General features: G+C 48.9%; 596 protein-coding genes, 1 tRNA gene, 6 pseudogenes, 3 riboswitches and 1 other annotated feature (1 of these 607 running past the window's edge). Of the genes and pseudogenes, 181 read left to right on the plus strand and 422 right to left on the minus strand.

The window, feature by feature from the left end; all coding sequences use genetic code 11:
* On the plus strand, nt 1-823 hold the 3' portion of the coding sequence (locus MKY48_RS30560) for an MFS transporter (RefSeq protein ID WP_076326485.1). The gene continues 434 nt to the left of window position 1, outside the view; 823 of the gene's 1,257 nt are visible here — the last part of the coding sequence; its start codon lies off the left edge, out of view; its stop codon occupies nt 821-823.
* Between the two features lie 297 nt (nt 824-1,120).
* Nucleotides 1,121-2,884, plus strand: a complete 1,764-nt coding sequence (locus tag MKY48_RS30565) for a LuxR C-terminal-related transcriptional regulator (protein WP_339291820.1) — start codon at nt 1,121-1,123, stop codon at nt 2,882-2,884.
* 159 nt (nt 2,885-3,043) lie between these two features.
* On the opposite strand, the gene MKY48_RS30570 is transcribed toward MKY48_RS30565, so the two are convergent.
* The 23 genes from MKY48_RS30570 to MKY48_RS30680 form a co-directional block, all read right to left on the minus strand.
* On the minus strand, nt 3,044-6,769 hold the full coding sequence (locus MKY48_RS30570) for an S-layer homology domain-containing protein (RefSeq protein ID WP_339291821.1): 3,726 nt from the start codon (nt 6,767-6,769) through the stop codon (nt 3,044-3,046).
* Nucleotides 6,770-7,399: 630 nt separating this feature from the next.
* On the minus strand, nt 7,400-7,873 hold the full coding sequence (tnpA, locus tag MKY48_RS30575; RefSeq protein ID WP_339291822.1) for an IS200/IS605 family transposase: 474 nt from the start codon (nt 7,871-7,873) through the stop codon (nt 7,400-7,402).
* 211 nt (nt 7,874-8,084) lie between these two features.
* Entirely contained in the window at nt 8,085-12,638 is a 4,554-nt protein-coding gene (locus MKY48_RS30580) for a S8 family serine peptidase (RefSeq protein WP_339291823.1), read from the minus strand.
* Nucleotides 12,639-13,001: 363 nt separating this feature from the next.
* Nucleotides 13,002-15,017: an NAD-dependent DNA ligase LigA gene (ligA, locus tag MKY48_RS30585; protein ID WP_339291824.1), complete on the minus strand. Its 2,016-nt coding sequence runs from the start codon at nt 15,015-15,017 to the stop codon at nt 13,002-13,004.
* Nucleotides 15,018-15,056: 39 nt separating this feature from the next.
* A complete protein-coding gene (gene pcrA, locus MKY48_RS30590) occupies nt 15,057-17,387 on the minus strand; it encodes a DNA helicase PcrA (protein ID WP_339291825.1) in 2,331 nt (776 codons plus the stop codon).
* Nucleotides 17,388-17,704: 317 nt separating this feature from the next.
* Nucleotides 17,705-18,394, minus strand: coding sequence for a heptaprenylglyceryl phosphate synthase (locus MKY48_RS30595; protein ID WP_339291826.1), 690 nt, complete (start codon nt 18,392-18,394; stop codon nt 17,705-17,707).
* 434 nt (nt 18,395-18,828) lie between these two features.
* A complete protein-coding gene (locus tag MKY48_RS30600) occupies nt 18,829-19,701 on the minus strand; it encodes a phosphatidylinositol-specific phospholipase C/glycerophosphodiester phosphodiesterase family protein (protein WP_339291827.1) in 873 nt (290 codons plus the stop codon).
* A 129-nt stretch (nt 19,702-19,830) separates the two neighbouring features.
* On the minus strand, nt 19,831-20,436 hold the full coding sequence (locus tag MKY48_RS30605; protein WP_213646958.1) for a methyltransferase domain-containing protein: 606 nt from the start codon (nt 20,434-20,436) through the stop codon (nt 19,831-19,833).
* Between the two features lie 445 nt (nt 20,437-20,881).
* A complete protein-coding gene (locus tag MKY48_RS30610; protein WP_339291828.1) occupies nt 20,882-22,282 on the minus strand; it encodes an undecaprenyl-phosphate glucose phosphotransferase in 1,401 nt (466 codons plus the stop codon).
* Entirely contained in the window at nt 22,279-23,190 is a 912-nt protein-coding gene (locus MKY48_RS30615) for a glycosyltransferase family 2 protein (protein WP_339291829.1), read from the minus strand. The genes MKY48_RS30610 and MKY48_RS30615 overlap by 4 nt, the downstream gene beginning before the upstream one ends.
* Before the next feature lie 109 nt (nt 23,191-23,299).
* Nucleotides 23,300-24,229, minus strand: a complete 930-nt coding sequence (locus tag MKY48_RS30620) for a glycosyltransferase family 2 protein (RefSeq protein ID WP_339291830.1) — start codon at nt 24,227-24,229, stop codon at nt 23,300-23,302.
* A 122-nt stretch (nt 24,230-24,351) separates the two neighbouring features.
* Nucleotides 24,352-25,236, minus strand: coding sequence for a dTDP-4-dehydrorhamnose reductase (gene rfbD, locus MKY48_RS30625; RefSeq protein ID WP_339291831.1), 885 nt, complete (start codon nt 25,234-25,236; stop codon nt 24,352-24,354).
* On the minus strand, nt 25,233-26,255 hold the full coding sequence (rfbB, locus tag MKY48_RS30630) for a dTDP-glucose 4,6-dehydratase (protein ID WP_339291832.1): 1,023 nt from the start codon (nt 26,253-26,255) through the stop codon (nt 25,233-25,235). The genes rfbD (MKY48_RS30625) and rfbB (MKY48_RS30630) overlap by 4 nt, the downstream gene beginning before the upstream one ends.
* Before the next feature lie 124 nt (nt 26,256-26,379).
* On the minus strand, nt 26,380-27,348 hold the full coding sequence (gene rfbB / locus MKY48_RS30635) for a dTDP-glucose 4,6-dehydratase (RefSeq protein WP_339291833.1): 969 nt from the start codon (nt 27,346-27,348) through the stop codon (nt 26,380-26,382).
* 22 nt (nt 27,349-27,370) lie between these two features.
* Nucleotides 27,371-27,916, minus strand: a complete 546-nt coding sequence (rfbC, locus tag MKY48_RS30640) for a dTDP-4-dehydrorhamnose 3,5-epimerase (RefSeq protein WP_339291834.1) — start codon at nt 27,914-27,916, stop codon at nt 27,371-27,373.
* Nucleotides 27,917-27,923: 7 nt separating this feature from the next.
* On the minus strand, nt 27,924-28,526 hold the full coding sequence (locus MKY48_RS30645; RefSeq protein WP_339291835.1) for a hypothetical protein: 603 nt from the start codon (nt 28,524-28,526) through the stop codon (nt 27,924-27,926).
* A 33-nt stretch (nt 28,527-28,559) separates the two neighbouring features.
* Nucleotides 28,560-29,306 (minus strand): ABC transporter ATP-binding protein, encoded by a 747-nt coding sequence (locus tag MKY48_RS30650; RefSeq protein ID WP_339291836.1) that lies wholly within the window; start codon nt 29,304-29,306, stop codon nt 28,560-28,562.
* A 12-nt stretch (nt 29,307-29,318) separates the two neighbouring features.
* Nucleotides 29,319-30,098: an ABC transporter permease gene (locus MKY48_RS30655; RefSeq protein WP_339291837.1), complete on the minus strand. Its 780-nt coding sequence runs from the start codon at nt 30,096-30,098 to the stop codon at nt 29,319-29,321.
* Between the two features lie 13 nt (nt 30,099-30,111).
* A complete protein-coding gene (locus tag MKY48_RS30660) occupies nt 30,112-31,281 on the minus strand; it encodes a glycosyltransferase (RefSeq protein ID WP_339291838.1) in 1,170 nt (389 codons plus the stop codon).
* Entirely contained in the window at nt 31,274-31,789 is a 516-nt protein-coding gene (locus MKY48_RS30665; protein ID WP_339291839.1) for a GNAT family N-acetyltransferase, read from the minus strand. The genes MKY48_RS30660 and MKY48_RS30665 overlap by 8 nt, the downstream gene beginning before the upstream one ends.
* A gap of 18 nt (nt 31,790-31,807) precedes the next feature.
* Nucleotides 31,808-32,650 (minus strand): dTDP-4-dehydrorhamnose reductase, encoded by an 843-nt coding sequence (gene rfbD / locus MKY48_RS30670; protein WP_339291840.1) that lies wholly within the window; start codon nt 32,648-32,650, stop codon nt 31,808-31,810.
* Nucleotide 32,651: 1 nt separating this feature from the next.
* Nucleotides 32,652-33,533 carry a glucose-1-phosphate thymidylyltransferase RfbA gene (gene rfbA / locus MKY48_RS30675; protein ID WP_339291841.1) on the minus strand — a complete coding sequence of 294 codons (882 nt, stop codon included), beginning with the start codon at nt 33,531-33,533 and terminating at the stop codon, nt 32,652-32,654.
* Nucleotides 33,534-33,595: 62 nt separating this feature from the next.
* Nucleotides 33,596-34,723, minus strand: coding sequence for a DegT/DnrJ/EryC1/StrS family aminotransferase (locus MKY48_RS30680; protein ID WP_339291842.1), 1,128 nt, complete (start codon nt 34,721-34,723; stop codon nt 33,596-33,598).
* A 262-nt stretch (nt 34,724-34,985) separates the two neighbouring features.
* Here MKY48_RS30680 and MKY48_RS30685 point away from each other — a divergent pair, with 262 nt between their 5' ends.
* The 5 genes from MKY48_RS30685 to MKY48_RS30705 all read left to right on the plus strand — a co-directional run bounded on the left by MKY48_RS30685 (nt 34,986) and on the right by MKY48_RS30705 (nt 45,564).
* A complete protein-coding gene (locus tag MKY48_RS30685; protein WP_339291843.1) occupies nt 34,986-37,445 on the plus strand; it encodes an O-antigen ligase family protein in 2,460 nt (819 codons plus the stop codon).
* Between the two features lie 269 nt (nt 37,446-37,714).
* On the plus strand, nt 37,715-39,247 hold the full coding sequence (locus MKY48_RS30690) for an acyltransferase (protein ID WP_339291844.1): 1,533 nt from the start codon (nt 37,715-37,717) through the stop codon (nt 39,245-39,247).
* A 769-nt stretch (nt 39,248-40,016) separates the two neighbouring features.
* Complete coding sequence (locus tag MKY48_RS30695; RefSeq protein ID WP_339291845.1) at nt 40,017-40,955, plus strand: NAD-dependent epimerase/dehydratase family protein; 939 nt, start codon at nt 40,017-40,019, stop codon at nt 40,953-40,955.
* The gene (locus tag MKY48_RS30700) at nt 40,933-44,037 is read left to right on the plus strand and encodes a glycosyltransferase (RefSeq protein WP_339291846.1); all 3,105 of its coding nucleotides are present in this window, start codon (nt 40,933-40,935) and stop codon (nt 44,035-44,037) included. The genes MKY48_RS30695 and MKY48_RS30700 overlap by 23 nt, the downstream gene beginning before the upstream one ends.
* A 27-nt stretch (nt 44,038-44,064) precedes the next feature.
* On the plus strand, nt 44,065-45,564 hold the full coding sequence (locus MKY48_RS30705; RefSeq protein ID WP_339291847.1) for a methyltransferase domain-containing protein: 1,500 nt from the start codon (nt 44,065-44,067) through the stop codon (nt 45,562-45,564).
* Nucleotides 45,565-45,983: 419 nt separating this feature from the next.
* Here MKY48_RS30705 and galU read toward each other — a convergent pair whose 3' ends face one another.
* Both galU and MKY48_RS30715 read right to left on the minus strand, forming a co-directional pair.
* On the minus strand, nt 45,984-46,856 hold the full coding sequence (gene galU / locus MKY48_RS30710; protein WP_339291848.1) for a UTP--glucose-1-phosphate uridylyltransferase GalU: 873 nt from the start codon (nt 46,854-46,856) through the stop codon (nt 45,984-45,986).
* Between the two features lie 70 nt (nt 46,857-46,926).
* Entirely contained in the window at nt 46,927-47,058 is a 132-nt protein-coding gene (locus MKY48_RS30715) for a hypothetical protein (RefSeq protein ID WP_339291849.1), read from the minus strand.
* 207 nt (nt 47,059-47,265) lie between these two features.
* On the opposite strand from MKY48_RS30715, the gene MKY48_RS30720 reads away from it, so the two are divergent.
* Nucleotides 47,266-48,312, plus strand: a complete 1,047-nt coding sequence (locus tag MKY48_RS30720) for an acyltransferase family protein (protein ID WP_339291850.1) — start codon at nt 47,266-47,268, stop codon at nt 48,310-48,312.
* 61 nt (nt 48,313-48,373) lie between these two features.
* Here the strand turns inward: MKY48_RS30720 and MKY48_RS30725 are convergent, their stop codons facing one another.
* Both MKY48_RS30725 and MKY48_RS30730 read right to left on the minus strand, forming a co-directional pair.
* On the minus strand, nt 48,374-50,887 hold the full coding sequence (locus MKY48_RS30725) for a DUF3656 domain-containing protein (RefSeq protein WP_339291851.1): 2,514 nt from the start codon (nt 50,885-50,887) through the stop codon (nt 48,374-48,376).
* A 611-nt stretch (nt 50,888-51,498) separates the two neighbouring features.
* On the minus strand, nt 51,499-52,596 hold the full coding sequence (locus MKY48_RS30730; RefSeq protein WP_339291852.1) for a DNA alkylation repair protein: 1,098 nt from the start codon (nt 52,594-52,596) through the stop codon (nt 51,499-51,501).
* A 532-nt stretch (nt 52,597-53,128) separates the two neighbouring features.
* Between MKY48_RS30730 and MKY48_RS30735 the strand changes: the two genes are divergently transcribed.
* Nucleotides 53,129-54,337, plus strand: a complete 1,209-nt coding sequence (locus tag MKY48_RS30735; RefSeq protein ID WP_339268403.1) for an MFS transporter — start codon at nt 53,129-53,131, stop codon at nt 54,335-54,337.
* A gap of 338 nt (nt 54,338-54,675) precedes the next feature.
* Here the strand turns inward: MKY48_RS30735 and MKY48_RS30740 are convergent, their stop codons facing one another.
* The 7 genes from MKY48_RS30740 to uvrB all read right to left on the minus strand — a co-directional run bounded on the left by MKY48_RS30740 (nt 54,676) and on the right by uvrB (nt 67,271).
* Nucleotides 54,676-56,631, minus strand: a complete 1,956-nt coding sequence (locus MKY48_RS30740) for a translation factor GTPase family protein (RefSeq protein WP_339291853.1) — start codon at nt 56,629-56,631, stop codon at nt 54,676-54,678.
* 251 nt (nt 56,632-56,882) lie between these two features.
* Nucleotides 56,883-58,817 carry a copper amine oxidase N-terminal domain-containing protein gene (locus MKY48_RS30745; RefSeq protein WP_339291854.1) on the minus strand — a complete coding sequence of 645 codons (1,935 nt, stop codon included), beginning with the start codon at nt 58,815-58,817 and terminating at the stop codon, nt 56,883-56,885.
* Nucleotides 58,811-59,893 carry a trypsin-like peptidase domain-containing protein gene (locus MKY48_RS30750; protein WP_339291855.1) on the minus strand — a complete coding sequence of 361 codons (1,083 nt, stop codon included), beginning with the start codon at nt 59,891-59,893 and terminating at the stop codon, nt 58,811-58,813. The genes MKY48_RS30745 and MKY48_RS30750 overlap by 7 nt, the downstream gene beginning before the upstream one ends.
* A gap of 247 nt (nt 59,894-60,140) precedes the next feature.
* Nucleotides 60,141-60,350: a hypothetical protein gene (locus MKY48_RS30755; protein WP_071219760.1), complete on the minus strand. Its 210-nt coding sequence runs from the start codon at nt 60,348-60,350 to the stop codon at nt 60,141-60,143.
* Nucleotides 60,351-60,604: 254 nt separating this feature from the next.
* Entirely contained in the window at nt 60,605-62,098 is a 1,494-nt protein-coding gene (locus tag MKY48_RS30760; RefSeq protein WP_339268408.1) for an S-layer homology domain-containing protein, read from the minus strand.
* 210 nt (nt 62,099-62,308) lie between these two features.
* Complete coding sequence (gene uvrA / locus MKY48_RS30765; RefSeq protein WP_076324053.1) at nt 62,309-65,176, minus strand: excinuclease ABC subunit UvrA; 2,868 nt, start codon at nt 65,174-65,176, stop codon at nt 62,309-62,311.
* A 103-nt stretch (nt 65,177-65,279) separates the two neighbouring features.
* A complete protein-coding gene (gene uvrB, locus MKY48_RS30770) occupies nt 65,280-67,271 on the minus strand; it encodes an excinuclease ABC subunit UvrB (RefSeq protein ID WP_076324052.1) in 1,992 nt (663 codons plus the stop codon).
* A gap of 303 nt (nt 67,272-67,574) precedes the next feature.
* Between uvrB and MKY48_RS30775 the strand changes: the two genes are divergently transcribed.
* On the plus strand, nt 67,575-68,369 hold the full coding sequence (locus MKY48_RS30775) for a flagellar motor protein (RefSeq protein WP_339268410.1): 795 nt from the start codon (nt 67,575-67,577) through the stop codon (nt 68,367-68,369).
* Nucleotides 68,353-69,168 (plus strand): flagellar motor protein MotB, encoded by an 816-nt coding sequence (locus tag MKY48_RS30780; RefSeq protein ID WP_339268412.1) that lies wholly within the window; start codon nt 68,353-68,355, stop codon nt 69,166-69,168. Before MKY48_RS30775 ends, MKY48_RS30780 begins: the two co-directional genes overlap by 17 nt.
* A 201-nt stretch (nt 69,169-69,369) precedes the next feature.
* Here the strand turns inward: MKY48_RS30780 and MKY48_RS30785 are convergent, their stop codons facing one another.
* The 3 genes from MKY48_RS30785 to MKY48_RS30795 are packed head-to-tail and all read right to left on the minus strand — an operon-like array spanning nt 69,370 to nt 72,703.
* Entirely contained in the window at nt 69,370-70,533 is a 1,164-nt protein-coding gene (locus MKY48_RS30785) for an ABC transporter permease (RefSeq protein WP_339268414.1), read from the minus strand.
* Nucleotides 70,526-71,707 (minus strand): ABC transporter permease, encoded by a 1,182-nt coding sequence (locus tag MKY48_RS30790; protein WP_339268415.1) that lies wholly within the window; start codon nt 71,705-71,707, stop codon nt 70,526-70,528. The genes MKY48_RS30785 and MKY48_RS30790 overlap by 8 nt, the downstream gene beginning before the upstream one ends.
* Nucleotides 71,708-71,755: 48 nt before the next feature.
* Entirely contained in the window at nt 71,756-72,703 is a 948-nt protein-coding gene (locus MKY48_RS30795) for an ABC transporter ATP-binding protein (protein ID WP_339273709.1), read from the minus strand.
* Nucleotides 72,704-72,892: 189 nt separating this feature from the next.
* On the opposite strand from MKY48_RS30795, the gene MKY48_RS30800 reads away from it, so the two are divergent.
* Both MKY48_RS30800 and MKY48_RS30805 read left to right on the plus strand, forming a co-directional pair.
* Entirely contained in the window at nt 72,893-74,053 is a 1,161-nt protein-coding gene (locus MKY48_RS30800; protein ID WP_339268417.1) for a histidine kinase, read from the plus strand.
* A 53-nt stretch (nt 74,054-74,106) separates the two neighbouring features.
* Nucleotides 74,107-74,757 carry a response regulator transcription factor gene (locus tag MKY48_RS30805; RefSeq protein ID WP_339268418.1) on the plus strand — a complete coding sequence of 217 codons (651 nt, stop codon included), beginning with the start codon at nt 74,107-74,109 and terminating at the stop codon, nt 74,755-74,757.
* Nucleotides 74,758-75,250: 493 nt separating this feature from the next.
* Here the strand turns inward: MKY48_RS30805 and MKY48_RS30810 are convergent, their stop codons facing one another.
* Nucleotides 75,251-76,366, minus strand: coding sequence for an IS110 family transposase (locus MKY48_RS30810; RefSeq protein WP_339291533.1), 1,116 nt, complete (start codon nt 76,364-76,366; stop codon nt 75,251-75,253).
* Nucleotides 76,367-76,655: 289 nt separating this feature from the next.
* Here MKY48_RS30810 and MKY48_RS30815 point away from each other — a divergent pair, with 289 nt between their 5' ends.
* Entirely contained in the window at nt 76,656-77,918 is a 1,263-nt protein-coding gene (locus tag MKY48_RS30815; protein WP_098748207.1) for an IS110 family transposase, read from the plus strand.
* Between the two features lie 927 nt (nt 77,919-78,845).
* Here the strand turns inward: MKY48_RS30815 and MKY48_RS30820 are convergent.
* From MKY48_RS30820 to ftsE, 5 genes are all read right to left on the minus strand, one after another.
* Nucleotides 78,846-80,168 carry a PDZ domain-containing protein gene (locus tag MKY48_RS30820; RefSeq protein ID WP_339291856.1) on the minus strand — a complete coding sequence of 441 codons (1,323 nt, stop codon included), beginning with the start codon at nt 80,166-80,168 and terminating at the stop codon, nt 78,846-78,848.
* A gap of 93 nt (nt 80,169-80,261) precedes the next feature.
* Complete coding sequence (locus tag MKY48_RS30825; RefSeq protein ID WP_339268422.1) at nt 80,262-81,731, minus strand: S41 family peptidase; 1,470 nt, start codon at nt 81,729-81,731, stop codon at nt 80,262-80,264.
* 129 nt (nt 81,732-81,860) lie between these two features.
* A complete protein-coding gene (locus MKY48_RS30830) occupies nt 81,861-83,129 on the minus strand; it encodes a peptidoglycan DD-metalloendopeptidase family protein (protein WP_339268424.1) in 1,269 nt (422 codons plus the stop codon).
* A gap of 27 nt (nt 83,130-83,156) precedes the next feature.
* Nucleotides 83,157-84,065: a permease-like cell division protein FtsX gene (gene ftsX / locus MKY48_RS30835; protein WP_076324041.1), complete on the minus strand. Its 909-nt coding sequence runs from the start codon at nt 84,063-84,065 to the stop codon at nt 83,157-83,159.
* Entirely contained in the window at nt 84,055-84,741 is a 687-nt protein-coding gene (gene ftsE / locus MKY48_RS30840) for a cell division ATP-binding protein FtsE (protein ID WP_076324040.1), read from the minus strand. Before ftsE ends, ftsX begins: the two co-directional genes overlap by 11 nt.
* 206 nt (nt 84,742-84,947) lie before the next feature.
* Here ftsE and MKY48_RS30845 point away from each other — a divergent pair, with 206 nt between their 5' ends.
* On the plus strand, nt 84,948-86,384 hold the full coding sequence (locus MKY48_RS30845) for a VanW family protein (RefSeq protein ID WP_339291857.1): 1,437 nt from the start codon (nt 84,948-84,950) through the stop codon (nt 86,382-86,384).
* 185 nt (nt 86,385-86,569) lie between these two features.
* Here MKY48_RS30845 and MKY48_RS30850 read toward each other — a convergent pair whose 3' ends face one another.
* Nucleotides 86,570-87,298 carry a polymer-forming cytoskeletal protein gene (locus MKY48_RS30850; protein ID WP_339291858.1) on the minus strand — a complete coding sequence of 243 codons (729 nt, stop codon included), beginning with the start codon at nt 87,296-87,298 and terminating at the stop codon, nt 86,570-86,572.
* A 328-nt stretch (nt 87,299-87,626) separates the two neighbouring features.
* Here MKY48_RS30850 and MKY48_RS30855 point away from each other — a divergent pair, with 328 nt between their 5' ends.
* Entirely contained in the window at nt 87,627-88,400 is a 774-nt protein-coding gene (locus MKY48_RS30855; protein WP_339291859.1) for an alpha/beta hydrolase family protein, read from the plus strand.
* Nucleotides 88,401-88,536: 136 nt separating this feature from the next.
* Here the strand turns inward: MKY48_RS30855 and argH are convergent, their stop codons facing one another.
* The 8 genes from argH to MKY48_RS30895 all read right to left on the minus strand — a co-directional run bounded on the left by argH (nt 88,537) and on the right by MKY48_RS30895 (nt 98,056).
* Entirely contained in the window at nt 88,537-89,952 is a 1,416-nt protein-coding gene (gene argH / locus MKY48_RS30860) for an argininosuccinate lyase (protein WP_339291860.1), read from the minus strand.
* A 130-nt stretch (nt 89,953-90,082) separates the two neighbouring features.
* Nucleotides 90,083-91,315: an argininosuccinate synthase gene (locus tag MKY48_RS30865; protein WP_076324035.1), complete on the minus strand. Its 1,233-nt coding sequence runs from the start codon at nt 91,313-91,315 to the stop codon at nt 90,083-90,085.
* Between the two features lie 106 nt (nt 91,316-91,421).
* Nucleotides 91,422-92,378, minus strand: coding sequence for an ornithine carbamoyltransferase (gene argF, locus MKY48_RS30870; protein WP_339291861.1), 957 nt, complete (start codon nt 92,376-92,378; stop codon nt 91,422-91,424).
* Between the two features lie 59 nt (nt 92,379-92,437).
* Entirely contained in the window at nt 92,438-93,658 is a 1,221-nt protein-coding gene (locus MKY48_RS30875; RefSeq protein ID WP_339291862.1) for an acetylornithine transaminase, read from the minus strand.
* A 265-nt stretch (nt 93,659-93,923) separates the two neighbouring features.
* Entirely contained in the window at nt 93,924-94,760 is an 837-nt protein-coding gene (argB, locus tag MKY48_RS30880) for an acetylglutamate kinase (RefSeq protein WP_339291863.1), read from the minus strand.
* A gap of 31 nt (nt 94,761-94,791) precedes the next feature.
* Complete coding sequence (gene argJ, locus MKY48_RS30885) at nt 94,792-96,018, minus strand: bifunctional glutamate N-acetyltransferase/amino-acid acetyltransferase ArgJ (protein WP_339291864.1); 1,227 nt, start codon at nt 96,016-96,018, stop codon at nt 94,792-94,794.
* 18 nt (nt 96,019-96,036) lie between these two features.
* On the minus strand, nt 96,037-97,092 hold the full coding sequence (gene argC / locus MKY48_RS30890; RefSeq protein ID WP_339291865.1) for an N-acetyl-gamma-glutamyl-phosphate reductase: 1,056 nt from the start codon (nt 97,090-97,092) through the stop codon (nt 96,037-96,039).
* A gap of 394 nt (nt 97,093-97,486) precedes the next feature.
* On the minus strand, nt 97,487-98,056 hold the full coding sequence (locus tag MKY48_RS30895) for a GNAT family protein (protein WP_339268441.1): 570 nt from the start codon (nt 98,054-98,056) through the stop codon (nt 97,487-97,489).
* A 151-nt stretch (nt 98,057-98,207) separates the two neighbouring features.
* Here MKY48_RS30895 and MKY48_RS30900 point away from each other — a divergent pair, with 151 nt between their 5' ends.
* On the plus strand, nt 98,208-98,750 hold the full coding sequence (locus MKY48_RS30900; RefSeq protein ID WP_339291866.1) for a hypothetical protein: 543 nt from the start codon (nt 98,208-98,210) through the stop codon (nt 98,748-98,750).
* Between the two features lie 98 nt (nt 98,751-98,848).
* Here the strand turns inward: MKY48_RS30900 and MKY48_RS30905 are convergent, their stop codons facing one another.
* From MKY48_RS30905 to fni, 76 genes are all read right to left on the minus strand, one after another.
* On the minus strand, nt 98,849-99,754 hold the full coding sequence (locus MKY48_RS30905; RefSeq protein WP_076324026.1) for a YitT family protein: 906 nt from the start codon (nt 99,752-99,754) through the stop codon (nt 98,849-98,851).
* A gap of 26 nt (nt 99,755-99,780) precedes the next feature.
* A protein-coding gene (gene prfB / locus MKY48_RS30910; protein ID WP_098749186.1) for a peptide chain release factor 2 occupies nt 99,781-100,894 on the minus strand; the annotation gives its coding sequence in 2 pieces (ribosomal slippage) (nt 99,781-100,821 and nt 100,823-100,894; 1,113 coding nt in all).
* A gap of 385 nt (nt 100,895-101,279) precedes the next feature.
* Nucleotides 101,280-103,793, minus strand: a complete 2,514-nt coding sequence (gene secA / locus MKY48_RS30915; protein ID WP_076324024.1) for a preprotein translocase subunit SecA — start codon at nt 103,791-103,793, stop codon at nt 101,280-101,282.
* A gap of 713 nt (nt 103,794-104,506) precedes the next feature.
* The gene (raiA, locus tag MKY48_RS30920) at nt 104,507-105,073 is read right to left on the minus strand and encodes a ribosome-associated translation inhibitor RaiA (RefSeq protein WP_076324023.1); all 567 of its coding nucleotides are present in this window, start codon (nt 105,071-105,073) and stop codon (nt 104,507-104,509) included.
* Between the two features lie 197 nt (nt 105,074-105,270).
* A complete protein-coding gene (locus MKY48_RS30925; protein WP_009594275.1) occupies nt 105,271-105,468 on the minus strand; it encodes a cold shock domain-containing protein in 198 nt (65 codons plus the stop codon).
* Nucleotides 105,469-105,872: 404 nt separating this feature from the next.
* Nucleotides 105,873-106,655, minus strand: coding sequence for an FkbM family methyltransferase (locus tag MKY48_RS30930; RefSeq protein WP_339268446.1), 783 nt, complete (start codon nt 106,653-106,655; stop codon nt 105,873-105,875).
* 29 nt (nt 106,656-106,684) lie between these two features.
* Nucleotides 106,685-108,415 (minus strand): glycosyltransferase family 4 protein, encoded by a 1,731-nt coding sequence (locus tag MKY48_RS30935; protein WP_339268448.1) that lies wholly within the window; start codon nt 108,413-108,415, stop codon nt 106,685-106,687.
* A 10-nt stretch (nt 108,416-108,425) separates the two neighbouring features.
* The gene (locus MKY48_RS30940; protein ID WP_339268450.1) at nt 108,426-110,306 is read right to left on the minus strand and encodes a glycosyltransferase; all 1,881 of its coding nucleotides are present in this window, start codon (nt 110,304-110,306) and stop codon (nt 108,426-108,428) included.
* A gap of 11 nt (nt 110,307-110,317) precedes the next feature.
* The gene (locus tag MKY48_RS30945) at nt 110,318-111,427 is read right to left on the minus strand and encodes a glycosyltransferase family 2 protein (protein WP_339268452.1); all 1,110 of its coding nucleotides are present in this window, start codon (nt 111,425-111,427) and stop codon (nt 110,318-110,320) included.
* 14 nt (nt 111,428-111,441) lie between these two features.
* The gene (fliB, locus tag MKY48_RS30950; protein ID WP_339268454.1) at nt 111,442-112,668 is read right to left on the minus strand and encodes a flagellin lysine-N-methylase; all 1,227 of its coding nucleotides are present in this window, start codon (nt 112,666-112,668) and stop codon (nt 111,442-111,444) included.
* A 75-nt stretch (nt 112,669-112,743) separates the two neighbouring features.
* The gene (locus tag MKY48_RS30955; protein WP_339268455.1) at nt 112,744-115,914 is read right to left on the minus strand and encodes an IPT/TIG domain-containing protein; all 3,171 of its coding nucleotides are present in this window, start codon (nt 115,912-115,914) and stop codon (nt 112,744-112,746) included.
* Between the two features lie 13 nt (nt 115,915-115,927).
* On the minus strand, nt 115,928-116,248 hold the full coding sequence (locus tag MKY48_RS30960) for a hypothetical protein (RefSeq protein WP_339268456.1): 321 nt from the start codon (nt 116,246-116,248) through the stop codon (nt 115,928-115,930).
* 1 nt (nt 116,249) lies between these two features.
* Entirely contained in the window at nt 116,250-116,636 is a 387-nt protein-coding gene (gene fliS, locus MKY48_RS30965) for a flagellar export chaperone FliS (protein ID WP_339268458.1), read from the minus strand.
* A gap of 60 nt (nt 116,637-116,696) precedes the next feature.
* The gene (gene fliD, locus MKY48_RS30970; RefSeq protein ID WP_339268459.1) at nt 116,697-118,193 is read right to left on the minus strand and encodes a flagellar filament capping protein FliD; all 1,497 of its coding nucleotides are present in this window, start codon (nt 118,191-118,193) and stop codon (nt 116,697-116,699) included.
* A 21-nt stretch (nt 118,194-118,214) separates the two neighbouring features.
* The gene (locus MKY48_RS30975) at nt 118,215-118,556 is read right to left on the minus strand and encodes a flagellar protein FlaG (RefSeq protein WP_339268461.1); all 342 of its coding nucleotides are present in this window, start codon (nt 118,554-118,556) and stop codon (nt 118,215-118,217) included.
* A gap of 83 nt (nt 118,557-118,639) precedes the next feature.
* Nucleotides 118,640-119,461 (minus strand): flagellin, encoded by an 822-nt coding sequence (locus MKY48_RS30980; protein ID WP_339268462.1) that lies wholly within the window; start codon nt 119,459-119,461, stop codon nt 118,640-118,642.
* 169 nt (nt 119,462-119,630) lie between these two features.
* Nucleotides 119,631-119,867 carry a carbon storage regulator CsrA gene (csrA, locus tag MKY48_RS30985; RefSeq protein ID WP_339268464.1) on the minus strand — a complete coding sequence of 79 codons (237 nt, stop codon included), beginning with the start codon at nt 119,865-119,867 and terminating at the stop codon, nt 119,631-119,633.
* Nucleotides 119,845-120,309: a flagellar assembly protein FliW gene (fliW, locus tag MKY48_RS30990; RefSeq protein WP_339268466.1), complete on the minus strand. Its 465-nt coding sequence runs from the start codon at nt 120,307-120,309 to the stop codon at nt 119,845-119,847. Before fliW ends, csrA begins: the two co-directional genes overlap by 23 nt.
* A gap of 74 nt (nt 120,310-120,383) precedes the next feature.
* A complete protein-coding gene (locus MKY48_RS30995) occupies nt 120,384-120,959 on the minus strand; it encodes a DUF6470 family protein (protein ID WP_339268468.1) in 576 nt (191 codons plus the stop codon).
* 10 nt (nt 120,960-120,969) lie between these two features.
* On the minus strand, nt 120,970-121,863 hold the full coding sequence (gene flgL / locus MKY48_RS31000; RefSeq protein WP_339268469.1) for a flagellar hook-associated protein FlgL: 894 nt from the start codon (nt 121,861-121,863) through the stop codon (nt 120,970-120,972).
* A gap of 12 nt (nt 121,864-121,875) precedes the next feature.
* A complete protein-coding gene (gene flgK / locus MKY48_RS31005; protein ID WP_339268471.1) occupies nt 121,876-123,450 on the minus strand; it encodes a flagellar hook-associated protein FlgK in 1,575 nt (524 codons plus the stop codon).
* Nucleotides 123,451-123,468: 18 nt separating this feature from the next.
* Nucleotides 123,469-123,969: a flagellar protein FlgN gene (locus MKY48_RS31010; RefSeq protein ID WP_260069447.1), complete on the minus strand. Its 501-nt coding sequence runs from the start codon at nt 123,967-123,969 to the stop codon at nt 123,469-123,471.
* Nucleotides 123,966-124,262 carry a flagellar biosynthesis anti-sigma factor FlgM gene (gene flgM / locus MKY48_RS31015; RefSeq protein ID WP_098749202.1) on the minus strand — a complete coding sequence of 99 codons (297 nt, stop codon included), beginning with the start codon at nt 124,260-124,262 and terminating at the stop codon, nt 123,966-123,968. The genes MKY48_RS31010 and flgM overlap by 4 nt, the downstream gene beginning before the upstream one ends.
* Before the next feature lie 87 nt (nt 124,263-124,349).
* Nucleotides 124,350-124,760, minus strand: a complete 411-nt coding sequence (locus MKY48_RS31020) for a TIGR03826 family flagellar region protein (protein WP_339268476.1) — start codon at nt 124,758-124,760, stop codon at nt 124,350-124,352.
* A gap of 114 nt (nt 124,761-124,874) precedes the next feature.
* Entirely contained in the window at nt 124,875-125,582 is a 708-nt protein-coding gene (locus MKY48_RS31025) for a ComF family protein (RefSeq protein WP_339268478.1), read from the minus strand.
* A 623-nt stretch (nt 125,583-126,205) separates the two neighbouring features.
* On the minus strand, nt 126,206-128,104 hold the full coding sequence (locus tag MKY48_RS31030; protein WP_339268479.1) for a helicase-related protein: 1,899 nt from the start codon (nt 128,102-128,104) through the stop codon (nt 126,206-126,208).
* 435 nt (nt 128,105-128,539) lie between these two features.
* The gene (locus MKY48_RS31035; RefSeq protein ID WP_339268481.1) at nt 128,540-128,962 is read right to left on the minus strand and encodes a hypothetical protein; all 423 of its coding nucleotides are present in this window, start codon (nt 128,960-128,962) and stop codon (nt 128,540-128,542) included.
* Nucleotides 128,963-129,252: 290 nt separating this feature from the next.
* On the minus strand, nt 129,253-129,975 hold the full coding sequence (locus MKY48_RS31040) for a response regulator transcription factor (protein ID WP_076324006.1): 723 nt from the start codon (nt 129,973-129,975) through the stop codon (nt 129,253-129,255).
* Nucleotides 129,976-129,979: 4 nt separating this feature from the next.
* On the minus strand, nt 129,980-131,134 hold the full coding sequence (locus MKY48_RS31045; protein ID WP_076324005.1) for a sensor histidine kinase: 1,155 nt from the start codon (nt 131,132-131,134) through the stop codon (nt 129,980-129,982).
* A gap of 45 nt (nt 131,135-131,179) precedes the next feature.
* Complete coding sequence (locus MKY48_RS31050) at nt 131,180-133,882, minus strand: stalk domain-containing protein (protein WP_339268482.1); 2,703 nt, start codon at nt 133,880-133,882, stop codon at nt 131,180-131,182.
* Nucleotides 133,883-134,336: 454 nt separating this feature from the next.
* Nucleotides 134,337-135,542: a methionine adenosyltransferase gene (gene metK / locus MKY48_RS31055; protein WP_098749208.1), complete on the minus strand. Its 1,206-nt coding sequence runs from the start codon at nt 135,540-135,542 to the stop codon at nt 134,337-134,339.
* A 225-nt stretch (nt 135,543-135,767) separates the two neighbouring features.
* Nucleotides 135,768-136,055 (minus strand): alpha/beta-type small acid-soluble spore protein, encoded by a 288-nt coding sequence (locus MKY48_RS31060; RefSeq protein WP_339268484.1) that lies wholly within the window; start codon nt 136,053-136,055, stop codon nt 135,768-135,770.
* A 184-nt stretch (nt 136,056-136,239) separates the two neighbouring features.
* Nucleotides 136,240-136,749 carry a hypothetical protein gene (locus MKY48_RS31065; protein ID WP_339268485.1) on the minus strand — a complete coding sequence of 170 codons (510 nt, stop codon included), beginning with the start codon at nt 136,747-136,749 and terminating at the stop codon, nt 136,240-136,242.
* Nucleotides 136,750-136,932: 183 nt separating this feature from the next.
* A complete protein-coding gene (locus tag MKY48_RS31070; protein WP_339291867.1) occupies nt 136,933-140,169 on the minus strand; it encodes an S-layer protein in 3,237 nt (1,078 codons plus the stop codon).
* 368 nt (nt 140,170-140,537) lie between these two features.
* On the minus strand, nt 140,538-140,882 hold the full coding sequence (locus tag MKY48_RS31075; RefSeq protein WP_098749212.1) for a hypothetical protein: 345 nt from the start codon (nt 140,880-140,882) through the stop codon (nt 140,538-140,540).
* Nucleotides 140,883-141,132: 250 nt separating this feature from the next.
* Nucleotides 141,133-144,771 (minus strand): S-layer homology domain-containing protein, encoded by a 3,639-nt coding sequence (locus MKY48_RS31080; protein WP_339268489.1) that lies wholly within the window; start codon nt 144,769-144,771, stop codon nt 141,133-141,135.
* 217 nt (nt 144,772-144,988) lie between these two features.
* Complete coding sequence (locus MKY48_RS31085; RefSeq protein ID WP_213647029.1) at nt 144,989-146,113, minus strand: MraY family glycosyltransferase; 1,125 nt, start codon at nt 146,111-146,113, stop codon at nt 144,989-144,991.
* A gap of 113 nt (nt 146,114-146,226) precedes the next feature.
* Nucleotides 146,227-146,985 (minus strand): WecB/TagA/CpsF family glycosyltransferase, encoded by a 759-nt coding sequence (locus MKY48_RS31090; protein WP_339268491.1) that lies wholly within the window; start codon nt 146,983-146,985, stop codon nt 146,227-146,229.
* A 5-nt stretch (nt 146,986-146,990) separates the two neighbouring features.
* Nucleotides 146,991-148,241: a polysaccharide pyruvyl transferase CsaB gene (gene csaB, locus MKY48_RS31095; RefSeq protein ID WP_339268492.1), complete on the minus strand. Its 1,251-nt coding sequence runs from the start codon at nt 148,239-148,241 to the stop codon at nt 146,991-146,993.
* Nucleotides 148,217-150,235: a DUF5693 family protein gene (locus tag MKY48_RS31100; protein WP_339268494.1), complete on the minus strand. Its 2,019-nt coding sequence runs from the start codon at nt 150,233-150,235 to the stop codon at nt 148,217-148,219. The genes csaB and MKY48_RS31100 overlap by 25 nt, the downstream gene beginning before the upstream one ends.
* A gap of 119 nt (nt 150,236-150,354) precedes the next feature.
* Nucleotides 150,355-152,073 carry a phospho-sugar mutase gene (locus MKY48_RS31105; RefSeq protein ID WP_339268496.1) on the minus strand — a complete coding sequence of 573 codons (1,719 nt, stop codon included), beginning with the start codon at nt 152,071-152,073 and terminating at the stop codon, nt 150,355-150,357.
* Between the two features lie 45 nt (nt 152,074-152,118).
* Nucleotides 152,119-152,550 (minus strand): 3-hydroxyacyl-ACP dehydratase FabZ, encoded by a 432-nt coding sequence (gene fabZ, locus MKY48_RS31110; RefSeq protein ID WP_098749219.1) that lies wholly within the window; start codon nt 152,548-152,550, stop codon nt 152,119-152,121.
* Nucleotides 152,551-153,053: 503 nt separating this feature from the next.
* On the minus strand, nt 153,054-153,254 hold the full coding sequence (locus MKY48_RS31115) for a DNA-directed RNA polymerase subunit beta (RefSeq protein WP_076323992.1): 201 nt from the start codon (nt 153,252-153,254) through the stop codon (nt 153,054-153,056).
* Between the two features lie 9 nt (nt 153,255-153,263).
* Nucleotides 153,264-154,088, minus strand: coding sequence for a flagellar hook-basal body protein (locus MKY48_RS31120; protein ID WP_339268499.1), 825 nt, complete (start codon nt 154,086-154,088; stop codon nt 153,264-153,266).
* Between the two features lie 65 nt (nt 154,089-154,153).
* The gene (locus tag MKY48_RS31125) at nt 154,154-155,035 is read right to left on the minus strand and encodes a flagellar hook-basal body protein (RefSeq protein ID WP_076323990.1); all 882 of its coding nucleotides are present in this window, start codon (nt 155,033-155,035) and stop codon (nt 154,154-154,156) included.
* Between the two features lie 270 nt (nt 155,036-155,305).
* Nucleotides 155,306-156,304 (minus strand): rod shape-determining protein, encoded by a 999-nt coding sequence (locus MKY48_RS31130; RefSeq protein WP_076324088.1) that lies wholly within the window; start codon nt 156,302-156,304, stop codon nt 155,306-155,308.
* A 196-nt stretch (nt 156,305-156,500) separates the two neighbouring features.
* Complete coding sequence (spoIIID, locus tag MKY48_RS31135) at nt 156,501-156,785, minus strand: sporulation transcriptional regulator SpoIIID (protein ID WP_009594246.1); 285 nt, start codon at nt 156,783-156,785, stop codon at nt 156,501-156,503.
* A 263-nt stretch (nt 156,786-157,048) separates the two neighbouring features.
* Nucleotides 157,049-157,789 carry a M23 family metallopeptidase gene (locus tag MKY48_RS31140; RefSeq protein WP_076323987.1) on the minus strand — a complete coding sequence of 247 codons (741 nt, stop codon included), beginning with the start codon at nt 157,787-157,789 and terminating at the stop codon, nt 157,049-157,051.
* Between the two features lie 204 nt (nt 157,790-157,993).
* Nucleotides 157,994-159,604, minus strand: coding sequence for a stage II sporulation protein D (gene spoIID / locus MKY48_RS31145; RefSeq protein WP_339268502.1), 1,611 nt, complete (start codon nt 159,602-159,604; stop codon nt 157,994-157,996).
* A 328-nt stretch (nt 159,605-159,932) separates the two neighbouring features.
* Nucleotides 159,933-161,279 (minus strand): UDP-N-acetylglucosamine 1-carboxyvinyltransferase, encoded by a 1,347-nt coding sequence (gene murA / locus MKY48_RS31150; protein ID WP_213647187.1) that lies wholly within the window; start codon nt 161,277-161,279, stop codon nt 159,933-159,935.
* 495 nt (nt 161,280-161,774) lie between these two features.
* Nucleotides 161,775-162,029: a DUF1146 family protein gene (locus tag MKY48_RS31155; RefSeq protein WP_076323985.1), complete on the minus strand. Its 255-nt coding sequence runs from the start codon at nt 162,027-162,029 to the stop codon at nt 161,775-161,777.
* Nucleotides 162,030-162,694: 665 nt separating this feature from the next.
* Nucleotides 162,695-163,099 carry a F0F1 ATP synthase subunit epsilon gene (locus tag MKY48_RS31160; protein WP_076323984.1) on the minus strand — a complete coding sequence of 135 codons (405 nt, stop codon included), beginning with the start codon at nt 163,097-163,099 and terminating at the stop codon, nt 162,695-162,697.
* A 99-nt stretch (nt 163,100-163,198) separates the two neighbouring features.
* Complete coding sequence (gene atpD, locus MKY48_RS31165; protein ID WP_076323983.1) at nt 163,199-164,599, minus strand: F0F1 ATP synthase subunit beta; 1,401 nt, start codon at nt 164,597-164,599, stop codon at nt 163,199-163,201.
* 119 nt (nt 164,600-164,718) lie between these two features.
* The gene (atpG, locus tag MKY48_RS31170) at nt 164,719-165,579 is read right to left on the minus strand and encodes an ATP synthase F1 subunit gamma (protein WP_076323982.1); all 861 of its coding nucleotides are present in this window, start codon (nt 165,577-165,579) and stop codon (nt 164,719-164,721) included.
* Nucleotides 165,580-165,886: 307 nt separating this feature from the next.
* On the minus strand, nt 165,887-167,401 hold the full coding sequence (atpA, locus tag MKY48_RS31175) for a F0F1 ATP synthase subunit alpha (RefSeq protein WP_076323981.1): 1,515 nt from the start codon (nt 167,399-167,401) through the stop codon (nt 165,887-165,889).
* 18 nt (nt 167,402-167,419) lie between these two features.
* The gene (locus tag MKY48_RS31180) at nt 167,420-167,965 is read right to left on the minus strand and encodes a F0F1 ATP synthase subunit delta (protein WP_076323980.1); all 546 of its coding nucleotides are present in this window, start codon (nt 167,963-167,965) and stop codon (nt 167,420-167,422) included.
* Nucleotides 167,962-168,450 (minus strand): F0F1 ATP synthase subunit B, encoded by a 489-nt coding sequence (atpF, locus tag MKY48_RS31185; protein ID WP_076323979.1) that lies wholly within the window; start codon nt 168,448-168,450, stop codon nt 167,962-167,964. Before atpF ends, MKY48_RS31180 begins: the two co-directional genes overlap by 4 nt.
* Nucleotides 168,451-168,545: 95 nt before the next feature.
* The gene (atpE, locus tag MKY48_RS31190) at nt 168,546-168,758 is read right to left on the minus strand and encodes a F0F1 ATP synthase subunit C (protein ID WP_007128780.1); all 213 of its coding nucleotides are present in this window, start codon (nt 168,756-168,758) and stop codon (nt 168,546-168,548) included.
* Nucleotides 168,759-168,864: 106 nt separating this feature from the next.
* Complete coding sequence (atpB, locus tag MKY48_RS31195) at nt 168,865-169,626, minus strand: F0F1 ATP synthase subunit A (RefSeq protein WP_076323978.1); 762 nt, start codon at nt 169,624-169,626, stop codon at nt 168,865-168,867.
* 35 nt (nt 169,627-169,661) lie between these two features.
* Nucleotides 169,662-170,039: an ATP synthase subunit I gene (locus tag MKY48_RS31200; RefSeq protein WP_076323977.1), complete on the minus strand. Its 378-nt coding sequence runs from the start codon at nt 170,037-170,039 to the stop codon at nt 169,662-169,664.
* The gene (locus tag MKY48_RS31205; protein WP_076323976.1) at nt 170,036-170,266 is read right to left on the minus strand and encodes an AtpZ/AtpI family protein; all 231 of its coding nucleotides are present in this window, start codon (nt 170,264-170,266) and stop codon (nt 170,036-170,038) included. Before MKY48_RS31205 ends, MKY48_RS31200 begins: the two co-directional genes overlap by 4 nt.
* Before the next feature lie 175 nt (nt 170,267-170,441).
* Nucleotides 170,442-171,599, minus strand: a complete 1,158-nt coding sequence (gene wecB, locus MKY48_RS31210) for a UDP-N-acetylglucosamine 2-epimerase (non-hydrolyzing) (RefSeq protein WP_076323975.1) — start codon at nt 171,597-171,599, stop codon at nt 170,442-170,444.
* 59 nt (nt 171,600-171,658) lie between these two features.
* Nucleotides 171,659-172,288 carry a uracil phosphoribosyltransferase gene (gene upp / locus MKY48_RS31215; protein ID WP_076323974.1) on the minus strand — a complete coding sequence of 210 codons (630 nt, stop codon included), beginning with the start codon at nt 172,286-172,288 and terminating at the stop codon, nt 171,659-171,661.
* 344 nt (nt 172,289-172,632) lie between these two features.
* On the minus strand, nt 172,633-173,883 hold the full coding sequence (gene glyA, locus MKY48_RS31220) for a serine hydroxymethyltransferase (protein WP_076323973.1): 1,251 nt from the start codon (nt 173,881-173,883) through the stop codon (nt 172,633-172,635).
* A gap of 90 nt (nt 173,884-173,973) precedes the next feature.
* On the minus strand, nt 173,974-174,558 hold the full coding sequence (locus MKY48_RS31225) for a TIGR01440 family protein (protein WP_339268507.1): 585 nt from the start codon (nt 174,556-174,558) through the stop codon (nt 173,974-173,976).
* Nucleotides 174,559-174,642: 84 nt separating this feature from the next.
* Complete coding sequence (rpiB, locus tag MKY48_RS31230; RefSeq protein WP_339268509.1) at nt 174,643-175,107, minus strand: ribose 5-phosphate isomerase B; 465 nt, start codon at nt 175,105-175,107, stop codon at nt 174,643-174,645.
* 114 nt (nt 175,108-175,221) lie between these two features.
* A riboswitch (ZMP/ZTP riboswitch) is annotated at nt 175,222-175,303 on the minus strand.
* Nucleotides 175,304-175,393: 90 nt separating this feature from the next.
* Nucleotides 175,394-175,981 (minus strand): low molecular weight protein arginine phosphatase, encoded by a 588-nt coding sequence (locus tag MKY48_RS31235; RefSeq protein WP_213647039.1) that lies wholly within the window; start codon nt 175,979-175,981, stop codon nt 175,394-175,396.
* Between the two features lie 54 nt (nt 175,982-176,035).
* Complete coding sequence (locus MKY48_RS31240) at nt 176,036-176,599, minus strand: manganese efflux pump (RefSeq protein WP_339273713.1); 564 nt, start codon at nt 176,597-176,599, stop codon at nt 176,036-176,038.
* A gap of 81 nt (nt 176,600-176,680) precedes the next feature.
* Complete coding sequence (locus MKY48_RS31245) at nt 176,681-177,847, minus strand: L-threonylcarbamoyladenylate synthase (RefSeq protein WP_339268510.1); 1,167 nt, start codon at nt 177,845-177,847, stop codon at nt 176,681-176,683.
* A 381-nt stretch (nt 177,848-178,228) separates the two neighbouring features.
* Nucleotides 178,229-178,924, minus strand: coding sequence for a stage II sporulation protein R (spoIIR, locus tag MKY48_RS31250; RefSeq protein WP_076323968.1), 696 nt, complete (start codon nt 178,922-178,924; stop codon nt 178,229-178,231).
* Between the two features lie 240 nt (nt 178,925-179,164).
* Nucleotides 179,165-180,343 (minus strand): FtsW/RodA/SpoVE family cell cycle protein, encoded by a 1,179-nt coding sequence (locus MKY48_RS31255; protein ID WP_076323967.1) that lies wholly within the window; start codon nt 180,341-180,343, stop codon nt 179,165-179,167.
* 319 nt (nt 180,344-180,662) lie between these two features.
* Entirely contained in the window at nt 180,663-181,850 is a 1,188-nt protein-coding gene (locus MKY48_RS31260; RefSeq protein ID WP_339268512.1) for an FtsW/RodA/SpoVE family cell cycle protein, read from the minus strand.
* A gap of 133 nt (nt 181,851-181,983) precedes the next feature.
* Nucleotides 181,984-182,874 (minus strand): peptide chain release factor N(5)-glutamine methyltransferase, encoded by an 891-nt coding sequence (prmC, locus tag MKY48_RS31265; protein ID WP_339268514.1) that lies wholly within the window; start codon nt 182,872-182,874, stop codon nt 181,984-181,986.
* A gap of 4 nt (nt 182,875-182,878) precedes the next feature.
* The gene (prfA, locus tag MKY48_RS31270; protein WP_076323964.1) at nt 182,879-183,946 is read right to left on the minus strand and encodes a peptide chain release factor 1; all 1,068 of its coding nucleotides are present in this window, start codon (nt 183,944-183,946) and stop codon (nt 182,879-182,881) included.
* 295 nt (nt 183,947-184,241) lie between these two features.
* Complete coding sequence (ychF, locus tag MKY48_RS31275) at nt 184,242-185,342, minus strand: redox-regulated ATPase YchF (protein WP_076323963.1); 1,101 nt, start codon at nt 185,340-185,342, stop codon at nt 184,242-184,244.
* A gap of 184 nt (nt 185,343-185,526) precedes the next feature.
* Nucleotides 185,527-186,642: a type 2 isopentenyl-diphosphate Delta-isomerase gene (fni, locus tag MKY48_RS31280; protein WP_339268517.1), complete on the minus strand. Its 1,116-nt coding sequence runs from the start codon at nt 186,640-186,642 to the stop codon at nt 185,527-185,529.
* A 303-nt stretch (nt 186,643-186,945) separates the two neighbouring features.
* On the opposite strand from fni, the gene MKY48_RS31285 reads away from it, so the two are divergent.
* Nucleotides 186,946-188,487 (plus strand): phospholipase D family protein, encoded by a 1,542-nt coding sequence (locus tag MKY48_RS31285; RefSeq protein WP_339268518.1) that lies wholly within the window; start codon nt 186,946-186,948, stop codon nt 188,485-188,487.
* A 72-nt stretch (nt 188,488-188,559) separates the two neighbouring features.
* Here MKY48_RS31285 and cls read toward each other — a convergent pair whose 3' ends face one another.
* Nucleotides 188,560-190,062 (minus strand): cardiolipin synthase, encoded by a 1,503-nt coding sequence (cls, locus tag MKY48_RS31290; RefSeq protein WP_339268520.1) that lies wholly within the window; start codon nt 190,060-190,062, stop codon nt 188,560-188,562.
* A gap of 201 nt (nt 190,063-190,263) precedes the next feature.
* Here cls and MKY48_RS31295 point away from each other — a divergent pair, with 201 nt between their 5' ends.
* The 5 genes from MKY48_RS31295 to MKY48_RS31315 all read left to right on the plus strand — a co-directional run bounded on the left by MKY48_RS31295 (nt 190,264) and on the right by MKY48_RS31315 (nt 195,966).
* On the plus strand, nt 190,264-190,860 hold the full coding sequence (locus MKY48_RS31295) for a TetR/AcrR family transcriptional regulator (RefSeq protein WP_339268521.1): 597 nt from the start codon (nt 190,264-190,266) through the stop codon (nt 190,858-190,860).
* A 95-nt stretch (nt 190,861-190,955) separates the two neighbouring features.
* The gene (locus tag MKY48_RS31300) at nt 190,956-191,297 is read left to right on the plus strand and encodes a multidrug efflux SMR transporter (protein WP_076323959.1); all 342 of its coding nucleotides are present in this window, start codon (nt 190,956-190,958) and stop codon (nt 191,295-191,297) included.
* The gene (locus MKY48_RS31305; protein ID WP_076323958.1) at nt 191,297-191,611 is read left to right on the plus strand and encodes a multidrug efflux SMR transporter; all 315 of its coding nucleotides are present in this window, start codon (nt 191,297-191,299) and stop codon (nt 191,609-191,611) included. The genes MKY48_RS31300 and MKY48_RS31305 overlap by 1 nt, the downstream gene beginning before the upstream one ends.
* Nucleotides 191,612-191,762: 151 nt before the next feature.
* The gene (locus MKY48_RS31310; protein WP_339268523.1) at nt 191,763-192,704 is read left to right on the plus strand and encodes a TetR/AcrR family transcriptional regulator; all 942 of its coding nucleotides are present in this window, start codon (nt 191,763-191,765) and stop codon (nt 192,702-192,704) included.
* Between the two features lie 46 nt (nt 192,705-192,750).
* A complete protein-coding gene (locus tag MKY48_RS31315) occupies nt 192,751-195,966 on the plus strand; it encodes an efflux RND transporter permease subunit (RefSeq protein WP_339268525.1) in 3,216 nt (1,071 codons plus the stop codon).
* 90 nt (nt 195,967-196,056) lie between these two features.
* On the opposite strand, the gene MKY48_RS31320 is transcribed toward MKY48_RS31315, so the two are convergent.
* Nucleotides 196,057-196,734 carry a molecular chaperone TorD family protein gene (locus MKY48_RS31320; RefSeq protein WP_339268527.1) on the minus strand — a complete coding sequence of 226 codons (678 nt, stop codon included), beginning with the start codon at nt 196,732-196,734 and terminating at the stop codon, nt 196,057-196,059.
* 340 nt (nt 196,735-197,074) lie between these two features.
* On the opposite strand from MKY48_RS31320, the gene moaA reads away from it, so the two are divergent.
* Entirely contained in the window at nt 197,075-198,079 is a 1,005-nt protein-coding gene (gene moaA / locus MKY48_RS31325; RefSeq protein WP_339268529.1) for a GTP 3',8-cyclase MoaA, read from the plus strand.
* Nucleotides 198,080-198,239: 160 nt separating this feature from the next.
* Here the strand turns inward: moaA and MKY48_RS31330 are convergent, their stop codons facing one another.
* A complete protein-coding gene (locus MKY48_RS31330; protein WP_339268531.1) occupies nt 198,240-198,896 on the minus strand; it encodes a molybdenum cofactor guanylyltransferase in 657 nt (218 codons plus the stop codon).
* A 141-nt stretch (nt 198,897-199,037) separates the two neighbouring features.
* On the opposite strand from MKY48_RS31330, the gene MKY48_RS31335 reads away from it, so the two are divergent.
* Nucleotides 199,038-200,321 (plus strand): MFS transporter, encoded by a 1,284-nt coding sequence (locus MKY48_RS31335; protein ID WP_339268533.1) that lies wholly within the window; start codon nt 199,038-199,040, stop codon nt 200,319-200,321.
* Nucleotides 200,322-200,488: 167 nt separating this feature from the next.
* Here MKY48_RS31335 and MKY48_RS31340 read toward each other — a convergent pair whose 3' ends face one another.
* Both MKY48_RS31340 and MKY48_RS31345 read right to left on the minus strand, forming a co-directional pair.
* The gene (locus tag MKY48_RS31340; RefSeq protein ID WP_339268535.1) at nt 200,489-202,207 is read right to left on the minus strand and encodes a glutamine--tRNA ligase/YqeY domain fusion protein; all 1,719 of its coding nucleotides are present in this window, start codon (nt 202,205-202,207) and stop codon (nt 200,489-200,491) included.
* Nucleotides 202,204-202,371: a hypothetical protein gene (locus tag MKY48_RS31345; RefSeq protein WP_339268537.1), complete on the minus strand. Its 168-nt coding sequence runs from the start codon at nt 202,369-202,371 to the stop codon at nt 202,204-202,206. Before MKY48_RS31345 ends, MKY48_RS31340 begins: the two co-directional genes overlap by 4 nt.
* Nucleotides 202,372-202,483: 112 nt before the next feature.
* Here MKY48_RS31345 and MKY48_RS31350 point away from each other — a divergent pair, with 112 nt between their 5' ends.
* Both MKY48_RS31350 and MKY48_RS31355 read left to right on the plus strand, forming a co-directional pair.
* Entirely contained in the window at nt 202,484-202,738 is a 255-nt protein-coding gene (locus tag MKY48_RS31350; RefSeq protein WP_339268539.1) for a DUF2164 domain-containing protein, read from the plus strand.
* Between the two features lie 41 nt (nt 202,739-202,779).
* Entirely contained in the window at nt 202,780-203,328 is a 549-nt protein-coding gene (locus tag MKY48_RS31355) for a GNAT family protein (RefSeq protein ID WP_076323950.1), read from the plus strand.
* Nucleotides 203,329-203,436: 108 nt separating this feature from the next.
* Here MKY48_RS31355 and MKY48_RS31360 read toward each other — a convergent pair whose 3' ends face one another.
* The 16 genes from MKY48_RS31360 to MKY48_RS31435 all read right to left on the minus strand — a co-directional run bounded on the left by MKY48_RS31360 (nt 203,437) and on the right by MKY48_RS31435 (nt 227,312).
* Nucleotides 203,437-204,096: an MOSC domain-containing protein gene (locus tag MKY48_RS31360; RefSeq protein WP_339268542.1), complete on the minus strand. Its 660-nt coding sequence runs from the start codon at nt 204,094-204,096 to the stop codon at nt 203,437-203,439.
* Between the two features lie 223 nt (nt 204,097-204,319).
* Nucleotides 204,320-204,817, minus strand: a complete 498-nt coding sequence (locus MKY48_RS31365) for a GNAT family N-acetyltransferase (RefSeq protein WP_076323948.1) — start codon at nt 204,815-204,817, stop codon at nt 204,320-204,322.
* A gap of 83 nt (nt 204,818-204,900) precedes the next feature.
* Nucleotides 204,901-208,260: a cellobiose phosphorylase gene (locus MKY48_RS31370; RefSeq protein WP_339273715.1), complete on the minus strand. Its 3,360-nt coding sequence runs from the start codon at nt 208,258-208,260 to the stop codon at nt 204,901-204,903.
* Between the two features lie 58 nt (nt 208,261-208,318).
* Nucleotides 208,319-210,484 (minus strand): beta-glucosidase BglX, encoded by a 2,166-nt coding sequence (bglX, locus tag MKY48_RS31375; protein ID WP_339268545.1) that lies wholly within the window; start codon nt 210,482-210,484, stop codon nt 208,319-208,321.
* A gap of 202 nt (nt 210,485-210,686) precedes the next feature.
* The gene (locus tag MKY48_RS31380; protein ID WP_339268546.1) at nt 210,687-211,448 is read right to left on the minus strand and encodes an alpha/beta hydrolase family protein; all 762 of its coding nucleotides are present in this window, start codon (nt 211,446-211,448) and stop codon (nt 210,687-210,689) included.
* 24 nt (nt 211,449-211,472) lie between these two features.
* On the minus strand, nt 211,473-212,474 hold the full coding sequence (locus tag MKY48_RS31385) for a LacI family DNA-binding transcriptional regulator (RefSeq protein ID WP_076323945.1): 1,002 nt from the start codon (nt 212,472-212,474) through the stop codon (nt 211,473-211,475).
* 41 nt (nt 212,475-212,515) lie between these two features.
* A complete protein-coding gene (locus MKY48_RS31390) occupies nt 212,516-213,334 on the minus strand; it encodes a carbohydrate ABC transporter permease (protein ID WP_076323944.1) in 819 nt (272 codons plus the stop codon).
* Between the two features lie 50 nt (nt 213,335-213,384).
* The gene (locus MKY48_RS31395) at nt 213,385-214,290 is read right to left on the minus strand and encodes a sugar ABC transporter permease (protein ID WP_076323943.1); all 906 of its coding nucleotides are present in this window, start codon (nt 214,288-214,290) and stop codon (nt 213,385-213,387) included.
* 109 nt (nt 214,291-214,399) lie between these two features.
* Nucleotides 214,400-215,653 (minus strand): sugar ABC transporter substrate-binding protein, encoded by a 1,254-nt coding sequence (locus MKY48_RS31400; RefSeq protein WP_076323942.1) that lies wholly within the window; start codon nt 215,651-215,653, stop codon nt 214,400-214,402.
* A 448-nt stretch (nt 215,654-216,101) separates the two neighbouring features.
* Nucleotides 216,102-217,355 (minus strand): MFS transporter, encoded by a 1,254-nt coding sequence (locus tag MKY48_RS31405; RefSeq protein WP_339268549.1) that lies wholly within the window; start codon nt 217,353-217,355, stop codon nt 216,102-216,104.
* A gap of 310 nt (nt 217,356-217,665) precedes the next feature.
* On the minus strand, nt 217,666-219,486 hold the full coding sequence (locus MKY48_RS31410; RefSeq protein WP_339268551.1) for a sensor histidine kinase: 1,821 nt from the start codon (nt 219,484-219,486) through the stop codon (nt 217,666-217,668).
* Nucleotides 219,483-221,063, minus strand: coding sequence for a response regulator (locus MKY48_RS31415; RefSeq protein ID WP_339268553.1), 1,581 nt, complete (start codon nt 221,061-221,063; stop codon nt 219,483-219,485). Before MKY48_RS31415 ends, MKY48_RS31410 begins: the two co-directional genes overlap by 4 nt.
* 166 nt (nt 221,064-221,229) lie before the next feature.
* On the minus strand, nt 221,230-222,909 hold the full coding sequence (locus MKY48_RS31420) for an extracellular solute-binding protein (RefSeq protein ID WP_339268555.1): 1,680 nt from the start codon (nt 222,907-222,909) through the stop codon (nt 221,230-221,232).
* A 68-nt stretch (nt 222,910-222,977) separates the two neighbouring features.
* Nucleotides 222,978-223,877 carry a carbohydrate ABC transporter permease gene (locus MKY48_RS31425; RefSeq protein ID WP_339268557.1) on the minus strand — a complete coding sequence of 300 codons (900 nt, stop codon included), beginning with the start codon at nt 223,875-223,877 and terminating at the stop codon, nt 222,978-222,980.
* Nucleotides 223,878-223,904: 27 nt separating this feature from the next.
* Complete coding sequence (locus MKY48_RS31430; RefSeq protein WP_339268559.1) at nt 223,905-224,882, minus strand: ABC transporter permease subunit; 978 nt, start codon at nt 224,880-224,882, stop codon at nt 223,905-223,907.
* Nucleotides 224,883-225,224: 342 nt separating this feature from the next.
* Nucleotides 225,225-227,312 (minus strand): molybdopterin oxidoreductase family protein, encoded by a 2,088-nt coding sequence (locus MKY48_RS31435; protein ID WP_339291868.1) that lies wholly within the window; start codon nt 227,310-227,312, stop codon nt 225,225-225,227.
* A gap of 482 nt (nt 227,313-227,794) precedes the next feature.
* Nucleotides 227,795-227,990, plus strand: a riboswitch (cyclic di-AMP (ydaO/yuaA leader).
* Between the two features lie 163 nt (nt 227,991-228,153).
* On the opposite strand from MKY48_RS31435, the gene MKY48_RS31440 reads away from it, so the two are divergent.
* On the plus strand, nt 228,154-229,980 hold the full coding sequence (locus MKY48_RS31440; protein WP_339291869.1) for an APC family permease: 1,827 nt from the start codon (nt 228,154-228,156) through the stop codon (nt 229,978-229,980).
* A gap of 145 nt (nt 229,981-230,125) precedes the next feature.
* Here the strand turns inward: MKY48_RS31440 and MKY48_RS31445 are convergent, their stop codons facing one another.
* From MKY48_RS31445 to MKY48_RS31470, 6 genes are all read right to left on the minus strand, one after another.
* Complete coding sequence (locus tag MKY48_RS31445; RefSeq protein ID WP_339273717.1) at nt 230,126-230,998, minus strand: formate/nitrite transporter family protein; 873 nt, start codon at nt 230,996-230,998, stop codon at nt 230,126-230,128.
* 332 nt (nt 230,999-231,330) lie between these two features.
* Entirely contained in the window at nt 231,331-232,578 is a 1,248-nt protein-coding gene (locus MKY48_RS31450) for an MFS transporter (RefSeq protein ID WP_339291870.1), read from the minus strand.
* 105 nt (nt 232,579-232,683) lie between these two features.
* Complete coding sequence (locus tag MKY48_RS31455; RefSeq protein WP_339291871.1) at nt 232,684-233,277, minus strand: TetR family transcriptional regulator C-terminal domain-containing protein; 594 nt, start codon at nt 233,275-233,277, stop codon at nt 232,684-232,686.
* A gap of 247 nt (nt 233,278-233,524) precedes the next feature.
* Nucleotides 233,525-234,121, minus strand: a complete 597-nt coding sequence (locus MKY48_RS31460) for a DUF4352 domain-containing protein (RefSeq protein WP_339291872.1) — start codon at nt 234,119-234,121, stop codon at nt 233,525-233,527.
* Between the two features lie 127 nt (nt 234,122-234,248).
* Nucleotides 234,249-235,610, minus strand: coding sequence for an FAD-dependent oxidoreductase (locus tag MKY48_RS31465; RefSeq protein WP_339291873.1), 1,362 nt, complete (start codon nt 235,608-235,610; stop codon nt 234,249-234,251).
* A 499-nt stretch (nt 235,611-236,109) separates the two neighbouring features.
* Entirely contained in the window at nt 236,110-236,589 is a 480-nt protein-coding gene (locus MKY48_RS31470) for a glutathione peroxidase (protein WP_076323929.1), read from the minus strand.
* Between the two features lie 290 nt (nt 236,590-236,879).
* Here MKY48_RS31470 and MKY48_RS31475 point away from each other — a divergent pair, with 290 nt between their 5' ends.
* Nucleotides 236,880-237,416, plus strand: a complete 537-nt coding sequence (locus tag MKY48_RS31475; RefSeq protein WP_083659735.1) for a hypothetical protein — start codon at nt 236,880-236,882, stop codon at nt 237,414-237,416.
* 25 nt (nt 237,417-237,441) lie between these two features.
* Here the strand turns inward: MKY48_RS31475 and MKY48_RS31480 are convergent, their stop codons facing one another.
* The 3 genes from MKY48_RS31480 to MKY48_RS31490 all read right to left on the minus strand — a co-directional run bounded on the left by MKY48_RS31480 (nt 237,442) and on the right by MKY48_RS31490 (nt 241,547).
* Nucleotides 237,442-238,695 carry a hypothetical protein gene (locus MKY48_RS31480; protein ID WP_339291874.1) on the minus strand — a complete coding sequence of 418 codons (1,254 nt, stop codon included), beginning with the start codon at nt 238,693-238,695 and terminating at the stop codon, nt 237,442-237,444.
* 774 nt (nt 238,696-239,469) lie between these two features.
* Nucleotides 239,470-239,820 (minus strand): DUF3243 domain-containing protein, encoded by a 351-nt coding sequence (locus tag MKY48_RS31485; RefSeq protein WP_076323927.1) that lies wholly within the window; start codon nt 239,818-239,820, stop codon nt 239,470-239,472.
* Nucleotides 239,821-239,915: 95 nt separating this feature from the next.
* Nucleotides 239,916-241,547, minus strand: a complete 1,632-nt coding sequence (locus tag MKY48_RS31490) for a DEAD/DEAH box helicase (protein WP_339291875.1) — start codon at nt 241,545-241,547, stop codon at nt 239,916-239,918.
* Between the two features lie 195 nt (nt 241,548-241,742).
* On the opposite strand from MKY48_RS31490, the gene MKY48_RS31495 reads away from it, so the two are divergent.
* On the plus strand, nt 241,743-242,312 hold the full coding sequence (locus MKY48_RS31495) for a hypothetical protein (protein WP_339291876.1): 570 nt from the start codon (nt 241,743-241,745) through the stop codon (nt 242,310-242,312).
* On the opposite strand, the gene MKY48_RS31500 is transcribed toward MKY48_RS31495, so the two are convergent.
* The 12 genes from MKY48_RS31500 to MKY48_RS31555 all read right to left on the minus strand — a co-directional run bounded on the left by MKY48_RS31500 (nt 242,309) and on the right by MKY48_RS31555 (nt 255,031).
* Nucleotides 242,309-243,979, minus strand: a complete 1,671-nt coding sequence (locus tag MKY48_RS31500; protein ID WP_339268580.1) for an AarF/ABC1/UbiB kinase family protein — start codon at nt 243,977-243,979, stop codon at nt 242,309-242,311. The genes MKY48_RS31495 and MKY48_RS31500 overlap by 4 nt on opposite strands.
* A complete protein-coding gene (locus MKY48_RS31505; RefSeq protein ID WP_076323924.1) occupies nt 243,980-244,297 on the minus strand; it encodes a phasin family protein in 318 nt (105 codons plus the stop codon).
* A gap of 275 nt (nt 244,298-244,572) precedes the next feature.
* The gene (locus MKY48_RS31510; protein WP_339291877.1) at nt 244,573-245,211 is read right to left on the minus strand and encodes a PepSY domain-containing protein; all 639 of its coding nucleotides are present in this window, start codon (nt 245,209-245,211) and stop codon (nt 244,573-244,575) included.
* Nucleotides 245,212-245,342: 131 nt separating this feature from the next.
* Nucleotides 245,343-245,981 carry a PepSY domain-containing protein gene (locus MKY48_RS31515; protein WP_339291878.1) on the minus strand — a complete coding sequence of 213 codons (639 nt, stop codon included), beginning with the start codon at nt 245,979-245,981 and terminating at the stop codon, nt 245,343-245,345.
* Between the two features lie 89 nt (nt 245,982-246,070).
* The gene (locus tag MKY48_RS31520) at nt 246,071-247,423 is read right to left on the minus strand and encodes a HAMP domain-containing sensor histidine kinase (protein WP_339291879.1); all 1,353 of its coding nucleotides are present in this window, start codon (nt 247,421-247,423) and stop codon (nt 246,071-246,073) included.
* Nucleotides 247,420-248,118: a response regulator transcription factor gene (locus tag MKY48_RS31525; RefSeq protein ID WP_339291880.1), complete on the minus strand. Its 699-nt coding sequence runs from the start codon at nt 248,116-248,118 to the stop codon at nt 247,420-247,422. The genes MKY48_RS31520 and MKY48_RS31525 overlap by 4 nt, the downstream gene beginning before the upstream one ends.
* 36 nt (nt 248,119-248,154) lie before the next feature.
* Complete coding sequence (locus MKY48_RS31530) at nt 248,155-248,793, minus strand: ThuA domain-containing protein (RefSeq protein ID WP_076323920.1); 639 nt, start codon at nt 248,791-248,793, stop codon at nt 248,155-248,157.
* Nucleotides 248,794-248,903: 110 nt separating this feature from the next.
* On the minus strand, nt 248,904-249,719 hold the full coding sequence (locus tag MKY48_RS31535; protein WP_339291881.1) for a uroporphyrinogen-III synthase: 816 nt from the start codon (nt 249,717-249,719) through the stop codon (nt 248,904-248,906).
* Nucleotides 249,720-249,950: 231 nt separating this feature from the next.
* Entirely contained in the window at nt 249,951-251,933 is a 1,983-nt protein-coding gene (locus MKY48_RS31540; RefSeq protein WP_339291882.1) for a methyl-accepting chemotaxis protein, read from the minus strand.
* Between the two features lie 251 nt (nt 251,934-252,184).
* Nucleotides 252,185-253,645: a catalase gene (locus MKY48_RS31545; RefSeq protein ID WP_339291883.1), complete on the minus strand. Its 1,461-nt coding sequence runs from the start codon at nt 253,643-253,645 to the stop codon at nt 252,185-252,187.
* 190 nt (nt 253,646-253,835) lie between these two features.
* Nucleotides 253,836-254,660: a winged helix-turn-helix domain-containing protein gene (locus MKY48_RS31550; RefSeq protein WP_339291884.1), complete on the minus strand. Its 825-nt coding sequence runs from the start codon at nt 254,658-254,660 to the stop codon at nt 253,836-253,838.
* Entirely contained in the window at nt 254,636-255,031 is a 396-nt protein-coding gene (locus MKY48_RS31555; protein WP_339291885.1) for a transcriptional repressor, read from the minus strand. The genes MKY48_RS31550 and MKY48_RS31555 overlap by 25 nt, the downstream gene beginning before the upstream one ends.
* Before the next feature lie 204 nt (nt 255,032-255,235).
* On the opposite strand from MKY48_RS31555, the gene MKY48_RS31560 reads away from it, so the two are divergent.
* The 4 genes from MKY48_RS31560 (at nt 255,236) to MKY48_RS31575 (ending at nt 259,378) form a co-directional block, all read left to right on the plus strand.
* Nucleotides 255,236-256,243, plus strand: coding sequence for a D-alanyl-D-alanine carboxypeptidase family protein (locus MKY48_RS31560; RefSeq protein ID WP_339291886.1), 1,008 nt, complete (start codon nt 255,236-255,238; stop codon nt 256,241-256,243).
* 122 nt (nt 256,244-256,365) lie between these two features.
* Complete coding sequence (locus MKY48_RS31565) at nt 256,366-257,061, plus strand: response regulator transcription factor (protein ID WP_339291887.1); 696 nt, start codon at nt 256,366-256,368, stop codon at nt 257,059-257,061.
* A complete protein-coding gene (locus MKY48_RS31570) occupies nt 257,054-258,151 on the plus strand; it encodes a HAMP domain-containing sensor histidine kinase (protein WP_339291888.1) in 1,098 nt (365 codons plus the stop codon). Before MKY48_RS31565 ends, MKY48_RS31570 begins: the two co-directional genes overlap by 8 nt.
* Nucleotides 258,152-258,265: 114 nt before the next feature.
* Entirely contained in the window at nt 258,266-259,378 is a 1,113-nt protein-coding gene (locus MKY48_RS31575; protein WP_339291889.1) for a diguanylate cyclase, read from the plus strand.
* On the opposite strand, the gene MKY48_RS31580 is transcribed toward MKY48_RS31575, so the two are convergent.
* From MKY48_RS31580 to MKY48_RS31595, 4 genes are all read right to left on the minus strand, one after another.
* Nucleotides 259,375-260,325, minus strand: coding sequence for an aldo/keto reductase family protein (locus tag MKY48_RS31580; RefSeq protein WP_339291890.1), 951 nt, complete (start codon nt 260,323-260,325; stop codon nt 259,375-259,377). The genes MKY48_RS31575 and MKY48_RS31580 overlap by 4 nt on opposite strands.
* Before the next feature lie 80 nt (nt 260,326-260,405).
* Nucleotides 260,406-261,515, minus strand: a complete 1,110-nt coding sequence (locus MKY48_RS31585; RefSeq protein WP_339291891.1) for a Ger(x)C family spore germination protein — start codon at nt 261,513-261,515, stop codon at nt 260,406-260,408.
* Entirely contained in the window at nt 261,512-262,621 is a 1,110-nt protein-coding gene (locus tag MKY48_RS31590) for a GerAB/ArcD/ProY family transporter (RefSeq protein WP_339268603.1), read from the minus strand. Before MKY48_RS31590 ends, MKY48_RS31585 begins: the two co-directional genes overlap by 4 nt.
* Nucleotides 262,614-263,975: a spore germination protein gene (locus MKY48_RS31595; protein WP_339268605.1), complete on the minus strand. Its 1,362-nt coding sequence runs from the start codon at nt 263,973-263,975 to the stop codon at nt 262,614-262,616. The genes MKY48_RS31590 and MKY48_RS31595 overlap by 8 nt, the downstream gene beginning before the upstream one ends.
* A gap of 208 nt (nt 263,976-264,183) precedes the next feature.
* Here MKY48_RS31595 and MKY48_RS31600 point away from each other — a divergent pair, with 208 nt between their 5' ends.
* Together MKY48_RS31600 and MKY48_RS31605 are read left to right on the plus strand one after the other, a co-directional pair.
* A complete protein-coding gene (locus MKY48_RS31600; protein ID WP_339268607.1) occupies nt 264,184-265,737 on the plus strand; it encodes an FAD-dependent oxidoreductase in 1,554 nt (517 codons plus the stop codon).
* Between the two features lie 168 nt (nt 265,738-265,905).
* Nucleotides 265,906-266,094 carry a hypothetical protein gene (locus MKY48_RS31605; protein ID WP_215161454.1) on the plus strand — a complete coding sequence of 63 codons (189 nt, stop codon included), beginning with the start codon at nt 265,906-265,908 and terminating at the stop codon, nt 266,092-266,094.
* Nucleotides 266,095-266,222: 128 nt separating this feature from the next.
* Here the strand turns inward: MKY48_RS31605 and MKY48_RS31610 are convergent, their stop codons facing one another.
* The 10 genes and pseudogenes from MKY48_RS31610 to MKY48_RS31655 all read right to left on the minus strand — a co-directional run bounded on the left by MKY48_RS31610 (nt 266,223) and on the right by MKY48_RS31655 (nt 279,903).
* On the minus strand, nt 266,223-266,675 hold the full coding sequence (locus MKY48_RS31610) for a hypothetical protein (protein WP_098749298.1): 453 nt from the start codon (nt 266,673-266,675) through the stop codon (nt 266,223-266,225).
* Nucleotides 266,676-266,860: 185 nt separating this feature from the next.
* Nucleotides 266,861-268,735 (minus strand): ABC transporter ATP-binding protein, encoded by a 1,875-nt coding sequence (locus MKY48_RS31615; protein ID WP_339291892.1) that lies wholly within the window; start codon nt 268,733-268,735, stop codon nt 266,861-266,863.
* On the minus strand, nt 268,732-270,459 hold the full coding sequence (locus tag MKY48_RS31620) for an ABC transporter ATP-binding protein (RefSeq protein ID WP_339291893.1): 1,728 nt from the start codon (nt 270,457-270,459) through the stop codon (nt 268,732-268,734). Before MKY48_RS31620 ends, MKY48_RS31615 begins: the two co-directional genes overlap by 4 nt.
* A gap of 11 nt (nt 270,460-270,470) precedes the next feature.
* On the minus strand, nt 270,471-271,031 hold the full coding sequence (locus MKY48_RS31625; protein ID WP_339291894.1) for a MarR family transcriptional regulator: 561 nt from the start codon (nt 271,029-271,031) through the stop codon (nt 270,471-270,473).
* 121 nt (nt 271,032-271,152) lie between these two features.
* The gene (gene rsgA / locus MKY48_RS31630; RefSeq protein WP_339291895.1) at nt 271,153-272,265 is read right to left on the minus strand and encodes a ribosome small subunit-dependent GTPase A; all 1,113 of its coding nucleotides are present in this window, start codon (nt 272,263-272,265) and stop codon (nt 271,153-271,155) included.
* A gap of 405 nt (nt 272,266-272,670) precedes the next feature.
* Entirely contained in the window at nt 272,671-274,959 is a 2,289-nt protein-coding gene (locus MKY48_RS31635) for an ATP-dependent DNA helicase (RefSeq protein ID WP_339291896.1), read from the minus strand.
* Between the two features lie 147 nt (nt 274,960-275,106).
* Nucleotides 275,107-275,901, minus strand: coding sequence for a delta-lactam-biosynthetic de-N-acetylase (gene pdaA / locus MKY48_RS31640; protein ID WP_339291897.1), 795 nt, complete (start codon nt 275,899-275,901; stop codon nt 275,107-275,109).
* Nucleotides 275,902-276,043: 142 nt separating this feature from the next.
* A complete protein-coding gene (locus tag MKY48_RS31645; protein ID WP_339291898.1) occupies nt 276,044-277,087 on the minus strand; it encodes an oxidoreductase in 1,044 nt (347 codons plus the stop codon).
* 194 nt (nt 277,088-277,281) lie between these two features.
* Nucleotides 277,282-278,820 (minus strand): annotated as a pseudogene (locus MKY48_RS31650) (catalase); the annotation flags it as partial.
* Nucleotides 278,821-279,012: 192 nt separating this feature from the next.
* Nucleotides 279,013-279,903: a LysR family transcriptional regulator gene (locus MKY48_RS31655; RefSeq protein ID WP_339268625.1), complete on the minus strand. Its 891-nt coding sequence runs from the start codon at nt 279,901-279,903 to the stop codon at nt 279,013-279,015.
* A gap of 126 nt (nt 279,904-280,029) precedes the next feature.
* Between MKY48_RS31655 and MKY48_RS31660 the strand changes: the two genes are divergently transcribed.
* The 7 genes from MKY48_RS31660 to MKY48_RS31690 all read left to right on the plus strand — a co-directional run bounded on the left by MKY48_RS31660 (nt 280,030) and on the right by MKY48_RS31690 (nt 287,684).
* A complete protein-coding gene (locus MKY48_RS31660; protein ID WP_076323894.1) occupies nt 280,030-280,401 on the plus strand; it encodes a CidA/LrgA family holin-like protein in 372 nt (123 codons plus the stop codon).
* Nucleotides 280,398-281,087, plus strand: a complete 690-nt coding sequence (locus MKY48_RS31665) for a CidB/LrgB family autolysis modulator (RefSeq protein ID WP_339291899.1) — start codon at nt 280,398-280,400, stop codon at nt 281,085-281,087. The genes MKY48_RS31660 and MKY48_RS31665 overlap by 4 nt, the downstream gene beginning before the upstream one ends.
* 270 nt (nt 281,088-281,357) lie before the next feature.
* On the plus strand, nt 281,358-283,217 hold the full coding sequence (locus tag MKY48_RS31670; protein WP_339291900.1) for an LTA synthase family protein: 1,860 nt from the start codon (nt 281,358-281,360) through the stop codon (nt 283,215-283,217).
* 295 nt (nt 283,218-283,512) lie between these two features.
* The gene (locus MKY48_RS31675; RefSeq protein WP_076323891.1) at nt 283,513-283,848 is read left to right on the plus strand and encodes a hypothetical protein; all 336 of its coding nucleotides are present in this window, start codon (nt 283,513-283,515) and stop codon (nt 283,846-283,848) included.
* 56 nt (nt 283,849-283,904) lie between these two features.
* Nucleotides 283,905-285,257, plus strand: a complete 1,353-nt coding sequence (locus tag MKY48_RS31680) for a hemolysin family protein (RefSeq protein ID WP_339268629.1) — start codon at nt 283,905-283,907, stop codon at nt 285,255-285,257.
* Between the two features lie 150 nt (nt 285,258-285,407).
* A complete protein-coding gene (locus MKY48_RS31685; RefSeq protein ID WP_339291901.1) occupies nt 285,408-286,997 on the plus strand; it encodes a PTS sugar transporter in 1,590 nt (529 codons plus the stop codon).
* 138 nt (nt 286,998-287,135) lie between these two features.
* The gene (locus MKY48_RS31690) at nt 287,136-287,684 is read left to right on the plus strand and encodes a hypothetical protein (protein WP_256720655.1); all 549 of its coding nucleotides are present in this window, start codon (nt 287,136-287,138) and stop codon (nt 287,682-287,684) included.
* Between the two features lie 110 nt (nt 287,685-287,794).
* Here MKY48_RS31690 and MKY48_RS31695 read toward each other — a convergent pair whose 3' ends face one another.
* From MKY48_RS31695 to MKY48_RS31755, 13 genes are all read right to left on the minus strand, one after another.
* A complete protein-coding gene (locus tag MKY48_RS31695) occupies nt 287,795-288,829 on the minus strand; it encodes a hypothetical protein (RefSeq protein WP_339291902.1) in 1,035 nt (344 codons plus the stop codon).
* Between the two features lie 285 nt (nt 288,830-289,114).
* Nucleotides 289,115-290,503, minus strand: coding sequence for a class II fumarate hydratase (gene fumC, locus MKY48_RS31700; RefSeq protein WP_076323886.1), 1,389 nt, complete (start codon nt 290,501-290,503; stop codon nt 289,115-289,117).
* 241 nt (nt 290,504-290,744) lie between these two features.
* Complete coding sequence (locus MKY48_RS31705; RefSeq protein ID WP_339291903.1) at nt 290,745-291,770, minus strand: DUF2332 domain-containing protein; 1,026 nt, start codon at nt 291,768-291,770, stop codon at nt 290,745-290,747.
* Between the two features lie 231 nt (nt 291,771-292,001).
* The gene (cydC, locus tag MKY48_RS31710; RefSeq protein WP_339291904.1) at nt 292,002-293,798 is read right to left on the minus strand and encodes a thiol reductant ABC exporter subunit CydC; all 1,797 of its coding nucleotides are present in this window, start codon (nt 293,796-293,798) and stop codon (nt 292,002-292,004) included.
* A complete protein-coding gene (gene cydD, locus MKY48_RS31715; RefSeq protein WP_339291905.1) occupies nt 293,795-295,561 on the minus strand; it encodes a thiol reductant ABC exporter subunit CydD in 1,767 nt (588 codons plus the stop codon). Before cydD ends, cydC begins: the two co-directional genes overlap by 4 nt.
* Nucleotides 295,561-296,577, minus strand: a complete 1,017-nt coding sequence (cydB, locus tag MKY48_RS31720; RefSeq protein ID WP_215161420.1) for a cytochrome d ubiquinol oxidase subunit II — start codon at nt 296,575-296,577, stop codon at nt 295,561-295,563. Before cydB ends, cydD begins: the two co-directional genes overlap by 1 nt.
* A complete protein-coding gene (locus MKY48_RS31725; RefSeq protein ID WP_339291906.1) occupies nt 296,564-297,967 on the minus strand; it encodes a cytochrome ubiquinol oxidase subunit I in 1,404 nt (467 codons plus the stop codon). Before MKY48_RS31725 ends, cydB begins: the two co-directional genes overlap by 14 nt.
* Before the next feature lie 288 nt (nt 297,968-298,255).
* Nucleotides 298,256-300,058, minus strand: coding sequence for an adenine deaminase (gene ade / locus MKY48_RS31730; RefSeq protein WP_339291907.1), 1,803 nt, complete (start codon nt 300,056-300,058; stop codon nt 298,256-298,258).
* A 369-nt stretch (nt 300,059-300,427) separates the two neighbouring features.
* Nucleotides 300,428-300,529: riboswitch (purine riboswitch) on the minus strand.
* 107 nt (nt 300,530-300,636) lie between these two features.
* Nucleotides 300,637-301,215 carry an NAD(P)H-dependent oxidoreductase gene (locus tag MKY48_RS31735; RefSeq protein WP_339291908.1) on the minus strand — a complete coding sequence of 193 codons (579 nt, stop codon included), beginning with the start codon at nt 301,213-301,215 and terminating at the stop codon, nt 300,637-300,639.
* Nucleotides 301,216-301,275: 60 nt separating this feature from the next.
* The gene (locus tag MKY48_RS31740) at nt 301,276-301,866 is read right to left on the minus strand and encodes a TetR/AcrR family transcriptional regulator (RefSeq protein WP_339291909.1); all 591 of its coding nucleotides are present in this window, start codon (nt 301,864-301,866) and stop codon (nt 301,276-301,278) included.
* 148 nt (nt 301,867-302,014) lie between these two features.
* A complete protein-coding gene (locus tag MKY48_RS31745) occupies nt 302,015-303,265 on the minus strand; it encodes an MFS transporter (RefSeq protein ID WP_339291910.1) in 1,251 nt (416 codons plus the stop codon).
* A gap of 128 nt (nt 303,266-303,393) precedes the next feature.
* Complete coding sequence (locus MKY48_RS31750) at nt 303,394-305,160, minus strand: HAMP domain-containing sensor histidine kinase (protein WP_339291911.1); 1,767 nt, start codon at nt 305,158-305,160, stop codon at nt 303,394-303,396.
* Nucleotides 305,157-305,876, minus strand: a complete 720-nt coding sequence (locus MKY48_RS31755; RefSeq protein ID WP_339291912.1) for a response regulator transcription factor — start codon at nt 305,874-305,876, stop codon at nt 305,157-305,159. Before MKY48_RS31755 ends, MKY48_RS31750 begins: the two co-directional genes overlap by 4 nt.
* Nucleotides 305,877-306,016: 140 nt before the next feature.
* Here MKY48_RS31755 and MKY48_RS31760 point away from each other — a divergent pair, with 140 nt between their 5' ends.
* Both MKY48_RS31760 and MKY48_RS31765 read left to right on the plus strand, forming a co-directional pair.
* The gene (locus MKY48_RS31760; RefSeq protein WP_339291913.1) at nt 306,017-307,246 is read left to right on the plus strand and encodes a DUF418 domain-containing protein; all 1,230 of its coding nucleotides are present in this window, start codon (nt 306,017-306,019) and stop codon (nt 307,244-307,246) included.
* Nucleotides 307,247-307,386: 140 nt separating this feature from the next.
* On the plus strand, nt 307,387-307,692 hold the full coding sequence (locus MKY48_RS31765) for an antibiotic biosynthesis monooxygenase (RefSeq protein WP_076323874.1): 306 nt from the start codon (nt 307,387-307,389) through the stop codon (nt 307,690-307,692).
* A gap of 139 nt (nt 307,693-307,831) precedes the next feature.
* On the opposite strand, the gene MKY48_RS31770 is transcribed toward MKY48_RS31765, so the two are convergent.
* Entirely contained in the window at nt 307,832-307,960 is a 129-nt protein-coding gene (locus MKY48_RS31770; RefSeq protein WP_339291914.1) for a hypothetical protein, read from the minus strand.
* 124 nt (nt 307,961-308,084) lie between these two features.
* Here MKY48_RS31770 and MKY48_RS31775 point away from each other — a divergent pair, with 124 nt between their 5' ends.
* Nucleotides 308,085-308,216, plus strand: coding sequence for a DUF4023 domain-containing protein (locus MKY48_RS31775; protein ID WP_009590359.1), 132 nt, complete (start codon nt 308,085-308,087; stop codon nt 308,214-308,216).
* 92 nt (nt 308,217-308,308) lie between these two features.
* Here the strand turns inward: MKY48_RS31775 and MKY48_RS31780 are convergent, their stop codons facing one another.
* The 5 genes from MKY48_RS31780 to MKY48_RS31800 form a co-directional block, all read right to left on the minus strand.
* The gene (locus MKY48_RS31780; RefSeq protein ID WP_339291915.1) at nt 308,309-308,650 is read right to left on the minus strand and encodes a DUF1801 domain-containing protein; all 342 of its coding nucleotides are present in this window, start codon (nt 308,648-308,650) and stop codon (nt 308,309-308,311) included.
* Nucleotides 308,651-308,692: 42 nt separating this feature from the next.
* Entirely contained in the window at nt 308,693-309,091 is a 399-nt protein-coding gene (locus MKY48_RS31785) for a VOC family protein (RefSeq protein ID WP_339291916.1), read from the minus strand.
* A gap of 121 nt (nt 309,092-309,212) precedes the next feature.
* Nucleotides 309,213-310,475, minus strand: a complete 1,263-nt coding sequence (locus MKY48_RS31790; protein ID WP_339291917.1) for an RNA polymerase sigma factor — start codon at nt 310,473-310,475, stop codon at nt 309,213-309,215.
* Complete coding sequence (locus tag MKY48_RS31795) at nt 310,475-310,906, minus strand: YciI family protein (RefSeq protein WP_076323869.1); 432 nt, start codon at nt 310,904-310,906, stop codon at nt 310,475-310,477. The genes MKY48_RS31790 and MKY48_RS31795 overlap by 1 nt, the downstream gene beginning before the upstream one ends.
* Nucleotides 310,907-311,153: 247 nt before the next feature.
* Nucleotides 311,154-311,711 (minus strand): CGNR zinc finger domain-containing protein, encoded by a 558-nt coding sequence (locus MKY48_RS31800; protein ID WP_339291918.1) that lies wholly within the window; start codon nt 311,709-311,711, stop codon nt 311,154-311,156.
* A 194-nt stretch (nt 311,712-311,905) separates the two neighbouring features.
* Between MKY48_RS31800 and MKY48_RS31805 the strand changes: the two genes are divergently transcribed.
* Both MKY48_RS31805 and MKY48_RS31810 read left to right on the plus strand, forming a co-directional pair.
* Nucleotides 311,906-313,057: an epoxide hydrolase gene (locus MKY48_RS31805; protein WP_339291919.1), complete on the plus strand. Its 1,152-nt coding sequence runs from the start codon at nt 311,906-311,908 to the stop codon at nt 313,055-313,057.
* A gap of 100 nt (nt 313,058-313,157) precedes the next feature.
* Nucleotides 313,158-313,682, plus strand: coding sequence for a DNA topology modulation protein FlaR (locus tag MKY48_RS31810; RefSeq protein ID WP_339291920.1), 525 nt, complete (start codon nt 313,158-313,160; stop codon nt 313,680-313,682).
* Nucleotides 313,683-313,725: 43 nt separating this feature from the next.
* On the opposite strand, the gene cysK is transcribed toward MKY48_RS31810, so the two are convergent.
* Complete coding sequence (cysK, locus tag MKY48_RS31815) at nt 313,726-314,640, minus strand: cysteine synthase A (protein WP_339268663.1); 915 nt, start codon at nt 314,638-314,640, stop codon at nt 313,726-313,728.
* Nucleotides 314,641-315,001: 361 nt separating this feature from the next.
* Here cysK and MKY48_RS31820 point away from each other — a divergent pair, with 361 nt between their 5' ends.
* From MKY48_RS31820 to MKY48_RS31840, 5 genes are all read left to right on the plus strand, one after another.
* The gene (locus MKY48_RS31820) at nt 315,002-315,859 is read left to right on the plus strand and encodes a lipoate--protein ligase family protein (protein ID WP_339273723.1); all 858 of its coding nucleotides are present in this window, start codon (nt 315,002-315,004) and stop codon (nt 315,857-315,859) included.
* Nucleotides 315,860-316,035: 176 nt separating this feature from the next.
* Complete coding sequence (locus MKY48_RS31825; protein WP_339293566.1) at nt 316,036-317,661, plus strand: alkaline phosphatase PhoX; 1,626 nt, start codon at nt 316,036-316,038, stop codon at nt 317,659-317,661.
* Nucleotides 317,662-317,685: 24 nt separating this feature from the next.
* Nucleotides 317,686-317,907: a twin-arginine translocase TatA/TatE family subunit gene (tatA, locus tag MKY48_RS31830; protein WP_015737862.1), complete on the plus strand. Its 222-nt coding sequence runs from the start codon at nt 317,686-317,688 to the stop codon at nt 317,905-317,907.
* Between the two features lie 37 nt (nt 317,908-317,944).
* Nucleotides 317,945-318,637 carry a twin-arginine translocase subunit TatC gene (gene tatC / locus MKY48_RS31835; RefSeq protein ID WP_339273727.1) on the plus strand — a complete coding sequence of 231 codons (693 nt, stop codon included), beginning with the start codon at nt 317,945-317,947 and terminating at the stop codon, nt 318,635-318,637.
* Nucleotides 318,638-319,646: 1,009 nt separating this feature from the next.
* Nucleotides 319,647-321,947 carry a helix-turn-helix domain-containing protein gene (locus MKY48_RS31840; RefSeq protein WP_339268665.1) on the plus strand — a complete coding sequence of 767 codons (2,301 nt, stop codon included), beginning with the start codon at nt 319,647-319,649 and terminating at the stop codon, nt 321,945-321,947.
* Nucleotides 321,948-322,095: 148 nt separating this feature from the next.
* On the opposite strand, the gene MKY48_RS31845 is transcribed toward MKY48_RS31840, so the two are convergent.
* From MKY48_RS31845 to MKY48_RS31885, 9 genes are all read right to left on the minus strand, one after another.
* Entirely contained in the window at nt 322,096-323,142 is a 1,047-nt protein-coding gene (locus MKY48_RS31845; RefSeq protein WP_339268667.1) for a glycoside hydrolase family 18 protein, read from the minus strand.
* 21 nt (nt 323,143-323,163) lie between these two features.
* Complete coding sequence (locus tag MKY48_RS31850) at nt 323,164-325,782, minus strand: transglutaminase domain-containing protein (RefSeq protein ID WP_339291921.1); 2,619 nt, start codon at nt 325,780-325,782, stop codon at nt 323,164-323,166.
* Nucleotides 325,783-325,790: 8 nt separating this feature from the next.
* Nucleotides 325,791-326,813, minus strand: a complete 1,023-nt coding sequence (locus MKY48_RS31855; protein WP_339291922.1) for a carbohydrate-binding family 9-like protein — start codon at nt 326,811-326,813, stop codon at nt 325,791-325,793.
* A gap of 63 nt (nt 326,814-326,876) precedes the next feature.
* On the minus strand, nt 326,877-328,163 hold the full coding sequence (locus MKY48_RS31860) for an alpha-L-fucosidase (RefSeq protein ID WP_339291923.1): 1,287 nt from the start codon (nt 328,161-328,163) through the stop codon (nt 326,877-326,879).
* Between the two features lie 62 nt (nt 328,164-328,225).
* Entirely contained in the window at nt 328,226-329,611 is a 1,386-nt protein-coding gene (locus tag MKY48_RS31865; protein ID WP_339291924.1) for an alpha-L-fucosidase, read from the minus strand.
* 147 nt (nt 329,612-329,758) lie between these two features.
* Nucleotides 329,759-331,369 carry an extracellular solute-binding protein gene (locus MKY48_RS31870; RefSeq protein WP_339291925.1) on the minus strand — a complete coding sequence of 537 codons (1,611 nt, stop codon included), beginning with the start codon at nt 331,367-331,369 and terminating at the stop codon, nt 329,759-329,761.
* Nucleotides 331,370-331,412: 43 nt separating this feature from the next.
* Complete coding sequence (locus tag MKY48_RS31875) at nt 331,413-332,321, minus strand: carbohydrate ABC transporter permease (protein ID WP_098749345.1); 909 nt, start codon at nt 332,319-332,321, stop codon at nt 331,413-331,415.
* A 15-nt stretch (nt 332,322-332,336) separates the two neighbouring features.
* Nucleotides 332,337-333,308, minus strand: coding sequence for an ABC transporter permease subunit (locus tag MKY48_RS31880; protein ID WP_339291926.1), 972 nt, complete (start codon nt 333,306-333,308; stop codon nt 332,337-332,339).
* Between the two features lie 183 nt (nt 333,309-333,491).
* Nucleotides 333,492-333,731 (minus strand): hypothetical protein, encoded by a 240-nt coding sequence (locus MKY48_RS31885; RefSeq protein ID WP_339291927.1) that lies wholly within the window; start codon nt 333,729-333,731, stop codon nt 333,492-333,494.
* On the opposite strand from MKY48_RS31885, the gene MKY48_RS31890 reads away from it, so the two are divergent.
* A complete protein-coding gene (locus MKY48_RS31890; protein WP_339291928.1) occupies nt 333,730-334,764 on the plus strand; it encodes a glycoside hydrolase family 18 protein in 1,035 nt (344 codons plus the stop codon). The two genes, MKY48_RS31885 and MKY48_RS31890, sit on opposite strands and share 2 nt — an antisense overlap.
* A 459-nt stretch (nt 334,765-335,223) precedes the next feature.
* Here the strand turns inward: MKY48_RS31890 and MKY48_RS31895 are convergent, their stop codons facing one another.
* Together MKY48_RS31895 and MKY48_RS31900 are read right to left on the minus strand one after the other, a co-directional pair.
* Entirely contained in the window at nt 335,224-335,442 is a 219-nt protein-coding gene (locus MKY48_RS31895) for a DUF378 domain-containing protein (RefSeq protein ID WP_339291929.1), read from the minus strand.
* 167 nt (nt 335,443-335,609) lie between these two features.
* Entirely contained in the window at nt 335,610-336,506 is an 897-nt protein-coding gene (locus tag MKY48_RS31900; protein ID WP_339268679.1) for a LysR family transcriptional regulator, read from the minus strand.
* 158 nt (nt 336,507-336,664) lie between these two features.
* Between MKY48_RS31900 and MKY48_RS31905 the strand changes: the two genes are divergently transcribed.
* A complete protein-coding gene (locus MKY48_RS31905) occupies nt 336,665-337,708 on the plus strand; it encodes a putative sulfate exporter family transporter (protein WP_339291930.1) in 1,044 nt (347 codons plus the stop codon).
* Between the two features lie 506 nt (nt 337,709-338,214).
* Nucleotides 338,215-339,684, plus strand: coding sequence for an alpha-amylase (locus tag MKY48_RS31910; protein WP_339268683.1), 1,470 nt, complete (start codon nt 338,215-338,217; stop codon nt 339,682-339,684).
* A gap of 123 nt (nt 339,685-339,807) precedes the next feature.
* On the opposite strand, the gene MKY48_RS31915 is transcribed toward MKY48_RS31910, so the two are convergent.
* Both MKY48_RS31915 and MKY48_RS31920 read right to left on the minus strand, forming a co-directional pair.
* On the minus strand, nt 339,808-340,707 hold the full coding sequence (locus MKY48_RS31915; RefSeq protein ID WP_339268685.1) for an ABC transporter permease subunit: 900 nt from the start codon (nt 340,705-340,707) through the stop codon (nt 339,808-339,810).
* Between the two features lie 18 nt (nt 340,708-340,725).
* Complete coding sequence (locus MKY48_RS31920) at nt 340,726-341,634, minus strand: ABC transporter permease (RefSeq protein ID WP_339268687.1); 909 nt, start codon at nt 341,632-341,634, stop codon at nt 340,726-340,728.
* A 264-nt stretch (nt 341,635-341,898) separates the two neighbouring features.
* Here MKY48_RS31920 and MKY48_RS31925 point away from each other — a divergent pair, with 264 nt between their 5' ends.
* On the plus strand, nt 341,899-342,375 hold the full coding sequence (locus MKY48_RS31925) for a glutathione peroxidase (RefSeq protein WP_339268689.1): 477 nt from the start codon (nt 341,899-341,901) through the stop codon (nt 342,373-342,375).
* Between the two features lie 163 nt (nt 342,376-342,538).
* On the opposite strand, the gene MKY48_RS31930 is transcribed toward MKY48_RS31925, so the two are convergent.
* A complete protein-coding gene (locus tag MKY48_RS31930; RefSeq protein ID WP_339291931.1) occupies nt 342,539-344,512 on the minus strand; it encodes a beta-L-arabinofuranosidase domain-containing protein in 1,974 nt (657 codons plus the stop codon).
* A 136-nt stretch (nt 344,513-344,648) separates the two neighbouring features.
* On the opposite strand from MKY48_RS31930, the gene MKY48_RS31935 reads away from it, so the two are divergent.
* Nucleotides 344,649-345,473, plus strand: a complete 825-nt coding sequence (locus tag MKY48_RS31935; RefSeq protein ID WP_339291932.1) for an AraC family transcriptional regulator — start codon at nt 344,649-344,651, stop codon at nt 345,471-345,473.
* A gap of 173 nt (nt 345,474-345,646) precedes the next feature.
* On the opposite strand, the gene MKY48_RS31940 is transcribed toward MKY48_RS31935, so the two are convergent.
* The 4 genes from MKY48_RS31940 to MKY48_RS31955 all read right to left on the minus strand — a co-directional run bounded on the left by MKY48_RS31940 (nt 345,647) and on the right by MKY48_RS31955 (nt 347,902).
* Nucleotides 345,647-346,048, minus strand: a complete 402-nt coding sequence (locus tag MKY48_RS31940; protein ID WP_076323841.1) for a VOC family protein — start codon at nt 346,046-346,048, stop codon at nt 345,647-345,649.
* 28 nt (nt 346,049-346,076) lie between these two features.
* Complete coding sequence (locus MKY48_RS31945; RefSeq protein ID WP_076323840.1) at nt 346,077-346,574, minus strand: SRPBCC domain-containing protein; 498 nt, start codon at nt 346,572-346,574, stop codon at nt 346,077-346,079.
* Between the two features lie 87 nt (nt 346,575-346,661).
* Nucleotides 346,662-347,006, minus strand: coding sequence for a metalloregulator ArsR/SmtB family transcription factor (locus MKY48_RS31950; RefSeq protein ID WP_098749621.1), 345 nt, complete (start codon nt 347,004-347,006; stop codon nt 346,662-346,664).
* A gap of 155 nt (nt 347,007-347,161) precedes the next feature.
* Nucleotides 347,162-347,902, minus strand: coding sequence for an HAD family hydrolase (locus MKY48_RS31955; protein WP_339291933.1), 741 nt, complete (start codon nt 347,900-347,902; stop codon nt 347,162-347,164).
* Nucleotides 347,903-348,107: 205 nt separating this feature from the next.
* Between MKY48_RS31955 and MKY48_RS31960 the strand changes: the two genes are divergently transcribed.
* Nucleotides 348,108-348,992, plus strand: a complete 885-nt coding sequence (locus tag MKY48_RS31960; RefSeq protein WP_339293567.1) for a methyltransferase domain-containing protein — start codon at nt 348,108-348,110, stop codon at nt 348,990-348,992.
* 322 nt (nt 348,993-349,314) lie between these two features.
* Here the strand turns inward: MKY48_RS31960 and MKY48_RS31965 are convergent.
* From MKY48_RS31965 to MKY48_RS32005, 9 genes and pseudogenes are all read right to left on the minus strand, one after another.
* Nucleotides 349,315-349,467, minus strand: a pseudogene (locus MKY48_RS31965) (glycerate kinase); the annotation flags it as partial.
* A gap of 43 nt (nt 349,468-349,510) precedes the next feature.
* A complete protein-coding gene (locus tag MKY48_RS31970; protein ID WP_339291934.1) occupies nt 349,511-351,049 on the minus strand; it encodes a cation acetate symporter in 1,539 nt (512 codons plus the stop codon).
* 140 nt (nt 351,050-351,189) lie between these two features.
* Nucleotides 351,190-352,701 (minus strand): cation acetate symporter, encoded by a 1,512-nt coding sequence (locus tag MKY48_RS31975; RefSeq protein WP_339291935.1) that lies wholly within the window; start codon nt 352,699-352,701, stop codon nt 351,190-351,192.
* Between the two features lie 6 nt (nt 352,702-352,707).
* A complete protein-coding gene (locus MKY48_RS31980) occupies nt 352,708-353,007 on the minus strand; it encodes a DUF485 domain-containing protein (protein WP_339291936.1) in 300 nt (99 codons plus the stop codon).
* A gap of 187 nt (nt 353,008-353,194) precedes the next feature.
* Nucleotides 353,195-353,992 (minus strand): LytTR family DNA-binding domain-containing protein, encoded by a 798-nt coding sequence (locus MKY48_RS31985; protein WP_339291937.1) that lies wholly within the window; start codon nt 353,990-353,992, stop codon nt 353,195-353,197.
* Nucleotides 353,979-355,745: a LytS/YhcK type 5TM receptor domain-containing protein gene (locus MKY48_RS31990; protein WP_339291938.1), complete on the minus strand. Its 1,767-nt coding sequence runs from the start codon at nt 355,743-355,745 to the stop codon at nt 353,979-353,981. The genes MKY48_RS31985 and MKY48_RS31990 overlap by 14 nt, the downstream gene beginning before the upstream one ends.
* A gap of 318 nt (nt 355,746-356,063) precedes the next feature.
* Nucleotides 356,064-356,543 carry a threonine/serine exporter family protein gene (locus MKY48_RS31995; protein WP_076323830.1) on the minus strand — a complete coding sequence of 160 codons (480 nt, stop codon included), beginning with the start codon at nt 356,541-356,543 and terminating at the stop codon, nt 356,064-356,066.
* 23 nt (nt 356,544-356,566) lie between these two features.
* Nucleotides 356,567-357,322, minus strand: coding sequence for a threonine/serine exporter family protein (locus MKY48_RS32000; protein ID WP_339291939.1), 756 nt, complete (start codon nt 357,320-357,322; stop codon nt 356,567-356,569).
* A gap of 198 nt (nt 357,323-357,520) precedes the next feature.
* Nucleotides 357,521-357,874 (minus strand): annotated as a pseudogene (locus MKY48_RS32005) (aldo/keto reductase); the annotation flags it as partial.
* A gap of 167 nt (nt 357,875-358,041) precedes the next feature.
* Between MKY48_RS32005 and MKY48_RS32010 the strand changes: the two are divergent.
* The gene (locus tag MKY48_RS32010) at nt 358,042-358,566 is read left to right on the plus strand and encodes a PadR family transcriptional regulator (RefSeq protein WP_339291940.1); all 525 of its coding nucleotides are present in this window, start codon (nt 358,042-358,044) and stop codon (nt 358,564-358,566) included.
* 136 nt (nt 358,567-358,702) lie between these two features.
* On the opposite strand, the gene MKY48_RS32015 is transcribed toward MKY48_RS32010, so the two are convergent.
* The gene (locus tag MKY48_RS32015; protein ID WP_339291941.1) at nt 358,703-359,068 is read right to left on the minus strand and encodes a hypothetical protein; all 366 of its coding nucleotides are present in this window, start codon (nt 359,066-359,068) and stop codon (nt 358,703-358,705) included.
* A 215-nt stretch (nt 359,069-359,283) separates the two neighbouring features.
* Between MKY48_RS32015 and serS the strand changes: the two genes are divergently transcribed.
* The gene (gene serS, locus MKY48_RS32020; RefSeq protein WP_339291942.1) at nt 359,284-360,585 is read left to right on the plus strand and encodes a serine--tRNA ligase; all 1,302 of its coding nucleotides are present in this window, start codon (nt 359,284-359,286) and stop codon (nt 360,583-360,585) included.
* A gap of 383 nt (nt 360,586-360,968) precedes the next feature.
* On the plus strand, nt 360,969-362,006 hold the full coding sequence (locus MKY48_RS32025) for an LLM class flavin-dependent oxidoreductase (RefSeq protein WP_213647146.1): 1,038 nt from the start codon (nt 360,969-360,971) through the stop codon (nt 362,004-362,006).
* A 67-nt stretch (nt 362,007-362,073) separates the two neighbouring features.
* Here MKY48_RS32025 and MKY48_RS32030 read toward each other — a convergent pair whose 3' ends face one another.
* The 7 genes from MKY48_RS32030 to MKY48_RS32060 all read right to left on the minus strand — a co-directional run bounded on the left by MKY48_RS32030 (nt 362,074) and on the right by MKY48_RS32060 (nt 368,697).
* Nucleotides 362,074-362,832 carry an SDR family oxidoreductase gene (locus MKY48_RS32030; protein WP_339268717.1) on the minus strand — a complete coding sequence of 253 codons (759 nt, stop codon included), beginning with the start codon at nt 362,830-362,832 and terminating at the stop codon, nt 362,074-362,076.
* A gap of 104 nt (nt 362,833-362,936) precedes the next feature.
* Nucleotides 362,937-363,689 carry a glucose 1-dehydrogenase gene (locus MKY48_RS32035; RefSeq protein ID WP_339291943.1) on the minus strand — a complete coding sequence of 251 codons (753 nt, stop codon included), beginning with the start codon at nt 363,687-363,689 and terminating at the stop codon, nt 362,937-362,939.
* A 19-nt stretch (nt 363,690-363,708) separates the two neighbouring features.
* Nucleotides 363,709-364,125 carry a MarR family transcriptional regulator gene (locus tag MKY48_RS32040; protein ID WP_339291944.1) on the minus strand — a complete coding sequence of 139 codons (417 nt, stop codon included), beginning with the start codon at nt 364,123-364,125 and terminating at the stop codon, nt 363,709-363,711.
* A gap of 560 nt (nt 364,126-364,685) precedes the next feature.
* Nucleotides 364,686-365,327, minus strand: a complete 642-nt coding sequence (locus MKY48_RS32045; protein WP_076323820.1) for a nitrite reductase — start codon at nt 365,325-365,327, stop codon at nt 364,686-364,688.
* An 87-nt stretch (nt 365,328-365,414) separates the two neighbouring features.
* Complete coding sequence (locus MKY48_RS32050; RefSeq protein WP_339268726.1) at nt 365,415-367,847, minus strand: heavy metal translocating P-type ATPase; 2,433 nt, start codon at nt 367,845-367,847, stop codon at nt 365,415-365,417.
* A gap of 36 nt (nt 367,848-367,883) precedes the next feature.
* Nucleotides 367,884-368,084, minus strand: a complete 201-nt coding sequence (locus tag MKY48_RS32055) for a cation transporter (protein WP_339291945.1) — start codon at nt 368,082-368,084, stop codon at nt 367,884-367,886.
* A gap of 289 nt (nt 368,085-368,373) precedes the next feature.
* Nucleotides 368,374-368,697 carry a metal-sensitive transcriptional regulator gene (locus MKY48_RS32060; RefSeq protein WP_339291946.1) on the minus strand — a complete coding sequence of 108 codons (324 nt, stop codon included), beginning with the start codon at nt 368,695-368,697 and terminating at the stop codon, nt 368,374-368,376.
* Nucleotides 368,698-368,907: 210 nt separating this feature from the next.
* Here MKY48_RS32060 and MKY48_RS32065 point away from each other — a divergent pair, with 210 nt between their 5' ends.
* Together MKY48_RS32065 and MKY48_RS32070 are read left to right on the plus strand one after the other, a co-directional pair.
* The gene (locus MKY48_RS32065) at nt 368,908-369,606 is read left to right on the plus strand and encodes a response regulator transcription factor (RefSeq protein ID WP_339291947.1); all 699 of its coding nucleotides are present in this window, start codon (nt 368,908-368,910) and stop codon (nt 369,604-369,606) included.
* Nucleotides 369,599-370,705: a HAMP domain-containing sensor histidine kinase gene (locus tag MKY48_RS32070; protein ID WP_339291948.1), complete on the plus strand. Its 1,107-nt coding sequence runs from the start codon at nt 369,599-369,601 to the stop codon at nt 370,703-370,705. The genes MKY48_RS32065 and MKY48_RS32070 overlap by 8 nt, the downstream gene beginning before the upstream one ends.
* A gap of 212 nt (nt 370,706-370,917) precedes the next feature.
* Here MKY48_RS32070 and MKY48_RS32075 read toward each other — a convergent pair whose 3' ends face one another.
* The 9 genes from MKY48_RS32075 to uxaC form a co-directional block, all read right to left on the minus strand.
* Entirely contained in the window at nt 370,918-371,457 is a 540-nt protein-coding gene (locus tag MKY48_RS32075) for a hypothetical protein (RefSeq protein ID WP_339291949.1), read from the minus strand.
* A 205-nt stretch (nt 371,458-371,662) separates the two neighbouring features.
* Nucleotides 371,663-373,765: an alpha-glucuronidase family glycosyl hydrolase gene (locus MKY48_RS32080; RefSeq protein ID WP_339293568.1), complete on the minus strand. Its 2,103-nt coding sequence runs from the start codon at nt 373,763-373,765 to the stop codon at nt 371,663-371,665.
* A 190-nt stretch (nt 373,766-373,955) separates the two neighbouring features.
* Nucleotides 373,956-374,972 (minus strand): endo-1,4-beta-xylanase, encoded by a 1,017-nt coding sequence (locus tag MKY48_RS32085; RefSeq protein WP_339291950.1) that lies wholly within the window; start codon nt 374,970-374,972, stop codon nt 373,956-373,958.
* 160 nt (nt 374,973-375,132) lie between these two features.
* Nucleotides 375,133-376,068, minus strand: a complete 936-nt coding sequence (locus MKY48_RS32090; RefSeq protein WP_339291951.1) for a carbohydrate ABC transporter permease — start codon at nt 376,066-376,068, stop codon at nt 375,133-375,135.
* 52 nt (nt 376,069-376,120) lie between these two features.
* A complete protein-coding gene (locus MKY48_RS32095; RefSeq protein ID WP_256720668.1) occupies nt 376,121-376,984 on the minus strand; it encodes an ABC transporter permease subunit in 864 nt (287 codons plus the stop codon).
* 284 nt (nt 376,985-377,268) lie between these two features.
* The gene (locus tag MKY48_RS32100) at nt 377,269-378,954 is read right to left on the minus strand and encodes an ABC transporter substrate-binding protein (RefSeq protein WP_339291952.1); all 1,686 of its coding nucleotides are present in this window, start codon (nt 378,952-378,954) and stop codon (nt 377,269-377,271) included.
* A 235-nt stretch (nt 378,955-379,189) separates the two neighbouring features.
* Entirely contained in the window at nt 379,190-380,932 is a 1,743-nt protein-coding gene (locus MKY48_RS32105; RefSeq protein WP_339291953.1) for a sensor histidine kinase, read from the minus strand.
* On the minus strand, nt 380,929-382,539 hold the full coding sequence (locus MKY48_RS32110; protein WP_339291954.1) for a response regulator transcription factor: 1,611 nt from the start codon (nt 382,537-382,539) through the stop codon (nt 380,929-380,931). The genes MKY48_RS32105 and MKY48_RS32110 overlap by 4 nt, the downstream gene beginning before the upstream one ends.
* 111 nt (nt 382,540-382,650) lie before the next feature.
* Nucleotides 382,651-384,054, minus strand: coding sequence for a glucuronate isomerase (gene uxaC / locus MKY48_RS32115; RefSeq protein ID WP_339291955.1), 1,404 nt, complete (start codon nt 384,052-384,054; stop codon nt 382,651-382,653).
* 86 nt (nt 384,055-384,140) lie between these two features.
* Here uxaC and MKY48_RS32120 point away from each other — a divergent pair, with 86 nt between their 5' ends.
* From MKY48_RS32120 to MKY48_RS32130, 3 genes are all read left to right on the plus strand, one after another.
* On the plus strand, nt 384,141-384,818 hold the full coding sequence (locus MKY48_RS32120) for a GntR family transcriptional regulator (RefSeq protein ID WP_076323806.1): 678 nt from the start codon (nt 384,141-384,143) through the stop codon (nt 384,816-384,818).
* Nucleotides 384,819-384,941: 123 nt separating this feature from the next.
* Nucleotides 384,942-386,039: a mannonate dehydratase gene (gene uxuA / locus MKY48_RS32125; protein ID WP_339291956.1), complete on the plus strand. Its 1,098-nt coding sequence runs from the start codon at nt 384,942-384,944 to the stop codon at nt 386,037-386,039.
* A 116-nt stretch (nt 386,040-386,155) separates the two neighbouring features.
* Complete coding sequence (locus tag MKY48_RS32130) at nt 386,156-386,971, plus strand: SDR family oxidoreductase (protein WP_339293569.1); 816 nt, start codon at nt 386,156-386,158, stop codon at nt 386,969-386,971.
* Nucleotides 386,972-387,051: 80 nt separating this feature from the next.
* Here MKY48_RS32130 and MKY48_RS32135 read toward each other — a convergent pair whose 3' ends face one another.
* The 6 genes from MKY48_RS32135 to MKY48_RS32160 form a co-directional block, all read right to left on the minus strand.
* Nucleotides 387,052-387,924 (minus strand): RNA polymerase sigma-70 factor, encoded by an 873-nt coding sequence (locus tag MKY48_RS32135; RefSeq protein WP_339291957.1) that lies wholly within the window; start codon nt 387,922-387,924, stop codon nt 387,052-387,054.
* The gene (locus MKY48_RS32140; RefSeq protein WP_339291958.1) at nt 387,902-389,203 is read right to left on the minus strand and encodes an FAD-dependent oxidoreductase; all 1,302 of its coding nucleotides are present in this window, start codon (nt 389,201-389,203) and stop codon (nt 387,902-387,904) included. Before MKY48_RS32140 ends, MKY48_RS32135 begins: the two co-directional genes overlap by 23 nt.
* A 192-nt stretch (nt 389,204-389,395) precedes the next feature.
* On the minus strand, nt 389,396-390,712 hold the full coding sequence (locus tag MKY48_RS32145) for a 6-phospho-beta-glucosidase (RefSeq protein WP_213647163.1): 1,317 nt from the start codon (nt 390,710-390,712) through the stop codon (nt 389,396-389,398).
* A gap of 66 nt (nt 390,713-390,778) precedes the next feature.
* On the minus strand, nt 390,779-391,762 hold the full coding sequence (locus tag MKY48_RS32150) for a BadF/BadG/BcrA/BcrD ATPase family protein (RefSeq protein WP_339291959.1): 984 nt from the start codon (nt 391,760-391,762) through the stop codon (nt 390,779-390,781).
* Nucleotides 391,763-391,871: 109 nt separating this feature from the next.
* Nucleotides 391,872-392,768, minus strand: coding sequence for an AraC family transcriptional regulator (locus MKY48_RS32155; protein WP_339291960.1), 897 nt, complete (start codon nt 392,766-392,768; stop codon nt 391,872-391,874).
* A 228-nt stretch (nt 392,769-392,996) separates the two neighbouring features.
* The gene (locus MKY48_RS32160; protein ID WP_076323799.1) at nt 392,997-394,073 is read right to left on the minus strand and encodes a branched-chain amino acid aminotransferase; all 1,077 of its coding nucleotides are present in this window, start codon (nt 394,071-394,073) and stop codon (nt 392,997-392,999) included.
* 122 nt (nt 394,074-394,195) lie between these two features.
* On the opposite strand from MKY48_RS32160, the gene MKY48_RS32165 reads away from it, so the two are divergent.
* Nucleotides 394,196-395,086: a LysR family transcriptional regulator gene (locus tag MKY48_RS32165; protein WP_076323798.1), complete on the plus strand. Its 891-nt coding sequence runs from the start codon at nt 394,196-394,198 to the stop codon at nt 395,084-395,086.
* A gap of 61 nt (nt 395,087-395,147) precedes the next feature.
* Here the strand turns inward: MKY48_RS32165 and MKY48_RS32170 are convergent, their stop codons facing one another.
* The 7 genes from MKY48_RS32170 to MKY48_RS32200 all read right to left on the minus strand — a co-directional run bounded on the left by MKY48_RS32170 (nt 395,148) and on the right by MKY48_RS32200 (nt 401,967).
* Nucleotides 395,148-395,966 carry a GNAT family N-acetyltransferase gene (locus MKY48_RS32170; protein WP_339291961.1) on the minus strand — a complete coding sequence of 273 codons (819 nt, stop codon included), beginning with the start codon at nt 395,964-395,966 and terminating at the stop codon, nt 395,148-395,150.
* 379 nt (nt 395,967-396,345) lie between these two features.
* Nucleotides 396,346-396,882 carry a GNAT family N-acetyltransferase gene (locus MKY48_RS32175; protein WP_076323796.1) on the minus strand — a complete coding sequence of 179 codons (537 nt, stop codon included), beginning with the start codon at nt 396,880-396,882 and terminating at the stop codon, nt 396,346-396,348.
* 318 nt (nt 396,883-397,200) lie between these two features.
* Nucleotides 397,201-398,145 carry a macrolide 2'-phosphotransferase MphI gene (mphI, locus tag MKY48_RS32180; protein ID WP_339291962.1) on the minus strand — a complete coding sequence of 315 codons (945 nt, stop codon included), beginning with the start codon at nt 398,143-398,145 and terminating at the stop codon, nt 397,201-397,203.
* Between the two features lie 510 nt (nt 398,146-398,655).
* Nucleotides 398,656-398,946, minus strand: coding sequence for a DUF6509 family protein (locus MKY48_RS32185; protein WP_100541128.1), 291 nt, complete (start codon nt 398,944-398,946; stop codon nt 398,656-398,658).
* Nucleotides 398,947-399,048: 102 nt separating this feature from the next.
* Nucleotides 399,049-399,519 (minus strand): DUF3052 domain-containing protein, encoded by a 471-nt coding sequence (locus MKY48_RS32190; protein ID WP_339291963.1) that lies wholly within the window; start codon nt 399,517-399,519, stop codon nt 399,049-399,051.
* A 148-nt stretch (nt 399,520-399,667) separates the two neighbouring features.
* Complete coding sequence (gene rlmN / locus MKY48_RS32195) at nt 399,668-400,729, minus strand: 23S rRNA (adenine(2503)-C(2))-methyltransferase RlmN (RefSeq protein ID WP_339291964.1); 1,062 nt, start codon at nt 400,727-400,729, stop codon at nt 399,668-399,670.
* A gap of 278 nt (nt 400,730-401,007) precedes the next feature.
* Complete coding sequence (locus MKY48_RS32200) at nt 401,008-401,967, minus strand: metallophosphoesterase family protein (RefSeq protein ID WP_339273733.1); 960 nt, start codon at nt 401,965-401,967, stop codon at nt 401,008-401,010.
* A 191-nt stretch (nt 401,968-402,158) separates the two neighbouring features.
* On the opposite strand from MKY48_RS32200, the gene MKY48_RS32205 reads away from it, so the two are divergent.
* From MKY48_RS32205 to MKY48_RS32215, 3 genes are all read left to right on the plus strand, one after another.
* Nucleotides 402,159-402,932 carry a DeoR/GlpR family DNA-binding transcription regulator gene (locus tag MKY48_RS32205; RefSeq protein WP_339268776.1) on the plus strand — a complete coding sequence of 258 codons (774 nt, stop codon included), beginning with the start codon at nt 402,159-402,161 and terminating at the stop codon, nt 402,930-402,932.
* A complete protein-coding gene (locus tag MKY48_RS32210) occupies nt 402,932-403,783 on the plus strand; it encodes a DMT family transporter (protein WP_076323788.1) in 852 nt (283 codons plus the stop codon). Before MKY48_RS32205 ends, MKY48_RS32210 begins: the two co-directional genes overlap by 1 nt.
* A 104-nt stretch (nt 403,784-403,887) precedes the next feature.
* Nucleotides 403,888-404,691 (plus strand): alkaline phosphatase family protein, encoded by an 804-nt coding sequence (locus tag MKY48_RS32215; protein ID WP_339268778.1) that lies wholly within the window; start codon nt 403,888-403,890, stop codon nt 404,689-404,691.
* An 83-nt stretch (nt 404,692-404,774) separates the two neighbouring features.
* On the opposite strand, the gene MKY48_RS32220 is transcribed toward MKY48_RS32215, so the two are convergent.
* The 4 genes from MKY48_RS32220 to MKY48_RS32235 form a co-directional block, all read right to left on the minus strand.
* The gene (locus MKY48_RS32220; RefSeq protein WP_076323786.1) at nt 404,775-405,305 is read right to left on the minus strand and encodes a cysteine hydrolase family protein; all 531 of its coding nucleotides are present in this window, start codon (nt 405,303-405,305) and stop codon (nt 404,775-404,777) included.
* Nucleotides 405,306-405,505: 200 nt separating this feature from the next.
* Complete coding sequence (locus tag MKY48_RS32225; protein ID WP_339291965.1) at nt 405,506-406,459, minus strand: L-lactate dehydrogenase; 954 nt, start codon at nt 406,457-406,459, stop codon at nt 405,506-405,508.
* Nucleotides 406,460-406,467: 8 nt separating this feature from the next.
* Nucleotides 406,468-408,021, minus strand: a complete 1,554-nt coding sequence (locus tag MKY48_RS32230) for a lactate permease LctP family transporter (RefSeq protein WP_339291966.1) — start codon at nt 408,019-408,021, stop codon at nt 406,468-406,470.
* 221 nt (nt 408,022-408,242) lie between these two features.
* Nucleotides 408,243-408,722, minus strand: coding sequence for a MarR family transcriptional regulator (locus tag MKY48_RS32235; protein ID WP_339291967.1), 480 nt, complete (start codon nt 408,720-408,722; stop codon nt 408,243-408,245).
* A 356-nt stretch (nt 408,723-409,078) separates the two neighbouring features.
* Between MKY48_RS32235 and MKY48_RS32240 the strand changes: the two genes are divergently transcribed.
* The 5 genes from MKY48_RS32240 to MKY48_RS32260 all read left to right on the plus strand — a co-directional run bounded on the left by MKY48_RS32240 (nt 409,079) and on the right by MKY48_RS32260 (nt 416,633).
* Complete coding sequence (locus MKY48_RS32240; RefSeq protein WP_339291968.1) at nt 409,079-410,173, plus strand: GntR family transcriptional regulator; 1,095 nt, start codon at nt 409,079-409,081, stop codon at nt 410,171-410,173.
* 33 nt (nt 410,174-410,206) lie between these two features.
* Nucleotides 410,207-412,399: a GH92 family glycosyl hydrolase gene (locus MKY48_RS32245; RefSeq protein ID WP_339291969.1), complete on the plus strand. Its 2,193-nt coding sequence runs from the start codon at nt 410,207-410,209 to the stop codon at nt 412,397-412,399.
* A 224-nt stretch (nt 412,400-412,623) separates the two neighbouring features.
* Entirely contained in the window at nt 412,624-414,291 is a 1,668-nt protein-coding gene (locus MKY48_RS32250) for a spore germination protein (RefSeq protein WP_339268788.1), read from the plus strand.
* Between the two features lie 30 nt (nt 414,292-414,321).
* Entirely contained in the window at nt 414,322-415,431 is a 1,110-nt protein-coding gene (locus MKY48_RS32255) for a spore germination protein (protein WP_339291970.1), read from the plus strand.
* Nucleotides 415,428-416,633 carry a Ger(x)C family spore germination protein gene (locus tag MKY48_RS32260; protein WP_339291971.1) on the plus strand — a complete coding sequence of 402 codons (1,206 nt, stop codon included), beginning with the start codon at nt 415,428-415,430 and terminating at the stop codon, nt 416,631-416,633. Before MKY48_RS32255 ends, MKY48_RS32260 begins: the two co-directional genes overlap by 4 nt.
* A 46-nt stretch (nt 416,634-416,679) precedes the next feature.
* Here the strand turns inward: MKY48_RS32260 and MKY48_RS32265 are convergent, their stop codons facing one another.
* Nucleotides 416,680-418,095 (minus strand): hypothetical protein, encoded by a 1,416-nt coding sequence (locus MKY48_RS32265; protein WP_339291972.1) that lies wholly within the window; start codon nt 418,093-418,095, stop codon nt 416,680-416,682.
* 123 nt (nt 418,096-418,218) lie between these two features.
* Nucleotides 418,219-418,527: a hypothetical protein gene (locus tag MKY48_RS32270; protein WP_339291973.1), complete on the minus strand. Its 309-nt coding sequence runs from the start codon at nt 418,525-418,527 to the stop codon at nt 418,219-418,221.
* A 131-nt stretch (nt 418,528-418,658) separates the two neighbouring features.
* On the opposite strand from MKY48_RS32270, the gene MKY48_RS32275 reads away from it, so the two are divergent.
* The 5 genes from MKY48_RS32275 (at nt 418,659) to MKY48_RS32295 (ending at nt 424,506) form a co-directional block, all read left to right on the plus strand.
* Entirely contained in the window at nt 418,659-419,360 is a 702-nt protein-coding gene (locus MKY48_RS32275) for a response regulator transcription factor (protein WP_339291974.1), read from the plus strand.
* A complete protein-coding gene (locus MKY48_RS32280) occupies nt 419,357-420,367 on the plus strand; it encodes a sensor histidine kinase (RefSeq protein ID WP_339291975.1) in 1,011 nt (336 codons plus the stop codon). Before MKY48_RS32275 ends, MKY48_RS32280 begins: the two co-directional genes overlap by 4 nt.
* A gap of 373 nt (nt 420,368-420,740) precedes the next feature.
* Complete coding sequence (locus tag MKY48_RS32285; RefSeq protein ID WP_076323776.1) at nt 420,741-421,511, plus strand: ABC transporter ATP-binding protein; 771 nt, start codon at nt 420,741-420,743, stop codon at nt 421,509-421,511.
* Nucleotides 421,486-423,417: an ABC transporter permease gene (locus MKY48_RS32290; protein WP_339291976.1), complete on the plus strand. Its 1,932-nt coding sequence runs from the start codon at nt 421,486-421,488 to the stop codon at nt 423,415-423,417. The genes MKY48_RS32285 and MKY48_RS32290 overlap by 26 nt, the downstream gene beginning before the upstream one ends.
* Nucleotides 423,418-424,506, plus strand: a complete 1,089-nt coding sequence (locus tag MKY48_RS32295; RefSeq protein WP_339291977.1) for a DUF418 domain-containing protein — start codon at nt 423,418-423,420, stop codon at nt 424,504-424,506.
* Nucleotides 424,507-424,575: 69 nt separating this feature from the next.
* Here the strand turns inward: MKY48_RS32295 and MKY48_RS32300 are convergent, their stop codons facing one another.
* On the minus strand, nt 424,576-425,928 hold the full coding sequence (locus MKY48_RS32300) for a PLP-dependent aminotransferase family protein (protein ID WP_339291978.1): 1,353 nt from the start codon (nt 425,926-425,928) through the stop codon (nt 424,576-424,578).
* 130 nt (nt 425,929-426,058) lie between these two features.
* Here MKY48_RS32300 and MKY48_RS32305 point away from each other — a divergent pair, with 130 nt between their 5' ends.
* A complete protein-coding gene (locus MKY48_RS32305) occupies nt 426,059-427,300 on the plus strand; it encodes an MFS transporter (RefSeq protein ID WP_076323772.1) in 1,242 nt (413 codons plus the stop codon).
* A 25-nt stretch (nt 427,301-427,325) separates the two neighbouring features.
* A complete protein-coding gene (locus MKY48_RS32310; RefSeq protein ID WP_339291979.1) occupies nt 427,326-427,931 on the plus strand; it encodes a DJ-1/PfpI family protein in 606 nt (201 codons plus the stop codon).
* 80 nt (nt 427,932-428,011) lie between these two features.
* Here the strand turns inward: MKY48_RS32310 and MKY48_RS32315 are convergent, their stop codons facing one another.
* A complete protein-coding gene (locus MKY48_RS32315; protein WP_339291980.1) occupies nt 428,012-428,818 on the minus strand; it encodes an aminoglycoside phosphotransferase family protein in 807 nt (268 codons plus the stop codon).
* 22 nt (nt 428,819-428,840) lie between these two features.
* Nucleotides 428,841-429,296, minus strand: coding sequence for an SgcJ/EcaC family oxidoreductase (locus tag MKY48_RS32320; RefSeq protein ID WP_339291981.1), 456 nt, complete (start codon nt 429,294-429,296; stop codon nt 428,841-428,843).
* Between the two features lie 234 nt (nt 429,297-429,530).
* Here MKY48_RS32320 and MKY48_RS32325 point away from each other — a divergent pair, with 234 nt between their 5' ends.
* Both MKY48_RS32325 and MKY48_RS32330 read left to right on the plus strand, forming a co-directional pair.
* Nucleotides 429,531-430,361: a MerR family transcriptional regulator gene (locus tag MKY48_RS32325; RefSeq protein ID WP_339291982.1), complete on the plus strand. Its 831-nt coding sequence runs from the start codon at nt 429,531-429,533 to the stop codon at nt 430,359-430,361.
* Nucleotides 430,362-430,554: 193 nt separating this feature from the next.
* Nucleotides 430,555-431,319, plus strand: coding sequence for an SDR family oxidoreductase (locus tag MKY48_RS32330; protein WP_339291983.1), 765 nt, complete (start codon nt 430,555-430,557; stop codon nt 431,317-431,319).
* A 231-nt stretch (nt 431,320-431,550) separates the two neighbouring features.
* Here MKY48_RS32330 and MKY48_RS32335 read toward each other — a convergent pair whose 3' ends face one another.
* Complete coding sequence (locus MKY48_RS32335) at nt 431,551-433,128, minus strand: sigma-70 family RNA polymerase sigma factor (protein WP_339293570.1); 1,578 nt, start codon at nt 433,126-433,128, stop codon at nt 431,551-431,553.
* Between the two features lie 276 nt (nt 433,129-433,404).
* Nucleotides 433,405-433,682 (plus strand) — a binding site (T-box leader).
* A 48-nt stretch (nt 433,683-433,730) separates the two neighbouring features.
* Here MKY48_RS32335 and trpS point away from each other — a divergent pair.
* On the plus strand, nt 433,731-434,714 hold the full coding sequence (gene trpS / locus MKY48_RS32340) for a tryptophan--tRNA ligase (RefSeq protein ID WP_339291984.1): 984 nt from the start codon (nt 433,731-433,733) through the stop codon (nt 434,712-434,714).
* 210 nt (nt 434,715-434,924) lie between these two features.
* On the opposite strand, the gene MKY48_RS32345 is transcribed toward trpS, so the two are convergent.
* From MKY48_RS32345 to MKY48_RS32390, 10 genes are all read right to left on the minus strand, one after another.
* Nucleotides 434,925-436,406 carry a cellulase family glycosylhydrolase gene (locus MKY48_RS32345; RefSeq protein WP_339291985.1) on the minus strand — a complete coding sequence of 494 codons (1,482 nt, stop codon included), beginning with the start codon at nt 436,404-436,406 and terminating at the stop codon, nt 434,925-434,927.
* Nucleotides 436,407-436,418: 12 nt separating this feature from the next.
* A complete protein-coding gene (locus tag MKY48_RS32350; RefSeq protein WP_339291986.1) occupies nt 436,419-437,243 on the minus strand; it encodes a MerR family transcriptional regulator in 825 nt (274 codons plus the stop codon).
* Nucleotides 437,240-438,295 carry an MFS transporter gene (locus MKY48_RS32355; RefSeq protein WP_339291987.1) on the minus strand — a complete coding sequence of 352 codons (1,056 nt, stop codon included), beginning with the start codon at nt 438,293-438,295 and terminating at the stop codon, nt 437,240-437,242. The genes MKY48_RS32350 and MKY48_RS32355 overlap by 4 nt, the downstream gene beginning before the upstream one ends.
* Entirely contained in the window at nt 438,280-438,651 is a 372-nt protein-coding gene (locus tag MKY48_RS32360; protein ID WP_339291988.1) for an MFS transporter, read from the minus strand. The genes MKY48_RS32355 and MKY48_RS32360 overlap by 16 nt, the downstream gene beginning before the upstream one ends.
* A gap of 231 nt (nt 438,652-438,882) precedes the next feature.
* On the minus strand, nt 438,883-440,034 hold the full coding sequence (locus tag MKY48_RS32365; protein WP_339268824.1) for an ABC transporter permease: 1,152 nt from the start codon (nt 440,032-440,034) through the stop codon (nt 438,883-438,885).
* Nucleotides 440,034-441,152, minus strand: a complete 1,119-nt coding sequence (locus tag MKY48_RS32370; RefSeq protein WP_339291989.1) for an ABC transporter permease — start codon at nt 441,150-441,152, stop codon at nt 440,034-440,036. Before MKY48_RS32370 ends, MKY48_RS32365 begins: the two co-directional genes overlap by 1 nt.
* A gap of 28 nt (nt 441,153-441,180) precedes the next feature.
* A complete protein-coding gene (locus tag MKY48_RS32375) occupies nt 441,181-442,116 on the minus strand; it encodes an ABC transporter ATP-binding protein (RefSeq protein WP_339293571.1) in 936 nt (311 codons plus the stop codon).
* Nucleotides 442,117-442,329: 213 nt separating this feature from the next.
* Nucleotides 442,330-443,454 carry a histidine kinase gene (locus MKY48_RS32380; RefSeq protein ID WP_339291990.1) on the minus strand — a complete coding sequence of 375 codons (1,125 nt, stop codon included), beginning with the start codon at nt 443,452-443,454 and terminating at the stop codon, nt 442,330-442,332.
* On the minus strand, nt 443,451-444,095 hold the full coding sequence (locus tag MKY48_RS32385; RefSeq protein ID WP_339291991.1) for a response regulator transcription factor: 645 nt from the start codon (nt 444,093-444,095) through the stop codon (nt 443,451-443,453). Before MKY48_RS32385 ends, MKY48_RS32380 begins: the two co-directional genes overlap by 4 nt.
* Before the next feature lie 268 nt (nt 444,096-444,363).
* Nucleotides 444,364-445,413: an NAD(P)/FAD-dependent oxidoreductase gene (locus MKY48_RS32390; RefSeq protein ID WP_339291992.1), complete on the minus strand. Its 1,050-nt coding sequence runs from the start codon at nt 445,411-445,413 to the stop codon at nt 444,364-444,366.
* 324 nt (nt 445,414-445,737) lie between these two features.
* Between MKY48_RS32390 and MKY48_RS32395 the strand changes: the two genes are divergently transcribed.
* The 5 genes from MKY48_RS32395 to MKY48_RS32415 all read left to right on the plus strand — a co-directional run bounded on the left by MKY48_RS32395 (nt 445,738) and on the right by MKY48_RS32415 (nt 450,243).
* Nucleotides 445,738-446,610: an ABC transporter ATP-binding protein gene (locus MKY48_RS32395; protein WP_127592798.1), complete on the plus strand. Its 873-nt coding sequence runs from the start codon at nt 445,738-445,740 to the stop codon at nt 446,608-446,610.
* Nucleotides 446,534-447,511 carry an iron-hydroxamate ABC transporter substrate-binding protein gene (locus MKY48_RS32400; protein ID WP_339291993.1) on the plus strand — a complete coding sequence of 326 codons (978 nt, stop codon included), beginning with the start codon at nt 446,534-446,536 and terminating at the stop codon, nt 447,509-447,511. Before MKY48_RS32395 ends, MKY48_RS32400 begins: the two co-directional genes overlap by 77 nt.
* 69 nt (nt 447,512-447,580) lie before the next feature.
* Nucleotides 447,581-448,591, plus strand: a complete 1,011-nt coding sequence (locus MKY48_RS32405) for an iron ABC transporter permease (RefSeq protein ID WP_339291994.1) — start codon at nt 447,581-447,583, stop codon at nt 448,589-448,591.
* Nucleotides 448,588-449,598 carry an iron ABC transporter permease gene (locus tag MKY48_RS32410; RefSeq protein ID WP_339268837.1) on the plus strand — a complete coding sequence of 337 codons (1,011 nt, stop codon included), beginning with the start codon at nt 448,588-448,590 and terminating at the stop codon, nt 449,596-449,598. The genes MKY48_RS32405 and MKY48_RS32410 overlap by 4 nt, the downstream gene beginning before the upstream one ends.
* Nucleotides 449,599-449,760: 162 nt before the next feature.
* Complete coding sequence (locus MKY48_RS32415; RefSeq protein ID WP_339268838.1) at nt 449,761-450,243, plus strand: hypothetical protein; 483 nt, start codon at nt 449,761-449,763, stop codon at nt 450,241-450,243.
* Nucleotides 450,244-450,315: 72 nt separating this feature from the next.
* Here MKY48_RS32415 and MKY48_RS32420 read toward each other — a convergent pair whose 3' ends face one another.
* Complete coding sequence (locus MKY48_RS32420; protein WP_339291995.1) at nt 450,316-451,866, minus strand: BCCT family transporter; 1,551 nt, start codon at nt 451,864-451,866, stop codon at nt 450,316-450,318.
* Nucleotides 451,867-451,995: 129 nt separating this feature from the next.
* Complete coding sequence (locus MKY48_RS32425; RefSeq protein WP_215161194.1) at nt 451,996-452,334, minus strand: helix-turn-helix domain-containing protein; 339 nt, start codon at nt 452,332-452,334, stop codon at nt 451,996-451,998.
* Nucleotides 452,335-452,461: 127 nt separating this feature from the next.
* Here MKY48_RS32425 and MKY48_RS32430 point away from each other — a divergent pair, with 127 nt between their 5' ends.
* On the plus strand, nt 452,462-452,866 hold the full coding sequence (locus MKY48_RS32430) for a DUF4440 domain-containing protein (RefSeq protein ID WP_339291996.1): 405 nt from the start codon (nt 452,462-452,464) through the stop codon (nt 452,864-452,866).
* Nucleotides 452,867-452,952: 86 nt separating this feature from the next.
* Here MKY48_RS32430 and MKY48_RS32435 read toward each other — a convergent pair whose 3' ends face one another.
* From MKY48_RS32435 to MKY48_RS32455, 5 genes are all read right to left on the minus strand, one after another.
* Nucleotides 452,953-453,930: a ring-cleaving dioxygenase gene (locus MKY48_RS32435; RefSeq protein WP_339291997.1), complete on the minus strand. Its 978-nt coding sequence runs from the start codon at nt 453,928-453,930 to the stop codon at nt 452,953-452,955.
* Nucleotides 453,931-454,168: 238 nt separating this feature from the next.
* Complete coding sequence (gene def, locus MKY48_RS32440) at nt 454,169-454,687, minus strand: peptide deformylase (protein WP_339291998.1); 519 nt, start codon at nt 454,685-454,687, stop codon at nt 454,169-454,171.
* 4 nt (nt 454,688-454,691) lie between these two features.
* Nucleotides 454,692-454,934 (minus strand): helix-turn-helix transcriptional regulator, encoded by a 243-nt coding sequence (locus tag MKY48_RS32445; protein ID WP_071220536.1) that lies wholly within the window; start codon nt 454,932-454,934, stop codon nt 454,692-454,694.
* A 118-nt stretch (nt 454,935-455,052) separates the two neighbouring features.
* Entirely contained in the window at nt 455,053-456,006 is a 954-nt protein-coding gene (locus MKY48_RS32450; protein WP_339291999.1) for a DMT family transporter, read from the minus strand.
* 263 nt (nt 456,007-456,269) lie between these two features.
* Nucleotides 456,270-457,781 carry a copper amine oxidase N-terminal domain-containing protein gene (locus MKY48_RS32455; protein WP_339292000.1) on the minus strand — a complete coding sequence of 504 codons (1,512 nt, stop codon included), beginning with the start codon at nt 457,779-457,781 and terminating at the stop codon, nt 456,270-456,272.
* Between the two features lie 255 nt (nt 457,782-458,036).
* Between MKY48_RS32455 and MKY48_RS32460 the strand changes: the two genes are divergently transcribed.
* The 4 genes from MKY48_RS32460 (at nt 458,037) to MKY48_RS32475 (ending at nt 462,527) form a co-directional block, all read left to right on the plus strand.
* A complete protein-coding gene (locus tag MKY48_RS32460; RefSeq protein WP_098749630.1) occupies nt 458,037-458,726 on the plus strand; it encodes a response regulator transcription factor in 690 nt (229 codons plus the stop codon).
* Nucleotides 458,723-459,727, plus strand: a complete 1,005-nt coding sequence (locus tag MKY48_RS32465) for a sensor histidine kinase (protein WP_339292001.1) — start codon at nt 458,723-458,725, stop codon at nt 459,725-459,727. The genes MKY48_RS32460 and MKY48_RS32465 overlap by 4 nt, the downstream gene beginning before the upstream one ends.
* 99 nt (nt 459,728-459,826) lie before the next feature.
* A complete protein-coding gene (locus MKY48_RS32470) occupies nt 459,827-460,588 on the plus strand; it encodes an ABC transporter ATP-binding protein (RefSeq protein WP_213647480.1) in 762 nt (253 codons plus the stop codon).
* Nucleotides 460,578-462,527, plus strand: coding sequence for an ABC transporter permease (locus tag MKY48_RS32475; RefSeq protein ID WP_339292002.1), 1,950 nt, complete (start codon nt 460,578-460,580; stop codon nt 462,525-462,527). The genes MKY48_RS32470 and MKY48_RS32475 overlap by 11 nt, the downstream gene beginning before the upstream one ends.
* A gap of 145 nt (nt 462,528-462,672) precedes the next feature.
* Here the strand turns inward: MKY48_RS32475 and MKY48_RS32480 are convergent, their stop codons facing one another.
* The 7 genes from MKY48_RS32480 to MKY48_RS32510 form a co-directional block, all read right to left on the minus strand.
* Nucleotides 462,673-463,158, minus strand: coding sequence for a DinB family protein (locus tag MKY48_RS32480; RefSeq protein ID WP_339292003.1), 486 nt, complete (start codon nt 463,156-463,158; stop codon nt 462,673-462,675).
* Between the two features lie 137 nt (nt 463,159-463,295).
* Nucleotides 463,296-463,697 carry a hypothetical protein gene (locus tag MKY48_RS32485; RefSeq protein ID WP_339292004.1) on the minus strand — a complete coding sequence of 134 codons (402 nt, stop codon included), beginning with the start codon at nt 463,695-463,697 and terminating at the stop codon, nt 463,296-463,298.
* A gap of 119 nt (nt 463,698-463,816) precedes the next feature.
* On the minus strand, nt 463,817-465,049 hold the full coding sequence (locus MKY48_RS32490; RefSeq protein WP_339292005.1) for an MFS transporter: 1,233 nt from the start codon (nt 465,047-465,049) through the stop codon (nt 463,817-463,819).
* A complete protein-coding gene (locus MKY48_RS32495) occupies nt 465,042-465,470 on the minus strand; it encodes a MarR family transcriptional regulator (RefSeq protein WP_076323737.1) in 429 nt (142 codons plus the stop codon). Before MKY48_RS32495 ends, MKY48_RS32490 begins: the two co-directional genes overlap by 8 nt.
* Nucleotides 465,471-465,743: 273 nt before the next feature.
* Nucleotides 465,744-467,078, minus strand: a complete 1,335-nt coding sequence (locus MKY48_RS32500) for a D-arabinono-1,4-lactone oxidase (RefSeq protein WP_339292006.1) — start codon at nt 467,076-467,078, stop codon at nt 465,744-465,746.
* Nucleotides 467,075-468,262 carry an amino acid deaminase/aldolase gene (locus MKY48_RS32505; RefSeq protein ID WP_339292007.1) on the minus strand — a complete coding sequence of 396 codons (1,188 nt, stop codon included), beginning with the start codon at nt 468,260-468,262 and terminating at the stop codon, nt 467,075-467,077. The genes MKY48_RS32500 and MKY48_RS32505 overlap by 4 nt, the downstream gene beginning before the upstream one ends.
* 222 nt (nt 468,263-468,484) lie before the next feature.
* Entirely contained in the window at nt 468,485-469,258 is a 774-nt protein-coding gene (locus tag MKY48_RS32510; protein WP_339292008.1) for an HAD family hydrolase, read from the minus strand.
* 101 nt (nt 469,259-469,359) lie between these two features.
* Here MKY48_RS32510 and MKY48_RS32515 point away from each other — a divergent pair, with 101 nt between their 5' ends.
* The 3 genes from MKY48_RS32515 to MKY48_RS32525 all read left to right on the plus strand — a co-directional run bounded on the left by MKY48_RS32515 (nt 469,360) and on the right by MKY48_RS32525 (nt 471,352).
* A complete protein-coding gene (locus tag MKY48_RS32515; RefSeq protein WP_339292009.1) occupies nt 469,360-470,058 on the plus strand; it encodes a cyclic nucleotide-binding domain-containing protein in 699 nt (232 codons plus the stop codon).
* Between the two features lie 80 nt (nt 470,059-470,138).
* A complete protein-coding gene (locus MKY48_RS32520; RefSeq protein ID WP_339292010.1) occupies nt 470,139-470,711 on the plus strand; it encodes an RNA polymerase sigma factor in 573 nt (190 codons plus the stop codon).
* Nucleotides 470,681-471,352, plus strand: a complete 672-nt coding sequence (locus MKY48_RS32525) for a zf-HC2 domain-containing protein (protein WP_339293572.1) — start codon at nt 470,681-470,683, stop codon at nt 471,350-471,352. The genes MKY48_RS32520 and MKY48_RS32525 overlap by 31 nt, the downstream gene beginning before the upstream one ends.
* 33 nt (nt 471,353-471,385) lie before the next feature.
* Here MKY48_RS32525 and MKY48_RS32530 read toward each other — a convergent pair whose 3' ends face one another.
* The 5 genes from MKY48_RS32530 to MKY48_RS32550 all read right to left on the minus strand — a co-directional run bounded on the left by MKY48_RS32530 (nt 471,386) and on the right by MKY48_RS32550 (nt 474,737).
* Complete coding sequence (locus tag MKY48_RS32530) at nt 471,386-471,820, minus strand: hypothetical protein (RefSeq protein ID WP_339268873.1); 435 nt, start codon at nt 471,818-471,820, stop codon at nt 471,386-471,388.
* Nucleotides 471,821-471,916: 96 nt separating this feature from the next.
* The gene (locus tag MKY48_RS32535; protein ID WP_339273743.1) at nt 471,917-472,978 is read right to left on the minus strand and encodes an LLM class flavin-dependent oxidoreductase; all 1,062 of its coding nucleotides are present in this window, start codon (nt 472,976-472,978) and stop codon (nt 471,917-471,919) included.
* 262 nt (nt 472,979-473,240) lie between these two features.
* The gene (locus MKY48_RS32540; protein WP_339292011.1) at nt 473,241-473,750 is read right to left on the minus strand and encodes an SRPBCC domain-containing protein; all 510 of its coding nucleotides are present in this window, start codon (nt 473,748-473,750) and stop codon (nt 473,241-473,243) included.
* 25 nt (nt 473,751-473,775) lie between these two features.
* Nucleotides 473,776-474,111 (minus strand): metalloregulator ArsR/SmtB family transcription factor, encoded by a 336-nt coding sequence (locus tag MKY48_RS32545; protein ID WP_339268877.1) that lies wholly within the window; start codon nt 474,109-474,111, stop codon nt 473,776-473,778.
* Nucleotides 474,112-474,380: 269 nt separating this feature from the next.
* Complete coding sequence (locus MKY48_RS32550; protein WP_339268879.1) at nt 474,381-474,737, minus strand: nucleotide excision repair endonuclease; 357 nt, start codon at nt 474,735-474,737, stop codon at nt 474,381-474,383.
* 154 nt (nt 474,738-474,891) lie between these two features.
* Here MKY48_RS32550 and MKY48_RS32555 point away from each other — a divergent pair, with 154 nt between their 5' ends.
* Together MKY48_RS32555 and MKY48_RS32560 are read left to right on the plus strand one after the other, a co-directional pair.
* On the plus strand, nt 474,892-475,203 hold the full coding sequence (locus MKY48_RS32555; protein ID WP_339292012.1) for a hypothetical protein: 312 nt from the start codon (nt 474,892-474,894) through the stop codon (nt 475,201-475,203).
* 654 nt (nt 475,204-475,857) lie between these two features.
* Nucleotides 475,858-477,063 carry an MFS transporter gene (locus MKY48_RS32560; RefSeq protein ID WP_339292013.1) on the plus strand — a complete coding sequence of 402 codons (1,206 nt, stop codon included), beginning with the start codon at nt 475,858-475,860 and terminating at the stop codon, nt 477,061-477,063.
* A 122-nt stretch (nt 477,064-477,185) separates the two neighbouring features.
* On the opposite strand, the gene greA is transcribed toward MKY48_RS32560, so the two are convergent.
* Nucleotides 477,186-477,662 (minus strand): transcription elongation factor GreA, encoded by a 477-nt coding sequence (greA, locus tag MKY48_RS32565; RefSeq protein WP_076323724.1) that lies wholly within the window; start codon nt 477,660-477,662, stop codon nt 477,186-477,188.
* 93 nt (nt 477,663-477,755) lie between these two features.
* On the opposite strand from greA, the gene MKY48_RS32570 reads away from it, so the two are divergent.
* Nucleotides 477,756-477,950 (plus strand): hypothetical protein, encoded by a 195-nt coding sequence (locus MKY48_RS32570; protein WP_339292014.1) that lies wholly within the window; start codon nt 477,756-477,758, stop codon nt 477,948-477,950.
* A 134-nt stretch (nt 477,951-478,084) separates the two neighbouring features.
* Here the strand turns inward: MKY48_RS32570 and MKY48_RS32575 are convergent, their stop codons facing one another.
* From MKY48_RS32575 to MKY48_RS32595, 5 genes are all read right to left on the minus strand, one after another.
* Nucleotides 478,085-479,254 (minus strand): mannitol-1-phosphate 5-dehydrogenase, encoded by a 1,170-nt coding sequence (locus MKY48_RS32575; RefSeq protein ID WP_339292015.1) that lies wholly within the window; start codon nt 479,252-479,254, stop codon nt 478,085-478,087.
* Nucleotides 479,251-479,691, minus strand: coding sequence for a PTS sugar transporter subunit IIA (locus tag MKY48_RS32580; RefSeq protein WP_339292016.1), 441 nt, complete (start codon nt 479,689-479,691; stop codon nt 479,251-479,253). Before MKY48_RS32580 ends, MKY48_RS32575 begins: the two co-directional genes overlap by 4 nt.
* A 16-nt stretch (nt 479,692-479,707) precedes the next feature.
* A complete protein-coding gene (locus tag MKY48_RS32585; protein WP_339293573.1) occupies nt 479,708-481,777 on the minus strand; it encodes a BglG family transcription antiterminator in 2,070 nt (689 codons plus the stop codon).
* A gap of 74 nt (nt 481,778-481,851) precedes the next feature.
* The gene (locus MKY48_RS32590) at nt 481,852-483,285 is read right to left on the minus strand and encodes a PTS mannitol transporter subunit IICB (RefSeq protein ID WP_339292017.1); all 1,434 of its coding nucleotides are present in this window, start codon (nt 483,283-483,285) and stop codon (nt 481,852-481,854) included.
* 366 nt (nt 483,286-483,651) lie between these two features.
* A complete protein-coding gene (locus MKY48_RS32595) occupies nt 483,652-484,341 on the minus strand; it encodes an FHA domain-containing protein (RefSeq protein ID WP_076323719.1) in 690 nt (229 codons plus the stop codon).
* A 209-nt stretch (nt 484,342-484,550) separates the two neighbouring features.
* Here MKY48_RS32595 and MKY48_RS32600 point away from each other — a divergent pair, with 209 nt between their 5' ends.
* From MKY48_RS32600 to MKY48_RS32615, 4 genes are all read left to right on the plus strand, one after another.
* Nucleotides 484,551-485,537 carry a glycerophosphodiester phosphodiesterase family protein gene (locus MKY48_RS32600; RefSeq protein ID WP_339292018.1) on the plus strand — a complete coding sequence of 329 codons (987 nt, stop codon included), beginning with the start codon at nt 484,551-484,553 and terminating at the stop codon, nt 485,535-485,537.
* Between the two features lie 226 nt (nt 485,538-485,763).
* Nucleotides 485,764-486,504, plus strand: a complete 741-nt coding sequence (locus MKY48_RS32605; protein ID WP_339292019.1) for a hypothetical protein — start codon at nt 485,764-485,766, stop codon at nt 486,502-486,504.
* A gap of 38 nt (nt 486,505-486,542) precedes the next feature.
* A complete protein-coding gene (locus tag MKY48_RS32610) occupies nt 486,543-487,808 on the plus strand; it encodes a polysaccharide deacetylase family protein (protein WP_339292020.1) in 1,266 nt (421 codons plus the stop codon).
* 273 nt (nt 487,809-488,081) lie between these two features.
* The gene (locus MKY48_RS32615) at nt 488,082-489,194 is read left to right on the plus strand and encodes a glycosyl hydrolase family 8 (RefSeq protein WP_339292021.1); all 1,113 of its coding nucleotides are present in this window, start codon (nt 488,082-488,084) and stop codon (nt 489,192-489,194) included.
* A 27-nt stretch (nt 489,195-489,221) separates the two neighbouring features.
* On the opposite strand, the pseudogene MKY48_RS32620 reads toward MKY48_RS32615, so the two are convergent.
* The 3 genes and pseudogenes from MKY48_RS32620 to MKY48_RS32630 form a co-directional block, all read right to left on the minus strand.
* Nucleotides 489,222-489,347 (minus strand): annotated as a pseudogene (locus MKY48_RS32620) (sulfite exporter TauE/SafE family protein); the annotation flags it as partial.
* Nucleotides 489,348-489,461: 114 nt separating this feature from the next.
* The gene (locus MKY48_RS32625; protein ID WP_339292022.1) at nt 489,462-489,803 is read right to left on the minus strand and encodes a zinc ribbon domain-containing protein YjdM; all 342 of its coding nucleotides are present in this window, start codon (nt 489,801-489,803) and stop codon (nt 489,462-489,464) included.
* An 88-nt stretch (nt 489,804-489,891) separates the two neighbouring features.
* Nucleotides 489,892-490,485, minus strand: a complete 594-nt coding sequence (locus MKY48_RS32630) for a TetR/AcrR family transcriptional regulator (protein ID WP_339268903.1) — start codon at nt 490,483-490,485, stop codon at nt 489,892-489,894.
* 162 nt (nt 490,486-490,647) lie between these two features.
* On the opposite strand from MKY48_RS32630, the gene MKY48_RS32635 reads away from it, so the two are divergent.
* Together MKY48_RS32635 and MKY48_RS32640 are read left to right on the plus strand one after the other, a co-directional pair.
* Nucleotides 490,648-491,535, plus strand: a complete 888-nt coding sequence (locus MKY48_RS32635) for an ABC transporter ATP-binding protein (protein ID WP_339268905.1) — start codon at nt 490,648-490,650, stop codon at nt 491,533-491,535.
* Nucleotides 491,532-492,341: an ABC transporter permease subunit gene (locus MKY48_RS32640; RefSeq protein WP_339268907.1), complete on the plus strand. Its 810-nt coding sequence runs from the start codon at nt 491,532-491,534 to the stop codon at nt 492,339-492,341. The genes MKY48_RS32635 and MKY48_RS32640 overlap by 4 nt, the downstream gene beginning before the upstream one ends.
* 91 nt (nt 492,342-492,432) lie before the next feature.
* On the opposite strand, the gene MKY48_RS32645 is transcribed toward MKY48_RS32640, so the two are convergent.
* Nucleotides 492,433-493,449: an SDR family oxidoreductase gene (locus tag MKY48_RS32645; RefSeq protein WP_339292023.1), complete on the minus strand. Its 1,017-nt coding sequence runs from the start codon at nt 493,447-493,449 to the stop codon at nt 492,433-492,435.
* Between the two features lie 152 nt (nt 493,450-493,601).
* Here MKY48_RS32645 and MKY48_RS32650 point away from each other — a divergent pair, with 152 nt between their 5' ends.
* Together MKY48_RS32650 and MKY48_RS32655 are read left to right on the plus strand one after the other, a co-directional pair.
* Nucleotides 493,602-493,946: a MerR family transcriptional regulator gene (locus MKY48_RS32650; RefSeq protein ID WP_339292024.1), complete on the plus strand. Its 345-nt coding sequence runs from the start codon at nt 493,602-493,604 to the stop codon at nt 493,944-493,946.
* On the plus strand, nt 493,943-494,392 hold the full coding sequence (locus tag MKY48_RS32655; protein ID WP_339292025.1) for an SRPBCC family protein: 450 nt from the start codon (nt 493,943-493,945) through the stop codon (nt 494,390-494,392). The genes MKY48_RS32650 and MKY48_RS32655 overlap by 4 nt, the downstream gene beginning before the upstream one ends.
* A gap of 13 nt (nt 494,393-494,405) precedes the next feature.
* Here the strand turns inward: MKY48_RS32655 and MKY48_RS32660 are convergent, their stop codons facing one another.
* Entirely contained in the window at nt 494,406-495,104 is a 699-nt protein-coding gene (locus MKY48_RS32660) for a Crp/Fnr family transcriptional regulator (protein ID WP_339292026.1), read from the minus strand.
* Between the two features lie 114 nt (nt 495,105-495,218).
* Between MKY48_RS32660 and MKY48_RS32665 the strand changes: the two genes are divergently transcribed.
* Nucleotides 495,219-495,563: a DoxX family protein gene (locus tag MKY48_RS32665; RefSeq protein ID WP_339292027.1), complete on the plus strand. Its 345-nt coding sequence runs from the start codon at nt 495,219-495,221 to the stop codon at nt 495,561-495,563.
* 122 nt (nt 495,564-495,685) lie between these two features.
* On the opposite strand, the gene MKY48_RS32670 is transcribed toward MKY48_RS32665, so the two are convergent.
* The 6 genes from MKY48_RS32670 to MKY48_RS32695 form a co-directional block, all read right to left on the minus strand.
* Nucleotides 495,686-496,186 carry a cupin domain-containing protein gene (locus MKY48_RS32670; RefSeq protein WP_339292028.1) on the minus strand — a complete coding sequence of 167 codons (501 nt, stop codon included), beginning with the start codon at nt 496,184-496,186 and terminating at the stop codon, nt 495,686-495,688.
* A gap of 102 nt (nt 496,187-496,288) precedes the next feature.
* Complete coding sequence (locus tag MKY48_RS32675; protein ID WP_339293574.1) at nt 496,289-496,795, minus strand: EVE domain-containing protein; 507 nt, start codon at nt 496,793-496,795, stop codon at nt 496,289-496,291.
* On the minus strand, nt 496,795-497,337 hold the full coding sequence (locus MKY48_RS32680; protein ID WP_213647507.1) for a DinB family protein: 543 nt from the start codon (nt 497,335-497,337) through the stop codon (nt 496,795-496,797). Before MKY48_RS32680 ends, MKY48_RS32675 begins: the two co-directional genes overlap by 1 nt.
* Before the next feature lie 63 nt (nt 497,338-497,400).
* Nucleotides 497,401-498,348: a YafY family protein gene (locus MKY48_RS32685; RefSeq protein ID WP_339292029.1), complete on the minus strand. Its 948-nt coding sequence runs from the start codon at nt 498,346-498,348 to the stop codon at nt 497,401-497,403.
* 79 nt (nt 498,349-498,427) lie between these two features.
* Complete coding sequence (locus MKY48_RS32690) at nt 498,428-499,177, minus strand: class I SAM-dependent methyltransferase (protein WP_339292030.1); 750 nt, start codon at nt 499,175-499,177, stop codon at nt 498,428-498,430.
* Between the two features lie 335 nt (nt 499,178-499,512).
* Nucleotides 499,513-500,049 carry a hypothetical protein gene (locus tag MKY48_RS32695; RefSeq protein WP_339268913.1) on the minus strand — a complete coding sequence of 179 codons (537 nt, stop codon included), beginning with the start codon at nt 500,047-500,049 and terminating at the stop codon, nt 499,513-499,515.
* A 106-nt stretch (nt 500,050-500,155) separates the two neighbouring features.
* Here MKY48_RS32695 and MKY48_RS32700 point away from each other — a divergent pair, with 106 nt between their 5' ends.
* The 4 genes from MKY48_RS32700 to MKY48_RS32715 all read left to right on the plus strand — a co-directional run bounded on the left by MKY48_RS32700 (nt 500,156) and on the right by MKY48_RS32715 (nt 505,128).
* The gene (locus MKY48_RS32700; RefSeq protein WP_213647510.1) at nt 500,156-501,070 is read left to right on the plus strand and encodes a phosphatidate cytidylyltransferase; all 915 of its coding nucleotides are present in this window, start codon (nt 500,156-500,158) and stop codon (nt 501,068-501,070) included.
* Nucleotides 501,071-501,483: 413 nt separating this feature from the next.
* Nucleotides 501,484-502,836 (plus strand): glycosyltransferase, encoded by a 1,353-nt coding sequence (locus MKY48_RS32705; protein ID WP_339292031.1) that lies wholly within the window; start codon nt 501,484-501,486, stop codon nt 502,834-502,836.
* A 30-nt stretch (nt 502,837-502,866) separates the two neighbouring features.
* Complete coding sequence (locus MKY48_RS32710; RefSeq protein WP_339292032.1) at nt 502,867-503,958, plus strand: acyltransferase family protein; 1,092 nt, start codon at nt 502,867-502,869, stop codon at nt 503,956-503,958.
* Between the two features lie 6 nt (nt 503,959-503,964).
* Complete coding sequence (locus MKY48_RS32715; protein ID WP_339292033.1) at nt 503,965-505,128, plus strand: glycosyl hydrolase family 18 protein; 1,164 nt, start codon at nt 503,965-503,967, stop codon at nt 505,126-505,128.
* 138 nt (nt 505,129-505,266) lie between these two features.
* Here MKY48_RS32715 and MKY48_RS32720 read toward each other — a convergent pair whose 3' ends face one another.
* Both MKY48_RS32720 and MKY48_RS32725 read right to left on the minus strand, forming a co-directional pair.
* Entirely contained in the window at nt 505,267-506,403 is a 1,137-nt protein-coding gene (locus MKY48_RS32720; RefSeq protein ID WP_339292034.1) for a VanZ family protein, read from the minus strand.
* Between the two features lie 266 nt (nt 506,404-506,669).
* On the minus strand, nt 506,670-507,524 hold the full coding sequence (locus tag MKY48_RS32725) for a LysR family transcriptional regulator (RefSeq protein WP_339268920.1): 855 nt from the start codon (nt 507,522-507,524) through the stop codon (nt 506,670-506,672).
* A 152-nt stretch (nt 507,525-507,676) separates the two neighbouring features.
* Between MKY48_RS32725 and MKY48_RS32730 the strand changes: the two genes are divergently transcribed.
* The 3 genes from MKY48_RS32730 (at nt 507,677) to MKY48_RS32740 (ending at nt 510,144) form a co-directional block, all read left to right on the plus strand.
* Nucleotides 507,677-508,666, plus strand: coding sequence for a DMT family transporter (locus MKY48_RS32730; protein ID WP_339292035.1), 990 nt, complete (start codon nt 507,677-507,679; stop codon nt 508,664-508,666).
* Nucleotides 508,667-508,882: 216 nt separating this feature from the next.
* Nucleotides 508,883-509,278, plus strand: a complete 396-nt coding sequence (locus MKY48_RS32735; RefSeq protein WP_339268924.1) for a MerR family transcriptional regulator — start codon at nt 508,883-508,885, stop codon at nt 509,276-509,278.
* Between the two features lie 17 nt (nt 509,279-509,295).
* On the plus strand, nt 509,296-510,144 hold the full coding sequence (locus MKY48_RS32740; protein WP_339292036.1) for an SDR family NAD(P)-dependent oxidoreductase: 849 nt from the start codon (nt 509,296-509,298) through the stop codon (nt 510,142-510,144).
* 62 nt (nt 510,145-510,206) lie between these two features.
* Here the strand turns inward: MKY48_RS32740 and MKY48_RS32745 are convergent, their stop codons facing one another.
* The 4 genes from MKY48_RS32745 to MKY48_RS32760 form a co-directional block, all read right to left on the minus strand.
* The gene (locus MKY48_RS32745; RefSeq protein WP_339268928.1) at nt 510,207-511,184 is read right to left on the minus strand and encodes an aminoglycoside phosphotransferase family protein; all 978 of its coding nucleotides are present in this window, start codon (nt 511,182-511,184) and stop codon (nt 510,207-510,209) included.
* Between the two features lie 255 nt (nt 511,185-511,439).
* A complete protein-coding gene (locus MKY48_RS32750) occupies nt 511,440-512,918 on the minus strand; it encodes a YdiU family protein (RefSeq protein ID WP_339268930.1) in 1,479 nt (492 codons plus the stop codon).
* Nucleotides 512,919-513,214: 296 nt separating this feature from the next.
* The gene (locus MKY48_RS32755) at nt 513,215-513,955 is read right to left on the minus strand and encodes a Bax inhibitor-1/YccA family protein (RefSeq protein ID WP_339268931.1); all 741 of its coding nucleotides are present in this window, start codon (nt 513,953-513,955) and stop codon (nt 513,215-513,217) included.
* 119 nt (nt 513,956-514,074) lie between these two features.
* Nucleotides 514,075-514,437, minus strand: a complete 363-nt coding sequence (locus MKY48_RS32760; RefSeq protein ID WP_339292037.1) for a hypothetical protein — start codon at nt 514,435-514,437, stop codon at nt 514,075-514,077.
* Nucleotides 514,438-514,597: 160 nt separating this feature from the next.
* Between MKY48_RS32760 and MKY48_RS32765 the strand changes: the two genes are divergently transcribed.
* On the plus strand, nt 514,598-514,951 hold the full coding sequence (locus MKY48_RS32765; RefSeq protein WP_339292038.1) for a helix-turn-helix transcriptional regulator: 354 nt from the start codon (nt 514,598-514,600) through the stop codon (nt 514,949-514,951).
* A 110-nt stretch (nt 514,952-515,061) separates the two neighbouring features.
* Here the strand turns inward: MKY48_RS32765 and MKY48_RS32770 are convergent, their stop codons facing one another.
* Entirely contained in the window at nt 515,062-515,934 is an 873-nt protein-coding gene (locus MKY48_RS32770) for an SMI1/KNR4 family protein (protein WP_339292039.1), read from the minus strand.
* Between the two features lie 202 nt (nt 515,935-516,136).
* On the minus strand, nt 516,137-516,490 hold the full coding sequence (locus MKY48_RS32775) for a helix-turn-helix domain-containing protein (RefSeq protein ID WP_127592702.1): 354 nt from the start codon (nt 516,488-516,490) through the stop codon (nt 516,137-516,139).
* 141 nt (nt 516,491-516,631) lie between these two features.
* Between MKY48_RS32775 and MKY48_RS32780 the strand changes: the two genes are divergently transcribed.
* The 8 genes from MKY48_RS32780 to MKY48_RS32815 all read left to right on the plus strand — a co-directional run bounded on the left by MKY48_RS32780 (nt 516,632) and on the right by MKY48_RS32815 (nt 523,798).
* Nucleotides 516,632-517,012: a HEPN domain-containing protein gene (locus MKY48_RS32780; RefSeq protein WP_339292040.1), complete on the plus strand. Its 381-nt coding sequence runs from the start codon at nt 516,632-516,634 to the stop codon at nt 517,010-517,012.
* Between the two features lie 134 nt (nt 517,013-517,146).
* Nucleotides 517,147-517,581 (plus strand): VOC family protein, encoded by a 435-nt coding sequence (locus MKY48_RS32785; protein WP_339293575.1) that lies wholly within the window; start codon nt 517,147-517,149, stop codon nt 517,579-517,581.
* Between the two features lie 272 nt (nt 517,582-517,853).
* Nucleotides 517,854-519,299 carry a DEAD/DEAH box helicase gene (locus tag MKY48_RS32790; protein WP_339292041.1) on the plus strand — a complete coding sequence of 482 codons (1,446 nt, stop codon included), beginning with the start codon at nt 517,854-517,856 and terminating at the stop codon, nt 519,297-519,299.
* Between the two features lie 380 nt (nt 519,300-519,679).
* The gene (locus tag MKY48_RS32795; RefSeq protein WP_339268943.1) at nt 519,680-520,216 is read left to right on the plus strand and encodes a sigma-70 family RNA polymerase sigma factor; all 537 of its coding nucleotides are present in this window, start codon (nt 519,680-519,682) and stop codon (nt 520,214-520,216) included.
* 4 nt (nt 520,217-520,220) lie between these two features.
* Nucleotides 520,221-521,201, plus strand: coding sequence for a DUF4179 domain-containing protein (locus tag MKY48_RS32800; RefSeq protein WP_339268945.1), 981 nt, complete (start codon nt 520,221-520,223; stop codon nt 521,199-521,201).
* 250 nt (nt 521,202-521,451) lie between these two features.
* Complete coding sequence (locus tag MKY48_RS32805; RefSeq protein WP_339268947.1) at nt 521,452-522,351, plus strand: DUF4179 domain-containing protein; 900 nt, start codon at nt 521,452-521,454, stop codon at nt 522,349-522,351.
* A gap of 176 nt (nt 522,352-522,527) precedes the next feature.
* Complete coding sequence (locus MKY48_RS32810; RefSeq protein WP_339268949.1) at nt 522,528-523,394, plus strand: DUF4179 domain-containing protein; 867 nt, start codon at nt 522,528-522,530, stop codon at nt 523,392-523,394.
* Between the two features lie 74 nt (nt 523,395-523,468).
* Nucleotides 523,469-523,798 (plus strand): hypothetical protein, encoded by a 330-nt coding sequence (locus MKY48_RS32815; RefSeq protein ID WP_339292042.1) that lies wholly within the window; start codon nt 523,469-523,471, stop codon nt 523,796-523,798.
* On the opposite strand, the pseudogene MKY48_RS32820 reads toward MKY48_RS32815, so the two are convergent.
* A pseudogene (locus MKY48_RS32820) lies at nt 523,759-523,854 on the minus strand (ankyrin repeat domain-containing protein); the annotation flags it as partial. The gene MKY48_RS32815 and the pseudogene MKY48_RS32820 overlap by 40 nt on opposite strands.
* A gap of 163 nt (nt 523,855-524,017) precedes the next feature.
* Between MKY48_RS32820 and MKY48_RS32825 the strand changes: the two are divergent.
* Together MKY48_RS32825 and MKY48_RS32830 are read left to right on the plus strand one after the other, a co-directional pair.
* A complete protein-coding gene (locus MKY48_RS32825; RefSeq protein WP_339268951.1) occupies nt 524,018-524,530 on the plus strand; it encodes a hypothetical protein in 513 nt (170 codons plus the stop codon).
* A gap of 42 nt (nt 524,531-524,572) precedes the next feature.
* Nucleotides 524,573-525,028 (plus strand): hypothetical protein, encoded by a 456-nt coding sequence (locus MKY48_RS32830; RefSeq protein ID WP_339268953.1) that lies wholly within the window; start codon nt 524,573-524,575, stop codon nt 525,026-525,028.
* A 46-nt stretch (nt 525,029-525,074) separates the two neighbouring features.
* On the opposite strand, the gene MKY48_RS32835 is transcribed toward MKY48_RS32830, so the two are convergent.
* Nucleotides 525,075-525,413 carry a hypothetical protein gene (locus tag MKY48_RS32835; protein ID WP_339268955.1) on the minus strand — a complete coding sequence of 113 codons (339 nt, stop codon included), beginning with the start codon at nt 525,411-525,413 and terminating at the stop codon, nt 525,075-525,077.
* 90 nt (nt 525,414-525,503) lie between these two features.
* Nucleotides 525,504-526,241 carry a hypothetical protein gene (locus MKY48_RS32840; protein ID WP_339268957.1) on the minus strand — a complete coding sequence of 246 codons (738 nt, stop codon included), beginning with the start codon at nt 526,239-526,241 and terminating at the stop codon, nt 525,504-525,506.
* Between the two features lie 245 nt (nt 526,242-526,486).
* Here MKY48_RS32840 and MKY48_RS32845 point away from each other — a divergent pair, with 245 nt between their 5' ends.
* From MKY48_RS32845 to MKY48_RS32860, 4 genes are all read left to right on the plus strand, one after another.
* On the plus strand, nt 526,487-527,623 hold the full coding sequence (locus MKY48_RS32845) for a DUF418 domain-containing protein (RefSeq protein ID WP_339268959.1): 1,137 nt from the start codon (nt 526,487-526,489) through the stop codon (nt 527,621-527,623).
* A 19-nt stretch (nt 527,624-527,642) separates the two neighbouring features.
* Entirely contained in the window at nt 527,643-528,764 is a 1,122-nt protein-coding gene (locus tag MKY48_RS32850; protein ID WP_339268961.1) for a sensor histidine kinase, read from the plus strand.
* On the plus strand, nt 528,761-529,366 hold the full coding sequence (locus MKY48_RS32855; RefSeq protein ID WP_339268963.1) for a response regulator transcription factor: 606 nt from the start codon (nt 528,761-528,763) through the stop codon (nt 529,364-529,366). The genes MKY48_RS32850 and MKY48_RS32855 overlap by 4 nt, the downstream gene beginning before the upstream one ends.
* A 205-nt stretch (nt 529,367-529,571) precedes the next feature.
* Nucleotides 529,572-529,949, plus strand: coding sequence for a hypothetical protein (locus tag MKY48_RS32860; RefSeq protein ID WP_339268965.1), 378 nt, complete (start codon nt 529,572-529,574; stop codon nt 529,947-529,949).
* 103 nt (nt 529,950-530,052) lie between these two features.
* Here the strand turns inward: MKY48_RS32860 and MKY48_RS32865 are convergent, their stop codons facing one another.
* The gene (locus MKY48_RS32865; protein WP_339268966.1) at nt 530,053-530,676 is read right to left on the minus strand and encodes a class D sortase; all 624 of its coding nucleotides are present in this window, start codon (nt 530,674-530,676) and stop codon (nt 530,053-530,055) included.
* A 565-nt stretch (nt 530,677-531,241) separates the two neighbouring features.
* Here MKY48_RS32865 and MKY48_RS32870 point away from each other — a divergent pair.
* The 3 genes from MKY48_RS32870 (at nt 531,242) to MKY48_RS32880 (ending at nt 541,048) form a co-directional block, all read left to right on the plus strand.
* Nucleotides 531,242-535,654 (plus strand): isopeptide-forming domain-containing fimbrial protein, encoded by a 4,413-nt coding sequence (locus MKY48_RS32870; RefSeq protein WP_339292043.1) that lies wholly within the window; start codon nt 531,242-531,244, stop codon nt 535,652-535,654.
* 206 nt (nt 535,655-535,860) lie between these two features.
* Nucleotides 535,861-537,366, plus strand: a complete 1,506-nt coding sequence (locus MKY48_RS32875; RefSeq protein ID WP_339292044.1) for a dienelactone hydrolase family protein — start codon at nt 535,861-535,863, stop codon at nt 537,364-537,366.
* 271 nt (nt 537,367-537,637) lie between these two features.
* The gene (locus MKY48_RS32880) at nt 537,638-541,048 is read left to right on the plus strand and encodes an S-layer homology domain-containing protein (RefSeq protein ID WP_339292045.1); all 3,411 of its coding nucleotides are present in this window, start codon (nt 537,638-537,640) and stop codon (nt 541,046-541,048) included.
* 210 nt (nt 541,049-541,258) lie between these two features.
* Here the strand turns inward: MKY48_RS32880 and MKY48_RS32885 are convergent, their stop codons facing one another.
* Nucleotides 541,259-543,418: a serine hydrolase domain-containing protein gene (locus MKY48_RS32885; RefSeq protein WP_339292046.1), complete on the minus strand. Its 2,160-nt coding sequence runs from the start codon at nt 543,416-543,418 to the stop codon at nt 541,259-541,261.
* A gap of 291 nt (nt 543,419-543,709) precedes the next feature.
* On the opposite strand from MKY48_RS32885, the gene MKY48_RS32890 reads away from it, so the two are divergent.
* Entirely contained in the window at nt 543,710-545,503 is a 1,794-nt protein-coding gene (locus MKY48_RS32890; protein WP_339268978.1) for a hybrid sensor histidine kinase/response regulator transcription factor, read from the plus strand.
* A gap of 108 nt (nt 545,504-545,611) precedes the next feature.
* Here MKY48_RS32890 and MKY48_RS32895 read toward each other — a convergent pair whose 3' ends face one another.
* The 7 genes from MKY48_RS32895 to MKY48_RS32925 all read right to left on the minus strand — a co-directional run bounded on the left by MKY48_RS32895 (nt 545,612) and on the right by MKY48_RS32925 (nt 559,234).
* Nucleotides 545,612-548,749: an ATP-binding protein gene (locus MKY48_RS32895; protein ID WP_339268979.1), complete on the minus strand. Its 3,138-nt coding sequence runs from the start codon at nt 548,747-548,749 to the stop codon at nt 545,612-545,614.
* A gap of 362 nt (nt 548,750-549,111) precedes the next feature.
* On the minus strand, nt 549,112-551,892 hold the full coding sequence (locus tag MKY48_RS32900) for a discoidin domain-containing protein (protein WP_339292047.1): 2,781 nt from the start codon (nt 551,890-551,892) through the stop codon (nt 549,112-549,114).
* Nucleotides 551,893-551,986: 94 nt separating this feature from the next.
* Nucleotides 551,987-553,507, minus strand: coding sequence for an ABC transporter substrate-binding protein (locus tag MKY48_RS32905; protein ID WP_339292048.1), 1,521 nt, complete (start codon nt 553,505-553,507; stop codon nt 551,987-551,989).
* Nucleotides 553,508-553,636: 129 nt separating this feature from the next.
* Entirely contained in the window at nt 553,637-554,584 is a 948-nt protein-coding gene (locus MKY48_RS32910) for a carbohydrate ABC transporter permease (protein ID WP_076323682.1), read from the minus strand.
* A 21-nt stretch (nt 554,585-554,605) separates the two neighbouring features.
* Nucleotides 554,606-555,535 (minus strand): sugar ABC transporter permease, encoded by a 930-nt coding sequence (locus tag MKY48_RS32915; RefSeq protein WP_098749518.1) that lies wholly within the window; start codon nt 555,533-555,535, stop codon nt 554,606-554,608.
* A gap of 250 nt (nt 555,536-555,785) precedes the next feature.
* On the minus strand, nt 555,786-557,336 hold the full coding sequence (locus MKY48_RS32920; protein ID WP_339292049.1) for a response regulator transcription factor: 1,551 nt from the start codon (nt 557,334-557,336) through the stop codon (nt 555,786-555,788).
* Entirely contained in the window at nt 557,333-559,234 is a 1,902-nt protein-coding gene (locus MKY48_RS32925; protein ID WP_339268987.1) for a sensor histidine kinase, read from the minus strand. The genes MKY48_RS32920 and MKY48_RS32925 overlap by 4 nt, the downstream gene beginning before the upstream one ends.
* Nucleotides 559,235-559,561: 327 nt before the next feature.
* Here MKY48_RS32925 and MKY48_RS32930 point away from each other — a divergent pair, with 327 nt between their 5' ends.
* Together MKY48_RS32930 and MKY48_RS32935 are read left to right on the plus strand one after the other, a co-directional pair.
* Nucleotides 559,562-560,635, plus strand: coding sequence for a hypothetical protein (locus MKY48_RS32930; RefSeq protein WP_339292050.1), 1,074 nt, complete (start codon nt 559,562-559,564; stop codon nt 560,633-560,635).
* 232 nt (nt 560,636-560,867) lie between these two features.
* The gene (locus MKY48_RS32935) at nt 560,868-563,501 is read left to right on the plus strand and encodes a family 16 glycosylhydrolase (protein WP_339292051.1); all 2,634 of its coding nucleotides are present in this window, start codon (nt 560,868-560,870) and stop codon (nt 563,499-563,501) included.
* Nucleotides 563,502-563,698: 197 nt separating this feature from the next.
* Here MKY48_RS32935 and MKY48_RS32940 read toward each other — a convergent pair whose 3' ends face one another.
* On the minus strand, nt 563,699-564,214 hold the full coding sequence (locus MKY48_RS32940; protein WP_339268991.1) for a hypothetical protein: 516 nt from the start codon (nt 564,212-564,214) through the stop codon (nt 563,699-563,701).
* Between the two features lie 392 nt (nt 564,215-564,606).
* Here MKY48_RS32940 and MKY48_RS32945 point away from each other — a divergent pair, with 392 nt between their 5' ends.
* The 8 genes from MKY48_RS32945 (at nt 564,607) to MKY48_RS32980 (ending at nt 571,939) form a co-directional block, all read left to right on the plus strand.
* Complete coding sequence (locus MKY48_RS32945; RefSeq protein WP_339292052.1) at nt 564,607-566,058, plus strand: helix-turn-helix domain-containing protein; 1,452 nt, start codon at nt 564,607-564,609, stop codon at nt 566,056-566,058.
* Between the two features lie 135 nt (nt 566,059-566,193).
* Complete coding sequence (gene deoD / locus MKY48_RS32950; protein ID WP_339292053.1) at nt 566,194-566,904, plus strand: purine-nucleoside phosphorylase; 711 nt, start codon at nt 566,194-566,196, stop codon at nt 566,902-566,904.
* Between the two features lie 41 nt (nt 566,905-566,945).
* Nucleotides 566,946-567,545, plus strand: coding sequence for an ECF transporter S component (locus MKY48_RS32955; RefSeq protein ID WP_015738050.1), 600 nt, complete (start codon nt 566,946-566,948; stop codon nt 567,543-567,545).
* A gap of 44 nt (nt 567,546-567,589) precedes the next feature.
* A complete protein-coding gene (locus MKY48_RS32960; protein ID WP_339292054.1) occupies nt 567,590-568,339 on the plus strand; it encodes an energy-coupling factor transporter transmembrane component T in 750 nt (249 codons plus the stop codon).
* On the plus strand, nt 568,336-569,196 hold the full coding sequence (locus MKY48_RS32965) for an ABC transporter ATP-binding protein (RefSeq protein WP_339292055.1): 861 nt from the start codon (nt 568,336-568,338) through the stop codon (nt 569,194-569,196). Before MKY48_RS32960 ends, MKY48_RS32965 begins: the two co-directional genes overlap by 4 nt.
* Nucleotides 569,193-569,999 carry an ABC transporter ATP-binding protein gene (locus tag MKY48_RS32970; protein WP_339292056.1) on the plus strand — a complete coding sequence of 269 codons (807 nt, stop codon included), beginning with the start codon at nt 569,193-569,195 and terminating at the stop codon, nt 569,997-569,999. The genes MKY48_RS32965 and MKY48_RS32970 overlap by 4 nt, the downstream gene beginning before the upstream one ends.
* Before the next feature lie 23 nt (nt 570,000-570,022).
* Nucleotides 570,023-570,976: a nucleoside hydrolase gene (locus MKY48_RS32975; RefSeq protein ID WP_339292057.1), complete on the plus strand. Its 954-nt coding sequence runs from the start codon at nt 570,023-570,025 to the stop codon at nt 570,974-570,976.
* Between the two features lie 27 nt (nt 570,977-571,003).
* Nucleotides 571,004-571,939, plus strand: a complete 936-nt coding sequence (locus tag MKY48_RS32980; RefSeq protein ID WP_339292058.1) for a nucleoside hydrolase — start codon at nt 571,004-571,006, stop codon at nt 571,937-571,939.
* Here MKY48_RS32980 and MKY48_RS32985 read toward each other — a convergent pair.
* The 7 genes from MKY48_RS32985 to MKY48_RS33015 form a co-directional block, all read right to left on the minus strand.
* Nucleotides 571,906-572,580, minus strand: coding sequence for a uracil-DNA glycosylase (locus tag MKY48_RS32985; protein WP_339292059.1), 675 nt, complete (start codon nt 572,578-572,580; stop codon nt 571,906-571,908). The two genes, MKY48_RS32980 and MKY48_RS32985, sit on opposite strands and share 34 nt — an antisense overlap.
* 336 nt (nt 572,581-572,916) lie before the next feature.
* Entirely contained in the window at nt 572,917-574,662 is a 1,746-nt protein-coding gene (locus MKY48_RS32990; protein ID WP_339292060.1) for a S8 family serine peptidase, read from the minus strand.
* Between the two features lie 501 nt (nt 574,663-575,163).
* Entirely contained in the window at nt 575,164-575,940 is a 777-nt protein-coding gene (locus tag MKY48_RS32995; protein WP_339292061.1) for an AAC(3) family N-acetyltransferase, read from the minus strand.
* 799 nt (nt 575,941-576,739) lie between these two features.
* Entirely contained in the window at nt 576,740-577,081 is a 342-nt protein-coding gene (locus MKY48_RS33000) for a helix-turn-helix transcriptional regulator (protein ID WP_339292062.1), read from the minus strand.
* Nucleotides 577,082-577,109: 28 nt separating this feature from the next.
* Nucleotides 577,110-577,688 carry a TMEM175 family protein gene (locus MKY48_RS33005; RefSeq protein ID WP_339292063.1) on the minus strand — a complete coding sequence of 193 codons (579 nt, stop codon included), beginning with the start codon at nt 577,686-577,688 and terminating at the stop codon, nt 577,110-577,112.
* 80 nt (nt 577,689-577,768) lie between these two features.
* Nucleotides 577,769-578,128: a hypothetical protein gene (locus MKY48_RS33010; protein ID WP_339292064.1), complete on the minus strand. Its 360-nt coding sequence runs from the start codon at nt 578,126-578,128 to the stop codon at nt 577,769-577,771.
* A gap of 147 nt (nt 578,129-578,275) precedes the next feature.
* A complete protein-coding gene (locus MKY48_RS33015) occupies nt 578,276-578,638 on the minus strand; it encodes a winged helix-turn-helix transcriptional regulator (protein WP_339292065.1) in 363 nt (120 codons plus the stop codon).
* Between the two features lie 145 nt (nt 578,639-578,783).
* On the opposite strand from MKY48_RS33015, the gene MKY48_RS33020 reads away from it, so the two are divergent.
* Entirely contained in the window at nt 578,784-579,137 is a 354-nt protein-coding gene (locus MKY48_RS33020; RefSeq protein ID WP_339292066.1) for a DoxX family protein, read from the plus strand.
* A gap of 69 nt (nt 579,138-579,206) precedes the next feature.
* On the opposite strand, the gene MKY48_RS33025 is transcribed toward MKY48_RS33020, so the two are convergent.
* A complete protein-coding gene (locus MKY48_RS33025) occupies nt 579,207-579,668 on the minus strand; it encodes a GDSL-type esterase/lipase family protein (protein WP_339269015.1) in 462 nt (153 codons plus the stop codon).
* 25 nt (nt 579,669-579,693) lie between these two features.
* Between MKY48_RS33025 and MKY48_RS33030 the strand changes: the two genes are divergently transcribed.
* A complete protein-coding gene (locus MKY48_RS33030) occupies nt 579,694-579,969 on the plus strand; it encodes a helix-turn-helix domain-containing protein (protein WP_339273749.1) in 276 nt (91 codons plus the stop codon).
* Nucleotides 579,970-580,146: 177 nt separating this feature from the next.
* Here the strand turns inward: MKY48_RS33030 and MKY48_RS33035 are convergent, their stop codons facing one another.
* Nucleotides 580,147-580,692 carry a hypothetical protein gene (locus MKY48_RS33035; RefSeq protein ID WP_339269017.1) on the minus strand — a complete coding sequence of 182 codons (546 nt, stop codon included), beginning with the start codon at nt 580,690-580,692 and terminating at the stop codon, nt 580,147-580,149.
* Nucleotides 580,693-581,001: 309 nt separating this feature from the next.
* Here MKY48_RS33035 and MKY48_RS33040 point away from each other — a divergent pair, with 309 nt between their 5' ends.
* Nucleotides 581,002-581,523, plus strand: a complete 522-nt coding sequence (locus tag MKY48_RS33040) for a cupin domain-containing protein (protein ID WP_339269018.1) — start codon at nt 581,002-581,004, stop codon at nt 581,521-581,523.
* A 642-nt stretch (nt 581,524-582,165) separates the two neighbouring features.
* On the opposite strand, the gene MKY48_RS33045 is transcribed toward MKY48_RS33040, so the two are convergent.
* The gene (locus MKY48_RS33045) at nt 582,166-583,086 is read right to left on the minus strand and encodes an alpha/beta fold hydrolase (protein WP_339292067.1); all 921 of its coding nucleotides are present in this window, start codon (nt 583,084-583,086) and stop codon (nt 582,166-582,168) included.
* Nucleotides 583,087-583,505: 419 nt separating this feature from the next.
* Between MKY48_RS33045 and MKY48_RS33050 the strand changes: the two genes are divergently transcribed.
* The 4 genes from MKY48_RS33050 to nspC all read left to right on the plus strand — a co-directional run bounded on the left by MKY48_RS33050 (nt 583,506) and on the right by nspC (nt 587,489).
* A complete protein-coding gene (locus tag MKY48_RS33050) occupies nt 583,506-583,883 on the plus strand; it encodes a MarR family transcriptional regulator (protein WP_237566648.1) in 378 nt (125 codons plus the stop codon).
* Between the two features lie 323 nt (nt 583,884-584,206).
* Nucleotides 584,207-584,353, plus strand: a complete 147-nt coding sequence (locus MKY48_RS33055) for a hypothetical protein (protein WP_339292068.1) — start codon at nt 584,207-584,209, stop codon at nt 584,351-584,353.
* Between the two features lie 768 nt (nt 584,354-585,121).
* The gene (locus MKY48_RS33060; protein WP_076323649.1) at nt 585,122-586,360 is read left to right on the plus strand and encodes a saccharopine dehydrogenase family protein; all 1,239 of its coding nucleotides are present in this window, start codon (nt 585,122-585,124) and stop codon (nt 586,358-586,360) included.
* Nucleotide 586,361: 1 nt separating this feature from the next.
* The gene (gene nspC / locus MKY48_RS33065) at nt 586,362-587,489 is read left to right on the plus strand and encodes a carboxynorspermidine decarboxylase (RefSeq protein ID WP_339292069.1); all 1,128 of its coding nucleotides are present in this window, start codon (nt 586,362-586,364) and stop codon (nt 587,487-587,489) included.
* A 48-nt stretch (nt 587,490-587,537) separates the two neighbouring features.
* Here nspC and MKY48_RS33070 read toward each other — a convergent pair whose 3' ends face one another.
* The 13 genes from MKY48_RS33070 to MKY48_RS33130 all read right to left on the minus strand — a co-directional run bounded on the left by MKY48_RS33070 (nt 587,538) and on the right by MKY48_RS33130 (nt 604,764).
* Nucleotides 587,538-587,996 (minus strand): SRPBCC family protein, encoded by a 459-nt coding sequence (locus tag MKY48_RS33070; RefSeq protein WP_076323647.1) that lies wholly within the window; start codon nt 587,994-587,996, stop codon nt 587,538-587,540.
* Complete coding sequence (locus tag MKY48_RS33075; protein ID WP_339269030.1) at nt 587,993-588,442, minus strand: SRPBCC family protein; 450 nt, start codon at nt 588,440-588,442, stop codon at nt 587,993-587,995. Before MKY48_RS33075 ends, MKY48_RS33070 begins: the two co-directional genes overlap by 4 nt.
* Nucleotides 588,439-588,945 carry a MerR family transcriptional regulator gene (locus MKY48_RS33080; protein ID WP_339269032.1) on the minus strand — a complete coding sequence of 169 codons (507 nt, stop codon included), beginning with the start codon at nt 588,943-588,945 and terminating at the stop codon, nt 588,439-588,441. The genes MKY48_RS33075 and MKY48_RS33080 overlap by 4 nt, the downstream gene beginning before the upstream one ends.
* 429 nt (nt 588,946-589,374) lie before the next feature.
* Nucleotides 589,375-589,479, minus strand: a complete 105-nt coding sequence (locus MKY48_RS33085) for a hypothetical protein (protein WP_339273751.1) — start codon at nt 589,477-589,479, stop codon at nt 589,375-589,377.
* A 182-nt stretch (nt 589,480-589,661) separates the two neighbouring features.
* Nucleotides 589,662-590,150, minus strand: coding sequence for an imm68 putative immunity domain-containing protein (locus tag MKY48_RS33090; RefSeq protein ID WP_339269034.1), 489 nt, complete (start codon nt 590,148-590,150; stop codon nt 589,662-589,664).
* A gap of 134 nt (nt 590,151-590,284) precedes the next feature.
* Complete coding sequence (locus MKY48_RS33095) at nt 590,285-591,958, minus strand: DUF6138 family protein (protein WP_339292070.1); 1,674 nt, start codon at nt 591,956-591,958, stop codon at nt 590,285-590,287.
* A 325-nt stretch (nt 591,959-592,283) separates the two neighbouring features.
* Nucleotides 592,284-598,364 carry a CehA/McbA family metallohydrolase gene (locus MKY48_RS33100; RefSeq protein ID WP_339269038.1) on the minus strand — a complete coding sequence of 2,027 codons (6,081 nt, stop codon included), beginning with the start codon at nt 598,362-598,364 and terminating at the stop codon, nt 592,284-592,286.
* A 112-nt stretch (nt 598,365-598,476) separates the two neighbouring features.
* On the minus strand, nt 598,477-599,583 hold the full coding sequence (locus MKY48_RS33105) for an SGNH/GDSL hydrolase family protein (protein WP_339269039.1): 1,107 nt from the start codon (nt 599,581-599,583) through the stop codon (nt 598,477-598,479).
* Between the two features lie 230 nt (nt 599,584-599,813).
* A complete protein-coding gene (locus MKY48_RS33110; RefSeq protein WP_339269041.1) occupies nt 599,814-600,578 on the minus strand; it encodes a Cof-type HAD-IIB family hydrolase in 765 nt (254 codons plus the stop codon).
* Nucleotides 600,575-601,411, minus strand: coding sequence for a carbohydrate ABC transporter permease (locus MKY48_RS33115; protein WP_098749545.1), 837 nt, complete (start codon nt 601,409-601,411; stop codon nt 600,575-600,577). The genes MKY48_RS33110 and MKY48_RS33115 overlap by 4 nt, the downstream gene beginning before the upstream one ends.
* Before the next feature lie 30 nt (nt 601,412-601,441).
* Complete coding sequence (locus MKY48_RS33120; RefSeq protein WP_076323638.1) at nt 601,442-602,392, minus strand: sugar ABC transporter permease; 951 nt, start codon at nt 602,390-602,392, stop codon at nt 601,442-601,444.
* A 119-nt stretch (nt 602,393-602,511) separates the two neighbouring features.
* Nucleotides 602,512-603,984, minus strand: a complete 1,473-nt coding sequence (locus tag MKY48_RS33125) for an extracellular solute-binding protein (protein WP_339269044.1) — start codon at nt 603,982-603,984, stop codon at nt 602,512-602,514.
* A 195-nt stretch (nt 603,985-604,179) separates the two neighbouring features.
* Nucleotides 604,180-604,764, minus strand: coding sequence for a YdcF family protein (locus MKY48_RS33130; RefSeq protein ID WP_339269046.1), 585 nt, complete (start codon nt 604,762-604,764; stop codon nt 604,180-604,182).
* A 321-nt stretch (nt 604,765-605,085) separates the two neighbouring features.
* Between MKY48_RS33130 and MKY48_RS33135 the strand changes: the two genes are divergently transcribed.
* Nucleotides 605,086-606,270 (plus strand): ROK family transcriptional regulator, encoded by a 1,185-nt coding sequence (locus MKY48_RS33135; protein ID WP_339269048.1) that lies wholly within the window; start codon nt 605,086-605,088, stop codon nt 606,268-606,270.
* Between the two features lie 123 nt (nt 606,271-606,393).
* Here MKY48_RS33135 and MKY48_RS33140 read toward each other — a convergent pair whose 3' ends face one another.
* The 4 genes from MKY48_RS33140 to MKY48_RS33155 form a co-directional block, all read right to left on the minus strand.
* Nucleotides 606,394-607,596, minus strand: coding sequence for a pectin acetylesterase-family hydrolase (locus MKY48_RS33140; protein WP_339269050.1), 1,203 nt, complete (start codon nt 607,594-607,596; stop codon nt 606,394-606,396).
* Between the two features lie 334 nt (nt 607,597-607,930).
* Nucleotides 607,931-609,097, minus strand: a complete 1,167-nt coding sequence (locus MKY48_RS33145; RefSeq protein WP_339269053.1) for an MFS transporter — start codon at nt 609,095-609,097, stop codon at nt 607,931-607,933.
* A gap of 144 nt (nt 609,098-609,241) precedes the next feature.
* The gene (locus MKY48_RS33150; RefSeq protein WP_339269055.1) at nt 609,242-610,294 is read right to left on the minus strand and encodes an LLM class flavin-dependent oxidoreductase; all 1,053 of its coding nucleotides are present in this window, start codon (nt 610,292-610,294) and stop codon (nt 609,242-609,244) included.
* A 104-nt stretch (nt 610,295-610,398) separates the two neighbouring features.
* Nucleotides 610,399-610,680 carry a metalloregulator ArsR/SmtB family transcription factor gene (locus tag MKY48_RS33155; RefSeq protein ID WP_098749556.1) on the minus strand — a complete coding sequence of 94 codons (282 nt, stop codon included), beginning with the start codon at nt 610,678-610,680 and terminating at the stop codon, nt 610,399-610,401.
* An 88-nt stretch (nt 610,681-610,768) separates the two neighbouring features.
* On the opposite strand from MKY48_RS33155, the pseudogene MKY48_RS33160 reads away from it, so the two are divergent.
* The 4 genes and pseudogenes from MKY48_RS33160 to MKY48_RS33175 all read left to right on the plus strand — a co-directional run.
* A pseudogene (locus tag MKY48_RS33160) lies at nt 610,769-610,942 on the plus strand (helicase C-terminal domain-containing protein); the annotation flags it as partial.
* 300 nt (nt 610,943-611,242) lie between these two features.
* On the plus strand, nt 611,243-612,682 hold the full coding sequence (locus MKY48_RS33165; RefSeq protein ID WP_339269057.1) for a lytic polysaccharide monooxygenase: 1,440 nt from the start codon (nt 611,243-611,245) through the stop codon (nt 612,680-612,682).
* A gap of 426 nt (nt 612,683-613,108) precedes the next feature.
* On the plus strand, nt 613,109-613,555 hold the full coding sequence (locus MKY48_RS33170) for a sigma-70 family RNA polymerase sigma factor (RefSeq protein ID WP_339269059.1): 447 nt from the start codon (nt 613,109-613,111) through the stop codon (nt 613,553-613,555).
* Nucleotides 613,545-614,864, plus strand: coding sequence for a hypothetical protein (locus tag MKY48_RS33175; protein WP_339269061.1), 1,320 nt, complete (start codon nt 613,545-613,547; stop codon nt 614,862-614,864). The genes MKY48_RS33170 and MKY48_RS33175 overlap by 11 nt, the downstream gene beginning before the upstream one ends.
* A 239-nt stretch (nt 614,865-615,103) precedes the next feature.
* On the opposite strand, the gene MKY48_RS33180 is transcribed toward MKY48_RS33175, so the two are convergent.
* Entirely contained in the window at nt 615,104-615,979 is an 876-nt protein-coding gene (locus tag MKY48_RS33180; protein WP_339269063.1) for a DUF4261 domain-containing protein, read from the minus strand.
* 332 nt (nt 615,980-616,311) lie between these two features.
* On the opposite strand from MKY48_RS33180, the gene MKY48_RS33185 reads away from it, so the two are divergent.
* Nucleotides 616,312-617,421 (plus strand): PRK06851 family protein, encoded by a 1,110-nt coding sequence (locus MKY48_RS33185; protein ID WP_339269065.1) that lies wholly within the window; start codon nt 616,312-616,314, stop codon nt 617,419-617,421.
* A gap of 387 nt (nt 617,422-617,808) precedes the next feature.
* Here MKY48_RS33185 and MKY48_RS33190 read toward each other — a convergent pair whose 3' ends face one another.
* Nucleotides 617,809-618,495 carry a TetR/AcrR family transcriptional regulator C-terminal domain-containing protein gene (locus MKY48_RS33190; protein WP_339269067.1) on the minus strand — a complete coding sequence of 229 codons (687 nt, stop codon included), beginning with the start codon at nt 618,493-618,495 and terminating at the stop codon, nt 617,809-617,811.
* Between the two features lie 137 nt (nt 618,496-618,632).
* Between MKY48_RS33190 and MKY48_RS33195 the strand changes: the two genes are divergently transcribed.
* Nucleotides 618,633-619,985: an MATE family efflux transporter gene (locus MKY48_RS33195; RefSeq protein ID WP_339269069.1), complete on the plus strand. Its 1,353-nt coding sequence runs from the start codon at nt 618,633-618,635 to the stop codon at nt 619,983-619,985.
* Between the two features lie 467 nt (nt 619,986-620,452).
* On the opposite strand, the gene MKY48_RS33200 is transcribed toward MKY48_RS33195, so the two are convergent.
* Nucleotides 620,453-620,899, minus strand: a complete 447-nt coding sequence (locus MKY48_RS33200) for a S41 family peptidase (protein ID WP_339269070.1) — start codon at nt 620,897-620,899, stop codon at nt 620,453-620,455.
* Nucleotides 620,900-620,935: 36 nt separating this feature from the next.
* Here MKY48_RS33200 and MKY48_RS33205 point away from each other — a divergent pair, with 36 nt between their 5' ends.
* Complete coding sequence (locus tag MKY48_RS33205; protein WP_339269071.1) at nt 620,936-621,232, plus strand: class I SAM-dependent methyltransferase; 297 nt, start codon at nt 620,936-620,938, stop codon at nt 621,230-621,232.
* A gap of 664 nt (nt 621,233-621,896) precedes the next feature.
* Entirely contained in the window at nt 621,897-622,130 is a 234-nt protein-coding gene (locus MKY48_RS33210; protein WP_339269073.1) for a hypothetical protein, read from the plus strand.
* A gap of 335 nt (nt 622,131-622,465) precedes the next feature.
* Here the strand turns inward: MKY48_RS33210 and MKY48_RS33215 are convergent, their stop codons facing one another.
* A complete protein-coding gene (locus MKY48_RS33215) occupies nt 622,466-623,941 on the minus strand; it encodes a hypothetical protein (RefSeq protein WP_339269075.1) in 1,476 nt (491 codons plus the stop codon).
* Nucleotides 623,942-624,310: 369 nt separating this feature from the next.
* Entirely contained in the window at nt 624,311-625,108 is a 798-nt protein-coding gene (locus MKY48_RS33220; protein ID WP_339269077.1) for an SDR family oxidoreductase, read from the minus strand.
* A 237-nt stretch (nt 625,109-625,345) separates the two neighbouring features.
* Between MKY48_RS33220 and MKY48_RS33225 the strand changes: the two genes are divergently transcribed.
* Together MKY48_RS33225 and MKY48_RS33230 are read left to right on the plus strand one after the other, a co-directional pair.
* Nucleotides 625,346-626,209: a helix-turn-helix transcriptional regulator gene (locus MKY48_RS33225; RefSeq protein WP_339269079.1), complete on the plus strand. Its 864-nt coding sequence runs from the start codon at nt 625,346-625,348 to the stop codon at nt 626,207-626,209.
* A gap of 96 nt (nt 626,210-626,305) precedes the next feature.
* Nucleotides 626,306-627,178: an SDR family oxidoreductase gene (locus tag MKY48_RS33230; protein WP_339269081.1), complete on the plus strand. Its 873-nt coding sequence runs from the start codon at nt 626,306-626,308 to the stop codon at nt 627,176-627,178.
* A 108-nt stretch (nt 627,179-627,286) separates the two neighbouring features.
* On the opposite strand, the gene rlmH is transcribed toward MKY48_RS33230, so the two are convergent.
* The 3 genes from rlmH to MKY48_RS33245 all read right to left on the minus strand — a co-directional run bounded on the left by rlmH (nt 627,287) and on the right by MKY48_RS33245 (nt 629,808).
* A complete protein-coding gene (gene rlmH, locus MKY48_RS33235; RefSeq protein WP_213647598.1) occupies nt 627,287-627,766 on the minus strand; it encodes a 23S rRNA (pseudouridine(1915)-N(3))-methyltransferase RlmH in 480 nt (159 codons plus the stop codon).
* A 262-nt stretch (nt 627,767-628,028) separates the two neighbouring features.
* Nucleotides 628,029-629,153: a cytochrome P450 gene (locus MKY48_RS33240; protein ID WP_339292071.1), complete on the minus strand. Its 1,125-nt coding sequence runs from the start codon at nt 629,151-629,153 to the stop codon at nt 628,029-628,031.
* Nucleotides 629,154-629,229: 76 nt separating this feature from the next.
* Entirely contained in the window at nt 629,230-629,808 is a 579-nt protein-coding gene (locus tag MKY48_RS33245) for a TetR/AcrR family transcriptional regulator (protein ID WP_339269086.1), read from the minus strand.
* 266 nt (nt 629,809-630,074) lie between these two features.
* On the opposite strand from MKY48_RS33245, the gene MKY48_RS33250 reads away from it, so the two are divergent.
* The 3 genes from MKY48_RS33250 (at nt 630,075) to MKY48_RS33260 (ending at nt 631,147) form a co-directional block, all read left to right on the plus strand.
* Complete coding sequence (locus tag MKY48_RS33250) at nt 630,075-630,251, plus strand: DUF3934 family protein (protein WP_076326604.1); 177 nt, start codon at nt 630,075-630,077, stop codon at nt 630,249-630,251.
* A 41-nt stretch (nt 630,252-630,292) separates the two neighbouring features.
* On the plus strand, nt 630,293-630,745 hold the full coding sequence (locus MKY48_RS33255; protein ID WP_339269089.1) for a HEAT repeat domain-containing protein: 453 nt from the start codon (nt 630,293-630,295) through the stop codon (nt 630,743-630,745).
* Nucleotides 630,746-630,853: 108 nt separating this feature from the next.
* Nucleotides 630,854-631,147 carry a hypothetical protein gene (locus MKY48_RS33260; RefSeq protein ID WP_076326602.1) on the plus strand — a complete coding sequence of 98 codons (294 nt, stop codon included), beginning with the start codon at nt 630,854-630,856 and terminating at the stop codon, nt 631,145-631,147.
* Between the two features lie 103 nt (nt 631,148-631,250).
* Here the strand turns inward: MKY48_RS33260 and MKY48_RS33265 are convergent, their stop codons facing one another.
* From MKY48_RS33265 to MKY48_RS33295, 7 genes are all read right to left on the minus strand, one after another.
* Nucleotides 631,251-632,303: a GTPase gene (locus MKY48_RS33265; RefSeq protein ID WP_339292072.1), complete on the minus strand. Its 1,053-nt coding sequence runs from the start codon at nt 632,301-632,303 to the stop codon at nt 631,251-631,253.
* 188 nt (nt 632,304-632,491) lie between these two features.
* Nucleotides 632,492-632,659: a CxxH/CxxC protein gene (locus MKY48_RS33270; protein ID WP_006207301.1), complete on the minus strand. Its 168-nt coding sequence runs from the start codon at nt 632,657-632,659 to the stop codon at nt 632,492-632,494.
* A gap of 415 nt (nt 632,660-633,074) precedes the next feature.
* Nucleotides 633,075-634,442, minus strand: coding sequence for a trypsin-like peptidase domain-containing protein (locus MKY48_RS33275; RefSeq protein ID WP_215162906.1), 1,368 nt, complete (start codon nt 634,440-634,442; stop codon nt 633,075-633,077).
* Between the two features lie 1,088 nt (nt 634,443-635,530).
* Nucleotides 635,531-636,478, minus strand: coding sequence for a nucleoside hydrolase (locus MKY48_RS33280; protein ID WP_339269096.1), 948 nt, complete (start codon nt 636,476-636,478; stop codon nt 635,531-635,533).
* 30 nt (nt 636,479-636,508) lie between these two features.
* Nucleotides 636,509-637,342 carry a carbohydrate ABC transporter permease gene (locus MKY48_RS33285; protein ID WP_339292073.1) on the minus strand — a complete coding sequence of 278 codons (834 nt, stop codon included), beginning with the start codon at nt 637,340-637,342 and terminating at the stop codon, nt 636,509-636,511.
* Nucleotides 637,339-638,220 (minus strand): sugar ABC transporter permease, encoded by an 882-nt coding sequence (locus tag MKY48_RS33290; protein ID WP_339292074.1) that lies wholly within the window; start codon nt 638,218-638,220, stop codon nt 637,339-637,341. The genes MKY48_RS33285 and MKY48_RS33290 overlap by 4 nt, the downstream gene beginning before the upstream one ends.
* 95 nt (nt 638,221-638,315) lie before the next feature.
* Nucleotides 638,316-639,638: a sugar ABC transporter substrate-binding protein gene (locus tag MKY48_RS33295; RefSeq protein WP_339292075.1), complete on the minus strand. Its 1,323-nt coding sequence runs from the start codon at nt 639,636-639,638 to the stop codon at nt 638,316-638,318.
* A gap of 278 nt (nt 639,639-639,916) precedes the next feature.
* Between MKY48_RS33295 and MKY48_RS33300 the strand changes: the two genes are divergently transcribed.
* Together MKY48_RS33300 and MKY48_RS33305 are read left to right on the plus strand one after the other, a co-directional pair.
* Nucleotides 639,917-640,672 (plus strand): AraC family transcriptional regulator, encoded by a 756-nt coding sequence (locus tag MKY48_RS33300; RefSeq protein WP_339292076.1) that lies wholly within the window; start codon nt 639,917-639,919, stop codon nt 640,670-640,672.
* Nucleotides 640,673-640,908: 236 nt separating this feature from the next.
* A complete protein-coding gene (locus MKY48_RS33305) occupies nt 640,909-641,172 on the plus strand; it encodes an alpha/beta-type small acid-soluble spore protein (RefSeq protein ID WP_256720877.1) in 264 nt (87 codons plus the stop codon).
* A 167-nt stretch (nt 641,173-641,339) separates the two neighbouring features.
* Here the strand turns inward: MKY48_RS33305 and MKY48_RS33310 are convergent, their stop codons facing one another.
* The 5 genes from MKY48_RS33310 to yycF are packed head-to-tail and all read right to left on the minus strand — an operon-like array spanning nt 641,340 to nt 646,776.
* Entirely contained in the window at nt 641,340-642,143 is an 804-nt protein-coding gene (locus tag MKY48_RS33310; protein WP_339269106.1) for an MBL fold metallo-hydrolase, read from the minus strand.
* A 7-nt stretch (nt 642,144-642,150) separates the two neighbouring features.
* A complete protein-coding gene (gene yycI / locus MKY48_RS33315; RefSeq protein ID WP_339292077.1) occupies nt 642,151-642,900 on the minus strand; it encodes a two-component system regulatory protein YycI in 750 nt (249 codons plus the stop codon).
* 38 nt (nt 642,901-642,938) lie between these two features.
* Entirely contained in the window at nt 642,939-644,219 is a 1,281-nt protein-coding gene (yycH, locus tag MKY48_RS33320; RefSeq protein ID WP_339292078.1) for a two-component system activity regulator YycH, read from the minus strand.
* Nucleotides 644,216-646,045 (minus strand): cell wall metabolism sensor histidine kinase WalK, encoded by a 1,830-nt coding sequence (gene walK, locus MKY48_RS33325; protein ID WP_339292079.1) that lies wholly within the window; start codon nt 646,043-646,045, stop codon nt 644,216-644,218. The genes yycH and walK overlap by 4 nt, the downstream gene beginning before the upstream one ends.
* Nucleotides 646,045-646,776 (minus strand): response regulator YycF, encoded by a 732-nt coding sequence (gene yycF, locus MKY48_RS33330; RefSeq protein ID WP_339292080.1) that lies wholly within the window; start codon nt 646,774-646,776, stop codon nt 646,045-646,047. Before yycF ends, walK begins: the two co-directional genes overlap by 1 nt.
* 532 nt (nt 646,777-647,308) lie before the next feature.
* Here yycF and MKY48_RS33335 point away from each other — a divergent pair.
* On the plus strand, nt 647,309-647,605 hold the full coding sequence (locus tag MKY48_RS33335; RefSeq protein WP_339292081.1) for a hypothetical protein: 297 nt from the start codon (nt 647,309-647,311) through the stop codon (nt 647,603-647,605).
* Between the two features lie 1,195 nt (nt 647,606-648,800).
* Here MKY48_RS33335 and MKY48_RS33340 read toward each other — a convergent pair.
* Both MKY48_RS33340 and MKY48_RS33345 read right to left on the minus strand, forming a co-directional pair.
* Nucleotides 648,801-650,369, minus strand: coding sequence for a peptidoglycan DD-metalloendopeptidase family protein (locus MKY48_RS33340; protein WP_339269116.1), 1,569 nt, complete (start codon nt 650,367-650,369; stop codon nt 648,801-648,803).
* Between the two features lie 272 nt (nt 650,370-650,641).
* Entirely contained in the window at nt 650,642-651,328 is a 687-nt protein-coding gene (locus MKY48_RS33345; RefSeq protein ID WP_339269118.1) for a hypothetical protein, read from the minus strand.
* 255 nt (nt 651,329-651,583) lie between these two features.
* On the opposite strand from MKY48_RS33345, the gene MKY48_RS33350 reads away from it, so the two are divergent.
* From MKY48_RS33350 to MKY48_RS33365, 4 genes are all read left to right on the plus strand, one after another.
* Complete coding sequence (locus MKY48_RS33350; protein WP_339269120.1) at nt 651,584-652,261, plus strand: response regulator transcription factor; 678 nt, start codon at nt 651,584-651,586, stop codon at nt 652,259-652,261.
* Nucleotides 652,258-653,640: a HAMP domain-containing sensor histidine kinase gene (locus MKY48_RS33355; RefSeq protein ID WP_339269122.1), complete on the plus strand. Its 1,383-nt coding sequence runs from the start codon at nt 652,258-652,260 to the stop codon at nt 653,638-653,640. The genes MKY48_RS33350 and MKY48_RS33355 overlap by 4 nt, the downstream gene beginning before the upstream one ends.
* Before the next feature lie 121 nt (nt 653,641-653,761).
* The gene (locus MKY48_RS33360; protein WP_339269124.1) at nt 653,762-654,862 is read left to right on the plus strand and encodes an ABC transporter permease; all 1,101 of its coding nucleotides are present in this window, start codon (nt 653,762-653,764) and stop codon (nt 654,860-654,862) included.
* On the plus strand, nt 654,862-655,560 hold the full coding sequence (locus MKY48_RS33365; RefSeq protein ID WP_339269126.1) for an ABC transporter ATP-binding protein: 699 nt from the start codon (nt 654,862-654,864) through the stop codon (nt 655,558-655,560). The genes MKY48_RS33360 and MKY48_RS33365 overlap by 1 nt, the downstream gene beginning before the upstream one ends.
* Nucleotides 655,561-655,992: 432 nt before the next feature.
* On the opposite strand, the gene MKY48_RS33370 is transcribed toward MKY48_RS33365, so the two are convergent.
* From MKY48_RS33370 to rpsF, 18 genes are all read right to left on the minus strand, one after another.
* Nucleotides 655,993-657,282: an adenylosuccinate synthase gene (locus tag MKY48_RS33370; protein WP_098749584.1), complete on the minus strand. Its 1,290-nt coding sequence runs from the start codon at nt 657,280-657,282 to the stop codon at nt 655,993-655,995.
* A gap of 412 nt (nt 657,283-657,694) precedes the next feature.
* Entirely contained in the window at nt 657,695-659,059 is a 1,365-nt protein-coding gene (gene dnaB, locus MKY48_RS33375; protein WP_071219350.1) for a replicative DNA helicase, read from the minus strand.
* A gap of 1 nt (nt 659,060) precedes the next feature.
* The gene (rplI, locus tag MKY48_RS33380) at nt 659,061-659,504 is read right to left on the minus strand and encodes a 50S ribosomal protein L9 (protein ID WP_339269128.1); all 444 of its coding nucleotides are present in this window, start codon (nt 659,502-659,504) and stop codon (nt 659,061-659,063) included.
* Complete coding sequence (locus MKY48_RS33385; protein WP_339269130.1) at nt 659,501-661,501, minus strand: DHH family phosphoesterase; 2,001 nt, start codon at nt 661,499-661,501, stop codon at nt 659,501-659,503. Before MKY48_RS33385 ends, rplI begins: the two co-directional genes overlap by 4 nt.
* A gap of 11 nt (nt 661,502-661,512) precedes the next feature.
* Nucleotides 661,513-662,430: a DUF2232 domain-containing protein gene (locus tag MKY48_RS33390; protein ID WP_339292082.1), complete on the minus strand. Its 918-nt coding sequence runs from the start codon at nt 662,428-662,430 to the stop codon at nt 661,513-661,515.
* 5 nt (nt 662,431-662,435) lie between these two features.
* Nucleotides 662,436-662,738, minus strand: a complete 303-nt coding sequence (locus MKY48_RS33395) for a MazG-like family protein (protein ID WP_179090743.1) — start codon at nt 662,736-662,738, stop codon at nt 662,436-662,438.
* 261 nt (nt 662,739-662,999) lie between these two features.
* A complete protein-coding gene (locus tag MKY48_RS33400) occupies nt 663,000-663,434 on the minus strand; it encodes a CBS domain-containing protein (protein ID WP_076326274.1) in 435 nt (144 codons plus the stop codon).
* Between the two features lie 224 nt (nt 663,435-663,658).
* Entirely contained in the window at nt 663,659-664,645 is a 987-nt protein-coding gene (locus tag MKY48_RS33405; RefSeq protein ID WP_076326275.1) for an LCP family protein, read from the minus strand.
* Nucleotides 664,646-664,887: 242 nt separating this feature from the next.
* A complete protein-coding gene (locus MKY48_RS33410) occupies nt 664,888-665,859 on the minus strand; it encodes a D-alanyl-D-alanine carboxypeptidase family protein (RefSeq protein WP_339269135.1) in 972 nt (323 codons plus the stop codon).
* A gap of 222 nt (nt 665,860-666,081) precedes the next feature.
* On the minus strand, nt 666,082-667,047 hold the full coding sequence (locus tag MKY48_RS33415; protein ID WP_076326277.1) for a dipeptide ABC transporter ATP-binding protein: 966 nt from the start codon (nt 667,045-667,047) through the stop codon (nt 666,082-666,084).
* Nucleotides 667,047-668,021, minus strand: coding sequence for an ABC transporter ATP-binding protein (locus MKY48_RS33420; protein WP_098749590.1), 975 nt, complete (start codon nt 668,019-668,021; stop codon nt 667,047-667,049). Before MKY48_RS33420 ends, MKY48_RS33415 begins: the two co-directional genes overlap by 1 nt.
* Before the next feature lie 11 nt (nt 668,022-668,032).
* The gene (gene opp4C, locus MKY48_RS33425) at nt 668,033-668,956 is read right to left on the minus strand and encodes an oligopeptide ABC transporter permease (RefSeq protein WP_339269137.1); all 924 of its coding nucleotides are present in this window, start codon (nt 668,954-668,956) and stop codon (nt 668,033-668,035) included.
* Between the two features lie 12 nt (nt 668,957-668,968).
* A complete protein-coding gene (locus tag MKY48_RS33430) occupies nt 668,969-669,931 on the minus strand; it encodes an ABC transporter permease (RefSeq protein WP_339269139.1) in 963 nt (320 codons plus the stop codon).
* A gap of 66 nt (nt 669,932-669,997) precedes the next feature.
* Complete coding sequence (locus tag MKY48_RS33435) at nt 669,998-671,761, minus strand: ABC transporter substrate-binding protein (protein WP_339269141.1); 1,764 nt, start codon at nt 671,759-671,761, stop codon at nt 669,998-670,000.
* A gap of 721 nt (nt 671,762-672,482) precedes the next feature.
* Entirely contained in the window at nt 672,483-673,157 is a 675-nt protein-coding gene (locus tag MKY48_RS33440) for an SOS response-associated peptidase (protein WP_339269142.1), read from the minus strand.
* Nucleotides 673,158-673,971: 814 nt separating this feature from the next.
* Nucleotides 673,972-674,244, minus strand: coding sequence for a 30S ribosomal protein S18 (gene rpsR / locus MKY48_RS33445; RefSeq protein WP_006207333.1), 273 nt, complete (start codon nt 674,242-674,244; stop codon nt 673,972-673,974).
* Between the two features lie 21 nt (nt 674,245-674,265).
* A complete protein-coding gene (gene ssb / locus MKY48_RS33450) occupies nt 674,266-674,760 on the minus strand; it encodes a single-stranded DNA-binding protein (RefSeq protein ID WP_076326285.1) in 495 nt (164 codons plus the stop codon).
* A 48-nt stretch (nt 674,761-674,808) separates the two neighbouring features.
* On the minus strand, nt 674,809-675,093 hold the full coding sequence (rpsF, locus tag MKY48_RS33455; protein ID WP_036640509.1) for a 30S ribosomal protein S6: 285 nt from the start codon (nt 675,091-675,093) through the stop codon (nt 674,809-674,811).
* Nucleotides 675,094-675,331: 238 nt separating this feature from the next.
* Between rpsF and MKY48_RS33460 the strand changes: the two genes are divergently transcribed.
* On the plus strand, nt 675,332-675,526 hold the full coding sequence (locus tag MKY48_RS33460; RefSeq protein ID WP_053490757.1) for a YjzC family protein: 195 nt from the start codon (nt 675,332-675,334) through the stop codon (nt 675,524-675,526).
* A gap of 574 nt (nt 675,527-676,100) precedes the next feature.
* On the opposite strand, the gene MKY48_RS33465 is transcribed toward MKY48_RS33460, so the two are convergent.
* The 4 genes from MKY48_RS33465 to MKY48_RS33480 all read right to left on the minus strand — a co-directional run bounded on the left by MKY48_RS33465 (nt 676,101) and on the right by MKY48_RS33480 (nt 677,722).
* Nucleotides 676,101-676,191: transfer RNA gene (locus tag MKY48_RS33465), tRNA-Ser, on the minus strand.
* Nucleotides 676,192-676,263: 72 nt separating this feature from the next.
* A complete protein-coding gene (locus MKY48_RS33470; protein ID WP_076326286.1) occupies nt 676,264-676,485 on the minus strand; it encodes a DUF951 domain-containing protein in 222 nt (73 codons plus the stop codon).
* A gap of 67 nt (nt 676,486-676,552) precedes the next feature.
* Nucleotides 676,553-677,452, minus strand: a complete 900-nt coding sequence (locus MKY48_RS33475; protein WP_339269147.1) for a mechanosensitive ion channel family protein — start codon at nt 677,450-677,452, stop codon at nt 676,553-676,555.
* 15 nt (nt 677,453-677,467) lie between these two features.
* On the minus strand, nt 677,468-677,722 hold the full coding sequence (locus MKY48_RS33480) for a DUF3343 domain-containing protein (protein ID WP_098749598.1): 255 nt from the start codon (nt 677,720-677,722) through the stop codon (nt 677,468-677,470).
* Between the two features lie 261 nt (nt 677,723-677,983).
* On the opposite strand from MKY48_RS33480, the gene yyaC reads away from it, so the two are divergent.
* On the plus strand, nt 677,984-678,589 hold the full coding sequence (yyaC, locus tag MKY48_RS33485) for a spore protease YyaC (protein ID WP_076326288.1): 606 nt from the start codon (nt 677,984-677,986) through the stop codon (nt 678,587-678,589).
* On the opposite strand, the gene MKY48_RS33490 is transcribed toward yyaC, so the two are convergent.
* From MKY48_RS33490 to rpmH, 12 genes are all read right to left on the minus strand, one after another.
* Nucleotides 678,564-679,064 carry a DUF4446 family protein gene (locus MKY48_RS33490; protein WP_339269150.1) on the minus strand — a complete coding sequence of 167 codons (501 nt, stop codon included), beginning with the start codon at nt 679,062-679,064 and terminating at the stop codon, nt 678,564-678,566. The two genes, yyaC and MKY48_RS33490, sit on opposite strands and share 26 nt — an antisense overlap.
* Nucleotides 679,065-679,102: 38 nt before the next feature.
* Nucleotides 679,103-680,251 (minus strand): aminotransferase class V-fold PLP-dependent enzyme, encoded by a 1,149-nt coding sequence (locus MKY48_RS33495; protein ID WP_339269151.1) that lies wholly within the window; start codon nt 680,249-680,251, stop codon nt 679,103-679,105.
* A gap of 235 nt (nt 680,252-680,486) precedes the next feature.
* Nucleotides 680,487-681,326: a ParB/RepB/Spo0J family partition protein gene (locus MKY48_RS33500; RefSeq protein WP_076326291.1), complete on the minus strand. Its 840-nt coding sequence runs from the start codon at nt 681,324-681,326 to the stop codon at nt 680,487-680,489.
* Complete coding sequence (locus tag MKY48_RS33505) at nt 681,319-682,080, minus strand: AAA family ATPase (protein WP_076326292.1); 762 nt, start codon at nt 682,078-682,080, stop codon at nt 681,319-681,321. Before MKY48_RS33505 ends, MKY48_RS33500 begins: the two co-directional genes overlap by 8 nt.
* A gap of 267 nt (nt 682,081-682,347) precedes the next feature.
* On the minus strand, nt 682,348-683,166 hold the full coding sequence (gene noc / locus MKY48_RS33510; protein ID WP_076326293.1) for a nucleoid occlusion protein: 819 nt from the start codon (nt 683,164-683,166) through the stop codon (nt 682,348-682,350).
* 1,475 nt (nt 683,167-684,641) lie between these two features.
* The gene (rsmG, locus tag MKY48_RS33515) at nt 684,642-685,364 is read right to left on the minus strand and encodes a 16S rRNA (guanine(527)-N(7))-methyltransferase RsmG (protein ID WP_076326294.1); all 723 of its coding nucleotides are present in this window, start codon (nt 685,362-685,364) and stop codon (nt 684,642-684,644) included.
* Between the two features lie 3 nt (nt 685,365-685,367).
* Nucleotides 685,368-687,254 (minus strand): tRNA uridine-5-carboxymethylaminomethyl(34) synthesis enzyme MnmG, encoded by a 1,887-nt coding sequence (mnmG, locus tag MKY48_RS33520; protein WP_339269153.1) that lies wholly within the window; start codon nt 687,252-687,254, stop codon nt 685,368-685,370.
* 109 nt (nt 687,255-687,363) lie between these two features.
* The gene (gene mnmE, locus MKY48_RS33525) at nt 687,364-688,740 is read right to left on the minus strand and encodes a tRNA uridine-5-carboxymethylaminomethyl(34) synthesis GTPase MnmE (RefSeq protein ID WP_339269155.1); all 1,377 of its coding nucleotides are present in this window, start codon (nt 688,738-688,740) and stop codon (nt 687,364-687,366) included.
* 190 nt (nt 688,741-688,930) lie between these two features.
* Entirely contained in the window at nt 688,931-689,716 is a 786-nt protein-coding gene (jag, locus tag MKY48_RS33530) for an RNA-binding cell elongation regulator Jag/EloR (protein ID WP_339269157.1), read from the minus strand.
* Nucleotides 689,713-690,606, minus strand: coding sequence for a YidC/Oxa1 family membrane protein insertase (locus MKY48_RS33535; protein WP_076326298.1), 894 nt, complete (start codon nt 690,604-690,606; stop codon nt 689,713-689,715). The genes jag and MKY48_RS33535 overlap by 4 nt, the downstream gene beginning before the upstream one ends.
* 75 nt (nt 690,607-690,681) lie before the next feature.
* The gene (gene rnpA / locus MKY48_RS33540) at nt 690,682-691,032 is read right to left on the minus strand and encodes a ribonuclease P protein component (RefSeq protein WP_009591465.1); all 351 of its coding nucleotides are present in this window, start codon (nt 691,030-691,032) and stop codon (nt 690,682-690,684) included.
* A gap of 223 nt (nt 691,033-691,255) precedes the next feature.
* Nucleotides 691,256-691,390 carry a 50S ribosomal protein L34 gene (gene rpmH / locus MKY48_RS33545; protein ID WP_006207379.1) on the minus strand — a complete coding sequence of 45 codons (135 nt, stop codon included), beginning with the start codon at nt 691,388-691,390 and terminating at the stop codon, nt 691,256-691,258.
* 454 nt (nt 691,391-691,844) lie between these two features.
* On the opposite strand from rpmH, the gene gnd reads away from it, so the two are divergent.
* From gnd to gntK, 4 genes are all read left to right on the plus strand, one after another.
* Entirely contained in the window at nt 691,845-692,744 is a 900-nt protein-coding gene (gene gnd, locus MKY48_RS33550; RefSeq protein WP_339269160.1) for a phosphogluconate dehydrogenase (NAD(+)-dependent, decarboxylating), read from the plus strand.
* A gap of 135 nt (nt 692,745-692,879) precedes the next feature.
* Nucleotides 692,880-693,557 (plus strand): GntR family transcriptional regulator, encoded by a 678-nt coding sequence (locus tag MKY48_RS33555; protein WP_339269161.1) that lies wholly within the window; start codon nt 692,880-692,882, stop codon nt 693,555-693,557.
* A gap of 162 nt (nt 693,558-693,719) precedes the next feature.
* Entirely contained in the window at nt 693,720-695,081 is a 1,362-nt protein-coding gene (locus MKY48_RS33560; RefSeq protein ID WP_076326301.1) for a GntP family permease, read from the plus strand.
* Nucleotides 695,082-695,168: 87 nt separating this feature from the next.
* Complete coding sequence (gene gntK / locus MKY48_RS33565; protein ID WP_339269164.1) at nt 695,169-696,716, plus strand: gluconokinase; 1,548 nt, start codon at nt 695,169-695,171, stop codon at nt 696,714-696,716.
* A gap of 175 nt (nt 696,717-696,891) precedes the next feature.
* Here gntK and MKY48_RS33570 read toward each other — a convergent pair whose 3' ends face one another.
* Nucleotides 696,892-697,656 carry a hypothetical protein gene (locus MKY48_RS33570; protein ID WP_339269166.1) on the minus strand — a complete coding sequence of 255 codons (765 nt, stop codon included), beginning with the start codon at nt 697,654-697,656 and terminating at the stop codon, nt 696,892-696,894.
* Nucleotides 697,657-698,331: the final 675 nt, after the last annotated feature.

Here is a 698,331-nt window from a genome sequence, read left to right on the forward strand (position 1 = left end):
TGCAGGTATGCGAAAAGGGTTATCCCAATCGATCTTTCAAGTAGGGGGCAATGCCGGACAGTCACTTGCTCCGCTCCTGACAAGATACATTTTCGTACCGTTCGGACAGTTTGGCGCGATCGGTTTCACCTTCGTTGCTGCGGCTGGTATCATCGTGCAATCCTATGTTGCGCATTGGTATCACGGCATGCTGAAGGCTGGTTACACATTTAAAAAGAAAGCTGCCGGGCGCATGCTCGATCCCGCCCGCCGCAAGAGCGTACGCAATGCAACGCTGGTGCTCGTCATTCTCGTGTTTATCCGCTCCTGGTATGGCGCTGCCATTAGCAGCTATTATGCCTTCTACCTCATGGATGCATACAAGATCACGATTGATAATGCTCAGATCTATATTTTTCTGTTTCTCGCTTCCGGAGCTGTGGGCACCTTCTTCGGCGGTCCACTGGCCGACCGCTTTGGCCGCCGCAATATGATCATGCTCTCCATGATCGGTACGGCACCCATTGCGTTGATTCTGCCGTTCGCCTCGCCATTTTGGGCGGCTGTATTGCTGCTCATCGGCGGATTTGTCCTATTATCCAGTTTCTCGGTTACCGTTGTATATGCCCAACTGCTGCATCCTGGCAATATCGGTACGGTATCCGGGCTGATCACCGGGTTTGCTTTTGGCATGGGCGGGATCGGTTCGCTTGTGCTCGGTAATCTCGGGGATGCTTGGGGAATCGGCAATGTCATGATCGCCATCGGCTTCCTGCCGCTGCTTGGTCTGCTTGCCCTGCTTCTTCCCGGTGATGACAAACTGGACCAGTGGGCGAGGGATTAACTGTCTCCGCCAGGTCTCTGTAACCGATCAGGTTGTTTGTATGCTTTAAACATAGTTCTGGCCCTCATAAGACAGACGCCCAAATCATCCGCACCGTACGGATCGACTGGACGTCTGTCTTTTAGATTTACATAAAACGGATATCTGCGTCTGTATCGCTAACCTTTCATTCCTCTTAGTGCTTTTGTTTTTGATAATCCCAGTCTATAGACATGATATACTAAACAAAATACAAGCCATAGTACGACCATGCCAGATACGAGCATACGAACAGGCTAGACCAAAGGAATGTGCGATATGTTGAAAATCCCAGGATATACGATCACCGGCATCGTCTATGAGGATTCATATATAACGGTGGCGTATGCCCGTTCCGAGCGAACCCGGAGAACGATGCTCCTGAAAATTGTAAAAGAAGGTAGCCGTACAACGATCGAGAATGCGAAGCTCATCCACGAATATCATTTCCTCAATGATTTGAATGTGGACGGGCTGTTCAAGCCTGTATCCTACTTATCGTTCAAGACAATGATCGTGTTGGAGTTTGAACCCATTCACGCTATAACCTTAAGGGAATATGTACGAATCCACGGCTCCTCACCCTCGGTATTAATTCCAATGCTTGAGCGTGCTGCCCGCAGGCTGCAGGATCTGCATACCCGCGACGTTCTGCATTTAAACATCAGGCCAGATACCCTTCTTGTTCAGGAAAGCACCCAGGACGTTTATTTAACGGGCTTCGGATACGCCGTTCGCCGGGATCAATTGAATTTACAGGGGCATGGCAGTCTGGAAGCCAATCCAATCTATATGTCTCCGGAACAAACCGGGAGAATGAGCCATCGCCTGGATGGCAGAGCCGATATCTACTCACTCGGCGTGACATTCTACGAGCTATTCGCTCATAGACTTCCCTTCACCGCGAACGGTGCACTTCCTTGGGCTCACGCCCATCTTACCATAAGGCCTGATCCCTTCCATGATATTCATCTGCCTCAATGGATATCAGAGCTTATCCTGAACATGCTGGAAAAAGACCCCGATGACCGTTACCTCGACATGCGGAGCATTGCTGAGAAAATAGCCCGGCATCGATTAGCTGTTGAATCAGATACGGATGCCAAGCGCTGCAGGTATGAAACCAGGCAAAATCCTTCCGCTTCCAATTCATTTCAGCAGCATGAAGCACTCACTGATAAGGACGAGGGGGATAAGTCCTTCCAGGAAACCGTCCCCTCCATGTCGCTTTCGGGCCATATCGTCAACTATCCGCAAGTGTTGGATTTGGCCGCCATCATGCAGGCATCACATATTTTTAACTCGGAGATCGCAACGGAGCGAGTAGCTGAACGTTTCATGCAGCTCCTGGTCATGAACGCCGGCGCCCATCGCGGTCTGATGCTAATGTTGCAGGACGGCAAATGGTATGTAGAAGCTGCGGCAAAGATGGACGGCAGGCGATTGACGGCTTCTTCTCAGCGAACTCTCCTGGAGGATGCCCATGGAGTCAGCCGGCGTTTGCTTATTCAGACAGCGGAATCCCAAGCTGCCCTTCACGGGCCGACTGCCACACCAGGGATGGTTGAGTTGAACTCAACTTCTTCCGCTCATTCGACAGAAGGTTCCGTGCTTTATTTTCCTATCGTTATTCAGGATCAATTGCTAGGAGTATTGTTTCTGCAAAATGAGATGAGCACAAAAGCATTTGCCCCCGATCGTTTTCATGTGTTGAGCACCATTGCCTCCCAAGCTCTATTTGCCATTCATGCGAAAGTCCGCTCCCATACCGAGCTGCCGCTTTCCGATCATGGCCTCCAATCGGCAAAAAAGCGTGCGGGAGGAGTGCATGATTTAACAGGACGGGAGAAGGAAGTGCTTCGCCTGATCTCGAAGGGGCTCTCGAATAAAGAAATCGCCGCGGCACTTACCATCACCAATGAGACAGTAAAGACCCACATCAAGAAAATCTTCGAAAAACTGAAGGTTGACCGAAGAGGAAAAGCCGCAGCCATCGCTAATACGCTCGGTTTGCTTCACGAGGACCATCCCTTTCCTGAGTAGCCCCTATCTCCAGAAGGGACTAAACGCCAGCTATAAGCTGCAATTCCATCGCCTCTACCCTTCTGTTCCACGATCAGTATGCTTGGGAAGCATGTGAATGCTCTTATAATAGATCTAAAAAGCTTACTTAAGGAAGAGACCTTAAGTAAGCTTTTTCGTTTATATGCTCTGTTCAATTACATTTATAAAACGATGTATAACCGCTGCTATCTCTGCTCGTGTTGCCACTCCTCGAGGCAAGAAGCTTCCTCCGGGGTACCCGTTCATCAGCTCGTTCTCAACCACGTCGGATACCTGTTGCTTTGCCCAGGCGGATATGGAACCTTGGTCTTTGAAGGAAGTTAAGTTTGTACCGGAAACGCTGGAGGAAAGACTCACAAGCTGGCTCGAGTTGGCCAGCATGACAGCCATTTGCTCACGTGTGATCGGATCATCGGGGCCAAAAGCTCGGCTGCTGTACCCACCAATAATTCCATGGGCTAGAGCAGTACGAATTGCGTCGCCAGCCCAGTGATTTTTAATATCCTGGAATGCAGCGCTGTATTGACCCTTTAATCCCAGGCTCCGTATCAGCAGCGCGACAAATTCGGCCCGGGTCACCGGACGGTCTGGTTTGTAGCTTCCGTCAGGATAACCTTTTACCAGCTTCAGATCATATAGCGCCTGGATGTCAGACTCGGCCCAGTGTCCGGTAATGTCGGTAAGGGCAGGAGTCTGTTTGCTAGGGGGCGGCTGTGCAGCAGACGAACCGCCGTCATTTCCTGGAGCTGGTGTTGTTGGGGTTGGCGTTGGGGTTGAAATCGATCCTGGAAGTCCTTCGTTCTTATCCCCCTTATCTACTGAAGAAGGATTCGGCTCGCTCCCGCCACTTCCCGGTGTAGGATCAGTCGGTCCTGTATCTCCACCATCTGGCCGAGGCGTAACGTTAACCGTTCGAACAACCTCTTCCGCCTCATTGCCGGCACGATCGGCTACCGAATAACGGAGCGTGTATTGTCCCGGTCTGGAAGTATCGACTTTACCTTCAACCTCGATGCGATCCGTTAGATCTCCGTCTAGATTGTCATTGGCCATGGCGCCCGGATCCGTATAGTCAGAACCTTGCACCAATGAGATTCGAGAATCGCCAAGCAGGGTAATTACCGGCTTTTCACGATCGATATTCGTGATTTCCACCAGTTTCACCGACTCATTGCCTGCATGATCCCGGACATAATAAGTAATCCAGCCATTGTCATGGACCTCCAGCCTATCACTCCAAGGCTCGCCACCACCGTGTGCGAAATAGAAAGCATCCTGTTGCCCGAAGGCAAGCTTACTCTCAACCAACGGATTCGGAGCATAGACCGAGGCGGTCACCGTGACGTCGGTTTGCGTCGGAACAGACGGTGACACCGCAACCTGAATGACTGGCACCTCTTTAAAAATGTTCATGACTTCAATGGTCTCAATTGTTTTGTTGCCCGCAGCACTCTCGGCGTATACGCTATACCATCCATTCAACTCCGCTTCGAAGGTTCCGTTAAAGTCGTTCCCTTCCGCTTCAAAATAGGACAACGACTTGATCCCCGGCGCCCACTTCGTAGACATAATCGGACTTAACGTACCGTAAACATCAGCCGTCACGGCCACGTTCTGGTTTGTCGGATCCTTGATAGAAGGCTGCAGGTAGATGATCGGTTCTTCCCTATCGATGTTGCTTACATGGAAGGATCTAACATCCCCGTTACCGGCAGCGTCTTTCGCATATACCGTGTATTCTCCGTTCGCATCCACCGTAAATACATCTTGGAACACGATGCCCCTTCCTTGCTCGAAGTAAACTTCGTCCTGCACACCGGCGCTCCATTTCATAAGTGAGATCACGCCGGAGTTATCCATGCCGGATACCCACACTTTGACATCCTGACTCGTCCACGTACTAGGCGTTAGCTTGGGCTCCGATATTATCGGTCTTTCGTTATCCATTCGGGTAACCTCAATGACGGCCACGGCCTCGTAACCAGCATTGTCTTTGATATAAACGGTATACATTCCATTGCTGTCAACGGTAAAGCTGCTACCGGTAAACGGAGTGCCTTCATTCTTGAAATAATCGGAATCATGATGTCTGGTAGCCCATTTCTGCACCGCGATCCCGCTACCGTTGTCCGTTACATCGAGTTGTATTCGAACGGGGCTGTTCGCCCAATCGGGGTTGTCGAGTGACAGCCGGAGGTTTGGGCCGCTTTTATAAATATTGGTGATTTCTACAGTCTCGATCTGTTCGTTCCCGGCCTTGTCCTTGGCATAAACTGTGTATAGACCATTCTCTGAAACCGTAAAGCCTGTCCCTTGCAAGGTGTTCCCCTCTGCCGCAAAATAGGAGGCCGGCTGCTTGCCCACTGCCCATTTGACGATCTCGATGCCGCTTTCCTGATCGGAGGCGTCTACAGTAATAGCGATATCCGTCTGCGTCGGCTCTGTCGTGGATGGAGTCAACGAAATCGCAGGAGGGATGTCGTCCAGATTGTGAATCGTAATCTGCTCTGTTACCGGATTCCCCGCTTGATCCTCTGCATAGACGGTGTAAACCCCGTTATTTGTCACTGTAAAAGAATCGCTGAACATGGTTCCGGTGCCATTCTTGAAAAATGCCAGCGGCTGGTTGCCGGCAGCCCACTTCGTGAGCTTAACCCCGCTGAGATCATCTACGGTTGATGCGGTAATTTGGACAGACCCAGCTGTCCACCCCGTCGGCGATGACGTCAGGCTAAGCGAAGGTGATACTCGATCAATGTTCCCGATTTCAATGAACTGCACCATTTCATTTCCTGCACGATCCTTTGCATACCAGGTATACCATCCGTTATTGAACGCGGTGAACATGCTGCCGCCTTGCGGCAGATGGCCGTTATTATGGAAAAAGGACATCGGTTGGCGGCCTTCCGCCCATTTCTCAATCTGGACCCCGCTACCCGTATCATATGCTCGTCCGTTAACAATAACGTTGCCCTGTGTCCATTCTGACGTAGATTGCGACAGAGATACCGATGGCGGGCTATTGTCGAAAAATACGGAGCTTCCATCCGTGGTCGCCGATACGGTCATAGGAATCCCTTCGTCTTGGTATGCAATGCTGAAATTGATCTCCCCTTCCGGATGGCTAGCATCCAGCGTCATAGATGCCCTCCAATCGTTTCCGACCGTGTTCGGTATAGCGATTGCTTGCATTTGCTGTCCAGCCAGTGTGACCCTCGGGGATTGGAGCGCTCGAAGCGAAGAAAAGGACAACGTAACCGTATCGCCTGCCCTTGCATAACTCGAATCTGCCGCATGGGACTGAATAGAAACGCTGCGGATGAGGTCGGCATTCAGGTTGTAACTCGCCCGGGAACGGCTGTAGTTCAACGATTTGTTTTCGCCAGCCCAGGTCGTCGTATAATAGCTTATTGTGGCCCATAACGCGTTGGCCGGCACCTCTGGACCGCTTAAAATATTGACACCGTCCACACTGTACGTATACTGCTGATTATCGATGGGTTGATTCTCAAAGAACGCTCCATCAAAGTTACTTAACGTCAGCCACCTCACATCGGCAGGCAGGTCATTCAACCCTCTAAGGTTCATCAATTTCTTCTCGGTTGTAATCCCGTCTCGGCTGTAATAAAGCTCCACCCCGTCAAAATTGATCGGCATGAACGTGACCCAGCGCGCGTTAGAAGGGACTTTATTAAAGTCGTCCAGAACCCTGACGGTGGTACCATCGCTATAGATAGAGTGGACTCCGGCAAATCCTCTTGGATCATAAGCGATGGTACCAATCGTCTCGGCCTGCACCTTGAATGCAGAGGCCCGATCTTTCACAGGAATGACCAGGCTGCCTAATAGAAGCGGAACGATCATGGCCACCACAATGAATGCTTTTGCTACACTGCGTTTAATGGTTATTTTCCTCCTTTTTCTAGTTAGTTAGGCATACAATTCAGTTAAATAGGAACGTATACTCAGATAAAATAGTAGCTTTTGACTGGGTAGATATACATCCCCCGTATGAGGGATCTTTGGCGAAAACGAAAAAAACTCGGGTAAACACCCGAGTCTTTCTTGAGCTTTCATACGGCCTTGTTTACTTCATCTTGCGGACCAGCTTAATAAACCAATACAAGAAGATCCATGGCAAAATATAGGTCGTTAACCATTCGACGATTCGCTGGATCGCACCGCCTTCCGTTCCTTCGGCAATACTTCCTAACACGGTGAAGATGATGAATAAAGGTACGATTGCTATGGTAAAATAAATGACGGCTTTTTGGGTTTTTATCTTTGTTCGCCTCCCGGTTGCTCATCCATTTCCTTTATATTACAAACGTTCATGCAGAACGCTGTCAAGAAAATCATGACCACCCGTCCAACGGGTGGTTTGCACTTGGGGTATAACCCCCTGTTGCCAAACTGCGCCTAAAGACGCTAGCCTGACAATAAATTGTTCAGGCTCAGTGTAATTTGTCTCTTTCACTTACCAGTTAAACTGGTTTACTTTTTCTTGCTACTGTTTCTGCTAAATGGATCTTCATACTCTTTCACACTCAGTTTGTCCACTGCCTGGTCATGTGCTTCTTGTTCACGAATATATTTAGCGACGGTTGCCTCATTTAAGCCTACTGTACTGACGTAGTATCCTTCCGCCCAAAATTTTCGATTGCCATATTTATACTTCAAATTTGCATGTCGCTCGAATATCATCAGTGCACTTTTCCCCTTCAGGTATCCCATAAATGAAGATACTGAGATTTTTGGGGGAATTGCTACTAACATATGAACATGATCGGGCATCATGTGACCTTCGATTATCTCCACACCCTTGTATTTACATAAACGTTTGAAGATTTCGATCAAGTCTTTCCTCACTTGATTATAGATCTCTTTCCGTCTATACTTCGGGGTGAACACAATGTGGTATTTGCACATCCACTTCGTGTGAGCTAGACTATAGTTCTTGTTTGCCATCTAAGACCATTCCTTTCAATTTGAGCCTGAACATCTCAATTCTATCGGGATGGTCTTGTTGGTCAAACCCTTGATCCCTCCACCCGCATAGCGGGTGGTTTTTTGTTTCGCGCGTTTCACGCACTCAACTGGCTAAAGCCTAAATAAAAAGGACTCGGCTGCTAACAGCCGAGTCCTCCATCGTTAAAGCTCTGTCTCTGCCTATCCTTGATTAGATTTTATTCAGATAATCCAGTAAACGGTACACAATCACGGATACCTGAGCCCGAGTGGAAGTCTCGCCCGGTGCGAAGCGGTTGCCGCTCACTCCCTTCACCAGACCTTCGTTTACGGCAAAGGCCACAGCCGCACGCGCATCCTCCGAAATCAGATTCGTATCGTTGAATGACAAGGAGCCTGCGTCGGAATCAATCTTCAACGCTTCCGCGATCATAACTACCATATCCTCACGGGTCAGCGGATTCTTCGCTCCCGCTTCTTTGCTGCGTGTTTCCCAATCAATGCCTGTCTCGAAAATACGATCAAGCAATGTAGCAAATTCGGCACGGGTCACCGCATTGTTTGGAGAGAAGCGTCCTGCACCTGTACCGTTTGTAATATGCTGCGAGGCAGCAACCTCGATCTCATCCTTAGCCCAGTGGCTGACGATGTCGTCAAAGGTCACGTTATTCTCGGCTGCCACATAAGATCCTGGACCGTTAACACGGAACGTGATCGATCCGCGCACAGCCGATTGCAGCAATCCTGCGGATTGCAGGTCTCCTTTTTCCGACTGCAGGTAGGCACCTACTTTACGCGAATCCTTCACTTTTGTTGGGTCATAGTTCAATGTCAGCAAAAGCGGATGTTTAAACTTATCCCCGTGTTTGACCGAAACGATCGGGGATACAGCGTTAAAGCTGCCCGCCGCGGTTCCCCCTTTGCTTGCAGCTACAGAAACCGCTAAGCTGAATCCGCTGCTCGTTGTAAAATCATCCAAAGCATCAGCAGGAACTATCAGGGAAAAGCCGTTACCTGCAATAACAAGCGGTTTGCCGGATGCTTTCAGTTTATCCACGGCAGCCTTACCGAGGGTAAGGGCTACATCGCTATATTTGCTGAAATCCAGCTTTGATACATCCAGCTTCACTTCTTTGCCGTCTCCGGTAATTCCTGCTGCAACAGCAGCTTCAGACAGAGCAGCCGTTGCAGACTCAGTACCATCCGCATTTTTCTTCGTGGTTACTTTGGCATCACCTGATACTTCGGGTGCCGGAGTGGACGGAGTTCCTGTGGAACCGCCACCGGATGACGAGCCTCCTCCACCTCCGCCGCCGGATCCGCCGCCTGGGTTACCTGGATCCGGGTTGCCTGGTCCAGGCGCTCCCGTCAGCTGCAAAGATACGGAGGCTTTTCCTTGAAGTCCTTGATGGTCTTTGACGGAAAGCTCGACAGTGTAATTGCCAGAAGACAATCCATCTAATGCAATGTTAAAGGCACCATCCTGCTCGACATCAAAGTCGCCTTCCTTCGCTACCGTTTTATTAGCTCTTTTAATAACATAAGTGGCATCCAGCCATTCACTGACGTCAAAATCAATTGTCCATTCATCCCACATTGCTGGGGCAGCCGTTACATAGAGGTCATCGACCTTGCCGGTTAATGCGGGATTGTTCTTACCGGAGATTTTGACATCAAGCTCGGTTTTGATCTCTGGTGCCGTTCTCTTCACGAAGAATGGAATTGTGGCGTAATCAGAATAAGTATTCCCATTAGTGCCGAGAGAGAGAAGCTCAACCGAGTACAAGCCGTCTTTAATCTCTTCGATTTCCTCGGATGAATAGTTGTGGTACTCCCCATCCCAGTCGAGTGTATATTCCGTATTAGCATTAAAGAGATACTCATCCGCACCAAAAATTTGCCCAATCACTCCATCTTGACCTGGTCCTGATTCTGGGTGAAGGCTATCATACAAATCTACGATGACGATTCCCATAGGATTATAGAATTCAAAACCTACACTCAGTTCACCCAGTTCTCCTTGTTCGTTCAGAGGGAAGTGCGCCAGATAGTTCTCGGTCTCACTGTAAACCTTGGTATATTTGACACCGGTCATTTCCAGATTAAAGTAAGCTACATAGGGTACAGAGTAAGTACGAGTATCATTTTTGAAAATAATGTAGCCCTGCTGCTCTGAAACCCCGGATACACCTGCCGGAACTTGAAGCGTTACAACCAGTTCTTTCTCGCCACTTAAATCAAAAGAAGGTTGATCCACCGTGACAGCTACTCCAGGGGTAGATTGAGTTGTACTAACCTCAACCTCAAACTGACCACCAATGTCACCAATCTGCTCAACTTTTATTTTCTTCTGAACAGTTTGTGCGGCTGCTCCTGTAAAATTACCGAAGTTAATGCTTCCCGTAATATTATCCTGCTCTTTACTTGTTCCGTTCTCCTGATAAGAAGTTTTGTCCAGAACCTTCACCAGAGCCTCTGCCTGGATCGTATTGAGTGCTTGTACGCGCCCGGCCCCTTGATCCGTTACGTCGTAAGACTCGGTATTCAGTACTTTGGCGTTGTTCATCAGTGCGACTTTGACATCGAATGGAGTCCAATCGTTGTGTTTCTCCAAAATGAGAGCTGCAAGCCCTGCCACATGCGGGGATGCCATACTAGTACCTGTTAAACGATCATAGGATTGACTGTAATCTGCTTCTGGAATGTCCTTCCCGTATGCCGGAACGGATGACAAAATGCTTGTTCCTGGTGCTACCACGTCAGGCTTGATGTCCAGCGTCTTTTTAGCCGGGCCTCTGGAGCTGGAATCATTAATCTCATCGCCTGCGGTTCGGTTTTTAATAAAATCCGAAAACTTCACTTTCAGATCCGGGTTGGCATCGAGCAGCGATTTGATATAATCGCCGTCTTCTTTACTCATACTAAAGGTTGGAATGAAGGAGAAGCTGTCCCCAAGCAAGACGCCGACTGGGCCAGGATTCTGGTTGAATACGATGACACCCGTCGCGCCTGCTGCTTTCGCATTGGCAATTTTATCGACAAAGGCGAGTTCGCCGCGTTTAATCAAAGCGATTTTACCTGCTACGTCTTTATCTGCAAAATCCTCTGGCTTACCCAGATCCCCATAAACCAGTTCAAAATCTCCATCAAGGACGAATTCTGGGTCCTCAGCCAGGTTCCAAGCCATTAATTCAAGCTTATACGTTGCATCTACCACAGTAATCGGAGTGACATCATCTGCCGGAGGCACTTCTACATCCTTGACAGATTCAACAGACACTTCATCAGTGACAGGCTCCTCTTCTGCACCATCTCCCGATTGAACTGGATTGGAATCCTGCTCCGTATCGACGGAAGTTGCAGTTCCATCCATAGCGGCCGTGTCATCAGTCAATGCAGCCTGGGCAGATTTATCGATTGGTGCAACATCTTCAGTCGATGTTGATCTAACTGCTTCGTCTGCCTGTGCTCCTAAATCCTCCTTCACTTCAGGCGTCACGGGTTGTGTTGGCTCCGCCCCAGGTTCCAACGTGCCCTCATTGGTTTTAGTTGGGCCTTCTGGCATTTCCCCATCCGTGAAAAAGTGCGATGTTGCCGCAATTTCGTCACTTGGACCTGTAGAGTTTCCTACCGTTATCGGAAAAGCCGCCGCCCCCGGTGATCCAACCGTCCAGCGGTTTGGCCCTGTATTTCCGCTTGCAACGACTGGCGTGACACCAGCCAGCGCAGCATTGTTGAGTGCTACGGATGTTACATAATCCGGGTCATTGCGGGAATTACCAAGCGAGAGGTTAATTACATCCATCCCATCCTGCACGGAGCGGTCAATACCTCCAAGCACCCAGCTGGAATAGCCGCTTCCGTAGGGCCCAAGAACGCGGTAAGCATAGATATCCGCGCCCGGCGCAATGCCTACGACTCCATATTCGCCGACATCGCGGGCTCCGATGGTACCCGCTACGTGCGTTCCATGATCCGTCCAATACGTACTTCCCCTGTCATCGACCTCGGGGGGATTGGAAGGGTCATTTTCCCAGTCGACTGGAGTAGTTTCATATGGATCATTATCATTGTCAACGAAGTCATATCCGCCCTTATAAGCATCTTTCAGGACAGGGTGAACATAATCAATTCCTGTATCAATAACGCCGACTTTAATGCCTTTACCTGTATATCCGAGATCCCATACTTCCGGAGCACCGATGAATGGCCCCGTATCTTTCATATATGGATTCACTTCGCCCTTCGGTCCAACCGTTACCTCCAAATCGGGATAAACGCCTAAAACGCCTGGAATATCAAGCAGCGCTTCAACCTTGCTGCCATCGATCTCCATGGACACCCCATTGAATGCGTAACTGTATTGGTTCGAAATTTCGTGTGATATATTCTTCGTGTCCAGACTGCGAATAAAAGTCTGCTGCTCCAATTGTACCTGGGCTTCGACCTTCGCCTCTGCCGAAGAACTAAAAGATTGGCCCTGAATGGAGGATAGGCCTTTTGCCAAAGCCACTGGCTCAGTAGATAACTCTACGATGACTCTTGCTGGACCCCCAGCAGACTTCTGTAGACTTTGATCAAGCTTGGGAAACTCCGCTAGCTTTGCTCTCTGTTTTAGAATATCCTTTAACTGCCTTGCTTCATCGGCACTGAGCTGATTGTCCAGTTCGATCTGCCGTTCTGCCGGAGCGGCCCCAGCCGCTGGTGCAATCAATGATAGCATCAATATAAAACTTAGTAGTGCGGACCATAACTTTTTACTCAAGGCTTTGCCCCTCCCAAAAAATTAGATTTCTCAATCAATTCAGGGTCTGGGATGTCATCAGCATAACTGTGCTGCCTATCGATGGTATCCACTCCTTTCCGCATAAGACTGACCCGTGGTAAATTATTCGAGAATCTGAAATTAGATTCCTTCATCCTTTTCTGTATGTTTTTGTTAAATCCAGTCGATTGTATAGGAGGTTTTGACGAATGTCAGGAAACATCATAAATTCAAAGGGAATTAAGGCTTATATAGGAGGTAAGGGGGGAGAAATGAAATCGAGGAAAAAGAAAAACCGAGACTATGAAATAGCCTCGGTTTCTAAGCGGTGCAACTGATTCTGCAAGATATATCCAGTCAATCCTATGATTCGTTCAGCAACCGCACAAACTCTTCTTCATCCTCCAGGATGTCGATGCCGAGCTGCTGGGCTTTAGTCAGCTTGCTGCCGGCTTTTTCGCCTGCAATGAGGAGGTCGGTTTTCTTGGACACGCTGCCGGTGACTTTGGCACCGAGCGCTTCCAACCGTTCCGTTGCCTCTTCACGGGTCAGCAGATGGAGGGTCCCTGTCAGCACGACCGTCTTGCCGCTGAAATAGGAATCGGTGCTAACTGGCTTCGGTGCTTCCGGCGCTTTCGCCTGGACACCCAGCGCAAGCATCTTCTGAATGCTCGCTTGCGCAAACGGATCCGCGAAGTATCCAGCGATACTTTCTGCCACGATGCCGCCTACGTCCGGCAGTTCGACCAATTCTTCTGCGGTTGCCGCCATCACGCGGTGCAGATCACGGTAGTGATCGGCCAGCATTTTGGTTGTAGATTTGCCGGTATTCGGAATACCCAGTGCAAAGAGGAAGGATGCAAGATCCCGCTCCTTGCTTTTCTCGATGGCATCCAGCAGATTCTGGGCTTTTTTCTCACCGAAGCGCTCGAGCTTCAGCAAACTATCAAAAGATAACGTATAAAGATCTGCCGGTTCTCTCACACCCAGTTCGTCGTATAACTGGATCGCAGTCTTGTCGCTAAACGTTTCAATGTCCATGGCATCCCTGGAAGCAAAATGCGTGATGCGGGCCACGATTTGCGGCTTGCACCCGGTCTTGTTGTTGCAGAAGAGATGAGCGCCGCGCTGCTCCAACGGGAAACCGCAGGATGGGCATTGATCCGGGAACAATATCTCTTCCCCATCCTGCTCCTCCGTTACTTTGCCGAGGATCTCGGGAATGACGTCATTCGAACGGCGAATAAAGACTCGAGAGCCCAGCGCGAACTTAAGGTTCTTGCGCTCAATATCCCCGATATTGTTCAGCGTACAATTTTGTACGGTAACTCCGGCAAGCTCAACAGGCTCCACACGTGCTAATGGCGTAATTTTTCCGGTCCGTCCCACATTCCAGGTTACCGACTGCAGCACGGTCGTGGTTTCTTCCGCTTCGAATTTGTAAGCGACTGCCCAGCGCGGGAACTTGTCGGTATAACCAAGAGCTTCGCGAATACGGAAGTCGGTCACCTTCACAACCGCCCCATCAATGAGATAATCGAGCTCGGAACGACGTTTCTCGATATCGGCCAATTGCTCCATCACGTCATCAAACTGCTCAAAATAGAAAATGTACGGATTGACCTTGAGTCGGTTCTCGCGCAGGAAATCCATCATTTCCTTGTGATCGGCAAAGGTGATTCCATCCGAATAACCTACATTATAGAAGTAGGCGTTCAGCTTACGCTCGGCCGTCACCTTCGGATTAAGATTGCGGAGCGCCCCTGCGGCGGCATTACGCGCGTTCTTGAGCGGCTCGGCCGCGGTTTGATTGTATTTGTCCAGCACGGACAGGTTCATGATGCCTTCGCCCTGCACTTCAATCGTACCTTCCGTGTACGGGATCGTCATCGGCACCGATTTGATGGTTTTCACCTGAGCCAAAATGCCCTCGCCAACCGCACCGTTGCCCCTTGTCGACGCTTGAACCAGTTTACCGTTCTGATAAGTCAGATTCAGCGTCAACCCGTCAAACTTCAGCTCCAGTGCATAACAAGGCGCCTTGAGAGGATTGCCGGGATTCTTCGTATTGTAGTCATTGACCAGCCTGACGACGCGATCGTGCCAGGTACGGAGCTGCTCGATGTTCTGAGCCTTATCAAGGCTCCATAACGGAGCCAAATGGCGGTGCGGGGCAAAACCTTTCAGAATCTCCCCGCCCACCCGCTGGGTCGGAGAATCCGGAAGCGTCACTCCGGCCTCCGCCTCCAACGCTACCAGCTGGTCGTACAGGGCGTCATACTCCTTGTCGCTTACAAGCGGTTGATCCAGCGTGTAGTAATGGTAATTGTAATTGTTCAGCTCCGCAATGAGCTTCTCCATCTTTTCCTTGAAATCCATGCAGGGGCAATCCTCCTTCAATAATATAAGTTGTAACCCTTATTCCACCTTCGTAATCGGCGCGAAGCCGGCAAGCAGACGTTTCACACCCACAGGCGCCGGGAATGCAATCTGCAATTCCATGTCATTGCCGCTGCCTTTGACCGCTACAATCGTACCGGTTCCCCATTTGCCATGGGCTACTTTGTCACCAGCTTTAAAATCGCCGTTGTCCGAAGCAGCTGCCGAACGGGATGGCGCACCGGTTGTCATGGTCACCCGGCTCTTCGGTGCGGCTTGGGCGGAAGCGGTCGATCCGCTAAGGGAGAGGTCCACGTTGCGTCCAACGCCGAAGTTGCTTCCTCCACCGCCGCCGAAGCCGCGTCCAGCGTAAGATCCGCCCACATTACTACCGCCGCCGCGGCGGTATCGGTCATTCGCCATCTGGGTGTCTTCCTTCAGCTCTTCTGGGATTTCCTCCAAGAATCGCGATGGCGGGTTCGCCGTCGTACGGCCAAATAGCGTACGCATGCGCGCACACGATAGGAACAGCTGCTTCTCTGCACGTGTGATACCGACATAGGCAAGTCGGCGCTCCTCTTCCAGCTCTTCGTTATCCATAAAGGCACGGCTGTGCGGGAATACCCCTTCCTCCATGCCGATGATGAACACGACTGGGAACTCCAAGCCTTTGGCACTGTGCATGGTCATGAGCACGACAGCATCGTCGCGATCTTCTTCGTCATCGTTCATCGAGTCGATGTCCGCAATCAAAGCAAGATCTGTGAGGAAGGAGATGAGCGACTTATCCTCGTTGTTCTTCTCGAACTCCTGCGTCACCGACAGGAACTCGTCGATGTTCTCAAGGCGGGATCTGGATTCGATCGTATTCTCGTTTTGCAGCTCGAGGCGGTATTCGGACATTTCCAATATTTTTTCAGTAAGCTCGGTGACCGACAGAAACTCAACCATTCGGCTGAGCGCGGCAATCATGTCGTAGAAGCCCACTAGCGCATTGCGCGTCCGTCCGGCAAAGCCGAGATCGTCAACGATTTCCAGCACGCGGAAGATCGAGATGCCCCGCTCTGCGGCTGCAGCAGCCAGCTTCCCGACGGTTGTGTCGCCGATGCTTCTTTTTGGCACATTAATGATCCGCGTTAAACTGATATCGTCGTCCGGGTTGGAGATCAGGCGAAGGTAAGCAAGCATGTCCTTAATCTCTTTGCGATCGTAGAACTTGATGCCCCCGACGATCTGGTACGGGATGTCCGACTTGATCAGAATTTCCTCGATAACCCGGGACTGCGCATTGGTCCGATACAGAATCGCGTGGTCCTGATAACTCTTGCCGGCGTTAATGCTCTTGCTAATTTCCGAGGTAACAAAATACCCCTCATCATGCTCCGTATCCCCACGGAACACCTTAATCTTCGGTCCTTCACCTTGCTCGGTCCACAGATTCTTTGGCTTGCGGCCAGTGTTCAGGCCAATGACATTGTTGGCAGCGTTCAAAATGTTCGCTGTAGAACGGTAATTCTGCTCGAGCAGAATCGTCCGCGCCTCAGGGTAATCCTGCTCAAAATTCAGGATGTTCGTAATATCCGCACCACGCCAGCGGTAGATCGATTGATCGCTGTCCCCGACAACGCAGATGCGGTGATGGCTATCCGCCAGCATCCGGCAGAGCATGTACTGCGCCCGGTTGGTATCCTGATATTCATCCACGTGAATGTACTGGAATTTGCGCTGGTAGAAATCGAGAACCTCCGGCACTTCCTTAAACAGCTGAATCGTGGTCATGATCAGATCGTCAAAATCAAGCGAATTGTTACTCTTCAAGCGCTTCTGATATTCTGTGTAGACCTTGGCTACAAGGGATTCAAAATAGTCTCCGGCTTTCTGTTCATACTGCTGCGGGGAGATCAGCTCATTCTTGGCAGCGCTCATGGCCCCTTGAATCGCCTTCGGCTCGAATTTCTTCGTATCGATATTGTGATGCTTCATTACGTTCCGAATAACTGACAGTTGATCCGTCGAGTCCAAAATACTGAAATTCGAGGTGAAACCAATCCTTTCAATGTCTCTACGCAAAATCCGGACGCACATCGAGTGGAACGTCGATACCCAGATATCCTGGCCTTCGCGGCCAACCAGCTTGGATACCCGCTCCTGCATCTCGCGGGCTGCTTTATTCGTAAATGTAATCGCGAGGATGCTCCATGGTGCAGCTTTGCGAGTGGCGATCAAGTAACCGATCCGGTGCGTCAGCACCCGCGTCTTGCCGGAGCCGGCACCCGCCATAATGAGCAGCGGTCCGTCGGTTGCTTCAACGGCTTGACGCTGCTGTGGATTCAGACGGCTGACGGCGTCGTGTATATCAATGGAATGCATAGTGTTGCCTCCTAATGGTGTAGATTTGATAAGGGAGAAACTTGGTTAAAGATAAAAAGCGAAAAAAATGGGATAGGGTCTGGCAGATAGATAAAATTTAAAGAGAATGAATATGAATATAGATTACCGACGTATCTGTATCTAATACACTGTGAGTTCTGCGTTGCTTGACTTGATGAATTACAATATTTTAATGAAATAAATACAAAATACATGCTTAACCGCCCCAAGGCAGATGGAAAAGACACAATATTAGAACCTGAGGTTACCGTAACGCGTCTCAACATTTTTTTAGCGGATCATATAACCGAGACCAGTCAGTCCTTCACGGCCTTGACCGTCCCGAGCGCCTGCTCCAGATGATCATACACAACGTTGCCAACAACGATCGTATCCGAGATAGCTGCTGCCTCCGACGCCTGCTGGGCGTTCGTTATTCCGCCACCGTAGAACAAACGGGCGTTATCCAGCGATCTGCGCACTGTCCGGACAGTTTCCATATCCCCAAAGGCGCCGCTGTATTCCAAATACACAATCGGAAGATTCATCAGCTTGTCCGCAATCTGCGCATAAGCAGCGGCTCCGATCGCATCAATCGAAGTCTCTGCTCCGGTCAGCTTCGCCACCGCAGCGTTCTCATTCAACACGATATACCCCTCGGTTACAACCAGATCCCACGGTATCATATACCCGTAGCGTTCGATTCCTTCGCGATGCCGGCCCATGATCCAGGTTGGATCCTGTGTATTCATGACCATCGGAACCATATATAGATCAAATCCGGGTACAACGGCTTCCAGATCGGATACTTCCTGCACGCACGGCAGCTCGTAACGTCGAACTCGGGACAGCAGGTCCACGGTATTTTCATAAGTGACTCCGGTTGAGCCTCCGACCATAATGGCATCGGTTCCTGACAAACATACCACATCAAGGGTCTCGTCATCGATCTCCTTGTCGGGGTCCAGCTTAAACACATGCCTCCAGGATTGTATCATCTCTTTCAAGCGTCATTCCTCCACGTTCACGGGTTACTATTATACTAAAATAAGTCTATGCTAGCACGGTAAGCAAGTCAATTTATGTTCGCATAAAATACGAACATTTTTTTGGTAATTGTCGTTTATCAGTTCAGCCGATATCCGAACCGCGCCACTGAAAAGGGATTAGGGCTGATACTCGGCTAAGAAAAGCGTCTACCGACGTACAATCCCAAACCGCACGACGTACAATCCCAGACCACATTTAGATGGTGGTTTCCATGTAATATCAAGATAGGCCATGTTTCGAAGTTTGTACTTTCTCATATTATGAAAAAGCCCGCGTCTTCTTTTGGAGACAACGGACTTCGATGTTCAGCATTACTATATATGAAGAATAGCCTATTCCGTAGACGGGCGTTGCAACATGAGGCAAGTCATGCAAAACACCCCTATGCCAGTCACTTTTTAATCGTATATCTCAAACTGTTCTGCTCCAGTTCCGGCTCTGTCAGCAGGTCTGAATAAACGCCGTACACGCCCCATTTTTCATAATTGTTCACGGTCGTGGTGTCATTAATGGTGTGGACATAAGTCACGGCACCCGCTTGCCTCAGCTTGGCTACGAAATTCGGGCTGACCTTGTACTCCGGCATGGTAACGGCGTCAATGTTGTTCTCCTGCACGAAAGCCGTGATCTCGGCAGGTGAATCCTGCGTGGCATACAGCGTATAGATAATTGACTCAAATGGATAGATGTCCAGAACCATATCGAGCATGGGCTCATTATAAATTTGAATGACCACCCGATCCAGAAGTTCCGGGTCCCGCTCATTAGCAGCGTTTACAATCTCCGTGAACAGGTATTGAATATCCTGATCCTCCTGCTCCTTCGTGTCTGTTACGATGTAGATATCGGGATGATGCTCCATCATATCCATAATCCCCTCAATATCCATCGGTTGGTACTGCTCCAAAATCGGCGTATTAATGAATTCCTCATGGCTCAGACGGGCTGCCTGCTTATCGTCCGGGAGTTTTTCCTTCTGGCCCAGCTGCTGTGTCATGCTCTCCGTCCACTCATGCCTGGCCACAACTTTACGGTCCTCCGTCAGCATCAAATCAATCTCGAATACCCGAGTGCCTTTCTCGTAGTTAACGACCATGGCTTCATAAGCGTTCGTATAGGGCTGTTCAGCGATACTCCCCATGGCGTGCGCAATCAGGCGATAGGCCGCGAATCCTTGCGGTTCTTCCTCATCCATCTCAAGATGAGTCTGAAGCAGTATCATAATGGCGGAAAATAATAGAAGGACAGCTGCGATCCGTTTCATGGTATCCCCACCCTTCGCATCGTTCATCGCTGTTGCTAGGTAAATACCCGGTTGAAGGGTCGGCCAAACAAAAAACCGCCACTTGGCTGCTGCCAAATGACGGAATGATTTTATGGATACTGCTGATCACTAGCTTTTGGCCTTCAAAAGATGAATATACCATTTCAAACCCGCATTGTGGTTAAACACGCTGACTTTATCCACGATATCAAATAATCCGCAGCTTTCAATCTCGCCAATCTTATGTTCTACCATGAGATAATCAGGATCTTGGGTGTTCTTATGTGAATAAAGGGAAGAGATGATGACTCCATCTGGGGTCAGGTAACGCGCATATTCTAGCAGTTTGTTCGGGGTGTTTGGCACGTACTGCAATGACTCATTAAACACAATGACGTTGTAACGCTTATGAGGGACATAGTGGTTGATGTCCGCGCGCTGGAATAGGTTCCTTGATGTTTTGCTGGATGCGATTTTGATCGCTTCTTCGGACAGGTCGACACCCGTGTAATTCAACTGTTCAACATCAAGGAGCATGTCATACAATATCCCGGCCCCGCATCCCATATCCAAGATGCCCTCGTCCCCAATAAACTTTCTTATGTAACCGTACACTACCGAGTATCTGGCATATTCCGTGATGTCCGATAAATAATCCCACATGTTGGATCTGTACTCTTCGTCCCATTGCTGTTGACTGCTTTCAATGAAATCCTGAACCTTTGCGTGTTCCATTTCGATTCCTCCCCATATTGGATGTTAACTCCCATCTGGCAAATGAAGCGACTACATGAAGACAAGGTCATTTGAAAAACATTAGCTTAGCGCCCACAAAGAAAATCAAGAATTGGATCATGCGTGCAAACGATCATACTCATTGGACCACTCGGGTAGACATTTACGAGTTTAGCACTTCATTATAATAGTATTAAAGTTATATATTGTAAATCTATCCGATTGACTATTGTCCGATGTGATGCCCATGCATATCTCTGGCTTGATGAATGGATCAAATGTCCGAAGTTATTTCTCTGATACGCCACAGCCTTACAAGAAGCGACAGCATTCGATATCTTTCTCCGGGAGTCGGGACCTGGGAAGCATATAAGCGTCTGGGACAGGTACGCAAACAAAAAAACGCCATCTGACTCATGCCAAATGACGTTAACATCGATTATGATCAGTATGCGTTCTTGAATCCGTTGCGGATCGTGCGCAGAATGATTTTGATATCAAACAGAATGGACCAATTCTCAATGTAGAAAATATCGTGCTTGATCCGTTCCTCAATCGAAGTATCCCCACGCAGGCCGTTGCTCTGCGCCCATCCCGTGATGCCCGGGCGTACATGGTGTTTCACCATGTACTTTGGAATTTCCTCTTTGAACTGTTCAACATAATAAGGTCGCTCCGGCCTAGGGCCTACCACGCTCATATGACCGAACAGGACATTGAAGAACTGAGGCAGCTCATCCAGACTGGTCTTCCGAAGAAAAGAGCCGAACTTGGTGCGGCGCGGATCATTTTCCACGGTCCAGCCCGTATCCGATGCCCCTTCCGGCAGCGGCTTCATAGAGCGAAATTTATACATATAAAAGTTTCTGCGGTTCAGCCCGACCCGCTCCTGCTTGAAAATGACAGGGCCTCGGGAAGTCAAACGAATCCCTAGGTAAATCCCGATCATCACCGGCAAGGTAAGGATAATCGCCACTAACGAGAATACGATATCAAACGCTCGCTTAAACAGCCGGTTTGCCGCTAGATCCAGCGGGATATCGCGCACGTTGATCATCGGCATCCCCGCAAAGTTATCAAACACCGGCCGTGCCGGGAGGTAGTCGAAAAAGTCCGGGATAATCAGCGTCCGCACACCGGCTTTTTCACAAGCGGCAATGATCTCCGGGTACTTGTGGTGCGCATTTAGCGGAAGTGCTAGTACGACCTCATCGACGAGATTTTCGTTCAGCACCTTATGTAGATCGCTGACCGACCCGAGAATAGGTTTAAGCCGTCTAGCTTCGATCTCGTCCCACTGCTGGTAATCATCCAGGAAACCGATGACTTCATACCCGAGCTCCGGGTATTGCTTCAGATTTTTGAAGAAGCGCTTGCCCAGAGTACCTGCACCCACGATGAGCACGAATTGGCGATTGTAGCCTTTTTCCCGAAAATGCTTGAGGGATTTCTTTAGGAAATAACGGTATAGGATAATGAAAGCAACATTGAGAATCATGTAGATGGCGAGATACCAACGGGAGATATTCACCTCTTTAACAAAGAACATGATACTCAAGAGGACGAACATACCGATGAAATGAGCCTGAAAGATTTTCATGAATTCGTCGGCAAAGCGCTTTTTCCGCTTTGGTGAGTATAAGGAAATCATGATGCCAACAGCCAAGGCCACTGCGCCATAAACTAGACTCCACAAAGTATAGGTTTCAAGAGGGAGCGGCTCTTCGTACGGAAACCAGCTGCTCTCAAACTTGATCCACCATGCAAACAAGAATGCCAGCTGGATAAAAGCAAAATCGGTAATCATATATAATTTGGTCAAAAACCCCTGATTCTGGCGGATCATGATTTCACCTCCACTCCACCTGAAGATTGCGTTATGGTTGCTGGACGAATAGGCTTAAGCCGGTTCATAAGCAAGGATAGGAGCAATTTCAGACCAACGCCTGCATAGACGGCTCCATTAACGAATATGTTGTATTTCTGCCGGTAATGCTTCCGATGAAAAAGAATCATCGCCCGATGAAACTCATAAATGATTTTGAACGGCCTGCGCCGGGCGCTACCGCCTTTATAGTGGATAATTGTCGTCCGAGGGTAATAATGAATTCCCCATCCCGCCTGCTTGATTCGATAACACCAGTCGATATCTTCCCCGTACATAAAAAACGTTTCATCCAATCCCCCAACCTGCTCGATCGTCTCGCGACGTACTAGCATGAACGCACCAACCAAACAATCCACCGGATACTCTACGTCCGGATTCAAATACCCCAGCTGATACTGGTTAAACTCCGGCTTGTTCGGGAACAGCTTGCTGATCCCAAAAGCATAATAAAAAGAAGCTGAAGGTGTTGGGAACCCTCTTTTGCAGGCCTTATCCAGCGAACCGTCCGGAAGGACAATTTTACAGCCAGAAGCACCAATGATCGGATTATAGTCCATAAAAGCGACCATCGTCTCAATCGTATCCTGCTGGATAATCGTGTCGGAATTTAGCAGCAGCATATAGCGACCTTCCGCAACTTCCAACCCCTGATTGTTGGCTTTGGCAAAGCCGGTATTCTCCGTGTTCTCGATCAGCTTGACCTGCGGGAATAACTCTCGGATGGTCTGAACCGACTCGTCCTTCGAGTTGTTATCTATCAAAATGACTTCATATGTATACTCCGTCTCTGATGCAAACACGGATCGCAAACAGTCCACCGTCAGCTGACAGGTATTATAGTTCACGATTAAAATGCTTAAATCCATTGCATAACGTCCCCTGACAAATATAGTAATCTATCGACATTATAGCATAGTTCGTGGGGAAAGAAGGAATATCAAGGAATAAGTTTGCTTTGCCCTGTTTCATTCAATCTTATATAAACCCGATCAAAATAAAGAACTTGAATAACAAACTCTCTGCCTTGGATTGTCTGTACAATTTGCTCTTACGCGTATAATGTAGCCTGTCTACGAATCTTGTGCGAGATGCAAGAAATAAATCCAGCTGCTCTTTCTGAACGCCAGTCAATCGTGATCCATAGATTCGATTAAACTCGCTCGCTTGTTTATGCAACAAGTCTTTACCCGTATGTCTTTTAAAACTGGCCCATTTGCTCTTTAACTTACCCGCGAGGGAATTGCTGCCTCCTACCACATTGTTACTGTGCTGACGGTATAACATGGACGGCGTGTTATCGTAGATTACGGTTCCAAATGCGGATACGAGCAAGTAGAACCACCAATCATGCATAAGAACCTTTTGACTGTCCACCGATTTACTATGCATAAAAAGGTTTCTTGCTGATTGATTCATCGTGATCGTCGCGCCAATGGCGATATTCTCGTATAATGCATTGAAGAAAGAAGGCTCCTGAGCAGGAGACTTTGGCCATGTACCTTTCCGGTTTAACTCGTCATCGGTAAGGTAGGTCGATGTAAATACCATCGCCGGCACTTCTGTATGTATAGAGGAATTCAAGCGCGTTATAGCATGTTCTACCTTATGATCAAGCCACACGTCATCCTGGTCGCAAAAACAGTAGTAATCAGCTTCAGCATCTGCAACACGCAGCAGTTCAAAGAAACTGGACACAACGCCGACATTCGTTCCTTTGATAAGGTTTATCTGATCTGGGTGTGTTGTCACCCATTGGTCGAGAAGCTCCATCGTTTTATCAGTCGATCCATCATCTCTTATCAGGATTGAGACAGCGGCATGCGTCTGATTCAGAATACTCTGGATTTGCTCGGATATATATTGTTCGCCGTTATAGGCGGATAACAATACTTGCACTTTTTTCATACGGGAACCTCCGGAAAAACACATTGGCTTATACTAATTCATTAGAGATCTTTGGATGATTTAAGAGAATAGGCTAATAAAGAAACCTGATCATACAGATCAGGTCTCTTACATCGCTGTATTCATTTTAAGTATAGTTCAGGGTGCTGCTTCATATCCAGCATAAACTGCTTCAGCCCTTCACGCCAATGTGGCAAATCCTCAAATTGGTTTAGACGGATAGCCAGGTGATCCATCGTTGAATTGGCCGGACGTGGGGCGGGCCGTGGAAATTCTGCCGTTGTGCAAGGCTGCAATTCAGCGGTTATGGTAAATCCCAATTGTTCACGAGCCTCTTCAAAAATGGCGCTGGTAAACTCATACCAAGTACAGGAACCACTGTTGGAGGCATGATATATACCGTATTTTTCAGTGGAAATTAAGTTTATCAAGAACCGCGCCAGATCTACCGTATAGGTGGGCGAACCTTTTTGGTCGTTAACCACCTTTAACAGCGATTTTTCTTGTCCTAGACGAAGCATCGTTTTTACAAAGTTGTTGCCATGCAGGCCGAACAACCATGAAGTTCTTACGATAAACCACTTGGTGGAGAAATTCCGAATCATTTTCTCGCCTTCCAACTTGGATCGACCATATATCGTTTGCGGATCGGTGTCGTCATATTCAACATAAGGCGCCTCACTAGTACCACCAAAAACATAATCCGTGCTTATATAGACTACTGTGGCACCAATCTTTTCGGCGGCTAAAGCAATATTCCTTGTACCTATGGCATTCACAAGATAAGCACCATCCGGATCACTTTCGGCTGTATCCACGGCCGTATAAGCTGCACAATGGATAATAATATCCGGATCATGAGCAGAAATAACCTGACCGCATTGCTCCATGTTGGTAATTTCCAGCTCTGCTCTCCCACAGCCAATAACCTCATGTCCGGCTTCACCAAAAACATGCGTTACATCCCGCCCCAACTGACCGTTTGCTCCGGTTACGAGTACCTTCATTCAACTTCACCCAAACGCTTGCCGTACTGCTGAGTCATATATTCCCGATAGGCACCGGACTGGATGCGTGTCCACCAATCCTTATGGTTCAAATACCATTGAATCGTTTCCTTAATGCCTGTCTCGAAATTATGCTTTGACTTCCAGCCAAGCTCATTCATGATTTTTGTAGGATCAATGCCATAACGACGGTCATGGCCTGGACGATCTGTCACGTAAGTGATCAGTGACTCCGGTTTGCCAAGCTCCCTCAGGATTGTTTGCACAATATGCAGATTGGTCCGCTCGTTGTTGCCCCCAATGTTATAGACCTCGCCTAATTTCCCCTGATGGATAACAAGATCGATCGCATTACAATGATCCTCCACATAGAGCCAATCACGGATATTCAGTCCGTCGCCATATACAGGCAGGGATTCATCATTTAGAGCCCGAGAAATAATAAGGGGAATCAGCTTCTCAGGAAATTGGTATGGACCGTAATTGTTTGAGCAACGGGTAATGTTAACCGGTAGACCAAAGGTCTCATAATAAGCTCTTACAAGCAGATCCCCACCTGCCTTGCTGGCTGAATAAGGACTGTTCGGAGCAAGTGGTGTCGTTTCAGAAAACAGCCCCGTCTCACCTAAAGAACCGTACACTTCATCCGTGGAAACTTGAATAAATTTGGTCACGCCATATTTCTTGGCTGCATCCAGAAGAACCTGCGTACCCAGCACATTGGTGTTCACGAAGATTTCTGGTTCCAAAATGCTTCGGTCTACGTGTGATTCTGCTGCAAAGTTAACCACCACGTCGATGCCCTGTTGGAAAATAGCATCTACTGCTGTTTTGTCAGCAATATCTGCTTGGACGAACGAGTAGTTTGCCTGACCCTCCATCGATTTTAAGTTTTCTAGATTTCCTGCATACGTAAGTGCGTCCATATTCACGATCTGATAATTCGGATGCAGCTGCAGCATATATGAAACAAAGTTACTGCCTATAAAACCGGCACCGCCGGTGATAAGAAGTTTCACGAAAAAACCTCCATTAACATGCCAACTTATTTATTGAGTCTACATAAGATATGCGTCTCAATTATAATTGGTGCCACGTAACAGAGGTATTTAGCCTATTAAATTTCTTAAGATCACATTAATTCTATCTACTCTCCAACTGCTCCAACCAAGATTCATTAGACAAATACCATTGTACCGTTTGTTTTATACCTGTTTCAAAAACATATTTTGGCTGCCAACCAAGTTCTTTTCTTATTTTTGTTGCATCTATTGCGTACCGTCTATCATGACCAAGTCTATCAGTTACAAAGGATATTAACTCCTGGGATTTACCAAGTTCTTTTAGAATTGTGTTTACAATTTGCAGATTTGTCCTCTCATTATTTCCACCAATGTTGTAAACTTCCCCAGCCTTCCCTTCATGCAATACTAAATCTATTGCACTACAATGATCCTCGACATGCAACCAATCTCGTATATTTAAACCATCCCCATAAACAGGTATTTTTTCATCCTTTAATGCCTTAGTGAAAACAAGGGGGATTAACTTTTCAGGAAACTGATATGCACCATAATTATTCGAACAACGAGTTATACATACTGGAAATTGATAAGTTTCAAAATAGGCTCTGGCTAACATATCTCCCCCAGCCTTACTTGCGGAATATGGGCTGTTGGGGGAAAGTGGAGTAGACTCTGTAAACAATCCCTCAGCACCTAAGCTGCCATAAACCTCGTCTGTGGATACTTGAACATATTTACTTATACCGAATTTTTTTGAGGCTTCAAGCAATACCTGAGTACCTAGAACGTTAGTCTTTACAAATATCTCCGGGTTAGCAATGCTTCGATCGACGTGAGACTCCGCAGCGAAATTGACAACATAATCAATCCCCGTGGATAGGATTCGTTCGATAGCTTCTGTATCTGCAATATCTGCTTGAATAAAAGAGTACTTAGGATTATCCTGCACACTTTTTAAATTGTTAATATTACCAGCATATGTTAGGCTATCGACATTAACTATTTCATAGTTTGTATACTTATTAAGCATGTGAATGATAAAATTGCTACCAATAAATCCAGCGCCACCAGTCACTAATATTTTCAATTCATATCAACTCTTTCTTCTTTTAAAAGTTAATTTCCGAATTTCTAAATTCAGGATGGTTTTTATCCTTTTCTGATAAAATGGGGTTCGAGACGGGCCAATCGATATTGAGATCTTTGTCATTCCAGATTATTCCTCGATCATGTTCGGGAGAATAATAATTATCAACTTTATACATTACTTGTGTATTGGTTATCAACGTGCAGAATCCGTGTGCAAATCCTTTAGGAACAAGGAGTTGCCGCTTGTTTTCTTCACTTAAAATAACACCTATCCACTGCCCAAATGTTTCAGAATCTTTTCTAATATCAACTGCTACATCATATATTGCTCCCGCAGTCACCCTTACTAGTTTAGTCTGTGCTTTGGGATTCAGTTGATAATGTAAGCCTCTTGTTACCCCTGCCTCACAAGAAAGAGAATGGTTATCTTGAACAAATCGATAGTCTAATCCATGTTCCAAAAAAGCATCCTCGTTATAGCTTTCTAAAAAGAATCCTCGTGAATCCTGATGAACAACAGGTTCTACAAGATAAAGGCCATCAATCTTTAATGGAGTTATTTTCAACGTTGACTCATTCCTTCCTGCTATAATCAAATTTTCCTACTTCAATATATTCATCTTTATCTCTGAGTTTACTTAATGCGTACACTTTTGCTTCATTGGACTCAATTTTTAGATATCCAACCCAACCATTGTTATCAACGTTCTTTATGCCTAATGCCTCAGATAATCCCTCTCGATTAATACCGAATACACCTGCCCCTAAAACAACGTTATCCTTATCAACAAACACAATATAATCCGTTTCAAGCTTCTCTAAGAATAACCAGCCTGAGGCTACAAACAAGTTGCCATTCAAGTTAGTTATGTCATCAAAATTGCCCAGTACTTTTGAGTCTTTACTAACTTTTGAGGAAGCTAAGCTCCCTTCTTTAAAGCTTGCCTGAAGTGAGCTTTCAGCAAATAAATCACTATGTTCACTATTTAGAAGTGAGAGAATGTCAACCTCTTCTACTTCACTAGGAGCATTGCTAGGAGCTTTGCTTTGAGTCTCCTGTGAAGCTTCTTTTTTGCTTTCTACATTTTGGAACTCAGACTTCACAAGAAAAACCAAGCAGACAAAAAGTAGGGCATTAAATATTATAAAGGCTATCTTGAAAAATTTACTTTTCATTAACAATACCTCATTTAATTAACTCTTCTATTACTAATTCAATGGGCTGCTTGAGTGCTCTAAATATGCCTCAGCTACCTCTTTAGGAGTGCCTGTCATTTTAATTTGTCCATTTTCAAGCCATATACATTTATTACAAAACTCAAATGCCGATTGCATGCTATGTGTGACGTATACTAGTATTTTGACTCGATCAACTAACTCATTCAACCTATTCTGCGCTTTTTTCAAAAATCGTGCGTCCCCAGCGGCTATGACCTCATCTAAGAGGAGTATGTCGGGTTCTATTGATGTAGATATTGAAAAGGCTAGTCGAATAAACATCCCTGAGGAATAATACTTCACAGGGATATTCAAATGGTCACCTAGTTCACTAAATTCAGCTATTCCATTTATTTTTTTTTGAAGTTCTTTCGGACTTTCTCCTAGCATCAATCCTCTTAATTTAATATTTTCCCATCCAGTAGCCTCCATCTCAAAACCTGTAGCAAGTTCAAATAAACTGGCGATTCTCCCATCTACCTCAAGCTCTCCACTAACCGGGGGGAAAATTCCAGCTATAACTTTTAGGAACGAACTTTTCCCAGCACCATTGTGGCCAATAATAGCTAACCTATCTCCATCTTCTAGAGAGAGATTAATATTTTTTAAAGCCTGGATGGATCTTTTTTTTATTAAATGCGGGTTTCTATATTTTTTAGGAAGAATCATTTCTTTGAGACCCATATCATTAAATATATGATAATTCAAATTAATATCAGACATTTTAATATAACTCATTGATAGCCACCCTTATAATCGAAAAGTGATCTTCCTGCCGATTTTATTAATTAATAAAACAGCTATCTCACACAATATTATTGTTAAGATAATACTAATCCCCCAACTTTGCAAACTCGCTGGCTCTTCACCTAATAACGGCCTTCTAATGATCTCTAACAAATAGTAAAATGGATTTAGTAGATATAACCAATGGAAATTGCTGTGATTTATCATTTCCGGTTTGTAAATTATTGGACTTAGATAAAACAAACCTTGAATCACCAATGACTGCAATGGTTGAAAATCACGAACATAAAGATTGACTATTCCAGAAATAACTGCCCATGAAGAGCAAAAAAATAACCAGATTATCAAACCTGGAACAACTAGTAACATTTTCAGCCCAAAAGCGTTGGGATTAATAAAAGCATAAATCAGAAAAAAAGCGACTATAGAAATAAGTAAATTCACAAAGTTAACTAAGCCTGCTCTCAAAGGGAATATTTCGACAGGAACCTTCGTTTGCTTAATGTAGCCTTGGGAACTTAAAAAGGACAAGGCTCCTCCTTCTGCACTACCTGTAAAAAACAGCCATGGTAATAGTCCGGAGAATAAATAGGGAATAAGCTCCTCGATTGGTGTCCTAAAAACCACAGAATAGACCGCACCAATAATAACAACTATGCCTAATGGAGACAAAAAATTCCACAAAACTCCCATTAATGAATTTCTGTATTTATTTTTAAGATCCTGCCTCGTAAGACTTAATAATATATGCCTTGCTGAATATACATTTTTAAAAAAGCTCACATCAGATACCTCGCTACATTGAGTATATTTTCTTAAAGATTTTTTTTAGAATGATAAAAACTCCTTTGATACCGGAGGTTTTAAGAATTTGCATAGTTTTAAAGATATACAAATTTCGAGGCCTTTTTCTAAGCTTCACATCTTTTTCAATACAGTGAGGAGCATGATATGTTATTAACACTGGTAACCTAGAGACGATCTCATCCGCTATCTTATCCAAGGTAAAGTGACTCTCTAGCCGAGTACGGCTCTCTTCTATTATTTTTTGTCTTAGCATTTTATTTTCAATTAGATTTTTTATAGCATTTACCCATTCATTCGTGGAATTGTTCACCAACACGCCGTTTTTTCCATTTTCCACAATAAAAACATAAGGTTCAACATTAGAATATATACCAGGAACTCCTATAGCTCCATATTCCAAATATTTATTAAAGTACTTGCATTTATGAAAATCACTTGATGGTAAAGGTGCTAATCCAATGTCCCATTTTCTAGTTCGCATAATTTCTATATAATCATCATAATTGTCAGCATATGTTAAATGATGAATGCGTTCATGATCACAAAAATCAGGCTTTGCTCCGAAAAATTCAAAACTAACATTTGGAAAAAGGTCTAATATGTTAAATGCAACCTTTTGAAAAAAATCATTTAGAAAAAAACCGTGGTCCATACTTCCAGAAAAACCTATTACTATTTGATTGTTATTACTTTGCATCGGTAGAGACGATATACTCTCCAGGAGAACGGAAGGAGCATTTATAATGACTGATGATTCAGAATAATGTCCATATTTATTAGCTATATTTTTATTCGTTGTCCATAAATAATTCGATAATTTTAATATTTCAATAATATTACTTCTAATATGCGGCATAGAAAAGTAAAGAGTTGACGCTGTATTTTGAGGAACATTAAGAAGATCATCATCTAGAAAGTACAGTAGCTTTTTTTTCAGCCTCCCACCTTCTTTCATAATATCCAGTTCCAGGTTTTCGCATCCTCGTATACATACAATAACATCGGCCCATGCGATGTCCTGTTTATCTACATTTAAAGTCTCTTTAAATCTATACTCCACTGTCCCTTTACTCTGTAATAATATAAGCGGAGAACTAACTCCTACAATAGCGGATGGGATTTTTTGCAAGCAAAAAGCAAGGATCTTAGTTCTAGGCATGCTGTTCACCTAATCTAATCATTTTATATAACTCTCTATCTCGAATGATATATTTGTCGATTATTTTGAATCCAACTTTTTCATAGATATGAATAGCCTTAAGATTGGATGTAAAGACCTCTAATATCACCTCTTTCAAATTCAAATCATTCATTGCAAAATCAACTATGGCTTTTGTAACTTTTTCACCGATTTTTTTTCCCTTTGCAACATCTTCTGCAAGAAGTAATCGTCCAAATTCAGAGGTACCCAAGGCATAATCGACATGATATAGCGCTACAGTTCCAACATCAACATTATTGAATTGTATAATGAACATGTAGTCACCTGGCCTACTGAGATAGGATTCAAACCAAGCTTTTTGCTGCTCTTCAGAAATAACATCACTGTTTAAAAAAAAGGATCTCGCGCTATCGGAATTTCTCCATTTTCTCATTTTTTCAAGATCATTTGGTCCTACTGGGCGCAACGTTATCTTCTGTATTTTCAAAATAATATTATGATCCATTTAATCTCCTCAAAAATTTCAACAATTAATTTTATTTACATAATCGAATAACGAGTCTTCCCAGTAAGGCATTTTATGACTCACACATGATTCTAACAAAGAGTTGCTCAATGCTGAGAATTTTGGCCTTCTGGCCTTAATTGGATAATCATTAGTTCGCACTGGAATCGCTTCTGCTTTTAGCTTCATCAAGCTCAGAATTCGCTTTGCGAATTCATATTTAGAACTATAACCATTACCGGAACAATGGTATAGTCCATACACTTCTTGATCTATTATTCGCACCAACTGCATTACTAAATCCGGTAAGTAAGTCGGGTTTCCTACTTGATCCTCTACAACAGATATGGTCTTTTGTTTTCTTGCTTGCTCAATTATAGAATTGAAGAAGTTTTTTCTTGGACTTCCATACAACCACGCAGTCCTTATAATGATATGCTTCTCACAAAGATGTTTAACGTGCTGTTCACCGTCTAACTTTGTTTGTCCATATATATTTATTGGTCTCGTTGGGTCATTTTCCTTATAAGGCACTTTTGCCTCTCCATCAAATACAAAATCAGAAGAAAAGTGAACCATGACAGCATCTAGGTGCTGCGAAACTTCAGCTATGTTTTTAGGGCCGATTACGTTCACATTCTTAGCAACATGCGGGTTTAATTCAGCATCATCGACAGAATTGTATGCTGCGCAATTCACGATAATATCAGGTTTGATACTATTCATGCATTCATATACAGACACGATATCAGTTACATCTAAATCTTTGGAATTATACCCATATATCTTATGTTGGAGTTGGAATTGTCTAATAACCTCTTGCCCTAATTGCCCTTGTGCACCAGTTACCATTATTCTCATCTTATGACCCTACAATTACTTCATTAAGCAAATTTTTCAGATATATACCATAGTTGGTCTTCAGTAAGGGTTGAGCTAATTTTAACAATTGTTCAGCGGTGATCCATTTATTTCTGAAAGCAATTTCCTCAATACAAGCTACATAGTTTCCCTGGCGTTTTTGAACAGCTGCTACAAAATTCGAAGCATCAAGCATTGAATCATGTGTCCCCGTATCTAACCACGCCATACCTCTCCCTAGTAACTCTACATTTAACATCTCTTCTTCCAGGTATAGGAGATTTAAGTCCGTGATTTCAAGTTCCCCTCGTCGAGATGGCTTTAAAGATTTAGCCTTTTCCGTAACCGACTTATCATAAAAATACAGACCTGGAACAGCAAAATTTGACTTTGGAATCTCTGGCTTTTCTTCTATTGAAATCACTTTTCCAATGTGATCAAATTCCACTACTCCATAGTCCTTAGGGTTCTGCACGTAATATCCAAAGATCGTTGCTCCATTAACAAGATTTGTTGCCTGTTTTAGACTACCCGTGAGACCGTGTCCCCAAAAAATATTATCACCGAGAACCATCGCAACTTGTTGATCAGCTATGAACTCTTCCCCAATAATGAAAGCTTCCGCAAGACCATTGGGAGATGGCTGGACAGCATATTGAAAGCTCATTCCTAATGCATCACCATCTCCAAAAAGTTCAGTAAATGCAGATATATCTCTTTCAGTGGAGATTATTAGTATTTCACGTATGCCAGCCAGCATTAATGTTGAAAGAGGATAGTAGATCATAGGTTTATCGTAAACTGGCACCATTTGTTTTGACATTGCTTTCGTTATTGGATACAGTCTAGTCCCGGATCCACCTGCTAATATAATCCCTTTCATTTCTGCCTCCTGGATACTATTATAAATTTTATTTAAAACTTAATTTAGATTAACTCAAAAAACTAAGTGTACTTAATTACTGTCTCACATATAAAATCTACATCTTGCTTAGTTAATTGTAGATGCATAGGCAATGAAATTATTTGTTCTGACAATTTGTGACTATTCGGACAAGTACCGTAAGCGTGTTTGTACATAGAATATTCAGTGTTATCTCTGTAATGAACTCCTGGATAAATACCACTTTCATTTAGTGCCAGCAATAACTCATCTCTGTTATCAACCGCTATGACATACAAATGTCTTGATGATTCACAATCGATAGCAACAGGTACTGGTTTTATTTTTGATGAGAATCCTTTGAAGTTTTGATCGTACCATTCTGCTAATTGTCGTCTATAGGAATTATCTCGGTCTAAATACTTCAATTGGACAAGCCCTATTGCGGCCATTATAGAATTACCGTGATATTTATAACCTACATATTCAACATCATATTTCCATTTATATGCACCCTTATCGTTTGCTCTGGCATATGTATCTTTATTTATTCCTAACCAAGTCAACTTACGACACAATTCATCCAATTCTGAACTTTGGAAACATATCATTCCTGAATCCGCAGTCGGAAGATTCTTTACCGCCTGGAAGGAATAAACGACAACATCCGCTTCTTTTCCAGGTATCTCTCCATTCACCCTTGTTCCAGCCATATGAGCTGCATCTAAAACAAGTTTCAAATTATACTTTTTGCATAATTCTACGATTTCTTTATATTTTCCTGTATTGCCTCCCAAACCAACAAACATGATTGCCTTTGTCTTAGGAGTGATTTTCTTTTCGACATCAATCGGATCTAGACATAGGTACTCATCTACATCTGCAAAAACAGGTGTAAGATTCTCATATACAATTGCGTGGTTAGTTGAAATAAAAGTTAACGGTGTTGTAATTACTTCGTCGTTATCATTCCAGTTATTTTCCATTTTCAGTATTTTTAACGCCAAACTTAAACCTACTGTAGCTGAATTAAGAAAATGTGCATTCGGAAGACCTGTGTATTCCTTCCATTTATTCTCGAATTCTACTGTTTTAAATCCCAGTCCTGTCCATCCCTTTTCAAGACACTCTCTAATTTCTTGTAAGCATTCCTCAACCTGAAATGTAGGGGTGAATAATTGAATTGCCACTTTAATCCCTCTCATCATTGTAAATTTATTCAATTATTTATATGTGCATACACGTGATGCCCAACATATCAACAAACTATTAATGATTGAAGATAAAGGCAACACATAACGTATCCAGTATACGAAAAAAAAAGCATGCCGTCGAGAAAACAGGTATCTACATAATTCTACTTCTTACGCCACGGTATTTATTTTAAAGTTTTTATCCCACCCTATATATGCTAAAATATTGTCGTATCTACAAGAAAAGGAGCTAATTACGTTGTCGAATCCAGTATACGGTAAAAAAGCCGCTGAGTCGAGGATAGAAGGAAAGAAGCCGGCTTTGTTTTGGGTCTTAGTATTAGGTATCATCTTGTTTCTGACATGGACACCTTTTCAGACAGGTCTATTCAATGGTCAAGAGCTTCAATTCGAGAAACCAATCTTCTGGGCTGCTATACTAGCAACTCTACTATTATTTCTTTGGATTGCACAATTTTATAAAAGTATCCAACTCAAGGATGAAAGAGATTGGCTTGCTGTGGGCGTGCTTTTATTACCTCTAACTTACATACTCTCACTCATCAGCGCTGCTTCTCATAGTCTCGCCATGAATATGATCATCATAAATTGCATTTATGCCATTATGTTCATCATTGGCTTGTACGTACTCCGTGACAAGTTAGGGAACCGAATCATTCAAAATACAATTATGGCAGTTGCATATCTTATTGTTGGTTTCGGTCTCCTGCATTGGTTTGGCCAAGGCCAGACTGCTGGAGCCATTGCAAAATGGTTTTCTAACACGGTCTTAAACGGTACATATACTCATGCTGTAATGACTGACTCTAACGGTCTTCGTCTGACTTCGGTGTTTCAATACGCGAATACTTATGCTGCTTTTCTCATGGCTTTCTTGTTTGCTGCGGTCTTTTTCGTTACGACATCAAGAAAATGGTATGGCCAAGCGTTCCATAGCTTCATGCTGGTACCCATCATTGTATCGTTGCTGTTAACATTGTCTCGTGGCGGTTTAGTCATGCTACCTGTTGTATTTGTTCTGCTGCTCCTATTCCTGAAACCGGCTAAACAATTATTGTGGATCCTGTACTGCGGTATAGCAGGTGTGACCTCTTTGATTATCTCTAAACCGATAACAGAGCTGGGATTGAGTTTAAATGAAGCCTTCAGCAGCAGTGGTGCCCTTAAGGGCTGGGGAATTTTGCTTGGTGCCTCCGCTGTTGTAGGACTTCTCGGGTGGGTTATACAAAGTTTTATCGCTCCTAAACTTGAACAGGCTGTAGGCCATTGGTCGGTGAAAAAAACCTCCAACTTATGGATTCCACTAGGTTCCGTTATAATTGGTGGCCTGCTGATCTTCCTGTTTATCGGCACCAACCTGAAAAATGTATTGCCACAAAACATAAGCGTCCGACTCGAAAATATTAACTTTAATCAGCACAGTGTTCTGGAACGTTTTACATTCTATAAAGATGCCATGAAGGTGCTGGCTGACTACCCTATCATCGGAGCCGGCGGGGGAGCATGGGCATCACTCTATGAGCAATACCAGAACAACCCGTATACAAGCCGTCAAGCGCATAACTTCTTTTTACAGTACTTGATCGAGGTCGGAATTGTCGGATTCGTGATCTTCATGTCGTTTATTCTGTATACTTTCTATAAGTATATCCGAGGTTATATCAAAGGCAGCGAAGAAGAACGAAATAGCCACTTCCTTTATCTCATCATCGTCCTTTCCATTTTGATTCATAGTATTTTGGACTTTAACATGAGTTATGTGTTCATGGGGATCCTTGTGTTCCTTGGACTCGGTGGCATGGCATCCGTAATGGACAGCAAACCAATGAAAAAATGGAATGTGCAAGACTCGACAGCAAGAAACATTTACACTGCTGTTGTAGGCCTTGCTTCTATTATTGTACTGATCACTTCTATACGCTATGTACAGGCTACTGAAGCCGGTATGGAGGCTCGCAGAATTGTCCAGGTTAGCACATCGTTTGAAGAAATTAAAGCACCGCTGGACAAAGATCTTAGCATTCGACCTAGCCATTCGGAATCCGTCCTTCTATTAAGCTCATTGTATCAATCGGTTTACCAACAGACTCAGGATGAAGACTTCTTCCAACTATCTACCACTCTCTTGAATAAAGCACTTGAAGACGAGCCCTATAATAAATCCATGCTGAATCGATTAATACAGAGTTATGAAATGATCCAACAACCAGAACAAGCTTATGAGATACTTGTAAATAATTCCTATAAATTCAAATGGGATATCAACTGGTTTGAACAGATCATCTATAAAGGGTATGACCTGGGAATGAAAGCCTTAGGGGAAGGGGATACTGCCGGAAAAGAGAAGTACTTTAATTTTGCAACAGAGGCCTTTGTTAAAGTACAAGAAGGTATTAAGCACTTAGCTACGTTACCGGAAGGACAACTACAAGGTAACCCCTTCGAGAACACACCCGACATGATCCTCCATGCAGGCAAAATGTACTTCATGATGAATCAACCGGAACAAGCATCAGAAGCGCTTAAGCTTGGCATACAAGAAGATCTCTCGCAGACAACCCAACAGGAGATTGTACGTTGGTATCTGGCAGCATTGCAAAAACAAAACATGAGTGATGATGCCCTTATGGAGAAACTAACCCAAATTGATCCGAATGCGAAGCAAAATGTTCAACAGCTATCGGATCTTCAATTCTAAATAAGTAAGGGACAGCTTACAATATAAAAACTTATACTATCCCCTCACGATAGACAGTTAAGAGAGAAGCGTAATAAACTTAACATTGTCGGTCGGGGGGATTCTTGTTATGTCAATTAACAGAGCACATGTCATTACTGTTTCGCAAATGTTTTAAATCGAGAATTTGAATAACGAAGCCTCCCATCTATTCTCAATTAGAAACATTCCAATGCAAATTCAATGACCCTATGGTCGAACATTTATAGAAAAAAGAAAAGAGGCTATTTATGATTACTTCACCACTAGGACCAAAGGTGCAAAACTATAATTATTCATTACAGATACTTCGAGGTATCGCAGCACTGATGGTAGTGATCTATCATGTAAAAGGTTATACCAACATCGTTGGAAATAACCCGGATACCTTAGTCAATTATATCCCCCAGATTTTCGGGTTAGGTGCTCCCCTGTTTTTTTGCATATCAGGTTTTGTGATGGCGATGTTGATTGAAAGCAACTACCCGAATTTTTTATATAGACGATTTCTTAGGATTTACCCTCCGTTCATAGTTGCAGCGATTCTGGTCATATTCGCAAAAGCTGCATTGCTAGGTGATGGTTCTTATAACAAATTAATACACGCTTTAACTTTATTGCCATTAGGAACAACACCTACATACCCTCTAAATGTAGAGTGGACCATGATATATGAAGTGCTCTTTTATATCGTTTGTTCCCTCTTTACATTGAAACATTGCAAAAGATTCTTCCTACTGTTCTTGGTTGTTTGGGGAATTGTAATTACTATAGCGCATAATGTCTTTGGAACACCCTCAAGCGAGTTGACAACAATTAAACTAATACCGTTTTCGACATATAATTATTTCTTTATAATAGGAGCAATTGTTTACTATATATCTAAATTTAAAAAGATTAATTCTGTAAAGATAAACTATACGATGATTTTTTTGTCAACGTCCACACTTTTGACGCTCTATTATGTGGTGTTAAAAAACTCCGTCTTGTTGATGAGGTTTAATTTTCTAATCTTTGCCGTTCTGTTTGGTTTTATAGTATATTTTGTCGTTAATATACAAGCAAAGAAGTCAACGTTTTTTGTAAAGTGTGGAAATTACTCATATGGTATCTATCTAATTCACGCACAAACCTTATATATTGTTCTTACCTTATGGGGTAGACAATTTCCAGTAAACGAATTAGCGAGTAGTCTCGCATTGATTATTACTCTCTTTGTTAGCTGGTATTTTGGAAAATTCGAATATACGCTTCACAAAAAACTAAAAGAATTCAAGGCTCCAACTATTACGAGAAAACAGATTATAGCAGCTGCTTCAGTCTGTATACTGCTAATTTCTTCCGTTTCCATTCAACGTGTAAATAGCATGAAGCCTAAGGAGATCGCAGTAACTCTCGACTCTACTTTCGATGCCACACAAGTGCTTGATGATAAGGTAAATGCTGGCTGGGTTGATACTATATCGGATATAGATGTATGGAAAAATCAAACTATTTCAATAACTGGCTGGGCAATTGATCCTTTTCTTACAACAAGAGCTTTAAGTGTGATTATGGTTTCTGAAGATAAAATCGTCCCAACTGAGTTAGAATGGTATGAGAGAAAGGCTCTTGCAGATATTTTAAAATCGGATTCCGTTATGATGTCAGGGTTTATACTTACTGCCAAGTCAAAACATTTTCATGATGGAGAAAACAATATAGACGTTTATGCAGTAACTGAAGACAACAAATATATCCGGTTACAAACAGAATCACCAGTGATCATTAACAAATCAAAATAACGTAATCGGCGGAGAGATGCGGACATCTCTCCTTTTTTGTTAAAAACAACAAAACCGCATAAACACTCAATATATCGATAAAGATCCATTTACAGCAGGATGAAAGTTATTACAATTTTCAACGTCACCGGAATTTCATTTTGCACCTAGAAATGGGGAGTCGCATTCCCTACAGTCTTAGTTTCCAACCGGCCCTCATCGAGTTCCGCATCGCCTCTTACACTCTGATAATTCGATTTCCCCAAATATTTCGCTGCAACTCCCCCCGTAGATAGAGTAGATGGACACAGCACAATGAAGTTGGCGCTGAAAGAGTTGGATTTTTTAAATTTGAGATGAAACAAAGAGTCGCAAAAGATAGCTGGCGATTTAAGGTTAAGTTCTTCATCTATGATTCCTTCACCATTCTCCTTAATTTATACTAATTTTTATGCTTTATGTTTTCTAGTTATTTGTTACTATATAAAGATATGATCAATTCCGTTCGATGAGACCATAATGATCTAATTACCCATAGTTCTATCAGTACTATTACATAAAAATAATGTTCTGTCCGGTCTATTCACCCTAAAATCATATTGTCAACTAAATTTTCTTTTTTTGGCTTTCATTGGAGTTTGATTGAATGACAATTTTAGTTTTTTACGTTTACTTTTGGAGATTTAATCCAATATAATTTATTTGCAAGGTATTATTTTGTCGGAAAACATATTATATTATCGGAAAATGGGAAAATATGATGGTCATCCAAGAATAATGGAGGGATACAGTGGCTAACCGAGCTCTAGTGATTGGTGGACAAGGCTTTATAGGTTTTAATGTAGTTATGTCATTATTTAACGATGGTTGGAACGTAAAGGTACTAGATCGAAATATAAATAGTAAGTTCAATGAGTTAAGCGTGAAAACTATTGTTGGACACGTACAAGATAAAGATACACTCAGATTGGCACTTAGAGATGTTGATGTCGTGTTTTATTTTATTTCTCATTCGCTTCCGAGTTCCAGTCGCGGTAATTTAAACTATGAACTGCAGAATTCACTTATTGCATTAGATAACGTTCTGGAGACAATGGTGGATTTAAATGTTAAGAAAATTGTATTCCCATCATCTGGCGGTACAGTATACGGTAACGTTGAAGATCAAAATGCAACTGAGTCGACCGAACTAAATCCGTTCTCTTCTTATGGGCAAGGTAAACTACTAAGTGAAGAGATCATAAAATTTTATAGTCGAGTTCACAATATCGAATATCTAATCCTCCGAATTTCAAATATTTACGGATGTCAGTTCTATAGAAAAGTAGAACAAGGAGCTGTAGATATTTTTATACAAAATATTTTAGACAATAAACCCATTACCATATGGAGCGGTGCTGAAAATGCTATAAGGGATTACATATTTATTGATGACTTTTGTGATGCATTAATCGCGCTGTTAAATCGAAGGAAATATGGAATTTACAATATTGGTACTGGCGAAGGCAAAAAATTGACTGATATCATAGAAGTAATTGAAAAAATATTGAAAAAGGAAGCAATAATTGTTCGTAATAATAATTATAGCGGGATTAGTAAAAATGTTCTAGATATATCAAAAATTATAAAAGATTGTGCATGGCAGCCTAAATTTAGCCTTGAAGAAGGAATTACAAAAACTATTAAAAGAAAAAAGGAAAATTACAATGAAATTTCAAGAATTTATTAACGACCAAAAGATATTTGACAACGGTTATGAAAATAATAGTCCCTTGGTTAGTATTGTTATGCCGACTTATTGTAGAATGGCAGAAGGCTTTCTTAAACGATGTATAGAGTCAGTATTGATCCAAACGTATACAAATTTCGAATTTATCATCGTTGACGACGGTTCAACTGATGGTTCCCAAGAACTAATAATTCAGTATGCGCAGAAGGATAAAAGAATAATTTATATTCGTCATGATATAAATTGCGGTTTGCCGGCTGTTAGAACAAATGAAGGCATTATGAAAGCAAGGGGCCAATATGTCGCTTTCATTTTTGATGATAATATATGGGATCCCCTTTTTTTGGAAACCCTATTAAATGAAATGCATTCAAATCCGGCCGATGTTCAATATTCTATAACAAAAATGAAAGTTGACGAAGATCAACATTTCCTTCTCGGTGAATGGCCTTTAACATTTGAGATTTTGTATCATTTGAATACTATTCCTAACGGCTCAGTCCTATGTAAAAGATCCTTCTTTGAACAATACGGATTATATGATCCTCATATTGGAATGCGACGTTTATGTGATTGGGATCTATGGTTTAGGGCAAAATTATTAGGGGCTTCCTTTAATTATGTAAACAAGATCCTTAGCACTGAACTTGGTCCCTCCTCTCCAGTTTCACTCGGGCTTTCAGTTAAAATGGATTATAAGCTGACGTATGCATATATGACTGATGAAAAAGTTATTTACGAAAGAACTAAAAAACTGTTGCCTAATACAATCGATCATTTTGATGTTTTTAATTTTAACGTATTATTGCCTTATTTGAAAAACTACGATGAGTATCTAAATGTAGAGAATATAGTATATAAACCTTTTTTTGAGGGCCACACCTATTATAGCAATGAAAATATTTTTAATAACAGGTTGTTTAGTGTAAATGATAACAATCAACTTTCTCCGTTTAAAAATGAATTAGGTCTACACCGCAAACTTAGGATTCTTTTAGTTTGTAATGTATATAACGACAAAATTGCCAAGTATAAAGATCTGTTACAACTGCAACATTCGAACTCTATTGTAATCACTTGTGGCGAATGGCAGCTATCATCATATTCACCAACCGATATAGACTTTCTCATAATGGTTGATTGCACAGGCCTCTTTATGACAGACTTCATACGCCAATACCAGGAACAAAACGTTCCTATTTTATATTTTATCTCGTATGGACTTCAAAGGAATAGCTTGACGAATGTACTTGACTACAATCAACTTGAATGTGTTCAAAATGTCTTTAAAAAGGATTTGTACTTTCCTAAACTGGGCCTTCCATGGAATGACACCCAGCTTCAAGCTGCTATACAACTAATGGACTTATCAGATCTTGTAGTTAACTTCTCAGATTGTGACGATAACTTTATAAAAACTACCTCAAGAAAATTGCAATTACAAGAAGTCGATTTTAGCAAATACATCATACAAACTGGCCAATTACTAAAAAATATTAATAATAAAAGGTGTTTTATATTTTTAAACTCCTCTATGATTTCTGGTTCGGAAATTTATGGTGTGCAAATCGGAAAAATGTTGCATAGTGTCGGCATCGATGTTCAAATCTGCGTTCCGGATGAAAAAAACTACGGTGATGATGAAAACGATGATACCATAAACAAATACATTCAAGATCTGGGTTTAAAGCCTATAATAAAGGCGCCATACAATTCAAGAAACAGAGATAATGTTTATTTAGAATCCTTACTTAATTGGGTATCTACTCAAGAGATCGGATTAATAGTATGCAGCAGCTACATTGATGATATCGTTTCGGTAGCTTCAACGTTGGATATACATTCCGTTTTTGCATTATTTCAACCTACGGGATATCGTTCAGAGAAAATTAAGGAGTTGAAAAATGCAGCAAGCTGTATTATTTCTGATTCAGACTGGGCAGCAAAACTTTACAATAAAGCTTTCGACTTAACAGCTATAAAAATCCCAACTATAGTCAATAATCAATCATTAGTTAAAATTAAAAAAGATGCCCAAACGATATCCATCGCAATAGGTGGCACACTACAAAAGAGGAAACGTCAATTAGAAGCTGTGAAAGCATGTCATTTACTTATTAGACAAGGATATAACATAGAACTCAATATATACGGTTATAAACTTCAAATGCTTACTTCGTATGTAGAAGACATACAAACTTATATAGAAAATAATGAATTGAACGAGAAAATCAGATTACATGGGCTTGTACCCATGGATGAAATAGTCTCCAATAATGATATTATACTGTCAACTTCAGTTGATGAAAGTATTCCTCAAACCTTGTTAATATGTGCCGCTGGTGGATTGATTCCAGTTGCTTGTCCCGCAGGAGGGATTCCAGAGTTCATAATTGATGGAGTAACTGGTTACTTGACTAAAGATTTTGACACAACGAATATATATGAAACACTTCAGAAGGCTATAGAAAATAAAGAAAACTGGCTTGAAATATCAGATAATATAAAAGATTTGATTGACAAAGCATACAGCTTTGATGTAGTGAGAAGTAAACTACTGGGACATCTTATATTAAAAACTAGTACACCAAAACATATGTATAATTTCAATACTTCCTCTACAAACTATGATCTTATACAAGAGGTTAATCATTCACTTACTCCAAGAATTATAGATGTTAATTCCATTAGTTTCTCTAGGCCAATTACAAAATTGAAAAAGTACAAATTTAATTGTACTCTAAATCAACTAAGTGCAATTGGCATAATTTTCGGCACTTTAAACGAAAAAGCTTATGCTGGAACAATTCAAATGGCTTTATTTTCGAAAGGAAGAAAATTGAGAGATTCCGTAATAGATATTAGCACTATCAGATTCAACAACTGGAATTATTTCAAGTTTGAGCCTCTTTTAAATTGTTTAGGAAATGAATTTACGATCGAACTATCTTTCAAATGCGAGTACAAAGGTATTGGAACATTTGAAAACAAACATAGAAGAAATTATTTATACAAATTATTAAACCGACTAAATATTTACTTACCGATTGTGGATTTGCTTTATATTGACCTAAAAGAATGATTTAGCTAAACGCTGGAGGGTAAATGAATGGAAAATTTAGTCAAAGTCGACTTAGGATGTGGACACAGAAAAACGGAAGGATATCTCGGGATAGATCGTTTCGATCTTCCTGGAGTTGACATCGTAGCAGACTTGAATAAAGGGATCCCTCTTGAAGATAATTCGGTTGATATTATGCTATGTTCACATGCATTAGAACATTTTGATAATATTTACTTTATTACGGAGGAAATTCACCGTGTTTGTAAGCATAAGTCTCTAATTTATGTATTAGCACCCTATCATATGGAAACTGTTAATTTTGCCAATTTCTATCATAAACAGGTATTTAATGAGTCTACTTTTCGTTTTTTTGCAGCACCGGATTCTACCTCTTCGATAGATAAAAGGGATTATTATAATCCACATGCTTTTATTTGGGGATTAGGCACAAGTGATAATAGCCAACTAACTATAAACATACACACCGTTAGCATAGAATACTTTTATTTTCCTGATTATATTGACTTATCTGAAGAAGAAAAACGTAATGCACGTAGATCACTCCAAAATGTATGTGATCAAATATACTATATATTAGCAGTTAATAAAGAAGGTACACCCTTTACTTTGGATGAAATTGAAGAATTAAAAAAACTTGCAGACGAAAATGAACCCACTATTATTAAGGAAGTACGTAATAGAGAAATTAATCCCGATATGGGAACTTCAATTCTATCAGATATAAAAAGATGGAATACCAAGCTTGAAAAAAAAATTGACGACAACAGGAAAGATGCTCTTGATGATGTTAAAGAAACTAAAAATTTGATAATTCAAACAGCAGAAATGTTACGAGAGTTACAAGGGAAAGTTCATCAAATTGAAAAGCATGAAATAGAAAAAATTAGTACCTTGATAATTCAATCAGAAAAGCAACTACATCAGCTGGAAAACAAAGTCGATGAAGTTGATAATATTAAGCAAAAGTACGATGATACAATAATGTTACTCCACAAGATGTCATTGGAAAACAATAGTTTAGCCTCAATAGTTCTTGAATTAATGAAGGATAGGGAATCTCCTGCCTTCAAATTTGGTACCCAAAAGTTATTTAGAAAAGGGCATGATCTATATAATGCTTTATCTAAAAACCATCTTAAATTCTTGGATGGCCTTATACTTCAAAATAAATGTTATATGAAAACCTCAATACTAAGAGTGTCAAATACTATTCCCTACAATGAATATGTAGAGTACTCTATATACGGGGTTGGTAATAAGATTCATTATTTCCTATTCGCAAATCTCGGTGCTAATATATTTTCGGAAATTGTCTATGGAGGTAACATTATCCATCAAACAAGTTTTGCTGTAACCCACGAAGGTATGCATGTTTTGGAATTAAATAATCAAATAAATGGTGAAGTATTACTCAGATTTCGTGTTTGCGATAATTACAGCATAGTTAGACTATTGGAAATTAGTAATCGTAAACTTATGTTATTGTCTAAAATAAGTTTGGCTGCATATATTACCATTAGCTAATATGAGATTGTAGGAATACACCGAGCTTTGATTGGACGATCCGGATTACGAAAGGGTTCATCATCACTCATACGGCAGCGAATGATAACCGACTAGAACAAGCCTACTAAAAAGGCGAAAGAGAGCTTTGATATACAAACCAAGTTACATGAATCTTTTAACGTAGAAAAACCGATCAGAGTCATTCCGGATGAGAGAGGTATGGAATAAGACCTCATAACCCTGAATAGCCACATAACCAACTCTAAATATTTCTTTTCACAATGAGGACCACTCTCAATACAACTCGGCGACCGTTTCCTGTTAAAGTTATGGAAAGGTCGCCGTGTAATTTAATTTCCTCTTTTCTTTTACTTGATTGAATATAAATCAACCTCTACCCAACTGTCCCGTTTTTCTTATGTGTTATGAAATTGCCTCTACTGCACCTTTGCCAAAACCCCACTCAAATAAGCAATCAAATCATCTCTCAAATCTTCCCGCTGCAGTGCATAATGAATGCTGGTTTCAATAAAACCTAACTTCTCGCCGACATCATGGCGCATCCCGTCAAAATGATACGCATGGATCGGGCTCCGATGAGCTAAGGTGGAGAGCGCATCGGTCAGTTGGATCTCCCCGTTCTTTCCAACCTCCTGATTCTCCAGCAAATCGAAGATATCCGGCGGCAAAATATAGCGGCCCATGATGGCCAGGTTGGAAGGCGCCTCGGCACGGGAGGGCTTCTCTACCAATCTTGATGTTTCATAGATTCGTTCTGATTTCTGAAGTCCATCTACGATCCCGTAACGGTCCACTTCGTCCCAATCAACTGGCTGTACGCCAACTATGGCAGATCGGTAGATGTCGTAGACTTTCATCATCTGTTTTAGGCAAGGGACTTCCGACTCCACGATATCGTCGCCTAGCAGCACGGCAAACGGCTCGTCCCCGATGAATTTGCGTGCGCACCAAATGGCATGACCCAGCCCCTTAGGCTCCTTTTGACGGATATAATGGATATCTGCCATGTTGGAGGGCTTACGCACTTCTTCAAGGAGGTTCCATTTCCCTTTCTCAGCTAGGTTATGTTCCAGCTCAAATGATGAATCAAAATGATCCTCAATCGCCCGCTTTCCCTTACCCGTCACAATGATAATGTCCTCGATGCCGGAAGCGACCGCTTCCTCGATGATGTATTGTATGGTCGGCTTGTCCACAATAGGTAGCATCTCTTTCGGCATCGCTTTCGTGGCCGGCAGGAACCGCGTACCAAGTCCAGCGGCCGGTATGATCGCTTTTCGAATGTTCATCCTATCTTCTCCATTCCCGTAGGTCTCCCATATTGATGACATTGTATCATGAGTCCGGCTAACCCATCGATTAAAATCGGTTTTTGTCAAAGGCAGGCGGCTTCAGCGTAAAGGCCGAGAATGATTCGTTGTAGTCGGTAAAAACGCTCGGCAGGGAGCACAGCAGCAGGAAAGCTATGCCCCTTTGTATGGTCGTGGTCATGCTAAATATCTCCAATCTTATGTCGTATTTCGAGCAACTCAGAATGACTCCCTCGGTCTTTTATCGGTTGCCGGCACAGCTTTCACAAGCCGAATCCGATAACTCAAGATAACTAAATCCAGTTTTATCCATGGAAACGACAAGACCCCTCAGATATACTAGTACGAAACTTCGATGGACTACAAAGCCAAAGGAGCTGGTTACCTGATGAAAGAGAGAGATGCCTATTTCGATAACCTCAAATTCATACTGATCCTGTTGGTGGTTGTAGGGCATCTCATCGAGCCGTTTAACGGTGAAGCAGCGATGGGAGCGATCTATCAGTTCATTTACTCGTTTCATATGCCGCTGTTTATTTTTGCGGCCGGTTATTTCGCCAAGTGCATTCAATCCCCCAAACAATACGTCGGCCTGCTGTCGGGACTGGTCGTGCCGTATTTCATATTCGAGACGCTCTATACCCTGTTCGACTATTATATGCAAGACTTGGATCGGCTCGATTTCACGTACTTTTACCCCAACTGGATCCTGTGGTTCCTGTTCAGCATGATGCTGTGGAAAATGCTTCTGCCGTATCTGCTGATGCTCAAATACCCGCTAGTTGTCTGTTTCGCGATGTCCATCATGCTCGGGTACTCGATCGATGTCGACTATTACGCGAGCATTTCACGCACGCTGTACTTCCTGCCTTTTTTTCTCATCGGATATATTTTCAAAAGGGAATGGCTGGATGCCATCAAGGCCCGGCCATTTCAACTGCTATCGATCATCCTGCTCCTCGCCGGATTTGTCTTGCTGTACGTCATATCGCCGATCCTGCCAACTAACTGGTTCTACGGAGCGATGCCTTACCTGGAGTTCGGTTTGGACTCGTGGTATGCAGGCTTCTACCGTATGATCACCTACGCGTTCACCGTCATCATGGGACTATGCGTCCTCTCCCTCATTCCGAGGTGGGATACGCCCTTCACCGACCGTGGGGTTAATACCATGTACGTCTTTTTGCTTCACGGGTTCATCGTCAAAACGATGCAGCATCTGAGCTGGTTCGAAGCGTTCTGGTCCACGGGAAGCAAGCTGCTGCTGATCCTGTTCGGCGCCCTCTTGACCTGGCTCCTATCCTCATCCTGGATCAAACGCGGCTTCGGGTGGATCGTCGAGCCGAACGTCGGGTTTCTATTCCATTATCGATCCAAGCACCGCCAAGAACGCGTTGAATCGAAGCATTCCGATGCAAAAAGGAGTGATGCCTAATCTGGCATCACCCCTTCATATTAATTAAATCGCTCGGTATATACGCAATACACGTGCATCCTTACTTCACCAACTGCCCCCGCGTAACCCCAAGCTGGTTAGTAGCCTTCAGCTTCTTCCACACCTGGGTTCCGCTGATCTCGCCGCGCAAGGCGCGGTTGTAGAGATCGATGACCTCATGGACTTGTTCCGGTGTTTCCTCGAGGAACTCCACGCGGTAGCTGGATACGCCCAGCTCCATGAAGTTCGCCAGGTACTCGGCGCCGGATTGTTCGATGGCATTGTACACGGTGTTACGGCAGCCTTCGTCGACCCGAACCGGATGGGACATGCCAATCCGGTCCTGTAGGGACACACGGCTCTCTTCGCACGGACGACCGCAGTTCGTGAAGTCCGTTCCTTCGCTCAGGAACGTACAGTACACACAGTGCTCCGTATGGAACATCGGCAGATGCTGATGGATGACGATCTCCATCTTGGACGTGTCGGCCTTGCCGAGAAGATCCACCATCTGCTGGATGTTCAGGTCATAGGAAGGCGTGACGGTGTCGCATCCGGCTTCGACGAACAGGTCAACCGCCTTGTGGTTGGCAATGTTCAGGGAGAAGTCGCCGATCAACCGGGGATGCTTCGCCCCCGGGTTCTCCATCCGGTGGCGCAGGTAGAAATACAGCGCACCGGTGTTGCGCACCAGCACGGCGTCCGGCTGGAGGCGCAGGATGTTGTTGTGGTAGCCGTTCTCGCCCGGCATGTGAATGCGCGGCGTTGCCAGCGCAATCTGCTTGCCGGCTGCACGCACGGCTTCCACCGCTGCCGGGAACTGCTTGATGAACTCGAAGTCGGCGTAGATCATCTCGACGCCGGCCTCAAGCGCAGCCTCAACCTGCGGGAGGCTGCGGCACAGCGCGGTGAGCTTCGCCTCACCGCGAGCCACGGGCGCTGCGGGCACAGCCGCATCGCCATACACCGACACCGCCCGTTTCACGTACACGGGCGGCTTCGGCCGCTCGCCGGCGAGCAGCTCCACCGCACGGCGGCGGATGCTGTTGAGCTCGCGAATCGGCACGATGACGTCGCCGTACAGGTCGACGTCAAGTACCTCAAGCTGGAACACCGTTCCGCCCAGGCGGCCAAGCTGCTCCTCCAGGATCTCCTGGCTGAGCGGCCGCTTCTGGGCAATCTCTAGTTCCAGCTCCGAATCCACCTGGACCGTCGTGCCCTTCTGCACATCGGTCCACCAGGTCGACAGCGGCTGTCCGGGGCGGCCGCTGACACGCACATGTACCGGGAATACCCGGTACGGCTTCTCCGTCTCGTACGTCTGACGGAGGCGCTTATCCAGCGCTGGATCGTTTGTCTTCCAGATCCGGTCGCCAACGTGCAGCTTGCGCAGGTCCACGTCGCTCCGGCCGGGAACGATATCGACGATCCAGCCTTCTTGCGCTTCACCCTCCAGCTTGACGCCTTTGCGGCGGACGTCGTAGACGCGACCGCCTTCTTCTTTTTTCGTTGGGTCGCCTGCATCGAACACGATACCGTCCCCGCGCTTCAGCGGTGCATCCAGCTTGCAGACGACACCATCGCGCAGAATCTGTTCCACCCGGCCGAGATACACGCCACGGCTTTTCGGGAACGTACCCTCGACCAGCTTTTTATTGTTCGTTCCATCCAGGAAGCCATGGGTGAAGCCGCGGGAGAAGCTCTGCTGCAGCTCACGAACCTCTTCCTTGCTCGGTCTCGCATCTTCGCCGTCAAAATACCGGTCGATCGCCTTCCGGTACTTGCTCACGACGTTAGCCACGTATTCCGGACTCTTCAACCGGCCCTCAATTTTGAACGAGGTCACACCCGCTTCAATCAGCTCGGGCATCAAATCGATCGCGGCCAGATCTTTTGGCGAGAGCAAGTAGGCGACGTCGCCCATCGGCTTCTGCTCGCCATCCACGATCAGATCGTACGGCAGACGGCAGGCCTGCGCGCACTCTCCGCGGTTGGCGGAGCGGCCGCCCCACATTTCGGAAGTCAGGCATTGGCCCGAGTAGGATACGCACAATGCACCATGCACGAATACTTCCATTGGAAGCTTCGCCTGCTCCCCGATCTTCTGGATTTGCTTCAGATTGTTCTCGCGTCCCAGTACGACTCGTTCCATATTAAACGGCTTCGTGAATTCAACGGCCTCCGGCGACGTAATCGTCATCTGCGTAGAACCGTGGATCGGGAAGTCCGGGGAAATCTCGCGAATCATTTTCACCAGACCCAAATCCTGCACGATCACCGCATCCACGCCCGCATCCACGCATGCATCAATCAGCTCCTTGGCATCCTCCAGCTCGTTCTCGAACACCAGAATATTGAAGGTCAGAAATCCCTTAACCCCATAACTGTGCAAAAAGGCCATAATTTCGGACAGCTCATCCATCCGGAAATTGTTCGCTCGTGCGCGCGCATTAAATTTCTCGACCCCAAAAAAGATCGCATCCGCCCCGTTAGCCACCGCAGCCCGCATGCAATCCCAATCCCCTGCAGGGGCCAGCAACTCCACGTCTTCTCTTCGTAGTGCTTTCGTGTCCATCTATATCCTCCCAGGCCGGTTCAAGCCGGCGTGCTGTGTACTACTATTCTTTCATTGAAACCTGCAAGCCATACTCTATTTTCATAGAACAGGGCATCCGACATCTATATCAATTGATTTTGTAAATACTTTGAAAGCTTTTCAACTTATCTAGTTTACCAAAAGTCCGGCTTCTCTTCTACCTGCTAACTTGATTTCCACACTTTTGATAGTGTTGCCATAATCCGCATACCACCCTGTTTCGTAGAAACAAAAACAAGCCCTCCCAATCGGAAGGCTTGCCACACATCATCCGCAGCGGATACTACCGGTGGATGATCATCCATACGCAGCCAGTGTGCTTATCTCTTTTCTTAATATAAGAGATTACCTTCCCTTTCCTTTACCAGGGATTTGCATTTCGATCTCCGAATCCTTTAGTCAGAGCCTCCTTAACATCTTAGCGGATGGCAGCCATCCAAGCATGCCCCGAACCACACACCGTGCGCATTGGGAGCAAGTGCGCACGATGTACAAAACTTGGGAACGGAACCGCCCCAATCCGTCTACTGGTTCCAGGGTTCCTTTACCACAGGTTTGCCGGTGCACGTCCTGCACCACGCGTCCTACTCCTACTCCGCACCCTCCAGCACAAAATCCATGCTCGCTAAACGCTTGCCATTCACGACAATGTGAAGACGATGATCGCCAGAGTAGAAACGGCGGGTGGAGATTGGTTTAAACGATTGCTTCTTCTCCACCTTCCAGCTTCCCGGCGCATAGATCTTGTCCGAGCATTTATAACGTTTCGGCGCAAGCTTGCCGTTTGCCTTCATATAATCGATCTCGTAATCGATGCGGAGCGTCATCGGATTGCCGGTTTCGTTAACCACTTGAAAGGCAAACTCCAGATCGTCCCCCATCGCAATCACGGAACGTTTAATGCGCAGCTCACGCACCTCAAGTCCTTCCAGCTCTTCAAGCTCCTCATACCCGAAAATGGCCAGTGCCCGAATATCTCCCTTCCGCAGCAGCGAACGCAGCGCATGCCGCACGATCCAATCCGTTAACGGATATTTGCCATACCATTTGGCGGCAATCTCAAGCACAAGGTCCGGGTGATCCTTAGAGATATCATTCAGGTGATTGGCAACGCTTTTTCTAACGTATAAGGAAGGATCCTCTTTCAACTGCTCCAGGATCGGCAGAGCCGGACGCGGATCCTTAATCAGGGCCGGCAGCTGCGGCGCCCAAGGCAAGCGTGGTCTGCAGCCTTCACTCGCCAATCTGCGCAGATGCTCGTCATCGGACTGTGCCCATGTCATCATCTGTGTCAGCATCTGTTCCTGATCCTGGATGATAAACGGCCGAACGGCAAACTCCGCCGTAGAAGAATGCGTGAATACCGCCAAAGCCTCCATCGATGTCTCCAGATCCTCCATCCCATTAACCTCTACATAATCCGGAAAGAACACATATTCCACGCCTCTAAAATGCGGGGCTACCTGCTTCAGGATCCCAATGGCTTCCGGGTAAGAAGCAGGCAGCGTATCCGTTAAGGCTAGCGTAATATGCCGGATGCGCTGCTTGAACTCCTCCTGTGCCCAGTCTTCATCATGAATCAGCTCCATGAACCGGTTCGCATCGAATGCCGGATAAGTCTCCTTCAACCGGTCGGTCACTTGCTGGAACAACGTATTTGAATATAGATCCTTCAGCGTTTCTCTCATAACAGATCTCCCCAAAAAAATAATTTTTACGATATTTTATCCACGTCTAATGGAATCCTGAAAGCCCTTTATTCATGCGTTAACCTAGCGGTTCCAACCCATCTCCAAAAGAGCCGCCGACCGCTATAACCCCGCTTTCCGCCTCTTCCCAATCCAAAACATGTGGTGTAGGATGAAGTTGCACGCCTTTCGCTTTAGTGCGGTAGTCTGGTTGATTCCAGTTTGCCAAATGGGGGGCGTTTTGCTTTATCCAAATCCGACCTCCCAACGCTGGGATGCCTGAAGATGAATAGTTGGGTTAGTCCATGAACAACTTTCTTATCTCTAAAGAAAAACGTCTATCGACGTACTTTCACAGATGACAGACCCCATTTAGAGAAAGTTTTTCTTTCGAGATAAGGGCAGTAAGCCTCGAAGTTTATGCTTTTGTTATCTCTAAAAAATGTAATACATACATCATTACCCCATTTAAAAGACAGGAGGCGAAGCTCGAAGGATTACAACAAATCGCACATCAGGAGATGAAGAAGACATGGAAAGTTGGAAAAAGAACTTATGGATATTATGGTTCGGCTCATTTATCGTTTCATCAAGCTTCTCGATGGTCATACCATTTCTCCCGCTTTTTCTGATTGAGCTCGGCGTTACCAAGCATACGGAAATGTGGTCGGGACTGCTGTTCAGTTCCGCTTTTTTTGCGGGTGCCTTGTCCTCTCCCTTCTGGGGTGCCGTCGGCGATAAATATGGACGCAAACCGATGATTATCCGCGCGGGGCTGGTGCTCTTTGTCATCTATATTCTGATGGCATTCGTCACGAATGAGTATCAGGTGTTGGTTCTCCGCCTGCTGCAAGGCCTTCTCTCCGGCTTTATCCCGGGTGCAATCGCGATTGTAGGCACCAACACCCCTGAGAAAAAAGTCGGCTACGCACTCTCCATGATGTCCACGGCAACCGCAACCGGCGGCATCATGGGCCCGATGATCGGAGGCACCCTGGCCTCCCTGTTCAGCAACCGAATGGCATTCGGATTGGCAGGGATGCTGTGCTTCGCAGCCACGCTGCTCGTCATATTCTGGGTCAAAGAGGAAAAATTCGTACCCAGCAAAGAGCGTGTCTCCGTCATGAACACGTTTAAGGTCGCCGGACATAACAAAGCGCTGATGACAGTGCTTATGCTTACGGTGCTGACGCAGTTCTCCGTCATGACAATTGAGCCGGTACTACCGCTGTATATCGCTCAGATCGGCGGTTCTTCATCACATACCTCGATGATTGCCGGCTTTGTGTTCTCCATCGTCGGGATCGCCAGCATCCTGTTTGCGGCCCGCTGGGGACGCCTGGCTGATAAAATCGGGTTTCAAAAGGTGCTGCTGATCGGTCTGCTCGCCGGCGGAATCGGATCGCTCGCCCAGATCCTGTTCAGCAACATTTGGGCATTCTCGGCCATCCGCTTTGCTTACGGCGCGTTCTTCTGTGCCGTATTCCCTGCTCTCAACGGCCTTGTCGTCAAACATACGCCAAGTGAATTCCGCGGACGTGCGTTTAGCCTTAACCAGACAGCCAATCAAATCGGCGGGATGGCCGGGCCGCTCGCGGGCGGCATGATCAGCGGCATCTTTAACATCCATTCGGTATTCTTGATGACTGGCGTCTTAATGCTGATTACGACCGCCATTACTTATTGGACAATGCGGCCATCGCGCCTGCAGCCTGTAGAAAAGGGATCCCTCTCGTCATAATGGCTTTAAGCTGTGCGCACGCGTGATGATTTCATAACGCGCGTGCGTAACTCATTACGGAAATAAACTGGATCATCGGGGGGCTTGTTTAGTTCAACATCGTTAACTCATAATCGCTCGATTGTCTACGTACTTCATTACATAGTTAATGTCATTGATATTTAATCCTGCTGATAACCACTTCGTTACGCATGATTGACTTCACAGCATACTGCCTCGCTACACATCATTCAATTCATTGCTGCACCATTCACTTGTCAACGATGTTAAATCCAACGACTCCCTCACGACCACGAAACATCTTGCCTAACCACCTATCGCTTCCGCAACATCAAGCATTAGATATGCATATGACGGTCCGCTTCATCCCATGGCACCGCATAACCGCTTCCCTTCGCACAGAATATCGAAGAGGAGCTGTATTCCGGGTCCGCATTTTTATCGTATCCTTTACGTTCAATGACTTCAGCCTCGTTATGACACCGGCCATATCCCCCGTAAACCAGGGATATCGTACCTCTTCCCTTGGTGTAGGCGGCTAATTCCATGCTGTAATTCATCATGGTCGATACGGGAGCCGATCCCGTGACCGTCACCTTGTTTCCCGCTGTTTCCGGCGGCTCGAAGCTTGCCTTCGCCTGGGTCAGATCCGACATTAACCGTCCGATATACTCGGCATCCACCTTCACCTTGAAATGATAGTAAGGCTCCAGGAGCATATTGGTTGTCTTCTCCAGCCCTTGGCGTAATGCACGGTAGGTGGCTTCCCTAAAATCCCCGCCATGCGTATGCTTGTTGTGCGCCCGTCCTTTTAGCAGGGTAATCTGGATGTCCGTGATGGGAGAGCCAGTAAGCAGCCCGTGATGATCCCTCTCCCCAACATGCTGGGCGACCAGATGCTGATAATTGATCGGAAGCACATCAGGATGGCAAGCATTGGCGAATATGATGCCGCTGTTGCGCTCTCCAGGCTCCAGCCGGAGGTGCACCTCCGCGTAATGCTTCAACGGTTCGAAATGACCACAGCCCACAACGTCTTCCGTTATGGTTTCTTTATATAAAATCTCCGGTTCACCGAAGGTGATCCGGTAACCAAACCGCTCAAACACGATTCGTTCCAGCACTTCAAGCTGAATGATACCCATCACATGGATATGGATCGCCTGAGCGAACTCATCCCACTGCACAGACAGAGAAGGATCCTCCGCATCCAGCAGACGGAATTCGCGCAGCATATCCTTGGGATGAATCGAGGATTCGAATTGCACCTTCGACTTCAGAGTCGGTACAAGCTCATATACCGTCCGGCCACTCAGAGTCCCAAGTCCGTCGCCCGCCGCAGCTGAAGAAATACCCGTAACGACAAACAGATCACCCGCATGCACCTGATCGACATTCGTCACGCGTCCCCCATTGATCAAACGGATATGCGTCACCTTCTCCGTGATCGTCTCCGTTCCAGCAAAATAAGTCATCTCATCGCGCACCCGCAGCGTTCCACCCATGGCTTTGATATACGTCAGCCTGGCTCCCTGTTCATCATGACGAATCTTATATACCCTTCCGGCAAAATCAGCCCCGGCATCATAGTCCGTAACTGTCAGCAGATCCAGCTGATGCAAGAAATGGGACACGCCCACGTATTGCAGAGCTGATCCGCTGAAGCAGGGGAATAGCTGCCCTTTCCTTATCATCTCGGTCATCGTATCCAGCCACTGAGAAACCTCATATCCTTGTTCCATATAGAGCCCCAGCAGCTTCTCGTCCCGCTCCGCGATAGCCTCAATAAGCGAGGACTGCATCACGCCTTCGTGCAGCACATCCTCCTCCGTGATCATGCAGACCTCTTCAGTAAGCTCACTCCGAATCTCTGCAAACACACGCGTCACATCCGCGCCTTCCCGGTCGATTTTATTAATAAACAAAAACGTAGGGACGCCATGCTTACGCAATAACTGCCATACCGTCTCCGTATGCCCTTCGACACCTTCCACGGCACTTATGACGACGACGGCGGCATCCATGACCTGAATGGCCCGCTCCATCTCCGGCGAGAAATCGACGTGACCCGGCGTATCGATTAAATAATAAGTGCAGCCGTTAAAATGCATGGTGGCCTGATCGGCAAATACGGTGATACCCCGTTCTTTTTCAATGTCATGTCGATCAAGAAAAGCACTCTGATGATCTACGCGACCGCGTTCCTGAATCGTATCGGTCATATATAACAACTGCTCCGCCAACGTGGTTTTGCCTGCATCCACATGGGCGAACATGCCTATCGTTTTTTTCATCCGCTTATTCCCTCTTCTGCAAGCCGGTTTATTTACATATCCATTGCTCTCACAATTTAATTTTAACATATCAGATCCCACGAGCGTACATATGTTCTATAATTTTGGGTGAGGATCGACCATCCTCCTTATAAAACCAAAATAGCTGCCCGCCCGCATCCCTATGGATGCAGCAGGACAGCTATCAGCGTTATCAAAAATATGACTCCCACTAAGTGTGTGATATACGTTTATAATTCCATCCTTCGGATTTACTTCACCAGCTCAAACGAGGACAGCGCACGCCTAAGTGCGGCTTGCTGCATCTCCGTTGCATTGGCATCATTCAACGTCGTCGTAATCGTGTACACGATATCTCTGTTCTCAAAGACAATCTCCTGCGTCGTAAAGCCAACGCCGTTCTTCACCTGATGCACCTTGAACGACACGGCAGGCACACCGGCAAACGTAATGTTATCCACGCCAAGCAATTTCAACGTCGTCCCTGAGGCCGTGCTGGCTTCATTATAATAACGTTTCAGGTTGCTGACGATGAATTCTGCGGAGGTATCCTTCTGAGCATTAATTTCAAACCCGCCCCCGGCAAATCCATATTCCACCGTTCCCTGCTCGAATTGATCATTCAGCGGTTCCCAGTACTTTGGAATATCGATATGGTAGCGGTACGTTTCGGAGTTCTTGCTTCTCATCTTGGTTTTATCGGTCAGATAGCCTTCATCGCCAATGCGGCCGAAGTTCTCAGGTACCACATCATAATCAATCTCGATCGATTCCAGTACCTTCTTCCAGTTGGAAGCCGTCCGTTCCTGGCCATCCGGTACCGCATACTCCAGATAATAACGGTAGCCGTTCTTCTGGATCATCACTTCATATTCCGTCACCCATTTATCTCCGAAGTTGTACCGAACCTCTTGAATCTGCCCTTTGGCGCCGGATATCTCCACAGGCGTAAGTCCGACGTATTCGTAAGAATCTTGAACGAAGGATTCCGACAGCCAGTCTTTAAGCCGCTGCCCCCAAGCTGTGAGCGTGCCATCAACCCCTGAGGGAGCGGATGTCACCGAGACGGACAGATAACCTTGCCCTTCGCTGCCGTATAACATATCCTTGTTGTTGATTTCCCAACCTGCAGGAATGCCAAACCATATGCCGTATTCTTCATTTCCTGCTTCGCGGAGCCCACCTACGATGGAAGAGACGTCTTTTAATGTTTTGTCTCCAGCCTGATAGGTCGTTCTAAATGAACCCAGCAAACTCGCGTGCTTGTCCATATCCTTATAGTGAACCGCTTCTGCATCGGCAAAATACAGCTCATAGACGCGATCATTGGCATAGTACTGCCGACCTTCCCACAAGACGCCGTCGATATCGCGGGAGATTACTCTGGCATACGGCAGACCTCCGCTTGCAACCGTCTCTTGGTGAAGCACAACATCTCCAGAATCGCTCAGTTCTTTCAGGAGCCGTTCTAACAAATCGTCAGGACTCAGCTTTACTTTCTGGGAGGAGGCATGAACCTCAAGATAGTAGCGGCCCGTAGCATCGTTAAAAGCAGCACCGCTCTCGTCGTCCGTTCCTCTCCCAACGATCATCCAAGAAGGATAATTCATACTCCATTCATAATAACTATTTCCGATTCGGGTCTTCCCGGTCGTATTGTTGATCTCGCCCTCGTCATGCTTCTCTTCCTTATCCGTAACCATGAGGCTGATGGATAGCTTGCCTTGGGAGGAGCTTACCTTGGCGCCAATCCCCGCGGCAACCGGACGCAGCGGTACCATCAGTGTTCCAGACACCATCGCCGGTTCTACCGGCAGCTGTACCTTTTTCCCGTCAATCCATGCGGTCTTGTTGCCGATAACGAGCACAATCGTATGCGGTCCTTGCAGCAGTCGAACCCGATTCTCGCCCTCCAGCTTGATCTCGCTGCCAAACGCTTTTTTAAACACGCCCAGCGGCACCATCAATACGCCCTGCTTCTGCTGTGGCTTGGCAATCGTATACGAAGTGCCATTAACCGAAGCTGTGCTGCTTCCGCTTTGCACGGTCAGTATACGTTTATCCGGCACAACGTCATCACCCCATACGGGAAGTGACAACGACGTGAATAGCATCAAAGCCGATAAGGTTCCGGCTGTCATCTGCCGCAAACGTCGGCTTGACTCCGTTCTTTCTCTCTTCACCATGACTCAGCCTCCTCAACGCTTGACGAAGCAGCTCGATTACCATCCTGGCTGAGCGTCAGTTTTACATTTACAATATCTCCATCCCGCTGCATCAATAGCTGAACCTGCTGGCCTGGGATGAAAGGCTTTAACCGTTCGTTGATATCAACGACGGAATAGATGCGCTTTCCGTTAATGGCGTATAACACATCATCCTCTTGGATTCCGGCTTTCCGGGCTTGCTCGGACAGCACCTTCGTAACGGTCAATGGGTCGTCTGAAGGCAGACCCACGATGGCGGACCAGCTTTCTTCCAGTTCCAACCCGAGACCGGCTCTTCGAACCTCGCCGTATTCCAACAAATGATCCACAATATAATGGACCGTTTCCGCAGGAATGGAAAAGCCCATATTTTCAATGCCAACGGCGGCAAACTTCTTGCTGTTGATGCCAATGACCTCGCCTTTCAGATTGACGAGCGGCCCTCCGCTGTTGCCCGGGTTAATGGCGGTATCGGTTTGAATCAGGCGATAAGAGCCGTCTACGCTCCGGTTTAAGCCGCTTACCACACCCACGGATGCCGAGTTTCGTAACGAGAAGGAGATTGGCGTACCTATGGCAACCACCGTTTCTCCAACCAGCGCATTTTGCGCGGATGCGGAAAATTTGGCCGGCTTCAGAGACTTGGCGTTAATTTTGACCAACGCAATATCACTCATAGGATCGCTGTATACACCCTTGGCTTTATAGGATTTGCCGTCTGACGTCACGACCGTGATTCCGGTTAGCCCGTCCACCACATGAGCGTTAGTAACGATCCACCCGTCTGCCTTCCAGATCACTCCCGTACCGTGCGCCAGGTTGTATCTGTCATCCACTTCGCTGGTTCCTTGTGGTGCCTTTCCGATAATGCCAACAACCGATGGCGACATCCGGCTGATCACCTGAGGCACCGCACTTTGTTCATATGTATTCTTGGACTTAGCGCTTGCTGCAGCCGCTATGTCTGTATGCATAATCGCATCGCTGCTTCCTGCCAGCATGATGGCCCCTAACAGTGCAACCGCCGACCGTTTTTGCCATTGTAAATTCTTCAATTCGTTTGTTCCTCCCCCGGTTCCATCCTCTACCCAACCTGTACTCCTCAATTTATCATGTTTTTCCATTTGCAGCCATTGCTTCTAGACCTATTTCTTTTACGTTTTTCCTGCGGACCTTGTAACTTTTTCCCGAAGAAACAAAAAGACGCCTTCACACTGCCAACAGCAGACGGGCGTCTTGTTTGTATGTATTTCATTACATTCGTCAAATGAAGCCGCTTTAAAATAAGGTGCCTAGGCCAACCTAATTGTTAAACCATCCTGTAATCATGGCATAGTCAGAGTACAAGAACACAAATAAGCTGACGAGACCGAAAGCGATTGCGAATTTATTTTTTTGGCGGGCCATCAACAAGCGAACCACACCAACAAAGATCAGAATCGTAAACAGGATCATAAAAATATCAAATGTCTTAAATGTCGCGCTCGCATCCGATGCTGCTGCAAGGATCATGAAACGTACCTCCTCGTGGGTTTCTTCTCGGGCAAATTTACATATCTTCTTCTATGTTATCCATGTGCCCGTCCAGATGCAAGCCCTCCGCCCCTAAAAATGAAAAAAAGTCATAAAAATTTCTCATTTTTAACCAAATTTTCAGATATTAGCATGACTTTCATCATGGCAGAAGCTAGATCAAGTTGCGTTATGGAGTCAGGCATAGGCTGCTTCGTATATTCAAGTGACTCCGAACAGGATTCGAGAAACGTTCACTCCTGTTCCTCATACTCCTCAGGAATCGGTCTCTGCTCTTTTGCCGGTTCCTCCTCTAAGTCTTCACTTGGCAATGCCACAGAGGGATCTGTGATCGTAATCCGATCCTCAGGGTCCTTCTTGACATCCAGCGCAACCTCACTGGACGGTTCACTGCTTACATTCAATTTGTTCACAGCAACCACATGGATCGTATACCGGCCGGACGGACCTGCCAACATATTGCGGTTCGGAATAAGATAGGAACGGCTCACTACAGGTTCATCATTCAAACGATACAGTACTCCGTCAGGTCCTATGTAATATACATGATAGTTTATGCCTTCCTGCGTATCTGTCCAGATTAAACCAATGGATTCATCTTCCTCATTTAGGATGGCCTGAAGACCGGATATTTTATTCGGACGGCTCGAAACTTCGTTAGAATAGCTACTCTTGCCGAAGCTGTTCACAGCCTCGACCACATAGTAGACGGTCTCCTGAAAACGCGCATCAGATGTTACGTAGGCACCTGATTTCACATTCGCTCCGTCAGCAAACAATGTATAACCCGTTCCGGACTTCTCGCTGTAATAGATATTGTAGGTTTCACCTGGCTGCTTCGTCCAGGTTAATTGAACCTGACCCTTCACATATTGGAACTTCAGATCCATCGGAGCAGTTGGTATCGTTGTCGGCGAACCCGACTGAGATACAAGGGACTCTGTCCCCCCATGTGGCTGTACTGATCCGGTAACGGCAGGAGTTGTGGATGATGATCCCGATGATGAGGTCACTACACCATGGATTACCGAGTTCGGACTTTCTGGTGGTGTTTCTCCCCCGTCTTCGGCAGTTTCCAAGTTGATTTGCTCCACAGCTTTCAACCACTTCGCTGTAACCGAAGCCGCTTCTTCCTGAGTAACGATACCCTTGGGATTCAAAGCATCTGCTGTGGATTCCTGAAAGAGACCTAGCTCCATGGCCATTACGATAGCCTCCTTAGCATAATGGCTGAAGGAGCCTTCATGTAACTCCAGCTGCGTGGCTTCCCCGTCCGTGGTTTCCTTGTTGGTAACCCCTTGCAGAGCTCTTTGATACAGCACGGCCATATCCTGACGTGTCAGCGGTTGTCCAACTCCAAATCTTCCGTTCCCTACCCCCTTCACCAGTCCTGCATGAACCGCAGCTTCGATTGCGGAGAAAGCATAGTGATCGTTAGGTACATCCTTGAAGGTAGCCCCTCCTGGAAGTTCACCTGTGCCCAGATTCAAAGCATTGACGATTAATATGACAAAATCCTGCCTGCTGATGGCCGCTTTCGGCTGGATATCCCTACCACCGTCACCGGGATGGAGTCCTCCTTCGGTTAACCGGATGGCTTCCTGCGCATTAAAGCCCATCATATCTGAAACGGGTACACCAGCACTTGCTTGAACGTTATCGGATGAGTTTATGTATAAAGCACTTGCTGCCAGAGCTATTAGAACGGAACAGGCGATTTTCTTCATACAATCCCTCCATTTTGTCGCAATTATCAAGATCATACCATATCCTGGAATGCGAAGATATTGGAGGATGATATGAAAATAAAAAAAAGAGCCCCTATTCATACACGGGGACTCCATTATGACGCCAACCTGTTCAATCTGCTGAAATATGAAATGCAATAAGCTGTGGGCTGCACAGCTCCCTTCCAGCATGGAACAGATTCGAAGCTATTAACGTGCCGCTTCCACCTTGTTCAATTCCTTGGTTCGCTTCGTATCGCGTTCCAGGATGGGTTTTAGGTACTTCCCTGTATAAGACTCGGACACCTTGACTAAATCCTCTGGCGTTCCGGTAGCGATGATGGTACCACCGCCGCTGCCGCCCTCCGGACCTAGGTCAATCAGATAGTCCGCTGTCTTAATGACATCGAGATTGTGCTCGATGACAAGGACGGACTCCCCGGAATCCACCAGGCGGTGAAGCACAACGAGCAGACGGTCGATATCGTCCACATGCAGGCCGGTAGTCGGTTCATCCAGAATATACATCGTTTTGCCTGTGCTGCGGCGATACAGCTCGGAAGCCAGCTTCACGCGCTGGGCTTCACCACCGGACAACGTGGTGGCAGGCTGGCCCAAAGTAATATAACCCAGACCGACATCCATCAGCGTCTGCATCTTCCGGTGAATCTTCGGAATGTTCTGGAAGAAATCCGTTGCATTCTCAACGGTCATCTCCAGTACTTCAGCGATGTTCTTGCCTTTATATTTGACTTCGAGCGTTTCGCGGTTGTAGCGTTTGCCCTTACACACTTCGCAAGGCACGTAGATATCCGGCAGGAAGTGCATCTCAATCTTGATAATACCGTCCCCGCGGCAAGCCTCACAGCGGCCACCCTTCACGTTGAAGCTGAATCGGCCCTTCTTGTATCCGCGAATCTTCGCTTCATTCGTCTGGGAATAGATATCCCGGATATCGTCGAAGACGCCTGTGTAGGTCGCCGGGTTGGAGCGAGGCGTACGGCCAATCGGAGACTGGTCGATGTCAATGACCTTCTCGATATGCTCCAAACCTTTCATCTCGCGGTATTGCCCCGGACGTACTTTGGCTCTGTTCAAGTCACGAGCAAGTGTCTTGTAGAGGATCTCGTTGACCAGTGTCGACTTGCCTGACCCGGACACACCGGTTACCGCCGTAAAGACGCCAATCGGAATTTTCACGTTAATATTCTTCAGATTGTTCTCTTTCGCGCCTTTAATCTCAAGCCAGCGTCCATCGGTCTTGCGCCGCTTGCTGTTGACCGGAATGAACTTACGGCCGCTCAGGTACTGGCCCGTCAGAGAGTTAGGGTCGTTCATAATCTCCTTCGGGGTTCCCTCCGCGATGACTTGGCCGCCATGAATACCAGCGCCAGGACCAATATCGATGATATAGTCCGCAGCCATCATGGTGTCCTCGTCATGCTCGACCACAATCAGCGTATTGCCCAGATCCCGCATATGCTCCAGCGTCGAGATCAGGCGGTCATTATCCCGTTGATGCAGCCCGATGCTGGGCTCGTCCAGAATGTACAGCACGCCCATCAGGCTTGATCCGATCTGCGTGGCTAACCGGATCCGCTGCGCTTCCCCACCGGACAGGGTTCCCGCCGAACGACTGAGATTCAGGTAATCCAGACCCACATTGACAAGGAAGCCCAAACGACTGTGAATCTCCTTCAGAATGAGATTTGCGATCTGTTGTTCTTTCTCGCTAAGCTCCAGATGATCGAAAAATTTCAGGGACTCTCCGATCGACAGGCTAGTGACATAGGCCATGTTGCGGTCATTGACCGTAACGGCCAGGCTTTCCTTCCGGAGACGATGACCTTTACACACATCGCATGGCTTGCTGCTCATATAACCTTCGATGTATTCGCGAATACCCTCGGAATTCGTATCGCGGTAGCGACGTTCTAGGTTCGGAATGATGCCCTCGAAGGTTACATACGCTTCCTTGCGCTGACCGAAGTCATTCTCATAACGGAAGTGAACCTTCTCATTGCCTGTACCGTACAACAGTTTATTCATCTGTTCTTGGCTAAAAGTACTGACCGGCTTGTCCAGCGGAATGCCGAAATGCGCGCAGACCGATTTCAGAAACTGCGGATAATAAGTGGATGTGCCCCCGCTCCATGCGGCAAAGGCACCTTCCTCCACGCTTTTGCTCGTATCCGGTATAAGCAGCTCCGGATCCACAATCATCTCGACGCCCAAGCCGTCACAATCGGGACAAGCACCGAAAGGGGTATTGAAGGAGAACATTCTCGGCGTCAGCTCTTCCATACTAAAACCGCAGATCGGGCAAGCAAAGTTGGAGCTGAACCTGAGCTCCTCCTGACCCATGATATCAACCAGGAGCTGACCGCCTGATAGGTTCAGTGCCGTCTCGATCGAATCGGCCAGACGTGCCTCTATATCTTCCTTAACTACGATCCGGTCCACAACCACCTCGATCGTATGTTTTTTGTTCTTCTCGAGTTCGATGCTTTCCGACAGATCGCGCAGCTCTCCATCGACGCGCACCCGAACGAAGCCCTGCTTCGCTATATCGGCGAACAGGCTCTTATGCTCGCCCTTGCGTCCGGAAATGACCGGCGCGAGGATTTGCAGTCTCGTCTTCTCGGGATACTGCATGATGCGGTCTACCATTTGCTCGACCGTCTGGGAGGTAATCTCCACGCCATGCTCCGGACAGTGTGGGTGTCCGATCCGGGCGAACAAGAGACGCAAATAATCATAGATTTCCGTGACGGTACCTACCGTAGAGCGGGGGTTGCGACTCGTCGTTTTCTGGTCAATCGATATCGCCGGCGAGAGGCCTTCAATGGAATCGACATCCGGTTTCTCCATCTGTCCGAGGAACTGGCGTGCATAAGCGGACAAGGATTCCACGTAACGGCGCTGACCCTCGGCATAAATCGTATCGAATGCGAGAGAGGATTTGCCAGAGCCGCTAAGCCCCGTAAGAACGACGAACTTGTCACGCGGTATCGTGACGTCGATATTTTTCAGATTGTGTGCACGAGCGCCTTTGATCACAAGATTTTCAATGGCCAAACGATATCATCTCCTACTCCATATGGCATGCATGTGATGCTTATACTTTCACAAAGAGAACGACAGCGTAGGCCGTCCCCCCTGTCATTCGTTTCTCCAACATTTATTCGGCTTGCAGCTCCAGCAGCGCATCACGAAGCTCTGCCGCACGCTCGAATTGCAAATTCTTGGCCGCTTCCTTCATCTCGGATTCCAGACGCTGGATCAGATTCTGACGCTCTTTCTTCGACATCTTCTGTCCTTCTCCCACCAGATAATCTGCTTTTCCCTCTGCAACCTTTGTTGCTTCGATGACATCGCGGATCTTCTTACGGATCGTTTGCGGTGTAATACCGTGCTTCTCATTATATGCAATCTGGATGCTGCGGCGGCGCTCGGTTTCCTTAATGGCCCGATCCATAGAGTCTGTGATCTTATCACCATACATGATCACTTTACCTTCCGAGTTCCGGGCAGCCCGGCCAATCGTCTGGATAAGAGCGCGGTCCGAGCGGAGGAAACCTTCCTTGTCCGCATCCAGAATCGCAACCAAGGAAACCTCCGGCAGGTCAAGACCCTCCCGTAGAAGGTTAATACCCACCAGCACGTGGAATGTACCAAGCCGCAGATCGCGCAGAATCTGCATCCGTTCCAATGTCTTGATATCGGAGTGCATGTAACGAACCTTGATGCCAATTTCTTTCAGGTAATCAGTCAGGTCCTCTGACATCTTCTTCGTGAGGGTGGTCACGAGCACACGCTCGTCACGTTCCACCCGGTCATGGATCTCGCTAATCAGGTCATCGATCTGCCCTTCTGTTGGGCGCACATCAATGATCGGATCAAGCAGGCCTGTCGGCCGGATGATCTGTTCGACCATCGTATCGCAGTGCTCCATCTCATACGGACCCGGCGTGGCCGATACGTAGATGATCTGGTTGACTTTCTCCTCGAATTCCTCGAACTTCAGCGGCCGGTTATCCAGCGCGGACGGCAGGCGGAAGCCGTGATCAACCAGCACCGTTTTCCGTGCCCGGTCACCGTTGTACATCGCGCGGATTTGCGGGAGCGTAACGTGCGATTCATCAATGACAAACAACATATCATCCGGGAAATAGTCAAGGAGCGTATATGGCGTAGCACCAGGCTCCCTGAAGGTCAAAGGGCCGGAGTAGTTCTCGATGCCGGAGCAGAATCCGACTTCCTTCATCATCTCGATGTCGTAACGGGTACGTTGCTCGAGGCGCTGCGCTTCCAGCAGCTTGCCTTCCGAGCGCAGCAGTTCAAGGCGTTCTTCCAATTCGCGCTCGATGTTCACGATTGCTACCCGCATCGTCTCTTCACGGGTAACGAAGTGAGACGCCGGGAAGATGGCGATATGCTCGCGTTCCCCAACCAGTTCGCCCGTTAAGACGTCGATCTCCGTGATCCGCTCGATCTCGTCGCCGAACAGCTCGACGCGAACGGCATGCTCCCCCTTGGAGGCAGGGAATATCTCGATCACATCCCCACGGACGCGGAATGTACCGCGAACGAAGTTGATATCGTTCCGCTGGTACTGGATATCAACCAGCCGCGACAAAATCTCATTGCGCGGCTTCTCCATGCCCACCCTGAGCGAAAGCAGCAATTCTCCGTACTCATGCGGCGAACCCAAGCCATATATGCAAGATACGCTCGCCACAATGATGACATCGCGCCGTTCGAACAGCGAACTCGTTGCAGAGTGGCGGAGCTTATCAATCTCTTCATTAATGCTGGAATCCTTCTCGATATACGTATCGGAGGAAGGGATATAAGCTTCCGGCTGATAGTAATCGTAATAACTCACGAAATAATCCACCGAGTTATTCGGAAAGAATTCTTTAAACTCGCTGGCCAGCTGTGCAGCCAGCGTCTTGTTATGCGCAATGACGAGTGTGGGACGGTTTACCTTGGCGATTGTCTGCGCGATCGTAAACGTCTTACCCGTTCCTGTTGCACCTAGCAGCGTCTGATGTTTTTTCCCTTGGCGGAGTCCTTCGACCAACGCATCAATAGCCGTGGGCTGATCGCCCTGCGGCTGGAATTCAGACTGGATCTCAAAGGATTTGGTACTGACAACTAAATCGCTCATTGCCCTTCATCACCCTCATACTCTAAAATGAAATTCATGCTAAAAGATATGTCGAAACTTCCCGATGATATACTATGGGAAATTAGTGGTGTCTACGTAAAGAATAAGAATATTTGTTCCCGTCTCATTATACCCTTTACGTTTTTTTGATGCAAATAGTTTAATGAAAATTTCAATAAGTTCCAGCGCGAATGTTCCGTGCTTCAACTTGTATGACCCCACAGCCTTCATATTACATGTCGGACTAGCTTCAAGCGAACCCATGGTCTTCAATTAACTTCCTTAAGGAGATGATACAGCGTTATGGATATTACAATTATTTTTGGCATTCTCGCCGGTCTGGCCGCGTTGATCGGAGGGTTTTTATGGGAAGGCGGGCATCTGAGCGGCCTGCTGCAAGGAGCGGCTGCGCTTATCGTATTCGGCGGCACCATCGCGGCCGTCATCGTCAGTTTTCCGGCCACCCGGCTCCGCACCATCCCGGCTGCGCTCAAGCTGGCCTTCGGCCGCAGCAACCGTTCAACGGACGAGCTGATTGACGCCATTGTTGATATGTCGGTTACGGCCAGAAGAGACGGGGTCCTGGCGCTGGAGCGTATCTCCGCCGATCACGAGGATCCGTTCTTGCGGGAAGGCATGCAGATGGTCGTCGACGGCAACGATCCGGAGATGGTGCGCCAAATCCTGGAGCTCGATATCAATGCCGCCGAGCAGAAGCACGAAGGGTATGCCAAGATTTTCGAGTCCGCCGGGGGATATGCTCCTACCATGGGGATCATCGGTACCGTCATGGGATTGATCCACGTGCTGGGCAGTCTGCAAGACCCAACCGATCTCGGACCTTCGATCGCGGTCGCGTTCACCGCTACTTTATACGGCGTCGCAAGTGCCAATATTATCTTTTTGCCCATTGCGTCCAAGATTAAAGCACGTTCCGAAGAAGAAATTGCAAATATGGAGCTGCTGCTCGAAGGAATTATGGCTGTTCAGAACGGAGAGCACCCGCTGTTAGTTCGTAAAAAGCTAGCCTCCTTCGCTTCCGCTGGCACCACGGACATTCCGTCCTCAAGGGGGATTGTGCATGAAAAAGCCGAATAGACGGCGCCGTCATCGCAAGCAGACCGAAGGCGAACAGCGCGACCGCTGGATGATCACCTATGCCGACCTGATTACGCTGCTCCTGATCTTTTTTGTTGTAATGTATGCCATGAGCCGGCTCGATACGGAAAAATACAAACTTGTCACCCAATCCCTGCAAGCCACCTTCCAGAGCGGAGACAGCATCCTGGAGATGGGTTCGGGCATTACCGGCACAGCCGATACGGAGAACCATAAGAATCCTCCACCGCAGCCTGCCGCCAATGAGGAAGAAGAGGATAAAGATGCTGGTTCAGAACCGCTAACTGAACGGGAGCTGGCTTTCCGTGCCCAGGAGGAAGAACTGGCGAACTTTATGGGGCTTATTCAGCAATACGTGAAAGACAACCAGCTCGAAGAGGATATCTTTATCGCGGACGAGCCGCAAGGGATTGCCATTACGTTAAGCGACCGCTTTCTGTTCGATGTCGGCAAGGCCGAGCTTAAACCCGGGGCCGCTCCCGTTCTGGGCAAATTGGCGAGCCTGTTCGGTGATTTAAACACCACCGTGAGCATCGAGGGGCATACGGACAATGTGCCAATCGGACGCTATTCCAGCTACAAGGACAACTGGGAGCTTTCCGGTGCCCGGGCGATGTCGGTACTGCGGTTCTTCCTTGAGAGCAGCAAGCTGGATCCGGAAGGCTTCCAGTATGCAGGTTATGCCGATACGAGGCCAGCCGCGGATAATGCGACTGCTGAAGGCAAGCAGAAGAACCGGCGGGTCGAAATTACCGTGTTACGACAGCTTAAGGAGTAGGAAGATAGCCTCCACGCGGCTCAACCCACTCCACGCCTTGACTTAGAAGAAAATGCCACCCCATCGTCCCCAATATGAAATAAGCGCCCGGTAGACTGAATCCATGCATTCAGATCTGACCGGGCGCTTTCGTTTAAAAAAAATGATTCGATTACTAACAACGTTCCTGAGAGACATTAGGTTTCCAACATACTTGTTAAGCTAAGCGCCTTGCCCTGCCCCGCGCTCGCTTGGCCGCAGGACAGCGGAACCGACGGCCAGCAGAATGACCGCCATCAGACTGAGGATGGCTAGCGGCAGTGCGATATCGGAAAACGTGCCGCCTGTAGCCGCGATCTCCACCGCCTCAATGGCCCATTTTTGCGGTATGAAGTTGGCGATCTTCTGCATGAATTCCGGCATGATAGCAAGCGGCCAGAAACACCCGCCCAGCATGCAGGTCGGCGTGACGATCATGGAATTGATCATAGCCGCATTTTGCCCGTTTCGGATCAACCCAGCAACCGTACTTGCCAGCCCTAACGATACCATCATAAAGGCCATCAGAATAAGGAAATGCAGCAGTAACGGAATTCCGTAATCGTAACGGAGCACATACCGGCTGAGCGCGAGCACGATGATCACCTGCAACGAGCCGACCACCAAGCTGCCCAGAAAATTACCTAAAGCGATCTGATAGGCACGCACCGGTGCAGTGTACATGCGAGACAGCGTTCGCTGTCTGCGGTCATCGATCATCATCGACACAACGCTGGAGATGAGGGTCATCATGAACATCAGGGTAAAGCCTGTTACGTTCGAGAGTCCCGGCTTGGCGTACAGATTCAAATCCGTGACCTCAGTATCCACCCGATTCAGCGCGGATTGCTTGAGCACTTCTTGCAGCATCAACATGCGGTCAACAGCCGGCTCCGAGGTTTCCCGAATCAAAGCAGCCGTGCCGCTCAGACGCGTAACCGCAGAGTCCGCCGTCATTCGTATCATCACCGAAGCTTCCGAAGTTGAAGCCTCATATACCTGAACCGTCGGCCACTGTCCTTCAATCAATCCGTCGCTGAAGCCCCCCGGTATATAAACGCCTACCATGCTTTTATTCTCCACCAGGTCTTCTCTCAACATGTTCTCGGATTCGAACTCCTTGAGTACGTATTGGCCGCTGCGCTCCAGCTCGTTCATCAGATACTGGCCTGCCGGGCCCTCATCCTCATTCACATAAGAGACCAGAATGCTCGCAGCCGAGGTCTGCCCCAAGAAAAACACCGTCAAGGTAACAACCACGCAAGGAACCAGCAGGAAGACGATCCAGCCTCTTTTGCGCCCCAGTGTGCGTCTTACCATATGCCAGGCTATGGTTAAGCTATGCATGGTATCCCACCTTTCTGTACGTAATCATGGCTGCAGCCGACAGGGCCGCGGTAATAGCCGCTAGCATACCCAGACAAGTGAGAATCAATTGCACGTCGCTGTTCAGCATCATCCGCAGCATGCTCTGCATGGCCCAATGATTGACGGTGAAGGAAGCGATCTTTTGGAAAAATTCCACGGGAAGCGGCATGAATCCCCCGCTGACAAATGTCATGGCGATAATGATCGCCTGCATCAGCCCCCTGGCTCCTGCCGCCGTTGAGGAGACTAGGGTTATAAACGTGGCAATGGTCATGGACGATAGCGTGATTAAAACGCAGACCATGATGAGCAGCAAAGGGTGAGGCCCCCATTTCACGCCGTACAGCCACATGGAACCCAGCACAATGGCTGCTGCCTGTACAAGCGTAATCAGACTGCAGCCAATAATCTTACCGGCAAATACAGTTCCGGGTGTGACCGGTGCGCTTTGCAGGCGATACAGGGTCCGGCTTTCCCGCTCTCCCAGCAGACTGCTGCTTGCCATCTGACCGGAATACAAAAGAAACATGATCAGCATGGAGGCTGCGTAATATTGGGCTGCTGAATACGTGGCTCCTTTCTCGCTTAGTTTCCCGATCGTTACGTTCGATCCGGACGAGGTTTCAACAGGTGCTGCCGTTTGAGCGGCAAGAACTTTATCTCCGCCCATAACGATAACCTCCGCCTGTTTGTGATTGACATCCGCGATAAAGGTCTTGAAGATGGTGTCTGCTACCAGGTTAAGATTACGGTCTCTTCCGGGCAACAATTCAAGCTTCACGTCCGCTCCCTGGCCCATTCGTTCATCAAAGGAAGCGGGAATTATCACCGCATAATCCACCTCGCCCCTGCGCAGCTTTCCTTCAACCTCTTCACGGCTGGATGCCATCTCTTGAACCAGAATGTCCTGTATCTCCGGTGAGCCGGTTAGAGCCTGAACACTCCCCGGCAGCTGGCCTCCGTCCACAGCATTCACTACAAATCCCACTCTGACCGATGGCTGTTTAAACTCCTGATCGTTGCCAAACCAGCCCGAGAGTGCATTTCCCAATATAAAAATAAGGAGGAGTGGCAGCAAAAACTGGTTAATCAGCACCGATCGGCTGGTAGCCATCCGCTTTAGCTCAAACCAGGCAATAATCATCGTATTCATCTTCGGGTATTCCTCCTTCATGAATTCCTCTGCATATGTCCCTTATGATCAATCACGCAGCGTCCGCCCGGTCAGACTGAGAAATAGCGTTTCAAGCCCCGGTTCCTCGCACTCCAGAGAGCGAAGCGTCGTATGCTGCTTACTGCAGATGAACAGAATATCCTGTAGCTCCTCCTGAGCCGACGGTACATAGACCTCAATCTGGTTATCATTCTGCGTGACGCGTCGAACGCGCGGGTGAATGGTCAACTCCTCCACCAATTCCGGTGTGATCCCATCAGCCGTAAGTATGATTTTTTCCTCATGCGCCACGCGTGCCCGAAGCTCCTGCTGCGTCCCGCAGGCGATAACATGACCTTGATCCATAATCGCCACCCGATCACTGATCGCAGCAACTTCCTCCATATAATGACTCGTATAAATTACGGTAGAGCCCATGCGGTTCAACGTCTTCACGGATTCCAGGATGTGATTTCGGGACTGCGGATCAATCCCTACCGTAGGCTCATCCATAATGATCAGCTTCGGACGGTGCGTGATTGAGCATGCAATATTCAATCTTCGTTTCATCCCCCCGGAGAAGGTGGACGGCTTTTCCTTCGCCCGATCCTGCAAGCCGACAAACTCCAGCGCCTCTTGCACCCGTTCCTTCAACTGGTGGCCTCGCAGCCCGTACAATTTTGCAAAAAAAACGACATTATCCCAAGCCGACATCTCTTCGTACAGAGCCAGATCCTGCGGCACCAACCCGATTCTCCGCTTCACTTCCAGCGGCTGCTCATCAATCGAGATACCGTCCACCTTAATGCTGCCCTGATCCTTGGGAAGAAGGCCACAGATCATACTGATAGACGTGCTTTTGCCGGCCCCGTTCGGTCCTAAAAGTCCAAAGATTTCCCCTTCGTTCACTTCCAGGTTCATATGATCCACCGACAGCTTGTTTCCATATCTTTTCACGACATCCTTCATCTGCAGAAAGACCGCCATATTCACCATCTCCATTTCTCATATCTCTCGTAACCATTTGTTGATTTCATTCTACCTGGAATATCCGAATTATTAAGGTAGAAGAAGTCACCTTATAGGGTGACGAAAGTCATCTCCTTGCCCAAAACATCCTTGTGATATAATGAAGCCAATCGTTTGAACGTTTTGATTTCACTATGGAAAAGGGTCTGATCGCACGTGACATCCCCACTCACCTATCTAAGGTATGGATTAATTCTTCTTCCGGCCGCCGCAGACATCTTTTTGCAGCAGCTCGATGATTACGGGGAATATATGGTGTACATATTGCTGTTTCTGGCGATTACGGTGCTAAGCCGCTTTTTGCCATCGCCTGCTTATCTGAAGGCAGCCGCTCTGCTGGAAATTCCACTATCTCTGTGGCTATGCCATCAATACGGCTTCATGATGGTGTTCCTGTCCATCTCCACCCTATGCGTCTATTTGCCCTTATTGCAGCGGCCAGGTAGGCTATGTCTGGCGCTCGGTCACCTTCTGTTGCTCAACATGGCCATAACCGATTACGATGCCCTGCTGCTGACGACAGCCAATCTTCTGTTTCTGTTCATGGCAGTAACGTTCAACCACATCCATGAAATGCATCAGAAGCAAGTGGATCATATTCAGTTATACGACGAGCTGAAAAGGCTGCATTTCCAGCAGGATGAAGCAGGCAGACAATTGCTGCAATTTGCCCATCAGGTAGAGAGCGCAGCGCAGGCCGAGGAGCGTAACCGCATCTCCCGCCAGCTGCATGACGATATCGGCCACCGCCTGATTCGCATAAAAATGATGATGGAAGCAGCTCTCCATATCGTGCCTCAAGATTCCGGCCGCGGCATGGATATGCTCCATCAAATCCGTGACCAGCTAGGAGAGAGCATGGAGCAGATGCGATCGGCCGTAAAACAAATGAACCCGGTCCGGCGGATTACGGACGACTATTCCCTGGATCGGCTCCTGGAAGAGACCGGCCGGGAGACCGGGATCGAGACCGACCTTATATTGCAGGGCATCCCCTATCCGCTCTATCCCAGTCAACAGGTGGTGCTGTACAAAAATGCCCGTGAAGCTATCACAAACGCCATCCGCCATGGCGAGGCTAAACGAATCCAAATCATCCTGCATTACGGAGATCAGGACGTCCGGATGGAGGTTTCCAACGATGGCACAGTCCAGGAGCCAGCTGGCCACGAAGCTGCACCAGACCATCAAGGTATCGGAATGAGCAGCATGCTCGAACGAACCCAAGTGGTGGGTGGGACGCTGGAGGTACGGAGAACCGTACCTTTTACTGTCATCACCCGGCTGCCTGTCTACCAGAAGCGTGAGATTATGTAATTTAACAAGACAAGACGCAGTATCTTATTTTATAGAAAAGGTCGTGGCCATCCATGATATCCGTTTTAATTGTAGATGATGACCCGTTCATTCGGGAAAGCTTGAAATTACTGGTGGGGATGGACCCGGATATCGAAGTATCGGCTGTCGCGGAGCACGGCGAGGAAGCGCTGGCTTTGTTGGAGGAGGGACTTCCTGTCGATGTTGTGCTCATGGACATTCGGATGCCTGTATGTGACGGTGTGGAAGGAACGCGGCGGATTCGTGAACGACATTCGGATGTGCGAGTGCTTATGCTGACTACCTTCGATGATGATGATTATATCGTGGAGGCTCTGCGGAACGGGGCTAGCGGTTATCTGCTGAAGAACATTCCGCCGGACCGCATCATCCAGGGAATCAAAACGGTGCATGACGGTAATATGCTGATTCATCCCGATATCGCCCGCAAGCTGACTGGCATGCTTCGTCCAACATCGCAGCCCGTCCCTAAAGCTGCTGAGCTGGAACAATTCGGGCTGACCCCGGCCGAGAAGAAAGTCGTCGTCCTTATTGCGGACGGCTTGTCCAATAAGGAAATTGCCGGACAGCTTTTCTTAAGCGAAGGCACCGTCAAAAACTATGTCACCGAAATCCTGGGAAAACTGAATCTTCGGGACCGGACGCAAATCGCCATTTTTTATCTTAAAAAGTTGCAGGGTTAACATTCTTCGTTAAACTGGTCCGAGCATATGCATCCAAAAAAGCGGGCTGTCCCAAAAGATCTTAGATCTTGCGGGAGGCCCCTTCTTGCTGTTAGAAGACGCTCCATGTACGAATCGTTCCTCCCATCGCTGATATGAACGAGACCTGTCAAATAGCAGTTTGTAACTCCCTTGTTTTCCCAATCCCCTTTATACAAGAGAGGGTGTAAAAACTGAACTAGAAGGCAAAAGCTATCAACGGTGAGCAGTCTGATATCCGCGGGTTTTGTATACCGCATGTTTTCTCTCCGTCTGCAGAGAGTGCACCACGAACTGTTGTCGTGCGTCGTTTCCTTTGGAGGGATGGCACATAGCGATGGACGTGGATTCTCTCTTACGGCTTTTCCCTTTGCCTTCTAACTCAGTTTTTCATCTTCCACCTGTTTTTGGGGGAACGGGATCACCTTGAATCAACCATTCTCACAATACGACTAGATTCCAATAGGAATGGTGATCACCTATTTATCCCTTTCTCTTCAAGTTCTCGGGCAATCGACCAAATAAATCCACTTAGTTCACGCGCCACGGCCACAACTGCTTTGCCACTAGGCTTACCCTTTGACAGCATTTTCGTGTATTTTCGATGTAGTCGATGCTGTGCCTTCCAGGATATGGCCTGAATTTCAGGAGATTTTCCTTGTTGACGTTTCTTTAACTCTCCTTGTAGCGCAGGTTTATAGCGGTAACTCCAAGCGGATTCGACCAATAAACGACGAAGGTGGGTATTCCCCGATTTCGTAATGTTTCCCTGCCATCGGCTTTGGCCACTTGAGTATTCCCTCGGCACCAAACCTGTGTACCCCATGAAAGCCTTCGCATTACCAAACCGGGTAAATGAACACACTTCCGCTACGATTCCTGTTGCTGTCGTTTCAGCTACTCCACGTAAGGTTTGAAGGGCTTGTATTAAGGGGGCGTGGTGCCCTTCCGTGGCTTCTTCGTGAATGGCTGCTTCCATACGCTTCAGACGTTCTTCATTTTCATCCATCTGATGCAGCATTTCCTGCAGAACCAAACGTTGAGAAGCGGACTCGAATGGAATACGTCCTAACCATAACCGGTATTTAGCCGTCCAACGGCGAAGTGGCTCTTTAGGTGCAATCTGATGACGAAGGAGAAACTTCCCGATCCGCTGCCGGATTCGAGCTCGATCTTCCTTAACATCTTCACGCATTCGTACCAAATCACGAAGCGCTTCTTCCTCTGGAGTAGGTACATGCACACGTGTTAATTCACCTGCTCGAAGTAATTGTGCCAGACGCATCGAATCCCTACGATCCGTTTTTACCCGTTCTCCTGGACGACTAGGCATAAGTGATGGGGCGATAACAATGCAGTCATATCCATGTGCAGTTAGCAAACGAACTAAAGGATATCCTGTTGGACCTGCCTCGTAACAAACGCTTAATTCATTGGGTTGGCCTAACTTCCTCAATACTTTCAAGATGTGATACTCGGTATGAGGAATCGTGCCCAAATACCGAGCGCCTTCTCTTCCTGGATCAGCTACAGATACAGCAATATTTTCCTTCGACACGTCTAAGCCTACGTATTTTATGGTATCCTTCATAGTACAGACTCTCCTTTGCAATTTAGCTCTGATTTTGGTTTTGGTTTAGCTTCTACTACACCATTATTCCCAAAATTAACCTAAGATGTTGCAATTACGGGGAGTCTGTCTCGTTCATGATAACTGTTGCCCCCACATTTCTTGGATTGGTTCTGAGCAAGGACGAAATGTGGGGGCATAGCATTCCTGTATGCTCTTAAATTTCGGCTTTGAAATTGAACGAGCACCTCCTTATGATGAAAGGTGTCCACTACGACAACCACAACATCATAAGGAAGGTGCTCTTATTATGAAGTTTAAACAATCAGTTAAACAAAATCAACGAATTGAACGTATAACCAACCATCATCTCATCATTGGCATCGACATTGCAAAATTTAAACATGTCGCACGTGCGACAGACTATCGTGGCATTGAACGAGGTTCCTACCTTGTGTTCTCTAACGATCTCGAAGGATATGAAAAGTTATATCAGTGGATGCAAGCTCTAATGCTTCAGTTTAACAAGACCGATGTCATCTTCGGCGTTGAGCCAACCGGTCACTACTGGTTCAACCTAGCGTTCTGGCTTAAAGAGAGGCTGCTCGAGCTCGTTCTCGTTAACCCGTTTCAAGTGAAGCGTAACAAAGAAAACCGGGACAACTCTCCAACTAAAAACGATGTCAAAGATGCCTTGGTCATTGCCGACATGGTGAAGAATGGATACTATTCTGAAACTCATATTCACGCCGAGCCGTATCGGGCGCTTAGGCAGCTTGTGGGCACCAGAGACTTTGTGACCAAGCAAGTCTCCAGTGTCGTCAACCAGATGTATCGGTGGACTGACATGTACTTCCCTGAGTTTCAGCAGGTATTTAAGGACATCACCTCGAAGACGGCACTCGCAACGTTGGCCGAATTTGCGCATCCATCCGATCTTCGCCACTTAACGGTTGAAGACGTTATCGCCGGGTGGAGAAAACGACTGAAGCGCGCAGGCAGCCGTAAGGTATCCGCTGCCCTCATCCATGCGGCGCAACGGACAGCTGCCATTCCGAATTGTGTAGAGGAAGCAAAACTTAGTATATCGTTACTGCTGCAACAACTGCAGATGTATAACGACCAATTGAATCAACTGGAAGAAAAGATGAGTCAACTCCTTCGAAGCATTCCCACAGCAAAGCTCCTTCGTACCATTAAAGGCATGAATGATATTACGCTGGCTACGTTATACAGTGAAGCGGGTGATTTGGGCGGCTTTACTCATGGTAACCAAGTCCTTCGGTTAGCTGGCTTACATCTGTCCGAAAACAGCTCAGGTACCTACAAGGGCGAAGTGAAAATCACGAAGCGAGGGCGACCTGGACTGCGAAAACTTCTTTTCATGACGGTCTTTCATATGGTTTCCATTAATCCAGAATTTCGGGCGCTGCATCAGTACAACAAACAAGTGAAGAACATGAAAGGTATGAAGTCGATCATGAAGCTGTGCGGGAAGCTTGCTCGTATGCTTGTAGCTATGGCGAAGAAGCATTCCGTTTACGACATCAACAAAGTAACGGTCGCCGCTTAATAACCGACCACTTGCCTACTGGCTCATTCGCAGGATTCACAAGAAGCATGAAGAACCGATACGCTCGCCTAAAGGGCTCAGACCCGTGGACAAAGCAGTAACGGACTCCATCTCCTTGATAGGTGTAACGAAGGAATGAAAGGGCATAGACCCGTTGAGACATGGGAGGGCAAACCTCAAGGACGAAGATGGAGCATGCGAATAAAGGAAAACTATGGGAATTTCGCACTTCCCCTTATTTCGTTATGCCCACATTCGCCATACGGTCCCCCCTTTTGTCGCCTTCGTTGTCACATTTGTTTTCATAACGAATGAAATCCTGCGAATTAGCGAGCTAGCGCAAGAAAATTGAATCATAAGGAGGGAGGCGAGCGCTGACGCTTGTCCGGAATCGATTCGTCCTCTCCGCTAAGTTGTGCAGATCCCTCACTTTAATTAGACATACGAAAAGAAACTGGATTTGGAGGACGACATTCCACCTCATCATCTTGTTCGCATCATGCATGAAGCGGTTAACTGCTTGGATGACCGCATCTTTTCGGCCACCTATCCCGGTGGCGAACGAGACAGCTACCATCCCAAGATGCTCACCAAAGTCATCATTTACGCCTACACACAGCGAATCTATTTTTCTCGTCAGATCGCCAGCTCCCGGACTTCCGTACCATCAATCGTTTTCGTTCCTACGTCAAACGGGAACACTATTATTTGTATTTCTGCTTCGAGGACTGACGAAAGTGAGCCTAGGTCGGATGGCTTTCGCTTGCCCATAATCTACTCAAGCAAGCGACAAAGACCGAAAAGCAAGAAATGGCGGTGCAAGGATAACATCCTGAGCACCGCCATTTCTTCATTTGACACATTTTTTATCTGACGAACCGCCCGTCAAGTGAGCAAACCTACTTATGGGACAGCTCCTTTCAGTATTTATGATGAATGGAACCCGGCTTCTTCGGAGCCGCCGGTCGTCTTACTACCGGAAGAACCCCGCTTGCTGCGAATATGAAGTTTATTCGCCAGCAGGGTGATCAAGCTTACCGGCTTCAACCCGACCGCTATGCCATCCCTCGGGTCGGGGGCAACGATAGCTCCCAATTGATGATGATCCCCCGCGTAGATTGCACGCTGCAGGAATTTACTCTCCCCCTGATGGTTCTGAACCTCCAGCTTACAGAAGGCCGAATTCTGACGAAGCGCGCTATGCAGCTGTTCCTTACTGTGAATCAGTTTACCGTTCACCTTCAGGATCGTCTCTCCTGCCAGAATGCCAAGTTCGCTTGCCGGACTATTCGGAAGCACTGCGAGAACGCGTAGTCCACGAATCGGATGCACAAAGATCGGACTGCGCTGCTGTTCTTCATAACGGCTGTACCACACCAAGCCCTCATGCAGCAGTAATGCCGCTAATGCAGCCACGATCGTGAGTGGTGTCCACCACTCGGCCAACAGGCTCAATGCCAGCACAATGGCTCCGTAAAATATGAGCCGCTTCGATGTGATGCTTGCCTTCTCCAGCGGGAGCATGCTCTGCGTCATTTCCCCGAAACCAATCACGACCGGGAGTGCCATCATCGTAAAACCTGTACTCCAGGCATCACCACCGAAGAATGGCGTCCATGGCAGCACGCTGCCTCCGCTTACCGCCGGAACAAGCAAGAACAAGGGTAAAGGCCAGAAGCTCTGCATGTGATAGCCGCCAACAAGCTTGCCACGCTTGCCCTCAAGGAACAGCGGTGTAGCAAAACCCGAACCCTGTATCCTGACAAGCAAGGCTTCTGCAAAATGCAGAACGGCGGATAAAGCCAGCAGCGCAGGAATGTCCAATCCATGAATCGTTGTCGTTATGTGACTGACCCAGCCATCCGGCTGCCAATTCGGAAACCAGCCTAATCCAAACTGAATGATCCCGAGAAGACCGATGGAATAGGCGAAGCATAAGTACCGGATATGAAACAGCATCAGAATCAGGGAAGTCACCCATATGCATATGATGGCTTCCAGGCTTAAGGATATTCCCAGGAAGGCTACTACGATGGACACGCCGATTCCTGCCAGCAGCCCGCCCAGAAACGTTCGCCATGTCTGCAATCCCCAGGAATGCAGCTTCACATGGAACAGCTTACGCTCCACCAACACCTGCCTTCGGTAAAACAGCATGACAAACAAAATCGAAATATAATAAAAGGGCTGCGTCAGCAGTTGTATGCCTGCATCTATCCCATACATCAGCAGTTGTTTCAATGTCTCCAACAGCTTGCCACGCTCCTTTCAGCTTCAAGATGCTTCGAAGTCTACACTTTCAGATATCTTAAAAGAAAAAAAGAAGGCTAACGTTCAGCCTTCTTACTTGTTCGACGCCTTGGCGGCGATTTCCTTCCGGACCTCGGCAATTCCGCGATTCATTTGATTATCCTCTTTCGGATCCTGAATCTTCTCAATCAATGCGGCTTCCAATGCCTCGGCTGTAGCGCCGTTAAGGATACCGTCCGCTTTCAGCTTGTGCTTGCTCTGGAAACTCTTAACGGCCTTCTCTGTATTCCGGTCGAAATAGCCATCCGTACGCCCAATCTTATAACCAACCGCTTCAAGCATGATCTGTGCATTCTTCACATCCGTGCTATTCGTGTCGTACGTATAAGTTTTCTTCTTATCGATCGGTGCAACGGTAAAGTATTCTGGCTGTGACACCTGAATATCCGGCTCAATTCCCTTCTCATGGATCCAGGTACCGTTTGGCGTCAACCACTTGGCAATCGTTACTTTCAGCAGGCTTCCATCGCCAAACTGCTTATCAAAGCTCGTTTGCACGGTACCTTTTCCGAAGGAATGCTCTCCCATCAAGGTAGCTCCTGCCGACTGCTGCAGTGCGCCTGCCAAAATTTCGGAAGCGCTGGCGCTGCCCTTGTTCATCAGCACCGTTATCGGATAGGATTTGGCCTCACCGCCCGAAGGATGCTTCTCCCGCTTCTTATTCTTATCCTCTACCTGAACGATCAACTCGCCTTTAGGTACGAACTGCTCTGCAATGTCAATGACAACGGACAGCACGCCGCCTGGATTGTTCCGGACGTCGATCAGCAGTCCCTTCATGCCTTGGCTTTCCAGTTTCTTGAGTTCTTCCTTAAAGCGTTCGCCTGTATTCAGCGAGAATTGGGAGATCTCAATAACACCGATTCCGCCCTTCTCCATCCGTGCCGACACGGTTTCCAGATCGACGTCATCACGAACGATAACATACTCGACAGGCTGCTCAGAGCCTGCACGCTTAATCTGAAGGACGGCCTTGGAACCTTTCGGACCGCGAATCTTGTTGACTGCCGCGTTCAACTCCAGACCCTGCAAAGATTCCCCATTAACTGAGAGGATGGTATCCTTTGCCCGAATCCCGGCTTTATCCGCAGGAGATCCCTTGATCGGGGATACAACAACGACACTGCCATCTACAGAGGATACCTCCGCACCAATCCCTGAGAAGGAGCCCTCAATGCTCTCTTCAAACTGGGCTGCCGTTTCTTTTCCCATATAGTTGGAATATGGATCTTCCAGCGCTTCCATCATCCCGTTGATGGCGCCGTCGATCAGTTTCGACCGATCGATATCCTTGTAATAATTGCTTTCGATGAGGTCAATCGCTGTCCCCAGTTTTTTCGCTTCAGACTGCTCCAGTCCATTCCTGTTTGCTATACTGGCCAGCAGCCCCTCACCGTCTCCGGTCTGGCTAGGAGCGGGCAGCTGGGTCAAAGCCATCGTTAACAGCACGCCGCACAGCATGGCAGCTATGACCAGAAAGACAGCCGTTCGTTTTTTCAGCAAGTACTTCACCGCCTTTGTACGTTTCAACTGCTACACATGGGGAATCCCGTCCACCTAGTATATGATTGGCTTGCCGGGAATATTTATACAGCGGTCTGAAGGTTATATGGTATAAGTCCTAAAAGTTTGTTACAGATAAGGCGAAGGATTGACCGGCGATCCATTGATCCGAACCTCAAAATGAAGATGCGGTCCTGTGCTCTGACCCGTGGAACCCACTTCGGCAATCTTCTGCCCTCTGGACACCTTGTCGCCTTCGCTGACTTTAATGCCGCCATTGCGGATATGTCCATACAAGGTCCATACGCCGCCCCCATGATCAACAATAACACAGTTTCCGTAACCGCTCCACCACTCGGCCAATATGACCGTGCCGCTCTCAGCTGCCCGGATCTCAGTCCCCTGTGGTACCGCGAAATCCTGGCCTGTATGCATCTTGCCAGCCTGGCCCGTTACCGGATGAACTCGAGGCCCATAACCCGATGAAAGTCTGGCACCGGAAACTGGGATCGCGAATGGTCCGCCGTTACCTGTGTATCCGCCGCCACCTTTACTTCCACCGAGGGTGGTCGCCTTGGCTCTTTTCGCCGCAGCCGCTTTGGCAGCCGCTGCTTTACGGGCAGCTTCCTCAGCCGCAAGCTTATTCTTTTCCTTCTGCAGATCCGAACGTTTGCTTGCCAGGGCAACCAACATTTTATCCTGCTCTTCGGTCAAGATTTCCGCATCCTCGATATCCTGATCATACTGGGCCAGTAGTACGCGCTTCTCCTGTTCCTTCTCGTTCAGGATACTCTTGCGGTCCTCCATTTGGCCATACAGGTCCTTGGCGGTTGCATACTGTCCTTCAAGCTCCTTCTTCTTGTCGATGACCAGCAGCTTGTCCTGCTTATGCTCCACCAGCAAATCCTGGTCCTGGTTAACGATCGTCTTCAAAGAATCCGCACGCTCAATAAAATCGCTGAAGCTGGTCGAGGAGAGCAGCACATCCAGATAAGATACTTGCCCATCCATATAGATGAGGCGAATCCGGGATTCCAACAGCTTCTCACGGGAGGCGATACGCTCCTCCGCCGCTTCAAGTTCTTTGGTCGTTTTTCTCAGCAGATCCTCTGTCTCCTCGATCTTCATGGAGATTTTGGTCAATTCATTGCTGACGATGCTGATCTGCTCCATCACATATTTCAAATTCTTCGTTGTTTTTTTCTTGTAATGCTGAGCTTCTTGTTTATTTTCCGCTGCTTTGTTCTTCTGTGCCCGTGCTTTCTTGACCTGCTCCTGAAGCACGCTCAGCTCTCGATCTACATCGGCTGAAGTCTTCTTCTCGGCTTGTCCGACGGTCGGTTGGATCATAACAGTGGCCAGTAATAAGGCTGCTACTCCTGCGGCGATTTTCTTCAAGTTTCGCTCCCCATCCTTTACCTTGTTTTATACTTTCAAAAATTTACGTATCGACATGGTGCTGCCCCAGATGCCAATGACCATGCCCAGCCCAACGATAATGATGCCGAGCTGCAGCCACAAATCTCCCAGCGGGATTAAGCTCTTTGCCAGCGTCAGATCGGTTTGCGACGCAGCGTACAGACGATTGTAGCCTACAAACAACAGCGTGACCGTCACAATGGAGCCCATCAGGCCGATCATGGCACCTTCCACGAAAAACGGCCAGCGAATGAAGTTGTTGGTCGCGCCGACAAGCTTCATAATGCCGATCTCGCGGCGACGGGCCAAAATAGTAACTCGAATGGTGTTCGAGATCAGGAACATAGACATCAAACCGAGTCCCGCTACGAAAATAAAGCCGATATTCCGCACCGTCTTCGTAATCTTGAACAGAGTTTCGACCGTGCCTTCCCCATACTTGACTCGCAGGATCGGCTCCTCCGTATACTTCTGGTTCAGAGCGGTAATCTTGTCGGCAACAAAACCGACCGTGGTCGGTTCAATAACGGAAACCTCGAATGCATCAGGAAGCGGATTCTGGTCCGCCTCGCTGAAGCCTTCCACCCATTCGGAGCCCAGGCTTTCTTCAAGCTCCTTCATGCCCTCTTCCTTGGACACGAACTTGATGCCGCCGACCTCAGGCATTGCCTCGATTTCACTCTTGATGGTTTCGCGCAGCTTCTTATCCACATTAAGATTTAAGTACGTATTGATTTGCACATTGCTATCTGCTTTATCGGCTAAAGCGTTAACATTCATGACTAATAGCATGAAAACGCCCAGTATAAACAAAGACACTACGATGGAAGTAACCGATGCGACCGACATCCATCCATTCCGGAAAACGCTCTTCGCCCCTTCCCGCAAGTGCCGCAAGAAGGTTCTAAAATTCATACCCGTAATCTCCTCTCTGCTGGTCACGGACGATCTGTCCATGCTCAATCGCAAGAACGCGTTTACGCATGGTGTTCACGATATCCCTGTTGTGGGTAGCCATTACGATGGTGGTTCCCCTGAAATTGATTTCATCCAGCAGCTGCATGATGCCCCACGAGGTTTCCGGATCCAGGTTACCTGTAGGCTCGTCCGCAATAATGACGGAGGGGTTATTCACAATCGCTCTGGCGATTGCGATCCGCTGCTGCTCACCCCCGGAGAGTTGGGAAGGTTCGCGGTTCGCCTTGGCTCTCAGGCCCACAAGCTCCAGCACCTCCATGACCCGTCTCTTGATGAGACGCTGCGGCGCTTCAATAACCTCCATGGCAAAAGCTACATTTTCGTAAGCAGTCAGCTTGGGCAGCAGACGATAGTCCTGAAAAATAACCCCGATATTTCGGCGAACATAGGGAATTTTGCGCTGCTTCAGCTTCCCGATATTAAATCCATTAACAGAAATTTGCCCCTTCGTAGGCACTTCTTCTCTATAGATAAGTTTCATAAACGTCGATTTGCCTGCACCTGACGGTCCGACAACATAGACGAATTCATTTCGATTGATTTTGACGGAAACTCCTTGAAGCGCATGAGCGCCGTTCGGATAAGTCTTCCATACGTCCTGCATTTCGATCACTTCATCACTTCCCAATCCTTAATTAGCCATTATACTTTTCGACAGTTTCCATCGAATTCCTTTAAAATCCATGAAAAATCCTCACGACATCGTCTATTGTAACAAATTTGTTACCTTTTGAGTACCCGAAAGTTTAAGCCCACCGTGACATATACATGAAAAAGTGCATGAACTGCGGCCAATACGAAGTTAAGAAGGTGGTTCAATTGAAAAAAATTCATCTTGGTCTCATCATTGTCATCAGTTTCGGTCTTCTCCTCTCCGTCGGCTTCGGTCTATTGACGATGTACGTGAACCAGAAGGAACTCCCGAAGGGGGTCGTTCTCTCCGGTTGGCAGGTAGGCGGTACACCCGCAGACGAGGTGCTGTCAGAGCTGGATCAACGGCTGCAGGCGATGACAGCATTGAAGGTGGAGCTGCAATCGGGCACTCTGAAAGGGCACACGGAAAGCTTCACTCTCCGGGAAGCCGGAGTTCAATTCAGCGCTGCCGATTTTCGGGAAGCTATCGCCAGGTTGTCCGAAGGATCATTATGGGATCAGGTTCTTTACCGGCGTAACTTTCAGCTGGAGTGGCATATATCCACAGACTGGGATCGCAATGTGTTAAAAGAGCGATTGAGCGAAGACTGGCAAAAGGAACGCTTTGGCGAACCCATCAATGCGGTGCGGAGCATATCCGAAGATGACGTTGTCCGGTACACCCCGGAGAAAACGGCATACCGCATCGATTGGCCGACATTCTATGAAGGGTTCGGCGCTGCGCTTCCGAATGAGTCCCACTTCACCGAGCCGAAATTGGATGAGATCATTACGGTCCAACTGCCTGTCATCCGTCAAAAGCCCCCCGTTACCGTAAAATCGCTGCAGGATGAGGGGATTGAGCGCAAAATCGTCGAATTCTCTACCAGTCTCGGATCCAGCGGGCCTGGACGCATTCATAACGTGACGGCCGCTGCCAAAGCCGTAGACGGCATGATTCTGAAGCCCGGCGATGAATTCAATTATGCTCATATTATTGATGCCGCGAAGAAGGAGTACGGCTTTGAAGAAGCCCCCGTTATCGTGAACGGCAAGCTGGTGCCCGGGATCGGCGGCGGGATCTGCCAGGTATCCAGCACGGTCTATCATGCCGCTTTGCTCGTCGGGCTGGAAATCACCGAACGGCGCAATCATTCCCTTCCGGTCAGCTACCTGCCCAAGGGGCAGGATGCCACCTTTGCTGAAGGGGCGATCAATTTTCGCTTTCGGAACAATACAGGCAAGCATCTGCTTATTTTATCGGAGGTATTGCACGATAATTTAACACTAAAGATGTTTGGCACCTTCCCGGAAAATACGGAATATGAGCTTGTGTCCACCACCGTTGAAACCTTGCCGTCACCAGAGAAAATCTTTCACAATAACTCGCTTCCTCCAGGACTCAAGCAGGTGGTTCAGAACGGGAAGCCAGGCTATGTGGTTGAAACCTACCGAGCCAAGAAAGTAAACGGCAAAGTTGTGGAGAACGTCAAAATATCCAAGGATACCTACCGCCCCCAGAACAGCATCGTTGCCATTAATCCGACGAACGATGTCCAACTGCCTGAAGCGAATGATACCCCGAAAGAGGAAGTGGTTGAGGACGGTATCAGTGCCCCGTAAACCTGAAGACAACATGGAACAGCCCGGATTCGCGATAGAACCGCGAATCCGGGCTGTTTGCCTTGCCGTTATTTCAATGTAATGTATCGACTTTATAGCAGCTCTCGTATTCACCAGACGGATATCCTCGCCTTCAATCAGCTCGGCATTCAGATGTCCCATCCGGAAGGGCATCGTTGTTATCCTTAAAACCGCCGAGATGCTCTGACCTCGGCTTCCGGATGTTGTGACAGTTCATCTCTGTACTCCACTTGCCGAATCTCGCACCCTTTGCCTAAGATCACCCGGTTACCGCGGACGATATCGGCTTCAACATACTCGAGATCAAGGACATCGCCTTCAATAATACGAGCCTCCAGCCGTGTTCCCCGTAAAGGCAAGGACAGCATTTCCCAGAGCCGCTTCCCTTTTTTGCGGACCGTTATCCGGTCTCCAACGATTTCCTGTGCAAGGCAGCGGCCCAATACTCGGATATCCGCTGTTCCAACATGCAGGCGGCCATCGATCTTAAATCCCCCTTGCAACGTGGCGGATTCACTCCGCACGTCACCACGGCTTCTCAGGTTTCCGGTGACCTCAAGCTTTTTCGATTCGGAATCTCCGTGAATGCTGCAATGCCCCCCGATAAAGATGGAGCGACAGCGCAATCCATCCTTCAAACTCAAACTGCCGGCTACATGCAGCTCCTCAGACTCCACAGCCCCCTTAATGGTTCCCGATCCGTTCACGCGAATCGTACGGGCAGCTACGGCGCCACTAACACTCATATTTCCATTACCTATTAATTCTCGGCAATCCAGATCTCCATTCACCTGCCCGGCACCGTCAATGCGCACCTTATCGTATTGGCCGCCGCTTGAACTTCCGGTTCCCGTAATCTTCAGATCGGACAGCTTATCGTCATGTGGTATCATGAGTATCCTCCTCCAGATTTACAAAGTAATCACTATCTATATCTTTACTTCTTCATCACAACAGTTATTTCTACAATACATGTCCGTCCTCCACCAGGTGGAGTCATAATCTCCCTCTAAGATACCACACCTCCGCTATTCATAGAACAGCCCGTTGGCTGAACTTCACCTCGGTCCCAAGACCGAGGCGTTCTCAGGCACTTTATCTCGTCTTTTCCTGCAAATGATGGTTCGGATTTGCTTGGAGCAAGGGAGATTGATTGTGATATGATTCAAATAGGCTCGTCATTGATCTCTCATTTATTAAAGTGAAAGGGGATACATCATCATGGCTCTTATGCAATGTCGCTTTTACTCGGAGGTACTGGGTCTCAGTACGTCCATGACCGTCATTCTCCCTCAGCAAACCTCTTCGCAGATCGGTATGACCAATCATGCCAAAAGCGGTCTGCATCCGACGCTCTTCCTGCTGCACGGCCTGTCCGACGACGATTCCATCTGGCTGCGCAGAACCTCCATTGAACGCTATGTGGCCGAGATGGGCATTGCCGTCGTGATGCCGCAAGTTCACCGCAGCTTCTATACCGACATGGAATACGGTGGCAAATACTGGACCTTCATCAGTCAGGAGCTGCCGGCCATTGCCCGTTCCTTCTTCCCGTTATCCCACGCGAGGGAAGATAACTTCGTCGCCGGCTTGTCCATGGGCGGATACGGAGCATTCAAGCTGGCCCTTCGTTGCCCCGAAGCCTTTGCCGCGGCTGCCAGCTTGTCGGGCGCGCTCGATATGGCGGGTCATATTCGGAGGAATGAGGCCTTGTTTGAACATCAATTAGTCTACGGAGATCAAGATATTACCGGTACCGACAACGACTTGCTGTGGCTGCTTCAGGAAGTCGAACGATCCGAAGGGCCTAAGCCGCTGCTGTATCAATGCTGCGGAACCGAAGACTTCCTCTATGAAGACAATCAAGCGTTCCGCAAAGTCTGCGAAGAAACCTCCCTCGAACTCACCTATCAGGAAGGTCCAGGCGATCATGATTGGGGATATTGGGATACCCACATTCAGGATGTGCTGAAGTGGCTACCGTTGAAGGCCTGATGAACCTATAGGCACACATGACATGCCAGCGGTTCGTTTTCGGTTCTATGGGGTGCATTTCTGATATCATAAAAGAGGTGGATCAGCAAACTTACCGTTTGCCGATCCACCTCTATTTTTTTACCGTAATATGCTGTTACTCAACATTCCCTTGGCGGAGACCCAACCATTCCTCCGTGACCTGAAGGGTCTGCACGCTGCGATCAATGGCCGCCTTCACTTGCTCGGTTGCCGTGCCGCCGTATACGTTACGCGCATTGACCACCGTCTCCGGTTGAAGGACGCCATAAATGGAGTCGTCGAACAGCTCCGAGAACTGCTTGAACTCATCCAGCGTCAGGTCCAGCAAATACTTGTTGTTCTGGATACAGTACAATACAGTCTTGCCGATCACTTCGTGCGCCTGACGGAAAGGAAGTCCTTTGCCCACCAGGAAGTCCGCGATGTCGGTTGCGTTCGAGAAGTCGGTATTCACCGCTTCGCGCATGCGGCCTTTGTTGACCTTCATCGTGGCAATCATCGGCGCGAACAGTTGCAATGCGCCTTCCAGCGTAGCGACCGTATCGAACATGCCCTCTTTATCTTCCTGCATGTCCTTGTTATAAGCAAGCGGCAGGGACTTCAGCACGGTGAGAAGACCCATTAGATTGCCATATACCCGTCCGGTTTTGCCGCGAACAAGCTCAGGCACATCCGGGTTCTTCTTCTGCGGCATAATGCTGCTGCCCGTGCAGAACGCATCGTCCAGCTCGATAAAGTTGAACTCCGTGCTGCTCCAAAGCACCAGCTCCTCGCTTAAGCGGGACAAGTGCATCATGATGATGGAAGCATCCGAGAGGAATTCCAGGATGAAGTCGCGGTCGCTGACCGCATCCAGACTGTTCTCGTAAACACCATCAAACCCAAGCTGCTCTGCCACGAAATGGCGGTCGATCGGGAACGTTGTACCCGCAAGCGCGCCTGCCCCGAGCGGCAACACGTTAATACGCTTATAGCTGTCGATCAGACGGTCGATATCCCGCTGAAACATGGACACGTACGCCATCAGATGATGTGCGAACAGAATCGGCTGTGCACGCTGCAGATGCGTATACCCTGGAATAATCGTATCCAGGTTATCCCTGGCTTGTCCGATCAATGCGGTTTGCAGCTCATGCAGCATGCCAGTCAGCGCCACCACGCGGTTACGTAAATACAGATGCATGTCCGTAGCCACTTGATCGTTACGGCTGCGGCCTGTGTGGAGCTTGCCGCCGACAGGTCCGATTTCCTCAATCAGATTCTTCTCGATGTTCATATGAATATCCTCATCCGATACGGAGAACTCGATGCTGCCCTCACGGATGCGCTCCAACACCTTGTTCAAGCCAGCCTTGATCGTCTCCACGTCTTCGGCCGGCACGATGCCGCATTTGCCCAGCATAGACACATGCGCAAGGCTTCCCTGGATATCCTCTTCGGCCAGCTGCTTGTCAAAACCGATGGATGCCGTATATTCCTCTACCAATGCGTTGGTCTGCTTCGTAAAGCGTCCGCCCCATAACTTGCTCACAACACTTGCCCCTCTCTGTTTAAGGCAGAGGGCCGCTTCCCGCTTAAGAAGTCCCTTTCATCCCGGTTACGCGAGAATCAGCGGAGCTCCCTAGCATGAAACGGCCTTCAGCCTGTTCATTATTGTAAACTTATTGATTCTGGTTCACGCCGGTTGCCACTTTCAAACGCAGTGCATTCAAGCGGATAAAGCCGGTCGCATCGCCCTGATCATAAGCTTGCGTCGGATCGGCCTCCATCGTTGCGATATCCGGGTTGTACAGACTGACCGGACTCTTCACACCTGCGCCGATAATGTTGCCTTTGTACAGCTTCACGCGCACCGTACCGGATACGTTCTTCTGGCTCTCCGTTACCAGCGCTTGCAGTGCCAGACGCTCCGGCGCAAACCAGAAACCGTTATAAACCAAGGTACTATAGCGGGTAATCAGGCTGTCGCGCAGATTCATCACTTCACGGTCCATCGTGATGGATTCCATTTTGCGATGAGCGGTGAACAGGATGGTTCCGCCTGGTGTCTCGTAGACACCGCGGCTCTTCATGCCAACGAAGCGGTTCTCTACCATATCCACGCGACCGATGCCGTGTTTGCCACCCAGCTCGTTGAGCTTCTCCATTACTTGCAGCGGACTCATCGATTCGCCGTTCAGCGCAACGACATTCCCTTGCTCGAACGTAAGCTCGAGGTATTCTGCTTCATCCGGCGCATCCTCAGGCGATACGCTGAGCAGGTACATATCCTTGCTGTCCTCTGCGCTTGCATCGAACCAAGGATCCTCCAGCACGCCGCTCTCGTAACTGATATGGAGCAGGTTGCGGTCCATGGAGTAGGATTTGGCTGCCGATGCCGTTACCGGAATGCCGTGCGCTTCCGCGTATGCGATCATCTCCGCACGTCCCGGGAAGGAGTTACGGAACTCCTCGATGCGCCAAGGAGCGATTACTTCAATGTCCGGTGCCAAGCCGGCAACGCCCAGCTCAAAGCGAACCTGATCGTTCCCTTTACCCGTAGCGCCGTGCGCAATCGCCGTCGCGCCTTCCGCACGTGCGATATCCACCATGCGTTTAGCAATCAATGGACGCGCGATGCTAGTCCCGAGCAGGTACTGCCCTTCGTACATGGCACCCGCCTGGAACATCGGATAGATGAAATCTGTTGCAAATTCGTCGCGCAGATCGTCGATGTATACTTTGGAGGCGCCTGTCGCCAGCGCTTTTTCCTCAAGTCCGTCCAGCTCTTCCTTCTGGCCGATATCGGCCGTGAAAGCAATGATCTCCGCATCGTAGGTTTCTTTCAGCCACTTCAGAATAACGGACGTATCCAGGCCACCGGAATACGCCAGTACGATTTTTTGTTTTGCCATGGTTAAACTCCCTCTCTTTGTTACTAACAACCCTGTCGTTCATTATACTAAAGATAACGTCCATTAACGCATTTTCATAGAGAATGTTCGTTGTAATTGAATGGCTCTAAGCCATCAAAGCAACCATCAAAGCCTTTTGAGCATGGAGACGGTTCTCAGCCTGATCGAAAATAACGGAATTGGCACCGTCGATCACGCCTTCGCTAACCTCTTCGCCACGGTGGGCCGGAAGACAATGCAGGAACAGGTAATCCGGCTTCGCCACCTTCACCAGCTCCTCATTCACCTGGTAGTCCGCAAACGCGGCTTCCCGCTGTGCCTGCTCCTCTTCAAAGCCCATGCTTGCCCATACATCCGTATAGATCACGTCCGCATCCTTCGCGGCTTCGATCGGGTCTTGGGTGATCGTGATTTTGCCGCCCGTTTGCGCTGCGATCTCCTCGCTCAGCTTCACGATGCTGGCATCCGCCTCGTAGCCCTTGGGACTGGCCACAGCCACATGCATGCCCATCTTGGCTCCGCCAATCAGGAGTGAATGCGCCATATTGTTGCCATCGCCGATAAAGGCCATTTTGAGGCCTTTTAGCTTGCCTTTGTGCTCCAGCACGGTCTGCAAATCAGCCAGCACCTGACATGGATGCGCCATGTCGCTCAGGCCGTTGATAACCGGAATGGAGGCATATTTCGCCAGGTTGACCACGTTGTCGTGCCCGAAAGTACGGATCATCAAGCCGTCCAGATAACGGGACATCACCTGCGCCGTATCGCTGATCGGCTCGCCGCGTCCGAGCTGAATATCGTTTTTGCTTAAAAAGAGTGCATGTCCGCCCAGCTGGAACATGCCAGCCTCGAACGACACCCGCGTCCGCGTGGACGACTTCTCAAAAATCAAACCAATCGTCTTGCCCTTCAGCGGCTGATAGACTTCGCCGTTCTTCTGCTTGCGCTTGATCTCAATTGCCGAATCGAGCAAGAACTGAATCTCTTCCGTCGAGTATTCGTCCAGCTCGATCATATCCCGCCCTTTCAGGCTCAATTCTTTCACTTGTCCGCTTGCGGCCATACTCCTTCAGTCCTCCTTAACCATGCTGTTATTGTCCAAAATGCTGCTGCACGATTCTTCTATGCTTGGCTAACCGCCGTATGCTCATGTATAAGTTCCGTAACAATCGATACCGCCTGGTCGATCTCTTGTTTGGTGACGTACAGATTCGGAAGCAGCCGGATCACATTCGGTCCTGCCGTTACGAACAGCAGCCCGCGGCTCTGTCCTTTTAGTACCAGCTCGCCAACCGGTTCAGCGCATTCGATGCCGATCAGCAAGCCTTTACCCCGGATCGCCTTCACAAAAGGATGACTGCCCAGGCTCTCATTCAGCTTGGTCATCAAATATTCTCCAGCTTCGGCCGCGCGCTGCGGCACGTTGTCCTCGAGCATTGTCTCGATGGTGGCCTGGATGACGGCGCTCGCAATCGGCGTGCCGCCAAACGTCGTCGCATGGCTTCCTGCCGTAAAGGCTTCGCGCAAGTAAGCTTTGCCCAGCATCGCGCCAACCGGGAACCCGGAACCGAGCCCTTTGGCCACGGTGAAAATGTCCGGCTCGATGCCGTAATGTTCGTGCGCAAACAGCTTGCCGGTTCGGCCCATGCCCGTCTGCACCTCGTCGACAATCAGCAGCAGTCCGTGCTTCTTGCACAGCTCAGTAACGGCTTGAAGAAATTCCGGCTCCACCGGATGCACGCCGCCCTCCGCCTGCACCATTTCGATCATGATGGCGGCGGTGTTGTCGTTAATAGCCGCTTCCAGTGCCGGAAGGTCATGCAGCGGAACGCTTTTGAAGCCTGCCGGAAGCGGAAGGAAGCCTTCCTTTACCTTATCCTGGCCGGTTGCCGTCAGCGTAGCCAACGTCCGTCCATGGAAGGACTGCGTAAACGTAATGACCTCGTACCGTCCCGTTCCCTTCACCTTCTGATGGTAGCGGCGCGCCAGCTTAATGGCCGCTTCGTTCGCTTCCGCTCCGCTGTTGCAGAAAAAAACGGCGTCAGCGCAGGTGTTGGCTGTCAGCAGCTCAGCTGCTTTTTCCTGACCGGGAATGTGGAACAGGTTCGAGACATGCCACAATTCATCCAGCTGGGCTTTCAGCTTCTCTTTTACTTTCACCGGAGTATGGCCAAGATTCGTTACCGCCAAACCCGCCATAAAATCAAGATATTTGTTGCCTTGATCGTCCCATAACCAGCTGCCTTCGCCTTTGACCAAGGCGATTGGATATCTGGCATACGTTTGGAACAATGAGCTTTCATTCGCTGCTTTAACACCGCCTGCTGCTGTTTCTTTTCCCATGACCTTCACACACTCCTTTGCATATGGCATTGCTTCATGTTTCAGGTTTGAAACGTCTGCGATAAGAGACATCTACTATGCTTACCCAGCACTGCGAATTCGGATCATTCCTCCGATCCCTGTTGCCCACAGAATTTTATTGAATGATATAAGTTAGGATAAATTCCGTGGACAAAGGGGCCCGCTTCGCTTCTACGGAATGATTCCGCCTTCTCCGTTGAAGTTTTTCGGTTTGAATATCAAGCCGTAACCTGTTCATTCCTTATTACATCCGCACGATGCGCGTTCCCAGCACTTCTCCACCCAACACTCGGCTCAGTACATTCGGCTCGCTTCCGTCCACGATGACGACTTCGCTCACTTTGCCGTGAATGCAGCTGATGGCCGCTCTGACCTTCGGTATCATGCCGCCGTAGATTTCGCCTGTCCCGATCATGTCCTCGATCTCCTGCACCGTCACGGTCGGAAGCACCCGCTTCTCGCCGCCTGCTCCCTTCATGATCCCGGGTACGTCGGTGACAACGATCATCCGGTGTACCCCCAGATGGGAGGCAACGGCACCAGCCGCTGTATCGGCATTAATGTTGTAGCGCTGACCGGATGGATCCACCCCGATCGGTGCAACCACAGGCATATAGCCCATTTCCAGCACGCCGCTCAGAATTGACGACTTCACAAATGTCACATCGCCGACCCAGCCAACCTCCGCGTGGTTCATTACCGGTTTGGCCTCGATCAGCCCGCCGTCCGAGCCGGATAAGCCGATGGCAGAGCCGCCCACGCTTTGAATCCGCCTTACGATCTGTTTATTGATGGTGCCCGCAAGGACCATCTCCACGACGTCCAGCACATCCTCCGTCGTCTTGCGCAGCCCATTCACAAACTCGGTCTCAATGCCGAGTTTCTCCAGATTGCCGGAGATCGCGGGTCCGCCGCCATGCACGATAACGGGGTTGACTCCCTTTTGCTGCAGATCCTTCAAATCCTCGAAGAAGCTGTCAGGAAGCGCAGCGAGCGTGCTGCCGCCGCATTTCATGACAAACGCATCTGCCCCTGCTGTTTGGACCGGCAACGTATCCTTCTGATCGATCGTGCTCTTCATATCCGTCTCCTCCGTCCTACTGAATATTTATCTACGTACGATAAGCCGCATTAATGCGGACATAGTCATAAGTTAAATCACAGCCCCAGGCCGTAGCCGAGCCATTTCCGATATGCAGCTTCACGTCAATATCCACGGTATCACCCTGGAGGTAAACCAGAGCCGCATCTTCGTCAAAAGCAACGGGCCTTGACTGCTCCAGCACCGAAATCGGACCGATGGCAATATCCACCGTCTCCGGATTGACCGGACGGCCCGCACGGCCGACAGCCGCAATAATGCGTCCCCAGTTAGCATCTGCGCCGAACACCGCAGATTTGACCAGGCTGGAACCAATGATCGTCTTGGCGATGGCTTGCGCGTCATCGTCGCTTTCGGCGCCGTTCACGCGAACTTCGATCAGGCGGGAAGCTCCCTCTCCGTCACGTGCAATCGCCTTCGCCAGCTGCTGGCACACATAATGGAAGCCGGCTGCAAATGCATCCCAATCCGGATGCTCCGGCGATAGCACGTCATGCCCTACCAGGCCGCTGGCCATCGCAACCAGCATATCGTTGGTGCTTGTATCCCCATCCACCGTAATCATATTAAAGGTCAGGTTGGTCGTTTGGCGCAGCAGCAGCTGCAGCGCTTCCTGACCAATGACCGCATCCGTCGTCATGAATCCGAGCATGGTCGCCATGTTTGGATGAATCATCCCCGACCCCTTCGCCGTTCCGGCGATAGTCACCTTCGTACCGTTAACTTGTACGGTGACGCAGGCTTCCTTTTTCACGAGATCGGTTGTCAAAATCGCCTGGCTGAAGCTTTCAGCCCCCTCGCTTCCGCCGCTGAGTCGTGCAGGCAGGCCGGTGATACCCGAGGAAACGCGGTCCATCTTCAGCAGTTCCCCGATGACTCCCGTTGAGGCGACAGCCACATCGTTCTCTTCCAGACCGAATTGTGCTGCCGTGCTAGCTCGCATCGTATAAGCATCCTCTTCACCCTGCTTACCTGTACAGGCATTGGCATTCCCGCTATTGACAACGATCGCGCGAAGCTTGCCGTCCTGCAGGCTTTCACGTGTCACCTTCAGTGGTGCCGCTTGAATGAGGTTTGTCGTATATACAGCAGCCGCCACAGCAGGCACGTCACATACGATGACGCCCAGATCATTACGATCGGTTTTCTTAAGTCCACAGTGGAGTCCAGCAGCTTTAAACCCTTGTGGTGTTACGATGCTGCCCCCATCAATAATCGCAAACATATTCTCTCCCATGTCTGTATCCCCAGCCGCTTACGGATAAATCGGCGTAAACGTAAGTCCGAGGCTCTCCTCCCATCCCATCATCAAATTCAGGTTCTGGATCGCTTGCCCGGCCGCACCCTTCACCACGTTATCTATGACCGATATAATGGTCACTCTGTTCGTACGCGCATCCACCGCAAATCCGATATCGCAGTAGTTGGAGCCGCTGACTTCTTTTGTCGCAGGCCATACGCCCAAATCACGGATTCTCACAAACCGGCGGTCCTTGTAATACTGGCGATACAGCTCAATAAAATCCTCTTCCGTATAAGGACCCTTGAGCGTGGCATACATCGTGCTCATGATTCCCCGCGTCATCGGGACCAGATGGGTCGTAAAGGTAACGGTGATCGGTTCGCCCGCAACCTGAGTCAATACCTGCTCAACCTCGGGAATATGCTGATGCTTATTCACCTTATAAGCTTTAAAGTCCTCGTTGATCTCGGCATAATGCGTCATCAAACTCGTTCCCCGGCCTGCACCGGACACGCCGGATTTGGCATCGATAATAAGAGAAGAGGCATCAATCCACCCCGCAGTAATTGCCGGAATCAGCCCGAGCAGCGTCGCTGTCGGATAACAGCCCGGATTGGAGATGAAATCCACATCGCGGACCTCCTCGCCAAACACTTCGCATAGGCCATATACAGCCTTCTCCAAAAGTTCCGCACTCGGAGCCGTGTGCTTATACCACTGTTCATACACTGCTCCGTCCTTCAAGCGAAAATCTCCCGAGAGATCAATGACCTTCAGGCCCGCATCCAGCAGCTCTGGCACCAGCTTGGCACTGACGCCCGAAGGTGTGGCCGCGAACACCAAGTCCGCCACCTCCGCGATTTCCGCTGGATTAACACCATCCAGGTTCCGGGTCATGATATTCGTCAAATGTGGAAAACCGTCCGATATCGGTACGCCTGCAGTCGATGAAGAGATTACCGATGTAATCTCAACGCGCGGGTGTGCTTGCAGCAACCGGATCAGTTCCACGCCACCGTAACCGGTAGATCCAACAATAGCAACTTTTACTGTGTTTGTGTCCGTCATTTATCCTCATCCCTCTCCCCAAGGAACAGCTGAAGGACCTTATGCAAGGTCCCATTCATCCATTCCCTTCATCTCTACGTCATGCCCATCCGTTTCCATCCTCCGATCGATTCACATTGCCCCCTGAGCTCTGCCCTTGACGTGGTAAGCCATAGAAATCAAGTGACTGCTGATGCTCTTGATATGGTTTTCCATCGTAAAAACAGTCAGGCTAGTGATGATCTTGTTCGGAAGTATTCTGTCTCCTGCATTAAAACGACGCTTTCGTCATAGGTATTCTTTGACTTTATCCGTCTCATAAATATGTATTATTATACGACTGTATTCATATAAATACAATGGATTATTCAAATTTGGTCCCCATTTGCAAATGAATACCAATCGCCTTCAATGTCTAAAGAGTCGATTCATATTCCTCTTTTAGAATGGAATACAATTTGAGGTCCCAATGCTGACCCTTGATCTTGATCCCCTTCCTCAACGTCCCCTCATAGGACATGCCGATCTTCTCCATGACACGCTGAGAGCCGATGTTCCCTTCTATGCAACGAGCTTGGATGCGTACAAGATCCATTTCGCCAAATCCGAGTTTCAGTAACGCGGAGGCTGCTTCCGTCATAAGACCTTGTCCCCAACAATCCCGCGCGAGTACGTAACCGATCTCCGCACTCTGCTGTTCAGGCTTCCACCACACAAAATCCACCGTCCCCACCAAACGCCCGCTCTCCTTCAGCTCGATCCCCCAAGGGGCAATATCATGCTTGGCATACTGGACTAGTATAAACTGGATGAATTTCTTACTGTCATCGATCGAGCGATGGGTTTCCCATGTTACGTACTTGGCAACCTCATCATCAGAGGCATAGGCATACATCTGATCCGCATCCTGCATCGATATTCTGCGAAGCCGCAGGCGCTCGGTTTCCAGCACCGGCAAATTAGCAAAGATCTGTTCGATTTCCATTCGTAAGTCCCCCTTTACTGTGCTATAAACTAAGACTTCACGCCCCCTATTACTATTAACCTAATAAATATGACTATCGACCTAAACTGCACTTTGATATAATCCACTTTAGGAAATATGTTCCTACAACTTAGATTCCTGGAGGTAAACAATGATATTCAAAAGAACAACAGCCCTCTTATGTCTTCTCTTACTGATTAACCTAACGTGGCAGGCCCCTCTACCGGGTTTCGCTGCCGATACGTCCACCAAAGCAACAACCAATCCGGCGCACTCGTTAATCCTTAACAAAAACACGGCGACTTATTTAAAAAAGGGAGTCATTCCAGGCTTTGGTGGCATTAAATTCGATATGACCAAGAAACAGATTGCCTCCAAATTGGGAAAACCTGTGAGTTCATTCTACCACTACGGCGGTGAGTTTTGGATATTCAAAAACATTTCATATGCCGGATTTAATTTCGAGAACCCCTATACAGGCTCTAACGGCATGTGGTGTTTGTTAATAGGCAAAGAGGCATTCCCGAATAAAACCTTTGCGGACGTCAAAAAACATTTGGGCAGCGCCTACGAAATGTATTACAACGACATGGAAGAGGAATACGAGATGGTTTATACCTTCGACAAGGTTCGTATCTCCTTCATGGCGGAAACACGAAAGGCTGAAATTACGCTTGTGCAAATTAGCCGGTAACGATTACATCATATAAAAAAAGAAGTAACACATGTTCAGATAGCAAATCTGACCGACGTGTTACTTCTTTTTTTAGAGTATGCTGACGAGCCCTGATGTTACGCCTTAATATTGCGGAAGCCTTCACCCAATACCTCATGGGCATTGCTAATGATGACAAACGCATTCGGGTCCACCGATTGCACCACCGTTTTCAGACGGGGAATTTCACTTTGTCCGACTACGACCATCAGAACTGTCCGGTGTTCACCCGTATAGCCTCCCTCTGCGGTCAGCTTGGTTAGTCCACGGTCAAGATCCTCGAGAATGGCCTTCGTTATCGGCTCCGTATGATCGGATATAATGTAAGCCACCTTCGTGAAGCTAAAGCCCAGCTCAATGGCATCAATCACTTTGCCTGTCACGTACAGTCCAATGAGAGCATACAATGCCTGCTCCAGTGACAGCACGAGGGCTGCCGAGGAGATCACAATCGCATCCAAGAGCACGACGCAGACGGAAAAGCTGAGGCCGCTGTATTTTTGCAAAAGCTGAGCCACGATGGTCAATCCACCAGTTGAACCCCTGCCGCGATAGACCAGCCCCATGCCGATACCGACGCCGATCCCGCCATAGATGGAAGCCAAGAGCGGATTGGAGGTTGGAATCGGCCAGTCCTTGGTCAAAAAGACGAACAACGGCAAAATCACGCTTCCCAGCAAGGAACGGATGCCGTAATCGCGTCCAAGGAGCCAGAAGCCAAGCACAAACAAGGGGATATTCAGCGCCCACTGCGTAAATGCCGGTTCAATGCCGAGCCATGCTTGCGCAAGAACGGACAATCCGGACACACCGCCAGAGGCGATGTGGTTGGGCAGGAAAAACAGGTTAAATGACAGCGCCATAATAAAGGAGCCGATGATGATAAAAACGGTGTCCACCGTCTGTCGAAGGGGACCGTTGATCGGAATCAGGGGTTCTCTTTTTCTTTTGTTAATCGATGGATTACCAGCGGATTGCGCCATAGCTCTTCAAATCTCTCCTCAACGTCCTACTCGACTTCCAGCTTGATCTGACTGCGCAAATATCCATCGATAAAAGCATCCAGATCCCCGTCCATGACGGCTCCTATATTACCGGTCTCCACCTGTGTACGATGGTCTTTCACCATGCTGTACGGATGGAATACATACGAACGGATCTGGCTGCCCCATGCGATGTCGGACTGCTCGCCGCGAATTTCCGCCAATTCCCTCTGCTGCTCTTCGATCTTGCGCTCATAGAGCTTGGAACGAAGCATGGTCATCGCACGCTCACGGTTCTTGATCTGGGACCGCTCATTCTGACAGGTTACAACCACTCCTGTTGGCAAGTGAGTGATCCGTACGGCCGAGTCCGTCGTATTGATATGCTGACCACCGGCACCGCTCGCACGGTAAGTATCAATCTTCAGGTCCTCCGTGCGGATGTCCAGTTCAATCTCATCGTTAATCTCAGGAACGACGTCACAGGACACAAATGAGGTATGGCGACGGCCGGAAGAATCGAACGGGGAGATGCGAACCAGGCGATGCACCCCTTTTTCGGCCTTCAAATACCCATAAGCATTGTAGCCCTTAATGAGCAGTGTCACGCTCTTAATTCCCGCTTCATCCCCGGGCAGGTAATCCAGTGTCTCCACCTTGAAGCCGCGTTTCTCCGCCCAACGCGTATACATGCGATGCAGCATTTGGCCCCAGTCCTGAGACTCGGTTCCCCCCGCGCCCGGATGCAGCTCAAGGATGGCATTCATTTTATCGTAAGGCTGGTTCAACAGCAGTTGGAGTTCAAACTCTTCTACACGCCCAACCAGGTCCTTGATCGTTTCTCCAATTTCTCCTGCAAGGGAGTCATCGCCTTCTTCATCCGCCAGCTCGATCATCACGACGGCATCATCGTAATCCACCTGCAGCTTCTGATAGTGATCCACCGATGACTTCACGGCATTCATCTCGGTAATAAGCGCCTGAGCCTTCTCATTGTCATCCCAGAAATCCGGGGCTGCCATCTTCTCCTCAAAGTTCTCAATCATCTCCTGCTTTAAACTTAAGTCAAAGAGACCCCCTAAGATTGGTTAGTTTCTTGCTAATTTCACGCAGGTCCTGCTTCACACTTGGATCGATCATGAGTCCTCGTCCTTTCTTATCTACATGTAATAATTTCAGTATACCCTCTCCTGCATGGAAAACGTTCCATTTAAGAGAAAATCCACATCACATCGCTTCACAAAATATTTCGCTGTTTATTCAGATAAACTCCCTTAAACGCAGCAGTGATTTCGGATCACGGTGGAATAGTCCACAGTCACCCGGTTCATCTGCCGCTCTTAAGGGAGTTGAAAAGTTCGCGCCCATAACCTGGACGGGCTATATAAGGATGATCGAAGTTTACAATAATGCTGATCAATTTCAATCATCGCAAGAAAAATATCCTCTAAACGCGGTCTTGCTTCTGTGAAAGCACACATCGATGGACATTTTTCTTATATTCATCACCACTTGGCTAGATTGCTTAAGCGTTCTGTCCATGGCAGTGCTTATACTTCTTGCCGCTGCCGCAAGGACATGCATCATTCCGGCCGATCTGTTCAGCCACCTGGACCGGGCGCTTCTCCGCAGGTTCGCTGCTGCTGTTCGTGGAGACTTTATTTTCGTCCACAACGGCTTGACGCTCCTGGTTTGTCGCGATTTGGGCCTTCATGATGTACGTCGCCACTTCTTCTTGGATTGTTGCAATCATGGCATTAAACATCTCGAAGCCTTCGAATTGGTATTCGCGAAGCGGATCGGTACCGCCGTATGCACGGAGGTGGATACCTTGACGCAACTGGTCCATCGCATCGATATGATCCATCCACTTGCTGTCCACCGAACGCAGCACGATAACTTTTTCGAACTCGCGTACCATTTCTTCGCCGATGGCTTGCTCACGCTCTTCGTACTTCTTCATCACGCGCTCGAAGATATACTCGGTAATCTCTTCGGCTTCTTTGCCCCACAGATCTTCGCGAGTGACGGAACCTTCGTCCAGCAGCTTGCTGTTGACGTAGTCTGCCACTTCTTGCAGTTCCCAGTTCTCCGGAATATCATCGCTGCAGTGAGCCTGCACAACACGATCAATGACCGGCTTAATCATCTCTACAACGATTTGCTTAATGTCTTGGGACTCCAAGATCTCGCGGCGCTGTTTGTAGATGATCTCACGCTGTTGGTTCATGACGTCATCATATTGCAGAACGACTTTACGCATGTCGAAGTTGTTGCCTTCTACCCGCTTCTGCGCGGATTCAACCGCACGGGTAATCATTTTGCTCTCGATCGGCTGATCTTCTTCAAAACCAAGACGATCCATCATATTCAGCACGTTGTCTGTACCAAAACGTTTCATCAGCTCATCACCGAGGGACAGGTAGAACTGAGTTGACCCCGGGTCACCCTGACGACCGGCACGACCACGCAACTGGTTATCGATCCGGCGCGATTCGTGACGTTCTGTACCGATAATGTGAAGTCCGCCAATATCCTGTACGCCTTCACCAAGCAAAATATCCGTACCGCGTCCCGCCATATTCGTCGCGATCGTTACCGATCCCGGCTGACCGGCGCGTGAGATGATTTCCGCTTCCTCCGCATGGTACTTCGCATTCAGAACTTTATGCTGGACGCCTTTGCGCTTCAGCAGCTCCGATAAACGCTCGGAGTTCTCAATGGAAACTGTACCTACCAGAATTGGTTGGTTCTTTTTGTGACGTTCTACGATCTCCGCTACAACCGCCTTAAACTTGCCCTCTTCGCTCTTGTAAACCACATCCGGCATGTCGACACGCTGATTCGGTTTGTTCGTAGGAATTTGCAGCACTTCAAGACCATAAATCTTCTTGAATTCTTCTTCCTCGGTTTTCGCCGTACCAGTCATACCTGCCAGCTTGCGATACATCCGGAAGTAGTTCTGGAAGGTGATCGTTGCAAGGGTCATACTCTCGTTCTGCACCTCGATGCCTTCCTTCGCTTCAATCGCCTGGTGGAGACCGTCGCTATAACGGCGTCCAGCCATCAGACGTCCCGTGAATTCGTCAACGATAACCACTTCGTCGTCGGTAACAACGTAATCCACATCGCGGCGCATGATCACGTTCGCTTTCAGCGCTTGTACAATGTGGTGGTTCAATGTTACGTGGTTATGGTCATACAGGTTGTCGATACCGAAAGAACGCTCCGCTAGTGCCACGCCTTTTTCGGTTAGGGCCACGGATTTGACCTTAATGTCTACCGTATAATCCTCTTCCGCAGTCAGACGCTTCACAAAGCGGTCGGCTGCAAAATACAGCTCGGTCGATTTCTGAGCTTGTCCCGAGATGATGAGCGGCGTACGCGCTTCGTCAACCAGGATGGAGTCCACTTCATCAATGATACAGAAATAGAGCGGACGCTGAACCATCTGCTCTTTGTAGAGGACCATGTTGTCCCGCAGATAGTCAAAGCCGAACTCATTGTTCGTACCATACGTAATATCGCAAGCATACGCCTGCTGTTTATCCGGGTGTTCCATACCGCTCAGGTTAACCCCGACCGTCATTCCCAGGAAATTATATATTTGCGCCATCTCTTGGCTGTCACGCTGCGCCAGATAATCATTGACCGTTACAACGTGAACACCTTTGCCAAGCAGGGCATTTAAGTAAACCGGCAGCGTACCTACAAGGGTCTTACCTTCACCGGTCTTCATCTCTGCAATTCTGCCTTCGTGGAGGGCCATTCCTCCAATCAGCTGCACGTCATAGTGACGCTTGCCAAGTGTCCGTCTGGAAGCTTCACGAACTGTCGCAAACGCTTCAGGAAGCAATTCCTCCAGCGTCTCACCTTTCTCGATTCGTGCACGGAACTCTTCGGTTTTGGCTTGCAGCTGCTCATCGGAGAGCTTCTCAAAATCCGGTTCCAGTTTGTTGATCACATCGACCGTCTTCATGAGACGTTTGACATCACGCTCGTTGGTGTCGCCGAAAATCTTTTTGACAAGTCCTAGCATGGTTAACCCCTTTCGTGCAAAACAAGTGATAGAATCAACTTCATTAAATGCCAAAGGGTTAAATGATGAAATCGATTCATTGATTCCTTATGATGGTCCCATTTGATGCAGGCTAAAAAGCCCGTCCCATAAAATGAGGGTTTGCATAAATTGTAACAGTTTGTAAGGGATGCCGCAACAATATGTGCTATCACAAGAGATGTCTGTTACGTGAAGCCCTACTCTATGAGACGCGGGGAGGCTCAAAAAAGTTGCGTCGAGCATTTACCCAGCTTTAAACAATGGAATTATATTCATTTCACAAACAAAACACCACATCTAAATAAGTGTGAAATATTCATCTCCCATTGTCCAGAAATAACAAAGACTCCGCCCCGGTGATGCTGTTCAATCATGGCTAACCGAACGCGAATCCTCTTATAAAGGAAGTCCTTAAGACGTTATACTGGAGCTGTTTAAGAAACGGCCCTGAAGTCCCCTATAAGTCGTCTCATTAAAATAATGGTTGCACTATTCAGCATACTCTGATGGTTTACCATCAAATACCACCATCTTTACGATGCCTACCGCATCAAAAACGTATATATCCAAATAAAGAGCCCCACCCGCTTACACGGATGAAGGCTCATCTTACATTTCAATTTCATTTCACCATTTTAAAATTCGAATCAGGTCCAGCTACTTCTGCATTCCGCTTGGAATGCCGCTTAAGCTTAATCCCGCTCGATCAATCCGTACTTGCCGTCATCACGCTTGTAAACGACATTTACTTCCTGTGTGTCAATGTTGGAAAATACGAAGAAATTATGGCCTACCATGTTCATCTGCAGGATCGCTTCTTCCACGTCCATCGGCTTCATGGTAAAACGTTTCGTACGGACAACTTCGTAACTGTCATCGTCATACTCGACTTGCTCTGCCTCCATCTGACTGGTTGCCGCTGCTCCGTTCGTCGCAATGAGCGTTTTCAATCCGCCCTCTTGTCTGATCTTACGGTTCAGCTTGGTTTTGTGCTTGCGAATCTGACGTTCCAACTTGTCCACAACAGCGTCAATGGAAGCGTACATATCGTCGCTTCGGTCTTCCGCACGCAGTACCACGCCTGTGAGCGGAATGGTCACTTCCACTGTGTGCAATCCTCGAATGACATTCAGTGTGACATATCCTTCAGAGGTGGGGGGTGCATCAAAATACTTATCTAGCCTGCTGAGCTTCTTGTCAACATAGTCCTTCAAAGCATCGGTCACTTCAATTTGTTGACCTCGGATAGTGAATTGCATTGGGCACTCCTCCTTTGCACCTTCATTATAGCATTTTGTTAAGGCTATGTAAAAAGTCAGAATTGTGAATTTTAGCACAATATTTTTCAGGGAACGGCGCACAGAAAAAGACTCCGGACAAACCGGAGTCTTGGGCTAGCGAATCTCGAATTGTTAACCATCTATACCGTTTATGTAGGTCGGCTGTGCCGGGATGATTATAATTTGATTACGTTAGCTGCTTGCGGGCCACGAGCGCCTTCAACGATCTCGAATTCTACGGATTGTCCTTCTTCCAGAGTCTTGAAGCCCTCGGATTGGATCGCGGAAAAGTGTACAAATACGTCGCCGCCGTCCTCAGTCTCGATGAAGCCATAACCTTTCTCTGCGTTGAACCATTTCACTTTACCTTGCATGCACTAACATTCCCTTCATTGTCAAATAAAGTGTGACACTAATTGTCCACATTTCCGACTATAGCACCCACCTTATCCACTGTCAATTACCAAAGAAAAGGTTTTCTTTTGCAAAAAAACCGGAAAAATGTCGACTTGGCTTCAGGACTGAATTGGCGGGCGAAAATAGTTTGCGGACAAAATAGGTTTATGGTTATTTACCCTATAATAAATGTCATGAACCATGTTCCTTTAGAAAAAAATCTACTTAAATGATACAAATGAACAGATTCTCAAGTAGCCAAAATGAAGCCATACAAAAAACTCTTGGCAACGCCATCTGCATCGCCAAGAGCATAAATTAGTCGTCTTAATGGGCACCCGGATCATAGGGTGGGGTTTCCGGAATACTTGTCCCCGTATCATTAAAATTCTAGCAGTGCAAAAGGGTAAAATTCCGTACTTGAGATTTCCTTTAATGTGGTTGGAACCGGGTTGCCCTCAGCATCAAGAAAAAATAGACGCCCTCCTAACCGATTTAGTAGATCACTGATTAAGAGGAGGAAAGGCTGTACGTCTTCTCCTAACATCGGTCTATTCCATTCGAATGATATTCTTTTTATTTTTTTATTTTCAATCAGTCCCATCATGCCTAAAAAAGCATGGTATTCCCCGCCTTCGATGTCAATCTTTATAAGGTCAATGAATTCTATATCTTGCAACTCTGAATCTAACGATACAGCATTTATTTCAGTTGAGATATAAGTGTCTATCAGGTTTTCATCTTTTGGTTTCTCGTGAATAGAAGAATAACCATGAAATCTTTCGGAAGTAAGAAAGTTTAGTATAGTATTCTTTGAGTATATAGCTTTATTGATTATCTTTGTATTTTCAGTAGTCCAATTCATAGCAAGATTATCTTTTACGTTCAGGACTAATTCAGGATTCGCCTCATAGCCAATTACTTTCCCATTAGCACCTACTAGTTTAGAAGCCAATAATGTAAAATAACCTACATTCGTTCCTACGTCTATCACTGTTTGGCCAGGTTTGACATGATTTAAGAAATACTTAGTTAATGGAACTTCAAACATTCCTGTCAGAACCAAAGTAGGCATAAGACTTAAATCCTTGGAAGAAATAGTTAAGAAAGCATTGTAAGCAAGCTTGACTAGCATTTTATCATTACCTATATAGGTTCCGTTCATAAATATCTCCTTTGTTTTCAATAATTATCTTATAATCGGCCTGCTACATCAAAAAACCATTCTTTCTCATTCATACTATCCCCAACTAATTGAATTGTCTTGAGAACTTCTTGGGCCTGCGTTTCGGATCTATGGATACAGAGTAACAAGTAATACAAATAGTATGCATCAGTGAAACATTCAGACACGTGCAATAGGTCTTGAATTACTTGTAACGCATCATGGTCTCTTTCCAATTCAATCAAACACAGGATAATCCATTTACTACAAACTGGTTTCCATTCGTCGCTTGAATGATTATACTGTCCAATAAAATACTCTAACGCCTCTAAATATTTTTCATCCATTACATGCTGGATTCCAGCCCAAAACACAACTGATTCTGTTAGATATTTCGGGTTATCTATAGGGGTGAAGATTCGGGTTGAACTGTTGTTACTGCCACTTTTTCTTGTTGCAGCAATCTCCCACCTCGCGATCGGGTGATCCTGTATCCAATCATAAACTACTGGAATGTATACCGTATCATCCATCACATGATACAAATTCCTTCTAAATTTAATCTGATCCTCCTTATTTTTAAAGAGTGACTCATCTATTGTAATGTCCCAATCCTCGACCTGATTCAAGCTCTCAATTGAATGCGCTGATACATAGAATAAATATTCCATAAGTATTGATACACTATCTTCCCAGTTGTATTTCTTGGCAGTTATCAGTCCATTTTCCGAGGTTTTTCGGCGTAGTTCCCCATCTTCCAGCAAATTCATTATTCTACAATAAAGGTCGTCTTCGTTACCGATTTCAGCTATGAGAATGTTTTCTCCATCGATACCGTATTCCATTACCCCATCATTATTTGTTGATACAACAGGACAGCCGGTAGCCATCGCTTCAATCACAGGAAGTGAAAAGGATTCAAATTCGGAAGCAGAAACAAACATAATTGCATGCTGGAAAAGCTCTGCTATCTCATTCTGCGGAGGATTTACATACACTCGGTCAGCTGCATCTGCCCAGGAATCGCCAGGATTCTTGGGATTAATCCAATAGAGTTTAACTACTGGATATAACTCTTTTACTCTCTGAACAACATTAATAATTCGGGGTATTCCCTTAAACGTAATATTCTCATTTCCCATTATGAGAATGTATGGTTCATTATATTTGTTAATATTACTCTTGATAATGGTTGTAAAAACATCATGATCTATTGCATTTGGAATGATTACGGAATCTCTTTCAAAATTCTTCTTTAATGAATAAGATGCCTTGTGCGATACCGTCATGATAAATGCGGGAAGTTGCATTTGTGTCTTAACATAGGATTGTACATCTTCGGATAGACGTTCGATATGAAATAAATGCTCATCACCTTGCTCAAAATAAACAACTGGTGCTATCCCTGTCTCGATACATGCTTGTATATGATCCCAATAGGTTGCGACTATAACGTCACATAAGGGAATCCCTTGTGCCAGTTCAATCCCGAAGGGAACTTGCTTGTATTCGGCATAGATTGGATACCAGTCTGGCTTTGGGAAATGCGATACTATACAAACCTCCCATCCTTTTTTCATTAATCTATTAGAATGTTCAAAAATTACTTTTACCCCTCCGCACACACTCACATGGGTCATTACATAAACAATTTTCAAGTTTTCTTTTTCCTGTTGTTTAGGAGTGACCTTTTGAGATTGTGCTAGATACAAACGTTTGTTACGATCAGAATATTCTCTTTGCCTTAGTTTTGAGATCATAAAAGCCCTCCTATAATGATCCTGCCCATTCTGACCTTGGAACCATTTCTTTCATTCGCTTTAAAGCATCCTTCTGAACGTTTTCATCCCCTACTTTTAATGACAATTCGTGAATTTTGTATACAACAGCAAAATCATAAGAACTACTCAGTTTCAGATATTGGTTGTAGTATTGATAAGCATCACCGTACATTTCCATTTGATTGAGAATATCCCCTGCTAATTCGTACACTTTTGCTTTATCAGTCGATTCTTCAGAATCTGTCAGTGCCTGTAATGATAATTCAGTAAACTGAAATTTGTATAGCATCCTGGCTAATTCATAACGAATCATTGTAGCATTAACATGATTCATAAAATACTCTATAACTTCATATTGACGCAACATCAATAAATCGTAAAACAAATCTTCCATCAACGAAACTAATTGAGGACTAACTTCAGCCTCTTGTACACCTTCTCTATTGATAATTTTCAACAGGATCCCTTTATCCTTATTACATATACTGAATTCATGTTTAAATTTATTAAAAAAATAAGTATCTCGAGTTACAACTGCAAGATACAAAATATCTCGATGGGTACCATCAATTACTCTCTTATTTTTTAAAAGGACCTGCTTAGCCCTTTCATATTCTCCTTCAACTTGATAAGTCCATGCTGTCATTGCGTCATTCAAATCCTGTTTGAATGATGCTGAGATTATGGTGAAGGCAGGATTTCTAAGAAGATACAGCACTTGCAATAGAAGGCTCGCTTCTTCTACTGATTCCAAAGTATAAATTGAAGCCAGCTTCTCCAAAGTATCCTTTGGATTTAAGTTTATATATGATTCCAGAAGTATTCTCAGCGATGCTGCATGCATTTTATTCTGGGTGAGGCTTTGAAAAATATGTTCGCGAGCAGATTCATAATTGTTCCATTTCATATACATTTCAGCTAGCTGAGCGTGTGCTAAATATGACCCAACACCTTCCATAGATGAATACAGATGACTGGTAACGTCACCCAACTCCAGACATTTAAGAAATGCAGCCTCTGCATCTTTAAAATATTCAATTTCTGTATATAAAACACCCTGTTCATAATATAAATCCGTATATGTCGGGTGAAGTTGAATGAAATCTCCAAGAATTCGTAGTGATTCATCATATCGCTTCAAACTCATTAACGATTGCGTCAAATACACAATCAGTTTAGGTCCAAAAGACATATTCGGATCAAGTCCGTAGGATGTGCTGTATGCTATAACGGCTTTATCCATTTCACCAATAGATTTATATTGATTCCCCAGATTGAAGTATCCAAAAGCTGTTGGTTTCCGACGTAGCTCTTCTTCAATAATTCTCATGTTTCTGCCATGCTTATTTTTATTTTCAATAATGGATTTTTCGTATCCATCATGAATAATGTATACAGACAAGGCACCCGGAGAAGTCTTCGGAAAGTCTATGAAATTAATCTGTTCATGAATTGCTCCTTGGTAAATAAATCCTTGAAATCTAGAGTACATTCGAATAAATGAATGAGTGTCGACAATACCGTTTCTGATAATATTTCGAATTCTTAAAAAATAATAGTCGGCAGTTAAAGGTTCGAGTAGTAAATGTTTACTCGCAGAATCCAGGTATTCATCAGCATCCAGAGTCAGAATATAGTCACCTGTAGCGAATTGTGCAGCAAAATTTCGTGCATCAGAAAAATCGTCATTCCACTCAAAGCTGAATATTTTTGTAGTATATTGGGAAGCAATTTCAACTGTTCTATCCGTAGATCCAGTGTCTACTATAACGATCTCATCGACGATCCCTTTTACACTCTCGAGACATCTTTCCAATGTTCGCTCTTCATCTTTTACGATCATACATAATGAAATAGTTTGAAATTTCATAGTACAACTCCTTAAGCTTTCACTGTCTTTACCCGTTCCAAACCTTCGACTGCAGGTACAAAACCTGCTTCAGCGCTTTTGGAATAACATTTTTTCGCCTCGGCTTGCTGATTAGTCACCTCATAATAAACACCCAAATTATATAAAGCCCTGTAAGAACCAACGCCTTCTACCGATTCGTAAGATCCATCCGTAATTTCCCCCAGCTGCATACAATATTCAAATACTTCCTTGATTTGAACCAGATCACTAACTTCCTTTCTTTGTATTAAAGAAAGTCCATATAAAAAGTATAGATCCGTATAATTCGGGAAGAAATCGATGGCATCTTGAAGAAGTAAGTCCAAGGAATCAAATTCAGCATTATAAAACAAACAATAACCATATGATAAAAACAACGTAGAAATATATTTAGGGATAGAATGTTCCTTAGATAGCATTCTTAGCGCATCATCAAAATAGAGGACTGCTTCTTTATATTTTTGATCTACAAACAATGTTTGACCAATTTGAAACCTAAAGTACACAGAATCAGGTTCTATCTTCAATTGTTCTTGAAGCAGCATTATATTCCGTTCTATCTTTGATTTATTTTGTATTTTAGCTTTTTGGTATCCATCATGTAATAGTTTTACATTACTATACCTCGTAGTTTCTAGTGCTCTCCCTTGAAAACAGAGTTGTTCATGAATAGCTCCACGATAACGATAGCAGGCATTATTCGGGAAAATCCTTGTGATATTGGAGCTTACAGATTTCTGTTCATTGATAATACTGCTTATAGTCACTGTTGCAGGCACTGTAGGCTTCTTCTTAATAAACTCTCGTAGAGAGCAGATCGATTCTTCGCCCAAAACTTCGTCTGCATCAATCATAAAGACAAAAGGCTGTTTAGCATGCTGAATAGCGAAGTTTCTGGCATCAGAAAAGTTATTTGCCCACTGAAAAGAAAGCAATTTCACCGGATATTTCTGTACTAGATTGACTGTGTCATCAGTTGAGCCCGTGTCTACCACAATAATCTCACGAACAACATTTATTAGAGAAACAATACATCGATCTATGACCTTTTCTTCATCTCTAACAAGAATACAAGCTGATATCGGTAGCAGATCGTTCATAGTCCCCTCCTGATTTACTCCTTTAACAATGTAACAATGTGCGGAAGCGACTCCAGCTTATTTTGACGAAAAAGTTCTGAAATCATATTCATAAAAGAGGCGTTATGCTCAAACACTCGAGTGTAAGATTGGATTATCTTAATAACTATTTCAGAAGATAATCCTTTATAAAACCCTGATACACCTACCAAATGAATTCTTAAGAGAGAATATAAAATGGACATCCTTGCAAATTGGGTAAATATATTTCCCTTAACATTGGGGAACAGAGTTTCATAAACATAATTAACTAAATAATTTTCTAAAATATATCCTTGTTGCATCATGAACGGAGTGTAATAACTTTTGTGATTCAATTCATAAGATTTAACCAAATCATTTAATTCAATCATTTCTCCCTGAATATTCAAACCTTGTAGCATTTCATGATAGCATTCCATGTATCTTGGAATTTCTCCACCTACCGCATTACGTTTTTCAATAATCTCAATGATAAGCTTTAATTGTAATTCATGATTAACTTGAATCCGTGAAAGACTGGATGTAAATGATTCATCCTGCATTTTGTTTTTATACGCTTTAATTATTGAGGGGATATCATCGTAATCATTTCGATCTATTGCCTGCTGAACTTTATCGATAATTAGACCAAGTAGAATCATACGATCATTTAAATGCAGATTTCTATTTTGCAATATTTCAATAGCAAACATTCGTAAATCCCAAAACAAATATTCCCCATTGGCAGATTCAGATGTATTCATCCACCCCATCTGTCCCCAATTGTTTTTAAATGCTATATTTGTATACTCAAAATCAATACCCTCGGAATTCAAGAGAGCCAGCCTAGCAATCTCCGGGCAAGAGAGCTTTGCAGACATTTCCAATGAATCTCCTACCTTGTTAATGACTCTAGGATAAGTACTGCAAGTTCTAGAAAGCATCTCCTCGCCCACTGAGGCTTGAATTGCACACAATCCACTTTCCTCCAGCATTGGGCAACGACCTTTTTCGCCCATAACGAAACTAGCGTAATAATTATCTCCTGCCTCAACATCTTTATTTCGCTTCATAGAATTCTTTAATTTTGCAGTAAGTACAGGTTCCTTTATATTCTTATATTTCTTGTATGTGTCCTTATCTAAAGTAACCTTCCATCCAACGCAACAGCTATCTTCACAAGCAGACCCGATACAATTAAAAGTTTTCATATAGGTTGGGATAAGAACTTCATGCTGCAAGAATATCACCCCTGTGTAAAATAAAATAATTAGAAAAGGGGGCCACATATGGCCCCCCAAGAAGCATACTACCGTTTATTTATATTCAAAATTCAATGTCCCGCTACTCTGGCCATCTGAATTAATCAGATAGAAAGACACTATTCCTGCAGATGCTGCCGCCGGAACCTGAAATTTAACTCGCGTGGTGTTCACATATGATGCGTTATATTCAACGCCATTAAAGTTAATTTTCGCTCCAGAGGTCAAGTTTCTACCGTCAATATAAATTGTAGTTCCTCCATTAATCGGTCCTGACGCAGGAGACACTGCAGTAATCACTGGAGCTGGCAACGGTGGTGGCGCTTCGTAAGTAAATGTGGCCACAGCTGACAGGCCTGATGGATTCGTAATTTTGATCTCAACCGGGCCAGCAACTCCAGAAGCAGGGGTTGTTATTCTTATTCTGGAAGAGCTGACATAAGTGTAACTTATATTAGAGTTATTCATGCTAACAGTTAACCCAGAAGCGAAGTAACTTCCATCAATATATACGGTTGTTCCACCAGCTAATGGTCCTTTATTCGGTGTCAATGCAGAAATAGAAGGAATATCCTCTTGATAGGTAAATGCATTAACCAAATTCGAAGACTTTCCATCCGGATTTGTCAATGTAACATCAACAGATCCGGCAATCGCCGATACAGGCACTCTAACTCTGACATTAGTTGGGCTCATGTAGGCTGCCAAGGTCAATGGAGTATTTCCAAAAATCACAGTTGCGTCCTTTTGGAAATCAGTTCCAAAGATATCTACAATATAACCGCCTCTCATATTGCCTAAGTTTGGAGTAAGGCTTGTAATAACTGGAGCCGGATAAACTGGTGGTGCATCGTAAGTAAATCCACCAGCTAGATCAGCACTTTGCTCATCTGGATTAATAACTTTAAGATCAACAGGTCCTGGTGCCGCACCCGCTGGAGTGGTAACCTTCATACGAGTAGCGTTCACATATGTTGCTCGGAGGTCTATTTCTTGACCACCGGTTACAAAATATAATTTAGCCTTAGGATCAATATTTGCTCCATCTACATAGATCACTGTACCTCCTGCTAAAGGTCCGTTAGCCGGAGAAACAGCTCTTAACGTTGGTGCTGGCTTTGGTGGAGGCGCGTCATACGTAAATGCATCGGCAACCGTTGCTAATTGCTGATCAGGATTAACGACAGAAAGAGAGACCTTCTCTGGTTTAGGCCAGGTTGGAGTCACTATTTTCAATCTCGAAGTATTTACCAATGTCGCCTTAAGTTCAGTTCCACCCCAAATTACTTTAGATCCTGAAACGAAATCACTACCATCAATATAAACTGCTGTACCACCCTCTAAAGGACCATTCGTTGGACTTACAGAAGTGATTGTCGGTGGTTTAGGTCCTGGTGGGTTTATATATTTGTATGCCTGCTGAAGTAAAGAAATCGTTCCATCTGCATTGACTACTTTCACGTCGACCGTATCTTCCTGTGTCCACGCAGGTGTCCTTGCAGTTATTTTCTCCTGGCTGTAATAGACGACTCCTGAAGCCAAAGTATCACCAAAGTAAACCTGACTGGTTTTCTCAAACATCTTACCGTTTAATGTAACTACTTCATCGCCTGTAGTATAACCTTCAGAAGGCGCAATGCTGATAAGTTCCATTTTAGGTGGTACTTCGTATGTAAATGCACCCGGAACAGTTATTGTAGTACCGTCAGAATTCTCTATGGTTACATCTACAGTGCCTGCTTGGTCTGCAGGAGGAGTAATCGCAAACAAATATATGGAGGAATTAAAGGTTACTGAAGTTGCATAATTCTCACCGATCTTAACCTTTACACCATTCATAAAGTTTTTCCCAGAAATAGCCAATTTCGTCCCACCAGCCATTGGTCCGGACGGAGGTGTTATGCTACTAACTTCTGGTTGAGCATAATATGCAAAATCCGCTATAGCCGTTTGATTATCAGTATTGATTAATGTAACTGTTGTGTTACCCTGGTTACCTGGAGGAACAATCACTTCCAGTTGTTGATCACTAATGAAATTAACGGAGGTAGAAAATACCCCGCCAAATTTCACTCTAGGATTCGGAAGAAAATTCTGTCCTTCAATCACCACTTTTTGTCCGCCAGTAATTACATCTTTATTTGGGGTTACGTTCGTAATTACCGGGGCCGGATTTTTCACCTCCAAATTAACAGGAGGTATATAATAAGTACGATTTGCCCCCGTATAGTCCTTGTATTTCACATTGGAGCTTGAATTTGTAATCGGAAATATCCCATTCTTGCCGTCGGACTTTTGACGAATCTTATACGTGAACGAAAGCGTATCCTGTTTTAACTCAAGGAAATTCCAAGTTAATGTATTTCCCGAAACCGTCGGCTTTGGAATGTTATTCTCGTAGGATCCTTCGACGATTTCAAATCCGTCCGCAACAGTTTCAGTTACAACTACATCATAAGCACTCGCTAATCCGATTTCTCTAACGATAGCTGCATAAATTTCAGACAACCCTGTAGAACCGAGGACAAAATGATGATGATGTGATGTTGTGGCCATATCTTTCAACAACTTGTTCGGTCCACTAGTTGCAGGATCAGTATTTACATCCAGCAATGCAATTGTATAGAATACAACTCCTGCCTCTTTCGCTTCCCGGGCCTTTTTCAAGGTGTAATCATAAGCGTTAAGGCCATCGCCGCCTACCGTAGCATCACCATCTGTTAATAACACAATAACTGGTTGAGCCTCTGAACGGTGATTTGCCAACATTTCCTGAGCTTTTGTAATAGCCTCAGCAGTATTCGTCCCCCCGCTAGCCACTATTTTATCAATATAATTCTTGGCTGCGGAGCCATCTGTTGTAAGTGGAAGGCCTGCAAAGGCATTGGAAGAATAGTCAAGGATACCAACTTGGTGCTGTGACAGGTCCATCAAATCGATGAAACCTTTAGCTGCTTCCTTAGCGTTATTCATTTTCTCAGAACCCATACTCCCAGACCTGTCAATAATAAGAATAACATCATTAGGACGAACAACGTTCACTGGAGGTGTGCCCTTTAAGTTGAGAGTCACCTCAGTCTCCCCACCGACCAAAATACTTGATGGATTGACCGTTTGCGATGCCGTGACATAATTAACGGCAGCATTAGTTTGTAAATTGGGGAAGATACCGATGCTAATTAATATTACTAGGAGCATCGTTAATAACCGCTTACCCTTTACCATACTTAACCTCCTATTAGTATTTCTGATCAACAAAGTAAGAATCAGCATATGAGTTGTTATCATATTGTTTCTGTACTCTCGGGGACATATTATGAACCCTCTGCATCTGATTCATAGCATTTGTCATTAAAGTTTGTATCGCTTTGTTTAAATCAGACAATTCTTTCAACAATACAACCTCTTGTTGGCTGTATGCTTCACTCTCCATCAAATTCAAAGCATGATAGAGTTCGTCAATTTCTGTTTCTTTACTAAGCAATTGCTTTGCATCGCATGACCTTACTATTTCCTCATAAATATACTTTAATCTGCACATTATATCGTATCTTTCCATGCTAGTTCCCTTTTCCACTTTTGACGAGAAGTACTGCCTGCTTCCATGTATCTACCAATTCCCGCGCAAATTCTATAACATTGTCCAATAATTGAAGTTCTTTTTTAATTATGAATTCACTGAGCTGTGATAAGTAAAACTGGTACAAATCACGCAATTCATAAGAAATTTGATATTCGAAATTCAATGTACTTAACAATTCATATAATATAGAGCGTGCACCATGAATGGGTGTGAGCATATCTGCATGCTGATTTTTGTCTAAAAGCATCTTCGCCATGTTCAATTTTCGATACAATTCTTCATATAAAAGAAGAGTCAGATCACCCGGACTAGCCGTTTCCACTTTTGTTCTCAAATATTGTTGTTGGTAATTGGAAGTAATCATCAATGTACCTCTCCCTTTAATTAAAATTGACTTCGAATATAACGAAGTTGTTAGTGCCACCTACTGTCCTAATTGGGCGCCTAGCCAAGAACCTCGACTGTTTAACTTTTGGATCGCCAGTTCCATAGCAGTAAACTGCTTGTAATAACGACTTTCAACAGTCTGTAAACGATTATTAACTGTGTTGATCTTATCGTTAATATCACCGATTTGTTTACCTAATTGACTGTTATCCTCCACATCAGAAACAGTGCCACTTCCAATCTGTTTAATAATTTTATTGATTTGTGTCGACAAATTATTATACAGTCTCTCGGCGTAGCCTATTTCACTTTGATAGTTTTTATCCTTAGGGTCTAAACTGCTTGATTTAGAAAACAAGTCCATAACTCCGTCTGGATTGTTACTCACGGCTTCTTTGAGTTTGTTCTCGTCTATCGTAAGCTTTCCTAACTCACTCGTTAATCCTTGTGTATATCCCTTGAATGTGATCCCTATATCAGACAAGGAATCCATATTTTTATCAAGGCCTTTTACATTAGAAATCAACGAGGAGCGCAATAATGACAGTGTATCTTGTAAAATACTATCGCGATATAGCACTCCTGACTTGGCTTTCGTTTCCCAAAGGTCGATTTGTTTGTCAGTCATTGCTTCCTTTTCTTCATCAGACAAAGGGGCATAATTACGGTTCGGTACAGTTTTGACCAAGGAGTTGACTTTATCAACCAGCGAGTTATATTGCTCAACAAAACCCTTTATCTGGTCTACAATGCCGGTAGTGTCCCGAGAAACTGAGACTGAAGCAGTCGTTGTTGATACTCCCTTCAGGTCGAATCGAACCCCATTAAATTCAAATGAGTTGGTTTCCAAGATCATCTCTTTACCATTCAGCTCGACCGTTGCATTTGTACCGGTTACTGTAGCAGGTGTACTAAGTTTCAATAATGAAGCTGCGGTTCCGCTGGTGTCATTAATCATTACAGAAGCACTAGCACCCGTCGATGTTGAGCTAAGCATAAATCGCTTGTTTATGCTGTCATAGCTCATGGAAACACCTATATTAGCGCTATTAACCTGTTTTAGTACAGATTCATATGTAGAATCAGCCGTTACTGTAACCTCTATACTTTTCCCGTCTTTTCCAACAACTTCGAATTTACCGTCTCCAACTATTTCGGAACTGTTTACCTTGGCCTTTAGATCTACAGAAACATTGTTTCCGGTAACTAGTGCGCTGGTGGCCAGGCTATTTACTTTGATCGTATATCCTCCACTGGTTGCAGTTGATGAAGTTGTGGCTGTTACTACACTAGTGTCACTGCTTACTGCGGTTTGCTTATTATAAGCGCTAGAGAACCGCATTTTATCTGTTAAGTTTCTGATTGTGGTCAGATGTGTATTCATTTCTCGATATGCATCACGTTTCCAGGCAATCTTCTGCTTTTGTTGATTCAGTTTGTTTAAAGGAGCTCGTTCTACCTGCATTAATTGCTTAATCATACTATCCGTATCGAGTCCGGAAGCATAACCACTCAATCTAATAGGTGAGGACAAGTAAATGCACCTCCTGTTACTTTATTTGCGTTCATCAAGAAAAAGGCCAACCTGTTCACATAAGTTTTGCACCAAGTCCAGATACTTCTCCGGTGGAATCTCTCTTAAGGTCTCATTAGTTTTCGTGTCCACTACTTTTACGATCATTTGATGACTACTCTTGTGAACTGACCACTGTAAGTGTGTATCCATTCTGAGAAGGACCTTGTTTCCTCTATCAATCAAATCGTTTAATCTTTGCTCAGTTACGAGCGAATCAACTTTACTCGTTGCAGTTTCTTGCTGGCTGTTGATAGTAGAAGCATCTTCGCTGATGATATTAGCCTTTTGTATCGGCCTGTCAGAGAACGAATCAACTCGCACTTAAAACAGCTCCTTATATAGTTTTAAATTTATTTAAAAAAGCCGACCGGATAATCCGGCCGGCTCCTGCATTAAACCATTGATTAACGGAGCAATTGCAGAACAGCTTGAGGTTGTTGGTTCGCTTGAGCCAACATAGCAGTAGCTGCTTGTTGCAGAATATTCGTTTTCGTGGATTCGCTCATTTCTTTTGCCATATCTACATCACGGATACGAGATTCTGCAGCTTGGAGGTTTTCAGAAGTTGTACCCAAGTTGTTAATAGTGTGCTCCAAACGATTTTGAACGGCACCCAAGCTAGCACGATTCTCAGAAACGAGATCGATTGCACTTTGGATTTTTTCAAGGTTTTCAGTTGCTTTAGCATTAGTTCCGTCAAGGGCAGCCAAGCCATTAATTTTAAGCTCAGTTGTAGTGGCTTTAGTGAGGGAAAGAGTAATTGTTTCACCTTTGTTAGCACCCACTTGAAGCACGAGGCTCGCAGGAGCGGAATCACCCAACAAGTTTTTCGTGTTAAAGCTTGTTTGAGAAGCAATAGCATCAATTTGCTCAGTCAATTGGCCGATCTCGGCATCAATTTTAGCAGTGTCAGCAGAAGTCAACACTTCGTTAGCTGCTTGAGTAAACAATTCACCCATACGTTGCAGCATGGAATGAGTTTCATTCAATGCACCTTCTGCAGTTTGAATCAAAGAGATACCATCGAGAGCATTTTTGTTAGCTTGCTCCAATCCACGGATCTGGTTACGCATTTTTTCGGAAATAGCCAAACCAGCAGCATCGTCAGCTGCACGGTTAATTCTATAACCAGAAGACAATTTCTCTAAAGATTTGCTTTGAGCATTGTTATTAGCGGTCAATTGACGCTGAGTGTTGTAAGAGCTGATATTGTGATTAATACGCATGATATAATTCCTCCTTGGAATGTGTTGGTGATTAGCATCCTTGCTTCACCCTATTGTGATCGAGACATTAGCATACGGCCGTTACTGCCATGTCTTTCGACCCATATTATATTTATCGGCTGCATCCTAGGATTGTTTATAGCAGTTTATCAATTTTCCATAAAAATTTTTATGCCTTAGACGGATCCATCACTTGTTTCAAAATTTGTTGAATATCTTCATTAAACTGGATAGCATCTTGATTCTGTTGTTTAATTGCTTCATATATCTCTTCACGATAAATGGTTACATTGGGAGGAGCTTCGATACCAATTCTGACCTGATCGCCATTCACTTCAATTACAGAAAGCACAACATTATCGTTAATCATGATCTTCTGCCCTTTATTTCTTGACAGAATCAGCATCAAAATCCTCTCCTTTCTTCCTCTCTGACAGCGATATCTTTGTCGAGTAACCTCCATTGTCCAAAACAATTTGAGCAGCAACATTTCTAGCTCTATTGAGTACAATAGGAGCCCTTAAATTGCAAGAAATATCTTCAGCAGAACGAACAGTAACGACTACCATCACTTGTACATCCTTTTCACTTTCTACACCTAAAGCTTCTATCCAATGAGAATCTAATTGAAATTCATAATTCTTAAAAAAGGCAAAAGGGTCTGTTACGATAAAGGTTAAATCTTCATCTTCAATGGATTGTAAAAACTCAAAAGGACGACGGTCCTCTTCTGACTGAACAACAAAATATTTCGATAATTCTTCGAATCCAAATATTGGGCGCACAAAGGTAATAACTTGATCATTCATAATCTCTATTGGACCAAATCTCTTTGTATTGACAATCATGGTTTATATTCCTCCCTTTCTAACAACAATAGCTATAATGACATTTGTCCATTATAGCTATTGTAAACCTGTAGTTAGACAACTGTATCCAGTTGATTTCCTATTACAGATATATTTATATAATTTTTTTGTGTTAAATAAGTACTGACCTTACCAGGCTGGTAATCAATTACCGGTTTATGAGTTTCAGGATTAAAAGTGACCCCACCTGGAATATAAGTAGTATTGACCTGTCCGGGGATGAAGGTAATCTCCACATTATCATATCCCGGTTCACCCATCACCTCAACTCTTGGCCGGTCCTTAAACACATTTTCCCTAGCAATCTCGGCAAACACGTTCCCGCCTTCTTGAATTGCCATCATACGATCTCCGTTCTGAGCGATCTCTGCAATGTTTTGCATTGATATTTGTAACGAAGACTGGGCAATACGGTCCGTCAGTTCTTCAATTCGCGGCTTTCCTAGTGCAGACCAAGCCTTTCTCGAGTCGATCTCCAAGCTCGCCTTAGTTTGTTCCATCTCCACGACACCACGCTGCTGTCTCATGTCGAGAGTCGGCCTGGGTTGTTCAATACTCAGCTGACCCTTTGTAGTCTGTAGACCAATCTGTGAGTACCCTTGCTGAATCTGTATTCGGGGGATAATCATTGAAATCCCCCTACCTTAAGAAATCCAACAAACTTGGACGAATAATGCGAGCCATGGTGTCTAAAGAAGCCTGATAAACACTCTCAGAGGTTTTGAGATCAATTATTACTTTTGATATATCTGCATCTTCAACTTTTGATTGTAGATCCATGTAGTTTATATTTAAATCACCCAGCCTACTAAGAGTAAATTCAAGACGATTTTGCTTTCCACCCATCTCCGACTGAGCGGTTATTGTCGTCTCGAGATTCTTCTGTAGTGAAGGAATGGCACTTTGGATGCCTGCTGTATCGTCTGCCAACAGCGCCTTCTTAAGATTATCTACCACAGCAAATATTCCCGTGGCGTCTCCAAACGCTCCAAACACTTTCCCTCCCAAAGTGTTCACAGAAACAGTAATTCCCGCTCCAACTTGATATCTCACTTCGCCATTATCCAATTCATATGCGGTTTGGGTTGGATCATCAGGGAATGGCTTCTCGTCGGTTCTCTCACCATTAAAAATGTACTTCCCTTTGAATTGTGAGTTACCCAAAGAAATCAGCTGTTGATATAACTGATCTACCTCTGCCGCAATATTTACTCTAGCATCTTTCGGTACTGTATCAGTTCCACCCTGCACCGCCAGTTCTGAAAGTTTTTGAACAATCTGTGTAACTTCGGTCATTACTGTGTCTCCATACTTTAGCCACGCATCTGCATCCTCCGCATTTTGCTCAAACTGCGTTGTAGCAGTGATTTGACCACGGTATTGGAGCGCACTGGCTACACCCACCGGATCGTCGGAAGGACGGTTAATCCGGCGCTGGGTCATCATTTGCTCCTGATATTTGTCCAGTCTGCGATAGTTACCTTGCAAACCGCTCATCATGGAGCTAGTCATCATGGATTGGGTTATGCGCATAAATTATTCCTCCTATCTGCCGACGACGCCGGTACCGTTGATTAATTTGTCCAGCATCTCATCAATGGTAGTAACCACACGTGATGAGGCGCTGTAAGCATGCTGGAAGCGGATCAGATCCGACATCTCTTCATCAAGTGATACACTGCTAATCGATAGACGGAGTGTATCGGCATGCTCCACCAACAACGTGCCGTTCTCCACCATCTTTTTGGCATTGCTGCTGTCCGTACCCAATTTGGAGATAACTGACTGCAGATATCCTTCAAAATTCGTGATGTCCGTTACTGAACCACTGTTGTTATTCGGATTGAAATTAAACGTACGTTCTGACAGTTGCGCAATCAGAAGCGCCATGCCGCCGTTCCCTTTCAGAACCACCTCAGAGGTCGTACCGTTATCCGGATCAGTCTTCATTTCTGTCCGCAGGGAAGCGCCGATATTCTTCAGATCGGATTGGATCGTCTGGCTTAATCTCATATTCCCAGCGGTAATTGGCCCGCCGTTAGCAGATACAAAGAAGTCGCCCCCTGTTGTGGCCGGCTCATTAAGGGTATAACCCAATTTATGTAATCCGTTAAGGCCATCAACCGTATGCTTCACATCCTGAGCAAGCTTGCGAGGATTATTCGCATCCATAACCGCTTTCGGGATACTCACGCCCGGAGGAAGAATTGTTCCAGCCGGTATGGTCACTTCCACTTTGCCTGTAGCCAGTGTGTTGGCCATAATGTTCAGCTGGGTGATATATCCTTGAACATGCACATCACGAGAGGTCACATAACCAGCGATCTCCCCACCGGTCAATGCGCCGGCGATGGCGTTCGTAATCGGAGTAGAAGTCATATCATCCACCACAACTTGATTTCCGAACGTCACTTGATAGACGTCCCCTGTCTCGGTTACATTCACGTTCCCGAGCAAGGAGAGCTGATCGATGAGCAGATCCCGCTTATCACGCAGATCATTCGCGTTGTCACCAAGACCCTCAATCCGTTTAATACTCTGGGTTAACTCTGCAACTTGGTCGATATAGTTGTTAGCTTCAGCAACCTTAGTGTCAATACGAGAAGTCAGGTTATTGCTGAGGGTATCCAATTGTGAGTAAATATGGTTAAACGTTTCCGTCAAAGCGATCGCTTTCTGCTGAACCGCCATACGGGCGGACAAGTCGGTGTCGCTCGGATTCTTGCTCAGCGTCTGCCAAGCCGTCCAGAATTCAGAAATACTTGCACTCAAGCTGCTGTCCGAAGGCTCATTAAAAATCCCCTCAATATTCGAAAGCGTCTCTTGCTGAACGCTCCATGTCGACAAATTCGTATTCTGATTGCGATATTCGATATCCAATAAAAAGTCCCGTACCCGCTGAATACTTTCCGCTTCTACACCCATCCCGAGCTGACCGGCCGCTTGGGAACGCTGCAGTCCCGGGAAAGCAATGGGGTTGGCTGCAACAAGGCGAGTAGTCTGGCGAGAGTATCCTGGCGTATTGGCGTTCGTAACGTTATGACCAGCTGTGTTAATTGCAGCTTGCTGGGCAATCAAGCCCCTCTTTCCGATTTCGAGCAAATGAAATGTGGATCTCATCTACATTTTCCTTTCTGCTTATGCCCTGGTATCAAACATGCTTCGGCCCTTGCCGGCAGGATTCTGATGCTTCGGATGCTGATAAAGCAAATCATCCTCCGGACGACTGACTAACAAATTTAAACTGTAATCTATGAACGCTAGTGATTGCTCAATTAGCTCCCGGTTAATCGCATTCAGCTCTTTGAGTTCCATGAGCCTGTCCATTAATTGCTGCTGCACATCCTGCAGCTCTGTTTTTTCCTCCGGGTTAAATACAAGACGAGTCATTTCAGTAACCGTCAGCTGAAGCTGGGAGCGGATGCCCTTCTCACGTAAAAAATCATCTGCGGCACCTTGACGCAGCGCTTCCGTTTCCGCCACCTGCTTCAGCAGGCGGTTCTCCTTGGTCATGACCGCTGTAAGACGTTCCACATCATTATCCAGAATGGCTTGCCTTTTATCTTTCCCTGCCTCTATGAGCTGCTGATGCAGCTCATCCTGACGCTTCATATATTCGATTATGGACCTAGCACTCACTTGGACTCACCTGATTTATTGTAGGATTGAAAATACGGGAGCAATTTGTCTGCTAAACGGTCGACTGGCACTTCATAAGTACCATTAGCTACAGATTCCTTCAAACGCTGAATTTTCTCCGCGCGTTCCGGATCCTGTACTTTACTCTGTGCACTCAGTTCCATCGCCTCCGAGGAGATTGATACTTCATCCTTGCGGCGCTTCTTCTTATCGATATGCTGCATCTCCCGAGATTCAATATTCCGTTGATACGAATTGATGCCGTTCACACGTCCCGATTCGTTAATCTTCACGCCCTATTCACCTCACTTAAAATAAAAGACCGATAAGCTTTACTAAGTTTATCGGTCGGATATGAAACATTGTTAATAGTTCAAAAGTTAGTATTTGCGCAGTTTATCGACTGCACTGTAAGTCTCTCTGTCTTTTCTGGACCCAGGCTGATTTTCCTGGTCGCCAGCAGCAGCCTGCCTTAGCTCCCTCGTTAAGCGCGTCCGGCAGGACTCGCACATATTGCTCTCACGAATCAACGTTCCGCAAACTTCGCAAGGATACGCCAGGTTTGGCGCGTTCGCAATCGAGATCCGGCCTTCCTTGATAAACTTCGTAATTTGCCGCACAGATACTTCCGTAGCCTCAGATACCTCATGAATAGTTGCACCTTTTTGCTCACGAAGGAAGGTTGCGCATTTTTCATATTCCTTCTCAATAACCTTCATGCAATCAGGACATAATTCCCGAATATTAACCGTATATAACTTGCCGCACCGAGGGCAATTCCCCAGATTCATGCTCAACAACCTCCATGCCACATAGAACCTTTAATACCCCTAGATTACATTATCTTAGGCCTTACGTCTATCATTCGGTAACAGAATCCACACATTTTTCCTATATTTAATCATTTACGAACGAGCCCAGGTTAAACTATAGATCTCGATGGGCATTTCTACAATGGATTCATATCTCCGCAAAACCTGAGCACAAGCGTTAATCGTACTCCCGGTTGTGTATATATCATCTACCAATAATATACGGAAAGGTCCTTTGATCCGTGATGTCCGCACTTGAGATCGATTATGCTCTACTACCTGCCTGCTTATGGACCACAGTACATCAGGTGCATCCTGCAACGCACCAAAAACACCCTCCATATCCTTTAGCCGATCCATCCGGCTCTTGAAACTCTGTTTATTCGTGTGACGTCTACGTTCCAGCAGCCGAACACAAGGCGCCTTTATTCTAAGCGCAAGCCCTTGTGCGAGCACCTCCGCTTGATTGAACCCCCTTTCCTGAAGCCTTTCCTCACTGACCGGAACCGAAGTGACGGCATGTATACTCCATGGTATGTTGCCAGAATTCCGTGACCCCTTATTGCCCAAATGGATGTTCGCTTCCCGATGGAGCAGCGTGTATACCCGTAACATCATTTCTATCAAAAGAGGAGCGTAACGCTCATTCCCCCTATATTTATACTGGGCCAACCACTCTCTCATCTGCGTATCATAGGTTACCGCACTCCGATTCAAAATAAAGCTCCGCTCGTTCATGCCTGATCGAATACAATCGGGACAGCCGATTCCCCGCCCGCATCGCCAACATTTGGGTTTCATGATCCAGGGGATAATCCGATAACAGGCACGGCATATTCCCGGAAGTTCCCGGTTGAATGAACCTGTTTTTCCACAAGTGAGGCAGGTTTCGTCAATCGGTTTGAGCAAACGATGCATATGCCCGAGCAAATGGCTAAAGACATTTGATATCAAATATGCTCCTTCCTTTCTAAGAGAGATAGAATAAAGAACACCAATAAACCAGATAAAAAAAGTACACAGCTAACAGCGCGTGCATATCGCCACACCCATTGCCGCGATTGCCGATATATGCCTGATAGTATTTTCCTCAACTAAATTGAAAGTGTTAAAATGATTCCTGATTGAATAATACATACGTCTTAGATAGAAACTCATGTCCCGATGAAACCCAATCACCCAAAACTCTCAAAGCTGAGCATCCAGTTGATTTCCAATTCCATTACTACATTTTCCTGACTTACCACTGTTCCTTCTATCATATCTATCAATCGTTTGTTAAAGATGAGTTATATGAAGAATTATGAGGATCCATGAGGATCCATGAGGTTTCATGAACTATGAGCTATGAGAGCCATGGGAGTAAATGAGAGCTATGAGAGTCTATGAAAGCTAACACTAAATATCATGTTTAACTCAATCCCCTAGTCATTCGACAATTCCTGAACAGACCATAAATACCCGCCTTTACGTGCGATTCGGTTCATCGCCTTGATTTGCCGGACTGCCGAGCTTTGGCTCCGAGTCCATTGAGGCGCAGCAAATACCACCCGTCCTGCCGGATCATCCTTGGATCGGCCCGCGCGGCCGGCCATTTGAACCAATGCAGCTTCGTCAAAAAGCTCACTGTCCGCATCTAAAATAAACACGTCACTTTTCGGAACCGTTACCCCTCGTTCAAGAATGGTCGTTGTCACAAGCAAGCGAATCTCACGGTTACGAAAGGCCATCACTTTGCTTGCCCGTTCCGGATCGATGGATGAAGTTCCTTCAATCGGCATATTGGCAATGGCCTTGCGAAGCAGCTCCAGCATCGGATCAATATGCTTGATGCGGGAAACGAACAGGAACACTTGAGCACCACGGGAAAGAGATGCACTCAGACTACGGACCAAAGGTGGGGGAAGCTTTTTTTCCTGTAGACAGCGGTTCACCGTCGAGATTTTCAGCTTTTGCGGTACGGGTAATGGATGACCGTGGAAGCGTGCGGGGACTTTGGCATGCGGCAATCGGCCTGCAGCTGCCTCACGCTGTAAAGACGTTGGTGGAGTGGCTGACAGATAGATATACTTCCCCCCTGATTTGCAAGCACCTTTGGCCGCGTAATCCAGCATCGGATCATTATGATAAGGGAACGCATCAATCTCATCGATCACGACCAGGTCAAAAGCTCCCCTGAAACGCAGCAGCTGATGCGTCGTTGCCAGTGTGATGCTCCCTTGCTTCCATCTGTCCGGACTTCCCCCGTATAACGTGACCACTGTCTGTTCCGGAAAAGCCTTAGATAAGCGTGGTGCCAGCTCCAGCACCACGTCCCGTCTTGGCGCGGCAACCAGCACGCGCCCACCCGCATCCAGAATAGAATGCAGCAGCGGAAAGATCATTTCAGTCTTTCCGGCACCGGTCACCGCCCAGATGAGAAACCGGGCGGGCCCCGCGGAGCCCCCTGCGGGCGGCTCCGCCAAAAACCGCAGCGCAGCGCTAGCGGCGGCGCTTTGCGCTGCGCTAAGCCCCCACCGGCCCAAGGCCGCGGTGGGGGAACCCCCGGCCGGGCCCCGCACGGCCGACCCTGCTGCGCCATGCAGCAGCAGGGCACAGGCGCGGCTGCGCCCCATCGCGAGGCAGGCCTCGCAATAGGCGCAAGCCGCCGAGCCGCACGCGGCGCATGCCGTGCGGCCCCTGGCCTCGCTGCCGCATCGCCGGCAGCGGAGCGCCACGGCCCGGCGGCGCAGCCAGCCGGGCGCACCCTGCGGGGCGGGCTGTGCCAGCCCCGCTTCCAAACGCAGGCGGCCCAGCAGGACGCCGAGCTGGGCCGCGGAGCGCCAGTCGCTGGTGTCCCAGGCGACCTCCGCCAACAAAGCCTCGACCTCGCCGGCAAGCAAGGCTCGTCCTGCCATGCACTGAATCAGCAGCTCCGCCTGCTGTACCAACAAAGTCCAATCCTCAACCACATTCCTTTTTTCGATAACGGAATTTACATACGATCCGTCCAATAGCTGAATCTCCGTAAACAAAAGACTCCATTGTGATTTGTTTCCTTCAGGCTCTTGTAGTAAAAACGAACTTAAGCTCTGGTACAAATATTTCTGCCATTCCGATTTCCCCCATTGATCCATGTCTTGGTTGGATCGAAATCTCTCTTGAATGACAACGGCCCACCCTAATGGAACTTGTGTTGATAACAGCACCAATGAGCGTACGCTGGTTTTCTCATCCGTCCATCGTTTCACTCCATACCACCATTGAAGATCCACCCGCATATCCAGCGAGAGAAAACACTTCCATTTCTCTGATGTTCGAATGGCATATATGGCAATCTGCATGACATCAACTCCAATAATGAGACATATAAGCTGGTAAAATGCCGAGTGCTGGTACGTTATTAAGCAAGATTTCATATCTACGGCTTACCAGTTCCATGCTGAGACCATTACATTATGAAATAGATCCTTCTCACGATGCCCTATGTCGAAATCTGTCACACCCCTAATTTAACCGCTCTATTCCCACTTCTCCTAGTCGGGTACAAGTACCGCTATGAGAGACAGAGAATCACATGGAAACAAGAACGGAGTTGAATGCAGGAGGTTCAGCGAGGTTCAGCTGTAGACAAAATAAGAACAAGCACATTTTGATATTAGATAGCCACTCTCCCTCCAAGAAACACAAAAAACACACCCTTCGCTTACGCTTGGAGTGTGCTTCACGCCTTTAACAATATGAATACCAACCTGGTAACCAAAACAACTTGCTGATGTTTAACCCTGTACATATGGAATCCGAACAGCCTCCATCGGGTTTCTTAGATCGATCCGTATCACTTCTTCTTCATTCGGACCGGCACCCATTTCCCGTGATGCCGAGTCATCGGACTTCCAAGTCCCATATACCAGTTCAATTCCGGACAAATGAGTCAATCTCTGGACAATCTTCAGCGTATCATCGTACGACTGATCATCAAGGACGGTGACACGCACGCGCGTCCCGCTCAGCAGGGCATACCATGAAAGGGCTCTCAAATACCATTCCACCTGCCGCTCATGGTTGGACGTGATCAGCACATAATGCCTGCGCCGCCCCGTGCCTTCACCGGCTCTTCTAAGATGACGGGCATGCACGATATGAATCAGAGCAACAGCAATCCCGTACACCGCGAGTATCCACAGCAATTGGGCAACCATGAGACTCACCTCCTTCTCTTATCAACAATATATGCTGGTCAGGAGGGTACGGTGACAGCTATGTAATCAGAGCCCACACAGAACTTAATGGGAACGGCTCAAACACCATAAGAACAACATCTTTTGGGGCGAACCTTCACGGAAGACAGACCGCCTTTTGAAGTATGTCTTCTTGCGATTATCGAATTTGTTCAGCTTCGCTGAAAACCTATAAATCATCATAACAAAAAGGAACCGCCCTTGGCAGTTCCCTCCCTATGTAAGACGCGTCCGTGCATTCGGATCGGCGATTACAACGTCACCCAGCCATATTTGATCGAGTTGATAACCGCTTGTGTACGGTCGTCCACTTCCATCTTCTGCAAAATGCTGCTGACGTGGTTTTTTACAGTTTTTTCACTAATGAACAGGTATTCCCCTATCATCTTGTTGCTCTTGCCTTCGGCCATTAGTCTAAGCACTTCCGCTTCGCGCCTTGTCAATGGGTTATTCTCGCCTGCCACAAACTTGACTCCAGCCTCACGCGAACCGCCCTCAGCCATAGCGCCTGCTTCGTTTACATAAGTCATTCGGCGGAGCTGTTGAATGAGCTTACCCGTAACTTTCGGATGGATAAATGCATATCCCTCATGTACCGAACGAATCGCATTAATCAGTGACTCGGCTTCCATATCCTTCAGGAGGTAACCGTTTGCTCCCTTACGGAGCGTTTCAAACACATAACTTTCATCGTCATGAATCGACAGAATGATAACTTTGATCTCAGGAAACATTTCACGTAGTTTCTCAGTTGCTTGAACGCCATTTTCGGTGGGCATGTTGATATCCATCAGCACGATATCCGGCTTCACTTCGTTACAGAACTCAAGCACTTGAATTCCATCGCCGCATTCTCCGATAACGTCAATGTCGTCCTCCATATTCAGTATACGCTTCAGACCCTCCCTAAACAGCTGGTGGTCATCCGCTAATAATACTTTAATAATCGCGTTCTCTTTCTCCAAATGTTCCATCCGATTACTCCTTTCTCTTTTCTACGTTCGTCGGGATATGAATCACGATCTTCGTTCCTTGATTCTCAGCTGAATCGATCTCCATTCTCCCTTCGAGCAGCTCAACCCTCTCCCGCATGCCAATTAACCCAAAGTGGTCCTTGCTTTTCTGCTCCAGCAAATCGACATTGAATCCCAGGCCATTGTCCTGTACAACGATTTTGACCAATTGCGCCTGGTACGTGATTTCAACAAGCACATAAGTCGGGTAAGCATGTTTTGCAGCATTCGAAAGTGCTTCCTGCACCAACCGGTAGATGGCCGCCTCCATCGCAGAAGAGAGACGATGCTCTTTTCCCCGTGTCTCGAAGATCGTGCGGATTTTCGATTTCTCTTCATAATCATGCACGTATTTACGCAATGTGGGGATTAATCCTAGATCATCGAGTGCCATTGGACGCAGATTGAAAATGACTTTTCGCATTTCCTCCAAGCTCGATCGAACCTGGCCCTTCAAATCTACTATTTCGTCCTGCACCATCTTAAATTCCTGCTTTGCGAGCATTCTTTCTACAATTTCCGTCCTAAGAACCAGATTCGCCAGCAATTGTGCAGGTCCATCATGAATCTCCCTGGATATGCGCTTCCGTTCTTCTTCCTGCGCCAAAATAATTTTGAGACCAATGACCTGTCTGTTTTTGGCAGATTCGATGATTCGGGATACCTGACCCAGCTCTCCGGACAAGTATTCCAATACCACGCCCATCTGAGATCCGATCGATTCTGCACGCTCCACGGAGTTCTCGACATTACGAACCCGCTTCTGCAGCTCATCTCGTCTTGCCTTCAGATACATTTCCTTCTCCCGGTAGATCATGAGGTCAAGCTGTAGCTGGGTTGCTTTCTCATACGCCTGCTTGATGTCCTCTTCCTTGTACCGGACAAAATCCCGGCTGACCTCGGTCAGCCGGATCCGGGAACGGCGGTAGTTCAGCTCCAGCTGATCTACCTTCTCTAAGGTTTCCGTCGTTTCTTTTAATGTCCGCTGCAGTTCATGATTGAGAGACGTAAGCTCTTGCCGCGACGCCTCCAATATTTCGAACATTTGGTATTTGCTGTCCTCCATCACTTTGATGGCATTTTTTATGACACGGTCGATGGCATCGGCTTGATAATCCACGCACTCTACTCCATTTCTAACGTTTCATATACATATCATACCATATCACGATTCGATCGTAACGGTCTTCGTGTTCTTGTCCCATTTTACTTTAAGGCCTAATTGCTCGGAAACGAGACGAAGAGGGACCAAAGTCCTACCGCCTTGGACCATAGGTGATACAGCCGCCGAACTGCGCTTACCGTTTAGAATGAATTCCTTCTTGCCGACCGTTAATTCCATGAACATGCCGCCTCTCAGGACGCCTACCCGCTGAGCAGATTGGTTCCAGGTTGCATGCCCGCCGAACGCGTCGAGCACGTGTTTAATCGGAACGTAGGTCGTCCCATTTTTCAGAATTGGCGCCGAATCTATTGCCACTTTCGAACCATTCAGCATAAGAGATTTTTGCCCAATGGTCATGACCGCTTTGCCGGTTGGAAGTCCTTCATTCCCTGATAGAGACGGCATTGTGAAGCGGATATCGTCAAAAGATACAGCTCCTGTCAATGCACGCTCGTCCTGGCCTTCTTCCACGTTCACCACATACAGCCGCTTCATCTGTGCCGGGAATGCAATGTTGTATCCGCTGAGATCGAGGCTCAGCGTCTTCCAACCGCTCCAATCAATTGCTTTTGCCAAGTCGACGTATACGGTTTTTCCATTATTGTCTTGGAGTTCAGCGCGCAGCCAGTTCAGGCTGTTATCTCCCTCCACATCAATGGTCATGGCCGTAGCCTGTGCAGGAATCACTTTGCCAGTTGTACCATTCAACTCGGCGTAAGCGTACATTTTTTGCCCTAATCCGCTTGTCATATCATAGGTCAAGTTCAAGACTTTGGACGATGCCTTTGCTCCGCTGCCATTTTTGATCGCTGCAGTCCCGGTAACTGTCGGCACATTGGTCGTGAACTTCACCGGGTAATTCACATTCTCGAAGTTCTCCCACGTGCTTTCGCCCGCTGCCGACAAAATAACGACCGTGCTAAAGCCGTCATAGCGTGCGATGGCATAACCGACTTTTGTATTGCTGTTCACGGAGGATACGGTCAGGCGGCCGTCTTTGACGCTGCCTTTAAATCCGATAAACTCCCATTTCAGCGCGCTGCTCGGAACCTCCAAGCTCTGGCCGTTGCTTGTTACGGCCGTCACCGGCACGGAAACACTCGTTCCAGCCTGCAGCGGTGCGCTTGATACGCCTGTAGTCAACGCAACAAGATCATCAGCGCCCAGCACCTTGACTTGCATCGTAGCTTTCGTGCTGCCGCTTACTGCTGTCAGTGTCGATGTACCCGGCTTCGTCGCTTTAATGCTTTGTCCGTTGACCGCTAGATTGCCGTTGCTGGACTTCCAAGTCGGTTTAATCGAACCTGCTTCAATTGGGTTATAGTAGGTATCATAGCCTTTTAGTTCATAGGTGCCCATTTGACCGATCAGGAGCGTGTTGCTGCCACTTACTTTTAAGCCCTTCAAGCTGCCCTGAGGTGCTGTGGAGAACACGCCAAGTGAGTTAACAATGCTGCGCTGCGTGGTGCCGTATTCCGTGTTAAAGGTCAACTGGGTATTCATCTCAGCTAGTGGACGGTTTACCATCGTTGTCGATCCGCCGCCGTCGAGGTTCATCCCCTTCCATACGCCAACCTTTGTCATGAAATCCTGAAGCTGCTGCAGCGTCATGCCTTTACTGTTATCGTTGCTCTCCGTAGCAATCAGGTAGGCGTATCGTCCGTCTTTGGAGTAACCTACGGCTGTACGTGCCCTGCTCCCTCCAATCGAATTCACGTTTCGAGAGAATGATGTTGCCTTGCCGTTATCCACCAGAATCGTATGGCCGCCAATCATCATTTGGAGTGTAGACGGGTCCAGTTCTTTACCTGATTTTTTGGACACCAGAGCATAATTCGCTTCCAGCTTTTGACCGACAGCCAGATTTTTTTTCACGAACTCTGCCGCAGCCCCATGGGTTCGCAAAATGTAGCTTCCCTCCGGTATCGCTGTTGGCAATCCTGCCATTACTGAAATATCGGTTATGACCCCATCCGTTACCATAACCTCCGTTGGCGTTGTCGAGCTGTTCTTAGGACGCTCAACAGCCTTCCATGCGCTTGTGTAGATATAAGCTGTATTGGCATGGCTATACGTTGATCCGGTGCCTTCTGGCGCATAGGATGTTTTGTTCATACCCGCGAGCGGGAATGAGGCTCCATTCTCAGCTGTAATACTCCCCGAGAATGCAAACTCATCCAGAATTGGCGTTCCATTGTTCGTTACTCCAAAAGCATACATGCCTTTCAGATCCGAAGGCGTTGACATCAACAGACCATTCGATACTTGAGCACCCATCGGAGCCCCTTCGCTGCCGGTATTAAAAAAGTCACCGTTAATAGCAGCTACCGCGCCGTTCTCCTTAGCCATTCCTCCCGTGCTTTGTCTCGTTGTAAATTTATTCCCTTGGCCTGTCATGACATCCAGCTTCACATATTTGTTGTTCAGATCCACCCGAACGACATTCGCCAGCGATTTTGCGCCTGTACTGTTGATATACTGATACTTCATCAAAACCGCACCGGAAGTAATGATTTCCTCGCCAAGCTTCTTAGCCGATGTTGATGCCGCATAAGCTACCGAGGATGTTGATAGGTTCCCTATCACTGGTATTCCGCTGCTCAGCACAGGACCCACCCAGATGACTCCTGCCAATGTAATAATCAACCATTTCTTGCCTACACCTGATGTTGTAGACTTCAGTGTTTTCCCCTGACTAACCATGTAATCGTAACTCTCCCATCTATCGTTCAACACGGATGCCGAACATATAAAGTCTCTAATTAATAGACTTCATTTTTGCGGAAAAGTTACGAATTTGTTATAAAAAAACACTTTCGCGTATCGTACAACAAGTCTTGTAAAATTTATAGCGGAATTTTTTAGGAGTCTATGTAAATCAATCCTATGTTACTATATTTTCATGTAAAAGTAACTAGTTTGTCATAAAGTTTATTCCTCGTTTTCCATTTATTCATTAAAAAAGCTGATAACCATAGTGGGTAATCAACTTTTTAATTATTTCATTTTTGTCATATTTTCATATCCAACTGAGTTGAATCTCTACTCACTATGAGAATTAAGAAGCAGAAAAAAGGCATGTGCCGATTTTTTTCAGAAGAAAAATTAAATCAGCACATGCCTAAACTTTATATCTGGAACATATCTTAAGATTACCTTAGTTTACGCCAGCTTGTTCTTTCAGTGCTTCCGCTTTGTCTACGCGTTCCCAAGGCAAATCCAGATCTGTACGTCCAAAGTGTCCGTAAGCAGCGGTTTGCTTGTAGATCGGGCGACGAAGATCCAGCATGCGGATGATTCCAGCCGGACGCAGGTCGAAGTTGTTACGCACAAGCTCAACCAGCTTCTCTTCGCTCACTTTACCAGTTCCGTAAGTATCAACACTAATCGACACTGGGTTAGCGACACCGATAGCGTAAGCCAATTGAATTTCACACTTGTCCGCAAGTCCTGCGGCAACTAGGTTTTTAGCCACGTAGCGAGCCGCGTAAGCAGCGGAACGGTCAACCTTTGTAGGATCCTTACCGGAAAATGCACCGCCACCATGACGAGCGTAGCCGCCATAGGTGTCCACGATAATTTTGCGGCCTGTCAGGCCAGCATCCCCTTGAGGACCGCCGATAACAAAACGTCCGGTAGGGTTAATGAAATATTTAGTTTCTGCGTCCAGCAATTCAGCTGGCACGACAGGAAGAATGACTTGTTCTTTAATATCTTTCTGGATTTGCTCCAGCGTTGCTTCTTCGGCATGTTGAGTTGATACCACGATCGTATCCACACGGACCGGTGTATTGCCGTCATACTCAACCGTTACCTGGGTTTTACCGTCCGGACGCAGGTAGTCCAGCGTACCGTCTTTACGAACCTCGGACAAACGACGAGCGATACGGTGAGACAATGCAATCGGAAGAGGCATCAATTCTGGCGTCTCGTTGGTTGCAAAACCAAACATCAGACCTTGGTCACCAGCACCTATGTTCTCGGTTTCCTTGTCCATTTGGGAAGGATCACGATTCTCCAGTGCAGCGTTTACCCCCTGTGCAATATCGGCAGATTGCTCATTCAGCGATGTTAACACCGCGCATGTATTGTAATCAAAACCGTACTTTGCACGGGTATACCCGATTTCCTTCACAGTATTGCGTACAATGGATGGAATATCCACGTATTCAGATTTAGTGCTAATTTCACCAATGACCAAAACAAGACCAGTCGCAACGGAAACTTCACAAGCTACGCGTGCGTTCGGATCGTTAGCCAAAAAAGCATCGAGTACCGCATCAGAAATCTGGTCACAGATTTTATCCGGATGTCCTTCAGTTACGGACTCAGATGTAAATAAACGTCGCCCTGTTAAAGACATGAGATCAACCTCCCATATGAATAGTATGTGATATATCAAAAGGTCCTACACAAAAAATGAACCTTTTCCGACAGGAAAAGGTTTGAAATGTACAATCCTCAACATGCATATTAACTTATTTGTTACTAGGTGTCAATCCAGTAAGTAAGCTGCTTTCCAAGGATTTTCTTGGGTTTCTCAATCGGATTTAGTCAAGGATAAGTTCCGCTTTTAACTGAAAAACAACTACAATTTACCGAAGAGACTTTGTTCAGCGTTTCGAACCAAACGTTTAGTGATCTCTCCACCAACCGATCCATTCTCACGGGATGTTAGATGCCCCCACCCAGGACGACGGCTGGAAGATCCACCACCGATGATTCCTAACTCAGAGCCAAATTCCGTATCGGCTCCATTGGAACCGCTGCCATATCCCACGGGTAATCCAAACTCTGCTGCAATTTCGTATTTCATTTGCTTCAGCATTTCACGACTCTCCGGTACCACTTGACGGTTACGACTGCTGCGTGCCATGAAAATACACCTCCTGTATTTGTTTTTACAGAAGTATTATTTGTTGATTTCAAAGCACCCACACGTATAAAACGTTGTCACTACTGGCAATAATTATAAGAGGATTATACCGATAAAATGTTGCCATGCCTCTAAGCAGGTTAGAGCAAGTATTAGCAGGAGTTAAACGGATCCTAGTGGATTCCTACTTAATGGTGAACCCGCCACGGACCATGACAATCAGATTGCTTGTCTGCCCTTCTTTCACCTGGATGCCCCGACCTTCACGGGGGAAAGAAAGCAGATGGTTCTTAGGCGCAGTTTCACCATTTAAGAGGTCTTTACCGTCCGTAAGGTCTGCAACGCCGCTAGCGACTTCTGTGTAAATCACAGCATTACCTGAGCGAACAATGAACTCCGTTCCTGCATCGGCAATCAGAATCTTGCCTGGTTTCAGCGCAACGTTCTTAACCTCATCAGCACCTTGGGATGGCTGAGTTGGATTTGTAGGATTTGTTGGATTCGTAGACCCTCCACTACCGCCATTCAGCGCGTGCTGAATTTGTTGGTCAACGTAGCTTTTGGTGACGACCGGGTCGTCAGTAGTACCTGGGGTGGTGCCAGCGCCGGTGGCGGTGTTGTTGTAAGTTGCACCAATCCAGATGCCAGCTCCAATCGTCAGAGCCGCCAAGCCAACCTTTAAATAAGGTTTCATTTAATCTGTTCCTCCTAAGGTAATCTATACTATTTAACTATAAAGAAAAAACCAGAACTGAACAACCCTACTTAGGTAAGCTAAGGATTGTTTTCTTTGGAAAATTAAAAAACACACCGGAGAACATAATGTTCTCCGGTGTGTCAAAGCTTAGATGCTAAGCTTTATTTTGGTATGTCGATTTTAGTACTTGATAGTACCTTTCAAATCAACTGTTGTATTATCTTCCAGAACAACACTAGCTTTCAACTCTCCGCCATTAATGGTATCTTCTTTACCAACTACTACTTTGAAGGTTTTTCCAACAGCAGGCAATTCTGCATCATAAAGAGTTGTTCCTTTATTAGTAGCAATCGAAACTTTACCATTAACGATGCCTTTAATGTTCTTATCTACATTAACAGTCAGTGTAGAAGTCGCTGTGTCATAAGTTGTAGATTGTACGGTTACTGGTGCGACAGCTGGTGCAGTAGGAGCCTCGACAGTAAATACATCGGATTCAACGGCTTTAACATCTGTTCCTCTTGCAACCATATACTGAGCATCCTTACGAACTTGCACAGAGATCGGAGGATTTGCTTTAAGCAGCTCAGGGTTAGTAAGTGTCACTACAACATTACCCTTTCCATCAGTAGTGAAGGAAGTAGTATAGTCAGTTGCAGGGATAACTGGAGTATTATCCTTGGAAAGATCTTTAAGAATGAAGTCATTTCTCAGATCTTCAACTTTACCGTTTTTGGAATCTACATAAGTAGAGAAGGTAACAGTAAACGACGCGTCTTCTCTCTTAGTAACACCAGTAGCTTTAGGTGCTACAGTGTTTTGAATATTCATCACAGCATTACCATTAAGGTTAAGTCTGTTGTTGGAATAAGTTTCGATGGAGTTGTTAGCAAACAAAGTGATTGTTCCACCATTTAAATGCTCATTGCTTGTTTTCAATGTTACTTTAGCTCCATCAATTTTCACTTCTGATGGGTAAGTACCGTTAACAGTGAAATCACTAGCGCTAGCATAAGCAATTACTTGATTGAACTCAAGTTCAAAGGTTTTAGCATCCTTTTGAACAGCTTTTGTCCATTCGAGTTTACTTTGTTTTGCCTCTCCTAAGCCCGCGCTAGTCCAGGAAACCGATTGTCCTGTTTTAGATTTGAGACCAATTGCATGGACTCCTTTAACAGAACCGTTCGTTCCAAACGAAACTTTTGTTCCGTTAATGAACTCTGGGAACTGAAGCACTACGGATTTAGCACCATTTACTACATCCACTCTAACTTCAGCAGGGATAGCAATTCTTTGTGTGTTAGCACCGTTCTTTTGGAAATCGATATAGTAGCTGCCTTTGTTTTGAAGAGTCGAAACATCCATTTCTCTTCCAAAATGCAATGCTAATTTACGAGTTGAATCGTTGTAATCCACATTAGAAACGTCTGGGTTAGTAACATCAGCCGCTACAAATGTACCATCGTACTCAACCATAGTGTTTTGCAATGCTGTTCTGTCTTTTACATCTTTAACCTTCAGGTCGTAAGTACCTTCAAGAGTGCTGAAGAAACTAACGTAGAAGATTTTGTTCGATGCATCTGCAGCCACTACATTGTTCACAGGAATAACATCGCTACCTTTTTTAACAGTGAAGTACTTTTTGTCAGCAGCATCTACTGCTTTGTCAAAACGAACTGTCAACGTGTTTGCTCTGTCATTACCGAATGTAGTTTCAAGTACACGAGGTTGAACCAAGTCAATACTTGCTGTTACTTTATGTTCCTTCACAGGATTCACGTTACCGGAGTAGTCTTTAACCTCAACGAACAGGTTAGTTTCATATCCTGGCAAACGGTTAGCAGAGAAATCAACTTCATAAACGTTTGCTGCGATTTGAGTTGCTTTACCTTTTTTCTTGCTGTCGCCAGACTTCCAGTAGAAGCTATCTTCTGTTACGGAAGCAGGATCGATTTCTTCATCGAATGTTACTGTTACTTTTTCCAGAGTAGCAGAAATTTCAGTAACCTTCGGACCTTCAGTATCAACTGCAACTGTGAATTCTTTGGTATCAGCCAAAGATTTTAGACCTGCGTAGTCCTCAACCAGGGAAGTTGTCAATTTGTGAGCACCGACGGAAATTCCACCTGTGTAGTCTCTCAAGATAACTTCTCTTTGGTTTGCACCTTGCGTTACGGAACCAGTGAACGCTTTGTCATCCAGTTGGAAGTTGCTGCTGGATGGAGCGATAACAGGCTCGGAGAAAGTTACCTTAATAACTTTAGTTCCAAGAGCTTTTACTTCGGAAACTGTTGGCAGCGTGTTGTCGGACGATGAGAAGGACACTTCACCTTGTGGGATTGCAGCGCCTTGATCACCTTTAACATTCTTCACAACAATCTTGTATGTTGTTCCTTGTACGAATTTGCTGGATTCGTTCAACAGGATACGTACAGATTTACCATCTTCCAGTACGGAAATGGATTTGATTCCTTTAGAGTTGGAATCGATGACATAGTTGTTTTTGTCAGTAGCAGACGCTTTGTCAACTTTACCGTCAAATACAACTTCAACTTCTTTCAAGTTAGTGGAAGTTGCGGATTCAACTTTAGTAGCAGAAGTTACCTTCCAAGTTACACTTTCAGTGTACTCGTAGTTGTTATGTTTGAACTTCACTTCAGTAGCTGTGTTAGCTTTCAGTGGAGTTTCCAGTTCAACTTTCACTTCTTCGTTGTTAGCAAGTTTGAAAGTTACAACTTTACCGCTCTCAGTTACATCATAAGAAACCACTTTTGGTTTTTGTTGCGACAAGTAGATTGTGTAAGCAACTTCAACCAATTGGGAACGGGAAGCGTTAGCTTTAGGGTTTGTTTTAGCATCTACCAAACCAGCGTTGATTGCTGCTTGAACATAACCTTTAGCCCAGTCAGAAGCGTTGTTGTTCGTTTCTGTTGGAACTTCAAGCTTTTGAGCAGTAACGAGAACCTTCGCCATTTCTTGAACGGTGATTTTACCGTTGAAGTCGAAGATCATTTTCGTTGTGTTTTTACCTTCCATGATGCCTGCAGCGTATACTGCTTCTACATAAGGAGCTGGCCATTTGTCAGCTTTGTAGTTTTTGTCTTTGAAAGATGCTTTGCCTTGGATTGGCTCAAGACCCATGATGCCTACCAAAACTTTCGCGAACTCAGCGCGAGTCATTTCTTTATCAAGACCAGCAGTGTTATCTGGATAGCCAGTGAAGATACCTTTTTCTTTCAATACATCAAATTTCTGTTGTGTGTTAAGCGCATCGTCACCGAATGCAACAGAAGCAAACATCGAGAATGCCATTGCTGTAGACAGTGCTACGGATAAAATTTTCTTCATAACCTTTTTTTCTCCTCCTTGAATCGACACTTGATTGTTTTCTTTAATTTGGTAGCTCTTATCACTCATTGTCCTGCACCTCCTTTCCCGAGTTGAGCATAAATCATAAATGATGTCTGTGACGATATCACAGAATCTTGTTAACGAGAGAACACTACAAACTAGAATAGATTTCCTAATCCTACCTAGGTATTATACAACGAGTCCCATACTCCGTAAAGAACATTTTTCTAATTAATAGACAATCTTCTTGCATCGGATAATCTTGGGTTCCTCATTGCGTTCTACATTATAAACGTTTGATTTCTCAAAAAGTTGCGGTTGTTACAAAGTTTTTTTAAAAATATTTTCAAAACCATTTCCGATTCCCATAACATTGGGTCAATTACATAATATGACAACAAAAAAGACGCCCTGTGGGCGCCCTTTGTAGAATACTATCGAATCTTCATAGCAAGCTGGATAATTCGTGCACGCATCTCCGGATTGCTGTGCAGCGTGCTGTACATCTGATCAATCTCTGCTTTATTCGTACGATATGATTTGTCATGTTTTATTGTTGTATGAGACCATTGGATCAACGCATTCTCAGCCGCTGTCATTTCGTTAAATGAATCATGAAAGCCTGTCTCAACAACGAGTCCCTCCATGACTTCCTGAGTTATCTCATCATGAGCGGCACGAGCCAGCTCAATCTTCTTCTCCATCACTTTGGCTTTTTCCTCGAACTTGGTCTTCGCCTTCATGTAGTCGAGCTGCGCTTTTGATAATATCGGCTTCATAAATTCATCTTCACCCTCTAAAAATAGTATGTGCTTCCGCTATTGTAGCGTATTCTACATGAAATTACAAAACATTAGATATTGGTAAACGGTTTCTTGGTCCATAGTATCATCCTTAAGATCTTGTTAATTATGTTATATATAACCTTATCCATCATAATTTGCACATAAGAAAACGAGAGCACAGCCATCAGTAGTTAGGCGTCTGCTCTCGTTCCTTTTGTCCTACAGTTTCTTCTTATAATATAACCTACATCATTTTAAGTTTGTTCATCATGCGTTTCACGATCGTCGCCGTATCTGCACGATTCAGAACAGCATCCGGGTTGAAGTTATACGTCGGTTTCTTCTCGCCTTCCTTCAAGCTGTTGGCAACACCAGTGATGATGCCCGCCTTACTTACAGCAAGAATGGCTGGATAAGAGTAATTCGATTTGATTTTGCCGACATCTTCGAACTGCTTCTGAAGTGCTGCTTTATCTTTTTCGATTTCACCCATCTTCAGGTTGAGCGCACGTGCAATCATGTTGGCCGCTTCTTCACGAGTCAGTTCCATATTAGGAGCAAAGCTTCGTGGCGCAATGCCGCGAATGATTCCTTTTCTGGCAGCTGTCTCAATATAACGGTAATCCCACTGCATGCTATTGACAACACTTTCCTGATAAATGTCATCAAAAGTGAGCTTGTTCTTATCGGTATCATAATCCAACGGAATATCCAGCAGCTTCACTATAATAGTAGCTAATTCACCGCGTGTCATTGGATCATACACGCCGAATGCATCCGTCTTGGACGCCTTCATGTATCCTCTGGCCAGCATCAATTCAATATCGTTACGGGCCGTCTTATGCGAGATCGCATCGGAGTAGCTATAACGCAAGGATTTAACTGCGTAATAACCAAATCCCTTAAATGGAGCCGTAACAGTTTTCTTCTTAGCATCTACTTTCCCGCCGATGTTGATCCAAGTTCCTTGGGACGGGTTATACCACCAAATGCCCAAGTTGCTTGAAGCTGAGTTCACCAGTGCAGAATCATATTTCAAGGTAATCGTACCTTTTTGCGACAACTCCATCCAGTTCTGGGGAATCAAGCGTTGATGGAATTCGTTCCCTTTTGCGTACGGATGCGCTGCTGCTTTCACATTAAAGTCCTCTACGTTGCTGCTGTATGCATTAAGCGAACCCGCATCCAGCCAGTAAAGAGGGGATGAATAACCGTAATGGGCTGCCGGAGTGAAACGGAACGCATTGTTGTTATCCCCTGGAATGAGGGACAGGCGTCCATCCATTTCTACACCGTTCTCGATTTCACCAATTCGATTGTAAGCTTTAACGGTCCGCCCATCGATCTGGTTGGCAATACCAAACAGGATGTCATGCTCGCCAAGCAAATTGATCGTAGGCACTTCTGCATTCGGACTTGATTTTGCCTGTTGAAGCACCGTGCCTTTCGGCAAGGATAGAGACAAATCACCCTTAAATACTTTAACCTTACCTGACTTCGAAATATTTGTTTTAAACTGAGAGCCTTCTGTTGCATCATCGGTGTACGTTACAACGAATTGCCCGCTTGTCTTTTTGGTACCTTGTTCGATCGTGAACTTAATCGTATTTTTACCGTTTTTCAGGTTCTTGACCTCAAGACGGAAAATGTCGCTGATTTCGGATTTCACCATTGGCGTTTTGCCAATCAGAATGGAAGTAGCTCCTTCAGCCTTGATGCTTACCTCTACAAAGTTCTGTTTCAATACGCCTTCGTTAGGGAGCCTAGGAGAAAGAACTTCATAAGGCGCACGCTCACGAGTAATTTCAATGGTATCTGTGGTTGTAACCGACTGATAACGCGAACCGATGCTGATTGCCTGCAATCCAACCTCTGGAAGCGCGAGTTCTTTAAATACAACGCGGGCAGAGCTGGAGTTTGCTCCATTGACAATGGTAAAGTATCGGTCGTGCTCCTTCGGATCAATGGGATCTAATTGTGTCTTCAGGGTCCCCCCTGTAAGACGCCAGGTTCCTGCGTTGTCTTTTGTAAACACTGCAAAGATGGATGGCGTAGGATGGCTAAGATTCACCGTGATCTCATCGGTGTATTCCACCTCAAAGCGAAGACCCAAAGCCTTTTCATATGTGTTATAGGCATTCTCGGCGGTTTCTCTGAACAACCCATCCGGATCGGATTCCGTTGCGGAACCAACCGGGAATGGAATCATGTTTTTGATAACCGAACGAGTATCGCTAAAATACAGCAGAGTTAGTTTCGTCGAGATTTTCCCGCTCTTGTCAGCGACCACCAAAGTATTCGGACCTGGGATCAGCTGCAGGAACGTCGTATCTGTAAAGCTGAACTCGCCATTTCCGCTCACTGGCAGATCGCGAGTGTTACCATTCAAGGAAATCGTAAGTCCTGATGTTCCCGTGTAGTTCACAATCCGACCCGTTACTTGATTAAAATCTGTACTATTCTTAAAGACCTGATTGTTATACAAATGATAAATATCAATATAAGTGGAGGACAGGAACGTTACCGGGATCACCTTGGTATCGGAGACGCCCGATGCATTGCTGACCTTAATGATCAGATTTTGTTGTCCTGAAGGCAGATTCGTAATTTTGAAAACCGTGCTGCCATTATAGGTAAGTTTCTGGGCAATCGTGCCGCCGCCCTTGCTGGATTCAATCTCAACGTCGCCTGCGTTCACTTGTTCCACCATTAAGTAGATCGGCAATTCGTTAAGGACAGTATTGTTACTGCTTGGAAAAATGGACTGAGAGGTAAATGTTACCGTTCCGCCACTCTCTGTTACACCGTATAGTTGATGCACCTGTTTGATTGTAGGTGCATTGATATCACGATAAGTAAAAGGATTTTTCACATCGAAACCAGTGCTAGTGTCCTTAGTATAAACAAAGTATTCCCCGCTCTGTGTGATGTCAACCGAGCCAGTGGATGTAAAAGGATACATCAAGCTGTTTCCCAGGAGGCTTGCTGCACCTACGGTAGCATTTGAGGTCATGATTGGCACTGTGGATCCTGTCGGAAATACGGATACTTCAAGAGTTGGCGGTACCGCAGGCGTACCAGCCGGAGGAGCATCCATGATAACATAACCGGAGATGACGCCGTTAACCGTACCGGTTACAACGGCCTGCCCATCGATCTTGGTGTTACCAATCTGCAGTTGATTGACCGTCAAGGAGCCTGTCGGATGATATACGACCTGTCTATTAATGGTCTGTGTTTTCGATTCCGAGTTAACGACGATCACCAGATCGTTTACACCCTTTTGCAATTGGATCCCTGCGGAGTAATACGTATCACCGCCGCCAGGATACATGGCCATGCCGTTAACGGTCACACCTTTGGAGCCATTGGTTGCTTTTACCGAGATGCTAACGGTCTGCGTGGTAACGACAACCGGCTTGGAAGCATTCTCTTCCAGGACACGTCCATCACTGAGCGCTACTTCGTACACAGCCGGTACGTCGGAAAATTTCACATAAGCCGTCGCACTCATCTGCTGGCCTTGCGTACTCATACCGGATACGATGATTTTGTTCACGCCCTGATTCAACTGCACATTCAGGAACTCGAACGTATTCGCTGCTTCGTCCAGAATCGGCTTAACACCTGTTCCGCCTGTGGTTGTGTCATCAAAGCGTTTAATCTCATACGAGATGGTATTCGGGTTAATGCCGTTGTAGGTACCCGAAACCGAAATAGAATTCCGGTTCTCCGGTGTTGGGGAATTTGGATCCGTACTTAGATTTGAAAAGTGAAAATACAAGGCTCCATTTGCAGCTGAAGCCGGTAAAGCCGGAATTAGGGAAAAGAACATAGCAATGGCCAATAACAGGCTTGCTATTGTACGGAAATTTTTCTTCAACGGTTGTGCCTCCTTGATCATTCGGACGTTGGAGTCCGTTTTGGGTGTTACGTCGTTCACTGGGTCCCCTCGCTTTCACTAACAGATTGGTTCTATCGCATAGTTCATATATCGGAAACGAGTGTCCTATTATTTAGCAAAAATCACAAAAAAGCCTCACCCTTTTTGGGTGAGGCTGGCATGTCCGATCCGGACGCATCATGAAAAAGAATAAGTTCTACTTGGAGCGACTTTCGGGATTTGCCTTCATTCGCATACGGTTGATCAATCCAAGAATCGGCCGTTTGGTCTTGCCGACCAGTCCGATAATTTCAGCACCGATCTGCATGAAACACATCATAACGCAGATAACGACGAAGGTTACCCAGTTTGCTTCATACATGGCCGCCGAAGATTGAATGACAGCCAGTACGCCGAAAAATGCAGCAATCACATAAATGATCAACACCGTCTGACGGTGACTGAATCCTAGCTCGCGCAGACAGTGATGCAGATGTCCTTTGTCTGGAGCGAAGATCGGTTTCTTCTGGATTTTACGACGGATGATAGCGAAAAACGTATCAGACAACGGAACACCGATAATAATCAGCGGCGTAATGAAGGATACAATGGCAATCTGTTTGAATCCAAGCAGGGATAGCATGGCCAAACAAAATCCAAGGAATAATGAGCCCGTATCCCCCATGAAAATCTTGGCCGGGTGAAAGTTGAAGAATAGAAACCCGATAATGCTGCCGAGGAGAAGCAGACAGAGCAAAGCAACAGTGGTATTGCCCATCAGGACCGCCATGACCAGAATCGTACCGATCGCAATGCCCGATACACCGGCTGCAAGTCCATCCAGTCCGTCAATGAGATTAATCGCGTTGGTTACGCCGACAATCCAGAAGATTGTCAGTGGAATCGATACCCAGCTCTCCAGCATAGAGTACCGGTCCTGGAACGGTATATTTACAAAGTCCACGGTAATATTAAATCCGAATACAACTACGCAAGCAGCTGCAATTTGAGCCAAAAACTTCACTTTGGCCGAAAGTTCAAATCGATCATCCAAGGCTCCGATCAATACGATCATGGAACCGCCGATTAGAAATGCCTTCATAAAGTTGGCATCGCGAGGGGACAGGCTATCTGGAAGAAAAGGAAGAACTGCAATCAGTCCAATAATAAAAGCCAGATAGATGCCGAGTCCCCCGAGTCGGGGCATGATCCGGGTATGAACCTTGCGGGCATTTGGAACGTCAACGGCACCAATCTTAACGGCAAACTTCTTCACAAGCGGCGTTAAGAGCAGAGCGAGCGTCAGCGATATGATAAACCCGATGATGTATATCATTAACATGTAATCATTCGACCCCCAATATTGTCTACCGGTTGAATTATACTCCCTTCGGGTCCGAAAACCAATACCAATTTCCGGTGAAATCCCGGATTTTACCCACAGAAATGAGCCATTTAGCTCGTTTTCGTTACGTTTTCTTTCTCGCGCAGCACTTTCACTACGAATCTCGGCAGCGCAAGCATTCTTTTGTAACGTGTAGGCTCCTTCAGAAGACGGTAAAACCATTCGAGACGCAGCTTTTGGAATACCTTCGGTGCTCGCTTCAGTTTGCCGGAGATAATATCAAAAGATCCTCCGACCCCCATAACAACCGGAACTTGAAGCGCTTGTTTATGCTGGGCAATCCAAGGCTCTTGAGTGTCCGCACCACGGGCAACAAACAAAATATCCGGTGAAGCTGCCCGAATCTGTTCAATGACGGCAGCATCTTCATCTGGTCCAAAAAAACCGTCCCGATAGCCGCATATAATGGCAGCCGGATATTGCATTTGTAACCTTTCGGCCGCTTCCTGAATCACTTCGGCGGTGGTTCCCAGCAGAAAGAACTTCCATCTATAGGTTTCCCCGACCTTCAACAATTCATGTAACAGCTCGAAGCCGGTAACGCGCCCCTCCAGCGGTTCGCCCCCTACACTGGCAGCCCAAACAATCCCCGTGCCATCCGGAACGATGATTTCAGCACTTTGCATCATCTGTTTATATTCCGGATGGTTGACGGCGGTCATCACCATGATCGGATTCGCCGTGATCACATGGTGGGGCTGCCCCGACTGCACAGCCTCTGTCAGGTATTTCACCGTATCTTTCATACTGAGTTTAGAAAAAGGAATCTCGAACACCGATACGGTAGGAAATGGATAGGTCTGTTTCATGTTTATCATCCTCTATGGCGTAAATATTGGGCAATGTGGCGTGCAGGCAGAGCAGCCTGTTGTTTCAATGCGGTAATCTGCTCGCCGTGCTCCGCCTTCCATGCCGCTGCATCGTCCAGCAGCCTCAGCATCTGATCCTTTAACGTATCCGCGTCAAGGGACTCGCTGCTTCCCACAGGCTCGCTGCCCAGCCGCTTCAAAAAGTGATTGATTTTCGGGTCATAGGAAATTCCGAGCAGCGGCACGCTCTGATTCGCGGCATAGATCAGGCTATGCAGGCGCATGCCCAATATCATATCACAACGGCTAACCTCTCGCAGCATGTCCTGCGGCTGCTTCTCATCACAATAGAAACTGATTTTCGAACCATTCTTGGAAATATCGCCAATGCCGCTAGCAATAAACTGCGAAGCCTCAAGATCTTCCGGCTGATAAAAAGGGAGAAAACGAAAATGTACCGGACGCTGTGCGGCTAATGCCTTTAACCCTTCCGCAATAGCCTTCAGCTCTTTGCGTTCCGGATGCCAATATCGAACCGAAATACCGATAACTGGCAGAGAACCTTCTCCTTCCATCTCACGATTTGATAATGAGGACTGCACAAAAGGTTCTTCGAATGATTCACGATGTTCTTCTTCTATAGAAGAAACTGATGCAGCACCGTTCTCTTCCAGAGTCGATCCCGGGTTGGAATCACTCTGATGAACAACCTCGCCCTCTGGCAGCGGCAATCCCATCACCGGATCGGGTACGACGTGAATGGCTTCCCCTGATATTCCCATGGACTGAAGCAGTTCGCCGGACTGCATGTCACGCACCGAGATATACGTGCATTTACGGAAGATCGAGCGAATCATCGGATAAAACAGCTTACGGTTGACCGGACCTACGCCCTGGGCATAAATAAACGTCGGTTTACCAAGCCACTGTGCGATCTTGAGGACGCCCAGGTAATACGGGATCGTTTTCGGACTGGTAGCATCCTGCAGCAAACTTCCTCCGCCGCTGATCAAGCCGTCACTTTCCTTGATTGCCTGTCGAACTTCACCCAGCTTCATCCGGTGTACGGACTTCACCCCATATACCGCTGAGGTCCATTCCGGGTCAATGGAAAGTACAACGGGATTAATATTAACTCCCGCCGCCTTTCCTTCCTGCTCCAATGCGGTCAGGATGGATTTCAGGACCGCTTCGTCACCGCTATTTTTGAATCCGTAGTATCCGGAAATGACTATTGTTTTAGAAGTGGAGACCATCGTTTCCAGATCCTTTCTGCCACTTGCCATACCAATATCGCGATCAATCCGATAATTAAGCCGAGTCCAAGACCCAGTACAACGCGAATAGCCGAAATATAGAGTGGCGTGTGAATATGCGTAAATGTTCCGACCATCGACAACTGCCCCATCACACCAATAATGAGCAGGTAAACGGCATGACGGTATTTAAATGACAGGAAGACGCCAAGCACCATCATTGGATGGGCCAGCAAGAACTCCTTGTTACGCGGACGTACGCCAAACGTATTTTCCAGGAATGTACGGAATGTCATTTCGATCGAGGACACATTGCCTGCATTACCTGTACGTGTGAGATAGTACCAACCAACGATAGCTACAATACCGGCTGCGATGACCCATGTCAGTGAGATCGGTGTTTTAAGCAATTTCAGGATTGAGTTATAAGTCGATCCACCGCGGTACAGTACTACGTAGATTGCAATGAGCCCAATCGGTGCCGCAGCCAGCAAATTCACGCCGCGGAACTGGTCCAGAACGAGCATATAGGTCACATTATTCAATAACGCTACAACGATCGGTACAGCTGCGAGCGACAAGATCGTAGTCTTTACCAATAATACGATCGAATGGGTCACTCTTCTGCCAGAACTCATGTCCGGTATGCTCTGCTGCGTTTCATTGACTTTGCGAATGGCCAGAATGACGGCAACCGTTGGAGCACTGATTGCAGCTAATAGAGCTAAGGCCTGTTCAAGTAATGTCGGTTTCAGAACATATAATCCCGCACTGCCCAAAAGCCCGATCAGGAAAGCGGCAATCGTAAGGAACGGAATGTAATAGGAAATCATGAGCGCAATCAGAGCTACAGCTCCGACGACAGCCCCAAGCTTGAAGTAACGCTGCAAGGAAGAGTCGGTTACCTTAAACGGCTCTGCTGGACCCATGGTGAAACCATTGTCCTCTATCTGCTTAATGGCCTGACCCGAACCTGTCAAACTGTCAATCAGATTATCCAGCGGGTGGGTAACAGACGCTTTGGTCATATCCCGGCTTGGCTCTGCGTTTAAATAGAACATTCGAATGTTACGGTCTTTGGAAGCCAGAGCAAAACGGTCTCCAATAACCTCAGGCTCCAGATTAGCATCCCGCTCACTTAAGGAATAAATACGGGTTACATTGTAATCTGTTAAATAGGCTAGCTTCGTAAATCCTTTTTGCGGGCGCTTGATATTCTCAATCGCCACGAGGCCAATACCATGTTGGTTCAAAAGTTCACCAAAGGAATCCAAGCTTTTCATGTCGGCATTATCGTTGAAGCCTTTGGCGGAATCACCTTCAAACAAAATTCGTTTTACACCGTTTTCCGCGAAGTAGGACATCAGCTTCTCCATATAGGCCTGGTCATAGGGAAGACTGTCCGACAGACGCGGCACAATGTTAAAGCCCTTCTCTCGCAGCATGCCAATGGTAATCGGGTCTGGAGACAACGGTTTGATGACCGCATTGGATCGCGGAGTTTCCAACACCAATCCATCCACTCCACGCTCGAACTGCCAAGATCTTACCGGAATGCCCAACCTTGTGTAGGCTTCTTCGATAATGGGTTTAATTAAAGTCGCGCTTTCCTCGTTCAGGAACGAAACGTACGTAAAATTCTCGTTCGGCGAGACCGTCGTACCTGTCAGATCGGCGACCTGCTGCCCGTCATATACCGATATTCGCCGCGATTTCACCAGCTCGTCCAGCGTGCTTTCATATAGCGCCATACTGATTACGCCAGCGTCTTTCAGGCGATCCAGCTGCTCGGATACAAAATCCTGCGGCTTAGATTGATATACCGCGACATCCAACAAATCCCGATAATCAAACACCAACTCGACGTTCTTTGATGTTGATTCTGTTTGCAGTCGGTCATAACCTACCGGCAGGGCCGCTGCAACGCCAAGAACAACCAGAATCCACAGCCACTTGCGGGCTGCTGTGTTCCAGCGTTTCCAATTCTGAACCACGAAAGTACCTCCTCATCGAACCTATGGAAATTTACGATGGAGGGCAACAGTCCTCTTGGGCCTTGCAGCAACCATCGTAAATTCCCCTCGTTCTCTTCTCTCATTAAATGTATCTATGTTTAAGCGTCTACCCGGGCCATGACTTGATCCGAGAGCGATTGAATTTTGCGCTTCGCATCGGCGAGGGATTCGCCGCGCACGGCAAAATACACTTTGATCTTCGGCTCGGTACCGGAAGGTCTCAGGCAGAACCAAGATCCGTCTTCAAGCAAATACTTCAACACATTTTCCTTTGGCAATCCGCCCAGGCCTTCCGCATAATCAAGCACCTGCTTAACCGACACGTCTCCGACTTCCCCAGGTGGATTGTCGCGCCAATCAGACATCTTCGCTTGAATCTGGGCGACGCCATCCTTACCCTTGAGCGTCCGGGATTCCAGTGTCTCGAGGAAATAACCGAATTGCTCATACAGCTCCTGCAGCACATCGTACAAGGTCTTGCCTTGTGCTTTATAATAGGCGGCTGCTTCGCATATCAGCATCGAGGCCAATACCGCATCCTTGTCGCGGGCATACTTTCCAGCCAAATAGCCGTAACTCTCCTCATAACCAAACAGATACGTATGACTGCCAGACTCCTCGAACTGGGTCATTTTCTCACCAATGTATTTGAAGCCCGTCAATGTATTCAAGACGGTGGCACCATAATGCTCGGCAATCGCCGCTCCCATCTCACTCGTTACGATCGTCTTGATAACCGCACCATTATTAGGCAGCTTACCCGCTTCCTTCAATTGACCCAGCAAATAGTGGATCATAATTGCGCCGGATTGATTGCCTGTCAGCACGACGTATTCGCCCTGGCTATTCTTCACGACAGCCCCCATGCGATCCGCATCCGGATCCGTCCCGATCAAAATGTCAGCTCCGACTTCCTCACCAAGCTTCATCGCCAGTGTGAAAGCTTCCCGCTCCTCAGGATTTGGAGATTTAACGGTGGAGAAGTTTCCATCCGGCTCGGCTTGCTCCGGAACAACATGAATATGCTTAAAGCCGATGCTTTTAAGCACACGCTCTACGGGTGCTTGCCCTGTTCCATGGAGCGGCGTAAATACGATTTTGAAATCCTCGCCAAGCTTGGATGCGATAAGTTCCCGATTCACGCTGACATTCGTCACCGTATCCACAAAAGCCTGGTCCTCCGCTTCGCCCAGCCAAACCAGCAGACCTTGAGCCTCTGCATCAGCCTGAGACAGCCTCTTGACCGCGGAGAAGGAATCGACCTCCTGTATCCGGGCAATCACGTTCTCTGCTTCGTGCGGTACCAACTGGCCGCCTTCACGGTTGTACACCTTATAACCATTGTATTCCGGCGGATTATGGCTTGCCGTGATAACAATCCCTCCGGTAGCACCCAAGTGACGCACGCTGAATGACAATTGCGGCGTTGAACGCAAGGAAGGATACAGCTTCGCTACAATCCCGTTTCCGGCCAGAACCAAAGCAGCCTCTAACGCGAATTCCGGTGAGAAATGCCGGGAATCATGGGCAATGACAACAGAAGGCTTTCCCTCCGCTGTGCCATGAGCCTCCAAAATATATTGGGCAAAGCCTTGTGTTGCGCGACCTACCGTATATTTATTAATCCGGTTGCTGCCTGCACCAATGACGCCGCGCAGACCACCCGTTCCAAATTCCAGATCACGATAAAACCGTTCCTCCAGCTCTTTGGTATCGTGCTCGAGTGAACGCAGTTCCTGTTTCGTCTCCTCATCTACATAAGGATCATTCAGCCAACGTTGCAGCGTATCGATTGTTCTCTGACTCATCTCTGACATGAAAAAAAGTCTCCCTTCCTCATCCAAACAAGAATAGTCTGAAAATTACTCCTTATCCGCGAGAGCAAACATAATCTCTCCCTCGGCAACTACACGTCCATCCACCGTCGCGGTTGCTTTCCCTTTACCAATCATGCCCTTCAAGCGAGTGATCTCGACTTCCAGCCGCAGCGTATCTCCCGGTACTACTTGCCCACGGAAACGGAAACCGTCAATGCCCGCCAAGAAGCCAAGCTTTCCCCGGTTGCTCTCTACATTGAGAATCGCGACAGCGCCGACTTGCGCCAAAGCTTCTACAATCAGGACTCCCGGCATAACCGCATATTCAGGGAAATGCCCGACAAAAAAAGGTTCATTGATCGTCACATTCTTAATGCCAACCGCTCGTTTGCCGTCCTCAATCTCCACAATCTTATCGACCAGCAAAAATGGGGGGCGATGGGGAATAATTTCTTGAATCTGTTTGATGTTTAACATAGTATTAAAATCCTCCTTATGTACGTACCCGCCAAGCATAGCGTTTGAAAAGGGGTGTTCGTTCCATTTGCTGCCGCTGTGCCGCTTTCTCAAGCCGCGGGAGGTATTATTTGCGGTTGTATCATGCTTTCTCTTGAGGTTTTCTTAACGAATTTCAGATCATATGCATAAAAAGAAGGATCTGCGGAAAAAATGATGGATATCCTTCACCGCTGCAGAAGTGAAGGTTTTAGATAAGGGGCTTTCTCCAATCGGACACTTGTGTACGAGGAGAGGGCCCTTTTATAAGTTTTTTGGGGTCCCCGCAAAGTATTTGGAATAAGCATCGCAGCATAGGCTCTACTTTGTGGGGTTATTTTATATACATCCGTCCATTGTCATGAAATGACAAAGTTAATACGCAAGTCCCACCCCATTATACCGTTTAACCCCAAAAAAAGAAAACTCCCTTAAAGGGAGTTTGGCATCTAATCTCAAGACATGGTGTTCACCCTGACCTCTCGTCACGGTGCGAAAATCAAATCAAAAACATGCTTCCATGTGCCCCATTCAAACACTTCACTGAGCTCCTGATCGCCGAGGACAACATATCCGAAGACCATGCCTCCGAATAATGCCAATACGAGCAATACAGGAATCATGATACGGACAGCGATTTTCCATCCGGATGTCTTGGAACGTTTATTGGCTTTTGCTTCACTCATGATGCCCACCTACCCTCGCATTGTGTTGGCAAGGTTCATCATGGTATCGCTTGAACTAAGCGCACGTGCTGTCAGCTGGTAGGCCCGCTGAACTTCCATCATCTTGGTCATCTCGTCGGTCAAATTGACATTCGATTGTTCCATAAATCCGGACAGTACCTTCGATTTAAGAGGCTCGCCTGGAGCCGCCGGTGTCAAATCGAACACATCGCCTTCCGCCAAACCGTTTCCTACGACAAACAGGTTATCGCCGACAGCGACCAAACCTTCCGGACGCTCAAGCTCGACCAGCTTCAAGGTTGCATAAGGAGCCGTACGACCTGTGGGGGTCTCCACGATAATCTGCCCTTTCTCGTTAATGGCAACTTTCCCTTTGGCCGGAAGCGAGATTGGCTTATTGTTCACGTCAAGTACAGGATAGCCTTGTGAATTGACCAGCAGCAGGTTGTTAGGGTTACGGGCATCCGGAGATACATGGAATCCGCCTTCGCGGGTATATCCAATCTCGCCATCTCCCTGAACGGCAAACATGGCTTGTCCATCAATCATCAGATCAAACGGACTTCCGGTTTCCTTCATGGCTCCCTGCTCCATGTTCTGCACAACGGAAGATAGTCTCATGCCATACCCGAGTGTATAGCCAAGCGGTGTCGCACGGCCTGTCCGGTCGAAATCCTTGTGATGCCGCTGAACCTGTGTCAGCACATCTTCAAAGGAAGCCTCCTTTTTTTTATAACCAGCCGTATTGACGTTTGCTATATTGTCCGCAATGACATCCAACCGCTGCTGAAGGGCATTCATCGACACCATGGCGCTAATCATCGAGTTGTTCATCACTTACCTCCCGTGGGCTCACATTTTCATACAGCAGCGTGCTGCCTGCTTACTTACAGACAAGCTTAGACTCGGCCGATCTCATTGACCGCCTTCTCCAGCGTTCTGTCGTAATACTGAACAATTTTTTGGTTCGTTTCATACGCGCGCAGCGCAGCTGTCAATTCTACCATCGATTGCGTTGGGTCCACGTTGGACCCCTCAATAAATCCCTGACGGATGACTCCGTTATCACCGCGTGCCATAAAACGCACTTCCCCGTCCGGATCGGCCATACGGAACACGCCGTGACCTTCACGAATCAGTCCATGAGGCTCGCTCACGATGCTGACTCCGAGAATGATGCCTGTCCCATTGCCTTCTGCGTCCATGATTTCTCCTTGCTCATTCACTGTAAAGTTACTCGCCGAGCCTGTCAATACAATCGGTCTGTTATTGTTATCCAGAACCTGATAGCCACCATCGCTCAAGAGGCTGCCATTCGGGCTAACCCGGAAGCTGCCGTTACGGGTGTAACGGATATCTCCGCTCTCATTCTGAACAGTGAAAAAACCTTCCGGCCGGTAAATCACCTCGCCGTTCTCATCCACGTATCTGCCGGAAGCATCAAACGGATAAGCTTGGCCTGTTGCCGGATTCTGTACCGTAAAAGAGGACACCAGCGCAAAGTCTGTTGTCTTGCCCGTTTCCCGGAGCGCGCCTTCGGTATAAAGCGATATGCTCTCCTCAGCGTAAACACCAGTGTTGAACTTGCCCAGCTTCCGTCCCGCATTCGCCGAATCATTGCCGCCGATCATGGAGACAAGCACTTCGGGGAATGAACGCTGTACGCTGTTCGTTGCCTTGTAGCCTGTCGTGTTGACGTTGGCAATGTTCTGCGTCACCGTATTATGTCGCTGCTCCTGGGTCATCATCCCCGAAGCTGCTGTATATAGACCTCTTAACAATGAAGGCACTTCCCTTCCAAAATAGATCCGTGAATGGCCGCTTCGCTGACGGATTGTATTTCCAATCGCTGTTGTTTTCGGATTTCTCGTTAGAACTTCTCAAAATGTTGAAATCCGAAATCAAAGGCGACCACTCCGTTTTTCCAATACAATTCCGTCCTCTTCGCTGCTGCTGCGCATGACCATTGTATACTGCAGACTTATGTAGCTGCATCGTATGGATACAGATTTAAAATCAAATATCACGTTCCTATCATCTATATCGGAAGGTTAGAACTTTTTCTTTACGACCTTGTCCAAATTATCCAGCATAATTCCCGTTCCCTTAACCACACAGTGCATCGGATCCTCCGCAACAAGCACCGGCACCCGCAGTTCGTCGGTCAACAGCTCGTCCAAACCATGAAGCAGTGCGCCACCGCCGGTCAATATGACGCCGCGATCGATAATGTCCGCCGACAGCTCCGGCGGCGTCCGCTCCAATACGGATTTGGCTGCGAGTACGATCGATGACACCGGATCCCACAGGGCTTCCTGCACTTCGGCTGAGGACACCGTTACGGTAAACGGAAGTCCCGATACCATATCGCGTCCGCGAATATCCATCTCAGCTTGTCTACCGCCTGGACGAACTGTTCCGATCGCCATCTTCAAATCTTCTGCCGTCCGTTCCCCGATCAGTAATTTATATTTTTGCTTCACGTACTTTATAATCGCCTCGTCGAACTTGTCCCCTGCCATTTTAATCGAAGAAGCGGTGACGACATCGCCCATGGACAGGACGGCCACATCCGTGGTGCCGCCCCCGATGTCCACAACCATGTTACCGCTCGGTTGGAAAATATCCATCCCTGCGCCAATTGCCGCTGCCTTCGGTTCTTCTTCCAGGAACACATCCCTTGCGCCGCTGCGCTCAGCCGCTTCCCGGATCGCCTTCTGCTCTACCGAAGTAATGTTCGTCGGAGCACAGATGAGGATTCGGGGCCGGCTGTGCCAACTGCGCGCGCCCACGCGATCAATAAAGTACTTCAGCATTGCTTCCGTTATTTCGAAGTCGGCGATGACCCCGTCCCTCAGCGGGCGGATCGCAATAATGTTGCCGGGAGTGCGCCCGATCATGCGCCGTGCTTCCTCACCGACGGCAAGGACTCGTTTGGCGTCGGTCTCAATAGTGACAACGGAAGGTTCGTCTAACACTACCCCCTTCCCCTTTACGTGAATGAGCACGTTCGCCGTTCCGAGATCGATTCCAATATCCTTGCTCAACATCATGAAAAGCCCCCAAAGTGTTATTTTATGGTAAAAGAGTCTGTTCTCTGTACCGAACCATCCTTCGACATAATCTAGCAAGCGATGATGATCTTCGGCAAAACAGGTCCCATATTTCGATCCTATACCAGCTTTTAACATATCATACTTTAGGGGAGGGATTCAACGCCAATCTAGCGACCAAAGCCCTAAAAAATCAGGATTTCGCCGTGGCCACCGGTTCACGGTTGCTGCCGGTTTTTTTGTACTTGATCTTGGTAGCTTCTCCGCCTCTCAAATGGCGGATGGATTTGTGGTATTCGAGAATGTGCTTCACCTGATCCGCCAGGTCCGGGTTGATCTCCGGCAGACGTTCGGTTAAGTCCTTATGCACCGTGCTCTTCGACACGCCAAATTCTTTGGCTATAGTTCGAACCGTATGCCTCGTTTCCACGATACAGCGTCCGATCTTAATGGTCCGCTCTTTGATGTAATCGTGCACGCTCCCGCCTCCCTACTGTGTGGATAGTTTGGTACATTATATGAGGGGCATGACGGGATATTCGCGGTTTCAAGGGCTGACAAGCTTACTTGGACTCATTTATTTTCTGGACATGCCCGTGACGGACAAGTCTAAAATGTCCACAAAACAAGGCGCAGCAAGGGTTGGACTTGCCGTCCAAACCCGCAACAAAAAAAAGACAGGATCACAAGATCCTGCCCTCTTCAAGTGCGCGGTGGGCGCATGGCTACAAAGAAATGAAATTATTTTTGCGGAAGCACGCTCACAGGGTTGACCAGTTTCCCGCCCTCGTACACTTCGAAGTGCACATGGTTGCCGAGATCCTTCTCAAGCTCACTGCGTCCTGCAGTCGCGATGGAATCGCCCTGCTTCACTTCAGCGCCTTCCTTCACTTTCACTTCGTTCAAGCTTTGGTACACGGTTTTCGTATCACCCGACGTAATCTCCACGACGTTGCCGTTAACTGGATGATTCTCAACCCGGGTCACTTTACCTGTCAGTGCGGCACGAACTTCAAACATCGTGTCATCTGCAGCGGCCAAGTCGATTCCCAGATTCGGCGTGAAGGTGTCATTGTATTGCACCATCGCCTCTTGATGCGTTTCTGGGTTCGTCTCATCAAAGTAAGGCTTGACGATGCTGACTGCCACGTCATCGGCTACCGGCCAGATCATTGATTGCGCATTGGCCGTCACTTCTACAGCTTCTCCATCATTGCCTTCCGTTGCAGCAGGTTTCTCTGATCCTTGTACCGATCCCGATACACTTGTTTCTTCCCCTTGTGGCTTCAGCGTTTTTTGGCTGGCGTCCTGGTAGACCCACACGAGGGTTAGTATAATTGCCGCTGCTGCTAAGTATGCTGCCGGGAACACCCACCGTTTGGATAATGCTTTCTTCCACGAAGATGACGGTACCGCCGAATCTCCTTGCACAGTTTTAGGAGTTTCTTCGTGGGGTTTACTATTTTTGTTCTGTTCATTCATTTGCAATCACCTCAGTAACCATTGTTACCGGGGTCAACTCTTTTATACGTTATCTCACTATTATTTTTTTGAGAGGTTGTTCCAAAAGTCGTCTTTTGATCACGGAGTGAATCAAGGGGCAACTCGGCATCGAATCTTGAATTCAGCCGGTCCTTCCAATGCTCACGTACCTAAAACGTACGCTCCGCTTCTCAGTCCCTAGCTTTATTCAACCTTCTCGGTGCTGAAAGACCGATTTTTTGAACTTGTATTAAAAGAGAGAAGATTTGAAGTTTTGTCAAAAGAAATATTCGTATAATAGTGCTCCAGAATCTCTTTCGCTTCATATCCTTCGCGGGCCATGCCCTCTGCTCCGTATTGGCTCATGCCCACGCCGTGGCCATTGCCGTAGGTCGTTATCTCCATCTCGCCGTCTTTCATATGAAGGGTGAATTGGCTGGACCGAAGCCCCAGCTTCTCTCTCACCTCGCGACCGGTGAACTTCTTGCCGCCAACCCGTACGCTCTCAATTCGATGACCTTGCGTATACGAGAGTACTTTCAAAAAAGAAGCCCCCCCATCCCCGCCTGCCGATACCGGTACGGCTCCATCCGTCAGGCCGAGCTTTCCTATGAATTCCGAACGGGGCATCGTGATTGTTGTCTTGTACTTCGGTGAAATCTGTTTATCCCATGGACTCTCCACACTTCGCAGATAGGGAATCTCGTTCTTCCAATAATCCTCTGAATTTTCGGTATACCCGTTACTGGTGGAGAAAAAAGAAGCTGTAATCGGTTGACCCTCATACGTCATCACCACTCCTGCCGTTTCCTTCACCGCTTGCTGGAGCTTCGCCAGCTCTGTTTCTTTCCCTAGCCGCTGCCATTCCTTCGTAAGTTCGTCTTGGGCAATATAAGCCTGGTGACTGACCGTATCGGTCACCACGGCCTTGCCGTCCGGCACGCCGCTGCGGTCCCTGGACGCAAGCCGCTGCACGATATAGGTCCGTGCCGCAATGGCCTGGGCCTTAAGTGCCTCCAGCTGGAACTCGGCCGGCATCTCGGCGGCCAGGACGCCGACGAGATATTGTTCCAGCGGCAGCTCCTCCACGGTATCCGTCTTGGTTACATAGACGGATACCGTGGGCTCTTCCGCCGCCTGCGGCTCGGCGGAAGGCAGCGGGGCCGGCCCGGGCGGCAGCGGCTCTGGTGCGTTGTTGCCGGGGGCAACCACCAGCAGAGGCAGCGCCAGCGCCAAGGCCAGTAGCACCGCCACGGCCCAGACGGCGGGGTGCACCCGCACCCGCCGCCTTCCGGTGGCCGGGCGCCGCGCGGCAAAGCCGCGGCGCCCCCAGCGCGCAGGCCGCACACGGAACGTGCGGCCGCCGCGCGGCACGCGGCCCGTTGCCGCCTGCGCGAAGCGCTGCGGCTCGGCCGCGGGATGCGGGCCCTGCGGCATCGCCGCTGGCCCGCCGGGGTCTGGCGTGGCGCTGTGCGCAGGCACGCCAGCGGGGCGGCCGGGCGGCGGCGTATGGGCCGCCCGCGGGCCGTGGCCGGACTCGCCGAAGGCGTCCGGCGCTCTCCCCGGGCTGCCGTGCCCGTGAGGCCCTTCCTCTATATCCTTTTTATCCTGTTTCGATTCATAACTATGTTCTTCAGTTGATCCGGCTTTTTTCTCAAGTTCACCGGGAAAATCCCACTTCAATACGGGAGCAGCCGATCCTTCGGATGGCACCTGGTATGATTGAGGATTTTCTTCTCTCAGAACATCTTTTGGATCGATCGCTCGTTTTTTTCCTGCTGTGCTCAGATTTACCCGAACCTTCGAATCTTTCATTGCATTTCCCTCCTGTGCCTTTTCCCCTGGAATATACCTCTGGCTTATGCTCCATCAGGCTCTACTTATACTTATGAGATACGGGCATTTGATAGAACTATTCTAAGAGAAAGGAAAAAGTCACATGGATGAAGAAACGCTGACACTGACTGCAAGCAAGCTAGCAAAGAGAGAGTCTCCTACTCATCCGGTATCAACGTAAGAGAATCAATGATAGCCGGAATTATGTTTATATACAAAAGAGAAGGAGCTTCGCCCTTATCGGCAAAGCCCCTTCTTCTACACTCTATTGTGGTCTATCCTGGATCATCAAGGTCAATCTTGATTGTTACACCCAGGTAGGTTGAACTTTGAAAACTTTTGCGTCTTCTGTTTCACTTGCCACTTTTTTCGAAACTTTCTCCGAGCTCTGGTCCTCCGTCGAAATACGCCAGATATCCGCGCCAAGTCCAGACAGCTTCTCCGCTAAATGAACATAGCCGCGATCGATATGCTGTACGCCGCCAACTTCGGTAGTCCCCTCCGATACAAGCCCGGCTAATATCAAGGCAGCCCCTGCACGCAGATCCGTTGCCGTTACTTTGGCACCTTTAAGCTTAGCGCCGCCCGTAACGATGGCAGAACGTCCTTCAACTTTGATCTCTGCATTCATCAGCTGAAATTCGTCCACATGCATAAAGCGGTTTTCAAATACCGTTTCCGTAACAACACTTGTACCTTCGGAAACCAGCAAAAGAGCCATCATCTGGGACTGCATATCGGTTGGGAACCCAGGATAAGGCAAGGTTTTCACATCAACCGACTTTAATGGTTTGTCAGCGATAACGCGAATTCCATTCTCGTCCGGTTCAATGGTAATCCCCATCTCTTCCATCTTGGAAATAACCGGTCCAAGGTGGTCTGCAATGGCTCCTTCGACATACACATCACCGCCCGTGATTGCAGCCGCAGCCATAAAGGTGCCTGCTTCAATTCGGTCAGGAATTACGTTATGCTTAACGCCATGCATCTTCTCAACGCCCTCGATACGAATCACACCCGTGCCCGCACCGCGAACTTTGGCGCCCATTGCATTCAGGTAATTCGCTAAATCGACAATTTCCGGCTCTTTCGCCGCATTTTCGATTACCGTAATCCCTTCAGCCAATGTAGCAGCCATCATAATATTTTCAGTAGCACCCACGCTGGCTACGTCCAAATAGACCTTCGCCCCACGCAATCTGCCATTGCTTTTAGCTTCAATATATCCTTGTCCGAGGCTAATCTCAGCCCCGAGAGCTTCAAATCCTTTTAGGTGTTGATCAATGGGTCTTGTGCCGATAGCACACCCCCCGGGAAGCGAAATCCGGGTTCGTCCACAACGTGCCAATAAAGGTCCCATGACCAGAAAAGACGCCCGCATCTTCCGCACCCATTCATAAGGTGCTTCACATGTCGTTATGTGCTCTGCATTTACACGTATCACTTCATCCTGATATGTAATGCCCGCACCAAGCGACTCCAATACTTTACTGATTGTAATTACATCGTCAAGAGGAGGCGCGTCAATAATAACACTTTCCCCAACTTCCCCTAGTAGAGAGGCAGCGATGATCGGAAGAACTGAATTTTTTGCTCCGCTGACTTTGACGCTTCCGGTCAGTCTTTTGCCACCGCGGACGATAAATTTGCTCATCATGGTTTCCCTCCGCGTCCATAATTTTCCTGATTGCGTGTGTTAGTGATTAGTTGTTGCTAATTCCCTAACTTTCATCTTAACATTAGTGATTTCCGCTAAACAAGCGATTTTCGAACTATTTATGACATCTGATTCGGTGTCTACATCAGGTATCAGAAATCCATGATGCCACCTTATGAAGCATCTGTTATCCGCAGTATGGACCTTCGAAAGGTACCATGACCGACCAGCACTTGTCAATGCATAACAATTACCGGGTGAACTCTATAGTCCGGAAGTCATACCGTCCGCCCGATCAAATTCTTATTTTAAGTGTTAACATAATAAAATGCGTTTATTCGACATTCTCCCCTAGCAACCTAACAGAGATATAACCATTCATGCCGCAATTAAAACAGACAAGTAAAATATTGGCAAGACCATAACCTCGTGCAACAAATGTTTCATTACTAACTGCAGCACCTTGTGTTATGTATGACGCTCATTTCCGTTCTAAAACATATATCGGATCATTTGACTCCATGTAATATAGTCAATTAGGAATTCAGCCACGAATCGTCCAAGCACCACTGCCAGCAGCAAATGCAACAGCTTTCCCTGCGGCCCTTTTGGATGACGGACAACCAAATCCAGCTTTACTTGTTGTAATGCCCACCAAGCCAGTGCGATACAGATCAGCGAAACGACAATAGACAAGAATCCGTTAACACCAACAGCACTGATTGAATTAGATAAATCCTGGTTCATACTCCCTCCTCCTTCATAAATTATCCTGCCCTGTTCAGGACCGACTCTTCTATAATACTTGGCTGGCGGCTAAGAATCCAGCACTTTCTATTCGACATTTCCTCGGAAATAATAAAGTTTCTCGACAACCTCCCAAAACGATCATTTATACGCTATTAGGAGAAGTTAGAATTCCCATTAATTTCACTCCAAAAAACATCCAACAGCCAATCATATAGTGTAGTTTTATATCTCGAACTTCTATTTATACCGACGGTTTAACAAAAAAATACCCATCTATGAAATTAATGATATTCACAGACCGTGTATAGCTGAGATGACGTTATCACAAAAAGAAGAATATTTATGTATCAAAACAATCCATGCCTCAGGTCCTTTCTAAGAGTAATTGATGGCTATGGACCCATTTACGTCATCCACCAAATTGTATATGCCATTGGCTCCATGGGCCAACTAGATCCCCACCAAGATATGCGGTTCAGACAGTGAGATAACCATAAAAGTTTACCTCTTTCTCCCTTTCATGCTTGGTTATACCTGCAATCTATGAATGCTCTACACCTTAAACGAGTGCTTTTATAACCAGTATCATTGGCTACTAATAGAAATAGAACACAAAAAGACAGCTTGGCTGAAAATTACAGCAAGCTGTCTTCGTTACCTTATTAGTTCCGCGTCACTTTAATCCGGTTCATCGCTCTTTGCAGAGCCATTTCCGCGCGACGATGGTCAACTTCATCTTGTCTTCCCTTCGCATGCAGACGGGTCTCAGCTCTTTCCTTCGCGGCTTCCGCACGCTCCAGATCGATTTCTTCCGCTTTCTCTGCGCTTTCCGCCAGGATGACAATCTTATCTTTACGGACTTCGACGAAACCGCCTTGTACCGCAAACGGGGTTCTCTGGTTGCCAATCTTCACATAAACTGGCGCTATCTGAAGCGGCGTAACGAAGGAAATATGACCTGGCAAAATGCCCAGCTCTCCCTCGACCCCACGTACCGTAACACTGTTCACCTGCTCAGAGTAGACCAGGCGGTCCGGCGTTACGATTTCCAACAAAATGGTGCTCACTTCCATCCCTCCTCACCGTTTTCCGCAGAAAACTCGCGCAGCAGACCTCACAGTCTCACTAGAAGCACTGTTCCGGTCTGCTGATCACGGAGCGTCAGCTTACAATGTTTTTGCTTTTTCAACTGCCTCTTCAATCGTACCTACGAACAGGAAAGCCGCTTCCGGAAGGTGGTCGTGCTTGCCTTCCAAGATCTCTTTAAAGCTGCGTACAGTTTCTTTAACCGGTACATATTTACCCGGGATGCCGTTAAACTGCTCGGCAACGTGGAAAGCTTGGGAAAGGAAACGTTGAACACGACGAGCACGTCCAACAATCGCTTTATCTTCCTCGCTCAGCTCATCCATACCGAGAATCGCGATGATATCTTGAAGCTCGTTATAGCGAGCCAAAATTTTCTTAACGCCTTGAGCAACATTATAGTGCTCTTCGCCCACGATTTCCGGAGCCAAGATACGGGAACTGGATGCAAGCGGATCTACCGCAGGATAGATACCCATCTCGGAAATCTTACGCTCCAGGTTTGTCGTTGCATCCAAGTGAGCAAACGTTGTAGCCGGAGCCGGATCCGTATAGTCATCCGCCGGTACATAGATAGCCTGGATGGATGTAACGGAACCTTTCTTGGTAGAGGTAATCCGCTCCTGCAAGCGTCCCATTTCGGATGCCAGCGTTGGCTGGTAACCTACCGCGGAAGGCATACGACCCAGGAGGGCGGATACTTCGGAACCCGCTTGAGTAAAGCGGAAGATGTTATCGATAAAGAGAAGTACGTCTTTACCTTCTTGGTCACGGAAATATTCCGCCATCGTCAAACCAGTCAATGCTACGCGAAGACGGGCACCCGGAGGCTCGTTCATTTGACCGAATACCATCGCGGTTTTGTTGATAACACCGGAATCACTCATCTCGTGGTAAAGGTCATTACCTTCACGAGTACGCTCACCTACGCCGGCAAATACGGAAATACCGCCGTGTTCTTGGGCGATGTTGTTGATCAATTCCTGGATAGCAACGGTTTTACCTACGCCGGCACCACCAAAGAGACCGATCTTACCGCCTTTTTGGTATGGAGCAAGCAAGTCGATGACTTTAATTCCCGTTTCAAGCATTTCTGCTTGCGTGGAAAGCTCATCATAAGCAGGAGCCTCACGGTGGATCGGGTTATTAATTTCGGATACTACGGCACCTGCATTATCGATCGGCTCACCCAATACGTTAAATACACGGCCAAGTGTAGCGGAACCTACAGGAACCGTAATCGGTCTGCCCAAATCCACGGCTTCGATACCGCGAACAAGACCATCCGTGGATGACATCGCGATACAACGAACCAGATTATCACCCAAATGATTGGATACTTCCAAAGTCAAATCAACCGAGCGGCCGCCTTCCAGCGTTGCTTCAATCTTGACAGCATTAAAAATCTCGGGAAGATGACCGCGCTCAAATTCAATGTCAACTACAGCACCTGTAATGCTGACAACGCGTCCTTTTTTCATTGATTCGTTTTCCCTCCTACCCGCTCACCTCTAGCGGTGAACGATGATCGTAAAAGCGGCTTATTCATGACATGGCCGCATATCCGTTAAATACTAAGTTAAGAATTCGGAGCCGTGCATTATTGCTGAGCGTTTGCTCCGCCCACAATCTCGGAAATTTCCTGCGTAATGGCAGCCTGACGAGCACGGTTGTAAGTAAGGTTCAACTCGTTGATCATCTTGCTTGCATTCTTCGTTGCAGCTCCCATAGCAGTCATCTTCGCACCCAACTCACTTGCCTTCGCATTCAGCATCGCACTGAAAATCAATGTTTCCGCATATTTCGGAAGCAGAACCTCGAGTACGCCTTCAGGAGATGGTTCGTACTCATAACCCGTCAGGTTCTCGGCGCTACCAATGTTCTCCATCGGCAGAAGCTTAGAGATCTCCTGAAGCTGAGTCAAAGCATTCACGAATTGGTTATAGCACACGTATAACTCATCAATCTGACCCAGCTCATATTGATGAACCGCCGCGTTAGCGATGGCCTTAATATCTGCGTAGGTCGGACTATCGGATAAATCGGTGAGCTCCTCAACAACCGGAAGTCCACGACGGCGGAAATAATCCCGTCCTTTACGTCCGATCACAAACAGGCAATACTCGTCCTTGGACTGATGGCGTTCTGCGATAAAGTTCGATACTTTTCGCAAAATGTTGGAGTTCGATGCACCAGCAAGACCGCGGTCTGAAGTGATCACCAGATAACCGGTTTTCTTCACTTCACGCTTTTCCAGCATCGGATGGCTGATTCCCTTGGTTCCAGCAGCAATGCTGCCAACCACTTCTTTCAGCTTCTCAGAGTATGGAAGCGCGGAGGTTGCTTTCTCTTGGGCTCTTCTCAGCTTCGCGGCAGCAACCATTTCCATCGCCTTGGTGATCTGCCTTGTGTTCTGAACACTCTTGATCTGCCGCTTAATATCACGTAATCCTCTTGCCATGTTTTCACCACCTTAAAACTTTGGCGGAGCCAAAGTTACTTCGTAAGCATCAGCCTAGCTCTGGCGAAGCCAAAGCTAACTTCGAAAGCAATCACCTAACTTTGGCGGAGCCAAAGTTACTTCGTAAGCACAAGCCTAGCTTTGGCGAAGCCAAAGCCAACTTCGTACGCGTAGACTAAGCTTTGGCTAGGACCAAAGCCGTACCTTTTGTAAAAATCACTTTGGTCACAGCCAAAGCTACATTCCATATGATGAAAGAGGATGCCGGGCTTACCCCGGCTCCCCTCCTATTGCTTACCTGAGGAGCTTAAACCGAAGCGGCAAAGCCCTTCTTAAATTGATCGATTGCCGCTTTCAATGCGTTTTCGTTGTCGGACGTCAAGTCCTTCGTATCCGTAATGGATTGAAGAATTTCCGGTTTATTGCTTTCAATAAACGTAAGGAACTCGCTCTCGAAACGACGCACGTCAGCAACCTCGATATCATCGATATATCCTTTAACGGCTGCGTACAAGCTAACCACCTGTTGTTCAACGGACAACGGCTGGTTTACACCCTGCTTCAGGATTTCCATCAATCTTGCACCACGGTTCAAACGAGCCAAGGTTGATTTGTCCAGATCAGATCCGAACTGGGAGAACGCCTGGAGCTCACGATATTGCGCAAGATCCAGCTTCATGCCGCCCGCAACCTTTTTCATCGCTTTGATCTGCGCGGAACCACCGACACGGGATACCGAAATACCGACGTTAATCGCTGGACGTTGACCGGAGTAGAACAACTCAGACTCCAGGAAGATCTGTCCATCCGTAATCGAAATTACGTTGGTTGGAATGTAAGCAGATACGTCAGAAGCCTGTGTTTCAATAAATGGCAGTGCGGTTAATGAACCACCACCAAGCTCATCGTTGAGCTTCGCTGCACGTTCCAGCAAACGGGAGTGCAAGTAGAAAACGTCACCCGGATAAGCTTCCCGACCCGGAGGACGACGGAGGAGCAAGGACAACTCACGGTATGCTGCCGCTTGTTTCGACAAGTCATCATAAATGATGAGTGCATGCTCGCCCTTGTACATGAAGTACTCACCCATAGCGCAGCCTGCGTATGGAGCGATGTACTGCAATGGAGCCGGCTCAGAAGCCGAAGCCGTAACAACAATCGTGTACTCCAGTGCGCCATGACGGCGAAGTGTTTCAACAACCTGTGCTACAGTGGATTGTTTTTGGCCAATGGCTACATAGATACATTTAACGCCACTGCCTTTTTGGTTCAGGATGGTATCGATCGCAACGGTGGTTTTACCCGTTTGACGGTCACCGATAATCAACTCGCGCTGTCCGCGGCCGATAGGTACCATCGCGTCGATCGCTTTAATACCTGTCTGCATAGGCTCATGAACGGATTTACGTTCGATAACGCCTGGTGCGCTGCTCTCAACCGGACGATAAGCTGTCGCTTCGATCGGGCCTTTGCCGTCAAGCGGTTGACCCAGCGGATTGACAACGCGTCCAAGCAGAGCTTCACCTACAGGAACCTCCATGATACGTCCTGTACGCTTAACCTGATCGCCTTCCTTGATTTCGGAGTAAGGTCCCAGGATAACGACACCGACATTGCTCTCCTCAAGGTTCAGCGCCAGACCGAACACGCCGTTCTGGAACTCCAAAAGTTCCCCGGACATCGCGTTCTCCAGGCCGTACACGCGAGCAATACCGTCACTTACTTGAATTACCGTACCTACTTCAGAGACAGTGATATCGGATTTATATTCTTCAATTTGACTTTTGATTAAAGTACTGATTTCTTCAGGTCTGATACTCAACGTTTTCACCCCTATCTACTATGCTCGTCTATTAAAAGACTTTTCAAGACGTTCCAGCTTCCCGGCAAGGCTTCCGTCATAAAGCTTGTCGCCAATGGCAACTTTCAGGCCGCCGAGCAAACTCTCGTCCACAACATTGGTCACCCGGATATTCTGATGGGCTAACTGTCCGAATTCCGAAGCTACCTGTTCTTTTTCCTGATCGCTAAGCGGGTAGGTGGAGTACACAGTGGCGTCCGCCAATCCTAAGCTCGCACCTTGTATCTTCACATAACTGTTCAGCAGTTCAGCGAACATTTCTGTACGCCCTCTGTCGAGAAGCAATTCGATCGTGTTCAATACAGGCTGCGATACCTTCCCTGCCAACGCCTGGCTGATTACGTTCATCTTCACGGACTGGGGAACATTCGGCGTGGAGATGAATTTCTGGATGTCGGCATCGCCTTCGATGGCTTGCACAACAGCGCGTAATTCTTCTTCCACTTCCAGACCCTTCTGCTGCTGAGCCGCCACTTCGAACAGCGCCCGCGCATACCGCTTGGCTGCTACTGTATTTTGGCTCATGGTCTGCCTCCTACCTCTTTAAGGTATTGATCCACCAGTTCTTCTTGAGCTTTGTCATTCTTCACTTCCCGTTCAATCAGCTTGGTAGCGATTTTCACGGAAACACTGCCGATTTCATTGCGAAGCTCTTCGACAGCTTTCTTCTTCTCATTGTCGATATCACGAACAGCCTCGGATTTCAGGCGAACCGCCTCTTCCTTAGCTTGCTCCATAATTTGCTCTGCTTGTTTGTTGCTAGTTTGTCTGGAACGCTCGATGATTTCGTGAGCATCTTGACGCGCTTGCTCCAGTGCCTTCTTCTGCTCTTCTACATAAGCAGTTGCCTGCTGACGGGTCTGTGCCGCTTCGTTCATCTGGCTCATTACCAGTTCACGACGCTGCTCCATGATGCCGAACAATTTACTGAACGCAAACTTTTGAAGCAAAAGGTAAAGAATAATAAACGCGATAATAGTGATTACCATATTTTCCCATAGAATATTCATTGAGGTCACTCCTTTCCATCAACACGAAGTGCGGTGCCTAACAAAACGAAGGCGCGGATGGCATCGGCCCTCCCCGCCAAACCGTTGTATTGTTATTAAGAGAACATGATCAAGAACGCGATAACAGTAGCCGCCAAAGGAATAACCTCTACGATACCAACACCGATAAACATCGTTGTTTGCAATTGACCACGTGCTTCTGGTTGACGAGCGATAGACTCAACTGTTCTGCTTACGATCATACCGTTACCCAAACCTGCGCCAAGAGCGCCCAGACCTACTGCAATAGCTGCTGCCAAAAATTCCATTGTTAAATATCCTCCTTAAAATTGTTTCAAAATTGAAATTTGGTGAAACTATAGAAAATATCTCTTTCGAAAAACACCGCTGTTACGGCGGATTCGTCCGAGTTGATCAATGCTCTTCGTGAATCGTTGTTTGCGAGATGTATACCATGGTCAAAATCGTAAAGATAAACGCCTGCAATGCACCAATGAAGATACTGAAACCTTGCCATGCGGCCATAAATGGAATGCCCCAGAAGCCGGTTTTCAGAATCACCGTGATCAGTACCTCGCCGGCAAAAATGTTGGCATAAAGCCGGATTGCCAGAGCGATAGGTTTTGCCAGGTTCTCAATGATATTGAGTGGCAAGAAGATCGGGAACGGTTCGATGTAATGCTTCAGGTAATGCTTGCGATTCTGCTTCAAGCCCAGGTAGTTCATGAGCACGAACACAACGATCGCAAGACCGGCCGTAACGGAAATGTCCGCTGTTGGCGACTTCCACCACAATACGTGGGCGTAGTGGCCATGTTCAAGTCCGAGCGTAGCCAGAATTGGCTGACCAAAGACTTTGAAGTTCTCCGGCAAGTCGGTGATAATTGAGAACGGCAGGCCCAGCAAGTTCGCTACAAAGATGAACAGGATGAGAGTAAGCCCCAATGATATGTAAGCTTTCCCTTTCTTCAGATCCATCGCACTCGCTACGACGCCTTGCACAAATTCCACTACCCATTCCATGAAGTTTTGCAGTTTGGAAGGGTTTTCGACGGATAGATTACGTACAGCCAGTCGACATAATACGAACACCACCAAACAGGTGACGAACAGCATTAGTACCGCTGAAAGATCAATATTCAATCCGCCAAGTTTGATAATCGGTGAATCATGCATAAAATTGTTTTCACCCCTTTCCAAGTTAGCGCTGATCAATGATTGTTTCTCAAACTGAACACAATGCTGACAGGAATGGTCAACAATTGGGGTATGAACAGACCGGCAATTGCACCGCCGAGTGATACCTGCTCGAGTTTAGCGGCGAAGATAACAATCAGAAATCCGATGCACAATCTCGTAATAAAGCCGAAGTTGTACTTTTTCGGTTCCGGATCGACAGCCAATTGCGCCAGCTGCTGCACTTTCATGGAGAGGAAGCGTACATTAAACAATCCCGCCGCCATGCCCATGATCAACCCCATAAAAATCGGGCGAAATTCCGGATAGAGAGCCCATCCGAGAAACAAGGCAGACAATAAGAGTAATGATACTCTAAATACAGCGTTCACAATGGAAGTCAAATCATTCACGCCTGCGCCCCCAAAAACTTTTTAATGAGAAGAGCGATATTCAAAATCCCTACAAAGAGCCCCGAAAGCGTACCAATGGCAAGCCACACTCTGGGCCCGTCCAAATGATTCATGAGCCATCGCCCGGTAAAAAAACCGATGAGAATGTAAGCGGCAAGCAAACCGCCAGCCCCGCTAATGTATAGCGCTATCAACCAAGGGTTATCTTGACTTTTCGGATTTTTCATATGAACCTCTAATCCCAACTCATTTTACTGAATATTACAAGAGTTTGTCAATGAATCGATTTGATGGATTTACCGTGTAAAATCGGCGTTTTGAGCAGTCTAAATTGCACAAAACGCCGCGGTAACCGTACAGTTCAACTGTATGCTGTCTCCTTGCCCATCAGAATACGGTAAACTATACCTTTGTGAACATTCTGTGAAATTCTTCAGGACGCTCTTTTCGGATGCCGAAATGGTGCAAAATCGCATTGACAATTCGCTGTGAAGCTTGTCCATCACCATACGGATTAGCCGCTTTGCTCATCTTGTCGTAGAGCTCCTGATCAGTCAGAAGAACCTTAATCCGTTCATACACATTCTCCTCCTGGGTGCCTACCAGCTCCAGGGTACCGGCCTCAATGCCCTCCGGACGTTCGGTCGTATCCCGAAGCACCAGGGTCGGCACGCCGAATGACGGAGCTTCCTCTTGCATGCCGCCGGAATCCGTAATAATGAAATGCGTATGGGTGTAGATATTGTTCATATCCACAACATCCAGCGGATCAATCAGCTTGATGCGCGGGTGATCTCCCAGAATGCGATGAGCCGGCTCTTTAACGGCAGGGCTCGGATGTACAGGATATACGATGGCGATATCCTCAAATTCATCGGCAATGCGCTTTACCGCTTCAAATATTTGACGATGCGGCTCCCCTTGGGATTCGCGGCGATGTGCCGTCATCAGGATCAAGCGTTTGCCCTTCGCCCAGTCCAGAACCGGATGGGTATAACCTTCACGCACCGTGTACTGGAACACGTCCGTAGCCGTGTTACCCGTAACATAAATGCGGGATTCCGGCTTGTTCTCCTTGCGGAGATTCTCGGCGGACCAGTTCGTCGGCGCAAAGTGAAGATCAGCAAGCACACCGGTCAACTGACGGTTCATCTCCTCCGGATAAGGATTCAGCTTGTTCCATGTCCGCAGACCCGCCTCTACATGGCCAACCTGAATCTGCTGCAGAAAGGCTGCATAGCTGGCCAGGAACGTTGTCAGCGTATCGCCGTGCACCAGAACGATATCCGGTTTAGCCTCACGAAGAACAGGCTCAAGACCCTCCAGAACGCGCACGGTGATCTCGTTGAGCGTCTGACGGTCCTTCATGACATCCAAATCATAGTCGGGAACAATCTTGAACACATCCAGCACCTGATCCAGCATTTGCCGATGCTGCGCAGTAACACAAACGACCGATTCAATATGCTCGGGGTGACGTTGAAGCTCCAGAATAAGCGGCGCCATCTTGATTGCTTCGGGGCGGACCCCAAATATCGTCATCACTTTCACTTTTGACATGTTTGAAATACCCCTCTTTGCTTGTTTTCAAATATTCAAGACGTACGAATGACTGGCACTTATTTCGTGCCGTACAGCCGATCCCCTGCATCCCCAAGGCCCGGTACGATGTAGCCATGGTCGTTAAGGCCCTCATCGAGAGCAGCAACATAAATATCCACGTCCGGATGGGCATCATGGACAGCCTTCACACCTTCCGGTGCAGCCACGAGGTTCATCATCTTGATCTGGGTACAGCCGCGTTTCTTCAGCACGTCGATAGCAGCGATGGCGGATCCGCCCGTCGCGAGCATCGGATCAATGACGATCAATTCCCGTTCCGTAACGTCCGTTGGAAGCTTCGTATAATATTCAACAGGCTGAAGCGTTTCGGGGTCACGGAACAATCCGACATGCCCTACCTTTGCTGCAGGAAGCAGCTTGACAACTCCATCCAGCATGCCGAGACCGGCGCGCAGGATCGGAATCAAGCCGAGCATGCGGCCGGAAATGACTTTGCCTTGGGTTTCAGCTACCGGCGTCTGCACGGATATGGATTCAAGAGAAACCTCCCGCGTAATTTCATAAGCCATCAAAGTCGCGACTTCGTCTACCAATTCGCGAAAGTCTTTTGTGTTAGTCCGCATATCGCGGATAAATGTAAGTTTGTGTTGAATCAACGGGTGATCACAAATCACCAATTTTCCCATGTCTGGTCCCTCCGGTTTGAGTACAAATGTTATTTCAATATGGGCGTAAAATATTTGTGAGCTCCATAAATCCTGTCTATTATATCATTCCCTCTAGTCAATTGACACCTGCACGGGTCATGTTTTATTCCATGAGTTTTTGACCTTATAACTAAACCGGATCTCCTTCTGCCCTGAACCTAGGTTTTCCATTTTCGCCTATATTGATGCTAACCGCGAAGCTACCTGACTGGGAAAATGAGAGCATAGCAATCTGGCCAGAATGTTTATAGCTCCTAAAAGGACCCCACCTGCATCAGGCGGGGTCCTCTTATCATAGGCTTCTTCTTCGGAGGAGACTGTGATTAATATTTCATTTCAGCATAGAGAGGGTATTGATCTGTAAGCTCAGCCACCAAACGACCTGCGTTTTCAAGCGTTGCCTCGTCTTTCGGCTGCTTCAATGTCATGGCAATAATTTTCGCGATTTTCACCATCGCCTGCTCATCCATACCGCGGGAAGTAACCGCAGGGGTACCGATACGGATACCGCTCGTTACGAACGGGCTGGTTGGATCAAACGGGATGGCATTCTTGTTCACGGTAATCCCGATGGAGTCCAGAACTTTCTCCGCGTCTTTACCGGTGATGTCCAGATTGCGGGTATCCACCAGCATCAGGTGGTTATCGGTTCCGCCGGATACGATATTCAAGCCTTCCTCGATCAGAGTATCTGCCAGCACTTTCGCGTTCTTCACGACATTCTCTGCATACGTCTTGAAGGACGGATCCAATGCTTCGCCAAGCGCAACGGCCTTGGAAGCAATAACATGCATGAGCGGGCCGCCTTGGGAGCCGGGGAATACCGCTTTATCGATCGCTTGCGCCCAAGCCTTTTTGCACAGAATCATACCGCCGCGAGGTCCGCGAAGCGTCTTATGCGTCGTTGTCGTTACAAAATGGGCATGCGGAACCGGATTCGGATGAAGACCTGCCGCAACAAGACCGGCAATATGAGCCATATCAACCATGAACAACGCGCCAACGTCGTTCGCGATGGCAGCAAGCCGTTCAAAATCAATGATGCGAGGATAGGCACTTGCACCCGCTACGATCAGACGAGGGCGATGCTTGAATGCCGCTTTGCGAACTTCGTCGTAATCGATCAGGAACGTATCTTCTTGCACGCCGTAGGCAACAAAGTTGTACAGAAGGCCGGAAGCGTTAACCGGGCTTCCGTGAGTCAAATGACCGCCATGAGCCAGGTTCATGCCGAGCACGGTATCTCCAGGCTTCAGGGCTGCCAAATATACCGCCATGTTCGCTTGGGCACCGGAGTGCGGCTGAACGTTGGCATGCTCGGCTCCGAACAGTTCTTTGGCACGGTCACGGGCGATATCTTCCACGATATCCACACGCTCACAGCCACCGTAATAGCGTTTGCCAGGGTAGCCTTCCGCATATTTATTCGTCAGCACCGTCCCCATTGCTTCCATAACCGCTTCGCTAACAATATTCTCAGAGGCAATCAGCTCAATGTTGCTGCGCTGACGCTTCAGCTCCAAATCCATCGCTTCCAATACAGCCGGGTCACTCTTCCGCAAATGTTCCATCATGTTCATATCCTCCCATAATCAATCGTTATTTTTTCTTGCAAAGTCAATACTACAAGTTGTCATAATTAAAAAAGCGAGTTCTCATTTGAATCAATCGCATAGTGTGGAATCATCCCTCTGCTCGAACTGGTACACCGCGCGTTCTCCGCCAATCAGCTTCGGACGGGTATAAGCCGCGGTTACGCGCGCCTCGCCGATATAACGCTCGGTCGGTCTGAACGGAACCGCCACTCGCCGCAAATGCATGCCGATCAGCGTCTCGCCGATATCAACTCCGGCATGTGCTTCAATCGATTCCGCAAGACAAGGCTCCTTCATGCTGCGGTAAGCCGCGGAGGCCATCGACCCTCCCGCTCCCGGAATGGGAACAGCCGCCACTTCCGTCAAGCCCAGCCGCTCGAGCAGCTCGCGTTCCATGACAAGCGCACGGTTCAGATGCTCACAGCATTGATAAGCCACCGCGAAACCGAATTCCGCTTGAACCTCGGCAATGCCCTGAAGGAGCTGCTGCGCCGTTTCAAGAGCGCCGCCTGTGCCGATCCGGCGTCCGACCACTTCACTGGTGCTGGCTCCGATGACCAGCACTTTACCGGGTCCTAACACGGCCGCTTCGGCCAGTTCGCGGACCATACGCGCTGTCTGTTCGTTCAAGGAAACCTTGGAGATATCCGTCATGTCACAGTCCTCCCGATGATTTTTTTCACAGAAGATGCTTCAATCCCATATCACGATAGCCGCAGCCGTAAATTACGCGTTCACTTATCGCGACTCATTCTTCAGGTAACGCTCCTCGATGGCCTTGATCTTGTTCACACGGCCGATATGGCGCTCGCCATGACTGAAATCCGTTGTCAGCCATGCGCTGACGATTTCAGCAGCAAGTCCGGGACCGACGACACGCTCACCCAACGCAATCACGTTGCTGTCGTTATGCTCACGCGTCGCTTTGGCCGAGAACACATCATGTGTCAGCGCGCAGCGAATGCCCGGCACCTTATTGGCCGCAATGCTCATGCCGATCCCCGTACCGCAGATCAGAATGCCGCGATCCGCTTCACCCGAGACTACCTTCTCGCACACAGGAAGGGCATAATCGGGATAATCCACGGAATCGGAACAGCCGCAGCCCAGATCCTCCACCTCGTGTCCAAGACCCCGAATGACTTCCACGATCTCCTCTTTCAGACGAATGCCGGCATGATCCGTACCCAATGCAATTTTCATCTATGAAAAACCCCCTCGTATGTTCGCTTTTGCGTTTTAGCTTGTTTCATTATAACCCAAATCAGGCGCAAAAGACGAAAAAAGAGCAGTCGGCGCACGTATTGTGCTCCAAATGCTCTTTGCCCAGGCGACCGGCCGTATATTCCGATGCTCCATCGTGGTTTCATCCACTTCGTCGCCAGTTACACCGGATCATTGTTTTTCAACTCCATCTTAAAGCAATACCATGTGAAAGGCAAGTGGCTTTTTAGCCCAATGGTAGGCTTCATATCGTTCAAAGCAAGGCTTAGTTATGCCGATCCGCCTCCAGCTTGTCCAAGAGACGGAACAACGCCGTCCGAATCTCTGCAGCCGTCGCTTCATATTCCTCCCGCGAGCCTCCAAAAGGATCGGAGATATCGAAGCTCGGAATGCGCTGGCGCAGCTCGATCAGACGCTCCCGGTCACGGTCGCTGACGTCGCGGCCCAGCGATCTGGCCAGCTCAAGCGCCGCATACAGACTATCCTGCTCCCGCAGATCATCCAGCACCTGTCGGTCATCCTCAACAAACTCTTTCAGCGTATGCATCTTGTCTGCGGCGTGCGGGAACTGCCTTATAGCATACTGCTTATGCGACTGGGTCAACGTCAGGATCAAATCTGACCACTCCACCAGATTCGCAGTCAACGGTTTGGACACCAAGCGTTCTTGGATATCCTGGTCTCGTAGTATGGACTCCGCATGATGGGACACCGGCATTCCATCCACGGCCGAGACACCGGCGGACTTCGTTTCCAGCGGGATGCCCCGTTGTTTGGCAAGCTTGCGCAGCATGCCTTCAGCCATTGGACTGCGGCAGGTATTTCCCGTGCAGACAAACAGTATATTTTTCACGGTCCCGTTCCTCCCGTTAGTAGGTTCTTTGGGGTTATTGTAACAAATATAACGTCAAAAGATAAACATGACACCAAATATAACCAAAATGAGCCCGCCCAGCATTTCACCGTACTCCCCCAGTTTATTGCTTACCTGACGGCCAAGCAGCAAACCGAGAATGGACAGCAAACCGCCCACGATCCCGAAGGAGATCACGATCAACAGTACATCATCCACAAACATCCCGAGTGAAACGCCTACCGAGAAGGAATCGATGCTGACGCTAAGTGAAAACAGCAGCATGCCTAAAAATGCGGTAGGATGTATTCGCTGTCCTTCTCCGCCCCGCCAGGCGTTATACATCATATGCCCGCCGAGAAGAAGCAGCAGTCCGCCGGCCGCAAGTCCTGTGACGTGACCCAGTAACATGCCTACATAGCGGCCGGCAAATAAGCCCAGCAGCGGCATCAACATATGAAACAACGCGATCATGAAGCTGATGCCCAACATATGGCCTAAGCGCATACCGCTTCTCATTCCGACTCCGACTCCAAGCGAAAATGCGTCTAGCCCGAGTGCAACCGCCATCAGCAGAATCGCCGCAAGCTGTCCCGATTGGACAGACGCCTCCAGCATGCCCATTCCCCCAAGTCCCATGGTCTTGTACACCATATGCGGACAAGGGGTAAATGATGCCAAAAGTGTTCATTCAGCAGCTCAATTCACATCGATGATGTGGTGTCCCGCGGCCTTCAACAGCCGGTTCATGACGGCTGCCCCGAGACCTTGCTCCGGGCACGCTTCGGCCAGAATGAAGGTCGCGCCTTCGTCATCGAATCGGCGCAGGCCGGCGTACAGCCGGCGGGCCGCTTCCTCCGGCGCGGCCAGGCTGCCGAGCGAGACGACAACGTCCGCGTGGTAGTGACCGATGTGCTCGTCGAATGACAGCACGCCGGTCACCTCCCCGCGCCGGGCGGCCGCCTCAAGCTCGGCCGCGATGCGTGCCGACACGGCAATGGCACGCGGGCCCTGCACCACGCACATCGCACCCTTCGGTGCGTAGTGCGTGTACTTCATGCCCGGCGATCGCGGCGTCGGGCTCTCCGCCTCCCCGGCGGCGCGATGCAGCGCCGGGTCCATGCGCACGCTTGCCGCAACCGTGGCAAGCTGCTCCGCCGTGACGCCGCCCGGGCGGAGCACCGTGACGGCCCCGTCTTCGCCGACTTGCACCACCGTCGACTCGACGCCCACCCCGGCCGGGCCGCCGTCGAGGACGCCGTCGATCGCTCCCGCCAGATCCTCCAGGACATGGCTGGCCAGCGTCGGGCTTGGCCGACCGGAACGGTTCGCGCTCGGCGCAGCCAGTGGACGCCCGGCGGCGCTGATCAAAGCCAGCGCCACATTGTGATCCGGCATCCGTACGGCAACGGTATCGAGGCCTGCCGTCACGCGAGGGGAGACAGCACCTGGTTTAACGGGCAGTACCAGCGATAGCGGCCCAGGCCAGAACATTGCCATCAGCGCCCGTTCCGTCTCATTTACATGAAGGACCAAACCGTCAAGCTGAGCTAGCTCTGAAATATGCACAATCAATGGATTGTCCGACGGCCGGCCTTTCGCGGCAAAGACGCGCTCGACCGCTTCTGTATTGCCGGCGTCCGCGCCAAGCCCGTAGACCGTTTCCGTCGGAAAGGCCACCGTTCCGCCGAGCTCAAGCACCTGCCCCGCTTCCCCAAGCGCCTGCTTTGCCTCATTCTCCAAACTTAAGCTCTCCCTAGAGAGCGAGTTCGAGACGTGCCACACTTGGGTTGATTTTGCACCAACCTGGCGGAAGCCGTTATCCCGCTGCTGGTTAGGTTCCATGCCGTTCCCGTTCTGTTCCATTCCTATCCCAAACTTTCTGTATATGAAATATATAAACTCCCGTGCGAGTTTTGCCTATGCCCCAAAATAAAAAGCGCTTTTCGTTCTTCAGTCCCGGGCCGGTTCTCATTCAAACCAGTCGCGCCAAAGAGAAAGCACTCTTCTAGAGGTTGTTCAAAAAGTCCGCTTTTGATCACGAAGCGAATCAGGAAGCAGCTCGGCATCGAATCTTGAATTCAGCCGGGCCTTCCGGTGCTCACGTACCCAAAACGTACGCTCCGCTCCTCACTCCCTAGCTTCATCCAACCTTCTCGGTGCTGAAAATCCGACTTTTTGAACTCGCACTTCTACTTCAAAGTTTATCATACCGGGTCAGGATTGAAAATCAGCTTACTCATAATCCTAGAACAAGCTTACCACCCAGTTCCAAATGCCACGGAACATATCCCACAAGAAGAAGCGGACCTCCGGTTCGCTATCGCCTGCGTTCTTCGGAGCTTCCTCTTGGGAAGTTTCGCCAGCCTCAGCAGAAACCGTTTGGATACCTGTGTCAACAGGCTGCGCCGCCGCATCCCCGCTGCCACCATCGATGAAACAAAGCGGCGGGAACAGGACACACCACCAGTTCTGCCCTTGACCTTCTCCTAAAGAAATCCGCAGCGCATCGTAATCGCCGGCCGGATACACCGTGCCCCCGTATAACTTCGTCGGGAACGGCACGACGCCAAGCTCTACGGTGTAATTGTACGTAATTCCCCTTTTCTTCAACTCTTCACCCACCAATTGGCGGATTTCCGGAAGATGCTGCCGGGTTAATTCTTTGGCGTCTTCCAGGCTTTGCGGGTTCTCCAGCTGCAGGACCCAGAGCTGCATTTGCTCAACGACCGAATCACGGATCTCTCGTTTGACCAGCTGATCGGACGGGCTATCGGAATTCGCCAGAATGCGAAGTCGTATCGATTCCTCGGGGATCGGACCGCCAACAACAGAAGCATCAATCTGCTGTCCTTCCCAAGCCATAATGACCATAAACATACAGGATAAGAGCACAACCATTTTCTTCACGATAATACGGAGGGTTTCACTATAATTTTTCATCTTGCCAGCCGCCTCTCTATGAACATCTCTATGATGCTATCAGTATGTCCGCCGGACAAAGATATAAACGTAGAATCTAGCAATTTGATATAAAAATCATAGATTGATGCAGCACGAACCAAAAAAGATGCGACTCCCACGGGAATCGCATCTTCGCCAAGATCGGTTATTCAGTTCATCTAATTGCCGTGCCCCACACTTTTCCGCTGGAGATAGGGCAATTATTGAGCTTCCCGCAAGTTACGCCTGCTTCGAAGCGGCCGGGCGATAGGCATGCGGATCCGGCATATCTTCCTCCACTTCCTGTCCATGCAGCTTCACGCTCATGGCGACACCCAGACTGGCCATACTGATCACAAGGGAAGTTCCCCCGTAACTGATGAAGGGCAGCGTGATCCCGGTCAGCGGCATTAAGCCGATAAACATGCCGATGTTCTCGAAGATCTGATATAAGAACATCGCCACGACTCCTATAATAAGAAACGGCCCCGCACGCTCTCGGGATTCCAGGGAGATCAGGATTAGCCGATGGATCAGGATAAAATATAACAGAAGCAGAACGGAAGATCCGATAAAACCGAATTCCTCGGCAATCTGCACAAATATGGAATCAGAATACGCATATGGCACTCTGCCCGACTGGATCGACGATCCCTGCATGTAGCCCTCGCCGCTCATGCCACCCGAGGCGATGGCAAGCTTCGCATTCGTCGTATGGTAGCTTGCCTTGGCAGTTGCCTTCTCCGGATAGAGCCACGGATCAATCCGTTCCACCCAGTGCGGCTTCAAAATCTTCGATTCCAACAATTCATCATGATAATGAATATAGGCCTGAGCCCCACCGAAGGCTAAGCCTGCCACAAGCGCAAGCCCAATGAGCGCATGGGAGAACTTGACATTCCCGATCCAGAGCAACCCCAGCAAAATCACGACATAACTGAGCGCGTTACCCAAATCATTCTGGGCCATAACGAGCGCAAAAGGCACGAATGCCAAAAGTCCGATCGGGACAACGTCCTTCCAGAAAGACAGCAGCGGTTTGTTTTTGCGCACCAATACGAAAGAAAGGAAAATAATCAGGATCAGCTTGAACAATTCAGCAGGCTGTATACTGAGTCCGCCAATGTAAATCCAGCCTTGGGCCCCGTTGATATCCTTACCGATAAACATAACGAGGACCAAAACAGCTAATCCACCCAAGTAAATATATTTAGCATATTTAATCAACAACCGGTAATCCAGCAGACTGATTCCGAAAAAAGCAATGAAACCGACAATGTAAAAGGCAATCATGCGGAGATGAGAGCCTTCGAATTTGGTGTCAACAGTTGTGCTGTATATCGACGTAATGCTGATGCCCATCATCAAAACCAGTACAAAAACAATAACGTAATCCATCTTCTTAAATTTCTGAAGCATTCTTTACGGTCCCCCTGTGCCCGGAGCTGTTAACCCCAACCCCCCGGTTTGCCTATACAGGCATATAACGATTATTCGAAAAGAAAGTTTAACGCTGCTTATCGTTGATCCAAATAATATCCGTTAAAAAAAAGTCTAAAGGCGACATTACAATGGAGCGTTTCAAGGAGCAGGCCGTGCTTAGCCCCTAATGAAATATTCTAAAAGATTTCCTCCACTAATACAATTCACGGACCCTTCTGTGGATACCAACAAAAAATACAAAAGAGATGCTGCTTTCGATAGCATCTCTTTTGATTCTAAATCCGATAAGCGTAAATCAAGCCTGTTTTGGGGGTACAGAGCGGTACGTTTGAGGATTAGGCATATCCTCCTCCACTTCCTGTCCATGCAGCTTCACACTCATGACAACCCCGAGGCATGCCATGTTAATGATGAGTGATGTTCCACCATAACTGATGAAGGGTAGCGTAATCCCTGTCAAAGGCATCAACCCAATAAACATGCCAATATTCTCAAAGATTTGATACAGCAGCATGGCAACAATGCCGATGATTAGAAATGGACCCGCTTTGTCCCGGCTTTCCAATGAAATCAAAATCATTCTGTGAATGAGTATGAAATATAACAACAACAGAATGGAAGAACCGATGAAGCCGTATTCCTCTGCAATTTGCACAAAAATTGAATCCGAATACGTATAAGGTACACGCGAGGATTGTACGGAGCTTCCTTGTAAATACCCTTCTCCGCTCATACCGCCTGAAGCAATGGCCAGCTTCGCATTGTTCGTATGATAACTCGCTTTCGGCGTTGCTTTTTCTGGTATCAGCCATGGGTCAATCCGTTCCATCCAGTGGCCGCGGCTCTCCATGATTTTCGATTCTTTGATTTCATCATGATAGTGGATATAGGCCTGTGCTCCACCGAAAGCGATGCCTGCTACAAGCAGCAGCCCGATAAGAGCGTGCGAAAACTTCACATTCCCGATCCATAACAACCCAAGCAAGATGACAATATAGCTCAGTCCATTACCCAAGTCATTCTGAACCATGACAACGGCAAACGGGATAAACGTCAAGAGCCCAATCGGTACAATGTCCCGCCAAAAGGACAACTTCGTTTTATTCTTACGGATAAGAACATAGGTGATAAATATGATCAGCACCAGCTTGAACAATTCCGCAGGTTGAAAATCCACGATACCCAGATTAATCCAACCTGTGGCATTATTTTTGGTCTGGCCGATGAAGGAAGGCAGCAGAAGGGCTAATAACCCGCCGATGTATATATGCATTGCGTATTTATTCCATAACCGATAATCAATCAAACTGAGCCCAAAAAAGGCTGCAAATCCGAGGATATAAAATATCCCCATCTTGATATGGTGTCTTTCGAATCCGGTGTTGTCGAGCGTGGCACTATATATCGATGTAATACTGACAACCATCAGCATCAACAGTACAAAAACGATAACAAAATCAATTTTCTTGAATTTCTGAAGCATGCTTTGGTCCCCCTGTGCCCGGAGCTGTACACACTGATTTGCCAATTGAGGTAAGGTAACAATCTGTACGACAGCAAACATTTAATCGGCTCAGCCCATCATCTATTTTAAAAGAAATCCACCCAGAACACAATTAACGGAAAATTCCCAGAACATGCCTGTCAATCCCCGCCAAATCCGGCACCGTGACGATTTCCTTCCAGTGCCCTGCACTCCGCAGAAGCTCTGCCACATCCTCGGCTTGGCCCATACCCAGCTCAAAGGCGATCAGCCGCGGCGGAGCTGACAGCAAGGGCAGCTGCGCCATCATGATCCGGTACGGATTCAATCCGTCCGGCCCGCCATCCAGTGCCGTTCGCGGCTCATAATCACGGACTTCGGGCTGAAGTCCCTCAATATCCTCCGCCGGAATGTACGGCGGGTTGGAGACAAGGATGTCCGGGGCCATGCCGGCGAATGGCTCCAACAGGTTCCCCTGCCGAAACTCGACACAGGCGTTCAGCTGCTTCGCATTACGAGCAGCTACCTCCAGCGCATCCGGCGAAATATCGCTCGCCAGCAAATCCCATGCCGGCTCCTGCAATGCCAACGTAATGGCGATGGCCCCGCTACCCGTGCCGATATCAATGGCCTGTAGCCTTTCATACGATCGCGAAGTAAGCTCCCGTCCATACTTCAGCACCGCTTCCACGAGCAGCTCCGTTTCCGGACGCGGAATGAGAACCGCCGGCGTAACTTCAAACGGTCTGCCGTAAAATTCCTGTTCGCCGATAATATACTGCGCAGGAACGCCTTGGGCTTTGCGATTGATCGCTTCTTCCAGGGCGTAGCGGCGGTCCGCCGGAAACGGATCCGCGAGTGCCATATAATATGAGGTTCCCGACAATCTCAGCACATGCTCCAGCAGCAGCTGCGCATTCCGCTGCGGTTCCATTACCCGCAAGCCGTCTAAAAAAGAAGAAGCCTCCACAAAGGCTTCTCTTATGCTGCGCTGCGGCGTCAATTCAAATATCGTCCGCTTCAAAGCGTTATACTCCTTTTTCCATCAGTTCAGCCTGCTCCGCAAGGGTCAGCGCCGAAACGATCTCTTCAATCTCCCCGTTCATCACTTGATCCAGCTTGTGAACGGTAAGTCCGATCCGGTGATCGGTTACACGGCTTTGCGGGAAGTTGTACGTACGGATCCGCTCACTGCGGTCACCTGTACCCACTTTGCTCTTCCGCTCACCGGCATACTTCGCTTCTTCCTCTTGGCGCATCATATCAAAGATACGGGCACGAAGCACCTGCAGTGCCTTATCCTTATTGGAGTTCTGCGATTTGCCGTCTTGGCACGTAGCCACAATCCCCGTCGGGATATGCGTTACGCGTACCGCCGACTTGGTGGTGTTAACGGACTGACCGCCTGCACCACTGGAGCAGAAGGTATCCACGCGGATATCCTTGTCATGGATTTCGATATCCACTTCTTCCGCCTCTGGCATGACCGCCACCGTAGAGGTGGATGTATGGATACGACCTCCGGATTCCGTAGCCGGAATACGCTGCACACGGTGCGCGCCGCTCTCAAATTTCATTTTGCTGTAAGCGCCGCGACCATTAATCATGAAGATGACTTCCTTGAAGCCACCCAGATCGTTCGTGTTGACGTCCATCAGTTCAACCTTCCAGCCCTGGGTATCCGCATAACGGGTATACATCCGGTACAGGTCGGAAGCAAACAGTGCCGCCTCGTCGCCGCCGGCTGCGCCACGAATCTCGATGATGACGTTCTTATCATCATTCGGGTCCTTCGGCAGCAGCAAAATCCGAATCTTCTCCGCCAGCTCGCGCTCACGCTGGGTAAGCTCTTCGATCTCCATTTTCACCATTTCGCGCATGTCGTCATCCAACTTTTCGCCCTGCATGGTTTTGGCAGCTTCGAGCTCTTCAATTACATTTTTATATTCAACATAAGCCTCATAAGCAGGCTGTAAATCGGATTGTTCTTTGGAATAATCCCTGAGCTTCTTGGAGTCATTAGCGACATCGGGGTCGCACAACAGCTCACTTAACTTCTCGTAACGGTCCGCAAGGGATTGTAATCGGTCCAACAAAGGAATTCACCTCTCTAAGATATATTCCTGAAGATATGCCCTTTTGCACTCCATTTCGCATCAACAATGAAGTGTAAACGACTTTTTATTTTACCATGAAACGACGTATTTGACTAGCAGGCAGTTGACCGGACTGAAAGGATCTCTCCCTTCAAGTTTGGCTCCCATTCAGAGGGTGATCCACCTGTGCAGGGAGGGTCCAGCACTCCTCAGCTCATCACTATGATATCTTCAAAAAAACCACGGTCCCATGCACAAAGTGACATGGAGCCATGGCCTTTGAATACTTCAATTCCTACACATTGAAACGGAAGTGCATCACATCGCCGTCATTCACAACGTACTCTTTGCCTTCCAGGCGAAGCTGTCCGCGTTCCTTCGCGCCGTTCATCGATCCGGCCGCAACCAGATCATCGTAAGCTACGACCTCAGCACGGATAAAGCCGCGTTCGAAGTCGGTATGAATCACGCCAGCCGCTTGCGGAGCCTTCGTTCCTTTGCGGATCGTCCAGGCACGTACTTCCTGCACGCCTGCCGTAAAGTAGGTGTACAATCCCAGAAGACTGTAAGCCGCCTTGATCAGACGGTTCAAACCGGATTCCTCCAGCCCCAGCTCCTCAAGGAACATCGCTTTATCCTCGCCCTCAAGCTCGGCAATCTCGGCTTCAACCTTCGCGCTGATCGGAACCACGAGTGCGTTCTCCGCAGCCGCGAAATCACGAACCTGCTGTACAAAAGGATTGCTGTCGGCTTCCGTAACGCCGTCTTCGCTCAGGTTAGCCGCGTATAGCACCGGCTTCAATGTCAGCAGGTGCAAATCACGAACAATCAGCTTCTCATCGTCGCTCAGTTCCACGCTGCGTGCCGGTTGATCGTTGTAAAGGGCTTCCTTCAGGCGCTCCAGCAGTTCTACTTCCTGAGCATACTGCTTATTGCCGCCCTTCATGTTCTTCTTCGCGCGATCGATCCGCTTCTCCACGCTGTCGAGATCCGCTAGGATCAGCTCCAGATTAATCGTCTGGATATCGCTGACCGGGTTCACTTTACCGTCAACGTGGGTAATGTTCTCGTCCTCAAAGCAGCGAACAACATGAACGATGGCATCCACTTCACGAATATGGGCAAGAAACTTGTTCCCAAGGCCTTCCCCTTTGCTCGCCCCGCGAACCAAGCCCGCGATGTCCACGAATTCAAAAGCGGTCGGTACCGTTTTGTTCGGCTGAACCAGTTCGGTCAGTTTGTTGAGGCGCTCATCCGGCACTTCCACAACACCGACGTTAGGATCAATCGTACAGAACGGATAGTTGGCCGATTCGGCGCCTGCTTGCGTGATCGCATTAAACAATGTTGATTTGCCGACGTTTGGCAAACCGACGATTCCTGCTTTTAAAGCCATTTATGTGACAACTCCTTATTAGGTTTACTTCTTTATTTATAAGTATTACACAGCTTTGGTTCTTATCGCCGAAGCTACGAATCGCCAGCTAAACAATCTTATTAATTATAGCAGATACCCGATAGACTTCAACACGAATATACTGCCATCGTTGAATGTGATCCGGGCCCATCACTCCGGCCATTTATACACGAATCAGCCGGTTGGTAGACTTCAGCGCATCGATATTCCCTGCGCCGATTCCGAACATCGCCGTCCGCAGCTCCAACTCCACCTGGGCAAGCCGCTGATCCAGCGCTTCCACGGATTCGACCGCCGAGCCCAGGAGTCCACGCCCGAAGCCTGCCAGATCGGCGCCAAGCGAGAGCGCTTTAGCCGCATCGACGCCGCTCTGCAGCCCACCGCTGCCAATAATCGCACAGGTTGGCGCAGCTTCGCGCACCTCCACGATACATTCCGCGGTAGGATTGCCCCAACCGGCGAAAGCCTCAGCCGCTGCGCGGCGAACCGGATCCGGGCTGCGAAATTTTTCAACCTGACTCCATGAAGTACCGCCCGCACCTGCCACGTCGATGAAGGCCGCCCCGATATTCAGCAGGCTCCGCGCCGTTTCACCATCGATTCCCCAGCCAACTTCTTTAATGCCAACCGGTACCGAAAGTGTACGGCACAGATCCTCAATTCGCCCAAGCAAACAGCCAAACCGGGTATTCCCTTCCGGCTGAAACACCTCTTGAAGTCCGTTTAAATGGAGAACCAGCATGTCCGCACCCGCGATATCTACCGCCCGCTGACAATCGTTAAGGCCAAAGCCATAGTTCAGCTGCACCGCTCCAAGGTTAGCGATAACCGGCACGCTCGGCGCACTCTCCCGGACACGGAAAGTAGAAGCAAGCTCTTCCTTCTCCACCGCGGCCCGAACGGAGCCTACCCCAAGTGCCCAGCCGCGCCGCTGCGCTGCTTCAGCTAAACGTCTATTGATCTCTCCGGTAGCCTTGCTTCCGCCAGTCATGGAGCTGATTAGAAATGGTGTGCGTACAGAAAAATTAAGAAATGTTGTGTCCAGCTTAATATCGTCAAAGTCAATTTCCGGCAGTGCGGAGTGACGGAAGCGGTAACGTTCAAAACCGGTGGTTACTCCCACAGAGCCTACTTCCTCATTCAAGCATAAGCGTACATGCTCTATTTTCCGCTCGCCCGTGGGCACTTCCGGCATCAGCCTGCCCTCAAGTTTTTCCGATCCTCTGCCTGAAATGGTTTCAGCAGGTTTATCCGCAGTTTCTTTATGTTCTGAATTCATCCCGTGCCTCCTTATCCACTTCACTCATCCCTTAAATAACTATATATAAGCATATCATTGGCACCACAGATTGTCCCAGCTCTACATGATATGTACCTCTACAAGCTAAAATATAAACTCGGTGTTCACCCATTCTTACGCATGTATTGAACTAACAAACCTCTCGACCATCATTCTACCCTGAGATCTTAGGAACAACCCGAAATCGAATACGATCCGAACTGCAAAACATGGAGTGCGTCAGGACAGGTCATTCATGTTAATTAACGTTATACAACAGTAGCGATAGGAGGATGGGCTATCTTGGGTTTCCGCCAATTATTTCATACGCGCACTTCAGAAAATCAAAATACACCTCGTGAAGGTACAAAGCTTGTACCAGGGAAACCTTCCAGAGGCTTCCGCATACGAAACACGATTTTGATCGGCCTGGCCCTTCTCATTCTCTGGCTTATCGGCGTGATGATTTATCAGACGCATAAGCCGCTGCCGAAGGGGATCTCTTATGAAAGCCCGCTTTACCAGAGCGACGTTAAAATGTGGATGGACCTGACCTATCCCGGACCGGACGGTCAACCGATACATGATCGCGAAATCGGACCACGCATCAGTCAAATTATCGATGAATCCCGGAAGTTCCTGGTGATCGATATGTTTCTGTTCAATGGCTACACCCATAAAGGTCAGATATTCCCTGAAGTCAGCGAAGAACTCACTCATCTTCTGGTTGTCCATAAGAAGAAATATCCCGACATGGATATCTTCTTTATTTCCGATGAAGTCAATACCGGATATGGCTCCTATTCGCTGCCGGAATTCGAGGCCATGAAAGCAGCCGGGATTCATGTAATTATAACCGATGTCAACCGGCTTCGAGATTCCACGCCCATCTATTCCGCTGTATGGCGAACGTTCTTCCAGTGGTTTGGCCAGTCGGGCAGAGGGACACTCCCCAATCTGATGGCAAGCGAAGCACCCGATATTACGGTCCGCTCCTATCTGAAGCTGCTGAATGTGAAGGCCAATCACCGTAAAATCGTCATCAGCGAGAACACTGCGCTGGTCACTTCGGCCAACATCCATGACGCCAGCGCGTTCCATTCAAACATTGCCTTCGAAACGAGTGGGGACATCATCGGGGATATGCTTGCAGCTGAACAAGCTGCCGTTAACCTTACAAGCCGAATCAAACTGCCGGAATATGAGCCAGACTCCAAGCCACACATGCAACCTTCTGGTCAAGCAAACGATGTCGATGTTCGTTATCTGACGGAAGGAAAAATCTATAAATATGTTCTGAAAGCCATAGAGCAATCACAGCCTGGGGACACGCTCTGGATGGGGATGTTCTATCTAGCCGACAGCAAAGTCATGGACCAGCTTCTTAAGGCCTCGGACCGCGGCGTTGATATCCGCCTCATCCTGGATCCGAACCAGAATGCCTTCGGCCGGGACAAGATCGGCATCCCTAACCGTCCGGCTGCCGCTGAGCTCATCCAAAAATCCAAGGGCAACATCTCTGTTCGCTGGTACAACACCGGTACAGAGCAGTATCATACCAAGCTCATGTACATTGCCAAACCGACAGGCAAGTCTGTGATTACCGGTGGGTCAACCAACTTCACCCAGCGGAATCTGGCTGATCTCAATTTGGAAAACAACTTGTGGATAGCCGCACCTAAGGATCATCCGCTTACCCGGGATCTGGACCGTTACTTTCATCGAATATGGCTCAACGAAGGCGCAGCCTTTAGTCTCGAAGTTGAGGCTTACCAAGGAAAAACGACATGGATGAAGGACATCCTGTTTAAACTGCAAAAATGGCTCGGTTTCACTACCTTTTAAAGTTCTTTCAATATGATGTATGTACGCACATGAAGTGCCCGTATGTACCACGAGTTCCCCACCTCCACCGCATTACAGCAGAGGTGACATTAGCCGGGCGGCCGACTCCAGCAGCCGGGTCATGATTCTTTTTTTACGGGTATGATTGCGGTCGTACAGGATAGCGGATTCCTGGTCCTGCTCGAAGTCGGATACCAGCCTGCCTACGCTTTCCGTATGAACGAGTAAAGCATTAACCTCAAAATTAAGGTGGAAGCTCCGCATGTCCATGTTAGCCGTACCAATGGTTGCGACCTCGCCGTCAACGATTAGCAGCTTCGAGTGCATAAACCCTTTTTCATATTCATACACCCTTACCCCGGCATCCAGCAGAGCCGGAAAATAGGAATGAGAAGCCAGGAAGGGAAGCCATTTGTCCGGTTTCGACGGAAACAGAATCCGTACATCAAGACCGGACAAGGCAGCAACCCTGAGCGCGGTGAATATGTCTTCATCCGGTATAAAATAAGGCGTAGCCAGCCATACCGACTTACGAGCCGACACAATCATGGAGAAGAAGATGTTCTTCAGGGCTCTTCGCTCATTGTCCGGTCCGCTTGCGATAATCTGGACGGCACCGGCACGGTTCTCCAGCAAATCCGGTGAATAATAGATGGGTTCACTCGGCTGCTCACCTGTCATGTACTGCCAATCCTGGAGAAAGATAACTTGGAGCGTTCTGACAGCCTCTCCACGGACAAGCATGTGGGTATCGCGCCAGAAACCAAATGCCTTGCTGCGGCTTAAATACTCATCCCCTACATTCAATCCACCAACGAATCCGACACTCCCGTCAATAACAACGATTTTGCGATGATTGCGGTAATTCACGCGGCTCGTGAAAAATATCGTTTTGGGACTGCCGAATACGGCGACCTGTACACCCGCATCTCGCATCTCTTGCAAAAAGGAAGGCGGCAGCTGCAAGCTGCCAACGGCGTCCACCATAAACCGAACGGCCACCCCCTCTTTCGCCTTCCGTATCAAAATTTCCTGGATCTGCGTTCCGATCGCATCCGGACGGTAAATGTAATATTCCATATGAATGTGATGCGCCGCTTGTTCCAGCTCCGCAATCAAGGCCGCAAAAGTCTCTTCCCCGTCGGTCAGCACCTTGGTATCGCTCGAGAAGGAAATCGGCGTGCGTGCAAGGCGGGTAGACAGCTGAAGGAGCTGCTGCACTTCGGGCTTAAAGCAGGAGATGTCTGGGGTGTTCTTCCGGAGCACTTCGCTGGTATATACCAGCACGTCCTTCCGCGCTTTTTTATCGTATTTTCTCCGCTTGAAATAGTTCTGTCCGAACAAAAAATAAAAGACAAGCCCTACGATAGGGACAAGCGCCAAAAGCAGAATCCAGGCCAACGTGCTGGTGGGATGACGATTCTCCATAAAAATCATGAATCCGATGGATACTACGGTTAGCGTAGAGAATATCCCGATAATGGTCCCTGTCGTCTTCCCGAAATAATCCATGCCAAAATAATAAAACGCGAACAAAAGCGCGGTAATCAGTACAGCCTCTATTCCCTTTCTCATATCGTTTACCCCTTGTTCTACATCGTTTCTGTCTCTATGTATGTACGATGCTGGTCACACCATATTCTACATGATCTCCCCCAGGAACTAAAGACTGTTCTCCTTGAGCCGACAAGGCCTGATACCCAAAAATAAAATATTGACAATGCGAACGCCATTTGTTAAAAATATAACTAACGATCGTTAGTTAGGAGGAATCTTATGAGTGCCGTCGACATTAAACAATCCGCCCTTGCCCACTTTGCCAAAAACGGTTACGAAGGGGCATCGTTAAAACATATTGCTGACGACTGCGGAATCAAAAAACCGTCGATTTATGCCCATTTTTCCAGCAAAAAAGATTTGTTTCTGCAGGTGCTTCAGGACGTATTCCAGCGCCAAGAGGACTTAATGGTAGGCTATTTTCTCGACCATGCGGATTGGCCGCTGGAGCAGCAGCTACACGGATTTCTTGAAAGCCGTCTCCAAGCTTATCGTATGGATGATGAAGTCCGGTTCTTCTTGCGGATGGCCTTCTTCCCGCCAAGCTCGCTGTACGACGAAGTGATGGGGATGGTATATCCATTGCTGGACCAGCAGGAGGAGAACCTGTCCAAACTGCTTGCCGCAGGCTGCCCGGTTCACGGACGCATTATTCGTTATCCGCGTAAAGCCGCCATTGCCTACATGACCTTGCTGGACGGAATTCATCTGGAAACCGTATACGGCGGAGAAGAACGGGCCCTAAGACGGGTTGTGGCCGCTTGGCCCGTGTATTGGTTAGGGGTAAAGAAACAGGGATATAACCACGAGAGTTAATGTCTCCTATTCTACGCATGCTAAAGGGGCTTAAGGAGAATAGGAATCGGTAAGTGAGGGGTTACTGTTATTTTCATAAAGGAGTGACAATTATAATGAATCGCAACTGGCTTTATGTGCTGCTTGCTGGATTGGTTGAAATCATATGGGTGATGGGTTTGAAGCATTCCTCTAACACATGGGAATGGCTTGGAACCGTGGCCGCCATTACAGCGAGCTTTTATCTTATTATCGAGGCGGCCAAACGGCTGCCGGTCGGAACGGTGTATGCCGTCTTCACGGGAATCGGCACAGCCGGAACAGTGGCTTCCGAAATGCTGTTCTTCGGAGAACCGTTTAAAGTGCTCAAGGTGCTTCTGATCTGCGTGCTGCTGGCAGGTGTGGTCGGACTTAAACTGATTACCAGCGATCATGCAGAACCGGAGGTGAGCAAGTAATGGCCTGGGTTGCTCTTGTATTTGCCGGATTATTTGAAATCGGCGGCGTTATCGGTATCAAAGGCGTGTCGGAACGTAAGGGATGGCGCTATGTACTGATTTTGGCATTATCTTTTGCCGCCAGCTTCTCCCTCCTCTCCTACGCCATGACCGTACTGCCTATGGGTACCGCTTATGCCATCTGGACGGGAATCGGAACGGCGGGCGGCGCGATCACCGGGATGTTCCTGTTCGGGGAACCCAAGGAGTGGCGGCGGGTGCTGTTTATTGCCATGATTCTGTGCTCGGCTGTCGGTCTGAAATTGATCAGTTAAATAATTTCAACAAATTTCATATATTTTCAGAACCCATGAAAAGGGACGACCGTAGTAAAGTTGAAACGGTCGTTCTTTTTCATATATAATAATTCTTGACCTTATGGTCAATCTAAGAACCGCAAAGTTCTCAAGCGAGGTGAACTATTGATTGACTGATAAAACGGCAGAAAAACGACAGCAAATACTCATCACTGCGATGCAGCTGTTTTCCGCGAAGGGCTCTTCGGTTACCTCCATGCAGGAAATTGCCGAAGTATGCGGGATGTCGAAAGGCAGCCTCTATCTTCATTTCAAATCCAAAGAGGAACTGGAAAAGAGCATTTACGAGCTTATCGCAAGCCGCATTAAAGATGAGATTCTCCGGGTCGACCACGATCCACTGCTTGCACCAAAGGAGCAGCTGCGCAAGCAGACGGAAGTGCTTCTGGTCCATTTTCTGGAGATCCGGGAATTTCTCCTGAAGCAGTTCCATGATCAGATGCCTCCGGGGAAACCGCCTTTTGACAAGGAAAACATGCGGCAGGAAATGCTGGCTACATTGCAGTGGTTTAACAATAAGCTGAAAACCATTTATGGACCGGACGTAGAGCCGTATACGATGGAGATCGGCATGTTTATGGGCAGTATGCTCGGTTCTTATATCCGTTTCCTGTTCATGCCGGGATTTCATTTGAATGTAGGAATCATCGCTGATCATCAGATCCAGCTGCTGGATGATATTGTAGCCAGTATTCTGCGCAGACGGCCCGAACCCCTGATCCCGATGGAGGCGGTTGGGCAATTGGGTCAATTATGCCAAACCGACATGCGCACGCAGCGTCACCCTCTCATTGTTATTAAGACGATGAAGAATGAGCTTAAGAGGATCCAGGTGGAGCCGGATGTCCGGGAAGATGCGATGGAGTCGCTCAATATTATGGAGAAGGAGCTGCTTGCCCTTCAGCCCAGCCGGGCCGTTCTGAAAGGAATGCTTGCCAACTTGGAGGGGATCGAGGACCTTGAAGCATTGTTTACGGAGCTCAAGGGCACCATTGTGACTGTACTCGAAAGCTATCTTACACCCGGTGGAATGATGATGAAGGGGAATTAGTCCAAGTTACAGACATAGAGTTTTGGAGAGGAGAGAGAATCGCCTAATGAAAGGAATTATCAATTTCTCGCTGCGCAATAAGTTTGCGATCTGGCTGCTGACCATCATCGTCAGCTTCGGAGGGTTATACAGCGGACTGACGATGAAGCAAGAAACCATTCCGGATATTAACGTCCCGTTCTTAAGTGTCACCGCGATCTATCCGGGTGCAGCCCCTGAAGGTGTTGTGGAGGATGTTACCAAACCGCTTGAGACGAGACTCCGCAATATTGACGGCGTCAAAACCGTAACCTCCACTTCCATGGAAAATGCAGCCAATGTCATGGTTGAGTTTGATTATGGTAGTGATCTGGACAACGCTACGGCTGCTGTTCGTGAAGCCATTAACGAGGTAAAGCTGCCTGATGACGCCCAGAAACCTACCATATCCAAATTCAGCATGAGCTCCATGCCGGTTGTCTCCCTAAGTATTGCGAACAAAGACAATATGGCATTGGATGAATTGACACGCATCACAGAGAAAGACATCGTTCCGGAGCTGGAGGATTTGGACGGAGTTGCTTCCATCCAGGTAGCCGGACAATTCGTGAACGAGGTACAGCTAAAGTTTAATCAGGACAAATTGAACGAGCTTGGCCTGACGGAGGATACCGTCAAAGGAATCGTGCAGGGTTCAGCGCTGTACGTTCCGCTCGGCATGTTCGAAATGGAAAAATCGCAGAAGGCCGTTGCTATTGATGGCGGCATCATCGGCATTGACGATCTGAAGAATATCGCCATTCCGGTTATTCCGGGTGGCGGCGGTGCAGATGCATCTGCCGGAGCTGGTGCTCCGAATGCCGGGACAGGTCAACAACCATCGCAGCAGCCTTCCGGTAATGCAGCTGGGGCAGGCCAACAAGGCGCTCCTGGAGCCGGTGCGGCTGCTGGTGGACCAAGCGGTGCTCCTGCCGTTCCGACCGGCATTCCAACTGTGAAACTCAGTGAGATTGCCAAGATTGAAGTTATCGGAACCTCGGAATCCATCTCCCGCACCAACGGGAAGGAATCGATCGGTATCCAAATCGTGAAAGCCAACGACGCCAATACGGTTGATGTTGTCAATCAGGTGAAAGACAAGGCCGAAGAATTGAGAGGCCTCTATCCTGGCATGGATCTGACAATCATGCTGGACCAAGGCAAGCCGATTGAAGACTCTGTTCATACGATGCTCTCCAAGGCATTATTCGGCGCACTGTTCGCCGTTCTGATCATTATGATCTTCCTGCGCAACATCCGTTCGACGATTATATCGATCATTTCAATCCCATTGTCCTTGCTGATTGCGGTTCTGTGCCTGAGACAAATGGATATCACCTTGAATATGATGTCGCTCGGTGCCATGACCGTTGCTATCGGCCGGGTTGTCGATGATTCGATCGTCGTTATCGAGAATATCTACCGGCGCATGTCCCTCTCGACCGAGAAGCTGACAGGCCGAGAGCTTATTAGTGCCGCTACACGTGAAATGTTTGTACCGATCATGTCCTCCACCATCGTAACCATCGCGGTATTCCTGCCGCTTACCCTGGTTAGCGGTATGGTCGGAGAGCTGTTCATGCCATTTGCATTGACGATGGTCATTGCACTGCTCGCTTCCCTGGTCGTGGCGGTCACACTCGTACCCGCTATGGCGCACAGCCTGTTCCGCAAAGGCTTAAAGAACAAACATGATCATGCAGAGAAACCTGGCGCAATGGCCCGCGGGTATCGTTCCATTCTGAAATGGACGCTGAATCACAAAGCCATTACATTCCTGGCAGCCATCGTGTTATTGGCAGGAAGCTTGTTCCTGACGAAGTACCTTGGAGTTAGCTTTATTCCTGAACAGGAAGACAAATATGCCATGGTCACTTATTCTCCTGAACCTGGCGTCATGCTGGAGGATGTAGAGGAACGCGCATTAAAAGCGGAGAAATTGATCCTGGATCAGCCTGGAGTGCAAACGATGCAATACTCCATCGGCGGAAGCAATCCGCTTGGTATGGGATCAGCGAATTCCGGATTATTCTATATTATGTATGACCCGGACACGAAAAACTTTGAAGATGTCAAAAAAGCGCTTGTCGAGGATCTTGCCAAGGAAGTACCGGATGGCACTTGGTCCAATATGGACATGGCGGCCGGCGGCTTTGGCGGCAGCCAGTTAACGGTTAACGTCTTTGGCGACTCTCTGGAGCAGATCAAGCCGGTGGCTGATCAAATCGCAGAACTCGCAAACAAGGATACCGCTACCTTCGACAATGCAAAGACCAGCTTGTCCGAAGCGTTCGAGCAGTATACGCTGGTTGCCGACCAAGAGAAGCTGAGCTCCCTTGGCCTGACAGCCGGACAATTGGCAATGAAGCTGTCTCCGGTACGGGAACGTCCAGTCTTGACCGAAGTCAAAATTGAGGACAAGACCTACAATGTTTACATTGAGACGGACAGCAAAACCTATAAGAGTATAAAGGAAATCGAGAACGAAACCGTCACCTCCCCACTCGGTATCGAAGTACCGATCAAGGATGTGGCCAAGGTGGAAAAAGGAACGACTCCAGACTCCATTATGCGCATCGACGGGAAAATGGTTGTGACCGTCACAGCCGACATCCTGTCCAGCGATGTAGGATCGGCCTCCACCAACCTGGAGACTGAAGTGAATAAGCTTGAGCTTCCAGACGGCGTATCCGTCCAATTCGGAGGCGTCACCGAGCAAATCAACGAAACCTTCGGACAGCTTGGACTCGCCATGCTGGCAGCCATCGCGATTGTATACTTTGTGCTTGTGGTTACATTCGGTGGCGGTCTCGCACCGTTCGCCATCCTGTTCTCGCTGCCGTTCATTGTCATCGGAGCCATTATCGGCTTGCTCGTCACAGGCGAGACACTGAATGTGTCTGCACTCATGGGCGTACTTATGCTGATCGGTATCGTCGTGACCAATGCGATTGTATTGATCGACCGCGTAATCCATATGGAGCGCGAAGGAATGAGCACACGCGAAGCCCTGCTTGAAGCCGGCGCTACCCGTCTTCGTCCAATCCTGATGACGGCACTCGCAACGATCGGCGCTCTTCTGCCTCTCGTATTCGGTTGGGAGAGCAGTGCAGGCATCATCTCGAAAGGTCTCGGCATTACGGTTATCGGCGGTCTGATCAGTTCGACGCTGCTCACGCTCGTGGTGGTACCTATCGTGTATGAGTTCCTGATGAAGTTCAGCAAGAAAAGAATCGAAGATTAAGTAGAACAGCAAAGCCCCGGTTTCCTATAATAGGAGATCGGGGCTTTTTTGATGACTATGATGTTGACGACTATGATGTTGTCTTGCTTGCTAATGTACCAGCACAGCCTCCCTGGAATGCTTCCACGTCTTCAGCATGCTCAGATCCTGTGCGAGGAAATCCTCCAGCAGACTGAATAACGACTGATAAAGCGGACTTTCCGTGGATCCTTTCAGATCCTTGCAGAGGGACGGCACCCATGACAACAGATGCTCCTCCAGAAACTTCTCTTGAACCTCCATCAATTGCAGCATGCTATGTTCACAATACGTATTGTTCAGCATACGGTCATGAAGCAGTGTCATAAATTCCAGTTCAATGGCTATATGATCGTCCGCTTCCCCGTGCAGTTTATTAAAGGCAATACCGACGGATGCGTAACAATCGGCTAAATCCTGAGCGCATCCATCCTTCGTATAATGAGACTCTGCTGCCTGACGCTGTTTGGACTGCTGAAGCAATCGGCGGTATTCCGCCCCTTCATATTCGCAAATCCGAACCAATTCCTCAGGTGAGCGTCCACATAAATATGTCATCAGTTCCGTACCGGCCTTCGAACACTCCGCAGCCTTGCTAATTCCACTTCCGCGGCTCCATTCCGCAATCATAGACAAGCTGGGCCAATTGCCCAAAAAATCAATCAGCAGCTCGTAGACCGTCCCCCGGTTTTCAAGCCATCTGTGACAGACGTCAGGCACCTCCAAAGTTTGAACAGGTGATATCGCCATATCGAACCTCCTATTGGTAACCTTTCTTGTTGGATGTGATATCCTTGACAGTATATCTTAGATGAACGCCTAATGAAAGCAGATAGAAATGATTTCCGAAAATTTCGGAAAAATCAGGAAACTTTCGGAAATCTAGAATGTCACTACTCGCTTTCAAGGGGAGAAAGCTTTTGTTCACAGCTTCAATATAATGGATCCCGAAAGCGTTTACTGTGATTCTTCTCACAAAAGAATGGCCATTTTGCCGCTGCTTGTCCTCCGTCATGACCCAAACGGCGCATTGACTCCCGTTCGGGGAATGGCTACAATGTGACCATGCATGCTATAAAGGGGGATTTCCATGATCGAACCGCTTAAAGATTCTTTCGGTCGGGTCCATGATTATATTCGCATCTCGGTGACGGATCGATGCAATCTTCGTTGTGTCTATTGTATGCCGGAAGAAGGAATGGAATTCCAGCCTCATGATCAGATTATGAGCTATGAAGAGATCGCAGCGATCGTGCGCGTCCTTGCCCCTATGGGCGTCTCCAAAGTACGCCTTACCGGCGGGGAACCGCTGGTGCGCAAGGATCTGGAATCCTTGGTCCATATGATTGCTTCCATTGAAGGAATTCAAGATATATCACTTACCACCAACGGGATCATGCTCCCATCCAAAGCTCGTCTGCTTAAGGAAGCGGGACTCACTCGTATCAACATCAGCCTGGATTCGCTTCATGAGGAGCGTTACGCGCGCATTACGCGCGGCGGACGGGTGCATAAAGTGCTGGAAGGCATTGAAGCCGCTTATGAAGCTGGCCTGGATCCGATCAAACTGAACATGGTGTTAATGAAGGGCTTCAACGAAGACGAAATTCGCGACTTTATCGCTCTAACGCTCGATCGTCCCCTCCATGTCCGCTTTATTGAATATATGCCGATCGGCCAAGCATCCGATGCCTGGCGAGATTCGTATCTGCCGCTGAGCCGGGTATCCGAAGTGTGCCAGGAGGCGGGGTGGACCATTCAAGAAGAGCAGGGACCATCCGGCAATGGGCCTTCACGCAACATGAAAGTGGTTGGAGCTACAGGAACCTTCGGTCTGATCCATCCGGTCAGCGATCATTTCTGCGATTCCTGCAACCGCCTCAGGCTGACGGCGGACGGCCACATCAAGGCTTGTCTATACTGGTCCGATGAATTTAACGTGCGCCGTGTCGTCGATGATCCTTCCGCGGTGGCGAACCTGTTCCGCAAAGCGCTGGGCGATAAACCGCTGAATCATGAAATGGCGCTCGCGCTCGAGAAAAAGACACAAAACCATACTCCCACCGTCCGGCGCATGTCGCAGATCGGCGGATAAACCCGTCTGCTGCGCGTATACTGCCGATGGCAGATTTATTATCGCTAGCCCGCAGTTATATATTAAAATTCCCCGCCAAGCATTTAGTTGGCGGGGTTATTTTTTAGGATGAGTACCGGTTTCAACGGGCTTTGCACCTTGATGCCGCTATAAAACTCTACTATCTATCCTCAGACAAGTCGGAATTCAGCAGGCCGCCTGCTGCCTCATATTCCCCAGGTGTGTTCATATTAAATAAAATCCTGCGCGGATCAAGGCCCGTCATTGCCTCTAATTGCTCCTCATGCACAAAGACGGCATTCAGCTCCTGCACCCATTCCACCATGCGCAGTTGTCCCTTGATCAGCCTGTGCTCAAGGCCTTCTACGGTTTCTTTGCGATATGCCGCCAGCAGCGGATGCATCCTGCCCTCTACCACGGGGATTACAGCGTCGGCTGCGTACTGCTTGTTCGCCAGATCCAGCAGTCCCCGAAGGAAACGCTCATGGATATAAGGCATGTCACACGCAGCAACCATATTCCATGTGCTTTGGGATGACTTGAGCGCTGCATGAAGTCCCGCCATCGGTCCTTGCCCGACATAGAGATCGGGAATGCACTCCAATTCAAGAAATTGATAAGCGGCCGGGACATTCGTGGATAGGATTACCCGTCCGCTAACTTTGTCAAGCACCTGGACCGTTCGCTCGATCAAACTAATTCCCTCCATAGGCAACAGCGCCTTGTTTCTCCCCATTCTCCGGGAGGCTCCACCTGCAAGCACGATACCTGTCACCTGATCCGGCGAAAGGCCAACATCTAGGGAGTGATCGCTCATATGTTCTTCCCGCCTTTCTTACACGTTGTAAAAAAAGTTGATTCAGTTTACAGATTAATAACCAGAATAATGGAAAATCATTTAAAAGATGGTTTGTATCCCTTTTCAATGCATGATACATTGAAAGGAAAGCGGCTTCCTATGTCGCCGCGATTTTGGATTGTATTCGGTTTGAAAGGAATGACCTACTTGCGGAATATGGACAATGCTCAACCTTCGCTGACATCGCTCAAGCTGTTCAACTTCTTCATTTACGGAACCATGGTCATCTTCACCGGTTTTTTCCAGTTATATTTGCAAGACATCGGCATGAGCAAAATCGAAATCGGCAGCCTGATGGCAATCGCGCCATTTGTGTCCATCTTCGCAAATCCGTTCTGGGGATTCTGGGGTGACCGGGCGGCCAACATCAAACGCGTGCTGCTGATCATGATGACCGGTACGCTGCTGCTGGTCCAGCTTGTATTTCAGGCGAATACCTATGCAATGATATACATGACGATGATTTTCTTTTATTTCTTCCAGACTCCGATGTTCTCGCAGACAAATTCGCTGATTCTAACCTATATTGAGGGGACGCAGCAAAAATTCGGCTCGTTCCGGCTATGGGGATCGCTGGGATGGGCGCTGACGGCAATTGCTGCAGGACCTGTCATCGACCGGCTCGGATCGGGACGCATCTCTATCGTGTTCTCGGTCATGCTCCTGGTGGCGGCGTTGTTCATGTTCACATTGCCCTCCATCCAGAAAACAACGGCCTCGGCATCGGTTAACCTTAAAGGACTCAGCAGGCTGTTCCTGAATCCCTATTTTGTCTGGTTCATTCTGTTAGGCATCATGGTATCCATCCCGAACACAGCCAATAACACCTTTATGTCCCTATACATTCTGGAGCTTGGCGGTACCAAGCAGATGGTGGGCCTTGCCATCTTCTTCTCGTCGATATTTGAAGTGGTGATCTTCATTCTGTTTGACCGCTTCCTGAAACGGAAAATCAATGTCCTGGTCGGCTGCCTGACGATTGTCAGCCTGCTCTTCGCCCTCCGCTGGCTGCTGATGGCGGAAGCCAACAGCGCGCTGGAGGTGGCCTTCATCCAGCTGCTGCACTGCGTAACCTTCGGCGGCTATTTCTATGTTGGCGTTCAGTTGACGATGCTATTTGTGCCCACGCCGTATCGCGCTTCCGGACAAGCACTCTATACCTTGAGCTGGAGCGGCATATCCGGCGTCATCGGCGGTCTCGCCGGCGGCTGGATGTTCCAGAACTTCGGGGCGCAGATCATGTACCGGACCGGTACGATGCTTGCCATTGTGGGTGCTATCGGCTTTGGCTGGATGTGGTACAACCTTCGCAAGCACGGGTACCAGCCGCTGCATCCGGACGATCCCGAAGGCGACGAGATCGAGGAGTATGCTGCGAGTTAGAACGTGGTCCGTAGGAGAAGCCATTCAAATGACAAGATGGTATCACCGTAAATATAACAAGACTCGAATGAATCCTGTAACGGAATCTTCGAGTCTTGTTTACGTTATAGGGAGGCACGGGAGACTCTTCTCCCCTTCAATGCCTCCATTTCTATTTGCAATCTTGATTAGCTCTTCGGAAGCTGGAAGGAGCTCTTCAGGGAGACTACGCGGTTAAATACCGGACGCCCTGGCTGCGAATACTTCGAGTCGACGTTGAAATATCCGTGGCGGAAGAACTGGAACTTGTCCTGCGGTGCAGCATCCTTCATATTCGGTTCCACGAATCCTTGCACGATTTGCAGCGAGTTCGGATTGATGTCGTCCAGGAAGGACTTCTCGGCAGCTGCTTCTTCCGCTTCGCCTGCAACCTCTGGTACCAATTCGGCTTCTTCCTCTTCGTCCTTGAACAGTGGTTCGAACAGGCGGAATTCGGCTGGTACGGCCTGCGTGGCCTCCACCCAGTGAATCGTTCCCTTCACCTTGCGTCCGGTAAAGCCGCTACCGCTCTTCGTCTCCGGATCATACGTGCAGTGGATCTCAACGACCTTGCCGTTCTCGTCTTTGATCACATCATTGCACTTAATGAAATACGCATGCTTCAAACGCACCTCATTGCCAGGGAACAAGCGGAAATATTTGCTCGGCGGATCCTCCATGAAATCCTCTTGTTCGATATAGATCTCGCGCGAGAACGGAATCTGGCGGACGCCCATCTGCGGATTCTCCGTATTGTTCTCGGCATCCAGCCACTCCGTCTGGCCTTCAGGATAGTTCGTAATGACCACCTTCAGCGGGTCCAGCACAGCCATCGTGCGCGGCGCCTTCAGCTTCAGGTCCTCACGGATAAAGTGTTCCATCACTTGGCGGTCCACCGTGCCGTACGCCTTCGAAATTCCCGTCTCAAACACGAAGTTGCGAATGGCTTCAGGCGTGTATCCCAGACGGCGAAGTCCAGAGATCGTAGGCATGCGCGGATCATCCCAGCCGTCCACCACATTCTCGTCTACGAGCTGCTTCAGTTTCCGTTTGCTCGTAACCGTCTGCGCCACGTTCAGACGCCCGAATTCGTACTGATGCGGTGTGCTGTCCATCTCGCATTCCGCCACAACCCAATCATAGAAGGGGCGCTGATCTTCAAACTCAAGAGAACACAGGGAATGCGTAACCCCTTCAATGGCATCCTCCAGCGGATGGGCAAAAGCGTACATCGGATAGATGCACCACTTGTCGCCTGTATTATGATGATGCGCGTGGGAGATACGGTAGATGACCGGATCCCGCAAATTGATGTTCGGCGAAGCCATATCGATCTTGGCGCGCAGCACGCGCTCGCCGTTGGCAAATTCCCCTTTGCGCATCCGCTCGAACAGATCCAGATTTTCTTCCACGCTGCGATCCCGGTACGGGCTATTTTGCCCAGGCTCGGTCAGGGTTCCGCGCTTTTCGCGAATTTGGTCAGCGGATTGGTCATCCACGTAAGCTTTCCCTTTCTTAATCAGCAGCACTGCGCGATTGTACATCTCTTCAAAATAATCGGACGCGTACCGCAGCTCTTCCCAATCGAATCCGAGCCACTTCACGTCCTCCTTGATGGAGTTAACATACTCAATGTCTTCTTTCACCGGGTTCGTATCATCGAACCGCAAATGCGTCCGTCCGCCGAATTCATCGGCCAGCGTGAAATTGATCCATATGGCCTTGGCATGTCCAATATGCAAGTAGCCGTTCGGCTCCGGCGGAAAGCGGGTAACGATTTCCTTGACTTTACCGGACTTCAGGTCTTCGGTAATAACATTTTTTATGAAATTGGAGGGGGTGCCCCGATGGTTCTCCACGTTGATCAACCTTTCGTCCTGTAATTTCTGTCTATCTCCTGTATAAACGTGTTTCCCTTAAATATACCTGTAATGCCGTGATTGTTCAAGGAATTCGGCACTTCCGTGCCGCAAGTTGCCGACTTGGGATGAGGATTCCAGCGATCAGCCTGCTCCCAGCATCTAACCTGCATACAGAGATCCTCCCACAGCCGAAAATGCCGGTGAGAATCGTTTTGACGGGGGCTTTTCAATAGGGTAGCATGGAGAGAAAAACAACGATGGAAGGAGGCCTGCAATCATCTTATGAAACCTAGCAAATTCCCCAAAGAACAACGCGAACACCTGGTTGAACGGGTTCAGGAATACTTTGAAACAGAGCGCGGCGAAACCCTCGGCCATCTGGCTGCGGAAGGGATTCTTGATTTTTTCATGGAGACCTTAGGGCCGCATCTATACAATCAAGCGCTAAGCGACTGCAGAACGGTGGTCAATCAGCGTATGATTTCCCTTGAAGAAGATATTTACGCATTAGAGCAAAAAGTGAAGCGGACTCGTTAAAGCTACATACTCTTCACGATGGAGAACAAAGGAGATACCGTATGTTTGGATACACATTAGATGACCATGTTGAATTACGCCCCCTTGCCATAGAGCATGCACGGGCGATGTTCGAGATTACCGACCGGTCTCGGGACCGTCTCCGCAAGTGGCTCCCATGGGTGGATGCCGTCACCGAGGTCAACGATACCGTCAATTATATCAAAGGGGCCATGAAGCAAGCGGCTGAGAATGGCGGCTTCTCGGCCGGCATCTGGGTCCGCGAGGAACTGGCGGGCACCATCTCGTTCCATGAGATTGATTGGAGCAACCGCTCCGTCAGCATCGGATACTGGCTGGATCAGCATTTTACGGGGCAAGGCCTGATGACAAGCGCATGCCGGGCGTTCACGGATCACGCGCTGATGCGCATGGGCCTGAACCGAGTGGAGATCCGCTGTGCAACGGCGAACCATCGCAGCCGGGCCATTCCGGAACGGCTGGGATTTGTGCTGGAGGGAGTCATAAGGGAAGCCGAGAAGCTGCCTCAAGGATATGTCAACCACGCGGTCTACGGCATGATTCAGAGCGAATGGAAGCGGATGAGGTAACCCTTAATCCGAAATAAAATCGGCTTGTATCCTACGATAAGGACACAAGCCGGTTTTTGTTGTCTATATGTTCAAGGCAAGGGCCTGGCTTGGCTGGGAGCCCACGTCTCACTCCTGGTTGTCCCGCAGGGTCTTCAGCCATTTGCCGAATTGCTCCTTCAAGCTGGCTGACAGCACATCGATCTCCAGCATGCGGAACAACCCGCGTTCATCCTTCCGTCCATCCTTCATCATCTGGAGCACGTCCAGCACCGTTATGCCGGAAGCATGAGACTCAAGCTGAGCGACCGCTGAATCGGCGCGGACATTCCCTTCCTCCAGGACTCGAAAGTAAAACCCGCTGTAACCCGTATTCAATACTCTTGCCGGCATATCTTTAACGCCATGCTTTTGTGACAGCTTAAAGCATGGATACCGGGGCTGGCTGACCTGCACCACCGCGTCGCCTATCCGGTATACATCCCCAATGCAGACCCGATCCTCCAGCATCTCCCGCAGCGTCAGGTTTTCGCCAAATGCAGCATACTCCATCTGCTTGCCCAAAGAGCGTTCCCAATAAGGATAATGCTCAGAGGGGTACGCGCACACCGCCTTATCCACGCCGCCGTGATTGACGAGATCGGCCTGACCATCCCCTTCGAAATTCAATGAACTTAGGAACAAGGGGCCTTCCGCAGGCTGCTTATAAATCCCCGTAGACAGGTCCTTTCCCAGGTAATCAACCGTTACAGGCTTTCCCACATTCAGCGATACAATGCCCATGGTCATGGAAAATAACCTCCGCCTTCTTTTCTTTTCATCTACTATATGCAATAGCCTGTGCCCTTGTCCAGAAGCCATTTAAGCGGCGGGCCAAATAACATAAGGCCAACCAGAAATCCCTGATTGACCTTAACATACGAAACAGCCCGGCAAGCTGCCGGACTGTTCAAACCTATAACTCCATCTCTCTGCTGCCCGTTAACCGGCCTAGAGGGATATCATGATGTGATCATGATAAGAAGCAACACATTAAGATATCATCGACGTAACGTCCATCCACGTAGAACTCCTGAATCAGTCTGCCCTCTTCCTGAAACCCGCAGTTCCTGTAAAAAGAGAGTGCGCCCGGATTGCTGGACAGCACCCGCAGCCTCAGCTTCGAAATGCCTTCCACGCGCGCCATATCCTTCACGGCCTCGATCAGCCGCTGTCCGATGCCCTGTCGTTGATAAGCAGGGTGAACCGCTATGTTCAGCTCCAGTACATGACGATTGCTGTGAAGACTTGTGGGCGACCGGAATCCGATGTAACCGCACAGTTCTTCCTCATGCAGCGCCACGAGCTGTGTGCCTGGCGGACAATGCAGAAGATAATGTTCTCTTGAGGTCCACTCCAATGGGGCAGGGGCCGTGTTGCGATCCCATACCAGTTCGTCGAGTTCCATGAGTGCAGCAGCATCTTTCATCTCGGAGAACCGGATGGTCAATGTCTCTTGCCGGGTCTTCATCGCCATCCCTCGCTTTGATAACCATTCCCTCTATTATATCAGACCAGTTAGCCTTCTTGCAGACGAGTTTCACGGGTCAAGATTTATTGTTCATGAATAGAGGCGTAAATATCCACGACACAGCCGGTGTCGCCCTCTCCGGCCAATCGTTTGAAATCCGCACCTGCAATACGAACGCCGCCTGTACGGTATCGGTTCCGGATAGCATCCGCTGCCACATCCTGCCCGTTAATCGTGATACGGGTCCGCTCGGCGCGATCCACGTGATAAATGAACGTTACCGCCTTCCCCGCATAATTGAATTGGAACTCCAGGCCATCCAGCGTCTTCGGCAGGACCGGATCAATCACCAGGTCTCCTCCCGCTTCGCGAATGCCAAGCGCATTGGAAATCAACTGGTTCATGTAGATCCCCGGGCCGCTGGAATAAATCCGCCATCCGCCTTTGACAGGCACGCGTCCGCTCCGCAGTGCATCAAACGATTCCTGCGCTTCATAGCGCGTGTTGAACTTCCCGTCCGAGCTGCTGAAATACGCATTGCTCTGACGCAGCTCCGCATTTGGCACAACCTCGGTAATGCCGATCGGGTTAATACGCTCAAGCCCACTCCAAACCTCACTGCTCTTGCCGAGCTTTGCCATCGCCTCTACATAACGGATGTGCGCATGCACATATTGAAGACCAACCTCCCGGCCAAAATTCGCCGCCTGCTCCGCCCGCTTAAAGTGCGTGCTAACGCCCCCGGCATATACGGCTGGACGGTTCATCAATCTCACGCCGTCCGGACAGAACAGCTGCTCACGGATGATCTCATAATGGCTTGCTGCCTGCTCCGGCGTCAGCAGCTCGCTAATCATGCTGCGCGTCATCGGAAGAAGGCGGTACTGGATTCCCGTTTCCTGATCGGACGGATGCAGCAGGAATTTGCTCTGCTCTTTGCTCTCCATATAGACAAAGCCGGGAATCACTTCAGAATTCAGAATATACGTATTGAAATCCTGCTGGATTCCTTCCGCGAGGTCCCCTATCGCACCGGACATCGCTTGGTCCACACGCTCCATAACGCGGGAGAACTGGTTCAAGGTCTGATAGGTCAAAGCTACCGTCCAGCTGCTGACCATGAACTGCTTCAGCTGCGCGTTCGCCGGCTGTAGCGTATCATCCCAGTCCCCGTCTCCATAAGAAGACAGATAAGTGTCATGAAGGAAATGATTTTGAATATAGGCCATTTGCTTCTTCACATGCTCAAGCACGGTGTACGTCTGCTCCGTAAAATCGAAGCTGTGCTTTCTGGTGTAAGGAACAACCGAATCCAATATGTCGTAATCATGTGTGACAGCCAAGTAATCGCCCAGCACCTTAAGCGGCCATACGATAATATCGCCGTGGCTCTCTTCCTGCTGAATATGGGCATATTGATCAAACATGAACCACTGCGGCCAATTTCCGTCATCCTCATACTGGTGGGAATACACCTCTAGCAGGATATCGCGTACCTGCTCATATTTATGCGTAGCCATGAAATATTCAACAGGCCCTTGGCACACATCGCGCGTTCCCCACGCAGCGCCGCCGTATTGTTCCAGGCCGTGCGGTACCGAATAGTGAACGAGCATGTTATGCGTATACCACCAGGCGAGCGCATTCACCTTGAACAAGCCTCCTTCCTGTCCATTCTTCAGACTCAGATGGAACCCGTTCATGACGGACGCATAGAATGAGCGGTAGCTTGCAATCTCTTCATCGGCTTCCCGCGCCGCAAGCGGAGCGTTCGCTGCATCAAGGCTGCCTTGTACGGTCATGGTCCATTCCGCACTCTCGCCAAGCTCAAGTACTGTTAAGGAAGCACTGCCAGACGCGGTGTTGCTTGCCAGACAAGTTTCGTCCTTAACCTGCATATCGGCTCCCGTCACGCGAAGACGATAATGCAAATCTGTGTACACAGAAGCACTGAGTGAAGACGTATCGGCACGGAACGTCAGAATACCGTCTTCCTGAACCATATGATAAGGCACTTCGTATTCGTTGACATCCATCGTGATCTGCATAGTGACCAGATAACGATAAGCCCTTCCGCTCTCGGAACGGACTTGAAGCGTAACCTCCGATGCCGCAGCAGACGTGAAGTTGGTGATGATCAGCATGTCGCTTTCGGTCTTATAGTACCACCGCACATAGTTAAAGCCGATCTCGAACACGGATGGCATCGTCAGAAGACGATACTCGCCGTCCATTTCCACATAAATCCGCTGACCGGATGTCTTAGGCACGTTCAGTGCATTCCGCGCATGACTCATCATTTTGTTGAAGTTCGTGTTCCCCGTCACCAGCTGGGAATTAAACACACCATACATGTAAGAGGTTGTCGTAATGACAGGACTGCCCAGTTTCACATTGTTGCCGCTCATCAAGATATGGCCATGTGGACGCTCTACGCGAAGCTCCTTCTCCTTCATGACGATATGTTCATAAGTATCCGTGAAGAACGAGAGCAGTTCTTCCCCGTCACGCTCCTCTTGGCGGCGTACAGGGTACAAATTGTTCAGCTCGTCTTCCGTCAGCGGCAATGTGCGCAGAGGCTCCCCGAAACGCTCGGATCGCTCGATCCGAGGCAGCCGATTGCCCGTCTCCGTCAAGCGGGACGCTTCAACCTGCTGCCATGCAGCCTGAAGCTCATCCTGGAATTCCAGTGTTGTGACTGCATCCGGATGATTCTCTTTAAACAAGCCGTAAAATACGAACCGGGTTGTGCCACTAAGCGGTACACGAGGGGACTGCAGGGCCGTATAGGCAAACTCGTATTGATATACCTCATTCGGCAGGCTCTCCTTGGATAAAGCCTCCGCCTGATTTGTCTCTTTATAGGAAAGGCCAAAAAACTGAAAGCCATCCGTTGCATATCCGACCGCAGAAGTCAGCGCTCCCTGTTGAAGATAGGGGAATACGCCTCCCTGCGGCTGATTTTGACGGGAGCACACGACATACCCCAGACCTTCCTGCTCGAATACAGCATGGTCGATGTATTGGGACAAATATGCTTCATTGGTTCGAACGGCTCCCGGATGGGCGATGCCGATATCCTGTCCATACACGACGTCGGCTAGAATTCCTTCCCCCTGAAGCTGAATGTCCCAGAACCACGCGCCGGTATCCGTTGGGGTAAACAGAACCTTATAATCTACTCCCTTGACGCTGCCTTCCCACATCATCCGGTTATCCGCATGAGTGACCACGCTGTTGGAGTGTACTCCGAGCATAGGAACGGCCTCAATGCCGCTTTCCGTATGGATTCTCAGAAACAAATTATTGAGGGCGCCATCAATCGAATTGGAGAGCAGTTGATTAATCATCGTCGTGCCGTAAGTGGCTTGATAAAGATCACCGCTAGGCAAAAAGGAAAACGTCAATTCTCCTGCCTGGAGTACAACTTTTGCATCGTGCATTACTTGATTGGCTGTCACAAGTTTCACTTCCTATTCTGCATAAATGATGTTAGTCGTGTTATTTCCGAAGCCGAAAACGTCTTGTCTCCGTATCCCGGCTGTTCTTTCCGACCATGACGTCGAACTCACCCGCATCGCTGGTAAAGGACAGATCCGAATGATGATACCGCAGCTGTTCTTCAGTCAGCGTAAAGGTGATTTCCTGGCGTTCGCCCGGCTGCAGCAGCACCTTGCGGAAGGCTTTCAGCTCCTTGACGGGTCTAACGACCTCACCGGATCGGTCCCGGACGTACAGCTGGACGACTTCTTCACCGGCCATATCGCCGGCATTCGTTACCGAAACCGTAACTTCAAGAGGTTGATCCGGGGACATTTCTTCCGCCGACAAGTTCATGCTCCCATAGAGGAAATCCGTATAACTGAGGCCGAATCCAAACGGAAGCAGCGGCTCATTCGGAATGTCCAAATATTGCGATACATAGCGTACCTGCGCATCGGGCGCATCCTTCGGACGGCCGGTATTAAAATGGTTATAGTATACCGGCACCTGCCCAACGGAATAAGGGAACGACATGCTGAGCCGGCCAGAAGGATTCGCTTCGCCCATAAGCAGGGCAGCTACGGCCGCTCCGCCTTCACTTCCTGGGAACCAGGCTTCCAGTACGGCATCGGCCTCATCCAGCACGCCGTGCAGATCCAGCGGACGACCGTTGAACAATACGGCAACCATCGGCTTCTCCAGCGTTTTCAAATGCCGAATCAGCTCGAGCTGCGGCTCCGGCAGAGTTATGAACGCACGGCTGCCGGCTTCGCCACTCATCTCGGAATCCTCGCCCAGCGCAAGCACGATCACGTCGGCTTCCTTCGCCGCCTTCATCGCCTCATCCAACTGCTGCCCGGTCATGACGTTCACGTTACAGCCCTCGGCTACCGTGAGGGCACCGGAAGATAGCTTGGAGCGCAGTCCCTGTTCCAGGGTCACCGCATCTTCCTTCGAGCCCGTCCAGGACCATGGCCCAAGAATATCGCCGCTGGCACCGAACGGGCCGATCAAAGCCACACGCTGCTCACCGCGCAGCGGTAGCAAGGAATCGTTCTTCAGGAGCACGCAGGATTTAGCCGCAGCCTCCCGGGCCGCCTGACGGTGCTCTTCGCAGAACACAATCTCCCGTTCCGCCTGCGGATCGGCTCCCCGCACAGGGCGCTCGAACAGACCGAGACGCTTTTTCAATGACAGAATACGCAGCACCGCTTCATCGATCAGACTCTCGTCTACCAGGCCTTCGCGTACCATGTCCGGTAAATGATGTACATAGCTGGAAGTCATCATCTCGATGTCCACGCCCGCTTCGATGGCTCTTAACGCGGCCTCTGCCTCGTCCTCCGCTACCCCGTGAGGAATCAGCTCTTTGACCGCACCCCAGTCGGAGATCAGTACGCCGTCAAAACCCCATTCGCGGCGCAGCACATCACGCATCAACCGCTTATTGCCCGTAGCTGGTATGCCATCCACGGTATTAAAGGCGGTCATGACCATCTCGACACCCTCATCCAGCGCAGCCTTGTACGCAGGCAGGTAATATTCCCGCAGCTGACGCTCGGACATGTCCACCGTGTTGTAATCGCGGCCGCCTTCGCCTGCTCCGTATGCGGCAAAGTGCTTCACGCAAGCGGCCAGCCGGTTGAGATCGCCGCTCAGGTCATTCCCTTGGAAACCTCTGACAAAGGCTCTGGCAAATTCACTGTTTAAATAAGGGTCTTCACCAGTCGCCTCCATCACGCGTCCCCAGCGGGGATCGCGCACCAGGTCTACCATCGGCGCAAATGTCACATGCAGGCCGGATACCGACGCTTCACGGGCGGCGATTTCCGCACTCCGCTCCGCTAGGCTAGGGTCCCAAGAGCTCCCCATGGCAAGCGGCACCGGGAAGATTGTTTTAAAGCCGTGAACGATATCGGCCATGATGAGCAGCGGAATTTTCAATCGATTCTTGCGCAAATGCGCTTCTTGGACGGCTATCACTTCCTCCGCACCCGCCAAACCCAGCACAGAGCCGGCATTGCTTACGATCTCATCGGTGATGCCAAGCGACTCCATCGGTCCTGTAATCTGCCCCGATTCTTGAGCGCCTTCGAAAAAAGGGACGGCCAGTTGTATAAGCTGCGCAATTTTTTCCTCCAGCGTCATCTGCTCTACCAGAGAAAGTAGTTGTTGGTCTGCCATTTCCCATCCTCCTTTGTTGTTGCCGTTCACTTCATAGTCAATTCGAAACGTTTTGATTTCTCCCGAAGCGATCCATGTTTTCCCGAAAACCATATATTTTATAAGCATTTTTACTTGAAAATTAACTTTCTAAAAAACAAGGGAATCAGCGCTTATCTGCGCATATAATCGAAACGTTTCTATACATGCGAACGAAAAAAAATCAGGGCAGGGGCAGCCAATCCAGCACACGCTGAATTTTACGGTCCCAATATCCCCATTCATGACCACCAGGTTCTTCCTCATAGGTGATGTGAAGCCCCAGGCTGTCCGCATATTGTCTAAAGGTTTGGTTATCGTTGTACAAAAAGTCTTCGGTCCCACAACACTGATATAACATCGGTTTGTCGCCTGTATATGCCGCGAATTCCGTGGCCAAAAACAACAAATCGTCCCGGCTCCCCCGTAATCTATCGACACGGCCAAAGAGGGTTCGAATTTCTTGCTCTTGAAAGCCCAGCCCTGCAGCACGACTGACAAGATCCAGCCCACCCGACAGGCTTGCGCCCGCCGCATATCGATCCGGATAACTCATGGCCAGCTTGAACGCTCCGTAACCCCCCATCGAAATTCCGGCGACAAAGGTATCTTCCCTTCGTCCGGACACCGGAAAAAACGATGGAACGAGCTCTGGAAGCTCCTCGCTCAGGAAGGTAAAGTAAGGCAAGCCGTTTGCCATGTCCATATAATAGCTTCGTCCGACGCCCGGCATCACGAGCGCGATGCCTTTATTCTCGGCGTATCGTTCGATGGACGATCTGCGCATCCATTCGGTCTCATCCGCTCCTCGGCCGTGAAGCAAATAAAGCACCGGCAGTTTCGAAGAAGAACCGTACGGCATCAAAGCGGCTTGCGGTATAAAAACCTCGATGCCGGTAGACAGTTTCAGTGTTTCGGAATAAAAATCACACGTGATCCATGCCAAGTTCCTCATCTCCAATCCGGTCTATTAATTCTCTACTTTGCTCTTCCCTGCAGATGCCCGTTCCATCATTTCAGTCGTCAGCATATAAGACTGCTTCACGGATTCGCCGCCCAATATCTGAAACAGCAAATGGGCTGCAAGCGATCCCGCCTCGCTCTTGGGCTGCTTGATGGTGGTTAGCGGCGGATTCACGTATTCGGCTAATTGAATATCGTCATATCCGATGACGGATACATCATCAGGCACCGATATGCCACTCTCCTCAAAAGCCTTCAATCCTCCGATGGCCATCTCGTCGTTGCCGTAGAATATGGCCGACGGGAGCGACCCCTGCATGATCATCATCTTGGTCGCATTGTAACCACCCTCGCGCACGAAGTTGCCACTGAGACGCCATTTCGACTGTTCCTCCAGCCCCGCCTCGGCAAGTGCCCGTAAATACCCCTGATAACGCAAATGATTATCGTACGAATCCGATGAACCGCTGATGTACGCCACATGCCGATGACCGTTCTCAAGCAGATAACGGGTAGCCGTATACCCTCCTTGCTCTCCATCAACCAGCACATTCACCAGGTATTCACTGCACAATGGACGATCCATCACGACGATCGGAAATTGGGGACCGGAGGTCTCGATCAGAACTTCATCCCGAATATTAGGTGCAAGTATGATGGCACCATCCGCCCTTTTCTCTCTCAAAAATTTAACCGCCGTTGAATCTCTGCCCCCTATCGAGCTGCAGGCGATCAGATCATATCCATTGGTTAAAGCGACTTCCTGCACACTTCGGATCAGCTCGGAATAATAAGGGCCGGATAGATCCGTCAGAATAAGAGCGATTGTCTTGGTGCGGCTCCGCTTCAAATCCATGGCAAATCCGTTCTTCCGATAATTCAACTGCCTTGCTGCATCGAGCACCTTTGATCTTGTCTTGGAACTCACTCTGCTGTCGCCGCTTAACGCGTATGAAGCCGTTGACAAGGCGACTCCAGCGAGCTTTGCCACATCCTTTATCGTTGCCATTTCCTTACGCCCCTTCTACTACTTAAGAAACTCTATCTATTTTATTTCATGCCAGAGATCGTATATCCTTCAATAATATGTTTTTGGAAGAAAGAAAATACGATAATAATCGGAACAACCATAAATGCAGCGCCTGCCATCTGGAGGCCGAAATCAGATCCATGCTGTCCTTTCAGAAGCTGCAGACCCACCGAAAGCGTATAAAGCTTTTGATCGTTTGCCATAATGAGAGGCCACAAGAAGCTGTTCCAGGCGCCAATGAACGCTAAGATTCCCTGTACAGCAAATACGGGCTTCGTGATCGGAACGATCAACTGGAAGAAAATCCGCAGCTCTCCCGCTCCATCCAGCCTTGATGCTTCAATCAGATCCGACGGGATTGTGGACATAAACTGACGGAAGAGGAAAATACCGAATGCTCCGACCAGGCCAGGCAGCACAATACCCGCCATCGTGTTAGTCAATCCCATGGCATTAATCAGCAGGTAGACTGGAATCATAGTAACCTGTCCCGGAATCATCATCGTTGCCAGCACGAGATAGAAAAGCTTCTTATTGCCAGGGAACTCGTATTTAGCGAATGCATATCCTGCAAGCGCATTGAGGAATAGACCGACAAAAGACCAGAACACAATGATAAGCGTATTTTTCAGGTATACGATAAAGTCCAGCTTCGTAAATAAATCAACATAATTTTTAACCGTAAATTCTTTCGGTAATAACGTTGGCGGAACCGCCGTAAATTCATTTTCCGGCTTGAATGAGGACGTGATCATCCAGATAAATGGAATCATCATCAGCAGTCCCCCTGCAATGAGCAGCACCGTCATGACTGTTTTCTCAATTCTTTTAGCTGCCATACCCTGAGCCTCCTTCAGTTACGATAAGGAACATCGCTTGAACCTGAACCTTAATATTCGACATCTTTTCTCTTGACTGCGAATTGTACGACCGTTACAGCGATAATGATGATGAAGAGCACAAACGATCCTGCAGCCGCATAACCAAAATTGCTAAGCTGGAAGCCATTGTTATAAATAAAGAGAGCCATCGACATCGTTGAATTGAGCGGGCCGCCCTTGGTCATAACCAGCGGCTCTTCGAAGAACTGAATCCAGCCGATCAATGTCGTTATGGTGACAAAGAAGGTCGCAAAGCTAAGGAGCGGTACTGTAATATATAGAAGCTTCTTCCATTTGCTCGCTCCATCAATTTCCGCAGCTTCATAATAGGAGCGTGGAATGCCCTGCAGCGCAGCCAGGAAAATGATCATGTTGAGTCCGATGGATTTCCATACGGCCAGCAGAATCAGCGATAGCTTGGCTAGTGCCGGATCTGTCAGCCACTGCTGAGCCGGAACTCCGAACCAGGACAATATATGGTTAAAGAGGCCGTAATGGCTGTTATACAAGTAACCCCAAACAACCGCGACCGCCACAATATTCGTAATGGAAGGCATATAATACACGACGCGGAATGTTTTAAACAACAATCCCGTGCCGTAGTTAAGCAGCAATGCAGCGCCCATGGCAAGCATTACGACAAGCGGAACTCCGATAATAACATAGAACATGGTGTTAAACATGGATTTCAGAAAGACCGGATCTTTAAATACATTCATAAAATTATCGAAGCCAACGCCTTCAATGTTTGAATAATTAGCGAGACCAGCAAGGTCAATATCCGTGAAGCTGATGACAAGCGCAATGATGATCGGAATGATTGAGAACGTCAGAAGCAGCACCAGTGCGGGCGCAATAAACATATAAGGATACTTATATTGGTTAAAGCGCTTGATAAAGTTCTGCAATGTCATTCACCTCCTGCAAGTGTGGGTTTCTCAATGAAAGAATAACGCCCTTTGGAAGCAGTCAGGCTTGTTTCATCCTTCGAAGAAACAAGCCGGGCTGCGTGAAGACGCACTCTTATTTTTTGTTTAGAATTTCAGTAGCTTTCTGATTCAGAAGATCCATTTCTGCTTTGATGTCAGCTCCGCCAAGGGTAATTTTCTCAAAAGCGGCAATGGCTTCTTGGGAGACAGCATCCCACTCCTTAATGAACGGAACAGGTTTAGCGCTTTCGAGCTGTTTACCAAAGGTAGCAAAAATCGGATCTTCAAAGCGTTGGTCTTCCCATGCACTCTTAACAGCAGGCAGGTTTTTGGCCACATCATAATTGGTCAGCTGTGATTCTTTTTCACTCATGAAGGAGATGAATTTAACGGCTTCATCTGCATTTTCGGTTGTATTGAATACCGACATGTTCGCTCCGCCTAGGAACGATGCATTGTTTTCTTTAGCTGGAAGTGTTGTCGTAGCCCATTTACCTTCAATTTCAGGCGCCTTGTCTTTAACGCCTTGAATCATCCAAGGACCGCTGATAAACATCGGGAATTGTCCGTCTTTAAATGCGGCAAACAGATCCAAATCACTGGTAAGCGGCGTCATACCCGTGTCGTAGAAGCTCTTCAGGTATTCCATGGCTCCCATGAATTCCGGCTCGTTAAAATGAGGTGCCCGGTTCGCATCGATCATATCGCTTCCATTCTGCCAAGCAAACATGGACAGATAGTTCATATCTTTCGCATCAATGGTGATTGCGTAATTGCCGTCCCCTCTAGCTGCCAGTTTCTTACCGGCATCCTTCATTTCATCCCAAGTCTTAGGACCTTCCGGATAGCCTACCTCAGCCAGAATGTCCGTACGGTAGAACAGTACGCGCGTTTCCACATACCATGGGATGCTGACAACCTTGTCATCATAACTCATGGTTTGCACAGCACCGTCAAAATAGTTTTCTTGCTTCAAGTTTGGATACTGCTCCAGATAAGGCGTCAGATCGAGCAAAGCTCCAGCCTGAGCAAATTCCGGAATCCAGGTTGTTCCCATTTGCACAACGTCAGGGCCGCTTTTGGATGCAACGGCTGTTAGCAGCTTGTCATGCGCGCTGCCCCAAGGAATCAATTGAACGCTTACTTTAACGCCTGGGTTCTTCTCTTCATATGCCTTAATCAGAGTTTCGTCTGTTGTGTCACCCATCAACCAAACTTTCAGCTCTTTCTTGCCCTCGCCGCCTTTGCTACCTCCGTCTGCTTTCTCAGACCCGCCCGAGCATCCGGCTAATACGACGGAGAACATCAGCAATGCTGCCAACGTCCACAATATTGATTTTTTTCTCATTCTACATTCACCCCGTTTTTAATGTTTACCACCATGCGAAACGTAATACAAAACCTAATTGAAAGCACTTACTTCGAAACGTTTCGATTTTATTCGAAAAAATAAAGACGCCGGATAAAGGTTATTTCTATAATCCTACTGTCTCTTCATTCCCCCTATAAAGCACCTTTTCATGGTTATCATTGGGATAACCATGCTCTTGCGTATTCATAATAAATAGATTGCTTACTTGATAACTTCAAAAAACGCATTCCCTTTTGAAACGTTTCGACAAGTTCATTATAGCTCCCCCTGAGAGCGATTTCAATATCCTTTTTATTTTTTTTGTAAGGCGTTTCTTTGACAAGTGGTGTAAGCCTTGAACCGTAGACAAAAAAGCAGCAAGCTCCGAAGTAGGCCTGCTGCTTAATCCTATATCTTGCAATTATTTCAACTTTTAAAACCTGGGCTAGGCGTTAAGGTGACCTGCATTCTTGTCATGACCGTCATGATGCAGCGGGATGCCCTTACTAAGCCGGCCATGTACCGCAAATGACAGGATTGACAGCACGGCAACACCTGCTGCCAACCATGCCACCGGCGTCAGCCCGCCGCCGTCATACATCGTTCCCATCGCATAAGGCCCAATCACCCGGCCTGCGGCACCCATGCCGCCTGTCACGCCGATATAGAACGGTGCGGCTTGTCCTGCACGCTCCGAGATAAAAGCCGGGATTGCAGGCGAAATCAGCATTTCACCCAATGTAGCCAGCACCATCGCGAAGATCATGCCCGGATAACTGTGCACCGTCACGATAACGACATAAGCTGCCAGATAGAACAACGCACTTGCCGTCATCTGACTGCTCTCCGTACGGGCCGCCCAGCGCTTGATGGCATTCGTGAGCGGCTGCGCGGCAAAAATCAGAATCCCGTTCAGCGTCCATAAATAGCCATAAGCTGTCTTGGACATTCCCTCCGAGATGATGAATGGAGACACCCCTGTATTCCAGATGGAATTCCCGAACCACAAGAACAGGGAACCCAATCCCATAAAGAGATAGATTCGGGTGTTCCCGAGCAATGCCCAAGCCCCGGGGCCTGCCGGCAGCGGATTCTTAGGCTGCGGATGATGGGCCCCTTGCGATACGTCTGTTCCACCCAGCTTCGTCAGGTAGGACAGGAAGAAAATCGCAAATCCGAAGGACGTGACACCGTTTAAGACAAAGCTTAAATGATAGGAAATCTCCGCCAGGAAACCGCTCATGGCCGTTCCCAAGGCTACGCCTATATTATTCGCGACATAAATGACATTAAACAATTCTCCCCGCCGATCGGCAAACCGAAAGCCGATAAATGCCTGAATAGCCGGCATCGATACCGCGTTACAGAATCCGATGAAACCCATCATCGCGATGAACAAGCCCCATAATCCATTAATGAACGGAAGGGTGAACAACCCGAGGGCATTTAGCAGCAGCGAGCCTACAATGAGCTTTTTCACCCCGACCCGGTGGTACAGCGCGCCGCCAAGGAGTTGACCGACGATTCCCCCCATAGATTGAATCAGGATGACAAAGCCTGCATCCTTCATGCTGCGTCCCAGTTCATCAAATACATACATCGTTGTCAGCGGCCACATCAAGGACCCGCCTGCAGAGGCAACGAGACTTGCAACAAGAAAACCTTTTACTTCCTTAGGGTACTGCTCCAACCATTTCATGTTTATAATCTCCCAGCAGCCTCGCAGCAGTATAATTACGTATTTAACCTAAAAAAAGCCCATGCGGGCTTTTATAATTCTTCTTGAAGAAAGAGGCGAACGCCATCTTTATGATGCTCCTATAATCCTGTAAGAATGAACATTGCTTGTCATTTCTTATCGCCCAAATCCTAGTATCGCTTGAGAGATCCATTTTTAGCAAGCACACTCATTGACGCTTTACCATAACAGTGAACAGGACACTAAATAGCGGATCCCCAATTCTCAAATAACCCCTTGGTTCGGAGCCCCCCATCTATCCCGACGCCTTCTAATCGGGGTTTGAATCTCTTGATCTTGCAGGAATGCGTATTTGAACCGAAGTGCCGATTCCAACTTTGCTGAAGATGGACACGCCATATTCGCTCCCGTAATGCAGCTTCACCCGCTGGTCAATGTTTTGAATCCCGCAGCCCATGTGAGTATGATCCTTGGGATCAAATATCTCTTGGATTCGCTCCTGCTTCATACCCAGACCATCATCTATGATTCGGTACAAGATATCATCACCTTCCTTTTGGACCACGATCCGAATATGAATCCGGTCCCCGCTCCAAGCATGCTTCAGTACATTCTCAATGAAGGGCTGCAAAATCAGTTTAATAGTCTCGTAAGGCCATACGTCAGCATCAATGTCGTAAGTGACTTCCATGCGCTGACCGTATTTCACCTTTTGGATGTCCAGATACGCATTGGCCTGCTCAATCTCTAATGCTACGGGTATTAATACTCTGCCTGAGTTTAACGTAAGTCGATAAAATTGCGCCAGCTGCACAACCATATTCTGAAGTTTCTCCGTCTCCCCGAATTTCGCAAGTTGATTAATGGATGATAGCGTATTGTATAAAAAATGAGGATTGATCTGCGTTTGCAGCATTTCAAGCTCCGCTTCCTTCTTTTGGAGTTGGGTTAAATACACTTTTTTTATTAACGCTTCGATATCCTCGCCCATCGCATTCAAGGCATTCGCAATTTGAGGAAACTCTCCTTTGCCCCGATAAGCGATCCGTTTATGCAGATCCCCTTCCCGAAATGCATTGAGTACCCCTACAATCTTCAGGATTCGCTTAGAGAAGGATTGGGAAATAACATACCCCATAAATGTAAACAACACGACGCAGAGGATACAAATAACAATCAAAACGGCCCGTACTCTCTTCGCTTCCTGTTCAATAATGTTAAGTGGAACTTGCGCAACGATCTTCCAATTCTTCTGTGGTAAATTTTCTTCGATGACCAAATAATTCTTCTGATCATGTTCTGCCAACGCTGTAGACTCATTTACCTTGACAAGGGTGTCGTTATTGTCTTCAACAGATGGACCAGAGGTAAACACCACATTCCCGAAGGGATCCAGCACCGATAGCATACTTCCGTCCCCAAGCTTCGTGTAATCCACGCTATCGAACAGTTGCGACAAGCGAACACTGAAACGCATGATTCCCACTTCTTTGATTTGCAGCGGATTGTTCATATCCACCATCCGTCGAATCATCGAGATCCGTCCGTCCCGCTCATCCTCTTCTACCTGCCTCCAGATCATTGTTGCATTGTATTTCTCTTCCGGCAGTGTGAAATACCAAAACTCATCGGAAATTCGGGTCATATGGTAAATATCATAGGTTTGTTCGTTGAAATCTTGATTGTTTTCGTTATTCCAATTTTTATACTTCTCGTACACCGTTTGATTATGAAAATAGACGGATAGCCTTAAATTAAGGCCAACCGCCTTTGCAGCGCTCTCTAGCTTTGGGAGAATCACATTGTTCATGCGGACATGATTCTCTGCACCGGATAAATTCCGGCGGACGCTCTGAATGAATGTAGGATCATCATACAATGTCGCCGATGTCTGGACGATATCATCCACCTTATAGGCAACGTTATCTCGAATCTGCTGAAGCGTCCCCTGGATGTTCACGCGGGTCTGTTCGCGCATAGTCTCATCATACATCGAATGCGAAATATAAAAGTTTACAGAAACCAATAGCAAAATAAATAGCGTAAAGGTCAGCATGAGTTTATAACCGATGGGTATATACCCCAGCTTCTTGCCGTTTGTTCCGGATAATGGAACCCCGTGATTGTTCATCCCAATTCTCTCTTTCGATACTCCATGGGTGTCATCGCAAATTTTTCTTTGAATTGTCGGCTGAAATAAGGAAGGTAACGGTACCCTACCTGATCGGCGACCTCATAGACTTTGAGGCCAGGCTGTTTTAGCAATTCACATGCTTTTTCCATACGCAGTTGTACTAGCAGTTCATTAAACGTATTTCCTGACCTCTCTTTAATCAAAAATCCGATATGACTCGGCGAAAAAGAAAAATGCTGGGCAATATCCTTTATCGTTATATTCTCACTCATTCGTTCTTTCATCGTTTGGATAACACTGCGGATGAATTTACTATCCTTTGAATTGGATTTCTCATATAATCTTTCGGAAATTTCGAATATATGCTGAATGAACCAAGAACGAATATCACTGACGGTTTCGAACTGCATCAAAATATCCAGATGATGTATCTCCATGCCTAACAGATCAAACAAGTCTTCATTTCGGCTGCTTAAATATTGTTCGAGCTTCCAGATAATATAGTTCGACATATTATGCACGGTAAATCGGGAGCGCAGACTCCTTATAGAACCGAATAATTTCTCCAACTCATCACAGATTTGGACCAGCTCGTATTCCTCCATCGCCTTCAAGAGGACGTTCATGCGTTCATCAAGCATCCTTGCATCCAGCATTCCCGGCTCGGCACTGACGTCTTCGTACTTGATAATACTTCCCTTGCCCAGAAACATCTTGCCTTCCACAGCTTCAACAGCTTGCCTATAAGACAGGTGAAGTTGATCCAAGGCGCGCACGGGTTCACCAATGCCCGTTGTCATGGATGTCGTCAAATGCTGCTGAACGCTATCCATCAGTGTGATTATCGTTGGAGTAGCGTTACTGTCCTCCAGCAGTATCGCTATTCGTTGCGAGGACAGCTTACAGTAAGGAAGCATGCCCCTCCCACTATCCGTAATCGCCTCTTGAATACGTTGCAGAAATATTCTCGCCAATTCCCTCTGTGAAGAAAGGCTCCCCGCTTGGCGCCATGATACATTATCGAGCTCCATAACTGCGACGCGAACCGGCCACTTCAACTGGTCGAATTCATAAGAGATACTCACCTTTGTCAGTAATTCTTCTGATTCTTCCCGCTCAAGCAGACGTATAAGAAAATCGCTTTTGACAATGGGGATCATCTCCTGATAAGCCATCTCCACCTCGCGCTGCTTGGTTTCTTCATCTAGATCCCGCTTTACCTTGATTAAGGAAGCAACCAGTTCTCTATCGTTCATCGGCTTGAGAACATAACTATACGCCTTCAATAAGAGTGCTTGCTGGACATAGCTAAACTCCTGATATCCACTGACAAAAATGATTCGCATGTTAGGTTTATGTTCAAGCGCAATCCGTGCCAGCTCGAGCCCGGACATATAAGGCATATTGACGTCACTAACTAAAATATCAACATCTTCGCTCTTTATAATTTCACAGGCCGACAACGCATTATTGACGCTCCCCACTACTTTCATACCCAGATCAGGCCAAGGAATGAATCTTTTCATTCCTTCGAGATCCAGCTCTTCATCATCCACTAGCAGCACCTTGTACACGAGAATCCCTCCAGGCGATTGTAAAAAATTCCATATTTACATATTATAATCGATCTAAAACAGGCATTTAGCAAAAGCAAGAAATAAACATGCATAATAAAAAAGAGATCTCCCAAAGAACCTGGAGGGTTCTTTGGGAAATTCACCTGCGACATCTTTGTTTAAATTAGTTGCCGTTCAGCTTAGCTACGTTCTCCTGCCATTTGGCTGTACGCCATTCTAATAGCTGATCGTAGCCCAGATCCATCAAATCTTTATGGCCTTGATCAAGAATTTTGTCAACTTCTTCATCGCTCTTCGCCATAACCGATTTTGCATAGATTTCGAGGAACAATTCGTCTACCGATGTTTTGATAATCCCTTCATCTGAATCTGGAGCCGGATTCAGGTTAACAAATTCCGTGACGTTTAACTGCGTAGGCCATGTAATCGTCTGTTGGTAACGCGTTCTCCAATCCTGCTCTTCGAAAGGAAGCTTCTCCATGTACTTGTATTTGGCAGGGTCAATATAACTCGTATTACCAACGAACATAACAGGCTCATTCTTGGATTGGATTTCTGCTACTTCAGCCGGGTCATAGTTTTCTGTAAAGTTCGGCTTGCCTTCCTCATCGAATCCATCCCAGTTCTTGCCCTCTGGTCCGAAGTATTGGATATTCATTCCTTCAGGACCTGTATACCAGTCAAGGAATGCGAAGATCGCCTCAGGGTCTTCGGCAGCTGTTGTAATATAAGCAGCATTCCATCCGAAACTCGTGTAAGTACCTGGATAGATTTTATTTTTATCCAAACCTGGCTTATGAATCGGCCAGATCATAAAATATCCGCTATCCGGATCATTCTTGGTCAATTCAGGCTGCGCCTCGCCCGCCATCGTAGTTGGACTAGCTCCTGCAAATACAGCCACTCGTCCTGTCATGACTTTCTCCAAAATCTGGTCCTCGGTTTGGCTGAAGGCATCTTGAGAAATAAGCTTCTCTCTGTAAAGCTTAGCAATATATTTCTGTGCCTCACGGAATACCGGATCCGTTAGCAGAGGCGTCAGCTTCCCGTCCTTTGGAACTGCAAGCAAACTAGCGTTAAGGTTAGTGTAGCTCGCACCTTCTCCGAATGCGGTGTACAGCACGCCGAGCCCCTGTCTTTCCTGCGCACGGTGCGGTTCGAACGGAACAATTTCGCTACCATACTTCTCTTTAACCTTTACCAAGTAGTTATATAAATCATCTGTTGTTTCAAGCGGCGGCTCGCCTAGCTCTTTGTAGATCTTCTTGTTAACTACATAGCCCGCGTTACCGTACGGATTGGATGAATACCAGTTCGGGAACATATACAGCTTGCCGTCATCGGAACGAAGCATGTTCAGATCGCCCATCCATGTTTTCAGATTAGGATATTTATCGAGGTAATCATCGTAAGCTACCAATTTCCCCTCTTTACGAAGTCTCTCCATGTCCGGATGGTTACGATCTGTCCAGATCATATCCGGAAGATCATCCGAAGCCATCATCGCACTCAGCTTTTGGGTATGTGCTCCAGCAGCCGCAATCATATTGATTTTCACTTGCTTCTCTTCACTCAAATATTTACCGATAGGTGTACTTTCCCATTTAGGGAAGTCCGAGTTCTCATAGTGAGCATAAGCTGAAAATTCAAGCGGTTTCTCCCCGAGTACCCATTTGCCATCACGACCACCCTCCGCCGGCGGATCGGTTTTCTTCTCGCCATCATTGTTCGCTGCCGGTGGTGTTGGGGTTGGATCCGCCGATTTTCCGCAACCGGCTAGAGCTGTGATCAGTACCAAAAGCAAAGATATCATCAACAGCAACGACTTTCTTGTCTTTCTCATTCACTAAACCCCTCTCATTTACAAAAATATATATGTTCAAAGCTGTTCGCCTTAAACCGTTCCTGAGCCTACTCTTTCAGCGAGCCTACCAGCACGCCTTTGACAAAATATTTTTGCACAAAAGGATAGACCAGAATGATCGGTAGAGTCACAACGATCATCATCGCCATCGTGAGCGACTTGGAAGTAATCTGTCTCGCATTCTCCAGCAGCGCCGTCGAAGCACTATCGAGTACGGAGCTTGAACCGGATACAATATTGGCATTCAAGGTTTGTCGAAGAATTGTCTGAATCGGGAGCAAATTATCGTTGGTGATGTAAATGCTTGGCAGGAACCAGTCGTTCCAGTGTCCAACGGCAGTCAACAAAGCCAGCGTAGCGATAACCGGTCCGGACAAGGGGAGGATAATCCGAAAGAAAGTGCCCCAATTGCTGCAACCGTCGATATTGGCCGATTCTTCCAAGCCAACGGGAAGGCCTTTAAAGAAGGTTCGGAATATGATCATGTTCCACACGCTGATGAGGGATGGAATAATAAATACTAGAAAGCTATCCATCAATCCCAAGGAACGGATCAGGAGATACGTTGGAATCAATCCTCCGCCAAAATAGAGGGTAAATATAAAGAACAATGTGTAATATTTGCGTCCGATCAGATACGAACGGGTCATCCCGAATGCCAGGAGCGCTGTCATGAATATGGAGGTTGCAGTTCCGACTATGGTACGGCTTACGGATATAAAGAATCCGTTAAGCAGTCGATCATCTTGGAGTATGATATTGTAATTTTCGGTTGTGAACTCTCTTGGCCAGAAGGTGATTCCGCCTTTTGCGGTGTCCACACCTACGTTGAAGGAAACAGCAATTGCATTCCAGAACGGATAGAGCGCCGAGAAGGCTAGTAAACTGAGAAAGACGTAAATCACGATAAGCGTAACCTTGTCACTGAAGCTAATTCTTTTTAACATGCCGTACCTCCTGAGGGCTGCTGATTCTTACCATAAGCTATTACCAGATCTTCGAGCCAAATAGTTCGCGATCGTTAGCAGTCCTACACTGATAATCGCCTTAAACAATCCGATAGCAACCGCATAAGAATAACGGTGTGACCCAAGGCCCACTCGATAGACATACGTATCAATAACATCGGAAACCGGCCTCAGCACCGGATTGGATGCCAGGAGCAAGATGTCCTCAAAGCCTGCATTGAGCAAGTTGCCGATAGCAAGAATCATGAAGATGATGACAACCGGCATAATCGAAGGAAGCGTAATCAGATAGATCTGCTTGGTCTTGCTAGCCCCGTCAATGTCTGCAGCCTCGTACAGCGCCGGATCGATACTCGCAATTGCAGCAAGGAATACAATCGAGTTAAATCCGATCTCCTTCCATACGTTGGCCGAAATCAGGATCGTCCAAAAATATTCCTTCAATGAGAGGAAATTGATCGGTTCATCAATGGCCCCGATGCTCTCGAGCAGAATATTGATGCTTCCGTTTTCCGTTGACAGCAGGGCAGTGGTGAAGCCTGCCACAATAACCCATGATAAGAAATGAGGCAGATATGTAATCGTCTGGATGACTCTTTTGAATAACATATGGCGAACTTCATTCAATAAGAGGGCCAGTAGAATCGGTGCTGGAAATCCGATAAAGAATTTCAACAGACTGATCACAATCGTGTTGCGCAAAATTCTTTCAAACTCGGGGGCGGCAAAAAAGGCTTCAAAATGCTTAAAACCAACCCACGGGTTATCCCAAATCCTTGAGCCGGTGAACAGGTTATAATCCATAAAACCGGTGATCACGCCATACATAGGCAGATAGGCAAAAATGAATACCAGAATCACGCCGGGTAATACCATGAGTTGAACATCCCATTGCTTCATTAAGCGCCTAAGGAAACTTTTGTTATGGACTTTTGGCTGCCGGGAAATGGGTGATGGTTGCTGTTCTGTAGTAACTTGCGGCATATAGATCCTCCTGTTACGAAATGATGTAAAAGCATGCCAGGTCTCTGAATATCGACCATTCCGAAACCGCTTGCAATTGACTTAGTATCATTCTAACTTTGGGAATATTTTGAATCTATATAATAAAACCCCGATTTTTTACACTTCTACCGGAATGTTTTATCCTTTCCAGCCAATAAAAAACGTCGATCGACTTACTTTCTCAGCAGACAGACCGCATTTAGTGGAAGTTTTTCTTGCAATATATGGATGTTAAGCCCTCGGATGTTTATACTTTCTTATCTCTAAAAAAAGACTGCCTTCAGGTCATATAGACCTTCAAGACAGTCTTTGTATTCATCTTTAAGCACCGGTTATTGTAGTCCTGACCTCCACCACCGTTGAGAAGAAGGTAGCCCCTTCGCCCATATCCGACAACCTGTCGGGTGTAAGGGCATTGGCGCGCTGCTTCCTGCCTTCGCCTTCCCACCACAAGCCTTGGCTGACTACGGTGCCCGGCAGCATTTTATCCGTCACCTTGGCTCGGACTTCGTAGGTTCCACGGTCGTTGTACACCGTAACCATGTCTCCGTCCACTATACCGCGTTCCTCTGCATCCGCCGGATGAATCTGCAGGGCAGGCTCCTTCTCCAACTTCTGATGCTTCTCCACATTCGCAAAGGTCGAATTCAGGAAGTTGTGGTTCGGCGGCGAAATGAACATAAGCGGGTATCTGTTCCCGCGGCCGCGCCTTACACCGTCATATCCTTCCTTCAAGGGCACGTAAGTCGGAAGAGGCGGAAGACCTGCTTCCTCCAACTTCGCGGAGTAAAGCTCGATCCGGCCCGAAGGCGTCGGCAAACGATCCAGATATGTTTCAAGCGGCGTCATGTCAAGCTTCACATAGCGGTGTTCCTTTAGCTTGTCCATCGTGACGCCGTTCAGATAAGGGTTGTCCGGGAAGTCGAGCGCTCTTGCCATCATCTCCTCTTCGGTCTCATGGAAGGCCGGGTCGGTGAACCCCATGGCCCGGCCCAGCAAGGAGAACAGCTCCACGTTGCTCTTGCTCTCCCCGAGCGCCGGAATGACCGGCTCCTGCAGCTGGATATACTGATGCCAGTAGGATGCGAACAGGTCTGTATTCTCAAATGAGGAGGTTGCCGGAAGCACGATGTCCGCATACTTGGCTGTATCCGTCATGAACAAATCGTGTACGACGGTAAACAGATCCTCCCTTGCAAACCCTTCGCGCACCCGCCCGGTGTCAGGAGCGACAACCAGCGGGTTGCTGCAATAGACAAAGACCGACTTAATCGGCTGTTCGGTCATGGCAAGCGCCTCGCCGATCCGGTTCATGTTAATGGTCCTGGCATCCGGATTCGGCCGGAGATCCGGACGCTCCAGTGCATCGCTGTCCATGCTGTTGTAGCCACCATTCGACTTGGCAGCCCCTCCGCCCCGCTTCAGCCATTGTCCGGTCAAGGCCGGAAGCGCCGCGATGCTGCGCACCGTCAAGCCTCCATTGTCGTGATGCTGAAGACCGTTACCAATATGAATATAAGAAGTACCGGCCCGGCCATACAGCTCGGCCAGCTTCTCGATATCCTCTACCGGAATGCCGGTAATGGAGGATACATGCTCCGGCGTATAGTCTTTGACATGCTCACGCAAGGCTTCATGCCCGAGCGTATACTGCCGGAGGAATTCCTCATTCACCATGCCATCTCGGAACATGATGTGCATGAGGCCGACCGCCAGTGCCGCATCCGTGCCCGGAAACAGCGGAATGAACCAATCCGACCATTGCCCGGTCTGGTTCTTATGAACATCAATCACAATGACCTTGGCACCGGCCTTGCGTGCTTTCTCTGCCAGCACTACTTGGTGCATATTGGTGCTGACGATATTACCGCCCCAGACAATGATGACATCGGCATGAACGGTTTCCTCCGGGACGGTGCCTCCATTAAACCCCATCACGGATTTCCAGCCCGCAGTGCCTGCGGAATTACAGATCGACTGCTTCAGGCGGCTGGCGCCCAGCCTGTTGAAGAATCTCCGATCCATACCGTCCACGCTCAATATCCCCATATTGCCGTAAAAGCTGTATGGTAGAATGCTCTCGGAGCCATATTCCTTGATCAGCTTCTTGTAGCGCCCGGTAATCTCCTGAATCGCTTCATCCCAGCTGATCCGCTCGAAAGCCCCCTCACCCTTGGGCCCTACCCTCCGCAGCGGATAAAGCACGCGCTCGGGATGATACACCCGATGTGCCATATTGCGGACTTTATTACAGATGGCTCCCTGCGTCATCGGATGATCCGGATTGCCGGTAACCTTCACGATTTTTCCATTCTCTTTATGCAGCAGCAAACCGCAAGTATCGGGACAATCCAACGGACATACCGCCGGAAACACACCATTCTCCTGATGAATCATCGCTTGAGTCATTTCGTCCATTCCCCCTTGTACACGCTGAATCATATCCCCTTATCTTAAAAGAAAATCAGGGCTCCAGTAAAGTCTTACATTTTTTTCTGAGCGGGTGTTTCACTCTACTTCCTTCCGGGTATATTCCTATCAAGAGCAACGAAGAGGAACCCAGACCCTTTCTCTTCCTTGCCAAATCATGGACCACTCCCAAAAAATTCGCCATGCCCATGTCTCCTCCCCCGAGACCGGCATGGCGAATTTGTTTGTATCCGGCGTCTATCGCATCACATCTGAGCTACTTGCCCTTACGCATCATAGAAAATCATGCTTTCTATAGCAAACATGCAAAAAACAAAGCCTGTCAAAGCCACATATTTATGTAAGCGCTTATCTGTCATTTTTTATAAATAATTCTGCTTTATTCTTCGTTGGAGGGTGTTTTACAAAAGATTTGAGCAGGCGTAATATACTATTCAGCTTCGAAATCATTCTTCATATTCACATGACATTCGCTTAATTTCCAATTGGGAAAGCGGGGGAACCACACGTATGGATGGATACCAATAGGATCTGTCAACCATACTATGGGGTGAATCCTGATGCAGCGCGTACTTACGCCGCGACTATTATCAGGTAGGGCGACTCTCACCGCCCGAATCCGACAGCTAACCTCGTCAGCGTTGATGGAGAGGGTTGTGAACTTGTGATCAAACACAGGGTTCTAACCTGTGTTTTTTGTTTGGCAAAAAATCAATATTGGAATGGAGATAGCCCATATGTCCAGCACATGAGGCACACCGATTGAACTCACTTCAAGCAGTTCCCATCATGTACCTATTCTTAATCGGCGGTGAAAAACATGTTATCTTCTATCAAACGATTCCTCATCGGAAGACCCCTTAAATCAACGGAATTGGGCGAGCAAAAGCTGAACAAAACCAAAGCGCTGGCCATCCTTTCATCCGACGCCTTGTCGTCCGTGGCCTATGGACCTGAACAAATTCTGATCGTCTTGATGACCGTTGGCGCGGCTGCCTATTGGTATTCCATACCGATTGCCGTCGGGGTCCTGGTCTTATTGCTGGCACTTATCCTATCATATAGACAAATTATTTTCTCATATCCGCATGGCGGCGGAGCCTACATGGTTTCCAAACGGAATTTAGGCATGTATCCAGGATTGGTCGCTGGCGGCTCCCTGCTGGTCGACTACATCCTGACGGTTGCGGTCAGCGTATCGGCGGGGACGGACGCGATCACGTCTGCTTTTCCGGAACTGCATGCCTACAATCTGCCCATCTCCATCGTGTTCGTTCTATGTTTGACCGTACTCAATTTAAGAGGGGTTACGGAGTCGGCCACCATATTGGCTTATCCGGTTTACTTGTTTGTACTGGCGCTTTTTATCCTGATTGGCGTCGGAATATTCAACATAGCTACAGGCCATGCGTCACCAGAGCTTCACACGCCGATCGGCACGCCTGTCGCCGGTCTCAGCTTGTTCCTGCTCCTGCGGGCATTTGCCTCGGGCAGCTCTGCCCTGACCGGCGTTGAAGCCATTTCTAACGCCATCCCGAACTTCAAGGATCCCGCTCCGAATAATGCGGCCAAAACCTTGGTCGCGATGGGATCCTTGCTGGCAATGTTATTTTCGGGCATCGTATTCCTGGCCTATTACTATGGGGTTAGCCCCAGCGAGCAAGTCACTGTCGTTTCCCAGATTGCCGAGCATACCTTTGGACGAAACGTTTTTTATTACTTTATCCAAGGAACAACGGCTCTCATTCTGATCCTGGCCGCCAACACGGGATATTCCGCCTTCCCGCTGCTTGCCGTTAATCTGGCGAAGGATAAATTTATTCCCCGAATGTTCACCGTCCGGGGGGACCGTCTGGGATATTCAAACGGGATTATCATACTTGGGTTCTTCTCCATTCTGTTGCTGCTGACTTTCGAAGGCAAAACCGAGCATCTGATTCCTCTGTATGCCGTCGGCGTGTTTATCCCTTTTACCCTCTCCCAAACAGGGATGATGGTGAAGTGGATTCGCGAAAAGCCCGAAGGATGGATCGTCAAGCTGATCATTAATACCACCGGCGCATGCATTAGCTTTATCGTGACGATGATCTTCTTTTTCACGAAATTCGCCCAAGTGTGGACCGTCTTGATTTTCCTGCCGCTGATCATTTGGATCTTCACACGAATCCACAAACATTATGAGGCCGTAGCAGACCAGCTGCGAATTACGACCTGTGAGCCGGTTAAGCCGATTGAGGGAAATGTTATTATTCTTCCTGTGGCTGGAATCACGCATGTGGTGGAGAACTCGCTGAATTATGCCAAATCACTGGGAGCAGGACAAATTATCGCGGTGTACGTGCCGTTCGAGCGGGAGGACGAGGCGGCCTTCCAGGAAAAATGGAAGAAGTGGCAGCCGGACATCCGGCTGGTGACGCTGCACTCGCCTTATCGGAGCATCATTCAGCCGCTGACCAAATTCATCGATACCGTGCAGCGAAAGGCAAGCGAATCGCACTACCAGGTTACCGTTGTCATACCGCAGTTCATCCCCAAGAAGGGCTGGCATAACTTCCTGCACAATCAGTCCAGCTTGCTCATTCGCGCACATTTACTGTATCGGAGAGATGTGATTATCACCACAGTACCTTACCATTTAAAAAAATAGCGGGCTTGTTCCGCTGCGACTTATACAAGGAATCCACTCCGCCAACAACACTAAAAAAGCTGCGATCATCCGATCCCTATTCTTAAGGGAGGGGTCAATCGCAGCTTTTTTTCCTCCGCCTAGACGCTTACCAGGCTTCGGGATATTAAGAAACATTCTGCGCAGAATGAACCTGTTGAGCAGTGCCGGTAGTTGGCGCAGACGGCAGTGCGGCGTCTTGTTCGCCGCGAAGCATGACCTCAACCTTATCATCCTTCTTCAAATATACGGTCCCGTAGGCAGCTCCCACAAACAGCGCGCCTCCGACGAAATTGCCAAGCCATACCGGAATGAAGTTCACCAGATACTCGCCCCAGCTGTAATATCCTTCAAATATCGCTGCCGGAATGAGGAACATATTGGCCACCACGTGCTGAAAGCCAATGGCTACAAACGCCATCGTCGGAAACCAGATCCCGAGAATTTTGCCACTCATCTGATCCGATCCGTAGGACAGCCACACGGCGAGCGCCACGAGCCAGTTGCACCCGATGCCCGACAAGAAGGCCTGCAGGAAGCTGTCGTCGATCTTATGACCTGCCATGTCCACCAGCTTCTCCAGATAAACGCCGCTGCCTGTCAGACCCGTCACATGACCAAAGAAATAAGCGACGAACAACGCCCCTGCCATATTGCTTACCGTGACAAGAGCTAAATTTCGTACCATTTCTTTCGTGGAAATCCGCTTCTTGAATCTGGCCAGGGACACGGCCATCATGTTGCCTGTCAGCAGCTCTCCGCCCGCTAGCAATACAAGAATCAGTCCGACAGGGAATATCGCCGCGCCTATAAAACCGGCAATGCCTCCCCAAGCCTCCGATGCTCCGGCAATTACGCGAATATCCAGCAAAAAGCCGAGCGCAATAAAAGCACCCGCCAAAAATCCTAATATCATCACGTTCATGGCGGAGTTATGTGCTTTTTTCACCCCGTTCTCCAAGGTGATCTCCGCAATGCGATCAGGTTTGTAATAGGCCATGGCCGCTCCCCCATTTCTCCCGCATTCCGTCCTGAAATCTCTCGAATGCAGCGTCTGATATTTCTGTTTACAGTTACCCATATTGTACCGCAGCCTCCATAGCAAGAACGTGAATTATATCACGATCGCGTGCGTCAGAGGAGACAAGACAGCCTCTGTCCTGGCTGCTCTTGATTTGCCCTGACTCATTCGCTCGATCGGAGCGAGCGGTACATGTAAAATAGCGGTGTCGGAGAGGATCGCGACACCGCTTGGTTGATGCAATTACCAACCATCATGTTCTAACCCGGCAAGCCTATGCCTTTATACCACCATCATGTTAAACCAGCAGCCTATGCCTCGGCGGCAGTCTCTATCCTAACAGGCGTTTCCTTTTCCTGAACCGGAACGTTCGAGATCGGAAGTTTCATGCTAATGAAGGACGACAGCAGGAAGAGCGCACCTGCCGTGAAATACACGACCACAATGGAGGTCGCCGACATATACCATCCCGTAAACCCGGAGCCGATAAGCAGCATGCCGGTAAAAATCGGCGTCATCACGCCATTAAGCCGACCAATGAATTTCTCTTCCACCTGCTGCATCATCACGGCCATCAATACCGTCTGCGCCATCGCCATCAGCACCCCGGTTACGAAGCGCATCGCGCCGGTCAGGATCGGCCATTGGGACAGCACCTCGACAAAGGTCGAAAGGCCGAGGAAGGCAAGCCCGGCAAACAGCAGGTAGGAGCCTTTCACTCTCCCTGCAATCACGGCGGCCAGCACGCCGCCAATCAACATGCCAAGACCCTCTAGCGCGGTGAACCACTGAACGCTGGACATTGCCAGCTGTAGACGCTCCGTGATGACAAAAATATCGAGCGGCTGAACAAGTCCGCTGCCGAGCGCCAATAAAACGTAGACCACCAACAGCACCTTCAGCAGCCGACTGGAACCGATGTAAGTGAAGCCTGCCTTCAAGTCCTTCATAAAAGAACCGGTCGATTCTGAATTTTTAGATGGTTCATCCACACTGGAAGGGAGAAACGCCAGCACGATCCCCGAAGCGCCGAATAGAACCAACAAGCTGATTAAAGAAGCCTGCAATCCAAAAGCTTGATAGATCGTCGTGCCGACCATCGGTCCCAAAATGATGAACAGCGACATCGAGGTCTGGGACAAAGCCGTGGCCGCGGGCACATGCTCATCCGGTAAGCAGCGCTTGATGATCTTCATGGACGAAGGCTGCGAGAATTGGGATACAACGGCCGAGACCAGGGTCACCGCAAACACGGCCTGCCAATATCCCGCATACACAACAAACAGGATAAGCAGTATGGATAAAAAGCTTAAAATGTCTCCCCAGATCATCGTTCGCTTGGGACGCCAACGGTCAGCCAGCACGCCGCCAATCATGGAGATCACAAAGATGGGCGCGTATTCAATCACGGTAAGCAGCGATACGGCGACCGGGTCATGGTTGCTCTTCTCCATAATAAAGAACAACAGCGCCATGTTGCGGATCCAGATCCCGATATTTTGCATAAAATCCGAAACCATCAGCAGCACGAACGCGCGGTTGCCAAACAAATGCCTCATATTCCATCCCCCAGTAAAACCGACTATTCGGTTTAATAATATGTGCGAAAACGCCCACCCTGCGTTCAAACCGACAGAAGCGTTTCCGATAAATCCTTCAATACATTACGAACCTTGACTCGATAACACACCGTTTAAAAAGTAAGTTACTCCCTTACGGTACAGCAGTCTCGATTCCTTCTGAGAACGTTCATAGTACGAAATCGACATTCCATCCAGAAGCGCGCCAAAAATGACGGATATCTCCTCGACATCTTCTGCCGGTATCCGTCCCTCATCCGCTCCCTCCGCCAAAATCTCGCGGTATAGCGTACGCGGTCCTTGCAGAATCGCCAGCATCTCGCCCACAATCGTCTTATTCTCCGGCTGATTGATATAGAACTCCTCCGCGATCTTGGTTAGCGGATTCTGGAAGTCATCGACCATATGATCGGCAATGCCGTACAGCTTCTCCTCGAAGCTGGCGTAACGGACTTTTTTATCGTTCCAGGCTTCCATCCATTCCTGATTCTGCTTCGCCAGCAGCTTGACGAACAAATCTTCCTTGCTCTCAAAGTGATAGTAGATACTTCCCTTACTGGCACCCGTATACTTGACCAGTTCATCCATGGATGTTGCCGCATACCCGCGCTGGATGAACAGCTCCTTCGCTTTATCCAGAATCAAATCCCGCTTTCGCTGCGCTTTTTCTGAAGACATCGGTGTAAGCACTCCTTGCTTGGAAATAATAGTCCGCAATCAGTAAGCAGAAATCTGTTTCTTGTAATCAAAATGAATTTAAAATCAATAAACACCATTCCAAATAAAAAACCGACTGTACGGTTTAATCATACTGAAAACATTCCCCCATGTAAAGCGACGGCTTGACAATGACATAGAAAAAAGGACATTGCCTAAGCAAAATCCTCTCATCACTCGTACATCCCGAAACAAATATAATATTTTTTTATTCCACTGCCCAAATGGCTCTTCCTTCTTTCATCGGATCGCCATAACTCAGCTGCAGCCCCGTAACCCCCTGTTTCACTTCGTACGGAATTTCTCCTGTCAGTTCACCGCCTGGGGCAATGGTGCCGTCCAGCATCTTCACATCATCCGTAATGGGAACCGTATAGTTAAGATCGCTCGAATCCGTCAGGGAAAAAGATAACGCGGAAGAGATGACCAGCGGCGCCTGGCCATTGTTCTTCACGGTAATGTCAACCACTTTAAACGTATGACCCGGCTGGGGCTTTAAGTACTCGTCCCCTTCGGATTCGCGCACGCTGTTCAGCGTAATGACCGTGCCGTGATAATCCACCGTATCGCCCACCGCGGCAGATTCGCCGATCGGCTTCACCTCTGCGTTGTCGGACGGTTGGTCCTCCTCTTGGGTTGGTTCTGCAGGCGGCTGCTCTTCAGATGTGTCCGTCTGACCTGTCCCCTCGCTATCCACAACAGCCGGCGGAGTTTCTGCGGGAGGATCAGCCTGATCATTGGAACAAGCAGCCGTCAGCAGCATGGAGAACAACACAGCCGAAGCCAACATTACTTTTTTATTCATACTTTATCCTACCTCCTGAAAGTCGATATCTACATGTCCGGATATTTTCCAATTCGCTGTCAAAATCCATTTTCCTTCAAAAACACGAAAAAGACCCCCAAATCAGGGGTCTCGCAAGTAAATAGGATTACGAATGCACCGGTGTTTTCGTTTCGATCGCCGGCAATGCCTGCAGTCCAGCCGTGTTAAGGAAATTCCACGGTTTGTTGTAATGCGGCTGGAAGAAGAAGTCGATGAATGCCAATTGATCAATCGTCATCCGATTCTGTATGCATACCGACAGCGTGTTAATGGATTGCGTCATATCCACTTTGGAAATGACCTGTGCACCAAGCATCCGGCGGCTGTCTTGCTCATATACCACCTTCAGCGTAACCTCTTCGAAGGTAGGCATGAATTCCGGACGGTAATGATCCGTAATGGTGACCGTCTCCACTTTCAAGCCTTCGTCCTTGGCGGCTCCTTCGGTCAATCCCGTCGAGGCAATGTTGTGTTCGTATATTTTCAATCCCGACGTACCTTGCGTTCCCATATATGGGGTTGTCGGCTGCACAAGATTGCGTGCAACGAGCGTACCCATCCGGACGGCGTTAGTTGCCAGTGGAATGTACATCATTTTACCCGTCGGGTTATAGTGTACGGAGCAGCAATCGCCTGCTGCATATACATCCTGCTTGCTGCTTTGCATATATTGATCCACGACGATGGCACCGTTTTTCAGCATATCCACTTGCCCCTTCAGCAGCTCCGTATTTGGACGGAAGCCGATGCAAAGGATCACCAGATCCGTGTCGATCTCACCTTTATCGGTAATGACCTTGTTCACCTTGCCATTCTCGCCTTGGAAAGAAGTCACGGTCTGACCGAGAGCCATCTCAATCCCTTTTTCACGGAAGGATTCCTCGATCTTGCCGCTAAATTCAGGGTCCAGATATTTGTTTAGAATGCGGTCGGCACTATCAATCAGCGTAACCTGCTTGCCGTTCTGCTGGAAGGCTTCAACAAGCTCCACGCCGATATAACCGGCTCCGACAACCGTAATGTGTTTCGCTTCCTGCGCTTTTTCAATGATCGCATTGGAATGATTGTAGTTTTTGCAGAGCAAAATATTATTGAGATCGATGCCTTCAAGTTTCGGCACGATAGGCCATGATCCGGTTGTAATAATCAATTTGTCATAGGTATCATCAAAAATTTCTTCTGTAACCAGGTTCCGAACTTTCAAGCTTTTCTTATCCGTATCCACCGAGATAATCTCATGCTTCATCTTGGTTTCGACACCCAGCTCGTCGAGCTTCTGAGGTGAAGAGTAGAACAAACCGTCAGGGTCTTTTACAATGCCTCCAACGTAAAGTGCGATGCCGCAAGACAAGAATGAGATGTTATCATTGCGTTCATAAACGGTGATCTGGGCTTCTGGGTAAAGTTTAGCGGTATTCACGATGGCGGCCGTTCCTGCATGGGTACAACCGATAACTGCTACTTTCATGGTTTTTCCTCCTCCAAGTATGAAGCTTTATATTTGATTAAGATGAGCTCTTTTGCCTGGATTCATGCTTGGTAACGCTTGTTGAGCATGAATGTGGTGACTGGTAATATTATTTGTGAATGTTTTCACTTCATGCTCTTATTATAATGTGATTAATTTCACAGTTCAATAGGCAATCGCGTTATTCACATATTGTTCATAATTTCACATGGTTATAATGATAAAAGAAGTTGACCAAGAATACGGGTTCGGTATCAGGGTAAGCTATAAGTGCCCGCCTCATGAAGTTGATTCAAGAATCATCTATCCTAGTACGTGCTGCCTTGAAGGATCTTGCTTCTCCTGATCTAACGGAATGATACTTACGCTCAGTGTTTTCTAAGATACTGTCAATTAATCCGGTTAACCGAAGTGGTGTCCAAGAAAAACAGGACTGTTCTCCTCAGAGGGAAATCCCCCAAAGAAAACAGCCCTGTTATGTAATCGTTACTTCCTGCTACTAACCAAGCAGAGATTCAATGGCACTCTTCATCGATTCCGGCGTATCCCTCGGTTCGAACCGCTGAACCACCTTACCCTCGCGGTCTACCAGAAACTTGGTGAAATTCCAAGCGATCTCTCCGCCTTCATTCGGTCCTGGTTGCTCGGATTTCAAATATTGAAATAACGGATGCGTTTCTTCCCCATTGACGTCAATCTTCGCAAAGATTGGGAAATTCACACCATAATTCAATTGACAGAACGATTCGGCCTCTTCACTTGTACCCGGCTCCTGTCCGCCAAACTGATTGCACGGGAAGCCAAGAACCTGCAGCCCTTGCTGGCTGTATTGGTCATACAGCTGCTGAAGCTCTCCGTATTGCGGCGTAAGTCCGCACTGGCTTGCCGTATTTGCAATAATCAGAACCTTGCCTGAATACTGATCAAGCGAGACTTCCTGACCTTTGGTATTGGTTGCATGATATTCATAAACTGACATCTTCGAATCTCCTCCCGGCTTGTTTTGAATGGATGGCATGCTTTTCAAGCGCAACAGCCTAGCCAATCTCCCTCCATCATATCGAATAAATGGCCCTAAACCAAATTTCAGTTCCAAGACCTCTACCCCGTCGCCCGCAAATCCATTATGATGAATGTATAACCTCTTTAAACAAGATTTACATAGACTAATAACAGCTGTTTAATCAGCAAGTAAGCAGGGTAATGATTTAAGGTTTGGAAAAATATTGCACGATTCCGTATTTCAACAACGGTAAGCGAGGAAAAGAAATGAAACTGTATCCCGAAATGTTTATATCCCCATGGCATCTCATTGTCATTGTCCTGGCCCTGATTGCCTTCATCGGCTTAATCAAAGGGGGGTATGACCGGAAGACCGTGCTGCGCAGCACTGGGCTATCGACGCTGGCCTTTTATTTTATACTGACGATCCCCATTGGCCTGATCACCCAGGAATCCCTTTACAAAGAAGAAACGATGCTGACCGATTTGGATCAGAATTTTGAGGACAAGAAGATTAGTTCCGAGCTGCAAAGCTTTAAAGACTACATCTTGGTCCACGCTGGAGCCTATAAAAATGAGGATGATGCGGACATTGTGATCTATGCCGGCAACTACCACGAGAGCCAAACATTTCGTGGTCACATTACCTTGTTCGTATATGATCAGAACGATGAGGAAGTTTTCACCGAGATGTACAAGAACGTAACCCTTGCCCCCGGCGAGAAGAAGAAGCTCGACACCACCTTTACCAGCCAGCCTATGGAAACCTACAGGTACCGATACGAAACGCACCCTCAAATGTGAAGGGCGCGTTTTTCTCGCTTTTGTATTAAGTTGACAGATGGTCTCCGGACTGGATCCCCACCTTATCTTTATCAGGGAGAGGCTGATACGGCCCCGGCATCGGCGGCAGATTCTTCGCATCCCTTCCTTTGCGGATATACCGGATACCCAAATAGAAAAGACCAACCACAGGCAGTGACAGCATAGCTATAGCAAGGAGCATGCTGGACATTTGGTACGAGGGATCCGTTTCGATCTCGGAAAAGTCCAAGAACATAAACGATATAAAGGTAACCAATGAGAACATGATGATCTGGAGCCAGCGCATCCATTTCACCAGGAAGAAGAACAGGATCGCGGAGAGTGCAACAAGCAGAATAGGGTATAGCCGCTGTTCCGGGTCCGCGTTCCCCAGCTCTGCCTGACGCGTCAGCCAAAAACCGATGGCGAACTGAACCGGAAAAATCAGCCACGCAAGCAAACCGGTTCCACGGAAAGCCGATCTTCGCTTTTGCAGCGCCTCTTCGTATTCGAGGAGCTTCATCTCGTATTCCAGCTGATTAAGCTCCTCCTCTGTCAATTCCCGGTCTTCCTCCTCGTTCTCCTGCACCAGACGGTCCAGGTAAGGCCGGAATTGCCGCTCCATATTGCCATCAAATTCGGAACGCTCTAAATCCTCATCCTCGCGAAGCAAAGACGCAACCGATTCATCCCCCAGATCTTGAATGATGATGGACGTCAGATATAAGGGAATGTCCCTTCTGCCGATAACCTCTAGCCAACGATTCGCCTCCATTGGATCCGTGAATGGAATGGCAACCGCCCGTTCCGTCTGACCTTCTCCCGCGACGAGGTACATAATGGGCATTAACTCCGCACTAGGCACGGATTCGGTCATTTTGCTTTTCTTATAAGCATAGCTGAATTGAAAGATGTATCGCCCATAGTATATTTCCTTGATGTCACCGATCCTAAGGCTCCCCTTCAGGGAGTCTTTCGTTTCCGGGTCCCATCTCTCGTACTCAATATGATCTTCGAATAACAAGTACTCGTCCAGATGCGTATTGTTCCAGATATGCCCTTTCAGGCTTCTGGACAGACGAATCATCATGAAGATACCGGCGGGTATAGCCGCCAGACTCATCCAGGTCCAGACATTGGTCCAGAGGTACAGTAACATCAAAGGACCCAGTGTCAGGGCCAGGCCAAGCAGTATGCCCAGCACGTGCATTTCAAATGTAATCACCCAATAAAAAGGCTGCATTTTGGGCTTTCTCTGCTCATGAATCACCAGAGACATTCAAGCAACTCCCCCTCATATTCTTCGTTGTTTCTAAAACTCACATGAAATGAAGACATTGTAGATCATATAGGCAGCAGTTCGCACGATGTACCAAATAGTATGTTAGGCCAACGGTAGAGCGTGCGCCGGCAGTGCGACAGAAGAGCGGTAATTGTAAATCTTGCCGAGCGATGGAGCTGCGTCCTGCGTTCACTAAAGTCTAGCGGACTCAGGAGACCTTATTTCGTAGAAAATGGGGTTTTTAGCGAAACAAACGGACAGGAGATCCGTTATTCATCTAAAAAGATGATATTTTGGCTGTTTCCACGCTAAATAACGGCTGTGGTGTCCGTAATTACGATAAATTGACCTCATAACAGGAAAATAACGTATCTGATGTCCGTTAGCCTCGGCGTTCGGCGGGGTTCTGGCCATCGTTACTGCGATTTCGTTGCACTTAGATACCTCTTCGTTGCACCTGGTTTTTTTCGTTGCACCTAGATACCTTTTCGATGCACCTGGTTTTTTTCGTTGCACCTAGATACCTTTTCGATGCACCTGGTTTTTTTCGTTGCACCTAGATACCTCTTCGATGCACCTCACCCGGATACCGAAGCCAGGGGGCGGACAAGCAGCTCTAGCTTGCATGCATCATATTATGTATAGAAATTAATATACATCCCTACATCCCTACATCCCTACATCCCTATAAGTATGTTAATTACTACTCTTGAACCCAAAAATCCTTCCACGGCAAGTTGGCCGGGAAGGATCTCCATCTCATACTTTGCCTTATGGAGCCGTACGTTTCTGAGCCAGCTTCACAAGCAGATGAGCCAGTTGATGCTGCTCCGCTTGGGTTCCAACCTTCCATAACTCCTGAAGAAGCTTCTCTTCGGAATTCCGGGGCTCCTCATTGGCAGCCAGATAGCCAGCTACCTTCTCTGCTGCCTGCGCCAGCTGCTCTTCATTCAACCCAATACTCTCGGCAAGCTGAATTCGCTTGTTCAAATAGGATTGGAAGGCATCAAAATCGGCCAGGATCCTCTCCTTCTCCCCATCATCAATCCGGTCCATCGCGTCACTGACCTTACTCACATCCAGTTCACCGTTCTTGTTCACTACATGATTATGTTCAGACATGGTAACGCCTCCTTGTCATTGACTGGGTAACGCTCTCTACTTAAACGGGATTTTCCGGCTTGAAACAGATGCCTTCCAAAAATCTCCTGTACCTGCTAGCGGCTGCGGCCACCGCGCCGTCCACCACTCTGGCCTCTTGCACCGCGGCCTTCGGAAGATCGTGTACCGCCTTGTCCACCGCGACTGCCTTGATTTCCCCGACCCTCGGTTCTGGACTGTCCACGGCTGCTGTTGCCACGTGTTCCGGCCTGTGACTGTCCACGGCCTTCGCCTGCACGCCCGCCGTCACGACTGCCGCTGCTGCGACCTCCAGCCGACGATGGTCCGCGTCCCTCGCCTGGACGACCGTCGCGGCTTCCAGCCCGTCCGGAGCCACGCTCATCTCTGCGTGACGATCCGGCTCTTCCTCTACCCTGCTCGCTACCGCGGCTCCGCCCGGAACCCGTACCGCGATCTGCCCGGCTTCTGCCTTGACCACGTTCTTGATCAGATTCAAGCGAAGAGATATTTCTTGCTTTTCCCGGTCTGCCCGTATCCCTGCCTGAGCCGCCCGTGCTTTCCCGAAGGCCTCCAGCACTGGAATCATAGCGCACACGCTTCAAGCGAAGGGAGATTCCTTCCTCGATACGCTGTAGATCGTTAAGATCCTTACCGGCAGCGAACGTGATAGCCATTCCGTTCCCACCGGCCCGTCCGGTCCGTCCGATACGATGGATGTAACTATCAACATCATGAGGCATATCGTAGTTAAAGACATGGGTCACGCCTTCGACGTCAAGCCCCCTCGCGGCAACGTCCGTTGCTACCAGCAGCTGCAGCTTGGCATCCCGGAATCGCTTCATCACCGCTTCCCGTTTCGCCTGAGACAGGTCGCCATGAAGCTCGTCCGATTGATACCCATGGGCCAGCAGCGCCTCATTCAATATAGTTGCTCTGCGCTTCGTCCGGCAGAAGATAATCGCGAGAAAAGGGTTATGCTCCTCGAGCATGGCACGAAGCGCATCCTGCTTGGAGCGGTCCGTACACTCGACCACAACCTGCTGGATCTGCTCCAGCGGGATCGGGGAAGCCCCCTTAATGACGATATCGACAGGTTCCTTCATATAGCTGCCGGCAAGCTGCTTCACGCCGGCAGGCATCGTGGCCGAGAAGAGCATCGTCTGGCGCCGATACGGAAGTGCATGGATCAGTGTCTCGACCTCATCCAGAAAACCCATGTGCAGCATCTGGTCGGCTTCGTCCAGCACCAGCTGCTTCACACCGCCCAGCTCAAGCGTGCCCCGGCGTAAATGATCCAGCAATCGGCCCGGTGTTCCGATGATCAAATGTCGTCCGCCTTCGAGCTTTCGGAGTTGCTTCTCCACGTCCTGACCACCATAGACCGCCAGGATTTTGATCCCGTCCGGCTCGCCGGCTGTCAGCTTCTTGGCTTCTTCCGTAATCTGCAATGCCAATTCCCGTGTCGGCGCAATAATGAGCGCCTGCGGGTACGCCCGCTTGGGATCGATATGCTGCAATATCGGCAGCATGAAAGCCAGCGTTTTGCCAGTGCCCGTCTTCGCCCGGGCGATAACGTCCTTTCCTTGCAGCAGCGGCGGGATACTCTCTTGCTGTACCGGAGTCGGCACCGCAATTCCCTGCTCCTTCAGTTTCCGTACTCTTTGTTCGTCAATGCCCAGCTGTTGAAAGTTCGGCAAACGTTCCACCTCATTTAAATTATTTAGCATCTGCTTGCGTCAGGTCGATTGGATATAGCAAACAAACATACTTACATATAAGTCCCAACAAAATGTCGATCGAATTCGTTCTAAGTAGACCGGAACGTTTTCGTTGTATTTCTTTTCAACTGACAAAAGACCCTGACTTTGGTAATGTCAATGATATAGATATCCAGTTTGCACCAGCGAGGAGGTGTCCCCGATATGCATACCCTGCAGATCATCCTGTCAGCACTCATCCTGATGATCCTGTTCGGCCTTATCAATCTGATGATGAATTATATTTCACGACGCGACGGGGAGCCTGTCGTCCCCTTCCGGAAGAAGCTGTGGCTTATCCCGCTGATTTCGGCCTTTATCATTATACCGTTAGAATTCTTTGCGATGTTATATGCCCGGTGGTTCCCCATGTCGGATCCATCGGGGTCAGGTGAAGTCCTGGCATACGACGCTCAAGGCATATGGCTCGGTTTCTCGCTCACGATCCTGATTGGACTCCTGATCTTCGAAGGTATCATTCATCCTTTAGTTATCACCCTGCTAAGGCTGCTGCTTCGCATGGATACCTCCATCTATATCAAACAGGCGGTCACAGTTGTGACCGACACGGTTCTGCTGTACATTGTGTCTCTGATTGTGCCCGGCATGCCTGTCGGCGGCTGGCTGCAAGCACTTCTCATTGCCCTATTCTTTCACCTCATAGAGTGGATCCTCATCGGAGTCCAAACTTGGGTGCAGCAGCGCAAGCGGGCAAGATCTGAGTCTACTGGCTAGAACCTGCCGGATTTGAAAATGGCATACAGCAGCCATGCAACCATGAGCAAGGCTACAATGAACCCGACTTCAATCACGGGGAAACTCCACAGCATCATCGGCTCCCGGCTCAGCGACGAGCCGATAATCAGACCCACCATGATGATGCTGAAAGCCAGAAGCACTATGCTGAAGGACAGCCGGTTACTGATCTGATCCAGCTTGCGCATCAGGGTTTGCAGTTCCGGAACACTGATCTCCACCCGCAACTTCCCCTTGCTGATCAGAGCCGACAGCTGCCTGGCCTGTCCGGGCAGATCAAGCAAACTCTCTGCAAGTCCGCTCACCCCATCCAGCACCTTCCTGCTGATCCGGCGGGTGTTATACCGCTTCTTCAATAGCTTTCGGCCAAAAGGCTCCGCCATATCGATAATGCTCAGGTTCGGGTCCAGCATCTCGATGACCCCTTCCAACGTCAGCAATGATTTGCCGAGCAGCGTCATATCCGGCGGCAGCATAATCCGGTGGCGCTGGGCAACGGCAAAGAGATCTGTCAATGCTTTGCCGATGCGCACTTGAGCGAACGGCACATCATAATACTCTCCACGCAGCCGGTCCATATCCGACCGGAGCGAATCCATATCGCAATCGTCCGGGATCAATCCCATTTTGGAAATCGCCCGGATCATCCCTTCCGAATTCCGCCGCATCAAGGCAATAATGAGTCCGGACAGATGGTCCTTCATATCTTCGCTGAGGTGACCCACCAGCCCAAAATCCAGAAAGACCAGCTTGCCGTCCTCCCTGACAAGCAAATTCCCCGGATGAGGGTCGGCATGAAAAAATCCCTCAATAAAGATCTGCTGCAGCATGCCATCGATCAAATGTTCAGCGATCGCCTTCAGATCATGTCCCTTGTCCACGATCTCCTGCCTCCGGCTTAACGTTAGGCCATCGACATACTCCATCATCAGCACTTTGGAAGACGTGTACTCCCAATAAATCCGCGGAATGCGGATAAATTCATGCTCCGACATCTGGGAGGCTATCTTCTCTGCGTTTCGGGCTTCATGGCTGTAATCCAGCTCTGCCATCATCGCTCTGGCAAATTCGTCAACAATCCGGTCCACACGGTACTGCTTCACCCATTCCCAGTGGCGCTCGGCAATCGAGATTAAATCCCGCAATATCTCCAAGTCACGACCGATCATTCGGGCTACCCCGGGCCGCTGAACCTTGATCGCTACATGCTCTCCGGACTTCAGCTTCCCCGCATGGACCTGCCCAATCGAGGCCGCGGCCAGCGGTTTGTCTTCAAACTCACTCAACACTTCATCGATCGGCATACCCCACTCTTGCTCAATCAGCTCCCGTGCGCTCGCGGAAGAAAAAGGAGGCACCCGCTCCTGCAGCTTCACCAATTCCTGGATAATATGGTCCGGCAGCAGATCCGATCTTGTACTCGCCAACTGTCCGAGCTTTACGAAGGCGGGGCCAAGATCCTCAAGCACTCGCCGTATGCGTTCCCCGAGCGTAATCGTCTCCGGCTGTTCCCTGGAACTCCAGCGAACAGGCAGCGACAGAACATGAAACAGTCCCATCTCTTCCACCATATAGCCAAAGCCATGACGCATGAGCGCCATGGCGATTTCCCGGTAACGTCCGGCATGTCGGATTCGGACCGCCATCTATTCCTGCCGCGATCCTTCCAGTTCTACAACCTTCTTCTCCAGAGTAGCAATGCGCTGTTCCAGGCTGGCGACATCACTCTCTTTGGGAACATCCAGATCGGACAATACACGCTGCACCTGTTCATAAATATAGGTCTTGATCTGCGACTGCTCCTCTTCGCCGCGTTCGACGAGACGGTTTACAAGCGCTTTGGACTCCGCAGGAGCAAGCTCCCCGCGTTTGACCAGATCATCCACGATTTTCTCAACTTTTTCCTTGCTGACCACGGTAAGGCCCAATCCTAACGAGATTGCTTTCTTAAAAAGATCACTCACGGTATATCCCTCCCGGTCGTTGTCTGGTTCCATTATAACCTTTAACGCTGGTAAAAACATCTATCCTTGGACTTGCTTTCATAAGTATAGAGAAGCTGCCTTATCAATTTCCCCTGAATTCACATGAAATATGAGGGCAATCCACATTCGGATAACAAGAAATTGCATTCCAGCCATGCTTATTATGTAAAATACAATGTAAAAAGCGAACAGGCGGGAAGAAAATGATCCGCCTGTTCGCTTATTAATGCTATCCCATATAGATAGAGAATGACTTAGTCGTCATCCCCATCATGATCGTCGTGATCATCATGATCCCAATCGTGATGGTCATCATGGACATCATCGTCATCATGGTCGTCGTATTTCTCATACTCTGCCTTGATCACTTTACCGCTGACCGCATGGACTTCTACGTCGGATGATCCGTTTGCTGTCTTCACTTCGACATCATACACCCATCTGCCGTCATCTTGGTCCAGATCCACTTCCACAGCCGTCCCGCCCTTAACGTGTTTAACGGCGATAGCGGATGCCTTGCCGGCACCGATCAGATTGCCTGGAAGGTTGTCAAGATCATCATCGTCATCCCGGTCCACTCTTACGCCAAGGGATTTGCCGGTATAGGCATCAATCCATACATCCACATCCCGGTTATTCTGCTGGATCTCCACATCGTACACCAGTTTGCCCTTTTTCCGGTCTATATCCATGCTCTCCACTTTGCCATTGGCAGCAGCCAGTGCCAATTGTTCTGCTTTCTCCATTCCGATTAGCTGCTGCTTCGCTGCTGCCTGAGTTCCCACTGCAGTCGTCTGTCCGGATCCTGCCGCCTGTACAGCGTTATAGCCGTATACTCCACTTGCCGCGATGGCTATGGACAGTGCGCCTGCCCACCATATTTTCTTCTTCATCATCTTACGCCTCCTCATGATTCTCTCCTGTTGATCTCTACAAACCCAATATACTCTCTCAACATGAGAGCTTTCAGAGAGAAAGATTAGAAAACGATGAGAAAACACGGACAAGACCTCTCATCTATTCATCAATCGTCCTCATCATCCCAAGTCACCGTCATGATCTTGCCGGTAATCGCATGGACTTGAATGGTCGCTTCACGTCCGTCTTCCCGCTCGATCTCCACCAGGTAGTAACGACTGCTCTTGTTCTCGCGATATTCCACGTCTTCCACCGTTCCCGGTACCTTCTCTAAAGAAAGCTTGATCGCATATTCTTTGGTAATCATCGTTGCAGGCGGTCCCGAAGTGCCGCTTCCATTTCCACTTTCCCCGCCCGTCGTTCCCCCTGTTGCTTCCTTGTCACCGTGATCCGCTGGCTCGGAAGGAGGAGTATCTGGATCCGGCTCCGTGGGCTCAACCGGTTCGGTGGGCGGCTGCGAAGCCCTCTCATTCAGCTGCTGGATGGACACGATGTCGCCCTGGCGGGAATCCACCGTCATCTCATACGTTCCGGTAGCCGACTGTAGCTCCAATCGATACACCCCGCCATCCAGCGTGGTCTTCGTTATTTCGCCGCCAGGATATTGGGAGAGCACCTCCTCCACCACTTCATCCGTTGACATGGCGGAAGTTGAAGGGCTAAAAGGATTCCATACCGCATTCACAATAATCAAAACCGCTACCAGCATCACGACACCCAGCAGCAGACTGACTTTTTTACGCATCGAATCACCTCGGATACAATCTGTCTTTACCGTCAGTATAGCGCAGTATGGTTAGAATACGATGAGAAAAAGGGAAGTTGGCAGCCTTTTTATTTCGTTGCTTGAAGCCGAATCGTGGCGGTTGTACCCACACCTGGCAGGCTATCCAGCTCTATCGAAGCCGAGATGGCCTCTGCGATATCCTTTGCCAAGGACAGACCAAGGCCGGCGCCCCCACCCCGGCGGGTACGAGCCTCGTCCACCCGGTAGAAACGGTCGAAGACGTGCTCCAGCTCATCTTTGGCAATGCCGATTCCGCGGTCGATGACCCGGATATAAACTTCCGCTGGCTTCCTGCCGACCTGGATGACGATATGCTCATCGCTGTATTTGCGCGCATTATCCAGCAGAATGAACAAGAGCTGCTTCAGCCTGCGGCTGTCCGTCCAGCCGAGAACCCCGCCATCGGCTTCAACCTCCACCGTGCGGTTATAGGCATCGCGAAATGCGCGCGCGGAAGACTCCGATAATGTCACCAGATCCACCTGCTCCATTTCGACCTGCCATTGATCCTGATTGCGGGCAAGCAGCAGCAGCTGCTCCGTCAGCTCCTTCATCCGGATCGCTTCCGAATGGATCGCTTCAACGGATTCCATGAATAGCTCGGGCCGGTCCAGACCTCGCCGCTTCAACAAACTGGCGTAACTCTCGATGATGGTAAGCGGTGTCTTTAACTCATGGGAAGCATTGGACACGAATTGCTCCTGCCTTGCATGATTGCTCTCCAGCAGCGTAATCATATCGTTGAATGCAGCCCCCATCTCCACCAATTCATCCTTCGACTTCTCCTTCAGCTCGATTCGCCGAAACCGCCCGCTTTGCCGGATCTCCCGCATCGTTTGGATCAAAGCCGTAATCGGCTGCACGATTAAACGCCCCAATATCCGCGTCGAGATGATGACCGGAACTAAGGCAATTGCGGTTACGGCGACCAGCACGATTCGCAGCACTTGGAGCGTCTCCATCGTAGCGGCAAGACTGCGGGCGACCTGGATATTGACCACGACCCCGTCTCTCCAGATGAGGGGCAGGGAAACCATCGTGTAGCGGATATTTTCATACTCGACGACCTTCACCTGCCTCTTCGTATCGTAAGGCAGCTTGAGCTCATCCATATCCTCCCCGGAGGAAGTCACCCAAGTCGATGGATACCGTTCATTGGGTCCGAGCAATTGGATCTTCCCGTCCAGCGGCACATAGCTCCGAAGCAATTCGCCCACCGGAATCGTATCCGCAGCCTTGGCCATTTCCCTCGATATTCTGGAGTCCTCGGCTTCCGCTTGCTCCAACTGGCTGTCCACCGTCATTTTGCTGAACACATAGTATACGGATAAGTTCATGACAATCAGAATGGCCGCCATCAGCACCGATGAATAGAGGTGGATTTTACTGCTCAGCTTCATGGGGTCTCTTTCAACACATAGCCGACACCGCGGACGGTGTGAATGAGCTCGGATGTGCTGTCATGATCGATTTTCTTGCGGACATAACGTATATATACATCGACGACGTTGGTGTCGCCGTAATAATCGTATCCCCATACGGCAGCGAGAATCTGCTCGCGGTTCAGCACCTGCCGTTTGTTCTTCAGTAAGTATACGAGCAAGTCAAATTCACGCGGCGTCAGATCGATCCTTCTGCCATCGCGAATGACTTCCCGTGTACCTTCGTTCAATTTCAAATCCGCCGCTGTAAGCCACTCTCCTGCCACCTGCTCTTCCGGCTCCTGCTTGCCTTGGAGCCGCAGCGCAGCACGAATCCGCGCCAGCAGCTCTTCGATCTGAAACGGCTTCGTAATATAATCATTGGCTCCAAGATCAAGCCCCGATACTTTATCCTCCACGGAACTCTTGGCTGTCAGCAGCAGTACGGCTGTGTGGGAATCATGGGCACGAATCCGCCGCAGCAGCTCAATCCCGCTCAAACCGGGGAGCATAACGTCCAGCAGAATTAAATCGACGTCCTGACTGCGGTATGCCTCCAGCGCATCCAGCCCGTTATCCGCCTTGGTGACCTGATATCCTTCACTCTCCAGCTCGATTTCAAGCAAACGGGATATTTTCGCTTCATCCTCAACAATTAGTATCTTCCCGCTCAAGCGCGTCCCTCCTACCGATCGTATCGAAATGGCTTCTTAACCCGGAACGCGTGCAGCCCACTTGGCCGCTTGCGTAATCATTAAACGCAGCTGAGGCTGGAGAAAGGACGGCTCGTGATGACCCGGCATCAAGAAGACAACGCGTCCGATGCCATACGTATGGCACCAGGCAGCAGGCCACTGCTTGCCTTCGAATTCATAATGCAGCAGCACGGTTTTTTCCGTAAACGGACTGAATATGAACCGGTAAGGCTCCTCGTCCAGCACAAAAGGCTCTACGCCTTCCGTAATATCATGATCGGTCTCTCCCGGAACGAAGTACAGCTTCTCCATGGGCGGGTGTCCGTCAAAACGGGCGCCGATCAGCTGCGCCAGCTCATAACGATTGGCCAGCGTAACGCCGTTATGAATCACAAGCAAGCCGCCGCCTCCGCTTACATAGGACAGCAGACCTGCGGTCTGACGGGGCGAAACGCGCTCGTCCCATAGGTCGCTGTAGGCGATGCAGAGCTCGTAAGGGTAGAGATTGCTTTCATGCAGCATTTTATGATTTTCCGTGCACTGCACGGTGAACATGTCGTTCAGCAGGTGTGTCATTTGTTTATCGATGCCTTGCAGCGGATGAAACTTCGGGTGGGTATAGCTGCCAAGCAGCAATGCTTTTCTCTTATCCATCGGTCATCCTCCTATTTACTACTCAATATTTCACATGATCCTTAGGAACATGCATGAAGAAGCTGGCATGGACTGAAATCTCCCCAACTTCATTACGTTATATCATGACATTATTCTTGGTTTTGAGCAAAGTAGCGGCCAAGCGCCACCATCATGCTGCCCATTCGCTCTTCCTCGGGAACCACCATGCGTTCAATGCCTTCCTCACGAAGCCCCTGGGCCGTAACCTTGCCGACAGCCGCTGCCACGACCGGTCCGCGGAACGCCTCCAGCACAGCCTCCAGCTTGCCATGGGCACGTGCATAATCCGCAAGAAAACGAAACTGGGGGGCGCTTGTAAAAGCAACCGCGTGAACCTTGCCGCCCACGATTTCATCAACGAGTTGCGAAACATCCTCCTCCAGCGGCGGAATGTGCTTATAAGGCAGGATCTGCTCTACTACCGCCCCACGACTTTCCAGCCAATCCACCAGCTTCGGAGCAGACTCGCCATGCAGCTGAAGAATGACACGCTTGTCCGATAGGTCATGCGGCTCCAAAGACCGGATCAGCCCCGACGTACTGCCGTCATCATCTCTGACGACCGGTGCCAGCCCGCGCTTTTTCAGCGCATTGGCCGTTTTGTACCCTCTTGCCGCAATCGAGGTGCTCTGCAGCGTTTCATTCAATGTATCCAAAAGGCCCATCTGTTCTGCTGTATCATAAATGGCCTCCAGGCCGATTCCCGTCGTAAATATCGCCCACGGTGCAGGCGCCTTGAGCCAAGCTTCGATCGAACGGCGCAGTACTTCATCATCCAAAAATACGGTTCCCTGGGCCGGACGAAGCAGCGCGGTGCCACCCATCTTCTCCACCAGCTTGGCCATGTCTGCTGCCTTGCGCGGACCAGCTAAAGCGACGATCCGATCTTTCATATGCTGTGCCATGTTATATGCCCCACTCTCATCATTTTCTAGCTTGTGCATCCGTCAGTCTTACAGCTTCAAGCAGTTGACTCCAGTATAAAGGCCCCGCTCCTAGAGATAAAGCCACTTTGGTCTTATTCTTTCATAAAGCCCCCCTTTCCTGCCACAAACAAAAAAGCAGCAAAGGAATATAAGCTCCTTTACTGCTTCAACACGAAATATTCGGGGCATATTACAGCGCCCTTGAATCTCTTAAATCTTAAAGCGTTTCACCATCTCCTGCAGTTCTTCAGCTAAACGGCTTAAATCCGCAGCAGATGCGCTGACCTCTTCCATGGAAGCAAGCTGTTCCTGAGAGGCTGCCGATATGGTCTGGGTCTGGCTTGACGTTTGCTCTGACACCCCACGGATATCTTCAACGGACTTTTTCGTGGAAGCTGTATCTTGAGCCAATTCCTTAGCCGATTTCGAAGTGGTTCTTACCTGGCCGGACACCGTGTTCACTGCCTTTTTGATACGGGAGAAGGAGCGTCCGGTCAGATCCGCTGCGTCAACGCCGTCCGATACCTTCTGCCTGGCGGCTTCCGTCATTTCCATGGTTCGTTCCACCTCTGCCAGTATTCCTGTAATCAGCCCCGATATGTAATCCGCTGAGCTTTCCGACCTTTGAGCAAGCTTACGGATTTCCGCGGCTACAACCGCAAATCCTTTGCCCTGCTCCCCGGCTCTCGCAGCTTCGATAGAGGCATTCAGCGATAATAAACTCGTCTCCTTGGCAATGTCGGTAATGGCGGAAGCGATACCGCCGATCTCCTCGGTCCGCTCAGACAGCTGATGGATAACCCCATTCAGATCATTCATCGCATGATCAATATCCTGCATCGTCGCTGCTGCGGTAATCACCGTCTGGTTCCCTTCCTGGGCCAATTCCTCCGTCTGGTTCATGGCTGCAGTAACCTTCTCCAATACATCCGCAATGTCATCAGCATGCCGGGATACTTGAAGAATACCCTTCAGAATCTCCTCCGCGGCGTTCAACTGACGTTCACTGCCGGCGGCAACCTCCTGAATGGAAGACGTAACATGCTCGACGGCGCTTGTATTTTGCAGGGCGCTTGCGGACAATTGCTCTGAAGATGCGGAAACATTCTCCGTCATGGCTTTGACCCCGTGAACCATGTCCCTGAGACTATCCACCATCTGCTGAAAGTGATCGGCCAACTCGCCAATCTCGTCACGCTTGAAACCATTCATGCGAAGCGTCAGATCCCCCTCGCTAATGACTTCCGTCGCTTGGCGCATACGGCGGATCGGTTTGATCACAGAGCTTACATTCCAAGTCACCATGATTAAGGCGGCTAGCAGCGAAACGCTCATAACCACAATCATCGTTTGGCGGATGCCATTAACGGAGTCGTCAACCTCCTTAACAAACATGGTCCCGGCAATTTTCCATCCGGTTCGTTCATTCGTAATGTAGTTCAATTGTTGCTCGATGCCGTCATGATCATAGTGAAAATGACCGGTTGGCTGCTCATACATCTTGGAGACCCAAGCTTCCTTAGCCAACGCGTCCGTCCCTGCGTCATAATCGGGGTGAAACAGATATTTGTGATTTTGATCCAGCACCATCGTATAGCCTTCTTTACCTACCTGCACTTGGACCAGACTCCGGATGCTATGAAGGTTGAGGTCAATGCCCACGACACCTTTGCCGTCAGGCAGCATCTGAGCTAGCGTTACTACAATCAAGGAGCCCGTGTTCGAAGTATAGGGGGCTGTAATAATCGGTTGGCCCGATGCATTCATTGCCTGCTGGAACCATTCCGTTTGTCTAGGATCATAGTCGGACGGCAGCTTTTCCCCTGATGCCTTGATAATGCCAGCCTGTGCCGTACCGATAAATACGTCCACCGTCTCCGGATGAAGTCCCAGGTACTGCTTCAGTGCATTGATAGTTGAACCCGCTTTCGCTTCGAGTTCCTTGTCAATTCCAGTGGACTTCATCGCCACGCTTAAATAATTCAGGTCATCGAACTTGGATTGCAGCGTGTGATTAATGATCTCATTCGCCGTCTCGACGCTCAGCGATGCACTGCGCAGAATTTCTTCCTCGACAGTTCCCTTGGCGTCACGGTAAGTGATAATACCGATAGCGCAGCTTGGCACAAGAAGCACGAGCAGAAATGTGAGAATCAGGTTTCTTCTAATACGATTAGCTCTTTTTTTCTTCATTGGTTTCTTTCCTTTCTAAACTGCAGTGAATCTCACCTGTCTTCTATAAAAAAATACTCCTTTCAACTTATCGGCATCTCTAAGACCATTCATTATGTAGTATATATAGGTAATTATTTCCACTAAGAGAGGGGTACCCATGTTATACGGGTACCCCTCTTGGCGGCGGTCATAGACCACCTCTATATAAAGGCCATCCATCCTGCACAGCGAAAAACAAAGATGGCTGGCTCTTATAAGATCAAACTACGTTACTTCGGCTGATTGGAAGGTATGAATCCGCTCAGGTCTACGCCAAGTCCGGCAGCGAGTCTTGCACCATATTCGGCGTCCGCACGGTAGAAATTGCATACGGCACGGAGCTGGATATCAGATTTGACCTGACTGAGGTCATCAACCAGATTGCGGATCAAATGATCCTTCTCCTGTTCCGTAAACGAACGGTACAATTCTCCGGCTTGGGTGAAATCATCTGTTTTTTCAATACGCTGGCGAACGACATGCCCGATGAGCGGTGCTTCGCTTTCATTTACAGTAGGGTCTTCCACAGGACCTGTTGTATAGCTGTTCGGCTCATAGTTCACCGGGGACGGATCTTGATTCACGTTCATCAAGCCATCACGTTGATGATTACGCACAGGAGCATACGGGCAGTTAATCGGGATCTGCAAATAATTCGCACCGAGTCGATGACGCTGCGTATCCGGGTAAGAGAATAGCCGGCCTTGCAGCAGTTTATCCTCCGACGGCTCGATGCCAGGCACCAGAGCACTTGGGGAGAAAGCGACCTGCTCAACTTCGGCGAAGAAGTTCTGCGGATTGCGATTCAAGGTCATGGTGCCGACCGTTTCGAACGGGAAGCGATCCTCCGGCCAGGTCTTTGTAGCATCCAGCGGATCAAAGGACAATTCAACCATCTCTTCCGGGGACATCAGCTGTACCTGCAGGCGCCATTTCGGGAAATTCCCGTTTGCGATGTGCTCATGAAGATCACGGGTGGCGTGATTGAAGTCCTTGCCCTGCACTTCGACCACTTCATCGGCATTCAGCGTATTCACGCCTTGTACGGATTCCCATTTGTATTTAATGTAAGTCACTTTGCCTTCGCTATTCACCCACTTGAAGGCGTGGACACTGAAGCCATCCATCTCGCGATAGTTCGCTGGTGTGCCATGATCCGAGAACACCCAGGTCATCATTTGCGTGGATTCCGGGGACAGCGTCATGAAGTCCCAGTACCGGCCAGGCTCCTGGATGTTGGTCTCCGGCGAAGGTTTCAAAGAATGCACCATATCAGGGAATTTGATCGCGTCGCGAATAAAGAAGACCGGAATATGATTCCCTACAATGTCATAGTTGCCTTCCTCCGTATAGAACTTCACGGCAAATCCGCGTGGGTCGCGTGCCGTTTCGGGTGACCCTGTTCCATGAATAACCGTGGAGAAGCGAACGAACACAGGAGTTTCCTGACCAATTTCCTGCAGGAATGCAGCTCTCGTATAAGGCTTCATGTCGTGCTCCACAACAAATGTGCCGTGTGCTCCTGCCCCGCGGGCATGAACGACACGCTCCGGAATCCGTTCACGGTCGAAGTGGGCAATTTTTTCGATCAGATGATAATCCTCAAGCAGTGTCGGTCCGCGGCGTCCTGCCGTTTTGGAGTTTTGGTTATCTCCGACTGGAGCCCCTTGATTGGTTGTCATTCTATCCATATATGAACCCTCCATCAGTTCTATAATTGATTTTAGACTGAATCTAAATTTATGATTTGATTGTATCACTGGAGAATCCATTGGATCATGATTGTCGCATGAGTGTTATATGACCCTTCTATGATCGTTATATGAAGGTCGGATGAATTCATTTTGAGTACCGCAAAATGAACAAAAAAAGGGAGGGGGATTAGTCCGCCAGGCGGTATCCCACTCCTCTTACCGTTGCAATATAGCGCGGGGCTCCCGCGTTGTCGCTCAGCTTTTTACGCAAGCTTTTGATATGGACGTCGACCACATTGCTGCCGCCCATAAAATCCGTATCCCAAATTTTGCACATCAGGTCCTCACGCGTGCAGACGGCTCCTTCGCTGTCCAGCAGGAGCATCAGCAAATGATACTCTGTCTTGGTCAAATGGATCGGAGTGCTGCCCCGGTGGATGGTCATTTTATCCCGATCAATGGATAAGTCTTTATAGATGAGGCCGCGCATGACCTCTTCTCCTCCCGACAATCCGGCAGCCGGAGAGAACAATCGGATGGTCCGCTGCACCTGATACATCATCGTATCTTTGGAACGTGCAGGCCATACCATGAGTTCTTCGTTCAACAGGCTTGAGCCTGCATTGCTCATTAATTCTTCCCCTACAAGGTACAGAATCGGAATAGAGGAATGTTCGGGCAGCAGGAGTTCCTTCTCCTTGTTGAACGCCGCCATATTCCGGCAGCCCGTCATATCGGCAATAATCAGTCCTGTATTCAATGCCGACTGAAGACGCGGTTCCCATTTGCGGAACATCATCACCTCGAAGCAGTTCTCGGTCAAGGTAATGAACATTTCATTCACCCGTCCGGGGGAACGGCTTAATAACGCAGCCCGCAGGGTTGTGGGACAAGCATCCCCTATCGCCATCGCGATCGGCGTTGTCGGACGAACATACAGATTGCCGGACTGGAAATCAGGAAATGAATAGACCGTTCCCAGTTCCGTCATTTCTTCTGTTTGGTTTGACATTCTGGACACACCCCCCCGAATACGACGTGAGCATGATGGATGACGTAATTGGTTTCACCGGCTACCGTAGCAGCCCAATCCTCTGGCACCTCCGTCATGACCTCGTCCACTTTACCGCATACTTCACAAATAATATGTTGATGATCGTCCATACGGGCATCGTACCGGCTCGCGCTCTCGCCCAGCTTCAATTCACGGATCAGCTGCTTATCCGTCAAATAACGCAGGGAATTATAAACCGTTCCGTACGCTAAATTATATCCTTTCTCCACCAGCCGGTTCATGATATCCGCAGCAGTCGGATGATCATGCGATTCCCGAAGGACATCGTACACCGCTTGGCGTTGCGTCGTCAGATTTAAAGATTTCAAGGTATTCACCCTTTTAATTTATTTTTAGATCAAGTATAAATCCTATTCTCTTCAAGGTCAACATCCCGTGCCAGAATTTCCGCTGGTAATCTTTAAGATTTCTTTAGATTCAATTAAAAATTCCTTTAGCTTGTGTGGTTAGAATTAGAACATACATAAAACGATGAAACATATATAGCCCGCCAAAGGAGGCGATCGATCGCCATGGAATCCATAGCCAAGCATCCCCGTCATGTACCGTCATCCCCTGAACGATCCCGGCGGCAAGCCGGCACGATTCGGCATAAACCTGCGAAGCCCCGCAAGGGACGCACAAGATTAAGCTTGCTCCTGCTATTGTTTAGCGTCATTCTGATGGCCGTGTTCATAGCGCGCGTGTTTATTCCTCCTCCCATCAAAGCCAGTTCGGCCATCTTGATTCATGCAGATACCGGCCGCGTGCTCTATGCTATGCATGCCGATCTTCCCCTTCCTCCCGCGAGCATGTCCAAAATGATGACCGAACTGCTGGTGCTGGATGCTGTTCGTTCCGGGCAGCATGCTTGGGACGAGAATGTACCGGTCAGCCGATATGCCGCAGAGGTGCCCGGTTCAGGCATCGGCATGCATAAAGGCGAACGTTATACGTTGAAGCAGCTGTTCGAAGCGCTCATCATCCATTCGGCCAATGATGCGGCCGTAGCTATTGCGGAGCATCTCGGCGGGTCGGAGTCCCGATTCGTGGAGAGCATGAATGCCCGGGCGAAACAAATCGGCCTCTCTGATCGCACCGTCTTCGCCAATGCTTCCGGTTTGCCTGCTGCTGACCTCGCTCCCTTTGCCGAAGCGGCCACCGAACGCGATACCGTCATGACGGCCAGGGATTCGGCCATGCTGGCCCGATGGCTGCTTAACAAACATCCGGATTTGCTCGAGGTAACCAGCCAGCGCGATTTGCCTGTTCCGCAGAAGAAGCTTTCCCTGCATACCACCAATCTTATGCTGCCTGGCGAGCCGCATTCTTACGAAGGTAATGACGGATTTAAGACCGGATACACCCGCTCCGCCGGTTATTGCTTTACCGGAACTGCGTCGCGGGGTGGAAACCGGCTGATTTCCGTCGTGATGGGAACCGGGGATGCCGATCAGCGGTTTACGGAAACCCGGAAGCTGATGGATTACGGATTCGAACGGCAAGGCATTCTTTCGAATCTCCTATCCGCCCTTTTTTAATTGTTGTCATAGAAGAACTCACGATTTTGAAGGTCAAGCTGCACTCTATGGGGTCGATTTAGGGTACACTGTTCGTAAGGAATCATCGTTTCCAATGGGGCGATTTACTGGAGGATATCTTAATGAGAAGTATATTAATCGTAGATGATGATAAAGAAATTTCCGGGCTGATCTCTATCTATCTGGAGAATGAGGGTTACCGCGTAATCCAAGCCCATGACGGGGAGGAAGCGCTTCTGGCCATGACCAGCAATAACGGGGGGGTGGATCTCGTGATCCTGGATGTCATGATGCCTAAGCTGAACGGGATTGATACCTGCCGCAGAATCCGCGAAACCTCGTCCATTCCCATCCTGATGCTGAGCGCCAAGAGTGAGGATATGGATAAAATACTGGGGCTGATGACCGGCGCGGATGATTATATGATTAAACCGTTCAATCCGCTGGAGCTGACGACTCGCGTCAAAACACTGCTGCGGCGCTCCACTCTGTACAATGCGGAGCTGCATCGGGAGGACAGCGAGCGGATCGAGATTGATGGGCTCGACATTAACCGGAGTACGCATGAAGTAACGGCCAACGGCAAAGCGATCTCTCTGACGGCGAGAGAATTCGAGATTCTGTATTTGCTTGCCCGCCAACCGGGGAGAATCTTTAGCGCCGAGGATATCTTCCAGCAGGTCTGGAAGGAGAAATATTACGTATCCAATAATACCGTCATGGTTCACATCAGCAACTTGCGGGACAAGCTCGAGAAGGAGCTGGGTTACAAGCTCATTCAAACGGTATGGGGTGTCGGGTACAAAATCCATGCGTAAACTGCAATGGAAGATCATCACGCTGTTTTTTGTCGGTGGAGCCCTGACCCTGTCCATCCTGTTCATCGCGCAGCAGATCATCCGAATGATCGGTCGGGAATACTGGAAGGAGCCTTGGGTAAACACCCTTTTCAGAGTTGATCGTACTTTGGAGGATTTCTTCGGTTTCCCCATCATCCCGACGATCATCGGCATCATGCTATTTATCTGCATGGTATTGCTGCTGAGTCAGAGCACCATTCGTCAAATCAACCACTTAATGGAGGGTACACAGCGTTTGGCGAAGGGCGAATTGGATGAAGAGATTATCGTTAACTCGAATGACGAACTGGGCCAGATGGCAACGCACATCAATCAAATGGCCAAGCAGCTCAAGCTATCGCTGGAAGAGGAACGAATGGCGGTCCAGTCCAAGAACGAGCTGATCAGCAACGTATCGCATGATCTGCGCACCCCCCTCACCTCCATCATCGGGTACTTGCGGCTGGTCAATGAAGACCATTACAAGGATGAAGTCGAGCTCCGGTATTATACCGATATCGCGTATGATAAGTCGCTGCGCCTGGGCGGACTCGTGAACGATTTGTTTGAATATACACGAATGGGGTACTCCCCGATGAACCGTGTTGACATTAATTTGGTGGAGCTGCTCGCACAATTGGCCGTGGACTTTTCACTAACCGGGCAGCAGGAAGGCGTACAGGTCAACTTCACGCCTGAAACTGAGAAAATCATGATCTCCTCGGACGGGGATAAACTGATGCGCACCTTCGAGAATCTGCTGTCCAATGCGGTACGGCACGGACGGGAAGCCGGGGTGGTGGATTTGAAGGTATCAAGTGATTCGAAGTTTGCCATCGTACAGGTCATCAATTACGGCCCCCCGATCCCTCAATATGCGATCCCCTATCTGTTCGAGCGGTTCTACCGGGCGGATGAATCGCGCACCGATCAAACCGGCGGCTCCGGACTTGGCTTGGCTATCGTAAAGACCATCGTGGATGCCCATCATGGCACGATTCAGGTGACTAGTAATACGGAACGGACGATGTTTGAAGTTCTCCTACCTTTGGAGACTCCTGAAAATTAACAAAATAAAACATTTAATATTCGACATACAATTCCATTTTCCGATAAAATAGGGGGTGAATGTCTTCATCGCCTTGCCGCCCTTGTGCAAGGTACATGAAAGGAATGATCCCCCATGACTAATATACTATTTACCAACTTTTGTATATTTGTGACTTTCTTATACTTGTCCGGACTGCTGTCCAAAAAATATGTAGCAGGCGTTGTGATACCGTCCATCAGCGTTAAGATCAACGCTGGACTGCTCTTTGGCATTTACGGGATCATCTTGATGTACTATTCTTTCCCGATTGACCCCCGGTTTTTCGCGGATTTGCGGCATTTGGCCATTGTAGTGATCGCCAGCTACTTGGGTTGGCTTCCATCCCTGATTGCCGGCGTGCTCATTGCGCTCGGGCGATTGATTCTGTTCGGCATGTCCGCTTCCTCTGCCATTGCGGGCGCCGGCATGCTACTGATCGGCATCATATGCGGGACGGTATCTCGTATCCATTGGAATCGTTTAAACAAAATGCTGCTCATGAGCGTATCGAGCATGCTGGTGCTCCTAGGCATTATGTGGATGAATATCCAGGACCACCATAAGGTATATACTGTCTTCACGCAGCACCTTATCATATCCGTCCTCGCCACGGTTGTCATCTACATGTTGACGGAGTATATCAACACGTCCAATCAACTATTTCTGCAGATGAAGAAAAATGCGGAAACGGATCACCTGACCAGTCTTCACAATTTGCGCCAGTTCGAGCAGCTGTTGTCGGAACGTTTTCTCGAAGCCCAGCATTTCAGCGAACGGCTGGGTGTTCTTGTCGTGGACATTGATCATTTCAAAAAAATAAACGACACCTACGGCCATGCGGCCGGAGATGCCGTTTTGCAGCAGCTCAGCAAAGTGCTGAGGGAGCATTCCCGTTCTTTTGATGAAGTGTCCCGCAACGGCGGGGAAGAATTCTCGGTGCTGGTCCCGGAAGCGACCATTGACGAGACGGCCGCTATTGCAGAACGAATCCGGGCCGCCGTAGCGGATCATATCTTTGTCCTGGAAAACGGAACCAAGATCCAGATCACCGTGTCGATTGGGGCTGCCGTACATCCCGATACGATCCGGTCGAAAAATGCCAAGGAGCTGCTCCAGCAAGCAGACCGCGAGCTGTACCGCGCCAAGGACAGCGGACGCAACCGCGTATGTTCCCCTCCCGAAATCCATGATCTGATTCTTTCTTAATTCGAATCCGCCTTCAGTATTTCTTCAATGGCAGTCAGCGTATCTGAAGAGAGCTTAATACCGGAAGCCTTCACATTCTCTTCCACCTGCTCCGGACGGCTGGCCCCCACCAGTGCACTAGCTACGTTGTTCTGACGCAGAATCCAGGCCAAAGCCAACTGGCCGACGGTCATACCCAGCTCGCTTGCAATGACTCCCAGGGCCTGCACCTTCTGAATGCGGTCTTCACTCATTTTAAGCCGGTCGGCTCCAATCTTCGATGCGCGGCTGTTCTCCGGCACGGCTTGCTTGGAGGCGTACTTGCCCGTCAGCAGCCCTTGCGCAAGAGGAGAATAGACCACTTGACCAATGCCCTTCTTCTCGCCTAACGGGATGATCTCTTCCTCGATCTTGCGCTCGAACATGTTGTACAGCGGCTGATTCACCACGATGCGATCCAGCAAATAGCGGTCCGCCACGGCCAATGCCGCTTCCATCTGGGCAGCGGTCCACATACTGACTCCTACATAGAGCACCTTGCCTTGCCGGACAAGGTCATCCAGCGCCCGCAGCGTTTCCTCTATCGGTGTTTCTTCATGATAACGATGGCAGTAATAGATGTCGACATAATCGGTACCCAGCCGCTTCAGACTCGCATCGCACTGCTCTCTAATATGTTTGCGGGAAAGCCCCTGATCATTCGGTCCGTCCCCCATCTTGCCGAATACCTTCGTGGCCAGGACATAGGATTCCCTTGGGAATGCTCTCAAGGTTTCCCCGACAACCACTTCAGCCGCTCCCTGGGCATACACATTCGCTGTATCAAAAAAATTAACGCCAAGTCCATATGCAGTCTGAATCGACTTCACGGCATTCTCCCGTTCCACATATCCCCCGTACGTCAGCCAGCTCCCCAGACTGATATCGCTAACCTTCAATCCGCTTCCGCCCAATCTTCTAAATTCCATATGTGAAACCTCCTTCATACAAGATAGATGCTTATTCTTTATTGTAACATCTTCCTGTACGATAGACAGATGTGCCCTGTCTAACGTTTATAACCGGTCGACTTTATTTTCACCTTGACCGATACATTAAACTTGACATGGGGATACATGGCGTCCCATTCATCCATCTCCGTCTTGTTGTTCCAGTGCGTCCCTCCATACCGGAGGCCGAAACCCAGCGGGTCCAGACCCGTTTTCTGAATTTTCTCCAACAAGCTTTTCACCGCTTGGGATAGTTCCTTGCTAAACTGCTCTTCGATCTTATGCAGACCCTTCTGATTCAGTTGCGTTGGATCCTCTTTCTCTTCCAAAATCGCCGTTATCCGAATATTGAAATCAATCGTTTCTTCCCCTGGTTTATCCGTTACGATCTTGTATCTTGCTCGGGTTCTATCCGTGTTGACTTCAAGCAATTTGCCGTCCATTATCGTCCCGAAATTCGTGCTTAGATTACGACGATCCAACAGGTTAAACAGCCTGGTTTCATCCGGCGTCAGAATCACCTTCACCTTGTCCTTATCCATCAAGGCTACTCTCTCGATATTCAGGATCTTGTCAGTGGTAGTTTCCACAACGGGCATGACCGGATCTTCCCCTTCCTCTAACATTCGGCGGGACAAATCGAAGGAGTATGTCCTAGTAATGAAGGGAGATTCCGTCCCATCCTCGCTGAGCGCCAGAAATATTGCGTTCCCGGCAATCCGCTCCGTTGGAGGATCCGTCTTTAATACGGCTTCTGCCGAAGGAATGGCGACGGCTGGATACATTAAGAGCTGCATATCCCGCCTCCGAACGGTCCAGTCCTGGATTTTGCTGATATTTTTTCGAGCATAGGCTTCGCCGTACATGACCCCCTTGCAATGACCAAAGTCAAGTTCCTTATCTACTTTGGATTTGACCTCCCTGATCGCTTCCGCAATACTTGTTGATTCTTGTGTAATAAGGAAAGACTTCTTATCCCCAATCTTAGGGTCTCCTGAAGGAATCGCCATTTTGAAGGTAAATCGGTTCATATCGGGGTTTTTCTCAGAGACGTCAATACCAATGGACACGACAAAAAGTCTGAGATCGATATCCCTAAAATCACATCCCGACACAAATAAAAAAGAGCAGCACATGAGCCAGACCAGCCATCGTTTCAGGTCTTTCATGCCTTCTTCCTCCTTTTCCTCCATACCGCATAGAATAATAGGGCAATGAGCAGGAATTCCCCAGCGAACCGGACGTCCAAAAAGACAATCGCCATATCATTTAATATGTATTGATTAACGATAAACGACGTGCCGAAGATAATCAGGGAAAAGAGGAGAAGCACCCACCATTCGAATTTCCTCCTTTTAGACATCGCTTCCCCCTTATCGACCTTTAATCCGAAACCTCCCAGAATCAACTCCTTGCCCACATGCCAATGAACGATGGAATTCACGAGGGAGAGGCACATATACACCACGTAGAAGACATAAATCATCCGTTCTATGATGAAATAACGAATCCGAAGCGAGTCCACCGTCGAGAAGGCAGGATACACGTGTCCTCCGGCGCCCGCGGCTCCCAATATGCCGATGGATGCAAAGATCGATACCAGAAGGGTAAGAATACTAACCACCACAATCGCCCAAATATGCCGCACTCTGAATCGGTGAAAGATCCGATTAAATACCACCATGTTCACGTAGCCCGTAAATATATAGGTAGCCGCGGCCACCGTCTCGTAATTGGGCATGTTCCATGCATAAGTAATGATCTGCCTTACGGCATCCCAACTGAAATATGGATTGCTGAAGATACGCCATGACATATAAGCAATGATGGGCACGGTGATGTACAGAATCATCTCCAGGCCATAGAGAATCGACTCGGAATCCAGCCTGGCACTAAGTGCAACCACCACCAGAAATCCCATCAGAACGATATAGGGTGATACATCCGGACTGATGTATCGGGAGGTAATATCAACGAAACTGACCAAGGTTATCACGCTGGAGAAATACCACCCGAGTCCGTATAAAACAAGGAGGATACCAGATATCCACTTGGGCATAACCGAATGAAAAATCTCCGGCAACCCCTGTCCCGGGAATTGTTGGATCAGTTTTACGAAAGTAAACATCACAAAGACACCAATTGGAATGGACACCAGGATCGACATCAGCGCACCGTCAAAACGATCCGTAATTAAGATGCGGGGGACAAAAATAATTAGGTTGATGGTTGCATTGAGCAGGAAGAGGTAATAAAAATATTTATTTCTAACCACTTCGCTGGTCTCCTTTCTTGTTCCAATCCACAGCAAACATCTTCAAGTAGGGTTTGCCAAAGGACCTGAGACTCGTAAGGTACATGATCATGGCCACCATGCCCAAAACGATACCGACCAAGCCGAAGAAGGTGGCCAGGACAATGAACAAATACTTCGTGACACGGATGCCCGAACTCATCATCGTGATCGGGATCACGAAATTTGTTATTGCAACCGCGGAAACCAGAATGATCATGATGTTACTAACCAATCCCGCCTCCGTAGCAGCGGTTCCCAAAATGAGACCCCCTACCGTGGTAGCGGTCTGACCAATCGCTTTGGGCAGCCGAACACTCGCCTCCGTCAGAAACTCCATCGCCAGCAGCATGAAGATCACTTCAAAGAAAGACGGATACGGCACCGTAGCCCTGCTTCCCGCAATAAGCAGCGTAACCTGCATCCTCAATATTTCCGGATTATAGGAGGTGAAGGCCACATAAAGGCTTGGCATCAGCACGGTGACAAACAATGCGATATACCGGATTCCCTTGAGAAACCAGCCGATCGGAGGAAGCTGTATTTTGTCATCCATCGCCGTAAAGAAATCATTGAATATAGCCGGCAGTAGAAGAGCATACCCCGTTGAATCCATCAACACAGCGATCTTTCCTTGAGATATATTCAATACGGTCCGGTCAGGGCGTTCGGTCAGCATGAGCGTCGGATACAGACGGAATTTAGGATGCATTGTATGTCTCTCGATTTCGGAGGCCGATTGCACAATATCCGCCTTGATCTCGGACAATCGCTTCCTAAGCTCCTCTAATACCGTTTCTTCCACTTTGTATGCATCATACATAATAATGATTCGAGTCTGTGATATCTTGCCAAGGGTCATAAATTCCGTCTTCAAATTTTCAGTTTGGTAACGGTGGCGAATCAGATTCAAGTTCACCTCGATATTTTCCGTAAACGAATCATTGGGACCCTGAATGACGTTCTCCGTACTGGCGGGTTGGATGAAGCCTGCATTAACCAATACGGCGTCAAACAGGAGCACGCTGTCCCGAATGAATATGGCTACGCAGCCCCTTAGTATATTACGGAGCAACTCCTGTTTATCTTTCGGCTCCACACTTGAGGGAAAGGATCGGATGAATTGGTCGTATAACTCCAAGGAATTCAGCTCATAGAAACGGTTAATCAAATTATCGTTAATCATAGCGGGGTCGCACATGCTCTTAAGATAAATCAATAACGCATGCTCACCTTCATTCTTCAGCTCACGCTGCTCGATATCCCCGACATTACGAAGATGTTCTTGCAGGCATTGTCTGGCTTCCTCCGCATTTAGATATTGTTCGCTGGTCATGATACCACCCCTCATTCACTAAATTCCGGTTCTCCCGCTGTTCTTTAGGTTCTGCACAAATGTCCCAAATTATTTACAATCATCCAGAAAAACCTAGGAAGACTGTGAATCGAAATCACCTAGTTTCTAATCATTCCCATGTGGTAATAATGAAGACAAGAGTCGGAGTTTAAGGGCAATGCCCATAGAAACTGAGGAGGAATCGTGAATGAACCCATCCAATTCATCGCATCAAGAACTGCCGCAATATCCGGAGTCGCTGTGGAGAGCGACAACGAAACTGCCCACCTTCCCCCGCTTGGCCGAAGATATTGAGACGGATGTTGCCATTGTCGGAGCCGGCATAACCGGCATTACAACCGCTTATCTGCTTGCCAAGGCAGGCAAAGATGTCGTGCTGATCGAAGCAGGGCAAATCCTGAACGGGACCACCGGTCATACAACAGCTAAGGTTACGGCACAGCATGGGCTGATCTATCATGAATTTATGCATCATTTTGGGGAGGAGAAGACAAGACTCTATTACGAAGGCAATCGGGAAGCGATTGAATTCATTCGGGATATTATTGGCGGAGACGAAGGGAAATTCGGGCTGAAGCTGGAGGATGCCTATATCTACGCTCAACAGGAGGACAAGTATCTCTCGAAGCTGGAGGATGAAATCAAAGCCTATGAAAAGCTCGGCATTCCGGGAGAATGGCAGGATAGCCTTCCCCTGCCTATGCCGATTCGGGGAGCCATTAAGATGCCCGGACAATATCGATTCCACCCTTTGCAATATCTTAAGCATCTGACCGAACAATTCCTGAAGCTAGGAGGACGGATCTACGAGAACACGACCATGGATGAAAAGGCCGAAACCGATGGACCGATCACACTCCTGACCAAACGGGGCGGTCACCGGATTACTTGCAATTACGCAGTATCGGCCTCTCATTTTCCGTTCATTGACGGGAAAGGACTGTTCTTCACGCGCCTGCATGTGGGACGCTCCTATGCCATTGCAGTCAAACCTGAAACCGCTTATCCGGGCGGGATGTATTTAAGCGTGGATCAACCGACCCGTTCCCTGCGGTCCGCTTCTTATGGCGGTGAGGATTTGGTTATCGTTGGAGGCGAGAATCATCCGACTGGCCGCAGCATCTGCACCCATCAGCATTACGAAAACCTGGAGCTGTTTGCAGGAAAGCTGCTGGGCGCTTCCGCGATTCCTTATCGCTGGTCGGCCCAGGACCTGATTACCCTGGACAACATGCCTTACATCGGGCCGATCACATCCAATCAGGACCGGATCTTTGTCGCGACAGGCTTCCGGAAATGGGGCATGACAACAGGAACACTGGCCGCGAATATCATCTGTGATCAAATCTTGGAGAAGGATAACCGTTACGCCGACGTCTTCAACCCGTCCCGATTTATCGCAGATCCAAGCATCAAAACATTTGTTGCACAAAATGCTATGGTTGCGAAAGATTTCGTTTCCGGCAAGTTCGAAATGTCCCATGCTGATATTACCGAGCTGAAGGCAGGCGAAGGCGCCATCGTCCGCCATAACGGTCAGCGCGCCGGGGCTTACAAGGATGATAAGGGGAATCTCCATCTCGTGGATACGACATGTACCCATCTCGGCTGCGAAGTGGAATGGAATGAGGGCGAACGCTCATGGGATTGCCCTTGTCACGGATCACGCTACCGTTATAATGGCGAAGTGATTGAAGGGCCGGCCATTGAGCCGTTGAAGCAGTTGGACCCGGAGAGCTAAGCGGACGCTGCGCTCCCTCAAGGACTCTAACCTAAAAGAAGTGAAGCCCATGCGAGCTTCACTTCTTTTTTTATAACAGGGGACTTCACACCGGAGTGGCCTAAATTCAACCAAAAATAACATATTTCTGGTATAATAAGCTTACAAATCGTTACGGGAGGGACAGCTATGGTTCTAGGCCCTGAGTATTTGGATCGAATTAAAGAGGACGTCTCGGAGATTAAGGCAAAGGAGAAGCTGCGCGGTATCCGGCAACAAAGCCTGCTTAGTGATTTTTTAATGACCCTTGCTGCTGCAGGTGCCTTCATTGTGGTGGCTGCCATCTTTGGTTTTATCTTGTATAACATACGATATTAGAAGCCCTTCCCCATGCTTCCAAGGTGGTAAGTCTCTGAAGTTTATACTTTCTTGCAAGTCCAAAAAGGCACCCGTCAGGGTGCCTTTTTCATGTTACGACCTGGCCTGGATTAACCTAGTAAACCAGCCTAAGCGATTTCTGGTGCCGGCTCCTCGCGGTAGGCCTCAAGCGACCGGTCCACGATGACCTGTATAAAATCCGGATCCATATCCTGAATCCATGGCATGGCGTTATTCCAAGCATTTTCCTCGATTTGAAGCGCGATCTGATTCTGCTCCCATTCATCCACCGTTCGATCCATCCGGTCACAGAGTTCTGTCAGCATCAGGTCCATCGAATGGCCCAGCTCATGTGCGAATACTACCGCAAAATAGGCATGAAACAGCTCAAGTGTCCCAAACAGCTGCAGACACTGCTGGCGTATGACTTCGGTATACATCGTCACGCTGTGCGAATTCATAACATATTTCCCGCCGATTAACCGGCCCCCAGGGAAATACGCCTCCATCTCCACGGTGACACTGCTGCCCGACCGACGTAGAAGCTCTTGCGTAATTCGGTTCAGTTCGGACTTATTCAATAATGATCATGGCTCCCTTTAAAGATATAAACATAAACATCATTATAAAAGAACCATATGAAATTGCAATAACAAATATGCCTGCCAGCTTACTCTAAACCTACCAAAAACCTTTAATTAAGCCAAAAAAAGAAGACCCACTCGCACTCCAATGGGTCTTCTTATGATTGGTAATCCTCGCCTCGCTATCCAGCCTCATGCTGGTCGCTGAATTGACTGTTATACAGGTCCGCATAGAAGCCGCCTTGAGACAGCAGCTCTTCATGGGTTCCTTGCTCGATAATGCTGCCCTTATTCATGACCAGAATCAGGTCCGCATCCCGGATCGTGGACAGCCGATGCGCAATGACAAAGCTGGTTCGGTCCTTCATCAGCTCATTCATCGCTTTCTGGATATAGAGCTCTGTCCGCGTATCCACGCTGCTGGTGGCCTCGTCGAGGATCAGAATCGATGGATTGGCCAGAATGGCACGCGCAATGGTAAGAAGCTGCTTCTGCCCTTGCGATATGTTGGAGGCCTCCTCGTTCAGAACGGTATCGTAGCCGTCCGGCAGTGTCCGGATGAAGTGATCCGCGTGAGCCGCTTCCGCCGCTCGGATGATCTCTTGTTCCGTGGCGCCTTCGCGTCCATATCCGATATTGTCCCGGATTGTCCCGTTAAAGAGCCATGTATCCTGCAGCACCATTCCGAACAGGCTGCGGAGTTCACCGCGTCGAAGAGCCGTAATATCTGTGCCGTCTATCGTAATCTTGCCCTTATTCAGCTCATAGAACCGCATCAGCAGATTAATAAGCGTAGTCTTGCCTGCACCGGTCGGGCCGACGATGGCGACCGTTTGCCCGTGCCTTACGTCCACATTCATATCCTCGATCAGAAGCTGGTCTGCTTTATAGCCGAAACTCACGTTCTCGAAAGACACGTCGCCAAGTGGCTGCGTGAGTGCTGCCGGAGCTGTATGCTCTGACACTTCTTCTTCCTCATCCAGCACTTCAAATACGCGCTCTGCCGATGCTATGGTAGATTGAATGACGTTCGCGATATTCGCAAGTTGGGTGATCGGCTGCGTGAATTGGCGTGAATATTGGATGAATGCTTGAATATCCCCGATCTCAATCGCTCTGCGGGTAACGAGCACGCCGCCGACAACACTGACGATCACATAACCGATATTGCCGACAAAACCCATCAGCGGCATAATGGTACCCGATATAAACTGGGCTCTCCACCCGGCATCATAGAGCTTATCGTTGACCTCATTAAATTGCTCCATGGACTGTCGTTCCCGGCCAAAGGCCTTCACCACTTTATGGCCTGTGTACATTTCTTCCACATGCCCGTTCAGCTCACCCAAATGCTTCTGCTGAGCCACAAAATGCTTCTGCGAGCGTTTGGCAACCACAATTGTAACCACCACACTAAGCGGTAGGGTCAGAATAACTACTAATGTCAACAGCGGGCTGATCGTGAGCATCATCACGATGACGCCAACCAGCGTGACTATCGAGGTAATCATCTGCGTCAAGCTCTGCTGAAGCGTACTGCTGATATTGTCCATATCGTTGGTCACCCGGCTCAGCGTTTCCCCATGTGTCCGAGCGTCGAAATATTTAAGCGGCAAACGACCGAGTTTGTTGTAAACATCCTTACGCAAATCATACACGGTCCGCTGGGCCACACCAGCCATAACATATTGCTGAATGTAAGCAAACAGTGAGCTTAAGAGATACAAGCCTGCAAGCCAGAGCATGATCGTCCGAATCGCGTCAAAATCGATCCCGGCCCCCGGCACGCCTTGCATCTTAGCCATGAAGCCTTTGAACAGGATCGTGGTTGCATCCCCCAATATTTTCGGGCTCACGATGCTGAATATCGTACTGAGAATAGCTGCGATCAAGACGATCATCAGCTTGCCGGTATGCGGTTTGAGATATCGCGTTAACCGGCGAAAAGTGCCTTTGAAATCCTTGGCTTTCTCCCCCGCCATTCCAGGTCCGTGCGGGCCGCCGCCAAAGGGACCGCCCGGTCCCCGAGGATGTCCTCCCCGTTTCTTCTCACTCATGCGATCTCCTCCTCTGACAGCTGCGAGGTAACGATTTCGCGGTACACATCGCTGGAAGCCATAAGCTCCTCATGCGTGCCGATTCCGGCTATGCGTCCCTCATCCAGCACAATAATACGGTCAGCGTCCATGACGGTGCTTACCCGCTGAGCAACAATCAGAACGGTAGCTTCCGTCGTTTCCTCGCGGAGCGCTGCGCGAAGATTGGCATCCGTCTTGAAATCCAGCGCCGAGAAGCTGTCGTCAAACACATAAATCTCGGGTCTCCGAACCAGCGCCCTTGCAATCGAGAGCCGCTGCTTCTGACCTCCGGATACGTTGCTGCCGCCTTGCGAAATCTCGGCATCGTACCCGCCTTCCATGGATGAGATGAAATCGGCCGCCTGAGCAACCTTCGCAGCATGCCGGATTTCCTCGTCCGTCGCATCTTCTTTACCATAGCGGATATTCTCCGCGATAGTTCCGGTGAAGAGCAGCGCCTTCTGCGGCACGAATCCGATCCGGTTCCGCAGGTTCTCCTGCATCATTTCCCGGATATCCGTACCATTGACGAGGATCCGCCCCGAGGTCACGTCATAGAAACGAGGGATTAAGCTGATCAGCGTCGATTTACCCGAACCGGTTCCGCCGATAATGGCGGTGATTTCACCCGGCCCGGCATGGAAGGAAATATCGGATATGGCGGGCTCCTCTGCACCCGGATAATAGAAGGTCACATCCTGGAATTCAATCGATCCCTGCTGCACGCCGGTATTGCGCGGCTGCTTCGGATCATGGATCTCCGGCATCATGTTCAATACCTCATTGATCCGGACCGCCGATGCCTGTGCACGCGGAATCATGACAAACATGACGGATAGCATGATGAGAGAGAACATGATCATCATCGCATATTGGAGAAATGCCATAAGGTCACCGACCTTCATGTGGCCACTATCGATTCGCAGCCCCCCGAACCAAACAATCGCCAGTGTTGCAAAGTTCATGACCAGCATCATGACAGGCATCATCGCACCCATGATTTTATTCACTTTGATGGAGGTGGCTGTCAAATCCTCATTCGCATCATTAAAACGGACGGTTTCATGATTCATCCGGTTAAATGAACGAATGACCCGGATTCCGGTCAGATTCTCCCTTAGCACGCGGCTCAGTGTATCGATCTTCACCTGAATCGCTTTAAAGAGCGGAATCCCCTTTTTGGCGATGAGGAAAATAGCCAGGGCCAGAATCGGCAGGACGATGAGAAGTACCGTGGTCAATCCAGGGTCTCTCGATACGGCCATTATAATGCCCCCGATACACATCATCGGCGCAAGCGCCATCATGCGAAGGATCATGATCGTGACCTGCTGCACCTGCGTAATGTCGTTCGTTGTACGGGTAATCAGGGATGCCGTACCGATCTTGTCAAATTCCTGCAGCGTGAAATTCTCGACATGGGAGAAGACGCGTCCCCGAACAATTTTCCCGAATCCCGTAGCTGATTTGGATGCCAAATAACTCGCGGCAATGGAGCACAACATGCCCCCAGCTGCTACCAGGAGCATAAAGCCGCCCACACGCCAAATGTAAGGCACATCTCCCTTCACGATGCCGATATCCACGATGTCCGCCATCAAGGTTGGCAGGTAAAGATCAGACAGACACTGGAAAAATGTGAACAGCAGGACAAAAATGACCGCTGTCCGGTACGGTTTCAAATAGTGAAACAGTTTTAACAAATTCCCCACCCCTACTCATTGTCTGAAGTCGTTTCGTTCGTTTTGTGCTTTTGCTCGTGAAAATGATACACCTTCGTTAACAGCTCCGTCAGTTTGACGCTGTCCTCTTCTCCTAGAAATTCCACCAGCTCGTTAAAGTTGTTTCTGACGTTCTGATAGGTTTCTTGGACCACGCGATTCCCTTCCTCGGTAAGCTGCACACGCACCGCACGTCGATCCTGTACATCCATCACCCGCTCCACCAGACCTTTGCTCTCCAGAGCGTTAATAAATTGAGTGATCGTCGGTGACGTAACATTCATCATGCTGCTGATTTCGGACACTTTCATGCCAGGACCGTCAGGCACGATATGATGTTTAAGTCCCATCAGAACGCGAATCTCGCCGGGCGTATAGCCGGAAATCAAATGCCGATCCCATTCCTGCTTATGGAACATGCGAATGCTGTACAAGAGCCTGCCGGCTACGCTATCTTCTCGCCGGCCAGCCTTCATGCACAGCCCTTCCCGCGAATCTTTTTCCTCTTTCCCGTTGTTCTCTTTAGGTAAATCTGGATGTATATTCTCTTCCATGGTCCACCTCTTTTCTGCAACTACTTAAGCAAATAGATAGTCTGCCAATTTATTTGGTTTCCTAACTATATACCCGAAGAAGGCCGAAGTCAAATCGACTCCGGACCTCTCAATAACTCCATTATTCGTCATCGTACAAAAGCTGCTGGTAGTTCCCTTTGCGGTCTCTCTCGCTCTTCCGCGAGGACTTGCCTGAGCTCTTATTCTGGCGGCGGGTGCTGACCCTCTCTTTACTGGCAATATAGGCGAGCTCCCGCTCCGTCTTCTTGTAGTTCGCATATCGTTTCGCATCCAGCGTTCCGTCCTGCAGCGCTTCCTGAACCGCACAGCCGGCCTCCGTCTCATGGCGGCAATCCTGGAACCGGCACTGCTGCACCAGCGCCGAAACATCCGCAAAGGTTGCCTCGAACCCTTCTTCCGAATCCCACAGCTGCAGCTCCCGCATGCCTGGCGTATCCACCATAATCGCGCCTCCCGGCAGCACGAAAAGCTCCCGGTGCGTCGTGGTATGCCGTCCCCTTGCGTCCTCCTCGCGTATCCCCTGAACCCGCTGCAGCTCCTGGCCGGACAGCCAGTTCAGGAGGGTGGATTTACCGGCCCCCGAGGTACCCGTAATGGCAATCGTCTTCCCCTGTATCAGATAAGGCTGCAGCTGCTTCTTTCCTTGATCCTTCAAGGAGCTCACCGCATGAACCGGCACGCCCGGTGCAACAGCCTCTACCTGTGCGACATAATCTTCCGGCGATTCACATAGATCCGCCTTGGTAAGCAGCACAACCGGTGTGGCTCCGCTCTCCCAGACCGCAATCAGGTAGCGTTCAATCCGGCGAACACTAAAATCCTTGTTGAGTGCGTTAATGATAAACACGGTATCCATGTTCGCGGCAATGATCTGCTCATCCGGCACGCTTCCTGCTTCCTTGCGCGTCACAGCAGATTGGCGGGGGAGCAGCTTATGAATGACGGCACGAGATTCCCCTTGCAGCAGTTCCACCATGACCCAATCGCCAACAGCGGGAAAATCGCTTTTGCTGGCTGCCTCGTATTCGTATTTGCCCGTAACAATCGCGGACTGCTCTCCCTCTTGCGTGATAATGCGGTATTGCTTCGAGAATTGGGCTGTGATGCGTGCCGGTGCCAGCGCTTTATCCTGCTGCGGGATCTGCTCAGCCAGCAAAGCCCAATGTTCATTCCATCCATATACTTGTAGCGTAGTCATGTCTTGTTTAGTCAAATTCGTGATATCCCCTTATCGTTATTGGATTGGTTGTTATCAAACACAAAAAAAACCGCAGATTTGTATCCGCGGCTGATCTGAATCTATGCAAGAAGAAGGCATCAACCCCCATACAGCCTACAGTCAAGCCGTTAAAGGTCATACCAAGCCCTTAAATAGACACAAAAAACCCGCAGGATACCAAGCACGGTCTCCTGCGGGTTCTTGAGTATAGAGTAAAAGACAAGTATGTTTACATGCCTTATACCCCTATACCATTAGAATTTCCCGTCCAAAGAGACCAACGTCAATGCGACCCATCCACTATGCATCATAACCATTTAACATCAGCCTCCTTCAGCTAAATTAATATATCCGTATTATAGGGGTCATATTTCCAGGTGTCAACATCTCATGCAAAAATTAGATTCGCCTGTAGTGCCTCCACTCCTCAGGCAGCAGCATCCCGTACTGGCGATTCAAAAAGCGGTCATCCACCAGCGTCAGTGTCCCGCTGTCCTGCTCTGAGCGGATCAAGCGTCCTCCGGCCTGCAGCACTTTGTTCATGCCCGGGTACACGTAGGCATAGTCGTATCCCCGCTTGCCGGTACGATCGAAATAATCCTTGATGATATCATTCTCGAATGATAGCTGCGGCAATCCTACGCCGATGACCACGACACTCGACAGCCGTTCTCCCTTCAAATCAATGCCCTCGGAGAAAATACCGCCCATTACGGCAAAGCCGATCAGCGGATCCTCCGCATCCGCCTGGAAGGCATCCAGGAATGCCTCCCGCTCCTCCTCACTCATCCCATGCCCCTGAAGCAAGGTACGCGCTCCCGGGTTCATTCTGGCAAACGCCTCATGGATATCCTGCATGTAGGGATAGGACGGCAGGAAGATCAGGGTATTCACCGGCTTTTCCTGAACCAGCGCACTCAGCATCCGGACGATGGCTTCGCTATTTCGCTCCCGATCCTTGAAGCGCGTCGATAACGGCAAAATTCGAACATCCAATTGCTCGGAAGAGAAGGGAGAGGGAATCGAGAGGCTGTAGTCCTCTTCCTCTGCTCCCAGCATATCGCGGTAATACCCGAGCGGCATAAGGGTTGCCGAGAAAAATACGCTAGAGCGGTAGTTTTTTCCCGCTTGCTGGAGCAAATAAGAGGGGTCCAGACAAAACAGCTTGAGAAACACCTCGCTCTGACTCATCTCCGCATACGTGACAAAGCGGTCGTCATACAGCTTGGAGATGCGCAGATACCCCTGCACGGCAAAATAGCACTCCAGGAGCGCATCCGCCTCATCCCCGCTCTTGCCAGTCATCAGTTCGGCCTCTGCCTGGAGCGAAAAATCCTCCAGCAGCTCCACCATCATCTCCGGCTGCTGGGACCCAACAATCCGCTCTTCCTCCCTACTAACCTTGCGCAGCACTTTAAATCGGTTATTCACCCGCTTCGCGGCGTTGTAAAGCGCGGGATTGCTCTCTTTGTAAGCCCGTTGCAGTTCCAGAAAAGCCGATTTATTCAGCTCGGCCGAGAACATTCCCCGCGCCCGGTCTACCAGATTGTGTGCCTCATCAATGAGCAGCACACTGCGCTTCTTCACGTCCTCCGGCATCCGCTTGAAGGATACACGCGGGTCAAACACATAGTTGTAATCGCAGATGACGGCATCAGCTGCATACGCGGCATCCAGCGAGAACTCAAACGGACACACCGTATGCTTCCGGGCGTACTCTTCAATAACAGGCCTCGTGATCAACGTTTCATTCGAGAGCAAATCCAGTATGGCGCCATTAATCCGGTCATAGTAGCCCTCCGAGAACACACAGCCCATCTGCCCGCAGCCCTCAGCTTCACGGAAACAAATCTTGTCCTTCGCCGTCAGCGTGACCGTGTGCATGCAGAGTCCTTGACGCTCCATGCGCGCCATGGCTTCCTCCGCGGTCGTTCGGGTGATCGTCTTGGCTGTCAGATAAAAAATCCGCGACAACAGGCCTTCACCGATCGCTTTAACCGAAGGAAACAGCGTGGATATCGTTTTCCCTATGCCCGTTGGCGCTTTGGCAAACAATTTCCGTCCTTCCCCGATGCTCTTATAAACAGCCCCGGCCAACTTTCGCTGTCCCTCGCGGTAGGCGGGAAACGGAAACTTCAATTCGCGGATGCTTCGATCCCTCCGCTCGCCATGCTCCCGCAGCAGGTTGGCATAAGGCGCATAAGCCGCCACGACCTCCAATACGAAGGATTCCAACTGTGCACAGCTCCATTCCTGTACGAACTGCTTACGCTCTCCACTCGGGACTTGGAAGTAGGTTAATCGCACTGCCATCTTCGGAATCTCATGCTGCTTCGCGTACATATAGGCATACATTTGGGCCTGCGCCCAATGAACCGGGTACGTGTGCTCCGTAATCTCGCCTAAATCGCCGGAGGTCGACTTAATCTCGTCAATCATCATCCGCTCTTCCTCTTGAATCAGACCGTCGCAGCGGCCTTCCACCACAAACAGAAGATCCTCGTAAGGAATCTCCACTTCAAGCTGAACTTCCTTCTGATCGTTCTCACCATAGTCGCGCTGTACCTTTTGATGCGCACGGGTCCCCTCGGTAAGGGATGTCGCCGTGCGAAAACCCGAGGTAATGCTGCCGCTGCGAAAGACATATTCCACCAGCGGCCTGACAGATATTTGGATAGTATGAGGCATGATGGTCTCCTTCGTTCATGTTCTATGAAGGGTATTATACCAAACATTCGTTCCTGAAAGCGAAGCATCCATCTTCATTCGCAAACAAAAAGCGTGCAGACGGCATCCTGACAGGATTGCGTTCTGCACGCTGTATGCAACAAATATTTACGGGGCTTTCTTCTGCATCTGATCCAAACTCTTGAACTCGTACCCCCGGTTCCTGGCTTCGTCAATGATCCGCCCAAGCGCCTCGGTGTTGTCCTTGGAGATCGAGTGCAGCAGAATCACAGCGCCCGGGTGGAGCTGCGCGGTTACCTTATCATAAGCATACTGCGCACCGCGCTGGGACTTCACGTCCCAATCCATATACGCGAGCGACCAGAAGACATTGGTATAACCCAGCTGCTTGCTGGTCGCCAGCGACCGCTCATCGAAAATGCCGCGAGGTGTACGCAAATATTTCATATCCGGCTGGCCGGTTATGCGCATAACCTCCTTCTTCACCCGCTCCAGTTCCTCGGTCAGCTTCTCTGCCGAGATCGTGGTCACATCCGGATGGTTCCAGGAATGGTTGCCGATAATGTGTCCCTCAGCCGTCATCCGCTTCAGCAGATCTTCCTGTGTCTTTACGTAGTGTCCGGTCACGAAAAAGGTGGCAGGCACCTTCTTCTCTTTGAGCGTATCCAGGATACGGGAGGTATATCCGTTCTCGTATCCATTATCAAACGTAAGATAAAGCTCCTTCTGCTCGGCATCGCCCATGAAGATCGCGCCGTATTTTTGCAGAAGCTCCTTAAAACCCTCCTCATTGATGGAAGGCAGCTGCCCATTGACGCTTTTTTTGAATCCAAAATGAAACGGACCGCTTCCTACTGCCAAAGCCGCTCCCGATATGGACAGCATCACCGCCAAACTCATCAGAAGCGCAAAGGCCGGCCGAAGGATATCGCGTTTCTTCATATCCGTTCTCTCCTTCTTTGTTGTGATATGGATTGATTCCCCTCATGAAAGACGTACAAGGGTTGCATCACCTAATATCCCACAAATCGGAGCAAACTATGTGCTAGCCAAAGAGGACCCTGTCACCGGATATAGCAGAGTTTCACGTGATCTTGATCAATCGGCCTTTCTGATGACTTTGCAGTGCATACTCAATCATACGGATGACATTACGGGCTTCTTCAGGCTGAACGGGTAACGGGCCCTCCTTAAGAATCGCTTCAGCCAAACCCTGATAAAAGGCCTGATAACGTCCCGGCAGCGTCTCAATCTCACCCTGAACCGCCAGTCCGCTCAGCTCAGTAGCAAGCTCCCCGTACTGGTCCGGCTGGTCTTCACCCCAGCCCGCATCCCCCGGGTGCATTCCCTGCTTCAGCTGGCTTTCCTGAGGGTCTGTTCCATATTTCAGGAAGCTTCCTTTATCCCCGTGCAGCTCGAATTTCGGGCCGGCTTGCCGGACCAGCGAGCCGGAATGCAGAATAACGCGAAACGTTTTGTAACCCAGCACCAGATGAAAATAATCATGGGTTTTGGACCCGTTGCGCTCCGTTCTCAAATCCGCCCACAGCGTCTCCGGCAGACCGAACAGGAACAGCGCCTGATCAAGCAGATGCGAACCCAAATCGTACAGGATGCCGGACCCGGGAATCCCCTGTTCCCTCCACCGCTCCGATTGCACTTCCGGACGGTAACGGCTGAACTGCGACTGATAAATGGATAGCTTCCCGAGCGCTCCCGTCTCCAGCAGGTTGCGGACAGTCAGAAAGTCATTGTCCCAGCGGCGGTTGTGATATACCGTCAGCAGAACTCCCTTCTGTTTGGCCAGATCAATCAACTGGTCCGCTTCTGCGGATGTTACGGTAAACGGCTTCTCGACGACCACATGCTTACCGGCCTCGATGGCTAACCGGGTATATTCGTAATGCGTTGCATTCGGACTCGTAATGATAACAACATCAATATCCGGATTAGACAAAAGCTCATCCACACTATCGACAACCGCCGTATCAGGCAAATCCTTGTAAACCTTGTCCGGATCTGATGACACAACCGTGTGGACTATGTAATCCGGCACGCTTCTCAGGATAGGTGCATGAAACACCGACCCGGACAGGCCGTAGCCGATGATTCCCGCTTGTATTGCCATAAAGCACGCCTCCTCTTCCCATGGTTCTATGTTGATTCGATATGTATCGCTTTGATTCCTTGCAACATCTTAACATTCCGCAAATATTTTACAACCTCAAATAATACAGCCGCCTGCACATTTATCACTGTGCAGGCGGCTGCTCAATTGCCATTGCAAAGATAACCTGAAGACCTCTTCCGGCTTAGGAGATTTTAGTAAGGATCCGCCTCATGGCCCATGCGGTTAGCATCCTCAACCGCCTGCTCCCGGTCGGGCTCGTTCGGGCCCTTTCTGGCCTGCTCGAGTCCTTCTCGTACGCGGCGTCCATATTCCTCATCCGCATTCGTAAAATATTCCACCATCTTGTCTTGAATCCGGATATCACATTGGATGAGCGCACCCACCAGATTGCTAATCAAGTCGTTTCGCTCCCAATCTTCAAAGGCTCTGTACGTATCCCCGGCCTGCTTGAAGTCCAGCGTACGGTCCAGCTTCTGCCGGACGAGGTTGGCATCATAATGGGGCTGATGAGGCTTCGCCGTCTGCGAGGCTTCCACCAGACCATCGGTCATGGAAGGCTCGTAATCCACATGCGGGCTTTGCCCTGGTGCCTTATCCACGTAATAAGACATCTGCCCGCCGCGCTGGTTGGTAGCGACCCGCTTCTTCGGCGCGTTGATCGGCAGCTGCAGATAGTTGGTGCCCACCCGATGACGCTGGGTATCCGAGTAAGAAAATGTGCGACCTTGGAGCATCTTGTCGTCCGAGAAATCGAGTCCATCCACCAGCACGCCCGTGCCAAAGGCCGCTTGCTCCACTTCGTTATAGTAGTTCTCCGGATTGCGGTCCAGCACCATTTTGCCCACCTTCAGGAACGGAAATTGATCTGCCGGCCACAGCTTGGTTGCATCAAGTGGATCGAATTCCAGCTCCGGATGCTCATCATCGCTCATAATCTGAACGCATAGCTCCCATTCCGGATAATCCCCGCGTTCAATGGCCTCATATAAATCCTGTGTTGCGTGGCTGTCATTCATGGCCTGGATCTTGCTTGCTTCTTCCTGCGTGAGGTTCTTAATGCCTTGCTTGAGCGGCTCCCAATGGTATTTGATCAGCACACTATGGCCATCTGCATTGACCCATTTGTATGTATTCACACCTGAGCCCTGCATTTGGCGGTAGTTAGCCGGAATGCCCCATGGGGAGAAGACAAATGTGATCATATGCGTCGCTTCCGGGGAACGGGATACAAAGTCGAACATGCCGACTGGACCCGGAACGTTGGATACTGGATCCGGCTTGAACGCATGAACCATGTCCGGAAACTTGAGCGGATCGCGGATAAAAAATATTTTCAGGTTATTGCCAACCAAATCCCAGTTGCCCTCTTCGGTGTAGAATTTCACGGCAAACCCGCGCGGATCCCGAAGCGTTTCAGGTGAGCCGGAACCATGAATAACGGTTGAGAACCGGACAAACACCGGTGTACGCTTGCCTTCAACCTGAAACAGCTTGGCCCGAGTATACTTCGAAACAGGCTCATCGCCTACTTTCCCGTATGCTTCGAAGTAACCGTGAGCTCCAGCACCCCGTGCATGCACGACGCGCTCCGGAATGCGTTCCCGGTCAAAGTGCGTGATCTTCTCCAGATAATGATAATTTTCCAGGGTCATCGGACCCCGATTCCCAACCGTTCTCACATTCTGATTATCCGAAATAGGATGTCCCTGACGATTAGTTAGCGTATCCTCCCGCTCCGTCTCGCCGCGGTTCTGGGCAAAGCCTTCCCGACCTGGGTTCGTTCCATTATTACCATCATGTTCCTGGCCACTCACGAATGTCATTCCTCCTTGGATATAAGGCTTGTAAAATGGTTCTCTTATTATGGATATTATGTCCAAGGCGTGAAAATGTATGAAATGCCCCTTAATTTTGAAACAAACTTAATCCTGCTCACCCAATAGGGCGCGGGTAAAGCTGATCCATTCCCTGACGGCAAAGGACAGATACCGGTCCTTCCTCCAGATCATTCCGAGCTGCCAGGGAATGGACGGGTTGTCCAGCGGCAGTATCGTCACGCGCGAGGAATCGATTTCCTTACAGATTGTCTCTGGGAGCAGAGCGATGCCCAAATTGGCGGCCACCATGCCACTGATGAGGTCCCACTGCGAGCTTTCATAGACCACCCTTGGCTCGAAGCCCGCGCTGACGCATTCGCGGATGATCCGGTCATGCAGCGTAAAGTCCTCTCGAAACAATACAAATGCCTCGTCGGCTAGCTCGTTCAGGTGTACATGATCTCTGCCTGCCAGCCGATGGGACGGATGGACCAGCAGATTCAGCTTCTCTTTCACAAAGGAATAATAGTGAAATACATCTTCATTGACAGGCAGCACCGCGACTCCGATATCGGTCTGACCGCTTTCCACATCCGCTTCGACCTTCTTGGCGCCATCCTCAATCAACTGAATGGTAATCTTCGGATAGTCCCGGTGGAACTGCCCGATCACCTCAGGGAAAAAGCTTGAGCCTACCATAGGTGGAAGCCCGATCCGGAGATGGCCGCGCTTTAGGTTCATGAGATCCTCCAGCTCGGCCGATACCCGCTGAAAGGAATCCACCATCTGCTGCGCCTGCTGATACATGATATGACCCGCATCCGTCAGCTCAATCCGCTTGCCCTGCCGGTAGAACAAGGTTACGCCCCACTCGTCCTCCATGTTGCGAATCGTTTTGCTAATCGTTGGCTGCGTAATATACAGCTTCTCGGCGGCTTTGGTGAAGCTTTGGTTCCTCGCTACCTCAAGAAAATACTCCAGGTGCCGTATGTCCATCCGATATTCCCTCCGGTTTCTTCTATGTATAGATAAATGGAATGCATCTCATTCGATATATGCATTTTACCTATGAAAATTATCGTTGTAAAATTTCATTAACAATGAAAATAAAGGAGTCCGGTCATGATCAACATGTTGAAAGGAACACTCCAAGTGGCCGGTTTCATGCTTCTTTCCTTAGGGATGGATCAACTGGCCGCTTGGCTGAATATAGGGATTCCGGGCAGCATTCTCGGAATCGTTGTGTTGTTTATACTTCTCGAAACCAAAGTCCTCCGCCTGGAGTGGATTGAGCTTGGCGCCAATTGGCTGCTCGCCGAATTGCTGCTGTTCTTCATCCCTGCAGCGGTCGGCATTATGAAATATTTCCCGATGCTGGAGGCCGAAGGACTCCAGATTCTGGCCGTGGTTTTGTTCAGCACCGTCATTGTGATGGTCAGCTCTGGACTGACTGCCGGCTTCATCTCATCCAGAAAGGAGCGTAAAACACCATGAACATCCTGCTGACCGTCATTCTCGGCTTATTATTGACGATCGGAATTTATGGGGGGACCAAAAGACTGTATCTCCGCCTGCCAAAGGTCTATTTATCGCCGCTCCTGATCACCCCGGTACTGATTGTTGTGATATTGACACAAACAGGGGTATCCTATGAATCATACAATGAAGGAGCGCAGTGGATCAGCAAGCTGCTTGGACCGGCTACCATCGCTTTTGCCGTGCCTTTGTACAAAAACTTCCAGACTCTTAAAAAGCATGCGGCCGAAATTATGCTCAGCGTGCTGACCGGATCGGTACTGGCCATGTTATCCTCTGCAGTTCTTGCTAAATGGATGCACCTGAACAGCTCGCTGGCCACCAGTCTCGTCCCGCGCTCCATAACAACGCCCATTGCCATGAACGTCTCCGAGGTCATCGGGGGCGTGCCGAACATGACCGCCGTCTTCGTTATTATGACCGGGATTCTAGGCTCGATGATCGGACCGGCGGTCATGCGAATCTTCCGGATTCGGGGCGATATTGCACGAGGTGTGCTGTTTGGGACCAGCGCCCATGGAACCGGCACCTCCAAGGCATTCGAATTCAGCTCCCTTTCGGGAACGATCTCCAGCATTTCGATGATCGTCGCTGCTCTCTTCACCCTCGGAACCGCACCGCTGATCATGTCTTTTCTTTATTAATATTTGCTAAGCCCCTGACAAAACCGGTGATGGCCGGTTTTTTCGTTGTCTTTTTCGTGTTGTTATAAGAAGCTTATGGACTTACTTTAACTCTTTGACAACCTCCTCCGAAGAGGTCATAATTAGTTCTGTTCATTCATTTTGTAAAATAAATGGTATACAGAATGTATATCAACAGTAAGAATAACGTCTATCGATTCTTAAATAACGAGTGGCCGCTGGAGTTTTCGAAAATAGGGTTACGGCGGCATTGAAAGGAAGGCGATACAGGTGTTCTCCTCCTCGCGGTTTCGGTTAACGATTACGAAGCCTTTTATATTTTTCTCTGTCATTATGATGCTCAAAAGCTACCTGGCCTGGATGGTCATTTTTGATGATGTTATGCCATGGAAACCGCTCATTACGGAAATCCCTTTTATTTGGCTTGTGTTCAGCTTAATCGAATGGTTCGCTTCCAAGCGAAAGCTCGCTGCCTATATGAGTGTTAACTTATTGCTAACCGCCATATTCTTTGCGGCCATTATGTATTATAAATATTACGGTGTTATTGTTACTTATCACGCGCTGGAGCAGGTCAACCAGGTAACCGCGGTAAGCAATAGCGTATTCTCCTTGATGGACCCTTACTATCTGTTGATCTTTACGGATATCATCGGTATGTTTTTTCTATTATGGCGCAGTGATCGCGTTAAAAAATGGAAGATTCGGCATGCCAAGAAAGAAAAGCGCAAAATCATTCCTATTGTTTTTGTCGTCTCTTTAATGCTGTGCCTATTCCAGATTATGCCGAACCGCGCAAGCATGAACGAAATCGTGAAGGCGCAGGAGATGGGCATTCTTAATTATGAGGCTTATACGATTTTCCAACAGGAGAACAAAGAGCTCGTGGATGCCAAGGCCATCACGCAGGATAGAGTCAACGAATTGAAGGGTGTCAGGGCGTCTGATCAGGAAGCTGTGCTCTCGGGCGCAGCCAAAGGGAAGAACTTGATCATCATTCAGATGGAGTCCTTCCAGAATTTCCTGCTCGGTTTGAACATTGATGGCAAGGAAATTACGCCAAACTTGAACAAACTCGCTAAAGAGAGCTTATATTTCCCGAACTTCTACCAGAATGTCGGTCAAGGAAATACCTCGGATGCCGAGTTTGTGGTGAATACGTCCTTCTACATTCCGCCGCGGGGAGCGGCAACGCAGCATTATGCGGACAGGGTTCTACCCAGCCTGCCGAGGTTGCTGCAAGGGGAAGGTTATGATACAGCCACTTTCCACACCAATGTGGTGGAATTCTGGAACCGCGGAGAGCTGTACAAGGCCCTCGGGTTCAACCGTTATTACGATAAAGCGTTCTTCGGTGATGAAGATAAACTGTTCTTCGGTGCCTCGGATGATGCCCTGTACTCCAAAACATCGGCCGAGCTGAAGAAAATGGACGATGCCGATAAACCGTTCTATTCCCAAGTCATCTCCATGTCGGCTCACCATCCGTTCACGATTCCCGAAGATAAATATCGGATGACGCTGCCGGAGCGATATGAAGGCACCTTTGTCGGCGACTACATCCGCTCGCAGAATTACGCCGATGATGCGCTGGGTAAGTTCATTGAGCAGCTGAAGAAAGACGGCGTGTGGGAAAACAGCCTGGTTGTTCTCTACGGCGACCACCTTGGACTTCCTATATATTCCTTGGACAACAAGGATAAAGAACTGATGCATGAAATTTACGGCCGTGATTATAACTCCGCAGATATGATCAATATCCCGCTTATGATCCATGGAGAAGGCCTTAAGCCGGAAGTGAAGGAGCAAATCGGCGGGCAGATCGACCTCCTGCCGACGGTGGCCAACCTGCTCGGCGTATCGATGGACAATCAGCTTCATTTCGGTCAGGATCTGTTAAACAACACTGATAATAACTTGCTGCCGGAACGATACTACCTTCCTTCCGGTACATTTATCAACAATACGACCCTATACATTCCGGGAATCGGCTTCGAGGATGGAACCAAGCATCCGCTTTCGAACTCGGACGAGAAGAAGACCCAAGCTACCAAAGAAGAATTCGAACGCTCGCTGCAGTTGCTCCATCTGTCGGACAGCTATATCAGACAGCTGCCATACCATAAATAGTTCGTTGCTTAATAGGACAACTCTTTCGGATAATCGGAGGGTTGTCCTTTTTTTGCTTGGCAGAGAATGCCGGAAATCCTTGATATATAAGGGTTTATACAGCCGAAAGCAACGGTTATTTGACATAGTGGCTTACTTTTTCTTATTATTAATAGCAATATACCTTGTTTTGAACACTGCATTCGTGGTGAAATTACGTACAACAACTTAAATGACTCATACTCATACGCTGACCATTAAGCCATATATTTTTCATGAACAAATCGATTATGAATTGTAGGAGTGACGATCCGACTTGGACCCCATACGAAGGACAAACAGAATTATATGTTCAACACTTGGCCTTCTTCTGATTGCTTCCGTTACGCATGTTCCCCTGGTGGACATCACCGATTCCGCTGCCGCTACGCAGGGATTGGAAGCGTCTGAAGGAACTCTTCCATCGCCAACGCCGGTACTCAAGAGTCCGGAACCTGTTCGGTTGATGCTGGAGTCAAAACGCCATGTGTATCTGCTTTCCTTGCATAACGTTACATCCCGTACCACGGATACCGATATGTTTCTGCTCCTCAAGCACATGATGCTAGACCCTTTAAAATTCCGGTCGAATTATGTTGACAGCCATGCATAGTAAGTGATGGTTATTAAAAAACTAATTCGGATCAGATAAAAAAGGATGTGTTTTGTTTGGATGACAGTATAGGCTTAAATTTATTCTTAGTCGCTGTGCTTATCGCAGCTACCGCTTTTTTCGTTATGACGGAATTTGCTATCATAAGACTTCGTCCCAGCCGAGTAGACCAATTGGTAATGGAAGGGCGTAAAGGCGCGCTTGCCGTCAAAAAGGTAACTTCGAATCTGGATGGATACCTGTCTGCGTGTCAGCTGGGAATTACCATCACGGCACTCGGTCTTGGTTGGCTCGGGGAACCGACCATCGAGAAAATTCTTCACCCGGTGTTTGATAGCTTTTCCATTCCTGCTGCTATCGCATCGCTAATCTCATTTTTGCTTGCATTTATTATCATGACTTATATTCACGTCGTTATCGGTGAACTTGCGCCGAAGACGATTGCTATTAATAAAGCGGAAGCCGTGTCGTTCATCTGTGCGACACCTATTATCTGGTTTAACCGGATCATGTACCCGTTCATCTGGTTGCTGAACGGATCCGCCAACAAGATCGTTCGTCTGTTCGGCATGCATCCCGCCAGTGAGCACGAAGAAGCTCACTCGGAAGAAGAACTCCGCATGATTCTGAGCGACAGCTATGAGAGCGGAAAGATCAACCAAGCCGAATACGGTTATGTAAGCCGGATTTTTGCTTTTGATGATATGCTTGCCAAGGAGATTATGGTACCTCGTACCGATATGATCTGCCTGTATGTGGATAAGCCGCTTGCCGCCAATCTGCAAATCATCAAGCGCGAGCAGTACACCCGTTTTCCGGTTGTACGCGGTGACAAGGACCAGATCGTCGGTATGGTAAACACCAAGCAGTTCTTCCTGGAGTTCGATGACAATTCCAACATCGACTTGACCAAGCTGATTCATCCGGCCATGACAGTATCCGAAGCGATTCCGATCAAGAAGCTGCTGCGGAAAATGCAGCAGGAAGGCACGCATATGGCCATCCTGATCGATGAATATGGCGGCACTTCCGGGATGATCACCATTGAAGATATTCTGGAGGAGATCGTCGGCGAGATCCGCGACGAATTTGACGAGGATGAAGAACGCGAGCTGACCCAGCCTGAGCCGAACCGTATCATTGCGGATGGCAAGGTATCCATTAACCGGATCAACGACCTGCTTCACACCGATTTGAGCACCGATGACCTGGATACAATCGGCGGCTGGCTGTACGGACATAACTCCGAGCTTGCCAAAGGTGATACATGGAGTTACAGTGACTTGACGTTTACCGTCATCGAGAAGAAGACTCACCGCTACACGAAGCTGCAAATCGTTAAAGAAACGGCCGAATCAGCAGCGGAAGAAGCAGCTGCCGTCGCGGCTGCAAGCGAAAACAACGAATAGACAATAGATAGCCAAGCCGCCATGCAGCCATTACCGGGTTATGCATGGCGGTTTTTTATATGCGGGAATGATATTTTAGCACTTTAACAAGTTATAACTCTGCTGTAATATAGAATAATCTAATTCCATACATATAGGGGGCAGCAAGCCATGAATCGTCAAATCGCTATTATCGGAAGCAGCGGCGGCAATCTGTACAATCTCGGCGGCAAAGACCCGCTCAAGCTGCTGGATGAAATATTGATGCAGCTGGAGAGCGCAGGCCTATCCTGTGGGGCACTGCAGTTTATTGCTGCCCAGGTCTCCATGGATGCAGCCAAGGATACAACGCCTGCCATTCTTTACAGCTGGAGCATCTCTCAAGGGGAGCCGGTCGTTATCGCCGAGGGTACGCTACAGCAGGTCAATCAAGCGGCTGAACGTCTGGACCTAGAGATTGCAGAGCAGATTGAACTCGGCGAAATCGACGGCATCATCGTTATGAGTGCCGACCCTGAGGGCAGCAACCGGAACGCCATTGAGGCTGCTGCCAAGTTCCGTCTTCCAGTGACCGGTACCGGCGGAACTTCCATGGCCATCATACAAACCAAAGGCGCGCATGTCATCGCCGCCTCGGGTACAACCGGGACCACCAACCGAACCCGTGCGGTCACCTTCGTCACTTCCCTCAGCAAGCATTGGCGGCTTACGTACCGGCCGGTCATCGGAAATGCAACCGCGAATCTTCACGGGACTTCCGGGAGCTCGTCGCCATGGCGGCGCATCAATATTCGCGGCATTATGATGGCATCCCTCCCCGGTTTCATCGGCATGGCCCTGATCCTCGCGGTCAGCAAGATCCCGGGGTTATCCTCGCTGACCGAGGTGTTTGATCTATTGATCAAGGCGCTGCCTGTCATCGTCGCTGTCATTGCAGCCAAACAGGTATCCGAACTGGACGAGGTATCCATCGTGGCAGGCATCGTGGCAGGTGTCCTTTCCGTCGAAGGGGGCATTATCGGAGGCATCCTTGGCGGACTTGGCGCAGGTATCATCGTCCATTACATATTCCGTCAATGCGTGGAATGGCGTTTCCCTGCAACCACGGTCAACATTGTAGCAGGCGGTATATCGGGTCTGATTGCCGGGTTGCTGGTTTACTTCCTCATTGCGCCGATTGCGCTGAGTGCAGGGCAAGGCATTCGCTTCCTGATCGAAACCCTTGTCTCCTGGAGCCCGGCCATAGCCGGATTGATTGCAGGCCTGCTGATCTGGCCCGCGATCATTGGCGGCGTCTATCATGCGGCCATCCTGCCGATAGTACTGCTGGAGATGGAGACGACAAGCAACAGCTTCCTCGGCGCGGTCGATATGGTCGGTCTGGTGATGGTGTCCGCAGGAATCACGCTGGCCAACATTATCGCCCCACGGGATAAGGGAGAAGCGGCCGTAGCGGCTCCCGGGTTTGCCATCAATATGGGTTTTGGCACTTTCGTTGAAGCTGCCTATCCCTTCATGTTTTCGAACAAACTTGTGTTTGCTGGGGCAATTGCTTCCGCAGGTCTTGGCGGCATGCTCGTCGGTTTATTCGGCGTTCGGGGAACTGCCTACGTGCCTTCCTTCATCGGTCCCATCACATCAAATAACACCATTGGCTTCCTGATCTCCATGGCAGCAAGCATGCTCTGTTCTTTCCTTATTACGTTCTTCGTAAACAAACTATCCGGTTATCGGGATGCGAAGAACACTATGAGTATGTAGTGAGTTTGTAGTATATGGTCAATTACAATATGCAGGATTTTAGCTAACCATTTAGTCTCAAAAGGAGTTTATATAATAGATAGGTTCCTAGTTAGATGCCTATGCACAATCGAAAAGCGGAAGGAGGTTATCAAAATCGTGAAATTCAGAAGCCTATCGCTGTTTGCGCTGACAAGTGTCCTGCTAGCCGCTTCGCTAATCTGGAACAGCGAACAAGCAGCCGCTAACGATGCGGAAGACTACTCCGTGATGGCGGCAGGCACGCCCATAACGGACGTTCTTGTTCACAAAGGCAAAGCGTACGTTCCGCTCAAGTCCTTAGCCGATGCAATGGGGTATGAGATTTCCTATACGCTGAAGCAGGAGTTGGACAACTTTCATCAATATGACTTAAAGGCTGCGAACAGTCCCGCGGTATCGATATGGGGCAACGACAAGTGGGGATATACGATCGTTCGGCGGGCAACGCAAGAGATGAGCGTAAACGATATCGACATTTACAAGCCAGCCAAGCTATGCCCTGAAGAATCGGACCATTGCAAGCTCGATGAACGTAAGTACGAAGGACCCCTCTTCATAAAGAAAACCCTCTACGTACCTGTCCGAGACATGGCCACAGCCTTGAATCTGAAGCTGACCGTGACGCAAACCCAGAAAGGGCGCAGCATTCATCTGTCCAAGCGTTAAAGCTCCCATTCATCTGCTCCCCTAACGAATACTACTTAAAAAAAGCCAGGCAGAGTCACAAACTCTGCCTGGCTTTTAATCGAATAGAGGCAATCCAGCCTTCAAATTCTTCATTCCAGTTCTCTGATCTCTATGTCATCCGCGGACGTGATTTTCGAAATATCAAACTCTCTGAAACTATGGGTGCTCTCTTTCCCATTCATATCAAAATCCTGCTCGATCTTTTTCACACGGTCCGGCGTCTTCAAATCCGCCCCATAATATTCAATGTGAAGGTCCGTCTCCCCCTGTACCGTCACCGATGGCAGCCGCCGAATCAGCTCCAGCACCCGTTCCTTCTCTTGCGCCTGATTGTTTGCCGTCAAATCCGCGAACACGATTAAACTGATATTCTGACTGACATTTCCGTCGGCATTTGCGAGTTGGTTATAATCACGCTCAACCGTGTCTAAATCCGAGTTGACATAAGCATCCGCAAACGCCTGGTCCGGATAAAGCTCAGCCAGCAGAGGTTTCAACTGGTCTCTCAGCTGTTGTCCCCAAAGCAAATTCAAATATGTATCATCCGATATGACTGGAGGGCTGGCATCATTGCTGCTAATCGTGAATTCCAGTTCAGGGGACTGTACCGGATGGGCTCTCAGATTGTATGTGCCGATGGCCCAGGTATAGTTCACGTCCGTTACTTTAAAGGGTTCGTTGTACTTCTGTTCCAAATAGGCCTCTGTCGCTTCCTGGACCTCTCGTTTCTCGGCGGCCGTCTTCATAAACGGAGCAGATCCCCAAGTATACCCCGCGTGTATGGACCCGGCGAACAGGGCAAGTCCGATCACCGTCCGCACGACGATTTTCCACGGAGAGGAGAGTTGGCGCCTCCGCTTCTCATCGAACATCGGTTTCTTGGGTGATCGATAGTTGAAGTAAATAACCGGTATAATCAGACCTATAATATGAATCCCAATGGCGAGCGGACCCAGAATCAGGCCCAAAAATCCTAATGTCATGAAAAAAATAAACAAAGCCGCTCCCTGAAGCGCTATAAGCAGCGTTCCGCCTATAATCATGCCCGGCGTCCCGATATAAAACATCCCGAGTCCAGTGCAGATCAGAGAGAGCAGCGTGGCAATCCATTGATGTTTCTTCAAGTTATCATCCGTCCTTCATGCAAATGGTTTGTAAATCATGGTCAGATCCTGACACACCCTATTATAACCGCTGTGGAGCTTGGAAAAAGATAATTTTCGATCGATATGCTCTCACAGAAGGCTAGCCGCGTATAGAAAGGTGCCCTTGCGATGATCAAATATGGTTTAGGTTCGCTGAAACCTGATCATTCAATCATCTAAAAACCAAAACCCATTTCACGGTGGTGAAATGGGCTGGAGGTTCAACCGAGGTCTGTTTTCCGATCAAGCTCTAAACATCAGACCCTACTCCTTCGGATGGATCATTTCTTCCGGACGAACGATCCGGTCAAAATCCTCTCCGGTGAGCAAACCGCTTGCCAGAGCCGCTTCACGAAGTGTTGTCCCTTCTTTATGCGCTTTTTTCGCGATGGCCGCGGCATTCTCATATCCGATATGCGGGTTCAGCGCCGTCACCAGCATCAGCGACCGCTCCATGTTCGCACGGAGAACGTCAAGGTTGGCTTCGATGCCGACCGCGCAATTCTGGTCGAACGAATCCATGGCATCCGACAGCAGGCGTACGGACTGCAGGAAGTTATAGATGATGACCGGTTTGAAAACGTTTAGCTCAAAATTTCCCTGGCTTGCTGCAAAACCGATCGTTGCATCGTTGCCCATCACTTGGCAGACTACCATCGTCAGTGCCTCGCTCTGGGTTGGGTTCACTTTCCCCGGCATGATGGAGCTTCCCGGTTCGTTAGCAGGGATCGAGATCTCGCCAATCCCGGAACGGGGACCGCTTGCCAGCCAGCGAACGTCGTTGGCGATTTTCATCAGATCAGCAGCCAGCGCCTTTAGCGCCCCATGGGCAAATACAATCTCGTCATGGCTGGTCAGCGAATGGAACTTGTTGCTAGCGGACGTGTAGCTTTTTCCGATCTGCATGCTGATTTCGGCAGCCGTCATTTCTCCGAATTTCGGATGCGCGTTAATGCCGGTCCCGACGGCAGTACCGCCAATAGCCAGCTCACGCAGCGGTTCTACGGCGGAAGCCAGCATCAATTCACACTTCTCCAGCATCCGATGCCAGCCGCTGATTTCCTGTCCGAGGGTCAGCGGCGTTGCATCCTGAAGATGCGTGCGGCCGATTTTGATCAGGTCCTTATATTCATCGCTTTTCTTCTCCAGCGTTTTCTTTAAGCGGCGCAGTGCCGGCAGCACATGATCTTCAACAGCCACGACCGCGGCCATGTGCATCGCTGTCGGAAACGTATCGTTAGAGCTTTGGGATTTGTTAACGTCGTCGTTGGGATGAACGCGCAGGGCGCTGTCTTTTTGCTCAAGCAGTTGATTCGCACGGTTCGCAATGACTTCGTTCACGTTCATATTGGACTGTGTGCCGCTGCCGGTCTGCCAAACCACCAACGGAAAGTGCTCATCCCACTTGCCGGCCACAATCTCGTCGGCGGCGGTCGTAATCGCATCCACTTTGTCTGCATCCAGCTTACCGAGCTTGCCATTCACAATGGCCGCGCTCTTCTTCAATATCGCAAATGCCCGAATGATTTCCTTCGGCATCGTTTCGGTTCCAATCCGGAAATTCTCGGAACTGCGCTGTGTCTGCGCTGCCCATAGCTTATCCGCAGGCACTTTAACCTCACCCAGGGTATCCTTCTCAATACGATAATCCATCCCAACTTCCTCCTTTGGCTTCCTTGAATTTAAGCGCTTAATATTCCATCTCCCCTATTATGACATAGACTTGCCCAAGAAAAAAACAGACGGGATGAACGGCTTTGTCTTCCTGGCTTAAAGCGCTGGCTCGGCTGCCTTCTTGGCTCGCTTACTCACCGTCACCTCATATGAAACAACGCGGTTGCCGAACAATTCGCTACCGCTTCTTCAATCACACGCTAACGGTAATATTCCCGCCTTACAACAGCCACTCAAACCAGCGCGCATGCCCATCCGTCCGTGCCACCGTAAACTGGCTCGGCACACCTCCGAGAATATAATCGGCATGGAGATGCTCATCCTCCATATTGTTGTAGACATGCACGATATCGCGGACGCTTCCGATTTCATTTAAGTGATGCAGCAGTTTTTGCTTGGACGCCTCCGGAATCTGATTAGCCACATGCGTATGAAATACGCAAATGACGGCCTCCTCCGGGATGCCCCTCACGATTTCGGGAAGCAGCGCGGTCCCATCCCCTTCCCGGAACTGTATCCCGGTCTGTTGCTTCAATACCTCCGCCGCATGCTCCAGCATGGATACCCTGTCGTGATTACCCGGCCAGATTAAAGACCGGAGCCACAACAAATGCTCCGGGTTTCGCACGTCATTCACATGCAGATCGATCCCCATCCGATAGACGACCGGGGGACTGGAAGCCAGCAGGAACGGCGTGCGGCTCCCCCTGATCTCCGATGTGATATGAACCTTTGCCCCCGCAAAGCCGTAACTCTCCGCGTCCCCATAGGAATAGCTGTATTGATCCCACAGCAGCTGCAATCCGGCACTAGTTCCAAGCTCCACCAAGGCAAGCGGCTTACGGACCTTGTCATAGATCGAGCAGAACACCGGATACAAATACGCACAGCGGCGGACTTCGTTCGTTTGTACCCGTTTACTCTCCAGTATCCCGATAATGTCTGCCTGATGCTTCAGTACAAATGAACGAAAATGGGGATAACAAGAGCTCATTTCCTTCGGATGTTCCACAAGGCCGGGGTAATACACCCTCAGCTCTGGTCCCTCACCCTGGAGCAGCAAATATTGAACTGCCCCAAACAGCATATTGGGTACAGGCTGGCCTGCAGGAACAAACGTTGCGACTTGCAGCACCTCTTCATCATCGGCTATATGGCGCGACAAATACTCATAGAACACACTGGAGCCCGGACATTCCCGCTCAGCAAAATGACGAAACACGTTGACCATCCGTTTATGAGCCACCTTACATCACACCCCTAAAATTGTAATTAACCTTTATCTTGCTTAAGGCTAATGTTACATCTTTCCAAGATGCGCGTGGATTTGGATCTTTTATCAGGCTCATTAAGAAAAATAAGATGGAGACAAAAAAAGAACCGATCCTAAATGAACTGCACCCCAATCGTTAGGTCATGTCTAACAATTAGGGGCATTTCAAAAGGGCGGTTCTTCTACTAAGGATGCTGTTGTTGTCTAGACTGCCGGACGATCTAATAGATACAAGTTCCGATACCGCGGGTAGCGCTCCATCAGCTCATCGTGGGTACCCCGCATAACGATTTGGCCGTCTTCCATGAATAGGATTTCATCCATGCGCTCAACGCCCACCAGATGATGCGTTACCCAGATCAGCGTCCGGTCCTGTAGACTGGCGAACATGGTGGATAACAGTTCCCGCTCGGTTTTGGGATCCAGCCCGACCGTCGGTTCATCCAGAATGACAACAGGCGTCTTCTGCAGCAGGATTCGGGCCAAAGCCACGCGCTGGCGCTCTCCCCCGGAGAAACGCTGTCCGGCTTCCTGCATACGGGTGCGGAGACCCTCCGGAAGGGAGGCCACCAACGGTTCTAGCCGCGCCAAAGCAGCCGCGTCCCGTATTTCCGCTTCCGTAGCATCCGGCTGTCCGAGCCGGATGTTGTTTGCTAGCGTCGTATCGAACAAGTGCGGACTCTGATTCAATACCGAAATAACAGAAGATATCTCATCGCCAAACCGCGCAGCATCCACTCCGCCTAGGGTAAGACTTCCCCCCGAAGGTGCCAGCACACCCTGAATCAGCTGCAGCAGGGTGGATTTACCGGCACCGGAACGCCCTATAATGGCTACCTTGGCCCCAGGAGGAATATCCAGGGATACATCCGTTAATGTAGAGCCTTCCCTATTCGCACCGGATCGTTCCAGCCCGGATTCGCCGCCTGCTGCCTGATCATAACGGAAGCTGACGCCATCCGCCTTCACATGGACACCGCTGCTTATGACGGATTGGATCTCTCTCTTATTCAGCTGTTGCTCCCCGTTCTGCTCCCCTTCAGATGTTTCTGCGCTTTCTATCGCCTGAAGTCTCGCGACCGATTGGCCGTACTGCGGAATCCGCTCCACGGCTTCGGATACCGGCAGGAATGCGTCCATTAACGGGAATACAACCAGAACCAAAGCCGCGATCAGCGTAACATCGATCGAGCCGTCCGCATACTGTCGTCCTGACCAATACACCATTGATACCACCGTCACGGCAACCACGCATTGACCGATAAAAGCCCGAAGACGCGACCAGCGCTTAAGGGAGCGGTCGGTCCGGTCGACCTCGGCTTCATCCGCCTCATAACCGGTCAGGAACTCCGTCTGCCGGCCGCTGACATACCATTCATGAATACCCAGTACCGCGTCGGTTAGCTTCTGGTAGAGGTTGCTGCGGGCCTGCTTCATCTCCCGGTTCTTCCGTTTGGTGAGCAGCAGGGAAACCAGCGGCAGCACCAGAATCAGCACCGCTACATATAACGCGAGCAGAAGGGCAAATGCCGGGTCAAACAGGCCGACAGCCAGAATAACCCCGGCGTATAACACAAGCGCTACAATCGATGGAAATACCGTTCGAATATAGACGTCCTGCAAATACTCGATATCATCAGAGAGCACGCCTAGCAGATCCCCGGTGCGGTACCGGGAGGACAAACGAAGGGCTTGCGGTTCCAAAATGCGGTACAGCCGCAGACGCATCTGGGACAGGATACGAAGAATCGTGTCATGTCCCACAAGGCGCTCCACGTAATGGATGACCGCGCGTCCGATGCCGAAGGTCCGAACCCCTACGGTCGGCACGTATACCATCAGGATGTTTTCCGGTCGCAGGGCAGACTTGGAGATCAAATACCCGGATGTGAACATCAGCATCCCTGCGAGCAGGATCGTGAGCACGCCAAGCATCACAATCAGCAAAAAGCGCCAGAAGTTTGCCGTTACGTAAGGCCGAAACCACGATTCCTGCTTCATCGTACTCCCTCCATCTGCGATGTAATTAATCCATAATAGACACCTTGCCGAGCGATAAGCTCCTCATGGGTTCCCGTCTCCACCACCCGCCCCTGATGCAGAACGAGGATGTAATCCATATCCTGCATCCAGTGCAGTCTGTGCGTCGCGAGGAATACCCACTTATCTTGAAAAAGGGACAGCATTGTCTCCTTCAGCTCGTATTCCGTCTCGATATCCAAATGAGCCGTCGGCTCATCCAGCAGCAGAACCCGCCGGCCGCCGAGCAGCGCTCTGGCTAAGGCTACACGCTGGGCCTGGCCACCGCTTAAAGTGCGTCCACCGCCGCCGATCATCTCCGCAAGTCCGCCCGGCAAGCTCTTCACCAGATCCGATAGACCCGCCGCTTCCACTGCGGCTTCGACTTGCGCTATTGATGCCTCCGGTGCATAGAAGCGCACATTATCCGCCAAGGTAGCACCGAATAAATACGGCTGCTGCGGCATATAGGTGACCTCGGTCCGCCATGCCTGCCGGTTCCTGTCCTCCAGCTTCACGCCGTTCAGCTCCATCACGCCGGACGTTGGTGCCAAGAATCCCCCTAATAGCTCGATGAGCGTGGATTTGCCGGCCCCGCTCTCCCCGACGATGCCGATCTTGCGCTGACCCGGTATCCGGAAGCTGACATTCTCCAAGGAAGCCGGCCCCAACTCTTCGTGCCTGAGGCCGATACCGGACAGCTCCAGGACGCTGTGATTATCCCACTGGAATTGCGGCTGCGGCGAATTGGGCTCAGACAAATTATCTTTAATTTTAAATGTTATATCGCAAGAACGCCCTTTCCGGGCCTCCTGAATCATGGATTGCATCGCTTCCCCTGCCTGCTTACCGTCCAGCGTGGCATGAAAGTCCGCCCCGACCATGCGCACCGGCAGGAAATACTCCGGTGCCAGGATCAGGATAAGCAGCGCGGGCAGCAGCTCCAGGCTGCCGTTAATGAGGCGTAAGCCTAAGTTTACCGCAACAGATGCCACGGACAGCATCGTAAAGAAATCCAGCGCGAAGGACGACAGAAACGCCACGCGCAGCGTCCGCATAGTAGCTGCTCGATATCCCTCGCTGACTTGCTGTATGCTCTCGCTATGCTTGCGGCTCTGTCCCAGAAACTTCAGGGTAGTCAGACCTCTCAGCGAATCTACAAAATGATTAGACAGCATCCGGTAAGAATCCAGCTGCCGCTCGGTCTGCTTTCTCGCGGCAAGCCCCACGAGGATGAGAAATACGATCAGGATCGGCATGGTCACCAGCAGAATAATGCCCGAAATCCGGTCCGTCATGAACACGTACAGCCATACCAGAGCCGGGGTAATGCTCGCCCCCATCATGCGCGGTATGGTCAGCTCCGCATATTTACGGAACTTGCCGATGCCCTCCAGCACAAGCGTAACCACATTGCCTGTTCCTTCCGACCGGACAAAGGACGGCCCCTTCCGAAACAGCTCATCCAGCAGCTGCTTCCTCAGGCTCGTGCCCGTCTCCTCGGCAAAGCGCTGTGCGATTCCTTGCTGCACGGCTGAGATGCCGTGGCGTGCCAGAAATGCAAGCAGGAACAAGGCAATGGTCTCCCCCTGCTCCTGCAGCGTTGATCCGGCAAACAAGGCGGATATGGCTTCCGCCAGCCATTTGGCTTGCAGGAGGATGGCCATGCTCTGTGCCAGGGTACATACGGCGACAAGGAAGAATACCGTCTTGGCGCCTTTGTATCCCAGCAGATCTTTTCCCATCAGTACTCCAGATGCTCCTTCTCATGTACCCGTTTGTGGAAAACGAAGTAACTCCAAATTTGATAGCCCAATACGAATGGCAGCAGCGTTACCGCCACAATCGTCATAATCTTGAGAGAATACGGTCCGGAGGCCGCATTATAAATAGTCAGGTCAAATGCCGAATTGATGGAACTGACCATCACGCGCGGGAACAAGCCCACGAACACGGACGTTACCAGCAGAGCGATAACCGCCCCGGTCATCCCGAAAGCCCAGCCGTCCCGCTTGATGTTCATGAAATATCCGCCCAGTAAGAATGCGAGCAGAGCCAGCACCAGCAGCACGGTTAACACCACGCCACGCTTCTCGAAGACATCGGTCATGAAATACGTCATCACCCCGAATGCCACGAACAGGGCTGCTACGGGAAGCAGGAGTTTCCGGGCCATACGGCGTGCCCGTTCCTGAAGATCCCCCATCGTGCGCAGTGTTGTGAACATTAAACCATGCAGCAGGCAGAGCATCACCATCGTCAGCCCGCCAACCACAGTATAGCCATTCACAACATCAAACAATCCGGCATGCAGCTGCATCTCTTCGTTAATCGGGAGCCCCTGGATCAGGCAGGCAAAAACAACGCCAAGCAGGAATGGCGGAAGTACGCTGCCGGTGAAGATTGCACCGTCCCACACCCGTTTCCAGCGAACATCGCCCACTTTGCCGCGGAATTCAAAGGCCACCCCGCGTCCGATCAAGGCCAGCAGAAGAAAGACAAGCGGAATGTAGAAGCCGCTGAACAGCGTAGCATACCAGTTCGGGAAGGCGGCGAACATCGCGCCGCCCGCTGTCAGCAACCAGACCTCGTTAGCATCCCAGAACGGGCCGATCGAGTTGATCAGCACCCGGCGCTGGGTATCATTTTTGGCCAGCAGCTGCGTGGACATCCCGACCCCGAAGTCGAAGCCCTCCAAAAAGAAGAACCCGATAAACAATACGGCAACGAGCACAAACCACAGTTCGTTAAGAGACAGCATTGTAGCCCTCCTTATTAAATGGATCGCTTGCGTGGTGGTCATCTTCCTCCGCCGCATACGGTCCTTTCTTAATGACTTTAATAAATAGATACGCCATGACGGCTGCCAGCACTGCATAAATGGCGGTAAACATGATCAGCGAGAACAGAATCGAGCCTGCGCTGACGTTCGGTGAAACACTGTTCTCCGTGGTGATCAGTCCGAATACCGTCCACGGCTGCCGCCCGATCTCCGTCATAATCCACCCCGACGTGTTGGCAATGAACGGAAGTGAAATACCGAACAGCATCAGTTTGAGGAACCATTTACCGGCCTTCTCGACCTTTTTGCGCAGCATGAGCCATGCTCCGTACAACCCCAGCAGAATCATGATGCTGCCTGCGGCCACCATAATCCGGAAGCTCCAGAACGTGGTGCGCACAGGAGGGATATAATCTCCAGGTCCATACTGCTGTTCGTATTGCGCCTGCAGCTCCTTCATCCCGATGACTTCACCGGAAAACTTGCTATAGGACAAAAAGCTGAGCAAATACGGGATTTTAAACTCCATCGTGTTCTCCTGCTTATCCGGATCGATGGCTGCAATGACCGTCCAAGGCGCAGGATCGTCACTCGTTTCCCATAGGCTCTCCGCAGCAGCCATCTTCATCGGCTGCGTATCCACCAGATACTGTGCTTGCTGGTGACCGAACACCGCAACCAGAATGGAGGTGATGAGACCAATCACGATAGCGATATGGAATGATTTCTTAAAGAAATCCAAATCTTGCTTCTTCATTAGCTTGTAGGCACTCACACCCGCTACGAGGAACGCCCCGGTTGCCAGTGCCCCGAAGATTGTATGCGGGAACTCTACCAACAGCTGACCGTTCGTAATCAGTGCGAAGAAATCATTCATCTCCGCTCGCCCGTTGTTCATCTCGAACCCAACGGGACGCTGCATGAACGAATTCGCTGCCAGAATCCAAAAGGCGGACATCAGGGTGCCGAAGGACACCAGCCAGATACTGAGCAGATGGACCTTCTTCGATAACCGATCCCAACCGAATATCCATAGTCCGATAAACGTCGACTCGAGGAAAAACGCCAGCAGTGCTTCGATGGCAAGTGGTGCGCCAAACACGTCCCCGACAAACCGCGAGTAATCCGACCAGTTCATGCCGAACTGGAATTCCTGCAGAATCCCTGTCACAACCCCGACCGCAAAGTTAATCAGGAACAGCTTTCCCCAGAACTTGGCCATTTTCTTGTAGACTTCCTGGCCTTTGACAACATACATCGTCTCCATGATGGCAATCAGAAACGCCAATCCGATGGACAACGGTACGAAAATAAAGTGAAAAATGGTTGTCGATGCGAATTGAATTCGCGCCAGCATAACCGGATCCATATTAAGATACCCCTTTCTTTAGCTCACGTGATCACTTCAAATTTGATTCTTTTTGTATTGTCGCAGACCACGCCCTAAAGGATTGTGATAAACATCACAATATCAGGGCTGAAACGGGGGCAAAAAGTTATAAATTTGTGACGAAAATCACTAAGTAGGCGGTGGAATATGTGACGATTATCAATTGGAACATGGCTTGCGGCATCCACTCACAGGCCAAGCCCGGTATTTACGCACCAAAAAAGCAGGTTCGCCCTCAGGCCAACCTGCTTCGGTGTATCTGCAATCTTATTGAACCGCGCCAATCTCGGTCTCGATGAGCTTGAATTCCGTTACGTCTGCGATCCCGCGGTTGGTAATGCGGATTTCCGGAATCACCGGCAGCGCAATCAGCGAGAAGGTCATGAACGGCGCATGGATATAGCATCCAAGCTCCTTCCAAGCCTCCTCTAAGGCAGCGACTTCCTCCGCTACAATCTCGACCGGACGGTCCGCCAGCAAACCGGCAATCGGCATCGCCACCTTCGCCAGCACCTTGCCATCCCGTACCACGATCATGCCGCCTCCGCACGCTGCCAGCTCATTTGCCGCGAGTGCCATATCCTCGGCATTCGTGCCCATCACAAGCAGATTGTGACTGTCGTGTGCTACCGTGGACGCAACCGCGCCGGACTTGAGTCCGAAGCCGCTCGCAAAACCGAGCGAGATTTGTCCCGTCGTGCCGTGGCGCTCAATGCACGCCAGTTGAACCACGTCCTGATCCAGATCTGGCTGGATTACCCCTTGCTGCACGGAGAGCACCGCCGTCATTTTGGCGGTACGGGCGCTGTTCTCGATGACGCGGACCACGTTCACTTCCGTACGTGCGGCATCGAATTTGCTGCGGAGCAGGAAGTCATCCGCGGTAAGCGAACGCTGCAGCCGGATCGAGTTAAACGCTTTTTCCGGATATTGATATACCGGGAATGCCTTCACGAGTCGACCGTTCTCTGCAACCACTTCGCCATCCGTGATCACAACGGAAGGTACCATGCTTTTCAGATCATCAATCAGCAAAATATCTGCCGTTTTGCCTGGCGAAATGCTGCCAAGCTCATTGTCCATGCCGAAATAACGAGCCACGTTGATCGTTCCCAGCTGGATCGCCGTAACCGGGTCCACGCCCTCTTCCATAGCGCGGCGGACTACATGGTTCATGTGTCCGAGTCTCAGCAGCGTCTGCGGATATACATCATCCGTAACCAGAGAAATATTGTCTGTTCGCACCTTATCTTCCGTTATAACCTTAACAACTTCCTTCACATCCTGCCAAGCTGAACCCTCACGGATCATCAGGTGCATACCGAGGCGAACCTTCTCCAAGGCCTGCTCTCTGGTTACCGTTTCATGGTCGGAGCTTACGCCGGTTGCCATATATGCCTGCAGCATCCGGACATCCTCTGCCGGAAAATGTCCTGTCACCGTCTTGCCCGCACGCAGCGTGGCTTCGATCTCCCCGCTCATGGTCGGATCGCCATACACGACGCCCGGGAAATTCATCACTTCGCCAAGCCCGGCAACACCGGGCCATGTCAGCCCTTCCTCAATGTCGGCTACGCCCAGCTGCGCCCCAGCATCCTCCAGATCAAAGGTCGACGGTACACACGAAGGAACGGTGGTGAACACCTTCATCGGCAGCTGCTGCCCTTCCTCATGCATCCAGCGCACACCTTCCATGCCGAATACGTTGGCAATCTCATGGGGATCCATATAAACCCCCGTCGTTCCACTAACGATAGCCGCCTTGGCAAACTCGGTCACGGTGAGCATCGTGCTCTCCACATGCATATGACCGTCGAGCAGGCCTGGCGAGATATAGCGGCCATTCGCTTCGATGACCCGAGTCCCTTCCCCGATCGTATGATCCGCGTTGCCGATATAAGCGATGCGTCCGGATGCCATGGCCACGTCCACCTGCTCCTGAAGCTCGCCTGTAAACACATTCACCAGTGTGCCGTTCTTGATGACCAGATCGGCAGGCTCCTGTCCTAAGGCAACCCTTCCCAGCTTCCGGCTAACCTCGTATCGTTTCTGTCTCTTGCTTGAACTCATGATGATTGCACGCTCCCCTTTTTTCTTTAGATATCAGAAAGTATACACTTCGAAGCTTGTAACTTCCTGATATCGCAATAAAAACTTCATCTAATTGCGGTCTATCATCTGTTAAAGTGCGTCGATAGACGTTTTTCTTATCATGAACGGTAAAAACACAAAATCGATCCGCTGTATAACACGCCAAACACCCCGGGCAGCGTATCTGCCCGGGGTGCCTGTACTATATCCATAGAGGAAGAGAAATCCCGTGCATCAGCAATGTATGCTATCTAGTCTGCACATCACCTCATCCGTTAAAACCTGCCGGATTCCAATCAAGATGATCCTCCAGCCCGGCTTCAATCATTGCGAAGCTGGGCTTTGGGTGGGGATTTTCAACCTTCATGTAGTCAAGTCATTTACGGTAACCTGGTAGAAACGCCTGGGCCCTATTCCCCGGCATATACATCAAGATTTGATTTTGATTAAACTTACCCTTCCATTCTCTTTTCGTTTCATTTGTTGTATGAATTATAATCCTCCTGCCCGAGAAGTCAAGCCATTGGAAGGAACTGTTTATCTTACGCCCTGCCAGCTCAAGCCAATTTCCGACCCATTCTCTGCACACGCTCAAGCCATTGCTTTCTTGCCACTTCAGGCATTTTGCGAAGCTGCGTAATGTTCGTGGCACGAACCGTGCTCACGCCGCAGAACTTCAGAATGGAATGCTTCATCATTTGATGTCCCGGCTGGCCGAGGTAGAAACGATAGTAGACGTACGGCGAATCCATCGTGACGATCAAACGGGCCGTTTTCCCTTTGAGCAGCTGCTCCGGCAAAGGCGAGTTCCGGCGGTACTTAAACGCAAAGCCCGGCAGAAAAACCCGGTCGATGAACCCTTTGAGCAGCGCCGGCATGCCGCCCCACCAATTCGGGTACACAAACACCAGGTGATCCGCCCAAGAGATCAGTTCTTGCGCTTTTTGCAGATCCGGCTCCAGCGGTTGTTTACCCTTATAGCCACCGGACAGATTCAGGTCAAACTCCATCTCCGCAAGCACCAGCTCCCGCACCTCCGCCCCGGATTCGGCCGCCCCCCTTGCATAGACCTCTGCCAGCTGACTGCCATAACTGTTCTTAATGGGATTGCCTTGAATAATTAAAACCTTTTTCATATGTTTCTTCCCCCTCTTGATTTGGTTAACAATCACTAACCTAATGGTAAAAAGAAAAGGTCACTCCCGACCTTTTCCCAAACCTGTTAATGCCAATAGATGCGCCGTCACTTCAGGTGCCAGCGGCGACAACGGTTCCTTCAGCTCTCCTTGCATCGTTGAGATTGCAAGCTGGCTGAATGTACCAATGATCAACACAGCGGTTAATCGCGTGTTCTGCGGCGGAATATCCCCCTGCAACACCGCTTGCTCAAGCAGATCATGCAAGGCGTCCAGCGGCTGACGTCCCCTGCTCTTGAGCACCTCCGTAAACAGTTCGTGATGCTGGGACAAGAGCAGCAAGCCGTATTTATCCTCGTCATACGCCGCCAATACCCGGATGACGAGCGCCGACAGTCTCTCCGCAAACAGGCCGGGCCGGGAAGCATAATCATCCACCAGACGCGTATAACTGCTGCAGTATTCCTCGAATGCTTCCGCAGCCACGGCATCCTTATTCGTAAAATGCTTATAGATCGCTGCATCTGTTACACCCGCCGCTGCGCCGATCTCCTTCACCGATACGCCATCCACGCCCTTCTCGGCGAAGAGTTTCATGGCAGCCTGCAAAATATCCTTCTTCTTGCTATCGAAATGTGGTTTCTTTTTCATGCTCATATCATAAGTGAACGCTAACCAAATTGCAATAACCACCGCAAAAAAAGAGGCTACCCCTTACCCGGAGTGCCTCTCCATTCATATTCTTTCGCTTCCCGCAGCTTAAAAGCGCACGCTCAATCTCTTTTAGCCATGGACTCATTCATATGCCCAAGCTAAACTCCGGCTTCGACGCCTTTACTTTTTTGCCGTACAGCAGCATAAGCGGGATGCTGATCACAAATGCGCCGGCAACAAGCAAGAACGGAATTCTCGGGTCGATGCCATATGCCCAGCCGCCAATGATGCCGGAAGGCGAAATGACAATAAGGATGAGCACCTGGAGCAGCGCGAATATTTTGGCGCGGTTCTCATCGTCTATCGCATTGGCCACCGCCGTCTCCAGATACGGATATGTCATCATCGTACCGATGGCGGCAATGACAGTGCTCAAACTCAGCACCAGCAGATCCCCTCGCGGCGCAAACACCAGTATGACATTGGACAATACCGATATAACGAATCCCCATACCATCGTTCGGTGCACATGCTGTTCCCCGATCCGTGGCATGATCCACCGCATGAATATCAGCATAATGACGGAGGAGAATGCCGGAAAGACCGAGATCAGGCCGCTGCCCAAATGCAAATATTCCACCATGAAGATGGAGACGTAGGTCGTCTTCACCGTCATCTGAAAATTGAACAATATATAAACGCCGAAGATCATCAGCAGCAGCGGATTTCCGAGCATGCTCTTCATCACCAAGGCATAGTCGGACATCCCTTCCCGCAGGCTCATCGCCTTCGTTTCCTTCATCTTGCGGTATCCGATATCCGTCTCCCTTGTCGCATAATGGCGCCCAATGAACTGGATTGTCATCAGGATACAGGCCAGCACGAACATGATGCGCACCCCGGGCACAAGCGTGAAATGATACACCAGCAGTCCGCCGATCGGTGCAAACAAGCCGCCCACGACGCTAATCAGCTGCAGCAGCGTAAAGACATAGGTTCGCTCCTTCGGTGCGGTATCCTCCACCAGCAGACAGTAAAAGGCGGTATGCGGCACCTTCTGAAAGCCGTTGATCACGGCCGCGATCACAAAAAACCAGAAGTTCTGTGAAATGGCCCAGAGCAGCGTGGCCACGGTCCAGCTTAGTACGTCGAAGTATAGCAGCGCCTTTTTTCTGCCTAAACGGTCTGTTAAATACCCGCTGAGAAACGAAGAAAGCACCTGCACAAGCAAACCGATGGAGGTAATCCAGCCGATTCCTGTCTCGGTTACCCCAAGTTGGTACATGTAGATGGAGGTGTACGTCGTGAACATGCTGTAAGGGATGAGAAACAGCGGCTCATAGACGAGACAGCCCCGCGCATTGCCAGTCAATTGCCGAAACGAAGTTGAACCCATAATATCCTCCGGACCTCATGTAATCGTTGCTTAGCCATTATAGCGCAACCGGGCCGGCAGCAGGATAGGAATGTTGAAGGATTTTTAGAGCTCATTCCGGACATGACAATCCAGGAAAACGTCAGTCCTTAATCGCGTTCAACAGCCCCCTCGCCTTCTTGTACGGCAGCCTCAGGCAATAGAACGGTGATGGTGGTTCCCCGGCCTACTTCAGACCACACATTTACCCGGCCCCGATGTGCTTCGACAATCGCCTTCGCGATACTCATCCCGAGCCCCGAGCCATCCATACTCTCTTCGGTGTTCGTTCCCCGGTAATAACGCTCGAACAGATTACAGCGGGTCTCTTCATCCATCCCTACACCTTGATCCGCTACTACGATCGCCGCGCCAGCAGGGTGCCTCTCTACACGCACTTCAATGTTAACGCCCTCCGGATTATGCTTCACGGCATTCGTGATCAGATTATCCATCAACCGCTGCAGCCATTTGGCATTACCGTCAATGAGTAGTGCTTTTTCGCCACCGATATAATTAAAATTCGCATCCAGCGTGGCATCGTTGACGTATTTCAGCACGCAGCGACGCACCAGCTCGTTCAGATCAAGCCGGGTCAGCTCCTGCGGCCGGATTTCGCTCCTCAAACGGAAGACGAGCGAGAAATCATCGATAAGCTCCAACATGTAGTCGCCCTTCTCACGAATCACGGTTCCCATCTCCCGCAGCTCTTCCTGGTTCCAATCCTGGGGAGCGCTCTCCAGCATATAGCCGTAACCCTGGATGGAAGACAACGGAGTACGCAAATCATGCGATATCCCGGACATCCATTCTTCCCGATTACGGTCGAGTCGCTCCCGTTCTCTCTCGGCCTCGGCAAGCTGCTCCGCCATCTTGTAAAAAGAATGAATCACTTCCTTGTACAGCTTGAAGCGCGTACGCAGCTTTCCGTTCTTGCGGAATACCCGCTTCCGGTCCTTCGGTGTCAGCACTTCCTCGTAGGCTCCGCTCCCCATCCGCTCAAACCACCCGGTAAACAGCAGCAGCGGCCGGCTGTACCGGTATCCATGCCATATCGCCACCCCAAGCGACAACGCAAGCACGCAGACCATCGTCCATAGCGCCACGCGGATCAGCTCATTCATCATTGGCCTTTTCTCCAGCGCCTCGTCCTGCGGCGTATGATATACCCAGGTGTTGCCGCTGGCCGTATCGCGGTATACCGCAATATGCGTTGAATACGTGCCCGGCTGCTCCTGCATCGTAATGATCTCCAGCGGGTGGTAGCTTACCTTATTGTCTGCATTTGTTCCAATCGCTTGGACAACGCGGCCCTCCCGGTCAATGACATGCAAATAACCGCCTAGACCAGCTAATTCGCGTCCGAGCCCCGCTTCATCCTCCGGCCTCACCCTGCCGCCGTCCTGATAACGGGTATACCATACCCGAAGATGGTCCGAACCCTCATCGATACGTCCGATCAGATACAGCAGCGGTTCTTCATAGGTCAGATCCATCTGCCAATACATCGTATACTCGCCGAGACGACGCTCCTCCTTGATCTCGAGCAAGGTGCTTACCGAGTACTCCGACGGAACATCCGGAGCCGTATTGGTGGAATGAATCACGTTTCCCTCCATATCCACCACTTGCAGCCACATATCCTTCTCTTGAAGCAGGAGCTTCCACTGTTCCTGCAGCAGCACCTCGCCATTCTCCGTCACCGTCTCGGTCACGATGCTGTTCAGGACGCCTGTCGAAAAGTTGCGTTTGATCTCATCGTCGCTGATATGTTTGATCAGGAAGAATAAGAGCACAATCAGGAAGCAAAACATAAACGCCGAGAACGCAATCAATTGGTACGTAAAATGAAAGGCCAGCCGTCTGCGCAGTCTCATCGGACTTTCTCCTTAACCAGCTTGTAGCCGAGCCCCCGGACCGTCAGTAGATATTGCGGGTTGCTCGGATCCTCCTCGATGCGCTCGCGGATACGGCGGATATGCACCATGACGGTGTTGTCCTCGCCCATGCCGTCGATGCCCCATACGGCTTCGTACAGCTGCGACTTGGAGAATACCACCCCCGGGTGCTTGCAAAAATAAAGCAGCAGCTGAAAGACCTGCGCCGGACAAGGCACAGGCTCTCCCAGCACCGTAAGCTCCCCGGCGGATTCATCGACCTTAAACCGGCCGAAATCCCATGCACGCTGGATCACCGGCTGCTCAGACGACACGGTCGTCCCGATGCCACCACGGCGCAGACGCGCCTTGATTCTTGCGGCAATCTCCAGCGGATTAAAGGGCTTGGTGACATAATCGTCTCCGCCCATCGCAAAACCGGTCAACACATCCAGATCCGATGCTTTGGCCGTCAGAAACAGGATGTGCGGACTGCCATAGGAACGGATCTGCGGACAGAGATCAAATCCCGTGCCGTCCGGCAGCATGACATCCAGCAGCACGATATCCGCTCCGTGTGCAGCAATTTCGCTAAGCGCCTCCTTACAGCTGGAAGCTGTGAATATGTGGTTAAAGCCTTCCTTGCGCAGCACCATCTGCAGCATTTTCACAATGGAAGGTTCGTCATCTACAATTAAAATTCGTGTTTGATCCATTTTATCTCACCCGAGATTTATGCTAGCACAACAACCTTAACAGGAGTTAAACAAATGCTGGAAGAGTTAAGAAAAAGTTAGGATGCCGTTTCCGAGTTATTTCATTTCGAGCTTTATACTTGGTGTCAGAGGTGATTAACATGAATTCAAATAAACGTTCTACGGCCGTGGATGCGATTCGCGGCTTGAGCTTGCTCGGCATCCTGATGGCCAATATGCTTATTTTTCAATACGGCATGTTCGGCAAAGACGAGCTGCATTTCTTCCAGCCATCCACACTGGATCTGATTAGCCATGACATGCTGAAAGTATTCGTAGAGGGCAGCTTCATGCCGATCTTTACGTTCCTGTTCGGTTACAGCATGATCAAGATGCAGGAAAGCCTAATCGGCAAAGGGCTCAAATATGGCCGCAGCTTCTTCCGCAGGTCCGTGCTGCTGATCATTCTCGGCTGGCTGCATTCCACATTCATCTGGGAAGGCGATATTCTGTTGTTTTACGGAGCGATCGGGCTTTTCCTGTTACTATTTGTGAAACGGAAGGCCAAAACGATCTTGATCTGGGGCATCCTCTTCCTCACGCTGTTTGCCATCTTCGGATATGGCTCCATGGAGCCTGGGACAGGTGAAACAGAGCGCATGGAGAATTATGTGAAACAATCTATTGAGGTCTACGGCAACGGCACGTTCAGCGAGATCGTAAACTTTCGTTCAACTGAGGAAATGCCCATCGACCTTCCGGACTGGTTGATGCTGCTGGTCATTCTGATTGCCCCACTGATGAGCGCGCCGATGTTCCTGTTTGGTATGGTCGCAGCCAAGCGCGGGCGCTTCCTTCATCCTTCCAAGGAGATCAAGCTGTATCTAAGATGGTCTCTACTCGTTCCGGTCGGGCTTGGTCTAAAGACCGCCGGGGTTATGCTCGGGTCGACCGACAACTGGAGCGGCGTCTTCACGATGATTGGCGGACCTTTGCTCGCGCTGGGCTATATCCATCTATTCGCCTCCCTATACGCCTTCTCGTCTAAACAATCGGTTATCATCCGGGCGTTTGAAGCGGTTGGACGGATGTCGCTAACCAACTATCTGACGCAAAGCGTTGTATGCGTATTGATATTCTACGGATTCGGGCTGGGCATGTTCGGCAAGCTCGGTGTGCTGCAAGGAGCGCTGCTGGCGATCCTGATCTATGCTGTACTGGCAACGGGCAGCCTGCTCTGGTTGAAACGATTCCACGGCGGCCCAATTGAACGGCTGCTGCGCATCGGCACCTACTGGTCGTGGAGCGGCAGGGCGAAACCCAAAGCCATGACGCCAGCTGCCGCCACCCCTACCGCAGAGTTTCCGGCAGAAGGTCCTCCAGCGACCTGAGTATTCCATGCTTTTTTCGGCATAAAGCACAGTTCCTCCCAAGATGAAATCAGAATGCTCGTTCATGTATAATGGACATACATGCAAGGGGCTAGACATTATTGGAATGTATCCGGTCATCACCGAAGGAGGAATCAAGCATGCTGGTTGTTACAAACTCGATTAAGGTTAAACCGGGCTTCGGACAAGAAATTGCGCAGCGATTCGCTGAAGCAAAAGGTGTGCAGGACATTGAGGGATTCGTGAGGATGGAAGTATGGCACGAAGCCAAAGAAGGCGCAGAGGCTGAGGAACTGAAGGTCTCTACGGTATGGGAAGACGAGGAGGCATTCAAACGCTGGACTTCCAGCGAATCATTCCGGCAATCCCACGGTCAGGGCCGCAACGAGAATATTTTGGGCGCTTCCTTGAACAAATATGAGCTGTTGATCAGTCATAAGAAGTAATCATAACACCATAAATACCCCGCCCGGGCGTTTGCCTGTGGCAGGGTATTTTTTTTGCCGTGATATGACAGATACCTTCTCCATATCGTTCGCGATCCCTATGAAACCAAAAGAGACATACCTCAGGGCCCCTGATCGTTTATCCTGTACCCCGGCAGCAAATCAGGGTTGTGGGGCGCCCCAGCTCGACCATGTACGTGTTCAGGTCGTTCAACTCGGGACCCGCCAGTACATACGATTGTCCATCCACCTCAAACTCGTTCGCCACGCGAACCTCCTGCTCACCCATTCCATATCCATTCCAAAGTCACCAAATATGATCACGACGAAATGGTTATATTAAGCACGATCAGGCAAGGCCATACATTCTGAGCAAAAGGAGCTTACGTCATATGGAAAGCACGCACGATTTTGTGGAAAAAATGAACGAGAATGCGGAGAAGGCCCGTCGCAACAAAGAGAATCACGGCAAAGGAACGCCAAGCGACAAGCTGCCGACCAAGCAGCACGGCACCAAGAAGTAGAATGACACATACCGCGATCCTCATAGGATCGCGGCTATTATATCAGGAACGCTTCGAACACCGGTTATCCGCGCTTCCCTATTACATATGATTTACAGTCCATCGGATGCCTGCTTCAGCAGGGATCCAAGTGCATCATAATCGACCTGCTGCTCGGACGTGACTTTGATGGTCTTTCGTTCAGGCGGTCCTTCAAACAACGCTTCAGGCCAATCCAGGCCATCCGCATTGAAAATCGTAAAGCTCACGGCGCTCTTCGCGACGCTGATTACCGCCGCATATTTTCCATTCTTCAGAAAATGGGGCTTTTTATATTGAAGCCGTTCCGAAACGTCCGGGATCGTACTGTGCACGAGCTCTCGAAGCCGCTCGCTGACCTCCACTTTCCAATTATCACTGATGGCTGCAATGTAATCCGTCACTTCTTGATTCATTTTATTGGCTCCCTCTGTATCATAGTATGGTATTTTTTCAGCTCAGCCCTGATGAACCATCTGCCAGGTCATGCCGTACCGGTCCACCACTTCACCGTAATAGGCTCCCCAAGGCTGCAGGGCAAACGGATATTTCTCGGTACCCCCATGGCTAAGATGGCGATAGGCGGCCCTGGCGTCGTCCTCGTTATCAAACGTGATGGCCAGACCCATGCTCGTGCTCTTGCCGGTTTCCTGAAAAGCATCGGTGAGGATGAGCTTATTGCAGCCAGCCAGCGTTAACGACATGTGCATAATCTTATCCTGATGAGCTTCCGGTATGCCCGGCATGTCCTTGAAGGTAGTCAACAAACCGATCTCTCCACCCAACGCTTGCATGTAAAAATCCGCCTGAGCTCTTGCATCCTCCGAAATAATAAAAGGTACCATTTGTGCTTGCATGTTCATCTTCCTCTCGGTTCATTTTTTAGTTTTATATCTAAATGACGAACGAGATTTTATGTAATCGACACAGCTTCATATTTTTTTTGAAATTTTTTTAAAAATGTTTCTCCAGCTTGTTTTAGGACTCCGCTGGCAGGCATTCTGCCGCACGGTCAAGCAGCAGAGCCCGTTCCCTCAGGTTATCCGTCAGCGATGCGGCCAGCTTGAACTCGGCGCAGGCTTCGTCCAGGCGTCCCAGCTTAAAGAGCAGGTCTCCCCTTACGCTCGGGAGGAGATGGTATCCCTTCAAGGCAGGCTCGCAGCGTAAAATGTCCACGATCTCAAGCCCGATCTCCGGACCAAAAGCCATGGAGAGGGCCACGGCCCGGTTCAATTCCACGATGGGAGAAGGAGAAACCTGTGCCAATGCCTCATACAGCGCGGAGATTCGAATCCAGTCGGTCTCTGCGGCACTGGGCGCTCCGGCATGACATGCGGAGATGGCTGCCTGGATAGCATAAGGCCCGGTCATTCCACCCAACCGCTCGATCCGATCCAGAGCGGCAAAACCGCGCCGAATCAATAAATAATCCCACAAGGCCCGATTCTGATCCATGAGCAGGACAGGCTCCCCCTCCGCGTTGACCCGGGACTTGAACCTAGAGGATTGAAATTCCATTAACGCAACCAAACCATGCACCTCGGCCTCCGCCGGGGCGATCTCTGCCAGCACCCGCCCAATCCGAAGCGCTTCCTGACAAAGCAGCGGGCGAATCCACTGGCTGCCGGATGAAGCTGCATACCCCTCATTAAACATGAGATAGATGACCTCAAGAACCGATGACAATCGCGGTTTAAGCTCGGCTCCCTGAGGAATCTCGAATGCCACCCGGGTCGCCGACAGCGTCCGTTTGGCACGAACGATTCGCTGCGCGATCGTCGGTTCAGGCACAAGATAGGCGTGGGCAATCTCCGCCGTCGTTAATCCGCCAAGCAAGCGCAGCGTAAGAGCCACCCGCGCTTCAGGGGATAGAACCGGATGGCAGGTCATGAAGATCAGCCGCAGAAGATCGTCGTTCACTTCCCCAGGCTCCGGTACCTCAATATCCGAATCCATCCGGGAATCCATTTCACGTCCCAACAGCTCATACTTCTGATCGCGTACCTTATTCCGGCGCAGCAGGTCCAGCGCTTTGCGCTTCGCAGCGGTCATGAGCCATCCACCGGGATTATCCGGTATGCCGTCTATCGGCCAGCGTTCCAGCGCAGCGATAAGCGCATCCTGAGCAAGATCCTCGGCGATACCGACGTCACGAACCATGCGAGTCAGGTAGGCAATGATTTTGGAGGATTCGATTCTCCAGATGGCATCGATCGTACGATGGGTATCTGCTCCTGACATTACGGATTCTGCCTTTGGATGTGTTCACGCATTTCGTATTGTTTAGCCTGCGCCTCCGGGTCCTGCGTTAAGTCAGTCGGTTCAAACACCTGACGGAGCTCGATCTGGCCCGCACCGAAGCCGTGTGGATCCGGCATGCGTTTAGCCCACTCGATCGCCTCTTCCCTCGTCTTCACTTCGATCAAGGTATACCCCGCGATCAGTTCCTTCGCTTCCGTAAAGGGACCATCGGTAATTTTCGGCTTGCCCCCCGGCTCCGGATAAGATATCCGGATAGCGCCCGAACTTGGATGGAGCCCATCGGCGGCAAGCAGCACGCCCGCTCTGGCCAGCTCCATGTTGTACCTCATCATGGCATCCAACTGCTCTGCGCTTGGCAATACACCTGCCTCGGAATCCTCGGTTGCCCTTACAATCATCATAAATCTCATTCTTATTCCCTCCCGGTTCTCGAGACTATCTTGAATTTTCGTTCTATGCTTAATCAACGAATAGAAAATGTTCTAATCGACAAAGACATCAACATTTTTCAAAAAATTATAGGTTACAATCATTTCGTTACTGAATCGTTTATTCCTGTTGGAATGATTCGGCTCCATAAAAAAAGACCAACCAAGTCAAACGCTTGATGGGTCTTTGGAGTTGGACCTGATTCAAACCTGGTCCCATGGCTGCGATTCATGCCATGGACTTGCTTCGCTCCCGATATGTTTTATTCTTCGCCCGATTGCCGCAGGCTTTCATCGAGCACCATTTCCCCGTTCCCGGCCTCGACCGGTCAACAAATACCCACTGACAATCTTCGGCCGTACACACTCTCAATCTGCCCCACATATTCTTTTCACGAAGCCGAAATACCAGAATCAACAGCCGGGCCATGCCCCCCTTTCCCTGGGCATCCACTGGCTCGATTGCATCTGAAGTTTCACCGAAACGGTAGGAGAAGCGGTACTGGCCAGTTACACGGTTTAACGCTTGGAAGCCAGCTTCCTGATGATCATGTATATTATTCGGAATGGCTGCTCTTAAGCCACCCCGCAGCTCGCGGGCCAAAGCCAGATCCTCTTCAGATACGTTGTCCTGTTCCAGAATAAAGCCGTTTTTTAACAGCCACATGCGCAGATCCTCCGCGGCCCGAAGCAGCTCCACACCCGGATCCCCATCATATCTCATGCGTTTATCATGGGTGTTGATAAAATCCGCGATGATTTCGAGTTGATCAAATTCCTGTCCCACAACAAAACAAACCTCCTATTGATTTCTCCATAATAAACCAGTAAAGTGTATTTATCGGTTAGCTAACCAGTTATATATTTTTAACGGTCACTAGCAACAATATAAAGAGTGCCCTATGGCTTCATTTACCTATCTACCGCAAGCTTGTTGTTATCAGTATACCAGACTCCCATTCTTTCCAAGAGGTGAAGCGAATGAAGATCCAACCGTTTTCTTTTCAAATCGAGCCCGCTGCCATCGATGATTTATATCAGCGCCTGGACATGACCCGATGGCCTGACGAAATCCCCGGCGGACAATGGGATTATGGAATCCCCCTGGATTTCATGAAAGAAATGACCGCCTACTGGAGGCATGAGTTCGATTGGGAAGCCTTCCAGCGCTCCATTCAGGCCTATCCGAATTATATCGCTGAAATCAATGGAGTGGACATTCACTTCATACATATTAAAGGCAGGGGTGAACACCCCATCCCGCTCCTCATCGCCCACGGTTGGCCCAGCTCCTTCTATGAAATGCTGGAGCTTATCCCTTACCTCACGAATCCTGAGCAATTTGGCGGCCATACGGAAACTTCCTTCGACGTTGTCATTCCATCGATCCCGGGCCATGGATTCTCAGGTATCGAACTGCGCCCGGGCTTTGAAGATCGCCAGGCGGGGGAACTGCTCATGAAACTCATGACGGAGCTCGGTTATGAACGATTCGGTGCACACGGCTATGATATCGGAGCCAGCATTCTGGGGCTCATGTGTCTCGACCATCCCGACCGGTTCATCGGCTATCACACCACGTCGCCAGGCAATCCCAGTCCATATCTGGATTCGAACTCAACGCTTTCAGCCGAGGAGGCCGAGTTCCTCGACTATCAGAAGCAATGGGGGCGCGAGGAGGGCGCTTACGCCCATATTCTGGGCACGCGGCCGCAGACGGCAGCTTATGGATTGCATGATTCACCCGTAGCGCTGGCCGCGTTCATTCTGGAAAAATGGCACTACTGGACATCTCCCGAGGATGGCGATGTGTTGCAGCATTTCAACAAGGCGCAGCTCATGGCCAACGTCTCCATCTACTGGCTGACCCAGAGCATCAACGCCTCGAACCGCTATTATTATGAAGGCAAGCATACGAGGTGGCCGGGGCCCACAGAAAGTTCACCTGTACCGCATGGTGTCACCTTAAGTGCTCAGCGGAACGAGCGTCCGCCCCGATCATATGTAGAACGGATCTTCCCGAATGTGATCCACTGGAAGGATCTGAATGCGGGCGGGCACTTCATTGCAGCAGAACAACCGGCCTGGATTGCTGAGCAAATCATGGCTTTCTTCAAGTTGCTCCGCGATTAGCCGCAGGATGTTGTGTAATTTTACGAATAATAGGACAGGAGATCACCGCATCGGTACCGAAATAAGTAGCTACCATTTCTCATGAATGCGGTGATCTCCTATGGTAACTAACATTCCGAACCGGATCCATATTATCGGCTCCGTCGGAAGCGGAAAAACGACACTCGCCAGGACCCTGTCCGCCCAGTTCCACATTCCTTATTACGAGCTCGACAATGTGGTGTGGGAGCGAGCCGAGCCGGATGATATTCGGAGGAGCGATGCGGACCGGAATGCGATGTTAATAAGCATCATCAACACGAAATGCTGGATCATCGAAGGCGCTCACCTTAAATGGGTCAGCCCCAGCTTCCGCCTTGCAGATCTTATCATATTCCTGAACCCGTCCTACTCCACAATAACCTACCGGATCATTACAAGGTTCATCAAGCAGCGACTGCGACTTGAACAGGCGCATTATACACCCAGCTGGGGCATGTTCAAAAAGATGTTCGAATGGAGCGCCGCGTTTCAGCGGGAAGGCAGATATCAGATTCAGGATACGCTCGAAGATTATCCCGGCAAAGTGATCGTCGTGAAGAGTCATCGACAACTCATGCAGCAGCTTAAGCAGTGGATTCCATAGAACACCAAGAAGGGACCTCCGGTTAACCGGAGGTCCTTCTCACTTAGAAAATATCCATGCTCAAATACCGCTCTCCCGTATCCGGAGCAATACAGATAACCCGCTTTCCTTCCCCCAGCCGCTTCGCTACGTGAAGAGCAGCGAATACCGATGCGCCGGAGGACGGCCCCACCAGAATTCCTTCCCTGCGAGCCAAATCCCGCACCGTTTGCAACGCATCCTCGTCGGCGATCTGGATGATCTCGTCATATACGCTCGTATTCAGAATCTTCGGTACAAAACCCGGGCTCGTGCCCACTAGCTTGTGCGGTCCAGGCTGTCCGCCGGAGAGCACAGGCGAGCCCTTCGGCTCGACTACCGCGATATGCAGATTCGGCAGGGACTTCCTCAGCTCTTCCCCGGTACCGGTTACGGTGCCGCCCGTTCCCGCCGTTGCCACGAAGGCATCCAGCCGCCCTTCCATCTGCCCCAAAATTTCCGGCGCTGTCGTCAACCTGTGAATGTCTGGGTTGGCCGCATTCTCAAACTGCTGCGGAATGAAGCTGCCGGGAATCTGCTCCCTGAGCTCAAGCGCTTTGGCAATGGAACCCGGCATGCGCTCGCTGCTCGGTGTCAGCACGACCTCCGCGCCGTACGCCTTCAATATATTTATCCGTTCCTTGGACATGTTGTCCGGCATAATCAGGATAGCGCGGTAACCCTTGGCTGCTGCTATCATCGCCAGGCCAATGCCCGTGTTCCCGCTCGTTGGCTCAATAATGGTACCGCCTGGTTGGAGTAATCCTTGTTCCTCTGCGGTATGAATCAGATTGTACGCCGCACGATCCTTCACGCTGCCGGAAGGATTGAATCTCTCAAGCTTTACATAGACATCAGCAGACCCTTCAGGCACTAGCCGTTGAAGTTTCACCATTGGCGTCTGACCGATCATATCAACTACACTATTATAAATCTCCATGATGTTGATGCTCTCCTTTATATAGGAAGTGAAATCATTCTCCACTAAACCAAATTACTCACAAAGACAATAAACTTACTCGGATTATAACAAAAATGTCGATCAACGTACATCAGAAGACGGACCGCAGTTAGAAGAAGTTTTTCTTTGCGATATCAGGAGGTCACGAGCCTCGAAGTTTATACTTTCTGATATCTAAACAAAAACGTTGAAGGTTCCCGACTCATAAGGCGAGGCTCGCCGCTTCAGTATGAATTTATGGTATGCTGTTCAAAGAAAATAACGATCGGGCTCCCCCTTGGAAGACAAACCCTTCCATGGTCTATGCACGATCCACATATAAGAGGAGGCGCAAGAAAGCGTGAATATTCCGCTGTCACTACCTGAAGATCAACCTGTTCTGCTGCTCGACCGGACCCATGATTTGTCGCATCAGGACGTGCTGTACCATTTTGCGCTGGACGAGCTCCTATGCAGGCTGACCGGAGATGGCGGGCCGGCCGTCTGCCATCTGTGGCGGCATCCGCGCGCTTTTGTCATGGGTGTGCGCGACAGCCGCCTCCCCCATGCACCGCAAGGGGTAGCCATGCTTCGTTCCCTCGGCTATGACACCGCCGTCCGCCATTCGGGCGGTGCTGCGGTTCCCTTAGACGCTGGCGTGGTGAACCTGTCCCTCATCCTCCCCTTTTCCTCTACGGGACCGGCGCCTGACTTTCATCAGGACTTTGAGATCATGGTGGAACTGATCCGGGAGGCCCTCCGCGGCACCGGACAGAACGTAGATACCGGCGAAATTGCTGGCGCCTTCTGTCCCGGAACGTTCGATCTAAGCATAGGTGGCCTTAAATTTTGCGGCATTGCCCAGCGGCGGCAACGTAAAGCCTTCATTATCCAGGCTTTTATCATCGCCGAAGGTTCAGGCAGCGAGCGCGCCCGGCTGGTTCGTTCCTTCTATGATATTGCCGCTGCGGGTGCAGACCCCAAGCAATATCCTCTAGTAGAGGCTAACAGCACCGCCAGTCTTGAAGAGCTTACGAACATCGGCACCAGTCAAAACCCCGTCCACCCGTTTATTGTTGCTGTAAAAGAGGTCATCCGCAGCTGGCAGTCAGGCAAGGAGCTGACAGAAGCCGCTTCCAGGTTTACGATGCCGGGCACTGAGGAAATTCGTGTCATGGCCGAACAGATGCGTCAGCGCTACAAGGGCAACTCCATATGATTATGCATATCCTCCGCAAGTCCAGCCATGTACAGGGGCGCCGCTAGACGCCCCCTCCAATATCACTTTATTTTTACAATTCTACCATTCACCGATGATATTCCCTTAACATTTCCCCTATAAACTTGTCCTGATGGCAATTTATACATTAGGGGTGGATAAGCTTGAGTAAAACGATGGATCGCAAAACGTTTCTGTCTTATCTGGGTACTGGCGCAACCGCATTGGCAGCCGCTTCCGCAGGCTTAGGTGTATTGGAAGGGAAAGCTTCGGCCATGTCCGGAACCGCAAATCATCTGTTCGGATTCAAAACGAATCGGGTCAGCGGTTACTTCGAACCAATTGAACCAACCAAAGCAGACCAGCTCGTCCTGCCTAAAAACTTTAAATATGATGTCATTGCGGCTTTTGATGACGTGATCAATCCGGCTGGCGAAAAATTCGGTTCCGGCTGTGATTACAACGCATTTTTCCCGCTTAAGGGCTCCAATGTCCGCGGCCTTCTGGTCAACAATCATGAATACTCCACCATCTTCTCCATCGGTCCTGTAAAGGATGGGAAGATGACGGCGGATCAAATCCATAAAAACCTGTATTACCAAGGCATGTCTGTTATCGAAGTATACCGTGACGAGAAGGGTGTATGGAAAATGGACACCACCTCCACCCATGCCCGCCGCATCAACGGCTTCAGCAAATTCGATATCACCGGTCCGGCCAAAGGCATCCCTGCCCTGAAAGGCGCAACGACAGCTACCGGCACGTTTGCCAACTGCTCCGGCGGGGTGACGCTTTGGAACACAGTCTTATCTTGCGAGGAGAACTTCGAGGACACCGCGGCAGTCTCTAACCTGCCGGATACGCATTACGGCTGGGTCGTTGAGGTCGATCCGTTCGATAAATCCTTCCTGAAGAAGCACACCTCCCTCGGCAGATTTAATCATGAGAATACCGCGATGGGCCTTGCCGCAGACGGCCGGATCGTTGTCTATATGGGCGACGACAAGAAGGATGCCTGCGTCTATAAATTCATTAGCAAAAGCAAATATGATAAAAGCAAAGGCCGCGCTAACTCCGCGCTTCTGGAAGACGGAACCCTGTACGTGGCCAACCTGAAGTCGGGCAAATGGCAGCCGGTCACCCTGGAGGCCGTAACCAAGGCCGCCGCAGAGGATAAAGAGGCCCAAGCCAAATTCAAGTCCCAAGGCGATGTTGTCACTTACTGCCAGGAAGCTGCGCGTCTTGTCGGCGGAACACCAACGGACCGTCCGGAGGATATCGAAATCTCGCCGTTCGATAACACCGTGTTTATCTGCCATACGAACAACGATAATCACGGCAACATCCATGGTCATATAACGCGCATTTTTGAAGCGGGCAACGATCTGGCAGCCATGGAGTTTGACTTTGAAATTTTTGCTGCGGGAGGACGCCAATCCGGATTCAGCTCGCCGGACAACCTCGCGTTCGACTCGAACGGCGATCTGTGGGTCGTAACGGACATCTCCAGCAGCAGCCAGAACAAAGGCGTTCACAAATCCTTTATGAACAACGGACTGTTTGTGATTCCAACAAGCGGGCCGGATCAAGGGGTCGCGCTGCAATTCGCCTCCGGTCCGGTGGAATCCGAGCTTACGGGTCCTTTCTTCACACCCGATGAGCAGACGCTCTTCCTATCCGTTCAACACCCGGGCGAGAATACGGAGGACCTCAGCAAACCAACCAGCACATGGCCTCACCGCTCCGGTGAAAACATGGCGCGTTGCGCCGTCGTGGCCATTAGCGGCTTCAAACTGGAGTAATACCAATCGAAAGGAGCGAGGATCATGCCGTTTGGCAACATCGGAATCGGTGGTTTAATTCTTATTTTGATTATCGCACTCATCATATTCGGTCCATCCAAGCTTCCTGAGCTCGGTCGCGCTTTCGGGCGGACCTTAAGCGAATTCAAGGGCGCAACCCGTGGCTTGATGAACGGAGACGACGAGAATGGAAAAAAAGACGATGCTCCGCAAACTGCTGCAGCGGTCGATAAGCAGCACAGCTAACCCGAACGACCAGAGCGCGATCGAGCATCTGGAAGAAATGCGGAAGCGCCTGATCCGCACCCTGATTGCATTTCTCGTCGCAATGGTGGCTGCCTTCATCTACGTCGAGAAGATCTACCACTGGCTGGTACGAGGCATGGACAAACAGCTCGTTCTGCTCGGTCCCTCCGAAGTCATGTGGGTATATATGATCATTGCAGGCGTTGTGGCCGTAACCGTCACGCTTCCCATTGCCGCCTATCAAATATGGCGGTTCGTGCAGCCGGCGCTGCCGGATGGGACTCACCGCTCGGCCGTGCTGCTCATTCCCGTGATCAGCGTATTATTCATTGCCGGCATCTGCTTCGGATACTTCGTGCTGTTCCCGATGGTGCTGCAGTTCATGCAGCGTATGGCCGAAGGCGCATTCCAAACGATGTATACCGCGCAAAAATACTTCACGTTCATGATCCATATGACCGTTCCTTTCGGATTCCTGTTCGAAATGCCCGCCATCGTCGTTTTTCTGACGAAGCTCGGCATCGTGAATCCGCATCGGCTGGCCAAGATGCGCAAATCAGCCTACTTTCTGCTATGTATCGTGGCCGTCACCATCACGCCACCGGATATCATGTCCGATTTGATTGTGATCGTTCCGCTGTTCCTGCTGTACGAAATCAGCGTATCGATCTCCAGATTCATCTATCGCAAGCAGTTGCAGCTCTCTCAAGTGGAGGGCAGCGCAACCTAGTAAGGAACCAATTTCAATGTGTGCACTGCTCCCTGTGCGCACGTTGCGTGGTCCGGTGCATGCTTTTTACGAGATTTGTACGAATAACCATACAAACAAAATGGATAAAAGCTATCGACTCAGGATGTTGTACGAAAAATCGCACAACAGGAAGGCTAATGCCAGCTGTTTTACGAGATTTGTACGAGAAATCGCACAAACTGAATGGATAAGAGCTATCGACTCAGGGTGTTGTACGAAAAATCGCACAACATGAAGGCTAATGCCAGCTGTTTTACGAGATTTGTACGAGAAATCGCACAAACTGAATGGATAAAAGCTATCGACTCAGGATGTTGTACGAAAAATCGCACAACAGGAAGGCTAATGCCAGCTGTTTTACGAGATTTGTACGAGAAATCGCACAAACTGAATGGATAAGAGCTATCGACTCAGGGTGTTGTACGAAAAATCGCACAACATGAAGGCTAGTGCCAGCTGTTTTACGAGATTTGCATGAAAAATCGTGCAAATACGAGTACGAAGGGATCCTTATAGGAAATTAGAACGAAATTTCGTTCAACCTATGTACATGTCCGTTTCCCCCGAAATTGGACGGAACTTTATAGAACCCGTGAACTGGACAGCCTCAACATGCAGGTTGTCTGACCTACGGGTTCTTTTTTTTGCAATCCTCCCCTTTACCGATATCTTCGCTTCAACACGTATCCCCCGCTTATTTCGAACCGATTGTTTCGTTATACCCCCCCTCATCTGAGACTTTTTACGTGATTCCATTGTATATTCGAAATGATCCATTGATTTATTAGTCAAGTTCTCCTAGTATTTTTAATAGGGTATCTATTCGTCATGATGCTACTGCCTCGGCAGCATTTATGATAGCGCTATCAAATGGCGTAACGTGAAAACATAAATTGCTATTTAAAAACCGTCTCGGTGTGTAGAATGAATTAGTTCCGGCTAAAAACTTAATAATCTAAAATCGTAAAAAAAACGGGAGGTTGCAGATATGAAATGGAATCACTTCAAGTCCAAGCTTCTGCTTAAATACACACTGTCCTACATCTCCATTTTCCTGATACCTCTTGTTATATTAACCATCATTATTTATCACAATGCCGTGAATACGCTCCGTTCCGAGATCGAGCAGACCAATGTCAATCAATTGACCCAGGCCAAAACTGTCATCGATGAGCGCATGAAAGAATTGCAGGACATCGCCTTTCGCATCGCCTACGATGAGCAGCTGACCCGTTATTGGACTCACCATCCTTACTACAGCCGGGAATCCATCGGGGCCTTGGTCAAATACAAAGCCACCAGCTCCATTATTGATGAATTGTTCCTGTTCTTCCGCGGAGATAACAGCATTTATTCGTCACAGGGCTTTGAGAATCTGAATGTCTTCACCGACCGCTACAAATTCAACAGCTGGAACGAAACGGAGATGGTCCGTGATTTAAACTCTGTCCCGATTCCGACCATGCGTCCGGCGGAGCAAGTGGTTCAGGGGACCAAAATCCAAAATTCCATGCTGGCATACCTTGTGCCGATCGCACCTAACAATACGCCCGCCCACGGCACCGTCATGTACCTGATCCATGAGTCCAATCTGACCGGATTGATCGAATCCATCCTCAGCGACTATCATGGAATGACATATATATTCGATAATTACGGACAAGTGCTGGCCGCCAATCACCAAGGCGAAACCATTACCGAGCAGGAAGTCCACGCCCTGTTCGCACTTGAGCCTGGAACGCACAGCCTTTCCTTGAACCAAGAACCGCATTCGGTTGTATCCGTCAAATCCGATGCGGGCTGGACTTATGTCACCGCAATGCCAAGCAACCAATTTTTCAGCCGTATCGTTCATATTCGTACCTTTGTAATTCTGGTATTCTCCTTCGTCGTAGTGATGGGCACCATTCTTGCCATTATGCTGGCTCGCAGGCAATACCATCCGATTTCAGACTTGATGGAGTTCATCCGCTTGAAGAATGACCCGGAAACGTCCACATCCAGCAACGAGCTGGAATGGATCAAGAAAACGCTGCACGACTACAGCCAGCGCGTCGATCTTCAAGAGCCTTATGCACGGAATCATATTCTGCTCATGCTGCTAAAGCATGGCCATACTGGTGAATTCCCTTCCGAGTTCACCGAGAAGCTAGGCATCCGCTTCAGCCAATCCCATTATTTTGTCGTGACCATGGGCTGGGAGTCGCACGCCCTGCCCATTGGCGACAATTCGGAGCGGCGGCCCGTCATGCAGTTAATGAACGATGTGGAGCTGCCGGCGTTTTCCGCCTATGCCTATGGAGTGGAGCTGCCACAGCCCGATCAGTTGGCCCTCATTGTAGGATTTGATGCCGAAACCGGACATGATGCGAGCCTTAACGCCCGTATGGAGCCGATCGCCCTGGCCCTGCAATCGATGGCGGGAGAGCACACGGGTGTCTCTCCTGCGATCGGGGTAGGCAACCGCTACAGCTATCCGGAGCAGCTGAATCAATCCTTCATTGAAGCATCAACCGCTTTGGAGGCTTCCATGCTGCACGGACAGGGCAGCAGCACCTTCTTTAACGCTCTTTCCGGTTCCGGCGCACAGGATTCATCCTTCTGGGTCCCTAAGGATGTGCTGCTGAAGCTGGTTCAAAGCTTGAAACAGGGCAGTTATGATGTAGCGGTTCAGATGGTATCCACCGCATTGAATAACCTGAAGACGGAAATGCCGTCCGTACCGCTGCTGCGCTGTATCTGCTTCGATATTCTGAATACGATGCTGAAGACCGCGTCCGAGCTTGGCATCCATCATGTGGTCAATCAGCTTCCACGGGTCACCTCTTATGACTCGCTGGAGGATTTGGAGAAGAAGCTGGCAGGCCTGGCCGCGGAAATCTGCGCCCATGTCGAGGCGAAGAGCGAGACCGAAGAGAGCTCCCTGATGGACGAAATCGTTGCCTTTATCGATGCCAATTTTACGGACTATGACCTCAGCCTAGGCACGATCTCGTCTAAATTCTCCATCTCTTCATCATATTTCAGCCGCTCCTTCAAGGAGAAGATCGGGATGAACTTTACCCAATACATCTGGCAGAAACGAATGGATGAGGTGATCCGGCTGCTGCTGCACACAACCGATCCATTAAAGGATATCATCACCCGGGTCGGTTACCTGGACACGCCGAACTTCATCCGCAAATTCAAGAAAGAGACGGGGTACACGCCCGGTCAATACCGCAAAATGCACAGCAGCAACGGCGCTGCTGATTCGCCGGATGAGGATGACGAAGAGTACACCGGATAACGAATTCGGATGATGGCGAAGAATAGTGAGTCGGTACCAGTTTTGCCGCAAAAATAGAAACCTCCCCTGAACCGTACCGTTCAGGGGAGGTTTTCGTATGTTTTAAACTCATCCGAGTTATCAGATCCACCGCGACCGCCAGCTGTTCCTATTTCCCGGCCGAGATGCTTTGAAGTCCTTGATGCATAGCGCCCAGCAGGCGATGGGTCGGGTCGCATCCATATTCCCAGAACATGATCCCGGCCAAGCCTTGTTCTTTCACATAATTGCATTTGCACTGAATCGATTCCTCATCGTCATAAGAAATCAAGCTGGAGCCGTTAAAAAGGTACGGCGCACAGGCTTCCTCGTCCCAATAACGAATGTAGCCGTTCTTGTTGATGTACTCCGCAGCCAGCTCGGCAAAGGCCGGACCATAGCCGCCTGTGCTGCCAGCCATTTGGTGAAGGCCATGGTTTCGATCCGGCACCTCGTTCCATACACGGGAGTAAAATGCGGCACCGATGACTATCTTCTCCTTCGGGACGCCGGCGCGAACGAACAGGTTCACGGAAGCATCCGTGCTGATTCGGAACAGATCTCCAGTTGACGTGTACAGATTCGTATGATGTCCGGTCAGGACCTGAAACCCGCCTCGCATATCATAGGTCATCAACTGGACAAAATCCAGGTACTGCTGTACCTCGGCCATCTCCGTGCCGTCTACATAGTATTGGTCAGCCCCTGCCGCAATCGTGAGCAGGTAATGCCGGCCATCCCGGGAGCCCTTAGCATCCAGCGCCTCCCGGATCGTCTTCAGCAGCAGGGTGAAATTCCGTTTATCATCCGGACTCGACCCTATGTCGGCTTCACCGTAACATGGATACTCCCAGTCCAGATCGATACCGTCAAAAGGATATTCCTCCAGCACCCGTATGGCGGATGCGGCCATGCGGTCCCTTCCGCCCTCGGTTGAAGCGGCTTCGGAAAAACCACCAGCGCTCCAGCCGCCAACAGACAGAAGTACCGTAAGAGTCGGGTGATCCCGCTTGATGTTCCGGACCACCTCGCCATTCTTCAAATGCTCGGTGGTGATCTCATCGTTCTTGACATGACCGAAGGCTACGTTCAGATGCGTTAATTTCAGCAGATCCTCATGCGTCATGTCGGGAAGAACCGAATCGACGGCGTAACCCGCCACAATATACTTCGTCATTACTCTTCACTCCGATCCCTTCTAGGGTTGTAATATCGCGGTTGCAATCTGCAGGGCTTCCTTCCCGGTGCCGATCTTGTATCCAGAAGCCGCATAACGGATTTGATCCTGACGATCCAGGACGAACAGATGAGGATAACCGGCTTCATGGGCTGCAGGATTCGGGATGAAACCCGATAAGGAAGCATAACTGGAATCCCGTACAAAAATGGTGCGGGCCGGCAGCTTCGGATAGCTTGCCGGATCAAAGGAAGCCGTCCATTCCGCATCCCCGATCACCAGCACAATCGGCAAGTCCAGCTTATCCAGCGGCTCGGCCAGCTCGCTGAGCTCGCGGAGCAGATGCTTGGTCGGCTCCCGCTCCGGTTCGATCCAGGCAGCGATAGCGCCCTCGGTTCCCAGAAGATCCTTAAGATCCGCTCTCGTTCCGTCTAATCGGGTAAGCGTACTGCCCGGCGCCAGTTTGCCCAGCACCGGAATGTCGACCGCCGTCTCACGATAGGTCAGCGCCACGCGCGCGGTGTCTCCGGCACGAATGGTAAAGTACGTGAAGCGCACTCTTACCGTTCCGTCCTTCAGCCGGATGCCCGATGTCAGACGGTACGAACCCGGCTCAACCTCATACGGCTCGTCGTAAACATCGGTGCTGCCATAAGGATACACCAGCGTTTTGTACACGCCGTCTTCCAGGCGGGCGAAGGTAAAGTTCTCGGCATAGGATGCGGCCGGCGTATCCTGCGAGCCTTTCGGATCCCTGAGGAGCTGCAGCATCCCCCAGCTTGAGCTCTCCTGATTCCGGGGGGAGTCCAGACGGAAGGCTGCATCTTCCCAACTTCCATCACGTAAGTACTGCGGCTTCTGCTCGCTCGGATGCAGTCGGGCGGGAATCCCCAGACTACGGCATACAGCCACAAACAGAATGTCCAGCGACTGCTCGTCTCCCTTCATGAGACTGTACGTGCCTGCCGGATTTCCCTTACCCTTCAGGTTGGGAAGGTCCTCAGCATAGGCATAGCCCTGCTCCAAATGCCCGGCAAGCGTAGAAGGATCCTTCCTGAATGCCGCAGTCTCCGCCGCCGTAAAGGCATCAACGAATACACGGCGATACGGGACCAGCATTTCATAAGAAACCCGCGGACACAGGATGTACTTCACGAAGGTATCCTCATCCCACTGTCCACGCTGTGAGAGGGCACCCATCAGATGATCATCCAGCGTTTGCCGGAAGGTATCAATCAAATCCTTTTCGTTCAGCGATTCCAGCAGCCGCAGCGGCCACTCGCCGTAATCGCCGGAATGCTCCTCCAGGAACGCTGCGATTTCCTTGCTGTTGCCTCTGGCTTTTCGAAGGACGTCCCACACCCGCTCCGGAGGCAGTCCTAATGACTGGGCCAGTGCAGTTGCCTCTTCTTCGCTCAGGAATGTACCCTCATATTCGGTCCGGACCTTCGTCCCTTCCTCCAGACGGTGGTTATGAGCCTGGGTCTTCTCCTCGGATAACGCCGTCGCGGCGTCCCCTTCTCCTTCCGGTGGAGGAACCATATCGAAATCCACGATCCCTGACGGCTGTTCGGATGAATCAAGCACAAGTTCGATATGTCCGCCGTCCTGGGCCTTGAACAGGACTTCACTCCACTTGCCGCCGCTGACCGCACGAACCAAGAGGTCGCCATAACCGGTCTTAAAGGAAGCCTTCCCTTGCTCATCGGTCTTGATTTCGGCAATCGGATAAAATTCAGCCATATTATACAGCTCAAATCGAATGCTTGCGCCGGATACAGCCTCTCCCTGCTTATCCTTCACGCTCACGTAAAGGGTGCGAGCCGGTGCATAGTTCTCCAGCAAATTAATCTCCGTAAACCCCTTTTCGCATAGGGTAATATCCTCCGGACCGGGGTAATCGGCAAAAATTCGCGTATTGATCAGCATCGCCCTGCGTGCCGGCGGACTGAACCAGCCTTGATTCAAGCGGGCTTCTGGTTCGCATGCCCCGAGGTAATACCACTGGCCGTCCGCCCATGCTTCCACCCAGGCATGGTTGCTGTCGCAATGAGCCCAGCGCGGCGTATAGACCTGACGCGCGGGGATGCCGATGCTACGAAGCGCGGCCACCGCCAGCGTGGACTCCTCGCCACAGCGTCCGCGTGCGTTCCGGACCATCGTCAGCGGCGAAATGGTTCGCAGATCGCTGCCGATGTAGGTCGCCTTCTCATGGCACCAATAATTGGTTTCCAGAATGGCATCCGCCATCGATAACTTCGCCGTCCGTTCGGCCAATTCGTTGTAGAGAATACCGCGGTAATCCTCAATATTCTCCGTATTAACCCGGTAAGGAAGCACAAAATGCAGGAACAGATGATCTGGCACGCGCTCGCCCCAAGGCACGCGCTTACGGATGTCCAGGGCTTGGCGCACATGATTCAAGAACAATTCTCCATCATAGTCGGCCATGTCGTTCACCGGCATGTAAGCAAACAAATATTTCAGGGCCCAAATCTCTTCATCGGTCAGCTCCTGCTCCAAAACATGAAATAGCTTATCTTTGCGCGCTTCCGCAAAGATGATCTTCTCCTGAAACTTTTGCTCGATCCGCTCCCGTGTCTGCGAATCCAGCGAGAACACCGTGGTTTGGCTGGTCATCCTAGCGTTCACTCCCTCCATAGCTTTCCGTCTTCCCGAATGCAGATTAGAGCCGTGCCGTCCGATGAAGGCGCGCTAATCTGGAACAGGCTGCGAGTCGTTTCAATCACAGGCTGGATGCTCCATGCATCCTCGCCCATGAGCTGCTTCGTGTCCTGCGTAAATTCACCATGGGCTTCATAGTAATTACGCTGCCGGTAATAGAGTCTGCGCAGCTCCCATTTGATCCGTTCGTCTTCCGGAAGCGTAAACGGCTGTTGCTCCTCGCCACCCACGAACACAACGTAACCCCACAGCTCCGGGTAATGCATATTGATGATGCCCATAGGCGACCATACCCAATTGTCCTCCGGATAAGGCTTGCCTGTCTCCGGATTCAGCACCTTACGGTACTCGCCGTCTTGTACCTCGGTCTGCCATTCCACGCGCGAGAAGTTGACGCGCCAGAACTCACCTGGCGCAGGGCGGCGGCCACCTTCGGCACATTCCTTGAGACTGGTCCAAGGAATCGCCACCTCCACGCTCCATTTCCGGTTGTCGGCGCCAGGACGGTTCAGCTCCCCATCGATAAATACCGCCGTCTTAAGACCGCTGATATCCCAGCCGTTGACCGGAGGTCCGCCATCCCGGTACGGTTTCACGAGCAGCAAGTCCCACACCGTGTTCAAGGCATTAATTTCGAATTCATAATATTGATGGCTGTCTCCGTCCGGATCAATGAATATTTCAAAGTCATTATCATAGAAAATAACCGAATCGCGTTCAGTCAATGTCGCCCATATCTGATCCTCGATCAGCTCGGCGGCAAAATAAAAATAATCGTCGTCCCACAGCATTTTGACCCGGGTCCGTTTCCCCGGCTTCGGACGAAGATCCCCTTCGATATCAACGAAATCGTCGGTCCACTCCGCCGCATCCCAGAATGCCTTATCCACGCGGCCATCCAGCACGAGCGGCTGCCCCGCACGCTTGCATAAATAATGCTTAGGAGCATACTCAATCCTCGGCTCCGGCACTCCACTTCTGTTCATGTCATTCTCTCCGCTTCATGAGGGAGGCTAAGCACTTATCTAGCGCGTCCCTCCCCGTGATGGTTAGTTATGCGTGACAACAGCTCCCGAGCCGCCGTACATCTCCAGCTCCTCGTCAAACTCCAGCTTAAGAACCGTCACCTGCTCATGCGCGTCTTCAGGAGTCATCTTGATCCACGTCGTCCCCGGGATGTTGAACCAAGGCACGCCCCCATGAATCTCGTGGGTAAGCTCCTTGCCCGAATGCAGCACGGTAATCTTCTTGATCGGGTTGCACAGCCCCTTAATGCACACATTCTCTTTCGGAGCGTCATAGACAAACAGGTACAGCGTCTTTCTGTCCTCGGAAATCGTGCTTCCCCCCAGATAATAGCGGGTCATAATGCCTTCACCCGTTCCGAATACAGCCTCTTCATGGGTCCGGATCCATGCTCCCAGCCCAAGCAGGATGTCCTCCTGCCTTTGATCGATGGTGCCGTCTTCGCGCGGACCGATATCCAGCAGCATATTGCCGCCCATCGAGATGCAGTCGCAGAACATCCGAATGATCTGGTTCAAGGATTTGTATTTATGATCGGTCGGCACGTAGCCCCACGAGCTGTTGATCGTTGTGCAGAATTCCCACGGTCCCTCCGGTCTCGTGATCGGAATGCCCTGCTCTGGCGTTTTATAATCACCGTGGCCCTGCAGCCGTGAGTTGATGATGATATCCGGATTGAAGGATTGCAGGTAATGCTTGAACTCCGGCAGATTCCACTGCTCGGCACTTCGCTCCCAATCGCCATCGAACCACAGCAGATCCACTTTCCCGTAATTCGTCAGGATCTCCCGCAGTTGGTTGTTATTAAACTCCAAAAATTTCTGCCATTTCTCCTGATCCTGAACACCGTCCACGGGACTGCTGTGCGGGTTGATGCTGCTGAGATCCTCCGGCACCTTGCCTCCTTCGAACACGCTCGGATAATCCGGATGCGACCAATCAATCAGAGAGAAGTACATGCCCAGGTGAATCCCCTTCTCCCTGATCGCTTCGGCATACTCCCGCACGATGTCTCGATTGGCCGGAGTCCGCTTGACCACGTTGAGATCGCTGTACTGCGTATCCCACAGCGCAACACCATCATGATGCTTTGTTGTCAGCACGGCATACCGGGCACCGGATTTCTCGATCAAATCCGCCCATTTCTCCGCATTGAATTTCGATGCCGTAAAACCGTCCAGCTGCTTCATGTACTCGTCGTAAGTGATCCTCCCATTGTAGAAGGACCAGGATTCCGAGACTCCGTCCACGGCATAAATGCCATAGTGAATGAAGATGCCCAGCTTGGCTTCTTCGAACCATTTCTGCATATCTGTCCACACCTCTTCTTGAAGTCGTTGTAAGTGAAAAATACGTTTATACAACCCGTCTCTTAACGAAACCGCAATACATGCGCAATCGGTGCCGATCCCTGACGTTCCTGATCCGGAAGACGGACCGCAACGCCATCGTCCGTGCGGCGATAATCGAGCGCCTCCTGACCCCCGACGAGATCAATGCGGCTGAACGCCGTCTGAATCGGAATGTGCAGCTCTTCAGGAACAGCATCTTGTTCATTTCGATACAGATAGATGGCATAGGTCGTATCGTCTTTTTGGGTAAACTGGACGGCCCCGGAGGAATACGGCTCGCAGATACGCGTGCCATAGATCGCCTCTCCATAGACTTTCAGCCATGCCCCCATGCCCTTCATTCGTGAAATAGCTGTCTCAGGCAGCCTTCCGTCCGGCTGCGGGCCTACATTGAGCGCCAGATTCCCTCCTTTGGCCACGATCTCGACCAGCAGGTGAATGAGCTGACGTACCGTTTTATAACGATCCTCGTAGCGGAAAGAGAAGGAAGTTCCCATCGTGATACAGCTTTCCCAAGGCACATGCAGGGCACGCTCAGGGAGGGTCTGCTCCGGCGTAATCAGATTCTCATAAGGCCCGCCGACCGTGCGGTCCGCCGAGAGGAGCCAAGGCTGAATCTCACGCGCTTTCTCTACCACTTCACCCAGGCGGATATTCTGATCACGATAATCGTTCACCCAGCCTGCATCCAGCCACAGTACATCAATGCGGCCGTAACGGGTCATCAGCTCCATGATCTGCTCATGGGTAAACTGGACAAACTGTTCCCACAGCCACGGGTATTTCTTCGGGTCATAGCTAGGACCGCGTGACGTAAAGCTTCCAGCCTCCATTCCCGGCGCCCAGTAGTATGGCGTATGCCAATCGGCCTTCGAGAAATAGGCGGAGATGCCGAGCCCTTTGGCACGAAATGCCTCGAACAGCTCCTTCGTGATATCGGCGTGTTTATGCATATGGAACGGACAGTCTGGACCCGTGACACGGTAGTCGGTCGTATGCGTGTCCCACATGCAGAACCCGTCATGATGCTTGGTTGTAAAGTTTAAATATTTGAAGCCGTTATCGGCTGCCAGGTCAGCCCACAGATCAGGCTGAAAGCGAAGCGGGTTGAAGGTCTTGTTCAGATCAAAATACTGCCGCTTAAGCTCCTCCGCATCGATATCCCAGTCAATGCCGTCACGTGACCAATCCGCGTCTTTATCGCTCAGTGCCCATGATTCAACAAGACCCAACTGGGAATACGGTCCCCAATGCATCATCAGGCCCAGCTTCTGGTCCTTGAACCATTCCAGGCGCTCCAAGAGCAGCGGATCCTCCGGCTTGACCCATTTGTCCTCACTGCTGAAATTGTGCACGCCCTGCTCCACTACTGCTTGCTCTTCCTCTACCAGCTTGTTCTCCGACATGGTGTACCTCCAATAGTCATTTGTTGATAACGATAGGTTTGAAGACCGCTTGGAACAGGCTTGCCTGCCCCTTAAAAACAATAGCCAACCCCCGGTCATGGATCGACCGGGATACGTTGGCTCTTTGTTTTTCATCTATGCATCTGATTATTGCTCGGCGTTCCAGCGATCGTATGCCCCTTGATAAAGCTCCACGAGACGGTCGCTGCCCATTTTCTTAACTTGTGCAACGTATTTATCCCAATTTTCAAGCGGCTCTTGGCCTGTTACGAATTTCGCTTCCATCTGTTTCACATACGTTTCCAAATCGGACAACAGCGAAGTTGCCTCGCTCTGCTCTTCATTCGTCAAATAGACGTTAGGGAATGGCGATTTGCCGATTGGCACCAGCTTCTCTTGATTCTGCTGATCGATCCACTCATCGAATTCGGTACGAAGACCTTTTGCAACATCCGGATCATTGACGCCTGGTGTCAAAATACCGTAGTTCGGCGTGATTTTGCCGCGATACTCCTCACGATCTCCACCGCCTGGCACCGGGAGCCATTCTTTCACGCGGTTTGCCTCATCCTTGAATTTCCACAACGTGCCTTCAGGCCCTTGGTTAAACAGTGTAGCGCCTTCATAGCTGTACATATAATCGATCCAGCGCATGGTAGCTTCCGGAGCCGGGTTGCTGCTCGAAATGGCGAATGTGCCTCTTGCCGACATACCAGGGTGCATGCCGTATACAGGAGAATCGACGATTTCACTCTTCACCGGCGTCATGAGCGGATGCTCGCTGCTAGGTTCGCCACCGAGCGTGAAGTACGCATGGTAGTCGTTAAACAGAGCCAGCTGATTGTTTTCTCCCTTGGCTTTTTTCTGATCGCCTGTTTGCGAGAAGGTTTCATGATCCAGCAGTTCTTCCTTCCACAGACGGTTCATGAACGTCAGATAGCCTTTGTAGCCTTCTTCCTGGTAAGGATAGTGCACTTTTCCGTCCTTGTCGGAATAAATCCCTTCGTTGTACATGCCCCAGAAGCCGAAGAAGTACATACGCAGGTCATCCAGCTTGACCGAAGTCAGCGGAATCTCGTCTTTCTTTCCATTTCCGTTAGGATCTTCTTCTTTAACGCGTTTCAAGAATGTATATAGTTCCTCTGTTGTCTTAGGTTCGGACACGTTGAGCGCTTTTAAGAACTTGCCGTTATACCACATCGGGCCTCTGTACCATACGGCGGCCTTGTCGACGAATGGCAAGGCATAGATATGTCCGTCCGGTGTCGTAAAGGATTTGCGAACATCCGGGTTCTCATCAAATATCTTTTTGATGTTCGGTGCATAGCCCTCGTCAATGTACTTCTCCAGCGGAATGAGGATTCCTTGGGTACCATAGGTCACCTGCTCAGCCGGCTTCAGGTCGGCCGCGTAAAACATATCGGGCAAATCACCGCTGGCGAACACCAGATTCTTTTTTGTTTCAAAGCTGTCAATCGGAGAAAGCTGATATTCCAGCTTGATGCCTGACAATTTCTCCATCTCTTGTAGTACGGGCATCGTATTCCAATCGGCTACACCGGCATCCTGTGACATGACCGTCAGCGTGATCGGCTCATCCACAATCGGGAAACCTTCCTTTTTTACCCCTTCCGTACTGGTCGTCCCGGACGGTGCCGTAGCAGCGCCGTCTCCTTTGGGTGAACCACAGGCTGCAAGCATTGTTGCTGAGAGGGTGAGGCAGAGTAAAATAGATGATGCCTTGCGAAGCTTTTTCATGACAACAACTCCCCTTTTTTTGGTGTGGATTTATGGTATAAGATCAGCCCTTAACGGAACCAATCATAACACCCTGCACAAAGTAACGTTGAAGGAACGGGTAAACCGCAATAACCGGAAGTGTCGCAACGATAATGACCGCATATTTGACCAGTGCAGCAATTTCCGCTTTGGAATTCATCGCTGCTGCGGATGAGGCGTCAATCGCCCCGCCGCCCTGTGCCGCCATCTCCTGAAGGACCAGGATTTGACGAAGGAAGAGCTGCAGCGGGTACTTCGCGGCATCATTCAGATAAATCATGGCACTGAAATAGCTGTTCCAGTGACCGACTCCGTAGAAGAGTGCCATGACAGCAATAATCGGCATCGAGAGCGGCAGTACGATTTTGATGAATAACCGGAAGTTCGTACAGCCGTCGATATGGGCCGCTTCCTGAAGCTCCTTCGGTATGGTCGATTGGAAGAACGTCCGGGACACGATAATGTTCCAGATGGACGCAGCTCCAGGCAGAATAAGAGCCCACATGCTGTTGACCATGCCAAGATCTTTAACGAGCAGGTAACTCGGAATCAGTCCCCCGCCGAAAAACATCGTAACCAGGAACACCGCCATAAAAAATCCTCTGCCCACAAAATCAGAACGGCTGAGCGCATAGGCTGCAGGCAGCGTGACAATCAGATTCACGATCGTACCGATCACTGTATAAATAATTGTGTTCTTGTAGCCAATCCAAATGTTGGCGTTCTCAAACACTCGGGCATATCCATCAAAAGTTATCCCTTTCGGAATCAACCACATTTCACCTGAGCTTACGTACTTCGGATCACTGATGGAGGCGCTGACAATGTACAGCAGCGGGTACAGTACGATGACAAGCGCAATCGTCAGATAGATGTAGTTGCATAGCAGGAATAATTTATCCCCTTTGCTTTCCCTTACCGTGGATGACATATGTTATTCCCCCTTCTACCACAGGCTGTTTTCGCTGGTGCGACGAGCGATTTGGTTCACCGCAATCAGCAGAATCGCATTAATGACCGAATTGAACAATCCGACGGCGGTAGAGAAGCTGTACTGTGCGTCAACCAGACCGGAACGATAAACAAAAGTCGAGATGACATCGGAAGAGCTCATATTCAGCGGGTTCTGCAGCAGCAGGATTTTCTCGAATCCGACGCCCAAAATGCTGCCCATGTTCAAAATCAACAGGATGGTGATCGTAGGTACAATCGCCGGAATGTTGATGTGCAGAATCCGTTTGAACCGGCTTGCTCCGTCCACCACAGCTGCTTCATGCAGCTGAGGATCGACACCCGATAAGGCTGCGAGATATATAATGGTACCCCAGCCTGCACTCTGCCAGACGCCGGACAGCACATACACCGTCTTGAACCATGCAGGGTCCGTCAGGAATTGAGGCGCCTGAAAGCCAAGCATTTCGACAAAGTTAACAATCATGCCGGACGAAGGCGACAAGAAGGTGATGATCATACCGGACATGACAACGACCGAAATAAAATGCGGTGCATACGTGACGGTCTGTACGGTACGTTTAAAGAACGAATCCTTCACTTCATTGAAGGCCAGTGCCAGAATGATGGGCAGCGGAAACCCGATAGCCAGCTCATACAAGCTGATGCTCAAGGTATTCCAGAGCAAGTCCCAGAAGTAATAAGAGTTAAAGAAGCGTTCGAAGTGGTCGAATCCGACCCACGGGCTTCCCGTTATTCCCAACGTCGGGATGAAGTTTTTGAAGGCGATTTGGATCCCGTACATCGGGCCGTAATGGAAAATGACAAAATACAGAAATGCCGGAGCTATAAACAAATACAACTCCCAGTTTCGAATCATCCTCCTCCACAATGTATTTTTCTTACGATTCGGCATCGTGTTAACCGATAAGCTTTGCGACAGGGCGGATTGACCATCTTGCTGCATAGGTTGCCCCCTCCTTTTCTAATGAAAATCCAGCCATTTTTTTCGGAAAAGCACCCCTGTTTAATGTAAAAGAAAGAGCCTTCCTGACCACTCCTTAGCGTGCGGCTTTTCGCCCGCTTCAGAAATGTTAACGCTTACACACCAAGTGTATGGACCGCGGCACTATCCGTAAATATGTCATTTTCAATGGTCTAATGAAAACGGCTTCATGCCTTGGTATGACGGGCTTTTTACGTCCTTTCCACTCTTGTCATTGTCGTTTTCGGGTAGGAAAACATGTGGTTTTTGACCCTTCCCTTCTGGTAAATTGTCATCCAGGTCAATGGAATGATCCTTGACAGATGTCATATCTGACCGTAAGTTGGAAAAATAAACCGCAAAAGCAAAACTGACATATTCTAAAAGAAATGAGGTATTACGCATGTTGCCATCCTCCTGGATTTTAGCCGGCTACGCAGGGCGCAAGGTCTTATCCACGATCACGACCGAAGATGCCAAGCGGCTCACTCACTTGAATATCGCTTTCGCCCATATCCAAGAAGACAAGATTACGTATACCGATACGAACACCATTCACGAGATCCAACGCTTGAAAGCCGTCAATCCCGAATTAACCATACTGTTGTCCGTTGGCGGCTGGGGCTCCGACGGATTCTCGGAAGCTGCAGCCACGCCCGAAGGAAGACAAAGCGTGTGCGAATCGGCGATCAAGCTGCTGCAAGAGTTTCCATTCGACGGCATTGACCTGGACTGGGAGTATCCATGCTACTCGATAGCCGGAACGGTGGCATCGCCAAGTGACAAGGAGAACTTCACACTGCTCCTGAAGGAGCTCCGGGAAACACTGGATCAGTACGGGCGGGGCAAGAAGCACTATCTGCTCACGATCGCGGCCGGAGCCGATCAATATTATATCGATGGCACCGAGATCCATAACATCCACCCCTATCTCGACTTCATTCAGCTGATGACGTACGACATGCGCGGCGGATTCCAGACGATGACGGGCCATCACACCAACCTGTACACCTCCACCGGCGATCTGTTCCGAATCAGTGTCGATGCTTCCGTCCGCCTGTTCACCCTAGCCGGTGTGCCGCGCGAAAAAATCGTGATCGGCGCCGCATTCTACTCCAGGAAGTGGAAGGATGTGCCGGATGTCAACAACGGTTACCTCCAGGTAGCTCCATCTTCTGGCGGTTACGGTCCGACCTATACCCAGCTCGCAGCCGAGTATTTTAACAATTCTTCATATAAGCGGTACTGGGACGATGAAGCCAAAGCTCCCTATTTATTCGACGGCAGCAGCTTCATCACTTACGATGATGCCGAATCCCTGACTCATAAATGCAAATATATACAAGATCAAGGCTTGGCTGGTATTATGTTCTGGGAATACAGCTGTGATGCGACACACAGCCTGCTGGATGCAATGTACAAAGCATTCCACTCCTAAAGGAAGCAGAAACTTGCCTGAGCCTAACAGCCTCACTCCCCTTCAGTGTGTCTTTATTTCGCTATTCGTTCCGGACTCTTTCCTTATCGTGAATGAGTCCTTTTTCACTGCTTACGCAAAAAAAGAGGCTAACGACAGATAAAATGTAATGTTTTCTGCCATGTTGTTAACTTCCGATTATTGCGCTGCAATGGCTTGGCTTTATTCTAGGAGTTCCTTCCGAACTCCGTAAATATGTCGTTTTTATCTTTAACTATAGAGCATACAAAGCCTCATAAACACTGGAAATTTCATACTGCATATGTTGATCTTGCACCTTACATGAGGTTTACAATTCACTGACCATCTTGGAATTTGCACACAAAAAAAGCCATTCCTGAACACGGAACGGCTTTTTTCATCTAGGAGAGAATCGATATCTCTCTTTATTTATGTCATTTATATGTCATTAAATGTAACTCATCTAACTGTCTTTCGGTCGTCATTCGTAACATCACCAAAGAAGCGGATCGAGTACAATGCACACAGACCGACAATCGTATAGATAATACGGGACCCTGCGGAGCTCTGTCCTCCAAATAATGCAGCTACCAGGTCGTATTGAAACAGGCCGACCAAAAGCCAGTTAATGCCCCCAATAATCAATAACAGCAAAGCAATTGTATTAAATGTTCTCATCGCTTAACACCCCCTTGCGTCCGATTTTCACATCATTCGTTACATGGTTTGTTATTCTAAGGATTTTAGTATCTATTTTTAACCATTTACGGCGTTTGTAATCATGCCCGAACAAAAAAACATTCCCTAAGACCGGGATGTTCTTGCACCGAGATCGTTCTCTTCCTTTAGACTCCCTTGGGGAAACCGCGTTTATGATGCAGAAGCTCGAGAAATACCTCAACCGCCTTGGTATGATAAGGTGTCTTCTGTGTAATCCATGAGAACTGCCGGGCCACCGGCTTGCCGTTCGGTAGCAGCATATGCAGCGTTCCGAGCTGAACCTCCTTGCGCACCGCCCATCGCGACAGCAGCGTGACGCCAAGGCCTGCCTCCACGGATTCCTTGATCAGCTGGGTGCTTCCAAACTCCACGATATGCTGAGGGTGAATATGATACCGTGAGAACATCCGCTCCGTTGCCGCGCGGGTGCCTGATCCAGCTTCTCTGACAATCCAGGTCTCATCTGCAAGTTCGGAGAGCGATATCTCTTGCAGATGGTCATACCGCCCGCCCCGGGGAACCATCACCACCATCTCATCCTCGGCAAAGGCCTCGATATGCAGCTTATCATCCTGATAATCCCCCTCCACGATGCCGATATCCGCCTCATGGCGCAGTATCATCTCCCCCACCTCCGTGGTGTTCCCGATCATAATCGATGGGCGGATCAAGGGATAATGTTCCCTCATATAAGCGATCAAATGCGGCAGCATATATTCCCCAAAGGTGTAACTGGAGCCAATGGACAAATTGCCGCTTGCCCGATGCATCAAATCGTCCACAAGCGTGTTCATGCGGGTGTACAGACCCAGAATGTCCCTCGCATGGTGATACACGATCTCTCCGGCTTTCGTCAGCCGGACATATTTATTGGTTCGCTCCAGCAGCTTGGTGCCAACTGACCGCTCGAGCGATTGGATATATTGGCTTACCGCGGGCTGTGTCATCAGCAGTTCCTCGGCCGCACGGGTAAAATTCCCCTTCTCTACCACCGTAACGAATACCTCCAATGTTGGATCCACCTTTGGGCCTCCTTCGTTTGCAATATCCACAAATGGTTATGAGTTATATTACCATAACTTATCACTTATGATGATCATCATAATGATTTATTTTTCTTATCCAGTGGAATGAGATACGATGGGTTCAGACCAACCGAACGAATCGGAGGTTACATCTTATGACAGAGCCAGCTTATTCCAAATCACAAGAACACGTCCATCGCCTGGTTCGATGGACACAGCATACGCTGCCCGCAGCCGCAGGCGGCATTGCCTTTACCTTTGTCATCGCCCTCATCGGTTACGCATTAGCAAGCGTGCCAGGCCTTGGCTACCTTGGCCAGCTCGCATGGGCGATTCTCATCGCCGCGATATACCGGCAGTTGCGCGGTTACCCGGAGAGACTTCGCATTGGAATCCAATTCACGGCCAAGCGGCTGCTGCGTGTAGCGATCATACTATATGGCTTAAAGCTGAATATCGGCATCGTGTTCCAGCAAGGCCTTGGTTTAATGATGAGGGATGTCATCAGCGTTGTATTTGCCATTGCGCTTACCCTGCTGATTGCCAAATGGCTGAGGGCCGATATGTCCCTGTCCCTCCTGCTCGGCATTGGAACCGGGGTATGCGGTGCGGCGGCTATTGCTGCCGTATCCCCGATTCTCAAGGCGAAGGAGAAGGACACCGCGCTTGGAGCAGGGCTTATCGCCTTTCTTGGAACCATCGTTGCCATCGGATATACCCTTGTCCAGCCGCTGCTTCCTTTAACAGACACTCAATACGGCGTGTGGTCTGGCGTAAGTCTTCATGAAATCGCCCATGTGGCACTGGCAGCTGCTCCGGCAGGTGAGGACGCCCTTGCGATTAGTCTGCTTGCCAAGCTGGGACGCGTATTTTTGCTTGTACCACTCAGTATCGCACTCATGGTCTGGATGAAGCGCACCGGGCGTTTACAGAGTCAAACACGGATGGAGTTTCCCTGGTTCCTGCTGGGCTTCATGGCAGCGAGTGTACTGGGAAGCTGGGAATTTACCGGACAACCGATCATTCCCCTGCCAATCAAGGATTGGATCTCTCAGGCAGCCTCCTTCATTCTTGCCATGGCCATGGTGGGACTTGGCCTGAATGTCCACTTGAAGGATATACGCGGTGCCTGGCGGCCGCTGCTGGCCATGTCCATCACCACCGTGCTGCTGATCCTGCTTACTTATGCCATGGCATAAGTAAGCGGAAGGCAGCCAGTGTGTAAGGAACGAACACCATCCCTAGCGTTGAACTTTTGCGCAGGGGATGGTGTTTTTTTCGTACATGATCAGCCTGGGGGGCGTGTGTTGCCGCCGGTTTCGGGATCTTCCTCCCCTTGCTTCCTTATTACCGGAGCTTATCCAGGCGGCATGAAGGTATCCGCTTTGATTTGCCTCTTCACACATTAGATGGATCTTCTAAGGCTATCAATCACTCCTTGATGAACACCCTCATGCCAAAGACTCCCTATGAACAAGTCTCCCAATGTGTAGAGCTTACGATCCTCCCCCAAATCAAAAACCCGCGACGCAGATTCTCCAAGTCTCCCAAGGAACCCCCGTCTTTTTCTTTCCATTTTAGGGTAAAACTAAATGTAGGCGATCCGCCTATTCCAGGTGGAAGGTTTAGCTCCCCTGCTTTCTTGGGTATTTGAGCTTAGTATGCAGTATTCATGCAGAGCTATCATGATAGAGGAGATGGATGTATGCAACGAAATCATACGATTATGCAATTCTTCGAATGGCATGTTGCTGCCGATGGCTCGCACTGGAACCGACTCAAGAACGCAGCCCCGGAGCTGAGCAAGGCAGGGATCGATGCGGTATGGATTCCTCCGGTGACGAAGGCATCGTCCGCTGAGGACAATGGTTATGGCGTATACGACCTGTATGATCTGGGAGAGTTCGACCAGAAGGGAACGGTTCGCACGAAGTATGGAACCAAACAGGAATTGATCGATGCCATTGCGGCCTGCCACAAGAACGGGATTGCCGTCTATGTGGATCTGGTCATGAACCATAAGGCGGGCGCAGATGAAACCGAGCGGTTTCGGGTTGTGCAGGTCGACGAGATGGATCGGACCAAGGATATATCCAAGCCATTCGAGATTGAAGGCTGGACCAAATTCACCTTCCCTGGCCGAGGGGATCAATACTCCTCGTTTCAATGGAATTTCACGCATTTTAACGGTACCGATTACGACGATATCAGCAAGCGTTCAGGCATTTACCGGATCGTCGGCGAGAATAAGTCATGGAGCGATAACGTTGACAATGAATTCGGCAATTACGACTACCTGATGTTTGCCAACATTGATTACGGTCATCCGGATGTACGCCAGGAAATGGTGGCATGGGGCAAGTGGCTGGTGGATACGCTGCAATGCAGTGGTTTCCGGCTGGATGCGATCAAGCATATTAACCATGACTTCATTAAAGAATTTGCCACCGCCATGAAGAAAAAGCGTGGAGATGATTTTTACATCGTGGGCGAGTTCTGGAATCCCGAGCTTCAAGACTGCCGAAACTTTCTGGATACGGTGGATTACAGGATCGATCTGTTTGACGTGTCTCTTCACTATAAACTCCAAGCAGCTTCCAAAGCCGGCCGTTCCTTTGACCTGCGGACGATCTTTGACGATACGCTTGTTCAATCGCACCCGATGAATGCTGTCACGTTTGTGGACAACCACGACTCACAGCCGCAGGAATCACTGGAATCCTGGGTGGAGGATTGGTTCAAGCAGAGCGCTTATGCGTTGATCCTGCTGCGAAAGGACGGTTATCCTTCCGTCTTCTATGGCGATTATTACGGAATCGGCGGCGAGAAGCCCATTCCCGGCAAAAGGGAAGCGATTGACCCGCTGCTCTATGCCAGAGCGAATCGGGCGTATGGCGAGCAGGATGATTATTTTGACCATCCGAATACGATAGGCTGGGTTCGCCGCGGCATCCAGGAAATCGAGTTCTCCGGCTGCGCTGTGGTCATTGCCAATGGCGAAGCCGGGGATAAGCGGATGTTTGTCGGCGAGCATCGAGCCGGAGAGGTATGGGTGGATCTGACCCGCACCCGGAAGGATCGCATAACGATCGGCAAGGATGGTTTCGCTCTTTTTCCGGTGAATGGCGGCAGTGTATCTGTCTGGGCTCATCCGGATATTCCCGTAAAAGGGTAAGCAGCAGCATTTGAACAAAAAAAGACCGGAACGATGGGTTTCGCCAGCACTCCTAATGTGTAGGAAAACATCTGGCGCAAGTCCTCATCCTTCCGGTTTTTCGCGTTAACGGCTACGTACCGATCAGCCTTTAACCTGATAACGACGGCGCAGGCCCTCGCCTAACAGGTTGAACGTGATGATTAGCAGCATCATCGCAAATGCGGGATAGACAACGAATTGGAACTTTCCTAACCATATATCCGCTCGATTCTTGGACAGAATCGTCGCCCAGTTATACCCGGTCTCCACAAATTCCATGACATAATAATTAACTTCCTTCCACTCATGACCAAGAAAGATGTTCACGATCGCAAGTTGGCCAAGCAGCAGCATGACCTTTCCCATATCCAAACAGAAGTTGACGATCACCTCGGGGAACATGACCGGAATATAATAATTCTTGGTCAATGTCCTCGTGCGAAGTCCTAACGCGGTTCCGGCCTCCATGTAAGGCTCGCTTGCCATTTTGTGGGCCTGCTGCTGTATCGTTATCGCAACACGTCCGGCTTCAACGCTGGCCAGAATTAGAATGGCCCAGCCCATCCGCTGCTGGGAGAAGAGAAAGAACGGAAGCGCAAGCAGCAAGGCCGAGGCGAAGACCGGCGGCAAATAGGAGCACAGCTGGTTCCAGAAGGTAATGAACCGGTGGGTGAAACCTTTTTTCTTACGAGCGATCAATCCCAGGGGCACACCTATCGCATATCGAACAGCCGTAATCCCCAGCACAAGCAGGATCGTATCCTTGGCGGTCACTACGAGCTTGCTCAGGTTATCGACCCCCTTCTTATCCGATCCCAGCCAGTTCTTCGAAGAAGGTTTAAAGGGCGGAAGCGTCAGCTTCTGCTTCCCGTCCTTCATCACCCATCTGGAGGTTTCCTGTTTCAACTCTTTATCGATAAAGGGCATATACGGCCCCGCCAGCATAACAAAAACAAAGAAGGCCAGCAGCGTGCCGCCAATCCATAAAGGGACATTCTTCAAGTCGACTCACCTCATTTCTTATCGTGGATCAAAGTATTTGCGTGCTGATTGACTGATCCATTGAACGATCATGAACAGCACCATGAAAGAAAACGTGATATAAATAATGACCCCCGGCTCATAATTGGACCCGGTGCCGCTGAACGTGTTGAAGTCCAGCGCCTGAAACAGTCTCCATGCCGCTCCCGGATAGTTGCGGTAATATTCCACGACGAGCAGGTTGGACAATATGAAGACGAGCAGGCCCGGAAGATGGGTCAGGATGGTCGCGATGCCGTTGCGCAGCATATGTTTGTATACGACCTTCCGGTCACTAAGCCCCTTGGCTTTAGCCAGCAGTATGTATAACTTTCCCTCCTGTGCAAGCAGAGAAGCCGAAGTGATTCGAGCAATGAAGAAAATCGGGTAAATCGACACGAGCAGCGAAGGCAGCACGAAAGCCTCCCAGCCATCAACCGCAAAATAGCGGATAGCCGGAACATACTTAATGAGCACCCACTGGGCGATCAGCATCAGAAAAAAATCCGGAATGGATTGGAACAGCCATGTGGTCCAGTGTCCCAGCACATTGAATTTGGTCTTGGACAATTTGTAGTCAAGGACTCCCTTCAGAATGCCGAACACGAATCCAATGATTAAAGCGGATACAATAACGAGCAGGCTTTTACCGACGGCTCCAAAAGCGGCGGCTTCCGAAGACTGGCCGGTATACTGCGATTCCCCCAGCGTCCCGTTCTGAATGGCATTTGCAAAATAATCGCGAATATACGTAACATACTCACCCAGATCAAAGGAATAATTCGTCACCCACAAATTGCTGTCCAGCGACAGATTCAAATCCCTCGGAACCAGGACAATGAGGACGATGAACATAAAAGCGAGCAGGCTGGTTACCGTCGTTTTGAGCATTTGTGTTTTTAATCTCATAAAGTCCTCCCACACATAGTTTCAGCAGTACCCTCTTGTTTCATCTGCTTAAATACTTATTCTACTACTACCATATATCTCCTAAATTAGTCCAGATGAAAACACAAAATTTTACTCTCTATATTTCCGCATCATGTATTGCATTCCAGCTTTTGTCATGCATATAGCATATAATTGCCGCTGCCGTTTCTAGCAAATTGCAATCCATGGCGAAAGAATATACTCTGATTGTATATACATCTCATTGGAGGAGGTTCTACGGCGATGTCCATCTATGAATATGAAGTAAAAACGATACGCGGCGAGTCCCAAACGCTCAAATCTTATGAAGGCGACGTCATGCTCATTGTCAATACAGCGACCAAATGCGGCTTTGCCCCTCAATTCGACGGTCTGGAGAAGCTGCACCAAACTTACCGCGACCAAGGATTGGCCGTTCTCGGTTTCCCCAGCAGTCAGTTCATGAATCAAGAGCTGGAGGAGGACTCCGCGATCGAGGAGGCCTGCAAGCTCAATCATGGCGTCACCTTCCCGTTGTTCTCCAAAATTGATGTGAATGGCACGAACGCTCATCCGCTCTACCGGCATTTGACGAGCGAAGCTCCCGGCGCGTTGGGCATTAAAGCGATTAAATGGAACTTCACCAAGTTCCTTGTGGACCGCAGCGGCAGAGTTGTCAAGCGCTTTGCGCCAACCGATACTCCGGAGAAAATAGAAGAGGATATCAAGAAGCTGTTATAAAAGCAGGCAGCCGATTCGGATAAAAAAGGGCTTGCCCGAGGTCCATCGACCTTGGGCAAGCCCTTCATGTTATGCGACCGGCATCGTCAATACTTTGCCATTGCATCCTCTGTATGCTGGTGTTCTGTCAGCTCCCTATTCGGGAGATCCGTCTTTACGATCTTTATACGGTGTGCGGCAGTTCGCGCACCCAGACGGCCATTTCATTCTCGCCGCGGTTGCCCCATAAATAGTACGGAATGGCCTTTAATGCCGCAGGAAGCCTCTTTTTCGGAGAGGAACGATACAGTTCATCGCCCCAATCATCAGACTCTTCAAGCCATCCATCCCCTTCAATGATAACGGCACCGCCGAGAAAATCCGGGTCGAATCGGGAATGAAGCTTCGGATCGCCTGCGAGCGACAGCGAGGATACCGGCGCTCCATGATCGACGCTCTCCAGGCAGTATACTAGCGGTCCCCGCTGAATCGAGGCCCTGCCGGCATTCTCCCGTATATTGGGATTAGCTCTTACTTGATGAATCTCCATGGAGAATGCCAGTTCCACCGTGTCCCCCGGCGCCCACTCTCTCTTCACGTAGGCATAGCCGTCTTCGGTAATATCCTCCACGATCACCTTTTGCCCGTTCACCCGCATAACGGCTTTGCCCTGCGACCAATCCGGAATGCGGAGAGCGACGGTCCACTCGACTGCCTGCTCAGGCTGAATCGTAAGCATAACATTCCCGTCCCACGGCAGCGCGCTGGTCTGGGTTACCTTCACCGGCACGTCCCCAAACCGGACCTCCGCTTCGCCGCCGATGTACAGATGGGTATACAGCGTGTCGTCATTCATCGTATACACGTATTCACCCAGCGACGACAGCAATCTCGCCACGTTTGGCGGGCAGCAAGCGCAGGCGAACCATCCCGGCCGAACCGGCTTCACATGGAACTTGCCCGGATTATGACGGCAGGCTGTAGGCCATACCTCAAGCGGATTCACATAGAAGAAATGCCGTCCGTCCTGAGCCATGCTGCCAATGACCGTGTTGAACAGCGCACGCTCCATTACGTCCGCATACTCCGATTTTGGTGACAGCTGCAGCATGCGCTGGGCAAAAAAGATCAACCCGATGGATGCGCAGGTCTCGGAATATACGGTATCGTTCGGCAGATCGTAATCCGTCGTAAACGCCTCGCCGTGATGAGTGGAGCCGATCCCCCCGGTAATGTACATCTGTTTGCGGACTATGTTATGCCACAGATTAACGCAAGCCTCAAGCAGAGCAGGGTCTTTCGTTCTGGCGGCTAAATCCGCCATCGCCGTATACATATAAACAGCACGGACCGAATGCCCAACCGCCTCCTTCTGTTCCCTGACCGGCAGGTGGCTCTGATGATAAGCCAAATGCGGCGGGTGCAGTACTGAGGGGTAGAAGGACTTCTTCCCTCGCTGTTCCCACTCCTGAAGGAAGAAGTGGGGTTCTGTCCCGCGCTCATCTATAAAATATTGACTCAGACTCAAATATCTCGGTTCCTGAGTCACCTCGTACAATTTGACCAGTGCCAGCTCAATCTCCTGATGGCCATCGAACCCATGGATTTTGCCATCCTCGGGTCCAAAGACGGTATCGATATAATCCGCCAATCGGCACACCACATCCAGCAGCTTTCGCTTGCCCGTCGCCCGGTAATGCGCAACCCCGGCTTCAATCATATGGCCGGCGCAATACAGCTCATGGCAATCCGTCAGATTGGTCCAGCGCTTCTCCGGCTCCTTCACCGTAAAGTACATATTCAGATAGCCATCCGGCTGCTGGGCAGCGGCTACAAGATCGATCAGCTCATCCACCTGCTCCTCCAGCTTCGGATCCGGATGAATGGCAAGCGAATAAGCCGCAGCCTCAAGCCATTTGGCGACATCGCTGTCCTGAAACACCATGCCGCCGTATTCACCCTCCTCCCTGCCGGCAGCAATTTGAAAATTGGACACGCCATAACTCGGTTCCACACCCGGAATTCGATCATGGAGAGCTTCATATTGGTATGGGATCACCACTTCCCTTACCAGTTCTATGTAACGGGACCAGAAAGGATCCGTCAGTTTCACTTGCTTAAGGGGGACGGCGGCTGAACGCGAAGTAAGAGTAATCATCTTGGATATACACTCCTTTGGAATTCATAAGATAAAGCCTCGACACTTCCCATTCTACGTTCTATGATAGGATGAAAACGATAACATAATCGACCTAATTTCTTATACGATTTCACACTTCCCTGGAGGTGTTACCATGACGGAACGGAGTGTTCTTTCCTTTCCTTCGCCGCCGCTCCCCTACTTTCTTGAATCAGGAAAAACACATTATATGCCGGGCGAGTCGCATCCCAACCGGAGAAACCTTGGCGTTTTCGATCTCATCCTGGTTCAACGTGGCTGCTTGTTCCTGGGCGAGGAGGATATGCAGTGGGCGCTTGGCCCAGGGGACTCCGTTGTATTATTGCCGGATGCGTACCATTACGCCGTGCAGGGGTGCCAAGAGGAAACCTCCTTTTATTGGCTGCATTTTCAGTCCGCGGCATCAAGTGCAGCCGATGATGATTCGATCTCACACAACATAAAGCTGCCGAGGCATGGCCCTATCCCTTATCCGGAGCAAGCCTATCAACTGTTCGATTCCCTGCACCTGCTGGCAACGGAACCGAGGTCCACGGCATTTTGGCGGGAACAAACGCTGTTTATCCAGCTGCTGGAGCTGCTGGACCCGTCAAGATCGGATCAGGAGCAATCACGGGTACGCAAAATAGCGGAGCAGGTAGAGTCCTATATCAAAATGCATTACCGTGAGCCCATCAGCAACGCACGTTTATCGTCCGACCTGCATTTCCACTACAATTACTTGACGCGCTGCATGAAAGAATCGCACGGCGTGACGCCAACGGAATACCTGCTGCAATACCGCCTGGACCAGGCGAAGCGGCTGCTGTTAACCACCCAGTGGTCGATGGCGCGGATTGCGGAGCATGTGGGGTTTCAATACCCGCCTTATTTCTCCCGCCGCTTCTCCGCACGTTTCGGCCTATCGCCTCTGCAATTCCGAAAGCAGTATACGGAGTAAGAAGCGAAGATGGGGCCAGCTTCGAGACACCCTACACTCTGCCATTCGGTTGGCAATGGGGATCGGCGGGGCCTTGATCGCAGAGCAACGAGCTGGCGATGCAATTATCAGCAGCAAAAAGAGACGGACCCCTCTAGGGCCCGTCTCTAATGAATCGATTGCGTAACGTAACGTTACGCTTCATTCGGCAGATTAAGCTGCCATGATACGCCGAACTTGTCCGCGATCCAGCCGAATTTTTGGCTAAATCCATAGTTGTCCAGCGGCATCATCGCACCTCCGCCATCAATTAATGCCCCGTACACCTTCTCGATCTCCGCTTCCGACTCGCAAGTCAGATAGATGGAGAAGGAAGGCGTGAACGTAAAATCATGCTTCACATTGCTGTCGATGCACATGAACGTTTGCCCCTTCAACGAAAAGGCGGCATGCATAACGCTTCCCTCGGTTCCCGGCTGATTGGGGCCATAACGGGCAATACTGGTTATTTCGGAATCCTCAATAATGGAAACGTAATGGTTCATGGCTTCTTCGGCATTACCTTGGAACATTAAAAACGGGGTAACACTCTTCATGGACAATACACCCTCCTTGTTCATCTGATTAGGATGGGTAGTTAATATTTCCTGTCTCGAGCAGCTGCTTCAAGCCCTCAAACATATAACCCCATCCATGTTCGGTTTGGGTATGATACTCCGTGAGCGCCTTCTCGATATCCTCTGCGGTCCAATCTTCCTCGTGAGGAACAACAATCTCTTGCGTGAATGTCATGTCACATCCTGCGTCCACGGCTTTGAACTCAACCGTTATTTGGTCCACGGTTTCGCTGAACTGGGGCATCCTGAAGGTAAGCACCAGCTTGTGAGGCCGGTCGATTACAAGATACTCCCCAATGGCCCGGTACTCCTTGCCTTCCCGAACGTCAACAATCTCCCAGGTTCCGCCCACGCGAGGATCATTACGGGCGATCTTGTTCGTCGTTTCCATCGTAAACAACCATTTGCGCATCATGTCGGGGTTTAACCAAGCATCAAACACTCGTTCCGGCGCTACCTCAAACAAGCGTTTCATGACCAGTGTAGTTGTAGAGGCTTTCTCCAATGTAAATCATCCTTCTCTTATTAAAAGTGTATTCCGTCTGTTTCCCCTAGTTCTCATCGTTGTCCAGGATGTTCAGCCGTATTCCTGTTAATGCTCCTCCTTCTTCGCTTTGTTCAGCTCACGTTCCAATGCATCAAATTGCCGGGTCCAGAATCGTTCGTAGAATTGCAGCCATTCCATCGCCCTGGACATGACGCCCGGATTGAGACGACAGGTATGTGTCCGTCCCTGAATGGATCGATCCAGCAGGCCGGAGCGCTCCAGCACCTTAATATGCTTGGAGGCTGCCGCAAGCGACATGTCAAACGGCTCGGCCAGCTCGGATACGGTCCGCTCCTGCGCCGCGATCATACGCACCATCTCTCTTCGGGTCGGGTCAGCCAGTGCGTGGAAGATGTGATCCAGTTGTTCTTCGTTATTTTGTTCAACCATATGGTTAACTATAATAGATGAATCCCATAAAGTCAACCAATTGGTTGACTATTGGGCAACAAAAAAAGCCAAGCCCTCCATTTAAAGGGTCTGGCCACGATAAATCTTTTACTCGATCCTGCCACGGCAGCACTTTACGCTCGCCACAACATTTTTTATCCGATAACCTCATCAAGCAGCCGCTCCAGCTCGCCATAACTCGTCACGGTATGCTGCGGTTGATGCTCCGATTCCGGCCCAACCCTCCGGTGATTGAACCAAATCACATGCCAGCCCGCAGCCAGGGCGCCAACCACATCATTGCGCCACGAATCCCCGATGTAATAGGAGCCCTCCGGCACCGTTCCGGTCAGCCGATTCACATGGTGGAAGATCCGCGGATCGGGTTTGTCCCAGCCCACGGCTCCGGATACGAACAGACGCTCCTCCGGTATGAGGTCACCCAGCTGCATAGCTGCGATTTTATTCATCTGGTGTTCCGCCGGACCATTGGTAATCAAGCCAACGATATGCCCGGCATCCGCCAATTTCTTAAGAAGCTCCCAGGCGCCTTCAAACATCGTGATGGTATACTGTCGGTCCAGGTAGGTCTGCTGTACCGCCTCAGCCTCCTCGAGGGTCAGCTGTATGCCGAATTCGGCCAACGCGTATTGAAAACGACGCCTGCGCATATCCTCAACCGCTTCCCCATAAGCTGCCGTGCCAGCCCCTCCGAGCTCTACGGACAGCTTATCGCTGTAATAGCGCATCCGGTGATAGGCGGCTTCATAAGGAAACGCACCATCAGGCCGGGCAACCTCCTGAACGGCATCGCGAAAAGGCGCCAGATGGTCATACAATGTATCATCCACATCGAAGAAGATCCCCTTCGGTGATATTGGTGTCTTCATACGCATCCCTCTTCCTCATTCGATCTCTCTATTGTACCCTCATCGGCACTCCCCGGGTCAAGCCTATCTGTTAATAAGTTCCTTTCCTATGATATGATGGCAGTAAAGCGGCAGAAAACGGCAATGGGAGCCTTCATCCGTACTCTCGGAAGCCAGGAAAGCGCCAATTGCAATGCCCGATTCATGTATCCGGATAAGGAGATGACTAATGATGACCAAGAATATGACCGACGTGTGGAGTAAGGATTTCGTTCCCGAGGGCAACCGTGCCAGCAACGTGGACCGTTTCACCGGCTTTGAGGATACCTATGATCAGCATCGCCCCGAAGCACCCCAGGAGGTTGTCGCCTTGCTGACAGGATATTTGGAGCGCAAGCCCTCTCTTGTTGTCGACTTGGGATGCGGGACGGGCCTGTCCTCGTTTGCATGGAGAGACGCAGCGGACCAAGTCATCGGTGTCGAGCCGAATGACGATATGCGGAGCAAGGCCATGGCCAAACTGCAATCGCTGCAGCAAGAGGCTGACGCCAGCCACGATGTGCAGCTTGCCGACATCAAGTTCGTCTCCGGCTATTCGAACCAATTGGCGCTTCCGGATCAGTCCGCGGACATCATCACCTGTTCCCAATCCTTTCACTGGATGGACCCGGCCAGTACGTTGAAGGAGGTTTCCCGCGTACTGCGTGAGGAAGGGATATTCGCAGTATATGATTGCGATTGGCCGCCGAGCCTGACCTGGAAGGTCGAGCAATCCTACCATGAGCTGATCGAATGGGCAGAGGACATCATTGACCGCCATGTGGAGGCACAGGAGAAGGCCTATAAAGGGAATAAGAACGAGCATCTGAAGCATATCCGGGAGAGCGGGGTGTTCCGGTTCTCCAAAGAGATCGTATTCCATCATATGGAGCCGTTCACCGCCGAACGATATACCGGCCTTGCCGTCAGTCAAGGCGGTATTCAGACCGTGTTCAAGCTGAAACAGACTGAATTGAACGATAAAATCGCACAGTTCCATGCGCTGGTCGAGGAGCACTTCCAAGGGCGGACACTTCCCGTGATGCTCAGCTACCGCATGCGGCTTGGCATTAAATAAAGCAAGAAGATCGAAAGGGATAATCCCGAAGTCCTCGCGCATCAGCTGGGGAAGGGATATGAAGTATAACCGGCGTGGCTGAGAGGTTTGAGGTTCACCGAACCACCTCAGCACGCCTTTTTCATTAGCGAATAGGTCAACGCCTCCCTCGTCTATTTCCTTTATGAATGATTACTTGTATAAGGAAATCATGAGACGGACGATATTCTCCGACATTCTCTCCACGTTCTGCTGTCCGATGGCCAGTGCCTCCGGCTAGCGTAACAGTCCCTGGCACGATGCCAAAAATAGCGTCCGTCCCTTGATCGTACAGCACCTCGATTCCGTCACCGCCGTCCATCATGGGCACATGGATACAGGTTACCTTTGGATTCCCCTTCTTGATGCCGCATTCCATCGCCTCACAGACTTCTTTGGCGGTCATGCTCTCCTTAATTGAATCGGGCGCGAGTACAATTACACCATCCTGCTTCACTGTTATCCCCTGCCTCTCCTTCATCATTTGTATGTATGCTCTGTCATCCCGGCTCGCGGGTACGAATCTCATTAGGGGCCACATGGGCAATGGCCTGCATCGTCTCGAATTGGCCACTTGAGCCGACTTTACCGGATAGCAGAGTACCGAGGATGCCGCCCGCGAAACCAATCGGTATGGACACGATGCCCGGATGCTTGAGCGGGAAGATCGCTTCCGCCCGGATCCAGCCGGCCCCGGGATCCATCACGTTAGGCCCCACGGCCATGAGCAGCAAGGAGGATACCAATCCGGCCGCAATGCTCGACATGGCCCCATACGTATTAAATCTCCGCCAAAATAGCGTGAACAGCAGCACCGGCAGATTAGCCGAGGCCGCTACCGCGAACGCAAACGAAACGAGGAATGCCACGTTTAGCTTCTGCGCGCCGAGGGCGAGCACAATCGAAGCGGTGCCAACCACGATGGCCGAAAGCTTAGCCACTCTCATCTGCTGTGCCTCGGTCGCCCGTCCTCTACGGAAAATGCTGCTGTAGACGTCATGAGCAAATGCGGAAGATGCCGTCAGCACAAGCCCCGAGATCACGGCCAATATGGTTGCGAAGGCAACAGCCGATACAAAGGCCATTAAGAATTCGCCACCCAATGCGCTTGCGAGCAGCGGCGCCGCCAGCTCAACCCGCTCTGACAAAACGGACCAATCGACGAAGGCAGCCGCCCCAAAACCAAGAAATATGGTCATGGCATAAAAAATGCCGATCGTAAACGTTGCCATTTTTACCGAAGAACGGACCGTACGCGGGTCTCTTACCGTGTAGAAACGCGCAATAATATGCGGAAGTCCCGCTGTCCCTAACACCAGCGCCATATTAAACGACAGCATGTCCAGCGGATGGTCGAACATATTACCCGCCATCAGAAACCGCTCCTGCAATGGAGTCGCCAGCTTCATGGATTCGAATAAGCCGAGCAGATCCCAATCGAACCTTGCCAGTACGATAAGACTCACGATAAAAGTGCTGCTGACCAGCAAAATAGACTTGACGATCTGTACCCAGGAAGTCGCGAGCATGCCGCCGAACGTGACGTAGACGGTCATTAAGCCTCCGACCAGCACGATGGCTAGCGACGTTTCCAGCCCGAACAGCAAATGGACGAGCCACCCGGCACCAACGAGCTGGGCAATCATGTAGAAGACGGTGATCATCATGTTGTTGACGGCGATACATCCGCGCAGCCGTTTCTCGCTGAACCGAACCGCCACCGCATCCGCCATCGTGTACCTGCCCAGGTTATGAAGCGGTTCGGCTATGATGTACTGCACGATCACATAGGAGGCGAGGAAGCCGATCGAATAGAAAAAGCCGTCGAAGCCGTACACAGCAATAGAGCCCGCGATGCCAAGAAAGGACGCCGCGCTCATATAGTCACCGGAAATGGCCAAACCGTTTTGCAGCCCGCTCAGGCGATTGCCCGCTGCATAGAAATCATTCGTGCTTGTTGTCCGCTTGGCGGCATAATACGTGATCATTAACGTGCCGACCACAATCGCCAGAAAAAAAACGATGCCGGATATGTTCATTTGCATGCCTCCTTCCGCTTCAGCCTCAAAGTCCTGTCCTGTCACTCCTTTATTTTACGATAAAATGACAAAAAAAGGGCGATCCCCTGTGCTGCTAAGCAGCTGGATACACCCTTTTTGGTCAATGAATTAAATCCGGATTACGCGCCCGTATTGGCCTTGACCAGCACTTCGGCATACTTCGCTTCATCCTTGGAAGAGGATAACAGCGTCCCGATATAAGCTGCCACGAAGCCAAGCGGAATGGAGATAATGCCCGGGTTGCTCATCGGGAAGATCGGATCGCCAATCAAAATCGCTTTGCCGGCCGGATCCCATATATTCGGACTAAGCGCCACAAGAATCACCGTGCTGATCAATCCTGTCAGCATCCCGGTAACCGCGCCTGTCGTATTAAACCTCTTCCAGAACACCGTGAACAGGATGACCGGCAAATTCGCGCTGGCCGCAACGGCGAAGGCGAGCGAGACAAGGAATGCCACGTTCATCTTCTGGGCGAACAATGCGAGCAGAATGGAGACAATGGATACGCCAATCGATGCGTACCGTGCCATCTTCAGCTGCTCCTTCTCCGACGATTCGCCGCGGCGCACGATTTGGCCGTAGAAATCATGGGCGAAGGCCGATGCGGCGGATAGCACAAGCCCCGTCACCACCGCGAGGATCGTCGCGAACGCAACCGCCGAGATGAGCGCGAAGAGGAAGTCGCCACCAATCGCTTTGGCCAGGAGCGGCGCAGCCATGTTGCCGGCTTTATCGACCGCGGTAATATCCGCCGCGCCTACGAAAGCGGCAGCCCCGAAACCGAGAAAGATCGTCATGACATAGAAGATGCCGATAATCCAGGTAGCGTATACCACGGAGCTGCGTGCCGTCTTAGCATCCTTAACGGTAAAGAAACGGGTCAAAATATGCGGCAGACCTGCCGTGCCCAGTACTAGGGCAAGGTTGAGCGACAGCGTCTCCAGCGGGATTTTGTATTTATTCCCCGGGTTCAGGAATGCCTCCTGCAGCGGGGTGGCCGTCTTCATATGGTGGAACATGTGGGTCAGGCTGAAATCGAATTTGGCGAATACGATCAGCGAGATGATGAACGTGCCGGCCATGAGCAGTATAGCTTTCGAGATTTGAACCCAGCTCGTGGCGTGCATGCCGCCGAAGACAACATAGATGGTCATGAGCACGCCGACAATCAGCACGGACGTAACATAGTCCAGTCCCAGCAAAAGCTTAATCAGCGCGCCTGCTCCAACCAGTTGTGCGATCATGTAGAAGATGGAGATGGAAATCGTGTTCAGCGCTGCAACGCCGCGCACTTTCTTGTCGGAGAAACGAGCGGCAATCATATCCGCCACCGTATACTTCCCGAGATTCCGAAGCGGCTCGGCAACAAGGTACAGCACCACCAGGTAAGCCACGAGAAAACCGATGCTATAGAAGAAGCCGTCAAAGCCAACTAACGCGATCGAGCCTGCGATGCCAAGGAAGGAGGCAGCAGACATATAGTCGCCGGCAATGGCTGTTCCATTCTGCCAGCCCTTGAGCCCTCCGCCTGCCGTATAGAAGTCGCTGGTGTTGGTTGTTTTCTTGGCAGCGTAATACGTTATGATCAGCGTGAGAAATACAATTCCGCAAAACAACGCGATAGCCATAGTCGATTACGCCCCCATATCCTTTTTAATATCGTCTACCATACGGTCAAACTGGGCCGCCTTGCGGGAGTACAGGATGCCCAAGACCCATGTCATGATGAACTGCGCGAATGCAAATACCCATGCCCACGTGATCGGGCCAATCGCCGGGTGGTTCAACACGTCGGTGTACGAAGTAAGAATCGGCAGTGCAAAGTAAAACAGAAGAAAAAAGACGGTCATCGGAATAATGAACCGTTTCTTGCGGGAGAGCAGCGTTTTGAATTTTTCAGAATGCCATACTTCGGTATAGCTTTTTTCTTCCATTGCCTTTCCCTCCATTAACGATCAAGGATTCTATTGCGTCTCCCATATATGAAAGCGCTTTAGAATGATTATATACAGGAGGATTGTCTGCGACCACAGCTCCTGCGCGAAACGTCCGATAGGGTGCGCGAAAAGGCGGATATGCCGCCTGAACCGGGAGACAACCACCGTCCTCACGCGCTTCTCCCTACGCCTCTCTAAGCAACCGGAACAAATCCCGGGCGGCTTCCCGCGACAAGGGAATCATCGTCCGCTGCTCATCGTTTAGCACAATATTGTAAGCACCGTTCTGCCAAGGGGACAGCTCCGCAATCCGGTTCACGTTAACCAGGTAACTGCGATGAGGACGAAAGAACGAGTAACCCGCCAGCTTCTCCTCCAGCTCCTGCAGCGTGCTTTTGCTCGTAATCCGCTGGCCTTCCGCCGTCCATATGCGGATGACCCGCTCCTCGCGCACCGCGTACAGTATCGCCTCGGGATCGACGAGCACATGCTTGTCCCCATCATCGAATAGCAGCTTGCCACGCATACTGCGGGCAGCAGCCTCAGTGGATGGATACGGAGCTATCTGGGTGGCGACATCATAAGCTTCCTGCTTTGGGGAGACTTGCCCTTCATGAACCCTGCTGCGAATTCGCTGCAGGGTTTCCTTTAATCGCATATGGCTGTAAGGCTTCAGCAGATAATCAATCGCATTCAGACCAAACGCCTCGACAGCATACTCGTCATAGGCTGTCGTAAAGACAATCAAGGGCGAGATCGGGGAGGCCTTCAGCATCCGCGCAGCCTGCAATCCTTCCAGCTCCGGCATATGAACGTCGAGAAAGACGACATCCGGCTGCCGTAAGGGAACCAGCTCGAGCAGCTCCCGGCCGTTCGTGGCGTAAGGAAGCAGCTCGATATCAGGCTCCTGTTCCAACAGGTAAGCCAGCTCCTCCCTTGCCAATCGTTCGTCTTCCGCTATCATCGTTTTAATTCGCTTCACGGTACCGGCTCCCTTCCGATAGACTGCAGGGGATGCTGAAGGATATGCTGCATCCGCCCTCTGCAAGATTGTCTACGATGAGTCTGGCTTCCTTGCCAAACATGCTGATTAAACGCTGGTTGATATTGTAAATGCCGTTCCCCGTACCCTCGCTGCCGATGATCGGTTGTTCGCCGAGGCTGTCCAGCACCTCAGGGGAGATACCTGCCCCGTTGTCCCGCAGCTGTACAACCGCCATATCGCCCGCCCGCTTTAGGGTCAACTGGATGATGCCCCCGCTCGCTTTATCGCGCAAGCCGTGCTTAATGCTGTTCTCCACCAGCATTTGCAGCGTTGCAGGCGGAATCATAAGCTCGCCCAGCACCGGATCCAGCTGGCATTCAAACGTGAACTGATCCTCAAACCGGATTTGAATAATGTCCAAATAGGCATTCAACAGCTCCATTTCCTCACGAATGGTCGTTCTGCGGGAGGCCATGACCTTGACGTTCAAGCGCATGAACGCCCCCAGTTGCATCGTGGCATGTCTTGCCAACAGCGGATCACTCCGGATCAACGAATGGATCGCATTGAGCGTATTGAATAGAAAATGCGGATTGATCTGCGCCTGCAGAAGCTTAAGCTCCGCCTCTTTCATTAAATGGCTCATCTTCTCGTGGGCCGTGGCCCCGAGCTGGTAAGAAATCAGCTGTCCAAGCCCTTGAGCCATGACCAGCTCAACGCGCCGAATATCCTGCGGTCGCTTGAAGTAGAAATGAATGACGCCTACAATCTCGTGACCCTCGATCATCGGGACAAGAATGGCGGCGCCGAGCGCCGAATGACGGGGCTGAATATCTTCCGCATTCTCTATGATCCGAAGCTCGCCGGTCGCAATGACATTCTTGGTCAAGTCGGATGTGATCTCTTCTCCGGGATCAATGGTACGGCTGGCGGCACCGGCATGGGCCAGGAACCGCTCCGTATCCGTAATGGCGACTGCCGTTGTTTTCAGCTCGCGCAGTAGCAAGGTGGCCACGGCCTGTGCCGTACGGTACGTCAAGCCCTGCTTCAGATGCGGCAGCGCCGCTTCCGCGATATGGAATGCCTTCTCCGTCTCGTAAGCGGCTGCCCGCTCTTCCTCGGTGAGCGCAACCCGCAGCATCGTCGTGAAGATCGCAATGGAAATGCTGTTGGTCAGCACCATCGGCAGACCGATCAGGTTGACCAGCTCAACCGCGCGGTCCGGCTCATCTGAACAGATCAAAATAACCCCCATGTGCAAGATCGGGGCGAACATCCCCACGAATAACGCTTTTGCCGGCGAGATAACCCGCTCCTGCGAGAAGAATCGGGCCACGCCCCCGGCCAGGGCACCCGTAAGCGGTACGGCGATAGCTCCTGCCAGCCCCGTGTAGCCCCCGATATACAGCAGATGGGCTCCCGCCAAAAGCCCGCCCCCGATGCCAACGCGGGGCCCGCCGATCAGCCCGCCAATGACAACGCCGACCAGAGCGGAATGGGCCAGGGCCTGCTCCTCCGTCAGCTGCATCAGCCAGAAGGAGGAGCTCGACTCGCCATTCTCCACCACAACGCCTGCATACACCCCGAGGATACCGAAGAGGCCAAACAGACAGGAATAGATGAACATTCGCGTGCCAGACATCTCTTTGCGGTCCAGCAATTGGCGGAACAACGGAATTCTCGTCAGTATAAACGTCAGGATGAGCAGCATGCCCATCCGTTCGAACAGATGCAGCGTCAACTCCTGCATGGACATCCCTCTTCTTTGGTAGACTAGGAATCTTCAACTGTCGTCAGTAGACGGTAACAACAGATAGGATAGATGTGAATGCGGTTTCATTTCATGCAGTAAAGATTATATAGTACAGCGAGGATTTGGACAATAAAAAGGAATAATATGAAACTTATGTAAAAATATTCACGAAGGGGATATACCCTTCAGTGCACTCAAAAAAACCGTATCCCCCGCAGTTAAGCGAAAGATACGGCCAGTAAGCAGCTGCAAGGCCAAAATATCCGAACTTGTTCCTCGTCCTGATCTGTTAGGTCTCTTTGGAATCGCGAGAGCTTACGAGCCGGTCGAATTGGGTTTTCCAGCTCTTCTCCGGGATATCGACCACTTCCGAATGATCTGATTGGTCACCTCCGATAGCAGCAAACCCAGCGCGATGGCACCTGAAATCATGAAGGCCTGAGCTCCCAACTGAACAGCCTGATCAAATTGATTCTGGGCGACATGCCGAAGGGCATTGTAGGCGACTCCGCCCGGTACGAGCGGAATAATCCCCGACACGCTGAACACGATAATGGGCGTCTTGTATTTTTTGGCGAAAAAATGGCTGATGATTGTCACGCAAAAAGCCGCAAACACAGTGGCCGTCACCGGCTCAACCATCATGTTCTGCAGCATAATGTAGAGCAGCCAGCCCACCATGCCGGCAAACCCGCACTGCAGCAGTGCTTTTTTGGGTACGTTGAATATGATCCCGAAGGCCGCCGAAGCAACAAAACTCGTGATGAGCTGCTGTATATAAAAGGTTGCCACCATCTTCACCTCCACTCACACATCTCTTAGAATGACAACGTAAACGCAATTCCCGCTCCGATGGCAAAGGACGTAACAAAAGCCTCCGCGCCTTTGGACAAGCCGGATATCAGATGCCCCGCCATTAAATCGCGGATGGCATTCGTGATCAGCAAGCCCGGTACCAGCGGCATCACGGAACTGATAATGATCGTATCCAACTGATGGCCGAATCCGTATTTGACCATCCATACGGAGGTTATGCCGATGACCAGCGCTCCCGAGAATTCGGCGAAGAATCGCACCGGTATGACCCGATGCATGAATAGAAAGCAGGAGAAGCCAAGACCGCCCGCAATGGCCGCCGGTACGAAATCCGGCCAGACGCCGCGAAACATAATGAGGAAGCAGCCGCTTGCGATCGCTGACAGGAGAATCAGCAGCCATGTCGGATATATCGCCTGCTCATGCTCGATTTTCTCAAGCGCCCTATGAGCCTCTTCAATCGTCAGCTCACCGAGGCTTATGCTCCGAGACACGCTGTTGACCTGATCGATCTTATCGAGATTGGTTGTCCGATCCGAAATACGAATAAGCCGCGTAATATGCTGAGGCTCCTCCACCGAGAAGATAATCCCGGTCGGAGTCATATAGCTGTGGCTGTTCTCCACGCCGAAAGCCGCGGCGATCCGCATCATCGTATCCTCGACCCGATAGGTCTCGGCACCGCTTTGCAACATGATTTTTCCTGCTAACAAGCAGACCTTGATGATGTCATGCTCCCGCTTCAACAAGTCATTCAAAACGACAATCCTCCTGCTGAACACATTCCGATTCAGAATCTTTGCCTATATTATAGTATCATTACCATGATTAAGCATAGGATATGCTTTAAAGCAGCACTGCAGCAGCTGCAATCGTTCTGAACAAAGTCATCCTCCTACACAAAAAGCCCCCCGAATGATCGGGAGGCTTCTTACTATTTATCCTCGGAATGCAGCCTAATAGGCACCGCGGATGTGCTCCGCTACCCGCTCCTGATAGAAGCGGGCCAGGCGTACCTTTTCCTCCATGGTGAATGAGGGCACTTCCAGCGTGCCCAGATTATCTTCAATCTGACGGACGCTGCGGAAGCCGGGAATGACAGCGCTGACCTCGGGGCAGTCCAGGATCCAGCGCATGGATGCACGAGCCATGTCGCCTCGGCCCTCGGCAATCCAAGCGAGCTCTCTGGCGAGCTCAACTCCTTTTTCGAACCGGAGGCCGGCAAAGGTTTCACCCACGTTAAACTGCTCCCCGTTCGCATTGAAATTCCGGTGATCCCCTTCGCTGAAGGTGGTGTTCTCCGTAAATTTAACCTTAAATCGCTTTCATTCAATCCATATATGACATTTACCTATTTTCCGCAGGTTGTTGACAAATCATTCCATCGTACTTATAATTACAATCATTAGATATCCAACGTTGGATATCCAGTTATGAAATTATTCTTCACCTACACATCCTAAGGAAGTGACCCAACATGACCAACCTCATCCTGCTCTCATTCCTGCGCCAGCGCCCGATGCACGGCTATGAAATTCAGCAGCTTATTCAGGCCAGCCGCATGGACCTATGGACGAATATTCTGTCCGGCTCCATCTATTATGCACTTAACAAGATGGAAAGCGACGGTCTGATTGCAGCCACCGCTGAAGAGCGGACCGGTGCGAGACTTCGCAAAATTTACAGTATTACGGATGAAGGCGAGAAGTTATTCCAGAAGATGATCCGCGAAACCTTGACGCTTCCTCCCCATACCGTCAAATCCGACTTCTCTCTTGGATTGGTCTGGATCGAGAACATTCCCAAGCAGGAAGCGGTGGAATTGCTGCAGCAAAACCTCAAGCAAGTGGAAGAATCGCTGGCACAATGGCGTTCAGGTAAAGAAATTAAGGGACAGTACGGCTTATCGAAGATCGCTCTTGCTACCTTCGATAATGCGATCTCAAGCCTGGAACAAGACATCGCCTTTCTCAACAAGATCATAACACTCGTTCAAGAATAAGCCTCAGCATCAGCTGCGGCTTTCATTTCCGGTCAATATCCAATATTGGATATATAACATTGGTTAATAAGGAGCGTGAATACGAGATGATGTTACCTACTCTCATTCAAGCGAAAGGTTTAAGAAAAACCTATGGTCAGCGAACGGTCGTACATGATGTGGCTCTAGATATACGAGAAGGTGAAGTGCTTGCGATCATCGGGCCGAACGGCATGTCCATTGCCGTTTTCCGCAAGGCGATATCTCTGGCATCTGGATGCCCCTCATGATTCTTGCGTGCTTCACGGTCCTTATCCTCGGCGCAGCCGCATGGACCTTCCGCTGGGATGCCGGAGCAGCCTGCCGGATGGAAGCGGGCAGCTGCGAAGAAAGCGGCGTCGATGTAACAGCGTACAAAAATCCAATGAGCCCCTTGTATAAAAGACACCTCATGCGGTATACTGAACAACAATATTAACATCAGGCCGATGAAGAGCTTCCAACTCCGAGGCGTTCTCGTCAAGGGGATCTGATCCTATAATCGATCAGACATCTCCCTAAGTTAACCGGACCCGCCCGTTACCGCGGAATCAAAGTGGATTGAACACGGACCAACCTGTTTCGTGATTAGGTTACGGTTCAATCAATTTGGGTGGCACCGCGAGCGCATAAGCGTCCCTCGTCCCATATGGACTAGGACGCTTTTTTATTTTTTTCAGAAGAAGGAGCGCGGTGATTATGCTAGATATGAAATGGATCAGAGAGAGCACAGAAAATCAGGAAGAACTGCAGCAAGTGGCTGACCAGAAAGGCATCGCCCTGTCGGTTGCCGAACTTGTCCGGCTGGATGACCAGCGCCGGACACTGCTGCTGGCCGTGGAGAGATTGCGGCAGCAGCGCAATGCCATCTCGCAGGAGATCAGCACGCTCGTGCGACAAGGTAAACAGGAAGAAGCCGAGCGGACGAAACAACAGGTCAAGGACATCAACGATCAGTTGGGCAAGCAGGAAGCGTTATACCGGGAGGTTGACGACGCCTACAACAAGCTGCTCATCCTTGTACCGAATATCGTTTCGCCGGATACGCCAGTCGGAGCTTCGGATTTGGACAATGTAGAGATCAGACGGGTTGGCGAGCCCCCCGTGTTTGATTATGAATACAGGGATCATGTCACGCTCGGCGAGCTGCACCGGATGATCGACATTCCCCGCGGCGTCAAAACCGCCGGCACACGCAGCTACTACCTGACCAGCATCGGCGCCATGCTGCATCGGGCCGTCCAGCAGCTTGCAGTGGATATGCTGGTCGCCAAGGGTTTTACCCTTATGGACGTACCGTTAACCGTTAGGACGGAGGCCATGGAGAACACAGCCTTCTTCCCGCTTGGTCAAGATCAGGCTTTTCAAATTATGGAGCAAGATAAGTGGCTCGTCGGTACGTCGGAAGTGCCGTTGGTATCGTTCTATAGTGGTGAAGTCGTCGATGTGACGCAGCCGATTCGCCTGGCAGCAGCATCGCTGTGCTTCCGGAGCGAGGTCGGCTCGGGCGGCCGGGACGTCCAGGGCCTGTATCGGGTGCATCAGTTCGCGAAGGTGGAACAGGTCGTTCTCTGCGAAGCCAGCGCGGAAGCCTCGGAGCAGCTTCTGCAAGAGATCACAGCCAATGCCGAGGAGCTGCTACAGAAGCTCGAACTGCCTTACCGTGTCGTTGCCGTCTGTACCGGGGATATGTCGCAGAAAACGTACAAGCAATACGACATCGAGACATGGATGCCAAGCCGCGGGGCTTATGGGGAGACTCACTCGTCGTCGAATCTGCTCGACTTTCAGGCGCGTCGCTCGAACATCCGCTATCGGGACGCAGAAGGCAAGCTGCGCTACTGCCACACCCTGAACAACACAGCCGTCGCTTCGCCGCGAATTCTCATCCCGCTACTGGAGAACCATCAGCAGGCCGACGGTTCGATCCTCATTCCAAAGGCGCTCAGACCTTACATGAACGGGATGGAGCGGATTGAGCCTCCAAGTGAAACAAAATGAACAAAACCAACATAATCTGAACATCCCACAGCGCAGCCGTCAAGGCTGCGTTGTTGTGCTATTATTACCTTCTTAACAAAAAGCTTGCCAAAGCTCCGTCATAAATACACCGAATGGGATTCACCGATAATTAGATCAGAATAAAAGCATATATTATATGGAGCAGTTATATAACACAAGAAAAGGTTCCTCTAAATGCGGTCTGGCTTCTGTGAAGATACGTCGATGTACATTTTTCTTATGGATTAAGTAGGTATATAATGTTCGTTATATAGGGATATCAACTATCGATAGTAGATTTCATATTTTCCAGCATCCAGACGGATGTCTTCTCCCTATATAAAAACTTACCGTGCCGCGCACGAATAAGGAGGTCAACCCATATGACAGAACCCCATCTTGATCATACAGCGCCCAAAACGCTTCGCGATATCCCGATTTCCATCCTGGATCTCGCCCCGATTACAGCGGGCAGCACCGCTGCACAGTCGCTGCGGAATACACTCGATCTGGCCCAGCATGCCGAGAAGTGGGGGTATAACCGCTACTGGCTTGCCGAACACCACAATATGCCGGGGATCGCCAGCTCGGCCACTTCGGTCGTCATTGGCCATGTCGCCGGGGGCACGAGCAAGATCCGCGTCGGATCCGGCGGCATTATGCTGCCGAACCACGCTCCCCTGGTCATAGCCGAGCAGTTCGGGACCCTCGAATCGTTGTATCCCGGCCGGATTGATCTCGGTCTTGGCCGTGCGCCGGGATCGGATCAGCTCACATCCCGGGCACTCCGCCGCGGTCCGGGCAGCGACGGGCAGGATTTCCCGGATCGCCTCGGCGAGCTGCGGAATTACTTCCAGCCCACCTCAGGCTCGTCCATGCGTATCCGGGCGATTCCCGGTGAAGGCCTGCATGTACCCATCTGGCTGCTCGGCTCCAGCGGTTTCAGTGCGCAGCTGGCAGGCCAGCTGGGGCTTCCGTTCTCTTTTGCAAGCCACTTTGCTCCGGATTATCTTATGGCCGCGCTCGATCTGTACCGTACCAGCTTCCGCCCTTCATCCGAGCTGAGCAAGCCGTATGCCATGATCGGCGTGAACGTAATCTGTGCCGACACGGACGAGGAAGCGCAGCGTCTGGCTACCTCGCCGTATCAGCAGTTCCTGAACATCATCCGCGGCCGTACCGGCCAGCTGAGCCCGCCGGTGGACAGCATGGATGATCTGTGGAACCTGCAGGAGCAGGCCATCGTGAAGCGCCAGCTCAGCTTCTCCGCCATCGGCAGCCCTGCAACCGTACGTGCGCAGTTGGAGGAGTTCCAGCAGTCGACGAACGCAGACGAGATTATTGTCGCAGCCGCCATCTACGATCATGAGGCACGCCTGCGTTCATATGAGCTGCTGGCGGATGTCGTCGGTATCAAATAAATGCTATACCAAAAAGACCAGCCAAACCCGGTATTCCGGTGCTTGACTGGTCTTTTTTTCTTTATAATTACAGCGTCAATCCGCCATCAATCGTAACCAGCGAGCCTGTCATGTAGCTGGAGCCCGGGGAAGCCAGGAAGGCAACCACGTTCGCGATTTCATCCGCCTCAGCCGGACGTCCCATCCGCATGTTGCCCACTTCCTCAGGCACGTAGCCGCCTTCCATGAAGGACTTGGCCACCGCTGCCGTAAGCGGCGTCTGAACGCCGCCCGGACAAATCGCGTTCACGCGAATGCCCTGCTTCACGTATTCCAGCGCTGCTCCCTTCGTCAAGCCTACCACCGCATGTTTGCTTGCCGAATAAGCGGCTGCACTGTGCTCACTGCGGATACCTGCCGTGGAAGCGGTATTGACGATATGTCCGCTGCCTTGCTCTTTCATGACTTTCAACACATATTTCATGCCAAGGAAAGCGCCCTTGACGTTCACAGACATTTGACGGTCAAATTCATTCTCGTCGATGTCGTCCAGCATCGAGAACTTCTGCACGATGCCTGCATTGTTGAAGAAGAAATCGATTCTGCCGTAAGCTTCAACCGCCTTGTTCACATAGTTCTGAACATCCTCGGTTTTTGTTACATCCGCTTGCACGAAGATTCCCTCTCCGCCCTGTTCCTTGATCAAACGCAGCGTTTCTTCGCCGGCTTCCTTGTTGAAGTCAACGAGCACTACCTTTGCACCGTTCTCTGCCAATTTCAAGCTGCTGGCTCTGCCGATCCCGCTGGCTGCGCCGGTAATGACAGCGATCTGTTTGTTATCGGACATGAAATAACACTCCCCTTGATGATAAGATAAATTAGGTCTGACCGAGTAGTATCACGAACATTTCTGCCGTCTATAGCCTATAGACAAGCCAATGGAAGAATGACTTACTTCGCAAAATATCCGCCATCAATCGGCAGCTCAACGCCTGTAATATAAGAAGACTCATCCGAAGCAAGGAACAATACGCCGCGAGCGATATCTTCCGCTTTGCCCAAGCGTGGAAGCGGAGTCTGGGATTGGAACCACTGCATCATTTGCTCATCCTTGAAGAGGTCCACGGTCATTGGCGTTTCGATATAGCCAGGGTGAACTGAATTACAGCGGATGTTATGCTTCGCAAAGTCAACGGCCGTGGCTTTGGTCAGCATGCGTACCGCGCCTTTGCTTGCCGTGTAAGGACCGGCGCCGCTGCCGCCTGTCAGGCCGGCAATGGAGGAGATGTTGACGATGGAACCACCGCCGGCTTCGATCATGTGTGGAATGACATATTTCTGACCGAGGAATATGCTCGTAACGTTAATCGACATCGTCTTCTCCCAGCCTTCCACCGTCAAATCCATGAACGGCGTTGCATTGGAGACACCGGCATTGTTCACCAGAATATCGACTTTGCCGAATTTTTGAACCGTTTCGTCTACAACACGAACCCAATCTTCCTCAGAAGCTACGTTATGCTTGAATCCGATCGCTTTGCCGCCAAGCGCTTCAATCTCGGCTACGACGTCTTTGATCTTGTCTTCCTGAAGGTCCGTAATCGCAACCTTAGCTCCCTCTTGCGCAAACAAAAGAGCGTCAGCTTTACCCATACCACCTGCTGCACCCGTAATGATTGCTACTTTATTGTCTAATCTCCCCATGAGAATACCTCCTGATATATTAGTCGTTAGTTTGGCTATCTTCATTGGACTGTCCGATCTTAAGCTGCAGATGCTCAATCATCTTCTCGTATGAAGCGATCAACACATCCATCTCCTGATCCGAGAAATCCGACCATAAGCCTTCATTCAATTCACGGTACTTCGCAATCATCCGGGCTTCAACTTCACGGCCCTGCTCCGTAATCTTAAGATAGACCTGGCGTCTGTCCTCGATTGACGCCACCCGTTCAATATAACCCTTGCTGACCAGCTTGTTGCTCAAGTTGGTCACAGCCGACAGCGTAACATTCAAGGCATTGGCAAAATACGAGCTGGTCTGCTGCCCCTCATACACCAAAGTCTGAAGCACGTAGTACTGGGGGCCGGTCAAATCATTGTCCAGAATCTTGGCATAGTTCGCCACAAGCGTCATCATCTGACGAGCCACCATGTTAGATAATTGTTCCCTCTTATCCAGTTTCATCACCTCGATGCACAACGAAGTACTTACAAATATATTACAAATTTAAATAGTTAAAAGCTTTTAACAATCTAAATTGTATACCCTTTCATATCGCTCGTCAACCACGATAAAATGCCCAATCTGGTTGTTATTCCCATCGTCGCAAGTAGAGAAGACGAAATGCGCTCAAAGTGAATCTCGCTTGATCGAACCAAGCAAGGATTTTAGTGGATATCGCGTTCTAATCTATAGAAAAAAAGAGCACCCTCAGGTGCTCTTGAGAGTATATCCATCCTCGTTTCGGCGTATCCGTTACGAGAAATAGCCGGTATTCATAGTAGGCGCGAGCCGCGCTTTCTATGCCATTCCCAGTGGCGAAGAGTGAGATCACCGCTTCGGTAAATCCGCCATTCCGATCCGACGAGACGAGGGCAGCTAATTGATGAAGTCGCACGAAATAGGAGATCCCTAATACGCGGCGTCCGCTAACAAAAAAAGGCACCACCCTAAGGTGATGCCTTCCAAGCCTTTTGTTACCCTGCCGTATCCATCCGCGCATCCAGCGTGAGTTGACGCAGCTGATCGAGTGTCATGCGATCTACGAAGCGCGAGAACTTCTCTTTCTTCTTGCCGTTCTCCTGATAGACGACGATCAGCTTCAGGATGATCGGGGCCAGCTGCTCCGGCGCTAAATCCTTATGCAGCGGCTTTGCCAGAGCAGCCTTCAACCCTTTCGGCTCTCCACCTACATAGATATCATAGGTATTTCTCATCTTAATAACGGCAATATCCTTCAGCAGCGGTTCACTGGTGCCGAGCGCGCAGCCAGCGTAACCGATCTTTAGCGGATTAGGTACAGGATGATCGGCGATCGCTTCATCCAGCATCTTCGCAACATCCAGTCCCGAATCCTCCGCCCCCCGGCAGAAGTTGCAGGTGATCAGGCTCTTGGAGACAAAACCGGCAGGATGAACCTGAAGTCCGGCGGCTTCCAGCTTAGCCTTTGCTTCTTCCACCCGCTCTGCGTCCATCTCCACGTAGAGCTGTTTAAAGGTAGTCATCTCAATGCGGGCATCCTCACCCACGATGGAGCCCAATACGGACAGCTGATCCGGGCGGAACAGCGTTCCGCCCACTTCAAAACCGGGTGTCACTGCGAATTTTTGCGTTGCCAATGTCTACACCCCCATCAAGTCGCCCTAATAATCATATCCTTGCTAGGTTGCTTCATACACTATATATGAACGGTCAGTCTGCTTTCGTTATACCTTCATTCGCTGCAGGCGAAGGGCATTCAGCACGACCGATACAGAGCTCAGTGCCATGGCGGCCCCGGCCACCCAAGGTGCCAAAAGCCCGATGGCGGCAATCGGAATGCCAAGCGAGTTATAGCCCAGCGCCCAGAACAGGTTCTGACGGATGTTGCTCATCGTCTTGCGGCTCATGTAGATGGCATCCGGAATGCTGTTCAGGTCGCCCTTCATCAGCGTCACGTCAGCAGCTTCCATCGCCACATCCGTACCTGTTCCGATAGCCATTCCAATGTCGGCAACCGCAAGTGCCGGCGCATCGTTAATGCCGTCGCCAACCATGGCGACCTTCTTACCTTGCTGCTGGAGCTTCTTCACTTCATCTGCCTTGCCTTCGGGCAGCACCTCAGCACGCACATGGTCGATGCCAACCTGCTTCGCGATGGCCTGTGCCGTGCGTTCATTGTCACCGGTAATCATGATGACCTCGATGCCCATTTCTTTCAATCTCGCTACAGCAGCACGGGACGTCTCCTTGATCGTATCCGCCACAGCCACAAGACCCGCATATTGGCCGTCTACCGCTGTCAGCATGGCAGTCTTACCCTCGGTTTCAAGCTCTGACATTCTGCCGAGGATCGAATCAATCGGTACGTTATGCTGTGCCATCAGCTTGCGTGTGCCTACCAGCACCTCATGCCCTTCCACGCTGGCACGGATGCCGTAACCTGGAATGGCTTCAAAATGCTCGGCAGCCGGAAGCTGCGTACCTTTTTCCTCAATCCCGGCCACAATCGCTTCAGCAAGCGGATGCTCGGAGCTCTTCTCAGCAGATCCGACCAGACGAAGGAACAGCTCTTGATCTAAGTTATTCACTTCCACATCGGTCAACTCGGGTTTACCTTTCGTGACTGTTCCTGTTTTATCCAGAATAATCGTATTGATTTTATGGGTAGACTCCAAATGCTCCCCGCCCTTGAACAGGACGCCCAGTTCTGCAGCACGGCCCGAACCCGCCATGATCGAGGTCGGTGTAGCCAGACCCAGCGCACACGGACAAGCAATAACCAGAATCGCAATGGCAATTTCTAACGATTGCGCGAAATTACCAGGCGCTATCCAGAAGTACCATACGAGGAAGGCAACAATCGCTATGCCGACCACGATCGGAACGAAGATGCCGGAGATGACATCAGCGACCCGCTGAATCGGAGCTTTGGAGCCTTGTGCTTCCTCAACCACCTTGATAATTTGGGCTAGAGCGGTCTCTTTACCCACTTTCGTCGCTTCAAGCGTCAAGCGCCCGTTCTTGTTTATGGTGGCGCCGATGACGGCGTCGCCCGCTTTTTTCTCAACCGGAATGCTTTCACCTGTCAGCATCGACTCATCTACCGCCGACGTGCCCTCCACGACTTTACCGTCCACCGGGATTTTCTCACCCGGCTTCACTAATACAAGATCACCCACCAGGACCTGTTCCACCGGGATGGTCATCTCCTGACCGTCACGAACGACCAGCGCTGTTTTGGCTTGAAGCCCCATCAGGGTTTTGATAGCCTCCGATGTACGGCCTTTGGCCAGGGATTCGAACAGTTTCCCCATAATGACCAGCGTGATCAGCACCGCACTCGTTTCATAGTACATTTCGGGCCCATGGTGTACATTTGCTCCGGCAGCGGCCCAATCGATCGTTAAATACAGACTGTAGAAATAGGCTGCCGAGGTACCGAGTGCGACCAGAACGTCCATATTGGCGCTTTTGTTGCGAAGAGCCTTATAGGCTCCCACGTAGAACTGTTTTCCGATAAAAAACTGTACCGGCGTTGCCAGGATCAGCTGAAACCAAGGGTTCATGAACAGATCCGGCATCCAGATCCAGGAGGTGAAGGAGAAATGGCTCACCATGGCCCAGAGCAGCGGCAGCGACAGTATCGCCGACAGGAGTAGCTTCCGCTTTTGCTTGGTGATGGCCTCCTTGCGGTGACCTTCCTGATCAAGCGTCTCCTGTTTGGAAACCGCCTGATACCCGAGCTTCTCCACACGCTGTTGAATATCGCTAAGGCTTACCTCTGCGGGATTGAATTCCACCCGGGCCGTCTCCAGTGCAAAATTGACGTTGGCCTGATTAACACCTGGCATCTTGCTTACCACTTTCTCGATTTTCGAAGCACAAGCGGCGCAGTACATGCCAATCAGCTGCAGGTCCACTGTTTCCTTTGCTGTTCCGTAACCCAGCTTTTCAATTTTCTCTTCCATCTGCTGGACGGTAACCACATTCGGATCAAATGTAACCGACGCTTTTTCCAGCGCAAAATTCACATTCGCTTCCTGGACGCCTTCCATTTTATTTAGGCCCTTCTCAATCCGATTCGCACAGGCGGCACATGTCATACCCGTTAACTGCAGCGACGTTTTCTTCTGTTCCAATGCTGTTCCTGCTCCCATCTTCTCCTCACCCCTCTTCATCCTCGTGCCGTTTGGTTAAACTACGTTATATCCTTGTTCCTCGATAATTTCTTTGATTTTATCCAAATTGACTTTGCCTGCGTCATAATTGACGGAGACCGTGCCTGCCTTCAAATCCACATGACCCTCGATGTTCTCATTCTTTAAAGCTCCCTCAATGGAATTCACGCAATGCATGCAAGACATACCTTCTACTTTTATTGTTACCTGTTCCATGTTCAATCTCTCCTTTGGGTTATGAATTTATTTTGAGCAGCCCTTCTAAAAGCGTGCCCGGAATAAGTTTTGAACTGGTTGTTCTCGTTTCTTGATGTTAGTATACCCCCCTACCCTATATATAGTCAATGGGTTTTCTCATTTTTTTAAAAAAATATGTCCTCGCTATGAATTAACCGCATAACCATGCGCTATTCTTCACCCTGAATAAACAATTACTGCCACCTTTAGAAGGTGGCAGCTCCATGGAAACTCATCATAACCAGACCGTCTCCAGCCAGGAATTCCATTATTTCATTAACTTGTTCATGGTTGTTAACAGCTCGGTAATAACATCGTCGTCACCTTCCTGCAGGCGTTCCACCACACAGCTCTTCATATGATGCTCAAGCAGCAATTTGCTGACGCCGTTCAAGGCCGACTGGATCGAGGAGATCTGGTTTAATACATCATCACAGTACGTATCCTTCTCAATTAAGCCCTTTACACCGCGAATCTGTCCTTCAATCCGGTTCAACCGGCTGACGAGATTGCTTTTCGTTTTGTCGGAATGATGGCTCTTCCGTTCACTGGTTACTGCGCATGCATCATGTACATGTTTCTCGACTGTCATACCCATTCCCCCCTTGATCACATTACTTCATCTTATTCTAACCCTATTATCAGTATATCATATAGCCCCCCACCCTATAAAGCCCAGCTTATGGAATATATAACCCGACTATATCCGGATTTACATCAGGATCGATTCATTTATTGAGATTTTAGAACGATTCATATAACATGGTCAAAAGGTAATCATCATTTTACGGGAGTGAATAAAATGAGCCGTATCACCATACTGATCGCGGATGACGAATCCGAGATTGCGGATCTGATTGAGTTGCATTTAAAAAAAGAAGGTTACCACTGCATTAAAGCGCGCAATGGCCAGGATGCCATTCATGCGGTTCAAACGTATCCGATTGATCTGGCCATCTTGGATATTATGATGCCCAAGCTCGACGGCTATGAGGTAACCCGGCAAATTCGCGAAAAGTTTTTACTGCCTATTATTTTTCTCAGTGCCAAAATCTCGGACCTTGATAAGATCGAGGGGTTGGTGCGAGGGGCGGATGATTATATGACCAAGCCGTTCAACCCCATGGAATTAGTAGCTCGCGTGAACGCCCATCTCAGGCGTACCAAGCAGTTGAGTCAGTCGGCAGCGGAAGTGAATAAACCTATCGTGGAGATCGGGGGCGTCGTCATTTATCCGGATCAGCGAGTGGTCGAGCTCTACGGTAAGCCCATTGAATTGACGCCCAAAGAATTTGATATCTTGTATCTGCTCGCCAGGCATCCCAAAAAAGTCCATAGTGCCGAACATATATTTCAGCAGGTATGGGGCGAAGACTACTATGAAGGCAGAAACACGGTGATGGTACATATTCGTACGCTGCGGAAAAAGCTCGGGGAAGATACCAACAAGCATAAACTGATCAAGACGGTATGGGGAGTAGGTTATACCATCCATGTCTAACATGATATTTAGCTTTCGGACTAAAATGATTCTGCTGCTCATGGCCAGTATGCTTGCATCCGGCGGTATTACCTTTGGGATCTATAAAGCTCTCCAACTGTACTATCGTTCTGAAGTTTTGTTTGAGAATCCGTTAACTCGAATTCGATATTTCATGAGGTACGAAATTGGAGATGTGAACTCGTTTTTAATTATTTTTGTACCGCTTGCCATCATGTTTTTCTTCTTGTTCACCAAGCCTTATGCTAAATACTTCAAAGAAATCTCCAAGGGGATCCATCAGCTCGCAGCCGGCAATTTCATTGATCGGGTCCATATTACGTCCAAAGATGAGTTCGGTACGATTGGGCGAGATATTAATTTAGCCATGGATAACCTGCGGGAAGCCGTAGAACGGGGCGACTCTGCTGAGAGCAGCAAGGATCAGCTGGTTCTAAACCTGGCCCATGACTTGCGCACACCGCTGACCTCCGTTATCGGGTATCTGGATTTCATTCTTAAAGACAATCAGCTGACTCCGGAGCAGTCCAGGCACTATGCCCATATCGCTTACACCAAGTCTCAACACTTGGAGAAACTTATCGATGAGTTATTTGAAATCACCCGAATGAACTACGGCAAGGTCCAGCTTGAGAAGAACATGATCGATCTCGATGAGCTGCTTAACCAACTGAACGAGGAATTATATCCTATATTTGAAAAAAACGGCCTTACCTCCAGAATGAACATTGCAGAGCAGCTGATTATAGGCGGAGATGGAGATTTACTGGCTCGCGTATTTGAGAATCTCCTCACCAATGCGATCCGGTATGGGAATGATGGCCAATTCATAGACATTCACGCATATGTGGATGCCGATGAGGTTGTCGTTCAAATCATCAACTATGGCGATTGTATTGAACCTGAGGAGCTTCCGCATATTTTCGATATGTTTTACACCGGCGATCGGGCACGAAGCCATCAAACGGGAAGCACGGGACTCGGGCTCTTCATTACCAAAAACATCGTGGAGCAGCATGGTGGAACCATTTCCGCACAGAGCAGCATGATCCGCACACTCTTCGAGGTGCGTTTGCCCAAGGGCGATTCATTTATTTAAGAAAAATTTTAGAAATAGCCTACTTCTTTTTTAAATAGTTTCCCCTAACCTTAAGAACATACGACTGGGGACCAAAGAATAGGAAGCAGGCTATTTAACATAACGAATCGCTCTTTTTACTCAAACCATTTTATCCTATTCTACAAACCCGAACCTCCAGATCGGTGCGTACCTTTCTCTGGAATACCAGACTAGCTTCGCCATGTCCTGAATCATTTGCCGGAGGACGCATATTGAATATCTAGAAACAAAAGGGTGTCCGCGTGCCCATCGGAATTATACATGGATGAAAAGATAAAAATATCCGACGATTCTGTTTTAGGCGGACTCTTCTCGAGGAACTTCCCCTTCTTATTGTCATAGAAATACTCCAGGATGTCATCGGATGGTGATGGATCGTATTCTCCATATCGTTTCTTGATCTCGCCAATTTGCATTCCTATTTCAGCACCGCGCGTTGTTTGATAATGACCTTTCGATTCTTCCTCCATCCTGATCGCAACAACGGCATCATCTCTGTAGAACACCGCGATCCCGAAATCGTAGTCAAATACACCCCTGGCATGCTCTTGTCCCGTGCCAAGCACTTTTTCAGCATCCGCACGATTCATGCCGTAGTGTACCTTTTGGCCATTATCTATGCGCACGATCCCCATGTCTTCTTTGGTAAACTTCTCCGTTGGCTCACCGCTGCCGCTACAGCCTCCTAAGACCAGGATCAATACTATCAACAAGCAGAAGTATCTAACCATGTAATCCTCCTCCTCTAGAGTTTTTTCCAAGATTTTACCATATAATGCTTTACAAAGGGCACTATTCTACCTGGGCGTGCATCAAAAGTACATGCTCACAAAAAGGTTCGGCATTCGAAAAGTATCCAGCCAAAAAAAAAGATGTCCCACCAGATCCAACATCTGATGGGGGCACCCTAATTTCCACGTCCAGTTATAAATGATCTTAATAAATCGTCCGCCCCTGCTCATCCGGCACGCCGGATTTACGGAAGAAATATGTGTTGATTACATCCCGCCAATGCTTCGCATGCTCGGCTTGATCAGTCAGCCGGTCCGTCACCTGAGCGAAACGCTCCGGATCGACCATTCCTTCCAGCGAGGTCCATGCCTCAAGCAATCCAGCAGCTGCTTGCGCCCCGGCAAAATGTGAGTCATAGATATGCTGAATCACCGATTTACCGGATTTCAACACATGGGAATACGGCACATGATGGAAGAACAGCAGCAGCTCGTCAGGGCAATCCGTCAGCGAATCATATCGAGCCCTATTCGGTTCGAAGTACTGTGCGGTATAGCCTGTGCCCGACGCCACCGTGCGGTCGACGCCCATTCCGTCCCGATCCGCGAAATGGTACGTACCCCACCTTGAATATTCATAGCCGTCCACATCCGGTCCGTAATGCGTATGCGGCGTAATCATCCAGCCCACCCCGAGCGGAGAGGTGTAGCTTTCATAGATCGGCCACGATTGCATAAGCATGTCGCATACCGTGTTGACCACCATGTCGTCATTACCGAAGGTTAACCTCGTCCATTCTTCCGCGATTTCCTCGGAGGACAATTCCGGATCCCAGACCAGACGTCCAAAGCCATACAGATTCGCCTGTGCCAAGGTGTGACCCGTCCAGTTCTCATCATTTCCAATGTTGGAAACGGCAGCGATTCCGCTGTATTTCATGCCGTGCAGGGAACCATTCACGATCTTCCTCACCTCGGACCCCGCCCCATTCGCATAGGTATCGAAATCCAGCACCTCTTTCCATTGCGGCACCAGATAGCATACGTGACGCTGCTGTCCGGTATATTCCTGGGCGGCCTGGAACTCGAGCACTTGATTGGTCTCTTTCAAGCTGCCAAACAGCGGCGATACCGGTTCCCGCACTTGAAAGTCCATGGGCCCGTTCTTAATCTGCAGCAGCACATTGTCCTTAAACCTGCCGTCCAGCGGGGTAAAATGATCATAGGCCGCCCGTGCGCGGTCTGTGCTGCGGTCGCGCCAATCCTGCATGCAGTTGTAGACGAAGCAGCGCCAGATGACGAGCCCGCCATGCGGCTCCAAGGCTTCAGCCAGCATATTGGCGCCATCGGCATGGTCCCTGCCATAGGCAAACGGGCCGGGGCGATGCTCCGAATCCGCCTTCACCAGGAAGCCGCCAAAGTCCGGAATATAATCGTAAATCTCATTCGCCGTGTCCTTCCACCACTGCCGAACCTCTTCGTTCAGCGGATCGGAGGTCGATACGCCGCCGATATGCAGCGGAGCCGCAAAGTTAATGCTCAAGTACAATGTAATCCCATATTCCCGGAAGATATCCGCGATCTTCGCAATCGTCGGCAAATATTCCGCGGTAATGAATTTCGTCTCGATCTCGTGCACATTGACGTTATTAATGGAGATGGCATTCATACTCACGGAAACCAACAGACGAGCGTAATCTCTCACGCGATCCAGATTTTCGGCAAACCGTCCGTTTTCGTAAAAAATCGAGTTGCCCGAGTACCCGCGTTCCACCGAGCCGTCGGCATTATCCCATTGATTGATCATCCGCAGTCCGTTCGCTGGCTGCTCGGTCACGTTCAGTCCAGTTAACGGTTGGTCAGAGGCCAGCAATCTCAATAAATGAAACACCCCATATAATACGCCTTTACCGGATCCACCGATCAATACCAACTTCTCCTGCTGCCCTTGGATTGAATACTCCAGCTGAAAACCTTCTGCGCCTAGCTGGGCTGCCATCCGGCCCCTATCTCGACCTGATCTGTCCCCGCCTGAGCCGACCCCATCCATTTCTCCCTTGTCTGCTTCAGCTACCGCAAGAATGCGTACCTCGAGATAAGATGAAGCCGGGGCCTCGACCGTGATGACCGGTACAATCCCCAGCATGGATTGGCACGCACGCTTCAGTTCCTCAATGGCAGCGTTCGCAACCCGCGACTGCTGCAGGTCCGCTACAATCGTGCCGAGCAGCCTGCTGTATCCGGAGGCAAGCTCCCGGTCCTTGATGGGCGCATACTGCAGCCACGCTTTATATAAAGTGCTGTTCAATGTAAACTCCCCTTTTTGTCCAAGGTCAACGTTTCTCTCCAGCATCTCACTGTTTTCAACGCCTGCTTCCTTAAGCTCGAACATGCAGACGCCGGCCACAAGGACCGGTATCATGACCAACTGATGGCGTCTCCAGCCGCCTGTATTATCGCTATTGTTATATAAAATGATAGCTTAAGCCCCAGTATCCTTACACCTTAATCGTATGCTCCACCAACCGGTGAAACGCCGGTTTCGGCTGATGCCGCTCATCGAACAGGAAAGGCCAATTCTTCCGTCCCCGTACCGGGAAATCGTCCAGCCAAGTGTAATCGTCGGCTGCGCCCCAGAAGGTGACGGACGTAATATGTTCCCGGTACTCCTTCAGAATGCCGAACATCGCCTCATACCGCTTAGCCTGAGCCTCCAGAAGTTCTTCCGGCGCTTCGGTCAGATCCTTCCGCTTGTCGTCAAACCGGAACATCGACACATCGAGCTCCGTAAGCTGGAGCTGCAGGCCGAGCGACGCGTACTTCTCGATCGCCGCCCGGATATCGTCAAGACCCGGGTCGTACAGATTCCAGTGTGCCTGCAATCCTATGCCATGGATCGGCGTTCCTTGATCCAGCAGCGACTTGACCAGTGTATGGATTTTGTCCCGCTTGTTCGGATGGGACTCATTGTAATCGTTATAGAATAACAGCGCGGACGAGTCGGCTTCATGAGCATACTCAAATGCCTTGGAGATAAACTCCGGACCGGCAATGTCCAACCACTTGGATGGACGAAGCAGCTCGACGCCTTCATCGGCAATGACCTCGTTGACGACGTCCCAGGCGTAAATATCATCCTTGTACCGCTTTACGACCGTATCGGTATGCGATTTCAACCGTTCAAAAAGCGTGGCTTTATCCACCAAGTCCCCGTTTTTGTCTACGAACAGCCAGTCGGTTGTTTGGTTATGCCACACCAGCGTATGGCCGCGCATCTTCATCCCATGCTTGCGGGCGAAGGTGACGAGCTGGTCCGCATCCTTGAACGTATATCTATCCTCCGCCGGATGCACGCTGACAAACTTCATTTCATTTTCCGCTGTGATGCTGTTGAAATGATAGGATAGCAATTCCTCTTGCGTTTCGATCGTCCGCGGGCTCACGGCCGCTCCAATGAGAAAGTCATTCGCGAACCATTCCTTAAGCCTCGGTTCATTTCGCTGCGTGTTGGACACATCCAGTCCCTCCTTAAATTATAGATAATAGCAAGATTGGTTATGATCGTGATGCCACAGGCATCGGTTGGTCGACAGCCATCCATTCATGCCCCGAACCACGCACCGTGCGCATAGGGAGTAGTTCGCACGATGTACTTAAATTAGCGGCTCCCGGAGCTCAGCCTTTCACGCCGCCCAGAGTCATCCCTTGTACGAAGTATTTTTGCAGGAACGGATATACCAGAATGATCGGCACGCTGGCCACAATGGTCATCGTTGCCCGAATGGAGGTCGGCGTAACCTGATTCGCACCGCTCTCGGAGCTTGCAAACTGGCTTGCATAGTCGTTGCCCGAGTTCAGCGAGGAGTTCGAATTCTGGAGTATTTTCATCAGTTCATACTGCAGGGTGCTAAGCTCACTGTATGAAGAGTTGTACAAGAATACGTCAAACCAGGAATTCCACTGGGATACCGCCGTAAACAGCGATACCGTAGCAAGCACGGGCACGCATAGCGGAAGCACGATTTTCATGAAAGTCGTGAATTCGCCGGCGCCGTCGATCCGGGCCGATTCCAGAATTCCCTCAGGTAGTCCTTCAATAAAGGAACGGATGACGATCACGTTAAACACGCCGATCAGGCCTGGAATGATGTACACCGAGAAGGTGCCCAGCATGCCCAATTCGCGAATCAGCAGGAAGTTCGGAATCAAACCGCCGCTGAAATACATCGTTAAGATGAAAGCAATCGATACGAATTTACGCAGCACATATTCCGGACGGCTGATCGTATAGGCGACCATGGCACAGCAGAATACCGAGGTAATCGTTCCGATCACCGTACGCAGAACCGAGATGAAGGTAGCGTGAAATATCGTTGCTTCGTTAAATACATATTTATAATTCTCCCACGTGAAATCCCGCGACCATAAATAAATGCCGCCTTTCACCGAATCCGTCGCATTGTTGAAGGATACCGCGAGCGTATTGATGAACGGGTATAACGTGATAATCATGAGACAGATCATAAACACCATGTTAAAGGTATCGAATAACCGGTCCGCAGGAGACTTGAACCGGGCATGAACTCGTGGTGAATCTGACATCTTCGCCATATGAATCCTCCTGTACGTTTTCTGATAGAGAACGGTCCTCGCAAGCTTTCGCTTAGAACAATCGATCTTCGCCCAGTCTCTTCGCGATATGGTTGGCCGTGAACAAGAGTATGAAGCTGACGACCGTCTTGAACATACCGGCTGCAATCGAGAGCGAGAAGTTGCCCATCTGAATACCGTATTTCAGCACGAAAATATCCAGGTTCTCGGAATAATCCACGTTCATGCCATTGCCAAGCAAATATTGCGGTTCAAAACCGGATTCGAGCAGGTTGCCGATATTCATAATCAACAGGATGATGAATACTGGTTTCAGACCCGGCAAGGTGATGTTCCAGATCCGTTGAAAGCGTCCGGCGCCATCGATTTCCGCCGCCTCGTACTGCGAGGGATCGATCATCGTCATGGCAGCCAAATATATAATGGTGTTCCAGCCGACATTCTTCCATACTTCCGAAACACCGAGTATTCCCCAGAAATATTCCCCTTCCCCAAGCCATAGGATCGGTTCCTTAATCATCCCGAACCACATGAGGAGTTCATTGATAATCCCGCCGTCTGCGGACAGGGCCGTCGAAATAATGCTCGCAGCCACAACCCAAGAGATGAAATGGGGCAAATAACTGATCGTCTGCACGACTCGTTTGAACATCAAATTACGCAGCTCATTGAGCAGAATCGCTAACACAATTGCCGTCACAAAACCTAAGACGAGGTTGATAAAACTCATGGCAAGCGTGTTGCGCATGACCCGGAGGAAGTGTTCGTCCTGAAACAGGAAGGTAAAATGCTGCAAGCCTACCCATTGCTGATCGAAAATCTTCTTGGCCGGTTTAAAATCCTGAAACGCGATTGTCCAGCCCCATAAAGGCATGTACTTAAAGACAAACAACCATATCAAAAAAGGAATCGACATGAAGACCAGCGCCTTCTGTTGCAGCAGCTTCTGGAAAAAGCCTTTTTCGCCTGTTGGCGGTTTATTGTTTAATTCAGTATCGTTTTTCCGTTGTTTATTGAAGAAACCTTTCGATACCGCCGGCGTTTCGCGCAACGCCGTCGTCTCTGCAGGTCCAATCGGGTTCGCCTTATCCACGGTTTCTTCTCCTTCCTATCCAGCCAATCAATTATGCTGTTATAGAAGAGGAGGGACGGATACAACCATTTTGTGTGGTCCGCCCCTGATCACCTCTCCTTCATCTATTATTGTCCCTGGACATTTGCGATTTTCTTAGCTACTTCCTCGGTGATCAGATCCTCGTATCCCTTCACATCCAGCCTGCTGAACTCGCCCACGTATTCATTCCAGATGCCGTCAAACTGGGCAGGGTTTGCAAGAACCAGTTTCGGGAAGTATTTACGCTGTAAATCGCTTTTCTTCTGCGTGAAGATTTGGGCCGGTGAGCCCTGGTCAATCGGAATGCTCCAAGCCGGGTACCATGGACGGTCGTCCGGTGCGGCAAACAATTGCGAGAAGGAATCGATGTCGTATGCTTCCAGCAATTTCTTGTCCGGTTCGGAGTAGGACATTTTGGCAACCTCAGGCTGGCGTCCTGCACCCACGGAATTACCGTCAGGAAGCGTAGAACCGTTGCCGTAACGAGGCCAGTTGTATTCAAAGTACTTGAAGCCGAACGACTCGCGGAAGGCTTCCGTATTGGTCTGTGCAATCTGCTCTTCCGTACGGTAGAAGCGTCCATTCTCATCGACGGAATAAGTCTCGTCCTTAATGCCCCAGTTCGACAGAATCTGGTTCTCGTCCGTAAGCAGGTTGTTGAAATACTTCACAATGCGCTCGGGATCCTTCGCGCTGACGGAGATCCCTACACCGCGGTTGTTAACAAAGGATGGTGGATCCAGATATTGATCCTTGGTATTCTCATCGTATACAATCGGCAACGCCATATATTCGAGATCGTCGTCACCCGATTTATTGGCTGTTTCGCGCAGGTTGTTCATCGCTTGGCCTACCTGCCATCTATAGTCGAAGAAGCCGAGAACCTTACCGGAAGTCAGTTTGGCAAGGTATTGATCATAGTTGTCCACGAAAGAGGATTTATCGAACAGGCCTTCCGCATTCAGCTTGTTCAGCTCTTGCAGGTAACGCTTCGTAATGTCATCGTCCGCGTAATCGTTCGCTACATGGGTTTCCATGTCAATGATGATCCCGCCATCGTTCGGATAGCCGGCCAAGTGCATTGGGGCATTGGTCAAGGCAAAAAATTTATCCTGCGTCGTCAGTGCCAGATATCCGGTCAAGCCTTCCTCCGGATGTTTCTTCACGTAGTCGCGAATCAGGCCCAGGTACTCATCGAACGTCTTGATCTTCGGGTAACCTGCTTCCTTCAGGACGCGGCGTTGAATCCAGAATGCTCCTTGCTCGATATTGGGAGCCGACGTGTACTCGCCTACAACCGCGCTTAGCGGCAGGAAGTAAATGTTGCCGTCCTCAGCCTTCATGAGGTTGTAATACGGCTCGTACACGCGCTTGATGTTGGGGCCGTACTTATCGATCAGGTCATTGAGCGGAATGAAGGCGCCAGCCCCGACCAGCTTGTCGATCGAGCTCCCCGGTACAATCACATCGGGATAATCGTTACTGGCAATGAAGGTTCCCACCTTGGTGTTCTCGTCCCCTACCAGATGTTCCATTTTAAAATTCACGCCGGTTTGGTCCTCAAAAATTTTACCGATGGTGGTCTCGTTCGTATTTTTGTCTTTACCTGCTGCTGAGTTAAAGTAGGTGAAGGTGACCTTCTCTTCTTTCTTCTCGCCTTCGCCGCCGGCTGCCGGTGTGTCATCCGCTGCCTCTTTACCGCCGCCGCAAGCTGTCAGAAGCGATACCATCATAACCACGGTCAGACAGCTCAGCCAAAATTTCTTGTTCATGCTCTTGACCTACCCCTTTCGGTCTCGTTTATTTGTAAGCACTTTCATTATAAGAGAGCTCTGGAGCGATTTTCACCCGTCAATCTTTAGGTGATACTTAGAAAACTATAGAACCGTATCTTTTGTCGTGAAAAATGGCAGATCGGTAGCCTTCTCAACTGCACCCCTGCCGATTAACGAACAAATCCTGCTTATAGTCACTCCGAACCGGAGTGCCAAGCAGGATTTGCCGACGTTATGTTTCGATGGGGATAGACAGCCTTACCCGGGTACCTTGTCCAAGCGAGCTGTCGATTTCAAACTGGAACCGGCTTCCGTAGTACAGCTTCAGCCGGTAGATCACGTTCTGAATGCCGATCCGCTCGCCCATCTCGTCCTCCGTATCCAGGTAGCGATAGATGCGTTCTAATTGCTCTGCGGACATGCCCGCCCCGTTATCCTGAATGTTACAGATAAGAGTTTGTCCCTCGCGTGCAATATGAACCTCAATGCGCCCCCCGTGCTTGAGCGGCTCAATGCCATGAATGCTGGCATTCTCCACAAAAGTAACGATGGCCATCTTCGGTATTTGCAGGTGTCCCTCTTCGGCTGGCGCATGGACCGAATAATCGATTTTGTCGCCAAACCGGTATTTCTGGATCTCAAGGAAACAATGGATAAACTCAACTTCTTCCTTGAGCGTCACCATGTCTTTTTTCCAAACTAAAGAATTGCGGAAGATCTTGGCCATATTATGAATGATTTTTGCCGTCTCATCCTCATCCTTCATCAGGCTGCGCATGCGGATGGTCTCCAGGGCGTTAAAGAGAAAGTGCGGATTAATCTGGCTCTGAAGGGCGTTCAATTGCGCGTGCCGCCGCTGCAGCTCCAAATTCTTCTTCTGGATATCCGCCACATACACGTCGTTAATCAAGCTCTTGAGCTGCAGGGTCATCCGGTTGAATTCACCCGTCAGCTGACCGATCTCGTCACGTGCCTCAGCCTCTTGGATCGTGTCGTAATGTTGGTTCTTGACCTTCTTCATATGCTTGAGTATCCGTACCAGACGTACGTTCAGAGAACGGCTAATCCAGACAATCACGAGGGTCGGGAGCAGAAAATTCAGGCAGGTCAGCACAATGACGAACCGCAGGGACTGATGCACGTCGCGCAGCACCACATCCTCCGGCGTCACGGCCATGATCGTCCAAGAGTTCAGATTGTTGGTCGTGAACGTATCGGTATGAAACTCCAGAAAGTTGTCGCCATGCACGATGCCGCTGTACGGTACGGAACCCTGTATGACATCGACTTGCGGATCCGTGGTGTATTCAATCTTTCCGCCGCTGCTCAGCAGGTACACTTTGCCCTGTACATTCAGATTGCTCATGATCTGCCGGATCGAGGGCATCCGCATATCGATCTTGAGATACTTGGCATGGTCATCCTGGGAGCTAAAATAATTCATGCTCCGGATGATGCTGAAGCTGTCCAATTGACCGTTCTTGCCCGTACGCATCACGATCGGCTGGGTTACATTCTTGCCCGCGATCGCCTTGTACCAAGCTTCTTCCTTCACCTGGTCATCGATATAATTAATGCCTCCGGAATACAGCAAGGTTGGATTATCCACATAAACCGTAATCTCGCTCACCGAATTGTACACAGCACTGCCTGAATTCAAAATGCGGCGGAGATAGGTATCATAGGCCTCGATATAATCAGCCGGATGATCGTATACCGTCTCCACGATCTCGTTCAATTGAATGTCCGTGTAGAAGACGGAGGATATCTCCAGCGCGTCCTCGACTTCACGACGGAACTCATTCTTCATCTGCTCAAGCGCCACCGTTATATCCTGGATCCGCTGCTCCCTCACGCTGCCGGATGTCACGTTGTAGAAGATGAGATTGGTGACCAGGATGGGCAAAAATACGGCCAGGAAATACATTAGCAGCATCTTGTCCCGCAGACGGACGTTATTGAGGCTTGGTTTCATCGATCCGTCCCTTCGGACGCAGCCTCCTTCATCAAGCGGCTCCGGTACTCGCTTGGCGTCATTCGCTCCGACTTCTCGAATTGCGTAACGAAATAGTCCGGGTTGCCGAAGCCGACCCGTTCCGCCACCTCATAGATGCGCAGATCCGTCTGGCGCAGCAATCGCTTTGCTTCGTTCACGCGCAGCTGCAGCAGGAAATCATTAAAGTACATGCCATATGCTTTTTTGAAGAGTTGTCCCAGATAAACAGGGTTCATATAGAACTTCCCTGCGATGCCCTTCAGGCTGATATTCTCATGATAATGGGTTTCGATATACGCCTTAATCTTCTGAATTCCGCCCTTGTGCTGCTCCTTGCGAAGACGAGCAATATAGTTTGCGCTCTCAATCGCAAAATCCATAAACAGCCGCATCAGCCCCTGAAGCGACACGTTACGGTCGTGCCACTCTGTCATCGGTTCTAGGCTGGATATTTGATTCTGATCCCCATCCATACTGCTAAGCACCCGGACCACGCCTAGCACGCATTGGTTGATTGCCGTCTTCACCGCTTCGGGAGCGTACAGCTTCTCCCGGAAGGATTCGAACAGCAAACGAATCGTCACTTCCAGCTTCTCGAAGTGCAGCTCCTCGATCTGCTCCAGAAGCTGCTGGTAAAGCCCCTCTTCCAGCCCGATGTAGTGAAGGGCATGCTGGGAGGCCTCCTCATGGATCACAATGCCACTCTCATCATACATGTACTTGTACAGGAGTGATTCTTTGGCAGTTTCGTAAGCCTTCTGAATGTGGGACAGTTGCATAACCGGTTGACCAAAGTAAACAAAGACTCGTTCGTCGCCCGAGTCGGCAAGCGATTGCTGAATGCGTCTGGCAAATCCCCGCTGACACCCTTGGAACGAGTGCAGGATGCTGCCCGGGACGATGATGCCGATTCGACTGCGGTGCTCATGCAGGTAGAAGGGCTGTTCTCCACTCGAGATCGCAAGGAGAGCCGCTTCCACCCTGTCCTTGAATTCTGCTCTGCCACCGTCATTGTCGTTCGCCCTCGAAGCCAGCGGGTGGTCATTCCGCTCGACAAAGACGTAGAACAGATGACCCTCCGGCTGGAGCTCAAGGCGTTGCTCCCATTCCTGCAGCAGCGCCTCATCGGCTTCCCCTATAATGAGTGATTCCATCAAGGCTCCGGACATCAGCCTCTCTTCTCTCATGCGGGCCTCGCGGTCTAACTCCAGCCGTTCGCTGAGCCGAACCAGCGCATGGCTGAACTCCGTCTCGTCAATCGGTTTCAGAATGAAATCATGCACACCATAGCGGACAGCCTGCTGTGCATAGTTGAAATCATCGTATCCGCTTACAATAATGAAATACGGCTTCACGATGTCCTTCATGACGACATGCCTGATCAGCTCGAGTCCATCCAGCACCGGCATGCGGATATCGGTGATGACCACATCCGGCTGTAGCCGTTCAATCAGTTCCAGCGCATCTTCCCCGTTGTCTGCCTCATCCACAATTTGGAAGTCGCAGGCTTCCCAATCAATCAGCTTCAGAAACCCTTTGCGCGTAAACACCTCGTCATCCACCAATATCGCCCGGTTCCATTGCACGGTATGTCCCCCTCACCTGTTCATGCACATCTTCCTGTTACATATCTTCTATCCGCTAACAGCAAACGCTTTCATATAGTAAGTCCATTGTTCATGCTCCGTACGGAATTGTCAATGGATTTGAAAATAGCGCTCAGCATTGCGGTAGCAAATATCCTGGATAATGGCACCGATATATTCATAATCGGCGGGCAATTCCCCTTCCCTGATCCAGTCCCCGAACAGGCGGCACAGCACTCTGCGGAAATATTCATGCCTCGGGAACGACATAAAGCTCCTGGAATCGGTCAGCATGCCCACAAAGGTGCTGATCAGCCCCATGGAAGACAACGCGGTGAGCTGCTTCAGCATCCCTTCCTTCTGATCGTGAAACCACCAAGCGGAACCAAGCTGAAGCTTGCCCTCAACGCCAGCCGACTGGAAATTCCCGATCGTGGTGGCAATCATTTCGTAATGAGAAGAATATAGGCTGTACACAATGGTTTTCGGCAGCTGATCGTTCCTATCGAGCCTGCTCAGAAATCCGTTCAGGCTTTCCGCCAGATGGAAATCAAGAATCGAGTCATACCCGCTGTCCTTGCCGATCTTCGCGAACATGCGCGCATTATTGTTCCGAATCGCTCCAATGTGCAGCTGCATGGTCCAGCCCTTGGCGTGATACATTTCCCCAAGCTTGAGCAGGGTGTAGGTGCGATATTTCCGTTCCTCAAGCGGTGTGATGCTGCCCCCACTAATCGCTTTGCTGTAAATGTCCGCAACCTCTTGTTCATCGACTTGTTCACAAGGAAACGCGCCGAAGCCGTGATCCGACAGGCGGCAGCCATGATCGTGGAAATATTGAATCCGTTCTTGCAGTGCATCCAGCAACCCTTGATAAGTATCCACAGCTAAACTGGCCGTCGTTCCTATAGTCTCGACATAGGAAGTGAAGTCGGGGTGCGTGAGATCCAGGACCCGATCCGGACGGAATGCAGGGGCAACGACGGTGGACAGCTCCCCATGATTGCGAATGGCGCGATGAAACTCCAACGAATCGACGGGATCATCTGTCGTGCAGGCCACTTTGACCTTGAATTTCTCCAGAATTCCGCCTGCCCGCAAGGCAGGGGCCTTCAACTGCTCATTGCAAGCTCCCCAGATCTCCTTGGCATTATCCGCAGTCAACCGCTCTTGAATCCCGAAATAGCGGGTCAGTTCCAGATGGGTCCAGTGATAGAGCGGATTGCCCACCAATCGCGGAACACATTCCGCCCAAGCCATAAACTTCGCTTCGGCGCTTGCGCTGCCGGTAATCAGCTCTTCGTCGACGCCGAGCCAGCGCATCGCCCTCCACTTGTAATGATCCCCATCCAGCCATAGCTCCGTCAGGTTATCAAACTGCCGGTTAATGGCAATATCCTTCGGACTTAAATGGTTGTGGTAATCGAATATCGGCATCCCTTCCGCATAATCATAAAAGAGTTTCTTCGCGCTGTTGCTGTTTAGGAGCAGATTTTCCGTGTCCAAACGGCTCATGTGATCGCCTCCGATTCTTATTTCGATTTTCAGTTCCATACTACCATACAAGTATGGTAGTATGGAATACATTAGGAGGTGATGCAGTGGTAGAATCTTTGCGATTACAGCCAGGATCGGCCGGAAATATCGTGTACTCCCGGCTTAAACAGCAGATTGTCAGTCTAGAGCTGCCGCCGGGAACGGCTCTATCCGAGAAGGAGGTTTCCCTTTCCTTCGAGGTCAGCCGGACGCCAGTTCGGGAAAGCTTTGTCCGTTTGGCCCAGGAGGACCTTGTGGTTGTGCTTCCCCAGCGCGGCACACGCGTTTCGCTCATCGATTCGGAGCTGGTCGAGGAAGCGCGTTTCATGCGCGAACAGCTGGAGAAAGCCGTGGTCCGGCTTGCCTGCGAAAGCTTTCCCGAGGATAAACTCGCCGAGTTGGAGCAAAATCTGTCCGAGCAAAGCGAGAGCATCGAGAAGCATGACGGCAAGCACATGTTTGAGCTGGATGAGGCCTTTCACCGTATTTTGTTCGAAGGCTGCCGTAAGGTCGGCACATGGAACGTGCTGCAGCAGATGAACGCTCATCTAAACCGGAGCCGGATGTTATGGCTGTCCGCCGATCCGAATTGGACCAACCTGTACGAGCAGCATCGGGAGATCGCGGAGGCGATTGCACGCCATGACGCCGATCATGCCGAACGAGAAATGCAGGCGCATCTGAGCCTGATCATCTCCAATCTGGCCGTGCTGAAAGAGAAGCATCCCGATTATTTTAAATAAGCCTATGCCAGTGGATAGACTTTAACCGACTCGCAGGCTTCCATCTTGGCAGTGCACTCGTAACTTGCAAAATTCCCAGCAGCTTTGCGTTAACTCCTTAAACTTGTAAAGGCGGTGAAGAAAATGCGCATGGTATTCAGGTGGTTTGGTGAGGGCAACGATACGGTCTCACTGGATCAGATTAGACAAATCCCCGGCGTGGAGGGCATCGTATGGGCACTTCACGATATTCCTGTCGGCGAGGAATGGCCGATGGAGCGGATTGAAGAAGTCGTGGGCCAGGCGAAAGCGTACGGCCTTCATATTGACGTCGTGGAAAGCGTGAATGTGCATGAAGATATCAAGCTTGGGCTCCCCTCACGGGATCAGTACATAGCCAACTACATCCGGACGATTGAGAAATTGGGCCAGGTCGGCGTCAAAGTCATCTGCTATAATTTCATGCCGGTATTTGACTGGGCTAGAACCGATCTTCATAAGCAGTCTGCCGATGGATCGACGGCTCTCTTCTTTGAGAAAGCCAAAATCCACGGCACTGATCCGATGGAGCTGGTTCAGACGATCAACCGAAACAGCACGCTTACGATGCCTGGCTGGGAGCCGGAACGTTTGGCCCATCTAACCTCCCTGTTCGAAGCATACCGCGGCGTTACCGAGGACGATCTGTGGCGCAACCTCGAATATTTCTTAAGCTCCGTCATCCCGGCTGCCGAGAAGAACGGTATTCGAATGGCCATTCACCCGGATGATCCGCCTTGGCCGATCTTCGGTCTGCCGAGGGTCATTACCAGCCAGGACAATCTGCGGAGATTCCTCAAGCTATATGATAGCCCGGCGAACAGCTTGACCCTGTGCAGTGGATCGCTCGGCGCCAATCCGGACAATGACATCGTCTCCATGATCCATGAGTTCCACGACCGGATTCCTTTCGCACACATCCGGAATGTGCGCGTCTATGAGAATGGCGATTTCATCGAAACGTCCCACCGCACCGAAGACGGTACCGTCGATATTTCCGGCATCGTGCAGGCTTATCATGATAACGGTTTCACTGGATATGTAAGGCCCGATCACGGGCGGCATATTTGGGGTGAGCAGTGCCGTCCGGGTTACGGTCTATATGACCGCGCCTTGGGCATTATGTATCTCTGGGGGTTGTGGGACGCTTACAGCCGGGAGCGCGCTGGCAGCGCAGCTCAGCTGAAGGAGGCCGTTCAATGAGTGAGGTAAATAAGCATACAACAGATACCTCTGAATCCGGATCAAGCGGCGCTTCCTATGCATCCACGCCGCAAGTGACGCCAGCCCTTCCTATCCATCCATCATTAAACGGGAAGATGGTTGTCATTACGGGCGGCTCCGGGGTGCTGTGCCGAGCAATGGCTCTGGAGCTGGGCCGGCAAGGCGCCAAGGTCGCCGTCTTGAATCGTACGGCCGAGAAAGGGCAGCAGGTAGCGGACGAAATTACGGCTGCCGGCGGTACAGCGATTGCCGTTCCCTGCGATGTAACGGATGTGGAAAGCGTCCGGCAAGCCGAGAAGGCTGTGCGCGAGTCTTTCGGACCCTGCGATATCCTTATTAACGGAGCCGGCGGCAACCGGAAAGACGCGAATACAACCAACGAGATACTCCGTCCGGAGGATGTGGGGCAGCCGGATCTGACAACCTTCTTCGGGCTAAGTGTGCCTGGCTTCCGCAGCGTATTCGATTTGAACTTCATCGGCACGCTCATACCGACGCAAATTTTTGCGGAAGGGATGCTGGGGCGTCCCGGGGCCGTCGTGCTGAATATCTCGTCCATGAGCGCACCGAGCCCGATGACCAAGGTTCCGGCGTATAGCGCAGCCAAAGCGGCCATTAACAACTTTACGCAGTGGCTGTCCGTTCATCTCGCGGAATCCGGCATTCGCGTGAACGCGATTGCGCCAGGCTTCTTCCTGACCGAGCAGAACCGCAATCTGCTGACCCATAGTGACGGTTCATTAACCGAGCGCTCTCATAAAATCATCTCCCATACCCCCATGAGACGGTTTGGCGTGCCGGAGGATCTGCTCGGCACCCTGCTCTGGCTTGTGGATGATCAGACCTCCGGGTTCGTCACCGGAACGGTGATTCCCGTAGACGGCGGCTTCATGGCTTATTCCGGGGTATAACGGATTATTTCCTTAACCTGATACAGCAGCAGGGCCGGTTTTAAGATCCTATGATCTTAAAACCGGCCCTGTTTTTTATATCACGGCAACTGTATATGCCTGAGTTTATCTGGATTTGCCACGGTATATATCGCTTCGATCCGATTGTTTTTAAAAGCAAAAGAATAAATAAATTGGACTCCGTTATCCAACTGGATCCGCATTCCCGGCAGACCATTGACGGTAAGATAAGAGTATACATATTTCCCTTCATACATTTTAAGCAGGTTCAAATGCAATTGGATCACTTTATGGTCTCCAACCACAGGAATTTGCGCCGCTCTGACTTTACCGCCGCCATCCGAGTAGAACACAACATTCTCGTTTAACAGCAACAGCAGCTTATTCGTGTTCCCCTGTAAAAGGGAGTCTACAAATTCCTTGATTTGCTCCTCCGCCACCGAGATCGATGGACTCTGATCAGGAACAAAATGAATGCTGCCCTTAGCACGGCGGAAGATTTGACGACAATTGGTGCTGCTTTTTCCCAGAATTTCAGCTATTTCATCATAGGAATAATGGAAAATCTCACGAAGAAGGAACACGGCTCTTTCCACCGCGTTGAGCTGCTGAAGGAGCAGCAGGTACGCTGTAGAGATGGACTCTTGCTGCTCTACGATATGAGATGGGTCCGTCTCTGACGCCATATTCTCGATCAGGGGTTCTGGCAGCCAAGGGCCGACGTACAGTTCACGTTTTTTGGCAGAAGAGCGCAGCAGATCCAAACAACGATTCGTTACGATTTTGTACAGAAACGCTCTCTCATTGCGAATATCCTCCGGGTGGGGCAATTGGTTATAACTGATGAAAGCCTCCTGCACGATATCTTCCGCATCCATCACACTTCCCAGCATTCGGTAAGCCAACGAGAAAAGAGCGGATCGATAGGTTTTATACAATGACTCTGTGCTCATCATTCGGGATCCTTGCCTCACTTTCAAGCGAGAGTATATGCTGTACAGCCCGTTTGGCGCTTGCGGTTGCAGCATCAACCAAGAGTTCGCCATGCGCTGCCCATTCTCCCGCTACATATAACCCGATGATTTCCGGGACCGCTGGACCCGGGTTCTCTTGGCGGTTCACATGCATAAAATCGTGGCAGACCGTGATGTTGGGAAGGTATTGTTTCTCAACGAGCTCGTTGCGCCAACCCGGCTGCACCAAGTCTAAGGTTTCTTCTAATTCCTGCAAATCCCTTCTTGCATCCTTCTCCTTGCCCTGATACTTCAGCAAGGTTATGACTTGTGCGCCATCTTCACTGAGGTAAGCCGCTCGGGATTGATTCGAGAGAAAGACGGTTTGATCGAGGCCGTACACAAACTGCTGCTTCGGTTCCGGAAGACGACGCAGGGCTACATCCAAGCAAGCCGCTGTCACTTCGACCGCCTGCTCCTTCCAAGTATGAAGGGCAGTTTCTTCTGCATGAGGCACCAGTTCGTGAGCAACAGCTGGCGGTGTGGTAAGAATAATATGGTTTGCTTCTATTTTCATGCCATCCCCGCATAGGACATGCCGTACCCTTCCCTCGTGATGATCAACTGAAATTACTTTATTCTTCGTTACGATTTGAACTCCCTGCTCGAGAGCCTTTTGTTTTAATTCATCGACCATGGCTCCCCAGCCCCGATCCAGATACAGCACCCCCTTCAGCGCGTGCTTAAGCTGCTGCAGTACGGGACCGGCGGCCTGCAGGTCAGGGGCTACCACATAACTCGCTGTACGCAATAGCGAATAAAATAAATTTCGTACCATGGGATCCTGCACGTTACCTTCAATCCATTCGCGCAAACTCATGTTGTCGTACAGCTGCGTATCCAGTTTACCTAATTTCGCAAGCCAGGCACCGAGTTCCATCTTGCCCTTCCAGGTTAATAGTGGGGTAGTGAATAGGGATTTCACGCCCATGGGTAACGGACTTAGTTTCCCTTTCCATATCCCGTACCCGTCAATTGAAGGTTGGCCTCCCGCCAATTGGAGCCCTAATTCGCGAAAGGTTGAAAGGGCATCTCCATGGTATAAGGCATGCCCGCCCAGATTGAAGTAGGCTCCCTTCTTCTTATGGGTCATGGCCCGACCACCTAAACGTTCCTGCTTCTCAACGATTATCGTTTGCTTCCCGGCTCTTGCCGCATAGATTGCGGCTGTTAAACCGGCTACACCTCCACCTACAATGGCTACATCATATTTTAGCATCCGTCATCACCCTTTCGGTTTTATACGGGTATGACGGGCGAGGATACCCAGATGTGACAGGAATGAAGATCTAATCCGAAAATTTATATCAGTTCATGATTTCGGCAACTCCTACCATAAAGCCCCTCTTCAATACGAAGAGGGGCTTGCATGGCTCTATATCATAACCTCACGTTTGAGATTCATTTCGGTTTACTGCACGGTCTCCGGCTTAAAAAAAGCAGGCAAGTACTTTTTGTTCGCCTCCAGCATTTCACCCAGCAGCTGCTTCGCTACACTTACGGAAGGCACCAGCGGATGGTGAACCAGCGCTTGCAGCGCAATTCCGCGATCACCGGTAATGGCCGCTTCAATCGTCAATTGTTCATACACTTTCACCGCATGCATCAGTCCTTTAACATGGGAAGGAACGTTTTGCGGTGTAAGTGGAATCGGCCCTTGGCCTGTTACCACGCAGTTGATCTCGATGCTGGCATCCGCAGGCAGGAAGTCATAGATATTGCCGTTTGCGACATTCAATGTCTGGATATCATGGCGGTCATTGTAGATGGACGTCATCAGGTTGACTGCCGCTTCGGAGTAATAAGCGCCGCCCCGCTGCTCCAACTGCTTCGGTTTCACGGCCAAATTCTCATCCTTGTAGAGCTCAAACAGCTCCTGCTCTACCCGGCTGACAACATCCGCTCGGGTTCCGTCCTTCTCCAGCGATGCCTTCATATCCGCGAACATGGTATCGGTCATGTAGAAATATTTAAGATAATATGTCGGAATCGCTCCAAGCGAACGGATAAAGTCTGCATCCCATCCGAAGGTCGGCACGTTCTTCGCCGTATACGATTTGCCGCCGTCCAGCAGCTCCGGCATCTTCTCTTCCCCGTTGACGATCGCCGACGTCACCCAGTGAAGATGGTTGATCCCGACAAACTCGGCCAGAACGTCCTTCTCCGACACGCCGTACTCGGCCGCAAGGAACTTCTGAAAGTTAATTGGCGAGTTGCACAGACCAACGGATTTCACCTTACTATGCTTTGCAACCGCCTCGGTAACAATGCCCGCCGGATTCGTGAAGTTCAGCATCCATGCATTCGGTGCCAGTTCCTCGATATCACGGCAAATGTCCAGAATCACCGGAACCGTGCGCAGCGCCTTCAGCATGCCGCCCGGGCCCGTCGTCTCCTGCCCAATGACGCCGTGCATAATCGGAATATGCTCATCCTGTTTACGTGCCGCAAGCAAGCCGACACGCATCTGGGTCGTCACAAAATCGGCACCTGCAATCGCTTGTCTGCGATCCAGTGTCAGGTGAACCTCTATCGGCAGGCCCGATTCTTTCACCATGCGTTTCGCTAGATTGCCTACAATCTCCAGCTTATGCTTGCCCTCTTCAATATCAACGAACCATAATTCGCGAATCGGCATTTGCTCATAATTGCGAATGAAACCTTCAACAATTTCCGGGGTATAGGAGGAACCTCCCCCGATGACCGCTATCTTCAATCCTGCTGCCACATTAATCGCCTCCAAGGTATGATATCAATCCGTATTTATCAGGTTCTATTTAAAACGATAAACTGATCAGGCTGTGGTTACCTGCTCAAACGTAAATGCTTTTAGTTTGGCCTCCGCCTGTGCATCAATGGCATGGCCATCGGCATCCATCGCGCAGAGAAGCGCGCCGGAAACCGGATCGGAAGTCAGTCTTACACAGCTCGCATGTGGTGCCCGGACCGCAACAATCCGTTCGATCGCATCCGTCAGGATCGAGCTATTCGGCCTGTTCAGCACACTGCCGATATAAACAATGTCAAATGCTTCATCCGTCATGTCCAGCCGCCGGATCAGCGTACATACCGCATTAGCCAGCTCTTCGCCTTCATTCTCAAGAATTCGGGTTGCCACCTCGTCACCTGCTTCAGCTGCCTGGAACAGCGTCTTCACCAGGCTTGGCGGAACCTTTGTCTTACCGTAGAGGACATCCTCATACATCGGTTCTACGGACGTGTATCCCATCTGCTCCAGTACGAGCGATGTCAATAAGGTTGCCGGGCCCCGCTCATCCCAGGCCCGAATGACTGCCCGGAAAGCCAGCGTGGCAAATCCGAAACCGCCCGCGTATCCATCTCCATACAAGAAGCCGAATCCGCCATACTGCAGCTCTTCTCCCGCACGGTTGCGGGCTGCGCTGTTGAAGCCTGTACCGCAGATCAGTGCGGCGCCATACGAACGGCTGGTTCCAGCCCTCATCCCGATAATGGTATCGCATGCGATATCATGCTTGGAATAACCGAGAGCCCCGATCATCGGACGCAGGATCTCGTAATCGGCTTCCCGATCTGCTCCGGCCAAGCCAAAATAAGCATAACTGATATTTTCTTTGGCAACTCCAGCCTCTTGAAGAGCCGCATTACAGGCTTCCTCAATGTTACGGGCCGCATGTTCACGGTGAATCTGGTGATTGCCGTTCCCAGACGCTCCCTTGCCAAGAATGTTCCCTTGCTCATCGCAGATCACGGCGTGTGTCTTACTACCGCCGGCATCTACACCCAGATACAAACTCATGCACTTCACTCCTACCCGCCATACAGCGGCGTCATGTGGTGGTATATATTTAAGATACCGCTTCCACTGACATCCATCTACTGTTATACGATCAAGGAGTGATACTATCTTACTGTTTCTTGGTTTTTGTAGTGGAAGGGATCACGGGACTGCCTGCATAAGCACGCTCCCGAATTTCGCTTGGCGATGCACCGACATGCTGCTTGAACAGACGATTGAAATTAGACAGATTCCGAAACCCGCAGGATTCCGCAATCTCGATAATCTTCTGGTCCGTCGTCTCTAGCAAGTGCACGGCATGCGTCAAGCGCAGCTGAATCAGATAATGGTGCGGTGAAGTGCCGACCGCCTGCTGGAACAGAGCGCTGAACCGGGAAGGGCTCAGATGCGTTAAATCCGACAGCTCCTGCAGCGTCCAGCTGTAGTCCAGATCAAGCTCCATCGTACGCAGGACTTCTTTTAACGCATGCATTCCCCTACCCTTGATCGGCCTGTTCGCTTGAATCGGAGTCGACAGATGGCGGTTCGCCAAACTCAGGAAACGAATGAGATCCGAACGGATCAGGCTCATATAAGCGGTACCTCGGGATTGATACTCTTCCATCATGCGCCCCAGCAGGTGAGCCAATTCATCGTGTACGGGGGACTGCCTCTCCATGTTTCCAAGCGAACGGAAGGGAGCCATCAGATCCGGATCGAACTTGAGGTCAATGGATAATAGCGAAGGCTCGAACATAATGACATCCATCACCAGATTCTCGGTCTCATACGCCCGGTGAAGATCATTGCTGTTGATGAAAATGATATCCCCCTGCTGAAACTGGAGCTTCATCCCGTTGATCAGAATAAATCCGGTCCCGCTCTGAATATAGTTGAGCTCCAAAGCATGATGCCAATGCAGGCGCTGGGCTCCGGCAAATATGCCGTGCGTGGTCGACGCTGTAAAAGGAAAAGCAGCGTTCGTAAAATCAATAGCATCAGGAACGACACTCTGCGGACGATTCACTAAAAAAGCACCTCCATGCCTTCGTACGTCAACGTGTCAACAATTTACCCTCATCGTAACATGGCGCTTAACATAAGAAAAACGTTTATCGACGTATCTTCTCAGAAGACAAACCGCATATAACGAAGAGCCCGAAGGCCAATTAAGAGTTGGATCACAGAGAGAGCTGTGATGAACAAAAAAAGGACCCTGCCTCAGTATGCCTGCGGCAGGGTCCTTATAGGTTCATTAAGATAACGTAAGCTCAACCGTCCAGCCGAACGGATCCTCAACCGTTCCGAGCTGGATGCCTGTGATGGCATCATATACGCGTTTAGAGAGTTCGCCCGTTGCTCCCTCACCAATCTTCAATTGCTCATCCTGCCATTCCAGGGATCCAATCGGTGAAATTACCGCTGCCGTACCGGTACCAAAAGCTTCGGTCAACAAGCCGCTGCGGTGGGCCTCCACGATTTCATCAATGGAGATGGCCCGTTCTTCTACCGGGATATTCCAATGCTGAAGCAGTTGGATAACCGAGTTCCGGGTAACGCCATCCAGGATGCTGCCATTCAGCGCCGGGGTTACGACCGTATCGCCCAGCTTGAAGAACACGTTCATGCTGCCGACTTCCTCGATATATTTGCGATGTACGCCATCAAGCCACAGCACCTGCGAGTATCCCTTAAGCGTTGCTTCATCCTGCGCCTTCAAACCTGCCGCGTAGTTGCCAGCCGTCTTGGCATTGCCCACGCCGCCGGCTACGGCACGCACGTATTTCGGCTCCACATAAATGCTGACCGGATTGATGCCTTCTGCATAATACGAACCGACCACCGACAGGATAATCATGAACTTGTATTGCAGTGATGGCGCTACGCCAAGCACGGGCTCGGTTGCGATCACAAACGGACGGATATAGAGCGATGTGCCCGGCTCTGAAGGAATCCAGTCGCGGTCCACGAGCACCAGCTGCTTGAGCGCTTCCATAACAAGTTCCTCGTCCAATGCCGGAATGCTCAGGCGCTGATTGGACAGGTTCAGCCGCTGAATATTTTTGCTCGGGCGGAACATGAGAATCCGCTCATCTTCCGTCAAGTAAGCCTTCAGGCCTTCAAATACGGTCTGCCCGTAGTGAAATACCTTGGCGGCAGGGTCCAGTTCGATCGGCTGATACGGAACGACGCGCGGATCGTGCCAGCCTTGACTAGCATCATAATCGAGAATAAACATGTGGTCCGTAAATACCGTGCCGAAAGCCTGTTTGTAGTGGCTCGGCTTTGTCTTCGGGGTGGTCGTTAACTCCACGGGTATCGCGTAAGTCATGTGCACACATCTCCTTATTTTGTAAACGTTATTAGTTGAATCATATCAATCGATACCCTATATTAAAAATATCTGATTTATAGGGATACCATACCTTAAAGGTATGGAGAGGGGGTATGAAGATGGACATTCGACAGCTACGATATTTCCTGACGATTGCGCAGGAAGGACAGATCACGCGTGCAGCAAAACAGCTCAATATGGAGCAGCCTCCATTAAGCCGTCAGCTGAAACTGATGGAGGAAGAGCTCGGCGTTCTGCTGTTTGAACGCAGCGGCAAGCAGCTTCAGCTCACACACGCAGGCGAGCTGCTGCAGAACCGAGCCGCATCCCTGCTGAACCAGTTCAATGAAACGCTAACCGAGGTGAAGGAGATCCACGCTGGAATCCGCGGCATGCTCTCCATCGGCGCCGTCGTCTCCTGTATTTCGCTCTTGCCCCAGCGCATCCAGATCTTCCGGCAGCAATATCCCGAGGTCACCTTCAAGATTCGGGAAGGCGATCACTCCCTGCTGGCGGATCAACTCGACAAGCGTAATATTGAGCTGGCAGTGACCCGGCTCCCTTTCGAATCCAGCTTCGGGCCTGAGCGTTATGCCGTTCGGCCTCTGCCCTCCGACCCGTTCGTCGCGGTCCTTCCAAGCAGCTGGGAAAGTGTATCCTCCCATTCGGAAATCTCGATGCGCGAGCTGGCGGAATATCCGTTCTTATCCTTAAAAACCGATCAGACGATCGGGATGCATGAGCGGGTCATCCAAGAATTTAAGCGCGGCGAACTTGAACCGCATGTCATTTGCGAATGCTCCAGCGTTGCCATTATCGTTGCTCTGGTAGCTGAAGGCATCGGTGCCACCATTTTACCCGAGTCGGTGATGTCCTCATTTGCGATTCCCAACATCCGGACACTGTCCATTACGAGCGCTGATTTCCAGTCCGACGTGGGCATTGTCTGGCTGAGGGATCATGTACTATCCAATCGGGCCCGGCATTTCTTAGCTACCTTTATAGAATAACATTTGTTGATGCCCCTCGTCTTCCCCGGCTTTGTCCAAGCCGTGCCACTTTATGGATTCACTATTCATTGTTAACAAACTTGAAGTCGCGAATCGTTCCGCACCGGAGAAACCCGATATTTTGGTACAATCGATTGGAGTCCGGGTTGACCTGATCGGCATACAGCATGGGTACCAAACCGTCCTGCAGCAGACGAAGTCCAAGGTCTGCAACCAGGGCGCTGGCATACCCTTTTTTCCGTTCAGCCCTCGGCGTGTATACTGCGTTTATGCGACCGTGCCTTGGCGAACGGTGTGCAAGATTAGCCATCGAGACCGCTTTGTCGCCAGCTATCCATAAATACAACCCGCCCTGCTGAATGAGTCGCTGCGCTGTCTCGACTTGGCTTGCCGCATTCGCGCGGACCCCATAAGCATCCTCCGAAAATCCAACCAGAAACCGGGCCACCTGCTGCGTATCTTCTTCAGCGGCCTGCCTGATCGCGCCCTCGACAAAATGAGGAGGCTCCACAGCGGGGGCATGGTAAGACTCCATCGTCATATGATGACGGTAGGTCCCTTGACGCTCCTCTGCATAACAACGTGCAAACTGCTCTGCCACACCCGGCTCCCCGGTCACCCCAGGCAGGGTCACCGCTTCAAGCTCGCTTACTAGCTCTTGGAGCAGGTGCTGCCGCTTATCCCCGGAAACCTCCTGGGAAATCCATAACCACGCGTTTCCCCGGGGAGACTGCGCAAAGATCATCCGTCCATCCGGCGATTTCAGCCCCATGTTCTGCGGTGACCCAGCAAGGAGATGAATCAGATTGTATGACACCTCATCCTGAATAAAATCTTCCTGGTACAGCACCTCGTCCTGAGGCATCAATTTCGCAAGCATACGTACACTCCTCTCTTTTCCATGGTCTAAATGAACACAAAAAAGCCCCGTCCCTTGTAGGGACGGAGCCTTGTCTCCGCGTTACCACCCTGATTCGCACCGGTCAAGCCGGTACGCACTCTCGTCATCATCCATCAATGATGCCCCATGGTAACGGCAGGGAATACCGGACACGCCTCAAGTTATAAACGATCGGCGGATCTGCTCCGAGGTGATGGCCATACATCGCCGCTGACTGCTTCGCACCACCCAGCAGTTCTCTGATTCAGCTTCCACTTGCGACCCTGGCGTCCTCATCCTAGCATTTTCGAAAAATTTAACTCAGTTTACTCCCAGCAGCATCCAGCTGTCAAGCCCGATTCCACATATGAAGAAATGCTTATTTGTTATTAAAACGGAAGACCAGCATATCCCCTTTTTCCGGATGGACGCCTTCATGCTCCGTATATCTTCCGCCCGTGTACGTGTTCAACGTCTTGCGCCAAAAAATCTGGGTACTCATATTGCGCTCGGTCGGATTCGTTTGCAGCTCCCATGCACCTTGGAACTGATCGAACACAAGCTCAGCCGCTCGTTGGGCTACACCTTGTCTTCGAAAAGTCCGAAGCACAAAAAAATCATTCAAGTAGTACTGAATATTCGGCGATGGAATGTACGGGGTGGTCGCCACCAGGGCCAACCCTGCCGCGATACCATCTACAGAGATCAGATAAGGAAAAAGAACCGATGGCTGCTCCCACCACATATCGAGCTGCTTGCTCTGTTCGCTTAAGGTCGGCACATCCTCTTTTTCAAATACACCGAACCGGTTAGGACGGACCCCCCATATCTCAGCAATGTCATGCAAGTACAGTGGATAGATGTTATGCAGAATAAATGACTGTTCCTTCGGGCATAAACGTACCTCAATATTCACGGTCAATCCCCTCCCTAAATGAATGATGTATGTAAGTTTAGTATGTCTAGGATAACATATTTACTCTTCCAAGAGGTTTACAGGTATGTAAATTGCGTTACGAATGTAGTAAAAATCTGTTAACCTTACTTCTTATTTCACCATGATTTCATTATATGTCCTACAGCTCATCCAAAATAATGTTGAATTCTGTTAATTTATATCATGCAAAGAGCCAACCGAATGTATGCATCGGTTGGCTTGTAGTTTTCTAGAGAGCTGTATCCAGTGGGTTTGCAGTCTCACCAAACAGCATAAAATCCCTTTGCAGCCACTCTCCTAGTTCGTCGAGGAAGCCTCCTCCGTCAATCCTAGGGCATTCCGCGCCATCGTCATATACTCCTCCTGACCTGTCAGGAGAGCGAACTGGGCAATCAGCACGGGATAGGCGGCATGCTGCTCGACAATATGATCAAACATGCGCGGCCACACCCTCCCTCCAGCTTGTTCATACCGGTCCAACAGGACGCGGAGATTATGCTCGCCATAAATGGCGTAGTATAACACGAAGTCTTTGGCGGGACTTGCCACCTCCGACTCCGTCCAATCCAAGAGCCCGGTAACCTGCACGCGCTCATCAATCAGGATATGCGGGGGATGAAGATCGCCATGGATGAGGGCAGAATGCGTTGGCCAATAGGAATCCTCTTCCAGCCAGTTCTGCCATCTTTCCCACAGCGTATCGGAGACGCCCAGACTGCTCTTGATGTCTTCCATATTTCGCGCCGTCTCTTCACGAACCTCTTGGGGACTCTTCACCCGCAGACCTGCTGCTCGCGCCGCATCATGATCGATGCCATGCAAGGAAACCAGCGTCTCAGCCAATGAGCGGACAAATCCGTCACCCGGATTCTCATGATCCATATTCCATGCATAGCCTTCGGAGCTGACGGAAGCGGCAGGCTCCCCACTAAGCAGCGGGTAGGCGATGAGCTCCGGCGTATAAATCCGCCAATCTGGTACATCAACCGGAAGATAGGATGGGATCAGCTTCAGGACCCGGGCTTCGTTATCAGCCCTTTCCAGCACATCCGATCGTCTCGGTTTACGCAGAATCCACCGTGCTCCGGTCCCTGCTTCCTCTGCGAATCCAACAAGGAAATCCATGCCGGATTCATTCATTTCAATTCCCTCCGGATTCAAATTCACCCCGTGTTTTCCGGTAATCTCCAGCATCTCTTGTATAACTTGTGTATACTCATCATTGTGTTTTGCTATTGTCATAAGGAATCAATCCCCTTCCATATTTCATTGCATCATCGCCGTCATAACAACAAAAAAAGCACAGGCATCGAGCTGCCTGTGCTGGGTAACCGGAACGGGTTCTATAGCTGTCCACCGTTCCTGGAATGCCTAATCTAAATACACATCCAAATAAAACAGGAAGGTGAAAACACCGTTATCCCACAAATGAATAGACGTGTATTTCTATAGACATATCATAAAAATGGGTTACGTAAAAAAGACGGACCCATCCCGATTACCCTGCATCTGTGCAGGTCTCTTTAGCGCTATTTCATTAGCCGCGAAAAGATCTCAATCGGGAATAATCCAACATACGTAACCCTCCGTTCATCATAAGTTGTGTTTAACTTTACCAAAACCATCAATAGTCTGCAAGACCTGTTACGGCAATATTTCCACTTTCCATGGAAGAAGCTGCAATCCGTAATGATTCAGCACAGCATGACCAAGTCAACCCGCAAGTGCTTGTTTCTCATCTTCCGGCTCTATTTACGCTTCCTGCAAATGCTCTTTGCAAAAAGTCATGAGTTCTTCCTCTTCCTCGGGCTCCATATCGAAGTCCAGATACTGGTCCGTTGTCCGCTCATAGAAGTCGTACTTTACAATGCGCGAACGCTCCTCATCATCCAGGTAAATCACTCTCAAATAGACGCCATGCTCCGAATAAAGCTCATCGTCCTCCGGCACGTCCAAATCACATACAAACTCAAAGCGTTTGCCTGTCAGGATTCCAAAGGGATCCTTCACCAATTCAACGCTGTATTCTTTGATTGTCAGCATATTCCCATCCTTTCTATCACTCTATTCATTATACACAACAGCGCATTTTTGGGCCGGGCAGCCAATATCAATATACCCGAGCTACCGTATGCAAGCCGACCTTCATTTATCGTCCTCTTGACCCGTCCGTTCTTTCCCCTTCGCGGTTGCTGCAAACGATCTGGTCATGGACTTGATCAACTCCACTTTACGGTAGCGCATGGCCGACCAATCCTCATCGATAGCGATTTGCCGAACGGGCTCATAGCCTTCGTCAGCAAGAATGCCCGTAATGCTCTCCCGGCTGCAATCGGAGTTCTTGTAGGTCTTGGATGATTTCTTGGGATAACACAGCCACAGCAGGCCGTTGTCAGTCACGGAGCTGGCTGCGATCTTGGCAAACCGCTGCAATTCGTCATTGCTTGTCCCGAATGCTTGCACAAAATCGTAAGGCACTTGTCTAGGCTCGGTATGAACATCCCCTTGCAGGGAGTTGATGACCTCATGATAGGCCTGCGGCGCGTTTAGCATCAGAACCGGCTGGCCGAGGTCTTTGAATTGCAGCTTTTTGACGGTTGGATGTGTCTCCAGCATGTTTAAGTTCATTCCTCTCGATTCGATTGTAATATAAAGCACTTCGGACACCTTATTAAGAAGAGCATACCCATATGAGTGGGTACGCCCTTTCAACTGGCCAATCCATATGGCGGAAAAATCCACCTGAGATTGCACGTTATTCTTGTTACTGCGCTTTCTTAATCTGCTTGCTTCGCAGCTGCCCGCAGGCCGCATCGATGTCGGTTCCATGCTCCAGGCGAACGCTGCAGCTAATGCCTTGTTTTTTTAAGGTATCATAAAAAGAGGTGATCGATTCTTTCGTGCTGCGCTGATACTGGCTGTGCTCATCTACTGGGTTGTACGGAATGAGGTTCACATTCGCCAGATTGCGTCGCTTGCCAACAAGCTCTGCCAGCTCGAGCGCATGCTCAGGCTGATCGTTTACATCCTTCAACAGAATGTACTCCAGCGTGATGCGACGATTCGTTTTTTCCAGATAATAATCAATCGCTGCCATCAGCTTCTCGATCGGAATCGCCTTGTTAATCTTCATAATGAGGGTCCGGATCTCGTCATTCGGCGCATGCAGGGAGATGGCCAGATTTACGCCCAGATCGCTGTCCGCGAACTCGATGATTTTGTTAGCCAGTCCGCTGGTCGATACCGTAATATGACGGGGACCGATGGCAAGCCCCTTATGTTCCTTGATCACGCGAATGAAATCCGACATGTTCTCATAATTATCAAACGGCTCCCCGATCCCCATCACTACGAGGTGGCTGACCCGCTCGCTTTTGCCTTTTTGATCCAAGTGAAGCTGAACCTGCATGACCTGTTCCACAATTTCCGCTGCGGATAAATCTCGGCTTTTCTTCAGCAGACCGCTGGCGCAGAAGCTGCAGCCGATGTTGCAGCCGACCTGGGTGGTTACACAGACCGATAAACCGAATTTATGCCGCATCAATACAGTCTCAATCAGGTTGCCGTCCACCAGCTTGAACAGGAACTTAACCGTTCCGTCCAGAGATTCCTGCTTGGTATGCTCCTCCAAGGTCAGAATCGTATAATGCTCCGCAAGCAGTTGCAAGCACTCCGGATGCACATCCGTCATATCGGAAAAAGCGGTGACCCGCTTCCGATACAGCCACTCCCATACCTGTGTTGCCCGAAACTTTTTATGTCCACGCTCGCCAAGCCAAGCTGTCAACTGATCTAATGTTAATCCATAAATGGATGGTTTGTTCATTGATTGGTCCTCTTTCTATTCATAGTCCACTCCTTATTGTCCCAAAATTCCGAAGCGAACACAAGGGGAGTTATAGGCAATTCACGCTTCTTGTACGTAAATAGGATTGACATATCCAATAAATACCTTTAACACAAACCAAACACACCTCCCATGAAACCACCCGGATTATTTCCGTACATTTCATAAGAGGTGTGTTTTTACTATTGGTGTGTGTTCAAAAAGGTCGATTTTCAGCACCGAAGCTTATGCTTTTTTGAACAACCTCTATTGTCGTATTAGAGGGGCGCCCCGGGTTCATGCTTCTCCTGCTCCCGTATTTGCGAGCCGTCGCTCAGCGTAATCCAAGTGTCGAACTGCCGCTGTCCTTCATGCAGGCAAATAACCCTCGCACCACGGAGCATGCCTTCCCGGCCATATGTACCATAACCGGTAGCTCTGCCGTAACAGAGACGGATGCCGTGCAATTCCCCCCAGTAATCATTGATATGATCATGTCCGGCAAACGTGCCCATCACATCGCCCCGCTCCAGCATGGCCGCGAACAGACCGGTATTCACTTCGGGACAGCACACTCTCTCGAACTTGCTCCCGTAGCACGTTTTCCGCTCCCAGACTTCATGATACTCCGGTAGAGGGATATGGAAAAAAGCCAATGCGGGCAGCGGATTTCCTTGATGCTTGGCGCTGTAAGCCAAGGACGCCATCTCATACCAGCGGATCTGATCGCGCCGAATCCAATCGTACCCCGGAACAGCAGGATGTTCAGACTCTCTCCCTGAATCGAAGAAATACAGAACGGCCGCCGTGTCTTTCCCATGACTGTCGTACAACGGAATCGTATAATTACCAACGCCGTGAACTTCTGGCGAGCCATGCTCTGCACAGTTGTAGGTGTGCTGCAGAGCTGCATTCATAAGTTCTTCACGCGTGACATCCCCCTCCGTATCATGATTCCCGAATACGAAAGCCCAGCGGATTCCGCGTGACTCCACCGTCTTGACAACATCCTTGAAGGCCTGCACCGGATCCTGGCACTTTTTCCAGCCGGGATCGGCTTCTCCGGAATAAATGAGATCGCCCGTAAATACCACCAGATCCGGCTGCTCCAGGTCCAGTACCGTTTCCATACAGCGCCGGCTCATCTGATCCTCAGGTTCCCCATTCTTCCAATGAATATCTGTGAACTGCACAATCTTGAAGGTATGATCGTCTCCGAATCGAAGAGTTGGCTTCAACATAACCGTCTCCTTTACATGGACATGTGGTTTTTTAATGAATTCTTGTGGTTTTATGTGTATTTTAGTGGAGGTAACGACGAAAAGTCAATGATTTTTCGTTGACAATCTCGTTTTACCAGCCTAATATAAGATCGAATCCACATCTTCGGTCAACATCAGTCACATACAATATTGAGGTGAATGAATTTATGTCTGTAACCTATGAGGAACGCAGGGGGAAGATCTTAAATCAATTGGAGCTTGAGGGCAAGGTGAAAGTCCACGCCCTTGCGGAGCAGCTGGAGGTATCCGCAGAAACGATCCGAAGGGATTTGGATCGGTTAGAGAAGGAAGGCCAGCTGCGCAAAGTTTACGGCGGCGCCGTCAAATCCCGTTCCGGGCATATTGAGCCTTCCTTCACGAGTCGTTCCCAAACATGCGCAGAGGAAAAGGCCGCGATTGGTAGACTCGCAGCTTCCCTAATTAAGGAAGGGGAGACCGTTCTGCTCGATAACGGAACAACCACGATTGAAGTCATGCGTTATCTTAAGGACCGGTCTGATGTCACGGTCATCACCCACTCGCTGCCAGTCCTGAATCTGGCGATGGAGATTTTCCAGGGAAAGATTATTTATATCGGCGGGGATATGGACCGGACTAAACAGGCGGCAACAGGTCCTCTGACCGAAATGCTGCTGGAACAGTTCAAGGTCAATAAAGCGTTTATCTCGGCCGGCGGCATCTCATTAACCGATGGCATTACCGATTATGATCTGGATGAAGCCTACATATCACGAAAAATGCTGGAGCGTTCCGAGGAAGGCATCGTCCTTGCCGATCATACGAAACTCGGGGTAACCACGTTCTCGAAGCTCGCCAAACTGGAGGACATCTCCATGGTTATCACGGATCCAGGCTGTTCACAGGAATGGGTGGATAACCTGTCCGCTCGCAGCATTGAAGTCCTTATCGGACATTTCTGATGGAACTGCTATCACTGCTGCTGGTGCTGTCTTCCGGTTTAACCCATGCCCTTTGGAATCTGTTCACGAAGCGAAGCATTCATAAATCGGTGTTTCTGTGGTGCATCCATTCTGTCACCTTAATCCTCCTGATGCCTTCTTTTCTCATGGAGATGTCAGGGCTGAAGCTGGAACCGCACATTTACGGACTTATGCTTCTGTCCATGACCATTCAAGGCTTCTATATCACGCTGCTCTCCAAAGCCTATACTCATGGCGATATGTCCCAGGTATACCCGTTTATGCGAGGGCTTGGCGCTATGCTGACTTCGCTGTGCAGCCTCGTGTTGTTCCATGAGCATCTAAGCGCAGCGGGTTATATGGGCCTGAGTATCATCATCTTTTCGCTGTTTGCTTTATCGGGTTTGAGATTCAAAGGCCCTTCCAGCCTGAACCCCAAAGCCTTAAGCTATGCTTGCCTGGTCGGGCTTTGCATTTCAGGGTATACCCTGACCGACAAGGCCGTTCTGGATGCGGGGGTCTCCCCTATCGCGCTAATCCAGTTATCCAATATCAGTTATTTCATCGCTCTGATCGTTCCCGTGATGCTGTCAAGAGGGCTAAAACAGGAATGGTCGGTGAACTGGCGCACGATCCTGCTGGGCTCCATCCTGGCACCGGGATCTTACCTGCTGTTCCTGTTCGCCATGCGGCTCACCCCGCTTGCACACATCGCGCCGGTCCGTGAAATGAGCACGGTATTTGGCACCATACTCGGCATCATCGTTCTGCGTGAGCAGCAAGGCTGGCGGCGAATCATTACGTCCGTGCTCATCACGCTAGGTATCGTGACCATTGCCTTATGGGGGTAGCAATCGTCATCGCAAGTTAGCAATCCTTTACACATTTTGCATAATGTCTTATTCAACTTCAATGCTTAAAGATCAAATTGTTCTTACCGAGGAGGAGTTTATCGATGGCTAAACGTGTCGTTATTCTTGGAATTGATGGAGCAGGCAGGTTCGTTCAAGAAGCGGACGCACCGCATCTTCACGCCCTGCTGCAAGCAGGAGCATACTCGTACGATGCTCAGACCGTATTTCCCAGCATCAGTGCTGAGTGTTGGGGCTCGCTGTTATATGGCGTAGGACCGGACCAACATGGTCTTGATAATGACCGGGCAATTCACCAGCAAATTCCGGAGAGTTTCCCCTATGCTTCACTATTCAAGCTGGCCCGCCAGCAATGGCCGGATGCTCCTCTGTCTGCATTCAGCTGCTGGGAACCGATCAATACAGGAATCATTGAGAATACGATCAACGTTCATATGGAATCCAAACCGGACCCCGAGCTGACGGAAGCCATCGTCGATTATATTCATCAGAAGCCCAATTTCAAACTGATGTTCATTCAGTTGGATCACCCCGACGGTGCGGGCCACAAGTACGGATTCGGTACCGATAAGCAGCTGGAGCAGATTGCCGTTACGGATAAGTACGTAGACATGATTGTCAAGGCACTGGATGATCAGCAGCTGCTGGAAGACACCTGGATCATCACGGTCACGGATCACGGCGGCGGAGGCGCTCATCCTAATGACCACGGCAGTGATCACCCGATGGATATGACCATCACCTGGGGGATTACAGGTCCGGGCATTAAACCCGGCCTTCTCGATGCACCGATCAGCATCATGGACACGGCCGCCGTCATCGGTCATGTGCTGGGGCTGCACGCACCGGATTGCTGGGAAGGAAAGGTACCTGAAGGAATATTCTAATCCGGAAATTCGAGTTAGGGGGAAGCACGTTCCAATTGATGAATCACTTTCTCTTACCTATTCAATATGAAAAAAGCCGGCGATTACACGCCGGCTTCTGTCGTTAAGACGATCTCTTCTGTTGTTTTTAGGTCCGCAAACCATTTCAGGGTAGCGTTCACATGATCTATGATCTGCTGCGCGGTTAACACCGAATTGTTCCAGGTGCTGTGAGCATCTGATACCAGCGTGACATCATAGCCCAAACTGAATGCTCTCCTGCATGTGGTATCTACACATAACTCACTCTGCATACCCGCAAGAATGACATGTTGGACACCCTTTCGTTTCAGTTCTTCCTCAAGCGTTGTGTTATAGAATGAATCCGGTCTGGTCTTCTGAATGATCGTATCCGACATCGCAGGCGCAATCTCAGGGTTAACCTTCCACGCCTCCGACCCTGCCTTCAAACTTTCGTCATTATGTTGTATGTAAAAGACAGGAATGCCGCCGCTTCTAGCTATTGCGATCAGCTGCTTGAGATTGTGGAGCAATCGATCTCCTTCAAACACCGGATCATTCACTTGAAACATCTCATTCTGCACATCAATGACCAATAGCGCACTCTTCTTCAACTATAACACCCTCCTGTACGATCCATTTACTCCTCGACTTTATTATAGAACGAACGTTCCTGCTATGTATATGAGCATTTTGCAGTAACCTGAGTCCTTGATACACAAGGAGTTCCAAGCATAAAAAAGGACTTCACCCTAACTTAGAATAGAGGAAGTCACCGTGAAGCAGGACGGGGCCATCGTGGATAAAGAAATGCTCATTTATTAAGTCCATGGATAGTTTCTCTCATAACAGCTGCTGATTTTTCAAGCATCTGTCTTTCGGTTTCATTCAAATCAATTTCAATAACTTCCTTAATTCCAGTACGATTTACCACAGCAGGTGTACTTAAATACAAATCGCTTTGCCCATATTGTCCTTCCATCAAACATGACACCGGAAGAATACTATTTTCATCTGCGAATATTGCTTTAGTGATCCGTACCAAACACATACCAATGCCATAATAGGTAGCACCTTTTCGATCAATGATGTGGTACGCGGCATCTCGTGTATTTTCGAAAATACTCCGTAATGCAGCTTTATCTCCTGGGTTGTTACGTCTAGCCAATACTTTCTCTAAACCTTCAATCCCAATAGCTGCTTGAGACCAAACCGGAACTTCGCTATCTCCATGCTCCCCAATAATTGCAGCATGAACATTACGTGGATCGACTCCAAGATATTCACCCAACATGAAACGAAAGCGAGCACTATCTAAAGTCGTTCCTGATCCGATTACACGCTCTTTTGATAAACCACTCTCTTTCCAAGCAACATAAGTCATAATATCAACAGGGTTACTTGCAACTAAGATGATACCATTAAATCCGCTCGCCATAATATCTCTGGTAATACTTCGAATAATCTCCGCATTCTTACCAACCAACTCAAGACGTGTTTCATTTTTGTCCTTTTGGGGAGCACCTGCGGTAATAACCACGAGATCGGCTATCTCGCAGGCGGCATACGTACCAGAAGTTACACGAGTAGTGGTTGAAGCAAATGCCATACCGTGTTGTAAATCCATTGCTTCACCTTCTGCTCGCTTTTCATTAATGTCAATTAGTGTTAATTCTTCAACAACGCCTTGATTGATCAAGGCGTAGGCATAACTACAGCCTACCGCTCCTGTACCCACTAATACCACTCGGCTAATTTTGTTCTTCATAAATCCTCCTAGTATAGTAATAGGTTTATTATCCCAATGGCAACAAGGAATATTAGACTTATTTTGATTGTAAATTTAAACAATAGATTTTCCTGTCCACTTAAACCTACTGATGCTGCCGCTACGGCTATCGATTGTGGGCTGATCATTTTAGCCATGTCGCCACCAATCACGTTGGCTGCAACCATTGACCCGGGATCAATTCCGATTTGGCTAGACGTTACGGCTTGAAGTGGTGCAAATAATGACCCACTGTTGACCACTGATCCAGTTAGGAATACACCGATCCAACCCAACACTGGAGAGAATAATGGAAATAACCCTCCAGTCGAAGCGAATGCTAACCCTAACGTAGACGACATTCCGGAATAATTACAAATATAAGCAAAGGCTAAAACACTGCATATCGTTATGATTGGGAATAGCAGTTCTTTAAAAGTATCTTTTATTGAACTTTTTACCGTTGACCATTTAATACGGTAAATCAAAATAGTCAACAATCCTGCTAGTACGATCGCGGTAACGGTTGAAGATAACAGATCCACGTTGAAAATCGCCGCATACGGACTAGGTTCGGTTGTTATTGGTGGATGCTTGATAATTTCGTTATGAACACCTTGGATTGGTATCTTTAACATGAGATCGTCAAATGTGACTTGTGAAAACAAAATTACAAATACGGTGAGCATGATGAATGGTAGCCATGCGACTGTAACTTGTCTAAAATCACTTTTGTATTTGGTTTTTTCACGCCACAAAGTAAATATCGTGAGAGCGATCAAACTCAAACTTGCAGCCAAAATATCAACGAGAACTGCACCAATCGTATTTAGTACTGCAAATTGTACTAAGGCGAAGGATCCTCCACAAACAACGATCGATAACCAAGTCTCACGAATGCCTTTCATTCCATCAACCAGAAATACAACTAAGAATGCAACAATGAAGCTGACAATCGGAATAATATAAGATGTATAGCTTGCCACATCTAATGGAGATAAATCGGTCAATTGGGCCGGAGTAGTTACTGGTATGCCCATTGCACCGTATGACCCTCCTGCAATATTAGCAACTAAGCATATACCGGCGGCATTGATTGGTTTGAAACCCAATCCAACGAGGATTATCGCTGTTATTGCGACCGGGGCTCCAAACCCGGCAGCACCTTCTAAAAATGCCCCAAAGCAATAGGCAATCAGTAACACTTGGATGCGTTTGTCGGGAGTTATTGAGGTTATACTTTCTTTGATGATTTCAAATTTTCCGGTTTTAACCGTTAACTTATAAAGAAATATTGCAGCTAATACAATTGCTGCCACTGGCCAAACTCCTGTTAATGCCCCATATATTCCAGTTCCCAATACTTTAGAAAAAGGCATTCCGTAAGCAACCATTGCAGTCAACGCCGCAATAACAACACTCAAAACTCCTGCTATGTAGCCTTTAACTTTGAATACTGACAAAACGATAACAAAAAATAATATGGGTATTGTAGCAACAATTGCCGATAACCAGATATTATTTAATGGGTCATAATGTTGGTTCCATTCCACTAAACACACCTCACCATATAAAAGCCGTATCCAAAGATTGAGTACGGCATTAGTATGATGGAGTCATATAGTTTTTATTCATCGGATGTCTACGGTCGTAGGCCTCCTGTAAAACTCTAAAAATTTACGTCCACCCAGCAAAAAAAGGAATCCCTCTCTTAGGACTCCTTTTTCCTCTTCTTCAGCTCCCCATCGTAAAGCCGATAAAAAGCAGCCAAGGCAACTTTTAGCTACTCCTCCTCGACGATAACCCCCGGGGTTGCCGACTTTTTCTTTACATTATACTGATGAAGTTTCCTCATGGTCTTGTAAAGCTGCTGCAACTCCTGTTCATCCAGAATGTCGAACATAGAAGTTTGGAAATCTGACAGCAGCGGGATAATCTCTTCTAGTAGGGCCTGCCCCTTATCCGTCAGTGAGATATACTTTACCTTCCAATCCTGCTTGCGGACAATCAGGCCCAGCTTCTCCAGTCGTTTCACCATATGCGAAACACCGCCGCCACTAATGGAAAGATATTCGGCCAGCTCCTGCTGTGATAAAGGTTGGTGTGCAAAGACCTGAATCAAAACGTCGAATTGGGCAACCGTGATGCAAAACGGCTGTAAGAACTCATTCGAGAGGTGGTTGCCAATCTGTTGAAAACGGGTAATCCGAATCCAAGACAGAATGGCTAATCGGTTCTCTTGATGAAATCCCAATTGTTTCATTGACTCCCTACACCTCCCCTCCCTTAATCACAGTCAATTTATCACTCAAGTGAAAAACTGTCAAATCAACGCCCGCCGCTCTTTGAATATTTGATATATCAACTAGTAGTATTATTCGTTTATTATATATACCAATTAATTCTCTCCAATTTATCGGTGCTGAGAGCGCCTAATCTTGAAATATAAACGCGGAAACGATATTATGGACTTAGAATTTTTGAACTACATGCACAATGAGCAGTGTATTCATTTTGTACATTCCAACATAACAACTGTAACTTTTTATCAAAAGTATCAATTAGACTTTGACATAAACGCCATAAAATGATATATCAAATTCAGGGAGGAGATCCGCTTTGGAACAAATTCCACTATACCAATACATCGTAAATGCTCTAACAGCCCAGATTGAATCCGGGGAGCTCCAGGCTGGAGATCAGCTACCGACCGAAGCTGAGATTTCGAAAGAATACAACGTCAGCCGGATCACCTCGAAGAGGGCGCTGACCGAGCTGGAGAATGCCAAGCTGATCTACCGGATCCAAGGTAAGGGAAGTTTCGTGAGCACAGACAGGGCCCCACACAGGCCCCTGGGCAAAACGAACAAGGAGATTCTGCTGATTCTACCGTTCACTCATAACCCGGGGCTTGGAGATTATGAAAAAGGCATCAACGAATTTCTCGCAACGACCGACTATACCCTGAACATTCAGTCCAATACGATTGTCGGACAGCGGAAGCTGCTGGAGGCCGCGCTACAAAGCGCCAATTCGGGATTGATTCTCTACCCGATAAGCAGCATCTCGGATCTTGGCATTCTGTATCAGTATCACCTGGCAAAGTACCCGCTTGTGACGATGGATAAATGCATTGAAGGCATTCCATTCCAGTCCGTTGTCTCCGACAACTTCGGCGGCGGATACCTGGCCTCCAAACATCTGATCGAGAATAATCATAAGAAAATCGCCTTTATCTCCTCCTTGAAGGTAGAGAACTCTTCCTCGATCCGAGAGCGGTATTTCGGTTATTTGAAGGCTCTGTATGATTACAGCCTGATCGATTACAGCGTCAGTGACTTGACCGACCGGTACTTGACCCACGACAACGACAACGGCAGAGAATACTATATTCAGTTTATCCAATCCGTTGTGACACAGGGAATTACGGGGATTGTTGCCGAGAATGACCTGATTGCGATCGAGATCATTCAGATTGCCAAAGAGCTGGGTCTGTCGGTACCGGATGATTTCTCCATCGTGGGCTTTGACAACATTCATCTCGCAAGCTTCGTTGAACCCAAGCTGACCACCATATCCCAGGACTTTGGACAGATGGGATATCAAGCTGCACAAAGCCTTATCACCCTGATCGAGAATTCCCTGGATCAACCGAATGAGAATGTCGTAGTTCCCGTTCGTCTCATTGAACGTCAGACCGTAAAGAAGCTGTAACACGCTATTTCTAAAATCAAAGGAGACTTTTACATGCTAAACTATATCGATACAAGGCAAGGCACCAACAATCAGTACACTTATTCCAACGGGAATGCGCTCCCTTATACGGGTGTACCTTTCGGTATGAACCACTTTGTTGTCCAAACCAAAAATGAAGGAAGCTGGTTCTTCAACCCCAATGACCGCGTCTTCCAAGGCATACGCCTGACGCACCAGCCAAGTCCATGGATGGGCGACTTCGCCCACTTCCTGATGACGCCGATTGCGGACGACAAAATCAGAGGGTCCGTCTTCACCTGTCAAAGTTCCTACCGGCCCGAAGAAGCGATATTCAAGCCCCACTATCTCAAAGTGAAGCAGCAGCGTTATAACATCACCACGGAGCTGGTTCCCAGCACCTACGGTGCGGCAATGCGCATGAAATACAATTCCGGGCAGCAGGCAGGCTTTGTCCTAAACGTTAATAACATAAGCGAATTCCGACTGGATGCAGCCCAGCGCAGACTAACGGGCTATGTCAGCAACTTCGCAGGCTGTCACGATGACGGGTTCCGTATGTACGTAGCCATGAGCTTTAGCAAGGACATAGATCTCGCAACAACAGGTTATTACAAAGAGGAAGGCCAGTTCTTCCCTGAGATTGCTTTTGGCGGTGTCGACCAGCATGCCGTCATTCGTTTCAAAGACTGTGAAAGGGACGTGCTGGAGGTTAAACTGGCAACGTCGTTTATTAGCCTGGAGCAAGCAGAGCTTAACCTTGCGCGCGAGCTGAACACATCCCTGGATGAGCGGAAGGAATTGGCTGCGCAAGCTTGGAATCATTACCTGAACAAAATCCGGGTCACTCACCCGAACGAAGAATATATGCGGACTTTCTATACTTGTCTTTACCGCATGTTCCTGTTCCCGCAGAAGTTCTATGAGCTGGATGCCAACATGGAGCCGGTACATTACGATACAACGGCCCGATCCGTCAAGAAAGGGATTCTCTATACCAACAACGGCTTCTGGGATACTTACAGAACCGTATATCCGCTCTATTCCATCATCGCACCGAAAGAATATGAAGAAATGCTGGAAGGTTTCCTGAATTCCTACCGCGAAACCGGCTTCCTGCCGAAATGGCTGTCTCCGGATGAGCGCGGACTGATGCCAGGTACGCTTATTGATGCCGTCATTGCGGATGCCGCGGCTAAAGGATTGGCTCCGCACCTGATGCCGGAGCTGCTGGAAGCCATGCTGACTGCCGCTACCACGCAGAGCGGAAAGGACTGTTATGGACGTCAAGGAACGATGGACTACATACAGTACGGTTACGTACCAAACACCTATCACGAGAGCGTGAACCACACGCTGGATTACGCATACAGCGACTACTGCATCAGCCGCGTGGCCGATGTCTTGGGCCGATCAGATGTAGCGGATCAATATAGACAGAGCGCGCTCAACTATAAGAATATCTTCGATACGGAAACCGGGTTCATGCGGGCAAAGGATCCTAACGGCCAGTTCCGACCGGATTTCAGTGATACGAGCTGGGGGCTCGATTATGCCGAAGGAAGCGCCTGGCAGACCAGCTTTGCAGTGTTCCAGGATTTCCAGGGTTTGATTGAGGAATACGGTTCGAAGGAACGATTTTTCGACAAAATAACCGAATTGTGTAACAAAGCACCGGACTTCGACGTGCGGGGCTACGGCTTTGAAATTCATGAGATGAGTGAGATGGCTGCCATCGACTATGGCCAGCTGGCCATTTCCAACCAGCCAAGCTTCCATATTCCTTATCTGTTCAACTATGTAGGGCAGCCGGCTTCTTCCCAGGTTGTCATTAAGCAGCTGATGTCGAACCTGTTCAACAGCGGCTTTAACGGCTTCCCGGGTGATGAGGACAATGGAAGCATGTCCGGATGGTATGTATTCAGCTCCATGGGCTTCTACCCGGTATGTCCAGGCAGCAATGAATACGTCCTCGGTATCCCGTTATTCGACAGCGTGAGCATTGAGCTGCCAAACGGTAAGCAGATGTTGATTCATACCGACAACAATAATCCGCAGTCCAATTTCGTTGCGAACGTTCAATTAGAGGGACAAGATTATACCAAACTGTACATTACGCATGAGGATATACTGGCAGGCAAGTCCCTTGATTTCCGTCTCGGACTGGCTCCAAACTATCGTTCTTACAGCTCCGATGAGTTGCCGTTCTCGATATCGAAGAAGTAGCTGTTACAACTATGCTCATATAAGAAAGGGGCATCCCATCAGGACAGCGGCCTGGGGATGCCCCTTTTTGTTATCCCGTTTTTCAGCAATTGATTATATAAGTTCAACGGCGCAGGGTCTTCTTCCTGATATTGAAATAACAGGAATTTTCAAGATCACCTCGGGTAACAATACACTTGATTCACATTATGATCTATTGCTAAGAAATTGCGGGGTGATTTTCATTGTGGTCAGTCATTGTATCCTATATTCCGAAGTGGACGATTTGGGTTCAAGCTTTACTACTCGTACTGGTACCCATCCTCATGCTGGCATTAACCAATTGGTTTCGGAAATCTATTAATTCGAGTTACTCCCTCAAACCGAACAAGCCCTCTCCCCCCGAGAGGGAGGACAGTGTTTCGCCGCAGGCTCTCATGACAGGGCTTTACGATGCGGATTTAACATCCGTCCGTAAAGCAATCGGTAACAATGGGGACGTGGAATTCAGAGAATTTACGATCCGGGGAACGGGAACGCGGGCAGCCATCGTTTTTGTCGACGGATTGATGGACAACGATCTTATGGACACTCATCTCATAAGGCCCCTCATGTTGGTGGGAATTCCGGAAGCGGAGCAGGAACACTTCAATCGTTCAAGCGATACGATCAAAGCCTATATCAGCAGCCAGATGCTTCCTGTAAGCGAAATTAAACATACCGATAGATTATTGGAACTCGTACAATCTGTTCTTGCGGGCACAACCAGTTTATTGGTAGATGGAATGCAAGGCGCCTTCCTGGTTGGTTCTGCCAAGGGGAAGAGCCGAAATATAGAAGAACCTTTATCCGAAGCACTTCTTCGGGGCCCGCGTGTCGGGTTTACTGAGAGATTGGCAGACAATACAGGATTGCTGCGGCTTCACGGAAAAAACGAAAGCCTCCTGCTCACCAGATTTGAAGTTGGGAACCGTGTGAAAAAAGATCTGGTCATCGCCTATATGAAAGATATTGCCGACCCGAAGCTGGTCGATGAGGTCGTTACGCGAATTCAGAAAATCGAAATCGATGACCCTCTTGAATCGGGATACATCGAGCAGTTGATTGAGGAAAATGTCATGAGTCCTTTTCAGCAAGTGCAAAACACGGAAAGACCCGATAGGGTGATCGGGGCTTTACTCGAAGGGCGGGTAGCTATCCTGCTTGACGGCACACCGTATGCTCTAATCGTGCCTGTCACGTTCAGTATGCTGCTGCAGTCGCCGGAGGATTATTACGAGAGATGGATCTCGGGATCCTTTGTCCGCTTATTGCGTGTTCTCTCCGCCCTGCTGGCACTTCTGGCTCCGGCACTGTACATTTCGTTTATTTCGTTTCACCCCGGTCTAATTCCGACCAAGCTAGCGTTAACAATTATTGAATCCAGGCAAGGTGTGCCTTTTCCCTCGCTTATTGAAGCGCTCATCATGGAAGTTGCCATAGAAATATTACGGGAGGCCGGTATTAGATTACCTAAACCAATCGGACCTGCCATGGGTATCGTAGGCGGTCTGATTATTGGCGATGCTGCCGTAAATGCCGGAATTGTCAGTCCGTTTCTCGTTATTGTCGTGGCCGTGACCGCCATCTCTTCCTTCACGATCCCGGTCTACAGTGCCGGCATTACACTGCGCGTTCTCCGGTTTACCGCGATGTTCTTTGCCGCCGTACTTGGACTGTTTGGAGTCGTTATGTTTTTTCTGCTTCTCTGCAGTCATTTGGTCATACTGAAGAGCTTCGGCGTACCTTATGCAAGTCCAATGGTGCCTTACGGCATCAGTGACTTGAAGGACTTCCTCATTCGGTTCCCGCTGAAAGTGATGAAGAAAAGACCTCAAATGTTAAACCCGAAGGACCCTGACCGCAGAAATTAATCATCCTATGCACGAAATGAGGCTAAGACCATGAGCAGCACAAATAACAGCACCCATGACCAGATTACCACATCTCAAGCTGCCGTCATGATCATTAACTACATGCTGGGTGCCGGTATCCTGACGCTCCCCAGAACGACGGTGGAGGCCGCCAAAACGCCGGATGTGTGGATCTCGATTCTCATCTCCGGGTTGATCATCCTGTTGTCAGGAATGATCGTCGTGTCGTTATGCCGAAGATTTCAAGGGAAAACGTGGTTTCAATTTGTACCTGAGATCACCGGGAAATGGCTGGCTTTTGTTTTAAGTCTGCTGTTTATTGGTTATTTCATTACCATTTCCGCTTTTGAGATCCGGATAATGGCGGAGGTAACGGGGTTATATCTGCTGGAAGGCACGCCCGTTTGGGCCATCGTGATGACCTTTATGTGGATCGGTCTGTATTTGACCACCGGGGGGATCAACAGTATCGCCAGAATCTGCGAGATCATTCTGCCGATTACGCTGGTTTTTTTCCTCGTAGCGATCCTATTGAGCAGCAATATTTTTGATATCAAAAATTTAAGGCCGGTACTCGGCTCAGGGTTTATGCCTGTGATTCGGGGGTTAAAACCATCTTTGCTATCTTTAACGGGTTACGAGATCATGTTCGTTGCCATGGCGTTTATGAAGTCTCCCAAAAAAGGCACCAAAGCCATGCTCGTTGGCATTACGGTTCCCCTGGTCATCTATTTAATCACCGTCATTATGGTTATTGGCGGGCTCTCCATAAACGGAGTTGAGACAAGAACATGGCCAACACTGGACTTAATGCGGAGTTTTGAAATGCAGGGACTGATATTCGAGCGTTTTGAGTCCCTACTGCTTGTCATCTGGATCATGCAAATATTCTCGACCTTTACGATTACGCATTACGCAGCTTCTCTCGGCTGGTCCCAACTGCTTAAGAAGAACATACGCTCCTTTCTCTTTATTCTGCTTCCTGTCATCTTCCTCATCGCGATGATTCCGAAGGACGTATCGGAAACATTCAAGCTGGGAGATACGGTTGGCAACATGTCAATCTATTTATTCGGTGGGCTTCCGCTCATTCTATTACTGATCAGCATCGCCCGCAAGAAAGGTGTGAAGCCTAAATGAACAGATACATAAGATATGCGTCCGTATTGTCGGCAAGTTTGCTGCTTTTTCTGACTACCGGCTGCTGGAGCAGCAACGAGATCGAGGATGTCAGCGTCATTGTAGGTTTGGGACTGGATACAGCGAATGAGTCCAGGTTTGAACGGGACATTAATCAACAGGGAGCATCCTACCCCAAAAAGAAAGTGTTGACGGCAACGGTTCAGATTGTACCCCCGATTACAGGAAAAAATGAGAAAAAAAGCGGGGGCAGTTCGTCATCGCCAAGCAAGGCCTACCTGAATGAACAATTAACGGGAGATTCCGTCTTCCAAATCTTCCGTCAATTTTCTTTACGCAGAGACCGTCCGCTTGTTGCCCACCATCTGAAGGTCATCGTGGTTTCAAGCGAATTAGCCAGAAGGTATAGCTTGGAACAGATATTTGACTTTATTCTCCGCGATAACGATATCCGCCCCAGCTGCCTGGTGGTGGTAAGCCACCGCAGTGCACTTGAAGCGTTGAGCTCCAATGAACCCGGTGAGATCCCCGCTCTCTACTTAATGGGACTCGTGGATAACCGCTATCGTTCCAACAAAATCATCCCTCCCATGAGCCTTATTAAACTCGACAGCACCATGCAATCGGGGGAAAGCTTCCTGTTACAGAATGCCGTTACCGCCCAAGGCGAGCATAAATTTTCGGGAGCTGCCATTTTTAAAGGCAGCACCAAGAAATGGATCGGAGAGTTAAGCCAATATGACCTGGAAGGCTTGTTATGGGTCATGGAAGATGTGAAGGGAGGGTCACTGAAGACATATGCGCCAAAAACCGGGCATACCGTAACCTACGAACCCAAGAATTCCCATAGCACCATCATTCCTAAAGTTCAAGGAGACGAGATTTCATTTCATATCAAGATCGAATCAGAAGGCAGATTAATTGAAGACTGGAGTTTCCCGGAAATCCCCTCATCCGGGCAATACATCAACGAGTTGGAGCAACAGTTTGAAGAAGAAGCACGCAAACAGATCGAGCAGGTGCTGAACAAAATGCAGCATGTCTATCATGTGGACGTTGGGGGCTTTGGTGATCAGGTCCGCATCAAACATCCAAAATTGTGGAAGAAGGTGAAGGAGAATTGGGATGAAACCTTTAGCCATGCCCCTATTACGTATGAAGTCAAGATGAACATAACAGACTTCGGTTCCTCAACAGACTAAACGAGCGCTGACGAATACTGTCAGCGCTATTTATGTTTGCCATGGCTTACACCAGAAACATCGCCACGACGGTAGTCACGGTCAGACCTAGCAGCACCGGCTTCAAATTTCGTCTGGCAAGCTCGAACGGGCTGACTCCGCAGATGGCTGCAGCCGGGATCAACGCCCAGGGAATGAGCGTACCGCCACCTACCCAGATTGCGGCAACCTGCCCAAGCGCCGTCAGGGTAGCCGCGCCCGAGCCAATGGCCGTAGCGAACAGCTGCGCGATCGAGCCGGCAAGCGATATACCCGAGAAGCCCGAACCGTCAAGCCCTGTAATCGCGCCGGTGATCGTCAATGTTACCGAACCCACCGCACCGTTCAGCGGCACCGCATTCGCGAGGGCAACCCCCAGATCGTTCACGATCCCATGAGATGCTTCCGGGAGCACTTTACCGAACAATTCGGTAAATGCTGCATCCCCCAGATAGAAGAACGCCGCAATAGGAATGACGGGACCGAATACTTTGAATCCAAACATGAATCCCTCGATCAAATACGAGGTGACCTTCTCTAATCCCCGGTTGCGGTGAGCCAGCAAGGCAATGACACTGAGGATAAGGACGGCTGTGCCGCCGACCAAGGCCGTTGCATCTCCGCCCTGCAGCTTTAGGATGAACATGGTGACAACGTCTGCCGCGAACAACAGCAGAATGATGATAGCCAACCATTTTTTCATAACCGGCGATATCGCCGAAACAGCATTATCCTCTTCGGTACGCGTGGTAAGCGCGTCTCCCGTGCTTTTAATGGTTACCAGTCCATCTCTCCAGCTGCCGTTCCGCTGATCTCTGCGCATCATCCAGAATGCCGTTACGGTTGTCACAAGTCCCATGACGATCACGAGCGGCACACTGGCAGCCATAACGCTGGATACAGGCAAACCGGCTGCATCCGCGGTTAATTTAGGCGCACCCTGGATAATATAATCTCCCGATAGCGCAATGCCGTGACCGAACAGATTCATCGCCACCGCCGCACCGAGGGCCGGCAAACCCACACGGATGGCCACAGGCAGCAGGACCGCACCAATTAACGCAACTGCCGGTGACGGCCAGAAGAAGAAGGACGTGACCATCATAATGATTCCGATGCCCCAGTAAGCCATCGCGGGAGTACGTAGAAACCGGGTTAGCGGGGCCACCATCGTCTCGTTGATCCCCGTCTTGATCAAGACTCGGCTCATCGCCACGATGATGGATATAATCATGATGGTGCCCATCAGCTCTTTGGTCGCATAGATGAATGAATGAAAAACGCCGGAGACCGAGCCGCTTAGCGTTTCCGTAGCCAGAAGGCCAAGCGCAAATATTCCGGTAATACAAATAAGCGACGTATCGCGCCGCCGAATCAACAGCGTCATGATCAAGACGATAAACGCCAGGTACACCCAGTGAATCGCGGTTAAATAGATCCCCATATGAAGTCACGCCCTTTCTCAGGCAGCAGGTTTGATGTGACTACATCTTATGCATGGGCCTGGGCAAAGGTTAATTCGGGATCGCGCCATGATTCACAACTCGATTGGGCAGTCTCAAGGGGCCTACATTCTATTATCTCTCGTTATATTTCTCCTGTTCATTGCCGCTTCGTTAGGGGCATGGGCACAAAAGACATGGGGATGGTCGGCAACAGTGGGACTATATGTTACATTCATATTTTCCATCTTCATGTCAACAGGTGTTGCCATGCGAGTGTCCGACATTGATATCAACGCGCAATTCTTTTGGAAACCTATACTCTTGATTATCATCTCCATTGCTGCGTTATGGTTTTGGTTTCGAGCGGCCATCCGCAGCAGATTCCATCTACAGCTGAAATCAGCGATATTGCTTACTTTGGTTGCCAGCATCGGGTTCATTCTCCTCGCAGTTCTCATAGATTACCTCCAATTCAGAATCATAGACCACTGGATTTCCAACGTCTTCTCCAATTCGGTATAGTAGTACATGATGTAGTTTGGAGTTAAAAGGAGTTGGAACCGTGTATACCATCCTGATTGTAGAAGATGATGAACGCATCGCGGATAAATTAAAGTCGGCTATTTCCAAATATGATTTTAACGTACGGATCACTGAAGACTTCAGCCGTGTCATGGACATTTTTGCGGACACGAAGCCGGATCTGGTTCTGCTGGACGTCAATCTGCCGAAATTCGACGGTTTCTATTGGTGCAGGCAAATCCGTACCCAATCGCACTGCCCGATCATCTTCATCTCGGCGCGCGACAGCGGCATGGATCAGATTATGGCACTGGAAAACGGGGCGGATGATTATATAACGAAGCCGTTTGACATGGAGCTTGTTCTGGCGAAGATCCGCAGCCACCTGCGCCGTGCAGTCGGTGCCTATGCCTCCGGTCAGGAGGATGAGCATACCGTCGAAAGCGCCGGTCTCATCATCTATCCGGAGCGATTCGTCGTGACTTATGGAGACGAGTCAGCTGAGCTTACCCAGAAGGAAGCCGCCCTGCTTACGATGCTGATGGAAAAAGACGGCCGTGTGGTCAGCCGTGAGCGGCTGCTGGACCTGATGTGGGAAGATCAGCATTTCATTGATGACAACACGTTAAATGTTTATATTACAAGGGTTCGCCGCAAGCTTCGTGAGCTGGGCGCCGGAGATCTTATCGAAACAGTCCGGGGAGCAGGCTACCGGTTCATGACAGGCAGGGAGCCTCAATGAGACTCTTCCTGCGGGAGCATCTCCCGCTCATATTGTTTTTTACCGTTCAAATGCTGCTCATCCCCCTGCTGTACTGGCTTACCGGTGAAGGCAGACCTTTTACTGTCGTGCTATATGGGGTGCTGTTGAGCAGTGTCGTGCTGCTCCTCTATCTTGCATACCGGTATCTTTCCCATCGCACAATGTATCAAGAGCTTTCTTCCGAGGAGCTTTCGGAGAAGGAATTCTTAAGCCCTCCCCTGGGTGAAGCGCCTCTGCCGGAAGCGATACACGAGCGGATCAGCCATTATGAACGCTTATACCGCGAACAGCTGCATCGACATCAGAGTCAAACCGACCAGCATCTGGCTTTCGTCAACCGCTGGGTACATCAGATGAAGACCCCGCTGTCGGTGATTCAGCTAACGCTCGATGAAGTCGAAGAAGCACCCGCCGAACATATTCGGGAAGAGCTTGAGCGCATTCGCAAAGGCCTCGAAATGGTGCTGTATACCGCACGCCTGGACCGGTTCGAGCAGGATTTCGCGGTAGAAGCCATCGGCCTTCGTGCCGCGGTAAGCGAGTCCGTCGTCGAGAACCGGAAGCTCTTCATTCGTAAGGGGATTACGCCGGTGTTCCAAATCGATGATCAGATCTCCGTCTATACGGATGCCAAGTGGTTTCGATTTATGCTGGGTCAGATTCTGACGAACGCTGTGAACTACTCCGGCAGCCCCGGCAAGAAGATTCAATTAACCGCAGAAGAAGCGGGGAAACACATCAAACTTCATATACGCGATGAGGGTATCGGCATTGCGCCCGAGGACATCAATCGGGTGTTCCATCCCTACTTCACCGGAGAGCGCGGTCGGCAATATCATGAATCCACCGGTATGGGCCTGTATCTTGTCCGTGAAATTGCCCATAAGCAGAATCACACCGTCCAACTGGAATCCACGCTGGGTGAAGGAACCACCGTTACCTTGACGCTGCAGAAAGCAGTAAAAGAAGACACATCTCATTCTTAGGTGTGTCTTCTTTGCATTGGACAGAGGCTAATTTCATATCGATCATCTCAGAATACGAACAAAAAATACGAACATAACCTTATGGGAGATGTAAGCTCCGTTTCACCTAAATCCATAGCACGGTCAGGTCAGTATACGATAGAGTTAGGTTACACTAATGAGGTTGTTCAAAAAGTCGTCTTTTGATCACGAAGGGAGTCAAGAAGTAACTCGGCATCGAATCTTGAATTCAGCCGGGCCTTCCGGTGCTCACGTACCCAAAACGTACGCTCCGCTCCTCACTCCCTAGCTTCATCCAACCTTCTCGGTGTTGAAAATCCGACTTTTTGAACTCGCACACTAATGAGGTATACAGAAAGGAGCTTCTGGGTTTATGGATATTCTTGAAGTAAAAGCATTAAACAAAGTATATGCGGGCAAAGTGGCGACACAAGCTCTTACCGATATTCATCTCACCATCCAAGAAGGGGAATTCGTCGGCATCATGGGCCCTTCTGGCAGCGGCAAAACCACCCTGCTGAACATGGTGTCCACCATCGATCGTCCAAGCTCGGGCGAGGTCAAGATCGGGGGCAAAAATCCTTATACTATGAAAAAAAGCGAACTTGCCCACTTCCGTCGCAGACAGCTCGGCTTTGTGTTTCAAGATTTCAATCTGCTTGATACGTTAACGGTTGCCGAGAATATCGTGCTTCCGCTTACGCTGGACCGCCGTCCGCTCAAGGACATGGAGTCGCTGCTGCAGCAAACCGCTTCACGGCTTGGCATCCGCGAAATTCTGAATAAACGCGTGTACGAAATTTCGGGAGGGCAACGACAGCGCACCGCGATTGCCAGGGCTATCATCGGCGCACCTCTGTTATTGCTTGCGGATGAGCCTACAGGAGCGCTCGATTCCAACTCCTCACGCATCGTGATGGAGTCGTTAGCTGAGATTAACGAGCGGGATCGTACCACATTGATGCTAGTTACGCATGATCCTTTGGCCGCAAGCTATTGCAACCGCATCGTCTTTATTAAAGACGGCAAGCTTGCCGCCGAAATTCACCGCGGAGAGAACCGGCAGGCCTTTTTCCAAAAAATCATCGATACGCTATCGTTCTGGGGAGGGAATACAAGTGAGCTTTCCTCAATTCGCGTTTAACAACGTCCGGCGTAACGCGCGTCAGTATTTCGCTTACCTGCTTAGCAGCTCGTTCATGGTCATGATCTTCTTTACGTATGCGGTATTCATCTATCATCCGGCTATCGAGAATTCGCCTATGGGTACCATGACACGTACGGGAATGACGATTGCCACGGTCATCGTCTACGTGTTTGCGTTCTTATTCGTGCTATATTCGATCAGCGTCTTCCTGAAGTCGCGGAACCGGGAGTTCGGCATTCTTACGATCCTCGGAGCCGAAGCCAAACAGATCAATTGGCTGATCTTCCTGGAGAACATTCTGATTGGCGCCATTGCCATCGTAACGGGCATCACCAGCGGAATGCTGTTATCCAAGGTATTCCTGCTCATCAGCACCAAAGTAATTGATATGGACGAGTTGCCGTTCTATTGGCCGGTCAAAGCGATGCTGCTGACCGCCGGTGCGTTCGCCGCGCTGTTTCTCGTCATTTCGCTCTTTACCTTGTTATTTATCCGGAAGAATCAGGTCCTGGAGCTTCTCAAAGGCACCAGCAAACCGAAAACCGAACCAAAATCCAATCTGTTCTTGGCCCTCTTGGGCGTGGTGCTGCTTACCATCGGCTTTACCGTTCTTCGCGTCAAAGTGTTAGATCCTACGGGATTGATGATCGCCGCGGTAACCGGAATTATAGGCACGTATTTCTTCTACTCCCAGCTATCGGTGTGGGTTGTCCGCATGCTGCAGCGAAATCGCGCGACTACCTGGAAAGGCACAAACCTGCTGTGGATTTCCGAAATGAGTTACAAGATCAAGGACAATGCCCGCATGCTGTTTCTGGTCACGGTTGTGGTGGCCCTGGCTTCCATGAGCACGGGTTTCGTACTGGCCATGCAGCAATCGATCAAATCAGTGTATTTGGATAACCCGTACGCGCTTAGCTACACCTACTATAGCGATGCCGACGAGACTAAGGTGCAGGATGAGTTGGCCCTGATTGAAAAGCGACTCCAATCAGAAGGGCTTGAGTATAAACGGGCGGAGGTCGAGACCATCTACTATCGCTTGTCAGCGAATGGGGAGGACTCCTTGCACATCATGCCGCAATCCCAATACGACCGTTTGGCTGCCATGATGAATACCAAGCCGGCTGGGACACTCGGCGAGAATGAAGCCTTATTGACGGAAACCCCGAATGCAGCGAAGAAGAGTAAGGGGAAACTAACGGAAGCGGATATCGATTTATCCGGTCAGCCCTACTCTTTCAGCTTGGAGAACCGGACAGACCGGATTGCGGCTGTGGTATATAGCGGCAGATTGCTGGTCGTTACGGACACCATGTTTGAAGAGCTAAGGGGAGAGAACAAAGCAGATGGAATCAGTGTGAGTCATACGTATCCGTTTATTCTTCCCGATTCCCAAGGGCTCCCTCAAAAGGATGACCCTGAAACCAAGCTCGGCCTTGAGCTGTCGGAATGGAACCGGGATGCCATTCATGAAGGGTATGTTCAATCCAGGGCGGAGAACTATTACACCAATAAACAAGGATTTTCGTTATTCAGCTTTATCGGGGTGTTTGTTGCCTTGATATTCTCAATCTCATCGGCAAGTTTCTTGTATTTCAAACTGCATACGGAGCTTTCAGCTGATCAAGCGATGTATCGTTCTCTGTCCAAGATTGGACTCAGTGCGCGGGAGATGAACATCTCCGCAACGATTCAGATTGCCGTACTATTCTTTATCCCCATCCTGGTTGCAGCCCTGCAGTCCCTGGTTGTGCTCGGTCCGATTCTCGGATATCTGGATGTTCCGTATGTAAGCGGTCCTGTGTTGGTTGCCTCATCGGCATTCCTGGTCGCCCAAACGATCTATTTCTTGATCGCCAGAGCCCGTTATATTAAATCCGTGAATGGAATGATGGTGTGAATGCATATAGAACAAAAAGACACAGTGACTCAGCATCGGCCTGCTACCGGAAAGGGGCGATTACATTTTTTAGACCAGTTCAGGGGGTTTGCCCTCCTTGGTCTGCCGTTTGTTAACGTATTGGCAATCTGGCTCATCGCCACGCCGGAAACCTCAGCGGATTTTTGGCTGCAGCGAGGGCTTAACTTTTTCGTAGAAGCCCGATTCTACACCATCTTCACGTTCCTGTTCGGACTTGGGTTCTACATGTTTCTATCCCGAAGCGCTTCATCGGGAGGTAAGCCGAGACTTCGGCTGTATATTCGCCGGTTAGCGATTCTGGTGCTGATCGGGTTCATACATCAGCAGTATCAATCCGGGGAGGCCTTGTTTCATTATGCGATTGTCGGTCTGCTTGCGGTTCCACTCTATTGGGCACCGCGGAGGGTTAATCTTGGCATTGGATTGGCGGGGTTTACATTTGCGGCGATCATGGGTATCAAACTGCTGACCATCCCGTTCCTGATCCTGTTAGGGCTGGCCGCAGGCCAATATCGATTAATGGACATCATCAGCGAGGGATTACGGTTAAGCAAGCTGCGCATGGTTTGGCTGCTGTCGTTATTTGGAACCGTCATTGCCATCGGGGCTATGTGGTGGGCAGCACCTCCCGAATCGATGTCACCGTTTCTATTCAAGATAGAAGGCGAATCACCATCTCCAACCATGGAAGCGGCCTTCACTTTGGCACATATCGGGATAGCGACGGGCCCTCTCGTGTCCGTATTTTATCTAAGCTCACTCTTAATGCTTCAGCGTACCCGCATAGGTGCGAAAATGCTGTATCCGTTGCAAGCATATGGGCGAATGGCGCTTACCAACTACATTGGACAGACCGTCTTTCTGGTAGGGATTCAGCGTTTGATCCTAGACGCCTCGCCCACCACGTATGTTGTATCGACACTCGTTTCCCTAGGGATTGTGGCCTTCCAGATCATAGCCAGCAATCTGTGGATGCGTTGGTTCCAATTCGGACCTCTCGAATGGTTGTGGCGATGTGGTACCTATGGGTCCATCGTGCCGATTCGCAAAAAAACAGGAGCCCTATAGGTTCCTGTTTTTTTGGGGTTTGTTATTGCCGAGTGGCCAGATAAACTCCCCATATCAGTGTCCCTCCCGCTATCTCATCCTCCGCTCCAGGCGCCTGATCTCCTGCTCGATGACCGTCAATCCCGCCTCAATCCGGGGTTTCTCCACCCCGATTATACATAACCGAATCCGGTCATTTTGCTGATTCTCAGGCAGCAGGTGCAAATCCACGTTCGTAACCGAAACCCCTCTTTGCATCAGGCGCTCCTGCAGTACAGATGCCTTTACGTATTTCGGGAGGCGGAGGGTGATGAACACGCCGGAGGAAGGGCAAGTATAGGAAATGCCGCTGCCGAAGACACGGGCACACACCTCGGTGGCATATCGCATCTTCTCCCGGTAATGCGCCCGAATTCTGGCGGTATGGCGCCTGTACATTCCACTCTTGATATAAATTTCAAGGGCGCCTTGAGAGAGAATCGGAGATGAAACGTCCGCAGCGTTCTTATACGTTATGAACAAATCCAGCAAGAGCTCGGGAAGAATAACGGCACCCATTCGAATGCCCGGCAGAATCGTTTTCGAGAAGCTTTTGACATAGATGACATGGTTTGACTGATCCAGTGCGTACAAGGGGTCTGCCTTCGCATCCTCCTCCAGATCCGCCAGATAATCGTCTTCCACGATATAGACATCATACTGCCGGGCAAGCTCCGCGATACGCAGCTTCTGCTCCAGCGAATACGAGGTGCCTAGCGGGTTAAGGAATCTCGGTACCGTATAGAAGAATTTGATCTGTCCACTGCGAAAATGAGACTCCAACACCTCCATGTCGATACCCCGCTCATCGCGCTGGATTCCGATCACCGGACAGCCTGCAACGCGGGCTGCCGCCAAGAAACCGAAATACGTCGGCTGTTCTACCAGCACCGCCTCTCCCTTACCCGGAAAAGGCATGCGCGTCAGGATCGAGAAGGCTTGCTGCGCTCCAGTGACCACAGCGATGTGATCGGGTTTCGCAAAGATCTGCTGCCCATAGAAATACCTGCTCAGCTCGTTCCTTAAAGAGAAGATCCCCTGCGGATCGGTGTAACCGAACAGCTCCTCCTTATACACGGAAATCGCCTTCCGTAAGCAGTGCTCCATCTCCTGGAACGGCAAAAAATCGCCCCGGGGTGTCGTTGAGGCGAAATCAATCGGCTCGCTTTCCGTTCGCGCCGAGGTGCGGTTCTTCCCTTCTACAAGGTAGTATCCGCTCTTGGCTACCGGGTAGATGACATCATCGCGCTCCAAGGTCTGATATGCACGAACGACCGTGTTGGGACTACAGGAGAACATTTTGGCCACGGCCCGGACCGAAGGCAGCTTATGGCCTGACCGGATATGCCCCCCTTCCACTTCCCGGATCATATACGCAACAATTTGCTCGTGCTTCGTGTCCATCCCACTCATCCCCCTGTATTGATACAGTTGATCTAAATTGTCCTGTTCATTTTCTGCTCCATGATTAGAATTAGCTTATTCCATGACATAGCGGAAGTAAAGACATAGGAAAGGAGCTGACGGGTCAGCGATGAAAAAAGATCGGGGTTATGCGTGGATCATACTACTGTATCTATGGACACTTGGTTTTGCAGCGGCAATCAGCCGGTTTGTTATGTCTTATTACCAGCACGAAATGGCACGGGATTTGGACGTGGACCTGACCTTTATTAGCTTCACATGGTCCTTCAACATTGCCGTCGCCGCTATCTGTTCTCCCCTCGGCGGATGGTTAACCGATAAATACGGCCCCAAAAAAATGATGCTCCTGAACGCCCTGTTTGGTGTACTGTCCATGCTGACCGTGCTTACGCTTCATCATCCGGCGGGATTTTTCATAGGACTCGGACTGCTCTCCGGCCTCTCCGGCATGGCCGCGAGTACAGGATATGTCGTGGTTACAAGCTGGTTCAGCCGGCATAAGGCGAAAGCGCTCATGATCATGACCAGCGCAAGCTCCCTCGGCCTGGCCATACTGACGCCTCTATTTGTCAGCAATCGGGATTGGCTTGACTGGACAACGGCATTCACCATCACCTTGTGGATTACGCTCATTTCCATACCGCTCACTTTCCTTATCATGAAGGAACGCCAACCGGGTCAGCACAGAGAGAAACCCGCTGTTTCGGATTCACCCCCATCAACGGGACGACTGCCGTTCCTCTCGATCGCCAGGGAGATGGTAACCAACCGGACGGTACTCCTGGTGGTCTTTGCCTTGTTCACTTGCGGCTTCAGCATGGGAACGGTTGAAATGCACCTGATGGCCATCCACCGGCATGATCATGTCGGCTCGGTAATGTTCACATCCTCACTGAGCATTCTCGGTCTGCTTGAGTTGGCAGGCGGGCTGCTGTTTGCCTTGCTCCTGGATCGGATGTCCAGAAGTTTGGCACTGTCCTTCCTGTATGCATTCCGAATTCTGGCCTTTACGATGCTGTTTCTGCACTTCAGCATTTCTCCGATCGTCTTCTCGGTCATCTTCGGAGCCAGTTATTTAGGGGCCATCCCCGGTGGCATATTGGTGGCTAGCGAAGCTATGGGCAATCGCTCCGTTGGATTGCAGACAGGAACGCTGCTTATTTTCCATCAAGCGGGAGCTGTTCTCGGTTCTTTTTCCGGCGGATTCCTGTTTGACCTCACGAACAGCTACCAATGGTTGATCGGCCTCAACCTGATGTTCAGCGCCTTGTCGGCTATGGGCTACTATCATCTTCATCGTACGTCGAATCGAAGACGTTCCGTCCCGGGTCAGTCGTCAGCCGAGGCTTAATAAACCCTATAGGCAGGTGTTCTTAATGAAAATGGCTTTTATTCTGTTCCATGGGATGACATCCCTGGACCTTATCGGCTTCACCGACGTGATGACCAGGCTCTCCCGCATCCGTCCCGACTCGGAAATCTCCTGGGATTACTGCGCGATGAGCCCGCAAATTACGGATGATCGCGGACTGGAGTTTGTCATATCCAAGGTAAGACCGAATCTGTCGGAATATGACCTGGTCTTCGTGCCCGGCGGCTTTACTACGAGGGAGTTGAGATTCGACCCGGGCGTACTGGCTTGGCTGCGGACAGCCCGGGAAGCAAAATATCTCGCATCCGTGTGCACCGGATCGCTGCTGCTTGGCGCGGCCGGGTTGCTGGAGGGCAAGCGGGCTACCTCCAATGGTTCGGCTTACGAGCTTTTGGCACCCTACTGCAAGGAAGTCGTTCATGCACGCATTGTACAGGATGGCTACCTCTTTACGGGCAGCGGGGTCTCTTCATCCATCGATCTTGGCCTGTACGTGCTGGAGAGGTTAACCGATGCAGCCACCGCGGAACGGGTGAAATCGGATATGAGCTACCCGTATTACCAGACGGGAAACTCATCCTCGGTCTATCATGCCAAGACAGGCGTATAAATTCCGAAAAAGGCTCCCCGAAATGGGCCCACTTTCCCTATTCCGAGGAGCCTGGCGGGTTCATAAAAGCCTAATCTCCATTAAGCATAAACACGCAGCCGATCATCAATTAGACCCAGCAGCCATGCTCTTTCTCCAGGGACATCCTCTCTCAGCCTGGCTGCCGCTACCGGCAGCATCCAGCGGTCGATCTCCTCCATCTTTGCATGAGATAATCGACGATATTCATTCAGGTATATTTTATTCCACAGCATTCGGGCCATCCGAAGCGGAATCACCATAAGGCTCGACTGTTCGAGGGGATGAAAAGGAGATTGAAACATCAGGGATGTCCTGGCAATGTCGCATAGAGGGTCACCAATCGTGGCGTTATTCCAATCGATCGCCCGGTATCCGCTCTCCGCCACGATCACATTGTCCGGGTGGAAGTCGCCATGACAGATGGAGTCCCCCTCAGGAAAAGAGTCCAGTACCTTGCATATGGCCTGCGCCTTTCCCTGCAGGATGCCGCTTGCATCTAGAATTGCATGCTCCAGCCTTTCTTTTTGCGGCGGCAGCAAGGTTGTCGTGCAGCCATGCATCGCATGTTGGAGCCGTGCCATCTCACGGGCGCACTTCATGAGCTTGCGCGGTGACGATTGAACCTGATGCAGCATCGACGGTCCTGTCACCCGTTCATACACCAGCCCCGTTCGTCCCTCGATATCCACCATGTCAAAGACGGCAGGGGCAGGCACGCCCGCTTCCGCAACGATGCGGCCCATCTCCGCCTCATATGTCACCCATTCCGGGGGGTACCCTTCATAATACAGCTTTAAAGCCTGAGACTCTCCCCATTCATACACCTCTGCGCTCCTGCCTCTTCCAATCTGTGTACCCTTCTTCAAAGCATTTCCTCCGCTTCCTACGTCAGCTGGATTTTGATTTCGAACGCATCATCAACCGCTGAATCCAGCCTGGCTTCTGAATCCGGCAGTTGTGAAATGCGGATATCTTCCATTCCCCGTTCTGTTTGATGAGCACGTTGGTATTAATCGAGAATCGGCTGGTGGGCGGCTTCTTATGAAATCTTAGCTGTACCGCTCCTGTTGCGTGGGCTATCGCAAGCTCCGGGGTCAGGAAACGCAGTTCCGTTGGGGTGGCTCCCGCCACCAGCTTGGAATCTCGCAGAACCCCGTTCCACAGCTCCTGATGGACCTCATCGATCTCTTGGCGGCCCTTCAAGTGCTGTCCGCTAAACGTGACGTAATCCGCATCATCCGTAAAGCATTCCGCATAAGCCCGGCCATTCCCTTCTCCCCACGCCTTGGACAGCGAATCGAATAACGTTTGGATCGCCTGGCGATCCTCGTACGTTCCGTTCATCAGCCTCATCTCCATTCCTTTCTTGCTCTTAAGCGGGATCGCTGAATCTTCTTTGAACCCATTGTATGATAATCCGGCCGTTTTTGAATTCCCACTCCAGGATGAAAACCGACTCGGTCTTGGGACCGAGTTGTTCCTTCAGAACCGGCGAGCTAAGTTCTTTACGTACGCAGGAGCGCGAGATATGATATCGTTATCCACGCAGACCGAATCGTAAAGGAGGTTGCCATCGGCATGATGAAGATCAGCGCTTTTGCCAAGGTCAGCGGCATTTCCATCAAGACATTGCGATATTATGATGAGCTGGGCCTATTGAAGCCGGCCCATGTTGATGAACAAAGCGGATACCGTTACTATTCCGAGGAGCAGCTTCTGACCGTAAAGCGGATTGCCGCTTACAAGGAACAGGGGTTTACCTTGGAACAGCTCAAGCCTTTTTTTGAAGAGGATATAGGAACCGATGTCGTAAAGAACAAACTTGTGGATAAAATGACGGAGCTTCAGCATGCGATGCAGACCCTCCAGCTGCAGCTGGATGAGGTGAACAGCAGGATGTCGCGCCTGGAACCATCCGAAGCCGGTGATCCGGCAGGCCTCATCCGTATCCGGGAAGTCCCATCCCAGCTCGCCGCTTCCATTCGCGACCAAGTCCCCCGCAGCCAGCTATGTCTCTTGCTTGATGAGATTACGACATACGCGACCTCTTATGGAGAACCCGAGGTCAGTCAACTCATCATCCTTTGGCATGATGACGGCAGCGGGATTGCCGACGTTGCCGACATCGAAGTCGCAGTCCCCATAACTAGGGACATACCTGCTAATGGTCGGGTGCGTGTAGACTTCCTACCAGAGCTGCAATCTGCCGCATCTCTTGTCCATCGTTGTGATCCGTACGGCTATAGCTGTCCCGCCGTACCCGAGCTCAAGGCATGGATTTCGTCCCAAGGCCTCGTTCAATCGGACCGGGAGCCGATCCGCGAAATTTATCTCACCTCGGATAAAGATATCTACGGCAAGAAGCGCCCTGTGGAATTGCTTATCCCCTTACAAGGTAACGCGGAGTAACCCTTCCTTGCCGTGATAGGCTACCGAAAACGAACCTCGACCCAGCCTCCATCCGTACTTACAGCAGCAGTAATCTGGCATGACTTTTATGTTCATGAAAAAACTCTAGAAAAATTCTAAATCACCCTCTTGACTCTCCCCTTAACAGGAGAGTGTACAGTAACGTTAAATCGAACAAGAGGAGTGGGGGTTTATGAAACGATTGGAAGGCAAAATTGCATTAGTTACAGGCGGAAGCCGGGGAATCGGCAAAGGAATTGGGCTTCGGCTGGCAGAAGAAGGGGCTCTGGTCGTTGTGCATTACGGAACCCGCCGGGATGCTGCGGATCAGGTTGTCCAGACCATACAAGATCAGGGTGGGCGAGCTATCGCCCTAGGCGCCAAACTGGAATCGGTAGACGGAGCAAAAGGACTCATTCATTCGCTGGAGGAGGAACTTCTTCGCGTAACGGGGGACAACCGTTTCGATATTCTGGTGAATAACGCAGGCATCGGAACCTCCAACACCTTTGAAGAGACGACCGAGGAAAGCTTCGATGAGCTGCTTGCCGTCAATGTAAAAGCACCGTTCTTCCTGGTCCAACAGGCGTTGCCGCTCCTTCGTGACGGCGGACGCATCGTCAACATCTCCTCCGGTGTTACGCGTATCGCCTATCCGCATATTATGGCTTACAACATAACCAAGGGAGCCATCAATACGTTCACCTTGCATCTCGCGAAGCTGCTGGGTCCACGTGGGATCACGGTGAATGCGGTTCTACCAGGTATCGTGGATACGGATGTGAATGCTGCATGGCTGCATACACCGGAAGGGCAGTTGCATGCCGCGGAGATGTCCGCGCTTGGCCGAATCGGCCAGCCGTCCGATATTGCAGATGTCGTCGCGTTTCTCGCATCCAGCGACGGACGCTGGGTAACAGGACAAATGGTTGACGCAACCGGCGGTTCACATCTGTAACTATAATAACAACGTCTATCGACGCACTCTCAAAGAAGACAGACCGCGTTTAGCGGTAGTTTTTCTTGCGATATCAGGCAGCAGACCCCTCCGAAGTTTATACTTTCTGATATCTTAAAAAGAGCTATCCTTGCTTGGCATTAACGCCAAGCAAGGATAGCTCTTATGCTATATTCTGCTGGTAATCGGATCCGCCAATCTACTCAAGATCGCTTTTTCCTGTACCTGTTGTTAATCAGATTCGCCCATCCGCACAATCGACTTCCGCTCCGGGTTCCAGCGCCATGACGGAGCCTTACCCCGCACAAGCAGACCTCCTACCCATTTATCGGTCGTTCCTGTGTAGGGGGCATAGTCGGACTTCCCGGCTAATACCTCCCGCCCCAGACTCGTCACTTGCAACACCCGATCTTGGAAATGGGGTACAGCTAGTTTGAAGTCGGGAAAAGGTGCTGTACCATCGATTACGAGCAAGGAATCCGGTCCCTCTGTCAGCTTCGCCAGGTAATACCAGAACTCCAGATCTCCCATTCCCAGTGAATGGAGCTGGTCACCTACCTTTCGGAATAACTCATGAGGCTTATGGATTCCGCCCGCTACAGCCTCTAACGTGGTCTGCTCAATGATCCCAAGTCCATTGTTCACGGAGGGCAGCCGTGCCAGATGGGCTGCGAATGCAGCCCTAGCAAAAGGCAGTGCCGAGGAATCAACCTCCAACATGCGCTGATGTTTCTCCGGCAGATCCGAAGTATAGGCTTCCCACAACATACTGCCCAGCATGAGCTCTTGTTCTCCAATCGTGTGCCATGTGCCCGATAAAGTCTCGAGCTGCTCCGTGCTGAGCTGCCCCAACCCACGAAAAAGCTCGATGCCCGGGTATGCGCCAATGCACAGCAGACTCAGCTTCGTATTTCCCAGTGACTGCTCCTTAAACCAATGCAGCAAATAAGACAGCATCGTCTGGTCAAACAGATCATGCTCAAACCAGAGCACGATTTCATCATATTGCTGAAAATCCTGAAGCTTCCTCTCCTGCGCCTCGCAGGTCCCGATATATTCCTTCTGCGGAATCCCCAGCGTTTGCTCCAGATACTGAGCTCTTGTTCTCCGATGATCCGGCACGTCCATCTTCGTGAAGACCGGACCAAAAGAATAAAGCTCTCGCCACACCAGAATGTCCCCTTGAATGTTCCCTTGCTTCAGCTTATCTCCTACCGAATCCCCATTAACGATATGCAGCATACGTCTTCCTCCCTCATACAGATCGGTGAACACCGATACAAAGTCGGCTACGTGCAGCGTGTTCTTCAGCTTCCGCCGGGCATCAAAGAGTCGCTTCTTCAAAGCCGGCAGGGATATATCCAAATATTGCGAGATCTCCCGCAGGCTGTAGCCTTGAAAATAATAGAGCTGGACCGCAATCCGCATGCCGGGTGGCAAATCTGCGATCGTGGCATGCAGCTGACCGATCAGCTCTCTCTTTTCCACAACCGACTCCAAGCTTCGCTGATCTCCCACCGGCAATTCCATCTCATGCAGCGGTAACGTCTGAAATTGCTTGCGGCGCACGTCCCTGTAACACTGCCGCTCAACGATCACTTTGAACCATCCGGGAAAACGCCGGGGATCCTGCAGCTTATGCAGATTCGCAAAGGCCTCCGTAAATGCCTCCTGCACGGCATCTTCCGCTAAATGTTGATCCTGCAATTTATCGTAGGCCACGGCCAGCGCCATGCCGGTAAAATGCTGAACCAAGCTTTCCTGGGCCTCCGCACTGCCCCGCCGGGCTGCCTCAATCCACTGGAACACGTTCACTTAAACCTCCCTTCCCGGTGTCTCTAACACTTAAGTGCCGATTCGTATAAAAAAGGTTACCTCACATTAAAATATTTTCAGTTCTTGTATGAAGAAAAACTGATCGTGGAAGCTCTTCATTGCCTTCCCCAACGCCGCGTGGTGGCCGTTTATCCGACGATAATCCCTCTTGACATTCACTTAACACCTATGTAATGATACTCTTCAACTCATCTTGTTCTCTCTTCAGATTCGAAAAGAGCTGCGCAGATGAACTTAAGAACAACATACCACACGGCTATGAGAAGAAATAGTAGCTTATCTCTCGAGGTCCAAGCGAACCGGCGAATGGTGCGAGGCCCGGTACCCCGAAATAAGTGAATGGATCTTCTCGCTTCAACCCGAACCTCCGATCTGTGCCGGAGCAGTAGGCCTTGACGGCTCTCCACCGTTATTTTGGGAGATATGACAGGAATAATGGTGCATTTTCCCCATTTCCACGTCATGCTTAAGAGCGACCGTACAGTCGAATTTGGGTGGTACCGCGAAAGTTACACTTCGTCCCATGGAGGGATGAGGTGTTTTTGTGTTGTTCGCAAACAATCAGGAGGTGTGTTATGAAACGATTATTGTCAGGAATTAAGCCGAGTGGAGATTTGAATATTGGCGGATACGGGGGTGCTCTCCGTCAGTATCTGAAGCTGCAGCATGAGTATGAGTCCTATTTCTTCGTGCCGGATCTGCATGCGATCACGGTCTATCAGGATCCCATGGAGCTGCACCAGCGCACGCGGGACATTGCCGCGCTGTACATTGCGTCGGGCATTGACCCCGATAAAGCGACGATCTTTCTGCAATCCCAGGTCCCTGCGCATGTGGAGCTCGGGTGGTTGTTGGAGACGCAGGCGCATTTCGGGGAATTAAAGCGGATGACCCAATTCAAGGAGAAATCGGACGGAAAAGATACCGTAAGCTCCGCGTTGTTTACGTATCCGGTCCTGATGGCTGCCGATGTGCTGCTCTACCAGGCAACGCATGTGCCTGTCGGTGACGACCAGAAGCAGCATCTTGAATTGACACGCGATCTGGCCGAGCGCTTCAATAACCGGTACGGCCGCACGTTTACGGTGCCTGAGCCGATCATTCAGGATATTGGCTCCCGTGTCATGGGCCTTGACGATCCGTCCAAAAAGATGAGCAAGAGCAATCCGAATAAAAATAGCTGCGTCCACATGATGGATACGCCGGAGGATATCCGCAAGAAATTCTCCAAAGCCGTTACCGACTCCGATGGCCAGGTCCGGCATGACTGGGAGCAGAAACCGGCGGTCAGCAATCTGATCGAGATTTATTCCGTATTCTCCGAGGAGGCCATCTCCGTCATCGAGAAACGGTATGAGGGCCAAGGATACGGCACGTTCAAGAAAGAATTGGCCGAGGTGGTCATCGAAAAACTTCAGCCGATCCAGGAGAAGTTCCATCAAATCGTGAATTCCTCCGAGCTTGATCGCATTTTGATGGACGGAGCGAAGCGGGCTTCCGAAACCGCAGGCCCAACACTGCTTGCCGCCAAGAAAGCGATGGGATTGGTCACGTTCTGAAAGAACCGAGAGGGCGTCCCCTTGATGACTGTTTCCTTATCGGGAATCAGAACAAGGGACGCCCTGCTTATTTTGTTGGCATGCCTTTTTACATTGTACACAAGTATCTACGCCGCTTTAGTCTGTCCCGCCTCGCTTTAACCCCATGGTTCTTCTTATTCTCGCCTTATTTATTGAAATGCCTGCTATGTCGTTCCAGCCCCCTTGACATCATCTCCCTATCGTAACCGTAATCTTGTTCCCTTGATCAGGAACAGTGATCGCCAAGATGCCACTCTTCGAATCCAGGAAAGGGCGCAGCTCGAGTTGATAGGCGTCCGTACCGGCAACCGCCACGTCGCTCCTTGATATCGATTCCAGATGGGGATGGTAAATCAACGTCTCTCCAACGGATGAAACGAAATCTATACTTAAACTGCCGTTATCATGATCATAACGGTATGCTGAGAGCACGCCGGCTGTCGCTTGCGGATACGCGCGATTCAACGCTTTGACATATGGTGCTTCCTTGAAGCCGTCACACCAACACCAGTATGTATTGCTCCAAAGATACCGCTCAAATATCGCAATGATCTGCTTGGAAAGCTGAAAGGTTGCCGGATGTTGGGAGAAGGCCCCCCATTCCCCGACCAGGACCGGCACGTTCAATCGTTCCTGCACCTTGCGATGGGTAGCAAAAATCAGCTGGACGCGATCCTGATTGTAAATGTCATAATGCTCCGTATCGACCACCAGATCATAGCCGTGCGGTGCAAACACCTGATGGTGTAAGGTTTGACCAGCTGGATCCTGCACTAGCTGCAAGCCGGACTCGATCCCCAAGTTCGAGAAATAGCTCGTTTCCAGCATCAAAAATCCGTCCGGGGAAACGGAGCGAATGGCTGCCGCTGTCTTGTTGAAAAAGGGCGCGAGAACTTCCCGTTCGAAGATTTGCGAGACTTCTCTGGCGCTGTCGACGAGTATGCGGTACGTATCCATCTCCGCCATCCCGGCAAGAACCTCTAGCCTCTTTTCCTCGTCAAACCAGAGTCCGGCAAGCTGTTCCATGTTCGGGTCGGCTATTCCCATCACATGCCCCGCATATGCGGCAATGATGGTGCCAAGCACCTCCTGTCCGCTTGTTCCGGGGTACGGCTCGTTCATCATGTCATAACCGATGATATTCGGACAATCAGCCATAAACTGTGCCGCATGCTTCCACATCGCTGCATAGTGATCCTGCAGGCCGATCCCGTCGGAAGCGGACGTATTCCGCCAGAAGTGATCCAGAGCGCGGTTCACAGCCGGACTTTCCAGGTAGGCGTCACTCCAAATATGTCCGGTAACATGAGGAAGATCATCGGAGATGGTGGCCCATGCGGGAGCCCCGTCGCCGTAGAGCAAGCTGTACAAATCCTGATGCATATCCAAAAAAACATAGAGATCATTCTGCTCAGCCCATACAACTTGCTGCTTGATTCTGCTCAGATACGCATCGTCGTAGACCCCAGGCTCCGGCTCGACGCCATCCCATATTAAACCTAGACGGACAACGTTAAATCCTTGTTCGCGGAACCAGGCGAACAGAGCTGCATCACAGGGCTCAACATATCCTTTTGCCTTGTCCTTGCATACGAGATTGATGCCGTTCAGGATCACTTGAGCGCCGTCTTCATTCAAGAATCGTTGTCCGTCGATCACTAATTTTTTCATGTCCGCTTCCCCCTATCGTTCTTCTACCGGAATGTAAATTTCAATGTAATGATTGTCGTACTGGTTATAGAGATTGACTTCGAGAGAATGACCCGCGATCTTTAGTCCGCGATTGCGAATGAAAGCTTTCATCTGATCGTAGTGATCGTCCATCTTGGCATAGTTGTCCCTGCCGATCACCACGCATTTTCTGGCACAGTAGCGAGGCTCAAGTTTCTGAAAGACGGAAGAGTCACCCTCCATCGGGAAGGTGGACAGAATGCCATTGTACAGGTAATTGTGATAACGGCCTGCAATAAGGTTTTCTTGCGACACAATCGATATGGTATGGCAGAATGCAAGCCATTCCCTGGCATTGATTCTTCGTACCTGTTGCTGCACTTTGGTCCCGAGTCCATGATCACCGCTCTCCATGATGGAATCGGTAAGCAGCACCCAGCTCGGGTGGCTTAGTACAAGCTCAATGACCTCCGTGTTATCGAACCGTTGAAGCTGAACATCCAACACGTCCAGCTTGTGAGACAAATGTTTCAAATAAGTCCGCTGGCGGTCAATGTCTTGCCGCTTGTCAGAGAGCAGCATGCGAATAGCGTCTAGGCTGTTGTCCCGAAGCAGTGCTTGGATTCGCTCGATCGACACATCCATGGCCCGCAGCATTCGAATCGTGATGAGTGAATCGAACTGCTCAAGATCATAATAGCGGTACTTGTTCGCGTCCCGATTGCGGGAATGAAGCAGTCCGATCTTATCGTAATAACGCAAGGTATCGATCGGGATATCCAGAATTTTGGACACTTCGCCAATCGTAAAATTCAAATTTAACGCCGATTCCTTCACATCTTCACCCCCCCTCTTCTGGCGTTATTGCTGAACGCGGAGATGTCATCCTCTTTCTTCTTATCAAAAGGGTACAACGCCAGCGGAATTAATCCGAGGAGAAAAGCGGCCAGCGGAATCAAGCCGGTTGCTACCCGAATGCCGAGCATGGCGGACTCGGACTGTCTCGCCAAAAGACCGTCATATCCGTATGCCCCGATCACATTAATAAAGATAACCGTTTGCAGGCTGGAGAAGGCGACCGTGAATAAGGAGAACAATCCGTTGAACAGCCCGGTTTTCCGCACGCCGGTCGTCCGCTCATTCTCGTCGATGAGCAGTGCCCCGACTGGAGATATTGCCGTTCGAAGATAGTTCACAGCAAAGACGATCAGAACGTAGGATGCCGCCGTGGTCCATATGCTCTCGGCAAAAAAGATCCCGCCGTATCCGAGCACCACAAAGATGGTCCCCAGATATACACTCTTCTTCGTTCCGTTTTTCTTGACGATAGATCCCATGACCGGCAAGAACAGAAGTGCGATCACATGCGTACTCACATCGACGACGGTAGCTTCGATACCCGTTGACTGCACGACGCTGTCCATGTAGTAAAGAAACGGTGTAAAGTAGAAAAACACGGGGCCGGTGACGATGGTAAATATAATAAAGGTAAGGAAAGGCCTTGATTTGATGATCTGCCAGGCTTCTTTGTAAACCTCTTTTGTATCGATATGCTGCTTATCCAGTGATTCGTACATTTGCGCATCTTCTCTCAGTCCCCTCAGGGCCCAGGTGAAGAATATCGCTTCTGCCACGATTACGGCAGAGAAGATCGGGATGATAACCTCCTGCTTTCCGTCCCCAACGAGCAGCAGCGTCGGAATCAAGGTGATCAGAAATGACATCGCTTGGGATAAGTAGTTCTGGATCACACCAACATCGATGCGTTCCTCCTTGGTTGGAGCTGCGATCAGCATAAACGATTGATAGGCTATACTGTAAGCGGTTGCAGCTGTGTCGTAAATGAATAACAACCCGGTATACAGCAGAAAGATCAACACTGATTCCATGCCGGATTAGACAGCATCATGAGGAAGGAGGCAACGATCATGAACGGCACCGTCACCCTCATGATATAGACGTATTTCCCACGCTGCACGCGATGCCTCATTCTGTCGATCCATACGCCAAGCACCGGGTCGTTAATCGCGTTCCAGATGTTATAGATAATGTACACCCAAGCGACATACTTCGGACTGAGACCGATGATATCCGTGTAATACTTCAAGAACACATTGTGGATGAGCACTCCTCCGACTGACAGGATCGGACCAGGAAGAGCCAGACGCCATTTCTCCCCTAGAGTCAGTCCGGTAGCAGTGAAGCGAAAGGCTTGCCGCAAGGCACTACGCGCTTTACCTAACATTTACCATCCCCCGATCGTTCAACGTTTCAACCAGATCCTGTATCCTGAACTCATTGTAAACCATGGAGTAACTCCAGATGAAATAGCTTTGTTCATTTTTTCCCAATAGATTTTTCGCCGGAAGAACGGGTTTTAGACTAATGAAAAAAGGAGCTGTGCTGGTTAAGCAAGCGCCTGATCGCTTATAGTCGGCGATCCTATGTGCAGTACAAGGTGACCCCACCATTAAATTTAAATATAGCTCTGTGTATCTCTATTTCTCCCAAACTTGTAGGTAGCAATCAGCGATAAGGCCAAGGCAAAAGCCAGCAGAATCGCCACATTTAGCATGATGTCATTCAGCTTGCTTCCTTGCTGAAGCTTGCCAAACGTATCGAGCAGCCAATACTGCGGCAGGAAATCGGCGATTCGCTGAATCGCTTCCGGCATCACGGAGAGCGGGAATACGCACCCTGCCAGCAGCGAAGTCGGCATGATCACCATCGTCTGGATTCCGTTAGCCATCATGGTGCTGTCAGAGAACGCGACAATGACCTGCGATAAACTGACCGCGACCAGAGCGAACAGCGAGAGAATCAGGAACATCTGCCATAACGGAATGCCTGGCTCGATGTGAAAGAATCGGGTCATAACAAACAAGGTGGCGGCAATCTGGATCATCATCAGAACGATGTTCACGATAGCATTCGAGAAGACGTAACTGCGGGCAGTAATAGGCGACGATAAGAGTCTATAGTACGTACGGTTCTCACGATCCCGGATTGTCAATGCCGATAGATTCACGGCAGAGAATAACATGAACACAACCAAGTAACCGATCGTCCGGTTGGTCATATCATGATTAGCCGATTGATCCGCAACCGTAGTCGTGGACAATTGAAACGTTGAACTCCGATAACCGCTGTATAATTCGTTAAACGCAGCGGCATCGCCATCCGCTATAACCCCCATGGATGAAATATTCTGGACGTACGCGTTCAGATACGATTTGACATAACCGGTAACCTGAGCTCCCTTAATCGATTCGATCCGGACCGGCTCGGGTGTCCCCTGAATTACGCCTTTCGCAAACCCCTCGGGGAAGATCAGCACCGCATCCAGCTCACCCGACACAACCAAGTCATCCGCTTCCGATTCCCTAATGACCGATGCCTCGGTATGCTCCAATTGAGCAACAAAATCGATCGTATCTTGCGTGACTTTCTGTTCGATATCGTGATTCACGATGCCAATGGTAACAGAAGTCTCTCCGGCACCCTTGTAGATTAAGGTGGATAGCAGAATACCGACAATGGGAAGCGCAATAACGAGCAGCAGATTTTTATAATCCTTCAACGAGGTCAATACCGTCTTTCGAATGAGCCAGAGCATATCCTTCAACATTATAGTCCCTCCCTTCTTCGCATCGAAATCATGGCTACGGCCAGCAGCAGGATGGAAAATCCAATATTCAGCATCATCGCATGCATGGCTGCTGACCCGCTGCCTGAATAAATGAGCTGCAGCAGAGCTTCATTGGACCAATGCAGGGGAGAGTATGTTGCGGCCTCTCTCATGAATCCCGTTGTGCTTGCAACCGGCGTATATCCTCCCCCAAAGAACGCAGCCAGTTGAATAATGACCATGATGACAGCTCCGGCTGCATTACCCTTCAGCACGTAACTGATGCCGAGCCCGAGGCTGAGCGCAAACAGGATCTCGGTGAACAATACCAGGAACACCATGATGGGGTTCTCCCCCCAATAGGCATTGAACATATATTTGCTGATCAGCACAACGATGATGACAAATACGGCATTGATTGCGAGCGTGCCCGTTATTTTTCCGGCAAAAATCTCGGCTTTCGTCACCGGTGAGGCCAATAGGCGCTGCGCGGTATTTCGCTTTCGCTCACTATCGATTAATCCGCCTGCCGTCAAGGCGCTGTACAGGATGATCATCGTGGTGACCGCAATGGAAAAATAATCGAGTGAGCCCGGCTGCCTCGCTCCCTGAATGGAAGACTCCAGCACATAGCTCCCTCCATCATCAACAAGCGGTTTGCTCTCATATTCCGGATCGATCTTCGAGGCTTCGGCTGACAGCCGGTACCGGTCGGTAAATGCGGACAGCATCCCCTGCACAATCCCGTTCTCCATACTGTTGCGGCTGTTTCCATCATATCGGATCCCTTGGCCGTCCATTTCCACGTAACCGGTGTACCGGTTGTTTCTCACTTCCTGCCCTCCATCCATGCCTTCCCTGACTTGCTCAAAGACGATACCCGATGAGCGCTCCGCCTCCTGCATAAATGCCTGCCATTGCTCCGTAAGCGCGGGTTCCGTTCCGCTGTCATGGTATAACACCCGGATGTCTCCAATCGTGGTACTGCCGTTAAAAGCATTCGAAAGCGCCGTCCCTAGGATCAGAATGAGCAACACCGGCGTTGCCAGCATGAATACTAGCATCCGTACCTCCCGGACGATCTTCATCTCCTTCAGTGCGATTCTCAGTACGTTCATATTCTTCCACCCCCTCTACCCTTGTCTGTTAATCCCGGAGGCTCCTGCCGGTCAGCGTCAGGAACACCGTTTCCAAATTCGGCTCGGAGGCTTGAACAGAACGAATCTCGATGCCCTGCGCCGTGAATTGTTGAATGATTTTATTCAAGTTATTGACCTCTGCATCGGAGCTGATGTGCACGATATTTTCCTTCACTTCAACCGCTTTGACGCCTGCAATGTCCTCCAACTTGCTCACTTCGAGATGGGCGGCCGATTGTACTTCAATTCCGATATCCTTCTGATCCGTGATGATGGCCTTCAGCTGTGCCTTCGTGCCCTCCGCTATGATCTTGCCGTGGTCGATAATGGCAATCCGGGTGCAGAGCTCCTCCACTTCCTCCATATAATGGCTCGTGTACAGGATCGTGCTGCCCATCTCGTTCAGCTTCCTGACCGAATTCAGGATATAATTCCTCGATTGAGGATCGATGCCGACGGTCGGCTCATCCATGATGATCAGCTTTGGTCTGTGAGCAATGGCGCAGGCGATATTCAGTCGTCTCTTCATGCCCCCCGAGAAACTCTTCGGGTATATCTTATGTTTGTCGCTAAGTCCGACGAAGGCGAGGGCCTCCTCTGCCCTGCTCTTCAGCTCCGATCCTCTCAATCCATACAATCCGGCAAAAAAATGAACATTCTCATAGGCGGTCAGATCCTCATAAATCGCAACCTCTTGCGGAACCATGCCGATCTGCTGCTTCGCGAACTTTCGATGCCTCACCAGATTCTTGCCCAGGATATGAACCTCTCCCTTGGTCATGGGCATGAGCGACGATATGATGTTGATGGTTGTGCTCTTGCCAGCTCCATTCGCGCCAAGGAAGCCGAAGATCTCGCCTTCCCGTATGTTCAACGACAACTGATCTACCGCTATGAAATCCCCAAACTTTTTCGTGAGCCCTTTGATCTCCAGCACGTTCATACGCGTTTCGCCTCCATATTCCATCCACGCATCAACCGGTGGACTTGATCTGTATGTATCGTACGAAAAAAGGATGCCCTTGCGATAGTGCACAAGTTCATCCTTACCCATGAGAATCTTCATGTTGTTGAGGACCCAAATCTTCACCCTTCGGGGGAAAGGAAGTCCCCTATGACCGATCTCCCTAATTCACCAAATCAAACTTACCGGGTGTTAGCTATAAGGAATCAAAGTGGTCACCGAGAAGCCGGTGGAGCCATCCACGATCACGGTTCCATTCACGACCGCGGCACGCTCCTCCATGCCTACGATCCCAAGACCCTTGATGACCTTCTGCATGCCCTTGCCATTGTCGCTGACCTTGGCCTTGATCATGGTGCCCAGAACCTCAATATGTAACGAGACTGCCGTTGCGTTGGCATACTTCATCGTGTTGGTTAACGCTTCCTGGGTGTTATCCTGAATAATTTTCCATTGCAGCGGCGTGATCCGGTCCACATTGCCCTCATGCGTCAATACGGTCTTGATTGGATGCTGAGCCGAGAACTCCTCCAGAAATAAACGCATCCGGTTGATGCCGAGCTGTTCCGTAGGCGGCTTCACATTCTTCAGGACCAGCCTGATACTCTCAATGCCTTCTTTGGAGATCGATATGGCATTCTGGAGCAGCTCGGCGGACTTGTCCGGATTCGCTGTCATCAAGCGCTTGGCCGCTTCCATCTGAATCAATGCCCCTGTCATGGAATGCCCGATCTTATCATGAATCTCCTGCGACAGCCGATTTCGCTCTTCCAGCTTGAACATGTATTCAAACTGCCGGATGTACTCATTATTCTCACTCAACCGCTGGGTCAACCGATCCAGTTCAAGGTGCATATGCTCACTCTGCTCCTGGTAGGATGCGACTCGGCTTACAAAAGTTCTTAGCATCGTAAGATAGATATAGGATAGAACGGATATAAAAACATACGTAATGACAAGCTCGTGAGGCACCATAAGCGCTGGAAGCAATAGGAGGATCAGGATCACCCAGCTCCTGCGAAGGTATAAAAACAGCAGTTCATACAGATTCGCGGGAAGCAGCAGGAACAACAGCGGATGTATGTAGAATGAGGAGACCCCGACAATAAGAATAGCCAATACCATGAGGCACGGCTGTGCATTCCGGCTCTTGAAAATATAGACGGATACGTTCACGGACAGGTAGAGAAGAATGACAAGGATATACCACGGCGTTATCGCAAGATCAGAGACATAAGACTGGCCGATCACATACAGGAACAGAATCGTTTGAAAGCCGATGACCCACAATTCGGCATAATTTCGACGTTCGCTCACTTATTCACTTCCCCCGTCAAATAAAAAATCGCGATCTGGGTTCGATGCTCAAGACCTGTCTTGCTGAGAACCGAAGTGATGTGATTGGCAATCGTGCCTTCGGAAATAAACAGCTTCTTCGAGATTTCCTTGTTGGCCAGCCCTTTGGCGATGAGCGCCATAATATCCAGTTCCCGTTCGGTGAATAGACTCCGGTCGAACTTGGCACCGGTGTCTTCCTTGTCCGGCTTCAGCCCGGATTTGATTTTATCCAGTACGACGTCCTGCAGCACATGATGGCCGTGGTACACGGTTTTGATCGCATCGCGAATCCTTTCCGGGTCGTTATTCTTAAGCAGATAACCCTTGGCGCCGTTCAGGATCGCGTCGGTAATATATTCATCGTCGTCGAAGGTCGTCAAGATCAGCGTCCTGGTTTTGGTGCGCTCCGTAAGCTGTTTCGTGGCCTCAACCCCGTTCAGATTCGGCATCCGGACGTCCATCAGTGCCACATCCACTTCATGCGCTTCGCAATAGGCGACCGCTTCCTGGCCGTCTTCAACCGTCGCTACCACGTCGAACTCATCAAACGTAGCCAGAATGATTTTCATGCCTTCCCTAATAAAAGAGTTATCGTCCGCTATGATCACTTTAATCTTCAACTTACGCTCACACTCCCTTATTCAGGATTATACAGGCTGCCATCTTGAAGAACGATAGTATTTTATTCACCTGAATAAAGGTTGATCGTCACGATGCTAAACACTTTTGCCATGATCACCCGACCGATATAGACCAACCTGCTTAAGCAAAGTAAAAAAAGCAGTGCGGGTACACACCCCACACTGCCCATTCGCCAGCCTATTCTATTAAGAAGCGGTCATCGACTTTCTTTTGTCGGAAAGGCTCCCCTTCTCCAGCACCGAGGTTCTAATTGATCAATTGCTTCACTAATTCGCGATTGCGCTCCTTGAACACATCGTTGTGCGAAGAGACCATCGCGAATTTTTTGGCATCCGGCTCAATGAACTGCTTCGCGCTGTTCACCGCGTTCGCGGCATCCTGGAAGGCACCGGCAATGAGGTGCAGCTTCCCGTCAAAATGCAGGATATCGCCGGCAGCATACAGCCCCGGAATGGAAGAGTTACAGCTTGCGTTGCCCGCGATATAGTAATCATCCACCCGATGAATATCGAGCTTGCTGTTCTCCAGCAGCGACATATCCCGTTCATAGCCATGGTTAATAATAACTTCGTCTACCGCCAAATAGGAAACTTCCCCTGTCGCATTATTGGTCAATTCTACCCGTTCAATCACCTCATGATTATCTGAAGCAATGAGCTTCGTAATCGATGTATTGAGATGGCAAGTGGCCCTGCTGTTCATCAGCTGCTCGACCTGCGCTTCATGGCCTGACAATTCATCCTTGCGGTAGGCCAGGTAAACCTTCTTCGCTACAGGCTCCAGCTCGTTCGCCCAATCCACGGCCGAGTTTCCTCCGCCGGACACAATCACCGTTTTGCCCTTGAAGTGCTGCAGAGACTTCACCGTATAGTTCAGATTTGACACCTCAAACCGCTCGGCTCCTTCAATCTCCAGCTTCTGCGGATTCAGGATGCCTCCTCCGACCGCCACAATAACCGTTTTGGACAAATGCACGCCGGAATTCGCCGTATGTAATTCGAACAGTCCTTCCTCATTGCGGGCGATCGATTCAACCTTCTCGTTTAACAGCACTTCGGGATTAAACGTCAAGCCTTGCTGGACCATCTGTTCGATCAGCTTCGCGCCCGGAACAGGCGTCAGTCCGCCGACATCCCATATCATTTTCTCCGGATAGACGTGAACCTTCCCGCCAAGCATGGGTTGATATTCTATAATCTTGGTCTTCATGCCGCGCAGTCCACTATAAAAAGCAGAATATAATCCTGCTGGTCCTCCACCAATAACCGTTACATCAAATATCCCTTTCCCACTCATGCATTTCACTCCCGGTCTATAGATTAAAAGGCTGTTTGTGATCACCTTGTAACGTAAATGATTATCATTATCAATTAGTATACGTTGCCTTTCACCGTTTTACAATCAATCATTTAGAAAAAATTCATATTGTCACAATTTCGCCTATATATAGGCATGTAACACCCTGCCAATCTATATATGGATATTATTCGGATGAAACATGAATATTATTTAAAATTTCCATTAAGATATTTATTGACAACGACGCGGCCCCACATTATATTTATGGATGAAATTGAGAATCATTATCGTTTGATAGCTAACTACTCTGGAGGTGAAATGATGATTCGCCTAAGTACAGATCGAATAAGCGTCGGTTACGGCGAGAATCTGATATTGAATCGTCTTAATGTAGATATTCCCGATAAAAGAATCACAACCATTATTGGGCCTAACGGCTGCGGCAAATCCACTCTTTTGAAGGCTGTTACCCGCATTATTCCTTACCAGTCCGGTGCTGCCATTCTGGATGGAGAAGAAATCGCCAAGATGAACACCAAGCTGCTGGCGAAAAAGCTGGCCATTCTGCCCCAGACCCCAGAAGGACCGGGCGGATTGACAGTGGGCGAGCTTGTCTCCTATGGCCGATATCCTCACCAGCGAGGTTTTGGCCGCTTGACCAAGCAGGATATGGAAGTGATTGACTGGGCGCTGGAGGTTACCGGAACCCAGGATTACAAATATCGCTCAGTGGATGCTCTGTCCGGCGGACAAAGACAGCGGGTGTGGATTGCGATGGCACTTGCTCAGGAGACCGAAATGATCTTCCTCGACGAACCGACCACATATCTGGACATGGCGCATCAGCTTGAAATCCTGGAACTGCTGGAGAGGCTAAATATCGAGCAGGAGCGTACCATTGTTATGGTTCTGCATGATTTAAACCAAGCCGCCAGATTCGCGGATTACATTATCGCGATGAAGGATGGAGATATCATTCAGGCCGGAGATCCGGAAGCCGTCATCTCACATGACGTATTAAAGAAAGTATTCCATATCGATGCAGAGATCGGCCGCGATCCACGCACGGCAAAACCGATCTGTATCACATACAATCTTTTAAAAGGGGAAAAAGAGGATGTACTCAAAACACAGCAAAACGACACCTACGAAGAAACTACTCATCCCGTTTATAGCGCTGCTGCTCATTCTTAGTGCTTGCAGCAGCAAGCCTGCGGAGACAAGCAGCAACCATACAGGAACGGCCGAAACACCTAAAACGGAACAAAGCGAAGCCCCATCCGGGACCATTACATACGAGTCCGAGAACGGACCCGTTGAGGTGCCTGCCAATCCGCAGCGCGTCATTGTGTTGTCCTCCTACGTAGGCGACCTGCTTGCACTCGGCGTCAACATGGTGGGCGTGGATTCCTGGTCCAAGGCCAATCCCGCATTTGCGGACAAAATCAAGGATGCCGAAGAAGTGACGGATGAAAGCCTGGAAAAAATCATCGAACTGGATCCCGACCTCATCATCGGCCTGTCCAATATCAAAAACGTCGATAAGCTGAAAGAGATTGCCCCAACCGTTACCTTCACCTATGGGAAAGTCGATTATCTGACGCAGCATCTTGAAATCGGCAAGCTGGTGAACAAAGAAAAAGAAGCCCAGGCCTGGATCGACGATTTCAAACAACGGGCGCAAAAAGCAGGCGAGGACATCCGTGCCAAAATCGGAGAAGACGCAACCGTATCTGTTATCGAGAGCTTTGATAAACAGCTTTATGTATACGGCGATAATTGGGGCCGCGGTACCGAAATCCTGTATCAGGAAATGAAGCTGAAAATGCCTGAAAAAGTGAAAGAAATGGCATTGAAGGATGGGTATTATGCTCTTTCCGCGGAAGTGCTGCCGGAGTATGCCGGCGATTATGTCATTCTGAGCAAATTTGCCGATGCCGATACGTCCTTCCAGCAAACCGAGACGTATAAGCAAATCCCGGCGGTGAAGAATGGCCGCGTATTCGAAGCGGACGGAAACCGGATTTATTTTAATGATGCAACCACGCTGGAGTACCAGCTGGAGTTCATTACGGAACATTTTCTGGGCAAATAGGATATAGGCTGCCCTTGCTCAGACTTATTTAGATTGAATATTCCAACTTTAAGATGAAAAGATGATTCCATGACAAAGCCTACGAAACGGTCCATTCCTTTTTCAATCCAATTGATTGCGGGTTTCATCGTATTTATCGGCACGTTTGTCGTTGCGATGGTGTTCGGCGCAGCTGAAACCAGCATCAAGGATGTATGGTTTGCCCTCACCACCTCGATGGAGGGCGAGAAATTATCCCTCCTTCGCGAAATTCGGCTGCCCCGTGAGGTTGCCGCCATTCTGGTCGGAGCCGCGCTGGCGGTCTCCGGTGCCATCATGCAGGGCATTACCCGCAATCCGCTGGCGGATCCCGGCCTGCTCGGCCTTACCAGCGGGGCGAATGCGGCGCTGGCCTTCACACTGGCTTTCCTGCCGTCTGCCAATTATTTTGGTATTATGGTGGCCTGCTTCATCGGAGCAGCAGTCGGTGCCGTGGTGGTCTTCGGCATTGGAGCCATGCGAAAAGGCGGCTTCTCTCCCTTACAGATGGTGCTGGCTGGATCAGCCGTATCCGCATTCCTGTACGCCATCGCTGAAGGAATCGGGATTTATTTCAAAATATCCAAGGATGTGTCCATGTGGACGGCTGGCGGTGTGATCGGCACATCATGGGGGCAGCTGCAGACGATATTTCCGTTTATTCTCATTGGAATTATGATCGCCATCGTGCTATCAAGACAGCTGACCATCCTTAGCCTGAGTGAAGAAGTCGCCGTCGGTTTGGGACAAAACATTGCTGCTATCAAAGGCGTCCTGTTTGTCGTGATTGTCCTCCTTGCAGGAACCTCTGTGGCATTGGTGGGGAATTTGGCCTTCCTCGGCCTGATGATTCCCCATATCGTCCGCGGGATCGTCGGAACCGACTACCGCCATGTCATCCCGATGTCTGCCCTGGTGGGAGCTATCTTCATGCTGTTTGCCGACACGGTCGGACGAACGCTGCATGCTCCTTACGAAACACCCGTAGCGGCTCTGATCGCCATCATGGGATTGCCCTTCTTCCTGTTTATCGTACGCAAAGGAGGGCGGGGAATGTCATGATTCATCCATCGTTATTAAGAAAACAAAGAATTACGTTTCTAGTATTGTTGATCCTTACAGTGGTTACTGTCCTCGTTGGTTTGGGTCTCGGTTATTCGTCCGTTAGCTATGACCGGATTATTCCAACCCTGCTGGGCCAAGGCAGCTTCAAAGAGAAATTCATTATATTCGATGTACGCCTGCCGCGCATGCTCATTACTTTGCTGGCCGGAATGGCGCTCGCCTTATCGGGTGCCATTCTGCAGAGCATCACCCGAAATGATCTCGCGGATCCAGGCATTATCGGAATAAACTCGGGGGCCGGGGTCGGCGTGGCCGTATTTTTCCTGTTCTTCCCGATCGAAGCCGGCTCCTTTATCTACATGCTGCCCTTGGCGGCATTTATCGGGGCTGTGCTAACGGCCGTGGGCATCTACCTGTTCTCATTCCGGAAAGGCGAAGGTCTGCAGCCCGTTAAATTGGTGCTTACCGGTGTCGGGTTCTCCATGGCACTCTCGGGCGTCATGATTGTGCTCACGTCGTCTGCCGAGCGGACCAAGGTCGATTTTATCGCCAAGTGGCTGGCGGGCGGGATATGGGGCACCGATTGGCCCTTCATTGTGGCGCTGCTGCCCTGGCTGATCATCCTGATTCCGTTCACCCTGTACAAAGCGCAGCGCATGAATCTGCTGGGATTAAGCGATCCTGTAGGGATCGGTGTCGGCGTCTCGATTGAGAAGGAACGCATTGTGCTGCTTCTGGCCGCCGTCGCGCTTGCAGCATCCGCGGTGTCGGTTACGGGCGGCATTACGTTCATCGGACTCATGGGCCCTCATATTGCCAAAGCGCTGGTTGGCCCGCGGAATCAGATGTACATTCCGATTGCTATATTGATCGGGGGCTGGCTGCTGCTGCTCGCAGATACGATCGGACGCAACATTGTGGATCCCGACGGTATCGCTGCAGGCATTATGGTTGCTATCATCGGCGCGCCGTATTTTGTGTATTTGCTGCTTAAGAAAAAATAATGGTTATTCTCTTTTCAACTGAACACCTAATAGCCCCTATTGCACTCTTTCAGAGGTGTAATAAGGGCTATTTTGTATGCGGTGAATCGCTTCATTCATACATAGAGTTCATAAATAAGGTAATATAAGGATAATTATCTCGGTAAACAAAAAGGAGGTATTATGGCAAAATCAAAGGAAGCGGTCGATTCAGCTGCAAAGCGACGGATGTCAACATTTCCTCTATGGATCATCGTGACGATCAGTTCACTATGCATGTTCTGGATATTTGACCTCTTGATGAACCTCGGGCTGCCTCGACAGGATGCAAGCTGGATCAACATCGCTATCGTTGGAATGTACCTCACAGGTTATTTTGTCGGTGAGCTGTATGTCTATCTGGATCGAACGTATGTAGATAGAAAGCAATCCTATACCCCGGGTGACGACATGAAGTCCGGATCCTTCAAGAAACGAATCCTCCTTCAGTTCCCCGTATACCTCTTTGTGATCCTAAACATCCTATGTTTTAATTGGATTCATGGATTATTTCGATCCCTTGGGCTGTCTTCCTGGTATGCCTACTACTTACACATGTCATTACTATGCTTGTATTGGTTTGGCTATGGTAGCCGTCATTTCCGAGCTTATCTCCTCACAAAATAAAGAGGGGCCCCGCATGGATGCCCTCTTTATCGCGCAGGTAATATAAAACCTCGTTCCGCCAAACATTTGCCTTTACTTCTTCCCCCGGTTGGCCGCCTCCTCCAGACGGCGGAACCGTTTCAGATCAGCCTTCCGAATCGGAATCGGCTCGCGCCGCAGCAGCTTCACCACGGCAATGATCATCATCAACAGCAGTACTGTGAACGGCAAGGCCGCAATCAACGACGCTGTCTGTAAGGCTTCCAGTCCGCCCGCATACAGCAGGACGCCAGCAATGGCTGCCATGAGCGTGCCCCACACGATTTTTGCCATTTGAGGAGGGTTCAGGCTGCCGTAGGTGGTCATACTGGCCAATATATAGGTTGCTGAGTCGGCTGATGTCACCAGGAACGTCAGAATGAGTAAAATCGCCAGCACATTCATGACCATGGAGAGAGGCAATTGGTTAAAGAGCTGGAACAGGGCCGATGTCACATCCGCATTAACGGCTGCGGCAATCCCGGTGCTCTCGTGCAGATCAAACCAGATCGCCGTCCCGCCGAATACCGCGATCCACAGACAGGCAATGACCGGCGGCACGACCATCACACCCACAATGAATTCACGAATCGTTCTTCCCTTGGACACCCTAGCCACGAAAGCTCCGACATACGGGGACCAAGCAATCGCCCAAGCCCAGTAAAAGATCGTCCATTCCCGTACCCACGTGCCCTCTGCGTAGGGTTGAAGCCGCAGGCTGTACGATACGAAATTCGTAATATAATCTCCCAGCGCCAAGGTAAAGGTCTCCAAGATGAACACCGTGGGACCACTAACAAACACAAACAATAAAAAAATGAGCGCCAACGCGAGGTTCAGGTTGCTTAGGTATTTAATCCCTTTATCCAATCCCGTTGTGGACGAGATCATATAAGCGACAAAAATAAGCCCCAACATCATTAGCTGCAACCCGACACCATTGTTCACTCCCATAATCGTGTTCAAACCACCGCTCATCTGCAGAACGCCAAGTCCAATGGAAGTCGCGATGCCCATGACCGTTGCAATCACCGCGAGGATATCAATCGTATTCTTCACACCACGCTTTGAGCCGGTGACAGGCTCCAGCGCTGTAGATACCAGCCCATCCTTCTGCTTACGGTACTGAAGAAACGCGATCACAAGTCCGACAAGAGCAAACACGGACCATTGGCTAACCCCCCAATGAAAAAAAGAATAGCCCATAGCCACACGTGCCGCGTCTACACCTTGTGCTTCAACACCGCCGAAGGGTGTCTTAAAAAAATGGCTCATAGGTTCAGCCACACCCCAAAACACCAGCCCTACACCAAATCCCGCAGAGAACAGCATTCCGATCCAGGTGAAGAACGGATACTCGGGCTTCTCCTTATCTCCACCAAGACGAATCGTGCCGTATTTACTGGTTGCCACCCAGATCAGAAATATAATAATTACAAAGATCGAGAGCAGATAGAACCAGCCGAACGTATTCGTCGTAAATCTGTACAAATACCCTGCCACTTCCCCGAAAGCTCCAGGCATAGCAGCCCCGAGAATAGCAAGAATGGCAATGATGACGGCCGAAACCGTAAACACGATGTTCTTGAATAAACTCCCTTTCATATGCTCCACCTCAGGCTATTAAGTCATCCATTCCTATACAGTATTTGTATTTAAACCAGAATTGATGTACTTAATCGGTGAATGTGTGCAGCAAAGGATATTTCTTCTGATCGAGGCTATCTTGAAGTGCTATTCGTTAGGGACCTCTTGAGAATCGATATACAATTGACCCAAAATAACCATCTGCTCAAGCAACGCTTCAAATTTCCGGCCAAATTCCGTTACCGAGTACTCCACCTTGGGAGGTACCTCTTGATACACCGTCCGTTTCACGATTCCGCTCTCCTCTAACTCCCGCAATTGCACGGTAAGCACATGCCTTGATACTTCAGGTATTCTCCGATGCAGCTCACCAAAACGCAGGGTTTCCTGAAACAGCTCATACAGGACTCGGGGCTTCCACTTCCCACTAATCATGTGCAAGCCCACTTCAGCCGGGCACCCATATTTCTCATCCTGATATGGCATATGTATTACTGAACCCCCTTGGTCATTGGTCATAAATAGATGACTATGTCATAAAATTGTGCGTACTTATCACAGCTTTCATTTTCAGATAGGCTATTGCTATCATCATACAGAAAGAGGAGATTCAATGAAACCATCCACTCCCGCAAGCCGAGTCTGGAAGCCCGAGGATATGAATGCTGCATTTGCTAACGCGTATAACTCAGGGGATATCGATCAGGTGCTGGCATTGTATGAACCGAACAGTATTCATGTCCACCGCAATGGAAGCTTGGAGATCGGAATTCATTCTTTCCACCATACGCTCGAGGAACTGCTGCTGCTTCAAGGCAAGATGGTCTCCACCAATCTATACTGCATCCCATTTGAAAATATTGCTATGCTGCGTGCCCATTTTACCTTGCGTACCTCGGACAGGGATGGCCAACCTCTTCTGCTTCAAGGTTATACCTCCGAAATCGTGAGACAGCAACCTGACGGAAGCTGGCTGTACATCGTGGACCATCCGTTTGGTTCGGATGAAGTGGAATGAATAGTAAGATCCATTATTTCAGCGATACAAAAAAAGCAATCCGCCCTTGTCGTAAATAAGCGGATTGCTTCTTAAGATTCATTACATTATTCCTTGACGAATTCCTTCGTGCTGCGCACCGTATCGATTGGACGAACCATACGCTCGATCTGTTCGCGCTTTGGCTCCAGGAATGGAGGCAGGGACAACTTCTCGCCCAGCGTTTCATATGGCTCGTCACCCATGAAGCCTGGACCGTCGGTTGCGAACTCAAACAGAATTTGCGGTGCAACACGCGCATACAGGGACTGGAAGAAATAGCGGTCAACAAAGCCCGATGTATGGAACTGGAAGTCGTCCAGACGCTTGATCCAATGTTCCAGCACTGAGCGGTCCTCGACCCGGAAGGCCGCATGGTGTACGGTGCCGAAGCCTTGCTGAGCTCTTGGAAGCACGGCGTTGTACTCAACAACCACTTGAGCGCCATTGCCGCCTTCACCAACCTCAAACAGATGAAGCGAACCTTCCTTGCCGATTTCCTTGAATTCGAGCACTTTCTCCATCATTTCCTTGAAATAATTGAAGTTGGACACCCGTACAAACACCGGGCCGAGTCCTGTAATTGCATGCTCCAGCGGAATTGGTCCCTTCTGCCAAGGAGTTCCTGAAACCACACCTTCGTTGCTCTCATCGGAGATGAGCTGATACTGCTGATCGTCAAAATCAACAAAGGCGAGTGTCTTTTTGCCAAACAACTCTTGAATGCCTTGATGCTTCACATCCATTCGGTCAAATCGCTTGACCCAATATTCGAGCGCTGCATCGTTAGGGACACGGAACGAGGTTTTGTAAATCTCGTCTGTACCATGTCTGCCCTGCGGGATCCCTGGAAAATCGAAGAAGGTCATATCTGTGCCGGCACTGCCCTTGTCATCTGCAAAGAACAGGTGGTATGTCTGAATATCGTCCTGATTAACCGTCTTCTTCACAAGCCGCATGCCGAGCACATAGGTGAAGAACTCGTAGTTCTTCTCGGCACTGCTCGTAATGGCTGTTACATGGTGAATTCCTTTTAATCCGTTCATGATTAAATTCCTCCATCTCTTATATTTAGAAAGTGTTGGCGCAACCTTCATAAATTATTATTTTTATTTAAAACATCTTTAATTTAAGATAATAATATCACGAGAATTCTGTTCCGTCAACCTTCTACATTCAAAATCTTATTTTAGCCGTGCATGATATACAAAAAACGGCCGGACATAAGACATCCAGCCGTTCTTTCTATTTCTTTCCTCATAAGAGAAAGACTCTCCATGTCCGTTATGCGCCTGTATTGGATAACCCAATAACAGGAAACAGCTCGATGCGTTGATGGGTCTCCTCGTGATACAACCATCCATCCCGAACATGGTCCACAAACAATATGCCGTTCAGGTGATCAATCTCATGCTGCATACATCTGGCCAGATAATCTTCGCCATCCAGAATTACCATCTCGCCTTGGCGATTCAATGTCTTTACCTTAACTTTATTGGCTCTCTTCACATATCCGTAATACCCTGGATAAGAGAGACACGCTTCAGGGCCCAGCTGTTCCCCGTCCATCTCTACGATTTCTGGATTAATCAGCTCAATCAATCCTTCTCCGCAGTCCATGACAATAAGTCTTCGTAATATACCGATTTGTGGTGCGGCAAGACCAGCGCGCCCTTCGCTGTCATACAGCGTCTCTGCCATATCATCCAGAATCTTCAATGCTCTGGCATTTACGGTATCGACTGGCCGGGCGATCTTTCGCAAGATCGGATCACCGAATGGCACAATAGCTTTAACCGTCATTCACTTAAGCCCCCTTAGTTCTAGAAGGAGGTGTATGCACCCATAAGTCACCTGGAGTACACTCTAAGGTTGTGCAAAGGGCATCTAACGTCTCTGCCTTCATCTGCCTGGGCTGGTTCGTCAGCAAAGCACTAATGGAAGCAGCTGACAGGCTGTAATTCGCCTTCTCTTTCATCAGCCGCGCCAAAGCCGCTCCCGACCATATCCCTCTCTCCGCCATCACATTACGTAGCATCCATTCGAGCAAAGGGTCCCCCTCCCGTTCCATTCAAATATTAGCTCACACCTTATTTTATTAGGTGTTACCTAATATCTCAAGCCTTTTTTAGGGATCTAACCGAATGAGTTCACAACTACAAACTTAATTAAGCATGTTTGGATTCGTTCCGCCTACGCGGTTTCCTCTTAGAACTGGCAGACCTCCCTGCAATGCTGGTCCCGATCACGCCGATAATGACGAGCGCTGCCCCGATAACATGATAATAAGCCAGCTCTTCATTCAAGAAAGCGACACCTCCAAAGATCGTGACCACGGTGGCCAGATTGTTAAAGATGCCCATCCGGGATGCCTCCATCTGGGATAATGCATAATTTGACAGTAGCGATGTTCCAAGGGAGGACAAAACGCCAAGATACAGAACGGCCCATACGAAGGACGGATGCAGAAACGGGTCAAAATAATGTACGAGCGTCCCCTGCGCAGCATGTTGAGCGGCCGACATCAGGTTAAACAGCACGAATCCGATCATCGACATGATGAACGTTATATCCAGTACCGACTGCTTCTGCGTCAACTTGCGGGCCATCACGCTGTATATCGCGTTGGAAAGCGCCGACAGCAGAATGAGTACAATCCCGAGCGTACTTGATGTCTCGAAGGAAACGCCCTTCAGCACGAATATAGAGACGATCCCTGCCACTGACAACACGGTAAATAGCTTTTGTGCCCAGCTGGAGCGTTCCTTCAAAAACAGTGACGCCAAGAGCAACGTAAAGATCGGTACGGTAGCGTGGATGATCCCGGCCTCGGCTGAAGAGGTGTAGACCAAACCGAAGGTTTGCAGCGTAAAGAACAGGAATGGATAGAATATGGCCAGCGGCACGATGGTCAGCAGCCGTTTCAGATCCAGCTTGACCTTTCTACGGGCCATGAGGAGCGCAAGCGATGCGACAATGAACGAAATGGTGAACCGGTGTGCCAATGTATCCAGCGGGTTAGCAACGATCAGCGCCAGCTTCACAAACATAAAGGAAAAACCAATGATGCCTGTATATCCCAACGCGGCGGCATAAGCACGGCTTGTATTCGGTGTATTCATAATAAGTATTCTCCTTCATCTTCTCTATTTGAGTCCAACCAGAGGAGGTTGGTACATTTGCTACTTATCTTACGGTAGGAAGGACTTCCTGACGATTTGAAATAACGCCAACTGTACCGGTACAGTTGGCGCGATGGAGGAAGTAATGACAAAGAGGGCTGTTTCCCATCACCCCAAGATGATAGGAAACAGCCCCGCTATACTTTAAATCCTAACGTTTCATAACAGGTATAGGCCTGCCCCGTTATCAATAACAATACTCGTTAATCACGTTTAACCGAAATCCAGCCGTCGCCCTCCTGATGAAGCGTTGCGCCGAGCGCTTCGGCCATAAACCGAAGCGGAACATAGGTTGAACCATTGCTATGCACGAATGGAGCTTCCTGCAGCGTCACGTTTTCACCGCCGACGCTGGCTGTTTTGGAGCCTACGGTCAATACGATTTCTTCCCCTGTCAGATCATTGATGACTTTAATTTTCTTCGAGCCTTTGGTCCACTTCACTTCGGCATCCAACTGGTCTGTAAGGTAACGAAGCGGAACGAAGCTCTGATTGTTCTTCTTGATTACACCATATCCATAATCATCGATTACGGGACTAAGAAACATCGATTTATGCGTGATCTTCAGATCATCCTTCAACACGTTGTAGATGAGGGAATCCTTTTCAAAGTTCCGCAGCACTTGGCCTGGCGTCACTGTCCCGTTCAGGACGTCCAGCACGCCTTTGGACGTGTCTACCTTATTGACCTTGACTTCGCCGCCGATATTCCAGACTTCACCTTCGGAATACACCTTGAATGCCTTCAATGGCAGGTCCTCGGAAGCCGGAAGCGCGACGGTCAGCTCCAACGCATTCTTGCGCGTATTCAGCTGCTCATCGAAATAATAATCCAGCTTGAGGACCGTATCCTTGCCGAAGACGGTTTCGGATCCCGGAAGCTCCTCCAATAACTGTTTCTTCTGTTCATCATAGTTCTCCATGAATTCGATCAGTGCGCCATGCACGATCTCGTAGAGCGACGCGACGACCTCCTCCTTGGATTCCTGTGGCAGGAGTTCAACCTCTTCGCCATAGGCCTCGCCGATGCTGGTCATCATCGGATAAATGGCATCATAAGCATCGCCGATCACTTGCTTCAAGCCGGCTTCATCTTTAAGCAGACTTTCGGCGAAAGGCTTAACCATGTTCAGGATCTCTTCGCCTGTCAGCTCCATATGGAGATGCGTCAGGTTCAAGCTTTCCCCGTTCACCTTCTCCTGAGCGGACTTCACCGCGATTGTCGATGGATTCGGGAAATGCTTCAGCACAAGCCCTGCCGCCTTCTTCACGACATCTTGAATCGCCTGCTCATACTGACTGGTATCCGGTAATCCGGGAACGGTCGTATCCATCGATAGATAGAACGGCTGCTTGGCGCCTTCCAATTGAATCGCCATTCCTTTGGAATCCATGGATATATGAAGCGGAATCTTCTTGTCCGAATATTGGACACTGCCCTGAATGGACACGGTTTTGCTATCCTGCACGATGGCATGGTCCAAATTCAAGGATAACGAATTAATGAGATCAATCGCTTGTTTATCTTCAGTCGATAGGGCCTTGTCTGATGGCACCACCTCGAATCGAATACTTGCCTTGGATTCGCTGGATTTAACATCGAGACTGGTAAGCAACGCCTTGTTGATATCCAGTCCCCCGACAGCCTGACATCCTGTCATCACGACCAGCACAGCTGCAACGAGTACAGTCAACCATTTGAACTTCTTATACATAACGATAGTTTTCCCCTCCCAAGTCATAGGCTCATTTCTATTATGGGAAGTGAGGAAATGTTTGTAAATAGGTATTTTAGCCTCGTCACATGCGCACACGCAGATGGCTGCCTACAGATGGCACATATCGACATTTTGCTATACACTGGGAATGAAATATGGATGTTAAAGTGCAAGTTCAACAGTCAACTTTTTTAGCACCGGGAAGGTTTGCAAAGGGGCTTTTGAACAACCCTATAAAGCGTGGTGAATCTCTTGTTTAAAATTATGTTAATCGAAGACGACGTGACCCTATTCCATGAAGTGCAGGAGCGCCTTTCGCAATGGTCGTATGACGTTTATGGCGTCCACGATTTCAGCGCCGTACTTCAGGAATTTACAGCGGTTCAGCCCGACCTGGTCATTATCGACATTCAGCTGCCGAAGTTTGACGGGTTCCATTGGTGCCGAATGATTCGGTCCCACTCGAACGTGCCGATTATCTTCTTGTCTTCCCGCGATCATCCGACCGATATGGTGATGTCCATGCAGCTTGGAGCGGACGATTTCATTCAGAAGCCGTTCCACTTTGATGTCCTGATTGCCAAAATCCAGGCCACTCTGCGCCGGGTATACAATTACAACACCGAACGGGCCGAGCTGAGAACATGGCGCGGAGCCACCATCGAATTCGGCAAAAATACCATTAGCAGCCCCCAAGGCACCGCGGAACTGACAAAGAATGAAATGTTCATTCTGAAAATCCTCATGGAGCGGAAGAATCAGATCGTCAGCCGGGAGGATCTGATTAAGAGCTTATGGGATAACGAGCATTTTGTCAGCGATAATACCTTAACGGTCAACGTCAATCGGCTGCGCAAGAAGCTGGAGCCCCTCGGTCTTGACCCTTACATCGAAACCAAGGTGGGACAAGGTTATATCGCCACGGAAGAGGCCCATGCATGATGATGGTCTATATTCGGGAACGACTAAGCTGGATTCTGTTCTTCCTGTTTCTGCAGCTGCTGTTTCTGTTCATAGCCGCCGTGGACTCCCAGATCCCGTTCTTGCCCATCCTTTATATCGTGTTTCTATCGACGCTGTTCTTCATGGTGTTTCTGTTTGTGAGGTACAATCGGGAAACCAAGTTCTACAAAAGCCTCCAGGCGTGGGATGACACTTACGATTTAGCCGCCATCAGCGAGCCGGAGCACCCCTTTGAGGCGATTGCCATGGACATCCTCTCCCTCCAGACCGAGCGCTTCAAGAAGGAATCCTCCATGCGTCTAATGGAGATACAAGGGGAGAGGGACGAGCTGTTATCCTGGATTCACGAGGTAAAAACGCCGCTCACCACCATGCAGCTGATGATCGAGCGCATGGAAGACGAGACGTTAAAAGCTCAGCTCCAGTATGAGTGGCTCCGCATCCACCTGCTGCTTGACCAGCAGCTGCACCAGAAGCGCATCCCCTTTATCCAGAATGATCTGTTGATCGAGGTATCCGCGCTTGAGCCGATCATCTTCCAGGAAATACGTGCGCTCAAGTCCTGGTGCATGCAGAAAGGCATCGGATTTGACGTTTCCCTTGAGGTAACGGAAGTGCTTAGTGATGCGAAATGGCTAGGCTTTATCATCCGCCAACTGCTGACCAACGCGGTCAAATACAGCAGCGCTTCGGACATTATCGTCGAGAGCGAGCTCATGGATGATCATGTCAGACTCACCATCCGGGATTCCGGACGCGGCATTGATCCGAAGGACATGCCCCGGATTTTCGACAAAGGCTTCACCTCAACCACCTCGCATCAGGACAGTGCCGCAACCGGCATGGGGCTCTATCTGACGCAAAAAGTAGCCGATGCCCTGTTGATCCGCATTCAGGTGGAATCAAAGCCGGGCATCGGCACCACCTTTACCTTGATCTTTCCGAAACGGAATGATTTCGTTAGCGTTACCGGCATGTGACAACAATGTCACATGCTTTTGCGCTTTGTTCGGCGAATCGAAGGAAAAGGCGCTGCGACTCCTTTATGATAAGGACAGATAACGAAGGAGTGAGTGAAATTGGCAATTCTTGAAGCAAACCAAATTCATAAAAGCTACGGCAACAAATTCAATAAACAGGAAGTGCTGAAGGGCATCGATATCCGCGTAGATAAAGGCGAGTTCGTCAGCATTATGGGCGCATCGGGCTCAGGGAAAACCACGCTGCTGAACGTGCTCTCCTCGATCGATAAAGTAAGCCTAGGCAGCATCAAAATCGAGGGCAAAGAGTTTACGGGTCTCAAGGAGAAGGAGCTGGCGGAGTTCCGGAAGCACCATCTGGGATTTATTTTTCAGGAGTACAATCTGCTGGATACCTTGACCGTCAAAGAAAACGTGCTGCTGCCGCTCTCCATTAAGAAGGTATCCAAAAAGGAAGCCGATCAGAAGTTCCAAAGAATCGCGACCGAGCTTGGCATCTACGAACTCAAGGATAAATATCCGAACCAAATCTCTGGGGGACAGAAACAGCGGACCTCTGCCGCCCGGGCGTTCATCCACGATCCGAGCATTATTTTTGCCGATGAGCCGACAGGGGCGCTGGACTCGAAGTCCGCTTCCGATCTGTTGAACAAGCTAAGCGAATTAAATCAGAAGATCGACTCCACGATCATCATGGTTACCCATGATCCCGTGGCCGCCAGCTATTGCACCCGGGTGGTCTTCATTAAGGACGGACAGATCTACACCCAGCTGAACAAGGGCGAGCAATCCCAGCAGGCCTTCTTCAATGACATCATTAAGACTCAGGGCGTGCTAGGCGGTGTTCAGAATGAACATTAATTATCTGATCTACCGGAATTTGAAGAAGAATATCAAGAATTATTATCTGTATGTATTTGCGCTCATCTTCAGCGTGGGTCTGTACTTCGCGTTTGTCACACTGCAATATGATCCGGCGATGGATGAAGCGAAAGGCTCCGTTAAGGGAGCGGCTGCGCTTGGCGCCGCCTCCGTGCTGTTAGTAGCCATCGTGGCGATATTCCTACTGTATGCCAACACGATTTTCATTAAGCGGCGCAGTAAAGAGATCGGACTGTTTCAGCTTATCGGACTGACCAAAGGCAAGATATTCCGGATCCTAAGTGCAGAGAACTTGATTCTGTATTTCGGCTCGATGGTCATCGGCATCTTTGCCGGCTTCGCGGCTTCACGCTTAATCTTGATGATTCTGTTCAAGGTCACCGGCGTTGATACCAAGGCGGCTCTATCCTTCTCCAGCGAGGCGATGATCCAAACTGTCATTGTGTTTGCCGTCATCTACGTGCTGATTATGATCATGAATTATACGTTCATCAAAAGACAGAGCATTCTGTCCCTCTTCCGCGCGGTATCGACAACCGAGAACCAAATTAAGAAAATGTCCTTCGCCGAAATGTTGTTCGGATTCCTCGGCATCGGACTCATTCTTCTCGGTTATTATGTGTCGACCAAGCTGTTCAGTGGTGATTTCACCACCATGAACGAGCTGTTCATGGCTATGATCCTGATCTTGGGATCGGTTATCATCGGGACTTATCTATTCTATAAAGGGTCGGTCAGCTTTCTATTCAACGTAATTCGAAAGAGCAAGGGCGGTTACTTGTCCCTGAATGAAGTGCTGTCCCTCTCCTCCATCATGTTCCGCATGAAATCGAATGCGCTGCTGCTGACCATCATTACGACCGTATCCGCACTCGCGATCGGACTATTGTCTCTCAGTTATATCTCATACTATTCTGCAGAGAAATCAGCCGAGCAGAGCGTGCCCAATCACTTTGCGGTTGCGGACCAGAAGGATTTTTCCGCCTTTATCCAGGCACTTACGGATGAAGATATCGAATTTATGCAGACCGAACGGGACGTAATCCAGGTGAATGCGGATCTATCCAACATTATCGGGGCCAGCCTGGAGGTATCTGGGCAAGTGGATTCCAGTTCCATGATCATCCCGGTCATCAGTGATGCCAGTGTAGAGGGCATTGATGTTTCCCCCGAGGAGACGCTGTTCACGGGATACAGTGACGCGATCCAGCAATTTATGGCGATTCAGACTACAGGTGAAATTGAATTCATAAGCCCTAAACAAAGCATTAAGCAGGAGCTAATCGGCTTGGACAAAGAAGCCTACGTATCCTACTATTACGCAAGCGGCGGGCTGCCGACGGCGATTGTGGATCAGACCGTATTTGATAAGCTGGTTCAGGATCTGGATCCGAAGATCCAGAAGAAGACCAATGTCTATCACGGCATCGATATTGTGGATCCAATCGCCATTGATCAAGCCAATCAAATCTTTAATAGCCTCGGCATTAGCGAGGAAACAGGGAACCTCTCTCAGACGGAAATGGCCTTCAACCAGAAAAGCAATATGGGCTTGATGATGTTCATCGTGGGATTCCTGGGACTTACCTTCCTGATTACTTCAGGATGCATCCTGTACTTTAAGCAGATGGATGAAGGTGAAGAGGAGAAGCCGAATTATACCATTCTCCGGAAACTGGGCTTTACTCAAGGAAACCTGCTGAAGGGAATTCAGATCAAGCAGCTGTTTAATTTCGGCATTCCGCTGGTCGTCGGGTTGTCCCACAGTTACTTTGCCGTTAAATCCGGCTGGTTCTTCTTCGGAACCGAGTTGTGGCTGCCTATGGTCATGGTTATGCTGTTATATACGGCGCTGTATTCCATATTCGGGTTGTTATCCGTAATGTTCTATAAACGGGTAATTAAAGAAGCGTTGTAAACGAGGTGCATGGTTGGGCCCAGGAATGATTCGGGTTCCATCCATGCATTTTTTCTTTTTTTAGTAGGGAGATCTCTAGAGACCCGGGAGAAAGCAACTTCGAAACATTCCAATCGTGACACCTTAAGGTGTGAAAAACCGCGGATTACCATTCCAGCGCTCTGCAGCTCTTCTGCAGCTTCCGAATATACACAATCTGGCCGATATGATAGGCATTGTGCAGGGTGGCATTGCTTATGATCTCCCACCACTTAGCCGGCCCCGGAAATCCGTTCACTTCCTGCTCAAGCTTGGTCTCTGACAGCAGTTCCTGCCACTGCAATAAGACCGCTATCAATCGGTCTCTCAACTCTGCAAAGGTCGCGTGATCCGGAATGATGAAGCTTAAATGATTGCCCCCAATAGAGGGCACGGCATCTATCCGCGATTCACGGTACCTGGACTGCCACGTTTCATTCCAATACAGCAGGTGCTGTATGATCTCAACAATGCTGTGACTCTCGTTGGCAGGTGTCCAGAACGCTTCATCCTCGGTCAAATGTTCCACAGATTGCTGGAACGGGATATGCCAGCTGGGATCATTCGCATTCGCCAACAGTTGATTCATTAGAACATCATTTGCATGCGCCATGGGTCATTCACTCCTTCATGCGCCCGGTAATGAGCAGCATCACAAATCATGACTAATTTTACTATAGGATGAAGTCCTGTGATTCGCAGAAAATGATTAAAATTATTCTTTCTCGGCTAATCATGCCCGCATAGAATCTACCTTACATGGAACAAGTCCAAATCATACTGCGCCGTTGGCGTATCATTCTTGAAACGCAGCTCGATTTTCTCCCCGCTTCCCTTGCACAGGCCCACCGTAATCTCAAAATAGCTTGCCCCGTGCATCGCATCAACAGGACTTGCATGATGGTCTTCCTCCGTCATCGTTGACCGCTCGTTGATCGATAGAATCTGTTCGCAGCCAAAAGAAGGATAGGTCTCATGGTATATATCCTGAAGTGACGATCGGATAACCGGGTATAGCTGCTGCAGCATGGCCTTCTCGAGCTGCTGCTCTCTTGACTTCTCTTGTGGCCGTGCGTAGGCTGCGCTTCTTACCGGGCCGAAGATAAGGAGGCCGCTTAGAAGCAGCAGACAGAAGGTTAATTTGGGCTTCACGTGCATTCACCTTTTTCGTTTTTCTGCTAGGGTTTCCTATTGGAAGCCTATATAATCCTCCTTGCATTTTCGTTCATGCATGCCAAAAAAGACTGCCTCAGTGGCAGTCTTACATGACTTTAAATCTTTGATGAATGCACGACAGCATGCCCGTCGTTCCCGTCTCTTTCCTTTTTCCCAACTAAGAAGTGATAGAGGACGATTCCCGCAGCGAGCAGGACTGCCATTGCAATGTACATGCCCCGGAAGCCGACAAGCGGTGTCAGGAAACCAAGTATAAAGGGCCCGAACCCGATGCCCACGTCCACAAATATATAAAAGGTCGACGTCGCAAGTCCAATCCGGTGAGCCGGTGAACGCTTGATGGCAAGGGCCTGGGAGCTGGACTGCGTCGTACCGTAGCCCAGACCGACAAATACGGCCGAGAGCAGCAAGGTCAGACCGTGGTGGGCTTGACTGAGCAGCACCATGCCGATCGCAAATGAAAGTATTGCAGGATACATCACCACGTTGGCCCCTCTTTGGTCAAACCACCGACCCGTGAACGGTCTCGACAAAATGACCACAATAGCGTAGACAATAAAGAAATAACTGGCTATTTCGGTCAAACTGATCTGTCCGGCAAAGATCATGAGGTACGTTAAAACGCTGGAATATCCGAAACCCATGACGAAGCTAACCAGTGAAATCGGTAATGCTTTCGGTTCAATAAAATTGGATAGTTTCAATCCTTGCAGATCCTTCTCTTGCTCAGCGGTCAGCACCAGCTTCGGTATGTTCATAAAAAATGCGGACAACAAAGAGAGAACACCCAGTACCCCGCACAGCGTGAAGTTGGCCATCATCGAAGCATGTTCGTTAATCATCAGACCAATAAAAGGGCCAATGGCCGAAGCGATAATGATACTCACGCCATAATAACCCGTACCTTCACCCCTTCTGGAGTTCGGAATCAGGCTGGCTGCAATCGTGCCTGTTGCCGTTGAAGCGAGTGCGAAGGCTATGCCGTGGAAGAACCGGACAATGAGCAGCACGCTCAGGCTGTTCACAATGAAATATAACCCGATAAGAACGCTGAAGGCGATCAGACCGGTAAAAAGAAGTTTTTTGCGCCCGACCCTCTCAATGATGCTGCCTCCGATCAACCGTCCAATCAAAGCGCCCACGACAAAAATGCTGGAAGCCAAGCCAGCCATTCCTGTTGATGCATGAAATTCATTCTTCGCATATGAGGACATAATGACCACTAATAAATAAAAACATAAAAAGAGCAGGAAATTGACGCCAAACACAATCAAAAAATCCTTGCTCCACAATCGATCTCGCGAGTCTGCTTGCTCCAAGTTAATCACCTTTTCTAATAATGTTGTCTCTGACCGTCTCCATCACACGAATAACCGTGGCCTGTTCCTCAGCAGAGACACCTTCCATAATCTCCTGTTCATATTGGTCGAACACCTTACGGACTTGCTGGACAACGCCAACTCCCGTCTTGGATAGCTGAATGCGCTTCTCCCGTTTATCACGCACCGGAATTTGCTCCACGTAGTCGAGCTTAATCAGCGCGTTCACGGTTCGGGTTACCGTGGGCTTCTCCACGTACAGCATTTTGGATAGCTCCACCAAGGTCATCGACTCATAAACATCCAGATAGTACATAATGGACCACTGGGCATAATACAGGTTATAGTCTTCAAGCTTACGGTTCAGCTCATTGACGAAAGGGCGATGCAGTGTAAAGTATTTATGGAAAAAATGTCTGTGGGCGTCCATTTGATACCTCCATCCAAAATAGTTACCTTGGGTAACTATTTATTGATTATAAAGAAGATCCTTTGCATTGTCCATCCCAATTGATTTCCAATTACAAACGCTAGCGGCTTTCCAATCAGCATAACGACGCTTATTCTCCCTGTTTCTGAAATGATCTATTCGCTTCTTGCCCCTTCCGTGAGCGAACATCGGGCAACAAAAAAACCGCCCTTGGGCGATGGAAGATAAGACAGCCATCTAAGGGCGATTTTATTTGAGATGTTTGATCGTGGTCTAGCCAATATCACTGATCGAATCGGAGATGGGCCCAGATACATCGAACAGCCTGCCCATATAATCACTCAGCAGGATGCCATCCGGGTCCAGCTCTTCCCGAACCGCACGGAATGCTTCCCACATCGGATAGAGCTCCTTCAATTGAGCAGCCTCAAGATTATGCATTTTTCCCCAATGCGGCCGGCCGCCATACCGGAGGAAAATGCGCTCCATCGCATGGAAGTAATCTTCATACGGCATGCCTTTATACATATGAATCGCAATATAAGCGGAATCCCGGCCATAAGCGGGGCTTAACCATATATCATCGCCCTTGGCATAGCGGCATTCCACAGGGAAATGCACTTGAAACTTGCCTCGCGACAGCTCTGTACGCATGTCTTCAATAACCGCATTCATCGACTCTACCGGAATGTTATACTCCATCTCGTTGAAACGAACGAGCCGCTGGGTCGCAAACAAACGATGGCTGTAATTCACTTTACGACCCAGTGGAACCTGTGACGCCGAGAAACGGCTGACATACGGACTTGCCTTTGGCACCTTGCGGCACAGCTCCGAGATTAGACCAAAGAGGGTGTTCTCCACCAACACTTCACTGACATAATCCCTGATCCGATGTCCTGTCACTACTTGATCCGTCTTATTCATCAGCTTGATCTGGCACGGCTCCGCATAAGGGAACCAATAAAATTCGAAATGACGGTTCTCTTCCGCTAATTGAGCCTGCTGCTTCAAGCATTCGTCCAGCGGTACTCTCCGGCTTTCATATTCGATTTTGTACGCTGGCTCCAGCCTCAACGTCACTTGCACGATAATGCCGAGTGTACCCAAGGAAACCTGCAGCGCCTTGAACTCATCGGGATGCGACTCCCTACTGCACTCCAGCACCTCGCCTGTGCCGGTGACCACCGTCAATCCGACAACCTGCGTTGATATATTCCCGAATTCCCGGCCCGTACCGTGCGTCCCCGTACTAATGGCCCCCGCAATGGATTGCACATCAATATCGCCGAGGTTCTCCTGTGCCAGCCCATGCTGGAACAGCAGCTCGCCTAGCAGCTTCAGCTTCGTCCCCGCCCACACGGTAGCTGTCCTGGCTTCAACGTCGACATGGACCAGTCCCTGCATGGCGTCCAGGGAGACCAGGCAGTCCTCGGATGCAGCAATGGGAGTAAAAGAATGTCCTGAGCCGACCACTCGCAGCCGTCTGCCCTCCTGCCGGCACATCTGGACCATCTTCACCACTTCCGAAATGGATGCAGGATACAGCACCGTTCTTGGATTGGCTCGCACCGATCCCGACCAATTGGACCATTGGACCTGCTTCATAGAAAACACTCCCCCATTCCACGGTAGGTGGCATATTCGCCCACGATACGGCCTTGCGAGACCGCATACAGCACCTTGAATCGTTCGCACAGTTCTCCGGCCTTCGCATGACGGAAGAACACCGGATCTCCCAGGCCGAGCTTCACATGGGCAGGCAAGCGCAGCGGCGTTTGAACCTCACCGACGCCCTCCAGCGGGAACAGCTCCAAACCCTCAGGCAAATAGGGCTTCGCCAGCTTATCCTTATCCGCTGCCCCCGATGCTGTGTATCCCCCGCCCATACAGGTCACGATCCCTGCCTTCGGTATCCGCACCACCTCTATGGCATAAGCTGCTGCCGGCTTATAACGGAATGACGCAAAATGGTCGAACAGCCCCGGCGCATAGAAGCCCGATCCGGCGGTGATCTCGGTTACCCACGCTTCCTTCCGGGAGCTGTCCAAACTTCCGGTTCCCCCTGCATTGACGAAGCGGAGCCGGATATCCATGGCGTTAAGCCGCTCCACGGCTTCCTGCCTCCGCTTGGCGGCCTCAACGATGGAGCGGCTCTTCAGCCACCGGACCATCGTATTCTTTATATGCTTGCCCGATGCGTTATCCCCGACGCCTGCCACCTGCGCCTCGTAACCCATGATGCCGTCCAAGCGAAGCCAAGGGGAGCGAATGATCTGCTCCACTATCGGATACATGCCCTCCCACGAATGGACGGGCGATCGCCACACACCGAAGTGGAGGCCGGGATAATGTACCGACATATCCAGATCAATGCATAGCGGCATCACGGTACTCTGTTGTTTGGCGAACTGTTCGATGTGCTCGACATGCTCCACACTGTCCACCATGAAGGTAATCGAGCGGCCTTCGCTAACCAGATTCACGATGGACCGAACCGCTTCCGGCTGCCACTGCGGATAGCCAAGCAGCAAATCATCGAAGCCCTGTTCTGCCAGAAATACGGCTTCCGCTGCGGTATAACACATGATCCCTTGGAAAATGGAATCCGAATTCAGGATACGATGCATCACATCCACGGAGCGGATCGACTTGCTAGCCAGCCGTACCTTCTTGCCTCCTGCAGCCCGCGCAATCGCTCGTGCATTGTCATCCAGCATGTCCAGATCCACCAAGGCAAACGGCCTCGGGATTTCCGCGAATATCTCTTTATAGTACTCGTATGTCGACATCCCTCTATCAACACCTTCCCGTTTCCCCTTACGCCTATGCCACATGATATTCTCGAAGGCAGCGGATTATCCTTCCGCACACCACCATCCACGTAAATAAAAACAAAGCCCAGCCGGTGGTTGGCTGGACGAATTTATCGTATAGGAAATATAGTGCGTCTTACGTTTCTTGAACCGTGAAGTATGTTGAAACTCTATACATCCCGAAGGAGCCTACCGGCCCTACACACTTGTCGCAGCATATTGACGACCGAGCGCCTGCATCCGTTCAGCAATCGTATGCTCGATATCGCGATCCAGCGGCAGTTGTTCCGAGGCGTAGGGTGCCAGCAGCGGATGATCACCAATCATTACCGCGTGCAGCGCATGCTGAAACATCGTGATATCATTGGCATCGTTGCCAAAGGCAACATACTCGCCCTCTTTCACGCCCAACTGCTGAAGCCCGCTCCATTTATGTATCCCCTTAGGGCTGATATCCAGCACATTTTCCCCACCATGCACGTGAACAACGACATCCAGTTGTCCCAGCCTCTCCTCTACTTCCGCCATATGGTCCGAGGTCAGCATCAATATTTTCACAACCGAAGTCAGCTCCTGGAGCGCCACGTTCTTAGCCAGCTTGTGCGGATCCAAATTTAGCAGAATCGGATGATCCACAGGACCGGTATAGGCATAGTCCCATTCTCCATCAATCAAATAGCTCACGTTATACGTTGTTAACAGCTGAAGAAGGCTCGGAAGCACCTCGCTGTCAAAGCCCGCCGTGGAGATCCGCTTTCCCCCTGCCGCCACCATCGAACCGTTGCCTCCGATCATCGGGTAGTGATGAACACGCTCATGAAGGACGGGAAGCAAGTCGCGAATCGGCCGGGCGGAAGCAAAAATAACCTCATGCCCTTGCACCACCAGCTCCTCCAATGCCTTCAACAACTCGTTCGAAACCGGCTGCCCTTTAAAACAGATCGTTCCGTCCAGATCGAATACAAATTTCATGCCCTTGCCCTCCTGTATCTTCTCATTGCTCTTATCATAGCAGTTGATCGTATAATGAGAAGGACATTTGTCCAGAAGAGAAAGGAGCAACCCAAAGACCCATGAAACTACTTCATGATGCACCCTTGCTGAGAGCCAAGCTGGAGCAATTTCAATTCGAGAGCATGCTGGATCTGAGCAAGCCAGTGCCTTTTACATTGCAGCAATACGAGCCTGGCGAGATCATTCTGCATGAAGGCTTCACCATGAATTCCCTTTTGTTCCTCGTACAAGGAAAGATCAAGGTGACCTCCAGCATCGAAACCGGTAAATCGCTTCTTCTGCGCTTTGGCCATCCTTTTTCCATCATCGGGGATATTGAATTGATTCGAAGCGTCCCGGTCCAATCCCAGATTGAAGCCGTTAACGAATGCCTGTTCATCGGGCTGTCCTTTGACTATATTAAGCAACATGAAATAACGAACGCTCGCTTTACGTCCACCTTGCTGGATCACCTGAGCTACAAGCTTCAGACGTGCACGACCGCTTCCCGCGTCAATCTGTTGGCATCGGTGGAGAACCGGTTTGCCAGCTACCTCATGTCCACCCTGTCTCCGGGGTCCAATCCTTCCTTTGGGATGGAGCTGAAGACCGACCATATCGGGGAGATTGCCAGCTTGCTTGGTACCACGCACCGACATTTGAACCGGGTGATGTTTGCCTTCGCCCAAAAGGGGGTCCTGGAGCGGAACGGACAGACCATCCGTATTCTGGACTGGAACGCCATAGAGGTGGCATCGAATGGGATTCGCTATGAGTAGATCGCCCGGCCGAAACTTTTTTCTCAAGTTCTTGTAACGAATCGGCCATGGGCCGGTCATATAGGCAAGGAGGTGAACAGGTGACGGATTTGCACCAGATCTATCATCAGTACTTTCAAGATGTGTATCGGTTCCTGCTGTCGCTTAGCAGAGATGAGCATGTTGCGGAAGAACTTACACAGGAGACGTTTTTTAAAGCGCTGAAGCATATCGATTCGTTTCAAGGTACGTGCAAGCTTAGCGTTTGGCTCTGCCAAATCGCTAAACATACATACTTCTCCTACCTAGATAAGCAAAAGCGATATGAGCCGGCCCCACAAGTCGAGCACAGCAGCGGTCTGGATATCGCATGGCAAACCGTCGATAAAGCTGAGGCTTTCCGAATCCACCAGATTCTGCACTTGATGGACGAGCCATATAAAGAGGTGTTTACGCTGCGGGTGTTCGGGGAGTTGTCTTTTGGCGAAATCAGTCAGCTGTTCGAAAAAACTGAGAGCTGGGCAAGAGTCACATTCTTTCGAGCCAAGCAAAAAATTCAAAGCCTGTACGAGGAGGAGAACCGACCGTCAGCCGAGTTTCATGTGATATTATTCAGGATTTGCTGCCCTTGTACTATGATGATGTGTGCAGCACAGACACGAAGGCCCTGGTAGACGAGCATCTTGCAGATTGCCCGGATTGCCGGGAGGTGCTGAGCCATATGAGTTCCTCTATGTCCTTGCCTGCCCAAACAATCGAGCAAAACAAACAGGAGAGTGCCGGTTTACAGCAAGTTGCCGCCCAGTGGTCGCGGACCAAGTGGAATTCGTTTATTAAAGGTTTATGGATCACTTGCCTAGCAGTTGGACTCCTGTTCCTGGTGTATGTGGGCCTGTTCAAATGGAACATTACCAGCGTGCCTACCCGTGTTATACAAGTATCCGATATCAGCCAGCTGAAGGATGGGCGCATTGTCTATCATGTGAAGATGACTGACGGCTACAACGTCAATCAAGCTAAAGGTCACTTGGATGCCAACGGAAACCTGTATTTGACACCCCAGCGCCCCATCATCAAGTCCAAAAAGTTCGCGGATATGGGATTATCCAACATGTATTATTCCAATGATATTAAAGAGCGAAATGCCTATGAGAAGAGCTTTGGCGATGGTGTTCAAATCAAGGCCCTCTACCTGGGAACGCCCGATGACCGAATTCTGATCTGGGAACAAGGTATGGAGCTGCCTGCGGCAAGCAAGTCCGTCGAGTTGCAGTTTAAGAGTGATGAGAATGAAAACAAGAGACCGCCAGAGTAGCCCATTAGGCCCCGAGCGTTCTCTTGTTGAACCTCAAACTGTCGTAACGGGTCTAAACAATAATCTCCACTCGATCCAAGCGTAGACCAAGCCGACCACCCCGAACAGAATAATCGCGGTGCTGACATAGAGCTCATATTCCTGTATGAATCGAACCTCATAGGATTCATAGAACAGGAAAGCCCCAGCCCCGGCCCACATCACGGCATACAGCAGAGCATACAGGATGAGGGAAGCTCTAACCCATCGAATCATGCCGATTAGCCACGATAACGGGAGCACGATCACCGGATATAGGATCGAGGATAAGAAGATCGGGATGATCACCAACACCAGACCCATATTACGAAGGCCATAATATTCCGTCGTTGCAATCTTATATCCTTCGATATACTCCAAGCCTACGATCGCACCGGTAAACATCCATATAAATACGAACCACAGCAGAAAATATCTGGCAACCCGCAAGATGTACACCACCTTGTCCGTTTATGTCATAAACGGTATGGTCCGAAAAAAGGTTACGTTTAATTCCATTTCATCTCAATAAAAAATGCTGTCAGCTTACTCCGCAGGTTCACCAGCCGCTTCCCAGCGGTCGATTTCCTTGCGCACCCGAGGGGCGACTTCGGTTCCCAGCAGTTCAATGGCTCGCATGACTTCATCATGAGGCATCGTTCCCACCGGCACGTGCAGCATGAAGCGGGTAATGCCCACATGCTTGCGCAGGTGAATGATTTTTTGGGCGACCGTCTCCGGGTCCCCCACATAGAGCGCTCCTTCGAAGCTCCGAGCCGCATCGAATCTTGCGCGGTCGTAGTATCCCCAGCCCCGCTCCCGTCCCAATACATTCATGCTGGCTTGGGTGGATGGGAAGAACTTGTCCGCTGCCATCTCCGTATCCTCCGCAATAAATCCATGGGAATGCGAGCCGATCGGCAGCTTCGATACATCATGTCCCGCATGCGCAGCGGCTTCTTTATACAGCTTAACCAGCGGCGCGAACTGCAGGGGACTTCCGCCGATAATCGCCAGTACCAGCGGCAAACCGAGCAAGCCTGCCCGCACGACCGATTCCGAATTGCCTCCGCTGCCAATCCACACCGGCAGCGGATTCTGAACCGGGCGTGGGTAGACGCCTAAGTTATGAATCGCAGGGCGATGCACGCCCTGCCAGGTTACTTTTTCCGACTCGCGGATTTTGAGCAGCAGCTCCAGCTTCTCGTCGAACAGCTCATCATAATGGCTCAGATCATAGCCGAATAACGGGAACGATTCGATGAACGAACCTCTGCCTGCCATAATCTCGGCACGGCCGTTCGAGATGGCATCCAAGGTGGCGAAATCCTGAAACACCCGCACCGGATCAGCGGAGGACAGCACCGTCACCGCACTGGTCAGCCGAATCCACTTCGTCTGCGACGCAGCCGCAGCGAGCACAACCGCAGGCGAAGATGCCGCATAATCCTTACGGTGATGCTCGCCTACCCCATACACATCCAATCCCACCTGATCAGCCAGTACGATTTCCTCAACAACCTCACGCAGCCGCTGCGCATGGCTCATCACTTCGCCTGTCTTCACATCTGGCCAAGTCTCTACGAACGAGCTAACTCCAATCTCCATCATGATTTCCTCCTATTATGCTTTGCCGTGGGGCAGAACCGTAGGCAAAGATTATCGTTGCTTCCCGCCTAAGAGCATTCAACATCGTTATCTAGCATTCAATTATCTTTATATTGAACTTTTAGCTCGGATTTTTCAAGTTACAAGTTAACTGATAACGTGGATTCTGTGGATTCGATGCATAATGAATTCAAAAATGGCCGGCATCCATGCGGATTCCGGCCATTTCATTTTACCTTTTAACCCTGTATTTGAGCTTGGCTTATTGCTTTGCTGCCAAGTATTCCTCCAGGCGATCCCAGGTTTGGGTAATGCCTTCTTCCATTCCCATGTCCAGCACGGTTTTGAGAGCCTCCGGAGATTCGTACACTGCCCGGCTGATCAGCTTGGTCTTTCCATCCTGCTCTTCGAATGACATTGTGACCGTTGTTGCGGGCATTCCCTCCGCAATATTGCCTTCTGCATCCGAGAAATAGTCGATGTAGACAATTTTCTCAGGCTCCTCAATTTCTTGGTAGACCGATTTGCCCCAGGATTCCATGCCGAAGAAATCCCCCTGATTCTTATCCAAACACTTCATGCAGTAATGCCACGAGCCGCCCGGACGGAAATCCATCTTGGATACGGTTACCTCCCATCCGCGAGGTCCCCACCACTGCTTCAGATGCTCTCCATCCGTAAATACCTTGAATACCAGCTCCCTAGGTGCATTAAACACACGTTCCAATACAAGTACTTGCCCTTCAACCCGCGTAATCATTTGGTTTGTCATTATCAATTCCTCCTCATATTAGGTGTTAATCCTGTTTCTTACCTGTTCCTTCCGATTGCAGTTTCTCTAAGTAGTTATCCAAGTTGTCGAAGCGCTCGTTCCATATGCTTCGGTAATTATGGAGCCAATGGTCCAGTTCTACAAACGGTTCCGACCGCAGCATGTAGTTCCGACGGTTCGCCTCCGCCCTTACTTCCACCAGCCCGGCATCCAGCAGCACCTTCAGATGCTTAGACGCTTGTGGCTGCCGAATGTCAAGACGTTCAGCGATTTCCCCTACCGTTAAAGGCCCTTTCAGCAGGAGATCCACAATACGAAAACGGCTCGGTTCGGCTAAAGCGTTAAATGTGGTTAGTTCCATATTGTTGTGATGACTGGTACAGACCCGCTGCTGTAGCGTTTACGGTGATTGTCTGTTCTCTCTGTCCACGTCACCATCATCACCTCTTTTTGCTGATTTAATGGTGTGCCGTACTTCCTAATCACAATATACCACGATAGGAATATTCCTGTAAAGGAATATTAAAACGAAATTTTTGATTTCCTTTATCACAACACAAAAAAGCAATAAACGCGGGGCTTTACTCGGGCCACGTCTATTGCTTCTTGTCACTTTATCCTTCGTATTCCTTACTTAAAGAACACCTTGTCTACATTATATTTGGCCTTGAATTCATTAATGATATAGGTTTCATAGATCTCTCTATGAACGGCGTCTTCAATGATACAGACCTCGATTCGTGTAACCTCATCCCGATGCTCCTTGATTGGAGAAACGCTATCTTCAAAATGCTTCTTAATCCGCGGTCTTAACTTTCTTGCTTTGCCAACAAACAGGAGTTCCTCCTTGCTGTTGTAGAACATGAAAATCCCGCCCCGATCTCTTGGAATCAGGTGAAAATCTGTAAATCCGTAAATGTGGCTCAATTCCGGAGCTGCCTGCTTGGTAATGGTGACGTCTACCTTGGGAATGGTTATATTGATCACGACTAACGCTCACTTCCTCAACTCATATATTGATCTAAATCGTATCACTAATCTGCTTATTTGCCCATGCGGGAAATTCAAAAGCACCCCTCTCTAGGCATCCGCATAGGATGGAAACTAGGTATGACTAATAACGATGGGGGTCTTTTACAATATGAGCATTCAATATCCCGGACACCAGGAACAAACCTTGTATCAAGCTGAACCCAACATGAGGCACAACATCAAATCGGTTCGCGATCATATTCACCATCTATGTAAGCAGCATGCGAATCAGCTGGTTCGCGTCGAAACGCTCGACGGTGATGTTTTTGAAGGGACCATCATGCATTGCGAAAAAGGGATTCTGTACTTGAGCATGCCCGGATACGGAAACCAGCGCGGCTTCGGCCCCAGTTATTATAACAATGTAATTCTGCCACTTGTCCTCTTCGAATTGCTTGTCATCACCTTGCTTTACATCTAGAAGAAGGGCTTACATTGTTATTCGGCAGCCTGCCGCGTACTTCCCAACCTAATAACCCGATTAAGGAGTGAATCCATTATGGCATTTATGCCGCCGCAAGGACCCCAGGGACCGATGCAAGGGCCCACTTCCCCGCCTCCAACATCTGTCCCCCAACAGCCTATGGCCAGTACCTTCGCAGTTGATCCTGGAGCGATTAGGGGCTGTTTGTTCAGAAATACCTATATTTGGCCGACACGTGGACCCGGCTTCTGGTTTTACCCGACTTTTGTTGGCCGCACCTCGGTTGCTGGTTTCCGCTGGACGGGATGGATGTGGGTATATTCAGGGCTCGACTTAAGAAGTATCGAGTCGTTCACCTGTTTCTAAAACCCTTATATTCAAAGTATGGATCAGCAGGCTCGATAAATGGCCTCGATGATCCGCCCGCTCATCAAGAGAGTGCCCCTGCGGTACTCTCGAGTTCTTGCATACTGGACAAGCTTTCCTTAGTAGGGGCTTCCCTATTCAGGGTATCCATTTTCCCCAAAAAATAAAGTTCTTGATTATCCTCCGACAACATTAAATAATATGTAACAGTCCCTCTTTAAAACCGATAATGGTGATTGGGATTATATCTTTAACAAACACAGTAGAAAGGTTGACTTGAACACCATGGATATATCGCAACACGCCACTGGGAAAAAAGGCGCCAAAGAGCCATTTCCCATCTCTATACTGTCTCTCACCGTTGGTGCTTTTGCTATTGGCATGACGGAGTTCGTCATCATGGGAATACTCCCTAATGTCGCGGATGATCTGAATGTCAGCATTGCATCGGCCGGGCAGCTGATTACGATGTACGCCCTCGGGGTAGCCGTAGGGGCACCTATTCTAACCGTTCTAACCCACCATATTCCACAAAAAAAGCTGCTTCTGCTGCTCATGGGCCTGTTTATTCTGGGTAACGGCATTTCGGTCTTCGCTCCGAGCTATGCCGTTTTGATGGGTGCCCGCATGCTGACCGCGCTGACGCACGGTACTTTCTTCGGTGTGGGAGCCGTCATCGCTTCGAACCTGGTGCGACCGGACAAGCGTGCTGGGGCGGTATCCATCATGATGGCCGGATTAACGATAGCCAATATCATCGGGGTTCCGATTGGCACCTTCATCGGCCAGACGATGGGCTGGCGTGCTTCATTCGCCGCGATTGCCGTTATGGGGGTGTTGGCATTGATCGGCATCCTGATCTTCATTCCGAAGCTACGGCAGGAACAAGCTTCAAGCATCGTTCAGCAAATCACAGCACTCATTAGACCACAACTCCTTCTCTTCCTGCTGATCGGGGCGCTTGGCAACGCTGGCCTGTTCGCCGTCTTCACTTATATTGCGCCGCTGCTGATTGAGATCACCGGCTTTGCCGAACCAAGCGTCACCTGGATTCTGATCCTGTTCGGTATCGGCGTAACCGCCGGTAATATCGTGGGCGGAAGGCTGGCCGACTGGAAGCTGCTTCCCTCCATTCTGGGCGTTTACTTTGCGACGGCCGTCATTCTTACCATCCTCACCGTGACCATCCATAACCCGGTCACAGCCGTGCTGACCATCGTGCTGTGGGGAGCTGCCTCTTTCGCCGTTATGCCGGGTATGCAGGTACGCGTGATGAGTCTGGCCCAGTCCGCTCCAGCGCTAGCCTCCACGGCAACCCATTCTGCGGGCAATCTCGGAAATGCAGCGGGGGCCTTTATCGGAGGGTTGGTCATTACGCATCTAAGCTTAACAGCCCTGCCTTGGGTGGGCGCTGGACTGGTGGGACTTGCCTTCATTCTGGGCGCAGCCTGCTATATGTATGAGCGCAAGGCCGTAACGGCTAATGCTTAATCTGCTCCATTAGGTATGTAACTCTAGCCTGCCATACGGGGTTGAATCATTAGAAAAGGCGTAACCGGACATCGTGCTTCCGGTTACGCCTTCTATTTATATATTCGTTGATCCATCAGCGATTACAGAGCTTTGATCTCCAGCAGCTCATACTTGACGATACCCATCGGCGCTTCCACGTTGACTTGATCGCCAACCGCTTTGCCCATCAGTGCTTTGCCAAGCGGACTTTCGTAGGAGACTTTATTGTTCAATACGTCGGCTTCTGCCGGTCCTACGACCTGATATTCAAGCTTCTCTGCAAACTCGATGTCGTTCAGGACGACATTCGAACCAACATTCACCGTTTTCGAGCTTACATGCTTGGCGTCGACAATCCGGGCGTTGTTGAGTGTTTTTTCCAGGATGATGATGCGCGTTTCCATAAACGCTTGGTCGTTCTTGGCCGAGTGGTACTCGCTGTTCTCCTTCAAGTCACCATAGCTGATCGCGAGCTTGATCCGTTCCGCTAACTCTTTGCGTTTTACATACTTGAGGTCATCAAGTTCTTCCTGGAGTTTATCATAGCCCTCCTGGGTCAAGATCAGTTCTTCTGCCATGTTCATCACATCCACTTTTTAATTTCTTACTTCTAGTGTACTCTTTATTTCGAAAATAAGCGAAAACTTTCTGAAAATCGATGGATGGAATATTTGGTATTTAATGACAATGACGGCGTTGCCGCTACCCAGATTGAACCACTTGGACAGCTATACATGAACGATTATTTTGAACAAATCAGGATCGTTATATACCCCGAGATAAATCAAGCCGAAAAGAAAATCTACATCGCTGCTCCGGCAACCACCCTAGAGGAAGCGAACCATATTCTGAAGAACACGGAATAAAAGAGTCCTATCTCCTGCTTATGCATATAGCCCCTGATTTCTCCGCAAAGAGAACCAGGGGCTATATAAGATGATGGGATGCCATGGCCTATCGGGACGTACATCCGCCTGCTATTGGGTTCACTTCCAATACCTTACGAACTCGCTTCGACATCAGCCTTCAATGCTTCATACTGCTCCATCAGCTCACCCATGATCGGATGCTCACCGGCAATGCCGGTATATTGGGATGCCGTGTCGCTTGCACCGATATCCCGGACCGATGCTTGGAGCTCCACACTTTCCGGATCTTCCGGAACATCGAACAACAGTGCCGCTGCCATGGATTTCGCCAAGCTCTTATACGCAAGCCCGCTTTCGAATGCCAGCATGGCTGGCGACACCAGGCGGTCGCCCGGGGACAGCTTCCGAATCGGCGAGCGGCCTACGCGGGACACCTCATCGGTCAGCGCCGGATTGCGGAACCGCTCCAGGATGGTATCGATATAGGCTCCATGCTCGGTAGGATTGAAGCAATGTTTATGCACAAGCGCAGCTCCCGTCTCCTCTAGCACAGCGCGGACATGACTCGCTACCTCTTCATCCTTCATGGCGTCCTGGATGGTCTCGTAGCCTTTCAGAAAGCCTACATATGCTGCCGAGCAGTGTCCGGTGTTCACCGTGAACAACTTGCGTTCAATATACGGCTCCAGGCGATCCACATAGTGAATGCCTTCCACAGGGACATAGTCCTTAAACATCTGCGAGCGGTCCACCGCCCACTCATAGAACGGCTCCACCACAACCTTCAGACGGTCCTCATGCTGCTGCAGCGGCACAATCCGGTCTACGGCCGCATCCGGGAAAGCAACCCGCTGGTCGGCCTTCTGCTTCGTCTCGTCATCAAGCTTCCCGTAGACATGCTCTTTCAGCTGCGTGCTGCCACCGATGGCATTCTCGCATGCAATAATATGAAGCGGTGCAGCAGACTCCGCTTGCAGCCGAAGCTTCAGCCCCTCGGCAATGGTGCCGGCGATGAACTTCAGAATGTTCACGCCTACCGCTGTTGTCACGAGATCCGCTTCCGCTACTGCACGTGCGGCAGCTTCAGGCTCCGAGGCGCTGTTGAGTGCCGTGATGCCTTTAACGATCGTGGTCTCCTGTCCTTCGCTGGCCAAGGTTACGGGATACTCCCCGCGTGCTTTCAGCTCCGATACTAACTCTTCGTTCACGTCGATAAAGCAAACCTCATAACCGGCTTGTGACAGCAAGAGACCTATAAATCCGCGCCCGATGTTGCCTGCTCCGAAGTGGACTGCTTTCATGCCCCCATTCCTCCTTCGAAGATCGCCAGAATCTCCTGTTCGCTGGAAGCGTTCATTACCTTCTCAATGCTCTCGTCATCCGTAAAGATCATGGCCACATTCGTCAGAATCTCCATGTGGTCACCACCGGCAGCCGCGATACCAATGACTATAAACGCTGGCTCATCTCCTCCGAAATCTACGCCTTCCGGGAAGCGGACGATGGACAATCCCGTGGAAATCACCATGCCTTTAGCCTCTTTGGTGCCGTGGGGAATCGCGAGTCCTCCGCCCATATAAGTGGACGCAATCTCTTCGCGTTCCAGCATTTTATCCACGTAATCCTCGGATACATGGCCTGCCTGCACAAGCAGATTCCCCGCCATGCGGATGGCTTCGCTCTTGCTATCAGCCTTTGCGTTCAGTACGACTTTATCTTTGGACAGTATGTTACTCATGTTGGTCTCCCTCTTTCTATGGTCTGTGATTGAAAAAATGCTGAAGCTCTTCCGCCAAATAGGAGCGGATTTCTTCCTCGCTGCCCCGCTCCATCAGCTCAATCAGCTCGGAGTGAAGCAGCATGGCGCTGATTTCACTGAGCACCTCCAAGCTCTCCTTCGGAAGCTGCTTCGGCGCCAGCATCAGCAGTATGACACCCGCCTCCGCCCCGTCCTCCAGCGGCGCTGCATGCGCCAGCCGAAACAAGGTTAGAGACGGCCAGGTAATATAGCGGCTGCGCGTATGGAATAAGGCCAGCGTCGTATCCGGAATGAGCTGGGTGCCCATCCGTTCCCGCTCAAGCAAACGCTCCTTCACCTTCTCCGCATCACGAGCAGCCCCGCGCTCAACCACCTTAGCCAAGGCTTCGTTCAATGTGCCCTGCAAATCATCCTGCCGATTATCCAGGTAGTACACATGAAAGCCATCCAGAAGCGATACAATCTCATTCATCAGGGCAGCCTGCATGCGCAGACGCTCGAATGATGCGACCTTACGTTCTTCCTCGAATCGCTTATCGGCAGCCATGCCTGCGGCCGGTTTCAAGGATGTGCTCTGGATGAATTGCAGCAATGCCTCTTTATCATCCGCCGTGAGCAGCGGACTTAATCTCACATACCGATCCTTCGACAGCGGAAGATCAATGGTCGATATGATGAGATCATATTGCTCCTTCGGCATCCGGGCCGCTTCATACCACGAGACGTTGCCGAGCACCTCAATCTGCGGCATCTCCTTATTCAGTCGTGTCCCGAGAAGCCTCGAGGAGCTAAGGCCGCTGGAACATACCAGAATGGCTTTCAGATGATGTCCCAGCTGGTTCAACCGTTCGCTGGATGCACCGAAATGCATAACCAGAAACCCGATTTCTTCATCCGGGACGGTTATGTCCAGCTTCATTTCATCGACCGAACGACGGACGATTCCGAACAGCTCCTCATAATCCTTCCGAATCGGGCTCAGCAAGGGATTCCGGATCCGGGTCCCTTCCCGAATCCGTTTCATGGCAGCCCCGATGTGCTCCACCAGACCTGCCCGCAGCGTGCGGTCTTCCTGGAACGGAATGCCGGTGCGCCCCTGAACCCGTTCGATCAAACGCTGGGCGATCTCCACCATCTCCACATCCGTGTGAGCCAGTTGGCTGACCTCGGACATGTCCTTCGCTGATTCGAATAATTGAGCTATATATTTCATTTCAGGATCATTAAAATCAATCTTCAAGGTTTGGCCTAGGCGACTTGCGAAATCCTTTGCCTCCTCCACTGACGCTAAGGATTTACCATATCCCGTCATATCCGCTGTCTCTATGCTCCGCCCCTGCTTGATCCTGTTTACGGAAACCGATAACGCTATGACCATCGAAGTATATGCACCTTCGTTAAGACTCTCCGTCCAATCCCAGTTCATATCCCATAAACATTTCTCTACATCCAGCAGCACCGGTTTATCAATCATGGACAGCAAACGGGCGGTCACCGGCTCGCTTTGATCACGATATCCATCCCCGACAAGATCCGAATAATCCAAATATTCCTCGACAAGCCGACAAATCGCCGATCGCCTTACGACTTCCGAGCCTTCAATCTCGATACCATAGCCTCTGCGGCGAATTAGGTTAAGGTTAAACCGCTTCATTAATGGCTCCAGCTCATCCAGGTCATTACTGATGGTCGGTACGGTTACCTTTAAACTATGGGCCAAAGCAAACAGTTTGATGGGCTCATTCTCCTCAAGCAGGGCGCATAGCATGAGGATTTTGCGCTCTTCCACGGAGTAATCAGCCGGCTTTCCTGAAAGCAGGCGCTTCCGCAGCTGAGCCATCTCCCCAGGCGTCTCCTCTTCCAGCCGGATACCCGTTCCTGACTTTTTATGAAGCAGAACGCCCGTACCCTGCAATTCCTTCTCAATCTCCTCCATTTCCCGGTGAACCGTCCTGACGCTGACCCCGACCTCAGCGGCTATTTCTGCAGCCGTCATGCCCTCGTTCCTGCTCATCAGGAGCAGAAGGATTTGTCGCTGGCGGGCAGTGATGTGTCCCAGACGCATGGCCCCCTTCTTCATGAAATGAAAGACAACGCCGGCGTTACTACGCCAGCGTGTCATATGGTTTTAGGCTTATGTTAGTCTTTGAGTCGTTCCACCAGCTCATCATATCTCGGACTCTTCAAGAAGTTGTCAATGGAGATATGCTCCGCATTCGGATTCTTCGCGATGGCCCGCTCGGTGAGTGTCTTCTGGGTAATGACGATATCCGCGTCATCCGGTATTTCACTTACCGCCGAGTTCACAACCGTAATGTCGACGCCCGCTTGCTGCAGTTTCTTTCTTAATACCGAGGCGCCCATTGCGCTGGAGCCCATACCGGCATCGCAAGCAAACACGATTTTGTTCACATTCTCTTTGTCTAGATTAGCTACAGCCGCTGAAGCTGGGGCGACTTGGTCATTCATGCCGCCGGTTTTCATTTCCTTCATCTTGGCCGATGCTTCTTCAAGATTCGGCTCTTCTTCAGTCTGTTTGCCTGTTTTGAGCAGTAATGCCGCTACAGCAAAGGAGACCACCGTTGCAACAATAACACCGGCTAGGACCGCAATCAGACCGCCCTTAGGCGCCATGGCGATGAAAGCAAAGATGCTTCCCGGTGATGCTGGACCCACCAGTCCGGCTCCAAGAATCTGGAAGGTGAAGGTGCCGGCAACACCACCTGCAATAGCAGCCAGGATCAGAACCGGCTTCATCAGAATATATGGGAAATAGATCTCATGAATACCGCCCAGGAAATGAATCACGACCGCGCCCGGTGCGGAGGATTTGGCAGAACCGCGACCGAAGAACCAATAGGCGAGAAGTATACCCAGCCCGGGACCGGGATTCGATTCCAGCATATACAGGACGGATTGGCCGATCCGTGCCGATTCCTCTGTGGCGATCGGACTGAATATTCCGTGGTTGATCGCATTGTTGAGGAACAAGACCTTCGCCGGTTCAATGATAATGTTGACCAGCGGCAGCAGGTTGGCATTGACCAATACGTCAACACCTGCTGACAGCGCTTTGGTAATCCCCTGCACAAGCGGGCCGATTCCGGTGTAGGCCACCAATGTCAGGGCACCACCGATGATGCCGAGCGAGAAGTTGTTTACCAGCATTTCGAAGCCCGATTTGATTTTGCCGTCAATCAGCTTATCGAACTGCTTCAATACCCATGCTGCTAGAGGGCCGACAATCATGGCACCGAGGAACATCGGTATCTCTGCTCCGACGATAACACCGACCGTGGCAACCGCACCGATAACCGCACCCCGTTTGCCGTGGATCATCTGTCCGCCCGTATAACCGATCAAGAGCGGAAGCAGGTAAGTGATCATCGGGCCAACCAGCGCTCCCAGCTTCTCATTCGGGAACCAGCCGGTCGGGATGAACAGAGCCGTAATCAGGCCCCAAGCGATAAACGCGCCGATATTCGGCATCACCATGCCGCTAAGGAGCCGGCCGAGCTGCTGAACCCTTACGCGAATGCCTTTGGAAGCGTTTGTATTTGTCTCGTTGGACATCGTACTGACCTCCTAGTCATATTTGAAAATAAAGCTGTATGTTGTAGTGTCGCTTTCATCTGACACCTCTATGTTAAGTCAGCCCGGCAAAAGGCTCAATGAAAGGAAAAGCGGGTTTCGTCAAGAATATTGTTGACAACTTTTAAATGGATCATGTCATAATTTTGAAAATGCAGTCCTGACGTGGTTTCTTTCGTAGAGCAAGCCTGCCCGCAGCGAAGGAGTAAAGCGCTTTCAATAAAGCGCGGTGTGTATCCTCGTATACAGCATCCGCTATTCTATACTCATCCCTTTCTTTCTGATTGTCGATTCGCTATCTTAACAAAACAAGCCCTCCCGGGTCCGGAAGTGCTTGTTCATTCATTCTTATTCTTCTTGTGTCTGCAAAATATAACCTTTTCCCCGGATGCTTTCAATGTCCAGAATGCCTCGCGTCTTCTTGCGCACCCGGTAGATCAGCGCATTCAGCTCCTCGGAGCTCACATCGGGCACTTCATCCGTTCCATAGCTCCGCTCGGGCCAAATGTATACCTTGAGCTGATCTTTGGACACGAACTGGCCTTGGTGGTTGACTAGCAGCTCCATGCATTTGTACTCTTTTTCCGAAAAAGCACACACATCCTCGCCATATACCAGCTCCTGCTTGAAAGGATTCAGCCTAAGTCCGCCTGAAGCCTCGACCGCTGCCAGCTGTTTGATAAGCGGTGTAATGTCCATCGTCTCATCCATGCTGAGGATGGAGAAGGACAACACGATCAGATCTCCAGCGAGTACTATGGTATCTCCGTGCTGAAGGGAAATTTCATCATGGGGAGCCAGCCGTTCCTGATTGACGAAAGTTCCATGTTTGCTGTTCAAATCCTTAATGCTGAATTTCCCGTTTCTATACAGCAGCGCTGCATGCTGCCGGGACACAAAAATGTTATCAAACGCGATATCCGGATCAAAATGCTGGCCCTTGCGGCCAAGCACCGTTATGGGTTTGGTCAAAGCTATAACGTCTCCACGCTCATAGGGGTTCCCCCGCTCCACCATCAAAAAGGAGGATTTATCCATCATGCTCCCTCCTGTTCTTATTATGCTGCTCATTGTGTTTATCAGTTCGCTATTATGCAATTGTTATGGTCCAGCTATTGAGTATGCGCCCAAAATCACTAAGATGTATGAAAGAAGGATTAATAAATAGAGAACTTAGATAGAGATAGAAATAGAGATAAATATAAATCTACTACTGCATATTGTATACGATTTTGGGGGATTGGATCATGCGAAAACTAAAAAGATGGAAGAACATCATACTGTTTGTTCTCTTGTTGTTTGTGTTTCTGTTTGTAAATAATACAACCCTGTTCACCAAAGACCGTGACGTAGAGCCGCTGCTGCTGGCGCATCGGGGGCTTGGCCAGACCTTCTCGATGGAAGGCATTCAAGCCGATACTTGCACCGCCTCCCGCATCTATGTGCCGGAACATGCTTACCTTGAGAACACCATTCCGTCCATGAAAGCCGCATTCGAAGCAGGCGCCGATATCGTGGAACTGGATATCAAACCAACCAAGGATGGCCAGTTCGCCGTGTTCCATGATTGGACCCTGGAATGCCGCACTAACGTGGAGGGCTCGGTCAAGGATTATACCATGGAGCAGCTAAAAAACATAGACATCGGGTATGGCTATACGGCCGATCAGGGAGCGACTTATCCTTTTCGGGGAAAGGGCGTCGGGCTGATTCCGTCGTTAGCCGAGGTACTAGAGGCATTCCCTGACGGCTCATTCCTGATCCATATCAAAAGCACCGACACTGAAGAGGGGAAACTCCTGGCAGAGTACTTGTCCGGACTGCCGGTGAAGCGTCTCAGCCAGCTGACCGTTTACGGAGACGATGAGCCGATCCGGGCATTAAAATCGCAGCTTCCATCCCTGCGCGTCATGTCAAGGGGTACGCTGAAGAGCTGTCTCGTATCCTACGCCGGAGCCGGCTGGAGCGGCTACCTTCCATCGGTTTGCCGCAACACCCAGCTTCATATACCGGAAAAATACGCCCGTTACTTGTGGGGATGGCCGGATAAATTCCTGAACCGAATGGACAGCATAAATACGCGCGTCATCCTCGTCGCCGGGGACGGCGGATGGTCGGAGGGCTTTGACTCCGTAGCGGATTTGGAACGACTGCCAGAGGACTACAGCGGCGGGATTTGGACGAATCGGGTCGACGTGATCGCCCCGGAACTGACCTTGAAGAAGAATGAATGAGTTGAAGCATCATGTTCGTTCAATTCATGAATATGCGCGAGTTGCAAACCCGCATAAACCGGAAAATTAGCCCACTAAAAAGCCCCTGCCCGATCGCGGGGGCTTTTTTTTATTTTCACGGGGTGTAGGGCAAAGTTTTTGGGACGATTTTACCGATTACTATTAATAGGGGTCTTTTAGCCTAATTTCATAACTAGAATCATTGAAATATATAGGAGTTGATATTTTGGCCAGGGAAACAGAGAAAAAAGGAATGGCGTGGTTTAAGAGTGCCCGCTCAAGTCAAAACCAGCCCGAGAAGAACATTGCCGAACAAGAGGATCTTGACGTAACGGCAGAAGAAGTGGCAGCTTACTCCGCGGAGCCTGAACTGCCCGCTGCAGAAGGAAACAAACAGCTATTCTCCAAGGATAACCAGGACAAGATCGGCCTCGATGTCATTGTTTCGATCGAGAACATGCTGAAGGAACGGCAGCTGCTGACCTATAAGAATAGGGGCCTGGAGGATCAGCTCTTTACCGCCAACGAAACGATTAACCGGTATAAGCATGAGCAGATTAAGAGAGATCAGCTGGTTCAGGAGAAGAACAAGGAAATCCGCGAACTCGAGAACGTGCTGACCAATAAACAGATGACCTACGACCAGCTGCTCGAGGATTACAAGGAATACCAGCTAACATCGAACCTGGCGTACGAGAAGCTCTCCAACCAGTTGGAAACCGAAACCGCCAAGTACAACAAGCTCTATGAGGAGTCTAACAATACGCAATATCAGAGCATGCTCAAGATCAACTCGCTTGAAGAGAAGGTTCGTGAGCTGGAGATTGCCAATCAGAAGTACGCAGAGCAATACCAAAATATCCTGGATGATAAAGCCAAGCTGATGCAGACCATCAATGATTTTACCGAGAAGATGTCCTTCTCCTTCTCACCGAAAACCACGGCTTCCAATACACCACCGGAATAATCATACCCGCATAAACAGCTAGAGAAAGGGGGGCCATCATGTCACAATCCTATGGGAAAATCATAGAACTGCTGGCGATCGAGAGGGATACCGAAGCATTCGGTCTACGAATCAAGCTATCCCTTATAGAGTCTGCGGAGCTAATATGGTTAACCGATAACGAGACCATAGCAAATATAGCAACCGTGGCAGAGTTCGACGGGGTTCATAAATACCGACTATCCTTACATACCGCATGGGATGCTAACAAACAGCAATACATAGGTTCCATTACGCGTACATATCGTGATCATAGTGAGCGCTTTTCATTTGCCTGCTCCGTTCCTTTCAGGAATGAATTAGAGTCCATAAAGAAGATCCGACTTGTAGATGACTTGCATACGCTGCCCTTCTTGTCCACACATCGATCCGAAACGGATCAGTCCGAGGAGATGCAAGCCGAACAGAACATCAAGACCTATCATTTCGCGAGGAAACGACGCCATCTTCCGCTTAAGCTGGTAAGCGCAATCATGATGAGCTTGGTTTTTGTTGTATTATTAAGTTCATTTAATTACTCGTATCCCGGTTACATTCGGCCACACCCTGCAGCAACGGCCACGGCGGAAGCAGAGACCGTCATCCAATTGTTTGCCGAGAACCGGAGCGCACTCATTGGGAAAACCGTGGCAGTCTCAGCGGAGAGCAAACCGAAGGATATCAAACCCTCTGCCTCCGTTCCACAGCTGGAGCTGGAAGAGTTCATCTCGTTCGGCCTGCCCAAAGGCTATGTAGCCCTTACATTCGATGATGGGCCATCCAAGCACTCCATCGATATTATGAACGTGTTGAAAAAACACGAGGTTGGCGGAACGTTCTTCTTTGTTGGCACCAATGTGAAAAAACATCCCGACTATGTCAGAGCCATCCATGCGAACGGATACTCCGTCGGCAGTCATTCCATGACCCATAGCCAGCTGACAAGCCTTACCTATGAACAGCAACAGGCAGAGCTGACCCGCGTGGCCGACCTTATCGAGCCTATTACAGACGAGAAGCTGGTACTCTTCCGTCCGCCCTACGGTGCCTTTGACGATCGGACCGAGGCGTTAAGCCAACAGCAAGGTAGTAAAATGGTGCTCTGGAACCGGGATCCCGAGGATTGGCTGACCCGCGACGAGGATAAAATCCTCGATTATGTCCAGCATATCGAAGCTTCCGGCTCCATTATACTCCTGCATGAATCTCAAGCAGTAGTGGACGCCTTGCCGAAGATTATTAAGCACCTGCAGGATCAGGGGCTCACTATCGTCAGTTTGAACTAGCCAGACTATGGCTTTAAGAAAGACGACGTCTATCGACGTGCTTTCTCAGTAGACAGACCGCATTTAGCGGAAGTTTTTCTGTGAGATAAAGATGGTGAGTCTCTGAAGTTTAAGAAAAGGCCGTCCCCGTTGTTCTGTAACTTCAGACATCGGGGTGCGGCCTTTTTTATGGATAAATGAACGATGGATCCGAGAAGCTATCTTTATTCGTCTCCGGGACTTCTTAAAGGCTTTAGGAACGCAAGCGTAGAATAGTATGTTCGAGGTGAACCTATGACAACCTGGATTTCCACTCGCAAGAAAACCATTCTTGCTATCATCGTCGCTCTTGCTCTAACCGGCATTGTCTTCATAGCCTACGCTATCATCCAAAGCAAGGAGAACCCCGACGTGACAGCAGCTTTCATTGAAGAGCATATGATTAACGACAATGGTACCATCGCTACCTATCTCAAGCCCGCTTCCTCCGAGCACCCGGACAACGTTGCCGGAAGAGAGGCGTTATCCGAGTCACTTGGGCTTTGGATGCAGTACGCCGTTTTATCTGATGATCGATCACGGTTCGACGATAGCGTCCAGCTTCTCACCACCTATTTTCTCCATCAGGAGCAGGAGCCCTATATCCGGTGGAAGCTCAGGCCGGACGGTGAATCCGAGGTAACGACCAATGCGCTGGGCGATGATTTTCGAATTCTCGATGCCTTGCTGAAGGCGTTCAAGCGCTGGGGCGACGAAGAATACCTTCAATTGGCGAAGGAGATCGGCTCCACATTGCAAGCCTCGGCTCAAACCCAAGGATATTTCGTGGATTATCATGATTTTGAACGTAATGAATCGGCAGCCATGTTAAGCCTGGTCTACGCGGACATTTCGGCACTGCGCGAAATGCAGAATAACGGAATCCTGTCCCGCCAGGAGTATGAACAGTATCAGGATCTGCTCTCCCAAATGCCTTCAGACGGCGTCTTCTATCCCAAAACATATCAGATCAGTTCCGGTCAATATAAGTACGATGCATCGGTCAATCTGATTGACCAGCTGATCGTTGGCATTCATCTGGCGGAGATGGATCAGCGGCCGAAGGAGCTCATACAATTCCTCAAGGGAGAATTCCAGCAGAATCAGCAGCTGGTGGGCCGCTACAACCGGAAGACACGAAAGTCCGACGCGACATATGAGTCGCCTGGTGTCTACGGCCTGGCTATTATCCTGGCGCTAAAAACGAATGACCTCCCTTGGGCCCGGCAGCTGCATGATCGAATGATCCAATTCCGAGGCCAAGATCCTGCTTATCCGGGAGGGTATGTGTTTGATGGGAATACACATGCTTTTGATAATCTGTTTCCTCTGCTCGCGGAGACGATGTTAGAATCAACTGGGAAGTAATCCTCGTCGCTGGGACCTCTAGCGTCTTTACAGGCTCTCGATGAGCATATACACGCCCGTAAAGATCAAAATGATATAGGTGAATATCTGGAATACGCGCTGGTTAATGACGTTGAATAGACGCTGTCCGATCAACAGCCCGACAAATGCAATTTGTGCATGTTGCGCACCAGATGCTATACGGCGTGCCATGGTTAAATGAGAGAAACCCTCCACTAATGGAGGGTTTTGTTACCGTGTATCCACGATGAAATGGGATAACACATCTTATATCTTTTTAACAAATTCCGATTTCAATTTCATTGCGCCGAATCCGTCGATTTTGCAATCGATATCATGATCGCCATCGACCAAGCGTATATTTTTCACTTTCGTGCCTATTTTCAATACAGAGGAGCTGCCTTTTACTTTAAGATCTTTGATTACCGTTACGGAATCGCCGTCGGCCAAAACATTGCCGTTCGCGTCTTTAATGATCTTTGTATCTTCATCATGCTCCGCTTCGGACTCCAGGGTCCATTCATGAGCGCATTCCGGGCAAACCAGGAGGTTCCCATCCTCATATGTATATTCAGAATTACATTTCGGGCAATTTGGCAAAGAAGACATCGTTTCGTATTCTCCATTCGTTTTATACTAACTATACCCTATATTAGAAACCTATGCTGGCCAATACCAATACTTTTGTTACTGAGGATTAAGCCTTTCCGCAGACACCGTAGAAGAACATATGAACGATTCCCTCCAGGAAGCCGTCCATATCATCACTTTGCTGGGCCATAGCCAGAATCGATTCATATTGATTCATGAATAGCTGGATAAAAGCCAGGACGTGTTCCGTCGATACCTCCGGTGAAATTTCGCCGCTGTCCTTACCCTCCTCAATAATCTGAATCGTAAGCGGAATAGCTTTGTTCCTGTACTGTTCGTCCATATAACGGGCCAATTCTTCGTCATCGATTAACAACTCTTTGATCAAACCGGGCGGGAAATCATTGTAGGACTCCTTCTCCAGAAAAATAATGTGTTCGATCTTCTCCTTCAAGGAATGACCTTCGCTCATATATTCCTCGAAATCCCGGATCGCCTTATCAAAATAGTTGCGAAAAACCTCACGCAGCAGCTCCTCCTTGCTGCCAAAGTAATTATAAATCGTCACCTGCGATACCTTGGCTGCCTTGGATATATCGGCAATTCGAATCCGCTTCAGCTCCGAGGTTCGCACCAGTTCCAAGGTGGTTCTCATAATCTTCTCTTTGATCAGATTCGCTCTTTTCTCAAAACCGTTCATATCCCTTCATCCTTACTCCTAAGATTAGTTATGTAATTAGTGAAATTTAAACATAAATTAATTTCATAAAATCATTGACGATACCACAAGCCAGGTATATTATAACATATGAAATATCCGATCTATAATATTTCATTTCTTCAATTTTCCGGAGGTGGCGGTATGTTAACCGTTCAACATTTGACGAAGACATTTTCCAACGGGAGGGGCATCTTCGATGTATCTTTTTCGGTGGATCCGGGTGAGGTTTTTGGTTTTTTAGGGCCGAATGGCGCCGGAAAATCAACGACGATCCGGCACATCATGGGTTTTATGAAGCCGGATCAGGGACACGTAAAGGTAAATGGGCTGGATACCTGGAGGGAACAAGGGAAGTTTCAATCGGATGTAGGGTATCTGCCAGGAGAAATTTCCTTTATCGAAGGGATGACCGGAAAGGCCTTTCTGGATTTCATGGCCGACATGCAGGGAATTCATGACTTGTCCAAGCGGGATCGATTAATCGATCGTCTACAATTCGATGTTCAGACCCCGATTCGTAAAATGTCCAAAGGAATGAAACAAAAGGTTGGGATCGTCGCTGCCTTCATGCATGATCCCAAAGTCATTATTCTGGATGAGCCCACTTCGGGACTCGATCCACTGATGCAGAAGGTGTTTATTGAGATCGTTCTGGAGGAGAAAGCCCGCGGTACGACATTCTTGATGTCATCCCACAGCTTTCAGGAAATCGAGAGAACCTGTGACCGAGCCGCCATTATCAAGGACGGGATCATCATTGCCGTCAAGGACATCCACGAACTGCAATCCATGCAGCGGAAGCTGTTCGAGGTTAACTTCGTGCATCCAAGCGATGCCGAGGCCTTCCGGAGCTCGGGGCTGCTTATCGAATCTTATGAAGGCAATCGGGTGAGAGTAGCCGTCCAGGGCAATTACGATCAGTTTATCCAAGAGACGGGGAAATACCCCGTGCGGAGTATCGATGTCTTCACCCAGAACCTCGAGGATATCTTCATGAATTATTATGATCGGAAGGGGATATCGAAATGAATGTCACCTTATACAAACAGATGATGAAAGTAAATATGAAAAGCTTGATGAACTACGCGTTCGGTTCCGCTTTCTATATCCTCCTGATGTTCTGGTTATATCCCAGCATCGCCAAGAACACAAAAGCCATTGATGATTTAGTTGCATCGATGCCGGAGGGCGTCGGAAAAGCCTTCGGGCTTAATGGTTTCGGTACAGCAGAAGCTTTCATCTCCGGGGAATATTACGGATTAATTCTGGTTCTCATCCTGGCTATCGTCTGCGTGCAGCTGACGACCCAGCTTATGGCCAAATTGGTCGATCAGGGCTCGATGGCCTATCTGCTATCCGCCCCGACAACAAGAGGGAAAGTGGCGCTCACGCAAGTGATGGTTACGACAAGCGGGCTCTTCCTTATCTTAGCTGTTACGACGTTGGCCGGCTTCGCCGGAAGCGCTTGGCTGCTGGGGGATTCCTACGAATTCGATACCGCCCGATTCATCCAGATGAACGTAGCGGCTTTCCTGCTCTTTTTTGCCATCTCCAGCGTCTGTTTTCTCGTGTCCTCGCTGTGTAATGATGAGAAGAAGGCACGAAGCATTTCCGGGTTGATTACGTTTGGGTTCTTCAGTCTGGATTTGATCAGTAAATTCAGCGAGAAAATCGAATGGCTGCGCAACCTTACCCTCTTCTCTCTCTATCGGCCCGGTGAAATTGTTAAGGGGACTGGGGAATTCATGACAACCTCCCTAGTGCTGGCCGCCATCGGTCTGATTGCATTTGGTCTGGCCGTCGTGTTATTTCGAAAACGAGATTTGCCGCTGTAATTCATTCATGTTGTTAGCTAAGTAAACATAGAGGGCACCCGGATTGGGTGCCCTCTCTTATTTATTCCATTCGTTCTCTCCCAAAACCCACCTACCCCGTTATGATCGACTTCGCCTTCTCCAACGCTGAAACAACCTTGTCACACCACACATCAAACTCTTCATCTTCCCGTTGATGCTCCGGATGGGATAGGATATAGTTCACCGTTTGCCTGATTCCTTGATCAGCCCGGGTAAGTGCCACGAATTCAGGGACAAGCCGCTTGAGCTTGGCGTTATCGAACACAACCGTATTCGCTTTGTCCCCCAACAAAGAACCTCTAAAGTCCTGCGTGCTGGTTGCATCCAAGAATTCCGAAGACACGTGCACCGCATTCAGCTGTACGCCCAGTGCATCCGCAATGATTTGGTAGATCTGATTCCAGGTGAGCGACTCGTCAGAGGTAATATGCACCGACTCCCCGATGGCATGAATGTTGCCCATCAGACCGATGAATCCTTTTGCAAAATCGCTGTTGTGCGTCAACGTCCACAGAGACGTCCCGTCCCCATGAATAATGACCGGTTTATTCTCCAGCATCCGCTTCACGACCTGCCAGCTTCCCTGGCTGCCGTGCACGCCGAGTGGAATGGACCGCTCATCATACGTATGGCTAGGCCTTACGATGGTTACCGGGAAGCCATGTTCCCGATACTGCTTCATCAGATAGTCTTCGCAAGCTATTTTATTACGGGAATACTCCCAGTACGGATTGGATAAAGGCGTACCTTCCGTAATGCGATAATCGGATAATGGCGTCTGATAGGCGGAAGCGGAGCTGATAAAGATGAACTGCTTGGTTTTTCCGTTGAATAGACGATAATCTCTCTCCAAGTGGGCCGGTTCGAATGCTATAAAGTCGGCCACAATATCAAAATCGAGATGCTCAATAAGTTTCGCTACTCGGTCTTCGTCATGAATATCGGCCTGCAAAATATGTGCGCCCTCGGGCAATGTGTCGTTTCGGTTCCCTCGGTTGAGCAGGTATAACTCGTTTCCCTGTTCCAGCAGCTGCTTCGTAATCGCCGAGCTGATCGTTCCGGTTCCTCCAATAAACAACGCTTTCATAAACTGCACCTCCGCTAGCAATAATGAGAAGACCTGCAACTTTGACCTTCTATCCTTTACGATAGCATGGGCACGGTTGCCATTACAATTTCCAAAAAGAGTTGACCCTGTGGTGCACCCCACGGTTTATGATGACATCAGGGAGGAGAAGCATGTACAGAATCAGTGAGTTCTCTCAGATTACCGGATTAAGCAAAGAAACGTTACGTTATTATGCAGAAGTGAAGCTTCTGGAGCCCGCTTATATTGAACCATCAAACAACTATCGCTATTACGATGATGGGAGCTACTTTCTAGCCATGCTTTTGGTGAAATTAAGGCGGTTCGGGTTTACGATTCAGGAAATGATAGCTGTTATGGAGGATGAATCGTTCGAGCATTTGGAAGATTTGTTACAGCAGAAACGAAAAAAGATACAGATGCAAATCGACGATCTACTTCAACAGACTGAGGAGATCGACGAATTCCTTGCATCGGGTAAGGAGCAGAAGCGATGATTCAATGGAAAGAAGATATCACGATTGCAGCTCATATCGATAAGGTATGGGAATTATTTTCAGATCAGCATATCCGGCGAATTATGCCTAAAGTGGAAGAACACACGCTGATTGAAAAAAACGAAACGGAAGCCGGGGCTAAGCACCGGCAAACCTATCGCGAAGGCAAGCGAGCGGAAACTTATATCGTGGAAACGTTAGTTTACGAGGATCTTCAAGACAAGAAGCGAAAAAAGATCCGCTTTGTGCTGGGGAATGCTTTTGAAGTCACGCTTAGCTTCACCTTGCACAAGCTGGACCCTGCACACACCCAATTCATTTATGAAGGCCAGAATTTAGGGGTTAATTTTGTCGGCAGGGCCATGTTGAAGCTCGGCAGCCAGAAAAGCAACAATCAATCCGTACAGGATTTTCTGCAGAGGGTGGAGCAGGAAGCAATGAAGTAAACCGGGAAGCTGTTTATTTACAGTCCGCTAATGCAGCCTCCAAACGGCCCTTATGTATCGAGTAAGGTTTTCGTGCCCCTTCTTTACGCAATACGCCTTCAGACACCAGTTGATTAATGATCGGCGTTACGGTTTCCCGGATACTCCCTGCCATGCTTGCCAGCTCCTGATGGGTCAGTTCAATCTCTAGAGGTATCCAATCTTGCATACGCTGCGTACCCGACGGGAATTTGGCGACCAGCTTACGGAACAAGAAAAGCAGCCGCTGCCGCACGCTCCCGTAAGCCATATACCCCAGCAGTTCTTCAACTTCCTTCAACCTGGTCGTTACGAGCTCAATGTACTTTAAGGCAAGGTCCGGCTTTTCACTGATGATCTTTCGGAATTGCCAGCCCTCCATTTCACAAATGACGGAGTCTTCCATCGTGACAGCAAACATGGCCGCGCCCGCATGAAAGGATGTCATCTCCCCAAACAGATGCCCCGCGCCCAAAATATCAAGCGTCAGCTCCTTCCCTTCTTCCGTCAGCTTGTAGAGACGCACCTTTCCTGATTTTACGATGTACAGCACTTTTGGCTCCATATGAGGAGAGGCCACCACGGTACCCTTGTTTCGAGTTTCAAGCGGCGTTACATGATTCAACTGCACCAGCTCTTCCTCGCTAAGCCCGTTAAACAGATCCATTCTGGATAAGTACTTTACCATCTCCATACCGCTTCCCCCTTTCCCTTTGTATTCTGGACTACATACTCCAGCATTTCTTGGCGTGTAAACTAACCCTGAAGCGGAATCAGCCGCCAGAGAAAACAAAGGAGTGATGTTCAAATGGAGCCGCTATGGATCATTTTGCTTCAATGTATATTGATCGGAATGTTTACCCTTTCCGCATCGTTTAAGTTTCTACGTACCCGTTCGATGGTAGCACACTGGACCGAATACCGGTATCCCTCTTGGGGTATGTTCGCTATTGCCGGTCTGGAAACAGCAGGGATCGTCCTAATGATATCAGCATTCTGGGTGCCGGAGAACAAGATCTATGCTGCTTCTCTATTTACGGTTCTAATGGTAGGAGCTATTCATGCCCATCTGGTGCGAGCCAAGCATAAACCCATCATGGCCCTGAATGCAATGCTCATGCTGGTGTTGTCTGTTATCCTTATTTTTAAATAGCGGTACGGTTGAATATGAATACAGCCCCCTAGGCTTCTGTACATACGCCGACAAAAAGAGGCTCCCCATCTGTTGTTACAGACAATGAGCCTCTTGAGTTTCTTCTAATCGCTATCCTTATGTTATTTCACCCATTTATCCAGAAGCGGCCCTTCCTCTCCAAAGACAGGATCCGTATCCGGAACAGGCACGCTTCGGATTTCGTTGATCGCCTGCGCGCGATCCGTCGGGTTCCGCTCCCTCATATTTGGCGTATTCCCTTCGGGATAGGCACCAACCACTTCAAAATCAGGGGTGCTGGTGAGCTTCATATGTGCAGTGCCCGCCGGCAAAACAATCACATCACCGGTAGCAAGCTCTAGCCGTTCTCCTGCATCGCCGCCCACAAGAACGGTCGCGCTTCCAGACCGTACACCCAGGACCTCATGTGTGTTGCTGTGATAATGATGGTAATCGTATACGCCGCCTGCCCAGCTTCCGCTCCAGTGATGCCGGTTGAAGGCAGCCTCCAAGCCGCTCGGGTCATCCGCGAATACTCCATTGTATACAATGACCGGCAGATCGGGATTATTCGGAACCTCTCCATCATCCTTCACGAAAAATGATCGGACATGTACCTCCACGGTCATCCGCTCCTTTCAACTCATTGATGCACTCGTAGTACCAGTACCCGGGACGAGCCGTTTTCAAACCGAGTTGTCCAAAATAAATGTTATGGAGAACGGTCAAAGCGAGTTAACCGTTCTTTGTGGTATCATGTCCGAGCCGCCCATCATGGCCTCCGCAATCATCAGGAAATCCTCTCGTTTGATTTCCAAATGCCCATAACGAAAGGCATAGCCCCAATTTCGCTTCCCTCGCGTAAAGCTAAGCTGGTCCAATAGGCAGGCTATTTTGACTTCCTGACCGGGAATATACCGGATATCCCGGCGCAAGGGGACGAATGATGCCGTCATTTGATACTCGTAAACTCGATCATTCACAACCTGGCCCATGGCTGTAAAAGCTTGGAGTGCCTCCCCAGACCTCAATTCGGTGCGCGGGGAATAATAGATCAGCCAATCTCCTTCGCGCATACGCCGTAGTGAAGCCGATTTACCGTGACATAGTTGGGCGAATCCCCCTTCCATCCCCAATTTCACATGCGATTCGGATACCACTCCAATCCAATAACGGGTCCGCTCTTCTAATTGCTCCAACACATCCTGATAGTCCACGATCTGACGTTCCATCATACACGCTGCTGCTCCAAGGCTTGTTTCAACCGGTCTAGCTGCCGGACATGATGCCGATAATGCATCTCGATGAGCAAAAACCACTCTTGGGCATGCAATCCTCCGAAACTCGGATGGGGGACGGTATGCTGCAGGGATGCCTCTCCAAGCATTGGCTCGGTTTGTCTCATTCGTTGGACGACAGTATCCAAACCTTGAATCAACTGCTCTTTCGTTGCAGGCTGCTCCGGGGTATATTGGGGAGACGGCGGAACCTGAATACGGATGGGAGGGAAACTGCCCTGTCCGAATATTGCCATACCTACTTCCGTTTTTCCCGCTGAAGAGACTGCTGCATCCTCAATCGGGTTTAAACATAACTCAATATTTCGCAGATGCATGGATAACGCGGATTGAATCAAGTGCTGATACATTTGCCCGATCGACCACTCGTCCTCTGCTTGTCTGTACTTTAATTCCTCCATGCTGAAACCATCCAGCTCCTGTAGATACACCTGCACCGTCTCTTCAAACCGCTGCAATGCTTCCGTTGTATTCATATCTACCACTCCCATGAATCGTCTTTGTACCGAATATACAAAAACGCTACTGACAACGTCATGTCAGTAGCGTTTTAACATCTTTTCCGCCTCGTCGCGGATCCGGTCACGGAGGGATTCCGGCTCAAGGACAACGACGTTCGATCCCCAGCCGAGCACCCACTGCATAATCTCCTCCGGCCGGCGAACGCGGAAGCTCATAAGCAACCCGTCCTCGCATTCTTCCAATGTCTCCATGTAATAATTACCTGATTCCTTAACTCGATCCGCAATATCGGGACTTGCCAGAACCCGCACCCGCAGGTTACGGTCATCCGGAGGTCGATAGTCCTCCAAGTTAAAATCCGGCGGCATCTCAAAACGCTCGTCAAGGACCGTCAGATCCTTCATGCGGGACAGCCGAAAATGGCGGATGCCTTGCCGGAGGTCACACCGGGCAACTAATGTCCATGAACCTTGAAGAAATGCCAGTCCGTAAGGAGCTGCAGAGCGAAAGCTCTTTCTGTCGCCTTGGGAGTCGGGCATCTTCTTCATATAATGGAATTCTATCTTACGCCCTTCCAGTATGGCTCGGCGAACCACTTCAACATAGTCCTTCTCTTCTTCTGAAGTTGTCTTGTTACCGGGAGTAATCAGCCGCATGGTCTTCCGAACACGCGAAGCATCGGCGCGGACAGGCTCCGGCAGAATAGACTCTATCTTTTTGCGGGAAGCCTGAGCCTTCAAACCATATCCTTTGTCAAAGCGTTGTTCGATGAAATCCGTTCCAATGAGCAGCGCCACGGCTTCCTCCGCCGTGAACATGACCGGTGGCAGAAAATACCCCGCCATTAACGAATACCCTTGCCCGGGAGCTCCCATCACGGGTACGCCCGCTTCGCTAAGGGCCTGAATATCCCGGTAGATGGTCCGGACGCTCGTCTCGAATATGGATGCCAAATCTTCGGCCCGCACAACCTTTCGCTGCTGCAGCTCAAGCACGATAGCCAGCATCCGGTCTGTCTTGTTCATGCTGCTGTACCTCCCGTTCCATTATTAAAGCCGGTGCTCTATTATTCTGCAAACAGCGAAACCAGTCAAGAAGATTAGCTTAAACCTCTCCCCAGTACACCTTCGTCTCATAATCAAAAAACACGCAGCCAGCCTGCTCATTCCGTTCATATATCGTCCGCAGTTCGTTCATCATCGGCTCGTAGTTCGGATGCCCTGACAGCGGAGCGTAAGAGGACGAGTGCAAACGGCCGCATAATCCCTCATAATCAAACGTCTGCCGATTGAAGAATTTCGCCTCCTTCATGTCCCCCGCCTGGAAAAAAACAGCCAGCGTTTCGTGCGCAATATTCTTCTGATCCACTACTTTATAATCGGTGCCATAGGTAAGGAGCAGCTGCTCATACGCTTCCAGAAACGGCGTTCCCTGCGTGAGCCTGGAATTCCAGATCAGGGCAACCTTCCCGCCCGGTCTCAGGATCCGCCGGAATTCCGATTGGGCGGCATCACGGTCAAACCAATGAAAAGCCTGGGCGCTCACGATATGATCCACGGATTGATCAGGTAGTCCCGTCACTTCGGCTGAACCCGTAACCATCCGAAAGCCGGGCTCGCCTCCAAGGTCCGACTCGGCAGCTTCCCGCATCGCCTGATTGGGTTCCACGGCAGTCACTCGGCTCCCCCGCTTCAACAGCAGCTTCGTGAAGATCCCCGTCCCGGCCCCAATGTCGGCAATCTCGCCGTCCAATCCTACCGTATCATACAAATAATCCATGACCTCTTGCGGATAACTCGGGCGATACTTCGTGTACGAATCGACGCGATTCGAAAACCGTTCCTTGCTGTTCATCCTAACCACGCTCCCATCAAGATATAAGCGAAATCCAGACAACGACGATTGTAGTTTCATTAGATGAAACTTAATTTCATTTTTCAACTCCATTTTATAGCAACGCTCGCTAATTAGCCAGCATTTATTGCCTAACACCTAACCAGATCGGCGGGTGCCTCATTTTGAGCACTTACAATACAGAAAACCCCGCATTCGCCTGGACAGGTGAACCGGGGTTATTTGGGATTCAATTAGAACGGACTGCCTGTCGAGCTGAGTCGTGATTGTCGTCGCCGCCACCTGCAAAATATGTTACAGCAAACAGGCTGACGAAACCTGACGCGAAGTTGTATCTAGGGCTCATACTCGCTCAGCTTCCCCTCATAGATCAGCTGCAGGCGCTCGCTTTGGCGAAAATCGTCCGGCGTCACCAAGGCGGGCAGCTTATCCCATAGCCTGACTCCGGACCGCTGCAGAATCTCCGCCACGAATTGCGAACAAAAGTAGGAATTGCTGAATTCGATCGGTTCCTTTAGCGCGATGCCCAGGACGCCCAATATATTATAAAAATACTTTTTGTCCTTTCGGATAAAAGCCTGCAGGACCCGCTTCATTTTCGCGATGTCGCGTTCCGACACCTGAAGCTCATAGATGACGCACGTCGTGTTGGGATATTTGCTGAACGTTCCCGTCTTCAAATCCTCCTTCACGAATCCGCCGTTCAGAGGATTGTTCGGATTCTTCCTCCCGAAGCTATATAACTCCGACAACTCCCGGTTAAAGGATATCGAAGCGTGGTTGTAAGGTGCTCTCGTGTAGCCCTGAATGACTTTCGTAAAGAGCGTGCCGGTATTGGTAAGCAGTATAAAGACCGAGCGATCATCTACCATTTACGAAATTTCCCCTTATCCGTATTGAATTATTCCTTCATAATAACATATGATTCCTTTAGTAGAACAAGAATGATACCCGTGACAAGTTGGTGATGATAGGCATATGGACAGCTCGCTTTTAACCTTAATCCTGATATTCTCCGTCTTATCGGTCATCCAGCTCCTCTATTACGTGATGAGCAAGACGCAGCCGAATATCGACTATACCGAAGTCGGATTTCGCATCAAAACCTGGTGGGGCATGCTGGTCATCTTCTGCTTGGCGACACTTCTGAATCCCGTGGTTTCCCTGCTATCCCTCATGGTGCTAACCTTCTTTACACTCAAAGAATATTTCTCGATGATCAAAACACGAAAAGCCGATCGTCGTTTATTTCTGTGGGCGTATTTAACCATACCCGTTCAATTCTATTGGATCTATATCGAGTGGTACGGGATGTTTATCGTGTTTATTCCGATCTATGTATTCCTGGTGCTGCCGCTTCCGCGGCTGATCAACAAAGGCACCGTCGGATTCATGCGCAGCGTCAGCTCGACCCAATGGGGCCTGATGCTCATGGTGTTCGGTCTCAGCCACCTGGCCTATTTCCAGTTTGCCACGCCCCAGTATGGAGCAGGGCTCGTGCTGTTTCTCGTCGTTTTAACGCAGCTGAACGATGTGGTGCACACGCTCGCCTCCCTCTATTTTGGCAGACGAAGAATTGTGCCTACCTCCAACCCAAATCTGACTTGGGAAGGCTTTGCCTGCGCGTTTATCATTACCACCGTAAGCTCATATCTTATCTATCCGTATCTGACGCCGCTCAGCCCGACGTTTGGCCTTCTGTCCGGCATGCTCATCAGCCTCGGCGGCTTCTTCGGCAGCTTGACGGTTTCGGTGCTGAAGCGCGATTTGTTAATCGGAGATGACGGGCGGTTCGATGCCTTGAAGAAAAGCTATCTGAGCCGGGTCGACAGCCTGACCTATACCTCACCGATTTTTTTTCATTTCATCCGTTACTTCTATGACTTTATGTAGTACCTCAGATAACCACAGGTATACAAGCCATAACCATGCGAGCTTAGGCTCAACTTGGTTATGGCTTTTGTCAGATATAGATTTCCGTGCCAAATCGCTTTAACCTCCTAAAATATAGAAAGTTGAACCAAAACAGAGACTGCTCTTGAAAAGCATCTATGTATTCGTTTTCTTGCTCCATAGAGCGGTTTTACATTTAGGAGCCAATTACGATAGTTTATTACATAGGGTGTCATATGGGTTTATATGGAATGAAAGGTTTTAAATGGAGATGATATTATCCCTTTATACCTGGATTTTGTCCCTTGACATTGCTTGCTATAGAAAAAGCGCATACCTAATCCGAGTCCCATAGAGTAGGCGCACCATACTGGTCTTCACAAAGAGAGACAGAGAAGAGAGGAGTGAGGAGTTTGCAGTACTTTTTTTATGGATTAGCCAGCGTATTCCTTGTGTTTCAAACCTTGTATACGTTCATCCCGCTGCTATGCAGCAAGGTGAAGAAGCTGAATCCTGGTCTCGCCGAAAAATCAATCTCTGTGCTCGTCCCCGCTTACAATGAGGAGCTGACGATTCGGAATTGCATCGATGCCATGGCCGGCTTGCATTACAGCAACTATGAAATCATGATCATCAACGATGGCTCCAAGGATGGGACGTTATCCGCGCTTGACGAACTCCTGGATTTGGAGCCGGATGGCAGGATGGCAGACAGTAAACTGACTTATAAGCCGATAAAAGGATTCTATCGCTCGCATCGATACCGCCATATTTATGTTATCGACAAGGTGAATGGCGGAAAAGCGGACTCGCTGAATGCAGGCATCGATTATGCCGCTTCCGATATCGTGATCACCCTGGATGCGGACAGCATGCTGGAAGCCGACTCGCTCAAGTACGTGAATCAATACTTTCACGATGACGAGATCATTGCGCTGGGCGGTACCGTCAAAATTGTACAGGGTGCCGTGCGGGATAAGAACGGTGCCATCATTGAGAAGTTTCGCGGAAAAGGGCTCATCAAGAGCCAGATCATCAATTATACGCACGGCTTCTACGTCCGCAAACTCACGCAATCGTATTTTAATTCGATCGTAGTGATTTCAGGCGCTTTTGGTGCCTTCTATAAAGACGTTCTCGTTCATGTTAACGGCTTCCGCAGCACGGTGGGGGAGGATATCGACATTACGCTGAAAATCCACGAGTACATCAAAGCCAATCAATTGAAGAAAAAACTCGTCTACGCCCCTGAAGCGGTATGCTACACCGAATGCCCGGAGAATCTCCCCAACTTCTATAAGCAGCGCATTCGCTGGCAGAAGGCGTTTATTGACTGCATCCTCATCTATTGGTCCAGACTGTCCCGGAAATTCAGTGTCAGCGTGAGCCTGTTCTTTGCGATAGACGGGTTTATGCTGGGGACGCTCTCGGCGTTTACGACGATATTTTATCTGGGGCAGACGCTGATCGTTGGCGGGAACATCCTGCATGCGATCATCTTCCTGCTGATGAGCGTGCTGCTGAATGCCGCACAGATCATCATCGCCCTGTACTTATGCCGCAAATATGGCAGTACGTATACGTTCTCCGATTATGTGAAGATGTTCTTGTTCAGCCAAGCGGAGCTGTTAACCTATCGGAATTTGCTGCTGTACATTAACATTGCGGGGACATTCAAATATTTTGACAATGATGAGGGCTGGGGCTTCGTGGAGCGTAAAGGCGTGGCCGCCATCAGCCAGAACATTGCTGCAGGATCGAATTAACTTATGGTGAAGGAGGCTGCCTGAAACAGCATGGTTCCCAATAAAAGAATTATCTATGTCGATATTCTAAGAATTCTATCCATTGTTGCCGTCATTATTCTGCACTACACAGCGGAGGTGCTGACCAGCACCAACGATTTTAATTCCTCCTCCTGGTGGATCAGCAACGGGTTCAACTCCATATCCCGCTTCGCCGTACCGGTCTTCTTCATGATCAGCGGAGCGATGATCCTGCGCACGAAGATTACATCCTACCGGGAGTTCTATACCAAGCGCGTCGTACCGCTGCTCATTCCCCTCCTGACCTGGTCGCTTATCTATGGCTTGTACAATCAATACTATCTGATGCGAAGCAAGCTGAATGCCTATGAGTTCGTTGTTGACTTCGGGTATCGGCTGCTGACCGACCGGAATTATGTGCATCTGTGGTTCCTGTACGCCATTATAGCCATCTATATGACGGTGCCGCTGATGAGCAAATTCATCAAATCCTGCAGTGAGAAGGATCTGCGGTATTATCTGCTCCTCTGGTTCATCGTCAGTATTGCCTATCGCTTCATCTCGGATGCCGTATTCCGTGCAACGGATCAATACATCAACATTCCGATCATGAACATCCCATTCTTCATGGGCTTTCTCGGCTATTTTATCCTGGGGTACTATCTATTCCATTTTGAACTACCGCTCAAGGCAAAAAACATACTATACAATCTGGGCATCATCTCGTTTTTTATCACGCCGGTAGCCACCTATTTTGTCTCGCTGCGCAGCGGTGTCCTGGATGAGATGTTCTACGGCAACTATTCCGTCACCACCTTCTTCATGGCTGTCGGGTTGTTTATCTTCTTTAAGGAGAAGGAGGCCAAGATCAGCGATCAAGTGAACCATAAAATCCAGAAATTGATCAGCTCGGTCTCCCGGGCCAGCTTCAGCATCTATCTGATTCACCTGCTGGTCGAAATGATGTTATCCGGCCGAACCGAGGTCGAGGCCACGTTTCTGGAGGCCTCCCTCAGTCTGATCGTGAATATCTCCATCATCTTCGCCATCAGCTACATCACCGTCAAGGTACTGAACCTAAGCAAAACGGCAACCTACATTCTATTCGGCGGGCGGGGTTAAAGGACGATGAGAATCACGATATATACGAAAATATTCATTGTTGTGCTGCTTGCGGGCATGGGTCTCTATTTCTATCAGATCTCCGCGGCGCAAGAGCGGAAAATCACGGCGGTATACGTGGAGGCCTGGCAGGATTACCGAAACATCAAGCTATCGGAGAAAGGCGTGGACATCGCGTTCATCGCTTTTGCCAAGATCAAAGGAACGGATCTCTATTTCCATGAAGACAGCACGACCAACAACCAGATCAAAGAAAACATCAAGCAGTTGAAGGCAGCCAATCCGAAGACCCAAATGGTGCTGGCCGTAGGTGGTTACGGTGCAGATGGCTTCTCCGACGCTTCGCTGGACGGCAACCGGTACCTCTTCACCGAGAGCATCATCAACCTGGTCAAGGAACTGGATTTAGACGGCGTGGATATCGACTGGGAGTATCCGGCGTTCCATGCCTGGAACACGCAGAAGGCCCGCCCGGAAGATACGAAGAATTTCACCAGCCTGATGAAGGAACTACGGGAGAAGCTGTACAGGCTGCCTCACAAGAACAAGAACTATCTGCTGACGTTCGCCTCTGGAACCCAGGACTGGTATTTCCAAAATGTCGAGGTCAAAAAAGTGGAGAAATACGTGGATTACATCAACGTCATGTCCTATGACCTGACAGGCAAGTGGTCTGACACCACAGGCTTTAACTCCAATCTGTATGTGGACAGCCAAGGGAAATCCAAACACTCCATTGATGGAATTATCTCGATGTATCTGGACCATGATATCGACAGCAAGAAACTGCTGCTCGGCGTGCCCGCTTATTCGTACGGCTGGAAAAACGTGAAAGAGGCCAAGGGTGCCAAAGACGGCCTCTTCGCTCCCGGGACGCCCATCGATATCGACAAGGTGAACCTCAATTATAAGCAGATCGAGAAAGCCTACCTGAACAAAAATGGCTTCAAGCGTTATTACGACAACAAAGCCAAGGCCGCCTACCTCTATAACGGCAATACCTTCATCAGTTACGAGGATAAAGAAGCCTTGAAGGAGAAGGTGGCGTACATCCAGAGTAAGAATCTTGGAGGCGCGATGGTCTGGCAGTACTCCCAGGACGCAGAGGACGGCATCGTGAAGTATCTGACGGAGCATTTGAATGAGAGGCAGCAAGCCGCCAAACGATAATATAAGGCATACAGTACCTTTTCTCAAAAAAAGCCGATGATCCTCACAGTCGAGTGCGGGTCATCGGCTTTTTATATTCTGTCAGCCCCTGCATGTGCTTGTTGCGGCCGATTCATCAATATTCTATATTTTCGTTTATCACATTTCACCAGTGATTCTTACAGCCTCTATGTGACTATAACGATTAAAATAAAGATCTTTGTCCTTTTTGATCCATCTGATCACGATATGACAGAAGAGAAAGAACCATAACAGAGCTGTAAGAAAAACCACTCCAATTACAAATAGGTTGGCTAGAAGATCTTCACCCATTTGATTAGAAAATATCTTCGATAATGATGAGAGCAATAAAGGCATATAAACAATGATGTAGCGTCGGCTCAAGCTTCCTAACCAGTTCCCCTTTTCCGGAAGTAATCTCATGCGAACGATCTTAGAACCCACCGTATGTCCTTTCCAAATCACAGGGATAACTACCATAACCACAAAGAAAACAATGGCAAAGATGATCTCGTCAACAAGTACTCCTGGTCTCTTCAGCAACCCGAATATAAAGCTGGTTATCACTCTGGCAATAATAATATTTAGAAGAACCTCCATGAGTTGGGCACCAAAAGTTGCTTTTCTCTGATTGTTAAAGAAGTGGCTTTGCTCACTAAGGGTTTCCCTCGATGGAATTAACACCAAAAACATGGGAGCGAGTATAAAGCCTAGTACAGTCCCCACCGTATTTGTCATCAAGTCATCTACATCAAATATACGATAGGGGCATTCAAAAAAGCCAAACAAAGCGGTTCGTTGGGTTATTTCAAAGAAAAGCGAAACACTAAATCCAATAAGAGCAGCATGAAACCATTTAGCTTTCCCCTTAATAAAGTACCTCAGAAAGACACCTAAAGGAAACAAAAGCAAAACATTAAAAAACATTTGATAAAAGGCCCGCGTCGTTAACAAGTCGATATAACTTGAAGGCACCGCCCAATGAAATCCGCTTTCACGTTGAATATCCCGTATAAATTGAAAAGGACGATTTTGAATAAAAATCGCGCCGGGATCAATCGAAGCACAATTATTCCGAGCACTGGGTATTGGAAAAATCACTAAGAAGAATGCACTTAATCCATAAAAGATAAAGCTTAAGATAAGTAATGTTCTCCAAAAGCTAAAGTACCCATGTTTACGGTACTGATAAACGGCCCATGGAAGCGTCAAAATGAAAGCTAATAAAAAACAAATGGCTATCGCAACGAAAATAGGCAATACATATGCTTGCATTTCATTCTCCCTTTCTAATAAACAAGCCGAGGAATATAATAACAGGAAATTTGAATGAATTTCAATCACTATATTCTTCCCAAATAATGATCCGTCATCCCAGTAAAACAATAATAGACCGTCTCTTTCTGCTCTGTTATAGATGTTGGGTAAGGTCTCTAACCATACGATGAAAGCCCATGGGTTGAAATCCATGGGCTTCCTAAATTCTTTATTTCCATATGCACCCGGCCCTCCCTCCTAGTGTTGCAGAGTGGGAGCGGGTCCTATTTAGTTCGAGCAACAATTTCATCCATAAAGCATTGTAATGTGCTCGTTACGTATGAATCTTTTCGCCGAATAAAAATAGTTGTGATTTCATGGTAAGGTTCAGGTAAGCTATGGCAGAATACGGCACCATTGGCAACCAGATCGGTAATGGATGATTCCGGGATAATCGTGATTCCTATTCCTGCAGCTACGCTGCCTATAATCGTCCCGAACGTTCCAAACTCCATGATCTGTTTAGGGATGATTCCCTCCACCTTCATCCAGCTTTCCAGTCTTTCACGATATCCGCAACCTTTATTGTATAGCAATAGAGGCCTTTTTGTTATTTCCTCCATAGAAAAGGTTTTTCCTTTGGTTACAAGCACTAACTTTTCCTGAATAACTTCAACCTGTTCAATTAATGGATGCCTAATGGGCCCTGTGACAAAGGCTCCGTCCAGCTTCATATCAATCACCTGTTGTAACAAAAAATCGGTAACCCCCGCTTTTAACGATAATTCAACATGGGGGTACTTACTATGATAAGAGGATAGAATATCCGGAAGAGCCATCACTGTCTCCACAATACCAATTTCCAGGATACCGGAGGGGTTCGATGTATCTTGAAACGTACGTTTCAGTTCTTCCATTCCGGACAAGATCGCCCTCGATTGTTCTAACAACCGCTTTCCTTCCGGGTTTAAGATCATCCCTCGCTTATGCCGATAGAACAATGGCGTCCGAAGCTCTTTCTCAAGCAGCTTAATTCTGGCCGTCACATTGGATTGAACGTAGTTTAGCTCCAATGCGGCTTTACTGACACTTCCATACGTAGCAACAGCCTGAAAAATTTTCAAATCATTAAACTCCAATCTAACCCCCCTGCTCTCTGGTACGTATTCACACCTGCGAAGTATCATTATAAATGATCATAAACTTTATTTTCAATCATTTTACTAAAGCCTTTCGCCCTCCTATGATGAGTTATACACAAACAAAGAGTTGGCAGGGAGAGAGACATTACATGCTAAAGAAACAAATCGTCATCGGGTCCATGCTATGCCTGATCGCAAGTATGTCATGGGGGGCTATGTTTCCTGTTGCACACATCGCGCTGCAGCAAATTGATCCATTCTATTTTTCGTTTATCCGTTATTTCGTCGTTGCCGTCATCCTCAGCGTGTTGCTGTGGATGAAAGAGGGGAGAGCCTCCTTTCGTCTGGAGGGAAGAGGCAAGACATTGTTGTTCTTGGGAACGATGGCATTTACGGTCTACAATATGTGCATTTTCCTTGGACAGCAGCTCATGGGTGAGGCAGGTGCTGTCGCAGCCTCCATTATGGAGTCGCTCATGCCGATGATATCCATTATGATCTTGTGGATCACGTCCAGAAAAACGCCGAATAAATACATGCTTAGAAGTGTAGCTATCGCGTTTGTCGGTGCTGTACTCGTTATCACCAACGGGAAACTTACCTTTTTTAAAATGGCTGGACAACATCTTGTTCCTTTATTTCTGATTTTTGTTGGGGTATTGGGATGGGTGGTGTATTCGATGGGTGGAAGCCGATTCAAGAATTGGTCGATCCTGCGTTATTCTACACTAACCTGCTTGCTAGGAAGCGCTATGTCCTTCGTTATCGTTACGCTTGGGTCCGTCTTTGATTTGATTCCTGTTCCAACATGGAACACGATTCTCTCGATTAAATATGAAATGTCTTTCATGATTTTATTGCCCGGGCTAGCAGCCTTGCTCTGCTGGAATCAAGGGATCAAATGGTTATCGCCGGTTAACGGCATATTATTTATTAATTTTGTTCCCATTACCACATTCGTTATTATGGCTCTTCAAGGCTACCAAATCAGCAATTATGAATTTTATGGAACGCTGCTCATTATCTTTGCCCTTGTACGAAACAATGCGTACCATAGGAAAACCATACGCGTTAATGATAACAGAGCTTATTCTGTTGCCCATGAGCCTAAAGATGAGATCATGGAGACTGCCCAGTAGATATAGGACAGCTCAGGCACTATAGCATATTAAGCCTGTTCCGGGGAATGCGCAATCCGCACCAGAATCTCAACGGCTTCCTTGATATCAAAATTCATAATCCCTCAGCTCCCTTTCCATCCATTCCATATGAATAAAAATCGATATTGACTTGGTGTTAACACCAAGTTGTACGATATTATGGCAACGGATTCCCTGTTGAAAAGAGGTGAACTTATGGGAGACACATTCTCCATCAAACAAGTGTCTGAACGAACCGGATTGACCGAGGATGCCATTCGCTATTACGAAAAAATCGGGCTCCTCCCTCCTCCCGAAAGGAAAGATAACGGCCATCGTGTCTATCACCTGGAGGATGCCGAGACTATGGAATTGATCATATGCCTGAAGAAGACAGGAATGTCGCTGGAGGATATGAAAGCCTATGTGCATCTTCCCTTTAAGGAAAATATTCAGTCCGTTCCGGAGCTGAACGCCATGCTCCAGAATTACCGTCAGAAAATTACCGTTCAAATTTCGGACCTGCAGCGCATTCTGCGGTTCATCGATGACAAGTTGATCCATAATCAGTCCCTGCTTAATCCCGATAGGACGACCAGCGAAGAATCTTAAGTATAGGAGAATTACACATGACACATAAAAGAAATAATCGAGTCGCCTTGATCACGGGCGCAAGCTCTGGCATTGGCTTGGAGCTAACCAAGCGATTGTTATCCGAAGGCTGGCAGGTCCTCGCTTTGATCCGTTCTGCCTTTCCATCCGACGATTCCCTTGTACAAGAGGGCCTTAGATCACAGCAGCTGAGAGTATACACGGCCGATTTGTCGGATTTCACGGATCTCCAAACCTCGCTGGATCAGATCAAGAAACACGAGGATCATATCGACCTGCTGTTTAATAACGCAGGTGTCTCCTTTGGCGAATTATCCTACTCCAAACAAGGGCGCGAGATGCATTTTGAAGTAAACTCCGTGGTGCCTTATATCATCTTGATGGAAATGAAAGAGCTTCTAGAGAAGGGCAACCTTAAGACGGTAATTAATACATCCTCCAATGCGTTGTTGTATCTCAAACAGTTTGATTACAATGCATTGGCTTCCCCTACCGTGTTCAAAAAGCTGGTTGGACCTTATGCCGCGAGTAAATTAGCCCTATCGTTGTGGACTCAGGAGATCGCCACTGCCATACAGAAAGATGGCATTATGATCCGGAGTGTCTGTCCGGGAGCAAATAAAACAACCATTACTAAAAACGCGGGGATGCCAAGATTGATGATCCCGATCCGTAACCTCTTCTTCTCCCATCCCAGTGAAGGAGCTTCGCGTCTGTATGAAGCAGCGCTAGGCAGTTCCCCACAATCGACGGGAGTCTTTCTCAACAAGGGTAAAGCAACGCCTTTGAAATTTCCGAGCCAAAGTACGGAGGTGCTTAGTACGATAGAGCGGATCTATAAGCAGGAGTTTGCAGCCATATCTTAACCCCATGCAGCAGAGTTGATGATGTTTTCAGCCCAACCTATAAAGGCCTGTTATCTGGTCAGTTACCATTCCTCGATGAAACGGAGGGTGTTTCGAGCGTGGTAATCAGCCAAATTTGAAGCAAATGCTTGATCCGGGAATCCACGGTGAAGCAGCTTCAGGCCGCCCGAGGTTAATGAGATATAGTGATGCAGACGGTAAAACAACATCCGATTCAGATCAAGCCCGTTTTGTTGCAAATACCGGTAATGCTTCCCGAATCGTAGCTCAAGAAACGTATGCTCATGCTCGATATCAAAGAATTGCGCACCTTCAATATCAATCAGATAAGGCTCTAAACGGTCTGTAACCAGGATATGGTCAGGGCCCAACTCACCGTGGATAAATCCATACCGCTGACGGGAATCTATCCTGGACTCAAGCTCATGCAATATAGCGAGCAGCCTGTCGTGATTCTTCCGGATACTCTTGTTATGCAGGACGATGTAGGACAGTTGTTCCTTAGCATTTTCCAACTGCACAAGATGGCATCGCTCCCGTTGATTCCCGCTTTGATCAGGCTTGCCATAGTTCTGTCTGTGGTTTGCATGCATGCGTTCGATCATGTTACCCACCCGTTCAAAGACCTCATCCCGAACCCGTTGATCCGGGTGCTGAAAGTAGGCCTCCGCCTTCTGTCCCTCAATATATTCGACTAATGCATAGTCAAACGGGTATCGCTCCCGTTCCGTGTGAAGATCATATAGAGCAGGCGTAGAAATACCATGATCCCTTAACCATCTGTTATTGATGTTGAACGAATGGCCGCCAAAGGATCGTTCATGCACACTCTCGTTTGCTATTTCTTCCTGAAAATAATTCTTCGTCAAATCCCACACATACATCACGCATGAGAATCCATTTTGGCACTGGATCTTATAGACGACCTTTTGCGCCCCGCCATGCATCCTCGTGACATCCGCCACAACATAACCGGTACCCAAAACCTTCCCGACATACTCCTGTACATCTGTTTCATTGAGGTGACAAGTCCAACTCATGAAACCACGCTCCATTTCATTTGTTTTTGCCGGCTCCCCCACTCTATGGCATTTCCGTGCAAAAATATAGACTGTTTCTTTCCGTTCTGCTATGATGTTGAATAAGGTCTCGAAAAAAATAGCCATACGATTTATAGCCCTTGGACACCGGTCCAGGGGCTTTTTTGATGCTTCTCGACTCATGAATGATGAAAAAGGCCAAGCAAGGTAATTCTTGCTTGGCCCCGTTGAGGTTCTCGGAGCATTCCCGTACCCTTACGTCCCGCAAAAGGTTCGGTATGGACGGGACAGCTCGGGAACGATAGCATATTCCGCCTGTTCCGGAGTATGCGCGTATGGATTGGACAGCGCATGGAGCAGCTGCTCCATAACACTATAGTCCCCTTCCAGCTCCGCTGCTTCCAGCGCTTCCTCCACCCGATGGTTCCGCGGAATGACCGCCGGATTGCTGCTGCGCATTAAGTGATGGGATTGTTCCTTCGATTCCTGCTGGCTGCCAAGTCTCGCCTGCCAGCGCTCATACCAGGAAGCCAATTCCGGCGTGCCGTTTAGAGGTGTATCCTCCAGCTTGTCAAACGTTAACGCACGGAAGGTATTGGTATAGTCCGCCTGATGATCTTTCATCATCTTAAGGAGATCTTCGATCAGGGATTCGTCATCCTCCTCTTCATGGAAGATTCCCAGCTTGGCTCTCATGCCTGCAAGCCACTGCTCGTGATACAGATCGGTAAAGGTTCCGATCGCACCCTCGGCCAGATTGACGGCCTGCTCCTCTTCTTCATGCAGCAGAGGCAGCAGGGATTCGGCCAATCTTGCGAGATTCCAAGCCGCAATATACGGCTGGTTGCCATAAGCATAGCGGCCTTGAGAATCGATGGAGCTGAATACCGTATTCGGGTCAAAGGTATCCATGAAGGCACAAGGGCCATAATCAATTGTTTCGCCGCTGAGGGTCATATTATCGGTATTCATCACACCATGGATAAAACCGACGAGCTGCCACTTGGCGATTAGAGCGGCCTGACGCTTGATGACCTCCTGAAGCAAGACCAGATAACGGTTGGCGCCGCCACTAAAGTCAGCCTCCGGGTAATGCCGCTGCAGGGTGTAGTCTGCCAGAATCCGCAGATCCTCGGTTGTGCCCGCTCCCCTTACGTATTGAAACGTCCCCACTCTCATATGACTCGAGGCCACGCGGGTCAGAATCGCACCCGGCAGCTCCCTCTCCCGTGTGACCGGCTGACCGGTGGATATCACCGCCAGGCTGCGGGTGGTCGGAATCCCCAACGCATGCATGGCCTCGCTGATGATATATTCGCGCAGCATCGGACCCAGAGCCGCCCGACCATCGCCTCCACGGGAGTACGGCGTCCGGCCCGAGCCCTTAAGCTGAATATCCATACGCTCACCTTGCGGCGTGATTTGTTCACCCAACAGGATCGCACGGCCGTCGCCCAGCATCGTAAAATACCCGAATTGGTGCCCGGCATAAGCCTGTGCGAGTGGTGATGCCCCCTCAGGTATCTCGTTGCCCGCGAGCATCGCCACGCCCTCTGCGCTTTGCAGGGCCTTGGCATTTAAACCTAAAGATGCCGCCAACGGCTCATTGAGGATTACCAGCTCCGGTGAGCGTACAGGGGTGGGATCTTGTTTGGTAAAAAAGGACTCCGGCAGTTCGGCATAACTATTGTCAAAATTCCATCCTATATCAATCATGGCTTTCTTATTAGTCATGGGATCTCCTTCTTTAAGCAGGTTGATGATGACAGTATCTACTTATTATTTAAACACAAGTCGCTCTTTGTAGGGTTTACTGAAGGAAATTTATTATTCTGCTGGTTTAAAGCTACGTTTCATACCATAAGTAAAACGTCTATCGACGTACTCTCAAAGCAGAAGGACTGCGTTTTGCGGTAGTTTTTCTTGCGATATCAGGCAGCAGATCCTCCGAAGTTTATACTTTCTGATATCTTAAAAAAATCGCTGTCGATAATGCCTCGACAGCGATGTTGACCATACCAATCCAGATATTAATCCCGGTTCGCCAGCTTCGCCAGCAACCGGATAATTTCGATGTACAACCATACGAGCGTAACCAACAAACCGAAAGAGCCGTACCATTCCATATATTTGGGTGCACCTTGCTGTGCTCCCTCTTCGATAAAGTTGAAATCGAGTATGAAATTCAGGGCAGCAATGATGATGATGACAACCGAAATTCCGATGCCGATCGGGGTGCTGTCATGCAGGTAAGGCACCGCCACACCGAACATGCCCAGAACGAAGCTAAACAGGTATACAAGCGCAACGCCGATGGTTGCTGCAATGATCCCCTTTTTGAAGCCTGCGGTTGCCCGGATCAGACCTGTTTTATAAGCGAGCAGCATACCGAGGAATATGCACATCGTCAGTAAAGCCGCTTGCAAAGTGATTCCGTAATACAAATCTTCGTAATGAGCGGATAATGCACCGAGGACGAATCCTTCCACAATCGCGTAGATCGGCGCCAAATAAGGTGCTGCCTTCGGCACAAAGCTGATGATCAGCGCAAGAACGAGGCCGCCTATTGCTCCCCCGATCAACAACGGCAATACATCATACCCGTTAAAATACATCACCCATGAAATGACCGCCGCCCCGATCAGCAGCGCGAGCAGCATGAACGATTTGTTCACCGTTCCGCCAATCGTCATCGTTTCCTGGCCGTTATAATACCCACTTCTCTCAAATGTTTCTTCGTTTAGTGTCGGATTCCCACTGCGCCCTATCAATTAAATGCCTCCCTAACTTTCTTTTTTGTATCCATTTTAGCACAGGTTGGAATATTTTAGGATGCAAAAAATATTGCATCACGGATGAATTGGAAATGGGACTAATTCAATGGGAAGCTCTATTGATGAAGCCGATAATATCCATAAATCTGAAAGTCATGACGATCTTCTTCTGCAATCCACACCATTAGTCTTTTTTGTGCTACACATCGACCTTCCTTTTTGTTCCCACAAACATCCATGAATGCAAGGATGGCTTCATCCACCAGATAATTTACTTTAACAATAAACAAATTGACATGAAGGCTCCCAACGATGTTATTCATCAGACGATAAATCTCCTCACGAAGCCTTTTATTGACCTCCTCAACTTCACGCTGAATAGCTGTAAGCAATACATAATCGATTACTAAGCGCTCCCCGTAGAAGTATGCCTGATTCTCATCATCCAAAGATTCTAATAAAACATTCAGATATTGCATTCTTTGTGCACCTTATCCTTTAGCTAAAGTTAAAGTTGGAGACACTTGGATGTATAACTTCATTTTAGTGTATATAAGCACTATTTTCAATTAAATATCGAATATTATATTCTGTTTGTTCCCATACTACTTCTTTAATCTGGAATAGAGGTGGTTAAAGATGCTCCTGAAAATGATAGGTGAACGAATCAAGCAGCTTAGAAAAAAACAGGGAATGACACAGGAGGAACTAGCAGAAAAGGCTGGGATAAACGCCTCTTACATAGGAACGGTAGAACGCGGGGAACGAAATATATCCATTGAAACACTGGAAAAAATCATCGAGGGACTAGGAGTATCGTCAGCAGCTATGTTCCAGTTCCACGAGACAGAGAGTCTGGATACCGCAAGTGAGAAGGCAGAGGTCCTAGAATCCATCAGCTCGCTGCTTTATTCTCGTACATTATCTGAAAGTAAGCTGCTCTTTCGTGTACTTAAAGACATCGTGGATACTATGGATCATCGGGAGAACTAATATCACCCCCATCTTACATATACAAAGAAAAAGCATCTCCCACTCAGGAGATGCTTTATTCGTTTTACGAATCTTTTAGGACTGCGAAATATAGATAACTCTTGCTTATATTATTTTTCCAAGCCGCCAATGAAAGCCTCAAAGTTCGAAGCAAGTCGGGTTGTTTTGTAATCATTAGCCTTGTCCACATGGATAACCTCTGGCTCCCCGTCATTTCCGGATGAGCGGTAATCCAGCATCACGACCTCGGACTGGGAAGGACAATCGCAAATGACCACGCCAATCTCAGGGTATCCACCATTCTCGATCATATAGCGGCTGCCCAGGCTCCCGCACAATGATTTTTTCTTGTCTCGTCCAATGCCCAAAATACCGGTGATTTCAATATAATCCTGCGCTCCATCCCCGATAGGGAACTTCCGGTTCCGGGGAATCCCGCCATTATGTAATTTCATTGCTTGAATATACGATGCGGGAAGCTTGAAGACCAGTGCTTCCTCCACGGATTCAATCAATTCATCCGTAGGCGGAGCCGAGACGTATTGGTCTGCCTCAAGGGCACCATCATCCCAGAAATTCAGCACATCGGGGTCCGTATAAGTCACCGTAGTGGACTCCTTAGCAGGTTTCGGAGCTGTTTTGTTCCGAATCCACTCCAGAAACTCTAACGTATCCTCATCGCCGGGTTCCAGGTGATCTGCCACTTCAAATGCTTTCCGCGCATCTTCATACCGCTCCAAATAGTAATAAGCAAGGCCTATGCGGTAATGCCACAAGGGATCATCCTTGCCCTCTTCTTGAATGGATAGGAATTGCTCAACCGCCTCTTCATAACGTTCAAGATTATTCAACGCTCTGCCCAAATGGCTGATCAGCTCATAATCCCGCTCTTCCTCAGGGATTTCCATAATCGCATCTACGATTTCTTCGAACTCATCCTCTTCGTGCCACTCTTCCAGCTGCTCCAAAAGCTCCTCACTCATCATTCATGCCTCCCACTCTAATCATCCTTTCTGAAATTATACCATTCCAGCATGGCCCTCTCCAGCATGGAAGACTGGAGCACTTGTAATGCAGATAAACTTCATGATGCTTAGGAATTTGTTCAAGGGCAGTGTTACGGGAAGAGTACGCATTATAATAGTTCAGCCAACATTAACCGCTAGCATGGAGTCGACAAATAATCTATGTAGATGCGTTACCTCTTAAAATTTCCCTCAGCACATTTTTAGCCAAACGCAGCTTCTCATCATTGGCTTCATGAAGTAATCCAACAATATCTTGAATATCGCTCTCCGTAGAGGTAACCAAGAACTCTTCATCCACATATGCGAATAGCTGAATCAAACTGACATCAAGAGCCCCAGCAATCTTATACAAATTTAATAACGATACATTCTTTTCACCACGTTCAATCTGTCCTATATATGAAAAATGAAATCCACCCTTCTCACCAAGCGCTTCTTGCGACAAGCCCTTCTCCTTGCGTAGAGCACGTATCCGGGTTCCTACAAGCTTTAATATTTCCTTATCTATCACGGCATTCACCTCTTCATGTCAAAAGTGTAGACAAGTTTCATCGAGGCAAACACCAAACAATAAATATTATTGTTAAAATTAATATCCATAGGTATTAAAATGTATATAACACTCCCCTTTTTCCGTTAGGAGGCGGCCGTTATGGAGAATAGTTTGCATCATATAATAAAAGATTATTGTCAACTTGCTAAATATCATATGAAATTAGCTCATATCATGAGAAATCACAATCGGTTCATGACGTCCCTCATCCTTTGTCATTCTGCTCTCATGGCCATGATCCGAGCTCTATTTATTTATGAGAACAAAACACTACCCAGCTCAGAGCTGACACTGGTTGATCTCTTGCAACTATTACATACGAACTATAACCCCGGGCTTGAAATCGTGGTGTTTGTTGGCAAGTTAAATTTTATAATTTATGAGGATCAAGAGAGTTTAGAGGTCGTGAAGGAAGAAGATATGGATCGGCTGATAAAAAGAACAGAAGAGGTTTTAAGGGAATTATGTAGGAGAATGTGATACGGTTCCTTATCTGCATCCCGAATAATCCTTCTGCCCAGAAAAAACCAAAACACTGACATAATGCCGTCAGTCATCGCAGTTCATAATAGCTATAAAACCAACCATAACGGGTTATAGGAGGAAAATAAATGATGAGCACACACCCAACATTGCGAGGATTTGCGACCATCAGTTACTGGGCGGATGATATGGACGCGGCAAAGGCTTGGTATTCGGATCTGCTGGGTATAACACCTTATTTCGAACGTTCGGGGCCCGATGGTCAACTGGCCTATGCTGAATTTCGGATTGGAGACTACCAGCACGAGTTGGGTCTCATCGATCGCCGTTTTGCCCCTGCGCAACCAACGTCCGGCCCCGGCGGAGCGATCATGTACTGGCATGTCGATGATATAGAAGCCACCCTCAGCCAATTAAAATCCATGGGTGCTGTAGAGTACGAACCTCTCGTACACCGGGGAGAAGGATTCATCACGGCATCTGTCACGGATCCATTCGGCAACGTGCTGGGAATTATGTACAATGCTCATTATTTAGAGATAGTGAATTCAAGAAGCCGGGGGTGACCCAAAAACATAGTAATCGATAAAACGGTACATGTGCAGACTTGGCAGGATTGGCGGAAGTGGTTAAGCGATCACCCGATATGAAGACCGAATCTTTTATACGTTGTGTATTCATCAACCGATTTACGGTTATAGTTATCTAAGGGCTTTTTCGTTCATGAATGTACCGATCCATATCATTGGATTCAGATTATAATGGATGAGTATATGATAGATGTACGGTGGAAGTCTGTATATATAGATATTCGAATATAACGTAGAAGAGGTTAAAGATGAGTGAGAAGCATTTTACAGATTATCCTTTAAGTGAAGAGATTGTGAGAGCGCTCCATAGTTTGGGCTATGAGACACCAACAGAGGTTCAGACAAAAGTCATTCCTGTTGTGCTTAAGAAGAAGGATCTTGTTGTTAAATCGCAAACCGGCAGCGGCAAAACAGCTGCCTATGGAATTCCGCTCTGCGAGCTAGTGGATTGGAACGAGAATAAGCCGCAGGTATTAATCTTAGCGCCAACCCGCGAACTTGCGTTACAAGTCAACGAAGACATTACGAATATTGGGCGCTTTAAGCGGATCAAGGCGACCCCTCTTTTTGGGAAGCATCCTTTTCATATCCAAAAGGCCGAGTTAAAGCAAAGAACGCACATGGTTGTGGGTACGCCGGGACGTGTGCTGGACCATATTGAACGCGGATCGCTCTCGCTGGAGCGGATTGCCTATCTCGTCATCGACGAAGCAGATGAGATGCTGAATATGGGCTTTATTGAGCAGGTTCAGTCGATTATTCAAAAGCTGCCTCGTGACAGGGTCACCATGTTATTCTCTGCTACGTTTCCTGAGGATGTGGCCAATTTGGCCCACAAATATATGAACCAGCCTGCCCACATTGAGATTCAAGCCAGTGGTATAACAACTGCCACGATAGAACACGCGCTCATTCAGGTGATGGAGACGAACAAGCTGGCATTGCTTCAGGATCTACTCATTGTTGAGAGTCCTGACAGCTGCATTGTTTTCTGCCGTACACAGGAGCATGTGGACAACCTATTCAGAGAAATGGCTAATCTCGGTTACTCATGTGATCGTATTCATGGTGGGATGGAGCAGGAAGAGCGTTTCGAGGTCATGAATGCATTCAGAAGAGGACAATTCCGTTACTTGATAGCGACGGATGTAGCCGCCAGAGGTATCGATATCACGAATATCACCCATGTTATTAATTACGATATCCCGCTTGAGAAGGAAAGTTATGTTCACCGTACAGGGCGTACAGGACGCGCAGGCAAGACGGGAAAAGCGATTACCTTCGTCACACCGAGGGACGACAGGAGATTAGCCGACATTGAAGCGTATATTGGATTCGCGATTCGGAAAATAAAAGCTCCCTCCGAACAGGAAGTGGATCGCCATAGGGAAGATTTTGAACAGAAACTAAAGTTTAAGCCTGAACCGAAAAAAGATAAGCGCGAGCAATTAAACAAGCAAATTATGAAGCTTAACTTCAATGGCGGCAAGAAGAAAAAGCTAAGAGCCGTAGACTTTGTTGGGACGATTGCTAAGCTTGAAGGGGTAACTGCAGACGATATTGGGATTATTACGATCCTCGATTTTGTGACCGATGTTGAGATTCTGAACGGCAAAGGACCGCTTGTGCTTGAAATGATGCAAAACACGACGGTCAAAGGCAAACTGCTAAAGGTGCGCAAAGGGAATAAATAAAAAGTTGAATTTGACATAACAAGGGTGATCTTAGCAATGTGCTGAGGTCACCCTTCTGTATTGGACTCGTGTAATCATTTAAATTGATTGTTAATAACTTGTGAAGAATGCAATGAACAAGAGCATGAGCCATATAAAAAAGGTCGCTCCACAAATGATAATTTCAATAAAATGAATCAGCATCAGCTTATGCTCGCCCTGTTTTGCCTGGCGAATCCCGAAAAAATCATTATGGCTGAATGATATAGATAAACCCATGAGAACGCAAATCCAAGGTGTTCCATGTTTTTTATGGCCGTTTTTCACACTGATAGGTTTATGCCTTTTCATTCGTATTACATAGTAGATTTAAGACAGAAGCGTAAAGGAGGGCAGCGTTTGTGAGAATTACAGAAGCCAACGTTGTACAACAAATTAAAAAACGCAATGAGAAGGCCATTGCATTCATCATTCAAACATACGGGGGCTTGCTCTCAGCGATCATTAAACGCCACGTGCACTACAATCAGCAAGAATACGAGGAATGTCTAGATGATGTGCTGTTAGCCATTTGGCAGCATATCGATGCATTCGATGAAGAGAAGAATACATTTAAGCAGTGGATTGCCGCCATTGCAAAGTATCGTGCAATTGACTACCAGCGAAGAATAATCAAAACACAGCAGAAATATATAAACGCTGAAATAACGGATGATATGTACAGAAAGCAGCCTCAATCTCAACAACAAGACGTAACAGAAGTGTTAGCCCATCTTTCTACTACAGATCGGACTATTTTTGAAAAATACTATTTAGAAGGTGTCTCAACAAGCGAAATGGCGCAGCAAATGAACGTGAAGGAATCCTGGATTCATAACAAACTTTCGCGGGGGCGTAAAAAGCTGAGACAGATCGTAATTTCTAAAAACGAGGTGTAAATCCATGTCCATCTATAAAAAATTAAACGATATGCAGCTTGATGTGTCCAAGTATGAGGAAGAGCAGTTAACAGAGCTTGAACAAAAACGGTGGGAAAAACGTGTAAAAACAAAGCTTCACAAACGTAAAAAAAGCAAATCAAAAAAATGGATCGTGGGTACGGTCGCTGCCTCCGTCTTGGCAATAGGCTTGAGCGTTCCTTTTGGAGGAGTTTCCCTTGCTAAGGTACCTTTTGTGGGAGGACTCATCGAACATTTTATTGATAACAACAACTCTCTTGATTATTCAACCTACAAAACGGCTATTGGAGAAACGGCTGAGAATAAATACGGCAAGATGACTTTAAATGAAGTGCTGGTCGATACAGACAGTCTCCTCATCAGCTCGACATTTGAGCCGGCCAAGGATGTCTCTTTCAACTATCAGACCCATTTATTTCCGACTGTCCTGGTCAATGGGCAAAATCTTACCGTAACCAGGGGCACACAGTCGATTGAAGTGAATGACGATATGTATACCATTTACGGGGACATAAAATTTAGCGAACTACCAACCGAGGGGCCGCTTCAAATCAAAATAACGTATGATACGATCAATAAGAATAAAACTGAAAAAGCAATTGAAGATCCGTGGGTATTTGACATCAAGGCATCAACGGATCAAATCATGAAAGATACAAAAACCGTTCAATTAGACAAAACCATCACACTCTATAATGGAGAAAAAGTAAAGCTTAACAAAGTAATCACCTCGCCTGTTTCGACCGTACTTTATTATGATCTGACAAAGGAATCGGAAAATACACACTTCAAACTCGTTTCGGCTAGTGGTAAGGAGTTTGGAGCTAGAGTATCGTATGCTCACAATATCGGAGAAACGTCTTACGGCCGTTTTGATCCGATTGATTTAGAGAAAGAGAAGTATCTACTTGTCCCTATTAATAGTAATCACGAGGAAGTAGGACCTCACGTTCCAATTAACTGATCATGCAGAAAACCACTAAACCTTAATGTTTAGTGGTTTTTTGATAAATAGATCTTATTTTTTATAGACACTCTGATAGGTTTATGCCTTTTCATTCGTATTACTTAATAGGTTCGAACCAATAACGCTTGGGAGGGTAGAATGAGCAATACACACTAAAGACCGTGTTATACAACAAAGAGAGAGAGCAACCAGATATGAAAAAGATTCAGTTGATATAATTCAATTCTAAAAAATGAGGTGTACATCTATGTCCAGTAATAAACAAAACAAATCAAAAAAATGGTTAGTCGGTGCAGTCGCTGCATCCGTTCTGGCAGTAGGGATCACGGTTTCCTCCGGAGGAGTTTCGTATGCAAAAGAGCCATTTGCAGCGGGAACGGTCGAACAGTTTATTGATCAAAACAAACCGCTTGATTATTCGGCTTATAAAACTGTAATCGGGAAAACAGTCGAAAATAAATACGGCAAGATGACCTTAAATGAAGTGCTGGTCGATGCAGACAGACTCCTCATCAGCTCCACTTTTGAGCCTGCCAAAGGTGTTTCTTTTGATCATCGTACACATCTATATCCAAAAGTCCTGATCAATGGTCAAGATCTTACGGTAACCAGGGGAACACAATCCATTGAAGTGAATGATGATATGTATACCATTTACGGGGATATTAAGTTTAGTGAGCTGCCAACCGAAGGTCCGCTTCAAATCAAAATTTCCTATGATACGATCAGCAAGAGTTTCAAAGATAATGTGGCGATAGAAGATCCATGGGTATTTGACATCAAAGCATCAACAGACCAAATCATGAAAGATACGAAAACCGTTCAATTAGACAAAACGATCACACTCCATAATGGAGAGAAAGTTAAGCTTAACAAAATGGTTACCTCCCCTGTTTCAACCGTACTTTATTATGATCTGACACAGGGCTCGGAAAATACACACTTCAAACTTGTTTCAGCTAGCGGTGAGGAATTGGAAGCTAGAGTAACATATGCTCACGATCGTGGAGAAACGTCTTACAGCCGTTTTGACCCGATTGATTTAGAAAAAGGGAAGTATTCTCTTGTCCCTATTAGCCACGAGATTAATAGTAATCAAGATGTTAATAGTCACAAGGAAATTGGATCTCCTGTTCCAATTAACTAATCATGCAGAAAACCACTAAACCTAGCGTTTAGTGGTTTTTTGATATAAATCCCCTTGTGCTGATAGGTTTATACCTTTTCGTTCGTATTACATAGTAGGTTCGAACCAGTAACGATTCAGTTGTTATCAAGATTTCACATGGCCGCAAAAAATTCCAACAAATGAGGTATTAGACGATGTCCAATAATAAAAAAAGCAAAACGAAGAAATGGATCACAGGTATAATCGCTACCTCTGTTCTGGCAGCAGGCATCACAGTTCCTTTTGGTGAGGTCTCGCATGCAAAGGCACCAATTGGCACCGTTGAACAGTTTGTTGATCCAAATAAACTACTTGATTTATCAACCTATAAAACTCAGGTTGGAAAAACAGTCCAGAATAAATACGGCAAGCTGACTTTAAATGAAGTGCTGGTCGATGTGAACGGACTCATAATAAGTTCAACATACGAGCCGGCCAAGGGGATTAAATTTGATGAAAAATCCCAACTCACTCCACGTGTCCTGATCAACGGGAAAGACCTTCAAAAAACAAGAGGGTCTCAAACGATTAAAGTAAATAACAACAAATATACGATTTACGGAGATATAAAATTTAGTGAGCTGCCGGATAAAGGACCTCTTCAAATCAAAATAACGTACGACACGTTCTATAACCTTAACAAAAAGAAGGTTACAATTAAAAATCCATGGGTATTCAATGTAAAGGCATCAACAAACCATATCCAGAAGGATACAAAAGTCGTTCAATTAAACAAAACCGTAACACTTCATAACGGAAAAAAGGTAAACCTTAATAAAATGATCGTCTCTCCTGTTTCGACGTTACTTTATTATGATCTAACGAAAGGCACGGAAAAAACCTTCTTCAAACTACTATCGGCTAGTGGAGAGGAAGTTAGATCTAGAGCAAGTTATGCTTTCAATATTAAAGAAAAATCCTATAACCGTTTTGGCCCGATTGATCTAGGGAAAGAAAAGTACATGCTTGTCCCGGTCAATGAGGATGATGAGGAAATCGGATTCCCTGTTTCAATTAATTAATCATGCAGAAAACCACTAACCTAGCGTTTAGTGGTTTTTTTGATAAATAGATCGGACTGACGTGGTTAAACCGCATGAATGGATGGCCACTTCAGCTCAACGCCAGCATTCACAAGAATCCGCTGCAGCGCCTCCAAATGTTCCGGTGTATTTCGGACGTCTCTTGGCTTAATCTGATGCTCAGTGCAGTAAGCTGCAGCTCCGTGCGGATCCGGACGGGATACCAGGAAGGTGGCCAACCGGCGGAGGCCGATGTAACCGGTGGCGATTCCGGAGCTGCAGGCCGGTCGAGCAGCTGCGTGCGGATCCGGACGAGCTACCAGGGAGGTGGCCAGCCAGCGGAGGCCGATGTAACCGATCCAGCGGCGATTTCTTCCTGCAAAGCCGGAATGTTTCCTTTGTAGATGTGCATGGCTATTTCCGGCAGCTCTTCGAATTTACCGATATCTTTCAGAACGATCTTCTATTTTCCTCCCTGCGAAAATCCTGTGTACGTATGCTTCTTCCTTAATTCAATAATTGGAATGAATTTTCCTTTTTTCACATGAATTGTAAGGCAGGAATGCCTCCGGCAAGCGTTGAATATGGCATAAACGATCAAATCAAAGGAGTTGTTCAAAGCAATGAGTGCGTACGACATGCATATCGGCAAACTAATCAGTGGGCGACGGGATTTGGAAGGCAGCGGGCTTTACATACTCTGTACCCCCGATAAGACCATAGTCGAGCTGGATTCCATCCAGACGAATGACGTAAATCTAGTAAGCTCCAAAGACCTGGAGGATGCGCTGTACGAGTTTTGCCAATCAGCTATGGACAACTACGTCTCAGAAGGGAACAACCAGGATATCTATGCTTTTTCCATTTACACCGATACGTATCACGGCAGTTACGTCATATACATCAACAATCTCGAAGGTCTGGACCAAAGCGTGGAGCTTGCCCTCGAATATGAACGGAAGCGGCATCCGGAACGAGGGGATGACCGGATCCGAGAGCAGCTTTATTATGAATTGAAATACGCGGAAGCCGACTATCCGTTTAGGTACGAAACCTTGCCGGAGCGGCTCGGGACATGGCTTCGCATGTATGCCTGCATCATGTTGGAGGAGCCCGGCTATCTCGATATCGAGTAGCGTTATCTGTTTGAGAAAGAGCTCTTCGACTCGCAGCTATTCTTGATTGCCATCGATGTGATCCATCGCCTGCAGCACGACTTTCAGCGGCTCCGTCGGACTGATGATTTCATCGCCTATGTCTCGGCGGCGGACCGCGTCGGGGGAGATTCCCTGACGACCAGTCAGCTGCTCCGGCGATGTGTCAGCGAAGAGCTGCTGTACAAGGCCATGCCTGACGTCAAAGAGAAAGACGAAGCCTTTCGGGCGGCCATAAATGCGGTACAGCAAAAGTCCCTCCGGGAGCAGGTTATGCACTGGGTTACCGTCATCGAGCAGGGAGAGTTCGGCAAGGGCAGCCCGTACAGCTTCTGGAAAACCGACTATGAAGCGTATGAGCAGTTGATCGAACTCGGCGAAACGGCTGTCCCTTACATCCGAGAACATTTGAACAACAAGCTCAAGGAGGATACGCGGCTGATCCTGGAGACGGTACTTCGAGATTTGGGACAGCTCTAGCTTGCCGCTTGATCAGTTCCTACCGCATGAACAGCTCCTTAGGCGCTTACAAAGGATATGGCGGGGCTTTTCCTGCTGCTATGTTATCGGGATGAACGTCTGCAGGTTCATGGCCATTCATGCGGAGATACATATATTCCACTTCTTCTAGCGATATTTGCAGCGTTCGGCTGATCTCATAGAGGTCGATGTCTTGTGATAGAAGCTCCCGTGCCTGATAGATTTTTCCATTTAGCCAACCGTTTTCGAGCATCCATACCTTCATCCGGTCCAGCAGCAGATTCTGGTTTGCCGCATCTGCATGCTTTTTATATTTAGCAACGGATTCTGACAGATAGTCGTAGAGATAAATACCCAGTGCCTCGCGCTGCTCGTGTTTGGACATTCGTTGATACTGCTCAAAGCTTAGGCTGATATCCAAATCAAGCGTATAATACCTACTATCAAAACGTCTGGATGTTTTCCGGCCTATGTGTTATGAAATCCTTTCGCACCCTTTCGACAAGAGCCATGCCTCCATAACGGCAAACGCCTGCCCTCCATCCTGTTCATAGAAGATGGCTACCTCTTGCTGATAAGCATAATTGAATCGTACATATCCGCCCAGTTCTCGGTAGAACAAAAGGCAAACATAGGGCGTTTCAATAGACAGATCAGAAGGAAAGGCCGCTTGACACATTCCCGCCAACTCAGGTAATGACAGCCCATCCTGCACCGGAGGCAAGCGTAAGAAGAGATGACTCCGCGTACCCGTCCACGGTTCATAATAAACGGCTTCCTCTTGGCTGCGCCCATACACCTGACGAAATATTTCATCCAGCACCACCGCGTACGTCCTTTCATCGTCCTGCTCCCGTGCCTGCAGCGAAATCGCCTTTATACGCTCCTCATGCCGGGGCAACCATAACAACCCGGCCACCTTCGGATGCACCGCCAGAAAATCACCGTCCACCGTTGTGCCTATAGAGATGCACTCAGCAATCTCTTGCTCTGTAATCGGGCTGTCTTCATCGTGCTCCCATAACCCGTACTCGGCAAAAGGCTGAAGTACCTCCGTATCCGGTAACTGGACATTCATCCACCCTCTGTAAGTCCCTTCGCCGAATCGCTGCAAAAACCGCAGGTAGCCAGGCGGATAAACAGCGGCATCCTCCCTGACAAACTCCTGATTTTGACCATCTGATAGAAGTCTTGGTTCAGATACGATGTACATGATCACTCCTCCTATTTTTGAGTAGATTCACTTCCGTCTACGAACCTCAATTGGCAGTACTCCTAACCATTATTCCACAATTTTCAAGTGGTGACGATAGCCCCATCGTCGCTTGCCCAACTCCCTTCTTCCAAATGTTATGACACGTGTCATATGGATCTCTTTACAGGTGTGAATGTTGCATCAAACGGATCGCATCTACAATAAAAACACGAGAGAATCAACAAGGAGAGAGGGAATCGGAGATGGAACAACGAAAAGACAGAATCCGCCTGCTGGACATTTTGCGGGGCTTTGCGATTCTGGGAACGCTTGGGACGAATATTTGGATCTTCGCACATGCGGGGGACCTCAACTACATTACAACATTTGATCATTCCGGTTGGTGGGGAGCGAATGACTTACTTCGAATGATCGTCTTATTCCTGGTGAATGGGAAGCTGCTCGGACTGCTGACAATCATGTTTGGTGTCGGCTTGGAAATGAAGTATCGGCAGGCCAAGCGCAAGGGAAAGCCGTGGCCGGGTGTTTATTTATGGGCCGTCCTGTTTCTGGTCCTCGAAGGCCTGCTGCATTTTATATTGGTCATGGAGTATGACATCTTAATGAGCTATGGAGTTACCGCAATCATTGCAGCCTTCATCGTAAAGGGTGGCGACCGGCTCATCGCCCGCACGATGAACGTGATCGGCAGCGTCTTCGCCATTGCAATTCTGGCCCTCGCGGCACTGATGCTGGCAAGCGGCGCAAGCGTATCGCTGGGCAGTTTTGGCGATGTCGTTGCTCTCTATCAAGAAGGCACTTGGGTGGAGCAAGTTCAATATCGGCTGGCGAACTTCCTTCCGCTGCGAATGGAGGCCATCCTCGTGATTCCGACCAATGTGTTTCTGTTCCTGCTGGGGGTTCGCTTCATGCGGGCAGGGGTATTCTCCCCGGATGAGAACGGCAAAAAGCTGCGGAGTACACTATTTAAGCTTGGGATATATGTCGGTGTGCCGCTCAACTTGCTCATTTTTATCCCCGGCGGCGCTTTCGATCTACCGGTGCGCTATTTATTCGCCCCGCTGATGTCCATGGGGTATATAGCAATCATGGCGAGAATGATACAATATACGAAATGGGAATGGCTATGGCGCCGTCTGGAGAACGTCGGAAAAATGTCGCTAAGCTGCTATGTGCTCCAGAACATCCTCGCATCCGCTGTTTTTTACGGCTGGGGGTTGGGGCTTGCCGGCAAGCTGAATTCAGCGGCCATTATCGCCATCTGGCTGGTAATCTCCGCATTTCTGCTGGGCATGTCGTCCCTATGGCTCCGCGGCTTCAAGCTGGGACCCATGGAGACCATCCGCAAACAGGCGGTAGGTTTCTTCGAATCAAGATAGCCAAAGTTGGGGGCTTGATATGTTCTATAAGTTGTACCCGAGGGATCAGATCAAAAGTTATTTGCTCATCGATATCGTACTGACCGTATTCTTATGCTACCGGGTGTTTCGTTCGGATACGGCGCTGGGACTGTGGGGCAGCCTTTTGCTGCTCCTGCTGTTCCTTGTTTCGTTCTATGTCGCGCTGTGGCGCCGGGGCGGCTGGCTACTGGCTGCCGTGCTGACGGGCCTGTTCGCGGTAGGCGTACTCGGGGTGTATACGGGGCCGAGCACCATGCTGTTCGGGATCATTTTTGCCGACTTGCTGGGCCGGTCCAAGTCCAAGGTGCATATCGCCATCGGCTGTGCAGCCATTGCCCTATCATTCCTGCTCGTGTTCGTTTTCCGAAAGGAACCGCTGCTCGAAACGTCCAATGCCATTTACCTTCCGGTCATGATCATTCAGTCGGTATATCCGATCGTCATCTACATTAAGGAGAAAGCGAAAAGCCTGCAGGGGGAGCTGGATGAAGCCAACGAGCAGATCGCAAAGTATATCCAGCAGGAGGAGCGACAGCGAATCGCTAGGGATCTCCACGATACCTTGGGACAGACCCTCATGATGATCAAAATGAAGAGCGAGCTGGCGAAGAAATGGGTGGATAAGGATGCTGCCCAAGCCAAGCGAGAGCTAAGCGAGATTCTGGATACCACCCGAACCGCCCTGAAGCAAGTGAGGGAGCTGGTATCCGATATGAAGTTCATCTCTCTGGCAAGCGAGCTGGAGCATGCGGCCAAGCTGCTGCATACGGCGGGAATTTCGCTGAGTATCGAGAATCCGGAGAAGCCCCCGCTGTTATCCAGCGTAGAGGAAACGATGCTTGCGCTTTGTGTCCGGGAAGCCATGACCAATATCATCAAGCATAGCCCGGCCAAGCGGTGCACCATTAGGCTGGAAACGAAGGAACATGCCTTCGGAATCTACATCGCGGATGATGGCGTGGGGCCGGCAGGGAACAGCGACGGAAACGGCATCCCGTCGATCATGGAGCGGATGAAGACGCTGGGCGGCTCTTTCGCCATCGCCCCTTCGCCTGAGGGAGGCACCAGGGTATCCTTAAATCTCCCCCTTCGCCGACATGAAAAGGAGGACGCTTCATGATTCGAATCGTCATTGCGGAAGATCAAAAAATGCTTCGCGGCGCATTCGCCTCACTGCTTAATTTCGAAGATGACATCGAGGTCGTGGCCGAGGTGCCTGACGGGCAGCAAGCCTGGGACGCGATCCAGCAGCATCAGCCGGACGTGTGCCTGCTCGATATCGAGATGCCTCATATCAGCGGCCTGGAATTGGCCGAGTCCATACGTCAAGCAGCTCTGCCCTGCAAAATCATGATCGTTACGACCTTCGCGCGCCCGGGTTATTTGCAAAAAGCGATGGATGCGCAGGTGGAGGGCTATCTGTTAAAGGACGAGCCGATCGATTTCTTGATCGCAGCCATCCGGCGGGTCATGAAGGGCGAGCGGGTTGTGAGCACCGATCTAGCGGCCGCACTATTCATGAAGGAAGAGAATCCGCTCAGCGAACGGGAAATCGAAATGCTTCGCTTAACCAAGGAAGGCATGACCACCGGCGAGATCAGCAATGCCCTATTCCTGACGAGAGGAACTGTTCGCAACTACCTCTCCTCAGCCATACAGAAGCTTGCGGCCGAATCCCGGCAGCAGGCCGTGGCAATCGCCGAGGATAAAGGATGGCTGTAAACATCCTCGGACACAGCGCCCCTTGTTTATGACTTTAAGGAGGAGATCGAAATGAAAGCTTTGGCCCAAACGACAACCAGCATTCCATGGTAGCGGTTGACGACCGCCTATGGAAGAGGAACGGACATTCCGCGGCTCATGGAAACCGGGAAGTATGAGGAATTGGCCAACCTGATCGAGCACCAAGGGACCCTCGCCGTGGGCCTTGCTTATACTCCTGCGGAAGCTTGCCAAGCGGACACCAGCTCAGGTCTCCTCGGAGGAAGTTGAGCTGTACTTGGCCGTAGCCTCTGCTATAACCGTGGAGTATATGGAATCGCAGCATACGATGGAGACGATGGACAAGCTGCTGGACTTAAGGTACTTATGGCCGGAGAACGAGGAAGAAGATGAATCGCGATGGGAGGAAGAGACGCCGCCTGGCTATGAGTCGGAGGTCTTTATCAGCTATTATTACTTCAGTTATGTGCTGCTAAGGGAGGCGATGCCTCTTTTCACCGCGATGATGAACGGTAACGATAAGCTTGCTCCTGCCATTGCTGAGCTGCTGCTCCTGCTTGAACCCGAAGGTGCTGGTGAGTAGCGTTGTGCATGTTCAGCGAAAAGCTCGAAGGGTCGAAAAGTATACATTCTTTAGATGCTAAAACAACGCAGCCTCATAAGCTGCGTTGTTTTTGTATCCCAATCTATCCATGATCACCGACCGGGTAAGCATAGAAAATATAACGCTCCGGCGCATTTCCCACATAGCGAAACGGATAGCAAGTCGAAATGACCAGCACCTCGGTTCCCATAGAACGAATAACCGATGTATCGTCTTTATCTACGATATCCGTGCTTTGAATCTCATATTCAAATGTACCATAAGGCAGTTTTACGATAAAACGATCCCCTACCGACAACTTGTCGAAATTTCGAAATACTGTGTCCCGATGTCCAGACAGTAAGATCTGCTCATTATCCATCGGAAAAGCGGTACCGCTGTAATGTCCGACGCCTCTCTCGAGCATCTCTTCATCCGTACCTTCGATGATCGGAAGTTCTGCTTCCAGCTTGGGGATTTGAAGCATTCCGATCACATCATTCGGTTTCGGATCAAACTTGGATTTGTCTATTAAGTGATCCTGATAGGATACAGGATCCGCACGTTGTTCATTCGAATAATCTGTTGTGTCTGACTGACCAATCAGCTTATTGGCTTCCGCCATAGCTTCCTTTAAGTTTGCCTGATGTTCGACATATTGAATGACAGCGAAAGTCACGATCCCCATACCGGCAAGCAGCAAGAGTATACCTGCTATTCTTCGCATGTTCTCTCCTTCCAATCTGCTTTAATATGTCAGTCGGCGACTGCCGGTTAGACAATAGCCAACTAGAGTTCTTTGGATTAACTATATTTTTACAATGATATCTTACTGTTTCTTATTCTTAAAATCCAGCTGAAGGCTATACTTCTCCAACATAATAAGCCAAAAGTAATGTATCCCCCTAGTGGTAATCCACCCCTCTGTTCTATGGATTTGCTTCACCTGAGCCTATATTAGGTTTAGGCTGAGACCAACCACTGCCCCCCACTGGCAAAGTAATTCCAACGTTATCAATTGAAACCGTCCGGAGACCAACTACCTATAAAGACAGCCTGTTTTAGCATGACATCTTTGTAGTTTTTTGTCGAATAAAGTATGGGCCAAACGTCCATTTTTTGCTGGTTATATATGGTACTCCGGGAATATTGTCGATAAATGGTTGCTAGCTTATACTTGACGGGAAATTGTATAAATTTGGAGATAAAAGGAGTGGTGCCGGAAACAGGAGATGAGCATATCGCACTAAAGCTCCGGTGATTCGAAACATAACGATTGGAGGGAGACAAAATTGCATTCTATCCGCTCGGCAGCAAGAAAGAACATACTTAAACAGTTTTTCATTCAATTTTCCGTCTTTTTGGTTATCCTTGGCGGGTTACAGCCTGGTTTGACAATACCGGTTCAGGCTGCAGGAGGAATAACCATCAATGATACCGACTCCTATGCGACGGTCAGAGATAGTAACAACTCTCTGTTCATTTATCAGTTTGATGGACAATCGCCATCGGGTAACCCAACAGGATCCATCACCATCAATGGCATTTTTGACGGGATAGGTTTGGATAGAAAAAACGGTGTTTTTTATGGTCTTAAGCCCAGTACCGGAGAAATCCATAAAATTATGCCCGATGGAACGAGTATCCTGGCCGCAACGAACAACGGGTGGATAGTAGTCGGTGCTGGAGGAGTAAGCCCTGACGGTACGAAATTCACGTTCAATGTTCAGAGAACCGTCTCGGGAGTAACCGAACGTGAGATTCGGAATCTGGATTTGAATACATTGAATATATCTACGCTTACAAGTTTAGATACAGATATACGTGATCTCGTATATGATCAGGAAGGATCTATCTATTATATTCGAGCCGGCGACGAAGCCTTTGTCAGAATGAATCCTGAAACGTCGGAGAATCAGGTCCTTGGTAAATTCCAACTGGCGGACGGTTCCAACCCCATTACATGGGGAAGCGGTATCAGTATGCTGTCGGATGGAAAATTACTGATTTCGGATGCTTACGGAACTTTGTATGTAGGCAATCCGGAAAACAATTTACTGACTTTGGTGGGGCAGGTCCCGGGAATTAATATGCTTTGGGATCTTGCTTCAGGAGCATATCCTACATATGCACCGAAGCTGAATGTTGAAAAATCGATCGACGGTTCAGATAAAAGCAGTGAGATCAATCCGGGGCAATCCTTTTCGTACACGCTGAAAGTGACGAATAACGGAAATGTCTCCGCAAGCGGCACCGTATTGAAGGATGTGCTCCCAGAGGGTACGGAGTATATTCCGGACAGCACGACGTTGAATGCCGAAGAGGTCGCGGATCTAAACGGAACGAGCCCTTTGTTTGCCAATGAAGGGATGCTCGTTAAGTCTCCTGGCAGGTCGGCCATAGATGGTTCCTTATTTGTTGGAGAGGACGAGGCTGCCATTGTGACGTTTCAGGTGAAGGCAAAAGATGATGCGATTGCCGGCACCAAGATCACGAATACGGCCACCGTGTCTTCAAATGAGACGGGAACCGTTAAATCCAATGAGGTCGTATCGACGGTTACGTCGGGGTCAATTCCTCCAGCTGTGTGTCCTGCTCCAGTAGCCATGATTAACGGCAGCTTTGAAGAAGGCGCTGTCAAAGGAACTGCTGTTAATGGGTCGGGACTCTACTATTATGAATCCGAAGTGCCCGGCTGGAAGACGACGGATGATGCTAACGGTTATCCAGTCATTGAGATATGGGATTGGGCACGGAATGCTCCTTCAAATGTCAAGAGCTGGCCAGCCCCACCTGATGGGGGGAAGTGGGCAGAATTAAATGCTTTTGACAATGGTATGCTGTACCAGGATGTGAAGACAACGCCTGGACAAACCATCTATTGGCGTTTATCCCATATGGGGCGGTACGGGGTCGACACCATGCAGCTTCGCATCGGTGCGGCAACGGCTAACCCTTACGATACCAAAGTTCAACAACAAATCACGGATGGAAACACCGCTTGGGGAACCTATACGGGCACTTACACGGTCCCGGCAGGACAAACGGTAACCCGCTTCGGTTTTGAAGCCGTTAGTACAGCTGGCGGAAACATAGGAGCAGGCAACTTCATCGATGACATCTTCCTTGGAACGACGCCATGCGTGACGGCCAACAAGACTGCATCTCCGCAGGAAGTCAATGCCGGTGATGAAGTAACCTATGAGATTCAGATCAAGAACGAAGGCGGAGACATTGCCGCCGATGCAAGCGTGACGGATCTGATTCCGGAAAGCACGGAATACGTTCCGGGTTCCATGAAATTAATTCAAGGCTCGGCCACTAAGGACCTGACGGATGCAGACGATACCGATGAAGGTTACTTCGACGGTAGCAAGGTCAGCATTCAATTAGGAAACCTCGCGAATAAGAGCCAATTGGCAAATGGCGTGACCGTGCAATTTAAAGTTAAGGTTTTAGCGAGCTCCGCCAATCAGCAAATTAATAACAAGGCACAAATTAGCTATAACAACTTACTAACAGGCGATACGGAAAACAAGGAATCGAACGAAACCACAACACCGGTCCGTTTCAATCCGCCTGTTCTGGAGTCCAACAAAACGGCCGTCCTTCAAACCAAGGCTGCCGGAAACACGGACCCTGACCATCCTGAAGTCGGCGATACGCTTCGGTACACCATTCAGGCACGGAACACGGTCGATAACAGCTTCGTCAGCAGTCTTGTTATCTCAGACGATATACCGGCTGGGCTTCAATATGTGTCGGGCAGCTTGAAGGTAGACGGCTCTTCAGTAACGGATGCCGCAGGAGATGCTGACGGCGGTCTTTATACCGATGGCCAGGTAATCGGCCTATTGGGGGATATCACGGATACGGCTTGGCACACGCTTGAATTCGATGCGATTATCGAGTCTGGACAAGCCGGAAAAAATATCCGCAACATCGCTGTCGCTGGCGGCGAGAATGTCAACACGCCGAGCCAAGCCGAGGAAGTCGTTCAGGTCTACCCACGCCATCCGGTTCTGGAATCAGAGAAGTTCGCAACGAACCTCGAAGCTGGCAAGGCCACGTTCGAGGTCGGTGATACGGTTGCCTACACGATTCAGACGAGAACGGTGACAAGCGACACATATATATCGAATTTGAAGATTACGGATACCTTGCCGGAAGGGCTGGAATACGTACCGGGAACTTTAAAGGTAGACGGCACTTCCGTCACCGATAATGAAGGCGACGATAACGGCCATTACGTAACCGGCGCCGTTTACGGCGGATTTGGCGACATCCGGGATATGGATTGGCATAAGCTTGAATTTAATGCCGTTATCCAAACCGGACAAGCCGGCGAAGACATACGAAATATTGCATCGGTCAGCGGTGACAATATCCAAGTTCCGAGCACGCCGGAAGAAGAAATTAAGGTCTATCCGCGCAAACCGGTCATCGTTTCGGAGAAGTCCGCAACGAACCTCGAAGCGGGCAAGGATACGTTTGAAGTCGGCGATACCGCTATCTATTCGATACGGACAAGAACGGTAATAGGCGATACGTATATGGCCAACCTGGTCATCTCCGATACGCTGCCGGCAGGCTTGGAATATATTCCGGGCAGCTTGAAGGTAGACGGCGTTTCCGTCACCGATGACAAGGATAGCGACAAAGGCCAATATGCTTCCGGTCAGGTCGTTGGTCACGTTGGAGATGTATGGGATACGAAATGGCATACGCTAGAGTTCCGGGCGAAGATCGTAGCAAACGCCGGAGAGTCGATCCGAAATACGGGAGAGATTACCGGGGATAACATCGATCAGCCGAGCAGGCCAACGGATGAGATTGTGGTTGAGAACGGTGGAACTCCGCCGGTGGACCCACCTGTCGATCCGCCGGTCACGCCTCCAGTGAATCCACCGGTAGATCCAGATCCACCAGTCACACCACCTGTAACACCACCGACTCCGCCTTCCCCAGTCATCGAGTCACGGAAGACGTCGAAGGATACCAATGGCAGAAGCATCGCGGTCGGCGATACGATGGAGTATACGATTTCCGCACGGAATACCATTTCCGGCAGCCATGTATCAAACCTCGTAATTGCTGACATCCTTCCGGAAGGGCTGGCGTATGTAGCAGGCAGCCTGAAGGTGGACGGTGTCTCCGTCACCGATAACGCAGATGGAGACAAAGGCCAATATGTTGGCGGCAAAGTCAGCGGGAACTTCGGACGGATTACAGATACCGAATGGCATACGATCGAGTTCAAGGCAACCGTCAAGGCGGGACAAGCCGGTAAAATGATCGAAAACATCGGTGAAGTCACGGGAGATAACGTGGCAAGACCAGAGAAGCCGTCGGATGCCATCGTAGTTTCGGACGATGAGGGCGATAACAATACGAACCCGGGTGGAACGGGAGATTCCGACGGAGATTCGAATGAAGACCCGAACGGAAATTCGAACGAAGACTCGGATGAAGATTCCAACGGGGATTCGAACACCGGGGCACAAACACCAGACGATCATAACGATTCAACATTAGGCGAATCGGATGCGGCTCCACAAGACCCGGCTCAATCTGGAGATCAGGCAACGAATGAGCCTGAAGGAAATAAATTACCGAATACGGCTACAAATATGTATAGCTACATGTTAGCGGGATGCATCATCCTGCTTGCAGGATTACTTTTGTTGAGAAGAAGAAAAGTATAGCATAACAACAGCTGCCCCCCAAGTGAACCTCTTGGGGGGCAGCTGTTATATTGAGGGAATTCCCTTAAATTAGTATGAAACGTTCTCCCTCTACTCGAATGACTATCCCATATTTTATTTAAACGATTTTTAAACGGAACTGCCCATTTGTTTTAACCTTGATCCGTTACGATAGAAGGAATTGGGAGAATCAAGGGAGAGAACGTATGAGATTATTGGAAATATTGTTGGTGGCATCCTCCGTTTTAGTACTGATGGTCCTAGTGTTCCGTAACGCAATCAACCGTAAGACAGGGGCTATAGCCGGCATCGTTTGCGGTTTGCTGTTAGGCGCGCAACTGTTGTTTGAGGAGTATAGGTGGCAGATGATTCCGGCCTATAGCGTCGCCGCTTTGCTCCTCGCCTTCGTCTTATTCAGACGCAGAAAAGTGGGGAATCCGCTGCGTTACACGATATTGGCCCTATCCGTTGTTTTGCTGGGCGTATCGGTTGCCTTATCGGTGCTGCTGCCCGTCTTTCATTTACCTAAGCCCTCAGGTGAGTTCAGTGTAGGGACGGAAACGTTCCATTTTATCGATTCCGACCGGGAAGAATCATTTACCGAACAAAAAGGCGACAAGCGAGAGCTTATCGTTCAGGTATGGTATCCCGCTGCGGAATCTGGCCGGAGCGCCGAGAAAAATGCGGTGTTCCCTAAGGACAGAGGGCTCTTCCAAGCCTATATGCAAGCTTATTCCGGATATCTGGGCCTTCCCGCTCCTGCCCTAGACTACTGGAAATACAGCCGGGCCAATGCATCTATCCATGCCAATTTGCATCCTGCGGACAATCCGTATCCGGTAGTGCTGCTCTCACATGGCATGGGGGTCGGCAGAATTTTGCATACGTCGCAGGCTGAACATCTTGCCAGCCACGGCTATATCGTATTCGCCGTCGATCATACTTACAGTACCGTTATGACCGCATTTCCGGACGGGCGCATGACCGGATTCCTTACGGAGCAGTCTCAGGAGCGATTATTTGAGGACAGCCGCGCCATTTTAGATGTATGGAACAAGGATACAGCATTTATTGTGGATCAGTTGGAGAAGCTGCATTCCGGTGCCATCGCCAGCAAATTCAAGGGAATGCTGGATATGGACAACATCGGCATGATGGGTCATTCCTTCGGTGGGGCAGCAGCTTTTGAAGCCGTTTATTCCAACCCGCGAATCAAAGCCGGCGTGAATATGGACGGTACATTGTTCATAACGGAGAACCGGGATGCCATGCAGAAACCGTTTATGTTCATGAAAACGGAAGAGTTTACAAATATAAACGAGAAGCAGGCGAAGTACCGCAAAACCCCAGCCACGGATGCCGAGCTCAAGGAGCTCCGGTTAACACGTGAACAATTCGACAACATTCTGGCGAATCGGGAATTGGAGCTGAAGCTGATGGACCGCCTATCGCAACAAGGACAAGGACGGACCATTTATATCAAAGGAACGGGACATTATAACTTCACTGATCTTCAGCTGTACTCTCCGCTCATCGGACTAACCGGCATGACAGGAAGCATTAATGGAGCAAGGGGGGCAGAAATCGTCAATCGTTATCTTTTGGAGTTTTTTAACCAGCATTTACGCGGAACCGAGAGTAAGCTCCTGGCCGGTCCTAATGTGGACTTCCCGGAAGTGAAGTATCCGAACTCGGTTTATCAAGGAGAATAAACGGAAAGAGAAACGCTCTTCGTATAACGGAGGGCGTTTCTTTATGGGTTTAGCTTTTAAACAACCGCCTTCCCCTCCCATCATTCGTCCGAATTTTCATTTATGTGAGCAATTCATGCAAAATACAACAGCCAATGTAGAGTTCTTGTAGAGATTTGCGTGATACAATTCCATCAAATTGAACCCTACCATATTGAGGAGAAATAACAACCGAGTAAAGACTATTAATTCCTTTAATAGGTTAGAGATCAGAACAGAGAGGATGGGAAATTTGATCAAGCTTTTCAAGAAAAAACAGGCAGCGTTATTCCTGAGCAGTATCCTGGTCATTGGTGGTTTACCAGCAGGATTAGCTCCGAATGTAGTGAGTGCTGCTGAACCACAGGAGGCTTTAATCACCACATCTAACGGTAACACCAGTTATGATCTGATTGACGGGACAACCACTCCCCCGGTTATTGTAGATTCAGCAGTTACGGTTCAAGAATCCGTCTACACGAAAAACTTGAATGCCGCTACAGTGGTTATTGAAAATTTTGTAGCTGGGGATAAATTGGAGGTTTCTCCATCAAGCGGTATAACAGGTAACTACAATTCTACCAATGGTATCCTTACATTAAAGGGTGCAGCTTCGGTTGAAGACTATAAAAAGGTATTGTCTAGCGTTACCTTTTCGACAACCTCCAGCGTGACAACAGCAAGAACGATTCAGTTTACGCTCGGTGATGCTCTTCCTTATGAAGCTAACGGACATTTTTATAAATATGTTGATAAAAAAGCGTCAATTACTTGGGATGTGGCAAAGGCTGATGCCGAGAGCAGCGAATATTTTGGACGGGAAGGGTATTTGGTCACTATAACCAACGATCAAGAAAATACCTTTGTAAAGGAAAAAACATTAGGTATCGGTTGGCTTGGTGCAAAAGATATTGAGCGGGATGCAAGCACACCTAAAAAAAATGGTGACTGGCGCTGGGTAACGGGGCCGGAAGGCTTGGAGAATGGCGGACAAGGCATGAAATTCTATCAAGGTTATACAGGCAGCGGAAAAGACCTTTTGTATACCAACTGGGATGCTGGCGAGCCAAATGACCATAGTGGAACAGAATTCGTCGCCCATATTTTTGGACCCGGAAATAAAGCTGGTAAATGGAACGATTACTCTCCAACCAATCCTTCAGTAACTGGATACATTGTAGAGTACGGCGGCATGCCAGACGACAACAATGTTGTTATCAGTGCCGAGAAGACCCTTTCTTTTGTGAATGTTACCGAGCTGACAAAAGCAAAAGCGGTAGCCGATCAATTAAAAGAAGAGGACTATGCTGAGACCGAATGGCGTGAATTTGAAAAGGCTTTGGAAGCTGCCAATACGGTCCTTAAAAATCAAAGTAAAACCCAAGACGAGGTAGACGCAGCCCTGGAAGCGCTGAAAGATGCGCAAGAGCAGCTGAAGCCCCGGGTTACAATCACGGAGCCGAGCGGCGATACGGTATATGTAGCCAAGCCTGAGTTTGAGGGCAAAGCCACTATAGATGCAACCGTCACCGCAGCTGTTTATGATAAAGCCGGCAACCTTATCGGTACTCCTCAGGTCAAAGTGAATCCGGATGGTACATGGAGTTTTGCACTTGACCAAGAACTCCCTGATGGCGACTATGTGGTTGAAGTGACTGCTGAAAAGGACGGCAAGACAAGCACGGACAAGAAAAATGTGACGGTAGATACCACAAAACCGAATGTACAGATTACTGAACCAAGCGGTGAAAAAGTCAATGTGACCAAACCGGAGTTTAAAGGTGTCGCTGACAAGGATGCAACGGTCATCGTTGAATTGACAGATGAGAGCGGTAAGGTAGTTGAGACCCGCGAAGTGGACGTAGACAGCAATGGAAATTGGAGCTTCACTCCGTCCGCTGATTTAACGGACGGTAGATACACAGTCAATGTAACGGCAGAGAAAAACGGCAAAGTGTCCACGGACACCAAGAACGTTGTGGTAGACGCAACAGACGAATCACAGCTGTCGGGCCTTGAACTAAAGCGTGGAGATGGAACACCGATTGCGATCTCTCCAGCTTTTAACGGGGCAGTAACCAATTATCAGGCTTCCGTGACCCATGATGTATACAATACAACCGTAACGCTGGCGACATATGATCCGAACGCCACAATCGAAATCTCGCTTAATGGCGGAGCATGGCAAGGAATTCCTAACGGCTCTGCAAGTGATGAATTGCCGTTAGCATTTGGCACCAATACGATTGTTGTGAAGGTAACGGATTCCCAGGGAAATGTGACGGAATATACGCTGACCATCACCAGAGGGTCCAATGACAATAATAATAATGGAGGCAACGGCGGAGGCAGTACAACACCTTCTACACCTCCTTCTACGCCGCCTGCGACTACTCCACCCCCAGCGGACCCTGGTGTGAACACGTCCGTGAACGGTAACGACGGTGGGTTTGCCACAGGGAAGACAACCACATCTGAAGGTAACAAGCAAACTTCTGTACAGGTAAACAGAGATAAGCTCGGAGACATATTATCGAATGGAACAGGTCAGAAGCTGTCCATTCAATCTCCGAATGATGGAGATATGCAGGTTGATGGTTTAACGGCTGCGGACATTCGTTTGTTAGCTGATAAGGGAGCAAGCCTTGACATCGGGAATCCGTTAGCTATCTATCCGGTCCCTAGTAAGCAATTGGACTTGAATGCAGTGTCCGGACAGCTGGGAAATGCGGCGCTCAACGATATCGCCGTTCATATCGACATTAAACGCTCCTCGGAGACTTTGAGAAACAATGCCAAGAACAAAGCAACATCGGCAGGCTACCAGTTGCTGGTTGATCCGGTCGACCTGGAAATGACTTTTAGCCGAAATGGTCAGACTGTAAAATCCGGACAATTGAACGGATACGCTCCAAAATATATCGCTCTGCCGGAAGGCATCGATCCGAATCGAATTACGACAGGCGTTGTGGTCAATCCGGATGGATCGGTATATCATCTGCCTACTGTAGTTACGAAGATCGGGGATCGTTACTACGCGCAGATTCATGATCTGCGCAGCAGTGGTTCGTACTCGGTTATCTGGAATCCGCAGGATTTCGATGATGTGAGAACTCACTGGGCTCAAACGGAAGTGAACAACATCTCTGCCCGCCTTGACCTGCAAGGGAATGGTGGCAATACGTTCGCTCCGAATCGAAATGTAACTCGGGCTGAATTTGCCGAGATTGTTGTATTGGGTCTTGGACTGATGCGTCAGGAAGAGCCAAAAACAACATTTGACGACGTTACGGCAACCGCCTGGTACCGCAATGCAATCTCGATTGCCAGTGAATTCGGCATCGTACTCGGTTATAACGACGGCGCGTTCCGTGGTAACCAGACGATTACAAGAGAAGAAGGAATGGCGATGATCGCCCGAGGTTATCAATTGATCAAGCCAGGCCATGCAATTAGCGAAACAGAAATTAGCAGACTGCTTGCAGGGTATGAAGATGCGTCCCAAGTAGCAAGATGGGCCCGACCTTCCGTAGCAACCTTACTGTCAGCAGATATTGTTCAAGGAAGTGGAGATAAGGGATTAACTCCGAAATCCACGATGACGCGGGCTGAAACGGTAGCCTTGATGCAGCGTCTGCTGCAAGTTACCCATTTAATCGATTAAATCAATAAGTATGAGTCAATGACCCGCATGAGGCACTTTTGGAAAAAGTGATCGCTTGCGGGTCATTTTCCCTTCGATAATCTGATATGCGAAGCTCGTAACATCGTTGACTATAAGGGACACATTTCATGCATCCCCGAATCCATGAATAGACGGCAACACGGCAAAAGCCGACACCGGTCCATAATGGGCGCGATGTCGGCTTTTAACTTAACGGCCAAACTCCTTATCGAGTATTTTATTGTGAGCCTCCGCGACTTCCGGGGCTACCGAGTTGATGGCTGTTACTAAAATATGCTTTCCTCCTACAGGTCCGAAGGCTCTCGTCTCAAATCCGAAAGTTCCGCCAGCATGTCCCCAATAGGATTGCCCGTCCGATGTTTTTCCTTCATAAATCCCTAGGCCGAATTTACCGATAGGTGAATCTACTGCCGTGAACATCTGGTCCATCATCTCTTGATTCAGAAGCTCGCCGCCCAACAGCGCACTGAAGAAAGTGGTCAGATCCTTGACTGTTGAAACCATGTCACCGGCAGCATTTGCCCATGATTGATTCATTTCAGTCAAATCATACATATGACCCGATCTGTCCATATTATATCCTCTGGCATGCTTACCTGGAATATAGGAGCTGTTTTCCATGACGAATGTCTCCGTCAGCCCGAGCGGTTCGATGAACCGTTTCCTGATCTGCTCCGCATAGGTATCCCCGGTGACCTTCTGAATAATTTGACCGGCTAGCAATGTATTAGTGTTGGAATAGTTCCAGCCTTTCCCTGGCGCATATACAGGCGGCTTTGCAAGTGCCAAGTGGAGGAGTTCGTTAACGGAATAATAACGGAATGGATTTTGAGGCAAAGTCATGTCTCGCATATCATCATCTGTATAGCTCGCAATTCCGCTTGTATGGTTCAACAACTGACGAATCGTAATTTGGTTGCCGTCATACCCGTTACCCTTTACGACCCCCGGTAGCCATTGTTCTACCGAATCATCCAAATTTAATTGTTTCTCCTCAGCCAACTGCAATACAACGGCAGCGGTGAACGTCTTCGTGATGCTTCCAATACGGAAGGAAAAATCCGGTTCTACCCGGCTTGGTACTTCGTAACTGGCTGTACCTGTAGCGTAGGACCAGCGTTGCCCATCCTGCAGCCCACCAGCCACGACACTTGGGACGCGTTTACTTGTTACCACTTCGTCCATGACGCGTTTGACATCCTCCCTATGTTTACTTTTCTTTTCCTTTTCCGTGAGTTCTTTTTTGGCTTCTACTGCGAATTCCGACGCTAAAATATTGTTGATATGTTTCTCCACGTCTCCCAGTACATTAATATTAATCGAGATCACATGTTCACCGTCTTCCGTTCCGCCAGCAAAGTTGGTAAATCCAGGAATACCTCCGCCATGTCCCCATACGCCAGTGCCGTTAGGCAGCTTTGTTTGATGTATGCCAAGTCCATACGGCCCAAATGGAGAATCGGCTGTGCTGGTCAGCATCTCCTTCTTCATCTCCGGTGTCAACAGCTTGCCGCCAAGTAAGGCACGGAAAAACGTCGTCATATCTTCCCCTGTCGAGATCATCTCCCCGGCGGCATTAGTAAACGATGGGTTAAGTAGCGTAATATCTACTAATTTATCTCCCGTGTCCAGGTAGCCGCGAGCATTTTTTTTCGGAATATCCGCCGAACTGCCGGGGAGGAACGTTTCTTTAAGTTGAAGCGGTTCAATAATTCTTTTCTTAATCTGCTCCGTATACGTTTCCCCGGTGACCTTCTGGATAATGAGCCCCATAATAACCGTATTCGTATTTGAATATGACCAGCCTGTTACGGGCTTTTGCTTCAAGGCCAGATCAATTAACTGTTCGGCTGTATAATTCTCGCCTGGATTTGCGAGTAATTGAGTCCTGAGCTCGGGAGTCAAATAGTCTGGAAGTCCGCTTGTATGATTCAACAATTGGCGAATCTTAATCTTACTTCCGTCATACCCATTGCCGTGTAGAAGTCCCGGAAGCCATTTCTCCACCGTATCATCAAGGCTTAGCTTCTTTTCGCCAGCAAGCTGCAAGGCAACCGTAGCAACAAACGTCTTCGTTGTACTTCCAATCCGGAAAGCAGAGTCGGCGTCCACCTTATGGTTCCTTTCGATATTCGCTTCACCGGAGGCATAAGACCAGCTCGCCGTTCCTTTCTTTACGGTAACAATAACGCCCGGAATATGGTCGGCATTGGCAGCTTTATCGATTGCTTGTTGGGTTGGTGTCTTAACTGCCGCATGTACAGTTCCATAAGCGGGGAATACCAGTGTACCCGCCAACATGGCAGTTAAAGTTAGCGCAGCTCCTTTTTGCGTGGTGAATGATTTCATAATGCATCGCTCCTATGATTTTGGAATGTTGTGTTGCTTTACTCCTTCACCCTACCTCCGAAGTTGTTAAATCGGACAGTGATAAAACCGCCAAGCTTTGGATGACACCATACTTGGACCTGTCACATATCCCGTATGACAAAGTGTCAACGGTTCATGTGACGTGCTGGCTGCAGCCAAGTTCTATCAACCTCCTCCATTGCTTGACTGATCGAGATGTTATGGTGCATGATAGGTCTGAATTATTTGGAAATTGGTTTGCAAATATATACAAGCAGGTGTGCATAATCCGTGTTCTCCATAATGAAAAAATGGTTCTGGTATGATGGGTTACTTGTGGCCCTACGAACGCTGTGGCTGGTTATTATCGTAAGCACTGCTTTTGTCAATCCGTCATTGATCGATGCGCCGGTTGGGGCTGTACTTTCGCTTGCTTTAGCCGTTTACCTCATTCCGCTAACGGTACGCTACAAAAAAGAAGAACGGTATCTTGCAGTCGAAGTCGCAACAGCGGGCTTGTTCCATCTCTATTTAGCCTACGCAGCGCCGGAATTGTTATGGTCTTTCGTTCTATTCGTGATGATTATCAGCTTGACGAGCAGTCGAAAAAGCTCTGTGTGGACAGGAATCCTCTGTGGAATCATATTCCCGATCTTGAACGGTTGGATTGCTGATCGCCTCCCGTACGAGTTTATCGTTAACTGCAGCCTTGGATTTGCCATCGGCTTCGCGTTTAATATATTAATTCAGTCCCATAAGCAATCCCGAATTATTCAAGAACAGAAGCTGCTGCTGGAGCAGCATATTAAGCGGATCGAGGAGCTTACGCTGATGGAGGAGCGCAGCCGGCTGTCACATGAGCTGCATGACACAATCGGCCATTCGCTTACGTCGCTCATCGTCGGCGTTGAATCACTCCGATCATCCGTACCGGATTCGCAAATCGAGAGAATTGATTCGCTTGTCGGTATCGCACAGCACAGTCTGGAGGATATCCGAAAGCATCTACACAAGCTCTCTCATACCACGTTAAGCCATTCGTTAAGTGAATCGCTTTGGCAGTTAAGCGATTCGTTTATGAAATCGACAGGCATAACCGTCCATTTCCGTGTGATCGGAAGTGAGACTCTCGTTATACAAAAAATAAACTTTAGTCTATATCGCTGCCTTCAAGAGTCTCTAACCAACGCCGTTCGGCACGGCCAGGCGAGCGTGATAACCGTTCAGCTGCATTTCGATAGTCAGCAGCTTCGATTACAGATCGAAGATAACGGCATTGGAATGGATAACATCCAATTCGGATTTGGGCTCCATGGGATGAAGGAACGCCTTGAATTATTTAACGGCACGCTGTCCGTCCATTCCGGGTCTGGGCAAGGAACTATCGTCATATGTAATATTCCGCTGCAGACAGAGCCTGTACATGACACGATCCGCCTGCTGATCGTTGATGACCAGGCGATCATCACGGACAGCTTAAAGCATAATTTGGAACAGCATGCCGAGTTTATCGTCGTGGGTAAGGCTGGGGACGGACGGGAAGCATTGGAGCATTGTGAGCGAACCCAACCGGATATCGTGTTAATGGATATTCGAATGCAGGGAATGGGCGGACTTGAAGCTTTACTTGAGATGAAACAGCGATGGCCTAATATGAAGGTTGTGCTCATGACAACGTTTGAGGATTCCTTGCAGGCAGCAACTGCATTGGAGCACGGGGCGGAAGGCTACATCCTGAAGTCGATTCATCCGCGGGAAATGAAGGAGGCCTTGAAACTTATTTATAACGGAGGAACCTGGATCGACCAATCGGTCGCCGCACAAGTATTCGAAGAGATGAAGCGTCAACGTGAGCAGCTGGAACGAATCGGCTCAAGTCAGGAAAACTACCCGTACGGGCTTACGAAACGCGAGATGGAGATTCTGGAGAATCTATCGAGCGGACTGCGCTACAAGTCGATCGCCGCCAAGCTATTTTTATCGGAGGGTACGATCCGCAACTACTGCTCGATTCTCTACTCCAAGCTAGGTGTCAACAACCGGGAAGAAGCCATACAAATGGCGCGATCCGAGAATATCGTGTAGGCACTATTTGAGATAAAGTTCACCGGTGCAGAAACCCCGGTAACGAAAAAAAAGCCGCAGCTTCAATACCTTCAATGCTGCGGCTTTTTTTAGCATATAAAAATGCATTTACTTCGTTTCGCTGAGCACGTAAAAAGTTACCTTGGTCCCCTTACCTAATGTGCTTTTTATTTGGAGCCCTGTTCCGAAGTGCCGCTTTAAGCGCTGATGCGTATTGATCAGGCCGACTCCTGAGCTACGGTCTGCTTTCCTTTCCAATATCCGTTGCAATTGAACTTCGTCCATTCCGATCCCATTGTCTTGAACCGTTATCTCTGTAAGCGTGTCATGGACAGAAATTCGAATATGTATTTCCCCTCCGCGAGTGCGCTTCATAATGCCATGTCTTATGGCATTTTCAACCAAAGGCTGGATCGAGAGGAAAGGGACTTTTAACTCTTCGCAGTCATCCACCTCCCAAACGACCTGTAGCCGCTCATCAAACCGGACCTTTTCGATGTATAGATACGAGCGCACTAGACTTAACTCCTCTTTGATCGAAACAAGTCCATCCGTATCTTGGAATCTAAATTTATACCTCAAAAAATTGCTGAACTCATCAAGCAAATGACGCATCTTGTCCAAATTAATGTCACTTAGAGCGGTTACGGCGCTTAATGCATTGAATAAGAAATGAGGTTGGATTTGCGCTTGCAGCCATGCCGCCTCCAATCGCAATTGTTCTCGTACCGTTTGTTTAATCGTCGTCAGCGCTTCAATCCGCGATCTGATTTCTAATGCTTCCACCGGCTTTGTCACATAATCGTTTGCTCCTGCGACAAAACCGCTTTGGATATCCTTCGGCTGGCTTCTTGCGGTAAGGAGCAGCACTGGGAGCTCGGTAAGTGTATACCGCTCTCGAATTCTTCGTGTCAGCTCATATCCCGACATCTGCGGCATCATAATATCGGTGATGACCAGATCCCATTCCTTCGTGTCCAGCATAGCCAATGCTTCCTTACCGCTCGTTGCCATCGTTACATCATAATCGTCAGGCTGGAGTATGGCTTCGAGCACTTGCAGATTAACAGGATCATCATCCACAATTAATAAGAGCGGACGATCACGATTCATTGCAATAAAGGTTGTTTGTTTTTCCGCTGACGGAATGTCCTCTTTTTCCAGAACAATTGAGGCTGTTTCCTGAGTCGACACTGCCTGTAATGTTATGGGTTCGAATGAGTCGGCAACATCTTCTTCCTCCTCTGCATTCAAACCCGCTAGCTTTAACGAAAATGTAAATTTCGAGCCTTCTCCTAAAACAGAGGACACCTCTAACGTACCTTGATGAAGTTCAATGAGCTGCTTGCTTATACTTAAGCCTAACCCAAAGCCGCCTTCAATCATGGTCTCACTCGCCCTGGCTTGCTCGTACGGAAGGAATAAGCGTTTCAGCATGTCCTCATCCATGCCGATCCCGGTATCAGCAATAACAACATACGCTCTTCCGTCCTCTGCCAGAGCCTGAATTGAAATGATACCTTCATTCGTATACTTCACGGCATTATGAAGCAAATTGAAAACGATTTGAATCACCCGGTTCTCATCCGCAATGACCGGTGGAAAATCCTCAGGAATTTGATTTACAATGTTGACAGACTTCACCTCTGCATTAAATTGCAGCATATCAATGACTCCCGTTATGATCGGCTGAATCGATATGACTTTTTTCTGCAAACGTGGGTTGCCTTCCCGCAGACTCATCACATCAATCAAATCATTTAATATAAGTGTTAGCCGACGTCCTACGGATAGTACCGTTTCGAGCTCCTTGACACTTCGATCCTGTAACAAATGTCCTTCCCTGTTCAAAACGGACTGTGACATGTTAAGGATGCTATGAAGCGGATTTTTAAATTCATGAGACGTATTCGCCAAAAATTGATCTTTATGGTCATTCACTCTTTGCAAGGTTGCGGCAATCTCCTTGGTGTTAGCATGCATGTTGAAATACCCCTTAAACCATACGGCGGCCAAGCATCCCATCGAAAAAATCAGATCAAACGGATAATGGGCAACGCTCAAAGCGCTTTCCCTCAAGATTAGCGCCCAAAGGAAATGATGGACCAGCGCAAGCATGGAGAAAAGTAGTAACAGATGGTCTTTGATACCCCTGATTACCTTTTTTACGATGGCAATGATCGTGATGATTGCTGTGGTAAAGCCCAATAGAAAATAAACTGGGAAGAGCATGATCACCTGAGGTGGAGCCAAGAACAAGGTCAAGCCGGCAGTCCCAATAATCATCACATTATAAACAGGATAAACCCTGCTCCAATAAGGGAGTTCGCGATGAGTGGTACATTCCAGCAACGCATAGCATCCAATCATGAACGCCGCATTGGACAGCCGAAAATCCCAATCGCTGCCGATGTAGAATAATTGATGGAACAACTTCTCATCCGTACTCAATACACTCGAAAGGGTTACGCACAAGGTCAGCAAAGAAAAATAAAGCAGCCTCTTTTCCCTATTTCCCAGTAAAAATAAAATAAGCGCATAAACCGAATGCATCAAAAATAGGATAGCTCCCAGCGTCTGCATGGAAACGGAGAGTTTCATTTCTTTCCCAATGGCTGCTTCCGAACCGAATTTAATGGACCTGGCAATGCCGCCGCTCCGACTATCCACATAATTTGCCGCCTGAATCACCATTTCGATGACGCCGTTGTCGTCTGCCGTAAAGCTTGCAGAATAAGGCAGGTTCTTCGCCGTATATTCATCCTTCGTTTCCGCTACCCGACCGGATTTGGCAAGCAACCGGCCATTTACGTATACTTCGGATGAAGTACGCACGTTGGATACACGAATACTATAATTCATGTCGTTCTCCGGATTTACAAGAATACGCAGTCGATAGGTCCCAAATCCATAGGAAGTTGACTCTTCACCATGCAGAGCCTCATTCCATCCTCCCGGAACCGAAATCAGTCTGGGCTCCAGCTCCCCTGATACATCCTGCCCGCTATCATCCAGCAACCAGTGCGAGGGATAAAACTCCCACTGACCATCAAGCAAGAGAATGCCGCCATTTTCAGCATTCCAATCACGCAAATCCAATTGCCCATTCGTAATGGACACCTGCTCTTGATGAGGCAACAATTCCATCCACAACATGCGCAGGCTCGATAGAATGACTAACAATATCCCTATTAACAAGATCATATGACTCTTTTTCATTTGGTATTTTGGTGAGTCGTTTGCCAAGAAGTATTCCTCTCCTAATCCATTCTAATATAGGCACTGCTCCATCATTTACGGTTCCAAATAGATATGAAAGAACAACCATTGACGACTTCAATGCCATCAATGGTTGTTTGCGTTGCTTCATTATATATCGACCAAGATGGTCAATCTCAGCAGCCTTGCAATCAGTGCTCTTACGGCCCGCGTCAATTGCGCAACATCCAAATCGTGTCCTACATCAGGTTAACAACCCTATCTATACAAAATCTATACACGCTGGCCTAGAGCCTTAACGGCGATTCTATGAAAGAAGCCAAACTGTATAGACAACCAAAAAAGAGCGTTCCCCCACTCAAGGGAAACGCTCTTTCTCGTAATCCGAATTATTTCAAGCCCAGTACCTCAAAATCATAAATCCGCGCTGCCGTATCCCCGCCTTGTGTCGCCTTCTCTACTTGAATACGCACATACTGTGCGGAAGTCAGTTCGATGGCATGGCTGCTGACCGCTTTCGTATTGTCTTTGACCGATACCGCATCCTTCCATTCCTTGCCGTCCGAGCTTACCTGAATGGAGAATGCCCGCGTATTGAACGCGGCCGGCTCGCCTCCGGCTTCCGCATGCTTGATCACGAATTCGCTGATCTTAAACTCGGCTCCCAAGTCCACCGTCATCGAGTGAGGCCCGTCTCCGACAGCACACCATTTGGTAGCCGTATTACCGTCCACCGCAAATTGAGGTGCTTCCTTCTCATTCACGAAGCTGGATGCTGACGTTTTCTTGCCAAGGGCAAGGTTGCCAACGCCATTCTCCGCTTCCCGTGTAACCGTGATGAGCTTCTTCCGAACCAAGTCCTCGCCAACGCTATTCTTAGCAGTTAGCGTCACTTCGTACGTTCCTTCCTCCGGATATGTCACTTTAGGATTCTGCTCCGTGCTGGACGCTGGCTGTCCACCTGGGAAGCTCCAGCTCCAGGACTCCGTTACTTCCGAGGAAATATCCGTGAATTGCACCGTTTCTCCTGGTGCGATCAGCGTTTTATCCGCTTTGAAGGCTGCAACCGGCTTCGGATATTCCGGCCAGTCAAAGCTTATCGACGATGCTTTTCCTTGTTCATAATGACGGTTCACCGGAATCACGACCATCTTGGTTGCCTGCTCTTTCAGCAGCCGCTTCATTTCCGGCACGTAATACACGGTATTCCCCGTCATGCCCATCAACTCGTACTTGCCGTCCGGATGAACCCGGTACACCTGGTAGTACATCACGTCCTCAGCCTGTTTCGGTGCCTTCCAAGACAACCGCGCATCCCCATATATTCCGTCCCGGAAGTCGTTCTCGATCACCTGAAGATCGGTCACCTGGTGCGGTTTCTTCGCCTTATCATTCACCTGCGTAACGGCCAGTTTGCCGATATTGGCCCGATAATCCGCTATGTCCGCGGCAGATTCGAATTGAAGCGAGATTCCCACGATCGTGCGGTCTTTATACTTGTTCAGCTTGACGCTTCCCTGCTTCCAATCCTGATCCGCGCCCGTGGCGGTCCACTTGCTAGGCTCGAAAAATTCATACTTATCCGGCGCATCGGAGAATGCCAAACCGATCTTTACCTTGGCGTCCTTCGCATTGTCCGCATAGACAAGCGATACTTCTGTCGTCGCTTCTACCGGGATATTTGCCTTATACAGCTTGACATGGGTGGAGGAGCCTTTGCTTACGGCACCCGTCACCTGAAGCGAGCTGCCTCCATAGTAGGATTTGGTGAAATCAAATCCAGGCTTGAGGGCCTCGCCTTTGCCGCTTAGTTCCGTGATCCAGCGCCAGGTCGGCAAAATATCCTGCAGGCTCCGGTTGCTCCAGTCGCTGCTTCGCATCACTTTGCCGTCCACCGCAAACATATGCCCGTTGCCCGTATTGAAATGGGTGACAAATTCGGAATCGGTGAGCACGGTTTTGGCAATCACATCATTCGCAATCCCTCTCCAGCCAAGCGGATCGGTCCCTTCAGGCTGCGAGGTATTAGCTGGATTCATTCCAGGTCCCACCCAGAAAATCTGCTCCTTTTTCATATACTCCTCATGGGTTCCGGAGCTGTTAAACGCCCAATCCGGACGGTAAATGCCAAGGGAGGTTGTCGCTTTCTTGCCTTCCGGGAACACAACCGGCCAATTGAATTTGCCCTCGTAGCCGTTCGCCTCCACATCGATGCCAGCATATAGATCATACGGGCTGCGACCAAGCTCCGCCGCTTTAGCCGGGGAATTTAAGAACGGCGTGATGTAATCGTATTTGCCGTTCTTCTCATCCTTGTACTGCCAGCGGAAATCGATAAACGTATTGTCGGAAACCCGCTGATTTCCCGCCTGGAAGAACATCTCGTTCTTCTCCGTCAAGGCCCCCTGCCACTTCACCGGTCCCTCCTTGATCATGGAATCGTACCAGATCACTTCCATGCCCGGCGCTTTTTTCTGCTGAAGATACGTTAAAAATTCAGCCATCTTGGCGGCATCCTCTGGCGTTCCTCCCTGAGTTTCCTGATTGATAAACCAGCCGTCAAATCCGTAATACGTTGCAACCTCAATCAGTTTGTCTGCCACAGGGAAGGATCCGTCCTCCCGCTGCTTTAACAGATCATGCAGCCATTGTATCTTGCCTCCATGCTCGGTTTGCGGTAAGAAAACGGTTCCAAAAACAGGTACGCCATTCTTGTGAGCCGCATCGATCACATCGGCGCTTGGTGGAACGATCAATCCTTCGCCTGCCGAGCCGCCCCACATCACCAGCTTGTCGATATACTGCCAGTTACTGAACGTATAGGTATGGAACTTCTCCGAGCCTTGGGAAGGAGCTCCGCTTGTGCTTGGATACATGGAAGCAATCGATAAAACCTTCACTTCTTCCTTGGCATTGCGGTTTACCTTATTGCCCTGGATACGCTGATCTTCCAGCTTCACCGTTCCCCGGTTAAAAAGCGCATCCTTATCCTTAGACGGCGACCATTCCAGCAGCGTGTTCGGATACCAGTATGACGAGTGAGGCTGTGCTGCTTCGGCTTCTCCAGCAAAACCCGTCAGGGACGCGGCCAGCACTGCCGTGCTCATCCATACCGTCATTCTGCGTTTCCACTGGGCTTTCGTTAAATAATCCGGTTTGATTCGTTTCAATGGAACAACCTCCTATGTATATGATTTCTAGATATGACAGAGAGAAACGGCCGTGAAGATCAGCCGTTTCTACCCCTCATACCCTTTTTATGGATTACTTGTTTTGAGCTTTCCACTCATCAAACTGCTTTTGAGCTTCAGCGATAACTTTGTCAATTCCAGCATCCTGGAACTTTTGTTTTGCTTTTGGCAAGTATTCTTCAGGATCGATGGAGCCGGTATACAGTGCAGGAATAAATTCCTTCGCTACGTTCGTGATAGCCGCAACTTCCGTTTTTACAGGAGCCGTATCAAAGTTAAAGCCGAACGTAGGAGCTACTACAGCGGAGCTGTTAAATTTCTCGAATGCTTCCCACTTGTCCTTAGGCTCACCTTCATGAAGGTACGTCAGGAACATATTGCCGAGCGCAAATCCAGGCATAGCATAACTCTCTTGCATAGCAGGCATATCCTCGATGTACGGCCCTTCAAGCTTCTTGTAGTGCGTTCCTTCCAAACCGTATTGAATCATATTCCGGAGTTTCACATCTGTGTTAAGCAGGTTCAAGAACATCATCGCCCGCTCCGGATTTTTGGAGTAAGAAGAAATCGCCATCATTGAGCCTGCTGCGGAGCTGGTGTAAATGACAGGATCATGCATCGGTCTCGTCACAATGTCATATTTCGCGTTTCTGGACCAGCCGAGCTCTGCGTATGGCTGGGTAATCTCGCGGTCCACGAGCCATTTGCCGGTTTTGATGTTATCAATGCCATCCAGCGTCGCTACGTCCTCGCGCACATAACCCGCTTTATAGTATTTGCGCATCGTGGTCAGAGCCGATTTCAGTTCAGGTGAATCCAACAGGTTCACAAATTTAAAGTCTTTGGTGTCAAGGTACATACCGATCGGAATTTCATCACCTAGCGGGAAATCAACCGGCAAGTACGGCTTAAAGCCTTTCGGTACAGCAAGCGGTGTAATATCTGCAGGCTCGCTCTCTTTAATCGTTTTCAGAAGCGGCTCGAGATCCTCAAGCGTCGTTACATTGGAAATGTCCAGGTTGTACTTATCCAGATACTTCTTATTGAAGCGCCATACAAACTGTTGTGCCAATTCCTTGTTGGCCGGGATGCCATAGTTCACGCCATTGACCTTCGTTCCTTCCAAGAAACGAGGATCCAGCGTTTCCTTAATGCCTTTTCCATATTGATCAAGCAGATCATTCAGCGGCTTAAACGCGCCCTTGGCTGCATTTGGGAGATAATCGAACGCCCATGAGCTAGTGAAGGCGATGTCGTAATTCTCACCGGAGCTTGTAATAACCTGCATCCGCTGGCTGTAATCGCCCCAGTCGATCATACTGATCTCGATCGTTGCATTGATTTTTTCCGTCAAATATTTATTGATTTCCTCTTGAACCACGGGAAGATCCTTCTGGTTAGGCCCGATCATGTACATTTTCAGTTTGACCGGATCCAGCTTGGATACATCGACCGTACCGTCGCTTTGAACGGCTGCCCCTTCTTTCGAAGGTTCGCCAGACTTAGCGCCTTCCTTACTGCCGCAAGCCGACAATACGACCGTCAGCAGAAGCACGAGAGCAAGGGACAGTATAGAGACCTTTTTCTTAAACATGTGTTTTTTCCCCCTGTGTCACTTAATGGTTAATGCTATATTGACACCGCTTACACACATGAGACATCAAAGCCGGATTTCTCCGGCAGTGTGCGATGCGGGTACAACCTTATGAAATTATGCTTGAAATTATCCTTTAACCGAACCTACGGTCAGGCCCTGGACAAAATATCGTTGGAAGAACGGATACGCCATAACAATCGGCAGTGTCGCCAATACGACCATCGCCATCCTCACCGTCTCTGTCGGCAGGCCAGCTGCTGCATCGAATGAACCGATATTTTGCGCATTCTGCGTCAGAAAGTCCATGTTCTTCTCGATCTTCATGAGCATGAACTGCAGCGGAGGCGTTGCCTGCGGATTGTTATAATACAGCAAAGCGTTAAACCAGTCGTTCCAGTACCCTAAAGAGCTGAACAAACCAATTGTGGCAATCCCCGGCAGCGAGACCGGCATCACGATTCGGATAAAGGTCAGAAATTCGCCGGCGCCATCGATTTTGGCGGACTCAATAATTTCATCCGGAATCGTCGTTTGGAAAAAGGTCCTCATGACAATGATGGAGAACGCACTCAAGGATAAAGGAAATATCAACGCCCAGATTGTGTTTTGCAGATGCAGAAACTGGGTCATCACGATATAACCAGGTACCATACCACCTGAGAACAGCATGGTAAAGAATGCAAGGAAGCTGAAAAAGCCTCTAAATTCAAAGTTTCGACGGGACAATGCATAGGCATAAGTCGTAACCAAAGCCAGACTTACCAGCGTCCCCAGTACCGTGACCAGGAGCGTTAAGCTGAATGAGGATAGCAATTCGCCTCCCGTTTCGAAAATATATTCATACGCTGCCGTACTGAACTGACTCGGCAGCAGCCTAAAACCTTCCAAGACCAGCGTCTGTTCGTCCGTCAGGGAAATAATAATAACAAATAGAAACGGAAAGATACAGGAAAACGAGAAAATGCCGATCACGATATTGAAAATCGTATTCCACAATGGGGAGATGGCGTTGTAGTCTCTCTTCTTTGAACGCTTTGCCGGCGGATTCGCGGTTTGCGTGGATAGCTGCGGCATTATAGGTACACCTCCCTCGGATTAGAAGATCGCATGATCTTTTTCAATTTTACGAACGATATAGTTAGCGACCAGAATCAGAATCAATCCTACAAGTGATTGGTACAAGCCCGCCGCCGTACTCATTCCGATATCTCCCATATTGATGAGTCCACGGTAAACGAAGGTATCGATAACATTCGTGACCGGATACAAGGCGCCCGAATCCTTCGGAAGCTGATAGAACAATCCGAAATCGGAACGGAAGATGCCCCCGATTGCCAATATGGTCAGTATGATCATCAGCGGTTTCAACAGCGGAATCGTTATGTATCGCACCTGCTTCCACTTGGTGGCTCCGTCGATGACAGCCGCTTCATAATAAGACTTGTCGATCCCTGTAATAGCGGCCAGGTAAATCACGCTGTTGTAGCCCACGCCTTTCCAGATGCCGACAAAAACGAGAATGAAGGGCCAATACTTCGCTTCCGAATACCAACTGATCGGATCTCCTCCGAAATAGGTAATGATCTGATTCAGCGTCCCTTTGTCCACACTCAGGAAGGTGAACGCAAAATAACTGATAATAACCCACGACAAAAAATGCGGCAAAAACATGCCTGTTTGATATACCTTGGCCGTCCGCTTGTTGACAAGCTCGCTTAGCATGATCGCAAAGCCCACTGCAAAGACCAGACCCAGGATGATAAAAGCCAGGTTGTATAGGATTGTATTCCTCGTAATGATATAGGCATCATTGGTTGTAAACAGATACTCGAAGTTTTTGAACCCTACCCATTCGCTGTTGAACACGCTGGCGAAAAAGCCGTCCGGACTTATACGGAAGTCCTTAAAAGCGAGAACGGTGCCGAACATAGGCAAGTAAGCAAAGATAAGAAACCAGATGGTTCCGGGCAGTATCATCAGCAGCATAAACCGGTTGCGTATTACCTTTTTGATGAACCCCGACATGAGCACTCCTCCTCTTCCCTGTTAAATACAAGTGATGCGACTGTTGTAGAAGATCCCCCATGATCTTTGTCGATGCGGCTATTCTATCACTCGCCCTTTAACTACTATCATTGTGCCAAGTAAGCGCTATCGCGCTCAAGTTGAAAAATACTAGAACGGGATGGATAAATTAAAGAATCCCCCAAAAACAGCAAAGAACAGGCCAAAAGGTTATCCACCCTGAGCCTGTCGCTAATGGTTTACTGTTCATTTAGATCCGATACATGGACCTCATTTCGGTTGGAGATACGCCCGTATATTTTTTGAACTGCCTGTAAAAGTACGAGCTGTCCGTATAACCTACGCTGAACGCAATATCCGCCGTCTTCTGATCCGTATGTAAGAGAAGCTGCGTTGCTTTCTCGATGCGGTACTGGTTCAAATAATCCGAGAAGCTTGCGCCGACCTCCTGTTGAAAAAGCTGCCCCAAATAATTCGGATGCATCTGCAGCCGCTGACTGAGCGTCTTCAGAGAAAGCTCTTCCGGATAATGATGCTGCACCTGTTCCACAAGAAACGAGACATGCAGGCTATAGCCCTGATCCGCTTCCTGCAGGCGCGCGAGACTGCGCTCGACGATACGCCATACATGATTTCGGAGACCCTGGAGCGTATTAATCCGGTGCATTGGGGTAAATATCTCGCTGTAATCGGGGTTCTTCTCCATATCCTTCGCCGCGATCATCAGTTGGACTGCCGCATTCAAGCAGGTTCCCCGGGGTACCGTCTGCTCCCCACTGCCATCGCCGAGAACGGACTCGATATAAGCCTGCAAGGAGGGAACGTCTCCTTCGATCAGCAGCTTTGCGAACGTGTCGGGACGAGCGGACGGCGAAGAAGCCTGAACGGTCTCCGGTTCCGCAGGCGGACTGTAAAGGGTCATGTCATCTCCGGCAATCAGGCAGGCGTTGAAATGGCCCTTCGCTTTCCTGTAGCTCTCCTGAATATCTTTGAAATCATTGAGTCCCGCATTCCCTTCGGAGCACCACATGCGCAAGCCAGTCAGCTCTCGCAGCTTAGCCATGGCATTTCTCATGCCCTCCCGTGCTGCATCTCTCCGTTCATTCATCGCGACCGACATCACGACGATGTCGTCATCCGCATCGGGGAAGCAAATTACCTCATGATCTCCCCCAAGCTCTTCCGAAAAAGCCCGGCAATATTCATCGGCTAGGCTGGTTAAGCGATAAAGCTGGGATACCGGGCGTTCGTCGGATATGAGCCGCAAAACATAAACCTGGTAAGACACATAATTCAGCGGAATGCCGAGAAGTTCGGCTCTTTGTTTTAATTCCGAGCTTTTAATTTCGCCGTTGACCCATCGCTGCAAAATATTGCTTCGAAGGATCTTCCAATCCTCCTCGGAGCGAAACCGTTTCAACTCCTCGCGCTCCCAATCGCCGCGGATATGCTTAATGGTGGCTTCCAGCTCCTCGATGTTAATCGGCTTCAAAATGTAATTCTGAATGCCGAGCGTGATCCCCACCTTCACATATTCAAATTCTTCGTACCCGCTCAGCACAATAAATTTGGTGCGGGGATGCATTTCTTTAACCTTCTTGATAAGCTCGAGCCCGTTCATTCTTGGCATCATAATATCCGTGATCAGCAAATCCACCGGCTCTTCCCTCAACCGCTCAAGCGCTTGTAACCCATCGTTGGCCGAACCTGTTACGTGCAGGTCGTAATTCTGCCAATCCACAATGGTGGCCAAGCCCTGAGCAATCAAAGGCTCGTCATCAACAAAAAATACCTTCCTCATGTCGTCTCCCCCTTACGAAGCATCGGTATTTCCATGCGGACCTCGGTTCCCTGTCCTTCCGTGCTGTTTATGGTCACTCCGTAATCATGTCCGTAATTCAGCACGATTCGTTCATGCACGTTCATCAGCCCGATCGAACGGTAACCCTTGTCGGGAGGCTGGAGGACCTTGTCCAGCGTACCGCGGATTTGGGTCAGCTTTTCCTCCGGTATGCCCGTTCCATTGTCCGATACGATGATCACGACCCGGTCCCCTGCCCCATGAGCTCGGACTGAAATTTTATTGTTGTCTTCCAGCGGACGAAATCCGTGAACGATATAGTTCTCCACGATCGGCTGGACCAGCAGCTTGATAATGCTGACATTTTGGATCTCCGGATCCACCTCGATTTCCGTCTCCAGCCGTCCGTCATAGCGAATGCGGAACAAGTCGAGATAAACAGAACACATGTCCATTTCCTCTTCAACGGTAACCACCGTGCTTTTTTTAACCATGTTCTTGAACATGACCGACAAGCTGTATATCATTTGACCCACTTCCTTCGCCCCCACGAAATACGCCTTCATGCGAATGGATTCGAGCGTATTGTATAGAAAATGGGGGTTGATCTGGGATTGCAGGGCAACCAGCTCCGCGTTTTTTTGCTTGATTTCCGAGGTATACATTTTATCGATATATTGCTCCAAACGGTCGCCCATGTCGTTAAACCGGCGGGAAATCTGCTGAAGCTCATCTTCGCCGGACATCTGAATGCGCGTCGACAGATCCCCTTCGCCGATCCGGTTCATCGAGCGGATAATCCGCTGCACTTTTTTGGAGAACTTGCGAACGATCGTAAACGTAATCGCAAAACTGGCCGCCATAAACACAAGGGTGACCAGGATCAGTCCGGTTCTTAAACTCTCCGTGCTCTCTTCGATCAGGGATTGCGACACAATTCCCACCACCGACAGGCCCGCATTGCCGACATTTAATATGTTTACTTTGGAGGGTTCATCCAGCTCCACCCAGTCCCCGGCTTTTTCCTGCTCCAGGTGGTAGGGATAGGTTTGGCCGTAGTACTCATCCTCCGAATCGTAAATCACGGTTCCCTGTGCGTTCAATACCAAAATCCGGCCTTTTACCGAAGCACGGCTCTCCAGCCAGGATGAAATTTGCCGAGCGTCGAACTCCACATTCATCATCCCCACCCGATTCAGGGTCCACGGGTCCTTCAGCTCTCTCGAATAGGAATACGATCTTGGACTGGAACCTCCGGACGAACCCGAGGACTCGTTTTGAGGCATGGTATCCCAGCTGTGCTGCTCTCGGCGGGCGAACCAGGTCTCCCACTTGTTCTTGGAACCCGCTTCATTGTTCAACTGCTGGTTGGTCCGGCTGATATGCATGTAAAAATTGTTCGGATAACTGTAGATTGACACACTTCTGGCGCTTGATTCCTGCTCCAGATAATTTTTCAGCAAGGTATTGAAAGACCGTAAACGCTGCTCCCCTGTCCTTGTGTACAAATCCAGCCGGTATTTCAGGTAACTCTCATATTCATGGTTCAAAAAATAGATCAGCTCATCGCTCAGCGTGGCATCTCCGTAAATCTGCTGAAATATATTCTGTATCCCCTCATACTGCCGACTCAAATAAATATTCAGAACATGCGCGGATTTGAGATTCGCATCGGTCTGTTCACGGAGTATGCGCTGCGTCTGGTATTGATAAACCAGAGTTGCCGCAATCGCGAACAGCACGATCATGACGGTTGAATACAGCACAACGATTTTGTTGAACATTTTTCGCTTTAGATGATTTAAATAGAATTGGCGCAGTTTGAAAATATGAAACACACCCTGTTCTATAATGGTCACTTCGGCACCCAGTGTACACCCTTTCCGTAAACCCGGCAATTGAAATTTGCATCGTTATGAAGCTCAAAGAAATAAATCGCGCCCTTTCCGAAGCCCTCCAATCCTGAACTCCGTCCATACAACCGGACAGTGAATCAATGTTTTCCTAGCGAGGCATGGCGGGCGGTGCAGGGAACGGGAAATGACATCCGTTCGACCTGACCGAACGCGTGAATGGAAATGCCAAACTATGATTTGGAATGGAATGGAACGGAATGGGACAAGTCAGCACAATACATTTATGATATCGACGAGCAGAGGAATGCCCTTCTATATGTTGAATATGTATATGGACCTAAATTATAAATGAAACCGAGGATATGAAGGATGAAACTTCAATTACTATATCATGAATATCTGAATCTAAAATTCAATAGAGGATTGCCGTCCGTTCCGTTTGACGGCTTTGAATATGGACTTCTTGAGGAAGATGGCGCTGAATTATTCTTTGTCGAACGTAAAGATGAGGCCTTTGTTGAATGGACGTACGAATTACAGCCCCGAGATCCCCATTATGTTGTGAGCCCGGACTGGAAACCTGTGCTCTCGGCTTTTTTTAACCATCTGGACATCTACGATGAACTCGTGCTCTATTACCTGTTATTTACGATCAACACGACGACGTCCATCGTAAGGACCCATCCGTTCCTTTCCATGAATGATTTTATGAAGAACTACTGCTTTTTTCAGTTGGCTCAGTTGACGGATGCCTCCGGGTTGAACGAGGAGCAGAGGCAGCAATTAAGGGACTTCTTTTTCTTTTTCTACCTGTATGCTCACCCGGTTAATGAGGAGACGCTCAACGCCTTTTCATTCAACGGGCAAGATTTGATTCATACGAAAACCAATATCCTTATGGAGCATTATTTTACTGTATATCACGATTACTATAGCGAGAATCTCGACAAGCATAGAGACGAACTGTTCATCGCTCCTCATGAAATTCATGTCTGCAAGGATCTCACACTGGAGCTGTTAAGGTCCATCGAGGGTAAATCACCCAAGCTAATCATGCCTTCCGAAGAGGGTTTAGACGTACTATTACAGCTGATCAATAACGTTGATGATTTGATTCATATGAACGCCGAGAATAAAACAACGTTATTCGGTATTATGAAAGACTTTCTCTCGGACAATCGCCTAAACCCCTATAGACAGCATTGTTTCCGTATGCTGCTCCAGAATTACGTTTGTTATATCCTTTATTTTAAGTTTGATGAAATTGATGATCTGGTCGATTACTTTAAAGGCACTCCGGTATGGTGCGAAGCGATCATCAATTACATTTTTACTGATGCCATCTTTATTCAGAAGATGATGAGGCAGAACCAGATCGATATAACCAAGTATCCGAACGTGATCGAATTCTTCAATGAGGAAGCCCGGAGGATTTATCTGTAAGCCGATGCACGGCCATCCCGCAAGGAATGGCCTAATGCATCGCCTTCATCCCAACTGGATCTTGATGACCGTTGCGCTCATTCATATAAACCCGAAATAATGGGGCCCAACCAAAAAAATGGTACCTATCCTTCTGATTATGAAATTCGATAGAATTAAGATGTCTCCATTGTAAGCGTTTTCCTTTATTCGCATATGCTGGGGAATTCATTTATCTTAAGGGAGGGTATTTATGAAGCGATCACAAACTTCGGAAAAGCGGTATAGGCAAAGGGTATTGAGCTTATTTTTGGCGGTCGTGATGCTGGCTAGTTTCGGCCTATTGCCGACTTCGAAGGTTCAGGCTGCTGAGACTGCTGGAACCACCATAACCTCGATGTCTTACTTTTCAACTGCAGACGGGCCTGTCATCACCAAATCAGGGGTTGGCCAGGCAAGCTACGGTTTTGTCATGCCGATATTCAACGGAGGCTCTGCCACCTGGAATGATGTTGCCCAGGACCTGGGAGTAAAGGTGAAAGTAAATGGCAGTTGGGTCGATATCGACAGTGTCGGCAGCTTTGTCTATAACCAGAACTGGGGGCACTGGAACGACGGCGGCTTTACCGGTTATTGGTTCACGCTCTCCGCAACAACCGAAATTCAGCTGTACTCCAAAGCCAATGGAGTCACGCTTGAATATTCACTCGTTTTTAAAAACATCAACAAAACAACCATCACGGCGATGACCCCGACGCAAGGACCGCAAATTACGGCTGGTTTTACGGGCGGTGCCGGCTTTACCTATCCGATATTTAACAATGATCCGGCTATAACCTATGCTGCGGTAGCGGACGATTTGAAAGTGTATGTGAAACCTATAAACAGCAGCCAATGGATCGATATCGACAACAATGCGGCCAGCGGCTGGATCTATGATCAAAATTTTGGCCAATTCACTGACGGAGGAGGCGGCTACTGGTTTAACGTAACGGAATCGATTAACGTCAAGTTAGAATCAAAGACCTCTTCGACTAACATCGTCTATACCATCACCTTTAATGAGCCCGTAAGAAACTCTTATGTCCTTACGCCTTATGAAGGAACGACCTTTACAGCCGATGCGAGCGGCGCTATCGGCATCCCGCTGCCTAAGATTGATGGGGGTGCACCAATCGGTACGGAGCTTGGCAATTTCGTATACCAGATTAACATCAACGGGCAATGGGTGGATCTGGATAACTCAAGTCAGAGCGGATTCGTTTACTCCGCTAATGGCTACAATAACATGTCCGATGCCAACCAGTGGGGATATTGGGCCGACCATATCTATGGCCTGTGGTTCCAGCCGATCCAGGTGGATATGCAGATCCGTATCGGCTATCCACTAAATGGACAGGCAGGTGGAAGTGTGGGCAGCAATTTCGTCAACTATACCCTGATTGGCAACCCAGATGCTCCTCGTCCGGATGTAACCGATCAGGAGGATATTCCGATCGGAACGCCAAACGACCCAGCCATCGAGGGTATGAATCTCATCTGGCAAGATGAATTTAATGGAACCGCGCTCGATCAGAGCAAATGGAATTATGAAACAGGTTACTATCTCAATGACGATCCCAATACCTGGGGTTGGGGCAATTCGGAGCTGCAGCATTATACCGATCATGCACAAAATGTTTTTGTACAGGACGGAAAACTTAATATCAAGGCCTTGAACGAGCCAAAATCCTTTCCGCAGGATCCAAGTCGATATGCACAATACTCCTCTGGCAAGATTAACACCAAAGATCATTTTTCCCTCAAGTACGGCCGAGTGGACTTCCGGGCAAAGCTGCCTACAGGCAACGGCATCTGGCCTGCGCTCTGGATGCTTCCCCAGGATAATGTGTATGGAACATGGGCATCATCCGGTGAAATCGATGTGATGGAGGCAAAAGGACGCTTGCCAGGCTCGACGAGCGGCGCCGTACACTTTGGGGGACAATGGCCGACGAACCGGTATCTTTCCGGTGAATATCACTTCCCTGAAGGGCAAACCTTTGCCAATGACTATCATGTTTATTCCGTAGTCTGGGAAGAGGACAACATTAAATGGTATGTGGATGGCAAGTTCTTCTTTAAAGTGACCCGGGATCAATGGTATTCCGCAGCGGCACCGAACAATCCTAATGCGCCTTTCGATCAGCCGTTCTACCTCATTATGAATCTGGCGATCGGCGGGACCTTTGATGGCGGCCGGACCCCGGATCCGTCCGATATCCCTGCAACGATGCAGGTAGACTATGTGCGTGTGTATAAAGAAGGGGAAGGCGGCGGCCAGAATCCTGGAAACGTGCCGGTTACTGGCGTAACAGTGAGTCCGACCACGACACAGGTCGAAGTCGGGCAGCGTGTTCAATTAAATGCCAGCGTGGCACCGTCCAATGCAACGAATAAGCAAGTCACATGGTCCGTTGCGAGCGGCGGCATCGCATCCGTGAGTCCAAGCGGTCTCGTGACCGGACTCGCTCAGGGTACAACAACCGTCACGGCGAAGACCGCTGACGGCAATAAAGCAGCCAACGCCACGATCACCGTTGTACCGGCATCATCCACCGTGATCGTCATCGGCGATGAGGTGAAGGGCCTGAAGAAGATCGGCGATGACTTGCTGTTCTATGTCAATGGTGCAACCTTTGCCGATTTACATTATAAGATCAATAATGGCGGGCAGTTAAACGTAGCCATGACTCAAACGGGGAATGGTAACTATACCTACCCTGTCAACAACCTGAAGCATGGGGATACCGTCGAGTACTTCTTTACCTATAACCCGGGGCAAGGAGCACTGGACACGCCTTGGCAGACGTATGTTCATGGGGTAACGCAAGGAACACCGGAGTAACCGGGGAAACTTGGACAGACATGTCTCTGCCGATATACCGATGCCTGCTCCGGGTTGCAAGAGTGCAATGTGAAATAAATCAGGGCAAACAGAAGGCCGTCGACATCATCGACGGCCTTGCTTCAGTGGATCAGCTATCGTTGATTCTCCTTTAGCTGAATCAATGGTTTTAATATTTTTTGCATGTCGCTTCAATATTACGACTGTACACTCGCTGCTTTACTCGCCTGTCTGGAATGCAAGATTTTCATGGCGTATCTTGCTATAGGCTGTGCGACCAACATTTCAATCCAGAACGCTACGCCAAAGTTCCGAGGCCAGGTATGGAGGAAATTTTTTAACGGATCCAGACTTATGTGTTTGGTGCCAACCATCGGGCCAATAATGGAGAGCAACAGAGATAATACCGTTACATTTAGAACGATATTTAATAATACTCTTGCATTGAATCCATCGGTCTGTCCCACAAATTTGGGCATCACCTTACCAACGAGCGGGCCTGCGATCAGCTTTACGCATAACACGACGATGACCCACATAATAGGAATCACTTTTAGACCATCCATGTAAACTTCTTTACTAAAGCCGCGTTCCAATCCCATAATAATCGGCGCGATCGTGTTTACTGAAATAATCGATATGATCAATAAAAATAATATACCCTCTTTTCCGTTTCTAGGCAGTCTTGTCTCTACGTACTTCTGGTTTGCCATTCCCTATCATCACCCCTTCATATAAATGGTTCACCGTGTTATTTTAGCGATTTAGGAGCTTCTTCATAAGTGAACATTTTGTGAACATTCTCGCCTCGCTGATCATTCGGTCATCAAGCGTTTTACACCAACATGCCGTTCAATTTCCGATATGCCGATTGATTAAAACCCCATAGCCCATTACGATTACTTATAAGATACTTGTCCTGAGAGACATAGCTATCCTCAAAATAGAAAAAGCACATGGACTGTATACCGCGTAGAACAGGAAGCCTTCTGAACGTTTGACGCGGCTATTTATAAATACGTACATTACGTCCCATACTTAGGTCTATCAACGGTGAGAGGATCAACCTCTAACCAACTCGTTCCGTAAGGGGGAGAACAGACGCATGGAAAAGGAATTCATACTGACACATAAGCTGTTGACTCTACTCGATTCTGAATATCGCTGGTTCACCCTTGCCGAGATTGAAGAGCAGCTTGGCGTATCGGACAAAACGATCCGTAAAATTATCGATGAAGCCAAGCAGGAGCTTCCTCCTTCGATTCATTTTGAAATCTCGCGGGGAAAAGGCGTCATTCTCCATTACGATAAACGAAATGTCGCGATTGGCGAGGTCATCTCTTCCATGTACAGGCAGAGAACCTTCTACCAGCTGCTCGATGTGCTTTTTGCCGAGGGAGGGCGCTACTCGCTGGATGAGCTGGCCGACAAGCTGTATATGAGCTCTTCCTCGCTGAAAAAGCTGATCATCCGGCTGAACAACCATGAATTGAAGCGATACCATTTGCGCATTGCGTATTCCATGCCAGAGGTCAAAGGCAGTGAAATCAGTATTCGTTATTTCTACTGGAAATTGTTTTACGATGCCTATGAATTCTCAGGCTGGCCATTTGCCGACATAGACCAAGGTCAGATCCATGAATACATTACGGCGATCGAGTCGGAGAATGACATCGTGTATTTTCTCAACGCCAAGCGAAGCCTGTCTTTTCTGGCGGCGATCATGATCACCCGAGTGCTGCAGGGCAAATATGCGGATGTTCCCAGAGGACAATATGACTGGGAGAGCAGCATGCTTCACTCCTCTGTTGCCGCATTGGCCAGAGCGCTGGAGCAGCGGTACGCCATTCATCTGCCGCTGGACGAAATCCGGTTTCTGCAGGCCATGTTCAGCTTGGGCCAATACAATTATTATGATGATGCGAAAGTCAGCGCGATGATATCGAGGGAGAAAGCGAATCTCGTGCAAGTCGAAGAGGAAAAATATCAAATCATCAATCATTTTCTCATGCTGGCGCTTGCCGCGTTCCCTGCGATCGATATGAACGACCGGTTTATCTGGGAAATCGGAGATTTCTTTGAGAAGCTCCGGCTGGAAAATGCGCTTCCCGATCTGATCGCCATCTCGGCAAGCGGCCTGACGGAATACGTCCAAAGGGATTGCCGGCCCATGTACCAGATCGTAAAGAGCTGCATGCAGGAATGGAGCCAGCGCTACCCGGGTATTCAGTATAACGACTACCATCTGACAAAGCTGACGCTGTTGATCAGCTCCAGCCTGCGCTATAACAGCAAAAAGGCTTTCCTGCTGATTGGCGAGGAATTCTCCATCCGCCATTACGTCGCCAAGCTCATCAAGAATGAAATCGGTGACGAGCTGATCATCAACACCTCCATTATGGAGGGGCTTACCGATGAAATGATTCAGAAGCACGGCATCGATTTCGTGATCAGCACGTTTCCCGTCGAGCTGCATACGGTGCCCGTGGTCATTATTTCAACGATACCGACCAAACGGGATTTGGAAAATATCCGCAAGGAATTAATGCAACCATGAGACTCATGGTTGCATTTTTCCGTTAAGCTCCGTAATATTCTGGTCTTGGTTATCCCTCCGATTCTGACTATGATGAAGACAGATCAAGAATAAAGCGCTTTCTTAAGAGGGAGGCCAGTAAGCAGGAGGAGCAAGATGAGCATACATTTGGGAGCACAACAGGGAGATATCGCAGAACGCGTGCTGCTGCCCGGCGATCCGCTGCGGGCGAAGTTTGTGGCAGAGCACTTTTTGGAGGAGGTATATTGTTACAACGAAGTGAGAGGCATGTACGGGTACACCGGCCTTTATCAAGGAGTTTCCGTTTCTGTCCAAGGTACGGGAATGGGCAACCCGACCATGAGCATATATGCGACGGAGCTGATTCAGGATTACGGAGTCAAAAAGCTGATCCGCATCGGTACGTGCGGCGCCATGCAAAAAGAGCTTCAGGTCCGCGACATCGTACTGGCCCAAGCCGTATCCTCGGACAGCAATCTGATGGAAAAAATATTTCATGGCTGCAATTACGCGCCAACCGCCGATTACGGCATGTTAAGCAAAGCGCATCAACTGGCTCAGGAGAAACAGGTGAATGTCTTTGTCGGCAATATTTATAATTCCGATGAATTTTATAGGGAAACTTTGGACCGTCTTCATAAATTCATGGACTTCGGTGTGCTCGCGGTCGAGATGGAGAGTGCCGCCCTGTACACGTTGGCTGCTAAATACGGCGTCAGGGCCCTGTCCATATTGACGGTAGGCAGCCATCTGCTGACCAATGAACGTTCGTCCCATCAAGACAGCGAGAAGTCCTTCCACGACATGGTCGAGATCGCGCTCCATACCATCTTGGCGGACGAATAGGGATTGCTTGAAAACAAACTATGCTCTAGGGGGAAAAATCAATGGGAATCAAACGCGGATTTAAATATGATTTTTCGTTGTTGGCCATTTTGTTGATCCCGATCGGGATCGCCATCAATTTTGTCGGTGCGCAAATCATCCTGCTGCTCAAGCTGCCGATTTACCTGAACACCATCGGGACGATTCTGACGGCCATGATCGCCGGTCCTTGGGTCGGTATGATTACGGGGGCCAGCACCAATCTTGTTGTCGGCATAACGAACCCGGTCTCGTTCGCATTTACGCCTGTACAAATGGCCGTCGGTCTGGTGGTCGGCCTGCTCTCCATGAGAGGCATGTATACGAAGCTGTGGAAAGTGATCTTGTCTTCATTCGCTGTCGTACTGACCGTTCTTATCGTGGCCTCTCCGATCCAGGTGTTGATGTTCGGCGGAGCGACCGGCAACTCTTCGGATGCCGTGGTTGCTACATTCCTGGCCTCCGGTCAGCAGATCTGGACAGCGGTATTCTCAACCAAAATCCTGGTAGAAAGCGTCGACAAAATCATCAGCAACGTCATTGCCTTTGTCATCGTGATGAAGATGTCCCCAAGATACTTGTCCAAGCTCAATTACGGTGCAGCTTTTATCAAAAAGAAATGACGTGTAGTCCATAATGGATACGCTTTCATAAAGGAGGAGTTCTTGTGAATAACGAACGGTCCTTGTTGAGCCGTCTCTATCCAACAACCAAGTTTATGATTACCATCGCTTTATGTTTGGCCGCATTTATCGTGCCCGGCTACGGGTTCAGCTACGCCGTTCTACCGATTTGCATGGTGCTGGCCTACTTCGCCGGCAGCTTTAAGGAGTTTTCCAATCTGGCGATCAAGGCTCTGCTGATGATTGTTGTGTTCATCTTTATCCTGCAGAGCTTCTTCTATCCCGGCAACGATATTCTGTGGAGCTGGAGCATCTTCTCCATCAAGCGGGAAGGACTTGAGTTCGCCCTGTTCCTAACATCCAAAATCGTGGCGGTGGCATCAGCCTTCATTCTGTTCTTCCGCATCACCAAGGTCAAGGATTTGGTCCATTCCCTGGAACAGATCGGCCTGCCATCCAAAGTAACCTATGTCATCTTGTCCACCTTGCAGCTCATTCCGGAGATGAAAAAGCTGACCCACGTCATCATGGATGCCCAAAAAACAAGAGGCGTTGAAACCGAAGGGAAGCTGCTTGTCCGCATGAAGGCCTTCCTGCCGACCCTTAGTCCGCTCATTCTCGGATCCGTGGCTAGCACGGAAGAACGGGTACTGACGCTGGAGTCGAGAGCCTTCTCGGCCAATGTCAAAAAAAGCAGCATCTACAAACTGGAGAAAACAAAGCATGACTGGCTGGTTCGAATTCTGCTGGTCGTACTGCTTGCTATCTTAATCGTCTGGAGAGTTGCGCTATGAGTATCATTACGATCAAGAATCTGTCCTACCAATATCCGATCAGCGAGTCCGATGCACTAAAGAACGTGAATGTGACGATCGAAAGAGGCAAGCTGTATGCGCTGATTGGGGCCAACGGAGGCGGAAAAACGACCCTGTGCAACGTCATTCGCGGGTTTATCCCCCACTTTTATAAGGGAGATCTGCGCGGCGAGGTGCTGATTGAAGGCAAGGATATCCGCGAATGGGAAATGGGCGAGCTCTCCCAAAAAATCGGCTATGTGTTCCAGAATCCTTTTACACAGATCAGCGGCGTGAAGGATAACGTGTTTGAAGAGATTGCATTTGGCCTTGAAAATCTGGGCATGGAGCCCGCACTTATCCGGGAGAAGGTGGATCAGGTCATCAACATGCTGGAGATCGATTATTTGCGGGACAAAAACCCGTTCGAGCTCTCCGGCGGCCAGAAGCAGCGGGTTGCGCTCGCCTCCATCATCGTCATGGAGCCGGATGTGCTGGTCATTGACGAGCCGACCTCGCAGCTTGATCCGAAGGGAACGGAAGAAGTGTTCAAGATTATCGAGCTGATGAAGAAAAAGGGGAAAACCATCATACTCGTAGAACATAAAATTGAGCTGATTGCCGAATATGCCGATGATGTTATCCTGCTGAGCGAGGGTGAAGTAGCTATGCAAGGCAGCTCGCAGGAGATTCTTACCGATGAGCGTGCCCTGGCATTCGGAGCCGCGCTTCCCCAATATTCGCTGTTCGGCCTGGACATGCGCAAACGGGGGATGGATCTCGGGAGCATACCCTTAACGGAAAAAGAAGCTCTCGAGGCCGTGAAGACATGGATGAAGAAGGGGGTTAACGCATGAGCTTTCTGACTTTGACGAATGTTTCCTTTGCCTATCCGAACGGCTACAAAGCGGTGGATGGCGTCAACATGTCCTTCCGAAAGGGGGAATCCGTTGCCATTGTCGGCCAGAACGGGGCAGGTAAAACGACCACTGTCAAGATGATGAACGGGCTGCTCAAGCCTTCCGAGGGGGATGTCGTCATCGACGGCTGGAATACGCGGGATTATACCACCGCGCAAATATCGCGGAAGGTAGGCTATGTGTTCCAGAACCCGGACGACCAGATCTTTCATAACGATGTGTACAGCGAGATTGAATTCGGCCCCCGCAAGCTCGGGCTTACGGAGGAACAGGTCAAAGCGAATGTCATGAAAGCGGCGGAGCTGGCAGGCGTCGTTCCGTTTCTTAAGGACAATCCGTACAATTTGCCCTATTCCATGCGTAAATTCGTAACGATTGCCTCCGTCATTGCGATGGATTCCAGCGTCATCATTCTGGATGAGCCGACGGCAGGTCAGGATCTTCCGGCTATGGCGCGGCTCGCCCATCTGATCGAGGCTTTAAATCAGGAAGGAAAAACCATCATCACCATCACGCATGATATGGAATTTGTCGTGAACAACTTCGAGCGGGTTATCGTCATGGCGAACCGTCAGGTCATTGCGGATGACGACAAGCGGGCCATCTTCTGGAATCTGAATGTGCTGGAGCAGGCGATGCTGAAGCAGCCGCATATCAGCAGGCTCAGCCACTCCCTGGATATCGGCCATAACATTCTGGCGATACCGGAGCTTGCGGACGAGCTTGCCAAGCATAGATGAGGGAATAAGGGAGTGACAACGATATGGAGCAGGAGCAAGTTAAACACATCCTCTTGGATGTGGATACCGGCGTGGATGATGCCCTGGCGCTCATCTTTGCCGTGAAGTCCAATCAGCTGCATATAGAAGGCATTACAACGGTATTCGGCAATGTGGACGTAAAGCAGGCGACGAAGAATACGCTCCAGGTGCTGGAATTGGCGCAGCCCCGGTACGAAATTCCCGTTGCCATGGGAGCGGATGCCCCTTTGTTTCGCCCTCGCCGGGAGAACGTAACCGCCATTCATGGAGCAAACGGCCTGGCCGGATATGAACTGCCGGAGGCTCGGCAATCGCCGGTGAACGAGAGAGCATCCGATTTCATCGTGCGGAAGGTGCGGGAACAGGCGCATGACATTACGCTGGTCTTCACCGGCAGGCTGACCAATTTGGCGGTGGCACTCGCCAAGGACCCGTCGATCGCGCAGAAAGCCAAGCTGGTGCTGATGGGAGGCGCCATCAAGGTGCCGGGCAATATAACGCCTGTATCTGAAGCCAACATTCACGGCGATCCCGAAGCGGCGCACCGGGTGTTCGAGTCCGGGATTCCGATTACGATGGTGGGCCTGGACGTGACCGGAAATGCCAAGTTCGGCGAGGCTCATTATCAACAGCTCATGAGCGGCTTCACGGATGAACAGGCAGAGTTAAAAGCTTTCATGCAGCATATATTCACCTTCAGCTTTGAGGCAAGCGACCGTTTGAACGAGGGCAGATACCGGCTGATGCATGATCCGCTGGCACTGGCTGTCGTTGAGGATGCTTCCCTTGTGGAGACGGAGGATTATTACGTATATATTGAGACAAAAGGACAGATATCTTCCGGCGCAACGCTGGTCGACTTCAGACGTCCACAATCACGGACCAATGCCTCTGTCTGCATACAGGTCCGTGAAGAGGCATTCTTGCAGCATTATATCCGAACGGTGCTTTCATAACCGTCAGAGAAAGGAGGAACATGATTGATGCATCGAATCGTATTGGATGTGGATACGGGCGTTGACGACGCTTTGGCGATTGCCTACGCTGTCCTATCCTCGGCTCTCGATATTCTAGGGATAACGACCTGTTTCGGAAACGTACCGGTGGAGGATGCGACACGAAATACGCTCCATGTATTGGAACGGCTTGGTGCAACCGGGATTCCTGTCGCCATGGGGGAAGCCGCCCCCTTGTTCCATCCCTCGATGAAGTCGTATCCCGTCCAGTTTCATGGCGAGAATGGACTCGGCAACTTGGCATTCCCCGATCCGGCAGCTAAGCCGGTCTCAACGTCGGCCGCTGCCTTTATGGTGGATCAGATCCGGCGATATCCGAAGCAGGTAACACTGATCTGCGTCGGCCCGTTGACCAATCTGGCTGCGGCCATTCTGCAGGCGCCGGAGATATCGTCGCTGGTCCGTCAGATTATCGTGATGGGCGGAGCGGTGGGCGTGGCGGGCAACCGCCGGATGCATGCCGAAGCGAATGTATACTCCGACCCGGAAGCGGCCCAGCTCGTTTTCCAATCCGGAGCTCCGATTACGCTGGTCGGACTGGATGTGACCATGCAGACGGAGCTCAGTCTGGAGGATATTCAGCGCTGGAGAGACCTGGATTCGGACCTGACCCGCTTCTTGGCCGACATGACTTCCTACTATATCGGAGGCTACCGGGAAGCCTATGGTGACCGGACAGGCTGTGCCCTGCATGATCCGCTTGCAGTAGCCGTCGCCATCGACCCGAGCCTGGTCGAGGTTCAGCCGATGGTGCTCCAGGTGGATCTGGAAGGCATCCACTCCTATGGCAGAACCATTGCCGATCTGCGTCCGCGTTGTACCGACCAGCCGAACGTTAACGTCTGCATCGGCGTCGACGCCAAGCGGTTTCAGGAACATTTTATGGAGACCTTGATGAGATAAGCTGCGGCATTAGGAGTGAACGCCGGGTGCGTTCGCTCCTCTTTATGTTCCCTCGCTGCTCTTTCCTCCCACTTCGCCCTCAAACCCTTCAAATCCTCGATAAAGAACCTTAGCAAATTGGGCCTTCTTCTTACCGCCAGTGGATGATAGGTAAAGCCCATCGGTGTGCCCTGGAATTCATGCCAACTCCCCCGCAGCTCCTTGACGGTGGCGTTCTCCTTCTGCGGGAACAATCCTTCGACTACGACATTGCCAAAGCCAAATAGTACGAGCGGCTGCTTCTGAAGGAGCTGCGCCTGCAAATGCGGAAGACATGCCGCTCGGGTTGCAGGCTTATCGTAAGCGCGGATTGGCCGTCGCTTCAGCAAATAGGTGACGTAAACTGAGTGGATATCGATACCCGCTTCCCTCATGCCGAGTTGGAGGGTTTCCCTGGTCCCGCACAGGAACTCGTTTCCTTCCCTGTCCTCCCGGGCTCCCGGATTATCCAGGATCATCATCAGCGAGCCTTGCGGATTACCTTCCCCCCAGATGACACGATTCCGCTGTTTGCACAATTCGCAGCGTTCACAATGCTGCATATCTTCGGGCGCTCGCTCTTCTGGCAAGATGACGCAGGGATGATTCGTTTCCGTAGACATACCATTCCTTCCTTTCTGTCGCATGCAATGGTTCCATTATGCCCACCCCAAGTAAAAACTTGCCGTCGCGTATGATACGTCAAAGCCGTTGTTTTTTAAGACTACCATCCATCTCATTATTCCTTTCACCGAATTCCTTTCACCGAAGGATGGTCCAGTAATGGTGCCCCCATCCCCCGGTAAGGCAATCATCGGTGCTTTTATCAGTTTCTATATTGGGGAAGAATTTCAGAATGGGACGTTGTATCTCTCCAACCACCGAATAAATAAAAGCGCCTTGCAGACCGATCTGCGAAGGCGCTTCTGAACATTTACTCGGATCGATATTAAACTATATTATTTCTTCAACCATAATGCCGGTACGTTCGTTGGCTCCCAGCCCACCATCGAGGTATGTGCCTGAAGGCACTGATATGCTGCCCCGCCGTAAGTCACTTCGTCCCCGATCTTATACGATACACCCGGGGCCCAAGCCGACGGCTGTGACGAATCGGAATCCGTAGTTACCGTTACAGCATTGCTTGCTGCAGACCGATTACCTGCGGCGTCTGTCGCTTTAACTGTGAACGTATAGGTGGTATTGGGTGTCAAGCCGGTGATCGTTGCCGAAGTATTCGTGACGGTGACCGCTAACGAGCTTCCTTGGTATACTTCATAAGCTGTTACGCCTACATTGTCAGTAGAAGCACCCCAGCTAAGCGATACGCTTGTGCCAGTTTTACCTGTGGTCGTTACATTGCTAGGTGCGCTCGGGGCTTGCGTATCGCTACCGCCGCCACCACCTGCCGCTAGCACAGCAGCGTGGGCATCAACAATGCCATACCCATACTGATTCGTGCTTCCGGCAGGCTGCGCCGTATTCCTGAGAATATCTCTGGCCGCAGCAGGAGTAAGACTCGGATTGACCGATCTCATTAATCCTAGTACGCCTGCCACATGAGGGGTTGCCATCGAGGTGCCGGACATGGTTGTATATTGACCGTTTGGATATGTGCTGTATATGTTCGATCCCGGAGCCATCACATCAAGACCCGTTCCATAATTCGAGAAGCTCGAACGCGTTCTGCTTGATGTAACGGAACCCACCGCAATTGAGCCGCTGTAAGCTGCCGGATAAGAGATGCTTGGAAGTCCATCATTACCGGTAGCTGCCACTACGATTGTGCCAAGACCAACCGCTGTTTGGATCGCCTCATCCATCCCGCGATCATAGCCACCGCCGCCCAGCGACATGTTGATGACATCAGCTCTAATATTCGCGGCGTGAAGAATACCTTGTTGAATGCCATACATCGAACCTGAGCCGCTGTCGCTAAGAACTTTAACCGGAACCAAAGTCGCGTTCTGCATGACGCCTGACACCGATCCATAGCTGGCGATCGTTCCCGCAACATGCGTGCCGTGCCCATGACGATCGATTGTGGTACTGTCTACAAAGCTCCGACCCAGGCTGGTGTTCACCAGATTACTCAAGCTCGCATGGTTGCTGTCAATTCCCGTGTCAAGCACGCCAATTCGAACTGAGCTAGACCCGGTCGTAATCCCCCAGGCTTGCTGAACCCTAATCATGTCATAATGCCAACGCTGATTGTTGTGAATCGCTTGAACTGAAACATCTTCCAGAGCTGCGGTTTCAAGCGCGTACACTTTGCGATTTTCAGAGATATACCGAACTTCGAGACCGAGGTCATCCAACGTTGTCTGCAATGCTTCTTTGGCGGAATCGATGGACTTGTAGTCATTTACAGAGTACTCAACCAAATATACCAATCCCATTTGTTCTATCGCCGCAGCCCTGACATCGTTATCTAGCTGCTGCACCGAGAAGGTGCCCATATCCTGTCCGAACAGTGAATCGGCAATAGTAAAACCGCTCTTCGTAAGGGAACCCGATTTCATCAATGTATGATCTGCGCTTTGAATCGAATTTACATCGGGCGGTTCCGCAATCGACACGACGAGTTGACCTTCAATATAATCCGTCGAGTGACCCTGAGCGGAGCTTCCAAACGATACCCCTGTAAAGAGGCCTGCCACTAAAAAAATGGCGACTAAAATCGAAATTGCATACTTCCTCATCATTAAAATCCCCTCCAAGGAACAAATATGAGCCAGTCGTCTGGTTTCTTGCTTACACGATGAGTTGGAGTTTGTCATGATGCTAGGAAAGTGCATTTGAAAAAATGCAAATGTATCACAGCTCCTTTTTTTGGCTATTTTTCTTGATTTCCTCGTTTTCCTTGATCCCCCCTTCTTAACATCATAAATATGGGGAGGGCGCTGAATAAATCACCCTTTTTTACCAATTAATACTTTTACATCTTTTTTTTGACAAATGTAATAACTATTTTGAGTAAATTCCCATTTCATCTTGTCCGTAATGCCTTGACCTAACTGCGTGTCGTTGATCGTTGGTCTACAACTTGCCTGTGTGATGTATGGAGTCAGGAGGACGGGCCTATCAGCGAAAAAAAAGCGAAATGAGCTAGCAGTTACCAGCCCATTTCGCCTTTTGCACTTATGTATGAAATGCTTATACCCTACACTTTACCCATTCTCACCCAATCCCTGCGGTCTTTTCGATCAATCGTTGTTGACTGAATGATACAAGGGATGATTATCCGAGAACAAATCCGGATTGTCCTTGAGCATTTCCGTTATGACATCCGCCACCGCGGCCGCATCGCATACCCGGACAACCGCATCGCCAAAATGCCCCTTATGCATCGCGCCCCGACTTTCCAGGACCTCATCGACCTTCCAAAAATGCTCCGACCACGACAATCCGCAATGTCTGCGGGAAGGCACTGGGATTTCCGTTCCATCCGGTAAAACCGTGTACAGCTTCTCATGGCCATCCGTTAACCTGCCCGGTATGTCCACCCACTCTTCGACTCCATGAATAAAGGTGTTGCGCTTTAAATCGACCCCAACTAACAAGATGGTCGCCCTTCGGTCGAGCAGCTTCCCCCAGGCAGAACCTCTAGCGCATGGCGTATCGAAACGATGATCGTCATTTGTAAACGCTATAGAATCCTGGCCTAATGCCGCCACCGAATGAGTAGGGTGCAGCGAACGCACCACACCAGGCCGTTTGCGAAAAAGTTCAGGCAATATCCCGACACAGGAAGATGACTGATCTACGTAAAATTTCGGATTATCTGCATTGATGTAAGACCACGTATGAGTGGGTAACACCAGCAGCCCATCTTTCATATAGGCTGTCAACGCATCCAGAACTGTGTCCGCACCACCCTCGACCGGTCCCATACTCTTCATCGAAGAATGGACCAACAACGTCCCTTTGCTGTCAATACCCAGCTGCTCTAATTGCTTCATTAAGCTTTCCATCGTGTGCATGTTCCTTCCCCTCCTCCGGCCCATTATATCAAAACTTGCTTTACTTATGGTAAGGTTCACCGCGCTGTCTGTATCGGCAAGTTTTTAATTGCCTTCATGGCGTTAGACCATACACACTTCCCCCTCAATGAATAACCTAGCGAATAGATCTACTCTCGATATTCTTCTTTCTCCCATCTTGAATGAATCGAGGTTGCCATGGTAAATTCCTATACTAAAACCCAAATCCGCAAAATTACCCGCCGCTTTGGCCTGATCCCGTTGAGTTCAGACTCGATTGGGTCCCTTTACCGAAAAAACGCTGTCATCCAGGTACAAACGGAAAGTGGAACCTATGCTCTAAAGCCTTTTTTTCGAAGTTTGCTCCTCCGCTCGAATACAATTCAGCAAATAAAAACAACTGCAGACTATATGCAACTCTTGATAAATAGCGGCTTTAGCTATATGCCTAAATGGCTAACGAGCAATTCCGGAACGTTATGGACTTTAAACCAAGGAAGGCCCTTTTATATGTCCCCATGGATAAAAGGAAGGAAATTAGAAAAACAAGAAGATTTTGAAGAACTTGGTTCTCACCCCCTCGCGAATTGTATCATTCAATTCTGTACAAAAACTGTACAGGTCAGGGCTTGAAGATGAAACAGTGTGATTGGAAAAAAATAAGAAAGGAGCATGCCGCAGCAGCTCCTTTCTTACTCATCACATTTTATTTTTCAACTTGATGCTTATTTTGATTAATAATAAAAAACCGTCCCTCAAAGACTTAATCCAAATTTCAGTGTGCTGATGATTCTCCCGTTCACTTCAACTGATCGTCCAACATAGCGTCAATGACTTTCAGTATCCTCTTTTGCTCACTTTCACTTCTGCTTCGGAGCCTGTTCACAATTTCTGCGAGTGTAGACTCGCTGGCCTCTCCGCTCACAGGCTGGATATAATTAAAAAACTCCACCATCGAAAGATTGAGCGCTTTCGTAATTTTATCCAGTACCACAACGGAACATACTTTTTCAGAACGCTCCAGCTTACCAATATAGGTTTCGTGTACCTCTGCCTTGCTTGCAAGTTCCTCCTGGCTTAGTCCACGTAGTTTTCGGAAGTGCCGAATGCCTTCCCCTACTATCTTCATCAAATCACTCACAACGATCACCCTAAGCAAACCATAGTCGTTAGTGGCTTCTCAAGGCGTGCTCGATTCGCTTATCCGGCATGAACCAGATTACGGCAACAAGTACGAAAAAGAAGCCGGATATCCAAACACTCACATAAGCGGTCAAGGCTGCAGTCAAGTAGAGTAAAGGAGACAGTTTTCCCTTCCAATCTTTACCTATCGCTCCGACGAATGGGGAATCGCCGGAATGCTGGTTCATAATCATGCGCTGAAGCAGCCAGTACGAGAACGCCGCTAGCAATAAAATTATCCCGTACAGCGCCGTTGGAGTGGGTGCAAAATGGCTTTCCCCCATCCAAGCTGTCGTGAACGGCACAAGGGATAGCCAGAATAAGAGCAGCAAGTTGAGCCACATCAACCGCCCGTTCATCGTTCGAACCATATGCAGCAGGTGATGATGATTGTTCCAATAGATGCCGACATATACGAAACTGAAAATATAACTAATAATTTTTGGACCAAGTTCAACTAGCGCATGCCAGTCATGGCCTTCCGGCACTTTGAATTCCAGCACCATGATCGTAATAATAATGGCCAGCACGCCATCGCTGAATGCTTCCATCCGATTCGCTTTCAAAGCACCTTTTCCCCTCGCTTCATATTATCCCAGGCGTCCTCTGCCATTCCTGGTTCGCTACCACTCTTTATAATTTCCATCTAAAGCGGAAAGCCATACCTATACAGTTCTTGTGTTTCAAAATGAAATTCAAATTTCTCAAATCGATTTCTGAGATCATCCTCGTGTGGGATCCACTCCGAATCACTCCATAAAGACATGCTTATGAGTTCCGACAGCTTATCTACGGCTTGTTCCGGACTCGTAATCCTTATGAAGTCTTCGAAATCTCCACTTTGAATATCCAACGCTACTCGCAGGTAGTCATCATGAAGCCGCTCTTCTTGGAGTCCGTATTCACTTCTCGTCCACGGTTCACTAAAATAAGGCTTATTCCCTGCTTCCTCCATAGCTTCAAAAATTCCATCATCTACGTTCATCTTGGAAAGATGCTCGGACATCTCAATGTACGTCTCTTATTTCCATTATAGAGATCGTTTGTCCAGAGTCTACCTACTTTTCACCTGAATTTTGGAAATGACCTTGAACGGCTCCACATCCCTCTGCAACACTCTCCAACTTTCCACAACATTATTTTTCGCCGTCACTTATGATAAGGTCCCAGATTCATTCCCTGAACGGTCTACTCCGTATAGCACATTCATGTGCTCAATATGGGCCGCACCCCAATCATTCAATGCCTGTAACACCGTACTTAAACCTTTGCCGTAATCCGAAATCGAGTATTCTACTTTCGGAGGGATTTGGTTATAAACCTCACGATGTACGATATCGTTATACTCAAGTTCTCTTAATTGTTGAGTAAGCATCTTTTTGTTTATATCTGGTATTGCTTTTTGAAGCTCGCTGAATCTCATTGTGCCGTTCGAAATAAGCTGAAGCAGAATGACTGATTTCCATTTTCCCACTAAGATATCCAAGGCTGATTCAAATTTACAATACTCTTTCATTGAACTTCCCCATTTCCCTTTGCCTGGTTAGGTAACTTTTTGTTTACTATGTTTAGATAAAGTGCCTACTTCCTTAAATCGAATACCAAAGTCTATTATACCTTTAGAGGATGTTGATAAAGTAGTCAGGAGGTTGGCACCATTCATGAATATCGCAATATGGATCATTCAAGGGCTTGCAGCACTAGGTTTTGTCTACTCAGGGTGGTTGAAGGCATTTCAGTATGAAAAAGCCAAAGAGTCTTGGGTTTGGGTAAAAGACGTTTCAAAAGAGTTCGTCGTCTTTATCGGGCTAGCAGAATTGTTCGGGGCACTTGGAATCATTCTGCCCCAAGCGTTGAATATTGCACCTGTATTGACGCCAATTGCTGCAACCGGACTTGCCGTAGTCGTTCTTTTCGGCGCCTTATACCATGTTTCACGTAAAGAATATAGAGAAATCGGCGTGAACATTGTCTTCTTCGCGTTAACAGTGCTTGTTGCGATCAGTCGTTTTTAAGCGGAAACAACATGTATAGAAGGCCATCGAAGTTTCAATATAACTAAACGCTTCTACCAATTGGCAGGCTTAAAGGTATTTCAGCAGGTTGTTTAAAATGACGGCATATCCGTTAGCAAACATATGGATCCCGTCGATGGCGTATTCCTTTTTTAAGTTACCCTCGCTATCCGTCAGTCCTTCGTTTACGTCAATAAATGTATATCCGTGCTTCACCGCAAGCTGCTCAACCGCTTGGTTGGCTTTCCGGATGGCCTCATTCGTCCGATTCTGGAACACCTCATCCATCGAAGCTCTGGGCACGAAAGGAAATTCAGCCTCGGCATTTACGGGATAATACGCCATGACGTACACCTTGCAATCCGGTAGCCTTTCAGCAATTCGAGTCAAAATTTCGTCATAGTTTGCCAGTAAGTTTTCCAATATATAATCAGGCGCGCTGATATCGTTGGTACCGATGTTGATAAAAATTTGAGAAGGCTCCAGTTCGAAAATGCATGTCTCCAGCGACGCTATCAATTCCGCCGTCACGTAGCCGGCAATGCCGCGATTATATATGCAGTATCGGTGTTCCAGCGTTTGCTGCAGCTCGTTAATCGAAAAAATTCCATCAGTGACGAGCCGATCAAATAGAATAGAATATGCAAAAACATGTCTTCTAAAAAATCGGAAAGCACTGATCTCTGAAATTGCCCTAGACTCTGGGTTTGTCAACGATGCACAATTTTGCAGTATGTTCAAGCGGGCAACTGGTATGACCCCGACAAAATATCGTGAGCAGGTTAGCGCTAATACCTCGTATAATAATAAGATTAAGAAGACCCCAACCTAAACTGGTTGGGCCTTCTTTCACCTTAATGTAACGATGTGGAGCAAGAAATAATGAGGCGTGCTCAGCGGCTGGATAAGGAAAGGATCGGCTGAAAAATAAGGACGTTAAGAGCAGCTCGCCGCCGATCACGAATAGCCCCCTTGGGTCTTCCAAAAGGGCTGTTCCTTTCTTCTTCGGTTACGGTGATTCGCTTTCTGCCGCAGCAGCTCCGGGTGGCTTCATCAAGCCTTGAACGGCGCCGAGAAACGGGCGTATGGACTTGATCATGCCGTATCCCATCCTCACGACCGGGACAAATCTTTGGATCATGCCGAACAGACGCATGCCGCCGCCTAACGCACCGCCGAGCGATCCCGCAGCAGCGCCGCCAAGCCCGCCAATGCCGCCTAATCCCCCGAACAGCGAGCCTATCATCGGCAGAAAGGCCGATACCTGGACGTCGGGCTTGCGGGAGCGGGAACGGACGGAAGGCTTGCGCGCGCCGCTTCGCCGGCTCCCGGAACGGCTGCCCGAAGCATGGGAGCCCGCTCTGCGCTGCTTAGGCCGGGAGCCTTGCTTACCGGATGAGGTGCGCGGCTGAGCTCCGGTGCTGGCCAGCGTCAAGCCACTGCTGTTGGCGTCGGTAATGTAGCCGACGTAGGTCTTTCCGCTGTGCAGGGTGATACATACCGGCCGACCCTGCAGCCGCTTGACCCGTGCGAGCACCTCTTTGGATTGTTCCATGGAAGTTCACCTCGCTCACTGGTTATGGTTCATTGTACGCTAGGGGCGGACTGCCTGCTTGTGCGAATGCAGCATGCACATAAGCCCTCCTCGCTGCGCCAACGCCTTTTTCCCCGTGTCGCCTTCATTCTCACCCAAGGATGAGTTGCTTTTATTAATTGAAATATTGATGAATCATAAGTAATAATGAGATTATGCTTAAATCAATGATGAAGGAGTTAACCATAACTTACGGTACAACTTCATGGCTGGTTACTGCTTAGTAATTTCATTGCAGCATAGTACACACATAACCGGAGGTATACATGTATGAGTAATCATGATGCAGAGTATTATATATCCAAGCTTGGGCTTGAACCCCATCCAGAGGGCGGATATTACAAAAGAACGTTTGAATCTGAGGAAAAAACTTCAGATCAAGAATTGTCCGTTTCCTTTGAAGGAACAAGATTGCTTTATACAAGCATCTACTTTTTATTAGGCTCAAATGACCTCTCCCATTTCCATCGTTTGAAATCCGATGAACTATGGTATTATCACGCGGGAGGTCCATTAACAGTACATGTTATTGATGAGAATGGAGAATATAAGGAGTTTAAATTAGGAATAAACTTGGATAAAGGAGAAGTCCCGCAAGTGTTAGTCCCAAAAAATTGTATCTTTGGTTCATCTGTTAAGGATCAAGATACCTTCTCATTAGTAGGGTGCATGGTTTCACCTGGTTTTGAGTTTCGGGACTTTGAGTTATTTACACAGGACGAGCTCTTTGCTAAATACCCACAGCATAAAGATGTCATCATGAAGTTAGCCTATGAAGTGATTCCAGTTTAGTTTTAAATAGCCAGTCGGTGATATCTATCAGCGACTGGCTATTTAGTTTCGCATGAATATATAGAATCCGTCTTACAATATTTAATCCTACATCAACTATTTATATAGATCATCATCTCTATTTGTACGATTGTCTGACAATTATACGAGAGTGTTAGTATTGTCCCAGAAGACCTTTCTTCATGGCAGTTTTTTCGCAGCGATGAAATCCAACGAGCCCAGCAATTAGATATACCAGCGAATTTAGTCCCCACCCCATGCCCAACAAAACGTCTTTTCAAGCCTGCTGAGGGATCTTCTGAAAAAACCTGCCGCTACTTGTGGTACGGTTCATCTTAACGGCACTATCGGCTAAAATTGCGAGAGGAGCTGCCGCGGCAGCTCCTTCGTTATTTTCATTGAAATATTGAGCTAACCTATCTGGTAACGGCTTCCTTCTGCCAACATTTTAAATTCGCTTGCAGCTTAATTTAATACGTGGCTTCAGCCCACTACTACCCCCAGTGCACTAATGGATTGCAGCAGCAAGAGCCCGATCTATCGTAAAGTATCTGACATTCCCCCTACATCAACGAGCATTACGTATTGCCGCCTCGAGTATGCACTGTCGTGGCTGTCGGGTCGACACCGCCCGTCAGGCCTTTACTTGGACTCAATACGACCCAACGGGATGGCGCTATTTTCCAGAGCCGCACGAGCTGTCGGCCAGCTGGAATCGTCGAGGTCGAGCGCATTTCGAAGGTAGGCCAACGTGAGCTGCTGAATGAGGGCGACTCGTTCGGGGCTCTCGTCCGTCGTCTCCGCGACGCTGTAACCGGGAATCCCGCCGAGCGAGTGCTCTGCCCCGAAGAGAGTGAGCAGGCTCTTGCTGCCCGAGCTCAGGAAGTACGGGTCCGTGAACCAGTCCGGCCCCCGAGTGGACAGTTGAGACTGGTCATGGTCCCCCGCTACCACGAGGGTCGGGGTGCTCATCTCCGCAAAGCTCGGGTTCATGAAGGGGAAGTGCTCTGCCGCGAACGGACTCAAGTCAGCTCCACCCTTGCCAGTCGTGGCAAGCAGCACACCCGCCTTGATCCGCGAGTCGGACATGTCCTCTCCCGGCTCGCCGTGGTTATCGAGGACTCGCGCGCCGAGCAGCATGCTCACCGTTTGGCCTCCCCAGGAGTGTCCGGCTGCGGCGATGCGGCTTCGATCGAGGCGCCCACTGAGACCGGGAACGGAAGCTTCAATACGATCAAGCTGGTCGAGGATGCGCTTCAGGTCCTCGACTCGGAAACGCCAGATCCGTGGTGTACGGGGATCATCAGGAGGAAGGTTCAGTGTTCTCGAGTCGAGATGGGTGGGTTGAATGACGACGAAGCCGTGAGCAGCCCAGAAGTCGGCCAACGGGCCGTAGCCGTCCAACGACCAGCCATAGCCGTGCGAGAAAACAATAATAGGCAATTCACTCCCAATCGCGGGCGCAGACACTCGCACTTGCAGATCCTCACCACGGTCCGGGGCTGATAGCATGACCGGCTTCACCGAGACGACTGGAGTAGGCGCACTAACGTTGATTTTCATAATAAGTGTTCCCTTTCTTGGAAAAAGATTAGCCAAACCGTTTCTGGGAGGAAGCGGTCAAGCAGGTTCCTGAAATACCGGTACTCTTCGATCACGCGCTCGAAACTACATAACCAGGGGAGCGGGCCGCCCTCGTTCGACAACTTGCCCATCGGACCGTTCGCTTCGAGGAGCGCAAAGCGCACGGGCTCACGTGCGGCCCGCATAGAAACATTCCCCTTTTTACTTCGATGTGCGACCTTTGCATATAGCCTTAGGTTGATGTATCAACCTCAACCAACGATAACACATTGTGGTTGACGCGTCAACCATGCTATTATGTTCCTATGGATAAGAACGAACTAAACAAAGAGGAAATGCGAATATGGCATATGTGGAAAGGCTCCTTTCAGAGCATCTTCGGTCGCGTAATAAAAGAGATGTCGGAGCACACAGGACTATCAGAGGGTGATTATGGGGTATTGGATCGGTTAGACCTTTTGGGGAACGGTAGCCTTCGCCAACAGGAATTGGCCGATTCGATGGACTGGGATAAGAGTCGATTATCACATCATCTGACGCGGATGGAAAAACGCAGACTTGTGATGAGGAAACCATTAGACACTGATCGGGGTGTTCAAGTCGTCATCACTTCCGCTGGAAAATCAGCATTGGATGATGCCCGTCCCATAGTCTCCATGGCAATACGCAAACATTTCCTTGATCAATTAACGGATCAAGACATTGAGTCGATTACTAGGCTGGCGGAAAGGACAAAAACAGGGTCTTCAGCGTCTTGTGAAGCCCCGCCAACGTGACTGCGTTTTTGATGTTATTCATGAAGAGAATGTGGACCGGTACTCATGAAAAGAACTCTCCAGATTCGGAGGGTTCTTTTCATTTTATCCATATATTTCGCCCTTATCGACAGTTACTTTTTTACTTATTTGTTCATTTTATTTATATTAAATGTACATGTTTTAAGGCCATCCTTTCCGGGATGGCCCTATCTTTTAGTCACGTTTACTTAAACTATTCCTTTAGCTTAGCTCTTCGGAATCAGATTGGATAATTGCTTGCGTAGCTTCTTTTTGTCCACCTTATCCACGACCGTTCGAGGCAAAGTATCTAGGATGAACAGTTGAGTTGGAAATTTATTCCTTGCGAGACTCGGTTCGCAAAACGCCTGCAGCTGTGCCAGGTCCAAGCTACCACCGTCCCGCAGAACAACGCAAGCGACGAGCTTCTCACCAAGGAAGTGAGAGTCCGATCACCGCCGAATCATTAACCATCATTATTCAGGTGTTAAAACTTGGATTAATAAGAGAATACCACTTATTATGAATAATTGGGCATTAATCTTTCCAATAAAATGCATCAATCCAACTAATACATTATCCTTCTACCAGGAGATCAATTGCCACCTATAGTGAGCTCTAATCCAGCACGTCCGGCAGGCTCTATTCGTGTTGAATGCCTTGAATACGATGCCTCATTTTGTTTTCAACGCCGCAAAAAATGCGTTTGTTTTAAAATTTTCCTTGTTCAATAATCCTTATCCTGATATTATGAAATAGCGTGATTTTTGGAAAGCGAATATTCAATATTTATTTAGGATCTTTCCAAGCAGATAATCTTTGACCACTTCCATTTAAGAAGTTAAGGCCATACGGACAGCCGGGTCAAATGCCGATTGGCAACTTTCGTTGCCTTATTGATTGAGTTAAAAGCTCAAATTTTATAAGTTGGTTACTTTACAACCAGTGCATATGCACACAACTTGTGAAACGGTCAATAAGAGTGGTAAAAGTAATTATTTGCTATATAGACTCTGATCCTAACATGATATATTCGAATATTAAGCGCCTTTCCATAAAACGTTGAGTTTTCTGGCTGACTGACGAGCAACGCAAGAGGTTTGTCAGGTCATGCTTATTGGGACTATCTTATTATTTGACTATATCAAAGCAAGTGTGATGCGCATGGTGCGTGTTTCGCTTGCTTTTTTGTTGCCGTTTTACATTAAAAAAATTCATTTGAGATAGGAGATCGAAGAATGGGAAAAGCACTAATCATTGGCGCCGGCGGCGTAGCATCTGTAGCCATTCATAAATGCGTTCAAAACAGCGAGGTTTTCGAAGAAATCTGTATCGCCAGCCGTACGAAATCCAAATGCGATGAGCTGAAAGCAAAATTGGAGGGTGGCAAAACCAAAATTACGACCGCACAGGTCGATGCAAACAACGTAGATGAGCTGATCGCTCTGATAAACGAAGTCAAACCGGATATCGTCATGAACCTGGCTCTGCCTTACCAAGATTTGACGATCATGGATGCTTGCCTGGCCACCAAAACGCACTATATGGATACGGCAAACTATGAGCCGGAAGATACGGCGAAATTCGAATACAAATGGCAATGGGATTACCGCGAACGCTTTGAAAAAGCAGGAATTACAGCTCTTTTGGGCAGCGGATTCGATCCAGGCGTAACTGGCGTATTCTCCGCTTATGCGCTGAAACACTATTTTGACGAAATCGAGTATATCGACATTCTGGATTGCAACGGCGGGGATCACGGCTATCCTTTCGCAACCAACTTCAACCCTGAAATCAACATCCGTGAAGTGTCCGCTAACGGACGCTACTGGGAAAACGGGAAATGGATCGAAACGAAGCCGATGGAAATTAAGCGTGAATATAACTTCGCTGAAGTCGGCCAGAAGGATATGTATCTGCTCTACCATGAAGAGCTTGAATCCCTTGCGCAAAACATGCCTGGACTGAAACGCATCCGTTTCTTCATGACTTTCGGTCAAAGCTATCTCATGCACTTAAAGGCGCTTGAGAACGTAGGAATGACTTCCATCGAACCGATCGAATACGAAGGAAAACAAATCATTCCGCTTCAATTCCTGAAAGCCGTACTCCCGGACCCGGCTTCCCTGGGACCTCGGACAGTGGGCAAGACGAACATCGGCTGTATCTTTAAAGGAAAAAAAGACGGCCAAGACAAGACGTACTACGTCTACAATGTTTGCGACCATCAAGAGTGCTACAAAGAAGTGGGCTCCCAAGCCATCTCCTATACAACTGGCGTGCCTGCCATGATTGGCGCGGCGATGGTCATGACGGGCAAATGGAATAAACCGGGCGTATTCAATATCGAAGAGTTTGATCCGGATCCATTCATGGAAGAACTGAACAAATGGGGACTTCCATGGGTAGAAGACTTCAATCCGGTCCTTGTTGACGCATTGCCTGAAGAAGCGAAACAGCCGGAGCTCGTTCGCTAATATGCGATTCGAGGAATTACCGACACCCTGTTTCGTCGTCGATGAAGCACTCATCGAAAAAAACCTGAACATTTTGAACGGAGTTATGCAGCGTACGGGAACCAAGATTGTGCTGGCGCAAAAAGCTTTTTCCATGACCGCCATGTATCCCCTCATCGGACAATACTTAAGCGGCACGACTGCGAGCGGTTTATTCGAAGCGCGGCTGGGTCACGAGGAAATGGGTAAAGAAAATCACGTCTTTTCGCCTGCCTATCGTGAAGATGAAATCGACGAAATTATTTCCATTTGCGACCATATTGTCTTCAATTCCTTCTCCCAGTTGGAAAAGTATAAAACGAAAGCTCTTGCTGCAGGTAGAAAAGTAGGCCTTCGCATCAATCCGGAATGTTCGACGCAAGAGGGACATGAAATCTATGACCCCTGTTCGCCGGGGTCCAGATTTGGCGTGAAACGAGAGGATTTCCGGCCGGAACTGCTCGAAGGCATTTCAGGACTACACTTCCATACCCTTTGCCAGCAGAACTCGGATGATTTGGAGACCACGCTGAATGCGGTCGAAGACAAGTTCGGGCAATGGCTGCCGCAGATGGAATGGATCAATTTCGGCGGCGGTCACCATATCACGAGAGACGACTATGATATCCCGAGACTCGAAGCTTGCATTAAGAGGATGCAGGAGAAATACGGTTTGGAAGTCTACCTCGAACCCGGAGAAGCCATCGCACTTAATGCGGGCTATATGGTCACCTCCGTGCTGGATATCCATCGAAACGGCATTGAAATCGCGATCGTGGACACGTCCGCTACTTGCCATATGCCCGATGTTCTGGAAATGCCTTATCGTCCGCCACTCGTCGATTCGGGCGAAGCCGGGGAGAAACCATACACCTATCGGCTTGGTGGTCCGACCTGCCTGACGGGCGATGTCATCGGAGACTATTCCTTCGATCAGCCCCTTAAGAACGGTGACAGATTAGTGTTTGAAGATATGGCGATCTACTCCATGGTCAAAACCAACACCTTCAACGGCATGCCGCTGCCGGCCATCGCCGTGCAGGAGAAAGACGGCAATTGCCGCGTCGTACGCGAGTTCGGCTATCAGGATTTTAAGATGAGACTAGCGTAATGAATAACCAAAGCCTTAGCCCTGCAATAAGGGTTAAGGCTTTTTGGTCTAGTTCAGTTTAACAGGGCTATCGGCCAATTCCGCCAGCACCTTGCCAAGTCGGTCAAGCTGCTGTTCATTAGCTTCTATGCAGATGGGCTTAGCTTGTTCAAACTCCTCTTTTTTCTTGAAAAGTTGACGGAAGGTGACCCTGGTGCGGCCATCGAAGCCCTCGAAGGTAGCCGTTACCCGAAATTCATGAACGTTTAGATGATCAATCACGACCCGCTCCGTCGGCACAATCTCAACAAAGACGTTATGGTTAGGATAATCCACGCCATCCGGTCCGTGCATGGTGAACTTCCACGTACCTCCCGGCCTCATATCGCATTCGTGAAACGTATTCGTGAAGCCTTGCGGCCCCCACCACTTTGCCAATAAACCAGGGGTCGTCCATGCCTGAAATACAAGCTCCCGTGGGACATCGTACTCGCGCGAAGCAATAAGTTCATTCTCACCTATAGTCATGTTCCTACCTCCCCTTCTACTACCTTGCCCAGTGTGTCCAACATGATGTTTGTACCGTGTTCTCGTATTTCTGGCGTATCATGTCCGTCAAAGAATGCACCTTGCTCTGTGAAAATCAAATTCGTACCGCCCTCCACCTTGATAAGCTCGACCGTTGTGATCGACACGGAGAAGCGTACGCCGCCCGAATCCAGTGTGTACGTATAGACAATGCGCTGCTCTGGAACAAGCTCCTGGTAGCAGGCGTCGAAGGTAAAGATCGGCCCTTCGGGCGGCCCGCCGCTGCTGTACTCGCGCCCTCCAACCCGGAAATCAAAGATGTCTGGCTTCGAAAACCACTTGGCTTTGGCAATCGGATCAGCCCATGCGTGATAAACCCTCTCCGGCGAAGCGGCATAAGTCCGCTCCACGACAAAGGTTCCATGCTTGACGAATCGTTCGTTCATTGATTTTCCTCCTTATGTTCCGGATTTCCGCTCTCCTCGGCAAGAAAGTCTCCCAAAAGGTCCAAATGTCGCCCCCAACTGGTTTGCCGCTCAATGACCGGTTTCTCAAATCCGTTCTTCATCGCTTGCAGAAGGCTCGTGAAATCTTCAACCGTTAATTCAGATTTGCCCTGCATAAGCTTGGATACATGTCTGAGCTGCTCCAATAGTTTCTGTTGCTGCTTGATCTGTTCTTGGATTTGATTTATCTGCAGGCCCACGATCTCAAGCGGACTGATCTGCCCGCCAGTTAAGGCCGACTTAATCTCCACGAGAGATAACCCCAGCTCCTTAAGCGATAATATCTGGTGTAATCGTGACAAGTCCAATTCATTGTAAAGCCTGTGGCCGGATTCCGTTTGTCCTGACGGAGAGAACAACCCGATTTGATCATAAAACCGCAAGGTTCGTACGGTAAGCCCCGTCAGCTTGGCAAGATCACCGACCTTCCAATGTCTCTTCATGAACCATCTCCACTCTTTGGCGCTAGCTATGTACCGGTAGCTCTATTGTAAAACATTACGTTACGTAAGGTGCAAGCGAAATCGTGACGCTCTCCCAGTATATTTTTTACGTCCTAATTATAAACACAAGCTATTAGTCCAATCTCATGGACACTACTACAAAGCTGCTTACCTTTTAAAACCCGATCCAGTGGCTATAATCAAGTTTACATAACATGCACAGAAGGCCACCGAAATAATTGTGGTACGGTTCCACCGTATCATCTATAACGCGAAATCGAAGAGCTTTATCGACCAATATAAATCACTTGCGAACATAAATAAAAATGAGCCCAGTATAATTACCGGACTCATTTCATATAAACTGCCTAATATATATGATGTCTGGCTTTTTAGAGTCACTTCACAGATGAAACAGCATTTATATCATTAAGGCTTCGACACGGATACGAGAAGCTCGTTATCCCCAGAGATGACCGTCATTTCAGGCGGTAGGATTGGGTCTTTCACGAAGCGCGTATCTTCGATTTCCATCGCGCTGATGTCCAGCTCAACGGTAGATGGCACCAAATCTTATATTTCGCACTACTTATGATAAGGTTCAGCTTAACGGGGCAATCGGCGAAAAATTCACCACGGAAATTAAACGCCAACCATCTTTATTTGTAATGATCCATAACCATGTTCGAAGGATCTTTATCACAAACGTATGCACTTTATACCAGCTCATCCGCGATCATTTTTGCCTTTTCCGCAAGCTCTCTCATATCATCGGCCGGAACAAGCTCGGCTAATTCGTAAGTCAGCGGATTACGGGAAAATTTGTACAATTCGTCCCGAAGCAGGTTCCTCTTTTCTTCGGAGGCATCTATATAAAGCTTGCACGGCTGCCTAGCCTCATCCAAATCATGCAAATCGACATAGCCTGATTTATAAGACTCCAACACGATGGCTGAAAGATCCATTAGAACTGAGCTGGCAATATCAAGTTCTGCTCGAAACGTGCCATTAGCATTTTTCATATCAAACCCAATACTTCCGCCGTTTACCAAGTCCCCCTCAGAAAGCAGAACATCGAAACCCAAGTCCTCTAAAATCTGATTGAGCGTCACATCCGTTGAGTCCAATTGTTCCAAATAGTCTATTAATGCCAGCGAATCATCTGAACCGCCAATTAAATCTCCCCACCATTTGCTTATGTACATGTTCTTCTCCCACTTTCTTTTAAGCATTGTAATTATCCAAATAAGATCGTTTCATTATATAAGGGGTCATTGGCTTTAACTACGCTTAATCCCTCAAAATCATACTTATCAATGCCGCGTTCACCGAGCCATCATCAGTCTATGCCCGCTGCCTTTAGCAGACGAAGCAGCAGCTCCTTGCGCGGTTCCTGCGCCTTGCGAGCCAATGCAGCCAGCTTCTCCAACTTGCCCCAGATCGGGTACAGTACCCGCTCAGCCTCATCATCCGACAGAGTCTCTATTTGCTGCATTAATAGCAACAGCTTGTCTTCGCTTTCCAGCTCCGACTGAATCTTCAGCTTTAGCGAATCGTGGGATCGCAGCAGGCAGACGATCAAGGTAGGAATCGAGCGTTCCGTTATGCCATAGGTTTCGGCAAAAACGGCTGTGAACTTGTCATGCACCAGTTGATGCTCATCATCCACAAGGTCCATGTAAGCTTCAACAAGCGGAAAATAACGCTCGGACGAAAGCCCCAGCCCGAACACAGCATAACTGCCCGGCATGACGCTTTTTTCGTCCTCCGTATCTTCATACCATTCAAATTCTACCATCGCCTCACGAGCATATTCCTCCAATAACGGATGCAGCTCGGAATAAGCCAGCGCATTCGCAAACAAACGGTGCGTGTCTGATTTGGCTAGCCCCTTGATGGGCAAATACTCTCTTACACTGGATTTTAACTTGATTTTGTAGCTTTTTGGGAAGCCCTTTCGAAGCAGGGAGAGAATAAACGAAATCGCCCGCTCATACGCCCCGGCTTCTTCCTTGCGAATCGTGATGGTGAAGAGGGAAAAAACATCGTTAGCCTTGCATTCAACCAACTCATGGCGCATATTCACTTCATCGTGCGAGAAGCTGTCGCTGCCCTCCTTCAACATACGTGAGGCTTTGCCACTGCCAAGCTGCTCCGCCAGCTCCAGGAAAGTCTGCCCCCTAGATTTGCTGTAGTTCGGCTCATAACGAATAATCATTACGGCGCCGTATAACAGAAGGTCAATAGGTTGATTCGGCTCATCCTTATTCTCAAGAACAGCATCCGGCTTGAGCACATATTCGTTGGACCTGTATTCGGAACGGGTGACGTCATAGTAACGTGGCAGGAATACATCCTCGGCCCAGTCCGTCAAAGCCCTAATAATATCTCTTCGATGCTCCGCGAGAGCCTGGGCCCGTTCTTTATTCAACTCCTGAATCCGGTCAAATAAAGCGATCGTCTTTGCAGCTTCCGGTTCGGGGAACAAATACGGATCCAGCAGATGACGCGCCAAAAAGAAGGTTTCCAGCGGCTTTGTCGGGTAAGAGCCCTTCTCCAGTTTTTTCTCGATATAGGACTGAATTCGCTCCAAAAGCTGTCGCTTTTTCGCTTCATATACCGTTTCCAGCACCGTTAATTCCACAAGCCCGTCTGTCGTCGCGAAGGTTCCTTGAAAGGTAAACTGGTAATTGATCAGCGGCGACGTTTCCAACTTGTCCAGCCTCTCCCGTACGATTTCCACCAGCAGGGGCTGAACCTCATGCAATATCTGCTCCCGTGTAAAGGGCGAAACTTTCATCGACTTTTTGCCAGCGGCGCTCCCCATAGATTTCGAACTGTCAACCCCAGTCCTCCCCGGCCGATAATCCAGCATGACAAAGTCAAAGATCCCTACTTGCAGCATGTTGCGTAAGACCACTTCCTCTACGTTCGTTCGATTCTCCTGTTCGTCAAACCATTTATGAATGGCCGTTTTCATCTCTTCCAAGGCTTCTTTTTGCAATTCGTTCATTGTCTCTCACCTTTCCACATATTCCATCTTTTCTCAACATTATCATACTATGAAAATGGAAATCCTTGTTGAAACTATATACCTTTTCTGGAGACCAGCTAAGCTTAATAATAAAACGAACAAGCTCTCCAATAGATCGGAAGTATGCACATTGCTATAGAAATGAATTAAATATGTAGTCACCCAGATAAATACTTTTGAAATCGAAAAGCTTTATTGACCAAAATAAATCACTTGCGGACATAAATGAAAATGAGCCCGGTATAACTACCAGACTCATTTCATTAAACTGCCCAATACCTGGGATTCCTTTAACCGGGATCTTTTATTTACCTTTGCCGGCATAATAAATGTCGTGCCGTTCAAGCGGTCTCATAGCTTTCTCCGCCATGAAGGCAGGAGGGTGCGGCATCCGGTTCGCTATCCACCACTCCCCCGTTCCGACTAAGACCGAAGAAGTGAACGGGAGCGTGGCTTCCGCATCCATGCCTTGGTTGACCCCCTCCATATCGACCTGCTTCGGAGTCAAGATTGTTAGCTCATAGGATGAAGTCAAGCCATCATACTCTGCCGTGATGAGTACGGTTCCTTCCGACTTCGCCGTGACTACACCGCTAGCGCTGATCTCCGCTTTACTTGGATCACTGCTTGTATAGGTGACGTTTATCTCTACCTTTTCACGGCTTCCATCACTGTATACTGCAGTAGTCACCGTTTGATCACTTTCTCCAACGGCCAGGGTAATCAGGCCCTCGAGCTCAAGTCCAATCAGGCTAACTGGCTCTTCTTCGTTGCCTTCTGATACCGATTGTAAAACAGGTCGTTTACCAATACCGTCCCATCTCCAAATCGCGTTAAAGTCCCACCCTAACCTGTCTGTATAGGTGGATGGAGTCTCTATTTCAGTTTCAGATAGGCCTAATCCTTTAAGGGTTGTTAATGCTCCCTCAGCGACACCTTCTTTATCAACAATCAAGCCGTCAAATGCATAATTATTTTCGAGCGTGGCGGTGTGCCCCGCAAGAACTCGTCCCATCACCCGGTTCGCCATCGTTGGCGCCGTAACCGAAGGGCCCAGGGCAATGACATTTCTGACGACCGTATCATTGTATCCGTATCCAGTCACTCCGCCCGCATTGCTCGTCATCGCCCGAACGGTTCCAGACGCATACACGTTTTCTGTTAGGCTGCCCGAGTTCGTAATTCCGATTAGGCCGCCGGCCTGACTTACCTGAGCGGTTACATCCGCGGTAGAATAGCTGTTTCTGACAATACCATTGGAATAGCCTACTAGACCGCCAACTGTGCTGGAGCCTGTAATTGAGCCTGTTGAAAGACTATTCTCTACCTCGCCATTGTTCGTGTTGACGAGTATGCCTATTCTGCTCCCGCCAGTGACGCTGGCATTGATCATGGCTATATTTTTAATCACTCCGGCATTTAGATGGAATAAGCCGCCGCTCGAAGAATTAAAGTTAACTATTTTCTTCCCGCCGCCATCCAGTACACCGGTGAACGAAACTTCTTTAAAAAGTGACTCAGCCGGTTGTCCGGCGTAATCCAAATCATTGTCCAAAATATACTTTTCTGCCGGGAAGTTTTCCATAACGTTCAAATCAGCAATGAATTTGATTTTGTAATAACCTGCTTCGTTCCTTTCCAAAGGCACGACAGGCTCGCTTGCCTCTTCAGGATTACTGTTCAATACCGGACGCTTTAAAGCATCATTCCACATCCAAACCGATTCAAAATCCCATTTCAATATATTGATATACGTATTGGAATCTTCAACCTGTTGCTGGGATAGCCCTAAGCCTTTTCTGTTGTCAGCAGCGGCAATACTTTCACCTTCTACATCCACAATCATGCCATCAAACGCATAATTATTCTCAAGCGTTGCGGTATGCCCGGCAAGAACTCGCCCCACCACACGGTTTGCCATCGTCGGCGTCACGACGGAAGGACCGAGAGCAATAACGTTTTTAACAACCGTCTCATTATAGGCGTAGCCAGTCACTCCGCCTGCATTACTTCTAAGCGCCTGAACAGCTCCAGATGCATACACGTTTTCCGTTAAACTGCCTGCGTTTGTAATTCCGATCAGGCCGCCAGCTTGGTTCAGCTGGGCCGTTACATCTGCAGTAGAATAGCTGTTTCTCACGATGCCATTGGAATAGCCCGCTAGACCGCCCACCGTGCTGGAGCCTTCGATTGTGCCCGTTACATAACTATTCTCTACCGTTCCGTTGTTCGTGTTAACGAGTATGCCTATATTACTCCCGCCAGTGACACTTGCATCTACCACAGCTATGTTTTTAATCGTTCCGCCATTAAGGTGGAATAAGCCGCCGTTTTCTGATTTTAAATTGGCTAAGGATTTATTATTTCCATCCAATATGCCAAGGAAAGGCGTCCCCTTAAATAAAGGATCAAAAAGCTGCCCTTCAAAATCAAGATCGTTTTCCAATATATAATTTTCATTTGGAAATTCTGAAATGGTCTTTAATTCGCTAATCGAACGGATGATGTAGTACCCATCTTCGTTCTGATCAAGCTTCGGCTTTTGAATATGATCTTCGTCAATTTGCTCCAAATTACTTTGCAGTAATGAACGTTTGGCATCTTCATTCCAGATCCAGATCGAATCAAAATCCCAACCGAGGGTTTCTGTGAAAAATGATGACTTCGTAAATGTTTCGGTACTGACCCCCTGTCCTTTCTCATTGTTCGGATCATTCACTGTAACATTCTCACTGCTAACAAACATATTTTCATCGGCGTAATTATTGACTAAAGTTGCCGTCTCGCCAGCTAAAACTCTGCCGACAATTCGATTTGATGCAGTACCTGTAACAACGGATGGATTTAATGCCATACTATTTCGAATGACCGTATTGTTATATCCGTATCCGCTGATGCCGCCAGCATTTGATTCTTCTGCTATTACGGCTCCCATGGCATAGACCTGTTCTGTTATACTCCCCCGATTCGTAATCCCGATCATGCCGCCGGCTTGCTTGCCTCGTGCATGGACCCGAGCTGTTGAATAACTGTTTCTAACGATACCGTTCGAGTAGCCCACAAGACCGCCAACGGTAGAATTGCCTCGAATAGATCCGGTACTGTAGGCATATTCCACGATCCCATCATTCTGATCAACCAGGATCCCAACATTACTTCGGCGCACATCAATTTCAGCATGGATTATTCCTACATTCCGAATCGTCCCTTCATTAATGGCAAAGAGTCCCGCTCCGCCCGAGGAGACAATAACACCTGTAATCGTATGCCCTTGCCCATCGAACGTACCCGTAAATGGAGTGTCATTCGCGCCAATGGCTTCAAAATACATGCCATTACCATCAATATCCTGGGTTAAAATAAAATGTTTATCCGGGAACTCATGCATTTTATAGAGTCCACTGGCACTTTTGATTTGATATGGGTTGCCTTCCGAACCATCGCCCAGCATTCCTTCTTTAGCTATTAACGGGTCCGTTAACGGCTCTTGATCGATTGGATTATTAACCACTCTTACGATGATCGTATGTTCATCGCCAAATGAAAGAGGGTTATCAAATAAGATGATCTGTTCACGTCCGAGATGTTCTAGTGTTGCTTCTTGAATCACCGTTTCCAACAGCTGTTCACCTGTATGATCACGCTTTTCCCCGATAACGGTGACACGTTCAAGCGAGCTCGGGTAATTCAAAACCCCAACGCCCTTCAAGACGTTATTTTCTACAATTGCGCTCGTTAAGCTCATATAATTTTCAGGTTGGTTAATCGTAAATGAATCCATTTCAACTCCGTCGCTGTTGTAAGCTTTCAACGTGAGAGATTGATCGTTTGATTCTAAAATAACACCCGTCTGCTTATTTTCATCATACACGATATGATCCCAGTCAAATGATTTGTTATCAAAGAACGTTGGACCTGATGACCCAACTGTCACAAAAGTTGTTCCTAAATTCATCGCTTCTTCCGATATATCTTTTACACCGTTTCGTATGGTTGCCCGTTTATACACATGATCATGACCGCCAATATACATACTAACGCCAAGCCGTTCAAATGCTTGAGACAATTTCACTCTCATCATGTCCATACCGGTCTCATCGCCAGATTGACCGCCATAATAAGGATAATGCCCCATCACGATTTTCCACTTCTTGTCGGTCGCCCGCATATCTTTCTCCAGCCATGACAGCTGCTTGTCGAAATCCAGCACAGAATTCAGAACAGCAATGTGCATATCGCCATAATCAAACGAATAATTCGTTTCCCGGTAACTGCCTTCACCGTTCTTCGGCAGGTTGAAAAACCCGGAGAACGGCCCGATTTTCCGCTCCGTCGCACGTTCACGGTCCCCGACAATGTGAGCAGAAACGAGACCCATATCATTGTTGTAAATGTTGCTAAACACATCATCCCATGCATACATATTGCCGCCGTTCTCGACCAAGTCTCCGACTTGAATCACAGTCTGTCCGTTTGAATTTTTCTCCTGCAGAACATCCAGCATATTTTTAAACAGTCGGAAACTTTCCGGATTTCGATCTGGAACTTCAAGATCCCCCATCACATACAATACGGCTTCCTCTGAAGCTGGCGCGGTCCTAAAGCTATAACTGCCGCTCCAAGGTCCAGTCGGTGACATTCCATACCGATAGTCATACTTAGCCCCTAAGTCGAGATCTGTTAAATTCGCTTCATGAGCTGCAAGCACCCGATAATTACTCTTCGCAAACGTATCACCATAGGCGACTTGAAAATAAGAGACTTCCGCCTGTACCACTTCAGCATGGTCCCACGTCGTCTCGGACTCCGGTTTATATTGAACATACGACGTTTCTAACGCCTTATCCGTCACCAAATTTATTCCTACTTCACGTTCATTCCCACCTACATTAACAATGGGTTGAAATTCATTTAAAATTTTATCCGCATCTAGCTTTTGTTGATCAACAAGTAATCGAATAAGTTCAACACGCGTATTTCCTTGAGAGTCGGTTGCTACATACTTAATGAAATGTTCTCCATACATGTCGACCTTGAAATGCTGATTTGCTACGGCTACTTCTCCTTTATCATTTAAAACGATGGCTTCCACCGATAAAGATTGACCGCGATTATCCGTCGCCGAAGCGCCCAGCACCTCCACTTGATCCCCAAGCTTAATCGTGTCCGGATATTGTCCATGTACCGTAATTTCAGGCGCGTGCACCGTGCCCCTCGTTTCATCACCAATCCAAATTGGAGCACTTATAGCTTCTTCACCGTCTGCTTGGAATGCTCTAACGAGGAAATAATCCCCATCTTTTGTTGCTAAGGTTACTTCCTTTTCAAATTGATTACTGGCAATACTGCGATACTCCTTGAGAATTTCACCGCTGTTTTTGTAAATAACAACTTTATCCAAATCATCGTTAGCATCAGGATCATTTATCCGTACTTTAAGTTCAATTTCTTTTGTTTTGGCTGGAAGGATCGCCCCCATCATCTGACCTTTTGCTGAAACCGCCATTTCTAAGTTACGATCAAATGATACATAGGTGCGGTGGTTTCGCATCGCCTCGTAAAGACCTTCTCTTGTTAGATTATCCCCCCACATACCGGTCACATGGGGCTGGACCATTCCCCAATTTCCTTTGTGCTCGTCTCCGCCAAACACAGGTGAAACATGCCAGCCTTGATCTAACGCCTTGGTATAGATTGCAAAATCATTGGAGGATTTGTATTCCATCAGATTAAGGTTTCTGTCAACATCCCGGTTATAATGTTTAAATTCATTGAAACTCCAATTTCCTGACGAGCGTGGATGATTAAATTGAGCAATCGCATTGGGATCTTGGGCAAGTCTTGCGTAAAAGGTTGGCAAATCATATTTTATGTCGCTCCAGCCCCAAGTGCCATCCGCACCTACTCCATGTGTTCTTGCAAACCATGGGGCATTAAATAAGTTGATATGGCCCGCTTCATCATACCAAGTCACTTCCGTACCAGGCAGCGTAATAAATTCGTGATCACGATTGTGAGCATCTGATTGCTCATGCAGCAACTTGTATTCTTCTGAATAAGAGTCTTGAACATCCGTAATAAAATCACTGCCCGTACTGATGTCATAAGTCACGTCGTGTTCAGTCACTGCATAAAAATCAAAGTCTGTATTAGCTTTCACAAAATTGTAAGCATCATTAGGCAACAATATACCATCACTGAGAGATGTGTGGGTATGCATGTGACCTTTGAACAGTGAAGCTCCTAAGTACTTAGCTCTATCTTTTTTAGAAACACCATCTTCTAAAGACGCCGCGAATACATTAATGCCGTAACAAAGACTAACAACCCCCACAATGAAACAAGCCATCACAATAAAAGGCAGACTTCTTCTTTGGGACTTCAATTAAAATCCTCTCCTTTTTCGGCTTAAAATGATAATACAGGTATTAGAAAAACAAACAGCCCCTAAACTAAAAAATGCGTCTGAAGGCTGTTCATATCATCTATCTTGTTCATCACAGTCGCAACAATCGCTTTATGATAGGTGCAAGCGACTGTGCCATGCGCAAAAATCCGAGGTCCGTTGGATGTGTTCCGTCAACCGTACAATCATTGACGAAATCATCGCCTAGCAGCTTAAAGCCGTCAACGAAATGGAGATTACGGTCTCCTTCTGTCCGCCTCTGTTCAACGTTCTCGATCTGAATCAGCCTGCGGCGATCATTAAGCTTCCTTCTCTCCGTATAGAACTGATCTTCGGCAGTGCTAATCCTTGAGACTACTAATATAGGAACTTCGGGATGCCGCTCTCTCAAAATTTGGATGAAGGCAGGCAGCGTTCGTGCGATGTTTCCGGCCTCGCCCGTATTCCCTTCATAATCAAGAATGAATAGCCCCGGATCATCGATTTCCGACATGATATGCGCGAGCTCCGGCTCGCCCTTTCCATTCCCCGAGAAGCCAAGATTTACGAACTCCACCGGAATCATACGGCTGAGAATATTAGAATAAGCCATACCCGGCCGGGAGGCACATCCCCCTTGCGTAATCGAAGTTCCATATATAATGACGGGTCTACTGCTTGCATAGGCAGGTGCATCGCTTATGACAGCATCCTTATCTACACCGATCCACACCTCCTCTACCCCTTGGTAGAGCGGCATGTTTAAGGTGACGGCCACATCTTTTTTTGTATCCCACTGATAAAACTGTGATTCATATTCACTTTCCGTTGGCTTGAATTTAGCCGTGGTGATAAAGCTCTGCTCTCCCGGCTCTCCAAGATAGCAGTCAACCCCGCACTGCCCGGTAGGCGGCATATGATACATATTGGCCGGTCCGGCAAGACGCATCCTTATGACCAGCCTTGAGGAATTGGTGCGAAAGCGAATTTGCCCGCCTGCCGTACAATAAGCAAGCGTATCAACCGCGGGCGGCAAGACAGCCCCGGAAGCCAAAGGCAGGCGTCTGTAAATCCCATCCTGCGCAAGCCAAGGGAAGCCCGCGATGTGAAAGGGCGCTTCAAGCGGAGAATGCCATTTTAACTGTTCCCCATTTGTTGTCTCCGGGTATATAGTTCCGCCCAGTTGATCTAAGTTTATCTCTTTCGATTGTACGGCCATCTATATCTACTCCCTCACTATATTTACTAGAGGTTGTTCAAAAAGTCGCCTTTTGATCACGAAGTGAGCCAAGAAGTAACTCGGCATCGAATCTTGAATTCAGCCGGTCCTTCCGGTGCTCACGTACCCAAAACGTACGCTCCGCTCCTCACTCCCTATCTTCATCCAACCTTCTCGGTGCTGAAAATCCTACTTTTTGAACTGGCACTATTACAATACCTTTGATGGGTTTACTCCATTTGGAATACATATTTCCGAATCGCCTGAGCAACGCCGTCCTCATTGTTGGTAACCGTGATTACGTCCGCTATTGACTTGATATAATCTTCACCGTTGGCCATCGCCACACCGAGACCTGCCGCCTTCAATAGCTTCGCGTCATTATCACTGTCTCCCATAGCAATTACATCGGACATAGAGAAGCCAAGCATCTGACAAACCTCGCGTACTCCGCTTTCCTTTGTAATGCCTTTAACTGAAATCTCCATATTACTAAGGGCCGAACGGGTAACTTCAAGCGTCCCCCAACTGAGCAGCTCTTCCTTAATTTCCGCGAGCTTCTGTTGATCATTGCTGCCGATGCCGAATTTCATCCAATCCCGTTCGAACATCTCAGACGTCCAATCCTTGTCGCCCGTCAGGCTTTCCACGCTGTAGCCCCAATACCACTCGCCCCGCTCGGCAGCAATGGCGTGAATGCGGCGGATCGTGTCCCGAGGAATAAAGACGCGTTGATTAAGCCTGCCCGGTCCCTCCCAAACTTCTGCGCCATTGAGCAGCACCATCGGGGAATCGAGCCCAAGCTCGTCCCAGAAGCCCTTGGTAGTTTGCAAACCTCTTCCGGTGGAGAATATTACTTTCACACCGTGATCTACTGCATATTGAAGCCACTTTTTGGTCTCTTCCGTAATTTTCTTTTCATCCGTCAGAAGAGTCCCGTCCAGATCCAATGCAATCAGCTTATACTTCGCTTTTACCTGATGCATGACATTCATCCCTTCACAGCCCCCATTGTCGCACCTTCCATAAGAAGTTTTTGGAATAGGATATAAATAATAATGGACGGTACCATCGCAATGGTTACACCGGCAAACAAAGTTACCCAATCCGCAGTAAACTCCATTTGCTTGTTCGCAGAATACATTTGCACCGCAATGGGATATTTCTTTGGATCGCTCAAATAGATGAACGGCGCTAAGAAATTGTTATAGAACCCTAGGAACTTGAATACGCCAACGGTTACAATTCCCGGTGTAGACAAAGGAACAATAACACGCCAAAACTTTTGGAATAATGTAGCGCCATCCATCGTTGCGCTCTCCTCAAGCTCCATCGGTAGAGAGCTCATAAACCCTCCGAGCAGCATAAGGTAGAACACACTTTCACCCAAACTAGACAGGAGAATTAATCCGGTCAAGCTATTGGTCAAACTCAGTTCCCGCATAATGACATACTGGGGTACAAGTGCATTGATGCCAGGCAGGAACAGGGACAACATAATCAAACCCCAAATCAATTTTCTTCCTTTGAAGCTCATTCGAGTAAGCGCATAGGCGTTAAGTGTTGTAAAGAAAAGCCCAAGCACCAGACTTCCGCCAACATAATAAAGGGTATTTAAGAGTGATTGCCCAAAACCGTATTGATTCCAAGCCTTCGAATAATTCTGCAATCTTAGTTCCGAAGGCAGCGCCCATATATCTTTAAAAAACTCAGGATTGCTTTTTAACGATTCATAAATAACCCAGATTAAAGGAAATATTATAGTCAGCGACCAGGCATACAGCACCAAACGCCACACAATGTCCATTAACGTTCGTTTTTCCTTCAAACATATCCCCTCCGAACCTTCATTTGGAAACTAATACTCGTAGCCTTTGTTCGGCACAAATTTATCGATTAACAGCTTTGCCGTTACTAATATGACGAATAGAATCATACCGACTGCGGAAGCGTAGCCGTAATTCCGATACTCTACGCCAAAAGCTAAGTTAAACATGTAGAGGCCGATGACGTCCGTCGACCCGAATGGCCCCCCATTCGTCATAATGAGGATGATTTCGAAGCCCTTCATTGTGCCGACGACAAGGAACAAAGCGCTGACGCGGATAATGGGCGTAACAAGCGGCATTGTAATTTTAAACAAACGTGTCATATGTCCGGCGCCTTCAAGAATCGCCGCCTCGTACAATGACTTTGGAATCCCCAGCATCGCATTGGCAAAGATAATAACGTACAGGCCGACGCCGCCCCAAACCCATGCCGGGATAATGGATGCAAGCGCTGTGCTTTCATTGCCCAGCCAATAGAAATTTCCGGTATCAATTCCGACGAACTTTAGAATCCCATTCAGCAAACCGTACGATCCGTCATAAATGAAAGCCCAGAGGAGAGCGACTACGACCGTAGATAAAACGTTCGGGAAGAAAAACAATACCTTCAAAAATTTATTTTCTTTATACGATTTATTGGTAATTAAATAGGCAAGGAGCAGGGAGATGATAATAACAAAGAAAGGCACTGTTATCATAAGAATCAAGTTGTGGGTAAGTGCGCGCCATACATATTTATCTTGGAATGCGGTGACGAAATTGGACAGCCCGACAAACGTTGCATCCGTAAACCCGTCCCAATTGAGCAGCGCATAATAAACGGATAGAATGTTCGGGAACAACGTAAACAGCAAATAGCCGCCAAAGGGAGGCACGATGGCTATGAACAGAAATATCCACTTCTGCGTATTCGCTTTATCTAGACCCATAAGCTTGCGCATAGCGGTCTTTGGTGTCTTCACAACGGTTGAATCAGACACAAGAGGTCAACTCCTATCTTACTGGACGTTTATAAATCTTTTTCAGTGTGAAGCCTATAGGGTCTCAGAAGTTAAAACGGAAGAGCGGAGATGAATCCACCCCGCTCCATCACGTCTTTTTATTTCTTTTCAGCCTCTAGAGCTTTCTTCAGCAGCTCTTCAGCTTGCTCCAGAATCGGTTTCGGATCCTGCATACCCATAGCAAATTTCACAATATTCTCATTCATCAATTTTTCTGCTTGAGCAAGATTCGGATCGGAAATGTTGATAGACCGGCTTGCTTTAAAAGTCTGAGCATTATTATCTGCAATGTACTTCAGAACAGATTGAGCAGAGCTGGAAAGGTTAGCCGCTCTGGCAGGATCTTCCGTCAAATCCTTGCGCATTGGCAAAGCGCCTGCCTTTTCGGCAGCAAATTGTTGATTTTCAAGCGTAACCAGCCATGCGATCAGTTCTTTAGCCCACTTTTTGTTTAATTCCGGCTTAGCTGCCCAGATATAGTTGAAGTTTGAAGTTCCGCTTCGAATCCAAAGCGTTTGATTGGTGTTATCTCTGAAAGGAACAGCCATGAAACCCCAATCGAAATCCGCAGGCGTTGCTTCCTTCATCTCATTCTCGACATGTGTCCCAGTCGATACCATAGCGGCTTGCCCCTGAATAACCTGCATTTGCGATTGCGTATGGTTCAATGCCGGAAGTCCTTCTGCAAAATATCCCAGCTTGCCAAGCTCATAGAAGCGCGTCCAGGTTTCAACCGTCTCTGGATTTGTGTATTGCGGCAGACCATAAGTTCTATAATCTTCGATAAATTCATCGACATGGCTATTGATATCAGCCAACTCAAAATTTTTGGCTGTTCCGAAAGCCCAGTTATGGTAGCTTGGATGAATGCCTGGGAACGTAATTGGAGCAATGCCGTCCGCTTTAATGTCTGCTAGAAGCGCTTTAAATTCGTCCCATGTGTTCGGGTTTTGGTTCCAGCCATGCTCTTCGAATAGCTTTTTGTTAAAAAACAACCCGCCAAAGCTGCTCGCCGTAGTAAATTCATACCTTTTCCCATTGATCAGCGGCGTTGACTCGTACATGCCAGGCATCATAAGATCCTTGACCTTTTTATCTGGTACGTCTGGAAGAGGGAACTCCCAGATGTCATCCATTGGTTCAAGCTTGCCGGCTTCAGCGAGTCCAATAATACCTCCAGACGGCTCTGTATTGAATAGATCAAACATGTCATTATCATTGCCTGCCGAGATTTTTGTAGAAAGAATCGTCTTCATATCAGCTGAAGCCGTGATGTCTATTTTGACATTGGGATACTTAGCTGTGAACGATTCAACTGCATAATCGAACCACTCCCGGCCATATCCTCCTACAAAGAAGCCTACCTTTAGCGTTACTTCCTCATTCTTCGGCAATCCATTCTCATAAACATCTGCTTCAGCAGATACACCCGCCTTATCCGAACCAGCAGGAGTTGTACTTGGGCTAGCCTCGTTCTTTCCGCTGTTACCACCGCAACCAGCCAGCATTGTTAAAGATAATAGCGCTGCAACACCCGTGCTCATGAATCGTTTCATTTTTCCATTAAACATTATTTCGCTCCCCCATTAATTAATAAATAAATTGGATTAACTATTTAAGCATAACTATGTTTTGTTAATCAGCAATCAAATCAGGGTAAATAATTTGTAAATAGATACTGGATATAACCTCTGGAGCCTCACCTCCTATATGCACTGTAAACGCTTACATATTAATTACTAATTGGCCCGTTGTCAACCCTTTTATCAATTGTTTTGATCATTAATTACCCTATTTATAATTGGGAGGGTTAATCGGAATGCCCGAATTTCCAAAAATGATAATTTCATCTGAAATCCCACAATGCTTCTAAGACTTCGATTAGCACAGAAACCGCCTTTTATGCCAAGACGATGCATAATATACTTCGTGCGGCGGATATGAAATAAATTTGTTATGATAATAAACGATTTTAGCTGGTATTGCTCCATCAATTGCTTGCTAAAGATTAAATTTTGAACGGTGTTGTATGACTCGTCTTCTTTTAATAGTCTTTTTGCCGGAACGCCCTTCTCAACCAGGTACTTCTTCATCAGCTCCGCTTCCGAGTGACGTGAACCAACCGCTCCCCCCGATACAATGATATATTTGTGCCCATACTGCCGAAATAGTTTGTAAGCCTCATCCAGTCTTTCCTTAAGCAAAGGGTGTATTCGGCCGTCTTTAGATACATAGCCAAGTACAATAAGTGCATCTGCCTTACCAGGTTTCAACTTAACTGCATGCAGCCAGCATATGTAAGTCAGCACCGCCATCGCCGCTATTGCAACTATCCATCCAATCCATGCCATTATTTGCTCCTCTAGGCGTTAATTTGTTATGTTTAATCAAATCAGTTTACAAATATAATATCTTTTTTTATCACAATGTCAATACAATCCGTTTCGTTTTTTTAGTATTTTTGGATTAAGAGCTTTCGTATGGGCTGCATTATACTGCATAGAACCGCCATCTATCGTCGTCTTTTTGAAAATTTATAAGGAATGTTAGTTGAATTTAACTAACTTGCAACTTTTATTCATCTCGTATTAATGCTACACTTGAAGCAAAGTATGTTCCTAATTTGTCAAATGTTTTGAATCTATATTATATAAAACGTTGTTGGAAAGAGGATGCATATCGTGAGCGATTCGGTCAAACCAACTAGTCATATGTTATTAAAATCAATTAATCAGCAGAAGGTTCTTTTTCTCATTTATTCAGAAGGGCCGATCTCTCGCGTAGAGCTTGCTGAAAAGACTGGACTAAGCAGACAAACGGTAACCAATATCGTTAATCGCCTGTTGAAGGAAAAAATAATCGTGACAGGGGAGCTTATCGACTTGGAGGTAGGCAGCGGAAGGAAAAGAGTCGGCCTTCATATCAACAGCGGCCACTTTTATGCCATCGGGCTTGAGCTCGCCGGCAAATACATTCGCGGAAAAGTATACAACCTGCGTCAAGAGGCTGTCGCATCAGCAGAACGCACGAGCAATAAATATGGTTCTATAGATGTGCTGATGCAGCTGTTGCATGAAGTTATTGATGAGCTGCTCACCCAGGTACCCAACACCTCCAAAGTAAAAGGGATCGGAATCAGTATGCAGGGACTGGTAGATTCTCAGCATGGCATCGTTCTGCGGACCCCCGGCATAGGCGTTCATCGCTTGCCACTCAAGCAGCTGCTTGAAGACAAATATAACATCCCCGTGTATATCGAGAACGATGTCAATCTTCTCTCTGTCAACGAGAATATGAACGGCTCCTTGAAGGAATCCAATAACAATATCACCATTAAGTTTGATTATGGTACAGGCGGCGCAATCGTCCACAATAAACAAATTATGGCAGGATCTAGCTTTGTTGCAGGTGAATTCGGGCATTATAAAGGCTTCTATGGAGAAGATGCCTATCCATGCCATTGCGGCAGATCCGGATGCTTAACGACGCTGGCTTCCAGCAGCGGACTGAGTGTATCCATCAAATGCACACTAGAGGAGTTCGCAGAAGGCATAAGAACTGGAGATCCTAAGTTCCTTAGTTTATACGAAAAAATTGTTGATGGCATCGCAACCGCCGTTACCAATATCATTACATTTATAAATCCAGACAGTTTGCTTATGACTGGACGAGTCATTCCCACCATCAGTCCCGAAATGTTCAACGAGATTAAAGCTAGAGTGATGCACCAGTTACCTGTGACAGTTAATAACGTACAATTGATCCACCTTCATAACAAACCGGATGAAACAAAGCTTGCTGCCGGGTTAGTTATTAAACGTGCATTTGAAATACCGCTGGATACCTTATCTCTTTAATACGACGGGTTAAACCATACCGGAACGGTTCATCTCTGACTTAGGATGAGCCGTTTTTACTTTTTACCATCGATATAACTTTAGATCGTACATTTCGGTGGATAAGCCTTATAACCGACAGTGTCAGCCCTCTTTCTCTACAAAATGCCGACCCACGGAGTAATATTCATCCTTATTCACGGCATCGTCCAGCCACTTCATCAGCTTTACTCCGTCCTGTTCGGCTGTGTAAAAATGATTTAATGGGGAGAGTGTATGTGGTGTCCTGCCCGTCTTCTCGTTAAGACCGTAATCCGTGATGTAATAATAGTAGCCTGGCAATCCTTTAGTTAGCTCTCCGGCAGATTGCAGCATGCGGGCCGACCAGCGATGCACATATTCGCCATCATCCAAAACGTCACCATTCAGATCCTTCTCAAAGTCGAACAGCAGCTCATCATAAAGCGTATTGGACTGCAAAAGTACCGCATTGTCCGGGAGCAGCTTGCGGTTCGCCGCGAATACGGACGAAATCAAATCTCCGTTGACTTCATAACCAAAGGTTTCTGCAAAGTTGACCTTCCATTCGTTATCGATAATATCCGGCCAGCGGTTGGCATTTAAGTAGGAGCCGTCCGAATATTGATAAATGCGGGCATCCGGGTAGCGTTTCGCGATCTCAGGCGCCCAGAACGCAGCTCCGAATCCTCCGGCGCTTTCTCCCGCGATGAGGATCTTTTCCGGCGCAGCGAAATGGTTTGCAATCCATTCCAATGCTGCGCGCGTATTGGCTTGACCGTTGTAACGCATTGTAAACGGCTTGCCTTTGGCATCCGTATATTCCTTGGATGCATTCCCGATATGCAGATCACCAGTAGAATAAGGGATATATACAATATTCCAATCCTTGAACGGATTGTCGGGGTTATTATTTTTCAACAGGCCGCCAAGCGTACTTACTTTAAAGAATGGAATGTTCGGAAAATAATATTTGATCTCACCGTTCTTCATGACATTACTCAGATTAATCGGCTGCGCGGCAGTCACCGCATCCCAGGCCACACCGCCCCCAGAAAAATAAATGATCAATTTATCTTCTGCAGCTGCTCCCTTATTGGCAAGTAAATAATATTCCGAACCGTCGGCAGAAATTACTTGTGCATCCTGGTCAAACTTGATTTTATTCCAGACATAGCGCTCCGCAGCAGCCCATTTATCCGGTTCAGCAGGCTTTTCAAGTATGAAGAAATAAACATAACCCGCCAAAACACCCAAAGTAAGTGCAATTCCGCCGATCGAAGTCAGGAGAATCTTATTGATTCTTTTCACTGTTTTCTTTTTTGCCACACAAAGACCGTCCTCTCAACCATAAAGTAGTCCACAAGTTTTTCAATCTTCATTATCATGCTGATTTTAACGTCCAGTGTGAATTTAAGCACCATAAAATTTAGAGTGCTGTTTATGCTACTGCTCAAAAAGTAAATTATTGTTGATTTAGCTGCTCGAAACCAGGGGTCAAAGTGTGGCGAATTATAACTTAGATGTCCTCTATCTCCCTTTTTATTACCCTATCCAGAAGCTATAATCAAGTTAACATGCACAGAAGGCCACCGAAGAAATCGGCGGCCTGATCTGTCGGTGATTATATAGAGACTTGGTTTTCAAACCTCCGTTTTGTCGGTTACGCTCCACTTCGTGAAGACCGGCGACGCATGGATAAAGAAATAATAGCCGGGATGAGTCCAATTGCGACGCCGACTCCCCCAAACCAACCAACTGCTGCAAGAGAGATGCTGTCTACAACGATACCCCCAATTACAGCCCCTACGGCCATTCCCAACTGCACGATAGAATTGTTCAAACTCAGGATGATCCCCGAAGCCTGAGGAGCCATGCCGATTAAATAAACTTGTTGAACCGGCCCCGTCGACCAAGCGAAAAAGGACCATAACATAAGCAAAGGCAACACGAACATGGACGAGTGGGAGAACGCCGTCAGCAACAATAATATTCCGGAGTGAAAGAGCAAGCCTCCAATCATCGTACGGGGGATACCCCATTTATCTGCACCGTAGCCGCCAACTTGGGAGCCTATGAGACTGGCCAGCCCAAACGCAAACAGCCCGACGTTTACCATCCCTTCGCTCATTCCTGTAATGTCCAGAAGAAACGGCGTTATATAGGTGTACAGCATCGTGTAGCCTAATATCCAGAAAAAACTGATGGAAAGCGCGACAGTGATTCGGGGGCTTTTTAATAAGGCGAGCTGTTCCCGAATAGGAACGGGAGCCTCTCCTTCCGATTTCGGAATTGTCAGCAAAAGGACCAACATCGCGACCAAGCTCAGGGCTCCGACTCCCGTGAAGATGATTTTCCAATCATGTGAGCCCGCAATGATCCTCCCAAGCGGGACCCCTAGAATAAGTGCGAGGTTAAAGCCCACCAGAACCGTGGCGATAGCGCTGCCCTGTTTTCCAGGATGAGATATTTTGGCGGCAACCGTCAGGGCGACGACCATAAATACCCCCGTGCTAATCGCCAAAATAATTCTTGCTCCGAGCAGCATGCCGTAGCCTGTCGTTGTGACAGTGATCAAATTCCCTACGAAAAATAATCCCAAAGCCGATAGCATAAGCTTTCTTCGATCCATTTTTGCCGTGAGTGCAATAAGAATCGGGGTGCCGATGGCATAAGCAAGCGAGTAGACCGTAATCAACTGCCCGGCCGCCGCTACCGACACTCCAATATCACTTGCAAGCATATCCAAAATGCCAGCAATCACAAATTCCGAAGTTCCGACTAAAAAGCTGACAATGGCCAGAATATAAATTTTCCATGAATTCCCCATCTATTTCTCCTCTTTCCATTTCAACAGATCTAAATCTATAGAAGTCATATTTAAAAAATAATGCTCAATTCGCCGACTTCATTTCTCGGCTCAATCAAGCCTCCTCGTTCCAAGCATTCGTACTCTGCTTTAAGCGTTATAGCCTTACGTCTGACGGGCGAGCTCCTTACGGACAATCGGCGCTACTTTGGTGCCGAGAAGCTCAATCGTCCGCAGCAAGTCGCGATGCGGCAATGAACTGAAATCATTGTACATCATGAATCGAGTCAAGCCTAGGTTCTTATGCAGCAGCACGATCTTCTCTGCGACATATTCGGGATCTCCGACATAAAGAGCGCCGTGCAGGCTGCGGGCTGAATCGTACGAGTCACGTGTATAGGGAGACCAGCCTCGTTCCCGACCAATTTGGTTCATTTGCTCGGCCATGACAGGATAATACCGCTTAGCTGCCTCTATTGTCGTATCCGAAATAAAGCCATGCGAATGCGTAGCAATTTGCAGCTTATTCGGATCGTGACCGGCTTTCACGGCGGCCTCTTTATAAAGCTCAACCAAGGGTGCGAATCTTTGCGGCTCCCCTCCCAGGATAGAGAAGGCAATCGGAAGTCCCAGCAAACCGGCCCGAACAGCTGATTCCGGGTTGCCCCCTGTGCCGATCCAGACAGGCAAAGGCTCCTGCTGTGCACGAGGATAGACGCCCATGTTGTCAATCGCCGGGCGATGACCGCCGCGCCAGGTCACCTTTTCGGAGGCCCGAATCTTTAACAGCAGTTCCAGTTTATCTTCAAACAATTCCTCGTAATCTCTTAGGTCATAACCGAATAGCGGAAACGATTCGATGAACGATCCCCGTCCGGCCATGATCTCCGCTCGCCCGTTCGATAGACCGTCCAGCGTTGCAAAGTCCTGGTACACCCGCACCGGATCATCCGAAGATAGCACCGTCACTGCGCTCGAGAGCCGGATCCGCTTCGTTGTAGCGGCAGCGGCGGCCAGAATGACAGCTGGCGACGAGCTTGTATAGTCGATCCGATGGTGCTCGCCGACGGCATAGACGTCGAGGCCAACTTGATCTGCTAATTGCATCTCTTCGATCGCTTGGCGCAGCCTCTCGGCATGTGAGACACCGCCATTTCGGGGGATTGCATGGAGGAAAGTGCTCATTCCAATCTCCATCGTATTCGTTTGATCGCTCATAGTCATTCTCTCCTTCTTAATCGATTCGTTCGCTAAAACTTCATTCAAGTATAATTCTTACCATTTCTATTGTTCTAAACATATCGAAGTGATTTTGGAAAAAATTACGCCAGCAAAAAGGGCGCAAATTTTTCTGCTATTTCTCGATTGACGTTATAGTGAATATACGATCCATTCTTGCGAGAATCAATCAAGCCAGAGTCCGTCAATTGCTTCAAATGATGCGATAGCGTCGAGCCTGCAACCGACTCAAGCCTTTCACCGACGGCAGTAAAGCATAAATTGCTCTCTTTCGCGAGCAGTAGAGCGATTTTCAGCCGGGTTGGTTCCCCCAAAGCTTTATACACTTTAACCGCTTGCCCGATATCTTCCTGATTTTCTCCCATGATAATCACCTCCCCGTATCCCTTCTGCAGTTCTATAACTATCGAAATCAATATTAGCACCAAGCCATTCAAAAGTAAAGGGGAGCATTACTTTAGTAGCACAGGTAAGAATGGCAATGACTACGCCTACGTGTACCCCGTGAAAGAAGTATTGCAAGCAGGCGGCAGATTAATTCGCTCAGAACAGGAGAGCGGCATTCTGATGCTAGTCGATGATCGGTACTTGCAAGCTATGTACAGGAGTCTGCTGCCGGAAGAGTGAAGGGAGTATGAGGTATTGGAGATGAGTAGACTGCCTATTAGCGAATAAAGAGGGGTTGCACAATTCTATCTAGTTCAATTAACTTAGAGAAAATGTATTCGTACGAAGGAGTAGGACTAGCAGATGCGCCATTGGAATTATTTCACCAGATTTCTATACATAATCTGCCACATTATCCGATAATTATTGGTATCTCATTAGAGACAGCAATTAATTTAAAGGAGCGAGACGATGATTAGTAAAAAGTTTAAGCGGTTAAACCGAAATGGAGAGGTAAGGAATAATTCTTGGAGGAAAAAGGTGCTGCAAATAGCACCGCTGCTCGTATGTGGAGTCATTGGATCAATTATATTTGCGGATCAAGTATCTGCTCATGGTTATATTCACTCTAGTCGTGCTGCTCTGTGCAAGGATCTGACGAACAAAAACTGCGGTCCCGTGCAATACGAGCCGCAAAGCGTGGAAGGATTAGGGACTTTCCCGGCTAAAGGGCCTGCTGATGGCCAAATTGCTGGTGCTGGTGTGTTCCCACAGCTTGACGAGCAGACAGCTAGTCGCTGGAGTAAAGTAACGATGAATGGCGGCAAGAATACCATTAAGTGGACATTAACTGCACCACACGCTACGAGAGAATGGAAATATTACATCACCAAGAAAGATTGGAACCCCGACAAACCGTTAGCTCGTGCTGATTTGGAGCCTATCGAGACGTTTAACGATGGTGGAGCCAAGCCGCCAACAACGGTTGTACACCAAATTAACGTGCCGACAGATCGCAGCGGCTATCATGTGATTCTGGGTGTATGGGAAATTGCAGATACGGTGAATGCTTTTTATCAGGTAATGGATGTGAATTTGATTAACGATGATAACGGGAATCCAAACCCAGAGGACACAACGGCACCAACGGCGCCTACTGCTGTGGCATCTCCTGTACAAACGACGAACACTGTTGAATTACGCTGGAATGCGGCTTCCGATAACGTAGGAGTTAGTCATTATGACTTATACCGTAATGGTGTGAAGGTACAGACGGTAACAGGCACATCGGTTGTCGATACAGGTTTGGAAGCAAATACATCCTACACATATACAGTAAAGGCTGTGGATGCGGCAGGCAATGTTTCCAAGGAAAGTGCTGCGATTACAGTGACAACGAAGCCAATCCCGGTTGATGATACAACTGCTCCAACGGCACCGACATCCTTGCACACTATGGGACAGACGACCTCGACGATCAATCTAATGTGGAACGAATCTACGGATAACGTAGGGGTGAAGCATTATGAAGTCTATCGTAATGGCGTTAAAGTACAGACGGTAACAGGTACAATGGCAACGGACAGCGGCTTGCAGCCAAACACAGAGTACACGTACTTTGTGAAGGCGGTTGATGCAGCAGGCAATATATCGGATGCGAGCAACTCTATTACAGTGAAAACAAAAGAACAGCCAACCGGACAATTACCAGAGTGGGAATCAGCCAAGGTGTATACAAGCGGAAACCGCGTTCTGTTTCAAGGCATAGAATATGAAGCGAAGTGGTGGACGCAAGGCGATCAGCCGGATACTTCTGATGCATGGAAGCTATTGAACAGCAGCAAAACGCCAGTATGGAATGCGAGCAAAGCTTACAATGGCGGAGATCGCGTCATATATGAAGGAGTTACGTACCAAGCCAAGTGGTGGACGCAAGGCAATGTGCCTAGTAAATTAGATGTTTGGCAGGTTGTACAATAAAGAATGAAGTCCACTTTTGCAGCATAAAAAAACGGCTTTGCCGTCCTATTGGGACGGTGAAGCCGTTTTTGTTTATTTGGACTATCCCCCTACAAATCTCCCTAAACTCCACAGTTAGGAACAGGGCGAATCTATGGCAAAATGAACTATTCCAACTAACACACTCTCTGTCTCCGAAACCCCTCAGAACTTGCTGGACAAGCAGTTCCATCCTTCTCCGCTATCGGGGGAGGTAATTTAATCCCCGTACCACTGAACCATTTCCCCGAATTAATTTTTGGATAATAAAGCCATTCCTAGCTTTGGCACGTCTAATTAGATATATGGTCTAAAAAGTGGGTGAGGAAAATAGAAAATCTCGTACATAAAGCACGATCAGGTGATCACCATGCGTACATCACGCTATTTCAACAATATGAGCAGCAATTGTATCGAACAGCCTTCGTGTACGTGAACAATCAACAGGACGCTTTGGATGTCATCCAGGAAACTGCCTATCGCTCATTCAAGCTAATTGCGACCCTGAGGGAACCAAAATATTTTAAAACGTGGTTAATCCGAATTTGTATAACTTGTGCAATCGATCTGCTTCGTAAGCGGAAAGAAGTCGTTCATCTAAAGCCCGAACACATCGATTTCGCTGTCAGTAATGAGGATTACGATGTGCCGCTTTCGATTTCATTAAAACAATTAATTGAACAGTTAGATGAGGATGAACGAAGCGTAGTCCTGCTGAGATTCTATCATGATTTCACGATCAAGGAGATTGCCAAAGTCCTGCAAATCCCTCTCGGTACTAGCAAAACGATACTATACCGCGCCTTGCATAAGCTAAGGAAGGTAGTTAAGGAGGAGTCTGTATATGAGCAATAATATAAAACAAGCCATTGAGGAAATCCCTATTCCTGCAATGCTTCATGAACGAAGTTTAATGGGCATTCATCAAGCGAAAGAAGAATGGGATGCGGCATTAGCTGCTCCAAAAAAGAGGAAGCGGGTTATGAATCGAGTTGTTGCTGCTTCCTTGATCGGCGTACTCTCCATTAGCGCAGCCGTTACATTCAATCCCCATCTTTCAGCGGCCATTCAAAGGGCTCTGCAATTCATTCCAGGAATCGGTGTGGTTCAAGAGAGTAGCACAGACTCTTATATGCTGACAGAACCCATTGATATTAAAAATAGCAATCAGACCGGCGCTACCGTAACTGCTATGTTGGTTCAAAAGGATTTGACTACAATTGAAATGAACGTATATCCAAACTATTCTTACGATATTAGAATCAAGGACGAATCTGGTAAGGTCCACAAAGCTTCATCTTCTCATGCTTACGGCTCACATATCACATTAAAGTTCGCTAGTCAGGTTGATGCTAAAGATCATGCACAATTGTTTTTTTTAGATAGACCCAATGAAGTCTTTACCATTCCACTTAGCAAGGTGGATAGCATTGACAGCCTAAACTCGATCGGAGGATCCGTGGAAGTCCATGATCTAAAGATTACGGCTATTCCAACTCCTGCGGGTCATAAGGGCAGAATATTTTTAAGTACGGAACACTCGAATCCATTCAGGTATTCTGAAGATTTTTATAGTAGTTCTGCTGAGAAAGGTGATCTTATTATATTGAATGAAAATATCATTGTTACGGATGAACTTGGTAATGACTATCCGATAGATAACAAGGGCACATGGATTCCTTTTAAAGACATTTATTTCAACTTGGGAGACTCAGATGTTAAGCAATACACGTTAACCATTCCGCAATTGATGATTGTCGGGCGAGAAGAAGTCAAATTATCGATCAACATTCCTGACGGAGAAGAAGGTCCATTAAACCAATCCTTCGACATAGCAGGTTACCCCGTAGAACTAACTAAATTTAAAAAATTCAAATCGAAGGATAACGAAGACTACATAGAGATATATGTAGAGATGCCAAATCCGCTGCAGCTAAGCCATTCTTTAATAGGCTTCGATGCTTACACAGATATTAATTTTGGAGCATCTAAGGCATATGATCCAACAACTGGCGTGATGGAATTTTTCTCGATGAAATATGATCCTAACTCGACGAAACTGGATGTTACTGTATCCAAACCGATTATTGATATGAAGGGGCCATGGAAATTTGAAATAGCAGCAGATAAATTTAAGAGCAAACAGGTCGTCGAACACGAATAAGAGCAGAGATCTCTGGTCTAAATGATCATGGCGACTGCATGTACTAAAATGGAAGTTTGAATTCCCGTCGTTAAGAAGCCTAGTAATTAGAAAAGAGAGCAACACGAGTGACTGCCACTACGTGTTGCTCTCTCTGTTTTGTTTGTACGAAAAGCTTCCTTACATGACGATTCAGTCGGCTGATCGGGACACCTCACGCGACTCTCGGCGCGAGGTGCTCGGTCATACGTCGGCCGGACTTATTCCCGTTCTCCTGCCGCATATTCGCCCGGACTGACGTCCATCACTTCTCTGGAAGGCTGGATCAGCGACATTTCGAACCTGCAGGGCCAATACACGTCCGGCGCCATCTCCCCATTCAGCAAGCCAGCGATCGTTTCACCTTCGCTCACCGGCACATCCGCTTCAAACAAGTAGGCTGCGACATTGAATGCATGCCGTGACACGTCATTCGGATCCAATGTATGAAAGTGGTACTGGACATCCGGAAGGCCGAGCGCAAAGAGACCGAGTGAATCGATCAAGCTGTCTTCGGTCCCATGAATGGTAAAATAGCGGATATTCATGCCGAACTGCAAGAACCGGGCAGCTCCTTCGTACGGATTATCCGCAATTTCGGCCGTATGCAGCAATTTCCCGCTTGATGGAATCCAGATCGCTTTGCAGGTGGGGAATAGACTTACGGCAGCCTCCAGCCAATCCGCCAATAAGGCGCTGCGCGATTTATAGTCCAGCCCCGCCGCCATGAAGTCGCTGATCAGCAGCTTATAGCGGCATTTTTCCAGAACGTCCTCGGCGTCCGGCATCGTCCAAAACTGGGTGCGCTCCAAGTCGGTAATCGTCTCCGGTTGAAAAGGAGTAACGTCTGCCATCATCACCTGAGCTGGCAAGTTCCCCTCCTGGTAGGCTACTTTATAAGCCTCTACGGCAAACGACGACAATGCGCCATCTGCCGACACGGTATCCGTTTTCCCGCATCGGGTTTCTAACGCATTCCGGACGGCTTCCGCATTCGGCCGTTCCACTTTCTCCTCAAACAGCAGATACATTTGAAATAACCGCTGAAACTCACTTTTTTCATCCAAATCTTGCTGAAGCACGCGTCCGCTCTCCATTCTACCCTACCACTCCGTTCGTATGTCGTTCCCTTCTACTATAGAGATTGCCGCACGGTTCACGCAAGTCCGGCCAGGAAATTGATTCCAAAGTCGGATCTAGGGGGTTACAGCCTTTCCCAAATCCGAAATCCCATCTCTGCCTTACGCCTATCAAAGCAGTCGGGTGAAACTGGACCTTCTGTAGCCCCGTCAACAAATAGCGAAAAACATGGGATCGGACGAACACCATTTTTTACAATGCGGAATATACAAATGAATAGGCACTTATCCCAATCATGCTTATTCTGTAAACTTTGCTAATCGGAATAGGCACAAAGGAGTGTTTCAAGTTGGTAGTAAAATCATCTCACTATTTTGCCCACGGCAACACTGCGCACGGAGCTCATTTCTTGTATACATCCGCATTTGATGGGCTAAACAAGATATTTGTCCTTACGGGGCCCCAAGGTACGGGGAAATCGACGGTCATTCAAAGCTTGGCGGATAGCCTGCTGGATAAAGACTTGCATGTGCAATGCTTCCACTCCCCTCTCCGTCCCGACGAACTGGATGGCATCATTTTAACGGAATTGAAGGTTGGTATTGTCGACGGGCGAGTCTGTAAGGGGATTTCGGATAGCGGGGCCGGTGAAATCGTCTTTATCCACTTCGAGGAAGCGTTTGATAACAGCCTTATTTTACCGGAACACTTCATAACGATAGAAGATCTTAGAGGCAAGCTTGAGAGCGCCTATTCAAAAGCGTATGAAACGTTCGCAATGGCATTGCAGATTCATGACGAGTGGGAAAAATATTATATCGAAAATATGGATTTCTCGAAGGCCGACCAGATTGCGCAGGATTTGATTCAAGAATTATACGTCGGTCATGAAAGCGATACGCCAACCGCTTCACGTCACTTATTTTTCGGAGCTGCGACTCCGAGGGGGGCATTCGATTTTATTCAAAGCTTGACCGCTCAGCTGGAAAGACGGATTTTCATCAAGGGAAGGGCGGGTTCTGGCAAATCGACGTTGCTGAAAAAGCTTGCCTCCGCTGCCGAACAGAAAGGAATCGAAGTTCAAGTGTTTCATTGCGGCTTTGATCCGAACAGTTTGGATATGTTGATATTCCCGAAGCTTCGAACAGCTATCTTCGACAGTACCGCTCCACATGAATACTTTCCGGATCGGGACGGGGATGAGATCCTAGATATGTATACACGGACTGTAGCACCTGGAACAGATGAAGCTCATGCTGCCGAAATAGCCGGTATCAAAGCGCGCTATTCGGCAAAAATGAAAGAGGCCACCTCCCATCTGGCGGAAGCCGAAGCCATCGATTCTCAAATTAAGGCCTACTATGTTGCAGCCACAGATTATTCGATCGTAGAGAAACTCCATCTGCAATTACAGTCTGAATTGAATGAACTGATCAACTCCATTCAGCTTTCAAAATAAAGATACAACCCAAAAGCATTCTATTTCTGACGGGGCTCAGCAGTCTAATGCAAGCTAAGTCCCGTTTGAAATTGAATCGGCTTCCACTTCTCCTATGGCCTTCTCCAAAACGACTGTGCGTATGGGACTGCAACGAAGTGCTCTCCCTTTATTCATGAATACATCTCTCTTATCTGCGTGTACAATCGCCGTTTTCTCGTAGATGCGAGACACACTATAACGTGTGTCGTGTAGAGATATATTTAATTACGGTGACCGATTGCATTCAAAATTCGCCCTATAGATGATACGGTTCCCCGTATCATCTATAGGGCGAATTTTGGTGCGACTAAACGGTAAGCCTTTCGAAACCGCCCATCCGATCACCGGATTGGCGGTTCTTACTTCCTACTTCTCCTGCTCCTTTATCACCTGCTCAATCCCGAGCAGAATCAGCTTCAAGCCGAACTCGAACGCCTTGTCGGTCCCCATCAGTTCGAACAGCCCGTTCGCGAACATTCTCCGGAACAGTCCCGCATCCGTCTCGCTCATGGAATCCAGAAGGCGAGTCATTTCCTCACCCGGAAGCGCTCCCGCTCCATGGTCCTTAAGAATCGCGGAGACATTGCGCTGGTGCTCATAATCGTCCAGAACGAAGTTGAAGACATAATTCATAATCGTAAGAACCGCTTGTATTTTTTGCTCTTGCTCAAGCGGCGTCGATTCCACGCAAAGCAGCATACGGTTGGTGAACCGGATGATGTCCGGTTCGTGGGGCAGCGTCGACATCATGAGCTGCGTGGAGCAAGGATACCGGCTGAGCACGCTTCGGACCGTTACCGCAAGCCCCTTTAGCTGCTCCTTCCAGTCCCCATCGGAGTGGTACTCCTCCAGAATGATTTTCGATACCTGGTTGGCCAGACGCTGGTAGAGATTCTGCTTGCTCTTAAAGTACCAGTATATAGAGGGAGCCTGAATCCCAAGCCTAACGGCCAATCGTCTCATGCTGAATTTCTCGATCCCCTCCTCACCAAGTAACTCCCACGAGGCTTCCAAAATCCTATCCTCCGAAATCTGAGGTTGCTGTTTTTTCATCGTTATCCGCCCTTTTATCTAACAGTGTAAGTTTATACTTTACAGGTTCATAGGTTCATGATATCATCTAACACTGTAAGGTTCAAACTAACACTGTAAGATTGAACTCAAAATAAATAAAGAAAGTAGTGACCCGCATGGATGCAGAAAACCTCCATTACTTTGAAAAAGCCCCGGTCGGAAAAGCCGTAGCTCACTTCGCTGTACCTATGATGCTAGGCACGTCAATGAGTGTCATCTATTCCATCTTGAATGCCTATTTCCTTGGTACACTTCACAATACCGCCATGTTAACCGCACTCGCGCTAACCTTGCCGTTATTCGCAATTATTATGGCGCTAGGCAACTTGATTGGCATGGGTAGCGGTACATTCATCTCTCGATTGCTGGGAGAGAAAAAATATGATGACGTAAAGCAAGTATCGTCATTCGCTTTTTACAGCAGTTTGGTTCTCGGTCTGATTGTGATGGCCGTCGGTCTCCCGTTGATCGATCCCATCGTTTATGGCCTGGGGGCAACGCCTGACTCCTTCGGATTCACGAAGGACTATGTCACGATTATGCTTATCGGTTCACCAATCGTCGTATTATTCTTCACGCTGGAGAATATCGTGCGCTCGGAGGGTGCAGCCATCACATCGATGATCGGTATGATTCTCAGTGTGGTCGTCAATATTATTCTCGATGCGTTCGTCATCTTCATGTTCCATTGGGATGTGATCGGCGTTGCGTCTGCTACGGTCATTTCCAACTTGGTTGCGAGTGCATTCTACGCCTTCCATATTAGATACAAGAGCCAATTCTTAACCGTCTCCGTAAAATGGTTCAAAGCTTCCAAGGAGATTCTGAGCAATGTATTCAAAATCGGAGTTCCCGTCTTTATTATGAGTATCTTTTTGGGTGCAATGTCGCTTATCTTAAATCTTTTTCTTGTTGAATATGGAGAGCCGGCCGTAGCGGCTTACGGAATTTCATCACGTTTATTGCAATTTCCTGAGTTTATTCTGATGGGCTTGTGTGAGGGAGTCGTGCCGCTCATTGCCTTTTCCTTTACAGCTAATAAATTACGAATGAAGCAAACTATTGGATTTACGATCAAAGCGATTGTGGCGTTAGCCGTCGTGTTCGGTGTCATCGTCTATCTGATTTCCGATCACTTAATCGGTTTATTTACGAATGACCCGCAATTAATAGAAATGGGCAGCTACATTTTGCATGTGACGTTCTTATCCTTGTTCATTACAGGAATGACCACGTTGTTTACGGGGATCTTCCAAGCAACAGCGCAAGGAACGGCCGCGTTTATTATGTCCGTTATTCAAGGAGTTACTCTGATTCCTGTGCTCTATATCGCCAATCGGATGAACGGCTTCCACGGGGTGGTCTGGTCGCTCGTCATTGCGGATGCCGTCGCATTCCTTGTCGGTGCCATCATGCTGTATGTTTTACGGAACAAATTGCAGCCGGATTTTGATAGTTTAGTACAGTAGAAACCTAAAACACGCAAGAAGGGAGGATAAGGGCACCCCCTGCCTTTTTTATATACGGTGAAGCCAAAAATTTCACCGAATACAAGAAATATCTGATCATTTGATTTATTTTTATTTACATTGATGCGGTTTGGAAACTATCACGAACAATTCATGCACAGCAAGTAACTGCACATCGAATTGTTGAATCACTTCATTCTTTTTTGATTTTATTAAAAGAAGAGAAGTATTCAAGCCCAAAACAAGTTTACTGAATTTGAGAATGATTTGATTAAAATAGTCACTGAAACCTATCTTCATTGGAAGCAATATAGCTTAAATGGTGATTTACATGAATATCGGGTGAAAGATGGTTTTTTTTTGATCCCAGCCCTCAAATGGGATACAGTGATACAATAATAAAAATGGAGACAAAAGGTTTGAAGCGGTATCTCTAACGGGCAAGGCCAACCAAACCGGTCGTCTATTTATTTCTTCATCGCTTCGATTGCATACTCCAACTCGACGTCTTGCCCGTCCATCATGCTTGCTTTGAACGTTTCTTCATTTAGGGGGATTTTGATATCGGGAACCGCGCCCCCCACTCCGGTTTGGTCGGCGTCTCCCTGGACCTTCTTGTTCTGATTGAGCGACCTTCCATCGGGGAACTGGATGACGTAGCCTTCCGGCATCTTGATCTCGATCGGGCTGCTCATAAGTCCGAACGAACCGGCCGTTGAGGTGAACCCTACGATTTTGACATTGGGTACGCCTTTTAGAACAAGAGGCATCCCTTCTCCTGAGCTTCCGGTTCTGCTGTTGATCAAGATGGCCACCTTCCCGTCGAAATAGGGCTTTACGGGCTTGACCTTGACGACTTCATTCCGGTTCAGTTCAAACTTTCCGGCTATATGGCTAATCCTTAAAGGATTCAACCGGGCGGATGCTCTAGAAAAGAAGGTGTAACGGAAATGAATGCATCAGAACGTTTCTGGGACAAAACAGCAAGTCAATATGATCAAATCGACATGAAGGATGAACAGACTTACATCAATATAATAAAAAGAACGAAAACGCATCTTAAAATAAGCAGCATTGTTTTGGATTTCGGCTGTGGCACTGGGTTGATAGCAAATGAAATTGCCAAATATGTGAAAGGGATTCATGCGATTAAATATATCTTCGAATATGATCGCAATTGCAGAAAAAAAGGCAAAAGAGCGAAACATCGCAAATATAAACTACGCTCATGCGACCATTTTCGATGAAAGGTATAAGAAAGGCTCATTTGATGCCATCATGGCCTTCCATGTTCTGCATTTGTTGGAAGATGAACATATCGTTCTGCAACGAATGAATGAACTGTTGAAACCGGGAGGATTATTGATTTCTGCAATACCATGCATGGGAGAAAAGAAATTTCTAAGCAGCTTGTTATTCATTGCAGGTAGAGTTGTCTAACGCCGAATATAAGATCATTTAAAATACGAAATTTAATCGATACAATTGAGAAAGGGAGTTTTTCAATTGTCGAATCGGATTGCTTGAAGAAAAGCTCTCAGGAATATTTCATTGTTGCTAGGAAGATTTGATATGTTACTAAGGAGACGTTTCACCCCAATTTTTCGCCGTTACTTATGGTACGGTTCTCCCCGATTAATCTTCACCGCCCGTACACCTGCTCCACCAACACCAGTCGCCGTTTCAGGGAAATTTCGGTACATATATCATATGCTAATGGGATGGACTGCAAGCATCTCGGCAACGGCGTCGTTCAACTGTGTTATGCGATCGATAGAATATTCTTGGGAAAATATCCCTGTTTACTAAGCGGTGGAATAGAAGTACTATAAATCTAGATGCTTCCATAATTAAACAAATTAAAGTTTTTTTGGAGAAACATCAAAATAAATAGAAAAGAGGATCGAACAAATGAATCTATTCAGAGTCATATCAGGAATGGCTTTATCCTCCGTAATGTTACTAGCTCTTTCTTCCAGTGCATTTGCTCAACCAGTGAGTCAGGGAACGGAGGGAACGTCCGATGTCTCTGTAACATTGGACGGAAAGACAACTCAATTTACCAGTTCAGAAATTACAAAACTGGCGGAATTAAACAATGTCGATCCTAATGAACTGAGGAAGGCAATTGAAAGTGGACCGTGATGTTCGCTCCCAAGTCGTCGTCGGTTAAGGTGCTTCCAGATCACCACCAAAAAACTTGCGCTACTTATGATACGGTTCCCCCTATATTCCATAACGGCAAAAAAGGGCATCCTCTAGGATACCCAAAACTAGTATAAATCCTTTATTAAGATTCTCATCGTTATTCTTTTTAGGAATTGCTCCAAGTATCGGCACATTCACCAAAGGCTCGAAAGCGTGATTCATACCCGCTACATCGCAAACCAAGGGATTCCACGTGCCGTGAATCAGATTTTGTAGTCAAGTGATGTTTTAAGTGTTGGTTTTTCAAAGTATGTATAGTGCTTGTCAAACTATTATGAGAAGCCTAAGTATTCGTCAAGATGTCGGGTTAATTTTTCTGCCCCTCTTGCATTAAGATGAATAGCATCATAATAATCGTTATCATCAAACATATCAGAATCATACAAATCAATGACTTCCATTTTATAATTCCCCCTAAATTTATTTATTATTCCATAAAATTCATCAATACGGTGTTCCGAAAAATATTCCTTATAGTATCTGGTCTTCGGGCAAATTAGAATTATCGGCTTAATATTATTTGAATGTAATAACTCTAAATAATTTTTTAGGATACCAATATTCTCTTCAACTGTAAGAGGGAATTTCCTATTGCTATCGTGTTCAGCTAACATTTTACCGTACTTCTTTTTTTCTTCGTCAATTGAGCCTGAAACCAATGCAAGTCTCTCTTTATCAAAGGATTCTTTCCTCAACTCGTGCAGCAAAAACATATAATTTTTTGATAATAACTTTTGGGTAATCGGTTCAAATCTATGATATTGCTGCTTAAACCAGTCAGCTTCTTTATTATCACCTAAATTATGTAAATTTCTGAAAAAGGGATAGTGGTTATATGTTTTCGATTTGTATATAGATTGTGATAAATCATATTGAAAGCTATAATAACTTAACCCAATTATGCAGTGTTTAATGGTTTTATTGACAGCATAGCTTTCAATAACGTTTTTTGCCGTACAGTAATTGAAAAATAGATCTTGGCTGGAAACAGCGAGATTGACCATCTTTTTAGATAAGAAATCGGGATTGATTCCTACCAAGTGATAAGAAATACCTGTTATGATTCCCTCCAACTCATTTGTACTATAGTATTCCTTGTAATTTGTAAACATTTCATAATCATATATTTTATTCCAGAAAAAAGTCAGGAAAGTCTGTAAATCAAAAATGTTCTTTATATCAATTATTCCGGATTCTATTGTCCACAACAATTCATTTGAAATATTTTTAGTAATGATTAAGTAGTCACATGTCGTATGGGACAAATCAGCTAAAGCTATTAATGGCTTATTCTCATATGATGTGATGGTTGGTTTATCTTCCACATAACAGACAACTTCATTAGAAACTAGATCCATTAGTAGGGGCAAGATCTTTGATAGGGAATTATCGATTCCATAAATTCCGACTTTATTCTTTTTAGAATTAGCTTGAAAAAAACTTTCCGTTTCTTTAATGAGATTTTCCAATATTGAGCTGTATTGGTTATTTAATATATTGTAGATCTTGATAGTATTACTATTGGATTGAAAAAAGTCCAAACAGTCGTTTAATGAACTTTTAGCATCCGTAAGTAATAAATTGATGCTCATATTAAAATCAAGTTTTGAAAGGTAACTAACCAAATAAATAGAATCTTCAAATAAAGCGGCTAGTATTTCCTCACTTGCAGAGAATAAGTTATTCTTGATGTATTCGTTTGATTCAACTAATAATTTTAGATTCATTTTAACCTCGACAGCTTCCATAAAAAGTCACCTCATGTTTGTTATGGATGTAAAATCATATAGTATACATACTCTGTATTTTATGCTTCATCGAACGCTTAGTCTATAGAATTGATCAACCGCAGCATCTTTATCATTTCCCTTGTTTTCACACTAACCAGCGCATGCGAGCACCGCCATCTAACCAAACCCAATCCCTGTATGGCTTCGTCACATAAAAATTTCGCCCTACTTATGGTACAGTTCAGCTTAACGGGTCTAACGGCGAAAAACTCTTCTTGGAAAGACCAGTCTCCATGAAGAGTTTTATTGTTAAATGATGTCTATATGATTTACTGTTGGTGATCTTCAAGTGCATCGAGACTCTAAGTCAAGAACCGGACCCCGCTATCAGTGCCTCTTTGGTTTTGACATACGTTCCATAATCAAAGCCACCCTCCGCCTGCTGAAAAGTCGGATCATTAGAGCCATAAAGTAATTGCTACGGCCATCGATGATATAGCTGCGTCCCTGGTCAATTCCGCGGAATCCGGCCTGTACAACCTTTTCCGGGGTCGAGAGCTTCTGACCTGCTCCCATCTCCTCGCTGCCGACCGCATCGAAAAATCCCGTCTCTGTTGCACCCGGGCACAGTGCGAGCACGCGAACACCACGCCCGCGCGTCTCCGCCCATAGCGCCTCAGAGAAGGACAATACAAATGCTTTGGTACCCCCATAAACTGCAGAATATGCACAAGGCATGAACGCAGCCATCGAAGCCACGTTAACGATGACTCCATCCTTTCTCCTCAGCATATCGGGCAGCAGCCGATGCGTAAGATCGACTAACGCAGCCGTATTCAACAGAATCTCCTCCTGCTCGCGCTCCGGGTCTATTTCCTCGAAACGGCCATAAGTGCCAACGCCTGCGTTGTTGATGAGAATATCGACCGACAAGCCCAGTTCGGATATTTGTTCGGCCAGTTGACGCGGGGCATTCACTTTGGACAAATCGCAAGCGAGCGCATAAGCCTGTACGCCGTACTGGCGGTTGATTTCCCTTGCCATTGCATCCAGTTTGTCCTTGGAGCGCGCTGCCAGAACGACATGACAGCCTCGTGCCGCCAGTTCTTTGGCATACGCTTTCCCGATTCCGGATGAAGCACCGGTGACTACAGCCAGCTTGTTTCTATATGCATACTTATTCAAGATACAAAGCCTCTATCGATAGCACTGCACTGATGTAAATTATCTTAATCGTACTATCGGTAGGAGGGGTTAGCCACAGAATGTCTATATTATTAACGAGAGTAACAGCAACGGTACTCGTTATGGTTCTCTTTTGTGGCAACGAAACCTTAATAGAGATTATAATGATCGTATACGAAGTGCTTTGAGTCTATTTGGTTAATTACGATACGTATTCTTCCATATAAGTAATTAGAGGTGAGCTGCTTGAAAACAAATCGTTTCTCATCCGCATTGGGTGAGTTCATAAAATCGCGCAGAGAACGCTTGCAGCCTTCAGAGGCAGGGATCCAGCCGCTGCCCGGACGAAGACGCACTCCAGGACTTCGAAGAGAAGAAGTCTCTTATCTTGCCAATATAAGCGTGACTTACTATGCCTGGCTGGAGCAAGGCAAGGAGGTTAATCCTTCGCCGGAAGTGCTGCTAAGTATCAGCAAAGCGCTTCAGCTTGACGAAGACGAGCAGAAGCATCTATTCGATCTGGCCAATGTAGATGTGGCGAGCGTCGTCACAGTGCCAAATAACGGTGGGCCGGATATGGGAGTTCTGCAGAAAATCGTAAATCAATTGCATTATCCTTCTTTTATCACAGACGAAGGTACGGATGTTATCGCCTGGAATCGGGCGGCTGAACTGATCGTAGCCGATTTCGGCAGACTGCCGGACAACGAACGGAATATGATGGACATTATGTTTTTAAAGCCGGATTACCGCAACAGACTGGTGAATTGGGAAGGCGCTGCCCGTTACTCTGTAGCCGTTCTGCGGGCAGGCTTCGATCTTTACAAGAACAACCCGTTATATATGGAACGGTTTGAACGCTTGACGCGGGAAAGCGTGGAGTTCGTACATTTCTGGGAGCTATATGAAATCAAACAAAAACGCGTAGCCACCGCTTTATTCCGTGTTCCTGACGCACAGGAGATGGAGTTCGAGCTCCATTCCGCGGCTGGAATCGATAATGACCCGGGACTGCACTGGTGTTTCTTTGTTCCGGTGCCCGGTTCAGGCACGGAGGAGAGATTATTGCGTTTACTTGAGCAGGACAGGCAGCTACCGTAGACTGTTACTCCTGTTAATAGAATAGACGTGCTGTGGCTAGCACCCTCCAGTTGCTTGTATGATTCAGTGGAAGACAACGATTGGAGGGTATTTAGTATGCAAACATGGTTCATTACAGGAGCGTCAGGAGGCTTGGCTTCACGTATAACTCGCCGGTTGCTTGATAGGGGGGACCGTGTAGCCGCAACGGTACGCAAGCCGGGGGTGCTGGATGAACTGCAGGCACAGTATGGCTCACAACTTTGGCAGGCTAATTTAGATCTGACAAACTCTCAGCAAATTGCTGAAGTGGTGGAACGTGCATTTTTAGAACTGGGCACGATCGATGTGTTTGTCAATAATGCAGCCTATGGCTTGTATGGCGCAGTGGAAGAAGCAAGCGACAGGCAAATTGAGCATCAGTTTATGACCAATGTGCTTGGCTCCCTACGTGCAGCGCGTGCAGTCCTGCCCTTTTTCCGTAAGCAGGGCGGCGGTCACATGGTACAGATTTCGAGTATGGCGGGTCATTATTCTATTCCGGGTATGGGACTGTATTGCTCTTCGAAATGGGCGGTCGAAGGAGCCTTTGAAGCGCTAGCTAAGGAAGTGGCTCCGTTCAATATTAAGACCACTATGGTGGAGCCCGGAGGAATCCGAACGAATTTCATTACAAGCAACGCCGTATTCGGCGAGCGGATGGACGAATACCGGGATACGGAGGCGGGCCAATTCGTTAGCCTGATGAAGGGAGAACTGCCTGGTATAGATATGAGCATGTTCAATCAAATGGTTGTCGGCGATCCGGATAAAATGGCGCAGCAGATTATCCGTCGTGTCGACCAGGGAGAGGGTCCGATACGTATGGCGTTGGGCAGTGACGCCTATGAGCAAATCCGGGCAGCCCTGCTGGACAGACTGGCGGCTCTTGAAGCACAGAAAGAGCTGGCTTACTCCACTGATTCAGATGATGTGGTAAAACAATTTTAAAGGATACCAAAGAATTCGACATCCACGGCAACTGATATGCTCCTCTGAAGTAGCCGGTTTATTTATTAATCCTGTCTACTTAAAGGGGAGCTTGTTTAGGGCTTTTCGTTATTTATGATACGGTTCCCCCCGATTAATCTTCACCGCCCGATAAATCTGCTCTACCAGCACCAGCCGCATCAGCTGGTGCGGCAGGGTCATCCGCCCGAAGCTGAGCTTCGTTTGGGCGCGCTTCAGTACGTCCTCGGAGAGGCCGTTAGAGCCGCCAATGACAAAGGCGACGTTACTGGTGCCGTACGTCCCCAGCTTGTCGATGTGGGCCGCCAGGTCCTCGCTGGACCACAGCTGGCCGCCGATCGCGAGAGCAATGACGTGCGTGTCCGGCTTGATGTGGCTGAGAATACCGACGCCCTCCTTCTCCTGCACTTGGCGCATCTCCGCTTCGCTCATGTTCTCCGGGGCCTTCTCATCCGGCACCTCGTGCACGGACAAGCGCACGTAAGGCGCAAGACGCTTACTGTACTCCGCAATGCCCTGCACCAGGTACTTCTCCTTCAACTTGCCTACGCATACCATCTGTATATTCATAGCGTTTTTCGCTCCTTAAACTCTGCTGTTATGTCGTTCATTCTAACATTGTACCGCCACCAATTAAAGGACATACCCAGACCCGCCCCGCCTTCCTACAGCAAGCTCCCTCATTTCCTTGTCAACGCAAAAGCCAGCAGAGCATTAGAGTTTGAGATTGCCAACTCATTTACTTCTAAGCTTGTTCGACTGTGTTTGACCAACTTACAGCGATTATCGAAAAAAAAGAGCCGCTCTCTGAGAGTGACTCTTCTCTTCGTGTCTATTTTAAAAAGACCGGCAGCTCCTTCAGCGCAAACATCATCGTGCTATCCATCCGTTCCAGCTCTACGGAGCGATCACGGCGAAATTCGGGGTAACGATCCAACAGGGTCTGGAGGGCAATCCGGGACTCCATCCGCGCCAGCTGTGAGCCCATACAGTAGTGGATGCCGCTTCCGAGGCCCAAATGCGGGTTCAGATTCCGGTGGATGTTGAATACGTCCGGCTGCTCGAACACATCCTCGTCATGACTGGCCGAAGCCATCCAGATATAAACGAACTGTCCCTGCTTCAGCTCCTGCCCGCGCAGCACCGTGTCCTGCTTCACGCTGCGGAACATCAATTGAACAGGTGAGAAGTAACGGAAGACTTCTTCGATTGCCCCTGGAAGCATCGTTGAATCTCCAAGTACCTCTGCACGGACCTCAGGCAGGCTATCAAAGGCAAGCACCGCCGATGAGATCAGATTAGTTGTCGTTTCATTACCCGCTACGAGAAGGAGAATACAGAATCCGATAATCTCCAGGTCGGTGAGATGTTCATTGTCAATGCGCGCCTCCACCAGTTTCGTAATCAGATCGTCCTGGGGATGACGACGGCGATTCTCCGCGATTTCGGAGAAGTATTCGCTCATCTCACGCTGACACTGATAATAAGCATCCTCATTGTTACCTACCAGGGCGTCCGACCACGCCTTAAATCGCTCCCGGTCCTCCATCGATACGCCGAGCATCTCGGCAATCACCGTGATCGGCAGCGGACTTGCGAGATCGGCAACGATATCCATCTTCCCCTTCTTCTCCGCTTCGTCCAGCAGGGATGTCGTGATCTCCTGGATCTTGGGGGCAAGCGATTCTATGATACGAGGCGTAAAAGCATGGGATACCAGCTTACGCAGCTGACGGTGCTTCGGCGGATCCTGCCGCAAGATGCTGGATTCAATCGGATCATCGGAAGAAGAGGACCCTTGAGAAGAGAACAATTCGTAATTCGTGAAGACGGCTTTAACATCCACGTATTTATAAACGTTCCAGCCTCCATTACCCTCAATTGCCTCCACCGGAGATTCCGTCCGCATCTGGCGGAACCATTCCAGCGGAAGTAAACCGTTCTTATTCCATTCCATGCTTAACACCTTCGCTTTCCATCGCTAATTTGAACTGACTGGTCAGTTATACATGCTTAAAAAAAGAAGGCCTTGCTTATTCAAGCGATATAAACAGGCCTTGGGTAATCATCGTGAAGGCAAACCGCTCCAGATCCTCGCGTGAATACGTACCCTGATGATTCAGGTAATAATTACATGTGCTCTCCAGCGTTCCGACAATACTGGCAGCGGCCAGATTAGGATCAACGGCACGGCACAGGTTCTCTTCGCACTGACCTTCCTCGATGATGCTTGCCAGGAAGCTTAAATACTTCCGTTTCAGCTCCTTCAACTCGTCCAGAACATCCTGCTCGATGCCGTTCGAAATCTCATTAAATACGATGTGCGAGAAATGGCGGGATTCGAGAAACAGATCCAGATGATGGCGAATCGTGCGCTCAATCTTCTCCTTCATTGGCAGGGAGGAATTCAGATCTGCCTCCGTCCGCTGCATAATATCTTCGAAGCCCTGCTTCACCACCGTCTTGAAGAGCTGGGATTTGCCCGGGAAGTTATAGTACAGAGTCCCCTTGGCAACCTGTGCGCGGGCGGCAATCTCGTCCATGCTTGCGCGGTGATATCCGTTCTCGGAGAATACTTCAATGGCTGCTTGGATAATTTTATCTTTGCTCACAATCGAATCGGCCCTTTCACAACTAAATTTCAGATCACCGTTCTTATTCTGACTGGTCAGTTCAAAAATAAAATACCATGCTGGCAAAAATTAGTCAACCGAAGACATGCCCCTACTTATACCGAAATCTCAATCTCCATATAATTCGATTCTTATGTTGATTTCCGTGGTATCCTATACATATGGCCCAATACAGTGTATATTTCAACAGTGCTGGTAAACAATCAGCATATAGGGACAAGAATATACCGTAACGGAGTGATGGGTTGAGTAAATCCAAGGGCAAGGGCGGAACAGGCAGAGGCACAGGCAAGAAGGGCTGGAGCCGCTGGGATGCAAGTGCGAGAAGAGCGAAGAGTAAACCCAAACCTTATACCAGTAAAGGGGCCAAGCAGGCAGACGGTACATCGGAAGCCGAGAATCATAAAGGTACCCCGAAATGAACATATGGTACAGATCGACCTGATACATCATATTGAAGGAGATGAAGAGCTTGGACAATCAAGAATTAATAACGGACATGCCCGAGAATTACGAGGAGCTCAAAAGCTCCGCCAACCGGAATGCCAATTGGAGAGAACGGTTAGACGCGGTGGAAGCGTTGGGAAATTGGAAAAATCAGAAATCCATTGATATTTTGCTGCATAGACTAAATACGGATGCGGTTTATCAAGTGCGAGAGGCAGCCTATCGTAAACTCCTGGCCTTTGGTGAGGACGTGCAGATGCCGGAAAGACCCAAAGGCGAACTGATGAAGGACGTTTCGAAGGTGTTGCTCCGCATTAAAAAAAGCCTTCCCCGTGACCACACGTATGAAGACTTCAAAGAGAAATTAAAAAAGATGAGAATCGACATCTACGATACGTACGAAGGTGACAAGGGCGATGACTTTGATCACTGGCTGGAACAGACTTGGTCTTCATTATTAAGAAGATAACAAGGCGTCAAGCCTTCCGGAGCTGACTCTGTATATGAGAAATCCGGTTATGTTATACTGAACACAAATATTAGTTATAGGAGTGGTACTCTGAGAAAGCAAAAGCCCATGTCGTTTGATGATCTGTTGAAGGAATTACAAGGCCAAAAATCGGTACAGGAGGATCCGGATAACATCTCTCTGGAAAAACTGTTCAATGAATCGTTTATGCGTAAACATTCATCGCACAGCAGTTTTGGAGATTTTGTGGTAAAAGGTAACTTCCAAGTGGAAACGCACGAAGATATCGATAACATTCCGGATGAACTGTTTGACCGTCATGTTTCAAGAGAAACCGATTTCCCAGATTGGAAATCGATGCTGGAGCAGGCAAAAGCCGATCACGCTGCGGCCATTAAGTAAATCATGATAATGTCGCTGCAATGACGCAGCTATGATCAGGGGCCGTTGGCCCCTTTTTCTATTTCCATCCGTTAGATGTGGAATGCATTCGACATCGTCTTCCTTACTTCGACTCGGACTTGGATTCCGATTCCGATTCGGTTTCCGTCTCCGCCTTCTCCCTGAACCTCTTGTAGAGCTTCGTAATATTCGCCGTATTGATCTCGATGTTGTGCTCGTAAGCGTATTTCACCGCATATCCCAGCGCCAGGGTAGTGGCACCCGCTACCGTTGCTCCGGCGACCGACCCCGCTCCAGGGAAAACCTTCACAATCTGCCGAAAAATACTCTTGCCGATATTCCCGAATATCGTGGCAATGACCAGCTCCTTCGCCGTCTCCTTACTGATCGGCCTATTGTACAGCACCGCAAGCCTGGTGAGCAGACTCACCTGAATGCCGGTGATCGGAATGATATCCGACCCCGGAATGGGTGATGCGCCTACCGCTCCTGCCGAGATCGAGGCTCCGATGATCCATCCGTTGGCAGTCGCTGACTTCTCCTTGATACTTTTGGCAAAGAGAATGTCTTTAGACTTTTTTTTAAGCATCTCCAGAATGCTGCTCCGCAGCCGGTCAATGTTCTCTCCCGTCCGTGAAGATACCGGCGCAACCTCATAATGCCCACCGGTCTCCTTCTTAATCCGTGCTACCAGGCGGTCGATTTCATCTGCAGCGTCTATTTTGTTCAGCACGATCAAGATGTTGGAGTTCACGTCCTGAATCTTCTCGAAGGATTTCTTCTCCGCCTCGGAGAAGACCGTACCCGCAGCGTTCAGGAAGAATAGAACGATATCCGCTTGTTTATAGTATTTCAAGGTGATCTCCGAGTTCGCCGTGTTCACATCATTCAACCCGGGTGTATCCATGAAGTAAATATGCTCCTTGTACTTATGCGGTTTAATTTCCGTCGTTTCTCCAGGCTCTGCCCCGACACCAGCGACCTCTTCACCGACGATCCGGTTCATGGTGGAGGACTTGCCTGTATTCACATCACCAATCAGAGCGATGAGAATTTCCTCCTTCAGCTGTCGGTTGATGTCATCCATTTCCTTCTCATAGGCCTCATCGGCTGCCCGATTGATCTCGTCTTCCCATGATCTTCTGTAGTCACCCATTTCTGATCGTCTCCATTCACGCTAGGTTACCCGCGCCTCCGTGTAATCTATACATCCATCATACACTACGGAGGACTGTCCATCGAAGCTTTGTTTCTTCTATTCACTTCAACATCTCTTTAAACAAAAAAAGCGTGAATTCATCACGCTTTCTCATTTGGATTATTTATTTAATTTAAATATTCACGTTACACAACTAAAAACTCAGCATGCTTCTCGCACTCCGCGCACTTCACCGGTGGGTCCCAGTCCGAAAACTCGGTCTCCTTCAGATCAACAATATCCGGGGCATCCTCATATTCATCCACGAAATTTTCGATCGCTAGTTCCACATGTTCCTTGCATACGACGTACATTCTATGCATCCTTTCTATCTTTCGCCTCATGTTGTGTTTTTCTTCAAACCAGTATAGCCACTCTTCTGTTCTACCACACTCTACGAGAAAAAGAAATGTTTTTAGCCCATTTGCTCATCCCGGCCGTTTTTCAATCCACAAAAGCTTCCTATCTATCCATGGATTTCACATCCAAAGTCCTTATACCCACCATTATTTCGATGCAGACAGCAAAAAAAGAGCGTAATCCACGCTCTTCTTCGCGGCCGTTTCACGGCTCGTATCTAACCTTTTTCAATCTCTCTATATTGGATATTATTCAACGCTAACCATAATATATACCCATGAACCTACTGCATTAAACAATGGATAAGCACATTTACTCCAAAAAATCTGCAGTGACTTGGGCCAACCAAGTCAACCAATCCAGCCTGCATTATTCTCCAGGCTTCTCTTCCAGCATCACCTTCAGCGACTGCAGCTTGCCGTCACGATAGAAGGTCACGTCCAGGTCTTTGCCCACTTTCGTGTTAAGGTAGAGATGCTTACGCAGCTCCAGCGTTGTCGTGATCGGTTTGCCGTCCAGTTTGATGATCACGTCGTTCAGCTGCAGGCCGGCATCCAGCGCAGGTCCAAGCGCATCCAGCACGACCACGCCTTCGGTTACCGTCTTCGGCAGCTTGAGGTTCTCCTTCTCCTTCTTGCTTAGTGGAGCATACGGGTTACCCAAGTCCACGGTGTATACGCCAAGATAAGGGCGTGCAATATGCCCCTTCAGCATTAACTCGGTTACAACCTCCGTAATCTCATTGACCGGAATTGCAAACCCAAGCCCTTCTACGCCGGTGTCCGCAATTTTCATCGTGTTGATGCCGATAACTTTACCGTTCAAATCCACCAAAGCGCCCCCGCTATTCCCCTCATTAATGGCAGCGTCGGTCTGAATGACCGCCTGCTCCCAATCGTAGATGCCATCCTGGTTCAGGGATACCGGTATCACACGGTTCGTGTAGCTGACAATCCCGGATGTGAGCGTGTCGCCCAGGCCCAGCGGGTTGCCGATAGCGATGACCGTTTCGCCGAGTCGAAGCTTGGAGGAATCCCCAAACTCTGCGACTTCTCCGATGCCTTTACTGTCAATCGACAGAACAGCAATATCGCTAACTTTGTCTGTTCCGACCAACGTCGCCTTCTTCTTCTCGCCGCCTACCAGCACAACCTCAAGGGAAACGGCACCTTGAACCACATGGTTATTCGTAATCACGAAGGCTTTGCCTTCAAGTTTCTTGAAGATAACGCCAGAGCCCAGGGTGTCTTCCTGTGAACTGCCGAAATCATTTCCGAAATCAAAATCCTCACCGAAGTCGAATCCCTCCGGAAGCTCAAAGTCTCCCTCTTCCTCTGGCAGGGTACCGAAATCCTCTTCCAACCCTTCTCCCTCAGGGCCTTCCTCTTCAGGCACCGCGCTCTCTTTATGTGTCAGCACACTGACAACAACCGGTCGCACCTTCTGAGCAACGCTAATAATCCGTTCATAGGGATCCCCATCGGACGTGGACAGCTGATGGCTGCCATTAATCAGGGTAATCGGTGAAGAGGTTGCAGGATGGCCCGTTATGAAGCTGAACAGCATCACCGCAATCAGAGCACTGCACACCGAACTGATCGCGGAAATCTGGAATGTCGATAAACCCTTTTTACGGCGGGTCGTCCGCCACTTCGTTCGCTCAGGTCGGTCCTCGCTGGTATTTTTGCTCCGTCTGGAAATTTTAGTTGAATAGAAATCATCGTCAAATAATCCCATTGCGATCCCTCTCTCCCCTTGGTTGCTACGCGTCAAGATACTTTACCAGCTTCAGACCCTCCGCCATTACCGACTGACCTATGAAATCATCTTGTCGTCATAACAACCTGCCCTGTACCGAGTGTATCTAGTTTCCTATGAAATCGGCAGCGTACCACCTGTTAAATATCTCTCTATTGTAAAGACTCTTCAGCGGCTAAAAAAGTTGCATTTTTGAGCATTCTGCTTGAACTTTTATCGAAATATGGCTTTACATTGAATATTTCAATCCATAGCCTGAAATGTAGTTCCAAAAAAGGTATGTATTGCCACCCAACAGTTCAAAAAAAACCCTGTATTCTTCTATTACCACAAACAGGGCGACTTAAGCGCAAAACATCTGTTTTTTCTAAAAAAAGATGGGAAAACCTGGGCTGGCCGCATTTTAGAAATGCAAACTCCCTGGTACTTATTCGATGCAAGTGCTTAACAGAAGCATTCAGACCTTCTAGGTTTCTATTGTACCACACGAACAGAGGTTCACGTCAGCTTTCTTTAATAAAAACAAATGCCAAATTGATGGCAATTTTGAGAGTCAGTACAATGAGAGATTCTTCATTTCATAACAACGAATTGCCCGAATGAACCTATTACCCTTGTATACGTACAGACAACCAAATGGTTCCATTATGCAGGGATTTTCTTCAATCCAACTCTTCTCTTCCGGCATATCCGCTATTCCTAGCAGCCTACAACCCTCATTCGCGCATTCCCCCCTTAAACAGGATACCGGACAATTATGTAAAGAAAATGGCAATATTATCAGTCTCTCATGACAAATCGATCCAGTCCCAGAACACAACGTTGAAGGGGACTTCGGCGACCCACACATCATTCCTATTTGGATTCCCCGCAACTTATTCTTCCTAAGCCACCCCTTGGAAAAATTCTTCCTGCTCCCCTCCGCTTGACCCCTGTAGACAAGATCGGCTTGTCCTGTTTCCCTATTAAAAAAACCAGAAACCCTATCACATATGGTAGGGTTTCTGGTTGAAGATGAATCTAGCTTATGCGCCCACTACTGACAAGATAATAAACTCTCCCCGCAATTAAGCGAGCACGGCATCCATCACCATTCGTAAGAAACGGCGGTAGTCTGCTTCATAGGCCACATTGATCTCGGGCAAATGTTCCCAAGTGTGGTGATGGCGCGTATCCAAAATCGTCATGCCCAGGGTTAATTCCCCCTTCGTCTCGATCCCGACCTTGCCCTTCACGTATTGAATCAAGGAAGGCTCGATTACTGCGGCGACAGCCATCGAATCGATGAGCACGCAATACGATTCAAAGCCGCGTCCCAGCACGAATTGAATCATGTTATGCAGGAAATCCGCCTCGCGGTTTTGAGACTGCTTCAGCTCGGCAAGCTCACTCTCCGTAAAGTTCACGTCAAAATGAGTAGCAACGTCCAATCCGATGGCATACAGCGGCACGCCTGAGTTAAATACGATCTCTGCAGCTTCCGGATCCACGTACACATTCCACTCACTCTGCGGATTATCGCCGGTAGCGTTAGCTGTTGCATATCTATTAAGACCATAGGAACCGGCAATCGCCGTGATCGAGCTGATCATCGGTTTGATCTCCGGTGCAATCATCATGGCCAGCGCCACATTGGTCAGGGGACCCAGCGCCAGAATATGAATATCTCCCTCATTCTTCTTGACCATCTCTATAATCATGTCAGCGCCATGCAGGCTTGACAGCTCCAGCTTCGGCGCCGGCAGATGATATTCAGCTTGTCCGTCCGAACCATGACTGAACGGATCGGAAGCCAGTGCCCGCACCAGCGGTTTCCCCATGCCTTTAGCTACAGGGATATCGATCTTCCCAAGCAGCTCCATGACTTTCAGGGCATTCGTGCTAGTCACATCGATCGGATAGTTACCGGCTACCGTCGTAACGGCCTCTACCTGAAGGGCAGGGGATTTGATCGCCAAGATCAGGGCCAGGGAATCGTCCATCCCCGGATCACAGTCAATAATTACCTTTTTCATTGAATTCTTCCTCTCTCCATACGAAAAATATTACTTTACACTTCCCTGGGTGAGACCGCTCACCAAATAGCGCTGGAACACAATCGTTAGTACAATAACAGGCAGGCTAGATATCAAGCCGCTGGCCGACATCAGCCCCCGGTCCAGTCCGCGTTCGCTCACGAAGGTGCTGGTCAGAACCGGCATCGTCTTCGTATGGGCGCCCGACAGTGTCACCGCGAACAGGAACTCATTCCAGCAGAAGATGAAGCAGATCAGCCCCGCTGCCGCAATGCCCGGCATGACCACCGGCAGCACGATGCGGAAGAACAATCCGATGCGGGAACAGCCGTCAATCATCGCCGCCTCCTCCATCTCCACGGGCAGCTGGGCGAAGAAGGAACGGAGCAGCCATATGATTAGCGCCATATTCAGCGCAGAATAGGTAATGATTAAAAGAACATACGTATCCAGCAGATTTACGCGGTAAGCCAGCAGGAAGATCGGCACAATCACGACAACGGGCGGAATCATCCGCGTCATCAAGAGCAGATTCGGCAGCAGCGGGCCCCCGGTACGGAAGCGTTCAATCGAATAAGCCGCAATCGCACCGATAACCACGGTGATCAACGTGGCAATGCCGGAAATCAGCAGGCTGTTCACCAGGCTTGTCACAAAATCCGGATTCTGAAACAGGGTCAGGTAACTGTCAAAGACCGGCTGCTCCGGGAACCAGACCGGCGGAATGGCCATCTGGTCAACAGGGCGTTTAATCGATGTCAGCGCCACCCATACAATCGGCAGCATGAAGAAGAGGAAGAACAGGAGAAGTATTCCTGTTTTGATTCCTGTAAACAGATGGCGTTTCCGTCTTCGGCTGTTCATTGCTTCTTCCCTCCCCGGCTAAGCATATAAAGCGCACCAAATATGACAACGGCCAGCAGAATCATCACGGCAGTGGAGACAGCCGACGCATATCCCATGTCATAGCGGCTAAATGCGATTTTATAGTTGTATACCGACACCAGCTCGGTTGCCGTGCCCGGTCCGCCACTGGTTAGAATGTAGACCAAGTCGAAGGTCCGGACGGCGTCCATCGCCCGCAGCACGGCTACGGACAGCAAAGCCGGGGCAACCAATGGCAGGGTCATCGACCAGAAGGTCTTCCATCTGGAAGCCCCGTCCATCTGGGCGGCCTCGTACACATCGTCCGGGATCCCTTGAAGGTTAGCGAGTACCATAATCATGACAAACGGACTCCACTGCCACACGTCCGCCAGAATGACCGAGAACATCGCCCAGCCCGGATCGGTCAGCAGCTTCGATGTATCGAAGGGAATATGCAGAAATTTAAAGATGGGACCTAGCGGCGTAAATTCCGGAAGCAGGAACAGCCTCCAGGCTACCCCGACAACAACCGGAACCATCATCATAGGGACCATAAAGGCAACTTTGAAGAATGACTTCCCCCACACATGACCCTTCAGCAGCAGGGCCAGCATCGTTCCCACGATTATTTCCGCGGCAACGGCACCTACCGTGAACTGGACACTTCTCCATAATGAATTCATGAAGGTGGTGTCCGCCAGAAGCCTTTTGAAATTATCGAGTCCAATAAATTGGATGCCCAAATCCGGTCGCTGTAGCGGGTAGGAGAAAAAACTGAGTCCCAGTGCTGCCAGAATCGGAATCAGCAGAACCAGAACGATGATCAGAATGCCCGGCAAAACGAACCATAGTCTTTCACGTGGTTGAGATGGCATTGTTCATTAACCGCCTTACGTTAGAGAATATAGAGAAAGGAAGGGTGCCCCTTCCTTTCTCTTAGCAGCGAACTGCTGTCATTCCTGTATGATCCTTAGTATCCTCGCGATTTCATCAATTCATTGAATTCGGTTTCCGCCTCTTTCAGGGCATCCTCGGCAGCTCGTTCGCCGAACAAATATTTCACGACGGCATTCGGCAGAATTTCGCCTGTAATCGTCGAACCTTCCGGAATGAGCGGCAGCGTCTCCAAGCGGAAGGAATTCATGATGTCCGCATGCGGCTCATAGAAGCTATATTCCGAAGCCAAACTTCCGGTAAGCGCCGAAGTACGGGCAGGAATGTTTCCTACCGGCGCTGCCTTCTCCATCATTTCTTGGCTGGTTGCGAACTCCATCCATTGGAAAGCGGCCTCCTGATTGTCGGAATGCTTGGTCATGACAAAGCCGTATGGCAGATAGAAGCGTTTAATGTCGCTCGTATTGTCGTCATTTGCCGGAATTGCAGTGAAGCCAACCTTACCGGCAATAGTGGATTGATTCGGATCCTGTGCCATTTGCGCTACCGTAGTGGCCATCTCCGCCATCGCGCTGCGTCCTTGCAGGAACTCGGAGGAAGCATCCGACCAACCATACTGTCTGGCCGCAGGAGAAGCATACTGGAACAATTCCTTGAAGTCATTCAGCGCTTTGATACCCGCTTCATTGTTAAATTGCTGTTTATAATTGTCGTCGTATAAGTCGCCGCCGTAGTTAAACAGACGGTTATAGAACGCAAAACCGGACAGAATGCTATTCTCGCCCATCAGAGTCACACCGTACAGGTTCTCGTCCGGACGGTTGAAGAATGCCGCGATATCCTTGTACTGCTGCATCGTCTGCGGCGGCTGAAGCTCATAGCCATACTTGTCCTGAAACGCTTTCTTCTCGGCCGCATCTTCGAACAGGTCGGTCCGATACAGAATACCGTGCGTTTCATTCATATAAGGAAGGAAATACAGCTGTTTGTCGGCACCGAAATAAGCGTTGTCGATTCCCGGAAAATCATCCAATTCCAGCTCGTCCAGTTTGGCCTGCTCCGTGGCAATCGGAACGATATAGTTCGCCAGTTGGAATTCAGGCACCCAGCCGATCGGGATGTACGCCAAATCGAAATCGACCTGTTCGGATACAAATTTTAATTTAAGCTGTTGTTGATACTGGTCGTAAGGAAGTTCCACGACATTCACTTTCACGCCGTACTTTTCCTCGAAGTCAGGGATGATGCTCTTGAACGCATCCGCATGGGAACTGGTTTCCGCCATAATCGTCAGGGTCTTCGAACCTGATTTCTCCCCCGATCCAGCCGTACTGCTTCCAGCTCCAGACCCGGAACATGCGGAGAGCAATAGTGAAACCATGAGTAATGCCGCTAACATTGTAAAACTTCTCTTTTTAGAAAATACCATGATAAGCCGACTCCCCCGTTTTTCTCTATAGTTTGTTGGTTCCTAACCCATAACCTGTAACGAAAATAACAAAAATACCGACAATAGAATAGAAACGTCCCCCTAAAGCATAAGATGACACGCCTTGTCGAATTGTCATAATAGGAACTAACTGATAGGATAATAACAATAAAACAAGCGGGATATCACCCGAATTCGGTCATCTTTTTATAATAATCGGCTAATATTTAGCCACAAGGAGGGGAATTATGAACCGGTTGCTGTTTCTTTTCCATACTCACCATAAAAAAGACACCTACATTCAGCTGCATCAGCATAAATGCTATGAACTTGTTTATTACTTTGGCGGAAGCGGAAATACGCGGATCGGAACGACCAATTTCACCTTCAAACCGCATACCTTCGCCCTCGTCTCTCCGCATACCCTGCACGATGAGAAGCATACCTCCGATTCGGAGCTGCTCTTTATCGGCTTTCTCTGCGAACAGGAAGAGGTCATCCGCAATTTGAACAAAGTCATTGAGGATGACGATAAACATACGATCCAGCAGTTGATTCTGAGGATGGAATATGAGTTTACCTCCCAGCAGGAGGGATATTATGAGATGCTCAATCTGCTCGTCAGCGAGTTGACCACGCAAATTAAGCGTCTGGTAGGTCTGAACAAACATCTCCAGCCGGTTGAAGGACGGCTTAAATACGCCATCAATTATATGGACGAGCATTTTCAGCAAAAAATTTCCGGCGAATCATTAGCCAGCATGTCCGGGTACAGTTACGAGCGCTTCCGCCATTTGTTTAAGGAAACAACAGGCGTCTCTCCCCAGCACTATTTGCTGCGCAAACGGCTGGATCATGCCAAGTCCCTGCTTCTGCACACGGAAATGACCATCTCGCAAGTGGCTAACGATTCGGGATTCGTCAAGGACTCCCAGTTCTGTGCTGTATTTAAGCGGGAAACCGGGGTTACCCCGATGACCTTCCGTAAACAACCCAGCCTCTAATACGAAGTACATCTAAAGGTATACCTCTATGTTTATATGGTGGGTAAGATTTCGTCAGATAATGAATGCAAGCGATGCTCTGATTCTGTCTTATGTGCAGAATTTTCCACCTCTCCCACGACCCCATTTTCTTCAGCTCTTCCCATAGTTGAACTGGTTAGGTTATCCATTCATCTGTAGGTGACCTGCAGGGAATGTTATGAAGGGGAAACCATACTGTAAGGAGGGGTTATGGAATGGCTAGAAGATCAAGGCGGCGCCGGAGTCCCGAAATGCAGCAGTTCATGACCAACGTCATGCGGGAGGAAGGCTATCAAGTAGACCCGCAGAGACAGCAGGACGTCAAATATGAGGTCGCCAAGTCACTTGGTGTACCCCTTAAACCGGGCGACAACAGAGATTTGACCACCGAGCAGGCCGGTAAAGTCGGCGGTGCGATTGGCGGTTCCATGGTCCGGGAGATGGTTCGTATGGCGCAAGAGAGCCTCAGCAAGCGCTAGAACGAGCCTTGTTTCTCGGAATATGGTATTCCTTAAACAGAAAAAACAGCTCCATATCATAGATCCCTATGACGGTGGGGCTGTTTTTGTAATGCCTGTATAATGATAAATAATATATGATGGCTTCGAAAATAAATTTCCTACGGTAAACCTGTCGTTGCCGAAACCTATTCTCCCACCTTATCCCAAGGGGTCGGACGGTCATAATACGTATCGCACAATTTAAACTCGCTATCCTTAAAGAAGCAGCCGCGGTCCTCCATCGTATCGCGTACGGTCATTCTCGCCAGCTCCATCATGTTATGATCGAGACTGAGATGAGCAAGATATGTACGTTTGGTATCTCCCGTCAGCAGCTCGCTTAAGGCATCGCCTGCCGAATTATTCGATAAATGCCCCATGTCGCCGAGAATCCGGCGTTTGGTATTCCACGGATAGCGTCCCATCCGGAGCATCTCAATATCGTGATTGGCTTCCAGGACCAGGACATCCGATCCATCCAGCGCTTTCTTCACCTTATCACTGACATAACCGAGGTCCGTAGCGACGCCCAGCTTCTCCTCGCCGTCATAGAAGCAATAACCGACCGGTGCCGCAGCGTCATGGGATATTTCAAACGGCTCCACCCGAAGCGTGCCAAAATCCTTGACCTCATGACTCTCCAGCACAATCCGGTTCTCTTCCGCAATCTTGCCCAGCGACTTGCTCATCGCTTCCCACGTCTTCTCATTCGCATAGATCGGCAGATTGTATTTGCGTGCCACTGCGCCAAGCCCACGGATATGATCCGAATGCTCATGCGTGACCAGGATCCCGTCGATTTCTTCTCCCATCATTTCGCGTTCCTTCAACAGCTCATCAATGCGCTTTGCACTTAAGCCCGCATCAATCAGCAGTGTCGTATCCTCATTGCGGACAATGGTCGCATTGCCCGTTGAGCCGCTCGACAGCACGGAAAATGAAATCCCCATAGTCTTGTTACTCCTTTGTCGTATCGCTTTTTGGCGTCAGCACGTCCCCGCTGATGCCTTGTACATAGATCATCTCGCCATGATCCAATGTAAACCGCCAGGTTGGTGCTGCTAACTGATCCTCCGTATTAAACAACTGTCCATAATAGCCAAGCTGAATGTCCCTTACCGCCGAATCAGGCGGGATGAAATTACGTTCAATAAGTGTCTCCAATGCCTTCGATGCGGGCAGAACCTTCTGCTCCACCATATCGCTGCTTGGCAGAATCGCAAACACGGGTACGCGAAACGCATGGATCTTCTGGGATTCATGGATGAACTCCAATTCCACATTAAACAGGGGCCATTCCTTCTGCACCAACGGTCGGAATACGAAGACGTTCTCCTTATCCGATGGCTCATCATGGCGATAGTTCCCAAGATCCGCGATCTTGCCTTCCAGCGCATTCCGCAATTCCTTCTCATCGGCATAAATCAGCTTGGTATCCACCGGCTGCTCCAGCCCTACCGGCCCTCCCTGGGCTTCCGCGCTGTAGATATAATTAATCTTGGGCAGCTGCGGCGTTTCTGTTGGAATCGGGCTCAGCAATTGAATCCCATTCTCCTCCATCACCTGTTGGGTACTGTCGGAAAGCGAGGTAAAATCCAGATTGGAGCCTACCTGCTCGCGGTAATCCATCCAGAGCTGATAGCCCAGCACCAGATTCAGCAGCAAAAACGCGTAAATCAATACATTTTTTGCACGGCCCCAATCCATGATTTTCCCTCCTTGTGATTCAATTATATCTAAATCATTTATTCGAGTGTGATAACCGACCCGTTCTGGAGCTCTAAGGCCCATACAGGCTTTAGCAGCAGCCCTTCTCCCCTACGCACCGGTAAATAGGCAGGATCCAGACCGATAACCATATTTTTCTCCTCGATATAAGGCTTCAGCTTCGCTTCCAAGGCCTCGCCTCCTGTCAGCTTCACCATCTGCTTCTTCAAGGCAGCAGACTCAAGATATAAGAGCGAGCGCTCATACGAGGTGACTGTTCCCTGCTGTAAATCCAATTCCATGACGCCATACTGAAAGCCTGGTGTATTCAGGATCGGGTATCCGCCATAGTACTGCTGGAATTTGACCAGCGTCCGATCCTCGGATTCACCCGCCTTAGCCAGCCTGTACGTGCCATTCCAGCCCCCGTGCTGATTCACGAAATCGATGGCGGACAGCACGTCCTTGCCGGGGCTGCTCTCACCGGATGGCGGCGCAGCCGGATCGGTATAACTGATCCATTTCTGCCCCTGATCTACCTGTAGGCTCCTCTTACTGTCCGTATAAATCTCGGACCCGTCTTTTTCCCGGATGTTGCGGGTGATACTAGGGTCAAAGAACAGACTTCGCTGCATCTGCTCTACCGTATATTCGCCAATCGGCAGTTCAATGCTGACCATATTCAGTTCCTTCTCCGGGGTATAATACCGGCCATTCACCATCTTATACGGTGTCCAGCTCAGCCCGAAGTCCACCAGTTGATCCACGTCCTGTACGGTCAAATCCGCCTGCGCAGCTTCATAAACGACATCGCCCTTCGTACTGAAAAACATCACATGAATCTTCGCTTCGCCTTCCACACTGTACAGCCATATTTTATTGATGCTCTCCCCTTCAAACAGGGAATCCGGAACGATCTGCATCACTCTCTGGAGCAGGGTAACCGGAATGCCGGAATCAAAGCTCAGCTCAATGCCCCGATTCTCGGAGCGAACCTTGGCCCAATCGATGTTACTGACCATCCGTCGCTGGAAATTATCAAAGGTTCGGCCTTTAAGCCGGTTATATACGAGATTGTAGAAAGTATCATTCGGATAGAACACCGTATGTTGGTCTTCGCCCAGATGAATAATCATCTTGTCGGGAAAGAGCAGATTCTCAGCCTTTTCCTCCGGGCCCATTTCCTCGGTTCGGATATAGGCGTTCTTAGATTGCACAACCGAATCACTGCCCGGAAAGCGGAAAATCAAAACGTAACTCTGCAGCAAACTGCCAACGACCAACACAACCAACAGAATGGTCTTTAATCGTTCCTTCACGTTAACGCCCTCCCCTCATAATCCAGGGGCAAGGTGAAGGTCACCGTGGTGCCTTTCTCCAGCTCGGAATGAAGCGTAATAAAACCTCCATGTGCCCTGACAATTTCCCGGGCAATGGATAGACCGAGCCCCGTTCCGCCTAAATTGCGAGTCCGGGCCTTATCTACCCGGTAGAAGCGCTCGAAGATCCGATCAAGATCCTTCTTCGGAATGCCGATCCCGGTATCCTTTACTGATAAGGACAGCATGCCTTCCTCCGTAATGCTTGCATCCATGGTGATTGTGCCTCCGTCTGGCGTATATTTAAGAGCATTAGATATCAGGTTGTCGAGAACCTGATCAATGCCATCCCGGTCCAGCATAGCTGTCGATACGCCCGGTTTCACCTCAATAATGGTACGGATATGCTTTTGCTTCATTTGGAAAGAGAAACGGTCCTCTACGTCCTCCAGCATCTCCACAATGTCCGTTGGCTCCTTATGCAGCGCAGCCTCCTTGGAATCAAGCCGTGACAGATGCAGCAGGTCCGTTACCAGCCGGATCATCCGGCCGGTCTCATTCTGAATGACGCCGACAAATCGCGGCCCCATCTGTTTATCCTCCAGCGCCCCATCCTCGAGCGCCTCGGTATAACTCTTGATGGTTGTCAGCGGCGTGCGCAGCTCATGGGATACATTCGCCACGAACTCCCGCCGGGATGCTTCCAATTTTTCTTGCTCTGTAACGTCTTGCAGCACCGCAATCGTACCGGTGATGCCAATCTCCCGCCGGTGAATCGGAGTAAAGGTCACACGCATCATGAACGGTTCGCTGCCCTCGTGCGGCACAATCTCCAGCAGTTTGGAATCATGACCTTCGCTGAGCGCCAGCGCCTCTGACTCGGACTCCTCAAGACCCAGTAGGGACACGATATCGTGTCCTGCCAGCTTTTCCCCCTCCACGCCCAGCATTTCGCCGGCGCGCCGGTTCATTAGAATGACGCGTCCCGCTTCATCGGTTGCGATAACACCGTCGCTCATATTGGTCAGAATCGAAGCAAGCTTCTCTTTCTCTTCTTCGTTCTGCGAGAGGGCTTCGCGCAGACGGCTGGTCATATAGTTGAACGCCTGGCTGAGCTGGCCGATCTCATCGCTGCCGAACACTGGCGTTTTCTCGGTAAACCGGCCATCTGCGACAGCCCGGGCATGCTTGGTCAGCTCCTTGATCGGATGGGTAATCGTATGTGACAGGATTACGCCAAGCACCGCCGTCAAACCAAGGGCCAAGAGAATGCCCGATATAAAAATATTGTTGATCCGCTGCATCGTGCTGTACAACTCGCTCATGCTGGCTACGATATAAATCGCACCGACGATTTTCTCGTTGTACATGACGGGCTTGGCCACCACTTTTTTGCGGATATTATCATCATCGATGATATACTCTTCATTATCCTGTATTCCCTGCAAGGCCCGGCTGACAACCGTCTGCGTGTTCTTGGTGTTCACATAATCAGCGTGGGAGGGCAGCGAGGTCGTCAGTACCCGCCCGGTGGGATCCAGCACCTGGATCTCGGCTCCGTTCAGATTGAACAAATTGTTCACCATGACACGCAGGCTCTCATACGGGTCCTCCTCCGTATCATTCTCGCCACCAAGAGTTTTGGCTGCCAGAACCGACATCAGCTCTGCGCGCTCCTGCAAATCCTTCGTGAAGTTGCTGGTCAGCGAGTTCTTCATCGCACTAACAAAATATACCCCGATCAGCTGCATCGCGATCAGAATGAGAAGGACATAGATGATGATGACCTTCGCCTGAATGGTGCGGAAGAAGGACAACCACTTCATTACAGGCCTCCGTTTTTAGCGCTGCGCATCAGGTAGCCTAGTCCGCGCCGAGTCAGGATATATTCCGGCTTGCTCGGATTCTCTTCAATCTTCTCGCGAAGTCGGCGAATGGTAACATCCACAGTCCGCACATCGCCAAAGTATTCAAAACCCCATACCGCCTGCAGCAAATGTTCACGAGTCATCACTTTGCCGGCATTACGGGCCAAATAATACACCAATTCATATTCGCGGTGCGTCAGATCAAGCGCTTCCCCGCTTTTGTATACCATGTACATATCGGTATCAATAAACAGCTCAAACAGCCGCAGGCCTTGTCCGCCTGCACTTGTGCCGCCTGAGTTATCTGCTGAGTTGTCCGGCTTCTGCTGACGGCGCAGATGCGCCTTCACGCGTGCCAGTATTTCTCTGGTGCTGAACGGCTTCGTCACGTAATCATCCGCGCCAAGCTCAAGTCCAAGCACCTTGTCGATCTCCCCGTCCTTCGCCGTCAGCATGATAATCGGGATCTGCAGGTTCGCGGCACGTACCTCGCGGCACACATCCATTCCGTCTTTTCCGGGCAGCATCAAATCAAGCAGCATTAAATCCGGCCGCTTCGTGAGTGCAATCTCTACCGCGCTAATGCCATCAAAAGCGCAGATGACCTCATAGCCCTCTTTTTCCAAGTTAAACTTTAAAATATCGGCGATGGGTTGTTCGTCATCCACCACCAGAATGGTTCCCTGCATTGTCCTGTTCACCTCATACCTTCACTTAAAGTGGACGTTCAAAAAAGCCCCCTTTGATCACGAAGCAGCACCAGTAGCCCACTCGACATCGAATCTTGAATTCAGCCGGGCTTTCCGGTGCTCACGTACCCAAAACGTACGCTCCGCTCCTAATCCCTAGCTTCATCCAACCTTCTCGGTGCTGAAAGTTTGACTTTTTGAACTCACCACTTAAACGGTCTTCCTCCCATTTTACCACACCTGCCGCCGCTACACACCCACAGCTCCTAACAGCTCACCTGATTCAGGGGGCGGCTACTTTAATGATGATCTTGAATGAATAACAGATCAGGCGTAAGAGAAGAGGACTCCTTTCGCTTTATGAGTGCGCGGATTAAAATGATGAAGATCGTGCTCTTGTAAAACCGTCTCGATAGTTGAAATTCATAACTTTTCTGGATTATGATGGAATCATCCTTTAAGGGAGTTTCATCCGTTTTATTTAAGTTAAGAATGAGAGCTCAATCTATAAATACAGGAAGGAGTTATATAAATGGAAAGTACAAATATAGTTACTCATTTTAGACCCATATATATTCTGTTTATCCTCATTCTGATCATCTCATTGTTCATCATGATTTTTCGGAATCGCCATAAAATAATCAATGGCTTTACAATCGCAATAATTACCCTTATTAGTTTGGCAGTATCCGCTCATCTGACCTATCAAATAGGTTACCTTGCAGATGAATTAGGAACCAGCGGCGACGCTGTTTCCTTTATGATGTTAATTGCAGTGGTGATACTATCGTTGGCTAATCTCCTAGTCTACGCCTACAAAAGAGAATAATTCTTATCGAGGGACACCACTTGCGCCCCCACTGCAGACACTTTCCCGTTCTGTCCCCACTCACACCGCCTCCCTACGGCCGCTCGATTTAGGGAGCGGCCACCAGCTTCGCAGCTTAGCCGGAAGGCACGGGGATGGATTCGACAGATAAGGGAAAATATCTTGGAAGACGCCTTTGGGAGTCCTTTGTCCCCTCATAAAATTCAATTCAGACAAAGGGCGGACAACAGCGGCTGGAAAGATATTTCCCGTTCTGCCCCGCCCACACCGCCTCCCTACGGCCGCTCGATTTTAGGGAGCGGCCACCAGCTTCGCAGCCTGGCCGAAATACGGGGATGGATTCGACAGATAAGGGAAAATATCTTGGAAGACGCCTTTGGGAGTCCTTTGTCCCCTCATAAAATTCAATTCAGACAAAGGGCGGACAACAGCGGCTGGAAAGATATTTCCCGTTCTACCCCACCCACACCGCCTCCCTACGGCCGCCCCGATTCAGGGGGCGGCCACCCGCTTCGCAGCCTGGCCGAAATACGGGGATGGATTCGACAGATAAGGGAAAATATCTTGGAAGACGCCTTTGGGAGCCCTTTGTCCCCTCATAAAATTCAATTCAGACAAAGGGCGGACAACAGCGGCTGGAAAGATATTTCCCGTTCTGCCCCACCCACACCGCCTCCCTACGGCCGCCCCGATTCAGGGGGCGGCCACCCGCTTCGCAGCTTAGCCGGAATGTACGGGGATGGATTCGACAGATAAGGGAAAATATCTTGGAAGACGCCTTTGGGAGCCCTTTGTCGCCTCATAAAATTCAATTCAGACAAAGGGCGGACAACAGCGGCTGGAAAGATATTTCCCGTTCTACCCCACCCACACCGCCTCCCTACGGCCGCCCCGATTCAGGGAGCGGCCACCAGCTTCGCAGCTTAGCAGGAAGGCACGGGGATGGATTCGACAGATAAGGGAAAATATCTTGGAAGACGCCTTTGGGAGTCCTTTGTCCCCTCATAAAATTCAATTCAGACAAAGGGCGGACAACAGCGGCTGGAAAGATATTTCCCGTTCTACCCCACATCCCCACTCCGACTGGCAAGACGCAAAGATGGCCGCCCCCGTTAAGGAGCGGCCATCTTCACTATTATGATATATGAACCAATAATGGCTTATGTCGCATTGGTTTACCTAGTATAACACAGAACTACAGATAATTCATCGGATTTTGGGCAACTCCATTTTTTTGCACTTCGAAATGGAGATGAGTTCCAGTAGAACGGCCCGTATTGCCCATGACGCCCAGCTTGGTGCCTTGTCCAACGGATTGTCCGCTGCTCACGGAAATCCTGCTCATATGCCCATATAGGGTGCGGTATCCATTGCCATGATCGACAATGACGACATTGCCGTAACCGCTCTGCTGACCAGCGAAGACCACGGTTCCCGAGGCGGCTGCCATAATCGTGCTTCCGCCAACCATATCGACACCCTCATGGCTTCTTCCCCAGCGATGACCGTAGGGGCTCGTAATACGCGCGCTGCTGACCGGCCATGCGAACATGCTGCCGTCGGATTTCTGGGTCACCGTTACTGCTTTTTTCTTAGGCGCCACCTTGGTGCCTTTGTACACAACTTCCGGCAGCGATTCCTGAACCACCTGTTGACCCGTCCATTGCTTGGAGATAACCTTCCCGTTCTCTTTGGTCACGATGTAATCCACGGTTTTGACGCCATCCCGCCCGGGACGGACGACCTTTCGTTTCCCAAGTGGAAGCTCACTGCTCTTGCGGACAATCGTTTCCGGTTTGCTTGGCTGCTTCAACGACACCGTCTCCACCGTTCTTACCGTCAGCGGCGCTTCCGGCTTCGTCACCTGCAGCTCGGCCCCGATCTGAACATATTTCTCCTCCAGTCCGGGATTCAGCGCCATGACGTCCGCAGACTTCATACCGAAATGCTGTGCAATTGAGGAGATCGTATCCCCCTCTTTCACCGTGTACACCACCGGCTTGTCCTTCGTGCCGGTCAGCACCTTGACCGCTTCTTCCACGTCCAGCACCTTGTTCGGATCAGCCTTCGTGTTGGCCAGCGAGATTTTTTCTTTAATGTCAACCGATTGGAGCCCGCTTCCGTCACCACTCTTCTTGCCCGATGCCGATGCGGACGTCTTCGTGAAAGCGACCTTCTGCGTCTTCTCTTTCTGGGCAGCCGCCGGCGCGAACTTCAGCTTGGCTGCTTCGACGGCAGCTTTGGCCGTCTGCTGATCCTTCACGATCGCCACGGTCTTGCCGTTCACCTTCAGCTCCACGCCGCGGGCATATGCCTTCAGGATGTTATCCAGCTTATGGAGTGTCTCCTCGCTGTTCACCTCTGGTTTATAAGAACGGTCGGCTTTGGTTGTAATGCCGTTGGTATTGAGCACCATAAGTACATCTGGGTACTCTTCCTGATATTCCTTCTGCTTCTCTTTAATCAGCTGGTTAAGCTGGGCATCATCTTGAATGGTACCGATTGCTTTTCCATCTACATACACATGATAGAACGGAACCGTATTCGCGTTCACATACGCTTTTCCGCCCGTATATATCGATCCTGCTATGAGCATTGCCCCTGCCGAAATCCAAATCCACCTGCGCGGTGAGGTCCATCCCCGTTTTTGTGGATTTGACGGCTCCGAGGGCTCACGATTCGAGTTGTTGTTGTGGGCAGAATGATCGGCTGCTTGCTTACGCAAGAGGCTGTCTATCCACCGTTTCCCCTTAGAACCTTTCATGTCTCTCTCCTTTAAGCCTTGTTCATATGTAAGAATCCATTCATCTGAACATGCTGACTTAGCATTGAATGTGACACAACCTGTCAAAAGGTATCAAAATTTTAACCTTTTCGATCTTCGTATACTTTAACATAGCCTTTACAATCATTTCAAGTTTACGAAAACAGCGAAAAACCCGCGCCCAGCGCGGGTTTCCTCATTTTTCCTAATATATATCCTTAGCAAGTCAGTGACAAAACAGTGACAGAACAGGCCTGAACGCCGTCATACCGTTATTCTTTGAGCATGGTAATCAGTTTATCGAATTCCTCTGCATTCAAATATTTGGATATGCCCTGTTCGATGTCCGCAAGTTCCGCTGCGGTCAGACCATCCTCCATCGCCTCGGAGATCTTCTGCATTTCCGATTGAGGCAGCTTATTCATCAGCATGGTAAAAATCTCTTCCTTCTCCTCTGTTGGCAGACTGTCCTTCCGATCCACAATTTCCCCCGGTGTCATTACAATCTCCTGATCTTCCAGCGAGGAATCATCAGGCTGCTCTGTCGTGTTCGTGCCCATCACTGGCAAAGAATTATCCGGTGCCTCTTCATCTGCTGGCGGCTCACCCGTCGTCCCCGATGGGTCCGAACTGGTCTCCTCGTCCTCTTTTGCCTCACCTTTCGTCTCTGATCCGGCTCCTGATGCCGGTTCGTTGGACTCGGTACCTTTATCTTCTGCCGATTCGTTATCCTTCACGGCGTTGACGCTGCCAACATCCGACTTTGTGCCGGAGCCCATGCCCAGCATCGACTTCATAATACCTCCAACCCCCATCGACTCTGTCTCCAGCTGAATATTAAAGCTGGATAACACCGATTGAATATAGGCATTGACCACGATGCCTGTTGTCACAATTGTGAGCGTGCTCACCAGGATGGCGGTCAGGCTGACTTTCAGCAGCCATTTCATCCACTTCATCCGTACTCCTCCTTCGCTCATGCATGCTCTGAAATGACATGACAATGATTGCTTTCTTTTTCCAGTATTGACGGCTCGGTATCGCTTCAATCCCATATCATCCATTTTTTCTACTTCCATTTGATATATTTCATGATTCAGGTGATTTTAGGCCACACTACTTCCGTGCTATGAAGGCTGCAATCGACCGCACAGGGGTATTTATGATACATATATAGTCATCGGAACTACACATGAAGGAGGTTCATTCTAGTAATGATTCATATATTAATCGCGGATGACGACGCGCATATTCGGGAACTGCTGCAATATCATCTTCAATCCGAAGGGTACACGGTCTTTACTGCTGCTGATGGGGAGGAAGCTTCTGCTTGCTTAGCGGAGGAACAGGTTCACCTGGCTGTTGTGGATGTCATGATGCCGAACAAGGACGGTTATCAGCTCTGCGAAGAAATTCGGCGTTATTATGATTTTCCCGTTATTCTGCTGACGGCCAAGGATCAGCTCGTGGATAAGGAGAAAGGCTTTGCTGTTGGAACGGATGACTACTTAACCAAACCATTTGAACCAAGGGAGCTGCTGTTTCGAATCAAGGCGCTTTTGCGGCGGTATCAGATGGTCAGCGCGGATAAGATCCATCTGAACGAAACCATCATCGACCGCAAAAGCTATGAAGTCCAGGGGCACGGGAAGGTACTGATGCTGCCGATGAAGGAATTTGAACTTCTCTCCCAGCTTGCGAGCTACCCGGACCGGACGTTCTCGCGCGAGGAATTGATTCAGCTCATCTGGGGAACGGATTTTGACGGAGATGACCGGACCGTTGACGTCCATATCAAACGGCTGCGGGAACGCTTCGCGGACCGAAGCGGAGATTTCCAAATACGGACCATTCGGGGTGTGGGGTATAAATTGGAGGCGATGCCGCAGTGAAAACCCTCTATTCGCGAATCGTCCTCACTACCATCGCCATTATGGTTATCAGCAGCTTGATTGCTTTTGTGCTGTCCAATCTCTACTACCAGTACAATCTCAAGCCATTTAATGATCAGAAGGTCACCACCATGGCCAAGGATATCGGCGATTTCTATGACAGCCACCCGGAGATTGATATTCATGAATATCTCCACCACATCGGACAGCTCGGCTATCAATTCTATCTGGTGAACAATCAAGGCAAAGAGTGGTTCTATGGCGGCTTATTCCGTGAACGCGATCTCTCGACCGAAACGGTGCAGCGGGTACTGAACGGGAAGGTGTACCATGGCATCGGGGAGTTCCCATCTGAACTGTTCATTACCGGTTTTTTCGACAATGTCCTAAGCAATTCTATCGGCATTCCATTACAGGTTGACGGCAGGTCTCACGCGCTCTTCATCAGGCCCGATATTACCGTTCAATTCGGGGAAATGCGGATCTTCTTCTCGATCATTATGGCCATCGCCATCCTGCTGAGCATTCTGCTTGTAGGCATCATTACGCGATATATCGTGAAACCGATTGTGAAGTTAACTGAGGCTACCCAGAGCGTGGCGCAGGGCCAATATAACATTGAGCTGAATGTCACCCGGCGGGATGAGCTGGGACAGCTCGCAAATCATTTTTCCCAGATGGCCAAAGGTTTGGCGCAGCTGGAGCAGATGCGTCAGGAGTTTGTATCCAATGTATCGCATGAAATCCAGTCACCGCTTGCCTCCATTCAGGGCTTTTCGCAGACGCTGCAAACCAAGCGTTTGTCCGAAGAACAGCGGCAGCGTTACTTGTCGATCATTGAAGCGGAGAGCCGCCGAATATCCCAACTTAGCAAACAGCTGCTTATGCTGGCTTCCTTGGATAAGGAAGAGAACATTCTGGAGAAATCCACCTTCGACGTTGCCGAGCAAATCAGGCAGGTATTGTTTCACACCGAATGGAGCTGGCGCAGCAAGGACTTGACCATCGATATGTCGCTGCCTTCAACCTATATCTATGGTGATCAACACCTGCTGCATCAAGTATGGACCAACCTCATCACCAACAGCATTAAATTTACGGCTCCAGAGGGCGTCATCTCGCTGCGTGTCACCGAACAAAACAACAAACAATGCAGCATCGAGATCTCGGATACGGGCATTGGCATTCCGCAAGAGCATCTCCCCCACATCTTTAACAGGTTCTACCGTGTGGATGAGGCTCGGGATCGTTCCGAGGGCAGCAGCGGATTGGGCTTATCCATTACTCAGAAGATTGTTGAGCTCCATGGCGGGCGTATTGAAGTAACGAGTGAGCCTGGAAAAGGAACCACCTTCACCGTCATTCTCTCCATCGTGTAATGCAGCCTTATCGTGAGTTCATGCTCCGTTCATATTCCATTCCTATACTTGAGGCATATCCCTCAGAGATCGATAAAAAGGGATGATGCGCTACTCAATTACAGGAATGGAGATGAGAAACATGTTTCTTGCACTGCGCGAACTTCGACATGCGAAGCTGCGCTATCTGCTGATTGGCTTCATTATGGTGCTGATTGCCTGGCTCGTCCTGTTCGTGACCGGATTGGCCCAGGGACTCTCCTCTGATAACGCCTCTTCCATACAAAATATGAAAGCCGACTATCTGGTCCTTCAGGAAGAGTCCGATCATCGGATCAATCGCTCCATCCTTACCGAGGAGCTCTGGACCGAAGTACGGAGCCACCCAGGTGGAAACAAGGCCACCCCGCTGGGGGTACACATGAATACGCTGACTAAGGAAGGCTCTACAGCTAAATTCGATGCAGCTTTTTTTGCCATCGACGTGGAGAGCATGTTAGCTCCCAAGGTTGTTGAAGGTACCATGATTAACAATACGGATGCGGACCATGTCATGGCTGACCGCTCCTTGAAAGATGACGGATACCAGTTAGGTGACCGGATCGTTGATCAGGCTACAGGCGCCACATATACCATTGCGGCGTTTACTGAAGGACAGTCCTACAGCCATGCTCCGGTTATTCATATGAATTTTGAAGGGTGGAAGGCTCTTCAGCCAAGGAGTGCGAAGCAAGAACCCATCTATAGTGCAATTGTTTTGAATGGCAGTCCGGAACAAAAGGAAACCCTAGCGCGGGACATATCCGGCATTGAGATCATGACGAAAGACGAAGCGCTGCAGGGCATCCCCGGATTTAAGGAGGAGCAAGGCTCTCTTATCATGATGATTGTATTCTTGTTTGTGATCGCGGCTTTTGTCCTGGCTGTGTTCTTTTACGTCATCACGATTCAGAAAATGAATCAGTTCGGCGTCCTGAAGGCCATTGGAGCTGGAACCGGCTATCTGGTGAGGAATCTCATTTTTCAAGTCCTGACCCTTACCATCGTCAGTCTTGCGATCAGCATTGGCCTGACTTATGGAGTATCGCTCCTACTGTCCGGCATCGTACCGTTTTCATTACCCCCTTCGGTCGTCCTGCTCTGTTCGTTGCTATTCCTCGCGGTATCCCTGATGGGATCGCTATTGTCGCTGTATCGCGTCATCAAGATCGATGCCATCGAAGCTATCGGGAGGGCTGCATAATGAAATCATCCAAACTGTTATTGGATCAGGTGAGCAAACAATTCGGCGATGGGGATACCACAGTTAACGTACTTAACAACATATCACTGGACATCAAAAGCGGGGAATTTGTCGCGGTTGTTGGGCCTTCCGGCTCCGGCAAAAGTACCTTTCTCTCCATTGCAGGGGCACTGCTGTCCCCTACCCGGGGACGAATATGGATGGGCGATCAGGAGGTTACAAGGCTATCTGCAAAAAAAATGAATCAGCTGCGGCTGAACCATATCGGATTTGTCTTTCAATCCTCCAATCTGATTCCTTATCTAACTGTTCGCGATCAGCTCCTCCTGATTGCCAAGCTGGCAGGTCAGCACGGCCAGGAGCCGCAGCAGCGGGCGGATGAGCTGCTTCATCGGCTGGGTTTATCGCACCGTAAGTTTCATTACCCTGAGAGCTTATCCGGCGGCGAACGGCAGCGCGTTGCCATTGCCCGGGCATGGATGAACAATCCGGAGCTCATTCTTGCAGACGAGCCGACTGCAAGCCTGGATTCGGAGCGCGGTCGAACCGTTGTTCAGATGCTCGCCGATGAGGTCAAGTTGCGCCAGAAAGCCGCCGTCATGGTCACGCATGACAAGCGCATGCTCGATCTATGTGACCGAATCGTCTATATCGAGGACGGCAAGTTAACCGAACAGCGACCGCCCACTCTGCTATAGTATGAAAAAACCGGATTCATCCCTAGTAACCTAGTAGATGAATCCGGTTTTTATTATGCTGGATCGTGTACCTTGTCCAGCTCTCAAGAAGGCCATACGCCTCATTGAATTCGTATGGCTTCTGTCCCCCCTACATTGTTCTGACTGCATATACCCGCTGCCTTTAGCCCCAATTCCAAATTATCAGCGTGCTGTCCTCTATGTCTCTCTCCATTATAGGGTGGATGGACAACCGACTAAGGGATAATATTATTCAAATGAAGGGACAAATTCTTCCACATTTTGGGTATCAATGTTATCTCAAAGGTGTTTCTTGATTTCACTTCATTGCCCAAAAGAAAAACCCGCCGACAATATCATCGGCAGGATCATGGACCTATCTTATTGTTGAAGTTGAACTTCTAGTCTCTCTATTCTTGGTCCAACGCTAGATTATTTCTCGTAAATCGGAAGCACTTGATTCGTCTGCTCCCGGTTGCGGCCAACGGAGAAGATAGCAATCGGAATGCCGGTCAGCTCGGATACGCGCTCGACATAGCGACGGGTGTTCTCCGGCAGATCCTCCAGCGTTTTTGCTCCGGTAATGTCTTCGTTCCAGCCTGGCAGCTCTTCATAGATTGCTTCGCATTCAGCAAGCATTTTCAGGCTTGCTGGATAGTGTGTAATTTCTTCACCGCGGAATTTATATGCTGTACAGATCTTAACGGTCTCCAGACCACTCAGCACATCAAGCGAGTTCAGGGACAAGCCGGTAATTCCGCTCACACGGCGGGCATGGCGTACAACTACGCTATCGAACCAGCCTACGCGGCGAGCACGTCCGGTCACCGTGCCGTATTCATGTCCTTTTTCACGAATGTACTCACCGATCTCATTGTCCAGCTCCGTTGGGAAAGGTCCATCCCCTACACGCGTCGTATAGGATTTAGCCACACCGATCACCTGTTGAATCTTCGATGGCCCTACACCGGAGCCGATACATACACCGCCGGCAGAAGGATTCGAAGACGTAACGAACGGGTACGTGCCTTGGTCGATGTCCAGCATAACGCCTTGCGCGCCTTCGAACAATACTTTTTGATTCGCATCGATTGCATCATTCAGGATGACGGAAGTATCACGCACATATTTACGAATGATTTCGGCGTATTCCAGGTATTGCGTCAGAATCTCTTCGACATTGAGTTCTTCCCCGCCATACACCTGGGTAATGACTTGATTCTTCTCCTTCACCAGATGGCGAAGCTTCAGCTCGAACTCTTCCGCATCCATCAAATCTGCGATCCGGATGCCGTTACGTGCCGCTTTATCCATGTAGCAAGGGCCGATTCCCTTGCGGGTCGTACCGATTTTGTTCGGACCTTTTCGGTCCTCTTCCAGAGCATCCAATACCATATGATAAGGCATGATAACATGAGCACGATCACTGATTACCAGATTATCCGTGCTAAACCCGTTATCATGAATATAATTAATCTCTTCAATAAGTGCAGCCGGGTTAACGACCATACCGTTTCCGATCACACAGGTTTTATCTTTATAGAATACTCCGGATGGAATCAAGCTAAGCTTGAATTTTTTACCGTCAATCAGAATGGTGTGGCCGGCATTGTTGCCGCCTTGGTAACGGGCTACCACGTCAGCGCTTTCCGCCAAATAATCCGTGATTTTCCCTTTCCCTTCATCTCCCCATTGTGTTCCCACAACGACTACCGTTGACATATTCATTCCTCCGCCCGGGCTGTTACACCCTTAATATTTCACGTAACACTGAAGAAATAACCTCTACATGATGATTAAAATTCAACCTCACTGCACTAAAGCAGCAATACCAGTGTAACAGTCCCCATTTTTAAAGTCAAATACAAAAACGAACAATCGCACATCAGTGTGTACGATTGTTCGGAATTAGGACGAGATTATACAATGATTGCCGCATTATTCGGGGAACCACCATAAGAAAAACGACTGTCGACGTACTTTCTCTGAAGACAGACCGCGGTTAGAGGAAGTTTTTCTTGCGATATCAGGAAGGCCCAAGCTTCGAAGTTTATACTTGATATCTTAAGAAATGCCCCTAACTTACAGCCAGTGGCAGGTATCTGTCTGGCTAGACTAAGGTTGAATACCGCCGTTATCCGGCGGCGAAGGCATCGGCATGGGTTCGCTCGTAATTGACGAATTTATTAAAGTTCTTCAGGAAGACCAGTTCCACCGTGCCTACAGGACCATTACGCTGTTTGGCAATGATGATCTCGATGATGTTCTTCTTCTCCGTCTCCTGATTGTAATAATCATCCCGGTACAAGAACGCAACGATATCGGCATCCTGCTCAATCGAACCGGATTCCCGAAGGTCACTCATCATCGGACGCTTATCCTGACGCTGCTCCACTCCCCGGCTGAGCTGTGACAGAGCAATAACCGGCACTTCGAGCTCACGGGCGATTTGTTTAAGCGTACGCGAGATCTCGGATACCTCCTGCTGCCGGTTCTCCCCGGCCTTGCCGCGTCCATGAATGAGTTGGAGGTAATCGATCAGGATCATGCCGAGCCCCTTCTCCTTCTTCAGACGGCGGCACTTCGCACGTATATCGGCAACCGTAACGCCCGGTGTATCATCAATGTAGATCTCGGCTTCCGACAGAGCTGCAATGCCCATCGTGAGTTTGGACCAATCCTCATCACCCTTGAAATCACCGTTACGCATGACCCCGGCGTCCAGGTTAGCCTCCGCACAGATCATACGCTGTACGAGCTGCGGCGCTGACATCTCCAGACTGAAGATCGCTACGGTTTCCTTGGCACGAATCGCCACATTCTGGGCGATATTCAAGGCAAATGCGGTTTTACCTACGGAAGGACGGGCAGCTACGATGATCAAGTCGTTGCGCTGGAATCCGCTTGTCATTTTGTCCAAGTCCACGAAGCCGGATGGAATTCCCGTTGTATTTCCCCGGTTCTGATGGAGAACCTCCACCTTCTCGAATACTTCCATCAGCACATCGCGGATCGCAATAAACCCGCTGCCTGTGCGTCGATTGGAGATCTCGAGAATGCGACGCTCCGCCTCGCTGAGCATACCGGATACATCTTCTCCTCCGGTATATCCTTCACTGACAATCTGTGTTGCGGTTCGAATCAACCGCCGCAGCATCGATTTCTCTTCGATGATCTGGGCGTAATAATCCACGTTTGCAGCCGTCGGAACCGCATGTGCCAGCTTGGCTAAATAGCTGACGCCTCCGACCTCTTCCAGCTGCCCTTTATCTTGCAGGAGAGATGTAAGGGTCACCAGATCGATCGGTTGATTGCCTTCCCCGAGCTGCACCATAACTTCATAGATCATCTGATGCGTTTTGTCGTAGAAGTCCTCGGCCTGCACCCGCTCCATCGCTGTAATCAGCGCTTCACTTTGCAGCAGAATGGCACCCAGCACCGCCTGCTCTGCCTCAAGGTTCTGCGGGGGGACCCGATCGAAATAGAGTTCTCCTCCCATATTACTCCTCCGTAATTTGAACCTTGAGCGTCGCCTTGACGTCAGGGTGCAGCTTCACCGGAATCTGGGTAACACCCAGACTGCGGATCGGATCGCTAAGTTCAATTTTGCGTTTGTCGATTTTGATCTTCTGTCCTGCCAGAGCTTCAGCAATTTGTTTGCTGGTAATGGCACCGAACAAACGGCCGCCCTCTCCAGCTTTAGCTTTCAGGATAACCGTCATCTCTTCCAGCTTCTTGCCGAGCGCCTGCGCCTCTTCCTTCTCCTGGGCTTTGCGCTTCTCCTCGGAAGCCTGCTGCTGCTCCAGCGTCTTCATGTTGCCGTCGGTTGCCGGACGAGCGACTCCCCGCGGAATCAGGAAGTTTGTTGCGTACCCTTCCGAAACTTCCTTCACTTCACCTTTCTTGCCTTGACCCTTCATATCTTTTATGAAAATGACTTTCATTCAAATAACCCCTCTTTCGCTTCGATGTCCTTCAGTACCTCCATCAACTTCTCCTCGGCTTTCTCAGGCGTCGTATCCAGTTGTACTGCGGCGTTCGTTAAATGTCCGCCTCCCCCGAGACGTTCCATAATCATCTGAACATTCATCTTGCCCATGGAGCGGGCGCTAATGCCAATCTTGCCGTCTGTGCGTTCGCTAATGACAAACGATGCCTGCACATCCGTCATATTCAGCAGCATATCCGCTACTTGAGCGATCAGCAGCTGCGGCATAGGCTCCCCGCTCGTCGATACCGCAATGGCGATATGGTCATATACCATTTTAGCATGTTTCACGATTTCTGCCTTCGCTATAAATTCTGTCAGATCTTCCTTGAGCACCCGCTGAATCATCATCGTATCAGCTCCGTGACGCCGTAGGAAACCGGCAGCCTCGAACGTTCTCGATCCCGTGTGGAGGGCAAAATGCTTGGTATCTACCGTGATCCCCGCCAATAGGGCCGTCGCCTCAACCGGAGTAAGGGATACCCGCTCGTGAATATATTGCAGTACCTCGGTAACCAGCTCACAGGTCGAGGAGGCATACGGTTCAAGATAGATCAGCACTGCATCATTAATAAACTCTTCTCCGCGCCGGTGATGATCCATCACCACAACCCGGCTTGCGCGATGAACCAGCCGCGGCTCCATCGTCATTGAGGCTTTATGCGTATCAACCACAACGAGCAATGTATGCTCTGTCATCATCTGCATCGCTTGTTCGGTGGAGACGAAGCGGTTCATCAAGGCCTCGTCCTTGCGGACCTCTTCCATAAGCCTCGAAATCGACGGATTCATTCCCTCCATCACGATATAAGCCTCCACTTTATACATCTGGGCTGCTTTCAGTATGCCGATTGCAGCGCCGACCACGTCCATATCCGGCAGCTTATGGCCCATGATGATCACTTTGTCGCTCTCCTGCATCAAATCACGCAGCGCATGCGAGATGACACGTGCCCTTACGCGCGTCCGTTTCTCCACTGCATTGGATTTACCGCCATAGAAGGAAAGCCTTTGACCCGCTTTGACGGCAGCTTGATCTCCGCCGCGGCCCAGCGCCATATCCAAACTGGATTGTGCCAGCTGCCCTAGCTCCGTAATGTCCTCTGAACCGAAGGCAAGGCCAACGCTTAGCGTCAGCGGTACCTTCAGATCGGCGGTCATCTCCCGGACTTCATCCAAGATGAGAAAACGGCTGTTCTCCAGCGCATCCAGCGACCGGTGGTTGAGCATCATCAAATAGCGGTCCGAGGAAAGTCTCCGCAAATAGACGTTAAATTCACGCGCCCAATCGGTGATCTCACTGGTTACCTTCGCAATCAATGCCGTACGCTGTTGATCATCCATCCCCTGCGAGGCCTCATCGATGTTATCCATCATGATAATGCCCAAAGCCAATCGCTCATCCTCATACCGCTGCCTTAGCACGGCCAGCTCGGTAATCTCATCCAGATAAATGAGTCGCTCATCCGGAATGACGGTTGCTCCATAGAACTTATCCTCGTGGGAGATCTCCAGACGAATTTCTTTCGGCAGCTTCTCCTTGTTATCCTTCTTCTCTTGGGCTTCCTTCATCGCGTTAACCAGCTGAGGAAACAACTCCTGCAAGGATACCCCGACCAACGATTGATGCGGAAACATATTGACTACGAATTGGTTATGCCACTCCACTGTCTTGTCTTCGCTGTACAGCACAATGCCAAATGGCAGTACGCTTACCGCTTCGCCCTCGACCCGCTGAATCCGAAATGACAGATCCCCAATATAATCCACCAGCTCGCGGCGGAATCGCATCTCCGTCTTCAGCATCGCATAGCCGCCTACCACCGCAAGCAGCAATCCGACCAGCCCCAGAATGGTATTGTAGAACGACAGAAAAATAACAAGCAGAAGCACCAGCGCAAACGCCCAGACGGTATGATAGCCGTGCCAGCGCTTCTGCAGAAATTTAGGCATGACTCATCACCCTATCTTTTGGTTTTACTAAACGCCTGACGAAGTGGGAACGCCAAGTCCAGGATTCCGATAATCATAGCCGGCGGGAACAGCACAATCGGTAAAGCCGTCAAAAGCGGCACAATCGGATGCCACTTCCGTTCGTGAGCGAGATAGTAGAAGAACCCCAGCGCTTGGATCATGAAGCAGATCTGCAGCAAAGGTGTAGCGTTAGCCACAATCATCTTCATGAAGGTATTGTCCGAATCGACGGTTGCTATGTTGATGAAGAAAATGAGCAAGTAGTACCAGATCAGGGAACGCGGCAGCATCCATTCTCTAGCCGGCTTCAGCCGCGGCACGGACAAGCCCATGCTGCCCAGTGTAGGACGAGCCAAAGCATGGGTTACCACCGTCATGAGGAACGAGCTGATAATCATCGCAAATGGAACCAAGCGCATCGTTTGATCTTTAATGAACTGTGTATCGAGTTCTGTGCCAAGGAACTGTCCGCCTAGGCCGCCTTCTACACCCATCTCAGTGAGCGGAGCGGTCGTCATCTTCACAATCTCATCCACGTACTCCGACAGATTTAATTGGAAGAAGGCCGTGCTGATCATGAGCAGAACGAGCATTTCCACCAGCATGACAGCCATGCCATACTTCAATACCTGCATGGCAGCCTTCCGCTTCCGGTACAAATACCCCATGACGATCCCCGGAATGGCAAAATAGATCGCGAATAACACATATATGGGATGAATCAGAAGCGCGATCAGCCACACGGGCACCACATGCATGATAAATGATTTTGTATTCAAAGCCGTAAACAGAATCGCAACCGGCAGAACTAACAAGAAAGCCGTTACGATCGAAAAGGGTGTGAGTAGTGATAGCAGCAGAAGCAAATAAATAACGCTCCATACCGCCGTAGTCCAGCGCAGTTTCAATATGTTCACCTCTTACGTAAATGTTCTTCGAGCGCGGAAATATCCTGGTACCAATCTTCCAGTTGATGTCCTTCCTGCTTATGCTTTTTCAATTTCTCTAACAAGAGATCGTCCAAATCCCGATAGGTCAAGCCGAGCCTTCGGCCCAGTATGTATGAGCTCATCATCAGGCTTGCCAAACTGTCTCCAACCTTTGTAGTGCTGCCTTCCCATAGAGCTTTGAATAACCGGGATACATTGTCAATTACTTCGGTTTTGAGCCATTCAATCACTTTGGCGCGTTTAGCTACATCCAAGTCCTTCGGCATATTTGGCATATCCATCTCTCCCTGAAAACAGCTTTATTCTCCATTATAGCATAAAAAAAAGCCGCCCACACAAAGGCCCATGCACCCTGTCCATCCTTAGAACCAGCGGATAGAGATAAGCTACCTTCTCTTTGTACTCCAATCGGGCCCCGGTTATTCCTCCCCGCTCTTTCACTGCTGCCTCGCTTCTATAAAAATAGGACGTGTTACCCACATTGTCATCGTGGTCCCACGCCCTTGTTTATTCACAAATCTACTTGATTATGATGCCCCGTGAGACTCCATCGTCTCCTTGGAGACAAACCGTTCACAATACTCAATGATAAGGCTTCTGCGTACAATGCCGATAAAGCGGTTCATATCGTCCACCACAGGCACAAAGTTCTGCACCTTGGCCAGATTAATCAGATCCTCCATCCGGGCGTCAATCGACACCGGTTTAATATCCATACGAAAAGGAACATCCTTCAATAAAAATTTCGAAGCATTCTCAAAGGTGATTTTGCCATCCGAATTTTTCATATGCCACAACAGATCACCTTCCGTTACAGTCCCTGCGTACTGTCCGTTCTTATCCAGTACGGGCACAGCCGTGTATCGGTGAAACTCCATCCGTTCCAGCGTCTGCCTGAGCGTAGAATCCAGTGTTAAACAGATCACTTCCTGCTTCGGTAATAGAAAAAAAGCGATATTCATAATGCATTATCCTCCTTATGACTCCAACTTCTGAAGTCATGTTAAGTAACCTTCCTGATTTAAAGCCTAGGTATGCAGGTTACTCCTTCCCCTATCCATACTCATACATACGTTAACTTCGTCGTTCTGATTCCTTGTATAGGGCACAAAATCAGCAGCCATCCGACTGCTGATTGAGATGAAGCAACGTACTATGACATTCATCCGGGTATACCGGTGTATATTTATTTCAACTTTTGCTTCTCTGCATCTTTGGGCTGCAGCAGCTGGTCAGCCGGTGTATCCGGATTCATCCAGTTGTCAATTAAATCCCGAGCTTCCTGCACATCATCCATGTCGGGCTCGTTGTAATAGACGCCGCCAATTTTCATGCCTTCCCCCATGATTGTAAAGCTGGTCATATCCACTTTACCCCCGGTCAGCATCTGCTTCGCCAGGTCAATAATGAATTTAGGCTGCATATCGGTCTGGAAATTATCTCCCATGATCTCGATAAGTTCAGGCACCTTGCCGATCTGATCAAGCTTCATCACCCGCTTGGCCGCTACGTCCAAAAACACTTGTTGTCTCTTCGCACGATTAAAGTCGCTATCTTCCCGATATCGGACATAATTCAAAGCTTCCTCGCCGTTATAAATCGGTTTGTTGGCTTCAATCGTGAATTTCTCATGGTCTCTGCCTTTATTGACGATATCCTTGCCGATCGGCAGCTCCACGCCCCCGATGGCATCAACAACATTCTTCAAGCCCTTAAAATTAATGGAAGCATAATAATTAAGTTCTTCCTCGAAAAATGCCTCCATTGTATCTTTGGCCATTTGATGTCCGCCAAATGCAAACGCGTGGTTAATCTTGTCTTTCTTGTCCTTACCGATAATATCGACATACGTGTCCCTTGGAACCGATATTAAGAGCACTTTGGACTCCATGGGACGCACAACCGCATAGATCAACGTATCCGAACGCGCAGGTTCATCCTCCCGCTGGTCACTCCCAAGCAGCATAACGGAGAACGGTTCGCTCTGGAGTACTACAGGTTCAGGGGTCTTGTCGCTCTGGAGCGGTTTATACGATTTCTGCAATGATTCCTCTACATCTTTTGCCATAAACAGATCAAATGCTACAACCGCAAGCTGCGTTCTGAACAGAAACGCGGTGGAGCCCAGCAGTATGACCAAAGCGAGAGTAATATATATTGATTTCCTCTTCATGAGTTCGATTCCTTCTTTATTATAAAATAATTTAATGGATAAGTCAGATCGTTAAAGGTCCTTGCTTGCACCCCAAGCTACTTGGCTCACCCTCCTCTCCTTATTAAACGGGAACTCTTCCCGTTGACTCACTTCATATCAGTAGGTCAGTTCCAACACATCATCTATTGTAAACCAGATTATTGTCAAATGTGAACCCTTCACGGGCAGTTCTATAAATCTACCAACTCTTCAACGATCCGCTAAACGGGTCTCTTATCATACGTAAGAGCGGCTGTGACTCCTGAATATTGAAACCAGTCATCCAGTCGCTCTCTCCATGTTAACGTTTTAGCAAATCCGTAGTCAAACAGCTTGCGTGTCTCTTCGAATCTTGCTTCTTTAGACTCGGTACCCATGACAACGGCAACAAGCCGACTGCCTTGTTTCTCCGCGGTGCCCGTGAAGCAGTATCCTGCATTGACCGTGTACCCTGTTTTTAAGCCGTCCGTGCCTTCATAGGAATAAGGGCCTCCTACCGATGGCAGCATCCAATTGGTGTTGCTTAAATATAAATTGCGTCCACTGATCTTGGTTTGGGTCTTGCTGGAGGTGCTAAGAATATCCGGGTGGCTGCGAATCAAATGCGCTGCCAGTTTGGCCGTATCCTCTGCGGTCATCACTGTTTCTCCATTCAATGGCCAGGCTTGATCGCTGGCTGTGTCTCGCTCGACTCCTGACGCGTTCACGAATCGTGTCGCGCTGGATAAACCAATCTCTTTTGCTTTGGCATTCATTTTTCGGACAAACGCTTCCTCAGAACCCGCAAAATGCTCGGCAAGTGCTACGGCGGCATCATTCGCCGAATAAACCGTTATGCTCTGGAACAATTCGCGCACCGTCAGAATTTCACCCGATTTCAGGGCAATCTTAACTCCTCTGACGTCCGTTGCGAGATCGCTTATTTTGACTTCATCGTCCCAGGATCTGTTCCCGGTTTTGATATCATCAAGAATAACCAACTCGGTCATCAACTTGGACATGCTTGCAGGCGGTAAAGGTACATCGCCATTTTTGCTGAGCAAAATACGCCCGGTGTTTAAATCCATCAAGACAACCGCTCGCGCGTCCACCTTCGGTTTAAACCCCGCTCGTTCTATATTTCCTATGACAACCGCCCCAATCGGGACGATAATTAACAACATCATGACGAACCAAAGCCACCGTTTTCTCATAGAATTAGCCCTCCATAGTTATAGACGGTTGAAAGGCTCTTTTGGTCTGCTTTTTTCCAGAAATTTTATTTAGAAATTTTTGTAAATGCAGTCGATTAGTCACTCGAAAATAAAAGAGAGACCCCCTTCCGTCCGCAGACGGAGGAAGTCTCCCTATGAATCTATTTATTTTCTAATACATGTTCTAATTGCTGTCAGAAAACTTAGATATGAAGAGTCATATTAAGCGTAGTGACAAGCAACGAAGTGGTTATTACCCATATCACGATACTCTGGAATCTCCTGCTTGCATAGTTCTGAAGCCAGTGGACAGCGAGTATGGAACTTGCAGCCTGATGGCGGATTGGCCGGGCTCGGAATGTCGCCTTGCAGTACAATCCGCTCGCGCTTCAGCGTTGGATCCGGTACCGGAACTGCCGACAACAATGCCTTCGTATAAGGGTGCAGAGGATTGCGGAACAGTTCTTCCTTGCTAGCCATTTCTACCATCGATCCCAGATACATTACCCCAATTCGGTTGCACAGATGCTCTACAACACTGAGATCATGAGAAATGAACAAGTAGGTCAACTGTTTCTCGCGCTGCAAGTCACTAAGCAAGTTGATGATTTGCGCTTGAATCGATACGTCCAGTGCAGATACCGGCTCATCCGCTACGATAAAGTCTGGATTCAGAATCAACGCGCGGGCAATCCCGATCCGTTGACGCTGTCCACCGGAGAATTCATGCGGATAACGATCATAATGATAGGCAGCAAGGCCGCAAATCTCAAGTGTTTCAATCACGCGATCTTTAAGGTCCCTACGGTTAACTAAACCATGGTCAATGAGTGCTTCGCCGATCGCTTCGCCAACCTTGATTCTTGGGTTCAGGGAACTGAATGGATCCTGGAACACGATCTGCATTTTCGGACGGAGTGCACGCATCTTCTCTTTGGACAATGTATGGATATCTTGACCATTAAAGATAACTTTACCTTCCGTTTTCTCCAACAAACGGAGAATGGTTCGGCCAATGGTGCTTTTGCCGCAGCCGGATTCACCTACAAGCCCAAAGGATTCCCCTTTGTTGATGGTGAAGCTGACTCCGTCAACTGCTCTTACATTACCCACCGTCCGCTGCAGTATGCCGCCGGTGATGGGAAAGTATTTCTTCAAACCATCAATTTCGATCAATGCTTGACTCATTACGCTTTCCCCTCCTCTTCATACAACCAGCAAGCGACCTTATGGCCGTTAGGATCCGTACCGAGCGGAGGTGTCTTCTCTCTACAAATCTGCATGCATGATTCACAGCGATCATGGAAATGACAGTTATCTCCAAGATCTACCGGATTGGGTACCTGTCCCGGAATCGAATACAGACGTTCTTGGGTCTGGTTAATGATGGGCTTAGCTTTCAAAAGCCCTTTGGTATATGGATGCTTCGGCTGCTTGAAGAGCTCGATTACCGGAGCTTCTTCAATGACTTTTCCTGCATACATAACAACAACGTAATCAGCCATTTCGGCTACGACACCCAGGTCATGCGTAATCAGCATAATGGATGTATTCATTTTCCCTTTGATGTCGCGCATCAGATCCAAAATCTGGGCCTGGATCGTAACGTCCAGCGCAGTTGTTGGCTCATCTGCAATTAGGAGTTTGGGATTACAGCTAAGTGCAATCGCGATCATAATCCGCTGGCGCATACCACCGCTGAGCTCATGCGGATAGGAGTCGAAAATCTTCTCCGCACGCGGTATTCCTACCAGATTGATGAGTTCGATGGCACGTTGTTTAGCCTCTTTACGGTTTACGAGCTGGTGTAACACAATTGGCTCTACAATCTGCTCCCCGATCGTTAATACCGGGTTCAGTGAGGTCATTGGCTCCTGGAAGATCATGGCGATATCGTTGCCGCGAATCAAGCTCATCTCGCGCTTGCTCATCTTCAGCAGGTCCTTGCCTTCATACAGAATTTCTCCTCCTACTGGAGGTGTATCGATTAAACGCATAAGAGACATGGCTGTTACGCTTTTACCACAGCCCGACTCGCCCACCACGCACAGTGTTTCACCTTCACGGATTTTGAAGCTGACATCGTCGACGGCTTTTACAGTACCTGCGGAGGTTTGAAAATGCGTTTTTAAATTGCGGAATTCAACTAATTCTTTTGCCATATTCGCATCTCCTACTTCTTCATTTTCGGGTCAAGTGCGTCGCGAAGCCCGTCACCGATCAAGTTAATCGCAACAACGGTCACAAGAATACACATGCCTGGCGGTATCCATAACCATGGTCGCTTGCGGAAGTCGATGAGATTGTTGGCGGCAGAAATCATATTTCCCCAGGATGGTGTTGGCGGAACAACCCCGACTCCTAGGAAACTCAGTGCCGATTCAAACAGGATAGCTCCCGCTACACCAAGCGTTGCAGATACAATTATGATTGGAATCGTATTAGGAAGCAGATGGCGGAAGATTTTTCGGCGATCCTTAAGTCCCAAGGCTTCCGTTGCTTGCATAAATTCCTGTTCACGGAGCCCCAATATTTGACCACGTACGAGACGGGAAATACTGCTCCAACCCAATATACCAATGATAAGCATCAAGAAATAGATGCGTTTGGAAGGATCTACCTTCAAATCAGACAATACCGCACCCAAGATGATGAGGATTGGGAGCGTAGGCAATGCCATAAAGATGTCGGCCATACGCATAATCAGCGTATCTACCCATTTACGGTAAAACCCTGCCAAAGCTCCAAGGGTAGAACCGATAATAATGGAAATACCTGTCGCTACCAGTCCAACTGTGAGGGAAATCCTGCCTGCAAGCATCATGCGCAGGAGAATATCGCGCCCCAGTTTATCGGTTCCTAACCAATACTTTGAGCTTGGAGGCAAATTCTTATCAGCCACACTGTAATCAAATAGGGAATATGGTGAAAATATCGGGCCCATAAAACACAGCAAAAACATAAATACAATTATGAAAAGTCCGATGACAGCAAGACGGTTTCTGGAAAAACGGCGAATGGCCATTCTCCATGGAGAATCCGGCTGCTTCTTCGATACTGGTAGATTCGTTTTTAATGGTGCAGCCTCTGCGGACAAATGAATCTCCTCCTACTTTAAGCGAATTCTTGGGTCAGCGGCGCCATACAGGACATCAGATAACAAGTTACCTAGCAATGTCAATACGGAAATAAATACCGTGAAGCCGAGCATAAACGGGTAGTCCCGCATATTGATCGATTCCAGATATACCTGGCCAACCCCAGGCCAAATGAATATCTTTTCCAAAATGATGGCTCCACCAAATAAGCCTGGCAACTCGAAACCCATCAAAGTGATCGCAGGAAGCATTGCATTACGCAAAGCATGCTTGAAAATAACCGTACGTTCCTTCAATCCTTTTGCACGGGCTGTGCGGATATAATCCTGACGGATAACTTCCAGCATGCTTGTACGGAAATACCGTGTCAAGCTGCCTGTGCTTAGCATTGTAAGTACAGTCACTGGCAAGAACATATGCCATGCGATGTCAATCAGTTGCTGCCATGTGTTTCCATTCAAGCCTGAAGTTTTCATACCACCAACCGGAAACCATCCTAAATCCAAGGCAAAAATCTTGATGAGAAGGAGTCCGATAAAGAAAGAAGGCAGTGACATACACAAAAAGATAAATAAGGTTACGATCTTATCAAACAATGAATACTGAAATTTAGCCGAGAATACCCCTGCAAAGATAGCGATTATCCAGCTAAATATCAACGAAAAAACAGCAATAAAAACAGAGTTCCATACATAGTTACCCATAACGGTGGTAACCGGTTGTTTGTGCTGAAGGGAATCTCCGAGATTGCCCTTTAACATATTGCCAGCCCATGTGAAGTAACGCTCCACCGGCGGCTTATCCAAACCATAAATTTCCCGAAGCTGAGCTGCTTTCTCAGCAGTCATCGTCGGGTTATCCATTGCAGTGATATAATCACCTGGCACCATTGCTGATATTGCAAATATGAGAATCGAGATCCCGATCATTGTCGGGATAATCTGCAGCAGCCTCCGGATAATGTACTGCTTCATAATATTCCTCCCGGCTTATAAGTGGATATGCCCAGCTCTTGCGAGCTGAGCATATGTTTCCTGCTGTTATTGTTCAAGTTCGACTTTGTAAAGATCAAGCACGAAGTTTTTGTATGGAGTGATTTCCATGCCTTTAACTCGGCTGTTGATACCCCACATATCACGTCTTTGGTAAATCGGGAGATCCGGAACGTCTTGATTCAGCACTTGATATGCTTCTGCATATGCTGCTTTACGCTCTTCAAGATCGAAGGCTTTCAGACCTTTATCCATTGCTGCATCATAAGCAGGATTGGAGTATCCGATATCATTTTGCTGTCCATCCGTACGGTATACAGTAGATTCTGGATCTGGAGTCAAGCCCCATGCAGCAAAGAACATTTCGAAATCGCCTTTATCCTTCTTATCCATGATCGCATTGAAGTCTAATGTTTCTGCAATGATCTTAATGCCAAGCTCTTGGTAGTTCTGATTCATTACCGGAATCAAAGCATCTACAACCGGATTATCAGCTGTTGCAGAGAAGTGAAGCTCAAATTTCTTGCCGTCTTTCTCGCGGATGCCGTCAGCACCTGGAACCCAGCCTGCTTCATCAAGAAGCTGCTTCGCTTTCTCGATGTCGAAATCATGTGTGTCGATACCTTCAGTAGTATATGCCCACGATACATTCGATTGTGGAATGTTGATTACGTTAGCATAAGGACCATAGATAATTTCAACGATTTCTGCACGGTTCAAACCGTATAATAATGCTTGACGAACTTTCGGATCTTGGAACTTAGGATTTTTATGGTTCATGGCAACGTAACCATACCCATTGGTTGGGAAGATGTTGATGTCCAAGAAGCCCATGGATTTCAACTCTTCTACGGTATCTTCGTTAACGGTAACCATATCCATATCGATTTCACCGGATTGGAACATGGCCAATTTAGTTTCATCAGTAGTTGTTTTGTAAATTACGTTTTTGATTTTCGGAGCCCCCAGGAAGTAGTTCGGGTTAGCTTCCAATACAACCTCTTGACCAGGAGCGAAGCTCTTCAGTACATACTGACCACTACCGATTGGTTTAGTATGCAGGTTCTTCATGTACTCCAGGTTGCCTTGTTTATAATCTTTACCGTAGTATGCTTCTGGTACGAAAGAAATGTCTCCTAGAGAATCCTTCGTCATAGCGTTTGCTTCAGTTACTTCAATCTCAATGGTGTGGTCATCGATAACTTTAACACCAGAGATGTCCGTTGCTTTACCATCATGATACTCTTGACCACCTTTTACATGTGTCGAGAAGATATCAGATTGACCGTCATAGCTAGCATCATGAAGAACTTTCATCGCAAATGCATAATCTTTTACTGTTACAGGTGTGCCATCTGAATAAGTTACACCCTGTTTCAATTTAAACGTATATTTTAATTTATCCTCGGAAACTTCAACGCTTTCTGCCAAACGGTTCGAATACGTTCCATCACCGTTCAACGTGAAGAAAGAATCGAAAATTGCTTCTACAACATATTTATCATATGCTGTTTGCCAGAAGAACGGGTTGAAAACACCTTTTGGTGAAGTCATACCAACGATCAGTGTATCTTTACGATTTTTAGCAGCTGTTGGATTCTTAGATGGATCAGTTGCTTCGAAATAACCTTGGCTTTCGTCTCCAGTTTCAGCAGGCGGTTCTGTAGTATCTTTGTCGCCTTCAGCTGGTGGTGTTTGCTCCGTTTGCTCCCCTTGACTTGGCTGTTCTGCTGTTCCTCCGCCTCCACATGCTGCCAATACCGTCATGGCCAAAAGCATGATTGCAAGCAGGAGTGACATTCTTTTCTTCATGCGAATCCTCCTCTTAAAAAATGTTGTTGCAATATAAATTATCAGGACGAATATTGAAATCATCCTTAAATAATTTCGGTATTGAAGTTCTCTAGGATGTCATTGCATAATGTGAAATAAATTGAAAGTTTTACAGAAAATATACCATTGGTCAATTAGTGCCAAAGTCTCTAGCAAAATCTTCTTGCCTATAAAATTAATGTTATGATACGTGTAAATTTAGGTAACGTCAATTACTTTTTTTCATTTTTCTCAAAAATCATGTTTTTAACGTCATTTTCGAGGTTAATAATTAAGTTTATCTCCGTTGGATATCCTTAGTTTACTGAAAATGTATGTAATATCAAGATTTATTTACAATTTATAACTATATTCGTTCATGGTTTTGCAGTGTTCATGTAATATTAAATTACATATATTTCGGAATTAAAATCTATTTATTAATTTTTCGGTCTATTAGGTAATGTGTATGTTATTTAATTTAACATAACTTGAGTTGGTCTTCCCTGAATACAACTAGGAACCATTTTTATGTAATATATTATCCTTACGATATGCTTCAATTCGTTATTAGATGACGCAGATTTATGGTTCTACTTTTTCATAGTTTAGGCTCCTACTGCGTTAAAGCTTAAAAAAGCAATCCGGGACTGTGATCCGGATTGCTTTCACGTTGAATTTCATGTCAGATAAATCAACCTTGCTCTTTCATACTTGTGAACTACAGATTCTTTACCCAAGCGAGTTTTAAATCCATCTCTTCAATGCACTGCTGGTGATCATGTGTATCATCAGCCACTAACGGCGTGACCGGATACATTCGCATCTGTCCGCGGTACGTATGAAGCAGCGGATGAACCGCATGTCTTCCTTGGATTTCCGGATCCAGCCACTTTGCCATATTTTCCTCAGACAAAATCGCCGGCATTCGGGTTTCGAACTCTCGAATCGCTTCATTGGCCTCTGTCATTAGAACCGTACATGTTCTCATTTCATTTCCTCTTGCATCTCGCCATGTCTCGTATAGACCGGCCATACCAAATATTTCATGATCTCCGATAACGGTCCGTACCGCATAACTCCGTTTGCCAACCGTTCTCCAGTAATATAAACCGTTACAAGGGATCACACAGCGTCTTGTATCAATCGCTCTACGGTAAGTGGGATTTTGATCAACCGTTGTAATATCCGCATTGACCGCATCTTTACCCCAATAGGGCACTAGCCCCCACCGATACTCGTCGAGCACTCGCTCTCCCTGTTCCTGTACAATGACCGGCATGGTTTGAGTAGGGCTAATGTTGTATCGGCTTTTGTAGTAATACATTACCCGATTGATGCCAAAGCGTTGATTCACTTCATCGATCCCTGCGGACAGCGAGAATCGTCTGCACATACAACTACCTCCTTTTTCCTTTATCGTTTGGATAATAGAGGCGGAATATGCATAATAAGACTAACAACATGGAGCTTCCACTACTTGTACGCTTGTATCCCTGGAGTGGACATTATATAATTGAAAGGTTTCTGCAAGTTTTATGTAATCACATTATTAAATTTTCTTTAGCGCTCTGTCGTACCAATGTTCTGATATCATGTTTGTATACGATAGACATCATCTTCGATCAGGTAAGCTTGGGATCTACCTATAATCCTCTCTTTGGTGAGGCACCGTTTTGATGGTACTTTATTTTCAATTTTGTGATCTTCCCAGCTCTCATTTGATGAGCCGATACATACCTATATATAATAGAAGGAATTTTTTCAGATTTCTTTTTTTCGCCTTCATAATCGTATTTTTAATTCTTACAAGAGTACTCCAGTTATCTTATAAAATGTATTGCTTACAATAGACACTGTCCATTTAAAGCAGACATGGTTTCAGGGCTTTAAAACTGGAAAGCTTTACACTAGGCTTGTGTTTCTCGGTAGCTGCTTTTCCTTCTTAGTGTACACTCTGGGGAGACACGGTTCTTCTGTGGAGACATTATACACCCCAACATTTGGATAACCCTGATTCATCCCAAAATCAATAATTTCCGCATCACGTGCTGAGCTTTCACACCTGTGAGGTAAGCTTGGATTGTAACTTGTAAGACTCTCGTCTTTAACAACTCTCATCACATCCCTCCTCGAAACCAGCCTGTACTCTTCCATAATAAAAAGCGGCCCAGCCTATAAGTTAGGCTGGACCGCTCTGACACAAATGATTACTCAGTTGTGTATGGAAGCAATGCGATTTGACGGGAGCGTTTGATCGCAATCGTCAGGGCACGCTGATATTTAGCGCTAGTACCTGTTACACGACGAGGCAAGATTTTTCCGCGCTCGCTGATGAATTTCTTGAGCAGGTCTGTATCTTTATAGTCAATGTGAGTAATTTTGTTCACAGTGAAGAAACATACTTTACGACGCTTGTTGCGGCCGCCACGGCGTGCCGGTCTTTTGTCGTTGTCTCCGCCTTCTCTTTGTTTAAAAGCCATGTGTTGTCAGTCCTTTCCGTATTAAAATGGCAAATCATCATCCGAAATATCGATCGGTTTTCCTTCATCGGAAAAAGGATCCTGATTGTTGTTTCGTGAGTTGTTATTGTTCCCACGGTTTCCGCCACTGCTATTGCTGTTGCTTCCTCCGCTAAACGATGATTCCTCACGATTTCCTCCGCCACCGCTTGTTTCACGGTTTGACTCCAAGAAGCGAACATTATCGGCAATGACTTCGGTGACGTATACACGCTTACCTTCGTTATTCTCGTAATTCCGCACTTGAATGCGCCCTTCTACAGCCGTCAGACGGCCTTTACGCAGATAGTTTGCACAAGTCTCCGCAAGCTGTCTCCAGGTCACGACCGGAATGAAATCCGCTTCGCGCTCCCCGCCTTGTCCAGTAAACGGACGATCAACAGCAAGTGTAAATTGCGTTACAGCAACACCTGAAGGAGTATATCGCAGCTCGGGATCCTTAGTCAGTCGGCCAATCAAAATGACACGGTTCAACAATCCAATCCCCTCCTTAGAACGAAATCAATTACAAAGTTTTTTTACGTATTAAGCAACGTCGTTCGTGATGAGATAACGAATAACTTCGTCAGAAATCTTCATGAGACGCTCAAGTTCAGCTACAACTTCAGGTGTTGCATTGAAGTTTACCAGAACGAATACGCCATCACGGAATTTCTTGATCTCATACGCAAGACGGCGTTTACCCATTACGTCATGCTTTGTAATTTCTCCGCCGTTGGAGATGATGCCTTGGAATTTATCGACTGCAGCTTGAACAGCTTCTTGTTCAATGTCAGGACGAATAATGTACATCACTTCATATTTGCGCATATGTTTCACCTCCTTATGGACTTCGGCCCTCAATCTCTGTTGAGAGCAAGGAGCGAGTCTAACTCGCACCATAATACTATATCAGAACGGGTGATCGGATGCAAGTTTCTTTTCAATGCTGAATATGCTCTCTTCCCTTTATTACCGCGCTTTTCTCACTTTCCCTGCGATGATTTAGAATCCAATGGCGCATGATAATACATGCAGTCCATCCATCATAATGAGGAGGAATTCCACAATGGGAGAACAGTCCGAATTTCGTGCAGGTGACAAAGCCCCAAACAACGGCATTTATATGGAAGTGGGCGTCAGAGACCATATCATGGGGATCGAAAATCCTCGTCAAATCCAAATGAACAAAGGTGATACGTTTCCTGAAACCCAAAATGACGATCGTGTATGGTTAAACAAGCGCAGAGTGCAGCCTAAGTAACCACCTGAAGACATCAGCCTGGAGTTTTTACATTATGCTTACCTCGTCCTTTGCGCACGGTACGAAGTCAGGTCATGGCTTAAATCACTGTTGACCAAGCCATGCAATCTAAACATTTGATATTGGAATTTTTATCCGGTGAATTTTGTGTGTATACAAAGACACCTTTATGCGCACATTATAATCAGGCGGTGCATGAGAGAGGTGTGGTTCCGTTGAACGTTGCAGCAGAACGACGCATGAGGTTTCTGATCGTCACACGGATTGCAAGCTGAGGAAATGAGCCGAATGCTTGACCTCTTGGACAAGTGAAGCTATTGACAAGGTTCGCAGAAGTGCTGATAAAATGATTCCAATTCACAAGCACCGCCTACCCAGAAGGAAGGGCCCAATCGGGCCCTTCTTTTTTGTGCAAAAATACTCGGGACCAAAAACTCAAGTTTGTTCCAACGAAAAACACCCTCTGCAGGTCGTCTGCATGAGGGTATTTTATTCAAAGGCGCTTTACAGCTTAACGCCTAACTTATGTATCAACATCGTTTATAACCATAACAGCGGAACTTTAAACGATTGGTGGCGGAAAGGGTGGGATTCGAACCCACGCACGCCTTGCGACGCCTAGCTGATTTCGAGTCAGCCCCCTTGGGCCTCTTGGGTACCTTTCCACAGCAAGATTGATTATATCATGGAAACATTATATGGTCAATAGCTTGTCTTAACGCTTCGGGGAGGAGATATTACGGTGTATCCCCTGCCCCTTCCGTCTCTTGAGCCGAACGCAAAACCTTCTTCATATTCTTCTCAAACTTTAAACGGGGGATCAACACACTATGCTGACATTTTGTACATTTGATCCGAATATCCATCCCCATGCGAATAATCTCCATCTCATTATTCCCACAAGGATGCGGCTTCTTCATCTGAACGATATCCCCTAACTGAAATACCTTGCGCTCCATGGCTACCGCTCCCTTTTACTTCTATCACTTCTTCTATCTATTATATATCATTGGTTAACCGATTAGATCAACCCTGCACGCGTTCTTGTCCCAAATCCCGTGCTTCAATCGCCTGTTTGATATCCGTAAAAATCTGACGCTCCACATCTTCCCTTGCATTCGGATTGCATTCCGCCACAATACGAACAACATATTCGGAAGTATTCAATGACTGGATTCCTAATACATCCGGTATCCGCTGTACCTCTGGGCGACGGTCCATGATTCCCGTAAGGGCCGCTTGAATCAGTGTAATCGTGTCCTTCACCTGCTGGTCGTTCTTTACCGGTAGATCTACAATGGCTAATGAGTTGGAAAGGGAGTAATTCGTGACGCTGGTAATCATCCCATTCGGAATGATATAGGTCTCCCCATTCAATCCCTTTACACGCGAGGTGCGAAGCCCGATCATTTCGACAGTTCCCCGGTACTCACCACTTTTGATTACGTCACCTACCGCAAACTGATCCTCGAATATAATGAAAAATCCAGTAATAACGTCCTTCACTAAACTCTGTGCACCAAAACCTATAGCAAGACCAAGGACTCCGGCACCGGCTAACAGCGGTCCTAACTCGAAGTGGAACTCCGAGAGAATGATCAAAATCATGACAAAGTTGCATACAACGGAGGTTACATTTTTTAACAACTCCCCTACCGTGACAAAACGTCTTGAGTTCACTTGTATTCGACTCTTCTCCTGCCTAAGGAGAAACTGATCAATCATTTTATACACAACCCGTATCACAAGACGCGTCAGAATAAAAATGATGATAACCCGAATGCCGGATGACAGGATATGCATCCACATCTCTTCATTCGTTAACCATCCCCAGACTTTATCTTTCAAGCCCTCAGCCTCCTCAGCTATAGTTTTTAAATCTACACCGTCATCCGTTTCCGCTGATAAGTAACCAAAGCCCCTCATCCTGATGTCCTCCCCTTACTCTTCGATGTTGATATACCTCTTGTTGTTATCCAGCGCAAAGATGCCTCGGATCTCCACATGCTCCTGCTGAATGATCTCTTGAACATCTTTTAACGCATCAGGTGGGAATTGAATCGATAATGCACAGCCTGCTGTAATCTCTTTTGGTGTAGGAAAAAGATCAATTTCGATATCCGCGTACTCCAACAGCATTTCCGCACGCAGTGCCTGCTGGGTGGAATCGAATGCGATCAACATCGCGCCTTCCACTGCCCCGTCCCCCTCCATCATTCCTATCATTTTGTATGTATGTTCTTCTCTTCATCATTTCCAATGATTAAGAGTTTTATATAAACCTTTTCATAGATCAACATATTCATATACCTCATGCAGTCCAGGTCATACCCTCTTTCTAAGAGCATACTTCTGTCTGACATGAATATAAATCACATTTTAAGCGAATCCCAAAGTATAAAAACAGTCTTTCATCCATATACTGATACTACCAAATGCAGACGAAAGGAAGATTCTATGAACCGTCTATCTAAAATCACGTCTCGCCCGGAGGCTTCCAGCTTAAAAATACCACACACGGACCCTAATATCCATTCTGCTATTATACATCGCTTGCTCTTCCATCTCTCTGACGCCCGTATTCAGCATCGTCCGCTTGTCATTGTCTGCATCGGTACCGACCGGTCTACCGGCGACTGCCTGGGGCCGCTTGTCGGCACCTCACTTGCACGCTACAACAGTTCCATGTTTCATCTCTACGGTACGCTGGACGAGCCTGTCCACGCCATGAATCTGAAGGATACGCTAACGGCCATATACGAAAAATTCGACAACCCTTTTGTAATCGGAATTGATGCTTGTTTAGGGCAATCATCAAGTGTAGGCTCTATTCAGATATCCGATGGTCCTCTAAAGCCTGGAGCCGGCGTACATAAAGAATTACCGCCGGTCGGCGATATCCATGTAACGGGTATCGTCAATGTCGGCGGCTTTATGGAATACTTCGTATTGCAGAACACTCGCTTAAGCTTGGTCATGCGGTTGTCTGATATTATTGCAACCTGCCTATTTGCAGGCATCAAAGAGTGGAACCGTTCTACCCTTCTTGCAGCGCAAGAGTGACGGCCTCTTTTTCTTCCGGAGACAATGGATATTTGGACTGCCCATCCTTCAGTGGTTTAGCATACACAAAAGAGCTCTCCCGGTTATGCAGACCGGTCAGCACGATCCCTTCCTCTTGTTCGCTGAGAATAGCCAGGGAGAAGCTCATTTCGTTTCCCCGCTCGCCAAACGCATTGTATCGTACGATACCAACCTTGGACTTCATCCCTTTCAAACTGCCGCTGATCGTATCCAGCATTTTTTGATGATGGGCATGTCCCTCTTCAATCTCATCCATTTGGATTTTCAATTGGACCAACAGCGATTCGATGTCTTCTACCCCACTGCCTTCCATCATCGCATCATAACGTCGCCTCATTTTACGCAGTTTTGTCCCTTGTACAATTAAAGTTACCCATAAGATCAAGATGATCATGACCATTCCGACGACAAACCAATGAAGCTGTTCCATGATCAATTCATTTAATTCAGACATGCTTTCTTCCTTCCTCTTCTCCATCTTGATCTATTCGATTAACTATGAATCTCTGCAATCGCTTTTCGCATGAACTCTACCTCGTCACGGCTAGTAGATATCCCCACGCTTGCTCTGATTGCACCCGTCTGTTCCGTGCCTGATACCATATGGGCAAGCGGTGTACAATGATAACCGGCACGCACAGCAATTCCATATTCCCGGTCCAGTCGGAAAGCCAATTCAGACGCACTGAATCGCTCCGACACAAATGCAACAATACCTGTCCTCGCCTGTCCAAGAGCAGGACCTAGTATTCGAAGGCCTCCTACCTCTTGTAGACCCTCCATCATATATTGCGTTAACTCCCATTCATGCCGGTAAATATGCTGGGGTGTCCATTCAAGCACCTTCTTCACACCCGCTTGCAATCCCGCATATCCAATCGTGTTAGGCGTCCCTGCCTCATATCGATCCGGACGTACCGTTGGCTGTTCAATAGCCTCCGATTGACTCCCTGTGCCTCCGTGCAGTAATGGTTCCAGATCAATATCAGGCGAGATATACAACCCGCCTGTCCCCTGCGGCCCCAGAAGCCCTTTATGCCCCGGAAAAGCCAACATGCCTACATGCATCTCCTCCACGTGAACATCCAGCATACCGGCACTCTGGGCAGCATCTACGAGCAGTACGGCCCCTTTCCTCTTCACCAGTTCTCCTATTTCAACGAGAGGAATAATCGAACCAAGAAGGTTGGAACTGTGACTACATACAACAAGCCTAGTATTAGAACGAAAAGCGCCCTCCATTAGTTGCACATCAAGCTGGCCTTCCTCATCGACAGGAACGTAGTCCACTTGTATCCCTCGGGTGCGTTTCAAAAACTCTAACGGTCTTCGCACTGAGTTATGTTCAATCATAGTGGCAATCACATGGTCGCCTTCACGCAAATAGCCTTTGATTGCTAAATTCAACGCTTCTGTTGTATTCGATGTCAGCGCAATATCATTAGGATTTTTCACCCCAAACAAATCCGCGAGCGTCTTTCGCGTTCCGTAGAGTACACGAGAAGCTTTCACCGCCATCCGGTGACTCCCACGTCCCGGGTTTGCAGCCTCCTCCTCCATCGCCTTTCTCATCGCCTCAAATACTTCAGGAGGCTTTGGCCACGAAGTGGCTGCATGATCCAGATAAACGATCGGGTCCATGATGTTTCCCCTTCATCTTTACCGTATTGGTGTCTCTTAACAGGATATGTCCAAAAACCTCTTTAATCCAGCATCAAGGCTATGGCTTCACGTTTAGTTAAATAAAGACATATCTCATTCCCTTACAGGAACGTCGACATGTCTTTGGTTTTTAATCACACTCATTTGCTGTTCGACCATTTGTTGTTCAACCCGTCACTCACAATAGTATCTTCTTCAACAAAACTACGACTCTTTATTGAAGAAGTTCCAACAACCGCTCCAGGTCCTGTCTGCTATAGTAATTAAGCTCAATCTTCCCTTTATCCTTATTGTGCTTAATTTTGACAGTTGTTTTAAACCGTTCTCTCAGATCCTCTTCCAAATGATCGATATAAGGATCTCTATTCTTAACCTTAGGCTTCGCTTTATCCGTTGGTTTACGATCCAGATTCTTAACAGCTTCCTCTAGTTCACGAACACTCCACTCTTGCTCAACACACTGTTTTGCCAACTGCTTAACAAGAATTGGATCCTTTATTCCAACGATCGCTCGGGCATGTCCCATGGACAATGTTCCACGTGAAACATTATCCTTCACTTCTTCTGGTAGGGAAAGCAACCGCAAAAAGTTAGCGATGTGAGAACGAGACTTACCTACCTTCAATGAAAGCTCTTCTTGGGTTAAGGAAAATTGTTCCATTAAACCTTGATAAGCTACAGCAATCTCCATGGCGTTCAGGTTCTCGCGCTGAAGGTTCTCAATCAGGGCAATTTCCATAACCTGTTGATCGCTAAAAGATCGAACCACCGCCGGAATCGTAGCTTTTCCGCAATATTGGGATGCCCGGAATCTGCGCTCCCCGGCAATAATCTCATACCCTTTCAGCACACTGCGGACGATAATCGGTTGTATAACTCCATGCTGACGGATCGATTCCGCCAATTCCTGGATTGCCTCATCGTTAAATGTCTTGCGCGGCTGATACGGATTCGCTCGCAATTGACTGAGCGGAATTTCCACTACCTTGTCATCATCATGAATAGACAAAGATGGAATAAGCGCATCCAGCCCTTTTCCCAATCGTTTACTCATACGAGATCACTTCCTTTGCCAGCTCCAAGTATACTTCCGCTCCCTTAGAACGAGGATCATATGTAATGATCGACTGTCCATGAGAAGGTGCCTCACTCAAACGAATGTTTCTAGGAATAATCGTTCTGTACACTTTTTCCTGAAAATACTTTTTCACTTCTTCAATCACTTGAATGCCCAGGTTCGTGCGCGCATCCAGCATCGTCAGCAATACGCCTTCAATCTTGAGAGAGGTATTCAGGTGTTTCTGAACAAGGCGAACCGTATTCAGCAGCTGACTCAGACCCTCCAGTGCGTAATACTCACATTGAATCGGGATAATTACTGAATCGGCCGCGGTCAATGAATTGATCGTTAAAATGCCAAGCGATGGAGGACAATCAATCAAAATATAATCGTACTGAGGCTTGATTAATTGTAGTGATTTCTTCAATCGTACCTCACGAGAAATCGTAGGGACAAGCTCAATCTCAGCACCAGCCAATTGAATGGTTGCCGGAATGATGTCCAATCCTTCTATGTTAGTCCCACAGATGGCGTCCTTCGGGTGTACTTCATTGATGATAATATCATATATGCAATTTGCAACATCGGCTTTATTAATGCCAACCCCACTCGTTGTATTTCCTTGGGGGTCTATATCCACCAAAAGCACCCGTTTGCCTAGCGAAGCCAATCCAGCTCCCAGATTGACGGAAGTCGTCGTTTTGCCGACACCGCCCTTTTGATTTGCTATGGCAATTATCTTTGACACTCATTTCACCTCAATGTAGGAAGACTCTTCTAAGTAGTCGCAATAGATGATATACAGCGATAGGCTGTATATGTGTATTAAGCGAACGTTCCCGGTAACTCCAGGATGCCCAGGATATAGCGGATGAAAATGAGTAATAATAAATTACATGGTTCTCATCTGTAACAACAAACCTAACCCCTTCGTTAATCGATACAGTCTGGTGTAGAGCACTATCTCTTGATCAACAGAAAAAGCGGTACGATGCATACCGCTTCACACCATATCTTAACGTTTAGGTATTTTTATAACGATTTCATAGTGATCTTCATGATCATTCTCTGTTGTTTTAATTGCCATCCCGGAACCGGATACCATATCAATCGATTGACGAATCGTGTTCAAAGCCAGGCGAACATCCTTACTATAAGATATACGCTTAGACTTCTTCATCGTTGTTACTTCTTTATAAAAGGCGATTCGTGCCTCCGTCTGCTTCACATTCAGTTCCTTGGTAATGATCTCGTCCAGCACCTTGAGCTGGGTTTCTTCATTATCTAAAGAAAGCAGCGCACGAGCATGGCGTTCCGTCACTTTACGTTCCATCAAAGCCACTTTGACTGCTTCTGGCAGCTGCAGCAAGCGAATCTTGTTTGCAATCGTAGACTGGCTTTTTCCTAAACGCTGTGCCAAGCTCTCTTGTGTCAGTTGATGAAGATCAATCAGCTTCTGATAAGCAACAGCCTCTTCAATGGACGTCAGTCCTTCACGCTGCAAATTTTCGATTAACGCAATCGATGCCGCCTGTGAATCGTTGAACTCCCGAACAATGGCCGGAATCGTGTCCAGACCCAGCTTCTTAACCGCACGCCAGCGGCGTTCCCCTGCAATGATCTCATACATGCCATTACGGACGCGAACAACGATAGGTTGAATGACTCCATGAGTTTTAATCGTCTGGAGCAGTTCATCAATCTTCTCATCATCAAAAATCGTCCGTGGCTGGTATGGGCTGCTGACAATCTCGTTTACCGGGATTTGTTTCACTTCATCCCCTTGGTTCCGCTCTGCCGCTAAGCCAAACAATCTCGAAAATTGTTCTTTCATTCCGTATATTACCACCTAATTTCATGATAGCACGGATAAGCCTCCGAATATCCCGGAATCGGTTAAACGATTGGACAACCACAATATGGAGCCATACACAGATGATTCCACCATCCATTGGCGCTAGAATCCACTGTGGTGCCAGGCATTTCCCTGCAAAAACAGATTTCATGCTGATCAGAGAAAAGACGCCTGTGGTGATCATAGACGTATTACTCTGATCCAAACCGCTGCATGAAGCGGTTTCTTCTTGAGAGATATAACAGGAGGTTTTATCATGATGCTTACTATCAATCGATATCTCACAAGTGGTATATATGTTTTCTACTTCGCATAAGGCCATGATCCCCTTGGGATCGCACGGCACTTTCCAAAAAACAGCAGCCACAACGATCAAGGTTGTTGACTGCACGAAGCAAGGATGGAAAAGTGACCAAACCAGGATTTATACTCTTTCATCCTATTAAAGAACGGGCAAACCGGCCCTTCTGTCCAAATGGATACTACGATTCTATTCTACCACTTTTTGTCCTATAACTCTATTCTCCAATATCACCTTTTTTCCTTCATTTCTCGCTTGCTTTATACATGATTTGTGCACAGTTCCAAAGTTTTTGCGTCGATATCATGTTAATAGGCCACATTTATCTATCCTGCAGCCTTTCTAACGATCCTAGCATTCAGAATAATTGTGGGATTTGCCAATAGATTAGATCTTTCAAACGACCAATATCATCCAAGTCAAAGACGAGCTGAATCTCAAAAGCTAGTAGATGAATGAATACGAATTATGTAACATCGTGCGTCACTGCTCCCTTTGCGCACTTAGCGTTCTCCGGCGCAGATTATGATACCTTCAAACTTCCTTTCCTTGGGGGGTCTATCCTTCAATATCCAAGTTAGATAACATAGTTGATATCAAAATAATCTGACAAGAAATAACACTTCCAAAGGGATGTCTATTTATATCCGACAACTTACTTCTAATGTTTCACGTGAAACATTGCAAATTTATCAGGTGCATCCACAGTGTTGATTTCATTCTTATCTATAAGCTCAGCTTGAACTTAAAAATCTCCCTTTAGAAGCCAGCCTTGGTTCTGTTTAATAAAATCCACGCAAAGGGTGAACGCGTGATCAAAACCTAAAGATGCTTCATAGACTTCCTCCCACTCGGTGATCCAAGTCGAATTCCTTATGTGATTTCACCCCACGTCCCAATCTATAGAATAGATAAACGTACGGATGGACTTAACCAACGAAATTAAAATAAACAACGGTCTCTATGTATTGCATATGTGAATAGAAAAAGATATTAACGACCGATCTGCCCGCTCAACAAATCTTACACAGCCAATTAAAAAAGAGAAGAACTCCATAGAGTCCTTCTCTTTGATTAGTTTACTTGTCTCCTTGCCAAGCTTGCTTCTGCAAGGGAGTCATTGATAGTGCCTTAGATCGGAGTTGCAAGATACTTACACAATCGGCGTCTTGCTGGCCGTACCCGCCTTGCGGGGGTACTTGGAAGGCGTGGCTCCCTTTTTATCGATTACCACGATATGCCGGCCAGATTCCTCTACGGGTAAGGAGAACGAATGAACCTTGTTCAAAGCCCCTCTCAGCTCCTTCAAGCTGCGAGCCGCCTCCTTCACCTCTTCCGTAGGGTCACTGCCCTTCATAGCGGCGAATCGCCCCCCTACCTTGGTGAAAGGTAGACAGAACTCGTTCAACACAGCCATGCGAGCAACCGCTCTTGCGGTGACCAGGTCGAACCCGTCACGGTACCCCTGCTTACGAGCAACCTCTTCCGCACGCCCGTGAATCAGTTCAACCCCATTCAGGCCAATCGTATCCACAACATGCTTCAGAAAGTTAATTCGTTTGTTAAGCGAATCCACAATCGTCAGTTTCACATGCGGGAAACATATTTTCAGAGGAATACCTGGGAAGCCAGCGCCTGATCCGATATCCGCCAGATTGCCGATTTGAGTCATATCCACGTAAAAGGCGAGTGTAATCGAGTCGTAAAAATGCTTCGTATAAACTTGCTCCCGTTCGGTAATTCCGGTTAAATTCATTTTCTCGTTCCACTCTACCAGTATTTCGTAATACATCTCGAACTGGTGAAGCTGTATCTCATCGATCGTAATCCCGTGCTCACCGAGCCGGTCAACAAAAGCCTTCTGAATGTCGTCCATTCCTTATCCTTTCGCTGCGGTTACCCGGTTATAATGCTCCAGGTAAACGAGAAGTATCGAAATATCCGCTGGCGTTACACCTGCAATGCGTGATGCCTGACCGATGGAGATCGGACGGATCTTGTTCAGCTTCTGCCGAGCTTCCATGGCCAGTCCGTTGATTTCGTCATAAACGATATCTTCGGGAATGCGTTTTTTCTCCATCTTCTGCAGCTTTTCCACATGACCCAGCTGTTTCTCAATATAACCCGCATATTTGATTTGAATTTCGACTTGCTCCTTCATTTCCTCATCCAGTTCGTAAGGAGACGGTGAGAGCGACTCAATCATCGCAAACGTGATTTCCGGACGACGCAGGATCGTCAGCATATTGCTTCCATCCACAATTGGTGCAGAACCGGCCGCTTCCAGCATCGCATTCACTTCAACGGGCTTCACCTTCGTTTGACGAAGACGTTCGATCTCTTGCTCAACCAGTTGCTTCTTCTGAATGAATTTAGCATAACGCTCTTCCGAAATGAGGCCGATTTCGTGACCGATTTCAGTAAGACGCAAATCGGCATTATCATGACGAAGCAGCAAACGATATTCTGCACGGGAGGTGAGCAAACGATAAGGCTCATTTGTCCCTTTAGTCACCAGATCATCGATCAGCACTCCAATATAACCCTGGGAACGATCCAATATCACTGGCTCTTTGCCCTGCACTTTACGTGCTGCATTGATTCCCGCCATAATGCCTTGTCCTGCTGCCTCTTCATAGCCCGAGGTTCCATTGATCTGTCCGGCTGTGAACAGACCCGGCAGTTTTTTCGTTTCCAAAGACGGCCACAGCTGTGTTGGCACCATTGCATCATACTCGATAGCATATCCGTTACGCATCATTTCTACCTTCTCCATTCCGGGGATGGAACGAAGAACCGCAAGCTGAACATCCTCAGGCATGCTGGTGGATAGCCCTTGCACGTAGTATTCTTTCGTATTTTTACCTTCAGGCTCAAGGAAAATTTGATGTTTCGGTTTGTCGGCAAAACGAACGATCTTGTCCTCGATGGATGGGCAATAACGTGGCCCAGTACCTTCAATAACGCCGGAGAACATTGGTGCGCGGTGAAGGTTGTCATTGATGATCTGATGCGTATCCACCGACGTATACGTCAACCAGCAAGGAAGCTGCTCATTGTCGGAGGACTTTGTTTCATAAGAGAAGAACTTAGGCTTCTCATCCCCAGGCTGAATTTCGGTCTTAGAGAAATCAATCGTATCCTTATGCACTCGCGGGGGTGTACCTGTCTTGAAGCGAACAAGGTCAAATCCAAGCTCGCGCAGGTTATGCGCAAGTTTTACCGACGGCTGTTGATTGTTCGGACCGCTCTCATACATCAATTCACCCATAATAACTTTACCGCGCAAATACGTACCGGTTGTCAGCACAACGGCTTTCGCACGATATTCCGTACCCGTCTGCGTTATGATCCCCACGCACACACCATCTTCTACGATGAGCTGATCCACCATACCCTGACGAAGGGTAAGCTTCTCTTCCTTCTCCATCGTCTCTTTCATGGTATGCTGATAAGAAAACTTATCGGCTTGAGCACGCAGCGCATGGACAGCCGGACCTTTACCTGTATTCAACATTCGCATTTGAATGAAGGTTTTATCAATATTGCGTCCCATTTCTCCACCCAGTGCGTCGATTTCGCGCACGACATGGCCTTTGGCAGGCCCTCCAATGGACGGGTTACACGGCATAAAAGCAACCATATCCAAGTTGATGGTAACCATCAACGTTTCAGCACCCATTCGTGCAGATGCAAGTGCAGCCTCGCAGCCGGCATGTCCTGCACCGACTACAATCACGTCATAAGTGCCACCCATATAGCTCATAGCTCACCATCCTGTTCTAATTGTGTTATATACGTAATCAAAGGGCATCCACCTCGGATATCCCTGAAATTGCTGAGCCGTTCCTACTATATATAGTAATCCTTGGGGCTTATTTACCCAAGCAAAACTGTGAAAAAATCTGATCAATGAGCGAATCGCCAACCGCTTCGCCCAATATCTCACTTAACTGCTCCCAAGCCATTCTCACATCGATTTGGATCATATCAATCGGGATGAACTGTTCAGCCGCATCGTAAGCATCCTGCAGCGACTGCTTGGATTTCTTCAGCAAAGCGATATGTCGCACATTGCTTACATACGTCAGATCTCCGCCTTCAATCTGGCCGCTGAAGAACAAGTTGGATATAGCCTCTTCCAACCGGTCAATTCCCTCTTGTGCCTTCATCGACATCGGAACAATCAATTCATCGGGGTAGTACCGATGCAGAATGTCCAGATCGAGATTAGACGGTAAGTCCATTTTATTCATAATGACAATACATTGTCTACCGCGTATTTGTTCCATCAATTCCAATTCGTCCTGATGCAGCGATTCACTGGCATTCAGCACGAGCAGAATGAGATCCGCTTCGTTTACCGCATGCTTGGATCGTTCAACGCCGATCTGCTCGACCACATCCATCGTTTCCCGGATGCCCGCAGTGTCGAGCAGCTTCAACGGAATATTGTTAATAGTCACAAATTCCTCAATCACATCGCGAGTCGTCCCCGGTATATCCGTGACAATCGCCCGATTATCCTGGGCCAGCGTGTTTAGAAGCGAAGATTTGCCCACATTAGGGCGACCGATAATAGCTGTCGTAATCCCTTCACGTAGGATTTTCCCTTCTTGCGCAGTCTTCAGCAGCTTATCAATTTCACCCATGACAAGCTGGCTTTTCTCTTTAATGAATTCTGAAGTAAGCGACTCCACGTCATGCTCAGGATAATCGATATTCACTTCAATATGGGCCAGCGTTTCGACCAAGGTATGACGAAGCTCGTTAATCTTACGGGATAACGTTCCTTCAACCTGCTTGAGGGCAACGGAAAAGGCGCGATCGGATTTCGAACGAATCAGGTCGATAACGGCTTCCGCCTGGGATAGATCGATCCGCCCGTTTAAGAAAGCCCGCTTCGTAAATTCACCCGGTTCCGCCAAACGGATGTTTAATTGAAGCAACAAATCCATCACCCGCTTGACGGAGATGACCCCACCATGGGCACTGATCTCGACGACATCCTCGGTCGTGAACGATCGAGGAGCACGCATCACCGTCACGAGCACCTCTTCGAGGTTTTCTCCCGTTTTCGGATCTACAATATGACCGTAATGAACGGTATGGGAGTCCACTTCCGTTAACTTGTTTTTACTTTTGAATATACGCTCCACTTCCTGAACGGAATCCGGCCCGCTAACGCGAATAATCGCAATGCCGCCTTCACCGACAGCTGTTGAAATAGCTGCAATCGTATCACTAAACATCGTTTCCTTCACCTCTTTCTTTCGTTAAAAACATCAGAATTACAGCCATATCATATATAATCCGGCTGCTACATCTATCAACGTTAAAGAAAACCTCCTGCTGGAGTCTTCCTGTATAGGTCTTTTTAAAAAACAATGACTCCCTCTTGAAGCTTAAGGAGTCATTGTTTATATATACTCTTCAACTCATTTAGGACGACTTGGGTGTAATGACAACCCGCCGGTTCGGCTCTTCGCCCTTGCTGTACGTCTTCACGGCTCCATGCGACTGGAGTTTGGCGTGAATCACTTTCCGCTCAGCAGCAGGCATAGGCTCAAGCACAATCTCTTTACGGGTCTTCAGAACCCGTCCCGCTAACCGATCCGCCAGATCCTCCAGCGTCTTCTTGCGACGGTCACGGAAGTTCTCAGCATCCAGTACGATGCGAAGATAACTGTCGGAGTAACGATTAGCTACGATATTCGCCAGATACTGAAGGGCATCCAGAGTCTGACCTCTGCGCCCGATCATCAGTCCAAGTCCGGCGCCGGAAATTTGAAGCGTGGTAAAGTCTTTCCCCTTCTCGACGTCAACCGAAATATCAAGCCCCATGGCTTGTCCGGTTTCAATCAGAAAGGTGATGGCCTCCTGGTAAGGATCCTTGCCTGCAAGCGAAGCTGTGTCAGGGCTCTCTGTATCCATGCTGACAGCAGGTTCCTGCGTCATTACAGAGGTATTAGAGACCTGAACCACTTTGGCTGGAACAGCTTGCGCGTTCGTAGGTGGTACTTCCTTCACAGATGAATCGCCGCCAGCACCGTCAGGCAGGAGCGTTAGTTCGACTTTCGCTTCCTTGACCCCGAACAGGCCCAGGAATCCTCTTGATGGCTGACTCAATACTTGAACCGATACACGGTCTTGACTTACACCCCATCGGGCCAGCCCTTGTGCGACAGCATCTTCAATGGTTTTTCCTGTTGCGACGATTTTACTCATCTCGACTTCTTGGCTCCCTTCGAACCTTTTTTCCCACCTTTGCTGCCACTCTTTTTCCCGCCCTTGTTACCGCTCTTATTGCTCTTCTGACCGTCGGTTGCGCTGGCAACGCTTGCCACGATAGCAGCCTTGTCATTGTTGCGGTACAAGAAGTAGTTCTGCACGATCGTGTAGAGGTTACTGTAGAACCAGTACAACGGAAGTGCCGAAGGGAACTGGAAGGACATTACAAAGATCAGAATCGGATAAACAAACAGCATGAACTGCATCATTCCCATTTGCTGAGACGGGTTCATCTTCATCATCATTTTCGTTTGGAAAAACGTAGTTACAGCGGCAAGCACCGGCAAAATAAACAGCTTGTCCGGTTGACCTAATTGCAGCCACAGGAATTCGTGATCACGAAGGAGATTGTTATAGTAAATCGAATGATAGAGTGCGATAAATATCGGCATTTGTACGATCAGCGGCAAACATCCCGCCATCGGATTAACCTTATTCTCCTGGAAGAGCTTCATCGTTTCCATTTGAACTTTTTCAGGTTGATCTTTATATTTCTCGCGAATTTTCTGAATTTCAGGCTGAATGGCCTGCATTGCCTTCGAGCTTCTGACCTGTTTCAGAGTCAGCGGTAAAATCAAAGTACGGACGATAAGCACCATCACGAGTACGGACAATCCGTATTCACCGTTAAACCATGTAGCAAACGTATCAAGTGCCCATGTAAAGTAATAAACAACGTTGCTCTGCCAAAAGCCTCCATTTTTCAAATCTTCAATGGTACGCGTTTGGTCAGCTCCACCAGGCGCACAACCTGATATAACGGCCACTGCAAGTATTACAGCGGTGAGGAGGAACCATTTCCCTCGTCTTGTCTTCATGAACGACACTTCAAAACCCCTCTCTTCGCCATTCCATTCCACGGTAAATCATAACATATTTATATGGACAAATAAACACATGGTTCAGCCCCTCTTCGCTTTCAGAAGGGACGATTTCCTCAATACATGAAGCACGCTTTTTTCCAGCTCCTGATATGACTTATCGAGTGCTCCCTTTCGAACGATAAAGATCAGGTCAATATGCTCGATAATCTGATGCTGATGGTGCCTGACAATCTCTTTAACCAGCCGTCTCATCCGGTTGCGGACAACCGCATTGCCGATCTTTTTGCTGCATGAAACGCCAACGCGAAACTGCTCTACCTCTTTTTTGCGTGACCAATATACAACAAATTGATGATTGGCGAAGGACTTTCCGTGTCGATATACCCGGCTGAAATCAGCGCGGTTCCGTAAACGAAGTTTTCTATGCACAAGTTTCTCCCGCCCTGCCGTTAATCAAGTTCAAGAATCAAACGTTTCTTTGGCATCTCTTCTATTATAATAGTATAGTCATGCCAAAACCGCTATAAACACTCACTTGGAATACTTTAAGACAAACTATAGCCTATATCCTGCCGATTTCAAAAGGAAACTCCTCACACTGCAGGAGATATTACGAAAAAAAGACCACCTCGGTGGTCTTCGTGGCACAATATTAAGCGCTCAGTACTTTTCTGCCTTTTTGACGGCGGTTAGCCAATACTTTGCGTCCGTTCTTCGTGCTCATTCTTTTACGGAAGCCGTGTACCTTTTTACGTTTGCTTACATTCGGTTTGAAAGTCGGTCTCATGAATTAATGCACCCCCTTACAGGAATATGTCGTACCCATATTTTAAGATCATAACGTCAATCGACGCACTTTCACGGAAGAATAGACCGCGATTTGTTGAACCGACGTCTATGGACGTATCTCTTGTAAACAGACCGCTAAATGGTAGCGGATAATGTTCTCATCTTCACAGAAAATGCCTTTATACATTTAATCACGTTCAGGCCCAAAAGTCAAACCTTAGTTAACTTCAGCAAGCACTTAAGTTTTCCACAAGTAGTCATTATTGCTAGTTTTGAATTATCCACATGGGGATAACCTATTTAAATAGGTTGTGGATGTCATTTTTCGATCCATATAACGCCTTTCATCCCTAAAATGTCCCTTATTTACACATGCGCTATAAAAGAGTAGTATAAATAATTGAATTTAAGTTGTATACAAGTATACACCGAAGAAGGAGCTGCTTTGTTTTATGAAAATAGGCATGATCGGTCTGGGGAAAATGGGGCTCAATCTGGTTCAGAATCTAATTCATCATCAGCATCAGGTCGTAGCTTACGACTTAAATAAGGAATTGGTCGATCAAGCTGCCCAGTGTGGTGCCGAGGCCGCAGCATCAACTGAATTGCTTGTTGCCAAACTGGATAAACCCCGCATCGTTTGGATGATGGTACCAGCTGGAGATATCGTGGATTCCGTCATCGATTCCCTCACCCCACTCCTCGAGTCCGGTGATATTCTGATTGACGGTGGCAATTCACATTATAAAGATTCCAAAGCCCGTGCAGCGCGGCTGGCGGATCAAGGCATTTATTATTTTGATGCCGGCACTTCCGGCGGTATGGAAGGCGCTCATAACGGTGGCTGCTTTATGATTGGGGGCAACCGCGACGTATTCAACAGCATTGAACCCCTATTTAAGGATATGGCTGTTGAGAACGGTTACTTGTATGCCGGGGAAAGCGGCAGCGGTCATTTTCTGAAAATGGTCCATAACGGAATCGAATACGGCATGATGCAATCCATTGCGGAAGGCTTTGAAGTGTTGGAAAAAAGCGCGTTCGACTTCAACTATGAGGATGTCGCGCGGGTATGGTCCAATGGTTCCGTCATTCGGAGCTGGCTCATGGAGCTGACGCAAAACGCATTTTCCAAGGATCCGAAGCTGGATGGCATCAAAGGCGTCATGAAATCATCCGGTGAAGGAAGATGGACCGTTGAAACGGCACTTGAGGTTCAAGCCAGCGCTCCAGTCATTGCCATGTCGCTGTTCATGCGATATCGCTCCCTTGACCAAGATACGTTCCACGGCAAAGTCGTTGCAGCACTGCGTAATGAATTCGGTGGCCATGCGGTTGAAAAATCGGAATAGCATTAATTCTCTTCTATAACCTGCTGTTTCTTAAGGGCATCATGTCATAGTCTCTTTATGGTCCCTTTTCCTTTCGATGTGGTATCATTACCACTAGAGAAAATTAGAATCAGTACCGGATTGGAGAATTATGCTATGAAATTTCCCTCAACGTGGCTTCAAGGAGCCTCTCTCGGAGAGGCCATCGCCAGTGAACTGAGATTACAGATTATTAGTGGTACCATCAAGCGCGGAGAAATCCTGTCCGAGAACCGGATTGCAGGTGAATTCGGCACCAGCCGATCTCCTGTGCGGGAAGCAATGAAAACGCTGTCCAGCGAAGGATTGATACAATTGGAGCGCATGGGCGCCGTTGTCATGGGCTTATCGCTTAAGGAAGTAGAAGAATTATACGATGTCCGTTTTCTTATTGAGAGCTTTGTTCAAGGCCAAGTGTTTGCGAATCCCCAGCCGAAATTAATCCAACATTTAAAACAAATCGTTGATCGGATGGAGCTTGCAGCGAAACATCAGGACCCGGTTGAATTCTCCTATCAGGATTTGGCTTTTCATGAACGGATCATTACGGAAGCAAACCATAAACGGATTCTTCATCTGTGGAAGAGCATTCGCCCTATCGTGATCACAGTCATGTTAATTACGACCCGTCAGGTGTTCGGTGGCGGAGGCACCAAGATTCGGTATGTCATGGACAAGCATCTTCAGCTTATTGCAGAGATGGAATCCCTGGATCCGGCACGGATCCAAACGGCGGTTCAACATTATTTCGATGATTCCCGTCAAACGCTTCATCTTAGTTTTCCGGAGGGTTAGCTTAATCCTCCCTTCCTCCGTCTTACGAAACACTGCATGCGCTCTAAGTTGTCGACAAGTATACAATAGAATTCAGCTTTGTTTTGGGTATACTACCGCAGAACAGCTCGATATGAACCATTTCCCAATTCAAAATGGGTAATCTATAGGAGGAAGCAAGATATGAACTCACTATTCGGTCTCAGTCATAATGCTACATTAATGATCTGGACGCTGCTGACGATCGTCTTCCTGATCGTGCTGATTTCCAAATATAAATGGAACCCTTTCGTGACCCTACTGATCTCCGCTCTGATCCTTGGTCTATTGACGGGCATGCAGCCTGCGGATGTTATTACTTCGATCACAGGCGGCCTGGGGGGAACGCTTGGAACGATTGCCATCGTTATCGCCCTTGGTACCATGCTCGGAAAAATGATGGCTGAATCCGGAGGCGCCGAGCAAATCGCGACCACCCTCGTTGATCGCTTCGGCGAAAAGCGGGTCCATTGGTCCATGATGATTGTCGGCTTTATCGTCGGTATTCCCGTATTTTTCGAGGTGGGCGTTATCCTGTTGATTCCTATTGTCTTCACGGTTGCACGCAAAACGAAAATGTCTCTGCTGCACATCGGCATTCCGATTCTCGCCGGATTGTCCACCGTTCACGGTTTGGTGCCTCCGCATCCCGCTCCAATGATTGCTATTGAAGCTTATGATGCGAACCTTGGCATGACGATCCTCTACTCGCTCCTGGTCGGGATCCCTGCAGCGATACTGGCCGGTCCGGTGTTCGGCAAATTCATCGGCAAACGGATCCGAACCGAACCACCCGAGGAACTTGCCGAGCAGTTCTCAAGCAAAGCTGAACGCGGATTACCCGGCTTCGGCATCACTTTGTTTACAATCTTGCTGCCGGTCATTCTGATGCTTATCGGTTCCGCAGCCGATATTATCGATCCGGAGTCCACCAGCTTTATAGCCGTGTTCTGCAAATTTATCGGTCATGAAGTCATTGCACTGCTCATCGCTGCAGTCTTCTCCTTCTTCTCGCTGGGATTCGCACGCGGCTTTAATAAACATGATCTGTCCCGCTTCACCAGCGAATGTCTCGCTCCGATCGCTACGATCATTCTGATCATCGGTGCGGGCGGTGCATTCAAGCAGGTTCTGATCAACAGCGGCGTCGGCAATGCCATTGCCGAAATTGCAACCGGTGCAAATATCAATATCATCCTGTTCGCGTGGCTTGTAGCCGCACTCATTCGAGTTGCAACCGGTTCCGCCACTGTAGCCATGACGACTGCCGCTGGGATTGTCGCTCCTGTGCTTGCCATGACGCCTGGGGCTAACGTAGAGCTTGTGGTGCTTGCTACCGGGGCAGGCTCCATCGTACTGTCTCACGTGAACGATGCCGGCTTCTGGATGGTAAAAGAATTCTTTAACATGACGGTAGCCCAGACGCTGAAATCCTGGACCGTGATGGAGACAATTCTGTCCCTGACCGGACTGGTGTTGGCTCTGGTTCTCAATGTAATTGTATAATGAAGCAATAAGTCACATGGGGGCTCCCGGAATGCTGATATTTTGACAGCGAACCGGGTGCCCTTACGTAGAAAGAAGGTATGTCTCTTGAGTACTCAGAACTATATGATCGGTGTCGATATCGGAACAACCAGCACCAAAGCCGTGCTTTTCAAGGAGAATGGTGAGGTTGTAGCCAAAGCCGGCGGCGAATATCCGCTGCTCACCCCTACTCCCTCTACGGCGGAACAAGATCCGGAGCAAATCTTTCAGACCGTCATTTCCTCTGTCCAAGGGGTCATGTCGCAGAGCGGGATTGATCCGGCTCAAGTTCTGTTCGTTTCTTTCAGTGCGGCCATGCACAGCGTCATTGCCGTAGATAGCCAAGGTACCCCTTTGACTCGCTGCATTACTTGGGCCGACAACCGCAGTGCTGCCTGGTCTGCAAAGCTCAAAAAAGAACTCGGCGGCATGGAGCTGTATCTTAGAACCGGAACTCCGATTCATCCGATGTCGCCTGTGACCAAGCTGATGTGGATGCGCCATGAGCTACCTTCCATCTTTCATCAAACAGCCAAATTCATTTCGATTAAAGAATATGTTTATTTCAAACTATTTGGCCAATATATTGTAGACCACTCCATTGCCTCCAGTACCGGAATGATGAACCTTGAGGCACTGGCATGGGACCAGCAGGCGCTCGAGCTCGCTGGCATCACGGAGGACCATTTATCTGCGATAGTACCGACGACACATATTATAGAAGGCCTAAAAAGCGAGTATGCCGCAGCCATGGGGCTCTCCACTTCCACTCCCTTCGTGCTTGGAGCTGCCGACGGCGTGCTGTCGAACCTCGGCGTGAATGCCATCAAGCCGGGAGTCGTTGCCGCTACCATCGGTACGAGCGGTGCCATCCGTACGGTTGTTGACAAGCCGATGACCGATCCGAAGGGACGGATTTTCTGCTACGCATTAACGGAGAAGCACTGGGTCATCGGGGGTGCGGTCAACAACGGCGGCATGATTTTCCGCTGGGTTCGCGATGAATTTGCCGCCTCCGAGGTTGAAACGGCCAAGCGGCTCGGCATTAATTCGTATGATGTACTCACCAAAATCGCGGACCGTATTCCGCCAGGCTCGAACGGCCTGCTATTCCACCCGTACCTGACCGGAGAACGTGCGCCATTATGGGATCCGAATGCCCGTGGGTCGTTCTTTGGTTTAACCCTGAATCATAAAAAAGAGCATATGATCCGCTCCGTGCTGGAGGGCGTGATCTTTAATATGTATACCGTTCTGCTGGCGATGGAGGAACAAATCGGCCGGCCGGCCAAAATCCATGCCACCGGCGGTTTCGCCCGTTCACCGATCTGGCGGCAGATGATGGCGGATATTTTTGACCAGCAGGTGATCGTGCCGGAGAGCTACGAGAGCTCTTGCCTTGGCGCCGTAGTCCTTGGTCTGTACGCTACAGGAAGAGCCGATTCACTCGACATTGTAGAGACGATGGTTGGCGGCACCCATGAACACCAGCCTGTGAAGGAAAGTTCTGATGTTTATAAGGCTCTGCTGCCAATCTTCATCCGCATTTCGCGGAAACTGGAAGAAGATTATGAAGCCATCAGCCAATTTCAGCGCCGATTCGAGCAATCGTAAGCTTACTATAGTAAGGAAAACGTCTATCTACGTACATTCTAGAGAAAACAGACCGGCGATTAGATGTTGTTTTTCTTGCAATATCAGGTAGGCCAAGTTTCGAAGTTTATACTTTATCTGAAATAAAAGCCCGTTTTCGATGGATCCGATCCATGGCGAAAACGGGCTTTTTTTGTCATAATGCCTGTGTGAAAAATATCCACAGTGAGAATCCCATACCGAAAATTCCCCCTGCCTTACACATAAAGAAGTAGAAATCGCTTGGCTCCGGATTATCAACCATCCAATTCGAGGGCGACATATGAAACATAAAGCGTTGAAAGGCTTCATAACGGAATCCGCACCAGGCATAGATCAGCATCACGAGCGCCAATATGAAGAATCCTACGCTGCCGTTAGGGTCATGAAACTGCTCGTCGGCAGCCTTTGCAAGCTCCGTGGGGAAGTAGCGTGGCTCTTCCGGATCGGAACGGTGAACTTGGCTGCCGACCATGAACCTGATGCCGGGTACCACCATCTCCCCTTCCTCGTTGTAAGCAAGAAAGCTCCGGTCTCCAAAAGGTTTCACGAGGTAGGTCTTACCGTCAGGATAACTCACTTCGTATGATGCAGAATGGCCTGATTCCTTTTCATATGCCCGGATTTCATATACCTCGCCCGCAATCTCAACCCGTTTCTCATCTTCATAAGTATGAACATAAATCGGCTCGCCGCGGCCAAATGATGCCCTATATACGATGCTCCCGCTTCCCAAATCGGCATATTTGGCGTACTTTAGTCCTTCCATATGAAACACTTTCTTCGAATAATAGCCCTGGGCCCACACGGTAATTAGAACCAATGCGGCCGCCAGAGCGAGTAATAACCCTATTCTTCTCCAATTCAAGGCCTTCCCTTCCGTCCGCATCCTTGACTCCCCGTTCCGATTTTTTCTAATCATACGGTCCCTTCACAAAAAAGGTTTCAAAAGCCAAAGGATTGCCTATTGCCAACTTAAGTCCCTAATAAACTGCCGTTATACGATACCCATCGCGATTTAAACCTTAAATAAGGGGCCTTTCAAAGGCTCACGAGTACAGATTAAGCAAGATTTTTCTATAAAAAAAGCCCTCAAATGGAAATCTAGCGATTCCATTTGAAGACTATCCACAGCCATTTTTCACCTTTGGTCGATTGATTGGCTGCTAGAACATTCAACCATAAGTTATGAACAGATGGTGAGAGAAGAAAATTCTGCTTGTGAATCGGACAACCTGTGAATAATTTTTTGCGTTTTGAGGCCAATGATGTCGAAGGCTAAACAAATTATAAACAATATATAGTGGTGTGAATAAAAATTATGCACAACGTATTGAATTTGTGGATAAATTAGCGACATACATTGAAAATAAGGCCTTCTTTTGCTATGATGATATTACTTTTGGTTGTGAATATGTGAATGAAGCTATAATATTATCAACAGGCTGTGGATAAAGTTGTGAACAATTTCAATTTATCCATATTTTTTTGTTTCCACAGGAGTTAGTTCTGGGGATAATTAGACATCATTCATTTTCTTTCGACAATTCCACACATGGCTCTAGCCACATTTGGAAGATTTAAAGGAGTGACAGTT

Source organism: Paenibacillus sp. FSL W8-0187 (assembly GCF_037969755.1).
GTDB lineage: Bacteria > Bacillota > Bacilli > Paenibacillales > Paenibacillaceae > Paenibacillus_AQ.

What these genes read in the sequence shown, in the direction of transcription:
- MKY48_RS31845 (WP_339268667.1), bottom strand. Translation starts at nt 323,142, where the DNA reads ATGACGAAGTATATTGTGGCGGGTTACGCCGTCGATTCGGTTCTTCCC.
- MKY48_RS32500 (WP_339292006.1), bottom strand. Translation starts at nt 467,078, where the DNA reads ATGAAGCAGGTCCAATGGTCCAATTGGTCGGGATCGGTGCGAGCCAAT.
- MKY48_RS31425 (WP_339268557.1), bottom strand. Translation starts at nt 223,877, where the DNA reads ATGTTAAAAAGAATTAGCTTCAGTGACAAGGTTACGCTTATCGTGATT.
- MKY48_RS32140 (WP_339291958.1), bottom strand. Translation starts at nt 389,203, where the DNA reads ATGCTAAAATATGATGTAGCCATTGTAGGTGGAGGTGTAGCCGGTTTA.
- MKY48_RS32010 (WP_339291940.1), top strand. Translation starts at nt 358,042, where the DNA reads ATGACCAACCTCATCCTGCTCTCATTCCTGCGCCAGCGCCCGATGCAC.
- MKY48_RS31875 (WP_098749345.1), bottom strand. Translation starts at nt 332,321, where the DNA reads ATGTCATCCACGGTAAGGGAAAGCAAAGGGGATAAATTATTCCTGCTA.
- noc (WP_076326293.1), bottom strand. Translation starts at nt 683,166, where the DNA reads ATGAAAGAACAATTTTCGAGATTGTTTGGCTTAGCGGCAGAGCGGAAC.
- MKY48_RS33290 (WP_339292074.1), bottom strand. Translation starts at nt 638,220, where the DNA reads ATGCCATCTCAACCACGTGAAAGACTATGGTTCGTTTTGCCGGGCATT.
- MKY48_RS33345 (WP_339269118.1), bottom strand. Translation starts at nt 651,328, where the DNA reads ATGAAGTGGATGAAATGGCTGCTGAAAGTCAGCCTGACCGCCATCCTG.
- MKY48_RS31890 (WP_339291928.1), top strand. Translation starts at nt 333,730, where the DNA reads ATGTTGCCATCCTCCTGGATTTTAGCCGGCTACGCAGGGCGCAAGGTC.
- glyA (WP_076323973.1), bottom strand. Translation starts at nt 173,883, where the DNA reads ATGATGGAACATTTGCGGAAGAGTGACCCGGCTGTATTGGAAGCGATG.
- MKY48_RS32610 (WP_339292020.1), top strand. Translation starts at nt 486,543, where the DNA reads ATGTCACAATCCTATGGGAAAATCATAGAACTGCTGGCGATCGAGAGG.
- metK (WP_098749208.1), bottom strand. Translation starts at nt 135,542, where the DNA reads ATGTCTTTAACAGGGCGACGTTTATTTACATCTGAGTCCGTAACTGAA.
- MKY48_RS32590 (WP_339292017.1), bottom strand. Translation starts at nt 483,285, where the DNA reads ATGTCCAACGAGACAAATACAAACGCTTCCAAAGGCATTCGCGTAAGG.
- MKY48_RS32245 (WP_339291969.1), top strand. Translation starts at nt 410,207, where the DNA reads ATGCTAAACTATATCGATACAAGGCAAGGCACCAACAATCAGTACACT.
- MKY48_RS31765 (WP_076323874.1), top strand. Translation starts at nt 307,387, where the DNA reads ATGCTGGTTGTTACAAACTCGATTAAGGTTAAACCGGGCTTCGGACAA.
- MKY48_RS31225 (WP_339268507.1), bottom strand. Translation starts at nt 174,558, where the DNA reads ATGACGGATATCTCCAAGGTTTCCTTGAACGAACAGACAGCGCGTATG.
- MKY48_RS31085 (WP_213647029.1), bottom strand. Translation starts at nt 146,113, where the DNA reads ATGTTAATGATATACATCATCGGGTTTATCATATCGCTGACGCTCGCT.
- MKY48_RS31790 (WP_339291917.1), bottom strand. Translation starts at nt 310,475, where the DNA reads ATGTCAGGAGCAGATACCCATCGTACGATCGATGCCATCTGGAGAATC.
- MKY48_RS32975 (WP_339292057.1), top strand. Translation starts at nt 570,023, where the DNA reads ATGGAGCAGGAGCAAGTTAAACACATCCTCTTGGATGTGGATACCGGC.
- MKY48_RS31950 (WP_098749621.1), bottom strand. Translation starts at nt 347,006, where the DNA reads ATGGTTGAACAAAATAACGAAGAACAACTGGATCACATCTTCCACGCA.
- MKY48_RS33175 (WP_339269061.1), top strand. Translation starts at nt 613,545, where the DNA reads ATGAGCAATAATATAAAACAAGCCATTGAGGAAATCCCTATTCCTGCA.
- MKY48_RS33190 (WP_339269067.1), bottom strand. Translation starts at nt 618,495, where the DNA reads ATGAAAAAACAGCAACCTCAGATTTCGGAGGATAGGATTTTGGAAGCC.
- MKY48_RS33180 (WP_339269063.1), bottom strand. Translation starts at nt 615,979, where the DNA reads ATGGAGAGCGGACGCGTGCTTCAGCAAGATTTGGATGAAAAAAGTGAG.
- MKY48_RS32480 (WP_339292003.1), bottom strand. Translation starts at nt 463,158, where the DNA reads ATGGCGCATGCAAATGATGTTCTAATGAATCAACTGTTGGCGAATGCG.
- MKY48_RS32745 (WP_339268928.1), bottom strand. Translation starts at nt 511,184, where the DNA reads ATGAGTTGGACTTGTCACCTCAATGAAACAGATGTACAGGAGTATGTC.
- MKY48_RS33475 (WP_339269147.1), bottom strand. Translation starts at nt 677,452, where the DNA reads ATGAGGGGCTTTGGTTACTTATCAGCGGAAACGGATGACGGTGTAGAT.
- MKY48_RS33230 (WP_339269081.1), top strand. Translation starts at nt 626,306, where the DNA reads ATGCAAACATGGTTCATTACAGGAGCGTCAGGAGGCTTGGCTTCACGT.
- MKY48_RS32050 (WP_339268726.1), bottom strand. Translation starts at nt 367,847, where the DNA reads ATGGGAGCAGGAACAGCATTGGAACAGAAGAAAACGTCGCTGCAGTTA.
- MKY48_RS31755 (WP_339291912.1), bottom strand. Translation starts at nt 305,876, where the DNA reads ATGGATCAAACACGAATTTTAATTGTAGATGACGAACCTTCCATTGTG.
- MKY48_RS30745 (WP_339291854.1), bottom strand. Translation starts at nt 58,817, where the DNA reads ATGGTGAAGAGAGAAAGAACGGAGTCAAGCCGACGTTTGCGGCAGATG.
- MKY48_RS32295 (WP_339291977.1), top strand. Translation starts at nt 423,418, where the DNA reads ATGCATATAGAACAAAAAGACACAGTGACTCAGCATCGGCCTGCTACC.
- MKY48_RS32990 (WP_339292060.1), bottom strand. Translation starts at nt 574,662, where the DNA reads ATGATGAGGAAGTATGCAATTTCGATTTTAGTCGCCATTTTTTTAGTG.
- MKY48_RS33150 (WP_339269055.1), bottom strand. Translation starts at nt 610,294, where the DNA reads ATGAGCGATCAAACGAATACGATGGAGATTGGAATGAGCACTTTCCTC.
- yycI (WP_339292077.1), bottom strand. Translation starts at nt 642,900, where the DNA reads ATGGATTGGGGCCGTGCAAAAAATGTATTGATTTACGCGTTTTTGCTG.
- MKY48_RS31030 (WP_339268479.1), bottom strand. Translation starts at nt 128,104, where the DNA reads ATGCAGATTGCCATATATGCCATTCGAACATCAGAGAAATGGAAGTGT.
- MKY48_RS31260 (WP_339268512.1), bottom strand. Translation starts at nt 181,850, where the DNA reads ATGCTTCAGAAATTCAAGAAAATTGATTTTGTTATCGTTTTTGTACTG.
- MKY48_RS30905 (WP_076324026.1), bottom strand. Translation starts at nt 99,754, where the DNA reads ATGGCGCAATCCGCTGGTAATCCATCGATTAACAAAAGAAAAAGAGAA.
- fliW (WP_339268466.1), bottom strand. Translation starts at nt 120,309, where the DNA reads ATGATTGTCAATACAAAGAGATTTGGTCCAATAGAGATTATGAATGAT.
- MKY48_RS33195 (WP_339269069.1), top strand. Translation starts at nt 618,633, where the DNA reads ATGGATGCAGAAAACCTCCATTACTTTGAAAAAGCCCCGGTCGGAAAA.
- MKY48_RS33360 (WP_339269124.1), top strand. Translation starts at nt 653,762, where the DNA reads ATGTTTCTTGCACTGCGCGAACTTCGACATGCGAAGCTGCGCTATCTG.
- MKY48_RS31445 (WP_339273717.1), bottom strand. Translation starts at nt 230,998, where the DNA reads ATGGCCTATTACAAACCTGATCGCATTGCGGAGATCACCTTGGAGAAC.
- pdaA (WP_339291897.1), bottom strand. Translation starts at nt 275,901, where the DNA reads ATGAAGAAACGCGATATCCTTCGGCCGGCCTTTGCGCTTCTGATGAGT.
- MKY48_RS30705 (WP_339291847.1), top strand. Translation starts at nt 44,065, where the DNA reads ATGGAAAATTTAGTCAAAGTCGACTTAGGATGTGGACACAGAAAAACG.
- argF (WP_339291861.1), bottom strand. Translation starts at nt 92,378, where the DNA reads ATGGCCGCAAGCGGACAAGTGAAAGAATTGAGCCTGAAAGGGCGGGAT.
- MKY48_RS33145 (WP_339269053.1), bottom strand. Translation starts at nt 609,097, where the DNA reads ATGGGGAATTCATGGAAAATTTATATTCTGGCCATTGTCAGCTTTTTA.
- MKY48_RS32495 (WP_076323737.1), bottom strand. Translation starts at nt 465,470, where the DNA reads ATGGACGCCCACAGACATTTTTTCCATAAATACTTTACACTGCATCGC.
- MKY48_RS32560 (WP_339292013.1), top strand. Translation starts at nt 475,858, where the DNA reads ATGGATATATCGCAACACGCCACTGGGAAAAAAGGCGCCAAAGAGCCA.
- MKY48_RS32160 (WP_076323799.1), bottom strand. Translation starts at nt 394,073, where the DNA reads ATGACTTACGCGATACCCGTGGAGTTAACGACCACCCCGAAGACAAAG.
- MKY48_RS32535 (WP_339273743.1), bottom strand. Translation starts at nt 472,978, where the DNA reads ATGGAGATTGGAGTTAGCTCGTTCGTAGAGACTTGGCCAGATGTGAAG.
- MKY48_RS32150 (WP_339291959.1), bottom strand. Translation starts at nt 391,762, where the DNA reads ATGAGTTTGTATCTGGGTGTAGATGCCGGCGGTAGTAAGACACACGCC.
- MKY48_RS32695 (WP_339268913.1), bottom strand. Translation starts at nt 500,049, where the DNA reads ATGGTAGATGATCGCTCGGTCTTTATACTGCTTACCAATACCGGCACG.
- MKY48_RS31725 (WP_339291906.1), bottom strand. Translation starts at nt 297,967, where the DNA reads ATGGATCCGGTTATGCTGGCGCGAATTCAATTCGCATCGACAACCATT.
- MKY48_RS31155 (WP_076323985.1), bottom strand. Translation starts at nt 162,029, where the DNA reads ATGAACCAGGATTTATCTAATTCAATCAGTGCTGTTGGTGTTAACGGA.
- MKY48_RS32650 (WP_339292024.1), top strand. Translation starts at nt 493,602, where the DNA reads ATGTACAGAATCAGTGAGTTCTCTCAGATTACCGGATTAAGCAAAGAA.
- MKY48_RS32270 (WP_339291973.1), bottom strand. Translation starts at nt 418,527, where the DNA reads ATGCTGGCAACCAAAGTAAGCAATATCGCTGATTTCAGCTGTAGATGG.
- MKY48_RS31075 (WP_098749212.1), bottom strand. Translation starts at nt 140,882, where the DNA reads ATGAAGCCGATATTATCAAAAGCGCAGCTCGACTACATGAAGGCGAAG.
- trpS (WP_339291984.1), top strand. Translation starts at nt 433,731, where the DNA reads ATGAAACGATTATTGTCAGGAATTAAGCCGAGTGGAGATTTGAATATT.
- MKY48_RS32555 (WP_339292012.1), top strand. Translation starts at nt 474,892, where the DNA reads ATGAGCATTCAATATCCCGGACACCAGGAACAAACCTTGTATCAAGCT.
- MKY48_RS32615 (WP_339292021.1), top strand. Translation starts at nt 488,082, where the DNA reads ATGACAACCTGGATTTCCACTCGCAAGAAAACCATTCTTGCTATCATC.
- MKY48_RS30850 (WP_339291858.1), bottom strand. Translation starts at nt 87,298, where the DNA reads ATGATACCACATGACGATAAGCTGTCCGATCTGAAGATTACGGGAACC.
- MKY48_RS32810 (WP_339268949.1), top strand. Translation starts at nt 522,528, where the DNA reads ATGTCCAATAATAAAAAAAGCAAAACGAAGAAATGGATCACAGGTATA.
- tatA (WP_015737862.1), top strand. Translation starts at nt 317,686, where the DNA reads ATGCCGTTTGGCAACATCGGAATCGGTGGTTTAATTCTTATTTTGATT.
- MKY48_RS31205 (WP_076323976.1), bottom strand. Translation starts at nt 170,266, where the DNA reads ATGAAAAATCCGAAAAGTCAAGATAACCCTTGGTTGATAGCGCTATAC.
- MKY48_RS31480 (WP_339291874.1), bottom strand. Translation starts at nt 238,695, where the DNA reads ATGTCTCTGGTGATTCATGAGCAGAGAAAGCCCAAAATGCAGCCTTTT.
- MKY48_RS31745 (WP_339291910.1), bottom strand. Translation starts at nt 303,265, where the DNA reads ATGGGTTCAACTTCGTTTCGGCAATTGACTGGCAATGCGCGGGGCTGT.
- fliS (WP_339268458.1), bottom strand. Translation starts at nt 116,636, where the DNA reads ATGATTACTTCCAATTACCAACAACAATATTTGAGAACAAAAGTGGAA.
- MKY48_RS33010 (WP_339292064.1), bottom strand. Translation starts at nt 578,128, where the DNA reads ATGTCCGAGCATCTTTCCAAGATGAACGTAGATGATGGAATTTTTGAA.
- MKY48_RS33305 (WP_256720877.1), top strand. Translation starts at nt 640,909, where the DNA reads ATGGCTAGAAGATCAAGGCGGCGCCGGAGTCCCGAAATGCAGCAGTTC.
- MKY48_RS31850 (WP_339291921.1), bottom strand. Translation starts at nt 325,782, where the DNA reads ATGACCAGCCAAACCACGGTGTTCTCGCTGGATTCGCAGACACGGGAG.
- MKY48_RS31050 (WP_339268482.1), bottom strand. Translation starts at nt 133,882, where the DNA reads ATGGTTAGTCAGGGGAAAACACTGAAGTCTACAACATCAGGTGTAGGC.
- MKY48_RS32865 (WP_339268966.1), bottom strand. Translation starts at nt 530,676, where the DNA reads ATGCGAAGAATAGCAGGTATACTCTTGCTGCTTGCCGGTATGGGGATC.
- MKY48_RS32395 (WP_127592798.1), top strand. Translation starts at nt 445,738, where the DNA reads ATGATTCGCCTAAGTACAGATCGAATAAGCGTCGGTTACGGCGAGAAT.
- MKY48_RS30605 (WP_213646958.1), bottom strand. Translation starts at nt 20,436, where the DNA reads ATGGAACACGCAAAGGTTCAGGATTTCATTGAAAGCAGTCAACAGCAA.
- MKY48_RS32800 (WP_339268945.1), top strand. Translation starts at nt 520,221, where the DNA reads ATGTCCATCTATAAAAAATTAAACGATATGCAGCTTGATGTGTCCAAG.
- def (WP_339291998.1), bottom strand. Translation starts at nt 454,687, where the DNA reads ATGACGGTTAAAGCTATTGTGCCATTCGGTGATCCGATCTTGCGAAAG.
- MKY48_RS33430 (WP_339269139.1), bottom strand. Translation starts at nt 669,931, where the DNA reads ATGAAGCAGTACATTATCCGGAGGCTGCTGCAGATTATCCCGACAATG.
- MKY48_RS33350 (WP_339269120.1), top strand. Translation starts at nt 651,584, where the DNA reads ATGATTCATATATTAATCGCGGATGACGACGCGCATATTCGGGAACTG.
- MKY48_RS31035 (WP_339268481.1), bottom strand. Translation starts at nt 128,962, where the DNA reads ATGGTTGCCCAATTGCTGTGGATACTCGCGGTGTACGGGATTGCTGTT.
- MKY48_RS30615 (WP_339291829.1), bottom strand. Translation starts at nt 23,190, where the DNA reads ATGGATTTAAGCATTTTAATCGTGAACTATAATACCTGTCAGCTGACG.
- MKY48_RS30785 (WP_339268414.1), bottom strand. Translation starts at nt 70,533, where the DNA reads ATGCATAGCTTAACCATAGCCTGGCATATGGTAAGACGCACACTGGGG.
- spoIIR (WP_076323968.1), bottom strand. Translation starts at nt 178,924, where the DNA reads ATGAAAAATTATAGTGAAACCCTCCGTATTATCGTGAAGAAAATGGTT.
- MKY48_RS31935 (WP_339291932.1), top strand. Translation starts at nt 344,649, where the DNA reads ATGACGGAACGGAGTGTTCTTTCCTTTCCTTCGCCGCCGCTCCCCTAC.
- MKY48_RS31350 (WP_339268539.1), top strand. Translation starts at nt 202,484, where the DNA reads ATGAAACCTAGCAAATTCCCCAAAGAACAACGCGAACACCTGGTTGAA.
- MKY48_RS33555 (WP_339269161.1), top strand. Translation starts at nt 692,880, where the DNA reads ATGAAATTTCCCTCAACGTGGCTTCAAGGAGCCTCTCTCGGAGAGGCC.
- MKY48_RS32640 (WP_339268907.1), top strand. Translation starts at nt 491,532, where the DNA reads ATGAATGTCACCTTATACAAACAGATGATGAAAGTAAATATGAAAAGC.
- MKY48_RS30740 (WP_339291853.1), bottom strand. Translation starts at nt 56,631, where the DNA reads ATGAAAAAAACGATAGGCATGTTCGCCCATGTGGATGCAGGCAAAACC.
- mphI (WP_339291962.1), bottom strand. Translation starts at nt 398,145, where the DNA reads ATGACAATAGCAAAACACAATGATGAGTATACACAAGTTATACAAGAG.
- secA (WP_076324024.1), bottom strand. Translation starts at nt 103,793, where the DNA reads ATGCTAGGACTTGTCAAAAAGATTTTCGGCGACACCAACGAGCGTGAT.
- MKY48_RS32635 (WP_339268905.1), top strand. Translation starts at nt 490,648, where the DNA reads ATGTTAACCGTTCAACATTTGACGAAGACATTTTCCAACGGGAGGGGC.
- MKY48_RS32845 (WP_339268959.1), top strand. Translation starts at nt 526,487, where the DNA reads ATGGAACAACGAAAAGACAGAATCCGCCTGCTGGACATTTTGCGGGGC.
- MKY48_RS32170 (WP_339291961.1), bottom strand. Translation starts at nt 395,966, where the DNA reads ATGCTTGCGAAATTGATGCCTCAGGACGAGGTGCTGTACCAGGAAGAT.
- MKY48_RS32750 (WP_339268930.1), bottom strand. Translation starts at nt 512,918, where the DNA reads ATGACTAATAAGAAAGCCATGATTGATATAGGATGGAATTTTGACAAT.
- MKY48_RS32280 (WP_339291975.1), top strand. Translation starts at nt 419,357, where the DNA reads ATGAGACTCTTCCTGCGGGAGCATCTCCCGCTCATATTGTTTTTTACC.
- MKY48_RS33155 (WP_098749556.1), bottom strand. Translation starts at nt 610,680, where the DNA reads ATGGGAGAAAATCAGGAAGATATCGGGCAAGCGGTTAAAGTGTATAAA.
- MKY48_RS33435 (WP_339269141.1), bottom strand. Translation starts at nt 671,761, where the DNA reads ATGAAGAAAAGAATGTCACTCCTGCTTGCAATCATGCTTTTGGCCATG.
- MKY48_RS33040 (WP_339269018.1), top strand. Translation starts at nt 581,002, where the DNA reads ATGAGTAATCATGATGCAGAGTATTATATATCCAAGCTTGGGCTTGAA.
- MKY48_RS31575 (WP_339291889.1), top strand. Translation starts at nt 258,266, where the DNA reads ATGACTAATATACTATTTACCAACTTTTGTATATTTGTGACTTTCTTA.
- MKY48_RS32790 (WP_339292041.1), top strand. Translation starts at nt 517,854, where the DNA reads ATGAGTGAGAAGCATTTTACAGATTATCCTTTAAGTGAAGAGATTGTG.
- MKY48_RS31995 (WP_076323830.1), bottom strand. Translation starts at nt 356,543, where the DNA reads ATGGTGGCAACCTTTTATATACAGCAGCTCATCACGAGTTTTGTTGCT.
- MKY48_RS33015 (WP_339292065.1), bottom strand. Translation starts at nt 578,638, where the DNA reads ATGAAAGAGTATTGTAAATTTGAATCAGCCTTGGATATCTTAGTGGGA.
- cysK (WP_339268663.1), bottom strand. Translation starts at nt 314,640, where the DNA reads ATGGAGATTTATAATAGTGTAGTTGATATGATCGGTCAGACGCCAATG.
- MKY48_RS32030 (WP_339268717.1), bottom strand. Translation starts at nt 362,832, where the DNA reads ATGTCCGATAACAAACAGATCGCTGTCATTACCGGCGCAGCCAGCGGG.
- MKY48_RS30665 (WP_339291839.1), bottom strand. Translation starts at nt 31,789, where the DNA reads ATGGATCATAATATTATTTTGAAAATACAGAAGATAACGTTGCGCCCA.
- MKY48_RS31430 (WP_339268559.1), bottom strand. Translation starts at nt 224,882, where the DNA reads ATGCCGCAAGTTACTACAGAACAGCAACCATCACCCATTTCCCGGCAG.
- MKY48_RS32840 (WP_339268957.1), bottom strand. Translation starts at nt 526,241, where the DNA reads ATGTACATCGTATCTGAACCAAGACTTCTATCAGATGGTCAAAATCAG.
- MKY48_RS30875 (WP_339291862.1), bottom strand. Translation starts at nt 93,658, where the DNA reads ATGGGAAAAGAAACAGCAGCAGGCGGTGTTAAAGCAGCGAATGAAAGC.
- MKY48_RS32185 (WP_100541128.1), bottom strand. Translation starts at nt 398,946, where the DNA reads ATGCTGACAATCAAAGAATACAGCGTTGAATTGGTGAAGGATCCCTTT.
- MKY48_RS32330 (WP_339291983.1), top strand. Translation starts at nt 430,555, where the DNA reads ATGAAACGATTGGAAGGCAAAATTGCATTAGTTACAGGCGGAAGCCGG.
- MKY48_RS32320 (WP_339291981.1), bottom strand. Translation starts at nt 429,296, where the DNA reads ATGAACGGAACGTACGAGGATCGCCAGGCGATCCAAACGTTATTCGAT.
- MKY48_RS31475 (WP_083659735.1), top strand. Translation starts at nt 236,880, where the DNA reads ATGAAACTGTATCCCGAAATGTTTATATCCCCATGGCATCTCATTGTC.
- MKY48_RS32515 (WP_339292009.1), top strand. Translation starts at nt 469,360, where the DNA reads ATGAAACTACTTCATGATGCACCCTTGCTGAGAGCCAAGCTGGAGCAA.
- MKY48_RS33045 (WP_339292067.1), bottom strand. Translation starts at nt 583,086, where the DNA reads ATGAAAATCAACGTTAGTGCGCCTACTCCAGTCGTCTCGGTGAAGCCG.
- cydB (WP_215161420.1), bottom strand. Translation starts at nt 296,577, where the DNA reads ATGCTGTCTCTTAACGAACTGTGGTTTGTGCTCGTTGCCGTATTGTTT.
- MKY48_RS32685 (WP_339292029.1), bottom strand. Translation starts at nt 498,348, where the DNA reads ATGAACAAGACAGACCGGATGCTGGCTATCGTGCTTGAGCTGCAGCAG.
- MKY48_RS32055 (WP_339291945.1), bottom strand. Translation starts at nt 368,084, where the DNA reads ATGGAACAGGTAACAATAAAAGTAGAAGGTATGTCTTGCATGCATTGC.
- MKY48_RS32875 (WP_339292044.1), top strand. Translation starts at nt 535,861, where the DNA reads ATGAGATTATTGGAAATATTGTTGGTGGCATCCTCCGTTTTAGTACTG.
- MKY48_RS31495 (WP_339291876.1), top strand. Translation starts at nt 241,743, where the DNA reads ATGCATACCCTGCAGATCATCCTGTCAGCACTCATCCTGATGATCCTG.
- MKY48_RS32545 (WP_339268877.1), bottom strand. Translation starts at nt 474,111, where the DNA reads ATGGAACTAACCACATTTAACGCTTTAGCCGAACCGAGCCGTTTTCGT.
- rfbA (WP_339291841.1), bottom strand. Translation starts at nt 33,533, where the DNA reads ATGAAAGGGATTATATTAGCAGGTGGATCCGGGACTAGACTGTATCCA.
- rlmN (WP_339291964.1), bottom strand. Translation starts at nt 400,729, where the DNA reads ATGAACAAACCATCCATTTATGGATTAACATTAGATCAGTTGACAGCT.
- MKY48_RS30865 (WP_076324035.1), bottom strand. Translation starts at nt 91,315, where the DNA reads ATGGCAAAACAAAAAATCGTACTGGCGTATTCCGGTGGCCTGGATACG.
- MKY48_RS33340 (WP_339269116.1), bottom strand. Translation starts at nt 650,369, where the DNA reads ATGAAAGGTTCTAAGGGGAAACGGTGGATAGACAGCCTCTTGCGTAAG.
- MKY48_RS32980 (WP_339292058.1), top strand. Translation starts at nt 571,004, where the DNA reads ATGCATCGAATCGTATTGGATGTGGATACGGGCGTTGACGACGCTTTG.
- MKY48_RS32675 (WP_339293574.1), bottom strand. Translation starts at nt 496,795, where the DNA reads ATGGAACGTCAGATCGTGGACTATCAGGATGTGTTGGAGCAATTAGAA.
- MKY48_RS31925 (WP_339268689.1), top strand. Translation starts at nt 341,899, where the DNA reads ATGTCCATCTATGAATATGAAGTAAAAACGATACGCGGCGAGTCCCAA.
- MKY48_RS31895 (WP_339291929.1), bottom strand. Translation starts at nt 335,442, where the DNA reads ATGAGAACATTTAATACAATTGCTTTGCTGTTATTGATTATTGGGGGC.
- MKY48_RS32060 (WP_339291946.1), bottom strand. Translation starts at nt 368,697, where the DNA reads ATGACAGTCGAGAAACATGTACATGATGCATGCGCAGTAACCAGTGAA.
- MKY48_RS33405 (WP_076326275.1), bottom strand. Translation starts at nt 664,645, where the DNA reads ATGAAGAGGAAATCAATATATATTACTCTCGCTTTGGTCATACTGCTG.
- MKY48_RS32375 (WP_339293571.1), bottom strand. Translation starts at nt 442,116, where the DNA reads ATGAACGTGCTGGAGATCAAAGGGCTCACGAAAAAGTTTGGGGATTTC.
- MKY48_RS30700 (WP_339291846.1), top strand. Translation starts at nt 40,933, where the DNA reads ATGAAATTTCAAGAATTTATTAACGACCAAAAGATATTTGACAACGGT.
- dnaB (WP_071219350.1), bottom strand. Translation starts at nt 659,059, where the DNA reads ATGGGAGGAGAACTCTATTTCGATCGGGTCCCCCCGCAGAACCTTGAG.
- MKY48_RS31955 (WP_339291933.1), bottom strand. Translation starts at nt 347,902, where the DNA reads ATGCGTATGAAGACACCAATATCACCGAAGGGGATCTTCTTCGATGTG.
- MKY48_RS31545 (WP_339291883.1), bottom strand. Translation starts at nt 253,645, where the DNA reads ATGGATAGAATGACAACCAATCAAGGGGCTCCAGTCGGAGATAACCAA.
- rpsR (WP_006207333.1), bottom strand. Translation starts at nt 674,244, where the DNA reads ATGGCTTTTAAACAAAGAGAAGGCGGAGACAACGACAAAAGACCGGCA.
- MKY48_RS31515 (WP_339291878.1), bottom strand. Translation starts at nt 245,981, where the DNA reads ATGCGTAAAAAAGTCAGTCTGCTGCTGGGTGTCGTGATGCTGGTAGCG.
- MKY48_RS31120 (WP_339268499.1), bottom strand. Translation starts at nt 154,088, where the DNA reads ATGAACAACTCGATGATTAGCGCCATGGTGTCGATGAATGCCCTTCAG.
- MKY48_RS33070 (WP_076323647.1), bottom strand. Translation starts at nt 587,996, where the DNA reads ATGACTATAGGTGAGAATGAACTTATTGCTTCGCGCGAGTACGATGTC.
- MKY48_RS32665 (WP_339292027.1), top strand. Translation starts at nt 495,219, where the DNA reads ATGGAGCCGCTATGGATCATTTTGCTTCAATGTATATTGATCGGAATG.
- MKY48_RS30645 (WP_339291835.1), bottom strand. Translation starts at nt 28,526, where the DNA reads ATGAAAAGTAAATTTTTCAAGATAGCCTTTATAATATTTAATGCCCTA.
- MKY48_RS32075 (WP_339291949.1), bottom strand. Translation starts at nt 371,457, where the DNA reads ATGGTTAGATACTTCTGCTTGTTGATAGTATTGATCCTGGTCTTAGGA.
- MKY48_RS32310 (WP_339291979.1), top strand. Translation starts at nt 427,326, where the DNA reads ATGAAAATGGCTTTTATTCTGTTCCATGGGATGACATCCCTGGACCTT.
- atpD (WP_076323983.1), bottom strand. Translation starts at nt 164,599, where the DNA reads ATGAAAAAAGGACGCGTTGTCAGCATTACAGGTGCTGTAGTTGACATT.
- MKY48_RS33560 (WP_076326301.1), top strand. Translation starts at nt 693,720, where the DNA reads ATGAACTCACTATTCGGTCTCAGTCATAATGCTACATTAATGATCTGG.
- MKY48_RS33060 (WP_076323649.1), top strand. Translation starts at nt 585,122, where the DNA reads ATGGGAAAAGCACTAATCATTGGCGCCGGCGGCGTAGCATCTGTAGCC.
- MKY48_RS32165 (WP_076323798.1), top strand. Translation starts at nt 394,196, where the DNA reads ATGGACATTCGACAGCTACGATATTTCCTGACGATTGCGCAGGAAGGA.
- MKY48_RS31130 (WP_076324088.1), bottom strand. Translation starts at nt 156,304, where the DNA reads ATGTTGAGCAAGGATATTGGAATCGATCTCGGAACGGCGAACGTGCTC.
- MKY48_RS32850 (WP_339268961.1), top strand. Translation starts at nt 527,643, where the DNA reads ATGTTCTATAAGTTGTACCCGAGGGATCAGATCAAAAGTTATTTGCTC.
- MKY48_RS32305 (WP_076323772.1), top strand. Translation starts at nt 426,059, where the DNA reads ATGAAAAAAGATCGGGGTTATGCGTGGATCATACTACTGTATCTATGG.
- MKY48_RS32935 (WP_339292051.1), top strand. Translation starts at nt 560,868, where the DNA reads ATGAAGCGATCACAAACTTCGGAAAAGCGGTATAGGCAAAGGGTATTG.
- MKY48_RS31465 (WP_339291873.1), bottom strand. Translation starts at nt 235,610, where the DNA reads ATGAAAGTAGCAGTTATCGGTTGTACCCATGCAGGAACGGCCGCCATC.
- MKY48_RS32585 (WP_339293573.1), bottom strand. Translation starts at nt 481,777, where the DNA reads ATGCGTCTGGGACACATCACTGCCCGCCAGCGACAAATCCTTCTGCTC.
- MKY48_RS32215 (WP_339268778.1), top strand. Translation starts at nt 403,888, where the DNA reads ATGGCTAAACGTGTCGTTATTCTTGGAATTGATGGAGCAGGCAGGTTC.
- MKY48_RS33210 (WP_339269073.1), top strand. Translation starts at nt 621,897, where the DNA reads ATGAATCTATTCAGAGTCATATCAGGAATGGCTTTATCCTCCGTAATG.
- MKY48_RS32825 (WP_339268951.1), top strand. Translation starts at nt 524,018, where the DNA reads ATGAGTGCGTACGACATGCATATCGGCAAACTAATCAGTGGGCGACGG.
- MKY48_RS30935 (WP_339268448.1), bottom strand. Translation starts at nt 108,415, where the DNA reads ATGATCTCAAAACTAAGGCAAAGAGAATATTCTGATCGTAACAAACGT.
- MKY48_RS31805 (WP_339291919.1), top strand. Translation starts at nt 311,906, where the DNA reads ATGAAGATCCAACCGTTTTCTTTTCAAATCGAGCCCGCTGCCATCGAT.
- MKY48_RS32835 (WP_339268955.1), bottom strand. Translation starts at nt 525,413, where the DNA reads ATGTCCAAACACGAGCAGCGCGAGGCACTGGGTATTTATCTCTACGAC.
- rfbD (WP_339291840.1), bottom strand. Translation starts at nt 32,650, where the DNA reads ATGAGAATAATGGTAACTGGTGCACAAGGGCAATTAGGGCAAGAGGTT.
- MKY48_RS31920 (WP_339268687.1), bottom strand. Translation starts at nt 341,634, where the DNA reads ATGAGATTAAAAACACAAATGCTCAAAACGACGGTAACCAGCCTGCTC.
- MKY48_RS30995 (WP_339268468.1), bottom strand. Translation starts at nt 120,959, where the DNA reads ATGATTATCCCCCGAATACAGATTCAGCAAGGGTACTCACAGATTGGT.
- MKY48_RS31400 (WP_076323942.1), bottom strand. Translation starts at nt 215,653, where the DNA reads ATGAGAAAAAAATCAATATTGTGGACGTTGGCAGCATTGCTGATGTTC.
- MKY48_RS30690 (WP_339291844.1), top strand. Translation starts at nt 37,715, where the DNA reads ATGATTACTTCACCACTAGGACCAAAGGTGCAAAACTATAATTATTCA.
- MKY48_RS31295 (WP_339268521.1), top strand. Translation starts at nt 190,264, where the DNA reads ATGAGTGCCGTCGACATTAAACAATCCGCCCTTGCCCACTTTGCCAAA.
- MKY48_RS30900 (WP_339291866.1), top strand. Translation starts at nt 98,208, where the DNA reads ATGATATTCAAAAGAACAACAGCCCTCTTATGTCTTCTCTTACTGATT.
- rfbD (WP_339291831.1), bottom strand. Translation starts at nt 25,236, where the DNA reads ATGAAGGTACTCGTAACCGGAGCAAACGGTCAGTTGGGGCGGGATGTA.
- MKY48_RS32300 (WP_339291978.1), bottom strand. Translation starts at nt 425,928, where the DNA reads ATGGACACGAAGCACGAGCAAATTGTTGCGTATATGATCCGGGAAGTG.
- MKY48_RS31180 (WP_076323980.1), bottom strand. Translation starts at nt 167,965, where the DNA reads ATGAGCCAAAATACAGTAGCAGCCAAGCGGTATGCGCGGGCGCTGTTC.
- rsmG (WP_076326294.1), bottom strand. Translation starts at nt 685,364, where the DNA reads ATGGACGACATTCAGAAGGCTTTTGTTGACCGGCTCGGTGAGCACGGG.
- MKY48_RS31940 (WP_076323841.1), bottom strand. Translation starts at nt 346,048, where the DNA reads ATGAAGAGTGTTACCCCGTTTTTAATGTTCCAAGGTAATGCCGAAGAA.
- MKY48_RS32715 (WP_339292033.1), top strand. Translation starts at nt 503,965, where the DNA reads ATGAGAATCACGATATATACGAAAATATTCATTGTTGTGCTGCTTGCG.
- MKY48_RS33035 (WP_339269017.1), bottom strand. Translation starts at nt 580,692, where the DNA reads ATGGAACAATCCAAAGAGGTGCTCGCACGGGTCAAGCGGCTGCAGGGT.
- MKY48_RS30565 (WP_339291820.1), top strand. Translation starts at nt 1,121, where the DNA reads ATGTTGAAAATCCCAGGATATACGATCACCGGCATCGTCTATGAGGAT.
- MKY48_RS31570 (WP_339291888.1), top strand. Translation starts at nt 257,054, where the DNA reads ATGCGTAAACTGCAATGGAAGATCATCACGCTGTTTTTTGTCGGTGGA.
- rpmH (WP_006207379.1), bottom strand. Translation starts at nt 691,390, where the DNA reads ATGAGACCGACTTTCAAACCGAATGTAAGCAAACGTAAAAAGGTACAC.
- MKY48_RS31840 (WP_339268665.1), top strand. Translation starts at nt 319,647, where the DNA reads ATGAAATGGAATCACTTCAAGTCCAAGCTTCTGCTTAAATACACACTG.
- rpiB (WP_339268509.1), bottom strand. Translation starts at nt 175,107, where the DNA reads ATGAAAATTGCATTGGGTACGGATCATGCCGGCATTCGTCTGAAAGAG.
- MKY48_RS32190 (WP_339291963.1), bottom strand. Translation starts at nt 399,519, where the DNA reads ATGCTGGAGACACATCCAACCGTCAAAAAGCTGCAATTCAAAGACCTC.
- ligA (WP_339291824.1), bottom strand. Translation starts at nt 15,017, where the DNA reads ATGGATTTCAAGGAAAAGATGGAGAAGCTCATTGCGGAGCTGAACAAT.
- MKY48_RS31825 (WP_339293566.1), top strand. Translation starts at nt 316,036, where the DNA reads ATGGATCGCAAAACGTTTCTGTCTTATCTGGGTACTGGCGCAACCGCA.
- MKY48_RS31970 (WP_339291934.1), bottom strand. Translation starts at nt 351,049, where the DNA reads ATGAACATATCCGGCATCGTTTTTTTTCTGGCGATTGTGGTCGGCACG.
- MKY48_RS33215 (WP_339269075.1), bottom strand. Translation starts at nt 623,941, where the DNA reads ATGGAAGCTGTCGAGGTTAAAATGAATCTAAAATTATTAGTTGAATCA.
- MKY48_RS31540 (WP_339291882.1), bottom strand. Translation starts at nt 251,933, where the DNA reads ATGAAGAAAAAAAGAGCTAATCGTATTAGAAGAAACCTGATTCTCACA.
- MKY48_RS32325 (WP_339291982.1), top strand. Translation starts at nt 429,531, where the DNA reads ATGATGAAGATCAGCGCTTTTGCCAAGGTCAGCGGCATTTCCATCAAG.
- MKY48_RS33285 (WP_339292073.1), bottom strand. Translation starts at nt 637,342, where the DNA reads ATGAACAGCCGAAGACGGAAACGCCATCTGTTTACAGGAATCAAAACA.
- MKY48_RS32940 (WP_339268991.1), bottom strand. Translation starts at nt 564,214, where the DNA reads ATGGCAAACCAGAAGTACGTAGAGACAAGACTGCCTAGAAACGGAAAA.
- MKY48_RS32210 (WP_076323788.1), top strand. Translation starts at nt 402,932, where the DNA reads ATGGAACTGCTATCACTGCTGCTGGTGCTGTCTTCCGGTTTAACCCAT.
- upp (WP_076323974.1), bottom strand. Translation starts at nt 172,288, where the DNA reads ATGGGAAAATTGGTGATTTGTGATCACCCGTTGATTCAACACAAACTT.
- MKY48_RS32855 (WP_339268963.1), top strand. Translation starts at nt 528,761, where the DNA reads ATGATTCGAATCGTCATTGCGGAAGATCAAAAAATGCTTCGCGGCGCA.
- MKY48_RS32255 (WP_339291970.1), top strand. Translation starts at nt 414,322, where the DNA reads ATGAGCAGCACAAATAACAGCACCCATGACCAGATTACCACATCTCAA.
- MKY48_RS33095 (WP_339292070.1), bottom strand. Translation starts at nt 591,958, where the DNA reads ATGAACGAATTGCAAAAAGAAGCCTTGGAAGAGATGAAAACGGCCATT.
- rpsF (WP_036640509.1), bottom strand. Translation starts at nt 675,093, where the DNA reads ATGCGCAAATATGAAGTGATGTACATTATTCGTCCTGACATTGAACAA.
- MKY48_RS31685 (WP_339291901.1), top strand. Translation starts at nt 285,408, where the DNA reads ATGAATCGTCAAATCGCTATTATCGGAAGCAGCGGCGGCAATCTGTAC.
- MKY48_RS32945 (WP_339292052.1), top strand. Translation starts at nt 564,607, where the DNA reads ATGGAAAAGGAATTCATACTGACACATAAGCTGTTGACTCTACTCGAT.
- MKY48_RS30945 (WP_339268452.1), bottom strand. Translation starts at nt 111,427, where the DNA reads ATGAACGATCTGCTACCGATATCAGCTTGTATTCTTGTTAGAGATGAA.
- MKY48_RS30930 (WP_339268446.1), bottom strand. Translation starts at nt 106,655, where the DNA reads ATGAACGGAACCTATATAGGTAATGATAAAATGCTAGTCAAGCTTGCT.
- MKY48_RS32265 (WP_339291972.1), bottom strand. Translation starts at nt 418,095, where the DNA reads ATGGGGATCTATTTAACCGCGATTCACTGGGTGTACCTGGCGTTTATC.
- MKY48_RS30760 (WP_339268408.1), bottom strand. Translation starts at nt 62,098, where the DNA reads ATGAAGAAAATCGCCTGTTCCGTTCTAATAGCTCTGGCAGCAAGTGCT.
- MKY48_RS32070 (WP_339291948.1), top strand. Translation starts at nt 369,599, where the DNA reads ATGTCTAACATGATATTTAGCTTTCGGACTAAAATGATTCTGCTGCTC.
- MKY48_RS30610 (WP_339291828.1), bottom strand. Translation starts at nt 22,282, where the DNA reads ATGATCCGCCAGAATCAGGGGTTTTTGACCAAATTATATATGATTACC.
- MKY48_RS31510 (WP_339291877.1), bottom strand. Translation starts at nt 245,211, where the DNA reads ATGAAGAAGAAAATATGGTGGGCAGGCGCACTGTCCATAGCCATCGCG.
- MKY48_RS31435 (WP_339291868.1), bottom strand. Translation starts at nt 227,312, where the DNA reads ATGACTCAAGCGATGATTCATCAGGAGAATGGTGTGTTTCCGGCGGTA.
- MKY48_RS32595 (WP_076323719.1), bottom strand. Translation starts at nt 484,341, where the DNA reads ATGGATAAATCCTCCTTTTTGATGGTGGAGCGGGGGAACCCCTATGAG.
- murA (WP_213647187.1), bottom strand. Translation starts at nt 161,279, where the DNA reads ATGAGCAAATTTATCGTCCGCGGTGGCAAAAGACTGACCGGAAGCGTC.
- MKY48_RS32600 (WP_339292018.1), top strand. Translation starts at nt 484,551, where the DNA reads ATGCGAAAACTAAAAAGATGGAAGAACATCATACTGTTTGTTCTCTTG.
- MKY48_RS32730 (WP_339292035.1), top strand. Translation starts at nt 507,677, where the DNA reads ATGCTAAAGAAACAAATCGTCATCGGGTCCATGCTATGCCTGATCGCA.
- uvrB (WP_076324052.1), bottom strand. Translation starts at nt 67,271, where the DNA reads ATGAGCGATTTAGTTGTCAGTACCAAATCCTTTGAGATCCAGTCTGAA.
- MKY48_RS31535 (WP_339291881.1), bottom strand. Translation starts at nt 249,719, where the DNA reads ATGGCACAGCATATGAAAGATCGGATCGTCGCTTTAGCTGGTCCGCGC.
- MKY48_RS30980 (WP_339268462.1), bottom strand. Translation starts at nt 119,461, where the DNA reads ATGCGTATTAATCACAATATCAGCTCTTACAACACTCAGCGTCAATTG.
- MKY48_RS32225 (WP_339291965.1), bottom strand. Translation starts at nt 406,459, where the DNA reads ATGAAGAACAAAATTAGCCGAGTGGTATTAGTGGGTACAGGAGCGGTA.
- MKY48_RS31500 (WP_339268580.1), bottom strand. Translation starts at nt 243,979, where the DNA reads ATGGCGGTCCGAATCCGACATGCCGGACGTTACCGGGAAATCGCCATG.
- MKY48_RS32625 (WP_339292022.1), bottom strand. Translation starts at nt 489,803, where the DNA reads ATGTCTTCTTTGCCAAATTGCCCGAAATGTAATTCTGAATATACATAT.
- MKY48_RS31455 (WP_339291871.1), bottom strand. Translation starts at nt 233,277, where the DNA reads ATGTCTTCAGAAAAAGCGCAGCGAAAGCGGGATTTGATTCTGGATAAA.
- MKY48_RS33090 (WP_339269034.1), bottom strand. Translation starts at nt 590,150, where the DNA reads ATGTACATAAGCAAATGGTGGGGAGATTTAATTGGCGGTTCAGATGAT.
- MKY48_RS30855 (WP_339291859.1), top strand. Translation starts at nt 87,627, where the DNA reads ATGGCTCTTATGCAATGTCGCTTTTACTCGGAGGTACTGGGTCTCAGT.
- MKY48_RS32355 (WP_339291987.1), bottom strand. Translation starts at nt 438,295, where the DNA reads ATGGAATCAGTGTTGATCTTTCTGCTGTATACCGGGTTGTTATTCATT.
- MKY48_RS32435 (WP_339291997.1), bottom strand. Translation starts at nt 453,930, where the DNA reads ATGAACGGATTAAAAGGAATTCACCATGTAACAGCCATTACGAGCAGT.
- MKY48_RS33395 (WP_179090743.1), bottom strand. Translation starts at nt 662,738, where the DNA reads ATGCCGAAGGACTTGGATGTAGCTAAACGCGCCAAAGTGATTGAATGG.
- MKY48_RS32420 (WP_339291995.1), bottom strand. Translation starts at nt 451,866, where the DNA reads ATGAAAGGGAGTTTATTCAAGAACATCGTGTTTACGGTTTCGGCCGTC.
- cydD (WP_339291905.1), bottom strand. Translation starts at nt 295,561, where the DNA reads ATGGGAAAAGATCTGCTGGGATACAAAGGCGCCAAGACGGTATTCTTC.
- MKY48_RS32780 (WP_339292040.1), top strand. Translation starts at nt 516,632, where the DNA reads ATGGAGAATAGTTTGCATCATATAATAAAAGATTATTGTCAACTTGCT.
- MKY48_RS32970 (WP_339292056.1), top strand. Translation starts at nt 569,193, where the DNA reads ATGAGCTTTCTGACTTTGACGAATGTTTCCTTTGCCTATCCGAACGGC.
- MKY48_RS31090 (WP_339268491.1), bottom strand. Translation starts at nt 146,985, where the DNA reads ATGAAACAGACCTATCCATTTCCTACCGTATCGGTGTTCGAGATTCCT.
- MKY48_RS31300 (WP_076323959.1), top strand. Translation starts at nt 190,956, where the DNA reads ATGAATCGCAACTGGCTTTATGTGCTGCTTGCTGGATTGGTTGAAATC.
- MKY48_RS31040 (WP_076324006.1), bottom strand. Translation starts at nt 129,975, where the DNA reads ATGGAACATTTGGAGAAAGAGAACGCGATTATTAAAGTATTATTAGCG.
- MKY48_RS33050 (WP_237566648.1), top strand. Translation starts at nt 583,506, where the DNA reads ATGTCGGAGCACACAGGACTATCAGAGGGTGATTATGGGGTATTGGAT.
- MKY48_RS31105 (WP_339268496.1), bottom strand. Translation starts at nt 152,073, where the DNA reads ATGTCAGAGATGAGTCAGAGAACAATCGATACGCTGCAACGTTGGCTG.
- MKY48_RS33365 (WP_339269126.1), top strand. Translation starts at nt 654,862, where the DNA reads ATGAAATCATCCAAACTGTTATTGGATCAGGTGAGCAAACAATTCGGC.
- MKY48_RS33420 (WP_098749590.1), bottom strand. Translation starts at nt 668,021, where the DNA reads ATGGCAAAAGAATTAGTTGAATTCCGCAATTTAAAAACGCATTTTCAA.
- argB (WP_339291863.1), bottom strand. Translation starts at nt 94,760, where the DNA reads ATGAAGAGCACGATCGATCAGAAGGATACGTTGCCGGTCCAAACAGCA.
- MKY48_RS33295 (WP_339292075.1), bottom strand. Translation starts at nt 639,638, where the DNA reads ATGTTAGCGGCATTACTCATGGTTTCACTATTGCTCTCCGCATGTTCC.
- MKY48_RS33410 (WP_339269135.1), bottom strand. Translation starts at nt 665,859, where the DNA reads ATGAGAAAACGGTGGCTTTGGTTCGTCATGATGTTGTTAATTATCGTC.
- MKY48_RS30790 (WP_339268415.1), bottom strand. Translation starts at nt 71,707, where the DNA reads ATGAATACGATGATTATTGCCTGGTTTGAGCTAAAGCGGATGGCTACC.
- MKY48_RS33240 (WP_339292071.1), bottom strand. Translation starts at nt 629,153, where the DNA reads ATGGAATGGAATAAGAACGGTTTACTTCCGCTGGAATGGTTCCGCCAG.
- MKY48_RS33500 (WP_076326291.1), bottom strand. Translation starts at nt 681,326, where the DNA reads ATGAGTAAACGATTGGGAAAAGGGCTGGATGCGCTTATTCCATCTTTG.
- galU (WP_339291848.1), bottom strand. Translation starts at nt 46,856, where the DNA reads ATGAACATTCGAAAAGCGATCATACCGGCCGCTGGACTTGGTACGCGG.
- MKY48_RS30810 (WP_339291533.1), bottom strand. Translation starts at nt 76,366, where the DNA reads ATGAAGGATACCATAAAATACGTAGGCTTAGACGTGTCGAAGGAAAAT.
- MKY48_RS31255 (WP_076323967.1), bottom strand. Translation starts at nt 180,343, where the DNA reads ATGCTTCAGAAATTTAAGAAGATGGATTACGTTATTGTTTTTGTACTG.
- MKY48_RS32205 (WP_339268776.1), top strand. Translation starts at nt 402,159, where the DNA reads ATGTCTGTAACCTATGAGGAACGCAGGGGGAAGATCTTAAATCAATTG.
- MKY48_RS30805 (WP_339268418.1), top strand. Translation starts at nt 74,107, where the DNA reads ATGATATCCGTTTTAATTGTAGATGATGACCCGTTCATTCGGGAAAGC.
- MKY48_RS30620 (WP_339291830.1), bottom strand. Translation starts at nt 24,229, where the DNA reads ATGAAAAAAGTGCAAGTATTGTTATCCGCCTATAACGGCGAACAATAT.
- MKY48_RS31810 (WP_339291920.1), top strand. Translation starts at nt 313,158, where the DNA reads ATGGTAACTAACATTCCGAACCGGATCCATATTATCGGCTCCGTCGGA.
- MKY48_RS32285 (WP_076323776.1), top strand. Translation starts at nt 420,741, where the DNA reads ATGGATATTCTTGAAGTAAAAGCATTAAACAAAGTATATGCGGGCAAA.
- MKY48_RS32995 (WP_339292061.1), bottom strand. Translation starts at nt 575,940, where the DNA reads ATGCACACGATGGAAAGCTTAATGAAGCAATTAGAGCAGCTGGGTATT.
- uxuA (WP_339291956.1), top strand. Translation starts at nt 384,942, where the DNA reads ATGCGCATGGTATTCAGGTGGTTTGGTGAGGGCAACGATACGGTCTCA.
- MKY48_RS32645 (WP_339292023.1), bottom strand. Translation starts at nt 493,449, where the DNA reads ATGAAAGCGTTGTTTATTGGAGGAACCGGAACGATCAGCTCGGCGATT.
- MKY48_RS31060 (WP_339268484.1), bottom strand. Translation starts at nt 136,055, where the DNA reads ATGGCACGCAGCAGTCGTAACCGTCAAGTGGTACCGGAGAGTCGTGAA.
- MKY48_RS31240 (WP_339273713.1), bottom strand. Translation starts at nt 176,599, where the DNA reads ATGCTGGAGGCGTCTGTCCAATCGGGACAGCTTGCGGCGATTCTGCTG.
- MKY48_RS31530 (WP_076323920.1), bottom strand. Translation starts at nt 248,793, where the DNA reads ATGGATAAGAGAAAAGCATTGCTGCTTGGCAGCTATACCCACCCGAAG.
- MKY48_RS31560 (WP_339291886.1), top strand. Translation starts at nt 255,236, where the DNA reads ATGGAATCCATAGCCAAGCATCCCCGTCATGTACCGTCATCCCCTGAA.
- MKY48_RS32985 (WP_339292059.1), bottom strand. Translation starts at nt 572,580, where the DNA reads ATGTCTACGGAAACGAATCATCCCTGCGTCATCTTGCCAGAAGAGCGA.
- csrA (WP_339268464.1), bottom strand. Translation starts at nt 119,867, where the DNA reads ATGCTGATTCTGTCAAGAAATAAAGGGCAGAAGATCATGATTAACGAT.
- argJ (WP_339291864.1), bottom strand. Translation starts at nt 96,018, where the DNA reads ATGGGAGAGAATATGTTTGCGATTATTGATGGGGGCAGCATCGTAACA.
- fabZ (WP_098749219.1), bottom strand. Translation starts at nt 152,550, where the DNA reads ATGTTAAACATCAAACAGATTCAAGAAATTATTCCCCATCGCCCCCCA.
- MKY48_RS31785 (WP_339291916.1), bottom strand. Translation starts at nt 309,091, where the DNA reads ATGCAAGCACAAATGGTACCTTTTATTATTTCGGAGGATGCAAGAGCT.
- MKY48_RS31795 (WP_076323869.1), bottom strand. Translation starts at nt 310,906, where the DNA reads ATGAGATTTATGATGATTGTAAGGGCAACCGAGGATTCCGAGGCAGGT.
- MKY48_RS33335 (WP_339292081.1), top strand. Translation starts at nt 647,309, where the DNA reads ATGGAAAGTACAAATATAGTTACTCATTTTAGACCCATATATATTCTG.
- MKY48_RS30660 (WP_339291838.1), bottom strand. Translation starts at nt 31,281, where the DNA reads ATGCCTAGAACTAAGATCCTTGCTTTTTGCTTGCAAAAAATCCCATCC.
- MKY48_RS32735 (WP_339268924.1), top strand. Translation starts at nt 508,883, where the DNA reads ATGGGAGACACATTCTCCATCAAACAAGTGTCTGAACGAACCGGATTG.
- MKY48_RS33085 (WP_339273751.1), bottom strand. Translation starts at nt 589,479, where the DNA reads ATGGAAATCGAAGATACGCGCTTCGTGAAAGACCCAATCCTACCGCCT.
- MKY48_RS30725 (WP_339291851.1), bottom strand. Translation starts at nt 50,887, where the DNA reads ATGGACACGAAAGCACTACGAAGAGAAGACGTGGAGTTGCTGGCCCCT.
- MKY48_RS31880 (WP_339291926.1), bottom strand. Translation starts at nt 333,308, where the DNA reads ATGCAGCAAGATGGTCAATCCGCCCTGTCGCAAAGCTTATCGGTTAAC.
- pcrA (WP_339291825.1), bottom strand. Translation starts at nt 17,387, where the DNA reads ATGCATTCCATTGATATACACGACGCCGTCAGCCGTCTGAATCCACAG.
- spoIID (WP_339268502.1), bottom strand. Translation starts at nt 159,604, where the DNA reads ATGAAAGATTCGAAGGTTCGGGTAAATCTGAGCACAGCAGGAAAAAAA.
- MKY48_RS31855 (WP_339291922.1), bottom strand. Translation starts at nt 326,813, where the DNA reads ATGAACAGAAGTGGAGTGCCGGAGCCGAGGATTGAGTATGCTCCTAAG.
- MKY48_RS31385 (WP_076323945.1), bottom strand. Translation starts at nt 212,474, where the DNA reads ATGGCAACGATAAAGGATGTGGCAAAGCTCGCTGGAGTCGCCTTGTCA.
- MKY48_RS33415 (WP_076326277.1), bottom strand. Translation starts at nt 667,047, where the DNA reads ATGAGTCAAGCATTGATCGAAATTGATGGTTTGAAGAAATACTTTCCC.
- MKY48_RS32575 (WP_339292015.1), bottom strand. Translation starts at nt 479,254, where the DNA reads ATGAAAGCAGTCCACTTCGGAGCAGGCAACATCGGGCGCGGATTTATA.
- MKY48_RS33460 (WP_053490757.1), top strand. Translation starts at nt 675,332, where the DNA reads ATGGGAGAACAGTCCGAATTTCGTGCAGGTGACAAAGCCCCAAACAAC.
- MKY48_RS31615 (WP_339291892.1), bottom strand. Translation starts at nt 268,735, where the DNA reads ATGAGTGAGAAGAAACGGGGAGGACATCCTCGGGGACCGGGCGGTCCC.
- MKY48_RS33300 (WP_339292076.1), top strand. Translation starts at nt 639,917, where the DNA reads ATGAACCGGTTGCTGTTTCTTTTCCATACTCACCATAAAAAAGACACC.
- MKY48_RS31370 (WP_339273715.1), bottom strand. Translation starts at nt 208,260, where the DNA reads ATGCACGATGCAAAAGTTGTACTCCAGGCAGGAGAATTGACGTTTTCC.
- yycF (WP_339292080.1), bottom strand. Translation starts at nt 646,776, where the DNA reads ATGCAGGGAACCATTCTGGTGGTGGATGACGAACAACCCATCGCCGAT.
- MKY48_RS33125 (WP_339269044.1), bottom strand. Translation starts at nt 603,984, where the DNA reads ATGTTTAATGGAAAAATGAAACGATTCATGAGCACGGGTGTTGCAGCG.
- MKY48_RS32345 (WP_339291985.1), bottom strand. Translation starts at nt 436,406, where the DNA reads ATGAAAAAATTAGTGATCGACGGACAACGATTCTTGAATGAAGACGGC.
- nspC (WP_339292069.1), top strand. Translation starts at nt 586,362, where the DNA reads ATGCGATTCGAGGAATTACCGACACCCTGTTTCGTCGTCGATGAAGCA.
- MKY48_RS31980 (WP_339291936.1), bottom strand. Translation starts at nt 353,007, where the DNA reads ATGGAAGAAAAAAGCTATACCGAAGTATGGCATTCTGAAAAATTCAAA.
- MKY48_RS33275 (WP_215162906.1), bottom strand. Translation starts at nt 634,442, where the DNA reads ATGGGATTATTTGACGATGATTTCTATTCAACTAAAATTTCCAGACGG.
- MKY48_RS32100 (WP_339291952.1), bottom strand. Translation starts at nt 378,954, where the DNA reads ATGAACAAGAAATTTTGGCTGAGCTGTCTGACCGTGGTTATGATGGTA.
- MKY48_RS31485 (WP_076323927.1), bottom strand. Translation starts at nt 239,820, where the DNA reads ATGTCTGAACATAATCATGTAGTGAACAAGAACGGTGAACTGGATGTG.
- MKY48_RS33135 (WP_339269048.1), top strand. Translation starts at nt 605,086, where the DNA reads ATGCATATCGTGAGCGATTCGGTCAAACCAACTAGTCATATGTTATTA.
- MKY48_RS31930 (WP_339291931.1), bottom strand. Translation starts at nt 344,512, where the DNA reads ATGATTACTCTTACTTCGCGTTCAGCCGCCGTCCCCCTTAAGCAAGTG.
- MKY48_RS32765 (WP_339292038.1), top strand. Translation starts at nt 514,598, where the DNA reads ATGCTCCTGAAAATGATAGGTGAACGAATCAAGCAGCTTAGAAAAAAA.
- MKY48_RS31645 (WP_339291898.1), bottom strand. Translation starts at nt 277,087, where the DNA reads ATGGCAATACAAGCGGGAATCATCGGCTACGGCCTGTCCGGGTCGGTG.
- MKY48_RS32920 (WP_339292049.1), bottom strand. Translation starts at nt 557,336, where the DNA reads ATGAGGAAGGTATTTTTTGTTGATGACGAGCCTTTGATTGCTCAGGGC.
- MKY48_RS32095 (WP_256720668.1), bottom strand. Translation starts at nt 376,984, where the DNA reads ATGTCGATTCCTTTTTTGATATGGTTGTTTGTCTTTAAGTACATGCCT.
- greA (WP_076323724.1), bottom strand. Translation starts at nt 477,662, where the DNA reads ATGGCAGAAGAACTGATCTTGACCCAGGAGGGCTATGATAAACTCCAG.
- MKY48_RS33385 (WP_339269130.1), bottom strand. Translation starts at nt 661,501, where the DNA reads ATGCCTAAATTTCTGCAGAAGCGCTGGCACGGCTATCATACCGTCTGG.
- ade (WP_339291907.1), bottom strand. Translation starts at nt 300,058, where the DNA reads ATGAGTTCAAGCAAGAGACAGAAACGATACGAGGTTAGCCGGAAGCTG.
- MKY48_RS30895 (WP_339268441.1), bottom strand. Translation starts at nt 98,056, where the DNA reads ATGGAAATCGAACAGATCTTTGCTAATTTGCCGGTGCTGGAAACCGAG.
- fni (WP_339268517.1), bottom strand. Translation starts at nt 186,642, where the DNA reads ATGAATTCAGAACATAAAGAAACTGCGGATAAACCTGCTGAAACCATT.
- MKY48_RS32365 (WP_339268824.1), bottom strand. Translation starts at nt 440,034, where the DNA reads ATGTTGAAGGATATGCTCTGGCTCATTCGAAAGACGGTATTGACCTCG.
- MKY48_RS30940 (WP_339268450.1), bottom strand. Translation starts at nt 110,306, where the DNA reads ATGAAATTTCAAACTATTTCATTATGTATGATCGTAAAAGATGAAGAG.
- MKY48_RS31390 (WP_076323944.1), bottom strand. Translation starts at nt 213,334, where the DNA reads ATGGCAGCTAAAAGAATTGAGAAAACAGTCATGACGGTGCTGCTCATT.
- MKY48_RS32540 (WP_339292011.1), bottom strand. Translation starts at nt 473,750, where the DNA reads ATGACAAACCAAATGATTACGCGGGTTGAAGGGCAAGTACTTGTATTG.
- MKY48_RS31860 (WP_339291923.1), bottom strand. Translation starts at nt 328,163, where the DNA reads ATGCAGAAATGGTTCGAAGAAGCCAAGCTGGGCATCTTCATTCACTAT.
- MKY48_RS31420 (WP_339268555.1), bottom strand. Translation starts at nt 222,909, where the DNA reads ATGAGAAAGACAAGAAAGTCGTTGCTGTTGATGATATCTTTGCTTTTG.
- argC (WP_339291865.1), bottom strand. Translation starts at nt 97,092, where the DNA reads ATGACGGACACAAACACAGTAAAAGTTGCTATTGTTGGATCTACCGGT.
- MKY48_RS33020 (WP_339292066.1), top strand. Translation starts at nt 578,784, where the DNA reads ATGAATATCGCAATATGGATCATTCAAGGGCTTGCAGCACTAGGTTTT.
- MKY48_RS32465 (WP_339292001.1), top strand. Translation starts at nt 458,723, where the DNA reads ATGATGATGGTCTATATTCGGGAACGACTAAGCTGGATTCTGTTCTTC.
- MKY48_RS31410 (WP_339268551.1), bottom strand. Translation starts at nt 219,486, where the DNA reads ATGAACAATCACGGGGTTCCATTATCCGGAACAAACGGCAAGAAGCTG.
- MKY48_RS30570 (WP_339291821.1), bottom strand. Translation starts at nt 6,769, where the DNA reads ATGATCGTTCCGCTTCTATTAGGCAGCCTGGTCATTCCTGTGAAAGAT.
- MKY48_RS31600 (WP_339268607.1), top strand. Translation starts at nt 264,184, where the DNA reads ATGAACCCATCCAATTCATCGCATCAAGAACTGCCGCAATATCCGGAG.
- jag (WP_339269157.1), bottom strand. Translation starts at nt 689,716, where the DNA reads ATGAGTAAAATCGTCGCAACAGGAAAAACCATTGAAGATGCTGTCGCA.
- MKY48_RS32885 (WP_339292046.1), bottom strand. Translation starts at nt 543,418, where the DNA reads ATGAAATCATTCACCACGCAAAAAGGAGCTGCGCTAACTTTAACTGCC.
- cydC (WP_339291904.1), bottom strand. Translation starts at nt 293,798, where the DNA reads ATGAAGCAGGAATCGTGGTTTCGGCCTTACGTAACGGCAAACTTCTGG.
- MKY48_RS31360 (WP_339268542.1), bottom strand. Translation starts at nt 204,096, where the DNA reads ATGACCATGGGCATTGTATCGCTGAATGTGGGAAAGCCTGTAACGGTT.
- flgK (WP_339268471.1), bottom strand. Translation starts at nt 123,450, where the DNA reads ATGAGATCCACATTTCATTTGCTCGAAATCGGAAAGAGGGGCTTGATT.
- bglX (WP_339268545.1), bottom strand. Translation starts at nt 210,484, where the DNA reads ATGGCAGACCAACAACTACTTTCTCTGGTAGAGCAGATGACGCTGGAG.
- MKY48_RS31865 (WP_339291924.1), bottom strand. Translation starts at nt 329,611, where the DNA reads ATGTCGGAGAACAAGCTGGTAGAGGAAGAGCAAGCAGTAGTGGAGCAG.
- tnpA (WP_339291822.1), bottom strand. Translation starts at nt 7,873, where the DNA reads ATGGCAAACAAGAACTATAGTCTAGCTCACACGAAGTGGATGTGCAAA.
- MKY48_RS33030 (WP_339273749.1), top strand. Translation starts at nt 579,694, where the DNA reads ATGCAGTATCGGTGTTCCAGCGTTTGCTGCAGCTCGTTAATCGAAAAA.
- MKY48_RS31330 (WP_339268531.1), bottom strand. Translation starts at nt 198,896, where the DNA reads ATGAGCGATCACTCCCTAGATGTTGGCCTTTCGCCGGATCAGGTGACA.
- MKY48_RS30775 (WP_339268410.1), top strand. Translation starts at nt 67,575, where the DNA reads ATGGATATTACAATTATTTTTGGCATTCTCGCCGGTCTGGCCGCGTTG.
- MKY48_RS31750 (WP_339291911.1), bottom strand. Translation starts at nt 305,160, where the DNA reads ATGAGACTGCGCAGACGGCTGGCCTTTCATTTTACGTACCAATTGATT.
- MKY48_RS32680 (WP_213647507.1), bottom strand. Translation starts at nt 497,337, where the DNA reads ATGAATACAACGGAAGCATTGCAGCGGTTTGAAGAGACGGTGCAGGTG.
- MKY48_RS30795 (WP_339273709.1), bottom strand. Translation starts at nt 72,703, where the DNA reads ATGGTGAATATGGCGGTCTTTCTGCAGATGAAGGATGTCGTGAAAAGA.
- MKY48_RS31460 (WP_339291872.1), bottom strand. Translation starts at nt 234,121, where the DNA reads ATGAATAAAAAAGTAATGTTGGCTTCGGCTGTGTTGTTCTCCATGCTG.
- atpE (WP_007128780.1), bottom strand. Translation starts at nt 168,758, where the DNA reads ATGGAATTTTTGGCAGCAGCTATTGCAGTAGGTCTGGGCGCTCTTGGC.
- MKY48_RS31905 (WP_339291930.1), top strand. Translation starts at nt 336,665, where the DNA reads ATGACAGAGCCAGCTTATTCCAAATCACAAGAACACGTCCATCGCCTG.
- MKY48_RS31315 (WP_339268525.1), top strand. Translation starts at nt 192,751, where the DNA reads ATGAAAGGAATTATCAATTTCTCGCTGCGCAATAAGTTTGCGATCTGG.
- MKY48_RS32475 (WP_339292002.1), top strand. Translation starts at nt 460,578, where the DNA reads ATGAACATTAATTATCTGATCTACCGGAATTTGAAGAAGAATATCAAG.
- MKY48_RS33130 (WP_339269046.1), bottom strand. Translation starts at nt 604,764, where the DNA reads ATGGCATGGATTGGATGGATAGTTGCAATAGCGGCGATGGCGGTGCTG.
- fumC (WP_076323886.1), bottom strand. Translation starts at nt 290,503, where the DNA reads ATGGATTATCGTATTGAGAAGGATACCCTGGGTGAGGTTAAAGTGCCT.
- MKY48_RS32370 (WP_339291989.1), bottom strand. Translation starts at nt 441,152, where the DNA reads ATGAACGTACTGAGAATCGCACTGAAGGAGATGAAGATCGTCCGGGAG.
- MKY48_RS31870 (WP_339291925.1), bottom strand. Translation starts at nt 331,369, where the DNA reads ATGAAAAAGCTTCGCAAGGCATCATCTATTTTACTCTGCCTCACCCTC.
- serS (WP_339291942.1), top strand. Translation starts at nt 359,284, where the DNA reads ATGCTAGATATGAAATGGATCAGAGAGAGCACAGAAAATCAGGAAGAA.
- MKY48_RS31320 (WP_339268527.1), bottom strand. Translation starts at nt 196,734, where the DNA reads ATGGCGATATCACCTGTTCAAACTTTGGAGGTGCCTGACGTCTGTCAC.
- MKY48_RS33075 (WP_339269030.1), bottom strand. Translation starts at nt 588,442, where the DNA reads ATGAACGAACGATTCGTCAAGCATGGAACCTTTGTCGTGGAGCGGACT.
- MKY48_RS30925 (WP_009594275.1), bottom strand. Translation starts at nt 105,468, where the DNA reads ATGCAAGGTAAAGTGAAATGGTTCAACGCAGAGAAAGGTTATGGCTTC.
- MKY48_RS32510 (WP_339292008.1), bottom strand. Translation starts at nt 469,258, where the DNA reads ATGAAATTTGTATTCGATCTGGACGGAACGATCTGTTTTAAAGGGCAG.
- MKY48_RS31490 (WP_339291875.1), bottom strand. Translation starts at nt 241,547, where the DNA reads ATGCTAAATAATTTAAATGAGGTGGAACGTTTGCCGAACTTTCAACAG.
- flgL (WP_339268469.1), bottom strand. Translation starts at nt 121,863, where the DNA reads ATGCGCATAACCCAATCCATGATGACTAGCTCCATGATGAGCGGTTTG.
- MKY48_RS32785 (WP_339293575.1), top strand. Translation starts at nt 517,147, where the DNA reads ATGAGCACACACCCAACATTGCGAGGATTTGCGACCATCAGTTACTGG.
- MKY48_RS31990 (WP_339291938.1), bottom strand. Translation starts at nt 355,745, where the DNA reads ATGCAGGAGTTGACGCTGCATCTGTTCGAACGGATGGGCATGCTGCTC.
- MKY48_RS30960 (WP_339268456.1), bottom strand. Translation starts at nt 116,248, where the DNA reads ATGGAAAGATACGATATAATGTGCAGATTAAAGTATATTTATGAGGAA.
- mnmG (WP_339269153.1), bottom strand. Translation starts at nt 687,254, where the DNA reads ATGAGCTATATGGGTGGCACTTATGACGTGATTGTAGTCGGTGCAGGA.
- MKY48_RS32430 (WP_339291996.1), top strand. Translation starts at nt 452,462, where the DNA reads ATGAAACCATCCACTCCCGCAAGCCGAGTCTGGAAGCCCGAGGATATG.
- rplI (WP_339269128.1), bottom strand. Translation starts at nt 659,504, where the DNA reads ATGAAAGTCATTTTCATAAAAGATATGAAGGGTCAAGGCAAGAAAGGT.
- MKY48_RS32720 (WP_339292034.1), bottom strand. Translation starts at nt 506,403, where the DNA reads ATGCAAGCATATGTATTGCCTATTTTCGTTGCGATAGCCATTTGTTTT.
- MKY48_RS32955 (WP_015738050.1), top strand. Translation starts at nt 566,946, where the DNA reads ATGGGAATCAAACGCGGATTTAAATATGATTTTTCGTTGTTGGCCATT.
- MKY48_RS33310 (WP_339269106.1), bottom strand. Translation starts at nt 642,143, where the DNA reads ATGGGGATTTCATTTTCCGTGCTGTCGAGCGGCTCAACGGGCAATGCG.
- MKY48_RS31740 (WP_339291909.1), bottom strand. Translation starts at nt 301,866, where the DNA reads ATGAAAAAGAAACCACATTTCGATAGCAAGAAGAAGGATATTTTGCAG.
- MKY48_RS31140 (WP_076323987.1), bottom strand. Translation starts at nt 157,789, where the DNA reads ATGAATGAACAGAACAAAAATAGTAAACCCCACGAAGAAACTCCTAAA.
- MKY48_RS31395 (WP_076323943.1), bottom strand. Translation starts at nt 214,290, where the DNA reads ATGACATTGCAGAACTTTATCAAGCGCTTTAACCAATATAAGTATCCT.
- mnmE (WP_339269155.1), bottom strand. Translation starts at nt 688,740, where the DNA reads ATGTTTAGTGATACGATTGCAGCTATTTCAACAGCTGTCGGTGAAGGC.
- MKY48_RS32700 (WP_213647510.1), top strand. Translation starts at nt 500,156, where the DNA reads ATGGACAGCTCGCTTTTAACCTTAATCCTGATATTCTCCGTCTTATCG.
- MKY48_RS31470 (WP_076323929.1), bottom strand. Translation starts at nt 236,589, where the DNA reads ATGTCAGTTTATGAATATCATGCAACCAATACCAAAGGTCAGGAAGTC.
- MKY48_RS31450 (WP_339291870.1), bottom strand. Translation starts at nt 232,578, where the DNA reads ATGAGGCATTTGTTTGGCAACCGCGCGTTCGTGCTGCTGATGGTTTCG.
- MKY48_RS31550 (WP_339291884.1), bottom strand. Translation starts at nt 254,660, where the DNA reads ATGTCAAACCAAACAGAAGAAATGACGGAACTGGGAACGGTCTATTCA.
- MKY48_RS30715 (WP_339291849.1), bottom strand. Translation starts at nt 47,058, where the DNA reads ATGACCACGACCATACAAAGGGGCATAGCTTTCCTGCTGCTGTGCTCC.
- MKY48_RS31335 (WP_339268533.1), top strand. Translation starts at nt 199,038, where the DNA reads ATGTCGCCGCGATTTTGGATTGTATTCGGTTTGAAAGGAATGACCTAC.
- MKY48_RS32425 (WP_215161194.1), bottom strand. Translation starts at nt 452,334, where the DNA reads ATGCCATATCAGGATGAGAAATATGGGTGCCCGGCTGAAGTGGGCTTG.
- MKY48_RS33080 (WP_339269032.1), bottom strand. Translation starts at nt 588,945, where the DNA reads ATGAAGAGACATTGGAAGGTCGGTGATCTTGCCAAGCTGACGGGGCTT.
- MKY48_RS31520 (WP_339291879.1), bottom strand. Translation starts at nt 247,423, where the DNA reads ATGAAGCTGAGCAGTAAAATCCACCTCTATTCATCGGTGCTGATGGCG.
- MKY48_RS31605 (WP_215161454.1), top strand. Translation starts at nt 265,906, where the DNA reads ATGGTTCTAGGCCCTGAGTATTTGGATCGAATTAAAGAGGACGTCTCG.
- MKY48_RS31115 (WP_076323992.1), bottom strand. Translation starts at nt 153,254, where the DNA reads ATGAGTGAAGCAAAAGCCAATAAACGTTCCAAGACATCCGGATGGAAA.
- MKY48_RS32065 (WP_339291947.1), top strand. Translation starts at nt 368,908, where the DNA reads ATGAGCCGTATCACCATACTGATCGCGGATGACGAATCCGAGATTGCG.
- raiA (WP_076324023.1), bottom strand. Translation starts at nt 105,073, where the DNA reads ATGCAATTCACTATCCGAGGTCAACAAATTGAAGTGACCGATGCTTTG.
- MKY48_RS33260 (WP_076326602.1), top strand. Translation starts at nt 630,854, where the DNA reads ATGTCGTTTGATGATCTGTTGAAGGAATTACAAGGCCAAAAATCGGTA.
- MKY48_RS33110 (WP_339269041.1), bottom strand. Translation starts at nt 600,578, where the DNA reads ATGAATGTCATGCATCAGGTAAAAGCGAAGTATAAGCTGATTGCATTG.
- MKY48_RS32760 (WP_339292037.1), bottom strand. Translation starts at nt 514,437, where the DNA reads ATGCAATATCTGAATGTTTTATTAGAATCTTTGGATGATGAGAATCAG.
- MKY48_RS32390 (WP_339291992.1), bottom strand. Translation starts at nt 445,413, where the DNA reads ATGAGTGGGAAAGGGATATTTGATGTAACGGTTATTGGTGGAGGACCA.
- atpG (WP_076323982.1), bottom strand. Translation starts at nt 165,579, where the DNA reads ATGGCAAGAGGATTACGTGATATTAAGCGGCAGATCAAGAGTGTTCAG.
- MKY48_RS32400 (WP_339291993.1), top strand. Translation starts at nt 446,534, where the DNA reads ATGTACTCAAAACACAGCAAAACGACACCTACGAAGAAACTACTCATC.
- MKY48_RS32405 (WP_339291994.1), top strand. Translation starts at nt 447,581, where the DNA reads ATGACAAAGCCTACGAAACGGTCCATTCCTTTTTCAATCCAATTGATT.
- MKY48_RS33570 (WP_339269166.1), bottom strand. Translation starts at nt 697,656, where the DNA reads ATGATTAGAAAAAATCGGAACGGGGAGTCAAGGATGCGGACGGAAGGG.
- MKY48_RS30755 (WP_071219760.1), bottom strand. Translation starts at nt 60,350, where the DNA reads ATGATCCTTGCAGCAGCATCGGATGCGAGCGCGACATTTAAGACATTT.
- MKY48_RS32630 (WP_339268903.1), bottom strand. Translation starts at nt 490,485, where the DNA reads ATGAACGGTTTTGAGAAAAGAGCGAATCTGATCAAAGAGAAGATTATG.
- MKY48_RS32740 (WP_339292036.1), top strand. Translation starts at nt 509,296, where the DNA reads ATGACACATAAAAGAAATAATCGAGTCGCCTTGATCACGGGCGCAAGC.
- atpB (WP_076323978.1), bottom strand. Translation starts at nt 169,626, where the DNA reads ATGCATGATTCACCGATTATCAAACTTGGCGGATTGAATATTGATCTT.
- deoD (WP_339292053.1), top strand. Translation starts at nt 566,194, where the DNA reads ATGAGCATACATTTGGGAGCACAACAGGGAGATATCGCAGAACGCGTG.
- MKY48_RS32415 (WP_339268838.1), top strand. Translation starts at nt 449,761, where the DNA reads ATGGCAAAATCAAAGGAAGCGGTCGATTCAGCTGCAAAGCGACGGATG.
- MKY48_RS33265 (WP_339292072.1), bottom strand. Translation starts at nt 632,303, where the DNA reads ATGGGTGACTACAGAAGATCATGGGAAGACGAGATCAATCGGGCAGCC.
- MKY48_RS31780 (WP_339291915.1), bottom strand. Translation starts at nt 308,650, where the DNA reads ATGAATCAAGAAGTGACGGATTACATTGCAGCCATCAGTGATAATTGG.
- MKY48_RS31345 (WP_339268537.1), bottom strand. Translation starts at nt 202,371, where the DNA reads ATGCAGGTTAGATGCTGGGAGCAGGCTGATCGCTGGAATCCTCATCCC.
- MKY48_RS32130 (WP_339293569.1), top strand. Translation starts at nt 386,156, where the DNA reads ATGGTTGTCATTACGGGCGGCTCCGGGGTGCTGTGCCGAGCAATGGCT.
- MKY48_RS31020 (WP_339268476.1), bottom strand. Translation starts at nt 124,760, where the DNA reads ATGAATCTGGGGAATTGCCCTCGGTGCGGCAAGTTATATACGGTTAAT.
- MKY48_RS31660 (WP_076323894.1), top strand. Translation starts at nt 280,030, where the DNA reads ATGATCAACATGTTGAAAGGAACACTCCAAGTGGCCGGTTTCATGCTT.
- MKY48_RS30955 (WP_339268455.1), bottom strand. Translation starts at nt 115,914, where the DNA reads ATGGTAAAGGGTAAGCGGTTATTAACGATGCTCCTAGTAATATTAATT.
- MKY48_RS32815 (WP_339292042.1), top strand. Translation starts at nt 523,469, where the DNA reads ATGAATGGATGGCCACTTCAGCTCAACGCCAGCATTCACAAGAATCCG.
- MKY48_RS30720 (WP_339291850.1), top strand. Translation starts at nt 47,266, where the DNA reads ATGAAAGAGAGAGATGCCTATTTCGATAACCTCAAATTCATACTGATC.
- MKY48_RS32135 (WP_339291957.1), bottom strand. Translation starts at nt 387,924, where the DNA reads ATGAGCACAGAGTCATTGTATAAAACCTATCGATCCGCTCTTTTCTCG.
- yyaC (WP_076326288.1), top strand. Translation starts at nt 677,984, where the DNA reads ATGAACCGTCTATCTAAAATCACGTCTCGCCCGGAGGCTTCCAGCTTA.
- gnd (WP_339269160.1), top strand. Translation starts at nt 691,845, where the DNA reads ATGAAAATAGGCATGATCGGTCTGGGGAAAATGGGGCTCAATCTGGTT.
- ftsX (WP_076324041.1), bottom strand. Translation starts at nt 84,065, where the DNA reads ATGAATTTTAGAACCTTCTTGCGGCACTTGCGGGAAGGGGCGAAGAGC.
- atpF (WP_076323979.1), bottom strand. Translation starts at nt 168,450, where the DNA reads ATGAATATTCTATGGGAAAATATGGTAATCACTATTATCGCGTTTATT.
- MKY48_RS33490 (WP_339269150.1), bottom strand. Translation starts at nt 679,064, where the DNA reads ATGTCTGAATTAAATGAATTGATCATGGAACAGCTTCATTGGTTTGTC.
- MKY48_RS32965 (WP_339292055.1), top strand. Translation starts at nt 568,336, where the DNA reads ATGAGTATCATTACGATCAAGAATCTGTCCTACCAATATCCGATCAGC.
- MKY48_RS32360 (WP_339291988.1), bottom strand. Translation starts at nt 438,651, where the DNA reads ATGTTAGGTAAAGCGCGTAGTGCCTTGCGGCAAGCCTTTCGCTTCACT.
- MKY48_RS31365 (WP_076323948.1), bottom strand. Translation starts at nt 204,817, where the DNA reads ATGAAGACCCGGCAAGAGACATTGACCATCCGGTTCTCCGAGATGAAA.
- MKY48_RS31665 (WP_339291899.1), top strand. Translation starts at nt 280,398, where the DNA reads ATGAACATCCTGCTGACCGTCATTCTCGGCTTATTATTGACGATCGGA.
- MKY48_RS30650 (WP_339291836.1), bottom strand. Translation starts at nt 29,306, where the DNA reads ATGAGTTATATTAAAATGTCTGATATTAATTTGAATTATCATATATTT.
- MKY48_RS32025 (WP_213647146.1), top strand. Translation starts at nt 360,969, where the DNA reads ATGACAGAACCCCATCTTGATCATACAGCGCCCAAAACGCTTCGCGAT.
- MKY48_RS31885 (WP_339291927.1), bottom strand. Translation starts at nt 333,731, where the DNA reads ATGCGTAATACCTCATTTCTTTTAGAATATGTCAGTTTTGCTTTTGCG.
- MKY48_RS33205 (WP_339269071.1), top strand. Translation starts at nt 620,936, where the DNA reads ATGAATGCATCAGAACGTTTCTGGGACAAAACAGCAAGTCAATATGAT.
- MKY48_RS31065 (WP_339268485.1), bottom strand. Translation starts at nt 136,749, where the DNA reads ATGAAACCTTATTTAAAGGTTGGCTTGGCGGCTCTGACGATTGGAGCT.
- MKY48_RS32915 (WP_098749518.1), bottom strand. Translation starts at nt 555,535, where the DNA reads ATGTCGGGGTTCATCAAAAAGGTAATACGCAACCGGTTTATGCTGCTG.
- MKY48_RS31305 (WP_076323958.1), top strand. Translation starts at nt 191,297, where the DNA reads ATGGCCTGGGTTGCTCTTGTATTTGCCGGATTATTTGAAATCGGCGGC.
- MKY48_RS33105 (WP_339269039.1), bottom strand. Translation starts at nt 599,583, where the DNA reads ATGGCCGTACAATCGAAAGAGATAAACTTAGATCAACTGGGCGGAACT.
- MKY48_RS32040 (WP_339291944.1), bottom strand. Translation starts at nt 364,125, where the DNA reads ATGATGACGCTTGTGGCGAACTATGCCAAGATTCTGGACAATGATTTG.
- MKY48_RS32105 (WP_339291953.1), bottom strand. Translation starts at nt 380,932, where the DNA reads ATGAAACCAAGCCTCAATAACGTCCGTCTGCGGGACAAGATGCTGCTA.
- MKY48_RS31760 (WP_339291913.1), top strand. Translation starts at nt 306,017, where the DNA reads ATGAATTCAAATAAACGTTCTACGGCCGTGGATGCGATTCGCGGCTTG.
- MKY48_RS31775 (WP_009590359.1), top strand. Translation starts at nt 308,085, where the DNA reads ATGGAAAGCACGCACGATTTTGTGGAAAAAATGAACGAGAATGCGGAG.
- MKY48_RS31625 (WP_339291894.1), bottom strand. Translation starts at nt 271,031, where the DNA reads ATGGAAGAGAATATACATCCAGATTTACCTAAAGAGAACAACGGGAAA.
- MKY48_RS31910 (WP_339268683.1), top strand. Translation starts at nt 338,215, where the DNA reads ATGCAACGAAATCATACGATTATGCAATTCTTCGAATGGCATGTTGCT.
- moaA (WP_339268529.1), top strand. Translation starts at nt 197,075, where the DNA reads ATGATCGAACCGCTTAAAGATTCTTTCGGTCGGGTCCATGATTATATT.
- MKY48_RS32805 (WP_339268947.1), top strand. Translation starts at nt 521,452, where the DNA reads ATGTCCAGTAATAAACAAAACAAATCAAAAAAATGGTTAGTCGGTGCA.
- MKY48_RS32905 (WP_339292048.1), bottom strand. Translation starts at nt 553,507, where the DNA reads ATGTTTAAGAAAAAGGTCTCTATACTGTCCCTTGCTCTCGTGCTTCTG.
- cls (WP_339268520.1), bottom strand. Translation starts at nt 190,062, where the DNA reads ATGAGAAAGGGAATAGAGGCTGTACTGATTACCGCGCTTTTGTTCGCG.
- rlmH (WP_213647598.1), bottom strand. Translation starts at nt 627,766, where the DNA reads ATGAATATACAGATGGTATGCGTAGGCAAGTTGAAGGAGAAGTACCTG.
- MKY48_RS31405 (WP_339268549.1), bottom strand. Translation starts at nt 217,355, where the DNA reads ATGAAATGGTTGGAGCAGTACCCTAAGGAAGTAAAAGGTTTTCTTGTT.
- MKY48_RS31635 (WP_339291896.1), bottom strand. Translation starts at nt 274,959, where the DNA reads ATGCCTCATACTATCCAAATATCTGTCAGGCCGCTGGTGGAATATGTC.
- MKY48_RS32410 (WP_339268837.1), top strand. Translation starts at nt 448,588, where the DNA reads ATGATTCATCCATCGTTATTAAGAAAACAAAGAATTACGTTTCTAGTA.
- MKY48_RS32660 (WP_339292026.1), bottom strand. Translation starts at nt 495,104, where the DNA reads ATGGAGATGGTAAAGTACTTATCCAGAATGGATCTGTTTAACGGGCTT.
- uxaC (WP_339291955.1), bottom strand. Translation starts at nt 384,054, where the DNA reads ATGAGCCGTTTGGACACGGAAAATCTGCTCCTAAACAGCAACAGCGCG.
- MKY48_RS30600 (WP_339291827.1), bottom strand. Translation starts at nt 19,701, where the DNA reads ATGAAACGGATCGCAGCTGTCCTTCTATTATTTTCCGCCATTATGATA.
- MKY48_RS31595 (WP_339268605.1), bottom strand. Translation starts at nt 263,975, where the DNA reads ATGACCAGCGAACAATATCTAAATGCGGAGGAAGCCAGACAATGCCTG.
- MKY48_RS32930 (WP_339292050.1), top strand. Translation starts at nt 559,562, where the DNA reads ATGAAACTTCAATTACTATATCATGAATATCTGAATCTAAAATTCAAT.
- MKY48_RS31565 (WP_339291887.1), top strand. Translation starts at nt 256,366, where the DNA reads ATGAGAAGTATATTAATCGTAGATGATGATAAAGAAATTTCCGGGCTG.
- MKY48_RS31975 (WP_339291935.1), bottom strand. Translation starts at nt 352,701, where the DNA reads ATGGCTATCGCGTTGTTTTGCGGAATTGTATTTCTCACGCTGATCATA.
- MKY48_RS33270 (WP_006207301.1), bottom strand. Translation starts at nt 632,659, where the DNA reads ATGTACGTCGTATGCAAGGAACATGTGGAACTAGCGATCGAAAATTTC.
- MKY48_RS32655 (WP_339292025.1), top strand. Translation starts at nt 493,943, where the DNA reads ATGATTCAATGGAAAGAAGATATCACGATTGCAGCTCATATCGATAAG.
- MKY48_RS31440 (WP_339291869.1), top strand. Translation starts at nt 228,154, where the DNA reads ATGTTATCTTCTATCAAACGATTCCTCATCGGAAGACCCCTTAAATCA.
- MKY48_RS31355 (WP_076323950.1), top strand. Translation starts at nt 202,780, where the DNA reads ATGTTTGGATACACATTAGATGACCATGTTGAATTACGCCCCCTTGCC.
- MKY48_RS31735 (WP_339291908.1), bottom strand. Translation starts at nt 301,215, where the DNA reads ATGAAAAAGGTTTTAATTATTCAAGGCAATCCCATTAAGAACAGTTAT.
- MKY48_RS31655 (WP_339268625.1), bottom strand. Translation starts at nt 279,903, where the DNA reads ATGGACATACGGCACCTGGAGTATTTTCTTGAGGTAGCGAGGAACCAA.
- MKY48_RS33370 (WP_098749584.1), bottom strand. Translation starts at nt 657,282, where the DNA reads ATGTCAACGGTAGTCGTTGTGGGAACACAATGGGGAGATGAAGGGAAA.
- tatC (WP_339273727.1), top strand. Translation starts at nt 317,945, where the DNA reads ATGCGGAAGCGCCTGATCCGCACCCTGATTGCATTTCTCGTCGCAATG.
- MKY48_RS31580 (WP_339291890.1), bottom strand. Translation starts at nt 260,325, where the DNA reads ATGGAATTTAGAAGATTGGGCGGAAGCGGATTGAAGGTTAGCGATATC.
- MKY48_RS30815 (WP_098748207.1), top strand. Translation starts at nt 76,656, where the DNA reads ATGAAGTTTAAACAATCAGTTAAACAAAATCAACGAATTGAACGTATA.
- MKY48_RS33255 (WP_339269089.1), top strand. Translation starts at nt 630,293, where the DNA reads ATGAAGAGCTTGGACAATCAAGAATTAATAACGGACATGCCCGAGAAT.
- MKY48_RS30735 (WP_339268403.1), top strand. Translation starts at nt 53,129, where the DNA reads ATGGAAAGTTGGAAAAAGAACTTATGGATATTATGGTTCGGCTCATTT.
- MKY48_RS33280 (WP_339269096.1), bottom strand. Translation starts at nt 636,478, where the DNA reads ATGAAAAAGGTAATTATTGACTGTGATCCGGGGATGGACGATTCCCTG.
- MKY48_RS32090 (WP_339291951.1), bottom strand. Translation starts at nt 376,068, where the DNA reads ATGGCGAAGATGTCAGATTCACCACGAGTTCATGCCCGGTTCAAGTCT.
- wecB (WP_076323975.1), bottom strand. Translation starts at nt 171,599, where the DNA reads ATGTCAAAAGTGAAAGTGATGACGATATTTGGGGTCCGCCCCGAAGCA.
- walK (WP_339292079.1), bottom strand. Translation starts at nt 646,045, where the DNA reads ATGAAGTGGTTGTCCTTCTTCCGCACCATTCAGGCGAAGGTCATCATC.
- MKY48_RS32910 (WP_076323682.1), bottom strand. Translation starts at nt 554,584, where the DNA reads ATGCCGCAGCTATCCACGCAAACCGCGAATCCGCCGGCAAAGCGTTCA.
- MKY48_RS31245 (WP_339268510.1), bottom strand. Translation starts at nt 177,847, where the DNA reads ATGGAACAGAACGGGAACGGCATGGAACCTAACCAGCAGCGGGATAAC.
- MKY48_RS32770 (WP_339292039.1), bottom strand. Translation starts at nt 515,934, where the DNA reads ATGAGTGAGGAGCTTTTGGAGCAGCTGGAAGAGTGGCACGAAGAGGAT.
- MKY48_RS33495 (WP_339269151.1), bottom strand. Translation starts at nt 680,251, where the DNA reads ATGGACCCGATCGTTTATCTGGATCATGCAGCCACTTCGTGGCCAAAG.
- MKY48_RS31960 (WP_339293567.1), top strand. Translation starts at nt 348,108, where the DNA reads ATGACCAAGAATATGACCGACGTGTGGAGTAAGGATTTCGTTCCCGAG.
- MKY48_RS32455 (WP_339292000.1), bottom strand. Translation starts at nt 457,781, where the DNA reads ATGTATAAGAAGTTCAAATGGTTGACTGTACTCGTTGCAGCTGTGCTG.
- MKY48_RS31585 (WP_339291891.1), bottom strand. Translation starts at nt 261,515, where the DNA reads ATGAAAGACCTGAAACGATGGCTGGTCTGGCTCATGTGCTGCTCTTTT.
- MKY48_RS32035 (WP_339291943.1), bottom strand. Translation starts at nt 363,689, where the DNA reads ATGGGGAGATTAGACAATAAAGTAGCAATCATTACGGGTGCAGCAGGT.
- MKY48_RS31070 (WP_339291867.1), bottom strand. Translation starts at nt 140,169, where the DNA reads ATGAGTGATAAGAGCTACCAAATTAAAGAAAACAATCAAGTGTCGATT.
- MKY48_RS33400 (WP_076326274.1), bottom strand. Translation starts at nt 663,434, where the DNA reads ATGAATATCGCTTTTTTTCTATTACCGAAGCAGGAAGTGATCTGTTTA.
- MKY48_RS32580 (WP_339292016.1), bottom strand. Translation starts at nt 479,691, where the DNA reads ATGAGTAACATACTGTCCAAAGATAAAGTCGTACTGAACGCAAAGGCT.
- MKY48_RS32690 (WP_339292030.1), bottom strand. Translation starts at nt 499,177, where the DNA reads ATGAACAGCAAGGAACGGTTTTCGAATCGCGTCGATTCGTACACGAAG.
- MKY48_RS30730 (WP_339291852.1), bottom strand. Translation starts at nt 52,596, where the DNA reads ATGAGAGAAACGCTGAAGGATCTATATTCAAATACGTTGTTCCAGCAA.
- MKY48_RS30780 (WP_339268412.1), top strand. Translation starts at nt 68,353, where the DNA reads ATGAAAAAGCCGAATAGACGGCGCCGTCATCGCAAGCAGACCGAAGGC.
- MKY48_RS32235 (WP_339291967.1), bottom strand. Translation starts at nt 408,722, where the DNA reads ATGAAACAATTGGGATTTCATCAAGAGAACCGATTAGCCATTCTGTCT.
- MKY48_RS31025 (WP_339268478.1), bottom strand. Translation starts at nt 125,582, where the DNA reads ATGAAACCCAAATGTTGGCGATGCGGGCGGGGAATCGGCTGTCCCGAT.
- MKY48_RS33440 (WP_339269142.1), bottom strand. Translation starts at nt 673,157, where the DNA reads ATGTGCAGACGATTCTCGCTGTCCGCAGGGATCGATGAAGTGAATCAA.
- MKY48_RS32450 (WP_339291999.1), bottom strand. Translation starts at nt 456,006, where the DNA reads ATGAATACACCGAATACAAGCCGTGCTTATGCCGCCGCGTTGGGATAT.
- MKY48_RS33470 (WP_076326286.1), bottom strand. Translation starts at nt 676,485, where the DNA reads ATGGAGCGCAAGGTATTTCAGTTAGGGGATATCGTTCAGATGAAGAAG.
- csaB (WP_339268492.1), bottom strand. Translation starts at nt 148,241, where the DNA reads ATGGTCTCCACTTCTAAAACAATAGTCATTTCCGGATACTACGGATTC.
- MKY48_RS32710 (WP_339292032.1), top strand. Translation starts at nt 502,867, where the DNA reads ATGGTTCCCAATAAAAGAATTATCTATGTCGATATTCTAAGAATTCTA.
- ychF (WP_076323963.1), bottom strand. Translation starts at nt 185,342, where the DNA reads ATGGCTTTAAAAGCAGGAATCGTCGGTTTGCCAAACGTCGGCAAATCA.
- MKY48_RS32260 (WP_339291971.1), top strand. Translation starts at nt 415,428, where the DNA reads ATGAACAGATACATAAGATATGCGTCCGTATTGTCGGCAAGTTTGCTG.
- MKY48_RS32505 (WP_339292007.1), bottom strand. Translation starts at nt 468,262, where the DNA reads ATGTCGACATACGAGTACTATAAAGAGATATTCGCGGAAATCCCGAGG.